Raw genomic sequence first — 790,629 nt, 5'->3', positions numbered from 1 at the left:
GGCGGACTTCAACTTCACGCAGCTTCGCAATGATCTCTTCCGGTTTGGCTCTTTTCGCCATGTCTCAGCTCCTCTTTCAAAGCCGAGACTAACAGATTCATCGGACCACTATTTCGGTGGCAGACCAAAGTGGCGAAGACCGGATTACCAAAAACATCTATGATGCGGCCGGTCAACCCGTTCAGATTCGAAAAGCCGTGGGGACAAGTGTTGAACAGGCCTACGCCACCTATAGCTACACCAATAACGGGCTTCAGCGATATGTGCTCGACGCAAACGGCAATCGGGCGAAGATGGAATATGACGGGTTTGACCGGTTGAAAAAATGGATATTCCCGTCGGAAACCAAGCCGACGTCCTTCAATCCCTCGACGCCGGCGACGGCGCTCGCAACGGCGGGCAGTCTTAACACTAATGATTACGAGCAATATGGCTACGATGCCAAAAGCAATCGTACGTCCTTGCGCAAGCGGGACACCAAGACGATCAATTACGACTACGACAATTTGAACCGCATGACGTTTAAGGACATTCCGAACTCAGCGTCGGAGGATGTTTATTACGGCTATGATTTGCTTGGTCTTCAACTCTATGCGCGCTTTGCTTCGGCGTCGGGAGTGGGCGTTACGAATGTCTATGATGCCTTGGGCCGGATCGAGAGCAGCACGACCAATATGGACGGGACATCGCGGACGCTGAGCTATGAATACGACGCCGCAGGCGCCCGCACGCGGCTGACCTATCCCGACGGCGAATATTTTACCTACGACTATGACACGCTCAACCGCATGGAGGAGATTTTTGAAAATGGCACTTCGACCGTTGCCGGCGTTACCTATAACAACAAAGGGTTCCGCGACACGCTCACCGGCGGCGTAGCGTCAAGCTTTGTTCAGGATAATCTTGGGCGACTGACAAGTATTACACATGATTTGTCAGGGACGGCGGCTGACCTGACGATCGGGATCACAAGCTATAACCCCGCGAGCCAGGTTCTCGGCCGGTCCTTCAGCAATGACGATTATGTGTGGGGCGATCATGTCCTTGGAACCAAGACCTTTGGGACCAACGGGCTCAACCAGTATTCCGTTGTAGACGGCGTGACGTATGGCTATGACGACAACGGCAATCTGACGTCGGACGGCTCGACCAGTTACGGCTATGATGTTGAAAACCGTCTGACGACGGTTAGCGGCGGTGCGACGGCCACCTTGAAATACGATCCAATGGGCCGGCTCTACGAGACAGTGGGCGCTTCAACCTCGACGACGCGCTTCCTTTACGACGGAGACGCCCTGGTGGCCGAATATGACGGGTCAGGCAATCTGCTAAGGCGCTATGTGCACGGGCCCGATGTTGATGAACCGCTGGTCTGGTATGAAGGGGCGAGCGTTTCCTCATCCGTGCGCCGCGTCATGCGCGCCGATCATCTGGGCTCGATCATTGCGGTCGCTGACAACAACGGGGCGAGCCTCGCCAAGAACACTTATGATGAATATGGCGTGCCAGCATCGACCAATCTCGGCCGGTTTGCCTATACGGGCCAGACCATCGTGCCGGAACTCGGCATGTATTATTACAAGGCTCGGATTTATTCCTTCAAGCTCGGGCGCTTTCTTCAGACCGACCCGATTGGCTATGAGGATCAGACGAACCTCTACGCTTATGTCGCAAATGATCCGGTCAATAATTTTGATCCGACGGGCCTAAAGTGTCAAACACCAGATGGTGTTCCGAGTTGTACTATTGATAAATTTTTAGATAAGAATGGGCAGGAAATAACCCGAGAACAAGCAACGGAGGGCAAAAATGGTCGCAAGATAGAAAAACTTGAAGCCACGCTAACTTCCAAATACGAGAAAGCACAACAACTCGCGTCTAGAGGTGACTCTGTCACCATAAAAGGGGATTCCAAGAACGGAATAGCGGACCAGGAAGTCTCTGGCGACGAAATCGTCACTGCAATGGAGTCGGTAGAGCTAACGGCTGCTGCCGGATCTAGTCCTAAACGAAGCGATTCCACAGCTACTACAACGTCAGTTTTATACTCTGATGGCTCCGTAAAACCACGCACCACTTTCTGGAATAACGGAACAAATGCTACGCAACGAACGTTTGGACACGAAATCCTTCACGGGATTTACACCCGAATGAATCCTCCGGTGCCGGATGGTAACGGTGGTTGGAGGGGGAGCGGCTGGGATGCACAACCTCAGGAAGCGCATCAGCGTTCGTTCAATAACGCAGCTGACCGTATTAAGTAGCATGTGGCACGACATGGTGACGAAGCACCCAAACAAAGGTAGTCCTAGATGCAGACATTAATCACGGATTGTTTGAGAATTCTCCTCGTCGCCATTATGATGGCGGGTTGCAGTACAACGCCGAAAGAGGTCGAGGCCAAAGAGTTTGACGCCTATGCAGGCTGTCTAGTGGCGCCGAACAAGTGGCGCCAAATTGCGGCTCCACCTAATCGCGAGGTGTTGCTTGACTTACCCGAAAAGATCAGCAGCAAACCCGTTCGTAGTTGGTTCGGATCAGCCGATAGTCTGCGCGAGGTATGGTTTGAGTCGTCTTCGGGCGACGAGCTTCAGGCTTGCCGCTATAATCCGCAAAAGTCGTGTTACAACGGCGGCTCGGTTATTAGTGTATCTTTCAAAAAGCTCGAGTCGAGGTGGGAAGCTGGCCCGGCAAAGGTGTCGATCTGTTCGCACTGAGCAGCTGATCGTTCAAACTTAAATAGATCCTGTCTTGTTCCTACCGCAAACAAGATTCTGCGAAATTCATAATGCAATCCGCTGAGATGAGAGCAATAAACTTTACCAACTGGCCAAATCTAAATCGCAAAGCGAGCAACTAGGGTGCATTAAACCGCAGGCGTAATGCGCCATTTGGGAAGGCGAGCGTCGCTTACGACCCATAGTCGCGGCGGGTTGTCGATGATCTACGCCAACGGTGCGGATGCGACTTACGACCGCTCACAGCGTGGGGCCTCTTCGTCCGTCACGACTGAAACTTCACGGGCGTGCCGGAGTTTGCCTATGATTTCATCTAAAAGGGCGTCGGCCTGCTTTTAAGATGGGCAGTCTTCGACGACAATTATGCTTGGGCCCGGCTACAACAAAACGAATGCCCACACCGTCAATGCGTTACGTCTGCACAGAAGCAGTTGGCTTATCGACACGATTGATGGCCTTTTCATATCGTTAAAAAGTCGCTGCGCATCATAATCAATACGGCCCTATCTGAAGTGTCGCGTTAAAAATTATGAAATATAGGCACTGATATCGCGCAAAAAATATCCCATTTACCGCTATAACTGTTCTGCGCTGGCAATGTTTATTTTCCCCATCTAACGAAAACACCGCACCAGTAGTTGACATATCCGTACGTGATATGAGTTCATTACTCCGTAGGCTGATGGGGTTTATGATTCTTAGTCGCCAGCTTGTTTCGCTCAATTGAGTTTGCTTACAGCAATTCCGGTTGCTTGAGTTTGGCTCGGACTTCGTGATCGAAAAGCTTGTAAAAAATCCGTCGTCGAAACGTCGAACACGTAAATATTTTGGATTAGGAGCTGTTCTTTGATTCATTCCAATTTCTCTCTCTTAACAAGTTTGCGGTGTTCGAGCTGGTTGGCAGTCATTGCAGTGCTTGCCATAGGCGTTGCGGCGATTTTTCCCAACGCCGCTGTTGCTCAGGGGGATTTTGCTGATCCGCTGCCGGAGCGTCCGCAAGTCGATTCCAATTATGTGGATCTTGTGAGCGGCGGCGTGCTGATAAGCACCGTTGACGTATCCATCGGCCCTCAGGGGAGCGGCCTTTCTTTTGGGCATACTTTTTCATGGGACCGTTGGCGGCCTTCGACTTTAGGTACCGTCGTTTATGCAAATATCGCGGTTGATGAGAGGGTTTATACTGTCACCGCATATGGATCAGCCGATACTTTTAAAATATCGCCCCTGCCGTCGGGGAGTTTTACATTGAGTTCAGAGGCTGGCGCCGAACTCGATTATGATGCTGGCAATGGAAAATACACTTATCGGACACCCGGCGGGATTGTATATGAGTTTCTTGAATCGTTAGACGTTGCAGCTTCGCCCGCCGAGGCCGTTCTTCAAAAAATTATTGAGCCTAATGGGTCGATTACAGAATTTCATTATTCGGTTAAGTCCACATGCGCCGTTACTTGTGGGGGAACTGTAACTAAAGCCAGACTTCAGTCCGTAACAAACTCTTATGGATACCAGCTTCACTTTGATTATGTAAGATCCAGTGATCCCACGAACTGGCAAGATTTCGGCGATTGGTTGTCTATTAAAAAAGTCACTGCGCTCAATCGAGCTGTGGACTGGTGTGGAAACACTCAAGTCACTTGTTCTTATTCCAAGACATGGCCGAGTTCATCCTACACGATAAATTCCTCAGGACACGGTGGGCGTAAACTTGAAACCGTTACCGACGCATTGGGTAGGACAACGACATATTCGTATTCGACATTTTACTACTTATCTTCACTTGTTGAAAATCGCCTATCCGGTATTAAGTGGCCGGGCTCCAGTTCGGACAATGTCACGTTTTCCTACCACACAAGCACAACAGCATATGAGGGGCTGGTGGAATCTGTCGATCGCGGATTTGCGTCATGGGATTACAGCTATGCCATTGGCGCTTCTTCGATCCAGACGACTGTTACGCACCCGACAGGCCCGACCGAGGTTCTTTCCGCAAATCTGTCAACGGGCCTTGTAACATCTACGACAAACACAGCGGGCAAGACGACATCGTACACTTACGACAGTGAAAATCGTCTCGAATCAGTCACGTTGCCGGAAGGAAACTCCACCGAATATGTTTATGACGCACGAGGCAACGTCAAATATACCACTGAAAAGCCGAAATCCGGCTCGACGGTTTTTGTCACCTGCTATGAATATGTAGAAGGCGAAACACTGTCATCCTGCGGAGCGAGTCCAACCTATACGGGAACGACTTCTGCAACCTGCAGCAATCAAGTCACCTGCAACAAGGTGAAGCGCATGATTGACGCGCGCGGCGAGGAGACGGCCTATACGTATAACTCAACTCATGGAGGCCTGATTTCCTCTAAAGCGCCGGACCCGGACGGAGGTTCGTCTCTGCCGCGCCCCGAAACGCGTATTTTCTACACCCAGAAACAAGCGCGTTATAAAAATTCAGCCTCCACCTATGCAAATGGACCGCAGATTTACGTTCCGGATGCAACCGCCGCCTGCAACAGTTCCGCTTTTTCTGGCGGCTATAATGCGAGTGCATCCCATACGAATAACAATTGCAGCGGCGGCGCCAGCGACAAGGCAATTACGAAAGCCGCATGGCCGACGACGGCCTCGGCTAACAACCTTCAAGCTTTGTCGGTGACAAATAAGGCGGGGGACGCCTCAGCCTCCTTGACGACGAGTTTCACCTATGATGATTTTGGATGGGGTGAATATGTGGACGGTCCCCTTGCAGGGACCGGCGACCGGACGCTGACAATCTACGATGCCCTTGGTCGGCTGATAGGCACCGTTGGGCCCGATCCGGATGGCGGCGGGCCTCTCAAGCATGTTGCGACAAGGACGCTTTATAATTCTTATGGCCTCGTGCAAAGCAACGAAGCCGGAGTAACGGACGCAGACACGGCGGCAAGTTGGTCCGCCACCTTCATTGGTCTGCAAAAGTCTCAAACAGATTACGACGTTTACGGGCGACCTGTTGTTTCCTACGTCTATGATGGCGTCACAACGAACATCGCCTCTCTCTCTCAGCAAAATTATGACAGCGCAGGCCGGCCCGATTGCACAGTCATACGGATGAATCCGTCTCTCTTTTCTTCCATCGTCTCCAATCCTGGGTCATATGATCCGTGCGATTCGCCAACAACCACTGGTATTTTTGGTGTAGATAGAGTGTCGAAGGCAGTATATGAGAGCGCGACCGGTCGGCTAAAAAAAGTCATCAGGGCTTACGATACTCCTCTGGCGCAGGATTCAGCGACGCAGACCTACACGGATAATGGTCTTGTCGCGACAATCGTCGACGCCAATGGAAACAAGACCGCCTACACCTATGACGGCTTCGACCGTCTGATAAAGACATGCTATCCGTCAAAGACGACGGCAGGCTCAGTTTCAACAACCGACTGCGAACAGATATTTTACGACGACGTCGATGGCGGCCTTGTTGAAAAAATACGCCCGCGCAAGGGTTATGCCGCGTCCTCTGCCGCCTACGATGTCGCCTATGCTTATGACGCGCTCGGAAGGTTGACGAGCCGCTCTGTGCCGGGCCCCATATCCGGCACCGAAACTTATAGCTTTGCCTATGACAACTTTGGCCGTCTCACTTCCAGCACGCTATCGGGTTATACGAATTCGTATGATTATGATGCGCTTGGAAGGCTGAAGACTCAGACCTACAGCACGGGCTCTGGTTCAATTGATTTTGACTACGCTTATGACGCTGCCGGTCGCCTTGAGACGCTGACTTACCCAGATGGGTGGGAAGCCGATTACGCTTATGACACGTTAGACCGGCCACTAACAGTCTCGAACAACGCCAATACGCTGGCGACAATCGCTTATGACAGTCATGGCCGTCGATCGAGTGTGACTTACGGCAATGGTGCGGTTCAGTCTTATGCGTTCGATGGCTTGTCGCGTCTGGATACGCTGACAAATAACCTCAATGGAACCACAGGCGATCAGACATACAGTTTTGATTATAATCCGGCGAGCCAAATTGTTAAAAAAACGTCTTCGAACTCGATCTTTGATTGGGGTCCGGCCTCGCTTCTGACGGATTCTTACACGGCGAATGGACTCAACCAGTATACAAATGTTGATGGCGCAACCCCGGTTTATGACGATAGCGGGAATATCGTCACCGATCATCGCGGTCAGACATATGAATATGACGCCGAAAACGTTCTGCGCCGGGTGAAAGCTTCCGGCGGCGCGACTCTGACGACTTATTATCTTCACCCTGACAGTACGATGCGCCAAAAGAGTTCCGCTGCTGGCGTCGCGAATTACTACTATTCAGGCGATCAGGAAATCCTGGAGACCGACAATGCAGCTGGCGCTGAGCTCGCCTCGAATAATGTCACCAGACGCTATGTGAGGATTCCTGATAGCATCGATGAAGCTTTCTTGATGATCGACTATGTTTCGTCGGGCTGTTCATCGGGTTGTGAAACCTACGCCCACACGGACGCGCGCGGCAGTGTCGTCGCCACATCGGATGCAAGCGGCGACCTGATCGATTCCTATACCTATAGCCCGTTCGGCGAGTCCGGCCCCGAAGGCGATTCAGGCTTTCCTTTCCGCTTTACCGGGCAAAAGCTCGATGCAGAAACCGGGCTCTATTATTACAAGGCCCGCTGGTACGATCCGGAAGTCGGACGTTTCATGCAGACAGATCCTATCGGCTATAGCGACGGCATGAACATGTACGCCTATGTCGGGAATGATCCGGTGAATGGAACGGATCCCAGTGGGCTAAGAGTGACTGTGTATATTACCTGTGGAACTCCCCGTACTCCCAATTGTTTTGGTTTCGGGGGCAGCGTTCATAATTCACCGAATGCTGGCTGGCATGGGATTGATACTGGCGCTGGCGACACCTTGCAGCAGGATATTGATACACTCGATAGTTATGACCTTGGTTTCCAGTTCGGCCGCAATGTCAATGATCATGTCGGCTATGAAAATTTCAGTGATAACAATGGAAAAGGCGGCGCCTCCAATGGGGAAGGCAGAAGCATATTTGGCGGCGGGCTTTGCGCGGAAAGGTATTGCCTTAGATCAGAAGTTGGAGACGCAATATTTTTAGCAACTTTGTTGTTGGCGCCCGAAGCAGCTTTGGGCCGCGCGCTTCTCGTTGGCGCCGCTGCGCGGTTAGCGGTCAGAGCTAGCGTTTCTACGGCTTCACGAGCGGCAACTTTGCCGGGCCTTTTGGGCGTTCTTGCCGTGGCTGGGGGCGGGGCGTACCTTCTCTCACCTCCAGTCGCAATTGTGCATGGCAATTCTTTGAGATCGCAAAGGCCCACCACGGTTTATGAGGTGTATAACATTAGGTCCGGCGCCACGCTCAAGTATGGCATCACGAGCAATCCGCTGCGAAACCGGTACGGAAGTTTGTGGTTGAAAATAAGGGGCGCTGATATACGCGAATTAGAAACTTATTCGAATCGCAAAGAGGCGAGAGATGAAGAACGCCGCCTATGCCAGCGTTATGAAGCTATCAATGGGCATAAACCGCCGTGGAGCATTCGCTGCTAAAATGAGTATGGTGTAAGTATGGATTTAATTTTACGACTTTTGACATCAAGTGATTTGCCGAAAGAAAGGAGTCGCGACTTTTTTGCTCTTGAGGAAGGGGTGCGGTCCTCCTTGAAGACGATGAGTTTTAAGTCCCCCAAACAAACATTCGGTGTTTGGGTGGTTGCACTGCCTCCGAATGATCTGAGGCCGCCCGAGAGAGAAGAAGTTAAAGTAGACCGTCGAGATGGGGTCGTTTCTACAACCGTGATTGGTGATTTTGACGCCTACAAATCAGCAAAACCGTCGGAAGCCATTGATTTATTCGTGCTTGATGTTATCCGCGCCTTGCGGCAGGTGCCTGAAAAGTTTTTGCTTGTAGAGGACCGGGAAAAAATAATTGAAATATTGAAGGGTGCGCGGATCGAATTTTATAAAACTCATTTTGAAGGAAAGATGCCTAAGGATTTAACCGTGGATATGGCTGCGTCATCTCGTGCCAATATTAACGAAGAAGAGAAAATCCAAATCGTTGTGCAGTTTGATGACGCCACGCCGCTTCCAGAAAACGCATTAGAAAACTATTCGGAGGGGGAAAAAGATGACATCTTTGCCTTGGAAGAGCTGTTAGAGAAAAATTCCGGAGACACCTACGAAGTCGATGGTCATGATTTTGGATCGGGCACGGTGAATATATTCCTTTATTGCATAAACCCGGACCCGGCAGTTAGGCGCCTACTTTCGCTAATCGACAGTCACAAATTAATGCCTGAAATCAGAATCGGTATCGCTGACACAGGACGTGGAAGACTGCGGGCGGTGTATCCGCCGGAGCTCAGGGAATTTGACTTAATCAATAAACCCTAGAGATCCTACTCGCCTAAATGTTGGTTATCGGATTTTGTCACACTTTTTGTAGCAAAGGGTCACTATTTCTTCTGACCTCAACTTCGGGCGTGCTGCGATTACTCGCCCTCGCTAAGCGACGAGCCTCTTTAACTCGGCACTTCTAATCAAGAATCGGCAAGCCCGAATGGGTCACAAATGGGTAACAAGCCTTCGCGCTTCACATGGATATGGGTAGACAGGGAGAGACACACGAGTTAATAAAAACAACAGCTTGAGACGCATAGAGACATCGAGAAACACCCAATTTCCGACTTTTAATCAGTAGGTCGATGGTTCGAACCCATCAGGGCTCACCACTTTCACCAATAAATTCAGACAGCATGGATAGCTGGCCGTTCGTTGAGCGTCGCCAAAGTCGATTCTGGACGTGTACGAATTTCCTCAAATCAGAACTCATTTACCAAGATGCGTTATAGCCTCGATATAACATGCGGGGAGTGCAGAAATGAGCACAGCAAAGGATATCAGCCGTAAAGTTATGGGAAAGCTTGGTGACTGGAATATTAATCCAACACCGGCTGCTTATGCGGTGCTGTTTTCCCATTTCGAAGGCGAGAATTCCTCTCTTTCCGAGGTAATAGAAAGTTGTCTTTCGGAAGGGACGCAACCAACTGAGATTCTGTTTAATCGGCTTTACTCAAAATTTTTCGCTGAGTATTCAAATGACAATGAGCAGATTGAAAAGCTGGCCAAGGAACTGGTAAACCAATCATCCGGTTTGCAAGGTCTCGCACACGCATTGGGATCTTCAGCGAACACGTTCAGCGCCGAGGTTCGGGCGCAAGCTGATAGCGCAGCAAAACAACCAACGGCTGACGTTGATATTGAAAAACTCGTTAGCGGTTTGCTTGAGCTCACCCAGAAAACGGTTCAGCAGAATAAAATTCTCGAAGATAAGCTGGATATGGCCATATCTAATATTGGCGATCTGCATGATACGTTGAGGCAGGCGGAACAGCATGCCCACACAGACTTTTTGACCAAGCTGCCAAACCGCCGAAAGTTTGACGATTTCCTTTCGCAGCAGATCGAAGAAGCCGACGCGACTGGAGAACCTTTGTGCCTTATTGTTGGCGATGTCGATCACTTCAAGTCATTCAATGACAAATTTGGCCATAAGGTCGGCGATCAGGTTCTCGCGCTTGTTGCGAGCATCATCAAAAAGAACGTCAAGGGCAAAGATTTGGCGGCGCGGTATGGCGGCGAGGAATTTGTGATTGCATTGCCCTGTACCCAGCTAAATCAGGCCAGGGCTGTGGCGGACTATATCCGGGAGGAGATCGCCAATCGCCCCTTGGCTCTCCGCAAGTCAAATAAGGAAATCGGCAGTGTCACCATCTCATTTGGTGTCGCTGAATGGGCTCCGGGTGAAACGGAAGAAGCATTTTTTATCGCGGCGGATGCGGCGCTTTATGAGGCGAAAGGGACTGGACGCAACAAGGTCGCGGTTGCGCCTAATCGCCTGGCGGAAAGCGCTTAGGCTCACCGCTTTCGCCAACAATGGCCCAATGGCGCGCTCGGCCGCGACATGATAGTCGGCCAAAGCCTGTTCGGTCAGCGTCAGCAACCGCCGCGTTGAAATGAGGTCACTCAAATTAACAGCGCCGATAGCGTAGTCTTTTTTAAGGCGGTCCATGGCGTATCGGGCTTTGAGCGCGGCTTGTTCGGCGCTATCAAGATTTTCGAGGCTGTTCGCGCCATATGCTGCGCCTGTTCATAGCGCCGCGCGGCGTCAAGTTCTGCAGCCCTCAACCGCGCGGCGGCGGCGACGGCTTAATTGCCCGCTTCCGCCGATGCGGCGCGGCGCACACGCCCGCTGAGCGGAATGGAGACCGTCGCCATCACGCTTGTTTCATTGCCGCCGAACTCATTGGAAAATTGAACGCCGAATGTCGGATCAGGCGTCCTATTCATTACGCTAGACTTAGCCCGGGACGGCCTTATCATCCGCTGGATTGTCTCTCTCAATCGGCGGACGCGGCTCGCCAGCGCTGCATGGAAAGATCGGACTATATCAATGGCGGCGCGGGATCGGTCGGATGGAGCAATGTCGCCCAAAGGCGAATCAATTCTCTCGCGATGGATTGTCATGGCGGTGCTGGGACTTTCCGGCGCGGTCATTTACCTGCTGCCCTTCCTGCGGGAGATTTACTACGACCCCTTGCGTGAAGCGCTGGGCCTGACGCATTCGCAGTCGGGCGTTCTGATGGCGACTTTCGGCTTTGCGTCCATGCTTGCTTACATGCCGGGCGGGTGGATCGCCGACCGCGTTCCCTCGCGCCTTCTGATTTCCGGCTCGCTTGTCTCTACTGGCCTGTTGGGGTTTGCGTTCGCGACGTTCCCGTCTTACCCGGTCGCCATCGCCATCCATGCGCTTTGGGGCGTCACGGTCACCGGCATGATGTGGGGCGCGCTGATAAAGGCGACGCGCGACTGGGCGTCGAGCGCCGAACAGGGCAAGGCCTTCGGCATGCTGGAGGCGGGACGCGGCGTGTCGGAAGCGGCGTGTTATTCGATTTTTCTGGCGATCTTCGCACAACTTGGCGGCGACACGCGGGCCTTCAGCCAGATCATTATTCAGTATTCAGTTTTGCATATTATTCTCGGCGTCGCAGCGTTTCTGGTGATCAAGCCGGGGCTGTCGACGCCGATAGGCGCAGCGCCGGATCTCGCGACATTTTTGCGGGTGTTAAAGATGCCCCATGTCTGGCTCATCGGTTTTGTCATTCTCTCCGTTTACGGCGCATATTGGGGCGCCTATTATTTCACGCCTTACGCATCGGATGTTTTTTTCATGAGCGCTGTCGCCGCAGGTGCTATTGGCGCAGGCAAGGTCTGGCTCAAACCCGCCGCCGCCGCCATTGCCGGTTTTGCGGCTGATCGCATCGGCGTCTCCAAAGCGGTGGCTATTGGCATTGTCGTTCTCACCGTAAGTTTTCTCGGTTTCGTCTTGATGCCTGGCGGCGAGGCCATGATCGCTCTGATGATCTTTAACATCGCAATCGCGTCCATCGCGATCTTCGCTTTGAGGGGGATTTATTTCGCGCTCCTCGAAGAGTGCGGCGTTCCGGCGGCAGTGACGGGAACAGCGACGGGGATCATTTCCGTCATCGCCTTCACGCCTGACGTGTTCATGCCGCTCGTGGGCGGGGCGCTGCTTGACGCGTTTCCCGGCGAGGCTGGATACCGCTATTTCTTTGGCTTCATCACAGCGCTATGCGTTTGCGGCGGCGTCGCGATGCATCTTTTGCGCCGCCTCGGGCGCGCGAATTAAGGGCGGCGCTGCTTTAATACTGTCATGGCGGCGTTGCGGCCCGGCGCGCCGGTGACGCCGCCGCCCGGATGAGCGCCCGCGCCGCACAGATAAAGGCCGCGGATAGGTGTTTTATATTGCGACCATTCCGGCGTCGGCCGCATGAAAAAGAGCTGACCGATATTGAGATCGCCGTGGAAAATATTGCCTTCCGTCAGGCCATAGGTTTCCTGCAGGTCCAGCGGCGTCAGCACTTTTCGTCCGATAACGCTGTTGGGAACATTCGGAGCGCAGCGGCCGATCAGTTCGATAACGCGATCGCCCAGGGCTTCGCGTTTCTCGTTCCAGTCGCTTCCGCGAATGTCCCATGGCACATACTGGACGAAACAGGTCGCCATGAATTTGTCCGGCGGGCACAGGGTCGGGTCGACTTCGCTTGGAAACACGCAATCGACCCAGAGATCGTCTGACAGCTCGCCGAATTTCGCCTTGTCATAAAGCCGCTGCACGTCTTCAAGGTCGTCCATGATGGAGAGGACAGCACGCTCCGCGGGGCTGGCATCCTGCGGCAGGCCTTTGATCTCCGGCCGTTCCGACAGCACCATATTCACCTTCGCCGCCGGACCCGCCATGCGGATCGCGGCGACATCGGCGCGGAACTCAGCATCAAGCGCGCGCGCCTCGACCATGCCGAGGAAGGTGCGTTTGGGATCGGCGTTGGAAAGAATAGAGGCTGCTGAAAATTCACGCCCATCTTGAAGCGCGACGCCGGTCGCGGCGCCGTTTTTGATGCGGATTTCCGCCACTTCGGCATGGGTCAGAATATCTGCGCCCTTGTCGCGCGCCGATTGCGCCAGCGCGCCGGTGACCGCGCCCATGCCGCCGATCACATGCCCCGTAAAGCCTTGCACGCCATGGTCGCCGCCTGACAACAGATGGAACAGAAGACCCAGCGTCGAGCCCGCGTCATAAGGGCCGCCATGTTTTCCATAGACATTATTTCCAAGGAAAAGACGCTTTGTCTCCGGCGCCTCGAAATGGCGGTCGAGAAAATCGCCAAGCGAGCCCGTGAGAAACCGCACCATAGCTGCCGCGTCGGCGCCGGAAAGATTCCAGAAGCGTTTCACCAGTCGCATGAATTCAAAGGCGCGATCGACGCCTTTGGCGGCGAGATTGGGCGGCGGCTCCAGAAAAAACGGCTGAAGATAACGCGCCAGTTTTTTCAGTTCTGCATCAACACGGATATAGGTCTCGGCGTCCCGCGCCGAATAGGGGCGCAATTCGCTCGCCGTTCTTTCGGCGTCAGCCCAGAGCCGCACCAGGCGTCCATCGGCGACAGGCATGTTGAGCGCGGGATCGCAAGGAACCATTCTCAACCCATAGCGCGCAAGGTCGAGATCGCGAATGACCGACGGCGTCAGCATCGAGGCTATATAGGAGCAGGAAGAAACGCGGCAGCCGGGCATGACCTCTTCGGTGACGGCGGCGCCGCCGACAACGCCGCGCCGCTCCAGCACCAGCACCGATAAACCGGCGCGCGCAAGATAGCCGGCGGCGGTCAGCCCGTTATGTCCGCCGCCCACAATGATTGCGTCATAAGTCGACTTGGTTGCCGTCGCGGTCACAGGGCCGGTCCTCTTTATCTATGGACAGTTTGCATTTTGCGGGTGAAGGTGGGCGGGTCTTGTGAACGTGGACTTTGCAATGCCTCAAGAGGAAAAGCCAGCCGAATTAGAACATTCCTTGCCGAGTAGTTTCTATACGGATTCCAAAATGTTCGAACGCGAGCGCAGGGAGCTGTTCGCACGCAGCTGGGTCTGCGCCGGCCGCGAGGAAGAGGTTGAGGAGCAAGGATCAACGAAAATTATGGAGCTATTCGGCGAAAGTATCATTGTCGCGCGGCTCAAAGACGGTTCGTTGCGTGCGCATTACAATGTCTGCCGCCATCGCGGCGCGCGCATTTGCGCCGATGATTCGAAATGGGGGCTGTCGCTTCGCGGCGGCGCCATGGGTGAGTTTATCCGCTGCCCATATCATCAATGGACATATGGCCTCGACGGGCGGCTTGTAAATGCGCCGCATGTTATGGAAACCGAAGGGTTCGATCCGGCGGCGTTTAGCCTTCGCCCCGCAGGAATTGCGGTGTGGGGCGGATTTATCTTCCTGAAGCTCGAACCTGGTGACGGCGACGTGGTTTCGCGCACGCTTGGTGAAGATGACATCGGCCCGGCGCCGCGCCGCCTCGGCAATTATCCGCTGGCGCGGCTGAAAACAGCGCGGGCGATCAGCTATGACGTGGCCGCGAACTGGAAAGTCATCGCTGAGAACTACAATGAATGTTACCACTGCGGCGGCGTTCATCCGGAGCTGTGCAATGTGGTGCCGGTGTTCCGCGCCGGCGCCGGGCTGGGCCTCGACTGGGAAGAAGGCGTTCCCCATCGTGAAGGCGCCTGGACCTACACTTTCACGGGAACGACGAACCGCAAGCCGTTTGAGGGTTTGAGCGAAAAGGAAAAAGTCCTGCACAAGGGCGAGCTGATCTATCCGAACCTGTTGCTGTCCATGAGCGCGGATCATGGGGCGGCGTTCATTCTCTGGCCGCTGGCGCCAAACCTGACGCGCGTTGATGTGCGGTTTCTGTTCGCGCCGGATGAAATGGCGCGCGGCGATTTCGAGCCCGCCGACGCCGTCGACTTCTGGGACATAACCAATCGCCAGGACTGGGCCGTCTGCGAAAGGGTGCAACAGGGAATGAGTTCTGCGTCGCATGAGCATGGCTATTATGCGCCCATGGAAGACGAAAGCCTCGATATAAGGCGCTATCTCGCCGCGCATATAAAAGACGCTTGAGCGAGGCGAGGTTTGTTTCTCTTTTCAGATCAGTCGCCGGTGACGTTTCATGACGACCTTCCGGATGAAGTCGATGTCGCGATTATCGGCGGCGGCGTCATCGGCGTTACGACTGCGTGGTTTCTCGCCAAAAGCGGGCGCAGAGTTCTGATTTGCGACAAGGGGCGGATCGCCGGAGAGCAATCAAGCCGCAATTGGGGGTGGGTGCGGGTCAATGGCCGCGACGAAGCGGAAACGCCAATCGCCATCGAAAGTCTCCGCTTGTGGGAAGCGTTCGGTGAAGAGCTGGGTCCGGATATCGGCTTTCAACGGCGCGGCATTATCGAGCTTGCTGAAACCGACGACGAGATGGCGTTTTGTGAAGGCTGGTTAGACATTGCAAAGGCGAACCAGCTCGATACGAAGCTGCTTTCGCCGGGTGACATCGCTGATGTTTTTCCGGCTGCGCAAGGCGCATGGAAAGGCGCGATGATCACGCCGAGCGACGGACGCGCCGAGCCGTTTACGGCGGTTCCCGCAATTGCGCGCGCGGCGCAGGGGGCGGGGGTTTCGATTCGCGAACGGTGCGCGGTCCGTACGATCGATGTGCAAAACGGACGTGTCACAGGCGTCGTTACGGAAAATGGCGCGGTCAAGGCCGGGGCTGTTTTGTGCGCGGCGGGCGCCTGGTCGAACATGTTTCTCGGCAATCTGGGCGTCGACCTGCCGCAGCTTGCGGTACGCGGAACCGTTGCGCGCACCGCGCCGGCGGCGTCGGTTTTTGACGGGGCGGCGGGCGCGAAAGATATTTTTATCCGGCGGCGAGAGGATGGCGGATACACAATTGCAAGCGCCATTACGGAGCATCTGATCGGCGCCAGCAGCTTCCGGTATGGCGCAAGTTTTCTCCCAGCGCTCAAAAGCGCCAGCGAATTGCGGTTCGGCTTGGGGGCCGATCCGACGCAGGCGCTTTTCCCCCGCCCGCGCTGGGGCGGCGAGGAGGCGACGCCATTTGAAAAAACGCGTGTCCTGAACCCGGCGCCCTCGCAATCAGTGCTTCAAAAGATGCGGACGCATCTCAACGACAGAATTCCCGCCTTGCGCGACGCGGCTTTCATCGAAAGCTGGGCGGGCATGATCGACGCCATGCCCGATGTGGTGCCGGTGATGGATGAGCTTCGCGCTCCTAAAGGACTCTTTATCGCGACCGGCTTTAGCGGCCATGGCTTTGGCATCGGACCGGGCGCGGGCAAGGTCATGGCGGAGATGATTGACGGCCAGGCGCCGCGTTACGATCTCAAGCGTTTCCGGTTCGCCCGGTTTAAGGATGGTTCAAAGATCGACCCCGGACCGGGGATATGACGCGGGCTAGGGAACGGCAAAATGCGATTTGCCGGGTCTCTCAATCAACATTCTTATTTTGGACATGCAGTTCCGCCGCATAGCTGAGCGCCGAAGCGATCACGCCGGTCAACATGGCTACAAGGCCAAGCCCGAGGATAGCGTACAGCCCGGCGCAAAATTTTCCGAGCGTTGAGATCGGCACGGCGTCGCCATAGCCGACCGTCGTAAAGGTGACGACGCTCCACCACATGGCTTTGGGGATCGATCCGAAAATTTCCGGCTGAAGCCCTCTTTCGACAAGATAGAGCGTTGTTGATGAAAGCAGGATCAAGATGACGCCGAGAAACAGCGTGAAGATCAGTTCAAAGCGCTTTGCGGCGAGAGCTTCGTAAAACTCGCGCAAGGCGGTGTGGATGTGCGGCATGGCGGCGAGACGCAGCAAGCGTAAAATGCGCAACAGCCGGAAGATGAGCAGCCAGGTGGGCGGCGTCGGCAGCAATAAAGGCAGGATGACGACAAGGTCGGCGATGGAGGCAGGCGTTGCGACGTAGCGCAGGAACCCGCGAGGCCCGCGGAATTTTGGATTGAGGCCGCATACCGCCAGGCGGCCCGCATATTCGACAGCGAAAAGCGCGAGCAGAAAATGATCGATGAGCCGAAGCTTCCTGCCGAGCCAGCTGGCGACGGCCGGCTCCGTTGCGGCGACGCCGAAGACGATCGACAGCCAGATGAGCACGAAAACGCACCAGTTGACCGGCGACAGTCCATGTCCCGGCCAGGCTTCGGGATCGAGCTGGCGATGAAGGTGTTGGCGGAAGGTCATGGATTGCCTTTCGTCGCCGGGTTTGCCTTACATGATAAACTCGGCTTCGTAATTTCCTTTCAGGAAGAGAACCATCTCCTCGTAACTCAGTTTTTCGAGATCGATCATCGCTGCGATTTTCGCGTCCACATTCGGCGCCTTTTGAAAGCGCGCATAAATGCGTTTTAAGGCCAGCCTGTATTGGCGCATTCGTTCAATTTCGCGCTCGGGCTGAAAGCCTTCCTCAAAGGTTCTGGCGGAAAGCGCGACGATGGCGGCCCAGATGGCGAAAACATGGACGAGCGGGCCTTTCATCCAGGCGATATTGGCGATGGCGCCGAAGAAAACCAGCCCGTGCAACAGCAAGATGCCGAAGACGCAAGCCAGCGCGACGCCGCCCAATATTTTGGCCTGCTGGCTTGGCGCATGTTTCCAGAAACCTTCACCCTCGCGTAAGATCAGGTTGCAATAGCTGATCTGCCGGTCGAAGCGGAACAGCACATAGGCCCGGAAATATTCATCAAGATTGGGGTCGGATTCAGGTGCGGGGGACTGCTCGTCTTCGAACAGAAGACCCTCTTCGTCGTGATCGTGATGAACGATTTCTTTTAGTTTGTCATCGACAGTCGACAGGACATTGGCTTCGAATTTGGAAAATTTGGCGGTGCGGTTTGTGACAAAGGCGTCGGCGGCGGTCTTGTCGCGTGCGCCTTTAAGAATGTCATTGACGCCGAACACGAATGACTGAAAGTGAAACTGGCGAATGCGCTCTGTCGCCAGACGGTCAGCGAGCCAGCGCATTTTCCGCTCCCGGAACATGATGCCGAACACGCCGATCAGGACACTGGCGATGCCGGCGATGCCGCCAATCGCAGCGAGGGTGCGAACCTGGCCTTTGGGCAGGTCGTGAAACAGCATTTCACCACCCGCGAGCAACAGGGCGCCCGTCGCCAGCAGGACGGCGAAAACGCCCCATTTCCGGCTGCGCGCCTTGGCGGTGTTGGCGCGTTCGTCAAAGGGTCGGAAGGCGGCCCTTAGTTCCGGATTGTTCAGCGCAAAGAAGATGTTCGGAAACTCTTTGCGGGCCTCCTCCTGATCGGGGTCGTTCAGGAGAAGATCCGTGTTGAAAACATACGCCATTAAACCGGCCTTCCGTCCTATTTTGTATTCTGTTCTGCGGCTCGATAGGGGGTGATTTTTCTCTAAAAATCAACACTTTCAATTGTTAAGCGGATGATTTAAAAGAAGCCGCGAGGGAGGCGCAAGCCGTGACGCATATATTTATCTCCTATAACCGGGAAGATCAGTTTCGGGCGAGGATGATCGCGGATGCGCTGCAGGCGGAAGGATTGGATGTCTGGTGGGACTCCAATCTCCGCGCAGGCGAATCTTATGATGAAGTGACAGAGAAGCACCTGCGCGAAGCGGGCGCCGTTGTCGTGCTCTGGTCGCAGCGTTCGGTGAACTCAAAATGGGTGCGCGCTGAGGCGACTGTTGGCGAGCGGTTCTCAAAACTCGTTCCCGCGATGATCGATCACTGCGAGCGGCCCCTGCGGTTCGAACTTGTGCAGACGGCGGACCTCGTCAACTGGCAAGGCGACCGAAGCGATCCGAACTGGCGCCTGTTTATGCAAGGCGTGAAAAATGCTGTCGGCCACCATGATGTCGCTCCGCCCGCAGCGGCGCCATCGGCGTCCGGGTCGCCGGGCGCATCCTCCGACAACAAGAATGATGTAACGATTGAGAATACGTTCTGGACGTCCATCAAGGACGGGACTGAGCGCGCGGATTTCGAAGCCTATCTGAAGCGTTACCCCGAAGGACATTTCGCCGATCTGGCGCGCAACCGCCTCGCGGCGTTGCAGCGCGCGGCCCAACCCAAACCGTCGGCGCCCGCCGCGCCTGCGCCCCAACCAACACCGCGCCCGATCCAACGCGCTGCGCCGGCGCCGGCTCAACCCGCAAGAAAACCTGCGGCAGCCAAAGCCGCGGCGCCGCAACCGGCGCCAAAACAAAAATCTGGCGGCGGCGCCATGATTGCGATTGTTGCGATCGCAGCGCTCGTGATTGGCGGCGGCGTTTTTGGCGCCATGCAATTCATGAAGAGTGACGCCAGCGCGGAAACAAAAATCGCAGCGGTGACGCCAGCGCAAGAAGAACCTGTCATTCAGGATGCGCCGGCCGAAGAAGATGTCGTGGAAGATGTGTCTGTCGACACAACAGACATGCTCGACAATTCGGATGAAGAGGTTGCGCTTGCAGGGACTGAAGACGCTTTGCAGGATGCAGGTGAAGATATCGCCGTCCTCACGGAAGAAACAGATGCGGCGCCTGATACGGAAGTTGCAGTAGTCGAAGAGACTGCGCTCGCCGAACCGGGGCAGCCGTCTTCGTTTTCAGATTGCGAGAACTGTCCGGTGATGGCGACGCTGCCGGGCGGCGCCTTCATGATGGGCTCGCCCGCCGGTGAACCCGGGCGTGCGGGGTATGAAGGGCCGTTGCACGAAGTGACCGTCGCTCCTTTCGCCATGAGCGAAACCGAAGTGACCCATGAGCAGTGGCAGGCTTGCGTGGATGATGGCGGGTGCGGCGCCTACACGCCCGGCGATGCCGGCTTTGGCAGGGAAGGGCGCCCGGCGATTTTCATTTCATGGCGCGACGCGAACGCCTATGCGAAATGGCTCTCGGCGAAAACCGGCAAAGCCTATCGGCTGCCGACCGAAGCGGAATGGGAATACGCTGCGCGCGGTGGAACGAGCACTGCTTACTGGTGGGGCGACCGGTTTGACCGTTCGCATGTCGCTATGGGTGCTACGCGTCCGGGCGCAGAGCTTGCGCCCAATCCATTTGGCTTGCGCGGCATGCTCGGCAATGCGGCGGAGTGGGTCGAGGATTGTTATGTCAACAATTACGCCGAGGCGCCGGTTGATGGCTCTGCGGTGAAGACCGGCGATTGCGGGCGCCGGGTTGTCAGAGGCGGCAGCTGGCGAGACCAGCAACCCGCCGCGCTACGTTCAGCCAATCGCAGCCGCATCACGCAAACGGTGCGCGACCGGGCGGTTGGTTTTCGCGTGGCGCTGAGCCTTGGCTGAGGGGTTTTGCCAAGCGCACTCTCGCTTATGAACGTCCTGAAAAGATGGTGCGATTGCCGCCGGTCCTGCTGACGAGCCGGCGCCCAATTTGGTAAATGGGGCCGTGGTTAGCGCCGACGGAAGGTCATGCTGCAGTGCAGCTTTTGACCGCTCCGGCGCCCAAATTGTACGTGCCCGGCACTCGCCCTCATTTATATTGACCCTGTGGGCTGAAAACCGGGACGGTGTTCTGAGAAAAAGGGCGCTCAGCGGTTTTTAAGGCGTCCGCACCATAGGGAGAATGGCTGGATGCAATCACGGCTCACTTTTGGCTGGGGCGGGAGCTTATTCGGGTGCGCGATCGCGGCCGCCTGTCTCGTCGCGCTTAGCGCCTGTGCAGGGGCGCCTGCGCCACAGGAGCCGTTCCGGGTTCACGGCAACAAGGTGACTTTTGAGATTGCGCCGGTGCTTCTCGCGTCGGACCAGGTTTTTCCCGAACCTTCGACAGTGAAGATGGGCGGCATTCCCAATCTGGTCGGCGACCCGGGCATTCCCGGTTATGGCGAGCCGGGCGTCGCCGATGTGGCGACCCATGCGGAAACGCAAGGGCTGCGCTATTCGGTGAGGCATCCCGATCTCAGAATCATCATGACGGTCGCGGAAGGTTATTACCGCATTGTCGGGCGCAAATCGGCCGGGATCGAAACGCTTGAAGACTTAAAAGGCAAGCGCATCGCCACGATCCCGAACACCTCCTCCGCCTATTTCCTTCATAATATGCTGAAATCGGTGGGGCTCTCCGAAGCTGACGTAGAGATCGTCCGCGTCATTCCCTTGAGCGACATGCCGATACTTCTCGCCAATGGCGAAGTGGATGCGGTGACGATCTGGGAGCCGGAAATCGAAAATGCGGCGCACGCCATCGGCGATGATGCGGTGGAGTTCGATGGACGCGCGGTCTATCGCGAAGTGTTCAATCTCAACACGACAGCGGCCAATCTTGCGGACCCGGAAAAACGCGCGCGTATCAAGGAATTTGTGAAAGCGGTCGTTGAGGCGACGGACATGATTCACGAAGACCCGAGCGTCGCCTGGCCGCTGGTGCATGAGGCGACGGGCTTTGATCTCGATCTCATCAAGCGCTCATGGAAACATCACGGCTATCCGGGGGATCTGGTCCCCGACCTCCTCGACGTGCTCGAAGCTGAAGAACAATGGTTGGCGAAAATTGATGAACGCCCGGCGCGCTCTCGCGAACAGCTTTCGACGCTGATTGATGACAGCATCATTCGCGAAGTTCTTGAGGAGCGGTGACCCGGTGCAGCGTCGCAACATGAAACGCTTTAATTTCTCGCCCCTACTGGCCGGCTTGATCGTCGCAATGTGTGTTGTTCTTGGCGCGTGCTCGCGTGAGGCGCCCGCTTCTGTCAATGCCGCCGATGATGCTGCGTGGAACAAAGAAGATCTCGCTCGCGCGGCGCGGCTTGTGGCCGATGCCAAGAATGCGCAGTCCCTGCGAGATGTCAAACGACTGCAGCATGCTTACGCCCATTACGCGGAGGCGGGTGACTGGAAGGCGATGGCGGCGCTTTTCTCGAAAAACGGACGATATGTTGAGCCGGGTGTTGAGATCAGCGGCGCCGACGCGCTCTATGCGCGGTTTCGCGACGAGATGGGCGGCGGCGATGACCGACTTGCGCCGGACCGGCTGAATGTCCGCTTGATCCTGTCGCCGGTGGTGACGCTGTCTGATGACGGCAAGGTCGCGATAGGCCGCTGGCACGAAGTCGCGATGACAGGCCGGTATGGCGAAGAAGCGAATTGGGCGGGCGGCATCTATGAGAACGACTATGTTCTTGAAGGCGGCGTCTGGAAAATCGCAACGCTGCATTATTACCCGCAATATGCGGGGCCCTATGACAAAGGCTGGCGCAATGTCGCCGATGAAGTGCCGCTGACGCCTTATCATTACACGCCGGCGAGCGCCGGCGCGCCTGCGCCCGCTGTCACCGATGCGCCTGCGCTGTCGCGTGATCAGGCTGCGGCGCAGATTGCAAAGGCCAACGCCATCGCCGACGCCTTGCTTGATGAAAGTGCGGTTCAAAACCTTCAGGCGGCTTATGGTTATTATGTGGACCGCAAGATGTGGGACGATGTCGCCGATCTTTTTGCGGAAGATGCGAGCTTCGATGTGGCGGGTGAGGGCGCGTATGAAAGCCGCGAAGCGATCCGCAACCGGTTTCTGGCGCTCGGCGAAGCGGGCCTGAAGCAAGGCGAACTTAACGATCATTTGCAGCTCGATCCGGTGATCACGCTGGCGGAAAACGGAACGGCTTCCGCCCGCGGTTTTGAATTACAGATGACCGGCCAGCATGGCGGCGCTTCCGCCTGGGCCTTCGGGATTTTTGAAAACACATATGTGAAGCAGGACGGCGTCTGGAAAATTCAGTCGGTAAAACTCTATCCGCGCTTCGCCGCCGATTACGACACTGGCTGGGCGCGTGATCTTTTGCCAGCCCATGGCGCGGCGATGGAAGACGCGAAGGCGTCATCGCTTGCGGGCGCCGAATATCCAGAGCAGCCGAGCCCGGCGATTTCCTTCGCCGACCATGTGACCCGCGACGCCAATCCGTCAGCGCCGACAAGCTTTGATGATCTCGCGCGTAAAATCGACACCGCCAAAGCCTATGACGCCGCGGAAAACATCTCTACGGCCTATGGCTATTACATTGACGAGTTCCGCTGGGACGACACCGCCGATCTCTTTTCCGAAGACGGCTGGAAAGAGCTTTCCTATATTGGCGCTTATTACGGAAGGGAGCGAGTGCGCGGATCCTTGTTCTCACGTTACGGCGACAGTGGGCGCAGGCCGACCTTTCTGGCGATCCATCAAAAGACCCAACCTTTTGTCACGGTGGCGCCGGATGGAAAGAGCGCGCAGATCCGCCTGCGTCTGTTTCAGTTCAACAGCCAGCTTGATGGAGACGGTTCTTATATTTCCGGCATCTACGAAAATCAGGTGAAGCTTGAGGACGGCGTCTGGAAGATCGCCGGGATGGATCTCGATTACATTTTCCTTGCAAGCTACACCGGCGGTTGGGCGGCGGTCGAAGAAGGCTCGGCGATGCGCTTTGCGCCGACGCCGGAAAGCGTCGCCAAATATCCGCCGGACGGGCCGTTGCGCGGCGTCACCTTCGCGCCTTATCCCGAAATTGCGCCCATGGGTTTTCATTTCGACAATCCGGTGAGCGGACGTGCGCCTGCGCTCAAACTCAACTGGTCCATCTCGTCGCGTCATGACGATGACGGCGATTCTGCAACGGAGCGGAAATAAGTGTTTCTGAAAGAAAATCTCCGTTTGAAGCAAGCGGTCTTTGGCGCTCTCGCGCTAAGTGATAATTTTCCGCCGTCGCGTGAAATTATTTTCAACGCCGGCGGGTGGGGCCTGATCAGTGCGGAGCGTCCAGCGTCAACATGACTGTGCATATGGCGACAGATGAGAAGGAACAGAAGACCGCAAGTGGCGAACAGGACGATCTCCCGCCCGTAGTCGACTGCCATGCGCACATCTTTCAGGAAGATATGCCGCTGAGCAGCAACGCCTGGACGCGGACCGATTATTCCTTCACCGCCGATGACTATCTTGCGCTGCTCGACCAATACGGCATTCATTTCGGCGTCATTTCTGGGTTGAGCATCACCGGATTTTACAACGACTATATGATTTCGGAATTGCGCAAGCATAAAAGATTGCGTGGCACAGCAATTGTTTCTCCCGCTGCAACGGATCGTTATTCTCTTGAGCGCATGCGCGATGATGGCATTGTCGGCATCAGGTTACAGCTTGCGCGCATGGCTGAGCTTCCGGATTTTCGCAGCGAAGAATATAATCTTCTGTTCCGGCGCGTGCGCGATCTAGACTGGCATGTGCATGTGGCGATTGAGGGGCCGTCGCTGCCGCCGGTGCTCGCAGCGCTGGAGGAAAGCGGCGTTAAAGTCGTTATCGATCATTTTGGCCATCCCGACCCGAAACTCGGCGTCAATTGTCCGGGCTATCGCGCGGTCCTTGAGGCGGCGGAACGCGGCAACACTTGGGTGAAGCTATCCGGCGGGTTCCGGCTGCTGGGCACTGCGGCGTGGCAAACCGATCCGAATGGCGACGCCGACAAAATTGCGGATGATCTGGCGCGGGATCTTGTCTCCCATGTTGGGCCGGAGCGGCTTTTATGGGGCAGTGACTGTCCATTTGTTGGTTATGAAGGGCGCATCACTTTCGACTACGCGCTTGACCGTTTCCGCCGCTGGGTGCCCGACGCGCGCGACCGCTGGCGTATTTCGCAAACGGCGTTGAGACTTTATTTCGGTTAACCGGCGCAAGTCTGCGCAAGCACATTGCCGGATGTGCGAAGGGCGTATAAAACAAAAGAAAAACATCCGTTTAAGCGGGGAAAAAGTCTGACGTGTCAGCCCTTGGGAGGGGATGTATGGAGTATTACCGCACCGCCGACTTTCCGGCATCGCGCCGCATGGCGTCGTGGAACAACACCTACTCCAGCCGCTTTGCGCAGGTCACGTTTCAGCCGTCTTCCTCAGATGTTTTCGATGCTGAGCTGCGCGTTACATCGCTCGGTTTTCTCGGCTTCGCAGATGTGCGAACGAACGGCGCGAGCATTGAGCGCACGGCAGCGCATATCAATGAAACAAAATCTCATTTCTTTTCTTTTCTGCTGATGGCGCAAGGCGGCGCCCAGTTTTCTCACTATGGAAACGAAACCCGGCTTGAGGCTGGCGACTTTACCTTATGCGACAATGCAGCGCCGCACCGGATTCAACTGGAGAAAGGCGCGCGGTTCCTGATCCTTCGCGCCGCGCCGAAAATGTTGAAGACACACCTGCCTTGTCCGGAGCAGCTTTGCGGGCTTCGCCTGCCTGCTGAACTGGGTCTTACAGGCACAGCGTCCGCTATGGCGCATAGTTTGTGGATGAAAGCGGAAGAGGGCATCCCCGAAGAGTTCGGCGACCGCATCGCCGGACATCTTCTTGATGTTCTGGGCACGGCCTATTCCATCAGTCTTGGCCACAAGATGACCAACTCCACCGTCGTTGGTCTGCGCAAGGCGCAGGCGAAACAATATATTGAGGCGCAGCTTTCCGACCCCGATCTGTCGCCGGGCAGTGTTGCGGACGCCATGCGAATCTCGCCGCGCTATCTACGGGTTCTGTTTGCGGAGGAAAATGAAACGACCTCCGCCTATATCCTGCGCCGCCGTCTTGAAGAATGCGCGTCGCAGATGACGAATTCGGCATGGCGCAGCCTGACCGTTTCGGAAATCGCCTTCTCCTGGGGGTTCAACAGCGCAGCGCATTTCACTCGCGCCTTCCGCGCCAAATACGGCATGGCGCCATCTGAATATCGCCGCATGCACCTCCTGCCGCATTAAGTCACAGCAGCCGGAAAGCGCTTATATTACGCTGCATTGCAATATGCGTGCGTGTATTGTGACGCTGTTTTCAACTGCCTTTCAGCAATGCCGTCAGACGCAAACCGATATGCCTTCCGGTGCAAGCTCATTTTTCGCATCTGTGAGAGCTTCTTCATGGCAAACGCGCGGGGGCCGTCTTTTCAAAAGCCGGAAACACACGCGCATCAATAACGCCTGGGAGGGCAGTACATTGCGAAATTCATTCCTGCACCGCATGTCGAAAACCGCGCTGATGTCTGGCGCATCTGTAGCCATGTTTGCGCTTGGGGCGGCGCCAGCCATGGCGCAAGACGCTGATAGCGCTGATACAGCCGGCACAAATGACTACGTCATCGTGACGGGTTCGCGCATCAAACGCACCGGCTTTGATTCGCCGACGCCGGCGACGGTGATGTCGGGCGATCTCATCGAAGATCTCGGTCAGATCAACGCCGCGGAGACCTTGAAGCTGATCCCGCAGAACTCGTCATTCCAGTCCGATGCAACGGCAGGCATCACCGCCGGCGCGAATGTGGGCGCGAGCTTCGCCAACTTACGCGGCCTCAATCCCTATAACGGCACGCGCACGCTGACGCTTGTGAATACACGCCGCTTCGTGCCGAGCTCCGATGGCGGCGCGGTCGATCTCAACATCATTCCATCCTCGATGATTTCGCGTGTTGAAACGGTTACAGGCGGCGCATCGGCCGCTTATGGCTCCGACGCTGTCGCGGGCGTTGTGAACATTATTCTCGACACGGATTTCGAAGGCTTCCGCGGCCAGGTCGATTACGGCCAGACCTCGCGCGGGGACGGTGAAACCTATCACGCATCGCTCACGCTCGGCACCGGCTTTGCAGATGGGCGCGGTCATGTTGTGATTGGCGGTGAGTTCCAGGATCAAAAAGGCATTGGCGATTGCGCCGATGTGCGCTTGTGGTGCGCCGAAGGCTGGGACCGCTTCACCAACGCTAGCAACATCCTCGATAACGGCATGCTTTCCGGTTACGACATTCCGGGTTCGCCGGGTTACGGCCTCCCGAACTTTATCATCGGCCCTGATTCAAAACAGGCGTTCAATGATCCTCATGGCGTTGTCAGGAACCGCGCGCCCGCTGATCCAGCTGCGCGCAACAAGCGGTTCAATGATGATGGCACCGGCATTCTCGATTTCGACACTGGCAATTATGTCTCCACATCGACCTTCGGCGCCCGTCAGGGCGGGGACGGGGCCTCCACCTATGCCGACCCGGATATTCAAACGCCGGTCGAACGCTATGTGGGCTATCTCTACAGCGAATATGAGCTGACAGATACGCTGAACGTTTATGGCGAGTTCACTTACGCCAACCGCACGGCCAGCAATTCCGGCGTAACCGCCGGGCCGCGCTCGACCTTCTTTGTGAAGCCGACAAACCCTTATTTGCCGGCTGAACTGGTGGGCTTGCTCAACGGCACGGAATTCAGCCTCGGCAAGGATATCGACAATCAGGTGCCGGCGCGCAATGCGGCGAAATCCGAAGTCTTCCGCGGTCTGGTCGGCGTTAACGGCTCGTTCGGCGATAGCTGGAGCTGGGACCTCTATTATCAATATGGCCGAAATGACCGCCATCAGGATCGTGACAATTCCCGGGTCAACACGCCGTTCATTTACGCGCTCGACGCTGTCGTCGACCCGATGACGAACGAAATTGTTTGCGCCGAGCTTTTGGAGGCGGACCCGGACCCGATTGCGACCGGCTGCGTTCCTTTCAATCTCTTCGGTCTCGACAATCTTGATCCGGCGGCGGTCGCTTATGCCTATCGTCCGGTCGTTGAGGACTTTGAATACACCCAACATGTGATCGCGGGCAGCATTCAGGGCGAGATTTACGAAGGCTGGGGCGCCGGCCCGATCGGCGTTGCTGCCGGCGGCGAATATCGCGATGAAGGCGGCGACGTCACCCATGGCGATATTCCCAACTACAATGATTATGCGTTCACATTCGGTCTCGACTTTGCGGGCGATATCAGCGTCATGGAAGGCTTCTTCGAGCTCAATGTGCCGTTGTTGCGCGACTCTCCGCTGGCGAATTATCTGGAAATCAACGGCGCTGTCCGCCAGACCCGCAATAAAGCCAGCGACCGTCTGACATCCGAAGAGAAGGTCTCTAACGCCACCAGCTGGAAAGTGTCGACGATTTACGACATCACCGAGGGGCTTCGCTTCCGCGGCTCGCGCTCGCGCGACATTCGCGCGGCCGGTTTCCGCGAACTCTATCTCAAAAACGTGCCGACCGAAGAAGGCTCGTCACAAGGGATTGTCGACAACCCGGCTATCCCCGGCTCTCCGGGCGGCGGCGGCGACGATCCGACTCCGATCCTGTCGGGCGGCGCTTTCTCGCTGACGCCTGAAAAAGCCGACACAACGACGCTTGGCTTCGTTGTCTCGCCGGGCTTCGCGCCGGGGCTGACTTTCTCGGCAGACTGGTACCAGATCAAGATCAAGGATGTGGTGACCACGCTGACGGGGCAGGGCATCGTCAATTTCTGCAACGAATATGATCTCTTCTGCGATCGCATCACCTACGCCAATCCGATGGACATCACTTTCGTCGATGCGCGTCAGGTGAATCTCGGCGCCTTGACGGTGCGCGGGTTCGATTTCGAAGTCGCTTACAATCTTCCGCTGGACGATCTTTATAGCGGGCTTGCCGGTGATCTTAATCTACGGTTGATGGCGAACCACCAATATGACTTCGTCGTGACGCCGGATCCGACCGTTGATCCGACCGACTATGCCGGTCAATCAGGGCCGGTTCTCGATGGCGGCGACTTCAATCCGGCGCCGAACTGGATCTGGAACGGTTTCGTTTCCTATAATTACGGCGGCTTCAACTCGACAGTCACCGTGCGCCGCGTCGGCTCCGGCATCTATGGGGTTCAATATACGGGGCCTGAAGATGACGGTTACGATCCGATGCTGGCGAACAGCATCAGCACCAACCGCGTCGATGCGGCGACCTATGTCGATCTTGCAGTGTCCTATGCTTTCGGCGTCGGCTCCAATGAAGAAAACTTCGAAGTCTTTGCGTCGGTGAACAATCTGTTCGACAAAAAGCCTCCGGTTGCGCCGGGCGGCGGCGGTCTTGGCGGGTCGAACTATCCCACCAACCCGGTCTATTTCGACACCTTCGGCACGCGCTTTCGCACCGGCCTGAGGGTTCGTTTCTAGAGCGGCGGACGAAAAAACTGACACCGGTTCTTTACGACTCCGGCGCGTCGACAATTCAGGATGGCTGCCTTCCGGTCCATCCGACCTCCCTGGAGACGCGGGAGGAGCCGGGCTCAATGCAGCCCGGTTCCTCTTTTTTAATGTTGTGGGTGAATGGTTTTGCGCCTCGTGGTGTTTCGGGGCATGTTTTACGCGCGGCGCCCCGCCGCACATCGCAGTTTTGAAAACGAGTGATCAATCATGGTTGAGCCAACGCCCCTGCTTCTTGTGACTGGCGGCAGCCGCGGCATCGGCGCGGCGACGGCGCTCGCCGCCGCGCGCGACGGCTTTGATGTGGCGCTTACCTACGCAAACAACAAAGCGTCGGCTGAAAAAGTCGCCGAAGAGATTCGCGGGCTTGGCCGTCAAGCCTACGCCGTCAAGGCGGATACGGCGCGTGAGAGCGACATCGATGCGTTGTTTGCAAAACTTGACGATATCGGCGGCTTGAAAGCGATTGTCTATAACAGCGCGATCACCGGCAAAAATTCAGCGCTTGCCGATGCGGACACGCAAACCTTGCGCGACGTCATGGAAGTTAATTTGCTTGGCGTCATGCTGGTGGCGCGCGAAAGCGCAAAACGGCTTTCCACAAAACGCGGCGGCGCTGGCGGCTCCATAGTCTTTATTTCTTCGCGCGCCTCTCATTACGGGTCGCCGGGTGAATATGTCTGGTACGCGGCCTCCAAGGGCGGCGTCGACAGTTTGACGATCGGTCTGGCGCGCGAGCTTGCGGGAGAGGGCGTCCGGGTCAACGCCGTCTCGCCCGGGCCCATCGACACGGACATGCACCGGCCTGGCCGTCTGGAAGAAGCGATCAAGCGTTTTCCCTTTGGCCGCGCGGGAACGCCCGAGGAAGTGGCGGAGGCGGCGATGTTCCTTGTCTCGGAAAAATCGTCTTTCACCTCCGGCGCCATTTTGAACGTCTCCGGCGCGGCCTGATCGCGCTCCCCTTGATCGTGGCGTGAGCGTGTTCCTGCAGTATGGGAGCGGCCGGGAGCGTCTTGGGGGCTTGAGGCGAAACCGCTTTCGCTTTTTAGGGTGCGCCGGTCATGTGTTGACCCGGACGCGCGGGGTCAAAGTCTATTTTTGTGATTTCGCGGCTGTGCGTTCGGCCGAGGCAATTGTATTTTCCAACAGCATTGTCACGGTCATGGGGCCGACGCCGCCGGGAACAGGCGTGATGTAAGACGCTTTTTTCGAAACGCCTTCGAAGTCGACATCGCCGACCAGCCGACCGTCGGGCAGGCGGTTGATGCCCACATCGATGACGACGGCGCCGGTCTTCACCATTTGCGGGCCGATAAGGTTCGGCACACCGGCCGCGACCACAAGAATGTCCGCGAGGATGGTGAATTGCGCCAGGTCGCGCGTCTTTGCGTGGCAAATCGCGACAGTTGCGTCCTGCGCCATCAGCATGATCGCCATGGGCTTGCCGACAATATTGGAGGCGCCGACAACGACGACATTCTGCCCTTCGACTTCGATGTCTTCGCTTTCGAGCATCTTGCAGACGCCATAGGGCGTGCAGGGCGGGAAAAAGTCGCCTTTGCCGAGCACAAGGCCGCCGACATTATAAAGATGGAAGCCGTCCACATCCTTGTCGGGCGAGATCGTCTCCAGCACCCGCTCCATATCGATATGGTCGGGCAGGGGAAGCTGCACCAGAATGCCGTGAATGCCTGCGTCGGCGTTAAGCTGATGGATCAGCACCACCAGGTCTTCGGTCTTGGTGTCCGCCGCCAGGCGGTGGGTGTAGGATTTGATGCCGACGGCGTCGCAGGCGCGGATCTTGTTGCGCACATAGACGGCGGAGGCCGGGTTTTCGCCCACCAGAATGACGGCGAGACCGGGCGTCACGCCGGTTTTTTCGGCCAGGGCGTCCACGCGGGTTTTACATTTTCCTCGGATCGCCGCCGCGACCTTGTTGCCGTCAATCACTTTAGCCATGGGAAATCCTCAAAAGCGCATGGCTCCGCGCCGGGCGGAGCCGTTTGTATGCTACACTAACGATCTCATATAGCACAGCGCCTTAATTTCAAACCCTTTCGCCGCCCCGCGCCTCGACCATATCCTCGCGGTTTTTCTCGAAATCGCTGGCGTCGTGGCGTTCGCGCAATTGCGTGTCCGGCGCGCCAAAGGTGCGGTTAACCATGCGTCCGAGTTTGACCGCTTCACGCCCCGCAATAAGGTTCACCCAGCGCTCCATGTTTTTATATTCGTGCACCGACAGAAATTCCTGGGCGCCATAGGCCTCGCGCATGATCGAGCCATACCAAGGCCATATCGCCATGTCGGCGATGGTGTATTCATCGCCCGCCATATATTCATTTTTGGCGAGATGGGTGTCGAGCACATGCAGCTGCCGCTTCGTCTCCATTGCAAAGCGATTGATGGCGTATTCAATCTTGAACGGCGCATAATTGTAAAAGTGACCAAGGCCGCCGCCAACATATGGCGCTGACCCCATCTGCCACATTAGCCAGTTCATTGTTTCGGTGCGCTTGCGGATGTCGGTCGGAAAGAACGCGCCAAATTTTTCCGCGAGATAAAACAGGATGGAGCCGCTTTCAAACAGACGAATCGGCGGGTCGAAAGAATGGTCCGCCATGGTCGGGATTTTGGAATTGGGATTGAGCTCCACATAGCCGCTCGAAAACTGGTCGCCCTGTCCGATCTGGATCAGCCAGGCGTCATACTCCGCGCCCGCATGACCGGCGGCGAGAAGCTCTTCGAGCATGATGGTGACTTTGACGCCATTAGGTGTGCCCATGGAATAGAGCTGGATCGGATGCTTGCCCACGGGCAAGGTCTTCTCGTGGGTCGGGCCCGACACCGGGCGATTGATATTGGCGAAAGCGCCGCCATTTTCCGCGTCCCATGTCCAGACTTTCGGCGGGACATAGCCTGGCGGCTGGTTTTTGGACGGATCGTTGGTTTCACTCATGAGGAGCCTCTTTCTCTTTATTCCGTTTTCACCAGATAGCGGCTTGAGGACCATAGGCGAACACACAAGCGCTTGAGCGACTATTTTAGAAGCATTTTCCTGCAACGCAGGATCGCTGCGGCGCCGGGCGGTTTAGCCGGGCTGCGTTGCCCATTAGCTGTGGTTACAGCCCGTATGCTGCTGGGGGCAGATAATTGCATGGCATCCGCGCCTCCGGGCGATGCCGATCAGCCCGCCACTTCTCACGTCTTTAAGACCCTAAACAAAAAACGCGCCGCCAGGGGTCTGGCGGCGCGCTTTTTCGCGGGCGGGTTTTTCTTAGGCGAACTGCAGGTAGGTATAAGCCGCTGGCGCGAATGCAGCCGTCAGCACAGCCGCAAAAGACAGCATTGCAATCATGCGGGTCATGTCTTTCTCCTTTTTTATTATTGTCAGGGCAGCGGTTGGTATGACGGCGGCCGGGAGAGGCTTGGTCAGCCGCCTGGTCAGGCGGCCTTTCCTGCGGCGAGCGCATGCACCTCTTTGGCGGAAAGTTTCTGTCCGCCAATGGCCCAGTCGCCGCCCTTGAATTCGTTGATCCGGACCCAGGTGACCTGGCGCATATTTTCGCCTTCTACGGCGACCATGGCGTCAGTGACCTTGTCGATCAGGTCGGCTTTCTGGTCCGGGGTGAACACGTCTTCAATAAGGTCGATGGTAACGAGTGGCATTGGGTTTCTCCATTTTCTTTGGGGGCTGGCGAGTGCGCCGGCCCGATGAAGGGAGGTTTAGACCGGGCGGCGGCGGGAAATCCTGTAGGAGATCTGGAGAATTCATGGAGATTTACCGGATTGCGGTATAAAGGCCCTGATGATTTACCGGTTTGGGACATTTGAACTCGATGCGCGGGCGATGGAGCTGCGCCGGGACGGGACGGCGGTTCCCATAGAGCCGCAGGTGTTCGCACTCATTTTGCTGCTCGTTGAAAACCGTGACCGCCTGCTTTCCAAGGACGAAATCATTGAGAAGATCTGGGACGGGCGGGCGGTTTCCGACTCGGCCCTCACAAGCCGGGTCAAATCCGCACGGCAGGCCCTTGGCGACGATGGCAAGGCGCAGAAATTTATTCGCACTCTCCATGGACAGGGGTTCCGCTTCGTAGCGGAGGCGAGCCCCGCCAGCGGCGCCTACGCCGTAAAGGAAGCGCCGGCGCCGAATGGGGCGCCCTCTGGGGAGAAGCCCTCCATCGCTGTCTTGCCATTTAGCCTTGTGGGCGTCGCCGGTCCTTACGCCGCGATCGCCGACGCCGTGCCCCATGAGTTGATTTCGGAATTGTCGCGCCTGCGCTGGTTGTTTGTGATCGCCCGGGGCTCGTCCTTCCGGTTTCGCGGCGCCGACCCGGATGTTGGCGAAGTCGGGCGCGCGCTCGGCGCAAGATATTGCCTATCCGGCATGGTTGAGATCGCCGGGAGCAACATCGCCATGACCGTGGAGCTTGCGGATACGCGCGACGGCGGCGTTCTCTGGGGGGAGCGTTATGAGGCGGGCATTGACGATATATATAATATCAGAACGCAAATCGTCTCGACGATTGTTTCGGCGCTGGAAATCCAGATCTCTGTCAATGAGGCGCAGCAGGCGCGGTTGAAAAGCCCGGAAAACCTGGACGCCTGGTCCGCTTATCATATTGGCTTGCAGCATCTTTATCGTTTCAACCAGAAAGACAATGACATTGCGACCGCCATGTTCGAGCGGTCCGTTGCGCTGGAGCCTTCCTTTGCGCGCGCCCATGCGGGGCTGTCGTCATCGCGTTTTCAGGACGCTTTCATTCAGTATAAGGACGATGTCGCCGCCGCCCGGCTGGCGGCCCGCGCCCATGCGGAGCAGGCGGTGGCGCTCGACCCGCTCGATCCCTTCGCGAATTTCGCGATGGGCCGGGTCCACTGGGTTGAAAATGCAATCGCAAGCGGTACGGGCTGGCTTGACCGCGCGGTGCGCCAGTCGCCCAATTACGCACAAGGGATTTATGCGCGCGCCTGGGCCGACTCGGTGACAGGCCGCAGCACATCGGCGCGCAAGGATGTGGATCTCGCCATGTCGCTCAGTCCGCTCGATCCGTTCCGCTACGCCATGCTGGGCGTGCGCGCGTTCACCTATCTTGTCGAAGGGGACTGGCCAGCGGCGGCGCGCTGGGCCGATGAATCGGCGCGCACGCCGGGCGCACATGTTCTGATCGCCATGATCGCGGTTGTGGCGCATGCGGCCAATGGAGATCCCGAAAAAGCATCTGCATGGGTTTCAAATGTGCGCGCCCGCAATCCGAATGTGACGCAGAAGGAGTTTTTCACCGCCTTTCCGTTCGAGCATCAGGGCACGCGCGAGATGGCGTCGAAAGCGCTGGCGAAATATGGTTTTTGACGGTCTTTCTTTGATCTGCCGTTTGTGAGAGCATTTGCATTCAGTCACATCGACAAGGAGAGATTGTCATGAAAAAAATTTTTGTTTGTGCGATTGTGTTTGCATTCATTCATGCCCCTGCTTTGGCGGAGAAGGCAGGAGACGAAGCAGCGGTCCTGGCGACGCTCGATTCCTGGAATCGCGGATGGGCCGAAAAGGACGCCGCGCTCGCCGTTCAGGATTATGCAGATGATACAGACTGGACCAACGCGTTCGGCGACCGCTTTCAGACCCGAGAGGAATTGCAGGAAGGACTGGAATTTATTTTCAGTCTGGATTTCGTGATGGCGGGGGACTCCGCCGATAATGAATTTGAAGACGTCATCTTTCTCACGCCGGACATCGCGCTCATCAGAAGCAAACTTGTCCGGCAGGGACAGCAATTCAATACGGGTGAGAGCCGGCCCGACCGCCATATCAATCATTTGCGCGTGTTGGAGCGGCGGGACGGAAAATGGCAAATCGTCAGCCACATGATTTCTCAAGCACAGGATAAGCGATAACGGGATTGTCGCTCACCCGAACAAATCCGTCTGGCCGGAAACCTCCACTGGTACGCGGAAAAGCGAGAGATCAATGGGCGCATAAGCGCGGTTGAAACCAAGGCGCGCGAGATGGCGTCGAAAGCCCTGGCGGTCTTCGTCTTTTAGACGCGAGTATCTTGTTTACGCCCGGATCAATTTGCAGCGCCACAAAAGATTGAACAGCGAATTTTTCACCAGCATCACGAAAAACAAGAGGCGCCATTTCAAGGCAATGTTGTTTTTGTTCGCTGTCATCAAATTATCCTGCACGAAAACCAGCCTTAAATTCGTGAAGGCTCTCGCCTTGAACATGTTGAAAAGGGTCAACTTCTCCTTAAAGCCGACGGGCTCTTCTCCGATGGCGATGAAGTTCAATTGGGTGCGCACGCATTTTTCGCATCGCCCGCAATTCATGTCGGAATCAATGCGCTCCCAGCAGACGCGAATATCCCTGGCGAATCGGGGCTGCTTTTTGACAATCAGCGCCAGGCGTTCGCAGCGCGTCAGATCCGAAACCTCTGTGCGGATGTGAAACCGGTTCGTTGCGCCGAGATGATCCAGCACCGGCCCTCTCGGTGCCGGAAAGATAATATGGTTATGGTCTTCATCGTCGCCCGTCACGCCAAAGCCGGCGATTTCGGAAAAAAGATGCAAAGACGCGGTCAAACACGGACCGAACTCGCGCCCCCAGATATCGGCGTCATATCTGGCGCCGATCAGTGATCGGTAATTGGTGCTCACGCGATAAATCGGCAAGTCGAGAAAGGAGAGCATGTTTTCGATATGCCGGTCGGTTTTCGCATACCATTCCGTCTCTTCGATGGGGACGTCAAATCCGTTGATCAGCATTGCGCCGACGGGTTTTATGCGGCGCTCGCCCATGCCGTCATCAAGATGGCGCGCCAATGCGGCGGTTCCGTCAACGCCGCCTGAAAAAGCGAACACGCCCGTTCTCTCCATGGGGCGCGGCGCGAAAATGGTTCTGTCCGCGGAGAGCTTGACCATCCGGTAGAGGTCAGGGCGCCATGTCGTCCAGATTTCCTGATAGGTGTACAGATTATCGATGCAGTCTTCGGTTACGTCGCCCTCGACATGCAGGTCGAGGCCGGTTCGCATCGCCATGAAGATCGACGCATGGAGCGCGAAGTCGAGCGTTAACGGCGTTGGCGGCGCCGGATCGCCGGCGAGTTCGAACCAGACGGGCTTTTCCAGCGGCGTATCGAATGTGTAGCGAACGCTTTTGGCGGTTCGCTCCTCGCGCACGATGATCTTGTGGCTCTCATTTCGCTGCGCGGCCATGTTTTGAAAAATTCCCCGGTGATCATGCTTGCCGTCAGGCCCGGACGCTCGGTGAAAAGATGCGGGGATGCGGCGAGCGCGTCAACCAAACAGGTCCATCTGGCCCGAAACCTCTACTGGCACGCGGAAAAGCGAGAGATCGATGGGCGCATTGGCGCGATCGAAACCAAGGCGCGCGCGGGCGGCGCGATTGCGCTGGGTGATGAGCTGGGCGTAAGGCGTCGTAATCTCGCGGCCGCGTGACCATTGCGGATCGTAATCCCTGCCGCCATTCATGTCGCGAATATGGCCCATGATGCGTTTGGCGCGGTTCGGCGCAAACGCCTCCAGCCATTCCTGAAATAGGGGAGAGACCTCCAAAGGCAGGCGCAGGATGGTCATGGCGGAAAAGCTCGCCCCCATTTCGGCGGCCTTTTCCATGATCGATTCCATCTCGTCGTCATTGAGGCCGGGGATCATCGGGCCGGTCATGATTCCGGTGGCGACGCCGGCGTCGACCAGTTTGCGGATCGCCTCGAACCGCCATTTCGGCGCAGAGGCGCGCGGCTCCATGGAGCGGGCCAGCACCTTGTCCTGTGTTGTGATGGAGACCATGGCGCGGGTCAGATTCTTTTCCGCCATGGGTCCGAGAATATCGAGGTCGCGGGTGATGAGTTGCGACTTCGTCAGGATCGTAACCGGATGATTGAAGCGTGAAAACACGGCGATAATGCCGCGCATGATCTGGAAACGGCGCTCCACCGGCTGATAGGGATCGGTGTTGGTGCCCATGGCGATAACCTTGGGCTTGTAATTCTTGTTGGAGAGCTCTTTCTCCAATAGTTTGGGCGCGGACGGTTTTGCAAATAATTTTGTTTCGAAATCGAGCCCGGGCGACAGGCCCATATAAGCGTGGCTGGGGCGCGCGAAACAATAAATGCAGCCATGCTCGCAGCCGCGATAAGGATTGATGGAGCGATCGAAACCGACGTAGGGCGAGTTCACAAAATTGATGATCGTGCGCGGGTTCTCATAGGTCACTTCGGTGCGCAGCGGCGGCAGCTCCTCCTCAAGATCCCAGCCGTCATGGGTTTCTTCCCGAACGTCTTTTTCGTAGCGGCCCGATGCGTTGGACCGCGCGCCGCGCCCCTTTCCCCTGGCGGTCACCCGGGCGGTGCTCTCCGGGGCGGCGGAGGCGTCCGCCCCTTCGTCCCCCCCAAGGACGTTTTCAGCGGGGCGGCGGGTCGGGTGAAAGGAAAGGTGCGCGGCGCGGGCCATGACGGAACGCTACCAAAAAAATAGAACAAAGCAAGAACATTTTTTGCACAATGTGGAGTTCGGCCATGGCGCGACGCCGGGACTAACCTTTGCGGTTAGCGCCCGGTTTGGTTTTGACTTCAAATGGCCGGTGGGCCACCAAGACCTATCGAACGGGGAGGCCGCAATGCGTCATGAAAAATCATTTTTTCCGCCGGCTAGAGCCGTGTGCATGATCGCCGCTTTCGTTTTGGCGATGAGCGGTTTGTCCGCCGAGGCGAGAAATCCGCGCTTTCTTCCCCTGGATGAAGTGAGGTCCGCCGCTGCGGCTGGCGATCCGGAAGCGCAGTATGAGTTGGCTTTGCGTTACGAGACCGGCAGGGATGCGCCGCAAAACTACAATGGCGCGAAACAATGGTATCAGGCCGCGGCCGAACAGGGACATGCGCCCGCGATGTTTGAGATGGGCATGCTGTACGCCATGGGCCGTATGACGCTCGACGCCGGCGAGGCTGCTGTGCAATCGCGATACTGGTTCGACAGGATGGAACAGGCGGGCGTGATTGTTGATGATGAATATTACATACGCCGCGATCACATCGAGCGTAAGGATATTTCCGACGCCAATCTGCGCTTTGAATGGCTGCACAGGATCGCCGAGAACGGTCACCGCGAAGCGCAGCGTTATCTTGGCTATCAATATGACCTCGGCGCCTTTTCGCGCGATTGCGTGAAGGCGGCGCGCTGGTACGCAAAAGCGGCGGAACAGGGCGACCGGTTTTCGCAGGAGAAAATGGGCATGGCCTATGCGACCTGCTCGGGTCTGCCCATCGATACTGCAAAATCCGTTTACTGGTTCACACAGGCCGCTTTGCATGGCGATGTGGGCGCGCAGATTTCTGTTTCGGCGGCCTACCGGCTGGGCCGGGGCGTTGCGAAAGACGACCGCGTCGCCGCCTATTGGATCGGCCAGGCGGCGGAGCAGGGAAGCGCAGTTGCGCAGTTTTCACTGGGCGAACGATATCGCGACGGGCGCAGCGTTCCGCGCGATCCGGCGATGGCGCTGGCGTGGTTCGAGAAATCCGCGGCGCAAGGTTATGACAAGGCGCAGGCGGAGCTGGCGCGCCTGAACAGGCAAGCCACGGGTGAGCCGTCCGCAGCGGAAACGCTCGCCATGCTCGCTGCGTTCTGGATTGCTGTTGATGTAGTGTCAGATATGACGGCGCCGGACCCGGAGCCTTCGCCGCATTCGCCCTTCGTTCAGGAAGCGATCAACAAATGCCGCAATGAAGTGCATCGCCGCATGGTGCGCTGTTATTCGTCCATGACCATTCCCGGCTGCACCTTGGCCGGGGAATGCACCTATGAATGGACATGTCAGACCGGCAATAAAGGCCGCGGCAAATGCGGGCCGCGTGCGCGCTACACGGATGAACGCGTCGATTATTATTGCGATCCGCTTGATGGAACGAAATACACAACCAGAGACGCCGTCTACGCCAGCAGTTGCCACTAATCAGGGAGCGGTCGTTCATGGCGCCGCCGGATATCGAGAACACCAAAGCGTTCGCCGAAAAACTCCATCGCGGCCAGACGGACAAGGCCGGCGCGCCTTATATCGGTCATGTGCTTCGCGTGCATGAAAATTTGTTGCGGCTTTTCCCCGACGCCAGTTCCGATGAACAGCGGGCGGCGCTGCTGCATGATGCGATCGAAGATTGCGACGTCAGCGCCGGCGACCTTCGCGGCGCCGGCTTTAGCGAAAGGACCGTCGCCATTGTCGAGGCGGTGACGAAACGCGCCGGTGAGGGGCTGAGTTATCTGGAGCGCATCGAACGTCTGGCGGTGTCGGGCGATCTGTCCGCCATGCGGGTCAAGATCGCGGACCTGACGGACAATAGCGATCCGGCGCGTCTCGCCGCTCTGCCGCCGGAAAGGGCGCTGTCTCTCGGCAAACGCTATGGCCGGGCGCTGGACATATTGCGGGCGGCGATATCCGCGATCTGATTTACTTAAGTAATTTCAATGCATTAAGAAAAATGTCAACTTTGCTTGACAGGCGGCTTTTGCCGCCATATGTAAAGCTTACTTGTCGTAAAGGGTGCTTGTCACATAAGGAGAGATGGAATGGGTATGAAAAAATGGATTGTCGCGGCGGTCTGGACGGCGGCTGCGCTCATCTGGGCGGGCGTCGCGATTTTTTATGTCGCCGCTGAACTCGACAAAACGCAATGGACCATGGCCGTGGTGGCCGGGGCCGTGGCGCTTGAAGTGGCGTTCTGGACCACGGCGGCGGTGCTCGGCTTGACGTTGATCGAAAGCCGCAAGGCGGTTTTTCAATTTCTGCTTCGGCCGTTTCGCGGCAACGCCTGATTTTCCGTATACAGAATAAAAGAGAAAGCCATGTCAGAACGCATCAAAAAAGCGAAACGTCGTTACGCCATCGAAATGCTGGTTGCGATGACGCTTTACTGTGTAGTCCTTTGGGTCGCGTTGTCGGTCGCCAAACAAACGGAGCCGGGCCCGTTGCTGGTTGCGCTTTCTCTTGTTCCGATCGCGCCTTTGCTGGCGGCCTGGTACTCGTTTTTCCGCTTCTTTCGCCATATGGATGAGATGCAGAAAAGGATAACCGCCGATTCAGCGGCGCTAACGCTGGCGATTGGCATTCTCGCCGCCATCATGCTCGGCTTCTTGCGGCGCTTTGGGGTGATGTCCGTCGAAAACGACATGACGCTTTTCGGGCCCTTTCTTATTGGCGTCTGGGCCGTGATCCGCTTCCTGCTCGGCGGGCGGGATTGCTGAGATGGAAAACCGGTTGAAAGAATTGCGCGCGACGCGCGGCTGGTCGCAGGGCGATCTCGCCGAGAAGCTCGACGTTTCGCGCCAGACGGTGAACTCGCTGGAGCGTGGAAAATACGATCCGTCGCTGCCGCTGGCGTTCAAGATCGCCGCTATCTTCGAACAGCCCATCGAACAGATTTTTACCCCTGAAAAAGGAGACATGGCATGAGTAAACAAGTGAGAGCCGGCATTATGGGCGGCGCGGTGATTATCGCCCTGTCTGCGGCCCTGAAAGACAATGCGGTTGCGTTTGCGATTGGCGTCGCTGTGCTTGTCGCAATGGGTGGATTTTCTGCGGGCGGTTCGTCCTCGCGCCGGCGCGATTGCGCCAGAGACTGAAGGAGGGCGGTATGGCGCATCTGAAGGGAACGCTTCTCGCCTGTCTTGGCGCGGCGCTGGTCGCGCTGGCGGTGGTGGGCGTCAAGGCGGGGGAGCCGGGACCTGACGCCGCCAATGAAACGGACGCAGCCGTCTCAGGTTTGATGGTTATCTTTTAACGATCACGCGAATTCGATCCGGGCGCAGGCGACAAAATTGCGGCGCCCGGTTATAGCGTCGTCATGATCTCAATTATTATTCCAACACTTAACGCCGATGCGCGCCTTGGCGATTGCCTCAATGCGCTGGTCAGTTCTGCGTTGGACGGCATTGTGAAGGAAGTGATCGTCGTCGATGGCGGCTCGCGCGATGCAACCCTCGCCATGGCGGACAGTTTCGGAACGCGCATTCTCACGGCTCCGCCAGGCCGGGGCGGTCAGATGAAGGCAGGCGCCGAAGCTGCGCGCGGCGACTGGCTTTTGTTCCTTCATGCCGACACGGTTCTGGAAGAGGGCTGGGCGGCGGAAGCTGCGGACTTCATGAGCAAGCGGCGATATGAGGCGGCGGTTTTCACCCTTCAATTCGATGCGAAGGGCCTCGCTCCTGCGCTGGTCGCCGCTGGGGCGATGCTCCGCACGAAGATGCTCAAAGCGCCGTATGGGGATCAGGGATTGCTGATCTCGAAAGGGCTTTACGAGGAGGTCGGCGGTTACGCAGACATGCCCTTGATGGAGGATGTGGAATTCATCCGCCGTTTGACTAAAGCAAAAGGCGGCGGTGTTTTGCATGTGTTGCAGGCAAAAGCTGTGACGTCCGCCGAACGCTATGAGCGCGATGGGTATTTCCGACGGGCCTTCAAGAACCTGACGATTTTTGCGCGTTACCAATGCGGCGCCTCGCCGGAGACGCTGGCGAAGGTTTATCGCTGATGCGCGGAACCGTGATCATCTTTGTGAAGGCGCCGGTCGCGGGACGGGTAAAGACACGCCTTGGCGCTGATATCGGGTTTGGCCGCGCGGCGGCGCTGTTCCGTGTGCTGATGCAAAGAACGATGATGCAATCGGTCAAAGGCGGGTGGCGGACGATGCTCGCTGTCGACCCGCCGGCGGCGACCCATCTCAGCGCGCAGTTCTGGCCGCCGCATGTTGCGCGCATGCCGCAAGGGCCGGGTGATCTAGGGCAAAGAATGGCGCGTGCTTTCGAAAATGCGCCGCCGGGACCTGTTATCATTATCGGAGCCGATGCGCCGGGGCTGCGCGCCCGGCATTTGCGGCAGGCGTTTGGAGCGCTGAACGGCGCCGACGCGGTTTTCGGCCCGGCGGTGGATGGCGGCTATTGGCTTGTGGGCCTCAATCGCCGCCGCGCCGCGCCGGATTTGTTCAACGGCGTTCGCTGGTCGACGAAATATGCGCTCAAAGACACGCTCAAAACCCTGCCGTCTTCATTCGCTGTGCGGATGCTGGAAACCCTCGCTGATGTGGATGAGGTAAAGGATCTTTCCATTATCGGCGCAGCTGCCTCGGCGCATTGACGACTCTCATGCCGCAAGCCAGTCTTGTGTACAAATGGGAGAGGTCAACATGAAATGGGTCGGCGTCATTCTGGCGGTTATTATCGCCATCGGTCTTTTTCTCTTTTACGGCGTGCTGCCCCAGCGTTTTGACGCCAAAACCAATGTTGTGCTCGCGCATGAGCCTTATGCGGTGAGCGATGAAGCGAGCATGCTGCACGGAACCATTCCCGTCGCCGACCTTCACGCCGACACGCTTTTGTGGAAACGCAATCCGGCCAAGCGCCAGTCGCGCGGTCAGACGGACCTTGTGCGTCTGTGCGAAGGCGGCGTTGCGCTGCAGGTTTTCACGGCGGTGACGAAAGTGCCGCCGGATATGAACCTCGATGAAAACGCGGCGGACAAGGACAGCCTGACCTTGCTCATGGCGGCGCAGGGCTGGCCGCCGCGCACCTGGTTCTCAATTTATGAGCGCGCCGCGTTTCAGGCGGACCGGCTTTTGAAACTTGAAAGCAATGCGCCCGATGAATTCGTATTTGTGCGCAGCGCGAGCGATCTCCAAGGCGCGCTCGATCAGGGAAAACTCGGCGGCGTCTACGGCATTGAAGGCGCACATCCGCTCGAAGGAAAGCTCGACAATATTGCGCTCCTGCGCGACCGGGGCCTGCGCGTCATGGGACTGCAACATTTCTTCGACAACGAACTTGGCGGCTCGCTGCATGGGCAATCAGGCGCCGGGCTGACGGCGTTCGGCGAAGCGGCGGTGGACGAGGCTGTGCGGCAAGGCATGATTATCGATGTGGCGCATTCGTCCGAGGCGGTGGTGCGTGACGTGCTGGCGCGCACGGAAAAACCGGTGATCGTTTCTCATACGGGCCTCAAAGGCCATTGCGACACAGCGCGCAACATTCCCGATGATCTCATGAAAGCGATCGCCGATCATGGCGGGCTCGTGGGCGTCGGCTATTGGGAGGCGGCGGCCTGTTCCACGACGCCGGAAGGGATCGCAGCGCAAATTGTCTACGCCATCGATCTTCTCGGCCTCGACCATGTGGCTCTTGGCTCCGACTATGACGGCGCGGTGACGACTGGATTCGATGCATCGGAGCTGCCGGCGCTGACGCAGGCGCTGATGGACGTCGGTCTTGATGAAGCCTCGATTCGCGCTGTGATGGGCGGCAACGCCGTGCGGTTCTTTCTGGAACAGCTGCCTGCGGAATAAGCAGGCGTGTGTCGCTTGTCCGAAAAGCATGCTAGTTCTTGAACATCTTTTCTCGTGAAGCGGGGGCGCATCATGAACGCGAAACAACAAAAACCGCCAAAGGCGAAGAAACCGAAAAAACCAAAGAAGCTGGAAGATCCGATTCCGCCTGACGGCGCGTGCAAGAATTGCGGGACGGTGCTGACCGGCGATTATTGCTCCAATTGCGGCCAGCGCGCGGATGAGCCGCGCCGGGTCGTTGTCGGCCTGGTTCAGGATTTCCTTGTGGACACGCTCGCGATTGACGGCAAGCTGGCGCGCTCCATCGGTCTTCTGCTCTGGCGGCCCGGACGTCTTGCGCGCCGTTATCTCGACGGCAAGCGTGTCACCTATTCGCCGCCTTTCCGGCTTTATCTTTTTGGCAGTGTCTTTTTCTTTCTTCTCGCCTTTTCTCTCGTGGGAACGCCGAAGCCAGTTGGCGACGCCATCGATGTCGATAAGGCGGGCGAAATTATGCTGAACGAGCAAGTGCTGGCCGAGGTTGAGGCGGTCGATCCGGAAGCGGCGGCGAGGCTGCGCGAGGCCAATGAGCGGTTGAAAGAAGACGCCGCCGACACGGCCCAAGATGGCGCAAGCGATGGTGAGGCTGAAGAGGAAAAGAACCGCGTTCCCTACACGGAGCGGAAATGGGATTCGCAGAATTACACAGGCCCCGCCTGGCTGGAGCCGCATATCAAACGCATGTTTGAAGCCTCGCAGCGCGCGGTGGGCGATCCGCGGCTTTTCTTCGCGCAGTCAAAGGAAAACCTGCCGCGTGTTCTTCTGTTGGCGCCGGTCTTTTACGCGCTAATTTTGGTGCTTCTCTATATCTACCGCCGCAAATTTTTCGTCTACGACCATTTCGTCGTCAGTCTTTATATGCATGCGGCGCTTTACGCGTATCTGTTTCTGGCGCTGGTTCTCAGCACGATACCGGGGATCGGTCCTTTGCTCGCCGCCATTCCCTTGATCTGGGGATGGCTCCAGCCCTTTGTGGTTTTCCGACAGGCCTATGGCTCCAACTGGATATCGGCCTTCCTGAAATGGGTGATTTCCGTCGCCGTCTATTTCGCGCTGCTGGCGCTGATCATCACCCTCGGCTTTTCGGTCAGCCTCTATCAAAGCTGATACTGGCCCCAAAACAGCAAACGCCGCCCGGACGGGGCGGCGTTTGCTTGTGGTCTTGTCTTTCTGGCGTCGCCAGCGACTGGCGACAGTCAGTTGCGGTTATTCCTCAGACGCCCGTGGCGAGCGCTGCGGGAATGGCCACCGCCATCGCGACAATCGCGACAAAGACATAAAAAGCGACGGTTTTGGTCTTCGGGCCGGCTTTAAAGGCCGGGACGGCGAAGTCCGCCGGATTGGTTGTAATCGCCATAATATTTACTCCTCGGGCCGCGTGTTATGGGCGTAAACGCCTGTTGTTTTAGGGGCCGTCATAAAACTGTCACCATACTTGCGCACTGAATGCGCAAAGTCAAGGGGAGAAGCGCAAATGATGCGCTTTTGACATAAAAGTGTAACGTATAAAGGGGCGTGAACCCCAATGAATCCGCCATTTTTCGGGAATCGGCGTCAATATATGACGGTCTTTGTGACAGTCGGATGGGAGGCTTCGTGACGGCGTTTCGCGGCTTTAGCCGGTCAGGCGAGGGCCAGTGACCGCTTGTCGCCTGCCGGTTTTGTGGCCGGCTTTTTCAAGGGCGGCTGGGGCCGGGAGAACACCCAGAGATCGTCTTTTGAGTCCCCGGGCTGGAATTTATAGCCGGCGACATCGAAGCCTTTGAGGTCTTCAGCGCGCTCGACCCGGTTTTCGGCGGCCCAGCGGGCCATCATGCCCCGGGCGCGCTTGGCGAAGAAACTGATAGTCTTTGCGCTTCCGTCTTTTTCTTCCCTGAACACCGGCGTCACGAACGGCGCTTTAAGGGATTTCAGGTCGACGGCGCCGAAATACTCGTTAGAGGCGAGGTTCACGACGGTCGGGTCATCATGGCCTTTGAGCGCCTTGTCGATTTCCCCGGCGATCTTGTCGCCCCAGAACGCATAGAGGTTTTTCCCGCGCGGGTTTTTCAGTTTCGATCCCATTTCGAGGCGATAGGGCTGGATCGCGTCGAGGGGGCGCAAAAGCCCGTATAGCCCCGAGAGAATGCGCACGTGATCCTGCGCGAAGGCGAGGTCCTCCGCCGAGAGGGTCGCCGCGTCGAGGCCGAGATAGACATCGCCGTTAAAGGCGAGCGCCGCCTGTTTCAAACTTTCCGACTTGCCGTCGGCGCCGAAGGCCTGAAACCGCTCATAGTTGAGATCCGCCAGCTTATCGGAAATTTTCATCAGCGATTTGATTTTCGCGCGCGTCAGCTTGCGCGTGGTCTCGGAAAGCTCGGCGGCGTCTTTCAGGAAAGCGGGCTTGGTTGCGCGCGGTGCGTCAGGCGCGGCGTCGAAATTCAAATTCTTGGCGGGGGAGAGAAGGATGATCATGACTAACGCACATACAGATTCGCGCGAAAAATTCAACAACCGCCGGGCGTTAAAAAGCATAAGCGCTGTGACAACGCTTATGCTTCATCCGGATTACATGGTGCGGTGGTGTTCGATGAGCTCAGCTTCGGTCAGCTGTCCATCGTCATTGCTGTCAGCGTCTTGGAAAACCTTGCTTTCGAAGTCCATGAACTCTGCGCGCGTCACGATGGCGTCACCGTCGGCGTCCATGGCCTCAAAACGCGCGGTTTTGCGCTGCGCCGCTTTTTCCTGCATTTGCTGTTGGCGCTCGGGATTCATGCCGCCCTTGGGGCCGGGGCCCATGCGCATGGCGAGAAAATCCTCCAGGGTGAAGCCGTCGCCGTCTGCGGCGAGCGCGTCGTACATTGTCTCATGCCAGGCGTCGAACTCATCCTTGCTGAGCATGTTGTCGCCATTCTGGTCATGGAGGCGAAACTTTTCCTTGATTCCATAATGCATGGGCTTTGGCGAAGCCCCTTCCTGAGCAAACGCCGACGTCATGGAGAGGGCGAGGGCGGCGCCGAGAATGGCGGTCCATTTTTGAGAGGGCCATTTTTGAGAGAGTATTCGCATGTCTGCTTCTCCTGAGGGTGGGGGGTCAAAAGCTGCTTTTGACTATCGTAAATTGAGCAGACCCTGTTTTGACTGAGATCAACCTGACATGCGCTTCGGCGCCAGATGACACATTTGTGAGAAAATCAGCAGGGAAAGTTTTGGCCGCAAATCATTTTCATTGCGTGCGGCTAATGGTCGTCGTGGTCGTGCGTATGGTCATCTTCTCCCGGCGGATGCGGCATCAACATCAGTCCGCCCGCGACGATCATAGCGGCGGCGCTCGCCGCCAAAAGAGCGCGCATCGATGCGGGCTTTGCATCTTTTGACGCGTCGCTTGCGGGACGTTTCTTGGCGCCGGTGATCATCGCGCGGGGGAGGTTGTCACGGCTGGCGAAGCTGGTGACCGCCACCCCTAATATGTGAACAACAATCATAGCCTGTAACACGCGAAAAGCCGGCTCGTGAATATCCTTCAGATTGACATTGAAAATCACCGATAACGGCCCGGTTCGGTCGCCGTCAGCGCTGAGCAATCCGGTGATTGCGACAAGGGCGACAAGCAGCAAGAGAACAAGGCTCGCCAGGGAGCCAAGGGCGTTATGGCCGAGCGTTGGGGCGGCCTTAAATCGGACCAGTTCTTTGATGTGGGCGATAATCTCGGCAGGCGGCGCAAAAAAATGTGAAAACCGCGCATACTCGCCGCCCCCGAACCCCCATATCAGGCGGAAGACTAGCAAGCCGACAATGGCTTCGCCGCTTAGCCGGTGGATAAGCGACGCAGCGCCTTCTTCTTCGCCGGTGAACCAGCTGACCACGACAAGCACGAGCAGCGACCAGTGGAAGAACCGTGTCGGCAGATCCCAGACGCGAACGGTTTTGGTTTCGCTCATAAAAAATCCTGATACTGATTATTAAAATCAATGTTGCTAAACGACTCTCATCAGCTACGATCACTGCGGACAAAAAGTCAACGCATTCACGCGCGGCAAATTCGTGCTGAGTATGAACAGGCGCTGGGCGAGGCTAGAGCATCTTGCCGGGATTCATAATCCCTTTGGGATCGAGCGCGCGTTTGATGGCGCGCATCATCTCAAGTTCAACCGCGCTTTTACGCTTGGCGAGCGTGTCGCGGCGGTGGCGTCCGACCCCATGCTCGGCGGAGATCGAGCCGGAAAACGCGCCGATCACATCATAGACGGCGGATTCGATTTGCGGACGCACCGGCTCCAGCACATCGGCCGACGATCCTTCGGGACCGAGAATGTCATAATGCACGTTGCCGTCGCCGATATGGCCGAAGGAGGCGAAGCGCGCGCCCGGCGAAAGATTGAGAACGGCGGCGTCGGCCTTTTCGAGAAACGCCGGAATATCGCTGGTCGCGACCGATACATCATGGCGCGCGCCGAGGCCCTCGCCATTGATGGCTTCGGAAATGGAATGACGGATGCGCCAGAAATCATGGGCGTGGGTTTCGTTTTCGGCGATCACCGCGTCGGCGATCAGGCCTTGCTCCAGCGCATCGCCGAGCATGGTTTCTACGGTTTCACGCAAACCTGATTTCTGACCCGATGAAAATTCGGCGAGCACATACCAGGGATATTGTTCGCTCAACGGATCGCGTGTCTGCGGGATATGTTTCAGCACAAGATCGATGCAAAGCCGCGCCATCAATTCGAAGCTCGATGTCATTCCGCCGGTGGCGCCCTGCGCCAGCGATAAAAGTCTGACGGCGTCTTCCGCGCTTTTCAGTCCGGCGCAGATGGTGATTTTTTCCGCCGGCACAGGAAACAGTTTCAACACCGCGCCGGTGACGATCCCAAGCGTGCCTTCGCCGCCGATTAATAGCTGTTTCAGATCATAGCCGGTATTGTCCTTGCGCAGGCGTTTCAGCCCGCGCCAGATGTCGCCCGACGGGGTCACCGCCTCAAGCCCGAGCACGAGGTCGCGCGTATTGCCGTAACGCAAAACATTGACGCCCCCGGCGTTGGTGGAAATGACGCCGCCGATCTGACAGGTGCCTTCCGATCCGATCGACAGGGGAAACAGGCGCCCGGCTTGTTTCGCCGCTTCCTGCGCTTCGGCGAGCGTCACCCCGGCGTCGACCGTCATGGTGTTGTTCAAGGGTTCGATTGCGCGAATCTTGCGCATGCGTTTCAGCGACAGGAGGATTTCATCGCCAAACGGGATCTGTCCGCCCACAAGGCCGGTATTGCCGCCTTGGGGCGTGATGGCGATGTCGTTTTCGTTGCAATATTTGACGACCGCTGCGACTTCTTCCGTGGAGGCGGGCGCAACGATGAGCGAGGCTTCCCCGGGCCAGCGCCCGCGCCATTCGGACAGGAACGCCGCCGCGTCAGCGCCTTCGAAGACGCCCTTGTCGCCTACGAGGGCGCGGATGGCGTCGAGCTTGTCGCTGGAAGGGACGGGGCGTTTTTTCGTGGACATCAGGGCGTTCCGACTTGCTTTCGCTCTTGTGTAGTGAGGGCGCGCCATGCGTTCAAGCTGCCCGTTGTTTTTGCCTTCGGCCGCGAAGAGGCGTATCACCTCCTGCGAAAGACGGGGGCGATGGCTGGCGGCCTTTCTTTCGGATTTGAGGCTGGCCGGACGTTGCGGGAGAGGCGTTCATGGTAAGGTTCAGGACAATTGACGCCGCGCTGATTGGCGCGATGGCGATGCTTTTCGCTGCTTGTGGAGAGGGTGCGCCGGAAGATGCGCTCGCGGCCGCTGGCGACGATCCGGCAGCGCGCGCCGCGGCGGTGTTGTCGCTGCCGTCGCGCCCGGTTGAGGATCATGGCGATGACGCGCTGAGAAAACCGGCCAATGTGCTTGCCTATATGGACATCAAGCCGGGCATGAAAATCTTCGAGGTCGAAGGCGGCGCCGGTTACTATACGCAGCTTTTCTCGCCGCTTGTGGGTCCGAAGGGCGAGGTCGTCATCCACAACCCCGAGCCGTTCGACGCCTTTCTCGGCGATATCGTGACGAACCGCGTCGCGAGTCTCGATAATGTGCGTGTTACGAAATCCAATTTCGACGATCTCGATGCTGAAGACGGCTCCATGGATATGGTGACCTGGCTTCTCGGTCCCCATGATCTTTATTACACCCCCGGCGGCGCCGCGCTTGGCGATGACAATGGCGCCTTTGCGGAGATCATGCGCATTTTGAAACCCGGGGGGGTCTTCTTCGTGCTGGATCACGCAGCGACGCCCGGCTCGCCGAAAAGCGCAGGCAATTCCGTGCACCGCATCGATCCGGCGCTGGTTCTCGAAATGGTGACGGAGGCGGGGTTCATGCTCGCGGGCGAAAGCGACGTGTTGCGCAATCCTGACGACAATTACGACGTCAATATTTTTGAACCGGAAGTGCGGCGCAAGACCGACCGTTTTCTCTACAAATTCAAAAAGCCCGAATAAGTCAGTCGCGCGGCGCCGCGGCGCGGGCGAGGCGGTCATTGATCGCTTCCCCCAACCCTTCCATGGGGATGGGCGCGACGGCGATGGTCTTGAGGCCATGGGTTTTCGCGGCCAGGTCGGCCTCGCGAAGATAAGCGAAGAGATTGGCGGCGGCTTCGGCGAGGTCGCCGCTTTTGCTTAAGTTCAATGATGACGGACCGGCGCCCTCGATCTCGCCGAAGCCGAGAAAGGCTTCGCCCTCTCTTTGTTCCTGTGCATTGAGGCGTATTTTTGCGTCCGGCGCGTAATGGCTCGTCATCATGCCCGGCGCCTCGATCTTTCCGTGTGCGGAGGAGAGCGCCTGTCCGGCGCTGCGCTCGATCGCCTCGCGCGCAATCCCGCCGGGACGCAGCAGTGTGACGCGATCGTTTTCAACTTTCACGATGGTCGATTCGACACCCACGGGGCAGGGCCCGCCATCGAGAATCATATCGACGCGCTCGCCCAGACCATCTTTTACGTGGTCCGCGCGTGTCGGGCTGATGGTTCCGGACCGGTTGGCGCTGGGCGCCGCGAGCGGGCGGTCAGCGGCTTTGATGAGGGCTTGCGCAAGGTCGTGTTTCGGCATGCGGACGCCGACCGTATCAAGTCCTGCGGAAACCAGCAGGGAGAGATTGCTGTCTTTTTTGCGCGGCAGGACCAACGTCAGCGGCCCCGGCCAGAATTCGGCCATCAGCTTTTGCGCGAGCGGCGAAACCTCCACAAAAGCGCGCGCCATCTCCACGCCCGAAACATGTATAATGAGCGGATTGAATTGCGGCCGGCCCTTGGCCTCGAAGATCCGCGCCACGGCTGTGTCATTGGTGGCGTCGGCGGCGAGGCCGTAAACGGTCTCCGTCGGCATGGCGATGACCCCGCCATCACGAATGATGCGGGCGGCGTCGCGGATATTCTTGTGGTCGAGTGCGGTCATGGCGCGCCCTATAGCAGGCGGCGCGCGTCCCGTCTCCTCGGGGCGCGCGCCGTTTTCACTCCCCCTAAAGCGGCGTCAGGCTTTGCGCGCTTCGAGGATAATATTGAACGGCGTCTGCGCCGCGACGCGGACGCTGGCGAATCCCGCTTCTTTCAACAGCGCTGACAGGCGCGCCGGACCGGCTTGCGCCCCAAGGGCCGCGCCGACTTCCTGTGACTTCGAGCAGGGCGTGCACACCCCCGTCGAGGCTGCATAATAAAGACGGCTCACCGGATTGATATTGTTCTCAACGGCGTCGGCGGCGGCGGGCTCCACCAGGAGCACGGTTCCGCCGGGCTTCAGCGCGGCGTAGGCGTGACGCGCGGCGCCAAGCGGATCGCCCATGTCGTGCAGGCAGTCCATGTAGCAGACAAGATCATAGTCCTTGCCCGGAAAGTTTTTCGCGGTGGCGGCGTCGAAGGCGACATTGTCGCCGGCGTCTGCTTCGTTCGCGCGCTTGCGCGCCGTTTCCACGGAGCGAAGGTGATTGTCGAAACCATGCACGCTCGCCTTCGGAAACGCTTTTGCGATCAGCACCGCAGACGCGCCATGACCGCAACCGATGTCGGCGACCTTGCCGCCCTTGCTTAAGGTTTCGGAGACGCCGTCAAGCGCGCCGATCCAGTCGGCGATGAGGCTCGCTTTGTAGCCCGGTTTGAACAGGGCTTCACAACCGCAGAACAAACGCTCGTGATGATCGGACCAGGCGATGCCGCCGCCCGTGCGGAAAGCGTTTGCGATCTTGTCTTCGTCGAACCACAGCGATGCCGCGACTTCGAGCGCGGGGATCAGAAAGACCGGGCTGTCCGGATCGGCAAGCACCGGAACATGGGCCTCGGGCAGTTCATAGGTTTGCGACACCGGATCATAGGTCACATAACCGCCGGCGGTCTGGTTGTTCAGCCATTCGCGCACATAGCGCTCAGTGAGGTTTGTGTTTTTCGCCAGCGTTTCAGACGAGATCGGGCCAGCGGCAGCCATCGCCTGATAGAGGCCGAGCTTGTGGCCGAGGCTGGTCAGCACGCCGGACATGGCGGCGGCGACGTCGCCAACAACTTGTCCTGCAAAAACTTCCGTGGGGTTTACATTGATGGTCATGGGTTTCTCCTGTTTCTTTCGTTGATTGTTATGAATGGCAGGCAAGGACGAGCCCGCCCGCCGTCGCCGCCTGAAAGACAGGCAGCGCATGCCAGGCGAGGTGCAGCGCCGCGCCGAGGCCGACGAGGCCGGATGCGATTCCGGTCTTCTTCGCGGCCCCGGCGAGGCGCGTGAACCGGAGCGCCGCCCAGACTGCTGTCAAGGATGCGCCCCGAAAAGCGGTAAGGCGTTCAAGATGAGCAGTCATGGCGGGTTCCTCCGGTTGCCTCGTAGCGATGAACGGGTCATAGGGAACAGGCGCTGGCGGGGATGCTTCACGGACTGAAGCTTAGCGCTACAGATTTTGAAGTAGCCCGCTTCCTGATATGAAGTAGGGCGAGCCAGGGGGGAGAGTTCTATGCAATACGGCCAGTTCTGCCCCATCGCGAAGGCGACGGAGCTCCTTGGCGATCGCTGGACGCTGCTAATTGTCCGCGAGCTACTCGTGGGCGGTCGGCGCTTCAACGTCCTCCAGCGCGGTCTCGGCACGATATCTCCGGCGCTCCTGACAAGCCGCCTCAAAACGCTGACCGAAAACGGCCTGATCGTGAAGCGCAAGATCCCCGGCCAGAAGACCTATGAATATTTTCCGACGCCTGCCTGCGAGGAATTGGCGCCGGTTCTGAAGGGGCTCGGCGATTGGGGCATGCGCTGGGCGAAAGAGCATCTCGTCGACGAGGATTATGACGTCGAACTTTTGATGCTTTATCTTGAGCGTACCATCGCGACCGAAAAATTGCCGGGCGATGAAACGACCTTGCGTTTCGAGTTCGAGGATATGCGCAAGGACCGCATCTGGTGGCTGGTCGTGCAGCGTGAAGTGGTGGATGTCTGCGTCAAGGATCCCGGCCGCGACGTGGATTTGTATTTTACGACGACCGTGCGCGCCATGACCGATTGCTGGCTTGGCCATCGCAGTTACAAAGAGGCGATCCGCGAGGGTGATGTAAAAATCGTCGGGCCTGCGGATCTGACGCGCACGGTGAATTCCTGGCTACGCTGTGTCGATTATGCGGAAGCCAGCTCGGCGCCGCTGACCGGCGAAGAGATGCACCCCGCTTAGAGAAGCTTTTCCCATGCGTCTCGCCCATTGGGGGCGGTTCCGGGCGGTGTACTAAAAGTCCGCCCCCGGATGGCGCCTTCTGCATTCGGCCATATAAAGAGAGTAAATTAGCATCATTGGGCGTTGGCTGCCGCTCATGAAGCTACAGGCATTGTAGCAAATTAGGAGAAAGCTCCGGCCACGCACAGGAAACATGCGGACTTTACCAGCTTGATCCATGTTAATATGCGCCGAGCTTACTATATGCTAGAAAACAATATGCATTTGTCTTCGCACGTAGCAGGTTTGATATAGAACAGCGCTCCTCTCTCAGAAAAATCAGCGATTTCGATGTCGCCGACCATTTCCATGAGCTTGCGCCGCCCCTTGTTTCCCAGATTCTGTTTGGGCTTGCCTGCACCCTGGCGGCGGCTGGCGCGCGCGCCTTTGTCGATTTTCTGGCGCATGCGGCGGGGCCTTTTTCTCTTATCTATCCGGCAATCCTGATCGCCACCTTGTTTGGCCGCTGGCAGGCGGGGCTGACGGCGTGGCTCACATCTTTTCTGTTCGCCTGGTACTTTGTTTTGCCGACTGAAGGATCGTTCGCATTTGAAGTGGCGGGCGACGGCGCCCGGACAGTGGTGAATGGAACCGCCGCCCTTGTGATCGTAATCTTCGCGGAGATATTTCGGCGGGCGGTGCGCGAGGCGGTCAGGGAACGCGATAAACAGATTACAGCTCGCGGTCTGTTGCTGCGGGAAATCGATCACCGAATGCGCAACAATTTCGCCATCGTCGAAAGCTTTATCAAATTACAGTCGCGCAGCACCGACAGCCTCAGCGCAAAGGAAGCGCTCGACATTGCTTCAGGCCGCCTCCATAGCTTCGCCGCCGCGCATAAATCGCTCTATGAAAGCTATAACAGCGATGATGTGGCCAGCCTTGTGGATATGCGAGCCTATCTCGCCGAGATTACGGCGCATCTGTCTGACGCCCTGTTCGCCGGAGACGACGTAAAAATCCGGCTCGATGTTCACGAAACGCAAATGCCGCGCGAAAAAGCGGCGGCGATCGGGCTGGTGGTGAACGAACTTGTCACCAATGCGGCCAAACACGCTTTCCGCGACCGGCAGGATGGCGAAGTCGCCATCAGCTTCGATGAAGACGGCGAAAACTGGCGCCTCACAGTCGCCGACAATGGCTGCGGTTTTGAAAATGGCGCTGGAAACGGTCAGGGAAATGGAGCCAGTCTCGGCTCTGATCTGGTTGAAGCCTTCGCCCTACAGGCTGGCGGCGCTATATCCAGAGAAAGCAACGGCGCCGGCGCTCGGTTTGTCGTCACCGGCCAGCATCCGGAATAACGATCCGTCTGCAATCCATGCTGGCGTGTCGCGCAGCAGCGCCCTAAATACCGGAAACACCATTCCTGTTCATCTTCCGGAGCGCCCCATGACCTTCAAAACACCCATCCGCGACATGCGTTTTATTCTCGATCATGCGGCGGGGTTTGGCGCGCTGGAGAAATCGGGCGCCTTTCCGGAGCTTTCCGGCGATCTCGTGGATGCGATCCTCGAGGAGATGGGGAAATTCTGCGACGGCGTGATCGCGCCCCTGAATGAGGAAAGCGACCGCAACGGCGCAAAGCTTGAGAACGGGGTGGTCAGGACGACGCCGGGCTTCAAGGAAGCTTACAAGCAATATGTGGAGGGCGGCTGGTCGTCGCTCGCTTTCCCTGAAGAGGCGGGCGGGCAGGGACTTCCCGCAACGCTCGCCGTGGCGCTGGTCGATGCGCTTAACGGCGCCTGCATGTCGTTCGCCATCGGCACGACGCTGACCACCGGCGCGGTGAAGGCGATCCTGCATGCCGCGACCGAAGAGCAGAGACGGCTTTATCTAGAAAAAATGGTCACAGGCGAATGGACCGGCACCATGAACCTGACCGAACCCTCGGCGGGATCGGATCTCTCGGCGATCCGCACCAAGGCGGAGCCGGTTGGTGACGGTACTTACAGGATTTCAGGCCAGAAGATTTTCATCACCTATGGCGACCACGACATGACGGAGAACATTGTTCATCTCGTGCTGGCGCGCTTGCCCGATGCGCCGGAAGGGACGGGCGGCATCTCCATGTTTCTGGCGCCGAAGTTTCATGTGAACGAAGACGGCTCGCTCGGGGCGCGCAATGACGCCCACTGCATCAAGCTTGAAGAAAAAATGGGCCTTCACGGTTCGCCCACTTGCGTCATGGCGTTTGGCGACAAGGGCGAGTGCATTGGCACGCTGCTGGGTGAAGAGAACAAGGGCCTGCGCAACATGTTCGTGATGATGAACGCCGCGCGTCTCGATGTCGGGGTGCAGGGCGTCGGCGTCGCCGAGCGCGCCTATCAGCGCGCGCTCGCCTATGCGCAGGATCGTAAACAGGGCCGGGCGCCGGGCGTTAAATCCGGCGACATGGTCGCGATTTATGAGCATCCCGATGTGCGACGCATGCTCTATTCCATGAAGACGCTCACCGATGCGTCGCGGGCGATCTGCTACGCCAATGCTGTGGCCTATGATCTCGCGCACTCGGCGCCGGATGAGAAGACGCGCAAAGAAGCGAAGGCGATGGAGGAACTCTTAACGCCGATTTCGAAAGCATGGTCCACGGACCGCGCCAATGACGTCGCCTCTCTCGGCGTGCAGGTGCATGGCGGCATGGGCTATATTGAGGAGACCGGCGCCGCGCAGCATTTGCGCGATGCGCGCATCGCCGCGATCTATGAAGGCACCAATGGCATTCAGGCCATGGACCTTGTGGGCCGCAAGCTGCAAGGGGACGGCGGCGCGGCGGCGAAAAAACTCATCGCCGACATTCATTCCGAAGCGATGATGTTGAAGGCGGCGAAGCGCGACGACCTCGTGCATATTGGCGAGCGCTTGCTCGGCGCGGCGGACGCCCTTCTTCAGTCTACGGAATGGTTGCTTGAAGCGACGAAAAAAGATCAGACGCATGTCCTCGCCGGCGCGACGCCATATCTCAAACAATTCGGGAATGCGGTTGGCGGCTATTATCTCGCCCATGGCGCCAAGGCGGCAGCCATCGCGGCGCATGAGGGGCAGGACCCTGCCTATTACGAATCGAAAATCGCGCTGACGAAATTTTACGCCGATAATTATCTCACCGAAGCCGTGGCGCTCACCGACGCCGTGACGGCTGGCGCCGAGGCAATTGCGCGCATCGATCCCGAGGTGATGAACGGGTGAGTTTAGGGCAACAACAAAAAGACTGGTCGGAGTGAGAAGATTCGAACTTCCGGCCCCTGCCTCCCGAAGACAGTGCTCTACCAGGCTGAGCTACACTCCGATTTCTTGGCGGCGGCTATATATAAAGCCTCGCCTGCGGGAGCGCTTCTATAGCCATGGACGAATTGGCGCGCAACGCATTTTCGCGCCGCCCCCGGGGCCGGTTTCAAAGGCATTTCCGGAACGCATTTCTGCACCGCGCCGATCGCCGAGACGTCGCCCATTGAGGGCGCGCCGCGCTAAGGTTCCGGGGAGGCGGCATTTTTCGCATTCGGGCCATTGCAAGCGATGAGCGAAAGCGCTATCTCGCCCGCTCCCGGCCCCTCAGAGGCTGGGCCATTGGGGCGTCGCCAAGTGGTAAGGCATCGGTTTTTGGTATCGACATTCCCAGGTTCGAATCCTGGCGCCCCAGCCAACTCTTTAGAAACCAGCCATTTCTCCCGGATCAGCGCATCTGAAAGCCCATATCTGAACGGCGGCGCTCACAATTTTGCGAGCGCGCCCTGATTCATGAGCGCAGAAGGGCCTGCGCTCGTTAGATATTCAAGGTTAACAAGTCGAAACGGGCGTCAGCGCTGCGTCTCTATTATAATGCGAGAGACAGCTTGATCATCGGCGCGCGGTTCATAGGCTCGCGCGCCTGTCAATCCCTCACGCCCGCCTCGAGGCGGAAAATGCTTTATTCGCAGAGTCATTTTGCGCAATTCTAACGATTGCCAGCGCGGGTAGTTGTTGTTACAAACTAACGGGGTATAGGTCGGCGGCGTATCAGGGAACGGTGAGGGCGATGAGCTGTTCCGCATCCAGGCCGCAAAAGACAGGGTGACACGAATCTTGCAGTAATCGGCTATGGGCGGCCCAAATGGGAGGGCGTTTGATCATAGATCAAAACGTCGTTGCAATTGTGCTGCAAATATACGATTGCTTGAAACGTTGTATGGGGAACAGGGGACAGTTCTGGGTGAAGAGTATCGTTCACAGATTTCTTGAAGTACGGACCAGCGATGCGAATGGACGTGTTTCAAAACGGCGCAAGGCGCCACAGCTCCGCGGCCCAATTTGCGATGGCGCCGTATCAATCAGCCGCAACAATCCGGTAGGTGAGGCATTTATGAAAAGATCAGCGATTTTGGGTTCAGCGGCGTTGCTCGCTGTTTTGTGCGCGCCAGCCCAGGCGCAGTTCCGTTCCGCACTGCAGGAGGCTGAGACGACGGCGCGTGAAACCGCTTCAGCGCAGCAGCAGATCGACCAGCTAGACGACCAGACGGCGTCTCTGCTCAATGATTACCGTGCGAACCTGAAGCAGCTTGAAGCGGCCCGCCGCTACAATGCTTCACTCACGCGCAACATTGAGGCGCAAGAGCGTCAGGTTGTTCGTCTTCGCGAAGACATTGAAAATGTCGAAGGTCTGCAGCGCGCGATGCAGCCGCTGATGGAAGACATGGTCTCGCGGTTCGGCGATCTGGTCGACGCCGACCTGCCGTTCCTCGCGACTGAGCGTAATGATCGCGCCGCCCGCCTTGAAGGTGTGCTTGAGAACCCGGAAATGTCGGCGGCTCAGCGTTACCGCCTGATCGTCGAAGCTTACCAGATCGAAGGCGAATATGGCCGCACGATCGGCGCTTATGACGGCGCGGTGAACTTTAATGGCGAAGAGCTGACCGGCGAATTCCTGCGCATCGGCCGCATCGCGCTGATGTTCAAGACGCCTGATGACTCGACGCTCCTGATCTACGATCAGGGCGCCGGCGACTGGACCAACCTCAACCGCTCTTATCTGCAGGACGTCAAATACGCGCTGCGCATGGCGAAAGAACAGACCGCCCCCGATATCTTCTTCGTTCCGGTGAAACCGCCGGTAGCGGCACAGTAACGGCGAACTTGGGTAATAAGGAATTACAAGTCATGAAACTCTTCAAACTTGCATCGATTTCCCTGGTCGCCGGCGTCGCCGCAATCAGTGTGAATATGTCAGCGAGCGCGCAGGTCACGCTCGATCAGGTCCTCAACGCGGTCCGTCAGGAACGCCGCGATGTCAGCGCCGAAAACAGACAGCGTATTGAGCGCTTCCGCGCCGAGCGCAATCAGCAGCAGGCGCTGCTCACCCAGGTCCGTCAGCAGGTGGCCGCCGCCGCCGCTGAATCCACCCGCCTCGAAGGCGTGATGGAAGAAAACAAGGCCGCGATCGCCGAGCTCGATCAGGAGCTCGCATCGAAACAGGGCGAATTCCAGGAGCTTTTCGGCGCCGCGCGCACCGCCGCCGCCGATCTGAACGCTCAGGTCGAGCGCTCGATTATTTCGGCTCAGTATCCCGGCCGCAGCCAGACCCTCAACGAACTGGCCCGGACCGAAAAACTGCCGACCGAAGAACAGCTTCGCGATCTCTGGGACATCATGATCCAGCAGATGGCCGAGCAGGGCAAAACAGTGACCTTCAATTCGCGCATCATTCAGGCCAACGGCGAATCCGCTGAAGCCGAAGTCACGCGCATCGGTCCGTTTGTCGCCTTCTCCAACGGCAAATATCTGACCTACAAGAACGACAAGCTGGAATTCCTCGCGAAGCAGCCGTCCAGCGCCATCACCGGCGCGGCGAGCGCCGTCGCCCGGGCTTCCGGCGATGGCTTCGTCAAAGGCGCCATCGACCCGTCGCTCGGCACGCTTCTCAACCTTCAGGTGGCTGCGCCTGATCTGCGTCAGCGGATCGATCAGGGCCGGTTCATCGGTAAGGTGATCATCGTCGCTGCGATCCTCGGCATCATCCTCGGCATCTATAAGTGGGTCACGCTCACCATGACCGCCGGCGCTGTGCGCTCTCAGGTTCGCCGCAAGAAAGCGTCCAAAGCCAACCCGCTTGGCCGCGTCATGCTGGCTTACGAGAACACCACCTCGAACGATGTGGAGACCGTCGCTCTCAAACTCGACGACGCAATCCTCAAAGAGGTGCCGAAACTCGAAGGCGGCCTCAACCTCATCAAGGTGCTTGCCGCGGTTGCGCCGCTGCTCGGCCTCCTCGGCACGGTTATCGGCATGATCAACACCTTCCAGGCGATCACGCTCTTCGGCACCGGCGACCCGCAGATCATGGCGTCGGGCATCTCCGAAGCGCTCGTCACCACGGTGCTCGGTCTTGTCGCTGCGATCCCGCTGCTTCTCCTGCACGCTTTTGCAGCCGGCGCCGCCAAGCGCGTCTCGCAAATTCTTGAAGAGCAAGCGGCCGGCATCATCGCCGAACATGCGGAAGGCGGCCGGGCTTAATCGCCCGGTCCCCGGCAACCCGTTAAGGGAAAGGGTCACGACACGTGGAGCTTTTGAACCCAGCGATCGCCTACAATGCGCTCATGGATTTTCTGGGCGCCGGCGGCAACGTTCTTGTCGCGATTATGGTGGTCACCTTTTTCATGTGGGCGCTGATTATCGAGCGTCTCATGTACTGGACCGGCGCCCATGCGGGCGTCACCAAACGGGCGCAACGCGCCTGGGCCGCGCGCACCGATCATAAATCCTGGTATGCGCATGCGGTTCGCGAGCGTCTGATCTCGGAAACCTCGCAGGAGGCCTCGCGGTTCAACAATGTGATCCGCGCGCTGGTGGCGGTGACGCCGCTGCTCGGGCTTCTCGGCACAGTGACCGGCATGGTCGAAGTGTTCGACGTGATGGCCGTGACCGGGTCTTCCAATGCGCGCCTGATGGCCGCCGGCATTTCGAAAGCGACGATCCCGACCATGGCCGGTCTCGTCGCCTCGCTTTCCGGCCTCATCTTCATCAACGCTTTTGATCGCAATGTTCAAAAAGCGACGGGTCAGATTTCTGACGAACTGTTGATCGAGTAGAGCTGATGAGAAAAAAGGCGCAACATGCAAGCGAAGCCGCGGATGTAAACATCACGCCGCTTCTCGACATCGTCTTCATCCTGCTGATCTTCTTCATCGTGACGGCGACTTTCCTTCGCGAGAAGGGCATCGACGTGAACACGCCGGAGGACACCCCGGATCAGCCTGACACCATCCCGCCGCCAGCCTTGCTGCTGGCTGTGCAGGAAGACGGGTTTGTGCGCGTCAACAATGTGCGCGTCATCGATCCGGGTTCGGTGAAGCCGGTGGTGCAGGAATTCATCGCGCGTGAGCCCCAGGGCGTTGTCCTGGTCAGCGCCTCGCCGGAATCGGAATCCGGTGTTGCGGTTGAGGTGATGGATCAGGCGCAGGATGGCGGCGCTCGGGGGAGAGTGTCCCTCGCGCTGCAAAAGGAAGCTCAATAGTCCCGCGCCCCGCGCGTCAGGCAATTAGTTCGTAGGCGGATTGAATTATGGCTAGACGGAATGTTTCATCGGCGGCCGAAGACGAAGAAGACGTCAATGTGACGCCGCTTCTCGATATCGTCTTCATCATGCTGATCTTCTTCATCGTGACGTCGACCTTCGTGAAGGAGCCGGGGATTGAAGTCGATCGTCCCGGCGCTGTCTCGGCCGAGCAAAGAAAGCTCGCCTCCATCATCGTCGCGATCTCGGAAAATGACGAAATCTGGATCAACAAGGAACGCGTTGAGCTGGATGAGGTGCGGGCCGTTGTCGAACAGCTGCGCCGTGAAAACCCCAAAGGCACGGCCGTCGTTCAGGCTGACGCCAAATCGAAAACCCGGCTCTTGGTCGAGGTCGTGACGCAAATCCGGTCCACGGGCGTTGCTGACGTCGCCGTGTCGACGGAAGACGTTTAAGGAGAACGGCAGATGGGATCCCTCATTCGCTTGATTATCGGCGTGCCGGGCGCAGTTATCGTCACCGGCGGTCTGTTCCTCTTCATGGCGGCGATGATCCGCCAGGATCCGCGCCTCAATGAAGAAGAGGACGCGATCAACATCAATATCACCGCGCAGATCGACGATACGGACATCAACAACGCCAATCGCGAGTTCAAGCGGCCGACGCTCGATGCGCCGCCGCCGCCGCCGCCGGCCGTGAACGACCCTTCGAACCGCCCGGCGCTGAACGGCGTCGCCGCCGCGATCCCGGAGATCAATGCTAATCTTTCCATCGGTTCAGGCTTCAACCCGGACCGTGACGCTCAGCCGCTGGTGCGCATTCCGCCGCAATATCCCGAACGCTGCATGAACCGGGCGAAGGCGACCGAATCGGTGCTCGTTCAGTTTGACGTGACGCCGGACGGACAGACAACAAATATCACGACTGTTGAAAGCTCCAACAGCTGCCTTAACCGCGCCGCGGAGCGTTCAGTGGAACGCTGGAAGTATCAGCCGAAGATCGTTGATAATACGCCGGAATGGCGCCGTGGAGTGCAAACCGTCGTCACCTTCGTACTTGAAGGCTAGTCGGCGAACGCCGCGCCGCCCGCGAAAAATGCTTCGGTGTTTCTCGCGACGCTGCGAATAACAGAGGTCGAGACCGCAGGATGAAAAAAATGCGTGGGAAATATCGTAAGCTTTGTTTTTCGGCGGCCGCATCCGCAGCGGCAGCGCTGATGGTGACGGCGGCGCCGACGGCTGCGCTGGCGCAGGCGCAATGCGATGCGGAAGAAGGCGGTGCGTCGAGCACGCTCTCGCCGCGCATCGGCCAGGAAATTCAAAAGCTCTATGAGTTCATGCAGGCCGATCAGTTCAATGAGGCGCTTGCTGGCTTTAACGCCCTGATCTCCAGCCGCGGCGACTCCATGAGCGCCTATGAAAAGTCGACGGTTTATGAGCTGCGCGCCAACGTGAAAATCAACCGCGATGATTATCGCGGCGCGTTGAGCGATCTTCAAACAGCGCTTTCGACCAATGGTCTGCCGCCGGCGCGTAACAACCAGCTGCGTTATTACATCGCCCAGCTCAACTTCCAGATCGAGCAATATCAAACGGCGATCACCGGCCTCAATCAGTGGATTCAGCTGGCCCGCACCTGCGGCGTGACGGTCGATCCGAACGCTTATTACCTGCTCGCCGCCGCTTACACCCAGATTTCGCCGCCGAATTACCGCCAGGCGGTTGGCCCGGCCGAACAGGCTGTGGCCGGTATGGGATCGGAGCCGCGCAAGGGTTATTTCGATCTTTTGAACCTCATCTATTCGGAGCTCGGCGACAACGCCAAGCGTGCGCCGCTCCTGGAACGGATGGTCAATTACTGGCCGGAAGATAAAGGCTACTGGACCCAGCTTTCGGGCGCCTATTCGGTGCAGAACAAGGACCGTGAAGCGTTCTCCGTGCTTGAGGTCGCTTATCGCGCTGGTCTTATCTCGACCGAGAATGAAATCCTGACCCTCGTTCAGTATTATTCGTTCTTCGACAATCCTTATCGCGGCGCGACAATGCTCGAGCGGGAAATGAACGCCGGCAACGTCAAGCGCGTGCAGAAGAATCTCATTCTCCTGTCGCAGCTCTGGAGCCAGGCGCGCGAGCACAAGAAATCGATACCGATCCTTCGTGAAGCTGCGAATAACGCTTCCAATGGTGAGCTTTCCTATCGCCTTGGCATGGTGCTGCTCGCTGACGAACAATATGCGGCGTCCGAGCGGGCGCTTGTAGCGGCGCTGAACAAGGGCGGCATGGATCGCAAGGACACCGGCGACGCATGGCTGCTGCTCGGCACCGCGCGTTTCAGCCAGGCCGGCCCCAGCGATACGGCGATCTGGGCGCGCGCCCGTCAGGCCTTTGTGCGCGCGCAGGCCTATGACAACGCGCGCCGCCGCGCCAGCGACTGGATTACCTATATCGACGCGGTCGTCGACACCTACTGGACCGGCCTTCGCCTCGATTGGGAACAGAACATCGCACTTTGCGAAGACGATTACGCCCGTTTCGAACGCGATGCGCGCATTCGTGAACTTCAAAACCGCGCGCCTGAGCCCGAAGCGCTTGAGCGTGAAGCAGCGCGGCGCAATGAGTGTGAGGCGTTGAAAGCGCAAGGCCGCCCAAGCCGCAATAACGCGCCGGCTGAAAGCGGGTCCGATACGGAATCGGCGCCTGAGGCGACGGAAGAAGATGCGCCGGAAGCCGAAGACACGGATACACAAGATTGATCTGGAGATCTCACCGCAGATCATAATTGAAAAAAGGCGCCCCAAAGGGCGCCTTTTTTCATGGCTGATTTTTCGAGAGGCTGGTTCTTGAAGCGGCGCTGTTCTCCGGCGCCGCGTTCAGACCTTGTTAATATTCGTTGCGCTCGCCGAGAATGCGCCCGCCGTCTTTGGCTTCCGGGGTCTGGGTCGAGCATTCGAGATAGCCCTGGCGCCAGCCGGCGCGATAGGCCTCGTCATTCTTGAAGGCGTAGGCGTCGCGCTCCTGCTTGCTGGAGAAGCTCTTGTCTTCCTCCGTCGCCGTCAGGCAGCCGTCGCCATAGCCGGCGGAATAGCCCGGCGATTCGCGCAATGTCGCCATGTCGGCCGTCGATGCGCAGGACGCCGCCGCAGCGGCGAGCAGCGCGACCGTGAGCGTTTGCGAGGCGGGCTTGAAAAATGTTTTTAAAATCAGTGATTTATGGCGCTTCACGAGGTTTCTGCTTCCTTCCGGCTACGGGGCCGGACCTTAGCACCCGAAGGCCGCGAGGTCTTGGAAAACCCGCCGCAAAAGTGAAATCCCCCGTTAACGGTGTTCCGGTTACAACGGTTTTGCGCCGGAGTTTTGCGCACAAGAAAGGCGAATTCCGCATCCATGACCGATTTTGACGCCGCCGATGAGATCCGCGCCGGCGCCCGGCCGAACCCGAAGCCGGACGTGGGGACGATGCTCACGCCGCTGGCGCCTTCCGGGCCCAGCGTGCGGACACTGATGGTCAGGAAGCTGACGGACATTGTCGTGCTGCCCTCGGCCAAGATTTCTTCGAACGAGCGTTCGCTTGTCGCCGATATTCTTCTCCATGTGCTCGACAAGGTGGAGGAGCCGATCCGCATGGAAGTCGCCGGGCGCATCGCCCGGGTTTCCGAATGCCCGCCGGCGCTGGTGCGCATGCTGCTGCTTGATGAGGTGGCGGTAGCCGAAAAAATTATCGCTGCTGCTGAAAATCTTCCCGAAGCGCTTTTGATCGAAGCGGCGCGCGAAGGGAACATGGCGCACCGGGTCATGATTGCGCGACGGATCGATCTGTCGACCGCGGTCGCTGATGCGTGTCTCGCTTTTGACGAGATCGATGTCTGCAAACAGGTTTTGAAACGCGACGATTGCACCTTGTCGCCGAACGCTGTGAACAAGCTTGTTGCGTTGAGCGCCACCAGCAAGGAAGTGCAGGGGATGCTGTTGCGCCGGCGCGAGCTGGAGCCCGCCCACGGCTTCATCATGTTCTGGTGGGTCGACGCCGAGCGCCGCCGCCGAATTCTCACGCGCTTTGCGCTCGATCGCGCCGTTGTTCAGGATGCGCTCGCCGATCTTTATCCGCGGGTCTTCCGCGGCGGCGATCCCGATACGGTGGTCAAGGATATCCTCATTCTTTCCGAGCGCCGTCACCGCCCGCGCGGCGTCAATGGCGAGCCCGTTTCTATGGAAGTGGTGCGCAAGACGCTTGCGGCCGCCTGTAAATATCCTGCGCAGGAAATCATCGATGCGGTTTCCATGCTCGGCGGGATCAGCCGCGATCTGTCGGGGCGCATTCTGCGCGACGCCGGCGGCGAGCCTTATGCGGTTCTGTGCAAGAGCCTTGGCGTGCCGCGGGACGATTTTTACGCTTTCTTAACGGCCGCGGCCGACGGCCCGGAAGCCAATGCGCGAGCCGATCACCTGCTGGCGGTGTTTGATTCCATGGCGCGCGATTTCTCCCGTGCGGTCCTGCGATATTGGGACTGGGACACCAATCCGCGCATCGCGCACATCACGCGGTTGATGGCGGCCATTCAAAGCGATCTCAAGATCAATACGATCGACGATCTTTCGGCGTCATTTGTTTAAACATAAATCCGGCGCACCCCGTTCCAGAACCCGATAAAACGAATGCGGTTTTCACCGCCGGCGGCTTTAAGCCTCGATTAAGGGCTTTACCATATAACCCCCCTGCTGGCGGCGGCCTTGCGTATCTAGGTTGCTGCCGGCATTTTTTTCAGCCTTCATGCTGAACCTCTCCCGCACAATTAAAACCAAATTATCCCTTGAGTTCACGCGCTGCGTTAACGCGCCGCGTGCATGATGGTCCTTGCGTCATAGTGAGCGTGACAGGTGGAGGACGCATGTTGTCTTCGATGCGTGTAATCGTCTTCGCATCGCAAAAGGGTGGGTCGGGCAAAACAACGTTGTCCGGACATATTGCGGTAGAAGCAGAGCGTCAGGGCGCTGGCCCCGTTGCGTTGATCGACACCGATCCGCAGGGGTCGCTGGCGAAGTGGTGGAATGTCCGTAAGGACCCGCAGCCGGCGTTTATTCAATCGGTTTTCTCTAATCTTTTTTACGACCTCGACAGCGCTCGCGAGGAGGGGTTCCGTCTCGTCGTTATCGATACGCCGCCGGCGGTCACGCGTGCGATTTCCGAAGTGGTGAGCTTCGCCGACATCGTCGTTGCGCCGACCCGGCCGAGCCCGCACGACCTTCGCGCCGTCGGCCCCACGGTCGACATCGCCGAAGCGCGCGGAAAGCCGTTGATTTTCGTCGTCAACGGCGCCACCCAGCGCGCGCGCATCACCTCTGAGGCCGCCGTCGCCCTGTCCCAGCACGGCACCGTGGCGCCTGTCACCATTCATCACCGCGTCGATTTCGCCGCCTCCATGATTGATGGCCGCACCGTGATGGAAATCGATCCTTTCTGTCAGTCTGCACAGGAAATTTCGGCTCTCTGGTCCTATCTGCATGAGCGCCTGCAACGCGCCGATGGCGGTTACCGCCAGGATGAGATGAGCGGGGGGGCTTCGCAAAACCGCGTCTTCGGACGCAGGGCGGCGCAATGAACGCATACGCGCCAAACAGCTCCTCCTCCAACGGCGGCAATTTCGCCTCCCTGACGTCGAGCCTTCTGGCCCGAAAGGGCGAGGCGCTGCCCGCGGTCGACGCCGTCGCCCATGAAGGCGTCGATGTCGAGATGCGTCCCTTAAGTCCGGCGAATAATCCGGGCGGCCCGGCCAGCGTCGGAGAGGATACGATCAGTTCGATGTATCCGGCGGCGGATCGTGAGCGCGAACGTGAAATCGCGCGGGCGACCGCAGCGGCTCATGACAATGTCCAGGTTCTGCATGCGGCCGGCCAGCGCCGCCGCGTTATCAGCGACGCGCCGAAAACCTGGACCATCCCGCCGCAACGCCGGCGTGCGCGCGGCGCAGAAGCGCCCACAGGCGTGCTCGCCCGCAAGGCGATTGTCACGTTGAAAATGCCTGCGCGCGATCTGGTGCGGTTGCGGCTCGCGGGACGCGATCTGGAAATGTCCTGCCAGGCGATCATTCTCGATGCGCTTGAGTGCTATCTCGACGCCAATGACGTTCCGTCTGCGGAAGACGATGAGGCGATCCTGCGCGAGGTTGAACGCCTCGTCAGCAAGGCGAAAGCCAAGCGCGCTGGATAAGAGCCGAAGCGCACGACGCTGCGTTGAGTTATCTCCCAACCGCTGATGGCGCGCAGCCATGGGCTTTGCGGAAGGCGCGGAAGAAGGCCGAGCGGTCTGAATAGCCGACTGCGTTTGCGATGTCGCTGATGCAAAGATTGGTGTCAGCGACAAGGCGCAAGGCCGCATCCATACGGACCATGCCCAGAAACTGCATCGGCGTCGCGCCGGTAATCGTCTTGAAGACGCGAATGAGATGATATTGCGAAAGCATGGCTTCGCGTGCGACGTCATTTAACGATAGATCCGCTTCGCCAAAGCGCTGCAACATGACATCCCTTGCGAGCGCGCAGCGGCGCGCGAGTTCGGTGCGGGTTGAGGCTTTGACGGCGCTGATGGTCTCGCGCGCAGCAGCGCCAGCGTCCTGGGCGTCGAGCAGGTCCGCGTAAAGAAGCGCGCATTTTTCCGCGTACCATTCGCGCCCGGCGCCGCCTTGTCTTGTGCGCGTGGCGATCTCGTCCATCAGCGACTGCGCATCCGTTCCCGGCAGAATGAGCCGGGTTTGAAGACGCCTGCCATTGCGGCTTTCGCCATGGATATCTTCATCGAGCGCGCGATGAGCGGCGCCGTCGGTGATCCAGTGTGGAAAGGAAATCATATTGGTGCGGAACGGCGCCTCGCCCAGCGCGGCATAGGCGTAACGCGCGCCGCGCGCCAGGGTGAGCGCACCCGCAGAGTGCAGCCGCAGCGGCCGGCGCGCGCCCTGCAACGCATATTCCTCAATGCCGCCGGACAGCCAGGTGATCGCCGCGCAAGACCAGTCCTCGTTGTAATCCTTGGCGATGTCGAAGCGTTCGCGATGCACCGCGCCGGAATAGAACATGCCTTCCGCGGGCGTGCGCGCATAAAGCGCGTCAAGCTCGGCGGCGTCCCGGGGCGGTGTCGTCAATAGTTGCATCAAGAGGTTGCCGTTCTTGCGTATTTGACGTTTCGCCGGAGTTTACGGCTTCGTCCGGCGGCGCGCCAGCCTATTGTTGGCGGCACACAGTATTGCAGCAGGAGCGCGAGATTCATGAAACAGGCTTATGCGATTGTTCTCATGTTGGTATTGGCTGTCGCCTGTAAACCTGCGCAGAGCCCGCAATCGGCGGATGAGGACAGTTGGGCGTCGGCGCTGGGTTCCGGCGTTGATGACGCCTATGAGGCGCCGGAATATCGCGCTTTTGATTTCTGGATCGGCGAATGGGAGGCGAACTGGCGAAGCCAGCCCGAAGGCGAGTTTTATCACGAGAAAGAAGGGAGCTGGACCCGCCAGCGGGTCTTTCCCGTGCTTGGCGGCAAGGCGCTGATCGAGCTTGCATGGGCGCGCGACAATCCGGAGGCGCCGAGCCAGCGCGGGTTTTCCATCCGCTATTACGATTCCGCGCGCGAACGCTGGGTGATGGCGCAGAACTGGCCGAATGGGCAAAATCAGGGCGGCGCCTTTACGGACCAGTTAATCGGGGAAGAGCATCTCGGCCGCTTGACCATGTATTCGCTCGCCGAACGTCCACAGCCTGACGGTTCGTTGAGCGTCGCCCATCGGCGCTACAATTTTACCGATATAAGGCCAGGCGTCAGTTTCCGATGGGACGGGTCGAATACGCGCGACGGGGGAGCGACCTGGTTGACGTGGAATGTGGTGGATTTTCTGCGGCTCCGCGATCTCAATACGTTCGGCGATGCGGGAACGGATTTCCCCGGCGTTCATAAAAAAACGCTGTGTACGGAAGAACCGCATGGCGCGATGGACGGCCTTGCCGGTGATTGGCGGGGCGTGCGCCGGGACGCGGACGGAGTTGAGACGCCCGTGCGCTTTTCCGCCGGGCTTGTTCTTGACGGTTGCGGCGTCCTTGCGGCGCTGGAAACGCAAAATCGCCGTGAAATTCTGGCGGTCGGATATTATGATCGGTTCGAAAAATGGGTGATCTTTCGCCTCGATGATCAACCGGGAACGACACATTCCTATTTCGTTTCTGATGTCGCCGGTGATGGCGCTGTGTTCGCGGAAGCCGACAAACTCGCCATCGTTGATGAGTTCGCTCCTTATCTGAGGGAGGAGTCGTTTGAGGCCGCATCGGCGCATAGGCGTTTGATGTTTGAAAGGATTGGTGAGCAGGAGTTGGTCCTACGCGAAGAAAACCGGTCCGGCGATGCGGAGTCATGGTCGCTTAAGGCTGAATATCATCTGACGCGGCGATAAGCGGCCCTCAGTCTCGTCGCAAATGTCCGTTTTCCAACTCCCGGCGCCGCAATTATCCGGACCCCAAACGACGAGCGCGCCCGACGGTTTATCGTCAGACGCGCTCTGTCCCACACAGTCTCTCCCAAACTCGCGGGACATGTGGCGGCCTTGGGACTACTAAGGCCGCCAAAATCTTTTTTATGCTGCTGGAAAAATCATAGGCCCCTTACGCTACGCTGGTGCTGCGCCCAATGTGTTTCAAAGGGCGCCCGCGGGGGCGGCGGCGCCCCCCGAAGAAAGCCGCCGCCCGACCGCGGGATATGCGCTCTCCACGAAACAACCCCAATCCGGGCCTGGAACCGCACATCTCCCCCTACTTAAGAAAAGCGTAAATGGTCCGGAAAACGGGTCACGGCTGGCCGAAAAAAAGTTTTTTCCGCTCCAAATGATCCTTTAGGGGGATCATTCCCGGACGATTTTGTGTTTAAGATCAAAAAGCTAGGGTTTTAAGGGGGCTCCCGCAGGGTGGTCAAAGAGACCGAAGAGTTTGTGTCCTTGCTGGCGGCGAGCCGAAATGGCGACGAGGCCGCTCGCGCGCGTCTTGATGAGGCCGTGTATGGAGAGCTATCCGCCATCGCCTCGCATTTGCTGCGGCGCGAAGGGCGGGCGATCTCCATGGCGACCAATGACCTTGTGAACGAGGCTGCGGTGCGGCTGCTGCAATCGGCCGAGGCGCCGCCGGCCGAGCGGGCGCATTTTTTCGCGCTGTCATCGCGGATCATGCGCAATGTGCTGATCGACGCCGCGCGCCGGCGCGCGGCGGAGAAACGCCGCAAGATCACTGTCACGCTCAACACCGATCATGGCGCACCGCAGGACAACCCGATGGAGCTTGTGGCGCTGGAGACGGCGCTGATGCGGCTGAAGGCTATTGATCCGGACCGGGCGGAAGTTGTGGTCCTGCGTTATTATGGCGGCATGACGACAGAGGATATTGCGCTGGCGCTCGGCAAATCGGAATCGACGGTCAAGCGCTCCTGGCGCGCGGCCTGCGCCTGGCTGAAGGAGGCGATGGAGAATGACGAGCTCTGACGACCGGCTCGAAGCGGCGGCGCTAAACCTTTTTGAAGACGCGCTCGACCAGCCTTCCGATGTGCGTGAGCAATGGATCATGGACCAGACGGCGGCCGATCCCGCCTTGCGCAAGCGCGTCATGTCGCTGTTATGGGCGGACGACGCTGATGGTTCGCTCGTCACTGGCGGCGCGCTCGACTGGTTCGCCGAGGCGGAGGACGCGCCGCCCGAGAGGGTGGGGCAATATCGCATCATTCGCCTGCTCGGGCGCGGCGGCATGGGCGCGGTCTGGCTTGGCGAGCGCGATGCGGGCGATTTCGATCATCGCGTCGCTATCAAGGTCGTGCGCGGGATTGCGCGCTCGGAAAAACTCGCCGAGCGCCTACGGTATGAGCGCCAGACATTGGCCGCGCTTCAGCATCCCAATATCGCCCAGCTTTTTGACGGTGGCGAAACCGAGCGTGGCGAGCCCTACTTCATCATGGAATATGTGGACGGCGCGCCGCTCGGCGATGCTGTAGAGACCATGCAGACTAAGGCTGAACGGCTGCGGATATTCCGCGATATCTGCGCAGCGGTGGAGTACGCCCACCAACAGCTGATTGTTCATCGCGACCTGTCGCCGCAAAATATTCTGTTGACTGACGATGCGCGGGTGAAGCTGATCGATTTCGGGATCTCGCGTTCCTTTGGGGAGAGCGCGGTCGGTCCGCAAATGACCATGACAAAGGGCTTCGCTGCCCCGGAGCGGCTGCGGGGCGAACCGGCGACAACCCTCAGCGATATTTACTCCCTTGGGCTGATCTTCAAAAACATGCTGGAAGCCGCGCCGCCGATTAATGATGATGATCTTGCCGCGATTGCCGCCAAAGCCTCGGCGGAGGCGAGCGAAGACCGCTATCAGTCGGCGTCTGCGCTGATCGCCGATCTCGACCGCTACGCCGCCGGGCGCGCCGTTGAGGCGCGCGGGACGCGCGGTCTTTATGTGGCCGGAAAATTCATCCGTAGGCGTCGCTTCGCGGTTGGCGCATCGGCGCTTGCGCTTATCGGCGTTATCGCGGGCCTTTTTGTCACTTCGGCGCTTTACGCCCGCGCTGAAACTGAACGCCGCGAAGCCGATGCGCGTTTTCAGGAAGTGCGCGAGCTGGCGAATTTCATGTTGTTCGATCTCTACGATCAGCTGGAGGCGATTCCCGGCACGACCAGGGCGCTCTCTGACATCGCCGATAAATCGCGGCTTTATCTTGACGCCTTGCAGGACAACAAGCGCGCATCGAAGGAATTGCGGCTGGAAACGGCGCTTGGCTACAAGCGTCTTGGCGACGTCACCGGCAATCCGATCGGCGCCAATCTCGGACGGCGCGAGGAAGCGGGCGAGCATCTGGCGACAGCGATTGCGTCGCTTGAAGCCATGCACCAAGCCGCGCCGGAAGATGCTGACATCGCCCGCGCGCTGGCGGAAAGCTCTTTTTCCATGGCGGTCTATCAGTTCATCGCCATCGACGACAATGAGGCGGCGCGCGACTATGCGGCCCGCGCGGAGGCGCTTTATGCGGGCGTCATCGCGTCAGGCAAGGGAACCCCGCAGGATGAACGCGCGCGCATAGAAGCGCTGTCGCAGTCGGGCAAGCCGCTCGTCTGGATGGGCGAGGGCGCTGACGGGATTGAGATCATCGCCCGCGCGCAGGAGGCCGCCGAAAAATTTTATGAGACGTATCCGGACGATGCGTCGGCCAAATCCCTTGCAGCCTCGACGAATGTCGCGCTCGCGGAAACCATGATGCGTCATTACGATATGGAGGAAGGCGGCGACTATGCCGGCGCCTTCAAATATATGGACCGTGCGATTGCGCTTTACCGTGAGCTTGACGCCGCCGACCCCGATGACATGACGGCGCGCCGCAATCTCATCGGCGCCTATTTCAAACGGTCGCTCATCGATTACAGCATTGACGATGATGCGGCGGCGCTTACTGATCTCGAACAGGCTGAAGCGCTTGCCGATAAATTTCTGGCGCAGGACCCTGACGATCTCGGCATCATGCGTATGCGCACATCGGTCATCGAGCAAAAGGCGACGACGCTCGCCTATCTCGGCCGTTACGATGAGGCGATTGAAATCGGCGAAGGCAATCTCGCCGTGGAAAAACGCCTCCTGGCGGGCGAGCCCGATAACCCGGCGCGCATCCGTGAGGTGACGACGGCGACCTTCCTGCTCGGTGAAATTTATGAGATCGCGGAGAATGTGGAGCGGGCCTGTGCGCTCTATCGCGACGCCCGTGCGGGGTATTTGCGCCTCGACGCCGAGTTCACCCTGTCCGACTATGACCGTGAGACCGGGTTGAAGCTGCTTGAAGAGCAAATGACCGAGTGCGGGTAGGGTCTGGCTTCGGTCCCGGCGTGCTTGAATCGCCGGTTTTCCCCAGTCAAGCCGTTGATTTCTCCGCCAAATCTGCGACATTTTCGGCTTCGCCGCCCGGGGCTGTTGGATTCCTTTGTCGCGGGCTTTCCTTTGTATCAAGCGCTGGTTTATGCATGCGCAGGGTTTTGAAGAGGTTCCTCAAAGAGGGCTGATGGGGCGATTTATCATCCTCGTTCTGGCGCTGGCCGGTCTCTGGCTTTTGCTATCGGGCTATTTCGACGTGCCGTTGCTGCTCTTTTTCGGGGTGGTGTCAGTACTGTTCTCGGCGTGGCTGGCGAAGCGGGCCGGCGTTCTCGACGACGACAGCGTGCCCATGGGGTTGATGCCGCGAATCCTTGGCTACTGGATCTGGCTCGGCGGCGAGATCGGAAAGGCGAATCTCATCGTCATGCGTCAGGCGCTCAGCGTTGAGCCGAAACTCTCGCCGAAATTTTTCACGGTGCCTAATCCGCCGAAAAGCAGCGTCGGCAAGGCGACCTTCGCCAATTCCATCACCCTGACGCCGGGCACTGTCTCGATCGACCTGCGCGAGAACGAAATTCTCGTTCACGGACTGACCGAAGAACTTTGCGACGTTCCCGCTATCACCGATATGGGTGAGCGCGTGGCGAAAGCGGAAAGGCGTGCGCAATGATGTTCGCCGCCGTCACCGCCGCTATTTTCGTCGCCATGGGGCTGACCCTGGTGCGCGCCTTCGCCGGGCCGTCGCTTTATGACCGCATCCTCGCGGGCAACTCTTTCGGCACCAAGACGGTGCTTTTGATCGGCCTGATGGGCTTTATTACAGGGCGCCCGCATTTCCTTGATATTGCGCTTCTCTATGCGCTGATCAACTTCGCCTCGACCATCGCGATCCTGAGATTCTTCTCCTATCGCCGGTCGCAGGAGGAGGCGGCATGAGCGGGATGATTGCGCAGGTCTGGTCCGATCTTGAACTCGCCCGCGTTATTTTGAGCTGGGGCTGTTTCATCTTTGGCGGGCTCGCCGTCATCGCCGGATCGCTGGGCCTTGTCCGCTTTCCCGATTTTTACACGCGCCTTCATGCGGCGGGCGTCACCGATACGGGCGGCGCAGAGATGATCCTCATCGGCATGCTGTTGCAGTCGCCGAGCTGGATCGTCGCGGTGAAGCTTTTCTTTGTGGGCGCGTTTTTGTTTTTCACCTCGCCTGTCGCGACTCACGCCATCGCCCATTCCGCCTGGATGGTGGGCCTGAAACCGCTTGAGGGCCCGGAGTTGAAATACCGGGAGAGTGCGGAATGAGTGATTTCAGCCCGTTGATGTCGCCGGTTGTGCTGATCGATCTGGCGCTCCTCACCATGCTTATTCTCGTGGCGGTTTCGATGTTGAAATCGCGTCACCTGTTCGCGGTGGTAATGCTGTCGGGGATTTACTCGCTGCTGTCCGCCGCGTTTTTCGTTTCGCTCGACGCGGTCGATGTCGCCTTTACCGAGGCGGCGGTGGGGGCCGGGATTTCCACCGTGCTGATGCTCGCCGGGATGCTGCTCACCGTGCGGCGCGAGAAACCGAAAACGCCGGGCCGCGCGCCAGTGGCGCTTGCGGTTGTTCTCGCCATGGGCGCGGCGCTTTTTTACGCCACCATCGACATGCCGGCCTTCGGCGACGCGCAGGCGCCGGCGAACTCCTATGTGGGGCAGGAATATGTGGAGCGCACCGCGTCGGAAATTCCCATGCCGAATATCGTGACGGCGGTGCTGGCGAGCTATCGCGGCTTCGACACCATGGGCGAGACCATGGTGATTTTCACCGCCGGCGTGGCGGTGATGTTGCTCCTCGGGCTCGGCTCCGTGCGCGGCGGCCGTGAAGTGAGCGACGCAAAAACGAAAAAGAGGGATGACTGATGGATCATCTCATTCTCAAGGTGACGTCGAAACTGTTGTTCGCGCCGATCATTCTCTACGCGCTTTATGTTCAGTTCCACGGCGATTACGGGCCGGGCGGCGGTTTTCAGGCGGGCGTCATTTTCGCGGTGGCCTTTATCCTTCACGCCTTCTGTTTCGGGCTGGATGAGACGAAAAAGGCTTTGCCGCAAAAGGCGCTGACCGTGGCCATGGTGATCGGTTTCCTGCTGTATTCAGGCACTGGCCTCGTCACGATGCTGCTCGGCGCCAATCTTCTCAGCTATGACGCGCTGGTCCCGAACTCCACCCACCATGCAGGCCAGCATTACGGCATTCTTGTTGTCGAGCTGGGCGTCGGCGTGGCGGTCGCATCGACAATGCTGACGATTTTCTATCACTTCACGGGCCGCGAGCCGGACATCGATCAGGAAGACTGGTAGGCGCGAAGGCGATTTATGGACTGGTTCGACTTCATATTGGCGCGCTACAATTACTGGATCTTCATCCTGTTGATGATGATCGGTTTGTACATCGTCTTTGCACGCGGCAATCTCGTGAAAAAGATTGTCGGCCTCAACATCTTTCAGACATCCGTCTTCATCTATTACATCTCCATCGGCAAAATTTTCGGCGGCACCGCGCCGATCTATATGGGCGGCGAACTGGACGCGGCGGCCCATCATGAGCCGGAAGCAGGCCACGGCGCCGAAGCTGCCGCACATGGCGGGGAAGCAGCGCACGCAACCGCCGAAGGAGCGCCGTCGAAAATCGACAACGCAGCTCTCGATCATGGCGACGATCTTAAAGAAACGCTGCACTCGAAAATCGATAACTCGGCGCTCGATCACGGCAATGATCTGAAAGAAGCGCTGAAACACGCCCCGGCACCGGAGGAGGGCGCTTCGCTGCACGATCTGCCCGACGCAGGCGAAAAGATTGCGAACACGCTTTCCCACACGGACAAGACGCCGCCGGCGCCGGCTCCCGGCATTGAGTTTTCGCCGGATGGATTGCACGGCGCCGCCGGGGACGCCGCGCATTCCGCCGCTGCAGCCGCGCATGGCGCCGTGGAGGCGATTGTCTACACCAACCCGCTGCCCCATGTGTTGATCCTCACCGCCATCGTCGTCGGCGTCGCCACGACAGCCGTCGGGCTTGCCCTCGCGGTGCGCATTCGCGAGGCCTATGGCACGATCGAAGAAGACGAACTTGAAGCCGCTGACGATATCGCCGAGTTCGGCCATCAGGCCGGCGTCCGCGCGCAACAGGCGGCGGAGGGCGCAGCTTGATGAGCATCGTCTCTCAACTCCCCGTTCTGCCGATCATTGTGCCCATCATGGCGGCGCCGGTGACGCTGCTCCTGCCAAAGGGCCGGGCGCCGCATTTATGGGCGTGTCTCTTTACATGGCTGACCTTCGCCGCCTGCATCGCGCTGTTCCGCGAAGTCGATCTGTCGGGGCCGATTTCCTATCATCTCGGTGACTGGGCGCCGCCTATCGGCATTGAATATCGCATCGACCTGGCGAATGCGCTGGTTCTGTTGCTGGTCTCGGGGATCGCCGCGCTGGTGATGCCGTTCGCCTATCGCTCGGTGCAGCTTGAGGTGGATGAGCGCCAGACGCCGCTGTTTTACGGCGCCATGCTGATCTGCATGACCGGGCTTCTTGGCGTCACCATCACCGGCGACGCTTTCAACGTCTTTGTCTTTCTCGAAATTTCATCGCTCTCGACTTACGCGCTGATCGCCATGGGCGCGCGGCGCGACCGGCGCGCGCTCACCGCCGCGTTTAACTATCTTGTGATGGGCACGATTGGCGCGACCTTCTTTGTCATCGGTCTCGGGCTTTTGTATCAGGCGACCGGCACGCTCAACATGGCTGACCTGTCGAAACAGTTGATCGGCCAGGACAATCGCATGGTGCAGGCGGGTTTCGCCTTCATCCTTGTGGGTATGGGGCTGAAGCTTGCGATGTTCCCGATGCATCTGTGGCTCCCGAACGCATACACCTACGCCCCTTCGGCGGTGACGGCGTTTATCGCGGCGACGGCCACGAAAGTGGCGGTCTATGTCATCATCCGCTTTTTCTTCTCCGTCTTTAATTTCGACTTCGCCTTTATCGGCGCGGCCTTCACCTATGTGCTGCTGCCGCTCGGCCTGATCGGCATGTTCGCCGCCTCTCTGGTGGCGCTGTTCCAGGAAGACGTGAAGCGGATGCTGGCTTATTCGTCGGTGGCGCAGATCGGCTACATGCTGCTGGGGCTTTCCTTCGCAACGGTTGAGGGCCTGACCGCGAGTCTCGTTCACATCTTCAATCATGCGCTGATGAAAGGCGCCTTGTTCATGGCGGTCGCCTGCGTCGTGTTGCGCGCCGGCTCCCATTCGATCCACGCCTTCGCCGGATTGTCCAAGCGCATGCCGGTGACGACATGGGCCTTCATCATTTCCGGCCTATCGCTGATCGGCGTGCCGCTGACCGTTGGCTTCATTTCCAAATGGTATCTCCTGAACGCCGCCTTCTCCGCCGGTCACTGGTATGCAGGCTTTTTGATCGTGGCGTCCTCGCTGATCGCACTTGCCTATGTGGGCCGCGTCGCCGAAGTGATGCTGCTGCGCGAACCGGCCGAGGAAGGCAAATACGCCATGGCGAAAGAAGAGGCGCCGCTCTCCATGCTCATCCCCATGTGGATTTTGGTGCTGGCGAATATTTATTTCGGCGTTCGCACGGACCTGACCGGCGACATCGCCACTCGCGCCGCTGAAGCCTTGATGATGGCGGCGGGAGGCGCGCCCTGATGCCTTCTGAATTGATTTCCGCTTCGCTCGCCATTCCGCTCTCGCTCGCGCTGCCGCTGATCGGCTGTCTCGCGATCTGGCTTCTCGACAAGCATCCGAATCTGCGCGAGGCGGCGACGCTTATCACCGGCGCGATCCTGTTGGTGCTGGCGTTGATTATTTTCGGCGCCGTCGGCGGTGGCGAACAGCCCGAACATGTCCTGTTCGAGGTGATCGACGGCCTGCCCATTGCGTTCAAGGCTGAACCCCTCGGCGCCATGTTCGGCCTCATCGCCAGCGGCTTGTGGATCGTCAATTCGATCTACTCCATCGGCTATATGCGCGGCCATGGCGAGGAACACCAAACGCGGTTCTTCATGTCTTTTGCGGTGGCGATCTCCGCGGCTATGGGCGTCGCCTATGCGGCGAATTTGTTCACGCTGTTCATTTTCTATGAAGTGCTGACGCTGTCGACCTTTCCGCTGGTCACCCATTATGGCGACGAAAAAGCGCGCAAGGGCGGGCGGATTTATCTCGGCGTCCTGATGGCGACGTCGATTGGCTTGCTGTTGCCCGCAATTGTCTGGACCTACGCCATCACCGGCACGACCGATTTCACTGAAGGTGGGATCATGGCGGCCCATGCCGAAGCCGTCGGGCCCATCGCCGGCGTGTTGCTCGGGCTTTACGCTTTCGGCATCGGCAAGGCGGCGCTGATGCCCGCCCATCCATGGCTCCCTAACGCGATGGTTGCGCCGACGCCGGTGTCGGCTTTCCTGCATGCGGTTGCGGTGGTGAAGGCGGGCGTCTTCTCGATCCTCAAAGTCGCCGTTTATGTCTTCGGCATTGATTTCCTGCGCGACACCGGCGCGAGCGTTCCCTTCATGTGGATCGCGGCGGGCTCGATCCTCCTTGCCTCGGCGATCGCCATGCACAAGGACAACTTAAAAGCGCGGCTCGCCTATTCGACCGTGTCGCAGCTATCTTACGTGACGCTTGGCGCAATGCTTGCGACTTCCATGGGCGTCATGGGCGGGGCGATGCAGATTGCGGCGCATGCGCTTGGCAAAATGACGCTCTTCATGTGCGCGGGCGCGATCTATGTGGCCCATCACAAGTCGCTGGTCTCTGAAATGCGCGGGCTCGGGCGGGTGATGCCGTTCACCTTCGGCGCATTCTTCCTTGGCGCCATGTCGATCATCGGCCTGCCGCCCATGGCCGGCTCGTGGCCGAAATTTTTCCTGATGCTCGGCGCCGCAGATGCAGGTCAGCTCGCGGTCATCGCGGTGTTGATGGTCTCGTCGATCCTCAATGTGATTTATCTGCTCTCTATCCCGGTGCAGGCGTTCTACATGAACCCGGCTGAGGACGGCGCCAAACCGCAAGGCGCGAATGGCGCGCTGATCCAGTGGGGCGCGCTCAAAGAAGCGCCGATCCTGTGTATCGCGCCGCCGCTCTTTACCGCGACGGGCGCTTTCCTGCTCTTCTTCTTTGCGGACCCGCTCTACAATTACCTTTCGCCGCTGATCGGGGGGCAGTGATGACGGCGCCAAAAGGTTGGGAACTGAAGAGTATGTTTGGCGGGTTCATCATCCAGATGGTGACTCTTGCCGTGGCGATTCTCGTTGGCGTTATGGCGCTCGGTTTTGATGACAAAATGAGAGCGCTCATGATTGGCGGCGCCATCTTTATCGGGTTCGCGGTATTTTATGGCGCGGCGATTTGCTTGTTTTATTTTGCCTTCTTGAGATCAAAAGGAGCTTCGGATGTCTGATCATCATCACGACTCCCAACCCGGATGGGCCGACAAGAAAGCGTTCCGCAACGCATTTCTTGGCTTCCTGATTGTCGCCTCCATCGCCGCCGCTGTCGCAGGGTTCGTGCCCGCCTGGCAAAAGGATCACCCGCATTTCGAAGTTGAGGGCTGGGGCGTTTTCTTCGCCGTCTGGGGCTTCGCCGCTTTCATGTTCATCGTCCTTGCGGGACAACATCTGCGCAAGCTCGTCGGCCGCAAGGAAAACTATTATGAGGAGCGCGAATAGATGACAGCGCTCTTTCAGGCTTTGCTGGCGAACCCCGCGGTCATTCTGACCGTCGGCGCGTTTGTGTTGCTGGCGCTGCCGCGTCATCTCGCGGGCGTGTGGATGCTGCTCGTTACGGCGTTCTCTGCGGTCAAGCTTTCCATGCTCGGCCTTGGCGAATATGGCGCGCTTTCCGTCTTTGGCGAGACGTTGACGACCGTGCGCGTCGACCCGTTGTCACGGATTTTCGCGGTGGTGTTTCACATCGCCATAGCGCTCAACATCATTTACGCATGGGGCCAGCGCGACCGCGCGCAAAATTACGCAACGCTTGCCTATCCGGCGGCGGCGCTGGGCGGCGTGCTCGCCGGCGATCTCATCACGCTTTTCTTCTGGTGGGAGATGGCGGCGATCACTTCCGTCTTCCTCGTCTGGGCGCCGGGCACGCGGGTCACCTATCTCGCCGGCATGCGCTATCTGGCGATCCAGATCCTCTCCGGGGTTCTTCTGCTGGGCGGCATCGTCCTGACCTATCGCGAGACGGGCTCGCTCGACTTCGACTTTATCGGGCTGCGCGATGAAAACGGTCTGGTGAAATTCTCCGCACTCGTCATGTTCCTCGCCTTCGGGATCAAGTCGGCCTTTCCGCTGCTGCACAACTGGGTGCAGGACGCCTATCCGAAATCAACCATCACCGGCGCGATCATCCTGTCGATCTTCACCACAAAGCTTGCGGTCTATTCGCTGGCGCGGGCGTTCCCGGGCACGATTGAGCTTGTCTATATCGGCGCGGTGATGACGATCTTCCCGATCTTCTTCGCCCTCATTGAAAACGACCTCCGCAAAGTTCTGACCTATTCCATCAACAACCAGGTGGGCTTCATGGTGGTCGCCATCGGCTTTGGCGCGATCAACGGCGCCGCCGGCTACGCCTTCGGCAATATCATTTTCGAGGGATTGTTGTTCATGGCGCTGGGCGCCGCCATGTACCGGACCGGCACGTCGAAAGCGACGGAGCTTGGCGGGCTTTACAAGACCATGCCCGTCACCATGGGGCTCTGCATTGTCGGCGCCTTGTCGATTTCCGCTTTCCCCGGCACGCTCGGTTTCGTCACCAAGGGCCTCATCATCGATGCGGCGGGCGAGGGGCACATGTTCTGGATCTGGCTGACGCTCCTGTTCGCCTCCGCCGGCGTTCTCGAACATGCAGGCATCAAGATCCCTTATTTCACTTTCTTCGCCCATGATTCAGGCAAGCGGCCCAAGGATGCGCCGCTCGGCATGATGATCGCCATGGGAGCGGCGGCGGCCCTGTGCATCGGTCTTGGCGTCTATCCGGAGCCGCTCTATGCGTTGATGCCCGATCAGGCGGCGATCGCGGATTATCATCCCTACACCGCCTATCATCTTGTGGAGCAGCTGCAACTTCTCCTGTGGGCGGTGCTCGCCTTTGCTGTCCTCATTCTCCTGAAATGGTACCCGGCGGAAGTGCCGTCGACCAATCTTGATACGGATTGGTTATGGCGCGTGCCGGGACGGCAATTGCTCGGCTGGGCGACTGGTGCGTCGCGCGCAACATGGATCGCCCTATGGGGGATTTTCTCGGGCCGCATACAAGCGTTGATGGCGCGGATTTACGCCGTGCACGGACCGGAAGGACAGATGGCGCGGTCATGGCCAATCGGTTTCATGGCGCTGTGGACCGCGGTTTTACTGGCGCTCGTCCTGGTCCTGTCGTTCCTCGCCTAAAGAGTTTCGCGGCCGCAAAAAGCTTTCCGGTTGAACGCGCGCGTCCTAATGCGCGCGGCGCGCATCCCCACTGTTTCTGCGTGTCTTATTCTTTCCCGAAATGGGCCCGTTTCTTGCGCAGGGACCAGTTATGGGAGGATGTATGCCGAAAAGATCGGATCGTTTTTCTCAGCGTGCTGCCCGGCTTGTTGCGCGCATGGCGAAGGAGGTCGTGTGCGAGGCCTATGGTTTGCCCCATGCGGCGCTGATGAGTGCGGAAAGGCGCGGCGCCGCGCTCGCCCGCGCGCGGCAGACGGCGATGTATCTCGCGCATGTCGTCGGGCAGTTGTCGCTGGGCGAGGTCGCCACCGAATTCAATCGCGACCGCTCCACGATTTCGCACGCCTGCATCAATATCGAGGACAGCCGCGACAGTCCGATCCACGAAGTCCAGCTTGTCTATATGGAGCGGTTGTTGCGTGATCGCATTCGCAAGGCCGAGTCAGACGGATTGTTCCGGCGCGGCGCGCTTGAACAAAAACGGATCGGCTATTCCGCCTAGACCGGTTTGTCCTGCTCAGCGATGGCGCGAATGCGCTTGATCATGGAGTGGAGACCGTTGGAGCGCTGCGGCGTCAGGTGATCTTTAAGATCAAACGGCGCCAGCGCGGCTTCGGGGTCGGTGGCGAGAATTTCCTGCGCGGATTTTCCCGAGTAAAGCGCGATCAACAGCGCCACGAGTCCCTTGACGATATGCGCGTCGCTGTCGCCTTTCAGGACAATCGCGTCGCCGTCGCGTTGCGCATCAAGCCAGACCTGGCTGGCGCATCCGCGCACCTTGTGGGCTTCGTCGCGCACCGCCTCCGGATAGGGCTCCAGATTGCGGCCGAGATCGATCAGATATTTGTAGCGATCGTCCCACTCATCGAGAAAGGCGAAATCGCCTGATATGTCGTCAAAACTGGCCATGGGCGGGAGATAGGGCCTGATGTCGGGCGCCGCAACCGAAGATTGCCACCCCGGACGGGCGCCGTTACGGTTTCAACGTGAAAATCCCCGCTATTTATGCGGGTCAATGAAGGGGGAAGCCTGATGAAAACGACGATTGTTCTGAGTGTTTTAAGCGCTGCGATGCTGCTGACCGCCTGTGGCGGCGGGAGCGAGGAAGCTCGTGAGAAAAAAATGGAGGCGGAAGCCGCCAAGCATGGCGTAGACGCCGATGTGGAGCTTGACGACAACGGCGATGTTGCGAGCGTGCGCATTAACAACGGTCTTGGCGCGACGGTCGGCAGCAATCTCGATCTGCCGGATGGTTTCCCCTCGGATGTGCCGATGGATGGCGGCTGGTCCATCATTTCGACGAGCGCCGTGCCGGGTCAGCAAGATGGATTTATGGTTCAGGCGATGAGCGATGAAAGCGTCGCGGATCTCGCGGAGCAAGCCCAGCGTGACATGACCGCCGCCGGATGGAGCGAAATCGCCGCGGATAATCCGACGCCGCAGATGAGCCGCCTCGGCTTTGAAAAAGACGGGCGTATGACGAATTACATCCTGATGGACGCCGGTGAGAAAACCTCCATACAGGTCGTCACCATGAAAAAGCCGGGCTGACCGGCGGCAACATGAACGCCGCGGCGCTCACCGAAAAGCTGTTCGATGCGTTCGCGCGCCGCGACGCAGCGACAGCCTCCGCGATGATTGCGGAGGATGCGGTGTGGCGATTTCCGGGCAAGCGTGGCGCGCTGGCGGGCGATCATCGGGGACGTGAAGCGATCTTTGCGTTCCTGTTTAAAGTGATGGAGATGACCGGCGGGACGTTTCACTCAGAGCGCGTCGCGCTCGTCGGGGATGAGACCTGCGCCTTTCTTCACTTCATCGGCCGCGCGCAGCGGGGCGCCAAACAGCTCGAAAATCCGACCTGCCTGATGCTCGTTTTTGGTGGCGGCAAGCTGACCGAGGCGCGCGAATGGGTCTGGGACCTCGATCATGTCGAAGACTTCTGGAGCCAGAGCGGCGAGGGTTAAACCACGTCTTCCCAGCGCGGGGACAGGCGCGCGGCGGCGTTGATGATGCCCGCCATGGAATAGGTCTGCGGGAAATTGCCCCAAAGCTCGCCTTTGGCGACGTCTATGTCTTCGGAAAGAATGCCGAGATGATTGCGATGGGCGAGCACATCTTCGAACATGGCGCGCGCTTCATCCTTGCGGCCAATGCGGGCGAGGGCGTCAATATGCCAGAAGGTGCAGGCCGTGAACGCGGTTTGCGGCTTGCCGAAATCGTCTTCGGCGCGATAGCGATAGACGTGATAGCCCTCGCGCAGCTCATCGTCGATGCGCTCAACAGTAGCCACATAGCGCGGGTCCGCCGGGTCGATGAAGCCGATCTCCGCCATCAAAAGCACCGAGGCGTCGAGATCTTCGCCGCCAAAGGCGCCGGTGAAGGCGCCGCGTTCTTCGTTCCAAGCTTCTTTTAGAATGACGGCGTGCATGGCGTCGGCGCGTCCGCGCCAATAGGCGGCGCGGTCATCACGGCCGAGGTGATCAGCGATTTTTGAAAGCCGGTCGCAGGCCGCCCAGCACATGATCGCCGAAGATGTGTGCACATCGGCGCGGCCGCGATACTCCCAGATGCCGGCGTCGGGCGTGTTGTAGACCGAATAGGCGCGCTCGCCCACCAGCTCGAACTGTTCGAATTCCAATTCGCCCGCTTGCGCGAACAGCCGTTCGTCGAAAAACGCCTGGCTCGCGCCGAGCACAACATGACCATAAACATCATGCTGGATGTGCTCGGCCGCTTGATTGCCAAAGCGCACAGGGCCCATCGTGCGATAGCCTTTGAGGTCCGCCGCGATCTCTTCTTTCAGATCTTCCTCAAGTGAGATGCCGTAGACCGGTTGAATATGGCCGCCCTTGGTATGCGCCACGGCATTGCGCAAATAAGCGAGGTAATGTTCGAGCGTGCCCACAGCCGACAGGCGATTGAGCGCATTCACCGTGAAATAGGCGTCGCGCAGCCAGCAAAAGCGGTAATCCCAATTACGCTCCGAGCCGCCATGTTCGGGGATCGACGTGGTCAGCGCTGCAACGATGCCGCCGGTTTCTTCATAGACGCACAGCTTCAGCGTAATCGCGGCGCGGATGACCGCTTCCTGCCAGACCGGGGGGGCGGCAAGCCGTCGCGACCATGCGCGCCAGCCTTCGGCGGTGCGCTTTTCCCATTCGGCGGCGATCACCGCGGGATTATCGGACAGGGATTCGTCCGGGCCAAGAATAAAATTGATTTCGCGGTCGAGCACGAATTCGCGTTCGGCGATAATATAGGAGACGGGCGCGTCGGTAGTGACGCGAAAACCCGCATGATCGTTCTTGTAGCGGATATGGGAGACGCCGCGCACCGGTGAAATATCCATGGCGCCGCGATTGGATTGCGCATGCAGGGAGATGGAGATTTTCGGCATGCCGGCGATCGGGCGGATGCGCCGGACGATGGAGGCGGGTCGGAAGGTGCGGCCCTTGTCGAAAAAGCGCGGCGCGAAATCGGTGATGGCGATCGCCGAGCCGTCATCGGCTTCGAGAATGGTTTCGATCACGGCGGTGTTTTTGATATAGCGCTGGCGCGTCTTGCTCTGGCCCGCGAGCTTGACCTCGAAGGCGCCGCCGCCGCCCACCAGTGTGTTGAATACCGGCTCGCCGTCAAAGCGCGGCAGGCACATCCAGACGACGCTGGCGTCGCTGTCGATCAGCGCCGCGATGGTGCCGTTGCCGATAATGCCGAGATCGAGATTCGGTTTTCCGGTTTTCGTCTGTTCCGTCATTGCGCCGCCGCCTCCAGCCATCGCCACACATCCGCCGGGCTCGCCAGCCCATAGGCGGCGTGGGTGTCGCCCGTGCCGATTTTGACGCCATAGCCGCCCGCCGCTTTGGCTTCCGCCATGGCGTCTTCATCGGTTGCATCATCGCCCACCATCACCGGCGACAGACCGGCGAAGGGTTGTCTTTCAAGAAAGCGCATCAAGGTCAGTCCCTTGTTGGCGTGAACGGGTTTTGCTTCAAGCACCATCTTGCCCGGTTGCAGGATATAGCCGTCAATCCCGGCGATGATTTTTTCCATGGCGTTTTGCAACACGGCGCCGGCGTCGGGCGCGGCGCGGTAATGCAGCGCTAGGACTTCGCCTTTCGGCTCCAGACGCGCGCCCTCAACGCCTGCGGCGAGGAGGGAGAGCGCGTCCACAAGCGCAGGGGGCGCCGCATTGGGTTCGTCTTCGGGTGCGTCGCCGGGGGCGCAGACTTCAAGCCCGTGACCGCCGGCGCGCCAGAGATTGTCCGGAATGCGTTTGGAAAGATCGCGAATATCGCGTCCGCTCAACACCGCCAGGGCGCCGCCAAGCTTCGCCGCCAGCGCGCGCAAGGTTTCGCCGCCGCCTTCAGGCAGAATAACGGCGTCGGGATTCGACTGAAGCGGCGCCAGCGTGCCGTCAAAATCGAGAAACAGCGCGGCGCCGGGAAGCGGCAGGGGCGGCGGAGGCAAATTCATACGCGGTAAAAGACCATTAAAATGTAAGGAAAAGACCAACAGCCGTTCAATTCAGCCCACCGGGTGAAAGATCGCTCAGGAACTTTTCGCGCCACCAGCCGATATCCTGCTCCACCGTGGTGTCACGCAGGCGCCGCCAGCGGCTTTTGCGCTCTTCCAGCGGCATGGTGAGCGCCGTGTGGATCGCCTCGGCGACATTGTCCGTATCATGAGGATTGACGATCAGCGCGGACTGAAGCTGTTCCGCCGCGCCGGCGAATTCCGACAGGATCAGCACCCCGGGGTCATCCTCATCCTGCGCCATGACAAACTCCTTGCAGACAAGGTTCATGCCGTCGCGCAAGGGCGTCACAAGGCCGACGCGGGCGATGCGGAAGAGACCGGCCAGTTCCTCGCGGCTGTAGGAGCGGGCGAGATAACGCAAGGGAATCCAGTCGAGATCGCCATAGTCGCCATTGATGCGCCCCGCGAGGCCGTCAAGCTCCACGCGCAATTCCTGATACTCTTCCACTTTTGAGCGCGACGGCGGGGTGATCTGCGTCACCGACACGCGCCCGCGCATATCGGGGAAATTATCGAACAGGCGCCCCACCGCTTCGAAACGTTCGGGCAGGCCTTTTGAATAATCCATGCGATCAACGCCGATCACCAGCTCGCGTTCGCCGCCGAGGAAACGGCCAATGCGCTCCGCGGCCTCATCGGCTTTCGCGCTGCGGCTGGCTTCGCGAAAGCCTTCAGCGTCGATGCCGATGGGATAGGCTTTGACGGTGATGGTCTGATCGAAGGCTTTGACGCGGCCCTCGCCAAGATCTTCGCCGCCGCAATCGTCAATCAGATATTGCACGAAATTATAACGGTCGCGTTCAGCCTGAAAACCGATCACGTCATAGGCGCAGAGCGCGCGCGCGATCCAGTGATGTTCAGGCAGCGCGCGAAACACTTCCGGCGCCGGAAATGGGATGTGCAGGAAAAATCCGGTCGGGCCTTCCCAGCCCGTATGGCGCAGCGCGTCGGCCATCAGCATGAAATGATAATCATGGACCCAGACGACATCGTCGGGATGCAAACGCGGCGCGATCTGGCGCGCAATGCGCTGATTGACGGCGGCGTATATGGTGAAGGCGTCGCGATCGAAGGAGGCGAGGTCGATGCGGTAATGAAACACCGGCCAGATCACGCGGTTGGCGTAATTGAGATAATAGCCGTCATGCTCTTCGCGCGTCAGATCGGTGAGGAGAAATTCCACGCCTTCGTCGTGATGGGCGTGAAGCACCCGGTGTTCGCTCTCGGCGATCTCGCCGCTCCAGCCGAACCAGACCCCGCCAGTGGCTTTCAGTGATTCCCAGACAGCGACGGCAAGCCCGCCGGCCCGCGCTTTTGGATCAACGGCGGTCCGGTTCGAGATGGCGATGAGGCGGCCCATTGTTCTTTCCAAGCTGGTGTCTGGCGCGTGAAAAACGCCTCACTGAGGCGAAAGTTCGCCTGTGTGCGCTGCACAATAGCCTATTCGGCCGGAGAGATCAAAAATGGTGAAAATCCAACGGGAAGACGCCTCACAAGGCGGCGTCAGCGTTTTTCCAAGTCGCTATGATTTAGGTTATGGAAAGTGCGGATTGCCGTCAGCTTATTTGCTAATCTTATGCATGAAAGGAATGCCCCCTCATGTCTATTTTAGAGATGTTGTTTCGATCCAGATTGCCTTTAGTGATCGTTATTATCGAGGCGGCGGCGATATTCGTGATGATTTGTATGCTGCCCTATATGTTGAGTAAAATGCATTTGACGGGCTTTCTAAGCCGAGCGATCCCATGGGTGTTTTTTATTGGCTTTGTTTCTATTTACTGCAGGATACTGTTCTCGCGAGGAAACCGGTCGTAGCGGGCTAAATCGTTCTTGAAAATATAAGATCGCATTGCTGTTGCGCTGGTTGCATCGCGCATGGTGTTGAAACTAAAAAGGCCGCCCCCGAAGGGACGGCCTTTTCAGTTTAAGCGATGCAAGGTCAGTCTACGGACGAACCTGCAGGATTAGCTGGCGCTGTCCGCGCCGGCGACCCAGCCGGTGCAGGTGGCGACGTCTTTGAGGCCATGTTCGCCAAGGCAGAACGCTTCTTCATAGGGCGTCCGCGTTGCGGCGATGCACTGGTCGAGTGTCAGCTTCGCCATGGAAAGACAGCGCTCGGATTTGGTGTTCTGGGCGTAAACCTCAACGATTTTGGGGTTCAGCTTGTCGGTGGAGTAGCGCGCGGCGAGATTGAGAATGCGGTCGATGACGACTTGCGCATTTTTCTCGGTCATCTTGCCTTCGTCCGCGCCGGCGCCCCAATCGGCGGCCCATTCTTCGCGGGCGCTGGCGAGCGACGGAGCGACAACGCCGTTATTTTCGGCGCGGGCGAGCACGGGCGCCGCCGGCGCGCCGCGTTTGCGGCCATAGACCGCCGCTTCATCGAGGCGGCTCTGGCTGGAGCCGATTTTCTGTTTGCCCCAGCTTGTTTTCTGCATGGCGTAGGCTTGCGATTTGAACGCTTCGCCAAGTTCGGCGATGCGGGCGCCGTCCTGAACGGTCATGGCGAGGACAGCCTTCACAGCGTCATTCGCGCCGGGCAGTTGACGCAGATAAGAGGGATCTTGCGCCAGATGAGACAGGAGGCCGTCCGCGCCGCCCAGCTCGCCTTTGCGCTTGTTCGCCTTTTTCTTGATTTCTTTTTCGACCGCCTCAACGAAACCCGGCTGGTCGGCCGCGACCAGCGCCGCATAAGCAACCCAGCCCGCAGAGAGTGATTCGGAATCGTGAGCGGCGAGGCGGCGATGCGCCTCACGGGTCACTTCCGCATTGTTGAACGGCATCGCCTCAATCGCGGCGACATCCTCGCGAAACTGAATATAGCTCGCGGCCTGACGCTCAAGGGCGTTGTCCTTCGGTTGAGCCAGCGTATCGGCTGACACTGTGGTGACGGCGAGCCCGGCGGCGAGGCCCGCAAGGGCCAGATGAGGGCGTAATCCCCTTCGCCGGGCGCGGTTGATTTCTCGCATCCCGTTACGTTTACGCGACATAGAGTAGTTCTCCCAAATGACGGTCTTTACACGCAGCCGCCACGGTATCGCCCCAAAATTTAAGACAGCGCTCATCATCCTAGCGGAATTATTATCAAATTCGACAGGTCTTCGCGCCTTAACTTAAATTTTAATCCTTCGCCGCGGAAAAAGGCCCGGAAAGTCCCGAACCCTAACATTTTCGCCGTTTTTCCGATTTATCATTTGTTAACGCAGCCTGACGCATGGTGAAGGGGCGTTAACGAATCGCGGCCTTACGCAGGGCCGCGCAGCTCAACCCGGGAAGTCCATGGCGTTCAGCCTGTCAGCCCTGTTCAGAACCACCCGCCGGCCCCCTCAATGGCGCTCGGCGCCGGGCGATCCTGTGCTCGCCGTGGCCGGGGATGGGGAAATTCTCGCAGCTACAGACGGCGCGGAGGCCCTGATCGCGGCGGAAGGCGGGCTTGCCGGCCGGTCGCTCCTCGATTTCGCCAGCCGTGAAGACCGGGCGGGCCTGAAAGAAGCCCTCGGGAAGGCCGCCAGCGCGCCAGATGACGCGGCTGCGGGCCGGGTCTCCTTGCGCCTCCAGCGCCCCGGTGCGCCGGCGCAGTTTGTCGAACTTCATCTCGCCCGCGAGGGGCGTCGAATCAATGTGCTGATCCGTGAACGCGGGCCCGAGCTTGCCGCCGTCAGGGAGGAGCGCGCCGCGCCCGTATCTCAATCCAGCGCCGGGGTCTCGCCGGAACTGCTCGCCGATCTCGGTCACGAGCTGAAAACGCCCCTCAATGCGATTCTCGGTTTCGCCGACGCCATGAAGGAAGAATCCTTCGGGCCTCTCGGCCATGAAAAATATCGCGAATATGTCGGCCATATCAAATCTTCGGGCGGTCATCTCGCCGATCTTATCGCTTCCGTTCTCGACCGCGCAAAACTCGACGCCGGCCGTTACAAGCTGACGCCGACGCTTGCCGAACCAGGCGCGATTGTGCGCGAATGCGCAGAGATGGTGCGCGGCGAGGCGGAAAAAGCCGGGCTCGCCTTGCGGGTCGATATCGCGCCGGGGCTTCCCGAATGCATGCTAGACGCGCGCGCGGTCAAACAGATTCTCATCAACCTCCTCACCAACGCCGTGAAATTCACCGCATCGGGCGAGATTGCGCTCAGCGTCAAGGAAGTTGACCGGACGCTGGTGATGGAAGTTTCCGACACCGGCGTCGGCATGAGCCAGATGGCGCTGGCGCGCCTCGGCGAACGCTTCACAGGGCTCCACAAAAGCGGCGTGCGCGGCACGCCGGGCGCCGGGCTTGGCCTGTCGCTCGCCTTTTCGCTGGCGAAGCTTCACGGCGGCGCCCTCGACCTCGCCTCCGCGCCGGGTGAAGGCACGACCGCCAGCCTGCGCTTGCCGGTCGCGAGAAGCCTCAGCGATTTGTCAGGCGCCGGTCTCGCCGTCTCAAGCGATATTCAAAGCCAGCTCGATCGCGTCACCCAGTTCCGCAAGGAACGCGCCGATCCGAAAGACGGCCGCAGCGCCGCCTGACCGGCGTTAACCCACGCTTAAGTTTCCTTGACGCCGTCTTAAGCTGCTCGCTCTTTTTGGCGTTGCGCGATGCGACATTCATTCATTTTTTAACACTGCCCGCGATAGCTTTAGGACGGCCATGTTTGGCGGGAGAGCTATCCGGGCATGAAGAGTTGGGTTGACGCTTACGAGCGCTTTTTGCGCATTCCGGAGATTAGCCGTCCCGTGCTCGCGGCGCGTATGCGCGCGGTCTGGATTATCGGCCTGATGGTCGTTGTCACCCAGATCTGCAACATGGCGATTATGTGGTTCAGCTATGGCCGCTGGGTCTATGATCACACCATCGTCTCTGTCGCGATTGTCACGGTTATCGTTTCGATGCAGCTCGTGCGCTGGTACAAGAACGAAGTCTTTTACGCGATGTTTTACGGTTTGCTGATGATTGGCGCCGTTCTTGGCTCCGCCGTGCCCGATCACGCCGGCGTCAATTCGGCGGTGGTGCCGTTTCTGGCGCTCGGTCCTGTCATGACAGGCTATATGGCGGGGCGGCGCGTCGCCTTGTGGACCTGCGCGGCGTCCGTCGTGACATTATCGTTTCTTTACTGGGTTTCTCTCAATCATCCGGCGGCCATGGCGCCCTATGACTATACGCGCGAGACCAACCGTTTTGCGCAGGGCATCTTCGCCGTTTTCATTTCCACGGGCATTGCGGTGCTGATCACCGAGAGTCTTTATTCTATGCTGGAGACGATGCGGGAGAATGTGCGCCGCGCAAAAAGCGCGGAGGCGGTGAAGACGGAATTCCTCGCCACCATGAGCCACGAACTGCGAACGCCGCTCAACGGCGTCATAGGTCTGACCGATGCGCTCCTCGCCGGCGCGCTGCCGGCCCATGAACGTCGCATCACCGACACGATCCGTCAGTCGGGCGAGTCGCTTTTGCTTATTCTCAATGACCTTCTCGATTTGTCCAAGATTGAAGCCGGCAAGCTCGCCATCGAGGCGCGGCCGACGGATCTGCGCGATCTGGTGCGCTTTGTCACCGACAATTGGCGCGAAAACGGCGCCGCAAAAGGCCTGACCATCAGCGCCAATGTCACCGGCGAAATTCCCGCTTCGGCGCTTGTCGACGACATGCGCCTCCGACAGATCTTGCAGAACCTCATGTCCAACGGCGTCAAGTTCACGACGGAAGGGCATGTGAGCCTGCATCTTCACGGCGTTAATCGCGGCGGCGGGCGTTATGCGCTGGAGTTCCGCGTGACCGACACCGGCAAGGGCATTCCGGACGACAAGGTGGCGCGCGTCTTCGACAAGTTCGAACAGGGCGAGCGCGGCACGACGCGGCAATATGGCGGCACCGGTCTCGGCCTCCCGATCTGCCGGATGCTGGCGCAGCTGATGGGCGGGTCTATCGGCGTTGAACGCACAGGGCCTGCCGGGTCGACCTTTTTGTTGAAACTCAAGGTGAACGAGGTGGCTGACGATAAAACCGGCGGCGATGATGTCTATGACGCCGCCGACGACATGACCGGGCTGCGCGTGCTTGTGGCTGAAGACAATGAAGTGAACCGTCTCGTCGTCAGCGAATTTCTGAAAGCCTGGGGCGCGGACGCCGACTTCGCCCATGACGGCGCGGCCTGTCTCGAACGGCTCGCCTCGCGCGATTACGACATCGTCCTGATGGACAAGCACATGCCCGGCATGAGCGGCATGGAAACGGCCCAGGCGATCCGCAAGATGGACGGGCCCATGGCGCATGTTCCCATTGTCGCCGTCACCGCCGACGCCATGCCGGGTGAGCGCGAAGCCATGCTCGCCTCAGGCATGAACGAGTTCATCACCAAGCCCTTGCGCGCCGAGGCGCTGAAAGCGGTGATCTTGCGCACGCTCAAAACCCGCGCGGCGGCGTAAACAATTTTACATGCCATTTCGATGAGCGGCGTTATACTGCTTGGATGCCGCTTGAATTTGAAACAACAGATGAGCTTTTGAACTTCGTCAGCGATGGCGGGGTTCCCCGAGCACATGCGCAAGGATATGAGTGGTTCTGGACTGTTTTAACCCCAGCGCTCAATGTCGCTGCACCTGCTACACAAGAAGAAATGGATCGACTTGTCGATTGCCATTATGTCGCTGGAGACGTGCACGATTTCAATAATGCGCCGCTGGCGGCAATTGAAGAATACAAAAAAGCGCTTTCCTACGATCCTGACCATGCTGCCTCTTATCGTGAAATCGCTTGTATGCAGGAGCGTGTTGGCGATCTGGAGAATGCGTTGGCCAATATCGAAAAGGCGCTTGAACTGCATCCTGACGAAAAATGCGCGGTCACGGACCGTGAATGTATCCTAGACTCGATAAGCGACAATCAGTTCTGCCCTCGGTACAAGGACGGCGATATTTGCTGGCAAGCGTACGAGGCGCTGGCAAAGGCAGACCCGGAAACGGCGCTCAGTTTCCTCGCGGAGCCCAAAGACGTGGACGAAAGGCGCGCCAGACTATGCGCCTTGGGCGCTTTGGAGAAGCACGACGCCTATGTGAGTGGGTGGCGAAAACTGTTGGGCGAGGTTTCCGAAATCGAGTTTGAGCAATACGATTGGTTCTTCATTCCAGAAGCAGTCTATGAAGCGCCGGTGATCTGGAAGCTTTTTCTCGACAGCGGCGTCAGGTTTGGCGGCGTGTTTTCCGATTTCGAAACGCTACATGGCAATGAAGATTATAAATCGCTCTCATATGATGCGCGTATTCGTTTGCGCATGGAGTATTATCTTTATGATCAGTCTGGAGACAGGGCGGCGCTGAAGAAGCTGCACAATAAATACCCTGAATGGTCTGAGTTGGCGGAATCCCTGAACGCATGACCGAACCGCGCGTCAAAACCGAAATCCGTGTTTCCGCACAACTCCGCCGCGCCCACAGCGCCGGGTCTTTTGCAACCATTGTCCGCCGCGGCGACGCCGATGCGGGCGCGGTCGCGGTGAAACTCTATCAGGGGCCGGGCGCGGTGAAGCTGTTCATCCAGAGCCGCGATCTCGACGGCAAGATGGTCTGGCGCGAGCCCTTCGGGGAAGAGGCGCCGGACGGGCTCGAAGCGAAAATCGACCGCTGGCTCGAAAAGGAAAGCTCGATCGATCCCGATCTCTGGATTGTCGAAATCGAGGATCGCGACGGCCGGATTTTTGTGGATTAACGCTTGCCGTCCGTCAGCACCATTGGTTCGTCGTCATCCTCGATAAACCGCGCAAGCCGCGCGGCGCCGGCCGCCGCTTCGGTGCGCATGCGCCAGAACCGCATGATCCGCTCCGCCGCCTCAACCGGCACTTTCTCGTAAAGATCGAGAATGCGCAGCGCCTTGGCTTCCTCGCCGCCGCTTTTACGCAACGCCATGACGAAACGCGCGAAGTTCGGACGTTCGACCGAGACGGCGCGGCAGGCGACGGCGAGCGCTTCAAAACTTTGATCGTTGAGAATGGTTTGGCCCGTCGCCAGATCGACGCCGATAAAATGCGCAAAGGCGAATTGAAATTCGCGGCGTCGTTTTTCGGCGATCAGCCGTTTCAGGAGCGTTTCATGAACCGCGTTCATGCGGATTGCGTCGCTGATGAATTCCTGCGTCTCATGGGGTTCGTCAGCGATCTCATCCATCAGCCTGTGACGGTTCGCCCGGACCGCCACATCCACCAGCGCCGGATCGAGCATATCGGAACGATGAAGGATTTCTTTTTTCAGCGGCGAGGCCACATAGAAATAAAGCTGCGTCAGAAGTTGCGGCGGCAGGTCGTAACGGCCGGTCATCGGCACCTGGAGATCGGTGCGTTTGCGCGCTTTGGCGACCATTGCCTGCATCGCGGCGGCGCTGAACTGCGCGCCCTGATTTTTTGCAAGGCTGATCAGCGCGGCTTCCGCGCCATGGTCGACGATGGCGGCGGAAACGGTCGAAGGAATTTCAGCGCGACGCGCGATGGCGTTGATGTGTCCCTGGTTTCGCAGGGTGATGATGGCGATAAGGTCGTCGTCGCTGAGCGCTGTTGAGCGCTTGAGAACGGGTTCGGCGACCGCGATGTTGTCGCGGGCGAGGAGATTGATGAGGCCTTTCGGCGCGGCGGGCGCATCGGCGAGACGCTCTGCGGTTTCGCGCCGCAATGCGGGTTCGGCGTCTCCCGCAAGCCTCGACAGGATGGCTTCGAAATGCTGCATCACCGCAGGGGAATGCTGTGCTGACGGCGCCATAAAAAGGTCGGTTATCAGACGCAAAAGGTCACGGCGCGCTTCGGGCGACCCCTCGCGCGCAAGCTCCATGAGCTGGTTCAGGCGTGATGCTCCCGACGTCACGTTTCCTCCCTCCACATTCGGCGGAGAGTGTGCAACAAAGGTAAAGAATGTGTCGCTGACAACAGCGCGATTAGGAGATGGATGATGATCTTTGAAGGCTTGCGAACATTGCGATTATTTGCATTAACGACGTTCGGCGCCGCATTGCTCGGCGCCTGTTCAAGCATGGGCTCTCTTGATCCGTTTTCCGGCGACAGCGTTAATTTCGCGCAAGGCTCGCCCGTTGCAGACAATTTAAACAATGCCGATCGTGAAGCGCTTTCCGACGCCGTTATGCGCGCCATGGAAACGGGCGCGGCGCAAAGCTGGCGCGGACGGCGCGCGACAGGCGTGGTGACGCCGGGCGCCTATGCGCTCGCCAATCTGAAAGCAGACCCCGCCGCGCGGATCGATGCGGCGCGCGGCGACTTTGATCTCGCCCATGTGGTTGAAACCGATCTCGGTCTTTATGTGCTGACGCGCAACTCCAACATCCGCAGCGGGCCCGGCACTGGCGCCAAGGCGATTGAGGTTCTGCCGTCAGGGTCGGGCGTCGAAGTCGTTGGGCGCGTGCGCGACAAGAACTGGATGCTGGTCGCGTCGAACGGGGTCGTGCGCGGCTATGTGTTCGGCGATTTGTTGATCAAGGCGCCGGGCTCCGAACTGGAACTTGCGGGCGGGCCCATGCGCAAGCCGATCCTGTGCCGCAAGCTGACGCAGCGCATTAATGTTTTTTCAGAGCGTCATGAATGGGATGGCGCGGCCTGTAATGACGGCACAGGCTGGCGTCCGGCGCGCGAGCCGGCGCCCGATCCGAATGCGCCCGAAGAATTGCTTGAATTCTAGGCGGCCGGCCCCTGCAATAAGGCTTTATTTCGCCGGGCCTGCATCTTGCAGGACGCGAATCCTGCACAATGCCTTTTTGCCGGAATCACAAGGTGGGAATTTATGCCTCAGCAGCGGAAAATAGCGCAACTTGGACTTCATGCCGGGGTGCTTCCCTGGACGCGCGCTGAACTGCCGGGGTGGGGAAAGCTGTATCGCATCGCCGGCCTTGGCTTCGACCACAATCAACGCTGGGCGGATGCGGGCTGGAAAAAGCTCACGCTGAAAAGCGGCGCCGGCGATGTCTGGCTGGATCTTTCCGCGGCCTTCGAGCGCGGGACATATTTCCTCGGGCGCTATCAGGAGCTTGAATTGCTGCTCATCATGCGCGCCGTCCTGAAACCCGGCGGGCAGTTTATTGATGGCGGCGCGAATATCGGGCTGTTGTCCCTGTTCGCCGCCTCGCTCGTCGGCCCCGGCGGGCGCGTTCATGCTTTTGAACCGAACGAAACCGTGCGCGCGCGCATTCTCGAACATGCGGCGATGAACAGATTCGACCAGATCATCGTTCATGCTTGCGGACTTTCGGACGAGGCGGCCGATCTGACCTTCCGGGTGCTCGATGGCGGCAGCGAATCCGGAACGCTGGCCAATCTCGATGGACCGTTGATGGCGGTTGTCACAGAGGAAGCGACGGTTCGCGTTGAGCGCGGCGACGATCTCTTGCTGGATGCGCTGTCCGCCGACCAACCCACCTTCATCAAGCTTGATGTCGAAGGCTATGAACGCCAGGCGGTTTCCGGTTTGCTGAAGGTGATCGAGAAAACCCGCCCCGTCATGACAACGGAATATCAGCGCCATCTAACGCCGCGAAACGAGCTGGATGAATTGTTTCGCCTGCTAAGTGCGCGGGGATATGCGGCGCATCACATTGACCTGCGTCGTAGCGGCCTGTCGCACCGGCTTTGGCTGACGCCGATCGCCAATGCAGACGCGCTGTTCGAGCGAACCGATAAAAGCGATATTTTATGGCTCCTGCCGGAGGCCATGCCTTTGTTTGAAAGCGCTTTGGCAGTCTAAGCGTCAAGACCCGTCAAATGACAGCGATGCGGCCTTCATTGAGATGCTGAATAAAGGCGTCGAGGGAGAGCGTGAAAGCGCGCTTGTCCTTACAGTGGCAAAGACCGACGCAACCGTCCTTGCAGGTCAACTCATATTCGCCGCAGGGCGCATTCTCGCCGGATGTGGAAGTCCCGAAACGAATCTCGTCCTTGATGATGGCTTTTGAATACGAACCCATACCGTTTGCCCTGTCGTCGCTACCCATCCCATATAGGGAACCCTTATGGCGCCGGATGGTTCAAATTGCGTTCATAATCTGGCGTCAAGTTTCCATATCTTCATAATTCTTCGCCCGCCCCGGCGCTGTGACGGGGCGCACAGGACGCGGGCGAAATGGGGCGGAAAGCGTCTATCATGTGGCTGTTGAGAGCCTAAATCCGCGGCTCGGATTTTTTTTCGCGCGAACCGCTTTTGCGGCCGAGGCGCGCTGGCCGGCGAGAAAGATCAGCGCGCATCCGGCGAGCCCCGAGGCAAGCGATCCGGCGAGAACGCCAAGCCGCACATTGTTAAGCATGGCGGCATCTGAGAAGGCGAGACCGCCGATGAAAAGGCTCATGGTGAAGCCGATACCGGTAAAAGCGGCGACGCCGGCCATATGCAGCCAGTTGGCGCCGTTGGGCAGTTTCGCCCAGCCCACTCGCACCACTGCGGCGGCGGCGGTCAGGACCCCCAGCGGCTTGCCGACGAACAGCCCCAGCGCAACGCCGAGCGTCACGGGCGAAACCATTGCGGAGGGGGACAAATTCGCAAGGGAAAGCCCCGCATTGGCGAATGCGAAGAGCGGCAGCACCAGAAAGATAACCCAGGGATGGAGGCCGTGCTCAAGCGTTTTGAGCGGTGACGGGTCGTTCTCGCGTTTGCCTTCCATTGGGATCATCAGCGCGGTGATGACTCCTGCAAGGGTGGCGTGAACGCCGGACTTCAGGACAAAGGCCCAGATCGCGGCGCCGATGAGAATATAAGGCGAGGCGCGCTTGACGCCAGCCAGGTTCAGAGCGGCGAGCAGGGCGACGCCGGCCGCCGCAAAGGCGAGCATCTCGACCGAAAGATCGGCAGTATAAAACAGCGCGATGATGGCGATGGCGCCGATATCGTCGATAATAGCGACGGCCAGCAGGAATATTTTCATGCTTGTCGGCGCGCCCATGCTGACCAGCGCGAGGAAGCCGAGCGCGAATGCTATATCTGTGGCTGCTGGAATCGCCCAGCCGCGCAAAGATGACGGCTCGGCCCAGTTTAAGGCGGCATAGATCAACGCCGGAACAGCCATTCCGCCAATGGCGGCGAAGATCGGCAAGGCGGCCTTGTCCCAGGAAGACAGCTCGCCGCGCAGAATTTCACGTTTGAGTTCAAGCCCAACCAGAAAAAAGAAAACGGCCATCAACCCGTCATTGATCCACAACAATAGCGGCTTTTCGATAGCGAAGGCGCCGATCTTGATCGCGGCAGGCGTCAGCAGGAACAGATCGTAAAAATCGCCCCATACGCCGTTGCTCGCCAATAAAGCTAGCGCCGCCGCCACGATCAAAATCAGGCCGACCAAAGCATCGCCACGAAAGAGCTGAGTGAAATTCCGGATTGTCATGAGGTGTTTTCCGTGTGTGTTGTGTCGAGCAATCGCGTCCGGGGAGCGTCCTTCCAGCTTGTAATTGAATTAAGTCTGCGGCGTAGATCGCACTCAAACGGTTCGCGTGCGTCAGCGTCAACGTGAAAAATGAAGCGGCAAAGAATGCGCCGCGCGCCGAACACATCGTAGAAAGCCGGGGTCATCTCCGCGAGTTCAAAAGGTCCCCAGTCGGTCTGATCTTCAATCGCCCGTCTGAGCGCGGCGCAATCTTCGTTCCATAAAGCCAGAAGGTCGAGTATGCGATGTTCATCTTGACCAAGGCGGCTGTCAGCGGGCGGTCTTGCGGGAGACGAGGCGACGTAATCAAGCATGGTATTCATCCTGTGATGGCTTCGGGAAGAACGTGGTTTTCGCCAGCCTATTGAAAAGGCCATCAATAACTATATTTCGATAGAAAGTTCCTATCTATTAATCCGGAGACTCCGCCATGATCACCCTGAAACAGATGCAGTGCCTGCTTACGGTTGAGGAGACAGCCCATTTTCGCCGCGCCGCTGAACGGCTCGGCATGACGCAACCTTCGCTGAGCGTTCAGGTTCAAAATCTTGAGGCCGAGTTGGGCTTGCGTCTTGCGGAACGCAGCCGGTCAGGCGTCGTCCTAACCCCTGCGGGGCGGGAGGTGGCGGAGCGCGCGCGGCGTCTCATGAATGAAGTCCAGGGTATCGCCGATTTTGCAGCGGGCGCCCAGCACGGCCTTGTAGGAGTATTGCGTCTCGGCTCCAAGCCGACGCTTGGCCCCTATCTTTTGCCTCATGTAGTGGCGGCGCTGCATCGTTCGCACAAAAAACTTCGCCTCTATGTGCGCGAAAGCGAACCGCGCTTCCTCGAAGACGAACTCGGACGCGGCGTTCATGACATGGTGCTGACGCAACTTCCTGCTGCGAGCAAGGAGCATGTGGCTGAAAAGCTTTTCGATGAGCCGCTCTATCTCGCATTGGCGCGCGATCATCCATTAGCGAAAGAAAAAATTGTTTCAGTGTCGGCGCTTCGCGGCCTCGATATTCTAAGTTTAAGCCCCGGCTATCACCTCTACGACCAGATTTCTTCTCTATGCGATACTTTCGGCGCAAGGCTGGTGCGCGATTATGAGGGCACCAGTCTTGACGCCCTGCGTGTGATGGTTGGGATGGGCATGGGCGCCGCTTTTTTGCCAGCGCTTTACGTTCATTCAGAGCTGACGGCGCGCAGTGAAGTGGTTGTCAGAAAACTGAAAGGACGCACCGTCACCCGCAGCGTGGGTCTCATCTGGCGGAAAAGCGCCGGCCGGGCCGACTCCTATCGCACAATCGCCGGCGTGATCCGTGACGTTGTTGCGCGCAGGTTCAAGGATCTTTCCATTTCATCGCCGCAATAACATTCGATTTCGATAGGAAAAAACGATCATAAAATCCAGTTTTGATCGCTTGTTGTTCGAAGGGCGCGTCAGCATATGAAGCGCGCAACAACGAGATTATCGAGAAAGGAGACACCCTAATGTATCGCGCGGCGGCCACGAGCGTCATCGCCCTTGTCCTCACCGGATATTTCAGCGCCATCGCTGCGTTTCTCTGATCCTGCGACCTTCGTCACTCCTAGCAGAGAAACGCTCTTTGCGGCTCCGCCATAGCCCTCTGGCGGAGCCGCTTTTTTACGTTTGAAATCAGGATGCAAAGCCGTTGAAGATCGCTTCCAATTTGTTGCCGTAAGGGTCACGGACAAAGGCGGTGTAGACATCGGCTTTGGGATAGCCAGGCCGCGGACCGGGCGCGCCGGCGCAGGCGCCGCCATTCCTGGTTGCGAAAGCGTGAAACGCATCGACGGCGGTTTTGCCGGGCGCTGAGAACGCAATGTGGATGCCATTGCCGGCGCCGGCGTCTTTTCCGTTTTCGGGTTTCATGATGAGAAACGCGGGCGCCGCTGCGCCATAGGCGGCGAAACCCTCCGTCTGGGCGAGGTTTTTCAGGCCCAGCGTTTCCATGAGGCCGTCGTAAAATCGCGCAGCCTCCTCAATCGCCGGCACGCCGACGCTCAAATGATCGATGATGGTCATGATGTTTGTCTCCGGTGTTGCGGCGCGCCTTCATGGGAGAAAAGGCGCGCCGCGTTCAGAAAGAGGGGGGTTAAAGGTCGCGCGCGGAGGCGTGCTGGATCTTCGCCCAGTTCTTTTCCGCCTTCGCAATCACGCCGTCTTTGTCTTTCTGATACATCCGGAAGATGTCTTCGTTGAGGAAGACATAAAGCTTGCCGTTATGGACGTCCGCATATTGCGGATCGCCGTCAAACTTCTTCGCCACCGACACGCCGAAGGTGCAGAACCCGCCATTTTGCGGCAGGTATTTCTGCGGCGCGCGCTTGAACGCATTCATGTTGTCGCGCGTCGCGAAGTAATAGGCGACGCCGTCATGAACGGCGGTGAAGGCGGCTGTTCCCTCGATGCGGTTGCCGATATCGATGAAAGCGACCGGGTCGGCGCCGTGTAGGCCGAGCGGCGCGCCCGCGGCGGTAAGGCCCGGCGCCGTGTTGTTTTCGTCCGCAGCGAAGGCCGGGCTGACGATATTGGCGGCGGCCAGCATCAGAAGCGGGATGAGTTTCGTATTCATGAGTTTCTCCGTTGATCTTTGGGCGGATCGTTTCTTTCGGTCCGCGTTTCGTTGTTGAACGAAACCCATCTGCGGCGTCCGGGCGTTTGGATCAATATTCCCGGCGGAGATCTGGATTTTCCGCAAAGTCTTCGGGACGATCTGCAATATTTATGCATGTTGGCGGCGATATTGCGACGGGGAGGCGCCGAATTTCGCGGTGAAGGCGCGGGTGAAGGCGGCCGGCGAAAGGTAACCGGTTTGCGCCGCCGCCTGTTGCACGCTGCATTGCGCATTATCGAGAAGGGCAAGCGCTTTTTGCAAACGCCATTCGCTTAAGTAAGCGAGAGGACTCATGCCGATCATCTCGCGGAATTTTTCTGCAAAGCGGCTGCGCGACATGCCGGCCTCGCCCGCAAGGCTTTCGACAGTCCAGACGTCCTGAGGCCGCTGATGCATCAGCGTCAGGGTGCGGCCGATCTGTTTGTCGGAGAGGGCAGACAGCACCGGCGCCATTTGCGGCGCGGCGGTCGCGCCCACGCGGACCATTTCGACGAACGCCGCTTCGGAAAGCCGCGTCACGGCGGCGCCCGCGCCGGGCCCGGCCTCAAAAATGCGGCGCGTCAACAGCCGGAGGGTTTCATCGAGCCATGGCTCGCGCGCTCGCATCGACGCCGACAACAAAAGATGATCGGGCAGGGCGCGCAACAAGGGGTGATCTGCGCCGTCGCGAAAGGTGAAGTGACCGCAGATCATCTGCGTCGCCGCCTCATCCTCGCCGCCGCCGGCGACCAGAACGCCGCCGCCATCGTAGCCGGCGTCCGCCAGCACGGTTTCAAGGGGCGGTGCGGTTTCGATCGGCTCGCCGGATAGTATGTGACTGCGCCCCGCCGGCACTAGAATGAGATCGCCCGGGCCGAGCGTCACCGCCGGTCCGCTCTTCACCCTGACGCAAAGCCGGCCCTCCACAACGAGGTGAAATCGCGCCGCGCTTTTCAGTTCCGGAACGGTCACGCCCCAGGGCGCAGTGAAGTTCGTGCGGAAATAAAGCGCGCCTTTCAGCGCCAGCGTCGCCAGAATATCGTCGAGCACATCCATGGCGCTTCGCTAGCCGCGAAACCCTATGCGCTCCACTCACAAGCGCGCCAGCGCGCGCGAATGTGAAAGGGATGTAGATCATAAACCATCGCCCGCCGGGCCGCACACTGCGGGGTGCGACCCAAGCGGGCGATGGTCCGGCGCGGCATTTCGGGAAGAACACCGCCGCGCCTGTCTCCGAAGGTTGATTTAGTCGGCGGAGGCGAGCCTTGCCTGCAGGCCGGCGGGGCTGGTGGTGACGAAGGATGCGATAATGTCGCGCGCTTCATCCGCCGCGGCTTCGCTGGTTTTTTCTCCGTCTTCGACGGCTGCGGCAAGATCGAGGATCGGCATATAGACCGCCTCCGGCTCGCCCTGAACCGTCAGGCCAAAGCTCGGATTTTCGGCTTCGATGCGGGTCCACTCGGCGCGCACAGCGGCCCAGTAGTCTTCGGTCGCCGTCCAGTAATCATCGCCAATGGCGATCTCGAAATCGTCGAATTTCTTATAGGTGTTGACGCCGATTTCACGCACGAGGGCGTGCGGTTCGCCGCCTTTGAGGACCAGCTTTGTGTTGTCCTGTTCGTGCACCCAGCCGTCGGGGGTGATCGCATGACGGTTGATGGCGTCAACGGCCTGATAGTCGTCACGCTTGGTGGCGTCGCGGCGGGGCAGGGGGCGCCATTCGCGCGGCGGCGTCCATGCGGAAACGCCGTCTTCATGTTCCCATGCGCCAACCGCGCCATAACGCGGCGCATCGTCAACCTGATACACCACCTGAGACCATTTGCCTTTGACATCGGCTTTGCTGAGGTCGCGCGTTTCCCAGGTGTTGGCGCCGGTAAAGACCAGCACGCTTTCCGGTTCATAGCGCCAGTCCTGACGCCAGTGCTTCACGGGAAATTTGTCGTCGCCGCCGACAACGAGAATATGCTGCAGGCTTATGAAATCGCCGTCATCGGCGATGATACGCACGATCTCATTGCCGCCGGACAGTTTGCGGTCTTTCAGCTCATAGCCTTTTTCAAAGGCGACGGTTTCGATGAAATCGAAGGTGACATGATAATTCCCCGCCATGGCGAGGATGGCTTTTCTGTCGGCTTCGAAATCGGCGTTGCGATGGCTTGATGTTGCGCCCGGCGTTGTGCTCTGCGCTGTGGATGTGGCGCAGCCGCCGAGCCCTACGCCAAGCGCGGCGGCGGCGAGCCCGATGGCGGCGATGAATCTGATCTTCATGGTCTGATCTTCCCTCTGGTGATGACAACTAGCTGGTCCGGTGTTCGGTCGGCGGAAGCGAGGGCGGCTCCCCAGGCTGCGCCTGAGCTGCTTTCCTTTCCTCTCTCCCCTTGACGCGGCCGCGCCGGATCAATTTCTCCATTTCTTCTCATAATGCGAATGATTCTAAGTTGCAATCGCATTTGATGTCGCTTAGAAAATCGCAATTGAGAGTCATTCGCAACAGATAAGCAGGAGTTACGGGGATCATGGGCGGCAATCGAGACAGAAACTGGCGGGGCGCGACGCAATGGCGCGGGTCTGTATTGAAGGGGGCCGCGGCGACAGCAGCGCTGCTTGCCGGGGGGATACCCGGCGGCGCGTTGGCGGATATGGCCGCGACAGACCTCGATGAAGTCACGGTCTATGCGACGCGCAATCCGATCGAGGCGTTCGACTATGCCGGTCAGGTCTCGGTCATCCCTAAAGACTTGATCGATGATTTCAATCCGTCGACGCTCGCCGATATTTTTGACGCCGTGCCGGGCGCCGCGATTGGCGGCGGGCCTCGCCGGTCGGGCATGACGCCGGATGTGCGCGGCCTGTCGGGGGAGGGCGTGCTGATCCTGTTTGACGGCGCGCGTCAAAGCTATCTGTCCGGTCATGACGGCCGCTTCTTTGTGGACCCCGAACTTGTCAGCGCGGTTGAGGTGGTGCGGGGGCCCACTTCCGCGCTTTACGGCTCCGGCGCGCTTGGCGGGGTGATCGCTGTACGGACGATCACCGCGGAAGACTTCCTCGATGAGGGAGAGCGCGCCGGAGTCAAAGTCTCCTCCGGTTATCAGAGCGTCAATGACGAATGGCGCGTCGGCGCCACCGGCGTCTGGCGCAGCGAGGATAACCGGGTAGATGTGGTCGGCAATTTCACGCTTCGCAATTCCAGCGACATAGAGCTGGGCAGCGGCCTGACGCTTGAAGCCGACGATGAAATCCTGTCCTCGCTGTTGAAAACCACTTTCCGCCCCAGTGACGAATGGACATTGTCGGCGTCATGGATGCGCTATGGCGGAAACAGCATCGATCCCAACAACCCGCAAGGCAATAACCCGGCCGGTCCCGGCAATGAAAATGTCGATCGCGACATCGATTCGAACACGCTTCAGGGAACCGTGAACTTTAACCCCGCGACCAAGCTTATTGACGCCAATCTGGTCGGCTATTTCACCAAGAATTCGGTGACGGAAGACGAACTGGACACGACGCGCGTCGTCAGCCGCGACGTTGAAACTTTCGGCCTTTCCTTCGACAACCGCTCGCGTTTTGAATCGGGCCCCGCCGCCCTGACCTTTACCTATGGCGGTGAGTTTTATCAGGATGAGCAAGTCGGCCGCGACAACATGACGGCCGACATGACGCGCGGCGGGGTGCCGGACGCGAAGGCGAAATTCTACGGTGCCTTTGCGCAGGCTGAATTGTCGCTTGAAGGTCCGGTCGGCGTGTTCACGCTCGTTCCCGGCGTTCGCTGGGACCGGTTTGAAAATGACGCCGTCGGCGAAGCCTCCACAAAAGACGAGGCGGTCTCGCCGAAAGTCGGCGCCACCTGGAAACCGGTTCCCGAGCTGTTATTGTTCGGCAATTGGTCAGAAGCGTTCCGCGCGCCGTCCTTCAACGAAATTTACGCCGACAATATTCACTTCCAGATTCCAAACTTTTCCGTGCCGGGACCGCTCGGGCCTTTCGGTCCGCCAGCCTTCGTCACGAACTTCTTCATTCCCAATGCTGACCTTGTGCCGGAGGAGTCGGAAACCTGGGAAGTCGGCGCCGGCGTCGATTTTGAGAATGTTCTCTTTGACGGCGACAGTTTCACAGCCAAGGGCTCCTATTATCAGTCCGACGTCACCAACCTCATCGATCTTGAGGTGAATATTCCCTTCACCTGTTTCCTGACGCCCGATCAGTTGTTCCCGGGCGCGCCGGTCTGCGGCTCCGGGGAGGCGTTCGGCAATTATTCGCGCAATGTGAATGTCACCAACGCTGAACTCGACGGGGTCGAGCTTGAAGCGCAATATGACAGCCGCTTCGCCTGGCTGCGCGGCAATTTCTCGACCATCGACGGGCGCGATGTGGACAGCGGCGATTATGTGGGCATCCTCAGTCCCCGGACGATCTTCCTTGATGGCGGCGTGAAGTTCTTCGGCGGCGATTTCCGTCTTGGCGCGCGTGTTTCCATCGCGTCGGATTTCGACAAGGTGAATGACCCGACCAATGCGCGGGACGGCTACACGGTCGGCGATGTTTACGCCGTATGGCAGCCAATGGAGGGACCCATGAAGGGCCTGCGCATCGATCTCGGCGCCGACAATGTCACGGACGCGGATTATGCGGTCGTTGCGGCGGGCGTCAGCCAGCCGGGCCGCAACTTCAAGGCCGCCATCAGCTGGCGTCAGGGATTTTAGGAAAGGATTTCCTCCCCCATTTATGGGGGAGGTGGTCCGAAGGACCGGAGGGGGCTTTACCGTTACACCCCCTCCGTCTGCTTCGCAGACACCTCCCCCGCGAGCGGGGGAGGAGAAAAGAGGAGAGAAGCCATGATCCGCAGTCACGCCGAAGAACGAAGCCTGATCTCCTGGCTGATGATGCAGGAGCGGGTGTTGCGATTATGGATAGAAGAGGCGCTTGCCGATGCGCCGTCGGATACGCGGTTCGTCGCCGAACTCGAAAGTCATCATGACTGGCTCGAACAACAAATTGCACGCATTGAAAAAAGGAGCGCCGCATGAAAACTGCAAGCGCCATATCATTCGCAGCGCCCTTTTCGCTTGCGGTTTTTATCGCCGGCCTTGGCGGGCTGATCTGGCTATATCTCAATGGCGCAGCGATTGATCCCGACGCGGGGCGCGAGGCGATGATCGCCGCCATCTGGAATCATGTGGGCTGGGGCGCAGTGACCGCGCCTGTCCTACTTGTTTACATTGGCTGGCGGTTATTTGCGGGAAGCTCAGCCAGTGCGACGATTGCCGACAAGGTGAGCATCGCGGTGCTGGCGGCGCTCGCGGCGGCGGTGGTGTTTTTAGTCGTGACGGGGCCCATCACCGTCTGGACTTATGGAACCGGACTGAAAGTTTTCGACTGGTTTTCAATTCCGTCGCCCACGGGCAAGGCGCCGGCGCTGCATTCCCTCGTTGAACAGGCGCATGTCTTTGTCGCGCATTGTATTCCGTGGCTGATCGCGGCGGAGGCCCTTTTGTTCGCGGCGTCGCGGGTCGGCAAGAGATAATGCGCAGCAGCTTGCACGGAGCGTCATGCGACCGGCACGACGCCGCCGTCGATGACGTGTTCGCTGCCGGTGATCGAACCGGCGCGCGCTGAGCAGAGGAAGCCGATGAGTTCGGCGACCTCGCGCGGTAGGGCAGGTCGGCCCAGGGGAATGCCGCCCAACGATTGCATGATAATGTCTTTGCCGCCATCGCGGTCTGTTCCCGCTTCGGCGGCCAGGCGATCGGCGAGCGCCAGCGCCGCCTCCGTTTCGATCCAGCCTGGCGACACGCGGACCACACGCACGCCTTTGGGACTGACTTCTTTGGACAGACTCTTGGAATAAGTAGAGAGGGCGGCCTTCGCCGCCGCATAAGCGGTCGTCGATTCCGGCAGAGGCATTTGGCGTTGTATCGACGTGACGTGCGCAATGACGCCTGCGCCTTGGCCGATCATTCCGGGCAGGAAACGCCGGTCGAGCCGCACCGCCGCCATCAGGTTTAGGGAAAGCTCCCGCTCCCAATCGGCGTCCGACAGCGCGGCGAAACCGCCGGCCGGCGCCGACGATCCGCCAAGAACATGGACCAGAATATCCAGACCGCCAAAGTGGTCCCGGACGGTAGCGAAAATAGCGTCGCAACCTTCCGGCGTCATTGCATCCGCTGCGACAAAGACGGCATCCGCCGGAGGATCTTCGGGCAGGCGCCGCGCAGTGGCGATGACCCGCGCGCCTTGTTCAGCAAAGAAGGCGGCTGTGGCCGCGCCGGCGCCGCGCGTGCCGCCCGTGACCAGAACCCTTTTTCCGGCAAGGTCGAGATCGAGCGCCATCACGCGATCTCCAACCGGGAGATCAGATCTCCGGCGAGATCAAAGCGGTAATCGAGCTGCGCCGGACTGCCTTTGAAGTCACCGGTGATGCGGCACGTCACGGTCGCCTGATTTCCGTGGTGCGTTGCCGACAGGATATCCTGTCGATAATTGATCTTGGCGACATCTTCTCGCCATTTCACAATTTCCGCCCGTCCCCGGCGGGTTTGCTGCTCGTCCACAGCGACGCCTTTTTCGATGAAGCATTCAGCGATTTCGGTTGGGGTCTTGGCGGCGAGATAGCGCACAACGGGAAGAGGAAGCGTGTCGGTCATGACATATGTCTCCGTTTTGAATAGTGATGGGAGCCATATGCGGCTTGACTGAAAACACGGCAAGAACGCACAATAAAGTTAGGCACTTACCCGAAAGTAAGCCATGGACGGTCAGGCGGAAAAACCTCAAGAATATACGCGCGAAACCGCGACGGAAGGCGTTGAAACCGCGCTCAGAATGATCGACGGACGCTGGAAACTGATCATTCTCTTTCATCTTTTTGGAGGGCAAATCCTGCGTTTCTCGGAATTGGAGAGAGCGATTCCGGAAGTTTCGCAGAAGATGCTGATCCAGCAGCTACGCCAGATGGAGGTGGATGGAATGGTCAAGCGAACGATCTATCCGGAGGTGCCGCCAAAGGTGGAATATAGCCTGACTGAATGGGGCCAGGCGCTATGCCCGGCATTGGACGCGCTGCTGACATGGGTCGGTAATCGTCCTTCATCGGAGTGACGAAAAGCGCCAGCGCTGCATTCCTTTGTTGAACAGGCGCATGTTTTTGTCGCGCGCTCTATTCCGTGGCTGGTTGGCGCCGAGGCCCTGTTGTTCGGGTTTGCGAAACTGAGGAAAGCCTAGCGCCGGTAACGCCGTTCATTGCCGTCGCGGCGCACGCGATTGAGGCCGCGGGAGACCTCGGCGTAAAAATCAAGCAACACCGGTTCGGCGGCGTAGGAGACGGCAGGATAAGCGCCGTCAAGCGACAGCACCGGCAGGCCCTGATGCGCGGAGAGCATGAACTCTTTCCAGATCGAGGCGGGGATGTTCCCGCCCGTCACTTTATCCATCGGCGTATAGGCGTCATTGCCGACCCAGACGCCGGCGATGATCTGCGGCGTGTAGCCGACGAACCACGCGTCGCGCCAGTCATTGGTGGTGCCGGTCTTGCCCGCTGCGGGGCGGCGCCCGAGCGCAGCGCGGCGGCCCGTGCCGTTCAGCATCACCTGATAGAGCAGATGATTCATTTTCTTTGACACATCCGCCGTCATGACCCGTTTGGGCGCATCGCCGGGATGTTCGTAGAGGATGACGCCTTCGCGCGTTTCAATCGATTCGATGGTGTAGGGTTCAGGTTCAAGCCCGCCGCGCGCGAAGGGAATATAGGCGCCCACAAGTTCTTCAAGCGTGACATCGACCGCGCCGAGCGCGATGGAGCGGTGCGGCGCAATCTCGGATTTGATGCCGAGGCGTTTGGCGGCCTCGACCACCTTGCCGCGGCCGATGCGTTCGGTCACTTGCACGGCGATGGTGTTGATCGACTTCGCGACCGCTTCGGTCAGGCGCACGCGGCCCGCATAACCGGGCGTGTAATTGGTCGGCTTCCAGCCGGCGATGTCGATGGGCTGGTCGATGAAACTGGAATTCGGCGTCAGGCCGGATTCCATCGCCGCCACATAGACGAAAGGCTTGAACGCCGACCCCGGCTGGCGCTTGGACTGCACAGCGCGGTTGAACTGGCTTTCCTTGTAGTCACGCCCGCCGACCATGGCGCGAAGGGCGCCCGATTGATCATAGGCGACGAGCGCGGCCTGATCGGCGCCTTTCAATCGCGCCTCGACGGTCATCGCCGTCTTCACCGCCGCTTCGGCGTCGCGTTGCAGTTTCTGGTCGATGGTGGTTCTGACAATGACGTCGCCGGTGGCGTCCGGCGCAATCGCTTTCGCCTGTGACGCCACATAGTCGAAGAAATAACCAAGCCCAGAATCGATATTCTGTTTGGTGATGACAGGCGGGTGGAGGCGCGCGTCGCGCACCGCGAACGGATCGACGGCGCCGATTTCAAGCAGATTGTCGAGCACTTCATTGGCGCGGCGCTGGGCGCCCGCCGGATTTTGCGTCGGCGCATAGGTCGACGGCGCTTTCGGCAGACCGGCGAGCATCGCCGCCTCCGCAAGCGTGACGTCGCGGGACGACTTGCCGAAATAGGTTTGCGCGGCGGATTCGACGCCATAGGCGCCGGCGCCGAGATAGATGCGGTTCAGATAAAGCGAAAGGATTTCGTCTTTCGAGTAGTGGCCTTCAATCCACAACGCGAGCAACGCTTCGCGCGCCTTGCGCTCATAGGTTTGGCGCGGCGACAGGAAAAGATTTTTTGCAAGCTGCTGTGTAATCGTCGAACCGCCTTCGACGACACCGCCGGCTTTGAGATTGGCGAGGGCCGCGCGCATGGTGCCGCGCAGATCGACGCCGCCATGATCGTAAAAGCGGCGGTCCTCGGTCGACAGGATTGCGTTGATCAGATGTTCGGGCAGTTCCGCCGGGTCCACATGTTCGCCATAGCGGGCGCCGCGCGCAGCGATCTCCTCGCCATTGCGGTCAAGAACGATGATCGCCGCCTGGCGGTTGACGTTCCACAGATCGGCGCTGTCCGGCACTTGCGGCGCCAGATAGATGAAGGCGAGACCGAGCGCGAAGGCCGCGCCCAGGAAACCGACGGAGACGACGGAAAGCGCAACCGAACCCCAGAGATTGCGCCAGGCTTTGCCGTCGCCCGGCGCTTTGGGATATTTCGATTTCTCCGGAAAGGGCTCTTTCACGGGCGGCTTTGGCGAGAAGCCGAATAACTTCAGGAAGTCGTTGTGAAACCCGGCCGCGCCGCGTTTCAAATCGGCCCATAGATTGGCGGCCACGGCGGAAAGCCCGCTTTTGTCATGTTGCCGTTTCGCCATGCCCGTTCCGCCGTCAACTATACCGGCGCCCCGATGCGCCATCCGCCCCACGCTGGTTGCAAGTCTTATACTGGCCCATTCGGGCCTGTTGCAAACGAAGCTTCCATGTCAGCCAAACCGGGCGGAAAAAGGGCGCAAATACGGGCGCAAGGCGGGCGTTTCAGGGGCGTTGATGACAAATCCGCAAGACGTCATGGGATGAAACGACTCAGCGCCGGGACAGAAGCTGCGCCAGAACGACAAGCAGCGCAACGCCGCCCATGATGGCAGCGGTGCGGGCGCGGCGGCGGCCGCGCAAGGCGATTTCCGGCGCTGAAAGCGATGGCGCCGCCCAGTCCGGAACCGATTGAGCGGCGACGAGGAGAAACCCTGAGTCGCCATCGACCATGCCGAGATCGGCAATCGTCAGCCCGGCGCGCGCAGCGATCTCGCTGGCGAGCCTTCCGAAAAAGGGCGGAACCCATTCGCGGTCAGCGCCGAGGAATATCCGCTCACCGTCGCGTTTGACGATTGCGTAGGCTTGCTGTCCCGTGGTGACGCCGATGCTGGCGAAGGATTCGTGCCGCGTCTCGATGCGTTCAATATCGGCGAGCGCAATCGTCACCCTGTCGCGCGGCTGATCGATAAAACCGCGCCGCCGCGGCAACAATGCTGTCAGCGTGCCTCCTTCAAGATGGGCGTAAAGCCGCCAGCGCGAGAACGCCTCCTTGGCGACGAGAAAAGTGAGGGCGATGATCACCAGCGCGACAAACAGAAGAAACAGACCCAGAAAAAGCCCGGCGACGAAGCCGCCGACCGTAGCGATCAGCATGAACAGCGCGAGAACGCCCATGAAGACAGCGGTGAGGGTGACGAAAAGTTTCTCCCCCAAAGACGCGCGAAATGTGAGAGGCGCGGCGCGGTTGATGTCGGCGTCCGTCATCGCCCTGCGCGCTGTTCATTCACGGACTGTCGCAGGGCGGCCGCTTTTTTCATCCTGCCTTCGCCGATCAGTTCCGCCACACGCATGCTCGATATCCAGTATCGAAGCTCCGCCATCAGCGCCGCATCACTGCTGATCTTATCGACAAGTTCAGCCGCGCGGGCTTCGTCAACCGGCGAAGGGCAGGGGAGCAGCTGTTGTAGCTCCGAGCCATCAGAGGCGTAGCAGTTTTCCCAGATGTAGTTCTGAATGCGGAGCGGGATCACGCCGCGTATATGCTCACGATAGGGCGGACGTTCAGTCACCGTCGCAGAGGCGGAGAACATGTAATAGTCGCCCAGCGCGTTGCGAAAAGCAGGATCGGATACCAATCCCAGCTCGCCGGCGCTTTTTAATTCATCAAAAGTTGCTTGTGACGGGATAAGCTCGGCGACCTGGCTTGCCTGGAAATAGCCGAGCAGCAATTCCCATTGTGTGTGGCCGTTCGCATCGCCGGTCTCCGCATAATCAAGACCTTGCGCGCCATAATCAGCGACCTGACCCCAGAAATTCAAGCGGTCATCGATTGCGGCGATGTCGACATCGAGATCCGCGCCGATGCGCGCGAGATAATCCTGCGCGCGAATTCGGTCGACGCGCGCGGCATTCCAGTTCGACACCTGAATACCGATGAAAACGCCGACAACGACAATGACGAAGTCGAGCGCAACGGCGGTCCAGTTCTGCGCCTTTACATGTTCGGAGATGCGGCGGAGGAGCATTAGTCACTCACGATCGATTTTGACAAGCGCGTCGCCAAGACCGCTGACATAAACAGGCCCGCCGTCAGGAGATAAAATGACTCCGGTTAACAGTCCCGGCATCGGCTCGAACATTTCAGGGCCGATCAGGTCGAGGATGCCTTCACCGTTCTCCGCACGCTGGCGCACTTGTGCGACAAGGGCCCTACTTGTCTCCGGCGACGGCTCAAAGAATGTTCGCATAGCGCCGGTTTCTGGATCGGCGATATAAACTGCATTCGCTGCTGGCGATGCAATCCACAAGGCGCCGCCCTCATCAAGCTCGATATTGTCCGGCGTTACAACCTCGACGAGCGTTTGACGGTTTGAAAGCGCGCCGGTCCCGGCGTCAACGTCAAAACTGAGAACGCGGTGCGCCATCAACTCTGCCACATAAAGCCGGTTGCGGGCGGCGTCGAAGGCAATTCCATTGGCGAACGCCATCCCGTCAATAACCCGCTCAGGCTGTATCTCGCCCGCGCTTATCTGTTCCGGTGCGATGCGAAAGACGGCGCCGTCCGTTAACGGCCGATCGGCTGCCGCGAACATTCGTGCTTCTGAGCCTTCACCCTCGGTGTTTGTGGTGGATTGTGTAAACCAGATCGCGCCGGACGGGTCACGAACGACGTTATTGACGCCGAAGGGATGATCGTAAATGCGTGTGACCGCTTCAGACGTGACGTTTACCCGGTAGATGTGTCCTGACGTGATATCAGCCACCAGTGCATGCGCGCCGTCCGGCTCCAATGAAATGCCATTCGGGCTGTTCCAATCGGGCGCCGGTTTCGACTTGAATCCGGCGGCGGCGAAATCGCCGAACGCGCGATGGGTCCCGTCCGGCGCGAGGACGACAAGCCCATGGTCCCAATCGCCGACAAGAACGCTCCCGTCAGACAGAACCACGCCGTCTTCGGCATGGGTCAACGTCCGGTCGGGTGGAAACAGGGTTGCATCGGTAAATGCGTATGGTGCGGCGACCGATGGAGCGGCCCCAGTTGCCGCGTTATCGCCATTACCGCATCCCAACGCCGCAAACGCGAAGACTAAGCTAAAAACAGTTCTATACATTGGCATTTCTCCCAAAATCTTTTCTGAGTTTAAATGCGAGCACGCGCGCGACCGTCATCCAGTTCTGCGCTTTGACGTGTTCGGTGACGCGGCGGAGGAGCATGGATCAGTCCTTGATTTCTACTCTGATAAGCCGGACCCACTGATCGTCGCTGAGATTGACGACAGAATGCGGCGCTTCGGGCTCTTTCCACATCGTGAGCGGGAAGGTCAGCGGCGTATCCAGCTCCCGCGTATCGAAGATCGTAGTTCCGTCTGCATCTTTGTCGATAAAATCGCCAGCTTGCTGGATGTAAAGCACGCTCGGCCAGCGATGAGAATGCAGGGGTTCGGTTTCGCCGGGCGCCATGGAAACTTCGAGCACCCGGACGGACTCGTTTTCGAGCAAAATTTTGTGATTGCCCGGCGCCGCAGCGACGGCGTCCAGTTCCGCCGGCCAGTCAGCGGGGTCGCCGGTCTTGTATCCGAGTTCGTTCTTCTGCTCCGCCTGAGCCACCTGAGCCGCTTGTTCCCCGGCTTGCGAGCAGGCGGCGGCGACGAGGATGCTGATTCCCAAAACGGCGGACTTCACGATCATTGCGTTGTTCATATCTGTCTTACTTTCAGGGTTGCTTGCGGTGATTTCCAAGTTGTTCAAGACGCGCCATCGCCTGTCCGGCGGACGCGTCATAGGTGTCGCGCAATCTCACGCCGTGTGCGCGCTGTTCATTGAGGATGTCGTAAAGAAACGCCGACAGGTTGCGGATGCGCGGGTCGTCCAACAGATCGCGATAGTCCTCACCGCCGCCGCCGCGCTTTTTTTGTTCCACACCGTCGAAGTCGACGACATTCCCCAAACGATATTCGGCTAGCAGAAATTCATCGACCCAGCGATGCTGGAACCGCGCCATGTCGGCTTCATATTCGCGGATCGCAGCAATCTGGTTGCTCTGATCGACAAGCGACCTTTGCAAGGCGATATCCTGCAAAACATCAATGCGGCCGGCGTTCTCCAGCGCCTGATAAGCGCCGCGGTGGACATTGAGAAACTGAAGTTCGTAAAGTCCGATGCGCATCAGGCCGTCAAAGTCTTCCGGCTTGACGTCTTCCTTTGCCGAATTAGCGAGAACTGAAAGCGCCTCCTGACGCTCCGCGATATGAGCAAGATGTTCGTCGAGAAGTCCAACGGAAATCGTAAAGTCGGATTGGAGTGTCTGCAGATAGCTCACTTCGGTCGCACGTTCGCGCCGCACGTCATTCCAGTTCGACACCTGAATACCGATGAACACGCCGACGACTACGATCAGGAAATCGAGCGCGATGGCGGTCCATTCCTGTTTGCGAAAATGCGCGATGACGCGGCGGAGGATCATGGCGCGGTCTCCGTGTTTGCGGGTCGGGCGCCATTTCTGGAGTAGGCTGACAAAAGCGCGGCATACGCATCGAGCTTGTCGGAGACCTGGCCGAGATAAGCCGTGTAAATATGCTGGGTGAGGGCCGCATTGGAAGCGTAGGCGATCATGACCGGTTGTCCGCAAACGCCTTCAGGGGTTTGCAGGCGAAACTGTTCGAGGCCGCTGAATTCGTTTCCCGGAAGAACTTTGAGCGCCTGATCGCCAGTGAGACTAAGCCCGGCGGCAGGATATATTTTCTGTTCGATGTCCTGTTTGATGCGGATGTAGCGTTGCCACTGGCGGTCCATGAAATTCATCTCGTCGGCGATTTTTCGAACACTGTCGCGGATCTCCGCCGCGTCGAGCGCGGACAAGTTTCCGGACTCAAGCGCTTCGCGCGCTGTCGCCAGCGAGAAGCGCGGCGGGGGGAAGTCGCCGACACGAAGAACAAGCTCCTTCATATTGTCATCCATACGAAGGCATGCGTCGGTCTCGTTAAGGCGCGCCGCCAGCTTCAAAGCATCGTTCAGAATAACGTGGTTATCGGCCTGGTATCCGGCCATGTCGGCGCGCGCATCTTCCGCCTCCGCGATCATTCGCTGCAACAGGTCTCCGGCTTGTGCGTCGGCGATCCGCGCGGCATTCCAGTTACTTACCTGAATACCGATGAAGACGCCCATGACGACAATGACGAAATCGAGCGCCACCGCCGTCCAGTTTTGAGTCTTTACGTGTTCGGTGATGCGGCGGAGGATCATGGGGCGTCCCCGATTTCTTCGGTAATCGCCGCGCTCGCAGCCTCGGCATAGCGAATCATGTCCGGATAGCCGGTGAGGGCGAAGATATTCTGGCCTAGCCAGAATTGCAGCTCCCTCGCCAGTTCCGGATCGGCGCGGATCTCTGCTAGCATGGCGTTGACATCAAGCGCCTTGAGGTCGTCGATGCAATTGCGGGTCAGTTCTTCAATGACGGAGCCAGGCATACGCATACACTCGGTCCATAGGAGTTCGGCGGCCTCGGGCGTCAGATAACTCCGTATACGCTCCCGGTAAGGGGGCGCAGAGCCATTTACCGTGTCCCACCCATTCAAGTACGAGTAGAACTCCTGCACCTTGGCTGAAACGGCTGGACTCGACGGAAAGCCGATGCGCTTGGCCTCCTGAAACTTTGTGTAGTCGTAAGGCGTTCCCCACACCTGCGAGGCGTGGAATAAATCGACAAGGAGCGCCTCACATTGGCGCGTGCAATCGCTATCTCCGTTGAGGAAGGCGAGCCCGCGTCGTCCACCTTCGACGACACCTCCAACATAACGCGATTGAAACTCCAGAACGCGGACGCTCTCGGCAATTTCATCACGAAGCTGAACCAGGAACTCTCGCTCAGTGTTGCGCTGAAGTCGCGCCTCGTTCCAGTTACCAAGCTGGATGCCCATAAAAACGCCCAAAACCACGATGAAAAAGTCGAGCGCGACCGCTGTCCAGTTCTGGGCCTTTACGTGTTCTATGACGCGGCGAAGTAGCATCGTGCTAATCGCTCATGACGGCCGCATGCTCGGCCGTGTCCGTATATTGCTGAAAGGCGCTGATCTTGCCGTCCGTGACGGTCCATGAATGAACGAAGGGGGCGTCCATGGATTTACCGGTGGCCTTATAGGTTCCGCTATAGCGGCCAAAGACGATGACGCGGTCATCTTCGGCGACAAATTCCGACGGGATGGCGGCAAAGCCGTCCCACTCGCCGCCGAGGCGCGCGAACAGGCCCGTCAGCACCGCTTCCGGACCGACATAAGGGTTATTGTCCGCATAGGGATTTCCTTCAGCTTCGTTCCAGACAATGTCCGCCGCCATGACGCCGGTGACTTTGTCCATATCGCCGGCCTCGAACCCGGCATAGACTTCCTGCACCACAGCGCGCGAGGCGTCACCCGAGGGCTGGGTGTTCGGCGCCGATGGCTTTGCGCAGGCGGCGAGGGCGAGAAAGGCGAGGGCGGAGATTAGTTTTTTCATTATGGTCTCTCTTTTTTGAAAAATCGGCTGACGTTATTGGGATGTTTCAAGCGATGTGGCGCATTCGAAATCATCAGCGCCGACAGGCTTGCAGAAATCTGGAAAGCCGTGTTCACGCCAGTAGTCGAGGATGCCGTAATTCTTGATCCGCGACCTGAATTGCTGCGATTGGCGGTAGCCAGCAAAGTTGGCCCCCCAATAATCGACCGTGAACGGCGTCGCGTCATAGTCGCCGAGCGCTGCGAGAAAATAGGTGAAATCCTGTTCGCCAGCCTGACTGGTTTGCGCCTGGAACCGGTGAATGTCGGCGACCAGATCCGGGTATGTTTTTTCAGGATGGCGAATGGCTTCATAGAGGTCCTCATGCCGGCGCCAGCCAAGGAGCAGGTCCGGCGAATTGGTTGCCGACATGAAAGCGAGTTTTTCTCCGCGCCGCGCAAGTGTGGTGAACGGTGCGAAAATAACTTTCGCCGCGCTGGTGTTGAGCGCTTCTTCATAATATTTGAGCGCCGCATCATCGCGTTCCATGGCCGAAAGCAAGGCGATCCGGTTTTCGACGCAGGGGACGTAGTACGGTTCGATCTCGAGGCACCTGCTTAGGCTTATCAGAGAATCCTCAAAATCGCCGACTGCGGCAACCGTGATTCCGCGCCACAAAAGCGCCGAGGCGTTTCGCGGTTCAATCTCCAGCGCGCGGTCAAAATCGGCGATCACCGCCGCAAAGTCGATTTTGGCGCGCCCGCTAAAAGCGGTGTTGGCTTTCAGTTTGGCGAGCACTGCAATCGCTGTAGCGCTTTTCGGGTCGAGCCTCAGCGCCCGCTGCGCATACTCTGTTGTGTGCGCATCAACCTCGGCTCGCGGTGTCTTAACGTAGCTATATTCGAGCAGTAGAGACTGCAACGCTGCGCGAATTTCCCACGCTTTGGCGAATTTCGGGTCCTGTTCGAGCGCCCGAATTAATAAGGCGTCAGCCTTGTCCAGATCGTGGCGGGCAAGAAAGTGACTGCGCGCCTGAAGGTATAATTCGTATGCGGTCAGATTTTCGGTCACTGCCTCAACGGTGATTTTAGGCGTTGTCTCAACGCCGATTGCGCCATCCAGCGCATCAACAATCGCCTGCGCGATTTCATCCTGGATTGTGAAGACGTTTTGCGTCGTCAACGGCCGGTCAAAGGTCTTGGACCACAAATGCCGGTCTGTTTGAGTGTCGATGAGCTGCGCGGTGATCCGCAGCGTATCACCGGCTTTGCGGACCGATCCTTCGAGCACATGACGAACATTTAGCTGCTTTGCAATTTCTGGAACGCCAAGCTCGCGTCCCTTGAACTGAAATGACGAGGTGCGCGAGGCGACGTCCAGACCTTTTACGTTGGCGAGAACATTAAGGATCTCTTCGGCCATGCCGTCCGAGAAATATTCCTGATCCCCGGCGGGCGATAAATCCGCAAAGGGAAGAACGGCGATAGAGGCGTCTGTCGCCTGCGCGCCTTCTTTGTATAAGGGATCGCCTGCACCGCTTATTATCTTTTCCGGCATCAGCCGGTCAGCGACCATCATGGCGGCGACCAGCGCCAGCCCGCACAGGATCGCGATATCGAGCTTGCGGCCGGTTTTTTGCGCAATGCTCGCGCCCTCCGGCACGGCGGCGGTGGGTTTGACGCCCTCTGGCGTCATCTCGAACGCCCAGGCGAGGATCATGGCGACGGGAAAGCCAATCAGGAGGAGACTGACGACCATGCCGTCAAACCAGGCGGGCAGGCCGACCGCGTTTTCCAGCGTCGCAGCGACCTGCGCCAGGAGCCAGCCGACAACCCCATAGACGCCAGCGACACGGAACACGTTGCGCCGCCGTAGTTCTTTGAAAAGATTATTCATTCCCGCCCCTGCCTGACGACCATATAGCACGGCTCAGGGGCGAAGGCGACAGGCGGGATCGTCCGTTATCGGATGGCCCGGTATGGTTCGATACAGAAACCGGCCGCAAGACATTGTCTTGCGGCCCGCACAATGTCTTAGAACGCCAGCGCTATTTGACCATTTTATCGGTCAAGTAGAATGACTGAGTCGAAAAGCCGATTCGCGTGCATTCGCCGTCTTCATTCCATGCGAAGGTGATAAAGCTGAAATCGGCGGTCGACGCCGTCGCGGCGAGCAGGTCCGGGTCCTGCGTGAAGCAGGTGAACTGCTCCTCGTCCGCATCGCCTGCCTGACAGAAGCCGGTGGAGACAACGCCTGCGCCAGTCGCAATCTTGCGGACGCCGCAGCCGATGAAAGTCACATCGTCTTTCGCTTGCTGTGCCGAGACCATGTCGCCTTGCGCAAAGCGATTCACGAGGTCAACATCAACCGGTGCGGGCTGTTTGAAGCCGGCGACAGCGGCGGTCGATATGAATGCGACAGCGACGCCGGCTGCGAGAATTTTAGATTTGAATTTCATAATGGTCTCCCTCCAAGGATAAAATATCCGGTGTTAGAACTGGCCCTTGATCTCACCGCTGTTGATCGCCCTGGTCAGGCGGATCAACGCTGCGCGCCGGGCCTCTGGCGGCAGTTCGGCTATCTGTGCATGCAGCTGGTCCATTTCGATCGTGGAAATGGAGCCGCGCTTTTTGTAAATTTCAAGGTCCTGATCGATCGCGGATTGCGTGAGCAGGGTTTGCCCCTGGTTATAGGACGCCGTCTGTTGCGGCGCGGGCGATGCGCTCGCTGCGCGCTGCACAGGTGCGACGGCGCCGTCTTCGGCGGCGATGGTCTGATACTCCTCGCGGATGATCATGCGAATGTCGTCCGCGGTGAGGTTGGCGCCGACCGTAGCCGCCTCTGCCCATTCAATCGGCGCCGCGGCGGGCGAGGTTTGCTGCAAGTCTTTGTTCAGGGTGTCAACTGACTCAACAAGTTGATCCGTACGCATATCAAGCTTTATTGCGTGAAGCCCCAGCATTACAAGCAACAGCGTCTGGAACGCCGAAAGCGGGACCAGCCATTTCATAAGCAGCCATCGCCATTCCCGGCGCGGCATGCCGACGATTTCCTGCGCGCGGAGCGCAGATTTCCGAAAAGCGCTTTGCGCATCTCAAGGCGTTGAAAGTTGATGCCGCGTTGCAACAGAAGTCCCCCATCGTGCAACCTGACTGACATTTAGGGCCGATGCCGCAATGCTGTCAATCTGGCAGGAAAGGGCGCGGCGAAAAATAAACACACAACAAAGCTGCGCGCCGGATGGGATTGACCCGCCCGGCGCCGCTTACGCAACTAAACTCAGTTGAGTGCTTAAAGATTGCTGCCGACTTTTGGCGGCACATAGAAGGACTGGTTGGAAAAGCCGATGCGGGTGCACTGACCGGTTTTTTCATCCCAGCTAAAAGTCACATAGCCATAGTCTGCGCTCGCCTCGATAGCGTCGAGGAGGTCTTCATTGTCGGTGTTGCAAAAAGCGCGTTCGCCGTCAGCGTCTTCAGCCTGGCAAAAACCAAAGGCCGTGGCGCCGCCAACGCCATCATCGAATTTGCGCACGCCGCAACCGATGAACTCATTCTTGTTCGGGGCGTAGCGGGCGCTCAGCATGTCGCCGCCGGCGAAGAACGTAGTGAGGTCCACATCCACGGGCGCGGGCTGCACCATGCCGGCGATGGCGGCGGTGGAGGTGAAGGCTGCGGCGAGGCCGCCGATCAGATATTTACGGTTCAGTGTCATGTTAGTATCTCCCTCTGTTAGGTTCCGGTGTCATTACATCCAGCCGTCGATTTCACCCTTGCTCATGGCTTTGGTGAGGCTCGAAAGCGCGGCGCGCCGTTCGGCCAGAGGTAATTTTGCTATCTTCGCCTGCAGGCTCGCCATTTCGACTTCGTCGATGGCGCCGCGGCTTCTGAAATAATTGATCTCGCGATCCACAGCCGTCGCGGCGGTTTTGATTTGCTTCGGCGTGTGTTGCGGTTTGACGGGCTGCGCTGGCGCGGATGTGGCGCGCGCCAGTGTTTCGAGCGCGGCGATCTCTTCGCGCAGGATGTTGCGCATTTCCTCGCCGCTTAAAGAGGCGCTACGAGCATTGTCCCATGACAGCGCGGCGGGATCGGCTTGCGTCTGGAGTTGCGATGGCTGGGCCTTGACGGCTTCGGCGATATCGTCTGTGCGCATGTCGATGGCGACGACTTTAAGACCAAGCGCGGCCAGCAGAACCGTTTGCGTTGCGGAAAGTGGAATGAGCCAGTTCATAGGATGCCCCCTGTTGATAGGCTGACGCTACGCCCGGCGGGGGCCGGGCGTGAGTGATGTAGATCACAGGGGGGTGCGAAATTGCGGTTGAGGCGAAAAAAGCCCTGGAAACGCGCCGGACGCACTATGAATTGACGGCTGATGGCCATCTGTATCTCCCCCAGTGACAGGCGCCTTCGCGCCTGACCAGGGAACAGCATTCATCGCGATTGAGGCGATTTCGCGCCGGAAAAAAGATAGATGCAGGGCAGGCGCCCGTCAGCGCGCAGCGGCGATGTCGCTCGCGAACGCATGGGCGGCGCGTTCATGTTCATCACTGAGCGCTGGCGCGCCGGGGCGATAAAACACGCCGCCCCATTGCATGTTGAAATAGCCTGCACTGTCTTCAAAGGGATGAACGAAAGACTCGGGTGGTTTCGGATCGGAGCCGGTCGCGACGACGAAGAGCGTCTTGCCTGCAAGCTGTTTGCCGATGGTTTTATAGGGCGGATCGGTGAGGTCCGAGAGGCGGTCGAAGAACAGCTTCATCTGTGCGCTCATCGTGTACCAGTAAACCGGACTGGCGAGCACGATCGCCTGCGCTTTCAGCATGGCCTGCGCAAGCGGCAGGAAATCGTCATCGGCGTTTGCGTGGCTGTAGGAATAGGGGCCGATCCGCAATGTTCCGAGATCAACCCGCTCTGTACCCGGAAGATGTGCGAGGACGGCGCTAAGGAGCCGCGCTGTATCTCCGTCAGCGCGGCTCGATCCGAGAATGGAGAGAATAGTCATTTGCCTTTGCGCTCCATCACGCGGCGCAGGGCTTCGGCGAGATCGCCGCCATCATGCATGTGTTTGGTCATATCAGTCACCATTTCTAATTTTCCAGAAAAATATCGCTTACACGCCCCTTCATCCTGAGGAGAAAATTTTCCTTCGTCCTTCGAGACGCGGCTTTGCCGCCCTCAGGATGAAGGAAAATCTTCGTCTCGAAGGATCGTCGTGTTTATCGCCGCCTCCTATTGATAGAGATTTTTTTCCGCCGGAACGCGGCTGGAATATTCAACGAATTCGAACTCGAGCCCCTCGGCGTCGATGTAATAGAGATTGCGCCGGTGCGGATGGGTCTCGCCGAGATGATCGGGCTCATGGCCGGCGTCTTTAAGCTGGCGCACGACCTCGTCGAGATCGGCGACTTCAAAACCGATATGGGCAAGACCGGGCTCTGAGCTCTGCAATTCTCGGTGACGCCCGCGCGCGGCCGTCGGCAGGTGGAACTCATTTAGGGTGAGGTAATTGGCGTCATCGCCCACATGCACCCAGCGGCGCGGAATTCCCGCCCACTCGCCGCCGCCTTCGCCGCGGATCGCCCAGTGGGGGAAGGCGGCGGTCAGGAATTTCACCGTCGGGTCAATGGCCGTAACGATGAGGTTCACATGTTCGATGCGCGGCGCCGTGACCGGCTTGGCTTCAGGTTTCTCCAGTTCTTTCGTCATTGTCGTCTCCCTTATTTATGAAAGAATAGGCTTTCAATAATGACCCTTGTTTTTGAAAGCAAGAACTTTTATAAATAGGGCATGAGCAAAATATCGAATACGCCCATCAAGAAAGCCGATAAGTCAAAAAACACAGCGGCCTCAGGCGAGACCGGCGCTACCCGCGCGGCCATCCTCGACATGCTGAAACGCGAGGGAGAGCTTTGCGCGTCCGACATCGGTCCGGCGTTGTCGCTCACGCCCATGGCGGCGCGGCTGCAGCTTTACGCGTTGGAGGAGGAGGGGCTTGTTGAGCCAAGGTCGCAAGCAAAGGGGCGCGGGCGCCCGGTGAAATACTGGTCGCTGACGGCGGCGTCAGCGCGGGTTTTTCCTGATGCGCATCAGTCCCTGGCGGTGGAGATGATCCAGTCGGTCGAGGAGCTGTTCGGCGCAGAAGGGTTGCAGAAGTTCATCAAAAAACATGGCGACATGCAGCGCGAAGCCTATGGCGAAAAATTATCCGGGGCGAAGACGCTGGGCGAGCGCGTGAAGAAACTCGCCAAGGCGCGCTCCGATGAAGGCTATATGGCGGAAGCCAAAAAAGACGGGCGCGACTGGCTCTTGATCGAAAACCATTGCCCGATCTGTTCAGCGGCAAAGGTGTGCACCGGGCTTTGCGCGGGTGAGCTTAAAGTTTTCTCCGACGTGTTAGGCAAGGGCGCGACCGTCACCCGCGAAGAACATATCCTCGCCGGCGCAAGACGGTGTGCGTATCGGGTGAGGGGCGCCTAATCGTCCTTCATATTCACGAACACCATCACCAGCCCGCTCGACATGAAATAGATGAAGGCGCCGTCCATGGACCCGTCGCCAAGCGGCGTCTGCCACATGCCGAGAATGCCGCCGCCTACAACGGTGAACAAGCCGAACCACAGGGCGACGCCGATGCCGCACCCCAAAATAGCGAAACTCTTGGAGGCATTGAACTGATCGGCGGGCTTTCCGGCCGCGCCGAGCATTTTCAGTGCGCCGATCATCGACACCGCGCCCACCAGAAATTCGCATGTGACAATGACCATCAATGTAAGCGTGACCAGCGCCGGACTGGTGATCGCCGGTGCGAGGTCATTGGGATAAACCTCGTGACCCTCAAGCGATAAAACATAGCCGACAAAGCCTTTCGCTTCCTCCCAGTTGATGATGTTTCCGGCGGCGTAGGTGAGGCCCTGAAGCCCGACAAACACGACAAGAATGATTTTCAGATAACGGATCATATGGAGCCCCCTCCTGTTTTTGTGGTGAGGAGTGTAGGGCCATTGCCAGCGCGGAAACAATAGGCGGGAAAATGCTGCGCTGCGCAGGGGATTATGTGGCGGCGACTTCTCTTGACGCCGGAAACCGCAGCGTCACTGTGGTGCCGCTCTCACTTGCTTCAGTTGTGAGCGATCCGTCCAGGGATTGTGCGTAATGCTTCACCAATTCCATGCCGATGCCGGTGGAGGACGATGATTGTTCATGCGCTCGTTCATTGTCGCCAATGCCATCGTCGCAAATAATAAGGGAGAAATCATCGCCATCACGCAACAGCCTAACGTCAATTACGCCCGAATTCCGGTCCTGAAAAGCATGGGTGACGGCGTTGCTGGTGAGCTCAACCGCGATAGCGCCAAGGGAGATAGCGTCATCCGGATTCAGATACACACTGATGGTCTGTACGCGGCAATCAACTTTCGTTGTAGAACCGCTCATGGTGATTTCGCTAAGCTTTTCGCATAAACGGCGTATATACTGTCCGGCGTCAACGGCGTCTTCATCATCCGCCACCAGCATCATTTCATAAAGCTGGGCGAAGCTGTCGAGACGGGCGCGAATACGGTCGAGAGATTGCCGGAGCTCGGGATTATCAAGCTTGCGACGTTCCAGACCGACAATCGCCATGATGGTCATGAGATTGTTTTTTACGCGATGATGCGTTTCCTTTAAGTTGACATGGGCTCTCGCCGATTCAGCGCGCTCATGCTGTTCGGATTTCACCTGATGGGTCGTTTCTGTACAGATTACCAGAACGCCGCCGACGCCAGTCGGCGCTTCAGGGTGGTTGATGGGGTTAAAGCTGTAAGTCCAGTAAACCTCATCGCGAACCCCATGCCGGTCGATCGGCACGAGCTGGTTTTCGTGCCATGTGGCGCCGCGTCCGCTCATCACATGTTGAATTTGCGGTCCGGTGATCTCATCCCAGGTTTCTCGCCACATGACCTTGGCCGGAGCGCCAAGGCCGGCCGGGTCTTTCTCCGGCCCGAGGGATCGCGCGAAGGCGTCATTGTAAAAACAAAGATGGTCCGGACCCCAGAAAATCAGCATCGGGTGCTGCGTCGTGAGCATCAGTCTGATGCTCAGTTTAAGGGAATCAGGCCAGCCAGTCGGCTCGCCGAGGGACGTCTCAGCCCAGTCTTTTTCCCGGATCAGCCGCCCCAGGCGATCTCCGCCTTGCAGAAAGTCAAGTGTCGTGATCGCATCGGTTCCTGTTTGGCGACATTTTCATTTTCAATGATTGCTAGCGCGATATCAACAAAATTCGAAATAAGCGGTTCGTGCTACCGCTAGGGTGCTGGCGCCGGGGCGCCGGAGCGTTTAGGACACACGAATGGCGCAACCAAAACCCTTTTGGGAAAAGAAAAAGCTCTCCGAGATGACCGACGAGGAGTGGGAGTCCCTGTGCGACGGCTGCGGGCGCTGCTGCATCTATGTCCTGCACAATGAAGACACGGACGAAGTGTTCGAGACCGACATCGCCTGCAAGCTGTTCGATGTGGCGCGCCGCCGCTGCACCGATTACGCCAATCGCATGAAACAGGTGAGCGACTGTGTGCAGTTAACGCCGGACAATGTGGGCGCGCTGAAATGGATGCCGCCGACCTGCGCCTATCGCCGTCTCGCCGAAGGCAAGAAACTGCCGACCTGGCATCCCTTGCGCACTGGCGATCCAAACAGCGTGACGCGCGCGAAAATATCCGTCTCGCCGGATCTCGTTTCTGAAAACGATCTTGAGATCACGGATGAGTTGCTGGAAAGCCGGATCGTAAGAGAGCGCTAAATCCGTTCTCAAAATCCTACCCCAATAACGCGAACGCCTGCTTGCAAAATTCATCATTTGTGATGAAAAAGGCCTGTTTTTTGAGGTTTGGTGAATAGTTATCCACCACTTCCAGAGCGGCCGTATCATCCGTTCCATGATGAAAAACCAAATCGACATCACCGAAGCGGGAGCGTCCGGCGCGCAGGATAAGACGCCCGATGACGATAGCTGGGACGCGCTTGCGGGCCGCATCCAGAAACTTGTGATGCGCCGTTCGCGCTCCCTGCTCACCGAATATGACGACGACATTTTCGATCGCGGCGCCCGCGCCCTGCGTACGCTGATGAGCGCGGCGCAAATTTCCGAACGCATGAAGAAAGACGAAGCAAAGGAACTTGAAACGCATGACAGCGCCGCGCCGCCCCAAATCACCGACGACGCCATCCGCGGCCTCAAGCGAAAGCTCGAGCGCCAGATTGAACGCATTGAAGAAGAGGATCGCGTGGCTGAGGGACGAGGCGATGAAGGAATATCACCGGGCGCATTACGACAAGGACTGGGACGCTAATGCGCTCGATCATCAAAAAGAGCCCGATGGCGACTGGACAACCTGGCTCCTGCTTGGCGGCCGCGGGGCAGGGAAAACCCGCGCTGGCGCCGAATGGGTGCGCCAGATTGCAAACGACAACAAGGGCGGCGCCATCGCGCTTGTTGCGGAAACATACGCCGATGCGAGGGAAGTCATGATCGAGGGACCATCCGGCATTCGCGCGGTGTCCCCTTCCGGGGAAGTTCCGCAATATGAAGCCTCGCGCCGACGTCTTGTCTGGCCTGACGGCGCCGTTGCTTACGCGTTTTCGGCGGAAGACCCGGACGGCATTCGCGGCTACCAGTTCACTAACGCATGGAGCGACGAGTTTGCGAAATGGCGATATGCGGAGGAAACCTGGTCGAACCTCCAGCTTGCATTGCGCCTCGGTGAGAAGCCGCGCCAGATCGTGACGACGACACCGCGCCCTATGGCGCTGCTCAAGCGATTGATTGCCTCGCCGACAACGGAAACGGTGCGCGCCTCGACTTACGACAATCGCGCGCATCTATCGGAAGCATTCTTCACCGAGATCGCGGCGCTTTATGAAGGCACGGCGCTTGGGCGTCAGGAACTCATGGGCGAAATCGTCGACGATGTGGCTGGCGCTTTGTGGACATGGAATCTGATCGAAGCGTCGCGGATTTCCGCCGCACCGCCGCTCGATCGTATCGTCGTCGCTGTCGATCCCCCTGCGACGGGCGGCGAAAACGCGGACGAATGCGGCATCGTCATCGCCGGCGTCGCTTATTGCGGCGATGTGAAAACCGCCTTCGTTCTCGCGGACTGGTCGGCGGCGGGACTTTCCCCCCAGCAATGGGCGTCGAGAACCGCCGCCGCCTATCACGAATTTTCCGCCGACCGCATCGTCGTTGAGGTTAATCAGGGCGGCGACATGGCCAAAGCCGTCATCGCGCAAGTGGACAGCCAGGCGCCGGTGCGCGGGGTGCACGCAACGCGCGGCAAAAAGCTGAGGGCCGAACCGGTCGCCGCGCTTTACGAGCAAGGACGCGTTCGTCACGTCGGCGCGTTTTCAAAACTCGAAGACCAGATGACGACGTTCACAGGCGAGGGATCAAAAAGTCCCGACCGTCTCGACGCACTCGTCTGGGCCATCACCGATCTCATGTTGTCGAAGCCGGCGCCCAAACCCGGCGTTCGGAAGTTGAATTAGGAGACATCCTTAATGTCCTTCATTCCCAATATCTTCGTGCGCAAAGCGCCGGAACGAAAAGCCTCAGCGGCGAAAGCGTTAATCGCGCTGCACCGCACCGGCGCGCCGGTCTGGACATCGCGCGATTATGTGTCGCTCGCGCGCGCCGGTTATGAGCGCAATGTTATCGCCTATCGCTGTATCCGGCTGGTTTCCGAGGCGACGGCGTCGGCGCCGCTGCGGGTGGCGGAGGCGGGCGCCGTGATGGCTGACCATCCCCTGTTAACGCTGCTGGCGAAACCCAATCCGGAACAGTCGGGCGCGGAATTGCTCGAGAGCTTTTATGGCTTCCTGCAAACCGCCGGCAACGCCTATCTCGAAGGCGTCACGCTCGACGGTCTCCCGCGCGAGCTTTACGCGCTGCGTCCTGACCGGATGAAGGTGCGGCCCGGCAAGTCCGGCTGGGCTGAAGGCTATGATTACTCCGTCGCAGGTCGTTCGGTGACGTTCAGAAAGCCGGATGATGGTTCGCTCTCGCCGATCCTGCATCTGAAACTGTTTCACCCGACCAACGATCATTACGGGTTGTCGCCTTTGGAAGCGGCGAGCGCGTCGGTTGATTTGCACAACGCGGCGTCGGCCTGGAACAAGTCATTGCTCGACAATGCCGCGCGGCCGTCAGGCGCGCTGGTTTATAAGGGACCGGAAGGCGCGGAAAACCTCACCGGCGATCAGTTCGACCGGCTGAAGTCTGAATTGGAAGACGCTTATCAGGGTTCTGCGAACGCAGGGCGTCCGCTGGTGCTCGATGGCGGTCTTGAGTGGCGATCCATGTCTTTGTCGCCCGCCGACATGGATTTCATCGAGGCCAAACACGCCGCGGCGCGCGAGATCGCGCTGGCCTTTGGCGTGCCTCCGATGCTGCTCGGCATTCCCGGCGACAACACCTATTCCAACTATAAAGAAGCCAATCTCGCTTTCTGGAAACAGACGGTGTTGCCGCTGGTCAAGAAAACCGCGAGCGCGCTGACGGGTTGGTTCGCGCCGGTCTGGCCGGACGCGCAAGTGATCTGTCAGACGACGGATATTGAGGCCCTGTCAGCGGAGCGCGATGCGATGTGGATGCGTGTTTCCCGCGCGGATTTCCTCAGTGAAGATGAAAAACGCAGCGCGCTTGGCTTGCCGGCAAGGGAGGGCGGCGATGCATAGCGTTTCCTTCCCCAAAGCGCCGCTCGAAAAACCTTATGAGATGCGCGTCACGGTGGCGATTGGCGCCGCAGTGATCGTGCAGACGGGCCTCGGCCTGATCTGGGCGGACGCGGCGTCCGAGCGGCTCGCACAACTTGAGCGCCGCGCCGACGACAACACGCAAATCATCGAACGCACGGCGCGCCTTGAAGAACAGGTGCGGTTCGTCTCCGCCACGCTGATCCGCATCGAAGACAAGATCGACACGAAAAGGGAGGGCGAGTGATGGATAAGCTCATCGCCGAGATTGAAGGCTACGCCTCCATCTTCAATGTTCCCGATTTGAATGGCGACATCGTCGCGCCGGGCGCCTTTGCGCAGTCGCTGAAAAAGAACACGAAGCCTGCATTGCTCTATCAACACGCGGCGGAGGCGCCGATCGGGCGTTGGCTGTCCTTCCGTGAGGATGCGCGCGGCCTGTTTGTCAAAGGCGAGTTGATTTTGTCGTCGCCGCGCGCGCGCGAGGTGCATGCGCTCATTGAAGGCGGCGCCATGGACGGGCTTTCCATCGGCTATCAGACCGTGCGGTCGATGCGCGTTCCGTCCGGGCGGCGCATTCTTCAAGCCGATCTCTGGGAAGTGTCTGTTGTGACCTTCCCTATGGCGCCGGGCGCGCGGGTCACGCGCATCGGTCCCGTTCGCGAAGACTATGACGCGCAAGATTACGCCCGACTTTTCACCCAATCGGTTCGCATTCCATCCTCCCCCACACCTGCCGGAGTGCGAACCAGGAAGCGGGCGCCCGCTCTTCCTCCCCCCACATGCGGGGCGGGCGCCCGTCACGTCGTCGAGGCCGCGAAGGCTGCGGCGCAATCATTGTCAGTATAGGAGTAACGAGTAATGACCATCGAGACCAAAGCAGAAGCGCCTAATGCGGAAATTCGCGGCGCCATGCGTGAGTTCCTGAGCGCGTTCGAAACGTTCAAAGACGCCAATGACGAACGCCTCGCCGCGCTTGAAGCCAAAAGCGCCGACGACATCGTCCTCAATGAGAAGATCGAACGCATCAACGATGCGGTGAGCGAGCAAAAAGCCGCTGTCGACCGCCTGGCGCTGAAACAGGGTCGGCCAAGCATCGGCGCCGCCGCGCGGCCAAACGCCATCATCGAGCCCGATGAACGCAAAGCCGCGTTCATGCGCTATATGCGCGTCGGCGACGCCACCTCCGTCGCCTCGCTTGAATCGAAATCGGTAAACGCCGGTACGGATTCGGAAGGCGGCTATCTCGCGCCGGAGGAAGTGGAGCGGCTCATCACCGCCGCGGTGAAAGACATTTCACCGATCCGCCAGATTGCGAGCGTGCGCGATATTGGCGGCAATGTTTTCCGCAAGCCGGTCTCCAACGGCGACGCTGTGGCGGGTTGGGTTGCGGAAACAACGGCGCGCGGCACGGCGACGACCGCGCCGACGCTCACGGCCATCGACTTCCCCACCATGGAGCTTTACGCCATGCCGGCGGCGTCGCAGACGCTGCTCGATGACGCCATCGTCGATATCGAGCAATGGCTCGCCGACGAAGTGCAGACGGAATTCGCGGTGCAAGAGTCCGCCGCTTTCATCTCCGGCAACGGCACGACCGCGCCGAAGGGCATCCTTTCCTACACCATTGCCGCTGACGCTTCGAAAACCGCGACGCAAATCGGCTATCTGCCGTCGGGCGCGGACGGCGCCTTCGCTGCGTCCAATCCGTCCGATGCGCTGCTCGACCTTATCTATGCGCCGAAACAAGCCTATCGCGCCAATGGGCGTTTCCTCATGAATCGGTCGGTTGTCGGCGCCCTTCGTAAGTTCAAGGATAGCGAAGGCAATTATCTCTGGCAGCCGAATGACGAGCCGGGCGAGCCTGCGCGCCTCATGGGTTATCCGGTGACGGAAGCCGAAGACATGCCGGACATTGCGTCAGACTCCCATTCGATTGCGTTCGGCGATTTCCGCCGTGGTTATCTCATTGTCGATCGCGTCGGCGTGCGCGTCTTGCGCGATCCCTATTCGTCGAAGCCTTACGTTCTCTTCTACACCACCAAACGTGTTGGCGGCGGCGTTCAGGATTACGACGCTTTCAAATTCCTGAAATTCGCGGCGAGCTAAAGACGATTCCTTTCTCCGTTCATTCCCGCGAAAGCGGGAATCCAGACGCACAGAGCAGTTCTGTGTTTCATGGATCCCCGCTTTCGCGGGGGTGAGCGGGGAGAGAGTTGGACTAGAAACCAAAAAAGGACGCGTTGCGTTATGTCCCTTACTCTTCTTTCCCCGCCGGCGGCGGAGCCGGTGACACTGGCTGACTTGAAAGCGCATCTGCGCGTCACACATTCCGATGAAGACGCGCTGATCACTGGCGTTCTCGTCGCCGCCGTGCGCGCGGTCGAGGCGCGCGGCGGTCTCGCGCTGATGCCGCAACAATGGCGGCTGACGCTCGATGCGGCTCCTGAAGAAACATTGTTTCTACCGTTGTCGCCGGTCTCCGCGCTTGACGCGGTTGCGGTGATCGACGGGGAGGGTGCGCCGCAAACGGTCGCGGCGTCTTTATATGACGCGGTTCTCGGAAAAACGCCGCGCATCCGTCCCGCCGGGCCCTGGCCGCTGCCGGTTCCCGCTGTCGGCGGGGTGCGGATCGATTTCAGCGCAGGCTATGCGAATGCCGACGCGGTTCCCGAACAATTGAAACTCGCGGTGAAAATTCTCGCGGCGGCTTTCTACGAAAATCGCGAGGCGGCGGGCGAGCGCCGCGTCTATTCCTTCCCGCAGACGGTGGACGCGCTGATGGCGCCGTTCCGGGAGGTGCGTCTGTGATCGGCGCCCTTCGTCATAAAGTCATCTTGCTCGATGTCTCGCGCGCCAGTGACGAGGCCGGCGGCGCCAGCCTTTCCTGGGGCGCCGGATCGGAAGTCTGGGCCTCGGTGGAGCGATTGACCTCGACCCGTGATTTTGCGGGCGACCGCGCGAACCGGCTGAAACGCATCGCCGTCACCATCCGTTTCAGCGCCGAGGTCGCGCTGGGGCAACGTCTCACTTTTGAGGGCGTGATGTTCGAGACCGTCAGTATCGAGAGCGATGACGGCCGTGACCGGCGCCTGACGCTCATCTGCGAGGAGGTTCTGTCATGACCAACGCCCAATGGGAATTGCAAAAGGCGGTCTACCAGACGCTTTCCTCAGACGCCGCCATCAAGGCGGAGGTGGGAGACCCGGCGCGCATCTTCGACGATCCGCCGCCGGACGCGGTCTTTCCTTATCTCACTCTTGGCGAAGCGCGCGCCAGCGACTGGAAAGGCGTCAACGGCGGGCTTGAGCATGATCTGCGGCTCTATGTGTTTTCCCGTTACGCCGGGCGGCGTGAAGTGAAGCGCATTCTCTCCTCGGTTTACGACGCACTGCATGACGCGGCGCTGACGCTCTCCGGCCATGACCTCATTCATATTCGTTTTGTCTTCGCTGATGCGTTCCGGCGCACTGACGGCGAAACCTATCAGGGCGTTGCGCGCTTCCGCGCGGTGACGCAGGCGCAGTAAAAGGAGCCAACCCATGCCCGCCCAAAAAGGCAAAGACCTTCTGTTGAAACTCGGCGACGGCGAAGTCTCCGAAACCTTTTCCGTCATCGGCGGTTTGCGCACCAAGACATTGTCTCTCAACGCGCAGACCGTTGACGTGACGCATTCACAGTCGACCGGCGGCTGGCGCGAATTGCTCGCCGGCGCGGGGGTGCGCCAGGCGTCTATTTCCGGCGCGGGTGTGTTCCTCAATGATGCGGCGGCGGAAGAGACGCGCGCCGTATTCTTCGGAGCACAAGCGCGCAACTGGCAAATCATCGTGCCCGGCTTCGGAACCATCGAGGGCGCGTTTCTGATCGCCAATCTCGATTATGCGGGAGAGCATGACCGCGAAGCGTCCATGGCGCTCGCGCTCGAATCCGCTGGCGCGCTGACCTTTACGCCGGAGAGTTGAGCATGACGCATCCGCGCGGCGACGTATCGATCAGGATCAACGGTGAGGAGAAAACCCTGCGTCTGACTCTCGGCGCGCTTGCTGACATCGAGGAGAAGCTTGGGCAGGGCGATCTGTCCTCGTTGCAGGCGCGGTTGAAACAGCCTCGCATCGCCGACATTGTTTTGATCCTTCACGCGTTGCTGGCGGGGGGCGGCGCCACGCTGACGATGGAGGCGCTGAAAGCAAGCGATCTCGATTTGGCGCAAGCGGCGCGCGCCATTGCGCAGGCTTTTGAAAGTCTCGGCGGAGATGAACCGCCGGGAAAGTCCGCATCGGGGGAGGGTTAGAGGCGTGGCGCGCGATGCTTGTTTTCGCCGTCTTGCGGCTGGGGCTTACGCCGCACGCGTTCTGGGCGCTGTCGGTTTGCGAATGGCGCGCGCTGCTCGAAGCCGCTGCTCCGCAAAACGAAATAATGACACGCGATGCGCTGATGCAGCTCATCAACACTCACGGGAAAACCAATGCCTGATCATATCAATGTCACCGTCAACACGGCCCGCGTCGAAGAGGCGGCGGGCGAAATCGAATCCATCGCCCGCGAACGGATCGCACCTGCCGCCGCATTGATCGACGAAGCCTTTGAGACCGCGGCGAATTCCATCCAGTCCAATCTCGCCCGCGCCGCCGAGCGCGGTGAGCTTTCCCTCAAGAAACTGACCGGCGCGTTGCTGAAGGATCTGCGCCGCTTCGCCATCGACAGTCTTGTGCGCCAGCCGGTGCACAACCTCATTTCAAATGCGCTGACCTCCGCCTTTGGCGGAGCGCGCGCGGGCGGCGGGCCGGTGGCGCCGGGCGCGGCTTATCTTGTGGGGGAGCGCGGACCGGAACTCTTTACGCCGGGCGGCGCGGGAACGGTCCGACCTTTGGGGACGGGCGCCATGACGGTGAACATCTCCCTGCCGGGCGTCACCGATGTTCAAAGTTTCCAACGCTCCGAAACGCAAGTGGCCGCAGCGCTCGCGCGTGCGGTCGGGCGCGGCCAGCGGAATTTGTGACGCCAACCATCAGTTGAGTAACAACCTATGTCTTTCCACGAAATCTTATTCCCCGTCGATATTGCGCTGAATTCCGAAGGCGGGCCGACCCGCAAGACCGACATTGTCGCGCTCGTTTCCGGCCATGAGGAGCGCAATTCCCCCTGGGCCGGGTCGCGGCGGTCGTTCAACGCCGGTTACGGCGTTAAGTCCATCGCCGACATCGAAGACGTCATCGCATTTTTCGAGGCGCGGCACGGGCGGCTTTACGGGTTTCGTTTTCGCGATCCGTTCGATTTTAAGAGCTGCCGCATGGCTGAAAGCCCTGCGCCGGACGATCAGACCATTGGCGCCGGCGATGGAAGCGAAACGGATTTCCAATTGCTGAAACGCTATGCGTCTGGCGCGGCGGCCTATGCGCGGCCGATCCGGAAACCGGTGTTGGGGTCGGTGCGCGTCGCGGTGGACAGCGTTGAACAAAGCGAAGGCGTTGACTTCACTTTCGATGAAACGACAGGCGTTGTGAGTTTTGCGTCGCCGCCCGCCGCCGCGGCGGCGATTACCGCCGGATTTCTGTTCGACACGCCCGTGCGCTTCGACACGGATGAACTGCGCATCAATCTCGCGGCGTTTCAGGCGGGCGACATTCCCTCGATCCCCTTGATTGAGGTTCTGGTCTGATGCGCGCGGTCGATACAGGATTACAGGCGCACCTCGATACGGGCGCGACGACACTCGCGACTTGCTGGCGGGTGACGCGGCGCGACGGTTTCGTGCTCGGCTTTACCGATCATGATCGCGCACTGACTTTTGACGGAACGACATTCCTGCCCGATACAGGCGCCGTTGGCTCCGCACTATCTTCCTCTGCCGATCTCGCTGCGGACAATGCGGAGATCGAGGGCGCGCTGTCTGCGTCTGCGCTCTCGGGCGAAGACCTTGCGGCGGGGCGTTATGACAGCGCGGAAGTGGAAGTCTTCCGCGTGAACTGGGCGGATGCGGACCAGCGTTTACTCCTCAAAAAAGGCGTCATCGGCGAAGTGAAGCGCGAGGGCGCGGCCTTTCGCGCGGAATTGCGCGGGCTTTCGCATGCATTGGAACAACCGCTTGGCCGCGTCTATCAGCGGCTTTGCGACGTCAATGTGGGGTCAACCAAATGCGGCGTCGATTTGACCCAAGCGGCGTTTAAGACATCCGGCGCCGTCACCGCGCTTCGTGATGCGCAGAGTTTCGTCGGCAGCGGATTTGCGAGCTTCGAGGACGCATGGTTCGCGCACGGGCTGTTGACCTGGATGACGGGCGCCAATGCCGGGCTCGCCGCGCATGTGAAAACGCAGACGCAATCGGGCGCCATTTCGCTCTGGCTGCCTGCGGGCGCCGCGATTGAAGTGGGCGATCAATTCACCGTCACCGCAGGCTGTGACAAACGCTTCGATACCTGCCGCGCAAAATTTTCAAATGCCGCAAACTTTCGCGGCTTTCCCTTCATGCCGGGCAATGACTTCGCGATCTCCTATCCTCTGAAGAGCGAGAAGAATACAGGAGGGAGATTGAAGTGAGCGCTGCTCCTGTTTCGAATCTCATCAACCGCACTGACATCCTCGCCGCGACTGCAGGCTGGCTCGGCACGCCCTATGTGCATCAGGCGAGCGCGAAGGGCGCGGGCTGCGATTGTCTCGGTCTCATTCGCGGCGTCTGGCGCGATCTTTATGGCGCCGAGCCCGAATTGCCGCCGCCTTACACGCCCGACTGGAATGAACGCAAAAAAGACGAGCCTTTGCTCTCCGCCGCGCGCCGCAATCTCATCGAAAAACAGTCCGGCGAAATCGAACCGGGAGACGTAATTATTTTCCGGGTCGTTACGGACGGTCCCGCGAAACATTGCGGCATCGCCACATCGCCAAACGCCTTCATCCACGCTTATGCGGGCCGCGCGGTGGTGGAGAGCTGGATGAACCGCTGGTGGCGCAGCCGCATCGCCGGCGTCTTTTCCTTTCCGGGAGTGACGCAATGACTGAATTTTCTGACCGCTCATCCCGGCGTCCTTCGAGACGCCAAAATTCCTTCATCCCGAGGGCGCGCATGAAAATGCGCGCGTCTCGAAGGGCGAAGGAATTTTGGCTCCTCAGGATGAAGGGCCGGGATGAGCGATCCAAAACCGGAGTTCTCTGATGGCACAGTTGCTTCTCACCGCTGCGCAAGGGGCGGCGGGCGCTGTCGCGAAGGGCGGCATCGGCGCGTTCCTCGCGCGCACCGTCGCGACAACCGCTGCATCCTATGCCGCCGGTTACGCCGATCGTCTCATCTTCGGGCCGCGCAAACGCAAAGTGGAGGGCCCGCGCCTCGATAGTTTTCAGCTGCAGGCGTCACAGGAGGGCGCGCCTGTCTTGCGGGTTTTCGGCCGCGCGCGCGTCGCGGGGCAACTCATCTGGGCGGCGAATTTCAAGGAGACGTCGTCGCAAACAACAGAGTCGAGCGGCGGCAAGGGCGGCCGCCCCGCCGCGCAAACAACCTATACGGAATATCTCTATTCCATCTCTTTCGCGGTGGGTTTGTGTGAGGGAGAAATCGACCGGGTGGGCCGCGTCTGGGCCGACGGCAAGCCGTTCGATGTTTCAAAACACAATGTGCGCGTCTATCGCGGAACGGAAAGCCAAACGCCCGACGCGCTTATTCTCGCAACCCAAGGAACAGGCGCGGCGCCGGGTTTTCGCGGGCTCGCCTATATCGTCTTCGAGGATTTGCCGCTGAAAGATTTCGGCAACCGCATCCCCCAGCTTTCCTTCGAGATCGAAAAGAGCCTGAAAACCGTCGAACCCTACGCCCTGGAAAACAAGCTCACCGCCGTCTCGCTGATCCCCGGCTCGGGGGAGTTCGTCTACGGGACCACGGGGGTCAACCGCGTCATCGAAGAGGGCGTGACGGCGAGTGAAAATATTCACAATACGGCGGGCGTCACCGATTTCCGCGCCTCCATCGATGCGCTGATCGACGCGGCGCCCAATCTCGAACATGTTTCGCTGGTGTCAGCGTGGTTCGGGAATTCCCTCAACGCGGCATCCTGCACAATCCGTCCGGGCGTTGAAACCACGGACAAGGAAACGGCGCCTTATGAATGGAAGGCGGGCGGGGTGACGCGTTCGGCTGCGCATCTGATCTCCACCCATGATGGCGGCGCCGCTTACGGCGGGACGCCCGCCGACAAAAACATCGTCGAGACCATACAATCGTTGAACGCCAAGGGACTGAAGGTGATGTTCCATCCCTTCATCCTGATGGATGCGAGTGGCTATCCGTGGCGCGGGCGCATTGACGCCGGGGCGGCGGACAAGACCGCCGGCGCCACAAGCGCTATCGCCAGCTTTTTCGGAACCGCGAGCGCGGCGCATTTTTCCATCGCCAATGGCGAGGTGGTTTATGCGGGCCCTGCCGAATGGTCGTTCCGGCGGTTCATTCTGCATTACGCCAAACTCTGCGCGCTTGCGGGCGGGGTCGATGCATTTTTGCTGGGCTCTGAACTGCGTGGGGTAACGACGACGCGGGACAACGCCGACAACTATCCGGCGGTGACGCAGATGATTTCGCTTGCGGCTGAGGTGCGGGCGATCCTCGGGCCCTCGACGAAGATTTCCTACGCCGCCGACTGGTCTGAATATTTCGGCCATCAGCCAGCCGACGGATCGGGCGATGTGTTCTTTCATCTGGATTCGCTGTGGGCCAACGGAAACATCGATTTCATCGGCGTCGACAATTACATGCCCGCCGCCGACTGGCGCGACGGTTACGCCCACACGGACGCGCTCGCCGGCGCCAAGAGCCAGTATGATCTGCAATATCTGCAAGACAATATCGGCGGCGGCGAAGGCTATGATTGGCATTACGCCTCGGACGCCGACCGCGCGGCGCAAACACGCACCGCCATCACCGATGGCGCTTATGGCGAGCACTGGGTGTTCCGCAACAAGGATTTTCTGAACTGGTGGAGCAACGCCCATTACAACCGTCCCGGCGGCGTGAAGGCCGGAGCGCCGACGGCGTGGGTTCCGCAATCGAAGCCGATTTATTTTACGGAGACAGGCTGTCCCGCAATCGACAAGGGCGCAAACCAGCCCAATGTTTTTGTCGATCCGAAAAGCACTGAAAGCGCGACGCCGCACTTTTCCTCCGGTCATCGCGATGACATGGCGCAACGGCGCTTCCTGGAGGCGCAGACGCGTTACTGGTCGAAACACGCCAATAACCCGACATCCTCCGTTTACGGAGCGCGCATGGTGGATATCGACCGGCGTTATGTGTGGGCGTGGGATGCGCGGCCCTTTCCGGACTTTCCCGCGCGGTCCGATGTCTGGGGCGATACTCCGAACTGGGAGAAGGGGCATTGGCTGAATGGCCGCCTTGGCCGCGCGCCGCTCGATTTGCTGGTGACGGCGCTCGCCGCCGAGGCGGGTTTTACGAATGTGGAATCCGGCGGGCTCGAAGGCGTCGCCACCGGCTATGTGGTCGACCGGCCCATGTCCGCACGCGAGATGATCGATCCGCTCGCGGATGTCTATCAATTCGATGTGGTGGAATCCGGCGACATCTTGCGGTTCCAGCCGCGCTCGGGCGCGCCGGTGATGATCCTTGATACGGCCGATCTCGCGGAACGGCGGGACGGCGCCTTTACCCTGACGCTGGCGCAGGAGACCGATTTGCCCGCCGCATTCCGGCTTGGCTTTTTCGATGAGCAGGACGGGTTCGCCTCCGCCGTCGCCGAAGCGCGCGATCCCGGCGCGCGTCCCCATCGCGAGGCGGGCGCCGACATCGCGGCGGTGATGCCCGCATCGGAAGCGGAGGCGCGGGCGCGCTCCATTCTCGCCGACGCGTGGGTGATGCGCGAGGGATTGTCCTTCGCCCTGCCGCCGTCCGCCGCCGCGCTGGAGCCAGGCGACGCGATCATCCTCAATGATCTGGGGGCGGAGCGCTTGTATCGTGTGACCGAGATTGAGGACGGCTTTGCGCGGGACGCATCTCTGCTGCGCGTCGCGCCCGCAGTTTATGACGCGCCCCTGTCGACAGCCGCTTACGCCGCGTCGGGCGACATCAATATCTATTCGGCGCCGATCTGGGCGCTGATGGATTTGCCGCTGCTCCGGAGCGGCGACGACCCGGCGGCTCCCTGGTTCGCCGCGTTTTCCGATCCGTGGCCCGGCGGCGCCGCGCTTTATCGCAGCGCGGGCGAAGGCGCCCCGGCGCTGGCGGGACTTGCGTCCTCGCGCGCGGTGATGGGCCGGATCAAGACCGCCCTGCCGCCCGCGGGATCGGGAAGACGTGTTTATCGCCATGTGGATCTGCGCCTTGCATTCGGCGCGCTCTCGTCGAAATCGGAAGAGGATGTCTTCGCCGGCGCCAATCTGTTCGCGGTCGAGGCCGACAATGGCGGCTGGGAGATCTGTCAGTTTGAAACGGCTGAGCTGTTGGAGAACGGGCGCTGGCGCCTGTCGGGGCTGTTGCGCGGACAGGCAGGCAGCGAGCAGCAAGCGATGGCGGGCGCGTCGGTCGATGCGCGCTTTGTGTTGCTCAATTCCGCCGTGACGCAAGCCGCATTTTCAGTGAACGCCCGCGGGCTTTCCTTCGTCTGGCAGGCGGGGCCGGAAGGAGACCTTCCCGATACGGATAATTTCACGACCAAGACGCTGACCATGAGCGCGCGCGGGCTCATCCCCCTGTCGCCGGTGCATTTGCGCGCCGCGTGGGCGGGAAGCGACATTCGCCTGTCATGGATCAGGCGCACGCGAGAGGGCGGCGATTCATGGGAGGGCGAGGTTCCGTTAAGCGAATATGACGAGCGGTACCGCGTCACCATCTATGACGGCGCGAGCCCCGTGCGCACCGTCGAGACAACGACGAGCGAGTACGCCTACGCCGCGGCGGACATCCTCGCCGATTTCGGATCAAGCGACCCCGGTGCGACGCTCACCTTCGCGGTCGCTCAAGTTTCCGATGCGGTGGGAGAGGGAGCGGAGGCGCGAAGAGATATTGTACTGACCTAGTCCAAGTATTAAATGTTACAAGTGATATAGGGGTGGCGGTTCAGTGATCAGCGGCAGACAGTTCTTCAGCGCTATCAATGCGCTCGGTGGGATCGCATGTATCCTGATTGGCATATTTCTTGACCAAATAGAGCCGATTTTTGTCTCTCAACCACCGGGCAGCGACTCCTTTGTGCTCATTCAAGCTCACTGGATTGCCATAGGTCTGTTTTCGCTGATCGTTTCCGCCAGCAAAAGCACAAGCCAATTTTGGGTTTCGTTGCTTTTTTTCTCGTTGATGCTCAACGGATGGCTTGGCGGAAAGGCATTGCTCGTTGGCGACCCGAAATTTTCTTGGGTGCTGGCGTTTCCTGTTCTTTCTTTTCTGAATTTGTTCCAACTCCTCGCGCAAAATGGAGCGAGTAAAGATGCGAATGAAATACAGGATGATGGCGCTGAAAAAGCGGTAAATGAGCCGCTTATACCCGCCGACTTCTACGAATTGAAATCATTGTCACCGGCTGCGGCGGTGACGGGCGTAATGCACATTGGGATCGTTGTTGCGCTCCAGATCGTACTGCTCGTACTGTTCTTTTTCTATGGCGCTTTAATGGTGCGGGTCATCTTTGAGGGCGCGGATATAGACTTCGCTCGAATACCTGACGTGCTAGGCGGCGTGTTTTGGAAAATCCTCTACATTCCAGTCATCATTATCCTCGTCTATTCAATTTTCTTCCTGATCCAGATTGTCATCGAAAGGATAGCTGTTGGCTCTGGGTCAGCGGCTGGCGAGGACGTGAATCGGTCGCTATCCATACAGGAAAGAACCTTTATCGAAAAAAGTCTTCAAAGTATCGATGACTACATCTCGGACGCAAGCTTCCCTGCATCATACAGCTGGCTGTATTGGTCCGCAGTGCTAGGTCTGATTGCTTGGTTTTTAGCGCTTCCAGTTCTTGTTTTTTGGCTTGAAGCCGAATTCTTCAATGCCGTTGAGGTTTCGGGCATCCCGGAAGAAAGCGTTATATCGTCGTTTGGGCCTGGTTTCATTGGCGGTGTTGCTTTCAGTTTTCTATTTGCCAGCACTGCCTACTGGGCCGTCTTCCAATGGCTGGGTAAACGACACCAGCGTTTCGGCGAATATCTCCATATGCGATGCGGTTGGAATAGCATGAATGGAGAGCCGCGCCCATTGCAGTCTTATGCGAAAATATTCACGCGGTTCGTGCGCAAGCGCCGTTATGATCCGGATCAACAGATTGATCCGCAGCAGTTCATTCGCGAGGCGTATGATGAATTCAGCGGTTTCATCTATAAAGCGAGTGTTCTTCTGGGCATTGCTGCGGTTATTTTTACGGCGCTCGACGTCAACTGGCGCAGGATCGTTCATACAGATGGCCTTCATTATTCTCCTTATTTCGATTGGCGGAGTTATGATCTTACGCTTGATGAAATTGTAAGAGTGGAGCTGCGGTGCTTTCTCTTCGATGGAGACGATGATGAAGAACGTGTCCCCGGTGTTGGATATGACGCTGTCTTCTCAAACAGCATGCGCGGCTATTTGCTGGAAGGCGAGCTGAACGACGACTTGCTGAGCAAGGTTGAAGCTATTGACGCAAAATTAAGATCTCAAGGTGTGCCAGTTTCCAAGGCCGAGCACGCTGGCGCAGTTATTCTGAGAGGAATAAACGGTTATTGGCCGGATTGTGAGGAAAGGGTTTTGCCAAAGTTGGACGCGGATATCCGCTCAAGAGTTGGAGCGTTGCTGGATGCTGCGCCATAGGGAGCAGCATCCGCAAACTAGTCTGGCGCCCATTTATGGAGTTAGGACTCACCGTCGCGCTTACTCATTCTCCTCAATCCACTCCTCCACATGCTCCCTCATCGCGCCCAGCGGAACGGCGCCGTTTTCGAGAATGCGGTCGTGGAATTCCCTGATGTCGAATTTTTCGCCCAGCCGTTCTTCCGCTTCTTTGCGGAGCGCGAAGATTTCAAGACCGCCGGTGTCGTAAGCGGTCAGTTGCCCCGGAATGACGGCGAGGCGGTCGAGCAGGGCTTCGGCGCTTTTCTCGTCAAAGCGGCCGCTTTCGATGGCGAAGTCTTTCACCTGTCGCTCGGTCCATCCGTATACGTGCAATCCCGGGTCCATGACCATGCCGCGCGCGGGCCAGGCGCGGCGCGAAATTTCGCCATAGCGCGTGTCGTAAATCCCGGCCTCTTCTGACAGCGCTTCTGAATAGCGCGCCCAGCCTTCGACATAGGCCGTGGAGCTCAAGAGCTGAACGATGGGATGCAATCCCTCAATGGAGGAGGCGGTGGCGATCTGCAAATGGTGGCCGGGCCAACCTTCATGCACGACGACGATCTGCGCTTCGCCTTTGGTTTGCGTCGCCCATTCGTCGGTGTTGATGCGATAGGTGGCGGGGCCTTCCGATGCCGGGGTCGATTCATAGCGCGAGGATTGTCCGGTGCCTTTGAGATAGTCGGCGTAAGGCTCGACGACCAACTCCTGTGCGGGCAGGTTCGAAAAGAACGGCGCCGATTTTTCCTTTGTGACGGGAACCAGCGCGCGCGTGTAATCGATCTGGTCCTGTTCGCTTTCAAAGCGGTTGCCCGGCGCGGTTTTCGTGCGCTCCAGAATTTCGGCGAAGTCCTCGACGCCGAACAATTCCTTGCCGCGCTCGATCACCGCGGCGGTGTTCGCCGCGACGGTTTCCTGTCCGCGCTGATAGGTTTTTTCCGACCCGATGGGCGCGCCATGATAGTTCCGCAACAGCGCCTCATAACAGGCGGCGCCGTCCGGATTGGCGGTGATGGCGAGATCGTCACGCGCCGCCGGAATGTAAACGTCCTTCAGAAAGGCGCGGTAATCGGCGATCGCCGGATTAATCTTGTCAGCAACAAGCGCCGTAGCGGCCGCCTTGAAGTCGTCATCGCCCTGCGCGGCGAAAGCGATGAAGGGCGAGCTTTCCGGCGGCGCGGCGAGGAGCGAGTCGAGCTGCGCTAGAACACGGTTCGCCACGCGCTTCGGCACGGAGTAGCCTTCTGCGAGACCCTCTTCGAGATTGGCTTTGTCCGCTGCGATATAACGGGCAAGTTTTTCCCAGCGGGCCATGGCTTCGGCGCGCTCTTCATCCGTTTCCACCGGTTGCATCGAGGCGATGATGGGCAATCCGTTCTGCCAGCCGAACATGTGGTTGAGGCTTTGCCAGGGCTGATGGCAAATGCGCACGCCGACGCTCGAGACGATGTATTCCTTTACGGTTTCGTAGACGACCCAGTCGGCGCGATCGGTCAGGCCTGCGGGATCGATCTTTTCAAGCCGGGCCAGCAGCGCGTCCTCCGTTTCCTCGAAGCGCGCATTGGCTTCGGGCGAAATATCGTCAAAGGCGTCATTCGGGATTTCAATTTCGGCGCCGAGGCCGGAATAGAGAATGGCGAAAGGCGAAATCTCCACGATCGCGGCCATATAGGCGTCGGCGACGGCGGCCACCTCATCGGACGGCGTTGTCGTCGCGGCGGCGTCCTTCGCCGCGTCACAACCCGAGAGCACAGCCGCGGCGGCGAGCGTCAGAAAAATACGTTTTTTCACGGAATATCCCCTCAATGAGCAGTTACGTTTCGGCATACTCCAATCCGGCCGCCCTGAAAAAGCCTCTCCGGGCGGCTTTGGCGACAAATCCCTTGCCAAAATTAACGCTAAACTCTTCATTTCCGGGGAAAATCACCTATCTCTATGCGGGAGGGCGGACTCCGCCCATAGAGCAAGGTTTAACAAGGATTTAACCGGCAGTGGCGCGGAACCCTTACATAGTGCTCGGGCTCTCCCCGAAAGCGACGGATGCGGAAATCCGCTCCGCCTTCCGTCAGCTTGCGAAAAAATACCACCCCGACCGCAATCCTGACGACAAGAAGTCAGAAGACAAGTTCAAGGAAGTCTCCGCCGCCTTCGATATTCTCGGCGATTCTGAACGGCGCAAGAAATACGATCGCGGCGAGATCGACGATGACGGGCGCGAACGTCCGAACCCGTTCCATCAATGGACCCAGCGCGACGGCGCGGGCGGTGGGCGCGGGTATTCTTCAGGCGCAGGCGGTCCCGGCGGCGGCCCTGGCGCCGGCGCCTCCTTCGACGATATCTCGGACATCTTTTCCGACATTTTCGGCGCGCGTCAGGCGCGCGCCCACAGCGCCCAGCAAGGGCGCGGGCGCGATACGCGCTATCGCCTCGAAGTGGATTTTCTTGACGCTGTGAACGGCGCCAAGAAACGCGTCACCATGCCTGACGGCAAAACACTCGATCTCACGATCCCGGCGGGATTTGAAGACGGCCAGACCTTGCGCCTCAAAGGGCAGGGCGAGCGTGGGCCCGGCGGCGCCGGCGACGTCTATGTGGAAGTCAAGGTAAAGCCGCATGCGCTGTTCGATCGCAAGGGCGACGACATTTATATCGAAACGCCCATCACGCTGAAGGAAGCGGTGCTGGGCGGCAAGATCACGGCGCCGACAATCGCCGGCGATGTTTCCGTCAATGTGCCGAAAAATTCAAGCTCGGGAACTGTGCTGCGTCTGAAGGGCCGCGGCGCCCCTAAAAAATCCGGCGGCGCGGGCGATCAATATGTGAAGCTGAAAATCGTTCTGCCGGAAGGCGGCGACAAGGAGCTTGAAGAATTCGTCAAGAAATGGAAGGGCGCGGATCTAAAAGCGCGGCGGGACTTCGCTGGCGCATAAGCGCATGATTTTACTGCGCGCAAGCAAGTAGTTTTATTGCGCGCAAGCGCGGGAGGCGTTTGACCTCATTCCTTTTCAATCGTACGAGTAAAGACGATATCCGGCGGGACAAACGACTTCATGGGATTATCACAACGCAAGCGTGAGCGCCTGAGCGCGTTTTTGGGCGAGCTTCCGGTCGCTGCGGCCGTAAAGCTTTTCGCCGCGCTTGAGGGTGATCGCGACGCTGGCGGTGAAGGTCTTCCCCATAATGCGCTGCTCGATGATCTCAGGCGCAAGCTGCGTGAACGGGGCGCGGCGCCAGTGCGCAGGCCCAGCGCGAAACGCACATTCTTTGAGCCCTTTGAAGATTTCTTCGTCAGTGTAAGGAGCGGTAAGAAACGCCAGGCGCAGATTGCGCGCACATCGCTCGATCCCATCTGGCGGGTGATGATGACCGACCCGGCGCTGACCGAGGCGGCGATGGCCGCCGCCGCGCTGGATGATGCGTATCGGTCGGGCGGCGAAACGAAGCAGTTGGAGCGGTCGCTGTTTTTAGCTGCCGAGGCGGGGCTGGCGCGACTCTTTACGCGCGTCAAAGAAACCGAAGCGACGCGGGCGAGCCTTGTCGAAACGCTCGGCGGAGAGGCGGCGCTCGCCGATTTCGAAGAGATCCGTGACTTGATGGAGGCGGCGGAAGCGTTGCGCACACTGCGCATTGTCGTGCCCTCCCATTCGCCGTCTTTGAGCGAAGAACAGATTTACGATCTCAGGCAATTGTTTCTTTCCGTCTACGAACAGTCTCCGTCGATTGCGAGCTATCTGCTGCTTGCGCTGAAAGGCCGGCTGGAGGCGCCGTGGCGCGCGCTCGGCGTTTATTATCACCTCGCCCGGAGCGCGGATGAGCGGCTGACCCCTGCGCGCGAAACCGTGATGGCGCTTCCTGAAAGCCTGTTCGAGGATCTTGAAGGAATTGCGCGCGCCCTTGAAAAAGCCGGCGCCGGCGCCCTTGAGGTGCAGAGCGCCAAGGCGCGGCTTGGCTGGTTCATTGATTACGCCGAAGGCCTTGCACGCCAGGCGCAAAAGGCCGGCGACAATGTCGTTCTCAACCGGATCGAGGCTTGCCGCGATATTGCCGGCGAGGCTCATGCGCGCTTTGTGGAACAGGCGCTCCGCGCCTTGCGCGCGGCCCTTCCGGTGCGCGCAGCGCGCGGGTCTAGCCGTCTTGCGGCGCCCCGGCCCGATTATGCCGCCCCCGTTGCGCCGGGCGTTATTGACGACGCAAAAAGCGCCGTTGCGCTCCTCAATGACGCCCCTGCGGATGCGCGCCGCCTCGGCTCCGATCCCGGCCTTAGCGAAAAGGTGTTGGCGGACGCCTGCGCCTATGCGGGCACTTACGCCAATGATCTCGTGGCGGAAATTCGCGCGGCGGAAGGCGCCGACCGGGCGGCCGCGAAACGGCTGCTCGAACAATCGCTCTCAATCGTTGAGCCCTTGCTGAAAAGTGATGAGGCGGGGCTGATCCGTGATCGCGCCGCGGCTGCGGCGGTGACGGTTTAGCGTTACGTCATTTTGTTGTTGCGATGACCGTTCCCCTTCGCGGAACACGACAGCCTTTATAGCATTGAGAGACACATGACCGGCGAAACCAAAAGAACCGAATTTCAAAGCGCAGGCGGGGAAACGCTCGCCGCGGCGCTGGATATTCCGCACAAACCCCGCGCCTATGCGCTGTTCGCCCATTGCTTTTCCTGCACAAAAGATATCAAGGCGGCGCGGGAAATTGCGCGGGCGCTGCGCGCCGAAGGCTTTGCGGTGATGCGGTTCGACTTTACCGGGCTCGGCGCATCCGAAGGCGAATTCGCGAACACCAATTTCTCCTCCAATGTGGACGACCTTGTCGCGGCGGCGGATTTCCTGCGCGAGACCTATGAAGCGCCGTCGATCCTCATCGGTCATTCTCTCGGCGGGGCGGCGGCGATTGTTGCGGCGACGCGCATTCCGGAAGTCAAAGGCGTCGCCACCATCGGCGCGCCGGCGGAGGCCGATCACGTCGCCATGCAGATTTCTGAGCATCGCGACGAGATTGAAGAGAAGGGAATGGCGACGGTGACGCTTGCCGGTCGGCCTTTCACCATCAAGAAACAGTTTCTCGATGATCTCGAAAAACAGGATGTGCTCGCCTGCGCGGCGAGGCTGAAGAAGCCGCTTCTCATCATGCATGCGCCGTTCGACCAGACCGTCGGGGTCGACAATGCAACAAAGATTTTCATCGCCGCGAAACATCCCAAAAGTTTCGTCAGCCTCGACAGCGCCGATCATCTGTTGTCGGACCCGGCGGATGCCCGCTACGCCGCCTCGGTGCTCGCCGCCTGGGCGGGCCGTTATATCGGCGCGGCGCCGCATGCGCTGGAAACTACCTCCGCGCCTCAATTCACCGGCGGCGCGCTCGCCCGCACGATGAAGGGCGAGCCGCTCGCCGTTGAGCTATCCATTGACGGCCACCCCATGGTGATCGACGCCAGCGCCGCCGATGGCGGCCATGATCTCGGCCCCAATCCGACCCGCACGGTCGAGGGGGCGCTCGCCGCCTGCGGGGTCATGACCATCCAGATGTATGCCCGCCGCAAGAAATGGGACGTCAAATCCGTGGAGATTCGCATCCGCCGGGGCCCGGCGGGGGATTCCCACGCGCCCAAGGTCCTCGAAAAGGAGGTCCGGCTTGAAGGCGATCTCGACGAGACGCAGCGCGCCCGGCTGCTCGAAATCGCAGATAAATGCCCGGTTCACCGGATGCTGACCGACGGCGTGACGGTAAACTCCCGAATCGCTTGATATTTTTAACAATTTTTAATGTCGGAGGAGCGCTTTCGCCGCGCCCGCGTCATCATTAATTACATTATGGTCAAATGAAGCGGGGCGCGCTTCCGTTGAAAAGGCATAGAAGGATGATGACGTTGACGACACAGTATTTTCGAAAATCAAAACTTCGCCGCGCAGGTATTCTCGCCGCTGGCGTCGCCGCAACAGCGCTGACGGCCGCAAGCCTCGGCTTTTCCACAGCAGACGCTCAGGCGCCGCGTCTGATGGCGCCGCCGCTCGCCGCTGACGGCACGCTCTCTTTCGCCGATCTCGTGGAGCGGGTCAGCCCTGCAGTGGTGAGTGTTCTGGTTGAGCGCGAAGTGGATATGCGCCGCAACATGCCGGAAGGACTTGAGGAGTTTTTCAATTTCCGTTTTGGCACGCCCGACGATAACGACGCCCCGGAAGATTTCGAAGGCGGCGTGCGCCGCATGGAAGCGCAAGGCTCTGGCTTTTTCATCGACAATGAAGGTCATGTCGTCACCAACAATCATGTGGTCGAAGACGCCGACAAGGTTCAGGTGCGCCTCGCCAATGGCGATGAAGTGGACGCCGAAGTGGTCGGCACCGATCCGCTGACGGACCTCGCCGTTCTCAAAATAAAGCCGCAATCGGGTCAGCCTCATGTTGAGTTCGCCGATGACGTGAATTTGCGTGTTGGCGACTGGGTCGTTGCGGTGGGCAACCCGTTCGGTCTTGGCGGCACGGTGACGAGCGGTATTGTCTCCGCCATTGGCGGGCAGAATCGCGAGAACCAGTATCTTGATTTCATCCAGATCGACGCGCCCATCAACCGTGGTAATTCCGGCGGGCCGACCTTTGATCTGAAAGGCCGCGTTGTTGGCGTCAACACGGCGATCTTTTCCCCTAATGGCGGTAGTGTCGGCATCGGCTTTGCGATCCCGGCGCGCGTCGCCAAGGAAACGGTCGCTCAATTGATCGCCAATGGGTCGGTCACGCGCGGCTGGCTCGGCATTCAGCTTCAGGAAGTGACGACCGAAATAGCCGCCGCTATTGGTCTCGATAAAAAAGGCGGCGTGCTTGTCGCCGATGTGATCGACGGTACGCCGGCGCAAAAGGCCGGCCTTGAAGACGGCGACGTCATTCTCGGGATCGCTGGCGCCGATGTCGGCAGCGCGAATGAACTTTCGCGCCGGGTTGCGTCCTATTCACCGGGCGAGAAAGTTGATCTCAAAATCCAGCGCAATGGCAAGATCCGCAATATCAAGGTGACGCTTGGCCAGCGCGACGAGGATAGCGCGGTCGCCGACAATGATGTTCCGTCCAATGACAATGACAGCCTTGCGGCGGATGTGGGTCTCCGGGTCGCCGAGTTGAACGACATTCTGCGCCAGCAGTTCCGCGTGCCGGATAATGTGGACGGCGTTGTCGTGACGGCGGTTCGCCCCGGCAGTCCGGCCGAAGACGCCGGGCTCCAGCCAGGCGTTGTCATTCTCCAGCTTGACGGGCAGGCGGTGACCTCTGGGGACGATTTGCGCTCGAAGATTTCGAACGCCAAGAAAGACGGCAAGGATGCGGTGCTCCTGCGCATGCAGCTCGGCTCCAACCGCCAGTTCGGCGCGCTCTCGCTCGACGACTAGCGGCGGACCCCGTGAAGTTCCGGCGGCGCTCCCGCGAGTTCGGCGGCGCCGCCGTTTTGTATCAAGTGAAATCAGGCTAAGGTGGCCACATGCGAATTCTACTGGTTGAAGACGATGCGGAGGCGGCAGCGTATGTCGCAAAGGGCCTGCGTGAGGCGGGGCATGTGGTTGACCACGCCCTCGACGGCGAAAGCGGTCTGAATATGGCGACGTCCGGCGGTTACGATGCGTATGTCATCGACCGGATGCTGCCGAAAATGGACGGGCTTTCCTTGCTGTCAAACCGGCGCGGCGACGGCGATGAAACCCCGGCGTTGTTTCTGTCCGCTCTCGGAGAAGTCGATGATCGAGTCTCAGGGCTTAAAGCCGGCGGCGACGATTATCTTGTAAAGCCATATGCTTTTTCCGAACTCCTGGCGCGGATCGAGGCGCTTGGGCGCCGCCGGGCGTCGGGACCAACGGAAGTGACGACCCGTTTCAAGGTCGGCGATCTTGAACTGGATGTCCTGACCCGGACCGTGCGCCGCGATGAACGTAAAATCGACCTTCAGCCGCGCGAATTCCGGCTGCTTGAATATCTCATGCGCCATGCGGGCCAGGTGGTGACGCGCACCATGCTGCTTGAAAATGTCTGGGAATATCATTTCGATCCGCAGACGAATGTTATTGACGTTCACATCTCGCGTTTGCGGGCGAAGATCGATAAGGACTTCGATAAACCGCTCCTGAAAACGATCCGGGGCGCGGGATACAGACTGTCGGATACAGACTAGGACTTTCATGCTCCGCATTCTTCGCACGACATCGTTTCGCTTTACGCTGATCTATGTCGTGCTTTTTGCGGGCGCGGTGGCCCTGCTTGGCGCCTATCTCTACAGCGCCACCTTTGGCGAGGCGGCCAAGCAAACCGACACGGTCATCGACAGCGAGATCAGCGTTCTCGCTGATCTGTTTTCCACCAGCGGTTCCGGCATGCTCACCCGCGTCATCCGCCAGCGCACAGCCTGGTCGGATGACGCGATCTATATGCTGATCGGGGCGCCGTCGGGCGCCGTGCTGGCAGGCAATCTGACGGCGCTGCCTCCGGAAGCGCTGACCGCGGAAGGCGACTTTTTCAATTTCAAATTCGAAAAACCGCTCGTCGATGCGGCGGGCCGCGAAGTTGGCATTCAGCAGCGCGAGGCGCGCGGCAAGATGATGCGCTTTCGCGCCTCCGCCGATGCCGAACAATCCTATCTCGTTGTTGTCGCACGCGATATCGCCAGCCGCGAGTTTTTGCGCGCGCGTTCGCAAAGCGTAGTCACTCGCGCCGCGATGGTGACGATTGCGCTTGGCGTGGTGATTGGTCTTGTCTTTTCCCGCTCCCTTCTGGGGCGGGTTGAGGTGGTCAACAAAACCGCGCGGGCGATCCGCGGCGGCGATCTTGGCCAGCGCGTGCCGACGACCGGTTCGGGCGATGAGCTTGACGATCTTGGGTCTAACCTCAATTCCATGCTCGATCAGATTGAGCGCTTGATGGCCGGGATGCGTGAGGTTTCCGATAATATCGCCCATGATCTGCGCTCGCCGCTGACGCGCATTCGCAATCGTCTCAATGATGCGCTTCAAGGTGACGACAAGGCGAAGGACGAAGCCTTGCGCGCGACCATCGACGATTCGGAAAAGGTGCTGGCGACGTTCAATGCGCTTCTTTCCATCGCCCGGATTCAATCCGGCGAAGGCGCCGGGGTGATGGCGCCCATCGACATTGTCGCGATCGCCGAGGAAATGGCCGAGCTTTATGAGCCGGCGGCGCAGGACGCCGGTTTCGAATTTGTCTTCATCACGGCGCCGACCCCGCCCGTGAAAGGCTCGCGTGAGCTGGTCAGTCAGGCCATCGCAAACTTTCTCGATAACGCCCTGAAATACGCCGAAGGCGGCACGCGCATCGAGCTTAAAGTGGGGCCGGCCAAAACCGGCGGCGCCGTTCTTTCCGTCGCCGATGACGGTCCGGGCGTTGAGCCGGAAAGCCGCGATCGCATCTTTGAGCGCTTCGTGCGTCTCGAACAAAGCCGTTCGACGCCGGGGTCCGGGCTTGGCCTTTCGCTTGTGTCGGCCATCGCCCGCGCCCATGGCGCAACGCTTGAGTTGCAGGACGGGTTGCAACATAAAAACGATGAAGGCTGCGGCCTGCGCATTGTCATGACCTTCGCCCCGGCGGATTAACGCCAGCATTTCCCAACCTTGAAAGGAGTCACATGAGCAAGACCGAATTCATCGCCAATGTCGCGGAAGCGGGCGGCCTCAGCAACGCTGATGCGAAACGTGTTGTGGAGCTTGTCTTTGGTGAGATCGAAAACGGTCTTAAGCGGGCGAGGAAAGACGGAAAATATACGATTGGCACTTTCGGCACCTTCACCATTTCAAGACGGTCCGCGCGCAAGGGCCGCAATCCGCGCACCGGAGAGGAGATCGACATCAAGGAGTCGAAGTCTCTGCGGTTTCGCCCGTCTTCGGCGCTCAAAGATGCGGCGGGATGTTAGACGGCGCTTGATTCAGGTCAATTACAGGTCTGGCGCTGAGGCGCGTTTCTTTTTGCTGGCTTTCCGCCGGTCGGAAATGGCATTTTGCGAGACATGAAAACCCTAGCGGAGATGATCGTTAGCGCGCCAGACGCGTTTGACCAGGACGCGGCGGCGCATTTTGTTGACGAGCTTGGCGGCGATTTTCAAGCCCTGCCAGAAGCGGCGCAAACCCTGTTGAAAGGGACAGCCGGTTGTTCGCCTTATCTCCGCCGTCTCGCGTTAAAGCGCAAGGATGACTTGCCGGCGCTGTTTGCGGCGCCGCCCGATGAAACCATGCGCCGCATCAATTTTGACGCTCGCGCAATCGCTGACCAGGAAATCGTGGATGACCAGATCCGGGCGCTGCGCCTGTTGAAACAGGAAGCGGCGCTGTTGATTGCGTTAAGCGACATCGGCGGCGCCTGGCCGGTGATGCAGGCGACAACCGCCCTGTCGGAATTTGCTGACGCCACGTTGCAAGGCGCGCTCGCCGCGGCGATTGCGCGCTCGCCTTTGGAGACGTCGGTAGGGTTTGTCATTCTCGCCATGGGCAAGCATGGCGCCTTTGAACTCAACTATTCGAGCGATATTGATCTCGTTGTCCTGTTTGATCCCGAGCGCATGCAGGCGGGCGACCGCCATATTGCGCAAAAACACGCGGTCGCCGTCACCCGCGATGTCATCAACCTGATGCAGATGCAGACTGCGGACGGTTATGTCTTCCGCACGGACTTGCGTCTCAGGCCCGATCCGGGCGTGACGGCGCTCGCCGTGACAGTGAGTGCGGCGGAGGCCTATTACGAAACCTTCGGTCAGAACTGGGAGCGTATGGCCTTTATCAAAGCGCGCCCCGCGGCAGGCGACCTCGCCATTGGTGAGCAGTTCTTGAAAAGTTTGCGTCCCTTTATCTGGCGCAAATATTTTGACTACGCTGCGATCGAAGACGTGCATGCGGTCAAGCGCCAGATGCACACGGCCAAGGGCGGCGGTGAGATCGCCTTTGAAGGTCATGATGTCAAACTCGGGCGCGGCGGCATTCGCGAAATCGAGTTCTACGCCCAGACGCAGCAGCTCATCCTTGGCGGCAAAAATGAAAAGCTGCGCCAGCGCGCGACCCTTGATGCGCTGGCGGCGCTTACGCAGGCGGGCGCCATCGACGCCGCCGACCGGGACGCCTTGAGTGAGGCGTATCTTTATCTGCGCCATGTTGAGCACCGCTTACAGATGGTGAATGACGAACAGACCCATCGCATTCCCTCCGCGCGCGAGGACATCGCGCGTGTCGCCGTTTTTTCCGGTGCAGAAAACGCCGATAGTTTTCGCGGAAAAATGCTGGCGACCCTGGAGAGCGTGGGCGAGCGTTATGATGGGTTGTTCGAAACGGCGGATGTGCCCGAGTCGAGGCTCGGGCCGCTTGTCTTTACGGGGGTGGAGCAGCACCCGGCGACCATGGAAACCCTTGAGAAACTCGGCTTCAAACGGGCGCCGGAGGTGAGCGCCGCGATCATGCGCTGGCACAAGGGCGGGCTTCGCGCCACCCGCACCGAACGCTCGCGCGTGTTGCTGACGAAGCTGGTGCCGCCGCTTCTGGAAGCGCTGGCCAAGGCCAGCGACGCTGATGACGCGTTTTTCGCGTTTGAAGATTTTCTGACGCGGCTTCCGGCTGGCGTTCAAGTCTTTTCGTTGCTGCTGAACAATCTTGAAATTTTCGATACGCTGATCCGTATCATGACCATTTCTCCCTATCTTGGCCGGGAGTTTTCGAAACATCTCAATCTTGTGGAGCGCCTGCTTGACAATCGCTGGTCCGAGCCGCCGCCGGAACTGGAAAGCTATGAAACCGCTTGTCGTACGGCGGTGGAGGCGTCGCCTGATTATGAAGGGACGCTGAATGCTGTCCGGCGCTGGGCCGGGGAACAGAAATTCCAGATCACGGCGCAACTGGCGGTGGGCATGCTCGCGGCGGCGCAGGCCTCGCGCCATTTTACGGCGATCGCCGACGCCTCAATCCGCGCCTTGACCGATGCGGCGATCAAGGAAATGCAATCCCAGCATGGTGTGATTGACGGGGAGTTCGTGGTTGTCGGACTTGGCCGTCTTGGCGCGGAAGAGATGACCGCGACATCCGATATCGATCTGATGTTCATTTATGACGCCGCTGTTGATGCGCAGTCGGATGGCGCGCGCCCTCTCGGCGCCGTCGAATATTTCACGCGTCTGGTGCGGCGCGCAGTGACGGCGCTTTCCGCGGCGACAGAGGAGGGCGCGCTGTATGAAGTCGACATGCAGTTGCGTCCTTCGGGCAAGGCCGGCCCCGCAGCGGTGAGTCTTGCCGCGTTCCGCCGCTATTACGCTGAGGAAGCCTGGACCTGGGAGGCGATGTCGCTCGTCAAGGCGCGGGTGATCGGGCCCGAAGGGATGCTCGCGAAAATTGTCGAGGATGAGATCGCCGCCATCATCGCCAGCCCTCGTGACCGCCGTGAGGTTGGCGCTGACGCCGCCGATATGCGAGTGCGCCTCGATCAGGCGAAACGTCCCGCCGGGGTGTGGGACGTTAAGAATATTGTTGGCGGACTGACAGATATTGCGTTCATCTCTCAGGTGCTGGCGCTCAGCTGTTCGGGTGAGGGACGGCCCCCACGCGGGGTCGCGGATGCGCTGCGGTGGTTTGCGAAAACAGGCGAATTGGCGCAGGAAGACGCGGAAACTTTAATGGCGGCGCATAGGGTGTTTGAGGCGGTTCTGCAGGCGAGCCGGGCCGCTGTGGGCGGCGTATTTGCGCCGGAAAAGGCGGGAGAAGCGCTGCTTGCGCGTATGGCGTCCGTATGCGGAGAAGATACAATTGTAAAAGCGGAACGAAAATTGCTGGATTTGGCTGCGCAGGCGTCCGGTCTGTTTACTATAATTGTTGGTGAGCGCCGTGCTCGCCAAGGGTAAACGAATGGGACGGGACGGGGAGGTTCGCGCAGGACGATGAACGGGCAGTTTGACTTTCTGGTGATCGGCGATGATGAGCCGAGCCTCGCCGCGGCCGCCGCGGCGGCGAAAGCGCATGCCCGCGTCGCCCTGCTGACATCCGGCGATCGGAAAAAACGCGCGAGCCCAGCATCGCCCGCCATTGCGAATTTTGTCTGGCGCCGGCTTGATCTTCAGGATTACGATCTGACACTGGAGCCGGTGAGCGCGCGCGTCACCCTGTTAAAAGACGGCGCGCCTGTCACCACTTATGCAAGCGCGCGCGACACGGCGGACAGTCTCGCAGAGAAAGGCTCGCCCGATCACCTGTTATGGCGCGATTTCCTTGAAGAGATGACAGTGCTGGGCGGAGCGCCGGCCTACGCCCCCAAAGGCTATGACAAACCCGGCGTTCCCGGCGTCAAGGCGTTCGCCGCCTTGCTGTCTGACCCGGCCCTGCTGGAGCAGGCCGCGCGTCTGTTCGGATCATGCGCCGGCGTTCTCGATGATTATTTTTCCGATGATCGACTGCGCGCGCATTTGTCGGCGCATGCGCTGGCGGCGGGCGGTCAGGGCGACCGGGAAGCAGGCTCGGCGCAGGCCCTGACGGCGTTTGTTGATCCCGATAGCTGGCGTGTGCGCGTCCCGAATGGCGGCGCTGCATTGCGCGCGGTGCTGGAGCAGGTCTGTCAGGATGCGGGCGTTGAAACGACGCTGAAGAAACCTGTCGACGCCGCCGCGAATGGCAAATTCACGCACGTCACCTTCGACGGCGACGACAAGATCAAGGTGAAGCATATCTTCTTTGCGACGCCGGCCTCGGCGCGCCAATGGGGTGTCGGCGACGGCGGCCATGCGGATTTCACCGTGCGGTTCAAGCTCAATGACAAGGTCGACGCGCCGCTTGGTGACGAAGGCGCCATCTTTCAGGTGATTGACGACGGCGCGGATATTCAGGCCGCCCGGGATGCGGCGCTTCAGGGCAAGCTTTGCGATCGGATGCCGGTGGAGTTTGAATTTACGGGCAATTGTGAGGTGATTGCGCGCTCTTCTTATCTCCCGGCGGCGTTTTTTGAAGACGGCGAATGGCGCGCGTGGACCGGGCAGGACCGCCAGGCCGCCGCATCAATCATCAGGGAGCGATTGTCGAGCCGAATGCCGGGCTTCGCCACGCATATCCGCCGCACTGAAACCGAATTGTCGGCGCCGCCCTCGGGCGTCTCGCCTTTCGCTCATTGTGAGCGCGTTATCATTCAGCCCCATCGTCACAACGCCATCAGCGCTGCGGTGAAGCTGATCGATCAGGTGATCGCCGGCGATGACTAATCCTCTTGATCTGAACAACGACAATAAAAGCGGAAACCGCATTGAAGGCGGCATCGACGCTGTTGTCATCGGCGCGGGCGCCGATGGGCTTGCCGCGAGCGCCTATCTCGGCAAAGCGGGATTGCGCACGGTGCTGGTGGGGGCGGGGCCGGAGCTTGGCGGACGCATCGCCGCAAGAGAGATTGCGCCGGGGGTGACGGGCATTGACGGCGAACATCTCATCACTGTGCTCGATCCCGACGTCATTTCAGAGCTTGATCTTTATCGCTACGGCGTCGAGTTCGCAGCGCGCAGACTCGATACAACCTATTTCTTCGAAAATGGCGGCGTGTTGCGGTTCGATGGCGATCTGACCCAGGCGGCGCTGCTGAACCTCGACGATGACAGCGACCGTGAGGCGCTCGAAGCGTTTATGGGCGATGTGCTCGAAACCGCTGCTTTTTTACGGCCGGCGTTTCATGGCGGCGGTTATGGCGGGGCAGGCGGCGCCCAACAACGCGCGCTTGAAAAAGCCGTCAACCAGGCGCCGCCGGAAATGGCGGCGCGCATCCAGCGCTATCTTTTTGCAACCGCGGATGATGTTCTGCGCACGCGTTTCGACGATGGCCAACTCCGCACATTATTGCTTGCAGAAACATCGTTCCGGTCCGCCGCAGCGCCCCATGAGCCATTCAGTTTCATGTCGCTTCTGCGCCGCTACGCGGGAGAGGCGGCGGGTTTGCAAGGTGCGGCCGCCTATCCCAAAGGCGGCGCCGTCTCTGTCATTGACGCTCTGCGCAGGGCGGCGCAAGGCGCGAAAGTCGATATGCGCGCCGGTTCGCCAGTGAAATCGATTTTGATCGAGGGCGATCGCGTCGCCGGTGTTGTGATGGCCGATGGCGGCCAGTTGCGTGCGCCGATCGTGATCGCCGCAATAGATGCTGAGCACGTCTTTCAGAAGATGATAGGGCCCGGCGTTCTCGATATCGGGTTGCAGCGGGTTTTGACGGCGCGCAAACCGGAGATTGCGTCAGCGCGCATGCAGATCATTCTGAAAGGCGTCGCCCAGGATGAGGCGACACGCAAAAACATGATGCGCCGGCTTGTTTACGCCCCGTCGCCTGAAGCGCTTTCGAAAGCCTTCATGGATGCGCGGGCTGGCCATGTTCCTGAACGCGTCATGGTTGAAGCGATTTTTCCGACCGCGCTTGATGAAGGCGCCGCGCTCGACAAACGCCAGGTGATGTCGGTGATGGCGCATCCCTTGCCGTTTGACGAGGCGCCTGACGCAGACCGCCGCGAGGCGATCCGATCCGCCATCCTCGACTCTATTGAAATGTTTGCGGCGGGTTTTTCCGGCCGCATTGAAGTTGAAGATTTGCGTCTTGTGAATGACGACGCCGCCGCTGCGGGCGCCAGCGCCGGCGCTTACGCGGCCAAGCCCGATGTTCTGCAGCAATGGGCGCTCGCCGCCGCCGTAACGGGAAGCCCCCGGATCAGGGGATTTTATTTCTGCGGCCCGGAAGCGCAGATCGGCGCTGGTCTTTCCTGCGCCGCCGGGCGTGCAGCGGCCAAGGCCGCCCTGCGCGTCTATAAAAAGGGGGCGGAATGATTTTTCCAGCGGAAGATTTTTTCACTGACGCGCCGCGCCCGACGCCGCTTTTTTCGGCTGTTGCGTCCGAGAGCGAAGCCAATCTCTGGACGACCATTAATGGCTGGACGGCGGCGCGCGTTTATTCCTCTGTTTCGAATGAGTATGAAACGGCGAAATCCGGCGCAGCGCTCGCCGATCTCGGGCCGCTTGCGCGCTATGCGGTGCGCGGCGCCGAAGCGGCGGAGTTTCTTGGCCGTCTGACGACGGCGCCGGCCGTCAATCTGCATGTGGGCGAAAGCGCTCGCGGATTGATGCTCAATGACGCCGGTTACGTGATCGACCTTGCGGAGGTCTCACGGCTATCCGATGATCTCTTTCTTTTGACATTGCCGGCGCCGCATGCGCGTCACATCGCACTCGCTTCGCGCGGCATGGCGGTGGAGGCGAATGATATTTCTGGCGATGTCGCCGCACTTGGTATCTTCGGGCCCCAGACGGCGGGCGTTCTTTCCGCCGCGGGTCTGAAATCGGTCAATGAAACGACAGCGGCCTCTGGCGTGCTTCGCGGCGTTGAAACCGCTGCGCGGCCGATCCAGTTCGGCGCCATGCCGGGCGTCGAGTTGATCTTCCCGAAAGAGGAGGCGCTGACCATCTGGGAGCGCATTATCCGCCGCGGCGCCGGCGCGCCTATCGGTCTCGACGCGCTTGAGGTGTTGCGCCTTGAGGCCGGTGCGCCGCGCCCGGGCCTCGACTTCACCCCGGCGGGCCGGGCCGGGGCGAGCCCGCGAACGCCGGAGGAGCTGGGCCTTGCCCATCTCGCGCCCCTTGATCGCGGCTGGTTCAATGGAAGGCGGGCCTTGCTGGAAAAGGCCGGGAAGCCTCGGCGGCGCCTGCGCGCCTTCGCCATTGACGCCGAGCAGGCCTCGCCCGGAGCGGCGGTTTTCGGCGACGGAAAACCCCAGGGCCGTGTGACCAGCTGCGCCTGGTCGCCCGCCCGAAAAAGAGTTATCGCACTGGCTGATATGGATGCGGCAAGTGCTGGAAATACTTACGAAATCTCCTCTTCTGACCCGGCTGCGCCGCGGCTTCCGGCGGCCCGGCTCGAGACGGTGGAAAGCTCCCTCGCCAAGGCGTTCGCCGATGAGCAGGGTTATACGCAAGGTCTCGCGACGGATTTTCGGCGCTGAGCCGTTAAAGGGGTGCTGGAAGGCGAAAACCTGGAAAAGGAAACCCCTTTATGAAGAAGATCATGATTGGCTCTATCGCTGCGGCCGGCGCGGCTCTTATCGCCGCAAGCGCGCTCGCAGCCGATGGCAAAGGTGAAGGCCGCTGGAGCGGTCATTGGGATCGCATGGATGTAAACGGCGACGGCGTCCTGACGGCGGATGAAATGTCCGACAAGCATGCGCAGTTTATCGCCGACGCTGACGCTGACGGCGACGGCGCGGTCACCAAGGACGAAATGAAAGCGTTTCATGAAACCAAACGCGAAGAATGGCGCGCCGAGCGCAATCCCGATAAAAACGGCGATGGCGTTGTTGACCGCACCGAATATGTCAACGCGGCTCAGGAACGGTTCGACAAAATGGACAAGGACGGCAATGGCGTCCTGAGTGAGGACGAACAGCGTTCCCGCCGCGGTCATCATGGCCGTCGCGGCAAGAAAGACTAATCGTCTATAACTTTCTGGCGCTGCGCCTGCTGGGGGCGCGGCGCCGGGCAAAACCAGACCGGCGCTTTGTTGAAGCAGGAAACGGATAGCGATGAAGCGCTGGTGCGGCGCGCGGGTCTCGGCGACAAAGCCGCGGCGGCGCAACTTGTGGAAAGGCATACACGGATGATTTACGCCTCAAGCTATCGCATGCTTGGCTCCGCCGCCGCCGCAGAAGATGCGGTGCAGGAGACCTTCTTGCGCTTGTGGCGTCATGCGGGGAAATGGAAACCACAAGGCGCGAAATTTGAAACATGGCTGTATCGGATCGCCATGAACTATTGCCTCGATCAGCTGCGCAAGACGAAGCGCGAGGCGCCGGAAGAGGCTGCGCCCGAGCGCGCCGACAGCGGCGACCGGCAGGACCAGAAAATTTTTGCAGCCGAGCGGCGTTTCGCCATCGACGAGGCGCTTGAGAAGCTGCCTGAGCGGCAAAAGCTTGCGATTACGCTCTGCCACTATCAGGAAATGAGCAATATTGAAGCGGCCGAGATTATGGATGTCAGCGTTGAGGCGCTGGAATCGCTGTTGGCGCGGGGACGGCGCGCTTTGCGAACAAGTCTTGCGCCCATGCGGGAGCATTTGATGGGGAAAATGGATGATGAACATGGCGCCCATATCAACTGAACGCCTCGAAGCGTTGCAATTTTGCGCCGATGCTTTCGGCGGAGATCCGGCGCGCTGGCCAGCGGAGCGCCGTGCCGAGTTCGCTGACATTCTCGATACGAATGAAGCTGCGGCTGTCCTTGCTGAAGCGCGCACGCTGGACGGGTTTTTGAATGCGGCGACAGCGCCGCGCATGAGCGAAGATCTGATGAACCGCGTCATGGCGAATTATCAGCCGCCAAAAGCGCAAGCCGGCCTGTTTGATTTTCTGCGCAGCCTTGCGCCGGTCATGCGTCTTGCGCCCGCTGGCGCGCTGGCCGGCATTGGCGCGCTCGGCATGGCGTCCGGCGTGATGAGCGCTTCCGCGCAGGAAACGTTGACGCCGGAATATGAAGCGCTCGCCTATATGGACGATCTCGCCCTTGGCGAGCTTAGCGACGACGGAGGCCTTTCATGGGACGCGGAGTAATCATTGGACTGGCCGCGCTTTTATTTTTGTCGCTCGCGGTCAATATTTTTGCGCTCGGTCATGTCTCCGGCCGGATGATCGCCGGCGGTGACGGTCCCCCGCATCACACCGGCGAGCGCGGTCCCCGTGGCGGTTTTGAAGATCCCTTCAAGATTATGCGCTACGCGGAAGAGCTGTCGCCGGAGTTGCGCGAGCGTTTTCGCAGCGCCTTCCGCGAGCAACTTCCCGTCATGCGGTCGAGCCATGGCGAGGTCGGCGCTCTTCGCCGCGAGCTTGGCGTGCTTATGAGCGCGCAGGAATGGGATGAGGCGGCGATTACGGCGAAGCTGAAGGAAATCGACGTGGTGCAGCAGCGCCAGCGCGACGCCTTCAACCAAGCCTTTATGAGCGCCTTTGAAAGCCTTCCCGCTGAGGAGCGCAAGCGCCTTATCGACACCGCAAATGAACGCAGGGCCGAACGGCGCAAGAAATGGAAAGACGGACGCATGGAACGGCGCGGTCCGCCGCTGGGCAAAGCCTCGGCGCCCCCACCGCCTGACGATATGCCGCCGCCGCCGGAAGACGATTAGACAGCGGTCTATTTCGCCGGCTCTTTATTATCCCAGTCGGTTTTCCCTTTATCTGTTCCGGCCACGGAATACATGATCTGTGCGTTACGGGTTTTCTGGAAGTCCTCCAGCGTTTCGCCGCGCATGGCGGCGTAGATATGCAGGTTTGACGTGCCGACCACGGCGCCGAGTTTTTCCAGCATGAAAAAGATCACGCCATAGTGGATAAGCCCGCGCCAGTCGCGTTCGCGCACCAGGGTTTTTTCTTCTTCGGTGAGCCCCGCTTGCTCAAAGCTTTTTTCCGGATCATCGAGAAAGAGCTTGCGATGCGCCGGCTCCACCAGACTGTGCAGATAGTTGTTGAGACGGAATGCTTTCACCCCGCGACCTATGGTGAAAGGATAGGTGCCGTCGAGTTTTTCGACGCCCGCGACTTGGTGGTTAATGCGCTTCAGATAGGCCGCGTCCATTTCTTCCGGTTTTTCGTCGGAGCGCTCTTCAATCACCATATTTGCGATCGCGCACATGGAAGGCAGATAATAAGCCTTGTGCGTCGTCTCAACTTTTTTCGAGAGCGCGCCGCGCATAATCATCCACATGACAATTTCGGCGCCTTCAAGTCCGCCAAGTTCGGCGAGCTCGGCATGGGTCATGTCGAGCAGCCCCTCGGGGTCTTTTTCAAGACGCTCCATGAACTCCATATCCCATGGCGTGTTGTTGAACCCGCAGCGTTCGCCATGGACCTGATGCGACAGTCCGCCCGTGCCGGCGATCGCAACCTTGATGTCTTCGGGATAGTGTTGGATCGCGCGGCGGATCGCCTGACCGAGCTTGTAGCAACGGCGCATGGTCGGCGCCGGAAATTGCAAGACCCCCACCTGAAACGGGATCAGTTTCAGCGGCCAACCGTTTTCATGGGGCAACAGCAACCCGAGCGGTGAGAAGCAGCCGTGATCGAGGCCTTTGTTCTGGAAGGTGGAGATATCGAATTCATCCGCAACCAGACCTTTTGCAATATGTTCGGCCAGCGCCGGGTCGCCCTTTATTGGTGGGATCGCGCGCGGCCCGCCGCCTTCATCGGCTGAATAATATTCGTCGCCGACGCCAAGAGTGAAATGAGAATAATGGTCGATGAAAAACGACGTCATGTGATCATTGTAGATGTAGAAAAGAACATCAGGCTTTGTCTCGGCGAGCCAGTCCTGCACCGGCTCATAGCCTTTGAAGATCGGCGCCCAAACGGGATCGTTCTGTTTCCCCGCGTCTTGTGCGAAAGAAATAGTGGGCGTGTGCGATGTGGCGATCCCGCCGACGATCCTGGCCATAATGTTTCTCCCTGTTTTTTCAACCCATGCTTACCGCATGGATGGCTGCTTCGGAAATGCGGCGCAAACGCTATTAGTGAGGGCGCCACCTTCACAGAGCGCATTTCTCTTCCTAAATAGATTTTCCGCAATAAAGCGGGCGGGGGGCAGCCCCGACAGGGAAGGAAAAATAATGAATGTGCGGCGGGGCCTTGGGGCGATTGGAATTTTATTGGTTGCGGCGGCGATATGGCTCGGGATTGCCGCTACGGGTTATCCGCGCGCATTAACGCCGCTAAAGGCGGCGCCGCGCGCTATCCAGATCGATAATGTCAGCATTCTCACCATGGCGCAGAGTGTGGCGCAGGGTGAGGCGGAAACTGAGAGTGCGCCGCAATCGCTTTTGGTTATTGATGGTGTGATCGCAGGATTTGGCGATGCAAGCGCAATTGCGCTCCCCGATGATCTGAAGGCGGATGATATCGTTCACATCGATGGCGGCGGCAAAACGTTGATGCCGGGCCTGATCGACGCTCATGTCCACATCTGGGACGAAGCGGAGCTAGCCGGTTATCTCGCCCATGGGGTGACGGGCGTGCGCAATATGTCAGGCATGCCGTTTCACCTGCCGCTGCAAAAGCGGATCGAGGAGGGACGCATTCTCGGGCCTGATTTCATCACCACGGGGCCTATTTTGAACAGCCCGGGTCAGAATCAGCAGGACAATCATCAGCTTGTCGTCACCGCAGAAGAAGCAAGGGCGGCGGTCGCCAAACAATATGAGCAGGGCTATCGCGCCCTCAAAGTCTATTCAAATCTTCACCGTGAAGCCTATGACGCTGTCACCGACGAAGCGGCGAAACGCGGCATGAGCATTTCGGGACACACGCCCGAAGGCGTGCGCGCCGCCGGGGTTCCATACGAGAAACCTTTCGACATTGCCTTTGAAGAATCGCTGGGGCGCGGCTTCACCACCATCGAGCATGTGGAATCGATCGTCTGGCATGGGCTGCGCGATCAGCTGGACGAGGCGGCGATGGATGAGCTTGCCGAAAAGATCGCCGCATCCGGCGAGGCGGTGACGCCAACGCTGATCGCCCATGACAATCTGGTGCGCGTGGCGGAATCAAAAGGCGCTTATCTGAACCGCCCCGGTGCGGACACGATTAACCCGCTCTTGAAAATGCTTGATAGCGGCACCTACGAATTTTGGAGCGGCATGGACCCGGCCCCGCGCGAAGCGCCCCGGGCGGCGTTCTATCTGAAGGCGACAAAGGCCCTGCATGACGCCGGCGTTCCGCTCGTCGCCGGTACGGATGCGGGCATCTTCACCAACCTGCCGGGATCGGTCATGACGCGCGAATTGGAATTACTCGTTAAGGCGGGGCTGACGCCCTATGAGGCGCTTCAAACCGCCACCGTCAATGCGGGTTCAATCCTGAGTTTTGAAAAGACGGGCGTCATCGCCCCCGGATATCGCGCGAATTTAATCCTCGTCGACGGCGACCCCTTGCGCGATGTCAGCGTCATTGAAAATCCATCAGCGGTGATGATCGGCGGCAAGTGGCTCGACAAAAGCAAGCTTGCAGAGTTGCGCGAAGGCGCGACGCAAACATCGATCCCGCGGTCGGCGCGGCGGGCCATCGCCATGCTGCGCGATCTTTAATTTATTCCGCGGCGGTTTTCTTCTCTGGCGGCGTTTCGGCTTGCTGCGCTGACGCCGCCTCTTGTTGCTTCGCCTTGGCTTCCAGTTGCGCGGCCTTTTTCAGGGCTGAGTTCAAAATCGCCGCGGTTTCCGAAGGCATTTTCGGCGCAGGTTTTTTCACCGGTTTTGACGTTTGCGGTTTTTCCGGCGCTTCAGGCGTGGGAGCCGCTTGTTGTTGGGCGGGGCGCGCCTGTGTGGGCGTTTGCGCGGGTTTAACGAGCGCAGGTTTCGCTGGGGCGGTTTGAGGCGCGGGCTTTGGAGAAGGCTTTGCTTGCGCGCCTTTGGGCGCCGGTTTGATTTGCGGTTTCACTTGCGCCGGCGCTGCTTGCGGCGACGGGCCAGGTCTCGCCATCGCCGCCACTGCGGGAGCCGGGCGGGGTTTTTGCGTTGGCGCCGCCACTGCTTTTGGGACAGGGGCGGGCAGTTGTTGTTGCGCCTCTTTGTCGCCGAGGGAGCGCATCATCCGTCCGTGTTCCGCATCGCTCTTTTGTTTCTTGGCAAGGGTGATGTTGCGTTTGGCGTAAAGCGTGAAATCTTCAAAATGAGCCTTGTTGAGGAAGGCGCGTTTGGGCAGAGCGATCACCTGTTTCGGCGCGATGACGAGATAGCCGAAGCGTTTTGATTCAGCATATCCGCTGAAGGCGCCCCATTTGATGATGTCGGTCGCGCCGTGACGCGCATGAAAGACGCCTTCCTTGTTAAGGCTCACCGTCGTCAGATCGGTTTGTGCATAGGGCCAGTCGGCGTTTTTGCGGAACGGATGTGCGGGCCCGCGGAAATAGCTCGACTTGGTCACCAGGATCGCGCCAGCCGCGAGCGCGGCGGCGATGGCGGCGCCAGCCTGAACCAGACTGTAGGTTTGAAACGCGACAAAGCCGCTTGCGACGGCGAGCGCGGCGAAGGTCAGGAACAGGAACGGCGCCCAGGGCTTCCATGCGCAAAGCCGCCGGATGAAAAAAAGCTTGCCGTCGCGCTTTTTGAAATATTGCGCATAATAATCGTCCAGATCGCCGCGCACGGCCTCATAGACGATGCTCAAGGGCTTTGCGAGATGCGCCTCTTCATAGGGGCACGCCTTGTTGATGAGGCTCCCATGTTTCACCATCATCAGGTCATAGAAATTGTCATTGGGAATGACGTTTTTCGGGATGAAATCATATCCGCCGTCCTTGCGGTGGAAGACGATGCTGGATTTTCGTTTTTCGATCGCCCTGATGTTTTGCCAGCTGATTTTCTTCACGGCGAGCGGACCCATGATCGTCAGCTTTTCAGCGGAGAAAATGAACTCGAAACGCCCGGCGTTCAGGCTGTGATTTAAGGCCTCTTCCTTGTGCGCGGCGGCGCGCTTGCGGCGCGCCTTGAAGATGGCGACGGCCGTCAGGATGGCGGCGATGGCGAAAGACGCGCTGGCGCAGAACAGGTAAAACGGCGCGGGATTTTCATGAAAGGCGTTAAGAACGCCGTCCACGGACAATGCTGGCGCCGTCGCCGTAATCGCCGTGACGGCGCGCCAAAGCCCGAACATGGCGGCGCAGAAAACAACACCAAGAAGGTTGAACGATATGATCAACCCGGCCTTGGCGCGGTCGAATTTTTTCCGCGTGTCGGCTAGGGCGTTCGCAATATCCTGTTTGTCGATATCAACGCGCATGGGCGGCGCCTTTGTTATGGGGGCGCAATCCTCGCGGGCAGGCGGTAACGCGGCGTAAAACCGGCCATTACATTTTCAGTTTAATGCTATGCATTATCCAAAAGATGGGGCGGAGGATTCAACCAAGGAATGTAGCGAAACCCATCTGGTGCAATTAAGGGACGCGCACCCATCATCAAGTATCCGCCCTTAGGCATTGGTTCAAAGCGGTAAATATAGAATCGAAAACCAAATGGCGGGCCCGTCTCGCTCAAAGGCCAGCCCATCACGTGGCCATGATGCACAAAAGAGTCTTGGTAGGCTGATTGTAGGCGTTCTAATGTTTTTCGTAATCTTGTGTCGCTACATTTACTTATGTGCTCGCCGAAGCCAATCGTGCGACTCACTAGCTCTTCGAGTAAAATTGAATAGAATTTCATCCATCCAAATTTTTCAGTTTTCGAAGATTCTACTATGGGCCCATAATATGGCTCTGCCTCAACAAGTTTCCCTAGCTCTTGTCTGAGTGCGGGTAGTCGGAAGTCTGTTAAAGTCATAGGGCCTTGAGCAGCGATAAAATTGCAAGCCTCTTCTAAGAAGCTAATCGCGCGTGATCGGTCAATATTTGGATGAGCAATATAGTCGGCAAAGAATCTAAGGCTATCAAAGCCATCTTCAGATGGTCTTGATGCCTCCAAATAGATTCGTGCACGAATTAGAAGGTCAACAACAGAAAAACTGTCATCAATTTTGCCGCTTTCAATCTTAGAGTATAATTGGGAAAGCTGTTCTGGCGGCGGCATGATTCAAGCCAATAAGGTGCGGATTACTCCGCCGCCTGTGTGGCGACGACCGTAACGGGCTGCGTGTCGCGCCCCGTGAGGATATGCGCTTCCTTGCGGATGAATTGCGGCAGGCGGACTTTTGCGGCCTGACGGCGCGGGAAGGTGGCGCAGGCGACGGTGCCCTTGCCCGGCTGGGAGGCGAGCGCGAGGATGCCGCCCTGCATATCCATGAGCGATTTCGACAGCGCCAGACCAATGCCGGAGCCGGACCCTGTGCGAGAGAAATGGCTTTCGGTGAGCTCAAACGGCGCGCCGAGTTTGGTCAGTTTCGCGCGGTCGATGCCGGTTCCGGAATCCGCGACGATCACGGTGACGCCGTCGAGATCCGCTTCGGCGGTGAGGGTGACTTCGCCGCCATGGGGCGTAAATTTCAGCGCATTGGACAACAGGTTCAGCACCACCTGTTTCACCGCGCGTGCGTCCGCCCAGACGGCGGGGGCGTGGGCGACAGAGGTGGTGAGTTTGACGCCGGCGTCCGAGGCGCGCTTGGCGACGAGGCGGGTCGACTCGTTGAGAATTTTTTCCAGCTCGATGCGCTTGGGCTCGAGGGTCAGGCGCCCGGCCTCGATCTTCGACATGTCGAGAATGTCGTCGATGAGTTCGAGCAGATGGCGCCCGCTCGACAGAATGTCGGTGACATATTCCTTGTATTTGTCATCGCCCAGCGGCCCGTAAAGCTCCGACTGCATCAGTTCGGAAAAGCCGTTGATGGCGTTCAGCGGCGTTCTCAGCTCATGACTCATATTGGCGAGGAACTCGCTTTTGGAACGGCTCGCTTCTTCGGCGCGGTATTTCTCATACTCATATTTGCGCAAGGCTTCGGACAGCTCCTTGCGTGAGGCTTCGAGATCTTCGACCGTGTCGCGCAATTCGCGTTCCTTGCGCTTTTGCGCCCAAGCGCGGCGTTTGAGGTCGGTGACATTGGTGGCGACGCAAACATAGCCGCCTTCGGCGGTCTTGCGGCGCGAGACATGGGCCCAGCGTGAACCGGGCAAGGCGACTTCGACATTTTCCTGTTGCTTGTCGTCAAGCGGACCGAAATGCGACGCCAGCACATCACCGGCGACGCCGGCGCAGGTGACGACTTCCTCAATCGTCAGGCCCGGCTTCAACATCTTTGCAGGAATGCGGAAGATCGCGGCGAAGCGCTTGTTCCAGATCGCGAGCCGTTCCTGCGCATCCCAGAGAACGAAGGCTTCGGGGATGCTCTCAATGGCGTCTTTAAGGCGGGTCTCGGCGATCGCCGCGCCCGGCGCCAGGGTCGATGCGCCTGCAAGATCGAAAGCGACGCCCGCGCGATGAAACCGCGTCGCTTCCGGTGAGGTGCGGAAATAGGAGCGGGCCCAGCCGCCGCCGGGCTCGCGCACGCGCACCACGCCTTCGGAAACGCCGGAAGGCTCGCCGGAAAGAACCGCGAGTGCGGTGCGCAGGTCTTGCGGATGAACTAGCGCTGAAATCTCGCGCATGGTGAATTTGCGGTCGCGGGCGGAAAGGCCGAGCGGCTGCAGGAACGCTTTGGTGAGATGCACCATGCGGTCCTTGTGGTCGTAGAACCATGGCGAGCAGCGCCCGCCGGTCAGCGCCGCATTGAATTCCGTCAGGGTAGACAGCGCATGCGCCGCAGAGGCCGCTGCGCGCGACTGGCGAATGAATGCGGCCATGAGCGACGCAATGGCCAAAGTGATGGCCCCGAAAATAATCGCGAATAAAATCCAGACGCGCGAGCGATCAAACATGTCGCGTGCGGGCGCGGCGACCAGCAATGCGTCGCCATTGTCGAGCCGGCGCCATGCGACGGCGATATCGCCGCCGGGAAGATCGAGGCGTGCATCCTTTGCGTTGTCGAAGTCGAGGGAGCGCAGCGTCCCTGCTGGGATGTCGATAATATCCGTAGCGCCTGCTGCGGTCAGAATGTCCCCCGAAGGCGACAGGTGAAACAGCGCGGTGAGGCCGCCCGGCCGGACGCTCGTCATCGTCTCGCGCACCGGCGCGCCGGTCATGATGGAAATATTAAGCGCTGCGGCGCCGTCGCTCGCCGCCTGTGCAAGGCGCAGCTGCGTTTCGGTCTCGCGCAATTGCGCTTTTTCATTGAGTTCAAAAATGAACAGCGCGGCGAGGGCGATGAGGAAGGCGCCTGTCAGGGCGGCGAGACGGCGCGGGCTTAGCGCGTCAATGCGCGCGGCCAGTCTTTCCCCGTCCAGATGCTGCTGCTCATCCGCCATTTTTGTTTCCGCCGCCGGGCCCTGACGGAGCCCGCTTATTAATTCGGGACGCCGCCTGATGAGTGAACTGGACGAGGCCCCTCGCGCTCCAGTTGTTGAAAATACCATCCCCGGACGCCAGACGCCATCGAGCCTGCCGGTTAAGGAATTGGAAACTATTCTGTTTCGCCGCTGACTGTCACCTGCGAATCGGCGCGGCGAGGACCGACGATTTTCCCCAAAAGGAGCGCTTGGTTTCATCGCGGCGTCCCGCTAAACAGCCGGGATGAAACACTTTTTGAACACCGCTGATTGGTCCCGCCCGGAACTTCAAGCCATGATCGACGAGGCGAGACGCCTGAAGACATCGCCCTATGGTGATGTTTTGAAAGGTAAAACGGTCGCGCTTCTGTTCCTCAACAACTCCCTGAGGACGCGGACCTCTTTCGATGTCGGCGCGCAGCAGCTCGGCGGGCACGCGGTGGTCCTGTCTCCGTCCGGCGGCATGTGGCCGCTGGAGTTCGAGGACGGGGTCGTCATGGACGGTGACGCCGAGGAACACGTTAAGGAAGCGGCCAAGGTCCTCTCGCGCTATTGCGACATGATCGGCATTCGCGCCTTCCCGAAATTCGTCGACTGGGAGGAAGACCGGAAGGATAAAATCCTTAACGCCTTCGCCCAATATGCCGACGTTCCCGTCATCAATATGGAGACCATCACCCATCCCTGTCAGGAGATGGCCCATGTGATGGCGCTGCAGGAAAGGCTGGGGCCGCTCGACGGCAAGAAATTCGTCCTCACCTGGACTTATCACCCCAAGCCCTTGAACACGGCGGTCGCCAATTCCGCGCTGATGATCGCCGCGAAGTTCGGGATGGATGTGACGCTGCTCTGCCCGCAATCGGAATATCTTCTCGACATGCGGTACATGAGCCAGGCGGAACAGGACGCCAAAGCCAATGGCCGCCATGTCCATGTCACCCATGACATTGATGAAGCCTATAAAGGCGCCGATGTCGTTTACGCCAAAAGCTGGGGCGCGCTGCCGTTCTTCGGGAAATGGGAAGAGGAAAAACCGATCCGCGATCAGTATCGCCATTTCATCGTCGATGAAGAGAAGATGGCGAAGACCAACAATGCGCTGGTCTCGCACTGCCTGCCCATGCGGCGCAATGTGAAAATGACCGACGGCGTTTTCGATAGCACAAACTGCATCGCCTATGACGAGGCGGAAAACCGCCTGCATGTGCAAAAGGCGATCATGAAGGCGTTGGTGTCGTCGTGAAGCTCACGCACACAAAATCCTTCAAGGCTGACAGTGCATGGGGTAGCGAGTTGATAGCGCTTTTCGGAGATATATCCGTTAGAGCGCATTGGACCGACCAGCCCTATCGCTGGCACAAGAATACTGGCCGGGAGGTCTTCATGGTCGTCGATGGGACCGTGGATATGCATTACCGCGAGAATGGCAAAGAAGAAATGATGACCTTGCAAGCAGGCGATGCGCTGACCATTGAAGATGGCGAAGAGCATGTCGCCCATCCAAGAGGCGAGGCGCGCATCCTCGTCATTGAAAACATATATAGCGAATAAAATAGTGACCCAGACCGCCTTCACCCGCCAGACGATCGTCCAGTTGCTCTCCAATATGAGCGACGGCAAGGAAATTCGCGCCTATCTCCAGCGCTTTTCCGAGGTCGATCAGTCGCGATTTGCGGTCATCAAAATCGGCGGCGCGATCCTCAATGAACAGCTCGAAGAGACGGCCTCAGCGCTCGCCTTCCTCCATACGGTCGGCCTGACGCCCATCGTTCTGCATGGCGGCGGGCCGCAGCTCGATCTCGCCTTGAAAGAGCGCGGCGTTGAAACCAAGAAAGTCGACGGGCTGCGCGTCACCGACGCCGATACGCTCGACGTCGCGCGCGATGTGTTCATTGGCGAGAACATCAAACTCGTGGAAGCCGTGCGCAAACAGGGCGTCGAGGCGGAAGGCCTCATCGCCGGCGTGATCGAGGCGGATTATCTCGACAAGGACAAGCTCGGTTTTGTCGGCGAGCCGACGACGATCCGTCAGGGCCTCATTAGTTCGGTCGTGCGCTCGGGCGCGATGCCGATTCTCACTTGTCTCGGCATCGCGCCGGGCGGCCAGATCGTCAATGTGAATGGCGACACGGCGACGCGCGCGCTCGTCGAGGCGCTCCAGCCCATGAAGATCGTGTTTCTGACCGGCGTCGGTGGGCTCTTGGACAAGCATGGCAGCGTCATGCACTCCATCAACCTCGCCTCCGACTTCGACAAGCTGATGAAGGCAAGCTGGGTCGAAGGCGGCATGCGGCTGAAGCTGACCGAGATCAAGCGCCTCCTCGAAGCGTCGCCTTTGTCGACCTCGGTTTCCATCACCACGCCGTCGGGGCTGATCCAGGAACTCTTCACCCATGGCGGCTCGGGCACGCTGGTGCGCATGGGCGAGATGATCAAGCTTGTCACCGACAAGACAGAGCTTGATCGCGACCGCACAGAAGCGCTGGTTGAGAACGCCTTTGGCCGCAAGCTTAAAGGTTCCTGGTGGGACGGGCTCGATCTGCATCAGGTGCATATGTCGGCGAGTTACCGCGCCGGGGCGATCCTGACCAAAATCGATGACTTCATCTATCTCGATAAATTCGCGGTGGTCGAGGATGCGCGCGGCGAGGGACTGTCGCGCACCGTCTGGCGCGGTTTCGTGAAAGACAATCCGGCCTTTTTCTGGCGTTCGCGCACCACCAACGGCTTCAACGCCTTTTACCACGACAGCGCCGACGGCTCGGTGAAGGCGGGGCCGTGGACGGTTTTCTGGAAGGGCGAAAAAGACTGGGCGCGGATTTCACGCATCGCCGAGCGCGTCGCCGCCATGCCGGCGTCCTTTGTGGGAGATGACGCATCATGAGCACGCCGTTTCTTGTTGGTCTTGTCGGCGCCCGCGGCCATACGGGCCGCGAGCTGATCCGCCTGATAGCCGGTCATCCGGAGCTGATGCTCGCTTATGCGGTGAGCCGGGAGTTTGCGGGCCGCCCGGTGGCGGAAGTGGCGCCGGAAGATAAAGACGAATGCGTTTTTGAAGCGCTGAGCCCCGAAGAAGTCGCCAAGCGTCGCGCCGACGTGGTGATCCTCGCCGCGCCGGACGGCGCCGCTGCGCCCTATGTCGAGGCGATTGAGGCCCATGCGCCGGGACGGATCATTATCGATCTGTCCGCCGATTACCGGTTCAATGACGACTGGGCCTATGGCCTGCCCGAACTCAACCGGAAAAACATCGCCGGCAAAACCCGCATCGCCAATCCGGGCTGTTATGCAACCGCGATCCAGCTCGCCATTGGGCCGCTCGTTCCGAAGCTTGGCGGGATTCCGTCCGTGTTCGGCGTCTCCGGTTATTCCGGTGCGGGAACCAAGCCGAGCCCGAAGAACGATCCCGAGCGCCTGAAAGATAATCTCATGCCTTATGCGCTCACCGGCCATAATCATGAGCGCGAGTCGACGCGTCACCTTGGAACAAAGGTTCGGTTCAGCCCGCATGTGCATCCCGCCTTTCGCGGGATTGTCATTACGGCGCATATTCCGCTTGCGGACAAAATGGATGTCGCTGCGCTGACGCAACTTTTTGAAGAAAAATACGCGCGTGAACCGCTCATCGCCTTGCGCAATGCGCCGCCAGAACTTAAAGATGGAACGAACCGCAAAGGCGTTCTCCTTGGCGGTTTCACCATAAGCGAAGATTCTCCGAATGGGGGAGGCGGCCATGCGGTCGTCGTTGCGGCCGAGGACAATCTCCTCAAGGGCGCGGCGGTCCAGGCCGTGCAGAATATCAATCTCGCTCTTGGTCTCGAAGAACTGAAAGGCATTCTTTAGCGGAAGGAATTTACAGGGCCTATGGCGGCGACGGAAAGCGACTTTCTCATTCAGTCTGCAACTTATCTAGGCGCCGCCGCTGTCGCCGTTCCGCTTTTCAATCGCCTAAAGCTCGGTTCCATCCTCGGTTTTCTCGCCGCCGGCGTTGCTGTCGGCCCGTTCGGCCTCAACCTCCTGCATCAGCCGGAGGGAGTTTTCCATATCGCCGAACTTGGGGTGGTGCTTTTTCTCTTTGTAATTGGACTTGAGTTGTCGTTTTCGCGGCTCTGGTCCATGCGCAAACAGATTTTCGGACTTGGCGCCGCGCAGATGACGGTGACCGGCGCGGTTATCGCCTGCCTGTTTGTTCTGGCAGGCGTGATGCCCGCGCCTGCCGCTGCGATTGCGGGTTTTTCACTCGCCTTTTCTTCTACGGCCTTTGCGCTGCAATGGATGAAGGACCGGGGCGAGCTGAACAGCGCTTACGGAACGCAGTCTTTTTCGGTGCTCTTGTTTCAGGATCTGGCGGTTATTCCGCTGCTTGCCGCAGTGCCTTTTGTTGCGGGAGCGGGCGGCGGCGAAAATAGCGTCGATGCGGCGATCAAGGCTGCTGGCGTTGTCGCCATTGTCATTCTTGTCGGGAAATTCGGTCTTGATCGTGTCTTCCGACTTGTCGCCAGCTCCGGCTCGCGTGAGGCGTTTGCTGCAACGGCGTTGTTCGTGGTGGCGCTGGTGTCGCTCTCTGTCGGCTGGGCGGGGCTTTCCATGGCGCTCGGCGCATTTCTCGCCGGGGCGCTTCTGGCGGAGTCGTCTTTCAAGCATCAGATCGAAACCGATATCGAACCTTTCCGCGGTCTGTTGCTCGGTTTGTTTTTTATCTCGATCGGCATGCGCCTCGATCTGGGAATAATTGCGCAGCAATGGCTTTTGGTTGTTGGCGGCGCCTTCGGGCTTGTCGCGGTAAAATCCACTATTCTTTACGCGCTGTCGCGGGTGATGGGGGCGGGCCGGAGCAACGCGCTGAAAAGCGCGGCGACCTTGTCGCAAGGCGGCGAATTTTCCTTCGTCATTTTCACGCTGGGCGTCAGCGCCGCCCTGTTCACCGATGGACAGGCGAGCCTGATGGCGGCGATTGTCACGCTCTCCATGGCCCTGACGCCGTTGCTTTATTTCGGCGCCAAACGGCTCGCGCGCGATAGCGCTGAAAGCGCTGACGGTTTGGCGGAGCCTGAAGGCGGGCGCAATCATGCGATCATCGCCGGGTTTGGGCGCATGGGCCAGATCATATCGCAGGTGCTCCAGAACTCTGGCGTCGATATTATCGCGATCGATCGCAATCCCGGTCATATCCGCAACGCAGAGCGGTTTGGCTTCAAGGTGTATTATGGCGACGGGTCGCGGCTCGACATGCTGGAGGCTGCCGGCGCCGCCGACGCGCGCGCGATCATTTTGTGTATGGACGATCCGAAAGCGGTGAACGCCGCCGTGATCATTCTGCGGGAACGCTTTCCCAATGTGACTATTCTCGCTGTCGCCCATGATCGCATGCATGAGATCGAGCTGAGAAAACTCGGTCCTGATGTGATCGTTCGCGAGACGCTTGAATCAAGCATCCTGATTGCGCGCGAGGCGCTATCGCGCATGGGGCTGGAAGCGGGTGTGATCGAGGATTACATTCAACAATTCAGAGCCATCGATCGCGAGCGCTTGCTGGCGCAGATCGACTCCGGCCCTGAAGCAGGACGGCATTTTATCCATCAACCTTATAAGAGCCCGGAAAAATCGGCCTAAGACACAGCCTGACGCACCGCGTCGCAGATGTAATCCACCTGCTCGGGGGTCAGGTAAGGATGCATCGGCAGGGAGAAAATCTCAGAAGCGACTTTCTCCGTCGCGGGCAGGCCATTCGCCGGCGCATAATTGGCGAATGCCGGCATCAGGTGCAGCGGCGTCGTGTAATAGATCGCCGTCGGCACGCCCATGGCTTTCAGTTTTTTCACGACCTGATCGCGGTTATCGACACAGAGCGAATAATAGCCATATCCGGAATTGGCGCCTTCGATCTGCGTTTGCGGACGGGCTATATCGGACAAGGCCCGGTCGTAATCGGCTGCGATCCGGCGGCGCGCATCGCGCTCGTCATTAAAGATCGCAAGTTTCTCGAGGAGGATCGTCGCCTGAAACGTGTCCATGCGGCCATTGAAGCCGACGCGCACAGATTCCTTGCGGGCCTCGTCTGTGCCGTGCCAGCGGATGGAGGCCCAGCGTTCGCGGTCGAGGCTGTTCATGCTGAAGATAGCGCCGGCGTCGCCATAAGCGCCAAGGGCTTTGCCCGGGAAGAAGCTGGTGGCGGTCGCGGGGGCGAGGCCGCCGACTTCGCGCCCGTCCAGCTCTCCGCCGAAACTCTGCGCCCCGTCTGAAAGCACAAACAGGTCCTCGCGTGCGGCGATGGCGGCGATGGTGCGGTAATCCGCGGGCGATCCGAAAAGGTCGATCGGAATGACGGCGCGCGGTTGAAGCTTGCCCTCGGCGCGCACCGCCGCGATCCGGTGTTCGAGATCCTTGGGATCGATGTTGAAGGTTCTGGCGTCGATATCGACAAATACCGGCGTCGCGCCGGCAAGGAGAATGGCGTTCGCCGTCGCGTTGTAGGTGAAGGCCGGAACAAAGACCGCATCGCCCTGGCCGACGCCGCGCGCGAGCAACGGAATGATCAACGCCGCCGTGCCGCTGGCGCAAGCAATTACCGTTGAGGCGCCCGTGCGCTCGGCAAGCGTTTCTTCAAGTTCATCGATTTCAGGGCCCGCGATGTAGCGGCCATGATCAAGCACCGCCTGCAATCGTTTTTCAATGGCGGGGCGAATGCGGCGTTGCTGGGCTTTCAGATCAATAAACGCGATGTCGCCGACAGCCGATTTGCCTGCAATGGATAGATTCACAACACTGTTCATGCTCGCCGCCTTTCCGGGGTCTTGTATTGATGGGAGGCCATCTCGATTCCGGCCGCCTCTTCGATGCGCAGCGCCCAGTCGAGGGCCATGCGCCCGTCCGCGCCGGTGACTTGCGGCGCTGTGCCCGCCGCAATGGCGGCGGCGAAGGCCGCAGCGCCATAAGCCAGGGGATCAGTAAAGGAGAGCGGCGCATCCTCGCCGTCGAAACAGGCGTGGAGCGGCGATGGCGTTGTGTTCTCCGCTGCGCGCTTGATGAAATCAAATTCGATGACGCCGTCTTCATAGACCAAAGTCATGCGGCGCTCGGGCGCCCCGTCTCGGCGAGACGCCGCCAGCGACACCGTCGCGCCATTGTCGAGCGTGAGTTCAGCATCGGCGGCGTTGCTGTTCCCATATGCGGAGAGAGTTTTGATTTCTGCGCCGGTGAGCTTCCGGATGAGGTCGATGTCATGGATCATCAAATCAAGCACGACTGACACGTCTTCGCAGCGTCCGCTGGCGGATGTGTGGCGGACGCAGTCGATTTTCACTGGCGATGATTTGCGGTCAAAAAGACCGACGGCCTCAGCGACATAACGTTCCTGGTGTCCGACCTGCAGGATCAGTCCTTGCACCACCGCCAAGGCGACCAGTTCGTCCGCCTCTTCGAGCGTCAGGGCGACCGGTTTTTCGACGAAGACATGGCGGCCTGCGCTCAACGCCCGACGGGCCAGATCGTAATGTGCGATAGCCGGCGCCGCGATGACGACTGCGTCTGAACGATCGAGCAGCGCGTCGAAATCCGTTTCCGCCAAGACATTATGCTTCTTGGCTTGTATCAGCGCCTTTTCAGGATCGAGATCATAAACACAAGTGAGGTCAACGCCATCAAGCCCGGCGACCTTTCCACAGTGATATCCGCCAAAAACCCCGGCGCCAGCGACGCCGATTTTGATACGCTTGGTCACAAAAATACTGCTCCGCCAGTTGCGCCCCGTTGACCGGCGGGACCAGCCCCCCTGAGAAAAGCCGGACCCAGTCTTGTCTCATGATACTAACCTGCATCGCAGCGCAGGAAAGCACCAGTAGAGTTTAGGGCGTTCACACTATATTTCCACCTGTTTCGCGGCAGGTGTTAAGAGCAATAGTTGTTTTATTTGTCCCTATCCGGCGGTTCGGCGGGCTTTGAAGCGGTCAGCAAGAATGAACGCAAGATCAAGGGATTGGCTTGCATTCAGGCGTGGATCGCAATGGGTGTGGTAGCGCGAATGGAGGTCCGCCTCCGATATTTCCTGGGACCCGCCCAGGCACTCGGTGACGTTCTGGCCGGTCATCTCGAAATGGACGCCGCCCGGGATCGCCCCCTCGCCATAGCAGACATCGAAGAAAGAGCCGACTTCGGACAGGATGGCGTCCACATGGCGGGTTTTGTAGCCCGTGCCAGCCTTCACCGTATTGCCGTGCATCGGATCGCATGACCAGACGACATTGCGGCCTTCGCGCTGAACAGCCCGGACCAGCGGCGGCAGGCCGTCTTCGACATTGCCGGCGCCGAAACGCGAAATGAGAACGATGCGGCCTTCCTCATTGTTCGGATTGAGAACGTCGAGCAGGCTGATGAGTTCGTCGGGATCAAGGCTCGGTCCGCATTTCATGCCGATGGGATTTTCGACGCCGCGGCAGAACTCAACATGGGCGCCGTCAAGTTGACGCGTACGGTCGCCGATCCAGAGAAGATGGGCCGAGGTATCGTACCATTTGTCTGTCGTCGAATCGACGCGTGTCATTGCGCTTTCAAATCCGAGCAGCAGCGCCTCGTGACTTGTGTAAAAATCAACTTCGCGAATGGCGCGCACTGTCGATCCGTCAATGCCGCAGGCTTCCATGAAGGTGATCGATTCGGAAATCTTGTCGGCGATTTCGCGATAGCGATTTTCCTGCGGATTGCCGGAAACGAATTCGAGGTTCCATTTCTGGACGTTTCTGAGATCGGCGTAGCCGCCATAAGCGAAAGCTCGAATAAGGTTCAGCGTCGCCGCAGCCTGCCCATAAGCGCGCAACAAGCGTTGCGGGTCCGGCGCCCGCGCGCCCGCCTCGAACTCCATGGCGTTGATGTTGTCGCCGCGATAGCTCGGCAGCGTCTCGCCCTCGATCGTTTCCGTGGGGGAGGAGCGGGGCTTGGCGTATTGCCCGGCGATGCGGCCGACTTTTACGACCGGCACGCCGGCGCCGAAGGTCATCACAACCGCCATTTGCAGGAGGACGCGGAAGGTGTCGCGGATATTATTCGCGTGAAATTCCTTGAAGCTTTCGGCGCAATCACCGCCCTGAAGCAGAAACGCCTCGCCCCGTCCGACACGCGCCAGCGACTGGCGCAGAGTCCGGGCTTCGCCCGCAAACACCAGCGGCGGATAGGTCGCAAGCTGCTTTTCCACCTCGGTTAAGGCGGCCGGTTCCGGATAGTCGGTCGGTATGTGCAGGGCGGCTTTTTCTCGCCAGCTCTGAGGCGTCCAGGTCATGTCAAAAACTCCTTACGGAAAAGGTCTTTAGCCTGTGGAAGACGGCGCCGCAACAAGCCCCGGGCGGGGGAATTCCGGTTCGCGACTTATTGCTATTTTCGGGACATGAACGCGCGCACGATCTCTGGATTTTCAGATGACGAAAAAAGCGCCCTCGCAAAAGGGCGCTTCAGTTATCAGGGATTTTCTCAGGGTTTATCCCGCTCGAGTCGGGCAGGGTGGAAACAGGGACGCCCGGCCCGAGCGGAATTTCGTCGCGGCGGCCAGCAATTGGCCGCTCAGTCTTGAAGGTCAGACCTTGATGGTCAGTTCCTTGACGTTGCCGCGTTTGACTTTGCATTCGGCTTTGATGGTCTCGCCGGCGGTCGGGATAAGCTCAAGAGAGATCCGCTTCATGGAGCCGCCGGAACCGGTGAGGAATTTCGCCTTATATTCACCGGCGGTGACGACGCCCTGGGCTTCAGCGGCTGCGGCGCAGGCGTCTAAATGGGCGCTCCAGTCTTCGGCTTGTGCGGGGGCGGCGAAAGCGGCTGCGGCCAGGGCCAGGCCAGCTAGGATATTGTTACGCATAGGGTTTCTCCATTTTCCGTGCGCCCGGCGTAGCGCTGTTTTTATTCACCGATTGAAAACAATATGGATATTACTATATACAAATGAAGTGTCAAATATATTTTGCACCTAGCTCACGATCTTGTTACAGGCACGACAAGTTAGTCGTACTCATAGTAGGATCAGGAAAAATAGCCTGGAAACGGGCCGGGAGGACGCCGAATGGCGCGGACATATAATCAGGACTGCATTCTGGCCCATGCGCTGGACCTTTTGGGCGAGCGCTGGACGCTCCTGATCATCCGGGATCTGTTTTTAGGGCCCCAGCGTTTTGGCGACTTGCAGGCGGCCTTGCCGGGCATCGGCGCCAACTTATTAAGCAAGCGGCTGAAAGAACTCGAAGAGGCCGGGTTGATTGAGGCCGTCTCCACCGGCGATGCGCGGGGACGGTATCGTCTCACCGATACGGGCGAGGCGTTGCGCCCTTCCATCCGCACCATGATGAAATGGTCGATCATGTATTTCTTCGAGCGGCCTGAATCCTGTCCGGCGCGGGAATGTATTTATACGGACAATCTCCAGCCTGACTCCGTTGCGCTGGCGATCGAGATTTTCGCGGCCTATTGCCCGGAGCCCGAGAATAATTACGTCGCGCATATCCTGATCGACGATTTTCCGTACACAATCTATAATATGAATGGGCAAATGACTGTCCGCCGCGGCGGCGATGGCCCTGCTGTGGCGACCATCATTTCCGATGTGGCGACGATCATGCAGTCATTCCGGATGGAATTGACGACTGAAGAAGCGAAGTCCCGCATGAAGATGAGCGGCGATCAAAAAGCGCTCGCTCATCTCTTGCGCTGCATCGTGCACAAGGAAGTGCACGATAGCGAAAACACCGTCACGCCGCTGGCGGCGTCGTTTTAAACCGCAATTTCGAAGTCGGCCTCGGTCTGGGCTTTCACGTCGTCAATCGTGACGCCGGGCGCCAGCTCCGTCAGCTTCATGCCTTTGCCGCGCTCAATCTCGAAAACGCCGAGATTGGTGATCACCATATCGACCACCTGCTGACCGGTCAGCGGCAGCGAGCACTCGTGAAGCAGTTTCGGATCACCCGCCTTGGAGGCGTGGTCCATCACCACAACGACGCGCTTGACGCCCGCGACAAGATCCATCGCGCCGCCCATGCCTTTCACCATCTTTCCCGGAATCATCCAGTTGGCGAGGTCGCCTTTTTCAGAGACTTCCATGGCGCCGAGAATGGAAAGGTCGATATGACCGCCGCGGATCATCGCGAAGGAATCCGCCGATGAAAAATAAGAGGTGCGGCGCAATTCCGTGATCGTCTGCTTGCCAGCGTTTATGAGATCAGGATCGACCTCGTCATCATAGGGGAAGGGGCCCATGCCGAGCATGCCGTTTTCCGATTGCAGCGTAACGTCGACGCCGTCCGGAATGTAATTCGCCACCAGCGTTGGAATGCCGATGCCGAGATTGACGTAAAAGCCGTCTTCGAGTTCCTTGGCCGCGCGTTCGGCCATCTGATTTCTATCCCACGCCATTATGCAGTCTCCCGTTGACGGACAGTGCGTTGTTCGACGCGTTTTTCATGATCGCCCTTGATCAGGCGCTGCACGTAAACGCCCGGGGTGTGAATGCAATCAGGATCAAGGCTGCCAAGGGGCACAATCTCTTCGACTTCGGCGATGGTGACCTTGCCGGCGGTCGCCATCATCGGATTGAAGTTGCGCGCCGTCTTGCGGAAAACCAGGTTGCCCTGTTCGTCACCTTTCCAGGCTTTGACAATGGAAAGATCGGCGACAAGGCCGGTCTCCATAATATAGGTCTCGCCGTCGAACTCTTTATGTTCCTTACCTTCGGCGATCAGCGTGCCGACGCCGGTCTTGGTGTAAAAACCGGGAATGCCGGCGCCGCCAGCGCGGCAGCGCTCGGCGAGGGTTCCCTGCGGGTTGAACTCAAGCTCCAATTCGCCCGAAAGATATTGCCGCTCGAACTCCTTGTTCTCGCCGACATAGGACGAAATCATTTTTTTGATCTGCCGTGTTTGCAGCAACAGGCCGAGGCCGAAATCGTCGACGCCGGCGTTGTTCGAGATGACGGTCAGGTCTTTGACGCCGCTATCGCGAAGCGCAACAATCAGGTTTTCAGCGATCCCGCAAAGGCCAAAACCGCCTGACATGACTGTCATGCCGTCAAAGGTCAGCCCGTCCAGCGCGGCCCGGGCGTCAGGGTAAATTTTTTTCATGGGCAAGCTCCAAATTCGGTTTTTGCACTAGCGTAAAAGCGCTGTTAAGTCCACAAGATGAGCAATGACGACCGCGACAAATACGACGCCGAAAGATGTGGGCGCGCTGGCCCGCGATCCCGCCTGGTTTCCCCACGCTCTTGACGCGAACCGGCGCCTTCTCGCGCTCGCGCGGATTGATCGTAACGGACTTTCAAACGAACCTTTTCTCGACCAGCGCATGGAGAAATCCGTTACCGGCTCCATGACCGCGTCTTTTGATGATCTTGCCGCGGCGGCGCCGGCGAACCCGATGCCGTCGTTTATCTTTCATACGGCTTTTTGCTGTTCCACGCTCATGGCCAAAGCGCTTGATGCAAACGGCGCTGTTCTTGCGCTGAAAGAACCGAATGTCCTGATGGAGGCGGCGAATGTCTTGCGCATGGCGAAGGGCGCCGGGGTTGAAACTGCGCGCAAGACGGTTTCTGCGACCGTCAATCTGCTGGCGCGGCCGCACCAACCGGGTGAGCGCATCCTGATAAAGCCCACCAACACAGCGAATAATATTGCGCCGCTCATTGTCGCTTCCGGCGCGCCTGTCATCCTTCTTTACGGCGACTTGCGCGGGTTCCTGTTGTCGGTCCTGAAAAAAGGCGAGGCGTGCAAGGCGTTCACGCGCAAACAATATACGATCTTCGCCCTCGACGGGGAGGGCGTCGCAGCGATCCCGGAGCGGCAGGCGCTCGGCTTTACCGATCTACAGATCGCGGCGCTGGTCTTGCGCCATCAGATGGAAATGTTCGCGCGCATTCTTTCCTCTGGCGCGGCGAATGTTCGCTCGCTTTATTACCGCGATCTTCTGAAAGACCCGCAAGGCGTGTTGAAAGCGGCGGCGGCGCATCTGAAGCTCGATCTGCCGGACGACAAACTCGCCGCCAATGTGGGCGCCGTCTTTTCGAAAAACTCGAAATTCGAGGATCAGGAATATACTCCTGAAGAACGCTCCCGTGATGAGCGCTCGCTCGAGGATCGCCATCGCGAGGAGCTCGACCTGATAGAAGGCTGGGCGCGGCAGTTAAAGCTCGCCGTCGATGTGGGCGAGCGCCTTCCAAAACCGCTGATAGCCTGAGACCTGCCCCGCGCGCATCTGCAACTTGCCGCTGACAGGATGGCTCGGGCCCGGTAAGCTTTCCGCCCAAATAACACGGAACTGTTCATGTCCTTGCGAAATAATATTCTTATCGGGGCGGCGGCCATTGCTGCGGCTTTTCTCGTTCAGGCCGGCCTCAAAGCCGACCGGCTCGCGCGCATCGGCGCCGGCTACAAGGCGAAGATTACCTGTTCGGAACTCTTTGTCGCCGGCCGTGAGCGCGGGGCTGTCATCCCCCATGAATTTGACGGCATGCCCGATGCCATGAAGCAGATTTCAGTTGTCGTCGACAGCGATGCGAAAACGGTCCGCGCAAAAGGCCCGCTTGGTTTCGGCGCTGCGCGTGCGATCTATCGCGAAGGCTATGGCTGTACGCTTGCGAATGCGGGCCGCGTTGCGCCGTTGCCGCCGCCGCCGGCCGGGTTTGCCATCGAGCCCTGGGCGGAGGCGCCGCCGGTTTCCGGCAAAGCGCTGATGCGCGTTGATTATGGCGCCGTTGATTTCGCGCTCACGCGCGCCTTTGAAGACAACGGGCCGAACCACCGTGCGGTGCTTGTGGCGGTGGACGGCAAGATTATTGACGAGCGTTATGCGGATGGATTTGACGCGGCGACGCCGTTCCTTTCCTGGTCCATGGCCAAGAGCGTGACTGCGACGCTGGTAGGTGCGGCGGTGGAGCGCGGCTTCATTGATATCAATGATCCGGCCCCGGTTCCTGAATGGGAAGGCGATTCTGAAAAATCAAAAATCACCTGGAATGATCTCCTGCATATGCAGTCAGGATTGGCGTTTGGAGAGGATTACGATCAGGTGCGTTCGGATGTGAACCGCATGCTGTTCGAACGCGCGGATGCTGGCGGCATGGCGGCGCGGAGCCCTGTTGAATATGCGCCGGGCGAAGTCTGGTATTATTCGAGCGGAACGACCAATCTTATCGCCCGCACCCTGCGCCAGGTTCTGGAGCATGAGGGCGTCGACATATACGCTTTTGCGCAAGAGGCGATTTTTGAACCCGTTGGCGTCGCAACCATAACGATGGAGCCTGACGCAACGGGCTCTATCATTGGCTCCTCTTTTGTCTATGCGACGGCGCGGGACTGGGCGCGGCTCGGCCAGCTCTATCTTCAGGATGGCGTCTGGAACGGTGAACGTCTGTTGCCCGAAGGCTGGAAAGATTACGTCAAAACACCCGCCGGCGCGTCGGATCGTCAGTATGGGGCGCAATTCTGGCTGAACCAGGATGGCGAAGATGGCAGAGAGCGTTTCTTCTCCGGTGTTTCTGAAGAGATGTTTTTCTTCGCAGGCCATGAAGGCCAATATGTTTTCATCATTCCCGACAAGAAAATGGTTGTTGTCCGGACGGGGATGGTCCGCGGCCGCCCCGCCATGAAAGAAGTCGCGCCATTGCTGAAAGAGCTTTATGACGCTGTTGGCTTTCCCGAAGACGGTCCCGGCGGAGAAGCCGCGCGGTGAGCGCGCCGGGGGTGGACGAGCCGGACCTTGATACCTTCGATCGTCTGGTGCGCTCGGCCTATGCGGGGCTTCCGGCGGCGTTTCGCGCGCTTTGCGGCAATGTCGTCATTCATGTCGCGCAGGAGGCTGAGCGGGAGCTTCTCGACGAGATGGGGATCGCCGATCCGCTGGAGCTTTCCGGCCTTTTCGAAGGGGTCGAGTTCGGCGCGGCGGAAGAGGCGCTTCCCAACCATGTCCATCTTTACCGCCGCTCGATCATGGCCGAATGGCGCCAAACCCGCGGCCTCAGCCTCGAGGATCTGATCACGCATGTGCTGGTCCACGAAATCGGACATCATTTCGGCCTTTCCGATGAGGATATGCACGCTATTGAAGAAGCGGCGGAGTAGCCGCTTCACATGTGCTCAAAAAGAGCATAAGTAGGAACCCATGACCGACACCCTTTCCATCGCCCTCTGCCAGATCGCGCCTCAAGTCGGCGACATTGACGGCAACATCGCCCGCATCCTGAAGGCCCGCGCCGAGGCCGCTGCGAACGGCGCCGATCTCGCCGTTTTTTGCGAGCTGGTGGTCTCCGGCTACCCTCCGGAAGATCTCGTGCAAAAGCCGTCCTATCAGCGCCATTGCATGGAGGCGGTGGAGCAGCTCGCGGCGGCGACCGGCGATGGCGGACCGGCGATGATTGTCGGCTCTCCCTGGAAGGAAGGGGACGCGCTTTACAATTCCGTGTTCCTGTTGGCGGATGGCGAGATCGCCGCGCGCCGCGACAAGGTGCGGTTGCCCAATTACGGCGTGTTTGACGAGCCCCGCCGGTTTACGCCGGGGGCGGGCTATCCCGATCCGACGGAGTTCAAAGGCGTCAAGCTTGGCCTCATGATCTGCGAAGACATGTGGCTGCTGGGCGCGGCTGAACATCTGGCCGGAAAAGGCGCCGCGCTTTTCATTGTTCCGCACGGATCGCCCTTCCGCAAAACCGCGCTGGAAGAACGCACCATGGCCGCGCGCGCGCGGGTGGCGTCAACGGACAGGCCGCTGATCTTTTTGAACCAGCTCGCCGGACAGGATGAAGTCCTGTTCGAGGGCGCATCCTTCGTGATGGACTCCGCAGGGGTCGTTCAATATCGCGCGCCGCAATTCGAAGAATCGGTTGCGATCACCCGCTGGAAAAAAGATGTCGCCGGTTGGGCCTGTGTCGAGGGGCCGGAAGCAAAATGGGTCGGGGCTGAGGAAATGATCTATCGCGCGGTGACCATGGCCGTGCATGATTATGTGACCAAGAACCGGTTCAAAGGCGTCGTCATCGGGCTTTCCGGCGGGATCGATTCTGCGCTGACGGCGGCGATCGCCGTGGACGCCTTGGGCGCGGACGCCGTTCACTGCGTGATGATGCCGTCGCGGTACACGTCAACGGAAAGCCTTGAAGACGCGCAAGCCTGCGCAAAGGCGCTGGGCGTCACCTATCGCTCCATCGGGATCGAGCCGGGAGTCGAAGCCTTCGACAAGATGCTGGCGCCCGCTTTCGACAATCTGGCGAAAGACGTAACCGAGGAAAACATCCAGTCGCGGCTGAGGGGCGTGTTGTTGATGGCGCTCTCCAACAAATTCGGCGACATGGTGCTGACGACCGGCAACAAGTCGGAAATGTCGGTGGGCTACGCGACGCTTTATGGCGACATGAATGGCGGCTTCAATCCGCTGAAAGACCTCTACAAGTTGGAGGTGTTTGCGCTGTCGCGCTGGCGCAACGCCCATCACACGCCGGAGCTGAAAGGCCCTGAGGGCGAGGTTATTCCCGAACGCATCATCACCAAGCCGCCCTCCGCCGAACTGCGCGAAGACCAGAAAGACGAAGACTCACTGCCGCCTTACGATGTGCTCGACCCGATTCTTGAAATGCTGGTCGAAAAGGAAATGGCGGTGAAGGACATTGTTGCGGCGGGCTATGAAGAAAAGACCGTGCGCCGAATCGAGCATCTGCTTTACGTCGCGGAATATAAACGTCGCCAGGCGCCGCCGGGCCCGAAAGTCGCAAGCGTCAATTTCGGAAGAGACCGGCGCTATCCGATTACGAATGGCTGGCGGGATCGTTAGGCGGTCATCGTCTTCAACGCTTTCGTCAACGCCATGACATCATCCGGGGAATTATACAGCGCGGGCGTGACGCGCACGCAGGCGCCCGCCGCGACGCCGACGCGATGCACCGTGAAGATGTTGAACTCGTCGAGGAGCCGTTTTGAAACGGCGATATTGTCTTCCGGCGTTGTTTTTCCAGTCAGGCGGAACGAGGTGATGCCGGCATGCAGGCGCGGATCGTCCGGCGTCAGCACTTCGACGCCTGAAACCCCGCGTGACGGTTCCGCCCAGAGATCGCGCAGATAGGAAAATCGTGCGGCCTTTGCCGCCGGGCCCACATCGAGATGAAATTTCAACGCTTCGGGCAGGGTCAGGACGGCGGCGAAATCTGTTGTGCCCGTGTGAATGCGCCCGGCGACGCGATCGAGATCATAATCCGGCGCGCCCGGATCGGGGCTGATATCGCCGAGACGGCCCTTGCGGATATAGATCATGCCGACGCCAACCGGCGCGCCGATCCATTTATGCAGATTATAGCCGACGAAATCGGCGCCAATGTCCTCGGCGCTGAAATCCATCTGGCCCCATGAGTGAGCGGCGTCGACAATGCAATCGACGCCGCGCCCGCGCGCCATGGCGACAATCTCTTTCACAGGTATCGCGAGGCCCGTGCGGTTGCTGATATGGGTGAGCAGCAGGAGCTTCACGGACGGATTGTCGGTAAGCGCTTTTTGATAAAACGCGATCAGCTCTTCATGGGTTGAAGGCTCAGGGATAGTGACGCGAACGACATCGCAACCGCTTTGGTTCGCGCGCCAGTCCATCATCGCAATCATTTCCGGATAATCGAGATCGGCATACATTACCGCTTGCCCGGGCTCGAGCTTGTTATAGCCGGCGATGAGGCCCTTCAAGGCTTCCGTCGCGCCGCGCGTCAGGGCGATTTCCTCTTCGTCAGCGCCGAGCGCCGACGCCAATTGCGCGATCACGGCTCTATAGTCGTCGCCATAGGTGCGGCGCGCATAATAGGAATTGTCGTGATTGACGCGTTTTACCTGCTCGACATAGCGCTCGGCGACAGGGCGCGCCATGACGCCCCAATAGCCGTTTTCCAGATTGATGATGTCCTGTTTGACGTCATAGGCCTTTGCGACTTCGCGCCAATAGGCTTCATCGTCAGCTGCGGAGTTTGACTGGCGCGGCAGGGCTGTCGCCGTGGTCATCGCTAAAGAGGGCGCAGCCAGTGCGGCGCCGCCTTGCAAGATTGTGCGTCTCGTGTGTTTCATGGGAAACATACGTATCATAGCTTTAGCGATAACCGAACAAACGAAAGCGCCGATGACAGACCTCACCATAAAAAACGGCGATCTCAATCTGGCGGCTTCGGTCTATGGGCCTGAAGGCGCGCCGGCTGTTCTTTGCCTGCACGGCATCGCCGGGGCGCGCGACACCTGGCAGGAGACGGTGCGCCGTTATGAAGACCGCTTTCAGGTCTGGACGCTGGATTTTCGCGGCCATGGTCACTCGGACCGTGCGGAGTCATATCTGGTGGAAGATTACGCGGCGGACGCCGCCGCTGCGCTCGATTTTATCCGTCGGCCGACAATCATCGTCAGTCATTCCCTCGGCGCCGTCACCGGCGCTTTTCTGGCGCAGCAACCGCATCCGTTCCTGAAAGCGTTGTTCATGGAAGACCCGCCATATTATTTTGGCGAAGCGGCTGAGTTTGCAAAGTCAGGCAATGACAAACGTTTCGATGCTGTCCAGAAAATGCTGATCGCAATGCGCGAAAAGGGCGCCGGGCTCGGCGAATATTTAAGCGCCGCGGGAGACGCGCCGGCGCCGCAGGGCGGCGTTCAGGCCGATCACTCAAGCGCCCGGCATATCCTCAGCGCCGCCTCGGGTCTGATGCGTCAGGACCCTGCATGCTGGACCCCGGCGAAGTCGACCGCCGTGTTTGAAAGCTTCAAAGGCGATGAACCGCTAAAAGTTCCGGCGATGCTCGTGCGGGCCGATCCGGAATTAGGGCCGGGGTTCACGCCCGAACATGAGTCGCGCTTTTTAGCGGCAAACCCCGATGCGACCGTTGAAATGATTGAGGGCGCCCCCCACCGGATTCATGCGACGATCAGGCATCAGCCCCGCTACTACGAATTACTTGATGCGTTTCTCGCTCAAAACCGGGAGGGGTAACGACTGATGTTGGAAGCGCTAGGGTTGATGTTTACGGCGCCCATGTGGTTCGCGACCGCCTTTGCAATGATGTTTGTTGCGCCCAGCATTGAATGGCTGTTGCTGGTTCCCTTCACCGGGATGGCGTCGCTTCTCGTGGCGGTGGTCTTGTGGCTCCGCAATCGTCGCAAGGACATGTTGATTTTTCTGGGCTCGCCGGCGGCGAGCCTGCTCATTGTCTTTGTCGCCGGTGTTTTTCGCGGCCAGCTTGATGGAGACGCCGCGACGCCGCTGCTTGTGAGCTTCCTCGCGGCGCAGGCGGGGTTTCTCGGTTTTGCGTTTTACCGATGCCGTATTGTCTGGCGGATGGCGGCGCTCTTTGCTTACGGATTTTTCTCCTATGCGCTTTTCTCCGCGCTTGTGGCGGCGATGGCCTTTACTGATACTTGGATGTGATGCGCCGCAAAGCATGGCGTAAAACAAAAAGGCCGGGCTTTGCCCGGCCTTTTCTTCCCCCGAAAGCGCCCCTCACGAGGCGCACTCGTGTTTCCCCCACGGAAACTCTGTCAGGCGTGAGCCTTTTGTTTGCGGCTTGCAAAGCCGAGACCGGCGAGTCCTGAAAACAGGAGCGGCAGCGCGCCGGGAATGGGCACGCTTGAGGTGATGAGGTCCTGCGTGCCGCGCGCGGCGAAGACGTCGAACGCCTCTGCTGCGAAGTCGCCGGAAATGATCAGCGCCCAGAGCGCGTTCGCTTCGGCGAGGACATCGGCTGTGAACAGTTTGAAGTCACCTGCGGCGAGATCGAAGGCGGATGCGCCGTCTTCGGTGATCTCCCAGATGATCGACTGCGCCGCTGCGGCGGTGTTGGCGTTTTTGAAAACATAGTCTGTCGTCATCAGCGAGCCGTAAAGAACGCCGAGGGCGTTGAGGTCGTCGCCCGAGGCGAAATAGTCCGCGCCGGCGACGCGCTCATGCTCGCGCGGCAAGGACAGATATTCAGAAAGCTGCAGGCAGAAAGTGTAGAAATCGACCCAGCCATCGCCTTCGTTATATTGAAGGGAAAAGACCCCGGCCTGGACGTTCCGGTTGGTTCCGTCATGCTGGATGCTGATGGAGCGGTTGAAGCCGCTAGCGAACACCGACCCGCCATTGTCCGGATTGTCGCGAATGGAAACGGTTGCGGCGTTGGCGAGGCCCGGCGCGGCGATACTGAGCGCGAGGGCGGCGAAAACTGTTTTAATGCGGGACACCTTGATACTCCTGACAGGCCTGGCGGCGGGTTCCGACCCCTGCCTTTCAAGTTCAGGGCCGCTGAACGCTGACCACAGCGGGGAGGTTTGACCCGGCTGCGGGGAAGGGTTAAGGCGTCGCTTTTTCAGCCCCTGGTACCCCCATGACCGTCAAAGTCCGTTTTGCGCCGTCCCCAACAGGAAAGATTCATGTTGGCAATGTGCGCGCCGCCCTGTGGAACTGGCTCTTCGCCCGGAAATCCGGCGGGGTTTTCGTGCTCCGGATTGACGACACGGATCAGGAGCGCTCGACTCAAGCCTTTGAAGACGGCATCCGCGCCGATCTCGGATGGCTCGGTCTGAATTACGATGAGACTTTCAGCCAGTCAGCGCGCTTTGACCGTTACGATGCGGCGCGCGACAAGCTGATCGCCGAGGGGCTTTTGTATCCGTGTTACGAATCTGCCGAAGAACTCGACCGTAAACGCAAGATCCAGCGCGCCCGGTCCTTGCCGCCGGTTTATGACCGCGCGGCGCTGGACCTCACGGAGGCGCAAAAGGCCGACTACGAAGCGGAAGGCCGCAAGCCTCATTGGCGTTTCAAGCTCTCGCAAACGCCCGTGAAGTGGGATGACCTTATTCGCGGTGAGACAACGGTGGATACGGCGAGCGTTTCCGATCCGGTGCTGATCCGCGAGGACGGCATGTATCTTTATACCCTGCCGAGCTGTGTCGATGATATTGACGCCAACATCACCCATGTGATGCGCGGCGAGGACCATGTCACCAATACGGGCGTGCAGATCGAGATTATCCGCGCGCTTGGCGGTGAGCCGCCAGCCTTCGCACACCACTCCTTGCTGGTCGGCGCCGACGGGCAGGGGTTGTCGAAACGGCTGGGCTCCCTGTCGATTGAGGCGATGCGCGAGGACGGGCTTGAGCCGGCGGCGATTACCAGCCTTCTGGCAAAGCTTGGCACGGCTGATCCCGTGTTGCCGCAGCCTGATTTGATGGCGCTCGCCGAAAGTTTCGATTTCGACCGTGTGGGCCGCGCGCCGGCGCGTTTCGACATGAGCGAGCTTGAAGCGCTCAACGCCAAAATCCTCCATGAAACGCCTTATGAAAACGTCGCGGAGCGGCTGCAAACGCTCGGCGTCAGCGAGATTTTGTGGGATGCGGTGAAGGGAAATATCACTCGCCTCAAAGACGCCGCCGACTGGATAGAAGTTGTCGATGGCGACGTGGAGCCGGTGATTGAAAACGCCGACTTCGCCAACGAAGCGGCGGCGCTTGTGCCTGACACTCTCGATGCGGATAGCTGGGGCGCCTTCACCAACGCCGTGAAAGAAAAAACCGGGGCCAAAGGCAAGAACCTGTTTATGCCATTGCGCCTGGCGCTGACCGGCCGTCAGCGCGGACCGGAGATGGCCGCGCTGTTTCCCCTGATCGGCGCTGAAAAGGCGAGGGCGCGCTTGTCGGGCAAGCGCGCCTGAGGCTTACGCGCGTTCGCGAAGAATGCTGCGCTCTGCGGCCTCGAAGACTTCGTCAACAGAGTCGACGAATTTCAGGTCATTCACGAGTTCTGAATCGGCAAGGCCCTTTTCGACGAAGTGATCGAGAAGTTCCTTTAGCGGCGACCAGAAGCCGTTGATGTTCAGGACGATGAGCGGTTTGCGGTGAAGCCCGAGCCGCGCCCATGATAGAACTTCAATCAGTTCCTCAAGCGTGCCGATGCCGCCGGGAAGAGTCAGAAAGGCGTCTGACTCCTCATACATCATCATCTTGCGTTCATGCATGTTGGTGACGATTTTATGATCGACGCCCTCAAGCACGCCTTCAAGCTCGACGAGAAAGTCGGGGATGACGCCGAAGACGGGGCCGCCGGCGTCGCGCGCCGCGCCCGCTGTCGCGCCCATAAGCCCGAGCTTGCCGCCGCCATAAACGATGCGACAGCCGCGCTTGGCTGCTTCTTTTCCGACGGTGATGGCTGCTTCTTTGAAGGCGGGGTCAGTGCCGGGCCGTGACCCGCAATAAACACATAATGATTTCATGGGCTTACACGTTTCTTGTTGTTGGGGTGGCATTGTACGCCGATTTACCTTTGGGTAAAGTACCCTTTGAGCCGGGAACAAAGCGTTAAGGAGCGGCTATTCATGCGTGTCATCATCATAATCCTGTTACTGATTGTTCTCGGTTTTATCGGCTGGAAAGCCGCCGAACGCTTTAAAATTATTGAAGGACCGAGCGAAGAGGTCGCCGAACTAGCGGTCCCTGACGCCGATCAGCCGCAGAGCGAAACGCCGGCGGAGCCTGCGCTGCCGAGTTTTGACATCGTGCGCGTTGATCGCACTGGGTACGCCGTCATCGCCGGGCGCGCAAAGCCGGGTTCTGAAGTCACGATTTACGCAAATGAAGCGGAGCTTGAAAAAGTTCCTGTGGAGCCGGACGGCTCCTGGGTGATCGCCACGGAAACGCCGCTCGACGCCGGGCCGGTTGAGCTGAGCCTGTCGATGCGCACCGAAGACGGCACTGTGATCCGGTCTGAAGATACCATCGTGATTTATGTGCCGGAGCGCGAAGGCGATTTGCCATTGGTGCTGCGGACGACGCCGGGCGGCGCCACGGAAGTCCTTCAGGACCCAAGTGAAAGACCGGAAGGGCTGGGACCGTTGTCGCTTGATGTCATCGACTATGATGACGCCGGCGCCGTGATCTTTTCCGGCCGCGCGACGCCGGGCCTTGTCGTCGAGCTTTACATCAATCGTCAGCTTATCGGCCGCGTCGCCGCCAATGATGAAGGCCGCTGGACCATCGCCCCGGAAGCGCAGATTGCGCCGGGGGTCTATGATCTTCTGGTGATCCAGCTCGATGAAACGGGTCGGCCGGAATACGCAATCGAGCTGCCGTTTGAGCGCGCCAGCATGGACGACATTCAACTGCGCGATGGAAGGGTGATCGTTCAGCCCGGCAACAGTCTCTGGCGGATTGCGCGGCGCGCCTATGGCAGCGGCGCCCAATACACCATCATCTACGCAGCGAACGCCGCCCAGATCCGTAATCCGGATCTGATCTATCCCGGCCAGATTTTCGATGTGCCTGACGCTGCGGAAACGGAAGAAGAAGGGGCGAACTAGCGCCCCTATTCCGCTGCGTGGGGATAGTCCTGATCCGCGCGTTCGCCAGGCGCTGCCGGAGTTTCAATGGCCGGCTTCAGACCGAGTCTCGTCTTGACCCATTTGAAACGGCGATTGCACCAGCCGGCGGCGGCGGGCGTGCGGTTGCGCAGCACCGTCGGCGCGGCCAGCATGACCGGCGTCAGGATAAGCGTCAGCACGGTGGAAAAGGCGAGACCGTAAACGACGGCGGATGACAGCAGCACCCACCAGTCGGAGGTCGTTGATCCATGGGTGATCGTGCCGGCGGCGAAATTCACATTGATCTCGAACACCATGGGCAGAAGGCCGAGGATCGTTGTCGCGGTGGTCAACAGGACCGGGCGGATGCGCTGCGCCGCTGTGCGCACAACGGCGTCCTCAACGGACAAGCCTTTGCGCCGCAGATATTGATAGGTGTCGATCAGGACGATGTTGTTGTTCACAACGATGCCGGCCAGCGCAACGATGCCGGTGCCGGTCATGATGACGGAAATATACTGTCCTGTGACGGCGATCGACAACAGCACGCCGAAGACGGAAAGGACCACGGCGGAGAGCGTCAGCGCGGCGTGGTAGAAACTGTTGAATTCAAGCAGCAGGATCATGGCGATCATGAACAGTGCCGCGAGCATGGCGTTCTGGAAAAAGCTCGCCGCCGCTGCGGTTTCTTCGTCGGCGCCGCGCATCACCCAGGTGACGTCGGGGCCGAGCGCGCCGGTTTCCAGCCACTCTTTTAAGTGGTTTATGGCGCGGTCCTGACTGACTTCATGGCCCTTCACGCGCGTATTGCCATTCGCCTTCACTTCAATGATCCGGGCGCCGTCGCGGCGGATGATGCGGTCTACCTGCGGTTTCGGCACGCGCGAGACAAAGTTCGACAGCGGCACAGACCCTTGCGGCGTTTGCACCCGCACCTGATCAAGCGCGAAGATGTTGCGGTTCTTTTCCGGATAGCGCACGCGAATATCAACTTCGTCATCTGCGTCTTGCGGGCGGTATTTATCGACGAGAAGGCCATCGGTGACGAGCTGGAGAACGGCGCCGGCCTGTTGCACGGACAGGCCGTAGCGGCCCGCTAGCGCGCGGTCGATTTCGATGCTCCACTCTATGCCGGGCAGGGGAAGCGTGTCCTCTTGGTCCATATAGGTCGGCACTTCCTGACCGTCGATGACAATGGCGGTGCTGTCGATGAACGCGCGCGCTTTCTTCGCGGCGGCGACCATGGCGTCGAAATCCGGTGACGAGATTTCCAGTTGCGCGTCTTTGCCCACATCAGGGCCCTGCGCGCGCTGGCGCACTTCCACATGAACGCCAGGCACATTGCGCACGCGTTCGCGCAACTGATCGAGCACAATATAGGAATGTTCACGCTTGGTGTAGTCGACGAGCGTCAGGCCGATCTGCCCGATCGTCTCCACAGGCGCCTCCCGGCCGCGGGCGAGTTCGGGGCCGGTCTGGATATAGATGTGCCCAATTGCGGGATGGTCGTCGATGCGGGCGGCGACATCCTTGACGATCTCGATTTTTTGCTCGGAGGAGAGGTTCCCCCGCGCCAACACCAGCACATTCGCCTGATCGTCATCATTGCGAATAAAAAACTCGACCTCCGGCGCCGCAGCGATGAAGGAGGAAATGCAGAGAACGACCACGGCGCCCGCAGCAAGGCCCACCAGCAGCGGACGTTGAACAAGCTCTTTCAGAATGCGGGCGTAAGTCGCGATCGGGCCGTCGAGTTTCGTTGGATCGATCTCGTCGACTTCGAATTTCTTTTCCGCGACTTCGGTTTTGCCCTTCATGTGGAACTTCTTCTTCATCCAGTCCGGAATGCCGAACAGCGAGCCGAGGACCGGCAGGAAGATCAGCGCGACAAGCAAGGAGGACGTCAGAACGAAAATCATCGTCAGCGGCAGGAATTTCATGAACTGGCCGACCATGTCCTTCCAGAAAAGAAAAGGCACGAAGGCGGCGAGCGTGGTCGCCGTTGATGTGATTACAGGCCAGAACATGCGCTTTGAGGCTTCGAGATAGGCCTCGCGTCTGTGCGCGCCTTCGGCCATGCGCCGGTCGGCGTATTCGACAATCACGATGGCGCCGTCAACCAGCATCCCCACGGCCAGGAGAAGGCCGAACATCACCATCATGTTCAACGTGTAGCCAAAAGCCGAAAGCAACAGGAAACCCATCAGGAATGTCGACGGGATCGCGACGCCCACCATCAGCGCGGAGCGCAGGCCAAGCGCCGCGACGACGACGATCATCACGAGAAGGATCGCGGTCATGACAGACGCCGTCAGCCCTTCAAGGCTGTCTTTTACGAAGACGGACTGATCGCTGGTGAATTCATAGCTGATCGTCGCGGGCCAGCTTTTGGATTCTTCTTCGATGACCCTGCGCGCGTCTTCGATGGTCTCCACAATGTTGAAGCCGGAGCGTTTCGAGATTTCGACGCCGATAGCGAGATTGCCGTTGAAAATCGCATAACCGTCGCGGTCCTTGAAGGTCCGCCGCACGGAGGCGATATCGCCGATGGTCACCACATTGTCGCCATTGACGCGCACGGGCGTCGCGGCGAGATCGCCGGCGTTGCGCACCAGACCCGGCGCTTTCACCGTAAAGCGGCCATCGCCGCGATCGACAGAGCCGGCGGTGACAAGCTGGTTGTTGGCGGTCACCGCATTGATGACTTCAAGCTCAGTGAGGCCATAAGATTCAAGGGTCTCGGGATTGATGATAACTTCGAGCAGTTCTTCGCGAGAGCCGGTGAGGCGCGCTTCAAGCACGCCGGACAGACCTTCGAGCTTGTCTTCAAGACGCTGCGCCACCTGAAGCAGCGCGCGCTCGGGCGCGTCGCCATAGATGATGGTCGTCAGGATGGGAAACTGGGTCTGGGCGTTGAACTCCCGAACAAGCGGTTCTTCCGCCTCGGTGGGAAAATCCGATTTCGCGCGGTCCATCGCCTCGCGCACGTCCAGCACCGCCTGATCGATGTCGACGGTCGCCTGAAACTCCAGAATGAACTGCGCGGCGCTGTCATAAGCGAAGGCGTCAATCTGTTTGAGGCCTTCGACATTCTGAAGCTCTAGTTCCGCTGGACGCACGAGCAGACGTTCGCCGTCCTCCGGGGAAATGCCGGGTAGCGGAATGGTGACGCCGACAAACGGCGCCGGGACATCAGGATCGGCTTCGCGCGGGATGGTGCGATAGGCGAGAAGGCCGAAAAACACCATGACGACAAGGGCCGTCATGACGACGCGCGTGCGCGAAAAGGCGGCGTCGATCAGACCGTTCATGTCCCGGCCCTTTCGGTGGCCGGAACCGCGTCGACTTCTTGCCCGACGGTGACATATTCCTGACCGGTGACGATCAGGCGGATATCCCCGGTCACGCCGGAGACCCAAAAGCCTGAGGGGCTTTCACCGATGGGCCGCACAGGCGTGAAGACGACAATATTGTCCTTGTCGAGGCTGCGCAGGCCAATTTCGCCTTCGTCATTGAGCACAAGGGCGGATCGAGGAACGCGATGCGCGCTCGTTTCTCTTGTGAAGACCGTGAATTCCGCCGTGACGCCGTCGCGAAGCGCGCCGTCCTCGTTCGGAACTTCGAGTTCGATGTCGAAGGTGCGGGTCGACGGATCAGCGCTTGATGAGATGAAGCGTACGACGCCTTCGATGGTTTCGCCGGTGGCGAGGCGGGCGCGGCCCTTGTCGCCTTGCTGCACTTTGGCGACGTCGCGTTCAGAGACGGCGCCGACGACGAGGAACGGCGACCGCTTGATGACGGTCGCGCAAGGATCGCCGACACTCAAAAACGCGCCGACTTCCGCGTGGCGTTCGTCGTAAGCGCCGGCAAAAGGCGCCGTGATGTCGGTTTTGCCGAGTTCGAGGCGCGCACGCTCTAGCGCGGCCGCCGCCTGATCGCGCGCGGCTTTAACGGTGGCGACCGCGGTTTCGGAACGAAACCCGCCTTCGCTCAGCTTCGTGGCGCCCTTGTAATCGAGATCGGCCTTGGCGAAGGCGGCTTGCGCTTCGGCAAGCTGGGCCCTGCGCGCGTCCACATCGAGCCGGCACAAAACATCGCCCTCTGCAACCTGTGCGCCCAGCGTCGCCGGAGTTTCCACGACCATACCGCTGGTTTCAGCGCGTACAATGACCTTGCGTTCAGCCTTGGTGCGTCCGCGCACGACGATTTCGTCGCGCCATTCAGCCGGAGAAATCGTGTCGACCACCACCGTGAAATTTTCGGCCGCCGCGGCCTCGGGCGCAGTATCGCTTGCGCCGCCGCCAAAGAGCCCGCGCACCAGAAAATACAGGACGATCAGGGCGACGAAAATGCCGGCGAGTTTGACGGACTGAGACACATTCATAAGGCCGGCTCTTGGGGTAGATGGATAACAGGGAGTTAAAGACCTATTCTGTGAATAAATCCTTCATGGTTCACTATACTGGTGAGTTTACCTGCGGTCTTCAAGCGCGCAGGCCCGCCCTTGGCTGCTTTTATGCAGTCAGCTGAGCCCTGGGGACAACGCATTTCATCCGTTGCGGGCGGTCAGTAATACTGGTTCGGCATGAAGGCGGCGGGCGCCTTGTTCAGGACCGTGCCGAGAATGTTGGTTTTGCCGAGAATCCGCTTGGCTTCCTTGAGGTCGTCGGCCCTTGTGTCGCCGCTGGCGGCGACCAGAAGGGCGCAATCGATCTTGGGCAGGAAGGCGATGGTGTCGTCGCAGCCGAGCAGCGGCGACATGTCAAAAATGACCACGCGGGAGCCGAAGTCGTGCACAGCCGTGTTGATCAGCTCGTCAGCACGGGACGAGGTCAGATGTTCAGCGCCGCGACGGGTCACACGTTCATTCGCGATGAGCACCACATCGGACAGGCCGGGGCGCACAGCAACGTCCCGGACCGTGCATTTGCCTTCAAAAAAGTCCAGCGACGACGGCGCATCGGTGACGCCGAGATAGCGGGCGACGCTTGGGCGATAGAAATCGAGATCCACCAGGGTCGCTCGTGAACCCGGCTTCGAACTGATCGCGATGGCCAGATTGATCGCGGTGACGGTTTTGCCGGCGCCTGAGCCGGGCGAAACGACCGCGATGGTTTTCCAACCTTCAGCGTCCATCTTCTGCAGCACTCTTGTGCGCAATACGCGATAGGCGTTCAGCACCGGGTCCTGCTCATTGGCGATGATCCGGTTGCGGGCGAAGTTTTCGAAATTGCACTGGACCGAAGGCAGGTTCAGGGGATCGTCATTTCCCGTCGTCGCAGGTCCGGCGGTCGCCGGCCCGGTGGTCGCGGTTACGGTTTTTGCAGCGCTGGCGCTCGCCAGCGCTTGCGCCTGTTGCAGACGCTTTGTTGCGGCTGCTGCGTCCTGTGTGACGGTTTCCCGCGTTTCCCGCGCCCGGGTGACTGCATTGCGAATTCGGTCCATGGGTTCGCCTTATCTCAAATCTCTTTGCATCGGGTTCACAATGCAGGCTCCGGTGTCGCCTCAGTTGCGTGCCGGCGTTTGGTCTTGCGGGCGCCGCGCCCAAAACTCGGCGGGCGAAGGGTGGGGAATCGTCCGCGTTTGTCCGTCTCGCTATATATAAAGGGAATGACGGCGATGGGCTGGCTGTCCATAATGGAGGACAGGTGATTGCGTCCGCGCAGGCGCGCTTGCAGCAACTCGAGCCCGAGCGCGACCATTCCGCCCAAGCCGAAAGCGCCAAACAGCGCCATCACGATAAGCTTCGGACGGTCCGGGCTTGAGGGTTTGTCGGGCTGCAGGGCGGGTTCGAGGATGGAGAATTTCTCCGCCTGCTGATTTTCTTCGAGATTTTCTGCAAGCTGGGCGGTGCCGCGCTTGGCGAGGATATCCTGATATTCCTGAAACAGGTTTTCATAATCCCGGGTCAGCGCAGTGATGCCGCGTTCAACTTCCGGGGTGCGGGCGACCCGCGCTTCGAGATCGGCGATTTCGTTCATCGATGCTTCCGACTGTTTCGTCAGCATGCGAATGCGGTTTTCGATAACGGCGATACGGCCTTCAATCTGAACCCCGGCCATGTCCGAAGAGCCTTTGCGCGTCTCATCGGATATGCGGTCCGAGAGGGCGTTGCGCGCGGCCTCGACATTGGCCTCAGCTACGGCGATTGCTTCCGGATCAGGGGGGGAGGCGCGTTCAAGCGCTGTAAGGGCGTCATCAGCTTCGGTCAGCTCACTGCGCAGCCGGGTGATTTCGGTGCTTGGCGTCATGCGCGCTTTGATCGAGGCGATCTCATCGCGTTTGGCGACGACTTCCGGATAGGTGTCGCGGTATGTCGCGCGCAGCCGGGCGAGTTCCGACTCGAGGCGGGCGAGCTCAGTGGAAAGACTGTTATCCCCGCTGGCGCCGCTGATAAGCTGCGTTTCCAGAAAACGCTTTTCTTCTTCAAGCTGGGTGATGCTCGATTCAGCGTTGCTGAGATTGTTGCGCGCCCGCTCCAGCATGTTGAGATGCATATTGAGATGTTCGGGAAGGGCGTTTGCGTTTTGCGATTTGTATTGCGAGACGCGCTCTTCCATGTTCGCCACCTCTTCGCGAAGGCGCGTGGATTCACGTTCGAAGAATTCCGTTGTGTTCGAAGCGCCGGCGGTGCGGGTGCGCACATCCTCGTCCAGGAAAAGCGTGATGAATTTGTTGGCGACAAGATAAGCCTTGTTGGCGTCGCGATCCGTATAGGCGACGGTGAAGGCGATGGTGTTGTCGCGCCCGGCGCTGCGGGCCTGCGCTGAGGTTGTGATGAGGTCGACGCGAAGGCGGTTGCGCATCAGGTTGACGCGCTCACTCTCGGAAAGACCGAGGGAGCGCGGGAAGAGATCATACTCGTCTGCGACTTCCAGCAGCCGGTTGCGGGTCATCACGCGCTGGCGGATCGTGGTGATGCGTTCCTGCGCGTAGGAGTTAATGGTGGAGCGGATATATTCCGTCGGGATCTGCTGGGATTCGACAAGGATGGTGCCTTGCGCTGTGTATTTCGCGGGCAGCAACATTACTGCGACAACGCCGATGGGCGCGAGCACAATCACCGGCAGAACAAAGGCCAGGAATCGGCGCTTGAGGATGATCAGAATGTCTTCAAGTGAGAATTCTTCGCCCATCTGGGTGATCCTGCTTTCTGTCGGCCAGGCCTGGTCTGGCCCTGATGCGCCCCTTGATTTGCAAATATTGCGCCGATTTCAAGGCGCTCGGCCAGACTGGGCGCGTTTCTGGCGATTTTGCGGGGTCAGCCTTAACTTTCTCGCTGCTGGGTCCGGCCAGCGAGACTAGGCCGACTTTCTGAAGCGGACCTTAGCAAATGCAAAAAAAGAAATAACCGAAAAAAAACCGCCCCTTGCATTAAAAATGTGAAGACGGCGCTTCGGTCCCTAATCGTTCGGGTCGAACTCCTGGGTCGCCGGGGCGTCCGCGCCCGGAATATAGGGCTCGAGCTTGGGATCAAGCTTGCGCATGAATCCCGTCAGCCGGGCGTCGGCGTCGCTTTCAAGCTCGTCCCGGGCGATAGGGGTCATGATCCGGATCATGGCGCCGTCTGTCCGGCGCAGGTTCACGGCGTCGAGGATCAGGAACGACTTCATCACGAACTCATTGGCGAGTTTTCGTCCGCGCTGGTCGTACCAGTAGTAAACCAGTTGGCGAACGCCGCGATTTTCAATGATGATGCGGTTGTAGCGGAAGGTGTCGCCATCATTGAGCGTCGCCTCGGCGTAGTCATGGGCTGCGATCTGCCAGCCGCCGCCGGGAATGCATTGGCGCGGCGAGTGCCAGCTATGGCCCTGGCGCTGCATGTTCAGATAGGCGATGTAAAGGTTGAAGGCCTCATTGTCCGGGCTTTCCAGATTGGTGATGATGTAGTCATCCGCGCCCAGCACATTGAGCGTGTCCGCATCAACTTCTTGAACATAGCTCTTCCAGCCTTCGAATTCATAAGGAAGGCCGGACAGATCGGAACGCTCCGGCACGCGCAGGATGTTCGATGTGGCAAAATGCACATAGGAGCCGGCGGCCACGAGAAGTGCGAGAGCGATCAGCGCATGAAGGGTAAAACGCTTCTGGTCCCACTGCGTGCCATCCGGCTGCGGCTTGACGTCGGGCAGACCGAGCAATTCGCCGATGGACTTGCGGCCTGATATCCGGGCGAGCAGCGAAATCACGGCGAACAGAAGCGCAAGGCAGAGGATAAAGACCACCCAGCCTTCAAACATATGGATAAAGCCTTCGGCGTGCTCCGGCCCGAATTGCTGAACCAGAAGGCCCGTCACGGCGATACGGAAGGAATTCATGACAATGGTGATCGGGATCGTCGACAGAAACACCACTGCGCGCTGCCACATGGGGGCGTGAAACAGATAGGCCGCGAGAAAGCCGAGGCTCAAAAACGGAAACAGATAGCGCAGACCCGAACAGGCTTCGGCGACCTGAAGTTTGTAGTCGCCGAGATCGATTATGTTGCCGGAGAGATAAACGGGAATGTTTAGGAGCTCGATCATCCAGACGCCGAGCTGCGAGGACCAGAGCTGGAAATGCTGCGACAGGATGGTGATCACCCAGTAAGGCGGCGGCACCATGAACAGCATGAAGCCGATCGGCAGCAGGGTGAGCCAGAAAATCCTCCAGCCGCCGAGCGCCAGGGCCAGTGACGAAAACAGGAGGATCATCGCAAGGTGCTGGAAGATCATCAGCGATGTCACGGTGAGTTCCGAGAGCACCAGAACAATGGCGGAAACAGCGACGCCGGCGAGGCCCAGCGCCACGGGCTTGCCGAGGCTGCCTTTCAGGGCGTCGCGACGCGACCAGATAATCCATCCCGCGATCACCGGCAGGAAGTAACCGTGACTTAATTCCTCCTGCTCGCCCCAGCGCATGAACAGATTTTCAATCCCGTTGAAAAACGCAAACACCGTCACGACGGCGAGCGCCGCCACCAGATAGACAGGGCGAACCTCAAAGCCTGCGCCGGACGGGGAGGTTTGTGCGGTGCTGGTTTCGGACATGTGACTGGGTGTTTCCTGCATTTTCTGGCCGGGACAACCCCTGTGGCTGGCCCTGTCTTTGGTCACTGCGTCTCTCGCGCAGCTATTCTGGACGTGATTTCAGCAAGATCGGCGCCGGATCATTTGCGGCGTCAGCCAGTAAAGTAAAGGCCTGCCGCCTCGATCTCACGCTGCTTTGTTAATCTTGTTGGCCCGATCTTAAGCTTACTGAGTTGGAAAAACATTAGGCCTAACAACTCCTTAAATAAAACACCACCTTGAGGGCGCGATAGGCGCGCGAGCCTCAGGCCATGATTTTCATGGGGTTGTGGGGTAAAAAAACCCTAAAAGACACGCAAGGGGAGAATCTGGCCTGCGGCTTGCTGTGATGCGGGCAGGCAGACCAGCGATTTTTGGTTTACGGCGCTTCCGGTTTCGAACTGAAACGCTGTTAACGGGTTAACTTTTTGGAACGGCGTCAGATGAGTATGAGCGATCCCCTTTTGAACCAGACGGCGCAGAGCCCGGAAGCGGTTGGCGCTGTGGCGCCGCTGCGCCGGGACGATTTCGACCGCGATGTCTGGTGTCTGATGGGGCTGGCCGTGGATGCGGCGGATATCAATCGCGCCATCGCCGAGATCGATGACGCCGTCAGAACGCGCCGCCAGCTCTCCTTTGTCACGCCGAATGTGAATTTTCTCGTGCGCGCCATGAAAGACGAGGGCGCGCGCCGCGACATTCTGAATGCCGATCTCAGCCTCGCCGACGGCGCGCCGCTGGTCGCGATGGCGAAGACGCTTGGCGTTCCTGTGCGCTCGCGGGTCGCCGGATCCGATCTTTTCGAAGCGCTGCGTCGCCGTCCCGGTTTCGCGGGCCGCCGCCTTAAGGTTTTCTTTTTCGGCGGCCGTCCCGGCGCCGCTGAAACTGCGTTCGACGTCATCAACCGTGAAAAAGGCGGTGTTGAAGCTGTGGGCTGGCACAATCCCGGTTTCGGCGATGTGGAAAGCATGAGTTCCGATGAGGTGATCGCCAAGATCAACGCCACGGAAGCTGATTTTGTCATGGTCGCCCTCGGCGCCGCCAAGGGGCAAGCCTGGATTGAATATAATCGCGACCGCCTGACCGCGCCGGTGACCGCTCATCTCGGCGCGGTTGTAGACTTCACGGCTGGCGGCGTCGCCCGCGCCCCGGAATGGGTGCAGCGCGCCGGTCTCGAATGGATCTGGCGGATCAAGGAAGAGCCGTCTTTGTGGCGCCGCTATTTCGATGACGGCGCGGCGCTGGCGGGGCTCGCCCTGACGGGGCTCTTGCCGCAGTCACGCCAGCCGGGCGTTGTTTCCGGTGAGGGGCGGGCCGAAGTGATGCAAGGCGCCGGCGGGACGGTTGTCCGTCTGGCGGGGGCGCTCGGCCATGGCGGCCTGAAGCCAGTGCGCGAGGCCTTCCGCGCCGCAGCGGCGCTGGGGCGCCCAGTCTGCCTCGATCTCACTGGGGTCGAGGCCGCTGACCGCGCCTTTTTGGGACAGGTTTTGATGCTGGAGAAACATCTCGGCCGTCATGGCGCTGCGATTTCTCTTTTAGGCGCCAATAGCCGGCTCAAGTCGCTTTTCCGGGCGAACAGAATGAATTACGCAGCGGCAGGTTTTTCGGAAGTCGCTGCTGCTGATACGGCCGATCTGCGTAAGGCGGCGATTTAGGACAGACATTGTAACAAGGTTCCAACAGTGGCAAACCCACAGACCTTAGTAAGAAGGGTGGAGATAATGACGGCGACAATCAGGAATACACGGCGATCAGGCAAAAGCGCAGCCTCGAGGCTTTCAACGCTTCTTGCTGTTTCAGCGCTGGCGCTAACAGCCGCCTGCGCATCGCCAGAGGAAAAAGTTGCAAAATATTCGAGCGAAGCGGCTGAATTCCTTGAAGAGGGCGATCTCAACAAGGCGTTTATTCAATATCAGAACGCGCTCAAAATTAACGAAGAGCATGTGCCGTCCTTGCTCGGTCTCGCCGAGATCGCTGAACAGCGCCAGGACTTCCAGGCGATGTTCGGCCTGTTGCAGCGCGCCGTTCGCCTTGATCCGAATCTCGTCGACGCTCACGTCAATCTCGGCAAGCTTTATCTGATCGGCAGCGATGAAACGACGGCGCTGGAAGAGGCGGAAAAGGCGCTCGCCATTGAGCCGAATAATATCGATGCGAAAAGCCTCAAAGCGGGCGTGCTTCTGAAAATCGGCGATAGCGCCGGCGCGATGGCGCTTGCCGATGAAGTGATCGCCGAAGATCCGGCGAACGCCGAAGCGGTGACCGTCCGGGTGACCCAATATTCGATCAATGATGGTTGGGAAAAGGCGCTCGCGGAACTGAACCGCGCCCTCGAGATCAATCCGCAAATTGCGATGTTGCAGCTTCTGCGCATTCATGCGCTCACCATGCTCGACCGCGCTGATGATGCGCGATCCGCCTATGGGGAGCTGATCGAGCTGTTTCCTGATCAGCCTGCCTATCGTCGCGTTTACGCGAACGAGCTGATCAAAGTGAACGACTTCGCCGGCGCGCGCGAACAACTTGAAGGCGTCGTCGCGCTTCAGCCTGAAAACCTGACCGCGAAGCTGGATGTCGTCCGTGCGGTGAATATGGGCGAGGGGCAGGCGGCCGCTGAGGAAAAACTCCGCGCTTACGCCGAGGCGTCGCCTGACAACACGGAATTGCAATTCGCGCTTGCTGATTTCTATATCGGTTCAGACCAGGATGAGAAAGCGAGCAGCCTTCTCGACAGCCTCGCCGCCAGCAAGGACCTGGACGTTGCGTTGAAGGCCAAGAACAAGATCACCACGATCCTGTTTGCGGAAGGCGAGACGGAACAGGCGACAGCGCTTGTCGATGAAATCCTTGCCGCTGACCAGTACAACACCGAGGCGCTGTTGCGCCGGGCCGCGTTGCAGATCGATGCAGAAGAATATGATCAGGCGATCAACAATCTGCGCGCTGTAATCGACAACAGCCCGGATACTTTCCAGGCCATGATCCTCATGGCTGCGGCTTTTGAGCGTCAGGACAATTACAGCTTCGCGCAGTCCGAACTCGCCAAGGCTTTCGAAGCGAGCAAGAAGAACGCGGAAGTGGCGCAACAATTCGCGCGCTTCCTGTTGCGCCGCAAGAATGTCAATCGCGCCGAAGAGGTTCTGAAAGATTCTCTTGCGGTGCATCCGAACAATGTCGAGAATTTGCGCCTGCTCGCCTCAATCCGTCTCGCCAAGCAAGACTGGCGCGGCGCCGAGGAAGTCGGTCAGATGCTGGCGGACGCCGGTCGCGATAACCAGCTCGCCTCAACCATCAAATCCGCCGCCTATATCGGTCTTCAGGATTTCGGCAGCGTGATTGAAACCTTGTCCGAGCAGAATGAGGATGCGCCGTTGCAAGGGCGCCCGCTGAGCGCGCTTATTGACGCTTACATTCGCGAAGAGCGCACGGACGAAGCCAAAGAGCTTCTGACGCGCATGCTTGAAACCGATCCGGAAAATTACGCCGCGCAACTGCAGATGGCGCGCATTCACCTGGCGCGAGGTGAAAAGAGCGATTATGAAGCCACCTTGTTGCAGGCGACGGAGACGGCTCCGCAGCGCTCCGAGGCGTTCGATTTTCTTTACCGGCATTATCTCGCTGAAAACCGCCGGGCCGACGCTTCAGAACTGATTGAACGGGGCTTGCGCGCTGCGCCTGAAAATGACGCGCTGAAGGTTTTCAAGGCGGATGTGCTTCTCAATAGCGGCGATCGCGAGGGTGCGCTGGACCTTTACAGCGAGCTTATTGAAAAACGTCCTGACGACCGCATCATCGCCAACAATTTCGTCAGCCTGTCGAGTGATATGCGGAAGGATGAGGTGAGCATCGCCCGCGCTCTTGAGGTGGCGAAAACCATCGAGAGCATCGAAAATCCGTATTATCGCGATACTGTCGGCTGGGCCTATTACCGCGCCGGCGACTACGCTAAAGCGATTGAATATCTGTCGCAGGCCGTGGCCGCGGCTGAAGACAATCCGGAGATGCGATACCATCTTGGCGCAGCGCAAGCCGCCAGCGGCGACAAGGCCGCAGCGCGTGACAATCTTGAGAAAGCATTGAGCCTCGGCGGCGCAAATCTGGCGTTTGGCGATGAGGCCAAAGCGCTTCTGGCCAGTCTTTAGTAAAGGCGGCTTTTTAAGCCGTTAAACCGTTTGGCTAACGCCGATCGAAAGCGTTGACGTAATGTACGAGCAGTTTTTCGGCCTTACAGAAAAGCCGTTTTCCATTCAACCGGACCCGTCCTTCCTCTATTGGGGAAGGACGCACCGGCTTGCCTACGCCATGCTCGAATATGGCGTGTTGAACCATGCGGGCATTTCCGTCATCACCGGCGAAGTCGGCTGCGGCAAGACAACGCTTATTCACAGGCTGCTCGATCAGCTTTCCGACACACACACCGTTGCATTGCTGTCGAATGTTCAGGAAGGGCGCGGCGATCTTCTGAGCTGGCTGCTGATGTCCTTTGGGCAGCCCTTTGAGAGCGGCTCCCATGTCGCGCTCTTTTCCCAGTTGCAGCAGTTTTTCATCAGTGAATACGCCCAAGGGCGCCGCATTGTTCTGATCATTGACGAGGCGCAAAATCTTTCGACGGACATGCTGGAAGAGCTTCGGTTGTTGTCCAACATCAACGCCGGCAAGGATCAGTTGTTGCAGCTTATTCTCGTTGGTCAGCCGGAATTGAAAGGCGTGCTGAACAAGCCGGAATTGTTGCAACTCACGCAACGTGTCGGGTCGGATTTCCACCTGACCCCGCTAAGTCGCGAGGAAGTGCACTCCTATATCGAGACCAGGCTTTCGATCGCCGGCTGTCGCCGCCGGATTTTTACAGACCGCGCCATCGACCTGATTGCGGAGCAATCGCGCGGCGTTCCCCGCGTCATTAACGTCATCGCCGACACAGCGCTGGTTTACGCCTTTTCGGCTGAAGATCTTGTTGTCGGCGTGGAGACCATCCGCAGCGTTGTCCGTGACAAGAAATCCTACGGCGTTTTCGGCATCGCCTCGCGCGAACCGAGCGCGCCGCCAATCGCCGCCGCCGACGATGAAGATGAAGGCCCAGATGCGTTTGTCGACGACCGCACGGACTTTCTAAGCCGGAATATTCCGACACCGCCGGAAAGGGATGATCTTGCGGACGCGCGCGAAGACGAATTCGCCAGCGGTGTTCCGGTGAAAACGCTGACTGATCTGCGCGCTGAAGTGACAAGCCGCGCCATGCCGGCTTCTGACGAGGCCGGGCTGCGGCTGGCGGAGCGTCCGGCGCCGGAACCGCAGCGCGCGCCCGAGCCGGCTCCAGCGCCTGTGGCGCAACCCGCCGAGCCTGCGCAGCAGAAAGCCATTATCGGCGCCGTCATTATCGGGCTTGATCCGCGCATCTCTCCCGAAGCCGCAATCCGCTCCTTGCCTGAGGATTGCGCCGCGGTCTTCGCGCCGCTCACGCCCATGAACGAGGCGGTCGCGGCGGCGCGTAAAGCAGGCGCCGAGATTGCGGAAATCGGCAAGGGTCCGCAAACAGCGGGCCGCGCCAAGAATGCGGGCTACCGCCATTTGAAAAAGCTCATACCCGGCATTCGCTATGTGCAGTTCATGGATGCGGCCTGTGCGCTTGATCCCGACTGGTTTGCAAGCGCCGAAAAATTCATGGAGCGGCGACCGGAAGTTGCGGTGATCGAAGGGCGCATGCGCCAGCGCAATGGCGATGAGGTGGCTTTTCCCACCGTATCTGAGCAGCGCAAAAATGAAACGCCGGGTGAAATTGTGTCGGTCATCGCGCCGGGCGCCTTTATGCGCGCCGAGGCGTTCGAGGCGGCGGGCGGTTTTCGCGGCGACCTTCTTTCCTGCGAGAATGACGATCTTTGTATCCGCCAACGCCGTCGCGGCGCGCATATCTGGCGGCTCGAAACTGATATGATGATCAACGAGCCCCGCAAAACCAATTGGTGGAAGCGCGCGGTCCTGCGCGGTTTCGACAATGCTTACGCTATGTCGCTTCATGGCGGCCCGCCTGAACGTCACGGTGTCGGTGAAACCGTACGGGCGATGATGTGGGGCTTTTTCATTCCGCTCGCCATTGTCGCGGCGGCGGTGCTGGGCGCGATCGTTGCGAACATGTTTGCGCCGATGACCCCGGCGCCTTTTGCCGCTGCGGGAATTCTCGTACTTGGCGCTGCGGTTTACGCGCTGAAAATTCTGGCGAGCCTTCTGCGCCGCGGACCGTTTCGCTTGAAGTCCTGGGGAGAAGCGTTTGGCGCAGTCTTTGGCCGCTTCGCAGAAGCGCTCGGCGTTATCCGTTTCTGGTTCGGCGGCGACCGGCCGTCGCGCGCGTAACGCTGTTGCGGGCGTACGCCGCCTGTTCATAGGATTTCTCGCTCCATGAGCTTTCTGGTTCTTGTCCTTCTTTATGCGCTCGCGCTCGCAGGTTTTGCTCTTGCGCTGTTCCTTGCGCTTGAGGTCGCAGCGGCGATCCTCGGAAAAGATGAAGCCACAGGGGACATGCCGCCAGCCGGGCCGGTTGTTGTCGTTATCCCGGCCCATAATGAAGCGACGTCCATTGCGCCGACGCTGGAGAATGCGCGCGCGCAGCTTCGCGAGGGCGACCGCATGCTTGTGGTCGCTGACAATTGCACTGACGACACGGCCGCGGCGGCGAGAGCGTTGGGCGCCGAAGTCATTGAACGCAACGACGTCTCCCGCCGGGGGAAGGGCTATGCGTTGCAATTCGCGCTCGATCATTTGCGCGCTGCGCCGCCGGCGATTGTTGTCTTCACGGATGCGGACTGCCTGTTTGCGCCCGGCGCGTTGCAACAGATTGCGGGGCTGGCGGCGCACAAGGATCGTCCGGCGCAGGCGTTGTATCTGATGTCGGCGCCAAGGGAGGCAGGGCCCCGCCTGAAGGTGGCTGAATTCGCATGGGGCTTCATCAACAATGTGCGCATGCGTGGGCTTTCTCGGCTGTTCGATGTGACGCGATTCACCGGGGCCGGGTTCGCCGCGCCCTGGCGTGCGCTTTCGGGGCTCGATCTCGGTTCGGGCGAGATTGTCGAGGATCTGGCGCTCACCATGACGCTTATTCGCAAGAACGCAGCGCCGATTTTTGTTCCGGGCGCCGTCGTAACAAGTGAGTTTCCCGCCGATGACGCCGCATTGACGCGCCAATCCGCGCGCTGGTCCATCGGCTCTTTGAGCTACAGCGCGCGGGAAAGCCTTGGCGCTCTGATCGACGGCCTGGCGAAAGGGCGTTTCGCGCAGATCGGCGCCGCCATCGATTTGATGATTCCGCCTTTGACGATCTTTGCGGCTATGCTCGTCGCGCTTGTCATTTTCTGTTTCTTCGCATGGATTGCGACCGGCGTTTCCGGCGCGTTCCAGCTCGCCTGTTGGGCGCTTGCGCTAGCTGGCGTATCGGTTGTTGCGGCGTGGGCCCGTTTCGGACAGGAAGCGTTGCCGCCATCGGCGTTGCGCGGCGTTTTCGATTTTCTGCTTTCAAAAATATCGGTCTTTGGCGCCAGGGGCCGGGCCAGTGCAAAGACATGGACGCCGACGCGAAACGGTCCAGGTCAGCGCGATCAAGATGAGACTGGCGAATGACGAAGACGCCTTCGATCGGATTTGTCGCCATCGGCCGCAATGAGGGGGATCGCTTCAAGCGGTGTCTTCTTTCTTTGAAAAAAGAGGCCGCGCGCATTGTCTATGTGGATTCCGGCTCCGCCGATGATAGCGTTGCTTTTGCTAAGGGCGAAGGCGTTGAGGTCGTTGCGCTTGACCGCGCTGCGCCCTTCACGGCGGCGCGCGCGCGCAATGCGGGGTTTGACGCCCTCGCGCGTACATGGCCTGACACAGACTATGTGATGTTCATCGACGGCGATTGCGAACTGGCGCCCGGCTTTACAGGCGCAGCAGTTGCGGCGTTGGTCGCCAATCCGTCATACGGCGCGGTGACCGGGCGCTGCCGCGAGCGGTTTCCCGATGCGACAATCTACAACCGTCTCTGCGATATGGAGTGGGACGGTCCCCTCGGTGAGATCAAGGCCTGCGGCGGCATTTTCATGGTGCGGGCGGATGGATTTCGCGCAATAGGTGGTTTCAATCCGGCGGTGATCGCGGCGGAGGATGACGATTTTTGCATCAGGCTGCGTGGGACGGGCGCGAAGATTGTCCGCCTTGATCACGATATGTGCTTTCACGATGCGGATATTCATCGCTTTGGCCAGTGGTGGCGGCGCATGACTCGTGCAGGTCACGCCTTTGCGCAGGTGGGTGACCTTCATCCCGGATATTTTCTGGCCGAGCGCCGGCGCGCCTGGTTCTGGGGGCTCATTCTTCCCGTTGCAGCGCTTGTCGCTGCGCCGTTCACCTATGGGCTGAGCCTGGCTTTGCTTCTTCTTTACCCGGTCTCGCTATGGAGAACGCGTCGCGGCCTGATCGCCAGAGGCGCGGCGCCGGAACATGCGACGCTGGCGGCGAAGTTTTTGACACTGTCGAAATTTCCGGCCGTCGCCGGAATGCTCGACTACAAACGAAAAAAGTTGACCGGCCGTCACATCGGCATTGTTGAATATAAATGAGGCCGCGAACCGCGCGATGAGCATGAACAATAAGCCGATCAGAACAGCGCTTCTGGGCGCCGGATATATATCATCATGGCATGCAGATGCTCTGAAGCGAACGCCGGGCGTTGACCTTGTGGCTGTTTGCGATTTGTCGCGCGGCGCCGCCGAAGGGATTGCGAACGCCTATGGCGCACCGCATGTCTTCACGTCGTTGGGCGACCTTCTTGCCGCCAATGTCGCGGATTGCGTCCATGTGTTGACGCCGCCGCACCTTCATGCGGATGCAACCGCGAAAATTCTTGAAGCCGGACTTTCCGCCTTCGTCGAAAAGCCGTTCACACTCAGCTCTGATGATTGCCGCCGTCTCGAAGCGCTCGCGCAAAAAAATAATGTCGCGCTCGGCGTCAATCACAACTTTCTGATGCTGCCGTCCTATGACCGGTTGAAGGCGGATATCGAAACGCGCCTCATCGGTCCGATCGATAGCTTCGAGGCGAACTGGCAATTCCCGCTGCCGCCCTTGCGCTCCGGTCCTTACAATCTGTGGATGCTGCGTGCGCCGGAAAACATCCTGTTTGAAATCGGCCCGCATCTTTTCGCCTTTGTCGCTGATCTCTTTGGCGAGTTGAAAAATATCAGCGTATCCATGCGCAACCCGGTCACCTTGCCGGGCGGCGTCGGTCATTATCAAAGCTGGCGCATAGCGGGTGTGGCGAAGGGCGCCTCTGTCGTGCTTAACCTGTCGCTGGTCGAGGGCGAGGATAACCGCAGCATTCGCCTGCGCGGTCTCGGCGCTGTCGCCAGTTATAATTTCGCCGAGGATTCCTATCTGCGCGAGCGCGCATCCATGCAGGACATTGTGGCGGGACCGCTTGCGCGCCAGCTTTCTGTTGCGGGGCAGGCGATGGGGACAGGTTTTTCCAATGCGTTTCGCCAGTTGAAATCACTGAACGGTCTCGCGCCCTATGGCCTTTCAATCCAGCGTGCTGTCGACAGTTTCTATGCTTCTTTGAAGGCGGGCGCTCCTGTGGACCGGCGTTTATCCGCCGGGCTTGCGGCGAATGCGACAGCGATGATTGAACAGGCGCTGGATGTTGCGCGCCCTCAATTCATGCCAAAGGCGCCGCCGCCTGCGCGCAATGTGGCGCCGGCAAAAGGTGAGACCACGCTTGTGATTGGCGGCACGGGTTTTATCGGCCGCGCGCTTTGTCATGCGCTAGCGGACAAAGGCTATGATGTGCGTGTTTTCTCCCGTGGATCGGGCGGCGGCTTCGATCGCGAGGACGGACGCATTACAGTCTTTACAGGCAGCCTGAAATCCGACGACGATTTGCGCGCCGCAATGGAAGGCGTTCGTTCCGTGTTTCACCTTGCGCGCGCGACGGAGACAAGCTGGGAAGGCTATCTTGAAAACGATGTGGGCGTCACAAAGCGCATCGGTGAAGCGTGTCTGGCGGCGGGTGTTGCGCGGCTGGTCTATACCGGCACGATTGATTCCTATGACGCCTCGCAACCCGATCGTCCCATCAACGAGGAGACGCCGTTCGATCACGACCTGACGCGGCGCAATCTCTATGCGCGCTCGAAGGCGGCGTGTGAGGCCGAGTTGAAAAAGCTCGAAAGCGAACGCGGGCTGCCGCTTGTCATCGCCCGGCCCGGTATCGTTATCGGCGAAGGCGGCCCCTTGCAGCATTGGGGCATCGCCATGTGGCGCGGCGCGACCGCCTGTAAATTGTGGGGTGATGGCAAGAACATCATGCCGTTTGTGCTGGTCGATGACGTTGCGGACGGTCTGGTCCTCGCACTGGAAACGGATGGTGCGGCGGGCGCTTCGTTTAATCTGATTGGCGAGCCGATGCTTTCGTCTCATGACTATTTTGCGGCGATTGAAGACGCCTATGGCGTGGCGATGCGCGCAAAACCGACGCCGCTGTGGACCTATTACATGGTGGATATGGTCAAATATTGGCTGAAGCGCTATCTCGTCAAAAAACAGGGCCTTACGGAGCCCAGTTTTCGCGACTGGAAATCCCGGGCGCAATTGTCGCCTTACGCCAATGAAACGGCGAAATCCGTTCTTGGCTGGACGCCGGAGCAGGATAAGCAGAAATTTGTCGAACGCGGCGTCGCGACCGCAAATCTGTTCGGCGTTAGCAAGTCATAAAGACTGTTTGCAAATGGTTTTTGTTTAACTCAAACCATTTGATTTTTTCGGGCAACACCTTGTTAAACTCTTGACGCGCGCGGTCGAATAGTTTCCGCGCAAGGCGATTAACTCTGTGTAATTCGCGCCATACCCCGCATGAATCCATCCCTTTCCGAACAATTCTAACAATCGCGTCAATCAACCTTTTCCCCGTCGACGGCTAGTCTTCAATCCTCTCTCTCAGCCTATCAACAATGTGCGTGGACAAAGTATGAGTTTCGATTTCGCCGCCCGCGATAGCGCCGCCCGTCTCGATTTCACCGATCTGGTTGATGAAGCAAGCCGCAATGCGCGAGCGCCGGGCAGGGGTGGACGAAAAAACAGCAAAAACAGGTCAAAACAGCGTCTCGCGCAGGCCAGCCTGCTTGCTCCCTTGCTGGCGCTTGAGGGCTGCTACACGATTGGCGGCAATGACGGACCGTTAAAAGGCCGCGGCGAACCGGAGCCGGGCGGCGATCGTGGAAATAATGGCGGCGGCAACAGCGGCAATGGCGGCGGGGCGCCGACGCCGCCGGTGATTCCTGTGACGCCGACAATTCCGGTTGCGCCAGCCCCGATTGAAGCGGTTAGCGACGATCAGTTCCATGCGGACGCCGGCGAAGGCATCCAGATTTCAGCCAGCGATCTTCTCTCCAACGATATTGTTCCTGAAGGCGTCAGCGCGCAGCTTGTTCGTGTTTTTGGCGCGTCGCATGGCACGGTGATGCTTCACGACGGGGTGGTGCATTTCACGCCGGACGACGGCTATGAAGGAATGGCGAGCTTTGAATATGAAGTTCGCGACAGCAATGGCAATCTGAGCCGCGCGCAAGTCGAAGTCCATGTCGCCGTGAATGATGGCGCGGATGATGACATGGATATGGGCGGCCATGACGGCCATGGCGGCATGCCGGCGGAAGAAGATCATTCGCATGTGCATCCTGACGACCCCATGAAAGCGTCTGAGCATATGGCGGTGCTTAATCTGGTGCCGGTGAGCGAGGCGACTCATGTCGCCGTCAATAACGGCTCATGGTTTGATCCCAACACCTGGGCGAACGGCGAAGTGCCGGGCGAACATGCGAAGGTGCTGATCCCTGACGGCGTTGAAGTCGACTATGACGGGGAAAGCCCAGTCTCGCTCTTTACAGTCCGCGTTGATGGCGCCCTCACTTTCGCCACTGACGCCGACACCTTCATGGAGGTGGACACATTTGTTGTCTCGCCGACCGGCAAGCTGACCATCGGGACGGCGGATAATCCGGTCGCCGCCAATGTCGAAACGGTCATTCAGTTTGCCGACAATGGTCCTATCGATGTCAGCTGGGACCCGATGTTGCTTTCACGCGGCCTTATCAGCCATGGCGATGTGCAAATTCACGGCGCTGAAAAGGAAACTTTCCTCAAAGTCGCCGCTGACCCGATGATGGGCGACACGTCCCTGACGCTGGAGTCGCCGCCGGACGGATGGCAAGTCGGCGACAAATTGGTGTTAACCGGCACACATTTGACGGAAAGCGAACAGGTCGAGCCGACTGTAGCGCGTGATGACCAGACCGAGGATGAAGAACTCGTCATCACCAGAATTGAAGGCAATACAATTTACTTCGACACGCCGCTTCAGTTCGATCATGATGGCCCGCGGGCGGACCTTAAAGCCTATGTGGCGAATTACAGCCGCAATGCTCGCTTTGAGACGGAAAACGCCGACGATGTGCCGGTGCATCAGCGTGGACACACCATGTTCATGCATTCCGACAATATCGATGTGCGCTATGCGGAGTTCTATGAACTCGGCCGCACGGACAAGTCAGAACGGGCCTTTGATGTCGCCGACCTTGATCACGTCGAAAGCGACAGCAACGTCAAGGCTCGCTACTCACTGCATATTCACCGCGCCGGCGTCACCGATGTTGATGACCCCGCCATGATTGTCGGCAACGCGGTCTGGGGCTCGCCGGGCTGGGGCTATGTCCATCATGATTCAAATGCGATCATGACGGACAACGCGGCCTATGACGTTTACGGCGCGGCGTTCGTTGCGGAAACGGGCAATGAAATCGGCCGCTGGTCGCACAATATCGCCATTAAGTCTATCGGCAATGGCGGCGGTGCAAAGTGGCATGAGGATGTCGTTGCCTTCGATCTTGGCCGCACAGGCGCGGGATTCTGGTTTCAGGGCCGGCTTGTGGAGGCGGTGGACAACGTTGCTGCAGGCGTTCCTGGCGGACATGGCTTCGTTTATATGTCGCGTAACGCTGGCGGACCTATCCCTGTCGACACCGACACAGCGCATATGTCGGAAAGTTTGCGGTATAATGATGAATCTGCGATCCACCTGCCCGCAATCAGCTCCTTCAAGGGAAATGAAGCATTCGCTGTCGGCATTGGACTTGAAGTCATCAAGCCGAACTCCGAACAGTATCACGACGTGCGTTCGGTAATTGATGATTTTCAAGGTTGGGAAGTCGGCACCGGCATCCACCTTCAATATACAGCACATTACACCCTTAAAGACATTGATTTACTCGCCACAGATGGGTCTTCCGGCGGGCATGTGTGGCGCGGGATCGAGTTTGGCCCCGCCACTGTTTCCATGGTGATCAACGGCGCCGACATCGTAGGCTTCCCAACAGGCGTTCATTTAACGCGTGATACATCGGGCATGAATCATCCCTTTGACGGGGATTGGGGTTACGTCTTCATCGATGTGAATGTAGACGGCGCTACAACGGATATTCACAATACTCTGCCGCAGGACCGGTTTATGACTCGCGCGGACCTCGTTGACGGCCGCCTCATATTCGACTCTGATATTAAAAATGTGCCTGTCACGCCAACACCGGAATCACGCGGATATATAGACCTTACCGGCACACTGACAGATGAAATCGGACCCGACAAAGTGTCTCCCACTTGGGACCCGATCCGGTTTGACTATTTCACGATCCAGAAAGCAGTGATCGAAGAAGGTTATTGGACGCTTCCAGATGGACGCAAAGTAACAGTGATCGATCAGTATTATTCTGATCGCGCCACTGGCGCCATCGACAAGACTGGCGTTGTCGTGGAGTGGGAACGGAACTTCAGTGATTTTCCTGAAACGCCGCGTTACAACGGAGTGCTTGACCTTTCTGATGCCGGACCTGTCGCACGCACTGATTTTGCTACGGTCGGTGCAGATGAATCTATCGTTCTCGATGTCTTGTCTAATGATTTCGATCCAGAAGGCGATGCGCTTGCGGTGGATGGGTTCACTTACGCCACTCATGGATCCATCTACCAGAATGACGACGGTACGCTTACATATGCAGCCGATCCTAATTATTCAGGATCAGATGAATTCTGGTACTGGGTCGAAGACGACAACGGCAATTTCACCAAAGGCCATGTGCAGGTAACGGTGGAAATCTAAACCGCCCGCCATTCGGCGCGCACGGTTTCGTCAGGTTCCTGCGGGAGGTAGTCGCCGCGCAACGCCTCGAAGCGTTGCGGCGCCAATTGCGATAGGGCCCACACGGCCGCGCCGCGGACAAGGGCGCTCTCATCGCCAAGCAGGTCCGTCGCCGCCTGCGCCAGGCTTTCATCGCCGGAATTGCCAATAGCGATGAGCACATTGCGCACGAAACGATCACGGCCGGTGCGCTTGACCGGCGATCCTGAGAAAAGCTGTCGAAACGCTGGATCGTCCAGCCGGGCGAGATCGCGCAGGGACGGCGCCGTCAAGTCGTCACGGGCGTGAAATGCAATCTCGCGGGCGCGCCCGGCGAATTTATTCCACGGACAAACAGCAAGGCAGTCGTCGCAGCCATAGATGCGGTTGCCCATGGCCTTGCGGAACTCCCGTGGGATGGGACCGGGGTGTTCGATGGTGAGATAGGAAATGCAACGCTGCGCATCGAGCTGGTAGGGCGCGGGGAACGCCTTTGTAGGGCAGATGTCGAGGCAATTGCTGCACGAGCCGCAATGGTCGGAGTCGGGTTTGTCCGGGGCGAGGTCGAGCGTCGTGAAGATGGCGCCGAGAAACAGCCACGAGCCGAAGTCGCGCGAGACGAGATTGGTGTGCTTTCCCTGCCAGCCAATGCCTGCGCGCGCGGCGAGCGGTTTTTCCATAACCGGCGCAGTATCGACAAAGACCTTCACCTCGGCGCCGGTTTCCTCCGCAATGTCGCGGGCGACGCGTTTCAGGCGCTTTTTTACGACGTCATGATAGTCGCGATTCTGGGCGTAAATGGAAATGACGCCGTTTGACTTTTCTTTGAGCGCCTCCAGCGGATCTTTGTCCGGTCCGTAATTCATGCCGAGCATGATCACGCTTTTGGCGTCCGGCCAGAGCGATTGCGGGTGCGCGCGCTGATCGGCGCGCGCTTCCATCCACCCCATGGCGCCGTGACGGCCAAGATCAAGAAACCGCATCAGCCTTTCGCGCACGCTGTCCGGCAGGTGCGCAGGCGCAAAACCGGCGGCGTCAAAACCGGCCTCTTTCGCTTTGGCGGTAATGCGCGAAGTCAACGCATCGCTCATGAGCGCTAAAAATCCGGATTGTCGTAATGGGCGGGCGGCGGCAGGCCGTCGATGCGGTCGCGCAGCACCGGCCGCAGGGAGGGGCGCGATTTCAGGCGCGCATACCAGTCCTTGACGGACGGAAATTTATCCCAGGGCACAAGGTCGATATAGTCGAGGGCCGAAAGCTGACCGGCGGCGGCGAGGTCAGCGACGGTCATCCGCTCACCGGCGAGCCAGTAGCGCTGCTCCAGCAACCAGGATGTGTAATCGAGATGCCAGGAGAGCGCTTCGGCGCCGGCCTTGAGACGTTCATAGTCGGGTTGGCCCCGGCGCATCAGCCTTTTGTCGATGCGCTCGCGCAGGGTGTGCGCGGAAACATCTGTCTCGAATTTGTCCAGAAACCATGCGGTCAGGCGCCGCGCTTCCGCGCGCCCGGCCGAGGTCGACGGCAGGAGCGGTTCGCTGGAATAGGCTTCCTCGAGAAACTCGATGATGGCGAAGGCTGGTGAGATCGAGACCTCTTCTCCTGTGGGCGCATCATCGGTGAGCACCGGGATGGTTCCGGCGGGATTGACGGCGGCGAGGGCGCCGTCTTCGTCCGACCATGGCCGCATCTCAATGAGCTGGGCCGGCAGGCCCTTTTCGGCGAGGGCGATCCGGATCATCCGCGAGGCGGGATCAAGGGGCATATGAAACAGGGTGCGCATGGCGCCTCGTTAACGCAGTAACCTTGATGATAACAGCGCCAATCTCATGGCAAAACCGTAAGGCGCTATTTTCAGGCGATTTTCTCCCGGCGTCCTGGCCTCCGGCAGGCGACTTGCAACGTCCCCGTTAAGGATTGGCGGGCGCGTCCCGCCGGGTCGGTAACGGTCAGGGGTTGTCCCAGATGAACACGTCTCAAGGTGTACAAGGCGCATTTGAAACAGAGCTTGGCTGGCGGGCGTCGGCGCCCCGGGCGCGCCAGGCGGCGATGTCGATCTATTCATGGAGAGAACCGGGCTGGTCATTCTTATGGTCGGTCGGCGCGGCGATCATCTTCGTCATTGCGGCGGCGCTCTCTCCGGCGTTGTTAAGCCTGTCGCCAACCGTTGATATGATTGCGCCGGTCGCCGAGGCGCGGGCGGCGGCGGCGGGCCAGGCCGATCTGACCGCGCAATCGTCTCCGTTTTACCTGATGCTGTTGATGGCTGCGGACTTCTTTGCGGATACGCCGGGCCGGGTGCACCTCATCGCCAAGGCCATGGGCGCCTTTCTGGTGCTTTATCCGTTTGCCTATCTAGCATCGACACGTTTTCCGACCGCGTTTGGCGTGGCGGCGACCGCCGCCCTTGCGGGGTTCGCGGCAGCGCCGTTCTCCGGTCCCGCAGAGCTCGGTCTTGCCTTGCTGCTTGTTTGCGGTTTGTCCTTTGTTTCAGTTTCCGCCGACGACAGCGCGTCGCGGTCGCGATTTGAAGGCACGCTGGGCGGCTGCCTTCTTTTCGTCCTGTGGCTGCTGAACCCGGCCTTCGCCCTGATCGGTTTTATTCTCTTATCGGTTTGTCCGTTTCTGACCGGGCGCTACAGTCTGTGGCGGTATGTTTTTGCCTTTGGCGCTTTTGTCCTGCTGGCGGTTGTGACGGAATTTCTGACGCCGGGGATGAATGCGGCGCGCGCCGCCGCAGCGCCGGAAACATTGACACTGCACAACATTATCACAGGCGGAGAACGAAGCGCCTTTGGTCTTGGCGCGGCGGCTTTTGGCGCCGGTGTGATCATTCTCATGAGCGCCGTTTTTGGCGGCAAGCCTCACTGGAAAAACTGGGCGGCAGCGACCGGATTGCTGATTGCAGGGCTTCTCGCCGCACGGCTTGCCGGCGCCAATGCACTTCCGGTCTTTGCACTGGCGGCGGGGCTGGCCTGTTTTTCGGTTTCCTCGCCCTTCTATGACGGGCTGTTCCGCGATCATGACCGCGCCAGCGTGGCGAGCGCGCTTTCCGCAGGCGCGCTGACTCTTTTCTGGACCGGCGTCATCGCCATTCACGCGGCTGGTCAGTTCTCACTGCAATATCAGGCCACGAAGACCGCGCCTGAAAATATTCGCTCGGAGCTTGCGCTGGTTCAGCCGGGCGGGCCAACCATTGCGAAATGGGTGGAGGAGGGGCGCTTCTCGACGCCGCAAGCGCGGGAGTTTTTCGCCCTGACGCCGGTCGACCAGTCGGCGATGCTCCTAGAAGCGGCGGCCCGGGCCCGCACCCTCACGGCCAAGGGGCTCGACATTGCGTTCCTCACTAGCGCCGACACGGCTTGCGTGCTGGCGGAAGCGCGTCAATGTCAGGTGGACGGTCCGGCGGCCGCGCAAAAAGCGAATGTCGTATTTGTGCCGCGCCTTGAGATGGATGCGAAAACCGCTGAAGCCAAAGGCCGCGCCGAGGCGCTCCTTTATACGCAGTTCAAGATGGTGGAGCGTACGGCGTTATGGGAAATCTGGGTGCGCCGCGATTCCGGCGCGCCGGCGGGTCTCTTCTCGATGTCAGAGTCGCTTTATCGCTGACGCTATGCGCCCAAGGCGATGAAATACGGATTGTCGAAACCGCGCGCCTTTTTGTTATAGCCGAGGGGGTCGCCTTCCGGATGGGTGACGACACGTCCGCCCGCCGCCTCCAGCACCGCCTGACCTGCGCCCGTATCCCACTCCATTGTGCGTCCGAAACGCGGATAGATATCGGCGGCTGCTTCGGCGATGAGGCAGAATTTCAGGGACGAACCGGCGGCGGTGAAATCCGCGACATTGAGGTCATTCAAATAGGCGTCGGTTTCAGCGGAGCGGTGTGACCGGCTCGCCACCGCGATCAGGCCGTCCGCGGGGGCCGTCCGGACACGGAGGGTTTTCCGCTCGCCGATTACGCCCTTGGGGTCCACGACAGCTTTCCAGGCGCCGCCCCGTCCGCCGACAAAAAGCTTGTTGATCGCCGGAGCATAGACAACGCCGAAAACCGGCTTACCATTTTCAACCAGGGCGATGTTGACGGTGAATTCGCCGGTCCGGGTGATGAACTCCTTGGTGCCGTCGAGCGGATCGACCAGGAAGAAGCGATCGCCAAGCTCCGGAATTTTTCCTTCGCTCGCGCTTTCTTCGGCGAGGACTGGCGTTTGCGGCCAGGCGGCGGCGAGCCCGGCGAGGATGATTTCCTCACCCATTCTGTCCGCCTCGGTTACGGGCGATTTGTCAGCCTTGGTCTCGGCGACAACTTCGCGCGCATAGATTTCCATGGCGGCGGCGCCGGCCTTGATCGCGAGGGAGCAAAGCGTTTCGGAAAGTGTTTCATCGGAGAAAGGAGCATCAGTCATGGTTTCACCCATGACGGAGCCGGCGCAAAATGGCAAGCCGTGATGTGCCGCGTTCTAGCGGAAGGCGACGATGGTGAAACCAGAGGTCTGGCGTGGGGTTAATCCCCCGCAAGGCAGGATTTCCTGCACGATCCAGCCCTCATCCGCGAGCTGGTTCAGGCGCGCCTGAAGCGCGGCGGCGGCGGCCCGGCCATAGTCGCGTTCGTCGGCCACAAGGCCCAGCGGGCGGACCTTGGCGTCCCGCCAGCTGACATGAAACGCCGCAAACTGTTTCGACATGGCACAAGTAACCTTTTTGACGTAAATTAGCCTTAAACCGGCCCTCATTGACATTCAAACTTCGGGCCGGTTGATATCCGCGCCGGATTGGGAAAGGACGGCTCCGGCCCTCCCAAATCAGACAGGCGATCCTGACCGGAAATGGATCGGCGGCAGCAGCGGAGTGGGGACAGACCAGCGAATGGCCGAACCGGGCGTTAAGGACACGATAGACAGCTTCTCCACCGACGGCGTGCGCCGCCGGGGGCCGGTCGCGCGCGCGCTTTTTGGCGACATCATCCAGTTCATCGATTTCATTCTTGTCATCATCACATCTGTCGTCGTGGCGGAGATTTATCATCTCTTCTTTTTGAAAACCGCCATCGATCTTCAAAATTACACCGCCGCCGGCATTATGGGCGCTACGGGCCTGACGGCGCTCCTGCGCCGCGACGGTTATTACGAATTCGACAAGATCGCATCCGCGTCCAAAATGTTCAGGGCGATCATTTCGCGGTGGGCGCTTGTGCTGCTGGGGCTTCTCGCGTTCGGCTTTGCGCTCAAGATTTCCGACAATTTCTCCCGGGTCTGGCTGACGGCATGGTCTGGCGCCGCGCTCGTTTCCATTATCGCCGTTCGCCTTGCGGCGGGCCAGATGGCGCGCCGCATGAGCAAGGACGGCGGCGTCTTTGCGCGGCGCGTGGCTGTCGTCGGCGCAACGGCGCTTGGCGTTAAATTCGCAGAATACGCCGTCAATTCACCGGCGGGCATTTATATTACCGGAATTTATGACGCCGGTCTCGTCAATAATGGCGACGGTCATGAAGACGCGGCGAAAGGCGATCTCAACGATCTCGCTCACGCGGCGCGCAATGGCGAGATTGACGACATCGTTATTGCTGTGCCGCGCGCGTCAGGGACTGACATGTCGAGGCTCGTGCGCCGGCTTTCGATTTTGCCTGTGTCTATCGCCATCTGTCCGAACATTCACTGGCTCGACCATCTCGGCGGCGCCATCAGCGATGTGGGTGGCGTCCGCGTTCTGTCGTTATACCGGCGCCCGCTTGAAGGCTGGGGCGGCGTACTCAAGACGATAGAAGATTATGTGCTGGGCGCGATTGCGCTTGTGCTTTTGTCGCCGCTGATGCTGGCGATTGCGGTTGCTATCAAATTGCAGGGAAAAGGCCCGATTCTGTTCGCGCAAAAGCGGCATGGTTTCAACAATGCGGTTTTCAAGGTCTATAAATTCCGCACCATGACCGTCGCCGAAGACGGCGATGTGGTGACGCAAGCGAAAGTCGGCGATGCGCGCATTACGCCGCTGGGCGCGATCTTGCGTCGTTACAGTCTCGATGAATTGCCTCAGCTCATCAATGTGATCCGGGGAGAGATGTCGCTGGTTGGCCCGCGCCCCCATGCGATGGCGCATAATCACCAATACGCCCAGATGATCGAGAACTATTCGGGCCGCCATAAAGTGAAGCCGGGCATCACCGGCTGGGCCCAGGTCAATGGGTTCCGGGGCGAGACCTCTGAGACGGAGCAGATGGCCGACAGGGTGCGATATGACCTCGCCTATGTCGACAATTGGTCGCTCTTGTTCGATATCAAAATCCTGTTTTTGACCGTGAAAGCAGTGGTCTTTCCCCAAAACGCCGTTTAAGACCTCACCTCATATTTCAAGCTTTGCCGCCCGGGCGCGCCATTCTCGCACGCCGGCCCCGAGGCGGCCTTTGACGATGGGAATGCGGCCATGCGCGTCACCATGATTGGCACCGGTTATGTAGGTCTGGTTTCCGGCGCCTGTTTCGCTGATTTCGGCCATGACGTTGTCTGTGTCGACAAGGATGCAGAAAAGATCCGCAAGCTCGAAGCCGGTGAAATACCGATTTATGAGCCCGGGCTTGAAGCGCTGGTCGCCGAGAATGTGAAGGCGGGGCGGCTTTCGTTCAGTCTCGACCTTGCCGCATCGACGCCGAATGCGGATGCCGTGTTCATCGCGGTGGGGACGCCGTCGCGGCGCGGCGACGGTTTCGCCGATCTTTCCTATGTTCACAAGGCGGCGGAAGAAATCGCTGAAGTGATGGACGGCTACACCGTCGTCGTCACCAAATCGACCGTGCCCGTCGGCACCGGGACAGAGGTTGAAGAAATTATCCGCCGCGTCCGGCCTGACGCCGATTTTTCCGTTGTCTCCAATCCGGAGTTTCTGCGCGAAGGCGCGGCGATTATGGATTTCAAGAAACCGGACCGCGTTGTCGTCGGCGCCGAAGACGAACGCGCGCAAAAGGTCATGCGCGAACTTTACCGGCCGCTTTATCTCAACGAGACGCCAATTGTATTCACCAACCGCGCGACGTCAGAGTTGATCAAATACGCGGCCAATGCGTTCCTCGCGACCAAGATCACGTTCATCAATGAAATGGCGGATCTTTGTGAAAAGGTCGGCGCCAATGTTCAGGAAGTCGCCAGGGGCATCGGCCTTGACGGGCGCATCGGCTCGAAATTTCTGCATGCCGGCCCGGGCTATGGCGGCTCCTGTTTTCCGAAGGACACGCTGGCGCTTGTGCGCACCGCGCAAGTTTACGACTCGCCCACGAAAATTGTCGAGGCGGTGGTCGAGATCAACAATGAGCGCAAGAAGAAGATGGCCTCGCGCGTGATTAACGCCTGCGGCGGATCGCTTGAGGGCAAAACCGTTGCGGTTCTCGGGCTGACCTTCAAACCCAATACTGATGATATGCGCGATGCGCCGTCGCTGGACATCGTGCCGGCGCTTAAGGCGGCTGGCGCAAAGGTGCGCGCTTTCGATCCTGCGGGCATGCATGAAGCTCAGGGGCTTTTGAAAGACATCGACTATGTGGATGGGCCCTATAAGACCCTTGAAGGCGCCGACGCCGTTGTCATCATCACTGAGTGGGATGAGTTCCGCGCCCTCGATCTGGAGCGCGTGAAGTCGATGATGAAAACGCCGATCATGATCGATCTGCGCAACATCTACCGCCCCGATGAAATGGCGGAAGTCGGGATCGCCTATCATTCCATCGGGCGTCCACAGAAAGCGTAACGGCAAGCCTTAAGGCTGGCGGTCAGGCGGCGCGGAGTTTTTTGAGGATTGCGTTTTTGCGTGAGGCACCGGGTTTGGGCGGCGCATTGATGTCGAGACGCGCCCGGCTGAGAATGTCGGTGGTCACCATGGGCGCCTCGCTGCGGAACAGCGTCTTGCCGTCGTCATCCACATAGATGATGAAAAAGCCTTCTTCGGCGTGCAGGGCGTGACGCAACAGCGCCGGGTCGAGCCAGTCCATGGGATCGCCATTCTGACGCGGCGTCGCATCGCCATAGACTTCCATCACCGTGATGTCTTCGCGAATGAGGGCGGCGATGGCGGGTTTGAGCAAACGCCGTTGCATCCGGCAGGCGGAATGGTTCGCGCTCGGACCGATAATGAAAAGCGTGTTGCGCGGCGAAAACTTTTTCACGGTTTCAGCATTGCGCAAGCTCGTGCCGATCTCAGGAATGAGATTGGGCCGAAACGAGGCGAGCGCGGCGATGAAGCCGAAGACGAGACACGTCGCGATGATGGCGAAAGTCAGTTCCATACGATGTGGAAAATACCCTCTCGTCCTTGCTTTCCCGTTAACCCGCTGTTTGCAATGCTCGACTTGATGATCTTCGGCGCGGGCCGGGAAGGTTAACCAGAGGTTACTATCACGCGAACCGGGCCGGCGACAGCCAAAGCGGCGTCCCCCCGGAGAAGATCAGAGCGCCCGCTGAACGCCAGTCAGCGCCTCGTCATAGAGGCCGTGGGGCAGGGTCCGGCGGCGATATATCATCACAGCGGCGGCCGAGAGCATGACGAGCCCTGCGGCGATAAAGGCGAGGCGGGGATCGGCGCCGGTGCGGGTGATGGCGAGGACCGAGAGCGAGCCGGGAATGGCGAAGGAGGCGTAGGTGAAAGCGCCGGCGGCCATGATCCGGGCCCGGACTTCGCGCGGCGCGCGCCGCTGCATCGCCGCCTGTAAGGGCGCGATGTAAACGCCCGAAAGCCCGGAGGTGAGGATCAGCGCGGCGATCAAAATCCGTCCGCCCGCCGAAGACATCATCATGCCCAGCGTCAACGGCGCCTCGGGCGTTCCGGCGGCCATGGGGGTCAGGAAATAGATCGCGATGCTCATGATCCCGGCGCCGGCGATGGCGATCGTCGAAGCGCCGAGGCCGGAGCTTTTGCGCGACAGGCTGGCGGCGGTGATGGCGCCAAGCCCGGCGCCAATCGCGAAAAATCCGTTCAGCGCCGCCCATACCAGCGGCGTCGCGTGGAGCGCATCGCGGCCATAGAGCGGAATGGCGACGGTGATTGCGGTCGACAGGAGATAGAACAGCGCCGCGCCGAACAAAGGCGGCGCCACGCCGCGGCTTTCAAAAACATGGCGAAACATCTTCGCGGTCTGCTGAAAACCGTTGAAACTGATCTTGAGGTCCGGCGCGTTCGCCTCGGCATGGGGGGCGAAGAAGGCGGCGGCGAGGCCTATGGTCGACGCCGTCACCAGCGTCGCGCCGACCAGCGCGCCGCCATTGGGCGCAACGATCAGCGTGCCGCCGACGAGATAGCCCAGCAGGATAAAGGAAAACAGCCCGGCGTTGCAAAGACCGTTGCCGCGCACCAGTTCGTCGGCGCTGAGATATTTCGGCATGGCGGAGGTGCGTACGGGTGAGAAAAACGCCGACTGCGCGCCCATGGCGAACAGCATGGCGATGGCGAGCCCGCCCCATCCTAACGCAAACGCCGCGCCCGCGATGATCATCAAAAGCAGTTCGGTCGACTTGGTGCGCCGGAACATGAAGGATGTCTCATATTTGTCCGCTAATTGTCCCGATACGGATGAAAAAAGCAGGATCGCCGCCGGCAATAGCGTGCCGATCACCGGGATTGCGTCATCGGCGCTGGAGAACATCGGCACGGAGATAATCCCCGCCGGAATGCCGATCAGCAACGCCTGGCGCAGTGTGTTGTCGGCGAAGGTGCCGAATGACAGCGCCGTCCACATGGGCAGAAATCGCCGCTGGAAAAACAGGGGCAGCCTGGCGGCGCGGTCCGAAGGGATTGTCACAGGGGTTAACTCCGCGGGTCGGGCAACAACGCGCCGAGCTCTATGTCTTTGGGGGCTTCATCGCCCAGAAGTTCAATAGACCGTGTTTCGATCGCGCGCTCAAGGCGGGCCATGAAAGTCTCCTTGTCGAGGCCGGGTTCGATCGGGTCGAGATATTCGATCACCGCCTCGCCGGGCGTCAGGCGCCAGTGCTGTTGCGGCCATCTGAGGCCGAGATTGGTGGCGGCGGGCGCCACCGGCCGGCCATAGGCCTGATACATGTGAAACACGCCTTTTTTATAGCGGTAATGCCGGCCCACGGGCGCCAGATGGCCTTCGGGGTAGATCAGGATGCGGCGATTGTGGCGTTGCGCCTTTTTCAGCTCCTCATCCACGAGCCGCGCGCGGGCGTGGGCGCCGCCGCAATTATCGACAACAATGGCGCCCATCTTCCGCAACACGCCGCCGACCAGCGGAAAATTCTCCAGATGATCGCCGGTGACGAAGGCGAGATCTTCAAACTGGGAGAAGGTCAAAAACCCGTCGCCCCAGCTTTGGTGCTTGGCTGCGATAATGCACGGGCCCTCCGGAATTTTTTCCTTGCCGCGCACGATGATTTTGATCCCGGCGACCCAGCGCATCCAGAAACACATGACGCGGGTGTAGCCGAGGATCCAGCGCATCAGCGCTTTGCGCCCCGGCAACATCAATAGCGGCGCCGCGCCCAGCACGTAAAAAACGGAAGTGAGGAGATAGAGCGCGCGAAACAGAACAGAGCGGATGGTCGTGATCATGCCGGTCCCCTTTATGATTTCAACACGGCGATAACCGCGCGGGAGAGGGCGTCTTCATGGGCGGCGAGCTTACCCGTGACGCGCCCATAGATTTTGTGAAGCGCCGCCTGCAGCACGACGCCGAGTGCGGAGGCCGCCTTCAGCGATGCATCGCCCTCCGGAATTTCCTTGGCGGCCGCAGCGGCGGCGATGACATCCTCGACAATCGCGACAATGTTCAATTCGCGCGCGCGCGCAGATTTATCCGCATAGGGAAGAAACCGGTGCGTCGTCAGGAGGTGATAGGAAAAAAGAGTCCAGTCCTCGTCGGCGACCCTGACATAGGCGCCGACAATCGCGCGCGCCTTCGCCTCAATGCCGCGCGCGCCTTGCGCGGCAGCCGTCACCTCGCGGGCGAGGCGGGCGTGGATCGCGAAGAACATGGTCTCGGCGAGCGATTCCTTGCTGGGGTAATGGCGGTAGAGCGCGCCTTCGGAAACGCCGCTCGCCGCCGCCATCTCGCGGGTGGTGACCGCGTCGACGCCGCTGGCGCAGAACAGGCCCAGCGCCGCCCGCTCAATCCGGGCCTTGGCGCCGGAGGCTCCCTCGGTCACGCCTTCAACGTCTTTCAGGCCGGTTTTCTCCCGCATGGGCCGTCCTCCCTTGATTTGGCCGGTCTGATTGGCCAATCTCGCCGGTGTGAGCGTTCACTCACATGGGTAAAATAAGGAGGATGGACGCTAAGTCAAGTGAGCGCTCACTCATTTTTCGAAAGGCGATGGTGGTGAGGGGTTATGGAGGGAGCGGGCCAATGGCTTGGCTCGCCTCGCAATGCCGCGCCGTAGCTTGAGTTATGAAGCTCTAGCGGAGATGCTGAAAAGCATAGGGATAGAAGAGAGTGCCAAGTATATGTCTAACTAGATCGGATAGGCCTCGTTTACTGCCGGTTTCTTTCTGCAGAGTCTTGACGCGGGCGGTTGCCAACGCCTGTGTTTATCTGACCAATAATGTTGATTAGAAGAACTATGGCTAGCAGCGATCAGATTGAAACGGCCATACAAAATGGCCAATCGACAAAAGTTGACGTGGAATCAGAATTAGCATTACCCGCTCTCGCATCATTTCTTAGCGCGCACGGATTTAAGCTCGTCGCGGCCGCTGGTGTGATAGCTGTATTGATTGCATTGTTCACTACACGCGCGGAAAAGAAAATCTCCGCACTGAAAGAACAATACAACCAGGAAAAGATTGCGCAGGCATACGACGCTGGCGTTCTCGCTGGGAAGGAGGCAGGTGCTGCCGTCCTAGAGGCGAGTAGAGCGAACGAACGTGCAGCAAATGCAGAAGAACGCACTGGCGAACTAGCGGCTGAGACGGCAAAAGCAGAAGAGCGCACCGCTAAGCTGGAGGCGGCCAATCTTGAACTTGAAAAGAAGCTTGCACCAAGAAGATTAGATACTGACGAAGTCGCGACTCTGGCGAGTTCGTGGGCTCGGTTTAGGGGGGGCGACCGTAGAAGTACGCTCATACTCAATGGACGCCGAAGCTGCCATTCTGGGAGGGCAAATGGTTGCTGCGCTAAAGTTAGCAGGAATCAAAGTGCTAGATTCGCGAATGTCTTTGGCATCGCTCGAAGTCATTAACTTCGGAGTCTTTGTCGAAGGTGAAAATGCCAACTTTGCGAGGGTATTACAGTCTGATTTATCTCGGTTTTCAGAGCTTGGCACCGCTTCATTCGGTGACAAACCGCGCGCTGGCTCTGGCATCAGTACGGCCTTTGACAATAGCGTACCGCGAGACGCCATCATTACAGTCGGATTAAAGCCCTTACCGGAATAGTTCAGATTTCTTACCCGGTGATCGTGGCAGGCAATCAAAACCATAACTAGAGACGATTTTATCACTCACACCTTGTAGGATATGCGGTGCTGGAGGCGGGTGCCGCTCTTGGCGTTTGCGCAATAATTTCGATTCAGCTCACCAGCTTTTCCACCATCCCCATCGCGTTCTGCTTGGCGAATTTCGCCCACCCCAATAACGGGAAAAACACCTCAAATCTGATGAATTCCTGCGGTTTTTTGAGGTTTGGTGAAGACTTATCCACCACCTCCGGGACGGGCTTATGATGCTGTCCGGCTCAAAAAACGGGTTCCGGCGCTGATGGCGCGGTGAAGCCCCGTGCAGTGGTGTAAATGCAATGCGATTTGTCAGGAGCAGAAAATATCAAATGGCGCCAGACTCGCCGCAACCCCAGCAAAAATGCGGGGTAAAAAGCGCGCAGAAAGTCCGAAGTGCGCTACTCCGCCGCCTGGCTCGCCGCCGCATGTCCGGACGGCTCGCAACGCCGCCGCACGGCGTCCATGATCGGCGCCGTAATATGCTCGGGCAGGGCGGCGCTGACGTCGCCCAATTCGGGCGGGGTCCAGAAAAAGCCGCTCGGGTTGTGATCGCCCGTGCGCTGCACCGGCGCCAGGTCGATCTCGCCATACATGTCGGAGACAATCTTGCTGAAATTTTTCGGCGCCGTGCTGCGGTCCCAGTCCACAAACAGATCGGGCAGATCTTCCGCATAGGGACCGTCAAACCGCCCGCGCATCCGCACAACCCGTTTCGCGATCGGCAAGCCGGTGTCGGCGTTCTTGAAAGTCATGACGGCGTCGGTGATTTCTTTGACGACAGCGTCATAATCGGCGCCGGGCTCGACCACGCCGTGCTTTTCGCGGCCTTTGACGTTAATGCGAATAGCGCCGGAATTGTCATTATGAGGAACAGCGAAGAAGCGGCGGCGCGCGAAGTCGCTGACGGCGACTTTCCGGCGCACGGCGCGCGCGAGCGGCGCCAGCCTGCGGCGCAGGCTCACGGGCACAAGCGAGTGAAAACTTTTCTTCGCGGTTTCCGCAACGGTCGGCGGCGCCTCGACGCCCCAGTCAATGCGCCGGAGCATTTCCTCCATCGCCGAATTGGCGCTGATCAGCGGCTCCATGCCGGGCCCGCCATAGGCGAAGAGTTGCGCGCCGGGGCCCGCCGCGTCGATAATCTTTCCGATGGCGGCGTCGACGCGGCGATAACAATCCGACAATGGTTTTTTGATGATCCGCGCGATTTCCGGATCATAGAGTTCATGGGTTTCATCTTCGAGATGATAAAGGTGATGGCCGACATCATGCACATCCGAGAAACAGGAGATAAACATATCCCAGTCATGGTCGCGTAATTGCGCGCAGCAGAACTCGGTTTTGCTGTTGATGCGGTTGAAGAGGTGATGGAGATAGTCGCCAATCTCTTCCGCCGTTTCTCTCGGCTTAAATTCAAAGCCGCCGCCGATGGCGTCGCCCTTGAAAAATTTGGCGCCTTCTTCGGCGAGCGATTGCGGATGCCAGATCGTCTCCGTCAGCGGATCGTGACCGAGCCAGTTGTCCACCAGATGCCCGTTGCGCATGGGCTTGGGCTGCATGCGATGCCAGTCGACGACCGCGACGCGATAGCCTTCGTCGTCGAGGCGGTTCCAGAAAGGGGTGATGTCGCGAATGGAGGATTCATGGTTCGGCAGGATGTCATAGGTGTCCGGCTTGAACTGCATGAAAAAATAATGGCCGTGATGGCCGATCCCGGCGCCGATGGAGGCGCTGTTCCAGAACTGCGCGGCGCCTTGGGCGGCGTCATTCTCGATCGGATGGACAGCGGCCTGATCCCTGATGCGCTTGAAATTGGGCAGCTCTCCGGCCTCGATCAGCGAGTCCATGAAAGCCGGATCAGCCCCGTCAAAGCCAAACATCAGTATTTTCGCCGGCATAATTCTCCCCGAGTCCCGTTTTGCGGTCATCAAAAGACGTATCGCAGCAAAAAGCCTGCCACGGATGACATGATTAACAAAGAGGGGCGCAGCGTCTAGGGACGGGGCGGCGCGCGGCGGACACAGGCGAGGATCGGCGCGGTGACGTCTTTCGGGCGCGCGACAATGGCGTCAGCGAAGGCGGGAGGCGCCCAGAAAAAGCCCAGCGGGCTGTGATCGCCGGTGCGCGCATGATGCGTGACCTCGACCTCGCCCAGCGACGGGGAGACGAGCCTTGAAAAATCGCCATGGGTGTCGGTGCGGTCCCATTCGATAAAGACATCGGGCAGGAGATCGCGATACGGCCCGTCGAATTCTTTCGACGTGTCGATCACGCGGCCAACGATGGAGCGACCGGTTGCAGGGTTAATGAAAGAGGAAACGCCTTCGCGGATTTCTTCGATCACGGACTGATATTCATTGCCGGGCGCGACGGTTCCGAATTTCTCGCGGCCCTTGAGATTGATACGGATGGCGCCGGCATTGTCATTATGCGGAACAGCGAAAAAGCGCCGGCCCTCATAGGCGTTTTTCGCAAGGCGGCGGCGCGCCCAGCGCGCCAGCGGCGCGACGCGGTTTCGAAGGGATTGCGGGATCAGCGAGTGATAGGTTTTCTTCGCCGTTTCCGCAGTCGTCAGCGCCGCCGCATAACCAACATCCACGCGCCGCACGATTTCGTCCAGGGCGTCATTGGCGCTGATGAACTTCTCCATGCACGGCCCACCAAGCAGAAAGATATTCGCGTCGTCTCCGGCGGCTGAGATGATCGCGCCAATCGCCTTGTCGAGGCGGCGGTAACATTCTGTCAGCGGCTTGCCGATCGCGCCGGCGATTTCCGGATCGTGGAGGGCGTGCAGTTCATCCTCCACTTCCATGTAGTAGTGGCCGACATTATGCGCCTCGGAGAGGCAGGCGATGTAAAAATCATACTGCTTCCCGCGCAGCTGATCGGCGAAAAAGGACGTCTTGATGTCCACGCGCTTGAAGACGCGGGTGAGGAATTCCTGCATGGCGGCGGCGCCCTCGCGCGGCCGGCTCGCGAACCCTTCAGCGATGGGATCGCCCTCGGCGTATCGCGCCGTCTCCTTCTGCAATTCAGGCGGGTGAAAGACCGTGTGGGTCAGCGGCTCGTGGGCGAACCAGCGATGCAGCACCTCTCCATGGGCGAGGGGGGTCACCGGCATCTCGTACCAGTCGACGACGGCTCCACGATAGCCTTCGCCGTCGAGCTGTTTCCAGAAGGGGGTCACTTGGGGCAGGCCGATCTCATCGTCGGCGACGATGTCATAGGTGTCGGGCCGGAATTGCAGGTAGAAATAATGGCCGTGATGGGCGGGGTTCTCGCCTATGGCGGCGGAGGTCCAGTACTGGACGTTGCCCTGACCCGGATCGTTTTCAAGCTCAAACGTCGCAGACCGCTCCTTCAGGCGGGCGAAATTGGGCGCCTCACCGCCCGCGATCATCCGGTCGATCAGGCGGTTGTCGGCGCCGTCGAGGCCTAGAATGAGGGTTATTGCGCCCATTTAACGTTGATCCTGTTTTGCATGCCGGTCTTTCAATGATCCGGCGGCAATGGCCAGCAATTCCTGCGCCGTCCGCCGGGGAAGGGGAAAAGGGCGGCCGGGCGCATTGCAACCGGACCTTGGATGGCTATATATCCCGCGGACCTTACCGGGCCCATGTGTTTGTATGATGGGGCCATAAGAAAACAAATTACCTGGCGGCCCGGTCCGCTTCCCGAGGGAGTTATCTGCTGATGTTCTTTTCGCCCGCTTATGCGCAGGCCGCCGAGGCCGCCGCGCCGAACCCGATTCTCAATCTGGCGTTTCCGGTTCTGATTTTCGTGATTTTCTATTTCCTCCTGATCCGCCCTCAGATGACGGCGCGCAAAAAACATCAGGAAATGGTGTCGAATGTTCGCCGCGGCGATATCGTGGTCACGGCGGGCGGCATTGTCGGCAAGGTGACAAAAGTCCTCGAAGGCGAAGAGGTGATGGTCGAGCTGGCTGATAATGTGACGGTGAAAGTCGTGAAATCGACGCTCAGCGACGTTCGCACCAAGCCGCAGCCGCCCGCCAACGACTAATCGCGTCGCAAGTAAAATACGGCGCTTGAGGCGCCGAAACCGGGCTGATCCTCATGCTTCAGTTTTCAAAATTCCAGATTGCCGGCGTCGCGCTGATTGTGTTTCTTGGCGCGCTTTTCGCGGTTCCCAATCTTCTCTCCGGGGACGCCCGGAATAGCCTGCCGGGCTTCATGCCCAAGGGGACGATCAATCTCGGCCTCGATCTTCAGGGCGGCTCGCATCTCATGCTCAGCGTCGATACGGCGAAGGTGATCGACGACCGGATGAAGGCGCTGATGGGGGATGTCCGACGGGAATTGCGGCCTAACCGGGCGGCTGGCAAAGAGCGTATCTCGGTTGAAAGCCTTTCTTACGATGACGAGACCCGCACGATCACGCTGCTGATCGCTGATCCGGCGGACGCTGAACAGGCGGAAGAACGCTTGCGCGGCTTGACCCGCGGCGGTGTTGGCGGCGCGTTGGGGCTTGGCATCCGCGCTTATAGTTTGAATGTTGACGGGCAGCGTTTTGAAGTTGCGATGACGCCGGAGGCGGCGCGTTACTGGTCTGACGAAGCTGTGCGCGATTCGATTGAAGTCGTGCGCCGGCGTATCGACCCCGCCGGCAACAAGGAAGTGCTGATCGCGCCTCAAGGCGTTGATCGCATCGTTGTGCAGGTGCCTGGCGATAATGATCCGGAAGCGCTGAAAGCGCTGATCAATCGCACGGGACAGCTCAGTTTTCACCGGATGGATCCGACGGTGAGTTTCGCCGACGCGCAGGCGGGCCTTCTTCCTCCGGGACGTATGTATGTCGAATTCGCGAGCCTCGAAGGGTCGGGCCGGCCGGGACTGGTTCTCTACGAAGACGCGGAAGTCACCGGCGACATGGTTGTTGATGCGTCATCGGCGCCGGACCCCGACGGTGGTTTCCAGATCAATTTCGGTTTCGATAACCGTGGCGCGCGGCGCTTCGCTGACTATACGCGCAATAATATAGGCTCGATCTTCGCCATTGTTCTCGACAATGAGATCATCTCGGCGCCGACGATTCAGTCTGCGATTACGCAAGGCCAGGGTCGCATCACCGGTAGTTTCACCGCGCAGGAAGCCTTTGACACCGCGTTGTTGATCCGGTCCGGCGCCTTGCCGGCTGAACTCAACACCATTGAACAGCGCTCCGTCGGCGCGCAGCTTGGGCAGGATTCAGTCGAGGCCGGCGCGAAGGCGCTGATCATCGGCTTCCTTGCTGTCATCATTTACATGATCATCAGCTATGGCCGTTTCGGCGTCTACGCCGACTTCGCGCTGATCGCCAACGTCATCCTGATTGCGGGCGTTCTATCCCTGCTGGGCTCAACGCTGACACTGCCGGGTATCGCGGGCATCGTGTTGACCATCGGTATGGCGGTGGACGCCAATGTGCTCATCTTTGAGCGTATCCGCGAAGAACTCTTCGCCGGAAAGACTCCGATCAAGGCGGCTGAAACCGGCTACGACAAGGCGCGTTCGGCGATTATCGACGCTAACATCACGACGTTCCTGGCGGCGCTGATCATGTTCCAGCTCGGCGCCGGACCTGTGCGCGGCTTCGCCATTACGCTTGCGGTTGGGGTCGTGACATCGGTTTTCACCGCTTATGTGCTGACGCGTTTGTTCGCTGGGGGATATCTCCTCTCCAAGCGTCCAAAAGAAATCAAACTTTAGGGGCGGTCGATGTTGCTCAAACTGATCCCGGACAACACCTCCATCGGTTTTACGCGGATGCGCTTTATAGCGCTCGTCTTTTCAGCGATTCTGGTGGTCGCGTCGCTTGGCGCGCTGTTCACCCTCGGCCTTAATTTTGGCGTCGACTTCAAAGGCGGGGTGACGATTGAGGTCGCCGATGATGAGCCGATTGATGTTGCGGCGGTGCGGACGGCCGTTTCCGATCTCGGTCTTGGCAGCGTCGACGTTCAGACAATCAAAGACTTCGCAGATGCGGATGAGGCGGTGCTGATCCGCATTTCGCAACAGGAAGCCGACGATAGCGACGACGAAACCGCAGGAGAGACGGCGCAACAGGCGGCGTCTATCGCTGTGCAGGACGCAATGCGCACGCTGTTGGGCGATGGCGTCAACTTCCGCAAAGTGGAAGTTGTCGGTCCGACGGTTTCCGGTGAACTTGTTCAGAAAGGCGCGCTTGCCGTTGCTCTCGCGATTGGCATGATGCTGATCTACATCTGGCTGCGTTTCGAATGGCAGTTTTCTCTGGGCGCGATCATCGCGCTGGTCCACGACGTCATCATCACGCTCGGCATGTTTGCGGTGACGCGGCTTGAGTTCAATCTCGCGATTATCGCCGCGATCCTGACCATAGTCGGTTATTCCATGAACGACACGGTCGTCGTTTATGACCGCGTGCGGGAGAATTTGCGCAAGTTCAAACAAAAACCCCTGGCGGAGCTTCTCGACCTCTCCATCAATGACACGCTGACCCGCACTATCATGACGTCCGGCACGACGATGCTCGCGTTGATGGCGCTGGTGATTTTCGGCGGAGAGGTTTTGCGCGGTTTCACGCTGGCTATGATCTGGGGGATTGTGATCGGGACTTATTCGTCGATCTTTGTCGCATCGCCCTTCCTGCTCGCGACAGGCGTCAAACGCGACTGGTCGAAAGCCGTTCCGGTCGGAGCTTAAGCTCGGCGCGAAACGGCTTTCAATGATTGGCTAATGCGGAATGCTTATGCGTTCCGCAGATTGTCGCTGGCGAAATCCCAGTTCACAAGCTTGTCGAGGAAGGTCGAAATATAATCCGGCCGCTTGTTCTGGTAATCGAGGTAATAAGCGTGTTCCCACACATCCATGGTGAGGAGCGGCGTGACGCCAGCTTCGGTCAGCGGCGTTTCGGCGTTCAGCGTCTTGCGCACTTCAAGCTTGCCGTCCTTGGCCACGAGCCAAGCCCAGCCTGAACCGAATTGTGTAGCGCCAGCGTCAGCGAAAGCCTTTTTGAAGCCTTCGTAATCGCCAAAAGCGGAGTTGATCAATTCTGCAAGCTGGCCTGAAGGAGCGCCGCCGCCCTTTGGGCTCATGGAATTCCAGTAGAATGTGTGATTCCAGGTCTGGGCTGCGTTATTGAAAAGGCCTTGATCGCCTTTTTCCGCGGCCGCTTTCACGATCTCTTCAATCGACGCATTATCAAGGTCTGTTCCTTTGATAGCGGCGTTGGTTTTGTCCACATAGGCGGCGTGGTGTTTGTCGTGGTGAAATTCGAGCGTTTCCTTCGAAATATGCGGTGCCAGCGCGCTCTTGTCATAGGGAAGATCAGGTAAGTTGATCGCCATTTTCGCCTCTCATTTGCTATGCGCGCTATCTATGCAAGCCGTCGCTGCAGTGCAACCGCGCTTTTTGACATCTCGTTTGGTCATTTCAGCGCTGTCGATAGAAAAACTAAGCCTCGCCGAATGTTCATGAAAAGTTGTTCTCTTTACACCGCCGCCGACCTGTCATTGATTGGCGCGGATGTCACAAACACCAACACTGAGCCGGGATCATTGTTCCAGCCTCGTCCGCGAGCAGGACGAAGATCGCTGGCTGGCCGCACAATATGCGAAAAGCCCGCTGCAAAATGCTTTGCTGGCGTTGGCAGCGCTCCGCATTGAATTGCGGCGCATTCCGTCGCAGGTGAGTGAACCGCCGCTTGGCGAAATCCGGTTGCAGTGGTGGCGTGAAGGGTTGGAAGCAATTCGGGATGGCGCCGCTCCTCAGGCCCATCCGGTGCTGGAGGCTGCGGCGGCGACGCCGCTTGTCGACGCGCGCTGGGCCGGGCGGCTGGATAAGGTCATCGATGTGTCGGCGCGTTCGCTATATGGCGAAGGCTTTACCTCTGTCGAAGATCTTGGCGAGTGGTTGGGGGAGAGCGAAGGTGCGCTTGATGCGCTGGCGGTTGAGATCGCTGGCGGCGACGAAGCGCTTGCCGCCGCCGCCGCGAGCGCGGGAGTTGCTTTCGCCATGGCGCGAGAGGGCCGGATCATGGCGCCCAGACTTGCTGATAAAATCGGCGCCCATGCCGCGGCGCTATACAAAACGGCGGCGACGGCTTTGTCGAAAGCGGAGCCGGAATTTTCGCCGGCGCTTCTTCATCTATCGTTGACGCCGCTCTATCTGCGCAATGGTCTGACGCGGGCGCCATTGCGCAAGCGCGCCAGGCTTTTTTTCGCGATGGCTTTCGCACGCTTTTGAGGCGTCAGGTGTGGTGCTCGATATGTTCGTCGATCAGCGCTTTGTTATAGGCGGCCAGCGCCTTCACCCGTGACAGATAGCCGACGATCTGATCCTTGTCCGCAGCGTCGACGACAGGAAGGCCGTGTTCTTCCGCTTCGTTCAGTTTTGCGAGCGCGGCGCCAAGCGACTGTCCGGTTTCAAGGCGATCGGCGTCCGCTGGCAGGGGCGAGCCCGGCGGCATTTTCTCCATGACCTCACGCACGCGCATGGTTTTGAGGATGATGCCTTGGGGGCCTTCGGAAAGGTCATAGCCTCGCCGCGACAACTGCCAGTGGAAGAATGACCGGCCACATGTCCACTGCGTGATGAGCGTTGCAATAGCGACAGCAACCATCAGCGACACGGTGATGCCATATTCGCCGGTGAGTTCGAAGACAATAAGCGTTGTTGAAATCGGCGCGCCAAGAATGGCGCCGCTGACGGCCCCCATGCCGATCATGGCGTAGTAAACGGGGCTGGCCGTGGCGCCCGGAAATATCTGGCTGAGACCGGCGCCGAAGGCTGCGCCCATGAAAGCGCCGATCACAAGCCCCGGAGAAAACACACCGCCGCCAAAGCGGCAGGAAAGCGTCACCGCCGTCGCCGCCGCTTTCATCAGCACAAGGATAACCAGAAGATGTATGGCGTAATCGCCATTGAGCGCTTTGGTTACGGCTTCATAGCCGACGCCGAACACTTCCGGATAAAAAATTCCGATAAAGCCTACGATGACGCCGCCAATGGGTGGAAGCAGCAGGTAGGAGATGTTCCGGTTCTGTGCAAACTCGCGCACGCTGACCGTCATTCTTTCGACCGCCTGCAAGAAGCCGGATGCAACAAGGCCGCAGAAAACACCGAGAAGTGCGGCGAGGGGAACATCAATTGTGTTATGGACCGCCCCATAGTCCGGCGGTGCGAAAGCGGGAAAGTCGCCAAGGTGAATGCGCGTCACGATCGCCGCAGCGACGCTCGCCGCCGCGATAGGGCCGAACATCGACAAGGCGTAATTGCCAAGAATGACTTCAAGCGCGAAGAGAACGCCGGCGACCGGCGCGTTAAAGCTCGCCGAGACCGCCGCCGCTGCGCCGCAGCCAAGAAGCGCGCGCCGGTGTTTGGCTGTGAAACCAAGTTTGCGGTTCAATATGGATGCGATGGTTGCGCCGAGATGGACGGCCGGGCCTTCACGGCCGGCGCTGCCGCCGGCGCCGATAGAGACAGCGGAGACTGTGGCGGCGGCAAGGCCTGCGCGCAAAGAGATATGCCCGCCCGTCACCGCACGCGCTTCGATCACGTCGGCGACCCCCTGGCCGCGCCCGCCTGTCAGCCATTTGAACCTGTCGGCAAGGTAAAGAATGCCGGAAACGACGAAGCCCCCGATAACTGGCGCCGCCCAGGCGCGCCATGTGGTGAGGGACGCCGCGCCGCTGACAACGCCGCCTTCATCTTCGCCAAAGGCAAGGCTGGAAACCGCATCGATGGCGAAACGAAATCCGATCACGCCATAGGCCGCGGCGGCGCCGATCAGGACGGCCAGGGTCCAGACGCGAAGCACATCCACCCGCTGGAGCCGGCGGCGCAGTTTGCGCAAGGCGATGAGGATGCGAGCAATCTTCCGCGGCATGACGATCGTTATAGTTAATGAATTTCGTTCATATCAGCATTCTGAGCGAAGTCTAAATGTCATGAATTGTTTAACGGCGAATTCACCCTGCTTTGCAATCATTGCGGTCTATCCATAGCTATGACGCACGGGGATGATTATGGCGGCGCCGACGACGCAAGCAGCACGCACAGCAGCGGACAAGATTGATCCCGCCCGCGCCCCCGCAGCGCTTGAGCGGTGGCGGCGAGCTGTCGCGGACGCTCTCGGCGGCGATCCGGGCGCGCCGCTCGACCGGCCCGATCGCCGTCTTTTAATGCTTCGCGTCTTTGGCGCTACGCGCCGTCTCGCCGAACTTTGCATGACTCACCCCGACGCTGCAGCGACGGCGCTGATTGATGGCGCATCGCCGGTGCTGGCTGAAGCGGCTCGCGACATGACGGCGCTTGATCGCGGCGTAGGCGGGCCGGATGCGCTGCATGCGGCGCTGGCGCCGCTCAAAAACCGGGTCGATGTCGCCATCGCCATCGCTGAAATGAGCGGAGAGTGGAGTGTCGCGAATGCGACCGCCGCCCGCGTCGATTTCGCCGAACGCATGGTGGAGACGGGCCTGCGGTGGCTGGTGCGCGCCGCCGTCAAAAGAGGTGAACTCTCCGTTGAGGACCCCGAGAATTTCCTGCGCGGCGTTTTCGTTGTCGCGGGCAGCGATTTCGCCCATGAAGATCTTTCGCCCTTTGGGCCTCTCGACATCATTGTGCTTTATGACGAGAAGGCGTTTGGCGGCCCGACGGCGCGCGGCGCCGATCGCATCTTCGTTCGCATTGGCGCTGAATTACGCGAGGCGTTTGAAGGCAAACCCGGTGAATATCCGCTTTATGGGCTGAGAACGCCCTTGGGCTCAGGCGTTGGCGGCGCCGGTTACGCAGACAGTATCGCCCGGGTGAAGGCGACAGCCTCCGGGCCTCAGGCGGACGCCCTGAAAATGTGGCTTGGCGCCGCGCGGGTCGTCGCAGGCGACCGCACGGCGGGCGGCGCATTTCTCGAAGAGATGGAACAGATCGTCTGGTCTGACAATCCGATCGCCATGGAAGCGCTGCGCAGCTTTGTCGCGCAAAAAGATACGGACCCGCGCGGCGCCTTCCGCCGCGTCGCCGGTCTCTGCCGCCTGGCCATTGGCGGTCTGCGCCCGGTATTCCGCACAGCTTCCGCGCGTGAAATTTTCGATACGGCTGCGAACTCGCGCACCTTGTCGAAAGACGCCGCGCGCCGTCTCATTGCTGGCGAGGAGCTGGCGCATATTGCTGTCTCCCGCCTTCAAATCATGAAGGGCGCCGCCGTCACCAGCGTGGAGCGTGAGGATGAACAGAACGCTTTAGCGTTGTTGTGCGGTTTTTGTGAGTATCAGGATCTTGAAGCTGCGCTCAATGGCGCACGCGTTGACGCTGCGAATACGTTGCGCCGTCTCGCCGCCGGTCCTCAGCAGGAGATTTCGCTGTACCGCAATGGGGAGACCGAAAAGGAAGGCGACGCCGACAAGCTTGAAGATCTTGGCTTCCTGAACGGACAAAGCCTTTCCGAAGCGGTGGACAATTGGGCGCGCCGCGCTGAAGCGCGCCTCGGCGGGAAACGGTTCTCCGCGCATGCTCCGGGCCTGTTGACCGATTTTGGCGAGACCCAGCATCCCAATGATGCGGTGCGCCTGTTTGATCAGTTGCTTGAGACAGCCGGCGAAAAGCACGACGTGTTCGCACTTGTGGGCGACGGCGCAGCAGCGCGTAATGGACTTGTGGATGCATTCGGCTCCTTCGGCGCTGTCGTTGAGCCGCTTACGAAGTCTCCGGAGCTTGCGGAAACTCTCTTCGAACAAACCGGAGCGGAGACGCCGCAGTCGGGTAAGGAATGGCTGGGCCGCTTTACGCCGCCGGCGCCCAAAGGCAAAACCGCGCTTGCCGATCTTGCGGCCTGGCGCCGGGAATTGATGGCGCGCATCGCCTATAATGTAGCGACAGGCGCCACCGGCTTTGACGCCGCAGTAGAGGCTTTTGAGCAAATCCACATTCACACGCTGACTAACGCGTTTGACATCACGCGAGAGGCGGCGCCGGCCGCAGAGAAAAAAGCCGGCGGCGGTATCGCGCTGCATGTTTTCGAATCTGACGGCCCGCATTTGCCGGGCGCAGCCACCCATGTGGGCTTTATCGCCCGTGAAGAAGCAGGTGATGATGGCGAGGCTTTCGCCAAGCGCTATCTGCACGCTCTGAACGAGCTGGGTGAGGGCGTCTTTGCCATTACACCGGATGTAACACACCGTCCTTGCGGTCTGGCGGGCCCCATGGTTCCCGATCTCAAGGCGTTCAAGGGCTATGTTCAGTCCGAGGCCGTCGCCCATGAACAGATCATGCTGGCGCGCGGCCGCGTCATCGCTGCTGGCGATGACAAGGTTGAGGAAGCTGCGCGTGACGCTTTACGCAGTGTTGTCGCCGGCGCGCGCCGTGCTGACATTCTTTTCCGTGATCTCGATCGCGCGCGCGCCCAGCGCATGCGCCGTGAACGCGCATCTTCGGATTGGGATATCGACCGCCTCGAAGGCGGACGCACAGATGTGGAACTGGTGATCTCGACGCTGATCTACAAACACGCGTCTGCGCATCCTTTCGTTCAGGACGCCACGCCGACGGAAGCGCTGGACGCCATGGCGCGATCCGGGTTGATCTCGGAAGAGACCGCGCAATCGCTTTCGTCCGCACGCCAGTTCTGGTCGCGGCTGCAGCTTGCGCGTGCGCTGAGCGGCTGGAGCGATCCCTTGAAATCGCCGGTGCGGCGCCGTTTCGGCGGGCTGATCGCGCGCGCGGCGGGCGTTCAGAAATTCGAACAGGTGCGCCCGATGATGCGCGGCTATGCGGATGAGGTGACGCGCAGCTATGCGCAGATCGTGCTCGGTCGACCGTGCATGAACATCGCCTCGCACGCAGCGGGCTGATCACGAAGCCTTCAGACGCTTCAGAATGTAAACCCTGATCGCCGACGCCAGCCCCGGCGGCGGGCTTTGCTTGAGACGGTTTCTGTCGATTGAGTCGATCAGCGCGGGCAGGGTGCGGTTGTCCGTCGCCGCCATGGCGTCGAGCGCGTCCCAGAACTCTGCTTCGAGAGCGATGCTGGTGCGGTGGCCTTTGAGGGTGATGGATCTTTTGCGCATTGTTCAAACAGGTAAACCGGCTTCCCCTGTTTTGTGAGGAAACCGGTTTTCAGGCGCTGTGCAAGCGGAAAGTCGTCTGAGCTTAGCTCTTGGCCCAGTTGTCAAGGCCGTGGGCGCGGATTTTCGAAGTGGCGAGGGTTACGCCATCGATAATGCCGGCCATGTGCGAGACGGCCTCGGAATCGGCGCTTGAAAGGTCTGCGCCAAGGGCGGTGTAAAGCGTCTCGATGTCCACATCATGCGCAAACAGAAATTGCGCAAGGAGGAGCCGGAGCTGGCTGTCGGAAGGTTTATCGGCCATGTCGTAACGTCCTTGTCCCAAAATGCGTCACGCGCTGTGCGCGCTCCCGAAGGGTAAGGCAAGAACCGGTCCAACGCCTGCGTAAAAGGTTAACCGGGGAAAATTTACGCGAAAATCCCCGAAATTCAGCCCTATTTGGGGCCGATCATCTTTTCCGGACGGACAATGCGGTCGTAATCGGCGGCGCTGACAAGGCCCATCTTTACCGCTTCTTCCTTCAGGGTTGTGCCATTTTTGTGCGCCGTTTTGGCGATCTTGGTGGCGTTGTCATAACCGATTTCCGGGGCCAGGGCGGTCACGAGCATTAGCGACTGTTCCATCAACGACTTGATGCGCGTCTCATTCGCTTCGATGCCGGTGACGCATTTATCCGTAAAGGAGCGCGAGGCGTCGGCGAGGAGACGGATCGACTGCAATGTGTTGTAGGCGATCACCGGCTTGAAGACGTTAAGCTCAAAATGGCCCTGGCTGCCGGCGAAGCTGACGGTGGTGTTGTTGCCCATCACTTGCGCGCAGACCATGGTCATCGCTTCGCATTGCGTCGGGTTGACCTTGCCCGGCATGATCGAGGAGCCCGGTTCATTTTCCGGAAGCGAGATTTCCCCGAGCCCCGACCGCGGACCGGAGCCGAGCAGACGGATGTCGTTTGCAATCTTGAAAAGGCTCACCGCGATCTCGTTGAGCGCGCCATGCGCTTCGACCATCGCGTCATGCGTCGCGAGAGCCTCGAACTTGTTCGGCGCCGTGACGAAAGAAAGCTTCGTATAAGCCGCAACTTCGGCGGCGAACATTTTCGCGAATTCTTTTTTGGAATTGACGCCGGTGCCGACGGCGGTGCCGCCCTGCGCCAGCGCATAAAGCGCCGGAAGGACAGCCTTGGCGCGCTTGATCCCGTTCTTCACCATGGCGGCGTAACCGGAAAACTCCTGACCGAGAGTTACCGGCGTCGCGTCCTGCAAATGGGTGCGGCCGATCTTAATGATCTTCGCAAAAGCCTTCTGTTTTGCGGCGAGCGCTTCATGAAGATGTTCAAGCGCCGGGACCAGTTCGTGCACAATCTGTTCCGCCGCAGCGATATGCATGGCGGTCGGAAAGGTGTCGTTGGACGACTGGCTCATATTCACATGATCGTTCGGGTGAACCGGATCTTTCGAACCGATGACGCCGCCGAGAAGTTCGATCGCGCGGTTGGCGATCACTTCATTGGTGTTCATATTCGACTGTGTGCCGGAGCCCGTCTGCCATATCGATAGAGGAAAATGATCGTTCAGTTTTCCTTCGGCCACTTCGATGGCGGCTTTTTCAATCGCTTTGCCGGTTTTCGCCGGCATGGATTTTAGCGCCATGTTGGTGCGCACTGCGGACAGTTTGACGATCCCTAGCGCGCGGACCAGCGGCGCAGGCATTGTTTCCTCGCCGATCGGAAAATTGATCAGCGAACGGGCCGATTGCGCGCCGTAATATTTGTCGGCTGGAACCTTGAGTTGGCCAAAGCTGTCGGATTCGGTGCGGGTTTTCGCCATGATGAGATCTTTCGGCAGGAGTTATATGAATAAGCAGGAGAGGGGCGGTGAGCGCGGTTTATGACGGCGTCCGCTTGGCGTGCAAGCGGCGCGTCGTCGCGGCGCTATTTCTTGCGGAAGGAATCGAGGCTGACGATGTCCGCCCCTTCGCTCTTGTCAGTTTTTTCTTCAGCCGCTTCTTCGGTCTCGGCTTCGGGCGCGGCTGAAGTCTCTGCGCCGCCGTTTTCGTTCTCAGGCTCTGAGACGTCGAAATTCACGCCGAACTGGGCGCTCGGGTCGGCGAACTGGGTGACGGCGTCGAAGGGGATTTCAAGCCGCGCCTCCTTGCCTTTGAACCACAGGGTGACGCCAACCTCGTCATCGGTGACGGTGAGGTTCTCGAACTGATGCTGGAGGACAATGGTCATCCGCTCGGGATATTGTTCTTTGAGATGGTCAGGGATGGAGACGCCTGGAGCGCCGGTCAGAAATTCGATGAAGAAGTGATGTTCGCCGGGCGCATCTCCGAGCTCCGCCACAAGCTTCAGTACATCGCGCATGAGAAAGCGGTAGGCCCGCTTCTGGGCTTCCTGAATCAGGTCGTTGTAGTCCAGCTCGATGTCTTCACTCACCGCAAACAGCCTTTCGGGTCGTCAAAATGCGCCGATGTTGTAGCGGGGTTGTTCTCATGAGGCCAGCAGAACCGGCTGAATGGAAATTGAGGAAAATATAGTCCCCGGCTTCTGGCGCCAGGAGCCGGGCCCGCGGGCGAAGGCCTGCACGTCGAAAACTAGGGAGCACCTGTTGTAATTGCGGTTGAAATGAAAGTGGGAGCTTCTGTTGCCAGGTGCTCCCGCGGGCGGACGCCCGCATTTCTAAAGAATCCCCGGCGCCTGCGAGAAAGCGCCAATTTGCATAGTGGGAGGAAATAAAGTCCCCGGCTTCTGTTGCCAGGCGCCGGGGGAGCCCCGCCTGACGCTTGGATGGCGTCAGGACTTTAAGTGTTCGGGTTACCCCGCTGCATTAAGCAGCAAGAGCGAGCCCTTCCGAATTGTTGTCATTAGCAACTATTCAGTTTTAGCCAAATAACGGAGGCAAACCGGGCGAAAACATCGTCTTTAGACGCTCGTCGATCCTAGTTCGGCCCCGCCGAAACCTCCCCGGAAGGAGGGGATTTGGTGGAGCCGCCGGGTACCGCCCCCGGGTCCGATACGGTTATTGCACGGGTCATTTATCGCCATAGCCCGCTTGCGCGAGCAGCCCAGATATAGGCCCGGCGCGTAAAGAATTAAAGACCCGTGGCCCAAAGGCCTCTAAAAAAGGCAAGAATGTCAAGATTCTGTAACATCCATGCATTATGTGCGCATAGCGTCAGGGGGCGCTTTCGATGGAGCCGGGCGAGATGGAATCAAGCGATTTCAAGAAATGGCGAAAGTCTCTGGGCCTGTCCCAGAAAGACGCAGCGCACCTTCTCGGCCTGAAACGCCGCATGATCCAGTATTATGAAAAAGGCGAGCGCGACGGCGACAAGGTAAAAATTCCGCGTTCAGTGCGGCTTGCCTGCTATGCGATATCTCAAGGGGTTGAGGATTATAACGGTCCGAACCGCAAGATTCACATGCTGGAAAAAGCAGACAACAAACCCTTGAAGGTTGTAGAAACCGCTTAAGGGTTTGAGGCGGAATCCGGATCATCCGGACCGGTTTCAGCCCCTTCCGGATTGAACGGCAGGACTTCTGGTCCCGCCGGATTGATCGGGTTTTTGTAAGTCCAGTAACTGTCGGCGCTGCGGGCGCGTTCGACCCCGTTCCGGATCTCCATAGCTTGCGGGTGCGCCTCAAGCGTCATCAGCTTGTCGAGCATCCTCTCGCCATCCTTGCCGAGACTGAAGCGCAAATAGCCGAAATCGAAGTCCTCCGCTGCAATGCGTTCCTTGGCGAGAAGCGCGTATTGGCTGTTGGCGCTCATGGCCCAGGGATTGATGAACGGGCTTGCCAGTAAAACCAGGACGGCGATCCAAAGTCCTGCCATGGCGGTATTCAAGGGCCCTACTAATGGCATCCATTTTTTTCCGCGCCAGTTCACTTCTGTTAAAAGCCCCGCAAGGCAGACGATTGAATAGGCTGCAATGAGGCCGTTAATGGCGATGCCGGCGATGCGTGGCGGCGTCAGTCCATAGGCGTCTATCCTCAGGTAAAAGGCGTAAAAGGCGAGCCCTGCATATACCGGGAAGCCGATCAGCGTGATCAGGGTCGGCAGGCGCAGCCATAACGGCGGCGGGCCGCCTTCACCGTTCTGATAGACACCGTTGAAGATCAACATGCCCAATAGCGCCAGCCCCATCATCCATGCGCTGGGATAGGGCCTGTCGAAGACAAGTCCGATACCGTTGACGGCGAAAACGATGAGAAGCGTCAATGTGAAAAGCGCAGTGATGATCATGAGAATGCGCGCCAGGAGAAGCAGCACGAAGCGCAGTGCGCCGAGCAGTGATTGCAGGCCGCGCATCAGCGCAATGGAAAGACCGCCGATGCCGCCAAGAAACGGCAGGATGAACCACGGTTCCTGAAACAGCTTGTTAAAGAAGGTGACGTCGAGTTCTTTGAGAAGCCGCGCCCAGGCGAAAAGAAGAATAAGGGCGAGCGCTGCGAAGAGTTTGGCGCCTCCGGCGATCAGCGGAATAGTCACCCCATGAAAGAAGACCGGCGAATAGGCGGGCGGAGCGCCGCTTTCATGTGCGGCTTTTACGAGTGTAACCAGGAGATAAGCGGCAAGACCGCGCGTCGCCATCCAGAACACCGCCGGGAAGGGCGTCAAATGGGTTTCGTCGCCGCCAACTGCACTGAAGATGAAATAATCAGGCCCAAACAGGATGGCGGCGATAGTGAGCGCGCCAATCAGCGGGCGCAGAAAACGCCCGGACTCCGCCAGTAGAAGATACGCCGCAGACGCCGTGACCGTGAAAAAGAGAACAGAGAGCGCCAGCGGGTTGTCGTCGCGGCCGTCGATCCAGTATTCCACAATGGCATAGACTGCGAGGCCCGTGAGTAACCCGATAACGAGACCCGGCAGCGCGAGCCCTTTTCCACTGGTTTCAGGCGAAAATGCCTGATCATTCGCCCGATTGCCGCTCACCCTGAATCCCCGCTTTTTCGCCCCTCTGGCGGTATTGACGATAACACCCGCCGCGCCGGGGAAAAAGCTCCATTGGCCGCGCGCTCTCAATCGTTACACTGCGCCGGAAACAGGAGATTCGCAGCGTATATGCGACAGTATCTAGACCTTTTGGCCCGCGTTCTCGAAGCAGGCGATGCGCGGCTGGACCGCACCGGCGTCGGCACGCGCGCCGTGTTTGGCCATCAGATGCGGTTCGACCTCGCCGACGGCTTTCCGCTTTTGACGACCAAAAAGCTGCACACGAAGTCGGTAATTCATGAGCTTTTGTGGTTTCTCTCCGGCGACACCAATATCCGGTATCTGAAAGAAAACGGCGTTTCGATCTGGGATGAGTGGGCCGATGAGAAAGGCGATCTTGGTCCTGTCTACGGAAGGCAGTGGCGCTCTTGGGCGTCGCCCGACGGACGCGCCATCGACCAGATCGAATGGGTGGTGAACGAGATCAAAACCAATCCGACATCTCGCCGCCTCGTCGTGAGCGCATGGAACCCCGCCGATCTCGGACAAATGGCGCTCGCGCCCTGTCATTGCCTGTTTCAGTTCTTTGTCGCGGATGGGCGATTGTCCTGCCAGCTTTATCAGCGCTCGGGCGATGTCTTTCTTGGCGTCCCGTTTAATATTGGGTCGTACGCATTATTGACGGCCATGGTTGCGCAGGTTTGCGATCTCGAGCCGGGCGATTTTGTTCACACGCTCGGCGATGCGCATCTTTATTCGAACCATGTGAGCCAGGCGCGTGAACAGTTGACGCGCGAACCCGGCCCATTGCCGAAGCTTGTACTTAATCCGGCCGTCAAAGATATTTTCAGCTTCCGCTTCGAAGACATCGCCATCGAAGGCTATGAGGCGCAGGCTCATATTAAAGCGCCGGTGGCGGTGTGAGCATGATGGTCCGGCGCGCCGTTGAGGGTGATGAAGCCTTGATTTTAGGCTTCATTCGCGATCTCGCGGAATATGAAAAACTCTCTCATGAAGTCGTCGCGACAGAGGCGCATCTCGGCGCCACGCTTTTTTGTGAAACGCCGAAAGCGTTCGCTCTCATTGCTGAAAATGACGGCGCGGCGGTCGGCTTCGCGCTTTATTTTTTCAACTATTCGACGTTCCTCGGAAAGCACGGGCTTTATCTCGAAGATCTTTTTGTCCGCGAAAGCGCTCGCGGCGGCGGCGCGGGGAAGGCGCTTCTTGCTGCGCTCGCGCAGATTGCGATCGAGAATGATTGCGGGCGCATGGAATGGTCGGTCCTTGACTGGAATGCGCCATCCATTGCGTTTTATAAATCGCTTGGCGCGGCGCCCATGGATGAGTGGACGGTTTATCGCCTGACGGGCCCATCACTCGCCGAGCTTGCGAAGGCGGCGAAGTGACTGCGCGTTTGTGTCAGGCGGTGGCGGTGGCGCGAAACGGCGTCATTGGCGCCGAAGGCGGTCTTGCCTGGAAAATTTCCGACGATCTGAAATCATTCAAGGCGGCGACGATTGGCAAGCCGATCATTATGGGCCGCAAGACATTCGACTCGATTGGCCGCCCCTTGCCAGGCCGGGACAACATTGTCGTTACGCGGGCGCCGTCCTTCTCTGCGGAGGGAACGTTCATTGCCCGGACGATTGAGGGGGCCATTAAGCTTGCGCGTGGTCTTGCCGCCGCCAGCGGCGCTGACGAAATCGCTATCATTGGCGGCGCCGAGATCTACGCCCAGACTCTGGCGCGCACCCAGCGGATCTATCTCACCCGCGTCGACGCCGATGTTGAGGGCGATGTCCGCTTTCCCGAGATTGATTCGCGTGACTGGGCTGAGCGATTGGTGGGCGCCTGCGAAAAAAATGACCGGAATGAGCATGCTTGCCAATTTTTCATTCTCGACCGGAGATCCCGAATCCCCGCCAAAGAGCGGTAATTTTTAGGTATTTTGGCGACGGCGCATTCATGGATCGCGCGATAGTATAAGCAATTCCGGCGTTTAGGCTGCAACTGGCTGATCTTCTGGCATACAGTTGACGCGATAGTCTCCGGCGGCGCCGGGAATATCCGAAGGAAAGTGAGGAGGGGGATATGAAACGGGTGGCATCAGCATCGGCGCTGGCGATCATGGCTGTCGCTGCAAGTGCGATTGAAGGCGCCGCAGCGAAAACAACTTGCACACGCGGGTCTGACGCGCGCGTTATTGAAGTGATAACGCCCGGCACAGTCGGTCAAAGCTGTGATGTACGCTATACGCGCGGTGGCGGCGCGAATGTTTCCGTTCCTTATCACGCGGATAATTCCGACAGTTTTTGTTCCCAGAAAGCGGACGCCATGGTGAAGCGTCTCGCGCTTTCCGGATTCGCTTGCGTACAGTCTGCGCCGGCCTTGCGCGCAGACGCTTCGACCGCAGGTTCCGATTATGTGGTAGAGGCCAGGCGGCCTGAGCCGGAAGCGGCGTCGCAGCCATTGCCCGCGCCGTCGCCTGCGCCTGCCGCTGTTGCCGAAACCATTGCAGATGAGCCGGCGCCGGCCGCCGCGCCGCCAGGTGAACCTCAGCAATTGGCACAAGCGTCTGAACCTGCCGCGTTGAGCCCCGTTGAGACGAGTGCGCCTTCTGCCGCCCTCGAAGATGAAATGAGCAAAATACTGGCGCAGCCGCCGATTGAGGCAGCCGCTAACGGGCCGGCGCAACTGGTGGCGCAACATGCTGAGCCGCCGACGCGTCCACAGGCCTCGCCGGTTGGCCGTCTTGTGGGCGCCGAACCTGACGCCCCGCGTCAGGCGACGGCGATTACGCAAGCGAGCGCTCAGGAGGCTGCGCCTGCGCCGCAACCAGAAACAGCCGCTGTGCCAGCGCCTGAACCTGTTAAGCCCGCCGAAGTGCAAACTCCGGCGCCGCAGCCGGAAAAAGCCGCGGCGCCAGAACCGGCGCCGTCGACACAGCTTCGCACACCGGCCGATGTCATCCGCGCCACCTTGATGGCTCAAGCCGCCGCCTGGAACGAGGGCGATCTTGATGGCTTCATGAACTCATACTGGAAAAGTGACGAGTTGAAATTTGTTTCAGGCGTCAATGTCACCAGGGGCTGGAACGCCACCATGAAAAGGTACCGCGACCGTTATTCAGGTGGAGAAGGGTTGGGCCAGCTCGGTTTTGAAAAGCTTGAAGTGAAGCTCGTCACCAATGATGTCGCTGTCGTCACCGGGCGTTTCAATCTTGCCCGCAGCGCGGAAACGTCAAGCGGCGCCTTTTCGCTTGTCATGCGCCGCGACGCCGGCGCATGGAAAATCGTGCATGATCACACAGCTAGCGATCCGGCGCAGTAAAGCGCGGCTACGCTCGTTCCGTGAATTTAACGATTTGATCTGCAAGCTGATCGAATGTTCTTGCAGCGGCGTGTTCCGTTGCTGCGACGGGCAGCCCGTCATCTGATGCCTGCCGCAGATCGGGATATAGCGGCACCGCCCCCAGGAAAGGCGCTCCGAGATCCTTTGCGGCCCGTTCGGCGCCGCCTTCTCCAAAGAGAAACTGTTTCGATCCGTCAGGCCCTTCCATCCAAGCCATGTTTTCAATAACGCCGATTAAAGGCGTGTTTGTCTGCCGGAATAACTGAACGCCGCGGCGCACATCAGCCAGCGCCATTTCCTGAGGCGTAGAGACGATGACGGCGCCGGAGAGTTTTTTCGACTGAATGAGAGAAATATGTGCGTCGCCGGTGCCCGGCGGAGTGTCGACTAGGAGAATGTCGAGATCGCCCCAGTCCACATCGCTCATCAATTGGCGGAGCGCCCCCATAACCATGGGGCCGCGCCAGGCGACCGCTTCATCCGGGTCGATGAGAAAACCGATCGACATGAGTTTGACGCCGAACGCCTCGAACGGAACGATCTTGTTGTCCCGCATTTCCGGCTTGCCTTTAATGCCGAAAAGCGTCGGCAGGGAGGGGCCGTAAATGTCGGCGTCGAGGAGGCCGGTTTTGAGCCCGCGCGCGGAAAGGGAAACCGCGAGGTTGGCTGCTACGGTCGATTTGCCGACGCCGCCCTTGCCCGAGGCGATGGCGATCATGGACTTCACGCCCGAGAGTTGCTCGCCGGCGGCTTCAATCCGAGGCTTCTGCTTGAGGCCGAACGGGTTGTCATGGCCGCCTTTTGCAGGCTGCTGTTGCTGGTGGGGAGCGGCGCTATGGGCTGTCGCCACGGCCGCGACGCCGGTGACGCCGGGTACGGAAGCGGCGGCGCTCTCAGCCGCTTTGAGAAGCGCTTCCGCGGCGCGCCTGTCCCCATCAGGGACCTCCAGCGTGAACCGCACCTTGCCGTCCTCATCCGCCGATAGGCCGCCCACAGCGCCTGCCGCAATTATGTTGCGGCCCGAGGAGGGGTCTTTAATTGCCGATAGAGCGGCGCGTACACGTAAAACAAGGCTGCCAGACACGGGGAATACCCTTTGAAATACTTAAAAAAAACGCATCTGACGCGTTGCGCCCGATGGAATCGGTCACATATATACGTCGCAAATCTGGTTCTTCCACCAGCGCCCGCCCGACAAAGGGCCGCAAGGCGCTAATTCTTCATGAGAGAGAGGCTTGAATGCCCTGGCAAGACAATTCCGGTAATCGCGGCGGTGGCCGTGGACCCTGGGGCCAACCGCCCCGCGGCGGCAATGGCGGCCCCAATAATGGCGGCGGCCGCAGTGGCGGCGAGCCCCCCGATCTTGAGGATCTGCTTCAGGCCTCACGGCAGCGATTGAAGCGGGCTTTCCCTCGCGGCGGACGCGGCAACGGCGCTGGCGGACGGGGCGGCGGCGGGTTTGAGATCAACCGGTCTACAGGCGGTCTCATCGCTGCGGCGCTTGCGGTGCTTTATGTCTTCAGCTGCGCCTACCAGGTGGCGCCGAATGAACTGGCGGTTGTCACGACATTCGGAAAATATACGGACGTTACCGGCCCTGGCTTGCGGTGGAAAATTACGCCTATCCAGTCCGTGATCAAGCAACCGGCGCTAACCGTGCTCGACATGTCGATCCCGGCACGGGACCGTCGCACTGGCGGGCTTTCACAAGGACTGATGCTGACGGGCGACAAGAACATCGTCGATGTCGCCTTCACTGTGCAGTGGAAAATCAAGTCCGACACTGTGCCGGAAGCAGGCGAAAAATTGCCTGGCGTCGCTCAATTCATTTTCAATATTGATGAACCCGAAGAGTTGGTGCGCACCGTGGGTGAAGCATCGATGCGCGAAGTTGTCGGCAGCAACACGCTCGACTTCCTTCAGACGGGAGGCCGGCTTGAGGTTCAGCAGCAGACCCAGGACCTGATGCAGGAAGCGCTTGATTCCTATAACGCAGGCATTCAGATCGAAAGCGTGCTTTTGACTGGCACGGAGCCGCCAACCAATGAGGTCAATGAGGCCTTTCGCGATGTTCAGGCTGCGGAGCAAAACCAGGCGACCGTCATTCAACAGGCGCGTCAGTATACGAACCGGGTCGTGCCGGAAGCGCGTGGTGAAGCTCAACGCATCCTTGAGGATGCTGGCGCTTATGCATCGCGGGTCACAGCTGAGGCGCGTGGTCAGGCCCAGCGTTTTGACAATATCTATGAGGAATACCGCAAAGCGCCCGAAGTGACGCGCCAGCGTATGTATCTTGAAACGGTGGAGCGCGTGCTCTCAGATATGGACAAAATTATTATCGAGGAGGGGGCGGGTTCCGGCGTTGTCCCGTACCTGCCGCTGAACGAAGTTCGCCGTCAGCAGGGAGACAATTAAGATGAAAAACGCATCCCTTCCATTTATCGGCGTTGCTGTGGTCGCCTTTCTGGTGATCTTGTTAAACACGGCGTTTACAGTGCCGGAAACGCATTCGGCGCTGGTCTTTCGTTTTGGTGAGCCGAAAAGTCAGTATCTCGAATCCGGACTTAAATTCAAAGTTCCGTTTTTCGAAACCGTTGATTTTATCGACCGGCGCAATCGCATCCTCGAGCAGGAGCAGACGGAAATCATCGCGCGCAATCAGGAGCGTCTGATTGTTGATGCTTTCGCGCGTTACCGCATCACTGATCCGTTGCTGTTTTATCAATCGGTCCGTTCGGAGACGAATGGCGAAAGCCGTCTTACTCCACAGTTTGACCGTTCTATTAAAGCCGTCCTTGGCGAAGTGACGGTCGATGAAATCATTTCCGAACGACGCAGTGAATTAATGATCCGTATTCGTGACCTGTTGAGCCAATCGGCGCGGCCGCTCGGCGTTGAAATCATCGATGTGAAAATTTTGCGCGCGGACCTGCCGCAGACAAACTCCGAAGCGGTGTTTCAGCGGATGATCGCCGAACGCAACCAGCTCGCCCAGCAATACCGTTCAGAAGGCAGTGAGCGGGCGAACCAGCTCAAGGCCCAGGCCGACCGTCAGGTTATTGAGATCAAGGCCGAGGCCAACGAGGAATCGGAGAAAATCCGCGGCGCCGCCGACGCCGAACGAAACGCGATTTTCGCCGCCGCCTATGGCAAGGATGCGGAATTTTTCGCATTTTATCGCTCCCTCATCGCTTATGAGGAGGCGATGAAAAAAGGCGACACAACCATCCTGCTTTCGCCGAATAGCGAATTCTTTAGATATTTCAATAATTTGCAGGGGGCTCGCCAGTAAGGCGCTGTCCTTTGCGGTCAATTTGAAGCGAAAATGCACCGCCCGCCCGCAAGGTGATTTGCGGGCGGGCGGCTTTGCGTTAACCTGATCGATCTAAAGGTTTGGTTTCGGGGAAAGATAGAGGCGATTATGGCTCGTTTGGGCGTTGTTCGGGGGCTTTTGGTTGGCGTTCTCGCGTCGGGTGCGCTGGTGACCGGAACGGTCGCAGCGGCGCCATCGCGGGGCGCGCCGGAAAGTTTTGCAGATCTTGCTGAAAAACTGACGCCGGCGGTGGTGAACATTTCCTCCGCCCAGCGTTCGCGCAGCGGCAGGGCGAGCGGCGAACTTGCGCCGCTTCAGCGCAAATTCGATCAACCGGCCGTTTCGCTCGGCTCCGGCTTCATCATTGACGCCTCGGGTATCGTGGTGACGAACAATCATGTCATCGATAACGCCGAGAACATTACAGTGACCCTTCATGACGGGCGCGAATTCACCGCAGTTGTGAAAGGCCGCGACCGCGAAACCGATCTCGCTGTTTTGCAACTCGAAGGCGGCTCCAAATTTCCCTTTGTAAGTTTCGGCGATTCCGATGCGGCGCGCGTCGGTGACTGGGTGATCGCCATAGGCAATCCTTTTGGCCTTGGCGGCACCGTGACGGTGGGCATCGTCTCCGCGCGCAATCGCGACATCAATTCCGGTCAGTATGATGATTTTATTCAGACTGACGCCGCTATTAACCGCGGCAATTCGGGTGGCCCGCTGTTTGACATGAGCGGCAAAGTTGTTGGCGTGAACACGGCGATTTATTCGCAGACGGGCGGTTCGGTTGGCGTCGGCTTCTCCGTGCCTGCCGATCTCGCGGAAACCGTGGTGACGCAGATTCTGGATTATGGCGAAACCCGCCGCGGGTGGCTCGGCGTTTCGATTGATGATGTCACGCCGGAGCTTGCATCGTCACTGAAGCTGCGCGTGCCGAAAGGCGCTGTCGTGACGGTGGTTCGCCCGAACAGCCCTGCGTCAGACGCAGGTCTTGAACCCAATGACGTCATTCTTCTGTTTAACCGCCGTGAAATTGAAAGCGTGCGCGATCTGACCCGCGCCGTCGCCGATACGCCGATTGGCACGACAGTGCCTATGGAAGTGCTGCGCGATGGGCGAAAGGTGACTGTGCAGGTTCGTGTCGATCGCCGTGAAACCCGTATGCTCGCGGCTAACGGGTCGAGCATTTTGCCCGCCAATGCAGCGCGCGGCTCCGGCCTTACGCTGCAGGAGCCGACCGATGAAGTGCGCCAGGCTTATGGTCTGCCGCCCACCGTTCAAGGCGTTGTCGTTACCGCCGTCGATCCGGAAAGCACGGCCGCGATCGTGCTGCAGCCAGGCGATATTATCCTCGAAATCGGCTGGGAGCGGATCACGCGCCCTTCTGCGGCAGTGGATAAGCTCGGTAAGCTGAGAAACCTCAATAGCGGGCCTGTGCAGATTTATGTCCAGCGCGGCGATCTGTTGTTCTACGAATCACTCCGTCCTTAAAACAGAGCGACCGTAGACGTCAGGCGGTGAATTCCGATTTTGAATAGCCCTGCAGATAGAGTAGGGAGGTCAGGTCTGCGTAATGGATGCGTGTTTCCGCTGATTGCGCCACCGCAGGCTTGGCGTGAAATGCAACGCCGAGTCCCGAGCGCGACAGCATGGAAAGGTCGTTGGCCCCATCACCCACGCCCATGGTTTCGCTCAACGCGACGCCATTGTCAGCGGCGATGGTCTCCAGCGCTTCTTGTTTTGCGGCGCGGCCCAGGATTGGCATCTGGACCTTTCCTGTCAGCTTGCCGTTTTCAATCAACAATTCATTCGCCTGCTGATGTTGAAACCCGGCCCGCCTGGCGATGCGTGACGTGAAGTAGGTGAATCCCCCTGAAACAAGGGCGGTGACGGCGCCATTGGCGTTCATGGTTTCGACAAGTGTCCTGGCGCCCGGCGTTAGCGTAAGGCGTTTCTCAAATGTTTCTTCGAGCACGCTTTCAGGAAGGCCGGCGAGCATGGCGACGCGTTCATTGAGCGCGCCCTCAAAGTCGAGTTCACCGCGCATCGCCCGTTCGGTAATGTCGGAAATTTCCTTCCGCTTGCCTGCGTATTCCGCGAGCTCGTCGATGCATTCCTGCTGGATGATGGTGGAATCCATATCCGCGATCAGGAGTTTTTTGCGGCGGTTCTCGACGGGAATCACATTGGCGTCAATGCGCGCGCGAATGGCCACAGCCTCGATGCGCGGCAGAAAATCCGGCCTTGGATGTTCGGTTAGCGCTATGTCATAAGCTTCAGCAGGAGCAAGCTCCTTTGCCGATGAGCCAACGCGGACGTAAGGACCAAGCGCGTTCCGGAACTCGTCAATCAGTGCTGAATCGATAGGCGTTTTTGACGGATTAGCGATGATCGATAGAACAAACTTCATACTCATGCGAACTTCAAACCGTGAATAAGCCGGGTCTCATTTTCATCGCAGGGCCGACCGCCAGCGGCAAATCGGCAACTGCGATAGCGCTCGCCGGAGCCCTTAACGGCGAAATCATCAACGCTGACGCCATGCAAGTCTATAATGATTTGAACATCATAACAGCCCGGCCGACGGCCAGAGAGGAGGCCATAGCGCCGCACCACCTCTATGGCGCACTGGATGCGTCGGAGCGTTGCTCCGCAGGGCGCTGGTCGCGACTCGCAAAAGTTGCGCTTGATCAATGCGCGGCACACGGAATAGTTGCACTGGTCTGCGGCGGCACCGGGCTTTATTTTCGCGCACTGGAAGAAGGGTTGTCGCCTGTGCCGGAAATGCCGACAGAGGTGCGTGCGCTGGCGCAGGCGCGTCGCGACAAGCTGGGCCCTGAAGCGTTTCGGGATGAGGTTGTGTCCCAGGATCCTGCAATGGAGCGTTTTCCGGCAGGAGACGCGCAGCGGCTGTTGCGCGCATGGGAAGTTTTTTGCGCTACAGGAAAACCCTTATCCTGGCATCAGGCGCGCCCGCGTGCACCGATCGTGGGCAGTGTTGATGCGCGTATCATTATTGAGCCGCCTCGGGATGTTCTCTATGCGCGTTGCGATGCGCGCGCCGCTATGATGATGGAGGAGGGCGCCATTGACGAGGTGCGGGCGCTTCTGGCCCGCAATCTCGATCCGTCGTTGCCTGTGATGAAAGCGCTTGGCGTACCGGAAGTCGCCGCTATGCTCCGCGACGAGGTCGACGCCAAAACTGCGCTTGAAACATTGCAGCAGAACACGCGGCGTTTCGCCAAGCGTCAGCTTACATGGTTTCGGAATCAGGCGCCGGATTGGCCTCGTGCGGCCAGTGCGGAGGAGGCTGAAAGACGCCTGCGGGAAATGCTGCATATCACTGGAAAGTGAGCCTTCATCCGCCCTTATTGGGCTATCTTGTCGCCGATAGTCTGAGGGGAAATGTCATGAAAAAAGTTCTCGCGACGTTAGTCGCAGTTGCAACATTGATCTCAAGCGCACTGGCCGGGCCTCTAGATGAGATGCTGGACGCCGATCGCGATTTTGCAGCGATGGCGAAAGCTGAGGGCGTTCCTGCAGCCTTCGCCGCTTATGCGGCAGATGATGTGCGCATGTTTCCAGAAGGCGGCGCGCCTTATCAAGGCCGCGATAAGCTCATTGAAAGATTTTCAACCTGGCCCGAAGGCGCAACTTTGTCATGGGCCCCTATGGACGGCGTCGCAGCATCAAGCGGCGATTTCGGTTATACATGGGGTACTTATATTTTCACCGCTCAGAGTGAAGATGGAGAAACCTCATCGTACGGAAAATATGTCTCTATCTGGCGCAAAGAGTCTGACGGATGGAAGTTCATCGTTGATATCGGTAATTCCGGTCCAACGCCTGAAAATTCTGCGCCTGAGAAAGCTGACTAAGCGGGCGCCAGAAACAGGGCGCGTTCTTTTTCCCGGCGTTCCACAAGATGCGGAATGACCTCGCCGCCGCCTTTATTATGATTGCGGAAATTATCCGCTGCTTGTGTGTAGTCGCCAGCATTGAGGGCGTCGAGAACGGTGCTGCGCGAAAAGGCGCCGGCGCCCAGATTGTAGGCGAAAGAGACAAGCGCGGAGAACTGGTTTTCGTTCAAAGGGACCAGCACTATTTTTTTGACGACGTCTTCCGATGCGCGCACATCCTCGCGCAGCAATTTTTCGGCCTCGCTTTCGTTGATGGTCATGCCGACTGTCGCGGTGCGTGAATGGCCATAGCCAATGAGCCATTGACCGCCGGCATTATAGGCTTCCAGCCGCAGCCCTTCACTTGCCTTGATGATGGTGAGGCCAGCGTCATTCACGCGCAGGCCGGCATTGGCGGCGTTGCCCAAATCCCCTGACGCCGGTTCCGGCGCTGAAGCTGTCGGCTCGACATCAGGGCTGGCTGCTTCGTCCTCGGCTGAAGAGTCGCTTTCGTCATTTTCCTCATCGGCGGGTATGGGTTCATCAAGCCGCCCGAACCAGCTTTCAATCGATGAAAATCCCCGGTCGGTAAGGCCGCGCGCCCAGCCGGGAAGGCCGTAGCGGTCGCCTATGGCTGCGCCCAGAACAATAAGCAAAAGCCAGATGAATAACTGGATGCGCATCAGAGTCTCCCCCACATCGATCAGACATCGTTTCGAAGCCGTGTTTTCCCCATGGCCATGCTGGCCACTATAGGCTCAAAGATCAAATCGCCAATCGGGAATGGTTAACGTCAGATTGCAAACATTGGCAGATGGCGTTATTTAATCACACTCCAAAAGCTGCTCGCTCGGGGATGGAGAAGGCGCAGTGAACAGGTAAACTAGCATCTGATCCGGATTCGGTCGGGCGCGCCGGGCAGATCGCAAGGCGGGGAGCGCTACGGCCGGTTCAGTGTAAATCGGGGCCCTTAAGGGTATGGTCGAGTTTTTGCGCCGATTGGGGCGCTTTCTGACGTCCATGGACGCCAAGGCGATCACTTCCCTGGCGGTGTCGCTGTTTTTGTTGGCGTTCGTCATTGTGATGCTCGCCTATGGCCAGCAATGGCTCAATCTTGAGCAGGATGGGGAGCTTAGTCGCCTTTTGATGAAAGCGGCGGAATCGCGCTGGGCGGTGCTGGGGGTGATTTCCATCTTCGCCTTCTTGGCCTTGACCGGATTTCCCCAGATCGGCCTCATCACTGTGACGGTGATTGTTTTCGGGCCGAAAAACGGGGCGATTTATTCCTGGATCGCCACCATGGTGAGCGCGACTCTCACCTTCGCCCTTGGCCATTTTCTTGGCGGACGCTGGGTGAACCGGATCGGCAGCGACCGGGTGCAGCGTACGATCGATTTCATCGGCCGCCATGGCGTTCTGGCGAGCGGACTGGTTCGAGTGGTGCCGTCGGCGCCCTTCATTGTCGTCAATGCAGCGGCAGGCGCCGCCCATATCGCCTTATGGAAGTATTGGATTGGTACGGGGATTGGCATCATCCCCAAAATCGCCCTGATCGCCGTGCTTTCCGCGTTTTTCCCGGACCCGAACGCGCTTCAGCTGGAAATGGACAATGTTCTCAGCTTCTTCACGAGCCGGGACCCGCGCGATCTGGGGCTTATTGTTCTGGTCATTGTCGGCTGGCTCGCGTTCCTGTTGCTGATGCGCTGGGTCTATCGGCGGCTCAGGGCTTGATCGAGAAGCCGGGGCAAGCGGGGAAATGTTTATTAAGGAATGTCTGCGCGGGGTAAAGAATCTTGGTAGATCGTAAACAGGTCAGTATGATCTCATCAGCAAAAACCGCACGTTTCCGCCATTTGTTGACGATTTAGGAACGCATTAAGGATAAGACCGTCCGTGAATTTCAGTACCCACGAATAGGACCAGCCCAATGCTTTCCACTTTGTTCGGCATGCTTTCCGCGGACATGGCCATCGACCTCGGTACGGCCAATACGCTCGTTTACGTCAAAGGCCGCGGTATCGTTCTCAACGAACCTTCCGTCGTCGCGATCGAGACCCGTCAGGGTCGAAAGGTTGTCCGCGCCGTCGGCAATGAAGCCAAAGAAATGCTCGGCCGGACCCCCGGCGAAATCGAGGCGATCCGCCCGATGCGTGACGGTGTGATTGCTGACTTCGAAGTCGCGGAAGCGATGATCAAACACTTTATTCGCAAGGTTCATAATCGCCGCTCCTTTGCATCGCCGCGGATTGTTGTCTGCGTTCCTTCAGGCGCTACGGCGGTTGAACGCCGCGCCATTCAGGAATCAGCGCTCAGCGCCGGCGCGCGCAAGGTGGAGCTTATTGAAGAACCCATGGCGGCCGCGATCGGCGCCGGGCTTCCGGTCACTGAGCCCACGGGCTCCATGGTGGTCGACATCGGCGGCGGCACCACAGAAGTTGCGGTTTTGTCGCTTGGCGGCATTGTCTATTCTCGCTCTGTTCGGGTCGGCGGCGACAAAATGGACGACGCGGTCGTCGGTTATATCCGCCGCATGTACAACCTCCTGATCGGTGAAGCCTCGGCGGAACGGATCAAGAAGGAAGTCGGCTCGGCGATGATCCCGACCGAAGGCTCGGGCACCACGATCCAGATCAAAGGCCGCGACCTTATGCATGGCGTGCCCAAGGAAGTCCGCATTGGCGAAGCGCAGGTCGCTGAAGCCCTTGCAGAGCCTGTCAGCGCTATCATCGAGGCGGTGAAAGTCGCACTCGAGGCGACGCCTCCGGAACTCGCCGCCGATATCGTCGATACAGGAATCATGTTGACTGGGGGCGGGGCGCTCCTCAAGAACCTCGATCAGGTGCTGCGCGATGAGACCGGCTTGCCGGTTTCAGTTGCTGACGACCCGCTCTCATGCGTGGCGCTCGGCACCGGCGCGGCGCTTGAAAACACGAAAGCAATGCGCGGCGTTCTCTCTTCCGCAATCTAGGGCGTATGCCCGGGTTTTAGCGAGCGGGAACGGCGCGACCAAACGGAATACGTTCGCTAGACATGGAATTTCTCGGGCAGGACCGTAGGGAAGGGCTGGGACGGAAAGCGCATTCCCGCTTCGTCCTCGTATTGCTTATTCTCGTTTCGGTGCTGTTGTTGCTGTCGAGCCTTTACTCGGCGCAGGCGTCTGTTTTCAAAAAGGCGCGTGAGGGCGTCATGGACGTGGCCTCGCCCGTCCTGTCGCTTTTTTCCGGCCCTATCTCCTATGTAAACGGCGTCGTCGGTTCGGTCGGCGATTATTTCAATGTCATGGAGCAGAACAAGGCTCTGCGAGAAGAAAACGCCGAGCTGCGCCAGTGGATGAATGAAGCGCTCGAACTGCGTGAAACCATTGAAGTGTATGAAGCGCTTCAAGGCTATGCTGCGCCGCCGGAAGCCCAACCCATTAGCGCGTTTGTCATTGGCGAATCGAACGACGCGTTTGCGCGCTCCATGATCGTCAATGCCGGCCGCGCCAATAATGTTGAAGTGGGTCAGGCGGTGGTCGATGAAAACGGCCTCATCGGCCGGATTGTCGAGGCCGGCGGCGGGGCTTCCCGCGTCCTTCTCCTTACCGACATTCAAAGCCGGATTCCGGTTTATGTGGAGGGCGTGAATGTTGAAGGCATTCTCGTGGGCAATACCCGTGCGCAGCCCGTAATCAGTTTTACGGCGAGCGCCGATGACCTTGAGCCCGAGCCGGGCCAGCGCGTTTTGACCTCGGGCGCCGGCGGCGCGTTGCCGCGCGGGCTGCCTGTTGGCGTCGTCACCGGCGAAAATCGCGGCGATATTACCGTCGATCTCTACGCAAATTACGCCCGCACACGCATGGTGCGCGTCATTAATTACGCTTTCCCGGTGGTGGATCACATCTCCGATGAGGAAGAGGCGTCCGAGGCTGAGGAAGCGGATAGTCAGGCGGATGCGGCCTCTGAACCCCCGGCGGAGGATTAAGCCTGATGGGCTATCGCGCGGAAAATCTTTTCCGGCTTTTGAAAGCGGCGGCGCCGACCCTTCTCGGCGTGCTGGGCGTCTTTCTTCTGGCGGCTCCGGTGCGGCTTTTTGAGGGCGTGGCGCCAACGCCGATCATCCCGCTCGTGATTGTCTTTTTCTGGTCTGTCTACGGGCCTGATTATCTGCCGCCTTTAAGCGTTTTTTTCATAGGGCTTTTACAGGATCTGTTAACTGGCGGGCCTTTGGGGCTGTGGCCCGCGGTTTACCTTGTGACCCAATTCATTGTGATGTCTCAGCGCGCCTATTTTCTGGGCCGTGAACAAAAGGTGGTCTGGATCGGTTTTGCCTTTGCAGCGCTCGGCGCAGGGCTTATCTTATGGCTTGTGATGAGCCTTATGTCCGGCGAGTTATTGCCCCTGCGTTTCCTTATGCTGCAACTGGCGGCGACGGCGGCCATTTATCCGCTGTTTGGCGCCGTCTTTGGCGAACTGCACCGCCGCGTTCTGGTGGAGGTGTAGCGCGATGGCTGGAGTTAACGCGCACGATCCGGAACGCCAGGAAACGGTCTCTCGCCGTACAGTGCTGCTCGGCGGCGGCGTTAGTTTGCTCTTTGGCGGGATCGCGACGCGGCTTTACCAGCTCCAGATCGCCGACCATCAGAAATATCTCGATCTCGCACAGGAAAATCAATTCAACCGGCGCGTATTGACGCCTTTGCGCGGGGAAATCGTCGATCGATTTGGCGGTCCGCTGGCGTCGAACCGCAAGAATTTCCGTGTGCTCCTGGTGCCCGAGCAGGCGCGTGACGTCGACGCCATTCTCGACAAGATCAACAAGATCACGCCTGTCAGCGAAGACAAGCGGGCGCGGGTGATGCGCGAAATTCGCAGACGCGGCGCTTTTACGCCTGTGCAGATCGCCGATAATTTGTCGTGGGAAGATTTCTCCAAACTCAATTTCGAATTGCCTCATTTGTCGGGTGTCCTGCCTGATGTCGGTGAGACCCGGGACTACCCTTACGGGGCCGATGCGGCTTTCGTCGTCGGCTATGTGGGGGCGGTCACCGAGCGCGATCTTTCCGCGCAAGAAAGCGATGAAGACCGTCTTTTGTTGCGGCAGCCAGGGTTCAAGGTCGGCCGTGAGGGGCTTGAGCGCACCTACGAAGATGAGCTGCGCGGCGACGCGGGCGCGATGAATGTGAAGATCAACGCTCATGGCCGCGTTATTGAAGAAATGGTCGATAGCGCCGTCCCCCCCACGCAGGGACGTACGTTGACGCTCACGATTGATTCAGAATTGCAGGCCCACACGATGAAGGTGCTGGCCGAGCCCACGCCGGGCGTCGACCAGGACATTCAGAGCGCCGCCGCGGTGGTGATGGACGTCGTCAACGGCGACATCCTCGTGCTCGCCTCAACACCGGCGTTCAATCCCAACGATTTCAATGTGGGTATCGATCCTGATCTGTGGCGGGACCTGAACGCCAGCCCATACAAGCCGCTTTTGAACAAGCCTTTGTCTGGCGTTTATCCGCCGGGCTCGACCTTCAAGGTGATCTCCGCCGTCGCCGCGCAGCGCGCAGGGGTGAAGCCAAACCATAGCGTCCATTGCAATGGGCGCATCTGGTACGGCAATCGCTATTTCCACTGTTGGAAACGCGGCGGCCATGGCCACGTGGATATGAAGAACTCACTCAAACATTCTTGTGACGTCTTCTATTATGACATCGCCAAAACGTTGGAGATCGATCTTCTTGCGGACACCGCGCGTAAATTTGGTCTTGGCCAGACATACGAGCTTGGCATCCCGGGGCAGCAGCGCGGCGTTGTTCCCGACCGGGACTGGAAGCGGGAATATTTTTCCGGCAATCCGGCGCAGCAGCCATGGTTTCAGGGCGAGACTCTCTCCTGCATCATCGGCCAGGGATATGTGACATCGACGCCTCTGCAGCTTGCTGTGATGTCGGCGCGCGTCGCAACCGGAAAGGCCGTGCGTCCACGCTTGGTGCGCGCCGTGGGTGATCTCGTTCTGCCGGCGCCTGAAGCGCCGCTGATCGATGTGGATCAGGAGCACCTCGCCGTCGTTCGCGCCGGCATGAACGCGGTCACCAACGAATATGGAACTGCGGCTCGCTCGCGGCTCGAAGACCCGGAATGGCAGATGGCGGGCAAGACCGGGACCAGCCAAGTATATGCGATCACGGCGGAAGATCGCGCTCACGGTCTCGCCAAGCCTGAAGATCTGCCTTGGGCGCGCCGTGACCATGCGCTGTTTGTCAGTTACATGCCCTTTGAAAATCCACGCTATGCCTGTGCGGTGGTCGTTGAGCATGGCATAGGCGGCGCCCGTGCGGCGGGACCGAAAGCGCGCGACATTATGAAAGCCGTGGCGGAAAAAGATCCCGCCTCGCGCACGCCGCTTGATCCGCGTTCGCTCGCTCGCGCTGCCGGCGTCAGGGAGGGCTAGGCGATGGCGATTATTCTTCCTGGCCGCCGCCGCGGGGTGCGCGACAAACTTTCAAGGCTTCACTGGCCGCTGATCATCCTGCTGACAATGATCGCGGGCGCCGGGGTCGTCACGCTTTACTCAGTAGCGGAAGGCAACTGGGAGCCCTGGGCGATAAAGCATGGTCTTCGCTATCTCGCTGCGCTCGGCATTCTGACTGGCGTCGCCATGGTCCCGATCCGATATTGGATGGCGCTGGCTTATCCCACTTACTTTGCAGCGCTGCTGGCGCTCGCGCTTGTGCCGTTCATTGGCGAAGTAAATATGGGCGCACGGCGCTGGATTGAATTCGGCGGCCTCCAGTTCCAGCCGTCAGAGGCAATGAAGATCGGTCTCGTATTGGGGTTGGCGCGTTATTATCACAGCCTTCGGGCCGAGCAGGTCTCGCATATTCTCTATCTCATTCCGCCGGCGCTGATGGTTGGCGCGCCCGTCGGGCTGATTTTCATCCAGCCCGACCTCGGTACAGCGCTTTTGCTAGCTGCCACCGGCGCGATCATGATTTTTGTCGCCGGACTTTCCTGGCGGATCGGCTTCCTTGGTATTTTGGGGGGCGTCGCTGCGGGTTACGCCGCTTATCGGTTCGATATTTTGAAAGAGTACCAGCTTCGGCGGATTACGACGTTTCTTGATCCTGAGCGTGATCCTCTGGGGCAGGGGTATCACCTGTTGCAGTCGAAAACCGGAATCGGGTCCGGAGGCCTTACCGGAAAAGGTTTCATGGAAGGCACGCAGGCGCAGCTGAAATTCCTGCCGGAAATGCAGACTGACTTCATCTTCACTGTGTTTGGTGAAGAGTTCGGTTTTGTCGGCGCCATTGGTCTTCTGCTGGTTTATCTCGCGGTGATTTTTGTGGGCCTTTCCATAGCTATGCAGGCGAAACTTCATTTCGCGCGAATGATGGCTGTTGGCGTCGTCGCTACCTTCACGCTCTATGTGTTGATCAACACGGGAATGGTGATGGGACTCGCGCCTGTTGTTGGGGTGCCGCTGCCGCTGGTCTCTTATGGCGGTACGGTGATGCTGACCATTATGGCCGGTTTTGGGTTGGTGATGAGCGCCCATGTCCATCGCGATCAGGACATGTATCGCTCGGGCGATTCTTTATAAATTCAGAATTGCGCGAGATGCGCTTCGAAATGCACGCAGAAGAGGTCAAAATGGGATTGGGCGTCGGCCAGCTTGGCGGCGGCGCTGGCGGCGTCGCCCGAGCGGCAGGCCTTTTCGATGGCGGCGGCCGTCTCGGCCAGCAACTGCGCGCCCACATTCGCGGCTGAACCTTTGACGGCATGAGCGGTGCGATAGGCGTCTTCCAGCGCGCCGTCTTCGACGCCATCTGACAAAAGCTTTAAGAGGTCTGTTGTAGAGCGTTGAAAAGCCTCAAGAATAGACCGCGTGCCATCGACCCCTGCCGCCGAAATCAGGCTGTCGATCTGGCCCAATTCAATGGCCGAACTATGGTTCACCTGCGTTTCCGTCAACGTCCCTGGTCCCCGTATTCGTCGTCTGGCGCTTATCCCGCACCTTGTCCGAACTCTAGTTGGGCTTCCCGCCTAACCTTTTAAGGGTGGGCGATTGAGCAATATTTGCTAACAAACGTAAAAATTTGTCTAAAATAACGGAATACGCCACTTTGGCGTTCACAATTTTCAAGGGGAAACACCTATGCAAGGCACTGCGGGCGAAGGCGCCCATTGGTCCTCACGGGCCGCCTTTATCATGGCCGCTATCGGCTCATCGGTCGGTCTCGGCAATCTCTGGCGCTTTCCATATGTCGCAGGGGAGAATGGGGGCGGGGCCTTTGTTCTTTTCTACGTCATCTGCGTGGCGCTGATCGGGGTGCCTGTGCTGGTCGCGGAGCTGTTTATCGGCCGCCGGGGCGGCATGTCGGCGGTGGGCAGCGTCGTGAAGATCGCCAAAGCCGAAGGGCGCTCACCGCTCTGGTCTCTCCAGTCCTGGATCGGGATGCTCGGCGCCTTCATTATCCTGACCTTTTATTCGGTCATCGCCGGCTGGGTCCTGGCTTATGTGACAATGATCGGGGGCGACCTTTTTGCCTCCATCGGCGCGAAAGGGCTGGCGGGTCTTGCGGCTCCAGCCTTCGAGGGTCTCAGCGACGAACAGGTGAGCGCCAAGCTGGGCGAACTTCTCAACGATCCAACCCGGATGATTTTTTATCATGGGTTATTCATGGTGCTCACAGTTCTCATCGTCATGAGGGGCATCAAGGGCGGCATTGAGGCGGCGGTCACCTATCTGATGCCCGCCTTTTTTATTCTGCTCATCGTATTGTTCTTTTACGCGATCGCGACTGGCGACCGCTCACAGGGGCTCGACTTTCTCCTTGGCGTTCGCTTGGGTGACACGGAACTTGCTGACGGAACGATCCGGCGTGGACTTCTCCATGGCATTCAGGATGGCTCGGTCATTTCCGCTGCATTGGGGCAGGCGTTCTTTTCTATCGGTCTTGGTTCTGCGCTAATGGCGACCTACGGCGCTTACATGCGTGAGGATCAGGACTTGCCGCGGTCGGCGCGCCTCGTGGCGATAGCGGATACTGGCGTCGGCATCGTAGCGGGCCTTGCAATCTTTCCGATCGTTTTTGCGATGGGACTTGCCGCTGGTTCCGGGCCGACCTTGATGTTCCAAACTTTGCCGCTTGCGTTTCATGGCATGCCAGTTGGCGGTCTCTTCGGGCTCGCCTTCTTCCTGCTGGCGTTTTTTGCGGCGATTACGTCGTCCATCGCGCTTCTTGAGACATCGACGAAATGGGCTGATGAGCAAACCAAGAGCGATCAGCGCATTCTTTCCGCTGGCGGCATCGGGTTTGTCGTATTCCTTATTGGCGTCGCCAACGCCTTGAGCCAGGTGCCGGCGGTGGGCCCCAATGGTGAGGACCAGTCGAGCTTTTGGAACACCTGGCATCCGTTCGGCGATGTTGTTTTGTTCAGGGACATGGAGTTGTTGAGCTTCCTTTCGGCGACAACAGATATCATTCTTCCCATTGCTGGATTTATCACTGCGATTTTCGCAGGTTGGATAGTGTCCACCTCAACGGCGCGTGAAGCGATCGGATTTAAGTCTGAAGTCTGGTTCAAGCGCTGGCGCTTCTTAATCCGCTGGGTTTGCCCCATCGGTATTTTCGTCGTGATCTTTTACTCAGTGCTGTGGCTTCCTTATATCGCGCCGATGATTGGTGTCGGGACTTCATAAAAATACAGCGAAACCAGAATGTAAAACGGCCCGGCGAAACGCCGGGCCGTTTTTTTATTCGTGTACGTTGTATTCAGCGCTCTCCATCGGCCCTTGGCGCTTGTTAACACTTATCACAAACGCCTTCCCGTTTACCTTTCACCCCTTGCCATGAGGCGCGGCGCGGGCCATGCTGCTGTCAGGTTTCAATCAACGAGAGGAGGTGATCCGATGTCGAGTGATTTCTTAAAGCCAATGAGGTCTTTGTGGGAAGAACGCGGTTCGGAGCAGCCTTCGAACAGTGTTTGACCGCCGGATTTGACGAGATCTTGAGGCCTGATGGCTGAGGAAATCGCGGGGCCGCCTTCGGGCGGCCCTTTCCTTTTATGGTCGTTTATCGGCGCTCCACGCTCTCGGTTGGGGCGCTAGCCCCTGAAGTCCACCAAGAGGCATGACAAACACCCCGGCCGCCCCTAAATGAGACGCGTGAGTCAGTCATTTGGAGGTCCCATGGTAGCGAAATTAACCCCCGAAGAGCGGACGGTTTTCCTGAAGGATCATCCGGGCTGGGCCCCCCTGGAGGATCGGGATGCGGTCAAGAAAAGCTTTGTTTTCGATGATTTCAACGGCGCTTGGGGCTTTATGAGCCGGGTGGCGCTCGCCGCCGAAAAGGCCGATCATCATCCTGAGTGGTTTAATGTCTATAATCGGGTCGAAATCACCCTGACGACCCATGATGCAGGCGGGCTTTCACAGCGTGATGCGGCCCTCGCGGCCTTTATAGACGCGGCTGCTGGCGACGATGACTGAGAGAATAGGCCGCCGGTCACAAAAACGCCTTGCCCGCGCCTTCTATACGCCCGCGGCTCGATCTAGTAAGATTTTGAATTCACAAGGGGATTGAATAAAAGATGGCGACAATCGCGCTTGTCGATGACGACGAAAACATCCTGACCTCCGTATCCATCGCTCTTGAGGCGGAGGGACACACGGTAAAAACCTTTGAGGACGGCGCGGCGGCGCTGGACTATATCAATGCTACGCCGCCGGACATGATCGTCTCGGATATCAAAATGCCGACCATGGACGGAATGGAGCTTCTGCGCCGTATCCGCCAAAGCTCCAGCTTGCCGCTCATCTTCCTTACCTCCAAGGACGAAGAAATCGATGAAGTCCTGGGGCTCACCATGGGCGCCGACGACTATGTCAAAAAACCTTTCTCTCAGCGGCTGCTGCTGGAGCGGGTGAAGGCTGTCTTGCGCCGCAGGCAGGCAAGCGAAACGCCGACTGAGGAAGAAGAAAAGAAAATCATGCGCCGTGGGGAGCTGACATTGGACCCCATGCGCCATGCCTGTACCTGGAAAGGCAAACCGGTTGTCCTTACCGTCACCGAGTTCCTTATCCTGGAATCGCTCGCGCAACGGCCGGGCTTTGTGAAAAGCCGTGATGCGTTGATGGACGCCGCTTATGATGATCAGGTCTATGTGGATGACCGGACCATCGACAGCCATATTAAACGTGTGCGTAAAAAATTCCGTCAGGTCGACAAGGAATTCGATTCGATCGAAACTCTTTACGGAGTTGGCTACAAATATAAGGACGCCTCATAAGGGATGGAGGAAGAGGGCGGCATCGCGCGGCGAAGACGCGCGCCCATTGCGGTGTCGCGGCTGACGCTGACCATTGTCCTCGCCAATCTCATTGGTCTTGTCATTCTTCTCCTGGGCTCATTCGCGCTGACGCAATATCGCGACGGCCTCATTCAGGCAAAGCTGGAAGGCGTCCGCGCACAGGCTCAAATCATTGCCGATGTTCTCGCGCAGGTGGCGATTGATGAAAGCACATGCCAGCCGGTCGAGGCGTCTGATATCGCCCGGCAAGAGAACGAAGCTGTTTGTGCGCTCTCTCTAAGTCAGCGTGATGTGCGTGAGGTTTTTAATCGCGTATGGGACAGTTTTGAGGGCAGGGTGCGGATTTTCAATGCGCCCCAAACTTTTGCGACGCCGCCGGTGACCGACGCCAAACTCCTGCTCCTCGAAGATGTCGTTCTGCGACAGGATGAAATTGTCGCGCAAAGCCTGCCGCCCATTGATGATCAATCGTCCCTCATCAACACCATCGAAGAAGAAGGTCTTTGGCGGCGGGTTTCGCGCTTTTTTTCGCGCAGTTATCGCGCTGAGGCGGCGCGACATTCTATCGAAGACGAATTGAATGCGGCGCTTGCCTCTTCGCCTTTTGCGGCGGAGCGCGGGGCGGCGTCGGTGCGTCTTGATGAAGAGGGTGAACTTGTCGCCTCGGTCTCAGTCCCGATCCGGCGGGTGCAGGCTATTTATGGCATCGTGACCGCAGAAAGCGGCGGTATCGATGCGCTCGTCGAGGATGCGCGTCTCTCGATCCTGCCATTTTTCGGCTGGGCCTTTGCCGCCGCGATTTTATCTTCGCTCCTGCTCACCACGATGATCGCGCAGCCGATCCGCCAGCTTGCAATCGCATCGGACAAAGTGCGCGAAGGGATCGCCGCCGCCGGTCGCGCGCGTATTCCTGATTTCACCAATCGCAAAGATGAAATTGGCGAGCTTTCGGCCTCACTGAAATCCATGACGCAGGCCATCTATGCGCGGATTGACGCTATTGAAAGTTTCGCCGCGGATGTTTCTCACGAATTGAAAAATCCGCTTACATCCATCCGAAGCGCCGCCGAAACGCTGCAGATTGCGAAGACACCGGAGCAGCAGGCAAAACTTCTCGCCGTCATCCAGAAGGATGTGGCGCGCATGGACCGGCTCATCACTGACATCTCCAACGCATCCCGCCTCGATGCGGAGCTTGCTCGCGAAAGTCGTGATGCGGTCGATCTCCGTCGGCTCATCAAGGACATTGTGTCCATGTATGGCGATACGCAAAAAGAAGGTGAGGCGAAAGTCACATTTAATGAGCCATTGGGAGACACCTACATATTAGGAAACCCCGCTGCCCTCGGTCAGGTGATCCGTAATTTGATCGACAATGCGCGTTCTTTCAGCCCGCCTGAGGGGGAAGTGCGGATCACGCTCGACGTGCCAACCGCGCGTAATGGGCTCGCGCGCATTACTGTCGAAGACGACGGACCCGGTATTCCACCCGACAATCTGGAATCGATTTTCAAGCGATTTTACACCAAGCGGCCCGCGGGCTCGGCCTTTGGCAACAATTCCGGTCTTGGTCTTGCGATATCGCGACAAATTGTCAATTCCCATGGTGGGCGCATATACGCCGAAAACCGCCTTCAAGACCCCAATTTTGCTGATAGCGCCCGCCTGGGCGCACGGTTTGTGGTGGAGCTTCCGGGCCGTTAACTTCTTCTATTTTTTTGTGGACATCTGCGAACAAACACGCACCATATCCGGTGTCTTGAATGAGTGGATGCAAACAGCATGATCGGTCTCGTCGTCGTCACCCATGGTCGTCTTGCGGAAGAGTTTCTCTCCGCAGCGGAACATGTTGTCGGACCGCAGGAGCAAGTAAAAGCTGTGTCCATCGGCCCCGATGATGATATGGAAAAGCGCCGGCAGGATATTCTCGACGCGGCGAAAGCGGTGGACAGCGGTGAAGGCGTCATCATTCTCACAGACATGTTCGGCGGCACGCCCTCCAATCTCGCTATCTCGGTAATGGAAAAAGCGAACGCCGAAGTCATCGCCGGCGTCAACTTGCCCATGCTCATAAAACTCGCTTCTGCGCGCGCCGAAGACGATCTTCCCGATGCGGTGAAGTCGGCGCAGGAGGCCGGACGAAAATATATCAACGTCGCCTCCTGGGTGTTGTCGGGAGAGGCGGCGGATTAGAGTGTCTGAAGGGCAAGAAGAGCCGGTTGTCGAAACTGTAGAGGTCTGCAACAAGCTCGGCCTTCACATCCGCCCGTCGCGTTATCTCTCGTCGCTTGCGAAATCCTACGATGCAACGGTTTCCGTGCGAAATAATGATCGCACGGCCTACGCCGATTCACAGCTTGATCTGTTGATGCTGCTGGCGAGCAAAGGCGCCCAGCTTGAAATCTCCGCCACAGGCCCGCAAGCCGCCGAAGCGGTCGACGCTATCGTCAAGCTTGTTCAGGATCGCTTCGGCGAAAAAGACTAAGCCGAAGGCTCAGCTGGAATGGCCGAGAGGCTCACTGACTGACCATCGCGAAGACGCTCACCGCCGCGGATCACCACATTGTCGCCGGGCAGTATGTCGCCGATGACCTCAATGAAGCCGCCCTCTGCGGCGCCAAGTTCAACATTGACGCGCTTGGCGGTCTGATCTTCGCCGATGACGAAAACACTGATCTGGTCGGCGCGCAGGACAAGGGCGTCGCGCGGCACCGCCGTCACCGTGCGCGGACGGTCGGAAGGCAGGTTCACGCGAACCGCCGAGCCGATATACCAGTCTGTTTCGGGAAGCTCGAGGCGGATCTCCAGCATGCGCGAGCGGTCGTCGCCAACAGGTACAACCGCGCGGACTTTTCCGTCGAGCATGTCCGCGCCGTTCGCAACGCGAATGGTTTCACCTGGCGAAATATTACGGGTGAGGCCGGCTGGCGCGCGCGCCGTCACTTCGAGGTGAATCGTGTCAACGAGGCGGATCAGTTCCGTGCCGGGATTGGCGTATTCGCCCATTTGCGTTTCCTGGGAAACAATACGGCCAGTGAACGGCGCTTTCACCTCGGTGCGTTCCAGGTTTATCTCGGCGCGCTGCAGGGCGACTTCAGCCTGCCGCAGGGCCTGAATTGCTTCATCACGGTTTGAGCGCATTTCATCCATGGAGGCTTCGGATTCACCGGCTTCTTCGAGGCCGACAAAACGCTGATAGAAACTTTCAAGATAGTCGGCGCGCGCGCGCAAGCGCCGCACTTGCGCCGCCGTGTCGTCGCGCGTGAACTTTGCATCGGCCTGTTCCAGGCGTGCAATCACATCACCTTCTTTGACCTCAGCCCCGACTTCGGCGACCCATTCAACTTTTCCGGAGGTGGCGGCGGCGACGCGGCTGTCGCGCAAGGAGACGACTGCGCCCGGTGTTTCGGCGCGCGGTGCGAGACTTTTCTGTTCGGCCTTGGCGACCGTGACTGGCGCAGGCGGTGGACCCTGTTGCGCTTGTGCGCCATCGGCGGCGTCAGCGGGCTGTGCGCTAACAAATCCACCATAGAGATAGGCGGCGGCGGCCGCTGCGATCAGGGCGGCTCCTGCGCCGCCGGCGAATAGGAATTTGCGGTTCATGAGATGATAGCTCCTTTTATTCCGCGGGTTGCATGGCGAAGCCATGGGCCTGCGATGTTTTTTCTTTTTCTGCGCCGAGCTGCAGCAGCGCCGGCAGGAGGAACAAGGTGAACAAGGTCGACACAGCCATGCCGCCGACAATAACAGTGGCGAGGCCGCGATAGATGAGGCTGCCGGCGCCGGGCGCGAGGACCAGCGGCAGCATGCCCATGAGCGAAGTCGAAGTTGACATGAAAATCGGACGAATGCGCAAAGATAGCGCTTCACGCACCGCTTCGGAGCGAGACTTGCCTTCAGCTTCGGAGGCGCGGGTTTGCGCGACAAGCAGGATCGCGTTGTTGACGACAAGCCCCAGCAGGATGATGAAACCGATCATGCCGAGCAGGTCGAGCGGCGTCGATTTGAACAAGTCGAGAAGGCGCATGGCGAGAACGCCGCCAACGGCCGCCATCGGCAGGGTGACGATCACAAGGGCTGAATCCTTAACCGACTTGAACAACGCCGCCATGATCAGGAAAAGAATGACGACGGCGAGCAGAAAGTTGGACCCGAGATTTGAAACTGCGCGGGCAAGCGCGTCTGCGTCACCGCCCCATTTGAGAGAGGCGCCTTGCGGCAAAACCTCATAAAGCCGCGATTGCGCATTTGCCTTCAGGGCGTCAACCGCAGGTCCGAGGGCCATCCCTTCCGGCGGCGTAATGCCGAGAGAAATCGTGCGGCGCGCATCGACACGGCGGATTTGCTGCGGACCGACATTGCGTGTGATGGTGACGAGCTCTCCCAGCGGAACAACGATCCCGGTCGGTGTCGCGATGGGCGCGCTTTCAAGATATTCCGGCTCCGTCCATTGCTTGGCCTGCAGGATAACATCGATGCGGCCGTCTTCATGGAAGAATTCGCCGAGCCACTGCCCGTCGCCGAGCGCGCGCACGGCGCGGGCGACGCTGTCGCGGGTCATGCCGACTTCGGCGATGCGGCGGTCATTAGGAAGAAGGCGCAATTCAGGGGTGACGATTTGCGGATCCGGATTGGGCCAAACCTGTGCGCCCGGCAGCGCTTCCTGAATGATCTCTGTTGCGGCCGGAATTGACGCGCCGAGAGCGTCAAAATCTGCGGCCTGTAATTCAAGGCTGATGGCGCCGCCGCCGCCAAAATTGCCGAACAGATCGCCCTGTCGCGCGAAGGTGCGCGTATCCGGGAAACCGGCGAGGATTTCCTCATTGACGATCTTGACCATTTCTTCGATGCGCGACTGGTCGAGAATCCGGACGCCGATATTGCCGCCCCAATTGCCGGAATAAAGATAGTAGTTTTTGAGGGCAGGTTCTTTTTCACCATTCATATATGGCTGCAACCGGTCGACAACGACTTCGGCCCATTCCTTTTTGATCATGTCAGCGCTGGCGCCGGACGGGAAATTGACGAAAGCGTCAACGGCGTCGCGCTTCACCGGCGGCAGATAGTTGAGCTGAGGCCAGAGCAAAAAGGCGGTGGCGATGGGAACGATCGTTAATCCGCCAATGATTCCAAGGCGGCGATTTCGGGTGGAGGTGAGGCCAATGATGAAATCGGCGATGCGGGCGGCTGTCTTCTCGCCATGTTGCTTGCCGCTTGTGTCTTTCTTGATGAAATAGCGCGCGCCAGTGGGCAGTAATGTGATGGCGACGACAAGGCTGAAGGAAACAGCGATCGCGATGGTGAGCGCAAGGTCAGCAAAAAGCTGTCCCTCGACATCTTCAAAAAACATGATCGGTATAAAGATCGCAACTGTGGTGACAGTTGAGGCGAACAAAGCGCCGAAGACCTGACCCACTGCAGCTTCCGCAGCCTCGAAGGGAGAGCGGCCTTCCTCGCGCAGGCGCACGAAGTTTTCAAGGACAACAATCGCAGCGTCAAGCACCATGCCCGTGGCGAAGGCGAGGCCGGCAAGAGAGATGACGTTGATCGACCGGCCAAACATATTGAGCATGATGATGGTGGCCATGAGGCAGATCGGAATCGCCGCCGCGATGATGAGAGTGGCCATTGTACGGCGCAGGAATAGCCATAGGGCGGCGACGGCCAGGATAATGCCGATCAGCAGATTGCTGGTCAGGAGCGAGATGGCGCGCTTGATGAAGACTGAAGGGTCAAAGCTTTTGTGGATGGCGTAGCCCATCTCGGCGAGGGGGCCTTCGTTCAATTCGTCGATCACTTCTGTGAGCGCATCAATAGCTTCAAGCGTGTTGGCGCCGGGCTCGCGCAAGACGCGCATGCCGATCGCCGGATTGCCGTTTTGATAGACAACACCGACGCTGCGGCGATCAGGGCCAACCCGTACGCTGGCGATATCGCCAAGCCGGACCGGAGCGCCGTCACGCCAGGCGAGAATGGTTTCGTTCAACTGGCTGGCGGTGAACCGGCCCTCAAACCGCATCGTGTAATTGCGCCGACCGACTTCTACGGAGCCGCCGGTGACGTCCGATGACCGGTTCACGTTCTGGGCGATATCATCGAGCGTTATGCCAAGTTGCGCGGCAAGAAACGGATCGAACTCGATATTGAGAATTTTCTCGCCGTCATCGGAGTTGACATCGACGCTGGCGACGCCGGGAATGGCTTCGAGCTCTGGCTGGATGCGCTGTTTTGCAAACTCGCTGAGCTTCAAGGTCTGATTCAGATTATTCGGCAGACGTTGAAGGAACAGAAAAATCAGCGTTTCACCGCTATCGCCGCCGCCACCGCCTAGATTAATACGCGGGCGGTCAGCGTCAGCGGGCAGTCCGCGCACCTGTTGCAGACGCGCATTCACTTCTGAGAACGCTGTGTCCATGTCCGTGCCGAGCGAGAATTCCAGTGAAATCCACGCGCCGCCCTGGTTGGACCAGGATTGCATTACGGTGACGCCTGGCATGCCCCGAAGCTCGCGTTCGATGGGTTCGGTGATTTCGCTTTCCACTTCGCGCGGGGAGGCGGCGCGCCAGCCGGTCCAGATGCCTATCTGCGGGCGCTCGATAGCGGGAAAAAGCTGCACGGGAAGTTGGGAAATTGATAGAGCGCCCAACAGGGTGATCAGCGCCAGCACGACCGCCGCCGCCGCCGGGTTCTTAAGGCAAAGCCGGGTTAGCCCCATTTTGGTCGCTCCTGAAAAAGTCGTTCCATATCGACGGCGGACGTCATCCGCACGCTTCCCGCAGCGCTTTGTCAGCTTGGGCTGCAATCGCGTGTGTATTTAGAGTGTCGCTTTTTTCAAACCGCCGCGCACTAGCTATTCGATAAGGCGCTTGTCTGTTGCGGCGAACTGATGAGTGTTGCAACGCCTCAAGAACTGATAGGCGTCATTTCTTTCATCTTATTCAGACTTGTTTAACTCTTTACGGCGGCGTTCGATTTCCGCGAGCTCAAGTTCAAGGTTCTGTTTTGCGTTGCGCAAAGCCTGTTCACGTTGCTCAAGCAGTTCACGTTCGCTTATGACGCCGCTGAATTCCGAGGCCCATTCATCTTCAGCTTCGGCGATGTCACGTTCGGCTTCACGACGCATTCTCTCCATTTCAGCTTCATGGCGTTTGCGTTCTCGCTTCATCTCGCGTTCATGTTCTTTTTGTTCACGCGCCCGTTCGCGGGCGGCTTCGCGCATTTCCCGCAAGGCCTCATTGCGCGCCTGGCGCTGTTCTCTGAGGCGGTCCTGCACATTTTCCATCGCATCTGCGGCGGCTTCCATGGCGTCGGCCTGAGCCTCGCGAAACGCTTCGATCTCTTCCTCGGTAAAGTACTCTTCGCCGGCGAGTTCTTTCATGCCTGGCGTCGCCATCGCAAATTTCGCAAGCCCTTCGAGTTCTACACGGCTGTTTTCAAAAAGCTCAGCCCAGTCTTGCGCGCCGTCGAACCCTTCAAGCTCAAGATCCCCGAACTCGAATGTCATATCCTTGAGGCCGTCAAATGCTTCGAAACTATCGAACTGCCGGCGTAATTTTGCTTCGAGTTTTTGTAGTTTCTTTTCCAGCTTGTGTTCATTGACCTCACTATTGCTGTCTCTCGATGAGGCGGCTGATGAGGAAGACGAAGCTGATGCAGACGCGGATGCATTGGCGACGGGCGCCGCCGGTTCAATCGGGGCTAACCCTGTCGGGGACGGAGCGATTTTCACCTTGCGGGTCATGGTGGCGCGCGCTTTTTGCGACGGCGCAGGAACAGGCGCTGCGATCGGCGCCGGGTCGACGGTCTCGCCTTCCGAGATCACTTCGAAATGCAGATGAGGACCAGTGGCGACGCCTGTCGACCCGACCGCGCCGATGACATCTCCGGCCTTCACGCGATCGCCTCTTTCGACGGCGTAGCTATCGAGGTGGGCGTAACGCGTGACAAGGCCGTGACCATGATCGACCACCACAACATTGCCCCAGGATTTATGCCCCTGATAATTGTCCGTGGCGGCGATCACTTTGCCAGCGCCGGAAGCATAGACAGGCTCGCCGCGCGCTGCCCTAAGGTCGATGCCTTCATGGGTTGGGCGGTTCCCGCTCAAGAACTTGCTCTTTTCACCATAGCCCAGAGTCACATCGCCTTTAACAGGGCGAACCGGGAGAGCTTCTTCGATAGCAGGCGGAGCGACAGCGAAGGCGGCTTGCGCGCCGGCCAGACAGGCCGCCATAACCGCGCTGGCGCCAAGACCGATTTTGGTGGTCAGCGACATGGCGCCGCCTTCAGGCGCGCCGGACAGGATCGCATCGAGCCGCTGGCGCCGGGAGCGTTTGTCGAAGGGCGTGAAAGAGGGAATGAGCTCGCCTGCAAAACCGTGACGCGCATCGGCGGCAAGCCGCAATCCTTGCACAAAACAGTGAGCATATTGCCGACGGTTGACGCCGCGCGCCAACACCAGCGCATCAGCGCCCTGTTCAGCGGTCAGATTTGCACGCGCGCATATTTGATGCATGAACGGGTTGAACCAGAACACAGCTTTCGCAACCGAGCAAAGCGCAAACAGGGCTACGTCACCGCGTTTGATATGCGCCATTTCATGGGCGCCCATCAACGCTGCATCCTCGATGGAAATCCGGTCGAGAAGGTTCATGGGCATAACAATAACGGGACGGAAGAATCCGTAGACGCAAACGCTGGAGACGATATGCGAGAAGACATAACGCGGGCGCTGCTTGACACCAATTCGCGTCCGCCAGGCCTCAAGCTCAGCTTCCAGGCGCGGTTCATCCAGCTTGTATGCATAGTTGAGGCGATAGGAGAACCAGATATGACGCACCGCGGCCAGTGCAAACAGCATGATGAAGCCGTAGAAATAAAGCACCGCCGTCATCCGCAAGATATCAGCAAGAGAAACACTGCTCGGCGCTTCATAAGCGGCGATGACGGGTTGTTCCGTCGCGATCATGACTGGTCCTGCCGCTTCCATCATGGGCGGAAGAGGCGCGGGGGCCCGCAAGGAAAGGCCGAGGGCTGCAGCAACGGGCGCCAGGAGCACAGGCAATGCGGCGATAATCAGCGCCGCAGGCCATATTGTTCTGGAGAGGGCGTTTGTATGCAGCGGGTTCTTCTCACTGCCAGTCAGGCTTGATGCGATGATTAAGACCGCCGGCGCCCAAATGAGCGACGCAAGCAGGCAATAGAAAAACGGTTCAATTAACGCGGCCATCATTCAGCCTCCGTCTTTTTTAGAACGTCTTCGAGTTCGGCGAGTTCATCGTCGCTGAGAAGTTTTGAATCTGCGAAGAAAGCGGTTGCCGGCGTCGTGTCGAGTTCGAGAACCCGTTTTGAAAAGTCCGCGATCATGCGCGAGAGCATGGCGACCTTACCCACTTGCGGCTCATAAATGTTGACGCCGTCGACCGGTGTTTTGGAAATCAGCTTTTTGTCCGCCATACGCTCGAGCACGGTACGCACGGTGGAGTAGGACCAGCCGAAATCGCTTTCGATCTCTCGATGGATCTCGCGGGCGTTCATTTCCTTCGATCGCCACAGCAGTTTCAAAATGGCGAGTTCAGGTTTGGTGGGGTCGGTCCCCTTAACATCGGTCATTGGCGGCAGCCCTGATTCATTGCGAAGTCAGGGGGCCGCAACAGCCCCCTGCGACATATGTGGCCAGCCTAGCGCTTTGCGACAGTTGTCGCAAGCAATCATGCGGGTTTCCGGCGGATTCTGCGGTGAGTTGAGCCGATTTTGCGGCGAAGCGGAGACGGCTTCAGGCTACAGGCGATCGAGGGTCCGGGTGAGACGCTCGAGATCGGGAGGGGTCGAAAGGCGGTGATCGCCTCCCGGGGTCAGGAGGATCTCCACATCGTCGCTTTCAAGCAGGGCGGCGAAATGGAGCGCATGTATGTAAGGCACGGCGTCGTCCTTCATGCCCTGAAGGATCCGCACAGGGCAGCGGATCGCAACAGGCCCGTCCATGATCAGATGATTGCGTCCGTCTTCGATCAGCTTGCGGGTGTAAAGGTCCGGCTCGTCCGAATAGTCTGACGGCAATTCCAGCTTGCCGTCCTGCATCAAGGTTTCTTGTTGTGCGGCCGTGAAAGACGGCCACATCAGCTTCTCCGTGAAATCCGGCGCCGGGGCGATAAATATAATAGCGGCGGCCTTATCAGGGAGTTTCAACGCTGTCAGCGCGGCGATCCATCCCCCCATAGAGGAGCCGATGAGTATTTGCGATCCTTGCGTTTTTGCATCGATTATGGCGAGCGCATCTGCCGCCCAGTCGCCAATGGAACCGTCTTCGAAACGGCCTTCGGATTCTCCGTGACCGGAATAATCGAAACGCAGATAGGAGCGGCGATTCGCCTGGGCCCACTGGTCGAGATGCTCAGCCTTCGTTCCCAGCATGTCAGAGCGGTAGCCGCCGAGCCAGACGATGCCGGGCCGGCCGGCGTCTTCCCCGGCGCGCTGGCGATAGGCGAGGCGGCCATGGGGCCCGTCCAGAAATTCCTTAACGCCGGTCATGGAAGTCTTGGTCCTTTTCGATCTGTCCCCGTGGGCGGAGGAGGTGAGAATGTCCTTGGGGAAAACCCCCGCCATTATGCAAGGCAAGGCGGACAGTTTCGATCTCACCGGATTCCGGGAAATTGTGCAAATTTTTGAGGAGCTTGCGTTAACGATTGAGCCTTTTTGGCCCCGTTTCGGGGGTGGCGTGTATTCCCTTTGGATTCTTGCCAGATTCCGGCTTGACGCCCGCCGTCCCCTATCTTAAACCGCGCGCTCAGACCGGCTTTGAGGCCAGTCTTTGCGGGTGTAGCTCAGTTGGTTAGAGCGCCGGCCTGTCACGCCGGAGGTCGCGAGTTCAAGTCTCGTCACTCGCGCCATTTTCTTCAAATATATTCAATGCGGGTATCGCGATGATCAGGAAGCGTTCTCTTGAGACCGCTCACTTCTGGTCAGTTTTTATTCCCGCCATGAGGACTATCGCCGCGCTATCCAGTCGAGAGCAAGTTGGCGGGCTGCATGTGTAAAAAAAGCGGCGCACAGGGCGCCGCTTTTAGTCTTCACTTTGCAAAAGGCTCAATAGTTGAATGAGAGCTGAGCCGCGAAGGAGCGCGGGCGCTCCACCATGTAACGCTGGCTGCCCGTTGCGCCCGTAACTGGCGCCGCATAGCTGGCTGTAACTTCGTTTGTCAGGTTGCGCCCGATCAGCGCCAGCGACCAGCGTCCTTCCGCCGCCGCAATACCGACACGCAGGTCGACCTTGGCGTAGGCGTCCTGAGATGCTGTTGGATCAGCGGTGGCGGAAAGGAAATGATCATCCTTGAAATAGACGACCGGATCGAGCGTGAAGTTCAGCCCGTTATCGAGCGGGATTTCCACATGGGCGGAAAGATTGCCTGACCACTCGGGTGCGAAAGCGCGCTGCTGGCCGCTAAGATCTTGCGTGCCGCCCATCTGATCACAGACGGTGACCGGAGACGGCATTGGTCCGCCGGTGAAAAGAGGCGTTCCCATGGCGTCAACGGCCTGGGTGGCGAGTTGCACCTCGTTACAGGGCGCGCCGACATACTCATCATATTCGGATTTGAGATAGGCGACCGCGCCGTTCAAGGTGATGTAATCATTGATGCGAAGGCCGAAATCGAATTCAACGCCCTTTGCTTCCGATGATGCGACGTTGTCGATGATCGAATTCGTCGTGCCGACAAAGTTGCCGCCGCCAATGTCAACGAGCAGTGTCTGAACAACGCTTTCCTGGAGATTCTGGTAGTCATTCAGGAACACGGCCAGATTGGCGTCGAGATCGCCATTGAAGAATGATCCCTTAATGCCTGCTTCATAGGCGTCCACATATTCCGGCTCAAATGTCACGGGGAAGTTCGCCGTGCTGTAGCCGCCAGCTTTGAAGCCTTGCGCGTAACTCGCATACACCATGACATTGTCGGTCGCGTCGACCTGAATGCTGGCGGATGGCATGAAGTCCTTGTCCGTGCGCCGCCCGGGCATGGAGCCGCCGCCAAAGTCCTCGGCCGAACCTAAAAGAAGCGAGTTCAGAAGAAGCTGCGTGTCTTCATTATACTCGACATATGTGCCCGGCCGCAGATTGTCCGATACGCCGCGTGTGCTCGCGCGCGTCGCGAATTTCTCAATCCGGCTCCAGCGCGCCCCAAGGTTAATCCGGACACGGTCAATCGGGCGTATCGTGACGGCGCCGAAGGCGGAGATGGTTTCATTTTCTGCGTCATTAGACAGTTCCGCAGACACATGGTCGCCGGGAAGGGCCTGGTTGGTCAGCACCGGGACGGGCAAGGGCGACGTCGGAATGACGCCAAAGGAGACAAGTTGGGTCAAAAGACCGAAATCAGCGAAGAAGAAGCCCACATTGTTTGTGAAATTCATTTCGTCCTTGGCGTAGTAGCCGCCGACCATATAGTCGATGAAGCCGCCTTCATCTGACTGGAACCGGATCTCCTGACTGAATTGATCGTAAAGTTCTTGCGTGCGGACTGGCAGGCCGTCTGTGGTGCCTGCAGGTCCGGATGTGATCGGGTAGGGGATGCCGGTGAATTGTTGTTGAGAGTCGTGATCGTAATAACCGGTTCTCAGGATCAACTGGTGACCGTCGAAGACTTCCAACGTGTTGGTCCAGGCGATTTCGGTGAAATCGAAATAGGCGTAATCGAGCGGCGTATCGGAATGATAATCGAGTTCGTCATCAATGACGCCGCCATTTTGTGCGAGGAAGTCAGCACAGCCGTCGCCGACAATATCCGCGGGCGCCGGAGGCGGACATCCCACAACCTGAAACGCCAGATTGCCGATAGCGTCTGATGAGCCATGATCGACCCGCAGTTGAGAGGTCAGCCTGTCAGTTGGTTCAAAGCGGAGGGAGCCCCGAACTTGCCATGAGTCACGGTTTGGCGCGTCTCCGGTTGGCGTTTCGATATATCCATCCATACCGCTGATTTGTCCGGCGAGGCGGAAAGAAAGCGTGTCGGTGAGCGGTGCCGATACGCCGAGCTCCGTATTATATTCGCCATGGGAGCCATAGAGGGCGCTGCCATTGGCTTCGAGCTCATCACTGGGGCCGCGTGTGGTGATGTTGAGTGCGCCTGCGATTGAATTGGCGCCGAAGAAAGTCGTTTGCGGTCCTTTGAGAACCTCGATGCGATCGACATCGAAAAGCGCTGCGCGGATTGAATGGGCGCGGCTGCGATAAATGCCGTCAACAAATGTGCCCACGGATTGCTGGAATCCCCAATTGCCGGTGCCTGACCCGACGCCGCGAATGTTGAGGGCCGAGGAGGGCGCTTCAGCGATATTGACGTTCGGCAATCGCGCCGCGAGATCGGTGAGATTGGTGATGTTGAAATCTTCCAGCTGTTCGCCGGAGACAACGCTGACCGAGACCGGCACGTCTTGAAGGCTTTGCTCGCGGCCTTGCGCCGTAACGATAATTTCATCGCGACCTGAGGCGCCTTGCTGTGCGTTCGCGGCGGTTGAGCCAAGCGCGGCGGCCGACGCCGTAAGCCATAACGCTGTGGTTTTGGAAATGCTTCTCATCACGTCCCTCCCTGGACAATTACACCCGCCTTGCGGTTGCGAATTCTGATCCGTCGCCGGGTGAATGGCCCGGTCTATGTTTTCTACCAAATGGTATTTAATGGTTTTAGGTCGGCTTGCACAGCGGTAAAGCGCTGATTGTCGAAAAATCTGACCCGCGTGGGGATTGTGCAACGTTGCGACCGGAGGCAGCGCATGCGGAGAAATATTGCCAGCGCACCCTTGCGCTCAGCGTCGTTATATTGCGCTGCAATAATTATTGCCGCAGCGCCGAAGGGGTGCCATTTGCTGGCGGACTTACGCTTAGAAGCCGTTGATCAGCGCATTGAGGCCTTTTTCGAAACTGTCGTCAAAATCGATCAGTTTCAAAAGGTAATCATGCATTGCGTCGCTTTGCTGATAGCAGGCCCAGCCGAGTGTGAAGGATAAAACCGAAGCCAGACAGGACAGAGCGGTTGCGCGGTCCAGACCGGCATTGACCAGCGGCGCCGAAATCGCTTCCGCATTGTCTTCAACATCGTCGATAGGCGGGCGCGCCATAACGCAAATCTGCGCGGAGTCTCTGTGCTTCAGAAGCGAGGCCCGAAAGGCATGCCCGAAACGGCGAAGCCATAAGCGCCAGTCATCCATATCAGGGACGGCCGCATAAGCCTCGTCGTAAATTTGAGCCGCCATCAACCGGATAACTTCAGCCTTGTCGCCGGCATGCCAATAGATTGTCGGCGCCTGCACTTTCAGCGCATCAGCCAGCCGGCGCATGTTCAGTCCGGCAAGCCCGTCTCTTTCGACGACGGAAAAAGCAGCTTCGATAACCGCCTCCCGGGTAACGGGTCTGGCGGATTTTTTTTGAGTTTTGGCGCGTGTTGACATGCGGTTCCTGAAAAATCTATAACAATGTTATAGAAGGGTGGATTTGAAGGAGCAAGCCATGATCTATGTTCGCAACGCCTGGTATGTTGCTGCGTGGACGCAGGATCTTGAAGTTGAAAAGCCCTTGGCGATCGATCTGCTTGGCGAACCTGTTGTGATCTGGCGCAGCCAGCGAGGCGACATCGCGGCGCTGGAAAATCGCTGTGTGCACCGTTTGGCGCCGTTATCGCTGGGTCGGTGCGAAGGCGACAAATTGCGCTGCATGTATCACGGTTTTCTTTATTCAAGAGACGGGCATGTTTCAGAAATTCCGGGTCAGGACGTTATTCCCGCCAGTGCAAAGGTGAAGAGCTACCCGGTTACTGAAAAACATAGCTGGATTTGGGTCTGGATGGGCGATCCCGATAAAGCGGACGAAGCGCTTATCCCGCCAGCGGTGGGATTCGATGATCCCAATTACATACTTGGGCGCGGCCACTTTGATTATGCGGCGGAGGCGCGTCTGATCAGCGATAATTTGTGCGACTTTAGCCACCTGACTTATGTTCATGCGAACAGCTTCGGCGCAGGCGATGATTTTGCAAAAACAGCGCCGAATATCGCTGCGCTAGACAGAGGCGTACGGTTTTCAAGATGGATTACCGGCACCGCCGGGCCTGCCGCGCGCAGCAATGATGAGCTTATCGATGCCTGGAGCAGTTACGACTATTTGATCCCAGGCGTGTTGCTCATGTGGAGCGGCAGTTTTAAGCGAGGCTATGCGGAAGAATGCAAGTACGGCCCTCCCCAAGACCTTGATGACGCGATCAGAGGGGTGACCTTCACCAGCCAGGCGGTGACGCCCATGACGGAAAAAACATCGCGATACTTCTTTTCCTGGGGACCGCATGTGAAGCATGGCGATGAAGCCCTGCGTGACATCTTGATGGGCGTTGCGGGACAGGCCTTCGCCGAAGACAAAACCATGATCGAGGCGCAGCAGGCGATACTGGACAAGACGGAAACCCCGCGGGTGCTCCCATCGGCGCATGACCGCGGTGTGGTGATGTTTAACAAACTTGTGGAGCGATTGGCCAAGGAAGAAAGATCGGTCGACGCCAGCGCAGCTTAACTAAATGCCCGCTTGTCAGCGATCTTTCATGCCCTCCGGTCGCTTGCCAACCGGATCGCCCGCCCAGTCTTCGCCGGTGACCGGATGCGGATAATGAAAAGGCACAACGCGAGTTTCAGGCCAGACGCGCGGTGTTTCCTTAAGTAATTCGTCCGGTCCGTTTGGGTCTTCCGGATAGGTTTTCTCAAGCGGTGGAAGCAGGGCGCCGCCAACCGACCAGCCCTGCGCGTAATCCGCCTGCCACAAAAGGGAATAGTCATAGACGTCGATTTTCCAGACGCCATTTTCGCGCACATAGCTATGTTCATATATTCCAGCTTCCCAGCAGGCGCGCGGCATGCCCGGAATTTGCGGGCGGCTCTCATGCGTGCCGGCAAGCATCAGGCAGCGAAACCGGCCCTTTGCGGTTTGCCGGTCGGGCGACACCGTAATGATGTCCTGAAGCAGAAGGTGATCGAGAAAAAAGCCGTAAACCGGCCCGTTATGGCCTTGTGTGAAGAGTTCGCGATACCATCCGCACATAAGCCGCCGGATGCTTTCCTTGCCGCGAAAAACGCCGTTCAAAAACGTCGCTGCGCCGTTCTCGGCAAACAGATCCACGACCTCGTCATAGAGGCATTTATCGAGATAGTAGCCATATTTGTATTGAAGCTCACGAATCTCGTTTTTGTCCCGCAAGGCGCCGATTTCATTGCGCATCTCGGACAGTTCCTGTCTCAGCGCATTCAGTTCTTCCGTATCGGTCATTTCATCGCTCCCGGTCAAACGCCTCATTTTCCTAGCATGAAGAAGCCTCGCCGGAACCGGTCTATATGGTGCTCTGAATGATTCTATAGGCCTTCAATTCTGAAGTTGGTTCGTATTCTCGGTAGGGTAGTTTAGTTGGCGCTTGCTCGGGGTGAAGGTTTCAATCAGACTTTTGATAAGTCAAAGGGAGTCAACGACGTGAGCCAGGAAGACATGCTTGTCGCGCTGCAACGCGAAGTGGAAAGCCTTAAAAACAAGATGAGCGAACTGGAAAAGCGCGCAGGTGCGGCTGACGACTATATAGCGATTTCCAACCTGCAACGGACTTACGGCTATTATGTAGACAAAGGCCAATGGGATGACGCTGCCGACCTGTTCGCTGAAAACGGGACCCTCGAAATTGCGGGGCGCGGCGTTTACAAAGGTCAGGACCGTGTTCGGCAATATATGAACAACTTCCCGAAATATGAGCGCGGCGTGCTTTTCAACCATATGCAGCTGCAACCGGTCATCACAATCAATGCAGAATCCGGAACGGCGAAAGGGCGCTGGCGGACCTTCATTCAGATCGCGACCCTTGACGTTGAGGCGCGCTGGGGAGAGGCCACTTATGAAAATGAATATGTGAAGGTCGATGGGATCTGGCGCATCGCCAAACTGCACGGCTTCATTACGTTTTATTCCGAATATGATCGCGGCTGGGACAAGGGCGGCGTCAAGCTTGTACGGTCTTTTAAAGGGCTCGAACCCGATGCGCCGTCTACTTACAACTATGAGGCCTGGCCTGAAGCTTTCATCCCGCCCTATCATTATCCGAATCCGGTGACCGGGCGCCGTAATAATGGTTCTGTGTAAAAGGCTGGAGATTTGGTGTGCAGGGTGAGCGGCGAATTATGGCGCGATTGATACTGCCATTGTTTTTCATGGTGATGATGATTGACGGCTATGATCTGGCCGCAATGCCGCTAGCCTTGCCATATATTGTCAAGGATATGGGGATTGAGCCGAGTGCGCTCAGCGGCGCCTTGTCGGCGGTGCTTGTGGGGCTTGGCGTCGGGGCTCTCCTGATCGGTCCGCTAGGGGATCGTTACGGACGGCGGTTGCTGATCGTGTTGTCATTGGCGCTGATTGGCGCGGCGACTATTGGCACGGGGTTTTCCTCATCGATCACGGAATTTGTGGTCTGGCGGTTTCTGACCGGGCTCGCACTCGGCGCCTGCCTGCCTAACATCACAGCGAATACCGCCGAACTGGCGCCGCCGGAGAAAAAGGCGACGACCCTGGCGTTCATTTCCGCCGGGATCGCGATCGGCGGCATTCTTGCTGGCCTCATTACGCCAATGCTGGTGGCGGTCGGTGGGTGGCCCTTGATATTTTATGTGGCGGGGGCGTTTATCTTCGTCCTCGCGGGTGTGTTGTTCATGACGCTGCCTGCGGCGGCGCCGTCGTCGGAAATTGAAGCCGCCGCTCCGGTTGCGCGCGGATCGATCCTTGCGCCATTGAGCCCGCGCTATTTGTTGGCGACCACGGTGTTTGTGGGCCTCTATACGGTGAATGCGTTTGTTCTCTACATGATCGTCAGTTGGTTGCCGCATCTTTTGACGCAAGCAAAGCTTTCGCTCGATGCGTCGTCCCAGTTGACCGCATTCTTCCAAGGCGGCGGCCTTGTCGGCGGGCTCGTCATTTCATGGTTCATTGACCGGGGAAGGCGCGTTGCGGCGTTTACAATTGGCTATGCGCTGGTCATCGTCGCTTTTTACGCAACCGGCGCTGCGACAGGCAGCGCGTTGTTATGGGCGTTGCTGTTGCTGGTCATCGGCGGCGGCGTATCCGGCGCGCATCTGGCCATCATGGCGTTAAGCGCCTCCTTCTATCCGCCCTATCTCTTTTCATCAGCCATAGGGCTTGCGGTTGCTGTCGCGCGCCTTGGCGCTATCGCAGGGCCCTTAATCGGGGGCGCGCTTGTGGCGCGGGACTATGCGCCTCAGTCCTATCTTCTTGTGTGTGCCGTACCGGTTTTGGTCTGCATGGCGTTTGCAGCGCTCAGCGGGCGCGTACAAAAAGCGGATATTGGCGGCGCGGGTTAGGCTTGTTTTTCAGCAAGAAAGTAGACCGCACCCTTAATGTGCTGGACGAGGCCGTCGCTGTTCAATTCATAAAGAATGAGAAATTCGAGATCGACCTTGCTGTCTTTTGCCACCGGCGTCATGCCCGGATAGCCTTTTTCTTCCAATATAGCAGGCGTTAAATCTTTCAGGCCTTCAAAACTGATCACGACATTGGCGACAAAGCCCTCATTGCCGTTATAAAAGCCTTTGAACCTCACGGTCTCGCGGCAATATTCGTGAAAGAATTTGTAAAAGGCGCGGAAAGCGGGCTTTCCCTTAACGATGAAACCGGCGTTCTCAAGCGCGAAATCGTCAGCGAAAAATGTTTCCAGCGTTGCGTAATCGCGTGCGTTAAAGGCTTTTACGTACTGGTGATAGTCGCTTTCTTTCACGGATTGTCTCTGTGCTTGGGTCGTAAAAAATCAGGCGGCGTTGTCTTTCGCGACTTGTTTCAAAAAATCTGCATTCGCCTCGATCAGTTCACGCACTGAGCGCGCCTTGTGGCCTGTCAGTTTTTCAACGTGATCAGTGCAGATGTCGAGATACCCCTCGCGCAATGCGCGCTCAAAACTGACCATGTCATCGCTGTTCCAGGGAATGCCGGCGACCGTCTGGTCATCGACTGGCTCGCGCGGGATGCCGAGCGCATCGAAATGCGCGTACATGCCGTCATCGTCGGTTTCGACGAGTTTGATCTCTTTGCCGCAAATTTCGCTGAGCATGGCCGCGACTTCTTCAAAGGTTTCGCTAACGGGACCGGTGATGGGGTAGGCCTGATTTTCGTGACCATCCTGCGTTAGCACGGCAACAGCGCTGTTGACGCAATCCTCCCGCCAAACCATGGCTTCGCGGCCGCCATTGGAGCTTGTCATCCAGACCCCGGAAGCAATGAAACCCGGACCCGCGTTCAGGATCATGGCGTCAGCGTAATGAGCGTCACGCAAAAACGTCCAGGCGCAACCGCTTGCCTTGATGAGATTTTCTGTTTCGCGATGGTCAAGCGTGACAATAGCGGGGTTGTCTTCTTCGACATTCACAAAGCTGGTGTAGATAATGTGTTTCACACCGTTATCGGCCGCGGCGTCGATCGCAGCCTTATGTTGCGGAATGCGCGCCCCAACACGAGTGCCGGAAATCAACAGCATTTTCTCTGCGCTCTTGACGGCGCCGGCCAGTGTTTCCGGCTTGTCAAAATCGCCATAACGAACGTCGCAGTTCTGTGCGGCGCGTTCGGCGAGTTTTGCGGGCGTGCGGGTAATCAGGATGAGATCGGACGGGGCGACGCCTTTGGCTATAAGTTTGTCGGTCGCCATCCGGCCATATTGCCCAGACGCGCCGGTAATGACAATTTTTCCCATTTTGCCTCCGCCCTGCATATTGCTTGCAACGATTGTCTTGTCACAGACTATAACGATCGTTAGCGTTTTCTCAAGGCGTCAAAGCTGCAGTCAGATAGCCGCTGCAAAGAAGTCCAGGAGGGAATAGAGGTGAACCGCGAGCAATATGAAGACTACGCGCGCAAGTTTAATGCGCGCGATTATGATGGTGTGTTTGATTTTTATGATGAGAATCCGGAACTGTCATTTTTCGGTATTGAAATTCGGACCCGTAAGGAACTGACGGATTTCTATAGTTTCCTGCATACCTATGTGAAGGAAACGATCAGGATCGAAAAGTTTGCATCAAGCGATGAACTAGCCGCGGTTGAAGGCATTATCCGGGTGGAAGGGATAAAAGACCTCGATGCCGCAACGCTTGAAGCAAACGGCATGGGCGCGTTCTTTCCGATCAGGAAAGGCGAGGTTCAGGAAATGCGGCAATATATTCATTACCACTTGCATAACGGCAAAATCAAAAGCGTTGGCTGCGCGATTGTGCCGTCCTGAGCAGCCCTAATGTCCAGAGGTCAAAGCAAGGCGTAATATCGGATCGTATTGCCGTCTTTGCGCCGTCGGCCGATGCCTAAAAAAATATGACGCATCAGCCACTCATGCGGGCCTTTTTCTGTTTCGAAGGTTGGGGAGGAGCGCAGATAGAACTGTTCAAACGGAACCTCGGGTCCGTCGCGAAACATCCAATCTTGCATTCGTTTAAGGGTGTCCGGTTCGCGCCCCCACAGGAAGCCGCGATTGTGCATCAGGATTTTTGTTCCGTCTTCAGCTTCCAGCATATATCGGGCGTCGCTGGAGAGCACGTCATCTGGCCGGAACAGGGCCCAGTCGCCGCCGCTGCCAGGCAGGACAACGCCATTGAGTTTCGGGCCGGTTATTTTTCCGCTGTCGATATAAACAAAACCGCGCCCTGCGCCGCTCGGCATATCGGGAATGGAATCATAACGGGCGAAGTTGATTTCGATTTCAAAGACGAATTCCAGCTTTGGCGATTGAGGGCCGGAACTGCCGTCTAAAGGAATATTCGGAATCGCCGTCATCAGGCCATAACCCAACGGAACACAGGCTTTTTGCCGATATGGCGCAGTTGCGCTTCGGCGCGCAGGCGCAAGCCCTGTTCTTCGCCGAGACCGCGCATGAGGATATAGTCGCTCCAGCTTGTGTAACCCTGGATGGCGCCCCGATGGTTGCCAATGCGCTCTTTCCAGAGCTGCACCAGATCACCCTTGAGCGCAGCGATGCTGTTTGCGCCTTGCACAGTCTTAAGGGCGAGGTCGCGCGCTGAAGGAATATCATCTGTATAAACAGTAAGAACGGGTGCGCTTGTAGAGGCGCCGTCGAGCGAGTCTGCTGAACCCGACGCGAGAATCGCGGTAGCTGCCGCGCCGCTCCCTACAAGAATATCCCGCCGCTTCATTTTCAGCATATTTTGATCTCCCAATTCATAGGCACGGATATTGTGATTATCGCAGCGAGTTTTTGTTGTGCGAAAGGCGTATTGCACAAGCGCCCTGCGCTGAATTCCCGGTTGCATCAATTATAACGATCGTTATGATGATGGCAATAGGGACGAAACAAGAGAAAGACGCGTCAAGCGCGGTCATCGCTGCATTGCGTCGTAAGCTGGAGCAAAGGAATGGCAGAGAGAATCCTTCCGCCGGGACTGGATGCGACGAGTTTTGACAGCGCCATTGCAGCGTTGAAACGCGCGCTTGGCGAACACAAGGTTTTCGACACCGAGCTTGATCGCGACACTTATATCGACCCTTACGCGCTTGGCGACGGTCTTGATCATGCCGCATCAGCTGCGCTGGCGCCGACAAGCGTTGAAGAGGTTCAGGCGATCGTCCGCATTGCGAATGAACACAAGCTGCCGCTCTGGCCTGTGGCGCGCGGCAAGAACCTCGGCTATGGCGCGGCGTCGCCGATGCTTGCCGGCAGCGCTGTTCTCGACATGACCCGGATGAATCAGATTCTGGACGTTGATGAGCGCTACGCCTATGCGACGCTTGAGCCTGGCGTGGGCTTTTATCAGTTTCATGAGCACCTAACGAACAACAACATTCCGCTGTGGATGTCGGTTCCGGCGAATGGCTGGGGGTCTGTGCTTGGCAACGCGCTGGAGCGCGGCATCGGCTATACGCCATACGGCGACAACACAACGAAGCTCTGCGGTCTGGAAGTCGTGACGCCTACCGGCGACATTGTCCGCACCGGGATGGGCGCCATGGAAGGAAATAAATCTTGGGCGCATTACCCTTATAGTTTCGGGCCGAGTTGGGACCAGATGTTCGTTCAATCCAATTTTGGCGTCGTCACAAAAGCCAATGTGTGGATGATGCCGGAGCCGGAATTGACGGCCCATGCCCAGGTAAATCTTCCGGAGATGGAAGATATTAAATGGGCGATGGATATTCTCGCCGATCTGAGACTGCGCGGAATTATCGAACATAATGTGGTTTTCGGCAATTATCTGCATGATGCTTCCGCGTTCACGACCCGCGCCGACTGGTATGAAGGCGAGGGGCCTATTCCCGATGAGGTCGCAGAAAAAATTCAGCAAACCTACAATGTCGGATGGTGGACCTTCCATCTTTCGATCTTTGGTGAAGGCAGCCTTGTTGAAGCGAAGCAGAAAATCGTCAGCGCCGCCTTCGAGCCGAAGCTTGGTAAAAAACTCGAATGGCGCAATTGGCGAAAGGGCGAGCCGCGCGAACCATTCAGCATTTCCGTCGGCGTGCCGATGGTGTTGCCGCTCAACGTCGTCAACTGGATGGGTGGGCGCGGCGGCCATATCGGGTTTTCACCCATTCTGCCGCCGTCAGGTGAACTCGCCTATGATGCTTTCATGAGGCGCAAGCGGCGCTTTGAAGAAGCGGGCCTTGATTATTATTCAAGCTTTACGGTTGGTCACCGCCATATCGCGAACGTCAACATGATCCTTTATAATCGCGATGATGCGGATATGGTGAGCCGCTCGCGCGCGCTCTTTACACAGATGATCAAGGATGCGCGCGAGGAAGGCTATGGCGAGTATCGCACCCATATCGACTTCATGCAGTCGGTTGCCGAGACCTATGACTATAACGACCATGCGTTGATGCGCCTTAATGAAAAAGTTAAGGATGCGCTTGATCCGAATGGTGTGATAGCGCCCGGCAAGAATGGCGTCTGGCCCGCGCGTTTGCGCGAAGGGAGCAAGTAATGAACAAGAGCGCTTTCCCCGCCCGCTTTATTGTAGCCGCCGCCTCGATGCTCGCGCTGGCGAATTGCGGAAATAAAGAAGAGGCGGCAACGCCCGCACCTGAAGCTCGGGAAGAGATGCAGGCTGAGGAGCAGGCCTCTACAGAAATCGCCACTGATGCAGTAACCGAAACTGCGGCGGCGCATGATGCGTCGGACATGACCAAAGTTTCCTCGCAAGGGGCGGCGGCGAAGCAGGCGAAAGGCGTTTTCGCACATGCGGCCGCGGGCGATCCGGAAGCGGTTTTTCTGGCGCGCTGCCAATATTGCCACGTTCAGTTGGGCCCTGGCACGATTACGCTTGCGCGGCGTCTTGGCGAAGAAGATGCGTTGCTTGCGAACCGCACCGACCTGACAGAAGACTATGTCACAACGGTCGTCAGGCATGGACTGAACACGATGCCCGCGCTGACGCGTGTTGAGGTTAGCGACGCCGAGCTGGAGCTAATCGCCGAGTACCTTACGCGGAATAATGAATAGGCCGCGGAAAGTAGCTGAGCCAAATCGACGAACTATACCGCGGCAGCATCCTTGTAAGTGGCCATCGGCACCCACCAGCCATGAACCTGCGGCCGCATGCGGCAAGGCATGATGACTTTTGCAACCGGTCCGGCGGAAATATTACCGCCGTCGATCACCCACAATTCTGACTTGTATTCATTGTCGCCAGTCTTTCGGTCGACGACGGCGAGCAGCCAGCCCTCATGATCGGGGTCATCGGCAGGAATATGCACGGGCTCATTGATGGCGCTTTCAAAAGGCAGCGACATCATGTCGAGACGCCCTGTTTCGGGTTCAAGCCGAAGCAGGGCGTTGAATGCTGTCCCGACCGGTCCGCCAATTAGTGGAGGGCCCCCTTCGGGATTCATGCTGAGATACCAGCCATGATCATAGGCGCGTCCGTGAAGGGCGTCGGAGATGCGGGGCATATCGCCCGGCGGTCCGATGTCGATAATTTCGAATGCGTCGTCATCTTTTGACAGATCAAAAGTCCAGCGTTGCGTCGAGCCCGGGATTTCCCAGTTCTGCTTTGTGACGCCGCCGGCTTCGCGCATGAACGGGAACATGTTGGTCTCCGCCGTATGCAAATCGAGGCACACGCGGTCGTCGTCTTCATCAAACGCATTCAGAATATGAAATGCTGAAACGCCTTTGGGGCCTTTGAAGGCGCGCAGCGATGTCACATCGCCATAACGCGGCATGATTCCGATCCAACATTCGAGATCCTGATCATGGGCCCAATGGGGACCGCCTGCTTTCATGCGCTCAAGATCGGCGGTCGTCGGGAAGAGCGGAAAAATAGCGTATTTCTTAGTAATGGCGAAGTCGTGCATCATGCCGCAATAGGGAAGTTTGAACCATTGCTCGTAAACAAGCTCGCCATTCTTGTCGGCGATGCAATAGGCGAGGTCATCTGTGCACAGACCGCCAGCCTCATAGCCGAAGAAAAACATCTCGCCGGTCTCCGGGTCGATCCGCACATGCGCCGTCATTGTTTGGGATTTCAAAGCGCCGTGAAAATCCCATGAGCCAATCGTCTCAAGTGTTTTCGGATTAATTTCATACGCTCGGCCGTCCTCCTTGGTCATGAAGAGACGGCCGGCGTGCCAGACAGGCGTGGTGTTTGAGACAGTGCGATCGACGCCTTCCACGCTTGGGTCATCCGTGAAGGGATTGCGATAGCGCCCAAACAGAGCCTTGCCGGCTTTTTGCTCCGCCAGATAGCGGGCCGTTTCTACATATTTAATGGCGTAATCAACATTGCCACTATTGATCAAAAAGCGGGCGATCATCCCATCTGCGGACAGGCCGGTGTCATCTTCAAGCATGGGCTCATGCGCCGGGTCGGGAACAGCGCGGAAAAAGACCCCGCTGATCTCAGGCGGGATTGTCCCTTCCACGGGCAGGTTGCGAAGGTCGAGCTCCTGGCGCACCGGGGTGTTGAGTTCCGTGAAGTCCGGCGTATTCGGGAATCCGGGCATCGTTGTTTCCTGCCATTATGGTTGTGGTAGTGCAATTACTACCAAAAGGTAGCAATATCTGGCAAGAAAACATAGGGTATATTTTTTTAAGGCTCAGGCTTCGGCGTCCATCATCTCCTGCAACATCCGGCGGCCTTCTGCGGCGTTGCGATCGCTTTTGATCAAGAGATCTTGCGGCACACCTCCAGTGAGTGCGAGCATCTTCTCAATCTCTTCGGTCGCGAATTTGTCTTCCTCAATCACCGGTTTCAGATATTCATACATGCCGTCGAGGCCTTTTTCGTCAGGGGAGGCCATGGCGAAGAAGTAGAGACAGCTTTTATATGTTGACGGCGTTACGGCGTGATAAACGCGCGCCTTTGAAATCACCTCTCCAGGTTTTTCAGGATGATCTTCGGGATAGCATTGATCGCCAATACCGGCATGAAAGCCCGGCAGGTAGAAATCCATCCCTACAACACGGTCGATCTTGTCGACATTATGACCCATATGCGCCATCACCGGCGGCGCATCAGCGTTCTTTATATAGCGACGGCTTGAGAGAAATCCCGGCTTTGTCGTTATCTCTTCCGGCGTTGATGCGTTCTCCGGCGTGCCGATGCTGCTCGAATGCAGATAGCCAAGATGGGTTAGGTCGAGAAGGTTATCGTTTAGAAGCTGGTAGCGGCCATTGACTTCCTGTGCATAGAACGGCCGCGCAATCATGCCTTCTACAGTTAAACCAATCTCGTTGAGGTCAGGAAGCAGGGAGGTGTTCACTTTTTCCCTGTCACCCATCCATATCCATAACCATAGACCGTGCTCCACGAGAGGATAGGATGGGATTCGAATGTTCCGCCGAACTGTTTCCTGGCTGGGAATATCGATGCAGTCGCCGTTCGGCCCAAATGCGATTCCGTGATAGCCGCAGCGAATTGAATCTCCTTCAAGGCAACTGGCGCCGAGTGGGAAGTGCCGGTGCGGACATCGTCCCCCGACGGCGACGGCCTCTCCGTCTTCTTTTCTATAAAGGACGACAGGCTCATTGAGGATTGTGCGGGGCAAAAGCTCGCGGCCGACCTCATTTGAGAATGCAGCCACATACCACCCGTTGCGAACGGCGAAACTACCCTCCTGAAAAGGATACATTGTATGCCTCCCTATAGACTTACACTGTAAGATTGCTATTAGTTGACCGCTGATGGGCCGGAGTCAAGGAAGATTTATGAGCGAGACGCCTCTGAGCCGCGCCGCCATCGTCGATGCGGCGATCGCAGTCCTCAACGATGTCGGGTTGGAGCAGGTTAGCTTGCGCAAAGTTGCGGAAAGACTCGGCGTCAAGGCGCCGTCTCTTTACTGGTATGTGGAGGACAAGGCGGCGCTTCATGCGCTGATGTCGGAAACAGTCTTCCGATCTTGTCTTGACGCTATGCCGGAATGTTCAGACTGGCGGGAATGGCTTTGCGCCTATGGGCGCGCGCTATGGGAGGCGCAGCTAAGCCTTCGCGACGCCGCCAAGCTTATCATTATCGGCGGCGTGCATGAAGAACGGTTGCGCAGTCTGGCGAATGAAATTGCAGACAAGCTGGCGCAATTTGGAATTGAGAAACAAACAGCCACGGTCATGCAATCTTCGGTGCAAGCGTTGGTGACGGGCTGGGGGGCTTTTCAACAAAGCTCCAATGCGCCATTTTTAAACAGTATCATGAGCGTAGAAGACGAAGCCATGCGTAGCATTGAGGCGCTTGTGGATGGCTGGTCCACGCGCGTGAAGTCATCCTCTGGACGGCTAAAAGCCAGTCCGGCGCAGGCTAAAAATGCAAAATAAAAAATGGGTTTGTTCTCGTCAGGCCTCGGGGCGCGTCTTTTCGAGAAAAATCGAGCGCCCTTTTTCATCGCTTGCTTCCAGGCTCTTGATAAGCCTCATGACATAGTGATCGAAAGCAAGAAATTCATCCTCACGCAGTGAGTCGAACAAATATTGCGCGACTTTGTCCGCCGTGGGGAGCATTTGCTTGTACAATCGCCTGCCTTCGCTTGTCAGGCGCAGGATTTTTCTTCTGCGGTTGGTTTCATCAATGCTGCAGGTGATCCAGCCTTTGCGTTCGAGCGATGTGACGGCGCGGCTGACGCTCATGGTACTCACGCCGGAAATTTCGGCGAGTTCATGAGAGGCGGACGAGCCAAGGCGGCCGATAAGCATGATCACGCGAAATTCATTCATGGTGACGCGGAAGCGCTTTTCAAGATGTTCCGAGAAAGGCGCATTCAGCCTGTTTCCGAGTTTCAAAAGGCGGTGAAGCACTTCGAAAGGATCGACGGAGTTCGCGCTTGCCTGAGGCGACAGTGACCTGTTATTTTTAGTCTTGTTCATTGTGCTTTTTATCTATCTGGCTGACGTAAGCGAACCGGGGCGAGGCGTTCTCTCCATGCCCTTTCGGAAGAGGGTGGGGCGCTGCGGCGGTTCGCTTCTCGGGCATGTGACGCTTCTCATTCGGTCCTATTGCCTCTTTTATAACGGCCGTTATTATCACTGTCCAAGCGCGGCCGCACAAGGGCGCCGGCGATAAACACCCTGGGAGGTTCCATGACGCACGAATTTCATCTGCTCATTGACGGAAAATTGACGTCTGGTGCGTCGACTTTTGACGTCGTAAACCCGGCGACCGGGGAAGCTTTCGCCAAATGCCCGAAAGCTGACGTCGATCAACTGGAGCAGGCGGTGAAAGCCGCCAAGGAAGCCTTCCCAGGCTGGTCCAAAAAATCGCTCGATGAGCGTGCAGCGCTGGTGAACAAGCTTGCTGACGCCCTTGAAGCGCGTGCGGATGAATTTGCGCGGCTGTTGACGTCGGAACAAGGCAAGCCTGTTGATCAGGCCATGTATGAAGTCATGGGGAGCGTTTTCACCCTCAGGGCGTTCGCCGGTATGAAGCTTGAGCAACGCACGCTCCGCGACGAAGGCGGCAATAAAGTGATTGAGCACAGAACGCCGCTCGGCGTTGTGGCGGCGATCACGCCGTGGAATTTTCCGCTGATCCTTCTGATGAATAAACTCGGGCCTTGTCTCGTGACCGGCAACACAATGGTTGCGAAGCCTGCGCCGACGACGCCGCTGACCTCTCTTCTGTTTGGTGAGCTTGCCAAGGACATTCTGCCGGCGGGTGTTTTGAATATTGTCTGCGACGAGAATGAGCTTGGACCGTTGATGACCAGCCATCCTGATATCGCAAAGGTGGCGTTCACCGGATCGACCGCAACAGGTAAAAAAGTCATGCAATCCGCGGCGGAGACGGTGAAACGTGTGACGCTGGAGCTCGGCGGCAATGACGCCGCGATTGTGATGGATGACGTCAATCCCAAAGCCGTTGCGAAGAAGGTGTTCGATGGCGCCATGACCAATGCCGGCCAGATTTGTGTCGCCGTCAAGCGCGCATATGTGCCGGAAGCCATGTATGACGAGTTCTGCGAGGAGCTGACAAAGCTTGCGAATGACGCTGTCGTCGACGAAGGAACAAAACAGGGCGCGCAGATCGGTCCTGTTCAAAACCGCATGCAGTACGAAAAAGTAAAAGAGTTTCTCGCGGACGCGCGCGCAAAAGGGAAAGTGCTCGCTGGCGGCGAGGCGATGGACCGGCCAGGCTTTTTCATTCCGCCGACAATCGTTCGCGACCTGCCGGAAGATGCAAAGCTCGTGAAAGAAGAGCAGTTCGGTCCGGTGCTTCCCGTTCTGAAATATGCCGACATTGAAGATGTGATCGCGCGGGCGAATGACTCCGAATATGGTCTCGCCGGCACCGTCTGGGGCAAGGATCTTGCGCGCGCGACCGACGTCGCCATGCGCATTGACGCTGGCACGGTCTGGGTGAATCAGCATCTCGCGATCGATGCAAATCTGCCGTTCCGTGGTTCAAAGCAGTCCGGCATGGGCGGTGAGCTCGGCATTGAAGGGCTCTATGAATATACGCAACCGCATATCGTCAACTCCGTGCCGCTGGATGAGGGCGCATAACGCAACCACCGTCGCCGCAGCAGTGACGCAGAATTTACGAGCGCATTAATGCGTTTCAAGGGAAAGAGTGTGCTCGTAACCGGCGCCGCCGGGGGGATTGGCCTCGCGGCGGCCAGGCGTTTCGCGCAAGAAGGCGCAAAACTTTTACTTTGCGATGTCAACGGCGAGCTTCTGGAGCAGGTCACAGCGGAACTCGTGGTTGATGGCGGCGAAGCCGTGAGTTTTGTCGCCGACCTTTCTGACGAAAGTCAGTGTGAAGCCATGGTGGCGCGCAGCGTTGAGATCTTTGGAGGTCTTGACATCGCCTTTAACAACGCCGGCATACCAACGGATATTTCCATTCCGTTTTCTGAGTTTTCCGGCGATGACTGGCGCAAGGTCATTGGCGTGAACCTGAATAGTTATTTTTACTGCATGAAAGCGGAAGCTAGGGCGATGAAAACGGGCGGGGCAATCATCAACACCGCTTCGGTCGCCAGTCTGGTCGCGGCGCCGAATATGGCGGCCTATGTCGCCAGCAAACATGGCCTCGCCGGGCTGACGAAAGCGGCGGCGCTTGATCTCATCAAACAGAAAATCCGGGTGAATGCGGTCTGCCCCGGTTTTGTCCGTACGCCAATGATGGCGCCAGCGTTGTCGATGGAAGGCGCGGAGGAACAGCTTGGCGCCGCCGCGCCTATCGGCCGTATAGCGGAACCGGAAGAAATCGCCGACATTGTTCTGTTTCTGGCTTCGGAAGAGGCGAGCTACATGGTTGGCGCACTCGTCAGCGCCGATGGCGGCGTCACCATTCAATAAAGAGGCAAGCCTCATTTTTGAGCGCTAAAGGGGAGGGATGCAGAAATGAAAATCGCCTATCATGTAGGACGGATTGTTTTCGGTCTCTGGTTTTTATACGCCGGGATTGAGTTTTTTCTTCCCTATGATCTGCAGCCTATCGGCGAGAATCCGCTCACGCAGGAATTTACGCTTGCATTGATCCACAGCGGTTTCATGACATGGGTGAAGCTCGCCGAGATCGTTATCGGCATTTTCGTTCTTCTCAATCGCGCGATGCCGTTGACCATGGCGGCTTGTGCGCCGATCACCTTCGTTATCGCCTATTGGAATTTCGTGTTGGAGCCGGGCGTTGTGGAATATGTCTTCGGCGTCGCGACCGTGGCGCTAAATATTTTTCTACTATTGCCGTACCGGGCTTACTGGTTGCCCATGTTTATCTGGCGCGCAAAACCCGATTACGGACTCTCTCTCTCGGCGGGACTCGTGGCGATTAAACTTTCTTCTGAACATTATTGATCTGGGTCAAACTCATTTCGTAGCGCCATGCATTAATGTTCTACCATATGGTAGAATGGAGAATGCCTCATGGCCAAATTTCCTGACAATCCCGGCTTCACCAGCGTGTTGCGCCTCGTCCGGCTAGAGGGGGACATCCATGATCTCGAAATTGAAGGAGAGGTCCCTGCTGATCTGAACGGCGCGTTTTACAGAGTGCATCCCGACCCACAATTTGCGCCAAAATTCGATGATGATCAGTTCTTTAATGGCGACGGCATGGTCTCCATGTTCCGCTTTCACGACGGACATATCGATTTTCGCCAGCGTTATGCGCATACGGATCGCTTCAAACTGGAGCGGGAGGCCGGTCGCGCCCTCTTTGGCGCGTACCGCAATCCCCTTACTGATGATGAAAGCGTCAAGGGGCGGATTCGCGGCACCGCAAACACAAATGTTCTCGTCCACGCTGGCAAACTCTTCGCCATGAAAGAGGATAGCCCATGCCTTCTCATGGATCCGAATACGCTGGAGACAGAAGGCTATACTGATTTTGGCGGCGACCTGACGCTGCCGACCTTTACGGCGCATCCGAAAATCGATCCGGTAACAGGCAATTTCTGCGGGTTTGGATATGCGACCAAGGGGCCATTGACGACGGATGTCAGCTATTTTGAAATCGATCCGGCGGGAAAGGTCGTCAAACAGATCGATTTCGAAGCGCCGTATTACACCATGCTGCATGATTTCGCGATCACTGAAGACTATGCGGTTTTTAATATCTCCCCTTACACATCAAGCTGGGAACAGCTCGAGCGCAATGCGTCGCATTTCATGTATGACCCGGCCCTGCCGTCATATCTTGGCGTCCTGCGCCGCGATGGCGATGGCGGCGATATCCGCTGGTTCAAAAAAGAACCGAGCTTTTGCGGATGTCATGTGATGAACGCCTTTCAGGAAGGAACGAAAATCCATCTTGATCTGCCAATCTCTCAAAATAACAGCCTGCCGTTTTTCCCGGATATAAATGGAAAACCGTTCGATCCAATGGCGGCCCGGACTTATCTGTCGCGTTTGACGGTGGATGTCTCTGCAAACAGCGATGAATTAAGCGACATTAAAAAGATTGGCGAGACATGCGGCGAATTTCCGCGCATTGATGACCGCTATGCCGGCCGGCCTTATCGTCATGGCTGGATGGTCACTTATGATTTTGACAAGCCTTACAACGGTCCGGCGGGCCCGTTTGCGGGTGTTCTGAATTCACTGACTCATTTTGATCTTGAGACCGGCGTTGAGCAAAGCTGGTGGGCCGGTCCCGATAGCGGCATACAGGAGCCGTGCTTTATCCCGCGCGGTCCCGGCGTGCAGGAGGGCGACGGCTATCTCGTTGCCCTCGTTGATAATCACATCACCAACTATTCGGATTTGTGCGTTTTCGAGGCGTGTAACCTCGCCAAAGGTCCGATTGCCCTGGCGAAACTGCCCATTCGTTTGCGTCAGGGCTTGCATGGCAACTGGGTCGACGCCGCCAATCTGGCGGCCTGAGCGATAAACATATGCGGCTCAACCTGATCCCGGTTGGGCCTGCTATCAGCGGATCAGTCCGGCAAGCATAAAGCCGACAATTTCGTCAGCGGCGCGCCGCACATCGAGAGTCAGGGTTTTGAACTCTGCGGCGTAGGCGACACGCTCACCAAAACCTTGCGTGAAAGCGAAGGCGCCAAGCGCGGCGGTATAACGCCAATAGAACGCCTCTTCATCGAGGCCGGGGAGGCGTTTTCGTATAAGCTTGCGCAACAAGAGCGATGCATCGCGGAATAAGTCAGCCGTCACCTTTAAAACGATTGGCGATGGATCGGTCAGGACGCGGCCATAGAGAAGCCGCGTTGTCTCCGCATCGTCCTCGCCTGGCATCAGCAGCGGCGGTTCCACGAGGGCGCGGATGATTTCCTCTAGCGCCGCTTTATGAGATCGCTTGGGCGCGCGCTCGCATGCTCTTAGCCGCCGCAGCTGTTCGGTCTGGATAGGGCCGAAGCGGCGTTCGCAAACAGCGCGAAACAGGTTTTCCTTGGCGCCCCAGTAATAAACAACCGTCGCCTTGTTCATGCCGGCGCGCGCCGAAATCGCACCGATAGACGCGCCCTCATAGCCGAGTTCGATAAACAGCGCTTCGGCGGCGTCGAGATAGCGGCTGGCGGTGTCTTCCGAACCGGATTGTTTCAGCTTTTCGGCCGCCATCTATTAGGCCCTTGATTTCAAATTTATACGACCGTATAAAATTTCGAAAAAAGGGTCAATAGGGAGCGATTTTCATGAAGATTACACAGCTCGATGTTCCTCAGGGGACGATTGGCGAGGGGCCGGTCTGGGATGTCGCGGAACAGGCGCTGTATTGGATCGACATTCTTGAGAAAAAGATTCATCGCTACGACGCAGCAGGGGGCAAGACAAAAACATGGAACGTGCCGGACATGATCGGTTCCATGGCGGTGCGAGAAAGCGGCGGGGTTATCGCGGCGCTGGCGGGCGGCATCCATACGCTGGATCTTGAAACGGGCGAATGTTCGCTGCTTGCAACCCATGACGATCTTGATGAAACCGTACAGCTCGCAGACGGGAAAGTTGATCGCAAAGGGCGATTTATCGTCGGTTCCAGCGACCGTAAAATGAAGGAGCCGCGCGGAAAGCTATACTCGCTTGAAGCCGGCGCCTTGCGTGAAATCGACAATGACTATTTTTTATCGAACGGGCCATGCTGGTCGCCGGATAACAAAACATTTTATCATAGCGATTCTATCCGAAAAACGATCTACGCCTATGACTATGACATTGCGACCGGGAAGGTTGCGAACCGGCGAGCATGGGCCTCGACGGAAGAATTCGGCGGCATTCCGGACGGCGCTACTGTCGATGCTGGCGGCTGCATGTGGATAGCGATCTGCGAGGGCGGCAAGGTCGTTCAATTCACGCCGGATGGGAAAGTCGAACGCATTGTTGAAACGCCGGTGAAATGTCCGGCGAGCGTTATCTTCGGCGGACCGGATCTCGATCTTCTTTATGTACCCTCGTTATCGCCTGCTTTTCTGGGACGTGAGGCCGATCCTCTCGATGGGTCGATGTTTGTGATTGAGGGGTTGGGCGCAAAGGGCGTTGCAGAACCGAGATATGCAGGATGACGCCCGCTCTCGCCGCCCTCCTGGTCGCGGTGTTCATCAACATCGCCGGTTTCAGCTTAATACTGCCGCTCCTGCCATTTTACGGACAGGAATTCAATGCGTCGCCTATAGAGATCGCATTGCTGTTCGCCGCATATTCTTTCGGCAATGTCTTTGGTGAAACCTGGTGGGGGCGCCTTTCTGACAAGCTAGGACGCAAGCGTGTTCTGAGCGGCGCCATGGCCTGCGCAGCGCTTACTTATATCGCGTTCGCCTTTGCGCCGACTTACGCCGCTGCGCTTCTTATACGAGTGGTCAGTGGTTTTTTCAGCGGCACGCTTGGCGTGGCGCAAGGCTATATCGCCGACATAACGCCGCCGGAATCGCGGGCGAAGAATATGGGCTATTTCGGCGCGGCTTTTAATCTTGGCTTTGCTGTCGGGCCCGCCATAGGCGGATTGCTTGCCATACCCGATACGGGACTCGCGGGATTTCGCCCGCCTATTTTTGCCGCGGCCGGGCTCGCTGCGGGGGCTGCTATCTGGTCTTTCCTTGTTCTGAAAGATACGCGGGCCGGCGCCATGAGGCCGATGCCGAAATTTGTTGAGGCCTGGAATTTTGTGCGCGGCGAAGGGCTGCTGTTGCGCCTCTTTATCATCTCCTTTTGCGGCATCGCAGCCTTCGCCTCAATGGAGGCGGTCTTCGGCCTATGGACGGAAAGCTCCTTCGGCTGGACGGCAAGGGAGGTGGGGCTTGCCTTTATCGCCGTGGGCGCCGCGGGCATGGTGGTGCAGGTGTTTTTCATTGGCCCTTTGGTGAAGCAGTTCGGTGAGGCGCGCGTCATTGTTGGTGGGCTTGGTTTGTTGGTCGCGGCAATGTTGTTTATGCCTGTCTTGCGCGCACCGGCGGCGGCGGTCGCCCTGATGTCGCTTCTCATGATGGGCCACTCTCTTGCTTTCCCCAATGCCGGAGCGCTTCTCTCGCGCGGCACGCCGCCTGACAGGCAGGGCAGTGTGATGGGCTTGCTGATGGCGTCAAACGCTTTGTCGCGCATTGTTGCGCCGCCGCTTTTTGGATTGATTTATTCTCTCAATATGGACGCGCCTTATTATATGGGCGCGATCATGATCCTGTGTGTCATGCCGGTCGCCTGGCAGGTGGTCAACATCCGCGATAGACAAGGAGCCGCCGCCAATGGCTGAGCCTCAATTTCCTCCCAGCGTTGATGCAGCTTCCGCCGCGCAGGCGATCAAGGCGTTTGAAGCGGCGCTAGGTGCGGACGCTGTCTTCTTTGATGACCTAGATCGAGACGCGTATCGCGACAAATTTGCGATTGATGATACAAAGCACATTCCGCTCGGCGCCATCGCGCCTGGCGGTGCTGAAGAAGTGCAGGCTGCGGTGCGGATCGCCAATGACTACAAAATTCCGCTTTGGCCGATCAGCCGCGGCAAAAATCTTGGCTATGGCGCCTCAGCGCCGCAGCTTTCCGGCTCGGTCGTGCTCGACCTTTCGCGCATGCGCAAGATCGAGATCGATGAAGAAAACGGCGTGGCGCTGCTGGAGCCGGGTGTCGGGTTCTACGACCTCTATGATTATCTTCAGGCTAACAAGATCAAACTGTGGATGTCGGTGCCGGGCAATAGCTGGGGCTCGGTGGTTGGCAATGCGCTGGATCGCGGTGTCGGCTATACGACCTATGGCGATCACGCGGCGCAAATTCATGGGCTTGAGGTTGTGCTTCCCGATGGCGAACTAGTGCGCACGGGCATGGGCGCCATGGAAGGTTCGCCGAACTGGAACATTCATCCTTATGGGTTCGGTCCCGGTTGGGATCAGATGTTTTGTCAGTCGAATTTCGGCGTCGTGACCAAGATGGGCCTCTGGATGATGCCCGAACCGGAGTCTGTCTACGGGCTGGATATGGAATTTCCAGAAGAGAACGATCTTGAATGGGTTGTCGATCTTCTGGCGAAGTTCCGTCGCGAAAAACTCGTACAACAGGCGCCGTCCATCGGCAGCTGGCTTCGCGGTGCGGCTGTGCTGACGACGCGGTCGGAATGGCAGGACGATAAGGGGCCCTTAACCGATGCGACAGTCGCGGCGATCCGAGAGCGGTTCAATATCGGCTGGTGGAGCGCCAATATCCGGTTTTATGGCTATGAAGGCGTGAACGCCGCCGCCGCAAAAACCGTCAAAGACGCCTTTAATGGCCGCAAACTTCAGTCGATCAAGGAAACGGCGTGGCGCCAGGGCGAGCCGCTGGAAAAATCCGCATGGGTCGGCGTGCCCATCACCTTCCCGCTGCAGAACGCAAACTGGCATGGCGGGCGCGGTGGACATGTTGGGTATTCACCGGCCTTGCCGGCGAATGGCCGACGCGCGCTTGACCAGTTTAAACGCACCAAAGCGCTCTATGATGAATACGGTCTCGATTATCATGGAAGTTTTGCGCTCGGCGAACGTCACATCACCAATGTCAATCAGGTGCTTTTCGACAAGGATAATCCAGACATGATGGGGCGGGTTGACGGGTTTTTCCGCGCGCTTGTCGCAGACGCCTGGAAACAAGGTTACGGCGAGTACCGGACGCATCTTGACTATATGGATCTCGTCGCATCGACCTTTGACTTTAATGATTACGCCTTGTTGCGGCTGAACGAGAAGGTCAAAAACGCTCTCGACCCTAATGGCGTTATTGCGCCGGGAAAAAGCGGCATCTGGCCTGCGCGACTGGCTGGTGAAAGGAAGCAGTGATGAAGAAGCAACTGTTATCTGCCGCGTGTCTTTGTTTTCTTATGGCGGCTTGCGGAAACAAGACTGAAGAAACAGCGACATCGTCTGAAACGCAAACGCCTGCCATGGCGAAAGCTGACCAGGAGGTTATGCCTGTTACGTCTCAAGCGCCCGCAGGGTCGGGTAAAGCCTTGTTCGAGCGGAGCTGCGCCATGTGTCATCGCGATATGGGGATGGGGACCGGACTGCTTGCCCGGCGCGTCGACGTCGCCAAGCTTGAGGACCGCTCTGATTTGAATGCTGATTATATCATTCAGGCGGCGCGTATCGGCATTGGCAATATGCCGGTCATCACGCGCGGCGAAGTCAGTGACGAAGAGCTTCAGGCGATTGCCGATTATCTCACCTCGGAATAGCGATCGCTACTTCTCAACAGATCGCCTCTCGATGTGAGGCGCGCCTGACGCGGCGCGATTGATTCCCCACCCGCAAACTGCTGCGCAGGGCGTGTGATCATGCGCATTGCCTAAACTCTACCAAATGGTATTATCCTGCGGAAGCTGACGGAAATCAATGGGATTTATCCGCGAATGTTCCTATGGACTGTAAGGAGCGGGCGGGAAATAATGGAGATTGCTGCGCAGCAACAAATCAGTCCGGCCGGCAGGGTCAAGATACTATGAGATGGTCATGAGCGAAAAAGTAAAACCGTTGTCGAGCCTTGGGTCTGATATCCAGCTTTTGATTTCGATTTTGAAATGTTCCAGCCTGATCAGCCAGCCGATGGTGGAAGAGGTTAGTGAACCTAACAATCTGACGCGTCATGAACTCAAAGTGCTTATCTGTATGAGTGGTGAGGGAACGCTGACGGGGCAGGAAATTTCACAGCTCATGTCGATGCCGGCGATGAATGTCAGTCGCGCGCTGACGAACCTTCATGATGAAGGCTGGATCGAGCTCGTCGGTGACGAGAAGAACCGCCGCCGACGCCCGTTCAGGATCAGCGCAAAAGGCTGGCGTAATTATAACGCGATGCTTCCCTATTTCAGATCTGTTTCCTCGCGGCTATTTGAGCCCTTGAGCAAGAAAGACCGAACAGAACTGCAGCGCATAGTGAACCTTTTGAACAATCAGTTGGACAATTGGTCAGAGCTTTCGGACAAAGCTGCAAAAGAGGGTTGATGCGTTGCTGTTCGCGTTGACTTTTAACCAGCTCTATCAAGCTCAATAAAGGAGCCGTCGATGTCAGATATTCTATTGCCGGAAGGCGTGACGATCCGGAACCCGGACAAGGTCTTTATCGGCGGCTCATGGATGAAGCCTGCAACAGACAAGACGATAACGCTTATCAACCCCAATACTGAACAGCCTGTCGGGCGCGTTGCCGAGGCTGTCGAAGCGGATATGGACCGTGCGGTGGAAGCCGCCAGAAAAGCTTTCGATGAGGGAAGCTGGCCGTCGACGTCACCTGCGCAAAGGGCGAAATATCTGTACCTGTTTGCGGAAGCCTTGAAGAAACGCGAGCCGGAGATCGCGAAGGCGTGGACCGCGCAAGTAGGGATGCTGGCGGCTGTGGCGCCTTTCATTGTGGGCGGCGGAGCTGCTTCGGTTGCGCATATGGCCGCAGTGACTGAGCGCTACGAATTTGAAAAAAGCGCCCCTTCTTCTGAAGCCAATACGGCGATTATAGTACGCGAACCGGTTGGCGTCGTCGCCGCCATCGCGCCATGGAATGCGCCTTTCACGATCATGCTAAACAAGGTTGTGGCTGCGCTGTCGGCTGGTTGCGCCATCATCATGAAACCGTCTCCGGAAACGCCGCTTGAAGCTTACATCATCGCGGAGGCGGCCGAAGAGATCGGGTTGCCGCCGGGCGTTGTCAATCTCGTTTGCGGTGACCGGGCCGCGTCTGATCATCTCGTCTGCAATCATGGCGTCGATAAAGTAAGTTTCACCGGCTCAACGGTTGCGGGAAAACGCATCGCCAGCGTGTGTGGCGAACGTATTGCGCGCTGCACGCTTGAACTCGGCGGAAAGTCCGCAGCGATTGTGCGCGATGACTACAGTACGGAAGATGCTGCAAAATTGCTGACATCGACTATCACCATTTTCAGCGGTCAGGTCTGCGCAATGCTCAGCCGCGCGCTCGTTCCGCGCCGCCGTCATGATGAACTGGCCGAGGCAATCGCGGGAGAAATGAAGAAAGTCAAAATTGGCTATAGCGAAGATCCCGAGACCATGCTCGGCCCACTTGCCATGGCGCGTCAGCGCGATCGCGTTGAAGGCTACATCGCGAAGGGAAAAGAGACCGCAGACCTTGTCACGGGCGGTCAGCGGCCGAGCCACCTCAATCGCGGCTATTTTGTTGAGCCGACACTCTTCGCAAATGTCGACAACCAATCCGTGATTGCGCAGGAAGAAATTTTCGGTCCGGTGCTTAGCCTCATTCCATGCGAGGATGAAGAAGACGCCATCCGGATCGCCAATGAGTCCAATTACGGGCTCAACGGATCGGTGCTGACCCATGATCATGACGCCGCCTATGCTATAGCGCGGAGAATGCGGTCAGGCGGCGTCGCGCAAAATGGCATGCGCGCCGACTTCAGCCTCCCTTTTGGCGGCTTCAAGCAGTCCGGTATTGGCCGGGAGGGCGGCGCCGAAGGGCTGGCCGCTTATCTGGAGACAAAAACCATCCTGCTCGATGGTGCGCCTGCGGCGTTGGCGGGTTAAAGCTCGACGCTGCCGCCATCCACGAAGAGGTCAATGCCGGTGATGTAACTGGCTTCGTCCGAGGCGAGAAACAGAACGGCGCGGGCGACCTCTCGCGGTTCCCCTATGCGTTTCAATGGAACGACTTCGCGCATATGTCCGCGCATGCCTTCGACGGCCTCATCGGTCATGCCCGGATTGCGGTAAAAGAGCGGCGTTTCCGTTGGGCCTGGGCTCACCACATTGACTCGGATATGTCTCGGCGCCAGTTCGGCGGCGTAAATTCTCGCGATGGCGCGCAATCCTGCTTTTGCGGCTGCGTAAACGGCGTTGCCGGGTATCCCAAGAACGGAACCGATGGAGCCGGTAAACACAATCGCGCCGCCGTCGCGTAAATGCGGCAGCGCCGCCTGCGCGGCGAAGAAGGCGCCTTTGAGATTGATGTTTTGGATGTCATCCCAAAACTGCTCGGTGACCTGGTCCACGGGGGCAAAACCGCCGACCCCGGCATTAATAAAAACGACATCGAGCGGGCCGTTTTGTTCGACAGCAGTTTTGATCGCCGATGCGCTTGCTGAGGCATCGGCCATGTCGCTCTGTATTGCGAGCGCTCCGGTCTTTTCTGCGGCGGCGTCCAGCGTTTTCCGGCTGCGCCCTGTGAGAGACACGCTCGCGCCCTCGGCGGCGAAATCCTCCGCTGCGGCCAGGCCAATCCCGCTATTGCCGCCGAAAATGAAGACGTGTTTTCCCGAAAATCTGTTTTTCGTCATCACTACACCATTGGGGTTGGATTAACCGGGTTTTCAGGCACTTCCTGAATGACGTCCCAGTGTTCGATAATCATGCCGTCTTCAACGCGGAATATGTCGATGACGGCGAGCCCCGGATCGCCAGGCCAGCGCTTCACATGGACATGGGTGATGACATGGTCGCCATCTACAAAGGCGCGTTTGATCGTTTGCTCTGCGTCTGGCGATTCTGCGCGGATTTTAACCAGAAATTCCTTCAGCGCATCAACGCCGGGAGGGGCGAGAGAAGAGTGCTGAATATAGTTTGGTGAAATATAGCGATCGACCGCGTCGGGATTCATACCGATCAGCACCTCGTTATACATTGCGAGAACAAAATCGAGTTTTTGTTGTTCTTCCTCGGATCGCGGCATTCCATTCCTCCCATGCAAGTGGCCCCGAATTGCGGGTTGGCCCAAGATAGGCTATAATCCTACCAAATGATAGAAAATTACGTCCGGCGCAATTGCGGATAATGCTGGCGTGATTTGTAAACGAAAAGGGCCTTCGTGAAAAAGGCTTTCATCGGCGCAGGGAGCGTCAACGCGACTTTCTGAGACATGCAAGGTATCTGAATGAGCACAAAGCTTGAAAACGCTGCGCCTTCTACGCATACGCGGGAAGCGTTGTATAAAAGCCTCGACAATTATCTGGGCGCCTTGGCGGCCAAAGATCCTTCAAAAGTTCTGTGGGCTGACGAAGTCTTCAACACGGAAGACAATGTGGCGATTGAGGTCGGCGACGGACTGTGGGGGACGATCACGGGCCTTGGTGATTATGATCTGCGGTTTGCTGACGTTAAAACCGGTCAGGTTGGCTTTTTCGGCGCTGTGGAGGAAACCAACGACACCTCCGCATTCACGGTGCGGCTGAAAGTCGAGCGTGACGGGCGGATATCGGAAGTGGAGACGCTTGTCGTCCGTATCGCCTTTGGCGGCATCGATATTTTCGCCAATAAAAATTTCTGGGACAAGCCGGTTCTGAATGAGATCGTTCCGCCTGAGCGTCGACGCAAGCGTGAGCGGATGATCACCCTTGCTGACGGATATTTCGATACGTTGCAGCTCAATGACGGTGAAATTTTCACGAAGTTTCACCCGGACTGCGACCGCGTGGAAAACGGCACGCAAAGCACTAACAACAAGGCGTTTGCGGAAGCGGCGAATTACCCCATCGCCGCGCTTGGTTGCGAGGCGCAGTTTAAGCTGGGGCAGTATAAATATGATGACGAACTTCGCGCGCGGCGGTTTCCGTTAATTGACGAAGAGCGCGGGCTTGTGCTGGCGGGTGGGTTTATCGACCATGCCGGCCGGCTCGGCGATTATCAATTAACCGATGGGACGCCTCTGACATCGCCATTCCGCCGGCCGCACAGTTTCTATCTGCTGGAACTCTTCAAAATTGATGACGGCGCTATTCGCCAGATTGAGGCGAATTTTATCAACGTCCCCTATAAAATGCCGAGCCCGTGGGATCAGAGATGAAAAAAGCAAGTGGTGTTTTTCTTGTGGCGGCCTTGCTTCTGCAGGCTTGCGGAGGCGGGGAATCAGAGCCCCAGGATCTCGCGCCGGAAGCGCAGGTTTCGGCGCCCGAAATGCAGGAAGCGCCGCAAGCCGACGCTGTAAGTGATGTGAGTCATCGCGGTGGCGGCTCCGACGGCGCGTATTATGCTGAGCTCGACAGCATTAACCGGTCCAATGTTTCTTCGCTCGGCTTCGCTTGGGAATATCCTCTTTACACGAACAGAGGACAGGAAGCGACGCCGGTTGAGATTGACGGCGTTCTGGTGACAAGCAGCACAGGGGGCCGTGTCGTCGCGCTGGATGCAGTAACCGGCGAAGAGGTCTGGCGTTTCGATCCTGAGATCGATATGCAGGCGAACCGTGTCATCTGCTGCGATATGGTCAATCGCGGCGTTGCGGTGCAGGACGGCCGGGTTTTTGTGGGCGCGCTTGATGGCGTTCTCTATGCGCTCGATTTCAGCTCCGGCAAGGTTTTGTGGAAAGCTGACACCGATGACGGATCGGGGCGTGGCCTTGGCAGCACCGGTGCGCCGGAAGTCGCCGGGGATGTTGTCATCATCGGCAATAGCGGCGCTGAATATGATGTGCGCGGTTTCGTCACCGCCTATGATGTGAAAACCGGCGAGCGGCGCTGGCGTTTTTACACCGTGCCGCACGATCCGAAAGCAGGGCCCCAGGAAAATCCTGAACTCGAAGACGCCGTAAAAACATGGGATCCGGAAAGTCGCTGGGATATTGGCGGCGGCGGCACAGTCTGGGACGCCATTCAATATGATCCGGAGTTTAATGTTGTTTATATCGGGACCGGGAATGGCGGTCCCTATCATCGCGCCAAGCGCTCTCCTGCGGGCGGGGACAATCTGTTTTTGTCGTCGATTGTCGCGCTTGATCCGAAGACGGGACGAGTGAAGTGGCATTATCAGGAAACGCCGGGCGATAGCTGGGATTACACCGCAACCGCGCCGATGACCCTGACGCAACTCAATATCGACGGCGAAGATGCGCCGGTCATCCTGCACGCGCCTAAAAATGGCTTTCTTTATGTGTTGGACCGGCGCGACGGAAAACTCTTGTGCGCCAACTCGCTGGTTTTTCAGAACTGGACGTCAGGCATTGATATGGAGACCGGGCGCCCTGTGATGACGCCGGAGCATGCGGATTATTCAACTGGCCCTAAAATTGTCTATCCGGGGTCGCCTGGCGCCAGCAATTGGCATCCCTTCTCTTACAATGCGCAGACGGGCCTGTATTACGGCGCCGTTCTGGATATGGGCAACCTGTTGATGACGGCGCCGGAAACGAAGCCGTATAAATCAAAAGGGCTGAACACCGATGCGTCGCTTATTTTTGGGCCCAACCTGCCGGACGTTTTGCCCATGCTGCCGCCTTTTGTGCAGGAAGCGGTCAAGGCGCTTCCTGAATGGAGCCGCGTTGAGGAAAGTCCGGCCAAGTCGGAGCTGCGCGCGATCAACCCGTTGACGGGGGAAACGGTCTGGGCGGCGCCTTACGCCGGCTGGCAGGACCGTTCCGGCGTCATGTCGACGTCAGGCGGGCTTGTTTTCGCCGGCGATGTGCGCGGCTTTTTCAATGTCTATGACGCGCAAACGGGTGAGCTGTTGAAATCCATCGACACCGGCACGTCCATTCTTGCGGCGCCGACGACTTATGAAATTGATGGCGTTCAATATGTAGCGGTGACCGCGGGGTGGGGCGGCGGCGGCTGGTCCTATGTGCCGCGCTATGGCGCGGCTTATGAGCGCAAAAATGAAGGGAGAGTGCTGGTTTTCAAGCTGGGCGGCGGCGAAACGCCAAAGCCTGACCTGCTGCCGCCGCTGGAGCCTGCGCCGGCGGCGCCGGAAGGGTTGTTCGCGGATGCTTCCCCTGATCTCATCGGAAAAGGCCGCACGCTGTTCTATGATAATTGCGCTATCTGCCATTCCAACCAGCATCGCTCGATTGCGCCGGATTTACGCCGCATGCAGCCTTATACGCACGAGATTTTCAATGACATCCTGCTGGAGGGATTGCTGGTCGACAATGGCATGCCTGCATGGGGAGATTTGTTTTCCGTTGAAGACGCTGATGCGATCCACGCCTTTCTGACTGATGAGCAGAGAAATGTACGGGCGCGTGAGCTGGAAATGCAGGCGAAAGATATTCCGCTCGACGACCCGAGCCCCGCTTTATTGTCCAGCTACTGAGTTTGCGCATGCGGGCGCGGCGCCAAAATAGCGCATCATGGCCAGAACGCGCTTGGGCGTATTTTTTCCTAAGCGAGTGTAGAGGCTGATGCTTCAACAATTTCGCGCATCCATTTTTTGACATGCCGGATCCGGGCCGTGTCGGCGACATCGCGGTGGGTTGCGATCCAGAACCGTCGTTCAAGCGCTATTTTTTGTGGAAATAATCGGGTCAGCCCGCTCGCGAGAAAATTCGGCAATACGCCGATGCCGCCGCCATGATGGATCATCTCGCGCTGGGCGTTGATTGACGTGCTGGCGAGCGACGGTTTCAGGCCGGGATGGATTTCGTCGAGATAACGCAGCTCGGGCGCATAAAGAAGATCGTCCACATAGCCGACAATTCGGTGACCGGGCAGGTCGTCGATCTTACGCGGTCTGCCGTTGCGCTCCAGATAGGCGGAAGAGGAATAAAGCCCGAGGCGGTAGGAGGTGAAAGGTTCGACGATGAGCCGTGAATCGACGGGAGCGCTCAAGGTGACGGCGATATCGACCTCCCGGATTGACGGCGATAAAAATCCGGAATGCGCTGCAAGTTCGATTGAGAGCGCCGGGTTATCCTCAATCAGCGCCGGGATGACGGGCGCCAGGATGGCGCTGCCAAACCCTTCCGACACACTGACCCTGACCGTGCCGGCGACAAGTTGCTGAGAGACAGGTTCGTGCAACCTGCTGACGAGCGCTTCGATGCGCTCACAGTCGCCAAGCACATTCCGCCCGATCGCCGTCAGCTTGAGCCCGGTGGTCGAGCGCACAAAAAGCGTCGCCTTGAGCGCGGTTTCCAGCCTTGCGACCCGCCGGCTCACCGTTGCGACATCAGCGCCGGTGAGGGGGGCGGCGTCCGAAAAGGAGCCGCTACGCGCCGCGGCGATGAAAAACCTGAAATCGTCCCATTGAATCATACCGGCTGGCTCTCCGCCTTGCTTGCCGTGCAACTGGCTTTGCATTTTTGCAATTTCAAATGTGCATTATTGGCGGTATGCTGCAAGCCCCAAGATCTCCTATGGCTATGGCCCGGGCAAGAGAAAGAGAATGGCGATGCAGCTTCACGGACATTTCATCAACGGCAAAGCAGTCGAGGGCGCGAGCGGCCGGACCAGCGATGTGTTCAATCCGACTACAGGCGAAGTTCAGGGCAAAGTCAGCCTCGCTAGCGTTGCGGAGGTGGCGAAGGCTGTCGATGCGGCGGAAAAAGCCTTTCCGGGCTGGGCCGCGACCAACCCGCAGCGCCGCGCCCGGGTGATGTTCAAGTTCAAGGACCTTGTGGAAAAGGACATGGACAATCTGGCGAAGATGCTTTCGTCAGAGCATGGTAAGATTCTTCCCGATGCTCGCGGCGATGTGCAGCGCGGACTTGAAGTGATCGAATTCGCCTGCGGGATTCCGCATCTGCAAAAAGGCGAATACACCGAAGCCGCAGGCCCGGGCATCGACGTTTACTCCTTGCGCCAGCCGCTTGGCGTTGTCGCCGGCATCACACCTTTCAATTTCCCGGCGATGATCCCGATGTGGATGTTCGGCGTCGCCATCGCCTGCGGAAACACGTTCATTAACAAACCGTCCGAGCGCGATCCGTCCGTGCCGCTGCGTCTTGCCGAGTTGATGATGGAAGCTGGCGCCCCGGAAGGCGTTCTCAATGTCATCAATGGCGACAAGGAAGCGGTGGATGCGATCCTTTCCGAGCCGCGCATCAAGGCGGTCTCTTTTGTCGGCTCCTCCGACATCGCGAATTACATCTATGCGGAAGGCGCAAAACACGGAAAGCGCGTGCAGGCCTTTGGCGGCGCCAAGAACCACATGATCATCCTGCCCGACGCGGATATGGAGAATGTGGTCAACAATCTTATCGGCTCCGCTTATGGCTCGGCTGGTGAGCGCTGCATGGCGACACCGGTCGCAGTGCCTGTGGGCGAGGGCACGGCGGACAAGCTGATCTCTATGCTCAAACCCAAAGTGGAATCCTTACGCATCGGTCCGTCGATGTCGGAAGACTCAGACCTTGGCCCGCTTGTCACCGCGGCTCACCGCGACCGCGTCGCCAATTACATTCAGATGGCTATTGACGAAGGTCAGGAATGCATCGTCGACGGTCGCGATTTCAAACTCCAGGGTTATGAAAACGGATTCTTCCTTGGCGGTACACTGCTCGATCATGCAAAGCCGGGCCACAAAACCTATCACGAAGAAATTTTTGGTCCTGTCTTGCAGATTGCGCGCGCAAGCAACTTTGAAGAAGCGGTCGCGCTCCCCTCGCAGCATCAATATGGCAATGGCGTTGCGATCTTTACGCGTAACGGCGCGGCCGCGCGCGAGTTCACCGCGAGGGTGAATGTGGGGATGGTCGGCGTCAATGTGCCGATTCCGGTGCCGGTCGCCTATCACACCTTTGGCGGTTGGAAGCGCTCAGGCTTCGGCGATACAAACCAGCACGGCCCCGAAGGCGTAAAGTTCTGGACCAAGATCAAAACCATCACTCAGCGCTGGCCGGAAGATGTGCAAGGCTCTGAGTTCGTCATTCCGACGATGGAGTGAGCTGAGGCATGGACTTTTCACTTACCGACGAACAGGAAGCCATTCAGGAAATGGCGCGGCGTTTCGCCGAGGATGAGCTCGCGCCGAACGCGGCGAAATGGGACGAGGAAAAGCACTTTCCCGTCGATGTGATTAAGAAGTCCGCGGAGCTTGGCCTTGCTGGCATATACACGCGAGAGAATGTCGGCGGCTCGGGGCTCGGCCGTCTCGATGCGGCGCTGATTTTTGAAGCGCTCTCGGCCGGCTGCACCGCGACGGCGGCCTATATCTCCATTCATAATATGTGTTCGTGGATGATCGACCGGTTTGCGTCGGAAGAACTGCGCCAGAAATATTGCCCAAAGCTAACCTCGATGGAGATGGTGGCGAGTTATTGCCTTACCGAACCCGGTTCAGGCTCGGATGCGGCGGCGCTTAAAACCAAAGCGGTGAAGGACGGCGATCATTATGTGTTGAACGGGTCGAAGGCGTTTATCTCCGGCGCCGGGGTTTCCGATCTTTATGTCGTCATGGTGCGCACTGGCGGCGATGGGCCGAAAGGCATTTCGACCGTGCTCGTCGAAAAAGGAACGCCGGGGCTTTCCTTTGGCGCCAATGAAAAAAAGATGGGCTGGAACGCGCAGCCGACCGCGATCGTTAATTTCGAGGATTGCCGTATTCCGGTTTCGAACCGTGTTGGTGAGGAAGGCGAGGGCTTCAAATTTGCAATGATGGGCCTTGATGGCGGGCGTCTCAATATTGCCGCCTGCTCGCTGGGTACAGCAAATGCGGCGCTGAAAGTGGCGCTGGACTACGCCAATGAGCGCCGCGCGTTTGGCAAGCGCCTCAACGAACAGCAGGCGTTGCAGTTCAAACTCGCTGACATGGCGACGGAGTTAGAGGCCGCGCGCATCATGCTCTATCAGGCGGCGTGGAAGCTGGACCATAAAACGCCGGACGCCACGCGCCACTGCGCCATGGCCAAGCGTTTTGTCACCGATGTTGGATTTAACATCGTCAATGAAGCACTCCAGATCCATGGCGGCTATGGGTATTTGAAAGACTATCCGCTGGAACGGATGTTGCGCGATGTGCGCGTGCATCAGATTCTCGAGGGCGCCAATGAAATCATGCGCGTCATCGTCGCCAGAGATTTGCTGAAAGAATATCAAGGGTAGAACGCCATGACGAAAATCGGATTTATCGGGCTCGGCAATATGGGCGGGCCGATGGCGGCCAATCTCGCAAAGGCGGGCTTTGAGGTGACCGCGACGGATCTTTCCATCGGCGCCGTTGATCGCGCTGTCGAGGCGGGGTGCGCGCGCGGCGCGACTGTTGCCGATACGGTGAAGGAAGCCGACATAGTCGTGACCATGTTGCCCGCAGGCGCCCATGTGCGCTCTGTTTACACGGAAAGCTACGGTGTCATCGCAAACGCCAAACCCGGCGCGCTGTTTATCGATTCATCGACGATTGATGTGGACTCTGCGCGCGCCGTGATCGCCGCCGCGAGTGACAAGGGCTTCGCCATGGTTGACGCGCCGGTTTCCGGCGGCGTCGCCGCGGCAACGGCTGGCACGTTGACGTTCATGGTGGGCGGCGAGGCGGGCGCTTTCGAACGGTCCAAACCTGCGCTGGAGAAAATGGGCAAGAATATTTTTCATGCTGGCGCAGCGGGTAACGGTCAAGTCGCAAAAATCTGCAACAACATGCTGCTCGGCATTTCGATGATTGCAACCTGCGAAGCGTTCAACCTTGCAGACAAGCTGGGTCTCGACGCACAGACGTTCTTTGACATCTCGTCCACGGCCTCTGGGCAGTGCTGGTCCATGACGAGTTATTGTCCGGCGCCGGGGCCCGTGCCGAATGCGCCGTCGAATCGCGATTACCAACCTGGCTTTGCGGCGGCGATGATGCTGAAGGATATGCGCCTGGCGCAGGAAGCTGCGCATAAAGCAAAAGCGGCAACGCCGCTCGGTGCGCAGTCCGAAGCGATTTATGCGCTGATGGAGGCGGCCGGAAAGGATAGTCTCGATTTCTCCGGCGTTATGAAGCTTATCAACGGCGAACTCTAATTGGGTAAAATACTGTCACGCCGGAAAATTGCACCGCAGCATATTTCGTCATAGTGTCCCAGCGCGTAATAAGCCTATGGGGATCGCTTTGAAGTTTAAGAAGATTTTGGTCGCAAACCGCAGTGAAATCGCCATCCGTGTGATGCGAGGCGCGGCGGAGCTTGGGATCAGAACCGTTGCGATCTACGCTGAAGAAGACAAGCTCGCGCTGCATCGCTTCAAAGCGGATGAGAGCTATCAGGTTGGCGCCGGGCTGGGGCCGGTCAAAGCCTATCTCGACATAGAAGACATTGTGCGTATTGCGCGCAAATGCGGCGCCGACGCGATCCATCCCGGTTATGGCTTTCTTTCTGAAAATCCGGATTTCGCCGACCGTTGCGCAGAGGAGGGGATCGTTTTTATCGGTCCGTCGCCGTCGATCATGCGGTCTTTGGGCGATAAAGTCTCGGCACGGACGATCGCTAAAAAGGCTGGCGTGCCTGTCGTACCTGCGACCGGCGTTCTTTCAGAAGACGAAACTGAAATTAAAAAGGCGGCAGCCGGTGTTGGTTATCCGCTTATGCTCAAGGCGAGCTGGGGCGGCGGCGGTCGCGGCATGCGTATTATTGAGGACGAGTCGGAGCTGCTCGCCGCCGTCGATACGGGCAGGCGCGAAGCTTTGTCGGCTTTCGGCAAGGGCGATGTCTATCTTGAAAAGCTCGTGCGTCAGGCGCGTCATGTGGAAGTGCAGCTGATCGGCGATTCCCATGGAAATCTTCTGCATCTTTTTGAACGGGACTGCTCGGTTCAACGCCGTCATCAAAAGGTGGTGGAGCGTGCGCCTGCGCCCTATCTCAATGACGCGCAGCGTCAGTCGCTATGCGCGTTGGCGTTAAAGCTCGGCCGCGAGGTTGGCTATAACAACGCCGGGACCGTTGAGTTCCTGATGGACGCGGAGACGAGCGCCTTTTATTTTATTGAGGTCAATCCGCGCATTCAGGTGGAGCATACGGTGACGGAAGAGGTCACTGGCGTCGATATCGTCAAAGCGCAGATTCGCATCGCCGAGGGCCAGGCGATCGGTTCGCCGGAAAGCGGCATTCCGGCGCAGGAAAACATTCATCTCAACGGACATGCGCTGCAATGCCGGGTGACGACGGAAAACCCGGAAGAAAACTTCATTCCCGATTATGGCCGCATCGTCGCCTATCGCGGGGCAACAGGCTTTGGCATCCGGCTCGATGGCGGCACCGCCTATGCGGGCGCGCAGGTGACGCGGTTTTACGACTCGCTTTTGGAAAAAGTGACTGCATGGGCGCCGACGCCCGACGAAGCGATCAACCGCATGTCGCGAGCGCTGAACGAGTTCCGTATTCGCGGCGTCGCGACTAATCTCGTGTTCCTCGCGAACCTTGTCAATCACCCGAAGTTTCGGTCGAACGATTACACAACGCGCTTCATTGATGAAACGCCGGAGTTGTTCGAGTTTCCGAAACGCAAGGATCGCGCGACAAAGCTTTTACGCTTTCTTGCAGACGTAAATGTCAACGGAAATCCGGAAGTGAAGGGCAGGGCGGAGCCTGCACGCCATGTAGATCCGCAATTGCCGGACGTTGCGGGAAGCCCTGTTCCGGCGGGCCTGCGCGACAAGCTAAAAGAGTTGGGGCCTGAGGCATTCGGCCAATGGGTGCGGGACCAAAAACAGGTCTTCGTCACCGACACAACCATGCGCGATGCGCATCAGTCACTGCTGGCGACGCGCATGCGCACCTATGACATGGTTCAGGCGGCGCCGCATTATGCGCGGCGTCTACCCAATCTCTTTTCGCTGGAATGCTGGGGCGGGGCGACCTTTGACGTCGCCATGCGCTTTTTGAAAGAAGACCCGTGGCGGCGGCTGGAGCTGCTGCGCGACGCGGCGCCGAACATTCCGTTGCAAATGCTCTTACGCGCCTCAAACGCGGTCGGATACACCAACTATCCCGACAATGTGGTGCAATATTTCGTTGAGCGCGCCGCGGATACTGGCGTCGATATCTTCCGCGTGTTTGATTCCCTCAACTGGGCGGAGAATATGTATGTCGCCATGGACGCGGTGCAGAAAACCGGCGCCGTATGCGAAGCGGCGATTTGCTATTCAGGCGATCTGACGAGTGAACACGAAAAGAAATTTACGCTCGACTATTATCTGAAGCTCGCCAAAGACCTTGAGGCTCATGGCGCCCATATGCTGGCGATCAAGGATATGGCGGGCGTCGCCAAACCAAGAGCGGCCAAACTGCTCGTGGCGGCGCTCAAGGAAGAAACGAAGCTGCCTGTTCACTTCCACACTCATGACACCAGCGGCGCCTCATCTGCGTCGGTGCTGGCGGCGGTTGATGCGGGCGTTGATGTGGTCGACGCGGCGCTCGATTCCATGAGCGGACTGACGGCGCAACCGCCGCTAGGGTCTATCGTGGCGGCGCTTCAAGGCGATGTGCGCGATCCCGGTCTTGATGACGGCGCGATCCGCGACTTGAGCTTTTACTGGGAGGCTGTGCGCGATCTTTACGCCGCCTTTGAAAGTGATGTGCGCTCCGGCGCGTCGGAGGTTTATCTCCATGCGATGCCGGGCGGGCAGTTCACAAACTTGCGTGAACAGGCGCGCTCTCTCGGCATTGAGGGAGAGCGCTGGCATGAGGTGGCGCAGGCCTATGCCGACGTCAACGAGATGTTCGGCAACATCGTCAAGGTGACGCCAAGCTCCAAGGTGGTCGGCGATATGGCGCTGTCCATGGTGTCGGCGGGGCTGACGCGCGCGGATGTCGAAAATCCGAAAAAGGACATTTCCTTCCCGGAATCGGTCGTGTCGTTCTTCCATGGCGATCTCGGCCAACCCCATGGCGGCTTCCCCAAAGCGCTGCAACAGAAAATCCTGAAAGGCGCAACGCCGATCATCGACCGGCCGGGCAAACATATGGCGCCGGTTGATCTAGAGGCGAAGCGCGCTGAGACCGCAGAGGCGATTGGGGTGGCGGTCAGCGATAATGATCTCGCCTCGGCGCTGTTATATCCGAAAGTGTTTTCGGCCTTCGCAAAGTTCCGCGACGACTATGGCGATATGAGCGTGTTGCCGACGGACGAGTTTTTCTATGGCCTGCCGCCGGAGAAGGAAATCTCCGTCGAGATCGAACATGGCAAGACGTTGATCATTCAGTGCCAGTCTGTGTCTGACGCTGACGAGGAAGGGCTGGCGCGGGTGTTCTTCTCCCTGAACGGTCAGCCGCGCACCATCAAGATTCGCGACGCCGCGCGCGAGGACAAAAGCGTTCACCGCGAAAAGGCGAAAGCCGGAGATGCGAAAAATGTCGGTGCGCCGATGCCGGGCGCCGTCAGCGAGATTCGTGTCGCGCCCGGCGACAAGGTGAAGGCCGGCGATGCGCTCGTCATCCTTGAGGCCATGAAGATGGAAGTGAAAGTCGCCGCGGAGGCCGATGGCGTGGTCAAACGCATCGCCGTCGCCGCCGGCGATCAGGTTGACGCCAAGGACCTGCTTGTCGAGCTGGAATAGCGCCCGGCCTTTGTTCTTGCGGCATGATCGAAACTGAACTGGCGTCCCCGACAGGATTCGAACCTGTGGCCCCCAGATTAGGAATCTGGTGCTCTATCCTGCTGAGCTACGGGGACGCTAGCGGCCTGCTTTCTAGCCCATATCGCGCTGCACCAAAACCATTCATGGGGCTGGCCGCCTAAATTTCCCGAAAACGTCTTGGAATCGTTTTCCTTTAGTTGATTAACCGCCATAATTGGCTGGCGGTATCCGGCGGGGACCATCCGGGCGGAGTGGCGTTAGGCGGGAGACGATATGATTGCGCGCAGACAATATGTGATTGCGGCGGCCGGCATTCTGGCGGCCTTTGCAGCGGGGCTTCTTCTCGGGCGGACCATCGCCCCCGATTCGGGATCGCGGGGCGCGCCCAACAGCCAGCCCGTTGTTTCCGCCGAGACGCGTGGCCAGGCCCAGCGCCGGCCCTTCCAAGAGCGCCGGTCAGATAATGCGGAAAGACCGGAGGTCCTCGAGGCGAAGAACTTCGCCTATCGGCGCCTGCGCCTCGACACCGGGACCGCGACCCCGAAAGCCTGCCTTCAGTTCAATCGCGAGCTGAATGATGGCGGCGACGTCAATTATGGCGATTTTGTCCGCGTTAGCCCCGCCGACGGATCGGCCATCGAGATTGACGGGACATCGCTTTGCCTCACCGGCCTTGAATTCGACAAGGATTATCGTGTGCGCCTGCGCGTCGGACTGCCTTCAGCCAAAGGCGAACGGCTTGAACGCACAGAGGAAGTGACCGTCGCTTTTGGCGATAAGCCGTCCTATGCGGGCTTCGCCGGTGACGGCGTCATCCTTCCGCGCCTTGAAGCGGACGGGATCGGCATCGAGACCGTCAATGTGGAAAAGGTGGAGATCACCGTCTACCGCGTTTCCGACCGGTCGCTAGCAAGGAAGAATATTGTCGCAGGTGAAGCCAGCGGCGAAGACAAGTATTCCTATGTCTGGGATCAGGAAGACGGTCAGGATGTGGGCGTCAAAGTCTGGTCCGGCGAGCTTGCAACTGCGGGTGAACGCAATGAGACCAGCACCACGGTCTTCGCGCTCGGCGCAGCGCTCGGCGAGTTGAAGCCGGGCGCATATTTCCTGCGGCTTAAAGACGTGTCGCCCGGCGCGGATGATCGGCGCGCCGCATCGGCCTGGCGCTGGATTGTTTTTACCGACATGGCGCTGACAACTTATTCCGGCGCCGATGGCGTCGATGTTTTCGTGCGCTCGATTTCGACGGCGCGCGCCATGGCGGGCGTCGAGCTGTCGCTGATCGCCGCCAACAATGATATTCTTGCACGAGCCATCACCAATGGCGACGGCCGTGCGCGTTTCAGCGAGGAGGCGGTCAATGGCGATTATCCGCTGACGCCGCGCATGTTGATGGCCTATGGCCCGCAGGACGATTACGCGGCGCTTGATCTCGATCGCGCGCCGCTCGATCTGTCGGACCGAGATGTGGGCGGGCGCTCTGCGCCGTCGAAAGTCGATGCGTTTGTCTATCTGGATCGCGGGATCTATCGCCCTGGCGAAACGGTTCATGTGTCCGGTCTTCTGCGCGACGATGCTGGAAAAGCTATTGAAGACCGTCCGCTGACGGTCACGGTTCGCCGCCCCAACGGCACGGAAGCCGACAAGCGCCGGATCGATGAATTGACGATTGGCGGCTTTACTTTTGAGTATGACGTACCGGCGTCGGCGCCGCGCGGCATGTGGTCTATTCAGGTCGAAGCCGATGGCGTCGACGGTTTTGTCGGTTCGGAACAGTTCTCGGTTGAAGATTTTGTTCCGCAGCGCCTTGAGGTGAAACTTGAGGGCGATGAAAAAAGTCCGATCCGTCCCGGTGAAGCGCGCGAACTTTCCGTTGAAAGCCGTTTCCTTTACGGCGCGCCAGCGAGCGGGCTGGCGGTTGAAGCCGAGGCGCGTCTGCGTCTCGATCCTAATCCGTTTCCGGATTTTGGAAGCTATCGGTTCGGTCCGGTCAATGGCCGTTTCGATGAACGCTTTTTGACCTTGCCGAACACAACCACTGACGCCGAAGGACAGGCGAGCATCGCGGTCAATGTCGACACTGCGCCGAAAGATTATGGCGCGCCCATGCGGGCGGATGTCGTTGTCGGCGTCGTAGAACCCGGCGGACGCGTTGTGCGTGAATCGGCGCGCATTCCGGTGCGTCCTGATAATGCTTATGTGGGTCTGAAGCTTGCCAATGACGAGACCAGCTTTGGTCAGGGCGAAGAGGTTGGCGTTAACGCCGTCCTGATCGACTGGCAGGGTCAACCCATTGAGGGCGATCTCGAATGGCGTCTTGTCGAAGAAGATTACTGGTTCGACTGGTATCGTGAAAATGGCCAGTGGCGCTGGCGCCGGTCTTTCCGCGATGTCCTTATCGCTGAGGGCCGCGGCAAGACGGGCCCTGAGCAGATAGCTACCCTTGTCGGCCAGCGGGTCGATCCGGGCACCTATCGCCTGACTGTGTCCCAAGCGGGCGGCAAGGCGAAAAGCGATATCAGGTTTTATGTCGGCTGGCGGTCTTATGCGTCAGGCGCAGATTCGCCCGATCAGGCGGCGCTAACCTTGCAGACAGACAAGGTGACGCCCGGTTCGCGCGCGCGTCTGTTCCTTAATCCGCCCTATGAAGGCGAGGCGACCATCGTGATCGCCACGGATAAGGTGCACCTCGTCCAGCGTATGGGCGTTGAAGCGAAGGGCCGCGAGATTATCGTCGATACGGACCCGAGCTGGGGTGCGGGCTTTTATGTCATGGCGACGGTGGTGACGCCGCGCGATCCCGGCGACAGGCCGGTGCCACGTCGCGCCATGGCGGTCTCTTATGTGCCGTTCGATATGTCGGCGCGTAAACTCAATGTTGCGATTGACGATCCCGAGGTGTTCCGTCCGCGCCAGCGGCTCGATCTGCCGGTGACGGTCGGCGGCGCCGCGCCGGGCTCCACGGTGATGATGACTGTGGCTGCGGTGGATGAGGGCATTTTGCGCCTGACGAAATTCGCTTCGCCTGATCCGGTCGATTATTATTACGGCAAGAAACGTCTCGGTGTTTCCATTCGCGATGATTACGGCCGCATCCTTGACGCCAATCTTGGCGCTGCGGCGCGGTTTGGCGGCGACGCCATTGGCGGCGAAGGATTGACCGTCGTGCCGACAAAATCGGTGGCGCTGTTTACCGGACCCGTAACCGTCGGCGCTGGCGGTAAGGCGAGCGTTCCCATTGAGGTGCCTGACTTTAACGGCGAATTGCGCCTGATGGCGGTCGCCTGGTCGAAGGATAAGCTTGGTTCGGATTCTGAGCCGCTGACCGTGCGCGATCCCGTGCCGGCGGAGCTTTCCCTGCCGCGCTTCCTTGCACCCGGCGACACTGCGACGGCGACGCTCCTGATCGACAATGTCGACGGGCAGGCCGGCGACTATAAAGTTTCGCTTGCGGGTGAGGGGCCGGTTGGTCTTTCAACCGCCGAAACTTTCACGCTGGCGCAGGGCGAGAAGCAGACCAAAGCATTCTCGTTCACAACCGGCGAAGTCGGCATCGGGGCGGTCAGCCTCAGCGTTGAAGGGCCGGGCGGGTTTGCGGTTTCGCGTTCCTATCCGATCCAGTCGCGCACGCCCTATTTCCCCGTCACGGAAGTGCGAACCGCCGCGCTGGAGCCCGGTGAGACGTTCCAGCTTACCGACGCGGTTACCCAACCGTTTGTGCCCGGTTCAGCGGATGTCGCGGTGTCCTTCTCTCGTCTTGACGGGATCGAGCCGGGGCCGCTGCTCGATGCGCTTTATCGCTACCCCTATGGTTGCTCCGAACAGTTGACGAGTTCAGCGATGCCGCTCCTGTTTGTTGATGTGCTCGGCGGCGAAGTGGGCAAGGGGCCGGAGCGGGCTGTGCGGCCGCGTGTACAGAAGGCTGTGAACGAGCTTCTCAACCGGCAGTCGCCCGACGGCGCTTTCGGTCTGTGGCGGGTGGGCGACCGGTGGGCGTCGCCTTGGCTCGGCGCCTATGTCACCGACTTCCTCTATCGCGCCAAGAACGAAGGTTATGCGGTGCCGGATGAAGCGCTCGACCGCGCTTATGAGTCGCTTGCCGATATTGCGCGCGTCGATCGCTGGTACCTTGCAAGTTACCAGACCAGTGTGCCGGAATTTGCGAATAACAACGACACGCGTGAATTCCTGAAACGCCGCTCTGCAGCCTATGCGCTCTATGTATTGGCGCGCGCAGGACGGGCTGACCTTTCCGATCTCCGCTATTTCCATGATGCGCTGCTTGAAGGCACGCCGAGCCCGCTCGCGCGGGCCCATATCGGCGCGGCGCTCGCCATGATGGGCGACCGCGCCCGCGCAGAGAGCGCCTTCAAACAAGCGATGCAGGCGGTGGGCTGGCAAAATCGCGGCGATTACTACCAGACCAATCTGCGTGATGTGGCCGGGCTTGTGGCGCTTGCGGTTGAGTCCGGCCAGACCGACAAGACCGAAGCATTCGTCGAGCAGCTCAAAATCTATATGAAAGAGCCGAGCCGTATGCATACGCAGGAAAAAGCGTTCACGCTGCTTGCAGCACAGGCGCTTTTGCGGACATCGGAGGCGGTGGAGCTGACCGTCAACGGTCAGAGCCTCACCGACTTGCCGCCGGCGCCGTCTTTTGCACCGGAGGATGCGGAAATTGAGGCTGGCGTTTCCTATCGCAATGACGGTGAGGGACAGATATTCCGTTCCCTGACAGTGTCAGGTTCGCCGACCGCTGCGCCGCCTGCAGCGGCCCAAGGGTTCTCCCTGACCAAACGCATCGCCACCCGTGACGGTCGCCCGGCGGATTTATCGACCGTGCGCCAGAACGATCGGCTTGTTGTCGTCATCAGCGGGACAGCGACGGATCAGCGCCTTCACCCGGCGGTGATTGCGGACCTCTTGCCTGCGGGGCTTGAGATCGAGACCGTCCTTAATCCTGATGATGCGGGTGGGGCTGGCAATAATGGTCCCTATAAATGGGTTGGCGCCCTTTCCTATTCGAAAGTCGCTGAAGCGCGCGATGACCGATTTGTCGCCGCCGTCGATGTGAATGGGCGCAACCGCTTCACCCTTGCTTATGTGGTGCGTGCAGTCACGCCTGGCGCCTTCGTGATGCCGGGCGCCGTCATTGAAGATATGTACCGCCCCGGAGAATTCGCCCGGACCGAGGTCGGGCGCATTTCCATCGCCGCCGCGGAATGATTGCGGAGCGCGATATCATGAAAACGCGCCAGCGCCGAATAGTCTTTTTGGTGCTGGCGGTCCTCGCCGCCATTGCTGCGCTTGATCTGCTTTTTCCGCCGCCGCTCAAGCGGGCTCAGGATTTGTCGCCGCTGGTGACGGACCGGAATGGCGAATGGCTGCATGCCTTCGCGACGCCGGAAGGGCGCTGGCGGTTTGAAGCTAATCTCGATCAGATCGATCCGATTTTTGTCGAGCGTTTGATTGCTGTCGAAGACAAGCGTTTCTACAAGCACTGGGGTGTCGATCTGCTTGCGGTGATGCGCGCCGGCGTTTCTTCGGCGAAAGCGGGTCATGTGGTCTCCGGCGCGTCGACAATCACCATGCAGACGGCGCGTCTCCTTGAGCCCCGCAAGCGGAATGTCGGCGCGAAATTCGCAGAAATGGTGCGGGCGCTCCAGATTGAGCGGCGTCTGTTAAAGGACGAAATTCTTGAGCTTTATCTGACGCTGGCGCCTTATGGCGGCAACATAGAAGGGGTGCGCGCCGCGAGCCGCATTTATTTCGACAAGGAGCCGACGCGCCTTACCGACGCTGAGCAGGCTTTATTGATCGCACTGCCGCAAGCGCCGGAAGCGCGCCGTCCGGATTTGCGGGCAGGTGCGGCGCGGCAAGCGCGTCAGGAAATACTGGAAAAACTGGCGGCCGCCGGCGTCATGGATGAAATCCATATGACTGAAGCGGGTGAGGCGCGTTTGCCGCAATCGCGCCACCCCTTGCCGCGTCTGGCCTATCATGCGACGCAGGAGCTGGCGCGCGCTGAAAAGCCCGGCGTTACCCGGTCAACACTCGACGCTTCACTTCAGGCGCGTGCGGAAAAGGCGCTCAGCCAATATGTGAAACAGTTCGATGACGGCGCCACAGCGTCACTGATTATCGTAGAGAACAAAACCCGGGCCGTGCGCGCGAGCGTTGGATCCTCCGGTCTCGACGTCAAAGGAGGATGGATAGACCTGACCGCCGCCACGCGCTCGCCGGGGTCTGCGTTAAAACCGTTTATCTATGGTCTTGCGTTTGAAGCGGGCTATGCGTCTGCGAACACCGTGATCGACGACATGCCGCGCGCCTTCGGGGATTATGCCCCCGAGAATTTCGACCGCACTTTCCGCGGCGAGGTGCGTGTGCGCGAGGCCTTGCAGCACTCCTTGAATGTTCCCGCCGTGCGCGCCCTCGACCGTGTCGGCGCATCGCGTTTCGCTTCGCTGATGCGGGCGGCGGGGGTCGATCTCAAGACGCCGAACCGCGCGACCAAGTCGCCGGGGCTCGCTTTGGCGCTTGGCGGCGCCGGGGTTACCGCGCGCGAGATTGCAGCGCTTTACGCCGGGCTCGGCAGCGGCGGTGAAGTCGCGCCCTTGGTCTGGAAGGCGGCGGACGAGAAACAGCCCATACACGCCTATCGTCTTTTCTCCGAAGACACCGCCGCGCGTATTTCGTCGATTCTCGCCGGGGCGCCGGCATTGGAAGGCCGGGTGCCGGCTGATCTGGCGCGCAAGGCGACACGCGTCGCTTTCAAGACGGGCACGTCCTACGGCTATCGCGACGCCTGGGCTGCGGGACATGGCGGGGGATACACGATCGTCGTCTGGGTAGGACGCGCCGACGGCGCGCCACGACCGGGCGCCACCGGCCGCAACACTGCGGCGCCGCTCTTGTTCGACGTTTTTGACATGCTTGATCGCGACGGCGCCACGGAAGGCGACATCGAAGACATGGAAGACGAGGCTCCTTTGCTCGCCATGGCCCGGTTCGAGCGCGCACAATCAGCCGCGCCGCCTCAGATCGTTTTTCCTCGCGATGGCGTCGAGGTTTTTATGGGCAAGGACGAGCGCGGCTTTTCGCTTGCGGCTCGTGGCGGTGAGGGCGATCTGCGCTGGTATGTCAATGGCGAGCCGTTGACGCTTGAAGAAACCAGCGGCCGGCATGTGTGGCGGCCGTCGCGAGCCGGATTTTACGATGTCACCGTTGTCGACAGGGCGGGGCGCAAGTCGCGCTCGAAAGTGCGCGTGATTTCCGGGTGAAGCGCCGGTATCTCCTTGGCGGCGTTCTGGCGCTTGGCGTGTCTCGCAGTTTTGCGCAAACGATTGTTCCCAATGCACAGGCTTTATCGGGTAGCCGTTTCCTCGCTGGTGACGTTGAATATTTGCTGGCGGATGTGATGGCGCCGCCGCTTTATGTCTTGGGCGATCAGGCGCCGGCTTATTTTGAGCGATCGCGCATTGCCTTGCAGGCTCTTTTGTCCAGCCGCGTGGACGTGGAAGACGCGCTGCCGCCAACGCGGTGGGGCGTAAAGCCAGTTATAGTGAAGGTTGCCGGTGCAGAGGAGACCTTGCAGGAGACCTTAACGCGGGCCGGCGCCGTGCGTGTTACGCCGCAGACAGAAAATCATGACTTCATTCGGCGTCTGCTTGCGCTTGAACAAGAGGCGCGTACCGGGAAAACCGGACTTTGGGCGTTGCAAGACTATCGCATCTTCGACGCAGACAAGGCGTATGGCGCTGTCGGCGCATACAACCTCATTGAAGGAACAGTCCTTCGCGCCGAAAAGCATGGAAGCCGGTTTTATCTCAATTTCGGCGAGGACTTTCGCGAGGATTTCACCGCCGGCGCCGCCTCACGGCTTTATACGCGCTGGCTGAAAAGCGGCGTGGACCTGGCGGCGTTTGACGGCGCAAATATCCGCGTGCGCGGATTTGTTGAGGCGATCAACGGTCCGTCGATCGACCTCAAACATCCCTTGCAGATTGAGCGGCTGGACTAGGCGGCGGCCGTGGCGGCGGCGGTTTTCTTTTTCAGAACGCTTTCAAGCTCTTCAATCGCATTGCCGAGATCCACATTGCGCACGGCCGCAACTTCGCGGGCCATGCGGTCAAGCGCAGCTTCGAAAAGCTGACGTTCGGAATAGCTCTGCTCCGGCTGATCGTCGCCGCGATAAAGGTCGCGGACAACTTCCGCCACAAGCTTCATGTCGCCGGAATTGATCTTGGCGTCATATTCCTGCGCGCGGCGGCTCCACATGGTGCGCTTGATCCGCGCACGGCCTTTCAGCGTGGAGATGGCGTCTTTCACCGTCTTGTCGTCGGAGAGGGGGCGCATCCCCGCCGCTTTCGCCTTGCCCGTGGGCACGCGCAGCTTCATCTTCTCCTGATCGAAGGCGATAACAAACAGCTCAATCGGAATGCCTGCGACTTGCTGCTTTTCAAGATTGGTGATCTTGCCGACCCCGTGGGCGGGATAGACGATCTTGTCGTTGACCTTGAAATTCTGTTTCGCGCTTTGCGAGGCTTCGGTGTTGACGGAAGCCTCGGCGTCGGCCTGAGGCGCGTCTTTCACCGGGGCCATGCTCGGCGTCGGGATCGAGGCGGCGAGGGTGGTCTTGCGCGGGGCCTGACCTACATTCACCGGCTTAGGCCTGGGCGGCGCTTTTTTCTCCGCTTTCTTCGATGCGGTCTTTTTCGCCGCTTTCGCCGGCGCAGCCTTTTTGGCGGAGGTTTTTACGGTCGCTTTTTTTGCGGCTTTCGGCGCCGCCTTCTTTGCGGGGGCCTTTTTGGCTGATGTCTTCACAGTTGCTTTCTTGACGGCCTACTTGGCCGGGGCGGCCTTTTTGGCTGATGTTTTTACGGCCGCCTTTTTCGCGGTTTTCTTGGCGGGAGCGGCCTTTTTGGCCGAGGTCTTCACCGTCGCCTTTTTAACGGCCTTCTTGGCCGGAGCGGCCTTTTTCGCCGCTGTTTTTTTCTTCGCTGTGCTCTTGGCCGCAGTTTTCTTCGCGGGAGCTTTTTTTGTCGCGGCTTTCTTTTTCGTCGATTTCGTAGCCATGTGAGACCTTAAATTAGCAGCGCCGGGTGGGCCCGGCGGGCAATCGTGGGTGGATTCGCCAAGCGGTGTGTCAAAGTGGCGCCGGAGGAGTTTTCCCCAGCTTTGCCTTTGACCCAACGGTGCGCCACCTTAGCGAAAACCGGTTATCGCCCATTTAAGATGGAAACGATATTCCCAGTAATGCCAAGGAGTTATAGCCCAGTCCGAAGACTCCGGATTAACGGTGCGCGCCGCAAAACGATCCAAGATTCAGCCAGAATATTAGCACAAAATTGCACGCTCCGCTACAGCTTTCGGTGCTGTGCGGAGCGCTGACGAAACCTATCGGGGTGGAGCTTAAGAGCCTTTGCCAGGCTTGTCGGAGAAATATTTCTCGAATTTGCCCTCTTCCTCGGCGACATCGTCCGCCCCGGGCAGGGCGTCGATCTTCTGGGTGATGTTGGGCCATTCCGCGGCGTATTTCGTGTTGATCTCGAGCCATTTGTCGGCCCCCGACTCGGTGTCGGGAATGATGGCCTCAGCCGGGCATTCAGGCTCACACACGCCGCAATCGATACATTCGTCCGGGTGGATCACCAGCATATTCTCCCCCTCATAGAAACAATCGACGGGGCATACCTCCACGCAGTCCGTGTATTTGCACTTGATGCAGGCTTCAGTCACCACATAGGTCATGTTGCTCGCGCTCCTTACTCTCGGCGGCGGTTTTCGCCTTTCTTACCCGCTCACCGCCATGACGCAAGCGAGCTTTCCTGATCGGATCGTCATTTTCTCTTGAGCTTATTTGAGCCGGGCCGCGACGCGGGCCCGGGCCGAGCCGGAGTCTTGGTCATCCACATAGATGAGGCCGCAGATCTGGCGGATCAGGGTTTCCTCATAGGGATCGCGCGTCCCGTCGGACAGGACAATCTCCCACAGTTCTTCAATCAGCTCGACTTTCTCCTCGCGCGTCATCGCTTTGGCGACCTTGGTGAAACGCTGGATGTCGGTTGCGCCTTCTTGCGCGGTTTCAGCCTGCGCCCGCAGGGCGGCGGCCTCGGCCGCGCCAAGTCCGAATCGTTTCATCAGCGCCCGGTCGATAAGCGCGACTTCATTGTCTGCGTAATCTTCGTCTACCCGTGCGGCTTCGACCAGCAGCGCGGCGAAGGCAAGCTCCAGTCGGTTCTCAGCTCCAGCTTGAGGCTCCTCGTTTTTGAACCGGTCAAACAGTTTGTCGAACATCATGCGTTCCTTAAATCTTGCGTCAGTTTGCTTTAAGCGCGCTAAGCGCGCGGCGATCTTTTTTTGTCGGCCTGCCGGCGCCTTTGTCGCGTGCGAAGGCCTTGCGCGGCGACGCTTCTCCTTTTGGCGGCGGCGGCGGAGAGCGGTCTTCGTAAAGCGTTTGCGCCTCGGACGCCGGTCCCCGTCTTTCGGCGCAGTCGAGAATATAAATGATGCGTAACCGGTCATTCCGGGTAAAGACGATCGTGTCGCCCGGGCGGGTCACGGTGCTGGGCTTGTCGGCGCGTTGAGTAATTTCGCCGCGTGTGATGCGGACATTTCCGTCGCTGACGAATTTTGCGGCGAGGGTGCGCGTTTTGAAAAACCGCGCCTGCCATAGCCACTTGTCGAGACGCTGGGACGCGTTGACCGTTTCGGCGCTGTCGCCTGTCATTCAGCCTTCTCGGTGGCTTTGGTCTTGTCGTCTTTTCCGGGAGCGCCTGACAGCTCCGCTTTCAAGCCAGCGAGCACTGCGAAAGGCGAATTGGGATCAGCCTTTTTCTCGCGCTTCGGTCCGGCGCTGTAGACGGCGGGTTTGCGCTGTTCCTTGCCGCGGCGAGGGCCGCTTTTGCCGCCCTTGTTTCCTCTGCGATCATTGCGATCGCCGTCGCGCGGCTTGCCGCCGGTGCGATTGCCGCTTCGGTCGCCCCCGCGATCGCCTTGTTGTTCACCGTCGCGGCGCGCCTGTTTGCCGTGGGGTTTGCCTTGGGGCTTCGGCCGGCGCGGCGCCGGGCGCCAAAGCGTGACTTCGATTTCTTCGGCCTCGGCGGCTGTGGCTTCCGGCGCCGTTGACGCAGGGGCGGCGTTCTCAAGCGCGTCACCGCCCTGCGGTGCGCTCGCGGCCGCAGACGGGGCTTCAGGTGAGGCCTGTTCCAGTCCTTGCGCGGCGACTTGCCCGGCGCTGAGACCGGTGTCGAGCACGACATCAGCAGGCGGCGTTACAGCTTCAGGCGGCTGGACTTCTCCAACGCCAGCCTGTGGCGCTTCAAGAGCGGCGTCGGTCGCCGCCGCGGCCGCCGCCTCAGGGGCAGGGTCGCTCGGTTGCGATTCGTCGGGTTTGGTTTCAGCAACGGGCGCTGCTTCCACTTTCGGCTCGACCTTCTTGCGCTTCACCACATTCTTGCGGAAGCCGAGGGAGCGCAGGATCGCTTCGAAGTCTTCGCCGGAACAGCCGACCAGCGACATCATCTGTGAATTGATTTCGAAGCCTTCTTTTGTGTTGCCTTCATTGCGCGCGGTGCGGATCAGACCCGCAAGGCGTTCCAGCATGTCGATGCGCACGGCGCGTACGCCGGACGGGCGATAGCCGCTGGCGTAGTAATAAGCGTGCGGCAGGCTTTCATTCATTTCGATGGAGACGCGGCCCGCTGCGGGCGGCGGCACATCGCCGGGCTTGCGGTCGGTCCACAGCGCCCAAAGCAGCGTGAGCAGGGACGCCGGCGCCGGTTTCAAAATTCCAGGCATGTAAAGGGTGAATTCGCCAAAGCGCATGCCAAGCTTTCTGAGCTTGGCGCGTTCTTCCTGATCAATCTGTTTTAAGTCGTCGCCAAATTGCGTGCGCGAGGTCGCGCCGAAATTTTCGACCAGACGATAGGCGACGCCCTTGGTCAAACCTTTCAAGCCGTCTTCGCTTTCTGAATTGGCGGCGGTCTGTAATGCGACCAGCGGACCGAGCAGGCCTTCAATCTTTGCGGCGACAAAATCTTTCAGGCGGTCTTCGACGCGGCCGCGCAAATTAGGCGTCACTTCGGCAAGGCCTGTGATCGCGAGCGATGGACGCAACGGCGCCGGGCCTTTTTGCAACTGCCCGACAGGCGCAGAGCGCCACCAGACGGTTCCATCATCGTCGAGACGCAATTCGCCAGCCTCGGCGTTCGCAAGCGCAGCGGCGCGCGCGGCGAGCACAGGGCGCAGCGCCTTTTCGCCAGCGGCGCGCAAGGATTTCGCTTCGGCGCCGGTCGCGCGCGGGTCGACAATAAATTCGAACCCTAAAAGGCGGCCGATGAATTGGCCTTCCACAATCACTTCTCCGTCGTCGGTGACACCCGCCAATAGGGGCGTATCATCTTTCAAACGCTTTAACAGGGTTGCCGTGCGCCGGTCGACAAAGCGTTGAGTGAGTTTTTCATGCAGCGCATCCGAGAGCCTGTCTTCTATCGCGCGCGCACGCTCTTGCCAATAAGGGGCGCGGTCAAGCCAGTGGGAGCGGTGCGAAAGATATGTCCATGTCCTGATATGGGCGATACGCGCTGACAAAGCGTCAATATCGCCGTCAATGCGGTCGAGGCGTTCCATGCGGGGTTCGAGCCAGGCGTCCAGCCGCCCGCCGGCGATCAACAGCTCATAGATATCGCCCAGAAGCCGCGCATGCTGGTCGCCGCCGGTCTTGCGGAAATCGGGGATCTGACAGATGTCCCATAACAGTCCAAGCGCCGCGCCGCCCTTGGCCATATCGCGGATGTCATCGCGCGCTGAGAGGCGGTGGAGCGCATCTTCGTCATCCTCACGGCGCGAGCGCATGAAATAATCGCGCGGCGGCGGTTTATCGAGCGACCGGCGCAACGCCGAGAGCGATGAGAAATCGACCTGCTCCGAGCGCCACATCAACCCTTTCACGGGATCGAATTGGTGATCTTCAATCGCGGTGACGAGCTCTTCATCGAAGGCGCCGCAATCGGCGGTGACGCCAAAGGTTCCGTCGCGAATATGACGTCCGGCGCGGCCGGCAATCTGTGCAAGTTCCGATGGATTGAGGTTGCGCGGACGCCGTCCGTCGAATTTGCGCGAGGCGGCGAAGGCCACATGGTCAATATCCATGTTGAGCCCCATGCCGATGGCGTCGGTGGCGATCAGAAAATCGACTTCGCCTGATTGATAAAGTTCTGCCTGTGCGTTTCTCGTGCGCGGGGAAAGGGCGCCCAGCACAACCGCTGCGCCGCCGCGCTGGCGGCGGATGAGTTCTGCCAGCGCGTAAACCGTATCAGCCGAGAAAGCGACAATGGCAGAGCGGCGGGGCAGGCGCGTCGCCTTTTTCGGGCCGGTATAGGTGAGGCGTGAAAGCCTTTCGCGCGACAGGAATTCGATCCGCCCGAACATACGCTGCAGGATCGGGCGCATCGTGTGCGAGCCAAGTAAAAATGTTTCGCCGCGCCCGCGCGCATGGAGGAGGCGCGAAGTGAAGACCCGGCCGCGCTCGGGATCGGCGGCGAGCTGAATTTCGTCGATGGCGAGAAAATCGACCTCGCGCTCCAGGGGCATGGCCTCGACCGTCGCCACCCAGTAGCGCGGGTTGGGCGGGATGATCTTTTCCTCGCCGGTGACGAGGGCGACCTCGCGCGGGTCGCGGATGGCGATGATCCGGTCATAGATCTCCCGGGCGAGGAGCCGCAGGGGCAGGCCGATCATCCCCGATTTGTGGGCAAGCATCCGCTCCAGCGCGTAATGGGTCTTGCCGGTGTTGGTCGGGCCCAGAACCGCGCAGAGCCGCCCACCGCCACAGGGCGCGAATTCATCGAAAGAGGGGGAGGAGGGCACGGAAACTAATGGCTTTCGGCGATTACGGGACTATTTATAGGAGAGTCGCAGTTAATGGCTCAAATCTGCCTTGCATATGCTTGACGCCTTCCCGGGCCTCAGTTACAGAGCGCGGCTCAATTTCAAGGTTTCTCGGAACGGGCGGACGCCGCCAGATATGGCGCGGGCCCCTAAAAATGCAAGGTAAGACCCATGGCGCGGCGGTGTGAATTGACGGGTATTGGCCCGAAAGTCGGGAACAATGTCTCCCACGCGAAAAACCGGACCAAGCGGCGTTTTCTGCCGAATCTCTGCAACGTGACGCTGCATTCGGACAAGCTCGGCCAGGGCTTCAAGTTTCGCATCGCCGCCTCGGCGCTCCGCACGGTCGACCATATGGGCGGCCTCGACGTTTTCCTCGCCAAGGCTGATGAGGGCAAGCTTTCAACGAATGCGTTGAAACTGAAGCGCAAACTGGCGAAAGCGTCTTAAGCGCAGGCGCTTTTTCTCAAGAATTTCAAGACGGGGCGGGCTTTCGGGCCCGCCCCGTTTTCTATTGCGCTCCCCTTTTCCGGCGGTGGGTTCTTTTTCCGTCCCGGACTCTGGGGATCGGCGGCGAGTCTGTATAAAAGCCCCCGGCAAGAGGAACGCCCAAGCAGGACGGATGGAAAGCGCGGTCGAAAAGCATAATCCCCGGGAAACGGCGATGGAGCGGTTGGCGCGCCATGTCGGCGGGTTCATGACCGGCTTCATGCGCATGGTGATGCTGGCGGTGATGCTGACGCCGCTGTTGCTGGCGGCGATTCTCACCGTCGACATTCCCGTCCATCTGTTTGACTGGATCGCCGGGGACCACATTGCCTCGCGCCCCTCCAACTGGCTGTCGCGGGGCGGGGTGATCATGTCGATGGCGCCGCTGGCGGTCATTCTCTTCGCGCGCAAATATGGCGGCGACGAAGCCTCGCGCGCGGTCACCGCGTCCTGGGGCGTGGCGGCGGCGGCGATCTTTGCGCAATTGTCAATTTTGGCTCCGTCGCTGGAAGATGGCGATTTGCCGGGCGTTCGCTTCACGGTGTTTTTCACGGCGAGCGCCATGGCTGCGCAATATGTGGCCGCCAGCGCCTATGACATTTCGCGCGGCGGGGCTCGTTGGTGGCGCGCGCCGCTTTATGGTGCGCTGCTTGGCTATGGAATTTATGCGCTGATTTATTTTCCCGGCGTCTATGCGGGATCGGGCGCGCCATGGGTGAACTGGATGATTGGCGACTTCGCTATCAAGACGCTTTTCGCGCTGTTATTTTTGCCCGTATACGGATTTTTACGAAAACCCCTGAAGCCGAAAGGCGGGTATGGGGGGATTTAGTCGGGTGCGGCAGGTTGTTGTCAGTAGAAATAAGTCACGCCACTGTCCGCACTGCATCTCTTGAAAAAATAAGCATTCTTCCCGTTCGCGCTAATATCGCGTTCTTGGAATCGTTAGCGCAATGAACGGCAAAATGCCGATTGCCAATGCAAACATCCACCTGACGAAGCCCAATAATTCCTGAGCCTGAGCCCGTTTCACAAGTTCTGGGTCAACATAATCAGCGTATGGAATTGCTTGTATCGCCTGATATTCCGGAAACACGAATGCAAAAGACGCCGCGTTCAATACCAGCCACGCGACAAAAAAACTTGCGACCCACATTCGACGGGTTTTGGTCCAGTTCGTAGCGACCGCGATGGCCGCCAGAAAAGATACAATCATGGTCAATGTCCGCCAAAAGGGTGCGCTGTCATAGGGGACCGGACCATGGTACATGTGCAAAGACCGCGGCGGTTCACTAAAGGTCATCGCCGTGAGCACTAATTGTCCGAACAGGTCGGCGCCGACAACGATCATATATGCCATTGCGGCAAGAATTAGCGCCGCGTTTCCAAGCTTTGCCATTTTGGTCTCCCCCGTATGCGAACAGCGCAACTGCATAAATGCAGCAGGCGCTTCCGTCTTTTAACGTGAAATGTGAGCAATGACAAAGGCGTGGCTACAAGCCGCAATCACCGTATCGATTGCTTCAACGTCCTTGCCGCCTCAGCTGCAAAGTAAGTAATAATCCCATCAGCGCCGGCGCGTTTGAACGCCAGCAACGACTCCATCATCGCCTTGTCGCCGTCGATCCATCCATTCTGGGCGGCGGCCTTGATCTGCGCATATTCGCCGGAGACCTGAAAGACGAAGGTCGGCGCGCCGAACTCATCTTTCACGCGGGCGACAATGTCGAGATAGGGGAGGCCGGGTTTGACCATTACCGAGTCAGCGCCTTCAGCGAGATCGAGGGCCACTTCGCGGATCGCCTCGTCGCTATTCGCCGGGTCCATCTGATAGGTGCGCTTGTCGCCTTTCAGGACGCCTGATGACCCGATCGCCTCGCGATAGGGGCCGTAAAAAGCCGAGGCGTATTTCGCGGCGTAGGCCATGATCATCACATGTTGGAAACCGGCCTCGTCGAGACCTTTGCGGATGGCGCCGACGCGCCCGTCCATCATGTCCGATGGCGCAATAATGTCGAAACCGGCCTGCGCCTGCACCACGGATTGTTTCACGAGGATTTGGACAGTTTCATCGTTCAGGATTTCACCGTCTCTCATCAGTCCGTCATGGCCGTGATCGGTATAGGGATCGAGGGCGACATCGGCCATCAGGCCGACTTCGGGAACTTCCGCTTTGATCGCCCGAGCCGCGCGGCACATGAGATTATCCGGATTGACCGCTTCCTCGCCGCCGGGCGTGCGGCCTTCGGCGTCCGTGAAGGGAAAGAGGGCGAGGGCGGGGATGCCGAGCTCGCGCGCCTCTAAGGCGGCTGTTACGGCTTCGTCAGGCGAGAGCCGGTAGACGCCGGGCAGGGCCGCCACCGGTTCGCGCACATTCTTTCCGTCTTTTAAGATAATCGCCCAGATCAGGTCGTCAGCCGACAGGCGCGTCTGCGCATGAAGGCGGCGGGACCAGTCCGTGCGCCGTAAACGGCGCAGACGCAGGGCGGGGAAGCGAGCCAAAGGGGCGAGAGGGCGTTTGTTCATAATCCGTTATTATTCTCAACAGCCGGGAAAGCCCAGCCTGGGCCGCGGTCCTTATAATTTGATTTCAAATTGAACAGTCCGGCTTAACGGCGCTTTTAGACCTCGTTCCTATAACCGCAGTACAGGTTTTCGTTGAGTGAGTAATAATAATGACGGTTAACGGGGCAATGCGAGAAGTTATTGGCGAGAGCGCGACATCGGTCGGCAAAGACCCTGAAGCGCTGGAGTCCGGATATCTCCAGCTTTTACATCTGGTGGAACGGCTTCACCGGCAACTTCTCGACGTAATCAAGGATGAGCTGGAGCGGCTCGGCCAGACGGATATCAACTCCGTTCAGGCGCTGCTCCTCTATAATATCGGCGACGCTGAACTGACCCCGGGCGAATTGCGCTCGCGCGGCCATTATCTCGGCTCCAATGTCTCCTACAATCTCAAGCAGCTTGTGGAGAAGGGGTATATCAAGGACGAGCGCTCCAATACGGACCGCCGCTCCAAGCGCGTGTCGCTGACCGATGTAGGCCTTGAAGTGCGCGACGCTATCAACGCGCTGTTCGAGCGCCAGCTTCAGTCGGTGGAGCAGGTGGGCGGCGTCAACAGCCAGCTTATCGACGACACCAACAAAACGCTGCAGCGTCTTGAGCGCTTCTGGGCGGACCAGGTTCGCTATCGTCTGTAAGCCAACTTTTTAAGAATCATTCTCAACTGGTGTGTGGAACGCGCCTCCTTCCGGGAGGCGCGTTTTCTTTTTCTTCCTGATGCACAAGCGCGCGCCTTGTGTTGCTGCGCCAATAGACGACATCAATATAATCTATGGGCAAAAGCCGACGGGACGCATTGTATTGCCGGAAAAAACATCTGATCTTCCAGCGCTATGGCCGGGACAGGCCATGCGCCTTAGCGCATGCGGCGTTCGGTCCGGCGGCTTTGCACTGGCATTTACCGGCGGTAGTTGATTATGTGTCATTCTGAGGAAAAACGAGGCGTTAAGCCGAAAGAGCGCGATGGTCGATTATAATGAAGCATTCCGGGCGGCGGTGGACGCGGTTCGGGCCGAGGGGCGCTATCGGGTGTTTGCGGATCTGGAGCGCATGCGCGGTCAGTTTCCGAGGGCGCTCTATTATGGCGGCCATAATGAGCGCGAACGTGAGCCCCGTGAGATCACCGTCTGGTGTTCCAACGACTATCTCGGCATGGGCCAGCATCCTGCGGTTGTAGGGGCCATGGAAGAAGCGCTCGCGAAAGTGGGCGCAGGCGCAGGCGGCACACGCAATATCGCCGGCACAACCCATTATCATATGAAGCTTGAGCGCTCGCTCGCAGACCTTCACGGCAAGGAAGCGGCGTTGCTTTTCACGTCCGGTTACGTCTCCAATGAGGCGACGCTGTCGACGATTTCGCGCATCCTGCCCGATTGCGTCATCCTCTCCGACGAACTCAACCACGCCTCCATGATTGAGGGCATTCGCGGCGGACGCTCGATCAAGCGCATCTGGCGCCATAACGATCTTGAGCATCTTGAAGAATTGCTGGCGGAGCTTCCGCCTGAACGTCCAAAAGTGATCGCGTTTGAATCCGTCTATTCCATGGACGGCGACATTGCGCCAATGGCCGAGATCTGTGATCTCGCCGAACGCTACAACGCGTTCACCTATCTCGACGAAGTACATGCGGTTGGCCTTTATGGCATTCGCGGCGGCGGGGTGTCAGAACGCGACGGCGTTGCGCACCGCATTGACATTATCGAAGGCACGCTGGGGAAGGCGATCGGCGTTATGGGCGGTTACATCGCCGCCAACGCCGACATTATCGACGCGATCCGCTCTTATGCGTCGGGCTTTATTTTTACGACGGCGCTTTCGCCGGTTCTCGTCGCCGGCGCGCTCGCCAGCGTCGAAACGCTAAAAGCTTCAAACCATCTGCGCGAGCAACATCAGGAGCGCGCGGCGCATTTGAAAAAACTGCTGGCCGATGAAGGCCTCCCGGTGATGGACTCGGTGAGCCACATCGTACCGGTGAAAGTCGGCGATCCGGTGCAGTGCAAGCGCGTTTCCGATTACCTGCTTGAAGAGCACAATATCTATGTGCAGCCCATCAACTATCCGACCGTGCCCAAGGGAACGGAGCGTCTGAGGTTCACACCGACGCCGCTGCATACGGATGATCACATGGGCGATCTCATCAAGGCCCTCGACGATGTCTGGACAGCGCTGAAATTGAAACGCGCCGCCTGACTCACGACGGATTGATGGGCGACGCCGGATCGGCGAAAGCCCAACCGCCATCATTTATCGCGTCGAATAATAGCCGCCGGAATAGCGAACATATTCGCGCGCCTTGCCGGTCTCTATCATCAACGCTGTGACATCGCCGCCATCGGCGAGGAAGCACTGGCCGACAATCCGGCCATAGCGGTCAATGTCGACTTCTTTGCAGACAAGGCGTTCGCCATGGGCGATTTCGCGCAAGGCGCGGGTGGCGGCGTTGCCGCCTTTTTCACCCCGCTCCGGGGCGTCCAGGCCCCAGAGGCGAATGCGCGTTTCGACATTATTGAGATAAAGGGTGTCGCCATCGACGACCCTGGTGACGACGCCCTCATATTGTTTGGGGGCTGCAAAGGCGTGCGGCGCCGTGCTCGCAACCGCCCAGGCGATAGGAATCGTGAGGGCGATCGTCAGCGCGCTCGAGCGCAGCTTCATTGCCTTTTTGGGCCTTGTCGGGGCTTTGCCGTTAGCGGCGGCCTTAGCAGGCGCCGGTTTTCGGGCTGGTTTTCTGGGGCGCATCACGCAACTCGCACCTGGCTTTCTCTCTATTCGGTAATGTTAGGGAGCGCCCGTTACGCGAACTTTAAGAGATTAGTTACGAATTGAAGGAGTTCAGGGGGGGGGATCGCCTCAGTGGGTCGGCTTCCGGCTAACGCCTATAAAAGCCACGGCGTGGGGACGCGCCACCTCTTTTTGTGTCCGGCGTGGATTGTCCTTATAGGTTTTGAGCTTCGTAATCGTTTCAACTCCAGACCGGCGTCAATTCCGTCCAACCGCACTGATGCAAGACAAAGAACAAGCATCCTCTCTGATCGATAGTGCATTCGCCGCGCACCAGTCTGGCGATATGGCGAGCGCCCGGATGTATGGCGAAAAGGCTTTGCAACTGCAGGCCGATTATCCCGATGCGCTGCACCTTCTTGGATTGGTGGCGTGGTCGGAGAAAGACATCGACAAGGCGTTGGCGTTTATTGAACGTGCTGTGGAGCTTGATCCGGATGAGCCAATCTTTCGGATCAATGCCGCCGCAATTCATGAAAAGCGCAACGATTTTCAGCGAGTCGTGGAGCATCTTCGGATAGCGGCGCAGCGTGCGCCCATTGATGCAACCATACGAATGCGCCTCGCCCGGGCGGAAGTGAAAATTGGCGACAACAAAGCTGCGTCGGAAAGCTACGAAACAGTATGTCGCCTTGCCCCTGACCGGGTGGATGCGGTTGCAGGGTTCGTCAGGTCGAAATTGCTGGTTGGCTCCACGGCAGAGGCTTTTCAGGCCGCGTTAACGGCCCGGCGAAAATGGCCCGGCGATATATCGCTGTTGAAGTTATGTTGCGCGGCGGCGATCCAAGCGCGCAATTGGCGTGAGCTTCTGGAGGTCTCCGCGTTGTGGCGCCGGGCCGATGCATCGGATTTGAACGCTTGTCGCAGCCTCGCACACGCCTATATGCAGCTTCGTGACGCGCCAAAAGCGCGCGACGCTTTCGAGCCAGTGATCAAGGTTGCAGCGCCAGCGGTTGCCGATCTGTCGGCCTATGCAAGATTTTGTCTGGCGGCGTTTGACTACGCTGAGGCAGAGCGCGTTCTTGGGGAAGTGCGCAAGCTGGCCCCGGATCACGCTGAGCTTCAATTTGCACAGGCCCGGTATGATCTTTTTACAGGGGATCTCGAAAAATCAGAGCGTCATTTCTTACGGACGATCGAGTTGAACCCGGATATGCCGCAATCTTATGTGCATCTCGTTTCAATCAAAAATGGCGATATCGACGACGCAATGCTGGCCAATATGCAGCGCATGGCGGACGATTCCGGAAAGCAAGCAGAACATAGAGCGGCGCTTTTTCTGGCTATTGGCGCGGCGCTGCACAGGCGCAGCGATTATCCAAAGGCGATGCAGGCTTTTATCAAAGGCAATGCGCTGACGACGGATCTGCTTGCGTTGGAGGGCAGCCTTTATGACCAGACAAGGGCCGAAGAAGAGCGTCGGCGTGATCTCGCGTTTTTTAAGAGTGGCGTAACATCTTCGGCTGGAGACAAAGCTCCCGCCACTCCAATCTTTATTCTTGGCGCGCCGCGGTCCGGAACCACGCTAATTGAAAGCGTTCTCGCCGCCCATCCCGAGGCCTTCGGCGCGGGAGAGCTGGGCGCTTTGCCCGTCATTCATGATGCGGCGGTAGCTTGGGCAGGTCAGGCTGGCGTTGAGGCATTTGGGGATATTCCCGAAGAGCAACGAAAGGCCTGGCGTAACGAGTACGTCTCTGGGTGGCCTGCAATCGGGGAGAAAAAGTATATTATCGACAAACAGCCGTTGAACATTCGTTCCGTCGGACTGATCAATGCGCTCTTCCCGGAGGCGGCGCTGGTTCACATTCGCCGAAATCCCGTTGAAACCTGTTTTTCGATTTTCCGGAATGACTTCAGCAGCGGCTGGCCTTTTGCGTGCAGCCTGTCGGATACAGCTCACTACTATGGAGAATACGCTCGCCAAATGGAGCACTGGCGCCGCGAGCTGAACGATGAAGTGCTGCTGCTTCAATATGAGGACTTCGTTGAAAATTTTGAGCAGCGAGCGCGTGAGCTGATCGCACATTGCGGCCTTGATTGGTCCGATGCGTGTCTGGAATTTCACAAAGCGCAGCGTCCGGTGGCGACATTCAGCGCGGCGCAGGTCCGCTCGCCTTTGGCGCGCCAAAAGGATAGGGTTCTTGAGCGCTATGGCGACCTGCTGGCGCCGCTGATCGTGGCTCTGGAGGAGGCCGGCGTCGATCTCACAACAGGCGCATATATGGGCGAGGAATAGCCAGCCGGTCCCTTTCTGAAAGAGACAGGCAATTGCTAGCGGCTTCAGGACCGCCAGGGCGCCGGGATCGCGCACTAGCCCTTTAATCACCGAGGCACTATGTAGTGCCGCAAATGAGCAAATTGCTGGACATATCCACTATCGATGCGCCGCGGATTGACCTCGGCGTGCCCGCCGGCGCGCGCGTGATCGTCGCCATGTCGGGCGGCGTTGACAGCTCCGTCACGGCGGCGCTGGCCAAGCTTTCTGGCTATGACGTGGTCGGCGTCACCCTGCAGCTTTACGATCATGGCGTCGCCATTCAGAAAAAAGGCGCCTGCTGCGCGGGCCAGGATATTCAGGACGCCCGCCGGGTCGCCGAGGCCATGGGCTTTCCCCATTACGTTCTCGATTACGAGAACCGGTTCTCCGAAGCGGTGATGGAAGATTTCGCAGACACCTATCTCGCCGGGGCGACGCCGATCCCTTGCGTGCGCTGTAATGAGCGGGTGAAGTTCAGGGATCTGCTGGAAACCGCGCGCGATCTTGGCGGTGCGGCCATGGCCACCGGGCATTATATTCGCCGTGTCGAGGGCCCTAACGGGCCTGAGCTGCGCCGGGCCCATGACGCGTCAAAAGACCAGAGTTATTTTCTGTTCTCCACCACCAAAGAACAGCTCGACTATCTGCGCTTTCCGCTCGGCGAGATGCCGAAATCTGAAGTGCGCCGGATCGCTGGCGAGCTTGGTCTCGTCGTCGCTGACAAGCCGGACAGCCAGGACATCTGTTTCGTGCCGGAAGGCAAATATGCGAGCGTCGTTGAGCGGCTTCGCCCCGGCGCCGCTGAGCCAGGTGAGATTGTTCATGTGGACGGGACGGTGCTCGCGCGCCATCAGGGCGTCATCCATTACACGGTCGGCCAGCGCCGCGGCCTTGGCGTTGCGGCGGCCGATCCGCTCTATGTGGTGCGTCTCGATCCAGCCATGCGTCAGGTCATCGTGGGTCCGCGAGAAGCGCTCATGGTCAGTCGCATCGTTCTGAAAGAAGTGACCTGGCTTGGGGACGGCGAAGGCGAAGCCGCCGCCCGCGAAGGCGCTGAAATCGCAGTCAAAGTCCGCTCCACGAGGCCGCCCGCGCCGGCAAGGCTTGTGTGGGAGGACGCCAGCCCAACGGGGTGGGCGGTGGAGCTTGCGACGCCGGAAGAGGGCGTCGCGCCGGGACAGGCTTGCGTGTTTTATTCGCCCGACGCCGCTCACAGCCGTGTCCTTGGGGGCGGCTGGATTGCCGCGACGAAAGCCGCCGCATGACGCTTATTCGCAAAATCGCCTCGAGCGATGAAGACGCATGGCATCGCCTGTGGGAGGACTATCTTGATTACTACAAGATGGAGCTGCCGCAGGCTCATGCCGACAGGCTTTTCCACAGCCTGACCGAGGGCGAGCCCTATTTCGGTTTTGTGGCGGAGCAGGACGGCGAGGTGATCGGTTTCGTTCACGGCCTGCCGCATCCATCGACATGGTCCGAGACAGGATACTGTTATCTTGAGGATCTTTATGTGGACGCCGAAGCGCGTGGCAGCGGCGCCGGCCGCAAGCTCATCAATGCTGTCTATGAAGAAGCAAAAAGCAGAGGGCTCTCGCGCGTCTACTGGCATACCGACAAAGGCAATGAAACCGCGCGTAAACTCTATGATAAGGTTGCAACATTAAGCGACTTCGTCCACTACCGGATGGATTAGGTTTGCTGCGCGGGGCGTATGATGGCGAAAAAGCTTTATGACTGTGTCAAGTGTTCGGCTTATTGCTGTTCCTATACTCATATTCCGGTGAACAAGGCGGACGTTAAACGGCTCGCCAAGTTCCACGGCATCTCGGAAGAAAAAGCCGAAAAGAAGTTCACCAAAAAGGGTGACAAGGAAAATCCGCGGGTCATTCGCCATACGGATGATGAGCATTTTGTGACGTCCTGCATGTTCCTCGACAAGGACACACGCAATTGCACCATCTATGAAGGCCGGATGAAAATCTGCCGCGAATTTCCGACACAAAAGCGCTGCGGCTATTATGAGTTCCTGAAATGGGAGCGCGAAGTTCAGGACGATCCGGACTGGATCGCCACCACGGACTAGGGCGTCATGGCCGAGGCGGTTGACGCAGTCGTTATCGGCGCAGGCGTCATCGGCCTTGCCATCGGGCGCGCCCTCGGACGCGCCGGGCGCGACGTTTTCATCCTCGAAAAGAATGACGCTTTCGGCGAAGAGACCTCCGCACGTAATTCGGAAGTCATTCACGCAGGCATTCAATACAAACCCGGCGGTGTGCGGGCCTCGCTGGCGGTCAAAGGCCGCGATGCTCTTTATGCTTTTTGCGCGGCGCATAATGTCAATCATTCCCGCTGCGGCAAGCTGTTGGTTGCGACCAGCGCAGACGACATTCCAAAACTTGCCGCGCTCAAGGAAAACGCTGAAAAAAACGGCGTTGATGACCTCACCATTATCAGCGCAGAAGAAGCGGCGGCGCTGGAGCCGGGGCTGAAGTCTTACGGCGCCATCCTCTCGCCGTCATCCGGTATCGTCGATAGTCATGGATTGATGCTTGCGCTGTTGGGCGATGTTGAAAATCACGGCGGCGCGTTGGCGCTGTCTTCGCCGGTGCTCGGCGGGCGTGTTGCAAGCGACGGAATTGAACTCAATGTCGGGGGCGACGATCCCGTGACGTTGAAAGCAAAGACGGTCGTCAATTGCGCAGGGCTTTGGTCGGATCGTGTTGCGCGATCCATCGCGGGCATTCCTGATGAAACCATCCCGCATTTGAAATACGGAAAGGGTCAGTATTTCACCTATGCCGGCAAGGCGCCGTTTTCGCGATTGATTTATCCCTTGCCGGCGCCGGACAGTCAGGGCGTTCACTATACACGCGATCTCGGCGGGCAGGGTAAGCTCGGGCCGGATCTTAAATATGTTGATACGAATACGGATTATTCTGTTGACGAAACGCGCCGCGCCGCCTTCGCCGCAGCGGCGCGAAAATTCTGGCCAGATATCGACGAAGATAAACTACAACCCGGCTACGCCGGCATCCGTCCCAAACTGAAAGGCCCGGGCGAAGAGGGGGATTTTCTCTTTTCCACGCCGGCGCTTCATGGCGTGCCCGGCTATCTCGGTCTCTATGGGATTGAATCGCCGGGCTTGACGACATCGCTCGCGGTCGCTGAGCACGCCGTCTCGCTGTTGTAAGGACAGAGCCGGCGGCGCGCTATTTAACGCGTGTATAGACTGCTGAGTATCCGCCATCGCGCCATGTAGCGCCGCCATCCTCGGAGATTTCCGATCTGGTCTCGAACCGGCTGTCGCTGATATTTGTGTATCTGGTCAGTTCAAGATGATCGCTTCCGCCGAACATTTCGCCTGAGGCCACCACGACAAAATCATTCTCTATGAACTCGCCATCGTTGAATTTGCGGTTACCCAACGTATTGATGGCGATTGCGGCGATGCGTTCCGTTTTCGGATGCGCCATAAAGATGTGCGTGCTGACAAATATATTGTTGGCCGGATCGCGAGGAAAAGCATGGATGCTTTCCGCCTCGATAGCGAAACCGCCCATTGTGTAGCGGCTGTTCATTTTCGCCTGTGATTCAACGGTGGAGCCGTCGGCCTGTGAATATGTGCTTTTGATGCTCCAGTCGCCCACCAGAAAATCAAGCTTCGCCAACGCCTCACCCGCGCGCGGATCTCGAACGTCTCCCTTGTCGGTTGCGGCCTCGAGACTCGTCTGCCCATTGCCAGCCCATGCCGGCGTCTGAAAGGTGAGTAAGAGCGGCGAGAAGCTTGCGAGTATGGCGAGTGTTCTTGTCCGGTTCATCATTGTTTTTCCATTGGCCTGGAGGCGCGAGCGCAAAGGTTGAAGGTCGTGTTTGAGCCTATCAGAGGCGGCGGGGCCGGGCGCTTCTGGTTAGGCTCGGCGCGCCGCGTTCGGGGCTCGTTTCAACGACAAACCGGGGAAAAGGCGCGGGCTCATCCCGCGCTTTTGACGTGATCGCGGCGCAGGTGGGCGGTGTGGAAGAGATCGGGCCTCATGGCCTCTTGCAGGGGCCTGCGCCGCCCGTTATAGACCTCCGCTCCCGGCGGCGCGGCTGAAGCGCCCGGGACCCTTTTGGCGGGGTAGCTCAGTTGGTGAGAGCGCAGGATTCATAACCCTGAGGTCGGCGGTTCAAATCCGCCCCCCGCTACCATAATAAAAACAAGGGCTTGTAGCGCTTTTCGCTGTCGCCGTCTTAAGGCGGTTTTACAGAGGTTTTGCAATCATTGTTCGCCTTTCGCCGGGAATTTCGCAATCCGGTCATGCACGGTCGTCTCGATCAGCGCCAGCAGCCGCGCATTTGCCGTTTCGAGCGCCGCGGCGGCAGCGTCTCATTGCGAATGCCGCTCCTCAACCGCGGAATAGTTCACCCGCGCTGCGTTGTCGCACATACCCGGATCGGTTTGGTTATGATCGCTTATGCCGTCGCTATTTTTAGAAAATGTAACGCTTGCCGGGGCATCCGTATTCGACAACTCGCCTTCTCCAAGTAGCGGCGGGAGAGGCCGCCGCTGGGATTTTCGAATGCGTTCAGGCCTCGCGAAGGGAAGTAGCTCATCGAGCTCAATGTTGCCGACGAATGGACTTTTGCGCTCTTTGGAAAGCGAGCCGGGTAATTCTGTGTTTATAGGTCTGGCGCTTCACCCGATGGTCTAATTTTTGAAGTTGATGTCGTCGCGGTTTTGAAAAAAGAAATCAGTTTACTGATGATAATGCAAGCAGCCTCATTGGCTGCGCGGATGGTTTTGTCAGGTTATTTCAAGGTCTGGAGAAAAACAAAAATGGTGGACGCGCCTTTTCTTCTGCTATAGCGCTTTGGCGGCAGAAGATTTTGGGTGTCAGTATGTTCGTATACAGATTTGTTTATATTATCGTCTTATGGGTTGGCTTAGCGCTGCTAATGGGGTGCTCAAGAGGTCCGGAGCAGGCTATTCCTGAATATGATGTCATTATACGGAGTGGCATGATTTACGACGGCGCGGGCGGGGCGCCTTATGAAGCAGATGTCGCTGTAAACGGTGATGAAATCGCAGGAATTGGTGACTATTCCGGCGCCCGCGGCCGGACGGAAATTGATGCCGCTGGGCTTGCCGTCAGTCCTGGCTTCATCAACATGATGAGCTGGGCGGTGGATTCGCTTATGGTTGACGGCCGCGCCCAGAGCGATATCCGTCAGGGCGTCACGCTGGAGGTCTTCGGAGAAGGCGAATCCTGGGGGCCGGTCAATGAGCGCACCAAGGAGGAGATGCTTCGCTCGCAGGGCGATATCCGATACGATATCGAATGGACGTCGTTGGGAGACTATCTCGAATTTATGGAGGCGCGGGGCGTCGCGCCGAATTTCGCCTCTTATATCGGGGCGACGACTGTGCGCAATTATGTAATAGGCGAAGAGGACCGCGCGCCTACTGCGGAAGAGCTGGCCGCGATGCAGGAGCTGGTGCGCGAGGCGATGCGTGAAGGCGCGCTGGGCGTGGCGTCAGCGCTGATCTATGCGCCGGGTTTTTATGCAAAAACCGACGAGCTTGTCGCGTTGGCGAGCGCCGCCGGCGAATTCGGCGGCATGTACACGTCCCATTTGCGCAGCGAAGGCAACGCCTTGCTTGAGGGCGTCTATGAATTGATTGAGATTGCGCGCCAGTCTGGCGTGCGGGCGGAGATATACCATTTCAAACAGGCTGGCCGCGCCAACTGGCCGAAGATCGATGCAGCAATTGCTGCAGTCGAGGCGGCGCGCGCCGAAGGTCTTGAGATCACTTCAGACATGTACACCTACAACGCTTCATCAACCGGTCTTGATACGACGCTCCCGCCATGGAGCCGTGAAGGCGGACAGGAAGAGTTTATACGCCGGCTGAAAAATCCTGAAATTCGCGCCAGCATTATCGCAGACATGCGCACGCCGACTGATCGGTGGGCGCAATATCTTGCGCAGAACGGGCCCGAAAATATCATGCTGGTTGGCTTCAAATCCGATGCCCTGAAGCCGCTGACCGGCAAACGCCTTTCTGAAGTCGCCGCCGAGCGCGGAACCTCGGCGGAAGATACGATCATTGACTTGCTGATTGAGGATAATAGCCGGATCGACGCGATCTATTTCGCCATGTCGGAAGAGAATGTGAAAAAAGCGCTGGTCTTGCCGTGGATGAGCATCTGTTCAGATTCCCCGGCGATCGCGACGGAAGGTGTGTTCTTGAAATCCATGACCCATCCGCGCACCTATGGAAGCTTTGCGCGCCTTCTCGGTAAATATGTTCGCGAGGAAAAGACGCTGACGCTTCAGGAAGCGGTGCGCAAGATGACTTCGCTTCCGGCGCATAATCTGCGCATCGAACAGCGCGGGCTTTTGGCGCCTGGTTATTACGCTGACATTGCCATCTTCAATCCGGACACGATCACCGACAACGCAACTTTCGCCGAGCCGCATCAATATGCGACCGGGATGGTGGACGTGTTTGTGAACGGAGAGGCGGTTCTGCGCGACGGCGAGCCAACCGGCGCGCTTCCAGGGAGGGTCGTGCGCGGGCCCGGCTGGGAAGGCCGCGTCGCACGGTAATCACTGAGCGGCGAGCAGACGTCCGCACCTGGCGGGATAATTGTCGTGGAAAGCCGTTAGGGACAAGGCCATTTCCCGGCGCAGCCAGCCGATCAGCTTCGCTTCCGGCGAATGCGGCGCTGGCGCGACTGGCGTCAGGACGCGATAGGCGGCGCCGATAGGGGCGGCTGCATCAGGCGCCAGCGGCGCCAGTGTTCCGGCGCGCAGATGCTCATAAACGAGCATGCTGCGTCCCAGCGCGACGCCCTGTCCGCACAGTGCGGATCGGATCGAGACTTGCGCAAGATTGGCGAAATGACCGCCCAGAGCGAGTTCCGGCGCAAGGCCCTGTGTTTCCAGCCAGCGCCGCCATTCCTCATTTTCCGCAGCGCCATCCCAGGGTTCGCTGTCATGCAGCAACGTCATGTTCGCCAGCATGTCGGGCATCGCGCCATTTTGATGAAGGGTGAGATATGCTGGCGCGCATACGGGCATCAGGATTTCTTCGGCGATCTCTTCCACATGGAAGTCGTCATGGCGCCCGTCATCATAACGGATCGCGACATTGATGTTTTTCGCCGCCATCTGACGGATTTTCGGCGCGTCATGTTCGGCGACGATGCGGACGCAAACGCCGTCCAGCGCCTGGGTTAGCGCAGCCTGACGCGGCGTTAGCCATTCCAGCGCGAGTGAGGGGCTGCAACTGATGGTGAGCGTAGGCTCCTCAGCTTTGCGGTGGAGCATGTCGATGGTGTCGCCCATTCTTTCATAAAGCGGCGCCAGTGTTTGATAGAGCTCGCGGCCATGGGCAGTCAGTTCGAAGGATGAGGCGCCGCGCTTTAACAAGGCGAAGCCGAGCGCTTTTTCGAGCGTCGAAATGCGCTGGCTGACGGCGCTTTGCGTGAGGTGAAGTTCGGCGGCGGCCTGGGTGAAGGAGCAGCGGCGAACCACCATTTCGAAGACATACAGATTTGCGGCTTGCTGCGGGCTGATCTGCGCCTTGCTCATAAGATGACCTTACCCTCGCCCTTAAGAATTAGAATTTGCACGGAGCGCGCAATTTTGATGGTATACCAAACGAATACGGGCGGAGCGAGAAAATAATCCCATGACGAGGGCGGGTGAGTCATTGGCGCTGGCGGGCGGGAGGTCGTTCTGGACCAACCGGGAGCTGCGCCCCTGGAATGATATTGAGCGCAAATCGCCGCTTACGCGCGAGGATTGGCGAAAGGCCTGCGCGAGGCTTGTCTCCTTTCGCTCGCTCTATGGGGCTTTGTTCGAGGAATTGCGCGAGGCGGGCGGAGAGGTGGTTTCGCCGCTAATCGCGGCGGATGCTTTCGCCGCCGCGCTGGGATTTGACGGCGCCTCCGGCGGCCGGATGTTCGTCAAAGGCGATCATGCATTGCCTGTCGGAGGATCGGTGAAGACGCGCGGCGCGCTCTACGAAGTTGTGTCGCTGGCGGAAAAGCTGGCGCGACGCGGCGGCGAGCTGGCGCCGGATGAGCCGCCGGAGGGGATTCTGTCGGAATCATGTCGCGCCTTTTTCGCGCGGCATACAATCATCGCCGGCAGCACCGGCAATCTTGGCATGGGCATCGGCGCCGCGGCGCGTGCGCTTGGCTTCCGCGCAGTCATCCATATGTCGCGTGAAGCGAGCGCCTGGAAAAAAGAGCGGCTGCGCAAGCTGGGCGCCGAAATTTTTGAGCATGACAGCGACTACACAAGCGCGGTTGAGGCTGCGCGCGCGGACGCCAATGTCTCCACGACGTCGTTTTTCATCGATGATGAGGCCTCAACCGAGTTGTTCCTCGGTTACAGCACAGCGGCCGAAGAAGTCGAGCGTCAGTTGCGCGAGCAAGACGTCGCTGTCGATCGGCGCCATCCCTTGTTCGTATATATTCCCTGCGGCGTTGGCGGTGCTCCAGGCGGCGTATCCTTCGGACTGAAGCAGGTTTTTGGCGATGATGTGCACTGTTTTTTTGCAGAGCCGGCGGCATCGGCTTGCGTCTATCTGCAATTATCGACAGGCAGCGCCGATCCGGTTTCGGTTTACGATTACGGTCTCGACAATCGCACCATCGCCGACGGCCTTGCGGTCAGCAAAGCCTCGCAGCTGACGACCGCACTGATCGCGCCGCTGGTGTCGGGCGTTTTTACAGTGCTTGACGAGGATCTTTATCGCGCCCTGTTTCTCGCCAGTGAAAAGGCGGGGATCAAGGCGGAGCCTTCCGCCTTCGCGGGCGCACTGGGGCCATGCCTGCTGACACAAACGCTGCAGGGGCGCGCTTATCTCGCCGCATACGGACTTGAGAAAAGCCTGCCGCAGGCGACCCATCTCATCTGGACGACCGGCGGGCTGTATCAGCCAGCCGATTTATGGCGCGCGCAATATGAGCGCGGGGCCGAATTGAACGCCGGTCTTTCCCGGCAGACGCCATGGAGCGAAACATGACTTTCACAATGACGGGTTTTGGACGGACGAGCATCGCCATGGGCGCCATGCTGCTGGCGGCGGTGGGGCTCCTCGGCGCATGCGCGCAAGAAGCGAATAAGACCGCCGCGCCGTCTTTTTCGCGGGACGACATCGCGCAAATCAATGCGGTGTTCGAGGATTGGGACAGCAAGAGCGGGCCCGGCGGCGTGGTAGCGGTGGTCTATGGCGACAAAACCTTTGTTCACGGATACGGCATGGCTAATCTGGAGACGGGGATGGCGATGTCGTCGGATACGCGCCTTCATGTGGCGTCGATCTCGAAACAGTTTACCGCCTACGCCGCCGGCCTTTTGATCAATGAGGGCAAGCTGTCGCTGGACGACAGAGCGCAGGACTATGTGCCTGCGGTGAAGCAGATCAAAGAGCCCTTGATGATCGAGCAGCTCATTCACCACACAAGCGGATTGCGCGATCAATGGTCACTCGCCAGCATGGCCGGCATTCGCCCAAGTGAAGTGATCAGCCAGCGCGATATCCTGACGATGGCCTCGCAGCAGAATGAGCTGAATTTCGAGCCTGGCTCGGCCTTCGTCTATTCCAATATGGGCTATTCGGTGCTCGCTGAAGTGGTCGGCAAGGTTGCCGGTGCGCCGTTCCCGCAGGTCGTGGATGAGCAGATATTCACGCCGCTCGGGATGGATCGCACGACCGTATTCTCAATCCGCAATGCACCGCTTGAAGGGCGCTCCATGTCATACGACCCGGACGGTGAGACGTATCGTCAGGTTCCGCTCAATTTCGACAATTACGGGGCGACTTCCCTACAGACAACGGCGAACGATATGACCCGCTGGCTGCGCAACCTATTGTCGGACGCGCCGCTTGGCGGTCCGGCGATGAAGCAGATGATTTTGCAACAGGCCGTGCTGAATAACGGGCGTGAGGTTCCGTATGCGTTTGCACTGGAGCTTTCGGATTTTCACGGGCTCGGCGTTGTCGAGCATGGCGGATCGGATGCGGGCTTTCGCGCTCATGTGATGTACATTCCCGAAAAAGATTTCGGCGTCGCTGTGCTCTCCAATCGCAGCGACAGCGACACCTCGATCCGCGCGCGCAAGATTGTCAGCGCGTTGCTGCTGGCTGATACGGAGATCTCTGATCCGCGCGCTGCACTCGGCGATATTCCATCAGCGGAGACGCGCCGCGCCTATGAGGGTGAGTTTCATCTCGCTGACGGCCCGGTGATGAACGTGACGGCAAGCGAAGACGGACTCGTCATGGCATCGCAATTCTGGCCCGGCTTGGAGCTGACGCAGGCGAGTGAAGGCCGTTTCATTACACTCGATGACGACGTGCCAGGCGTCCTTGCCTTCGATACGTCTGTCGGCGATGGATATGACGAATTCGTTTTCAGCCGCGGGCCTCATGAGTTTCGTGGTCGCCGGATCACAGCGCCGAACATCCTGCCTGATTATGTTGGCGAATATGTGGGCAAATATGAAAGCGCGACGCTCGACACTTCCTACTTCATCGACCTGACGGAGGAAGGACTTAAGGTTCGTCATTGGCGCGCGGGACCAGGCCAATTGCGCCCAATCGGCGCCGATGATTTCGCGGTGGAAGGTGGCGTCTTCGGCCATATCCGTTTCATACGCGACGGCTCGGGCAAGATTGCCGCCTTCAGAGGCAGTGACCGCCGCGCGAAGAACGTGCCTTTCCTTCGCGTCAGCGATCAGTCCGCCGCAGACGCTGGCCTGCCAGAATAAGAAAGGCCGCGATTGTAGTGTTCCAGACAAAAGCAAAAGGCGATGCGCATGATTGATCCTTCAAACCATCTTCTGCTCACCGCCGTGACGCTGGGCGCCATCGCGCTTGGTCTTTTTGTGGAGCGCACGCCGATGGGGCGGATTTTTCCCGCTGCGGTGTTCTGCATTGTTTCCGGTCTCATTCTCGCAAATATCGGGATCATCCCTCATGCAGCGCCGATGTATGGCATTGCTAGCGATATCTTCGTACCGCTGGCGATTCCGCTGTTCCTGTTCAAAGCTGATTTGCGTCGCATCATCACCGAAGGCGGACGCACCATGATCGCGTTTTCCGTTGGTGCGTTAGGCACGATTGCCGGCGGTCTGATCGGGTTCATGGTGCTCGATCTCGGCCCGTTACGCGACAAATTGCTGGGCGTGTTCGTGGCGACCTATACGGGCGGGTCGATGAATATGATCGCGGTCGCCAAAACCACCGGGCTGGATGATGCGACGGCGATGTCTGCCGCGGTCGCCGCAGACAATGTGGTGAGCCTCAGTTATCTCACCCTGTTGACGGCGTTCACGGCCTTGCCGTTGGCGCATCGGCTGTTCGCCAAGAGCAAAGGCGCGCATGCGATTGCTGCGGACGCGGTTGCACCTGAAGAAGCGCGTATCGACACTGCAAAAACCGATCTGTGGAACATCGCCATGGGGCTTAGCCTTAGCGCCGCCATCTGCGCCATTAGCACATTCGCCGCCAATGCGGCGGGCCATCCAAGCTATGCAATCTTGATTTTGACCTTTATTTCAGTCGCGCTCGCCAATTTTTTTCCGAAGCTCTTGTCAAAGCTGACCGGAGATGAAGCCATAGGCATGCTGCTTTTCTATTTTCTGTTCTTCGTCATCGGCGCGGCGGCTGATATCAGCGCGTTGACGGGAACGGCCTTCAACATGCTGTTGTTCGGCGCCATCATCGTTTCAGTGCATACGGTGTTTGTCTTCATTGGCGGCTGGCTGTTCAAGCTGACGATTGAGGAAGTGGCGATCGGCTCCAACGCTTGCGTGCTAGGGCCGGCGACAGCCGCCGCCATGGCGGGCGCCATGGGCTGGCGGGCGCTGGTCACGCCCGGCATCGTGTGCGGCGTGTTTGGCTATGTGATCGCGAATTTCATCGGCGCCGGGCTCGCGGCGATTGTCGCCGGCGGTTAGCGTTGTTCAACCCGCGGTCTTGGACCGCTTGTCCGCTTGCATGATCTTCCAGACGCCCACTGTCAGCAGCGGTAAGATGAAGATGGCGATGAAGACATAGGTCAGAATACCGTAGCCTTTGGCGATAAGGTCGACCAGCCCCACAGACATGGCGAGCAGGATTGAGACGGTCAACATGACAAAGGCGACGGCGGGACGCACAAAACGCGACATCTGTGCGCCACGTTCTTCAAAGTTCGCCGCGATTCGCTCGTTGACGGAATGGATCAACCCGGCGCCGGTTTCCACAAAAGTGCCGAGCAGCATCACCTGGAACAAGATCGTCAGCCAGAAGATGCCCAGCGCGTCGAGAATATACGACGCCGGGAGGGCCGCCGATGTGATGTCGGGGTAATAGGCGGTCATTGCGATGAAAAAGAAAACTGCGGGCGCGATGGCGATGATGCCGGCAAGATAGCCTGAAGTCAGCGCCTGGCGACGGGTTTTAAGCGGTCGGATTGCGAACAGGACAACGGGAACAACTGACATGTTGTAACCCGCATAGCGCACGCCGTCCCAGAGCCAGCCAGGCGTAACCTGCTGCGTGCTGAGATTTGCGATCGCGACGTTGCCGGCTTTGGCGAGCGTCGTTGCGAGAAAGATAAAATAGACGACGTAGAGCAACAGCGACCAGACCGAGAGGAAGCCGGCGACGAGGTTTGAGCCATAGAAAACCAGCACGATGACCGCGAGAAGAAAGCCGCCTGATCCGGCGAATTTCGGCAAGCCCCAGGCCGCATGAGCGAGCTCACCCGCCGCTGCGCCAATGACCGAAAGCACGATGACCATGAACAGGAGGAAGGCGATCTCGAATAGGATCCAGAACGGTCCCAGCAAATTGCGGAAGAAGCTGCGATAGTCGTAGCTGCCGGTGACGCGAGCGAACTCGAACGAAGCGGCCAGCACAGTTCCCCAGATCGCCGTGGCGACCATCATGGAAAAAAGGCCGCCGAGTGGTCCGTGCGGCATGAAAAATTCCGCCAGTTCGCGGCCTGTGCCATATCCGCCGCCGATAACAACGGACTGGAATATCGCGCCAGGCAGAAGGTAGCGTTGAATGAATTTTTTCATGTCGTTTCCCGCATATTTTCCATTGGCGTATCTATGCAGTTAGCGTGGTTGCAACTGGACGCCCAGCACGGCGCAGCGTCCTTCCTTGCGAATCGCGGCGTATGCTTCCTCTAGTGCGTCGTCGATTTCGGCGTTTTCACGCACCTGGCGTGTAAAGGCGCCGCCTGCTGCTGCGGCGACAGCGCCGTAATCCGGAGCCGGGGCGAAGCTGATGTCCAGATCGTCAGCGCGGCTGCCTTCTCCTGACGGATGTACGGACAGCATGGAATGACGCGGTGCGTTCCAGCCATTATTGTTAAGGACGATCTGGAGGAAGGGCAGCTTGTAGCGTCGCGCCATCCAGTGTGCGGTTGAGGGGATGGAGAACATATAACTGCCGTCGCCGCCGATTGTAATGATTTCGCTATCCGGCGCTGCGAGTTTGGCGCCCAGAGCGGCGCCGGTGTTCCAGCCGAGCGATCCGCCGCCGCTGGTGAAAGCAGAGCCGGGCCGCGTCATCATCATGTGATCACAGATGGTTTTATATTCCGTGATCGATTCGTTCAGAACAATGGTGTTGTCGCTGGCGTGGCGGCGCAGACGCGACACGAAATGCGCGGCGGTGACGCCCTCCGCAGGTTGTTCAGCCGCGCGTAAGGCCGCGGCGCGTTTGTGATGACGCGTTTCAAAATAATTACGCCGTTCGGCGATAAGCGCATCGTCCAGCGTCAGTTCGCGCAGCGAGGCCGTGATTTGTTCCAGCGCAACAGCGGCGTCGGCGCGGAAGCTGCGCAGGGAGCCGATATGCCACAGCGGCATCTGCTGTTTGAGCGGATCGATGTCTATGTGAAAGACAGCCGCTTCGTCGCCGGGGCGGTTATGCGCGGCGATCCAGGGCACGTCGGTGTCGATTGCAAGTACGACATCGGCCTCAGCCAGCGCATCGTTCTGCTGCGGTTCGTTCCACTGATTGCCTTGGTATAGCGGGTTATCGTGAGGGAAGTTCATCCGGCTGGGGACGGATTCCAGCACTCCCGCGCCCAGTGTCTCGCTCAGCGCTTCAAGGGCGGCGACAGCCTCCGGCTTGCGGCCAAGGTAAGAGGTGACGATCAACGGGCGGCGCGCTCCTGCAAGTTTTTCTGCAAGCAGGCGGGCGTCATCGCCATGAAGCGCGGCGTTGCTGACAGAACGCCACTTTTCGGCGACGACTGAGCAGGGAGGGACGGTCTCTTCCAGAACTTCTCGGGCTGCTGTTACGTAAACGGGCCCTTGAGGATCGCTTTGCGCGAATTGCAGCGCACGATTGGTGATCTGCTTGATGTTGCGGCCCGTGCGAACTTCATTGGCGTAGCGGACCGAACCGCGCACAATGCCGGTCTGGTCGTGGGCGTCCTGAATCCATTGAATAAATTCGTTACGGCTGCCCGGCAGTTCGCCGTCCTGGGTGAAAGGGGAGAGCCCTGCGAAGATGAAAACCGGGGTGCGGCCGCGGTCGGCGTTATGCATTCCGCCTGCAAGAGACTGCGTGCCGCAATCCACATGCACGAATACGGCCTGCGCTTTTCCTGACACCATGGCGTGACCATGGGCGGCGCTCAGTGCGACGGCTTCATGAGGCGAGGTGATGATGCGCGGTAAGTTTATGTTCTGGCGCCGCGCCTCTGCAATTGCTTCGAGCAGACCGGCGTGATCGCTCCCGAAATTTGCAAAAATGAATTCAACGCCCGCTTCTTCGAGAGCTGTCAACAGCGCCATGCTGGCCGAATACATAGTACCTCTGTGTTGTTTTTCTGTGAGGCGCGCATTTTGCGCGGTGAAAATTTTTGTCGCTTCCCGGTTTGGAGATATGCGGAGGGAAGCATTTATCCTGTATAAAAGTTGGTAATGCAAACAAAAATTCAAACGCCTGCTTTTGCTGGACGATTTTGTAATTTGATGGTAACCAAAACTAATTATGGAAAGCCGGCGTTGTTTGCAAGCAATCCGGAAAGGGAATCCCTGTCATGCACTCAATGGAAGAAGGCGCCGGCGATATCTGGGTCGACGGTCGCTTCACGCCCTGGGCGGAAGCGAAGGTGCATATTCTGTCCTATACGTTTCAGCATGGCGCCGGCGTTTTCGAAGGCGTGCGCGCTTATGACGGTGCGCGCGGACCAGCGATTTTCCGGCTCTACGATCACACAAGACGGTTGTTCGACTCAGCGAAAATCCTCGGCATGGAGGTTCCGTTTTCGCACGAAGAGGTCAGCGCCGCGCAAATCGATGTGGTGCGCCGGAGCGGGCTGAAAAGCTGTTATATCAGGCCTGTTTGCTATTATGACGGCAAGACTGTCGGTGTCTCCGCCGCCGGCAACGACACGCATCTCGCTATTGCAGCCTGGGCCTGGGACGCTTATCTCGGCGCCGATGCGCAGGAGGCGGGGATCACGGTGAAAACCTCTTCTTATATCCGTCATCATGTGAATGCGGTTATGGGAAAAGCCAAGGCCAATGGTCATTATATCAATTCAATGATGGCGGTGATGGAGGCGCGCCGCTCTGGCTATACGGACGCCCTGATGCTCGATGCGCAGGGGCATGTGGCCGAGTGTTCCACATCGAATATTTTCGTTATTCGGAATGGCGAAATCGTGACACCGGACCGTGTCAATATACTCGAAGGCATCACACGAGACACGGTGATGACGCTGGCTGCCGATCGTGGCCTGATGGTTCACGAAAGACAGTTAACCCGTGATGAGCTTTATTGCGCCGATGAGATTTTCGTGACCGGCACAGCGGCAGAAGTCACTCCTGTAATTGCAATTGATGACAGACAGATAGCCGCCGGGACGCCGGGCGAGATCACCCGTATGATGCAGGCCGCTTACAGCGAATGCGTGCGCGGCCGCGATCAAAAACATCTCGACTGGGTGACCGCAGTCGCTTAGGCGGCGCGCATCTTTTGTCCTTTAGAAGCTTGTGACTTTCATGTGTCGCTCCCTGCCGGGCGGCGTTTTTTGCTGTGACCTAAATAGATGGCTAGAAAAACAGTTTGCATTACCATCTAATATTCGTTAGGGTGCTTTTCATAGGCAAAGGGGGCGGTGCGCGCAGAAGCGAAGCGCCGTCTGCAAAGAGGGGCTAGGCATGAAGATCACGAAGAAAAACCTGTTAATGGCGGCAGGTCTCGTCGCGCTTTGCGCGCCGGCGGCCGCGCAGGCGGAAACCGACGATGTTATTGTCGTCACGGCGCAAAAGCGCGAACAATCGCTGCAGGATACGCCGCTGGCTGTGAGCGCAATCTCCGGCGCCGATATTCAGCGCCTGGGCGCGGTTGAGTTCAACGATTATTTCCGCACGGTGCCGGGCGTTGCGGTCATTGATTACGGTCCGGGCAGGAAGCAATACATTATCCGCGGCATCAATTCGAGCCGCTTGATCGAGGGCGGGCTCGTCGCGCAATATGTCGGCGAATTTCCAATCAGCGCCGGCACTCAGTCTGATGTGCGCCTTTACGATGTGGAGCGCATAGAGGTGCTGCGTGGTCCGCAAGGCACGCTTTATGGCCGCGGCTCCATGGGCGGCACGGTGAAGACGATTCTGAAAGAGGCCGATTCCACGAAATATGAGGGTTTTGTCGAAGGGCGCCTCAGCACGACCGACAAGGGCGGTGAGAATTATTTTGTCAATGCCGGCGTTAATATCCCGCTGGTGGAAGACAAGCTCGCCATCCGCGCTGTTGGTTATTTCGAAGACCTCAGCGGTTTTATCGATAATGTTGCGACTGGTGAAAAAGACGTCAACTCAAGCGACGTACAGGGCGGGCGCGTGAATGTGCGCTGGACGCCGAACGACGTTTTCGATCTGAGTTTCACAGCATTCTTCCAGGATCAAACTTCGGATTCCCTGAACGAGGACACGCCGGGGTTCATGGCGCCGCCGTCGCGCTTTCCGCCCTTCCTGATGCGGCCATGGTTTCCGACTGGTGTAGTGCCGGGCGAGTTCGAAACGATCAAGGCGGTTAATGAATACAGCAAGGACCAGCTACAGATTTACAACCTGACCGGCAATCTCGATCTGGGCTTCGCCACGGTCACGTCGTCTTCAACCTATTTCATCACCGACCGCATCGGCGAGCAGGACATCACCGAACTTGAAGGCTACGGTGCGAAAATTTACAATTTTGGAAACGACAAGACGTTCAGCCAGGAAGTTCGCGTGACATCGCAGCCGGGTGTGTTCGAATATACAGTCGGCGGCTTCTTCCTGCATACGGGCGATGAGTTCGGCGACACCGGTCAGCAAGTTTACCTGCCTGACGAGTCGTTGTTCTTCGATCTTTTCACCAAGCTCGACTACACTGAATACGCCGCCTTTGGTGAGGTCTATTTCCATCTGACCGATACGCTGACTGCGACTGCCGGCGGGCGGATAGCCAAATATGACCGAACAGTCTCGACGACCGCGGATAATCCGGCGCCGTTTGATCCTAATCCGAACACGCGCAACCAGATCGACCAATCATCCAAGGTCTTCAAGGCGCAGCTCGCCTGGGAGCCGTCTGAAGATGCGCTGATCTACGCGATGCTGGCTGAAGGTTTCCGCGCCGGCGGTTTCAACGCTATCGCGCAAATCGATCCGACCGGATCTATTCCTTATGAGTTCGGTTCTGACTCTCTGCGCACTTATGAGATCGGCGCCAAAACGACTTGGTGGGACGGTCGTCTGACCGCTAATTTTGCGGCCTATTATACCGACTGGTCTGACGTGCAAGTGGGCACGCTGGGTGGACCGCAAAGCGCGTTCGTTTACACCAGCAACGCCGGCAAGGCGTCGGTTATCGGTTTCGAGGGCGAATTGAACGCCGAGATCACGGAAAACCTCAGCCTCGCTGGAACGTTCTCCATTCAGCAGGCGGAGATCGACGAGGATCAGCCTGGTTCGTGTACGGCCGACGAGCGCATCACTATGAACCCGAGCTGTGCTTTCGGGCCGGGAAGTTTCCCGGGCCTTGCGGGTGATCGCCTTCCGCTGGTGCCTGAGCAGACATTCTCCCTGCAGGCGCATTACCGCGCGCCGATAGGCGATGGGTTGAACGCGTTCTTTACACCGATCTTCTCCTACACAGGCGGCAGCTACACCTTGTTCCGTCCGGAAGATCCGCTGAACCGTAAGAACGGGGCCTATACATTGCTCAATCTTCGCGGCGGCGTAGAGTTCAACGACTGGACGGCGACGCTGTTCGTTGAAAACGCCACCAACAAGCGGGCGCGCCTTCTGGTCAACAACATCAGCGGTTTCGACAAGGTCAACGTCAACCGCCCGAGAACGATCGGGATCAGCCTGCGCAAAGACTTCTAAGGACCTCTCTCCGGGGTGTCGGGCCGGAGCGACAAGCGCGCTCCGGCCATTCTTCGCCTGCTCAAGCAGGCGCCAGAAACAAAAGCCCGCGCATCTGCTCTTGCGGATGCGGGGTTTTTGCATGGGTCGCGTTCGGCTTTATTGTATACGTTCGGCTGGTGGAAAGTTAGATGCCGGTTAATTGACAGTGATGATTGAGTCTGTTTTTAGCGGCTTCCCTCTCGCCATCCGGCGGGGATCGCGGTAACACGGCGCTACATATGACATGGTGCGCTTAAGGCCAGCCATTCGGTCAGGGACAACGACAGGACGCAAGTTGAAAACCGCCAACGCAAAGACTAAGATCAAGTCGGCCAAACCCGCTCGCGCTAAACCCAATGCCGCCAGCGAGCCCGAAGAAGAGGCGTCGACTGACATTGAATTTGGGTCGTTGCCGACACTGGTCGGCTATCGCGTACGCCGCGCAGGCAGCGTGCTGTTTCAGACTTTCAGCGAAGCCTTGCGTGAGGAGCAACTTGCCCCGGGACAATACAGCGTGCTCTTGTTGATCGGTCTCAATCCGGGCCTCAGCCAGATGCGTCTGGCCGAAGCGACCGGCATTGACCGATCAACTATTGTGCCGATCATCAGCCGTTTCGTGAAGATGGGGTGGGTGCGACGGGTGCGCCGCAAGGAAGACCGCCGGGTTTATTCGTTGCGCCTGACGCCGGCCGGGGAGGCGTTGATCGCCGCGGCTCAGCCGAAAGTTGAAATGCATGAAAAGAATTTCGCCGGCGTGCTGACCAAGGCGGAAAAGAAAACCCTGATTGAACTGCTGGCGCGGTTGACCGGGGATGAAATCTGACCGGCCTTATCGGGGCAGGAGATTTTCCGCTTCAAGCATCTTGCCGGCTTCGATAAGCGCGGCGCACAGCGTCTCAATGTCGGCTTCTTCATGCGCAGCGCTCAATAATCCGCTGCAGCGCGTATTCACATCGACGCCGAGCAGGTTGAGGGCCATGCGCAGCCGGTTGGTCAGGGGCTGCGGGCGCGGAAGGTAATCCTTGTAGGTCATATCTGCGCAAGGCGTTTCCGTAAATAAAACATGGAAAATCGAAAACGCACCGTAAAAATGAAATGGGAGATTTTCCGAGCGCGCGGTTTCGTTGAGCCGGCGTCGCGCGAGTTCGCCAAGCGCATTGACCCTATCGCATGCATTTATGCGCTGCAGTTCGGCGAGCATGGCGAGGCCAGCGGCCATGGAAACCGGATTGCCTGTAAAGGTGCCCTGATGCAGAACTTTGGTCTTGCCGCCGCGCCGTGCGGGATCGGCGGATAGCAAATCGAGAATGTCGGCGCGGCCAGCCACGGCGCCCCCCGGCAGCCCGCCGCAAAGAATCTTCGCCAGTGTCGTGAGATCTGGCGCAAGGCCGTATATTGATTGCGCGCCTCCCGGCGCGACGCGAAAGCCGCTCAATACCTCATCCAAGATGAATAACGAGCCAGTGTTTTTCGCTGCTGCTTCGATTTTGTGCAGGAAGTAGGGGTTTAGCGGGACGACGCCGAAATGCGTTCCGACCGGTTCGATCAGGAAGGCCGCGATATCGCCGCCGAAACGGGCGACCGCGTCCGCGAGCGCATTCTCGTCTCCCGGCGGCAGCAGAACGGTCTCATCCGCAATCGCACTCAAGACGCCCGGCGCAGGCGAGCCGTCGAATTCACCCGCATAGCCGGACGCCGCGTGATCGTGCCAGCCATGATAGTGACTGGCGAAGCGCACGATTTTTCTGCGGCCCGTCGCAGCGCGCGCAAGGCGAATGGCGAGCAAGGTGGCTTCTGTGCCTGAGCCGGTGAAGCGCACGCGTTCCGCCGAAGGCACAAGACGAATGATCTCGCGCGCGAGATCGATTTCCAGCGGTTGGTTCGCGGCGAACTGTACGCCCCGGGCGAGAGCGTCCTGCGCCGCCTTCACAACGGCCGGCGGGCAATGCCCAAGCAGGTTGGCGCCATGACCACCGAAAAAGTCGAGATACTCGTTGCCGTCCACATCCCATTTGCGGACGCCTTCGGCTCTGTTCACATAGATGCCGTAGGGGTCGAAAATGCGGGTGTCGGTGACAACGCCGCCCGGCAGGACGTCGGGCGCTGCTGAGGCGAGGCTCGCGGAACCACGAGTCTTCGCCAGATATTGCTCAAGAATGGTCACGGCTGCTCTAGCGTTTGGGCGGTTTATATCCGGCAAGCTCCAGCATTTTGTCGATAGCGACCTGGCTGCCCCAGTCGATGTTGGAAAAGACGATCATCTCATAACCGTCGGGATAGGACAGGGTCATCGTGCTGATGCCCAGAAAGCCGCCGCTATGGCCGTACGCTCCGTCGACGAGCTGCATGCCATAACCATATTCCGGCGACATCGGCTTCGGGCTGGTGAGAAGCGCGACTGTTTCCTTGCTGACATGATCGCCGCGTTTGAGCGCTTCAAGAAAGCTCAGCATGTCGAGCACGGTGGAAAAGGAGCCGCCGCCGGGTCCGCCCCGCACCACATGGTCTAGGATATTGTTGGTGAAAATAGGATTATAGCTGTTGGCGAGGCGTGTGCGCTCGGCCATCACTGTCACCATAGTTCTGTAGTCGGGGTTCTTCGGCGGATTGCCGTTCGGCAACTCGCGATCAGGCTTGCGCGCATAGCCTTGCGCATAGCCGTGATTGATATGATCGAGATCAAGCGGCGCCGTGCGCGTCATTCCGGCAGGAATGAAAATGTGCTCCTTGATATAGTCCGGATAATCCTGGCCCGTGACCGACTCAATGATCGCGCCTAGCAACAGGAAGCCTGTATTGCTGTAGGACCACTGGCTGCCCGGTTCAAAGGAAAGCGCGCTGTCAACCACCAGTGGTTTGAAGTCTTTCACTTCCCGGAACAACAGGCGAGAGGATTCGATATAGCGTTCGTTGAAATAGCCCGACAGCCCGCCCGTGTGGCTTAAGAGGTTTGAGACGGTGATTTTTTTCGCGATTTCGGGATCGAGCCATGTTTCATCGAGAAACTTGTCGATCGTATCGTCATAGGAGAGCCGGCCCTGTTCGACGAGTTGCGCGATGGAGACGGCGGTGAACATCTTGCCGGCGGAAGCAAGATTGAACTGGGTGTCGACTGTGTTGGGTATGGAATATTCGCGGCTCGCCGCGCCGTAAGCGCCCTGAAACAATGGGCGGCCGTCCTTTGCGATCAGAACCGCGCCTGAAAAAAGATTGTCCGCAGCTAGCGCCTTGAACGCGTTGTCGAGCTCTTCATCGGTGCGCGCGCAGGGGCCTTCGAACAGGGCTGAAGGGATGGATTGCGACGCTTCTAGCGAGCCGCTGCAGGCGGCGGAAACAGAAGGGTTTGTGTTTTTTGCGCCTGCGGCCATGCTTTCTACCGGAAAGAGACATGCGGTTGACAGAACCAGCGCTGATATAAAGCGCGCGTTCCTGGGATTGTTGCGGAAAGTCTGCGTTGAAGTCTGGCTTTTCATTGATTTCCTCGTGGATGCGATGCGCCGGCCGGGATGGTACTGTCTAATAGATGGTAATGCAAACAAATTAACAGATTCCGCTTCTCGTTTCACTGTCTTTTCGGGCGCGCATCAGCCGCTCGGTTGATTTTGACAAAAAAGATGGTAATGCAAACAATATTGCTTCGGCCTGCGCCGGTAGGCGAGGCGACAGGAAAGGGCGACTAATGGGATTGAAGATTTATGCAGCTTTCGGCGTGGCCGCGTCGCTGCTCATGGCGGCGCCGGCGCAAGCGGAGAACGCGGACATTCTGCTCGTCGGCGGCGCCATTATCGACGGAACCGGAAAGTCTCCGCGCCGCGCTGACCTCGCCATCAAGGGCGAGCGTATCGTCGCCGTCGGCAAAAACCTGAAAATGGATGCGCTGCAAACGCTGGATATCAGCGGGCTGATGGTCTCGCCTGGCGCCATCGATCTGCATAATCATTCCGAATATGCGTTCGGCTCTGTCGAAGGCGCCAATCTCAGCGAAAAAACATTGCGACAATGCGTAACGACCATCGTGATAGGCCCGGACGGATCTTACGATCCAGAACGATTGCGCGGCATTTTTACGACCGTCGACAAAATCGGTTCAGGTGTGAATGTAGCCTTTTTCGTCGGCCATAACGGCATTCGTGAGAATGTAATGGGCGATCGCCAGAATCGCGCGCCTTTGAAGGATGAACTGACGCAGATGGCTGCGCTTGCCGATGAAGGCATGAAAATGGGTGCGGTCGGGCTCGCCACCGGGTTGATGTATTCGCCGGGTGTTTTCAGTGAAACCGATGAGGTGATCGCATTGGCGAAAATGGCGGCGCCTTATGGCGGCGTATACAGCAGCCATGTGCGCGATCCGCATAGCGCGCTGTTGCAGTCGAACTGGGAAGCGATCGAGATCGGCCGCCAGGCGGGGGTGCCCGTCAATCTCACCCATTTAACGACGCCAGGCAAACACCATCGCGGTTTGATGAAAGCGGTGATTGAGCAGGTCGAGGACGCCAATCGCGACGGCGTCAGGGTCACGGCCGATCAATATCCTTATCCCGCGGTGGCGACGGTGAAGCTGTGGGATGTTTTATCCTTTCCTGAAGGCGTTTCCGTTTCAAGCCTCGCCGACGTGCGTGCGCTGTTGCGCAACCCTGAAGAGCGCGCGCGCCTGCGCCACGAAACAGTGACCGGCGGGGCCGACGGTTTCAGCCATTACAAGGCGTCTGGGGCATCATCGCTCTATATTCTCGATTGTCCGGGCTGCGAGCAATATGAGATGCGCTTTATTTCCGAAGTTGCGGCGGACGAGAATATCGACGGCTTCGAAGCTGTGGCTGAACTGCTGATGGAGGCGCAGGGCGATGTGATTATCAGTGTCGGCGGCTTCTATGAAGAAGACATGGTCGATCTGCTGAAACAGCCCTGGGCGATGGTGGCGAGCGACGCCTATCCGAAATTCGACGAGGCGAGCGTCGTCCATCCGCGCGCATTTGGAACGTTCCCACGTATTTTCGGAAAATATGTTCGCGAGGATGGTGTGCTGTCTCTCGGCGAGGCGGTCCGCAAGATGACCTCAGCGCCTGCGGATTTTACGGGATTGAAAGAGCGCGGACGCATCGAAGAGGGGGCTTATGCGGATCTGTGCGTCTTCGACGCCGACGCCATCGCTGACCGATCGACGTGGGCGGAGCCGATGCTGATGCCGGTCGGCGTTGAGCATGTGCTGGTCAACGGCGCATTCGCGATCCGGGACGGCGAAGCGACTGGTGACCCCCACGGTGTCATCGTCAAGCGTGAATTGAAAACGTCGCCGGTTCCAGCGCCGCACAAAAAAAGAAAAAAATAATCGGAGACAGGGATGCGCATCGACGTCAAGCGTGTGGACTGGGCGCTGAAAACGCCCCTGAAGATCGCCAATTATAGCCAGTCAGTCATCGAAACCGTCCAGGTTTCGCTGAACGATGCGGGAGCCACAGGCCGCGGCGAGGGGATTCCGGTTTTCTATCGCGGAGAAACGGCGGACACGATGGTGGAACAGCTTTCCGCAATCGCTGGTGACATTCGCAACGGCGCCGGGCGCGCTGAGTTGCAGTCGCTCATGCCGGCGGGCGGGGCGCGTAATGCCGTCGACTGCGCCTTCTGGGACCTTGAAGCCAAGAGGACTGGCCGACGGGCGTGGTCGCTCGCAGGCGTCAATGCGGTGAAGCCTCTGAAGACTGTTTTCACCCTCAGCGTCGATGATCCGCAGGTGATGGCGGCGCGCGCAAAGGAAGCGACGTATGATGTCTTCAAGTTGAAACTCGATGGCGGCGCCGATCTCGACCGGGTCGCAGCGGTGCGCGCGGCGCGCCATGATGCGGTCATTGTCGTCGACGCCAATCAATCATGGACATTTGAACAGCTTTGCGAATGGGCGCCGCGGTTCTACGAGCTAGGCGTTGAATTGATCGAGCAGCCCTTGCCTGCTGGTGGCGACGGCGCTCTCGCTGATTTTGAAAGCCCGGTTCCGCTGTGCGCCGATGAATCATGCCAGACTGCGGCGTCGCTCGGCGACATTCGCGACCGCTATCAGGTGGTCAACATCAAGCTCGACAAGGCGGGCGGTCTCACCGAAGGGTTGCGCCTTGTGCGAGAGGCGAAGACGATGAACCTGCGCCTCATGGTCGGTTGTATGGCCGGTTCATCGCTCTCAATGGCGCCGGCGTTCATTATCGGACAATTCTGCGAATTTGTTGATCTTGACGGCCCGCTTCTGGCGGAAACGGATATGGAAAACGCCATACGCTACGATGGCAATATGGTCGGGCAGCCTGAAGCTGCGCTTTGGGGGTGACTTTGCGTGCAAGGCCGTAATCGTCATTGATAAGCTGGGCGATCCCCTGATCACCCGGGACCGACCTACCCTGGGGCCAACATGTCCAGGAAATGCGTGCTCTTGGCGATGCCTTAATGGATCTTCCGGCGCAGTCTGCCGCTAGCTCATCGCACCAGCATTCCCCCATAAAACCACCCTCGGCCCAGGCTCGCCTCGCAGGCGCTTTTTCTGTCGTTCAGGAAAATTTATGTGCAGCGCAGAAAAATGCGCTTTCCAATCATATAAGGATATGTTTATATCCTGATGGTATATGTGGTATATATACTAATAGGATAAAAATAGTCGTAAAAACAATAAATTGGGCCGCCGCACATGAATCAGCCAGAGATTTCTTTCGAATTATTCCCGCCCAAGCGGCCTGAAGGGGCACCAAAAATCCTCGATGTGGCGAGAGAACTGGCCGCGCTTGAGCCCGGCTTTATTTCCGTGACCTATGGGGCGGGCGGCTCCTCCCGGGAGCGAACGCTGGGCGTTGCCGCCGCGCTCGCGGGGGAGGCTCCGACAGCGGGGCACATTACCTGCGTTTGCGCCTCCCGGGCTGAAATCGACCAGGTCCTCAAGGAGTACTGGTCTTCCGGCGTTCACCGCATTGTGGCGTTGCGCGGCGACCCGGTTGAGGGGATTGGCGCGCGTTATGAGCCCCACGAAAATGGTTACGCTTATGCGGCCGATCTTGTCGCCGGGGCGAAGCGGGTCGCCGATTTCGATATTTCCGTGGGTTGCTACCCTGAAACCCACCCGGAAGCGCGCGGACTTCTGGACGAGCTTGAAAATCTGAAACGCAAATTCGACGCCGGCGCCGATCGCGCGTTGACGCAATTCTTTTTTGAGCCGGACGTCTTTTTACGCTATCGCGATGCGGCGGCGGATTTCGGCATTAGTAAACCCATTACGCCAGGCATCATGCTGCAATCGAATTTTAACGGATTGCAGAAAATCGCCCGCCTTTGCGGCGCGTTCACACCGCTTAAAGTCATGCAGGCCTATGAAGCTTGCGGCGACAATGCCGAAGCGCGCGATCGCGCAACAGTGGAGATCGCAACATCGATCTGCGCGCGGCTCGCTAGCGAGGGCGTCGAGGCGTTTCATTTCTACGTCATGAACCGTGCGCCGCTCGCTATTGAGGTTTGCCGCAACCTTGGCGTCGGCAAAGACAGGAGAGCCGCATGAGCGACCGCCAGAAAAGAATAGCCGCCCTGAAGCAGGCGGCGAAAAACCGCATCCTCATTCTTGATGGCGGTTGGGGCGCGATGATCCAGCGCAAGGGTTTAGAAGAAGCGGACTTTCGCGGCGATCGCTTCGCCGATTATCAGGGCCACATGAAGGGCAACAATGACGTTCTTTGTCTTACCCGTCCTGAAGTCGTCATAGACTTGCATGACACATTTTACGCCGCCGGCGCCGACATTTCCGAGACCAACACCTTTTCATCGACGGTGATCGCGCAGGCCGATTATGACCTTGGCGCGCAGGAAGTTATCGACATCAATCGCGAGGGCGCGCGTCTCGCCCGCGCGTCCGCTGACGCCTGGACCGCCAAAGAACCGGACAAGCCGCGCTTCGTAGCGGGCTCCATCGGGCCCTTGAACAAGATGCTTTCCATGTCGCCCGATGTGAACGATCCGGGCGCGCGCGCCGTCACCTTTGAAGACGTTTACGACGCCTACCGGATGCAGATCGAAGCGCTGAACGAAGGCGGCGTCGATATGTATCTGATCGAGACCATCACCGACACCTTGAACTGCAAGGCGGCTTTGAAGGCGATCATGGATTTCGAAGCCGAAGGGATGGAGGCCTTGCCGATCTGGATTTCCGGCACCATCACCGACAGATCCGGGCGAACGCTTTCCGGTCAGACGGTGGAGGCGTTCTGGAATTCGGTGCGCCACGCAAAGCCTTTTGCGGTGGGTTTGAACTGCGCCCTCGGCGCCGATTTGATGAGGCCGCATATCGCAACACTGGCGCGGATTACGGACACGCTTGTGGCCGCATACCCCAATGCCGGCCTGCCTAACGCCTTCGGTGAATATGAAGAAACGCCGGAGGCGACGTCGGCCATGCTTGGCGAATGGGCGCAAAGCGGCCTCGTCAATATTCTTGGCGGCTGTTGCGGCGCGACCCCTGAACACATCGCCGCCATCGCCAATGCTGCGCAGGGCGCGGCCCCGCGTGAAATTTCCCAACGCCCGCGCGCCATGCGCCTGTCGGGCCTTGAACCTTTTGAGGTCGCCTGACCCATGTCTGAACAAACAGCCACTTTCATCAATATCGGCGAACGCACCAACGTCACCGGCTCCGCCGTCTTCCGCAAGATGATCACAGAAGGGCGCTACGCCGATGCGGTGGAAGTTGCGCGCCAGCAGGTTGAGAACGGCGCGCAGATCATCGACGTCAATATGGATGAGGGTATGCTTGACGGCGCGCTCGCCATGCGGACCTTTTTGAACCTGATCGCCGCAGAGCCTGACATCGCCCGTGTGCCGGTGATGATCGACTCATCGAAATGGGAGGTGATTGAGGCGGGCCTTAAATGCGTGCAGGGCAAGGCAATCGTCAATTCGATTTCCCTCAAAGAGGGTGAAGAGCCGTTCCTGAAACAGGCGCGCGAAATCCTGTCTTATGGCGCCGCGACAGTGGTGATGGCGTTTGACGAGAAAGGCCAGGCCGAGACGGCCGACGATAAACTGCGTATCTGCCAACGTGCTTATGATCTTCTGACCAAGAAAGTCGGTTTTCCGCCCGAGGACATTATCTTCGATCCGAATATTTTCGCGGTCGCCACCGGCATTGAAGAACACAATGATTACGCCCGCGCGTTCATTGACGCCGCTGGGCGCATCCGCAAGGCGATGCCTGGCGTGCATGTCTCTGGCGGTCTTTCCAATGTATCGTTTTCTTTCCGTGGCAATGAGCCGGTCCGGCGCGCCATGCATTCGGTCTTTCTATATCATGCGATCAAGGACGGATTGAATATGGCCATCGTCAATGCCGGTCAGCTCGACATCTATGACGACATTGAGCCGGATTTGCGCGAGCGCGTTGAAGATGTAATCCTCAATCGCCGCGAGGACGCGACCGAACGCCTTTTGGAAATCGCTGAACGTTTTCGCGGCCAGAAAGGGCAGGTGCAGGAAAAAGACCTCGCTTGGCGCGAAAAGCCCGTGCGCGAACGTCTTGTTCATGCGCTGGTGCATGGCGTTACTGAATATATCGATGCAGACACAGAGGAAGCGCGGCTCGCCGCCGAGCGGCCGCTCCATGTGATCGAAGGCCCGTTGATGGACGGCATGAATGTCGTCGGCGATCTCTTCGGCGACGGCAGGATGTTCCTGCCGCAGGTGGTCAAATCCGCCCGCGTCATGAAACAGGCGGTGGCGCATCTGCTTCCCTATATGGAAGATGAAAAGGAAAAAGCGGGCCTTGCTGGTAAATCCAACGGCAAGGTTATCATGGCGACGGTCAAAGGCGACGTCCATGACATCGGCAAGAACATTGTCGGCGTTGTGCTTCAGTGCAACGGCTATGAAGTTATAGATCTCGGCGTCATGGTCCCGTGTGAAACCATTCTCGACACGGCGGAGAAAGAAAACGCCGACATTATCGGCTTATCGGGTTTGATCACGCCATCACTGGACGAGATGGTGTTTGTCGCCGCTGAAATGCAACGGCGCGGCATGAAAAAACCCTTGCTGATCGGCGGCGCCACGACATCGCCGGCGCATACGGCGGTGAAGATTGAACCCGGTTACGACGCCGCGCCAACCATCCATGTGGCTGACGCCAGCCGGGCGGTGGGCGTTGTCTCCAATCTGTTGTCGGATGAGGCGCGCCCGAAACTCTGGGAAGAGACAAAGACAAAATATGCGCAGATGCGCGCGTCGCGCGAAGGCGGCGGTCCGAAAGAACGCCTGACGCTGGAAAAAGCCCGTGCGGCGCGCTTCCAGCCGGACTGGAAAGCCCAAGAGCCTGCCAAACCTTCCTTCATCGGCGCGCAAGCGGTTGATGGCGTTTCGCTGGAAGACGTCGTGCCGTTTATCGACTGGACGCCGTTTTTCATGAGCTGGGATATGCCGGGCCGCTATCCGCAAATTCTGGAAGACACCAAGCGCGGCGAGGCGGCTCGTGAGCTTTGGGCGGACGGGCAGAAGATGCTCGACCAGTTGGTGACGGAAAAATGGCTGACCTTGAAAGCTGCGGTCGGATTCTGGCCAGCCAATGCGGAAGGTGACGACATTGCGCTCTGGGCGGGCGAGAATCGCGACTCCGAACTTGCGCGGTTCTTCACCTTGCGTCAGCAGATTAAAAAGAAAGAGGGCGCCAATGTCGCGCTTTCCGATTTTCTGAAACCCAAAACCGAAGGCGCCGATTGGATCGGCGGCTTTTGCGTGACGGCCGGTCATGGTGAGGTGGAGCGCGCCGAAGCGTTCAAGGCGGCCCATGACGATTATTCCTCAATCATGGTGAAGGCGCTGGCCGACCGATTCGCGGAAGGCTTTGCGGAATATCTCCATGCGCGCGTGCGCCGGGAGTTCTGGGGATATGCGCCGGAGGAAAACCTATCTGCAAAGGATTTGATCGCGGAAAAATACGCCGGCATTCGCCCGGCGCCGGGATATCCGTCTCAGCCCGATCACACGGAAAAGACGACGCTGTTTGATTTGCTGGATGCTCCGGAGCGGGCGGGCGTGAGCCTGACGTCGAGCTACGCCATGACCCCGCCGGCGAGTGTTTCAGGACTCTATTTTGCGCATCCTGATTCCCACTATTTCGCCTTGGGCAAAATCGAGCAGGATCAGGTTGAGGATTACGCCCGCCGCAAGGGCTGGGACTTGCTAACAGCTGAGCGCTGGCTCGGCCCGGTCCTGAACTACAACCCGAATCGGGAATTGCTTTCCAAAGCGTCATAATTCACGACGATCTAATCTCCCCTGAACGCTTTGCCTGAGCGGCGGTCTCTGCAATGATGCCGTCGCGCTGTGGGAGGCGAGGGAGAGAAGAATGAGAAAAAGCGTCCTGGGTTGGGGGCTCGCCGGTGTTTTGCTCTCAGGGGCTGTTGCCTTGGCTGAAGAGGAAATTTCAATTGCATCAATCAATGAAGGCGAGACGGAAGCTTCGTCCGAAACAATCTCTGACACGCCGCTCGTTCTTGACCTCCTGATCGCGCATCTGGGCGAGGGGGAAGGGCCGGTACGCATTAGCATCGAGACCGAAGGAAGCTGGTTTGTCGATGGCGCTGAACCATTTCGCACCTTTACCCTGCCGCGTACGCCGGACGGCGAGGTTGCGCTGCATGTGGATGACCTGCCTCCCGGCGATTATGCGATCAGGGTGTTTCACGACGAAGACGGCGATAATAAGCTGAACCGCAGGTTCTATGGCCCGCCGAAAGAGCCTTATGGATTTTCCGGTGAAAAAACCGACCGGATGATGCCGAAATCATTCGATTACGCGAAATTTCACTTTGACAAGCCAATGCAGATGACAATCACTTTGCGCGGATAGGCTCTGCGACGCCTTCATCGGTTTTCATCAGCAAATCCCAAAAGCGGAAATAGAGACCGTAATTGGCATTGTAATTTGTGTGGTGAACATTGTGGTGGCTCGCGGAAATAAAATGCGCGCCAAACAATCCTTTCACCCAGCGTTCTGGAACAATCTCCCATCCGGCATGATTTGCAACGCTGCAATAGGTCATAAAAACAAGCACAAATAAAACCGCACCCACATGGATCGGGATGAACAGCGCCGCCGCGGGCAATATCCAGGCGGAGATGATCGCCTCCCACGGGTGAAAGGAAAACGCCGCCCATGGCGTTGGCTGACGGGAGCGGTGATGGGCGAGATGCGTCGCACGAAAGAGTTTCGGATGATGCATCAGGCGATGGGTCCAGTAAAAATAGGTGTCATGAATCATCAGATAGATGAAGACGCTGACCGGAAGATAGAGCCAGCCCATAACGCCGTTAATGGGCCCGGCGTAGATCGCCGTGCCGCCATGACGAAACATCTCAAACACAATCGCGCCGGGCGCCGCATAGATAGCAGATGAGGCGAGCGACATTGTGATTTCATGCCGCACCGTTTTAGCTTCTGGCCGGCGGTCGGCGAGGCGGCGCGCGCCGACCTTGTCTTCGGGCCGACCCCAGAGCAGAAAATAAAAAAGACCTGCGATGATGATATAGCGCGCCCAGATGATCGCCGTCAGCTCAAGATAGGTAACAGCGAGGGCGGGAAAGGTCACGAATGAAGGGCCTTGTTATTAGCAGCGAAGGTCAATTTTAATCCCCCGGACTATCGCCTATAACCTCCAACTCTGGCAATGGAGGCGGCGTGAGTATATCCGGCAAGGCAGACATCGCGATTGCGGGGGGCGGACTTTCGGGCGCGCTCATCGCCTATCGCCTGCGCCTGACGCGCCCGGATGTGTCCGTCGTCCTTGTGGAGCAGGGGCCATCCCTTGGCGGCAACCATACCTGGTCGTTTCATGGCGCGGATGTGCGCGCGCAAACCTATCAATGGCTATCGGCCTTTATCGTCCATTGCTGGCCGCGCCAGTCGGTGCGCTTTCCCGAATATGAACGTGTGCTTGAAACGTCTTATTGCTCCATCACCTCGTCGCGGCTGCATGAGGTTGTGGCGCCGATGCTCGGCGACAGGCTGATCTTGAATGCGCCGGTTGAAACGATCGCGGCGGATCGTATTACGCTCGGCAATGGCGATGCGATTGAGGCGAAGGCGGTGATCGACGCCCGCGGGGCAAAGCAGAGCAAACATCTGGCGCTCGGCTTTCAGAAATTTGTCGGTCAGGAAATTGAATTCTCAGGTCCGCACGGGATTGAAGCGCCGGTCATCATGGACGCTACAGTTCCTCAGGAGGACGGCTACCGGTTTCTATATATTCTCCCCTTCACAGCGAACACCGCTCTTGTTGAAGACACCCGCTACGCTGATGGCGATGCGCTTGATCGTGGCGCGTTACGGCGCGGCATTGAAGACTATTGCGGCTCGCGCGGCTGGAAAATTGCGAAGATCCTTCGGGAGGAGGAGGGCGTGTTGCCGATCGCGCTCGCTGGCGACATCGACGCTTTTCTTGGTGAAACGGAGAAGGGCGTTGCGCAGGCCGGCATGCGCGCGGCGCTGTTTCACCCGTTGACCGGCTATTCTCTGCCCGATGCGGCGGCGCTGGCGGAGCTGATCGCTTCGCAACAGGACCTCTCCGGCGCTTCGCTCGCGCGCTTTACGCGCGGCCACGCCGCCTCAATCTGGAAACAGCGTAGCTTTTATCGCCTGTTATGCCGTATGCTGTTCACGGCGGCGGCGCCTGCTCAGCGCTATAAGGTGTTGCAACGGTTTTACAGATTGCCGCAGCCGCTGATCGAACGATTTTATGCAGGCGCTACACATCTGGGTGATCAGGCGCGCATTCTCGCCGGAAAACCGCCAGTGCCGGTGGGGCGGGCCCTTGGCTGTCTGAGTGAAGGGCAGTATCTGAAAAGCGCCATGAAGGCGTAGAAACAAGGCGGGACATGTCCACAGCAGCAGTGATCGGTTCGGGTTTTGGCGGGCTTGCGCTCGCTATTCGTTTGCAGTCGGCGGGCGTTCAAACCCGGCTGTTTGAAAAACGCGACCGGTTGGGCGGGCGCGCCTATGTTTATCAACAGGATGGTTTCACCTTCGATGCGGGACCGACGGTTGTCACGGACCCGTCCGCGCTGGAGGAGCTGTTTACCCTCAGCGGCGCCAAGCTGTCCGACTATGTCGAACTCCTGAATGTGGACCCGTTTTACCGGCTTCTTTGGGAAGACGGATATACGTTCGATTATTGCAGCGACGAGGCGGGGCTGCTGGAGCAGATTCGCGCCAAGAACCCGCCCGACGCCGAAGGCTATCAGCGGTTTCATGAATATTCCCTGGAGCTGTTCCGGGAAGGCTATCTGAAACTTGGCGCCGTGCCGTTTTTGAATTTCTGGTCGATGATCCGCGTCGCGCCGCAACTGATCGGCCTGCAGAGTTATCGCAGTGTCTATGACCGGCTCGGCGATTTCGTGAAAGATCCGCAGTTGCGCCAGGCGTTTTCTTTTCACACGCTTCTGGTCGGTGGCGATCCGTTCAAGACGTCGGCTATCTATGCGCTGATCCATGCGCTTGAACGCAAATGGGGCGTATGGTTTCCACGCGGCGGTACCGGCGCGCTGATCGCAGGCATGGGCCGTCTCTTCACCGATCTCGGCGGCGAGATTCATATGAATGCGCCCGTAAAAGAAGTGACGGTCGAAGACGACAAGGCGCGCGACGTTATCCTAGAAAATGGCGAACGGTTTTCGGTCGATGCGGTCGCATCCAATGCCGACATCGTCCACACTTATGAAAAGCTGCTGGGCAAGACGCCGTCAGCCGCGCGCAAGGGGCGGCAATTGAAGGGAAAGCGGTTTTCGAACTCGCTTTTTGTCGCCTATTTCGGGTTGAAGAAAAAGCACCCGAATATCGCCCATCACTCGATCATCTTCGGCCCGCGCTATCGTGAACTGATCTCCGAAATTTTCTCCGGGCCTGAGCTGCCGGAGGATTTCTCGCTCTATCTGCACCGACCGACTGCGACGGACCCGGCGCTTGCGCCGCCAGGATGCGACGGATTTTATGTGCTCTCGCCTGTGCCAAATCTCGGCAAGGCGAAAATCGACTGGTCTGTCGAAGGACCGAAATATCGTGACCGCATCTTCACCTATCTGGAGGAGCGTTACATCCCGGGTCTGAAGGAAGACCTCGTCACGTCGCGCATTTTCACGCCGGCGGATTTTGAAACAGAGCTGAACGCTCATTTAGGGTCGGCGTTTTCCATTGAACCGATCCTGACCCAGTCGGCGTTTTTCCGGGTGCACAATCGCGACGACCAGATTCCCAATCTTTATTTCGTCGGGGCCGGGACGCATCCGGGCGCCGGCATTCCGGGCGTTGTCGGCTCGGCGAAGGCGACCGCCGGTTTGATGCTTGAAGATCTTGGCGCCGCCGCGCCGGCAAAAGCGGCGGAATAGTTGAGCGTCTCCGCAACACAAAACGCAGCCTCGCGCGATGCGCTGTCCGCTTATGGCAAGAAAACTATCAAGCAGGGCTCGAAGAGCTTTGCGCTCGCCTCTTTATTATTCGGCCGGGAGATGCAGGCGGATGCGCAGATGCTCTATGCTTGGTGCCGTCATTGCGATGATGTGATTGACGGCCAGTCCATGGGAGAAGACGCCCCCGATGCGGAGATGACCGCCGCGGAGCGCCAGCGCCGCCTGGACCGGCTTCGCGAGAATACAAGGCGCAGTCTCAACGGCGAGCCTGTTGGCGAACCAGCCTTTGACGCCTTTGCGGAAGTTGCGGCACGCCATCACCTGCCAAAGCAATATCCGTTCGACCTTCTGGCGGGGTTTGCGCTAGACGCAGAGGAGGCGTGCTACGAAACTCTCGACGATACGATGCGCTATTGTTACGGCGTCGCTGGGGTGGTGGGGATCATGATGGCGATTCTCATGGGCGTTGATCGTGATGATGAAGAAACGCTCGACCGCGCTTGCGATCTCGGTCTTGCTTTTCAACTGACCAATATCTGCCGCGATATTTATGATGATGCGCGGGCGGGACGTATTTATGTTCCCGCCGCATTGCTCGGCGCCGAAGGCGTCGCCGCCGATCCCGCTTCTTTGCTTGATGAAACCAATAAAGAGCGCGTCTGGCGCGTCGCCATTTCGCTGCTTGACAGCGCTGACGATTATTATGCTTCCGCGAGCGCCGGCGTGCGTCGGTTGCCGCCGCGTGCGGCGGCGGCGGTGGCGGCGGCGCGCAACATTTACCGGGATATTGGTCGGCGCATCCGCGAAGGCGGGCCTGATGTCTGGCGCGCGCGTGTCGCCGTTCCGGGGGCGCGAAAGGCGATGCTGGCCGTGTCGGGTATTGTGACCGGCGTCCCGTCTTCGCTGTTTTTGAAATCGTTGAAAACGCCGCCAAGAGGCGCTCTCTGGCGCCGCCAGTCGATGCAATAGAAATTTATGCAAGCGGCGGCAGGTTGCTTTTCACTGTTGCGGCGCGAAGGCGGGCGCCTTCGGTTCGTTTCATCATCTGTTTCAAATGTTGCGGGCTCGGTGCGAAGATAAAGCCGAAAGAAACGCAGCCTTCTTTTGATTCAACGGCGTGATGCAATCGATGCGCCTGAACGACGCGCGCCAGATATCCCTTTTTCGGTCTCAGCCCGAAATCCATGCGCCGGTGCACCAGAATATCGTGAAAGAAAAAATAGATCAGGCCATAGCCGAGTATGCCGATCCCTGCGGCGAGAGCCGGCGTCCAGCCATTCACGCCGATATAAATCAGCGCAATCGACGGAACGGAAAAGATCACGGCGAACCAGTCGTTCTTTTCAAACGCGCCGGTGCGCGGTTCGTGATGGGATTTGTGCAGCGACCATAAAAATCCATGCATGACATAACGATGCGTCACCCAGGCGACGCCTTCCATCAGCAGGATGAAAGCAATAATGACAGCGATGAATGAAAGCGGCGACATGGACATAACTATAACAGGCCGCATGAGGTTTTGCGACGCGGCGAAACGCGCTGCTGACGCTTAGCTTGAAACGGGCCGGCGCTGTTTAAGGCCGTCGGTGTTTTCGTCAATGGCGATCACGCCGAATTTCTTGCCGATTTTCTGGGCAAGCGTGGCGAGAAGGGCGGGCCGTTCGCTGTTGGCGTCTTTTGCGGCTTCGATGGCGCGGCCGAGCCAGCGACCGGCGGAGCGGCGCGCGCCCTCGCGGCCAAGAAGGCTGACGACGGTCGATTTTCCTTCATCCTGCGATACGTCTTTGCCGGTGTTTTCCATCGTGCCTTCAACATCGATAACGTCGTCAAACGCCTGATAGGCGAGACCCAATGCGACGCCATAATCATGCATCTTTTGAACCCGGGCCTCGTCCGCGCCGGCGAGTTCAGCGCCGATGGCGGCGGCCGCAGCGAAGAGGGCGCCGGTTTTTTCAAGATGGCGCTGTTCAATTTCCTTGAGGGAATTGGCGTCGGTCTCGGCGCCGGCGCACATGATGTCGCGTTCCTGTCCCCCGGCGAGGCCGTCGGGCCCGACGGCGTTGGTCAAATGACAGATGGCGCGAATTTTCTGGGCCGGGTCGCCGGCGGGGCCGTTCGAAATGACGCGATAGGCTTCGTTGAGCAACGCAACGGCAGCGAGCATCCCGGTGCCTTCGCCGAACACAACATGGGTCGCGAGACGTCCCCGGCGCAGGCGGGCGTCATCCATGGACGGCAGATCGTCCATGATCAGCGAAGCGGCGTGCACCATTTCGATGGCGCATGCGGCGTCAACGGCGTCTTCAATATCGCCGCCGCTCTCGGCATAGGCGAGAAGCGTGATGATGGGGCGGAAGCGCTTGCCCGGTGACAAAAGCGCATGCCGGATGGCGCAAATCAGGCGCGTGTCCTTTGCATTTTCGCGGTAGAGTTCACCGAGCCGAATGTCGATTTTTTGGCGCAGGACGTCGATCGCGCCAGCGCTGAGAGTCTCAAGGCCGACATCTATGCGTTTGTCGAACGCCATACTTCGGCTCCTTGGGTCAATATGAACAAGTGTTAGAAACATCCTGCAGCCGCCATGATGCACTATTCCAGGTGCTTGTGAAATACACAAAGTGGGTGTCGTCGCTTCGCTGTTGCAATATTTGAAAGCCCGCCGCTAACCACAATTACAGGATAAAGAAAGGGTGGTTCCTTTTTTGTTCCTGAGAATCAATAGTGTTAAACCTGCGCCTTCAACTTATATCCCGGCCTATAATACAGCTTCATCGTCGTGACATGCAGATTATCCTGCCATGTGGTGCGATCGATGGTGAAAAGCGCTTCGCCCTCGGCAATGTCGAGCGCCGCGGCTTCTCCGGGCCCGGCCGGGGTCGCCGAAAAGGTTACGTCGCCGCTGGAATAGGGGGCGTGTTTCAACAGCCACTCATTGGCGCTGATCTTATCGAGCGGCGCATCGAGAATGCCGGACGCGGCTTCGAGATTCACCCAGCGATCTTCGTAAGCGTAGGGCGCGCCGTCGGCCATGTGCACGGTTTGAAGATGCAGCGCGCGGTTGCCGGTTTTCATTTGTAGGCGCGCGGTGACGGCGTTGGGCGCGTCGATGACTTCACGCAGCAACAGATGCGGGCGGTATTGCGCGCCGGTCGCTTCCACTTCCTGCCGGATGAGCGGGATTTCGAAACGCGCGCGTTTGACAGGCAGTTCTTTGATGCGGGTGCCGGCGCGGCGTTTGCGTTCGATAAGCCCGTCTTCAGCGAGAGATTGCAGGGCCCGGTTCACGGTGGTGCGCGCGCATTGATATTCCCCGGCGAGATCCACTTCGCCGGGCATCAGCGCGCCGGGCGCCCATTCGCCTGAGGAAATGCGGTCGCGGATGGCTTCGCGGATGGTGTGATGACTGCGCTCGCTCATAACTCACCCCGAAGGCGCGCCATAACCGCATTAAACCGTGTCGTGATAGCGTCGCGTTTAATATGCGCGCCGCTCGTCACTACATGGCGCCCCGCCGCCCAGACATCGGTGACGAGATCATCGCCGCCCGCAAATATCCATGTGTCGAGCATTCGGTCGCCGGAAAGCCCAGCGAGTGCAGGCGCGGCGCTGTCGAGCGCAAGGAGATCGGCGAGAGCCCCGGTTTCGATCCGCCCTGCGTCGCGGCCCAGTGCTGACGCGCCGCCAGCGGCTGCGGTTTCCAGCATCGCCCGGCCGCAGGATTTTTCAGATGTGGCGAGCACCGCGCGCTGACGGTCCCGAAGCCGTTGGGAATGTTCCAGCGCGCGCAGTTCCTCAGAGAGCGAAATGCGAATATTGGAATCGGAGCCGAGCGCCAGCGCGCCGCCAGCGGATAGATATTCTCGGGCGTTGAAAATTCCATCGCCAAGATTGGCCTCGGTTATGGGGCAGACCACAACGCCGGCGCCCGAGGCGGCGAGAGCGGCGGTTTCCGTGTCGGTCATTTGCGTGGCGTGAACCAGCCGCCAGTCAGCATCGATGTTCATGGTCTTGAGCAACCATTCAACAGGCCGCGCGCCGAGATAGGTGAGGGCTTCATCCACTTCGCCGGTTTGCTCCGCTGCGTGGATGTGTACAGGCGCAGTCCGATCCAGTCCGACGGTGAAGGATAAGGCTTTTTCATTGACGGCGCGCAGGGAATGCGGCGCCACGCCAAGCCGCGCATCGGCTGGTAATTGTTTGAGACCGGAGCGCGCTAGCTCGAAAAGCTGTTCGAATTGCTCAAGCCGATTGCCGAAACGCCGCTGACCGCCGGCAAGCGGCCGGTCGTCCATGCCGCCGCGCATATAAAGCACCGGCAGATGCGTGTAGCCGATCCCTGTTTGCGCCGCTGCCGCAAACATGCGCTCGCCGAGTTCGCCGGGATTGTCATAGGGCGTTCCGTCCGGCTGGTGATGGAGATAATGAAATTCGCCGATGGCGGCGTAGCCCGCCTCAAGCATTTCCATTTGAACCTGTGCGGCGATCGCTTCGATGTCGTCGGGCGTCAAGCGCTCGACGAAATGATACATGAGCGCGCGCCATGTCCAGAAATCGTCATGGGCTTGTGAGCGATATTCGGTGAGCCCGGCCATGGCCCGCTGGAAGGAATGAGAGTGCGCATTGCCGGGGGCCGGGAGCAGGGCGCCGACTTTGATCCCTTCGGGCTTGGCGTCTGCGGTCACCCCGGCGATTCGGCCTGCGGGGTCGATTTCCAGCCGAACATTTCGCGCCCATCCAGCGGCGGTGAGGGCTTCTTGTGCGAACAGGGTCTGGTGGGCCACGGCTTGCGCCTCCGGTTAATATGTGCATACATAATATCCAATAAACTGCACATATCAAGCAGTGGATAGGCTGCTGAGAGCATTTTGAGGGTTCTATGACGGTCACGCTGACGCCGGGCGCGGCGAGCCTTGTCGGGCTCGAAGAGCTTTATCGGGATGGGTCGGCCTTCGCCCTGGACCGAGCGGCGCGGGCGGGGATTGATTGGTCTGCGGAACAAATTGCAAAAGCGGCCGCGGACGATGCGCCGGTCTATGGCGTCAATACCGGTTTCGGCAAACTCGCCTCTGTGCGCATTGGCCATGATGAACTGGCGCAGCTTCAGCGCAATCTCATTCTCTCCCACAGCGCGGGAACCGGCGCGCCATTGTCACCCGGGGTGACGCGCCTTGTGATGGCGCTCAAACTCTTGTCGCTCGGCCGCGGCGCGTCGGGCGTGCGCTGGGACGTGATCGAACAGATCGAAAAATTTATTGCCGCGGACATTCTGCCCGTCATTCCCTCGCAAGGGTCTGTTGGCGCATCGGGCGATCTGGCGCCGCTCGCCCATATGACCGCGGCGCTGATCGGCGAGGGTGATGTTGTTCATCGCGGCGACATGAAATCGGCAATGGCGGCGATGAAAAGCGAGAACATCGATCCGCTGATCCTGTCGGCCAAAGAAGGCCTCGCCATGATCAATGGCACACAAGTGTCGACGGCGCTCGCCTTGTCCGCCTTGTTCGACGCCTGGCGGCTGGCGATGTCATCCGTCACCACAAGTGCGTTGTCGATTGAGGCGGCGATGGGAACGGCGGCGCCATTCCATCCGCAAATCCATTCCCTGCGCGGTCATCGCGGTCAGATTGAAACCGCGCAGCGTTTGCGCGAACTGCTTGATGGGTCGCAAATCATTACCAGTCACATGGAGGGTGATGAACGCGTGCAGGATCCATATTGCTTGCGTTGTCAGCCGCAGGTTGCCGGTGCGTGTCTTGATCTTTTGCGACAGGCGGCGGTGACGCTTCAAATGGAAGCAAACGCCGTTACCGACAATCCGCTGGTGCTGGCGGACGGGGAGATCGTATCGGGGGGAAACTTCCATGCGGAGCCGGTTGCGTTCGCGGCGGACCAGATCGCGATTGCGCTGTCGGAGATCGGATCGATTTCCCAGCGCCGTATTGCGTTGCTTGTCGATCCTGCCTTGAGCTATGGCTTGCCAGCGTTTCTGACGCCGAAACCGGGATTGAATTCCGGATTGATGATTGCGGAAGTCACTTCCGCCGCGCTCATGAGCGAGAACAAGGCGCTTTCCAATCCCCGTTCGGTTGATTCAACGCCGACGTCAGCGAATCAGGAAGACCATGTCTCCATGGCGTGCCACGGTGCGAGGCGGTTACATGAGATGAATGAAAACCTCTCCGGCATCATCGCAGTTGAAGCCATGGCGGGGGCGCAAGGCGTCGAGATGCGCGCGCCGCTGGAGACCAGCCCGGCGCTGAAAACAACCATCGTCGCCATTCGCGAACGTTGCGCGCCCATGGGCGATGACAGGATTTTGTCAGATGACATTGATGCGCTGAAAAATCTTGTCCGCCAGAGAGTTTTTTCCAATCATGCGGGCGTCACGCCGATTGAACTGGGCGCATTATGAATCCGCTGACGGTCATAAGCGGCAAGGGGCCGGTCATTCTCGGCCAGCCCCATAGCGGTGTGTTCGTTCCGGATGAAATCATGGCGCGTCTTAATGCGCGCGGCCGAACGCTGGCCGACACAGACTGGCATGTGGACCGGCTCTATGATGGCCTTTTGCCCGACGCGACAATCGTGCGCGCCGACTTCCATCGCTATGTCATCGACGCCAATCGCGATCCGTCCGGCGCCAGTCTCTATCCCGGTCAGAATACGACTGGTCTCGTGCCGCTCACTGATTTCGATGGCGAAGCGATCTGGGATGCGCCCCCCACCGATGAAGAGATTGAGCGTCGCCGCATGGATTTTCACGCGGTCTATCATCTGACGCTCGCCGCCGAAATTGATCGCGCGCGCGACGCCCATGGCGTTGCGGTTCTCTATGATTGTCATTCCATCCGGTCGCAGATTCCGTATCTGTTTGATGGAACCTTGCCTGATCTCAATATCGGCACGAATAACGGCGCCACCTGCGCGAAGGCGATTGAAGAAGCGGTCGCCGATGTCTGCGTCGCGTCGGAATTTTCCTATGTGGTGAACGGGCGTTTTCGCGGCGGCTGGACAACACGCCATTATGGCGATCCAGCGCATGGCGTTCATGCGATCCAGATGGAAATCGCGCAGAGCGCCTATCTCGAAAGCGAGGCGGCGCCTTTTACCTACAGTGACGCGAAAGCTGAAAAGCTGCGCGCAACCCTGAAACAGATTTTGGAGCGCATCGAACAGCTTGCGCTTGACGGACATTTGAACGGAGCCGGAGATGACTGACCGATTTGCAAACAAGCGCGATGTGAAAGCCCCCACGGGTACGGAGCTGAACTGTCTGTCATGGACGACGGAAGCGCCGTTCCGCATGATCCAGAACAATCTCGATCGCGACGTCGCTGAAAATCCGGACGAGCTTGTGGTTTATGGCGGCATTGGCCGCGCGGCTCGTTCATGGGCGGATTTCGACGCGATCACGGAAACCCTCAAGACCTTACGTGAGGATCAGACCTTGCTGGTGCAATCCGGCAAACCTGTCGGCGTTTTTGAAACCCATAAAGATGCGCCGCGCGTGTTGATCGCAAACTCCAATCTCGTGCCGCATTGGGCGAACTGGGACCACTTCAACGAGCTCGATAAAAAAGGCCTGATGATGTACGGCCAGATGACGGCGGGCTCGTGGATCTATATCGGCACACAAGGGATTGTTCAGGGCACCTACGAAACCTTCGTCGAAGCCGGGCGGCGCCACTATAACGGCAACCTCAAAGGAAAATGGATTCTGACCGGCGGCCTTGGCGGCATGGGCGGCGCGCAGCCGCTCGCGGCGGTGATGGCTGGCGCATGTTGTCTCGCCGTTGAGTGCAATCCGGACTCGATCGATTTCCGGCTGCGCACGCGTTATGTCGACGAGAAAGCCGAAACGCTTGATGAAGCGCTGGAGATGATCGAGCGCTGGACCAAAGCGGGAGAGGCGAAGTCTGTCGGCCTTCTCGGCAATGCGGGCGATATTTTTCCGGAGATCGTCAAACGAGGCGTCAAACCCGATATCGTGACAGATCAAACGTCGGCCCATGATCCTGTGAACGGCTATCTTCCCATTGGCTGGACCATGGGCGAGTGGCGAGCCAAACGCGAAAGCGATCCGAAAGTGGTGGAGAAGGCCGCCCGCGCCTCCATGAAAATCCAAGTTCAGGCGATGCTCGATTTTTGGAACGCCGGCGTGCCGACGCTCGATTACGGCAATAACATCCGTCAGGTTGCTTTTGACGAAGGCCTCAAAGACGCGTTCGATTTTCCGGGTTTTGTGCCGGCTTATATTCGTCCGCAATTCTGCCGTGGCGTCGGGCCGTTCCGCTGGGCCGCGCTTTCCGGCGATCCGGAAGACATCTACCGCACCGATGAAAAAGTGAAGGAGCTGCTCCCCGACAACAAACATCTTCACAACTGGCTCGACATGGCGCGCGAGCGGATCGCGTTTCAGGGCCTGCCCGCGCGCATCTGTTGGGTGGGCTTGGGCGATCGTCATCGTCTGGGATTGGCGTTCAACGAGATGGTGGCGAATGGCGAGTTGAAAGCGCCGGTGGTGATCGGCCGCGATCACCTCGACTCAGGTTCGGTGGCGAGCCCCAATCGCGAAACGGAATCCATGAAAGACGGCTCCGACGCCGTATCCGACTGGCCGCTGTTGAATGCGCTCCTGAACACCGCCTCCGGCGCCACCTGGGTGTCGCTCCATCATGGCGGCGGCGTGGGCATGGGCTTTTCCCAGCATGCGGGGATGGTGATCGTCGCCGACGGCACGGAAGACGCCGCCCGGCGCCTGAAGCGCGTCCTCTGGAACGATCCGGCCAGCGGCGTCATGCGCCACGCCGACGCCGGCTATGAAGACGCTATCGCCTGCGCCCGGGAAAAACAGCTCAACCTTCCCGGCATTCTCTAGTTTTTGATTTTGTCGCGTATTTTGCCTGAAAATCGGTTCCCACTTTTCGGAATGCGCTCCGAGCGGGTTTCCTGAGTTTCATCTTTGCCACATTGCGGCCTCGCTGAATCGGCGCGAGAATAAGGCCAAGCGGGATATAGGGATGAAAGATATGGGGAAAACTATCGCCAAACTGGCCGCGATCGCTGCGGTTGCAGCGCTCGCAGGTTGCGGTGCTGAAAATACGACTTCCACCGCCGATGGCGCAGAGCACGCGCCAGTCAGCCTGAAACCTGCGGTCAAGCGCGATGTGGACCCCATGCTGGGACGGACCCTCTTTGTGGAAAAAGGCTGCGTCATTTGCCATTCCGTCAACGGCGTGGGGGGCAAGGCTGCTCCGGCGCTTGACGCTGAAATTGGCGGGCCCGCCGTCGATCCGCTGGAATTCGCCGCCCGGATGTGGCGCGGCGCCCCGGCGATGATTGAGCTTCAGGCGATTGAGCTTGGCTACACCATTTATCTGACGGCCGACGACATCGCCAATCTCGCCGCCTTCGCCGCTGACCGCGACGCCCAGAAGGCCCTGAGCGCTGAAGACCTTCCGGAAACGATTCGCGCCGGGCTGCTCGATGAACGCTTCTGGGAAATGGAGAACTGGGACGATTATCTGCGTCAGGGCCAGGAAGGGGATTTTCCTGAAGGGATTGAGGATGTCCCTGAGGAAAATGAATAAAAAGCAATAAAATCAGAGCTGTCGGGGGGTGAAGCTCATGAAGGATTACGGATTTTTTGCGGTGGCGGTGATGGCCGCCGCAGCGCAGGTCCAGGAGCTCAAGGCTGAAGCGGCGCCTGCGCCAGCGGAGGCCGCGCGCCACCAACTATCACACTTTGAACCGGAGATTGGCCGCTGGGACGTGGTGAATTCGGTCATGAAGGGGCCGGGAGAGCTCGCCACGCTGTACTTTGTCGTGGAGACGTCGCCGACCTTTGACGGTCTCGGGATCAAGGCCGACTGGTATGAAGCGGAGAGCGGGAAGTTCTTCGGCCAGGTAATCCGGACCTACAATCCCGCAAAGGCCAAGATGGATCAGCATTTTTTTGCGGCAGGATCATCGACCTGGTCGGCCACGTCGCAAGACGTCAAATTCGATGAAACCGGCTACAGCACAAGCTTTTCCGGGACCGACCGGTTCGGGTCGTTTGACGCGAGAACAAAGACCACGCTGTTGCCCGACGGCGCGGGATATGACTGGATGATCGAGCGGCGCTATAAGGGCGGCGACTGGTTCGTCATAGACCGAGGCGAGGCGCGTCCGGCGTCGCCAAAACCCTGATCGCTGCGCCAGCGCCGGATTCGCCTGGAAAGCGTTTCGCAAGGGACGCGGCGATGCTGCGGTTTTCCGTCTCATTTCTGTCCCAAAGGCCGGAAAACCCTCGGATTCGCGTTGCCTTTGGCGACGCACCTTTCTAGGTTCCGCCCCGAGTCTGCGCCAGCATTCACCTTGGGCGCATGGCCTGTGACCTTTCTAGGAGATGTCCCTTGGCGACCGCCGACTTTTTGCTCGACTGGCTACCCATCATTGTCTTCTTCGGGATTTCAGTGGCGCTGGCGCTGGGCTTCCTTGTGGCCCCGGCGATCATCGCGCCCAACGACCCCGACCCGGAAAAGAACTCCACCTATGAATGCGGCTTCAACGCCTTCGATGACGCGCGGATGAAATTCGACGTGCAGTTCTACATCGTCGCGATCCTGTTCATCATTGTCGATCTCGACGTGGCGTTTCTGTTCCCCTGGGCGGTGACCCTGTTCAATCCGGAACTGGGCGCCGACCGCGATTTCCAGCTTTTCGCCTTCTGGTCGATGTTCGTCTTTATCGCCGTCTTCGCCGTCGGCTTTTTGTATGAGTGGAAGAAAGGAGCGCTGGAATGGCGCTAGACCAATCCAAACTTCCTTACGGTACGGCGGCGCGCGTCGGCGCGCCGGGCTATAACCCGGACGCGAAGGACCCGTTCTTTGGCGAGCTTTCCGACCAGCTTGCCGATCGCGGCTTCATCACGGCGCCGGCGGATGCGCTGATCAACTGGGCGCGCACGGGCTCGCTCATGTGGATGACCTTCGGTCTCGCCTGCTGCGCCGTTGAAATGATGCAGGCGTCGATGCCGCGCTACGATGTGGAGCGTTTCGGCTTCGCGCCGCGCGCATCCCCGCGCCAGTCGGACGTGATGATCGTTGCGGGCACGCTGACCAACAAGATGGCCCCGGCGCTGCGCAAGGTTTACGACCAGATGCCGAACCCGCGTTACGTCATCTCCATGGGCTCATGTGCAAACGGTGGGGGCTATTACCACTATTCCTATGCGGTGGTGCGCGGCTGCGACCGCATCGTTCCCGTCGACATTTATGTGCCGGGCTGTCCCCCGACGGCGGAAGCGCTGGTCTATGGCATCCTGCAATTGCAGAAGAAAATCCGCCGTGAAGGCTCGATTGTGAGGTAGCGAAATGATGCAGGAGAAGAACAGGATACGGAACTATGGACTGGCATTCCTTCTCCTCGTGCTTGCGCCTGCCATGTTTGCCTTGGGCTATTTTGATGTAGTTGAGGCCAACGTAATCCCTGTAATTACTGCATTTTCCGTAGTGACGCTCTTAATCGCCGTCATATTTCTTGTTCTCAAAGCTGGGTCTCGAAACAAGCCAGAGTAATCGATGTCTGAAGAACTGAAAGAACTGGGCGAACATATCGCCGCGACCATAGACGCCGACATCCGCACCTGGCGGGTGGAATATGGCGAGCTGACGATTGAGGTGCGCGCCGACCGCATCGTGCATGTGATGCAGTTTCTGCGCGACGATCCGCTGGCGAAATTTCTGGTGATGATCGACCTGACGGCGGTGGACTATCCCCAGCGCGCCAAGCGTTTCGACGTCGTCTATCATCTCCTGTCGATGCACAATAACGCCCGCATCCGGGTGAAAGCGCAAATCGGCGAGGATGAAACCATTCCGACGATCACCGACGTCTATCCCTGCGCGGACTGGTTCGAGCGCGAGGCGTTCGACATGTATGGCGTCGTCTTCTCCGGCCATCCGGACCTTCGCCGCATCCTCACCGATTACGGCTTTGAAGGTTACCCGCTTCGCAAAGACTTCCCGCTGACCGGCAATGTGGAAGTCCGCTATGACGACGAACAAAAACGCGTTGTCTATGAGCCGGTGAAGCTGGTTCAGGAGTTCCGCAATTTCGATTACCTGTCCCCATGGGAAGGCGCTCAATATGTGCTGCCGGGCGACGAGAAAGCGGAAGCCAAGAAGGAATAGATCATGGCGGAGCGGACCGGAAAGTGCCAGTGCGGCGCGGTGAAATTCAAGGCGGCGCCGAAAATCGAGCAGGACGGCATGCATGTGGACGCCTGTCATTGCAGCATGTGCCAGCGCCGCATCGGCGGGCCGTTGATGGCGGTCAATCTCACCGCCGCGCCGGTGATTGAAGATGACCGCCAGCTTGGCGTCTATGCGTCTTCGGACTGGGCTGAGCGCCTGTTTTGCAAAAACTGCGGCTCCAATCTTTTTTACCGCCTGCGCGACGGTTCGCATCACAGCGTTCACGCCGGCGCGCTCGATGATCTGTCGGACGCGAACTTCACGATGGAAATCTTCATCGATGAAAAACCCGATTATTACGCCTTTGCCGGCGACAGGAAGAAACTAACCGGCCAGCAGACAATGGAAATGTTCGCCGGCGGACAGGAAAACGAGAATGGCTGACGGACATATAGCCCCCGAAGATTCGACCTCCGACGCTTCGTCGGAACGTAACTTCACGATCAATTTCGGGCCGCAGCATCCGGCGGCGCACGGCGTTTTGCGCCTCGTGCTGGAGCTTGACGGCGAGATCGTGGAGCGCGTCGACCCGCATATCGGGCTGTTGCATCGCGGCACTGAAAAGCTGATCGAATACAAGACCTATCTTCAGGCGATCCCGTATTTCGACCGCCTCGATTACGTTGCGCCCATGAACCAGGAACATGCGTTCTGCATGGCGGCGGAAAAGCTGCTTGGGCTGGAAGTGCCTAAACGCGCGCAGCATATCCGCGTCCTGTTCTCCGAGATTGGCCGCATCCTCTCGCATATTCTGAATGTCACGACGCAGGCGCTCGATGTGGGCGCGCTGACGCCGCCGATCTGGGGTTTTGAAGAGCGCGAAAAACTCATGATCTTTTATGAGCGCGCGTCGGGCTCGCGCATGCACGCGGCTTATTTCCGCGTGGGCGGCGTTCATCAGGACTTGCCCGAAGAGCTGATCAACGACATCGACGCATGGTGCGATCAGTTCCCGCAAAAGATGAAGGACATCGAAACCCTCATCACCGACAACCGCATCTTCAAACAGCGCAATGTGGATATCGGCGTGGTGACGCAGGAAGAAGCGTTCCAGTGGGGCTTTTCCGGCGTGATGGTGCGCGGTTCCGGCATTCAGTGGGATTTGCGCCGGGCGCAGCCTTACGAGTCCTATGACGAATATGACTTCAAAATTCCCATCGGCAAAAACGGCGATTGTTATGACCGCTATCTCTGCCGCATGGAGGAGATGTATCAGTCCGTCCACATCATGAAACAGGCGATTGCGAAGCTGCGCGAAACGCCGGGCCCGGTCATGACCACGGACGGCAAGGTCGCGCCGCCCAAGCGCGAGAAGATGAAAGGGAACATGGAATCCCTCATTCATCACTTTAAGCTCTATACGGAAGGCTTCCATGTGCCGGCGGGCGAAGTCTACACGGCGGTCGAGGCCCCCAAGGGCGAGTTCGGCGTCTATCTCGTCTCCGACGGCTCCAACAAACCCTATCGCTGCAAAATCCGCGCGCCGGGCTATCCGCATCTGCAGGCCATGGACTGGATCAATCGCGGCCACATGCTGGCGGACGTCTCGGCGATCCTAGGCTCGCTCGACATCGTGTTCGGTGAGATTGATCGATGAGATAATCGAGGAGAGAAATTTGGATAGCGACAAGGAACAATTGCGCCAAGAAATTGCAGACTTGTTACCTCTCATAGAAAGAGGGGATTTGGCGGTGTCCAAAGCACGAGAAGAGCACGATTACACAAAGTCTGATCAGTTACTGTTGACGTATATATTGCGTTTAAATGTGGTAATGGACATGGTGACTAAACAGCTCAGTCTTCTTACTCAAGAAATTCATGATAACCGGACAATGATAAAAGAGCTTCAAAAGGAAGTGGATGAGCTTCTTGATGATTGTGAGTAGAGCGGGCCTTTAGTCCGCCAAAACTATGCATGCTGATTGTTCCCATGGCGGGCTGAAGCCCACCCTACTGAATGCAATGTCATGAAAGTCCCATCCGTCACCTGCGGCACCCATGGCGAACAGCCCCAGACCTTTGTCTGCGTGCATATCATTGAGTCGATCCGCGAGGGCGAGCCGAAAGGCTTCTGGTGGAGCCGGGGGCCGGACGGCGTCTGGGATGCGGTCTGCGATCAGTGCAATAGCCTCTCCCAAGAGGAATTTGACGCCCTCGGACCGGATAATATCGGGGTCATCTGCCTCGGCTGTTTTGAGGACGCGGCGGCCCTCAATGAAATTGAGCTGGAATAGGCCTTCGCCCCCGTAAACCGGGCAAGGGAAGCCACCCGTCAATGGCGAAAAATACCTCAAATCTGTTGAATTCGGGCGGTTTTTTGAGGTTTGGTGAAGAGTTATCCACCGGTTCCGGTCCTGATTTATAGTCGCTCCGTCACTTGCCCTCGCGCTTCAGGATAAGGGTTCAGGCAGTCAATCGATGCCGTGGAACCCGGATCGCGTCCGGGGCAAACGAGCGGCGGCGAGCCGGTAAAGAGTATGACGGAGCAGGATATGTCAAATGGCGCCACATCAACCGCAACGCCAGCAATTACGCGGGTGAAGAATGGCGCGGGCCGCGCCGACGACCATCCCAAACCGCGCGGAAACAGGCATCCGCGACGCCGTAAGCCCTTTTGTTTTGCGGCCAATCAGTTATGTGTCCCCGGAGCGAAGACACCAGATTTGCCGACCCTTTAGGAGAACCGCCCATGGCGAGCCGCCGTCCCGCGAAAGACCAGCCCGCGTCCTTTGGATGGACGCCAGAGAACAAGGCCTGGTGCGACGCGCAGATGAAGAAATATCCGGAAGGCCGCCAGGCCTCCTGCGTGATCCCGTTCCTGTGGCGCGGCCAGAAGCAGGAGGGCTGGTGCTCGATCCCGATGATGGAGACGATCGCCCGCCAGCTGGAGATGCCTTACATCCGCGTCTATGAGGTCGCGACCTTCTACACGATGTTCAACCTCGCGCCCGCCGGTGAGTTTTATGTTCAGGTCTGCGGCACGACGCCGTGCATGCTGCGCGGCTCTGACGGCCTGCGCGAAACCTGCAAAAAGGTGATTGGCGAAGAAGGCCATGTTTCGGCGGACGGCAAGTTTTCCTGGCTTGAAGTCGAATGCCTCGGCGCGTGCGCCAACGCGCCAATGGTCCAGATTTCAACCAAACATGGCGATCATTACTACGAAGACCTGACGCCGGAAATTCTCGAAGACCTGCTGGCGAAACTCGCTCGCGGCGAAGAAGTGAAAATCGGGACACAGCATCCGAACCGCCACACATCCGATCCGGAAGGCGACAATACCTCGCTCACCGATCCGTCCCTCTATGACGGTTCTTACGCACAGCCATTGAAAGAGATTCCGAATTCCGCGCCGAAAGAACCGGCGGAGTAAGCGCCGCTGACAGGCCCGAAACGCTTGAGGTGAAATGATGAAGACTATGAAACACATAGCGCGAAACGCCGCCATTGCGGCGGTCTTGTGCTTCGTGGCGCAGCCGGCCTCGGCTGAAATGTCGACGCAGGATTTCGCCGCTTGGCTCGATGGCTACAAAGAAGCGTGGGAGATGCGCGATGCGGAAAAGGCCGGCGCGCTTTTCACTGACGACGCCACCTATCAGGAATCGCCCTTTGATGACGCGATGGTGGGGCGGGCCGCGATTGAAGAATATTGGTCCGGCGTCACCGCCGATCAGCGCGATGTTCGTTTTACGTATGAGATTTTGACCTGCTACGACGATACGTGCCTGGCGCAATGGCATGCGGCGTTCTCCAGCGCTTCCGGTGAGAATGCGATCGAGCTTGACGGCGTGTTCTTGTGCGCCTTCGCGGACGCCAAGACCGTACGGTCGTTAAAAGAGTGGTGGCACATTCAGGTTGAGCCGGCGGAGTAAAGACGACGTGCAAACGCCAGACGACATCAAGCGCAAGGAAGCCGTGAAGGGGTTGATCAATATCGCCCTTCTCGAAGGCGTCATGCTGATCGCGGTCGTCGGGGCGTATCTTTACACCGACAATCTCTCCATCCTGATTGGCGGCGTTATCGGAACGGCGATTGTTTTCGGACCGATGTTTTTTCGCTGGTTCAATGAACACGGCAAATCGCTTCAGGCGAAAGCGGGCGGGGGCGGTCATGGCGAGTGAGCGCGAACAAAGCCCGCATTACATTCCCGAGCTTGATCCGGACAACCCGGCGAGCGGCCCGAAGATGAAACAACGGTTTCTTTGGTTTTTGCTGCTTTGTGGACTGAGTTTGTGGGCCGCGGCGGCAATCGCTTTCATGACCGGGAATGAACGGTTAGCTATGATTCTGGCGATTGTAGGCATGATTATGATCGTGCCCTTGGCGCCGGGTATCGGGTAGGAAGTAAGTTTTCTCAAATTTCGAATGGTTGAACATGCTCGAAGATAAAGACCGGATTTTCACGAACCTTTACGGCCTTCAGGACTGGCGTCTTGAGGCGGCGAAACAGCGCGGCGCCTGGAACGGCACGGCGGACCTGATCTCGCTCGGGCATGACTGGATAATCCAGCAGATCAAGGATTCCGGTTTGCGCGGGCGCGGCGGCGCAGGCTTCCCGACAGGTCTCAAATGGTCCTTCATGCCGAAGGAAGTGAAAGGCCGTCCGCATTATCTCGTGGTCAACGCCGACGAGTCAGAACCCGGCACCTGTAAAGACCGGGAGATCATGCGTCACGATCCGCATCTCTTCATCGAGGGTTGCCTGATTGCGTCATACGCGATGAAGGCGAATGTCTGTTACATCTATCTGCGCGGCGAATATGTGGACGAGCGCAACAACCTTCAGGCCGCAGTGGACGAAGCCTATGCGGCGGGCCTCCTCGGCAAGAACGCAGCCGGTTCCGGCTGGGATTTCGACCTTTATCTCCATCACGGCGCCGGCGCCTATATTTGCGGCGAGGAAACGGCGCTCCTGGAAAGCCTTGAAGGCAAGAAGGGCCAGCCGCGCCTCAAGCCGCCATTCCCGGCGGGCGCGGGGCTCTATGGCTGCCCGACGACCGTGAACAATGTTGAATCGATTGCCGTGGCGCCGACGATCCTGCGCCGCGGCGCAGGCTGGTTCCGTAAATTCGGGCGCGAGAACAATCACGGCACCAAAATTTTCTCGATCTCCGGCCACGTCAATCGTCCGTGCAATGTCGAAGAGGCGATGTCGATTCCGTTGAAGCAACTGATTGACGTCCATTGTGGCGGCGTCAAAGGCGGCTGGGACAATCTGAAAGCGATCATTCCGGGCGGGTCTTCCGTGCCCTGTCTGCCGAAAAACATCTGCGATGATGTGCTGATGGATTTTGACGCGCTGCGCGATCATCGCTCAGGGCTCGGCACGGCGGCGGTCATTGTCATGGACAAGTCGACCGACATGGTCCGCGCCATCGCGCGTCTCGCCTATTTCTACAAGCACGAGAGCTGCGGCCAGTGCACGCCCTGCCGCGAAGGCACCGGCTGGATGTGGCGAGTCCTGGAACGCATGGTTGTGGGCGATTCCACAACCGAAGAGATCGACAAGCTGCTCGAAGTCTCGACGCAGATTGAGGGTCACACTATCTGCGCGCTGGGCGACGCCGCCGCGTGGCCGGTGCAGGGCCTCATTCGCCACTTCCGTCACGAGATCGAAGAGCGCATCAACACCTACCGCAATGACCGTCCACATGTGGCGGTCGCCGCGGCGGAATAAGATGGCGCAAATCCGGCGGGCGACAGTCGCTGATGCGCCAGCGCTTTCCCGGCTTGGCGCCGTGACGTTCAAAGACACCTTCGGGCATCTCTATGCGCCGGAGGATCTTGAAGAGTTTCTGACATACAATCACTCGGTCGACTATTTTGAAGACTTCCTGAACGACCCGGAGGCGGCTGCGTGGGTGGCGGAAACGCCCGACGGAGAGATGATCGGCTATTGCACGGCGGCGCCGTGCAGTCTGCCCGCGCCGGACATGCCGGAAAATTCAGGCGAGCTTTGCCGCCTCTATCTGTTGCCTCAATGTCAGGGACAAGGGGTTGGCAAGGCCTTCCTCAATATTGCGCTGGACTGGATCGAAAGACATTTCGATCACACCTATATCGGCGTCTTTTCGGAGAACGCCGGCGCACAAAAGCTCTATCAGAGCTACGGTTTTGAGAAGGTCGCGGAGTACCATTTTCTGGTCGGAAAGCACCCCGATCTTGAATGGATCATGAAAAGAAGGTCACAAAAGGCGTAAAAAGCTCGATTTTATGGGCATAAATGCGTTTTTTAGGGTCTCACTCTACGGCGAATCATACGCAATAATGCAGATACAGCAGGCAAAACCCCCGTGTTTCTGGCTGCTTTCCGCATTCATGGACTGACAAAGGATACTGAAAATGGCCGTTAAACGGAAAACTGCAAAAAAAGCCCCGGCTAAAAAAGCTCCTGCTAAGAAAAAAGCAGCTGCTAAAAAGGCGCCTGCCAAGAAAGCCCCGGCTAAGAAAAAAGTAGCTGCTAAAAAAGCGCTGCCTGATGTTTTGACGCTGAAGCACCTCGCGGCTGAACTCGCCGAAGTCTACGAGATGCCGAAGAAACAGGCTGAAACCATTGTCGCCGATTTCATCGATCGCATGGGCGGCTACCTGAAAAAAGGCAAGAAGCTGCGCATCTCCGGTCTTGGCATTCTCCAGGTCCGTCACCGCGCCGCACGTATGGGCCGGAACCCGGCGACTGGCGAAGCGATCAAGATCAAAGCTTCGAAGAAAGTTGCATTCCGTCCGTCGAAAGACCTCAAAGAGCGCGTACTCTAAAACTCAACGCACTCTGACGAAAAAAAGCGCCCGGCTTGTGATTGGTCACAGCCGGGCGTTTTCTGTTGTTATTTGCGAAACCGTTTTCTCAAATCCAGGAAGCGCTTTTCATAAAGGTAAAAGCTCGCTGCGGAGACGGCGATAGTGGCGACAATCGCTATGGGAAATTCCAGCCATACATTCGGCAGGTTCAGTTTCGTGAGGAGGCTGCGCGCCACATGCACACACCACATATGATAGAGATACATGCCGTAGCTGACGGCGCCGATAAAGGCGACCGGCCGCCAGTCCAGTGCGGAAGTGATTTTTGCGCCGGGCGCAAGCACGATGGATGCAATCCAGGCGGTCATCAAAAGATGCATGGCGAGCCTGAAGGCGCCGGAAATGTCCGCCGCCGGGATATTGAACAACACCAATAACGCCAGCGCATAGACCAGCGGGGCATGTTTGAACCCGGCGATGCGCTGCGCAAGCAAATATCCCTGTTCGCGGTGGAGTAGATGCGCGAGACCAACGCCAAGAAGAATGGGCGTGAAGGTGGAGTCGAGAATTTCCCGGCTGTTTGCGGCGCCCTCGCCAAAGGCCGCGTTGATGGCCGGATCTAGAACGCCGAAATTGACCAGCTGGTTGACGGTAAGCGCCGCGACCCAGAACCCTGCCGCCGCGACCGGCGCGAAGAAGGTCTCGACGAGAGGCCAGATGAGATAGAATTGCTCTTCTGTCGCGAGAGACCAGGTGATGCTCAGATTGTTCGCGTCAGCATGAAGCCAGTTCGACAGGTACAAAGCATAGACCGGAAAGCCTTCCGCAAGTCTTGCGGTGTCGGGATCGCCGGGTTTGAAGATCAGATACGCGCCGAGCAGGCCGAACAGCATGAGATAATAGGCCGGCGCCAGCCGCAGCAATCGCCGCGCCCAGAAATTCCGGAGAGAGATACGACCTTCGCGGGCCTTTTCACGCAGCAGGAGGGTGACGATTAGAAAGCCGCTCAGAACAAAGAACAGATCGACGCCGGCGAAACCGCGCGCAAACATGGGCAGAAAATCTGGATGCGCGCTGTGATGCCAGACGACGGCGGTGATAGCGACGGCGCGCAGGCCATCAAGCCCGGCGAAATGTTTGCGAGACTGAAAGGACTCGTAATTGGTCGCCATAATGTCCTTGTTCCCGTCTGGCCGCGCCGACCAGAAATATGGGCCTTTTCTGAATGTTTGGATAATAACGGCGTAACCGCTTATTCCCTGCCATAGACATGCGCCGCACGCCATTGCGCCGCCGGGAGCTCACGCTCGCCCTCGACGCCATATTGCGAGATTCGAAAATGCGTGGCCGTCTTCTCCTGAAGGAGGCATAGATAGGCCGGCGTTTCGCTGGCGGGCCCGTCTTTCGCCATCAACAACGCGTCATTGCCGGCGGCTGCCGGGCGGGCCGGGTTTGCCCAGACGACTTCACCGGTGCGAAAACGCGGCGCCATGGCGTCATCCGGCGCATAAAAGCCAAATGTCATGTCGGCGCCGAGGAAGTCCGGCGCTTGCGGGCGCCTTTCGATCGGGCGCTGCATATCAAGCAGCCACAGACCGTTCTCGGCGGCGGTGCTGGCGAAGAGGCTGGCATTGCCGTCGGTCCTCGGCTCTGTCTGGTAAGGGGAGTCCGGCTCCTCAAAACCTGCCCGCTCCAGGACGCCCGGGCTTACGCCGAGATAGTCGACAGCGCGTTGTGCTTCATCGAATTTCAGGCGCCGCCGGCCCTTGAGCATTCTTGAAACACCGGATTTGTCGATGCCCAGCGCCTCGGCAAGTCCCGTCTGGGTCTTCGTAGGATCCCGTTCCAGCGCCTCAATAATCCAGTCAACTTCCCGTTGCATAGACAGCAACATGAAAGGCTTCCAGTTGATTTGCGATGGATAAAAACGCAACAATTTGAGTAAGATATTGCGATTATTGCAATAATTGCCTGATATTGTGCCGGCAAGGGTAGTCTCTGGCGCGGCAACGCTTCAAATGGCGGAGGGAGGGAAAATCATGGATGCGAATAACGGGAAAGAAGAGGACGTAAAGCGCCTGCAGCAAACAGTGGACGCTTTCGCCGCAAAGCTTGAGGCGATGTCTGCTGCGCTGGATCGGATGGAGGGGCGTCTGGATGTTCTGTATGAAGAATGCCAGCGGATCGGCGGCTGCGCGCAACGCAGTCTTTTACGTCAAGAAAGCATTTCGCAAAGTCTGACTAGACTAGAGCAGTCTTTACGAGACAAATAGCAACGGCGCATGTCTTCGCGCCCATCGCGGCGAGGGAAGGCATGACGCAGAGGCTGCTCATTTGTATAGGCGCTCAAAAGGCAGGCACGACATGGCTTGCCGATTATTTGCGCGATCATCCGCAAGTCCATGTGCCGCCGGTAAAGGAAGTGCATTTTTTCGATGCGCGTTTCGTCCCGCAATGGTGCGCGAAATATGAAGAAGAGATGCTGGCGGAATTTCAGCGCCAGACCGCTCAACTGACAATGGAGAGCTGCGGCAATCCGGCAATCCAACAGCGGCTGCACGCAATGTTGTTGCGGTTCAGAATGATCGCCAATCCGAACGAATATCTGCGTTTCATGAGTTGGGGCGCGCAGGGCGTGCCTGTGTTGTTCGAGGCAACGCCAGATTACTCCATGCTCGGAAAGGATGGATTCCGGTTCATGCGGGAAATCCACCCCGATGTGAGGCTGATCTTTTTGATGCGTAATCCCGCTGATCGCGTTTGGTCATCGATGACGTTCAACCGGACCCACAATCCCAAATTTGATATTGAAGCCATGTTCGACCGCCTTTTGGAGCGCGAGGATTTCATGCTGCTTGCAGACTACGAGCGGACGCTACAGGAAGCGCAATCGGTTTTTGGGGAAGACCGCATCCATCTGGAATTTTACGAACATCTCTTCAATCAGGAAGCGGTTGATCGAATTTGCCATTTCGCCGGAATAGGGGCCAAACCGGCGGAGTTCAGCACTCGCTCCAATGCCTCGCGAAGCGATGCGTCGGGAGGCCGCGAGGAGATGCCGCAAGACATGCGGGCGCGCGCCTGCGCCGCCTACGCCCACATATATCAAGCGATCGCCAGGCGCTTTGCCAACGATATTCCCGAAAATTGGCTCCAGGACATGGCTCGTTACGGGCTGTGATTCGGCGCCGTGACAGGTCGTCAGATGGGGGATGACGCTGGGCGGCTGCGACCGAATGGAGGGCTGTCCTGCTCTAGCATCAAAGGATAAAGAGGGCTAAACCACGCCCCAAATTTGGATTCAATCCCAAGAAGGCCCGGCATGAGCGAGATGCGCGTCATCAAAGTCAACGGCGAGGAAATCGAGGTCCCGTCGAATCTCACCCTTTTGCAAGCCTGTGAAGAGGCGGGCGAGGAAATTCCGCGTTTTTGCTATCATGAGCGCCTGTCGGTCGCCGGTAACTGCCGGATGTGTCTGATAGAGGTGAAGGGTGGCCCGCCAAAGCCTGTCGCTTCCTGCGCCCAGAATGTGAAGGATCTGCGTCCTGGTCCCGATGGAGCGCCGCCGGAGCTGTTCACCAATACGCCGATGGTGAAAAAGGCGCGCGAAGGGGTGATGGAGTTTCTCCTGATCAACCATCCGCTCGACTGTCCGATCTGCGATCAGGGCGGGGAGTGCGACCTTCAGGATCAGGCCATGGCCTATGGCCGCGACGGTTCACGCTATGCGGAGAACAAGCGCGCGGTTGAAGAGAAATATATGGGGCCGCTGATCAAGACGATCATGACCCGTTGCATTCAGTGCACGCGTTGCGTTCGCTTTGCTACAGAGATTGCTGGCGTTGACGATCTTGGACTTGTCAATCGCGGCGAGAATGCAGAGATCACGACTTATCTGGAAAAAGCGGTCGAAAGCGAACTTACGGGAAATCTTATAGACGTATGTCCGGTGGGCGCGCTCACTTCGCGGCCTTATGCGTTCAATGCGCGGCCATGGGAATTGCGCAAAACGGAATCGATTGACGCCATGGATGCGGTGGGATCGAACATTCGCGTCGATGCGCGCGGCCGTGAAGTCCTGCGCATACTTCCGCGTCTTCATGAAGGCGTGAATGAAGAATGGATTGCGGACAAGTCGCGCTTTGTTTGGGATGGTCTAAGACGGCAGCGACTCGACAAGCCTTACATCCGCAAAGACGGCAAGCTTGTTTCAGCGAGTTGGGATGAGGCGTTTTCTGTTGTCGCGGATAAACTGAACTCCATACAGAAAGAAAAAGTCGCGGCGCTTGCAGGCGATCTTGTTCCTACCGAGGCGGTGAAGGCGCTCAAAGACCTGATGAGCGCTGTCGGAACGCCGCATCTGGATTGCCGTCAGGATAATGCAAAGATTGGAGCCGGTGATCGCCGCACCTATCTCTTCAACACCGGCATTTCAGGCTTGGAAGAGGCTGACGTCATTCTTCTCGTCGGAACCAACCCGCGCGTTGAGGCGCCTATGGTCAATGCGCGCATCCGCAAGGCCTGGCTTGGCGATCTCAATGTGCAGATCGGCCTGATCGGCGAGCAGAACGACCTGTCTTATGATTATGATTATCTCGGCGCTGGGCCGGACACGCTGGCAAACCTCGCGAAGGGTGAGGGAGCCTTCTTCGATACGCTGAAGAATGCAAAAAATCCTGTGGTCATTGTTGGCATGGGCGCACTCTCGCGCGACGACGGCGCCGCAGTGCTTAATATGGCGGCGAAGCTCGCTGATTCGATCGGCGCCATTCGCGGCGACTGGAATGGCTTCAACGTCCTGCACAATGCTGCGGGACGGGTTGGCGCCCTTGATCTCGGGTTTTTGCCCGGTGAAGGCGGCAAGGATTTCGCCGGCATTCTTGATGGCTGCGAGTCCCGTGACATTGAGTTTGTTTACAATCTTGGCGCTGACGAATTTGACGGCAGAAAACTGAACGGCGCCTTTGTGGTTTATCAGGGCAGCCATGGCGACTCAGGCGCGCGCCACGCCGATGTTATTTTCCCGGCCGCGGCGTACACCGAGCAAAGCGCGATCTTCGTCAACACCGAAGGCCGTGCGCAACTCGCGAACCGTGCTTCTTTCCCGCCGGGTGAGGCGCGCGAGGACTGGGCTATTTTGCGGGCGCTTTCCGACCGCATCGGCAAGACGCTGCCTTACGACGATCTCTTCGCATTGCGTCAGGCGATGATAGCCGATGCGCCATCGCTTGGCCGCATCGATCAGATTGGCGAGGATAACGAACGCTTTGATGCAAACGCAGTCGGAGAAGCCGGGTCGCTTGGAGCTGCGCCTTTTGTCTCTTCGGTGGCGGATTACTACCTTACCAATCCGATCGCTCGCGCATCAAAGACGATGGCGGAATGCTCCGCCGTGATGAGCGGCGCAAAGCGTCAAGCGGCGGAGTAATCTCTCGTTGCGCCTGACTGGTGGCCAGTCCGACGAACAGGCGACGATTGATCAGGTCCGCATCAATGTTGCTTTTGAGCAAATGGTTTTTGCCGTGTTTACTGGCGCAGCAGCGGGCGGCGCGCTGACATTTCTTTTGGCGTTGGCGCGAAGTCTTTTCGGCGGCTTTTTCTTGAGTGGAGTGGTTTCGCAACTGCTGGAATCTCTGCTCGTCAGTATCTTGATTTTTCTGGCCGGTTTTGTCGCCAGCGTCATCTTTGGCGCGCCGCTTTTCGCAGCGCTGGAAAAGCGCAAGCGGCGAAATGTCTGGCCTTATTTGGGGGCTGCGAGCGGTGTCGCTATCGCTGTGTTTGTTCTTCTCGCTATCAGTGTGCCTGGAGCGGCGAGTTTCAGTCTTGATACGATCGCCGCCATTTTCGCTCCGGCGCTGGTGATCGCCATCGTTTTCGCGCAGGGGATGAAACCGCATTGGCGGGCGGCCGAAAAAGCGGAAGCCGAGGCGGAAGGTCCGGTCATCTTCCGGATTCACTAAATTTCTTCGCCGGATTGCGCTCTCTCTGCGACAAGGCGAGCTTCACTGCCTGCGGTTAAAGCGTTACATTCGTCGCAAGACATGGAGGCGACTCATGAAAAAACGATTTGTTCTCTCAGCTTGCGCTATGGCGCTGGGCGTTGCGGGCGCAGCATTTGCTCATGATGAAGAGACGGTGATGCGAAAGCTCGACCTTGCAGGGTTCGACGCGATCACAATCGCAGGTGTTTATGAGCTTGATGTGCGCGTTGGTCCTGATTTCTCGGTGGAGCTTTCAGGCCCCGCCTATGAAATGGATCGGGTTGAGGCGTCCGTGGACAATGGCGCGCTTGTGCTCGGTCAGCGCAAGCGGATGAAGGGTGAGAAAAACCGAAATAACCGCGATGGCGTAGAGGCTGTCATCACTTTGCCGAGCCTGACGGCGGTCAATATATCCGGTGTCGTAGACGGCCATATTTCCGATGTGGATGCGGACGATTTTACCGTTAAAATTTCAGGCGTTGGCGATCTCGAAATCGACGGCGAGTGCGGCGCCCTTGACGCCCATTTGTCTGGCGTCGGCGATCTCGATGCGCGCAATCTTGAATGCGGCGTCGCGGAGGTGAAAGTCTCTGGCGTCGGAAGCGCCATTGTTTTCGCGAGCGACGAAATAGACGCAAAAGTTTCTGGCATGGGCGATATTGACGTCTATGGATCGCCCGAAAAAGTGAGCAAGAACAAAAGTATGTTCGCGGACATTACCGTCCACTGATAATATCGGCATACTGCCATGACGCCGCGCTTTTTGCGCGGCGTTTTTGTTTGGACTCTCGGAAGCGACAGGGCGAGGTCGCGGCGCGGTTGAATGCGTTGGTTCTGTCATCCGGTGGTGCTACATTAGCGCAATAGGGGACAGGGATAGACGGGAGGCGACCTATGAGAATTTTCTTTGGTGTGATTATCGGTTTGGTGCTGGCGATCGGCATTGCCGTGACTGCAGCGAATTATGCATTCGGTTCGCTCAAGAATGTAGGCGAGCGGGACAAGAGCAAGGACATTTCCGAGACGCTCGATCTCACCGGCTTCGACGAAATTGATATCGGTGGCGTGTTTGAGATTGATGTGACCGTTGGCGGCGACTTCTCAGTTGTGGTGTCCGGCGCTCCTGCGGAAATGGAACGCTTGGAAGCTGGCGTCGAAAACGGCGTTCTCAAACTCGACCGCAAGGAAGGGCAGAGAGGCGCCCATCGCTGGCGCGATTTTGGCCTGACCGCGAAAATCACGCTCCCAGCATTGACAGGCGTTGATATAGCCGGCGTCGCTGATGCCCGGATATCCGGCGTTGATGCAGATGAATTCGACATAGATCTCGCCGGCGTCGGGGATCTCAATATCGAAGGCTCCTGCGGCCACCTGGAGGCGGACGTATCCGGTGTGGGAGATCTTGATGCAAAAGGGCTCGAATGCCGCGAGGTGGATGTGGATGTTTCAGGCGTCGGTTCGGCCAGCGTCTACGCCAGCGAATCGGCCGACGTTACGGTCAGCGGAATCGGCTCCATCGATATTTACGGCTCGCCGTCGCGGGTGGAGAAGGACAGCAGCTTCATCGCCAGCATTTCGGTGAAGTAAAGGTTTCCCCGTATGGGGCGAAAAGGGGCCGATCCGCGACGGATTGGCCCCGTTTTCGTGCGTGACTAACTGCGCGATCCCCGTTATGACGCGGGCCCATGGAAGAGATCTGGACAAATCTGGTCACCCGTCCAGCCGATCAGGGCTGGGGCTGGTGGCTTGCATCGACGACTGCGGGGGCGCTTGCGATCCTGGTGAGCCTGCTGGTGGCGCAGGCGTTCCTTATGTATTTCGACCGCAAGGTCTGGGCTGCCGTTCAGATGCGCAAGGGGCCAAATGTGGTTGGGCCGTTCGGCCTGCTTCAGTCCTTCGCCGATCTCTTCAAGTTCGTATTCAAGGAAATCCTGATCCCTGCGGGCGTGAACAAGGTCGTTTTCATCCTCGCGCCCATGATCACTTTTGTTCTGGCCCTTGTCGGCTGGGCGGTGATTCCAGTGGGGCCGGGGCTTGTCGGCGCCGACATCAATGTCGGCATTCTCTATCTCTTCGCGATATCGTCCCTTGGCGTTTACGGCGTCATCATGGGCGGCTGGGCGTCGAACTCGAAATATTCGTTTCTGGGCGCCATCAGATCCGCCGCCCAGATGGTCTCCTACGAAGTTTCGATCGGCTTCGTGATCATCACGGTTCTTTTGCTGGTGGGCTCGCTCAATCTTACGGAGATTGTCGAGTCACAGGCGCGCGCCGGCGGCGGCTTCTGGAACTGGAATTTCATTCCGCTTTTCCCGATGTTTGTTGTCTTCTTTATCTCGGCGCTGGCTGAGACGAACCGCCCGCCTTTTGATCTGCCGGAAGCGGAATCGGAGCTCGTCGCCGGCTATCAGGTGGAATATTCCTCGACCCTGTTCCTGATGTTCATGATTGGCGAACTCGCCAATATCGTGCTGATGTGCGCGATGCTGACCGTCCTGTTTTTCGGCGGCTGGCATTCGCCGATCCCGACAGCCTGGGCGCCATGGCTGGAGCTTGGCCCGATGCCGGTGCTCTGGTTCATCCTCAAGATCGTATTTTTCTTTTTCCTGTTCGCCATGGTGAAGGCGATTGTGCCGCGCTATCGCTACGATCAGCTCATGCGCATCGGCTGGAAGATTTTCCTCCCCTTGTCGCTGGCGTGGGTCGTTCTCGTGGCTGGATTCCTGATTATGTTCCCCGGCGCGGTCGATTACCTTCAAAGCTGGAGATCTTAACACATGTCGCGATTAGGACAGGCGCTTAAAGGCTTCATGCTGCTGGATTTCATCAAGGCCTTCGGTCTTGCGATGAAATATTATGTTCAGCCGAAGCCGACCTTGAACTATCCGTTTGAGAAAGGCCCCTTGTCTCCGCGTTTTCGCGGTGAACACGCCCTGCGCCGCTACGCGAATGGCGAAGAGCGCTGTATCGCCTGCAAACTATGCGAAGCGATTTGTCCGGCGCAGGCGATCACCATTGAGGCCGAGCCACGCGATGACGGGTCCCGCCGGACCACGCGCTATGACATCGACATGACCAAATGCATCTATTGCGGCTTCTGTCAGGAAGCCTGCCCGGTGGACGCGATTGTCGAAGGGCCGAATTTCGAGTTTGCAACGGAAACGCGCGAAGAGCTTTTCTATGACAAGGACCGCCTTCTTGCGAATGGCGACCGCTGGGAGCGGGAGATTGCCCGTAATCTCGAGCTCGACGCCCCTTACCGTTAAATCTCTTTTGCCGCCAAGTATTTACGGCCAGTGAGCCGGGATAGTGGCGCAACGCCTGGCCTCATGATTAACTCACCCTGAGGAAAGCAAGGGGGCGCTTGCATGACCGGTCTTTTCAAATTCACATCACCTCTCGTCTTCGGCGCGGCTGCGGGAGTTGCGCTTATTGTGGGGCTGACCGGTTGCGTGGCCGCCGATCGCGGCGGCCCCACAGGTCATGTGGAGACAAGTCCGGCGGAGCTGGGCCTCGCCTATGCCAGAGAGGCGTGCGCTTCTTGTCACGCAGTCGAGCCGGGCCAGCTTATTTCTCCCAATGTGGCGGCGCCATCCTTTGAGGCGCTGGCCACCCGGCCGGATATGACGCGCCCGGCGCTGTCGGCGCTGTTGCGGTCGCCTCATCGCAACATGCCAACGCTAATCGTGGAGCCGGACCGGATTGACGATCTTGCGGCCTATCTTGGCGTCCTTGGGAACGGCGAATAGGCGATTTTCAGACCCGGGCGGCGAGATGCGCTCCATGCGCCTTTTCCACAAGGCGCAAACCGTGGCGAAAAGCCCCGGTTTTCCGCGGATTTTGCGTTCCTATCCCTTTGCAAAGCCTGACCAATGCCTCTAAAAGCGCCGCGAGCCTCGTCATTTTGTTGAGTCGCCGGCGCCGCCGGGTATCAAGAGTGGGGAGCGCCGGTCCATAAGCGCCATTCGGCGCGTCTTATCGAGTCCCGTATCGTTTCGAGAGAGCCTCGCGCGCCAACCTTATGTCCATTGCCGTCATCGCCTTTTACCTATTTGCTTTTTCCGCCATCGCCTCGGGGCTGATGGTGGTTGCCTCGAAGAACCCGGTTCATTCGGTCCTGTTCCTGATTTTGGCTTTCATTTCCGCCGCCGGGCTGTTTGTGCTTATGGGCGCGGAATATCTCGCCATGGTTCTGGTCGTCGTCTATGTCGGCGCAGTGGCTGTCTTGTTCCTGTTTGTTGTGATGATGCTCGATGTCGATTTTGTCGAGATGAAGCAGGGTTTTCTGCAATATCTGCCGATCGGCGGCGCACTCGCCGCGATCGTTGTTGTAGAACTCATTATGGTGGTGTTTGTCTGGGCGTTCCCAACCGATGCGGAGCTTGCGCGCGCGCATCCGTCGCCGACAGCGGCGCAAACCATCACTGATCCGAACGGCCCCACAAACATCGAAGCGCTGGGGCTTATTCTCTACACCGATTACGTACATTACTTTCAGATCGCGGGCATGGTGCTACTGGTCGCCATGATCGGCGCGATCATTCTCACCTTCCGTACGCGTGACGGAATCAAGAAACAGGACCCAGCCGCACAAGTCGGCCGCAAGCGCGAAGAAGGTTACGAGCTTGTGGATATCCGGCCGGGGCAGGGGCTGTCATAGGGGCGATGTCATGATCGGGCTTGGGCATTATCTTTCCGTTGCGGCGATCCTTTTCGCCATTGGCATGGCGGGCATCTTCCTCAACCGGAAGAATGTCATCGTCATCTTGATGTCGATCGAGTTGATGCTGCTCGCAGTGAACATCAATTTTGTGGCGTTCTCGCAATTTCTGGGCGATCTCGTAGGGCAGGTCTTCGCCTTTATGGTGCTGACCGTCGCTGCGGCTGAAGCCGCCGTCGGGCTCGCCATTCTTGTTGCCTTCTTCCGCAATCGCGGCGACATCGCTGTCGATGACGCCAGCCTGATGAAGAACTAGGGGCGCGCAGAGTTTCATGGAACCCTTTGTCGTCTTACTGCCGCTCTTTGGCGCGATGCTCTCCATGCCAGTGGGCCGCGCTTTCGGCTATCGCGCATCCGAGCTTCTAACGACCGTCCTTCTTCTGATCGCCGCGGTCATGTCGTGGTTCCTGTTTTTTGATGTGGCGGTCGGCGGCAATGCGCGCACGATTACGCTGTTTGAATGGATCAGCTCAGGTGACTTTCGCGCGAACTGGTCGGTGCGGCTCGATACGCTGTCTGCGGTGATGCTGGTGGTGGTGAACTCGGTCTCCTTCTTGGTTCATACGTATTCCATGGGCTACATGAAGGAATATGGCGAGCAATCGCGTTTCTTCGCGTATCTCTCACTCTTCACTTTCGCCATGCTGTGCCTCGTCACGGCGGACAATTTCCTTCAGCTTTTCTTTGGCTGGGAGGGTGTGGGTCTCGCTTCCTATCTGCTGATCGGTTTCTGGTTTAAGAAGAAGTCTGCGAACGATGCGGCGATCAAGGCCTTCGTCGTCAACCGGGTGGGGGACTTCGGTTTCGCGCTTGGCATCATGTGCATCTTTTACGTTTTCGGCACGATCCAGTTTGACGAAGTCTTCTCGGCTGTAGCGGGCAACGCGATTGTGACACCCTGGAACGCCAGCGCAGGCGGCCACATTCAGGAGTTGACGATCCGTTTCCTAAGCTGGGACTTCCATGCGCTAACAGTGATTGCCGTCCTGTTGTTTATCGGCGCCATGGGTAAGTCGGCGCAGTTCCTGCTCCACACATGGCTTCCGGACGCTATGGAAGGCCCGACGCCGGTCTCTGCGCTTATTCACGCGGCAACCATGGTGACCGCTGGCGTCTTCCTTGTTTGTCGTTGTTCAGCAATTTTTGAATATGCGCCAAGCGCCGCCGCGCTTGTGACGCTGGTTGGCGCGGTAACCGCCTTCTTCGCCGCGACGGTCGGGCTTCTTCAGGACGATATTAAGAAGATCGTCGCTTATTCGACGTGTTCTCAGCTTGGTTACATGTTTTTCGCGGCGGGTGTTGGCGCCTATGACGCGGCGATGTTCCATCTCTTTACGCACGCTTTCTTCAAGGCGCTGTTGTTCCTTGGCTCGGGCGCCGTCATCATCGGCATGCATCACGAGCAGGACATCAAGAAGATGGGCGGCGTCAAGGAGCTGATGCCTTTCACGCATATCCTGATGGTGATCGGCACCATCGCCATTACCGGTGTTGGCATTCCCGCGATACCAGGAATTTGGGAAGGCAAAATTTTTGGCGCGCCGCTCGGCACCGCTGGCTTCGTTTCGAAAGACATGATTCTTGAAAGCGCCTTCTTCGGCGGCCAGGCGGGTGCAGCCTTCGGGTATTTCGCTTTCACGCTTGGCCTGCTCGCGGCTGTCATGACGGCGTTTTATTCGTGGCGCCTGATCTTCCTCACCTTCTGGGGGCCGTCGCGGGCGCCGGAAAATGTGCGCAAGCATCCCCATTCGGTGCCCGACACGATGATGGCTCCGTTGATCCCGCTGGCGCTCGGCGCCCTTGTCGCGGGGATGGCTTTTTACGGCTATTTCGTTGGCGACAATTCAGACAAGTTCTGGAACGGCGCTCTCTATGCGGCTGAGGAAGTCCATCACGAAGATGCGGGCACAGTCGCCGATCACTTGAGTGCTGGCGAAGTTGAAGCCTTGCGCGATAGTCATGAGGATACAGGGCATGCGACGGCTGCCGCTGATGATCATGGCGCCGTCGGAGAAGAAGACCATGGCGGCGGTCATCATGACATTCCGCTTTGGGTGCTTTGGGCGCCGTTCATCGCCATGCTGACCGGGTCTTTTGCGGCGGGCTGGCATTATCTGCGCGGCGATCCGTTGAAGCCGGGAATGTTGCGCCCGGGCGGCATGATCTACGCTTTCCTCAAGAACAAATGGTATTTTGACGAGATTTACGACTTCATCTTTGTGAAACCCGCGCTCGCGATTGGTCGCTTTCTCTGGAAGGACGGCGACGGCAAGACGATTGACGGCGTCGGTCCGGACGGCATCGCGACGTTTGTCGCCGCCGGCGCGCGCCGCATCGTGAAGATGCAGAGCGGTTATGTTTATCACTACGCCTTTGCAATGCTTGTGGGGATCGCGCTTCTCGTGACCTTTATTCTTATCCGGGCGGGAGGCGGCCAGTAATGACTGAAAGTTTCGCCAACCAGCCATGGCTCAGCTTCATCACCTTCGCGCCGCTCGTCGGAGCGCTGTTCATCATCGCTGCGCGCATGGTGGCGCGCAAGAATGATGACGGGTCCATCGCCGCAGAAGACCTCAGAACGGTCGAGCGGAATGCGCGCATTATCGCACTCGTCTTTACGTCTGCGACATTCCTCTTGTCGCTCGGCGCCTATGCGCTCTACGACACATCCATCGCGGGCTATCAGCTTGTGGAGCAGTTCCCGTGGATCGGCGGGGGCATCAGCTACAAGATGGGCGTGGACGGGATTTCAATCCTGTTCGTGCTGTTGACCACCTTCTTTATGCCGATCTGCATTCTGGCGTCGTGGAACTCGATCAAGTCCCGTGTCGCGGATTACATGATCGCGTTTCTTATTCTTGAAACACTGATGATCGGCGTTTTCTGCGCCCTCGACCTGTTCCTCTTCTATTTCTTCTTCGAGGGCAGCCTCATTCCGATGTTCCTCATCATCGGCGTGTGGGGCTCAAAAGGAACAAAAGAATTCGCCGGCGTCATGATGCCGAGCCGAATTTACGCGTCGCTCAAATTCTTCCTCTACACCTTGCTTGGCTCGCTTTTCATGCTCATCGCCATGGCGTGGATGTATGCGCAGGCCGGCACGACGGATATTCCCGCGCTTCAGAATTTCGATTTCCCTCATGGGGCGCAAAAATGGCTTTGGGTGGCGTTCTTCGCCTCGTTTGCAGTGAAGATGCCCATGTGGCCGGTTCATACCTGGCTTCCCGATGCGCACGTTCAGGCGCCGACTGCCGGTTCTGTGGTGCTCGCGGCGATCCTGTTGAAGATGGGCGGTTACGGATTCTTGCGTTTCTCGCTGCCGATGTTCCCGTTAGCGAGCGCTGATTTCGCGCCTTTTGTCTTTGCGCTCTCGGTAATTGCGATCATCTACACATCGCTGGTGGCGCTGGCGCAGGAAGACATCAAAAAACTGATCGCTTATTCCTCGGTCGCCCATATGGGCTTCGTGACCATGGGGATTTTCACTGGTACGGAGCAGGGGATCGATGGCGCCCTGTTCCAGATGCTATCGCACGGTTTCATCTCCGGTGCGCTCTTCCTGTGTGTCGGTGTCGTCTATGACCGCATGCATACGCGAGAGATCGCCGCCTATGGCGGACTCGTTCACCGCATGCCGCTATATGCGTTCCTTTTCCTCTTCTTCACCATGGGCAATGTCGGCCTGCCGGGCACAAGTGGTTTTGTCGGCGAAATTCTTACTATGACCGGCGCTTTCAAGCTGAATAGCTGGATTGCTTTTTTCGCCGCCTTCGGCGTGATCCTGTCGGCGGCCTATGCGCTTCGGCTCTATCGGGCGGTGATGTATGGCAAGCTGGAAAAAGAATCGCTCATGACGATCACAGATGTGAATACGCGAGAACTTGCGATGCTTGGCGTCTTGATGGCTTTCGCCTTGTTCCTCGGTTTCAACCCGGGACCGGCGCTTCATGTCTTCAGTCCAGCGGTGGATCTTTTGATTGAGAACTACAACGCAGCGCTCATTGCCGGCGGAGTGAACTGATGGGCCTTTTTGAAACCCTTGCTTTTGCCCGCCCGGAGCTGGCGCTGGCGATCGGCGCGATGGCGCTATTGATCACCGGTGTTTTTCTCGGTGATAAAGCCGCGTCGAAAATTTCTATTTCGGCGGTTCTGTTGCTCATCGTTGCTGGCGTTCTGGTCTTCGTCTCACCCGGCGGCGGCGCCACGACATCTCTGTTTGACGGCGCGTTCCGCATCGACGCCTTTTCAACCTTCTGCAAGATTTTGATCTACGGCGCGGCGGCCTTCGCCATTTTGATGTCGGACCGTTATCTCGCCGGCGAACAGCTTGGCCGTTTTGAATACCCCGTGCTGATCGTTCTTGCGGCGTTCGGCATGTCGCTGATGGTGTCCGCCACTGACCTGATTTCGCTCTATATGGGCGTCGAAACCCAGAGCCTCGCGCTTTACATTCTGGCAGCCTTCAATCGTGACAGCCGCCGCTCGACAGAAGCGGGCCTCAAATATTTTGTGCTCGGCGCCTTGTCGTCATGCCTTCTGCTTTACGGCGCTTCGCTGGTTTATGGCTTCACGGGCTCCACGGTCTTTACCGAGATCGCCAAGGCGGCGGCAGTGAATCAGAACAATGCCGGCCTTGTCATTGGTCTTGTCTTCATGATCTCGGGGCTTGCCTTCAAGGTTTCCGCCGCGCCGTTCCATATGTGGACGCCGGACGTCTATGAAGGCTCACCAACGCCGGTGACGGCCTTTTTCGCCGCGGCGCCGAAGCTCGCCGCTATGGCGCTTTTTACTCGCGTTTTGATGTCGTCCTTCCCCGGCGTTGTCGAAGACTGGCGGCCTGTGATTGCGCTCATAGCGCTTGCCTCCATGATGGTGGGCGCCTTTTCCGCCATCGCACAGACAAACATCAAACGCCTGATGGCGTATTCCTCAATTGGTCATATGGGCTATGCGCTGATCGGGCTTGCCGCCGGTTCGGCTTCCGGCGTGTCCTCGGTCCTGATCTATATGGCGATCTATATTGTCATGACCGTTGGAACCTTCGCCGTCATCTTGATGATGCGCCGCCGCGGCGGCATGACCGAAAACATCTCCGATCTTTCAGGCCTCTCGCGCACAAATATGCCGATGGCGCTTATCTTGACCGTGCTTCTCTTCTCTCTCGCCGGCGTGCCGCCGACAGCAGGGTTCTTCGGCAAATGGTATGTATTTCTGGCGGCTGTGGATTCCGGTCTCATCTGGCTCGCCGTGGCGGGCGTCGTGGCTAGCGCGGTCTCAGCTTTCTACTATTTGCGCATTATCTGGTTCATGTGGTTCGATGAGCCTACGCCTGCATTTGAACGCGATCATGGGCCGGCCCTCGGGCTCGCCGCTTGGGGTTCGGCCGCCCTCATGTTCCCGGTGCTGACCATCGGCATGGGTTATCTGCGGCAGATTGCAGAAACCGCAGCGGCGTCTCTTTTCTAAAACGTGCGCAAACTTCCATCAGGAACGCTGATCGAAGTTTTCGACACCCTCGATTCAACGAGCGCGGAGGCGCGTCGCCGCGCAGAATCCGGGGCAGGCGGTCCGGTCTGGATTCTGGCCCTCCGCCAGACTGCCGGTTATGGCCGTCGAGGCCGCCGCTGGGAGCAGGAGACAGGGGATTTCGCCGGCACACTCTTTTTCAAACCCGATGCGCCAATGGAGCGCTGGGGCCAGCTTTCCTTTGTCATCGCGCTGGCGCTCGCCGCAACCGTCGACGAGACCATCAGTGAAGACAAAATCGCTCTCAAATGGCCCAATGACGTCTTGATCGAAGGCGGGAAATGCGGGGGCATTCTCCTCGAAAATCTTGGAAGCCATCTGGCCATTGGCATCGGCGTAAACATGGTGACGGCGCCGGAAGGCATGCCTTACGCCGTGGCGCGCCTAGTGGACCACGTTTCGCCGCCGCCGGGTCCCGGCGCCTTCGCTGCATCGCTCGACGGTCATTTCTGGACCTATTACGCGGAATGGAAAAAAGCGGGCTTCGGGCCGATCCGGGATGCATGGCTTGCTCGCGCGGGTGGGGTGGGGAGCGCCATTACCGTCCGGTTGCCAAATCAGGAATTGAGTGGCGTTTTTGAAGGGATTGATGAAACCGGAGCATTGATATTGCGCTCGGAGGCGGGAACGCGGACAATCGCGGCTGGTGAAGTCTTCTTTTCGCCGCAAAGTCAGGAATAGCTCATGCTGCTCGCCATAGACGTCGGCAACACCAATTCGGTGATCGCGCTTTACGATAAAGATCAGCCTGCAGCGCAATGGCGCGCCTCGACTTCGACAACGCGCACCGCCGATGAATATGCGGTCTGGCTGGCGCAACTTATGGAATTTGCCGGCTTCAAGCTTGGCGATATCTCTGAATGTATCATCTCGACCGTGGTGCCACAGTCGCTGTTTCATCTGCGCAATCTTTCGCGGCGTTATTTCAACTGCGAGCCTTTTGTCATCGGGCATGACAACATACCGGGCGTTGATGTCCGCATTACGAAACCATCGGAAGCCGGCGCTGACAGGCTTGTGAATGCGGTCGGCGCCTTCACCGCACATGGCGGTCCGCTTGTGGTGGTGGATAGCGGGACGGCGACCAATTTCGACATTGTCGGCGCTGATGGCGGGTTCGAAGGCGGCGTCATCGCGCCGGGCATCAACCTCTCCATGCAGGCTCTGCATGAGGCGGCCGCACGGCTGCCGCGCATCGCGATTGAAAAGCCTGAAAAAATCATCGGAACGGATACGGTCGGCGCCATGCAGACGGGCGTATTCTGGGGGTATATTTCGCTCATTGAAGGTCTCCTGTCGCGCATCAAGGCGGAATATCCGGCGCCGATGAAAGTTGTAGCGACGGGCGGCATCGCCTCTCTGTTCGAAGGGCAAACGGACGCTATCGACATCTTTGATCACGACCTCACCATTCGGGGCCTTTACGAAATCTCGAAACGGTTGAAGGCGAAATAATGTCGAAGAAGGAGCTTGTTTTCCTGCCGCTCGGCGGGTCCGGCGAGATCGGCATGAACATGAACCTTTACGGCGTGGGTTCGCCCGCTAACCGGCAATGGATCATGATCGATTGCGGCGTCATGTTCGGCGACCTTACAACGCCCGGCATCGACCTCATTTGCCCGGACCCTTCTTATATTCTTGAGGAAAAGGAAGCGCTCCACGGACTGCTTCTGACGCATGGCCATGAAGATCATATCGGCGCGGTCGCGTTGCTGGCGCCAAAACTCGGCTGCCCTATCTATGCGACGCCTTTCACGGCGGCGCTGGTCGAGCGTAAGTTCGAAGAATATGACGTCACTGATGTGGAGTTGAACGTCATCGACATGAACGCCCGTTTTGAACTTGGGCCGTTTGATATTGAATATGTTACGCTCACGCATTCCATTCCTGAGCCGAGCGGCGTTATCCTGCGGACTGAATTCGGAACCGTCCTGCACACAGGCGACTGGAAAATCGACAAATCCCCGTCGCTTGGGCCTTTAACAGATAGCGGCACTATAAAGAAATTGGGCGACGACGGGCTGCTCGCCATGGTTTGCGATTCGACGAATGTCTTGTCCGCCGGCGAGTCCGGCTCCGAGACAGCGGTGAAAAAGTCACTTACGAAACTCATCGCTGAGCAGGAAGGCCGTGTCGCGGTCACGACTTTTGCGTCCAATGTCTCTCGCGTTGTCTCGATCTGTGAGGCGGCTATGGCCGCGGATCGCAGCGTGTGCCTTCTTGGCCGCTCCATGCTGCGCATCGTCGAAGCCGCTGGCGAGGTTGGGATTTTGCCCAAGGGCCTGCGTTTTGTTGACCCGAAGAACGCAGGTCATCTGCCGCGCCAGCATGTGCTTTATCTGTGTACGGGCAGCCAGGGAGAGCCACGGGCTGCGCTTTCGCGCATCGCCCGCAATGATCACCGCGACCTGACGCTTTCCGAAGGCGATACCGTGATTTTCTCCTCCAAAATCATTCCCGGCAATGACCGTGAGATTTACAATCTTCAGAACGACCTGGTGGAGCTTGGCGTCAAGATCATCACCGAGAAAGACGAGTTTGTGCATGTCTCAGGGCATCCCTGCCGGGAAGAGCTGAGGGCCATGTATGAATGGGCGCGGCCAAGTATTTCGATCCCTGTTCATGGTGAGGCGCGTCATCTTGAAGAGCATGCGGAGTTTGCTTTGGAGCTTGGCGCAGAAAAATCCTTTGCACCGCGTAACGGAGACCTGATTCGCATCGCTCCAGATGGGCCCGAGCGCATAGACGAAGTTCCGGCAGGGCGCATCTATCTCGACGGCGATGTGTTGTTGCCGGACGGGGCCGCGCCTTTGCGCGAGCGTCGCAAACTCTCATATGCCGGCGCCATCGCAGTCTCGCTGGTGCTCGACCACAAAGGCGGGCTTGCCGATGATGTGATCGTAGAGGGGATAGGTGTTGTCGACGATGAAGAGACCGGTCCTGAAGACGCCGGGCTGGCGGACGACATCGAGGATGCGGTTCTGGCCTTGCCGAAAACAAAGCGCAGCGACGACGAAGCTGTGACGCTTGCGGTCAAACGTGCGGCTCGGGTCTATTATGACGAGGTATGGGGCAAGCGCCCGGTCATTCTCACGCATATTCATCGGACAAAATCATGAATCCCGCCGGCGCCGTCGTTATCTTTATTGTCTGGTGGTGGGTCGTCTTTCTCGCCGTCCTACCCATGAATGTGAAAGGGCGCTGGGAAGCGCCCGATGATGGCGTTGAAGGCGCTGATCCCGGCGCGCCAGCTGATCCAAGACTGAAACAGAAAGCATGGCTGGCGACAAAAATCGCATTCGTATTATGGGCGATTACCGCGGTGATCATCCTCAGTGGAGTTATCAACTTTCGGGACTGATTGCGGCGGTCGCGAAGGTAAGTGAAAAAGACGAGCCTCACTTTTTCCTCTGCTACGCTAACTTACTAAAAAAATAGGCTTTTCATGCTCTTGCGTTCAATCGAGGGCTAGAATAGCAACAGGTGAAGGCAATCCATTTCACTTGACTCCGGTCGCAAGCCGCGAGGGGCAGCCATGAGCGAAAACACGCCCATTGACGAAGTTGCTCGCCCCGACGCGCCGCCGCCGGAAGGCGATGGCCAGTTCGCCGAAGACCAGACCCTTACGCCCGAATTCGTGCGTTCTGTCTCTGACGCCATTGAGGCGGAGGATGCGGACGCGTTTGAGGGGCTGACAAACGAGCTCCATCCCGCCGACGTCGCCGACCTTATCGGCCTGTTGCACGAAGAAGATCGTGAAGCCCTGATTGCGCTTCTGGGCGGCGCGCTTCCCGCGGAAGTCCTCGCAGAACTCGACGAAGATCTCCTTGAACACATTATCGAGGTGATGGGCCCAGCGAAGGTCGCCGAGGCTGTGGCTGAGCTGGACACCGATGACGCGGCCTTCGTTCTCGAAGACCTCGACGAGGAAAAACAGGCGGAGATTCTTTCCTACGCGCCGATTGAAGACCGGCTGGCGTTGCGCGCCGCCCTCGATTTCGAGGAGGAAAGCGCCGGTCGTCTCATGCAGCGCGAGTTTTTCGCGTCGCCCGCCTTCTGGACAGTGGGGCAGATCATCGATCGCATGCGCGGCACAGAGGAGCTTCCGGACACTTTCTACGAAGTCTTCGTCGTTGACCCGGCGTTCAAGCCTGTGGGGTCGGTTCCTTTGTCGACGCTTCTGAAATCACCGCGCGAGACGGTGATCGAAACGATCATGATCAGCCGTAACATGCGGACGGTTCCGGTCACGATGGACCAGGAAGAGGTCGCCTATCTCTTCGAACAATATAACCTCATCTCTGTGCCGGTTGTGGATGACGCCGAGCGTCTGATTGGCATGATCACCGTGGATGACGTCGTCGAGATGGTCCGCGAGGAGACACACGAAGACATGTTGGCGCTCGGCGGTGTTGAAGCCGACACGGGCCTTAATGACACGGTGTTTGAGACCGTGCGGTCACGCTTTTCATGGCTGGCCGTAAACCTTGTGACTGCAATTCTCGCCTCACTGGTTATTGCCCTTTTTGATGGCGCTATCGGTCAGATCGTGGCGCTCGCTGTGCTGATGCCGATTGTCGCCTCTATGGGCGGCAATGCGGGGACGCAAACGCTGACCGTTGTTGTGCGTTCGCTGGCTACGAAAGATCTGACCGCCTCCAATGCGACACGTATCGTCCTTCGCGAAGCGCTGGTTGGATTACTCAATGGCGTTCTTTTCGCCATCATCATGGGGGCGCTCGCGGGCGTCTGGTATTTCGCCAGCGGATGGGGCGGCCAGGATGATGCGATGCGGCTGGGACTCGTTGTCGGCGTCGCGATGGTCGTCAATCTGCTCTGCGCTGGGCTCGCGGGCATTCTGGTGCCGATCAGCCTCCAACGCGCCGGCGCCGACCCGGCGGTGTCATCTGCGGTCTTCGTGACGACCGTGACGGATGTAGTCGGATTTTTCGTTTTCCTTGGCCTCGCCGCGGCGGTGCTCCTGCCGGCGGCGAGCTGATTTACGCCGCGGGCGGAGCTTTTTTCACGGACTGTCGCGCCCAGTATACGAGGCCGCCAGCGAGAAGGATCAAGGGCAGCCCGGGTTCGGGCGCGTCGACGGGCGGCTCTTCGGGGGGCTCGCATTCCTCATCGTCAGGGTTGTCTTCATCACAGGGCGGTTCTACCGGCGGGATAACCACGACGGGCGGAATCACCGGCGGCACCACCGGCCAGCCAGGAAAGAAAGGCGGCGGCAATATGTCTACGGGCGCCGGTGGGGGCACTCGTTCTTCAGTTGGCGGAACCCGCCGCGTTTCCAGTGGGGCGACCGGATTATAACCGGCCAGCCGGGTCGGAACCGGACGGGGCGCTAAAAAGACTCGGCGGCGGCCCTCCTGGGACCTTCGTCGCCGCAGCAGCCGCAATTGACCACAATGTCATTGCGAATGTCGCCAACGGCGCGCGCATACCAGGCCTCGAACTCGTCTTCGGTCATGGGGCCGGAATCGTTCCTGCCGCCAATCCCGCCTGTAAAAAGGATCGCCAGTGCGATGATCGCGGCGGCGATAATGTTCGTGATGCCATTACCCAACATAAGTCACCTCAAACGCCCCCGGACCCATATTAACACTTTTTGGCGGGTGGTGGGGGCTCTCCAGCAAGCCTTCTCACAAGTCTTGTGCCAGATTCGGGCGGCTATATTTCGGGGTGAGTATGAGAAAAATCTCACAAAATCAGTAGGTTGGGCGTGAAATGCAGCGATTGTGGAAAACCGGATTGGGACTGGGCCAAGCAAAAACCCGCTGGAACTGTGCCGTTTCGGCGCCGCGTTTGGCTGAAAATCAGGCGGATTGACGCCTCCGGCTACCCAATCGGGCCCTCTCGTGGTAGGAAACGTTAACGACGATAGACGGGGGAGTCGCGTGGACGAGCGCGCTGATGGGCGCGGCTTCCGGAGTAAGCTTCTCAAGTTGAGGGCTAGGTTAAGAGGGGGTTTGAGCGGGTCTAATGCGGACGGGAGAGACCGGTCTTAATCTGATCAAGGGGTATGAGGGCTTGCGCATGTCTGCGCATTACGCCCCTACCGAAGAGTGGACTGTGGGCTACGGCCACACCAGTTCTGCGCGTCATGGCATGAGCGTCACTGAAGGCGACGCAGAGCGTCTCCTGAAGGATGACGTTAAGCCCATCGAACAGCTTATTGGCGACACAGTGCGCGCGCCGCTCAATCAGAACGAGCATGACGCGCTGGTGTCGCTTATTTTCAATATTGGCGAAGATAACTGGCGTCGGTCGACTGTGCTGAGAAAGCTCAACGCTGGCGATAAAATCGGCGCGGCCAATGCGTTCGAGCTTTGGACCAAAGCGTTTGTAAATAATGAACTGGCGACGCTTGATGGTCTTGTGCGTCGACGCGCGGCGGAGAAGTCGCTCTTCCTCATGCCAACAGATGCAGCGCTGGTTGTTCCGTCGTCTGATGTTCACCCGGCGTCCGAATGCGAGCCGGAATTCATTTCCGATCGCGTCTATAATGCGAAGCCGCTTGTTGATTTCGACGAATACAAAAAAGACGCCAAAAAATCCCTCTCGCCGGAAGAACGCGCGGCGCGGACACGCTCACTCTTTGCAGCAACACAGGCGCTATCCGGCGATCCGTCCAAGATGATCATTTCCAAGGCGGAAGAGCGCGCGGATATGGGTGTCACGATTGGCGCCTTGCTCGCAGGGTTGCTTGCGTTCGCGATGACTGGCGTTGGCGCCATTTTGCTGGTGGGTCAGGAAGCGCCGGGCATCGCCGAGGCGATGGGCCTTACCTATGACCGGTTTGCGACGATCTTTGAGAACCTCCCGATCTGGCTCTCCGGCATCGGCGCGGCCATGTCGTATTTCATCCTCTATATCCTTGTAAAACGTGCGGCGCGGCACGACCTGAAACGCCAGCGGGCCCGGGATCTCGCGCGTTTGCGTGTGGCGGAATAGCCCGGCGTAAAGCTCTTGCCGGAATGACATTGCACTTAATCAAATTATGCGCCGGCGCTGAAAGCGTTGATGATCTTGTCGCGCGGATTGACTATCGGCGCCGCGTCAATGAGGCGGCGGGGCAGGGCCGGGTGCATGACCATGTCACGCGGATGCACCCGCGGCGTGAAAAAGAGCTTCTGGACGGCGGTTCGATCTACTGGGTCATTAAAGGCGTCGTCCTCGCGCGTCAGAATATCCTTGGTTTTGAACGCCGGACAGGAAAAGATGAGATTGAGCGAACGGCGATCATTCTTGATCCGGCTTATATTCTGACTGAGCCGCAGCCGCGGCGCGCCTTTCAGGGATGGCGTTATCTGACCGGTGAAGATGCGCCGAAGGATTTAAAACAGAGAGGGCGGAAAAGCCCTTCACCGGAACTGGGAGTGGAACTCGCGGAATTGGGGCTGTTGTAATGCAGATGATGAAAACCTTGCTGATGGGAGCGGGCGCCGTTGGCGCCGCTAGCGTTGCATTGGTCGCTGTTCCTGATCATGACGCGGAAAAATCTGCGAATGCGAGTTCTGCAGAAAGTGAAATTTGCCTCAAAGGTGATCTTGAACTGTTCGAGGGCGTTTCGTCGAAGTGTTTTTCGCGAGACGAGTTGCTCGCGCTCCGCGACCGCCCCGTGGTCGACATGCAGGGACAGCCGGTTGCTGTCTCCATGTCCCACCCGACAGATATGAGCATGCCTGCCGAAGACTGCCGGACATGCCGCGATTATAGCGAGATGAGCTTTGATGGCTGGTACGCCCTAAGCTCGCGCGAGATGCGCCGCGAGGCCTACTTTGTGCGCGCTTGTGGAATCTTGGCGGCTCTGGCCAATGCGCAGCCGGCTGGCGCAACGTACTTTTCCAACGGCTCGCCCGAGGCGGAGGAAGTCGCATTATTCGCCGGGACGATGAAGTTCGGTGAAGCGGGCCCCAGCGAGGATATTCATGTTGAAAAAACGCCGGGAGCTATCTGGCGGATTTCTTCAGGAGATATGAACTGGCTTATCCATGAAATCGCCAATGCCGATTTCGACAATGACGGCGTGGAGGAAATCATGATCTTCACTGCCGGCGCTCCGGAAGGGGGCACAGCCTCTTTTTACAGCGCAGGCCTTCTGGAGAAGGATACAGCCGGGGCGGCGCTCTCCTTCACGCCGGTATCCTATGGTCGTGACAAGGCCGCTGGCGCGGGATTGTAAAGCTCATACGCTGCGTCTCGCGTCTTTTTTTTGAGCTTTTTCATCAAGGCATTGGACCCGCAGCGCGCGATGCTTATTATATAGGCGATTCTGGATTCTCAGGGAGAAACCGGCTTTGCCAGTCATCAGATATCTCGGCGCATTCCTGCTTTTGGGGCTTGTCTCAGCCTGTGCGTCTTTTCCAGGCGGTTCCCGTAACGCCCCTGTAAGCAGCGCCACAGATTCCGAAGCGGCCCAAGTCCAGGTTGCGGCGCTCGAATCGGAAGTGGTGAAGCTGAAATCACAGAATGCACGCCTCGCAAATGAACTTCTGGCGTTAAAACGTGAGCGCGACCAACAGCTATCGGAAGGCAATGCGCCGGAACTGAAAGATCCGGCGCCTGATCTGCCCCCGGCGCCTGAGATGTTGGTGGATGGCGGTGGGCCGCGCCCCAACGCTGTTGTCGACGATGCAGCGTCGCCTGCTCTCGCCAAGACTGATGTTCCTGTTGAGACCTCTCCGCGACTGGTTCAGCCGACTTTCGCATCCAATGAAACGGTTTTTGAAAATGAGGCCGAGGGCGACATTAAAACCGAAAGCGTGCTCTTCGGGGTCCATCTGGCTTCTTACCGTCACATGGAAGAGGCGCGCACCGGATGGCGGCAGTTGCAGCGGGAAAACCCCGATGAATTAGGCCTTTTGGAGCCGCGCCTTGAAGGCGTCGATGTGGAAGGAAAGGGCCGTTTCTTACGCCTTATCGGTGGCGGGTTTGCATCGAAAGACAAGGCGGAAGTGTTGTGCGGTCAGCTAAAGGCCAAGGGACTTTTCTGTTCCGTCGCCAGTTTTGAAGGCGAGCGTCTTTCGCTTGCTGAAAACGGCGGTTAGTCGCTTTCAGGCGGTGCGATGTCGAAAGCGCGTTCGTCGAAAGTCATACCTGCGAACTCTGCGGCGCCTTCATATCGCACCAAAAGCTCGCCTGCGCCAAGGGAGACATAACCGAACGGTATCGTGACCTTGCGGAGCGCTACATCAGTGTAGCCGGCGACGTTGTCACGCAAGCCGAGCAATTCTTTTTCGCCGCCCTCCGGTGTGTAGGTGACAATCAATCGTCCAAAGCTCGACCAGTCGCCTTTGGGTTCAATTGATGTTTCTAGCATCAAGAGGCCATCATCATCGCGTAGCAGGTGAACGTCTGTGATCTTGGCGCCGGCCTTGCCGCTATTGCGCAAAATCACCGGCGCCGACAGTCCCAGACTGACATCTACCTGAAGGCCAGTGCTTGCTTTGCGAAGAGCTGAGCGTGACGCTTCTGTTTCAATCAGCAAATGCGACCGGCGCTCGCCCTTTGGTAGTTTTGCGCCTTTCCTGATCTCTACTCGAACTTTCTGGCGCGCCCCAGGCTTCAGGCGAAAGTTTGCGGGAGAAACCACAAGCCAGGGCGCAGCGCTTAGCTCAGCGCGCAGCGATGGTGTAGCCGGGTCATATCCGGTTTCAGTCGCAGCCAAATCAGTCCAAGAGACTCTTGCGTCCATGATCCTGTCGGATGGGTTGGAGACGGTGAATTCTGCGGCCGGATGGTCCTCACTCAGGACCTGACGCAGGGGTGACAGCCCCATATCAGCCGATGCTGCGGGTATGGTTAGCGCCAGCGTTAATGCTGAAAGAAGCGCCGCCAGAAGGCCATATCTGTTCGCTATCGCCATAAGCCTCAGAATCGTCTCACAGTCGAAATTACACGGGGAGAGTTTCCCATGAGTAAGCAAAAAACATGAAAATCCGGCCTTCTGGGGCCGATAGCGGACGCATTGAATGACTCACGTAATCGTGCTCGGGAATGAAAAGGGCGGGTCCGGCAAATCGACAACCGCCATGCACCTCATTGTGGCCCTTTTGCGCTCCGGCAAGAAGGTCGGGGCGATGGATCTCGATCTTCGTCAGGGTAGCTTGACGCGATATCTGGAGAACCGAAAAAAGTTTTGTGAAAACAATGACAAAGAGCTTGTTTTTCCAAAGGTTGTTACGGTTGAGCCTTCTGCGGTGGACAGCCGTGCAGAGTCTCAGAAGAAAGAGACGGAAAACCTTAAAACCGCACTCAAATCGCTCGCCGGCTGTGATTTTGTCGTAATCGATTGCCCAGGCGCCAACACGCACCTGTCTCGGCTCGCGCATCTCCATGCGGATACCATCGTCACGCCGCTGAATGACAGCTTTGTGGATTTCGATCTGCTTGCAAAAGTGGACCCGGGAACGGGCAAGGTGCTAGGCCCCAGCCTTTACAGCGAGATGGTTTGGACCGCGCGAAAACAGCGAGCGATGATGGGCGTGCGTGGCGGCATCGACTGGATCGTGATGCGAAACCGTCTGTCCGCCACGCGGGCCCGCAACAAGAAAACCATGGGAGATAAGCTGGAGGAGCTGTCTTCGAGGATTGGTTTCCGGCTCGCCCGTGGTTTTGGCGACCGGGTGATCTATCGCGAACTCTTTCCCATCGGGCTGACTTTGCTGGATCTCGGTGGGGTCAATTCTCCAGTGCGGCTTTCGACCATGAGCCATGTGACGGCGCGCCTTGAAATCCGGTCGCTCGTGGCGTCCTTGAAACTACCCGTGGAAGATCACCCTGAGACCCAAACGTCGGACGATGGCGAGAAAAAGAGCGCTGCGGCCGCCTGATCCGTGGAAGACGGCATCGCCCTTGGCTGACCGTGAGTCTATGCTTGTCTCATGTCCCTGGCTCTGATCTCGCTTGTTATCGCCTTCGCCGCAGCGGGCTGGCTGCTGTTTCGTCTCGCCGGAAATCGCGAGGCGAGCGGGGAACGCCCCATGACGGTGATGAAGCTGGTCGTATGGCTTGCTTTGTCGGCGGCGCTGTTGGCGGCGAAACTCTGGCCGCTGGCTTTTATGGTGTTGATTGCGGCGGGCGGCGTAACGGCGATTGAGGCGTGGCGCGCGCGGGCTGGCCCGTCAGATGTCAGTGATGCGCCGCCTTCACCGCCGGCGCGTCGGATGAGCGAGGAGGAGGCGCTTTCCGTGCTAGGTCTCAAAACCGGCGCTGGAGCGGAGGATGTGCGCGCCGCTCACCGCAGGCTGATATCGCAACTCCATCCCGATAAGGGGGGTACGGATTATCTTGCGGCGAAGATCAACGAAGCGCGGGACTATCTGCTGAATAAATTTGACGGTTAATTTTTGAGTGCGTCAAACCGCGGCTTGATCGTATCTGGATAATAGGCATTCGCCCAATGAGCGATCTCGCGTAGCACCGGGCCTAACGCACAGCCTTTTTGCGTGAGCGCATATTCATATCGCACAGGATTACTCTGGTAGGCGGTCTTCGTGATCAGCCCATGCTCTTCAAGACGTTTCAATCGGTCTGCGAGAATGTTGGTGGTCATGTCTTCCGGGGATTTTAGAAAATTATTGTATCGACGAACGCCTCGAAAGAGGTCGCGGATCACAATTAGCGACCACTTATCCCCGACAATGTCGAGCGTCACCGCCAGCGGGCAGGGCGAACGTTTGAAAGTAGGCGTCTGGGCCATTAGGTCTCGCGAAGTCACTTTTTTATTGCAAGCTAGGCCAGCACCATGTAACTTGCAAAATAAAAGTTACTATATGATCCATGCTAGCCGGGAAAAGGGGAAGGCCATGCCGCCAATCCGCGTCTACCACTCATTTCGAAGCCCATATTCCCGGCTTGGCCTGCATATTCTGTCGCGGGAGGGGATTGAGGCTGAACTGGTGCCGTTTACGGGGCCGCCTGATGGCGTTGCATTCAACGATCCCGTCGCAAATCCGTTGAAACTCTCATATTACATGCAAGACGCGCCGCGCATGACAATGCGGATGGGGTTGCCGATTTTTCCGCCGCAACCTTTCGATGTGGATCTAGGGCCTTCTTACAAAGCGGCTGTCGCGGCGGGGCTTGCCGGCAAAGGGCTCGCCTATGCGCTTGTAGTTTCGGACGCCCGCTGGGGCAAGGGAAGAGACATCTCCGATCTGTCCGTGCTCGAAATTTGCGCGGAAAAAGCTGGCTGGGACAAGAGCGCTGTAAGCTCAGCTCAGAACGATTCAGACGTCGCAGCGGAGATGAAGCGGCATCGCGCGTTGATTTCGGAAGACGGCGTCTTCGGCGTTCCTTTCGCGGTCATGGGCCCCAGAAAATATTGGGGCCATGATCGCTTCGGACTGCTTGCCGAAGATGCGAATAAAGAGGCTCAGGCTACGCCTTGATGTGATTCCTCATCTGGCGTTTTCAGTTCTCTTTCATCACAGACACGGTTGCGGCCGGCGCTTTTTGCCGCGTAGAGGCACCCATCAGCGCGTTCGATCAATGTTTCCATTGTGTCCGGCGCATGCAACTGAGCAACACCCATGGACATGGTGATCACGCCAAGATCTTCATCGGTGCGCCGCTTGCGTAAACGACGTGACTCAACCGCGCAGCGAATTTTGTCAGCAAGTCTGTGAGCATTTTCAAGCGTCGTGCCCGGCAGCACAACGGCGAACTCTTCGCCGCCGTAACGGGCAAGCATATCCATCCCTTTGACATTGGCGTTCATAACCTCGGCCACGAGCCGCAGGACCTGGTCGCCAGTCTGGTGTCCCCAAGTGTCATTGAATTTTTTGAAGTGATCGATATCGCCAAGAACCAGCGCCAACGGCTCCCCATTCTCTTTGGCTTCACTCATATGCTTTTCCAGCGAACGATCAAACGTTGCGCGGTTGGCGACGCCGGTCAGGGCGTCCTGCATTGCTTCACGCTGAATGGCTTCAACATCGCGTTGCAGCGTGTTCACTTCTTCTATCGAAGCGGCGAGCCGGTCCTCCAGATATTGATTTTCTTCACGCATGGTTTTGGCGACGGAGATAACGCCTTCAAGGAGGGCGCCGACCGCGGGAAACTTTTCGGTGGAGTCGCGAAGCTGATCAGACATGTCCGAGAGTTTTTCGGAGTGGCCTTGAGCGCTTTCGCCAGTTTGCTCGACGATATCATAGAGATCGGTGACTTCGGTATGAAAGCGGGTCATCAGATCGATGACATCATTCGAGATGTCCGAGTGCTGGACAAGTTTTTTATAAAGCTGGTCCGCTTTTTCCTGCGTGACCTTGCCGGTGGAATCCATTGCTTTTTGGATATGAGCAGAAAGGGAAGGGTTCTTCCCTTCTACATGTGCATACCACAGCTCGTAATTTCGCGGCGTCGCGGCGAGCCCGGTTTTTCTCAACGCCGCGAGCGCTAATTCCGCAAACTGGTGGGTTGTTTCGTTATCCAAAATCATGACGCCCCTGAAACACAAACATGGGTGTCTCTCTCCCCGTTTCAGGAGAAACTAGGGGAGCGCAGTAAAGGATTGCCTAAAGCGCCGCTCATGGCTGTAGGCAAAACCCTGAAAAACGTGGGGTTAATCAGAAATTAACGGGCGACTTCGCGCATCAGGAAGGCGGGGACGTGATCGCCCAGCCCAACAACCGCTTCGTCCCGGCGTCGTGAGGAGGCGCCGCGAGCTTCTCCGTTTCTCCGGCGCGCCGGAGCGCGAGATTCGCTGCGCTGCGGCTTTTTCTGAGGCGCGGGGTCTTCTTCATCATTAGCTGCGACAGTTTTTTCCGCAGGCTCATCCGCCTGTACGGCTGGCTGATTGTCCGACTGGCTGGGTTCGGATTTTCGATTGTCGTGGCGGGAAGATGACCGACGTCCACGGCTTTCTTTCGTATCCTTGCCGCCTCGTGACCGGCTTTCCTGCGCAGGGTTTTCCTCGAAGAATTTTGAGAAATCGAGCGCCTCAATCTCTTCCGCGCCAATGGTCTTCAAAATAGCGTCGTAATGTTTGCTATCCGCAGGGCTAACCAACATCATCGCAGCGCCTTTGAGCCCGGCGCGGCCTGTGCGGCCAATGCGGTGAACATAGTCGTCAGAATGGATCGGCACGTCATAATTGAAAACATGGCTTACGGCGGGAATATCAAGCCCGCGCGCCGCGACATCCGAGGCGACGAGAAACTGAATTTCGTCGTTGCGGAACTTGTTCAGTGTTTCCGTCCGGAAGGCCTGAGCGAGATCGCCGTGGATAGGACGGGCGTTGAAGCCGTGTTTTTGCAGCGACTTCGCCACAATATCTACTGTCGACTTGCGGTTGCAGAAGATAATGCCGTTCTTCACGCCTTCTTGGCGAAGAAGTTCACGCAGGGCGTTGCGCTTTGTCTTGTCGTCTTTTGTAGGCACCCGGACAATGCGCTGGGTGATCGTTTCGGCTGTTGACGCCGGGCGCGAAACCTCAACCCGGACGGGGTTGTGCAGGAACTGGTCCGTAATGCGCTGAATCTCCGGCGGCATGGTTGCGGAGAAAAACAGGGTCTGACGCGTCATTGGCGTCATTTTGAAAATCTTTTCAATGTCGGGAATGAAGCCCATATCGAGCATACGGTCGGCCTCATCAATGACCATCACCTCGATGCCGCTGAGCAAGAGTTTGCCGCGTTCGAACTGGTCTATGAAACGGCCCGGCGTTGCTATCAGCACATCGACGCCGCGCATCAGTTTCGCATCCTGGTCGCCAAAGGAAACACCGCCAATCAAGAGCGCCATGGAGAGCTTGTGATTGACGCCATATTTCTCGAAATTTTCAGCGACCTGGGCGGCGAGTTCGCGCGTCGGGGCCAGAACCAGCGAGCGCGGCATACGCGCCTTGGCGCGGCCCTTCGAAAGGCGCTCAATCATCGGCAGCGTGAAAGACGCTGTCTTGCCTGTCCCTGTCTGCGCGATGCCGAGGACGTCGTGGCCCTGGAGCGCGGGGGGGATGGCTTCAGTCTGGATGGGGGTCGGATTTTCGTAGCCAGCCGCAGCAATAGCTTCGAGTAGTTTCGGCGATAAGCCGAGATCAGCAAAAGACATCGAGTCTCCGTTTGGGTTTTGCCGGTGTAACGCGGGTGCGCTTTTGTCCGGTCTGTCGCATCGGCGGGTTGTTGCTCTTCAACGCCCCGCTCTTCCGCCTTGGAAACGATGCGTCATCATGGGCAATGGGCCTTGAGGGCCGGTTGCTGATGCAAAATAAGCGCTGCGTCTTATCGTGGGGCCCGGGCGGATATCATCCGGGTAAGGCCGGTTGCGCGCGCTGCATCGCAGCATTGCGAGGCGGGAAGTAGGGAGCTTTCCGGGGAGAGTCAACGTTCAAGGGCCGATTTCAGGGAATTTGGCGGGGTTTTGGCTGGTCCGAAGCCCGGATGTTGCCTAAAATCCGCACATGATGCGCCAGACTAAGAAACTTCGCGCCCTGACGATTGTCGGGCTGATTTGCTTTACACAGGCCTCCCGAGCGAGCGAAGGGCTCGACAAACAAGCCTGCTCCTTTGACGGCTTCCCTTTATTTGGTGACGTGCAGGTAGTGGACAGTTTTCCCGATATCAGGGTTCAGATCGTGACGAGCTTTCCGGATTTGAAGGTCGAGACCGTAGAGAGTTTTCCGGACGATTGCGGGCAGTGGCGGTTTGTGGACAGTTTCCCTGATCTGAAAATTCAATATGTCGAGAGCTTTCCTGATTTGAAAATCCAGCTGGTCACCAGCTTTCCGGGATGGCCCTGATTATAACTAGAAAGAGAAATTTGATGCGGTTTGTCGTGGCGGCGTTATTTATAGCCTTGGCGGCTTGCGCTGGTGAGAAAATTGACACCGGGCAATCTCCTGCGGGCAGGTTTATGGAACAGATCGCGAGCCATTGCGGCAACTCCTATCAGGGAAAAGTTGTGTCTACAGACGCTGCTGATGCGGATTTTGCGCAAAAAAAGCTGGTTATGCAGGTGCGAGAATGCAGTGAAGATGAGCTGCGCATTCCGTTCCATGTCGGGGGTGATCACTCACGCACCTGGGTCATTTCACGCACAGAAGAGGGGTTGCGCCTCAAGCATGATCATCGTCATGCGGATGGCTCGGAAGACGCTGTTACTCAATATGGCGGTGACAGCGCTATGATAAATGCCGGTCGCGCAGAGTTTCCGGTCGATCCATTTTCCATTGAGTTGTTTCAGCGTGAAGGACTGGAAACTTCGGTGACGAATGTCTGGGCCATGGAAATCTCGGATGATGTTTTTGCGTATGAATTATCGCGCGAGAACAGATTTTTCAGGGTGGAATTCGACCTGACGACGCCAGTCGCCGCTCCACCGCCACCCTGGGGCGCTGAAGGCTAAAGCGCGTTCGCGCAACTTTAATATTCGGTAAGCTGATAGTCCGCCGACTTCAGAAGTCCCGATAGTTGCTCGCTTTTCCGGTCTTACCACTTGTTTTCTTGAATACCATGCCTCGGAACGGAGCCGTAAAAGCGGTGTTAACCATCCGAAGCCAGATGGAGAAAACCGCTATGCGTATTTCTGCAAAAGTTAAGTTGCTTGCCTCATCCATGTTCATAGGGCCGCTCGTTCTTGCAAGCGCCGGCGCGCAATCCAGCGCCGATGATTTGAACGCTCAGGCGCTGTCCGATTTCCGCACTGGAGCTGAAACTGCGTTCGAGACAGAGGCCACCACGCCTGTCTATGACGACACAGATCTCGACCCGCGCGGAGAAGGCGATATGGACCCTTCGCTGGAGGCCGATGTTGATATGGATGCATCGACCGATGCCGAGATGAGTGTCGACGAGCCGCTCTACGATGAGACTGATCTCGATGCACGCGGTGAGGGAGACATTGATACGGAAGCCACCGTTGAAACCGACGCCGATGATGCTTGGGACGATGTCGAGGATGCTGCGGATGATGCAGCAGACGACATCGAAGACGCCTCGGATGAGACGGGTGAGTGGATTGAAGACGCCGGTGATGATGTCGGTGACGACCTTGAAGAAGCCGGAGACGAAACTGGCGATTGGGTTGAGGACGCGGCCGATGACACGGATGATGCATTCGATGAGGCCGGTGACGAAATGGAAGACGCCGTCGACGATGCCGGTGATGCGATTGAAGACGCCGTCGACGAAGTCGACGACCCGATGAAGTAAGGTCTAACCGCAGATATGTGATCGCACCGCAGGCCCATCCTGCGGTGCTTTTTCATGGGTAGAACTATTTCTTAAAGAGCGCCCTGGGCGTTGCGTTCATCGCGCGCATATAAGGCTTCGCGCGTTTCTTCGGGCATGCGCATGGCGTCAATGCGGGCTTTTTCTTCCTTGAACTCGGCTAAAGCCGCGCCTTCCAGAGTTTTGCCGGTGGTGTCGATTTTCAACCGTTGCGGGTTCACCGCTGTGCCGCGCAGGTGGACTTCATAATGAAGATGTGGACCTGTCGAGCGCCCGGTGGTGCCCACATAAGCGATAATGTCGCCTTGCCGGACGCGTTTGCCCGCCCGCATGCCGCGGGCGAAGCCGTTGAGATGAGCATAGGCAGTTTCATAGCCATTGGCGTGACGGATTTTCACGTAATTGCCAAAAGAACCGTAGCGGTTGGCGCGTTCGATAACCCCATCGCCGGCGGCTTTGACCGGTGTGCCGCGCGGCGCGGCGAAGTCGACCCCTTTGTGAGCGCGGCGATAGCCGAGGATCGGGTGTTTGCGTGAACCGAACCCGGAAGAGAGGCGCGCGCCGTCAATCGGCGTTTTCATCAGAAGGCGTTTTGCGCTTTGTCCTGTGGCGTCATAAAAATCCGGCCGGCCGTCATCGCCAAGAAACCGATAATAGCCTTTTTCGCGTGATCGGCCGCGCCAGTTGAGGCGCGCAAAAAGAATGTCTCCGGCGGAAACGAGCTTGCCCTGATCATCATATTTGACTTCAAAAATTGCTTCGAACTCATCGCCGCCAAAAATCTCGCGCTGGAAGTCTACGTCATAAGAAAAAGCATCAGCGAGATTGGCGATCACTTCGTCAGGCGCGCCTACATGCTTGGCGGACATGTAAAGACTGCCATTGATGCGTCCGGCGATAGACATAATCCGTGTGGTTAACGGCACAGTTTTCTTTTCTGCGACCATCTCTCCGCCATTGACCCTTTTCATGAGGATTCTGTTTTCGGCGTCGGCGCGAAATTCAAGGCCGAGGAGGCGTGCGTCCGGGGCGTTGTGTTGCGCAGCCATTTCAAAAAGCGTCTGGTTCGGCCACCCGACGGTCAGTGCAAATTCCTGCCCCGGCAGCAGGCGGCGCAAATCCTGATGCTTGCCAAAAGCATAGGCTGCGGCGTTGGCGTCAGCTGCGGAAATTCCCGCGCGTTTTAGCGCCTCGACAAAGTTTTCACCTCTGCTGAGACGAACGCGAATTTCTTCCGGTTCCTGCGCAATATCGGCAGCGAAGACTATGGCGGGCGAGATCCGCAAAATGTCTTTGCGGACCAGATCACTTGCAAAAAAGACAGGCGGCGGGCCGTCCTCATTTGACGCGTATTGAGTTTTCGCAACCTGCATCAGGCTGACGGGCGGCGGCGTGGGGACCTCCGGCTTCAGGCTTGGCGCAACGCCGGCGGTCTCAACAAGGTCAGTTTCTGTCGCGGCGACTTGCATCTTTGCGTTCGGCTTGATCCGGGGCGAGAGCCCTTGCGGGGCAGGGGGCTCAGCGCCCGCGAGCGCCAGCGGCGCGCGCGCAGCCCGCGACTCCGCCAAAACCGCTTCGATCGAGTCCTTTGCGCCAGTCGCGTCATCCGCTGTCACGGCGTTTTTGGTGGATGCCGGGTTAACGAATGGCGCAACTTTTTCAGCGCTGACCGGAAGCGCGGTTGCGATCGGCGCTTCGGGCAGCCGGGTTGGGGTCGAGGCTGCGGAGAACACCAAAAAAGCGCCGCCGGCGATCAGCACTGTCAGAGCGGCGCCGAGAGCGGCCGGGCCCCTGCGCTTGCGCTCAAGCGGGCAATAGGCGTCGCCGCGCCCTGTAAAGGTCTGACCTGTATGAACAAACTCGTTCGACATCTGCGCTTCGCCGCCGGTTTACTGCGCTACGATTTGCCTTTCGGCGGCCGTATCGCGCCTATCCTCGCACGCCTCGCCAAAGCTCGCAATTTCTTGCATTCTGTTGACGCCGCGCAGGGCTGATTAGACGAAATTGTCGTTAATCAATAGAGAAAAGCTGCGGTTGTGTTTGAGGGGTTGAGGTAACGCCATGCGGACGGTGCGGTTTCTGGCCATTGTCCTTGTGCTCACGGTCATTCTGGCTGCGGCTGTCTGGTTTTTCCGCCTGCCGCTTGCCGGATGGGGGGTGCGCGCCGCCATGGCCTCTGCGGGGCTGGAGGCGCCGCAGGCGCGCGTGACGGCGCTATCGCTCGACGGGATCAGGCTTGAGGAGGTGGCGGCTGGTCCAAAGGAGGCGCGCGGCGTCTCCTTTGAAGCGATTGAGGCGGATTTTCACTGGCGGCGTTTATGGACCGAGCGCGCGGTCGATACGCTGAGAGCAGGGCCCGGCGTGTTGCGTCTTCGCATTGACGAAACGGGACGTATTTTTGTTCCAGGCCTGCCGACGGGAGGAAGTGGGGGCGATGTGTCGCTCCCCTTTGACCGGGTGAGCCTCAGCGACGTCGCGGTCCTTGTGGAGGCGCCTGTAGGAGGCGCCCGCGGGCGCGTGAGCGCTGACTATGACATCCAAACGGGCGGCGAAGCTTCACTTGATCTGTCTTCGGACAAAATTACCTGGAGTCATGTTTTGCTTCAAAATGTAGAAAGCACAGCTCAGCTTTCGCTTTCTGCGGAAGGAGGCGTCACCCTTTCAGCGTCGTTTGAAGGTGATGCGCAAACCGATAGCTTAAGCGCGCGCAACATTGCCTTCAATGCGACAGGCGAAGGCGGATCATGGCGTGACCTTATTGCGGCTGATGGAAAAGGTCTCGCCGGGACTGCGCGGATTGAGTTTGAAACGCCAGAGATAGAATTGCGTGACAGTGATCTCCAGGCGCTGACCAGCGCCGCGCAGATGCAGACTGTCTTCGGTGAAAAACTGCAAAATGCAGCGTTGGCGGGGGCTCTGGATATTGTTTTTGGGGAGGACCTTTTTCAGGTTTATCTCTCCGCAGACACGGATACAGAGGCGCTGGCTCTAACGACGCCTGAAGGAGCCTCCCTTACATTTGCAGCGCAAGGCAATGCGCCATTTTATGCTCGCGCCAATGGGCGTGATATGGCTTCCTTTCAATTCGTGCTGCAGTCCGACGGCGCTGATGCAAAAGGTGCAGCCGATTTAGAACGCGAAGGAGACAGCTGGCGTATAGCAGCGCCAATTGATATCGGAGCATTTACATCTGAAGCGCTTTCACTCGATGGCAGCAGCATCGACATATCAGCCGAAGCAACAGGTCCAGATATCGTCGCGGATCTTGCACTCAAGTCGGGTCTGCGCAAAGCGAAGATTGGCAGGCTGACAATCAATGATGCGCCTTTCAACGGCGCCTTCCGCATCACAGCTGACATGAACGCGCAACGCGCGCGCGTTGTGAGCAAGACCGATTGTTTTAACATTGATCGCGGTCGTGGCCGGCTTGATGGACAGGAACTGGATATCCGGCTTTCTGAAATCACTCTTTGTAACGCTGAGGGACCGCTTGTCGTTTACACATGGACGGGGGAGGCGGCCTGCACTGTTTCAGGTGAAATCGCCGCCCGCGATGGATCAGTGCGATTTGGAAAGACCGTTGCCATGGGCCGCCCGCCTGTTGTGCGCTTCGATGCGTCTTATCATCCGGCGCAAAAACAAACGACGATTAAGGGAGGCGTCGCCAATGGCGCCATGACAATAAATGACGCGATCGAGATGTCTGGCGTCATAGGCGAATTCGATTTCGAACTTGATGCGCAGGACATGACAGCGCAAGCGAGTGTCAATCGTTTGCGTATCGCACAGCATCAGGGACCGGAAAGCCGTCTGTTGATGATCGCCCCCGTGATGGCCTCTGGTGAGGCGCAGCTTGAAGGGGCTGAAACACGTTTTTCCTATGCGCTGACAACACCCGAAGGCTTCCGGCTTGGCGCCGGCCTAGGTGTCCATCATATGCAAACCGCCAGCGGTGAGACTACTCTGACGCTGGAAAACCTGACGTTCTCTCCGGTTGGTCTTCAGCCGAACCGGATATCGCCCGCATTGAAGGGGATTGTGAATAACGCCGACGGCAGAATGGACGGCGCCGTCCGTTTTGCCTGGGGGGCGTCCGGGTTTGAGTCGACGGCAGAGTTGTCGCTTGAAAAAATTTCGTTCGCCGGCCCGACGCAGGCGGTCACGCGAACGAACGGCGTCAGCGGAACCGTTAGGCTGACAAATCTCTTCCCGGTTACAACGAATGGATTTCAGACTATCAATGTCGCCAGCGTTGACATGGATGCGCTGCAGCTGGGCGCTGGCGTTATCACGTTTGAGTTGCCGGGCGACAATACTGTCGGCATTTCCGAGGCGGCGTTTCCCTGGTTCGGCGGACAACTCGCCGTTGAAGATGCAACCGCAGGATTTTCCGGTGAGGCGCTGATTCCGTTGAAGGCGCGCAATGTAGACCTTGAACAGGTTTTCGATTTCTTTGATGTCGAAGGTCTATCCGGCGAGGGCATATTGAGCGGCGACTTGCCGCTTATTTTCGAAGGCGGACGGGCGCGCATTGAAAATGGACTCATTCAGTCTCAGGGACCTGGCGTCATCAGATATGTGGGGCAGGCGGCGACGCAGGCTTCAGCAGCAGGCGAGAACGCCAAAGTCGCTTTCGATTTCTTACGTGACCTTCGCTTTTCGGAGATGGAAGTGACGATCAACGGAGCGCTTGATGGCGAGATCAAATTTGGCATGCGCTTTGAAGGATTTGGCGATGTGACAGTGCGCAACCGTAACGTAAAGGATGTGCCTGTTCTCTACCGCATCAACCTTTCGGTTGAGAATATCGACCTCCTGCGTCAGGCCAATATCTCTGAAGTCATTAAGTCGAGGATTCAGATGGAGCTTTCTGATGAGGATTGAGCTCAAATGCGGCGAAATCCAGTCTTGGGGCGCATGAATTAGCCTATTTTTCGCCTCAGACTTCGGCTACTTTAACAGGGTTGCGTGTGACGGATATCACTAGGAAGGCGGAGGGCAAACCTTCATGATGAAAACGCGGAATTTGTTGTTTGTGGTTTTGGCTCCGGTTGCGATGGGGCTTGCCGCCTGCAACACCGTCAAACTTGAAGGCGGAGAGAAGCCGATTGAGGTCAATCTCAACGTCAATGTCACCGGTGAGGTGCGCGTTAAACTCGAGCGTGAGATCGAGGACGCAATCGCCCAGAACCCGGACATTTTCTAAGGGGGATGCAACATGGAATATTCGATGAAAAAAACGTTCATTATGGGCGTCGCGGCTGCGGGGCTTGTGCTGTCAACGCTGATGTCTCCGTCACTTGCGGCGAGCGCGCTCGTGGAAAACGCCAAAAACAACTGCATCGTCGGCGAACAGGCGGACGGCTATATGGGCGTTGTCACTGGCGCTGACGCCAGCGCCGATCTGCGCCGTGAAATTCGCGATATCAACCAGCAGCGCAAGGCGGTTTACGCAAATCTCGCCAAGCGCAATGGTGTGACCGTTGAGGTTACAGCCGCGCTGACGGCGGAAAAGCTGATGAACCAGGCCACGCGAGGACAATGTATCCGTGATGCTTCCGGCGTCTGGATCAAGCGATAAGAACAAGCCAGCATCGCGCGAATCAGGGATAAGGGAACTTTCAGCATTGAGAGTTCCCACCCATGTCCGAAGCATTTGATATTACGCCGCCCGATGATGAAGGTCCCGATGCGCTTGCGCTGTCGGCTCTCCTTTCCTCCCGTGTCTGCCATGATCTGATCAACCCCGTAGGCGCGCTCAGCTCGGGCCTTGAGGTGCTTGATGACCCTTCCATGGAAGGGGCGATGCGCGATGCGGCCATGGACCTCATTCGATCGGGCGCTCAGAAGGCGATCGCGCTTCTGTCCTATGCCAGGCTCGCCTATGGCGCCGCCGGCGGGTTTGGGGCTCAGATCAGCCTTGAAGACGCCCAGAAGGCGCTTGTCGATCTCTTCGCCATCACCAAGGCGGACCTTCAATGGCATATCGGCACCGGACTGGCGGCGAAAGAAAACGTCAAAGTGCTGATGGTGCTCGCCTATGCGGCCGCCGACAGCGTTCCGCGTGGAGGCACTGTCTCGATTGAGGGCGATATTGAGAATTTCACCATCACGGCGACGGGTAAGAAACTTATCTTGAATGATGCGCTTGTGCGCGCCCTCGACGGCGACGACACCGATATCACCCCGAAATTCACACCGGCCCTGATCGCCTCGCGGCTGATCGAATCGGCAGGCGGCGCCATTAAGGTGGAACGTACAGAAGAGGAAGTGGTTTTCCGGGCGGCTTTCGGTTCTTAATCTCGATTAACACATTCCTCACCACGGCGTTAATCCTGTGCTAACGAGGTCAGTGCAAAGTTGAGCCAGATCCCCATCAGAAACGGATTTCTGGCCATGACCGCATCGAAGACCTGCCTTGTCGTTGACGATTCCGAACTCATTCGGGAGATCGCCGGCCGCATCATCACTGATCTCGGTCTGGAGGCCGACGACGCCGCTGATGCTTCGGCCGCGATTGAATATTGTCGCGCCGAAAAGCCGGCCGCTGTTTTTCTTGATTGGGACTTGCCGTCCATGGGCGCGCTCGACTTCCTGCGCGAAGCGGCGTCGCTCGAGGGAGACCGCCCGGTGATTATCCTGTGCGCGACGGAAAATGATCATCAGCAATTTACACTCGCCAAGGCGGCGGGCGCCGCGCACCATATACTCAAACCGTTCGATAAGGGCGCGATTGCGGCGAAGCTTGCGGAAATCGGTCTGATCGATCCCGTCTCGGAAGCCGCGAACGGTTAGACGCCGTATAAAATAATTCGCCCGGCTCGCAATTTGTCATAGTGCGGTCACGGTGAATGGGTTTATCTCGTTGCCATGTCGCTGATCCAGCTTATTGTTCTTGCCGTTATTCAGGGGATTACGGAGTTTCTTCCGATCTCCTCCTCGGCGCATCTGATCCTTGCGCCCCTTGCGGTGTCAGGCTGGGCGGATCAGGGGCCGTTGATTGACATCGCCGCTCATGTGGGATCGCTGGTCGCGGTGCTCCTGTACTTCCGTGAAGAGACCGCGATGTTGTTTCGCGGCGGCGTTGATATGCTGCGCTTCAAGCCAAGCGATGACCGCAAACTGTTTTTGTTCATTGCTGCGGCCACCATTCCGACTCTGGCTCTGGCGGCTGTGTTTGTGCTTTTTGATATAACGGACGCCTTGCGCTCGCCTGTGGTGATCGGCTGGACCAGCATCATCTTCGGCGCTCTTTTGTGGCTCGCAGACCGGACGAAGGGCGACCGCGAAGGTCTGGACCGGATCACCTGGCGCGACGCCATCGCGATTGGTCTGGCTCAGATGATAGCGCTTGTTCCCGGCGTTTCGCGTTCTGGCATCACAATGACCATGGCGCGGTTTTTAGGGATGACGCGCACCGAGTCAGCGCGGTTTTCCATGTTGCTCGCAATCCCGACTATCCTTGCCCTCGGATTTTTTGCTGCGATTGAAATCGCACGGGAAGGCGCCGGCGCAACCATGTCCGGCGCCGCCATCGTCGCGGTGCTGTCTTTTATTTGCGCTTATGCCGCGATTGCGATCCTGATGCGCTTGACGCGCAGCATCAGCTTCACGCCTTTCGTCATCTACAGAGTCATTTTCGGGATCATCCTCCTTGCCATGGCGGGAACACTTGCGGCTGGCTGAAAAGCCTCGTGAGGGCCGCAAAAACGTCTTGGCTTTGGCTGATTTTCTGGTCATGACTCAGTCGTGATTTTTGAAAGCCCGTTATGGACGCCTCTCTTCTCAATTCCGCACCGATCACCGCTGATGGCGTCCGCGCCGCCGCCGCGCGCCTGTCCGGCAAGGCTGTGCGCACGCCGCTGATAGAGAATGCAACGCTCAATGAAATGGCGGGGGGGAGGGTGCTGCTCAAGGCGGAAGTCCTCCAGCATTATGGTTCATTCAAATTCCGCGGCGCCTATAATCTTGTGTCGCAATTGACCGAGGAAGATCGGCGCAAGGGAATTCTCGCCTGGTCGTCAGGCAATCATGCGCAAGGCGTTGCGCTGGCGGCCCGCATGTGTGGCGCTCATGCGACGATCATCATGCCGGCCGACGCCCCTGCGATCAAAACTAACAATGTAAAAGCACTTGGCGCCGACATTATTTCTTATGACCGCTACAGCGAAGACCGTGAGGCGATCGCCGAGCGCATCATTGCTGAAAAGGGCATGATTTTGGCGCCGTCTTTTGATCATCCGCATATTATTGAGGGACAGGGAACGGCGGCGCTGGAGACCCTTGAAGAGGCAACCGCGCGAGGCCTGTCTCTGGACGCGTTTATCGTGTGTTGCGGCGGTGGCGGCCTGACAGCGGGCTGCGCCATAATTCTTGAAGATGTTTCACCGCAGACCGATGTCTGGATCGCCGAACCGGAAGGGTTTGACGAGACCTGGGCGTCGATACGCGACGGGGTTCGCCATCGCGCTGATGTCAGCCGGCGCACTATTTGTGACGCCATTGCGAGCCCTTCCCCGGGACGGCTCACTTTGCCGATTATGGAGCGGCTCGTGCGCGGTGGGCTAACGGTTACGGAAGAGGGTGTCCGCAGGGCGATGATCTTCGCATGGCGGGAGTTGAAGCTGGTGGTGGAGCCGGGCGGGGCGGCCGCTCTGGCGGGGCTCCTTTCCGGGAAATTTGACGCCCGGGGCAAGACGACGGCGCTGACGCTTTCCGGAGGGAATGTGGATGCGCCTCTTTTCGCAGCAATTCTGGAAGACCGCCCGCTGCCGGCCTGAGGCGGCCAAGCTGGGGGTAAACCTTTACACCGCCTTCACGATCTCGCGTGTGGAAAAGGCGGATATTGAATTGTTACAATATATCCCCATATCGAAATCAAATGAAAATGGCGGCCTGGTCATCAAAAGGCCAAATGATCGTCATTTCTGATCGGTAAAGAAAACTATCGGTTTTTATGTCCGGCGTTCACGGTTTGCTAGCCAGTTTTCCTGCAAAATCAATAAAACGCCCGGATCCAGATGAGAGGGATCTGACAAAGGAAAAGACCCATGACTTTGATGAAAAACGGCGCGATTTTTAATGACGGAGAAGAGAAGTCCCTGTCTGCGCGTGATTTCGCAGAGCTCGGAGGGCGTAAACTCGTCTATGTGCGCACGGTAGCCGCACGCGATGTCCTGGATGACCTCATGGACGACGAAGGCGAGTTGGCCATAGAAATCGAAGACGGCGATATTCTCTATTCGGTGCACTCGTCCAGCGGAGAACGGCTGGCGCTTGTGGGCGACCGCGATCTCGCTTTCGCGGCGGCGCGCCAATATGAAATGAACCCCGTCAGCGTTCACTGACGTTTCAAGCTATTCCAGAAAACTGAATTACGCTTAAGCCGCGTGGTGCTTTTGATCCGCCGTGGCGATGGCGAACAAGGCTTCCGCCGAATCGGCGCCGCGAAGGGCCTCCCGCGCATCTTCATCGCGAAGTAGGCGGGAAACTTTGGCGAGCGCCTTCAAATGCGCCGCCGTGGCGTTGGCGGGCGCAAGCAACATAAAGACGAGATCAACGGGCTGGTCGTCGAGCGCATCAAAGCTGACAGGCGCTTCCAGACGCGCCAGCACGCCGACAATCTTTCCGAGACCTTCAATCTTGCCGTGGGGCAGGGCGACGCCGTCGCCTACGCCCGTTGAGCCCAGCTGTTCGCGTTCCAGCAGGGTCGACATAATATCCGCAGCCGGCCGGTCGATTAGCCCGCTTGCCTTGTCGGCAAGCGCCTGCAGCGCTTCGCGCTTGCAGCTCGCCCGTAGGTTATGGATGACGCCCTGAGGGCTGAGAAGGTCTTCAAGTCCCATTACGCTCACGCAAACTCTTTCACCGGCTCCGCACCCCTACGAATAGTTCAAGTTGTTAAGAAGTTCCTTAAAATCGGTCCGTTCGACCGAGGGTGTCAGCCTCGCCGCGCCGTCAGCGAGGCCGCCTTTAGCGCTAAGAGGCCCCGGGATCAACCCATCCGATATGGCCGTCGCGGCGGCGGTAGACCACATTGATTCGCCCGTGCGCCGCGTTCTTGAACACCACCGCAGGTTGTTCAGCCAGATCGAGCTGCATGACCGCTGCGCCAACCGTCATTTCCCGCAAGGTTGTCTGGCTTTCAGCCACGACGACTGGGTTAGGATCGGCCTCGTCCTGGTCGCCTTCCTCTTCCTCAGCCAGCGGCTGAAGCATGTAATAGGAGGCGCTCTCTGCAGGGAGGGGCTCCTTACCATTGGTGTGATGCTTCTTTAGCCTGCGCTTATAGCGCCGCACCCGTTTTTCCAGCTTTTCCAGGCTCTCTTCAAAGGCGCTATAGGCGTCCCCGCCTTCGCCATGAGCCGCCAGAAACACGCCAGAAGCGAGATGGGCTGTTACATCACAACCAATGAGATGACGCTCCTTGGAGAATGTAACGGTCGCCTCGGCACCGCGATCGAAATATTTGTGAACGCTGTCTTCGAGTTTGTCAGATACATGGTTTTGCAGGGCGTCGCCCAGATCCATGTTTTTACCGCTGACCTGAATGTCCATTGGACCTCCTGAAAGTGGCGGCTCTCCCCCGGAGCACCGCGCCACCGCCATTATATTGGCGTTGAATGCGCGGATTAAAGGGTTAGATCGCCGTTTGCAACATCGCCCGGCGGCGTTGGACAGAAGAGGGAATATTCAATGTTTCCCGATACTTAGCAACTGTCCGGCGAGCAATATCCACGCCTTCCGAGCGCAAGATTTCGACAATCTTGTCATCCGAAAGGACCGTGTCCTTGGTCTCGGCCTCAATCATCTCCCGAATGCGGTGGCGGACCGCCTCTGCGGAGTGGGCCTCGCCCCCTGAGGAGGAGGCGATGGAGGCTGTGAAAAAGTATTTCAGTTCGAAAAGGCCGCGCGGCGTTGCGATATATTTATTCGAAGTCACACGCGAAACGGTCGATTCGTGCATTTCGATGGCGTCGGCGACAATTTTGAGATTAAGCGGGCGCAGATGTTTGACGCCATAGGCGAGAAACGCGTCCTGCTGGCGCACGATTTCACTCGCAACCTTCAGGATGGTTTGCGCGCGCTGATGCAGTGATTTTGCTAGCCAGTTGGCGCTGGCGAATTGCTCTGCAATGAAGTTTTTGTCTTTTTCATCTGCGCCGTTTACGGATGAAATCTCCGCGTAATAACGCTGATTAACGAGGATGCGAGGCAGGGTCTCACTGTTAAGTTCGACCTTCCAGCCGCCATCCTGAGACTTGGTGACGAAAACGTCCGGCGCAATCGCTTGAACTACCCCGCCGCCATAGGCGTAACCGGGTTTTGGCGTGAGGCCGCGTACTTCCGCGATCATGTCGCGCACGTCTTCTTCGTCCGCATCGGTCGCCTTCATCAGGCCTTTGAGATCGTTTTTAGCGAGAAGCTCAATGTTTTCTACAAACGCCTGCATCGACGGATCAAAACGATTGGCGTCAATCAGTTGAAGCTTCAGGCACTCCTTAAGATCGCGGGCGCCGACGCCAGACGGGTCGAAGGCCGTGATCATGGCGTGCGTTTTTTCCACGTCGGAAAGTTCAGCGCCAAGGCGGTCTGCAACGGTGGGCAGATCTTCGCGCAGATAGCCGGCCTCATCAATCATGTCGATGATATAGGCGCCGATGAAGAGTTGCATCGGGTCGCGTGTCGCGAGATGCAGCTGTTCCGTCAGGTGATCGGCGAGCGAGATTTCCTTTTTCAGTGTGGCGCCGAATTCCTGATCGCCATCGAGGCTGCGACCGGAAGACGCTGACGTCCAGTCATTAGGCTGATAATCGCCATAAGCAGCGTCGCTGCCGGAACTGTTGGGATCGACATCATCATATTCGACATCAAGCGAGTCGCGCGCTTCCTTGGCATCCGCCTGGTCGACTTCGCCAGTGCTTTGGGGAGCGCTTTCAGCGTCAGCGGATTTTTCACCGCGACGCTCAGCCGGGCCGTCGGACGGGGTTTCGTCACGCTCCAGAAAAGGATTTTCTTCGAGTTGTTCGGCGACATATTCCGACAGCTCGAGATTGGACAGTTGCAACAGCTTGATCGCCTGCTGCAATTGCGGCGTCATAACGAGCTGCTGTGATTGTCTGAATTCTAATCTCGGAGCTAACGCCACAATGCCCCCTTGTCCTTCCTTTACATCTGGAACCGGTCGCCGAGATAAACCCGGCGAACGTCTTTGTCGCCGACGATTTCGCCGGGCGCGCCTTCCAGAAGCACCTCGCCTTCATGAATGATGTAGGCGCGGTCGATGATGTCGAGAGTTTCGCGAACATTGTGGTCCGTAATCAGGACGCCAAGGCCGCGATCTTTAAGATGCGCCACCAGTTCGCGGATTTCCGCGATGGCGAGCGGGTCGATGCCGGCGAAAGGCTCGTCCAGCAGCATGAAGGACGGCGCCGTAGCAAGTGCGCGGGCGATCTCCACCCGGCGGCGTTCACCGCCCGAGAGCGCGATGGCCGGCGCATTGCGAATATGGGTGATGTGAAATTCGTTCAGAAGATCGTCGATGATCGTCTGCTGTTTGTCTTTGTTGCGTTCAACAAGCTCGACCACGGCGCGCAGATTTTGCTCTACGGTCATGCCGCGAAAGATTGAGGCTTCCTGCGGCAGATAGCCCACGCCGAGACGCGCACGCTGATACATGGGCAGGTTTGTCACATCATTACCGTCAATCATGATGCGGCCGCGGTCGGCAGGGATCAGGCCGGTGATCATGTAAAAACAGGTTGTCTTGCCGGCGCCGTTGGGGCCGAGAAGACCGACCACTTCGCCGCGCTTCACCGACATCGACACGCCCCGCACAACCGGGCGTCGCTTAAACGATTTGCCCAGATTCTCAGCCGCCAGCGCGCCGCCGCCCTCAATCACTTTGGGCTTCAGCTTCTGTGGCTTGGCGCTTTGCGCCGGAGAGGTGTCGTTTGTCGGTTCCATCTGGTCGCTCATTAAGCGCGTCTCTCTTTAAAGTTCAGTGAAGGCGTAGGATAATCGTTAACGGGTGTTCAGACTTGCCATTCTTTATGACTGTTCGTCATCCTTCCCGGTGAAAAACAGGCCGCGAATGCGTTTTCCGGCTTCAGGGGTAAACAAAACCTTACCGCTATCGATCCAGTAGGTGATTTTGCCTGCGGACATGACCTGCTTGCCCTGTGTGACAATGACGTTGTCGGTCATGACAATGGTGCGGGCTGCATTGTTGAAAACCGCGCGTTCGCCGGTGATCGCTTCCTCGCCATTGGAATAGCGCACGGAGCCGATGGCGGTGATGGTTTCGAAGTCGCCTTCATCGGTCAGCACCGCTTCAAGCCGCTCCGAGATCAGGATCGCGGGTCCCTGGACCACGCGGACATTGCCGGTCCAGACGGCGAGATTGTCCTGAAATTCAGCCGTGTCGCCGGTGATATCGATCGGTTCCTTGCTGTCGCCGGCGGCGATCAGCTGGGCGGCGCCCGGCGTCACGGTGCAAAGGAAAAAGGCGGCGGCTAAACAGATTTTTTGAATCATTGCGGCTTCTCGATGTCCACTTCTTTCAGCGCCGGCCGGCCAGTATCGGCGGCGTTATCGTCCGGCTTGGCTTCAGCATCCTTGGGATAGATGCGCATATGCACATTGCCCTCGAGGACCACGCGGCCCTCACCATTATAGGCTTTCATGCGTTCAGCGGTGAGTTCGCGGCCATTGGAGCCTTGGCCCTCGACGCCGGTGTCGCTAGTGACGACCTCATCCTTGATGGCGACCGTGGCGGTGGGCGTATGGAAGACATACACCTCCGATCCCACTTCATGTTGCAGCGTCACCTGATCCTCAAGCTCCAGAATATTCTGGTCGGATCGGTAAACGCCTTTGTCTGCGCTCACAACCGTGGAGCCGTTATTCTCGCCCTGCACGGCGTGGGGCCGGTCCAGCGTAACGACGTCTTTCAGATTTGTGTTCTGACGGGCCACATCCGCCGTGATCTCGAACGGCTTGCCCTTGTTATCGACCCCGGCGAAGCGTGGGCTCGCCATGCTCAGCTCTTCGGCTGTTGCATCAATATCCTTGAAATCGTCCAGGAATGCTTCGTCGGCTTTGTTGGATTGTGTGTTCACCAGCAAGGCGCCCACAAGAACGATGGCGAGGATTGGCAGTGCGATTCGCAGGCGTCGGACCATGCGCGAACGCGCGGCGGCCTGGTCGCCAGTGGTGCGCGCGCCTGAGGGCAGGCTGTCGAGGACGCGCCGCCGGGACGCGAGCTGCGTCGGCTCTGTCGGCCTTTTCTCATCGGTGACGAGCGTCGTCATGTCCGCGTGCGATTTCCTATGAATTCCAAGAGCTTCGTTGCGCCGCAAAAAAGTCCGCAGCGCCTCTCTTCATATAGTCGCGCGGCGGCCGGAGGGAAGCAAGAGGCGCAAATTTCCCTCTAAAAACCGGCGCTTTGGCGGGGAAATCTCAGGAGTGGGCGAAAATATCGACCTCAGGCCAGCCGGCGAGGTCCAGCGCCGCCCGGTTTGGCAGGAATTCGAAGCACGCTTCGGCGAGATCCGTCCGCCCCTCGCGGGCCAGCATGGCGTCCAGCTTTTCCCTCAAGGCGTGCAGGTGGAGGACGTCCGAGGCTGCATAGTCCACCTGGGCGTCGGAAAGCTGGTCGGCGCCCCAATCGGAGGATTGCTGCTGTTTCGAGATATCGACCCCGAGTAGCTCGCGGCAGACATCCTTGAGGCCATGCCGGTCCGTATAGGTGCGGCAGAGCTTCGAGGCGATCTTGGTGCAATAGACCGGCGCTGTGTCAACGCCGAGCCATTGCTTGAAGGCGGCGACATCGAAGCGTGCGAAATGAAAAAGCTTGAGGACTTTCGTGTCGGCGAGCAGGGCCTTGAGGCGCGGCGCGTCATAGGTCTTGCGGTCAAGCTGAACGAGATGCGCGTTACCATCGCCCGCTGAAAGCTGAACGACGCAAAGGGGGTCGCGCTGGGGGATCAGCCCCATGGTCTCTGAGTCGATCGCCACGACAGAACCGAGATTGAGGCCTTCAGGGAGATCGCCTTTGTACAGGTGGTTGGTCATCGCGTCTTTCTACTGTCTTTCATTCCTGTGGTCTTAGCCCCCGGGTCTTACCATTGTCGCCGGAATAGTGAAGGCCGGATTAAGACGCCTTGCGAACGATCACTGATCCGGCGGAATAGCCGGCGCCGAAGCCGCAGATGACGCCGATGTCTCCGGGCTGGAAATCGGCTTTATATTTATGGAACGCGATGATCGAGCCGGCCGAAGACGTGTTGGCGTATTCATCAAGAACAACGGGCGCTTCCTCCCGGGTCGCGTCGCGGCCGAGAACCTTCCTTGCAATGAATTCATTCATGGCGAGGTTCGCCTGATGCAGCCAGAAGCGTTTGACGCCCTCCGGGGCGACGCCGACATCGCTTAAATGCCCGGAAATCAGTTCGCTGACCATGGGCACGACCTCTTTGAAGACCTTGCGGCCTTCCTGCATGAACAGCTTGTCCGTTGCGGGATCGGTTTGCGGATCGGCGGGGGCGCCGGTTTCTCTTTCGCAGTGATTGAGAAAACCGAAATTGTTGCGGATGTTATTGGAGAATTTTGTTTTAAGGCGCGTGCCGAGAATCTCCCAGGTTTCGCCAGTCGCGGCGCCGTCATTACGTTCCAGGATCACCGCCGTCGCGACGTCTCCGAAAATGAAATGGCAGTCGCGGTTGCGGAAGTTCAGATGAGCCGAACAGATTTCCGGATTGACCATGAGGATGCGGCGCGCGCCGGCGCGGATAAGCCCGAGACCGGTTTCGATGCCGAACGTCGCCGAGGCGCAGGCCACATTCATGTCGAACGCAAAGCCGTCGATTCCCAATGCGTCCTGAATTTCAACGGCGATCGCCGGATAGGCGCGCTGCATGTTCGAGGCCGCGCAGATGACGCCGTCAATATCCTGCGGCTTGAGATCTGCAGCGCGCATGGCGTCGCGCGCCGCCGTGACGCCCATCTCCGCCAGTAGCGAGAGATCTTCATTCGGTCTCGGCGCGATATGCGGCGCCATCCGCGTGATATCGAGAATGCCTTCCTTGTCGACGACGAAGCGCGATTTGATGCCTGAGGCTTTTTCAATGAACTCAGGTGAAGATGGTTGTAGCGGCTCTACATCGCCGGCGGCGATGGCGTCCGCGTTTTTGTCGTTGAAGTCGGCGACATAGGCGTTGAGGGCGTCCACCAGCTCTTCATTCGAAATGGCGTGGGGCGGGGTGTATAGGCCGGTGGCGACGATACGCACGTCAGCGGCGGTGGAATGGGACATGAGGCGTTTCCGGAAAAGTTGTTTCCGGCAATTTGCGCCCATCCTACCTGCGGCGCAACCCGCCTTAGCGGGCGAGCTTCTGTACCGCTTTCCAGCGTGGACAGGCCGTTTCATGGTCATTGACCATGCCAACCGCCTGCATGAAGGCGTAGACGATGACCGGGCCGCAGAATTTGAAGCCAAGGCGTTTAAGCTCTTTCGCCATGGCCTCGCTTTCCGGCGATTTCACCTGATGATCGCGGTAGTTTTTCACCTTGTTCACTACAGGCGCGCCATCAACAAAGTCCCAGAGCAGGCCGGAAAAACCGTCCTGCTGTGTCTCCATAATGTCGAGATAGACCTTGGCGTTGCCGATTGCGGCATTGATTTTTGTTGAAGAGCGGATGATGCCCGCATCGCTCATCAACCGTTCGATTTTCTTCGGCGTATAGCGCGCGATCTTTTCCGGATTGAAGCCATCAAAGGCTTTGCGGAAATTATCGCGCTTATAGAGAATTGTGCGCCAGGATAATCCCGCCTGAAAGCCGTCCAGAATTAGCTTTTCAAAAAGCGCCCGGGCGTCATATTCCGGGACGCCCCATTCGGTGTCGTGATAATTGCGATAGACCTCGTCGTCGAGCGGCGCCCAGAGACAAGGTGCATTCGGGCTGGGGGCCTTGGCGCTAGCGGATCTGACCACGGAAAACCTCTGTTTCGTTTTCCGACAGGTAAAGCCGCCAGCTCCTGAAAATCAATATTGGAGAGTTAATATTCGAATGTCGGCATGGTGTCGAAGTCGGGCGCCATAATCAGACGGATCGCGCCGCCGCCATTGTCGACCATGAGCGACGTCATGTTGAGTGACACGAGCCGGTTGCCGAGCGCGCCGAGCCCGCCAACAGAAAGCACCGCCGTTTCAAAACGTCCCGGGTCGGCGAGAAGAATGTCGAACATGTCCGCGACCTTGTCACCGTTTTCATTGACGACAGGAGCGCCGATCAATTCCGACATGCTCATCAGATCGCCGGGATTGTCGATAACGCCGCCGGTCGGATGATAGGCTAGGGACTCGGTCATCTGGCGGAGTTCGCCGTCAGTCATATCGACAGTGACGGCGATATCGCCGTCGCCGCTGATAGCGAAAGCGAAACGGTCAGCGGTAATGGTTGCCGGCGCGCCGCCAAGCCCGAGAAAGGCGCCATCCTTCAAGACGACAGCGCGCAACAGGCCGTCAGAACTGAAGAGAAGATCGTCAATCGTGGCGATCGCCATGCGATCTTCGCCGCGAACGGATTCGCCGATGATGTTGCGAACCGTGAAGCCTTTTGCATTCGCCTGAGACAGCTCATTTTCAATGAAATCACCGGCGGAGTCTGCGGCTTCACTGGCGGCGGCGGAAATTTCTTCGCCAACGCGCGCGGCGCCTTCACCGACATCTTCAGCGCTTTCCTCGACAATTTCGCCGGTCTTCGGTTCATTCTCAACGGGCTCGTCCCGCGCACAGGCAACCGCCAGCGCAGAACTCGCTGCGAGCAAAATCACATATTTCATCCTGTTCCCCTGTAACAGCGCCCAAAGCGGGCTTCGTTACCCGAACAGAAAATCAGCCGGTTGGTTCCCTGAACGCCGGCTCAGATATGGTGAAAAAGCTTCAGCAGCCAGAAGATCAGGATAAGGATTTGCACCACGAAAAACGCAAAACGGAGAAAAACGAATAGCCGGTTTGTCGAGATCAGATGGGCGACGGATTGGGCGATGCGGGCGCCGAGAAACACATAAGCGAGACCATCGGTGAGCGCGGTCTGGTTCGTCGCAATGGCGTAGAGCAGCACCGCCGCGACAAGGCCGATATTCTCATAGCAATTGGCGTGGGCGCGGGTGAGGCGTTTGGCGAAGCCTTCCATATCGTCGCCGGAAGGAGCGAACGAGTTTGACGCGCGCTTGCCTTGCATCACGAGGGATGTGCGCACGAAAGCGAGACACAGGAGCAGCAAAATAAACCAGGATGCGTAAGCGAGCAGCGTTGTTGCGGTGGGTGTCATGACGGTTCCTCCTTATTGTTATGGTCGTCAGACGTCCCGGCGAGGCTACTCCGGTTTGAGATAGGCTGGAATTTCCAAAAGCAGTTCCTTGTCACCGCACATGACAGGGGTGCTTTCAGCCTTCGCCTTTTCCCAGCGGTCGAGCCTGATCTGGGCAAGGGCGGTCCCGTCAGCGCTGCTCGATATATCGCCAAGGGTCGAGGCGCCGGCGGTGACGGGCGCGCCTTTTGCAGGCGCGGCTCCGTCGAATTTTGCGATCAGGGTTCGCCGCCGGACATCGCCCTTGCGCTTCATTCGGCTTGAGACTTCCTGACCGATGAAACACCCTTTTTTGTAATTGACGCCATTCAGGACGTCATAATTGACGTCGGTGAGAAAGACTTCGTCGCCGCCAAAGTCTTTGCCGAATTCCGGAACGTCGAGTGCAATGCGCCGCCGGTCATAGACGCTATCCGCCGCCGGCGTTTCATTCGTCATGAAGGCGCGCCAGCCAAGTCCCGCATGACGAGGGTCAGGGAAGCCGCCTTCGAATTCTTCCGCACTCACCGCAACAGAACGCTCCGCCAAAATCTCAAAACTGACTTTGGCGCGGAGTTTATAAAGGCTGAGGCGCTTCACTAATGCGTCGGCGGCGGCGCTATCGCAATCAATCAGCAGGGCGTCGCCTTCCGCGGCGATGAGGAAATCAAAAAGAATTTTTCCCTGCGGCGTCAGCAGCGCAGAAAATATCGCCGGCTCGGCCTTCAGCCTCTCCACATCTTGTGTAACGATCCCTTGAAGAAAAGAGTATCGGTCTTCGCCGGAGAGGCGAATGACGGTGCGGTCGGGAAGGGATGCGGGTATGGTCATAGGCGAGGCATGTAAGGGGCTTTCGCCAATAATCAAAGGGGCTCTTGTGCGGGCCTCGCCCCCCGGCCTACAAGGCGGGCCATTGCGGAACATAAAGCGAAGGAGAGCGGTGTGACGGACCGTCTCGTACTACGCCGGCCCGATGACTGGCATGTGCATTTGCGCGACGGCGCCATGCTCGAAACGGTGGTGAACTACACCGCGCGCCAGTTTGGGCGCGCGATTGTCATGCCCAACCTGGCGCCGCCGGTGACAACGGTGGACGCCGCTAAGGCCTATCGCACACGCATTCTGGCGGCCACGGCGAAGGGACTCGATTTCACGCCGCTGATGACCTGTTATCTGACGGATACGCTTGACGCCAAAGAGGTTCAGCGCGGTCACGAGAGCGGCGTTTTCACAGCGTGCAAACTATACCCGGCCAACGCGACCACGAATTCGAGTTTCGGCGTCACCGACATTTCAAAAATATACACCGTTTTGGATGTCATGCAGACTATCGGCATGCCGTTGCTTGTGCATGGCGAAGTCACCGACCGGGATGTTGACATCTTCGATCGCGAAGCGGTTTTCATCGAGCGGGTCATGAAGCAAGTCGTGGCAGACTTTCCCGAGCTCAAGGTGGTGTTCGAACATATCACAACATCCGACGCGGTCGATTTTGTCAGCGCCGGCGGCGCCAATATTGCGGCGACGATCACGCCGCATCATTTGCATTTCAATCGCAACGCTATCTTCGAGGGCGGCATTCGTCCGCATAATTACTGCCTGCCGGTGGCGAAGCGCGAAAAACATCGGCTCGCGCTGCGCCGCGCGGCTGTTTCCGGGTCGCCAAAATTCTTTTTGGGCACAGATTCAGCGCCTCATACTACGAGCGCCAAGGAGGCCGCCTGCGGCTGTGCGGGCGTTTTCAATGCGCCTTTCGCCATTGAAAGCTATGCGGCGACCTTTGAAGAGGAAGGCGCACTCGACAAGCTGGAAGCCTTCGCCTCCGAATATGGTCCGCGCTTTTACGGCCTGCCGCTGAATGACGGCGAACTTGTCCTCGAGCGTAAAGAAACCCTGGTCCCGGATCATCTGGGGTCTGGCGACGCACAGCTCACTCCCTTTATGGCGGGCAAGAAGCTCAACTGGAGGCTTTGCGACGCTGACGCCTGATCAGTCCGTCGTCGGCGTTATCACATAAGGTGAGTTTGCGAAGGCGTCGTCTTCCTGTTCCTGACGCAAGGCTTGGGTCAGGCGCGCGACAATGACGTCGCCTTGAGCGGCGCGGCTGGCGGCGTAGTCGCGTGCGCGCCGGTCGCAACCCGGATAGCGTCGCTGGGCGTCGCGATATCCCTGATTGAATCCCTGAACGAGCGCTTCGCGTTCAGCGTCCTGGGGCTCTTCGAGTTCGAGAAGTTTTTGCATGCGTTCGCGCCAGACATCGGCCTCGAATTGCGGCTCGCAGGTGCGCCGAAGATGATGCATCTCGCCGAACAGCGTTGCGAGTGCTGTAAGATCGCGCTGGCGCTGTTGATAGGTTTCAAGATCCTGCGCCGCGGCGACGGAAATCAACCCCGTCGCAAGGGACGCGATCAGCACAGCAATTAAACGTCGAACAGTCATGGCGGTCCTATCTACCAGAAATATAGCCGGATTATGACCGGGTGAGAGCCCCGGCGCGCCATTGCGCGGCGCGGTCCATGGCCCTGCGCGTTGTATCCCAGGAAATTCGGGCCTTGGCCTCCTCGAAGGGGACAAATTCCGCAGCTTCCGCATCATCGCCGGGGCGCGGCTCGCCGGAGACCCACTCGGCCACATAGTCGATCATGATGTAATGCGGCGCGCCGTCCGCCGCCGGCAGGCTCTCAAAGACGTCGAGCAGGCCCACAACCCTGATCTCGACGCCGGTTTCCTCGCGGACTTCGCGGGCGACAGCGTCATGCAGGGGTTCGCCATATTCGATTTTGCCGCCGGGGATCGACCACTGGCCTTTCAGGGGCTCGCGCCCGCGCCGAATCACAAGCGCCTCATCGCCGCGAAAAACGACGGCGCCAACACTGGCGAAGATTTTTTCCCGGCCGGTCATGATTTTCCTTATAGTTTGGTCATGTGCGGACGGTTCTACCTCAAATCGACCCCGGCGGAAGTCGCGACGCATTTCGGCGTCGATGTGCGCGACAATTTCCCGCCGCGCTACAATATCTGTCCGACCCAGCCGGTGGCGACGATCCATATCGGGCCGCGGCGCGCCCGCGAATATTCGCTCATGCGTTGGGGCTTCGTGCCGTCCTGGGCGAAGGGGGAGTTCCTTGAAAATCTCGCCAAGCGCCCGCTCATCAATGCGCGCAGTGAAACGGTCCATGAGAAGGCGAGTTTCAAAAACGCCTTTCGCCGCCGGCGTTGCCTGATCCCTGCTGACGGTTTTTACGAATGGCAGGCGCGGCCCGCCAAAGCGAAACAGCCTTATGCTATCCACAAACGCAAAGGCGGCCTCATTGGCCTTGCCGGGATTTGGGAGACGGTTGTCGACCCTGATGGCGGCGAGATGGATACGCTGGCAATCCTCACAGTAGGGGCGGGGCAGGATATGAAAAACATTCACAGCCGCGAGCCCGTGGTGATCGCGCCGCAATCCTACAATCTCTGGCTCGAAGCGGACGAACGCGACATGGCGAGCCTCGAAGGCCTCATCACGGCGGCGCCCGAAGGCTACTGGTCGGCGCATCCTGTTTCGACGGAGGTCAACTCTCCGCGTCATGACGGCCCGCATCTGATTGAGCCGCTGGCGGCGTAGAAGGCGATGTGGCGCAGCGCCGTCATTTTCGGCTCGTCTGCGTAGTTTTGTCCCGCATGATTGCTGGTCTGTAGCCGCGTGTGGCGCCATTTGGACGATTGTGCTCGCGCCCATGGAGGGGCGCGGGGCGGCGTTTTGATCAGTCGAGTTTTTGCGAACGGCAAGGGTCATAACGCATCACTATAAGGCCGTCTGAAAAGTGGTGAAAACTTATCCACGGGTTCCAGTTTGGCCTTATACTACGGCCCGCAGCCGTTCGGTGTGGCAGCTATAGGCGCACCAATTTCTAGCGAAACAAGACGCTAAGTATTTCTCAGCCTCAGGCAGTGGCGCCCCCACACTGCGTGCTAAAAGCACCTATCAATCATCGTCGATTAATTTCTGTATATTTTTGTATTTGGACTGTGGAACAAAAGCTATTCTTTTTGGCCGGTTGTAAGCGTCATGTTCAAAATCAATAGTTGAATAGTCATGGATCCAAGGAGCAATAAAACTCTGTGATGCGAGATCTGAATTAGTTTGTGTAAAAAGCTCTGTGCAAAGATTTTGATTGAGGTCACCTAGGACGTTGATGGAATCAAAGTCATTCTGCAAGGAATTGTAGGTACTATCATCCAGCGGAACTAACATTGTTCGTGTCGAAGTCAGGTGATTTCGAAAGCGTACTGCATCGTCACTCAAGCCCTTAAGTGGATCAAAATCTGTAACTGGCTCAGCGTTCTCAAAGACTTCACGGACGGATGTTGCTGCCCCAGCAAACAAGGTGACCGCCAGTAAATTACCAAAATCTTTCAGTCCCATACCTATCTCCCTCTATCAAAGCTCTAGCTTATTCCTGAGCGGAATACTTGGCGGGTCAACAATTTAAGTAGTCCTACAGATACATAAAAGGGGACCAAGAGTAAACGATATGCGGCAGCCCATGCTGCGCCAACTGTGCGTTGATCAGGCGCAAAATCTGAGTTCATGTCATAGAAAATGTTTAGAAGTACCCACAAACTCCAATCAGACGGCCAAAGCTTGAGCGCTTTTAAAGTCTCATAGAATGAATATTCAACAAACTCTTTCAGCTCTATCGGCTGTGACCCTCCTGAATGGCCGGCTGCAAATAGCAAAATAGTCGAAATTTCGTACAATAGGAATATGCCGCTTAAGTATAGAATTGTGAATGATGATATGTTTAAGAAAGAAAGCCTTTTTCTGTTTAATGGCCGGAGAATGAACCTGCTTAGCAAAACTACGATTGCAATTGCTACAAGTCCAGCTATGGCGAATGTTGTAGGTTCGTAAGATCCCGGACGAACTTGAAGGTTCGACCAATACAAAAGTGCGGAGAACAGCGCTGGAGTCAGGATAGCAGCAACAAGTTGAAACATAACTAGAATTCCCCTCGTCTAATTGCCAAACGACTTTCCCATTAACTCAAAGAGATAGCCAACGTCTAGCTTTCAAATGTCTTGGAAATAACAATTCGTAGCGATGAGATCAGAGATGATGCAGAGCTAATATTGTTTGCTGAGAGTTTGGCGAGTACAAATTACGACCTGTGCCTCCGGCCTCACCAGCTTCAAGCTGCCCGACAGTTCGAGGCTAAATCGCATCGCTTCCGGTTTTGCCTTATACTACAGCCCGCCGCCGTTACTTTCGTTTTTTCTTCTCGCCGAGAACGGATGCGAGAAGGCCCGGATACAGTTTGTCGAGATCGCCGCGCCGGAGCGAGTTCATATGCGCCGCACCTTCGGTCTCAGTGAAAACGACGCCTGACTCGCGCAACACGCGAAAGTGATGGGACATGCTGGATTTTGGCCGTCCGCCATCGAGGGCGGCGCAACTGGCTGGGCCGTCCATTGCGAGCTGGCGCACTACATCAAGGCGCACAGGATCGCTCAGCGCATAGAGCACCCGCGTCAGCTCGATGTCTTCCCGTTTCGGATGTTTATAGGTTCTCATCCCTTGACCCTTAGCACAGGGTGATTATGTTTCGGTAGTTCGATAATACTCGAACAATAGAACACATAAGGTTGCGGCCTTAAAATATCAATGAATGAAAGCGAATAGAGGTACTCCATGGCGTCCTTGTTTGAGCCAATCACCCTGAAAAACATCACTCTCAAAAATCGAGTCGCCGTCTCTCCCATGTGCCAATATTCGGCCGCGGACGGGCTGATCAATGACTGGCATCATGTTCATCTGGCCGGACTTGCCCGTGGCGGCGCGGGTCTTGTCATCGCAGAGGCAAGCGCCGTCTCCCCGGAAGGACGCATCACGCCGGAAGACGCGGGGATTTGGGCCGATGAGCAAGCCGATGCGTTTCGTCCGGCGGTTGATGCGATCAAGAAAGCGGGCGCAGCGCCCGGCATTCAGATCGCTCATGCCGGCCGCAAGGCGAGCGCCAACCGGCCGTGGGAAGGCGACGATCATATCCCCCTCGACAATCCGCGCGCATGGCCGATCATCGGTCCGTCGCCGATTGCGCAGGGCGGCGGTCTTTCCCGTATTCCGGAGGAAATGAGCAAAGACGACATTCTTCGCGTGCAGCAGGATTTCGTTGCGGCGGCGCAGCGCGCGCTTGATGCGGGCTTTGAATGGCTCGAATTGCATTTCGCTCATGGTTACCTCGCGCAGAGTTTTTTCTCGCGTCACGCCAATCAGCGCACGGATGAGTATGGCGGCTCCTTTGAAAATCGCATCCGCTTTCTGAAAGAAACCTTTGCAGCGGTTCGGGAAGTCTGGCCCGATGATCTTCCGCTGACGGCGCGTCTCGGCGTCATCGAATTCGACGGACAGGACGAGGAAACGCTGGCGGAATCAATCGACCTGATCCGCAGGCTGAAAGCAGGGGGGCTTGACCTGATTGACGTCAGCATGGGTTTCACCGCCGGAGACGCGAACATCCCATGGGGCCCTGCCTTCATGGCGCCTTTTGCAGAAAGGGTGCGGCGCGAGGCGGATATTCCTGCGGCGACGTCCTGGTATATTTCAGATCCAAAGCAGGCGGATGAGCTGATCCGCGCCGGCGCCGTCGATCTTGTCATGTTGGGCCGGCCGCTGCTCGCCAATCCCCATTGGCCTTATGACGCGGCGCGCACGCTCGGTGTTGAAGACTCGGCCTGGACCTTGCCCGCGCCTTACGCGCACTGGCTTTCTCGATATCGCGCAGGGTAGCGTCGCAGCGATCTAAATCGCGTCCCGACCGGTTTCGCCGGTCCGGATGCGTACGGCGTTTTCAACCGGGGAGACAAAAATCTTGCCGTCGCCGATGCGCCCTGAATGAGCTGCGGTCTTGATCGCCTCGACTGCGCGGTCGACCTGTGCGTCATCCAGAACAAGTTCGATTTTCACCTTGGGCAGGAAGTCGACGACATATTCCGCACCGCGATAAAGCTCCGTATGCCCCTTTTGCCGGCCAAAGCCGCGCACATCGGTCACGGTCATGCCTTGAAGACCTTGCTCTTGCAGCGCCTCCTTCACATCGTCGAGTTTGAACGGCTTGATGATGGCTTCGATTTTCTTCATGGCGTTTATCAGCGCTTTCGTTTTCTGAACGTTCATCCGGGACCGGCGTCTGGAACGGGCATTTTGAACGGACCGGAAGTTTGCTAGACCTTTTTACACCAGATTGTTGAAATCGAAAGGCGGCTACCCCTCGTGAACCCTTATCTTGTGCTCTCCGCCGAAGAAATGCGTGCGGCGGAAAAGGCCGCCATGGACGCCGGAACCGCTTCCGCCGCGCTGATGGAGGCTGCGGGCGACAAGGCCGCAGAACTGATCCAGCGGGCCTGGTCGCGTCGCCCGGTCGCGGTCATTTGCGGTCCCGGCAATAATGGCGGCGATGGTTTCGTGGTAGCGCGCGAACTGGCAAGCGCGGGCTGGCCGGTGCGGGTGGGCCTGATCGGCCAGCGAGAAGCGCTTCAGGGCGACGCCAAGCTGATGGCCGATCTTTATGACGGCGAGATCGCACCGTTTTCGCCAGCTCTGCTCGAAGGGGCGGGGTTGATCGTCGATGCGATTTTCGGAACGGGTCTGGCGCGCGACGTTGAAGGAGAGGCGAAGGCGGTGATTGAGGCGATGAATGCGAACCCTGCGCCGGTTTTCGCCATTGACCTGCCGTCGGGCGTCAACGCCGATACGGGCGCCGTCATGGGAACAGCGGTGCAGGCCAACCGCACCATTACGTTTCATGCGCGCAAGCCGGGGCACTTGTTGTTTCCCGGACGCGCGCTCTCCGGCGCGATCGACATTGCCGATATCGCGATCAGCGACGAAGCGACAATGAAGGCGGGTGTAGCGACATTCGAAAATCATCCGGCGCTTTGGGGCGCATTGTTTCCCCGGCCTCGCTGGGGCGGGCATAAATATTCACGCGGGTCGGTGATGGCTGTCTCTGGCGGGCCGCTCAATACGGGCGCTATCAGGCTTGCGGCGGAGGGGGCGCTGCGTATCGGCGCGGGGCTCGTTACCGTATTATCGCCGTCGGAAGCAGGGCCCGTGCATGCGGCGCATCTGACCGCGATCATGTTGCGCCTGTCGGACAATGCCGAACATCTTGCCGCGCATCTGAAAGACGCCGAGCGCATTTCCATGTGTGTTGTCGCCGGTCCGGCGAACGGCGTTGGCGCGAAGACAAAAGACAATGTGCTGGCGGTTTTGAACAGCAAGGCGGGCGCCGTTTTAGACGCTGATGCGCTGACGAGCTTTGCCGATGATGCAACGGCGCTGTTTGCCGCGTTACGCCCTGATGATGTGCTGACGCCGCATATGGGGGAGTTCGCCCGCCTCTTTCCCGAAGAGATCAAGCTGCTGGAACGGGGGGCGGGCAAGCTCGCCATGGTCCGCGCCGCAAGCGAAAAGGCCGGGTGCGTTGTTGTCCTCAAGGGCGCGGACACAGTCATCGCCGCCCCGCCAACTGGGGCTGGCGCGCGGGTCCTCATCAACTCCAATGCGCCGCCGGACCTCGCCACAGCCGGGGCGGGGGACGTGCTCGCCGGTTTCATCGCCGGGCTCAGAGCGCAAGGCATGGATGGTTTCGCGGCCGCCGGCGCCGGCGTCTGGATCCATGGAGCCGCCGGTCAGGTCGCGGGACCGGGCCTCATCGCCGAGGATCTGCCGGGCGCCGTGCCAGCCGTTCTGCGCCAGCTTTTTGCGCCGCCGCAGCAGCCGAAGCCGGCCGCAGAGCCTGATCAGCAAGGGGCGGCCCAGCAATGAGCGCAGTCTCCGTCAGGCGCGCGGAGCGGTCCGACCTTGAGGCGATAACGGCGCTCTATAATCACTTCGTGGAAACGACGGCGGTGACGTTCGATGTCGGCGCCTTCACCGCCCTGGAGCGCGAGCCGTGGTTCGCGCAGTTTTCGGAGGCGGGTCCCCACCAGCTTTTCATAGCGGAACGAGAAGGGGCGTTCGCCGGTTATGCAGGCTCCATGGCCTTCAAGGCCAAGAAAGCCTATTCGACCTCGGTTGAGACAACGATTTATGTCTCGCCCGAGGCGGGCGGCCGCGGCGTTGGCCGGGCTCTTTATGAGCGCCTTTTCTCGGCCCTCGCCGAGGAAGACCTGCACCGGGCCTATGCGGGCGTCGCCCTGCCGAATGAGGTCTCGATCCGGTTCCATGAACGCTTCGGATTTCGGGAGATCGGGACGTTCCGGGAGGTGGGCCGGAAATTTGGCCGTTATCACGACGTGATGTGGCTGGAAAAACGGCTCTCCTAGGGTTTTCCGCCTCCCGTAAGATTCGCTGTGGAAGCTGGTTGGGCGTGAGAAAACCCGCGAAATAAAAAACCGGGTGAATTTCGTCGGATTTGGCCCGGGAATCGGAGCGGCGACGCCTCGACAGCGCGAGTTTCTCTGCTATAGAAGCGCGCTCGTGATGGGGGCCGCCGCAGCTGCGCCGGCCCGCTTTTGCTATCGCGCCGAAATTCGCGGATGTGGCGGAACTGGTAGACGCACCAGATTTAGGTTCTGGCGCCGAGAGGCGTGGAGGTTCGAGTCCTCTCATCCGCACCAAGCTTCGCCTTCGCCAGGCGCCCGACCGATGAGACGAACAGGCCATCCGGCCCAATGAGAGACGAGACAAAAATGGAAGTCATTGAGAAAAGCGCCGAAGGGCTCGACCGCAAGTTTCAGGTGAAGGTCTCCGCCGAGGAGCTCGACAAGAAACTTGTCAGCAAGCTTCAGGAAGTGAAAGGCCGCGTTCAGCTGAAAGGCTTCCGCAAAGGCAAGGCGCCGATTTCCCATCTCAAAAAGCTATACGGCAAAGGGATGATGAGCGAGATCATTCAGGACATTGTCACGGAAACCTCGCAGAAAGCGTTTTCCGAGCGTGACCTTCAGCCGGCGATGCCGCCGCGCCCGGAGCTGACATCCAAAATTGACGATGTGATCGAAGGCAAGGCCGATCTTGAATATGATCTGCACGCCGAGATCCTGCCAAACTTTGATCCCATGGACGTTTCGACGCTCAAGCTGACCCGTCCGGTCGCTGAGGTTCCCGAGGCCGACATCGACGAAGCGCTTTCCAAAATCGCCGCCCAGCAAGTGAGCTATAAGGCGCGCGGCAAGACCGCCAAAGCCAAAGAAAAAGATCAGGTTCTGATCGATTTCGTCGGCAAGATCGACGATGTTGAGTTTGACGGCGGCAAGGGCGAAGGCTTTGAGCTGGTGCTCGGCTCGGGCCAGTTCATTCCGGGCTTTGAAGACCAGCTTATCGGCGCCAAGACCGATGACGATGTGGAAGTGAAAGTCACCTTCCCGGAAGAATATCACGCCAAGGATCTGGCTGGCAAAGAAGCTGTCTTCGATGTCAAGGTTCACGAAGTGCGCGCGCCGGAAGATGTGGCGGTCGACGATGAACTCGCCAAGAAAGTCGGTCTTGAAAGCCTCGATGATCTGAAAAAACGCATCAAGGAACGCCTTGAGGCCGACCATAAAGATATGTCGCGCAGCCATTTGAAACGCACGCTGCTCGACAAGCTCGATGAAGCTCACGACTTCGATCTGCCGCAGGGCATGGTCGATGGCGAGTTCGAGCAGATCTGGCGTCAGGTGGAATCCACCGAGCGCGATGAAGAAGACAAAGACAAAACCGACGAAGAGCTGAAAGAAGAATACCGCAAGATCGCCGAACGCCGCGTGCGTCTCGGTCTGGTGCTCGCGGAAATCGGCAAACGCGCCGAGGTGAAAGTCCCCTCAGAAGAGCTTCAGCAAGCGATCCAGCGTCAGGCGATGCAGGAAGCGCAGTATATGCAGATGCAGGGACAGAACATTTCGCCGCAGGAAGTGCTGCAATTCTATCAGAAAAATCCGCAAGCCATTCAGCAGGTGCGTGCGCCGCTGTTTGAGGAAAAAGTCGTCGATTACATCATCGAACGCGCCACAGTGACCGACAAAACCGTCAGCAAGGAAAAGCTGATGGAAGAGCCGGACGGCGATCTCTAGGGCGATTTGACGCCTCGCGTTGATCAGGAGCCTACGGCTCTGTTATTCTGAAGATCAGGAGCGGCGGCGAGAGCCGCCGCTTTTTTCAGAATGGAACGCCGCCATGGGAGGCGCGCATGCTCAGTCTTGAGGACATCCTGGCGCCTGTCGGCCGAGAGCGTTTCTTTGCGGAGTATTATCGCAAGAAGCCGCTTCATCTTCCGGCGGCAGGCGCGCGCGCCGACATATTCTCTGTCGCCGATCTTGACCGGCTGGTGTCGCAGGCGTCGCTCTGGACCGAACAGACCCTGAAAATGTGGGTCGATCGCGCGCCCGTTCCGCAAGATCAAATTTTCGCTTCGGTGCAGTCGTTGGAAGGCGTGGTGCGCCGCCCGGACCCGGCGCGGGTCGAGGCCCAGTTCGCGCGCGGCGCGTCGATCGTCCTCAATGAAACCGAAAATACGACGCCTTCCTTGCGCGCTGTCGCCAATGTGCTGGAAGAGGCGTTTCTAGGCTTCGCGAGCGCAAATATTTATTGCTCGCGCGGCGGGCGCCAGGCGTTTGACAGCCATTATGACGATCACGAGGTTTTTGCGTTTCATATCGCCGGCGAGAAGACCTGGCGGGTCTATGAGGGCCGCATTGACAATCCCGTGGGCCAGCCGTCGCAGCGCCCGAACCTTCAGGAGATGCATAACAAGGCGAAGGGCAAGATTCTGTTCGAGCAGGTCATGCGCCCCGGCGATCTCATGTATATGCCGCGGGGGCAGTATCACGACGCGCTCGCCGGCGCCGGGCTGAGCCTGCATGTCACTTTTTCTGTCTTCCCGATGAACGGCCTCGCCTTGTTCAATCTGATGGAGGCGGCCTCGATCCGCGACAGCCTGTTTCGTGACGACCTGCCGAACCCGGACCTGCCCGGCGGACGCGAAGCGCTCGCCGAAAGGCTGAAGGCGCTCGGCGCCCGGCTGGCGGCGCTGGCTGGCGATCCCGGCTTTCTCAATCACGTCGCGGCGGCCCAGCGCGGGCGGGTTCGCCGCCGTCACGAGGCCTCGCTCTCGGCGGCAAGCGAAAGCGAGGACGGTTAATCCGGCGTTTACGCTGCCCGATGCGGGACGCCGGAGGCGGCCCTCGCGATTTTGATGCGTCAGATCATTCCGGTTTCGGAACAGAAGCAATCAATTCCTTGCATTTTCAAAAGAATAACCCTCGCTTAAGCGGGACGCGCTAGGGTGCGCAAAATGAGGGCTGGCGCCGCGGCGCAAAGCCCCCATCTTAAGGAAGATTTTTAACCGGAAGGACCCGCCCAACGTCTTCCGGAACAGTTGAGAAACAGGCCGCTACGGCGACAAGACGCTTAAGGAAGGATGTCGATGAAAGACCCCCTGGATATTTACATGAATACGCTCGTTCCCATGGTGGTCGAGCAGTCGAGCCGGGGCGAGCGCGCCTACGACATCTATTCGCGCCTCCTGAAAGAGCGGATCATCTTCCTTTCCGGGCCGGTCCACGACCAGGTTTCGACCCTGATCATCGCCCAGCTTCTGTTCCTGGAAGCTGAGAACCCGAAAAAAGAAATCGCCTTTTATATCAACAGCCCGGGCGGATCGGTCTCGGCCGGCCTCGCGATGTATGACACCATGCGCTATATCCGCCCGGCGGTCTCCACCATGTGCGTCGGGATGGCCGCCTCCATGGGCTCGCTCCTGCTTTGCGCTGGGGAAAAAGACATGCGGTTCTCGCTGCCCAATTCCCGGATCATGGTCCACCAGCCGTCAGGCGGCTTCCAGGGCCAGGCCTCTGATATTGAGCGCCACGCCCAGGATATCATCAAGATCAAGCGCCGGCTGAACGAGATTTATGTCCATCACACCGGCCAATCCTATGAAACTATTGAGAAAACCCTCGATCGGGACCACTTCATGGACCCCGAAGAGGCGGTTTCCTTCGGGTTGATTGACAAAGTGTTGAACGAGCGAGGCGCCCCGGAAGAGTCGTAAGGCGCGGAAAATTCACCATATCCGTTAAGTCAAAGGGGAAATGGTTCCTTGATTGGTTCAGGCGGAATATGGTCCTATGGCGGATGGGTCTCGATGACCTTGGCGCCGATCGTGCAGCTAGGCGGGTATAGGCGACGGGACGGGATCGCCTTTCGCGCGCTTGGTGCGCAGTTGAGATAATGAAGGGCGTTGCCTCGTAAGGGATTTCGGGCGCGGCGCTGACGAAGGAGTGCGGTTATAGTGAGCAAGATCGGCGGCAAAAGCAGCGGCGGTGACGGGAAAAACACCCTTTACTGCTCATTCTGCGGCAAGAGCCAGCACGAGGTCAGGAAACTGATCGCGGGCCCGACGGTGTTTATCTGCGATGAATGCGTTGAGCTTTGCATGGACATCATCCGCGAAGAATCGAAATCGTCGCTGGTCAAGGCCACTGACGGCGTTCCGAGCCCCCAGCAAATTCACAAGGTTCTTGACGATTACGTCATTGGCCAGAAACAGGCGAAGCGCGTTCTCGCCGTCGCGGTGCACAACCACTTCAAGCGTTTGAACCACGCAGCGAAAAACAACGATGTTGAACTCGCCAAGTCGAACATCCTGCTGATCGGTCCTACGGGGTCGGGCAAGACGCTGCTCGCGCAGACGCTGGCCCGTATTCTCGATGTGCCGTTCACCATGGCCGATGCAACGACGCTGACCGAAGCCGGCTATGTCGGCGAGGATGTTGAAAACATCATCCTGAAGCTCCTGCAGTCGGCCGACTACAATGTCGAGCGCGCGCAGCGCGGCATCGTCTATATTGACGAGGTCGACAAGATTTCGCGCAAGTCCGACAATCCCTCGATCACCCGCGACGTATCGGGTGAGGGCGTGCAGCAGGCGCTGTTGAAGATCATGGAAGGCACTGTCGCCTCCGTGCCGCCGCAGGGCGGGCGCAAACATCCGCAGCAGGAATTCCTGCAGGTCGATACGACGAACATTCTGTTCATCGTCGGCGGCGCCTTTGCGGGTCTTGAAAAAGTCATCGCCGGTCGCGGCCAGGGCTCTTCCATCGGCTTCGGCGCCGAAGTGAAAAGCGAAGACGACCGCCGCATTGGCGCGATCCTCCAGGAAGTCGAGCCCGAAGATCTTCTGAAATTCGGTCTCATTCCTGAATTTGTCGGTCGTCTGCCGGTCATCGCCACTCTCGAAGATCTCGATGAGAGTGCGCTGATCCAGATCCTGACGACACCGAAGAACGCGCTCATCAAGCAGTATCAGCGTCTGTTCGAGATGGAAGACGTCAAGCTGACCTTCACCGACGACGCCAAAGCGGCGATTGCGCGTCGCGCGATCCTGCGCAAGACCGGCGCCCGCGGCCTGCGTTCAATCATGGAGGGCATCCTCCTCGATTCGATGTTCGAACTGCCGACGCTGGAAGGCGTTGTGGAGGTTGTCGTCAATGGCGAGGTTGTCGATGGCAACGCCACGCCGCTCTACATTTACGCCGATCGCGACAAGGAAGCGATGGAAGCGGACGCGAGCGCTTAAACTGGCAATCGGCCGTTTTGGTAAAATTCAGGCGCCGCCCCCCATCAAGGGGCGGCGTTTTTCTTGGATTTTGAGGAAAAACAGCGCCTTCCGGCTTACTTGAAATTGCGTCAAAGACCGCCACATTAACTGCGTATTCGCAGCCGTTGTCTTATGGTGGCGATGAGCCTTTTTTCCTGCCGCCAGTTCCTTCATACAAAGGTGATTTCGGTGACAGGCGCGGCGGCTTTCATAAAGCGTTGCGCAAAAGGGCGAACCGCCGCCCAATGTTGAGACGGGCGCGAGAAGTCCGGCGTGCGCCACCAGCCCAGGAAAGGGCGAATGGGCGCGCCTTCAAGGAGTGATTGATGAGCGAGACCGTAACCTATCCTGTGCTGCCGCTGCGCGACATTGTCGTGTTTCCAGGCATGATCGTTCCCCTGTTCGTGGGACGTGAGAAATCCGTGACGGCGCTCGAAAACGTCATGCAGAACGACAAGAAAATTCTGCTTGTGGCGCAAAAAGACGCCAGTGACGACGACCCGGAAGTCGAAGACATTTACGATGTCGGCGTCATCGCGTCGGTGATGCAGCTTTTGAAATTGCCCGACGGCACCGTTAAAGTGCTTGTCGAAGGCGAAGCGCGCGCCACCATTGAAAATTATGTCCGCACCGATGACTATTTCGAGGCGGAGGCTTCCTACCTTGCAGAAGGTGAGAGCGAAGAAGCTGAACTTGAAGCGCTGTCACGCTCCGTCGTTTCGCAGTTTGAATCCTATGTGAAGCTCAACAAGCGCGTGCCGCCGGAAGTGATCGTCTCGATCAGCCAGATCGATGAATATGCGAAACTGGCGGACACCGTCGCTTCGCATCTCAATATCAAGATCAACGAAAAGCAGGAGCTTCTTGAAATCGCCGGCGTCGCCGAGCGGCTGGAGCGCGTCTACGCCCTGATGGAAGGGGAGATGAGCGTTCTTCAGGTTGAGAAGAAAATCCGCAATCGCGTCAAACGCCAGATGGAGAAGACGCAGCGCGAATATTATCTCAATGAACAGATGAAAGCGATCCAGAAGGAGCTTGGCGAGACCGATGACGGCCGCGACGAGCTTTCCGAGATCGAAGACAAAATCAAAAAGACCAAGCTGTCGAAAGAAGCCCGCACCAAGGCTGAGGCGGAGCTGAAAAAGCTGCGCCAGATGAGCCCCATGTCGGCGGAATCGACCGTTGTCCGCAACTATCTCGACTGGATCACCTCGATCCCGTGGAATAACCGCTCCAAGGTGAAAACCGATCTCGCCAAGGCAGAAGAGGTGCTCGACGTCGATCACTATGGCCTTGAAAAGGTCAAGGAGCGCATCGTCGAATATCTCGCCGTGCAAAAGCGGATGAACAAGCTCAAAGGCCCGATCCTTTGTCTCGTCGGTCCTCCGGGCGTCGGCAAGACCTCTCTGGGCAAGTCGATCGCGGAAGCGACCGGCCGCGAGTTTGTGCGTGTGTCGCTTGGCGGCGTGCGTGACGAAGCGGAGATCCGCGGTCACCGGCGCACCTATATCGGCTCGATGCCGGGCAAAATCATCCAGTCCATGAAGAAAGCGAAGAAGTCGAACCCGCTTTTCCTCCTGGACGAGATCGACAAGATGGGCCAGGACTTCCGCGGCGATCCGGCGTCGGCGCTTCTCGAAGTGCTCGATCCCGAACAGAACGCCACTTTTGCGGATCACTATCTCGAAGTCGATTACGATCTGTCCGACGTGATGTTCATTACGACGGCGAACTCGCTCAACATGCCGCAACCGCTTCTCGACCGGATGGAGATCATCCGTATTCCGGGCTACACGGAAGATGAGAAGCTGCAGATCGCACGCCGGCATTTGATCCCGAAACTCATGGAAAACCACGGGTTGAAGGAAGGCGAGTGGTCCATCGATGATGCGGGCCTGATGTCGCTGATCCGCCATTACACCCGCGAAGCGGGCGTTCGGAACCTTGAGCGCGAACTCTCCAAACTCGTGCGCAAGGCGGTGCGAGACCTTGAAACCGGCGCCGCGACAAGCGTTGCGGTGACAGCGGACAATCTTGGCGATTACGCTGGCGTGCAGAAATACCGTCATGGCGAGATTGACCGCGAAGATCAGGTTGGCGTTGTGACGGGCCTCGCCTGGACCAGCGTCGGCGGTGAAATTCTCACCATCGAAGGCGTCAAAATGCCCGGCAAGGGCAAGATGACCCCGACGGGCAATCTGAAGGACGTGATGAAAGAATCCGTCTCGGCGGCGTCCTCTTACGTTCGCAGCCGCGCGACGGCCTTTGGCATTGAACCGCCGGTCTTCGACAAGACCGACATTCACATCCACGTTCCCGAAGGCGCGACTCCGAAAGACGGGCCGTCGGCTGGCGTCGCGATGGCGACCGCCATCGTCTCCGTCCTTACCGGCGTGCCGGTGCATAAGGATATCGCCATGACCGGCGAGATCTCCCTGCGCGGGCGTGTGCTCGCTATTGGCGGCCTGAAGGAAAAGCTCCTCGCGGCGCTGCGTGCGGGGGTTAAAACCGTCCTGATCCCGGAAGAGAACGAGAAAGACCTCGCCGACATTCCGGACAATGTGAAAGAGGGCCTCAAGATCATCCCGGTCGGGACGGTGGATGAGGTGCTGGCGCATGCGCTGACACAAAAGCTTACGCCCATCGAATGGAGCGAGCCGGTGGAAGAGCCGGCCCCGTCTTCAGAGGCTGGCGACGGCGCCTCTGTGGTCACTCATTAAGAGGCGTTTTCCGCCCCAAAACGAATCGGCGGCCCCCGAAAGGGGGCCGTTTTTCGTTGGAACCCCTTGTTTTGCGGGCTTTTTCGCTTTTGCGAACAAAAAAGCAATAAATGAATAAGGGAGCAAAATCAGAGGGTTAACCTCTATGGGGAAAGGAAACCCTTATTTTACGCCATTTTTCCTTGGCTTTGGCCTCGCGACGGCGAGTAAAACCCTCGCAGGTCGACAGTTTTCAACTCCCGAAACAACGGAAAGGCCGGAGGAATGAACAAAAACGAATTTATCGATCGTGTCGCCGACATGGCGGACATGAGCAAAGCAGAAGCAGGCAAGGCGGTGGACGCAGTCTTTGACGCCATCACCAACGCCCTCAAGGCTGGTGATGATGTCCGCCTCGTGGGCTTCGGCACCTTCTCAGCCGCTCAGCGCAAGGCTCGTGAGGGCCGCAATCCGCGCACGGGTGAAACGATCCAGATCCCGGCGTCTATCCAGCCGAAATTCTCGGCCGGCAAGGGCCTGAAAGACGCGCTGAACTAGGGCGCGCCTTGATCATTGATTTCAAAACGCCGGCGGGCTTTATCACCCGCCGGCGTTTTGTTTTGGGCAGGTGATTGAATCTCGTGCGATCCTGCTTTAGGAGGAGCGCCCCGCGCGCAAGCATCGCTGGCGCGACAGGGGAAGGGCGGTTAGCTCAGCTGGTAGAGCATCTCGTTTACACCGAGAGGGTCGGCGGTTCGAACCCGTCACCGCCCACCATTATTCCTCCAGACAAAAGCTGTTGCGATTTTCGGCGCTGACGCGGCGCCTTGCGCCGGTTTAGCAAAAATTGGCGTCTCTGGAGTGTCAACACGTTAACCTTTGTCGTCCGACACTGGCCTCCTGGCGTTGAGGAGTTTTGCGGTGTTCGTTGAAAAACTCGGATATTATGGAATTGCGGCGGGCGCGGCCGCGTTGCTGCTTGCTGTGGTTCATTTCTGGGCCGGGCCCTTTGCGCCTCAACCATCTCTTGAAACGACAGTCGCTCAGAGCGCCGTTGAAATTCGCGACGCGACGGTAAGGGCGCTGCGCGGCGAAACGGTTCAGGAGAAAAAAATAGCCGAGTGGGATGTTGATAAAACCATTCAGGTGATTGTTGCGCTATGCGCCGGACTTGCGATTATTCTTTCCGTTGTCGGGTTTGTCAGGCGCGAACCAAAACGCCGGGTGCTCGCCGGGGCCATGTTGGGCGTCGGGGCGATCACCTTTCAATTCGTCACCTGGTTTGCGATTGCGCTGCTCGTCGTCATCCTGATATCCGCCGTGTTGCAGAATTTTGACGGCCTGATCGATCTGGGATAGCTGCGGCTAAATCGATACTCTCTACATAGGAATTGCCTCAATCGCCGCGTAGCGAATAACAAAACGGCGCGCCTGTAGGCCTCACCACGGTTCCGGTCTGGCAGGTTCGCCAGATTCAATCCGGCAATGTGTGTAGCCAGAACAAAAATTCAGGCATTTGATGCGCGAGTTTCAAATCAGGCTAGGCTCGGTTCTCGATCACTGGGGAGAGCGATGCGAAAACCTTTTAATCCGCTGCAAGGGGCGATCCTGAAGGCGCTCACGGAGGGATTGTTCCATGGCGCCGACATGGTGATCTCCTCCGATCAGGTGGTCGCCAATGTTCAGCGGCAGTTCGCCATGATCGAGGGCAAGAAGCCGGGCGAGATCGGCTTGATCCTCTACGTCCTTTGGCTGCTTCTGGGCGGTCCTTTGTTTCTCTTGCTCGGTCCTGAATGGCGCGCGCGGCGAATCGAAAAACGTCTTCAGCGAACCCAAAACGACATGATGCAGGATCTCGCGCGCATTCGCTCCATCATCTATGCGGGCTATTACGGTCATTGGGAGGGGGTGAGCGAAGACGACAATCGCGCCAATCCGGTGCTGGCGCAGATCGGCTATACGCTTCCCGCCCATCGTGAACGCGGGTCGGGCGAAGTGCCGGTGACAGCTTTCCCCGGACGCGATCTGACTTACAGCGATATTCTGGAGCCGGATCAAATTCCGCAATCCGCCGGGGTTATCGTGATCGGATCGGGCGCCGGCGGCGCCGTGGCGGCGGCGACGCTGGCCGGTCACGGACATGACGTTCTGATCATCGAGGCGGGGCCGCATTATCCGTCCAGCCGCATCACCCATGAAGAGCGCAGGATGACCGCGCATCTCTTTGTTGATGGCGGCATTCAGACCAGCCGGGACCATGACATCGTGGTGTTTCAGGGACGCTGCATCGGCGGTTCAACCGTCATCAATAACGGCATCTGCCTGCGTGTGAAACAGAACGGCCTGACGCATCCGCATGCTGATGACGTCTTCGCCGACTGGGCCGCGCTCGGCGCCCCGGTCGACGAAGCGCGGTTTGTACGTTCCTATGAAGCGGTGGAGGCGCGGCTTGGGGTGGAGCCGGCGCACCCGCAAAGCGGACGTCATAATGGTCCGCATCTGCTGCGCGGCTGGGCGGATCACGCCGCCGGCACCGGCGATGAAAAGGACGCACAGTCGCCCGCGACCTGGTTCAATAAAAATTATGGCCCGCGATCCATCGGCGCCGACTGCGCCTATTGCGGCTATTGCAACACCGGCTGTCCCTATGGCCGCAAACAAGGAATGGCGCAGTCTTATCTGCTGGACGCGCGCAAAAACGGCGCGATAATTATGGCGGATGCAGAGGTTCGCCAGATCATCTGGAAGCATGACGATCCGCAGACCGCTAAGGGCGTGGAGGTCCGCCTGCGCGATGGGACTCGGCGTTTCATTGAGGCAGGCAAAGGCGTTGTCGTCGCCGCCGGCGCGCTTGCCTCGAGCCGTATTCTGGAGCGCAGCGGCGTTGCGAATACGGGCACGGAGATTTCGCTAAACATTGCCTGTCCCGTGGTAGCGCTGATGCCCGAGGGTGCGCCCTTGCGCGCCTGGGATGAAGACCAGATGACCACCTATGTGGATCGCGGCGATTTCCTGCTGGAATCCCATTTCCAGCCGCCCATGAGCATGTCGACCTTAATGCCCGGCTGGTTTGGCGACCATGCGCGCCGCATGAGCAATTATAACCGGCTTGCGTCGGCGGGCGTGCTTGTGCCTGCGGACCGGCGGGGGCGGCTGAAAAAAGGGAGCCTCAGTTTCAAGCTGCGCGACGATGTGGAGCTGCCGCTTTTGCGCCGTGCGCTCAGCGCCTTGTCCAAGGTGCATTTCGCCGCCGGCGCCGAGGAGGTTTATCCCGCTGTGGCGCGCGGGCTGGCGCTGAAACCGGGCGATGACATTGACGCCTTCTTCAACCGCGTCATCAGGGAAGCCGACGACGTTACCTTGTCCAGCTCGCATCCTCATGGCGGCAATGGACGCAACGCCGACCCTGAAAAAGGCGTCGTCGATCTCGATTGCCGCGTCCACGGAACGAGGAATGTTCTCGTAACCGACGCCAGCGTCTTTTCGAGCTGCATCCGCGTCAACGCCCAGCTCACCACGATGGCGATGGCGCATTATGCGACCGCGCGTGATCCGTTTGCGGTGAGCGCGTAAGCTCACTTCATTCGCGAGGGTTGCGATCTGTCAAAGGTGGTGCGTTTAATCGAGATGAGCAGCACAAGCCGAGATATATCCAATGACACCTGAAACACGCCGCGCGATTGAAGCCGACTGCACACGCCTTATTCATCATTACGCCAATCTGACTGACGCCCATGATTGGGCGGCGATTGTTGCGCTTTATGCGGAGGGCGGGCTGATGACGCGGCCGACGGCGCCGGATGCGCCTATAATCGGAAGGGAGGCGCTCATGGAAGCTTTCACCGCGCGCCCGCCGCGTATTTCGCGCCATGTCTGCGCCAATGTGGTAGTGGATGTCACAAGTGAAATCGAGGCGTCCGCTTTCAGCGTCATCCTGTTATTCACAGGGGCTGAAGCCGAAGACGGCGGCCTGCCCATCAAGGGAGAGGGCGCGCCGCTGGTCGGGACCTACAGGGATAAGTTCAGGAAAACGGCCGAAGGCTGGCGCTTTGCGGAACGCCGCGGCGCCTTGTCCTTCCGGCCTTAGGCGATTTTACAGCTTAAAGCCTTCATCCTGAGGAGCAAAATTTCTTCGTCCTTCGAGACGCTTCCCAGACCAAGTCCGGGTCGCCCTCAGGATGAAGAAATTTTTGTGTCTCGAAGGATCGAAGGTGCGCCTAGTCCTTCTTGCGATTGAATTCCGACGGCTGGTTGGCGAACATTTTCTTCGCAGCCGGGCGGTCATTGATCCGTCCCAGCCAGTCGAGAATCGCGGGCGTGTCTTTTTCGTTTACAAATTCCGGAAAGCCGTGCTGCATGCCGTTTGCGATCGCGAAGTTACAGATGTCGGCCAATGTATATTGATCGCAGGCGAGCCACTTGCTTTCCTTCAGGCGCGCTTCGAGCTTTTTCACCGAATGGCCGATCTTGCGCATTTCTTCGTCAAGAAGATCCTGCGGGAAGCCTTCGCGCGCGCGCCGCCATTTCACTTTCTGTTCATGGATCGGCACCTTGTCGACCATGGCCTCGAATTCCTCGTCGGAAAGCGGCTTCACCATATTCCCGACCATGCGGTGCCAGCCGATGGTGGAAACGCACCAGCAGAAATATTCATCCACCCACTTCGTCCAGATGCGCATTTGCGCACGCTCGAAATTATCGGCGGGGCGCAGCGGGTTCTGGTCGGGAAATTCGTCTTCGAGATATTCACAGATCACCGTCGATTCGGTGACGATCTTGCCGTTGTGTTCAAGCGCCGGAACCTGACCATTGGGATTAAGCTTTTTGTACCAGTCCGAGTGATGCTCGAACTTCGCCGGGTTCAAAAAAACGCTCTCGAACTCCAGTTCTTTTTCATAGAGCGCGAGCAGGGGTTTGAGCGAATTGGCGCCGGGGCCGAAGGAGTAGAGTTTCAAGGCCGTTTCTCCTGAACTACTGGATTTTTGTTGGCCTGACCCTATCCGAACCCGGCGCGCCGAAACTGCCGCAAGGCGAAGTAAATGCCCCGGTTTTTATGAATTTCCCGCTTGGTGCGTTCCTGGTGGCGGACATGAAAACGCCGCCGGAGCGGGGACCGATGCTCCGGCGGCGCGTTTCGCGAGGACGTTCCCTCCCTGAAAAAGAACTTAGCTGGCTGCTGCGAACTGGTTCATTGTATTGTCTTTACCGCCCGCTTTCAGCGCCGCTTCACCCGCGAAATATTCCTTGTGATCATCGCCAATGTCCGAGCCCGACATGTTCTGGTGCTTGACGCAGGCGATGCCCTGGCGGATCTCCTCGCGCTGGACGTTTTTGACATAGCCCAGCATCGCTTCTTCGCCGAAATAGCGTTTGGCGAGATTGTCCGTGGAGAGCGCCGCCGTGTGATAGGTCGGCAGCGTGATGAGGTGGTGGAAGATGCCGGCGCGCTTCGACGCATCGGCCTGGAATGTCTGAATGCGCTTGTCCGCTTCGAGCGCAAGCTCGGTGTCGTCATAATCAACGCTCATCAGCTTGTCGCGGTTATAGGCGGAAACATCTTTGCCTTCGCTCGACCAGGCGTCGAAGACCTGCTGGCGGAAATTCAGCGTCCAGTTAAAGCTCGGTGAGTTGTTGTAGACGAGCTTGGCGTTCGGAATGACTTCACGAATGCGGTCGACCATGCCGGCGATCTGCTCCACATGCGGCTTTTCGGTTTCGATCCAGAGAAGATCGGCGCCATGCTGAAGCGAGGTGATGCAGTCGAGAACGCAGCGGTCTTCGCCGGTGCCCTTGCGGAACTGGAAGAGGTTTGACCGCAGGCGTTTCGGGCGCATCAGCTTGCCGTCGCGCGTGATGACGACATCGCCATTGTTGATGTCATTGGCGGCGACCTCTTCGCAATCGAGGAAAGAGTTATACTGGTCGCCGAGATCGCCCGGCTCTGCGGTGAATGCGATCTGTTTGGTCAGACCGGCGCCGAGAGAGTCCGTACGCGCGACGATGATTCCGTCGTCAACGCCAAGCTCTAGAAAGGCGTAGCGGCAGGCGCGAATTTTCGCGAGGAAGTCTTCATGCGGAACCGTAACCTTGCCGTCCTGGTGGCCGCATTGTTTTTCGTCCGAGACCTGATTTTCAATTTGCAGCGCGCAGGCGCCAGCCTCGATCATTTTCTTGGCGAGCAGGTAAGTCGCCTCTGCGTTGCCGAAACCGGCGTCGATGTCGGCGATGATCGGCACGACATGGGTCTGGAAATTGTCGATTTTGTTGAGGGCCTGTTTTTCCGTCACCTGATCGCCAGCCTCGCGCGCGGCGTCGAGATCGCGGAAGAGAAGCCCAAGCTCGCGCGCGTCAGCCTGTTTGAGGAAGGTGTAGAGTTCCTCGATCAGGGCCGGCACGGAGGTTTTCTCATGCATGGACTGGTCAGGCAGGGGACCGAATTCGGAGCGCAGCGCCGCGACCATCCAGCCGGAGAGGTAGAGATATTTGCCTTTGGTCTCGCCGAAATGCTTCTTGATGGCGATCATTTTCTGCTGGCCGATAAAGCCGTGCCAGCATCCAAGCGACTGGGTGTAATTCGCGGGGTCGCGATCATAGGCTTCCATGTCGGCCCGCATGATCCCCGCCGTATATTTCGCGATATCGAGCCCGGTGTGGAAACGATTCTGGAGGCGCATCCGGGCCACGGATTCGGCGTCGATCCCGTTCCAGCCGTCCTGGCTTTTGATAGTGCTGGCTGCTGTGCTCAGATTCTCCAGATAAGTCATTCGATTTCCCTTTGATTCACTTAGACAATTTTACTGTGGCGGTCGGGGGTTCAGGGCCCGTCTGCGCCATTGGGTGTGAAAATAGGGGGCTGAAAAGGGTTTGTGCAGGCGCGAAAAAGTCTTATTGTCAAACTTTACAGAAAATTCCTGTAAGTATGTAAAGTCATAACTTGTAAGGGCTGAAACTCTAAGGAAACGCGATGGCCAGGGCCAAGGACAAAACCAGAGACAGGGCGGCCTTTATGGGGCCGCGCCTGCGCCGCCTCCGGCGGGAGATGGGGCTGACCCAGGCCGTCATGGCCGAGGATATTGGCGTCTCGCCATCCTACATCGCGCTCATGGAGCGCAATCAGCGGCCGATGACGGCCGAGATGCTCCTCAAGCTCGCTCAAACCTATCAGCTCGATGTGGCCTCGCTGGCCGGCGACCGGGGTGAGGAGTTCGCCGCGCGTCTCGACGGCGTGATGCGCGATCCCTTGTTCACCGATCTCGAACTGTCGCCGATGGATGTGGAGGACGTCTCGCGCTCCTATCCGGCGGTGGCGGAAGCGGTACTTCGTCTGTACACCGCCTATCGTGACGGGCAACTGGCCTTGGCTGATCATGGCGGCGATGGATCCGACAAAATGAAAAGCGCGCCGGACCCGGTGGCCGAAGCGCGGCGGTTTTTGTCGGCGCGGCGAAATTGTTTTCCGGCGATTGACGATCACGCGGAGCGGATCGCGGCGGACATTGCCCGGGCCTTTGGGAGCGCCGATAATTTCGAAAGCTATTTCAAAGAACAACACAAGTTAGGGGTCCGGCGTTTCCCGCCCGATATTATGATGGGCGCGGTGCGCCGCCTCGACCGGCATCGCGGTGAAATCGTGCTGGATGAAACGCTCGATCGCGCCAGCCAAAACTTTCAGCTAGCGCTGCAGATCGCCTATCTCGACATGCGTGAGACAATTGATGAGGCGCTTGGCGAAGGCGGATTCACCTCGGAAAACAGTGAGCGTCTCGCGCGAAGGGCGTTGGCGAGCTACGCCGCTGGCGCGCTGATGATGCCTTATCGCGCTTTCGTCAAAGCGGCCGAGCGCCGCAAATACGATATCGAGGCTTTGTCGCGGCAATTCGGCGCCAGCTTCGAACAGATCGCCCATCGCCTGACGACCCTGCAACAGCCGGGGCAGGAGGGGGGGCCGTTTTTCTTCATTCGCGTCGATGCGGCAGGCAATGTGTCGAAGCGGCTCGACGGCGCCGGCTTTCCGTTCGCGCGTCATGGCGGCTCATGCCCGTTGTGGTCGTTGCACCAGGCGTTCCGCACCCCGCGCGAAATTCTCACTGAATGGGTGGAGCTGCCAGATGGCGAGAAGTTCTTCACTATCGTGCGCACGGTGACGGCGGGCGGCGGCGCTTATGGCGCCCCGCGCATTGAACGCGCTGTGGCCCTTGGCTGCGCCGCGAAACACGCGCACCGGCTGATCTATACGCAAGGGATGGAGATCAAAGACGCAAAGCCCACGCCTATCGGCATCGCCTGCAAACTTTGTCACCGCATCGAATGCGCTGCCCGCGCCGAACCGCCGATCGGTCGGCAGGTTTTGCCGGATGATTATCGCCGCACGATTGCGCCGTTCGGTTTTTCGGACAGGTAAGTAGTTGACAGAGAAATCAACTATTAAGTATCAGCAACTTTGCAACTCACCATGCTGAAACAGCGCATGGAATTTCATGAAAAAATATGACTTTACCGTGGCTGGGCGCGAGAGCGCTCTGTTCGATGCTTTTTTTGACGATTTGGATGAAGACCGCAAATGGGAGTTTACTTTTGCGCGCTGGACTTTGCTCGAAAGAGTTATCTGGCAGTTCAAACCATCCAACACGTATTGTCATCTCGATGGCTTCGATTTTGACCAATATACTCAAACCGAGAATGGATTTGTGGGTGTAGGAAGAGTTTGGATGCTCCCTGAGCCGGGAACGCCCGGCGATATTGCCACGATAATGGCTGTTGAGTTCGACCACGATCGTGAATGTGTGCAGCGCTCGTCAATATGGGTTGGTTCAGTTGTGCCAAAACGTGCGAAAGCGCCTCGAGTTGAGGCTATTGAGATGATAGATTTCTTTTCGGCGAAGCTGAATCTTAGCGACGAATGGGTTCTGGCTTTTGAGAAAGGCCAGCACGGGTGGCGTCACAACGACGAATTTAACCTATCGATTTTTCTCATGCCTGATTTGGACTTAGGTAGTGTGCCCTAGCCTTCAAAGTTAGAGCCTATCCTTGCACGGCTTTCGCTTCTTTCCGCCAGCGCGTGAGCAGGAACTCGGTGTAACCGTTCGCCTGTTCCGCGCCTCTGAAAATGAGATCGCAAGCCGCCTTGAAGGCCGGGCCGTTGAAGTCCGGCGCCATGGGCGTATAGGCGGGATCGCTGGCGTTTTGTTTGTCGACCACGGCGGCCATGCGCTTCATGGCTTCCATCACCTGATCCTCAGTCAGAAGTCCGTGCATCAGCCAGTTGGCGATGTGCTGCGATGAGATGCGCAAGGTCGCGCGGTCTTCCATCAGGCCCACATCGTGAATGTCGGGCACTTTGGAACAGCCGACGCCGTGATCGACCCAGCGCACGACGTAACCGAGAATGCCCTGCGCGTTGTTGTCGAGCTCCTCGCGAATTTCGTCTTCGCTGAAATTGACGCCATCCGCGAAGGGCGGGGTCAGCAATTTGTCGAGATCGCCAGTGGCTTGGCCTTTGAGTTCTTCCTGTCGTTTGAAAACATCAACTTCGTGATAGTGCATGGCGTGGAGCGCCGCGGCGGTGGGCGAGGGCGTCCAGGCGGTGGTGGCGCCCGCTTTCGGGTGGCCGATTTTCTGCTCGAGCATCGACGCCATCATATCGGGCGCCGCCCACATGCCCTTGCCGATCTGCGCCTTGCCGGCAAGGCCGCAGGCGAGGCCGATGCCCACATTGCGCGCCTCGTAAGCTGCGATCCAGGCCGAGTTTTTGACCTCGTTTTTACGGATAATGGGCCCGCCTTGCATGATTGTATGGATTTCATCGCCGGTGCGGTCGAGGAAGCCGGTATTGATGAAAACAAGACGTTCGCGAACCGCGTGAATGCAGGCGCCGAGATTGGCGGAGGTGCGTTTTTCTTCATCCATCACGCCGATTTTCAGCGTATTTTTCGCCATACCGAGCATCGCCTCGACGCGCTCGAACAATTCGGCGGCGAAGGCGGCTTCTTCCGGTCCATGCAGCTTCGGCTTGACGATATAGACCGATCCTGCGCGGGAATTCACATGCGTATTCTTCAAATCGTGAAGCGCGATCAGCGACGTCACCGCCGCATCCATCATGGTTTCAGGAATTTCATTGCCATCAGTATCGCGAATGGCGCCCGTCATCATGTGGTGGCCGACATTCCGGACCAGCATCATTGAGCGGCCATGCAGCGAGAACGCCTTGCCGTCCGGCGAGACATAGTCCCGGTCCGGATTGAGCCGCCGGGTCATTTTCTCGCCGTTCTTGTCGAAGGTGTCTTCGAGATCGCCCTTCATCAGGCCGAGCCAGTTGCGGTAGACCGTGACTTTGTCTTCCGCGTCGACAGCGGCGACGGAATCTTCGCAATCCATGATCGTTGAGACTGCGGCTTCAATAATTACATCGGCGACGCCTGCCTTGTCGGTCTTGCCGATGGGGCTTTCCGGATCGATGACGATTTCCAGGTGGAGGCCGTTGTTTTTGAGAAGAACCGCATCCGGCTTGGCGGCGTCGCCGCGAAAGCCGACAAATTTCTCCGGCTGCGCAAGTGCAGTTTCACCCTGTACGGTGTCGACGATTAAAGCGCCGTCTTTGACGCTATAGGAAAGCGCGTCGGCGTGTGAGCCTTTTTCAAGCGGCGCCGCAAGATCGAGCAGCGCGCGTGCGCGGGCGATGACTTTGTCACCGCGTTTCGGATTGTAGGTCTTGCCTTTTTCCGCGCCGCCGTCTTCGGGAATGGCGTCTGTTCCGTAGAGCGCATCATAAAGCGAGCCCCAACGGGCGTTGGCGGCGTTCAGCGCATAGCGGGCGTTGTTGACCGGCACGACAAGCTGCGGCCCTGCAACGGCGCGCAATTCCTCGTCGACATTTGCGGTGGAGATTTCGAACGGCGCGGGCTCGGGGACCAGATAGCCGATCTCTTTGAGAAACGCGGTATAGGCCGCAACGTCGTACTTGCCTTTATGCGCGCGGTGCCAGTCATCGAGTTTCGCCTGTAACGCATCGCGTTTCGCCAGCAATTCCCGGTTACGAGGGGCGAGATCGGCGATGACTTCTGCAAAGCCGCTCCAGAAATCGTCAGCGCTCACACCTGTTCCGGGGAGCGCTTCATCTTCGATAAAGGCGGCGAGTTCAGGTGCAATAGTCAGTTGCGCGCGGTTCGTCATCTTAGTTTCCTGTAGGCTATGATCTCGGTTACAGTATCGGTTACGGGGCGCTACCAATAGGCAATCAGCCGCGAAATGGAATAGGCAGGGGTGGAATCTGCTGTTATTTCTTCTAATAGGGTCCCGGGATAAAAAACGGCGGCGACGGACGATTTTATATGGCGGTAGAACGCATTGTTATTATCGGCGCGGGGCAGGCGGGCGCACAGGCCGCTGTTTCCTTGCGTCAGGGTGGGTACAAAGGCGCGATCACAATGATCGGCGCCGAAGAAGCGCCGCCCTATCAGCGCCCGCCACTATCGAAGGCTTATCTCAAAGGCGATCTTGACGAGGCGCGTCTCTATTTGAGACCTGCAGAGTTTTATGAAAGCCAGGAGATTGCGCTTCATCTCGGCGTGCACGCCACCGGCATCGATCGCAAGGCCAAGGCTGTTTCAACAGATGACGGCGAAACCCATCTCTATGACGCGCTGTTGATTGCAACGGGCGCGCCGCCGCGGCGGATCTCTGCGCCCGGCGCGGACCTGACGGGCGTTCATTATTTACGGACCCTTGCGGATTCGGATTCGCTGCGTCCAATGCTGGCGGCTCCCGGCCGTGTCGTGATTGTCGGCGCCGGTTATATCGGACTGGAAGTCGCCGCTGTCGCGCGTCAGGCCGGCCGCGAAGTGACAGTGCTCGAAATGGCGCCGCGCGTGCTGGCGCGCGTCGCGAGCGAGCCGGTGTCGGCTTTTTACGAGAGCCTTCACAAGAATGCAGGCGTCGATCTGCGACTTGGGGCGGCCTTTGCGGGTTTTGAAGGCGAGGGACGCATTCACGGCGCGCGGCTTCAGGATGGCGAAGTCATCGAGTGCGAAACCGCGCTGGTGGGCATTGGAGCCGCGCCGGAAGTCTCGCTTGCAGTCACCGCTGGTCTTGACGTCGAGAACGGCATTATTGTCGACGAGCATGCGCGCTCGTCAGATCCGTCAATTTTTGCAGCAGGCGATTGCACCAACTTTCCGTCGCCCCGTTATGGCCGACGGATGCGTCTTGAATCCGTCCCCAACGCTATAGAACAGGCGAAAGCCGCCGCCGCGAACATGCTCGGCAATGAAACCGTTTATGATGCGCTGCCATGGTTCTGGTCCGATCAGTATGATGTGAAGCTGCAGACGGTCGGCTTGATGGAAGGCCATGATGATTTAATCGTGCGCGGCGATCCGGCGGAGAAAAAATTCGCCGTCTGGTATCTGAAAGACGGCAAGGCGCTGGCTGTTGACGCGATTAACGACCCGGCGTCATTCGCCATGGGCAAGAAGCTGATAATGACTGGCGCAACGCTCGATCCGGCGAAGCTTGCGGATACAAACGTCGACCTGAAGGCGCTCGCTTAGCCGTAGAGAACGCCGGGAAGCCAGGTTGCAATCTGCGGCCACATTGCAAGAACGCCAAGGGCGAGAAGCTGGATTGCGATATAGGGAATGGCGCCGCGATAGATGTCGGCGGTTTTAACTTCCGGCGGCGCGACACCCCTTAGATAGAACAGGGCGAATCCGAATGGCGGCGTCAGAAATGACGTTTGCAGATTGATCGCCATCATCACGCCGAGCCATACGGGGTCGAGCCCCATGGCGAGGAGCGGAGGGCCCACGAGCGGCACGACGACAAGCGTGATCTCGATAAAGTCGAGAAAGAAACCGAGCACGAACATCACCAGCATCACGGTGAGGACGGCGCCGACAACGCCGCCGGGCGTCGCCGCCAAAGCGCGGTGGACCGTGTCGTCGCCGCCGAGCCCGCGGAAAACTAGCGAGAACAAGGCTGCGCCGATGAGGATGGTGAACACCATGGTTGTCACCCGCGCTGTTTGATCGAAGATCGGCGCCATCGCTTTTTCCCGGTGCAACTGGAACAGGCTGGCGACAACGCCCCAGGGCGTCAGCGCAAACAACAAGAAGGCGATGGCTATGCCCGCAGTCTCTGTTGTGGAAATGCTTTCGCGGCCAAGACGCAGATCGAGTGTGGCGGTGAGCGCGAGCAGTCCGATGATGGCGGCGGCGGAAACAAGAACCGCAAACCGCCCCGCAAGGATCGACCCTTTTGGCGCAAGGCGCATGCCGGCGATGAGTAGCGCGCCGATGGCGCCGACGCTGGCGGCCTCGGTCGGGGTGGCGACGCCCGCAAGGATCGACCCCAACACCGCGATGATCAGGATGAGCGGCGGCGGCAGGGTTTTCATGGCGGCGGCCCAGACCTCTTTGCGGCTGCCGAGTTCGGCTGCAGGGATCGCGGGCGCCTTTTTCGGCGCTGTCACCGCAATGAAGAGTTGCCAGCAAATGTAAAACCCGACAAGCATCAGCCCCGGGAACAGCGAGCCGGCGAAAAGATGGCCGACGGAAACCGTCTCCGGCGACATGATGCCTTGCTGAAGCTGCGCGCGCTGATAGGCGTTGGAAATCACATCGCCCAAGAGGATCAAGACAATTGACGGCGGGATGATCTGACCGAGCGTGCCCGCCGCGGCGATGGAGCCCGACGCGAAAGCGGGGTCGTAGCCGCGCCGGAGCATGGTCGGCAAGCTGAGCAATCCCATGGTGACGACGGTGGCGCCGACAATGCCGGTCGAGGCGGCGAGGAGCATGCCGACAATAGTGACCGATAAACCCAGTCCCCCCGGCAATGAGCCGAACAGCTTCGCCATTTCATCGAGCAGTTCTTCCGCGATTTTCGATTTCTCCAGAACGACGCCCATCAAAATGAACATCGGGACGGCGATTAATGTCGTGTTGGAGACCGCGCCGAAGACGCGTTGCGGGAAGGGAATGAGATAGGAAATATCAAAGACGCCGAACATCAGGCCAAGCACGGCGAAAAGAAGCGCTGTGCCCGCAAGGCTGAACGCGACCGGATAGCCCGCCATCAGAACGGCGCACAGAACAAGCACCATCAAAATATCGAGCCAGCCCGCAATGGCGCAGGCGCAGAAAGCGACATTGCCGATCTCGAATTCCATCAGCCGCGCTCCTTCAACGTGGCGACGGCGCGCGCGGCGATGACAAACCCGGCCATCATCATCAGGATAGCGAAAGCGGGAATGAAGGATTTGATAATGAAGAGCGCTTGTATGCCCGAAGATTCATTCGAGCCTTCACCAACCGCCCATGACCGCGCCACATAAGGCGAGCCGGTCCAGATCAGGAGAAGGCAAACGGGAAAGAGCAGGAAATACGTCCCGGCGAGATCCGTCAGCGCTTTTTTACGCGGGCTCGCCGCGCGGTAGAATATATCGACGCGCACATGGTCGTCAGTGAGGAGGGCGTAGCCGCCCGCGAGCAGGAACACGGCGCCATGCATATAGGTGATCGATTCCTGCATGAAGATGTAGTTGAGGCCGAAGACATAGCGCAAAATGACGACGCCAAACTGAGTGACCGCCATGGCGAGGAGCAGCCACATCACCGTGCGGCCTATGGTTCCGGTAATCGCCACAAAGGCGCTGACCAGATGTGACGACAATCTCCTTGAACCGATGATGCCGGTCGCTGCGACTGTCGCCGCGAATAAACTCACAAACCAGATGACTTTTGCTAACGACGGCGTCAGCGCCAATATTGGCGTCAGGTGCACGAAGAGAACGCCAGCAAAAACCAGCGACCCAGTGAGCGCGGTCCAAAACAGGAGCGGCCTTTTTTCCGAAAGCAAAAAACCGAGCGGCAAAAGCGCCAGCGGAAAAAAAACGCCAGCCGCGGCCCAGTTGAGAATATCGCCGATGAGTTCAAGCATGGCTCAAATATCGAACGCTTTGCGGCGCGCGGACATATAGGCTTCATCGGAAATCCGTCCCCATTCCATGGATCGAATGAGAGACTCCCGGAAGCTCTGATATATCCGGCCTGTAAGGTCGTCTGTCGCGGCGGTTTCCTCCAGGACGGTTTTGCTGGCGTCAGCGAGCGCGGCCATGACATCCTCCGGCATCTGGCGCAATAGGACACCGTGCTCGTTGATCAATTGCTCCAGCGCGATGGCGTTATGGTGCGTGAACTCGGCGATGGAAATATTGTTGGCGCGCTGACACGCGCCCTGGATGATCGATTTTTCTGTTGTCGTCAGCGTGTCCCAGAGGTCCAGATTGATTCCGCAGGCAAGCTGCGAACCCGGTTCGTGAAAACCGGGCCAGTAATAATATTTCGCTTCCTGATAAAAACCGAAAGCGAGATCGTTCCAGGGGCCGACCCATTCGGTGGCGTCGATGGCGCCGGATTGCATGGCGGGATAGATCTCGCCGCCGGAAATGGCGACGGCGGAGGCGCCGATACGGCGGAGGACTTCGCCGCCAAGACCGGGCATGCGCATTTTCAAGCCGCGAAAATCTTCAAGCGAATTGATTTCTTTTTTGAACCAGCCGCCAAGTTGATGACCGGAATTGCCGGCTGCGATCGGTTTGATATTGAACCGCGCGGACAACTCGTCCCAGAGCGCCTGACCGCCGCCGAATTCGGTCCACGCCATGATTTCCGAAAGGGTCATGCCAAAGGGAACGGCGGTGAAGAAATTGAAACCCGGCGATTTCCCGACCCAGTAATATTCCGCGCCGTGATACATGTCTGCTGCGCCGTTGGAGACGGCGTCGAAACTTTCAAAAGCGCTGACTAGCTCGCCCGCTGCAAAGACGCGCACAGTAATGGCGCCGCCGGACATTTCAGTGATGAATTGCGCAATACGTTCCGGCATGGCGCCAAGGCCGGGGAAATCCTTCGGCCACGTCGTCACCATTTTCAGTTCGCGGGAATTGATCGCGCCCGGAATGGCTGCGCCGCCAGCGGGCGCGCCGCATTCACACCCTGCGACCAGTCCGGCGGCGCCCAAGGCGCCGCCTGTGAGTAATTGTCTTCGCTTCATCATGAGGCGGTTCGCCCCTCCCTGATTATTTTTTTTCGTCTTCGATGACTTCGATGTCGACGTCGCTTTCGCCGGATTCCAGTTGCTCGCGCTGGCGTTTGGCGCGCCATGCTTCGTAAGCGGCTTCTTTTTCTTCGCGCGTTCTTGCGGCGCCGACGCCGCTATTGACGGCGAGCGATGATCCGCTCCCGTCATATCCGCTGCTCCGGCAGGTGTTCTCGACCGCGTAGCAGCGCTGCATGCAGGCGGCGCGCGCCGGACCGTCATCCAGGCTGGTGCAATCTGTCTGGCAGGCATTGTGCTGACCGGTGCAACGGTCGCTAGCGTAGCTGAACGGCGCTGAGGACGAACAGCCAACGATAAAAATGCTGGCAAAGGCGGCGGTAAGTACTCTGATGCTCATGACGACTCCCAACAATGCAAAAAAGCCCCGCCCGCTCGATAAGTGTAACGGTACAATGACCCGGCGCGAGGGCAAAGCAGTTTGGAGCGTTCAGGGGGCGTGCGAGAGGAAAACCGTTAAAAAACGGCGTCGGCCGGCTTGGTCTGGCGGTCCATCCGGGTCCAGCCATTGGGGCCCAGCATTTCCAGCGGCTGGAAGGTCTTCTTGTAGTCCATCTTGGTTGAGCCATTCACCCAGTAACCGAGATAAACATAAGGCAGGCCCAGCTCACGCGCGAAAGAGACGTGATCGAGGATCATGAAGCGGCCGAGGCTGCGCACGTCGTCTTCGGGCTCGAAGAATGAGTAGACCATGGAAAGGCCGTCAGTAAGACGGTCGGTGAGCGCTGCGCCAATGAGCCGCTCTTCGCCGGTGTCTTTGTCCAGCAATCTGTATTCGATGATGATGGTGTCGACCGCCGTCTCCTCCACCATGGAGGCGTAGTCGAGCACGGTCATATCGGCCATGCCGCCATCGCCGTGACGGTCATCGAGATAGGCGCGCAACATCGAGAATTGCTCGCCCGTGGCGCGCGGTCCCTTGATGCGGCGAATGATGTCGGCGTTGCGGGCGAGGGTGCGGCGGCGCGAGCGCGACAGATCGAAATCATCGACGACAATCCGCACAGGCACACAGGCGCTGCACGCTTCGCAAGCCGGCAAATAAATAAGATTTTGCGACCGCCGGAAACCACGGCGCGTCAGAAGCGCATTTGTGGAAGAGGCGCCGTCGCCGGAGAGATAGGAAAAAATTTTCCTTTCCCGTTTGCCTTTCAGATAAGGGCAAGGCGCGGGCGCTGTGATGAAAAACTCACCCCCGTCAAGGCCGAACCGTCGCGCGAAATCTTCGTTACTCATGTGATCCAACGTAAGGGATAAACCTTAGCGGGCCATTATCGTGACTGCAATGAATCCGTTCTATTCCCATGTCAAATGGGCTTTAATTCAGGCCAAAATAGAAGCTCGCCGTCGCTGTGTACACAATCCACAGGAGAATAATGAGCGGGCCGCCGACGATCATGAAATCCCTAAATTTGTAATGACCGGGGCCCATCACGAGGAGATTGGTCTGATAGGCGATGGGCGTCGCGAAGGAACAGTTCGATCCAAAGATGACAGTGAGGACGAGAATATGTTCGTCGATCCCCGCCTGCTGGGCCGCGGCGACTGCGACCGGTGTGAACAGGACGGCGGTCGCATTATTGGACAGAACATTGGTCAATGCGGCGCACATGATGAAGAAAGCCGAGATGAGAACGATAGGCCCGAAGCCGTCGGAAAGCGTCGCAATGGCGTGCCCGAGAAAAGCCGCGCCGCCGGTGCGCTCCAGCGCTATGCCCATGGCTAGCGATGCGCCGATCAACAGATAAATCCGCCTGTCGATGGCCCGCGCCGCCTGACGCACATTGAGACACCCGAACGCCACCATCGCGGTGGCGCCCGCGATTGCGGAAACGGCGATGGGGGCGAGACCTGTGGCGGTTAACGCAATCACGCCGGCGAAAATCAGCGCGGCGACATTGGCGTTGCGCTGGTCGGGCAGCCCCTGCATGGACCATTCAAGGAGCAGAATGTCCCGGTCGGACCGGAGCGCGCGGATATCCTTCAGATCGCCAAGAATGAGGAGCACATCGCCCGCCTCAAGCCGGATTGTGTTCATCTGGGTGCGGATCATGCGGCTGCGCCGTTCGATGCCGAGAATGACGCAATTGGTCTGGGCGTGGAAGCTGATCTGCGCCACCGACCGGCCGATAAGGCGCGAACCGGGCGCCACGATGGCCTCCACCATGGTGAGCTGGGTCGAACGCTGGACTGAGCCGTCTTCTTCATCGGCGATGGTTGTTTCGGCCATCAGGCCTTCGAGCATTTCCGGGCTCGATTTTAACAAAGAGGTGAGGGAGGCGCGCGTGGCCGCAACGATGACGAAGTCGCCTGCGCGAAAGGCGAAGTCCTCAAAAGGCGGCAGCATCGCGCGCTCGCGCCGCTGCACCATGCGCACCGTAATGTCTGGCAGGTCGACGAACAGCCCGGCGACAGGGCCCTTGCCCACAAGCGGGTGTCCGCGCGTGATTTCAATCTGCGCGATGAAATGCTTGCCTTCGCGATCATTGACGCCGGGCTGGTTCGGGTTGTCCCGCTTCGGCAGCAGCCAGCGTCCCGCGGTCGCCATATAAATAACGCCGGCGGAGGCGAGAATAAGCCCCATGGGGGTCAGTTCGAAGAAGCCAATTTCGCCGCCGGTTGTCGCGCGATAGGACTGCGCGGCGAGGAGGTTCGTCGAAGACCCGATCAGCGTGGTCATGCCGCCGAGGATCGACAAGTAGGATAGCGGCATCATGAAGCGCGACACCCGGATTTTACTCTGCTGCGCGATCGCCGCCATAATCGGAATAAACATCACAACCACAGGCGTGTTGTTCAAAAACGCGCTGATCATCATGATGAAGATGAAGACCAGGCCGGTGACGATCATCGGCCGCTTGTCGAAGGCGCGCAGTAAATACTCGGTCGGGTGTTCAAGCGCGCCGGCTTGGAACATTCCCTGACCGATAATCAAAAGCCCGAGAATGGCGAACAGCGCGGGGCTCGCAAATCCGGACAAAAGGACTTCCGTCGACAGTCGGTTTACGCCGTCGGCCTCGAAAGGCGCGATGAGAAACAGCACCAGAAGCGCAACGATCGCGCCGCCTGACACAAGCTCCAGCGGAAAGCGGTCGAGGGTGTAAAAGACGATCGTCACCGCGACAATCGCCATGGTGGCCCACATCTGCCACGGGGCTGCCTGTAAAGTTTCCATCATGTCAGATTGTCGTGACCCGGCCCTGTTGTGAACCTTTACCCCGCCGGACAGTCCGGTCAGGGCGCTTGTTGCATTTTGTATTTTCGCGATTTGGTGCTAACGCCACAAGTCCTAAATGTTTCAATATGTTGTGGGAAGCCCCCCATAAGGCGGCCTCCACAGGGCGGAAGCCAGCGATGACAGACAAATACAGACCGCTCAAGGACGCTTTTGGCCGTTTCGCCACCGGAATTGGCGTGGCCGCTTGCCGCAACGCAGCGGGCGAGATTTCCGCTATCACCATTAATTCCTTCACATCGGTCTCGCTGGAGCCGCCGCTGGTGCTCTGGTGTCTGGAAAACCGGGCTTCCACATACAGCGCTTTCATGAACGCCGACAGCTACAGCGTATCCATTCTCCGGGCCGATCAGCAGGCTGCGTCCCAGCGGTTCGCGCATTTCCTGCCTGACGGTCCGCGCGAGGAGGAATTCGAAAACTGGGTCACGGGCGCGCCGATCCTCAAGGAGCGTCTCGCCGGTTTCGATTGCAAGGTGGCCGCGCGCCACGACGCTGGCGATCACATTATACTGGTTGGCGAAGTCGTGCGTTTTGACAGTGTTGACGGCGCGCCGCTGCTTTATTTCGCCAGCAATTACATTCAGGGAACACCGGCGACATGACAAAAACCGCTTTTCTCGGGCTTGGTGTGATGGGATTTCCCATGGCGGGCCATCTCGCGGCGAAAGGTTACGACGTCACTGTCTATAACCGGACGACAGCCAAAGCCGATCAATGGGCGAAAAAATATAAAGGCGTGCAGGCGGAAACGCCGATCGAGGCGGTGAAGGATGCCGACCTTGTTTTTGCATGCCTTGGCGACGATCCCGATGTGGCCGCTGTTGTTGACGCGGCGCTCGACGGTCTGAAAGCGGGCGCAGTGTTTGTGGATCATACGACCGCGTCGCCGTCGCTCGCGCGCCAGCTTCATGCGGCGCTGGCGCAGAAGAATGTCGGTTTTGTTGACGCGCCGGTCTCCGGTGGGCAGGCGGGCGCCGAGAATGGAAAGCTGTCCGTCATGTGCGGCGGCGACGAAAAAGATGTTGAGACAGCTCGGCCGGCGATGGAAGCCTATGCGGCGAGGATTGTTCATATCGGTCCCGCAGGGCATGGCCAGCTTTGCAAGTCGGTGAACCAGATCTGCATCGCCGGCGTGCTGCAAGGTTTGTCGGAAGGCGTTCATTTCGCCGCAAAGGCCGGGATCGATATTGACCGCGTCCTGGAGGCGATTTCCGGCGGCGCGGCCCAGAGCTGGCAAATGGAAAACCGGGCCAAGACCATGGCCGCCGATGAGTTCGATTTCGGCTTTGCGGTCGACTGGATGCGCAAGGATCTGCGCATCGCCCTGGCTGAAGCCCGCGAAAACGGCGCTCGCCTGCCGGTCACAGCCCTTGTGGACCAGTTTTACGGCGATGTTCAGGCCATGGGCGGCGGCCGCCAGGACACTTCTAGCCTGATCCGCCGCCTCGATGATGGCGATTGATTAAGTAGACGCGTTGGGCGAACCAGCCCAAAAGGCCGCTGCTGCGTGGCCTGTTTCCGGTCGTTTACGGATTGGAAAGGCGATTCGCCGAGGTTCCGCTGCAACCAGCCCTGAGGGGATATGGCGTCCACAACCGAAGGGCGCGGGGCAACAGCAGAAGGCGTTTCAAGATGAAGTACAAAAATCCGCACGGCTCTAAAAAATACGCCGTCGCGCCGCTTTCCCTGATCGCATTGGCGGGGGGCGCCGCCCCGGCGATGGCCTCGGGCTTTGCGCTGAACCTGCAAAGCGCCGAAGCGCTGGGCGCCGCCACGGCGGGAGCGCAAGCGACCCCGGCCACGCCGGGCAACGCCTATTTCAACCCGGCGTCGATTGTTGGCGTCGAGGGGATGGAAACATCGCTCTCCTTTATCGGCGTGCTCAACGACACGTCTTATGAGAATGCAAACGCGGCCTTGTTTGGCGTCGTTCCGGTCGCCGGCGACACGGCGGGCGAAGGCATAATCGGCGATGCGGTTATTCCGACTGGCGCCGCAGCAGTGAAGCTGAGCGATCATCTTTTCGCCGGAGTCGCGCTATATGCGCCGTTCGGCTTCAACACCGAATATGATGATACGTCCGCTTTGCGCTATCACGGCACATACTCGCAAGTCGTTTCCGGCGTGATCCAGCCAATGCTTGGCGTTTCGTTCGGAGGCTGGTCAATCGCGGCGGGGCCGAAGTTTGAATATGTGGATATCGATCTCGAAGGCGCTATTGACGCCGCCGGGATTGAATCGGCGCTGTTGATGACCATGGCTATTCCGGGCACGGATGATGCGTCTGTCGATGTGTCTGCGAATGACTGGGGAACAGGTTTTGTCGTCGGCCTTCAAGGCCATGTCGGCCACCGGCTGACGGTTGGCGCGAGCTTTTCCTCCAAGGTCGAACACTCACTAAGCGGAACCGCCGCCTTCGATATTTCAACCTCGACGTCGGGCCAGACGCTGTCGGGACTGGCCGGCCTGTTTCAGGACACAGGCGTCACCAGCAGCTTCACAACGCCGGCGAATATTCAGTTTGGCCTCAACTACGAGGTCAATGACAAGACTCGTGTCCTCGCCTCGGCGACGCAGACGCGGTGGAAGAGTTTCGACCAGCTCGTCCTCAATTTTGAAAATCCTGCGCAACCGGCGGAAACGACGACGCAGAACTGGAAAAACACATGGGCCGGGGCAGTCGGCGTTGAGCGTGATTTCGGTCCATCCCAGACGGTTCGTCTCGGCGTGATGTATGAAGACGACCCGGCGAACCCTGATTTTTCAAGCCCGCGGGTGCCGGGCGCGAGCCGTGTGTGGCTCGCCGCAGGCTATTCCCGTGATCTGTCGGAGCGCGCGAAGCTGCATCTCGCCGCATCCTACGCGATCGCCGAGACAACACCGCTGAATGAATCCGCCGCCTATCCGGAAAACCTCTTTCGCGGATCGGTGACGGGCGAAACAGACATCAGCGGTTTTGTCGCGGCTGTCGGCGTCGACTGGCGGTTCTGACTTCCCGGATGACTGCACGGCGCCATTGCCGCCTAAGGTCACTTATGCGATTTACTCCGGGAATTCAGTCAATCCCGGAGTCCGTTCATGTCTGTTCTGCAAACCCCGACCCCTGCCTGGAAAACCGACGATCTTGAGCTTTTCGAGGACGAAGTCGGTAAATTTTTCTCGCGCGAACTGGCCCCGCATGTCGAGAAATGGCGCGAGCAAGGCAAGGTCGACCGCTGGGCCTGGGAGAAAGCTGGCGAGCAGGGGCTTCTTTGCATGTCGATGCCGGAGGAATATGGCGGTGCGGGCGGCAATTTCGCCCATGAACAGATCTTTCTGGAACAGCAATGCTATGCGGGCGTTGAAGGCTTTGGCGCCGGTCTGCATAACTGCATCGTCGCGCCTTACATCCTTCATTACGGCACTGAGGAACAGAAAAAACGCTGGCTGCCGAAAATGGCGACGGGCGAGCTTGTCGGCGCTATTGCGATGACTGAGCCCGGCACCGGCTCCGATCTGCAGGCGGTGCGGACGACAGCAATCAAAAGCGGCAATCAATATGTGCTGAACGGGTCGAAGACCTTCATCACCAACGGTCAGACGGCGAATATCATTATCGTTGTTTCAAAAACCGATCCATCGGAAGGCGCGAAAGGCGTGTCGCTGATGGTGGTTGAGACCGATGAAGTTGAAGGCTTCGAGCGCGGGCGCAATTTGAAAAAACTGGGCAACAAGGCGCAGGACACCTCGGAACTGTTTTTCAATGACGTGAAAATCCCGACGGAAAATCTTCTCGGTACGGAGGAAGGCCAAGGCTTCATTCAGCTCATGGAGCAATTGCCGCAGGAGCGCCATCAAATCGCCGTCGGCGCCATGGCGCAGATAGAGCGCGCGCTGACGCTGACGATCGATTATGTGAAAGAACGCCATGCCTTTGGCCGTCCGGTCATGGCGTTTCAGAACACACAATTCGTGCTCGCCGAGTGCAAGGCGAAAGCAACCATGGCGCGCGTCTTTGTAGACAGCTGCACCCAGCAATTGCTCGACGGCAAGCTTGATGCGGCGACAGCGTCCATGGGCAAGATGCTGCTGACGGATATGTGCGGTGAAATCGTCGACAAATGCCTCCAGCTTCATGGCGGCTACGGCTATATGGATGAATATCCCATCAGCCGTCTTTACGCTGATTGCCGCGTCGAGCGCATCTATGGCGGCACCAACGAAATCATGAAGCTGCTGATCGCCCGCACCTTGTAAGTGGTTACGCTTCGGCCAGCGACAAAGGATGACATCCCGCTGTTGAGGCGGTGGGATGAAAAACCTCATGTCAAAGCTGCGGGAGGCGACGACGATTGGTATGAGTGGGACGATGAACTTCCCCGAAATGCCGATTGGGGCGAGCTTCTCATCGCGGAAGAGGCCGGGCGGCCCGTGGGCGTGATGGAGATTATTGACCCCGCGAAAGAGCCTTCACATTACTGGGGCGAGATCGAAGACAATCTCCGCGCGATCGACATCTGGATCGGCGAGGAAGAAGATCTTGGCCGCGGGCTCGGAACGCAAATGATGCTTGCAGCGCTCGGCCGGTGCTTCGCTGATGAAAAGGTGAGGGCGGTGGTGATCGATCCGCTTGAAAGCAATATTCGCGCAAGGCGATTTTATGAGCGCCTTGGCTTTGAATTCGTCGAACGCCGCGTCTTCGATCAGGATGAGTGCATCGTTTATCGTCTGACCCGCGCCGGCTACGAAGCGCTTGCGGCATGCCCTTAAAGGGAGAGGTTGAGCGAGACGGAGACCACGTGATTGAAGGCGTCCGCAGCATTTTCGCGGCGGATATGGTTGAGCATATATCCGCTTTCCAAGGCTAGATGGTCCGTCGCCTTGTAATTAACGCCGACGAAATTCCGGCTTTGATCATAGCCGCTCGCCGCGCCCCAATCGGTGTCATTTAACGCAATGAAGGTTTCATTGGACACGACGGCGGACAAGGGCGTGCCGGTCAAGGGCCGACTGTAGCGGAAGGATTGGCGCACCCGCCAGCCCGTATCGCCGCCGCCATCGATAAACCGCTGCTCCAGCCGCGAGCGTCCGGTGACGGACCCGCCCAGCGCTTCCCCGACATTATATGTCGCCTGCTGCCACAGCCGGTGCTCCTCCACATCCGCACGATTTTCCTGACGGGAAATCACCCGGGCATAGCCCGCCCACAGGGAAAGGTCGCGGTTCAAACGCCAGCCCAGCCCGGGCCGTAAAATCGAAACGCCCAGATCGCCGGCGTCGTCGCGAAATCGCGCATGGCCGTCGAACCACACAAGAAAACGGCCGTCCTCGTTCACCGGGCCTTTGGCGGAGACGGCGGTCCAGAGCTGGAAGTCGTCGGCAGCCGCCAGGTTGATCGGCGCAAGCATCAGTGCCGCCGCCAGGGAAAGCTGCAATCTCGTCGTCACCGTATTTCTCTCCGTTTATGGAAGGGGTTTTGCTAAGGAATGAACCACCACATAGAGGGCTGTCGGCCGATTTCAAGCGCAAGCGATGGGGCTCACCGGCCGGGTCATGGAAGAGGCTATGGAAACTGTTCAAATCTTCGCCGCGCTCAATATTATCGGGCTATTCGTATTTGCGATTTCCGGCGCGCTGACCGCGCTGCGCAACGACATGGATTTGTTCGGCGTCGCCATGATCGCGTTTGTCACGGGCGTTGGCGGCGGCACCATTCGCGATGTGCTGCTCGGCTCGTTTCCCGTGTGGTGGATCGCGTCGCCGTCTGCGGTTTTCATCTGTCTGGCGGGCGCGGCTGTCGCGACATTGGCGCAGCCTTTGATCGACTCACGCCTCAAGGCGCTGATCTGGGCCGATGCGGTCGGGCTTGCGGTTTTTGCGGTGCTCGGCGCGCAGGCGGCGCTCGCCGCAAACGCGCCCGCCATGATTGCTGTTTTCATGGGCGCCGTCACCGCGACCTTTGGCGGCGTCGTGCGGGATGTTCTTCTGAACGAGCCGCCGCTGATTTTGAAGCAGGATATTTACGCCACAGCGGCGCTTATCGGCGCCGGCGTTTATGTGGGGCTGTTGGCGTTGGGGCTCGGCGAAAGCCCTGCGGCGATCATTGCGGCGCTTACGACTTTCGCCATTCGCGCCGCAGCGATTATTTTCAACATTCCGTCGCCGAGATACGCCCGCCCCAGAAAAAATGAGCTTTAAGAGCGGGCGTAAGAATTACGCGGCGGCCTTGGCTAGGAGGGCGGCGATCTCGTCTTTCAGATGCAGCCGCTTTTTACGCAACTCTTCTTCGCGTTCGTCGCTCGCCGCCTCGACCCGGCTCTCGACCCGATGAATGTCCCGGTTCACTTCATGATAGGCGTCGGCGAGTTTGGCGAAATGGGCGTCATCCGTTTTCAGCTTGTGAATAAGATCCGCATGTTCGGGAAACTCTTCGGCGAGTTCGTGAGGTGTGTGGGCCATCGGCATGTCTCCTTTAGGTTCTTGTGCTATCTTGGGTGTCTACGCCGGTAATTCAATTGACCCGGGTCAATTCCCTATGCGTTTGAGGCCCCTGTCTGGCTGAACCTCAAACCGGTTTCAGTTGAGCGGCTTGTTGCAGCGCGCCGGAAAGCGCGGCGTCATAGGCGTCCGGTCCGAGCTTCAGCCCTTCGGCGATGATGAATTCCGGATTGGAAACGCCGATGAAGCCCAACGCTGCGCGCAAATACGTCTCCACATGTTCCGCCGACGCCGATGGCGTTTCTGGCCCATAAAGCCCGCCGCGCGACACCGCGACGATGATGCGTTTGTCTCCTGCGAGGCCCTCGGCGCCTTTGTCGGTGTATCTGAAGGTTTTGCCGGCGATCAGGACGCGGTCCAGCCATGCCTTGAGCTGGCTCGGAATGGTGAAATTATACATGGGCGCGCCAATGACGACGATGTCAGCGGCGAGGAACTCATCAAGCACGCCCTGGCTTTCGGTCTGTTCGGGAGAGGCGTTCTGGTCGCCCGGCATGTGCCCCAACGTTAGATGCGGCAGAGGCGCGGCGGCAAGGTCTCTGTAGGTGACCTCCAGCGCAGGGTCGCCGGATTTCAACTTGTCGACGATGGCGGCGGTGATCGGCCGGCTGGCCGCGTTCTCGCCGAGGATGCTGGAATCGATATGGAGGAGTTTCATGGGATATTCCTTTTTGGGTCCACTAGGTCTAAAAAACTGACTTGGACTAAATATGTGAGTGTGTGTTAAACGCAAGAACGCACAGGAATGGGACCAGGTCACACCGATATGACCGCCAAGATAGACGATCTGTTTCACGAGGAATGCCCCAAGGTGAGCCGCGTGCTCTCTCGTCTCGGGGACAAATGGAGCGTGTTGATCGTGGTTTTGCTGCGCGATCGCGCCTATCGCTTCAATGAAATCAAGCGCACCGTCAGCGGCATCTCACAGCAGATGCTGACGCGGACCCTGCGCAATCTCGAGCGGGACGGGTTGGTGAGCAGAAAGACCTATCCGACGAGCCCGCCGCAGGTTGAATATTCGCTCACCGATCTGGGGCATTCCCTCAGCGAGCCGGTGCTCGCCCTCGGGGAGTGGGCGAAAACGCATCTTGGCGAGATCGACGCGGCGCAGACCCGGTTTGACCGTCGGGCTGAGAAATAGATGATGCAGGAAAGATAAGCCAAAACGCGGTTCGACGCCGGGGACAAAAAAGTTTCGGCAAGTAATTGTAATCCCGGAATGTTCGCGTATTTTCCGGGCTCGGCGCGGGTATAGCTCAATGGTAGAGTCGGAGCCTTCCAAGCTCAAGATGCGGGTTCGATTCCCGCTACCCGCTCCAGACGCCCCCCAGAAATCTGTTGAATGTCAACATTCTGCGCAATACGCGAAGGTTTCGGGAGATTGTCTTTCGCTTTGAGCGGCGATAGGTCTTGTCGCTTCCTTTCTCCCCAACACAGGTTGATTACATGGCGGGCAATTACGATGCGGTGCTGATCGGCGGCGGCCATAATGGTCTTGTCTGCGCTTATTATCTGGCTCGGGCCGGGCTTTCGGTCAGGATCTGTGAGCGTCGCGACGTTGTCGGCGGCGCCGCGGTGACCGAGGAGTTTCACCCCGGTTTCCGCAACTCCGTCGCGAGTTACACGGTCAGCCTGCTAAATCCCGTCGTCATCCGCGATATGGGTCTTGAGGCGCTGGGCCTCAAAGTCATCAACCGGCCAGTATCTAATTTCCTGCCGACCGAAGACGGACGCTATCTCAAAGCCGGCGGCGGTCTTGAACAGACGCAAGCCGAGTTCCGGAAGTTTTCAAACGCCGACGCCGACCGCCTGCCGGCCTATTACGAGCGTCTTGAAGCGGTGGCGGATGTCCTGCGCAACATTTCGTTGCAAACACCGCCCAATCCAAAGCGCGGGCTTTCCGCGGCGCTCTCCGCCGCCTCGCAATTGTGGCCTGTGGCGCGCGGCGATTTTCAATTGCATCAGGACGTACTTGATCTCTTCACCAAGAATGCGCGCACCTTTCTTGATGCTTGGTTCGATTCCGATCCGGTGAAAGCCGTATTTGGTTTCGACGCCGTGGTGGGCAATTACGCCAGCCCCGACACGCCGGGCTCAGCCTATGTTCTGCTGCATCATGTCTTTGGCGAAGTAAACGGCGTGAAAGGCGCGTGGGGTCATGCGGTTGGCGGCATGGGCGCGATTACGCAGGCCATGCGCAAGGCGTGTGAGGCCGCCGGCGTAGAAATCACGACGGACGCGCCGGTGAAGTCGCTGCTGGTCGATGACGGCGAAGCGGTTGGCGTTCTTCTCGAAAACGGGGAGGAGATCGCGGCAAAGCGTGTTGTCTCCAACGTCAATCCGAAGCTGCTTTATGGCCGCCTGACGCCGGCGGATGCGCTCGATCCGGAATTCAAGCGCCGCATGGATGGCTGGCGCTGCGGCTCCGGCACCTTGCGTATGAATGTCGCGCTTTCGGAATTGCCGAAATTCACCTGCCTGCCTGAGGCGGGTGAGCACCACCAATCGGGCATCATCATCGCGCCAACACTTGATTACATGGACCGCGCTTTCACCGACGCCAAGCAATATGGCTGGTCGAGAAAACCGATTGTCGAAATGCTGATCCCGTCGACTGTAGACGACAGCCTCGCGCCTCCGGGCCAGCATGTGGCGAGCCTGTTCTGTCAGCAATTCGCGCCTGAACTCCCCGACGGCAAGTCATGGGCGGATTATCGTGAGCAGGTGGCCGATCTCGCCATCGAGACGGTGAATGAATATGCGCCGAATTTCAAAAGCTCCGTTCTCGGACGAATGGTGCTGACGCCGCAGGACCTTGAAGACAAGTTCGGCCTTATCGGCGGCGATATCATGCATGGCGCCATGACACTCGATCAGATGTGGGCGGCGCGCCCGGCGCTGGGGCATGGCGATTATCGCGGCGCGTTGAAAAGGCTTTATCATTGCGGCGCGGGGGCTCATCCCGGCGGCGGCGTAACGGGGCTTCCGGGCCGCAATGCTGCGCGGGAGATCCTCAAGGACGCGCGCAATCCGCTCGCGGCCTGACTGGCAGGTTCAAGTTAACCAAGCCCCGGAGTTGCAGCGTTTCCGCGCACCCTCTAAGCTTTCGCGGAAACGGAAAGCCCCATGAGCACAACTGACGCCCCACAGGAACAAAAGACCACCGGCAATCTCGCCGACGCGCTTGCTCACGGCGCGGCGCTTCTGGAGAAATCGCCCAAACACGCCGCCGAACAGGCGAAGGCGATTATCGCCTCCATACCGGGTCAACGCGATGCGCGTGTGCTGCTGGCTGCGGCGATGCGGCGGCAGGGCGATGCGAAAGGCGCGCTGGATTATCTTCAGCAAATGATCGCTGAAGACGCCGGCTGGGCTGGCGCCCATTATGAAATGGGGTTGGCGCTAGGCGCTCTGGGCGAGGGCAAGGGCGCCATTCGCTCGCTTGAACGCGCGCTCAGTCTTGATCCCAATCTCGCCACCGCCTGGCGCGCGCTCGGCGATCAATTGACGCTGGCGGGAGATGAGGGCGGCGCTGACAGCGCCTATATGCGCCACATCAAGACGGCGTCAAAAGATCCGCGCTTGTTGGAGGCCGCCGACGCGCTCGCGCGCAATGACATTCCCGTCGCGGAACGGTTGCTTAAAGCGTATCTCAAACAGCACCCGACCGATGTCGCCGCAATCCGCATGCTGGCCGAACTCGCCGCGCGTATCGGGCGCTATCAGGATGCGGAACATCTGTTGCAGCGCTGTATTGAACTGGCGCCGAGTTTTACGGCTGCGCGGCATAATTTGGCGATTATCGAACTGCGTCTTGGCAAGTCGGAGGAGGCCTATAGCGAAGCGGAGACTCTCCTCAGGAACGATCCGAAGAATCCGAATTATCGCACATTATATTCATCGGCGCTGGTGCGTGTTGGGGAATATGAAAAGGCGATCGAGAGTTATGGCTCTTTGTTGAAGGAATATCCGAAACAGCCAAAAGCTTGGATGAGCTATGGCCATGCACTCAAGACAGTAGGCCGCACACCGGATTCTATCGATGCATACAAGCGGAGCATCGATTTGCAACCGAGCCTTGGTGAAGCCTATTGGAGCCTTGCAAATCTCAAAACTTTCCGCTTTGAGCCGCACGATATCACGGCCATGGAAACGCAGCTTCAGCGAACTGATATTGAAGACGATGACCGTCTGCATCTTCATTTCGCTCTCGGTAAAGCTCTGGAAGATGCGAAAGAATATGAAGCCTCTTTCCGTCACTATGAGCAGGGCAACGCTATCCGCCAGAAACAGATCGTCTATGATGAAGACGAGATGGCCGTACGTCTTGATCGGTTGAAAAAAGTGCTGACGCCCGCGCTGTTCGCTGCAAAAGCAGGCAAGGGTTGTAAAAAACCCGATCCGATTTTTATCGTTGGCATGCCGCGCGCAGGATCGACTCTGCTTGAGCAGATCCTTTCCAGCCACAGTCAGGTGGAAGGCACCATGGAGCTGCCCGACATCATCGCCATTGCGAAACGCCTGGGGGGCAAGGCGAAGCGGAGTGAAGAGTCACGCTATCCGGAAATATTATCAGAACTCTCCGACGTTCAATTGAAAGCGCTTGGCGAAGAGTATCTGGAGCGCACACGTATCCAGCGAAAAACCGGCAAACCTTTTTTCATCGACAAGATGCCCAACAATTTTATGCATGTGGGGCTTATTCACCTGATCCTGCCCAACGCCAAGATCATCGACGCCCGGCGTCATCCGATGGCCTGTTGTTTTTCAGGCTTCAAACAGCATTTTGCGAAAGGGCAGGGCTTTTCTTACGGGCTTGAGCGCATCGGGCGGTATTATCGCGACTATGTTTTGTCGATGAAACATTTTGATGAGACTGCGCCAGGCGTCGTGCATCGCGTGATCTATGAGGAGATGGTCGCCGATCCGGAGACCCAAATCCGTAAATTGCTTGATTATTGCGGCCTGCCGTTTGAGGAGGCTTGCCTGAGCTTCCATGAAACGGAGCGGGCGGTTCGGACGGCAAGTTCTGAGCAGGTCCGCCAGCCTATCTATAAAAGCGGGGTCGATCAGTGGGTGAACTACGAGCCCTGGCTAGGCGAGCTCAAGGCTGCGCTGGGCGATGTCCTGACCACCTATCCGGCCGCCCCGTAAGAGAATGATCTCATTCTTCAGGCTGATGAAATAGCCACATTCATCCAATCCATAGGCGCGGATTGGCAACACTCGCCATGTTTATGGCTCGGTTGGCCGCGTCGCGGATTGCCGGGCTCCTCCGCTTCATACTACCGTCACAATCAGGGTTCGTGCGACGGGGCTCGGGGTATGTCGCCGGACGAGGGCTGCGATCTTTAATGCGATCGCGAAATCTGAGTGGTGACAAGATGACGAACAGAAATTCGATGCGGAACCTTCTGGGCGCTCGCCCAGGTGTGAAAACGGCGCTTCTTGCGACCTCCATGTGGACAGGCGTAACCGGGGCCGCCATGGCCCAGTCGGATCGCGACACCATCGTCGTGACGGCGCAAAAACGCGAGCAGAACATTCAGGACGTGCCGATCTCACTGATCGCCATCGGCACGGAGAGGCTGGAAGAACTCGAGGTGTCATCATTCGATGACTACGCCAAATTTCTTCCCTCAGTGACCTTTCAGTCGACCTCGCCAAACACGACCTCGGTCTATATGCGCGGCGTCGTTTCCGGCGGCGATGGCAACCACTCAGCCTCGCTGCCTTCTGTCGGCGTCTATCTCGACGAACAGCCGGTGACGACTATTCTCGGTTTCCTCCCGCTGCATATCTATGACATTGAACGTGTTGAGGCGCTCGCCGGACCGCAGGGCACACTGTTTGGCGCCAGCTCGCAGGCCGGCACGCTCCGCATCATCACCAACAAGCCGAAGCTTGATGAGGTGGAAGGCAGTTTTGACGCCGAGATCAACAGCATCAAGGATGGCGAGATCGGTTATCAATTCGAGGGTATGTACAACCAGCCGCTTGGCGACAGCGCTGCAGTGCGCCTCGTCGGCTGGTATGTGAAAGACGGCGGTTATATTGACAACGTCCTCGACAGCCGCACCTTCCCGTCATCGGGCATCACCAAAACTAATGCTGCGCTTGTTGAAGACGATTTCAACGACGGGGAAACCTTTGGCGCGCGCGTCGCGCTCAAAATCGATCTCGATGAAAACTGGACGGTGACGCCGACGCTCCTCGGCCAGAAATCGAATTTCAATGGCCGCAACACCTATGATCCGAAGCTGGGCGATCTCAATGCCGGCCGTTTTTATGACGAGCAGAATGAAGATCGCTTCTTCCAGGCGGCGCTGACTGTTGAAGGCAAGGTCGGCAATTTCGACGTCACCTATGCCGGCGCCTATCTGAAGCGTCAGATCGATTCGTTCTCGGATTACACCGATTACGCCTATTACTATGACGTTCTGTATGGCTACGGCGCTTATTTCTACGATGATATGTATAACCTCGTGGATCCGTCACAGACCTATCAGGGCGACGACAGCTTCGCGAAATATTCAAACGAAATCAGGGTTTCGACGCCGCAGGACAAGCGCATCCGCGCCGTCGCCGGTTTCTTCCAGAATCACCAGACCCACTACATTCATCAGCAATATGTGGTTGAGAATCTGACATCGCTGTTCGAAGTGACGGACCATCCGGATACGATCTGGCTTACGGAACAGAAACGGACGGATCGAGACCTCGCGCTCTTTACCGAGCTGGAGTTCGATATCACCGATAAGCTGACCTTTATCGGCGGCGTTCGCGGCTATCGATATAATAACTCGCTGCAAGGCTTCTTTGGCTATAGCGCTAACTTTTCGAGCCGCACCGGCGAGGCGGCGTGTTTTGGTCCATCAATCGTCCCGGGTTCTCCGTGTACGAACCTTGACCGGACGACGAAGGACACCGGCGAGACGCATAAGCTCAGCCTGACCTATGACGTCACCGAAGACGCCATGGTCTATTTCACCTATTCCACCGGCTTCCGTCCGGGTGGCGTCAACCGACGCGGTACGCTGCCGCCATACCTCGCGGACTCGCTTCGCAATCTTGAGGTTGGCTTCAAGACCGCATGGGCCGACAATCGCGTGATCTTCAACGCAGCCGCCTTCACCCAGAAGTGGAGCGACTTCCAGTTCCCGCTTTTGGGGCAAAACGGTCTCACCGAAATCCAGAACGCAGCGCAAGCGAAGGTGAATGGTTTCGAGGCTGATCTCAGCCTGCGCCCGACAGAAGGCCTTACCATTAACGGCGCCGTTTCCGTGATTGATGCGAAGCTGGCCGCCGATTATTGCGGCTTCTTCGACTTTGCGACAGGCGGTCCGGCGACAGTATGTCCGCAGGCTGTGGATGATCCGAGCACATCTGCGGATGAGACATCGCCGCCGCAAGCGCTGGATGGCACACGCCTGCCGGTCGTCCCTGACTTCAAGGGTACGCTGACGGCGCGTTATGAGTTTCCGGTCAGCAGCAGTCTTGATGCGCATGTCCAGGGCTCCGTGAGTGGCCAGACAAGTTCTGAGGCTGGTCTTACGGATGCGGATGTTGCGACTCTTGGCGGTCAGCCGGGCTACGCCGTGTTTGACTTCAGCGTCGGTGTTCACGCCGAAGACTGGGAGATCGTTGCCTATATCGCTAACGCAACGGATGAACGTGCGCGTCAATTGAATCTTGTGGCCTGCGGTGTCTGTGGCGATCGGGTGCAGTATGGCGTGAACGTGCCGCGCACAATCGGCCTTCGTTTCGGAAAAGATTTCTGACGCGGATAAACTTGGATAAACAAAAAAGCCGGCGTGATGACGCCGGCTTTTTTTATTGGCGAAATTGCGAAGCAAGGCGCAAGCTATGGCTGCTTAAAGGAGCTGAGGAGCAAACAATGAAGGTGCGCCTTTGACCGAAAGAGGAATAACCGCCAAGCGCGATAAGCCGCTGGGTTTCTGGATGGCGACGGCCCTTGTCGTCGGCAATATGATTGGCTCCGGCGTGTTCTTGTTGCCTGCGGCGCTTGCGCCTTACGGGTGGAGCGCCATCGCAGGCTGGATCATGACCATCGCCGGGGGTATTTGCCTTGCCGCTGTGTTCGCCGCGCTGGCGCGGACATTCCCAAAGGCGGGCGGCCCTTATGCTTATGCGCGTGAAGCGTTCGGCGCTGCGCCGTCCTTTATGGTGGCGTGGAGCTACTGGATTTCTATCTGGGTGGGCAATGCGGCGGTGGCGACGGGCGCCGTCAGCTATTTGAGCGTCTTCTTTCCGCAGATTGCGGAGACGACAGGGCTTCACGCGCTGATCACTTGCGGCGCCATCTGGCTGTTGACGGCGGTCAACTGCCGCGGCGCGTTCCTTGCCGGTTCCGTGCAGCTTGTAACGACTGTCCTGAAAATCATGCCGCTGGTGGCGGTTATCCTGCTCGCCGGTTTTGCGCTTTCCGGCGTCAGCGACAAACCGGCGGCGCTGCCCGACTTTAATGGCTTTGGCGATTTCAAACTGGCGAGCATTACGGCGGCGGCGACGCTGACATTGTGGGCGCTGTTGGGGCTCGAGTCGGCGACAGTGCCTGCCGAGCATGTGGAAAACCCGTCTAAGACCATTCCGCGCGCGACCATGACTGGCATGATCTTCGCCGGCCTTATTTATCTCCTTTCCTGTTCGGCGGTGATCCTTCTTCTGCCTGCGGATGAAGTGGCGGCGTCCAATGCGCCTTTCGCCGATTTTGTCGGCGCTTATCTTAGTTCTGATGCGGGCCGGCTGCTGGCGTTGTTCGCCGCCATCAGCGGCTTTGGCGCGTTGAATGGCTGGATCATGGTGCAGGGTGAATTGCCTTACGCCATGGCGAAAGGCGGCGTTTTCCCGCGCTTTCTGGCGAAGGAATCCGCCCGCGGTTTGCCGGTGCGCGCGCATGTGACGTCGAGCTTGTTGCTGACCGGCATTGTCATGTTGAATTATTCCAAGTCGATGACGGAGCTTTTCACTTTCATCGTGCTCTTGTCGACGACCGCGTCGCTGTTCATGTTCCTTGCAACGGCGCTTTCCGCCCTCCAGCTCCAGCGAACAGGCAAACTCAACTCATCGCCCATGCTGCTCGCGGCCGCGACCGCTGCGGTTGTTTACGCCATCTGGACGATCTACGGCGCCGGCGGTGAGGCCGTTGCCTGGGGAACGGCGCTGCTTTTCGCCGGTCTGCCCGTTTACGCTTTCACGCGATGGCAGAACGGCAAGGCCGTCGGCTGATTATTCGCCCCCGGCCAGTTCAGTGATCAGCGTATGCCAATGGTCAAGCGCGCCATCGATGGTGGCGACGGGCACGCGCTCGTTAAGACCGTGGGCGTACATATCAGACGGCTTCATGAAGATGCCGGAAACGCCATAGCTGTCTATGCCATGGGCGCGGAAGTGAAGACTGTCAGAAGCGCCTGCTGACATTTCCGGCACGATGGCGAGGCCGGGATAACGCCGGTCAACCGCTTTTCTGACCGCCGCAACCACATCATCGCGCAAGGGCGAGGCGTCGGAATAATGAACCTCATCCACAAGCTCGATTGTTGCGTCCAGATTGTCGACAAGCTCCAATAGCTTTGCTTGTACGTCATCCGGATTGACACCCGGGAAGATGCGGCAATTGATATTCATCTCGGCGCGCTGGGGCAGGGCGTTTAGCGCATGGCCGCCATTGAGCATGGTGGCGACGCAGGTTGTGCGTAACTGGCCCACATATTCCGGGCGCTCGGAGAGAACCTTGATCGCTTTCTTGCTTTTCGGGTTCTCCGCGAACTCGGCCATGGCTTTACCAAGCTCGCCTTCGGTCTGCGCCGCCGCCTGGCGGAAGCTTTCGCGGGTAATGTCGCTCCACATCACTGGGAATTCGTAATTGGCGATATTGAGCGCGGCCTGCGCGAGATCGTAAATCGCGTTGTCTTTGCGCGGCAGGCTGGAATGACCGCCGGGATTGGTGAAGGTGATGGCGTAATCGGCGTATGTTTTCTCCGCGCCTTGCAGGTAATAGGCGACGGGCTCTCCATTTTCGCCAAGGCCGCCGCCGCCGCCGTCGCTATTGAGAACGATATCCGCGCCTTCAAGTTTTTCAGCGAGAACCATGGTTGTTTTCATCTGGGTTTCTTCATCGCCGGAGAGGGCGAGCACCAGATCGCGGTTCGGCGTGAAGCCTTCCTGTTTCAGGCGGATCAGGGTCTGCACCATCATGGTGAGGCCGAATTTATTGTCGGTGACGCCGCGTCCGAACAGATACCCGTCCTCCTCCACCATGGTGAAGGGATCGCGCGTCCAGTCTTCCGGGTTGGCGCTGACCACATCCATATGAGCGGAGAGAAGGATCGGCTTTTTCTCGCCGGTCCCTTTATAGGTCGCAATAAGCGTCGCGGTTTCGCCGTGACGTTCTATGACGATATCGTCTTCGGCAAATCCGCCTTTGCGCAATTCAGCGGCGATATAGTTCGCTACGGCGGGAACGTTGCCTTTGCCCTCGACAGATTCAATGGCGATTGTCTTGCCGAGCATGTCGATCGCCTGGGCGGTCAGTTCAGGCGGGGTCAGCGCGTCGTCGGCTGCGGCCACGGTGAATGGCGAAAGACTTGTAAAAAGAAGAAGGGCGGATAGGGACGATTTGCGCATGACTTGTCCTTTGTTGCTGGCCTCTCGCGCCTTGCCCGCAGATGCGGGCCCGGCGTAGGATCGTTCAGCAAACAGTTTAGCGCAAAAGAAGCCGTCCAAGGGAGTTTTTCATAATGTCGCACGTCAAGTTTCGCACAATCGCCATGACGGCTGGCGCAATCTCAGCATTCGCCTTTTCTATGACCGCCGCGGCTCAGGATGTATCCTATGTCCGCGCAGGCAAGCTGATCGATGTGGAGAAGGGGACTGTCCTTTCCGACCAGTTGATTCGCGTGAAGGATGGCCGGGTCGCCGCAATTGCGGCTTTTGAGTCTGCGCCCGCCGACGGTCCGCTGACAGACTGGTCGCGATATACGGTGCTGCCGGGCCTTGCGGATATGCATACGCATCTGGTGGGCGACATTCAGGGCGGCATTATCGACCCGCTGATGTCGACGGGGGCTGAGGATGTGCTGGCCGGCGTCGGCAATGCGAAGACAACGCTTTGCGCCGGATTTACAACGGTGCGCGATGTTGGCTCCTGGCGCGCCTTCACCGATGTGGCGTTGCGCGACGCTATCAATCGCGGCGATGTGGAAGGTCCGCGGATGGCGGTCGCCGGCGGCTATTTCACAATCCCCGAAGGCGGCGGCGCGCTCACAGGGCTTGCCTATGACGCAAAGGCGCCAGACGACATGACGCGCGGTATTGTGCGCGGGCCCGAAGATGCGCGCCAGAAGGCGCGGGAATTTCTGCAACATCGTGTTGATTTGCTGAAAATGATTGCAACCGGCGCCGTGCTGACTGTCGGCACCGACCCGGGGCTGCCTGAGTTGTCGGAAGAAGAGATGAGCGCCATTGTCGGCGAGGCGAAAAAATACGGAAAGAAAGTGACGGCGCACGCCCATGGCGCGGAAGGCGCGAAAATGGCGGTGCGCGCCGGCGTCGATTCCATTGAACACGGTTCTCTTCTGGATGATGAGGCGTTGCGGATGATGAAATCGCGCGGGGTCTTTCTTGTCGCGGATATTTACAATGGCGATTACATCAATGAAATCGGCGCCGCTGAAGACTGGCCCGAAGAAACCATGCAGAAAAACCGTGACACAACAGATACGCAGCGCGAGGTTTTCAGAAAAGCGGTCAAGATGGGCGTCAAGATCGCCTTTGGCACCGATGCCGGTGTTTATCCGCACGGAGATAACGCCAAACAGATGCCCTATATGGTGAAATACGGCATGACGCCGATGCGCGCCATCCAGTCTGCGACGCTGCATTCGGCGGAGCTTCTTGGTTGGGAAAAAGATACAGGCGCGATCTCTCCTGACCATTACGCTGACATGATTGCAGTCGAGGGTGATCCGCTTGCAGACATTTCAATCCTGTCAGATGTTAAAGGTGTCATCAAAGGCGGACGCAAGGTCCATTGCGAATAGGGGCGTTATGAAAAAGCTGATTATTCTCCTCGCAGCGGCGGCGCAGCTTTCGTTTGTGGCTGCGCAAGAGCCAAGGGCGCGCGAGCTTGGTGTGCCGTTTTCCGGAGCGCCGGGTCCATTAAACGCCATCACCGATGTCGATGGCGTTGCTGTTGGTCATGAAACCATCATCAAGGATTTGCGCGGCGGACGCGCTGTCCGCACCGGCGTCACGGCAATTTTGCCGCGCGGGGACAAATCGCTTGAAGGAGACGTCTTCGCAGGATTCTTCGCATTAAACGGCAATGGTGAGATGACCGGGACTCATTGGATTGAGGAGTCCGGGTTTCTTGAAGGGCCGGTGATGATCACCAATACGCACAGCGTAGGCGCGGTTCATGAAGGCGTGATCAAATGGCGTGTCGAAAAAGCGGCGGCGGATTCGTCCGGCTATTGGTGGTCGCTGCCCGTGGTTGCGGAAACCTGGGACGGGCATCTCAACGACATCAACGGCTTTCATGTCACCGACAAACATGCGGCCCGTGCAATCGAGAAAGCAAAAACAGGCCCGGTCGCCGAAGGCAATGTCGGCGGCGGCACAGGCATGATCTGCCACGAGTTCAAATGCGGCATCGGCACATCATCGCGCATCATCAAGGCCGGCGGCGGTGAATACACTGTCGGCGTTCTCGTGCAGGCAAATTACGGTGCGCGTAGCGAACTCAGGATTGCCGGCGTTCCGGTGGGCAAGCGCCTGACCGAAAACCTCGCCTATGACGAGCCGCACGGAGACACTGGCTCGATTATTATTGTCGTAGCGACCGATGCTCCGTTGCTTCCGCAACAGCTTAAACGTGTCGCCAGGCGCGCGTCGCTCGGTCTCGGGCGCATGGGCAGTTATGCCGGCAATGGCTCTGGCGACATTTTTATCGCGTTCTCGACTGCGGATATGACTGACGAAGGCGACGGCTTATGGGGCTTGTCGAAACTTGGCAATGATGAGCTTGACCCGGTGTTTCTAGCGACCGCGGACGCCACAGAGGAGGCGATCGTCAACGCCATGGTGGCCGCCCGCGACATGACCGGCAATCTTGGTCATCGCGCTGTCGCCATCAATCATGATGAACTGCGCGCAGTGTTGAAAGAGTATGGACGCCTGGCGGAGTAGCTATTCCGCTTTCAAATACTTGCCATACCAGTCGAGATTGCGCTGAATGCGGTCGGCGAGAAAGCTCGGCCGCGTCAGGCCGTGATCTTCGCCCGGATAGATCACTAGCTCGGTGTCGCGTTCAAGAGATCGCAGCGCCTGATACATCTGCTCTGCGCCGATGCAAGGGACGTTTTCATCGGCGCCGGCGCACTGGAACTGTGTCGCCGCGCTGATGCGGTCTGCGTGAAAGAACGGATAGGAAATGCGTTCATAGGCTTTTCGGTCGCGCCAAGGCAGACCGACCTCGAATTCATATTCGAGCGCATATTGATCGGCGCCATAGCCGCCGAGAAAGTTTGACATGCCGGCGCCGCTTACCGCCGCCTTGATGCGGGCGTCACTGGCGATCATGTAATTGGTGAGGATGCCGCCATAGCTCCAACCGCCGACGCCGATGCGCTCCGGGTCGGCGACGCCCATCGCGATCACATGGTCGATGCCGGCGGAGATGTCCTTCACATCCACATTGCCCCAGTCGCCATAGATCGCTTTCGCGAAATCGAAGCCGCGCCCGGAAGATCCGCGCGGATTGACGGCGAGGACGGCGTAACCGTTTGCGGCGTAAATCTGCCAGTCGAACATGAATTCATGACTGAATTGGTAGACCGGGCCGCCATGCAGACGCGCAATGACGGGATATTGTTTTCCTTCCTCATAGCCGAGCGGCAGGACAAGCATGCCATGAATGCCTTCCTTGCCGCTGTTGAAGGAAACGTCTCGCGTTTCGGCGAGGTGATGTTGTTTCAACCAGTCATTATGCGTCGTCAGCGCGCGGCGGCCATTGTCGATCGCGGCGAGCTGATAGGGTTCGCTCGCATCGCCGTCGAGCACGACGACGCGTCCATTCTTCGCGACGGCGAGGTCAAAGGCGAAACGCGATCCCGCCGTCAGATAAGTGATCTCTTCGCTATCGACGTCGATCTTCGCCGCCCAGGTGTCTCGATCCTATTCAATAAGGGCGTAGACAGTTTTTGAGTTTTCGCCCCATTGCGGCGCATAAAACCAGCGATCGATGCGGGCGAGGGGTTTCACTTCGCCGGTGTCAAGATCTGCGACGGTGAGTTCAAACGGCGAATAATAAATCCATTTGTCTTCGCCCATTTGCAGCCAGACAAGCTTTTTACTGTCAGGCGACCAGCGCGGCCGGGTCCATGTTTCCGGATCGGAATCGGAGCCTTCATAGGTCGAAATCTTGCGTTGATCGGCGCCTTTGACCGGCGCCATGACATAGACATCATAATCGGAATGGCGGTCCTCGCGCTCGCGCCGCTTTTTCACGAATGCGATTTGCGATCCATCCGGTGACCAGGAAGGGGAGTAATAGTCGGCGTCGCCCTCGGTAACCTGTTCGGCCTCGCCTGTGGCGACGTCGACCCGGAAGAAGTGAATGCGGCGGTCGTCCACATAGCCGCGGCCGTCTTCCTTGAAGCTGAAACGGGTGATGACGATGGGAAGCGGCTTTTCCGGGTCGGCGCCGACGGATGGGCCCACTTCCGCCGCGGCGATGATGGTCTTCCCATCAGGGGACAGCGCAAATTCCGAGACCCCGCCTTTGATGCGCGTCACCTGACGGGGTTTGCCGCCATTTGCAGGCATGGCGAAAACTTGCGTTTCGCCTTCTTCCGTTCCGTCGCTCAGAAACGCGATGATGTCGCCGCCAAAAGCGGGCGCCCATTCGCTCGTCTCCGGTGTTGTGGTGAGTTGTTTCTGATCGCCTTCCCAGGAGACGCGCCAGAGGTCGCTGACCGTCACGTCGATATCGAGATTATGGGTGGAGAGCGTATAGGCGATGAAATTTCCATCCGGTGAAAAGACCGGCTCGGTGATGTCTGCGATGTTGTGAATGTTGTCGACGGTGAGGGGCGGCTTTTCCTGCGCCAGAGCAGGCATGACGGCGACGGCAAGTGACGCCGCGAGATGGATCAGGCGCATAAAGCCTCCGGTGGTTTAGCGGCGGCTTTCATATCCGCCGAGGAAGGATGAGAGATTGCCGCCTAGTTCATCGCAAGGGTAGCCGCCTTCTTGCACGATGACGGTAGGGAGATTCAGGGCGGCGCCAATAGCCTCGCCGATCCGGGAAAAACCGCCGGTGGTGACGGCGAGCCCGGCAATCGGATCGCCTTCATAAGCGTCGAGCCCCAGCGCGATGACGAGCGCATCCGGTTTGAAGGATTGAATTTTTGTCAGCGCCGTTGATAGAGCCTCCATGAAGGCCGCATCGTTTGACCCGCGCGGGAGCGGCAGGTTGAGGTTGCACCCTTCGCCTTCATTGGCGCCGGTCTCGTCCGCATAGCCCCAGAAAAACGGATAGAACCGCACCGGGTCCGCGTGGATGGACACCGTAAGCACGTCGCTGCGCTCATAAAATATGTCCTGCGTGCCATTGCCGTGATGGAGATCAACATCGAGAATGGCGACGCGGTCATGAGCCTTGCGCAAGGCGCATGCGGCGATGGCGGAATTGTTCAAATAGCAAAAGCCGCCGGCGGTTTCAGCGCCTGCATGGTGTCCCGGCGGACGGCAAAGCGCATAGGCAGCGTTCTCTCCGCCGAGAACAAGCTCCGCTGCGTGCGCCGCCGTCCATGCGCTCCATTGCGCGCTCTCCCATGTGTCGGAGGAAATCGGCGCTGAGGCGTCGATCATGTGCCATCCTGCTTGCGCCACGACAGAGTCCGGGTAACCGCGCCGGTGGATCGGGTGAATGTTCGGCGTCACCGCTTCCGATGCGCCCTTTATGCGCGACCAGCGTTCATGGGCGCGTTCGAGAAATTTCAGATAGCGTTCCGAATGCGCTGCGAGGATCAGTTCCGCACCGAAATTTTTCGGGTGCACGATGTCGCAGCCCGCGTCTTTTGCGCCTTGAAGCAGCATGTCAATGCGTTCAGGCCGTTCCGGGTTTGCCTCCATCACGCCATTGACGAGGTAAGACGGCGGATAGTGGCGCTTCTGTTCTTCTTCGGCGAGGACGGCTTTCATGTATTTATCCGTTGACGGGAAGTTTCAACTCTGCGGTGAGACGGCGGAGAGACTTTGTCAGCTTGTCGATAATCTCGTCCACATGCGTTTCGTCCGTCACCATAGGCGGACAGACAAGGAAATGGTCGCCTTCATAACCGCCGCGCGTGCGCCGTGAGTAGACGATAAGCTGTTCCTCATAGGCGTATTCAACGAGCTTCGCGAAAGCGTTCTGTTCTTTCGGCAGGGGCGCCATGGTTTCGCGGTTGCCGACGATTTCAAAAGCGAGGAGAAGCCCCTTGCCGCGAACATCGCCGATGAAAGGAAACTCGGCCATTAGCCCTTCAAGGCGCGACTTCAATAAGGCGCCGATGCGCGCCGTGTTCGTCATCAGGTCAGCGTCGAAAATTTCCCGGATGACGGCGAGCCCGGCGGCGCAGGCGAGCGGATTGCCCGCATAGGTGTAGCCATGCATGAAGCCGCCGCTCGCGACGACCGCTTCGACAATGTCGCGCCGCGCAATCATGGCGCCTAGGGGGATGTAGCCGGCGCCAAGACCTTTTGAGAGCGCGATAATGTCAGGCGACTGGTTCCAGTGTTCGGCGGCGAGGAAGGTTCCTGTGCGTCCGACGCCGGTCATGACTTCATCGTAAATCAGCAGCACACCATAGTCGTCGCAAATATCGCGAACGCGCTGATAATAGCTGTCCGGCGCCACAAGCGCTCCGGTGGACGCCCCGCCAATGGGCTCCATTATGAAGGCGAGCGCGTTTTCCGCGCCGATCTCCTCAATCTTGTCGCGCAGCATGTCGGCGTAGCGGTGGCCTCGCGCTTCATCGCTCAGATTGTCACGATCGAGATAGGCGGTTGGCGCCGGGATTTTCGGCATCTCCCGGATCATCGGTGCGAAGGGATCGTTCAAAGGGCCGTAGCCGGTGACGGCCAGCGCGCCGAAAGTAGAGCCATGATAGGAAGGAAAACGCGAGATCACTTGTGTGCGTTTTGTCTCGCCCTTCGCAATCGCATATTGGCGCGCCAGCTTGATGCAGCTTTCAACCGCCTCTGACCCGCCCGACGCGAAGAACACGCGGTCGAGGCCTTTCGGAGACAGGCTGGAAAGCGCCGAGGCGAGCCTCTCCGCCGGTTCATTTTCGAAATGCAGGCGATAACCGAATGTGGTCGTGTTCATCTGCGCGCGCATGGCGTCAAGTACGCGGGTGTTTCCATGTCCGATATTCGAGACCATGGCGCCGGATGAACCGTCAAGAAACCGCCGTCCCTGATGATCCCAGATGTAAACGCCTTCTGCGCGGGCTATGAACGGGCGGCGGCCGCCAGTCTGATAAAAAAGATGCGACGGCGTTTCAGGCGACCAGTTGAAAATGCTTTGCGAAGCGGCGGTCATAGGGTGCTCTTCTGGACATCAGGACTGTAGAAATTTCAGGCCACCAAATCAGGCGCGCGCGGATGATTTGGGCGCGGGCCCGGCGGCGCCATAAACGCGCTCTTTCAAGGGCGTGGAATCAAGCCGTTCAACCAGCATTTTGACAAATTCCTGCTCGGCGCGGTTGAGATGGGTCTCCGGATTGGTCACCGCGAAAATGTCGACCTCCGGAGCGCCGTCATAAGGCGGCAGACGCCAGAGCAACCCGTCGCGCACATCGCGCTCCATCACATGAACGGGCAGCGCAGCAACTCCTAGCCCGGCGATGCACATGCGCCGGACTTCCTCGAGATTGTTGGAAACGCCTGCGGGCGGCGAGGCGAAAGCCGCGCCTTCGCGCAACATGGCGACAGGGCGAAGCACATCTTCGAGCCGGTCTGTGTCGAAGGAAACGCTGCGTTCACCGCTAAGATCCTCGACGGTCAGGTCGGAACGGCCAAACAGGCGATGGGGCGGCCCACAGAAAAATCCGAAATATTCCCGGAAGAGATGATGATAGTCGAGCGCGGGGTCCTGATCTTTCACCAGACACACGCCAAGCCCGCAGCGTTTGGCGCGGATAAGATCGACGATGTTGCGGCTTGAATTCACGGTGATGGAAATCGTTGTGTTGGGATAGCGCCGTTGAAACTCGGTCAGGGTTTCATCAACGAGTGGCGTCGTCACATGGGTCGCCATCGCAATGGAAACGGTGCCGGAGACATCGTCCATCTCCTCTTCGAGAATCGCGGTGAGACGTTCGATAGAGCCGAACATCTGCGTCACTTGTTCATAAAGCGCCTGTCCGTGTGCGGTGGGTTCGAAACTTCTGGGCCCGCGATCGATCAGTCGGCGGCCGAGGGTTTCCTCAAGGCGGCGCAGCGCGTTGGAGACGGTCGGTTGTTTCAGATCGAGCCGGCGCGCGGCCTCAGTGATGCTGCCCACATCCATGATCACCATGAAGGACCGCAAAAGGTTCCAGTCGAGCCGCCAGGCGAGGTCCTCCTCGTCCCGGGTGAAGGCTGATTCACGCCCCGGCGTCATAACTTCATTCCCTTATACTATAATTGAAAACCTCTTCATTGCTTGACAGAATGCCTGAAAAGCATGCGGTCAGGCAATATGAAAATGTCAGAAAACGGTAATTCTTCAGCTCAAAGTCGCGGTTCTCATGGCCGCAAGGTGATTATCACCTGCGCCGTGACCGGCTCCATCCATACCCCGACCATGAGCGGGGCCCTGCCGGTGACGGCGGACGAGATCGCCGAGGCGTCGATTGAGGCGGCCCGGGCAGGGGCGGCGATTATCCATCTTCACGCCCGCGATCCTGAAAGCGGCCGCCCCAGCGCCGAGCCGGGGCATTTCCGTCCGTTTCTCGAAAAGATCGCCAAGGAAACCGACGCCATCGTCAATATTTCGACCGGCGGCAGTTCGGTGATGCCGCTCGACACGCGTCTGGCGCCGGCCCGGGAAATGGCGCCGGAAATGTGCTCGCTGAATATGGGCTCCATGAATTTCGGCACATTCCCGATGCTCGATAAATATTCCGACTGGAAACATAATTGGGAGCCTGAGCTTCTCGATGCGACGCGGCGCACGGTGTTCAAGAATACGTTTGAAGATATCGAAGCGATTATCGAGGATCTCGGGGAAAGGCGCGGCGCCAAATTTGAGTTTGAGTGCTATGATCTCGGCCAGATTGAAACGCTTGGGTTTTATGTGAAAAGCGGTCTGATCAAAGCGCCGCTCTATATTCAGTTTGTGCTGGGCGTTCTCGGCGGCGCCGGGGCGAGCGTCGAAAACCTCGTCGCCATGAAAACTCTCGCCGACCGCGTAATACCCTGTGAGTATCACTTCTCGGTTCTGGCCGCGGGCGGCAAACAAATGGCGATGGCGACCATGGGGGCGATTATGGGCGGCAATGTGCGGGTCGGTCTTGAGGATAATCTTTCCATCGCGCCCGGCGTTCTCGCCGAATCGAACGCCCAGCAGGTCGTAAAAATCCGCGAGATCATCGAAAATCTCGGCCTGGAGGCGGCGAGTGCCGATGAGACACGGGCCCTGCTTGCCTTGAAGGGCCGGAACAAGGTCAACTTCTGAGTTATGGCGAAAGACATTCTCATCCGCGAGGCGGAGCCTGAAGACGCCGGCGCTATTCGCGACATGATCGCAGCGCTTGCGCGCGAAACCGGCCGGCCTGACATTGAAGTCCTGTCCGAAGAAGAGGTGCGGCTTCACGGATTTGGTCCGCATCCGGATTTTCGCGCCCTGATCGCCGAGTTTAAGGGAAAGCCGGTTGGACTTGCGGTCTATTTCAGCGAGTTTTCAACCTGGCGCGGGCGGCGCGGCGTTTATATTCAGGATATTTACGTCACACCTGATCAGCAGGGCGCCGGGGTCGGTCGCCGCCTCATTAATGCTGTTCTCAAACGCGCACGCAATGACGGCGCGGTTTACCTGCGGCTCGCCGCCGATCGGTCGAACGCTGCGGCAAGCCGGTTTTACCGGCGCATCGGTTTTCGCGAAGCGCGCGAAGACCGAATTTTTGTCCTTGAGGGTGAGCCGTTTGACGCGCTCACGGAAAATTTCGCGTGGACGCCGCGCCCGCCGCTTGCCGCGAATGATGATCCGAAGAAGGAGACGTCGTGATGTTTCGTTACCTTTCTCTCCTGGTCGCCGCCGCTTTGGCCATGACCACAAGCGCATTCGCCGAAGGCCGTGAGCCGGTGATGAAGCAGGTGAAGGTTCCGCATAATTATTACTGGCGTGAGATGTATGTGCCGCATCTGACCAGCGGGCCGTCGTCGCTCGACTGGACGGCGGATGGCAAGAGTCTTGTTTATTCGATGCAGGGCCGCCTCTGGCGCCAGCGCGTAGGAGACGACACCGCCCGTCAACTCACGACCGGCGGCGGTTACGATTATCAGCCGGATGTGTCGGCGGATGGCCGCCGCGTTGTTTTCACGCGCTACTTTGATGACGCGTATGAAATCGTCATTCGGGACTTGCGCTCAGGCCGCGAAACGCCGGTGACGCAGAACGGCGCCGTTAATCTCGATCCGCGCTGGTCGCCGGATGGAACGCAGATCGCCTATGTGACGACGGACGAGACAGGGCATTTCCATATCGCCATCGCGTCGCAGGAAAACGGCGCCTGGACAAGCAAACGCTGGCGCGAGGAGCGGACCAGCGAAACGCCGCGTTATTACTATTCGCAGATTGACCACGAACTGAGCCCCGCCTGGTCGCCGGACGGGCAGTCTCTGACCTTTATCGCCAATCCCGAAATCGGTTATGGCTCGGGGGCGGTCTACCGTCAGCGCGTTGACAAGTCGGCGCCGGCCGAAATGCTGGTCAATGAAGAAACCGCCTGGCGCGCGCGCCCCGACTGGTCGCCGGACGGCAATCGCATCGCCTATTCGTCTTTTGAAAGACGGCAATCCCATCAGCTCTGGATCACCTATGCCGAACCCGGCGGCTATCCGCTCGCTTTTTCCTATGGCGATTATGACATCGACGCCGCGCGCTGGTCGCCAGACAGCAAACACATCGCCTATATCTCCAATGAAAGCGGAACCGGCGAGATTGTCATTCAGGACATGACCGGCGGCGCGCGTGAAACGCTGGCTATTCAGGACAAAAATACCGCGCAAGGGATGGGCGACCTCCAATTACGCATTGTCGATGAAACAGGCGCGCCGGCGCCCGCACGGATATCCATTCGCGGCGGCGATGGCCGGTATTACGCGCCGGACGGCGCCATGATTCATGCGGACGATTATTATGACCGCGCCCAGGCGCCGAGCGAGACCATGTATTTTCATGTTCAGGGGGAAGCGACAATATCGCTCCCGGCCGGTGAGGCGCAGATCACAGCTTGGCGCGGCTTCCGCCATGCAGTTGCGACAACGACCGCCACTATCGCGAAAGACAAAACCAGCGATGAGAGCATTACGCTGCAACCATTGCCGAACGCCGCGGCCTTTGACGGCTGGCGGTCGGCGGACGTGCACGTCCACATGAATTATGGCGGCGTCTATGGCATGACGCCTGCGAGGCTTGCGAAACAGGCGGACGCCGAAGACCTTGATCTTGTCTTCAATCTGATCGTTAACAAAGAGCAGCGCATTCCCGATATGGATTATTTCACGCCTGAACCGTTCAACCCGGAAGGAACAGGCGCAACAATCCTTCATGCGCAGGAATATCATACGAGCCTGTGGGGTCACATGGGATTGCTTGGGCTGAAAGAGCACTATCTCCTTGGCGATTATGTCGCTTACCCAAAGACGGCGCTGCATAGTTCCTATCCTGACAATCCGACCGTCGCCGACATTGCGCATGCCCAAGGCGCGCTGGTCGGGTATGTGCATCCTTTCGATCCGCCGGCGCCAGACCCTTCGTCAAACCGGAAACTGTCTCATGCGCTTCCGGTCAATGCGGCGCTCGGCAAACTCGACTATCTTGAAATTGTCGGTTTCGCCGATCCTTTAACGACGGAAAGCGTCTGGCATAAACTATTGAATACGGGGCTGCGCATCCCCGCCGCCGGCGGCACCGACGCCATGACGGATTATTCGTCCCTGCGCGGGCCGCTCGGTCAGAACCGCACGCTCGTAAAAGCGGCGGATTCGGAAAATCCAAATGATGAAGTCGCCAACTGGCTCGCGGCGCTGAAAGCCGGCAACTCCATCGCCACCAACGGACCGCTGGTCATGCTGACGCTGGACGGCGCCGGGCCGGGGGCTGACCTCAAAAAGGGCAAAGGGGCTCACACGCTGAATTTTAAAGCAGTGTTGTCGTCGATTGCGCCGGTCGATTCCCTCGACCTCATCGTCAATGGCGAAGTCGCGCAAACCATCGCGCTTTCCGGCGACCGCACATCGGCTTCCTTTGAAGGCGCCGTCACGATTAATGAAAGCGCCTGGGTGACGCTTCGCGCTTATTCGAAAACCGCATCGCCTTATGTGCTTGACAACTCTCCCTTCGCGACAACGTCGCCGATCTATGTGACGCTTGGGGGAAAGCCGGTGCGGTCGCGCGACGACGCCGAACATTTCATCGCGTGGATCGACAAACTGATCCATGTCGCCGAAGACGGCTCCTACAACACCGATGAGGAACGCGCCGCGGTCATCGCCAATCTCAAAAAAGCCCGCCTGGAATTTGAAAAGCGCCGCTAGCTTGTGCGCCTCAAGGAGCCCACATGACGAAAGACGTTCCGTTCGCCATCGCGCTCATCCCTGCGTTTGTGCTTATCGGCTTCATGGGGATGGCGGTCTGGCTGTTCGGCGACGCTTCCGCCGGCGGCCCGGCGCAGATCGTGCTGCTTGTCGCTGCGGGCGCCGCCAACATCATCGGCCTTGCTTACGGGATGAAGTGGTCAGCGCTTGAAGAGGCGGTGGTTCATTCGGTCTCGCGCGCTGTCCCGGCCTCGCTCATTCTTCTGGCCGTTGGCGCGCTGATCGGCACATGGATGATGTCGGGCACCGCGCCGGCGATGATCTATTACGGCCTCGGGCTGATCAGCCCGCAATGGTTTTATCCCGCCGCCGCGGTGATCTGCGCCTGCGTATCCGTTTCCATCGGCTCATCATGGACGACGGCGGGCACGGTGGGCCTCGCGCTTGTGGGCGCGGCGACAATCATGGGCCTGTCGCCCGAAATCACCGCAGGCGCCGTCGTCGGCGGCTCTTACTTTGGCGACAAGCTGTCTCCCTTGTCAGATTCAACCAACCTTGCCGCCGCAGTGGTCGGGGTGAATCTTTTCGATCATGTGCGTCACATGCTGACCACAACTATTCCCTCCCTGATCATCGCAACCATCATCTTCGCCGGGTTTTCCCTGACCCAAGGCGGGGAGGCGGCGCCGGTCGACGCCATCGCGCAAACCCGCGAAACCTTGAAAGCGGCTTACGACCTTGGTCCGCTGACGATGCTTCCGCTTGCCGCCGTCTTCATTTTGGCGATCAGGAAGTTTCCGCCTTACCCGACGATTGCGATTGGCGCGCTTCTGGGCGGGCTTGTCGCTGTCATTCGCCAGCCCGAGATTGTGCGTGTCTTCGCCGACCCTGCGGGGGAGCTTCCCTACGCCGCCGCCATGGTGAAAGGCGTATGGCAGGCGCTCTCGACCGGGTTTCAGTCGAGTCTTGGCGTCGCTGAGCTTGACCGGCTGTTAACGCGCGGCGGCATGGCGAGCATGATGACGATCATCTGGATGGTGATCGCGGCGCTCAGTTTTGCGGCCTCCATGGAAGCGACCGGATTGCTTGAACGGCTGACGGCGCCCCTGATCAACCGCATACGCGGCGTCGGCTCGCTGGTGAGTGCAACCGTTTTCAGCGCCATCGCGATGAACATTTTCTCCGCGACGCAATATATGGCGATCATTATTCCGGGCCGGATATATTTGAAGGAGTACCAAAAGCGCGGGCTGGCGCCGGTTAATCTTTCGCGAACGGTGGAAGATGCGGGCACAATGACCTCTGCGCTTGTGCCATGGACCACCTGCGGCGTCTTCATGGCGGGGGCGCTCGGTGTGCCGACGCTCGACTATTTGCCTTTTGCGTTTGTGAATCTGCTCAATCCGGCGCTCGCCATTGTGTATGGATTTTTCGGGATTGCGCTGGTTCGGCAAAAAGAAACGGCGCCCGAAGGCGCCGCTGCTTAAAGCATGTTTTAGCCGACATGCTTTAGGTTGTTTTTTATCGCGCGCCTTTGCACATAATCAGTGACCACTTATGCGCGACACGCTTTGACTTACGCATCAAACGCTTCTTGTATCTTATCGGCTGCCGGTTTTTCCCGTGACTTTGCGACCGGAATGGCTTCGCGCATCTGTTTGGCGAAGTGGCGCAGGCAGATTTCCGAGTTGCCAAGCGGGCCTTGCTCAAAAGTCATGGAGCCCATGCCTTCCTGCACGCGTTCAATAAGGCCTTTATCTTCGCGATTCACATTCCGGTTGATGCGGCAATTGAGATAACGTGCGAGCTTCATTTCCCGCCGGTCGTCATCAAGCGCATAAGCGCTTTCGCGCAGGATGCAGGTCGTCGGCGTCAGGGGGATGAACTGCATGAAATCGATCTGGTCCGCATAAAAATCGAACATCAGATTTGGCCATAGCTTGTAATAGGTCCACATGTGCTGGCGCTCTTCAGGCAGATGGTCAACATGCGGGAGGATCTTGCGATAAGCGTTGTTGGAAAGCGACGCCATCTCCCCGGTTTTCACTTCGCTGAAAATCTTGTGAACGTCACGGTCGATGGTGAGCCTGTAGCTGTCGCCGAGAAGGCCATGAAGTCCGTCATGAGCGACGCGGATATGCAGCGCATCCACATAATTATCGGTGGCGTTCTTCCAGTTCACTTCGCGCAGGCGCCCGCCCACATGGCGTAGCGGTTTCATGTCTTTGGTCTTGTAGATTTCGAATTCCTCTGCGACCGGCGCCGTATAGTCTTTCAGCGATGGGCCGCCGGACACAAAACGCAGGAAAACGAACCCGGCAAAACTGTCGACTTCAACCGGCGTCAGCCCGTGTTCAGCCTTGTCGAAATTCTCATATTGATCGAGATAGGGAACGCCGGTGAGCGTGCCGTCGAGCTGATATGTCCAGGCGTGATAGGGACACACGAGGCTGCGCCCGCAATTGCCATGATCGCCGTCGACCATGCGCGCGGCGCGGTGACGGCAGACATTGTGAAACCCGCGCAGTTCGCCGTCCTTGCCGCGCACGACAAAGGCGATCTCGTTATACATCTTGAAGGTGAGGTAATCGCCAATGTTTAGGAGATCGTTTTCGTGGCCCACAAGGTGCCAGGCGGGAAGGAAAACCTTTTCACGCTCCAGCTCAAAGAAATCCTGATCGTAATAGGTCCAGGCAGGCAGGCTCTGGGAATCCTGATCTGCGACCAGCACGGGTTTGGAGTGATGTTTTGCTGTCTGGCTCATGGGCTACTCTCTCTTGGGGCTGGTTTCGGGCGGCATTCTATCCTGTTTTTCGCCGCCTGCCGATATGGCGACAACGTCTCCATCAGCGAAAGCGGGCAGAACGTCGCGCAGCTCGTCAAGCGTCACCGCGTTTACGGCGGCGGAAAAGTCTTCAATCGTGGTTAAGCCCTGCCCGGCCCAGTCCTGGGCGAGGGCGGCGGTGATTTCCTCATTGCTCTGGGCGGCGCTGATCTTGCGGCCGATCAGATGGCGCTTGGCCTCGGCGAGTTCGGCTTCGTCCGGCGGTTCGGACTGAAAGCGCGCGAGTTCGGCTTTCAGCGTTTCCAGCAGCGCCTGCTGTTTATCCGGGTCGACGCCGATATTGAGCGTGATCAACCCTGCGCCTTTTCCGCCGCGATAATCGGCGCCGATATAATAGGCGAGCCCCTGGTTCGAAATCGCTTCCTCGCCAAGACGCCCGCCATAGCCATGGGCGAACATGTAAAGGGCAAGCCGCCAGGCGGCCGCCTCGCCGGAATCGAGCGCGGGCGCGGCGGTCATGTAGCCGAGCGCGACCTGCGCCTTGTCTTCTGGAAGGTGAACATGGATGTCGCCCTGGGACGGGGTGATCGTGGCGACCGAAGGCTCAGCCAGTATAGGGCTGAAGGCTGTTTCGACGATTTGTTTTGCGGCTTCGGCGTCTACATCGCCTGACACAGCGATAAAGGCGGGCGCCGCCTTTGCGGGCGTATCACTCTGTGTGAACCGCGCGGTGAAGATCTGTTCGAGCCGTGTATAGGGATCGCCGCTGTCTGGCGCCCTACGCGCGGCAGGCTTCGCTTCGGCGATGGCGTCACTCGCCTTTGTCGCCAGCGATGTAAGCTCTTCCGACAGGCCCGAAACCGCGATGCTGGTTACGCCCGGCGCCGGATCGTTCGCGGCGCAGAGCCTGCAATCATAAACGCCGGGCAATAGGGCGCGGAGGGAAACGATCGGCGACAGGGGCGAGGGGGCGACGATGATGGCGCCTTGCGTTTCGCTGTCGCGATTGTCCGCCTGTTTATCGGCGGCGGGCTTGCCGCGGTGCTCCGCCGCGATGGTAAGCGTGTCAGGGCTGGCGATGGCGTCCGGCGCGCCGTCCGTATCGGGAACGAACCAGCCGATGGTGCGGCGATCAGGGTCAAGATAGGTTTTGGCGACCCGCTGAATATCGGCTTGCGTGACCGCGTCTATGCTCTCTTCGAGGGTGAGTAATTGATCGAGAGCGCCGACGGCTTCGAAAAACGCCAGCTGGTGCGCCGCGTCTTCGGTGGTCTCTATATCGAAGATCAATTCACTCTGCACTTGAGCTTTGGCCCTGTTGAGTTTGCTGTCGCTGACGGGCTTAGCGGCCAGTCCGTCCAGTGCGCGTTGGACGGCGTTCTCGGTTTTCGCCTCATCGGCGTTTGCGCCCGCCGATCCCGCGATCAGAAAGACATAAGGCTGCGCTGTCGGAATGAACCAGGTTTTTAGGTCGTCTGTAACACCGGACAGTGCGGCGTCTTCTGAAACAGGTGTGCCCCAGTCATTCTGCAAAAAAGAGACGCCGCTGGAGGCGCCCGCCAGCGCCTGAAGCACGAGAAAAGCCGGATAATCTTCGCTTGACGCTGCCGGCGCTGGGTAAGCGATACGGAAAAGTTTCTGATCGACATCGCCTTCGAGACGAATGCGCTTTTCGCCCTGATAGTCCGGCTCGCTTAAGGGCGGGAGTTGCGGTTCCGCGTTCGCCCTGAATTTGCCGAAGAGTTTTTTAACGCGCGCTTCGACCGCATCAGCGTCAACATCGCCTGCAATGGTGAGCACTGCCGTTTTCGGTCCAATATTGTTTTCGTAAAATTCGACAATGTCATCATGGGTGATCGCTTCGACGTCCGCCGCGTAGCCGATGGTGTTCTTGCGATAGGGATGCACCTGAAATGCGGCCGCAAGGGTTGCGTCGAATAATATTGTGGACGGGTCGTTGGCGTAGCCGTTCATCTCCGCGATAACGGCGCCGGTTTCCGCCTCAACGTCATTCGGGTCCATTTTCAATTGACCAAGCCGGTCCGCCTCGATGCGCAAAAGCAGGTCAAGGTCGTCTTTAGGCGCTGTTGCAAAAAAAGTGACCGTGTCGATCCAGGTATAGCCGTGCCATTCGCCGCCGACGGCGTAGATGTCGCCCGCAAGGCGCGTTCCGGGAAAATTCTTCGAGGAGCGGAACGCCATATGTTCGAAGAAGTGAGCTAACCCCATGCGTCCTTCAGGATCGTCGCGGCCGCCGGTTTTGTAGGCCATCTGCACGCTGACGACGGGCAGGGCGTGTTCTTCCAAGATGAGAAGCGTCAGGCCGTTATCGAGATGCGTCACGCGCGTCTTTTCAAGGTCGATGGCGTGCGCGAAGGACGGCGCGAGAACAAGCGCTAAAAGAAGAAAGCTTAGAAGAAGCCGCATCAAAGCGCGGCGGCGCGCATCTGCGATCCGCGTCCCTTTCCCCCTGAACCCTTACCAATGTCGCGGAGGATTTCGCGCGCGGCGTTATGGCCGGGAAGCCCAGTGACGCCGCCGCCCGGGTGGGTCGAGGAGCCGCACATATATAGGCCTTTGAAGGGTCCGCGATAATCCGCATAACCGAGGACTGGTCTTGCGCTGAACAACTGGTCGATCCCGAGCTGTCCGTGGAAAATGTCGCCGCCAACGAGCGACAGCTTGCGTTCGAGATCGAGGGGCGACAGCGCCATGCGGCCGATAACCGACGCCTTGAAATTCGGCGCGTAGTCATTGACCGTGTCGATGATGAGATCGGCGACTTCGTCGCGGTGATCGTCCCAGCTTTTTCCATTCGGGAGTTCCGGCGCGAAATGCTGGCAGAACATGCTGGCCACATGTTGGCCTTCGGGCGCCAGTGAATCGTCAATGGTCGACGGAATATGCATTTCGATGACCGGTTTTTTCGCCCACCCATTGCGCCGCGCATCCGTGTAGGCCGTGTCGAGATAATCGAGACTCGGCGCGATCATGATGCTCGCCTTGTGATGGATGCCGACGCTGGTCGATGGCAGGGAAGTGAAATTCGGCAATTCGGACAGGGCCACATTCATGCGGAAAACGCCGGAGCCCGAGCGCCAGTTGCGGATGCGTTCGGCGAATTCATCTTCCAGCGCGTCTTCCGGGATCAGTTTGCCGTAGAGAAGCTGCGGATGGATGTTTGATGCCACAACTTTCGCCCGGATCGCCGTTCCGTCTTCGAGGACAACACCCTCTGCGCGGTCATTCTCGACGATGACTTCCTTCACCGGCGCGTCGGTGCGGATCTCGGCGCCGGCTTCACGGGCGGCGGCGGCCATGGCCTGCGTGATCGCGCCCATGCCGCCGATTGCGTGACCCCAGGCGCCTTTGACGCCGTTCACCTCGCCAAAGACATGATGCAGGAGCACATAGGCGGAACCCGGCGTATAGGGACTGCAATAGGCGCCGGTGATGGCGTCAAAGCCGAGAATGCCCTTGATCACATCCAGTTCGAACCAGTTATCGAGAATTTCGCCTGCGCTCTTGCCGAACAGGTCGATCAGATCGCGCTGGCCTTCAATGCCGAGTTTGTGGGCGCGCTTGGCCAGCATCGCCGCCGAGAACATGTGACGCACGCCGCCGCCGAGATTGGGCGGGGTTTCAAGCAGCGTCGACCGGAAGAGATCGACCAGCCGGTCAAGTCGATCATGATAGGCGGAATAGGCTTGCGCGTCGTTCGGGGAGAGACGGCGGATGGTTTCAATATTTTGTTTGTCGTCGCGCCCGAGCAGGAGATGTTTTCCATCCGGCGTCGGCGCGAAATAGGAGGCGGGGCGAAGCACCACTTTCAGCCGGTGGCGCTCAAGCTCCATGTCGGCGATGATTTTCGGATTGAGCAGGCTCACCGAATAGCTGGCGACGGAATTGCGGAAGCCGGGATGGAATTCCTCGGTGACAGCTGCGCCGCCGACAATATCGCGCTTTTCGACAATCAGAACGCGCCGTCCGGCTTTCGCAAGATAAAAGCCGCAGACAAGACCATTATGGCCGCCGCCGATGATAATCGCGTCATACTGTGCTGACATGGGTCGCCGTTCTTTCCGGGAATGCCTGTATTCACAAAGGGAATAAAATCCCTTGTTTTTCAGTATATTACGGCATCATCGGAAAGGGAAGAGGCGGTTCTAGGGGTGCGCGCGGCGCCAGTCAGCGAAGCGTTTCAAACCGTCGCCGATAGGGGTTGCCGGATTGAAGCCATAATCGGCGGCGAGGCGCGTCACGTCGGCATAGGTTTCCTTGACGTCGCCGGGCTGCATCGGCTGCATGTCGATCACTGCTTTTTTGCCGAGGGCGGTTTCAAGCGCAGCGATGAAATCCATGAGCGGCACGGGCGTGTGATTGCCGATATTGTATAGCCGGTGCGGCCGGTCTTCACCGGTGAAGTCGGGCGCTTTTGCCGCCATGCGTTCGATCGCTTCGGTGACGTCATCCACAAAGGTGAAGTCCCGGCGCATATCGCCATGATTATAGACGGGGATCGGCTCGCCTTTCAGGATTTTGTCCGTAAACGTCCAATAGGCCATGTCGGGACGCCCCCAGGGGCCATAGACGGTGAAGAAACGCAGGCCCAGCTGTTTGATGCCGTAAAGATGCGCGTAGGTTGAGCTCATCAATTCGTCAGCGCGTTTGGTCGCCGCGTAGAGAGAGACCGGCGCGTCCACTGGATCGGTTTCGCTAAAGGGCGTCTTGGTGTTGCCGCCATAAACCGAACTTGAAGAAGCGTAGATCAGATGCGAAAGCCCTTTCGCGTGACGGCAGGCTTCAAGGACGGAAAGATGTCCGGTCAGATTTGAGCGCGCATAGGCGAAAGGATTGTCTATCGAATAACGCACGCCCGCCTGCGCCGCGAGGTGAATGATGACCTCGGGCGCTGTGTCGCGCACCAGTTCCGAAAACGCATCGGCGTCGGCAATGTCGATCTCGTGGATGACCGCCGCATTATCCAGTTCTTTTACGCGGGCGCGTTTCAGGGCCGGGTCGTAATAGTCATTGAAATTATCGGCGCCGATGACGCGCCATCCGGACTGCGCAAGGCGCGCAGCCGTATGAAAGCCGATAAAACCGGCAGCCCCTGTGATCAAAACGGTTTTCACCGAGTATCCTTTATTTGCCCTCAGCCTATATGAAGGCATCTGGCGCAAAGGCCAACTGTTTGCGTTGGTTAACGCGTCAAAGACTCAATCGGCGACGAATCCGGCTGCAATAAAACCGGAAAGTCCGGGAAGGTGTTCCGGCGCGCAGTCGCCTGCAATGCCGGCGGCGAGGCGCAGGGCGCCATCGGGCCTCAACGAATCGGGCAGGGCGCTATCTTCGTGGCTGAGATTGAAAACGCAAAGCAATCGCTCTTTGTCATGCTTGCGAACAAAAGCGAGGACGCCTGCCGGCGCCTCCAGAATTTTCAGGGCGCCGTTTCGCAGCGCAGGCGAGGCGCGACGAAGCTGGATGGCGGTGCGGGCGAAATGAAGAACCGATGCTTTGTCGTCTTCCTGGGCGTCGACGGCGAGGGGCGGGTGGCGCGCATCCATGGGCAGCAATGGCGGACGACGCGGGACGACTTGGGAAAATCCCCCACCTTGCCCCATTTTTTCCCACGGCATGGGTGTGCGTGCGCCGTCGCGGCCCAACGTCGCCGGCCAGTTGGCGATGGCCTCGGGGTCCTGCAGCGCCTCGAACGGGACGTCCGCCTGGGGCAGGCCCAGCTCTTCACCCTGATAAACAAAAACATAGCCGCGAAGGCTCAGCAGCAGGAGGAGGTAGAGTTTCGCCGCCTGTCGCCCGTCGGCGTCCTTCGCCCAGCGGGTGACGCAGCGCGGCGCGTCGTGATTGGAAAACGCCCAGGATGGCGCGGCTTCGCCGGGACCGCCCGGCCAGCCCGAAAGGGAGTGCTTGACCATCTCCGGGGTCAATTCATTCGCATACAGAAAATCAAAATTATAGGCGGTGGTGAGGTGTTTTTCGCCCGCCGTGAAAGCCTTCATCTCCTTTAGGGGGCGGGGGCCCACCACTTCCGCCACGGTGAAGATGTTCGGATATTCATCTGTGACTGTGCGAATGCGTTGCAGAAACTTTGGAATACCGGGATGCGACTGGTTGAAGAGATGCTCCTGAAAGTCGAAAGGCCGCGACGGTTTCTTCGCGCCATAATTCGCCGGCGGATTGTCGCGCAATTTCGGGTCGTGCATCGCAAAATTCAGCGCATCGAGACGAAAGCCATCGACGCCGAGATCCAGCCAGAAGTGCGTGACATCCAATAGTGCGTCCTGAACCTCTTCGTTGTGCACATTGAGATCCGGCTGGCTTGTCAGGAAATTGTGCAGATAATATTGCCCGCGGCGCGCATCCCATTCCCAGGACACGCCGCCAAAGACCGATATCCAGTTATTGGGCGGCGATCCATCCGGTTTCGGATCGGCCCAGACATACCAGTCGGCTTTGTCATTGGTCCGATCGCTGCGGCTTTGCAAAAACCAGGGATGTTCATCCGAGGTGTGCGAATAGACCTGATCGATGATGATTTTAAGATCGAGAGCGTGGGCTTTTTCCACTACCGTATCGAAATTGGAAAGCGTTCCAAAAAGCGGGTCCACATCGCAATAGTCGGCAACGTCATATCCAAAATCGCGCATGGGCGAGGTGAAAAATGGCGAGAGCCAGACGGCGTCAACGCCGAGCCGCGCCACATAATCCAGCTTTTCCGCGATGCCCTTCAGGTCGCCGACGCCGTCGCCGTCGAAATCGCGAAAGCTGCGCGGATAAATCTGATAGATCACCGCGCCGTCGGGCCATGGTTTTGGATGCTGGCTAAAGTTGCGCATGGAAACAGATGACGCGCGCCGCCAATTGCCGTCAATCAGATTGCGTCATTTGGCTTTCCGGCGAGGAGAACAGGGCTATGATCCTCGCTGATGACGCGCTTTGAAAAAACAGTTCTGCAAATTGTGCCTCGCCTCGATGCGGGCGGGGCTGAGCGCACGACGCTCGAGATTGCGGATGCGGTCGTCAGAAATGGGGGCCGGGCGCTGGTTTTCACTGACGGAGGGCGGCTGGAAGAGGATATTCGCAATGTCGGCGGCGAGATTATCCACGGGCGCGCCGGATCGAAAAATCCGCTGACCATGTGGATAAACGCCGGTCTCCTGTCGGAGATCATCACCCGGGAGAAGGTAGACATTATCCACGCCCGCTCCCGGGCGCCTGCCTGGAGCGCCTTCTGGGCCGCCCGGCGGACAAAGGTCGCGTTCGTGACCACCTATCATGGGGCTTACAAGGCGGCGGGCGCAGCAAAAAGGTTTTACAATTCGTCCATGTTGCGCGGTGAGCGGGTGATTGCGAATTCCCGCTTCACAGCCGACCGGATCGCCGGCCTCAGGGGCGCAGATACGGACCGTATTGTCGTGATTCCTCGCGGCGTAGATATCGATCTCTTTGATCCCAAAAAGGTTTCCGCTGATCGTGTCGCTCGCCTTACGCGTGCGTGGGGGCTTGGGGAAAATCAGGGCTTCAAGCTGCTCCTGCCGGCGCGGCTCACGCCCTGGAAGGGGCATGAAACCGCGATTGCTGCAGTTGCGGCCCTCGCAGGCCGGCGCGACAAGCTCGAAGCCACTGGCCAAAACCCCGCTTTGACGCTAGTTTTTTGCGGGGGTGCGCAGGGCAAGGACGCATATGAGCGGCGCTTGCGCACAGTGGTGGAAGAGTCTGGGGTCAGCAGCATGATCCATCTTGTTGGCGATTGCGCCGACATGCCTGCCGCCTACGCTTGGGCGGATGCGGTTCTGTCGCCGTCGATCGAGCCGGAAGCGTTCGGCCGCGTCGCGGTGGAGGCGGGCGCCATGGGAAAGCCGGTGGTCGCCGCCGATCATGGCGGGGCGCGGGAGACCGTGATCAACCGCGAGACCGGATTTTTGACGGCGCCGGGCGATGCGAAGGAATTGGCGCGAGCGATCGAAACGCTTGTGCTGATGAGCGATACGGGGCGGCAGGTGATGGGGGAAAAGGCGCGCGAACGCGTATCAAGTCTTTTTTCTTCGGCGGCGATGTGCGATGCGACTCTTGGCGCTTATCGTTCATTGTTGACGGAAAGGGCGTAACAGGGCGGTATGTTAGGGCGTAAGAACAGCAATATTCTGGTCATCAAAACTGACGGGCTTACGGGCTTCGTGGCGGCGGACGCAGCTTTCGAGGCGATCCGCGAAGCGCATCCTCACGCAAAGATCAGTTTGCTGACGACCCCCGGGCTCCAGCGCATTGCGCGCGCCTCGCCATATTTCGACCAGGTCGCCGGCATGCCCAATATGCGCGACGGCGAAGCGCGGCGCGAATTTGTGCGCCAGCTTAAAAGTTCAAAATTTGAAAGGGTCTATGACCTTTCCGGCGACGACGCCGCGCGCCGCCTGAAAGGCGCGCTCGGTCCGTTCGGGCCGAAATGGCATGCGGCGGAATCTGCGGGCAAACCCGCAAAAGGCGCTGCGCTTGCGACCCCGAGTTTTGACAAGCTTGCCGAGACCGCCGGGCTTTCCATCAACACAAGATTGCCTGATCTCTCGTGGGCGGTGACGGCCCGCAAGGACAGCGCCAATATGCAGCCGAGCTGGTACGGAATTTCCGGTCCTTTCGGGTTGCTTCTGCCGGGCGAAGCGCCGGAACGACGCTGGAGCGCCGCCGGTTATGCAGGCGTCGCCAGACAAATGTCTGAAGCGGGCATCATGCCAGTGCTGGCCGGGGCGAAGTCGCTCCACCATTTCGGCGATGAAATCGCCCACGACGCCCCGCAACTCGTGGACCTGACCGGCAAGACGGACCACCTCCAGCTTGCCGCGCTCGCGCGCGAAGCCCTGTTTTTCGTCAGTGACAACGCCGATGAGATGCAGCTGGCCTTGAGCGTCGGCTGTGAGGGCGTGGTGATCCGCTCGCCCAAGGATCCCTTCGAGGTCCGGGGCCGCCATGTGGTCACGATGACCGGGCCTGAAGGCGGCAAGGGCGGCGGCCTTGGCGAGGTCGAGCCGGTCTTTGTCTGGCGCACCCTCAACAATATGGGCCTTCTGGACGCTGTCGCGGGGGAGCCGTTGACGGCTCAGGCGCGTTGATCTTCCCATTGATCACCGTTGATCAATTCCCGCAAAGCCCTATATATCCACCGTTCTGTCGCATTTTGGGATTACGGTTAACCGTTTCTCACCGAAATGGGCGCAGAAAATTGTCCGTTAGCAACCAATGGAGAGAAGTCCATAGCACGCAGACCCTTTAACGCCGCCCCGGTTAAATCCGATGGCCCGCGCATCAATGATGAAATCGACGTCCCGCAAGTTCTTCTGATCGACCATGAAGGCGAGAAGCGCGGTGTTGTGAAAACCCCCGAAGCTATCGCTATCGCCGCTGAAGCGGGTCTTGATCTGGTGGAGGTGTCGCCAGGAACGACGCCGCCCGTCTGCAAGATTCTTGATTACGGTAAATTCAAATACCAGCAGCAGAAGAAAAAGGCGGAAGCCAAGAAAAAGCAGAAAATCGTTGAGATCAAAGAGATCAAGATGCGGCCGAACATCGACGACCATGACTATCAGGTGAAGGTCAAGGCGATGAAGCGCTTCTTCGAGGAAGGCGACAAGGTCAAGGTGACCTTGAGATTTCGCGGCCGGGAAATGGCGCACCAGGATCGCGGCTCGACTTTGCTCAAGCGTGTGCAGGACGATTTCGACGACATCGCCAAGGTTGAGCAATATCCTAAAATGGAAGGCCGCCAGATCATGATGGTGATGGCTCCGCGTTAAGCGCTGCTCTCCTGTTAAGCATATTTCGCCGCCCGTATTTGAAATGCGGGCGGTTTTGCTATTTTGGAACAGCGTTGGCCCGGCCCTTGCTTCAAAGTGACCTGAATTGACGACGCAGGGCGCATGGCGGGATGCGGAGCGCGCGCGCCGGGGTTAGAGTTGTTGGGTATGGACGCGTTAATGCAGATGATCGCCGTGGGATGGCCTCTGGGGCTGGCGGGATTTATTCTCGGCGCACTGCTTGGCGGCTTCATGGCGCGCAACCGCGCAGAAGAGGCGGGCGGGGGAGCAAGCGACCGGCCTCGACTGAAACCCGACGAGGACAGCCTCTCGGCGCTCGCCGCAGAGCTGAAAGCGGCCAAAGAGCTGCTTGAAGCCGAAGAAGCCGACGCAAGCGATGTCGCTGACACACTCAAAAATCTCGACGACGCCATCAAGCGGGCCAATGGCCGGCTGAAGCTTCTCACCAAAGCCGTCAAACAGGCGAAATAGATTTTCCCGTCCGACTCCTGCTAAACACAAAGAAGGAGGGCGCATGGAAGGCAGCGGTGTTTTTCATCAGCTATTGATCAACAGCGTCATCATCTCGGCGACGACGTTTGTTCATGGTGTCTTCGTTGCGGCGGCGGCGGCGGTTTTTCGCGCGGCCAAGACCAGGACAAAAGGCGCGCTGCGGTTTTTACGCGATACCGCCGTGCTCGTTCTCCTCGTCCTCTGGCTCATGTTTGCGCATATGATCGAGATCGGCATGTGGGCCGGCCTGTTTCATGTCTATGGCATGTTTGAGACATGGGAAACGTCGCTGTATTTTTCAGGCGCGGCCTTTACGACGCTCGGCTTCGGCGATGTTTTGCTGCCTCAGCAATGGCGATTGCTCGCCGGCGCTGCGGCGGCCAATGGGCTCTTGCTGTTCGGTTTATCCGCCGCGTTTCTGTTCGACGTTGTCGGCAAGCTGCATCTCGGCGGCAGGGGAAGCTAGTTTCCGGTCGCGGCCAGGCAGGGAACGCCCAGCGCGAACGCTTCTCCCGTCTCCCGTCTCACTGCATAGCAATCGCCGCCCGACAGCATGATGTCGAAAACGACCGGCGTCGCCATGCTGCGGTCTTCCCGGGCGGCTAGCGGCGGCGGCAGGACCGAGATCGTTGACGTTCTGGAGAGATCGCCGGGGCCGAGGTCAATTGTCGCCCGACCAACCGCGTCCGCCAGAACCGACTTCACCTGCGCAATGGTTGCATCATCCGCGCTCGCAAGAACGGCTGGTGTCTTCGGCGCCACGGTCTGGCAGGCGCCAGTGAAAATTGCGGCGGCGATCAGGCAAACAGTTGTGCGGCTATTCATTCCTCCGGCATCCTCATGTCGCGATTGTTTTCCATCACGCGCATGCCGCGCTTCAGATCAAGACCCGGCCGCTCGCTTGCATCCGCCTTCGTCAGCGCTTTCGCCGCAACGGAGACGGGCGGCGGCGCAGGGCAGGTTCCAAATTCCCGGTATTGCAGCGCCGCAGCGAGCATGGCTTCACTCTCGTCACCCAATTCATGATCGAGATCGTCATCGACAAGGCATCCCGGCAGTTTCACGCCGAATGGCGCGCTCGAATTCATCGGAATAAAACCGTCAGCGTAATCGCCGAAGCCTTTCTGGTTCACGCCCTGGAACTGGATGGTGTAGTAGGTCTCGCCGCAATTATCTTCCGGGTAAAAGCCATAAGGCTTGCCGCAGGTGGCGCGGCCAATGAGCACGACTTCGACGTCAACGCCGCGCAGGCCGTTGATCACCGCCTCGCTGGCGCTGCAGGTCCAGTCTGTTGACAGAATATAGACCCGGTTGAGATTGAGGTTCGGCAAGGGGTCGCCGCTCGGCACCGAAAAGCCGACGCCGGTGCTGAAAAACGGCGTTGTGTTGTTGGTCTCGCCCGTAACCGGATTAATTCCGCCAGCGTCTGCGTTAAAGCGCAGGCGTTCGAAAGCCTTACCGCTGGTGCGCGAAGGGCCCGCAACCATATATCCAAGCTGCGCCGAAATCGCGAGCAGGCCGCCGCCATTGTAACGCAGGTCGAGAACCAGATCCGTGACGCCGGCGGCGTTCATATCCGTGATCGCGTCAGCGATGTCTTGCTCCGACGCGAAGGGGCTGAAGGTGTTGACCAGCGCATATCCCACATCGCCGGCAGGCGTGTTGATGATAGCGGTGCGGTTCACCGCCGGCGTCGAGAGGTCTTCGGAAATCATCATGATTGTGCGGGTCGTCGCGGCGCCGGGGTCCTGCACGACAAAAGTGTGCAGTTCGCCTGCCGTTAAGGGAAACAAACCATCATTGAGCGTGTCGATCGCTGCGGTCGTGTTGGCGTTAACGAGGTCGACTCCGTCGACTTCGAGAATGCGCGCGCCACGGATCAGGTTGGGCGTTCCCATCACGGTGTCGGACGCCGGCGTTCCGGCTTCGGTGTAGAGCACACGAAAATCGCGCGGCGGCGACACTGAATAGGCGATCAGTCTGGCGCCATATTCGGCGACCGGCGCTGAATTGCGCTCCCGCAGAAACTCGTCTGTGGGCTGGCTGAAATGAAAGTCGTCTTTATCCTTGCCCGACGCCGTCGTCGCGGTTGTGCGCAAGAGATCGAAATAGGCGACCGGGTCAGAATAATTCGCCGGGTTTCGATCCTGAACCTCATTATTCCAGAGATAGGTTTCATCGGTCCAGGAGCGCAGCCAGAAATTCTCCTCCAGCGTTGAGCCCGCACGGTCGGGAAAAGGGTTGCCTTCAAAATCGAGCCCGGTGCGCACCGTTTCGCAGCGATCCTTGAACAGGCCCGCATCCTGATAAACGCCCGCCGTCCATGTGGGGCCAGAATTCCCTGACGGCGGCGGGGGCGCCGGGGCGGCGGCCGGCGGCGTGGCGTTGTTGCCGCCTCCGCCGCAGGCGGCGGCGAAGAGCAGGGCAAAAAAAGCGGAGAAGGCGGCCCCCCGAAAATGTCCACAAGGTTTGTGTCCGGTCATCGGCTCAATACTCTGTTACGCTCGCCCCCATAGCTGATCGTCCCCATTTGTCCGGTTTAGTCAACGCAAGCGCGTTTTTTCGCCTGCTGCGCTAGGAGCAGCGCAGGCTTTCGCCTAGAACCCGGCTCATGAGCTACGCGGTCAAGGAAATTTACTATACGCTTCAGGGCGAGGGCGCACAGGCCGGACGCCCGGCGGTGTTCCTGCGCTTTGCAGGCTGCAACCTTTGGTCGGGACTGGAACGCGATCGCGCGGGCGCTATCTGCACCTTTTGCGACACTGACTTTATCGGGACTGATGGGCCGGGCGGCGGAAAATTCAAAGACGCCGAAGCCCTTGCGCGCGCAGCGGCTACGCACTGGCCGGAGTCAAAAGCAGGCAAGCCCTATGTGGTCTGCACCGGCGGCGAGCCTTTATTGCAGCTCGATCCGGCGTTGATTGACGCGCTCCATGGCGCGGGTTTTGAGATCGCGGTGGAAACCAACGGCACCATCGCCGCGCCGGAGGGAATCGACTGGATCTGCGTCAGCCCGAAAGCGACGGCGCCGCTGGTCCAGCGCTCCGGGCAGGAATTGAAGCTCGTTTACCATCAGGCGGATGCGCCGCCGGAGATATTCGAAGACCTCGCATTTGACTTTTTCTTTTTGCAGCCTATGGACGGGCCCGCGCGGGGCGAACAGACCGCCGCCGCAATTGAGTATTGCCGGACCCATCCGCAATGGCGCCTCAGCCTTCAGACCCACAAACTTGTGGGCATTCCTTAAAGGCGCGCCTTCAGGGTCCGATTGAGTGAAGAGGACAAGGCCATGCGCATCGTCAAGTCGATGAATTTCGACGCCGCGCACTTTCTGGATCACGACCCTGAGGCGCGGCCCTATGCGCGTCTTCATGGTCATTCGTTTACGATGGAAGTGGTGATCGAGGGCGAGCCCGATCCCGAAGCCGGCTGGGTCGTTGATTTCGGCGATGTCGGAGAAGCGCTGCAAGAGCTTCACGAGGCGCTTGACCATCGCCTGTTGAATGAGGTCGAGGGGCTCGAGCGTCCGACGCTTGAAAATATCTGCCGGTGGGCGGCGGAAAAACTGAAGACGCGGTTTCCCGGTCTCGCCGAGGTGCGCGTGTCGCGCCCCTCCATCGGCGAGAGTTGCGTCTTCACGGTTTAAAGTCTCATCTAAGCCGCGTTGGTTTCGAGATCCGCTTTCATGCGCGCGATCAGATATTGGGCGTCGCGGCAATAGCTCGCGGCGGCGCCATCGGCGCGGGCCAGCGCCTTGTCGAGCTGATCGAGAACATTGTCGATCTCTTCGTAACTCGCAAACGCATCCACCGGCGGGGCCAGATCGAGGCCCTTCTCGCTCACATCGAGCCGGATCGGGGAGACTGAATAACGCGCCCGGCCGCCAAGCGTCACGTCGATATGACGCTGGCCCTTGCCGATCAGCACAGCGGCGCGCGGATCGATTTTATCCAGCGCTTCGTTGATGGAGAGCCGCAGCTCGTCATAACTTTCGGCGAGGAGGGCGCGGCCGCCAACTTCTTCCACGTCTTTTGCGGAAATGGCGACTTCGCAGGCCTGTTCGAGAATATCGCGCACCCGGTCGATAGCGTATAGCGCCGCCTCAATCGCGCTCAGCGCTTCGCGAACCGGGTTTTCCTGTTCTTCATAGGGCGCTTCGTCGATGACGGCGCGGCGGTTGCGCAGCGCACGGTCGAGCCCGCCAGCAACGTCCATCGCCGGCATTTCATCCGCATTCGGATCGTTCTTTTTTCCAAGCCACCCGGCCAGCGGGCTGCGCCGTTTTTCCTGGCCCCCGCCATTGTTTTTGTTTGTTGCAAACGCCACGAGAACACTCCCTCAGGCATGACTGATTTTGCAACACCGTAGGGCGTCCGGATTTTCAGCGCCGTTAAACAATTGTGTAAATTTTGCGCGGCGCGGAAGGCATAACAGGGTTGATTTGGATTAACTCTGTTGGGCTTTTCGTGTGAAACGCCCGCCTTCAAGCCCCCAGGCGGCCAGCAGCGCCAGCGCGATGATGAACAGCCAGAAAAGCGCCGGCGCGAGCGGCGCGTCTTTCACTGTCTCAACGCGCTCCGCCCGGCGCTCGGCGATCCCGGCCCAGGATGCGCCCGACCGGGGCGCTGTCTCGCCTCGAACCCTTTTGAGGTCAGGCGGTGAGGCGTTATTCCCGTCGCGAACAGCGTAAACGCCGCCGCCGGTTTCCTCAGCCAGCGGGCCGAGGAGACTTCCGGTGGAAATGACATTCTGGAATTCAGGCGCCGCTTCAACCCCGATTACGCCGATGGCGAAAAGCTCGCCCGAGGCGGCGCGGTAAAGCCCCCGTGGCGGCTGGGTGATGCGCGCCGTGAAGCGGCCGGGCGTGGTTTCACGAAGGTCGACTTCGCTGGTCTCGCCGTCAGGATTTGTGAGCGCGACGGCGGGAGCGTCCTCTTCGATGCTGCGGCGCTCGACAATGAGGTCGCCGTTTTCTTCGCGCAGGGAAAGCGCTTCTTCTTCGAGCTCCGGCTCTTTCATCAGCCAGTGGGCGATGCGGCGGAGCAGTTCCGCATGGGGCCCGCCGCCGTCAAAACCGCGCGCCCATAGCCAGACATGATCGGAAAGGAAAAGTCCGACGCGGCCTTCGCCGATGCGGTCTAGAATCAAAAGCGGCGCGCCGCGCGGACCGCTCATCAGGGTTTCACCGCGCCGTTGCGTCACCGGCATGACGCGCAGCCAGCGGCCCCAGATGTCGGCGTCCGGAAGATTGGCGGTCACGGGGTGGCGCTGGCCAAGCTCTGTGACCTCCGGCCGGTAAGCTTCTTCAACGGCGCTCCCCGCCGGAAGGGCGGGGAGGATGAAAGAGAGATTTCGCCGGTTCGCGAGGCTAAGGGAGCCGTTATATTCCGGGCCGGACGCGATCAGCACCGCGCCGCCATTGTCGACGAACCGCGCGATATTGTCGAAATGGAAAGACGACAACACACCGCGATAAGCGTAGCGGTCGAAAATCAGCAAATCGAATTCATCAAGCTTGTCGATGAAGAGTTCATCCTGCGGAAACGGGATGAGCGCCAGTTCATCGACGGGTGTGCCGTCATTCTTGTCGATGGGTCTGAGGATCGTGAAGTGGACGAGGTCAACCGCGGGGTCCGATTTCAAGAGATTGCGCCAGACCCGCTCGCCCGGATGCGGCTCGCCGGAAATAAGAAGTACGCGCAAGCGGTCGCGCACGGCGGTGATCGGCAGAACGGCGATGTTATTCCGGGTTGTCAACTCGCCAGAACGCTCGGCGACTTCAAGCTCGATGATCGTTTGTCCCGGACGCGTCAGGGGCACGTCGAAACCGGCTTCGGCGCCGACGGGCACCGCCTCGCGCAGAATTTCCTCGCCATCCATGCGCAAGGTCACCATCGGCGCGCGGGCGTCCGTCAGGGCTTCTCCATCGCGGCCAAGATCGTCGATACGGAAGGTGACGCGCACAGGCTGGCGGACAATGCCGTAACGCGGCGCATTGACGAGGGTGATCTTGCGATCGGATTCATTTGTTGCGCCAGTGGTGAGAATATGGACCGGCGCGTCGGTGTCGAGCCCGTCTGCGGCGTCCGAGGCGTCGGCGGCCTGTCCGTCAGTGATGAGGAAAACGGCGCCGAGACGCTGGCGCGGCGTGTCGGCAACCGCCTGGCGCACGGCATTTACCGATAGCGTTTCTTCCTCGCCGCCGTAACGGATTGTTTCGGTTTCAACGCCGCCGAGGGCTTCGATGCGGTCCGCGAGTTTTACTGCCGCGTCCTCGCTGACGCGATTACGACCATCGAGCGACTGGCTGGCGCTCTCGTCGACGAGGATCAGGGCGATGTCATTGAGTGGTGTTGTCTCAGCTTCCCGGATCATGGGGCCGGCGATCAGCGCCAGGAGCGCGGCGATAGCGACCGCGCGCGCGATGCCGCTTTTCCAGTTGCGGAGCAGCGACAGGATTGCAAAGGCCGCGCCTGCAATGACGGCGAGGATCAGCGCCCATTGCGGCAGCATCGGATCGAGAACGATATTGAAAGGAAGCGACGTCACTTGCCAAGCCGCTCCAGAAGGATCGGCGTGTGCACCTGATCGGATTTATAATTGCCGGTGAAGGCGACCATCACCATGTTGACGCCGGCGCGATAAGCGAGTTCGCGCGCACGAGGCCCGCCCGATCCCATGGGTCTCAAAGGACGGCCGAAACTGTCCGCCGCCCAGGCGCCGATCCAGTCGCGCCCGCCGATGATCAGCGCAGTGACGCCGTCATTGGAGCCGCTGGAATCGGCCTCGACCCAGACCGGATTGTTGTTGTTGCGCCCGTAAAGCGAGTTCAGGAGATAGAAGGAGCGCGTCAGCACGTGGCTGTCATCGACCGGCCGTAAGGGCGGGATGTCGAGGGCGCCGAGAATGCGCTGCAGGGCTTGCCCTTCCGGCGTCGATCCCGCGCCCACGGCGCGCTCATCATCGCGGGTGTCGATAAGGAGGAGCCCGCCGAAGCGCATGAAGTTTTCGATATTGGCGAGGGCCGCGTCGGAGGGCGTTTCCGCGCCCGGCGCAATCGGCCAGTAGAGAAAGGAATAGACCGACAGATCGTCCGTATCCGGATCGATGCGCTCGGGCGGGGCGGGTTCGATGGCTGTCCGTCTGTAGAGTTCCCTGCTGAGCGCGGCGAGACCCTGTTCCGTGAGGGTGTCGATCGCCGAGTCGCCGCTGGCTATATAGGCGAGGCGCGTCGTCAATGCGGCGTCGACGATTTTTTCCTCGATTGGCGCGTCGAGCGGTTGCGCGCTGGCGCGGTCCATGGGGCCCGAGATGACGCCAGCCGCCAGCAGCGCCGCTGCGGCGGGACGCCAGTTAAGCCGCCCGCTCAACATCAGCGCGATAATGCCGTCGGCAAGAAGCAACAACAACGCAGCGACAACCAGCGGCGGGCTTAAGGACACCGGCGGGGCTGCCTCATAGGCCTGAATGGCGGCGCCTGAAATTGAGATCGGTTCAAAGGCGGCGCCGACAGGAACGGCGTTGAGCGCCAGCGGCGCTTCGGGGGCTCCGTAAAAACCCGGCGCGCGGGCGGGAGACGGGGCGAGCGCCAGCTCCGCCGCGGTGAGGGCGCGGGCGGCGTCATCGGGCCGGGTCATCCGGCCTTCGCCGGTGAGGAGGCGCAAGGGCGCATAACGGGCGTCGGCGCCTTCAGACGCCGCGTCAGGTCCCAGCGCCGACAGGAAAGTCAGCCTGCGGAGCATATCGATGAATAGTCCGGACAGAGGCAGGTCCGACCAGTCCGGCGTTGCGGTCACATGAAAAAGTGCAATGACGCCTTTGCCCTGACGGGCGCCGGTGACGAGCGGTGTGCCGTCTTTCAGCCGCGCCCAGGTACGCTGTGTTGTCTCCCCGCCGGGTTCGGCCAGCACCTGACGGCGGATCAGGACGTCGTCAGCGGCGTCCAGTCCTGCAAACGGGCTTTCTGCGGGAAAGATGTCGAGATGTTGCGGTGTGTCCCAGGTCAGGGCGCCGCCAAAGGCGCGTCCGCCGCCGCGCAATGGCGCGGGGATAAGGTCGGGCGCACTGTCCTGCGCCGCCTCGGCGAGGACGGGCCCGGCAAAGCGGATCAGAACGCCGCCGCGCTCGACCCAGGCGGAAAGCTCGTCGCGCTCACTGGCGCGCAAGCGGCCTATGTCGTCGAGCACAATAACGGAGACATCCGACTGCAACAGCGTGGAGAGGTCGTCTTCGAGGAAGGAAGCGTAAGGGTTCAACGCCTCGCGAATATAATGATCACCCTTCAACAGGTTGTCGCTTGAGCTTTCGGCGTTACGGGCAAGTCCGATCAGCGCGCGCCGGTCGCGGGCGTCGGAGAGGCGCACGGCGCCGGCGGAGGCGACGCCTTCGATCCGGGTGATGGAAAGTTCATTTGCGAGAGCGAGGGGGAGGTTGAGGGTTACATCGCGCGCCAGCTCGCCAGCGGCGAATTCAAACTCAGAGCGCGCCAGTTCGCGACCGTCACGGGCTGTTGCGATGACGGCGCCTTCCGCCGGCGCCGCTGCATCCAGCCGCTCGACCCGGTAAGCGAGAGCGTTCTCCGCCGACTGCAAGGGACGCAACTGATATTTAGGCGCGCGGGCATCGTTAAAGATGGCAAGCTCGCCCCGGCCTGACAGCGCGTCGGTAAGCGTCTGATCACCTTCGCCTGCAAGCCCATCGGAAAGCCAGCGGATCTCAGCGCCCGAGGTGAAATAACGGTCAAGCTCGGCGAGGCGGCTTGCCGCGCCAGCGCGATCGGCGGCGAAAGGCGCGGGCGTCATGGCGTCTGCGGCGGCGCGGGCGGCCTCTCCGGTCATGGGTTCAAGCGGCGCGGGCGTGCGCTCCGGCGCGGTTGTGAGGATGAAAACCTGGCGGTCCGTTTGCGCCGCTTCCGCCGCCGCTTCGCGCAAGGCGTCCTGGCGCGTGCGCCAATGCTGCGCGGCGGCCCAACTATTGTCGACAACCAGCAGCATCGGACCGGTCTGCGTTCCCGGCGCTGGCGCGTTCAAGACAGGACCTGCAAGGCCAAGAATAATAAGCCCCGCCAGAAGCAGCCGCATCAATAGCAGCCACCATGGCGTACGGTCCGGCGTTTCTTCCGCCGTCTTTAACTGCCGCAAGATGATGAAGGCGGGAAAATTTTCGCGTTTTGGTGAAGGCGGCGTAGCGCGCAGCAACAGCCAGATCAGCGGCAAGGCGCCGAGGGCGAGAAGAAGCAGCGGCGATGTGAAACTGAGCGCGCCCACGATTTATGCTTTCCAGGCGCGCATGTCGGCGATCGCCGTGAACAAAGACAACAACGCCGTTTGCGGGGCGTGGTCGGTGCGGTGGACGAAAAAGCGCCAGCCGCTTTGTTGTGCAATCGCCTCAAGGGCGCCGCGATGGGCGGCGAATTTCGCTTTATAGGCGTCGGCGAGCGATGCGGTCTGGCCGAAGATCAGCCGGTCCTTGCTTTCAAGATCACGGAACTCAACGCGGCCTTCAAACGGAAAGTCTTCTTCCGCAGGGTCGCAGACTTGCAACAACACGCCTTGCGCGCCGTTCGAGGCCAGCGCCGCAACCGCGCGTTCAACGCTTTCCGGTGCGGTGAAAAAATCACTCGCCATGACGACGCGCGCGCCCGCCGGAACAGAGGCGAGCGGCGGCGCCCCGGTGGCGTCATTGAACTCACCGATATGCAGCGCTTCCAGCATGCGTTCAGGCGCGGTGCGTCCCTGAAACGGTCTGCGGTCTTCGCCAAGCAGGCCGATGCGCTCACCGGCTTGCGAAAGCAGGATCGTCAGCGCCGCCAGTAAAATATCGGCGCGACGGCGTTTGGTCGGTAATGTTTTTTGCGAGGCGTAATCGAGAGAATGCGAAGGGTCGCGCCAGAGATAGGCGGCGGCGGCGGCCTCCCACTCATTCTGGCGCACATAGAGCCGGTCGGCGGCTCTGGCGGACTGGCGCCAGTCAATCGCGGAGACGGGATCGCCAAAAGCGTATGGACGATGCTGCCAGAAGGTCTCGCCGGGACCGGCGCGGCGACGCCCGTGCAGGCCTGCGCTCACCGCCTGCGCCATGCGCTCGGCCTCGAGCAGCATAGGGGGAAACAACGCGGCCGCGCTTTCCGCATCGTGACGAACGGCGAGCGTTTCTTCCATTTTGCCTGATGTGGTTTTCGCCATCTGGCGCGGTGTCTCCAAACTCTCGAGCGCTTCGCGGATAAATGTGCGCGGTTATCCGCAAAAGAAGCGCGACAAAAATAACCCTAGATCCGTGTTCCGATTTTTATCGGAACTCGGCTCTATTACGCCCCCGCAACCAGTTCCTTGATGAAATCGTCGGTCGTCAATCCTTCGGATCGCGCCGCAAAGTTAAGCGCCATGCGATGCCGTAACACCGGGCCTGCGAGACGTTTAACGTCGTCGAGCGACGGCGCATGACGTCCGTCGATGAGCGCCAGCGAACGCGCCGCAAGAGAGAAGGCCTGACTTGCGCGCGGGCCGGGCCCCCAGGCCACGAATTTTTTCACACGGTCTTTGGCGTCGCTCGTCGGCCGCGCTGCGCGGGTGATCGACAGGATCATTTCCACCACCTGTTCGCCGATGGGCATCTCCCGCACAAGCTTTTGCGCTTCCATCAGATCTTCGGCGGTCATCACTGCGTCAACAGCAGACTTTTGCGCGCCTGTGGTCGCGGCGAGCATGCGCCGTTCGGCGTCTATGTCCGGATAATTGACGTCAATCTCAAGGAGGAAACGGTCAAGCTGCGCTTCGGGCAGGGGGTAGGTGCCTTCCTGTTCAATCGGGTTCTGGGTGGCGAGAACGTGAAACGGAACGGGCAGGTCATGGCGGGCGCCGGCCACGGTCACATGGTGCTCCTGCATGGCCTGAAGGAGGGCCGACTGGGTGCGCGGGCTCGCCCGGTTGATTTCGTCCGCCATCAGGAGCTGGCAGAAGACCGGTCCCGGAATGAAACGGAATTCCCGGCGTCCCTCGGCGCTTTCTTCCAGAACCTCCGATCCGAGCACGTCGCCGGGCATCAGATCGGGCGTAAACTGCACCCGTTTGGCCGAGAGGCCCATCAGATCGGCGATCGAGGTGACAAGGAGGGTTTTGGCGAGGCCCGGAGCGCCCACCAGCAGCCCATGACCGCCTGCTGCAAGTGTAGCAAGGGTGAGGTCGATCACCTCTTCCTGGCCGAAAACGACTTTTCCAAGGGCTGTTCGGGCGCGCCCGAATTTTACCGAAATCTCATCAAATTTCCGCAGGATATCTGGGTCAGGCTGGGTGTCGGTCATGGGGCTCGCGTGATGTTGAAGACCAAATATGGTCGTGGAGGCTGGTTCCGGCGATTCGGGACCAAATATTGAGATAGCATGGCTTGGTCGGGGTTAAAGAACTGCTTGGCAAGGAAACGGCTCGGATTGTCGAAAAACTCTTGCCCCTTGCGGCTTCGCGCCCGATGTCATTACCATGCCGCAAGATTTGCGTCGCGGGCTTCCGCGGGCGGATTTCGCGGGGTGGTTGTCAGTTTTGGCGCTTTTGGGCGCCGGAGCGTTGAAAACAGAGGAGCTGTCCTTGTGGGCGGCTCTGTGGAGCCGGCTTTCGCGCCGGTAGTGTAAAGGGGACCTTTGTGTCGGAACACGAGTCGCATTTTTCGGTCTGGGGATTCATCAAGGGCTTCGCCAAACTCATCATTGGCGTCCTTTTGATGCTGCAGGGGCTTATCGGCCTCGTTGTTTTAATCCTGATTGTCGGCGTGATGGTCGAAGTCACTAACGGCATCGCCGGCAATGGCGAAAAGGTTTCCGTCTCCATTCCCGATGAAGCGGCGCTGGTGCTCGATCCCAACGGCGTGCTTGTTGAAATCGCCGAGGATGTGAACCCGCTCGAAGTGCTGCGCGAAGAAGCATACGGCATTAATGAGCCGACCCAGATTGAAGTTCATGATCTTGTCCGCGTGCTCCGCGCCGCGAAGGACGACAAGCGCATCAAGGGCCTTGTTCTTGATCTCGGCGCTATGGGCGCGTCGCCCTCAAGCGCCTCGAAGCTTCATTATCTTGTCGATGAAATCGCCAAGTTCAAAGAAAGCGGCAAGAAGATTATTGCTGTCGGCGACGCCTACAGCCAGGACCAGTATCTCCTCGCGGCCAACGCCGACGAGATTTACATGAATGATTACGGCAATCTCTTCATCTACGGCTACGGGTCTTATGGCGTCTATGTGAAGAGCCTGCTCGAAAAACTGAAAGTGACCAGCCACGTTTTCCGTGTGGGCACGTTCAAATCCGCAGTGGAGCCGTTCCTGCGCGATGACATGTCGCCGGAAGCAAAAGAAGCGAACGCGGCTTACCTTTCGGTATTGTGGCGCGATTACGCTTCTGTTGTTGAAAAGGCGCGCGGCCTGAAACCCGGCTCGGTGGATAACTACGCCAATAATCTCAACGCGCTTCTGGAAGAAGTTGACGGCGATCTCGGCAAAGTGGCGGTCAAAGCCGGCTTTGTGGACGAATTGATGTCGCGCGCGGAAATGAACGACAAGCTGAAAGAAACATTCGGCAAAACCAAAGACGGCAAGTCGTTCAAGAAAGTCAGCTTCAAGCGTTATCTCACCTCGCTTGACAAGAAAGATGACGACAGCGATCCGAATGTTGTGGTGATCACGGCGGCGGGAACCATTGTCGACGGCGAAGCGCCGACCGGCCGCGCAGCCGGCGGCGACACCATCGCCGCACAGCTCAGAAAAGCGCGCGAAGACGACAAGGTCAAAGCCGTGGTGCTGCGCATCGACAGCCCGGGCGGCTCCGCCTTTGCGTCGGACATCATCCGTGACGAAGTGCTTGCGCTGAAAGCGGACGGCAAACCGGTGGTCGCCTCCATGGGCTCCCTCGCGGCGTCGGGCGGGTACTGGATCGCCGCGGCGACCGATGAAATCTGGGCGGCGCCAACGACCATCACCGGCTCCATCGGTATTTTCGGTTACTTCAATACGTTCGAGAACACGGCGGCTGAAGCAGGCGTCTATGTGGACGGCGTCGGCACCACGACCCTTTCGCCAATTCTCGCGACAGGCCTTGGCCCGTTGCCGCCTAATGCTGCGGACATCATCCAGCAGTCTACGGAAAACGGGTATGACCGCTTCCTGACGATCGTCGGTGAAGGTCGTCACCTCGACAAGGCTTATGTCGACTCTGTTGGCCAGGGCCGCGTCTGGATCGGCGAAAAGGCGTTGGAGTTGAAACTTGTCGACAAGCTCGGCGACTTTGATGACGCGACGGCCGCGGCGGCGAAACTCGCCGGCCTCGACAAATACGATGTCGTCGACATGAAAGAAAAGCGCACGACCTTCGAAATGTTCATGAGCAATCTGTCCGAAACCACGATCGCCAAATTCGGCGGCGCAAAACAGCGTCACGCGGAAGGCGCCGTGGCGCAGATCGTTCGCGCCGCAGAAGAACAGGCTGCATTCTTCGCCGAGTTCAATGATCCGAACGCCGCCTATGCACGCTGCCTGACTTGCGAATAAGCTCATGCGTTCGCCGTAAAGAGCGGGCGACAAGCGCTGAACAACAAAGAGGGGCCGGCGCTGTAGATAATACAGCGCCGGTTTCGTTTATGACCGATTTGATGCGATACGCGGCGGAACTCGACGGCGCAGGTCAAAAAGGCCTGCCGCCCGTCGACAAATGGCATCCGGAGTTTTGCGGCGAGATCGATCTTGTCATCAAGCGCGACGGAACCTGGGTCCATGAAGGAACGCCCATTGGGCGGGCGCGGCTGGTGCGGTTGTTTTCGACGGTGCTGCGCCGGGAAGGCGATGATTACTTCCTGGTGACGCCGGTTGAAAAGATGGAGATCGCGGTGGAGGACGTGCCATTTCTGGCCGTACTCATGCGCCGCGAAGGCGAGGGCGAGGCGCAAAAACTTGTCTTTACTTCCAATGTTGGCGACGAGGCGGTTGCCGGACCGGATCATCCGCTTGTCTTTCGCGCCGATCCTGAAACTGGCGAGCGCGCGCCCTATATCGATATGCGTTCGCGGCTAGAAGCGCGCATCGCGCGCGCGGTTTATTATGATCTTGTCGCGTTAGGCGAAACCCGCGACATAGATGGAGAAGAGATGTTTGGCGTTTTCTCCGATGGCGTCTTTTTCCCGTTTGGGCCCGCAAGCGAAGTGTATGAATAGAGCGTCGATGACGAACAGCGATACACAATCTCTGGAATTGCGCGCGCGCATAGAGCGTAATTTGAAGCATGCGACGGCCGCGCGTGTGCGCGAGCTTTTCAGTGAGATCAATCCGCATCTTGTGGGCGATAAATTGTTCGAGAAGCGATGGAGCGCAAAGCGCAAGGACGCCGCGGTTCTTGTGCCTCTTATCATGCGCGAGGAGGGTCTGCGCGTGATCATGACAGTGCGCTCATCGACCATGCCTTCGCATGCCGGGCAAATCAGCTTTCCCGGCGGCAAGACCCATCCGGAAGATGAAAGCCCTGTTCACACCGCGCTGCGTGAAGCCCATGAAGAAGTGAACATTCCTCCCGATGCGGTGGATGTGATCGGCTCGCTTGGTGTTCATCGCGGCGGCCTCGGGTTTTCGGTGACGCCGGTCGTCGGCGTCGTGGATGCATCGGCGCCGTTGCGGCCTTGCCCGCGCGAAGTTGACGAAATTTTTGAAATCCCCCTCGATTTTGTGGCTGATCTTGCAAACCACATCACCGAAGAGCGTCATCTAGAAGGCGTTCCTTACAAAATGTACGCCGCGCCCTATGGCCGCTATCATATCTGGGGGCTGACCGCGGGAATCTTGCGATCCTTCGCGGAGACCTTGCAGACAGAAGACATTGCATGAGCGCCGCCGGGCATGAGTCGCTTCGACCGCTGACGCGTGATGAACGCGCCGGTTTTTCCTGGCTTGAGGCGGGGCATCTGAATCGGGTCATCGCCGCGCTTGAAGCTGCGGAGCCGGACAGCGCGCGATATGTAGGCGGTTGCGTGCGCGACAGTCTGCTCGGATTTACGCCAAAGGATTTTGACGTCGCGACGGTTTTGACGCCGGACGCGGCGACGGCGGCGCTCAAGGCGGCGGGGTTAGGCGTTGCGCCAACGGGCGTCGATCACGGTACGGTCACCGCCATTGCCGATCACAAGGGCGTCGAAGTGACGACCTTGCGCGCCGATGTTTCAACCGACGGACGGCGCGCCACAGTCGCCTTCACCCGCGACTGGGCGACAGACGCCGGGCGGCGCGATTTCACCGTCAACGCGATTTACCTGACCCCAGACGGTCGGCTTTACGATCCGGTTGGCGGCGTTGCGGATGCGGCGAAAAAATGCGTCCGGTTCATTGGCGATCCGCAAGCGCGTATTCGCGAGGACTATTTGCGCATCCTGCGTTTCTTTCGGTTCTCTGCGCGATTTTGTGAACGCTTTGACGAGGCGGGTCTCGCGGCATGCGCTGCGTTGAAAGACGGTATCGGCCAGCTATCGGCGGAGCGCATCGGTGCGGAACTGACAGGCATTCTTTCCTTGCCGCGCGCCGGGTTCGCGCTTGCCGCCATGGAGCACTCAGGCGTGCTGGCGCAAGTTTGGTCTGAAACGCCTGACCTCGCAGCCGCCGCGCAAATGAAAACGATAGAGCCTCATGCGCCCGCGCCTTTGATGCTGGCCGCGCTTTATGGCGAAGCCGGGCAGGGCATTGGTTCGGCGTTGCGCCTTTCCAATGCGGAAAAAGCGGTGCGGTCGAATGCGCTGAAAAATCTTGACGGCGTTGCGCCGAAGATGACCGATCACAAGGTCTGTGAGCTGATCTATCGCTATGGCAAAGATGGGCTCGCCGATGCGGCGCTGCTGGCCGCAGCGCGCGGCGTGATTTCCGCTGAAGATCATATTTCAGTGAAAGACCGGATTGACCGGTTCGTCGCGCCGCTCCTGACCGTTTCCGGCAGGGATGTGGTCAAGGCGAACATTGAGCCCGGTCCAGCGGTTTCCAAAATTCTTGTCGAGACCGAACAGCGCTGGATCGAGGAAGGCTTTCCGGGAGAAGCGCGCCAGCGTGAAATTCTCGAAGGCGTTATAAAGCAACACAAAACCGCCTGACCAACAGCGTCAAACATTTGACCCGGCGCACAAGACCGGATTTTATGGCGGATCAAAGACCCCCAGGGAGGAAACGGGCATGATTGGATTAATGATGGACCGGCCGTTATTGACGACCGAGATCCTCAAACACGCGGTGCGCAACTACCGAAATACGGAAATCGTTACGCGCACGGTGGAGGGGCCGATCCATCGTTACACCATCGCCGACTCCGCGAAACGCATCGCCAGGCTCGCCAATGCGCTTGTCAGCCTGGGCGTGAAAAAAGGCGACCGCGTCGGCGTCATCGGCTGGAACACCTATCGCCAGTTCGAGCTTTATTACGCCGTCGGGGGGCTCGGCGCGGTCCTGCATACGGTCAATCCCCGCCTCGGGCCTGAGAATGCGGCTTTCGTCATCAACCATGCCGAAGATTCGGTGCTCTTTTACGACACAACATTTGCGCCGCTTGTCGCCGCGCTGAAACCTCACCTGAAAACCGTGAAGCATTACGCTGTCCTTTCCGACAGTGAGAATACGGGCGAAGCAGGCGACGCGATTATCTACGAAGATTTTGTCGCAAGCGGCGCCGAGGCGTTCGAGTGGCCGGAATTTGATGAAAACACCGCCGTCACCATGTGCTACACGTCCGGCACGACGGGAGATCCGAAAGGCGTTGTCTATTCCCATCGCGCGCTGGTGCTGCAGTCTTTCGCCTGCTGTCTGCCGTCATCACTCGGTCTTGCGGAAGGTGACGTTCTGTTGCCGGTCGTGCCGATGTTTCATGTGAATGCGTGGAACACGCCTTATTCAAGCCTCATGACCGGTGTGAAGCAGGTCTTTCCGGGGCCGCGTCTCGACGGCGAAGGGCTTTACGAATTGCTCGACAGCGAAAAGGTCACTTACAGCGCGGGCGTGCCGACAGTGTGGCTCGGGCTTTTGCAGTATCTTGAAAAGACGGGAAAAGAACTCCCCTATCTGAAGCGTGGCATGTGCGGCGGCTCGGCGCTGCCCGAAGCGCTGATCCGTGGTTTTGAAAAATACGGCGTAGAGCTCATTCAGGGTTGGGGCATGACGGAAATGTCGCCTGTCGGCACCGTGAACGTTCTGCCGCCACGGGTGAAGGCGCTGCCGCTTGATGAGCAAATTCCCTACCGATTAAAGGCGGGGCGCGCGCTTCCTTTCGTCGATATGCGTATTGTCGATGCGGAAGGGCATATTCTTCCCAATGACGGGGAGGCGGACGGACATCTTCAGGTGCGCGGGCCCTGGATCATCGATGAATATTACAAGACCGATCAGCCGACGCTCACGGCCGATGGCTGGTTCGATACAGGCGATGTGGCGATCATCGATCCCGACGGGTTCATGCAGATCACCGACCGCTCAAAAGATGTCATCAAAACCGGCGGCGAATGGGTGTCGTCGATCGACATCGAAAATGCAGCGATGCTGCATCCGGGGGTGGCGCAGGCAGGCGTCATCGGCGTGCACCATCCGAAATGGCAGGAGCGTCCGTTATTGATCATCGTCAAAAAGGAAGGAGAGGACCCGACCGCAGACGAGATCAAGGAGTTTTTGAAACCGAAACTTGACAAGATCGCCTGGCCCGACGCGGTGGAGTTTGTGAAGGAAATTCCGCTAGGCGCCACCGGCAAGGTGCTCAAGACCGAGCTCAGAAAGATGTTCAGGGATTATCAGTTGCCGGAATAAAAGGCGGTTCAGACCTTGCCGTTCTCGCCGGCGTCTTCCTCATAATAGGGAACGAAAGTGAGAACGGTCTGGAACGCCGCCGCCGCGCCGGCGCCGCCGGAAATGCATAACAACAAGATGCTGATCAGTTTCGGGTCTACGGCTTCAGCGAATTTCCCAGCGAGAAGAACGAGCCCAAGCCCCAGAGCCGCCTTGGCGTAAAACCGCAAGAGTTTTGAAAAGGCGTCGCCGCGCCCGGAAAGCTGTGCGGCGAAGCGCGGCCGCGCGAGCCACACATACATCCAGCAGCCAAAGCCCGCAGCGACGACCGCAGCGATCAGGCTTGGCCCGTGAAACAGGCTCGCCGCATAGATGCGCGCATCGGCAAAGCTGATCACGGCGACGGATGCGCCGATGACGCCGAAAACGGCGCTCACAAACAAGGTCATGAGAGGCTTCGCCGTCTTGGCGTCCAGAAAAGCCCGCTTTCCCGATCTTGGTGGCAGTCCCCAGTTTCGCGTCATCAAGGCTCCCTTGGCCGAGGGACTTTCTAAAGGCGTTTCCCGCTCTTGTACGCCGTCGGCTTCAGCCGAGCATAGCGCGAATCGCCGCGAATACGGACTCAAACATTTCCGGCGTCAGCCGCCGCGTATTCGTATTGTATCGCGAGCAATGATAACTGTCGAACAGGCGGACTGCGCCGCCCGGAAGTTCGTGTTCGGCGCCGTGACCGAAAGGCGCATCTTTGGCTTTGACGCCGAGCGCCGCCAGCGTCGAGTCATGGGAGATGCGACCTAGACACATGATCGCTTTCAGCGCGGGCAGGGCGGCGATGCGCGCATTCAGGAACTGGCGGCAGGTTTTGATCTCCGCGCCCACAGGCTTGTTCTGGGGCGGCACGCAGCGCACGGCGTTGGTGATCATCGCGCCTTTGAGTTTCAGGCCGTCATCGGGCCGGGCGTCATATTTATTGTTGGAAAAGCCGAACTTGCCGAGCGTCGCGTAGAGAAGATCGCCAGCGTAATCGCCGGTGAAGGGGCGCGCCGTGCGGTTGGCCCCGTGAAGCCCCGGCGCAAGGCCAATGATCAGGAGTTTAGCTTTGGGATCGCCGAAGGACGGCGCGGCGCCGTTGAAATAGTCCGGATAAGCCGCCTTGTTTTCTTCGCGAAAGGCGACAAGCCGCGGGCAAAGGCCGCAGTCGACAGGGGGCTCCGCGGGAACCGCGTCAGCCGGTTTTGCGCGCTTCGCCGCCGCCACGGAAATTAATCGACGTCCTCGAAATCGTCTTCATATTCGTCTTCGAAATCATCGTCATAATCCGCCGCCGGTTTTGGTTTGCGGGGCGCGCCGCCGCGGCGGCCGATGACATTTTCGAGGTCGGCGAGATCGATGAAACTGTCAGCCTGACGGCGCAGATCATCCGACGCCATGGGCGGGGAGGATTTGACGGTGGAAACGATGGTGACCCGCACTCCTTTCGACTGGATCGCCTCAATCAGGCGGCGGAAGTCGCCATTGCCGGAAAACAGCACCAGATGGTCGAGTTTGTCGGCGAGAAGCATCATGTCGACCACAAGTTCCACATCGGTCGAGCCCTTGTAGCGTTTGCGCCCTTGGGCGTCCGTGAACTCGCGGGTGATCTTGGTGACCATGGTGTAGCCATTATAGTCTAGCCAATCGACGAGCGGGCGCAGGGGCGAGTAATCCTGGTCGCGGTCTTCCTGGATGGCGGTATAGTAAGAGGCGCGGATGAGCTGGCACCCGTCCTGCGCTTTCGCCAGCAAGCTTTTGTAATCAATGTCGAAACCGAGATTGCGCGCAGCCTTGTAAAGATTTGCGCCGTCAATGAAAAACGCGGTTTTTTCCTGCTCGCGCAGGCCCATGAACTTGTTCATAATCGCCTCAGTTTAATGTGGATTCTTAGTAACGCCGCTTTCTGCGCGATATCCATTTGAGAAAGTAATGATTTTAATCGCCGCCGGCTCCAATCTGCATTTTTGCGGCCTTGATTCGCAAGATATTGTTTTAAGGGCGTTTCAGGCACTTGGCCGAGTGTCGCACCTGAAGCGGGTGTCTTCGCTTTATGAAACCCCGGCATGGCCCGATCCGGCCGATCCGCCCTTCGTCAACGCCGCCGCCGAGATCGAGACCGATATGAGTCCGGAGGCGCTGCTGGCGGCGCTCCACGCTATTGAGGCCGGCTTTGGCCGTCGCCGGTCGGAACGCAACGCCCCGCGCACGCTCGACCTCGACCTTCTCGCCTATCACGACCTTGTCCGCGCGGAAGATGGGGGCGGCGCAGAGGAGGGGCCTGTCCTGCCGCATCCCCGGCTGCAGGTCCGTGCTTTCGTTCTCGCTCCTCTCGCCGAAATTGCGCCGGAGTGGCGTCATCCCGTGAGCGGCGAGACGGCCGCGGCCCTTTTGCAGGCGGCTGACGCAGCCGGGGTTCGGAAAATCGCGTAAATTCAGCGGTTTTTTGCGCTGCAACGCTTGATTTCAGGGGCTGTCTGGCGATATGGCAGGGAGCTCGCTCCGGTCTTTGGCCGGCGCGCCCGAATTCTATACGATCAAATTTACCGATCTGGAGAACCTATGGCCCGCGTCACCGTTGAAGATTGCGTCGATAAAGTCACGAACCGTTTCGATCTCGTGCTCCTCGCCGCCCATCGCGCCCGCGTTTTGTCGTCCGGCGCGCCGCTTCTCGTTGAGCGCGACAATGACAAGAACCCGGTCGTCGCCCTGCGCGAGATTGCAGACGACGAACTGGCGCCTGCCGAACTTGAAGAAGATCTGGTGGTCTCTCTCCAGAAACAGGTTGAGCTCGACGAAAGCGAAGATTCCGAAGCCGCGCCGGAAAAAGCCGATGCGCCGGAATTCGATACGATGAGCGAAGATGAATATCTGAAAGCTATCCAGGCTGCGGGCATCACGACGCCGCAAACCTTGCCGAAAGGCTAAAGGCCCTGTCGAAAAGGGCTAACTGATTTTGCCCGGCGGTTCCGGACTGCTCAGTTGATCAGCCGCGCCTATCCGTCGGCGCGCGTATAAGGTGACAGCCAGCGGACTATGGCGGACGATCAGGCGGCGGGCGAGACAGGCATCGACCAGACAAGCGCGGCGGCGGAACCGGCCCCATCGCGTCAGCCTATCGGGTTTATCCGCCAGGTCGAGCTCGTGGACCGCGTCAAGGCGTATGATCCTGACGCTGATGAAGACATGCTCAACAAGGCCTATGTCTACGCCATGAAGGCTCATGGCGGGCAGACGCGCGCCTCCGGCGATCCCTATTTTTCGCATCCGCTTGCGGTCGCCGCGATCCTGACAAGTCTTCGCGCGGACCCTGCAACCGTGGCGACGGCGCTGCTGCATGATGTGGTCGAAGACACCGACGCGACGACGGAAGATATCAGAAAGCTGTTTGGTGATGAGATTGCGCGTCTTGTGGACGGCGTCACCAAGCTTTCCCAGATCGAATTGAAAAGCGAAGCGTCGAAGCAGGCGGAGAATTTCCGCAAGCTGGTCATGGCGATGGCTGACGATGTGCGCGTGCTCCTCGTCAAGCTCGCCGACCGCCTCCACAATATGCGTACGCTCCATTACATTCCGAAGCCGGAAAAACGTCAGCGTATCGCGCGCGAGACCATGGATATCTATGCGCCGCTCGCCGGCCGCATCGGCGTTCAGCGGTTCCGTGAAGAGCTTGAGGATATTTCTTTCCGGGAATTGAGCGCTGACGCGCACGCCACCATCGCGAGCCGCCTTGAGGATCTGCAAAAACATTCGCTTGGCGGCGTTCTTGAACTTGCGAATGTGCTGCGTGAAAAACTCGCCGCCGCCGGCATCAAGGCGCAGGTCATGAGCCGCGAAAAACGGCCTTATTCGATCTGGCGCAAGATGACGCAAAAGAACGTCTCCTTCGATGAACTGGCGGATATTTACGCCTTTCGCGTGCTCGTCGATCAACCCGAGGATTGTTATGCGGCGCTCGGCGTTATTCACTCCAACTGGCGGATGATCCCGACGGAATTCGACGATTACATCTCCGCGCCGAAGCCGAACAATTACCGGTCGATTCACACAGCGGTGATCGGCCCGCCTTCGAAGGACGGGCGCCGGCAGCGCATCGAAATCCAGATCCGCACTTATGAGATGCATGAAACCGCCGAACGCGGCGTCGCCGCCCATTGGCAATACAAGGATTCAGGCGCGGGCGGGTCCACCGTCGAAATTGTGACGCGTGGTCAGTACGACCCGTATGAGACGCCGCGCCGTCTGGTTGAGATGTTTCAGTCGGGCGAGGACCCGGACGAGGCGTTGCAATACGCCAAGCTTGAACTGTTTCAGGATCAGGTTTTCTGTTTCACGCCTAAAGGCCGCGTGATTGCGCTGCCCAAAGGCGCAACGCCTCTCGACTTCGCCTATGGCGTTCACACCGATGTGGGGGATCAATGCATCGGCGCCAAGGTCAATGGCGTGCAGCGCCCATTGCGCACGCCGCTTAATAATGGCGATGTCGTTGAAATTCTGCGCTCCGATCATGCGCCGGTCCCGGCGGAGTGGGAGAGCATCGCGGTCATGGGCAAGACGCGCAGCGCTATCCGCCGCCGCATCAAGAAGATGGAGCATGAAGACCATGTGGCGCTCGGCCGTTCCATTGCGGAAAGCGTTTTCACCGGCGCGCATCTTGAGTTTTCGCTGAAAGGCGTGCGCGAAGGATTGAAACGACTCGGCAGGGGATCTGTCGAAGATGTGCTGATCGCGATCGGCAAGGGCGAGCTGCCTGTCGGCGAGCTTGTGGAGGCGGTCTATCCCGGCGCCTCTATTGAAAGCGACAGCGAAATCCGCGCCGCATCCTTGCAGACCTTCCGGCCGCGTCTCGCCATCGCTGGTCTGACGCCGGGCGCCAAAGTGAAAATGGCGAGCTGCTGCACGCCCTTGCCGGGTGAGCGCATTGTCGGCATTCGCGACGATGACGGCGCCGTGCAGGTGCACACCATCTATTGCGAGACGCTGGAAAAAGAAGACCCGCCGCAGGAACGCTGGCTTGATCTGAAATGGCGCGACCGGGAAGAAGGGGCGACCGCTTTCGCACGGATCACGACAACGGTTTTGAACGGCGTCGGCGTACTCTCCGAAATCGCCGGGATCATTGCGCGCTACGGTGTTTCCATCGCCAATATCCGCCTGCAGAACCGCTCGCGGGAATTTATCGACTTCATTATGGATGTGGAGGTGAAGGATGCGCGCCAGCTGGCGCAAATGCTCGCCGGGCTTCGCGCCTCGCCCCATATCATCACCGCCGACCGCACAGGAGCCGGAGATCATGACGAACTTTGATGCGCTGAAGGAATTCGAGGAAGCCGGCGCGCTGATGAAAGGCCATTTCATCCTGTCGTCCGGGCTCCATTCAGATACCTATCTCAACAAATCCATCGTCTCCATGTATCCCGATCGCGCGGAACGCTTGTGCCGGGCGCTTGCGAAAAAGATATCCGAAAACGTCAACGACATCGATTACGTGATTTCGCCGGCCATGGGCGCGATCATCTACGGTTATGAAACGGCGCGGCATTTGAAAGCCCCGTTCATGTTCCTTGAGCGTGTCGATGGCGAGTTTCAGTTGCGGCGCGGGTTCTCCATTGAAAAAGGCTCCCGCGTCGTTGTTGTCGAAGATATCGTGTCGACGGGACTTTCCGCGCGCGAGGCGATCACAGCGGTGAAGAAAGCGGGCGGCGATGTGCTCGCGCTTGGATGTCTCGTAGATCGTTCCGCGGGTGCGGCCGATATTGGCGCTCCGGTGATCCCGCTGGCCGAGATCAAGGTCGAGGCATGGGAGCCCGACAATCTCCCGGCCCATTTGAAAGGCACGCCGGCGGTGAAGCCCGGCAGTCGCGGGGTCAGCCAGTGACGGACAAAAAACCCTTACGCCTCGGGGTCAATATCGACCATGTGGCGACGATCCGGAATGCGCGCGGCGGCCCGCATCCTGACCCGGTCCGTGCAGCGCTGCTGGTGGAAGGGTCGGGGGCCGACGGAATCACCGCGCATCTGCGCGAGGATCGGCGCCATATTCGCGACGACGATATGCGCCGCCTGAAAGAAGAGATCGGCCTGCCGCTCAATTTTGAAATGGCGTCAACGGCGGAAATGCTGCAGCTGTGCACGCAGGTTCAGCCCCACGCCTGTTGCATCGTGCCGGAGAACCGGAACGAACGAACGACCGAAGGCGGGCTCGACGTCGCCGGACAGCATAATTTCATTGCGCCCTTTGTCCGTGAGCTGACGGATGCAGGCATTCGCGCCTCGCTGTTTGTCGATCCCGAGCCCGAACAGATTCATGCGGCTAAATCCGCCGGCGCGCCGGTGATCGAGATTCACACCGGCGCCTATTACGAAGCGACGCTGAAAACCGAGCCGGCGCTTTATAAAGCCGAGCTTGAAAAAATTCGCGATGCGGCTGAGCTCGCGGACTCCATCGGTTTGGAAGTTCATGCAGGTCACGGCCTCACATTCTTGAACGTGCAGCCGGTTGCGGCAATCCCCCAGATCGTCGAATTGAATATCGGTCATTTCCTGGTGGGGGAGGCGGTGTTTATGGGCCTCGCCGAAGCGGTGAAGGAAATGAAACGCCTTATGCAGGACGCGCGCACTGGCGGGCTATATTGATGAGGGCCTCATGATTATCGGTCTCGGCAATGATCTCATCGATATCCGCCGCGTGGAGAAGACGCTGGAGCGTCATGGCGAGCGCTTCACCAATCGCATCTTCACTGAGATTGAACAGGCGAAGTCAGACCGTCGTCTCAACCGGGCCGCGTCTTACGCCAAGCGATTCGCCGCGAAAGAGGCTTGCGCCAAGGCGCTGGGGACGGGAATCGCCCGGGGCGTTTTCTGGCGCGATATGGGGGTGATTAACCTTCCGGGCGGAAAACCGACCCTGTCGCTCACGGGCGGAGCGGCGGAAAGACTGAGGGAAATCACGCCCGAAGGCCATATTCCGGATATTCACCTGACGATCACGGATGATTTTCCCCTGGCTCAGGCCATTGTCATAATCTATGCGCAGGCTAAATAGGGTCTTCCAGTTCCGGGGCGGGCAAAAAGGGTAGCGTGATGTCAACAAGCGAAGAAAGCGGCCAGGCGGCAAGCAAGGCTGCGCCCAAGAAAGGCTCGGACAAGTCCGGCCAAGCGCCCATGACCGCCGCCGAGGAGGCGTGGGATCTCGCCAAGACGGTGTTCTTCGCAGTGGCGATCGCGCTTGTCCTGCGCGTGGTGATCTTCCAGCCCTTCAACATTCCGTCCGGCTCTATGAAGCCGACCCTGCTTGTTGGTGACTTTCTCGTCGTATCGAAACCAAGCTTTGGTTATTCGCGCGCTTCGCTGGTCTATCCACTTACGCGCATTCCCGCCCATGGCCGCGTACTGTCTTTTGCAAAGCCTCAGCGTGGCGATGTTGTGGTTTTCAAAAACCGCAAGGACGGCAACAAGGATTACATAAAGCGCGTGATCGGCCTGCCTGGCGACACGGTGCAGATGCTTGGCGGCCATCTCCATATCAATGGCGAGCCGGTTAAAAAGGAACTCATCAACGCCAATGTGGCCGATTTCTGCGGGCCGGGTTATGGCGCGCCGGCCTATCGCGAAACCCTCGATAATGGCGTTTCCTATGTGGTGCAGGAATGCGCCGGCGATGAGGGCCATCTCGACAACACCTCCGCCTATCACGTTCCCGCCGGTCATTATTTCATGATGGGCGACAATCGCGACCAGTCACAGGACAGCCGCGTTATTTCGCTTGTGGGCTATATTCCTGAAGACGCTGTCGTCGGCAAGGCGGAACGCCTGTTCTTCTCCGTAGACGGATCGAAGACTGGCCTCCTGACGGTCTGGAACTGGCCTTTCGCCGTCCGTTATGGCCGCATTTTTGATCCGGTCAGATGACATCCAAAGACACGGCCGCGCTGGAAAAGCGCATCGGATATACATTCGCAGACAAAAGTCTCTTAACGCGCGCCCTGACGCATTCGAGCCTTTCGGGCGGCGAGCGGGTGGTGCGCGACCTTGAACGGCTGGAGTTTCTGGGCGATCGCGTACTGGGTCTTCTGACGGCGGAAATTTTGTGGCGAACCTATCCGGATTATGATGAAGGCGATATGGCGCCGCGATTGAACGCGCTGGTGCGCAAGGAAACCTGCTCAAAGGCGGCGCTCTATTTCGGCGTCGATCACTATATCCGCATGTCCGAATGGGAGGCTCAATCGGGCGGGCGTAAAAAGAAAGCGATCCTCGGCGATGTCATGGAGGCGCTGCTCGGCGCGCTTTATATTGATGGCGGGCTCGTAGCGGCGCGACAGATTTACGATCAGTTCTGGAAACCGAATCTTGAAGATCTGTCGAAACTGCACAAGGACCCGAAAACCGCGCTGCAGGAATGGTCGCAGAACAAAAAGCTCGGCACGCCGGATTATGATGTGCTGGAATCTGAAGGCCCGGCGCATGCGCCGGCTTTTACGGTGGCGGTGAAAATCAAAGGCAAGAAACCGGCTGAAGGGCAGGGGCGCTCCAAGCGCGAGGCGCAGATGGAGGCGGCGAGAAACTTTCTTGTGCGTGAAGGCGTATGGTCCGAAGATGATGAATGAGCCTCAAAGGCCCACCGGATGCGAAGCCGGTCAATCAAAAACACAATGGCGCGGAGACAACATCTATGTCTGATGAAACACACTGCGCGATGATCGCTGTGATTGGCGCGCCAAATGCGGGCAAGTCGACGCTTGTGAATGCGCTTGTCGGCGCGAAGATTTCCATCGTCACCCAGAAAGTGCAGACAACGCGGGCGAGGGTGCGCGGCATCCTGACGGAAGATGCAACGCAGCTTGTCTTCATCGATACGCCGGGGATTTTCATTCCCAAACGCCGCCTCGACCGCGCCATGGTCGCCGCCGCTTGGGAAGGGCTCGACGGCGCGGATATCACGCTGATGTTGATCGACGCGCCCGGCTATCTTGCTGGAGAAAGCGAACGCGGAGCCGCGGGCAAGTCTCGCGCTGACGCCGACCGCATCATCGAAGGACTGAAAAACTCGGGCCGCAAAGCGGCGCTCATCCTCAATAAAATCGACGATATCGCCCGGCCAAAACTTCTCGCGCTGGCGCAGGAGTTGAATGAGAGCGGCGTTTTCACCGATGTCTTCATGATCTCGGCGAAGAATGGCGACGGCCTCGGCGATTTGCGTGCCTTCCTGATCGGGAAAGCGCCAGTTGGGCCATGGTTATATCCGGAAGACCAGCTTTCGGACATCACTGACCGCTTGATGGCGGCGGAAGTGACGCGCGAAAAAGTCTTCCTGCGTCTCCATCAAGAGCTGCCTTACGACTCCACGGTCGAAACCGAAAGCTGGAAGGAAACCAAGACCGGCATTCGCATCGACCAGACGATTTATGTGGCGCGCGAAAGTCAGAAGCCGATTGTCCTCGGCAAGAATGGCCAGACGCTGAAGATCATCGGCCAGGCGGCGCGCGAAGAACTGATCGATATTCTTGGCGTGCCGGTGCATCTGTTTTTGCATGTCAAAGTCCGCGAAGGCTGGGATGAAGAGGCGGCGCGACTGAGAAGCATTGGTTTGGATTCAGTTGAATAGATATACGATTGCAATTCTGTAAGGCTTGCAAATGTCGGAAAACAATATGGAAATTGGTCTGCTTGAACTTACGGAAAAGCGGACAATAATTCATCCGACCTCAATTAATGAAATTAAATTTGGATCCGCAGGGGATTTAGAGGTCAGAGTGCAAGGATGCCCTTGGTGGCTCGATGACGCCGCAAGCGCTGAAACTCAGACAATTTCATTTTTGTTTTCGGAAATAACTCACAGCATTTTGTATTTTGAAGATTTCAATCCCGACTATGATGAAGCGCTTGAAGATTTTGAAATTAACTCATCGTCCAACCTTGCATGGGCGCAATCGGAATCGATAGCTATACATTGCTCTACTCCACTTACTGATGCGCTTGGTTTGTTTGCTGTGGTGCAGGACTATCTAAGCGCTGAGAAGGCTCTGTTTGATGCTCGGTATTTTTTGAATTTTGTATCTTCTGATGAGCTTTCAGTTTTCAAGAAGATTACAGAAACACGTTCATACATGCTCGCTCGTGCGCCGAAATTATTGAGTGGTTTGATTTGCGAAGAGTTAGACCGGCAGGGTGTCAAGTACGGTAAGTCGCCAACCCTGCTGGATAAAGTAGGAATCTACCACGTTCGTTTTGGAGAAACGCAGTTTTTTTGTAATCGCGCAGTGGCGCATATTAGCACCTAGCTGCACCCCATGAGCTTCACCGACACAGGCATTATTCTTGACGCGCGCGGGCATGGGGAGACCCACGCCATCGCGGATATTTTCACGCAAAGTCATGGCCGCTGGGCCGGGCTCGTCTATGGCGGGCAGGGGCGCAAGATGCGCCCGCTTCTGCAGCCGGGCAATGAGGTGACGCTCGAATGGAAAGGCCGGGGCGACGATTCCCTCGGTCATTTCTCACTGGAAATGTCGCATGCGCGTGCTGGCGAGGCTATGGGCGAGCGCTTGTCACTCGCGGCGCTCTCCGCCGCCTGCGCTGTCGCGCTCGCGACCTTGCCGGAACGCGAAGCGCATGGGCGCGCTTATGCGGCCATGTCGGTCCTGCTGGCCAATCTAGATGATGTCGATGTTTGGCCCGCCTTGATGGCGCGCTGGGAACTGGGGCTGCTGGCGGAACTCGGTTTCGGTTTGACGCTGGACCGCTGCGCGGCGACGGGCGCGCGCGAAGACCTGATCTATGTGTCGCCGCGCTCGGCCTGCGCCGTGTCGGCCGAGGCGGGAGAGCCTTACAAAGACAAGATGTTGCCCTTGCCCGCCTTCCTCCGCGGCGCCTCAAGTGAGGCGACGCTAAAGGAGGCGATCGACGCGTTAGCGACCACGGGGCATTTCATCGAAACGCGCATCCTCCACATATCGGACAAGCAGTTGCCCGAAGCGCGCCTGCGTGTCGTGGAGCTTTTGTCGGCGCGGCTTTAAGTATTGGCGCTCGTTTTTTCGTAAATGAAAATATCCATCATGTCGCCTTGAAGGCGGCGCTCGCGGACCTTTTCATCGCCGATATAATCGGCCGGGTTGGCGGCCAGCGGGTGACTGTGATCGTCGACCCATAATTTTTCGAGCATCGCCTTTGTGGGCTCGAAAAAGACGACCGCGCCGGACGGTTTGGCGACGCGCAGCGCCTCGCGGAAGACCGTGATGCGCTTGGGCTCGTCAACATGATGAAGAACCCCGAAGAAAAAGACGGCGTCGAAGGTGTTTTCGCTAAAAGGCATGTTGCTGGCGTCGAACGCCTGAAACTGAATTTTCTCGCGGACCCCATGGGCCTGCGCTTTTTCTTCCCAGCTTTCATGACCGTAATTCATGGCGTCGCTGTAGGGCTGGCCGGTCAAAACATTATAGCCTTCAAAGGCGAGGGAGATGGCGAATTTTCCGCCGCCGGTCCCAACATCAAGCACTGCTGCATCTTTTGGCAGTGAAATCGCCTTTAACGCGATCGCTGCATCTTTCCGGATGGATAGGAAAGCGTCATCTCTTTCGTTCTGTTGCATTTTAGAGTACCTATAATCTAATCAAATAAGTGCGTGCGCACGCATATATATGTGTGAGGCCGGGAGAGTCAACATGAAAAACGCAAAGGGGAGCGACCTGGATAACCACCTCGCGCTCTATGACCTCATCGGAACGCTGGCGCGGCGGCGGTTTCAGGATGCGGAGCGGTGGTTCGCCGGGCTCGGGCTCAATCACACCGAGGCGAGGTTGTTGAATCTGGTTTCCCAGCAAAAAGGCGAAGTCGCGCAAGACGTTCTGTCAGGGATGATCTTCATCGACCGGACAAATGTGGGGCGCGCGCTGAAAAGTCTCGAAGCGGCCGGTTACATTGAGCGGCGGAAAGGAGAAGCCGACAAACGGACCTATATGGTGCGCATCACAGCCGAGGGTCGCAAAGTGATTGCCTCAATCGGCAAGCTTCGCAAAAAAATGGCGAGGGCGTTTTTCAGCGAACTCAGCGCCGAGGAGGCCGGGCGAATTCTCGGCCTGCTCGAAAAGTCGCTGGAAACGGACTGACGCCGTTACATCAAGACCAGTTCGGCGTGAAGCGCGCCGGCGGCCTTGACCGACTTCAAAATGTCGATCAGCTCGCGCGGACCAACGCCGAGAGCGTTCAGCCCTTCGATCAGGTCGGAGAGCGAAACATTCTCGTCCACTTCCGCGATGCGCCGTTCCGAGTTGGTGTTCACCTCGATGGACGTGTCCGGCAGGACGATAGTTTCGCCATTGCGCGAGAAGGGGTTGGGCTGTGAGACAAAGGGCGTTTCACGCACGGTGATGGTCAGGTTTCCTTGCGTCACGGCAAAGCGGGAAATCTTCACATCGGCGCCAAGCACAACGGTGCCGGATTTCTGGTCGATGACGATACGCGCTTTCTGCTCCGGCGTGATCCGGATGTTTTCAATGCGGCCGATCAGGTGAACCGGGCTCAAGGGAGCGCCCGCCATAGCGAGCTCAATGGTGCCGGGATCGAGAATTTTCGCAATCGGTTGACCGAAAGCGTTATTGATGGCCGCTTCCACGCGGGCCGCGGTTGTAAAGTCAGGCGCGCGCAAAGCGAGATGCAGCGTTTCCATGTCTTCGAAATTAAACTCAATCTCACGTTCGACGCGGGCCCCCTGGGGGATCGATCCTGATGTCGGCGCGCCAAAGGTCACCGAGGCGCCGTCGCCTTCGGCGGAAAAGCCGCTGGCGAGAACCGGGCCTTGCGCCACGGCGTAAATCTGGCCGTCGCCGGCGTGAAGCGGCGTCATGATCAGCGTGCCGCCAAGGAGGTTCGAAGCGTCGCCAATCGCCGAAACCGTAATGTCGATCTGCGAACCGGCGCGCGCGAATGGCGGCAACGTCGCGGTGACAACAACCGCCGCGACATTGCGCGGACGAAAATCCTCGCCCTGCACATTGATGCCGAGACGCTCGAGCAGGCTCGACATGGCCTCTTCGGTATAGGGAGAATTGCGCAGGCCGTCGCCCGTGCCGTCGAGACCGACGACAAGACCATAGCCGACAAGATCGTTGCCGCGAACGCCTTCGATATTGACGATGTCTTTCAGACGCACATCGGCGGATGCGTCAGCGACAAATACAAAGCCTGCGAGAACCGCGGCGCAAAAAACTTTCAGGCGTTCAAACATTGTTATCTCAAATAATTGGTGAGAGAGAGGAGGGAGATGCGCGAGGTCATGATGTAGGAGGCTTCCAGCTGCGATTCGATTTGCTGGAGAAGCGTCGCCGCTTCATAAGGATCGCGCGCGGTGTGCTCATTATAGGTGATGCTGTAAGCCGTCTTTTCGGCCTCAAGGCGGGTTTGCGCCGCGGCGATACGCTCTTCCGAGGCGCCTATGCGGGCGCGGATGGCGGTGATGTCGCTGTCCGCCTGAATGAGGCCGCCAGCGGCTGTCGAAAGAGCTGCGCTGCGGTCTACAAAGCCGGTCTGTTCGTCGGCGACGACGACAGTGGCGAGATGGCGCAGAAGATCGCGCACGGCCTGTTCATCGGCCTTGGCGCTATAATCGACCAGTTCGCCGTCCGCGATTTCGGTGCGCGCCGCATTGCCTGAACCGCCCGTATAGATGGTCGTTTCAAAACCGCCAGCCGGGTCGTTGAAATAGGCGTCGAGATCGGTCTGCAGTTGCGCATTATCCGCGGCGCCTGCGAATATCGCGCGAACATCGGTCAGCAGCGTTTCAGCATCGGCCAGCGCCGGAAGGTTTGACGCGTCGCCCGAGAAAAGGCTGCGCCCTTCATAGCGTGTGTTGAACGCGGAAACAGCTGCGTCGAGTTGCAGCTTGGCTTTGGTGCCGGCGATATTGATGCTTGGCTCGTGGCTCTGGCCGACGGCGCTCAGGAGGTCGGCGCCAATCGTCACGATGCCGTCCCCGGCGAGGGTAAGGGCCGATTGGGAAGCTTGCGTGCGGCCGAGGGCGCGGGTCGCAGCGTCCTGGCGTGCGGTGACATCGCCGATAGCCTTGTTCAGCAGATGGACATCCCCGATCGTGCCGCCAAGCTCTGTTTTCAGATTGGCGATGCGTCCGGTGACCATTTCCGTGCGCGCCTGTTCGGCCCGTGATTTCAGGTCGGCCGCCGTGCTTGTCAGGCGGCTATATTGAAGCAGTGTGGGAAAACCGTAACCAGACATAATCAGATATCCATCAGACGGCGGATCATTTCATCCACGGCTTGAATGACGCGGGTGTTAGCCGCGTAAGACTGTTCGATGATCAGAAGATTTTGCAGCTCGCGATCGGTGTCGACGCCGGTTTCCATCTTCTCGGCCTCATAAAGGCTTTGGGACAGGGCGGAAGACGCGCCGAGCTGTTGTGAAGCGCTGGCGCTGGCGCCGCCGGCCAGTGCGATAAGGTGCGCCGCGCCTTCGCTGGCGTTGAGGTCGCCGGGCGATTGAAGCGCAGCATGAGAGGGGCGGGTGTCGGACATGGCGCTGATCAGGGCGCGCACAAACGCGTCGGAACCGGCAGGGCCTGGAACGACCGCCTGCACGCCGTCGCGCACACGCCAGACTTCGCCGCCCTGTGCAGGATCGACTGCGATATTGACTTCGATGCGGCCTGCAAGACCGTTCAGGTTCAAGACATCAGACGCCGCGCCATTGTCCGTGAACAGGCCCGGATCGCCGGGGTTGAGCGTCGGGTCGACCGCCGGATCTTCGAAGCGGCCAATCAGATCGAAAGCGAGTGCGTCAAGCGCATTCGACATTTCCGGCACGGTGTTGTCGCGGACATTGAACAATCCCGCGATGGCGCCGTTTGAAATGGTTAGCGAGCCTGGTCCGCCAGGCGTGATGTCCTTGCCTTCTACGGAGAGACCTGAGAGCGCGCCGGCGCCGCCGAGATATTCCTGGTCGGCTGTCACAAGGCTGGCGGGCGAAAACTCGACTGTGCGCGCAGTGCCGGCCAAGAGGAAGACGCCTTCCGGCGTCATCAGGTCGATCCTGCCGCCTTCACGAACCAGTTCGCGAACGGGGATCGCTTCATTGACCTTGTTGATAAGCTGTTGGCGCTGATCTTCGAGTGCAGCGACATCGCCGCCTGCGGCGGCGCCCCGCCCGATAGCGCCGTTAAGCGCTTCGATTTTCTGAAGCGCGTCGTTGACTTCGTCGACGCGCAGGCCGATTTCCTTGTCGGCGTCGCTGCGGATTTGCTGATAGCTTGAGGATATCCGGTTGAAGGACGCCGCAAGATCCTTCGCTGCCGTGACGACTTTTTGCTGCAAAGGTGTCGAATTCGGAGTTTCAGCGAGCGCACGCATCGCCGATTCCAGATTATCGTATTTCTGAAACAGGGATGATGGATCTTCCGGTCCGCCGAGCAGATTGGAAACACGCGTCATCGCGTCGGCGTTGGCGGTGTCGAAGGCAAGACCCGCATCGGCCATCCGGCGTTCATTGGTAAGAGCAGGATTGGTGGCGCGGGAGATGCCCGCGACGGAAACGCCGGCGCCCATGCCGTCTGTCACGCGTTCTGCGAGATTTACATCGCGACGGTTGTACCCTTCGGTCAACGCGTTTGCGATGTTGTTGGACGCAACTCCGGCGCGCCGCGAAGCCGCGGTCAGGCCGGAAGCTGCATTGTTCAGCGCCTGAGAGATAGACATGAGACGCCTCCTGTTTCCTACTCGTTACTTGAGCGCCTAGCGGATGATGTCAGTCGTTTCCTGCAACATCTCATCGACCGTCTGAATGATCTTGGCGTTCGATGAATAAGCGCGCTGCGTCTGGATAAGGTCCGTCAGTTCCGCGGCGATATCGGTCGTGGATTCTGTCAGCGAATATCCTTCGGTGGTGCCTGTGGGGCCGTCGCCGGCATCCCAGAAATAAACGTCGCCGGAATTTTGCGTGATGGCGAAGGCGGAGTTGCCCACTGCATCAAGGCCCGCAAAGTTTGGAACGTCCGCAACCGGGATCTGGAAAATTGTGCGGCGGAAGCCGGTGTCATAGACAGCCTGCAAAATGCCGCGTTCGTCGATTTCGATAGAGCTCAAATTACCGATGGGGGCGCCGTCCTTGGTCACCGTCAGCGGCGAGAAGCTGGCTGAAAGCTGGGTCAGGGCGGAAGTGCCGGAAGAGGTGCCAACGAAAATATCGACGGCCTGGCTCGCTGTTGTGATGGAGATGTCGCCTGTGGCCGGGTCATAAGCGGCGCCGGCGCCTGGCGTAACAGAGGCAATGGAGCCCCCGGCGGAGACTGTGTCGTCGAACACGACGGTGAAGGTCGCAATGACGGTCGCCGGATTGCCGGCCTGGTCATAGATGTTCACGGTCCATTCGTTCGTCGCCGGATCGCCAGGGTTTGTCGGAGGCGTCGGGATGAATTCGAAGTCGAGCGTCTGCGAACGGCCCAGCGTATCGTAATATTCGATCGGCAGGTCATAAGTGTTCGCCGGCGCGCCGTCTTCCGTTTCCGTCGCCGGCAGATTGACGCCGAGCGTGATGTTCTGGGTCGGTGAAACCGCATTCTGGTTCAGGTTCGTGCGCACGGGCTCAAGACCGGCGATAGAGTCGCGAACCGGCGCCGTGACATTGCCGTTCACATCCGCGGGCCAGCCCAGAAGGTGAAGACCGCTCTGGGTGCGCAGATAACCCGACTCATCGGTGTAGAACGAACCGGTTGAGGTTAGCATCAATGTACGGTCGCTGGAGGCCTGATTGAGGCTGGCGCCGTCGGTGACGGCGAGCATGCCGCGGCCGGAGATTGAGATGTCAGTGGCGTTCGATGTCGTAACCAGCGAGCCTTGCGCGCCGGCGTCGCGATAGGTGAGCGCGCGCACGCCGCCGGCGTTATAGTCGCCGTTTGATTGCGCCAGAACCATGTCCGCGAATTCTGTGTCAGCTCGCTTGTACCCATAGGTCTGCGAGTTCGCGATGTTGTCCGAAATCGTGCTGAGCTTAACCGCGTTTACCGCAAGACCCATAACCCCGGCGTTCAGCGCTGACGAAATCCCCATATCAATCTCCAGTCGAGAAAAAAATTTTACTACTGGCGTTAGCTTTATCGCTGTTGTGTTTAAAGAACCCCTAATGAACAAGCGGGTTTTTAGGTTATTTTTTCGTCAGCAAGGTAATTGCGATACGCCGGTTCTGCGGGGCCAGAGAGTCGCTGGAGAAAGGTTCTGTCGCTGCTTTGCCGGTAACCTGAACGATCTGTTCGTTGGCGATGCCGTTTTTGATCAGCGCCCGCCTGGCGGCGAGGGCGCGATCGGTGGACAGCTCCCAATTCGTGTAATTTGCGTTAACGGAAAAGGCGCGCGCATCGGTGTGACCGATGATCGCCATGTCGTTTGAGACTGTCGCGAGAACGGGTCCGATGACTTCCAGGAGATCATACAACAATTTGGACGGCGTCGATGAACCGAGATTGAAAAGCGGTTCGCCATCGGCGTCCACAAGCTCGATCACCAGCCCGTCCGGCGTCATGCGCGTATGAATATGTTCGGAAAGGCCGCCTTCCAGCGCCTGTACGGATTTGGCGTCGATCTGGTCCTGCACGTCTTCGAGGCTGTTCGCGGCGGCGCCTTCGTTCAGTTCCTGCTGCCTTTGCGCGCCTGCGTCTTCGCCATCGCCGGCGCCGAGATCGTCATCCATCCCGCGGCCTTCCTTGGCCCCGTTGAGGTCGAATTCGTCGCTGTCCCCGTCATTTTCGAGCACTTTGCTCTTGGGAAACTCGTTGTCGGAACCAGCCCGGTTGGACACAGCGCTGTCTTCTGAAAAGACGGATTCGCCATTCAGCGCGCCATTGCCGCCGCCGGAAATCCGGCTGACCGGAATGGAAGGGTTGAAATAGTCTGCTAGGCCTTTGCGCTGGTCTTCCGTGGTTGCGTTCAGGAGCCACATCAACAGAAAGAACGCCATCATCGCCGTCACGAAGTCGGCATAGGCGACTTTCCACGCGCCGCCATGATGCCCGCCGCCGGCGATCACCTTCTTCTTCTTGATGATGATCGGCGCTTCGCCTTTACTGCGGCCAGCCATCCATTCCACCTGATTGCAATCGAATGAACGGGTTAACCTAAACTCCTTACGGTGAGTTTTACGCGTTTACGCAATTTACAACTATTGATGGTTGATATGGTTTCCGACATGTAAACAAGAGTACCGGGGTCGAAACGCGGATGAGCGGCGAAAACGCGAAAATCATCAAAAAGAAAATGGCTGCATCGGGAAAAGATCCCGGGCCGCTGCATCTGATTGCCGATTTGCCGCAGCGTATGGGCGCGGAGGCGGCGGGCGCCTTTACAGAATTTTACGGCGAGAAATGCCAGCTTGCGGAAACCGAGCCTGCGCATTTCGCCAATCTCGACGACGCGCTCACTGACTATGCCGGCAAAGACGGGATTTATCATTTCCGCTACAATATCGAGCAGGATTTCATCATCGTTCTCGATATTGACACATCTTTGCGGGCCGCCGGCTGGTCGCTGGCCGGGGCGAAGGACATGCCCGATCCGATGCCGGACTCCGTCAGCGCCATCGACCGGCGCCTCGCCAAGAAGCTGGCGATCCGTTCGGCTGAACTGATTTTTTCCAAAGCCGATGCGGCCGGCGTCATGCGCGGCAGTGTTGAATTGATGGCGAGCGGCAATGATCCGCGCCGGTTCGATTTCACGGATGAAAAACAGCGGGTCGTTTGTGCGACCTATTCGGTCAAGACGCTGGAAGAAGAAACGCTCGGGACCATCCGCGTGATCGCACCGGAACGACTGACAGTCGCCATGCGGGACTATTACGACAATGCGGTGCCGCGGGCGCAGGCGAAATGGAAAAGCGATCTCTTAAAGCTTGCGGCCATGTCGCCGATCGAACTCCGCGCCGATCTCACTGAAGAAGATATCACGCTCGGGACGCTCATGAATTTGGCGCCGGGGCAGGTGATCAATCTGACGACCGCGACGATCGATGAAATTACGGTCTATTCGGCTCTGCCGACCAAGTCGAAGCTGCAACTGATGGCTGCGCTCGGCAACCGCGACGGCGCAAGGGCCCTTAAAATCAAGTCCGTAGCGTACTAAACGGCCAGTTTGACTGGGGCTCTTTGGGCAGGCAAAGTCCGGCCCAGAGAATCTGCATCAAAGGGCTTTTTCATGACATTGCGACTTACCGCTGCGCTTGCGGCGTCTATTGTTTTATCCGCCTGCGGCCAGAACGGATCTGAGCCGGCGACATCTTCTGAGACAGCGGCGTCCGACGCCGAACAGGTTACGCTCGCATCTGTCAGCGAGGAAAATCTGCGCGCGCGCATCGCGACCCTTGCGTCAGACGAATTTGAGGGCCGGGCCCCCGCGACGCCGGGCGGCGCGAAAACCCGCGAATGGCTCATAAATGAAATGAAAGCCATCGGTCTCGAACCGGGCAATGGCGACAGTTACGAACAGCCGGTGCCGCTGGTGGAGCTGACGGTTCAGCCGGACGCTTCGAGCCTGGCCATCAATGGCGATGTTCTGGAGCTTGGACCCGAGACTGTTTACTGGACCAAGCGCGTCGAGGAAGATGTCGCTTTCGCTGACAGCGATCTCGTTTTTGTCGGCTATGGCGTCGTGGCGCCGGAATATGGCTGGAACGATTACGAAGGCGTCGATGTGACGGGCAAGACCGTCGTCATCCTCGTCAACGATCCGGGTTACGCCACCCAAGACCCCGACCTCTTCAACGGCCGCTCCATGACCTATTACGGCCGCTGGACTTATAAATATGAAGAAGCGGCGCGTCAGGGCGCCGCCGCTGCGCTGATCATTCACCAAACGGCGCCCGCCGCTTATGGCTGGGGCGTTGTCGAGGGAAGCTGGTCCGGCCCGCAACTCGATCTCGAACGTCCCGATGGCGGGGCGGGGCGCGTCGCGCTGGAAGGCTGGGTGCAGGAACCCGTCGCCCGCGATCTGTTCGCGCAGGCCGGTCTCGATTTCGACGCTGTGACGGCGTCGGCGCATGAAGCCGGGTTCAAAGCCATTCCCATGGATGGCCTTAAAGCCTCCGGGAGTTTGAAAAACACCATCCGCCGCTCGAATTCAGCGAATGTTGTCGGCATTCTTCCGGGCACAGAACATCCGGACGAATATGTGCTTTATATGGGCCATTGGGATCATCTCGGCGTTGGTCCGGCTGATGAAAATGGCGACACGATTTCGAACGGCGCCGTTGACAACGCCACCGGCACCGCGGCGATCCTTTCCATTGCGGAAGCTTTCGCCAACTCAACGCCGAAACCGAAACGCTCAATCATGGTGGTTGCGGTGACGGCTGAAGAATCCGGCCTGCTTGGCTCGGCTTATCTCGGCGAAGCGCCGATTGTGCCGTTCGCACAGATTGTCGGCGGGATTAATATTGACGGCGTTCTGCCGCTGCCGCCCGCCAAGGATATTATCGTTGTCGGCTATGGCGCGTCGGAGCTTGAAGATCTTCTGAAAGTCGCTGCGGATACGCGCGGCGTTTATCTGCGTCCCGACGCGGAGCCGGAGAAAGGCTATTTCTATCGCTCCGACCATATCTCGCTCGCCAAGAAAGGCGTGCCCATGCTCTACGCCGACGCCGGTCTCGATCTCATCGATGGCGGCGAGGAAGCGGGCCGGGCGCTCGCCGAAGATTATACCGCAAACCGCTATCACAAGCCGGCGGATAATTATTCGCCGGATTGGGATCTGACCGGCATGACCCAGTCCATGAACACCCTCATGGAAGTCGGGGCGGCCATGGCTTATTCTGACGACTGGCCGAACTGGTATGAGGGCAATGAGTTCCGAGCGCTGCGCGATGAACAGCGCGCCGCCGCTAAATAATCAGGACGCTTTGGCGCCAAGCGCGCGGCAGCGGCTGAAAAGCTTTGCTGCGCGCTTGTCGCTGAGATTGTAGGCCCCGCCGACCAGGGTTTCGTGCACAGGTTTAAATCCTGACATGCCGAGAATGCCGGTTTCAAATCCCTTGACCCCGGCGCCGCCGAAAACGAGTTTGTACGCGGCGGCGGGCATGCCCATAGTGACGATGACGCGCGCTGATTTGCCTTTCAGCATCTTCATCGGCCAGCCATGTTCGCCTTCCTTGATGGCGAAATTGCCTCGGGCAAGCTGTTCGAAAAACGCTTTCACAAGCGCTGGCATGGTTCCCATCCACAAGGGATAGATAATCACCACATGGCTGGCGGCGCTGATGGCGTTTTGCGCCTTGATCATGTCGCCGGCGGCGGGCTTTTCAAAATCCGCAGGGTCGCGCAGGAAATTGATGTCCATTTCAGCGAGGGCCAGGGTTTTGACCTTATGCCCGGCTTCTTTGGCGCCGGCCTTGTAGGCCTCGGCAAGCGCGTGACAGAGATGACTTTTATCGCGGTGCGGATGCCCGTCGATGATGCAGATTGTCTCGCTCATGGTTGTTTGCTCTCTTAATGGAGGCGGCCGCGCGCTCCCATGGCGACAGCCTCAAGGCGTGGCAGGTCTGCGATTGAGAAAACGCGCGCAGCCTCCATCACTATGATTTGCTGTTTCTTGAGTTCAGTCAGCGTGCGGCAGACGGTTTCGATGGTGAGGCCCAGATGGTCGGCAATGTCCTGACGGCTCATGGCGAGATGCGTCGTGTGTTGGTTATCGGCGTCATCGGCAAGCCGCAGAAGAAAAGTCGCCACGCGCTGCATCGCGCTCATGCGGCCGATCATCACCATGCGCTCGCGCGCGCGGTGAAGGCGCGTCATCAATGTGTCGAGAAAGCTCGCTGACAGCGCGGGGGAGGCGGCGACGGTTTTCATAAAGGCGTCGCGCGGATAACAGCGCACGGCGCAGCTCGTAATCGCTTCGGCGGTATGGAGCTGGTCGCTGCTTTCGGAGAAGCCGAACATGTCGCCCGCCTTGTAGAACTCGGCGACCTGCCGCTTGCCGTCTTCGAGCGTGTTATATTCCTTCATCGCGCCGGACATGATCTCGTAGCAATAGTCAGCGTCCTCGCCTTCCACATACAGCGTCTCACCGGCTTTCAGGTGTTTGATGCAGACGCTTGCGCCCATGCCGTCCACGAGCGCCGCCGTGAAGATTATGGGAGCCTCAAGGCTGTTGCGGTCAAGCTTGTCCATCGCCGTTTCCTTATCTCGGTTACGGGTATGACTTAAGAGGGTAACGCGGAGCGGTTGAATCGGGGCGAATGCGTATTGGCGGGAGAGGAATGGCGAACGCCTACGTAGAATTACGTAGGGCGGCGCTGATCAGGCGATCAGGCCCAGCGCCAGCCCCATGCGCACGAGTTCGGCGACGGAGCCGGCTTCCATTTTGGTCATGACTTTCTGGCGATGGACTTCGACCGTGCGCGGGCTGACATCGAGGGTGCGGGCGATTTCCTTGTTGGCGCCGCCCTTGACGATTTCGACCATGACCTCGCGCTCGCGCGGGGTAAGGGTTTCCATCCGCGCGGTCAGGGCCGCCGGGGCGGAGCCCGCCGCGCCGTGGCCCGCCAGCGCCGGATCGAGCGCCCGGTCAAGGGCGGCGGTGACTTCATCGGCGGTGAAGGGCTTTTCAAGGAAACTGACTGCGCCATTTTGCATCGCACGAACGGCCATGGCGATATCGCCATGAGCGGTCATCACAACAACCGGGAGCGACACACTGTCTGCGCGCAGCTTTTCCTGAAGCTCCAGCCCCTGAATGCCAGGCATTCTGACATCGACAAGCAGGACAGCGCCGCCGAGATCGAGCCCGGAAATGGCTTCCAGAAAAGCGTCGCCGGAGGGGAATACCGTGACGTCATAATCCGCGGCTTTTAACAGCGCGCTGACGCCGCGCTGAACCGCAAGATCATCGTCGACCAGAAAGACTTTTCCTTTTGAAGCCATGATCAGGCGTCTTCCTTCGCGGCAGGGAGTTTCACGACGAAAATCGTTCCGGCCGGGTGATTGTCCACGGCGTAGATCTCGCCCTTATGAGCCTCAACGATGGATTTGGAAATGGAAAGGCCAATGCCCATGCCGTCTTCCTTGGTGGTGGCGAAAGGCTCGAAAAGCCGCTTTTTCATCTCGTCCGTAATGCCCGACCCCGTGTCGGCGATGCGCATCTCCACATATTCTCCGGCGCTTGCCGTTGCGATGGTGAGTTGCTTGTTTTGGGTTCCCTGCATGGCGTCGACTGCGTTGCGAATGAGATTCACAATCACCTGCTGCATCTGGATTCGATCGACCGTGGCTGACCCTGCATGACTGTCGAGAGCGCTCGCCACCATCACGCCATCGGTTTCCGCGCCGATCAGCGCGATCAGGCAGCTTTCCTCAACAATGCGGTTGATGGAATGGAGCGCTCTTTCGGTTTCGCGATTACGCAGAAAATCGCGCATCTGTTTGATGACGCCGCTGGCGCGCCGTATCTCCGATACAGCATCCTCGATAAGCGCGAGCGCGTCTTCCTTGCCGTCAAAAGTCTTCTTTTTCAAGGTGAGCGAGACCGCGCCGGCAAGGCTCGCGGCGGCGGTCAAAGGCTGGTTCAATTCGTGCGCGATCGAGGTTGCAATCTCGCCCATGGCGCCGATGCGGCCCGCATGCTGAAGCTGAAGCTGGGTGTCCTCGAGGCGGCGCTCGGTTGCTTTCTGTCGGCTTACATCTTCAATAAAGCCCACAAAAATGCGCTCACCATTATGGGATTCAGAAATCTCGAACTCGGAAATATGCAGCACCGCAGGAAAGGCGTCGCCATTTTTGCGGCGCGCCGAAACAGGACGGGCCCTGCCTATAATTCGGGCTTTCCCGGTTTCGAGATAGCGCCGCATATAGCCGTCATGCAGAGAATGGTCCGGTTCCGGCATCAAAATGCTGACATTCTTCCCAAGAACCTCGTCTTCGGAGAACCCGAACATGGCCTGCGCCATGCGGCTGAAGATCAGGATCTCACCCGATTCATTGATCGTGATGACGGCGTTCGGGGAGGCGTTGATGACCGACCGCAGGAATCGCTCGCCCTCCATATTGTCGCCTTGTCCCGTCATGGGGTCATCCGTGGTTGATTCGTTAACAAATGGTGCTTCAAGTGAAGCCTTTTTCGAAGATAGGCGGGGGCGGGGCCTAGCGCGGTTGCTCATTTTGTCGCAGATGCGAAGAAAAGCAGCGCCGCTTGATCTCAATCAACCCTAAAATGTGTTTGAATCTTCATCTAGATTCATTGCATGCGGGATTATCGGAGGGCGCGTCGCGTCGCTTGGCCCGCTCACATCTTTCGCGCCATTTCCGGCGCAAATTCGACGGGGAACAATATGGCTCACACTCGCGTCGCCCAACGCGGTCTCGGCACGGACGGAATGCTGATCGCGCTCGCGCTTGGCATTGGCGTTTTTTATTGGCTCTTTGTCGCCGCGCGCGCCATCGATCCGCTGATGTCGTTTCACGCCTATGTCTTTATCCTCGCTTTCATCGCCGGGCTTTTCGGCCTTGTGATGTATGCGACCCAGCCGCCGGCGGACGAAACCGGATATCAAACGGCGGTGATCAAGGCGGGCGTTTTTGCATCGACCTTCTGGGGCGTTGCCGGTTTTCTGGTGGGCGTCATTATCGCCTTTCAGCTCGCCTTTCCGAATATTCTTTATTTTGACCAGCTCGGCTGGACGAATTTCGGACGGTTGCGGCCCTTGCACACCTCGGCGGTGATTTTCGCCTTTGGCGGAAACGTCCTGATCGCGACTTCGTTTTATGTAGTGCAGCGCACTTGCCGTGCGCGCCTCGCGGGCGGGCTGGCGCCATGGTTTGTGTTCTGGGGCTATCAGCTTTTCATCGTCATTGCCGCGACCGGATACCTTTCCGGCGTCACCCAGTCGCGCGAATACGCTGAGCCGGAATGGTACGCCGATCTCTGGCTGACGATTGTCTGGGTGGTGTATCTGCTCACCTTCCTCGGCACGATCTGGAAGCGTAAAGAGCCGCACATTTATGTGGCGAACTGGTTCTACCTCTCTTTCATCGTCACCATCGCGATGCTGCACATCGTCAACAACCTCGCGATTCCTGTGTCGATTGCGGGATCGAAGAGCTACTCCCTGTTCGCAGGCGTGCAGGATGCGCTGACCCAGTGGTGGTACGGCCATAACGCCGTGGGCTTCTTCCTCACCACGGGCTTCCTCGCGATCATGTATTATTTCATTCCGAAGCGGGCGGAGCGGCCGGTCTATTCCTACCGGCTTTCCATTGTCCACTTCTGGTCGCTGATCTTCATCTATATCTGGGCGGGCCCGCACCATCTCCATTATACGGCCTTGCCGGAATGGGCGCAGACGCTCGGCATGACCTTCTCGATCATGTTGTGGATGCCGTCCTGGGGCGGGATGATCAACGGTCTGATGACCTTGTCCGGCGCCTGGGATAAACTCCGCACCGATCCGGTGTTGCGGATGATGGTTGTGTCCGTCGCATTCTACGGCATGTCTACATTCGAAGGGCCGGTGATGTCGGTGCGCGCGGTGAACTCCCTGTCGCACTACACCGACTGGACCATCGGCCATGTGCATTCCGGCGCTCTTGGCTGGGTCGGCTACATCTCCTTCGGCGCGCTTTATTGCCTCGTGCCGTGGCTGTGGAAACGCAAGGATCTATACAGCCGTGCGCTGGTTGAGTGGCATTTCTGGATTTCGACCATCGGCATCGTTCTCTACATCACCTCGATGTGGGTGTCGGGGATCATGCAAGGCCTGATGTGGCGCGCTTATAACGCCTTCGGCTTCCTTGAATTCTCCTTTGTGGAAACCGTGGAGGCGATGCACCCCTATTATATCATCCGGGGAACCGGCGGGACGTTGTTCCTGATCGGCGCGCTCATCATGGCGTACAATCTGTGGCGGACGGCGCGCGGCGATCTGCGCGTTGGCGAGAAACGGCCCTATATGGCGCCGCAACCTGCGCTGGCGGAATAGGGAGACTTCAATGCTGAACCGTCACGAACTTCTTGAAAAGCACGGCTGGCTTCTCACAACCGCCATCCTCGTCGTCGTAGCGATCGGCGGCATCGTAGAAATCGCGCCGCTGTTTTATCTCGAATCGACCATCGAAAAGGTGGAGGGGGTCCGGCCCTATTCACCGCTCGAACAGAAGGGCCGCAACATCTACATCCGCGAGGGCTGCTATCTGTGCCATAGCCAGCAGGTGCGTCCGTTGCGCGACGAGGTGGAGCGCTACGGCCATTATTCGCTCGCGGCCGAGAGCATGTATGATCACCCGTTCCAGTGGGGCTCGAAACGCACCGGACCCGATCTGGCGCGTGTTGGCGGTAAATATTCAGATGACTGGCACCGCCAGCATATGATCGATCCGCGCAGTCTCGTGCCGGAGTCGGTCATGCCGCCTTACAAGTTTCTCGCTGAAAAGCATCTTGATTACGAGCATATTGAGGCTGACCTGAAGGCCCTGCGCGCCGTGGGCGTTCCCTATACGGATGAGATGATCGAGAACGCAAAGGCTGACATCCACACCCAGCTCGATCCTTTCGCGGATGATTATGACGCCTTCATGGCCCGTTATCCCAAAGCGCAGGTGCGCGACTTCGATGGCGATCCGCGTAATGTGACCGAAATGGATGCGCTGATCGCTTACATGCAGATCCTCGGCACTATGGTCGATTTCGAGACCTACAAGGCCGAAGAGAATTACCGGTAGGGCTGTGTAATGTATGAAAAACTTTCATCCTTTGCGCAAACCGGCGGGCTCATTCTGTTCATTATCGCCTTTGTGCTGGTGCTGATTTACGCGCTGGCGCCGGGCAACAAGAAAAAATTCGACGAGGCCAAGCGTATTCCGCTAGAAGATGAGGAAGATGGCGATGTCAGATAAGGAAATCGACGAGACGACCGGCGTCGAAACCACAGGCCACTCCTGGGACGACATCAGGGAGTTGAACAACCCGCTGCCGCGCTGGTGGCTGATTGTCTGGTATATCAGCATCGTCTGGGCGATCGGTTACTGGGTGGTGATGCCGTCATGGCCCGGCATTACCGGGTATCTCAAAGGCACGCGCAATCATTCCGAGCGCGCCAATGTCGAGGTGGCGGTCGCCGAGCTTGACGCCCAACGCGCCGACGCCACGCGGCGCCTTCTGACCGCACCGAACATGGAGGCGATCGAGAACGATCCCGATCTTCAGGCCTTTGCGCTCGCCGCCGGGGAATCGCTTTTTGGCGACAACTGCGCCACCTGTCACGGCGCGGGCGGGCAGGGCTTCAAAGGCTATCCCAACCTCAATGACGATGACTGGCTGTGGGGCGGCAAGCTCGAAGATATTCGCCAGACCATCCGCTACGGCATTCGCTCCGATCATGCGCAGGCTCATCTGTCCCTCATGCAGGCTTACGGCGCGGGCGGGTTGTTGCCGCGCGAGACGGTGGACGATCTTGTTCATTATGTGCGCAGTCTCTCGGGGCAGGAGCATGACGAAGCGGCGGCAATGCGCGCGGCGCCGGTGTTTCAGGTGCAATGCGTTCAATGCCATGGCGCCGAAGGCAAGGGCGATCAGTCGCAGGGCGCGCCGAACCTCACCGACCCCATATGGCTTTATGGCGGTGACGCGATGACGATCCGTGAAACCCTCTGGAATGGTCGCGGCGGCGTCATGCCCACTTGGGAAGGGCGGTTGAGCGAAGAAGAAATCCTCGCGCTTGCCGTTTATGTCCACTCACTTGGCGGCGGCGAGTAGCCGCCCGAAGGCAGAAACATGTCAGTAACAGATCCCGCGCCGTCGTCTGAACTCAGCGGCGGCGTGGTGCGTCATGAAGTCGAGGCGGTCAACGCCGCCGGCACACGCACGCTTTATAAGGCTCGCGAGCCGATCTATCCGAAGCGCGTCAAAGGCACGTTCCGCAATCTCAAATGGATCATCATGGCGCTGACCCTCGGCGTCTATTACATCACGCCATGGATCCGCTGGCCGCGCGGGCTGGGCGAACCCGATCAAGCGGTGCTCGTCGATTTCGCAGGGCGCAGGTTTTATTTCTTCTTTATCGAAATCTGGCCTGACCAGCTTTATTTCCTGACCGGCGTCCTGATCATCGCCGCCTTGTCCCTGTTTCTGGCGACGGCGTTGTTTGGCCGAATCTGGTGCGGATATTCCTGTCCGCAAACGGTGTGGACAGATCTTTATGTCTGGGTCGAGCGCAGGATCGAAGGCGACCGCAATGCGCGCATGAAGCTCGCCAAGGCGAAGTGGACCGCCGACAAGATCCGCAAGCGCGTGACGAAACATGCGATCTGGATTTTGATCGGCATGGCGACCGGCGGGGCGTGGATATTGTATTTCCATGATGCGCCGTCTCTCGCGCGCGATTTCTTCAGGGGCGACGCGCCGTTCACCTCCTATTTCTTCTTCGCGCTTTTAACGCTGACGACTTATATTTTCGCCGGCTCCATGCGTGAACAGGTGTGCACGTATATGTGCCCATGGCCGCGCATTCAGGCGGCGCTCACCGATGAAGAGACGCTGGAAGTCACTTACAAGGTTGATCGCGGCGAACCGCGCGGCGCCCACAAGAAGGGCGACACATGGGACGGACGGGGCGACTGTGTCTCCTGCCGGGCCTGCGTCATCTCCTGTCCCATGGGCATCGACATTCGCGACGGCGCGCAGCTCGAATGCATCAATTGTGCGCTGTGTATCGACGCCTGCGACGACATCATGAAAAAAGTCGGCCGTCCGACCGGGCTGATCGCCTATGACACGGACGCAAACATCGCGCGCCGCCAGGCTGGCGAGAAAACGACGGTAAAGCTGCTGCGTCCGCGCACCATCCTCTACGGGGCGGTGCTGGCCTTTGTTTGCGTGTTGATGATCTATGGCCTCTCGACGCAGGCGACCATGGTGGTCAACGTTCTGCGCGACCGCGCCCCGCCCTTTATCCTGATGTCGGACGGTTCCATCCGCAACGCCTATACGGTGAAGATCGTAAACCGTGAAAACTATACGCGCGATCTCAAAATCACGGTGGAAGGCCCTGACGGCATGGTTGTCGGCGCCGTTGGCGAGAAAGCCGAAGGCGCGACCGTTACGCTCGATGCGCCGGGCGACACAGTGCGGTCCGTGCGCATCTTCGCGACGATGCCGCCGGGCGCGGCCCATGGCGCCTCAATCCCGGTGATTGTCCGCGTTCTCGACCCGGACACTGGCGAAGAGGTGCTCAATCCCACCGTCTTCATGGCCGGGAGGGAGTGATGGCTGACCATGACAGTATCAAGGGCAAGCTGACCGGCCGGCATGTGTTGCTAATGGTTGTTGCTTTTTTTGGCGTCATGCTCGCCGCCAATGTGATTTTCATTCGCGCGGCGGTGCGGACCTTTCCGGGCGTTTCCGAGGAAAAGTCATATTTTCAGGGGCTTCATTATAATGACGCCCTTGCCGAGCGCGCCGTCCAAAGCCGTCTTGGCTGGACCGCGGAGGTCACCGAGGTCGTCCGCGAAGGCGAAACCGGCCAGATTGTCATCTATATGGCCAAGGATGATACGGCGCTGACCAGCCTTGCCCTGACCGGCGTCCTCAAGCGGCCCGCTCATAGCGACAACGATCAATCCCTTGCCTTTAATTCCCTTGGCGAGGGATTATATAAAGCTGAGGTCGCCGCTTTTGGCGCCGGCGCATGGGATATGGCCTTGCGCGCCGAAAATAGCCTTGGCGAGACCTTCGATATTGAAGCGAGGATTATCGCGCCATGAGCGCTATCCAAACCCTGGTCCCGGCGCCCGGATGCCCCAGCGGCCTTGAACCGGCCGCCGACGCCGGGGTGATTGACCCTGCGCCCTTCGTGCGCCGGACGAAAGACGGCGCCCGCGCGCTCGAACTTTCCGTCTATGGCGCCAAATGCGGCGGCTGCATTTCCAAAATCGAGGGCGGCCTGAACGCGCTGCCCGGCGTTGAAAACGCGCGATTGAATTTATCGACCGGCAAGCTTGCTATTTCGTGGCGCGGCGAGGCGATCCGCCCCCGCGACATCACCGAAAAGATTTCCGACCTTGGCTACCGCGCAGCGCCGTTCGACCCGCAGGCGGCGGTTCAGGAGAATGACGCGGAAGGAAAATTCCTTTTGCGTTGTCTCGCTGTCGCCGGGTTCGCCATGGCGAACATCATGCTGCTCTCCGTCGCGGTCTGGGCGGGCGCGGGCGGCGAGATGGGTCCGGCGACGATGATGATGATGCACTGGATCTCGGGCATGATCGCGATTCCCGCCGCGATGTTTGCGGGACGTCCGTTTTTCCGTTCGGCCTGGAGCGCCTTACGAAAGGGCAGCGCCAATATGGATGTGCCGATTTCGCTGGCGGTCATTCTGTCGCTTGGCATTTCGGTGTTCGAAACCCTCAATCACGGAACGGAAGCCTATTTCGATGCGGCGGTGATGCTGCTGTTCTTCCTCCTGATCGGGCGCTTTCTCGATCATCGCTTGCGGGCGAAGGCGCGCGAAGCGGCGCAAAGCCTTCTTGCCTTACAGGCGACGACGGCGAGCCGGTTGAAGGCCGACGGCACGCTCGAAGCTGTGTCAGCCCGCGACATCAATCCGGAAGACCGCATCCTATTATCGCCGGGCGACCGTGCGCCGGTGAACGGCATAGTTGAGGATGGCGCGTCGGAAGTGGATGTCTCGCTCGTCACCGGCGAGAGCGCCCCGGCGCATATGAAGACCGGCGACACACTTTATTCCGGCGTTCTCAACATGTCGTCGCGTCTTGTCATGCGCGCAACCGCGCGCGCCGAAGATTCACTGATCGCCGATCTCACGCGTCTCATTGAGGCGGGCGAACAGGGCAAGAGCAAATATGTGCGCCTGGCGGATCGTGCCGCGGCGCTCTATGTGCCCGTGGTTCACACGCTGGCGCTGGCGACATTTGTCGGCTGGCTGGTGATCGGTGACGCCTCTTTGCGCGTCGCCGCCATGAACGCGATAGCCGTGCTGATCATCACTTGCCCCTGCGCGCTGGGGCTCGCGGCGCCGGCGGTGCAGGTTGTGGCGACGGGCCGTCTCTTCAAGGAAGGCGTGCTGGTCAAATCCGGCGATGCGCTGGAGCGGCTGGCGGAAGTTGACGCCTTTGTGTTCGACAAGACCGGCACGCTGACCTTGGGCCGCATGCGCCTTTCCAACCGGGATGAGATTTCGGACGAGATGTTGATGCAAGCGGCGTCGCTCGCGCGCGCCAGCCGTCATCCGCTGGCCCGCGCTGTCGTCATGGCCGCCGGCGCCGGAAAACTCGCCGATGATGTTCACGATGCGCCGGGCTATGGCGTTGAAGGCGTCATCAATGGCGACAAGGCGCGTTTTGGCCGCGCCGATTGGGTCGGCGCGAAAAGCGATGGCGACAACGCGGTCAGCGAAGCCTGGTTCAAGCTCGGCGATACAGCGCCTGTGCGGTTCCTGTTTGAAGACTCCCTTCGCAGTGAAGCGGCGGAAACCATCGCCGCGCTCGACCATCGCGGGATTACATCCGAAATGCTGACTGGCGACCGTCGGGCGCCGGCGGCGCGTATCGCCGAGGCGGCGGGCCTCACCGCATGGCATGCGGAAATGACGCCTGCGGATAAAATCGGCCGCCTGAAAGAGCTTGCCGACAAGGGTGTTAAAACCGCCATGGTTGGCGATGGCCTGAATGACGCCCCGGCGCTTGCCGCCGCGCATGCTTCGCTCTCGCCCGGCACCGCGGCGGACGCCAGTCAGGCGGCGGCGGATTTCGTATTTCAGGGCGACAGCATGGCGCCCGTGCTGACCGCCTTTGACGTCGCCAAACAGGCGCGCAAACGGGTTCTTGAAAATTTCGGTTTCGCCGCCCTTTACAACGCCTGCGCCATTCCGCTCGCCGTGTTCGGTTTTGTGACGCCGCTTATCGCCGCGCTCGCCATGTCGGGGTCGTCTGTCATTGTGACGCTTAATGCGCTCAGGATGAAAACGAAGAAGGCCCGGGCGTTGGAGATGGAGGCATGAGCGCGCTGCTTTATCTCATCCCCATTGCCTTGCTGATGGGAGGCGGCGCGCTGCTTGCGTTTTTCTGGTCAGTGAAGGCCGGTCAGTATGAAGATCTCGACGGCGCGGCTGAGCGTATTCTGCTCGATGACGATCTCGACGAAGACAACTCTGCGAAAAACTAAATGCCGAGCGCGTCGCGCATACGGTACCAGGTCATGCCGAGCGCCAGCATGGGACCGCCGATCGTATCGGCGGCGGGGATGCGGAAATGGCGCGTCGCCTCGAACAGATCGACGCCGGTTTCCTTGCCGCGGATCGCGTCGGCGAACATCTCACCGACAATGTGCCCGCAATTGACGCCATGTCCTGCATAGCCCTGCGCGTAGAACACATTATCGCTGACTTTTCCGATTAGCGGCACGCGATTTAACGGAATGCCGATGACGCCGCCCCAGGCGAAATCGACTTTCGTCTTTTCAAGTTGCGGAAAAATTCTGCGCATGCGCGGCGCCAGCTCGCCCGCAATATCGTCAATGTCGCGATTGGAATAAGTGCAGCGCCCGCCGAACAAAAGCCGGTTGTCGCCGGTGAGCCGGAAATAATCGAGCACCCAGTTGGAATCGCAGATCGCGAGATTATCGGGCAGCAATTCATGGGCGAGGTCTTCGCCAAGGGGCTCCGTTGCGATGACGTAAGTTTTTGCAGGGAGCATCAGCCCATGCAGTTTGTCCTTTTCGAGCATGTGATAGGCGTTGCCCGCCAGGATGACATGCTTTGCCTTGACGCTGCCATTGTCGGTGTGAACGGCGGGTGAGGCGCCGTGATCAATTTTTGTAACGCGCGTCGCCTCGAAAATTTTCACGCCATTGCGTTCCGCCGCGCCCGCTTCGCCAATGACAAGATTGAGCGGATGACAATGGGCGCCGCGCCGGTCGATCAGCCCGCCAATATAGGCGTCCGTCGCGGCGTGCTGGCGCAGGCCCGGCCCGTCGACAAGCGACATGAATTCGCCAAACCCGTGCTCGACGCAATCGGCGTATTCTTCTTCGAGGCTTTTTATCTGCGCATTATTGAAGGCGACGGTCGCCGCGCCATGCACATAATCGCATTTGATGTCGTATTTCTGGATGCGGGCTTCGACGATTTCGTTGCCGAGATAGCGCGTCTTCCAGAGGAACTCTTCGGCCTTTGGGCCCAGTTGTTTGACCAGTTCGCCTTCGCCGGACCAGCCCGCCAGCACCTGTCCGCCATTGCGGCCCGAAGCGCCCCAGCCGATGCGGTTGGCTTCCAGCAAGACGACTGAATATCCGCGCTCGGCGAGCGACAGGGCGGAGGCGACGCCCGTAAAGCCGCCGCCGACAATCGCCACATCCGCTTCGAGATGGTCATTTAACGCCGGGCGTTCAGGCGCGGGATGCGCGCTCGCCGCGTAATAGGAAGGCGTATGGGCTTCGCGTATTTGCATCAGAACGCCTGCAGGTAGGAATCATATTCGAAATCGGTGACGCGCTCATTCGCTTTCTGGATTTCCTGGCGCTTTAACGCAATGAAGACCCGCGTGAACAGCTCACCGAAAAGCGGCGCTAGAATTTTTCCGTTTTCAAACGCGTCGGTCGCATCGTCCCATGCGGTCGGCACTTTCGGCGCGTCGGCCTCATAGGCGTTGCCTTCGGTGACGGGCGGCGGCGTCAGTTTGTTCTGAATGCCATGGAGAACGCCGCCAAGAAGCGACGCCATGAGAAGATACGGATTTGCGTCGGCGCCGGCGATGCGAAATTCAAAGCGGCGGTTTTGGGGCGCGTCATTGGGAATGCGGATCGCCGCGGTGCGGTTCTCATAGCCCCAAGTGAGTGAGGTGGGCGCATGGCTCGCATCCTGAAACCGGCGATAGGAATTCAAATGCGGCGCCAGAAAGATCATGGCTTCTGGCGCAGCGGCGAGAAGGCCTGCGATCGCCTGAAGCAGCATTTCCGAACCATTATCGTCGTCTCCGGCGAAAACATTCTCGCCCTTGTCATTCAGCATGCTCATATGAACATGGAGGCCGTTGCCGGCGGTGTCGCCAAAAGGTTTCGCCATGAAACTCGCGATCAGGCCGTTTTTATCGGCGACGCCGTTCACCGTGCGCCTGAACATCACCGCCTGATCGGCGGCGGCGACAATGTCTGTCTGGTGCATGAGATTGACTTCGAACTGCCCCGCGCCGCCTTCGACGATTGCCGCGCCGAGCGGCAGGCCCTGCGCTTCGCAGGCGGCATATAGGTCGCTGAAGAAAACGCTGAAATTATCGAGCTCGGACATGGCGTACATACGCGCATCGCCAATCCGCCGGTTGGTGGCGTTGCGGGCGGGCGTTAAAGGCCGGCCAAGCTCGTCCGTCTTTTTCGAGAGGAGATAAAATTCAAGCTCCATCGCCGCGACGGGGTGAAGCCCGATGGCCGCGAGACGCGTCTTCATATCGATCAACAATTGGCGCGGGTCGGCGGAGAAAGGCCCGCCATCCTCATCGCCCATCATCAGCATGATCTGCGCCGCATCGCCGCCGGACCACGAACAGGGCGACAAGCCGGAACCAGCGGGAAAGCAAAGACCGTCGACGTCGCCGGTCTCAAGCACGAGACCGTTTTCCATGACGTCATAGCCCCAGACATCGACGCCGATCAGCGACCGGGGCAGGCGCAGTCCGCTATCAAACACATTGAGCGCCTGTTTTGCGGGCAAGCGCTTGCCGCGAAGGACGCCGTTGAGGTCAGCCAGAAAGGCATCGACGAATTTCACCTCCGGATGGGTCTCCAGAAATTTTTTCGCATCGGCTTTCAGTTTTTGATCCGGTCCCGCCATGATATCCGTCAAACGCTGAGTTCTGCGGCTGTTTTATCGAGCGCTGTGCGCACGAGGTCAAACAGTTCGTCGATTTCGGCGTTAGTGATGACGAGAGGCGGGCAGAGGAACATGGTGTCGCCCACGGCGCGCATGACGACGCCGGTCTCAAAGCAATGGCCGCGACAGACAACGCCCGCATGACCGCCGGGCGCAAAACGCTCTTTCGTTTCTTTGTTCTTGACGAGCTCGAGCGCGCCGAGAAGACCGACGCCGCGTGTCTGACCCACCAGGGGATGATCGTCGAGCGTCTTTAGCTTGCTTTGGAAATAACGCGAGGTTTCTTCACCGCGCGGGCCTACCAGACCAAGCTCGTCAATAAGTTCGATATTGCGGATGGCGACTGCTGCCGCGACCGGATGGCCCGAATAGGTGAAGCCATGGGCCATTTCCGTATCGGCGTTGATGATTGGTTCGGCGACGCGTTGGTTCAGCGCGATCGCCGATAGCGGCTGGTAGCCGCTGGTGACGCCCTTCGCCATGGTCATGATGTCGGGGGTGAAACCATAAGTCTGGCAGCCGAACCATTCGCCGGTGCGCCCGAAACCGCAAATGACTTCATCCGACCACAGAAGAATATCATATTTGCGGCAGATGCGCTCAATCTCCGGCCAGTAGCCTTCGGGCGGCAGCATCAACCCGCCGGCGCCCATTACAGGCTCGCCCGCAAAGGCGGCGACATTTTCGGGGCCAAGTTCGAGGATTTTATCTTCCAGCGCCTTGGCGCAGCGCATGGCGAAGTCATGTTCGCTCTCGCCAGCATTGCCATATTCATAATAATGCGGCGTCGGCCCGATATGATGAAAGCGCGGCAGGGGAAGATCGAAAATCCCCTGCATAAAGGGCAGTCCCGAAAGGCTCGCAGCCGCCACGGTCGAGCCGTGATAGGCGCGTTCGCGCGAGATGATCGCTTTCTTTTCCGGTTTGCCTTTCAGATTCCAGTAATACCAGATCAGTTTGATGGCGCCGTCGACGGCCTCCGAGCCCGAACAGGCGAAGGTGATCTGGTCGAGACCTTCCGGCGTCTTTTGCGAGATGAGATCCGCGAGCTTTGCGGCGTAAGGCGTCGTCGTCTGGAAAAACAGATTGTAATAGCTCAGCGTTTTCATCGCGTCGGTCGCGGCGTCGACGAGTTCCTGCCGGCCATAGCCAAGCTGAACGCACCAAAGCCCCGCCATGCCGTCGAGAATGCGCACACCGTCTTCGTCATAAATATAGACGCCCTCCGCATGCGTGATAACGCGCGGCCCTTTTTCCCGCAGCTCATGATGGGTTGAAAAAGGATGCAGGTGATGAGCGTTGTCGAGCGCCTTGATGTCGATATTCGATTTCATATTACACATTGACCATCAGGAAGCGGACGTCCCAGGGGCTGAGGACGCTTGAGCGGTGCTCATATTCGGAGCGTTTGATGCCGACATAGGTGTCGACAAATCCTTCGCCCAGATAGTGTTTCAGAATGTCTGAATTCGCGAAGGTTTCGACGCTTTCCGTCAGGGTCGCGGGCAGGGGGCGCTCGCGGTCTTCATAACCTTGCCCCACATATTCGGCGCGCGGTTCGATCTTGTCGGCCATGCCGATATAACCGCAGACAAGCGACGCGGCGATCGCGAGATACGGGTTGATGTCCGCGCCGGAAATGCGGTTTTCCACCCGGCGCGCTTCGGGGCCGCTGGCGGGAACGCGCAGGCCCACGGTGCGGTTTTCACGGCCCCAATGGGTGTTTGTGGGCGCGCTCATAAACGCTTCAAAGCGGTTATAGGAATTTGTGTAGGGCGCAAAGAGCGGCATCGCGGCCGGCAGATGCGCCTGCAGACCGCCAATATAATGGCGGAACATATCGGAGTCCTCGCCATCGGCGGCGGCGAAAATGTTGCGGCCGGTTTTGCGGTCGACGACGCTTTGATGCAGGTGGATCGATGAACCGCTTTCATCGGCATAAGGTTTCGCCATGAAGGTGACGAACATGCCGTGGCGTTTTGCGACCTGTCGCGCGAGACGCTTGAACAGGAAAAGCTGGTCGGCGACGCGCATGGCTTCGCCGTGACGAATATTCACTTCGAACTGGCAGGGGCCGTCTTCGTGAATCAGCGTTTCAAGATCGATATGCTGAACGTCGCAGAATTGATAAAGCTCCTCGAACAGCTTGTCGAATTCATCGATGGCGTCGAGGGAGTAAACATGCTGGCCGAACTCGCGCAGCCCTGAAGCGCCGTCGGGCGCGCGCGGCTCCAGCACAACATCGGTGAACCGGGCGATGAGATAGAACTCAACCTCGGGTCCGACAATCGGCGTCCACCCTTTTTGATGGTACAGTTCAAGGACATTGCGCAGGACCTGGCGGGGCGCGATGTTGAAGGGCGCGCCCTGATCCGTAAACGCATCGCAGATGACCGCAGCCGTTGCGTCGGTGTTCCATGGCGCCAGATGAATCGTGTCGAGGTCCGGGGCGAGCACAAGGTCGCGTTCGGTGCCGGCCACATGATCATTGTAGCTCATCTCGCCATGGGCGGAGATGGTGTAGGTCGCCTCGGGAATTCTGAGGCTGTTGTTTTCAAGGCTCGACAGGAAAAGCCCCGGCGTCATGTTTTTGCCGCGCGCGGCACCGCCCATATCGGGCGTCAGGCAGGAAACGTCTCCGATGCGGCGCTCGCGCATCCATTCCTTCAGTTCGGTTAAGTCCATAAATCACCTTGAGCGGTTACGCCGCCGGGATGGCGGCGCAGTACGCCCGTTGAAACTTGTCTCGTTGTTTCGGGGGCTTAGCGTCCCGGGAGAACTTCCACCCGGTGTCGCCGGCCGCCGGGACGGGGCCCATACTCGCCTGTTTTAGCCTAACGAAAGGCGAATACTTCACAAGCCGCCAAAACGTGATCACAATTAATCCGGGCCGGAGGGCAGCGCAAGACCCTTTAGTGAAGAGGGTTTAAGACCGGACCCTGCGGTCTTTCTTTTGGGCGGAAAGGCCGTAAGGTCGCGTCCCGCGACATGCGCGGTCAACGCTGGCTGGGGAAGCGGGCATGGCTTTAACAAAGGCGACGAGCATGACGGCGTTAGCGGCCCTGGACAAAGTCTCACAGGATAACGGCCTTTCCCGCCCGGCGGCGGTGCATGAGGAAGTCTATCAGCGTTTGCGGCGGGCGATCATTTCGGGCCAGCTGGAGCCGGGGCGGGCGCTTTCCGTTCGCGGGCTTGCGGCCGAGTTCGGCGTGAGCGCCATGCCGGCGCGTGAAGCGATCCGCCAGCTCGCGGCGCAGGGCGCGCTGGAGATCACCCCGACGAGACGCGTCGCCGTCGCGCGCATGAGCAAGGAAAAACTAGAAGAGCTTTGCGATGCGCGCCTCGCGCTGGAGCCGTCGCTCGCCGCGCGCGCAGCAAAGGCGCCGACCGCCGCGCGCGAGGCGCTGGCCGAGACGCTTACGAGGATTGACGAGGCGCTCGATCAGGCGATCAAGCGCGGTGACAGCGCCGATTATGCAAAATACAACAGCGAGTTTCACTTTGCGCTATATGAAGCGCCAGAAGCGCCGGTCTATCTCGGGCTGGTGGAAAGCCTTTGGTTACAGACCGGCCCGTTCATGCGTGTCGTTATCGGCAGGCTCGGCACTTCGTCGCTTGACGACGACAAGCACAAGGAAATTGTTGCGGCCTTGCGCGCCGGCGATCCCGAAACGCTCGAGACCGCCGTTCGCGAAGACATCATGCAGGGCATGAGCAATATTGTTCGCGGCTATTCCCCTGAGGAATAGACTTTCTCGCCACCGAACCATGTCTCCAGGACGTTGGTTTCACTGATGTCAGCGGCCTTGCCGTTTTCGGTGAGGTCGAAAATATCCTGATCAAGGATAATGAAATCGGCTTTCTTTCCAGGCTCCAGCGAGCCGGCGATGTCATCTTGCTTCAACGCCTTCGCCGCATTGATCGTATAGGCGTCAACGGCGTCATAGATTGAAATCGCCTGATCTTGGTTCAACGGCGGCAGGCCGAAAATAGAGCGTGAAACCGCGCCTTCAATATTGATGAAGGGGCGCGGATCCTTGGTGTCCACGGGCGCGTCAGATCCGGCGATGATGACGGCGCCGGCGTCACGCAGGGACGCCGCCGGATAGACATTGCTGAAATAATATCCATCGGGGTCGTACATGCCGTTCGGGCCGTCGGCGCGGTCAACAAAGGGAATGACGGTGGCGTCATATTGGGTGTCCCGCGACGCCCAGGCGAAGGTGAAGGACGCATAGATGTCATTCGCGGCGAAGCGGTCGAAATCTTCGGGCCGCACCAGTTGTAGATGGGTGAGAATATGTTTGGCGCCGCTGTGATTGGCGGTGCGCGCCGCCTCGATGGCGTCGAGGGAGGTTTGAATGGCGCGGTCGCCGATGGCGTGGATGTGCCAGGTGAAACCGGCTTTGTCGCCTTCGCGCACATAATCCATGATCATCTGTTCAGGGTGCTGAAGAACGCCGTTGGCCTGAAGGCACTGCATGGGGTGGAAACCATTGGCCGCCTTGAAAGCGACGGCGTCAGGCGTGTTTCCGGCGGCGATGTCGGCGCGGGTGTTTTCACAAAGCGCGCTTGATGTATCGGCGTAACCGGCGACACGCACCCACTGGGCCTCGTCATCCCATACGTAAATCGGCTGTAAGTAGTTACGGGAGAAAGCCGCGTTGGGCAGCATCGGCGGATCGGAAAGCGGGTCGCCCTCCAGGACGCCGTCGGCGAAGAGTTTGAGAAAGTCTGCTTCGATCAGGGGATCGTCCGCATATTTTTCGCGGATCGCCTGCGCTTTGCCCAAAATCGTCGCGTAATCAACAGTTCCGCTTTCGTCGCCATATTCGCTTGGGTCGAAATAAAGCGCCAGATGCGCGCGTGCATGGAACCCGTTTTTGGCGCGCAAGGCGTCGTAAATATCGAGCGTATCCGGGCTGGCCGCGGCGTCGAGAAAAGAGGTGATGCCTTTGGGAAGCGTCACTTCCATCAACAGTTCCGGCGCCTCGCGCGATTTCGCGAGCCCGGAATCGAGCAGGTTGCCCGCATCAATTGCGGTCAGCGCATAATCTTCGGTCAGCCGTCCGTTCGGTTCGCCGGTTTCGTCGACGCCGATATAGGCCGCGAGATCGGCGAAGTCGGTCGCGAGCGTTTCTTTCGTAAAGCCGACAATGTCGCCATCGGCGTTTTTCGCGCGGGCGAGGGCGACGGAATTGACGCCGTAATGATGCCCGTCGCTGCCGCGCAGGATCACGGGCTGTTCCATTGAAACGGAGTCCAGCGCCTCGCGGATGCTTTTGAACTCCTTGCCGGGCTGGTTTCCAGCGGCGAAGTTCCACGCCAGCACAACCAGCCAGTCGCCTTCGGCCATGCCGGGCTGCGCGGTGCAGTCGCTGGAATAGGCGGCGATTTCCGCCAGCGTCATCGGTGCGTTTTCAAGGCTGCAAACAGGAACCGGCATGGCGCTGATGGGGTGGATATGCGCATCATGAAGGCCGGGGAGAACGAGACGGCCTTTGAGATCGATGATTTCCGTATCGGCGCCTTTGAGGGCTTCCATGTCGTCAGCGCCCCCGATTGCATATATTTCTTCACCGCGCACAGCCATGGCGTCCGCGAACGCTCTTTCCTCGTTCGCGGTGTAGATACGGCCATTGACGAAAAGCGTAACCGGAAGCTGCGCATCGGCGTCGCTCGCCGGTTCATTCTTGGCGTTGCAAGCCGTGAGCGCGAGCATCATCGACATGGCGAGGCAGGAAATCTTGATCTTCATGTGTTCTCTCTTTTCGGGCGCCGGCGCGTGGCTTTCATCGTCCGGCGAAATCTTCCATCATGGGTCATGATGATCATGGGCCGCGCCGGTTCACAAGAGGGCGCGTCAGCGGAACGGTTGGATGAGCGATAATCAGCAGCGGATTGCAGGGCTCCTGCGCGACGGCTTCGCCGCCCTCAACAGGGGCGATGCGTCGAAGGCAGGCGAGTGTTGCAAGGCGGCGATGATGATCGACCGCGCCCATCCGGAAATCCACTTTCTGGTCGGATTGATCGCGCTCGACATGAACGATCTGAAAACCGCCGCGAGCGCTTTCGGGTCGGTGGTGAAACTCGCTCCCGGTCACGGCGCCGGCTGGGCGCAACTGGCGCGGATTTTTATCCGGCTGGGTCAGCCCTTACGCGCCGAACAGGCGCTTGAAAAAGCGATCGCCGCGAAGCCCGCGGATGCGGCGTCGGCGGATCTGATCGGGGTTGTGTCGTCATCGCTTGGCGACCAGCAGCAGGCGAAACAATGGTACGCCCGCGCCGTGGAGCGCGCGCCCGACCGCCCGGCCTATCAGGTCAATCTCGCCAGCGCGGAGATTTTCCTTGGCGAGCGAGAGGCGGCGGAAGAAACGCTCTCCGCCTTGCTCGCGCGCGATGACGATATGGCCCAGGCGGAGTGGCTGTTTTCCTCTCTGAAGAAAGCCGACAGCACTGCGCGGGCGGACAGGCTGATGGAAAAAGCGGAGCGCGTGAAGGACACGCCGTCGCGCGCCTTTCTCGCCTACGCCGCCGGCAAGGAATACGAAGATTGCGAGGCGTGGGACGAGGCGTTCCGCGCATTTGAAACCGGCGCAGCGGCGAAAAGATCTACTATCGATTATAACGAAGAGGCTGAGGAGGCGATGTTCGCCGCCCTCCATGAGACTTACAACACTGACTGGGCGGCGAATGTTCAGGCGGGTCATGACGATGCGTCGCCGATCTTTGTCGTCGGTCAGCCGCGCACGGGCACGACTCTAATCGAGCGCATCATCGCCAGCCACTCCATGGTGCAATCCGCCGGGGAGCTGCAGCAATTCGGCCTGTCTGTCCGCAGGCTGACAAAGTCCGATAATCCCGACCGCTGGGCGCCGGAAGTGATCCGCGCCTCGGCGGCGGTCGATCCGGCGGCGCTCGGCAAGGAATATCTGCGCGCATCAGCGGTGATGCGCGGGACGGCGCCGCGCTTCGTTGACAAGCTGCCCGGCAATTATCTCCATATTCCGCTTATTCTCGCGGCGCTGCCGAAAGCGAAAATCGTTCATTTGACGCGCGATCCCATGGATTCCTGTTTCGCCAGCTACAAACAGCTTTTCGCCGAAGCCTATTTTCATTCCTACGACCAGGCCGAAATGGGCCGTCATCACGCCCGCCATCTGAAGCTCATGGATCACTGGCGGCGGCTGTTTCCGGGCCGCTTTTTTGACATTTCCTATGAGGCGACGGTCGCCGATCTGGAGCCGGGCGCCCGCGCGCTCATCAGCTATCTCGATCTGCCGTGGGAAGATCAGTGCCTTGCCTTCCACGAACAGAAAACTGCGGTGGCGACGGCGAGCGCGGTGCAGGTCCGCGAAAAGCCCCACACCCGCTCCGTGGGACGCTGGCGGCGCTACGGCGCCGCGCTCGATCCCATGGCGATGGCGCTTCGCGACGCCGGAATTTTTATCGACCAGGACGACTAAGTTTGTGATCACAAACGGTTTTTTGGCGGTTCATACCGGGTGATTGTGATCCACGGATCGGTCCACGGATTTTGGATCAAAATGCTGATATTTCAGGAGAAAATATCAAATTTATAAGGCTGGCGTGGCATTTTCGCCGCGCCGCGACAAAAAACGTGCGCACTGAGATCGCAAATCGGGCGCACGCGTTGTGGGCTTAAGGCTTTATTGTTACCAATTTGAGAGAAATTCTCCGCGCGTCCAGCGCCTTTTTGCGTCACTCCCCCGGCGCCTAGTGAAAGGGCCTTTAGATGAAACGCCTCTCTCTCCAGAAACGTTTTCTCCTTACCGGTTGTTCAGCGGCGGCCATGCTTGCCGCGCCCGCCTATGCCCAGGGCGATGAAATTATCGTCACGGCGCAAAAGCGCGAGGAATCCATTCAGAATGTGCCGCTCGCCATTACGGCGTTCAGCGGCGACTTCACCCGCGAAGTGAACCTGGACGATGTCAAGGACCTGGTGAAGTTCACGCCGGGCGCCACGGGCAACTCGGCGGACAGCTTCATCGACACGCTCTCCATGCGCGGCATTCTGACGAATGATTTCGGCGCAGGCGGCGATCCTTCGATCGGGCTTTTCAAAAACGGTCTCTATCAGGGCCGCAACGGCGCCGTGGTGACGAGCCTTTACGACATGGAGCGCGCGGAAATCCTGCGCGGTCCGCAGGGCTTTCTGTTCGGGCGCAACGCCATTGGCGGCGCCATCAGCGTTCACACGGCGAAGCCGAATTTCGACGGCTATAATGGCTACGCCGAATTCGATATTGCAGAACGCAGCCGCCTGTTCGGGGAAGGCGCGATCAACATTCCGCTGTCGGATGTCTTTGCTGTGCGCATCGCCGGTTATGGCGGTCACGAAGACGGCTATGTCGACAACCTCGCCCGGCCGGGTACGGACCCGCAGATCGAGCCGGAAAAATACGCCGGCCGTTTTTCGGCGCTATATTCCGACGGCGCGTTTGAGGGGCTTTTCACGGCGGAATATGAAAACCGCAAACAGTCAGGGTCGCTTTATCGCGCAACGGAACTCGGCGACAGCTGGGAGACCCTGCAGGACATCTTTGGCATTACGGGGCTGCGCGGCGATGGACGGGATATCGATTCCGATCAAGGGCTTGGCGAAGCCGACGATTCAGAAGTCCTGAGCTTCGGACTTGAACTGAATTACGACTTCGGGCCGGTCACGCTGACATCGCTCACCGGCTATAAAGATCACGAATTCACCTATGCCGAGGATTTCGACGGCACGCCGCTGCGGATCAATGATTACGCACAAGATCAGGAAGGCAACTACTTCGAACAGGAAATGCGCGTCGTCTCCAATGGCGACGGCCCGCTCTCCTGGTATGCAGGCGCATCCTATTATCATGAGGAAATCGACGTTCTCTTTTCGCAAGGCTCCAGCGAAGAGGTGATGTGCGACTATTATCTCACCTATTACGGCATCAATTCCTGTTCGGAATATTTCGCCTATTACTATTACGCCTTCACACCGGCGGCCGAAGGACTGCTTGAAAGCAATGCTGTGCGCGGGCGCTATCATGGCTGGGCGGCTTATGTGGACGCCACGCTGGCGCTTTCCGACAAGTTCGATGTGGGCGTCGGTCTTCGATATTCCAAAGACGTGAAGAAATTCGGCATTCAGGGGCTGCCGGTGGCGAGCCAGCTCGGGCCCTATTTCGCGCTTGGCTACACCACGGATGGCTTCATTGAAGACAAGGGAAGCTGGGACGCGTTTACGCCGCGCTTTATCGCCCGGTATTATCCGGCCGATGACTGGACGATCTTTGCGAGCGCGACCCGCGGCTTCAAGGCGGGCGGCTTCGGCAGCTTCACGATCCAGACGGACGGCCTCACTTATTGCGGGCCGTTTGACGACAGCTGCTTGAACCTGACCAATGCGGACGCGACGCCGGACCCGTTCGACCCGGAAAAAGTCTGGTCCTATGAAACAGGCGTTAAAGGCAAGCTGTTCGGCGGCATGACCCGCATCGACGCCAACGCTTATTATTACGAATACAAAGACCTTCAGGTGACGGTCGCGGGCATGGGCGGCGGCATTCTCGTGGAGAATGTCGGCAATGTGAAAGGCTGGGGCTTTGAAGGATCGGCGACGACGGATCTCGGGGAGTTCTTCGATCTCTATCTCGCCGGCGCCTATGCCGACACTGAAGTGACGCAAGCTTCGCCCCTATGCGACGGCACGCTCGATTGTGAAGGCGCAGCGCTCGGCTATGTGCCGAAATTCTCAGGCGCGGCGCGGCTCGGCTTCCATTATCCCGCAGGCCCCGGCGAAATCCGGGCGGCGGCGGAAATTTTCGGCCAGACAACAACTTATGGCAATCTTCTGCACACAGCCGAAGCCGTTAATGACGGCTATGCGGATCTGTCCTTGCGGCTTGGCTACGCGTCCGAGGCGGGGTGGAGCGTCATGGGCTATGTGGAGAACGTCACCAACGAGCTTTACTATGACGGCGTCGCTGACGGGTCGGGCATTATCCCGGCGCATTATTTCGGGCCGAGCCGTCCGCGCACTTTCGGCGTTCTCCTGAATGTTGAATTCGGCGAGTGATGGTGTTCACAATGTCCGCCAGTCGACGATAATCTTTACGCCGGTCATCACCCACGACCGGCGTAATTATTTGGGCCACCCATGATCGTAAAAACCGGCAAGCTCTACCAGTCGTTCAAATATCTCGTTTATGCGGCGCTGGCGGTGAACACCGGCCACTTCTTTTTTGAAAATTTCGCTGGCAGCGCGGCGACCTATGAAGACGGCGTCGCCTTGAGCGACATTATTGTCGCCTATACGGACTCGATCGATACGGCCGCCTGGTTTGTTTTGCTGCTCCTGCTGGAGCTCGAAACCTTCGTGCTTCCCGATGACCGCATCAAGGCGGGCGTCGAGTGGACCATCAATATCCTGACATTCATTTGCGGCGCGATCATTCTCTATGCGCTCTATGGTTATTGGGCGACGCTATGGATACCGCTCGGGTTTGAACCTTATAGCGGCGCTGATCCATGCACGCTTATTGGCGGCGATTTAAGTTTCGCGCTGGCGCTCGATGATTACGTTCCCCTTGATGCGCAAAACTGCGCCGCGCTTGTCAGTGGGGCGTATATCAACCCCAACGCCAATCTGATGGCGACATCGGAGAATTTGGGCCTGATCTCGCGCCTTGCCTGGACTGATGTTCTGAACGCGTCCGTCTGGGTGCTTATCGTCGCAGTGCTGGAGGCGGAGGTTTATCTCCAGTCCTCACGGCTCTTCGGAACGAAGTTCTTCTTCGCCTACAAATCGTCGAAAATCCTGCTTTACGGAATTCTCTTTGTGTGCGCCTTCTATTGGTGGATGCTGGGTGAGCCCTGGGACGCCTGGGACGCCGTCTTGTGGCTTGTGGCTTTCTTCTTTATCGAAATGAACATGCTCACCTGGCAGGAAGAAAACGCGGAACGCCGCGCGGCCGGATTGATTACATAGAGAGCCCTTATGACCTTTGCTGACAGTGTCGCCCGCGCCCGGGGCGGCGTGAATATTCAAACCGGCGCCTTTATCAATGGCGCGTTCCGTCCGGCGCGAAGCGGCGAGACCATGGCGTGCATAACGCCGATTGACGGCAGCGAGCTTGGACAGTTGAGCGCCTGCGACGCCGCCGACATTGATGACGCCGTCGCCGCCGCGCGCGCGAGTTTTGAGACCGGCCATTGGCGCAAGATGGCGCCACGCGCCAAGCGCGACGTGATGCTCGCCTTCGCGCAAAAGATTGACGACAACGCCGCCGAACTTGCGCTGCTTGAAACCCTCGATATGGGCAAGCCGCTGGCGAACACCACCCGCGCCGACATTCCGCTGGTGGCGCAGGCGATCCGTTATTACGCCGAAGCTATCGACAAGGTGAATGACGAGCTGGGGCCGTCGCCCCATAACGCCGTCTCCATGATCGTGCGCGAACCCATGGGCGTTGTCGGCGCGGTTGTGCCGTGGAACTTCCCGCTCTTGATGGCCTCGTGGAAATTCGCGCCAGCGCTTGCGACCGGCAACTCCATCGTCATCAAACCGGCGGAGCAGGCGAGCCTGACGATGCTTCGGACGGCGGAGCTTGCCATGGAGGCGGGGCTTCCCGAAGGCGTTTTGAACGTCGTGCCGGGCCTTGGCGAAAAAGCGGGCAAGGCGCTGGCGCTGCATATGGATGTGGACGGGATCGTCTTCACCGGCTCGACCGCGGTGGGCAAGCTCATCATGGGCTACGCCGCGCAAAGCAATCTGAAACGCGTCGCGCTGGAATGCGGCGGCAAAAGCCCGCAGATCGTGATGGAGGATTGCCCCGATTTCGAAGCGGCGGCGCAGGCTGCGGCCTGGGGCGTCTTTTACGATCAGGGTCAGGTCTGCACGGCGGCGACGCGTCTCCTTGTGCAGAACTCCATCAAGAAAGATTTTCTCGAAAAAGTCGCGGCGATTGCAAAGGACCTGAAGCCCGGCGATCCGCTCGATCCGGAAACAAGTTTCGGGGCCATGGTCGATGAAGGCCAGATGAACACCGTTCTTTCCTATGTCGATAAAGGAAAGGCCGAGGGCGCGAGACTCATTTGCGGCGGCGAGCGCGCGCTCGGCAATAGCGGCGGGTTTTACGTGGCGCCGACAATCTTTGACGGCGTCGACAACAAGATGACCATCGCGCAGGAGGAAATTTTTGGCCCGGTGATCTCCGCCATTGGGTTCGATGATTTCGATGACGCCATGAAGATCGGTAATGACACGATTTACGGGCTGGCCGCGGGCGTGTGGACATCCGATATCGATAAGGCCATGCGCGCCGCGCGGACCCTGCGGGCGGGCAATGTCTGGGTCAACAACTGGGACGGCAGCGACATCACCACACCCTTTGGCGGTTTCAAGCAATCGGGTTTCGGGCGCGACAGGTCTCTGCACGCGCTCGACAAATATACGGAACTGAAAACCATCTGGATCGAACTGCGGAAATAGAAAATGACAAACGACACGCAAGCCGCTAATAACGCCGGCAAGAATGACTGGCTGCAATCCTACTGGATGCCGTTCACACCCAACAAGGCGTTCAAGGCGAACCCTCGCATCAATGAACGCGCCGAAGGTTTTTATTATCACACCAGCGACGGCCGGAAGATCCTCGACAGCTTTTCAGGATTGTGGTGCTGCAATCTTGGTCATCGCCATCCGAAAATTTCCGAGGCGATGAAAGCGCAGATCGACGAGCTTGATTATTCCAACGCGTTCAATTTCGGCCACCCGAAAGTCTTCGAAATGGCGAATGTGATTTCCGCGCAGTTTCCCGGCGATCTCGACCATGTCTTCTTCGTCAATTCAGGGTCGGAAGCGGCGGATACGGCGTTGAAGATCGCCATCGCCTATCAGCGTTTGAAAGGCGAGGGGACGCGCACGCGCCTGATCGGCCGGGTCAACGGCTATCATGGAGTCGGTTTTGGCGGCATCAGCGTTGGCGGCATGGTCAATAACCGCAAATTTTTCGGCAGCCTGCTGCCCGGCGTCGATCACATGACCTTTCCCTATGACATGGGCTCGCAGGCGTTCACGCGCGGCGAGGCGGATATCGACGTCGAGCCCTTCATGAAGGAGCTGGAAGGCGTGATCGCGTTGCATGACGCATCAACCATCGCCGCCGTCATTGTCGAACCCTTCGCCGGCTCCGGCGGGGTGTTCGTGCCGCCGAAAAATTACATGAAACGTCTGCGGGAAGTGACGAAGAAACACGGCATCCTGTTGATCGTCGATGAAGTCATTTCCGGTTTCGGCCGCATGGGCGCCCCCAACGCCGCGACTTATTTTGGTGTGGAGCCGGACATCGTCACGATTGCGAAGGGGATCAATAACGGCGCCGTTCCCATGGGCGCCGCGATTGTGCGCAAGGAAATCTACGACACTTTCATGGAAGCGATGCCGGTCGGCGTCGAATTCTTTCACGGCTATACCTATTCCGGTCATCCGCTGGCCGCCGCCGCCGCGCTGGCGACGCAGCAAATTTTCGCGGAAGAGGGCGTCTACGATCACGCAAAAGAAATGTCGGCCTATTTCGAGGAGGCGGCGCACTCCCTCAAGGGCGAGCCCCATGTGATCGACATCCGCAATATCGGTCTCGCCGCCGGGGTGACGGTGGAAACGCGCGCCGGCGCCCCGGGCGCCCGCGGGACCGACGTGTTCCTCAAAACCTATGAGAATGATGTCGCGATCCGCGCCAATGGCGACAATCTTGCCATCGCGCCGATCCTGACCATGGGTAAAGCCGAGATCGACCAGACCATTGAGGCGTTGAGAAAGGGACTGAGGGCGGCCGCTTAAGACCGCCCGGCGGCTTGAAATCGCCATCTTTATCGCTGATCTGCAAGTTGTGGCGGCGGGCCCCGGCGGCGCCTCGCCCTATCCTTGGCCCCTCGTTGCCTCTGGCTCCAAAGGCCGTTAGAACCGGCGCTCTCCGGGGCCGGCTGAGCTGACCGGGCGGGTCCCTTTCGGACCTGACGCGCATTAGGGCAGGAATTTAAAAGTGGCCAACGAAGACAGCGTATTATTGAAAGAAGTGGACCAGGCGCTTGAGGAAGACCGCACCTGGGATTTCTTCCGCAAGCAAGGGGCGGCTCTTGTCGTTGGCGCGGTGGCGATCGTCGCCGGGGTCGCCGGCTGGCAGATCTGGGGTCATCTGAAAACCGAGGCCGCTGAGGAACAGTCGCTCGAATATCGGGCGGCGCTCGACCTTCTGGGGGAGGATGCGGATGCGGGCCGCGCCGCGCTGGAAGCGGTGGCGGAAGAAAAAGGCGGCTATGGCGCGCTCGCGGCCTTGCGCCGGGCAAGCTCCTATGCGGCCGGCGGGGAGCGCCTGAAAGCGCTGGAAATTTATCGCGGCGTCGCCGCAGGCGATGCGCCCAAACGCATTCGCGAACTGGCGAGCATTCGCGCCGGCTATCTGGCGCTTGCTGATGGGCGCGACGCGGTCATGGGCGATGTCAGCGATCTGGCGGAGGCGGGCGGACCGTTCAGCTATTATGCGCGCGAAATTCTCGGCGTCGCATCGCTGAACGCCAAGGATTATGAAAGCGCCGTTGCAACCTTCAATGCGCTGTCGCTCGATCTTGAAACGCCTGCGGGCATTCGCGACCGGGCGGAGGAATTCGCAGCGCTTGCAGAATCCGGCCGCAGCGGCGTGAATATTTCGGGTGAATTGCGGATCGACGAGCTCGTACAGTCGCTCGGACTGGATGCAGCGCAAGGGGAACCGACGGATACGGAAGAAAACGCGACCGAAGAAGACGCCGCCGAAGAAGCGGGCGCGGTCGAAAACATTGCCGGGGATGCAAGTGCTGAAGACGGCCATGATGACGGCCATAATCACGAAGAGTAAAATATGAAATCTCTATCGCTTTCCTTCTGGCGCGCACTCCTGCTGGCGTCCGGCTTTGCGCTCATTACCGCTTGCGGCACATTTGGCATTGGCGGCGGTGATGATGAAGACAAAAAAGCCGAGGAGGAAGATGACGAGCGAATTTCGATCCTCGCGCTCGATACGGCGTTGACGGCCGATCCGCGTTACGCCGATGCGCCGATTGAAATTCCTCCTTCTTATGTCAATGCGTCCTGGACCCAGCCGGGCGGGGAAGCCGACCATACGCTGCACCACCTGAGCGCTCCGCTGGAACTCAAAACCATCTGGAAAGCCGATGTGGGCGACGCTTCTGCGCGTCGGGCGCGCCTGACCTCGCCGCCAATCGTCGTCGATAATCGTGTTTTCGTTCTCGATGCGGAAACCAAAGTCTCATCCTACGACGCGGAGACCGGCGATCTTGTCTGGCGTAAGGAGCTTGCGCCGGAGATCGACGAACGCTTCCGCATTCGCGATCTGCTGCGCGGCCCCAATCCGGCGGAGATCGGATTTGGCGGCGGCGTCGCATTTGAGAACGGCCGCATCTTCGTGACTTCGGGCTTCGGATTTGTCGCGGCGCTCGACGCGCAGTCCGGCGATGAGCTATGGCGCGTTGAAACGACCGCCCCGGCGCGCACGCCGCCGACCGCCTATCGCGGCCGCGTCTATCTTTCCACCAACACAAACGAATTCATCGCCCTCAATCAGGAGACCGGCGCCAAGGACTGGACTTTCCAGTCTTTTGAAGAGGCGGCGCGGTTCCTTTCGTCGTCGAGCCCGGCGGCGGCGGGTGATCTTGTGGTGGCGCCGTTTTCGTCAGGCGAACTTGTGGCCTTTCTGGCCGACAGCGGCCGCTCGGTCTGGGACATGACGCTGGCCCGTCAGGCGCGGCTGACCTCGCTTGCGACGCTGAATGACATTGCGGGCAGTCCGGTGATCGACCGAGGTCTTGTTTACGTCGTCAGCCATGGCGGGCGCTTCTCCGCCATCGACATCCGCACCGGCCGTCCGGTCTGGGAAGCGTCGATTGCGTCCCTGCAAATGCCGTGGGTCGCCGGCGATTATATCTATCTCGTGTCGGTCGAGGGCGAGCTTGTCTGCGTATCGCGCAATGACGGCGCTATCGTCTGGGTGACCCAGCTTCGCCGTTATAAAAAAGAGAAAAAGAAAAAAGGCCGCATCTCCTGGGCGGGCCCTGTATTGGCGGGCGGCAATCTCCTGCTTGTCTCCACGGAAAGCGAAATCGTAAAAGTCTCGCCGGAAACGGGTGAAATTTTGTTGACCGACAAGATTGACGGCAGCTCTGTCGTCTCGCCGGTCGTCGCGGGAGAAAAAGTCTTTATCCTGACTGAAGAAGGCAAGCTGATCGCCATGCGCTAAGGCGCGTGCGCGTCCGCTTGGTGAGGACATGCCGGTAAAAATTGCTCTTGTCGGCCGTCCCAATGTTGGCAAGTCCACCTTGTTCAACCGGCTTGTGGGCAAGCGTCTTGCGCTTGTGGACGATACGCCGGGCGTGACCCGCGACCGCCGCGAAGGCGACGCGAAACTCGGCGATCTGACCTTCATCGCTGTCGACACGCCGGGTCTTGAAGAAGCGCCCGAGGCGGCGCTTGAAGGGCGTATGCGCAAGCAAACCGACGCCGCCGTCGCTGAAGCCGCGGCGTGTCTGTTCCTGATTGATGCGCGCGCGGGGGTGACACCTCTCGATCAAACCTTTGCATCGCTGTTGCGCGCCAGCGGCAAGCCGGTGATCCTTCTTGCCAACAAGGCTGAGGGCAATGCGGGCGATGCAGGCTTTTACGACGCCTATGCGCTCGGCGTCGGCGATCCCATCGCGATCTCCGCCGAACATGGCGAGGGCATGGCCGAGCTTTACAATGCGCTCGACCCTTTCCTGGCGGAACTCGATGACGAAGAAGAAATCGATGAAGAACAGGAATGGGACAATCCGCTAAAGCCCCTGCGCGTCGCCATCATTGGCCGTCCGAATGCCGGCAAATCGACCCTTGTTAATCGCCTGATCGGTGAGAACCGGCTGCTGACCGGACCGGAGGCGGGGATCACCCGCGATTCAATTTCCGTCGAATGGAAATGGCGCGGACGTGACCGCGACTGGCCGGTGAAGCTGTTCGATACGGCGGGCATGCGCAAGAAAGCGAAAGTTCAGTCCAAGCTTGAAAAGCTGTCCGTCGCCGACGCCCTGCGCGCGATCAAGTTCACCGAAGTTGCAGTGCTTCTTCTCGACGCTGAAAATCCTTTCGACAAGCAGGACCTTCAGCTTGCGGATCTTGCCTTGCGCGAAGGTCGCGCGCTGGTGATCGCCGTCAACAAATGGGATTTGATCGAGGACAAGGATCAGAAGATGCGCGAGCTGAAAGAGACGGCGGGCCGTCTTCTTCCGCAGGCGCCGGATATTCCCATCACGCCTTTTTCCGCGCTGACCGGCGCGGGCGTGAACCGGCTGATGCCGGCGGTGATCAAGGTCTATATTGACTGGAATGCGCGGGTGAAAACGCCGGAACTCAATGACTGGCTGCAGGAGGCGGTGCATCGTCACGCGCCGCCCGCCGTTTCCGGCCAGCGCATAAAACTGCGTTACATCGCCCAGACGAAAACGCGCCCGCCAACCTTTGTGGCGCAGTGCACGCGCGCGGATGAATTGCCCGAGTCCTATCGGCGCTATCTCATTAACGGCATCCGCGACGCCTTTGATATCAAGGCTGTGCCGATCCGCTTGATTTTGAAAAAGCCTGCCAATCCATATGATACGAAAGAAAAGCGCCGTTAGGCGCATCGTAGGATGAAGGCATGCGCTACGCGCCGCCGGTCCATTCCTTGAACGAAATCCGCAAAGGCTCGCGGTCCTCTCGCACCAGCAAATGGTGAACGAGCGGCAACAGCTCATCGGGATGCGGCAGTGTCGCCGAGTCTTCGCCGGGCATGGCGACTTTGCGCATATCGGTGCGCATGGGGCCGGGGCTGATAAGTGAGACGTGAACGGATGTTTTCGCCATTTCCTCGGCATAGGTTTTCAGGAGCATGTCGAACGCAGCCTTTGTCACCGCATAGCTTCCCCAGAACGCTTTTGGCGCTTCGCCGCCCACACGCGATGACAGGCCGATAACGCGCGCATCCGCCGCGTTTCGCAGCATCGGATCGAGCGCGCGCAACAACCGCCAGTTCGCCGTGACATTGAGATCGAGCGTATGTCGCCAGACTTTGGGATCGATATCTGGCAACGGCGCCAGTTCACCGAGCGAGCCGGCATTGAGCACCAGAATATCGAGCGCAGGAAAGCGCTCCGTCAGCGCGCCGGCGAGGCGTTCGATCCCGTCATCGGAGACGAGGTCCATGGGGATCAGCGACGCCTTGCCGCCGGCGGCCTTGATCTCGTCATCGAGGTCTTCGAGTGCGCCGGGCGTGCGCGCCAGCGCCAGGACATGCGCGCCCGCTTTTGCAAGGCTGAGCGCGATCGACTTGCCGATGCCGCGGGAGGCGCCGGTGACGAGAGCGGTTTTGCCGGTCAGGTCGGGCTGGGTCATGGGGTCGGATTTCCTTGTCTTGGCGCGCGTCCACAAAAACTGTGAGCGATTGTTGGGGCCGGACGCGCGGCCATTAAATTTTAGCGGTCAATAGAGTGGATGCTATCTCTTTCGCAACCCGTTCAAATGTCGCGCTGTCCAGCTCTTCGAGGTCGTAGCTCGAAAGCGCCGCGCCGCAGCGCCCGCGCTGACGGCTGCGCTCATAGGCCGGGTCGTAATGAGCCTGCATCAGCGCCGCCGCCAGGTCGCGCCATTGGGCCGTTTCCGCAAGGCCGCGCCAACCGGCAAGGGTTTCCCTGGAATGAAACGGCGCCAAGCGGTCGATGGCGGCGAGGGCGGCGGTCTGGTCGCCGGTGATGTCGGGATACGCCGTCGTGAGATAGGCGGCGCGGGCCGCGAGCGGCGCCGAGAGCGTGATGCGGGGCGCCGCCTGCATGGCGGTCCACAGCCGCGTTGGAATTTCACAGCGGCCGATGCGGTTCGATTCCGCTTCCACCAGAATGGGCCTTGAAAGGTCCGTATGGCGCAGGCGGTCGAAAATCTGGGTTTCGAAATATTTTTGCTCCGGCTGCGGATCATCGTCATAGCCGCCAAAGACCGAACCGCGATGATGGGCGATGGCTTCAAGGTCCAGCACCTGCACGCCTTCGCGTTCCGCCGCCCGCAGCATATCCGACTTCGCGACACCCGTCTGTCCATCGAGAAGGACAACAGGCAACGGCGCCTCGCTGTCGCGCAAGGCGGCCGTCACCGCGCGCCGCCAGGTCTTGTAGCCGCCTTCAAGAACGCCGCAGCGCCATCCCACTTGTGAAAGAATTGTCGCCATGGCGTTCGAGCGCATACCGCCGCGCCAGCAATAAATGAGCGGATGAAAGTCCTTTGGCCGGTCCGCCAGCGCGGTTTCGAGATGCCGGGCGACATTGCGCGCCACATAGGCGGCGCCAAGGCGGCGGGCGGTGAAGCGTGAGACCTGTTTGTAGATGGTTCCGACCTCCGCCCGCTGCGCGTCATCCAGCACCGGCAGGTTGATGGCGCCAGGCAGGCGGTCCGCCGCGAATTCCGACGGCGAGCGCACGTCGATGATCGCGTCAAAGCGCGCCAGCGTCTCCACCTCGATATCGCCGGTATTCTCGATCATGCCCTGCGCCTGAAAGCGCTTGCGCGCCGCCAAAAGGAGTGTTCTAGACTGTCCGCCGTGGGCTGCAAGAAGGCCGCCTCAGGAGAAGGAATCATGTCCGCGGAACCCCGTCTGACCTCGCTCGCCCATGGGGGCGGCTGCGGCTGCAAGATCGCGCCGAATGTGCTGCAGGAGATTTTGAGCTCCATGCCCGTTGCGGCGACCCATGTGGGGCTGATGGTGGATGCGGCCACCAGCGATGACGCAGCCGTCTATCGGATCTCTGACGACGCGGCGTTGATCGCCACCACGGATTTCTTCATGCCTATCGTCGATGACCCGTTCGAGTTCGGACGCATCGCCGCCACCAATGCGCTGTCGGATGTTTACGCCATGGGCGGGCGGCCGATTTTTTCCCTCGCCATCACCGGCATGCCAATCGGCAGGATGTCGACGGAGACGATCCGGCGTATTCTCGATGGCGGACGAACGGCGAGCGAGGCGGCGGGCGCCCCGGTGGCGGGCGGGCATTCCATCGATTCCGCCGAACCGATTTACGGACTCGTGGCGCTGGGTCTCGTTCATCCCGACCGGGTGATGAAAAATGACGGCGCGCGGCCGGGTGATATTTTGATCCTTGGCAAGCCGCTCGGCGTTGGAGTCTTTAGCGCTGCGCTAAAAAAAGAAATTCTGTCGCCCGAAGGTTATGAAGCGATGATCGCCTCAACCACGCTGCTTAATCGTCCGGGGGCTGATATTGCCGAAATCGACGGCGTTCACGCCATGACCGATGTGACAGGTTTCGGCCTTCTCGGTCACCTGTCGGAGATGTGCAGGGGTAGCGGTGTCGCAGCGGCGGTTGAAGAAAGCGCCGTTCCCATGTTCGATCTGGCGCGGGCGCTGCTTTATGATGGCGTCAAAACCGGCGCCAGCGGGCGCAACTGGGAAAGCGTGAAAGACTGGGTTGAGGCGCCGGCCGGATGGGCCGAACAATCGCGTGACATGCTCACCGATCCGCAAACCTCCGGCGGGCTGCTCGTTTCCTGTGCGCCCGATGCTGCGGATGAGGTTCTCGCCTCCTTCCGCCGTCACGGTCACGCCTCAGCGACGGTGATTGGAGCGATAAGAGAAGGTTCGCCGTCAATCCGGATTGGTTAGTGCGTCTTTTCCTCGTCCGGGTTCGCGAAGGTCCATAACATCGCCTCAAGCGCTTCGCGGTGATAAATGGACGAGTGCTTCAGATCCGGGCGATCTGAGAAAGTCCAGGCGAGGCCGGGGACTTTTTCCTTTTTCAAGGCTTTGACGACATCGAGCACGCCTTCACGCATCAGGCCGTCTTCATTGGCGATGGCGAGATAGAGCTTGCGCTCCTTCTCCGGCATGGTGCGCATATACTCGTTCGATGCTTTTGCGAGCGCGGCCTTGTCCCACCAGACGCTTGGCGAAATCGCGATATAACTGTCTACGGTGTCCGGCGCCGTCAGGAATGTTTCCAGCACGAACAAGCCGGCGAAGCTTTCACCCATCAGCGCGGTCTCGCCGCTCACGCGATAATGGCTGGCGACATCAGGCATGACTTCATTGCTGAGAAAGGCGCGGAAAGCGGCGGCGTTTCCATGGGTCGGAAAATCCTGCTTATCGAGCGGGTCGGATGAGGGCGATGTAAGCTCCGCCCGGCGGTCGACGGTTTCAACGCCGACGAGAATGATCTCGCGGAACATGCCGGTAATGGTCGAGAGCTGCGCTAGGCCTGAAATGTGGTGGAAATCCTGTTGCAACCCGCCATCCATGACATAGAGCGCCGGATAGGACGCATCGCCTTCATCATATGAAGGCGGCAACCAGACATTATAGGTCCGGGTCTGGCCCAGCGCTTCGGACTCAATATGCCGGCTTTCGCCAATGACGATAGGTTCAACTGTCGGCGTCGCACTTTGCGGTTCTGGCGCAGAGGCGCAGGCGGCGGCGAGCAACAGGGTGCAAAAGAAGAAAATACGCATGAACAGTCCCTTTGATCAGGCAAGTGTGCGGCGGAGCGCATCAGACCAGCCGGCGAGATTGCGGCTGCGCAGTTCCGGCGCCATGGCGGGCTGGAAGCGGGCGTCGAGGCGCCAGCGCTCGGCGATTTCCTCCGTATCCTGATAGAGCCCGGCCTGCAGCCCAGCGAGATAGGCGGCGCCGAGCGCCGTTGTTTCCAGCACTTTCGGCCGCTCCACGGGGAGGCCGATAATGTCAGCGAGGAATTGCATTAGCCAGTCATTGGCGACCATGCCGCCATCGACCCGCAGGGTATTTGTCCTAGCGCCGTCGCGGGCGATGGCGGTCATCAGATCGGCAGTCTGATAAACGACGCTTTCAAGGGCGGCGCGGGCGAATTCCGCGCGTCCGGCGCCGCGGGTGAGGCCGGTGATCAATCCGCGCGCGCCCGGCGCCCAGTGCGGGGCGCCAAGGCCGGTGAAAGCGGGCACGAGATAAACGCCGTTATTGGTTTCAATGCTTTCGGCGAGATCAGCGGTTTCCGCCGCCGATTTGATGATCTGCAATTCATCGCGCAGCCATTGTATCGCGGCGCCGGCGATGAAGATGGAGCCTTCCAGCGCGTAAGTCGTTTCGCCATTGAGCCGCCAGGCGATGGTGGAAAGAAGTTTGTTGTGAGAGGCGAGCGGTTTGTCGCCCGTATTGATGACGACAAAACAGCCCGTGCCATAAGTGCTTTTGATGTCGCCAGGAGCGAAACACGCCTGACCGAAAGCCGCGGCCTGTTGATCGCCCGCGACGCCGCAAATGGGAATTGCCCGGCCGAAGAGGTCAGGGTCGGTCATGCCGTAATCATCGGCGCAGTCGCGCACTTCAGGCAGGGTTGCCGCCGGCACGCCAAACTTTTCAAGCAGGGCGTCGTCCCAGCGATTATCGTGAATGTTGTAAAGCGATGTGCGGCTCGCGTTGGTGGCGTCCGTCAGGTGACGTTCGCCGCCGGTCAATCGCCAGATCAGAAAACTGTCGACGGTGCCAAAGGCGAGTTCGCCGTTTTCCGCGCGCGCACGAGAGCCCTCAACATTGTCGAGAATCCAGGCGGCCTTTGTCGCCGAAAAATACGGATCGAGCACTAACCCCGTGCGCGCCGTCACATGGGTTTCAATGCCGCCGTCGCGCAGTTTCGCGCAAATGTCCGCCGTGCGCCGGTCCTGCCAGACAATGGCGTTGTAGATGGGCGCGCCGGATTTGCGGTCCCAGATCAGTGTTGTCTCGCGCTGATTGGTGAGGCCGATGGCGGCGACTTGTCCGCCTGATTTTTCTGCGGCGGCGAAGGCTTCGCGCGCGGTCGCCAATGTCGTGTTCCAGATGTCTTCCGGATCATGTTCGACCCAGCCATCATTGGGGTAATGTTGCGGAAATTCCGATTGCGCAGAGGAGACGATGCGTCCCGAATGATCGAACACAATCGCGCGGCTTGATGTGGTGCCCTGATCGATGGCGAGGATGAAGGGCGGTTCAAAATCCGTCATGGCTGTTCTTTCGGCGTTCCCGGTCGTGTTATTTTACCTAGTCTAGCTTGAATTGCGCCCGGCCTAAAACCCTCCTGCTCAGGGCTGTTCTCCTGGCTGTGAAACGCTGGTAAGCAGGGCCGGAATTCTTTTGGAGGGCGAAATGAAGAAGTTTCTATCCTTGGTCACATTGGGAGCCGCGCTGGCGCTGGGCGCATGTGGACAGGAAGACAAAGCAGCCAAGGCGGCGCCGGAATCTGCGAAGAAAAGCATCAAGCTTTATACTTTTGATTGCGGCCGCATCGACATGCTCGACCTTTCGCTCTTTACGCAAGGCGATGAATATGACGGGCGCACCAACGCCTCTTCAGTCATGTGTTTTCTTATTCGCCATCCCAAGGGCGACCTTCTCTGGGATGCGGGGTTGCCCACGGCGATTCACGATGCGGGCGAGGAGGGAGTGACGTCCGGGCCTTTCGGCCTGACCATGCCGCACACGATTGAAGGCCAGCTCGCTGAGATCGGGTTGACCGTGGATGATGTCGATTATTTCAGCCCGTCCCATTCCCATTTCGACCACATCGGCGACGCCAATCGTTTTGCGGGCGCTATCTTGCTGATCGACAAAGATGAGCGCGCGCATATGTTCCGTGATGAAGCGCGCACCGACGAACAAAGCTTTCCGCTATATAACGCGCTGGAAGAAGCGGAGACCATCGAGTTCGATGGCGACTATGATGTGTTCGGTGACGGGTCTGTTACGATACTCGCCATGCCGGGACACACGCCGGGGCACACATCGCTGTTGGTGCAATTAGAGAACGAAGGACCAGTCTTGCTATCGGGCGATATGTATCATTTGCAGGAGTCGCGCGATAACCGCTATGTGCCGAAATTCAACACGAATGTTGAAGATACGCTGGCGTCCATGGACCGGTTCGAAGAAATTGCAGACGAAACCGGCGCGCGCGTCATCATCCAGCATGTGATGGCGGACTATGAAGCGCTGCCGCGTTTGCCGGGTTATCTGGATTAGAAAACACTTGAAGCGTGTCTTTCCTCCCCCGCTTGCGGGGGAGGTGTCAGCGAAGCTAACGGAGGGGGTGGAAAATTTTCAAAGCCCCCTCCGACCCGCGCTAACGCGCGGTCCACCTCCCCCATGAATGGGGGAGGAGAAAGCGTTCAATATTTCACGCTCACTCTTGCGCCATAGGTCGCGGGCATGCCGGGCGCCGCGATGTCGGCTGCGCCGCCGGTGATGAAGAAGTTGCGGGTTTCATCATAGTCGGCGTTGAAGATGTTCCGCCCCCAGAGCGCCAGCTCCCAGCGGTCGTCATCGGGACCGAACGCCAGTTGCGCATTGGCGAGCCAGTAATCACCGACTGCGTAAGCTGGGCCCAGGAGCGGCAGGGAAAGCGTATCGCGATAGGAATAATCAAACCGCGCGCGCGCCGACCAGCCGTCAGCGATCTGCGTTTGGGTTTCGACGTAACCCTGATAGCTGATATTCGGAAAGCCGAGATCCTGGCCCGAACGATCGGTCAGCACTTCCATGCCGGCGAGCGTCGAGGCGGCGATATCGAGATCCATGAACTCGGTGAATTCGCCGCTCTTGTAGCCGAATGTCTGGCCAATGGTGAGCCAGGGCGAGGGCGTCAGCACCGCTTCAAGTTCGGCGCCGTAGATTTCACTGTCGGCGTTGACGATGCGGCCGACGACGGCGCCGGTGCCGGCATCATAGATCGCCGACTGCACCTGCTGGTCCTTGTAGTCGTAATAGAACGCCGCGCCATTGAGCTGAATAACATCGCCGAAAGATGTTTTGAAACCGGCCTCGAAGGCGTTCAGTTTTTCCGGCGCAAAGGGCGTCAACGCATTCGGGTTCAGCGTATTGTAGGCGGTGAAGCCGCCGGACTTCACCCCGCGGCTCACATGGGCATAAAGCAACACATCGTCAGCGGGCGTCAGTTCAACACCGATCTTGCCGGAGAGATTGTCCGAATTGAGATCGCGGTTCTCCAGTGTGAAATCGTTGCTGCCATTGGCGAAGTTCAACGGCCCCGTCGCGACCGCAAAGGTGCCGAGATCGCGCAGCTTGCGCGCTTCATCTTCGTAGCGCAGCCCGGCGATAACGGAGACCAGCGGCGATAGCTCATACTCGCCGTGGAGATAGGCGGCCATGGTGCGTACATTCTGGTTATAGGGCGTCGTCACCGCGAAACCGGGACCGAAACTCGCCGCGAAATCGGACTGATAAAGTTCGCCGAGATCTTCTTGCGAATAATAAACCCCGCCGACCCAGTTAAGCCGCGCCGTTTCGCCGGACAGGCGAAGCTCATGGGACATGACGTCCGCGCTCGACTGAAAGAAAACGCCGGCGCCGCCCAATGTCAGCGCGTCGAAATCGTTGAACTCTTTTCGGTTCAACACTTCATACGCGCCGATATAGGTGAGGGCCGCGCCGCCAAGCCCTGCGTTCACGGTGAGGCTTGTCCCCCAGCCTTCATTGTCGCGGAACGGGCTTTGTGTTTGTGAAATTCCCGTGAGGGCTGAAAATTCAGGCGAGGAGCCCCAGCTTGTCTCGCGCCGCTCATGGGCGAGGGGGCCGAAGGCGGAGTCATTGAACAATTGCAGGCCGAGCCCGTCCGACTGGTCGATGAAGCCGTGCAAATTGAAAATGGCTTCGACATCCGGCGCCAGATCGACGGAGACAATGCCGCGCAGCGCATATTGTTCAGCGTCGCCCAGTTCCTCGCCGGTTTCGCGATTGGTCTGCCACGCGCCGCCTTGCGATGTGGCGCCGGAAAGGCGCACGCGGATCGTGTCGGCGACAGGGCCCGAAACGAAACCTTCGGCGTCGACGCGCCCGAACCGGCCGCCCTCGACCACGGCGCCGGCGGAAAAGTCGTCCGTCGGTTGCGCGCTGATTAGTTTGATGGCGCCGCCGGTGGTGTTGCGCCCGTAAAGCGTTCCTTGCGGCCCGCGCAAGACTTCGACGCGCTCAACATCGAATAGAACGCCCTGCGTCATCACCGGGATCGGATAGGCGACGTCGTCCACATAGACGCCGACGGTCGGCGCGTTGTTGGTTGCGTAATCGCGAAAGCCGACGCCGCGAATGGAAAAGCTCGGCTGGCCGGAGCCAAACTGGCTTTCGATTTCGAGGTTCGGCGCGAAGTTCTCAAGCGCATTTATGTTCCGTGTTCCCTGCGCGATCAGATCGGCGCCGGAAAAGACGTTGAGCGCGACGCCCACATCCTGAGGCGATTGTTCGCGGCGCTGCGCGGTGACGAAGATTTCGTCTTGTTGCGTCTCTTGCGCCAACGCGGCGCTCGACATGAAGCCGCCCGACAGGGCGGTGGCCAAAAGCATTTTTTTCATTGGGGCGTTTCCGTAACTCACATTGGCGAAGCGCAGCGCGCGCCGTTTTACTCGGTGCTCGCCGTCTCCAATGCCTCGCGCTGATCCATCCGCAGTCCGGCGTTTTACTCGCCTTGCGAACGCTCCCGATTTGGATGACGCCCCTTTTGTCAGGATGCCGATTTACCCGGCGACGACAGCCACGCACGGTTGCGCGAGGCCCCTCATGTAACGCTTTTATGAAGCCCGATCAATCGCTCAAAAATGCGATCACATTAGAAGAAAAACCCGCTGGATCGTCCCAGTGGAGAGAATGGGCGGCGCCGGGGAGAATTTCGAACCGGACGGGCGCGGCCTCGAAAGCCGCTTTTATGTCCTCGGGCGAAAACATCAGATCAAGTTCGCCCGCGAGCAGAAGGGTGTCCGAGGTCAGGGCGGCGGGCAGGGCCGAGGCGTCGTAACCGCGCAGCATATCCACCTGGGCGCGCATGCCTTCGGCCGATTGCGCGTAAGGGTAGGCCATGGAAAGGGCGATCGCCGCATCGACCGCATTTTTATTTTCAAAAAATTCCGGCTTGAACAGCCAGTGAAAGAAAGAGCGCAACCAGTGTTCCTGCGGCGCGCCCGCTTCGCGCAGGAGAAGGATGGTGTCGATGACGGAGATGGCCCGCGCAGGGGTTTTTGCGCAGTATGCGGCGAGGACAAGCTTTTCAATTCGTTCGGGCGCGCGCGCCGCCAATGTCATGGCGATGATCCCGCCCATGGAATGACCAACCACATGCGCGCGGTTGATTTGCAGATGATCGAACAGCGCCGCGCAATCGTCCGCCATGGCTTCAACGGAAAACGGCGCCGCTGTTCTGGTGCGTCCCGCGCCGCGATTGTCCGGCATGATCAGTTTGAAATGTTTTGACAGGAGCGGCGTCACCGGCCCCCAGCTTGCGTTGTCGCTGGCGAGACCCGCAATCAGCAAAAGCGGCGGACCGTCGCCTGCGATCTCATAATGTATGTCGGCGTCGCTCGTGGAAAAGACAGGCATTTACGCGTTCCGGTTTGTTTGCGCGCGCAGCCGGTAATATCGAAGTGCCGCGCCTGGCGCGCCAAGCATGGGGTGGCGGCGCTCCCAATCGGTAATCTCAAGATCAATGCCGGAATGGCGTTGGATCTTCCAGGCGATGTAATCAATGCCGCCTTTGAATGTCTGCGTGCCTTTCAGGAGGCGCAAGGCCGAGAGGACGGCGCCTTGCGCCCCGCGCAGCCGCCAGGCGCGCGCCGTTTGCGGCGGCGTTTGTTTCGGCCGGATCACCGCGCCCTCTATATCGAGGTCGATGCCCGCATAGGTGAGGGCGGGCACCGTAACGCTCGCCGCCCAGTCGCCATAGCTTTCGATCAGTTTCGCGGCGCGGCTTTCATCTTCCGCACGCAGCTCCGCCTTGTAGGAGACGCCGAGCCCCGCGAGCCATAATTCCCGTGCGGTGAACGGTCCGTCAAACAGGCCCGCCGCGCGCTTGCAGAAGGTCGCGATGGCAATCGCCAGCGCCGTTTCAAGCCGCGCGGCCATGGCTGTCGATCCGCCATGAATGCGGCAGGGCTGGGCGAAGCGCGCCCAGAAATAGGAGTGAAAGGTTTCCTCGCTGACCAGCTTTTCAAAATGATCAAGGGAAAGGACAGCGTATTTCGCGCGCAAGGTTCCGAAAGGGGACGGCGTTTCGAAATAAAAGACATTGGGCGGCACGAGCTTGTTCGCAAGTTTCATCGCCCCTGACGAATAAAGCGCGTCATAGCTTTCGCCGATAATGTAGAAATCGAAAATGATGCTCGCCGGATCGTCGGCGCGCGCAACGCTTGCGCCGGAGCCGTAAAACAGCGCCGCTGCGCCGGGATGTTTCGCCAGCAGCGCCTCCAGCAGGAGTTGCGCCGGTTCGTTGAGGGGGGCGGTCGAAACCGCGCGGATGCGCTCGCACAAGGTCGCGAGCGCGGCGTCGCGCGCCTCAGTTTCGTGCGGCCCGAACTGCATCAAATCAGGAAGGCGGCTTTTTCGGAGACCTTGAGGATCAGGTCTTCACCCGGCGCCGTATGGAAAATCTCGCCGTCGAACACCACGGGTCCGTCAAAGCGCATGCGCATTTCGCGGCTTTTCCAGCTGTGATAACCGGCGTCCGGAAACCACGGTTTCGACTTGCCTCTGAGGACCGACATGGCCGCCTGCAGGAGCTTTCTGCGCGGGTAATCGATGGCAGTGACATTCATGGGTTCGTCGCCTTCGCCCCAGAACGGGAAGATGCCGGCGGACAGCTTGTTCAAGGTCGTCATGGCGATAAAAGAAAGATCGCGCGGCTCGAATGCGCCGTCTTCATTCTTGACTTCAGCCGACAGCGGCGGCGGGCCGTCGGCATTGTCCATGGCGCATTTCAGAATAAATCCGGCGGTTGAAAGCGCGACGGCGACAGACCGGCTCGCGCCCATTTTCTGCACATTCTGGCGGCTGAACTGCACGGCTGTATGGAACAACCCGGCGCCGAGAAAGAATCCGTAAATCGGGTCCTGACGTTCGGAGAGCTGCATGCCGATCAGCGGGCGCTCAAGCCGGGAAACGTCGCCGCGATCGCGCCGCCAAAGGAAATTGTCGAGCGATGACGCGGGCGGCCCCTGAAGGCCGCAATCATTGGCGATGACATTGGTCATGCCGCAGGGAAGGGCGACATAGCTTGGTTGAGTCTGAAACCGGCGCCGGTTGATCGCGCTGGTGATGGCGGCCTGCATCGTGCCGTCGCCGCCAGCGAGGATGAGCGTGTTCGAGTCGCCTTTTTCAATATCGTCGAGCGCCGGGCCTAGATCCTCTATACGCTCCAGCACATAGGGGCGAATGCCGCTATGGCGTTTCGTGACATAGAGAAGATCCTCCGCAAGCGAGAGATTGCGGCTGCTCTTGGCATTGATGATCATCGACGCGGTCGACATTTAAAAACACTCTTTACGTCTTCCGGCGAAGAATGCGCCGGGATGCTTAAACAGGTTACGCCGGGCCCCCGCCATAGCGCCGTTCTGAACGGACTGGCCGCCGCCTGCCCCATGCCGGGCGCGGCCGATATTTCATAATGTCACAAAACGGCCATATTTATCTACTGGGCGCGGTCGCTTTTCAATCGCGAAAATGGGGGCCCTTCGATCCGACCGCCAGCGCGGGTTTTTCAAAGCTTTGTGATAGGCGCACAGGCTGCGCGTTTATGGTTGACGTCCCTCTGCAAACACCCGCTGGACCAGAGGATTGCCGCCAATTCCATAGGCGAGTTCCGCCGGATGCCGGGCCCGCCAGATCGCGAGATCGGCTCGTTTGCCAGGCGCCAGGGTTCCGGCGTCATCGAGTCCCAACGCCTGGGCGGCGATGCGCGTGACCCCCGCCAGCGCCTCCTCGGGCGTCAGGCGGAAGAGAGTGCAGCCCATATTCATAGCGAGGAGGAGCGAGGTCATGGGCGAGGTGCCGGGATTGCAATCGGTCGCGAGGGCCATGGGGACGCCGGCGCCGCGCAGCGCTTCAACCGGCGGTAGCATCGTCTCGCGCAGGAAGTAAAACGCGCCGGGCAGCAGCACCGCAACGGTTCCGGCCTTGGCGAGAGCGGGCGCATCTTCAGGTTTCAGATATTCGAGATGGTCGGCGGAAAGGGCGCCGTATTTTGCGGCGAGCGCGGCGCCGCCAAGATCGGACAATTGCTCCGCATGAAGTTTCACGCGCAACCCAAGCGCTGTCGCTTTTTCAAAGACGCGTTCAATCTGTGAGGAAGAAAAGCCGACGCCTTCGCAGAAGCCGTCAACGGCGTCGGCAAGGTTTTCGCCGTGAATGGCGGGCATGATCTCGTCACAGACATAGGTGATGTAATCGTCGGCGCTGTTAAATTCCGGCGGTAAGGCATGCGCCGCAAGAAGCGTTGTCATCACTCGCACCGGACGTTCCTTCGCGAGCCGGCGCGCCGCGCGCAGCATTTTCATTTCATCTTCAAGCGTTAATCCGTAGCCGGATTTGATCTCGATGGTGGTCAGTCCTTCGGCGATGAGCGCATCCAGACGGGGAAGGGCCGCCTCGACGAGTTGATCTTCGCTCGCGGCGCGGGTGGCGCGCACGGTAGAGAGAATGCCGCCGCCGGCGCGGGCGATCTCTTCATAGGACCGGCCGAGCAATCGCGCCTCGAACTCCGATGCGCGCTCGCCCGCATAAACAAGGTGGGTGTGGCAGTCGATGAGGCCCGGCGTGATCAGGGCGCCGCCAAGATCCTCGGTTTGGCTCGACGCGCCGCCGGGTAGCTCCGCCATGGGGCCGGCATAGGCGATCCGGCCGTCTTTCACGGCAAGGGCGGCGTTTTCGACAAGGCCATAGGGCTCACCCGCCGCCATGGTCGCCAGTGTCGCATTGGTAAGGAGAAGATCGTGCATGGAGCGGGTTATAGGCAGGGCCGCGGCGGTTGGGAATGACGGCGCGGTTTTTGCTGATTTCAGGGCGGCGCAAGGTTAAGGTAGAAGCGGGGCGCCAGGGTGTCGACTGACCAAGGGTGAGACGTATGACGGCGGGAAATCAGTTGAAATCGGCATTTGCGGGCCTTCTTGCGTCCGGCGGGGCCGCGATGGCGCTGTTTGGCGCGGCGGCCAATGCCGAGACATTTAATCTCAGCGATGTGTCATTTCGGGACGTCACCGGGACCGTGGACATCAAAACCACCAGCGGCGACGAGATCGACATCACTATCCGTCAGGGTAAGACCTACGCTCCTCTGAAGCTCGAAGAAAAAGACGGCGTCCTGATCATCACCGGCGAGAAGTGGAAAGACCCGGAAGGTCTCGACTGCTGCGACCGCCGGATCACGCGCCAGTTTGAGCCGCGCGAAGGCCGCAAGCTATCCGACGGCGAGCCGGTCAATCAGGAGCTGTTTGACGCGTATCCGACCATTGAAATCCTGATGCCGTTTGAAGGCGATGTTGAGTTTATCGACGCCCGGGTGAAGCTCGCCATGCAGCGTCTCGGCGGGTCGCTCAATCTCGACGCCTGTTACGTCTATGGCGAGACCAGCGATCTGGGCGAGGCGGTGATCGGCGTTGTTCATGGCTCGCGCCTAGTGACCGGCAACGTCAAGGGCGGACTGGAAATTGATGTTTCCGGTGACGCGGATGTGCGCACCGGCGATGCGTCGATTGTCGATGTGGATATTGCGGGGCCGGGCGATGTGGTGCTCGGCGATGTTGACGGCATGCTCGATATTTCGATTGCGGGCTCCGGCCTTGTGCGCTCCACGCGCATGGACGGCCCCATGACTGTGCGGATCGCCGGTTCCGGCGCTGTTGCGGTCAAGGCGGGCCGCACCGACAAGCTGCGCGCCTTTATTGACGGTTCTGGCGGGATTTTCTTCCGCGGCGCCGTCACCCAACCGGAGCTGACTATGTATGGCTCGTCTGAGGTGCGCATGGACAGCGTCAATGGCCGCATCACCCGTCATGGGCGCGGCGGGACCGTTTATGTGAACGGCGTCAAGGTCGAAAACGACTAGGTTATATCCCATCCTGAATTTCAGTATGCGCCGCAACATGAAGTCTTGTTGCGCCGCCGACCCGATTCGCGCTCTAATGCGTTGAATTCCGGCGCTTCGCAGTTTGTCGGCGTCCGGAATATTTCCATAAAGACTGTTGCTCACGAAAAGAAAGCAACGAGACGAGGAGAGGGACGATGACAATATTGCTGACGAATTTAAGAAATGCGGTGATCACGGGCGTTGTGCTCGCCATGCTGGTGGCGGGTCTTTATCTGACGATGGGCGGCGCGCTGGACGCTAATTACTGGCGGTTCTTTTTCCGCTGGCTGCATGTCCTGTCCGGGGTGATGTGGATCGGTCTGCTCTGGTATTTCAACTTCGTGCAGATCCCGCTGATGCCGTCGATCCCGGATGAACAAAAACCAGCGGTCGGGAAACATATTGCGCCGGCGGCGCTGTGGTGGTTCCGCTGGGGCGCCATGTCGACCATTGCGACCGGGCTCATCCTCGCCATGCTCAACGGCTATATCGTGCAGGCGATGTCGCTCGGGCTTGCGAGCGGCGGCGTGATCAGAACGACCCTGATCGGCATCGGCATGTGGCTCGGGATCATCATGTGGTTCAATGTCTGGTTCATTATCTGGCCGAACCAGAAAAAGGCCCTCAACATCAACAACCAGTTTCCCGATCTTGCGGCGGACGCGAAGGCGGCCTCGGCGAGAACGGCGATGCTGTTCTCGCGGACCAACACCGTGCTCTCGATCCCCATGCTCTATTGCATGGTCGGAGCCCAAAACCTCTAAAATATGACCCCGGCGGCTTGGCGGCGGGCAGGAAATGACGGCGGGCCGTAAGGTCCGCCGTTTTTCGTTTGGGAGGGGCTTGAAACCCGGAAAAGCCGCCCCATATGGCTTCATATCTGCAAGATTATGAAGATATGCAGATGCGCGGCGGCATGATATTATGGTGGAGTTTCCGTTCGCCGCGCTGATGGAGAGAAATGGAATGCCTGGCCGAAATCTCGTCGCGAGAGAACTCGCCGAAATCTTCAAGATCATCGCCCATCCGGATCGCATCCGGATGATCGAGGAATTGCGGACCGGCGAAAAGGACGTGAACACCCTGGCCGAGACGCTCGACCTTCCGGGCGCCCGCGTATCGCAACATTTAAGCCTGATGCGCGCGCACCGTCTGGTCGAAGAACGCCGGGACGGGCGTCACCATTTTTATCATTTGATTCAGCCGGAGATCGCCGGCTGGATTGTTGACGGCCTGGATTTCGTGGAGGGCCGCCTCACCGGCCTTCCCAAATCCAGCATCTCACAAGCGCGGCGCCTGTGGACGGCGCCAGCGAAAGCAGCAAATTCCTGATGATGGAGAAAAACAAAATGCCCCGTTTCGCCGCCGGCGTCGTTCGCTTCCAGAATGAAGTCTATCCGGAGAAAAAAGACCTGTTCGAAAAACTGAGCAAAGGCCAGGAGCCCGAAGCGCTCTTTATAGCCTGTTCGGACAGCCGCGTTGAAACTGCGATGATCACCCAGACAGAACCGGGTGATCTTTTTATTGTCCGTAACGCCGGTAATATCGTGCCGCCCCATACAAGCCACACGGGCGGCATCACGGCGTCAATTGAGTTCGCGGTCGCCGCACTCAAGGTTCCGCATGTTGTTATCTGCGGTCATACAGAATGCGGCGCCATGAAAGGCGCGCTTAACCCGAGCTCGCTGGAGGGTCTTCCTCACGTCAAGGAATGGCTCGGCTATTCAACGGCCGCGGTCGAGGTCGTCAACGCTCTTGGCGAAAAACTCAGCGACCAGGAGCGCATGCATATGCTGCTGGAGCAGAATGTCATTCTTCAGCTTCAGCATTTGAAGACGCACCCGAAGGTAGCGATGCGGCTGGCTAAGGGCGATTTGCAGCTCCATGGCTGGGTTTATGACATCAAGACCGGCGGCGTGAACGCTTATGATGAAAAGCAGGAGAAATTCCTGCCCGTCGATGTGCGTTATGCGGCGGAGATGGCGAAGCTCGCGACAAGCGGATGTGCGGCGTAACATTAAAAGAATTTCGGAGAAAACTTATGGCTACTACAGACGCCCCACAGCGGGCGCCATTCTTTGACTTATCCAATATGCGCGGCGATGTTTTCGGTGGCCTGACCGCCGGCGTCGTTGCGCTCCCCTTGGCCCTCGCCTTTGGCGAGGCTTCCGGCGCCGGCCCCATCGCCGGTCTTTGGGGCGCGATCTTTGTGGGCTTTTTCGCCGCGTTGTTCGGCGGTACGGGCGCGCAGGTGTCGGGCCCAACAGGCCCCATGGTTGTCGTCTTTGCTGGTGTGTTCGCATCCCTCAGCGGCAACCCGGCGCTGGTCTTCGCCGCCGTCGTGCTCGCCGGGCTCATTCAGATCCTGTTCGGCGTGTTCAAGCTCGGCCAATATATCCGGCTGGTGCCCTATCCGGTGATATCCGGTTTCATGAGCGGCATCGGCTGTATTATCATCGCGCTGCAATTATCGCGGCTGTTCGGGCACGAGCCCGATGGCGGCGGCACCATCCCGGCGCTGACCGCCATTCCGGGCGCGATCATAGACCCGAACTGGGCGGCGCTGACGATTGGCGCGGCGACCCTCGCGATCATTTTCGCTTGGCCGAAAGCCTGGGCGAAATTCGTGCCCGGCGCGCTCGCCGCGCTGGTGATCGGCACGCTGATGAGCCTTGTGATTAAAGGCGCGCCGATCCTCGGCGACATCCCGACGGGGTTTCCGTCCTTCATCATGCCGGCCTTTTCGCAGTCCACCTTCCTGATCGTGCTGGAGGCGGCGTTCATTCTTGCGGTGCTCGGCGCTATCGACTCGCTGCTGACGTCGCTTGTCGCCGACAACATGACGCGCACGCGTCATAATTCGGACCGCGAACTGATCGGGCAGGGGATCGGCAACACTGTCGCCGGTCTGTTCGGCGCCATTCCCGGCGCCGGCGCCACGATGCGCACCGTCGTCAATATCCGCACCGGCGGCCAGACAAAACTGTCCGGCATGCTGCATGCGGCGCTGCTTCTCGCGGTTGTCGTCAGCCTGTCGCCCTTAGCCTCGCAAATTCCTCATGCGGTGCTGGCGGGCATTCTCGTCAAGGTGGGTTACGACATTGTCGACTTCGCCTATCTGAAGCGCGCTCATAAAGGCCCGCGCTGGGATCTTGCGCTGATGGCGCTGGTGCTCGGCCTCACGGTCTTTGTGGACCTCATCACCGCTGTCGCTGTCGGCGTGGTTCTGGCGGCGCTGGCCTTCGTCAAGAAGATGGCGGACGACCAGCTCACAAATTTCCGCGCCGGAGACCCGACGCTCGAATCCGAAGAGGAGCGTGAACTTCTCGCCCGGGCGAAAAAACGCGTGATGCTGTTCGATTTCGGCGGACCGTTGAGCTTTGGAGCGGCCGCGGATCTCGGTCACCATGTGCGCGAACGCGTAAGGGAACATGCAAGCGCCATCGTGCTTGATTTTTCCCGTGTGCCGTTTCTCGACGTGTCGGCCGCGCGAGCGGTTGAGACGATCGCCTGCGACGCAAAACAGGCGGGTAAAACGGTCTATGTCACCGGTCTGAATGACAAGGTGACAGGCGTGCTCGCCGGGCTTAACGCGGATCACTGCCTGCCGGCTGATACGCGTTATAAAACCCGCATCGAAGCGCTGCGCGCGGCGGTCGCGGAAGTTACATCCGGAGATGCGGGGGGAGAACCCGCGGCGCATGGAGCCGCACAACCGGCCTAGGCCGGCGCAGTTTCACACACCAAGAGCCGGCGCCTTTCGGGGCGCCGGTTTTTTATTGCGCGCAAGCGGCTTTCCGGCTGCGCGTTGGAGCCTTATCAATGAAGGATGGCCGACGGCGCATCCACACCGGCGCGGCGATTGCCGCCCGCCTTCAAGAACTGGTTCGCCTCGCGCGGCTGGAAAGCGCGCGGACACCAGCTCGATTGTCTTGCGGCGGATCGCGAAGGTCTTTCGTGGCTGTTGATTGCGCCGACCGGCGGCGGCAAGACGCTCGCCGGTTTCCTGCCGAGCCTTGTGGAGCTGTCAGAAAGAAAAACAACGCCGCCAAAGGAACGTCTACACACGCTTTACATTTCGCCGCTGAAAGCGCTGGCCGTCGATGTCGCCCGCAATGTGGGAACGCCGGTGGCGGAAATGGGCCTCGATATTACGATTGAAACGCGCACCGGCGACACGCCTGCCGCGCGGCGCCAGCGTCAGAAATGCCTGCCGCCGGACATTTTGATGACGACGCCGGAAAGTCTTTCCATTCTCATCGCGTCGCCGGACGCGCGCGAATACTTCAAGGGGTTGAAGCGAGTCATCCTCGATGAATTGCACGCCATAATCCCGAACAAGCGCGGCCATTTATTATCGCTTGCCCTGGCGCGGCTGCGCATGCTGGCGCCGGAAGTTCGGTTTTGCGGGCTCTCGGCGACCGTGCCGGACGCAAAACCGCTGATCGATTATCTGACGCCGCAAAACCGCGAAGGGGTGAAGTCGGCGAAACTGATCCGCGGCAAGGCGGGCGCCACGCCGCAGGTCGATGTGCTGATGTCGGAAGAACGCATCCCCTGGTCCGGCCATACCGGGCGGCACGCGTTTCAGGAAGTCTATGAGAAAATCAGGGAAGCGAAGATGACGCTGGTCTTCGTCAATACGCGGAGCCAGGCGGAGATCACTTTCGCCTCGCTGTGGCGCATCAATGACGATAATTTGCCCATCGCGCTTCACCACGGCTCCCTCGAAGTCGACCGCCGCCGCAAGGTCGAGGCGGCGATGACGCGCGGCGAGTTACGCGCGGTCGTCTGCACCTCGACCCTCGATCTCGGCATTGACTGGGGCGATGTTGATCTCGTTATCCAGATGGGCGCGCCCAAAGGCGCCTCGCGCCTGACCCAGCGGATCGGCCGCGCCAATCACCGCATGAACGAGCCGTCGCGCGCGCTGCTCGCGCCCGCGAACCGCATGGAGGTGCTGGAATGTATCGCCGCGAAGCAAGCGCTGGAGGAGGGCGCGCTGGATGGCGACCCGCCGCGTAAAGGCACGCTCGACGTGCTGGCGCAACATATTCTCGGCATGGCGGTCGCTGAGCCCTTTGACGCCGACGCACTTTATACCGAAATACGCACCGCGTCGCCTTACGCCGATCTGCCGCGCAAGGATTTCGATGACGCGGTCGAGTTCGTCGCCAATGGCGGTTACGCGCTGAAGCGCTACGATCGTTTCCGACGCATCGTCAAAACCGCGGACGGAACCTATCGTGTGCGCGACAAGCTCGCGATCCAGCAATACAAGATGAATGTGGGGACGATCACCGCCGCTGAGGAAATCAATGTCCGGCTTGCTTCCTCGCGCGGGCCAAAGAGACCGGGCCGCAAACTCGGCACGGCGGAGGAATGGTTTTTTGAAACATTGAATGTGGGCGATGCGTTTTATTTCGCCGGCGAGGTGCTGCGCCTTGAACGCATTGAAGGCAATGACGCCATCGTCACGCGCACCAGCGCGGAGTCGCCGAAACTGCCGAGCTGGGGCGGCAATAAATATCCCTGGTCCACCTATCTCGCCGACCGAGTGCGTCACATGATTTACAATGTGGATGACTGGAGCGCCTATCCGGAACAGGTGCGCGACTGGCTCGAAAAACAGCGCGAGGTGGCGCATATTCCAAAGCCCGATGAGCTGATGGTGGAGACCTTTCCCTATCAGGGGCGCAACTTCCTTGTCGCCTATTCCTTTGAGGGCTGGCTGGCACATCAGACATTGGGAATGCTGGTGACGCGTCGTCTCGAACGCCTCGGCAAACAGCCTATCGGTTTTGTGCCGACGGAATACGCGCTCTCGGTCTGGTCGCGTCAGGATATGAGCGACGTCGATATGGCGGCGCTGTTCGATGAAGACATGCTCGGCGATGACCTTGAGGCGTGGACGTCGGAGGCGGTGGTGATGAAGCGCACCTTCCGCAACTGCGCGCTGATCGCCGGGCTCATTGAAAAGAAATATCCCGGTCAGGAAAAAACCGGTCGACAGGTCTCGTTTTCTGCGGACTTGATCTATGACGTGTTGCGCGAGCACGAGCCCGATCATCTTTTGTTGCGTGCTGCTTGGGATGATGCGGCGGGCGGCTTTATGGATATTGCGCGTTTGCAGGCGACCCTGACCCGGGCGAGGGGACGCGTCGTTCATTCGCCTTTGGATCGCGTGTCTCCGCTCGCCGTGCCGGTGATGCTGGAGATTGGCCGCGAAAGCGTCGCGCGGTCCGCATCGGAGGAGATGTTGAAAGCTGCTTCCGACGACCTCATTGCCACGGCGATGGGGAAGATTTAGTCGCTTGCTTCACTCCAGCGAAGTTCGCTTGCATCAACAACATTGCTGCCCATACATTCTATGAACACGGCTTTCATTTGATCCTTATGAGGTTGCCATCGCTGAGGGTCGACATTGGGATTCATATTATCAGCGAGAAATACCCATTCTACGAATTGTTCAACTGTTACAGGACCGTTGTCCGGAATAATGTCTCGCACATGTAATGGCCTTCCACGTTTTATGCATCCACAGTACCCCATACCCACACAGACCTTGTCCATGAGGGCGTTAAAACCAGTCTTTGTTATCATGTGATGCTACCGGTCATAACCGGCCTTTTCTTCGACGAGAATCTGCGCCATCTTAGCAGCCTATGCAACCCAGCATTTACTTCTGTAATGAGTCTTTAACGCTTGATCCCCTCGGCGCCATCTACTGGGCGCGCGAGCAAACACTGATCGTTTCGGACCTGCATTTTGAAAAAGGGTCGAGCTTCGCCGAACGCGGGGTGATGCTGCCGCCTTACGATACGCGCACGACTTTAATGCGCCTTGCCGCGCTGATGCGGCGCTACAAGCCGAAGCGGGTTATCTCTCTTGGCGACGCCTTCCATGATGGCGGCGCTGAAGACCGCATGGATGATGAAGATGCGGCGAGCCTTGAAAGCCTGATCGGCGCGACTGAATGGATTTGGATTCTCGGCAATCACGATCCCGAACCGCCGAAGCGATTCGCCGCTGAAACGACCTTCCGCAAGAGGCTTGGTGCGCTCGTCTTTCGTCACGAGCCGAAAGCGGGTCAGGCCAGGGGCGAGATTGCCGGGCACCTTCACCCATGTGCGCGCGTCATTTCGGAAGGCCGTTCACTGCGCCGGCGTTGTTTCGCCGTGGGCGAGGACCGGATGATCATGCCGGCCATGGGCGCCTATACGGGCGGGCTGAATATTCTTGATGAGGCCTATGCGCCTGTGTTCACAAAGCCTGTCGCCTGGGTCATGGGCGCTGAAGGCGTTTATCCCATCGCCAGTGAAAATCTGGCGCCGGATTATCAGGGGCGTATGCGCGAACAACGCGCCTGAATCGCCTTGCCCCAATAACGCGAAAAATACATCGCTTGTGATGAATTCGGGCGGTTTTTTGAGGTTTGGTGAATAGTTATCCACCACTTCCCGCGAGGCCTTATGCTTCTTCCCGTTGCCGGACTGAGGCCGAAACGAAGGCGGGCGAAAACATCATTCGCCGCTGAAATTCGAAAAGCGGCCCTGACGGCGGCGCGATGCGGAGCGAGAGCGCCGCGTCAGGCTCTTTGACATCGTTGGATAGAATGCTGCCCCGGCGCCAGGCTGCGCGCCCTGCGGCCGGGTTGGATGAATATTCCAAATGGCGCCAGACTCGCCTGCACACCGCAAAAAATAAGGGGTCAGGCAAGGCGCGAAGGGGCCTACAGCGTCACCAGATCCGTATGCGCAAAGCCCTTTGAGTAATCGAGGACGGAGATCACCTTTGGCGTTACGCGGAAAACGGCGACGTCCTCGAATTTAGGCGGCTCAAAGGGAATGCCTTTTTGTTCGGGATAGTTCGAGAACATAAGGCCCATCATCGTCATGCCTTCCGCCCGGTCGGTGATCCGCTCCGCATGCGCCGCCATGGAGAGGCCCTTGATGTCAATTAACTGATCCGCATCGCTGTCGATGGTCAGCGACACCCGGTTGTCCTTGGCAAGATTGGCTGCCTTCTGGCTATCCGTCCCGCATACGAAATATAGAATCAGCCCCTCATTGGCGTAGCCCACGGTTGTAGCCTGGGGCCAGCCGTCGGGCCGGAGGGTCGCGATGGTCATAATCCGGTGCTTGCTGAGAAGAGAGAGAATCTGCTTTTTAAGGGCTTGGTCCATGGTTTCCTCCGCCGCGCGCTATGCCCCGCGCAGACTGGATTTTCTTACCCCGTTCGACCTTATGATCTATATCAAAGCGGGTCTGTTGACATCCCCCGGTGCGTTGACTATCTCCCGCGGCTCCGGATCAATTGAAAGCCCGTTGAAAGCATATCGCCATGAAAGTCCGTTCGTCGCTTAAGTCATTGAAAAACCGTCACAAAGACTGCCAGGTGGTGCGCCGCAAGGGCCGCGTCTATGTGATCAACAAGACCCAGCGCCGCTTCAAGGCGAAGCAGGCTTAACGCCTCTTCACGCGCAATTGGCGCGAAATTCCTTGGTTTTTAAGGGTTTAAGGATTAGGCTTTCGCTCATGCGAGGGCCTTTTTTCTTGATTCTGTTCAGCCTGGCGGCGGCGATGCCGGCCGCTGCGGATCAGACCGATCCGCGTCTCGACGCCTTGTTCGAGGAGCTTCGGGTTGGCGACGCCCACCGGGCGGAGGAAAACACGGCCCGGATCATCGACATCTGGTCGGACAGCCAGAGCGACACGGTGGACCTGCTTTATGAGCGGGCCAATCTTGCCGCCAATAATGGCGCGTTCGATCTGTCGCTGGCGCTGCTTGACCATGTGACGGGCCTCGCGCCGAATTTCGCGCAAGGCTATGCGCTGCGCGGCACGGTGCGGCTGACGACCGACGACCGGGCAGGGGCGATTGAGGATTTCTCCAAGGCGCTGGAGCTTGAGCCGCGCCAGTTCGAGGTGCGCACGGTACTCGCCGAACTCCTGCTTTCCGGCGGGGAAGACCGCGCCGCCTATGAGATGTTCCAGAAGGCGCTCGAATGGAACCCCCATGACGACAACGCGCGCCAGCGCGCCCGCGAGCTTCGCCGGGAAATCGACGGCCAGGAAATCTAGGTCTTTTCACTGACGCCCGATTTAGTTTTCCACCTGTGGAAGGTTCACGCTTGGCCTTTGCCGCGAGCATTTCTATTCCTTGAGGTCCCGTAGGGAGCGGAAAACTATTCCGTATCCGGACGGTTGGCATCAGGCTTTCAAGGAGCGGCTTCAGTGGCGGACGGATCAGCAGCAAGTGTCGAAGGCGCAACCACCATCGCGGCGGATCGCCTGCGGTCTTTCATCGAACGCGTCGAGCGCCTCGAAGAAGACAAGGCTGCGGTGATGAACGACATCAAGGAAGTCTACGCCGAAGCCAAGAGCGACGGCTATGACGTTAAGACGCTGCGCCAGGTCGTGCGGATTCGCAAAATGGAAAAAGCCGACCGCCAGGAACAGGAAGCCATGCTTGAGCTATATCTCGCGGCGCTTGGCGAAGTCTAGAGCGTAGCGAAAGCGCACTGACACGAGGGCACGGGCAATGACTGAGAATATTCTGGCGCCGGCGGCGGTACTGATATTGTGGTCATTGATCATGCTTGTCTGGATGGCGGTTGTCCGGTTCGCTGCATTTTCGAAGTCCGGCGTTGACGTGAAGAACGCAAAACCGGGCGGGCGCGGCTCGGACCTCGAGGGCGTTTTGCCAGACCGCGTCATGTGGAAAGCGCACAACTATGCGCACCTCATGGAACAGCCGACGATCTTTTATGCGGCGGTTCTGATCCTCCATGCGGCCGGCGCGGCTACGTCAATGGCGATCAGCCTTGCCTGGGCGTACACGGTTCTTCGGATTGCGCACAGCCTCTGGCAAGCGACGGTGAACACCATCATACCTGTGCGCTTTGGTCTGTTTTTGCTGGCGACAAGTTGCCTTTTGGTCCTGTCCGTGATGGCGGTCGCCGCGACGCTGTAAAATCCGTTAGCTTGCGCGTTTGATTTCCAGATCGTGCTCACGCAATTTGCGATAAAGCGTCGAACGGCCCATGCCGAGGCGGCGGGCGACTTCGGACATCTTGCCTTCATAGGTTTCGATGGCGAGTTCGATCAGATCTTTCTCGATGTCCTGCAGGGAGCGCAGATGGCCTTCGCGGTCGAAGATCGCGACCACTTCCGCCTCGGCGCCCGACGCCGCCGGCCGCGTGACGACGCTGGCGCCTTCATTTGCGGCGTCCTGTGCGGCTTCGTCACCGAGCAGCGGCGGTCCTGATTCAATGCCCGCCGCCTGAAATTCGTCGGCGAGAAGCGGGAAGTCATCGGCGGAAAGATAGGGATTGTCCGCAAGCACTACAGCGCGAAAGATCGTGTTTTCCAGCTGGCGGACATTGCCCGGCCAGTTGAACGACGTCAGCACTTCCAGCACTTCATGACGGACACCGCGCACGTCGCGGCGTTCTTCCGCGTTGTAGCGCTGGATAAAGTGATCGATCAGCGCGGGAATGTCTTCGCGGCGATCGCGCAGGCCCGGGATCTCCACCGGGAAAACATTGAGACGATAGAACAGGTCTTCGCGGAAGCGGCCCGCTTTGACTTCTTCGCTCAAGTCGCGATTGGTCGCGGAGATAACACGCACATCGACCTTGATTGGGCGCTTCGATCCAATCGGATCGACTTCGCCTTCCTGCAGAACGCGCAGCAGTTTCACCTGCATGTCAGCGGGAAGTTCGCCCACTTCGTCGAGGAAGATGGTGCCAGTGTCGGCTTCCTGAAACTTGCCCACATGCTTGGCGCTGGCGCCCGTGAAGGATCCTTTTTCGTGACCGAAGAGAATGCTTTCGACGAGGTTCTCAGGAATGGCGCCGCAATTGACAGTGATGAACGGACGGCCGGCGCGATCGGACGAGCCCTGAATGGCGCGGGCGACCATTTCCTTGCCGGTGCCGCTTTCCCCGGTGATGAGGATCGGAATGTTCGAGGCTGCGGCGCGCTCGCCGAGCTTCATGACATGGCGCAGCGCCTGTGACTCGCCGACAAGGTCTTTAAAGCCCATGGCGCCTTCGCGCTTGCGCTTGAGACGAGAGACTTCGCCCTGAAGGGTCGTGATGTTCAGCGCGTTCTGGATCGACACGATGACGCGTTCGGGCGAGGCCGGCTTCACGAAAAAGTCTGCGGCGCCGGACTGCATCGCTTCAACGACGGTGTCGATGCCGCCTTGCGCGGTCAGGACGATAACGGGCAGGTCTTCGCGGAATGATTTTGCGCGCTTCAGCGTTTCCATGCCGCCAAGGCCGGGCATTCTGAGATCCAGCATCATCAGCGCAACTTCAGAGCCCTGCTGGCTTTGCAACAGCGACAAGGCGCTTTCACCATTCGCCGCCTGCAGGACAGGGTAGCCCGCTTTCTCGCACACAGCGCGCATCAGGCGGCGCTGCGTCGGATCATCATCGACGATTAGGATAGTTTTCACCATGAGAGGCGGACCCTTCTGACAAAGATTACACGCGGGAAGGAAAATGGCTGACTGAGGTAAAGATCGGTTTAACCCGTATCATTACGAAACGGTTTCAGCGGGTCTGCGGGTAATGATTTGTTTACGGATTAATAAAGTGTTTACGATGTATAACGGGCTTGCCTCGGCGCTTTTGGCCGGACGCCGGGAGGGGGCGGCGATCGGGCGCGCTACATTGCGCTCTTTGCCTGCCGCGAAGGATCGTCTATCGACATGGAAGAAGCTGAAGGCCGCTCCCCAATGTCTGAGAAAACATCCGAAAAGAAACCCGACGCGAAACCGCAACAAAAAGACCTGATCCGCCCCTTGAGCGCGCTGGGCGGGCAAAAACCCCCTGCGCCGGACTGGTTTGAAAAGGCGCTCGCCGCCCCGTCCGAGGAGGGCGCGGTGGAGGTCGCTGGCGCGCGCATCCGCTACTCCGTCTGGGGCGAGGATGACGGCGAGAAAGCCGGGCGCGGGCTGCTTTTCGTCCATGGCGGCCGGGCGCATCGCAATTGGTGGCGGCCATTTGCGCCGTTCTTTTCGGAAAATCGCCGGGTCGCGGCGCTCGATCTCTCCGGAATGGGCGATTCTGACTGGCGGGAGGATTATTCCCTCGATCTATATGTCGATGAGGTTTTCGCGGTGATCGACAAGGCGGGCCTCGCCGCCCGGGGCCGGCCCGTGGTCGTGGGACATTCCTTTGGCGGGTGGGTGACGCTCGCCGCCGTGGAGCGAGAGGGCGAAAAGCTCGGCGGCGCAGTGGTGGTGGACTCGCCGCTCGGCGTGCCAGACCCCCATGAGGGCTACACCGTCATTAAACCCAAGCCCGACGAGGCTGGGGAAAAACGCAGCGCCCATATCTATCCCAGCAAAGAGGAAATGATTGAACGCTTCAGGCTGCTTCCGAACCAGCCGGCGGAACATCTTTATTTAATTGACTATATCGCCCGCGAGGGCCTGCGCCCGGCGCAACCGTCCGAATGCGGCGCGCAAAAAGGCGAAGGCTGGACCTGGAAATTCGACCCGGGCGACCGGCGCGGTTTTGAAATTCATTTCGAACGCGATCTCCTGCGCGCGGCGCGGTGTCCGCTGGCCTTCATCTATGGGGAAAAGTCCATGTTCGCCGGCGGCGACGGGATTTCCCATCTGAGGGAGCAGGCGCGCGGGCGCTCGCCCTTTGTCATGATGCCCGAGGCGCATCACCATCTGATGATGGACCAGCCGCTGGCCTTCGTTTCGGCGCTCAGAACCTTGTTATCGGCCTGGCCGGTGCGTTTCGGCGTCTAGACCGCTCTCGCGATAGATGAGACCATGGCGGCTGAGAAGACTTGCCCAAGTCCTTGAATTCCGCCAAAAGACGGGAAAATCTAGATACGGGGTTACCATGACTGACGAAGCCATTCAGCGCACGCAAGACGCCGAAGAGCACAAGAAATCCTATGAATCGATTATGGGCGCGGCGACCGAGATCGGCGTTCCGTTCTCCATGGCGCTGGCCATGTTTTTCACGGGGCTGGTGACGCGGTCAGGCGTCCTTATGGCGATCCTCATGGCGGTCGTGGTTTATATTCTCGCCCATGTCGTCGTGAAGATGTTTTTCTCGCACCACGAATAGGGCCGCTTTCCGCGCCCCGGAGGTCTGATGAAACTAGCCGTTCTGAAAGAGACGCGGTCCGGCGAGACCCGGGTTGCGGCGACGCAGGAGACCGTCAAAAAATTCATTAGTCTCGGCGCATCGGTGGTGGTTCAGTCCGGCGCCGGAGAGGCTGCGCGTTTTGCCGACGCTGATTATCAGTCGGCCGGCGCCTCGATTAGCCCAAGCGCGGCGGACGCCGCACAGGGCGCGGACATCATCCTCAAAGTGCTTGCGCCGTCATCCGAAGAGCTGCGTGTTATTGGACGCGGCTCGAAACTGATCGCGATCCTTTCCGCATATAAAGACCCGGATTCTGTCGCGGCTTACGCGCGGCTTGGCGTTGACGCCATGGCGATGGAGCTGATGCCGCGCATCACCCGCGCGCAGTCCATGGATGTTCTCTCCTCGCAATCGAACCTTGCGGGCTACAAGGCGGTGATTGACGCCGCCGCCTATTATGGCCGCGCGCTGCCGATGATGATGACGGCGGCGGGCACGATTGCCCCGGCGAAAGTTTTCATTATGGGCGCGGGCGTCGCCGGACTTCAGGCGATTGCAACCGCGCGCCGTCTCGGCGCCGTCGTCTCCGCGACCGATGTGCGCTTCGCCGCCAAGGAACAGGTGAACTCCCTCGGCGCGACCTTTGTCACCGTCGATGAAGAGGCGATGAAAGAAGCCGAGACTGAAGGCGGTTACGCCAAGGAAATGTCGCAGGACTTCCAGAGCCGTCAGGCGGAATTTGTCGCCGGCCATATCGCCAAACAGGACATCGTCATCACGACGGCGCTGATCCCCGGCCGCCCGGCACCGAAGCTCGTTTCCGCCGACATGGTGCGGTCCATGAAGCCGGGCTCGGTGATCGTCGATCTAGCGGTCGAGGCGGGCGGCAATGTGGAATTGTCGCGCGCTGGTGAGGCGATTGAGACCGGCGGCGTCACTATTCTCGGCTTCAACAATGTGCCGGGGCGTTTGGCGGCGGATGCGTCGAGCCTTTACGCGCGCAACATCTATAATTTCATCGCCGCCTTCTTCGACAAGGATACGAAATCGCTCGACGCCGATCCGGAAGACGCGATCATCAAGGCGATCACGCTGACCCGTGGCGGCGCGGTGGTGCATGAGGCGTTCGCAGCGAAAGAAGAAGCTGAACCGGTCCTCGAAGCTGAAGCAGAGCCGGACGACGCGCCGGAGGATACGACCGACGCCGAGGATGAAGATTAATTCTTTGGAGGAGCCAGATGGCCGCCGACAAACGCGAACAGGTTGAAGAGGCTGCAAAGGCCGCAGAGCAGGCGGCGCAAGCCGCGGAAGCGGCGGCGGCGAACGCCAGCGGCAATGCTGACGCAGCGACGCAAGCCGCAGCGCAGGCGCGCGACATCGCCGACCAGCTTGCGCTGATCGCAGCGTCGAGCCCGATTTCCGATTTTGTCTTTCTCCTGACAATTTTTCTGCTGGCGATTTTCGTCGGCTATTATGTGGTCTGGTCGGTGACGCCGGCGCTGCATACGCCGCTGATGTCTGTGACCAACGCCATTTCATCCGTGGTGATTGTCGGCGCGCTGATCGCGCTCGGCGCGGATCTCTCCGAGTCCGCCAACAGCTTCTGGCCGAAGCTGTTTGGCTTCGCGGCCGTGGCGCTCGCCAGCGTCAATATTTTCGGCGGCTTCATGGTGACCCAGCGAATGCTCGCCATGTACAAGAAAAAAGAACGGTAGGGGCGAAGCATGGCTGATAATCTCCCAGCGCTCCTATACGTCGCTTCGGGCATTCTCTTCATCCTCGCGCTGCGTGGGCTATCAAGCCCCGAGACTGCGCGTCAGGGCAATCGCTTCGGCATGGTTGGCATGTTTATCGCCGTCATGACGACGCTGTTCGTGCTTGAAGACAAAGGCATCGGCACCTGGTTCTTCGTGCTGGTGGCGATCGCCGCTGGCGCGTTTCCGGGCGCCTATATCGCGCGCAAGATCCCCATGACCGCAATGCCGCAATTAGTGGCGGCGTTCCATTCTCTCGTCGGCCTCGCGGCGGTGCTGATCGCGTGGGCGGCGTTCCTTGCGCCGCGCGCCTTCAATATTGGCGAGCCGGGACACATCCATGTGGGCTCAGTCCTTGAGATGTCGCTCGGCGTTGCCATCGGCGCGATCACCTTTTCCGGTTCGATCATCGCCTTTGCAAAACTCAACGGCAACATGTCGGGCAAGCCGATCATGCTGCCCATGCGCCACCCGATCAATCTCGGCCTCGGCCTCCTGATGCTGCTCTTTATCGGCATGCTGATGACGGGCGAACAGTCGGGGACGACGTTCTTCCTGTTGACGCTTGCGGCCTTCGTGCTCGGCTTCCTTTTGATCATCCCGATCGGCGGCGCCGACATGCCCGTGGTCGTCTCCATGCTCAACTCCTATTCGGGCTGGGCGGCGGCCGCGCTCGGTTTCACGCTGGAGAACATGGCGCTGATCATCACCGGGGCGCTCGTCGGGTCTTCGGGCGCGATCCTTTCCTACATCATGTGCAAGGGTATGAACCGCTCCTTCATCTCGGTCATTCTCGGCGGCTTTGGCGGCGAGGATGCAGGGCCCGCCGGCGGCGGTGATGACGACCGCCCGGTCAAGCAGGGCTCGGCCGATGACGCCGCCTTCATCATGAAGAACGCCAACAAGGTGATCATCGTGCCCGGTTACGGCATGGCGGTGGCGCAGGCCCAGCACGCCCTGAAGGAAATGACCGACAAGCTGAAATCCGAAGGCGTCGAAGTGAAATACGCCATCCACCCCGTCGCGGGCCGGATGCCGGGGCACATGAATGTGCTCCTCGCCGAAGCGCAGGTTCCCTATGACGAGGTCTTCGAGCTTGAGGACATCAATTCCGAGTTCCGCACAGCAGATGTCGCTTTTGTCATCGGCGCCAATGACGTCACCAATCCGGCGGCGAAGACCGACAAAACCTCGCCGATCTACGGCATGCCGGTGCTCGATGTTGAAAACGCCGGCACGGTGTTGTTCGTCAAGCGTTCCATGGCGTCGGGCTATGCGGGCGTCCAGAACGAGCTGTTCTTCCGCGACAACACAATGATGTTATTCGGCGACGCCAAGAAAATGTGCGAAGAAATCGTCAAGGCGCTTTGAGGGATTGCTGAGCGTCATACGAGGCGGCTTGTACCGCAAAATACAGGGGAAACATCATGAAATATCTGATGCTGGGCGCAGCCGCGCTCGCACTCGCAGCATGTTCGCAGGAAACGTCGTCCGATGCGGCGCCGGCGGACTCCCATGAGACAATGGCGTCAGCCGATGACATGGAACATGGCGACATGGAGCATGACGCAATGTCCGCGTCGGAAAAACTCGACGCCGTGCTGGCGGCCGAAGCGGACGATGTGAAAGCGCGCTATCCATATCGCCATCCGAAAGAGACGCTGGAATTTTTCGGCGTCGAGCCGGGCATGACCGTCGTCGACACGCTGCCGGGCGAGCCGGGCTGGTATGGCCAGATTCTGGTTCCCTATCTCGGACCCGACGGCGTTCTTATTGGCGCTGATTACTCCATCGACATGTGGTCGAAATTCCCCGGACGTTATTCAAGCGAAGAATATCTGAAGGGCAAGGAAAGCTTTGTGTCCGATTACATCGCCTCCGTGGACGCTATGCGCGGCGAAGAAGGCGCGGAGGCTGCCGCCTTCCAGCTCGGATCGCTGCCCGACAGTCTGAAGGGAACCGCCGATGTCGTTTTGATGATGCGCGCAGCCCATCATTTCAACCGGCTAGAGGACGGAAAATATTTCACCGAAGCGCTCGCCGACTTCATGGATGTTCTCAAGCCCGGCGGCGTTGTCGGTGTTGTGCAACATCGCGCGCAGGAAGACATGCCTGACGACTGGGCGGTGGGCAACGCCGGCTATGTGAAGCAATCGCACATTATTTCGCTTTTTGAAAACGCCGGTTTCGAGCTTGTCGAAGCGAGCGAGATCAACGCCAATCCGGCGGACCGTCCGACGACGGATGACGTTGTCTGGCGTCTTCCGCCGTCGAGCGCTGACGAGGCAGGGATCGGTGAAAGCGACCGCATGACGCTGAAATTCCGTAAGCCGGAATAAATATAGCGCGCAGATTACAAAAAAGCGGCGCTGATAAGCGCCGCTTTTTTTGTGCCTGATGTCAGGAAAAAGGCCTTACTGCCCGGTGCCGCCGAAGGTGAATTCGCGCATGATGTGGAAGCCGAACGTGAACTGGTTGCGGTCGCCATAATCAGCGATGATCGGCGAGCGGGCGTAGTCGCGGAAAACATATTGATAGGTGGCGTAGGGGTTCAGCGACCAGCGATCACCGATATTGATATAGGCGTTGACGCTGCCGCCGACATCGCGGAAGCCGGAATCGACATCATAGACGCCAAGCCGCCCGCCGGTATTCGCCGACTGTTCCGGCGTGATTGAGAAATAAGCGTCGGCGAAATTGTCATCGACCCATGTCGCCTGTCCGCCCGCGGCGAGCGACACCGGTCCGGCGCGGAACAACAGGGCGGTCAGATATCCGTCCACCACAGTGCCGTGATGGCCTGTCTTGATGGCGTGGCGCGCCTTCGCTTTGAAAGCGAAGCGGTCGAGAAACTTCGTTGCAACGAAGCCGCCCATTTCGAAGGTCGTGCCGACATCGCCAAGACCGGCGAGGGCGGGGTTGTCATCCTGATCGCGGCGGCCGCGAATTTTGATCGACGGCCCTGCGCGAAAGCGGGAGAAACCGATAATGCCGAAATCGGCGCCGTCATCGTCGAGAAAAACGAAGTTGCGGAATTTCACATAGACCTGCGGGTCGGCGTTAAATTCGTAATCGTCCGAGCCGAAATAGTCCGGCTTGTAAATCGGGCCGACGCCAAGCGACAGGTTTGTCTCTTCCGGGATGAGGAAGTTCAGGGCGCCAAAGAAACCCCGGTTGTTATCTTTTTCGCCCAGCGTGACGCGTGCGGCGACCGGGTCATTCTCGTCATAGCCCTCGCCGAAAATCAGCGGACGGACTTTAGGATCGTCAAGAGTGTTGGCGTCGCGGTCCTGTTCGGCGCTTATCAGCGCGGCTTCTTCCTGTTCGCGCTGATCCTGACGGAGTTTCTCGCGCTCGTCCTTGGTGGTGGGGCCAAAGAGCATTGGGCTCAAATTCGGATCGTCGATCTGGCGTTGCGCCAGCGCCGGAGCTGTCAGCGCCAGGCTGCCCGATAAAATGATGGCGAGCGCCGCAGCGCATTTTGCCGGACGAGCGCCGCGCCGAACTTCGTTTCTACTCATCGTCCGGTCCCCGCAATGAAGTTTTCGCATCTGATCCCCAACCCGCTAGCACGCTCAAACCCTTGTCGGCCGCATTCCCATCATATCCGACCTATCTTGTCCCGCCTTGCCAAGCGGATGCCGACTCACAGCCGAGACGCCTTGCATTTTAGCGGCCCAAACCTGCAAGGCCAGCCAAAGCTGTAGGCTGAACCCGGCCAGAATGGGGCAGAACGCTTATTTTTCGGTGACGATGGCCGATTCGCCTCACTTACAGCCGTGTTGGGGAAAAGTTCGCCGGCGTCACGACGCCCAGGCCACAAACACGCTTTCGGGCAAATAAAAAAGCCGGGGCTTTTCAGCCGCCGGCTTTTTGAACCCGTTTAAGGGCCGGATTTTCAAGGAAAATCGTTAGTCCTTGTCCACGGCGTCGTCGATGGCTTCGCCGGTGTTTTCAATGTCGCGGCCGACCCCTTTGATGGTTTCGCAGGAAGACAGGAACAGGCCAAAAGCCAAAAGAAGCGTAAGGTAGCGCATCATAAACCCCTGATGGAAATTAAGTTTCAGCGGCCCGAGTATGCCTCGGCGTGCGCATGAAGAAAAGCGCGCAGACCAAAGACCCTAGAGCCCGCCTTCGCGCTGCAACCGCTTGCGTACGAGCTTGCGGGCGCGGCGAACGGCTTCCGCTTTCTGGCGGGCCTTCTTTTCCGACGGCTTTTCGTAAAATTTCCGGCGCTTCATTTCCCGGAAGGTGCCCTCGCGCTGCATCTTTTTCTTCAGCGCCTTAAGGGCCTGCTCGACATTGTTGTCGCGGACAAAAATCTGAACCAAGGCCTTGAGCCTCCTTTGAAAATAAAAGCGCCACGGGGCCGCCGCGACGCAAAACCTGCTAACCAGTCCCGGCCCGCCTGTTTCCTGCAGGGGGTGGGGCGTTCGGGCCTATACCAAAAGGGCCCTATATTGTCTACACGAGCCTTAACAAGCGGCCCAAAAAAGGGGAGGCCCCCTTGACGCAGTCCATAGATGGTGACGAAGTGCTTCAAAATCAAGGACATAGAAGCGGTTTTGAAGCTGAGGGCCGGGCCATTCTCAAGGCCATGCTCGACCGGGTGGTTTTTGACGGCTGGACAGCCTCGGCGCTGGCGCATGCGACCCGCGATGCGGGCCTGGATTCGGCGGTAGCCGCTGCGGCTTTCCCCGGGGGCGTCAGCGATGTTTTGCGCGCCTGGTCCATGGAGGCGGACGCCGCCATGAGCGCGGCCATGGTCGGACCCGATTTTGAGGGGCTGAAGATCCGCGAGAAGGTCGCCTTCGCGGTTGAGGCGCGTCTCGCCGCGATCCGGCCGCACAAGGAGGCGGCCCGGCGCGCGGCGGCGACCCTGGCCTTGCCGATCCACGGGACGCTCGGCGCGGAGCTCGCCTGGAAGACGGCGGATGCGATCTGGCGCGGCCTCAAGGACACATCGACGGATTTCAATTTTTATACAAAGCGCGCGACACTCACCGGCGTCTGGCTCACGACGCTTACGCACTGGCTCGGCGATGACAGTGACGGGGAGGCGTCGACAAAATCCTTTCTTGCGGCGCGCATCGACAATGTGATGCAGATCGAGAAATTCAAAGGAAAGCTCCGTGAGCTGAATATAGACCCGGCGAAACCGGTCGAATGGCTTGCACGATTACGTTATCCGGCGCCGCCAGCCGGGAAAGACGACACGACCTGGAACGAGGCGGAAGTGGACGAAGCGCTCGACGAAAGTTTTCCGGCGAGCGATCCGCCCGGTTGGACGCCTGGAACCGCGTAAGGTTTTCCTAGCTCACATCCGCCGTTAAAAACGCATTGCTGGCGGCGCCGAGACGTTCAGTGAAATGGCTGGTGAAGGTCAGCACATCTTCCATCGTCACGCCCTGATAATAAAGAAAGAGCGCTAGGCCGGCGACGGCGAGGCCTGCGAACCGGGCTATGCATTGCCCTGCGGCGAGAAAGATAAAGGCGGCCGCGCCAATCTGCGCAAGGCCAGCATATTCTCCCTGCATCAAGGTCGCGAGAATGCCCTCAATGGAGGAAAAATCGGCCATTGCCGGGGTTGTCGCCGCAGCCGGGCTGGTGATCGCGCCGGCGCCATTAAAGACGAGAAGCGCTGAACCGACGCCTTGTACGAATTTGCGCAATGCAGCGAATGTATAGTGAGAATGGGAGGCGCCAATGCGGGATGGCGAGGGCGCCGGATAAAACGGCAGTGAAACGGCTCTGGGTGTTGCGGCCATGGCGTGCTACCTTTCTACTGAACCTGATCTGGTCTCTTCAGTTGATCCTGTGCCTAACATTCGCCCCGATGTTGAAAGGGTGTGCCGCAAGTATGGTGATACTATGGCGGCGCGCAGTGACGCCGCGCACAGTTCCTTCACATTTGGTTGAGGGGAGTGGACGCGCGTTTTTAGCGCGCAGTGATCCGCGTCACATGACCCATCTTGCGGCCGGGGCGCGCCTCGCGCTTGCCGTAAAGATGGACGCAAGCTTGCGGCTCGGTGGCGAGGGCGCGCCATTGATGGACGTCATCGCCGATCAGATTTTCCATTACCGCATTTGAATGGCGCGCGGGATCGCCGAGCGGCCAGCCGGCGACGGCGCGGATATGCTGTTCAAATTGGGAAATCGCGCAGGCGTCCTGTGTCCAGTGGCCTGAATTGTGGACGCGCGGCGCATATTCATTGACGATCACATCGCCGCTTTCGAGCACGAAGAACTCAACCCCGATGACGCCGACATAATCGAGTTCGTCGAGCATCCGCCGCGCAACGGCGCGGGCTTTGTCCGCAGTGTCGTCGCTGACTTTTGCGGGCAGGGTGGAGGTCGCGAGAATGCCGTTCTTGTGCACATTCTGCGCGGGATCATACAGCTTCACATCGCCGTCGGCGCCGCGCGCGCCGATGATCGAAATCTCGCACACAAACGGGACAAAGCCTTCGAGGATAGACGGCGCGGCGCCGACTTCATCCCATGCGAAGGCGATCGCTTCTTCATAGGCGCCTGAAAGGTCTGCATCTTCGGTCGTGATGCGTGTCTGGCCTTTGCCGTCATAGCCAAGGCGGCGGGTTTTCAGGATCGCCGGACGCCCGACTTTATCGAGGCCCGTTTTCAGGGAAGCGAGATCGTCCACCGGATGATAGGCGGCGGTCGCTGCGCCGATCTTGTTGACGAACTCTTTCTCGTAAAGGCGGTCCTGCGCCATGGAGAGCGCTTTTGCGCCGGGGCGCACAATGGCTCCAAGTGTAGTGAGAAAATTCACCGCCTCGACCGGCACATTCTCGAATTCATAGGTGATTGCGTCAGCCGCATCGGCAAGCTTCTTTAGCGCGGTTTCATCCGTATAGGATGCAATAATGTGATCCGACGCGACGTCGAAGGCAGGCGCCGTTTTCTCCGGGCAGTAGATAATTGTCTTGAGCCCAAGTTCGGCCGCCGCCGTCGCCAGCATTCGCCCTAGCTGGCCGCCGCCGAGAATGCCGATCGTGCCGTTCTGTTCAACGATCATTGCGTTTGTCAGTCTTCCACGGTTTCGGCGACGCTTGATGTTTGCGCTGCGCGCCATTTGTCGAGACGGTCCGCGAGGGCGTCATCGCTGGTGGCGAGGATCGAGGCGGCGAGGAGACCCGCGTTTGCGGCGCCGGCTTCACCAATTGCGACGGTCGCGACCGGCACGCCCGCCGGCATCTGGACAATCGACAGGAGACTGTCGAGGCCTTTGAGAGATTTTGACTGCACCGGCACGCCGATAACCGGGAGCGGCGTCATCGACGCGGCCATGCCCGGCAAATGCGCGGCGCCGCCGGCGCCGGCGATGACGACTTTCAGGCCGCGCGCTTTCGCGCCTTTCGCATAGTCATAGAGCCGGTCGGGGGTGCGGTGGGCCGAAACGATTTTGGTCTCATAGGCGACGCCGAGCGCATCCAGTATTTCAGCGGCGCGGGTCATCACCGGCCAGTCAGAGCGCGAGCCCATGATGATGCCGACTTTTGGGTCTGTCTGCGCGCTCGCCATGAAGTGTCTCCGGCTTCTGAAAAGCGGGGCTTATAGCAGGCGTCATGGCAGGTGCAAGCAAGAGCGGTCCGGAAGGAGGAGACGCCAGCCACTTAGACGGGGGCGCGAGAGCCAGCGCCTCCTCTCACCGGACGCGGGAGCTGGTCGCGTAGTTCGAAGGGGACTTCGCACGACCTTTCCGCACCACCCAAACTGGGACTGCGCGACCTTTGTCACAAGGGACATTCGGCGAAACGAGCGGTCCGCGCGCCAAAGCGACAAGGCGGCCTAAAGTCCCGGAATAGCAGGGCTAATGAGTGGGAATGTTGCGCGCGGCTGGACGAATCGCGCTTACTGGCGGGAAGGGGCCAATCAGGTTAATCAACTGGGTTGGGGAGTAGAGTCGCGGACGCAGGCGCTCGGCGCGTCTGACGCGGGAGGGAACCATGAAGATTGGCGACGCGCCAAAAACGCCGGGGGCGAGCCGGATTGAACGCAAGCGTGGGATCGGCGCCGCCGCGCCTTCTGCGGCGGCGAATTCAGCCGCGCCGTCGGACAAAATTGTGCTGGCCGGGGTGCCGGACGCCGAGCTGACGCCGCGCGTGCGTGAAGCGCTGACGTCGCTGATGCAGGAGGTGCAGAGCCTGCGCGATCAGCTGACTTGGTCGCAGGAGCGCATCAGCGAGCTTGAACGTCTCGCCGACAGCGATCCCATGCTCGACATTTACAATCGCCGGGCCTTTGTGCGCGAACTCGACCGGGCGCTCGCCATGATCGACCGCTATGACATGAGGGCAAGCCTGGTTTTTGTGGATCTCAATGATCTCAAAAAAATCAACGACCAGATGGGCCATGGCGCAGGCGATGCGGCGCTGGCGCATGTGGCGGAAGCGTTGACGGCGAATGTGCGCCAGACCGATGCGGTGGGCCGTCTTGGCGGCGATGAGTTCGGGGTGCTGTTGACCCAGGCCGATCAGCAGACGGCGGAGATCAAGGCTGCGCATCTCACCGCTGCGGTTTCCGCGCAGCCGGTTTCATGGAAAGACGGCGCCTTTGTCGCGCATGTGTCCTGCGGCGTCGTTGAAATCGCCAAGGGTCTGTCAGCAGACGAAGCCATGGAGCGCGCTGACACGGCCATGTATGAGGTCAAGGCGCGCAAAAAGAGCGGCTAGGGAAGCCGCCTAACGCTCCAGCTTAAGCAAAGCGTCGCCAAGGCCGGAGATGTAAACAGGTCCGCCGTCCGGCGTCAGGACAACGCCCGTAATCAATCCCGGCATCGGCCCCCACATATCCGGTCCCATCAGTTGCATCAGCGACTCGCCGGTTTCGCTGCGGCGGCGCCATTCGGCAATGAGAGCGTCGCTCTCGTCGCTTTGCGGATGAAACACCGAGCGCGCAGCGCCGGTCTCGGGATCAAGGAGCAGGACTTCATTGCCGATCGGGGAGGCGACCCACAATTGCCCGCCTTCATCCATCTCGATATTGTCCGGCCCCAGAATGTTCACCACAAGGCGCCGCTCGGTAATCTCTCCAGTATCGAACGAAACCGTAAAACCGTTGATGCGGCCGCCCACGGTTTCAGCAACGAAAATTTCGCCGCGGTCCTCGTCAATGACGAAGCCATTGGCGAAGTCGAGCCCATCGACCTTCAACGCAGCGCGCGTCCCGCCGTTACGATCCGGGGCCAGCCGGAACAGGGCGCCATCCGCAAATGGCGCATCTACCGCCGCGAATAATCTTTCCTCCGAGTCCGGTCCATTATTTTCTGTAGATTGTGTGAACCAGATCGCGCCGGTTGTGTCGGCAAGGACTGTGTTGACGCCATAGTCATGGGTGTAGATGAGCTCGGTCGTCTCCGCTGCGACATCCACGCGATAAATTGCGCCAGTGAAAACATCGGCGACCAGCACATGCTTGCCATCCGGTTCAAAGGCGACGCCGTTCGGCCCTGCATTTTTTTCAGGCGGCGCATATTCATATCCGGCCGCTGCAAAATTTCCGAATGGCCGGTGCGATCCGTCAGGTGAAAGCGCGATCAAGCCGTGCGCCCGGTCGGCGATCAGCAGCCTTCCGTCGGATAGTACGACGCCGTCCTCAGGGCGTTGGAGAGTGCGGTCGGCGGGAAAGACTTCTCCGTCTGCAAAGGTCCAGTGAGGATCTTTTGTTTCTTCCGTAACGCTGGTTTGATCGGTCGTCCTGTCCGGTTCGGTCGACGGCGCGCAGGCGCAAACGCCAACGCCGATAGCGGCGAGCAATAGTTCAAGTCGCATTCATTCCCCCAATTGGTTTCAGCCCTCTAACGGGGCTTAGGCGATAATATCCGGCAGCATGGTGTCCTTGATCTCCTGGATCATGTCTTTCAGCGCCAGTTTTTTCTTTTTCAGCCGCGCGATGGTGAGCCGCTCATAGGGTGAGTTCAGTTCGAGCGCAGTAATCGCCGCATCGAGATCGCGATGTTCCTGTTCGACCATGGCGAGACGGATGGACATAGCCTCGTCATTGGCGCCGTCGAAATCCTTGTCATTGGCCGCAAATCTCTTTCGCGCAAGGAGGTCGGCGTTTAGCGACGCTGCGGGAACTGGCCGGTCCGGCCGACCGTTTTCTTCTTCGCCGTCGCTCATGATTACTGCCCCGCCGCCTTGTGGTCTGAGCCCGGGAAAATATGGTCGATCAGGTCGCGAAGCAATGCGCTTGAGAAGCCGTCACGGCGCGGCGCATCCATCAGGCTGGCATAAAGCGCGATATTGTCTCTCGCCGCCGCCAGCATGGGCTCGCGCTCCATAGGCGTTGCGGGGCGCGAGAGCTTGAACAGAATATTTTGTTCGTGATGTTCGGAGGCCAGTTCGACCTCCTTCAGCAGATTGTAAAACTCCGCAGGGCCGAGCTCATGGGCGTTGAGGCGCGCTTCGCGTAGAGGTTCGACGACGCCTTCGGCCCATTCGGTCGTCGCGCGCATGGCGGCGCGCAAAGCATCCTCGCTCAGCTTTTCGCCTTCGCTCGCGCGCCAGATGCACCAAAGCGCGAGATTAACGTCAAAACCGAAATCATCCTGAAGATAAATGAGGCGGTTTTTCACGCCCGGCAATTCATAGGTGTTAAGCGACCAAACCCAGAACCGGTGTCCCTTCGGCTTGCTCATCCGCGTTTTCCTTTTTCGAGATCTTCGCCCCAGCGTTTGACCAGAGATGTTTCAATGCCGAAGAGATCGAGTGCGCGGCCAACAGATTGATCGACCAGATCATCAACGCTTTGCGGTTCGGCGTAAAAGGCGGGAAGTGGCGGTGCGATCACCGCGCCCATTTCCGCAAGTTGAGTCATGGTGCGCAGATGGCCGAGATGGAACGGCGTTTCGCGCACCATCAAGACAAGCTTGCGCTGTTCTTTCAATACGACATCGGCGGCGCGCGACAACAGCGTTCCCGTCACGCCGGTTGCAATCTCCGACATGGTTTTTATTGAACAGGGCGCGATTAGCATGCCCAGGGTTTTAAAAGAGCCGGAAGAGACCGGCGCGCCAATGTCGCCAATGGCGTAACGGCAATCCGCAAGCCCGGCGAATTCAGCTGCCGATTGATCGAGCTCGTAGCGAATCGTCATCTCGCTCGCCTTGCTCAAAATCAGGTGAGTCTCCACATCGGTTTCCCGGAGCGCCTCAAGCGCCCGGCGGGCGTAGACCGCGCCAGAGGCGCCGGTTACGCCGATAACCAGTCTGCGGGTCGTTTTCATAGCGAACTCAATATCTTGTCTGTTATTTCATAGCGTATTGGTGAACATACCGCCAACAAATTCGGCTAACCGCTGTTAATCCAAGAAGCCGTGACAGGGGCGGGCTTTTCATGCTTATATAGTCGGTGTCATTTCCCAACAAAGGAGGCCGATTATGGCGATAAAAGCTCACATGGAAACGCTCAACAGGCGGCACCAGGAGCTGGAGGCGGCTATTAACGCCGAAACCAAATCTCCCGGTTACGATGAGATGCATGTTGTGGAGCTGAAACGCCAAAAACTTAAAATCAAGGACCAGCTTGAAGAACTCCGAATACAGAACAAACTGAACTGACGGAGTATTCGCCGGCTTCTTTAAAGGAAGCGGCGCGGAAACAAATTTTGAAACTTACTTTCTGCATAAAGCTGCGGCGCACGAGACGTGCGCCGCCAGTTTTTTAAGGAGCCGCCTTTATGGGCCAGAGAACTGTCATCATCACCGGCGCGGCGCGCGGCGTCGGCGCAGCCTGCGCCCGGCGGTTTGCGGCGAATGGCGACAGGCTGTTGCTGGCCGATCCGGAAGAAGAGGCCGGCAAGGAATATACGAAGCAGCTATGTGAGGGCGGCGCCGAGGCGGCGTTCGTTCACGCCGACATGACCAAGCGTCTTGACGTTCATAATGTCATTGCAGAAGCGCTCGACAATTATGGCTGCATCGATGTGTTGGCCCATACCGTGATGGCGCAGTTTTCCGCGCCGTTCCTGCAAACCAGCGAGGATGACTTCGACCGCATCGTCGCGTCGAATATTCGCGGCGCGTTTCTGATCAATCAGGCGGTGGCGAAGCAGTTCGTGAAGCGTCTCGATAGCGGGGAGGCGGACCAGAACGCGCCCGGCGTCATCGTCAATATCGGCTCGGTCGAGGCGGTGACGGCGGCGGCCGATCATGTGGCCTTTGCAACCTCGCAAGGCGGGCTCCACCAGCTTACCAAGGCGGTGGCGATCGCCATGTCGCCTCATGGCGTGCGGGCCAATCTGGTGGGTGTCGGCGCCATCAAGGGCGATCTTGAAGAGGGTGAGCGCGAGGGCGAGCGCGAGGCGACCCCCTTAAAACGCATCGGCGACCCCGATGAGGTCGCCGAAGTGGTGTTTTTCCTCGCCAGCGACGCTGCGTCCTATGTCACCGGCCAGACCGTATATGTTGACGGCGGCAAGCTTGCGGCGAACGCCAGCGGCGCCAAGAAGAAGAAATCCTAGCTCTCGTCGCTGTCGTCGTCGTCGCCGCTGCCGGTAAAATCGGCGAAGACATTGGCGAGATCGACTTTCTTTTCTTTCGCCTCGTTGGCTTCGTCTTCGGCGAGCGTTGTCTCGACCGGCTCCAGCGACGGACCGGCGTCCAGCTCCGGCTGGTCTTTCAGCATCTTGGCGCGTTTCGCGGCGGCTTTGCGGACAACGGCGTCGAGATCCATTTGCGAGCAAAGGCCGAGACCGACCGGATCGCGCGGCTCAAGATTGGCGGTGTTCCAGTGCGAGCGGTCGCGCACCGAGGTAATCGTCGTTTTCGTCGTGCCGAGTAGCTTGGCGATTTGCGCGTCCGAGATTTCCGGGTGGTTGCGCACGATCCAGGCGATTGCGTCGGGGCGGTTCTGGCGCTTGGAGACGGGGGTGTAGCGTGGGCCCTTGCGCGGTTTTTCCGCGACAACTGTTTTTGGCCGCGACAGTTTCAGCCGGTAGGCGTCGTCCGCTTCGCCCTTGTCGATTTCCTCGCGGTTGAGCTGGTGGTTGGTGATCGGGTCGATGCCGCGCACGCCCGCCGCCACGTCGCCATCGGCGATGCCTTTCACCTGCAAGGGGTGCAGGCCGCAGAAATCAGCGATCTGGTCAAAGCTCAAAGACGTGTTGTCGATCAGCCAGACGGCGGTTGCGATCGGCATCAGCGGACGGTCGGCCATGTCATGTCTCCGTAAGGTTATCCAAAAAGCCTTCGGCGGCGGCCTCCCTTCCGGGAAGCCGCGCTAACCGCCGGATTTTCGGGGAAAGCGACGCGAGTAACGCGATTGGCCGGGCATATAAACCGTTTGGGGGCTCGCGCCAAGGAGGCCAATGGCGTTTTCAGGCGAGGTGGAGGGCGGATTTCGCCGAAAACGCCGAAAAACAGCCGTCAGGGCGCCTTGAGGAGGATTTTCCCCATATGGGCCCCGGCTTCCATGCGGCTGTGGGCCTCCGCCGCATCGGCGAGCGGGAAGACTTTGTCGATCACCGGCCGGAAATCGCCGCTTTCCAGCTTTGGCCAGACCTTCGCCCGGATGCCGGCGGCGAGGCGCGCCTTCTCCGCGAAGGGCCGGGATTTCATCGTCGAGCCGGTGAGGCGGAGCCGCCTTTGCATGATCACGAAAATATTGATCTCCGCTTCAGCGCCGCGGAGCATGGCGATGGAGACATGGCGTCCGCCGAAATTGAGGCAGGAGAGATTGCGTTTGACGAAATCGCCCCCAGCCATGTCGAGAACAACATCAGCGCCGCCGGATTTGGCGACTTCGCCATCCCAGTCGTCTTTGTCATAGAGATACGCCGCATCGGCGCCGATCTTCAGCGCGGCGTCGCATTTTTCTTTTGTTCCGCAAGTGGCGATGACTTTTGCGCCGAAGGCTTTGCCAAGGGCGATCGCCGTCACGCCGATGCCGCTGGTCGCACCATGAAGGAGGAGGGTCTCGCCGCTTTTAAGCTGGGCGTCGTCGAACATATTCGCCCAGACCGTGAACACGGTTTCGGGAAGGCCCGCCGCTTCTTCCAGGGTGATGTTTTTCGGCACCGGCAAACATGAGCCGGCGTCGGCGATCGCGTATTGCGCATAACCGCCGCCGGTCAACAACGCGCAGACGCGCTCGCCCGGTTTCCAGTCTTTCACATCCGGTCCGACCGCCGCGACCACGCCGGCGCATTCAAGGCCGGGCAGATCGCTGGCGCCCGGCGGCGGCGGATACATGCCCTTGCGCTGGAGCACCTCCGGCCGGTTGACGCCCGCCGCAGTAATGCGGATCAGCACCTCATTGCCTTCAGGGCGCGGAACCGGCCGCTCCGTCAGTTTGAGGACCTCGGGGCCGCCAAATTCGCTGATTTCAATTGCCTGCATCGTTGCGGGAAGGGCGTCGGCCATTGGATTTACTCCCTGTTTTCCGTCATTCTTGCCTTAAGCCGTGCGATTACGCAAAGTGCGCCTCCACCGATAAGGGGAGGTTCTGTCATGGATGATCAGCCGCTCAACGAAAAGCCCGACATGACGCTGGGATTTTTGGCGAAACAGGATCTTTATACGCTTTCCGTCGGCGATCTTGATGAGCGTATTGAAGCCCTGAAAGCCGAGATCATCCGCTGCGAAAAAGCAAAAGCAGACCGCGGCGACTCCCGGTCAGAGGCGGAAAAGCTGTTTAAGTTTTGACCCCGTTTCAATCCATGCTGGCGCGTGGATTTCGACTGTTCAGCGCCGGATTATGAGATCAGGTTTTTTAGAACGCTTTTAAGAAACGCCACAATATATAGCACCGACGGAATCCAGAAGATCGAAAAGATGATCAGCACAGGAATATTCTTGGACGCGAAAAAGGGATTGTTCTTCAGGTCCTGTTTTTGCCGGGCTTTGTTGCGGCGTTCCTTGCCGGCGATGATGCGAATAAAATACTTGCCGAGATAAATCCGCATATCCGCGGGCTGGGCGTGGGCGGCGGATTTTCTGACCGCGTTTTCAATAGCGATGCGCTGGTCGGCGGTCAGCGTCGCGAGGACGTCGCCTTCCATTTCTTCCCAAAACCAGTTTATCTCTTCATCGCCGGATACGGCGTGGCTCTCGGACATGTGACCGTCTCATGGTGTAATAGCGCGGGGGCGCCGCCGCTGCGCCGGTTCTTTCCGCATTATGACGTTCAAGATAAAAGCCGCGCGAATTTGATCCGAACAATTTTAACGATCGCCTTGACGTGTCGGTGACTGATGAGCCGATCTGTCCGGAGAAACTGGACGCCGAGGCGATGCATGTCAGACGCGGCGCCGTTGGCGCTTTGCGGCGATGGATTTTTTACGGGTCGGTCCCGATCGAAAGTGGGGCGCAATGTCGTCGGTCATTACCTGACAAGCAGCGCCCGGGATTAGCGCAACTTCATCGTCGCGTCATAATCCGCCTTCGCCGCTTTTTCTGATTCGCCAGTTGTGGAAACGATGTGAACGGATAATGGCCCGTCGATATATTCCAGGTGCGGCAACCGATTTGCGTTGCAATAAATTTCTTATGCTCTAGCTTTCACCTCGGCTTTTGCGCGGGGGAGCAAGCATGAAATTGTCAAAACTGGCCCTTTCAGGGATGACTCTTTTCTTGAGTCTCACGGTGGGGAAGGTCTTCGCTTATAGCGGTGAAGATTTGCTGAGCGGGCGTCCATTTCATCATTTTGACATTACCTATCGCGCGCTCGCCGGCGATCGCGCTATCACTGACGACCAGATGCAGCAGGTTTTCCCGGGGCTTGGTTTCAGCCGCGAGGCGGCGACCGCCGTCGCATGGCATGCTGACTATATCGACGCTTACTTATACAGCCCGATCTTTTGGGCGCAGGGTGTGCCCGACGGTTTTGACAAACGCCTGAAAGCCAGCTTTGCGCAGTTCGACGAGCTGGCGAAGCTTCATTTCGACGATACGTTTAGTTCTGCGGGGATTGAAAGCACTTGGGTGCGATACGGTTCCGGCGCGCTGGCGGGATTGTTCTGGGCGGCGGAGAATAATGATCACGCGGCGGCCTATAATATTCTGGGCGTCAGCGTTCACGCCGTGCAGGATTTTTATTCTCACTCCAACTGGGTTGATGACCCGGAGCGCCGCCGGGGCGCCTGGCATGAGATGTCCCCGGAGGGCCGTGCAAGGCAAACGCTCTATTCGGGCGCGTATGAACTGCCGGCGACGACGGCGCCGGCGAGCCACGGCAAAGTGTCGTTTGAATGCAGCCTTTTTGGCCGGCCTGAGATTGCGCCGGTGATGGAGCAGGTATGCACAGGGCTCACGCCTTTTGCGGAAGCGCCTCAATGCCAGTCCTATCGCCGTTACTGCCGCGGCGGGCAGGCGACCAAGATTTCTCTCGAAGGAGCGAGTGCGGAGGCGCTTGTGCTGGCGCCGCCAGGCATTGCGCTCGACAATAGCTGGCTTGCGAAAGTTGGCGGCAATGTGCGCGGGTTAACGACGGCGGAAGGCAACTTCGCTTCAGGCCGGTCGGAGGGCTGGCTGTCGCTCGCCCAGTGCAATGCTGTCGCCAATCTCGGCGTTGCGTGTAACGAAGAAACGCCGTCTACGGGCGCATGCCAGAAAATTCAACCGCGCGAGTGCAGCACCGATTCCGACCGGCTTTTCGCAACATCGAAATTTCTGGCGATTGAATCGACGACGCAGTGGGTGGCGGTGTTGGACGCCATCATGAAACAGCGTCACGGAAAATTCTGGGCCGAAGTCAAGCAGGGATTTAATTCTTCTGTCGCCCAGCGCGAAGAACAGTTCGAAGACTTCGACAAATTGCCGTTCCAGTTCCTTTCCGCCGGGGATTATCCGGTTCAGGGTTCTGAGGCGGACGGCTATTATATCCGTTTGCGGTTGCGCACAGCGGACCTTCAGGGCGCTGGCACCGACGCCGACATCAAGGCGCGTGTTGAATACCCGGGCGGTTCGAAAGAATTCAAACTCGACTATATGCCGACCGACAAGGATGCGGGCCTGCGCTCCAACCGGCTGCTCGTCTATAATGATTTCGAGAAAGGCGATAATGACGTTTACACGATCGGCCCGTTTCCGCAGCGGCCGACTTGGCTTACCCTGATCAATGACGCGGCCGATGGCGGCGAAGTGCTAGAGGCCCTGGGCGAGCAAATTTATGAAAGCATCGTCAGTATCTTCACTGATCCGGAGGAAACCTTCCTGCCGCTGATCAGCGGGGAGGCGGATTATGTCGGCGAGAAAACTGTAAGACTGTCTTATGCGCAGCTTAACGAAGCCGCGAATGGCGCCGTGCAGGCTTTGAATATCGACGCCGCGAAAGACGGTGACTACGATCTGCAATATACCGTTTCCTCAACTACGGAAGGCCTTGGCGAAGATCTGCGCCGTCGCGGCTGGAAGCGTTTCACGATCCGCCCAACGACGCTGAAATGCAACGCTGAATCTGAATGGGATCGGAGCTCTGATTCTGACGAGCCGTTCTTTTTCTTCTCCGCCAGCCCGCTCAACGGCGCTACGAACGCAACGCAATATTATCGGCAGGAGCCGTTGTCGGATGTGGATACGGGTGAATCCGTCACGCTCTCTGCGCCGTCGATGAGTTTTGACCTGTCGCCCGAGGGCGTTCTGGTCCTCGCGTTTCAGCTTTATGAACATGACGAAGAATCCGAAGACTCACGCGATAGCTTATTCACCGTCTTCAAGACGGGCGTGGATGACTCCGCAGATTCAGCGAACAGCAAATTTCTCGACGAACTTGGCCGGTCGCTCGCCGCCTCCTGGACGGTGGGGGAGATTGACGCTTATGGCTTCAGCCGCGGCGCGGGTGTCGTTGTCGGGAATATCTTAAATGTGCGCGGCCCGATTGAAATTGGCGGCGATGAATCGCAACGCTTCCAGCTCTTTCCGGCGCGGCTTTATGTGGCGGCGGTGCCGGAATGGCCGTCGAGCCCGGCGAACTGGCGCGCGCCGAGACGATACGCGAATTTTGCGCCGTCTCTTCGGCAAGTCGAAATGGGCGCCAATTTGCGCCGGCTGACAACCATCCCCGCGCCCAATACGCGTTTTCAGATCAGGGTTGCATCGACCGGAAAATGCGTCGGCGTTGCAGGGGAATCGGTCGCCCTTGGCGCGGCCGTTGAGCAACAGACCTGCCGTACAGGCGCGCAGAAATGGGTGTTGGGCTCCGCAGGGCCTGACAGTTTCCTGATCATCGCCCCGCATAGTTTCGCCGCTGCGCCGGCGGGCCCCAAATGCATGGAGCCTGTTGGCGCGGATGTGAGTGATGGAACGGCGATCCATCACAATGCCTGTTTGATGCAGGCGGATCGTCTCTGGCGCCTGGAGCCGGTGAATGACGGTTTCAGACTGCGCTTCGGTCAGCTCGGCAAATGCCTGGAGGTACAAAATGGTTCGACCGCCGATGGCGCAAGGTTGCAGATTGCGACCTGTATTGACGGACGCCAGTCACAGCTCTTCGAATTGTACGGAGATTAGCGCACGAGCGCGTTGGCGGATTAGTCGGCTTTGCCGAGATAGCCCGCCAACGCATCCAGTTCCGCATCCGTAATCACGGTCGGCTTGAATGTTGGCATGCCGTTGAGACCGTTGCGGACGATATATTTCACATAATCCGACGTCAGGTCTTCGCGCGCCTCCAGCACGGCGTAGTCGGCGCCGCGGGTCGCCCCAAGCTGGAACGTGCCTGGATGTTCTTCGCCCGCAGCATGACAATAGGAGCATTGTGCGTCGAAGATCTGCTTGCCGGTCATGGCCGGTCGCGCCGGATCTTCACCTGCGACAAAAGCGGTTTGCGGCTTTGCCGCCTCGGGCTCGGCGGCGGTTTGCGTTGTCGATGATTCAGCGCTTTCGGCGCCAGGCGTAATGACGCGCGCCGCGTCATCGTCAGCGCCGCCGCACGAGGCTGTGAGGGCGAACAGGCTGGCGCAGGCGGCGAAGGAAAGCGTGCGGGTCATTATGACTGCCTCCGGTTTTTCGGCCAGATGCCGGACTTGCCGGGCGCGAGAATGCCTTTCGGATCGAGGGCGTCCTTGATCGTTTCGTGCATCTTCCAGAGCGAATTGTTGTTCCAGCTATAGGTCTTGGCGATGCGGTCCATATATTTAATATGAGTGCGGTATTCGCCGTAGCCTTCGGCCGCCGCTTCATCGACGAGCACATTGAAGAGGTCGTCGAGCTTTTTGCGCTCATCCGGATTTTTCTTGTCGTAAACGATCACTGTCACATGATGGAGATCGCGCCAGCCGATGGCGAGAAGGCCCATATAGTCGAAGCCGTATTCACGGACGCGGTTCGAGACCATGTAATATTGCTTTATCGCGTCAGCGCCGGTGATCGGCGAGACCGGTGAAAAGCCCACATGGCCGCCGCCGCCGTCCCAGTTGAGGAAGTTAAACTCGGTGAGCTTTGGCACGCCGCGCATGGTTTCGGCGCGATGTAAAAGCAGATCGAATTTGTGCCGCCGGTCTTCGGGAAAATAGAATTTGACGCCCGGAATATCGGCGAAACTATCGCGGATCGCCGTCCACAGCGTATCCATCAAGGGGGGAGGACCGTATAGGGCGCCGCAGAAATTCCACATTCCGAGATCGAGATCGGCCATCATGGTTTTCGCAACGCTGGGCGGGATCGGCCCGTCGCCGTCATAATAAGCGCTTTTGGTTTTTGTAATCGCTGCGTCGAGAACGAGGCTTCTGACCGTGGCGCCGTTCTGGATCACGCCGCTGACTTTCAAGGGCCGCAGTCGTTCAGTAACGGTTTCAATGTCGTCTTCGTTTTCGAAAGTGATGAGATAGGGACGGTATCCCGCAGGCTCCGGCATCAGCCAGATGCCCATCTTGGTGACGATGCCGAAATTCGACTGCGAGAACATGCCGTCCACATAGGGCCCGAAGCCATATTTGAAGAGCTGCCAGGTGTTGTTGCCGGGCATCGCGCCCATGCCGGTGCGGATCAGTTCTGCGTTGGGAAGCACCACTTCCATGCCGCATTGCATGGCGAAGTGATCGCCATAGGGCGTGTAGCCGATGCCGTGATCGAGCGCGTTGCCGATAACCGAGCCCCAGCCCGGATCGGGCACGTCGATCCACAGCTTGAGACCTTTTTCCTGAATGTAATTATAAAGGTCAAAATAGCTGACGCCGGGCTCAACGAGGGCGTAGCCGAATTCCTCATTTACTTCGAGAATGCGGTTCATGCGGTTGAGATCGAGAACAATGGTTCCCGACATCACTGGTGCCGCGCCGCCATAGGCGAAGTTCTTGCCGCGCGAGACCGGCCACAACGGCACGCCAAACTCATTCGCCACACGGACGATTTCCTGAACCTGTTCGGTGGAATGCGGGGCGATGGCCGCATAGGCTTTGTAGTCGTCTTCATTGTTGGAGATGGTATAGGGGTCGTCATAGGGCGAGAGGTTTTCGTCCATGAACACCCATTCATCGCCGACAATGCGCCGGAACCGCTCTATAGCGCTGTTCATGGCTTCAGCTGATACGCCTTCGGGTAAAGGTGCCGTCATGATCAGACCATCCCGTCTTTTGTTGTAACGCCTGTGGTGATTTCCCATGCGTGGAGATCGCGCCCTGCACGCTCGATGTGAGCCGCGGTGACGCCGTGCGGCTGAAGCAGGGTTTTCAGGCAGAAATAAAAGGACTCAGTTGTCACGCCGCGCAGGCGAAGCGCGCCTTGTGAAGCGGCGGCGCGAAGCTCTCCAATCCATGGCGCGGTGAGGTCGCCATTGACTGGCGTTAATGCGCGGTTGTCGGCGATGTGTCCGGCGAGGCGGTTCGCGATGACGCGCGCCTTCGCAAAACGCGCATCGTAAAAGATGCGATCTGCCATTCGTGCTTCATGTTGAAATGGATTGGCGCGCGCAAGCGTTGGCGCGACAAGGGCGGAAGATACGGATGATTGCAGGAATAAACGTCGCTTCATTGCATCTGCGAAGTCGCAACGCGGATATATCCGGTGCAATTCATCTTCGCCCTCCCTTTCGCTTTATGTGCCGCGATTTCTGTGCACGCAGTATTAGCGGGTTTGGAAGGGTGTCAATAACAGGAAACGAAGCCGGCTTGGACTATTGCGCAAATAGATCAGACTGATTTTCTTAGGTGGATCAGGCGCAACCTTATTCCTCTGGCAACGGAATGTGTTCCGTTTCATCCGGGGGCAGGGTGAAAACCGTCCCGTTAAAATTTTGCGCCGCAGAAGAGGTCCAGTCGGCCTTTGCCTGTTCAATACGCTCCGGCCGCGAAGAAACAAGATTCCACCAGATATGGCGTTTACTCATAGGCGCGCCGCCGAGCAGCATAAGGCGGGACGGTTCCAACGCTTTGATATCGGGCGCCGCGCCGGGTTCGAAGACGATCATGCGACCGCTTTCATGGCGCGCGCCGTCAATAGAAACCGCGCCGCTTAAAATATAGATGGCGCGTTCTTCATGTTCCTCGGGAATCGTAATGACGGCTTGCGGTTCGGCTTCGGCGCCGAGATAGAACATTGGCGAGAAAGTCTTCGCAGGCGACGTCTCGCCAAAAGCGGACCCGGCGATGAGCCGCATCGTCAGGCCCAGCCGTTCGATCACCGGCAGGCTGTCCTTGGGATGATGATGAAATTCCGGCGCTGTTTCTTCATCGGCCTCGGGCAGGGCGAACCAGCTTTGAATGCCGTGCATGCGCTGACCGGTCTCGCGCGGGCCTGCGTCTGTGCGTTCAGAATGAACGATGCCGCGCCCGGCGATCATCCAGTTGACGTCGCCGGGACGGATCACCTGATCGCAACCGAGATTGTCGCGGTGACGTAATTCGCCGTCGAAAAGATAGGTGACGGTGGCCAGGCCGATATGGGGGTGCGGGCGCACATCAATGCCGGTTCCCGGCTTGAAATCGGCGGGCCCCATTTCATCGAAGAAGATGAAGGGGCCAACCGTGCGGCGTTTGGCGTGGGGAAGAACGCGCCCGACGGTGAAGCCGCCGAGATCGCGCGTGCGCGGTTCAATAATGATGCTGATGGTCATGATGACAGTTTGCGCCCGGCGAGCGCCGCGATCAAGCTGTCAGAATGATGCGTTTGGTTATCACGCGAATATCATTTTCCGCGGACCGGATCGCCGTTGAAGAATCCGGCCCCATGCCGATGAACAGTTTGTAGCCTTCTTCAAGACTGAATATCTGCAACACCGCCTGGCGGACTTGCGCGTCGGTCAGCTTCGGATTGGCGGCGCGCACCAGATAAAAAATGAAGCGGCCGATCGGACGGTAAAGTTCGCGCACCATCTCGCGGGCGTCATCGCAGGAACCGGCGAAACCCCAGAGCTGGTAGAAAAACTGATAACTCTCACGCGCATTGCGAACATAGAACTCAACGACATTGAGCAGGATATCGAGCGGCGTGTCCCGGTCTGCTTCGAATTGCGAGAGATGTTCCTCCACATAATCAGCGAGCGCCTCGCGCATCATGGCGTCGATCAGCGAGTTTTTTGTAGGGAAGTGGTAGGTGAGGTTGCCGACCGCAATCCCGGCTTCATTGGCGACCTTGCGCAAGGACAGGCCAGCATGGCCGTTTTGGGTGAAAACCTTGTGGGCCGCTTTCAGGATCTTGTGGATGGTGTTGCGGGTCCGGTCGGTTTTGCCGTCGCTGATCTGGATTGTGGGCCGCGAACCGCGCAAATCGTTCAGGTGACTCAGGATCGCATTAAGCGCTTTTTCTGTCTCAGCGGCATGGGTGATTTGGGAATCTATTCTATTTTCCGACAGATTCCGGACTTGGTCAGTTGACGACGGCATAACTCCCCCTTAAATCGCCGTGCTCTAGGTCGTGTGACCTAATCAGTTTTCAGCGTACTAGACAAGTCAGTGAAGATCGCGGCTAACTGGTACTCATCAGTTTCCCGGCTGTGCGGTGTTCTCCCCCTGCTGCACGTCGGGGGGGCCGCGGCGGGGCAACTCGTCGCGGCCCACTCGTGACCATCATTTCCGAAAAATACTGTTTATTCAGCGGCTAAGGGTTTTTTGCTCAGCCAGGTTTGCAGGTCTGAAAGGGCCCTTGCAGACATCGCGCGCTTGCGGGCGAAGCCCTTTTCCTTGCCCTTGATCCGTTTTCCCTCCGAATCCGTCTTTGGGGTTTCGATCTCCGGAAAGAGGCCGAAATTGACGTTCATGGGTTGAAAGGACCTGCTGCCAGCATCGGTCATATGATCGCAGGTTATGTGGTTCAGGAGAGCGCCGAAGGCCGTTGTCGCGGGCGGGGCAGAAAATGGAATGCGTTTCGAATCAGCCGCCGCGAAACGTCCGGCAAGGAGCCCCATGGCGGCGCTTTCCAGATAACCCTCGACGCCGGTGATCTGGCCGGCAAAGCGCAGCGCGGGACGAGCCTTGAGTTTCAGCGACCCGTCAAGAAGGCGCGGCGAGTTGAGAAAGGTGTTGCGGTGAATGCCGCCAAGCCGCGCGAACTCCGCTTTTTCGAGGCCTGGGATCATCCGGAAGATGTCGGTCTGCGCGCCATATTTCAACTTCGTCTGGAAGCCAACCATATTGTAGAGCGTGCCGATCGCATTGTCCTGACGCAGTTGTACGATGGCGTGCGCTTTTATGCCCGTATGCGGATTGGTGAGGCCGACCGGTTTCATGGGGCCATAGCGCAGCGTTTCCGGTCCGCGCTCCGCCATCACTTCAATAGGCAAGCAGCCTTCGAAATAAGGCGTCGATTTTTCCCATTCCTTGAAGTCGGTTTTCTCGCCGGTAATCAGCGCATTCAAAAACGCCGTATACTGAGCTTCATCCATGGGGCAGTTGATGTAATCTGCGCCGTCCCCGCCGGGGCCCTTTTTGTCGTAGCGCGATTGCATCCAGGCGATATCGAAATTGATCGACTCTTTATAGACGATCGGCGCAATGGCGTCGAAAAAGGCGAGGGAGGCTTCGCCCGTCAAGGCGAGGATCGCTTCGGCGAGTGGCGGCGCCGTCAGAGGTCCGGTCGCGATAATGACATTGGTCCAGTCTTCAGGCGGCAGGCCGTCAATCAATTCTCGCCGGATCTCGATATTCGGATGATCTTCGATGGCGCGGGTGACGCCGGCGGAGAAGGCATCGCGGTCGACAGCGAGCGCGCCGCCGGCGGGCACCTTGTTCGCATCGGCTTCGCGCATAATCAGCGAGCCCGTCCGGCGCATCTCCTCATGCAAAAGGCCGACAGCGTTATTCTCCGCGTCATCGGAGCGGAAAGAGTTGGAACAGACCAATTCCGCGAAGCCGTCTGTCTGGTGCGCGTCAGTGCCCGTGATGGGCCGCATCTCGTGGAGGATGACCTGGGCGCCATGATTAGCCGCCTGCCAGGCCGCTTCCGAGCCGGCGAGGCCGGCGCCGATAATATGGATAATGTCTTTTTCACTCATGGCCGCGCTTCTAGAGCGCATTCTGAAAAGTGGAAACCGGTTTTCGGTGAAAATACGCGCAAAAAGCGTATTGGCGCGGGCGACGCATGCTGCAAGGCGGCCCATTGGATTTCCCGGTCTTTTCCGGTTAGCTTTCGTCCAGCGACCGCCCGAGGGGCTGGCGGAAGGCTGGCGGGGCCCAAAGTGTAGAGGGCCAGAGGGGCAATGGATGGAATTGCGTATTTTTTCTGTCATGGGCGAAGCGCTTCATTTCGGTGGGCGGCGTCTGGAGACGATTGCGCGCGTCGCGTGGCTGCCGCTGGCGCTCAGCATGATCGCCGCCATGGCCGCCGTGTTCGGGCTGCTTTCGGTAATCGCGGGAAAGCTCATCACCTTTTCTGACGTTCCGTCCTTTGTCGGCGCCCAGCGTCTCGCGGTGCAGAACATGGCGACGGGGTTCAAAAACGACCCTGGCGCCATTTGGATGTTGTTGGCCGCCAGCTTTGCCGCGCAAACGCTGTTGACGGCGTCGTTCATGGCGCCGCTGATCCGCTATGCAGGGCTCGGTGAAAAGCCGGCGCCGGGTTTCATCCGTGCGCCTTTCGGACCCGATCAGGTGCGTTATGTGGTCTCCAGCATATTCGGGCTTTTCTTTGTCGGCGTTCTTGTGTTCGGCCCGCTGGCGGCGGCGAGTTTTTATACGTTGAAATATGTCGCCGAAGCGCTGGCGCAGACCCTTGCGTCATTTCCCGATCCGAACAGCCTTCATACGATTGAGGTCTCCAAGGCGAGCGATACGATCGCCGCCGCCGGGCGCAGCTGGATTTACAATCGCGCTATTCCGTTAAGCGGCGCCGCGCCGGTGGCGCTGTTGTTCTGGGGATTATTGTTCTTTCACTTTGCGCCGCATAACCGCCCGAGGGCGCACCCGGTAGGCAAGGTGATTTTGCGAGCGCTGACGACCTTCATTGTCGCTGCGGGAATGATGCTTGCGGCTTATTATCTGTTCGCCGAAGTCGTCCTCAATGAGTTTCGCTCAAACGCGACTTTTCTGGGCGTTCTGTCAGCGGCAGGCGCGCAGTTTACGAGCTTCGATTTAAGTGGGCTCGGCGAAGCCATCGACTTTCTGGTGGGATCGCCTGAGGGGCGGTTGATCTTCTTCGGATTGTCGGCGTTTTTTGTGGTGAATTATTTCAGCTTGCGCCTTTTTCCCTATCCGGGTGTCGCCGTTTGTCACAAATCCCTGGCGCTCGGAAACACGCTGGCGATCACGCGCGGCTGGAACATCTTGAAGCTCTGGGTGATTGTCAGCCTGTTAACGGCGTTTCTCCTGGTGATTCAGGTGCTGGTCCTGAACCAGCTTTTGCTGAGCCTTGTCCTGCCAAAAATTGTGGTGCTGCTCTATAATGCGACGGAAGTCTCGACCAAACTGGTTAACAGCGGCGAAGCCGCCGAATGGGTGCGTCCGTTTTTCATCTGGGTATGGAACCTGACGAAAATCAGCATAAATATCGTCTGGTCGTTCTTCTCCTTCGGCGTGGCGGCCGGGCTCTATGGCCGCCTCTACCGGGAAGGCGAAAAGGCGCGGTAGGCAACAGACAGCAAAGGCGTTTCTCATGTCGCAAGGAATTCCCGTCGGGGACGTTCTCAATGAAGCGTTTCAGTTCGGCCTGAAGCGCTGGGGAACGGTGCTTCGGCTCGGCTGGGCGCCGGTTGTTGTCAGCCTGCTTCTGGCCGGAGGCTATTTCGCGCTCATTCTAGATTTCGAAGTGTTGTCGCAAGCTAATGAAAGTCAGGTCTTTCCGGGCTTTGCTGAAATATTCAAAATGCCAATGTCGGCGGTGATTGCGCTCGGCGTTGTTTTTTATGTGCTGATCGCCCTGATCTATTGCGGCGTGATGGCGTCCATATTCCGGCTTGTGGCGCTTGGCGAGGAATCGCCTGGCTTCATTCATGTCCGCCTCGATGGTCCCGCCTGGCGCGTATTCTGGGCGTCTATCATTTCGGGGCTGATCTCAACCGCGATCTGGTGTGTCGCTTTCTTCATTGCGCTGATCATTACGGGCAACACAGTCGGGGCTTATTTTAACGATATGGGGACATTCTTTTCCGGCGTGATGGCGGCGGTGGAATCCGGTTCGGACGATGTCGCCGCGGCGCAGGCCGCGGGCATGGTCAATTATTGGCGCACCTTTGTTTACGCCTTCGCCATCGCCTTTATTCCGTTGCTTTACGTCGGTGTGCGGCTGCAGCCTTTTGTCGCCGGATCCGCTGCGGAAAACCGTCTTATCCTGCTGGGCTCTTTCAAGCTGACCGAGGGAAAGTTCTGGTCGGTTCTTGGCGCTATGTTCCTGATGGGGCTGGTGATTATTTTGATCAGCATGGTCTATGAACTTTTTAGTTCTGTGATCGAGCTGTTGATGGGCCTAGGCGGCGGCAGCGGCGCCTTGGCGATTATCGCAGGCGTGATGGCGCTGATCTATGTTGCTGTGACGGTGTTTTACTACGCAGTGGTCTATGGCGCGCAGCTTGCTTTTTCCGCCATTCTCTATCGTCGTCTCAAGACCGGCGAATAATGTTTTTAAGTGGTCGCGCCGGTCTTGCGAAAAACCGGCCTCCACTTTTTCGCCCGGCGCTCAGCCCCAGATTTCCATGATGAGCCCGCGCGCGTCGCGCGCTTCATCGGTAAGGTGAAGCGCGTCGCCAGCGATGCGCGCCCTGGCGGTGAGGGCGAGGGCGGCGGCGTCATAAAGATCGTCGCGGCCTAATGCCTTGGCGCCATGTTCGGCGCGCAGGCACTGATAGATCTCTTCGGCTTCAATCATGCCTGCGCGTTCCAAAAGCGCGAGCCGCTCCGCCTCTCCTTCAGTTTTACGTTTCGGCCAGACGCAGGGCTTTCCATTATTCAGACGGGCGAAGGCGATTTCCGGGTGACCTTCCCCAAGCCGCGCCTGATCGGCGGGCGTCATGGCGTCATCGATCTCGCGGATCTTCGGCGCGATCATCCATGCCTGCTTCGAAAGCCCCTTGCCGCAATGTTGTTTGCCCCAGGCGTTGGCGTCTTCATACTTGTCGAAGGCGAGCATGGCGCGCTTGGGTGAAGAGAAGACGCTGGAATGACGCAGTGGGCTTAACACTCTGCGCGCCAGCGTCTCACAGGCGCGAGGGCCGGTCTCGCAAAGGCCGATCGGCATGTCGACGATGGTCATCGCCACCTGTTCGAAGCTCAATATGTCTATGAAGGAAGGAGCGATCCATCCGCTGACGCGATTGTCACAAAGGTTAATGCTGACCACCGCCCAGCCTGCGCGGCAGCCGTCAACGCCCAAAACGCATCCCTTTGCGGGAAGATCGCCGGTTTTTCCCTTTATAGTTGCTGGCATGGCCATTGCTCACATTGCCCCGAGGGTGTCCTTCCCGTGTCCTTTCGGTCATGGCGGGGCAATGAACCGAGGGCAAGCGGGAAGTCCCGCTTGTCAGCCGCCTTCCGGGGCGGCATCCTAGAGAAAGCGGAATGACGAATGAGAATTATGGGCTTTCAAGACTCTGAAGAAGCCGGGGCGGGCGGCGCGGAGAGTTTCGTTCAATCGGAGCTTTTTGCGCGAACATTCCGTGAGGGGATGGCGCTGGTCGAAGAGACGGCGAATTATCTCGATGGCGAGGGGCGTGACGCCTCGAAACATCTTTCCCGCGATGTGGCGCTCACCTATGCCGGCGCCTCAATGCGGTTAACCACGCAATTGATGCAGATCGCCTCCTGGCTGCTGGTGTTGCGCGCCGTGCGCGAGGGCGAGATGGTGCTGGGCGAGGCGAGCGACGCCAAATACCGACTGACGCCATCGGAAGCGGCTTCGGTGAAATTCAAGACTGAAGGTCTGCCGGAACGGTTGGTGGCGCTGATCGACGCCGCGCATCAGCTTTACAGCCGCATCAGCCGGCTCGACCGCGAGCTTTTCACGCAAGAGAAAAGCGATGACGTCAAAAACGACGCCGCCGCACAGCAGCGCGCCTTGTTGAAAGCGTTCGGCGGGCGATAAGCCGGACTTAAATTACAGGCGATAAAAAAAGCGGGCCTGAAGCCCGCTTTTTCGTATCAGCGCTATAGAGGCGCTTACTTCTTGAGGCCGAAGGAGCCGAATTTCTGGTTGAATTTCGATACCCGGCCGCGCTCGCCGATTTTCGCCGGACCGCCGGTCCAGGCCGGATGAGAGATCGGATCGATATCGAGGTTCAGCGTTGCGCCCGCCTCGCCATAGGTGGAGCGAGTCTCATAGGAAGAGCCGTCCGTCATCACGACCTTGATCGTGTGGTAGTTCGGGTGAATATCTTTTTTCATGACGTCAGATCCTGTGGGCGGCAAATCGGCTAAGTTTTGAAATGAGAGCGGCGCATATACTCGGCGCGGCGCCGGTTCGCAAGCCCCGGGCCCTTGAAAAGCTTCGCTGGCATGTTCGCAGGTGCAATGTTATGGTTTGGTAAGGTCTTTCAACCCTGAAGTCGCCCCTTAAGCCCTTTGTATCCGTTCTCTGAATTGGCCCTGTTTTGATGCGTTACTGGTTGATTTTGCTGGCCGTTCTCCTGGGGGCAGGAGCCGCGGCGGGGCTTCGTCTGCGAGAGTTTAACCAGTTTGCTCCCCTGGAGCCGGTGGCGCTCGCCCGGTGTGAGCCGGTGAAAGGCATCGCCGGCCCCGAGGATATTGAGGTCGACGAGGCTGGAAGCCGCGCTTTTATCTCCTCGCTGGATCGCCGCGTCGGCGCGCCCGACGGGGTGAGGGGCGCGATTCATGTCTTCAATGTCGATGATCCCCTTTCCGCATCCGGCTGGCGCGATCGCACCGGCGGCGTCCCAGAGGCGTTCCGTCCCTATGGGCTCAGCTATTTCGAAGAGGGAGAGACCCGCCGCCTGTTCGTCGTCAATGAGGCGGCGAATGCGGTGGAGCTCTATGAGGTCGCGGAAAATGGCGACCTCAATCATCTGGAGACCTTTGCGGAGCGGCGGCTGACCAGTCCCAATAATGTCGTCGCGGTGGGGCCGCGCCAGTTTTACGTAACCAATGATGTGCGGCCTGGACGCAATGCGCCGATCGCCGACCTTCATTTCCTCATGAATATCGGCTCCGGCGAGATTTTATATGTGGACGGCGATGTCTGGCGGGTGGCGGCGGAGGGCTTGCGTTTCGCAAACGGGCTCGCCCTGTCCAAAGACGGCCTGAGCCTTTACGCCGCCGAGACAGCGGGGAATGCGCTTAAAATTTATGAGCGTGACCCGGCGACCGGTGTTCTGGCGCTTTCCGGAACCATTCCGCTCGGCGCCTCGCCGGACAATATCAATGTTGATGGCGCAGGCGCGGTCTGGGTCGGCGCCTTGCCAAAGCCGCTCGCTGTGCCGCGTCTCGCCCGTGACGCAGACGCCACCGCCCCGTCCGAAGTCCTGCGCATCGGTCCGGACGGCGCAGCGCATACGGTCTATCGCAATGACGGCGGCGAACAGTCCGCTGTCACTGTCGCCGCCCGGGTGAGAAACAAGCTTCTAATCGGCGCGCTTTACGAAGAAAAATTCCTGTTCTGCGAATTGCCGCCCAGTGTGCGATAAGCCTAGAAGTCACCCATGAAATACATTTCCACCCGAGGCGGATGCTCCGCCGTTGATTTTGAAGGCGCATTGCTCGCCGGGCTGGCGCCGGACGGCGGGCTTTATATGCCTGAAAGCTGGCCGCAGATTTCGCCGCAGGACGCGCGCCGCATCGGCCAGCTTCCCTATGCGCAAGCAGCGGCGGAAATCCTATCGCTGTTCGCCGGAGAGAGTTTCACAATAGACGAACTCTCCACGATGGCGGCCGACGCTTACGGGACGTTCACGGATGATCGTGTGGCCCCGCTGGTTAAGCTCGGGCCTGAAGACTGGATGCTTGAGCTGTTTCACGGGCCCACGCTCGCCTTCAAGGATTTTGCAATGCAAATCCTCGGGCGGCTTTTCGATGCGGCGCTTGAACGGAGCGACCGGCGCCTGACAATCATTGCGGCGACTTCGGGTGATACTGGATCGGCGGCGATTGAAGCGCTGAAATCCTGCGCGCGCGTCAACGTGGTTGTGTTGCACCCGGAGGGACGCGTCTCCGCCGTGCAGCAGCGGATGATGACCTCTGTTATTGCGCCCAATGTCATGAATATCGCCATCAAAGGCTCGTTCGATGACTGCCAGGCGATTGTGAAAACCCTGTTTGCCGATGACGCCTTTGTGCGCGATGTGCGTTTGTCGGGCGTCAACTCTATCAACTGGGCGCGGCTTGCGGCGCAGACGGTTTATTATTTCACCGCCTGGGCGCAGATCGCCGACGGTGATGAGGCGGTGAACTTCGTCGTGCCTACCGGCAATTTCGGGGATGTTTTCGCCGGTTATGCGGCAAAACGCATGGGCCTTCCCATCGCGAAACTCGGCGTCGCCGCCAACGCCAACGATATTCTCCATCGCGCGATTGCCCATGGCGACTACACGCCTTCATCCGTAAAACCCACGGCGTCGCCCTCCATGGATATCCAGGTGGCGAGCAATTTCGAGCGGCTTTTATTTGAAGCCAAGAACCGCGATGCGAACGCCTTGCGCGAAACCATGGAAAGCTTCGCCAATAACAAAGGCATGAAGATCGACGAGGAAACACTGGCGGCGATCCGCGAGGACTTCGTTTCCGATGCGGTCTCCATGGAGGAAACGCTCAGCGAAATCGCGCGCCACCATAAAGAGACGGGCGCCCTTATCGATCCGCATACGGCGGTGGGCCGCGCGGCGGCGATCCGTTTCCGTGAGAGTGGCGCCTTGTCTGGCAAGATCGTGACGCTCTCGACAGCCCATCCTGCGAAATTCCCCGAAGCGGTTAAAGACGCGACGGGCGAGACGCCGGCGCTCCCAGATTTCTACGCCGACCTTTTCGACCGGCCGGAGAAGATGGAATATGCGCTCGCAGAGCCGCAAGCCGTGAAAACGCTTATCAGCGATGCGTTTGCAAACTGATGGCCAGCATTCACACTTTGAAAAACGGCGTGCGCGTCGTCGCCGATCCGATGCCGGGATTGAAAACGGCGGCGCTCGGCGTCTGGGTGAAAGCCGGCTCGGTCGATGAAACGCCGGAAGAGCATGGTGTCGCACATCTGCTTGAGCATATGGCGTTCAAGGGAACGAAGACGCGCTCCGCGTTAGCGATCGCCGAAGAGATTGAGGGCGTCGGTGGTTACCTGAATGCGGCGACCAGCCATCAGCGCACGGGCTACTACGCCCGCATCATGGAAGACGATCTGGCGCTTGGCGCTGGGCTTTTATCCGACATTCTCGCCAATCCGCTATTTGACGAAATCGAGTTGACGAAAGAGCACGAGGTTGTCGTGCAGGAAATCGGCGAGGCCGCCGACACGCCCGACGATGTCGTCTTTGAACGGCTTACCGAGGCGGCCTGGGGGGCGCACCCTTTGGGACGTCCGATCCTCGGCACGCCTGAAAGTGTGCGAGCCCAAAAACCTGCAAGCTTGCGCGGGTTCATGACACGCTGTTACCGGCCTGAAGATATGATTGTCGCCGCGTCCGGCGCTATTGACGAAGACGCGTTGTTGAAGATTGTCGAAACGCATTTTTCCGGCTTTTCCGCTGGGGACGCCGGCGCAGACCGAACGCCGCCTCGCTTTGTGGGCGGATTGCTGCATGATGAACGGCGTATCGAACAGACGCATCTAGCTATTGCGTTTCCAGGCGTCGCCTCGGGCGATGAGGACTTTTTCGCAACTCGTCTTTACGCCGATGTGCTCGGCGGCGGCATGTCTTCGCGTCTCTTTCAGAAAATCCGTGAGGATCGCGGGCTCGCCTATTCGGTCTACGCTTTCGCTGACGGCTTCGAACAGTCCGGTCTTCTGGGCGCCTATGTGAACGCCGAAGCCAGCCATATTCCCGAAGCGGCGACCATCATCCGGGACGAAATGGAGGCGACTGCTGAGGCGATGACCGATGAAGAGGTGGCGCGCGGCAAGACGCTGTTGCGATCTTCCCTGATGATGGGCCTGGAAAGTCCGGCCAACCGGATCGAGGCGGCGTCAGGGCAGTTGTTTACATTTGGAGCGCTGATGAGCGCCGATGAAATCCTGACGCGGATCGATGCGGTCACCATCGCCGATATGCAGCGTTGCGCGAAACGCGCGCTCGCCGGGCCTTGCGCCCTGTCGATTGTGGGTCCGTGCAATGATGCGGCGGTGGCGAAGCTATTTTAACCATTCGCGCTGAAGACGAAAGCAAGCGAAAAATTTTCAGCGTACGACATTTTCAGATGAAGCTACGTGAATGCGGACAACCCTTGATTGCTTTATTCGCCCTTTGCTTGACCTTTGCACAGGTTGACCGTACCCGTGTGCCCTGAAGGTTTATAAGGGGCGACAGGGGTTAATGAGAAAATTTATTACGGCTATTGCGTTCATGCTTGCAACCGCATCTGGCGCGCAAGCGGCGCTGATCGGTTCGGCGACCACGGTTAGCGGCGGCGGCGGCGCGGCAATATATTCAGAAGGTCCTGCAAGTATAGGCTATTATCTGCCTGGCGTGGAACAGCCTCAAACATTTATTGGCGGCCTTGTCGGCGAAGGGACGACTGTCTTTGAGTTAACGTCAGGATCGGATTTTGATTTTGCGGTAGGCCTGCTTACCAATGGTGTAAATGACAGAATGCAGTTTCGTTCTGGCGGGGGCGCGTTCGGTCAAGTTGAATCTTATTGGTTTTTCGACGATTTCACAGGGGCAAGCGGGATTGATTTTCAAGGCTTCACGATCAGCCGTTTAGTGCTGACCGTTATCGCCAGCTTCGTCTCCCCCGGGAGCGATCCCAATAATGACGGGATTTGGACAGAAGAAAGCTATTCGCTGCGGTTGGATGTCTATGACGACAGCGTTAGCGACGTGCCGTTGCCTGCGGCGACGCCATTATTTGCGGCCGCGTTGATGGGCGGCGCCGGATTTCTGCGCCGTAAACGCAAAGCTGCTTAAAAGGGTTAAGCTGATAATCGCTGACAGGCGCGCGCATGAATGTTCATGCGCGACCTCAATGACTGCGCCGGGCAAGGCGTCGGGCCTTAACCTCTCGTAAACTTATCCGTCCGTTTGGTCACTTATTTTTAGGTAGTAAGTGTTACCTCTCATCCGCGAATGCCGGGGGGGCAACTGCGGGTAAGTAACTGATGAGTGATTACGATCTGATTGTGATCGGCAGCGGCCCTGCGGGCCGTCGCGCAGCCATTCAAGCGGCGAAATTCGGCAAGTCGGTGCTGGTTGTTGAGCGCGGACGGCGTGTCGGCGGCGTTTCCGTGCACACGGGCACGATCCCGTCAAAGACTCTGCGCGAAACGGCGCTGAACCTTTCAGGCTGGCGCGAGCGCGGTTTTTACGGGCGCTCCTATCGCGTCAAACAGGATATTACCGCTGATGATCTGAACGCGCGCTTGCGCATGACCCTGACCCATGAGGTCGAGGTTCTCGAACATCAGTTTGCGCGCAACCAGGTTTCGACCCTGAAGGGCGAAGCGCGCTTCAAGGATCGCAAGACGATCACTGTCCACAAAGAAAGCGGCGAGACCACGGACATTACTGCGGATCGGTTTTTGATCTGTGTCGGGACCATTCCTTTCCGCCCGGATTATGTGCCGTTTGATGGAAAATGCGTCCTCGACAGCGATGAAATCCTGGACCTTACGGCGATGCCGAAATCGCTCGCCGTCATTGGCGCGGGCGTTATCGGCATCGAATACGCCACGATCTTTTCGGCGCTTGATGTGCCGGTGACGCTGATCGAACCGCGGCACAAGATGCTCGATTTCATTGACCGTGAACTTGTCGCCGATCTGACCCACCAGCTTCGCGACCGCGGCGTGCAATTGCGTTTCGGATCGCAGGCGGCCGAGATCAAGCGCAGCCCGACGTCTGAACGCTGTGAAATCATCCTCGAAAATGGACGCGTTGTGCGCTCTCACATTGTGCTCTTTGCGGCGGGCCGCATGGGCGCAACCAATAGCCTGAATCTTGATGCCTGCGGATTGAGCGTAGACCATCGCGGACGCTTGAAGGTCGATCCGAAAACCTTTCAGACGGAAGTCCCGCACATTTACGCCGCCGGCGATGTGATCGGTTTTCCGAGCCTTGCGTCCACCTCCATGGAGCAGGGGCGCATCGCCGCCTGCCACGCCTTTGAAGAAAAAGCGCACAAGCCGCCTGAGTTTTTTCCTTACGGAATTTACGCCGTGCCGGAAATTTCGACGGTGGGCCTGACCGAAGAAGAAGTGATCGAAAAAGGCATTCCCTATGAATGCGGCGTCGCGCGTTTTCGCGAGACCTCACGCGGTCACATTATGGGCCTCAATAACGGCATGCTGAAAATGCTGTTCAGCCTGAAGACTCGTAAGCTGCTGGGCTGTCATATCGTCGGAGAAGGCGCCACCGAGCTGATCCATATCGGTCAGGCGGTGCTCAATCTTGGCGGCGGTCTTGATTACTTCGTCAAGAACGCGTTCAACTATCCGACCCTTGCAGAAGCCTACAAGGTCGCTGCGCTCGACGCCTTCAACCGGATGCCGCAAGCGGTCAAGGCGGCGGACGAAAAGCCCGAGCCTCACAGGATGGTCGAAGATATCGAAGCCGGGTTGAAGCGGGCATAGTCCTGACTGAAAGACCGGTGGAGGCCGTTTTCCATTCGGGGCCCTCCTCAAAACGGCGCTTCACGTTATAACATGCGGATGCTGTTCGCCTCTGCGCCGCCCAATCCCGCTTTCGACCCTGTTCTTGTCCATGAGCCGGTGATGCTGCGCCGTGGGAATGTTGCGGATTATCCCGGCTGGCTTTCGCTGCGCGAAGAGAGCAGGGCGCACCTGACCGAGTGGGAGGAAAGCTGGACGGCTGAGCAGGCGACGCTGTCGGCGTTCAAGCGCCGGCTGAGATCTTATGAGCGTGATGCAAGGCGGGGCGGGGGATTGTCCCTGCTGGCCTTCCGGCTGAGCGACAATGCGCTGATGGGCGGGGCTACGCTCACCAATATCCGGTATGGCGCGTCCCGATCCGGCATAATCGGCTACTGGATCGGCGCGCCTTATACGCGCCAGGGCTATGGCGGCGCTGCTGTTGCGGCGATGAAAACCCACGCTTTTGAGCGTCTTGGCCTTAATCGTCTCGTCGCGGCGTGCCAGCCCGAGAATATTGCGTCGCAAAAACTTCTGGAGCGCAGCGGATTCGCCCGTGAAGGGCTCGCTCGCGATTATCTTAAGATCAATGGCGGCTGGCGCGATCACTATATCTACGCGCTGACCGCCGCCGATTATCAAACAAGCGCGCAAACGCCGTCCTAATCAGGCTTTTTGCGGTGAATGGAGTGAAAAATTATCCCTAAGGCGCGGACCGCCCCTTGCGATAATGTCACGCCCGCGTGAAGATGCAAAAGGGCGATACGCGCTGTTTCAGGCAGTGCGGAAGGCGGGCTGTTGAAACTCGACCGGATTTGGGGTGGTCGATGCTCTTTGGCCCGTTTCTTGTGGGAGACGTTCATCCTTGCCGCTTTGCGGCGCCGTAGCTTTAGTCGAGGGGTTCGGGGCGAAAACTATGATGACAGTGGGTGTTTTCGGGTTGTCGGATGGATTTGCAGGGCTTGCGCAGGCCGAATTGATGCGCGGCGCAGTGGCGGGCGCCTTTATTGTCGCCATGGCTTTTCTCGCAGGTTACGCGGCGATTCGCCGAAGCGGCCTTGCGGTTTGCGCGCTTTTGATGGTCGGCGCGGCCGCGTCGCTGGAACTCTCCTGGCTTGGCTTCATGTCTTCTCTGCCCGCCGAGGCCGGTGTGATGATGCAGGCCCTGTTTGCGGCGGCGGCGATTGTTTTCCTTTCCGCCTCGGTTGGCGCGGCGCGCTATAACCCGCTGCTTGGCGGCGTAATGTTCACGCTTGCGCTCGTCATTGCCGGCATGGGCGTCATCAACTTCTTCGATCGCATCGACCTTGCGCCAATGATGCGCTGGGCGCTGATGGGCGTCGGCGGCGGCGCCTTTGTCCTGTCGCTGACCCAGGCGCTGCGCGGCGATTCAGGCGCACGTCTTATTCTGCCCGGCGTCATCATGGCCGCCTCGGCGCCGCTTCTTGGCGTTTTCGCCGCTGAGGGCTCGGCGCTTGCCGCTTTCGCTTCTCATGGTCTCTTCACCCTTGGCATTCTCGCCGCCAGCATTGTTGCGTTGACGGAAACCGGCGCCTCGCAAATGGCGGGTCCAGCGCAGCCGATGGATTTCGGCATCCGCACCTCCCACGACGCGCCGTCGCGCCAGCGTGAAGTGCGCAGCCAGCGTGAGCGCGCCGAGATTGTCCTCGACAGCCAAATCGCCCGCGTCCTCGATTATTCAGGCGTTGGCATCTGGGACTGGAGCCCTGACTCGGTGGATCAGACCCAATCGCTGCCGTCGCTTCTCGGCGCCGATTCCGATGCGCCATTCACGCCGGACGCCTTGCGCAATTTCATCCATCCCGATGACGCGGCGCGGTTCGATTCCGAACTTCTCTCGCCGGTGGATGGTCCGTTCGACGTATCCCTGAAACTTTATGACGGCCGCACCATGCGCGTGCGCGGCGCTCGGGCGGCGGATGAACAGTCCGGCGCCATTGAGCGCATCGTCGCTTTTGTGGAAAGCATTTCCGCCGGGGGCAACGGCGTCAATGAAGAGCGCCTGCGCTCGGCGACGACCGCTGCGGTGGTGCCGTCCGCCGATCCCATGACAGCGAAGCTTTCCGCGGCGCTGGCCAATGGCGATATCGTCGCCGCTTTCCAGCCGATCGTTTCTCTCGATAATGAGAAGATCGCCGGTTATGAAGCGCTTGCGCGCTGGCGCGGTCAGGAAGCTGGAGCAGAGGAAGGCCCGGAGCGTTTCGTGCGCGCGGCTGAGCGCATCGGCGAGGGCGGGGCGCTTGCCGAAACCATGCTCAATCAGGCGGCGGCGTTTCTGTCCGACGCCTTGAAAAAAGAGAAACGCAAAGATCTGTTCGTCGCCATGAATGTTTCCTGGGGACAGATGCGCGACTCGTCTTTCCTTGAGGCTGTGCGCGCGGCGGTTTCGACCTATCAGTTGCCGAAGAAAGCGCTGGTGCTTGAACTGACGGAAGCCGATGCGGTCACTGACGCCAAACTTGCGGGCGAAGTCTTTCGCAATCTGAAAAACAGCGGCGTGGCGCTCGCTTTTGACGATTTCGGGGCCGGCTTCACCTGCCTGTCGAATTTGCGCAAATACGACTTTGATTATCTCAAGATCGATAAGTCTTTTGCTACGGATATCGAATCCGGCGGCGACGGCTCGAAAATCGTCGCGTCTCTCGCCAGCCTCGGCAAGGATCTCGGCCTTAAGGTCATCCTTGAAGGCGTTGAGTCCAAAGCAGCATCATCGAAGGCTCGCCAGATCGGCTGCGCTTACGGTCAGGGCTATGCTTTCGGCAAACCGGTTTCTGTTGAATCCGAAATGGATGAAACGCCGGTCGAAAACGAGCCTGAACCAGCGGCCGGGTTTAGCGGCGGGCAGCAGGATGACGTGACACCGCAGGACAGCGCCGATCATGCCGCGCCGGTTGAAGCGGCAGCCGAGCCTGAGAATGACGACGCGGCCACAGAAACGCTGGACGACAAGCAGGCGTTCCAGCCGTCATTCGCCGGCGCAGACGATGATGAGGAAGATCCCAAGCCGCGCCGCTGGCGTCTGTGGGGCGGCGAGCGCGATCTGCGCTAGTTGAACTCCAGCTTGCCGGAAAGGTCAGTGACGCCCGTCAGTTGAGGGGCTGATTCTCATCGCGCACAGAGGCCCATTCCGGCGACAGCATGGCGCTTGTGACGCCAAGCTTAGCAAGCGCACGGTTCCACAAGGGTTCAAAGGCGCCGCCGAAAATCATTTCCTCATCGGGCTCGCAATGCGCCCAGGCGTTCATGGCGATCTCTTTTTCGAGCTGTCCGGCGCCCCAGCCCGCATGACCGATGGCGAGTAGGAAGCGTCGCGGCGCAGGACGCTCAGGCTTTTCTCCGGCGATATCGATCAGAATATCGCGGCTAGCCGTGAGCCCGAGCTGTTCATCCAGCGCCAGTGTTGTGTCTAGTTTATAGTCAAGCGTATGCAGGACCAGACCGCGCTCTGTTTGCACTGGGCCGCCGAAAAACACTGGCGTTTCATCAGCGTCTTCTTGCGGAGCGATTTCAAGCTGCTCCAAAAGTTCGGAAAGACCAATGTCGTCAAGCGGCTTGTTGACGATCACGCCCATGGCGTGATCCTCGTCATGCGCGCACAGAAAAACGACGGAGCGCTCAAAACGCGGGTCGCCCATATTGGGCATGGCGATCAGAATCTGGCCGCCGAGATAGTCCCGGACGGCATCGCCGGGAGCGGATGGTTTCTTACCCATGGCCAATGAGGGTAAGGCCGGTGTGAAGTCGATGCAAGGGGGTGTTTGCCGGTGGACGAACGCCCCCGCGGAGCCTAAAACCCGCCAAACTTAAGAAAAGGAGACCTAAAAAGTGAGCATTTCAGTCGGCGATAAAATTCCTGATGTAAAAGTGATGGTGGCGACCAGCGAAGGCCCGCAGGCGGCGCAGACCAGTGAGCTGCTCGGTTCGGGCAAGGTGGCGCTATTCTCCGTACCCGGCGCATTCACGCCGACCTGTTCGGCGAAGCACTTGCCGGGCTTTGTCGAGAAGGCTGGTGAGTTTAAATCCAAAGGCGTCGACAAGGTCGTCTGCATGTCGGTCAATGATGCATTCGTCATGGACGCTTGGGGAAAGAACCAGAACGCCGGCGACAAGGTAGTCATGCTGGCTGACGGCAATGGCGATTTCGCTCGCGCGCTAGGTCTGACCATGGACGGCAAGGGCTTTGGCATGGGCGAGCGTTCGCAGCGTTTTTCCGCTGTGATCGAAAACGGCGTCGTCAAACATCTGAATGTTGAAGCGCCGGGCGCATTCGACGTTTCCAGCGCCGAACACATGCTCGGCCAGCTTTAGAAATAAACAGGACGCAGGGTTGGCGGCGTCAGGCGAAAGCCTGCGCCGCCTGTCTTGCAAGTTCGTCGACGCGTTCGTTTTCCGGGTGGCCGTTATGACCTTTCACCCAGCGCCATTCGACATGGCGCTCCGCCGCCAGCGCATCGAGCGCTTCCCAGAGATCTTTGTTCTTCACGGGCTGTTTTGAAGCATTCTTCCAGCCGTTCCGTTTCCAGCCCTTGATCCAGCTTGTGATGCCGTTCTTCACATACTGGCTATCGGTGTGAAGGGCGATGCGGGCGCCTTTCGGCAATTCTTCCAGCGCACGGATCGCGGCCAGCATTTCCATGCGGTTGTTGGTGGTGTCAGATTCGCCGCCATTGAGTTCGCGTTCTTCACCTGCATCGATGATCAAAACGCCCCATCCGCCGGGCCCCGGATTGCCGAGGCAGGCGCCGTCGGTGAAGACTTCAATCATGTTATTTCCTGACAGGTGACGCTTAACTGGCGAGACGAAGCGGCGTGTTGAAGACCACATTCTCCCGCGCGGTTTCGATATGATCGAGGCGCAATTTGCGGCGCGCCGCCAGCGCGGTCAAGAACTCCTCGACAAGGCTTTCCGGCGCCGACGCGCCCGCGCTGAGGCCGAGCGTCGTCACGCCCTCAAGCCGCGCCCAGTCGAATTTTCCTGCATCTTCGACAAGCGCTGCATCAGCGGCGCCTGCGATTTTCGCAGTCTCAACAAGCCGCGTCGAATTGGAGGAGGTCGCCGATCCGATCACTACGAAAAGATCGCATTCTTTCGCGGCGGCTTTCACGGCGTCCTGACGATTGGACGTGGCGTAACAGATGTCTTCTCTCGCGGGGCCTGCAATGTCCGGAAATCGAGCTTTCAGCGCCGCGATCATGTCTTTGGTCTCATCGACCGAGAGCGTTGTCTGGGTCGAATAGGCAAGCGGGCCGCGCAAGCAGGGCAGAGCCGCCACATCTGCGAGCGTCTCAACCAGGATCACGGCGCCGTCCGGCGCCTGGCCCATGGAACCCATGACTTCAGGGTGGTTGCGATGGCCAATGAGAATGACGGTACGGCCCGCCATGTCATGACGGCGGATCTGATTATGGACCTTGAGCACCAGCGGGCAGGTGGCGTCGATCTTGATAAGGCCGCGCGCCGAGGCATCCATATGCGCCGATTGCGGCGCCCCATGAGCGGAGAAAACCACGGGGCGGTCTTTTGGGACGGTCTCGAGGTTTTCCACAAAGACAGCGCCCATAGCTGAGAGCCGCGCCACCACATGAGTGTTGTGGACGATTTCGTGGCGCACATAGACCGGCGCTCCATGAAGCGCCAGCGCCTCCTCAACGGTGCGAATCGCCCGCTCTACGCCAGCGCAAAACCCTCGCGGCGAGGCAAGCCGAACGGTGAGCGGCGGCTTTCCTGCGCGGGTTTTTTGTGACGATGTGCTGGGCGCTGGTTTATGCACGAGGGGTCGCCGGTCCTTTTTCTCTGGGCGTCAGCCTCGTTTGCCGTCATTTGGGACATTGCGCCATCTGCGGCGAGAGGCTACGAGATGATGCCCCTCAAGCGGGGCTTCCCTGAGGCGGACATGAGGTGTTCTCTAGACCGTCTCAAGGCGGAATTGTGCTTTGATATAAGGGTTCTGGCTAATGAAGAAACTGTCCGTTGCAGCGCTATTCGCCGCACTCGCCGTCACCGGATGCGTGAGCGACGAAGCCAAGGAGCGACGCGCGGCCCGCGAGGGGAACCCGGCGCCATGTCCGAATATCGTCGTCTTGAACGAAGCCTCCCGGTTTATCGAGTTCGATGGCGATCAAACTATTGATAATGTGGCCTATTCCGGTGAGGTGGTGAATGTGACCTCGACCTGCCGGTATTTTGAGGATGAGCCGATCGATGCGGGGCTCACCATCGATCTGGCCTTCGGAAAGGGCCCCAAGGGGGAGCCGGGTAAAAAGTCCTTCACCTATTTCGTCGCCGTGACCCGCAAGGATTCGGAAGTCATCGCCAAGACGGAGTTTCCCATTGAGGTGAGCTTCGGCGACAATGCTGTGGAGACGGCCCGCGCCGATATCGACAAGATCATCATCCCGCGCGCCAATGAAACCATCTCCGGCGTCAACTTTGAAATCATTGTCGGCTTTTCGGTGACGCCGCAGCAGGCGATCTTCAACCGCTCCGGCAAGAGTTTGAAATTCCCGAATCTGAAATGACGTTAAAAGACGAACTGTCCGCAATCGTCGGCGAAGCTTTCGCCGCCGAGGGGCTTGATCATGCGCTGGGCGCTGTGAAAAGCGCCGACCGCCCGGATCTCGCGCAGTTTCAGTGCAATGGCGCGCTGGCCGCGGCGAAGGCCGCCAAGAAAAATCCGCGCGAGATTGCGAACGCCATCGCGGACAAGCTTTCAGCGCGGTCTGAATTTGCGGAAATTACAGTTGCGGGCCCTGGCTTTATTAATCTGAAGTTGACGCCAGAATTTCTGTCTGCGCGTCTCGATGCGCTGGCCGCGGACGCTCGTCTCGGCGCATGGCTGAAGCCTGCGCCGGAGAAGATCGTCATCGATTATGGCGGGCCGAATGTGGCCAAGCCGCTCCATGTGGGGCATTTGCGCGCCGCGATTATCGGCGAGAGCCTGAAGCGGATCATGAGATTCGCGGGCGATAAGGTGACCGGCGACGTTCATCTCGGCGATTGGGGCTTGCAGATGGGCCAGCTCATTTCCGAGTTGGAGCTTCGCCAGCCGGATCTTGTCTATTTCGATCCGGAAGCGAGCGGCCCATTCCCGGAAGAACCGCCCATAAGCCTTTCCGATCTTGAGGAAATGTATCCGGCGGCTTCGGCGGCGTGCAAAGCCGACAAGGCGCGCGCCGACGTCGCGCGCAAGGCGACCAAGGCGTTGCAGGCCGGACGGCCCGGCTATCGCGCCCTATGGCGCCATTTCGTCGACCTCTCGGTCAACGCCATGAAGAAGGACTACGCCGATCTCGATGTGGAGTTCGATCTCTGGAAAGGCGAAGCGGACGCCGATCCGCTGATCCCCGAGCTAACGCAAGACCTTAAAGAGCGCGGGATCATCGAACTCTCGGACGGCGCCGAGATCATCCGCGTCGCGCGGGACGATGATAAAAAAGAGATGCCGCCCATCATCTTCGTCAACTCCGAAGGGGCGGTGGGCTATCACGCGACGGACGTCGCCACGATTGTTGACCGCAAGCGCGAGCTCGATCCTGACCGCATGCTCTATGTGGTGGATGCGCGCCAGCGGCTGCATTTCGAGCAGGTCTTCCGGGCGGTGGACAAGGCCGGCTATTTTGACGAGGCGCGGCTCGAGCATCTCTGGTTCGGGACCATGAACGGCAAGGACGGCAAGCCCTTCAAAACCCGCGAGGGCGGCACCCTGAAACTCCGCGATTTCATCGACATGGTGACGGACAGGGCGCGTGAGCGCCTCAATGAGAACGGTTTCGCCGAAGGCTATAGCGCCGAGGAGACCGAGGAGGTCGCCCGCCAGGTCGGGATCGCCGCGCTGAAATTCGCCGATCTCTCCAACCCGCGGACCAGCGACTATATATTCGACCTTGACCGCTTCATGGCCTTTGAGGGCAAAACCGGGCCTTACCTTCTTTATGCAAGCGTGCGGGTGCGCTCCATGGTCGCCAAAGCGACGACCGCCGGCGCGGGCGAGGCGGGGCCGGTGAAAATCACCATGCCAGAGGAGGCGGACCTGGCGCTAACGCTGCTTGGCTTCGCAGATGCCCTGCGTGACGCCTATGAGCGGCGCCTGCCGCATCTTCTCTGCGATCATGCTTTCGGCCTGGCCCAGAGCTTCTCGAAATTCTACGCCGCCTGCCGAATTGTAGACGAAGCAGACGCATCATTGCGGGCGTCTCGACTTACCATGGCGTCAGCGGCCGGCGGACAGCTCGATCTGATCCTTTCCCTGCTTGGGTTCTCCGCGCCGGAGCGGATGTAGACGCCGAATCTGTTGCACTGCGCACACACTCGGCTTTCTAATTATCAAGGCGATGAGTGGAAGATGCTGTTATCCCATAACAGCCATGCGCTAACCTCGCGTGATTCCATATAGATTTTTCCACAATATAGCGTCCGGGAAAGTTCTGCCGAAACGTCGCAGAAGTTTCAGGAAAAGCCGGATGAATTGTCATTGAACTGTCATCTGATATGCCTAATGCCAGTCGCGTTATCGCGCCGCACAGACGGGGTTGCGGCATCTCAGTTCCAGCTTGGGGAATATCAAATGAAGCTAATGAAAACGCTCTCCGCCGGTGTGGCGGCGGTTGCGCTCACGACCGCGTTCGCCACTGTGGCGACGCCAGTGCTTGCGCAGCAAACAACGTCGGACGTTCGCGGCGTCGTAACAGACGAAGCCGGTTCGCCAGTCGCCGGCGCATCGGTCACCGTGGTCGATACGCTGACCGGCACGACCCGCCGGACCTCCACCGATGGACAGGGCCGTTTTGCTCTTCAGAACCTGTCCGCGACGGGCAACTACTCCGTCACCGTAACGGGTTCAGGTTACCAGGGTGAAGCCGTTGAAGGCGTACGTCTTTCACTTGGCGACACAACGACAGTTTCTTTCAGCCTCGCACGCGCCAGCGCTGGCAGCGATGAAATCATCGTTGTTGCTACCCGCTCCGCTGTCGGCGAAGTGGCGCTCGGCCCGAATGCAACATTCGACTTCGATGATCTCCAGTCTACGCCTGCTGTCAGCCGCGATATTAAAGACATCATCCGCGCTGACCCGCGTCTCTTCATCGAAGAGTCCAACGGCAACGGCCTTCAGTGCGCCGGCGCCAGCCCGCGCTTCAACAGCCTGACCGTTGACGGTATCAAGCTGAACGACAACTTTGGTCTCAACTCCAACGGTTACCCGACGGAACGCCTTCCGTTCCCGTTCGACGCGATCAACCAGGTCGCGGTCGAGCTTGCGCCGTTCGACGTTGAATATGGCGGCTTCACAGGTTGTAACATCAACGCAGTCACGCGTTCGGGTTCCAACGAATTCCACGGAACAGGCTGGTTCGACTACACCAATGACTCGCTCAATGGCGGTTCGATCAACGGCTCTTCTTTCGATAAGGGCGACTTCAGTGATTTCCGCTTCGGCGCCACGCTGTCCGGTCCGATCATCAAGGACAAGCTGTTCTTGTTCGTTGCTTACGAGAAGATCAATGAAACCAACATCATTGGCCGCGGCCCGGCGGAAGCTGGGGCAATTGGCGTTGCAGGCGTCAGCCAAGCTCAACTCGACCGCATCGTCGATATTGCGCAAACTCTTTATGGCTACACGCCGACACCGCTTCCGAGCGCTGTGGGTGAAGATGATGAGAAAATCCTCGCAAAACTGGATTGGAACATCAACGACTTCCACCGGGCGTCGTTCACTTACAACCGCAACACCGGCAACAATCTGACGGCGTCTGACGACGATCCGAACGAGTACGAGTTTTTTGACCACTATTATAACCGCAGCACCAAGCTGACGTCTTATTCCGGTCAGATTTTCTCTAGCTGGTCCGACAATTTCTCTACAGAAGCACGCGTTTCCTACACCACCAACGATACGGGGCAGGAATCGGTTAACGGCACCGACTTCGGTGAAGTTCAAATTCGCACCGAAAACAATGGCGAAACGGCTGTTGTATATCTCGGCGCTGATGACTCTCGTCATTCGAACAAGCTTGATACGAAGACCCTGAACATGAAGTTCAAGGCCGATTATCAGATGGGCAATAACCTGTTCACCATCGGCTTCGAACGTGAAACGGTCGATATCTTCAACCTGTTCATCCAGCATACGGAAGGCGAATATCGCTTCGACAGCGAATTCTTCCCGGACATGGATCAGAATATCGACGCGTTTGAACTGGGTCTGGTCGACGACATTTACTACGGCAACGCCGGCGGCACGAACAATCCTGACGATGGCGCTGCGAGCTTCAAGTTCGCGACAAACACCCTCTATGTTCAGGACGAGGTTGATTTCGATGAAATCGGGCTCTCCTTCACTGCTGGTTTCCGTTGGGATTTCTACGGTTCCAACGACGTTCCTGCGCTTAACAACAATTTCGTTTCACGGAACGGCTATGCGAACACAGAGACCTTTGACGGCAAAGGCCTTCTTCAGCCTCGTTTCGGTTTCAACTGGAACGCGACAGACAGCCTGACCATTCGTGGCGGCGGCGGTCTCTTCTCCGGCGGCAACCCGAATGTGTGGCTCTCGAACAGCTATCAGAGCGACGGCATTACCACGATCCAGGTCAGTGACCGTGACACAACACTCGGCGCATTCACCTATATCGAAGATGAAGGTGGCATGGGGCGTCCGTTCTGGGGCGTGCCGGAGAGCTTCTACAACGACGTAGCTAGCGGCACGGCGAATGTCGGCGTGAATGCGATTGACCCGAACTTCAAGGTTCCGTCGCAGTGGAAAGCCGCTCTTGGCGCGACTTATGTCTTCGGCGACAACTACAACCTGATGCTCGATTTCATCTACACAGATGACAAAGACGCAGCAGGCATTGTCGACGCGACGCTTGAGCCAGTTGGCACAGCACCCGACGGCCGCCCGATTTACACCAGTATCGATCGCTCGGATCCGGATTGCGTCAATCCGCTTTCTATGGACTGTTCGGACCGTGCGTTTAACCAGGACTTCATCCTGACCAACAATGACGGCGGCAAGCAGAAAGTGTTCTCTGCGGCTCTGTCTAAGGACTATGAGTTCTCCGGCGGCGCACGCGCGAACTGGACGCTCGCTTATGCCTACACGGATGCTAAAGACCGCAACCCGATGACGTCATCGGTCGCGTTCTCAAACTTCGTGAACTTCTCGACCTCTGATCCGAACAATCCGGGTCTGGCAAACTCGAACTATGAAGTGCCACACCGCTTCACGGTTCGTGCCGGCGTCGACTTCCCGATCTTCAGCGATTACTACACAAGCATTGATCTGTTCGGCGTTGTTTCTCAGTCGCGTCCGTACAGCTTCGTGTTTGCTGACGGCGGCGATATCTTCGGCGATGGGCTCGACGGTCGTCACCTGCTTTATGTGCCGACCGGTGCGGGCGATCCGAATGTGATCTTTGACGCTGGCTTCGACACGGCGGCGTTCTTCGCGATGATCAGCGATCTCGGTCTCGACGAATATGCAGGTCAGATCGCCCCACGGAACGCGTTCCAGTCTGACTGGTTCTCCCAGTGGGATGTGCGCATTGAGCAGGAACTGCCGGGCGTTCTTGGCGGTCACAAAACCAAGGCGTTTGTTGTCCTCGACAACATCGGCAACCTCATCAATGATGAATGGGGCGTCATCAACCAGGCCGGCTTCCCGGGTAGCGTTGAGCTCGTTGAGGTTGATGAATCCGGTTTCGGCCCGAACGGTGAGTATATCTTCACAGACTTCCAAACTGTGACGCCGGAATCGATCCAGTCACCTGTTACGGGTGCTTCTGTCTGGCAGATCCGCGTTGGCGTGAAGTACGAATTCTAATCCCGTCAGGGATAGGATGGAAAAAGGCGGGCTTTTTAGCCTGCCTTTTTCTTTGCCCGGAAGTCTGTGCATCAATCCATGTTCGGATTGCGAATGAAGAGAGCGGCGGCTGCGAGGGTCGCGGCGCCTCCTCCGTAAATCATGAAGATCGGTGAGAAGCCGCCGAAGAGATCGCCGGTCAGCCCCGTCAGCGTCGGGCCCAGCATGGCGATGGTGGCGAACAAATTCATCGCGCCGAGGATAGCGGGTGAATTTTTGAGCCCGAAATATTCGATGGTGAGCACTGTTGTTGCGAACAGGATCATGCCGAAAGCGAAGCCTTCAAACAGCGCGAAGATGACCGCGATAGCGCCCGTCGATGCGAAAGAGAGCGCAAACATGCCGAGCGCTTCGGCGCCAAGACCGGCGATCAGCAAATGGCGCGCCTTGAAGGATTTGACGGCGACGCCGCCGGCGGCGCGCGCGATCGCGTTGGAGGCGGCGTGCAGGCTCAACATGGCGCTGGCGAAGCCTGCGGAGAGGCCGAGGCCGGTCAGATGCGTCACCGCCCAGCTTGAAACGGAGACGCCGCAAAAATAGGCGGCCATCAAGGCGCCGCCGACGAGATAAAAAGCCGGCGCGCGCAACGCCTCTTTCAAGGTCCATTCGCGCGGCGCTGTCTTGTCGGCTTCCGGCGCCGCCGCGTCCGCCGTCTCCGGCGAGGGTTTCAAAAAACGGCTATCTGCGAAAATCAGAACCGCAGCGGTGAGCGCCAGGATCAGCCCCATGGCGAGGCGCCAATAGTGCCGCCAGTCGCCGCCGCCTTCGATCAGCGCATGGGCGAGCAAGGGTCCGGCGACGCCGCCGGCGCCGCCCGCCGCGAGATAGGCGCCGATCATGAAATTGCGCCGCTTCGCCGAGACGGTTTGCGCAATGACATAGGTGCTCGGCACGTTGGCGAGGAGAGCGAACCCGGCGCCAAGCAAGGATGTTGCGATGAGGTAGGGAACCAGGCTGTGGGCCGCCGCGAGGAGTGCGAAGCCCGACGCCATCGCCGCGCCGCCCGCCGCATAATTGCCGCGCAGACCGAGCCGTTTCAGGCTTTCCGCAGCGACGGGGCTGAACAGGCCTGTGAACAGCGCCAGCGCCGTAAAACCAAATCCCGCTTCGGTCCAGCTCCATTGCAGCTCTGCGATCATGGCGGGCAAGACGACGCCAAGCGAAGCGAAGGTCGCCGCCGTGATGTGAAAGAAGATCAAGCTGAGGACAAGAAACAGGCCCGCCGCCCGCGCTGAAACAAACATGAGGGTTCCTAGAATTTCGCTCTTAAGGTGATGGTGAATTCGCGCCCGCGTCCGGGCAAAGCGCCCACTTCTTCATAGACATTCTGCACAGGGATGAAGTGACGCTTGTCAAACAAGTTATCGATATTTGCGATGAGAGAAAGATCGCCGATCTCGTAAAACAACGCCGCTTTCGCCAACACATAGTCGGGAAAGATGATGGCGTTTTCGATCTTGCCGCCGGTCTCGCCCACATAAACCGCGCCCAGCGATGCGCCGAACGCGCCGAGGCGGGTTTGCGGTCCCGTATAGGTGATAAAACCGGAGGCGAGCCATTCCGGCGCGGTGTTGCGCGCATAACCGCCCTGAAGCTCCGCAAGACACGACGCGTTCAGCGCGGCAAACAGTCCGCCATAACCATCCGTTGGCGCGAGCCCGGCGCGCGTGGGCGGGATCACCACAAACTCGCCATTGCCGGAGCCGCAGGCTCCTGGAGCGCCGATGCGCGTTTCCTGCCAGGTGACCGCGCCGTTGACTGAGAATGCGTCGGACAGGAGATATTTCAGCTCCGCCTCGACGCCTTTCGATGTTTCCTCATCGAGATTGCCAAACGGATCGGCGCGCTGGCGGGTCTGACGGTAAAAGGCGAGAGACCCCGCCAGATCGCGCCGCGAGAGTTTGAGGCCTGCCTCATAGAGCTCGGAATCAGCGACGAAATTCTGCTGGTCGACGCGGTCGACCTCGATGCCGCCGCCATCATTGGTTTCGAGCGCGTTGTTCTCCGCATAGGTCGCATAGAGTGAGAGCGCATCGAATACGTCATAGCGTAGCGATAATTCGTAACTGGGTCGAACGTCGCTGTCCTTCAGCCGCACAAATCCCAGCGCCGGATTGAAGATTGTGTTTCCTGTATTGATTGATGACGCGGTGAACCGGTCGAGGCGCAAACTCGCCAGAAGGTGCAGACGTTCGTAAAATGCGATGTCGCTGACGGCGAAGAAGGCGAGATCCGTGGTTTTTGAATCGAGGTCGGTGTCCCAGCCGATGCCATTTGCTTCCTGCGAAAACGGATCGTCGAAAATGTCGCTTCCCGTGGGACCGACCGTTAAGTCGCGGCGGTCAACAGCGAGATAGCCGGAAAGAAAGGTCTGCCGGGTTTCATTGTTATAAGAACGATAAGAGGCGCCGATCAGCGCATCCAGCGTCACCGGGCCTGCGCTGAGATTGAAGCCGTAGCTGCCGCGCAGTTCATAAACATCGGCGACATATTCCGCCGCGAAGCCGTAACTCACATAAAGATCGCTATCCATGGAGTCGTAAAACGCCTGCAGACGCAGCGTGTCATCGCCCAGCGTCCAGGCGAAGTCTGCATAGGCTGTGACAGTCTCGGCTTCGGCGATGTCTTCATCCGCGATATAAACAGTGCGCGGTGACAGCTTCTCAGTCCCGACGCCTTCATCAAGCGCGAAGGCAGGCGAGGGGAAGACGCCGAAATCGACTAGCTGGCGAATGTTTGACGTGCCGAAGAAAGAGCCGACTGCGCCGTCGACCTCGTCGGGCGTTAGTTTGCCGTCGCTATTGAGGTCGGCAAGGTCGGTGTCGCGCCCGGTGATGTAGGTTCCGTTATCGATGAGGTCTTGCGTGACGCGGTTCCAGCCAATGGTTTGTTTGTAACCGCTGGAGTTGAAATAAGCGCCGCCGATTTCCGCTTCGAAACTATCGCCCGCTAGTGTGAAAGCCGACTGAACCAGCGTTCTTTCCGGCGATATGCCGCGATAGAAGCTGTCGGAGTTTTCATACTCTGCGTGGGCGTAAAGACCGCCATTGCGTCCGGCAAGATCAAAGGCAATTCCTGCATCGCCGCGTATGATGCGTTTGTCATAGGAGCCAATTGTTCCCTCAAGAGCGAGGAGGTGGCCTTCGGCGTTGACGTCTTTCGCGGTGCGGGCGGTCAGTGGCGTGATGTTGAGGAAACCGCCGACGCGGCCTGCGCCATAGATCGCCGGCGTCGGCCCCTTGACGATTTCAATGCGTTCCGACGCGCCCAATGGCGTCGGGAACGTGCCGGGGTTTTCAATGCGCTTGAAGCCGCGAAAATAGGTGTCGGCGCGGTTGCCGCGAAGCGAGACGGAACCGGGCACGCCAAAGAAACTGCCTGTAAAGGTTCCGGGCGCAAAGGCGGCGAGGTCGTCGACGGTCTCTATGGAAAAGCGGTCGATCAGCGCATCGGAGATGACATTCACACTGCGCGGCGCCTCGGCGTAAGAAAGGTCCAACCCCATCACCGCGCGGCTCGCATTCAGTTCTACGAGCTCCAGCGGGTCGGCGACGACGATAATCTCGTCCCGGACAGGATCTTCCTGCGCCCACGCCGTCCCCGCCATGAGGCATATCGCCAAACTCAAACTCGCCTTACGCATCGCACCCGTTCCTGCGCTTCACAGCGCATTTCAGAATCGGGGATGGAGGGGGAAGGCGGACAAAGCCCGCAATGACGAGCGCCCGCAATGACAAACGCCCGCAGTCGTGCGAACGCCGTAACACAGGGCGGAATCCGCCCATGCGCATACCGGAAAGAACAGGCGCGCTAACTCCTGACAAAGAGGGAGCGCCGTCCTTTCCGCGTCAATCTTCTCTCATCCGGACTATGACCGTCGGCTCCGGGCTCTCACCGGTATCTGCTCTGACTAAGGACCTGAAGGGGTCTTTTCGTCTCGGCTCGCGGGCTCGTCGAAGGTGTAAATCCTTCGCATTACCGCCGGTGGGGACTTTCACCCCGCCCCGAAGATTACTATGTCGCGGATTGCTCCGCGGGGCCTATATAGGGTGAAAGCCGCCAAGCGGCAAGAATCGCGAACACTGAGGATAGTTAAGGGACCATCTAATGCTTTCTTCCCGCCGTCAGCCCGCAGAATGGGCGCCCCACGACGCCGTCTGGATTGGCTGGCCCAGCGCCGCCGATTTGTGGGAGGACGATTTGGGGCCGGCGCGCGCCGAGGTCGAGGATTTTATCCGGGCGATCCTGTTTCCCGGCGGCGGACTTTTCGGTGAGCCTGTACAGCTGCTGGCCCGCGGCGCCGACGCCATCGCGGCGGCGGAAATCATGCGAAGCCGCCTGCCGGAGCCGTCCTTGCTGACAATCCATGAAGCCCCGATCGGTGATGTCTGGCTACGCGACACCGGACCTGTTTTCGCCAGAGACGATAGCGGCGCTCTTGTCGCGAGTGCGTTGCGCTTCAATGGCTGGGGCGGAAAATATCAGCTTCCGGAGGATGACCGCATCGCGGATATTGTCGCCGAGCGCGCTGATGTGCGCTTGCGCCGTTTCACTGATTTCATAGGCGAAGGCGGCGCCCTGGAGACGGATGGGGAAGGGACCTTCATCACCACGCGGCAATGCCTCCTCAATGACAACCGCAATCCCGGCATGAGCGAGAAGGATGTGGAAGCGGTATTGAACGCAGCTTTCGGCGCGGAAAAAGTGATCTGGATCGATGAAGGGCTTCTGGGCGATCATACCGATGGTCATGTGGACAATCTCGCGCGCTTTGTGGCGCCGGGAAAAGTAGTCTGCATGCGCCCCTTTGGCGAAGACGATCCGAATGCTGAAATTCTGGCGGAGATAGAGAAAACGCTTACCGCCGCGACCGATGCGAGGGGCCGCAAGCTTGAGATCGTGACGGTTCCGTCGCCCGGCCGGGTGGAGATTGACGGCGAGCCGGCCGCCGCCAGCCATATGAATTTTTACATCGCCAATCATTCGATGATCATGCCGAGTTATGAAACCCTGAGCGGAAACGCCGCGCCGGGACTCGAAGCGGCGGAAACGCTGAAAGCGCTGATCGACCGGCCTTATTTTTGCGCCGTTGATTCCTCTCATCTTCTTACCGGCGGCGGCTCTTTCCATTGCATTTCCCAGCAGCAACCCAGGGTTTGACGGGTGGGCGGGCTCGCCGACGAAGCGACCGGATTTTGCGGTGAACCGAGCGCCTCTCCGCCGTTCGGACTTGCAAGCCACGCCGCTGACGATCAGGATACCGCCCAACTAGGGGCCGCTTTTGCTGGGCGTGAAAGCGGATTTGGGCATAGCTGAATGACAGATAAGAAAGGAGCCGCACCCATGCGGATGAAAACTCTTGTATCGACAATGGCGCTGACAATTGCGCTTTACGGTTGCGGGCGCGAGAACGCGTCGACCGATGCATCGGCGGAAACAGAACAGGCGACAATGAGCGAAGCAGTAAACGAAGATATTGGCGATCTGTTTGCGGGCATTGAACCTGCGACGACTGACAATGAAGCAGCGAATATCCTGCTCTCCCCCTTTGACGGACCTTATAATGGCGTGCCGCATTTCGACCAGTGGGATATCAGCGGCATTAAACCGGCCCTGGAAGCAGCGATGGAGAAAAACCTCGCTGAAGTCGATGCGATTGTTAACAATCCCGAGGAGCCGACTTTCGCCAATACGATTATTGCGCTGGAAAAAACCGGCGATGAGATCGGGCGCGGTTTCGCCTATTGGGGCATCTGGTCATCCAACATGTCTTCGCCGGAGTTTCGCGATATCCAGAGCGAACTGGCGCCAGTCCTTTCGGAGTTTTTCTCTAAGATCAATCAGAACGAAGCTTTGTTTGCGCGGGTTAAGGCGGTTTACGAAGGCGAAGAGTATAAAACCTTGCGCCCCGATCAGCAGCGTCTCGTTTGGCTCACCTATGACGGCTTCGCCTCCAATGGCGCCACCCTCGAAGGCGAGGCGAAGCAGCGCTATGCGGACATCAACAAGCGTCTCGCCGAGCTGCACACGAAATTCGCCAATAATGTTCTTCACGATGAAGAAGAGTACGCGATCTATTTCGATGAAGACGAAGCCAGCGGTTTGCCGACCGACTTCATGGCCGCGGCGAAATCCGCGGCGGAGGCCAAGCCCGGTGACGGCGCTTACGCCGTCACAAATACGCGCTCTTCCATGGACCCGTTTCTGACTTTCGCGGACAATCGCGATCTGCGCCAGCAAGTCTGGGAGATGTATTACAGCCGCGGCGACCATGGCGATGAGTATGACAACAACGCTCTGATCGCCGAAATTCTTCAGCTTCGCGATGAGCGCGTGAAGCTGCTCGGCTATCCGAACTACGCCGCCTGGCGTTTGCAGAACCGCATGGCGAAAACGCCCGAAGCGGCTTTCGGCCTGATGGAGGCCGTATGGCCCGCGGCGGTCGCGCGCGTTGAAGAAGAAGTTGCGGAAATGCAGGAGATTGTCGACGCAGAAGGCGGCGGTTTTGAGATCGCGCCATGGGACTATCGCTATTACATGGAGAAAGTCCGCAAGGCGAAATACGATCTCAATTCCGATGAGGTGAAGCAATATCTCCAGCTCGACAAGCTACGCGAAGCGATGTTCATGGTCGCAGGCGAGCTTTTCAATTTCAAATTTACGCCCATCGAAGACGGTGTCGTGCCGGTGTGGCAGGAAGACGTCCATGTCTGGGAAGTGACCGACAAAACCTCCGGCAAGCTGATTGGCGTATGGTATCTCGATCCTTTCGCACGGCAGGGTAAACGCTCTGGCGCCTGGGCGTCGGGCTTCCGCGGTCATGAAACGCTGGACGGCGTTGAGAAAACAGTGCTGGCGACTAACAACTCCAACTTCGTTGAACCCGCGCCGGGCCAGCCGGTTCTCGTTTCATGGGATGACGCGGAAACCTTCTTCCACGAGTTCGGTCATGCGCTTCATTATCTGTCATCCAATGTCGATTATCCGACCTTGAATGGCGGCGTGCGCGACTACACCGAGTTCCAGTCGCAATTGCTGGAGCGCTGGTTGTCCACGGACAAGGTGATCGATAATTATCTCGTGCACGCGGAAACTGGCGAAGCCATGCCGGAAGAGCTGGTGAACAAGATCAAGGCGGCGTCGACCTTCAAACAAGGCTTTGACACCACAGAATATCTCGCCTCCGCGCTTGTCGACATGAAGTTTCACATGGTGGATCCGACCGGCATCGATCCTGACAAGTTCGAGCGGGAAACGCTGGCTGAGCTTGGCATGCCTGATGAGTTGCCCATGCGTCACCGGTCCCCGCATTTCGGGCACATCTTCTCCGGGGAAGGCTATTCCGCCGGCTATTACGGCTATATGTGGGCGGATGTGTTGACCGCGGATGCTGCTGAAGCGTTCGCTGAAGCGCCGGGCGGTTTTTACGACAAGGAAGTCGCCAAAAAACTCGTCGACAACCTCTTCGCGGTTCGCAATGCCGTTGACCCGGCGGACGCTTATCGCGCCTTCCGTGGCCGGGACGCCAATATCGAGGCGCTAATGCGCGATCGTGGCTTCCCGATCCCCGGGTCGGACAGTGATAAGCAGACGATCGAATAGAGGTCGTATTAATAAGCACCGAAAACGCCGCTGCCTTGCAGCGGCGTTTTTGTTTTATGAATGACTGCCCCAGACTTTGTTGACGCGGCGGTCGCGCCCGCAACTGGTGCGGTAGAATTTATAACGCACAGGGTTTTTCTTGTAATAATCCTGATGATAATCTTCCGCATCCCAGAATTGCGTGAACTCGACAAGCGGCGTCACGACCTCTTCGCCAAGCTCTGCGGCCGCTTCTTCCTTGGAGGCAAGGGCGGCGTCATACTCATCGGCGTTGGCGTAAAAAACCGCTGTCGTATAGGCGTGTCCGCGGTCGCAAAATTGTCCGCCGTCATCGAGCGGGTCCACATGCCGGAAGAAGTAATCAACCAGCTCGCGATAGGTGACGATCGATGGATCGTAAGGTACGCGCACAACTTCGCGATGACCTTCATGGTCCTTGTAAGTCGGGTTCTGTTTCAGACCGCCTGCATAGCCGGAGACCACGTCGCCGACGCCGTCGAGTTTTTCAAAATCTGATTCCATGCACCAGAAACAACCGCCCGCGAAAACGGCGCTTGCACTCGCATTGATGGAATGATCCTTATCCGGGGCGTCCTCTGCGCAAGCGGCGGCGCTGACAAGGGCGCACGCGGTGAGGGCGGAAAGAAATTTTTTCATGGGAGGGTCCTCCTTCTTGACGACCATATGCGTCTGGGCGCGCTGATACGCCAGAGGGGATTTGCCGGTCTCACCTGATTGTTATGGCGGAGGCCTCATGCGTTACTGTAAGGCGACAAGGAAAATGCATGAAAAACAAGGATATGAATAGATTGCCTCTGACCTGGCAAGCGTATTAAGTCTGGCTGGATCAAGGCCCCTTTTGGCGGCGGCTCAGGTAAAAAGAGAACCCTATGACCCAGCGCGATCCCTTCGCCGAAGCGCGCAAGATTGATGCGCCCGCGATTGAAAAACGTCCTGTCGAGACTACGCAGCATGGCGAGACGCGCGTCGATAATTACGCCTGGTTGCGTGACAGCGCTTGGCAGGAGGTGTTGCGCGATCCATCAAAACTCACGAGCGATATTCGCGAGGTGCTGGATGCGGAGAACGCCTATTACGCTGCGGTGACGGACGACCTTGAGCCGTTGCGCAAAAAGCTTTTTGCGGAAATGCGCGGGCGCATCAAGGAAGATGACAGCGATGTGCCGGCGAAAGACGGCGACTGGAAATACTGGACGAAATTCCGCGACGGCGGCGAGTATCCTGTATTCCTGCGCGAAAAAATTGCGGGTGGCGCAGAACAGATCATCTATGACGGCGATGCGGAGCGGGGCCAGTCGGAATTTTTCTCAATCGGAGATGTCGCCCACAGCCCTGATCACAAACTCGCGGCAATTGCGACGGATCGGCTGGGCTCTGAATATTACACCATCCGCATCAGGGATATGGCTACGGGTGACGAATTGCCCGACCTTATCGAAAGCGCAGATGGTTCTGGCGCGGTCTGGGCCGCCGATTCGAAAAGTTTCTTCTATGTGGAGCGGGACGACAATCAGCGTTCGAAATGGGTGAAGCTCCACCGGCTCGGGGACGACCCTGCGAATGACCGGCTTGTCTATGAAGAGACAGATGACGCTTATTTTATCGGCGTCCATAAAAGCCAGAGCGGCGAGTATATTTTCATTTCCTCCAGCAACCACGTCACCGGGGAAACGCGGTTCGTGCGGGCCGATGCGCCGGATGACGCGTTACAATTGATCGCGCCGCGCGAGCCCAATGTGCTCTACGATGTGGACCATCACGGCGATCAGTTCTTCATCCAGACCAATGACGACGGCGCCGTCGATTACAAGATCGTCACCGCGCCTGTCTCTGCGCCGGGTAAGGAAAACTGGAAAGACTGGCTGGCGCACAAACCGGGCAGCCAGATCGTTACCTTTACGGCGTTCAAAGACTATCTTGTCCGGGTGGAGCGTGAAAACGCTCTGCCGCGCCTTGTCATTTCGACTTATGACGGCGATGAGCATGTCGTATCGTTCGATGAGGCGGCTTACGCGCTCGGGATGCATGCCGGCTTTGAGTATGACACCAGCGTCATCCGTTTCACTTATGAATCGCCATCGACGCCGGAGCAAACTTTTGACTATGCCATGGCGTCGCGTAAGCGAACGCTTTTGAAAACACAGGAAGTGCCGAGCGGTCATGACGCCGCGCTCTATGTGGTGGAGCGGATTGAGGCGGACGGCGAAGGCGGCGCCAAAATTCCGGTGACGATCCTGCGCCTTAAAACAACGCCAAAAGACGGCTCGGCGCCGGCCTTGCTCTATGGCTATGGCTCCTATGGGTTGTCGACGCCCGCGTCCTTTTCCACCAACATCCTGCCGCTGGTGGATCGCGGCGCCGTTTACGCTATCGCCCATATTCGCGGCGGCGCCGACAAGGGCCGGCAATGGTATCTTGACGGCATGCTTGGCAAGAAGATGAACACTTTCACCGACTTCAACGCCGCGGCGGAGACGTTGATCAAAGGCGGCTACGCCTCGCCGGGCCGGATCGTGAGTTATGGCGGCAGCGCGGGCGGGCTCCTGGTCGGGGCCGCCTTGAATTTACGGCCCGATCTTTATGGCGGCGTTATCGCGGCTGTCCCGTTTGTCGATGTCGTCAACACCATCTCAGATGCGGAGCTGCCGCTGACGCCGCCTGAATGGGAGGAGTGGGGCAATCCCGTCGACAGCGCCGAGGCGTATGGATGGATCGCCGCCTATTCGCCTTACGACAATATCCAGCATACGGACTATCCGCCGATCATGGCGACAGGCGGGCTTGCTGATTACCGCGTCACCTATTGGGAGCCGGCGAAATGGATCGCGCGCCTGCGCGATGAGGCGACGGGCGGACCATTTGTGTTGCGCATGAATATGGGCGCGGGCCATGGCGGCTCAGCCGCGCGGTTCGAACGCCTTGACGAGCGTGCGCATCTTTACGCCTTTGCCTTGAAGGTCTGGGGCCTCGAAGAAGCAGAGCCCGTGAAGCACGAGAAGTAGGGGCTTAGCTTCGCCGCGGTTTGGCGTTCGCCTTGCTGCGCTTTTTCTTCTTTGCTGTCTTGTCGGATTTGCCCCTGGACGGCGCCCGCTTTTTGGTCTTGGCCTTTTTGCCATAGCCCGGTTTTGAGGGGGCGCCGCCGCGTCCTTTGCGTTTTGGCGATCCGGGCAGGGGATCGGACAGCATTTCAAAGCGAAGCCCGCCCGTCAGGGGCGCCGCCTCTGCGAGCTTGACCTTGACCGGTTGGCCGAGGCGGAAAACGCCGCCAGTGGAATCGCCGGTGACGCAATGTTCCTTTTCTTCGAACGTAAACCGCTCCGAGCCGATGGAGCGCATAGGGATGAAACCGTCCGCGCCAGTCTCGTCGAGCATGACAAAGAGCCCGAATTTGGTGACGCCGCGGATGCGCGCATCGAACTCCACCCCGACCTTGTTTTCGAGGTAGCCCGCAAGATAGCGGTCATTGGACTCGCGTTCGGCCGCGATGGATCGGCGTTCGAGATCGGAAATGTCTTCGGCGACCTTGGACAGCGCCTTGGCTTCCTTTTCCGTCTGGCCGTTTGCGCCAAGTCTGAAAGCTTTCACAAGCGCGCGGTGCACCGTGAGGTCCGCATAGCGGCGGATTGGCGAGGTGAAATGCGCATAACGGCCGAGATTGAGCCCGAAATGGCCGACATTCTCGGTGTCGTAAATCGCCTGCCGCTGCGACCGCAGCACGACTTCGGAGACCATCTCTTTTTGATCGCGCTCGCCAGCGAGTTTCAAAAGCTGGTTGAAATTGGCGGGGCGGATCGCGCCTTTTGACAGCGAATAATCGAGCGTGCCTAGATAGTCCCGCACGGTTTCGAGTTTTTCCGGGTCCGGCGTGTCGTGGACGCGATAGATCAGCGCCGTCTTTGCGCGTTCCAGCGCCTCGGCGGCTGCGACATTGGCGAGGATCATGAATTCTTCGATCACACGGTGCGCATCGAAGCGTTCGCGCTTGATGACTTTTGCAACATCGCCATTATCGTCGAGGATGATTTTGCGCTCGGGCAGGTCGAGATCGAGCGGCGCGCGTTTTTCGCGCTCCTTCATGCGCGCATGGAAGGCGTCATAGAGATTTGTCACAACGCTTTTGATCTGCGCTGAGGCGGGCCCGCCGTCGCTGATTTCCTGCGCTTCTTCATAAGCGAGTTTTGCGTGAGAACGCATGAGCGCGCGCATGAAGCGATGGCTCTTTTTGACTCCGCCCGAAGTGATGACCATTTCGACCGCGAGGCAGGGGCGGTCTTCATCGGCGCGCAGCGAACACAGATCGTTCGACAACCGCTCCGGCAGCATGGGAACCACGCGATCGGGCAGATAGGTTGAGTTGCCGCGTTTCAAGGCTTCTTTATCGAGTTCTGAGTCCGGCTTCACGAACCAGCTCACATCGGCGATGGCGACAATGACGCGGAAGCCGCCGGGATTATCCGGATCGTCGTCCGCTTGCGCGAAGACGGCGTCGTCATGGTCTTTCGCGTCCGCCGGGTCGATGGTGATCAGCGGCGTCTCGCGCAGATCCGTGCGATCGCCCAGCGGCGGCAGTTTCGCTTTTTCCGCTTCGGCGAGCACGGCGGCGGGAAAGTCCGTGGGGATGCCGTGATTGGCGAGCGCGATGGTGGAGTAGGCGTGCTTGTCGTCAATATGGCCGGTGACGGAGCGCACCCGCGCTTTTTTCGGTCCGTAGCCGCGGGCGTTTTTGGTTTCGATCCAGACAAGGTCGCCGTCCTTGGCGCCGCCCTCATCGCCCTCGTCGATTGTGAAGTTGTCGCGCACCCGCCGTTCCACCGGTTCGGCGACGCCGCCCCGGCGCTTTTTGTAAAAGACCGCGAGAAAACGATGCGCGCCTTTGCCGATGGCCTTGATGATGTCGGCGTCATAGCCGTCATCGCCCGCCGGAAAGAGTTTCGCCAGCAAGCGGTCGCCGACGCCTGGAGATGGTTTCACCTTGGCGGCGCGGCGGGCGGAAAGACGGATCAGCGGCGGCTCCGTTTCGCCGCGCCAGTTCGCCGGCATGCACAACAGGTCGCCGTCCTCATCTACGGACATGACGTCAATCGGCGCCACAGAGGGCAGGGCGTCGGCTCGCTCTATACGCTTGCCGCCTTTGAGGTTGATGGCGCCTTCTTCGTCCAGCTCTTTCAAAATCCGGCGCAAATCGGCCCGCGCTTCACCCTTTACGCCAAAGGCGCGCGCGATGTCGCGGCGCGCGACCTCGCTGTCGGCGTCTTTGAGGTAGGCGATGATGTCTTTTTTGGAAGGAAGACCGGTCTTATTCGGTCCGGATTTGGATTTTGTGCGCTTGGCCAATGTCTGCTTTCATCTTGTCGTCTTGATGGCCGGATAGCACGGTTCGGCGCTGAGCGCGAACGCTGTTATACCAGCTGGTGCTAATTGCCCACCGTGAGGGGGTTATGGCGGCGTCCGTCCACGAGAATTTCGTAATGGAGGTGAATGGCTGTCGCATTGCCGGTGTCGCCCGTGCGGCCGATTAACTCGCCTTTAGAAACGCGTTTGCTGCGTTTCAGGCCCGGGGCGTAGGCGGAAAGATGCGCATAGCGTGTCTCTACGCCGCGACCATGTCGGATCATGACTGTCTTTCCATAACCGCGAATGGTCTCGACAGCTTCAATAACGCCTTCGCCGCCTGCAAAAACCGGCGCCGGGCGGCCCGTGTATAGATCAACGCCATGATGAAACGACCCGGCGCCGCCGCGGCGCGGCCCGAAGCCTGATGACACACAGGCATCGACCGGCGCGCGCCAGAGGCTTGCGCCGTTCACTGTCGCCTGAGGATCGTAATTGGCGATCCGCATGTCGCCGCCTGTCGCCGGCGCGTTGGAAATGACAACGCCGGGGCAGAGGCTGAGCGAGGAAAAGTCGCGGTCGCTTGGGCGTGAGGACGGCGCCGACGCGCAGGCGGCGATGAAACTGAGGAGAACAAATAATGCTGCGGCCCGAAACATTCGCTTAGTCTTTCACATCCGGGGAAAGGCGCAAGATGCGCCGCCGCAGATTAAAAGCGCGAAAGATACGAGAGCGTTAAGAAGCGCCGACAAATCCGCAAGGGTTTTCGGGCGACTTCCGGCGGCATATCCCGTTGCCGCCGGAAGGCAATGTTTTGGCTGGGTTTTAGCTGGCATTTAACTAGACAGGCCGTGCGTGAAGATCGGCAACTCGCCGTCTTCCTTTATTTGGGCGCCGCGCATAACGCCTCAAATTCATGGATACGGATTGGCGGATCTGGCGACCTGAAAATTCAGCACAAGACGCAGGGGACGGGCTTATTCCGCTGTTTTTTTCTTCGCTGTTTTCTTTTTGGCTGCGGTTTTCTTTGGCGCCTTTTTGGCGGGCGCTTTTTTTGTAGCGGCCTTCTTTGTCGCCTTTTTCTTCGTGGCTTTCTTTTTTGTGGCCTTCTTCTTTTTCGCCGGTTTCTTTTCTCTGGCGACGATCAGTTCAAGCGCTTGCTCCAGCGTGATGCTTTCCGGCTCGGTCCCGCCGGGGATCGTAGCGTTGGTTTTCTGGTGCTTCACATAGGGCCCGTAACGGCCGTTCATGACATTGACCGGATCGCCGGTTTCCGGATGCGCGCCGAGTTCTTTTAGCGGCTTGGCGGCCTGACCGCGGCCCGCGCGCGGATTGGCGATTTTTTCAGCGATCAGCGTCACGGCGCGATTGAGGCCGACTTCAAAAACTTCGTCGATGCTTTGCAGATTTGCGTAGGTCTTGCCGTGTTTCACGAACGGACCGTAACGGCCGAGCCCGGCCTCGATCATCTCGCCGTCTTCCGGATGCGGGCCAACCTCGCGGGGCAGGGACAGCATCATCAGCGCTTTTTCAAGATCGGCGTCATTGACCGACCAGGTCTTGGGCAGGCTGGAGCGCTTGGGCTTTTCCTTCGACCCTTTTTCCTGCTCGCCAAGCTGGAAATAGGGACCAAAGCGTCCGACCTTGAGCCAGACATCCATCCCGGTTTCGGGATCTTTGCCGAGCAGCTTGTCGCCGGACTCTGTTCCGTCTTCGCCTTCGCCAAGGGCGGAAAGCTGGCGGGTGTATTTGCAATCGGGATAATTTGAGCAGCCGATAAAGGCGCCGAACTTGCCCGTCTTCAAGGAAAGCCGGCCGTCGGCACGGCCCTCTTCAGCGCATGTCGCGCAAGCGCGCGGGTCGGAGCCGTCTTCTTTCTTGGGGAAGATCAGCGGCCCGAGAGACTCGTTGAGAGCGTCCAGCACTTCGGAAATGCGCAGCTCGCCAATGTCCTCGACGGCGGCGTGAAACTCGGTCCAGAAGTTGCGGAGAAAGACTTTCCATTCCGCTTTGCCGGCGGAAATTTCATCGAGGGTTTCTTCAAGGTCCGCCGTGAAATCATATTCCACATATTTCTTGAAATAGTTTTCGAGAAACGCCGTGACGATTCGGCCTTTGGAATCCGGAATGAAGCGGTTCTTGTCCATCGTCACATAGCCGCGATCGCGCAATGTGGAGAGGATTGACGCATAGGTCGACGGACGCCCGATGCCGAGTTCTTCGAGGCGTTTTACAAGACTTGCTTCGGAAAAGCGCGGCGGCGGCTGGGTGAAATGCTGATCCGCCGCAACATCGGAAACATCCGCCTTGGCGCCCTGGGAAAGCTTCGGCAAAACGCCACCGCCATCTTCTGATTCCGCGTCGTCCTTGCCTTCTTCGTAAAGCGCGAGAAAGCCGTCAAAGAGAATGACAGAGCCTGTGGCGCGCAGGCCAGTCTTTTTATCCGATGAGAGAAGGTCGATGGTGGTGTTTTCGAGCCGCGCCGATTCCATCTGGCTCGCCATGGAGCGTTTCCAGATCAGCCCGTAGAGTTTGAATTCATCGTCGCTCAGGCCGCGGATTTTTTCAGGCGAACGTGAGAAGGCGGTGGGGCGAATACATTCGTGCGCTTCCTGCGCATTCTTCAACTTCGATTTATAGATGCGCGGGCTGCCGGGCACATAGTCCTGGCCGAATTGCGATCCGACGGCCTTGCGCGCATCGCTGATCGCTTCGGGCGCCATGTCGAGACCGTCGGTCCGCATATAGGTGATGAGACCGGTGGTCTCGCCGCCAATGTCGATGCCTTCATATAGCTTTTGCGCCGTGCGCATGGTGCGTTGCGCATTAAAGCCGAGTTTCCGTGCGGCTTCCTGTTGCAGGGTCGAGGTTGTGAAGGGCGGCGGCGGATTGCGCTTGCCGGGTTTGGCCTCAACTGAATCCACCGTAAATGACGATGACTCAACGGCGGACTTGGCGGCGAGCGCAGACTTTTCATCGCCAAGGGTGAACTTTTGAACCTTTTCACCGTCATGAAGGGTCAGACGCGCTTCAAACGGCGCGGAATCGCCGGAAACGGCCTGGGCTTTGACGGTCCAGTATTCCTGCGGAATGAAAGTTTCGATTTCCAGTTCGCGGTCGCAAATGATGCGCAACGCGACGGACTGAACCCGTCCGGCCGAGCGCGAGCCCGGCAGCTTGCGCCACAGGACAGGCGACAGGGTGAAGCCGACGAGATAATCGAGCGCGCGCCGGGCGAGATAAGCGTCCACAAGATCGGCGTCGATCTCGCGCGGATGCGCCATAGCGTCCTGCACGGCCTTTTTCGTGATCGCGTTGAACGCGACGCGATCGATCCGGACGCCTTTGAGAGCTTTCTTTGCCGCCAGCGTTTCAAGCAGATGCCATGAAATGGCTTCGCCTTCGCGATCAGGGTCAGTCGCGAGCACCAGCCTGTCCGCGCCCTTGAGGGCGGCGGCGATGTCATTGACCCGGCTTTTCGATTTGGCGTCGAGCTCCCACACCATCTCGAAATCTTCGTCGGGTTTGACCGACCCGTCTTTCGAAGGGAGATCGCGGATATGCCCGTAGGAGGCGAGGACCGTAAAACCGGACCCCAGATATTTATTGATGGTTTTGGCTTTTGAGGGCGATTCAACAATGACGACTTGCATGCGGAGAGGCGTCCCCCAAACGAACATCGGGTAAATTGGCGTGGCGCGCCCTATGGGGCGGGCCCATGGCTCCTGTCAACACTGACAGGCTTTCAGGCCGGGAAGAGGGTGATAATGGTTTTCTCAGGGATTTCCACCGGAGATTGTAGCGGCGGCGCTGAATTCTGGCTGAAGCCAATATGGTGAGATAGGGAGAATGTATAGAAAAATCAGATAGATGAGGCTTAAATTTAACCTGCATTTAAGGAGAAGCGGCCGCCATTATGCTCTTGCGCTTCGCCCGCCAGAACCAGATCGAGGAGCATATCGGCGACCAGACCGGGCGAGGCGTCGGCCTCACGCAGGATCTCGTCCCTGTGGAGCGGCGTGAAGCTGAGAAGCTCGAGAATTTGTCGCCTGAGCTTGACGAGAGCCGCCGGATCGGGCTCGCCCATGCCACCGTCCTGGCCGCCATCGGCACCCGCCCAGTCAAAGAGATCGCGCCCCGAGGCCGAGAGGCCCCTCTGCGCGGAGAGGCCATCGATAATGTCCTGCGCCGTTTCCACCAGCGTTGCGCCGTCTCGGATCAGCCTGTTGGCGCCCTGACAGCGCGGATCGAGGGGCGAGCCCGGCACGGCGAAAACCTCGCGTCCCTGATCGAGGGCGAAATTGGCGGTGAGTAATGTGCCCGATTTTTTGGCGGCCTCGACCACCACCACGCCGCGCGAAAGCCCGGAGATCAGCCGGTTGCGTTTGGGGAAGTCCCGCGCCGTTGGCTGCGCGCCCATGGGGCATTCGGAAATGACTGCGCCCTCGCGTGCGATCCGTTCGGTCAGTTCGTCATGCTCGGGCGGATAGATGCTATCGACGCCGCCTGCGACGACAGCGATGGTGCCGGATTTCAAAGCCGCGTCATGGGCGGCGCCGTCAATGCCGCGCGCAAGACCGGACGTCACCACATAACCGGCTTCGCCGAGATCGGCGGCGAGGTTGCGGGCGATCTTGCGGCCGACGCCGGACGCATTGCGCGCGCCGATGATGGCGACCGCAGGCTTTTTAAAAAGGCTTGCATGGCCGCGGATATAAAGCACTGGCGGATGGTCGGGGATTGTCTTCAAGATCGCCGGGTAATCGTCTTCAGGTGAAGCGATCAGGCGGGCGCCATGTTTTTCAGCTTCCTTTAGTTCGCGTTCGCACGCATCGCGGTCGGCGGCTTTCAAGGGACGGGCGCGTCCGGCCTTGCGCGACAGCTCGGGCAGGGCGGCGAGCGCTTTGGCGGCGGTTTCGTATTTTGCGATGAGGCGATGAAAAGTGACCGGGCCGATATTCTGGGTGCGGATAAGCTGCAGCCAGTCGAGACGTTCCCGGCCGTCAAGCACTGGCGGCTTCTGCTGACTTTTTCGCGCCGATTTTTGGTTCCTCGCCAGCCAGAAGGCGCACAATGTTCGATTTGTGCCGGATGAAAATGAGCAGCGTCATGAACAGCGCAGCAAGGGCGTAAAACGGTTTGCCCATCGTATAAAGAACGACCGGTGTTGCGGCGGCGGCGACAAGGGCGGAAAGCGAAGAATATTTCAAGATATAGGCGACGCCGAGCCATGTGGCGCCGGCGAATATCCCTGCGGGGAAATGCAGCGCGAACAAGGTGCCCATGAAAGTGGCGACGCCCTTGCCGCCTTTGAAGCCAAGCCACACCGGAAAGCAGTGGCCGAGAAACGCCGCGGCGCCTGCAACCTCAGGCCGCCAGCCCATGAGATAGGCGATGATGACGGCGATGGCGCCTTTGCCGCCGTCGAGCAGCAGCGTCGCGAGCGCGAGGTCTTTGCGGCCCGTGCGCAACACATTGGTCGCACCGATATTGCCCGACCCGACCGAGCGGATGTCACCGAGTCCTGCGGCTTTCGTGATCACGAGCCCAAACGGAATGGAGCCGAGAAGATAGCCGAGAATGAGAGGAAGGAGGATGGTCATGCTGTTGCAACATAGCCTTATTTGTTTTGGGTAGCTTGCCGCATTCATTGTTCCCCCTCAAGGGGGAGTTCAAACAATGGGCTATTCGCCGCGCGTCAGCAGCGCATCGAGGCACGCCATGCGCATGGCGACGCCGTAGAACACCTGGCGGAGAATAAGCGACAATTCCTCATCGTCGGCGAGCTTCCCGCAAATCTCAACACCCCTGTTCATGGGGCCTGGGTGCATGACCCGCGCGCCGGGCTTGGCGAGTTTCAGACTTTCATGGGTCAGGCCAAATTCCTCGAAGAAACCTTGGGCGGCCTCACGTCCGCCTTCTTCCATGCGTTCAAACTGCATGCGGAGCGCCATGGCGACATCGGCGCCGTCGAGCCCGTCTTTGAGATTGTCGAAGCGGGGAATATCCGTGAACTGATCGTCTGAAGGCATGAGATGCTTGGGGCCCACAAACCGGATATTGGCGTTGAGGCGCTGGAACAGGCGTGCGTCGGAGCCAGCGACGCGTGAATGTTTGATGTCGCCGCAGATCGCAATGGTAAGCCCTTCGAGCGTGCCGAACTCGGATCGGACCGCCGCCGCATCGAGGAGCGCCTGTGTGGGGTGTTCGCGCTTGCCGGCGCCGCCATTGACGATGGCGCAGGAGAGCGTCTCGTCGAGGGCGTAATGGAGGTCTTCCTCCTTGGCGCGCACGATCATCAGATGGGCGCCCATGGCCGCCATGGTCTGCGCCGTGTCGATCATCGTCTCGCCCTTGTGGACGGAGGACGCCGCGACCGGCACATTGATCACATCGGCGCCGAGTTTCTTGCCCGCAAGATCGAAGGAAAGATTGGTCCGGGTTGAGTCTTCGAAAAAGAGATTGATCTGGGTCTTGCCCGCGAGCCGTCTCGGCGGCGGCGCAGCCCGGCGCAGATAGCCCGCGTAATATTCGGACAGTTTCAACAGATAGCGGATATCGGCGTCCGAAAGATCGTCTATCGCGATCAGGCGGCGCGCTGAAAACCCGCCTTTGGGCGGTTGGGGGCGTTCGGATGTTGTCATTAAAACCGGAGCATTAGCGCCTTGCGCGGCGATCCGCAATAAGGGGTTTTCCCGGCGGATGCTGAGCCCGCAAGCGATAGTGGATTCGCCGTCCCCGGTCGGGTATGAATCAGGGTGGGCGGCCTCATGGGAGGGGAAGCAATGTTTGGCGTCAGGATTTTATCGGCATTGACGGCTTATGCAGTCGTTCTGCTCGAAGTCTATTCGGGCGTGATCAAGGGGCCGCTCTGGTGGGTGCTGCCGGGCGCGCTGGTTTTGGCGCTATTAACCGCTGTGTCTCTCGTCGATCCGGCGAACCGCGATTTGGCGCCGAAGCCCACCAGCGTCTTCGGCACGCTCATGCAATGGATTGTCATTCTCGGCATGGCGCTCGCCGTCGCGTGGTTCTCCAATTATTTCGGTCGCGAGCTTGTCCCGGAGCTGGTCAAAAATCCATTGCCGCAGCTCTAGCTCGCCGTTTCGGACGTTGATTTTCAGCGGCGGCGTTTCGCGGCGACTTTCAACAGCCACATAACGCCGAGCACAATCACCGCGATATCGATGGCGAACATCAAGATCAGCGCCGGCGGATGGCCATTTGTGAAATAGGCACGCCCGCCCAGGATGAGCCCGGCCGAACAGGCGGCGATCGCTGCGATGATGGCGTTGCGGCTATGGGACTTCGATCCGTCATTGGTGTCGTTGCGCACGAAAAAGCCGATGACGACGAAAAGAAAGCCGAACCCCGCAAGCGGCAAACCAAGGCCCGGCGCCGCATTCAGAAAGGCAACAAGGAGGTGAAACACGCCGGTCCCGGTCAGAAGACCCATGATTAGGTGGCGCATGGTTCTTATTTTCATTTCGTAAGCCCCCTCAGGCGGTCGATAGCGCCTTGCAGTATAAAGGTCGCAGCCATTTCGTCGATCTTTTCGGCTCGTTTCGCCCGGCTCGTGTCCATGGCGATCAGGTCGCGCTCCATGGCGGCGGTGGAAAGGCGTTCGTCCCAGAAGGCGACGGGAAGATCGAGGGCCTTGGGCAAATTGCGGGCGAAGGCGCGGGCGCGCTGGGCGCTGGGCCCCTCGGTCCCGTCCATATTCAGCGGCAGGCCGATGATGATCCCGGTGATCTTGCGTTCAGAAGCCAGCGCCGCGAGGCGCTCTGCATCCAGGGTAAATTTCTTGCGGCGGACGGTTTCCACGGGGGTCGCTACCATGCGGTCGGGGTCGCAGACGGCGACGCCGATGGTTTTTTCGCCGAGATCGAGGCCGAAAAGTGCGCCCCGCGCGCCAAAGGCGGCGGCGGCCTGTTCAAATTCATTGTTCATGGGGGCATAGTAACAGGCTTGGTCAAGTCAGGTCGTTAATGCGTTGGATTGTTCTTTTCGCGGTGCTGGCGGGGCTGTCGCTCGCCGCTTTCGCCGCGCCTTTTGGAAAATCGGCGCCTGATCTGCGCATTTACATTCGTCAGGCGGACGGGGCTGAGCTTTCTGTTCAGTATGAATGGCGCAAACCCCGCCGGGAGATGATCTTTGAAAGCGTCGCCGGCGGTTATCGCGAGCGGCGTTGGGAGATTGCGACGCCCGGCTTCAAGCTTGTGCGGCTTGAGGATGAGGACCGGATCGTCCGCACGGACGGCAAGAAGTTTTCCGACCTCGAACTGACCGCGAAACCGGATCTCGTGCGCATTCCCAAAGAGTATCAGCCGACGGCGCGCTACGGCGCGGGCGGGGCGCTGATCTTTACCGGCCATTTCTGGCCCATGACCGGGAAGGGTGGCCGGGTTAACGCGACTTTCGATTTCACCCCGGCTGAGGGCGGCCATGTGGTGACGTTCGGCGCCAACGAGCCTGCGCTTTCCGACTGGCGTAGCCCCATGGCGCATCCGGCCTTTGTTTATATGGGTCCGCTCGATCCGGTGGAGACCGATCATGTGATGGCGCTGATCGACCCTGACGCCCCGCGCTGGATCGTCGATGAGTTCAACACGCTTGTCCCGGCGAGCTTTGACAAGCTTGCGACGCTGTTCGGGTTCTCACCGGAGACGAAGCCAAATCTTTTTCTCGCCGCGCCGTTGGGCCGGGACGAAGGCCGGCTCAGCTATGCGGGCGACGCGCTTCCTGCGCAGTTCCAGATCACGCTGGAAGGCGCCGCCTGGAAGCAGCCGTCCGACAAGGCGCGCGGGATTTTCGTGAATGCGACTATCCACGAGGCCGTGCATCTGTGGCAGGCGGCGGCGCGGCCCGGCGTCGAGGATGCGCCGGAATGGATTCATGAAGGCGCGGCTGACGCTATCGCGGCGGAGGTGATGGTGGCGCTGGGGGAATGGGACGGCGGCGCCTTCGCCGCCAATGAGCGCGCGGCGCGGCGCGAATGCGCCAGCGAGCTGGAGACCGGCTCCCTCAACGGCGCCAAGGCGAGAGGCGATTTCCGCGCGCTTTACGCCTGCGGCCATGTGATTGCGCTTGCAGTCTCCCGGGCTGACGGGGAGACCACGGCGGATTTCTGGCGGGTTTTCATAGAGCGGGCCGGGGATGACGGCTATTCCGAGGACATGTTCTACGACCTTGTGGCCGAGCGAACCGGCGACCGGGATTTCGCCGACGCGGTGGAGGATTTCGCCCGGACCCCGCTGGCCGAGCCCGCCCGGGCCATCGATGGGCTATTCGCCTCCTCGGCAAGTCTTGCGCGCGAGCGGGGGCGTTGATAGGCACAGGCGTCGTTTCAGGATTTCAAGAGAGACCGCATGTCGATCGATAAGGACACCGTGCGCAAGGTCGCCAAGCTGGCGCGCATCGCCGAACCGGAAGAGCGCCTTGAGCCGCTGGCGAAAGAACTTTCCGGCATTATGGGCTGGATCGAGCAGTTGAACGAAGTCGATGTCGAGGGCGTCGAGGCCATGGCCTCCACCGTCGATGTCCAGCTTCCCATGCGCGAGGACGTGTTGCAGGACGGGCCCACGGGCGGCCACCAGCCCGAAAACGTCGTCGCCAATGCGCCGAAAACTGAAGACCACTTCTTCGTGGTGCCGAAGGTGGTTGAATAATGTCAAACCCCGCTGACCTTACTCTCGCGCAACTTCGCGATGCGCTGAAGAAAAAAGAAGTGACCTCACTTGAGGCGACCGACGCTTATCTGTCGCGCATCGAGAAAGCGAAAGCGCTGAACGCCTTCATTACTGTGACGGCTGACAAGGCCCGCGAGATGGCGAAAGCCTCCGATGCGCAACTCGCCAAGGGCGTGGGCGGCGATCTCGAAGGCGTGCCGCTGGGCATCAAGGATCTGTTCTGTACGGAGGGAACGCTGACGACCGCCGCGTCGCATATCCTCGACGGTTTTCATCCGCGTTATGAATCGACAGTGACGAGCCATCTCTGGCGCGACGGCGCGGTGATGCTCGGCAAGCTCAATCTCGATGAATTCGCCATGGGCTCCTCCAACGAGACCAGTTTCTACGGCAATGTTATCAATCCGTGGCGTCGTGACGGCGATGACACGCCCCTGACGCCCGGCGGGTCTTCCGGCGGATCGTCAACATCAGTGGCGGCGCGGCTTTGTGCGGCGGCGACTGCGACGGATACGGGCGGGTCGATCCGTCAGCCTGCGTCATTGACCAACACGGTCGGCGTGAAACCGACTTACGGGCGCGTGTCGCGCTGGGGCGTTGTCGCTTTTGCGTCCTCGCTCGATCAGGCGGGACCGATCACGCAGGATGTCCGCGACGCGGCGATCATGTTGAAGTCCATGGCGGGCCACGACCCGAAAGATTCCACCTGCATCAATCGTCCGGTGCCGGATTATGAAGCAGTGCTGGGCCAGTCCCTGAAGGGTCTTAAAATTGGCGTACCGAAAGAATACCGCATTGACGGCATGCCGGAGGAAATCGAAAAGCTCTGGCAACAGGGCATTGCGTGGATGAAAGACGCAGGCTGCGAGATTGTCGACATCTCCCTGCCGCTGACGAAATACGCGCTGCCGGTTTATTACATCGTCGCGCCGGCGGAAGCCTCATCCAATCTCGCGCGGTATGACGGTGTTAAATTCGGACTTCGCTCGAGAGATTTCACCGACATCACCTCGATGTATGAGAACACCCGCGCCGAAGGGTTCGGCGATGAGGTGAAGCGCCGCATCCTGATCGGCACTTATGTTCTCTCCGCCGGTTATTACGACGCCTATTATTTGCGCGCGCAGAAGGTGCGGAAGAAAATCTTCGACGAGTTCACCGATGCCTTTTCAAAGGTGGATTTGATTCTGACGCCGTCGGCGCCGTCAGCCGCATTCGGCCTCGGCGAGAAAACTGCCGATCCGGTGCAGATGTATCTGAACGACGTCTTCACCGTGACGGCGAACCTTGCGGGGCTCCCGGGCGCGTCAGTGCCCGCGGGCTATGACAAGCAGGGCCTGCCGCTCGGTCTTCAGTTGCTCGCGAAACCCTTCGACGAAGAGACCATGTTCAAGGGCATGTATGCGCTTGAACAGGCGGCCGGCGCCAATAAACGCCCGAAAGAGTGGTGGGGTTGATGACGCCAGCCACATGGCAAGATTGGATTGCTTGGGCAGGGCTAATAATTCCATTCGCAGCTTTGGCGTGGGCTGCAGTCGTTCATGTTTTGAATCAGCGTGAAAGTTATAGACAAAAAAAGTACGAAAAATTCATGGACTTGATAAGTCGTTATAATAATGCAGCCGGTGACGAGCCCCTTTTTACCCAACTTGCTGCTGCGTTTGAATTGAGAAATTACAGAAGCTACAAGACCGTAATACAGGCGATATATCAATATCAAAATGAAAAGGTGGCTAAGCTCGAACTCGACGATATTTCGAGTGATCCCATTCGTATGGCGAAACGCGAATTGGTACAGGCAGAGCTTAGCAAAACAGTTGAATATTTATGTGGAAAGGGAACTATGCCCCCACACCTTGCAAAAATAAGGAGCGCAAGGATGCGGAGGGAGTTGCCCCCATCCCCGGCTTCGCCGGTACTTCCCCCGCAAGCGGGGGAAGAGAATAATCACTTATAATTCACCGGATCTGAACGCATGCCTTCGCGCGCCAGGACGTCGCGTCCGCGATCATAAATTTTTTCCAGCGCATGCCACGGCACATAAGGATAAAGATGATGGATCTCGTGATAATTATGGAAGTTAAAGAGCCAGGCGAGGGCGCGTCCGCCAAGGCTTTTATCCGTCACCATCACGCGTGAGACTTTGATGTCGTCGCGTTCATCCGCGACCTTGTAATGCGGCAGCCAGATGAAGCGATAGGCGTTGAACGCCCATGCGTTGAGCGCGGGCAACACCCACAGCCACAGGGCCAGCCAGCCGTAACCGGCGGCGACGATGATCGCGAGCACGCCGAAAACGACGCCGAGTTCAATCGCGATGCGCGTCAGATAGCGGGTCGGGCGCGGGTGATATTTCGCATTGCGGATGCCGTGGATCGTCGCGGTGAAGTAATAGAGATAACAGCGCAAGACGCCTTCGGGGAATGTCTTCGCGCGGGCGACGAAATGCTCCGGGTCGCGCTCGGGATCGTTTGCGTATTGATGGTGAATGCGGTGGTTGTGTTCATGCATGGTGTAGGAATGAAAGCCGTAGCCGATATTCACCACGCCATAGAAATAGTTGAGCCAGTGAAACCGCTTGTCCTTGCCATGAATGTTTTTGTGCACGCCTTCATGGGCGGGGGTGTAGCCCTGGATCATCCAGAAGGAATTGATGAGGAAGCCGGCCCAGAGCGGCACGACGCCGATGACCGCGAAATAGGTGGTCGTAAAGATAATCACCTGCGCCAGCGTGCCGAAGACCAGGGTGCGCCAGCACACGCCTTTGCGGTGCTCGAGCGCAAAGGCTTTCAATTCCGCGAGATTAGCGGCTTGCGGCTGAGAAACGGCGTCAGCGGCGGCGATCGTCTGGACTGCGCTGGTCATCTGGTATCTCCAATGCACTCCCCCATATAGCTTTAGACTTTGCCTGATTGTTTGAGCTGCCTCAAGGCGATAAGGCGCTTTCCTGCAATTGCAGGAGGCTGTTAGAGTGTCACAACCCAAAGGACAGACCCCTCGTGTTTGGATCGTCATTTCGCGAAATCGCCTACACTGCGCCGCTCTCGGCGCCGCTTGAGAGCGACGCCTTTCATCGGCCGGGCGAGGGCGATTGGCGGGTGATCGTCTTTCCGGGCAGCCCCTGCAACAAGCTGCTTTTCACGCGCCTGTTGCGCACCGCGCCCGCCGGGCTCGACATGGTTGTGCTCTCGCGCCCCGGTTTCGGGCGGGGCCATAGCGGCGTCTATACCGATTTCGAGGAGCAGGTGGCGGCGGCGAAGCCGTTCCTTCCAGGCGGTGAGTTCGGCGACAAGAAGATTATCACGCTTGGTGTTTCCTATGGCGGGGAGCTGGCGTTGAAAGCCGCGCTCGATCATCCGGAGGCGGTGAAAGGCGTCGTCACTGTAGCCGCGCTGATTGATGAGCCTCATGATTACGCCCTCCAACTGGAAAAGATCGGCAGCGTTAACGGCATCGAGCCTTATGTGCCGAACCGCTGGATGAAAGTCCGCAAGGAGATCACGGCGCGGCGTGCGCAGATCGGCCCGCTGCTGGAACAGGTCTCGAAGATCGAAGCGCCAGTGGAGGTCGTGCACGGCGACTTCGACGCGCTGGTGCCCAAGTCCAACGCCGAAAAGCTGATGCGGGTCTTGCCGAAGCAGCGATCCGCGCTCGAGATCATTCCCGGCGGCACGCACTACCTTGAGCTGCAATATCCCCGGCGGCTGCATCGCTCGGTCCAGCGGGTTATTGAGCGGGCGGAGGCCGGCTAGGCCGTTCGAGGGCTCTGGGCGGCTTGCAAGTCTCCAAGACAGCGGGCAAAACCGCAGAAATCTGTTTTGAACGACGAGGACGACAATGGGCGCGGAGCCGAAAAAACTGCTGCAAGGGTCAACCGGCGACTGGGAGGTCGTGATCGGGCTCGAGGTCCATGCGCAGGTCTCCTCGAAGTCGAAGCTGTTTTCCGGGTCCTCCGCTGAATATGGCGCGGGCCCGAACGAGAATGTCTCGCTCGTCGACGCCGCCATGCCGGGCATGCTCCCGGTCATTAACAAATATTGCGTGGAGCAGGCGATCCGCACCGGGCTCGGCCTCAACGCCAAGATCAACACCTGGTCGCGCTTTGACCGGAAGAACTATTTCTACCCCGACTTGCCGCAGGGCTATCAGATCTCGCAATATAAAGATCCGATCGTCGGCGAGGGCGAGATCGAGGTGGAGCTTGAAGGTGGCGAGACTATCAATGTAGGGATTGAGCGTCTGCATCTGGAGCAGGACGCCGGCAAGTCGATCCACGATCTCGCGCCGAAGGAGTCATATGTCGACCTCAACCGGTCCGGCGTCGCGCTGATGGAGATTGTCTCCAAGCCGGAGATGCGCACGGCGGAAGAGGGCGCGGCCTATTTCTCCAAACTGCGCTCCATCGTGCGTTACCTCGGGACATGCGACGGCAATATGGAGGAAGGCTCCATGCGCGCCGACGTCAACGTCTCCGTCTGTCGCGCCGGCAATTACGACAAGTTCCGCGAGACCGGCGACTTCAGCTATCTCGGCACACGGACGGAAACCAAGAACGTAAACTCCTTGCGCTATGTGCGTCAGGTGATCGATTATGAAGCGCGCCGCCAGATCGAGGTTCTCGAAGGCGGCGGCGAGATCGATCAGGAAACGCGCCTCTTTGATGTGAAGTCCGGAACGACGCGGACCATGCGCTCAAAAGAAGACGCCCATGACTATCGCTATTTTCCGGACCCGGATTTATTGCCGCTGGAATTCGAGCAGGCCTGGGTCGATGAGATCAAGGCAAGCCTGCCCGAACTTCCCGACGCCAAGAAGCACCGCTTCATTTCCGATTACGGACTGTCGCCGTATGACGCTTCCGTACTCGCAGCGGACAAGGCGAGCGCCGCCTATTTTGAAGAAGTCGCAAAGTGTGGCGACGGCAAGCTCGCGTCCAACTGGGTGACAGGCGATCTCTTCGGCGCGCTCAACAAGGCGGGCAAGGAAATTGAGGAAAGCCCGGTTTCCGCTGCGCAACTGGGTGAGCTGATCGGCCTGATCAAGGACAACACCATCTCCGGCAAGATCGCCAAGGATGTCTTTGGGCTGATGTTTGAGGGCGAGGAAACGGGATCGCCTGCGGAGATTGTCGAAAAGCGCGGCCTGAAACAGGTCACCGACACAGGCGCGATTGAGGCCGTCATCGACGAGATCATGGCCGCCAACCCGAAACAGGTCGAGCAGGTCAAAGAAAAGCCGAAGACCATGGGCTGGTTTGTAGGCCAAGTGATGCAGAAGACCGACGGCAAGGCGAACCCGCAAGCGGTGAACGAGCTTTTGAAGAAGAAACTCGGCGTCGAGTAATGCGACATCGCCCGCGCAAATTGCTGCTCTCCGGCGTGGCGCGGCTGTAAGGAAAAGCATGGCGGCGGAAAAGAAATTCGAACACGTCAATCGTTGGCTGACACTCGCCGCGAATATCGGCGTCGTGATCGGGTTGCTTATACTCATTATCGAATTGCGCCAGAACGCATCCCTTACGAGGGCGGCGATGGAGGCGGAGAAAAACGACCGACTTGCTTCAATTGAACTCAGCCTTGCGTCGCCCGCGGCGGCGGCTGCATGGACCAAATCCATCCGCGCGCCAGAAAATATGAGCGATGCTGAGATCCGGATCGTTGAATCCCATTTGGTCTCGATCATGCTGCAATGGGATAATATGTTTCAGATGGAGGCGGTGGGCCTTGCTTCCCGTGAACGCGTAAAACGGCACATCCAAAATTCGGCCCCGTATTATTTCGGCAGCAATTTCGCCAAGAACTGGTGGCGCAATCAGATGGCGGGATGGGACGGCACCCCTATGATCGAAGTCGCTGGCCCTATCGTAGCTGCAGTGGACAACGACTTCATCGCAAATAATCTCGACAGCAGCCGTCTGGCCGTCTCATCTGCAGAAAATGATTGATTGAGGGTGAACCGTTACGGCGGTCTGTTTAGGTCACTGCAACGAATTGGAAATGTGACTTTCCGGCGAATAACTGTAGATTGCAGCGCAAACAGGCTGGACGCTAGTCGTTTATACTCAGGCAAGGGGCTCTATATGAAACTACGATCTGCTTTATCACTTTTGGCTGCGGTTGCTTTTGTGTCGCCGGCGCAATCGCGTGATCTCACCGACCATGAACAGATGGCGCGCGACATCTATGAGAAAGTGATTTCGATCCGCACCGCGAAAGGGCAGGAGCAGGTGCCGATTATGGTTGAGTATCTGGTGGGCCAGTTAAAAGCCGCCGGTTTTGCGGACAGTGATATTCAGGTCACGGATTACGACAGCGCCGGCGAGCATACGCAAGGATTGATGGTCACCTATCGCGCTGAAGGCGAGGCGGCGAAGAAGCCAATCGTTCTGCTCGGTCACATGGATGTGGTCGATGCGCTTGCGAAAGACTGGGAGCGTGCGCCGTTCACCCTGACCGAAGAGGACGGCTATTTTTTCGGGCGCGGCACGACGGATAACAAATACGGGATCACTAACCTGACCCAGACCTTCATCCGCCTGAAAAAAGAAGGCTGGACCCCGAACCGCGATCTGGTGCTGGTTTTTTCCGGCGATGAAGAAACCGGCATGATTTCGACGCGCGCGCAGGCGGAATATGTCGCCGAGAATATCGACCCGGAATTCATCCTGAACAGCGATGCGGGCGGCGGCGTATTGGCGCCCGATCACTCGCCGATCTTTTATGCGGTGCAGGGCGCTGAAAAAACATTCGCGACATTTGAGTTGACCATCACCAATCCGGGCGGGCATTCGTCGCGTCCGCGTGTGGATAACGCGATTTATGAACTTGCCGACGCGCTCAAGAAAATTGAGGCCTATAAGTTCCCGGTTCGCTATTCGGATTTGACGCTTGCGTCCTTCAAGGCTTCAGGCGCCGTGACGCCGGGCGAACTTGGCGAGGCGATGATCGCCTTCGCCGATAATCCGAAAAACAAAAAAGCGATCAAAACCCTGCGCGACAATCCGGAAACGGTGGGCACGACCGGCACAACCTGCATCGCCACCATGCTGCGGGGCGGCCATGCGGAAAACGCTTTGCCGCAATCGGCGACGGCGACCGTCAACTGCCGAATCTTTCCTGGCGTCGGCGCGGCGGCGACAGAGGCTAAATTGAAAGAGGTCGTCGGCAACGATGAGGTTCAGTTCAAGCTGATGACGGATGTCACGGAAAGCCCTGAGTCACAACTGCGCCCGGATGTGCTGGCCGCGATCCAGAAATCGCTCGATGCGAGCGGCATCGAGGCGCCGGTTATCCCTTACATGGAATCGGGCGGCACCGACGGCATGCATTATCGCACCAAAGGTTATGACACCGTCGCGATCTCCGGCGCATGGTCGAGACCGAGCGACATGTACGCCCACGGACTGAATGAGCGGCTCGCGGTCGATGCCTTCTATGGCGGCCTCGACCATTGGACTGTGATCCTGAAAGAGCTGGCGGGCGGCGAGTAGGCCTGGAAAAAGGGGTGCGCGCAGATGCTGCTTCGCCGTATCGCCGAACACGTCAAAGCCCAGAACTGGACGGCGGTCGCGCTCGACTTTGTCATTGTCGTCGTCGGCGTCTTCATCGGTATTCAGGTCTCGAACTGGAACGCTGCGCGCGCCGACCGCGTTGAGGAACGGCAATTGCTCACTCGGCTTCACGATGAAGCTGGCGCCCTTCTGGAAATCCAGAAATACGAATATTCAAGGCACTTGCCGCGCATCGAAGCGATGGGCGCGATCCCTGCGTTGCTGTTCGATCCATCACCGGATCATGACCTGACAGAAATCGAATGCCGACTCATTGCAATATCTCACTGGCTGCCGGCGCCAAGCGATGAATTGCCCATATTGGAGGAGTCCATTGCGACGGGCCGTTTCGACCTGATTTCAAACGAAGACGTGAAGGCGAAATTGCGCGGCTTTGCGCTGGTCCGCAATCGTTCCCGTCGCCAATACGAAGAGTCGATCAATGAGTTGTTCCGGCTTTACTCCCGCCATCCCGATGCGCTCTGGTTTGTCCGCAAGCCGGTTGATGAGGTCAAGGATATACCTGTGTGGCTGCAGCGCGATTCAACGCAATCGGCTCAGCGCTCCGGCGACGGCTACCGCTTGTGGAACGAATGCGATCTGGAGCAAATGCGCAGCGACAAAGTCTTTCTTGGAGAATTTGCCGACAATTTCTCGCGGCTGAATTCCTATGTTGAACGATACCAAGAAACGATCGCAGCCCTCGTAGATCTCGACCAGGCGCTTGCGGCCGAATTGGGCGCCCCAGAATCGTCTGAAGCAGGAAAAACTCCCTGATGATCCTCCGCCGTGTCATCGAGCATGTGAAGCACCAGAACTGGACGGCGGTCGTTCTTGATTTTCTTATCGTCGTCGTCGGTGTATTTATCGGTATCCAGGTCGCCAACTGGAATGAGGCGCGTTCAGACCACCAGCGAGAGCGGCAAATCGTGAGCGATATGCTCGCCGACCTCGAAATCGATCGTACCCAGTATACGAATGCAATGGCCTATGGGGAGCGCCGGCTGGCCGCGGCGAATGCCTCTCTCACTGGGGCGGGGCTTGCGCCCATCGAATTTGATTACGATCTGCCGTTCGCCGACATCGTCAGCTACTCTTTCGACATCGCCGAGGCGGGCGAGAGCGCTGGCGCGTCAGAAACGCTTTGGACCGATTTGGTGATCGGCTACTTTCCAACGCCGAGCACGTCGACATATGACGCAATGGTCGGTGCCGGAGAAATCAAAATCATTCGCGACAGGCGGCTGGTCAGGACAATCCAGATTTATAGAAACCTTCTTGGCAGCGTTGACTTGCAGAATGAAAAATTGAGCACGATCCGTACGAATACGTTAAGCATCGGCGCCGCCTCCGGTTTGGCGCCATATACCAAGTTGCAGATCGACGACTATTTCCGGCTCGTCGCGACCGACGCCGAATTGGCGGCGACGATTCGCATTCTGGCGACGTTCACCATTTTTCATTATGGAGAAATCAAAAGTGCGGACAGGCACGCCGCAATGCTCCAAGAGCAGCTGAATAGCTATCTGGAGCGCCGTCAATGATTCTCCGCCGCGTCATCGAGCATGTGAAAGAACAGAACTGGACGGCCGTGGCGCTCGACTTCTTTATTGTCGTCGTCGGCGTTTTCATAGGTATTCAGGTCGCCAACTGGAATGAGGCGCGCGGCGATCGGGCGCTGGGCGAAGATTACGTACAGCGCCTGAGGGCGGACCTCGAAAGGGACTTTGTCGCCACAAGCGACATACTCAACTATTATCAAGCGGTTCGAGACAGCATTGTTGAGGCGGACCGCCTTTTGTCTACAGATGATGGTGACGCGCGCCAGCTCGTTATCGCCGCATATCGCGCAAGTGAGTTTGCATCGACGCCGCCTAATCGCGCGACATGGGATCAGATTGTTTCATCGGGTCATCTCGGCCTGTTGCCCGACGGTGCAGTCGGCAGCGATCTGTCAGAGTACTATACATTCGATGAATCCAACGCCGTTACCATCAGTCGCGTCGAAGGCTCGAGTTACCGGCAAGCCGTCAGGTCGATCATCCCGCTCGACGTCCAGATCGCGATCAGAGAAGGGTGCAGCGATGTGTTAAACGACTTTCTGGTCATCGCGGGATTCATGAACGAATGCCGGCTGCAGGTGGATTCGTCTGTTTTGACTGCGACAGCCGAGAAGTTGAGGTCCGATCCGGAGATCAGTGAAGAGTTGCGATATCAGTACTCGCGCGTCGCATCGGTCATAAACAACAGCACTGGCAACGTTGTTCTTATCGAACGGGTGCTGGCGTCGCTCGGCGGGTCAGAGGAGAAATCATGATCCTTTCCAGCGTTATCGCCCATGTAAGCGCTTCACTGGACGGCGAGCCCCCGGGGCTCTTATATGGCCGCCGGGATGTGACGGGCGTCACTGCGCCTGCCGGGCTGCTGGCTAAAGACGCCGCTCGCAAAGGAGAATACCCATGAAATACGATAATATTTTAGGAACGGTCGGAAACACGCCCGTCATTCGCATCAACCGCCTCGCGCCTGAAGGCGTCAATCTTTACGTGAAATTCGAGGCGTTTAATCCGCTTGGTTCGGTGAAAGACCGCCTTGCGCTCGGCGTCATCGAGGCGGCGGAAAAATCCGGCGACTTGAAACCCGGCCAGACTGTCGTTGAGGCGACCAGCGGCAACACCGGCATCGGCCTCGCCATGGTCTGCGCCGCGAAAGGCTATCCGCTGGTCGTCGTGATGGCGGAGAGTTTTTCCGTGGAGCGCCGCAAGCTGATGCGGTTTCTCGGCGCCAAGGTGGTGCTGACGCCAGCCGCGCAAAAAGGCACCGGCATGGTGGAGAAAGCCAAGGAGCTCGCCGCGAAAAACGGCTGGTTCCTGACCCGCCAGTTTGAAAATGACGCCAATCCCGACATGCATGAACGCACCACGGGCCCTGAAATCATTGCGGCGTTTAAGGGCGAAAAGCTTGATTACTGGGTCACGGGCTTTGGTACCGGCGGGACGCTGACCGGCGTTTCGCGCGTGCTGAAAAAAGAAAGCCCAGACACAAAGATCATCGTCTGCGAGCCGCCGGACTCGGCGATGCTGTCGAGCGGCGCGCCGCAGGAACGCAATCCCGACGGCAGTCCGAAATCCTCGCATCCCGCATGGACGCCGCATCCGATCCAGGGCTGGTCTCCGGACTTCATTCCGAAGATCACCTCCGAAGCGGTTGACGCAGGCGTCATCAACCAGATCGTAAAGACCCCGGCGGCCGAAGGCATCAAATGGTCGCGGGCGCTGGCGCAGCGCGAAGGGATCTTCACCGGCATTTCCGGCGGTTCGACCTTTGCCGGCGCGATGGAAATCGCGAAGACAGCGCCCAAGGGGACAACCATCCTCGCCATGCTGCCGGATACCGGCGAGCGCTACCTTTCCACCCCGCTCTTCGCCGATGTCGAGGCGGAAATGAGCGCCGAGGAAGTGGAAATTTCCAAATCCACGCCGGGTTATCAGCTGCCCGCTTAACGGGGCTCGCGTGAAATTGATGGTTTCACGCATCCCAATCGCCCGGAACTGCTCTATAAGCAGGCTGTTGGCCTGTCGGGCCGGTTCCGGGCGGGGGCGCACGGGAGACTGATGATGATCAAGACGAAAGCAGCTTTAGCGGCGGTTATCGCTTTAACGGGCGCAGCCTGCGCAACCGCAGGCGCCAATGATGAAATATCCGAGAAGGTAGCAGCTCGGCTCGCCGAATTCGAACCGACGGGCAAGACAACCGCTTGCCTCAGCACGACACGGATTCAATCCATCGATGCGCTTGACGACAAGCGTTTCCTCGTGCGCGCCAGCGGCGGCGATTATTATCTCAACGAAGTCTCCGGGCGTTGCAGCGGCGCATCGCGCTCCGGCAACCGGATTCAATATACGATTTCGACAGGCCAGCTTTGCCGTAACCAAATTATTGAGGTTGTGGACAATACCTCTGGCTTCACCGCCGGTTCTTGTGGTCTCGGATCATTTCAAGAACTCGTGAAAAAGCCAGCTGAGGATAAATAGAAGACGTCCGGTCAGAGTAAGGAATATCATCCTCATGCGTAGAAAATTTATTTTTGTCGCCGCCGGGTTCGCCAGCGCCATCTTGGCCACCGGCGCGCTCGCTTTCGGTCCGGCGAAAGGCAAGGTGCAAGAGCTCTTGTCCAAATATGAGAAGACCGGCGAAAGCCAGAACTGTCTCATGTTGTCTTCGGTTCGCGACACTGATGTGCTCGACGATTACACACTTTTGGTCGAGGCGTCGGGCGGGGTCGTTTACCTCAACGAGCTTAACGGGCGCTGCTCTGGTCTTGGCCGGGAAGGGCGTTACGTGCGCCGGTCTTCGTCCTCGCAAATGTGCAAGGGCGACATCATCCGCGTCATCAACAGCTTTGGGGCCACCTTGGGATCATGCAGTCTCGGCGCATTTGAAAAGCTTTCCGAGATTCCAGAAGGCGAGACGCAGCCTGTATAGGCTGTTTTTGACCGATTATTGCGCCCGCGCAGTTCATGCGCGGGCGTTTTTGTTTGTATACTGAGTAAGTTCTCTGGTTAACAAAACCTTTTTCAAACGTAAACAATCCCATAATTCCGCGTTAACGGGATTTTAGGTCCGGCCCGATCATCCTTGCCATGGTTAATCCGTTCACGACGGTTGTGGACGGCGTGTAATTCAAGGGGCCGAAAGAATGACAATAGCAATGGGTGTGGAAGCGCTTGAAGCGGCGGAGCCAGTTTTAAGCGATATGGAAATGTACCGGTTGGGGCTTGAAGCGTCGACGGGCGGCGATGACGGTTGCTTCGATCTCATCATGGCGCATAAATGGTTTAATCTTGCCGCCATGCAGGGCAATCTCGAAGCGCGCGCCTACCGCGCAGAACTCGCCAATGAAATGACGGCGGAAGAGGTTGCCGAAGCGCAAAAGCTGGCGCGCGAATATCTCGCGACACACCGCGCCAAGACCAGCGCCTAGGAATTGCAGGGCCGCCCGGCGCAGCCGGTCGGAAGACGACGCTTCAGGCGTCGTCAAATGTCGCCGGGGTGAGCGATCTGTTCCGCCCCCGCGCCCAGTTCTTCTGAGGCGATGCGACGGAAAGTCTGCTTTTGGGTTTCGTCGAGATTGGCGAAGCGGGGGCGTTTGGCGCCGCGGAGCGCCGCCTTTTCCTGCTCGCTCATTTGCTTCCAGAGTTGCCTGCGCTTTTCGCGAAAGACCGCCCGGCCTGTCCCGTCAAGCGCGAGATACCGTCTGGCGGTCGCAGCCTCGATCTGGCGCGACTGGGCGAGGCGGAGATCCGATTCGAAGAAATCGGCCGCCACAAGATCGATGAAAATATCGGTTCCGGCGGCGCTCACGGAAAGCGGGCGCACAGAGGACACGGACGGGGCGGCGCGATGCGGCCCGCCAGCCTGCGCCTGAAGAGACAAGCAGAGCATGAAGGCGGTCGCCGCCGAGAGTCGGAATGGTCTATGCATTGATCTGCGCAACAATCAGAATCCCCCACCATCTGAGCCGAGCATAGGCGCGTGGCCTTGCCAGCGGCTGAAGGAGATACATGCAAATTGGCGGATTTGGCCCCTTTGGGGAAAAAAACCGCCGGAAGGTCCCAGACGGCCTTGCAAACCGGCCAGTCCTGGCTTAGACGACCGGGCTTCCTATTCCAGCAAAGGACGCCTTTCGGGGACCTCACGGGGACCCGGCCGTCCGGCGCGACACAGAGATTGATTTAGAGGTTTCCATGGCCGTTCCGAAGAGAAAAGTCTCGCCCGCCAAACGGGGCATGCGCCGCAGTCACGACAAGCTCGGACAGGCAAGCTACATCGAAGACAAGGATTCGGGCGAACTGCGCCGTCCGCATCACATTGATCTCAAGACTGGCAAATATCGCGGTCGTCAGGTTCTCGAGCCTCAGGACGATTAAGCGAACGCCATTTTGAATGGTTTTTCACGCCGCCGCCGGACCCGTTCCGGCGGCGGCGTTTGCATTTGCGCGAGCGCCGCTTATGCTTTTCACCGGGTGTGGGGCCTGATCCGGGGATTGTGACCCGGATACGCTCGGAGGGTGCTCGGGAATGAAATTCATCAAGATTGCGCTGGCGTCGGCGGCGCTTTTTCTAGTCGCCGGTTGCGTGACATATCCCTATCAGTCGGCGTTTGACACTTGCGACGCGGAGGCCGGCGCTTGCTATCGTTATTGCGAAGAAGTGAGCTACAGCGATCGCGACTATGCGTCCTGTCATGCGGATTGCGAGGTCGGCGCAAATCGTTGCTTCGCGGAGTCCTATGACCGCTATTCCTATAGCGGCGCATCTTATGCGCCGTCCTGGCCATGGTATGGGCGTTACGGCGCCTGGGGCCCGTCCAGCGGCTATTATTTCGATTTCAGCTATTGGAGCGGTTCTGGCCGTTATTACGATCCCTATTATCAGGATCGCCATCGTTATAACGGGCGCCGTGGTCGCGATCGCGACCGTGATTACCCGCGCGGCCGTGACCGGGACGGCAAGGATGGCAAACCGGGAGGAGGTGCATATGCGCCGCCGTCGGGCTCGCCAGCCGCACAAAACCCAAACCGGCCGCGCCAACCGCCAAATGGCAAGCCCCGCGGACCGGGCGAAACACCCTATACCCAGACCGAGAAACGCCGGGCCCCGCCGCTGCAGCGCAAGCAGGCGGTTCCGCAAAGTTCCGCTCCTGCGCAGGCGGCTCCGACTCAGTCCGCTCCGGTTCAATCTGCGCCGCCAGCTGCCTCCCCACGCCAGCAGCAGCCGGTGCGGTCCAATCCGCCGAGCAAATCGCGTCACAAGAGCGGATCGCCCCGCAGCAAGGAACAGCCGCAGGATTACTAGACGGCAAAGCTGACGGCGGCGGCGTTGCGCTTCCGTCATGGCAGGCTATAGAGGCTCCGGAAATCATAACCGGAGCCTTTTCTCATGACCGCCATCGCCGACATTTTCGCCCGTGAAATCCTCGACAGCCGGGGCAACCCGACCGTTGAAGTCGATGTCACGCTCGAAGACGGGTCCATGGGCCGCGCAGGCGTACCCTCGGGCGCATCCACCGGCGCACATGAAGCCCATGAACTTCGCGATGGCGGCAAAAGATATGGCGGCAAAGGCGTGTTGAAAGCCGTCGAGGCCGTCAATGGCGAGATCTTCGATGCGCTGTCAGGATTTGAAGCGGAAGAGCAGACCCTGATCGACGAAACCATGATCGCGCTTGACGGCACGGAAAATAAATCGCGTCTTGGCGCCAATGCTATTCTCGGGGTTTCCCTGGCTGTCGCCAAGGCGGCGGCGGACGCATCGGCCCTGCCGCTCTATCGGTATGTGGGCGGGGTCTCCGCGCGGGTTCTGCCGGCGCCGATGATGAACATCATCAATGGCGGGGAACACGCCGACAATCCGATCGACATTCAGGAATTCATGATCATGCCGCTCGGCGCCGAGACATTCTCTGATGCGCTGCGCATGGGCGCTGAGGTTTTTCACGCCTTGAAGAAAGGCCTGAAAGACGCCGGGCATAACACCAATGTCGGTGACGAGGGCGGTTTCGCGCCGAACCTTCAATCCACCGATGATGCGCTCGGCTTCATTATGAAAGCGATTGAAAAAGCCGGCTACCGGCCGGCGGAGGATATCTTCATTGCGCTCGATGCGGCGTCTACCGAGTTCTACAAGAACGGCAAATATGAGCTTGCAGGCGAGGGCAAGTCGCTCGACGGCGACGGCATGGCGAAATATCTCGCCGATCTCGTTGCGCGTTATCCGATCGTGTCCATTGAAGACGGCATGGCCGAAGATGACTGGGCGGGCTGGAAAGCGTTGACCGACCTGGTTGGCGACAAGTGCCAGCTTGTGGGAGACGATCTTTTCGTCACCAATGAAAAACGCCTTCGCGACGGGATTGAAAAAAGCTGCGCCAATTCGATCCTCGTCAAGGTCAATCAGATCGGAACGCTTACCGAAACGCTCGCGGCTGTCGATGTGGCGCATCGTGCAGGCTACACGGCAGTCATGTCGCATCGCTCCGGTGAAACCGAAGATGCAACAATCGCTGATCTCGCCGTCGCCACCAATTGCGGCCAGATCAAAACCGGCTCGCTCGCCCGTTCGGATCGGCTTGCGAAATATAACCAGCTTCTACGGATTGAACAGGAGCTTGACGATATGGCGCGTTACGCTGGCGCCGCTGCGTTGGGACGGTGATCATTTGAGCGCACCCGTCATTCGCCCAGCGACCAATGCGGACACGGAAAAGGTCCGGGCGCTGATCTTTACCGTGCTCGATGAATATGGCCTTGAGCCGGCCCCGAAGACGACAGACAAGGATCTGAGCGACCTCGAAAGCTTTTACGCCGGCGGGTTGTTCGATGTGCTGGAAACGCCTGCGGGCGACATCATCGGCACCGTTGGACTGCTTCCGATGGGGGATGGCGTTGCTGAGCTGCGCAAGATGTATTTGAAACAATCGGCGCGGGGGCGGGGGCACGGCAAGCGGCTGCTGACGCACGCCATAAAACAAGCGAAAGAGCTTGGCTTCCGCCGGATCGAGCTTCAGACGGCCCGCGTCCTTGAAGAAGCGCTGGGCCTATACGCCAAATATGGTTTCGCCCCTTCGCCTGAGGCGGCGCTGGAGCGGCGTTGCGATCAGGCGCTCGCGCTCGATCTCAAGACGGCGTAAAATCCGGATTACTCGCCGTCGAAACAGTATTTTTTCATTAGCTCTTCGCGTGTCGCCGTTTGCGGTTCCGCCTCAGGCATGCGCACAACTTTTTGGTATATTCCCGGACGAATTTCTCGCCAGTAAGGCAGGTCAATTGCACTGAGTTGATGCAAATGCGCCAGGTACTCGTCGAGCGTTGCGAATACCTTGCCATGAGAATAGGGCAGCCCTGCAACGCCTTCGGGCGTTTTCGAACATTTTTGTTGTGACACAGTAACAGGATCTTTCTGTGAAACAGTAACAATTGTTTCTTCTTGCGCTTCCAACGCCTTGTAAGGTTCGGCTTCCGCCTGTCCGCGTTGGCAGGATGTGGCGGCAATACTCAGCAGAATAGCTGAATGTAATATAAGCTGCTTTTTTTTATGCATATTTTCACCTGCAATGATTGCGTCATCGCCTCACGCAAATATGATCCGTTTATGGATAAGATTCGAGGACGAGCTTGTAAACCTTGAGCTTGTAAACCGTTTTTATAAGGGGCTGATCATGACGTATGATTCTGACGAAACAGAGGCGGGAAATCTCTCCCTGCTGGGAGACGAATATCCCTACTTCAATAATTTTGGCGGCGCCGCCTACACTCGCAGCAATATCAGCGAGACTTTCGGCAAGAACACCTTCACCAGCATAGCGGTTTATCCTGAGTGGGACCCCCACTATAAGGGCGGCGCTACATTATACGATCCCGCTACTTTTTCGGCTGCTGGCGGCGTCCTGTCCACTATCGGGGACATTCCCGCCGAAATAGCGCTCGACGGATCGATCGACGCACCCGATGAGCTCGATATTTATGAAATCAGCCTCACTGCCGGAGAGACATATATGTTCTCCGTCTATGGGTCGGGCGAAAATCCTCTGCAGGATACATTCCTGTATCTGCTCGATGGGGATTTCAACCTCATAAATTATGACGATGACGGCGGCGCAGGAACGATGTCGCTGATCACCTTCACCGCGACGACCACAGACACTTACTATCTGGCGGTTGAGGGATATCCCGGCGCCGGCCTTACCGGTGACTACACGCTGGACGCGATTGTAAGCCCCGGCGTTGACGTTGTGCCGGACACCTTTGGCGGCGCCGCAGAAGTAAATCTTGGCGGCGTTACCTATGGCTTCATCGAAGCCGGCCCCGGGGTTGTTTATGGCCCGGATTTTAGTGAAGTCGACACCTACACCTTCACTGTCGAAGCAGGGCAGGTCTATTCGTTCGAAGTGGCCGGCGGCGCCGACTATGAGTCTGATTTTCTCGCGCTTCCGGACGGTGAACTAGACACTTACATCGTCATTTACGATTCCGAAGGCAACGTTGTCGCCTCAAGCGACGATATCAGCTTCCCGAGTGATATCAGCTCCAGAGTGGATTTCTTCGCTCAGGAAGGCGGCACCTATTATATGGACGTCTTCTCTTACCAGCCATGGAGCGGCGGTTATTCGATTACGTCGCAAGTGTTTAATCCAGACGACTTCGATCCGCTGGAAGCGTTGTATTGGGACAGCGCCGCGAATGTTCCGTTTGATGAAACAAACACCGCCTATGTCTATTTTGGCGAAGCGGGAGACACCTTCGGCGAGCCGGGTCTTTCACTTGGCTGGAATGAATATGAGAAGGGGCAGGTGATGGAGGCGCTCGAGGAGTATGAAAAGATCCTCGGCGTCAATTATGAAATCACTGAGGACGTCAACGAAGCGACATTCCGTCTGTTTACGACGGAGTCCGATCAGTTCGGCGCCTATTTCTATCCGCAAGATCCCGCATACGGCACCCAGCAGGGCATTGGGGCGTTTAACGTCCTCAGCGGCGGCTGGACCTTCGATCAGCAGCAAAGTCTGGAACAAGGCGGTTATGCTTTTGCCGTGATCCTGCATGAGTTCGGTCACGCTCATGGCCTTGCTCACCCGCATGACACCGGCGGCGGTTCCGAAATCTTGCTCGGCGTCAGCGCGCCCACAGGTTCGCTCGGCATCTACGACCTCAACCAGGGCGTCTATACGGTGATGTCTTATAATGACGCCTGGGAAACGCATCCGGACGGCGCGACGCCGTTTTCGGCTGACAATATCGATAGCGGCTGGTCAGGCACGCTCAGCGCGTTCGACATCGCCGCCTTGCAAGAACGTTATGGCGTCATCAATGAGTATGCGACCGGCGACACCGTTTACATGCTCGGCGATGCCAATGATCCCGGCACGTATTACGAAACCATCTGGGATACCGGCGGGGTGGACGAAATCCGCTATGACGGCGCAGCCGATGTCCGGATCGACCTTCTGGCGGCGACGCTGGATTATACGCCGACCGGCGGCGGCGCCATTTCTTTCGTTGACGGCATCTGGGGCGGTTACACGATCGCCAACGGCGTCGAGATTGAGAAAGCAACTGGCGGGTCAGGGAATGACGCCCTGATCGGCAATGACGGAGTGAACTGGCTGAAAGGCCATGCAGGCGACGACGTTCTTATGGGACGCGGCGGCGGCGACAGATTGATCGGCGGCGCTGGCTTCGACACGGCTTCCTATATGGACTCCGATGAAGGCGTCGTCATTCTGACCGGTGTGTGGAACCTGTTTGGTGAGGGCGATGCTGAAGGCGACATCTATGTCAGCATTGAAGCGCTTCAGGGCAGCAACCACGACGACTTGATCCGGGCGGGTTTCGGCATTGAACAACTGCTTGGCATGGGCGGCGATGACAGCCTGCTGGGCGGCATCGGGACAGAGGTTATCTTTGGCGGCGAGGGTGACGATTTCATCTCCGGCGTGTCCGGCAATGACGAACTCTACGGCGAGGAAGGTGATGACGTTATCCTCGGCGGAAACGGCAAAGATACGCTTTTCGGCGGCGACGACGATGATTATCTGAATGGTGGAAACGCCAAGGATTATCTGAATGGCGGCGCCGGCGACGATACGCTGAAGGGCGGAAACGGCAACGATATATACGCCTTCACAGACCTTGGCGGCGTCGACGAAATCGTTGATTTCGCAAAGCATCGGGACCTGATTGATCTCAGCGGTCTGGATGCGATCGACGGTGGTGATGTCGACGCCTTTGACTGGATAGGCTCCAGCGCTTTCAGCAACACTGCTGGCGAGCTGCGCGCCTATAGCGACAGCGGCCAAAACTTCATTGAAGGCGACACCAATGGAGACGGTTTGGCTGACTTCACTATCGTAACAAATGTGCTGGTCAGCGAGAGCGACTTTATCTTTGCGTAATCGACCGACCTGAATTTCGCACACAACGCTGGAAACGGGCCCTTCGGGGCCCGTTTTTTTATGAAATCCGAATCAGCTGATTCGGATTTTAACGAATCATTAACCAACTTTGATTCTTTTGAAACGCAACCAAAAAAGAACCGGTCCATGTTGCGTCTTCGCTTCCTTCTCGACATCGCCTTTCCCGCTCTGGCCATGTGCTTGACTGGCATCCTGCTTTACAGCGCGGTGGTCAGCGACACCGGCTATCGCGCGCTTTCCTCCCTCAAGAGGGAGGCCGCGGAGAAAGAGGCTCAGTTCGCGGAGCTTCACGCGCGGCGAATTGAGCTTGAAAAGCGGGCCGACCTCCTCAACTCGAAATCCCTTGATCCGGACCTCCTCGATGAGCGGATACGGTCGGTGCTGGGCTATTCCCGGGAGGGGGATGTGGTCATTTCCCGCCGCGAACTCGATCGGCTTCTGAGCGAATAAGCCGCTTTTCCGGCAGGGCCGGCTCAAATGCCCAACACAACTTGTTCCCCGGCGGCCGCCCGTTTATGACAGGGTCTGAACAGACCCCGGAGATCCCTTGATGGCCCCCGATACGCGCGAAAGCGCCCCTAAATCCAACCTGACCGCAAGCACTGAAGAGCTGCTTCATTATTACCGCGACATGCTCCTCATTCGCCGTTTTGAGGAGCGCGCAGGTCAGCTCTACGGCATGGGGCACATTGGCGGCTTCTGCCACCTCTATATCGGTCAGGAAGCCGTTGTTGTGGGTATGGAGGCCGTGAAGAAAGAGGGCGACCAGACCATCACCGGCTATCGCGATCACGGCCACATGCTCGCCTGCGGCATGGACGCGAAAGGCGTCATGGCCGAGCTGACCGGCCGCGAGGGCGGCTATTCCAAGGGCAAGGGCGGGTCCATGCACATGTTCTCGAAAGAGAAGGAGTTCTATGGCGGCCACGGCATTGTCGGCGCCCAGATCCCGCTTGGCGTCGGTCTAGGCTTCGCCAACCGTTATCGCGGTTCGAATTCGGTGAGCTTCACCTATTTCGGCGATGGCGCGTCAAACCAGGGTCAGGTCTTTGAAGCGATGAACATGGCGCAGCTCTGGAAGCTGCCGGTCGTGTTCATCATCGAGAATAACCAGTATGCCATGGGCACCAGCGTCAAGCGTTCTCACTCAGACACCCATCTTTACCGCCGCGGCGCCGCGTTCGGCATTCCAGGCATGGAAGTCGACGGGATGGATGTGCTTGCCGTGCGTGAGGCCGGACGTCAGGCTGTCGATCATGCGCGCAGCGGTGAAGGGCCGTATGTGCTTGAGATGAAGACATATCGTTATCGCGGCCATTCCATGTCAGACCCTGCGAAATACCGCACCCGTGAGGAAGTGGACGATGTGCGCGAGCACAATGATCCGATCAAGCGTTGCGAAAAGCGCCTTGCCGACAATGGCTTTAATGACGAAGACAAGCTCAAGGAAATCGACAAGGAGCTGAAAGCAATTGTCAAAGAAGCTGCCGACTTCGCGCTTGAAAGCCCGGAGCCCGCAGTCGAAGAGCTCTTCACGGACATTTACGCTTAAGAAAAACGTTCCGGTTTCAGGAAGTCGAACTCTTTTATCGTCTCGCCTGTGAAGGCGAGGTCCGCGAGCGCTTCGCCGATTACCGGTGCGAATTTGAACCCGTGGCCGGAAAACCCCATTGCGAAGACGATGCGCTCATCATCAGGGTGAAGGTCGATGATGAAATGCCCGTCAGGGCTCATGGCGTAAAGACAGCTTTGTTCTTTTGTCGTCGTTGATGAAAGGCCCGGCGCGCGGCGCTGTAAAAAGTCGGCTATATCCCGTCCCGCCTGATCGGAATAGTCGATGGCGTCGTCATCGGGGTTTGTCAGCGCTGCGCCGCCCGTGTGCTCACCGACTTTAACGCCGTCACTATCGACCGCAGGAAAACCGTAAAAGAACCTGCCGTCCGGTTCCTCAATCCCGAAAGGGAGAAAACCAATCGGAAGGGTGAAGCCCTGGTTCTCCGGAGAGGTCCAGTACAGCTTTTTGCGCATTGGCTTAACGAGCCTCTCGCCAAGGCCTTTCAGGCTTCCGGCAAACGCGCCCGGTGTGAGAATGATTTTATCAAAACCGCGCCGTTGACCATCAACCGTTATGCCAACATCGGCGCTGGCGACATCCCATTTATCGATGGGGCGATTCTCATGAAGCGCTGCGCCATGCGCTTTGGCGCCTGACAGCAAGGCGGTGTGCGCTTTGCTCGCATAGATGAAGCCTGCTTCCGGCTCGATCAGTGTCTCCATCGCGGGATCGAGAGCGAACCAGGGAAACCGCCAGGACGCTTCGTTGCGTGTTATCCGTTGCAGCGAGAGGCCATGTTTTTCCGCCGCCCCCACCGTGCCCGAGATCAGTGGATTCTCCGGCATTCCGGCCATGAAGACGCCGCACATCTCAAGCAGGGTTTCGCCGGACTCCCGTTCAAGTTCGCGCCAGCCAGCGGCGGCGCGTTTCAATATGGGCACGTAATCGGGATGTTCGAAATAGGCGGTGCGATAAAGACGGGTGGCGCCGTGAGACGATCCGCGATCATGGCGCGCCGCAAACTGCTCAAAGATCGTGACTTCTGCGCCGCGTCTTGAAAGTGCATAAGCTGCTGCGGCGCCCATGATCCCGGCGCCGATAATGGCGACCCTGATCGTCATGAATTAGTGTTCACTTGAAAACTTTCACCATGGTGAGCTGTTTGTAGCCGTCTGCATTCCAATGATCGAGCGGCTTTTCACTGACGATCTCAAATCCGAGCTTTTCATAAATCGCCATGGAGGCGGTAAGCCCCGTCGTGGTTTCCAGATAGACGTCGGAGCAGCCTTGCTCGTGCGCGTTATCCATTGCGCGGTTGACAAGATCACGGCCGAGACCCAGCCCGCGCGCCTCGCGCGCCGCCAGCACCCATCGCAACTGGCCGCGCCCATTGCGGTTGATCATGGCGGCGCAGCCCATGAGCCTGTCGCCGCGTTCCGCCAGCCAGACGCGCCCGTCTGCTCCGTCCTCCAGCACAAAATCAGACAGCGTCCGGCACACATAGGCTTCGAATGACATATCCCCCGGGAAGCCCGGCTCTGCGGCGTAGACTTCTCCGTGCAGCGCAGCGATCCGGCCCAGGTCGCCCGGGCGCAATTCCCATCGGATGTTGATTTTATCGCCCATGAGCCGGATTTTCTGCGTCTTTGCCTAAAGTCATTTGAACCAGGGACAAATCCTGTCACATGTCCTAAATGCAGGAAAGGCGGGACATTGGCGCACGGGAAACGCCGCAGGGGCAGGGAAAACTGCTGCTGCATATTTTCCCGAGCTTTTCCTTTGGCGGCCAGCAGGCGCGGCTTGCGATGCTCGCCAGCGCACTCGGGGACGGCTTCCGGCATCGCATTGTCGCCCTTGACGGGGACCTCTCGGCGCGCAGCCTTTTCGACAACAAAGTCAATACGGACTTTGCGCCGTTTCCGATGAAAAAGTCTCAGGGCTTCAGCCTCTCCAACATCATGCAATTGCGGCGGCTGATCGTGGAAACGGCGCCGGATCTTTTGTGCACTTATAATTGGGGATCGATTGAAGCCGTGATCGCAAACCGGCTCGGACGTAAAGCGGCGCATATCCATTTTGAAGATGGTTTTGGTCCCGATGAACGGATCGACCGGCAATCGCCGAAGCGGGTTCGGGCGCGGCGCCTCTTGCTTTCTCGCAGTGATGTCGTCGTCCCGTCCCAGGGTCTTGAAAAAGCCGCGCGAGACTTATGGAAACTGAAAACCATTCACCTGATCGAAAACGGCGTTGACTTCAACAAAATGCAAAGTGGAAAGCGCGGCCACAATGACGCTATTGTGGTGGGCTCGCTCGGGGCCTTGAGGCCGGAAAAAAACTATGCGCGATTGATCTCGGCTTTCATCGCGGCCGATCGGGAGCGCAAAGCCCGGCTGGAGATTTTCGGCGGCGGGCCGGAGCAGGATCGGTTGCGCGAGGTTGCCGGAGATGATGAACGCATTTCCCTGCCGGGGCCGACATCGGCCGCCGCGGACGCCTATGCGCGGTTCGATATTTTCGCCCTCTCATCAGATACGGAACAAGCGCCTGTAAGCCTGATGGAGGCGATGGCGGCCGGCCTGCCTGTGCTCGCGACGAATGTGGGCGATATTGAAGGGATGGTTGCGGAGGCAAACCGCGCTTTCATCACGCCGGTGGGGGATGATGAGGCTTATGCTCAGGCGCTAGCCCAATTATTGCAAAATCCAACCGTGCGGGCGGAAATTGGCGGCGCCAACAAACGCAAGGCGAAGGACACATTTTCATTGGAGCGTATGGCCGCGGCGCATCGAACATTGTATCTTTCAGTGATGGAGCGTCATGGCTAAAGTTGTTATAACGCCGTTAACTGATAGAGCCGCCTTTTTATCCGAATGGGAAGCGCTCTATGCGCGTGCGGCCGATCCCAGTTTTTTTCACTCGCCGGCATGGATGAAATCCTGGCTTGATGGCGCGCCCGTTGACGCGAAGCTGAACCGGATTTGTGCCAGCGAAAATGGTTCGCCAGCATTAATGGGCGCCTTTGCTGTTGCGCCGCGCAAGCCGCCGCTGCTTGGCCTTCGTGAAAGCTGGTTTCATGAATTCGGCGAGGCGCAGCGCGATGCTGTCTATGCGGAATATGTAGACTTTCTCGCCGCGCCTGAAGCATCCCATGAGCTGCGCCGTGACGCCGTGTGTGCGATGATGGAGGAAACCGGCAACATAGACGGCTTTGTTTTCCGCAATCTTTCCTACGATATGATGTCGGCGGTTTTTTCCGCCGCCGCCATTTGTGAAATGTCGGGCCGGGTATTAAATGAACAGCCGGTCTATGGCTGCGACCTTTCCGGCGACGATTTCATGGATAAATTGAGCGCTTCATTACAATCCAAGATCCGCCGCGCCCTGCGGCTGTATGAAGAACGCGGGCCTTTGTCCGCCCGGCTTGCGAGCGGCGCAGAAGAAAAAGCCGCGAGTTGGGAGCGGCTCAAAGCGCTCCATAAGTCCGGTTGGGCCGAGCGCAACAAGACGAGTGTTTTCGACAATCCGCATTTGATCGCTTTTCATGAGCGTCTTCAGAAAAATGCGCCGGAAGATTGCCACCTCTTCGAAGTAAAGGCTGGCGACGAAGTGATTGCCGTTCTCTATAATTTCGTTCATGGCAAGGAAGTCATGAATTACCAGAGCGGTTTCAAATTCGAGGATGATAACCGGATGACGCCCGGCTTTGTCGCTCATGCGCTCGCCGCGCAGCATTATCAAAAAGCCGGATTTGAGATTTATGATCTGCTGGCGGGTGAGGCGAATTATAAATCGCGCCTGGGCGAGCCCCACGCCATTTTAACATCTCTGGTTTTGGAGCGGCCGACCTGGCGCAACAAGTTGCGGTCATTTTTGAAACGCTAGGGTCGGTTCACGCGCAGGAAGGCATCGAACATGATCATGCTCCACAATTCCTGTGCGCAATCGGATCGGCCGGAGCGGTGATCGCGGATCATGGCGTCAACCGCGCTCTCGTTGAAAAGCCCGCTCTCGCGCCAATATTGTGATGCGTTGAGACGCAGCGCCGGATTATCGTGTTCCCGTCGCATCCATTGGCGCAGCGGTGGTGCGAAGCCCTGTTTTTTGCGGGCGACATAATCTGCGCCGAGACGTGAGACGAAAGCGTCTTTCAGGATGCGCTTACCCTGTCCGTATTGCAGTTTGTAGTCCGCCGGAATAGCGCCCGCCCATTCAACGATATTGTGATCGAGCAGCGGCGGACGCGCCTCAAGCCCATGCGCCATGCAGGTGCGGTCGACCTTGACCAACATTCTCCCCGGCAGCCAAGTCATGAGGTCTGCATATTGTGCGCGTGATAACGGGTCTTCGGCGCCCGAACTTTCCATCGCGTCCTCGATCAGCGAAGACGGGCGATACCCTCCAAGCGTTCTTTTGAAGTCGGCGTTGAGAAGCGCATCGATGCGCGACGGCAGGTTGATAGCGACTGCATTGGCGTAGCCTTGCGCCGATGAGCGCGCCAGCGCCTGAAAGGTGGTCTTGGCGCGCAAGGCGCGCGGCGCCCAGTCGAGTTTCGGATATAGCGCGCCAAGCGGACCAAACAGCGCCGCGCGCAATGGCGCCGGCGTCATGCAGCGGAGTTTTTCCTCGCTAAGAAAGAATGGATACCGGCGATAGCCGGCGAAGATTTCGTCGCCGCCATCGCCTGTGAGCGCCACGGTGACATGGCGACGTGCGATTTCGGCCACCTGAAAAGACGGCAGCGCCGACGCGTCGGCGAAGGGCTCTCCCATGGCCGCGGCAACTCTATCAATGAGGGCTGTTGAATCGGCGCGTGCTTGTTCTTCGTAATGGACCGCGCCGAATTTCGCCGCGATCTCACGGGCGGCGGCGCGCTCATCATATGCGCTTTCGTCAAAGCCGGTGGTGCAAGCGGTAATAGCGCCGCCCCCTTGTGACATGGCGGAGACGATAGAGGCTGAATCAACACCGCCTGAGAGAAAGGCGCCAAGCGGAACGTCGGACACCATCTGCGCTTTTACCGCGTCATCGACGCGCGCGCGCAGCATCTCAACCGCTTCTTCATAGGCGAGAGCCTGTCCATTTGTGAAAACCGGGCGCCAATAGCGTTCCTGCCGCGGGCTTTTTCCGCGCTCAAAGGCGATCCAGCTTCCCGGCGGAACTTTGTTGACTCCGCGATAGATCGCTTTCGGGTCCGGCACATAGCCGTAATGGAAATACTCAGCGACGGCGCGCGGGTCTAGGCTGAGGTCGATAAGACCAGATGCGGCGATTGAGCCAATCTCCGACGCGAACAGCAAAAAACCGTCACTGGTTTCCGCGTAATAAAGCGGGCGTTCGCCAAGACGGTCCCGAGCAAGGGTCAGCCGTTGCGCGCCGGCCTCGTAAAACCCGAAAGCGAACATGCCGCGCAACTCGTGCAGGAAATCGGCGCCTTTTTGCGAGAGGCCTTCCGCCAGAACTTCCGTATCCGAACGTGTTTTAAGTGAGACCTTGTCGCGCATGCGGGCGGTCAGCGCTTCAAAGTTATAGATCTCGCCATTGTAAGTGAGAATGTCGCCGCTTTGTGTGTGAAAAGGCTGGACGCCGCCGGCGCGGTCAATAATGGCGAGACGGCGATGTCCCAATCCAACGCCGGGCGCAAAATAAAATCCTTCGCCATCGGGGCCGCGATGGACGAGCGCATCCGTCATCCGTTTTAACGCGTCACGGTCGATATCGCGAACGCCGTTAAGATCAAAAATGCCTGCAATGCCGCACATGAATCAGGGCGCAAGCCTCATTCGGGATTGCCACTCGGCGAAGCTTTCAATGTCGGCTGTGAAGCTGCGAATACGTGTGAGCGCTTCAGAAAGGTCGCCCGCATAGTCTGCGGCGATCATGATAATCCCGCCTGGCGGATTGACCCCTTTGAGCTTGTCTATCATCTGCGCCCATTTGAATGCGAATGTGTTCGTGTAGACATCGCCGCCGCGCCAATAGGCGGTCATAACGAGTAGACGGCGGCGGTCCGGGCCCGCCAGGATTTCCAGCGGAATCTCTTTTGACTCGCCGAAGAGGTAAACCACTTCTTCCCGGTCCGCAATTTTCCGCCAGTCATCGCCGTCCGCGGCGCTGTTCAGTACGTTGAGAATTTCCCGGTCCTGTCGGTCCTGAACAATATATCCCAAGGAGACGTAAACCCGCTCGCCAAGTTTTTCATAAGTCGCCGAACTGGTTTTGTCGGCGTTTAGTCGAGGGGTCCAATTTTGTGGCGCAGGTAGGACGCGCCAGCCCGGTGCGCTCAGGGATATGTCTTTTGGGGGTGCGGGTAGAGTGAGGCCAAAATCGATGAAAAAGGCTGCATAAGCTGAGACGGCAGCCACTGGAACAAGCGCCGCCATGGCGACGGAGAAGCGCCAGGCGCGCCGCGCCCGCACTGGCGCATGTTCGAAACCGACGCCCTGAGGCTTGCGCATCTTCGCGCCGATCCAGAACAGGATAAAAAAGACTGCGGCGTAGAGGACCAGCCCCAGCAGCAAATGATCCGGACCGACTGCATAACGCATGTCGCTCACGGTCGCGATCAGGATCAGAAGAAACGCGCGCAGGAAATTCGCTATCAGGGCCACTGCGGCTGCGATCATGACAAAGGCGATGCGCGTTTTGAAACGGTGCAGGGTCTGGCTTGCGTAAACGCAGGCGACCATGAGCGCCGCCAGAAGGAAGTTCAGCCCGGCGCAAGCTTTGGCGATTTCAAACAAGCCGGCCTCAGTGCGGATCAGCGTTCCGTCAATGACGGCGTCGACGCCGAGGAAATTGAGCAAGCCCGTCACGGCGCTGGCGGTGAGCATCTGAAGAAACGGAATCAGCACCTCGCCAAAGGGAACCATGAAATAAAGAAACAGCAGCGGCAGCGCCCACAGCTTCGCGGCGCCGGAGCCGAACATCATCCAGGCGCCTGCGATCAACAGGGTGACGAATGCAAATTGCTCGACGAGGGCGACGCCTGCGGCGCGTCCGGCGAGCCATATGAACGCGGCGCCGACAATGGCCACAAGGCTCAAGGGGCCCGTCGCCGGGTCGATGCGCGGGCGGGTCATGATCATCAACAGCGCGAGCGGCGCGACGGCGACGCCGTGGTGATAGCTTGATGAGGAAAGCCAGGTCTTCGCCATGGACAAGGCTGTCGGATGCAGCGCAAAGACGCAGACAGCCAGATACGCGCCATACATGGCGACCGGAAGCGTCCAGTCGCTGCGGCGCGCTGATGAAAAATCGGCGGCGAGCATGGCCATAAAGGGTCCCCGCTTGCAGTCACCGGAACCCTAGATCGGCGGTGTTTCCGGTTTGTTAAGAATAAACCGGATTTGCGGAAATCTTACCGGTTTTTACGGCCTTCAATCAGGGCGTCGACAACGCTCGGGTCCGCCAGGGTTGAGGTGTCGCCCAGCGCCCCGAATTCGTTTTCGGCGATTTTCCGCAGGATTCGGCGCATGATTTTGCCTGAGCGGGTTTTGGGCAGGGCCGGGGTGAAGTGGATATGGTCGGGCTTGGCGATCGGGCCGATTTCCCGGCGCACCACGTCGATGATTTCTTTTTCCATGGCCTCCGTCGGCTCCACGCCGGCGAGAAGGGTTACATAAGCGTAAATGCCCTGGCCTTTGACGTCGTGAGGAAAGCCGACGACGGCGGCCTCGACGACGGCGTCATGCTCATCAATGGCGGCCTCCACCTCCGCCGTGCCCATGCGATGGCCGGAGACATTGATGACATCGTCGACCCGGCCGGTGATCCAGTAATAGCCGTCGGCGTCCCGCCGTGCGCCGTCGCCGGTGAAATACATGCCGGGATAAGTCTTGAAGTAAGTGTCGATGAAACGCTGATGATCGCCGTAGACGGTGCGCATCTGACCGGGCCATGAGTCGGTGATGACGAGATTGCCCTCGCAGGCGCCGTCGAGAAAATTTCCGTTGGCGTCGACAATCGCCGGGAACACGCCGGGCAGGGGCTGGGTCGCCGAGCCCGGTTTCAGATCGGTCGCGCCGGGCAGGGGCGAAATGAGGATGCCGCCGGTTTCCGTCTGCCACCAGGTGTCGACGATGGGATGTTTGCCGTCGCCAACGACATTGTAATACCACAGCCATGCTTCGGGATTGATGGGCTCGCCCACTGAACCAAGCAGGCGCAGGGATGACCGGTCAGCCTTCTTCACCATGTCGTCGCCTTCGCGCATCAGCGCACGCAGCGCCGTCGGCGCCGTGTAGAAGATGTTCACTTGATGCTTTTCGATCACCTGCCAGAAGCGCGATGCGTCCGGATATGTGGGAACGCCTTCAAAGATCAGTGTCGTCGCGCCATTGGCGAGCGGCCCGTAGACGATATAGCTGTGGCCGGTGACCCACCCCACATCCGCCGTACACCAGAAGATTTCTCCCAGGCGGTAGTCGAACACTTTCTCATGGGTATAGGACACATAGGTGAGGTAACCGCCAGTCGTGTGCAACACGCCTTTCGGTTTTCCGGTTGAGCCTGACGTGTACAGAATAAATAGCGTGTCTTCGGCGTTCATCGCTTCGGCAGGACATTCCGGCGCCACGTCATTGCGCGCTTCGCCGTAATAATAGAGGTCGCGGCCGGCCGTCATGGGAATGGTCGCGTTTGTGCGCTCCACAGTCAGAACAAGCCGAACATCGGTTTTGTGCTGTTTCAGCCCGAGCGCCTTGTCGACATTGGCCTTCAGGGGCACGGCCTTGCCGCCGCGCATGCCTTCATCCGCCGTGATCACCGCAACAGCGCCGCAATCCTCGATGCGGCTCGCCAGCGCTTCCGGGGAGAACCCGCCGAAGACGACCGAATGGACGGCGCCGATGCGCGCGCAGGCGAGCATGGCGTAGGCGGCCTCAGGGATCATTGGCATGTAGATCACGACGCGATCGCCACGCTTAACGCCGCGCGCTTTGAGGACATTCGCCATGCGGCAGGTTTCTTCAAACGCTTCGGCGTAGGTGATGTGTTTCGCGGTCGCAGGGTCGTCGCTTTCCCAGATGATCGCGATGTCATTGGCGCGTTCCGGCAGGTGCCGGTCGAGACAGTTGACGCAAGCGTTCAATTCACCGTCATCGAACCACTTGATGTGAAGATCTTTGGCGTCAAAAGAAACATCCTTCACCCGGGTGAAAGGCTTGGACCAGTCGAGACGTTTTGCGACATCCGTCCAGAAACCATCCGGGTCATCCTTCGCCTGCGCACGAATTGCGCTCGCCTTTGTGGCGTCGGTTAGGGTGTTCGCGGCGGCAGCCTTGCTGACCTTGATGATTTCTTCGTGCGACATGCGTTTCTCCCAGACTGTTGGCGGCGATGCTAGTTGAAGCGCGCTTCATGCGCAAACCGTGCGCATAACAGCGGTGGTTCTTTTTGTATGTGTAAAACTGTCGCTGCCGGAAGGCCATTTTTACATTTCCGTCACGCCCCTGTCACCACGCGGTAACAAAGCAGAGGCATGGCCCCTCCATTCATTTTTGTCGTCAGTTTTTGACGGCAGTTTTTGGTGGGGCTTTTATGAACCGTTCTCTCCTGTCCGCTTCGGCGGTCTCCGTTCTTGCTGTTGTCGCCGCTGCACCGCTTCCCGCGCTTGCAGGTGTTATTGAAGGCCGCGTCAGCGACCAGAGCCAGTCTGTTTCGCTCGAAGGCGCCGTGGTGCGCATCGCGGAAACCGGCGCTTCCGTATCGACGGATCGCGCCGGCCAATACCGACTCAGCAATGTGCCGGCGGGAAATTATACGCTGGTTGTGACCTATGTGGGGGCGGCGTCAGAATCAATCAGCGTTTCGGTGCCAAGTGAAGATGCGGTTGTGCGCCAGAACATTTCGCTCGGTGAAGATGTCGACGTTATCGACAACGTCCTCGTTGTCGGTCAGCGCGGCGCGCTCAACTCAGCGCTGAGCCAGCAAAAAGCCTCAGACAAGGTTATCACGGTTCTTTCCGCAGACGCTATCGGCCAGCTTCCCGATGAGAACGTCGCCGAGGCCGCCCGCCGCGCCGTAGGCGTCAACATCCAGAATGATCAAGGCGAGGGGCGCTACGTCTCCATCCGCGGCGCCAATCCGAATTTTGTGACGACGACCATCAACGGCGTGCGCCTGACGTCACCCGACTCCGATCAGCGCCAAGTTCCGCTCGATGTGATCGACAGCGACATCCTTTCCAGCATCACGATCACGAAGTCGCTGACGCCGGATGTGGATGGCGACTCCATTGGCGGCAATGTCGAGATCTCGACCCTGTCCGGTCTCGATCAGAAGGATTTGTTCCTGAAACTTAAGGCCGCCGGGATTTACACCAATCAGGTGGATGAGTTCGGCCAGCGCTATTCGGGCGCTTTTGCGAACAATTTCCTCGACGGCCGCCTCGGCGTCGCGGCGACCGCCGCCTGGCAGAAGCGTAAATTCGGATCTGAAAATATCGAAAATGACGGCGAGTGGATTCTCGACGAAGCCGTTATCTACCCGGAAGAACTTGAGCTGCGCGACTATCAGGTGACGCGTGAACGGTTCTCCGCCGCGTTGAACCTTGATTTTCAGGCGAACGATAATCTCGTTCTTTACGCACACGGGCTGTATTCTGACTTTTCCGACCAGGAATTCCGCAGCCGCGTCGAAAACAAATTTGGCGATCCGTCATTTGATGATGCTAACAGCAGCGGCGACGTCGCCGTGTTTGACGCGGCTGATGACGATCCGTTTGAAGTCGATCGCGACATCAAGGATCGCTATGAAGATCAGTTGATCTACTCTTTTGTTGGCGGCGGTGAGTTCTCCAAGGATGCGGTCACCTTCGATATCGCGGGTTCCTACTCCTATGCGGAGGAAAGCGAGCCGGAGCGTCTGGACGCCGGTTTCCGCGGCGAATTTGAAGAGGGCCTGTTCGGCGTAAACATTTCCGACACCCTTCTTCCTTCGCTCGCTTTCCCGGATGCGGACGCTGAAGCAGCCTATTTCGATCCTGAAAATTATGAATTCGACGCTGTCGAACGCACCAACGGCATCGCGAAAGACGACGAACTGGCGTTTCAGGCGAATTTGAAAGTTGACCTCGATCTGTTTGGCGCGCCCGGTTACATCAAAACCGGCGGCAAGGTTCGCCTGCGTGAAAAATCCTACGATCTCGATCTTGAGATCTACGATGGCTGGGATGGCGATGACGATCTGTTGTTGACGCCATTCGTGAACGCGGTCGACTATGACCTTGACCGCATCAATCCTGTAGTCGGCGCCGATACGTTGCGCGATTTCTTCTTCTCGAACATCGACATGTTCGAACTAAACGAAATCGATACGGCCCTCGAATCCACAGGCGCGAACTATATAGCGAACGAAGACGTCTACGCCGGATATGTGATGGCGCAGCGTCAGTTCGGCAATGTCAGCGTCGTCGCCGGCGTGCGGGTTGAGCACACGGAATATGACGCCAGCGGTTTCAACCTCGCCCTGCAGGAATTTGAGGCCGAGCTTGCCGGCGACGTCACCGGCTCGCTTGATCCGGAAACCGTCATCCCGACGGCGCCCGTCGGCGATCTGGCTGCGGAAGACTTCGAATTTGAATATGATGGCGGTGATGACGTCACGGCGCTTGAGGTTGCGCGGGTCTATGCGCAGGCCGTCGATGTGAACAAGTCCTACACGGACTGGCTGCCAAGCGTGAACATTCGCTACGATGTGACTGATGAGGTCGTTTTCCGGCTCGGCTACTACAAGACAATCGTTCGCCCGAATCTGGAGCAGGCGGCGCCGCGTATCCTCGTTGAAGAAGGCGGTGAGCTTGATGGTGATGACATTAACGATGTGGTGGCAGTCGAACGCGAAGGCGAGGCTGGTAATCCCGATCTCGAACGCCAGCAGGCGCACAATTTCGATGCATCGCTTGAATGGTATCCCGGCAACAAGTCGGTTCTGTCCGCCGGCGTCTTCTACAAGGATATTTCCAACCTGATTACAGCCGTTAACGCTTCAGGCGAATTTTTTGGCGTCCGCTTCGATCAAGTGGAAACGTATGTTAACGTACCTGATGCATCCATCTTCGGCATAGAGCTGAACTACCAGCAGCCGCTGGACTTTTTGCCGGGCCCATTGGACGGCTTCATCATCGGCGCCAACTACACCTTTGTTGACAGCGAGGCGACGCTTATTGACGGCCGCAAGATCAGCATTCCGGGTCAGTCCGACCATGTGGCCACCGGTATTCTCGGCTATGAAAAGGGACCCATCGACATTCGCTTCGCGGCCACCTATCGCGACGAGTATCTTGATGAGCTGGCGCTTCAGGAAGATGAAACTGGCCAGGATATCGACCGTATTGTCGATGACCATTTGCAGATCGACATTTCTGCGAAATACCGCGTGACGGACCAGTTCCAGTTCTTCACCGAGTTCAAGAACGTCAACAACGAACCGTTCGTGGCGTTCGTGCGCAGCCCCGCTTATGGCAAGCTGAACTCTCAATATGAGGAATATGGTTGGTCGGCGAAGTTCGGCGTGTCATTCAAATACTAGAGTTTCCTCTGCGTTTTGCGTTAGTCCCCGCAAAAGAGGAAGTGTTGAGTAGCGGCGGCGGCCGCGTATAAGGTCCGCCGCCGTTTGTTTTTTCAGGAAGGTCACTGATGAGAACCGCCGCCAGCCTGTCGATTGTTGTTTTCGCCGCCGCATGCGCCTCTGCGCCGCAAACGCCATTTGTTTTCGCCGCTCATGAAACGGCGCCGGTGAAATCTTCTGACGATGCGGCGGACGATCCGGCGATCTGGGTGAACGCCGCCGATCCGTCGGCGAGCCTTATACTCGGCACTGACAAACAGGCCGGGCTATATGTTTACGATCTCACTGGCGCTGTGATGCAATTCCTGCCGTCGGGTGAATTGAACAATGTGGATCTTCGCCAGAATGTCACGATTGACGGATGGCAAGGCGATATCGCGGCTGCGTCGAACCGCACCAATAATTCAGTCACGTTGTTCACTATTGACGATGGCGCGGTTGCCGAGAGCGGCTCGTTTCCGTCGCTTCTCGATGAGCCTTACGGGCTGTGCATGGGCGCGTGGGGCGGCGATGTCTTTGCGTTTGTCGCTTACAAGACCGGTGATCTTATCGCTTATCGTCTCGCCGGGCCGGGCGGCGGCGAAGAGGCGGCGCGGCTGAAACTTGAAAGCCAGCTCGAAGGTTGCGTCTTCGATGACGATGCGGGCGTTCTTTATATCGGCGAGGAAAATCGCGGCGTCTGGAAAACCGGTTTTGACGGCGCTCAGTTTGCAGCGCCGGGGCTGATCGACGAAGTGGCCGGCGCGAGTGGCGTCAAGGCTGACGTGGAAGGTCTTGCGCTTTACAAGACCGGGTCGCAGACGGGCTATCTTCTGGCTTCATCGCAAGGCAACAACAGCTACGCAGTTTACGCTCGCGAGGGCGACAATGAATTCATCACGCGCTTTTCGGTGAGTGCCGGTGATGCGATCGATGGCTCCGAGGAAACGGATGGCATTGAGGCCGTCTCGGCCAGTCTTGGCGATGAATTCCCTGCTGGCCTGTTCATTGCGCAGGACGGGTTCAATGCGCCGAAAGGCTCGCCGCAGAACTTCAAGATTGTAGATTGGCGCGGGATCGAGGCTCTGATCGAGGCTGCCCAGGCGGAAAGCCAGACAGACTAGTTGGCGACAACCGCGCCGCCGTCGGAAACGACGAAACAAGTCAGCTTCTTGTCTTTCAGCGTTTCACAGGTCGCGGCGGCTTCGATTTCCGTGAGCTTTACAATCCGGGCTCGATAGAGGGTCTTGCCGCTTTCCATGGGCGTCGGCAGCACCACGCGGGCAGGCGACGCCATGCCGGATTTCTTGACGGCCGCTTCGAGCTCTTTTTGCGCCATATCCTTGGTGGAATAGGCGCCGATCTGCACGCCCCAGGAAACGCCGGCGGGGTTCTCGTCAAAGTCCCCCTGGCCGAGCATCCCGTCATCGGTGGAAAGCGAAGCGAGGCGGTTCAGTTCGAATTCGTTGAAATCGTCCGGATCGGCTTGCGCGATCAAAACGCCGATGCCGTCGGCGCCGTCCGGCGCGGTCTTCATGGTCGCCGCGGCGGTCATGATTTCCGCGCGCAACTCTTCATTGGCGGCAATAGTGGGCGCGGCTTCGCTGGCGGCCATTGCGGCGACCAAGGTCGGCTTGAGGCGCGGCGCGGGCGTGCTCCGGTAAAGAGACGCGATCAGGGTGGGCTTCTTGTCGATCTGCGCGAAAGCATTGTCGAGGATGAGGCGCATATGGGCGTCGCGGGTGCGCGATGAGCGGCCGCCAAGAACGACGCCGATCAGGCGGTTGCCGTCGCGGGTTGCGGAGGTGGCGAGGTTGAAGCCGGAGCGGCGGGTGTAGCCGGTTTTCAGGCCGTCCGCGCCATCGAAGGTTTTCACCAGCGCGTTATGGGTCGTGTAGGTGCGGCCGTTCCAAACGAAGCTCTGGAAAGAAAAATAATGGAAATATTTTTCGTGATCCTGCATCAGGCGCCGGCCGAGCGTCGCCATGTCCTGCGCCGTCGTGACCTGTTTCGAGTTAGGCAGGCCGGAGGCGTTGCGGAAGGTTGTCCGCCGCATGCCGAGCTCGCGTGCTCTTTCGGTCATTTTCTTGGCGAAGCGCCATTCGGAGCCGGAAATCTGTTCGCCGACAGCGGCGGCGACGTCGTTGGCGGATTTCACCACCAGGGCCTGGATTGCGGTTTCAACGTCGATGGTTGAGCCGCTGGTGATGCCCAGCTTTGACGGCGGCTGGCCGGCAGCGTGGGCGGAAATCGTGATTTTGGAATCGAGCGTGAGCCGTCCCGCCTCCAGTTCATCGAACAGGAGATAGAGGGTCATCATCTTGGTTAAGGAGGCGGGGTAGCGATAATCTGTCGAATAGCGGTCAAATAGGACATCACCAGAATCGGCGTGAACAACGTAAGCGGCATACTTAGAATTCGCCGCAGCCGGCGATATCCCCATCAGCGCTAGAAACAGCGCTGCGACCCAAATCGATACGCTACGCAACCCCATGAACATGCAACGAGCCTCGCCCATATCAAAACGCATTTCAATATACGGAGGACGCCGGCCCCCGAAAAATCAGCGTTATTCGCCCTAAAATCTCCCCGGTCGGGAAACGTCCTGGCCGTTCCCTCCGTGGAGCAATCCCTGTGCCGCGTGTTTCGCGGCGAGACGGATGATCGTGCAACGCGGTAAACGGAGCGTTAACGAAAGTTTTACTAATCTGGCTCAAATAAATTGTGCAGTGCAACAAAAACATCTTGACCACCGGCGCGGCCATCACTATGTTGCGCTGCACAAGAGGGCGGTTTTCGCCCTATATGCAATTGAATCAAGCTTTTAGCTCTGATTCCCAGGGAGACTATTATGGCTACTGCCAAAACCGCCGCTGATGCGTTCGACATGAAGGCCTTCGGTCCTGATTCGTTCAAGGAAGGCTATGAAAAATTCGCGGAAGGCATGTCGACTTTCGCTGATTTCCAGAAAGAGTCGCTGAACGCCCTGATGGCGTCGGCTGGCGCTTTCACGAAAGGCCTTGAAACGCTGACCAGCGAGAGCGCATCGTTCTCCAAAGCGGCTTTCGAAGATACTGTCGCGACTGCTAAAGCGGCCTCCGCCGCGAAAACGCTGCAAGAAGCGATCGAACTCAACAACGACTTCATGAAGACGTCCGTTGAGAAAAATCTCGGCCAAATCAACAAGGTGGCTGATATCTGGGCGTCGACCGCGAAAGACACGGTTGAGCCGCTCACCGAGCGCTATTCCGCGCTTGTTGAGAAAATTCAGTCCTTCCGTCCGTAAGGTTTCAGTAACAGTTCCGCGTATCACTGTTGCGTGAAAGAGCCCGGTGCGTATCGCCGGGCTCTTTTTTTTGCCGATTTTCTAACCATGAATTTTATCGGCCTCGGGAAAAATTTGCTTCTTTTCAACGGGAAGGGATTACTTATCTAATAGTGCGGTGCGGTAATGGCGGTTGCCAAGCTCCGCTGACGCGAGGAAACTAAGGCGACTATGGCTGAAGACAACGAAAACGATCAGGAGAACGGGAACGGCGATAATGGCGGGCCCGGGCAGGGTATTGGGGTTGTCACCAAGACAGCGCCCAAAACCAAGCGGCCTTCGCTTTACAAGGTCCTCCTGCTCAATGACGATTACACCCCCCAGGAATTTGTCGTCTGGCTGCTTCAGGCTGTTTTCAAGAAAGACGCCGAGGACGCGGTGCGTATCATGATGCATGTGCATCAGTCCGGCATCGGCGTCTGCGGCGTGTATACTTATGAAATTGCGGAGACCAAAGTGGCGCAGGTGATGGAGCTGTCGCGCCGCAACCAGCATCCGCTGCAATGTACTATGGAACGGGAGTAAGCCTTATGGCGTCGTTCAGCCGGAGTCTTGATGAATGTCTGCACAGCGCAATCGCGCTGGCGACGGAGCGCGACCACGAGCTCGCGACGCTTGAACATCTTTTGCTCGCGCTCACCGACGACCGCGACGCCGCGGCTGTCATGCGCGCCTGCAATGTGGATGTGGATCTGCTGCGCCGGCAGCTTTACGAGTTTATTGAAAATGAACTCGCCAATTTGAAACTTGAGAATGGCGAGCAGGCCAAACCGACGGCGAGCTTTCAGCGCGTCATTCAGCGTGCTGTCATTCACGTTCAGTCGTCAGGCCGTGAGGAAGTGACCGGAGCCAATGTGCTTGTCGCGCTTTTCGCTGAACGCGAGTCCCACGCTGCGCATTTCCTGCAGGCGCAGGATATGAGCCGCTTCGACGCGGTGAATTACATTTCCCATGGCATCGCCAAACGTCCCGGCGAGAGCCAGCCAAAATCGCCGCGCGGCGTCAGTGAGGAAGCTGAAGCCAGCCAGAACCAGAAAGAAAGCGCGCTCGAAGCCTATTGCGTCGACCTCAACGCCAAGGCGCGCTCCGGCAAGATCGATCCCCTGATCGGTCGCGACGCCGAAGTGGAGCGCTCGATCCAGGTTCTGTGCCGCCGCCGCAAGAATAATCCGCTGCTCGTCGGCGATCCGGGCGTCGGCAAAACCGCCATCGCAGAAGGGCTCGCCCTCAAAATTGTTGATGAGGATGTGCCCGAAGTGCTGGCCAAATCGACGATCTATTCGCTCGATATGGGCGCGCTGCTTGCCGGCACGCGCTATCGCGGCGATTTCGAGGAGCGTATCAAGGCGGTTCTCAAAGAGCTTGAAGACCATGAGGACGCGATCCTTTTCATCGATGAGATTCATACGGTGATTGGCGCTGGCGCAACCTCCGGCGGCGCTATGGACGCCTCGAACCTCCTGAAGCCTGCCTTGCAGTCAGGCGCCCTCAGATGCATGGGCTCTACGACCTACAAGGAATACCGCCAGCATTTCGAAAAAGACCGGGCGCTCGCGCGCCGGTTCCAGAAAATCGACGTGGTCGAACCTACAAAGGACGACACGGTGAAAATCCTTATGGGATTGAAGCCTTATTTCGAAGAGCACCACAAACTTAAATATACCGATGAGGCCATTATCGCCGCAGCGGAGCTTTCGTCAAAATACATGACCGACCGCAAGCTGCCCGACAAAGCCATCGATGTGATCGACGAGGCCGGCGCGCGGCAGATGCTGTTCCCGGAGGACAAGCGCGTCAAACTTATCGATGAACCGGAGATCGAGGAAGTCGTCGCCAAAATGGCGCGCATCCCGCCGAAATCCGTGTCGAAATCCGACACCGAGCGTTTGCAGAAACTTGGCGAGGATCTGCGACGCGTGGTCTATGGCCAGGATGAAGCGATCGACCAGCTCGCTGCGGCGATCAAGCTGTCGCGGGCCGGTCTTCGCGAACCTGAAAAGCCGATCGGCTCCTATCTCTTTGCGGGCCCCACCGGCGTCGGCAAAACCGAAGTTGCAAAACAGCTTGGTCTCGTGATGGGCGTCGAGCTCGTGCGTTTCGACATGTCGGAGTATATGGAGCGCCATACGGTTTCGCGTCTAATCGGCGCGCCGCCGGGCTATGTCGGCTTCGATCAGGGCGGTCTTTTGACCGACGCCATCGACCAGCATCCCCATTGCGTGCTCTTGCTCGACGAAATCGAGAAAGCGCATCCGGAAATCTTCAACATCTTGTTGCAGGTGATGGATAACGGACAGCTCACCGACGCCAATGGCCGCAAGGTCGATTTCCGCAATGTCATCATCATCATGACGACGAATGCGGGCGCGTCCGATGCGGCGAAATTCGCCATCGGGTTTGCGGGCGGCAAGAAAACGGACGAAACCGAAGCGGCCATCAAAAAGATGTTCACGCCGGAGTTTCGCAACCGTCTCGATGCGGTCATCCAGTTCGCTGGTCTCTCGCAGGCGATCATCAACCGGATCGTTGAAAAGTTCGTGCTGCAACTGGAAGCGCAACTCGCCGATCGCGGCGTGACCTTCGAGCTTTCCGAAGAAGCGACACGATGGCTTGCGGAGCGCGGCTTTGACGATGAAATGGGCGCGCGGCCGCTTGCGCGCGTCATTCAGGAACATGTGAAAAAGCCCATCGCCGACGAAATCCTCTTCGGCAGCCTCAAAGAAGGGGGCATTGTTCGCGTGTTGGTGGACGCTAAAGACAAGACAAAGCTCGCCTTTGAATATCTTCCGGACCCGGAAAAGGCTGACAAGCCAAAAGATGGTGGCGATGACGCCAGTGTTCCGGCGTTGATGGAATAAGCGCCTGAAATAATCAGTAAGAAAAACGCCGGGCTCCCCGCCCGGCGTTTTTTGTTTGGGTCTATGTGTGCAGCCCTATTGTTTCTTGTTTTTATTCTTGTTCTTGTTTTTATTGTTGCCGTTGCCGTTGCCGTTGCCGTTGCCGTTCCCATTGCTGTTGCCGGGCGCGGCAGAGCCTGGCGCATTAGGATCGGTGACTGGCGTTGTCCCGGCGGGGGGTGTCATTCCGGGTGTAGACGCTCCCGGTGTTGATCCGGCCCCCGGGGTTGGGGCGCTCACGCCGCCGCCAATAGAGAACCCGCCGCCTGCTGAACCACCGCCAGATGAACCGCCGCCTGTTGAGGCGCCGCCGCCGCTTGCGCCAGTAGACCCTGACGCGCCGGAATTGCCGGTCTGGTTATTTGCCTGACCATTTCCCTGGCCGTTGTTTTGGCCGCTTGCGGGATCTTGCGCGCCGGAACCAGCATTGCCTGCGCTTCCGCCTGCTCCGCCTGAGGCTGAAGGAGACCCGCCGCCAGATCCGCCCGAGGAGCCGCCACCGCCCGAGCCGCCGCCTGTGTAACCGCCGCTGTTTCCACTGTTTCCAGATGAACTATCGTCGGCGAGCAAAGAGGACTCCACGCGCAAAAATTTGGATTTTGTGCTTTCGGCGGTGATTTCCAGCGATGCATAAATTGCGACCGCAATCAACGCAGCGATCAGGGCGTATTCGATCGCGGTCGATCCGGACCGATCAGTACAAAAACTATTTACACGCATACACAACTCAGACCGGATATCCGGTCTCCCTTACGAGAGGGAAAATTGCAGGTAACTAGATAATAGAGCGTTAACTTTCCGCATTGCCGGAAGTGTTGAAGCGCTGTAGCGGGTCCTGAGGGGCGGCGCTCGAAAAACCATATCGCGCCGCCTTTTCATCAAGAAGTATGGTTAACTGATTGTAGCCGTCTTTCAGCACGTTAAATTTTCAACACTGAGCGAAAGAAAAATATCCATCGTTTCTTGCGGCGCCAGGATGTCACGCCCGAAATAACCGGGCAGGTGGCTGATCGGTTCGGCGCAATAAAAGTCCGCCTCCTCAGGGGAGTAGAGGTGAAGAATGCGGGCGTTGCTGTGCATCGCGATCTTCAGGCCATCATGAACAATCTCCGCCGTCCCGTCCCAGCGCTTGATGGTGTAGTCTACGGGATCGTCCGTCATCGGGCCGCGATGCTCGATTTTCTCAGGCGGTGAAAGGCCCTTCGCAGGTGTGGTCTGATCAAAATATTCCGTGAAATTGAGTTCGGAAGTTTTCGTGTTGGGAAAAAACGGATGAAGCCCTAGCCCCGCAGGCATGGGAGCGTTTCCGCTATTGGTGACGCATAGGGCGATCTGAAATTGATCTGCCGAGACGGAAAACTCCTGCGTCGCGAAAAACGGAAACGGAAATAGACCCGGACCCGGTGTGTGATCAAACCAACAAGCGACGTGATCGCCGCTCTGGTCGGTGACGCGCCATGGATTGACCCAGCCATGACCGTGCAGCGCGTGGTCAGGGTCGCAGACCGGCAAGGTCGGCGCCAGCTCGTAATGGCGACCATCAAAATCAAGACCGCCGAAAAGCCGGCTGAACCAGGGGACGCACGGGTAACACGCCGCCTCGCGTGGATCGGCGGCGACGGCCTCTTGTGAGGCGGCGGGGCGGAATATGTTTTTGCCGCCGAAAGACAGAGACATGACCACGCCGCCAAGCTCCGGCGCCAGGACGGCTTTCATCTCATCTTCGGAAATCTCGATCAAAACTGGATCGCGGGGAGCCGCGCCTTTCTGCTGCGCGCCTATCCTAGTTCGATTCAAGCGGCAGCGTCATGATGCGAAGCGGCTGGAGCGCCGGCCCGTCTTTCACCGTCCACTCTTCGTCGTCATAGGATGGCCAGTTGGAAGTGGCGATATAGCGAAATTCATCGCCGATGACGGCGCCATGTGTCGGCTCGTTCCAGTCCTCAAGATTGCGGTGCAGGGTGATAAAGCTGGTGACAGCGGTCTTTTCGTCGTCGAGGCCGATATAAACGATCCGCTGCGGTGTCGATCCATTCTGAATGCCGATCAGGCCGCCCTTATAAAGATAGAGCCCGTCAATGCCCCCGAGATGGGCATTGGCCTTGTTTTCTAGCTGCGTTGCTTCACCGGTTTCAGTGTCGATGACGAATAGCCCGGCGAGATAATCCGCCAAATAGAGCTTGCCCGATTTTTCATCGAGGGCGATCCCCTGAGGGTTTGCAAAGCGGGGATCTTCCGAGAAAATATCAAGAGTTTGCCCATCGGGCGCCATTCGGAAGATGCGCGGCGTTATGGAATCGCTGGCGTAAACCGTCCCCTCTTTGGCGACTTCAAGATCGCCAAGCATGGCTTTTTCTTGTGTGACTCGGATTTCGCGCTGAGGCGCGCCGGTTTTTGCGTTGAACGCCATGATGGATGCGAAGGCGTCTTCTTCGCCAGCCTTCTCATAAGCGAGTTGATTGTTGACCGCCGCCCAGATCATGCCGTCGCGGAGTTCGATATCAAAGACGCCGCCTGACGCATAGGAGATCGGCGTCAGGGCGGCGTCCTTTTTCTTTGCTTTCAGAATGGCGCCGCTGCGCACAGAACCGATATAAAGCGACTTCTTGCGATCATAGGCGATGGCTTCAGGCAGGAGCCCGTTTTCCTTGAATTCAACAACAGTCGAAGGCGCGCCGAGGGGCGCCGCATTGGCCTCCATCTTTGCGGCGATGGGCGCGAATCCGGGCAAGGTGGTGAGTTCGTCAAAAGCGGGATGGCCAGTGAGGCGCAGGGTCAGTCCGCGTTCGGCCGCCGCCGACGCGAGGGCCAGCGCTTCATCCGGGCGGTCTGTCAGCATGCGAGAGAGAATGCGGTTCCGATAGACGTAGAGAGAACCGGGCGCGGCCTTCTGCGCTTCCTCCAGCGCTGCGTCGAGCGCTGGCCAGTCCTCGTCCTGAAACGCCGCTGCGGCCCGCTCCATTTCGGCACGATAGCCGGAAAGACCTTGCTCGGCTCGGGCGGGGGCAAGGACGGTCATACTGAGTAAAGCCGCCGCCATGCAGGCGCTGTTGGTGAGTTTCATGTCCGGTCCTTTGGAATTGCGTCCCCGAGGGGACAGTCTCGCAGCCTCCGCCTGGGCCGCCCAGCCGGTTCATCGCGGATCAGAGGCGTTTAGTCGCGGCCGCTTGCGGCGATTGACCCGGCGCCTGTGATGGGCGAATTTAGTCCCATGAGTGACGCGTTCAGAACATCCTACGAATCAAACGGTTACGCCGTCGTGCCCGGTGTGGCGCCGGCGCCCATGGTGCAGCATTTCCTGGCGATTGTTTGCGCCCAGTTGAGCTCAAGGCCTGACGCCTTTCTGACGGCGCCGCGGGTCAACGCCAAACCGGCTTATGAGTTTTATAGTTATCGCCATCATACGACCATGGGTTTTCATTGGGGGCTCACCTCGCGCATGGTCGAGTTGACGGGCAAGCGCCTTGCCCCCAGTTACGCCTATTTCCGGGTCTACCAGAAGGGCGACATCTGTACGGTGCATTCGGATCGCGAGTCCTGTGAGCATTCCCTCTCCATGATGCTTGGCTATAGCGATGATATTGTCTGGCCGTTTGAGATTGGTGAGCGTCGTTACGAATTCGCCGATGCCTGCCAGCTTCAGAAGGCGGATGATTTCGGAGATGAGGCGTCAAAACAGGTGATGCTCAATCCCGGCGACGCCATTCTTTATCAGGGCTGTAATTATCGTCATGGCCGCACGGTCCCCAATCCGAATCGCTGGTCCGCTCATCTGTTCCTGCATTGGGTAGACCTCGACGGGCCCTTCAAGGATTGGTCGTTCGACCGTCAGCAATTTCCGGCCATGGGCGATTTCAAATTTCCGGAAACAGTTTCGCAAAATCCAGCTTAAAAAAAGACCGCCGCGAGGGAAGGGGTTCGCGACGGCCTTTCTTGGAGCGCGCCAAGCGGCAAGGGGGATCCGGCGCGCTTCAGCGGGTCTGCTTCATGAACGCAAAACGTTCGGACGCTACAGTCGGTCAAAACGTGCAAAGGCCGCCATATATGCCGCTAAGTTGGGCATGCCGCGCAGTTGTGGGGCCCCCGAATATGGGGAAGTTGGCGGCGCGGCGACCTTGCAAAATTCAAGATAATATTGGCGCCTTGCGTCGCGCAAGACACGTCTGCGCGAGGAAAAAGTGACAAGATAAAATCACACCTTGGTGTTCTGTTTTATTAGGTAAGCGCGCTGCGAATCTGCGCTGCAATCGGCTCAAGACTTTCCGCATCGGCCGGTTTGCCGCTTGCATGCGCGGCGACAACAACGCCTTCATAAACCGGCAGCACATGAAAATGCAGATGAAATACGGTCTGTCCGGCGCGCGCGCCGCTGAATTGCAGGATGCGGATGCCGTCCGGTTTCAGGCCGTCATTGACGGCGCGCGCGACTTTTTGAGTTGCGGTCATGAGATCGGATAACGCTTCCTGATCCACGTCGAGAAAATTAACCGCCTGACTGTTTTTGTGAATGACAAGACAATGCCCCTTGCTTTGGGGAAACACATCCATGAAAGCGAGAATATTATCCGTCTCCAGAATTTTTACGCTTGGCATCTCCCCACGCGTGATTTTTGCGAAAATATTGTCGGGATCATATTGAGTTTCGAGCGACATGAGTCCGTCCTGTATGGCACCGCTATGATTTCCGGAATGGTGTATAGTCTTTCAATGTGTCAATTTCCATGCCCGTCTGCTCTCTTTCCGAGACAAGATAGCGATCAATGGCGTCCCGAAAGCTGTCATTTTCGATCCAGTGCGCTGACCATGTCGGGACAGGTTCATAACCGCGGGCGATCTTGTGCTGGCCTTGCGCGCCCGCTTCAACACGAGAAAGCCCGTGTTCGATAGCGAAGTCTACCGCCTGATGATAGCAAAGTTCGAAATGAAGGAAAGGCACATCTTCCGTACACCCCCAATAACGTCCATATAGCGCGTCGCCGCCGATAAAATTCAGGGCGCCGGCGATCGGCTCGCCACTCCTTTCCGCGACGATGAACATAAGATGCTCTTTCATGGTCTCCGCGATTAGACGGAAAAAGGTGCGGGTGAGGTAGGGCTGGCCCCATTTGCGCGCGCCCGTATCCTGATAGAATATCCAGAAGGCGTCCCAGTGACGCTCGGTGATCTCGTCGCCCCTAAGCTGGTGAATTTTAATGTCTTCTGCGGCTTCGCGCCGTTCACGTCGAACCTGCTTGCGCTTGCGGGAGGCGAGTTCGCCAAGAAAATCCTCGAATGTGTCATAGCCGCGATTGAACCAGTGATATTGCTCGCCCATGCGCGGCAGGAACCCGGCGCCCTCTAGGATGGAGCGGTCGTCGTCATTTATGAAATTCACATGGGTCGAGGAAGCGCCGGTTTGCACTGCTGCTTCTCTCAGCAGGGCGGCGATGGTTGCTTTGGCGGCGCGAGACGCCGCCAGCAGCCTTGGGCCCGGAACCGGCGTAAAAGGCGCGGCGCTCAGGAGCTTTGGATAGTACCGCCCGCCAGCACGGTGGAACGCATCGGCCCAGTGGTGGTCGAAAACATATTCACCCTGGCTGTGGCCTTTTGCGTAGAGCGACGCCGCGCCGATAATGTCGCCCGCTTCCTCCGCAATAAGATGCATCGGCGCCCAGCCGGTCTCAGGGGCTACCGATTTTGAAGCTTCGAGCGCGCTCAAAAATTCGTGGGAGACAAACGGATTGTAGGCTTCAGGGGATGGATTGGCGAGATTATTCCATGTGGCCGCATCAATCTCGCTGATTGAGGAGAGGGTGCGGCCGACAATTTTGTCCGCGCCATCCTTGTCCACCCCGTCGGCCATCAGGCGATCTCGAAGACGCCGTCGACCTCAACCGCGGCGCCGAGCGGCAGGGATGGCGCCCCGACGGCGGCGCGCGCATGGCGGCCTGCATCCCCGAACACAGCAACCATCAGGTCCGAGGTTCCGTTTACGACTTTCGGTTGATCGACGAAATCTGGTGTGCAGTTGACGAAACCGCCAAGTTTGACGACGCGCTTCACCCGGTCGAGATCGCCGCCGCAGGCTGCGCGCAATTGCGCGATCAGGTTGACGCCGCAGGCATGAGCGGCTTCGACGCCATCTTCGATGGATAAATCGGCACCGAGTTTGCCAGTGATCAAGCCATTGGCGCCGATGGAAACCTGCCCCGAAATGAACACCTGCTTGCCGGAAATCACATAGGGCACATAGTTCGCCACCGGCGCCACAGGTTCCGGCAGAATAATGCCTAGTTCGGCGAGTTGCGTGTCGATGCGGGACATGAAGGCTCCTTTTATACTTTCAGTTTGAGTTCTTTTCGCGCCCTTGCCAACTGTCGCCAGGCGACATTTTTCACCCGACAAGTCGCCGCAAATGAGGGCGCACGATTATTCTTCTGTGATGACCTCAATGTCGATCCGACGGTTGCGTTCGCGCCCCTCCGGCGTCCTGTTGCTGGCTATCGGCTCAGAGGAGCCGGCGCCGCGCGCAGTGATGCGGTCCGCCGGAGCTCCCACGGAAACCAGGAAGGCGCGCACCGCATCGGCGCGGTAGCCCGAGAGCTGGCGGTTGCGCGCGGCGTTGCCGCTGGAATCGGTGTGACCTGTAATCGCCAGACGCACTGAGGCGGGACAGTCGGAGAATATTCCCGCAACTGTCCGCAACTGATCGCGTGAGGGATTGTCAATGTCGGCCCGCGCGCTCGTAAACCCGATCCGCCGTGCGTCAATGGCGCTTTGCAGGCGCCTGGCACAATCATTTTCGGGCGCCGCCGTCTGTTCGGCTTCAATTGTTTCCGGCTGAACCGGGGCGATTTCAGTTGCCGGCGGCGGCGCGTCCGGCGTCGGGGCTTCATCAGATAATGTCTCTTCTTCAGCCAGCGAGATGATCTCCTCAATGCTGGCGGGCGGTTTGCGAATGACAATGTCCGCCGTCCCATTCAATCCTTCAGGCAGATCGGTCAATAATGTCCGCGCGGCCGCGGCGCGGGTTTCGTCTTCCGCCTCGCCGCTGATGGAAAAATCCTCGTCATTGGCCTCAGCCACACCCTTTCGCAAATGGGAGAGCGCGCGCAGCGACGAGGCCGCAGCATTCAACCAGCTTTGCGCCGATACAGGCGCCCCATCGGCGATTTCGAGAACGCCGGAAATCTCCGTCTCCGGAAACAAATCCGGCGCCAGGCGATAAATGGAATCGCGCGTCTCCTGATCCGGGACATGGCCCGAAAGGGAGAGGACGCCGCCTTCGCGCTCTGCAATGAAAATGAAAGGCTCGGCGCGGGGAGCGGGCGCTGATACGAGCAGCCGGGTCGCATCGACGGCGGTGACGCCGCCCGCAACGAGGCCGCCGGGCCCGGCGGATGCGGCGACACGATCAATCAGCGCCTGACGCGCCGCCGCGTCAGGCGCTGCGCCGTTGATGATCGCCTTTTGCCCGTCCATGATCACAGACGCGCGGACGCGGTCATTGGCGATGAGGACTTGTTCAGCTTTTTCCTGAAGCGCCACAGACGCCGACCGGGAGGAGCCCGGGACCGTTTTCATCGTCGTGGCCGCCACGCCAATCGCCGCGACAGCCAGTAAACCGATGAAAAATTTCAGGATCGCGTTCATGTACAGCGTTTTGGGCTTATCCGGCGCTCAAGTCACCACTCCAGAATGACTTTGCCCGATTGGCCGGAGCGCATGATGTCAAAGCCGGTCTGGTAGTCCTCAATGGGAAACCGGTGGGTGATGATCGGCGTCAGGTCGAGCCCGGCCTGCAGCATGGCGCCCATCTTGTACCAGGTCTCGAACATCCGCCGACCGTAAATCCCCTTGATGTCGAGGCCCTTGAAGATGACTTTCTCCCAGTCGGCGCCCGCGCCATTGGGCATGATGCCGAGCATGGCGACCTTGCCGCCGTGATTCATGGTGTCGAGCATGGACTGGAACGCCGACGGCACGCCGGACATTTCAAGACCGATGTCGAAGCCTTCGGTCATCTTGAGGTCTTCCATGACGTCGCGCAAATTCTCTTTGGTGACGTTCACGGCGCGCGTCGCGCCCATCTTGCGCCCCAGATCGAGGCGGTAATCGTTGACGTCGGTGATGACTACATGGCGCGCGCCGGCGAATTTTGCGATCGCCACCGCCATCACTCCGATGGGGCCGGCGCCGGTGATCAACACATCTTCGCCAACAAGATCGAAAGCGAGGGCGGTGTGGGTCGCGTTGCCGTAAGGGTCGAAGATTGCGCCCATATCGTCCGAGACCGCTTCGGGCAATTTGTAGACATTGAAAGCCGGCACCGCGACATATTCCGCAAAGGAGCCAGGACGGTTGACGCCGACGCCCACCGTGTTGCGGCAGAGATGGCGCTTGCCTGCGCGGCAGTTGCGGCAATAGCCGCAGGTCACATGACCTTCGGCTGAGACGCGGTCGCCAATCTTCATGTTGAAATGTTCAAGATGAACTTCCGACCCGATCTCGACGATCTCTCCGGCGAATTCATGGCCCACGGTCATGGGAACCGGGATCGTCTTTTTCGCCCAGTCGTCCCAATTGTAGATATGGACATCGGTGCCGCAGATCGCCGAGCGTTTGACCTTGATCAGGACGTCATTCGCGCCGACTTCCGGCCGCGATGTGTCGACCATCCAGATGCCTTCTTCGGGCTTTGCTTTCATCAGGGCTTTCATGGGCGTCCTATGGATATGGGGATCAGTTCGGGCGCGGTTTTAACAAGCAAAAGAAGCGCCGTCACTACGGACGGCGCTTCCTGTGGTCACTATATGAGAAAGTCCGGCGGCTAATCAGGGCTTTTTCTTGTCCTGTTCCAGTTCTTCGCTTTTGGTGGGCGGGCTCGCCGGGGCCGGGGGATCGCTTGCCGGGAAGGATTCCTCCAGCGCCTCGTCGAGCTCGTCCTGTTCGTCTTTCGTCGGTTTCTGATTTTGAGTTTTCTGGGCGGCTATCATCAGAGGGGCTCCTTCAAGAGTTACGCATAGACCTAACGCGTGTGCGGGCCTTATTGTTCCTTCACCGATGGCGGTTTCGGCGGTTTGCCGCGCTCCTTTTATAAAAAATTTTTAAGGGGCCTTTCCAGATAGAGCTTTTTGTGCGTTTTTATATGCAGCGCAACACAATGAAATTTTTCTCCAAGGCAAAATCTTTTTAGAGCGAAAGCCGCCACATTGTGGATGAATGTCGCGGAAAATGTGCGGTATTTTGCGGCGCAAAAATATCTTCTTCACAAGAGTTTTTCTGAAACGCTTTTGACAAAAACGTGATTAGAAAAATTGTGTTGCGAAACCCCGTTTTACGCGACATGCATCGTAACATGCGCACGTAAAAAAAAGATGCGCAATCTAGGGTGGGCGTCCAAAAACAAGGAAACCAAAATCATGATAAAAAAGCTTGTAGTGGCCGCAGCGTTAAGCGTCGCCTTCAGCACGCCGGGCTTCGCCGATATGGCGTATGCCCCCGCCGAACTTTCGACGGAAACTGGCGCACTTGATGTTTATCAACGCATTCAGACAGCGGCCGAGCGCACATGCGATGACCGGCTGAACCATGACAGCGTCATCAAATATCACAAAGTGCGTGATCGTTGCGTGTCAGATGTTGTGGATGAGCTTGTTCACAAGGTGAACGATCCGCGGCTCGATAAAATTCACAACGAGCGTACAGGCGCTTAAGTGCGTCTTGTTACGAAGGAAGGTGAGCGCTCCGAAGGATATTCCCCTGGAGCGCTCTTTTTTTGACCCAATGCGTTTCACCCTGCTTTTTATGCGTTCCAACGCAGGCGTCTTGATTAAACGGGGCGACGGGGGCAACTGTTTGTGATGGAAGAGATTATGAACAGGCGCCGCGCCGCCTTTGAGCTGTTAATTTTTGGCGCTTTGGCGTTGGGGCTGAGATTCGCATTTGATCCGTTGTTCTGGCGGTATGCAGGCCCCGTTTCTCTCATTTTGACCCTTGCGATTCTGCTGGCGTATCTGCGTCGGCGCGGGGAAGGGTGGTCGTCGCTGGGGCTAATCAGATTACCAGGGCTCAGATCGAAACTGTTGCTCGCGCCGCAAACCCTAGTCGCGTTCGTCTTGTTCGCGGCTTCTATCGCCCTCACTGTTTTTGGCGGACAGGCGGTCGGACTCGAATTTATGGGCGAGGAGCCGCCGGGAGTTGAAGAGCGTTGGGGTGATGTCGCAGGCAATTTGCCTATGTATCTCACTTGGCTCGGGATCGTTTGGACGTCGGCTGCTTTTGGCGAAGAGATGTTTTTCCGCGGATTTCTGATCACGCGGTTTGACGCCGTGCTCCGCGGCGCGCCGCTCTCCGGAGCTTTGGCTGTCGTCCTGGCGGCGTTGTTTTTCGGCCTTGGCCACTATTATTATCAGGGTTTGCGCGGTCTCATCACCACGGCGGGAATCGGCATTGCGTTTGGGACGGCTTTCCTGCTGTTCAAACGCAATCTCTGGCCGCTTGTAATCACTCACGGCATTATCGACACCATAAACTTTTCGGCGCTCTATTTTGAATGGGAATAAGACTCTGTTTGACTAGATAACGCCGATTGATTTTCCGACTTTGATAAACGCCGCGACGGCCTCATCCACCTGTTCATCGGTGTGAGCTGCGCACATTTGCGTTCGAATGCGGGCTTTTTCCTTTGGCACCACCGGGAAAGAGAAGGCCGTGACATAAACGCCTTCGTCCATCAGCTCGGCGGCCATCGCTCCGGCTTTCTTGGCATCGTAAATCATGATCGGGATGATCGGATGTTCGCCGGGAAGCAGATCGAAACCGGCTTTGGTCATCAGTTCGCGGAAGCGCGTTGCATTGCGGAAAAGCTGTTCGCGCAAGTGACCGCCATGGCGGACCAGATCAAGAGTTTTCAGGGTCGCGCCGAGGAGTGCCGGCGTCAGCGCATTGGAAAAAAGATAGGGCCGCGCGCGGTTGCGCAAGAGATGCACCACGTCTTTCGACGCGCAGATATAGCCGCCCATGCCGCCGCCAAGCGCCTTGCCAAGCGTGCCGGTCAGAATGTCGATGTGTTTGGCGACGCCGCAATGGGCGGGCGTTCCTTCGCCGTGAGGGCCCATAAAGCCTGTCGCGTGGCAATCATCCACCATGACAAGCGCGCCGAATTCCTCGGCGAGGGCGGCGATCTCTTTCAGCTTTGCGATATAGCCGTCCATGGAGAAAACGCCATCGGTGACGATCAGTTTGGTGCGCGCACCGTCGAGATCAGCCTGTTCCAGCTGGGCGCGCAAATCCTTCATGTCCGAATTGGCGAAGCGATAGCGTTTGGCTTTGCACAACCTTACGCCGTCAATGATGGAAGCGTGGTTCAGCGCGTCTGAAATGATGGCGTCTTCCGCTTCAAGAAGCGGTTCGAACACACCGCCATTGGCGTCGAAGCAGGCGGCGAAAAGAATAGAATCTTCATAGCCAAGATAGTCAGCGATTTCTTTTTCCACGCGCCGGTGAAGATCGGTCGTGCCGCAGATGAAGCGCACAGACGCCATGCCGAAGCCGTAGTCGTTCATGGTTTCCTGGGCGGCTTTGACGATCTCGGGATGGTCAGCGAGGCCGAGGTAATTATTGGCGCAAAAATTCAGGACTTTTTTCTTTACGCCCTGATGATTGACCTCAATCACCGGCCCCTGGGGAGAGGTGATCTGGCGCTCGATTTTCTCCAGCCCCTGATCGCGAATATCGGCGATTGTTTTGGTGATCCGGTCGTAAAAATCCTGCCGCATGGGAAATATCGCTCCATTTTGGGCATGGTTTGGCGCCGCTGCGTCCGGGGGTCAACGCTAGCCATAAAGAGGCGCTTTCTTTTACGCGCCGCCCCGTCGGGCGGGGTGAAAGGATGTCTGGCCAGTGTCATGGGGCCGCTGTTGTCTGAGCTATGGCCTCTTTGCCTTTAAAAACACTCGCTTTTTTAGCACAACCTAAGATTGTGCTCGAACTAATTGCGCGGTCCGCTGGGAGAGCCTAATATCATTGCTGCTAGTTTGGAGAGACCCCTGAACCCGGCACGGGCCGGGGGAGAGAGGAAAGGGCCCACGCTGCTGAATGCGCGCGGGCCCTTTTCTGTTTTCTGTTTTTCACTAGCCAAAAAGAAAAAGGCCGGCGTCGCCGCCGGCCTTTTGATCTTTCTTCTGGAAAAGCTTATTTCCCGGTGCGCCATCCGGAAGCATATTCTTTCCGTGCGGTTTCCGAATAGGGAACCGGGCTGACAATGGCGCGCACTTCCATCTGCTGGTGACGCTCCACCGTGGTTTTCTCCGTGCCGCCATTGGGTTCGCCCCAGACGACCTTCACTTCGTTGCCGATCTCCACATCGTTGTCGACGGTGGCGAGCGAAAGCGCTTTTCGCTCGTTGTAGGAGATGCCGGTGAACATGGAGAAGCCGGCGTTTTTGCCGTTCGCCAGAACTGAGTCGTAGTTCGACGAAGCGTAGTTCGCGAGCGGCTGTTCAAAGTATTTGTAAGGCGTGCCTTCGCCGATGACCGAGCCCATGATCTTGCGCACGTCGTCATCGTTCCAGGCCAGCGTCACTTTGCGGCGGGTCTGTTCTTTCTCCATCTTCTTAAGCGCGTCGGCGCCGATGAAGTCATGATCGAATTTTACAAACGGGCCGTAGCCGATGTCGTAAGGCGACACATAATAGTCTTCGATATTGTCGGAGACGTAAGAGCCGCCGATGCCGCCCATCGCCTCGTAAGATTTGGCTGGGAGCCACTCACGATAGGCTTTCATTTCGTCGCCCGTGTAAACAGCCGGAAGCGGCGAAGGAATCCAGCCCGATTCCAGCGTGTTTGTCGCATAAGCGCGGCAACCCACAGGAACGATGCCGAATTCGGCGCCTTCTTCGAGAATCTTCGCGCGAATATCGAGATATTCTTCGTAAGGGCCCCAGATTTCGAGACCCGGCGCGCCGGCCATGCCGTGACGCAGGGCGCGGACTTTCTTGCCGCCAATATTGATGTAACCCATGTGGAAGAACTTGATGTCTTCGAATGGGCCGCCATTGAGTTTCTCAATGACCTTCTGGGCGTTCGGGCCCTGGATCTGGAAGCGGTAGAATTTGCGGGTGACGGCCTTGCCCATGGGCATGGACGGTGAGCGGTCGTCATAGACAACTTCGACGTCGTAACCGCCGGTTTCGGCGTGATACTGGAGCCAGTTCGCAGAAGGCGCGCGGCCAACGAAGACAACATGGTTTTCTTCAAGATTGAAGAGAATGCCGTCGCCGATCACATGACCGCTATGACTAACCGGCACATATTGTTTTGCGCGGTTTACGGGGAAGTTCTTGAATGTGTTGATCGCCGTATCGGAGCAGACCTTGATCGCGTCCGGGCCTTTCAGGAACAGATCGACCATGTGGTGCGTCTGGTCGAACAGAACGGCGGTGTCGCGCCAGGCTTTTTGTTCGTCGCGCCAGTTATGAAACTCGGTCGGGACGACGGGATAAACATAGGCGCCGATTTTCGAATTACGGAGCATCTGCACCGTATTGCCGGCGTTTTTGAGCACCTCTTCCAGATTCTTGGCCGTCATGGGCAGCATCCTCCTCCAGGTCTTGTTTTGTCAAAAAGGCTGGCCAGCCGCGTCAGGCGGGCGGCCAAGATTGTATATGTTGCTTACAATCTTTACTCGCACGATGTCTAGCGTCAGGGCGTGAAAACTAGGCCTCAGATTACCCCCAAAACCCTGTCCCAGCGCACAAAAAATGTGAAAAAAGCGAAGAGGGAGCGGGGCGCGGGCTGCATTTTTATCGCAAGCTGCCGGCGACTGAGTTTGCTGCACCTGCGTGAAGGCGCCATCCGACATTGCGAAGCGCAAAGCCGGGCCGATCGCCGGAAAGTGTGATTTCGCTCCTGAGGGATCGCGCCGGGCTGAATTGCGTCATGAGTGTTCTTGGAATAATCCCGCCTGAAACAGCGCCTTGCATCAAATGGCGGACAAGTGTTCCGTCGCTGTGCGGGGAGTTCAAATTCTGCGACAAGCGCAATCTAACCGGGTGGTGTCAGAAAAATGCGAACAATCGACTATTTCGACAAGATGGCGAAGCTGCATCCAAACCGGGATGTGCTGATCTCCGGCGACACGTGTTACACCTATCGCGAGATGGAGGCGCTGACCCACAAGGTCGCCGGCGCGCTCCGGGCTTCGGGCATGAAAAATCAGGAGCCCATAGCCATCATGTCGCCCAATGACGGTCCTGTGCTGTCGGCGATGCTCGGTTGCTGGCGCGCCGGAGCGATCTGGGTGCCGGTGAATACGCGCAACGCGCTCGACGCGAATATCGCCTATCTCAAATATGTCCGTGTTTCGATGATCCTGTATCATTCGAGCTATGCAAAGCAGGCGGCCGAGATCAAGGAACAAGTCCCGACCGTTCGCAAGATGGTGTGCCTGGATGCGCCGATGAATGGCGATCCATCGCTGGAAGACTTCATGGCGACGGCGCCGTCCGATATTTTCCCCGATCTTGGCGATCCCATCGGCAACCCCGAAGAGTTGACTGCGCTGATCGCCACCGGGGGCACCACGGGGCCGGCGAAGGGCGTGCGCGTCATGAACCGCAGCTGGGGCACGATGCTGGAGACCATCTGCAACATCATGCCGGTTGAAGGAAAGCCCGTGTCCCTTGCAACGGCGCCGCTGACGCATGCGGCCGGGCCGGTGACTATGGCCGCGCTCGCCATGGGCGCGACCGTGGTCGTGCTGCCCACATTCGACGCCGAAGCGGTGATGAAGGCGATTCAGGAACACAACGTCACGCACATGTTCCTGCCGCCGACGGCGCTTTATTCCATGCTGGAACATCCGAAGGTGCGCGACTACGACTATTCGAGCCTCAAATATTTCCTTCTCGCCGGGTCGCCATGTTCGGGCGAGAAACTGAAGCAGGCGGTGGACATCTTCGGTCCGTGCATGTGTCAGAGCTACGGGCAGACGGAGTTTCACCTTGTGGCCACCTGGCTCTCGCCTGAAGTTGTGGCGGCGGCGGCGCGCGGCGACTATCCAGAACGTCTTACTAGCTGCGGCGAGGCGACTTACTCCGTGCGCGTCGAACTGATGGATGATGACGGCAATATCCTGCCCACCGGCGAGGTTGGCGAGATCGTTGGGCGCGGCGGCATTGTCGGCGGCGGTTATTTTGAACTGCCCGAAGCCAGCGCGGAAGCGGTCGCCTATGGCTGGCACCATACGGGCGACGTCGGCAAACGCGACGAGCACGGTTTTTACTACATCGTTGACCGCAAGAAGGACATGATCGTCTCCGGTGGTTTCAATGTGTTCTCGGCCGAGGTTGAAGAATGCGTCATGGAGCTCGCCGAAGTCGCCGAATGCGCAATTATTGGCGTGCCCCATGACAAATGGGGTGAGCAGGTGACGGCGATGGTCGTAAAGGCCAAGGGCGCAGATGTCGACGCTGAGAAAATCATCGCCCATGTCAAAGCCCGCATCGGCTCTGTGAAGGCGCCGAAGGAAGTGCATTTCATTGATGCAATTCCTCGCACCGCTGTAGGCAAGATGGACAAGAAGAAATTGCGCGAACCTTTCTGGGGCGGCTCAGGACGGGCTGTGAACTAAGCATCGAAAGGATAGGCCATCATGAAGAAACTCATTGCAGCGCTCTTCATCGCCATCCTTGCCGTCGTTCCAGCCGCCGCGAAAAAGGCTAGCTACGCCGATGACCGCGCCGCCATCGAGGATCTGATGGCGCGCTATCTCTTCGCCATGGACTGGAATGATTTTGACGCCTATGTCGCCATGTTTACCGAAGATGGCGAGCTGGAATATGCGCGCGGGTCAGCCACGGGGCGCGAGAATATCGGCGCAACGGTAAAAGCGTTCAAGGAAAGCATCGGCAAGATCTACACCGATCAGAACGGCGATCCGGCGGCCTTGCGCCATGTCATTGCGCATAAGGTGATCCGCGTCGAAGGCGACCGCGCCTGGGCCACATCCTTCTGGTATGAGATGGCCAATGACGGGCCGGAAGGCGCCCCGAAAATCGGCACCTTCGGCCATTACGAAGCGAGCTTCAACGCATCGATGGCGAGTGGCTTTTCTCGCGCCGCTCCATCCGCAACGAGTTTCTCGACGGCCGCAAGTCAGGCCCGGTCAATCCGGTGCGCGCCATGGATGAGGCGGCGGATGCGACGGTGAAAGACTAGCTGCGGGTTGTTCTAAACCCTGATCACAACCTTGCCGAAGGCGCCGCGCGTTTGATAGCGATAGGCTTCGGCGGCTTCCTTGAAGGGGAACACCTTGTCGACGGCGGGTTTCATGCCGTTGACGTCAATCGCCGCCGCTAAATCGCGCGCCATCGTCTTGTTGCCCACAAAGATGCCGCGAATGCTGGAGCCTTTCATCATCAGCGGATGCGGGGTCGTGTCGCCGTCGCGCGTCAAGACGCCGATCAAGGCGATCTCTCCGTTGAAATTCACCGCCTGCATCGATTGCGCGAGGGTCCCGGCGCCGCCGACCTCGACAACCACATCGGCGCCGCCCTTGTTGCTCGCCGCTGCGGCTTCGGGGCCCCATTGCGGCGTGTTTCGGTAATTGACGAAGCCTGACGCGCCGAGCTTTTTGGCGCGTTCTAGTTTTTCATCCGAGGATGAGGTGACAACCACATGGGCGCCCGCCGCATGGGCGATGCCGAGCGCCAGCATGGAGACGCCGCCGGTGCCGAGGACGCAAACGCAATCACCAACCTTGATCGGGTTGCGTCCGCACATCAGCGCATTCCAGGCGGTGACGCCCGCGCAGGGCAGCGTCGCGGCCTCTTCATAGGAAAGGCTGTCGGCGATTTTCACGACGCCGCGTTCGGGCAGGGCCACATATTCGGCGAGCATGCCGTTGCAACCGCTCGCGCCCAGCGCAGCACCCGCCGCCGGATTTGGCGGGCCGTCATGCCAGTTCTGAAAGAACAGACCGGCGACGCGGTCGCCCGCCTTGAATTCGGTGACGCCGTCGCCAACCGCGACGACTTCGCCGGCGCCGTCGGAGAGCGGCACGGTGTCTTCGGTGAGAACTCCGCCGAAATAATTGCCGGTGACAACCGCCTGATCGCGGAAATTCAATGAACAGGCGTGAACGCGGATCAGGACTTCGCCCGGTTTCACTTTCGGTTCATCGCACTCGATAATGACAAGGCTTTCAAGCGAGGTTGAGCCGGCTTTCAAGACATATTTTTTCATGGGGAGCTGTCCGTTTCTGTCGTCCTGACAAATGATCGTTATCTTATCATAGCCGTTCGGCATGGACGAATCGATCAAAGTCGCGCGAGTTCTCTGTTGGCAAACCTTTGATGCAGTCTTGTTCCGCTGGCTGTTATTTTGAGCGCGCTTTGGCGCCGCTGCGGGCCTTGTTGCGCGCCATTTCTGAATCCTGACGCAGCCAGTTGAGGAAGAGATCGCGCGACGCAGAATCCCTTTCCTCGTCCCAGCACAGAAAAATTGGCGAGTGCGTTTCTAGACCTTCCAGCGGGCAGGACGTCACATCAGCCAACACCGGCGCACCCGGCATGTCGAGGGTGATGGTGATCCCGAAGCCTGCGCGCACAAAGCCAAGCACCGTGTACCATTCTTCCGCTTCCTGCACGATTTTCGGAGAAAACCCGGCCCGGATACACAAGGCGTTGATCTGGTGATGAAGGCCGGGCGCGATCACCGGCTGAAACAGAACAAAGGATTCGTCTTTCAGTTCTTCGAGCGCAATCTTCTTGCGGCCGGAAAACGGATGGTTCGCTGGCATCAAGACAACAAAACGCTGACGGCCGATAATCTCGCTTTTCAAGGAACGCCCGACGCCGATCTCCCGCGTGATGGCGACGTCGATCTGCCCGGCGCTTAAAGCTTCCCATTGCTGGCGTGAATGCATGTCCCTCAAGGTCAGGCCGATATCGGGATATTCCTGCCGGAAGCGCTGAATGGAAAGGGGAATATCCGTGAGCATCACGCTGGAGCCGATCGCCGTGACGATGGCGCCGATCTGCCCGCGCTCGACCAGACGCGCCTGTTCGACGGCGGCTTCGAAATCGCTAAAGGCGCGGCGACCTGCGTCGACGATGGTTCGCCCGGCGGGCGTCAGCATCACTTTCGGCCGGCGTACAAACAGGGTGACGCCGACTTCGCGTTCAATCTGGGCGAGGCGCGTCGAGAGTTGCGGCTGGCGCATGTTGAGCGCTTCCGCCGCACGCCCGAAATGGAGTTCGTTCGCCAGAACGGTCAGCAGTCTGAAATCCCGGGTTCCAAGGCTCATATGAAAAATCGAATGACGTGATCCAAATATTCCGCTTTTCGAGAAGATACGGACGCCTTATGGTCCTGTCTACAGATTGCGCGGGATGGCCGAAAAACGGCTTGTTTCCGCGCTTTGAGACGCCAACGCCCGGTAAAGAGGCCCCCGTCTCAGGAGGAAAAGAGGACACGCATGTCAGACAAGCCCGCAGGCTTCCCCAAACCAAGCTCCATAGAAGTCGCCAAAGGCGCGGAGGCGGCTCAGGCGGCCTATCCTTATTACATGCAGTTTGCGCCGGAGGATGACGAACGGTTCTGGTTTTATAATTCCATGCACTTCCCCGAGCCCATGCATCACTTCGACATGGTGACGGCGGAGGCGGCCTATTGCGCGCTGGGCTCCTCCAACACCAGGGTTCACTGCCTGCCCACAACCCTTGGCATTGATTACCGGGTGATCAATGGCCGGGTTTATATTGGCGGCAATGCAGTTACGGACCCGGCGGAGATTGAGCGGCGTACGGAGGAATTTCAAAAGCGTGCATTTTATTATTACGAACACTGGGAGCGGTTATACGACCAGTGGAAAGACAAGATGCGCAAGCTCATCGCGGATGCGCAGGAATTGCCCAAGCCTGAACTGCCCGAATTTGAACCGCTGGAAAATGTCCACGCGGGCAAGGGCGTCGCGTCGAACCATTACCTTCTTGAGACTTATCACAAGACGCTCGAAGGTTATTTTCGCATGTGGCACCACCATTTCGAGTTTTTGCTGCTCGGATATGGCGCCTATATGGTGTTCTTCGATTTCTGTAAAAAAGCGTTTCCGGAAATCACCGACCAGACCATTGCGCGCATGGTGGCGGGTTTTGAGGCGGAGATCTTCAAGCCCGATGACGAGGTGAAACGGCTGGCCCGGCGCGCAGTGGAGCTTGGCCTTGAGGGCAAGTTCGCGGGCGATATTTCCGCCGGTGATGTGCTGGCGTCACTGGAGCAGATGGGTGAACCCGGCAAGGAATGGCTGAAAGAGCTGGAGACCTCGCGCAATCCCTGGTTCAACGTCAATGTGGGCGACGGTTTCTACCATTATCACCGCTCCTGGAATGACGATCTGTCGCTGCCTTTCTCTGCGATTCCGGGCTATGCCGCCAAAATCAAGGCTGGTGAAAATCTTGACCGGCCCATGGAGAAGCTGAAAGAGGAGCGCCAGGAGCTGATCGACGGCTATCGCGACCTTCTGTCTACGGATGAAGAGCGCGGCGCCTATGATCAGATGATCGAACTCGCCTGCCGGGTGTTTCCTTATGTGGAAGGCCACAAATTTTATTGCGAACATTGGTACACCAACTTGTTCTTCAACAAGATCCGTGAATATGGCGGGCTATTTGTCGAGCACGGCCTGATTGATGACGCCGAGGAAATCTTCCACCTCACGCGTTACGAAGTGGAGCAGGGCATTGTCGATGTGATGACGAGCTGGTCCAACGGATCGCCGACGCGCGGCGGCAAGCGCTTCCGCGCGATGATCGCTGAGCGCAAAAAAGCCATCGAGATCTGGGCTGGGATGGATTCGGCGCCGGCGCTCGGTCCCGTGCCTGACATGATTGACGATCCGGCGATCGTGATGCTGTGGGGCATTACGCGGGAAAATCTCGATATCTGGCTCAACGGTCCCGCTGATGCGAACAGCAACGAAATTCGCGGCTTCGCAGCGTCGAGCGGCATCGCCGAAGGTCCGGCGCGGGTCATCAAATCGGTGCAGGAAATCAACCGGCTTCAGGAAGGCGACATCCTTGTCTGTCAGGTGACGAACCCGACCTGGGCGCCGGTCTTTCAGAAAATCTCCGCCGCCGTTTCCGATATTGGCGGATCCATGAGTCACGCCGCCATTGTTGCGCGTGAATACGGCTTGCCCGCCGTTGTGGGCACGGGGCAGGCGACAGCGCGCATTCAGGACGGCCAGCGCATTCGCGTTGACGGCGCCCGGGGCGTCGTCACGCTGCTTTAGGGTCTACTGTTATGACGACACCGAATATTTCATGGTTCGCCGATATTGGCTTGTCGGATCGCCCGAGCGTCGGCGGCAAGGGCGGCAGTCTGGGCGAGCTCACAAAGGCCGGCATCGAGGTGCCGCCGGGGTTTGTCGTAAGGACGGAAGCGTTCGAGCGCTTCATCCAGAAGCTCGACAAGGAAGAGCCTTTGCGCGCGCCGGTAGAGGCGCTTGATCCAGACGACCTCGACAATGTTGGCGCTGTCACCAAAGCCATCCGTGAGCGGATTGAGAACGAACCCATGCCCGCCGATGTCGATGACGCCATTCAATCCGCCTATAAAGACTTATGCGGCGATGACGCCAAAGCGCCAGTCGCGGTGCGTTCCTCCGCAACGACAGAAGACGCCGATGACGCGTCTTTCGCCGGCTTGCAGGACACCTATCTCTGGGTGCTTGGCGCCGAAGAAACCATGAAGATGGTGCGCAGTTGCTGGGCCAGCCTCTATTCCGTTGAGTCCGTTTGTTATCGCCGCCGCCAGAACTTTCCCGAAAGCGGCGTCGCCATGGGCGTTGTCGTGCAGAAGATGGTGGATGCGCGCACGGCGGGCGTAATGTTCACGCGCAGCCCGCTTACCGGCGACCGGTCGGTGATCACTATCGAAGGCGCCTGGGGGCTTGGGTCTTCTGTTGTCTCCGGCGAGGTGACGCCAGACCGCTGGGTGGTCGGCAAGCTCACGGGTGAGATCACCACCCGCGATATTTCCGACAAGCATATCAGGCAGTCGCCGAAAACGGGCGGCGGCATTGAAGATGTGGAACTGCCCGAGGCCGAGCGCACCGCGCCATGCCTCAGCGACGAAGAATTGTTGCAACTGAAAGACGTCGCCCGCAAAACAGAAAAGCACTACGGCAAGCCTCAGGATATTGAGTGGGCCGTAGAAAAGGAGACGGGAAAAATCCTTCTCCTGCAGAGCCGCCCCGAAACGGTCTGGTCGGCGAAAGACGCCGCGCCCGTCGCCGCGGCGCAGGACAACCCCATGAAGCATGTCATGAATATTTTTGGCGGAAAGCGGTCATAGGCAATGAGTAATGATCTGCCGCTAAGTCCCGAAGATGTTGAGGAAATCACCTCCATTCTTTCGAAGTCGTCTTATGATGTGCTGGACATTGAAACCGCGCGGTTTCGCCTGCGGGTGAAACGCGCGGGCGAGGGGTTCACACAGGAATGGTCGCCGATTGGCGGTGAGGCTGCAAAGACGGTAGCGTCCGCTGTGGAGCCGGAAGTCGCGGCGGAAGAAGACGGCCTTCTCACCATCAAGCCGCCGCTGCCGGGCACATTCTATCGCGCGCCGCAGCCGGGCGCACCGCCCTTCGTCAAGGTCGGCGACAAGGTGACGCCCGACACCGTGGTCGCGATTATTGAAACCATGAAACTGATGAATCCGGTTCATGCGCGCGTCACCGGTGAAATCGTCGAGATTGTTCCTGAAAACGCTGAACCTATCGAGGCGCATACCGTCCTCATGAAAGTGAAGCCGGAGTAAGGCTAAACAGTGGCGCGCAAAAACATCAACACGCTCTTCATCGCCAATCGCGGCGAGATTGCGCTGCGCATTATCCGCACGGCGCGAAGGCTCGGGCTGAAAACCGTGCTGGGCGTCTCCGATGCGGACGCCAATTCGCGCGGCGCGTCGGAAGCGGATGTGGTGGTGCGCCTTGGCCCCGCGCCTTCCGCGCAATCCTATCTCAACATCGCGAAAGTCGTCGCCGCCGCAAAAGAATCCGGCGCCGATGCGGTGCATCCGGGTTACGGCTTTCTGTCTGAGAATATCAATTTTGCGCGCGCCGTCGCCGAGGCAGGGATGATCTTTGTCGGACCCGATCCGCGCGCGCTGGACGCCATGGGCGATAAATTAAAAGCGCGCGCTGTCGCGATTGAGGCGGGCCTTCCCGTCGTGCCCGGCGGTGAAGCGGAAACCGCGGAAGACGCCGCGAAAATCGCAGAAAAAACCGGCTATCCGCTGCTGATCAAGGCGGTTTCGGGCGGCGGCGGCCGCGGCATGAAACGCGTCGACAAACCGCAAGAGCTTAGATCGCAAATCGGTTTCGCCATGTCGGAAGCGGAAGCGGCCTTTGGCGATCCGCGCATCTATGTGGAGCGCTTCATCGCTAGCGGGCGTCATGTTGAGGTGCAGGTGATCGGCGACGGAAAGCGCGCCATCCATCTCGGCACCCGCGATTGTTCCATCCAGCGGCGATTTCAGAAACTGGTTGAAGAAGCCCCTGCGCCGAACATTCCCGATGACAAACACCGCGCCATTGAAAACGCTGCGGTGAAGATCGCCGAGCATCTCAATTACAAGGGCGCGGGGACGGTCGAGTTTCTCGTCGATGCTGACAATTTCGATTTCTTCTTCCTTGAAATGAACGCCCGCATTCAGGTGGAGCATCCCGTAACGGAGGAGATCACAGGCGTTGATATTGTCGAGCAACAATTGCTGATCGCGAGCGGCGCGCCGCTGGGTTACGAGCAGCGAGATATTGAATTTCAAGGAGCGGCTATTGAGGTCCGCATCAACGCCGAAGACCCTGACGCTGATTTTCGTCCATCGCCCGGGATGGTGACAAAGGCCGAATGGCCGGCGGGAGCGGGCGTGCGCGTCGATACGCATATCCGCTCGGGCGATTCCATTTCCCCTAATTACGACTCGCTGATGGGCAAACTCATCGTTCATGGCGCGACCCGCGGAGAGGCGGTTAAGCGAATCGCAGCGGCGCTCAAAACACTCCATGTGGAAGGCGTCAAAACGACGGCGCCTTTGCATGTGCGGATCATGGATGACGCGCGCTTCCAGAAAGGCGGCGTCGATACGCGCTTCTTTGAGGGGCTCAAAAATGGCTGAGATCAAGCTCGTCGATGTGTCGATCCGTGACGGCAACCAGTCGCTCTGGGGCGCCACGGGTCTCAACACCGCACAGATTCTGGAAATCGCCGGCGCCATGGAGCGCGTTGGTTTTCACGCCTGCGATTTTACATCCTCGACGACCATGGCGGTCGCCATCCGTTACTTCCAGAACAATCCGTGGGAGCGCATCAAGCGCATGCGCGCGGCGATGCCGAGCGTGCCGTTGCAATTCATCACGACCGGCCTTCGTTTTGTGGCGTGGCAGCAGGCGGACCCGGAATTCATGCGGCTCGCCTATCGCCGGTTGCAGATGGCGGGCATTCGCCGCTTTATCGTGCTCGATCCCATGCATGATGTGGATGCGGTGATCGAGGCGGCGCGGATCATCAAGGACGAAGGCGACGCCGATGTCATGGGCGCGCTGACCTTCACGCTCTCCGACATTCACACCGATGAATTTTACGCCGACTTTGCGGGTAAGCTCGCGAAGAGCAATCACGTCGACCTTTTTTACCTGAAAGATCCCGGTGGGCTCATGTCGCCGGAGCGGGTTCGAACGCTGGCGCCCGCGGTGAAGGCGGCGATTGGCGCCAAACCGCTGGAGATACACGCCCATTGCACTATCGGCTATGGTCCGCTGACATCGCTCGCCGCCGCCGATCTCGGCCTCATCGACGCCGTGCATGTGGGCGTCGGCCCGCTTGGCGATGGATCGTCCCTGCCGGAAGCGACGCGCATGGTCGCGAATTTGCGCGAGGCTGGTCACACGGTGAATATCAATGACGCCGCGCTTGCGACCGTCAAAGACTACTGGACGCGGCTGGCGAAGGCCGAAGGCCTCCCGCCCGGACGGCCGCAAAGTTTCGACGCGAGTTTTCTGCGCCATCAGATCGCCGGCGGGGTGATGACAACGACAAAGCGCCAGCTTGAGGAGCTTAATCTTGGGTCTAAATTCGATGAAGTGATCGAGGAGACTGAGCGGGTCCGCGCGGAACTGGGCTTTCCGATCATGGTTACGCCGTTCCCGCAAATGGTGATGAGCCAGGCGCTGTTTAACGTCATCGGAACGTCGCGATACGCGCAAGTCTCCGATCAGATCCTGCGTTATGTCATGGGCAAGTTCGGCCGGCCCACAAGCCCGATCGATGAAGTGGTGAAACAAACCATTCTCGATCGCCCGCGCAGGAAAGAAATCGAAATTGAACCCATGTTCCCGGCTTACAAAGATTTGCGAAAGCAATTCGGCGAGAACATGGATGACGAAGAATTTCTGTTCCGCGCCGTGATGCCCCAGGAACAGGTTGACGCCATGATCGCTTCAGGGCGCAGCCGCGCGACCTATACGCCCGAAGCGGCTCCGGTTCTGAACTTGCTGAAACAACTCGCCGCGCGTCCCGACGCGCCGGACATCGCCGTGGAGCGCCCCGGTTTCCGGATGGCGCTTTATAAAGGGGCTGGTCTTGCCACATGAGTTAAACGCCGCCGAAGGCTTCATCTTCGACATGGATGGCACGCTGGTGCTCGGCGACAAGGCAAGCGCAGGCCATGTGGCGCTGCCCGGCGCCATTGAAACGCTCAAGTTTTTGCGCGAACGCGGCGTTCCGTTTCAGGTGTTCACCAACGGCACCGCGCGGACGCCCGACTGGTATGCCAATTCCATGCGCAAGGCCGGGCTCGATGTGCGCGATGAAGAATTCATGACGCCCTCGACTTCCGCCGCGCATTACCTCAAGGAAAAAGGCGCGGAGCGCATTCTCGTTCTCGGCAAGGAACCGGTGTGGAAACCGCTTACGGATTTGGGTCTAAATATTGTTGAGGCGCCCGGCGATGGCGGTCCCTATGACGCGATCTATGTGGGCTGGTTCCGCGAATTCACCTTTCCCGATCTAGAAGCGACGACCCACGCCATCTGGGCGGGCGCACAATTGACGACGGCCTCCGACGTGCCGTTCTTCGCCGCCGCAGGCGCGGAAAAACGCGGCATCGGCACCAGCTTCGCCATCAATGCCATGTTGAAGGCGCTGACCGGGGCCGAGGCCCATGTGCTCGGCAAGCCCTCGCTCGACGCCCTTCAGGTGGCCAAGGCGCGTATGGGCCTTTCGCCGGACGCAAAAATTGTCGTGGTTGGAGACGACCCGCAGCTTGAGGCGCGCATGGCCAATGAGGGCGGCGCGTTCTCGGTCGGCGTCGCCACCGGAATCTATGACGAAGCCGCCTTCCGCTCGCGCGAGGACCCGTTAGAGCGCCCTGAACTCCTGCTTTCCGGGATCGACAAACTAGCGGCGCTGCTTCGCGAAGGGGCTTGAAACCTTTCCCGCTAGGCTGTCCTTTAGGTCCGGAATTGGCCTAAAACGGCGTCTCGCGTCAAAGGAGTCCCCATGATCGATCTCAACAAGATCAAAGCCATCGATGTTCACACCCATGCGGAGGTGTCGTGCAACGACCCTGAAGACCCGATCATGGGCAAGTTTCTTGACGCCGCGTCGATCTATTTCAAGGCGGATCGCAAGCGCCCGACGATCCCTGAGACGATCGACTATTACCGCGAAAAGCAGATCGCCTTTGTCATGTTCACCGTGGATATGGAATCCGGCACCGGCATCAAGCGGATCTCGAATGAAGAGATCGCACGGTTCGCCAATGACAATGACGACATCATGATGGCCTTCGCCTCCATTGATCCGCACAAGTCGAAATTCGGCGCCATCGAGGCGCGGCGGATGATCGAGGATTATGGCGTCAAAGGCTTCAAGTTCCATCCGCCCATTCAGAATTTCCATCCCCATGACCGCATGGCCTGGCCGATCTATGAAGTGATCGCGGAATACGGCCTTCCTGCGATTTTTCACACCGGCCATTCGGGCATGGGAACGGGCATGCGCGGCGGCGGCGGCATTCGCCTGAAATACGGCCAGCCGATGATGGTGGACGACGTCGCGGTCGATTTTCCCGATATGAAAATCATCCTCGCGCACCCGTCATGGCCGTGGACCGATGAATCGCTTTCCATGGCGCTGCACAAGGAAAATGTTTTCATCGATCTTTCTGGCTGGTCGCCGAAATATTTCCCGAAACAGGTAATCCATTACGCCAACACGCAGTTGAAGCATAAAATGCTGTTCGGCTCGGACTTCCCGCTGATCAAGCCGGACAAGTGGATGGATGCGGCGAAGGACGCCGGCTTCCGTGAGGAAGTGATGCCGATGATCATGAAGGACAACGCTGCGAAATTGCTGGGGCTGAAATGAACGGCGTTAATCTCGACGGAAAACGCATTATCGTCACCGGCGCCTCCACGGGCATTGGCGCGGCGGCGGCGGAGATCATGGGTTCGCTCGGCGCGCGCGTGCTGGTCGCAGCGCGGTCAGAAGACAAACTAAAAAAAGTCGCTGACGCCATTACCAAAGCCGGCGGGGAGGGGCGCTATCTCGCCGCTGACATGGCCAGCGAAAAAGACATCAAGGCCCTGACGGAAAAAGCGAACGACCTGTGGGGCGGCGTTGACGGTGTCTTCGCCAATGCGGGCATGTCGGGTCCGGCGGCGCCGATGCCGGACTATTCGCTCGCCGCCTATGACGAAGTGATGAACGTCAATCTCAAATCCATGTTCATCCTCATTCAACAGGTGCTTCCCGGCATGATCGAACAGGGCGGCGGATCAATTGTCTGCACAGGGTCGCTCGCCTCAAAATTGGGCGCGCCAATGACGCCCGCGTATGTCATCTCGAAACACGCGGTGCTGGGGCTCGTGCGCGCGACGGCGTCGGAAGTCGCCAAACACAATATTCGCGTAAACTGCCTGATCCCCGGTCTCATCAATACGCCCTTGCTGGAGCCTCTGGCGGAGCATATCGCGGGCGGCGACATGGATGCGACGCTGAAAATCCTGAACGGCATGGTCCCGCAAGGCCGGGTCGGAACGCCGGAAGAAGCAGGCTGGCTCGCCGCCTTCCTGTTGTCGGATGCGGGACAATATATCAATGCGCAGTCCATCGCCGCTGACGGCGGCATGCTCGGGATTATGCGGAGTTGAGATTCCAAAAATGACGGTAAAACTCTATCACGCAGAGCCGGTGGCGAACTCGTTGAAATCGATCATTCCGTTTCATCAGCGCGGCATTCCGTTTGAAAGCGTCTATGTGGACCTCCATAAATTCGAGCAGCACTCAGACTGGTTCGTCGCCCTCAACCCGGAAGGCCAGGTCCCGGTTCTCGATCATGACGGAACCATCATCACTCATACCACGGTGATCAATGAATATCTGGAAGACGCTTTTCCCGATTACCCGTCCTTGCGGCCCGCTGATCCGGTCGGCAAGGCGCGTATGCGGTACTGGAATAAATTCGTTGACGAGCATGTGATGAATTATGTCTCCATGCATGGCTGGCACCGCCTCGTCACGGTCATTTCGCGTAATATCGAAAGCGGTGATTTCGAGAAGCTGATGGAGCGCATTCCGCTTCCCGACCAGCGCAAGAAATGGATGAATGCGCGGTCAGGCTTTACAGAAGAACAACTCGCCTACGCCACCGAGAAAGTCGAATACGCACTCGATAAGGTGGAGAAGCATTTAAGCGAGAACAAATGGTTCGCCGGCGATATGTTCTCGCTCGCCGACATCAATTATTACTCTCATTGCGGGATGATGATCGAACGCCTGTTCCCTGAATTAAACGCCGCATCACGCGCGCCGCATATGATTGAATGGCGCGACCGAGTGACGGCCGAACCGGGCGTTGCGAAAGCGCTGGCGGGGCCTGATCACACAGATCCGCGGCTGAGAACCTTCACGGGCGAGGCGCGCTAGCGTTGAACCGCTTTAGGGTCGCAAAACGACTACACCTGACACGCGAAAAACACCTCAAATCTGATGAATTCGGGCGGTTTTTTGAGGTTTGGTGAAGAGTTATCCACCACCTCGGAGATGGCCGTATTCTTCTTGTTGTAGCAAACGAGGAGAGATTATTCCGTCCAGCGCGGTTCTTCGCCCATGGTCACTTTGGATGAATTGCCGAGCAGGAAATCACCGAGCACATCGATCGAGTCCGGATATTGCTCCATGATCATCGCGCGCAAGTCTTCGCTGTTTTTCGCCTTGCGTGAGGCTTCAAGCCAGAAGTCGATATAGCCGCGCGAGTAAGCGAGGCTAGACGGATCATTCGCAAGGCCGGGTTTGGAATGGCCGGCGACGACAAGTTCGGTGTTCAACGCAGCAAGTTCGTCAATTGCTTTGCCCCAGTCGCGGATTTCCTTTCGTCCGTGTTCGCCGAACCACAGATACATTTCGTTGTAGAGAAGATCGCCCGCAAAGAGGGCGTCAATATCGGGAGCGTAAAGCGCCGTCGCATGAACATGATCGCCCTGCATGGGGCCAATGACTTTCAATTCATGGCCTTCGAGCATGAAGCTGTCGCCGTCAAGCGCGGCGGGCGCCGTCGGTGTCTTCGGTCCGTTCGCGCCGAGCATCGGGCTCCAGCGTTTCACCTTGAACGGAAGGGAGCGCCAGATATCCGCGACCACGACAGGGTGCGCGACGACTTTGGCGTTCGGAAAGGCGTCGGTGAGCACTTCCATGGCGAAGAAGTGATCGGGATGATCATGGGTGACGAAAATGGTTTCGAGTTCGCGGCCAGAGTCGAGCACCATGGCGACGGCGCGATGGGCGTCTGCCATCGTAAAGGGAGGATCGACCAGCACGGCTTTGTGTTCGCCCTTGATCAGGGCGACATTGGAATAGAGAGACCCGGCGCTTGTGCGCAGCACTTCGACTTCAAGCGGTGGTTTGTCTGTCGCTGTTTTCTGCGCAATGGCGGGAAAGGCGGAGAGCGCAAAGGCGCCAAGCGCACAGATGAGTTGTTTCATTTTATTATCCTCCCTCGCGGCGGATTTTTTTCGCCGGATTATTTTCTAGATCGCGGTTTGTCCGCCATCGACGATGATGACTGCGCCATTAGTAAAGCTCGCCTCGTCAGAACACAGATGGAGAACCGTACCGGACATTTCTTCCGGATTCGCCGGGCGGCCGATGGGCGACGTGGGCAGGAACGCCTCCAGAAAACCTTCGCGCTGGAACCAGGGTTCGGTCATGGGGGTGCGAACGAAACCGGGGCAGATGGCGTTTATACGCACGCCAAGTTTGACATATTCAATTGCGGCGGTTCTGGTGAGGCCGAGAACGCCGTGCTTCGAGGCGATATAGGGCGCCATGCCCGGATTGGCGATCACACCGCCCACGGAAGATGTATTGACGATGGCGCCCTTGCCCTGTTTCACCATGACGGGAAGCTGCACCTTCATGCACAGAAAGACGCCTTTGAGGTTGATCGCAATGGTGCGGTCAAAGGCCTCTTCGTCGAAATCGGCGAACATCTGTTCGGGCGGAAAAACGCCTGCATTATTGAATGCGGCGTCAAGGCCGCCATGTTGTTTCACAGCGGCGGCGACGAGTGCATCCACATCATCGCGTTTGGAAACGTCGCAAGGCGTGAAGGCGGCGGTCCCTCCCTCGGCCTTGATGGCATCGACGGTGTCTTCTGCAGCGTCATTGTAATCGCCGATCATGACTTTGGCGCCTTCGCGAGCAAAAGCGAGAGCGGTTGCGCGGCCGATGCCAGTGGCGGCGCCGGTGATGAGAACGGATTTTCCGTCATAGCGCATCATGGATCATCCTCTTGGCGCGATCAGCACCTTGCACTGATGGGTGCGCTTTTTCAGCGATTCAAATACATCGGGGACAGCGTCGAGGCTGATCGTGTCGGTGACGAGCGCGCGGGGCTCCGCCGCGCCGGAATCGAGCGCGTCGAGGGCGGCTTCATATTCCTGACGCTTGAAAAAGGCCGAGGTCTGAAGCCGCACTTCCTTGGACAGCGCGACAAAGGGCACGAAAGTTTCCGGCCGCGTGCACAGGCCGAGGATTACAACTGTTCCCTTGATGCGCACCTGTTCGACGGCCTGCGGGATGAGGCCGGGCACACCGACGCATTCATAAACGATGTCGGCCTTGCCGCCGAGCGCGCGCTCCGCGGCGCCAACGGGATCGCTCATATCAACGATAAAATCCGTTGCGCCCATCTGGCGGGCGCGGGTCTCCTGATAATTGTTGATGTCCTGCACGACCACTTTGGATGCGCCGAATTTACGCGCCCAATAGGCGACGCCAAGGCCGATTGGCCCCGCGCCGAGAATGAGCACCTTATCGCCGGGCTTTTGCTCCGCCATCATCACGCCGTGGAGTGCGACGGCGAGGGGCTCGATGATGGCGCCGTCCGCCATGCTCGCCGATTTTGGCAGCATGACGCACTGGTTTTCATTGGTGACGGCGAACTCGCCATAACCGCCACCCTGAAGGTTCATTTTCTCGCACCATGCGGGCTCACCCGCGAGACAGCTCGGGCACTTGCCGCAACTCGCGATCGGCACGACGGAAACGAGATCACCTTTTTTGAGGCGCTCAATTCCTTTGCCCAGCGCGACGACTTCGCCAGCGAATTCGTGACCGAGCACGGCGCCTTTATCGACGCCGAAGGCCGGGTCTTCGGTCATGTGCAGATCGGACCCGCAAATGCCGCAGCGGCCAACGGAAAGCACAACCTCGCCCACGCCCGGCGTCGGGTCCGCTATAGTCTCGACGCTGAGCTTTTGGTGAAGCCCCTGATGAACGACTGCGCGCATTTACTGCTTGAAGCCTCCAAGCGCCATGCCGCCGTCGATCAGCATCTGCGACCCGGTGCAGTAATTCGATGCGTCGGATGCGAGGTAGAGCGCCAGCGGTTTCATCTGATCTGTCTCGGCGATGCGGCCGAGGGGCACGACGGAGTCCCAAGCTTCGCGCACGACAGGATCCTGCAACCAGCCGCCGCCAATATTGGTGACGAAGGGGCCGGGCGCGATGGAATTGACGCGAATGCGATATTCGGCGAGCTCCATGGCGAGATAATGAACCATATGAGTGACGCCCGCTTTCGCCGGGTGGTAGGGCATGCCGACGATTGGCTCGACAACAAGACCGGCATTGGAGGATGTCGCGATGATCGAGCCGGGCTTGCCGCCGGCTTTCATTACCCGGGCCGCCTCGCGCATCGTGTTGTAAACGCCGGTGAGGTTGATCGCGATACAGCGGTCCCAGGCGGCCGGATTATATGCGTCGACCTGACCTTCCGGATTGCGGCCGCCCTCAGGCGCGGCGAAACCTGCGCCCGGATCGATACCGGCATTGGCGAAGGCGATGTCGAGCCCGCCATAATGGGCCACATGCTCGTCAAAGACCTTGGTCATCGTCTCGCGGTCGACAACATCGAGCTTTGCTGCGCGCGCGTCATAACCTTCGTCGCGCAACCTTTTTGCTTCCCGCTCGGCGCCCTCAATGTCGATGTCGGTGAGTGTGACGCCGGCGCCGGCTTCGGCCATGGCCTCCGCATAACAAAGACCGATGCCGGAGGCTGCGCCGGTGACAATAGCGGAACGGCCTTTGATGTCGAATTGTTCAAGTGCTTTCATGGCTCAAATGTACAGTTGCTTGTTGATGGGAAGGTTATTTTCTTTGCAGTAACTCTCATAGTGATTCATGAACCACCACACGTCGAGGGTTTCGACGTGATTGCCGTTTTCATCGTAAAACTCGTTGGCGCCTTGCATGAAGAACAGCGCCTTCATGCCGTTCGGATCGTCGGTCACCAGCGTATGCGCCGTGCCCGGCGTTTCCGTGATGAACTCTCCGGGGCCGCAGACCCAGTCATATTCGAGATAGCGGAAGGTGCCTTCGATCCCGACCGCCCAGACGGGGCCGCGATGTTTGTGGGTGCCGATCACGCCGGGCGATTTGATCCACAAGATATTGCAATAGGTGTTCTGGCGCACATCAAAGGCGAGATGGCGGATCGCGGCGTTGTCGCCGAAGGGAACCCATGGGCTTTCTTCCTCGGACTTGCCGACATAGGTGCCTTCAAGGCCGCGCTGCTTAATGAGGTCGCCATAAAGCTCCTCGACTTTTACGATTTTATAGGCGCCGGATGGGGGCGCTTTCATCCCGGACATATGCCGTCCTCCCTAATGGTTTCCCGAAAAATAGTTGAGTTCCAGAAGCACGCCGTTCGGATCGCGCACAAAGATCTGCTTCAGATCGATCGCTGTCACATGGTTGAGCGTATGATCGAGACCCAGCGAGGTGAGGCGCTCCACCATGGCGTCATGGCCGGAGCAATTGAGCGCCACATGGTGCACCGGGCCGGTGTCGGTCGGGAGCTCTCTTTTGCCGCCGTCGCCCATGATCGAGCCCGGGGTGGTCAGATGGAAGATCGCGCGGTCTTCCGCATCATACAGCCACTGCACCAGATTGGGATCGAGCGGAGGCGGCGGATCGCGCGGCGCGAGATCGAGAACGCCCGAATAGAATTTCACCGTCGCTGCAAGGTCAAGCGTCTGGATATTGACGTGATCGAGAGCGTTGACGCGCATGATTTACCGGAACAGGGTTTTCACATAGTCGGCGCCGATGCCGACCTTTTCATAATGTTCACGCGCCGCAGCGATATAGTCGTGAACATCGTAATGGCCGACCCCATTGCCTTCATCATCGAGCCATATCAGCGGGCCGGTGACAACGAAAAAGACTTTCATGGGCTCCGGGCTGTCATAGGCGATCAGGGTGTGGCCTTCGCCCGGCGATTCATAAACAAAGTCGCCTGCGGTCGCGGTCCAGTCATGTTCGAGATAGCCCCACTTGCCAGAGATTGTATAGGCGAAAATCTGGTGCGGGTGATAATGACGGTTCACAAGGCCCGCCGATTTCGACATCAGCACATCGGCCCACATGTTCCGCTGCGGCGAAATCCAGACCGGTTTCGACGATACGGTTTCGGAAATCGGCACGAAGTAGCGTTCATCGCCGTCAGCGATTTTCGACGCATAGGCGTCGCCGAGGGATTCCGGCTTGAAGACGTCCTTGATCGGCTTGATGTCTTTCCAGAATTCGGTGGTTGCGGCTTCAGCCATGATCTTCTCCTACTGGGCGGGGTGGAAACAAAGCGTCCAGAAACTGAAGTCTGCGCCGTCCTCAAGGATGCGCGCTTCGTTCAGTCTATGGCTCCAGTGAAGCCGGGACAATTGTTCAAATACAAAATAGGCGCGACGTGTTGTGGCGCCGAAAATCAGCGGATGAGCCTTAAGGGCGAGCTTTTCATTGCTGCGCCAGAAACCTGTTTCATCGCTTTCAATCGCGTGGGGCTTGTGCCCCATGCGGGCGGCGGCGCGGGCGAGCGCACTGGCGTCGGGGAGGGTTGCTTCATAAATAAACAGCGTAGGCGTGGCAGTGGACAATTGTTGCGCCAGGGTATTCGAGGCAAAGGCGTTCGATGGAAGCATCGCCGCGAACGGAGCAGCGGACAGAGACTTTATTGCGTCGCGCCTTTTGATCACCGGGCGGCTCTCATTGCTTGATGTTTTGATAAAAAGAGGCGGGACCCGAGGGTCCCGCCAAGGGCGTTCATGGGAAGGTTAGAAATTCACGCCCAATCGCGCGTACCATTCGGCCGGACGGCTATAGGTGCCGTAAATCTGGCCGCCGGCGATCTGCGCCTGACCAGTGGTCAGATAGCGCTCGTCGGTAATGTTTGTGCCGCCGACTGTTATGTTCCAGCGACCGTTCGGCTCCTGATAAGAGGCGCTGAGATTGAGAATGTCCGTGGAAGGACGCTCAAGCAGGAATGTCCGCTCTGTGTCGTTCCACATGGACGAGGTATGGGTGTAGTCCGCAAGCAGGACCACCGTTGCGCCATTGCCCGGATCGAATTCAAAACGCGGGCTGACATTGAATTTGAAGTCTGGCGTTTTCGGCAGGTCGGCGCCGGGGAAGATGCCGCCTTGAAGCGGGTTCGCCGCCACCTGGGCAGGCCCGAGAACGTCAATATATTCGGCGTCGATCAGACCGACCGAAGCGTTGACCGAGAAGCCGTTCCCCGGAGCGAAGACAGTCTCCACTTCGAGGCCCTTGATGCGTGCGTCACCGGCGTTCTGCACGGTCGGCGAAACACCCTGCTGGAAGTTCAGCTGGATGCCTTCATATTTGGTCGTGAAGGCCGCGATGTTCAACAGAACGCGATTGTCGAAGAGCGTCGACTTGTAGCCGACTTCCCAGCTTGTCGCGTTTTCCTCGTCGAAGTCCGGCGCGGTCGGCAGCGGGTTCGACAGACGTGTCGTCCAGCCGCCGGTGCGGTAGCCTTCGGAGTAGCTGCCATAGACCATGATGCCGTCGGCCGGTTTCACCTGCACGCTGACTTTCGGAGAGAAGTTGTTGAAGCTCTTCTCCTGAATGCCGGCGATATAATAGCGCAGCGGGTCGCCGGGCACAGGGAAGCCCTGCGCAATCCGGCACGCTTCAGAGATCGTCGGCACAAGCACTGCGCAATCGGGATCGCCGAATTGCTGGGCGATTTTATAGTTGAGGCCGTTGCGGTCAGATTGCGCGCCCTCAAACTGTTTCTTTTCGTGGGTGTAGCGGCCGCCCACGGAAAGCCCGAGCCAGTCCGTGACATTGAAGTCGATCTGACCGAAACCGGCATAGTTCTTCGTCTTCAGATAGTTCGGACCGTCCACCTGCAACAGGCCTTCAGCGAAGGTGACGAAGTCGTGCAGATCGCCTTCTTCAACGAAATAGTAGCCGCCGAAGACGTAATTGATGCGATCGTCAAGCGCCGAGCCCGTCAACTGCACTTCCTGACTGAACTGCCACTGATCGGTGGTGAAGCTCGTATGCAGGAAGTTGAGGGGGGAGCCGTCGAGATCCATGCCCACATCCCAGTCGAGATGACGATAGGCGGAGATGAATTTCAGCGTGGCGTTTTCCGTGACATCAAAGTCAAGCGACAGGTGAACGCCATAATTTTCAAGGCGCGCAACATTGTTGCCGGTGGCGTAGGTTGTGTCGATGTCGTCGGTGACGAAACGGTCATCATAGGGCAGGCGATCATTATAGGGATCGGCGTCCACATTGACCCCGAAAATCGCTGGATTGTCAGCCACCCAGTTAAGACCGCCAATGCCGCCGGCATAGGCGATCGGCGGTGGGCCGCCGCCACAGGACATGTCGCCAGCGGGCGGCTGTATGCCTTCAATCGCGCAGTTATAGGTGCCGGCGAACACCAGCCCGTTGGTGGCGATGACTTTGTTCGCGAGCTGGCTTTGCTTGGAATAGGAATAATCGCCCGAAAGGGTCGCCCGGAACGGTCCGCCATCATCATAGAGCAGTTTTACGCGGGCGTTCTTGGCGTCTGTGCCGCCCTCATAGTCGCCTTCATTGCCGTAAATCGCAGCGCGCATCGACTGGATCGGCTCGACATTATAATTTTCGAAGCCTGGATAAGGCATGCGTTTCACATAGCCGCGGCGGTCTTTCAGGGAGAAGCTGACCGACGATTTCAGGCTGTCCGACAGTGGAATGTCGACGGTGCCGCGCACCTGCAGCAATTCGAAGCTGCCTGTGGTGACGTCGCCGGTGAAGGAGAACTCATCGCCCGGCGTATGGGTGACGATGGAGATCGCGCCGCCGATTGTGTTCCGGCCAAAGAGCGTTCCCTGAGGGCCTTTCAAAACCTCGATGCGTTCAACGTCGAGAAGGTCCTGGTTCGCGCCGATGGAGCGGGCGAGATAAACGCCGTCAAGATAAACGCCGACGCCCGGATCGATATTGAAGGCGAAGTCGTTGGCGCCAATGCCGCGGATATAAGCGGAAATAACTGCTGGATCGCCGGAAAAGGGCGTGCCGGCGTCCAGCGATACGTTTGGCGTGATGTTGGCGAGACCGGCGACGCTGGTGACCGCCCGCTCCTGAAGAGACTGTCCGTCAAAAGCGGAGACGGCGATAGGAACGTCCTGAACGTTTTCTTCGCGCTTTTGCGCTGTAACCGTAATCGTATCGACCTGAGCCTGCGCGACGCCGGTCAGGGCGGCCGCTATGGCTCCGATACTTGCAGTCAGTTTGTATTTCATCTTGTTCTTCCTCCCGGCATACATTGCCTTGTACCCGCCGGTCCGGCGGGGATCTCATTTTGGTTTCAAAGCAACAGCGGCGGAGTCCCGGCTTTTTTCGCTCTCTCCGCATCGCTATTCACGATGGGAAGAAAGAGGCCGCATGCTTTTTGTCAGGAGATGCTGATGGCGCAGTTGTTCAGGCGCATTTACGCACGAGTAACCGTCACGCATTTTGGCGCAGGCGAAACAACCTTACGTACAGACACATACTCCCTCCCATCTCCGCCTTGTTATTATTATATGACGGAGTTGAGTCTTTCAGTTGCTCTGACCGTCGCCTTATTTGAATGCGGCGTCTTGAACTAATGCGAAAGCAGGGCGGAGATTTGCGCAATCAACACCATTGTTGTGGTCTTGCCACAGATACGCCGATTGACTGCGGCAGTCTGCGTTTAGTGTGCAGCGCGGTATGCCGTCGGCGCAGCGCCGTATTTCTGCTTGAAACAGCGTGTGAAGTAGCTGCAGTCGTTAAACCCGGACTCGTAAGCGATGCTGGTGATGCTTAAATGCGGCGCTGCAACAAGACGGTCCGCTGCATGGGCCAGTCTTTTATTGAGGATGTATGCCGACGGGGTTTCGCCAATAGTTGCAAACGCGTTCTGCACCGTACGAATGGAGACGCCAAGTTCAGCGGCAAGGTCAGAAGGACGGAAATCCGGATCGCAGATGCGCGCCTTGATGATTGCGGTCAGGCGATTGATCAAAAGCGCATCGTTCTCGACGCTGACATTACGATCGGCCATCGCCATGGTTAGGAGGTTATAAAACACATCCGTAATGCCTTTGACCCGGGCGGGTTCGGCATGGCTCTGGTCGCCCTGACGCCATAACGATAAGACAAAGTCATGCAGAAGGCGGCTTGTGGGCGTCTCTCCACCGATCTTGTGGGACAGGACTTCTTCCAGGTCTGGCATGCGTTCTGCGACGGCGGCTCGCGGCATCTCTACAACCAGCATAACATTGTCGCTGGACAGCTCGACGCGGTAATCTTCATTGCTGTCCGTGAGGATCGCATCGCCCGCGCGCAGATGATAAATTTTGTTCGCCTGAGAATGGAGGCAACTGCCCGCATGCTGGAAATGCAGCATGACGCGGTCGCCGCCCGTCCGGGCGATGCGCGCATTGCGTTGCACAATGGCGTTCGGCGACCTCGGACGAATCATCGTGATGTCGCCCATCGTCCAGCGCCACATTTCAGCGTCGAAATTTTCGCGCTCGGAATCGATGCTGAGCCCGCAGAAGGTTTCGCTGGCTATGCGATTCCAGAAATCCAGCCGTTCAAGCTGTGTGACTTCATTCGTGGCGAAATGTTCGATCTGAAGCGCCATGGTTCCGCGGTCCACTTCGTAGCCACCACCGCCAGTCGGACTGGGCGTCGGTATGACAGGTTTATATTTGTGCAGTTTATCATAAAGGATTTTCTGACTTTTTTCACTGACCGATCTCACGAGGATTTTCGGCTGAGTTAATTCGGCGCTTTCAAAAAGGCATGATTTATCGCGGCCGCGCGCCATATTTTGCCAAGCCCCCTGAAATGCCGCACCGCACAATTTATCCTCATCTTTCAGGAGGGAAGATTCCACGATTGGGTCGCTATTGGCGCCGGAATGGAAAATCCTCAAAGCGGCATTCATGCGAGGTTCACTTGTGATTTTGGGCCGGTTCTATCCTGGCCGGGGCTCGTCCCGGCATGGACCCGCCTCATTTCACAAATAAACGCTTTTTTACGCGCCAATCGCGGGCTCTGGGCATTGAAAAATTACGGGAGAAGATAGTAATGACGTATAACTATCAGCGCCCGGCGTAAAAACCGGCCGCAGGGCGATTTGGCTTAATATGGAGTCCGATTAGCGGGCTTGAGAAATTTGGGAACTGACATGGCGGAAGAACGCAAAGAAGAAGACACAGTATCTTACGAGATTATCAACCGCATTGCGTGGGTGAAGTTCAACCGTCCTGAAAAGCGTAATTGCATGAGCCCCAAGCTCAATCGCCAGATGTTGCGCGTTCTCGAAGAGCTGGAGTTCGACGACAATGTAGGTGTTCTCATCCTGACGGGTGAGGGCACCGCCTGGTCGGCCGGGATGGATCTGAAAGAATATTTTCGCGAGACCGAAGCGCTCGGACTTAAAGGCACAAGAGCGGCGCAACGCGAAGCCTATGCCTGGTGGAAACGCTTGCGCTGGTTTCAAAAACCAACCATCGCCATGGTCAATGGCTGGTGCTTTGGCGGCGGGTATGGTCCGCTTTACGCTTGCGACCTCGCTTATGCGGCGGAAGATGCACAGTTCGGTCTGTCCGAAGTCAATTGGGGCATTCTACCAGGCGGCGGCGCAACAAAAGTGGCGTTTGAGTTAATGCCTTTCCGTAAGGCGATGTATCACGCCATGTTGGGTGAAAATCTTGACGGCAAGGGTGCGGCGGAAGCCGGCCTGGTGAATGAAGCTCTGCCTGCGGATAAGCTGAAAGCGCGCGTCACAGAGATTGCGGAAAAGCTGCTCGAGAAAAATCCCTGGACATTGAAAGCGACAAAAGACGCCATGCGCCGTGTCGGCGAGATGACCTATGAAAATGCCGAAGATTATCTCATTCGCGCGCAGGAAGCGTTGAATTTCTTTGATGGTGAAGCGCGCAAGGAGGGCATGCGCCAGTTCCTTGACGACAAGACCTATAAGCCGGGGCTTGGCACATACGACCTCAGCAAACAGAAGAAATAGCGCGGGACGCGTCGCGATGAGCGCTGTAAAGCCTACGCTGTTATTATTGCCGGGCCTGTTGTGTGACGAGACAGTCTGGCGGTCGCAGGTCGATTGCTTCTCTCGGATCGCCGATGTTCAGGTTCCTCATTATGGCGATGAGGACAGCATTGCGGGCATGGCGAAAATCGCACTGAGCCATGCGCCGGATCGGTTTTCTTTGGCCGGCCATTCTATGGGCGCACGCGTCGCGCTCGAAGTGTTGCGCATGGCGCCGGAGAAGGTCGAACGGATCGCTATTCTTGACACGGGTATTCATAGCGTAAAACCGGAAGAGCATGACAAGCGTATGCGCCTCGTTAAACTCGCTGAGGAGCAGGGGATGGGCGCCCTGTGCGAGGCGTGGCTACCGCCTATGGTGCATCCGGATTTGCGAGACAATAAGGACTTTATGAAGCCGCTCTGCGAGATGGTCGAGCTTTCGACGCCTGCGCGTTTCGCGGCTCAGATCCACGCGCTGTTAAACCGGCCTGATACGGGACCGGCTTTGGCCGCCATCAACTGCCCGGTTCTGATCGGCGTTGGCCGGCAGGATGAGTGGAGCCCAATTGATCAGCATGAAGATATTCATGCGCGGCTGGGTGGCCGTGGAAAGCTGGTGATTTTTGAGGACGCCGGTCACATGGCGCCCTACGAAGCGCCGGAGTCGGTTAATGCTGCGCTTGAGGAGTGGTTTTCAGTGCCGGTTGAGGCAAGCCGTCATTGAGGGAATTGGTTGAATATGCTAATTCTGAACGGCGGAATGTGAGCCGGGGGATGGCGTCATGTCAGTGACGAGCATAGCGGACAAACCCGTTCTACAATTTCTCGATGACCGGTCTCCGAATGTTCGGACCGAATTTTTGAACAGCCTTGCCGGATACCGCCTGAGGCAAATTTCAAACGCCTTCATGTCGGACTTCGCGGCCGCTATGGTTGGAACCGGCATGCGCCCGGTGCAAATCTCCATTCTGTCTGTGGTCGAGGAGAATCCAGGCATCCGTCAAGGAGAAATCGGCCGGGCGCTTGGCGTCGCCCGCGCCAACATGGCCCCCTTGATGGCGGAGCTGGAGGGGGCGAAGCTGCTGGAGCGCATTACGGATGAGGCGGACCGCCGTGCGGTTTCGGTGTCACTTACGAAAGAGGGCCAGGCAATGCTCAAAAATTGCAAGGCTCGGATTACCGCCCATGAGCGCCGCGCCATGGACAGGCTGACCGAAAGCGAGCGCAAAACATTGCTGCGCCTGCTGAACAAGATATAACTAGAAAAAGCCTGACAGGGATGGAGCCAAAATGAGTTCAAAAGACCCCCGCGAGATCCTCGCGCAAGCGCCCATGGGGACGTTTCAGATTATTGCCGTGGGCATGTGCGTTTTGCTAAACGCGCTGGACGGGTTTGATGTTCTTTCCATCAGCTTCGCCGCGCCGGGTATCGCCACTGAATGGGGTGTTGATCGGGCGGCGCTCGGGATTGTCCTGTCCATGGAGCTGATCGGCATGGCGGTCGGTTCCGTCGTCATTGGAAACATCGCCGACATCATTGGCCGACGTCCGACTATTCTGACTTGCCTCGTAGTGATGGCGGTCGGGATGGGGCTGGCTGCGACGGCGAATGGTATCGAAATTCTTTCCGCGTATCGTTTCGCCACGGGTCTTGGCATTGGCGGCGTTCTCGCCGCCACCAACGCCATGGTCGCCGAATACTCGAATGCAAAGCGCAAGAGTTTATCGGTAACGACCATGGCGGCCGGCTATCCCATTGGCGCTATTATTGGCGGCACGATCGCCTCAATGTTGCTGGCGCATTATGACTGGCGCGCGGTGTTTATTTTTGGCGCCGTGATGACGACAATCTTCATTCCGCTGATCTGGTATTTTCTACCTGAATCGATCGAGTTCCTCGCGCAAAAACGTGCACCCGGCGCGCTTGAAAAAATCAATTCAACCCTGAAACGCATGGGCCATGAGACGGTCAGCGAAATGCCGCCTGTTAAGGAGGCGCCGAAGAAAATCGGCGTGGGCCGTCTTTTCGGAGCGGACCTTGCGCGTACGACAACGATCCTCACCTTCGCTTATTTCGCACATATCATGACATTCTATTTCTACCTGAAATGGATTCCAAAGATTGTCGTTGATCTTGGTTTTGAGCCATCGCTTGCCGGCAGCGTTCTCGTCTGGGCGAATGTCGGCGGCGCCAGCGGCGCCATTCTACTCGGGCTTCTTGCCATGAAGTTCGGGATCAGGGCGCTGGTTATCGGCGCCATGCTCTTTGGCGGCGCGATGGTCACGCTATTTGGCCAGGCGCCAGCAGACCTTGCAAAGCTTTCGATAATCGCCTGCGTGGCGGGCTTCTTCACCAACGCCGCCATTGTCGGCCTGTACGCTATTTTCGCACATGCCTTTCCAACGGAAGTGCGCGCTGGCGGCACCGGCTTCGTCATTGGCGTCGGCCGCGGCGGCGCGGCGCTGGGGCCGATTATCGCCGGCTTCCTGTTCAAGAGCGGTTATGGGCTGGAAATAGTCGCGGTCATTATGGCTGCCGGCTCTATTTGTGCGGCGCTCGCCCTTGTCTTTTTGGGCCGGGCCAGAGAGCAGGCGGCGCAGACCGCCTGAGGCTGATTTCAGATGACGATCGACTTGCATATGTGGCCGACAGGAAACGGCTACAAAGTCCTCATCATGCTGGAGGAGTGCGGCCTGGATTACGACATCAAATGGGTAAACATTTTCCAGGGCGATCAATTCAAGGAAGAGTTCCTGAAGATTTCGCCGAACAACAAGATGCCGGCCATTGTCGATCATAACGTCAGCGAAGGCGAGCCTATTTCCGTTTTTGAATCCGGCGCAATCCTCCAATATATCGGACGTAAAACCGGTAAGTTTTATCCTGCGGAGGATCGCGCCCGTGCCGAGACTGAGCAGTGGCTGTTCTGGCAAGTCGGGGGACTTGGGCCCATGGCGGGTCAGGCGCATCACTTTGTGCATTATGCGGAGACTAAAATTCCTTATGCTGTCGAGCGCTTTTCGAAGGAAACCAACCGGCTTTACGGCGTGATGAACAAGCGTCTTTCCGGCAGGGATTTTCTTGCGGGCGACTACTCCATAGCCGATATGGCGGCGTTCCCCTGGGTGCGCCGTTACGCATGGCAAGGCGTCGATATTGAAGACTACGCCAATGTCAAAGCCTGGTATGACCGCATCGAATTTCGGCCCGCCGTTCAGCGCGCTTTAGCGATCGGGGCTGAAAAAAAGCCGCCGGTCGAGAATGCAAAGCATTGACAACGTCGGGAGCGATTAAAGCAACATGCGCTTTAATCGTGAATGCGCCTCAGCAAATCAATTAGTGTACGGACTTCCTGTTTCGTAAAGCTGCGCTTGAGCCACTCTTCATGTTCGAGAACGGCCCTTTTGGCGTCGATCAGAATTTTGTGGCCGGTCGGCGTCAGCTTCAGGGTTTGTTTGCGTCCGTCGCTTGCTGATTGTCCGCGGCGTAGGAGGCGGCGTCCTTCAAGCCGGTTGATGATCGCCATCACGGTGGCGCGGTCCATGCGCAAACGCTTGGCGAGATCGGTCTGCGCGATGCCCGGGTGATCGTCCACCAGCCACAGCACCGACACCTGTTTTTGTGTCATGTCGAGATCGGCGAACGTGTCCATGAAATGCCGGTAGACCGCTGTATAGGCGAGCCTGATGTGAAAGCCGACAATGTCGTCAATTTCACCAATGTCATCCAGGTCGGCGTCTTGATGCTGATCAATTCCGGACTGCGTTTTTTTCTTATTCTGATTGCGTTTTGTCACGCCTTTTGTCCCTTGGCTCCCTTGGGCCTACCATATACAATTCTGGCAAAGGAGGAAGCCATGGTTCATTTCCCGGAAACAATGAGTTTCACGGGCTTCAATACTCCCTCGCGGATTGAGGCCGATATATACGATCTCGACATCGAGGGGGAAGTCCCAAAGGAAATGCACGGGGCTTTTTATCGGGTTCAGCCTGATCCCCAGTTTCCGCCGCTTCTCGGCGATGATATCGCCTTTAACGGCGACGGCATGATTACGCAGTTTCGCTTCGAGAATGGCAAGATCAGCTTCCGTCAGCGCTGGGCGAAAACGGATAAATGGAAGCTTGAAAACAAGGCTGACAAAGCTCTTTTCGGCGCCTACCGGAACCCGCTTTTTGACGATCCATCCGTGAAAGGAAAGATTCGCGGCACAGCCAACACCAATGCGTGGATATATGGCGGCAAGCTTTACGCGCTTAAGGAAGATTCTCCGGCGCTGGTGATGGATCCGGTGACGCTGGAAACCGAAGGCTACACCAAATTCGACGGTATGACGGGGCAGACCTTTACGGCGCACCCCAAGATCGATCCAAACACAGGCAATATGGCGGCCTTCGGCTATGCGTCGAAGGGCATTTTGACGCTGGACATGACCTATTACGAGATCGGACCGGATGGAAAACTTCTTTATGAAGTCTGGTTCGAAAATCCCTATTACGCGATGATGCATGATTTTGCGATTACGGAAGATTACGCGCTGTTCCATGTGGTGCCATCGACATCGAACTGGGAGCGTCTTGAAAAGGGCATGCCCCATTTTGGCTTCGACACGACGATGCCGGTCTATTTCGGCGTTCTGCCGCGGCGCAAAGGCGCGACTAAAGATGACATCCGCTGGTTTAAAACCGATAATTGCTTCGCCAGTCACGTCATGAACGCCTATCAGGATGGCGACCGAATTCATTTCGATACGCCTCAGGCGAAGAACAACATGTTCCCGTTCTTTCCGGATGTGCACGGCGCTCCGTTTAACCCTATGGAAGCGTCGAGCTATCTGACCCGCTGGACGGTGAATATGGCGTCGAACTCAGAAGATTTTGAAAGCCAGACGCGCCTGACAGATATGTTCGGTGAGTTTCCGCGCATTGACGATCGTTTTACGGGCAAAAAATACCGCCATGGCTGGATGCTGGTCGTGGACATGGAGCAGCCTTGCGAGCTTCAGGGCGGCAGCGCTGGCGGTTTCCTCATGAACACGCTCGGCAAGGTCGATCATGAAACAGGCGAAGAGCAGAAATGGTGGTGCGGGCCGGTCTCGACGCTACAGGAGCCTTGCTTTATTCCGCGCTCCAAGGATGCGCCGGAAGGCGATGGCTGGATTGTGATGGTCTGTAATCGCCTTGAAGAGCACCGCAGCGATTTGCTGGTCTTCGATGCGCTTGAGATCGCCAAAGGGCCGATTGCGACCGCAAAGATTCCTGTGCGCCTGCGCTTTGGTCTTCACGGTAATTGGGCTGCGGCCGAAGATATCGGCATGGTGGCCTGATAAACGTGATCAAGCCGGAACTTGAATTTGTTTACGAAGCAGGCGGCGATTTGGGCGAGCCCATCCCGATTGGAGAAACGCCCGACGGAACGCGCCGGATAATTCCAATCTTTTCCGGCCCGGTCGAAGGACCGAAAATCAAAGGCGAGCTTCTCGGTAATGCGGCCGACTGGCAGCTGACCCGTCATGATGGCGTTACAGTCGCTGATGCGATCTATGCCATGCGCACGGATGACGGCGTCGTCATTCAGATTCGCAATCGCGGCCTGCGCCATGGACCTCCTGAAGTCATGAAGAGACTTATGGCTGGAGAAGAGGTGGACCCGGCGGAATACTACTTCCGGACAATCCCTGAATTCATTGCGCCGGTCGGCAAATATGACTGGCTCAACAAATCGGTCTTTGTTTGCGCGGGCGCGCGATACAAGCTTGGCATTAAGCTCTGGGTATGGCGCGTGATCTAGAGGCTTAACGGTTCGCCGGTCTAGACGGCTTCGCCCGCCGCCTTGGCGCGTTCTAGGAGAATGGCTTCGTCTTTCGGCATCCGCCAGATCAGGACCGCGATCAGCACGACGATAATTGGCGCTATCCAGTAAAGTTTCAAAATCGCCTCGCCAAGATTGCCGCCATTGATGTCGCTCATCATGCCGACTGCATAGGGTCCAAGCCCCATGCCCGTGATCGTCATCATCAGGATGTAATAGCTCATCACCATCCCGCGCATGCGGGGCATCACGAGATCAATGAGGGCCGCATAAACCGGCGGCAACCACATGGTCAGCACGAGAGAATAGGCGACAAACCAGGCGTAAAATCCCGCGATCGTCTGTGCGGTGTAAACGCCGATCGCAAGGAAAGGCGATATGGTGAGCGCGACCAGTGTGACATAGAGCCTTCCGCCTTTGAAACGCTGGGTTGTCCAGTCAGAAACAGGACCAGCGATAAGGGGGCCGATAATGCCGAGCGAGGTAATGAGGGCGCCGAATTGCAAACCGATTTCAGCCGGGGTCCGGTTGAAATGCTGGATAGCGTAAACGGCTGTCCAGGACATCACGCCGTAATTGAGCACAGTTTGCAGCGCCGCCAGGGCGATGAGAATGCTCGTGGACGGTTGTTTGACAATGACAGCAAAGGCAGGCTTGTCACGCAGGAACAGCGACTGCATCCAGCAAATAACGATATAGGCGCCGACGCCTGTGATCGCCCATTGCAGGACATTGCCGGTCAGCTCAAGCGAGCCGATCTTCAAGGCGACAGGGTTTACCTCGCGCAGACTGTTCGTCCATCCGGTCAGAAAAACGGCAAGTGCGACGATGGTAATGGCGGCGGCGATATTGATCAGCCAGAGCTTTGCCGGCGCTTTGCGGCGGGCGAACTCCAGCCAGGCGAAGCCGGGGAGAATGCCGAGCAGTGTGTCGAGGCTGGCGCGAAACGGGGCCGGATCAGGTTTCGCAATGACGCCATCTGCGGCTCCTCGCACCGGCTCAGGCAAGCGCAATAAAAGAAAACTTAAAAGGATGCCCGGCGCCGCGGCGACCAGAAACGCCGCTTGCCAGCCCTTCAGGCCCAGAGGGGCGTCGCCATCAGGATACGCGGCGTTCCATCCGTCCGCGACGGTGCCGCCGAGCCACAAGGCGCCGCCAATGCCGAGCGCGACTGCGATGGACATGGCCGCCGTTATCGTGCCGCGCTGTTTCTTCGGGAAAAGATCGGACAGGAGCGACATGCCGGCCGGTTGTGTGCTGGCTTCGCCAATGCCGACGCCCAGGCGCGACAGGGCGAGCATCCCGAAACCATTTGCAAAGCCGGCGATGGCGGTCATCACGGACCAGCCAAAAATAGAAATACTGAGCAATCTAGTGCGGACCCAGCCATCCGCGAGGCGGCCAAGCGGCAGCGAAAAAACAGAGTAAAAAAGGCCGAAGACTGCGCCATACAGAACGCCCATCTCGGCGTCGCCGATATTGAGGTCGGCTTTAATCTGCGGCGCGAGAATGGCGAGGATTTGCCTGTCCACCATGGACATGGCGGTTGTCAGCGTCACGAGAAATAACGCGTACCAGGCGGCGCGGCCGCCAAGCTTCGTCACACCGGCTTGGTTCAGGTCTTTCGCGGCCATGATCTGCGTTTCCTCGTCCCGATTATTTTAGCTTGAACGCTCGTTCGGCATTCGTTTGCATAAGTTTTTTCTTGGTTTCGGGCTTGATGTCGAGAAGGTCGTGGGTGCGCACTTCATCGGCGACAAACTGATATGGATAATCCATCGCATACATGACGCGATCTTCGCCAAGAACAGATTGCGCGAATTTGATCGCCGGCTCCCAGGCCATGCCGCTTGTCGTCACATACACATTGGACTGCATATAATCGGCGATAGTTTTCTTGAGCGGTTTCATGCGTTCATATCGCTGCGACCGCACGCCAGCCTGATGCATATAGTCAAGACGATAAAGCCAATAGGGCAGGGCCTCTCCCATATGGCCGACAATGATCTGCAAGTTCGGATAGCGGTCAAAAATCCCGATCGTGATCAAGCGCAAAAGATGCATGCCGGTTTCAACGCCGAAGCCGAAAATGGCGCCGTCCAAGCCCGCTTCCAGCATGGGACCGATCATCGAATCCGGCGGCGTTTGCGGGTGGATGTAAAGCGGCTGTCCAGTCGCTTCCAGCGCCTTGAAGATCGGATCGCATTTTGGATCGTCGAGATATTCGCCTTGCGTGTGGCTGTTCACCATGACGCCCTTGAACCCCATCTCGGCGCCGCGATGGATTTCGTTGGCGCTCCATTCGGGATCTTGCGGCGCTATGCTGGTCATGCCGACAAAACGCGTCGGATGGCGTGCGACAGCACTTTCAAGATAGTCATTGGCGCGCGTGACCATCGCTTTCGCCTCTTGCGTTGGCAAAGGCTGAACGCCGGGTGAGGTGAGCGACAGGATAGCAATGTCGATCCCGGTTTCATCCATATGCTTCAGGCGCAAATCATCGAGGTCGAGCAGGCACTCCATAATATGTGTCGCCCGTTCCGACGGTGAGGTGGCGTAGAATCCCCAGAGCGAGTCCATGCCCTTGTCCGCTGTCCCATCCTTGACCATGCGCAGATAGGCGTCGATCTGTTCCTGAGTGGCGAACGCTTCTTCGGTTGCGATCCGCAGATAGCCGCGATCGCCGCCGGTCTTTAGCTCATGGGTCATGGATTATCCTTCGTGAACGACTTTAGTGACGAGGCAGGCTTCAACGCCTTCCGGTCCATCTTCAGCCCCATGTCCTGACCATTTGACGCCGCCGAAAGGCGAGTCAGCGCCGCCGATCATGACCGTGTTGACGCCCAGCATCCCGGTCTCGATATCATGGGCGAGACGTTTCTGGCGCGCTGAATCCTGCGTCCAGGCATAAGCGGCAAGACCGTAAGGCAAGCGGTTGGCCTCGGTGATGGCGTCATCTTCCGACTTGAATGAATTACACAAAGCGACCGGACCGAAAGGCTCGGTGTTCATGATCTCGCTGGCTTGTGGAATATCGGAAAGAACAGTTGGCGCGTAATAGAAACCCTGATTGCCGATGCGTTCTCCGCCGGTGTGAAGCTTTGCGCCTTGCGACACCGCATCGCTAATGAGTTTTTCCATGGCGTCGGGGCGGCGCGGATTGGCCATCGGCCCCATTTGCACACCGTCATCAAGGCCGTTGCCTACTTTCAAGGCTTTGGTGCGCTGCGTGTAGCCTGCAACGAAGTCATCATAAATCTCTTCCTGAATCATGAACCGCGTCGGCGATACGCAGACTTGTCCGGCGTTACGGAATTTCTGCGGCACCACCGTGTCGAGCACTTTGTCGAGGTCAATGTCCTTGAAAACGAGCACAGGGCCGTGACCGCCAAGCTCCATCGTAGTGCGCTTCATGTCGTCAGCGGCGAGTTTCGCAAGATGTTTACCGACTACAGTTGAACCGGTGAAGGAGAGCTTGCGGATGATCGGTGAAGCGAGAAGATGACGTGAAACTTCATCCGGGACGCCAAACACGGCTTGCGCCACTTCTTTGGGGAGCCCTGCATCAAGCAGCGCCTGCAATACGGCAAGCGCAGACGCCGGCGTTTCCTCAGCAGACTTCATAATCACGGAACAGCCGGCGGCGATCGGGGCGCCCAGCTTTCGGCCCGGATTTCCTATCGGAAAGTTCCAGGGGGCAAAGGCTGCAACGGGGCCGACTGGCTCCTTCGTAACCGTCGAGCGCATTCCTTGAGGCCGCACCAGCGTACGGCCATAAAGCCGGTAGCACTCCCCGGCATAGAAGTTGAACAGCCCCACATTCATCATCACTTCTATGCGGGCTTCTGGGAAGGGCTTGCCTTCCTCCATGGTTGCAACGCGCGCAATATCGTCGGCCCGCTCCAGCATCAAATGCGCAGCGCCTTGTAAAACAGTCGCGCGTTCTTGCGGTGTGGACTTGCGCCAGATTTTGAAGCCCTTTTCCGCGGTTTCGAGCGCGCGGTCGAGATCGGCCGCATCCGCAAGCGGCAATTCGCCAAGCGTTTCCTCCGTCGCCGGATTGACGACGCGATGGATGCGGCGGCTTTCCTTGTAAATCCGCTCGCCATTGATGATCATGTAAAGTTCGGGATAAGCCGTCATTGCTATTTCGCTTCCTTTTCGCGATCTATATCGCCCTGCCAACGCTCTGGAACAATTTCCTTGCCTGTAACCGGGTGCTTGTTGTGAAACGGCACAACCTTGTGCGTCGGCCACAACCACACATCCTTGTTGATTGCGTCCGGCCCTACGGGGTCCTCCGGATAGGTTGTCGTCAGGAACGGAACATAGTTGGGACGTGTGTGCGCCCACCCGGTTTCATAGTCGGCATGCCATTGGGGCACATAATTCAGAATATGAATGCGCCAGACCCCGTCCACTTTCTTGTAGGTGTTTTCATAGAGGCCGCCTTCCCACCATTGGCGCACGTCGCCATAGGACTCGTGCCGCCCGGCCTGCATGGTGCAGCGGAAGCGGGCGAGGGCGGTGACGCCATCTTCCTGAATGTCGACTACGTCCTGATGTTGGGGGTGGTCGAGCAGGAAGCCATCCACCGGGCCGTTATTGCCATGCACAAACTGCTTTTGAAAACGCTCGATATAAAGCCGCGCTGCGCCCTCTTTACCCTTGAAAATACCTCCGAAGAAATGCACCTCGCAATCATCGGTAAACAGATCAACAACCTCCCGATAGAGACATTTGTCGATAAAATAGCCATATAGATGATGAAGCTTGCGGACTGCCTGCTCATCCTCTGTGCGGGTGATGCGATCGGTCAGCGCGGCGACCTGTTCTTCAAGCTTGGCGATGCGGTCGGCGTCGGTCATTCGTCCTCCGGAGTTATCTGTAGCGGGTGAGCGGTAAATCGTTTCCGCAGGTGAACTCTAGCCGAATGCCGATAGGCAATTCACGCTGATATGGTAGTGATTATAACATCAATCGAGAAGCGCTGCGAGAATATGCTCAACTACTTAAACGCGCGCCGGGACATAGTGAACCCGCCTTTACGGGTATCGGAGGAACAATGAAGGATTTTGCCGGGCGGACCGCCTTTATCACTGGCGGCGCAAATGGCATTGGCCTGGGGCTTGCGCGCGCTTTGCTTGCAGAAGGCGTCAAGGTGGCCATCGCCGATATCCGCCAGAATTCTATTGATGACGCTTTGGATGTCCTTGACAATCAAGAGGCGATAGGCCTTCGCATGGATGTCTCTTCCAGGGAGGAGTTCGCCGAAGCGGCGGATGAGGCTGAACGCCGACTTGGGCCGGTCTCGCTGGTTTTTAATAATGCCGGCATCAATCTTTTCCAGACGATCGATGAGAGCAGCTATGACGACTGGGACTGGGTTCTGGGCGTCAATCTTCATGGCGTTATCAACGGTGTTCAGACCTTTGTTCCGCGGATGAAAGAGCGCGGCAAGGGCGGGCATGTGGTGAATACGGCTTCGATGGCGAGCTTTCTCGCGGGGCCGGTGCCGGGAATCTATAATTGCTCCAAATTTGCAGTTCGCGGCCTGTCGGAATCCCTTCGCTATTCGCTAGCGCCCCATGGGATCGGGGTGTCTGCCTTGTGTCCGGGACTTGTCAAAAGCCATATCTTCGCCAGTGACGATATTCGGCCTGACAAGTTAGGCGCGCGCGGCAAGCCTGTGGACAAGGCGTTCAATGTTCAACTCGCCAAAGTTCATGACTCCGGCATGAACCCTGATGAGGTTGCGGCGAAAACACTGGAAGGAATCCGGGAAGATAAATTCTATATTTTCCCTCACCCGGAATTCAGAGATGAATTGCGAGAGGTCTTTGACGAAATTATCGCCGACTACCCGCGCGGCGAGGCGCCGGTTGAGAGGCTCGCCTTTGAACGGGGCAGGCGCGAGAATTTTCGAAAAGCCCGCGCCGCCGCCAGAGGCAAGTGATCAGCGATATACGATCAGCCCCAGCGATTGATCTCGGGACCGGGCGCCCAGACCTGTTGCGGCGCCGGCGTTTTCGCCAGCGACAGAGCGCGCGAGACTGAAGGGCGGGCCTTGATCCGGTTGAGCCAATCCTCTGTCCGCATTGCGCCCTCGAACGCGGTCGGCTCAATATCGCCCATGCCAGCCAGCCATGCATAGGTTTCAAGGTCGGCGATTGAAAACTCGCCGAGCAGCCAGTCACGTCCATCGCGCAGCTTTGCCTCAACCATTTCAACGGCCGCCTTGATCTTGGCTTTTGAGTCTGAAATCTTTTCGTCGTCGAAATCTCCTTCGCGAATGTCATTCCAGCGGGCTTTCAAATCCTCGCTTTTGATCGGCGCCATCTTTTTTTGGAAAACCGCTTCACTGAGGGATGAAAGCTTATCACTGAGATGGGCTTTCACACCGAGATAGGCGGCGGCAGGCGCGGCGCGCTCAATAATTTGACGGCACCAGGTCATCATCTCCCAACGCGCAAAGGCGTCAGTCGGTGCGATAGGGGAGTTTTCGGCCGTATCGTTAAGGTAACAGGCGAGAAAAACTGAATCCGCCATAGGTTCGCCATCGGCGACCAGCACGGGGCCTTCGCCTTCGATGCTCATCTGTGTTTCGACATTGTGGGGCAGCCCATCGCTGTGGCGCTCAGCCATGGTCAGGTCGATAGGCCGTAATTCTGCGTCGTGCCCCGTTTCAAACAGCGCTGCAAGAACAGTCAGCGAGGGGCCGTTGGGTTCGCCATGATAGAGGACCAAAGCCATTATGAACGCTCCAGGAGTTTTACACGCTTGACCATATCAGTCTTGCCCATGGCCCACGTCTTTTTTGTAGCCGGGCGTTCGTAAACCTTGCGAAGCCACTCAAGGATGTGTGGTGTTTTTTCGTCATTTGCGAGATCCGGCTGGCTCAATGGGAGTGCATAGGTCGAGTTGAAGCCGTTAATGTCGGCAAGGCTGTATTCATCACATGCCAGCCATTCGCGCTGCGATAGCGCATCTTCAAGCATGCGAATGCCAACCGCGACGCGGCGCTGGGATTCCTTCATTTCCTCCTCACCAAAGGCGCCATAGATCGCCTTTCGCCAGGCCACACGCCGTTCAGGCAGGGGAATGCGGTCGATCGCAGCTTCCAGCTCCTTGGGGTCTTTCTTGCGCACCGCCGGCCCTATAAAAACGCTCCAGCCGATCATGGAGAAAGACGGCGCCAGCCACTGATCAATGAATTTCATCCACCACCGAACGCGCCATTGATCCTTGGGATCGTCGGGCATGAGTTTCGGTCCGGGAAAAGCCGCGTCCACATATTCCATAATCGCCGTCGACTCGGTGAGCACACGGTCGCCCATTTCGGGGTGACGATGGGTCATGGCGGGAATGGTGCCCTGGGGGTTGATGGCGAGATAATCGGGCTGATGTTGATCAAAATTGAGAAGGTCGAGATAGTGACTCTCGAATTCAACGCCTTTTTCCATAAGCGCCAGCATGGGCTTGCCCGAATTGGCGTTGGGCTCCCAGTGATAAAGCGTGACATCGCTCATAATGCGTCTCGTAATTGCGGTTGTGCCCAGCGTCGGAATCGATCCGGCCAATTATTGAAAATAATAGCTGAAGATGTCTTTCGGCAGATGCCGGTCAGGGAAACAAAATCCGACACGGCAGGACCGCAGATAAGGAAAGAAATTGTGCGCCGCACTGTAAGCATTTGTCATATTTTCTGTGAGTGATGCTTCCTTTATAGCGTCGTAAAGGAGTGAGAGGTGCGCAACACTTGCTCGCGCAAACTAGGGAGAAAGATATGACAGATCAGGCTGTTGAAGACTGGAATGGCGAAGTCGGTGAGCGCTGGCTGAAATATCTCGTTCCCTTTGAATCCATGATTTCGCCGATCAACGCTGCGCTGATGAAGGCCGCCGCCTTCAAGCCAGACGAACATGTCGTCGAGATCGGTTCCGGCGGCGGCAAGAACGTGATTGAGATCGCAAAGGCGGTTGCGCCGTCAGGCGATGTTACAGGCGTCGATATTGCGCAAATTCTGATAGATCATTCAAAAAAACGCGCTGCGGAGGCGGGCGTCGGCAATGTGGACTTCAAATGTGCCGATGCACAGACAACGAAGCTGGATGCGCCGCGTGACCGCGCCTTTTCCAGTTTCGGCATCATGTTTTTCGAAGATCCTGATAAGGCGTTTGCCAATATCAGAAGCTGGGTGAAGCCCGGTGGGGATTTCACTTTTTCTTGCTGGGGCCCGCCGGACAAGAATCCATGGATCGGGATGGTCGGCGCAATTGCCGGCAAATATGTGGAAATGCCCGAGCGCGCGCCTGATGGTCCCGGACCATTCCGCATGGCTGATCCGGACGCCACCAAGGCGCTGCTTGAACGCGCAGGGTGGAAAGAGGTGACGTGCACGCTCTGGCAAGGTGAGCAATTGCTTGGCGGTGAGGGAGCGACGCCGGAGAGCGCGGCGGATTTCGTCATGAATGCGCTTGCCATCGGCGAACCGTTGGACGAAGCCGGTCCGGGTCTGAGAGACAAGGCCCGCGTGGAAATCATCGAAGCACTCAAACCCTATTACAAGGATGGATCAGTGCGCCTCGACGCCGCCGCCTGGATCGTCACGGCGAAAGCCTAGACGTCTTCCCGGGCGCCGGGCTCACCGGCGACCTTGGCCTGGTCAGTCGCGCGCTGGGACGGTGGGCAATTCGGGGATGATCGGCGCGACATGGAGGTGGCGCACGCGCCAGCCGTCGCCGGTTTTGACGAAGATATTCGTGAACGAGTACTCCCCGTCATAGTCAAGCGTTCCATCCGGACGCGTCACTTCGATAGAGCCGATCCCCGTGACGAGAATAACGTCATCCGCGATGCGCTCGATCATTTGAATGTCAGGCTCGTTCAGGCTTTTCCCGCCAGCGGCGCAGAACTCCTCGAAATCCATGATTTCGCTCTGAGGTTCTTTCGGCATGGCTCTGAGGTAATTCGGAAGATACTCGGTTGCGTCGTCCGCCACATAGTTTTCCGCATACGTCGCGTCGCAGGCGTTTTCCTTAGCGTATTTTGTTTCGATCATCTTCCGCACGACAGCTTCATCGTCGGCGGCCGTCGTTAGGACCAGCGCCAAACCAGCCAGTAACTCAAGCATTTTTGTTCCCCCTCAGGTCGACCGGCCGCTTCATACACGAGACCACCCGTCTGTCGGCCGGATTAGTGCTTTGCTCATTAGAAGGCTCACTTAGAGCCTTGTAATTCACTGTACAAATATAACAGCTAACCGCTAATGGGGTTGGAGGCTAGTCTTTCGGCAGCCGGAAAACGTGTTCGGCGTTTTCCTGCATCAGCATTTTCTTGTGAGCGGGCGGGATGTCCATCCGGTCATAAGCGGCGACTTCGTCAGATGACTGCTGATAGGGATAGTCCATAGCGTAGAGAACGCGCTCTGGTCCCATCACATCCATGCAGAACTTAATTCCCGGCTCCCAGCCGACGCCGCTGGTCGTGATCCAGATATTGTTATGGAAGTAATGGCTCATTGGGTGTTTCAGCGTCACCGCCGGCTGGCCGCCGCGAAGGCCGGGGACCCCGTCGGCGTTCGATTGCATCCAGTCAAAACGATAAAGATGCAGCGGCATGCACTCGCCGAGATGCCCGATCACCAGGCGCAGCTTCGGATATTTGTCGAATGCGCCGGAAAGAATAATCCCCATCGTATGGTTCCATACATCATGGGGAAAGCCGCCCAGCGCTCCGGTTGTGTTTCTCGCGCTGTAGACGCGATCGTCAAATGGCGCTGTCGGGTGAATATAGAGCGCGGCGTCATTTTCTTCGAGCGCCGCCAGAATTGGATCGCATTGCGGCTCATCGAGGAAATGCCCGCGAAAATGAGAATTCAATACAGCGCCGTTTAGATTCAGCTCTTTCATGGCGCGCTCAATCTCTCGCGCTGCGGCGTCCGGGTCTTGCGGCTGGAAGGCGGCGAGGGCTGAAAAGCGATCCGGGCGCTTGGCGCAGGCCTCCGCCGCGATGTCATTTGATCTGGCGGCAAGACGGGTTCCCTCTTCCGGCTCCAGCACTTGCGGACCGGGTGCCGTAAGGAGAAGAAGCTGCCGGTCAATGCCATATTCGTCCATATGGGCGATCCTGAGATCGCCAAGATCGCAAAGCATTTTCTGCAACTCCGGCATGGACGCGAACATGCCGCCCATGCGCAGCGCGGGATCGTCAGGCGCATTTGCGGTTTTCAGAAGTTTTAACTGTGCTTCCACAAGCTCGGGAAAGGTCCAGGCTTCTTCTGTTGCGATCCTTTTATAGGGAACATTGCGGGCAATCTCGCCGGCGGGCGGCGCCATGCCAACGCGCCGCCGAACGCCGCGTTCCGTCATGTGGCCGCGCAATCCCTTTTCACTGCCGTCAGGCAACAACTCACTTGCCATTGAGCTTCGCCCCCATCACCGGATGCGCGTAATGATAAGGCACGTCATGGCGATGGGGCCATGTCTGGCGAGCCTTTGGCAACAATTCGTCCGGGCCAAGAGGGTTTTTAGGATAGGTCTCGACGGCCGGCTGCAAGTGAGCCTCGGTATGAGCCCAGCCTTTTTCATATTCAGCTTGCCACTGAACCATGTAGTCGAGGCGCTTGATCTTCCAGACGCCATCCTCCTGCACATAGTCGTTTTCGTAGATGCCGGCCTCATAGAATTGTTCCGGCAGGCCTTCGGGTTTGTATTCCCGTGTTTCATGGTTGCCGCCCATCAATATGGCGCGGAAGCGGCCTTTCGCGGTCTTGCGGTCATCGGCGACAGTGATGATGTCCTGCATCTGGAAGTGATCGAGGAGGAAGCCATATTCCGGCCCCGGCTTCCCTTTGGTGAAGAAGTTCTGGAACCACGTCTTGTAAAGTCGCGCGACCCCTTCATGTCCTTTGTAAATGCCGGAAAGAAAAATGACTTCGCCATCCTTTGCGAATAGCTGGACGACTTCGTCATATTGGCAGAAATCGATATAGTAGCCATAAGCATAGTGGAGCTTGCGGATTGCGTGCAGGTCTTCGATTTTCCCGACCCGGCTTTTCAGCTCAGCAAGCTCTGACTTCATTTCATTGAGTTCACTCACGGCTTCCTCCCGGTTATATTTGGCGCCTCCCTATGGATAGCATGGGGCGCGTAGCAAACTACCATCGTCGGGAGGGATTCATGAACTGGCAGGGAAAAACGGCCTTCATCACAGGTGGGGTTTCGGGCATTGGCTTCGGGATTGCGCGGGCATTCTCCAATGCGGGAATGCGGCTCGCGCTCAGCTATCGCAATGAAGAGTACAAGGCCGCAGCTGCGATATGGTTCGCCGATCAGGAACGAGAGGCGCCGCTGTTTTTGAAGCTGGATGTGACGGACCGCAAACGTTTCGCCGAAGTTGCGGAAGAGGTTGAAGCGCATTTCGGCAAGGTTCATGTCTTGGTCAATAATGCCGGGGTCAGCGTATTCGGGCCGACGGACGAGGCGACCTATGACGACTTTGACTGGATCATGGGCGTAAATTTCGGCGGCAACGTCAACGGCATTGTCAGTTTCATTCCGAAAATTAAGGCCCACGGGGAAGGCGGACATATCGTCAATGTGGCGAGTATGGCGGCCTATATATCAGGTCCGCAGGCTGGCATTTACACGGCGAGCAAATTTGCGGTTCGCGGTATGACAGAATGCCTGCGCTATAATCTGGCGCCTTACAATATCGGCGTGTCGCTGGTCTGTCCGGGACTAACCAAAACCAATGCATGGGACAGCGCGCTGCGCCGCCCCGATAACTTCAAGGATAGCGGTCTTGGGAAAGTCGACAAGGCCGAGCTTGAAAAGTTTGGCGGCGCTTTTGACCTTGGCATGGACCCGCTTGAGGTCGGCGAAAAAATTCTCAAAGGCATGACGGAGAACCGCGGACTGATCCTGACCCACCCGGAGCATGGACCCGACATTCAGGAAATCTACGAGACGACCATGGCCGCTTTGCCTGATGAACCGGCGCCGGAAGGCCGCCTCGAGATCGAACGTTTGCGCCGCGAGGGCAACAAGGCCGCCGCGTCGGGCCGCAAAATCAGCCTTGATGACCTGACCTAAAGGGCGGCAGCTTTGTCGAGTTGCTCCTGCGGCGCCCACCATCCATGCACTTGCGGGCGCAGCCTGTGCGGGATTTTTATTTTAGCGACAGGGCCTTTGCTGATCGCGCCCGCGTTCACGATCCAGGCTTCGTGTTCAAAATCATGCTCGCCCGCTTGCCGGTCAATGATGAAAAGAAGCCATCCGGGATGATCCTCCATGGATGACACAATATGCGCCGGCTCGCTGATGGCGTGGGCCGGGGGCAGGGCGAGCATCTCCATCTCTGTCGTTTGCGGATTGATAGCGATGAGTGCGTTGAACGTGACGCCGACCGGGCCGCCAAGCAAGGGCGGCCCTTTCATCTGCGGGTCCATGCTGAGATACCAGCCAATTGTATAGGGACGCCCCTGATCGGCGTCCCGAATACGGCAGAGATCACCCGGCGGTCCGAGCGGCGTTTCGGTAATTTCATTTCCATCGGGATCGAAAGACCAGCGCACAAGCCCGCCCTTGATTTCCGACTGCGCCATATTGATGCCTGAGGCGCGGCGGATAAATTCAAACGCGTTTGTTTCGGTCAGATGCTGGTCGAGATGGATGCGGCCGTTTTCATCTTCGAAACAATTCATGAAGTGAAACGCGGAAACGCCTTTCGGTCCCTTTATCCAGTGCATGTCTTTTGCATCGCCATAACGAGGCATGACGCCAATCCAGCTTTCGAGACCTTGTTCATGGACCCAGTGAACGCCGCCTTTCTTGAGACGTTCAAGGTCGCATGTGGTGGGAAAGACAGGGAACACGGCGTAATTTTTGGTGATGACGAAGTCATGCATCAGCCCGCAATAGGGGGCGTCAAACCATTGTTCGCTCACAAGCGAACCAGCCTTGTCGGCAATGCAATAGGCGACTTTGGTGGATGCCAACCCGTCTGCTTCATACCCAAAAAAGAACATCTCTCCGGTTTCGGGATCGATCCGGGCGTGCGCGGTCATGGTTTCCGATTTCAGCTTGCCGCCGAAATCATAGGAGCCGATTGTTTCCAGCGTGATGGGATCGACGCGGTAGGCGCGGCCGTCTTCCTTGGCCATCAACAACTTTCCGCCATGCCAGATCGGTGTCGTGTTGGAGACGGTGCGATCAACGCCTTTTACCGACGGATCGTCTGTATAGGGATTTCTGTAACGCCCGAACAGCGCTTTGCCGGCAGCGGTCTCGGCCTTGTAGCGCGCAGTCTGCACGTAGCGGATGTCAAAATCCACGGACCCGTCTTCCTTGAACCACAGACGCGAGATCATGCCGTCGCCGGAAAGGGCGGTGTCGTCGTCAAATAATGGCGGGAAAGCCGGATCAGGCACAGCCCGGAAAAACGCGCCGCGTATGTCAGCGGGAATGTCGCCGTCGACTTCGAGCCCGTTGAGGGACAGCTCCTCACCGATCGGCGTGTTGAGAAACATGAACTCTACAGTCTTGGGGAAACCTCGCATATTGTTGTTCCTTCGGAGGCGATTAATCGAGCCAATAGGCGATGGCGCGCATCTCGATACTGGCGCGCGGTTGCGCATCCGGCGGGCATAGAGGGTTGTTAAA

Annotated in this window: 736 protein-coding genes, 8 tRNA genes, 1 other RNA gene, 1 pseudogene and 1 riboswitch (1 of these 747 cut by a window edge); of the genes and pseudogenes, 448 read left to right on the top strand and 298 right to left on the bottom strand. The window is 58.6% G+C overall.

The window, feature by feature from the left end:
- The first annotated feature begins 116 nt into the window (after positions 1-116).
- From ACFOOP_RS19745 to ACFOOP_RS19725, 5 genes are all read left to right on the top strand, one after another.
- A complete protein-coding gene (locus ACFOOP_RS19745) occupies positions 117-2,264 on the top strand; it encodes an RHS repeat-associated core domain-containing protein (RefSeq protein ID WP_379882895.1) in 2,148 nt (715 codons plus the stop codon).
- A 48-nt stretch (positions 2,265-2,312) separates the two neighbouring features.
- The gene (locus ACFOOP_RS19740; RefSeq protein ID WP_379882894.1) at positions 2,313-2,717 is read left to right on the top strand and encodes a hypothetical protein; all 405 of its coding nucleotides are present in this window, start codon (positions 2,313-2,315) and stop codon (positions 2,715-2,717) included.
- A gap of 867 nt (positions 2,718-3,584) precedes the next feature.
- Positions 3,585-8,303 (top strand): RHS repeat domain-containing protein, encoded by a 4,719-nt coding sequence (locus ACFOOP_RS19735; protein ID WP_379882893.1) that lies wholly within the window; start codon positions 3,585-3,587, stop codon positions 8,301-8,303.
- Between the two features lie 18 nt (positions 8,304-8,321).
- Positions 8,322-9,149 (top strand): hypothetical protein, encoded by an 828-nt coding sequence (locus ACFOOP_RS19730; RefSeq protein WP_379882892.1) that lies wholly within the window; start codon positions 8,322-8,324, stop codon positions 9,147-9,149.
- A gap of 487 nt (positions 9,150-9,636) precedes the next feature.
- A complete protein-coding gene (locus ACFOOP_RS19725; RefSeq protein ID WP_379882891.1) occupies positions 9,637-10,671 on the top strand; it encodes a GGDEF domain-containing protein in 1,035 nt (344 codons plus the stop codon).
- Between the two features lie 293 nt (positions 10,672-10,964).
- Here the strand turns inward: ACFOOP_RS19725 and ACFOOP_RS19720 are convergent, their stop codons facing one another.
- The gene (locus ACFOOP_RS19720; protein ID WP_379882890.1) at positions 10,965-11,105 is read right to left on the bottom strand and encodes a hypothetical protein; all 141 of its coding nucleotides are present in this window, start codon (positions 11,103-11,105) and stop codon (positions 10,965-10,967) included.
- 133 nt (positions 11,106-11,238) lie between these two features.
- Between ACFOOP_RS19720 and ACFOOP_RS19715 the strand changes: the two genes are divergently transcribed.
- Positions 11,239-12,465, top strand: a complete 1,227-nt coding sequence (locus ACFOOP_RS19715) for an MFS transporter (protein WP_379882889.1) — start codon at positions 11,239-11,241, stop codon at positions 12,463-12,465.
- Here ACFOOP_RS19715 and ACFOOP_RS19710 read toward each other — a convergent pair.
- The gene (locus tag ACFOOP_RS19710; RefSeq protein WP_379882888.1) at positions 12,462-14,069 is read right to left on the bottom strand and encodes a phytoene desaturase family protein; all 1,608 of its coding nucleotides are present in this window, start codon (positions 14,067-14,069) and stop codon (positions 12,462-12,464) included. The genes ACFOOP_RS19715 and ACFOOP_RS19710 overlap by 4 nt on opposite strands.
- A 148-nt stretch (positions 14,070-14,217) precedes the next feature.
- Between ACFOOP_RS19710 and ACFOOP_RS19705 the strand changes: the two genes are divergently transcribed.
- Complete coding sequence (locus ACFOOP_RS19705; RefSeq protein WP_379882887.1) at positions 14,218-15,294, top strand: aromatic ring-hydroxylating oxygenase subunit alpha; 1,077 nt, start codon at positions 14,218-14,220, stop codon at positions 15,292-15,294.
- Positions 15,295-15,306: 12 nt separating this feature from the next.
- Positions 15,307-16,635 carry an NAD(P)/FAD-dependent oxidoreductase gene (locus ACFOOP_RS19700; protein WP_379882886.1) on the top strand — a complete coding sequence of 443 codons (1,329 nt, stop codon included), beginning with the start codon at positions 15,307-15,309 and terminating at the stop codon, positions 16,633-16,635.
- Between the two features lie 40 nt (positions 16,636-16,675).
- Here ACFOOP_RS19700 and ACFOOP_RS19695 read toward each other — a convergent pair whose 3' ends face one another.
- Both ACFOOP_RS19695 and ACFOOP_RS19690 read right to left on the bottom strand, forming a co-directional pair.
- Complete coding sequence (locus tag ACFOOP_RS19695) at positions 16,676-17,440, bottom strand: potassium channel family protein (RefSeq protein WP_379882885.1); 765 nt, start codon at positions 17,438-17,440, stop codon at positions 16,676-16,678.
- Between the two features lie 27 nt (positions 17,441-17,467).
- On the bottom strand, positions 17,468-18,559 hold the full coding sequence (locus tag ACFOOP_RS19690) for a hypothetical protein (protein WP_379882884.1): 1,092 nt from the start codon (positions 18,557-18,559) through the stop codon (positions 17,468-17,470).
- Between the two features lie 128 nt (positions 18,560-18,687).
- Between ACFOOP_RS19690 and ACFOOP_RS19685 the strand changes: the two genes are divergently transcribed.
- The 7 genes from ACFOOP_RS19685 to ACFOOP_RS19655 all read left to right on the top strand — a co-directional run bounded on the left by ACFOOP_RS19685 (position 18,688) and on the right by ACFOOP_RS19655 (position 30,147).
- Positions 18,688-20,511: an SUMF1/EgtB/PvdO family nonheme iron enzyme gene (locus ACFOOP_RS19685; RefSeq protein WP_379882883.1), complete on the top strand. Its 1,824-nt coding sequence runs from the start codon at positions 18,688-18,690 to the stop codon at positions 20,509-20,511.
- Positions 20,512-20,799: 288 nt separating this feature from the next.
- On the top strand, positions 20,800-21,804 hold the full coding sequence (locus ACFOOP_RS19680) for an ABC transporter substrate-binding protein (RefSeq protein ID WP_379882882.1): 1,005 nt from the start codon (positions 20,800-20,802) through the stop codon (positions 21,802-21,804).
- A gap of 19 nt (positions 21,805-21,823) precedes the next feature.
- A complete protein-coding gene (locus tag ACFOOP_RS19675; RefSeq protein WP_379882881.1) occupies positions 21,824-23,824 on the top strand; it encodes a nuclear transport factor 2 family protein in 2,001 nt (666 codons plus the stop codon).
- A gap of 140 nt (positions 23,825-23,964) precedes the next feature.
- Positions 23,965-24,858 carry an amidohydrolase family protein gene (locus ACFOOP_RS19670; protein WP_379882880.1) on the top strand — a complete coding sequence of 298 codons (894 nt, stop codon included), beginning with the start codon at positions 23,965-23,967 and terminating at the stop codon, positions 24,856-24,858.
- Positions 24,859-24,974: 116 nt separating this feature from the next.
- The gene (locus ACFOOP_RS19665; protein ID WP_379882879.1) at positions 24,975-25,931 is read left to right on the top strand and encodes a helix-turn-helix domain-containing protein; all 957 of its coding nucleotides are present in this window, start codon (positions 24,975-24,977) and stop codon (positions 25,929-25,931) included.
- A gap of 232 nt (positions 25,932-26,163) precedes the next feature.
- Positions 26,164-29,166, top strand: coding sequence for a TonB-dependent receptor domain-containing protein (locus ACFOOP_RS19660; protein WP_379882878.1), 3,003 nt, complete (start codon positions 26,164-26,166; stop codon positions 29,164-29,166).
- A 240-nt stretch (positions 29,167-29,406) separates the two neighbouring features.
- On the top strand, positions 29,407-30,147 hold the full coding sequence (locus ACFOOP_RS19655) for an SDR family oxidoreductase (protein ID WP_379882877.1): 741 nt from the start codon (positions 29,407-29,409) through the stop codon (positions 30,145-30,147).
- Between the two features lie 141 nt (positions 30,148-30,288).
- On the opposite strand, the gene folD is transcribed toward ACFOOP_RS19655, so the two are convergent.
- The 3 genes from folD to ACFOOP_RS19640 form a co-directional block, all read right to left on the bottom strand.
- A complete protein-coding gene (folD, locus tag ACFOOP_RS19650; protein WP_379882876.1) occupies positions 30,289-31,155 on the bottom strand; it encodes a bifunctional methylenetetrahydrofolate dehydrogenase/methenyltetrahydrofolate cyclohydrolase FolD in 867 nt (288 codons plus the stop codon).
- Between the two features lie 88 nt (positions 31,156-31,243).
- A complete protein-coding gene (gene yghU / locus ACFOOP_RS19645) occupies positions 31,244-32,152 on the bottom strand; it encodes a glutathione-dependent disulfide-bond oxidoreductase (RefSeq protein WP_379882875.1) in 909 nt (302 codons plus the stop codon).
- Positions 32,153-32,637: 485 nt separating this feature from the next.
- The gene (locus ACFOOP_RS19640) at positions 32,638-32,862 is read right to left on the bottom strand and encodes a tautomerase family protein (RefSeq protein WP_379882874.1); all 225 of its coding nucleotides are present in this window, start codon (positions 32,860-32,862) and stop codon (positions 32,638-32,640) included.
- Positions 32,863-33,001: 139 nt separating this feature from the next.
- Between ACFOOP_RS19640 and ACFOOP_RS19635 the strand changes: the two genes are divergently transcribed.
- Together ACFOOP_RS19635 and ACFOOP_RS19630 are read left to right on the top strand one after the other, a co-directional pair.
- Complete coding sequence (locus ACFOOP_RS19635; protein WP_379882873.1) at positions 33,002-34,549, top strand: winged helix-turn-helix domain-containing tetratricopeptide repeat protein; 1,548 nt, start codon at positions 33,002-33,004, stop codon at positions 34,547-34,549.
- Between the two features lie 68 nt (positions 34,550-34,617).
- Positions 34,618-35,091 carry a YybH family protein gene (locus tag ACFOOP_RS19630; protein ID WP_379882872.1) on the top strand — a complete coding sequence of 158 codons (474 nt, stop codon included), beginning with the start codon at positions 34,618-34,620 and terminating at the stop codon, positions 35,089-35,091.
- A gap of 162 nt (positions 35,092-35,253) precedes the next feature.
- Here ACFOOP_RS19630 and ACFOOP_RS19625 read toward each other — a convergent pair whose 3' ends face one another.
- Together ACFOOP_RS19625 and ACFOOP_RS19620 are read right to left on the bottom strand one after the other, a co-directional pair.
- Positions 35,254-36,411 carry a hypothetical protein gene (locus tag ACFOOP_RS19625; protein ID WP_379882871.1) on the bottom strand — a complete coding sequence of 386 codons (1,158 nt, stop codon included), beginning with the start codon at positions 36,409-36,411 and terminating at the stop codon, positions 35,254-35,256.
- Positions 36,412-36,492: 81 nt separating this feature from the next.
- Complete coding sequence (locus ACFOOP_RS19620; RefSeq protein WP_379882870.1) at positions 36,493-37,668, bottom strand: PA0069 family radical SAM protein; 1,176 nt, start codon at positions 37,666-37,668, stop codon at positions 36,493-36,495.
- Positions 37,669-37,879: 211 nt separating this feature from the next.
- Between ACFOOP_RS19620 and ACFOOP_RS19615 the strand changes: the two genes are divergently transcribed.
- The 11 genes from ACFOOP_RS19615 (at position 37,880) to ACFOOP_RS19565 (ending at position 44,684) form a co-directional block, all read left to right on the top strand.
- Positions 37,880-39,163, top strand: coding sequence for an SEL1-like repeat protein (locus ACFOOP_RS19615; RefSeq protein WP_379882869.1), 1,284 nt, complete (start codon positions 37,880-37,882; stop codon positions 39,161-39,163).
- A gap of 17 nt (positions 39,164-39,180) precedes the next feature.
- Positions 39,181-39,654 carry an HD domain-containing protein gene (locus tag ACFOOP_RS19610; protein WP_379882868.1) on the top strand — a complete coding sequence of 158 codons (474 nt, stop codon included), beginning with the start codon at positions 39,181-39,183 and terminating at the stop codon, positions 39,652-39,654.
- 120 nt (positions 39,655-39,774) lie between these two features.
- On the top strand, positions 39,775-40,020 hold the full coding sequence (locus ACFOOP_RS19605) for a hypothetical protein (protein ID WP_379882867.1): 246 nt from the start codon (positions 39,775-39,777) through the stop codon (positions 40,018-40,020).
- Between the two features lie 30 nt (positions 40,021-40,050).
- On the top strand, positions 40,051-40,449 hold the full coding sequence (locus tag ACFOOP_RS19600; protein WP_379882866.1) for a hypothetical protein: 399 nt from the start codon (positions 40,051-40,053) through the stop codon (positions 40,447-40,449).
- 1 nt (position 40,450) lies between these two features.
- Entirely contained in the window at positions 40,451-40,657 is a 207-nt protein-coding gene (locus ACFOOP_RS19595; RefSeq protein WP_379882865.1) for a helix-turn-helix transcriptional regulator, read from the top strand.
- Positions 40,654-40,827 carry a hypothetical protein gene (locus tag ACFOOP_RS19590; RefSeq protein ID WP_379882864.1) on the top strand — a complete coding sequence of 58 codons (174 nt, stop codon included), beginning with the start codon at positions 40,654-40,656 and terminating at the stop codon, positions 40,825-40,827. The genes ACFOOP_RS19595 and ACFOOP_RS19590 overlap by 4 nt, the downstream gene beginning before the upstream one ends.
- Before the next feature lie 11 nt (positions 40,828-40,838).
- Complete coding sequence (locus ACFOOP_RS19585) at positions 40,839-40,985, top strand: hypothetical protein (protein ID WP_379882863.1); 147 nt, start codon at positions 40,839-40,841, stop codon at positions 40,983-40,985.
- A 63-nt stretch (positions 40,986-41,048) separates the two neighbouring features.
- Entirely contained in the window at positions 41,049-41,735 is a 687-nt protein-coding gene (locus ACFOOP_RS19580) for a TIGR04283 family arsenosugar biosynthesis glycosyltransferase (RefSeq protein ID WP_379882862.1), read from the top strand.
- Positions 41,735-42,337 carry a TIGR04282 family arsenosugar biosynthesis glycosyltransferase gene (locus tag ACFOOP_RS19575; protein WP_379882861.1) on the top strand — a complete coding sequence of 201 codons (603 nt, stop codon included), beginning with the start codon at positions 41,735-41,737 and terminating at the stop codon, positions 42,335-42,337. Before ACFOOP_RS19580 ends, ACFOOP_RS19575 begins: the two co-directional genes overlap by 1 nt.
- A gap of 49 nt (positions 42,338-42,386) precedes the next feature.
- The gene (locus tag ACFOOP_RS19570) at positions 42,387-43,538 is read left to right on the top strand and encodes a dipeptidase (protein WP_379882860.1); all 1,152 of its coding nucleotides are present in this window, start codon (positions 42,387-42,389) and stop codon (positions 43,536-43,538) included.
- Between the two features lie 72 nt (positions 43,539-43,610).
- A complete protein-coding gene (locus ACFOOP_RS19565; protein WP_379882859.1) occupies positions 43,611-44,684 on the top strand; it encodes a DUF3667 domain-containing protein in 1,074 nt (357 codons plus the stop codon).
- Between the two features lie 106 nt (positions 44,685-44,790).
- Here the strand turns inward: ACFOOP_RS19565 and ACFOOP_RS19560 are convergent, their stop codons facing one another.
- The 5 genes from ACFOOP_RS19560 to ACFOOP_RS19540 all read right to left on the bottom strand — a co-directional run bounded on the left by ACFOOP_RS19560 (position 44,791) and on the right by ACFOOP_RS19540 (position 49,052).
- The gene (locus tag ACFOOP_RS19560) at positions 44,791-44,934 is read right to left on the bottom strand and encodes a hypothetical protein (protein WP_379882858.1); all 144 of its coding nucleotides are present in this window, start codon (positions 44,932-44,934) and stop codon (positions 44,791-44,793) included.
- 266 nt (positions 44,935-45,200) lie between these two features.
- Positions 45,201-46,031: a peroxide stress protein YaaA gene (gene yaaA, locus ACFOOP_RS19555; protein ID WP_379882857.1), complete on the bottom strand. Its 831-nt coding sequence runs from the start codon at positions 46,029-46,031 to the stop codon at positions 45,201-45,203.
- 93 nt (positions 46,032-46,124) lie between these two features.
- Positions 46,125-46,625, bottom strand: coding sequence for an EF-hand domain-containing protein (locus tag ACFOOP_RS19550; protein WP_379882856.1), 501 nt, complete (start codon positions 46,623-46,625; stop codon positions 46,125-46,127).
- 170 nt (positions 46,626-46,795) lie between these two features.
- On the bottom strand, positions 46,796-47,497 hold the full coding sequence (locus tag ACFOOP_RS19545) for a cytochrome b/b6 domain-containing protein (protein WP_379882855.1): 702 nt from the start codon (positions 47,495-47,497) through the stop codon (positions 46,796-46,798).
- Positions 47,498-47,630: 133 nt separating this feature from the next.
- Positions 47,631-49,052, bottom strand: a complete 1,422-nt coding sequence (locus ACFOOP_RS19540; RefSeq protein ID WP_379882854.1) for an FAD-binding oxidoreductase — start codon at positions 49,050-49,052, stop codon at positions 47,631-47,633.
- A 179-nt stretch (positions 49,053-49,231) separates the two neighbouring features.
- Here ACFOOP_RS19540 and ACFOOP_RS19535 point away from each other — a divergent pair, with 179 nt between their 5' ends.
- Positions 49,232-50,023 (top strand): class I SAM-dependent methyltransferase, encoded by a 792-nt coding sequence (locus ACFOOP_RS19535; protein WP_379882853.1) that lies wholly within the window; start codon positions 49,232-49,234, stop codon positions 50,021-50,023.
- Between the two features lies 1 nt (position 50,024).
- On the opposite strand, the gene ACFOOP_RS19530 is transcribed toward ACFOOP_RS19535, so the two are convergent.
- From ACFOOP_RS19530 to ACFOOP_RS19520, 3 genes are all read right to left on the bottom strand, one after another.
- Positions 50,025-50,975, bottom strand: a complete 951-nt coding sequence (locus tag ACFOOP_RS19530) for an L-threonylcarbamoyladenylate synthase (protein WP_379882852.1) — start codon at positions 50,973-50,975, stop codon at positions 50,025-50,027.
- Positions 50,976-51,050: 75 nt separating this feature from the next.
- A complete protein-coding gene (locus ACFOOP_RS19525) occupies positions 51,051-52,112 on the bottom strand; it encodes a class I SAM-dependent methyltransferase (RefSeq protein ID WP_379882851.1) in 1,062 nt (353 codons plus the stop codon).
- Between the two features lie 28 nt (positions 52,113-52,140).
- Positions 52,141-52,359 (bottom strand): hypothetical protein, encoded by a 219-nt coding sequence (locus ACFOOP_RS19520; protein ID WP_379882850.1) that lies wholly within the window; start codon positions 52,357-52,359, stop codon positions 52,141-52,143.
- 150 nt (positions 52,360-52,509) lie between these two features.
- Between ACFOOP_RS19520 and ACFOOP_RS19515 the strand changes: the two genes are divergently transcribed.
- Positions 52,510-53,214 (top strand): winged helix-turn-helix transcriptional regulator, encoded by a 705-nt coding sequence (locus ACFOOP_RS19515; RefSeq protein ID WP_379882849.1) that lies wholly within the window; start codon positions 52,510-52,512, stop codon positions 53,212-53,214.
- A gap of 239 nt (positions 53,215-53,453) precedes the next feature.
- Here ACFOOP_RS19515 and ACFOOP_RS19510 read toward each other — a convergent pair whose 3' ends face one another.
- Positions 53,454-53,660, bottom strand: coding sequence for a hypothetical protein (locus ACFOOP_RS19510; protein WP_379882848.1), 207 nt, complete (start codon positions 53,658-53,660; stop codon positions 53,454-53,456).
- Positions 53,661-53,708: 48 nt separating this feature from the next.
- On the opposite strand from ACFOOP_RS19510, the gene ACFOOP_RS19505 reads away from it, so the two are divergent.
- The gene (locus ACFOOP_RS19505; RefSeq protein ID WP_379882847.1) at positions 53,709-54,554 is read left to right on the top strand and encodes a sensor histidine kinase; all 846 of its coding nucleotides are present in this window, start codon (positions 53,709-53,711) and stop codon (positions 54,552-54,554) included.
- A gap of 88 nt (positions 54,555-54,642) precedes the next feature.
- Complete coding sequence (locus ACFOOP_RS19500; RefSeq protein ID WP_379882846.1) at positions 54,643-56,439, top strand: acyl-CoA dehydrogenase; 1,797 nt, start codon at positions 54,643-54,645, stop codon at positions 56,437-56,439.
- A 23-nt stretch (positions 56,440-56,462) separates the two neighbouring features.
- Here ACFOOP_RS19500 and ACFOOP_RS19495 read toward each other — a convergent pair.
- A tRNA-Pro gene (locus tag ACFOOP_RS19495) sits at positions 56,463-56,539 on the bottom strand.
- Between the two features lie 279 nt (positions 56,540-56,818).
- Here ACFOOP_RS19495 and ACFOOP_RS19490 point away from each other — a divergent pair.
- The 8 genes from ACFOOP_RS19490 to ACFOOP_RS19455 all read left to right on the top strand — a co-directional run bounded on the left by ACFOOP_RS19490 (position 56,819) and on the right by ACFOOP_RS19455 (position 63,488).
- Positions 56,819-56,893 (top strand) — tRNA-Gln (locus tag ACFOOP_RS19490).
- 696 nt (positions 56,894-57,589) lie between these two features.
- Positions 57,590-58,351, top strand: coding sequence for a DUF3450 domain-containing protein (locus ACFOOP_RS19485; RefSeq protein ID WP_379882845.1), 762 nt, complete (start codon positions 57,590-57,592; stop codon positions 58,349-58,351).
- A 32-nt stretch (positions 58,352-58,383) separates the two neighbouring features.
- A complete protein-coding gene (locus ACFOOP_RS19480) occupies positions 58,384-59,736 on the top strand; it encodes a MotA/TolQ/ExbB proton channel family protein (protein WP_379882844.1) in 1,353 nt (450 codons plus the stop codon).
- A gap of 44 nt (positions 59,737-59,780) precedes the next feature.
- Entirely contained in the window at positions 59,781-60,311 is a 531-nt protein-coding gene (locus tag ACFOOP_RS19475) for a MotA/TolQ/ExbB proton channel family protein (RefSeq protein WP_379882843.1), read from the top strand.
- Between the two features lie 5 nt (positions 60,312-60,316).
- Positions 60,317-60,736 carry an ExbD/TolR family protein gene (locus ACFOOP_RS19470; protein WP_379882842.1) on the top strand — a complete coding sequence of 140 codons (420 nt, stop codon included), beginning with the start codon at positions 60,317-60,319 and terminating at the stop codon, positions 60,734-60,736.
- 47 nt (positions 60,737-60,783) lie between these two features.
- Positions 60,784-61,191, top strand: a complete 408-nt coding sequence (locus tag ACFOOP_RS19465; protein WP_379882841.1) for an ExbD/TolR family protein — start codon at positions 60,784-60,786, stop codon at positions 61,189-61,191.
- A 12-nt stretch (positions 61,192-61,203) separates the two neighbouring features.
- Positions 61,204-61,803, top strand: a complete 600-nt coding sequence (locus ACFOOP_RS19460; protein ID WP_379882840.1) for an energy transducer TonB — start codon at positions 61,204-61,206, stop codon at positions 61,801-61,803.
- An 89-nt stretch (positions 61,804-61,892) separates the two neighbouring features.
- The gene (locus ACFOOP_RS19455; protein WP_379882839.1) at positions 61,893-63,488 is read left to right on the top strand and encodes a hypothetical protein; all 1,596 of its coding nucleotides are present in this window, start codon (positions 61,893-61,895) and stop codon (positions 63,486-63,488) included.
- A 127-nt stretch (positions 63,489-63,615) separates the two neighbouring features.
- Here the strand turns inward: ACFOOP_RS19455 and ACFOOP_RS19450 are convergent, their stop codons facing one another.
- A complete protein-coding gene (locus ACFOOP_RS19450; RefSeq protein WP_379882838.1) occupies positions 63,616-63,957 on the bottom strand; it encodes a hypothetical protein in 342 nt (113 codons plus the stop codon).
- Positions 63,958-64,119: 162 nt separating this feature from the next.
- On the opposite strand from ACFOOP_RS19450, the gene ACFOOP_RS19445 reads away from it, so the two are divergent.
- The 3 genes from ACFOOP_RS19445 to ACFOOP_RS19435 all read left to right on the top strand — a co-directional run bounded on the left by ACFOOP_RS19445 (position 64,120) and on the right by ACFOOP_RS19435 (position 66,940).
- Positions 64,120-65,346, top strand: a complete 1,227-nt coding sequence (locus ACFOOP_RS19445) for a DUF2336 domain-containing protein (protein ID WP_379882837.1) — start codon at positions 64,120-64,122, stop codon at positions 65,344-65,346.
- 287 nt (positions 65,347-65,633) lie between these two features.
- Positions 65,634-66,332, top strand: coding sequence for an AAA family ATPase (locus tag ACFOOP_RS19440; protein ID WP_379882918.1), 699 nt, complete (start codon positions 65,634-65,636; stop codon positions 66,330-66,332).
- Positions 66,329-66,940, top strand: coding sequence for a hypothetical protein (locus ACFOOP_RS19435; RefSeq protein WP_379882836.1), 612 nt, complete (start codon positions 66,329-66,331; stop codon positions 66,938-66,940). Before ACFOOP_RS19440 ends, ACFOOP_RS19435 begins: the two co-directional genes overlap by 4 nt.
- A gap of 28 nt (positions 66,941-66,968) precedes the next feature.
- Here the strand turns inward: ACFOOP_RS19435 and ACFOOP_RS19430 are convergent, their stop codons facing one another.
- Entirely contained in the window at positions 66,969-67,877 is a 909-nt protein-coding gene (locus ACFOOP_RS19430; RefSeq protein WP_379882835.1) for a helix-turn-helix transcriptional regulator, read from the bottom strand.
- Positions 67,878-67,991: 114 nt separating this feature from the next.
- Between ACFOOP_RS19430 and ACFOOP_RS19425 the strand changes: the two genes are divergently transcribed.
- From ACFOOP_RS19425 to ACFOOP_RS19355, 15 genes are all read left to right on the top strand, one after another.
- Positions 67,992-69,161 carry a hypothetical protein gene (locus tag ACFOOP_RS19425; RefSeq protein ID WP_379882834.1) on the top strand — a complete coding sequence of 390 codons (1,170 nt, stop codon included), beginning with the start codon at positions 67,992-67,994 and terminating at the stop codon, positions 69,159-69,161.
- A gap of 507 nt (positions 69,162-69,668) precedes the next feature.
- Positions 69,669-70,235 (top strand): ECF-type sigma factor, encoded by a 567-nt coding sequence (locus ACFOOP_RS19420; RefSeq protein WP_379882833.1) that lies wholly within the window; start codon positions 69,669-69,671, stop codon positions 70,233-70,235.
- Positions 70,222-72,597: a serine/threonine protein kinase gene (locus tag ACFOOP_RS19415; protein ID WP_379882832.1), complete on the top strand. Its 2,376-nt coding sequence runs from the start codon at positions 70,222-70,224 to the stop codon at positions 72,595-72,597. Before ACFOOP_RS19420 ends, ACFOOP_RS19415 begins: the two co-directional genes overlap by 14 nt.
- Positions 72,598-72,790: 193 nt before the next feature.
- A complete protein-coding gene (locus ACFOOP_RS19410; RefSeq protein WP_379882831.1) occupies positions 72,791-73,273 on the top strand; it encodes a Na+/H+ antiporter subunit E in 483 nt (160 codons plus the stop codon).
- Positions 73,273-73,539: an MrpF/PhaF family protein gene (locus tag ACFOOP_RS19405; protein WP_379882917.1), complete on the top strand. Its 267-nt coding sequence runs from the start codon at positions 73,273-73,275 to the stop codon at positions 73,537-73,539. The genes ACFOOP_RS19410 and ACFOOP_RS19405 overlap by 1 nt, the downstream gene beginning before the upstream one ends.
- Complete coding sequence (mnhG, locus tag ACFOOP_RS19400; protein ID WP_379882830.1) at positions 73,536-73,901, top strand: monovalent cation/H(+) antiporter subunit G; 366 nt, start codon at positions 73,536-73,538, stop codon at positions 73,899-73,901. Before ACFOOP_RS19405 ends, mnhG begins: the two co-directional genes overlap by 4 nt.
- Positions 73,898-74,500, top strand: a complete 603-nt coding sequence (locus ACFOOP_RS19395; RefSeq protein WP_379882829.1) for a DUF4040 domain-containing protein — start codon at positions 73,898-73,900, stop codon at positions 74,498-74,500. The genes mnhG and ACFOOP_RS19395 overlap by 4 nt, the downstream gene beginning before the upstream one ends.
- Entirely contained in the window at positions 74,500-74,940 is a 441-nt protein-coding gene (locus tag ACFOOP_RS19390; RefSeq protein WP_379882828.1) for a Na(+)/H(+) antiporter subunit B, read from the top strand. The genes ACFOOP_RS19395 and ACFOOP_RS19390 overlap by 1 nt, the downstream gene beginning before the upstream one ends.
- A 15-nt stretch (positions 74,941-74,955) precedes the next feature.
- Positions 74,956-75,789 (top strand): cation:proton antiporter subunit C, encoded by an 834-nt coding sequence (locus tag ACFOOP_RS19385; protein WP_379882827.1) that lies wholly within the window; start codon positions 74,956-74,958, stop codon positions 75,787-75,789.
- Entirely contained in the window at positions 75,789-77,294 is a 1,506-nt protein-coding gene (locus ACFOOP_RS19380) for a monovalent cation/H+ antiporter subunit D family protein (RefSeq protein ID WP_379882826.1), read from the top strand. Before ACFOOP_RS19385 ends, ACFOOP_RS19380 begins: the two co-directional genes overlap by 1 nt.
- Entirely contained in the window at positions 77,294-78,814 is a 1,521-nt protein-coding gene (locus ACFOOP_RS19375) for a proton-conducting transporter transmembrane domain-containing protein (RefSeq protein WP_379882825.1), read from the top strand. Before ACFOOP_RS19380 ends, ACFOOP_RS19375 begins: the two co-directional genes overlap by 1 nt.
- Positions 78,814-79,047, top strand: a complete 234-nt coding sequence (locus tag ACFOOP_RS19370) for a hypothetical protein (RefSeq protein WP_379882824.1) — start codon at positions 78,814-78,816, stop codon at positions 79,045-79,047. The genes ACFOOP_RS19375 and ACFOOP_RS19370 overlap by 1 nt, the downstream gene beginning before the upstream one ends.
- Positions 79,040-79,315 carry a hypothetical protein gene (locus ACFOOP_RS19365; RefSeq protein ID WP_379882823.1) on the top strand — a complete coding sequence of 92 codons (276 nt, stop codon included), beginning with the start codon at positions 79,040-79,042 and terminating at the stop codon, positions 79,313-79,315. The genes ACFOOP_RS19370 and ACFOOP_RS19365 overlap by 8 nt, the downstream gene beginning before the upstream one ends.
- On the top strand, positions 79,316-81,043 hold the full coding sequence (locus ACFOOP_RS19360) for a Na(+)/H(+) antiporter subunit D (protein ID WP_379882822.1): 1,728 nt from the start codon (positions 79,316-79,318) through the stop codon (positions 81,041-81,043).
- A 142-nt stretch (positions 81,044-81,185) separates the two neighbouring features.
- Positions 81,186-81,584: a helix-turn-helix domain-containing protein gene (locus tag ACFOOP_RS19355; protein ID WP_379882821.1), complete on the top strand. Its 399-nt coding sequence runs from the start codon at positions 81,186-81,188 to the stop codon at positions 81,582-81,584.
- Here ACFOOP_RS19355 and ACFOOP_RS19350 read toward each other — a convergent pair.
- On the bottom strand, positions 81,581-81,991 hold the full coding sequence (locus ACFOOP_RS19350; protein WP_379882820.1) for a SufE family protein: 411 nt from the start codon (positions 81,989-81,991) through the stop codon (positions 81,581-81,583). The genes ACFOOP_RS19355 and ACFOOP_RS19350 overlap by 4 nt on opposite strands.
- A 123-nt stretch (positions 81,992-82,114) precedes the next feature.
- On the opposite strand from ACFOOP_RS19350, the gene ACFOOP_RS19345 reads away from it, so the two are divergent.
- Positions 82,115-82,633 (top strand): hypothetical protein, encoded by a 519-nt coding sequence (locus ACFOOP_RS19345; RefSeq protein ID WP_379882819.1) that lies wholly within the window; start codon positions 82,115-82,117, stop codon positions 82,631-82,633.
- Positions 82,634-82,644: 11 nt separating this feature from the next.
- Positions 82,645-83,046: a nuclear transport factor 2 family protein gene (locus tag ACFOOP_RS19340; protein ID WP_379882818.1), complete on the top strand. Its 402-nt coding sequence runs from the start codon at positions 82,645-82,647 to the stop codon at positions 83,044-83,046.
- Here the strand turns inward: ACFOOP_RS19340 and ACFOOP_RS19335 are convergent.
- From ACFOOP_RS19335 to ACFOOP_RS19325, 3 genes are read right to left on the bottom strand one after another with little or no spacing between them, the layout of a single operon-like run.
- Positions 83,043-84,836 (bottom strand): glycoside hydrolase family 15 protein, encoded by a 1,794-nt coding sequence (locus ACFOOP_RS19335; protein WP_379882817.1) that lies wholly within the window; start codon positions 84,834-84,836, stop codon positions 83,043-83,045. The genes ACFOOP_RS19340 and ACFOOP_RS19335 overlap by 4 nt on opposite strands.
- The gene (gene otsB / locus ACFOOP_RS19330) at positions 84,833-85,555 is read right to left on the bottom strand and encodes a trehalose-phosphatase (RefSeq protein ID WP_379882816.1); all 723 of its coding nucleotides are present in this window, start codon (positions 85,553-85,555) and stop codon (positions 84,833-84,835) included. The genes ACFOOP_RS19335 and otsB overlap by 4 nt, the downstream gene beginning before the upstream one ends.
- 46 nt (positions 85,556-85,601) lie before the next feature.
- Positions 85,602-86,978 carry an alpha,alpha-trehalose-phosphate synthase (UDP-forming) gene (locus ACFOOP_RS19325; protein WP_379882815.1) on the bottom strand — a complete coding sequence of 459 codons (1,377 nt, stop codon included), beginning with the start codon at positions 86,976-86,978 and terminating at the stop codon, positions 85,602-85,604.
- A 103-nt stretch (positions 86,979-87,081) separates the two neighbouring features.
- Between ACFOOP_RS19325 and ACFOOP_RS19320 the strand changes: the two genes are divergently transcribed.
- The gene (locus tag ACFOOP_RS19320; RefSeq protein WP_379882813.1) at positions 87,082-87,327 is read left to right on the top strand and encodes a hypothetical protein; all 246 of its coding nucleotides are present in this window, start codon (positions 87,082-87,084) and stop codon (positions 87,325-87,327) included.
- A gap of 255 nt (positions 87,328-87,582) precedes the next feature.
- On the opposite strand, the gene ACFOOP_RS19315 is transcribed toward ACFOOP_RS19320, so the two are convergent.
- Complete coding sequence (locus tag ACFOOP_RS19315) at positions 87,583-88,608, bottom strand: hypothetical protein (RefSeq protein ID WP_379882812.1); 1,026 nt, start codon at positions 88,606-88,608, stop codon at positions 87,583-87,585.
- 289 nt (positions 88,609-88,897) lie between these two features.
- Here ACFOOP_RS19315 and ACFOOP_RS19310 point away from each other — a divergent pair, with 289 nt between their 5' ends.
- From ACFOOP_RS19310 to ACFOOP_RS19295, 4 genes are all read left to right on the top strand, one after another.
- Positions 88,898-90,124: a sensor histidine kinase gene (locus ACFOOP_RS19310; RefSeq protein WP_379882810.1), complete on the top strand. Its 1,227-nt coding sequence runs from the start codon at positions 88,898-88,900 to the stop codon at positions 90,122-90,124.
- Between the two features lie 147 nt (positions 90,125-90,271).
- Positions 90,272-92,020: an ATP-binding protein gene (locus ACFOOP_RS19305; protein WP_379882808.1), complete on the top strand. Its 1,749-nt coding sequence runs from the start codon at positions 90,272-90,274 to the stop codon at positions 92,018-92,020.
- A gap of 44 nt (positions 92,021-92,064) precedes the next feature.
- Positions 92,065-92,970 (top strand): tetratricopeptide repeat protein, encoded by a 906-nt coding sequence (locus tag ACFOOP_RS19300; RefSeq protein WP_379882806.1) that lies wholly within the window; start codon positions 92,065-92,067, stop codon positions 92,968-92,970.
- Complete coding sequence (locus ACFOOP_RS19295) at positions 92,967-93,299, top strand: DUF1491 family protein (RefSeq protein ID WP_379882805.1); 333 nt, start codon at positions 92,967-92,969, stop codon at positions 93,297-93,299. The genes ACFOOP_RS19300 and ACFOOP_RS19295 overlap by 4 nt, the downstream gene beginning before the upstream one ends.
- On the opposite strand, the gene ACFOOP_RS19290 is transcribed toward ACFOOP_RS19295, so the two are convergent.
- Positions 93,296-94,441: a DUF2336 domain-containing protein gene (locus ACFOOP_RS19290; protein WP_379882804.1), complete on the bottom strand. Its 1,146-nt coding sequence runs from the start codon at positions 94,439-94,441 to the stop codon at positions 93,296-93,298. The genes ACFOOP_RS19295 and ACFOOP_RS19290 overlap by 4 nt on opposite strands.
- An 81-nt stretch (positions 94,442-94,522) precedes the next feature.
- Here ACFOOP_RS19290 and ACFOOP_RS19285 point away from each other — a divergent pair, with 81 nt between their 5' ends.
- The gene (locus ACFOOP_RS19285; protein WP_379882803.1) at positions 94,523-95,266 is read left to right on the top strand and encodes an SH3 domain-containing protein; all 744 of its coding nucleotides are present in this window, start codon (positions 94,523-94,525) and stop codon (positions 95,264-95,266) included.
- A 102-nt stretch (positions 95,267-95,368) separates the two neighbouring features.
- Complete coding sequence (locus tag ACFOOP_RS19280) at positions 95,369-96,325, top strand: FkbM family methyltransferase (protein WP_379882802.1); 957 nt, start codon at positions 95,369-95,371, stop codon at positions 96,323-96,325.
- A gap of 13 nt (positions 96,326-96,338) precedes the next feature.
- Here ACFOOP_RS19280 and ACFOOP_RS19275 read toward each other — a convergent pair whose 3' ends face one another.
- From ACFOOP_RS19275 to ACFOOP_RS19265, 3 genes are all read right to left on the bottom strand, one after another.
- Entirely contained in the window at positions 96,339-96,545 is a 207-nt protein-coding gene (locus tag ACFOOP_RS19275) for a hypothetical protein (protein ID WP_379882801.1), read from the bottom strand.
- 174 nt (positions 96,546-96,719) lie between these two features.
- A complete protein-coding gene (nhaA, locus tag ACFOOP_RS19270; protein WP_379882800.1) occupies positions 96,720-97,952 on the bottom strand; it encodes a Na+/H+ antiporter NhaA in 1,233 nt (410 codons plus the stop codon).
- Positions 97,949-98,305: a hypothetical protein gene (locus tag ACFOOP_RS19265; protein WP_379882799.1), complete on the bottom strand. Its 357-nt coding sequence runs from the start codon at positions 98,303-98,305 to the stop codon at positions 97,949-97,951. The genes nhaA and ACFOOP_RS19265 overlap by 4 nt, the downstream gene beginning before the upstream one ends.
- 116 nt (positions 98,306-98,421) lie before the next feature.
- On the opposite strand from ACFOOP_RS19265, the gene ACFOOP_RS19260 reads away from it, so the two are divergent.
- Entirely contained in the window at positions 98,422-99,348 is a 927-nt protein-coding gene (locus ACFOOP_RS19260; protein ID WP_379882798.1) for a hydrogen peroxide-inducible genes activator, read from the top strand.
- Positions 99,349-99,633: 285 nt separating this feature from the next.
- Here the strand turns inward: ACFOOP_RS19260 and ACFOOP_RS19255 are convergent, their stop codons facing one another.
- The 4 genes from ACFOOP_RS19255 to ACFOOP_RS19240 all read right to left on the bottom strand — a co-directional run bounded on the left by ACFOOP_RS19255 (position 99,634) and on the right by ACFOOP_RS19240 (position 102,865).
- Entirely contained in the window at positions 99,634-100,023 is a 390-nt protein-coding gene (locus ACFOOP_RS19255) for a VOC family protein (RefSeq protein ID WP_379882797.1), read from the bottom strand.
- A 70-nt stretch (positions 100,024-100,093) separates the two neighbouring features.
- Entirely contained in the window at positions 100,094-100,573 is a 480-nt protein-coding gene (locus tag ACFOOP_RS19250) for a YHS domain-containing (seleno)protein (protein ID WP_379882796.1), read from the bottom strand.
- A gap of 150 nt (positions 100,574-100,723) precedes the next feature.
- On the bottom strand, positions 100,724-101,650 hold the full coding sequence (locus ACFOOP_RS19245; RefSeq protein ID WP_379882795.1) for an AraC family transcriptional regulator: 927 nt from the start codon (positions 101,648-101,650) through the stop codon (positions 100,724-100,726).
- Between the two features lie 189 nt (positions 101,651-101,839).
- Complete coding sequence (locus tag ACFOOP_RS19240; protein WP_379882794.1) at positions 101,840-102,865, bottom strand: DUF6607 family protein; 1,026 nt, start codon at positions 102,863-102,865, stop codon at positions 101,840-101,842.
- A 248-nt stretch (positions 102,866-103,113) separates the two neighbouring features.
- On the opposite strand from ACFOOP_RS19240, the gene ACFOOP_RS19235 reads away from it, so the two are divergent.
- The 3 genes from ACFOOP_RS19235 (at position 103,114) to ACFOOP_RS19225 (ending at position 106,121) form a co-directional block, all read left to right on the top strand.
- Complete coding sequence (locus tag ACFOOP_RS19235; protein WP_379882793.1) at positions 103,114-105,300, top strand: TonB-dependent receptor domain-containing protein; 2,187 nt, start codon at positions 103,114-103,116, stop codon at positions 105,298-105,300.
- Between the two features lie 132 nt (positions 105,301-105,432).
- On the top strand, positions 105,433-105,624 hold the full coding sequence (locus tag ACFOOP_RS19230) for a hypothetical protein (RefSeq protein WP_379882792.1): 192 nt from the start codon (positions 105,433-105,435) through the stop codon (positions 105,622-105,624).
- Positions 105,621-106,121, top strand: coding sequence for a hypothetical protein (locus tag ACFOOP_RS19225; RefSeq protein ID WP_379882791.1), 501 nt, complete (start codon positions 105,621-105,623; stop codon positions 106,119-106,121). Before ACFOOP_RS19230 ends, ACFOOP_RS19225 begins: the two co-directional genes overlap by 4 nt.
- Positions 106,122-106,144: 23 nt before the next feature.
- On the opposite strand, the gene ACFOOP_RS19220 is transcribed toward ACFOOP_RS19225, so the two are convergent.
- A complete protein-coding gene (locus ACFOOP_RS19220) occupies positions 106,145-106,927 on the bottom strand; it encodes an SDR family oxidoreductase (RefSeq protein ID WP_379882790.1) in 783 nt (260 codons plus the stop codon).
- Positions 106,927-107,241, bottom strand: a complete 315-nt coding sequence (locus ACFOOP_RS19215) for a nuclear transport factor 2 family protein (RefSeq protein ID WP_379882789.1) — start codon at positions 107,239-107,241, stop codon at positions 106,927-106,929. The genes ACFOOP_RS19220 and ACFOOP_RS19215 overlap by 1 nt, the downstream gene beginning before the upstream one ends.
- A gap of 103 nt (positions 107,242-107,344) precedes the next feature.
- Here ACFOOP_RS19215 and ACFOOP_RS19210 point away from each other — a divergent pair, with 103 nt between their 5' ends.
- Complete coding sequence (locus ACFOOP_RS19210; RefSeq protein WP_379882788.1) at positions 107,345-107,695, top strand: winged helix-turn-helix transcriptional regulator; 351 nt, start codon at positions 107,345-107,347, stop codon at positions 107,693-107,695.
- Positions 107,696-107,814: 119 nt separating this feature from the next.
- On the opposite strand, the gene ACFOOP_RS19205 is transcribed toward ACFOOP_RS19210, so the two are convergent.
- From ACFOOP_RS19205 to ACFOOP_RS19130, 16 genes are all read right to left on the bottom strand, one after another.
- Positions 107,815-109,908: a transglycosylase domain-containing protein gene (locus ACFOOP_RS19205; protein ID WP_379882787.1), complete on the bottom strand. Its 2,094-nt coding sequence runs from the start codon at positions 109,906-109,908 to the stop codon at positions 107,815-107,817.
- 208 nt (positions 109,909-110,116) lie between these two features.
- A complete protein-coding gene (locus tag ACFOOP_RS19200) occupies positions 110,117-110,830 on the bottom strand; it encodes a hypothetical protein (RefSeq protein ID WP_379882786.1) in 714 nt (237 codons plus the stop codon).
- Positions 110,827-111,591 (bottom strand): hypothetical protein, encoded by a 765-nt coding sequence (locus tag ACFOOP_RS19195; RefSeq protein WP_379882784.1) that lies wholly within the window; start codon positions 111,589-111,591, stop codon positions 110,827-110,829. Before ACFOOP_RS19195 ends, ACFOOP_RS19200 begins: the two co-directional genes overlap by 4 nt.
- Before the next feature lie 3 nt (positions 111,592-111,594).
- The gene (locus ACFOOP_RS19190; protein ID WP_379882783.1) at positions 111,595-112,677 is read right to left on the bottom strand and encodes an SMP-30/gluconolactonase/LRE family protein; all 1,083 of its coding nucleotides are present in this window, start codon (positions 112,675-112,677) and stop codon (positions 111,595-111,597) included.
- Between the two features lie 106 nt (positions 112,678-112,783).
- A complete protein-coding gene (locus ACFOOP_RS19185) occupies positions 112,784-113,266 on the bottom strand; it encodes a hypothetical protein (RefSeq protein ID WP_379882782.1) in 483 nt (160 codons plus the stop codon).
- Between the two features lie 13 nt (positions 113,267-113,279).
- Positions 113,280-114,029: a hypothetical protein gene (locus tag ACFOOP_RS19180; RefSeq protein ID WP_379882781.1), complete on the bottom strand. Its 750-nt coding sequence runs from the start codon at positions 114,027-114,029 to the stop codon at positions 113,280-113,282.
- The gene (locus tag ACFOOP_RS19175; RefSeq protein ID WP_379882780.1) at positions 114,026-114,808 is read right to left on the bottom strand and encodes a hypothetical protein; all 783 of its coding nucleotides are present in this window, start codon (positions 114,806-114,808) and stop codon (positions 114,026-114,028) included. Before ACFOOP_RS19175 ends, ACFOOP_RS19180 begins: the two co-directional genes overlap by 4 nt.
- Positions 114,805-115,572 (bottom strand): hypothetical protein, encoded by a 768-nt coding sequence (locus ACFOOP_RS19170; RefSeq protein ID WP_379882778.1) that lies wholly within the window; start codon positions 115,570-115,572, stop codon positions 114,805-114,807. Before ACFOOP_RS19170 ends, ACFOOP_RS19175 begins: the two co-directional genes overlap by 4 nt.
- Before the next feature lie 4 nt (positions 115,573-115,576).
- Positions 115,577-116,056, bottom strand: a complete 480-nt coding sequence (locus tag ACFOOP_RS19165; protein ID WP_379882777.1) for a nuclear transport factor 2 family protein — start codon at positions 116,054-116,056, stop codon at positions 115,577-115,579.
- A 33-nt stretch (positions 116,057-116,089) separates the two neighbouring features.
- Entirely contained in the window at positions 116,090-117,931 is a 1,842-nt protein-coding gene (locus ACFOOP_RS19160) for a tetratricopeptide repeat protein (RefSeq protein WP_379882776.1), read from the bottom strand.
- A gap of 151 nt (positions 117,932-118,082) precedes the next feature.
- Positions 118,083-118,493, bottom strand: a complete 411-nt coding sequence (locus tag ACFOOP_RS19155; RefSeq protein ID WP_379882775.1) for a hypothetical protein — start codon at positions 118,491-118,493, stop codon at positions 118,083-118,085.
- A 33-nt stretch (positions 118,494-118,526) separates the two neighbouring features.
- Positions 118,527-119,045, bottom strand: a complete 519-nt coding sequence (locus ACFOOP_RS19150) for a hypothetical protein (protein WP_379882774.1) — start codon at positions 119,043-119,045, stop codon at positions 118,527-118,529.
- Positions 119,046-119,326: 281 nt separating this feature from the next.
- Positions 119,327-119,749, bottom strand: coding sequence for a hypothetical protein (locus tag ACFOOP_RS19145; protein WP_379882773.1), 423 nt, complete (start codon positions 119,747-119,749; stop codon positions 119,327-119,329).
- A gap of 33 nt (positions 119,750-119,782) precedes the next feature.
- Complete coding sequence (locus ACFOOP_RS19140; protein ID WP_379882772.1) at positions 119,783-120,268, bottom strand: hypothetical protein; 486 nt, start codon at positions 120,266-120,268, stop codon at positions 119,783-119,785.
- A 258-nt stretch (positions 120,269-120,526) separates the two neighbouring features.
- Positions 120,527-121,039 carry a flavodoxin family protein gene (locus ACFOOP_RS19135; RefSeq protein WP_379882771.1) on the bottom strand — a complete coding sequence of 171 codons (513 nt, stop codon included), beginning with the start codon at positions 121,037-121,039 and terminating at the stop codon, positions 120,527-120,529.
- A 227-nt stretch (positions 121,040-121,266) separates the two neighbouring features.
- On the bottom strand, positions 121,267-121,743 hold the full coding sequence (locus tag ACFOOP_RS19130) for a VOC family protein (RefSeq protein ID WP_379882770.1): 477 nt from the start codon (positions 121,741-121,743) through the stop codon (positions 121,267-121,269).
- An 81-nt stretch (positions 121,744-121,824) separates the two neighbouring features.
- Between ACFOOP_RS19130 and ACFOOP_RS19125 the strand changes: the two genes are divergently transcribed.
- Positions 121,825-122,514, top strand: a complete 690-nt coding sequence (locus ACFOOP_RS19125) for a helix-turn-helix transcriptional regulator (RefSeq protein WP_379882769.1) — start codon at positions 121,825-121,827, stop codon at positions 122,512-122,514.
- Here the strand turns inward: ACFOOP_RS19125 and ACFOOP_RS19120 are convergent.
- Both ACFOOP_RS19120 and ACFOOP_RS19115 read right to left on the bottom strand, forming a co-directional pair.
- Positions 122,511-122,996, bottom strand: coding sequence for a DUF2165 family protein (locus tag ACFOOP_RS19120; RefSeq protein WP_379882767.1), 486 nt, complete (start codon positions 122,994-122,996; stop codon positions 122,511-122,513). The two genes, ACFOOP_RS19125 and ACFOOP_RS19120, sit on opposite strands and share 4 nt — an antisense overlap.
- Before the next feature lie 91 nt (positions 122,997-123,087).
- A complete protein-coding gene (locus ACFOOP_RS19115) occupies positions 123,088-124,104 on the bottom strand; it encodes a sensor histidine kinase (RefSeq protein ID WP_379882766.1) in 1,017 nt (338 codons plus the stop codon).
- A gap of 262 nt (positions 124,105-124,366) precedes the next feature.
- On the opposite strand from ACFOOP_RS19115, the gene ACFOOP_RS19110 reads away from it, so the two are divergent.
- The 19 genes from ACFOOP_RS19110 to ACFOOP_RS19020 all read left to right on the top strand — a co-directional run bounded on the left by ACFOOP_RS19110 (position 124,367) and on the right by ACFOOP_RS19020 (position 140,539).
- The gene (locus tag ACFOOP_RS19110; protein WP_379882765.1) at positions 124,367-124,816 is read left to right on the top strand and encodes a YcgN family cysteine cluster protein; all 450 of its coding nucleotides are present in this window, start codon (positions 124,367-124,369) and stop codon (positions 124,814-124,816) included.
- Between the two features lie 136 nt (positions 124,817-124,952).
- On the top strand, positions 124,953-125,366 hold the full coding sequence (locus tag ACFOOP_RS19105) for a hypothetical protein (RefSeq protein WP_379882764.1): 414 nt from the start codon (positions 124,953-124,955) through the stop codon (positions 125,364-125,366).
- On the top strand, positions 125,320-126,561 hold the full coding sequence (locus tag ACFOOP_RS19100) for a DNA-packaging protein (RefSeq protein ID WP_379882763.1): 1,242 nt from the start codon (positions 125,320-125,322) through the stop codon (positions 126,559-126,561). The genes ACFOOP_RS19105 and ACFOOP_RS19100 overlap by 47 nt, the downstream gene beginning before the upstream one ends.
- A gap of 12 nt (positions 126,562-126,573) precedes the next feature.
- Positions 126,574-127,749, top strand: coding sequence for a phage portal protein (locus ACFOOP_RS19095; protein WP_379882762.1), 1,176 nt, complete (start codon positions 126,574-126,576; stop codon positions 127,747-127,749).
- Positions 127,742-128,014: a hypothetical protein gene (locus tag ACFOOP_RS19090; protein ID WP_379882761.1), complete on the top strand. Its 273-nt coding sequence runs from the start codon at positions 127,742-127,744 to the stop codon at positions 128,012-128,014. Before ACFOOP_RS19095 ends, ACFOOP_RS19090 begins: the two co-directional genes overlap by 8 nt.
- A complete protein-coding gene (locus tag ACFOOP_RS19085; protein WP_379882759.1) occupies positions 128,014-128,616 on the top strand; it encodes an HK97 family phage prohead protease in 603 nt (200 codons plus the stop codon). Before ACFOOP_RS19090 ends, ACFOOP_RS19085 begins: the two co-directional genes overlap by 1 nt.
- Before the next feature lie 12 nt (positions 128,617-128,628).
- Positions 128,629-129,876 carry a phage major capsid protein gene (locus ACFOOP_RS19080; RefSeq protein WP_379882758.1) on the top strand — a complete coding sequence of 416 codons (1,248 nt, stop codon included), beginning with the start codon at positions 128,629-128,631 and terminating at the stop codon, positions 129,874-129,876.
- 141 nt (positions 129,877-130,017) lie between these two features.
- Positions 130,018-130,578 carry a head-tail connector protein gene (locus ACFOOP_RS19075; protein ID WP_379882757.1) on the top strand — a complete coding sequence of 187 codons (561 nt, stop codon included), beginning with the start codon at positions 130,018-130,020 and terminating at the stop codon, positions 130,576-130,578.
- Positions 130,575-130,892, top strand: coding sequence for a head-tail adaptor protein (locus tag ACFOOP_RS19070; RefSeq protein ID WP_379882756.1), 318 nt, complete (start codon positions 130,575-130,577; stop codon positions 130,890-130,892). Before ACFOOP_RS19075 ends, ACFOOP_RS19070 begins: the two co-directional genes overlap by 4 nt.
- On the top strand, positions 130,889-131,296 hold the full coding sequence (locus ACFOOP_RS19065; RefSeq protein ID WP_379882755.1) for a DUF3168 domain-containing protein: 408 nt from the start codon (positions 130,889-130,891) through the stop codon (positions 131,294-131,296). The genes ACFOOP_RS19070 and ACFOOP_RS19065 overlap by 4 nt, the downstream gene beginning before the upstream one ends.
- A 13-nt stretch (positions 131,297-131,309) precedes the next feature.
- Positions 131,310-131,729, top strand: a complete 420-nt coding sequence (locus ACFOOP_RS19060) for a phage major tail protein, TP901-1 family (RefSeq protein WP_379882754.1) — start codon at positions 131,310-131,312, stop codon at positions 131,727-131,729.
- Positions 131,730-131,731: 2 nt separating this feature from the next.
- A complete protein-coding gene (locus ACFOOP_RS19055; RefSeq protein WP_379882753.1) occupies positions 131,732-132,058 on the top strand; it encodes a gene transfer agent family protein in 327 nt (108 codons plus the stop codon).
- Positions 132,059-132,072: 14 nt separating this feature from the next.
- Positions 132,073-132,240: a phage tail assembly chaperone gene (locus ACFOOP_RS19050; RefSeq protein WP_379882752.1), complete on the top strand. Its 168-nt coding sequence runs from the start codon at positions 132,073-132,075 to the stop codon at positions 132,238-132,240.
- A complete protein-coding gene (locus tag ACFOOP_RS19045; RefSeq protein WP_379882751.1) occupies positions 132,233-132,766 on the top strand; it encodes a phage tail tape measure C-terminal domain-containing protein in 534 nt (177 codons plus the stop codon). Before ACFOOP_RS19050 ends, ACFOOP_RS19045 begins: the two co-directional genes overlap by 8 nt.
- A 27-nt stretch (positions 132,767-132,793) precedes the next feature.
- Positions 132,794-133,426: a phage distal tail protein, Rcc01695 family gene (locus ACFOOP_RS19040; RefSeq protein WP_379882749.1), complete on the top strand. Its 633-nt coding sequence runs from the start codon at positions 132,794-132,796 to the stop codon at positions 133,424-133,426.
- Complete coding sequence (locus tag ACFOOP_RS19035; protein ID WP_379882748.1) at positions 133,426-134,304, top strand: phage/gene transfer agent baseplate hub protein; 879 nt, start codon at positions 133,426-133,428, stop codon at positions 134,302-134,304. The genes ACFOOP_RS19040 and ACFOOP_RS19035 overlap by 1 nt, the downstream gene beginning before the upstream one ends.
- Positions 134,301-134,759, top strand: a complete 459-nt coding sequence (locus ACFOOP_RS19030; RefSeq protein ID WP_379882747.1) for an NlpC/P60 family protein — start codon at positions 134,301-134,303, stop codon at positions 134,757-134,759. Before ACFOOP_RS19035 ends, ACFOOP_RS19030 begins: the two co-directional genes overlap by 4 nt.
- Before the next feature lie 157 nt (positions 134,760-134,916).
- Complete coding sequence (locus tag ACFOOP_RS19025) at positions 134,917-138,777, top strand: baseplate multidomain protein megatron (protein ID WP_379882746.1); 3,861 nt, start codon at positions 134,917-134,919, stop codon at positions 138,775-138,777.
- Between the two features lie 43 nt (positions 138,778-138,820).
- Positions 138,821-140,539, top strand: a complete 1,719-nt coding sequence (locus ACFOOP_RS19020) for a hypothetical protein (protein WP_379882745.1) — start codon at positions 138,821-138,823, stop codon at positions 140,537-140,539.
- A gap of 60 nt (positions 140,540-140,599) precedes the next feature.
- On the opposite strand, the gene ACFOOP_RS19015 is transcribed toward ACFOOP_RS19020, so the two are convergent.
- Positions 140,600-142,348, bottom strand: coding sequence for a DUF885 domain-containing protein (locus tag ACFOOP_RS19015; RefSeq protein ID WP_379882744.1), 1,749 nt, complete (start codon positions 142,346-142,348; stop codon positions 140,600-140,602).
- Positions 142,349-142,548: 200 nt separating this feature from the next.
- On the opposite strand from ACFOOP_RS19015, the gene ACFOOP_RS19010 reads away from it, so the two are divergent.
- The 15 genes from ACFOOP_RS19010 (at position 142,549) to ACFOOP_RS18940 (ending at position 159,681) form a co-directional block, all read left to right on the top strand.
- Positions 142,549-143,487 (top strand): DnaJ C-terminal domain-containing protein, encoded by a 939-nt coding sequence (locus ACFOOP_RS19010; RefSeq protein WP_379882743.1) that lies wholly within the window; start codon positions 142,549-142,551, stop codon positions 143,485-143,487.
- Between the two features lie 120 nt (positions 143,488-143,607).
- Positions 143,608-145,026: a hypothetical protein gene (locus tag ACFOOP_RS19005; protein WP_379882742.1), complete on the top strand. Its 1,419-nt coding sequence runs from the start codon at positions 143,608-143,610 to the stop codon at positions 145,024-145,026.
- A 75-nt stretch (positions 145,027-145,101) separates the two neighbouring features.
- The gene (locus ACFOOP_RS19000) at positions 145,102-146,301 is read left to right on the top strand and encodes a bifunctional alpha/beta hydrolase/OsmC family protein (protein ID WP_379882741.1); all 1,200 of its coding nucleotides are present in this window, start codon (positions 145,102-145,104) and stop codon (positions 146,299-146,301) included.
- 113 nt (positions 146,302-146,414) lie between these two features.
- Positions 146,415-147,929, top strand: coding sequence for a Do family serine endopeptidase (locus ACFOOP_RS18995; RefSeq protein ID WP_379882740.1), 1,515 nt, complete (start codon positions 146,415-146,417; stop codon positions 147,927-147,929).
- A gap of 89 nt (positions 147,930-148,018) precedes the next feature.
- Complete coding sequence (locus tag ACFOOP_RS18990; RefSeq protein ID WP_379882739.1) at positions 148,019-148,702, top strand: response regulator transcription factor; 684 nt, start codon at positions 148,019-148,021, stop codon at positions 148,700-148,702.
- A gap of 7 nt (positions 148,703-148,709) precedes the next feature.
- Positions 148,710-150,134, top strand: coding sequence for a sensor histidine kinase (locus ACFOOP_RS18985; protein ID WP_379882738.1), 1,425 nt, complete (start codon positions 148,710-148,712; stop codon positions 150,132-150,134).
- 32 nt (positions 150,135-150,166) lie between these two features.
- On the top strand, positions 150,167-150,451 hold the full coding sequence (locus ACFOOP_RS18980; protein WP_379882737.1) for an HU family DNA-binding protein: 285 nt from the start codon (positions 150,167-150,169) through the stop codon (positions 150,449-150,451).
- Between the two features lie 93 nt (positions 150,452-150,544).
- A complete protein-coding gene (locus ACFOOP_RS18975) occupies positions 150,545-153,409 on the top strand; it encodes a bifunctional [glutamine synthetase] adenylyltransferase/[glutamine synthetase]-adenylyl-L-tyrosine phosphorylase (RefSeq protein ID WP_379882736.1) in 2,865 nt (954 codons plus the stop codon).
- A gap of 36 nt (positions 153,410-153,445) precedes the next feature.
- A complete protein-coding gene (locus ACFOOP_RS18970; RefSeq protein ID WP_379882735.1) occupies positions 153,446-154,753 on the top strand; it encodes a hypothetical protein in 1,308 nt (435 codons plus the stop codon).
- The gene (locus ACFOOP_RS18965) at positions 154,746-156,344 is read left to right on the top strand and encodes a phytoene desaturase family protein (protein ID WP_379882734.1); all 1,599 of its coding nucleotides are present in this window, start codon (positions 154,746-154,748) and stop codon (positions 156,342-156,344) included. Before ACFOOP_RS18970 ends, ACFOOP_RS18965 begins: the two co-directional genes overlap by 8 nt.
- Entirely contained in the window at positions 156,341-157,513 is a 1,173-nt protein-coding gene (locus ACFOOP_RS18960; protein WP_379882733.1) for a glycine cleavage T C-terminal barrel domain-containing protein, read from the top strand. Before ACFOOP_RS18965 ends, ACFOOP_RS18960 begins: the two co-directional genes overlap by 4 nt.
- Before the next feature lie 50 nt (positions 157,514-157,563).
- The gene (locus tag ACFOOP_RS18955; protein WP_379882732.1) at positions 157,564-157,998 is read left to right on the top strand and encodes an EF-hand domain-containing protein; all 435 of its coding nucleotides are present in this window, start codon (positions 157,564-157,566) and stop codon (positions 157,996-157,998) included.
- Positions 157,999-158,064: 66 nt separating this feature from the next.
- Entirely contained in the window at positions 158,065-158,664 is a 600-nt protein-coding gene (locus ACFOOP_RS18950; RefSeq protein ID WP_379882731.1) for an RNA polymerase sigma factor, read from the top strand.
- Positions 158,645-159,112, top strand: a complete 468-nt coding sequence (locus ACFOOP_RS18945; protein ID WP_379882730.1) for a hypothetical protein — start codon at positions 158,645-158,647, stop codon at positions 159,110-159,112. Before ACFOOP_RS18950 ends, ACFOOP_RS18945 begins: the two co-directional genes overlap by 20 nt.
- The gene (locus tag ACFOOP_RS18940; protein WP_379882729.1) at positions 159,097-159,681 is read left to right on the top strand and encodes a periplasmic heavy metal sensor; all 585 of its coding nucleotides are present in this window, start codon (positions 159,097-159,099) and stop codon (positions 159,679-159,681) included. The genes ACFOOP_RS18945 and ACFOOP_RS18940 overlap by 16 nt, the downstream gene beginning before the upstream one ends.
- An 8-nt stretch (positions 159,682-159,689) precedes the next feature.
- Here the strand turns inward: ACFOOP_RS18940 and ACFOOP_RS18935 are convergent, their stop codons facing one another.
- Positions 159,690-160,985 carry a gallate dioxygenase gene (locus ACFOOP_RS18935; protein WP_379882728.1) on the bottom strand — a complete coding sequence of 432 codons (1,296 nt, stop codon included), beginning with the start codon at positions 160,983-160,985 and terminating at the stop codon, positions 159,690-159,692.
- A 172-nt stretch (positions 160,986-161,157) separates the two neighbouring features.
- Here ACFOOP_RS18935 and ACFOOP_RS18930 point away from each other — a divergent pair, with 172 nt between their 5' ends.
- Positions 161,158-162,630, top strand: a complete 1,473-nt coding sequence (locus tag ACFOOP_RS18930; RefSeq protein WP_379882727.1) for an amidohydrolase family protein — start codon at positions 161,158-161,160, stop codon at positions 162,628-162,630.
- 1 nt (position 162,631) lies between these two features.
- Here the strand turns inward: ACFOOP_RS18930 and ACFOOP_RS18925 are convergent, their stop codons facing one another.
- The 3 genes from ACFOOP_RS18925 to ACFOOP_RS18915 all read right to left on the bottom strand — a co-directional run bounded on the left by ACFOOP_RS18925 (position 162,632) and on the right by ACFOOP_RS18915 (position 167,366).
- Positions 162,632-164,320, bottom strand: a complete 1,689-nt coding sequence (locus ACFOOP_RS18925; protein WP_379882726.1) for a YcxB family protein — start codon at positions 164,318-164,320, stop codon at positions 162,632-162,634.
- Between the two features lie 86 nt (positions 164,321-164,406).
- Positions 164,407-165,102, bottom strand: a complete 696-nt coding sequence (locus ACFOOP_RS18920; RefSeq protein ID WP_379882725.1) for a hypothetical protein — start codon at positions 165,100-165,102, stop codon at positions 164,407-164,409.
- Positions 165,103-165,125: 23 nt separating this feature from the next.
- Positions 165,126-167,366: a sensor histidine kinase gene (locus ACFOOP_RS18915; RefSeq protein WP_379882724.1), complete on the bottom strand. Its 2,241-nt coding sequence runs from the start codon at positions 167,364-167,366 to the stop codon at positions 165,126-165,128.
- A gap of 265 nt (positions 167,367-167,631) precedes the next feature.
- Between ACFOOP_RS18915 and ACFOOP_RS18910 the strand changes: the two genes are divergently transcribed.
- The 5 genes from ACFOOP_RS18910 to ACFOOP_RS18890 are packed head-to-tail and all read left to right on the top strand — an operon-like array spanning position 167,632 to position 173,000.
- The gene (locus ACFOOP_RS18910; protein ID WP_379882723.1) at positions 167,632-168,630 is read left to right on the top strand and encodes an N-acetylornithine carbamoyltransferase; all 999 of its coding nucleotides are present in this window, start codon (positions 167,632-167,634) and stop codon (positions 168,628-168,630) included.
- On the top strand, positions 168,627-168,938 hold the full coding sequence (locus tag ACFOOP_RS18905; protein ID WP_379882722.1) for a cupin domain-containing protein: 312 nt from the start codon (positions 168,627-168,629) through the stop codon (positions 168,936-168,938). Before ACFOOP_RS18910 ends, ACFOOP_RS18905 begins: the two co-directional genes overlap by 4 nt.
- Positions 168,939-168,942: 4 nt before the next feature.
- Positions 168,943-170,271, top strand: coding sequence for an acetylglutamate kinase (locus tag ACFOOP_RS18900; protein ID WP_379882721.1), 1,329 nt, complete (start codon positions 168,943-168,945; stop codon positions 170,269-170,271).
- The gene (gene argC / locus ACFOOP_RS18895; protein WP_379882720.1) at positions 170,268-171,230 is read left to right on the top strand and encodes an N-acetyl-gamma-glutamyl-phosphate reductase; all 963 of its coding nucleotides are present in this window, start codon (positions 170,268-170,270) and stop codon (positions 171,228-171,230) included. Before ACFOOP_RS18900 ends, argC begins: the two co-directional genes overlap by 4 nt.
- A 21-nt stretch (positions 171,231-171,251) precedes the next feature.
- Positions 171,252-173,000 carry a monovalent cation:proton antiporter-2 (CPA2) family protein gene (locus ACFOOP_RS18890; RefSeq protein ID WP_379882719.1) on the top strand — a complete coding sequence of 583 codons (1,749 nt, stop codon included), beginning with the start codon at positions 171,252-171,254 and terminating at the stop codon, positions 172,998-173,000.
- On the opposite strand, the gene ACFOOP_RS18885 is transcribed toward ACFOOP_RS18890, so the two are convergent.
- The 4 genes from ACFOOP_RS18885 to ACFOOP_RS18870 form a co-directional block, all read right to left on the bottom strand.
- A complete protein-coding gene (locus ACFOOP_RS18885; RefSeq protein ID WP_379882718.1) occupies positions 172,997-174,160 on the bottom strand; it encodes a DegT/DnrJ/EryC1/StrS family aminotransferase in 1,164 nt (387 codons plus the stop codon). The two genes, ACFOOP_RS18890 and ACFOOP_RS18885, sit on opposite strands and share 4 nt — an antisense overlap.
- A complete protein-coding gene (locus tag ACFOOP_RS18880) occupies positions 174,157-175,107 on the bottom strand; it encodes a Gfo/Idh/MocA family protein (protein ID WP_379882717.1) in 951 nt (316 codons plus the stop codon). Before ACFOOP_RS18880 ends, ACFOOP_RS18885 begins: the two co-directional genes overlap by 4 nt.
- Before the next feature lie 195 nt (positions 175,108-175,302).
- Complete coding sequence (locus ACFOOP_RS18875; RefSeq protein ID WP_379882716.1) at positions 175,303-176,658, bottom strand: class II 3-deoxy-7-phosphoheptulonate synthase; 1,356 nt, start codon at positions 176,656-176,658, stop codon at positions 175,303-175,305.
- Between the two features lie 291 nt (positions 176,659-176,949).
- Entirely contained in the window at positions 176,950-177,228 is a 279-nt protein-coding gene (locus ACFOOP_RS18870) for a hypothetical protein (protein ID WP_379882715.1), read from the bottom strand.
- Positions 177,229-177,429: 201 nt separating this feature from the next.
- On the opposite strand from ACFOOP_RS18870, the gene ACFOOP_RS18865 reads away from it, so the two are divergent.
- Positions 177,430-178,137, top strand: coding sequence for a winged helix-turn-helix transcriptional regulator (locus ACFOOP_RS18865; protein ID WP_379882714.1), 708 nt, complete (start codon positions 177,430-177,432; stop codon positions 178,135-178,137).
- On the opposite strand, the gene ACFOOP_RS18860 is transcribed toward ACFOOP_RS18865, so the two are convergent.
- Both ACFOOP_RS18860 and ACFOOP_RS18855 read right to left on the bottom strand, forming a co-directional pair.
- Positions 178,134-178,772: a 3-oxoacid CoA-transferase subunit B gene (locus ACFOOP_RS18860; RefSeq protein WP_379882713.1), complete on the bottom strand. Its 639-nt coding sequence runs from the start codon at positions 178,770-178,772 to the stop codon at positions 178,134-178,136. The two genes, ACFOOP_RS18865 and ACFOOP_RS18860, sit on opposite strands and share 4 nt — an antisense overlap.
- Entirely contained in the window at positions 178,772-179,476 is a 705-nt protein-coding gene (locus ACFOOP_RS18855; protein WP_379882712.1) for a CoA transferase subunit A, read from the bottom strand. The genes ACFOOP_RS18860 and ACFOOP_RS18855 overlap by 1 nt, the downstream gene beginning before the upstream one ends.
- Before the next feature lie 64 nt (positions 179,477-179,540).
- Here ACFOOP_RS18855 and ACFOOP_RS18850 point away from each other — a divergent pair, with 64 nt between their 5' ends.
- The 4 genes from ACFOOP_RS18850 (at position 179,541) to ACFOOP_RS18835 (ending at position 184,169) form a co-directional block, all read left to right on the top strand.
- The gene (locus ACFOOP_RS18850) at positions 179,541-180,584 is read left to right on the top strand and encodes a hypothetical protein (protein WP_379882711.1); all 1,044 of its coding nucleotides are present in this window, start codon (positions 179,541-179,543) and stop codon (positions 180,582-180,584) included.
- A gap of 87 nt (positions 180,585-180,671) precedes the next feature.
- Entirely contained in the window at positions 180,672-182,078 is a 1,407-nt protein-coding gene (locus ACFOOP_RS18845) for a serine hydrolase domain-containing protein (protein ID WP_379882710.1), read from the top strand.
- On the top strand, positions 182,075-182,467 hold the full coding sequence (locus tag ACFOOP_RS18840; RefSeq protein WP_379882709.1) for a metallopeptidase family protein: 393 nt from the start codon (positions 182,075-182,077) through the stop codon (positions 182,465-182,467). Before ACFOOP_RS18845 ends, ACFOOP_RS18840 begins: the two co-directional genes overlap by 4 nt.
- A 40-nt stretch (positions 182,468-182,507) precedes the next feature.
- Positions 182,508-184,169: an NAD+ synthase gene (locus ACFOOP_RS18835; RefSeq protein ID WP_379882708.1), complete on the top strand. Its 1,662-nt coding sequence runs from the start codon at positions 182,508-182,510 to the stop codon at positions 184,167-184,169.
- Here the strand turns inward: ACFOOP_RS18835 and ACFOOP_RS18830 are convergent.
- Positions 184,166-185,437, bottom strand: a complete 1,272-nt coding sequence (locus ACFOOP_RS18830; protein WP_379882707.1) for an aminotransferase class V-fold PLP-dependent enzyme — start codon at positions 185,435-185,437, stop codon at positions 184,166-184,168. The two genes, ACFOOP_RS18835 and ACFOOP_RS18830, sit on opposite strands and share 4 nt — an antisense overlap.
- A 52-nt stretch (positions 185,438-185,489) precedes the next feature.
- Between ACFOOP_RS18830 and ACFOOP_RS18825 the strand changes: the two genes are divergently transcribed.
- Together ACFOOP_RS18825 and ACFOOP_RS18820 are read left to right on the top strand one after the other, a co-directional pair.
- On the top strand, positions 185,490-186,344 hold the full coding sequence (locus ACFOOP_RS18825) for an alpha/beta fold hydrolase (protein WP_379882706.1): 855 nt from the start codon (positions 185,490-185,492) through the stop codon (positions 186,342-186,344).
- Positions 186,345-186,350: 6 nt separating this feature from the next.
- On the top strand, positions 186,351-186,779 hold the full coding sequence (locus tag ACFOOP_RS18820; protein WP_379882705.1) for a hypothetical protein: 429 nt from the start codon (positions 186,351-186,353) through the stop codon (positions 186,777-186,779).
- A gap of 110 nt (positions 186,780-186,889) precedes the next feature.
- Here the strand turns inward: ACFOOP_RS18820 and ACFOOP_RS18815 are convergent, their stop codons facing one another.
- Positions 186,890-187,573, bottom strand: a complete 684-nt coding sequence (locus tag ACFOOP_RS18815) for a hypothetical protein (RefSeq protein WP_379882704.1) — start codon at positions 187,571-187,573, stop codon at positions 186,890-186,892.
- A 143-nt stretch (positions 187,574-187,716) separates the two neighbouring features.
- Between ACFOOP_RS18815 and gltX the strand changes: the two genes are divergently transcribed.
- Positions 187,717-189,045, top strand: a complete 1,329-nt coding sequence (gltX, locus tag ACFOOP_RS18810; RefSeq protein ID WP_379882703.1) for a glutamate--tRNA ligase — start codon at positions 187,717-187,719, stop codon at positions 189,043-189,045.
- Positions 189,046-189,048: 3 nt separating this feature from the next.
- On the opposite strand, the gene ACFOOP_RS18805 is transcribed toward gltX, so the two are convergent.
- Entirely contained in the window at positions 189,049-189,603 is a 555-nt protein-coding gene (locus tag ACFOOP_RS18805) for an LOG family protein (RefSeq protein WP_379882702.1), read from the bottom strand.
- A gap of 102 nt (positions 189,604-189,705) precedes the next feature.
- On the opposite strand from ACFOOP_RS18805, the gene ACFOOP_RS18800 reads away from it, so the two are divergent.
- Positions 189,706-190,686: a LysM peptidoglycan-binding domain-containing protein gene (locus tag ACFOOP_RS18800; protein ID WP_379882701.1), complete on the top strand. Its 981-nt coding sequence runs from the start codon at positions 189,706-189,708 to the stop codon at positions 190,684-190,686.
- A gap of 5 nt (positions 190,687-190,691) precedes the next feature.
- Here ACFOOP_RS18800 and ACFOOP_RS18795 read toward each other — a convergent pair whose 3' ends face one another.
- From ACFOOP_RS18795 to xrtD, 5 genes are all read right to left on the bottom strand, one after another.
- The gene (locus ACFOOP_RS18795) at positions 190,692-193,997 is read right to left on the bottom strand and encodes an efflux RND transporter permease subunit (protein ID WP_379882700.1); all 3,306 of its coding nucleotides are present in this window, start codon (positions 193,995-193,997) and stop codon (positions 190,692-190,694) included.
- A complete protein-coding gene (locus tag ACFOOP_RS18790; protein ID WP_379882699.1) occupies positions 193,994-195,070 on the bottom strand; it encodes an efflux RND transporter periplasmic adaptor subunit in 1,077 nt (358 codons plus the stop codon). The genes ACFOOP_RS18795 and ACFOOP_RS18790 overlap by 4 nt, the downstream gene beginning before the upstream one ends.
- 182 nt (positions 195,071-195,252) lie before the next feature.
- Positions 195,253-196,131, bottom strand: coding sequence for a CpsD/CapB family tyrosine-protein kinase (locus tag ACFOOP_RS18785; protein ID WP_379882698.1), 879 nt, complete (start codon positions 196,129-196,131; stop codon positions 195,253-195,255).
- A gap of 35 nt (positions 196,132-196,166) precedes the next feature.
- Entirely contained in the window at positions 196,167-197,822 is a 1,656-nt protein-coding gene (locus tag ACFOOP_RS18780) for a GumC family protein (protein ID WP_379882697.1), read from the bottom strand.
- A 267-nt stretch (positions 197,823-198,089) separates the two neighbouring features.
- Complete coding sequence (xrtD, locus tag ACFOOP_RS18775; RefSeq protein ID WP_379882696.1) at positions 198,090-199,715, bottom strand: VPLPA-CTERM-specific exosortase XrtD; 1,626 nt, start codon at positions 199,713-199,715, stop codon at positions 198,090-198,092.
- Between the two features lie 467 nt (positions 199,716-200,182).
- On the opposite strand from xrtD, the gene ACFOOP_RS18770 reads away from it, so the two are divergent.
- The 7 genes from ACFOOP_RS18770 to ACFOOP_RS18740 all read left to right on the top strand — a co-directional run bounded on the left by ACFOOP_RS18770 (position 200,183) and on the right by ACFOOP_RS18740 (position 213,903).
- The gene (locus tag ACFOOP_RS18770) at positions 200,183-201,388 is read left to right on the top strand and encodes a WecB/TagA/CpsF family glycosyltransferase (protein ID WP_379882695.1); all 1,206 of its coding nucleotides are present in this window, start codon (positions 200,183-200,185) and stop codon (positions 201,386-201,388) included.
- A gap of 66 nt (positions 201,389-201,454) precedes the next feature.
- Positions 201,455-203,875: a tetratricopeptide repeat protein gene (locus ACFOOP_RS18765; RefSeq protein ID WP_379882694.1), complete on the top strand. Its 2,421-nt coding sequence runs from the start codon at positions 201,455-201,457 to the stop codon at positions 203,873-203,875.
- Between the two features lie 61 nt (positions 203,876-203,936).
- Positions 203,937-206,081, top strand: coding sequence for an AAA family ATPase (locus tag ACFOOP_RS18760; RefSeq protein ID WP_379882693.1), 2,145 nt, complete (start codon positions 203,937-203,939; stop codon positions 206,079-206,081).
- 45 nt (positions 206,082-206,126) lie between these two features.
- Positions 206,127-207,341: a glycosyltransferase family 2 protein gene (locus tag ACFOOP_RS18755; RefSeq protein WP_379882692.1), complete on the top strand. Its 1,215-nt coding sequence runs from the start codon at positions 206,127-206,129 to the stop codon at positions 207,339-207,341.
- Positions 207,338-208,318 (top strand): glycosyltransferase family 2 protein, encoded by a 981-nt coding sequence (locus ACFOOP_RS18750; protein ID WP_379882691.1) that lies wholly within the window; start codon positions 207,338-207,340, stop codon positions 208,316-208,318. Before ACFOOP_RS18755 ends, ACFOOP_RS18750 begins: the two co-directional genes overlap by 4 nt.
- 16 nt (positions 208,319-208,334) lie before the next feature.
- Positions 208,335-210,467 (top strand): NAD-dependent epimerase/dehydratase family protein, encoded by a 2,133-nt coding sequence (locus ACFOOP_RS18745; protein ID WP_379882690.1) that lies wholly within the window; start codon positions 208,335-208,337, stop codon positions 210,465-210,467.
- Positions 210,468-210,720: 253 nt separating this feature from the next.
- Positions 210,721-213,903, top strand: a complete 3,183-nt coding sequence (locus ACFOOP_RS18740; RefSeq protein ID WP_379882689.1) for an Ig-like domain-containing protein — start codon at positions 210,721-210,723, stop codon at positions 213,901-213,903.
- Here ACFOOP_RS18740 and queG read toward each other — a convergent pair.
- Positions 213,900-215,012, bottom strand: coding sequence for a tRNA epoxyqueuosine(34) reductase QueG (gene queG, locus ACFOOP_RS18735; protein WP_379882688.1), 1,113 nt, complete (start codon positions 215,010-215,012; stop codon positions 213,900-213,902). The two genes, ACFOOP_RS18740 and queG, sit on opposite strands and share 4 nt — an antisense overlap.
- A gap of 5 nt (positions 215,013-215,017) precedes the next feature.
- A complete protein-coding gene (locus ACFOOP_RS18730; protein WP_379882687.1) occupies positions 215,018-215,701 on the bottom strand; it encodes a glutathione S-transferase family protein in 684 nt (227 codons plus the stop codon).
- 182 nt (positions 215,702-215,883) lie between these two features.
- On the opposite strand from ACFOOP_RS18730, the gene ACFOOP_RS18725 reads away from it, so the two are divergent.
- The gene (locus ACFOOP_RS18725) at positions 215,884-217,527 is read left to right on the top strand and encodes a hypothetical protein (RefSeq protein WP_379882686.1); all 1,644 of its coding nucleotides are present in this window, start codon (positions 215,884-215,886) and stop codon (positions 217,525-217,527) included.
- Positions 217,528-217,529: 2 nt separating this feature from the next.
- On the opposite strand, the gene cysQ is transcribed toward ACFOOP_RS18725, so the two are convergent.
- Positions 217,530-218,324: a 3'(2'),5'-bisphosphate nucleotidase CysQ gene (cysQ, locus tag ACFOOP_RS18720; RefSeq protein ID WP_379882685.1), complete on the bottom strand. Its 795-nt coding sequence runs from the start codon at positions 218,322-218,324 to the stop codon at positions 217,530-217,532.
- A 54-nt stretch (positions 218,325-218,378) separates the two neighbouring features.
- The gene (locus ACFOOP_RS18715; RefSeq protein WP_379882684.1) at positions 218,379-218,603 is read right to left on the bottom strand and encodes a hypothetical protein; all 225 of its coding nucleotides are present in this window, start codon (positions 218,601-218,603) and stop codon (positions 218,379-218,381) included.
- 181 nt (positions 218,604-218,784) lie between these two features.
- Here ACFOOP_RS18715 and ACFOOP_RS18710 point away from each other — a divergent pair, with 181 nt between their 5' ends.
- Together ACFOOP_RS18710 and ACFOOP_RS18705 are read left to right on the top strand one after the other, a co-directional pair.
- A complete protein-coding gene (locus ACFOOP_RS18710; protein ID WP_379882683.1) occupies positions 218,785-220,245 on the top strand; it encodes an undecaprenyl-phosphate glucose phosphotransferase in 1,461 nt (486 codons plus the stop codon).
- A gap of 90 nt (positions 220,246-220,335) precedes the next feature.
- Positions 220,336-221,649, top strand: a complete 1,314-nt coding sequence (locus ACFOOP_RS18705) for a UDP-glucose dehydrogenase family protein (RefSeq protein WP_379882682.1) — start codon at positions 220,336-220,338, stop codon at positions 221,647-221,649.
- Positions 221,650-221,671: 22 nt separating this feature from the next.
- Here ACFOOP_RS18705 and ACFOOP_RS18700 read toward each other — a convergent pair whose 3' ends face one another.
- The 4 genes from ACFOOP_RS18700 to ACFOOP_RS18685 all read right to left on the bottom strand — a co-directional run bounded on the left by ACFOOP_RS18700 (position 221,672) and on the right by ACFOOP_RS18685 (position 225,095).
- The gene (locus ACFOOP_RS18700) at positions 221,672-222,184 is read right to left on the bottom strand and encodes a hypothetical protein (protein WP_379882681.1); all 513 of its coding nucleotides are present in this window, start codon (positions 222,182-222,184) and stop codon (positions 221,672-221,674) included.
- A 159-nt stretch (positions 222,185-222,343) separates the two neighbouring features.
- Entirely contained in the window at positions 222,344-223,693 is a 1,350-nt protein-coding gene (locus ACFOOP_RS18695; protein WP_379882680.1) for an MFS transporter, read from the bottom strand.
- Positions 223,694-223,698: 5 nt separating this feature from the next.
- On the bottom strand, positions 223,699-224,466 hold the full coding sequence (locus tag ACFOOP_RS18690; RefSeq protein WP_379882679.1) for a lysophospholipid acyltransferase family protein: 768 nt from the start codon (positions 224,464-224,466) through the stop codon (positions 223,699-223,701).
- An 11-nt stretch (positions 224,467-224,477) separates the two neighbouring features.
- Positions 224,478-225,095, bottom strand: a complete 618-nt coding sequence (locus tag ACFOOP_RS18685; protein ID WP_379882678.1) for a TetR/AcrR family transcriptional regulator — start codon at positions 225,093-225,095, stop codon at positions 224,478-224,480.
- A gap of 157 nt (positions 225,096-225,252) precedes the next feature.
- Between ACFOOP_RS18685 and ACFOOP_RS18680 the strand changes: the two are divergent.
- Positions 225,253-225,366, top strand: a pseudogene (locus ACFOOP_RS18680) (DUF6471 domain-containing protein); the annotation flags it as partial.
- Positions 225,367-225,470: 104 nt separating this feature from the next.
- Positions 225,471-226,088, top strand: coding sequence for a hypothetical protein (locus tag ACFOOP_RS18675; RefSeq protein WP_379882677.1), 618 nt, complete (start codon positions 225,471-225,473; stop codon positions 226,086-226,088).
- 653 nt (positions 226,089-226,741) lie between these two features.
- Here the strand turns inward: ACFOOP_RS18675 and ACFOOP_RS18670 are convergent.
- Positions 226,742-228,238: an alkaline phosphatase family protein gene (locus ACFOOP_RS18670; RefSeq protein ID WP_379882676.1), complete on the bottom strand. Its 1,497-nt coding sequence runs from the start codon at positions 228,236-228,238 to the stop codon at positions 226,742-226,744.
- Positions 228,239-228,333: 95 nt separating this feature from the next.
- Entirely contained in the window at positions 228,334-229,800 is a 1,467-nt protein-coding gene (locus ACFOOP_RS18665; RefSeq protein WP_379882675.1) for an alkaline phosphatase family protein, read from the bottom strand.
- Between the two features lie 233 nt (positions 229,801-230,033).
- Here ACFOOP_RS18665 and yajC point away from each other — a divergent pair, with 233 nt between their 5' ends.
- The 3 genes from yajC to secF are packed head-to-tail and all read left to right on the top strand — an operon-like array spanning position 230,034 to position 233,023.
- Positions 230,034-230,363, top strand: coding sequence for a preprotein translocase subunit YajC (gene yajC, locus ACFOOP_RS18660; protein WP_379882674.1), 330 nt, complete (start codon positions 230,034-230,036; stop codon positions 230,361-230,363).
- 53 nt (positions 230,364-230,416) lie between these two features.
- Entirely contained in the window at positions 230,417-232,048 is a 1,632-nt protein-coding gene (gene secD, locus ACFOOP_RS18655) for a protein translocase subunit SecD (RefSeq protein WP_379882672.1), read from the top strand.
- A 9-nt stretch (positions 232,049-232,057) separates the two neighbouring features.
- On the top strand, positions 232,058-233,023 hold the full coding sequence (secF, locus tag ACFOOP_RS18650) for a protein translocase subunit SecF (RefSeq protein WP_379882670.1): 966 nt from the start codon (positions 232,058-232,060) through the stop codon (positions 233,021-233,023).
- A 44-nt stretch (positions 233,024-233,067) separates the two neighbouring features.
- Here the strand turns inward: secF and ACFOOP_RS18645 are convergent, their stop codons facing one another.
- Entirely contained in the window at positions 233,068-233,667 is a 600-nt protein-coding gene (locus ACFOOP_RS18645) for a superoxide dismutase (RefSeq protein WP_379882669.1), read from the bottom strand.
- A gap of 178 nt (positions 233,668-233,845) precedes the next feature.
- Here ACFOOP_RS18645 and ACFOOP_RS18640 point away from each other — a divergent pair, with 178 nt between their 5' ends.
- Positions 233,846-234,565 carry a squalene/phytoene synthase family protein gene (locus tag ACFOOP_RS18640; RefSeq protein WP_379882668.1) on the top strand — a complete coding sequence of 240 codons (720 nt, stop codon included), beginning with the start codon at positions 233,846-233,848 and terminating at the stop codon, positions 234,563-234,565.
- Between the two features lie 4 nt (positions 234,566-234,569).
- Here the strand turns inward: ACFOOP_RS18640 and ACFOOP_RS18635 are convergent, their stop codons facing one another.
- Positions 234,570-236,207 carry a chloride channel protein gene (locus tag ACFOOP_RS18635; protein ID WP_379882667.1) on the bottom strand — a complete coding sequence of 546 codons (1,638 nt, stop codon included), beginning with the start codon at positions 236,205-236,207 and terminating at the stop codon, positions 234,570-234,572.
- 139 nt (positions 236,208-236,346) lie between these two features.
- Between ACFOOP_RS18635 and glnE the strand changes: the two genes are divergently transcribed.
- Positions 236,347-239,166 carry a GlnE family protein gene (glnE, locus tag ACFOOP_RS18630; RefSeq protein ID WP_379882666.1) on the top strand — a complete coding sequence of 940 codons (2,820 nt, stop codon included), beginning with the start codon at positions 236,347-236,349 and terminating at the stop codon, positions 239,164-239,166.
- On the opposite strand, the gene ACFOOP_RS18625 is transcribed toward glnE, so the two are convergent.
- From ACFOOP_RS18625 to ssrA, 5 genes are all read right to left on the bottom strand, one after another.
- Entirely contained in the window at positions 239,167-239,382 is a 216-nt protein-coding gene (locus ACFOOP_RS18625; RefSeq protein WP_379882665.1) for a ribbon-helix-helix domain-containing protein, read from the bottom strand.
- 82 nt (positions 239,383-239,464) lie between these two features.
- Positions 239,465-239,683: a hypothetical protein gene (locus ACFOOP_RS18620; RefSeq protein ID WP_375203729.1), complete on the bottom strand. Its 219-nt coding sequence runs from the start codon at positions 239,681-239,683 to the stop codon at positions 239,465-239,467.
- 131 nt (positions 239,684-239,814) lie between these two features.
- Positions 239,815-241,206, bottom strand: a complete 1,392-nt coding sequence (fumC, locus tag ACFOOP_RS18615) for a class II fumarate hydratase (RefSeq protein WP_379882664.1) — start codon at positions 241,204-241,206, stop codon at positions 239,815-239,817.
- A gap of 104 nt (positions 241,207-241,310) precedes the next feature.
- The gene (locus ACFOOP_RS18610) at positions 241,311-241,817 is read right to left on the bottom strand and encodes an SspB family protein (protein ID WP_379882663.1); all 507 of its coding nucleotides are present in this window, start codon (positions 241,815-241,817) and stop codon (positions 241,311-241,313) included.
- Between the two features lie 300 nt (positions 241,818-242,117).
- Positions 242,118-242,482: a transfer-messenger RNA gene (gene ssrA / locus ACFOOP_RS18605) on the bottom strand.
- A 105-nt stretch (positions 242,483-242,587) separates the two neighbouring features.
- Here ssrA and ACFOOP_RS18600 point away from each other — a divergent pair.
- Complete coding sequence (locus tag ACFOOP_RS18600) at positions 242,588-242,854, top strand: helix-turn-helix domain-containing protein (RefSeq protein ID WP_379882662.1); 267 nt, start codon at positions 242,588-242,590, stop codon at positions 242,852-242,854.
- On the opposite strand, the gene ACFOOP_RS18595 is transcribed toward ACFOOP_RS18600, so the two are convergent.
- Positions 242,851-244,320, bottom strand: coding sequence for a DUF4153 domain-containing protein (locus tag ACFOOP_RS18595; protein WP_379882661.1), 1,470 nt, complete (start codon positions 244,318-244,320; stop codon positions 242,851-242,853). The two genes, ACFOOP_RS18600 and ACFOOP_RS18595, sit on opposite strands and share 4 nt — an antisense overlap.
- A 129-nt stretch (positions 244,321-244,449) precedes the next feature.
- Here ACFOOP_RS18595 and ACFOOP_RS18590 point away from each other — a divergent pair, with 129 nt between their 5' ends.
- The 4 genes from ACFOOP_RS18590 to ACFOOP_RS18575 all read left to right on the top strand — a co-directional run bounded on the left by ACFOOP_RS18590 (position 244,450) and on the right by ACFOOP_RS18575 (position 247,650).
- Complete coding sequence (locus ACFOOP_RS18590; protein ID WP_379882660.1) at positions 244,450-245,244, top strand: thymidylate synthase; 795 nt, start codon at positions 244,450-244,452, stop codon at positions 245,242-245,244.
- Between the two features lie 5 nt (positions 245,245-245,249).
- Positions 245,250-245,726 (top strand): GNAT family N-acetyltransferase, encoded by a 477-nt coding sequence (locus tag ACFOOP_RS18585; protein WP_379882916.1) that lies wholly within the window; start codon positions 245,250-245,252, stop codon positions 245,724-245,726.
- The gene (locus ACFOOP_RS18580; RefSeq protein WP_379882659.1) at positions 245,723-246,256 is read left to right on the top strand and encodes a dihydrofolate reductase; all 534 of its coding nucleotides are present in this window, start codon (positions 245,723-245,725) and stop codon (positions 246,254-246,256) included. The genes ACFOOP_RS18585 and ACFOOP_RS18580 overlap by 4 nt, the downstream gene beginning before the upstream one ends.
- A gap of 155 nt (positions 246,257-246,411) precedes the next feature.
- Positions 246,412-247,650, top strand: coding sequence for a nuclear transport factor 2 family protein (locus ACFOOP_RS18575; protein ID WP_379882658.1), 1,239 nt, complete (start codon positions 246,412-246,414; stop codon positions 247,648-247,650).
- Positions 247,651-247,657: 7 nt separating this feature from the next.
- On the opposite strand, the gene ACFOOP_RS18570 is transcribed toward ACFOOP_RS18575, so the two are convergent.
- Positions 247,658-248,755, bottom strand: coding sequence for an Mrp/NBP35 family ATP-binding protein (locus ACFOOP_RS18570; protein ID WP_379882657.1), 1,098 nt, complete (start codon positions 248,753-248,755; stop codon positions 247,658-247,660).
- Positions 248,756-248,910: 155 nt separating this feature from the next.
- On the opposite strand from ACFOOP_RS18570, the gene hflK reads away from it, so the two are divergent.
- From hflK to ACFOOP_RS18555, 3 genes are all read left to right on the top strand, one after another.
- A complete protein-coding gene (gene hflK / locus ACFOOP_RS18565) occupies positions 248,911-250,086 on the top strand; it encodes an FtsH protease activity modulator HflK (RefSeq protein ID WP_379882656.1) in 1,176 nt (391 codons plus the stop codon).
- A 1-nt stretch (position 250,087) separates the two neighbouring features.
- Positions 250,088-250,963, top strand: coding sequence for a protease modulator HflC (gene hflC / locus ACFOOP_RS18560; RefSeq protein WP_379882655.1), 876 nt, complete (start codon positions 250,088-250,090; stop codon positions 250,961-250,963).
- Positions 250,964-251,092: 129 nt separating this feature from the next.
- The gene (locus ACFOOP_RS18555; protein ID WP_379882654.1) at positions 251,093-252,475 is read left to right on the top strand and encodes a Do family serine endopeptidase; all 1,383 of its coding nucleotides are present in this window, start codon (positions 251,093-251,095) and stop codon (positions 252,473-252,475) included.
- A gap of 19 nt (positions 252,476-252,494) precedes the next feature.
- On the opposite strand, the gene serB is transcribed toward ACFOOP_RS18555, so the two are convergent.
- Positions 252,495-253,400, bottom strand: a complete 906-nt coding sequence (serB, locus tag ACFOOP_RS18550) for a phosphoserine phosphatase SerB (RefSeq protein ID WP_379882653.1) — start codon at positions 253,398-253,400, stop codon at positions 252,495-252,497.
- Between the two features lie 14 nt (positions 253,401-253,414).
- Here serB and miaA point away from each other — a divergent pair, with 14 nt between their 5' ends.
- A complete protein-coding gene (gene miaA / locus ACFOOP_RS18545) occupies positions 253,415-254,338 on the top strand; it encodes a tRNA (adenosine(37)-N6)-dimethylallyltransferase MiaA (protein WP_379882652.1) in 924 nt (307 codons plus the stop codon).
- 56 nt (positions 254,339-254,394) lie between these two features.
- On the top strand, positions 254,395-254,862 hold the full coding sequence (locus ACFOOP_RS18540; protein WP_379882651.1) for a YybH family protein: 468 nt from the start codon (positions 254,395-254,397) through the stop codon (positions 254,860-254,862).
- On the opposite strand, the gene ACFOOP_RS18535 is transcribed toward ACFOOP_RS18540, so the two are convergent.
- Entirely contained in the window at positions 254,859-255,566 is a 708-nt protein-coding gene (locus ACFOOP_RS18535; RefSeq protein WP_379882650.1) for a lysozyme, read from the bottom strand. The genes ACFOOP_RS18540 and ACFOOP_RS18535 overlap by 4 nt on opposite strands.
- A 295-nt stretch (positions 255,567-255,861) precedes the next feature.
- On the opposite strand from ACFOOP_RS18535, the gene ACFOOP_RS18530 reads away from it, so the two are divergent.
- From ACFOOP_RS18530 to rodA, 6 genes are all read left to right on the top strand, one after another.
- Positions 255,862-256,614 carry a TVP38/TMEM64 family protein gene (locus ACFOOP_RS18530; protein WP_379882649.1) on the top strand — a complete coding sequence of 251 codons (753 nt, stop codon included), beginning with the start codon at positions 255,862-255,864 and terminating at the stop codon, positions 256,612-256,614.
- A 196-nt stretch (positions 256,615-256,810) separates the two neighbouring features.
- Entirely contained in the window at positions 256,811-257,851 is a 1,041-nt protein-coding gene (locus tag ACFOOP_RS18525; protein WP_379882648.1) for a rod shape-determining protein, read from the top strand.
- Positions 257,852-257,913: 62 nt separating this feature from the next.
- Positions 257,914-258,846 carry a rod shape-determining protein MreC gene (gene mreC, locus ACFOOP_RS18520; RefSeq protein ID WP_379882647.1) on the top strand — a complete coding sequence of 311 codons (933 nt, stop codon included), beginning with the start codon at positions 257,914-257,916 and terminating at the stop codon, positions 258,844-258,846.
- Positions 258,847-258,851: 5 nt separating this feature from the next.
- Entirely contained in the window at positions 258,852-259,364 is a 513-nt protein-coding gene (gene mreD, locus ACFOOP_RS18515; RefSeq protein ID WP_379882646.1) for a rod shape-determining protein MreD, read from the top strand.
- A gap of 4 nt (positions 259,365-259,368) precedes the next feature.
- Positions 259,369-261,312: a penicillin-binding protein 2 gene (gene mrdA, locus ACFOOP_RS18510; protein ID WP_379882645.1), complete on the top strand. Its 1,944-nt coding sequence runs from the start codon at positions 259,369-259,371 to the stop codon at positions 261,310-261,312.
- A 3-nt stretch (positions 261,313-261,315) separates the two neighbouring features.
- Positions 261,316-262,461 (top strand): rod shape-determining protein RodA, encoded by a 1,146-nt coding sequence (gene rodA, locus ACFOOP_RS18505; protein ID WP_379882644.1) that lies wholly within the window; start codon positions 261,316-261,318, stop codon positions 262,459-262,461.
- A 2-nt stretch (positions 262,462-262,463) separates the two neighbouring features.
- On the opposite strand, the gene ACFOOP_RS18500 is transcribed toward rodA, so the two are convergent.
- Positions 262,464-262,817 (bottom strand): Hpt domain-containing protein, encoded by a 354-nt coding sequence (locus ACFOOP_RS18500; RefSeq protein ID WP_379882643.1) that lies wholly within the window; start codon positions 262,815-262,817, stop codon positions 262,464-262,466.
- 199 nt (positions 262,818-263,016) lie between these two features.
- Here ACFOOP_RS18500 and ACFOOP_RS18495 point away from each other — a divergent pair, with 199 nt between their 5' ends.
- The 6 genes from ACFOOP_RS18495 to ACFOOP_RS18470 all read left to right on the top strand — a co-directional run bounded on the left by ACFOOP_RS18495 (position 263,017) and on the right by ACFOOP_RS18470 (position 268,659).
- Complete coding sequence (locus tag ACFOOP_RS18495; RefSeq protein WP_379882642.1) at positions 263,017-264,564, top strand: sodium-dependent transporter; 1,548 nt, start codon at positions 263,017-263,019, stop codon at positions 264,562-264,564.
- 489 nt (positions 264,565-265,053) lie between these two features.
- Positions 265,054-265,353 carry a 4a-hydroxytetrahydrobiopterin dehydratase gene (locus tag ACFOOP_RS18490; protein ID WP_379882641.1) on the top strand — a complete coding sequence of 100 codons (300 nt, stop codon included), beginning with the start codon at positions 265,054-265,056 and terminating at the stop codon, positions 265,351-265,353.
- Positions 265,354-265,454: 101 nt separating this feature from the next.
- On the top strand, positions 265,455-266,153 hold the full coding sequence (locus ACFOOP_RS18485; protein ID WP_379882640.1) for a response regulator transcription factor: 699 nt from the start codon (positions 265,455-265,457) through the stop codon (positions 266,151-266,153).
- Between the two features lie 3 nt (positions 266,154-266,156).
- On the top strand, positions 266,157-267,878 hold the full coding sequence (locus ACFOOP_RS18480) for an ATP-binding protein (RefSeq protein WP_379882639.1): 1,722 nt from the start codon (positions 266,157-266,159) through the stop codon (positions 267,876-267,878).
- A 78-nt stretch (positions 267,879-267,956) separates the two neighbouring features.
- A complete protein-coding gene (locus ACFOOP_RS18475; RefSeq protein WP_375203757.1) occupies positions 267,957-268,367 on the top strand; it encodes a PTS sugar transporter subunit IIA in 411 nt (136 codons plus the stop codon).
- 1 nt (position 268,368) lies between these two features.
- A complete protein-coding gene (locus ACFOOP_RS18470) occupies positions 268,369-268,659 on the top strand; it encodes an HPr family phosphocarrier protein (RefSeq protein ID WP_379882638.1) in 291 nt (96 codons plus the stop codon).
- On the opposite strand, the gene ACFOOP_RS18465 is transcribed toward ACFOOP_RS18470, so the two are convergent.
- From ACFOOP_RS18465 to ACFOOP_RS18445, 5 genes are all read right to left on the bottom strand, one after another.
- The gene (locus tag ACFOOP_RS18465; protein WP_379882637.1) at positions 268,656-269,777 is read right to left on the bottom strand and encodes an efflux RND transporter periplasmic adaptor subunit; all 1,122 of its coding nucleotides are present in this window, start codon (positions 269,775-269,777) and stop codon (positions 268,656-268,658) included. The two genes, ACFOOP_RS18470 and ACFOOP_RS18465, sit on opposite strands and share 4 nt — an antisense overlap.
- Before the next feature lie 16 nt (positions 269,778-269,793).
- A complete protein-coding gene (locus ACFOOP_RS18460) occupies positions 269,794-272,889 on the bottom strand; it encodes an efflux RND transporter permease subunit (protein WP_379882635.1) in 3,096 nt (1,031 codons plus the stop codon).
- A gap of 219 nt (positions 272,890-273,108) precedes the next feature.
- A complete protein-coding gene (locus ACFOOP_RS18455) occupies positions 273,109-275,406 on the bottom strand; it encodes a peptidoglycan DD-metalloendopeptidase family protein (protein WP_379882634.1) in 2,298 nt (765 codons plus the stop codon).
- The gene (locus ACFOOP_RS18450) at positions 275,403-275,786 is read right to left on the bottom strand and encodes a BlaI/MecI/CopY family transcriptional regulator (RefSeq protein ID WP_379882633.1); all 384 of its coding nucleotides are present in this window, start codon (positions 275,784-275,786) and stop codon (positions 275,403-275,405) included. Before ACFOOP_RS18450 ends, ACFOOP_RS18455 begins: the two co-directional genes overlap by 4 nt.
- 168 nt (positions 275,787-275,954) lie before the next feature.
- Entirely contained in the window at positions 275,955-276,704 is a 750-nt protein-coding gene (locus ACFOOP_RS18445) for an alpha/beta hydrolase (RefSeq protein WP_379882632.1), read from the bottom strand.
- Between the two features lie 282 nt (positions 276,705-276,986).
- On the opposite strand from ACFOOP_RS18445, the gene ACFOOP_RS18440 reads away from it, so the two are divergent.
- A tRNA-Asp gene (locus ACFOOP_RS18440) sits at positions 276,987-277,063 on the top strand.
- A 196-nt stretch (positions 277,064-277,259) separates the two neighbouring features.
- On the opposite strand, the gene ACFOOP_RS18435 is transcribed toward ACFOOP_RS18440, so the two are convergent.
- The gene (locus ACFOOP_RS18435) at positions 277,260-279,746 is read right to left on the bottom strand and encodes a TonB-dependent receptor (protein ID WP_379882631.1); all 2,487 of its coding nucleotides are present in this window, start codon (positions 279,744-279,746) and stop codon (positions 277,260-277,262) included.
- Between the two features lie 303 nt (positions 279,747-280,049).
- Positions 280,050-280,616 (bottom strand): TetR/AcrR family transcriptional regulator C-terminal domain-containing protein, encoded by a 567-nt coding sequence (locus tag ACFOOP_RS18430; RefSeq protein ID WP_379882630.1) that lies wholly within the window; start codon positions 280,614-280,616, stop codon positions 280,050-280,052.
- Between the two features lie 58 nt (positions 280,617-280,674).
- Here ACFOOP_RS18430 and ACFOOP_RS18425 point away from each other — a divergent pair, with 58 nt between their 5' ends.
- Positions 280,675-281,727 carry an aromatic ring-hydroxylating dioxygenase subunit alpha gene (locus ACFOOP_RS18425; RefSeq protein WP_379882629.1) on the top strand — a complete coding sequence of 351 codons (1,053 nt, stop codon included), beginning with the start codon at positions 280,675-280,677 and terminating at the stop codon, positions 281,725-281,727.
- A 15-nt stretch (positions 281,728-281,742) separates the two neighbouring features.
- Here ACFOOP_RS18425 and ACFOOP_RS18420 read toward each other — a convergent pair whose 3' ends face one another.
- A complete protein-coding gene (locus ACFOOP_RS18420; protein ID WP_379882628.1) occupies positions 281,743-282,474 on the bottom strand; it encodes a nuclear transport factor 2 family protein in 732 nt (243 codons plus the stop codon).
- A gap of 198 nt (positions 282,475-282,672) precedes the next feature.
- Between ACFOOP_RS18420 and ACFOOP_RS18415 the strand changes: the two genes are divergently transcribed.
- The gene (locus ACFOOP_RS18415) at positions 282,673-283,329 is read left to right on the top strand and encodes a nuclear transport factor 2 family protein (protein WP_379882627.1); all 657 of its coding nucleotides are present in this window, start codon (positions 282,673-282,675) and stop codon (positions 283,327-283,329) included.
- Positions 283,330-283,367: 38 nt separating this feature from the next.
- Positions 283,368-284,561 (top strand): MFS transporter, encoded by a 1,194-nt coding sequence (locus ACFOOP_RS18410; protein WP_379882626.1) that lies wholly within the window; start codon positions 283,368-283,370, stop codon positions 284,559-284,561.
- On the opposite strand, the gene ACFOOP_RS18405 is transcribed toward ACFOOP_RS18410, so the two are convergent.
- Both ACFOOP_RS18405 and ACFOOP_RS18400 read right to left on the bottom strand, forming a co-directional pair.
- Positions 284,558-284,974, bottom strand: coding sequence for a nuclear transport factor 2 family protein (locus ACFOOP_RS18405; RefSeq protein WP_379882625.1), 417 nt, complete (start codon positions 284,972-284,974; stop codon positions 284,558-284,560). The genes ACFOOP_RS18410 and ACFOOP_RS18405 overlap by 4 nt on opposite strands.
- A gap of 30 nt (positions 284,975-285,004) precedes the next feature.
- Positions 285,005-285,940, bottom strand: a complete 936-nt coding sequence (locus ACFOOP_RS18400; RefSeq protein ID WP_379882624.1) for an SDR family oxidoreductase — start codon at positions 285,938-285,940, stop codon at positions 285,005-285,007.
- Positions 285,941-286,069: 129 nt separating this feature from the next.
- Between ACFOOP_RS18400 and ACFOOP_RS18395 the strand changes: the two genes are divergently transcribed.
- Positions 286,070-286,468, top strand: a complete 399-nt coding sequence (locus tag ACFOOP_RS18395) for a nuclear transport factor 2 family protein (RefSeq protein ID WP_379882623.1) — start codon at positions 286,070-286,072, stop codon at positions 286,466-286,468.
- 20 nt (positions 286,469-286,488) lie between these two features.
- Here ACFOOP_RS18395 and ACFOOP_RS18390 read toward each other — a convergent pair whose 3' ends face one another.
- Both ACFOOP_RS18390 and ACFOOP_RS18385 read right to left on the bottom strand, forming a co-directional pair.
- On the bottom strand, positions 286,489-287,013 hold the full coding sequence (locus ACFOOP_RS18390; RefSeq protein ID WP_379882622.1) for a DUF3237 domain-containing protein: 525 nt from the start codon (positions 287,011-287,013) through the stop codon (positions 286,489-286,491).
- Positions 287,013-287,399 (bottom strand): hypothetical protein, encoded by a 387-nt coding sequence (locus tag ACFOOP_RS18385; RefSeq protein ID WP_379882621.1) that lies wholly within the window; start codon positions 287,397-287,399, stop codon positions 287,013-287,015. The genes ACFOOP_RS18390 and ACFOOP_RS18385 overlap by 1 nt, the downstream gene beginning before the upstream one ends.
- Positions 287,400-287,609: 210 nt before the next feature.
- On the opposite strand from ACFOOP_RS18385, the gene ACFOOP_RS18380 reads away from it, so the two are divergent.
- Both ACFOOP_RS18380 and ACFOOP_RS18375 read left to right on the top strand, forming a co-directional pair.
- Positions 287,610-289,178, top strand: a complete 1,569-nt coding sequence (locus ACFOOP_RS18380) for an FAD-binding oxidoreductase (RefSeq protein ID WP_379882620.1) — start codon at positions 287,610-287,612, stop codon at positions 289,176-289,178.
- A complete protein-coding gene (locus ACFOOP_RS18375) occupies positions 289,178-289,696 on the top strand; it encodes a cytochrome c (RefSeq protein WP_379882619.1) in 519 nt (172 codons plus the stop codon). Before ACFOOP_RS18380 ends, ACFOOP_RS18375 begins: the two co-directional genes overlap by 1 nt.
- A gap of 32 nt (positions 289,697-289,728) precedes the next feature.
- Here the strand turns inward: ACFOOP_RS18375 and nov2 (ACFOOP_RS18370) are convergent, their stop codons facing one another.
- Positions 289,729-291,198, bottom strand: a complete 1,470-nt coding sequence (gene nov2 / locus ACFOOP_RS18370; protein WP_379882618.1) for a lignostilbene-alpha,beta-dioxygenase NOV2 — start codon at positions 291,196-291,198, stop codon at positions 289,729-289,731.
- A gap of 93 nt (positions 291,199-291,291) precedes the next feature.
- Positions 291,292-292,326: a Rieske 2Fe-2S domain-containing protein gene (locus ACFOOP_RS18365; RefSeq protein WP_379882617.1), complete on the bottom strand. Its 1,035-nt coding sequence runs from the start codon at positions 292,324-292,326 to the stop codon at positions 291,292-291,294.
- Positions 292,327-292,402: 76 nt separating this feature from the next.
- Between ACFOOP_RS18365 and ACFOOP_RS18360 the strand changes: the two genes are divergently transcribed.
- Positions 292,403-293,005 (top strand): TetR family transcriptional regulator, encoded by a 603-nt coding sequence (locus ACFOOP_RS18360; protein ID WP_379882616.1) that lies wholly within the window; start codon positions 292,403-292,405, stop codon positions 293,003-293,005.
- An 18-nt stretch (positions 293,006-293,023) separates the two neighbouring features.
- Here the strand turns inward: ACFOOP_RS18360 and ACFOOP_RS18355 are convergent, their stop codons facing one another.
- Entirely contained in the window at positions 293,024-293,551 is a 528-nt protein-coding gene (locus ACFOOP_RS18355) for a MarR family winged helix-turn-helix transcriptional regulator (RefSeq protein ID WP_379882615.1), read from the bottom strand.
- A 213-nt stretch (positions 293,552-293,764) separates the two neighbouring features.
- Here ACFOOP_RS18355 and ACFOOP_RS18350 point away from each other — a divergent pair, with 213 nt between their 5' ends.
- The 4 genes from ACFOOP_RS18350 (at position 293,765) to ACFOOP_RS18335 (ending at position 298,009) form a co-directional block, all read left to right on the top strand.
- Positions 293,765-295,186 carry an aldehyde dehydrogenase family protein gene (locus ACFOOP_RS18350; protein WP_379882614.1) on the top strand — a complete coding sequence of 474 codons (1,422 nt, stop codon included), beginning with the start codon at positions 293,765-293,767 and terminating at the stop codon, positions 295,184-295,186.
- A 48-nt stretch (positions 295,187-295,234) separates the two neighbouring features.
- On the top strand, positions 295,235-295,984 hold the full coding sequence (locus ACFOOP_RS18345; protein ID WP_379882613.1) for an SDR family NAD(P)-dependent oxidoreductase: 750 nt from the start codon (positions 295,235-295,237) through the stop codon (positions 295,982-295,984).
- A gap of 45 nt (positions 295,985-296,029) precedes the next feature.
- Entirely contained in the window at positions 296,030-296,482 is a 453-nt protein-coding gene (locus ACFOOP_RS18340) for a DoxX family membrane protein (protein WP_379882612.1), read from the top strand.
- A 69-nt stretch (positions 296,483-296,551) separates the two neighbouring features.
- Positions 296,552-298,009 (top strand): lignostilbene-alpha,beta-dioxygenase, encoded by a 1,458-nt coding sequence (locus ACFOOP_RS18335; RefSeq protein WP_379882611.1) that lies wholly within the window; start codon positions 296,552-296,554, stop codon positions 298,007-298,009.
- Between the two features lie 45 nt (positions 298,010-298,054).
- Here ACFOOP_RS18335 and ACFOOP_RS18330 read toward each other — a convergent pair whose 3' ends face one another.
- Entirely contained in the window at positions 298,055-298,702 is a 648-nt protein-coding gene (locus ACFOOP_RS18330) for a TetR/AcrR family transcriptional regulator (RefSeq protein WP_379882609.1), read from the bottom strand.
- A 74-nt stretch (positions 298,703-298,776) separates the two neighbouring features.
- Between ACFOOP_RS18330 and ACFOOP_RS18325 the strand changes: the two genes are divergently transcribed.
- The 6 genes from ACFOOP_RS18325 to ACFOOP_RS18300 all read left to right on the top strand — a co-directional run bounded on the left by ACFOOP_RS18325 (position 298,777) and on the right by ACFOOP_RS18300 (position 305,085).
- Positions 298,777-299,640 (top strand): SMP-30/gluconolactonase/LRE family protein, encoded by an 864-nt coding sequence (locus ACFOOP_RS18325; RefSeq protein WP_379882607.1) that lies wholly within the window; start codon positions 298,777-298,779, stop codon positions 299,638-299,640.
- Positions 299,637-300,821, top strand: coding sequence for an MFS transporter (locus ACFOOP_RS18320; RefSeq protein WP_379882606.1), 1,185 nt, complete (start codon positions 299,637-299,639; stop codon positions 300,819-300,821). The genes ACFOOP_RS18325 and ACFOOP_RS18320 overlap by 4 nt, the downstream gene beginning before the upstream one ends.
- On the top strand, positions 300,814-302,376 hold the full coding sequence (locus ACFOOP_RS18315) for an FAD-binding oxidoreductase (protein ID WP_379882605.1): 1,563 nt from the start codon (positions 300,814-300,816) through the stop codon (positions 302,374-302,376). The genes ACFOOP_RS18320 and ACFOOP_RS18315 overlap by 8 nt, the downstream gene beginning before the upstream one ends.
- Positions 302,376-302,771, top strand: a complete 396-nt coding sequence (locus ACFOOP_RS18310) for a c-type cytochrome (RefSeq protein ID WP_379882604.1) — start codon at positions 302,376-302,378, stop codon at positions 302,769-302,771. The genes ACFOOP_RS18315 and ACFOOP_RS18310 overlap by 1 nt, the downstream gene beginning before the upstream one ends.
- Before the next feature lie 274 nt (positions 302,772-303,045).
- Complete coding sequence (locus ACFOOP_RS18305) at positions 303,046-303,537, top strand: MarR family winged helix-turn-helix transcriptional regulator (RefSeq protein WP_379882603.1); 492 nt, start codon at positions 303,046-303,048, stop codon at positions 303,535-303,537.
- A gap of 60 nt (positions 303,538-303,597) precedes the next feature.
- Positions 303,598-305,085 carry an aldehyde dehydrogenase gene (locus ACFOOP_RS18300; RefSeq protein WP_379882602.1) on the top strand — a complete coding sequence of 496 codons (1,488 nt, stop codon included), beginning with the start codon at positions 303,598-303,600 and terminating at the stop codon, positions 305,083-305,085.
- On the opposite strand, the gene ACFOOP_RS18295 is transcribed toward ACFOOP_RS18300, so the two are convergent.
- A complete protein-coding gene (locus ACFOOP_RS18295; protein WP_379882601.1) occupies positions 305,082-305,834 on the bottom strand; it encodes an SDR family oxidoreductase in 753 nt (250 codons plus the stop codon). The genes ACFOOP_RS18300 and ACFOOP_RS18295 overlap by 4 nt on opposite strands.
- A 2-nt stretch (positions 305,835-305,836) precedes the next feature.
- The gene (locus ACFOOP_RS18290) at positions 305,837-306,226 is read right to left on the bottom strand and encodes a nuclear transport factor 2 family protein (protein WP_379882600.1); all 390 of its coding nucleotides are present in this window, start codon (positions 306,224-306,226) and stop codon (positions 305,837-305,839) included.
- A 201-nt stretch (positions 306,227-306,427) separates the two neighbouring features.
- Between ACFOOP_RS18290 and ACFOOP_RS18285 the strand changes: the two genes are divergently transcribed.
- Together ACFOOP_RS18285 and ACFOOP_RS18280 are read left to right on the top strand one after the other, a co-directional pair.
- Positions 306,428-307,336: a DUF8021 domain-containing protein gene (locus tag ACFOOP_RS18285; protein WP_379882599.1), complete on the top strand. Its 909-nt coding sequence runs from the start codon at positions 306,428-306,430 to the stop codon at positions 307,334-307,336.
- Positions 307,333-309,576 carry a PQQ-dependent dehydrogenase, methanol/ethanol family gene (locus ACFOOP_RS18280; RefSeq protein ID WP_379882597.1) on the top strand — a complete coding sequence of 748 codons (2,244 nt, stop codon included), beginning with the start codon at positions 307,333-307,335 and terminating at the stop codon, positions 309,574-309,576. The genes ACFOOP_RS18285 and ACFOOP_RS18280 overlap by 4 nt, the downstream gene beginning before the upstream one ends.
- 68 nt (positions 309,577-309,644) lie before the next feature.
- Here ACFOOP_RS18280 and ACFOOP_RS18275 read toward each other — a convergent pair whose 3' ends face one another.
- Complete coding sequence (locus ACFOOP_RS18275; RefSeq protein ID WP_379882596.1) at positions 309,645-310,517, bottom strand: LysR family transcriptional regulator; 873 nt, start codon at positions 310,515-310,517, stop codon at positions 309,645-309,647.
- A 136-nt stretch (positions 310,518-310,653) separates the two neighbouring features.
- Between ACFOOP_RS18275 and ACFOOP_RS18270 the strand changes: the two genes are divergently transcribed.
- The 4 genes from ACFOOP_RS18270 to pyc all read left to right on the top strand — a co-directional run bounded on the left by ACFOOP_RS18270 (position 310,654) and on the right by pyc (position 317,730).
- A complete protein-coding gene (locus ACFOOP_RS18270; protein WP_379882915.1) occupies positions 310,654-312,147 on the top strand; it encodes a CoA-acylating methylmalonate-semialdehyde dehydrogenase in 1,494 nt (497 codons plus the stop codon).
- Positions 312,148-312,155: 8 nt separating this feature from the next.
- On the top strand, positions 312,156-313,304 hold the full coding sequence (locus tag ACFOOP_RS18265; protein ID WP_379882595.1) for an isobutyryl-CoA dehydrogenase: 1,149 nt from the start codon (positions 312,156-312,158) through the stop codon (positions 313,302-313,304).
- Between the two features lie 6 nt (positions 313,305-313,310).
- On the top strand, positions 313,311-314,201 hold the full coding sequence (mmsB, locus tag ACFOOP_RS18260) for a 3-hydroxyisobutyrate dehydrogenase (RefSeq protein WP_379882594.1): 891 nt from the start codon (positions 313,311-313,313) through the stop codon (positions 314,199-314,201).
- Positions 314,202-314,277: 76 nt separating this feature from the next.
- A complete protein-coding gene (pyc, locus tag ACFOOP_RS18255; RefSeq protein ID WP_379882593.1) occupies positions 314,278-317,730 on the top strand; it encodes a pyruvate carboxylase in 3,453 nt (1,150 codons plus the stop codon).
- Between the two features lie 39 nt (positions 317,731-317,769).
- Here pyc and ACFOOP_RS18250 read toward each other — a convergent pair.
- Positions 317,770-317,846, bottom strand: a tRNA-Arg gene (locus tag ACFOOP_RS18250).
- Positions 317,847-318,024: 178 nt separating this feature from the next.
- On the opposite strand from ACFOOP_RS18250, the gene ACFOOP_RS18245 reads away from it, so the two are divergent.
- From ACFOOP_RS18245 to ACFOOP_RS18235, 3 genes are read left to right on the top strand one after another with little or no spacing between them, the layout of a single operon-like run.
- A complete protein-coding gene (locus ACFOOP_RS18245; protein WP_379882592.1) occupies positions 318,025-322,977 on the top strand; it encodes an alpha-2-macroglobulin family protein in 4,953 nt (1,650 codons plus the stop codon).
- Between the two features lie 17 nt (positions 322,978-322,994).
- A complete protein-coding gene (gene pbpC, locus ACFOOP_RS18240; RefSeq protein ID WP_379882591.1) occupies positions 322,995-325,034 on the top strand; it encodes a penicillin-binding protein 1C in 2,040 nt (679 codons plus the stop codon).
- A complete protein-coding gene (locus ACFOOP_RS18235; RefSeq protein WP_379882590.1) occupies positions 325,031-325,774 on the top strand; it encodes a hypothetical protein in 744 nt (247 codons plus the stop codon). Before pbpC ends, ACFOOP_RS18235 begins: the two co-directional genes overlap by 4 nt.
- Here the strand turns inward: ACFOOP_RS18235 and ACFOOP_RS18230 are convergent.
- A complete protein-coding gene (locus tag ACFOOP_RS18230; protein WP_379882589.1) occupies positions 325,771-326,577 on the bottom strand; it encodes a CarD family transcriptional regulator in 807 nt (268 codons plus the stop codon). The genes ACFOOP_RS18235 and ACFOOP_RS18230 overlap by 4 nt on opposite strands.
- On the opposite strand from ACFOOP_RS18230, the gene ACFOOP_RS18225 reads away from it, so the two are divergent.
- On the top strand, positions 326,561-326,833 hold the full coding sequence (locus tag ACFOOP_RS18225; protein ID WP_379882588.1) for a hypothetical protein: 273 nt from the start codon (positions 326,561-326,563) through the stop codon (positions 326,831-326,833). The two genes, ACFOOP_RS18230 and ACFOOP_RS18225, sit on opposite strands and share 17 nt — an antisense overlap.
- A gap of 332 nt (positions 326,834-327,165) precedes the next feature.
- On the opposite strand, the gene fdxA is transcribed toward ACFOOP_RS18225, so the two are convergent.
- The 4 genes from fdxA to ACFOOP_RS18205 all read right to left on the bottom strand — a co-directional run bounded on the left by fdxA (position 327,166) and on the right by ACFOOP_RS18205 (position 331,623).
- On the bottom strand, positions 327,166-327,504 hold the full coding sequence (gene fdxA / locus ACFOOP_RS18220) for a ferredoxin FdxA (protein ID WP_379882587.1): 339 nt from the start codon (positions 327,502-327,504) through the stop codon (positions 327,166-327,168).
- Positions 327,505-327,609: 105 nt separating this feature from the next.
- Positions 327,610-328,053 carry a tellurite resistance TerB family protein gene (locus tag ACFOOP_RS18215; RefSeq protein ID WP_379882586.1) on the bottom strand — a complete coding sequence of 148 codons (444 nt, stop codon included), beginning with the start codon at positions 328,051-328,053 and terminating at the stop codon, positions 327,610-327,612.
- Between the two features lie 19 nt (positions 328,054-328,072).
- Entirely contained in the window at positions 328,073-328,483 is a 411-nt protein-coding gene (locus ACFOOP_RS18210; protein ID WP_379882585.1) for an RNA-binding S4 domain-containing protein, read from the bottom strand.
- Positions 328,480-331,623 carry a helicase-related protein gene (locus tag ACFOOP_RS18205; protein ID WP_379882584.1) on the bottom strand — a complete coding sequence of 1,048 codons (3,144 nt, stop codon included), beginning with the start codon at positions 331,621-331,623 and terminating at the stop codon, positions 328,480-328,482. The genes ACFOOP_RS18210 and ACFOOP_RS18205 overlap by 4 nt, the downstream gene beginning before the upstream one ends.
- Before the next feature lie 192 nt (positions 331,624-331,815).
- Between ACFOOP_RS18205 and rpmB the strand changes: the two genes are divergently transcribed.
- Together rpmB and ACFOOP_RS18195 are read left to right on the top strand one after the other, a co-directional pair.
- Positions 331,816-332,094: a 50S ribosomal protein L28 gene (rpmB, locus tag ACFOOP_RS18200; RefSeq protein ID WP_379882583.1), complete on the top strand. Its 279-nt coding sequence runs from the start codon at positions 331,816-331,818 to the stop codon at positions 332,092-332,094.
- A 172-nt stretch (positions 332,095-332,266) separates the two neighbouring features.
- Positions 332,267-332,965 (top strand): VUT family protein, encoded by a 699-nt coding sequence (locus ACFOOP_RS18195; RefSeq protein ID WP_379882582.1) that lies wholly within the window; start codon positions 332,267-332,269, stop codon positions 332,963-332,965.
- 90 nt (positions 332,966-333,055) lie between these two features.
- Here ACFOOP_RS18195 and ACFOOP_RS18190 read toward each other — a convergent pair whose 3' ends face one another.
- Together ACFOOP_RS18190 and hemB are read right to left on the bottom strand one after the other, a co-directional pair.
- Complete coding sequence (locus tag ACFOOP_RS18190) at positions 333,056-333,532, bottom strand: hypothetical protein (RefSeq protein WP_379882581.1); 477 nt, start codon at positions 333,530-333,532, stop codon at positions 333,056-333,058.
- 107 nt (positions 333,533-333,639) lie between these two features.
- Complete coding sequence (hemB, locus tag ACFOOP_RS18185) at positions 333,640-334,659, bottom strand: porphobilinogen synthase (RefSeq protein ID WP_379882580.1); 1,020 nt, start codon at positions 334,657-334,659, stop codon at positions 333,640-333,642.
- Between the two features lie 149 nt (positions 334,660-334,808).
- Here hemB and ldtR point away from each other — a divergent pair, with 149 nt between their 5' ends.
- Both ldtR and hemA read left to right on the top strand, forming a co-directional pair.
- On the top strand, positions 334,809-335,336 hold the full coding sequence (gene ldtR / locus ACFOOP_RS18180) for a transcriptional regulator LdtR (RefSeq protein ID WP_379882579.1): 528 nt from the start codon (positions 334,809-334,811) through the stop codon (positions 335,334-335,336).
- 325 nt (positions 335,337-335,661) lie between these two features.
- Positions 335,662-336,891 (top strand): 5-aminolevulinate synthase, encoded by a 1,230-nt coding sequence (gene hemA, locus ACFOOP_RS18175; protein WP_379882578.1) that lies wholly within the window; start codon positions 335,662-335,664, stop codon positions 336,889-336,891.
- A gap of 54 nt (positions 336,892-336,945) precedes the next feature.
- Here hemA and ACFOOP_RS18170 read toward each other — a convergent pair whose 3' ends face one another.
- The gene (locus ACFOOP_RS18170) at positions 336,946-337,356 is read right to left on the bottom strand and encodes a thermonuclease family protein (RefSeq protein ID WP_379882577.1); all 411 of its coding nucleotides are present in this window, start codon (positions 337,354-337,356) and stop codon (positions 336,946-336,948) included.
- A gap of 346 nt (positions 337,357-337,702) precedes the next feature.
- Here ACFOOP_RS18170 and ACFOOP_RS18165 point away from each other — a divergent pair, with 346 nt between their 5' ends.
- The 5 genes from ACFOOP_RS18165 (at position 337,703) to ACFOOP_RS18145 (ending at position 342,932) form a co-directional block, all read left to right on the top strand.
- Complete coding sequence (locus tag ACFOOP_RS18165; protein ID WP_379882576.1) at positions 337,703-339,718, top strand: tetratricopeptide repeat-containing sulfotransferase family protein; 2,016 nt, start codon at positions 337,703-337,705, stop codon at positions 339,716-339,718.
- Between the two features lie 113 nt (positions 339,719-339,831).
- Positions 339,832-341,004, top strand: a complete 1,173-nt coding sequence (gene mnmA / locus ACFOOP_RS18160) for a tRNA 2-thiouridine(34) synthase MnmA (protein WP_379882575.1) — start codon at positions 339,832-339,834, stop codon at positions 341,002-341,004.
- Entirely contained in the window at positions 341,001-341,435 is a 435-nt protein-coding gene (locus ACFOOP_RS18155) for a GNAT family N-acetyltransferase (RefSeq protein ID WP_379882574.1), read from the top strand. Before mnmA ends, ACFOOP_RS18155 begins: the two co-directional genes overlap by 4 nt.
- An 18-nt stretch (positions 341,436-341,453) precedes the next feature.
- Positions 341,454-341,825, top strand: a complete 372-nt coding sequence (locus tag ACFOOP_RS18150) for a YkgJ family cysteine cluster protein (RefSeq protein ID WP_379882573.1) — start codon at positions 341,454-341,456, stop codon at positions 341,823-341,825.
- Between the two features lie 6 nt (positions 341,826-341,831).
- Positions 341,832-342,932, top strand: coding sequence for an NAD(P)/FAD-dependent oxidoreductase (locus ACFOOP_RS18145; RefSeq protein ID WP_379882572.1), 1,101 nt, complete (start codon positions 341,832-341,834; stop codon positions 342,930-342,932).
- A 19-nt stretch (positions 342,933-342,951) separates the two neighbouring features.
- Here the strand turns inward: ACFOOP_RS18145 and ACFOOP_RS18140 are convergent, their stop codons facing one another.
- Positions 342,952-343,563, bottom strand: coding sequence for a hypothetical protein (locus tag ACFOOP_RS18140; protein ID WP_379882571.1), 612 nt, complete (start codon positions 343,561-343,563; stop codon positions 342,952-342,954).
- A 290-nt stretch (positions 343,564-343,853) separates the two neighbouring features.
- On the opposite strand from ACFOOP_RS18140, the gene ACFOOP_RS18135 reads away from it, so the two are divergent.
- Positions 343,854-343,930, top strand: a tRNA-Met gene (locus ACFOOP_RS18135).
- 810 nt (positions 343,931-344,740) lie between these two features.
- A complete protein-coding gene (locus ACFOOP_RS18130) occupies positions 344,741-346,333 on the top strand; it encodes an N-acyl-D-amino-acid deacylase family protein (RefSeq protein WP_379882570.1) in 1,593 nt (530 codons plus the stop codon).
- Here the strand turns inward: ACFOOP_RS18130 and ACFOOP_RS18125 are convergent, their stop codons facing one another.
- Positions 346,334-347,320: a LysR substrate-binding domain-containing protein gene (locus tag ACFOOP_RS18125; RefSeq protein ID WP_379882569.1), complete on the bottom strand. Its 987-nt coding sequence runs from the start codon at positions 347,318-347,320 to the stop codon at positions 346,334-346,336.
- Between the two features lie 100 nt (positions 347,321-347,420).
- Between ACFOOP_RS18125 and dsdA the strand changes: the two genes are divergently transcribed.
- Genes dsdA through ACFOOP_RS18110 form a run of 3 tightly spaced genes read left to right on the top strand, consistent with a single transcriptional unit; the run spans position 347,421 to position 351,703 of the window.
- Entirely contained in the window at positions 347,421-348,764 is a 1,344-nt protein-coding gene (dsdA, locus tag ACFOOP_RS18120; protein WP_379882568.1) for a D-serine ammonia-lyase, read from the top strand.
- Entirely contained in the window at positions 348,761-350,512 is a 1,752-nt protein-coding gene (locus tag ACFOOP_RS18115; protein WP_379882567.1) for a serine hydrolase domain-containing protein, read from the top strand. Before dsdA ends, ACFOOP_RS18115 begins: the two co-directional genes overlap by 4 nt.
- Positions 350,513-350,560: 48 nt before the next feature.
- Positions 350,561-351,703 carry a DUF819 family protein gene (locus ACFOOP_RS18110; protein WP_379882566.1) on the top strand — a complete coding sequence of 381 codons (1,143 nt, stop codon included), beginning with the start codon at positions 350,561-350,563 and terminating at the stop codon, positions 351,701-351,703.
- 6 nt (positions 351,704-351,709) lie between these two features.
- On the opposite strand, the gene ACFOOP_RS18105 is transcribed toward ACFOOP_RS18110, so the two are convergent.
- A complete protein-coding gene (locus ACFOOP_RS18105) occupies positions 351,710-352,813 on the bottom strand; it encodes a YkvI family membrane protein (RefSeq protein ID WP_379882565.1) in 1,104 nt (367 codons plus the stop codon).
- Positions 352,814-352,852: 39 nt separating this feature from the next.
- The gene (locus ACFOOP_RS18100) at positions 352,853-354,562 is read right to left on the bottom strand and encodes a thiamine pyrophosphate-requiring protein (protein ID WP_379882564.1); all 1,710 of its coding nucleotides are present in this window, start codon (positions 354,560-354,562) and stop codon (positions 352,853-352,855) included.
- 233 nt (positions 354,563-354,795) lie between these two features.
- Between ACFOOP_RS18100 and ACFOOP_RS18095 the strand changes: the two genes are divergently transcribed.
- The 3 genes from ACFOOP_RS18095 to ACFOOP_RS18085 all read left to right on the top strand — a co-directional run bounded on the left by ACFOOP_RS18095 (position 354,796) and on the right by ACFOOP_RS18085 (position 358,979).
- Positions 354,796-355,722: a branched-chain amino acid transaminase gene (locus ACFOOP_RS18095; RefSeq protein WP_379882563.1), complete on the top strand. Its 927-nt coding sequence runs from the start codon at positions 354,796-354,798 to the stop codon at positions 355,720-355,722.
- Between the two features lie 199 nt (positions 355,723-355,921).
- Positions 355,922-358,135 (top strand): TonB-dependent receptor, encoded by a 2,214-nt coding sequence (locus tag ACFOOP_RS18090; RefSeq protein WP_379882562.1) that lies wholly within the window; start codon positions 355,922-355,924, stop codon positions 358,133-358,135.
- Between the two features lie 316 nt (positions 358,136-358,451).
- The gene (locus ACFOOP_RS18085; protein ID WP_379882561.1) at positions 358,452-358,979 is read left to right on the top strand and encodes a MarR family winged helix-turn-helix transcriptional regulator; all 528 of its coding nucleotides are present in this window, start codon (positions 358,452-358,454) and stop codon (positions 358,977-358,979) included.
- Between the two features lie 6 nt (positions 358,980-358,985).
- Here the strand turns inward: ACFOOP_RS18085 and ACFOOP_RS18080 are convergent, their stop codons facing one another.
- Complete coding sequence (locus tag ACFOOP_RS18080; RefSeq protein ID WP_379882560.1) at positions 358,986-360,320, bottom strand: aspartate aminotransferase family protein; 1,335 nt, start codon at positions 360,318-360,320, stop codon at positions 358,986-358,988.
- 7 nt (positions 360,321-360,327) lie between these two features.
- Positions 360,328-361,524 (bottom strand): serine hydrolase domain-containing protein, encoded by a 1,197-nt coding sequence (locus ACFOOP_RS18075; protein ID WP_379882559.1) that lies wholly within the window; start codon positions 361,522-361,524, stop codon positions 360,328-360,330.
- A gap of 311 nt (positions 361,525-361,835) precedes the next feature.
- Between ACFOOP_RS18075 and ACFOOP_RS18070 the strand changes: the two genes are divergently transcribed.
- The 6 genes from ACFOOP_RS18070 (at position 361,836) to ACFOOP_RS18045 (ending at position 370,016) form a co-directional block, all read left to right on the top strand.
- Complete coding sequence (locus ACFOOP_RS18070) at positions 361,836-363,485, top strand: N-acyl-D-amino-acid deacylase family protein (RefSeq protein ID WP_379882558.1); 1,650 nt, start codon at positions 361,836-361,838, stop codon at positions 363,483-363,485.
- Between the two features lie 12 nt (positions 363,486-363,497).
- On the top strand, positions 363,498-364,472 hold the full coding sequence (dgcA, locus tag ACFOOP_RS18065) for an N-acetyl-D-Glu racemase DgcA (RefSeq protein WP_379882557.1): 975 nt from the start codon (positions 363,498-363,500) through the stop codon (positions 364,470-364,472).
- A gap of 354 nt (positions 364,473-364,826) precedes the next feature.
- Positions 364,827-365,684 (top strand): methylenetetrahydrofolate reductase, encoded by an 858-nt coding sequence (locus ACFOOP_RS18060; protein WP_379882556.1) that lies wholly within the window; start codon positions 364,827-364,829, stop codon positions 365,682-365,684.
- A complete protein-coding gene (locus tag ACFOOP_RS18055) occupies positions 365,681-366,748 on the top strand; it encodes a homocysteine S-methyltransferase family protein (RefSeq protein ID WP_379882555.1) in 1,068 nt (355 codons plus the stop codon). Before ACFOOP_RS18060 ends, ACFOOP_RS18055 begins: the two co-directional genes overlap by 4 nt.
- A gap of 3 nt (positions 366,749-366,751) precedes the next feature.
- Positions 366,752-369,421, top strand: coding sequence for a methionine synthase (gene metH / locus ACFOOP_RS18050; RefSeq protein WP_379882554.1), 2,670 nt, complete (start codon positions 366,752-366,754; stop codon positions 369,419-369,421).
- Between the two features lie 91 nt (positions 369,422-369,512).
- On the top strand, positions 369,513-370,016 hold the full coding sequence (locus ACFOOP_RS18045; RefSeq protein WP_379882553.1) for a DUF2141 domain-containing protein: 504 nt from the start codon (positions 369,513-369,515) through the stop codon (positions 370,014-370,016).
- Here ACFOOP_RS18045 and ACFOOP_RS18040 read toward each other — a convergent pair.
- The gene (locus tag ACFOOP_RS18040) at positions 370,000-370,755 is read right to left on the bottom strand and encodes a sterol desaturase family protein (RefSeq protein WP_379882552.1); all 756 of its coding nucleotides are present in this window, start codon (positions 370,753-370,755) and stop codon (positions 370,000-370,002) included. The two genes, ACFOOP_RS18045 and ACFOOP_RS18040, sit on opposite strands and share 17 nt — an antisense overlap.
- Before the next feature lie 89 nt (positions 370,756-370,844).
- On the opposite strand from ACFOOP_RS18040, the gene crtY reads away from it, so the two are divergent.
- Genes crtY through ACFOOP_RS18025 form a run of 3 tightly spaced genes read left to right on the top strand, consistent with a single transcriptional unit; the run spans position 370,845 to position 374,536 of the window.
- Positions 370,845-372,026 carry a lycopene beta-cyclase CrtY gene (crtY, locus tag ACFOOP_RS18035; protein WP_379882551.1) on the top strand — a complete coding sequence of 394 codons (1,182 nt, stop codon included), beginning with the start codon at positions 370,845-370,847 and terminating at the stop codon, positions 372,024-372,026.
- Between the two features lie 14 nt (positions 372,027-372,040).
- On the top strand, positions 372,041-373,546 hold the full coding sequence (locus ACFOOP_RS18030; RefSeq protein WP_379882550.1) for a phytoene desaturase: 1,506 nt from the start codon (positions 372,041-372,043) through the stop codon (positions 373,544-373,546).
- Entirely contained in the window at positions 373,547-374,536 is a 990-nt protein-coding gene (locus ACFOOP_RS18025; protein WP_379882549.1) for a phytoene/squalene synthase family protein, read from the top strand. It begins immediately after the preceding gene.
- Positions 374,537-374,540: 4 nt separating this feature from the next.
- On the opposite strand, the gene ACFOOP_RS18020 is transcribed toward ACFOOP_RS18025, so the two are convergent.
- The 4 genes from ACFOOP_RS18020 to ACFOOP_RS18005 form a co-directional block, all read right to left on the bottom strand.
- Positions 374,541-375,056: a sterol desaturase family protein gene (locus ACFOOP_RS18020; protein WP_379882548.1), complete on the bottom strand. Its 516-nt coding sequence runs from the start codon at positions 375,054-375,056 to the stop codon at positions 374,541-374,543.
- Positions 375,057-375,116: 60 nt separating this feature from the next.
- A complete protein-coding gene (locus tag ACFOOP_RS18015) occupies positions 375,117-376,094 on the bottom strand; it encodes a polyprenyl synthetase family protein (RefSeq protein ID WP_379882547.1) in 978 nt (325 codons plus the stop codon).
- A gap of 197 nt (positions 376,095-376,291) precedes the next feature.
- Positions 376,292-376,984: a histidine utilization transcriptional repressor HutC gene (gene hutC, locus ACFOOP_RS18010; RefSeq protein WP_379882546.1), complete on the bottom strand. Its 693-nt coding sequence runs from the start codon at positions 376,982-376,984 to the stop codon at positions 376,292-376,294.
- A complete protein-coding gene (locus ACFOOP_RS18005) occupies positions 376,981-378,348 on the bottom strand; it encodes a formimidoylglutamate deiminase (RefSeq protein ID WP_379882545.1) in 1,368 nt (455 codons plus the stop codon). Before ACFOOP_RS18005 ends, hutC begins: the two co-directional genes overlap by 4 nt.
- A 95-nt stretch (positions 378,349-378,443) precedes the next feature.
- Between ACFOOP_RS18005 and hutH the strand changes: the two genes are divergently transcribed.
- The 19 genes from hutH to ACFOOP_RS17910 all read left to right on the top strand — a co-directional run bounded on the left by hutH (position 378,444) and on the right by ACFOOP_RS17910 (position 392,560).
- Positions 378,444-379,979: a histidine ammonia-lyase gene (gene hutH / locus ACFOOP_RS18000; protein WP_379882544.1), complete on the top strand. Its 1,536-nt coding sequence runs from the start codon at positions 378,444-378,446 to the stop codon at positions 379,977-379,979.
- A complete protein-coding gene (gene hutG, locus ACFOOP_RS17995) occupies positions 379,976-380,785 on the top strand; it encodes an N-formylglutamate deformylase (RefSeq protein ID WP_379882543.1) in 810 nt (269 codons plus the stop codon). The genes hutH and hutG overlap by 4 nt, the downstream gene beginning before the upstream one ends.
- Positions 380,778-382,445, top strand: a complete 1,668-nt coding sequence (gene hutU, locus ACFOOP_RS17990; RefSeq protein WP_379882542.1) for a urocanate hydratase — start codon at positions 380,778-380,780, stop codon at positions 382,443-382,445. Before hutG ends, hutU begins: the two co-directional genes overlap by 8 nt.
- A gap of 151 nt (positions 382,446-382,596) precedes the next feature.
- The gene (locus ACFOOP_RS17985; RefSeq protein ID WP_379882541.1) at positions 382,597-383,157 is read left to right on the top strand and encodes a c-type cytochrome; all 561 of its coding nucleotides are present in this window, start codon (positions 382,597-382,599) and stop codon (positions 383,155-383,157) included.
- Positions 383,158-383,194: 37 nt separating this feature from the next.
- Positions 383,195-383,758 carry a hypothetical protein gene (locus ACFOOP_RS17980; RefSeq protein WP_379882540.1) on the top strand — a complete coding sequence of 188 codons (564 nt, stop codon included), beginning with the start codon at positions 383,195-383,197 and terminating at the stop codon, positions 383,756-383,758.
- Positions 383,759-383,964: 206 nt separating this feature from the next.
- Positions 383,965-384,360 (top strand): NADH-quinone oxidoreductase subunit A, encoded by a 396-nt coding sequence (gene ndhC, locus ACFOOP_RS17975; protein ID WP_379882539.1) that lies wholly within the window; start codon positions 383,965-383,967, stop codon positions 384,358-384,360.
- Positions 384,351-384,920 (top strand): NuoB/complex I 20 kDa subunit family protein, encoded by a 570-nt coding sequence (locus ACFOOP_RS17970; protein ID WP_379882538.1) that lies wholly within the window; start codon positions 384,351-384,353, stop codon positions 384,918-384,920. The genes ndhC and ACFOOP_RS17970 overlap by 10 nt, the downstream gene beginning before the upstream one ends.
- A 211-nt stretch (positions 384,921-385,131) precedes the next feature.
- Complete coding sequence (locus tag ACFOOP_RS17965; protein ID WP_379882536.1) at positions 385,132-385,743, top strand: NADH-quinone oxidoreductase subunit C; 612 nt, start codon at positions 385,132-385,134, stop codon at positions 385,741-385,743.
- 3 nt (positions 385,744-385,746) lie between these two features.
- Positions 385,747-386,190 carry a GFA family protein gene (locus ACFOOP_RS17960; protein WP_379882535.1) on the top strand — a complete coding sequence of 148 codons (444 nt, stop codon included), beginning with the start codon at positions 385,747-385,749 and terminating at the stop codon, positions 386,188-386,190.
- The gene (locus ACFOOP_RS17955) at positions 386,183-387,403 is read left to right on the top strand and encodes an NADH-quinone oxidoreductase subunit D (RefSeq protein ID WP_379882534.1); all 1,221 of its coding nucleotides are present in this window, start codon (positions 386,183-386,185) and stop codon (positions 387,401-387,403) included. The genes ACFOOP_RS17960 and ACFOOP_RS17955 overlap by 8 nt, the downstream gene beginning before the upstream one ends.
- Before the next feature lie 19 nt (positions 387,404-387,422).
- Positions 387,423-387,692 carry a hypothetical protein gene (locus ACFOOP_RS17950; RefSeq protein WP_379882533.1) on the top strand — a complete coding sequence of 90 codons (270 nt, stop codon included), beginning with the start codon at positions 387,423-387,425 and terminating at the stop codon, positions 387,690-387,692.
- Between the two features lie 81 nt (positions 387,693-387,773).
- Entirely contained in the window at positions 387,774-388,040 is a 267-nt protein-coding gene (locus ACFOOP_RS17945) for a hypothetical protein (RefSeq protein ID WP_379882532.1), read from the top strand.
- A 455-nt stretch (positions 388,041-388,495) separates the two neighbouring features.
- On the top strand, positions 388,496-389,176 hold the full coding sequence (gene nuoE / locus ACFOOP_RS17940; protein ID WP_379882531.1) for an NADH-quinone oxidoreductase subunit NuoE: 681 nt from the start codon (positions 388,496-388,498) through the stop codon (positions 389,174-389,176).
- 46 nt (positions 389,177-389,222) lie between these two features.
- Positions 389,223-389,675, top strand: a complete 453-nt coding sequence (locus ACFOOP_RS17935) for a nuclear transport factor 2 family protein (RefSeq protein WP_379882530.1) — start codon at positions 389,223-389,225, stop codon at positions 389,673-389,675.
- A gap of 7 nt (positions 389,676-389,682) precedes the next feature.
- Positions 389,683-389,925: a hypothetical protein gene (locus tag ACFOOP_RS17930; RefSeq protein ID WP_379882529.1), complete on the top strand. Its 243-nt coding sequence runs from the start codon at positions 389,683-389,685 to the stop codon at positions 389,923-389,925.
- Positions 389,915-390,145: a hypothetical protein gene (locus ACFOOP_RS17925; RefSeq protein ID WP_379882528.1), complete on the top strand. Its 231-nt coding sequence runs from the start codon at positions 389,915-389,917 to the stop codon at positions 390,143-390,145. The genes ACFOOP_RS17930 and ACFOOP_RS17925 overlap by 11 nt, the downstream gene beginning before the upstream one ends.
- 34 nt (positions 390,146-390,179) lie before the next feature.
- Complete coding sequence (gene nuoF / locus ACFOOP_RS17920; RefSeq protein WP_379882527.1) at positions 390,180-391,481, top strand: NADH-quinone oxidoreductase subunit NuoF; 1,302 nt, start codon at positions 390,180-390,182, stop codon at positions 391,479-391,481.
- Position 391,482: 1 nt separating this feature from the next.
- A complete protein-coding gene (locus ACFOOP_RS17915) occupies positions 391,483-392,004 on the top strand; it encodes a GNAT family N-acetyltransferase (protein ID WP_379882526.1) in 522 nt (173 codons plus the stop codon).
- Positions 392,005-392,146: 142 nt separating this feature from the next.
- A complete protein-coding gene (locus ACFOOP_RS17910) occupies positions 392,147-392,560 on the top strand; it encodes an HU family DNA-binding protein (protein WP_379882525.1) in 414 nt (137 codons plus the stop codon).
- Between the two features lie 68 nt (positions 392,561-392,628).
- Here the strand turns inward: ACFOOP_RS17910 and ACFOOP_RS17905 are convergent, their stop codons facing one another.
- Positions 392,629-393,714 (bottom strand): acyltransferase family protein, encoded by a 1,086-nt coding sequence (locus ACFOOP_RS17905; protein WP_379882524.1) that lies wholly within the window; start codon positions 393,712-393,714, stop codon positions 392,629-392,631.
- Between the two features lie 80 nt (positions 393,715-393,794).
- Positions 393,795-394,436, bottom strand: coding sequence for a helix-turn-helix domain-containing protein (locus ACFOOP_RS17900; protein ID WP_379882523.1), 642 nt, complete (start codon positions 394,434-394,436; stop codon positions 393,795-393,797).
- 145 nt (positions 394,437-394,581) lie between these two features.
- Between ACFOOP_RS17900 and ACFOOP_RS17895 the strand changes: the two genes are divergently transcribed.
- The 19 genes from ACFOOP_RS17895 (at position 394,582) to mgtE (ending at position 413,768) form a co-directional block, all read left to right on the top strand.
- Positions 394,582-394,815, top strand: coding sequence for a hypothetical protein (locus ACFOOP_RS17895; RefSeq protein WP_379882522.1), 234 nt, complete (start codon positions 394,582-394,584; stop codon positions 394,813-394,815).
- Positions 394,816-394,856: 41 nt separating this feature from the next.
- Positions 394,857-395,723 carry a sulfotransferase family protein gene (locus tag ACFOOP_RS17890; RefSeq protein ID WP_379882521.1) on the top strand — a complete coding sequence of 289 codons (867 nt, stop codon included), beginning with the start codon at positions 394,857-394,859 and terminating at the stop codon, positions 395,721-395,723.
- Positions 395,724-395,873: 150 nt separating this feature from the next.
- Positions 395,874-397,970, top strand: a complete 2,097-nt coding sequence (nuoG, locus tag ACFOOP_RS17885) for an NADH-quinone oxidoreductase subunit NuoG (protein ID WP_379882914.1) — start codon at positions 395,874-395,876, stop codon at positions 397,968-397,970.
- A gap of 7 nt (positions 397,971-397,977) precedes the next feature.
- The gene (locus ACFOOP_RS17880; protein WP_379882520.1) at positions 397,978-398,502 is read left to right on the top strand and encodes a hypothetical protein; all 525 of its coding nucleotides are present in this window, start codon (positions 397,978-397,980) and stop codon (positions 398,500-398,502) included.
- A 94-nt stretch (positions 398,503-398,596) separates the two neighbouring features.
- Positions 398,597-399,253 carry a head GIN domain-containing protein gene (locus ACFOOP_RS17875; RefSeq protein ID WP_379882519.1) on the top strand — a complete coding sequence of 219 codons (657 nt, stop codon included), beginning with the start codon at positions 398,597-398,599 and terminating at the stop codon, positions 399,251-399,253.
- A 164-nt stretch (positions 399,254-399,417) separates the two neighbouring features.
- Entirely contained in the window at positions 399,418-400,110 is a 693-nt protein-coding gene (locus ACFOOP_RS17870) for a head GIN domain-containing protein (protein ID WP_379882518.1), read from the top strand.
- Positions 400,111-400,208: 98 nt separating this feature from the next.
- Positions 400,209-401,297, top strand: a complete 1,089-nt coding sequence (gene nuoH / locus ACFOOP_RS17865; RefSeq protein WP_379882517.1) for an NADH-quinone oxidoreductase subunit NuoH — start codon at positions 400,209-400,211, stop codon at positions 401,295-401,297.
- A 3-nt stretch (positions 401,298-401,300) separates the two neighbouring features.
- Positions 401,301-401,789, top strand: a complete 489-nt coding sequence (gene nuoI / locus ACFOOP_RS17860; protein WP_379882516.1) for an NADH-quinone oxidoreductase subunit NuoI — start codon at positions 401,301-401,303, stop codon at positions 401,787-401,789.
- Positions 401,790-401,891: 102 nt separating this feature from the next.
- The gene (locus ACFOOP_RS17855; RefSeq protein WP_379882515.1) at positions 401,892-402,272 is read left to right on the top strand and encodes a hypothetical protein; all 381 of its coding nucleotides are present in this window, start codon (positions 401,892-401,894) and stop codon (positions 402,270-402,272) included.
- Between the two features lie 272 nt (positions 402,273-402,544).
- On the top strand, positions 402,545-403,183 hold the full coding sequence (locus ACFOOP_RS17850) for an NADH-quinone oxidoreductase subunit J (RefSeq protein ID WP_379882514.1): 639 nt from the start codon (positions 402,545-402,547) through the stop codon (positions 403,181-403,183).
- Between the two features lie 10 nt (positions 403,184-403,193).
- The gene (nuoK, locus tag ACFOOP_RS17845; protein WP_379882513.1) at positions 403,194-403,499 is read left to right on the top strand and encodes an NADH-quinone oxidoreductase subunit NuoK; all 306 of its coding nucleotides are present in this window, start codon (positions 403,194-403,196) and stop codon (positions 403,497-403,499) included.
- 16 nt (positions 403,500-403,515) lie between these two features.
- Positions 403,516-405,684, top strand: a complete 2,169-nt coding sequence (gene nuoL / locus ACFOOP_RS17840; RefSeq protein ID WP_379882512.1) for an NADH-quinone oxidoreductase subunit L — start codon at positions 403,516-403,518, stop codon at positions 405,682-405,684.
- Positions 405,684-407,264, top strand: a complete 1,581-nt coding sequence (locus tag ACFOOP_RS17835; RefSeq protein WP_379882511.1) for an NADH-quinone oxidoreductase subunit M — start codon at positions 405,684-405,686, stop codon at positions 407,262-407,264. Before nuoL ends, ACFOOP_RS17835 begins: the two co-directional genes overlap by 1 nt.
- Positions 407,264-408,709: an NADH-quinone oxidoreductase subunit NuoN gene (gene nuoN / locus ACFOOP_RS17830; protein ID WP_379882510.1), complete on the top strand. Its 1,446-nt coding sequence runs from the start codon at positions 407,264-407,266 to the stop codon at positions 408,707-408,709. The genes ACFOOP_RS17835 and nuoN overlap by 1 nt, the downstream gene beginning before the upstream one ends.
- Before the next feature lie 3 nt (positions 408,710-408,712).
- Positions 408,713-409,450, top strand: a complete 738-nt coding sequence (locus ACFOOP_RS17825) for a biotin--[acetyl-CoA-carboxylase] ligase (protein WP_379882509.1) — start codon at positions 408,713-408,715, stop codon at positions 409,448-409,450.
- 3 nt (positions 409,451-409,453) lie between these two features.
- Positions 409,454-410,224: a type III pantothenate kinase gene (locus ACFOOP_RS17820; protein ID WP_379882508.1), complete on the top strand. Its 771-nt coding sequence runs from the start codon at positions 409,454-409,456 to the stop codon at positions 410,222-410,224.
- Positions 410,224-411,888, top strand: a complete 1,665-nt coding sequence (locus ACFOOP_RS17815) for a ribonuclease J (RefSeq protein WP_379882507.1) — start codon at positions 410,224-410,226, stop codon at positions 411,886-411,888. Before ACFOOP_RS17820 ends, ACFOOP_RS17815 begins: the two co-directional genes overlap by 1 nt.
- Positions 411,885-412,130 (top strand): DUF1467 family protein, encoded by a 246-nt coding sequence (locus ACFOOP_RS17810; protein WP_379882506.1) that lies wholly within the window; start codon positions 411,885-411,887, stop codon positions 412,128-412,130. Before ACFOOP_RS17815 ends, ACFOOP_RS17810 begins: the two co-directional genes overlap by 4 nt.
- A 174-nt stretch (positions 412,131-412,304) precedes the next feature.
- Entirely contained in the window at positions 412,305-413,768 is a 1,464-nt protein-coding gene (gene mgtE / locus ACFOOP_RS17805; RefSeq protein ID WP_379882505.1) for a magnesium transporter, read from the top strand.
- 351 nt (positions 413,769-414,119) lie between these two features.
- On the opposite strand, the gene ACFOOP_RS17800 is transcribed toward mgtE, so the two are convergent.
- Positions 414,120-414,344 (bottom strand): hypothetical protein, encoded by a 225-nt coding sequence (locus tag ACFOOP_RS17800; protein ID WP_379882504.1) that lies wholly within the window; start codon positions 414,342-414,344, stop codon positions 414,120-414,122.
- Between the two features lie 413 nt (positions 414,345-414,757).
- Between ACFOOP_RS17800 and ACFOOP_RS17795 the strand changes: the two genes are divergently transcribed.
- From ACFOOP_RS17795 to ACFOOP_RS17780, 4 genes are all read left to right on the top strand, one after another.
- A complete protein-coding gene (locus ACFOOP_RS17795) occupies positions 414,758-415,729 on the top strand; it encodes a lysozyme (RefSeq protein WP_379882503.1) in 972 nt (323 codons plus the stop codon).
- 23 nt (positions 415,730-415,752) lie between these two features.
- Positions 415,753-416,184, top strand: coding sequence for a DUF1489 family protein (locus ACFOOP_RS17790; RefSeq protein WP_379882502.1), 432 nt, complete (start codon positions 415,753-415,755; stop codon positions 416,182-416,184).
- On the top strand, positions 416,184-416,960 hold the full coding sequence (locus ACFOOP_RS17785; protein WP_379882501.1) for a hypothetical protein: 777 nt from the start codon (positions 416,184-416,186) through the stop codon (positions 416,958-416,960). The genes ACFOOP_RS17790 and ACFOOP_RS17785 overlap by 1 nt, the downstream gene beginning before the upstream one ends.
- Positions 416,961-417,075: 115 nt before the next feature.
- Entirely contained in the window at positions 417,076-417,825 is a 750-nt protein-coding gene (locus ACFOOP_RS17780) for an SPOR domain-containing protein (RefSeq protein WP_379882500.1), read from the top strand.
- Here ACFOOP_RS17780 and ACFOOP_RS17775 read toward each other — a convergent pair.
- On the bottom strand, positions 417,822-418,643 hold the full coding sequence (locus ACFOOP_RS17775; RefSeq protein WP_379882499.1) for a fimbrial biogenesis chaperone: 822 nt from the start codon (positions 418,641-418,643) through the stop codon (positions 417,822-417,824). The genes ACFOOP_RS17780 and ACFOOP_RS17775 overlap by 4 nt on opposite strands.
- Positions 418,644-418,749: 106 nt before the next feature.
- Here ACFOOP_RS17775 and ACFOOP_RS17770 point away from each other — a divergent pair, with 106 nt between their 5' ends.
- Positions 418,750-419,610 (top strand): division plane positioning ATPase MipZ, encoded by an 861-nt coding sequence (locus tag ACFOOP_RS17770; RefSeq protein ID WP_379882498.1) that lies wholly within the window; start codon positions 418,750-418,752, stop codon positions 419,608-419,610.
- Positions 419,611-419,661: 51 nt separating this feature from the next.
- Positions 419,662-420,123 (top strand): J domain-containing protein, encoded by a 462-nt coding sequence (locus ACFOOP_RS17765; RefSeq protein WP_379882497.1) that lies wholly within the window; start codon positions 419,662-419,664, stop codon positions 420,121-420,123.
- Here ACFOOP_RS17765 and ACFOOP_RS17760 read toward each other — a convergent pair.
- Positions 420,120-420,479 carry a winged helix-turn-helix transcriptional regulator gene (locus tag ACFOOP_RS17760; protein WP_379882496.1) on the bottom strand — a complete coding sequence of 120 codons (360 nt, stop codon included), beginning with the start codon at positions 420,477-420,479 and terminating at the stop codon, positions 420,120-420,122. The genes ACFOOP_RS17765 and ACFOOP_RS17760 overlap by 4 nt on opposite strands.
- Positions 420,480-420,585: 106 nt before the next feature.
- Between ACFOOP_RS17760 and ACFOOP_RS17755 the strand changes: the two genes are divergently transcribed.
- Entirely contained in the window at positions 420,586-421,170 is a 585-nt protein-coding gene (locus tag ACFOOP_RS17755; RefSeq protein ID WP_379882495.1) for a DsbA family protein, read from the top strand.
- Here the strand turns inward: ACFOOP_RS17755 and ACFOOP_RS17750 are convergent.
- Both ACFOOP_RS17750 and ACFOOP_RS17745 read right to left on the bottom strand, forming a co-directional pair.
- The gene (locus tag ACFOOP_RS17750; protein WP_379882494.1) at positions 421,155-422,219 is read right to left on the bottom strand and encodes a GGDEF domain-containing protein; all 1,065 of its coding nucleotides are present in this window, start codon (positions 422,217-422,219) and stop codon (positions 421,155-421,157) included. The genes ACFOOP_RS17755 and ACFOOP_RS17750 overlap by 16 nt on opposite strands.
- 134 nt (positions 422,220-422,353) lie before the next feature.
- Positions 422,354-423,829 (bottom strand): DEAD/DEAH box helicase, encoded by a 1,476-nt coding sequence (locus tag ACFOOP_RS17745; protein ID WP_379882493.1) that lies wholly within the window; start codon positions 423,827-423,829, stop codon positions 422,354-422,356.
- Between the two features lie 352 nt (positions 423,830-424,181).
- Between ACFOOP_RS17745 and ACFOOP_RS17740 the strand changes: the two genes are divergently transcribed.
- From ACFOOP_RS17740 to ACFOOP_RS17730, 3 genes are all read left to right on the top strand, one after another.
- Positions 424,182-424,517, top strand: coding sequence for a 7(1) septoil knot domain-containing protein (locus tag ACFOOP_RS17740; protein WP_379882913.1), 336 nt, complete (start codon positions 424,182-424,184; stop codon positions 424,515-424,517).
- Positions 424,518-424,630: 113 nt separating this feature from the next.
- Positions 424,631-425,122: a hypothetical protein gene (locus ACFOOP_RS17735; RefSeq protein ID WP_379882492.1), complete on the top strand. Its 492-nt coding sequence runs from the start codon at positions 424,631-424,633 to the stop codon at positions 425,120-425,122.
- Between the two features lie 170 nt (positions 425,123-425,292).
- Complete coding sequence (locus ACFOOP_RS17730) at positions 425,293-425,928, top strand: hypothetical protein (RefSeq protein ID WP_379882491.1); 636 nt, start codon at positions 425,293-425,295, stop codon at positions 425,926-425,928.
- Between the two features lie 71 nt (positions 425,929-425,999).
- Here the strand turns inward: ACFOOP_RS17730 and ACFOOP_RS17725 are convergent, their stop codons facing one another.
- Entirely contained in the window at positions 426,000-427,817 is a 1,818-nt protein-coding gene (locus ACFOOP_RS17725) for a peptidoglycan DD-metalloendopeptidase family protein (RefSeq protein WP_379882490.1), read from the bottom strand.
- Positions 427,818-428,007: 190 nt separating this feature from the next.
- On the opposite strand from ACFOOP_RS17725, the gene ACFOOP_RS17720 reads away from it, so the two are divergent.
- From ACFOOP_RS17720 to ACFOOP_RS17685, 8 genes are all read left to right on the top strand, one after another.
- On the top strand, positions 428,008-430,830 hold the full coding sequence (locus ACFOOP_RS17720; RefSeq protein ID WP_379882489.1) for an intermembrane phospholipid transport protein YdbH family protein: 2,823 nt from the start codon (positions 428,008-428,010) through the stop codon (positions 430,828-430,830).
- A 124-nt stretch (positions 430,831-430,954) separates the two neighbouring features.
- Positions 430,955-431,152: a YnbE family lipoprotein gene (locus ACFOOP_RS17715; protein WP_379882488.1), complete on the top strand. Its 198-nt coding sequence runs from the start codon at positions 430,955-430,957 to the stop codon at positions 431,150-431,152.
- 24 nt (positions 431,153-431,176) lie between these two features.
- Positions 431,177-431,527, top strand: a complete 351-nt coding sequence (locus ACFOOP_RS17710; protein WP_379882487.1) for a YdbL family probable chaperone protein — start codon at positions 431,177-431,179, stop codon at positions 431,525-431,527.
- 62 nt (positions 431,528-431,589) lie between these two features.
- Complete coding sequence (locus ACFOOP_RS17705; protein WP_379882486.1) at positions 431,590-432,246, top strand: histidine phosphotransferase family protein; 657 nt, start codon at positions 431,590-431,592, stop codon at positions 432,244-432,246.
- Positions 432,247-432,342: 96 nt separating this feature from the next.
- Positions 432,343-432,741, top strand: a complete 399-nt coding sequence (locus ACFOOP_RS17700) for a response regulator (RefSeq protein ID WP_379882485.1) — start codon at positions 432,343-432,345, stop codon at positions 432,739-432,741.
- A 75-nt stretch (positions 432,742-432,816) separates the two neighbouring features.
- Complete coding sequence (locus ACFOOP_RS17695) at positions 432,817-433,632, top strand: undecaprenyl-diphosphate phosphatase (protein ID WP_379882484.1); 816 nt, start codon at positions 432,817-432,819, stop codon at positions 433,630-433,632.
- A gap of 83 nt (positions 433,633-433,715) precedes the next feature.
- Positions 433,716-434,726, top strand: a complete 1,011-nt coding sequence (locus tag ACFOOP_RS17690) for a threonine ammonia-lyase (protein ID WP_379882483.1) — start codon at positions 433,716-433,718, stop codon at positions 434,724-434,726.
- Between the two features lie 270 nt (positions 434,727-434,996).
- Positions 434,997-435,293, top strand: a complete 297-nt coding sequence (locus ACFOOP_RS17685) for a DUF1150 family protein (RefSeq protein WP_379882482.1) — start codon at positions 434,997-434,999, stop codon at positions 435,291-435,293.
- A 33-nt stretch (positions 435,294-435,326) separates the two neighbouring features.
- On the opposite strand, the gene ptsN is transcribed toward ACFOOP_RS17685, so the two are convergent.
- The 12 genes from ptsN to ygfZ all read right to left on the bottom strand — a co-directional run bounded on the left by ptsN (position 435,327) and on the right by ygfZ (position 445,131).
- Positions 435,327-435,791 carry a PTS IIA-like nitrogen regulatory protein PtsN gene (ptsN, locus tag ACFOOP_RS17680; protein WP_379882912.1) on the bottom strand — a complete coding sequence of 155 codons (465 nt, stop codon included), beginning with the start codon at positions 435,789-435,791 and terminating at the stop codon, positions 435,327-435,329.
- A gap of 133 nt (positions 435,792-435,924) precedes the next feature.
- Positions 435,925-436,503 carry a ribosome hibernation-promoting factor, HPF/YfiA family gene (gene hpf, locus ACFOOP_RS17675; protein ID WP_379882481.1) on the bottom strand — a complete coding sequence of 193 codons (579 nt, stop codon included), beginning with the start codon at positions 436,501-436,503 and terminating at the stop codon, positions 435,925-435,927.
- Positions 436,504-436,585: 82 nt separating this feature from the next.
- On the bottom strand, positions 436,586-438,094 hold the full coding sequence (gene rpoN / locus ACFOOP_RS17670) for an RNA polymerase factor sigma-54 (RefSeq protein WP_379882480.1): 1,509 nt from the start codon (positions 438,092-438,094) through the stop codon (positions 436,586-436,588).
- Positions 438,095-438,114: 20 nt separating this feature from the next.
- The gene (lptB, locus tag ACFOOP_RS17665) at positions 438,115-438,924 is read right to left on the bottom strand and encodes an LPS export ABC transporter ATP-binding protein (RefSeq protein WP_379882479.1); all 810 of its coding nucleotides are present in this window, start codon (positions 438,922-438,924) and stop codon (positions 438,115-438,117) included.
- A 72-nt stretch (positions 438,925-438,996) separates the two neighbouring features.
- Positions 438,997-439,482, bottom strand: a complete 486-nt coding sequence (locus ACFOOP_RS17660; protein ID WP_379882478.1) for an LptA/OstA family protein — start codon at positions 439,480-439,482, stop codon at positions 438,997-438,999.
- Positions 439,479-440,258, bottom strand: coding sequence for an LPS export ABC transporter periplasmic protein LptC (gene lptC / locus ACFOOP_RS17655; protein ID WP_379882477.1), 780 nt, complete (start codon positions 440,256-440,258; stop codon positions 439,479-439,481). The genes ACFOOP_RS17660 and lptC overlap by 4 nt, the downstream gene beginning before the upstream one ends.
- Before the next feature lie 148 nt (positions 440,259-440,406).
- A complete protein-coding gene (locus ACFOOP_RS17650; protein ID WP_379882476.1) occupies positions 440,407-441,021 on the bottom strand; it encodes a ribonuclease D in 615 nt (204 codons plus the stop codon).
- A gap of 79 nt (positions 441,022-441,100) precedes the next feature.
- Positions 441,101-442,261: a beta-ketoacyl-ACP synthase III gene (locus tag ACFOOP_RS17645; protein ID WP_379882475.1), complete on the bottom strand. Its 1,161-nt coding sequence runs from the start codon at positions 442,259-442,261 to the stop codon at positions 441,101-441,103.
- A gap of 64 nt (positions 442,262-442,325) precedes the next feature.
- The gene (locus tag ACFOOP_RS17640) at positions 442,326-442,940 is read right to left on the bottom strand and encodes a DNA-3-methyladenine glycosylase I (RefSeq protein WP_379882474.1); all 615 of its coding nucleotides are present in this window, start codon (positions 442,938-442,940) and stop codon (positions 442,326-442,328) included.
- A gap of 65 nt (positions 442,941-443,005) precedes the next feature.
- Positions 443,006-443,791 carry a PRC-barrel domain-containing protein gene (locus ACFOOP_RS17635; protein ID WP_379882473.1) on the bottom strand — a complete coding sequence of 262 codons (786 nt, stop codon included), beginning with the start codon at positions 443,789-443,791 and terminating at the stop codon, positions 443,006-443,008.
- A gap of 80 nt (positions 443,792-443,871) precedes the next feature.
- Positions 443,872-444,282, bottom strand: coding sequence for an MAPEG family protein (locus tag ACFOOP_RS17630; protein WP_379882472.1), 411 nt, complete (start codon positions 444,280-444,282; stop codon positions 443,872-443,874).
- Between the two features lie 45 nt (positions 444,283-444,327).
- The gene (ygfZ, locus tag ACFOOP_RS17625; RefSeq protein ID WP_379882470.1) at positions 444,328-445,131 is read right to left on the bottom strand and encodes a CAF17-like 4Fe-4S cluster assembly/insertion protein YgfZ; all 804 of its coding nucleotides are present in this window, start codon (positions 445,129-445,131) and stop codon (positions 444,328-444,330) included.
- 111 nt (positions 445,132-445,242) lie between these two features.
- Here ygfZ and pyrC point away from each other — a divergent pair, with 111 nt between their 5' ends.
- Positions 445,243-446,289, top strand: coding sequence for a dihydroorotase (gene pyrC / locus ACFOOP_RS17620; RefSeq protein ID WP_379882469.1), 1,047 nt, complete (start codon positions 445,243-445,245; stop codon positions 446,287-446,289).
- Here the strand turns inward: pyrC and ACFOOP_RS17615 are convergent, their stop codons facing one another.
- Positions 446,290-446,739: a TIGR02301 family protein gene (locus tag ACFOOP_RS17615; protein ID WP_379882468.1), complete on the bottom strand. Its 450-nt coding sequence runs from the start codon at positions 446,737-446,739 to the stop codon at positions 446,290-446,292.
- 31 nt (positions 446,740-446,770) lie between these two features.
- Positions 446,771-447,202, bottom strand: a complete 432-nt coding sequence (locus ACFOOP_RS17610) for an NUDIX hydrolase (protein ID WP_379882467.1) — start codon at positions 447,200-447,202, stop codon at positions 446,771-446,773.
- A gap of 21 nt (positions 447,203-447,223) precedes the next feature.
- Between ACFOOP_RS17610 and ACFOOP_RS17605 the strand changes: the two genes are divergently transcribed.
- Positions 447,224-447,910 (top strand): SOS response-associated peptidase, encoded by a 687-nt coding sequence (locus tag ACFOOP_RS17605; protein ID WP_379882466.1) that lies wholly within the window; start codon positions 447,224-447,226, stop codon positions 447,908-447,910.
- 360 nt (positions 447,911-448,270) lie between these two features.
- Here the strand turns inward: ACFOOP_RS17605 and ACFOOP_RS17600 are convergent, their stop codons facing one another.
- From ACFOOP_RS17600 to ACFOOP_RS17590, 3 genes are all read right to left on the bottom strand, one after another.
- Complete coding sequence (locus ACFOOP_RS17600) at positions 448,271-448,711, bottom strand: hypothetical protein (RefSeq protein ID WP_379882465.1); 441 nt, start codon at positions 448,709-448,711, stop codon at positions 448,271-448,273.
- 23 nt (positions 448,712-448,734) lie between these two features.
- Entirely contained in the window at positions 448,735-449,286 is a 552-nt protein-coding gene (locus ACFOOP_RS17595; RefSeq protein WP_379882464.1) for a hypothetical protein, read from the bottom strand.
- A gap of 262 nt (positions 449,287-449,548) precedes the next feature.
- Positions 449,549-449,860, bottom strand: a complete 312-nt coding sequence (locus ACFOOP_RS17590) for an ArsR/SmtB family transcription factor (RefSeq protein WP_379882463.1) — start codon at positions 449,858-449,860, stop codon at positions 449,549-449,551.
- A 117-nt stretch (positions 449,861-449,977) separates the two neighbouring features.
- Between ACFOOP_RS17590 and ACFOOP_RS17585 the strand changes: the two genes are divergently transcribed.
- Complete coding sequence (locus tag ACFOOP_RS17585) at positions 449,978-451,075, top strand: NADH:flavin oxidoreductase/NADH oxidase (RefSeq protein ID WP_379882462.1); 1,098 nt, start codon at positions 449,978-449,980, stop codon at positions 451,073-451,075.
- Positions 451,076-451,087: 12 nt separating this feature from the next.
- Here ACFOOP_RS17585 and ACFOOP_RS17580 read toward each other — a convergent pair whose 3' ends face one another.
- On the bottom strand, positions 451,088-451,426 hold the full coding sequence (locus ACFOOP_RS17580) for a P-II family nitrogen regulator (RefSeq protein WP_379882911.1): 339 nt from the start codon (positions 451,424-451,426) through the stop codon (positions 451,088-451,090).
- 132 nt (positions 451,427-451,558) lie between these two features.
- Here ACFOOP_RS17580 and ACFOOP_RS17575 point away from each other — a divergent pair, with 132 nt between their 5' ends.
- From ACFOOP_RS17575 to ACFOOP_RS17515, 13 genes are all read left to right on the top strand, one after another.
- Positions 451,559-453,115: an NAD(P)H-hydrate dehydratase gene (locus ACFOOP_RS17575; protein ID WP_379882461.1), complete on the top strand. Its 1,557-nt coding sequence runs from the start codon at positions 451,559-451,561 to the stop codon at positions 453,113-453,115.
- A complete protein-coding gene (locus ACFOOP_RS17570) occupies positions 453,112-453,615 on the top strand; it encodes a GNAT family N-acetyltransferase (RefSeq protein ID WP_379882460.1) in 504 nt (167 codons plus the stop codon). Before ACFOOP_RS17575 ends, ACFOOP_RS17570 begins: the two co-directional genes overlap by 4 nt.
- A gap of 209 nt (positions 453,616-453,824) precedes the next feature.
- Positions 453,825-453,909 (top strand) — tRNA-Leu (locus ACFOOP_RS17565).
- A gap of 54 nt (positions 453,910-453,963) precedes the next feature.
- Positions 453,964-455,340 carry a trigger factor gene (gene tig, locus ACFOOP_RS17560; RefSeq protein WP_379882459.1) on the top strand — a complete coding sequence of 459 codons (1,377 nt, stop codon included), beginning with the start codon at positions 453,964-453,966 and terminating at the stop codon, positions 455,338-455,340.
- A gap of 116 nt (positions 455,341-455,456) precedes the next feature.
- Complete coding sequence (locus ACFOOP_RS17555) at positions 455,457-456,407, top strand: JmjC domain-containing protein (RefSeq protein WP_379882457.1); 951 nt, start codon at positions 455,457-455,459, stop codon at positions 456,405-456,407.
- Between the two features lie 285 nt (positions 456,408-456,692).
- Positions 456,693-457,319, top strand: a complete 627-nt coding sequence (locus tag ACFOOP_RS17550) for an ATP-dependent Clp protease proteolytic subunit (protein ID WP_379882456.1) — start codon at positions 456,693-456,695, stop codon at positions 457,317-457,319.
- 240 nt (positions 457,320-457,559) lie between these two features.
- Entirely contained in the window at positions 457,560-458,846 is a 1,287-nt protein-coding gene (gene clpX, locus ACFOOP_RS17545; RefSeq protein ID WP_379882455.1) for an ATP-dependent Clp protease ATP-binding subunit ClpX, read from the top strand.
- A 347-nt stretch (positions 458,847-459,193) separates the two neighbouring features.
- The gene (lon, locus tag ACFOOP_RS17540) at positions 459,194-461,587 is read left to right on the top strand and encodes an endopeptidase La (protein ID WP_379882454.1); all 2,394 of its coding nucleotides are present in this window, start codon (positions 459,194-459,196) and stop codon (positions 461,585-461,587) included.
- Positions 461,588-461,851: 264 nt separating this feature from the next.
- Positions 461,852-462,124: an HU family DNA-binding protein gene (locus ACFOOP_RS17535; RefSeq protein WP_379882453.1), complete on the top strand. Its 273-nt coding sequence runs from the start codon at positions 461,852-461,854 to the stop codon at positions 462,122-462,124.
- A 143-nt stretch (positions 462,125-462,267) separates the two neighbouring features.
- A tRNA-Val gene (locus ACFOOP_RS17530) sits at positions 462,268-462,343 on the top strand.
- 144 nt (positions 462,344-462,487) lie between these two features.
- Positions 462,488-462,925, top strand: a complete 438-nt coding sequence (locus ACFOOP_RS17525) for a hypothetical protein (RefSeq protein ID WP_379882452.1) — start codon at positions 462,488-462,490, stop codon at positions 462,923-462,925.
- 213 nt (positions 462,926-463,138) lie between these two features.
- Entirely contained in the window at positions 463,139-465,139 is a 2,001-nt protein-coding gene (locus tag ACFOOP_RS17520; protein ID WP_379882451.1) for a GMC family oxidoreductase N-terminal domain-containing protein, read from the top strand.
- An 82-nt stretch (positions 465,140-465,221) separates the two neighbouring features.
- On the top strand, positions 465,222-465,653 hold the full coding sequence (locus ACFOOP_RS17515; protein ID WP_379882450.1) for a nuclear transport factor 2 family protein: 432 nt from the start codon (positions 465,222-465,224) through the stop codon (positions 465,651-465,653).
- A gap of 130 nt (positions 465,654-465,783) precedes the next feature.
- On the opposite strand, the gene ACFOOP_RS17510 is transcribed toward ACFOOP_RS17515, so the two are convergent.
- Positions 465,784-466,521: a glutathione S-transferase family protein gene (locus ACFOOP_RS17510; RefSeq protein ID WP_379882449.1), complete on the bottom strand. Its 738-nt coding sequence runs from the start codon at positions 466,519-466,521 to the stop codon at positions 465,784-465,786.
- Between the two features lie 210 nt (positions 466,522-466,731).
- Positions 466,732-468,330, bottom strand: coding sequence for an isocitrate lyase (locus ACFOOP_RS17505; RefSeq protein WP_379882448.1), 1,599 nt, complete (start codon positions 468,328-468,330; stop codon positions 466,732-466,734).
- Positions 468,331-468,530: 200 nt separating this feature from the next.
- Here ACFOOP_RS17505 and ACFOOP_RS17500 point away from each other — a divergent pair, with 200 nt between their 5' ends.
- Positions 468,531-469,967 (top strand): helix-turn-helix domain-containing protein, encoded by a 1,437-nt coding sequence (locus ACFOOP_RS17500; protein WP_379882447.1) that lies wholly within the window; start codon positions 468,531-468,533, stop codon positions 469,965-469,967.
- 76 nt (positions 469,968-470,043) lie between these two features.
- Positions 470,044-470,571, top strand: coding sequence for a hypothetical protein (locus ACFOOP_RS17495; protein ID WP_379882446.1), 528 nt, complete (start codon positions 470,044-470,046; stop codon positions 470,569-470,571).
- A 16-nt stretch (positions 470,572-470,587) separates the two neighbouring features.
- On the opposite strand, the gene ACFOOP_RS17490 is transcribed toward ACFOOP_RS17495, so the two are convergent.
- Positions 470,588-472,738: a malate synthase G gene (locus ACFOOP_RS17490; RefSeq protein WP_379882445.1), complete on the bottom strand. Its 2,151-nt coding sequence runs from the start codon at positions 472,736-472,738 to the stop codon at positions 470,588-470,590.
- Positions 472,739-472,896: 158 nt separating this feature from the next.
- Here ACFOOP_RS17490 and ACFOOP_RS17485 point away from each other — a divergent pair, with 158 nt between their 5' ends.
- The gene (locus ACFOOP_RS17485) at positions 472,897-474,114 is read left to right on the top strand and encodes an NAD(P)/FAD-dependent oxidoreductase (protein ID WP_379882444.1); all 1,218 of its coding nucleotides are present in this window, start codon (positions 472,897-472,899) and stop codon (positions 474,112-474,114) included.
- Here ACFOOP_RS17485 and ACFOOP_RS17480 read toward each other — a convergent pair.
- The 6 genes from ACFOOP_RS17480 to ACFOOP_RS17455 all read right to left on the bottom strand — a co-directional run bounded on the left by ACFOOP_RS17480 (position 474,111) and on the right by ACFOOP_RS17455 (position 480,860).
- Positions 474,111-475,733, bottom strand: a complete 1,623-nt coding sequence (locus ACFOOP_RS17480) for a TRAP transporter large permease (RefSeq protein ID WP_379882443.1) — start codon at positions 475,731-475,733, stop codon at positions 474,111-474,113. The genes ACFOOP_RS17485 and ACFOOP_RS17480 overlap by 4 nt on opposite strands.
- Positions 475,733-476,503, bottom strand: a complete 771-nt coding sequence (locus tag ACFOOP_RS17475) for a TRAP transporter small permease subunit (protein WP_379882442.1) — start codon at positions 476,501-476,503, stop codon at positions 475,733-475,735. The genes ACFOOP_RS17480 and ACFOOP_RS17475 overlap by 1 nt, the downstream gene beginning before the upstream one ends.
- A gap of 3 nt (positions 476,504-476,506) precedes the next feature.
- Positions 476,507-477,622 (bottom strand): TRAP transporter substrate-binding protein, encoded by a 1,116-nt coding sequence (locus ACFOOP_RS17470; RefSeq protein ID WP_379882441.1) that lies wholly within the window; start codon positions 477,620-477,622, stop codon positions 476,507-476,509.
- Positions 477,623-477,644: 22 nt separating this feature from the next.
- Entirely contained in the window at positions 477,645-478,022 is a 378-nt protein-coding gene (locus ACFOOP_RS17465) for a hypothetical protein (protein ID WP_379882440.1), read from the bottom strand.
- Between the two features lie 116 nt (positions 478,023-478,138).
- Entirely contained in the window at positions 478,139-478,918 is a 780-nt protein-coding gene (locus tag ACFOOP_RS17460; protein WP_379882439.1) for an arginyltransferase, read from the bottom strand.
- 82 nt (positions 478,919-479,000) lie between these two features.
- Positions 479,001-480,860 (bottom strand): SLC13 family permease, encoded by a 1,860-nt coding sequence (locus ACFOOP_RS17455; RefSeq protein ID WP_379882438.1) that lies wholly within the window; start codon positions 480,858-480,860, stop codon positions 479,001-479,003.
- Positions 480,861-481,036: 176 nt separating this feature from the next.
- Here ACFOOP_RS17455 and ACFOOP_RS17450 point away from each other — a divergent pair, with 176 nt between their 5' ends.
- The 5 genes from ACFOOP_RS17450 to ACFOOP_RS17430 all read left to right on the top strand — a co-directional run bounded on the left by ACFOOP_RS17450 (position 481,037) and on the right by ACFOOP_RS17430 (position 485,666).
- A complete protein-coding gene (locus tag ACFOOP_RS17450; protein ID WP_379882437.1) occupies positions 481,037-481,519 on the top strand; it encodes a flavin reductase family protein in 483 nt (160 codons plus the stop codon).
- Positions 481,516-482,379: an NAD(P)-dependent oxidoreductase gene (locus tag ACFOOP_RS17445; RefSeq protein WP_379882436.1), complete on the top strand. Its 864-nt coding sequence runs from the start codon at positions 481,516-481,518 to the stop codon at positions 482,377-482,379. Before ACFOOP_RS17450 ends, ACFOOP_RS17445 begins: the two co-directional genes overlap by 4 nt.
- A gap of 170 nt (positions 482,380-482,549) precedes the next feature.
- A complete protein-coding gene (locus tag ACFOOP_RS17440; RefSeq protein ID WP_379882435.1) occupies positions 482,550-483,908 on the top strand; it encodes an OmpP1/FadL family transporter in 1,359 nt (452 codons plus the stop codon).
- 87 nt (positions 483,909-483,995) lie between these two features.
- Positions 483,996-485,153: an acyl-CoA dehydrogenase family protein gene (locus ACFOOP_RS17435; RefSeq protein ID WP_379882434.1), complete on the top strand. Its 1,158-nt coding sequence runs from the start codon at positions 483,996-483,998 to the stop codon at positions 485,151-485,153.
- Positions 485,154-485,666: a GNAT family N-acetyltransferase gene (locus ACFOOP_RS17430; protein ID WP_379882433.1), complete on the top strand. Its 513-nt coding sequence runs from the start codon at positions 485,154-485,156 to the stop codon at positions 485,664-485,666.
- Here ACFOOP_RS17430 and ACFOOP_RS17425 read toward each other — a convergent pair.
- Positions 485,663-486,343, bottom strand: coding sequence for a DUF2490 domain-containing protein (locus ACFOOP_RS17425; RefSeq protein ID WP_379882432.1), 681 nt, complete (start codon positions 486,341-486,343; stop codon positions 485,663-485,665). The two genes, ACFOOP_RS17430 and ACFOOP_RS17425, sit on opposite strands and share 4 nt — an antisense overlap.
- A gap of 118 nt (positions 486,344-486,461) precedes the next feature.
- Between ACFOOP_RS17425 and ACFOOP_RS17420 the strand changes: the two genes are divergently transcribed.
- On the top strand, positions 486,462-487,094 hold the full coding sequence (locus ACFOOP_RS17420; RefSeq protein ID WP_379882431.1) for a trimeric intracellular cation channel family protein: 633 nt from the start codon (positions 486,462-486,464) through the stop codon (positions 487,092-487,094).
- 15 nt (positions 487,095-487,109) lie between these two features.
- On the opposite strand, the gene ACFOOP_RS17415 is transcribed toward ACFOOP_RS17420, so the two are convergent.
- On the bottom strand, positions 487,110-487,355 hold the full coding sequence (locus ACFOOP_RS17415) for an HP1242/YdcH family protein (RefSeq protein ID WP_379882430.1): 246 nt from the start codon (positions 487,353-487,355) through the stop codon (positions 487,110-487,112).
- A gap of 106 nt (positions 487,356-487,461) precedes the next feature.
- Positions 487,462-488,052, bottom strand: coding sequence for an FMN-dependent NADH-azoreductase (locus tag ACFOOP_RS17410; RefSeq protein WP_379882429.1), 591 nt, complete (start codon positions 488,050-488,052; stop codon positions 487,462-487,464).
- Positions 488,053-488,160: 108 nt separating this feature from the next.
- Between ACFOOP_RS17410 and ACFOOP_RS17405 the strand changes: the two genes are divergently transcribed.
- The 6 genes from ACFOOP_RS17405 (at position 488,161) to ACFOOP_RS17380 (ending at position 496,643) form a co-directional block, all read left to right on the top strand.
- Positions 488,161-488,535, top strand: a complete 375-nt coding sequence (locus tag ACFOOP_RS17405; RefSeq protein ID WP_379882428.1) for a winged helix-turn-helix transcriptional regulator — start codon at positions 488,161-488,163, stop codon at positions 488,533-488,535.
- 104 nt (positions 488,536-488,639) lie between these two features.
- Positions 488,640-488,713: transfer RNA gene (locus ACFOOP_RS17400), tRNA-Gly, on the top strand.
- Positions 488,714-488,840: 127 nt separating this feature from the next.
- Positions 488,841-490,439 carry a phytoene desaturase family protein gene (locus tag ACFOOP_RS17395; RefSeq protein ID WP_379882427.1) on the top strand — a complete coding sequence of 533 codons (1,599 nt, stop codon included), beginning with the start codon at positions 488,841-488,843 and terminating at the stop codon, positions 490,437-490,439.
- An 81-nt stretch (positions 490,440-490,520) separates the two neighbouring features.
- Positions 490,521-492,548: a tetratricopeptide repeat-containing sulfotransferase family protein gene (locus ACFOOP_RS17390; protein WP_379882426.1), complete on the top strand. Its 2,028-nt coding sequence runs from the start codon at positions 490,521-490,523 to the stop codon at positions 492,546-492,548.
- A 248-nt stretch (positions 492,549-492,796) separates the two neighbouring features.
- Positions 492,797-495,175: a TonB-dependent receptor gene (locus ACFOOP_RS17385; protein WP_379882425.1), complete on the top strand. Its 2,379-nt coding sequence runs from the start codon at positions 492,797-492,799 to the stop codon at positions 495,173-495,175.
- A 181-nt stretch (positions 495,176-495,356) separates the two neighbouring features.
- The gene (locus ACFOOP_RS17380) at positions 495,357-496,643 is read left to right on the top strand and encodes an amino acid permease (RefSeq protein ID WP_379882910.1); all 1,287 of its coding nucleotides are present in this window, start codon (positions 495,357-495,359) and stop codon (positions 496,641-496,643) included.
- On the opposite strand, the gene ACFOOP_RS17375 is transcribed toward ACFOOP_RS17380, so the two are convergent.
- Positions 496,644-498,041, bottom strand: a complete 1,398-nt coding sequence (locus tag ACFOOP_RS17375) for a M20/M25/M40 family metallo-hydrolase (protein WP_379882424.1) — start codon at positions 498,039-498,041, stop codon at positions 496,644-496,646.
- Positions 498,042-498,154: 113 nt separating this feature from the next.
- Here ACFOOP_RS17375 and ACFOOP_RS17370 point away from each other — a divergent pair, with 113 nt between their 5' ends.
- Together ACFOOP_RS17370 and ACFOOP_RS17365 are read left to right on the top strand one after the other, a co-directional pair.
- The gene (locus tag ACFOOP_RS17370; RefSeq protein ID WP_379882423.1) at positions 498,155-499,456 is read left to right on the top strand and encodes a Xaa-Pro dipeptidase; all 1,302 of its coding nucleotides are present in this window, start codon (positions 498,155-498,157) and stop codon (positions 499,454-499,456) included.
- A 7-nt stretch (positions 499,457-499,463) separates the two neighbouring features.
- Positions 499,464-500,603 (top strand): DmpA family aminopeptidase, encoded by a 1,140-nt coding sequence (locus ACFOOP_RS17365; RefSeq protein WP_379882422.1) that lies wholly within the window; start codon positions 499,464-499,466, stop codon positions 500,601-500,603.
- On the opposite strand, the gene ACFOOP_RS17360 is transcribed toward ACFOOP_RS17365, so the two are convergent.
- From ACFOOP_RS17360 to ACFOOP_RS17340, 5 genes are all read right to left on the bottom strand, one after another.
- Positions 500,604-501,476, bottom strand: coding sequence for an alpha/beta hydrolase family protein (locus ACFOOP_RS17360; protein WP_379882421.1), 873 nt, complete (start codon positions 501,474-501,476; stop codon positions 500,604-500,606).
- Between the two features lie 114 nt (positions 501,477-501,590).
- On the bottom strand, positions 501,591-502,577 hold the full coding sequence (locus ACFOOP_RS17355) for a TolB family protein (protein ID WP_379882420.1): 987 nt from the start codon (positions 502,575-502,577) through the stop codon (positions 501,591-501,593).
- Positions 502,578-502,592: 15 nt separating this feature from the next.
- Positions 502,593-503,621 (bottom strand): histone deacetylase family protein, encoded by a 1,029-nt coding sequence (locus ACFOOP_RS17350; protein ID WP_379882419.1) that lies wholly within the window; start codon positions 503,619-503,621, stop codon positions 502,593-502,595.
- A gap of 4 nt (positions 503,622-503,625) precedes the next feature.
- Entirely contained in the window at positions 503,626-505,005 is a 1,380-nt protein-coding gene (locus ACFOOP_RS17345; protein ID WP_379882418.1) for an aminotransferase family protein, read from the bottom strand.
- A gap of 48 nt (positions 505,006-505,053) precedes the next feature.
- On the bottom strand, positions 505,054-506,067 hold the full coding sequence (locus tag ACFOOP_RS17340; RefSeq protein ID WP_379882417.1) for a LysR family transcriptional regulator: 1,014 nt from the start codon (positions 506,065-506,067) through the stop codon (positions 505,054-505,056).
- A gap of 84 nt (positions 506,068-506,151) precedes the next feature.
- Here ACFOOP_RS17340 and kce point away from each other — a divergent pair, with 84 nt between their 5' ends.
- Genes kce through nhaC form a run of 4 tightly spaced genes read left to right on the top strand, consistent with a single transcriptional unit; the run spans position 506,152 to position 511,693 of the window.
- On the top strand, positions 506,152-507,123 hold the full coding sequence (gene kce, locus ACFOOP_RS17335) for a 3,5-dioxohexanoate:acetyl-CoA acetone transferase (protein ID WP_379882416.1): 972 nt from the start codon (positions 506,152-506,154) through the stop codon (positions 507,121-507,123).
- 3 nt (positions 507,124-507,126) lie between these two features.
- Positions 507,127-507,672, top strand: a complete 546-nt coding sequence (locus ACFOOP_RS17330; RefSeq protein WP_379882415.1) for a GNAT family N-acetyltransferase — start codon at positions 507,127-507,129, stop codon at positions 507,670-507,672.
- On the top strand, positions 507,672-510,206 hold the full coding sequence (locus ACFOOP_RS17325) for a CehA/McbA family metallohydrolase (protein WP_379882414.1): 2,535 nt from the start codon (positions 507,672-507,674) through the stop codon (positions 510,204-510,206). Before ACFOOP_RS17330 ends, ACFOOP_RS17325 begins: the two co-directional genes overlap by 1 nt.
- 23 nt (positions 510,207-510,229) lie before the next feature.
- Positions 510,230-511,693, top strand: a complete 1,464-nt coding sequence (nhaC, locus tag ACFOOP_RS17320) for a Na+/H+ antiporter NhaC (protein ID WP_379882413.1) — start codon at positions 510,230-510,232, stop codon at positions 511,691-511,693.
- 89 nt (positions 511,694-511,782) lie between these two features.
- Here nhaC and ACFOOP_RS17315 read toward each other — a convergent pair whose 3' ends face one another.
- The 5 genes from ACFOOP_RS17315 to ACFOOP_RS17295 all read right to left on the bottom strand — a co-directional run bounded on the left by ACFOOP_RS17315 (position 511,783) and on the right by ACFOOP_RS17295 (position 519,848).
- A complete protein-coding gene (locus ACFOOP_RS17315; RefSeq protein WP_379882412.1) occupies positions 511,783-512,970 on the bottom strand; it encodes an aromatic ring-hydroxylating oxygenase subunit alpha in 1,188 nt (395 codons plus the stop codon).
- Between the two features lie 3 nt (positions 512,971-512,973).
- The gene (locus ACFOOP_RS17310; protein WP_379882411.1) at positions 512,974-515,418 is read right to left on the bottom strand and encodes a M16 family metallopeptidase; all 2,445 of its coding nucleotides are present in this window, start codon (positions 515,416-515,418) and stop codon (positions 512,974-512,976) included.
- Positions 515,418-517,058, bottom strand: coding sequence for a phytoene desaturase family protein (locus ACFOOP_RS17305; protein ID WP_379882410.1), 1,641 nt, complete (start codon positions 517,056-517,058; stop codon positions 515,418-515,420). Before ACFOOP_RS17305 ends, ACFOOP_RS17310 begins: the two co-directional genes overlap by 1 nt.
- A 99-nt stretch (positions 517,059-517,157) precedes the next feature.
- Positions 517,158-518,165, bottom strand: a complete 1,008-nt coding sequence (locus tag ACFOOP_RS17300; RefSeq protein ID WP_379882409.1) for an SDR family NAD(P)-dependent oxidoreductase — start codon at positions 518,163-518,165, stop codon at positions 517,158-517,160.
- Positions 518,166-518,210: 45 nt separating this feature from the next.
- Positions 518,211-519,848 carry an alpha-glucosidase family protein gene (locus ACFOOP_RS17295; RefSeq protein WP_379882408.1) on the bottom strand — a complete coding sequence of 546 codons (1,638 nt, stop codon included), beginning with the start codon at positions 519,846-519,848 and terminating at the stop codon, positions 518,211-518,213.
- A 90-nt stretch (positions 519,849-519,938) separates the two neighbouring features.
- Here ACFOOP_RS17295 and ACFOOP_RS17290 point away from each other — a divergent pair, with 90 nt between their 5' ends.
- From ACFOOP_RS17290 to ACFOOP_RS17270, 5 genes are all read left to right on the top strand, one after another.
- The gene (locus ACFOOP_RS17290; RefSeq protein WP_379882407.1) at positions 519,939-521,120 is read left to right on the top strand and encodes a glycosyltransferase family 4 protein; all 1,182 of its coding nucleotides are present in this window, start codon (positions 519,939-519,941) and stop codon (positions 521,118-521,120) included.
- A 9-nt stretch (positions 521,121-521,129) separates the two neighbouring features.
- On the top strand, positions 521,130-522,116 hold the full coding sequence (locus ACFOOP_RS17285) for a glycosyltransferase family 9 protein (RefSeq protein WP_379882406.1): 987 nt from the start codon (positions 521,130-521,132) through the stop codon (positions 522,114-522,116).
- 96 nt (positions 522,117-522,212) lie between these two features.
- Positions 522,213-522,797, top strand: a complete 585-nt coding sequence (infC, locus tag ACFOOP_RS17280; RefSeq protein WP_379882405.1) for a translation initiation factor IF-3 — start codon at positions 522,213-522,215, stop codon at positions 522,795-522,797.
- Positions 522,798-522,965: 168 nt separating this feature from the next.
- Positions 522,966-523,289 (top strand): hypothetical protein, encoded by a 324-nt coding sequence (locus tag ACFOOP_RS17275; protein WP_379882403.1) that lies wholly within the window; start codon positions 522,966-522,968, stop codon positions 523,287-523,289.
- Positions 523,290-523,332: 43 nt separating this feature from the next.
- Positions 523,333-523,776 (top strand): ion channel, encoded by a 444-nt coding sequence (locus tag ACFOOP_RS17270; protein ID WP_379882402.1) that lies wholly within the window; start codon positions 523,333-523,335, stop codon positions 523,774-523,776.
- On the opposite strand, the gene ACFOOP_RS17265 is transcribed toward ACFOOP_RS17270, so the two are convergent.
- Positions 523,773-524,135, bottom strand: a complete 363-nt coding sequence (locus ACFOOP_RS17265) for a hypothetical protein (protein ID WP_379882401.1) — start codon at positions 524,133-524,135, stop codon at positions 523,773-523,775. The genes ACFOOP_RS17270 and ACFOOP_RS17265 overlap by 4 nt on opposite strands.
- The gene (locus tag ACFOOP_RS17260) at positions 524,132-525,793 is read right to left on the bottom strand and encodes a S41 family peptidase (protein WP_379882399.1); all 1,662 of its coding nucleotides are present in this window, start codon (positions 525,791-525,793) and stop codon (positions 524,132-524,134) included. Before ACFOOP_RS17260 ends, ACFOOP_RS17265 begins: the two co-directional genes overlap by 4 nt.
- Before the next feature lie 128 nt (positions 525,794-525,921).
- Between ACFOOP_RS17260 and queE the strand changes: the two genes are divergently transcribed.
- Positions 525,922-526,557: a 7-carboxy-7-deazaguanine synthase gene (gene queE, locus ACFOOP_RS17255; RefSeq protein WP_379882398.1), complete on the top strand. Its 636-nt coding sequence runs from the start codon at positions 525,922-525,924 to the stop codon at positions 526,555-526,557.
- Between the two features lie 21 nt (positions 526,558-526,578).
- Entirely contained in the window at positions 526,579-526,956 is a 378-nt protein-coding gene (gene queD / locus ACFOOP_RS17250) for a 6-carboxytetrahydropterin synthase QueD (RefSeq protein WP_379882397.1), read from the top strand.
- An 8-nt stretch (positions 526,957-526,964) separates the two neighbouring features.
- On the opposite strand, the gene ACFOOP_RS17245 is transcribed toward queD, so the two are convergent.
- The 5 genes from ACFOOP_RS17245 to ACFOOP_RS17225 form a co-directional block, all read right to left on the bottom strand.
- Positions 526,965-527,636, bottom strand: coding sequence for a hypothetical protein (locus ACFOOP_RS17245; protein WP_379882396.1), 672 nt, complete (start codon positions 527,634-527,636; stop codon positions 526,965-526,967).
- Positions 527,637-527,756: 120 nt separating this feature from the next.
- A complete protein-coding gene (locus tag ACFOOP_RS17240; RefSeq protein ID WP_379882395.1) occupies positions 527,757-529,859 on the bottom strand; it encodes a hypothetical protein in 2,103 nt (700 codons plus the stop codon).
- The gene (locus tag ACFOOP_RS17235; RefSeq protein WP_379882394.1) at positions 529,856-532,576 is read right to left on the bottom strand and encodes a DUF4159 domain-containing protein; all 2,721 of its coding nucleotides are present in this window, start codon (positions 532,574-532,576) and stop codon (positions 529,856-529,858) included. Before ACFOOP_RS17235 ends, ACFOOP_RS17240 begins: the two co-directional genes overlap by 4 nt.
- A 3-nt stretch (positions 532,577-532,579) precedes the next feature.
- Positions 532,580-533,494 (bottom strand): DUF58 domain-containing protein, encoded by a 915-nt coding sequence (locus ACFOOP_RS17230; protein ID WP_379882393.1) that lies wholly within the window; start codon positions 533,492-533,494, stop codon positions 532,580-532,582.
- Between the two features lie 122 nt (positions 533,495-533,616).
- On the bottom strand, positions 533,617-534,609 hold the full coding sequence (locus ACFOOP_RS17225) for an AAA family ATPase (RefSeq protein WP_379882392.1): 993 nt from the start codon (positions 534,607-534,609) through the stop codon (positions 533,617-533,619).
- A gap of 335 nt (positions 534,610-534,944) precedes the next feature.
- Here ACFOOP_RS17225 and sppA point away from each other — a divergent pair, with 335 nt between their 5' ends.
- From sppA to ACFOOP_RS17200, 5 genes are all read left to right on the top strand, one after another.
- Positions 534,945-536,837, top strand: coding sequence for a signal peptide peptidase SppA (sppA, locus tag ACFOOP_RS17220; RefSeq protein WP_379882390.1), 1,893 nt, complete (start codon positions 534,945-534,947; stop codon positions 536,835-536,837).
- 89 nt (positions 536,838-536,926) lie between these two features.
- Positions 536,927-537,496 carry a DUF1285 domain-containing protein gene (locus tag ACFOOP_RS17215; RefSeq protein WP_379882389.1) on the top strand — a complete coding sequence of 190 codons (570 nt, stop codon included), beginning with the start codon at positions 536,927-536,929 and terminating at the stop codon, positions 537,494-537,496.
- Between the two features lie 7 nt (positions 537,497-537,503).
- Positions 537,504-538,160 (top strand): CoA pyrophosphatase, encoded by a 657-nt coding sequence (locus ACFOOP_RS17210; RefSeq protein WP_379882388.1) that lies wholly within the window; start codon positions 537,504-537,506, stop codon positions 538,158-538,160.
- Positions 538,157-539,407, top strand: a complete 1,251-nt coding sequence (locus ACFOOP_RS17205) for a CCA tRNA nucleotidyltransferase (RefSeq protein ID WP_379882387.1) — start codon at positions 538,157-538,159, stop codon at positions 539,405-539,407. The genes ACFOOP_RS17210 and ACFOOP_RS17205 overlap by 4 nt, the downstream gene beginning before the upstream one ends.
- 79 nt (positions 539,408-539,486) lie before the next feature.
- The gene (locus tag ACFOOP_RS17200) at positions 539,487-541,100 is read left to right on the top strand and encodes a long-chain fatty acid--CoA ligase (RefSeq protein WP_379882386.1); all 1,614 of its coding nucleotides are present in this window, start codon (positions 539,487-539,489) and stop codon (positions 541,098-541,100) included.
- An 8-nt stretch (positions 541,101-541,108) separates the two neighbouring features.
- Here ACFOOP_RS17200 and ACFOOP_RS17195 read toward each other — a convergent pair whose 3' ends face one another.
- The 3 genes from ACFOOP_RS17195 to ACFOOP_RS17185 form a co-directional block, all read right to left on the bottom strand.
- Positions 541,109-541,528 (bottom strand): hypothetical protein, encoded by a 420-nt coding sequence (locus ACFOOP_RS17195; RefSeq protein ID WP_379882385.1) that lies wholly within the window; start codon positions 541,526-541,528, stop codon positions 541,109-541,111.
- Positions 541,529-541,664: 136 nt separating this feature from the next.
- A complete protein-coding gene (locus ACFOOP_RS17190) occupies positions 541,665-542,342 on the bottom strand; it encodes a uracil-DNA glycosylase (protein WP_379882909.1) in 678 nt (225 codons plus the stop codon).
- Positions 542,342-542,974: a LabA-like NYN domain-containing protein gene (locus ACFOOP_RS17185; protein WP_379882384.1), complete on the bottom strand. Its 633-nt coding sequence runs from the start codon at positions 542,972-542,974 to the stop codon at positions 542,342-542,344. The genes ACFOOP_RS17190 and ACFOOP_RS17185 overlap by 1 nt, the downstream gene beginning before the upstream one ends.
- Before the next feature lie 67 nt (positions 542,975-543,041).
- Between ACFOOP_RS17185 and folK the strand changes: the two genes are divergently transcribed.
- From folK to recO, 11 genes are all read left to right on the top strand, one after another.
- The gene (gene folK / locus ACFOOP_RS17180) at positions 543,042-543,542 is read left to right on the top strand and encodes a 2-amino-4-hydroxy-6-hydroxymethyldihydropteridine diphosphokinase (protein WP_379882383.1); all 501 of its coding nucleotides are present in this window, start codon (positions 543,042-543,044) and stop codon (positions 543,540-543,542) included.
- Between the two features lie 129 nt (positions 543,543-543,671).
- Positions 543,672-544,037 (top strand): DNA-directed RNA polymerase subunit omega, encoded by a 366-nt coding sequence (gene rpoZ, locus ACFOOP_RS17175; RefSeq protein ID WP_379882382.1) that lies wholly within the window; start codon positions 543,672-543,674, stop codon positions 544,035-544,037.
- Between the two features lie 108 nt (positions 544,038-544,145).
- Entirely contained in the window at positions 544,146-546,416 is a 2,271-nt protein-coding gene (locus ACFOOP_RS17170; protein ID WP_379882381.1) for a RelA/SpoT family protein, read from the top strand.
- The gene (gene pyrE, locus ACFOOP_RS17165) at positions 546,403-546,987 is read left to right on the top strand and encodes an orotate phosphoribosyltransferase (protein WP_379882380.1); all 585 of its coding nucleotides are present in this window, start codon (positions 546,403-546,405) and stop codon (positions 546,985-546,987) included. The genes ACFOOP_RS17170 and pyrE overlap by 14 nt, the downstream gene beginning before the upstream one ends.
- Positions 546,984-547,745: a pyridoxine 5'-phosphate synthase gene (locus ACFOOP_RS17160; protein WP_379882379.1), complete on the top strand. Its 762-nt coding sequence runs from the start codon at positions 546,984-546,986 to the stop codon at positions 547,743-547,745. Before pyrE ends, ACFOOP_RS17160 begins: the two co-directional genes overlap by 4 nt.
- Positions 547,746-547,755: 10 nt before the next feature.
- The gene (gene acpS, locus ACFOOP_RS17155; protein WP_379882378.1) at positions 547,756-548,154 is read left to right on the top strand and encodes a holo-ACP synthase; all 399 of its coding nucleotides are present in this window, start codon (positions 547,756-547,758) and stop codon (positions 548,152-548,154) included.
- Positions 548,155-548,192: 38 nt separating this feature from the next.
- Positions 548,193-549,020, top strand: coding sequence for a signal peptidase I (gene lepB, locus ACFOOP_RS17150; protein WP_379882376.1), 828 nt, complete (start codon positions 548,193-548,195; stop codon positions 549,018-549,020).
- Positions 549,017-549,718, top strand: coding sequence for a ribonuclease III (rnc, locus tag ACFOOP_RS17145; RefSeq protein WP_379882375.1), 702 nt, complete (start codon positions 549,017-549,019; stop codon positions 549,716-549,718). The genes lepB and rnc overlap by 4 nt, the downstream gene beginning before the upstream one ends.
- 65 nt (positions 549,719-549,783) lie before the next feature.
- Complete coding sequence (era, locus tag ACFOOP_RS17140) at positions 549,784-550,716, top strand: GTPase Era (protein WP_379882374.1); 933 nt, start codon at positions 549,784-549,786, stop codon at positions 550,714-550,716.
- Positions 550,717-550,747: 31 nt separating this feature from the next.
- Complete coding sequence (locus ACFOOP_RS17135; protein WP_379882373.1) at positions 550,748-551,392, top strand: hypothetical protein; 645 nt, start codon at positions 550,748-550,750, stop codon at positions 551,390-551,392.
- A gap of 9 nt (positions 551,393-551,401) precedes the next feature.
- A complete protein-coding gene (gene recO, locus ACFOOP_RS17130) occupies positions 551,402-552,127 on the top strand; it encodes a DNA repair protein RecO (protein WP_379882372.1) in 726 nt (241 codons plus the stop codon).
- Here recO and ACFOOP_RS17125 read toward each other — a convergent pair.
- Positions 552,124-552,699 (bottom strand): class I SAM-dependent methyltransferase, encoded by a 576-nt coding sequence (locus tag ACFOOP_RS17125; RefSeq protein ID WP_379882371.1) that lies wholly within the window; start codon positions 552,697-552,699, stop codon positions 552,124-552,126. The genes recO and ACFOOP_RS17125 overlap by 4 nt on opposite strands.
- Positions 552,700-552,772: 73 nt before the next feature.
- Between ACFOOP_RS17125 and ACFOOP_RS17120 the strand changes: the two genes are divergently transcribed.
- Positions 552,773-553,216 carry a MarR family winged helix-turn-helix transcriptional regulator gene (locus ACFOOP_RS17120; RefSeq protein ID WP_379882370.1) on the top strand — a complete coding sequence of 148 codons (444 nt, stop codon included), beginning with the start codon at positions 552,773-552,775 and terminating at the stop codon, positions 553,214-553,216.
- Positions 553,217-553,221: 5 nt separating this feature from the next.
- Here ACFOOP_RS17120 and ACFOOP_RS17115 read toward each other — a convergent pair whose 3' ends face one another.
- The 5 genes from ACFOOP_RS17115 to ACFOOP_RS17095 form a co-directional block, all read right to left on the bottom strand.
- On the bottom strand, positions 553,222-554,334 hold the full coding sequence (locus ACFOOP_RS17115) for a flagellar basal body P-ring protein FlgI (RefSeq protein WP_379882369.1): 1,113 nt from the start codon (positions 554,332-554,334) through the stop codon (positions 553,222-553,224).
- Between the two features lie 2 nt (positions 554,335-554,336).
- Positions 554,337-555,338: a flagellin gene (locus ACFOOP_RS17110; RefSeq protein WP_379882368.1), complete on the bottom strand. Its 1,002-nt coding sequence runs from the start codon at positions 555,336-555,338 to the stop codon at positions 554,337-554,339.
- 2 nt (positions 555,339-555,340) lie between these two features.
- Complete coding sequence (gene flgK, locus ACFOOP_RS17105; RefSeq protein ID WP_379882367.1) at positions 555,341-556,810, bottom strand: flagellar hook-associated protein FlgK; 1,470 nt, start codon at positions 556,808-556,810, stop codon at positions 555,341-555,343.
- Positions 556,811-556,846: 36 nt separating this feature from the next.
- Positions 556,847-558,160 (bottom strand): flagellar hook protein FlgE, encoded by a 1,314-nt coding sequence (locus ACFOOP_RS17100; RefSeq protein WP_379882366.1) that lies wholly within the window; start codon positions 558,158-558,160, stop codon positions 556,847-556,849.
- 94 nt (positions 558,161-558,254) lie between these two features.
- The gene (locus tag ACFOOP_RS17095; RefSeq protein ID WP_379882365.1) at positions 558,255-559,184 is read right to left on the bottom strand and encodes a flagellar motor protein MotB; all 930 of its coding nucleotides are present in this window, start codon (positions 559,182-559,184) and stop codon (positions 558,255-558,257) included.
- Positions 559,185-559,324: 140 nt separating this feature from the next.
- Between ACFOOP_RS17095 and ACFOOP_RS17090 the strand changes: the two genes are divergently transcribed.
- Positions 559,325-560,221 carry a FliM/FliN family flagellar motor switch protein gene (locus tag ACFOOP_RS17090; RefSeq protein ID WP_379882364.1) on the top strand — a complete coding sequence of 299 codons (897 nt, stop codon included), beginning with the start codon at positions 559,325-559,327 and terminating at the stop codon, positions 560,219-560,221.
- Positions 560,222-560,293: 72 nt separating this feature from the next.
- Positions 560,294-561,982 carry a M28 family metallopeptidase gene (locus ACFOOP_RS17085; RefSeq protein ID WP_379882363.1) on the top strand — a complete coding sequence of 563 codons (1,689 nt, stop codon included), beginning with the start codon at positions 560,294-560,296 and terminating at the stop codon, positions 561,980-561,982.
- Here ACFOOP_RS17085 and ACFOOP_RS17080 read toward each other — a convergent pair whose 3' ends face one another.
- The 4 genes from ACFOOP_RS17080 to ACFOOP_RS17065 form a co-directional block, all read right to left on the bottom strand.
- Positions 561,983-562,564, bottom strand: coding sequence for an NAD(P)H-dependent oxidoreductase (locus ACFOOP_RS17080; RefSeq protein WP_379882362.1), 582 nt, complete (start codon positions 562,562-562,564; stop codon positions 561,983-561,985).
- Between the two features lie 14 nt (positions 562,565-562,578).
- Positions 562,579-563,259 carry a helix-turn-helix domain-containing protein gene (locus tag ACFOOP_RS17075; RefSeq protein ID WP_379882361.1) on the bottom strand — a complete coding sequence of 227 codons (681 nt, stop codon included), beginning with the start codon at positions 563,257-563,259 and terminating at the stop codon, positions 562,579-562,581.
- A gap of 129 nt (positions 563,260-563,388) precedes the next feature.
- The gene (locus ACFOOP_RS17070; RefSeq protein ID WP_379882360.1) at positions 563,389-564,012 is read right to left on the bottom strand and encodes a response regulator transcription factor; all 624 of its coding nucleotides are present in this window, start codon (positions 564,010-564,012) and stop codon (positions 563,389-563,391) included.
- 2 nt (positions 564,013-564,014) lie between these two features.
- Positions 564,015-565,151 carry a two-component system sensor histidine kinase NtrB gene (locus ACFOOP_RS17065; RefSeq protein WP_379882359.1) on the bottom strand — a complete coding sequence of 379 codons (1,137 nt, stop codon included), beginning with the start codon at positions 565,149-565,151 and terminating at the stop codon, positions 564,015-564,017.
- Positions 565,152-565,415: 264 nt separating this feature from the next.
- Between ACFOOP_RS17065 and ccoN the strand changes: the two genes are divergently transcribed.
- The 8 genes from ccoN to ccoS are packed head-to-tail and all read left to right on the top strand — an operon-like array spanning position 565,416 to position 573,256.
- On the top strand, positions 565,416-567,062 hold the full coding sequence (gene ccoN, locus ACFOOP_RS17060; RefSeq protein ID WP_379882358.1) for a cytochrome-c oxidase, cbb3-type subunit I: 1,647 nt from the start codon (positions 565,416-565,418) through the stop codon (positions 567,060-567,062).
- A gap of 10 nt (positions 567,063-567,072) precedes the next feature.
- On the top strand, positions 567,073-567,801 hold the full coding sequence (ccoO, locus tag ACFOOP_RS17055) for a cytochrome-c oxidase, cbb3-type subunit II (protein ID WP_379882357.1): 729 nt from the start codon (positions 567,073-567,075) through the stop codon (positions 567,799-567,801).
- A gap of 9 nt (positions 567,802-567,810) precedes the next feature.
- The gene (locus ACFOOP_RS17050; RefSeq protein WP_379882356.1) at positions 567,811-567,975 is read left to right on the top strand and encodes a cbb3-type cytochrome c oxidase subunit 3; all 165 of its coding nucleotides are present in this window, start codon (positions 567,811-567,813) and stop codon (positions 567,973-567,975) included.
- The gene (gene ccoP / locus ACFOOP_RS17045; RefSeq protein ID WP_379882355.1) at positions 567,965-568,834 is read left to right on the top strand and encodes a cytochrome-c oxidase, cbb3-type subunit III; all 870 of its coding nucleotides are present in this window, start codon (positions 567,965-567,967) and stop codon (positions 568,832-568,834) included. The genes ACFOOP_RS17050 and ccoP overlap by 11 nt, the downstream gene beginning before the upstream one ends.
- 18 nt (positions 568,835-568,852) lie before the next feature.
- Positions 568,853-570,343: a cytochrome c oxidase accessory protein CcoG gene (ccoG, locus tag ACFOOP_RS17040; RefSeq protein ID WP_379882354.1), complete on the top strand. Its 1,491-nt coding sequence runs from the start codon at positions 568,853-568,855 to the stop codon at positions 570,341-570,343.
- The gene (locus ACFOOP_RS17035) at positions 570,343-570,840 is read left to right on the top strand and encodes a FixH family protein (protein WP_379882353.1); all 498 of its coding nucleotides are present in this window, start codon (positions 570,343-570,345) and stop codon (positions 570,838-570,840) included. Before ccoG ends, ACFOOP_RS17035 begins: the two co-directional genes overlap by 1 nt.
- Complete coding sequence (locus ACFOOP_RS17030; protein ID WP_379882352.1) at positions 570,837-573,092, top strand: heavy metal translocating P-type ATPase; 2,256 nt, start codon at positions 570,837-570,839, stop codon at positions 573,090-573,092. The genes ACFOOP_RS17035 and ACFOOP_RS17030 overlap by 4 nt, the downstream gene beginning before the upstream one ends.
- Positions 573,089-573,256 carry a cbb3-type cytochrome oxidase assembly protein CcoS gene (gene ccoS / locus ACFOOP_RS17025; RefSeq protein WP_379882351.1) on the top strand — a complete coding sequence of 56 codons (168 nt, stop codon included), beginning with the start codon at positions 573,089-573,091 and terminating at the stop codon, positions 573,254-573,256. Before ACFOOP_RS17030 ends, ccoS begins: the two co-directional genes overlap by 4 nt.
- Here ccoS and ACFOOP_RS17020 read toward each other — a convergent pair.
- From ACFOOP_RS17020 to ACFOOP_RS17005, 4 genes are read right to left on the bottom strand one after another with little or no spacing between them, the layout of a single operon-like run.
- A complete protein-coding gene (locus tag ACFOOP_RS17020) occupies positions 573,253-574,539 on the bottom strand; it encodes an NAD(P)/FAD-dependent oxidoreductase (protein WP_379882349.1) in 1,287 nt (428 codons plus the stop codon). The two genes, ccoS and ACFOOP_RS17020, sit on opposite strands and share 4 nt — an antisense overlap.
- The gene (locus tag ACFOOP_RS17015; protein WP_379882348.1) at positions 574,539-575,915 is read right to left on the bottom strand and encodes a glutamine synthetase family protein; all 1,377 of its coding nucleotides are present in this window, start codon (positions 575,913-575,915) and stop codon (positions 574,539-574,541) included. The genes ACFOOP_RS17020 and ACFOOP_RS17015 overlap by 1 nt, the downstream gene beginning before the upstream one ends.
- A gap of 8 nt (positions 575,916-575,923) precedes the next feature.
- On the bottom strand, positions 575,924-577,288 hold the full coding sequence (locus tag ACFOOP_RS17010; RefSeq protein WP_379882347.1) for an aminotransferase: 1,365 nt from the start codon (positions 577,286-577,288) through the stop codon (positions 575,924-575,926).
- A gap of 1 nt (position 577,289) precedes the next feature.
- Positions 577,290-578,639, bottom strand: coding sequence for a glutamine synthetase family protein (locus tag ACFOOP_RS17005; RefSeq protein WP_379882346.1), 1,350 nt, complete (start codon positions 578,637-578,639; stop codon positions 577,290-577,292).
- 359 nt (positions 578,640-578,998) lie between these two features.
- Between ACFOOP_RS17005 and ACFOOP_RS17000 the strand changes: the two genes are divergently transcribed.
- Complete coding sequence (locus tag ACFOOP_RS17000; RefSeq protein ID WP_379882345.1) at positions 578,999-579,703, top strand: GntR family transcriptional regulator; 705 nt, start codon at positions 578,999-579,001, stop codon at positions 579,701-579,703.
- Here the strand turns inward: ACFOOP_RS17000 and ACFOOP_RS16995 are convergent.
- Positions 579,685-581,712, bottom strand: coding sequence for an amidohydrolase (locus ACFOOP_RS16995; protein WP_379882344.1), 2,028 nt, complete (start codon positions 581,710-581,712; stop codon positions 579,685-579,687). The two genes, ACFOOP_RS17000 and ACFOOP_RS16995, sit on opposite strands and share 19 nt — an antisense overlap.
- 121 nt (positions 581,713-581,833) lie before the next feature.
- On the opposite strand from ACFOOP_RS16995, the gene ACFOOP_RS16990 reads away from it, so the two are divergent.
- The 8 genes from ACFOOP_RS16990 (at position 581,834) to der (ending at position 593,654) form a co-directional block, all read left to right on the top strand.
- Positions 581,834-583,420, top strand: coding sequence for a tetratricopeptide repeat-containing sulfotransferase family protein (locus ACFOOP_RS16990; protein ID WP_379882343.1), 1,587 nt, complete (start codon positions 581,834-581,836; stop codon positions 583,418-583,420).
- Between the two features lie 290 nt (positions 583,421-583,710).
- Complete coding sequence (locus ACFOOP_RS16985) at positions 583,711-586,029, top strand: TonB-dependent receptor (protein WP_379882342.1); 2,319 nt, start codon at positions 583,711-583,713, stop codon at positions 586,027-586,029.
- An 81-nt stretch (positions 586,030-586,110) separates the two neighbouring features.
- On the top strand, positions 586,111-586,941 hold the full coding sequence (locus ACFOOP_RS16980; protein WP_379882341.1) for a hypothetical protein: 831 nt from the start codon (positions 586,111-586,113) through the stop codon (positions 586,939-586,941).
- A gap of 9 nt (positions 586,942-586,950) precedes the next feature.
- A complete protein-coding gene (locus ACFOOP_RS16975; protein WP_379882340.1) occupies positions 586,951-588,444 on the top strand; it encodes an aldehyde dehydrogenase in 1,494 nt (497 codons plus the stop codon).
- A gap of 3 nt (positions 588,445-588,447) precedes the next feature.
- Positions 588,448-589,794: an omega-aminotransferase AptA gene (aptA, locus tag ACFOOP_RS16970; RefSeq protein WP_379882338.1), complete on the top strand. Its 1,347-nt coding sequence runs from the start codon at positions 588,448-588,450 to the stop codon at positions 589,792-589,794.
- Between the two features lie 202 nt (positions 589,795-589,996).
- The gene (locus ACFOOP_RS16965) at positions 589,997-590,848 is read left to right on the top strand and encodes a tetratricopeptide repeat protein (RefSeq protein ID WP_379882337.1); all 852 of its coding nucleotides are present in this window, start codon (positions 589,997-589,999) and stop codon (positions 590,846-590,848) included.
- Between the two features lie 3 nt (positions 590,849-590,851).
- Entirely contained in the window at positions 590,852-592,246 is a 1,395-nt protein-coding gene (locus tag ACFOOP_RS16960) for a PQQ-like beta-propeller repeat protein (protein WP_379882336.1), read from the top strand.
- Positions 592,247-592,274: 28 nt separating this feature from the next.
- Positions 592,275-593,654, top strand: a complete 1,380-nt coding sequence (gene der / locus ACFOOP_RS16955) for a ribosome biogenesis GTPase Der (protein WP_379882335.1) — start codon at positions 592,275-592,277, stop codon at positions 593,652-593,654.
- A 25-nt stretch (positions 593,655-593,679) separates the two neighbouring features.
- Here the strand turns inward: der and ACFOOP_RS16950 are convergent, their stop codons facing one another.
- Positions 593,680-594,408, bottom strand: a complete 729-nt coding sequence (locus ACFOOP_RS16950; RefSeq protein WP_379882334.1) for an SDR family NAD(P)-dependent oxidoreductase — start codon at positions 594,406-594,408, stop codon at positions 593,680-593,682.
- Between the two features lie 73 nt (positions 594,409-594,481).
- A complete protein-coding gene (gene mnmH / locus ACFOOP_RS16945; protein ID WP_379882333.1) occupies positions 594,482-595,546 on the bottom strand; it encodes a tRNA 2-selenouridine(34) synthase MnmH in 1,065 nt (354 codons plus the stop codon).
- A 93-nt stretch (positions 595,547-595,639) separates the two neighbouring features.
- Between mnmH and selD the strand changes: the two genes are divergently transcribed.
- Complete coding sequence (gene selD, locus ACFOOP_RS16940; RefSeq protein WP_379882332.1) at positions 595,640-596,683, top strand: selenide, water dikinase SelD; 1,044 nt, start codon at positions 595,640-595,642, stop codon at positions 596,681-596,683.
- Here selD and ACFOOP_RS16935 read toward each other — a convergent pair.
- Both ACFOOP_RS16935 and glpK read right to left on the bottom strand, forming a co-directional pair.
- Entirely contained in the window at positions 596,680-597,525 is an 846-nt protein-coding gene (locus ACFOOP_RS16935) for an alpha/beta hydrolase (protein WP_379882330.1), read from the bottom strand. The two genes, selD and ACFOOP_RS16935, sit on opposite strands and share 4 nt — an antisense overlap.
- A gap of 15 nt (positions 597,526-597,540) precedes the next feature.
- On the bottom strand, positions 597,541-599,031 hold the full coding sequence (glpK, locus tag ACFOOP_RS16930; protein WP_379882329.1) for a glycerol kinase GlpK: 1,491 nt from the start codon (positions 599,029-599,031) through the stop codon (positions 597,541-597,543).
- 142 nt (positions 599,032-599,173) lie between these two features.
- Between glpK and ACFOOP_RS16925 the strand changes: the two genes are divergently transcribed.
- Entirely contained in the window at positions 599,174-600,046 is an 873-nt protein-coding gene (locus ACFOOP_RS16925) for an N-acyl homoserine lactonase family protein (protein ID WP_379882328.1), read from the top strand.
- 146 nt (positions 600,047-600,192) lie between these two features.
- Here the strand turns inward: ACFOOP_RS16925 and ACFOOP_RS16920 are convergent, their stop codons facing one another.
- From ACFOOP_RS16920 to hutI, 5 genes are all read right to left on the bottom strand, one after another.
- On the bottom strand, positions 600,193-602,391 hold the full coding sequence (locus ACFOOP_RS16920; protein WP_379882327.1) for a TonB-dependent receptor: 2,199 nt from the start codon (positions 602,389-602,391) through the stop codon (positions 600,193-600,195).
- A gap of 229 nt (positions 602,392-602,620) precedes the next feature.
- Positions 602,621-603,409, bottom strand: a complete 789-nt coding sequence (locus ACFOOP_RS16915; RefSeq protein ID WP_379882326.1) for an alpha/beta fold hydrolase — start codon at positions 603,407-603,409, stop codon at positions 602,621-602,623.
- Positions 603,410-604,387, bottom strand: a complete 978-nt coding sequence (locus ACFOOP_RS16910; RefSeq protein WP_379882325.1) for a hypothetical protein — start codon at positions 604,385-604,387, stop codon at positions 603,410-603,412.
- Positions 604,387-605,331, bottom strand: a complete 945-nt coding sequence (locus ACFOOP_RS16905) for a diacylglycerol kinase family protein (RefSeq protein ID WP_379882324.1) — start codon at positions 605,329-605,331, stop codon at positions 604,387-604,389. Before ACFOOP_RS16905 ends, ACFOOP_RS16910 begins: the two co-directional genes overlap by 1 nt.
- Positions 605,332-605,595: 264 nt before the next feature.
- Entirely contained in the window at positions 605,596-606,798 is a 1,203-nt protein-coding gene (gene hutI / locus ACFOOP_RS16900; protein ID WP_379882323.1) for an imidazolonepropionase, read from the bottom strand.
- A gap of 125 nt (positions 606,799-606,923) precedes the next feature.
- Here hutI and ACFOOP_RS16895 point away from each other — a divergent pair, with 125 nt between their 5' ends.
- From ACFOOP_RS16895 to pdeM, 7 genes are all read left to right on the top strand, one after another.
- On the top strand, positions 606,924-607,904 hold the full coding sequence (locus ACFOOP_RS16895) for a hypothetical protein (RefSeq protein WP_379882322.1): 981 nt from the start codon (positions 606,924-606,926) through the stop codon (positions 607,902-607,904).
- Positions 607,905-608,080: 176 nt separating this feature from the next.
- Positions 608,081-608,689, top strand: a complete 609-nt coding sequence (locus tag ACFOOP_RS16890) for a hypothetical protein (RefSeq protein WP_379882321.1) — start codon at positions 608,081-608,083, stop codon at positions 608,687-608,689.
- A gap of 202 nt (positions 608,690-608,891) precedes the next feature.
- The gene (locus ACFOOP_RS16885) at positions 608,892-609,257 is read left to right on the top strand and encodes an ArsR/SmtB family transcription factor (RefSeq protein WP_379882320.1); all 366 of its coding nucleotides are present in this window, start codon (positions 608,892-608,894) and stop codon (positions 609,255-609,257) included.
- Between the two features lie 17 nt (positions 609,258-609,274).
- Positions 609,275-609,940: a carbonic anhydrase gene (locus tag ACFOOP_RS16880; protein ID WP_379882319.1), complete on the top strand. Its 666-nt coding sequence runs from the start codon at positions 609,275-609,277 to the stop codon at positions 609,938-609,940.
- Between the two features lie 26 nt (positions 609,941-609,966).
- Positions 609,967-611,649 (top strand): SulP family inorganic anion transporter, encoded by a 1,683-nt coding sequence (locus tag ACFOOP_RS16875; RefSeq protein ID WP_379882318.1) that lies wholly within the window; start codon positions 609,967-609,969, stop codon positions 611,647-611,649.
- 105 nt (positions 611,650-611,754) lie between these two features.
- On the top strand, positions 611,755-614,235 hold the full coding sequence (locus tag ACFOOP_RS16870) for a ligase-associated DNA damage response DEXH box helicase (protein ID WP_379882317.1): 2,481 nt from the start codon (positions 611,755-611,757) through the stop codon (positions 614,233-614,235).
- Between the two features lie 355 nt (positions 614,236-614,590).
- A complete protein-coding gene (gene pdeM, locus ACFOOP_RS16865) occupies positions 614,591-615,295 on the top strand; it encodes a ligase-associated DNA damage response endonuclease PdeM (RefSeq protein WP_379882316.1) in 705 nt (234 codons plus the stop codon).
- A gap of 362 nt (positions 615,296-615,657) precedes the next feature.
- Here the strand turns inward: pdeM and ACFOOP_RS16860 are convergent, their stop codons facing one another.
- Complete coding sequence (locus ACFOOP_RS16860) at positions 615,658-616,110, bottom strand: pyridoxamine 5'-phosphate oxidase family protein (protein WP_379882315.1); 453 nt, start codon at positions 616,108-616,110, stop codon at positions 615,658-615,660.
- A gap of 158 nt (positions 616,111-616,268) precedes the next feature.
- Here ACFOOP_RS16860 and ykgO point away from each other — a divergent pair, with 158 nt between their 5' ends.
- The 4 genes from ykgO to ACFOOP_RS16840 all read left to right on the top strand — a co-directional run bounded on the left by ykgO (position 616,269) and on the right by ACFOOP_RS16840 (position 617,900).
- Positions 616,269-616,394 (top strand): type B 50S ribosomal protein L36, encoded by a 126-nt coding sequence (ykgO, locus tag ACFOOP_RS16855; protein ID WP_379882314.1) that lies wholly within the window; start codon positions 616,269-616,271, stop codon positions 616,392-616,394.
- An 86-nt stretch (positions 616,395-616,480) separates the two neighbouring features.
- Positions 616,481-617,008, top strand: coding sequence for a tetratricopeptide repeat protein (locus ACFOOP_RS16850; protein WP_379882312.1), 528 nt, complete (start codon positions 616,481-616,483; stop codon positions 617,006-617,008).
- A 153-nt stretch (positions 617,009-617,161) separates the two neighbouring features.
- The gene (locus tag ACFOOP_RS16845) at positions 617,162-617,431 is read left to right on the top strand and encodes a DUF2312 domain-containing protein (protein ID WP_379882311.1); all 270 of its coding nucleotides are present in this window, start codon (positions 617,162-617,164) and stop codon (positions 617,429-617,431) included.
- A 37-nt stretch (positions 617,432-617,468) separates the two neighbouring features.
- Positions 617,469-617,900 carry an MAPEG family protein gene (locus ACFOOP_RS16840; protein ID WP_379882310.1) on the top strand — a complete coding sequence of 144 codons (432 nt, stop codon included), beginning with the start codon at positions 617,469-617,471 and terminating at the stop codon, positions 617,898-617,900.
- A 6-nt stretch (positions 617,901-617,906) separates the two neighbouring features.
- Here the strand turns inward: ACFOOP_RS16840 and ACFOOP_RS16835 are convergent, their stop codons facing one another.
- Positions 617,907-619,394, bottom strand: coding sequence for a sigma-54-dependent transcriptional regulator (locus tag ACFOOP_RS16835; protein ID WP_379882309.1), 1,488 nt, complete (start codon positions 619,392-619,394; stop codon positions 617,907-617,909).
- Between the two features lie 279 nt (positions 619,395-619,673).
- On the opposite strand from ACFOOP_RS16835, the gene ACFOOP_RS16830 reads away from it, so the two are divergent.
- From ACFOOP_RS16830 to ACFOOP_RS16805, 6 genes are all read left to right on the top strand, one after another.
- A complete protein-coding gene (locus ACFOOP_RS16830) occupies positions 619,674-620,702 on the top strand; it encodes an alpha/beta fold hydrolase (protein ID WP_379882308.1) in 1,029 nt (342 codons plus the stop codon).
- A 97-nt stretch (positions 620,703-620,799) separates the two neighbouring features.
- Positions 620,800-621,030, top strand: coding sequence for a hypothetical protein (locus tag ACFOOP_RS16825; RefSeq protein ID WP_379882307.1), 231 nt, complete (start codon positions 620,800-620,802; stop codon positions 621,028-621,030).
- 27 nt (positions 621,031-621,057) lie between these two features.
- Positions 621,058-622,272 (top strand): Re/Si-specific NAD(P)(+) transhydrogenase subunit alpha, encoded by a 1,215-nt coding sequence (locus tag ACFOOP_RS16820; RefSeq protein ID WP_379882305.1) that lies wholly within the window; start codon positions 621,058-621,060, stop codon positions 622,270-622,272.
- A 17-nt stretch (positions 622,273-622,289) separates the two neighbouring features.
- On the top strand, positions 622,290-622,766 hold the full coding sequence (locus tag ACFOOP_RS16815; protein WP_379882304.1) for an NAD(P) transhydrogenase subunit alpha part 2: 477 nt from the start codon (positions 622,290-622,292) through the stop codon (positions 622,764-622,766).
- Positions 622,767-622,775: 9 nt separating this feature from the next.
- Positions 622,776-624,176, top strand: a complete 1,401-nt coding sequence (locus ACFOOP_RS16810) for an NAD(P)(+) transhydrogenase (Re/Si-specific) subunit beta (protein WP_379882303.1) — start codon at positions 622,776-622,778, stop codon at positions 624,174-624,176.
- A gap of 56 nt (positions 624,177-624,232) precedes the next feature.
- Positions 624,233-625,144 (top strand): class I SAM-dependent methyltransferase, encoded by a 912-nt coding sequence (locus tag ACFOOP_RS16805; RefSeq protein WP_379882302.1) that lies wholly within the window; start codon positions 624,233-624,235, stop codon positions 625,142-625,144.
- A gap of 75 nt (positions 625,145-625,219) precedes the next feature.
- Here ACFOOP_RS16805 and ACFOOP_RS16800 read toward each other — a convergent pair whose 3' ends face one another.
- The 3 genes from ACFOOP_RS16800 to rpsU all read right to left on the bottom strand — a co-directional run bounded on the left by ACFOOP_RS16800 (position 625,220) and on the right by rpsU (position 627,136).
- A complete protein-coding gene (locus ACFOOP_RS16800; RefSeq protein WP_379882301.1) occupies positions 625,220-626,326 on the bottom strand; it encodes a MipA/OmpV family protein in 1,107 nt (368 codons plus the stop codon).
- Between the two features lie 390 nt (positions 626,327-626,716).
- Positions 626,717-626,845 (bottom strand): entericidin A/B family lipoprotein, encoded by a 129-nt coding sequence (locus tag ACFOOP_RS16795; protein ID WP_379882300.1) that lies wholly within the window; start codon positions 626,843-626,845, stop codon positions 626,717-626,719.
- Positions 626,846-626,926: 81 nt separating this feature from the next.
- Positions 626,927-627,136 (bottom strand): 30S ribosomal protein S21, encoded by a 210-nt coding sequence (rpsU, locus tag ACFOOP_RS16790; protein WP_379882299.1) that lies wholly within the window; start codon positions 627,134-627,136, stop codon positions 626,927-626,929.
- Between the two features lie 176 nt (positions 627,137-627,312).
- On the opposite strand from rpsU, the gene ACFOOP_RS16785 reads away from it, so the two are divergent.
- On the top strand, positions 627,313-628,110 hold the full coding sequence (locus ACFOOP_RS16785; protein WP_379882298.1) for a COQ9 family protein: 798 nt from the start codon (positions 627,313-627,315) through the stop codon (positions 628,108-628,110).
- Between the two features lie 7 nt (positions 628,111-628,117).
- On the opposite strand, the gene ACFOOP_RS16780 is transcribed toward ACFOOP_RS16785, so the two are convergent.
- The 3 genes from ACFOOP_RS16780 to purE all read right to left on the bottom strand — a co-directional run bounded on the left by ACFOOP_RS16780 (position 628,118) and on the right by purE (position 630,347).
- Positions 628,118-628,573 (bottom strand): hypothetical protein, encoded by a 456-nt coding sequence (locus ACFOOP_RS16780; protein WP_379882297.1) that lies wholly within the window; start codon positions 628,571-628,573, stop codon positions 628,118-628,120.
- A gap of 170 nt (positions 628,574-628,743) precedes the next feature.
- Positions 628,744-629,841: a 5-(carboxyamino)imidazole ribonucleotide synthase gene (locus tag ACFOOP_RS16775; protein WP_379882296.1), complete on the bottom strand. Its 1,098-nt coding sequence runs from the start codon at positions 629,839-629,841 to the stop codon at positions 628,744-628,746.
- An 8-nt stretch (positions 629,842-629,849) separates the two neighbouring features.
- Positions 629,850-630,347 carry a 5-(carboxyamino)imidazole ribonucleotide mutase gene (gene purE, locus ACFOOP_RS16770; RefSeq protein WP_379882295.1) on the bottom strand — a complete coding sequence of 166 codons (498 nt, stop codon included), beginning with the start codon at positions 630,345-630,347 and terminating at the stop codon, positions 629,850-629,852.
- A gap of 425 nt (positions 630,348-630,772) precedes the next feature.
- On the opposite strand from purE, the gene ACFOOP_RS16765 reads away from it, so the two are divergent.
- Positions 630,773-631,498 (top strand): GGDEF domain-containing protein, encoded by a 726-nt coding sequence (locus ACFOOP_RS16765; RefSeq protein WP_379882294.1) that lies wholly within the window; start codon positions 630,773-630,775, stop codon positions 631,496-631,498.
- Positions 631,499-631,507: 9 nt separating this feature from the next.
- Here the strand turns inward: ACFOOP_RS16765 and ACFOOP_RS16760 are convergent, their stop codons facing one another.
- From ACFOOP_RS16760 to ACFOOP_RS16745, 4 genes are read right to left on the bottom strand one after another with little or no spacing between them, the layout of a single operon-like run.
- On the bottom strand, positions 631,508-632,596 hold the full coding sequence (locus ACFOOP_RS16760) for an SMP-30/gluconolactonase/LRE family protein (RefSeq protein WP_379882293.1): 1,089 nt from the start codon (positions 632,594-632,596) through the stop codon (positions 631,508-631,510).
- Positions 632,597-632,632: 36 nt separating this feature from the next.
- Positions 632,633-632,947 (bottom strand): YdcH family protein, encoded by a 315-nt coding sequence (locus ACFOOP_RS16755; RefSeq protein WP_379882292.1) that lies wholly within the window; start codon positions 632,945-632,947, stop codon positions 632,633-632,635.
- Between the two features lie 2 nt (positions 632,948-632,949).
- A complete protein-coding gene (locus tag ACFOOP_RS16750) occupies positions 632,950-633,465 on the bottom strand; it encodes a TIGR02444 family protein (protein ID WP_379882291.1) in 516 nt (171 codons plus the stop codon).
- A complete protein-coding gene (locus tag ACFOOP_RS16745) occupies positions 633,462-634,052 on the bottom strand; it encodes a UbiX family flavin prenyltransferase (protein WP_379882290.1) in 591 nt (196 codons plus the stop codon). Before ACFOOP_RS16745 ends, ACFOOP_RS16750 begins: the two co-directional genes overlap by 4 nt.
- Before the next feature lie 154 nt (positions 634,053-634,206).
- On the opposite strand from ACFOOP_RS16745, the gene ACFOOP_RS16740 reads away from it, so the two are divergent.
- Positions 634,207-634,386: a YdcH family protein gene (locus ACFOOP_RS16740; protein ID WP_379882289.1), complete on the top strand. Its 180-nt coding sequence runs from the start codon at positions 634,207-634,209 to the stop codon at positions 634,384-634,386.
- A gap of 119 nt (positions 634,387-634,505) precedes the next feature.
- The gene (locus ACFOOP_RS16735) at positions 634,506-635,288 is read left to right on the top strand and encodes an SDR family NAD(P)-dependent oxidoreductase (RefSeq protein ID WP_379882288.1); all 783 of its coding nucleotides are present in this window, start codon (positions 634,506-634,508) and stop codon (positions 635,286-635,288) included.
- On the opposite strand, the gene ACFOOP_RS16730 is transcribed toward ACFOOP_RS16735, so the two are convergent.
- Positions 635,285-635,983 carry a DUF1013 domain-containing protein gene (locus ACFOOP_RS16730; RefSeq protein WP_379882286.1) on the bottom strand — a complete coding sequence of 233 codons (699 nt, stop codon included), beginning with the start codon at positions 635,981-635,983 and terminating at the stop codon, positions 635,285-635,287. The genes ACFOOP_RS16735 and ACFOOP_RS16730 overlap by 4 nt on opposite strands.
- Positions 635,984-636,192: 209 nt before the next feature.
- Positions 636,193-637,188, bottom strand: a complete 996-nt coding sequence (locus ACFOOP_RS16725; RefSeq protein WP_379882285.1) for an NAD(P)H-quinone oxidoreductase — start codon at positions 637,186-637,188, stop codon at positions 636,193-636,195.
- Between the two features lie 87 nt (positions 637,189-637,275).
- Between ACFOOP_RS16725 and ACFOOP_RS16720 the strand changes: the two genes are divergently transcribed.
- A complete protein-coding gene (locus tag ACFOOP_RS16720) occupies positions 637,276-637,470 on the top strand; it encodes a DUF1192 domain-containing protein (protein ID WP_379882284.1) in 195 nt (64 codons plus the stop codon).
- A gap of 50 nt (positions 637,471-637,520) precedes the next feature.
- Here the strand turns inward: ACFOOP_RS16720 and ACFOOP_RS16715 are convergent, their stop codons facing one another.
- Entirely contained in the window at positions 637,521-637,883 is a 363-nt protein-coding gene (locus ACFOOP_RS16715) for a hypothetical protein (RefSeq protein ID WP_379882283.1), read from the bottom strand.
- A gap of 472 nt (positions 637,884-638,355) precedes the next feature.
- Between ACFOOP_RS16715 and ACFOOP_RS16710 the strand changes: the two genes are divergently transcribed.
- Positions 638,356-641,274, top strand: coding sequence for an RICIN domain-containing protein (locus tag ACFOOP_RS16710; protein ID WP_379882282.1), 2,919 nt, complete (start codon positions 638,356-638,358; stop codon positions 641,272-641,274).
- Between the two features lie 20 nt (positions 641,275-641,294).
- On the opposite strand, the gene ACFOOP_RS16705 is transcribed toward ACFOOP_RS16710, so the two are convergent.
- From ACFOOP_RS16705 to trmFO, 6 genes are all read right to left on the bottom strand, one after another.
- On the bottom strand, positions 641,295-641,753 hold the full coding sequence (locus tag ACFOOP_RS16705) for a c-type cytochrome (RefSeq protein ID WP_379882281.1): 459 nt from the start codon (positions 641,751-641,753) through the stop codon (positions 641,295-641,297).
- On the bottom strand, positions 641,753-643,318 hold the full coding sequence (locus tag ACFOOP_RS16700; protein WP_379882279.1) for an FAD-binding oxidoreductase: 1,566 nt from the start codon (positions 643,316-643,318) through the stop codon (positions 641,753-641,755). The genes ACFOOP_RS16705 and ACFOOP_RS16700 overlap by 1 nt, the downstream gene beginning before the upstream one ends.
- Positions 643,319-643,320: 2 nt before the next feature.
- On the bottom strand, positions 643,321-643,641 hold the full coding sequence (locus ACFOOP_RS16695) for a hypothetical protein (protein ID WP_379882278.1): 321 nt from the start codon (positions 643,639-643,641) through the stop codon (positions 643,321-643,323).
- 286 nt (positions 643,642-643,927) lie between these two features.
- Positions 643,928-644,815 carry a pirin family protein gene (locus ACFOOP_RS16690; RefSeq protein ID WP_379882277.1) on the bottom strand — a complete coding sequence of 296 codons (888 nt, stop codon included), beginning with the start codon at positions 644,813-644,815 and terminating at the stop codon, positions 643,928-643,930.
- A gap of 31 nt (positions 644,816-644,846) precedes the next feature.
- The gene (locus ACFOOP_RS16685; RefSeq protein WP_379882276.1) at positions 644,847-645,584 is read right to left on the bottom strand and encodes a TetR/AcrR family transcriptional regulator; all 738 of its coding nucleotides are present in this window, start codon (positions 645,582-645,584) and stop codon (positions 644,847-644,849) included.
- A gap of 203 nt (positions 645,585-645,787) precedes the next feature.
- The gene (gene trmFO, locus ACFOOP_RS16680; protein ID WP_379882908.1) at positions 645,788-647,212 is read right to left on the bottom strand and encodes a methylenetetrahydrofolate--tRNA-(uracil(54)-C(5))-methyltransferase (FADH(2)-oxidizing) TrmFO; all 1,425 of its coding nucleotides are present in this window, start codon (positions 647,210-647,212) and stop codon (positions 645,788-645,790) included.
- A 187-nt stretch (positions 647,213-647,399) separates the two neighbouring features.
- Here trmFO and ACFOOP_RS16675 point away from each other — a divergent pair, with 187 nt between their 5' ends.
- Both ACFOOP_RS16675 and ACFOOP_RS16670 read left to right on the top strand, forming a co-directional pair.
- Positions 647,400-648,761 carry a hypothetical protein gene (locus ACFOOP_RS16675; protein WP_379882275.1) on the top strand — a complete coding sequence of 454 codons (1,362 nt, stop codon included), beginning with the start codon at positions 647,400-647,402 and terminating at the stop codon, positions 648,759-648,761.
- A gap of 25 nt (positions 648,762-648,786) precedes the next feature.
- The gene (locus ACFOOP_RS16670; RefSeq protein ID WP_379882274.1) at positions 648,787-649,746 is read left to right on the top strand and encodes a hypothetical protein; all 960 of its coding nucleotides are present in this window, start codon (positions 648,787-648,789) and stop codon (positions 649,744-649,746) included.
- Between the two features lie 60 nt (positions 649,747-649,806).
- Here the strand turns inward: ACFOOP_RS16670 and ACFOOP_RS16665 are convergent, their stop codons facing one another.
- Entirely contained in the window at positions 649,807-650,553 is a 747-nt protein-coding gene (locus tag ACFOOP_RS16665) for a DUF429 domain-containing protein (protein ID WP_379882273.1), read from the bottom strand.
- Between the two features lie 138 nt (positions 650,554-650,691).
- On the opposite strand from ACFOOP_RS16665, the gene rcdA reads away from it, so the two are divergent.
- Positions 650,692-651,207 (top strand): protease adaptor protein RcdA, encoded by a 516-nt coding sequence (gene rcdA, locus ACFOOP_RS16660; protein ID WP_379882272.1) that lies wholly within the window; start codon positions 650,692-650,694, stop codon positions 651,205-651,207.
- Positions 651,208-651,281: 74 nt separating this feature from the next.
- Here rcdA and rpmE read toward each other — a convergent pair whose 3' ends face one another.
- A complete protein-coding gene (gene rpmE / locus ACFOOP_RS16655; RefSeq protein WP_379882271.1) occupies positions 651,282-651,506 on the bottom strand; it encodes a 50S ribosomal protein L31 in 225 nt (74 codons plus the stop codon).
- Between the two features lie 209 nt (positions 651,507-651,715).
- On the opposite strand from rpmE, the gene ACFOOP_RS16650 reads away from it, so the two are divergent.
- The 7 genes from ACFOOP_RS16650 (at position 651,716) to ACFOOP_RS16620 (ending at position 660,934) form a co-directional block, all read left to right on the top strand.
- Complete coding sequence (locus ACFOOP_RS16650; protein ID WP_379882270.1) at positions 651,716-652,762, top strand: SMP-30/gluconolactonase/LRE family protein; 1,047 nt, start codon at positions 651,716-651,718, stop codon at positions 652,760-652,762.
- Between the two features lie 15 nt (positions 652,763-652,777).
- Positions 652,778-654,178 (top strand): threonine synthase, encoded by a 1,401-nt coding sequence (thrC, locus tag ACFOOP_RS16645; protein ID WP_379882268.1) that lies wholly within the window; start codon positions 652,778-652,780, stop codon positions 654,176-654,178.
- Positions 654,178-655,419: a M16 family metallopeptidase gene (locus ACFOOP_RS16640; protein ID WP_379882267.1), complete on the top strand. Its 1,242-nt coding sequence runs from the start codon at positions 654,178-654,180 to the stop codon at positions 655,417-655,419. The genes thrC and ACFOOP_RS16640 overlap by 1 nt, the downstream gene beginning before the upstream one ends.
- 172 nt (positions 655,420-655,591) lie before the next feature.
- Positions 655,592-656,185, top strand: coding sequence for a hypothetical protein (locus tag ACFOOP_RS16635; protein WP_379882266.1), 594 nt, complete (start codon positions 655,592-655,594; stop codon positions 656,183-656,185).
- Positions 656,186-656,376: 191 nt separating this feature from the next.
- The gene (gene sthA, locus ACFOOP_RS16630; RefSeq protein WP_379882265.1) at positions 656,377-657,846 is read left to right on the top strand and encodes a Si-specific NAD(P)(+) transhydrogenase; all 1,470 of its coding nucleotides are present in this window, start codon (positions 656,377-656,379) and stop codon (positions 657,844-657,846) included.
- Between the two features lie 72 nt (positions 657,847-657,918).
- The gene (locus ACFOOP_RS16625) at positions 657,919-658,530 is read left to right on the top strand and encodes a GNAT family N-acetyltransferase (RefSeq protein ID WP_379882264.1); all 612 of its coding nucleotides are present in this window, start codon (positions 657,919-657,921) and stop codon (positions 658,528-658,530) included.
- Positions 658,531-658,780: 250 nt separating this feature from the next.
- Positions 658,781-660,934 carry an EAL domain-containing protein gene (locus ACFOOP_RS16620; RefSeq protein ID WP_379882263.1) on the top strand — a complete coding sequence of 718 codons (2,154 nt, stop codon included), beginning with the start codon at positions 658,781-658,783 and terminating at the stop codon, positions 660,932-660,934.
- 37 nt (positions 660,935-660,971) lie between these two features.
- Here ACFOOP_RS16620 and ACFOOP_RS16615 read toward each other — a convergent pair whose 3' ends face one another.
- A complete protein-coding gene (locus ACFOOP_RS16615) occupies positions 660,972-661,598 on the bottom strand; it encodes a YqgE/AlgH family protein (protein ID WP_379882262.1) in 627 nt (208 codons plus the stop codon).
- 112 nt (positions 661,599-661,710) lie between these two features.
- Between ACFOOP_RS16615 and ACFOOP_RS16610 the strand changes: the two genes are divergently transcribed.
- Positions 661,711-662,193, top strand: a complete 483-nt coding sequence (locus ACFOOP_RS16610; protein ID WP_379882261.1) for a peroxiredoxin — start codon at positions 661,711-661,713, stop codon at positions 662,191-662,193.
- A gap of 28 nt (positions 662,194-662,221) precedes the next feature.
- On the opposite strand, the gene rnhA is transcribed toward ACFOOP_RS16610, so the two are convergent.
- The gene (rnhA, locus tag ACFOOP_RS16605; RefSeq protein WP_379882260.1) at positions 662,222-662,650 is read right to left on the bottom strand and encodes a ribonuclease HI; all 429 of its coding nucleotides are present in this window, start codon (positions 662,648-662,650) and stop codon (positions 662,222-662,224) included.
- Positions 662,651-662,672: 22 nt separating this feature from the next.
- Positions 662,673-663,656: a 4-hydroxy-3-methylbut-2-enyl diphosphate reductase gene (ispH, locus tag ACFOOP_RS16600; RefSeq protein WP_379882259.1), complete on the bottom strand. Its 984-nt coding sequence runs from the start codon at positions 663,654-663,656 to the stop codon at positions 662,673-662,675.
- A 184-nt stretch (positions 663,657-663,840) separates the two neighbouring features.
- Between ispH and ACFOOP_RS16595 the strand changes: the two genes are divergently transcribed.
- The 3 genes from ACFOOP_RS16595 (at position 663,841) to ACFOOP_RS16585 (ending at position 669,704) form a co-directional block, all read left to right on the top strand.
- Positions 663,841-664,404: a hypothetical protein gene (locus ACFOOP_RS16595; RefSeq protein WP_379882257.1), complete on the top strand. Its 564-nt coding sequence runs from the start codon at positions 663,841-663,843 to the stop codon at positions 664,402-664,404.
- Entirely contained in the window at positions 664,401-666,164 is a 1,764-nt protein-coding gene (gene argS / locus ACFOOP_RS16590; protein ID WP_379882256.1) for an arginine--tRNA ligase, read from the top strand. Before ACFOOP_RS16595 ends, argS begins: the two co-directional genes overlap by 4 nt.
- 285 nt (positions 666,165-666,449) lie before the next feature.
- Positions 666,450-669,704, top strand: a complete 3,255-nt coding sequence (locus tag ACFOOP_RS16585) for a TonB-dependent receptor (RefSeq protein WP_379882254.1) — start codon at positions 666,450-666,452, stop codon at positions 669,702-669,704.
- Between the two features lie 71 nt (positions 669,705-669,775).
- On the opposite strand, the gene ACFOOP_RS16580 is transcribed toward ACFOOP_RS16585, so the two are convergent.
- Positions 669,776-670,987 carry an MFS transporter gene (locus tag ACFOOP_RS16580; protein WP_379882253.1) on the bottom strand — a complete coding sequence of 404 codons (1,212 nt, stop codon included), beginning with the start codon at positions 670,985-670,987 and terminating at the stop codon, positions 669,776-669,778.
- Between the two features lie 8 nt (positions 670,988-670,995).
- Positions 670,996-673,350 carry a TonB-dependent siderophore receptor gene (locus ACFOOP_RS16575; protein WP_379882252.1) on the bottom strand — a complete coding sequence of 785 codons (2,355 nt, stop codon included), beginning with the start codon at positions 673,348-673,350 and terminating at the stop codon, positions 670,996-670,998.
- Positions 673,351-673,590: 240 nt separating this feature from the next.
- Positions 673,591-673,759, bottom strand: a riboswitch (FMN riboswitch).
- A gap of 91 nt (positions 673,760-673,850) precedes the next feature.
- Here ACFOOP_RS16575 and ACFOOP_RS16570 point away from each other — a divergent pair.
- Entirely contained in the window at positions 673,851-674,903 is a 1,053-nt protein-coding gene (locus ACFOOP_RS16570; RefSeq protein WP_379882251.1) for an agmatine deiminase family protein, read from the top strand.
- A gap of 183 nt (positions 674,904-675,086) precedes the next feature.
- Positions 675,087-677,345, top strand: coding sequence for a M3 family metallopeptidase (locus tag ACFOOP_RS16565; protein ID WP_379882250.1), 2,259 nt, complete (start codon positions 675,087-675,089; stop codon positions 677,343-677,345).
- A 54-nt stretch (positions 677,346-677,399) separates the two neighbouring features.
- Here the strand turns inward: ACFOOP_RS16565 and msrA are convergent, their stop codons facing one another.
- Complete coding sequence (msrA, locus tag ACFOOP_RS16560; RefSeq protein ID WP_379882249.1) at positions 677,400-678,002, bottom strand: peptide-methionine (S)-S-oxide reductase MsrA; 603 nt, start codon at positions 678,000-678,002, stop codon at positions 677,400-677,402.
- 233 nt (positions 678,003-678,235) lie between these two features.
- On the opposite strand from msrA, the gene ACFOOP_RS16555 reads away from it, so the two are divergent.
- Positions 678,236-680,368 carry a S9 family peptidase gene (locus ACFOOP_RS16555; protein WP_379882248.1) on the top strand — a complete coding sequence of 711 codons (2,133 nt, stop codon included), beginning with the start codon at positions 678,236-678,238 and terminating at the stop codon, positions 680,366-680,368.
- A 4-nt stretch (positions 680,369-680,372) separates the two neighbouring features.
- On the opposite strand, the gene rnr is transcribed toward ACFOOP_RS16555, so the two are convergent.
- From rnr to ACFOOP_RS16525, 6 genes are all read right to left on the bottom strand, one after another.
- Entirely contained in the window at positions 680,373-682,700 is a 2,328-nt protein-coding gene (gene rnr / locus ACFOOP_RS16550) for a ribonuclease R (RefSeq protein ID WP_379882247.1), read from the bottom strand.
- A gap of 80 nt (positions 682,701-682,780) precedes the next feature.
- The gene (locus ACFOOP_RS16545; RefSeq protein ID WP_379882246.1) at positions 682,781-683,356 is read right to left on the bottom strand and encodes a M23 family metallopeptidase; all 576 of its coding nucleotides are present in this window, start codon (positions 683,354-683,356) and stop codon (positions 682,781-682,783) included.
- A gap of 318 nt (positions 683,357-683,674) precedes the next feature.
- The gene (gene topA / locus ACFOOP_RS16540; RefSeq protein ID WP_379882245.1) at positions 683,675-686,350 is read right to left on the bottom strand and encodes a type I DNA topoisomerase; all 2,676 of its coding nucleotides are present in this window, start codon (positions 686,348-686,350) and stop codon (positions 683,675-683,677) included.
- Positions 686,351-686,580: 230 nt separating this feature from the next.
- Complete coding sequence (gene dprA, locus ACFOOP_RS16535) at positions 686,581-687,708, bottom strand: DNA-processing protein DprA (protein WP_379882244.1); 1,128 nt, start codon at positions 687,706-687,708, stop codon at positions 686,581-686,583.
- Positions 687,701-688,300 (bottom strand): glycerol-3-phosphate 1-O-acyltransferase PlsY, encoded by a 600-nt coding sequence (gene plsY, locus ACFOOP_RS16530; protein ID WP_379882243.1) that lies wholly within the window; start codon positions 688,298-688,300, stop codon positions 687,701-687,703. Before plsY ends, dprA begins: the two co-directional genes overlap by 8 nt.
- 81 nt (positions 688,301-688,381) lie before the next feature.
- Complete coding sequence (locus ACFOOP_RS16525) at positions 688,382-689,341, bottom strand: aspartate carbamoyltransferase catalytic subunit (protein ID WP_379882242.1); 960 nt, start codon at positions 689,339-689,341, stop codon at positions 688,382-688,384.
- Positions 689,342-689,482: 141 nt separating this feature from the next.
- Between ACFOOP_RS16525 and ACFOOP_RS16520 the strand changes: the two genes are divergently transcribed.
- Positions 689,483-689,791: a hypothetical protein gene (locus ACFOOP_RS16520; RefSeq protein ID WP_379882241.1), complete on the top strand. Its 309-nt coding sequence runs from the start codon at positions 689,483-689,485 to the stop codon at positions 689,789-689,791.
- A gap of 23 nt (positions 689,792-689,814) precedes the next feature.
- Here the strand turns inward: ACFOOP_RS16520 and ACFOOP_RS16515 are convergent, their stop codons facing one another.
- Entirely contained in the window at positions 689,815-690,180 is a 366-nt protein-coding gene (locus ACFOOP_RS16515) for a hypothetical protein (protein WP_379882240.1), read from the bottom strand.
- A complete protein-coding gene (gene ruvX, locus ACFOOP_RS16510; protein ID WP_379882239.1) occupies positions 690,177-690,644 on the bottom strand; it encodes a Holliday junction resolvase RuvX in 468 nt (155 codons plus the stop codon). Before ruvX ends, ACFOOP_RS16515 begins: the two co-directional genes overlap by 4 nt.
- Before the next feature lie 38 nt (positions 690,645-690,682).
- Here ruvX and ACFOOP_RS16505 point away from each other — a divergent pair, with 38 nt between their 5' ends.
- Genes ACFOOP_RS16505 through ACFOOP_RS16490 form a run of 4 tightly spaced genes read left to right on the top strand, consistent with a single transcriptional unit; the run spans position 690,683 to position 694,340 of the window.
- Positions 690,683-692,023, top strand: coding sequence for a hypothetical protein (locus ACFOOP_RS16505; protein ID WP_379882238.1), 1,341 nt, complete (start codon positions 690,683-690,685; stop codon positions 692,021-692,023).
- Positions 692,024-692,062: 39 nt separating this feature from the next.
- Positions 692,063-692,362, top strand: a complete 300-nt coding sequence (gene gatC / locus ACFOOP_RS16500; RefSeq protein WP_379882237.1) for an Asp-tRNA(Asn)/Glu-tRNA(Gln) amidotransferase subunit GatC — start codon at positions 692,063-692,065, stop codon at positions 692,360-692,362.
- Positions 692,362-693,840, top strand: a complete 1,479-nt coding sequence (gatA, locus tag ACFOOP_RS16495; protein WP_379882236.1) for an Asp-tRNA(Asn)/Glu-tRNA(Gln) amidotransferase subunit GatA — start codon at positions 692,362-692,364, stop codon at positions 693,838-693,840. Before gatC ends, gatA begins: the two co-directional genes overlap by 1 nt.
- On the top strand, positions 693,840-694,340 hold the full coding sequence (locus ACFOOP_RS16490) for a hypothetical protein (protein WP_379882235.1): 501 nt from the start codon (positions 693,840-693,842) through the stop codon (positions 694,338-694,340). Before gatA ends, ACFOOP_RS16490 begins: the two co-directional genes overlap by 1 nt.
- Here the strand turns inward: ACFOOP_RS16490 and ACFOOP_RS16485 are convergent.
- The gene (locus ACFOOP_RS16485) at positions 694,331-695,248 is read right to left on the bottom strand and encodes a fatty acid desaturase (RefSeq protein WP_379882234.1); all 918 of its coding nucleotides are present in this window, start codon (positions 695,246-695,248) and stop codon (positions 694,331-694,333) included. The genes ACFOOP_RS16490 and ACFOOP_RS16485 overlap by 10 nt on opposite strands.
- A 134-nt stretch (positions 695,249-695,382) precedes the next feature.
- Here ACFOOP_RS16485 and ACFOOP_RS16480 point away from each other — a divergent pair, with 134 nt between their 5' ends.
- From ACFOOP_RS16480 to ACFOOP_RS16425, 12 genes are all read left to right on the top strand, one after another.
- Positions 695,383-696,135, top strand: coding sequence for an alpha/beta fold hydrolase (locus tag ACFOOP_RS16480; protein WP_379882233.1), 753 nt, complete (start codon positions 695,383-695,385; stop codon positions 696,133-696,135).
- 85 nt (positions 696,136-696,220) lie between these two features.
- A complete protein-coding gene (gatB, locus tag ACFOOP_RS16475; protein WP_379882232.1) occupies positions 696,221-697,726 on the top strand; it encodes an Asp-tRNA(Asn)/Glu-tRNA(Gln) amidotransferase subunit GatB in 1,506 nt (501 codons plus the stop codon).
- 58 nt (positions 697,727-697,784) lie between these two features.
- A complete protein-coding gene (locus ACFOOP_RS16470) occupies positions 697,785-698,327 on the top strand; it encodes a hypothetical protein (protein ID WP_379882231.1) in 543 nt (180 codons plus the stop codon).
- Positions 698,328-698,462: 135 nt separating this feature from the next.
- Positions 698,463-699,872 (top strand): M20/M25/M40 family metallo-hydrolase, encoded by a 1,410-nt coding sequence (locus ACFOOP_RS16465; protein ID WP_379882230.1) that lies wholly within the window; start codon positions 698,463-698,465, stop codon positions 699,870-699,872.
- Between the two features lie 24 nt (positions 699,873-699,896).
- Positions 699,897-700,709, top strand: a complete 813-nt coding sequence (locus ACFOOP_RS16460; RefSeq protein ID WP_379882229.1) for a hypothetical protein — start codon at positions 699,897-699,899, stop codon at positions 700,707-700,709.
- The gene (locus ACFOOP_RS16455; RefSeq protein WP_379882228.1) at positions 700,709-701,476 is read left to right on the top strand and encodes a hypothetical protein; all 768 of its coding nucleotides are present in this window, start codon (positions 700,709-700,711) and stop codon (positions 701,474-701,476) included. Before ACFOOP_RS16460 ends, ACFOOP_RS16455 begins: the two co-directional genes overlap by 1 nt.
- Positions 701,473-702,249: a DUF6090 family protein gene (locus tag ACFOOP_RS16450; protein WP_379882227.1), complete on the top strand. Its 777-nt coding sequence runs from the start codon at positions 701,473-701,475 to the stop codon at positions 702,247-702,249. The genes ACFOOP_RS16455 and ACFOOP_RS16450 overlap by 4 nt, the downstream gene beginning before the upstream one ends.
- The gene (locus tag ACFOOP_RS16445) at positions 702,246-702,395 is read left to right on the top strand and encodes a hypothetical protein (RefSeq protein ID WP_379882226.1); all 150 of its coding nucleotides are present in this window, start codon (positions 702,246-702,248) and stop codon (positions 702,393-702,395) included. Before ACFOOP_RS16450 ends, ACFOOP_RS16445 begins: the two co-directional genes overlap by 4 nt.
- On the top strand, positions 702,392-703,435 hold the full coding sequence (cysK, locus tag ACFOOP_RS16440; RefSeq protein ID WP_379882225.1) for a cysteine synthase A: 1,044 nt from the start codon (positions 702,392-702,394) through the stop codon (positions 703,433-703,435). Before ACFOOP_RS16445 ends, cysK begins: the two co-directional genes overlap by 4 nt.
- Before the next feature lie 111 nt (positions 703,436-703,546).
- The gene (locus ACFOOP_RS16435; RefSeq protein WP_379882224.1) at positions 703,547-703,966 is read left to right on the top strand and encodes a DUF6491 family protein; all 420 of its coding nucleotides are present in this window, start codon (positions 703,547-703,549) and stop codon (positions 703,964-703,966) included.
- A gap of 34 nt (positions 703,967-704,000) precedes the next feature.
- Positions 704,001-704,417: a hypothetical protein gene (locus tag ACFOOP_RS16430; RefSeq protein ID WP_379882223.1), complete on the top strand. Its 417-nt coding sequence runs from the start codon at positions 704,001-704,003 to the stop codon at positions 704,415-704,417.
- A 214-nt stretch (positions 704,418-704,631) separates the two neighbouring features.
- Positions 704,632-704,916 carry a sel1 repeat family protein gene (locus tag ACFOOP_RS16425; RefSeq protein WP_379882222.1) on the top strand — a complete coding sequence of 95 codons (285 nt, stop codon included), beginning with the start codon at positions 704,632-704,634 and terminating at the stop codon, positions 704,914-704,916.
- A 53-nt stretch (positions 704,917-704,969) separates the two neighbouring features.
- Here the strand turns inward: ACFOOP_RS16425 and ACFOOP_RS16420 are convergent, their stop codons facing one another.
- Positions 704,970-705,377 (bottom strand): hypothetical protein, encoded by a 408-nt coding sequence (locus tag ACFOOP_RS16420; RefSeq protein ID WP_379882221.1) that lies wholly within the window; start codon positions 705,375-705,377, stop codon positions 704,970-704,972.
- Between the two features lie 302 nt (positions 705,378-705,679).
- On the opposite strand from ACFOOP_RS16420, the gene rpmF reads away from it, so the two are divergent.
- The 4 genes from rpmF to ACFOOP_RS16400 all read left to right on the top strand — a co-directional run bounded on the left by rpmF (position 705,680) and on the right by ACFOOP_RS16400 (position 708,624).
- Complete coding sequence (gene rpmF / locus ACFOOP_RS16415) at positions 705,680-705,862, top strand: 50S ribosomal protein L32 (protein ID WP_379882220.1); 183 nt, start codon at positions 705,680-705,682, stop codon at positions 705,860-705,862.
- A 151-nt stretch (positions 705,863-706,013) separates the two neighbouring features.
- Positions 706,014-706,790: a hypothetical protein gene (locus ACFOOP_RS16410; RefSeq protein WP_379882218.1), complete on the top strand. Its 777-nt coding sequence runs from the start codon at positions 706,014-706,016 to the stop codon at positions 706,788-706,790.
- A gap of 84 nt (positions 706,791-706,874) precedes the next feature.
- Entirely contained in the window at positions 706,875-708,149 is a 1,275-nt protein-coding gene (gene eno / locus ACFOOP_RS16405) for a phosphopyruvate hydratase (RefSeq protein ID WP_379882217.1), read from the top strand.
- Complete coding sequence (locus tag ACFOOP_RS16400) at positions 708,103-708,624, top strand: GNAT family N-acetyltransferase (protein WP_379882216.1); 522 nt, start codon at positions 708,103-708,105, stop codon at positions 708,622-708,624. Before eno ends, ACFOOP_RS16400 begins: the two co-directional genes overlap by 47 nt.
- 8 nt (positions 708,625-708,632) lie before the next feature.
- On the opposite strand, the gene ACFOOP_RS16395 is transcribed toward ACFOOP_RS16400, so the two are convergent.
- Positions 708,633-709,034: a hypothetical protein gene (locus tag ACFOOP_RS16395; RefSeq protein WP_379882215.1), complete on the bottom strand. Its 402-nt coding sequence runs from the start codon at positions 709,032-709,034 to the stop codon at positions 708,633-708,635.
- Between the two features lie 118 nt (positions 709,035-709,152).
- Here ACFOOP_RS16395 and ACFOOP_RS16390 point away from each other — a divergent pair, with 118 nt between their 5' ends.
- The 3 genes from ACFOOP_RS16390 to pdhA all read left to right on the top strand — a co-directional run bounded on the left by ACFOOP_RS16390 (position 709,153) and on the right by pdhA (position 713,458).
- Positions 709,153-711,885, top strand: a complete 2,733-nt coding sequence (locus tag ACFOOP_RS16390) for a pre-peptidase C-terminal domain-containing protein (protein WP_379882214.1) — start codon at positions 709,153-709,155, stop codon at positions 711,883-711,885.
- A 147-nt stretch (positions 711,886-712,032) separates the two neighbouring features.
- The gene (locus ACFOOP_RS16385; protein WP_379882213.1) at positions 712,033-712,356 is read left to right on the top strand and encodes an FtsB family cell division protein; all 324 of its coding nucleotides are present in this window, start codon (positions 712,033-712,035) and stop codon (positions 712,354-712,356) included.
- Between the two features lie 100 nt (positions 712,357-712,456).
- Positions 712,457-713,458: a pyruvate dehydrogenase (acetyl-transferring) E1 component subunit alpha gene (pdhA, locus tag ACFOOP_RS16380; protein ID WP_379882212.1), complete on the top strand. Its 1,002-nt coding sequence runs from the start codon at positions 712,457-712,459 to the stop codon at positions 713,456-713,458.
- Here pdhA and solA read toward each other — a convergent pair.
- On the bottom strand, positions 713,455-714,582 hold the full coding sequence (gene solA / locus ACFOOP_RS16375; protein WP_379882211.1) for an N-methyl-L-tryptophan oxidase: 1,128 nt from the start codon (positions 714,580-714,582) through the stop codon (positions 713,455-713,457). The genes pdhA and solA overlap by 4 nt on opposite strands.
- Before the next feature lie 10 nt (positions 714,583-714,592).
- Positions 714,593-715,087: a GNAT family N-acetyltransferase gene (locus tag ACFOOP_RS16370; protein WP_379882210.1), complete on the bottom strand. Its 495-nt coding sequence runs from the start codon at positions 715,085-715,087 to the stop codon at positions 714,593-714,595.
- A 68-nt stretch (positions 715,088-715,155) separates the two neighbouring features.
- Between ACFOOP_RS16370 and ACFOOP_RS16365 the strand changes: the two genes are divergently transcribed.
- Positions 715,156-716,286: a glycosyltransferase family 4 protein gene (locus tag ACFOOP_RS16365; protein ID WP_379882209.1), complete on the top strand. Its 1,131-nt coding sequence runs from the start codon at positions 715,156-715,158 to the stop codon at positions 716,284-716,286.
- The gene (locus ACFOOP_RS16360) at positions 716,279-717,343 is read left to right on the top strand and encodes a GNAT family N-acetyltransferase (RefSeq protein WP_379882208.1); all 1,065 of its coding nucleotides are present in this window, start codon (positions 716,279-716,281) and stop codon (positions 717,341-717,343) included. Before ACFOOP_RS16365 ends, ACFOOP_RS16360 begins: the two co-directional genes overlap by 8 nt.
- Here ACFOOP_RS16360 and asnB read toward each other — a convergent pair.
- The 3 genes from asnB to acs all read right to left on the bottom strand — a co-directional run bounded on the left by asnB (position 717,340) and on the right by acs (position 722,771).
- The gene (gene asnB, locus ACFOOP_RS16355) at positions 717,340-719,220 is read right to left on the bottom strand and encodes an asparagine synthase (glutamine-hydrolyzing) (RefSeq protein ID WP_379882207.1); all 1,881 of its coding nucleotides are present in this window, start codon (positions 719,218-719,220) and stop codon (positions 717,340-717,342) included. The genes ACFOOP_RS16360 and asnB overlap by 4 nt on opposite strands.
- A gap of 3 nt (positions 719,221-719,223) precedes the next feature.
- Positions 719,224-720,735 (bottom strand): exosortase A, encoded by a 1,512-nt coding sequence (gene xrtA, locus ACFOOP_RS16350; protein ID WP_379882206.1) that lies wholly within the window; start codon positions 720,733-720,735, stop codon positions 719,224-719,226.
- 83 nt (positions 720,736-720,818) lie between these two features.
- Positions 720,819-722,771, bottom strand: coding sequence for an acetate--CoA ligase (gene acs, locus ACFOOP_RS16345; RefSeq protein WP_379882205.1), 1,953 nt, complete (start codon positions 722,769-722,771; stop codon positions 720,819-720,821).
- A gap of 227 nt (positions 722,772-722,998) precedes the next feature.
- On the opposite strand from acs, the gene ACFOOP_RS16340 reads away from it, so the two are divergent.
- Positions 722,999-725,989 (top strand): TonB-dependent receptor, encoded by a 2,991-nt coding sequence (locus ACFOOP_RS16340; RefSeq protein WP_379882204.1) that lies wholly within the window; start codon positions 722,999-723,001, stop codon positions 725,987-725,989.
- Positions 725,990-726,096: 107 nt separating this feature from the next.
- Positions 726,097-727,131 carry a phytase gene (locus ACFOOP_RS16335; RefSeq protein WP_379882203.1) on the top strand — a complete coding sequence of 345 codons (1,035 nt, stop codon included), beginning with the start codon at positions 726,097-726,099 and terminating at the stop codon, positions 727,129-727,131.
- On the opposite strand, the gene ACFOOP_RS16330 is transcribed toward ACFOOP_RS16335, so the two are convergent.
- Positions 727,128-728,525, bottom strand: coding sequence for a serine hydrolase (locus tag ACFOOP_RS16330; RefSeq protein ID WP_379882202.1), 1,398 nt, complete (start codon positions 728,523-728,525; stop codon positions 727,128-727,130). The two genes, ACFOOP_RS16335 and ACFOOP_RS16330, sit on opposite strands and share 4 nt — an antisense overlap.
- A 333-nt stretch (positions 728,526-728,858) precedes the next feature.
- Between ACFOOP_RS16330 and ACFOOP_RS16325 the strand changes: the two genes are divergently transcribed.
- The 3 genes from ACFOOP_RS16325 to clpA all read left to right on the top strand — a co-directional run bounded on the left by ACFOOP_RS16325 (position 728,859) and on the right by clpA (position 732,190).
- Positions 728,859-729,293: a phasin family protein gene (locus ACFOOP_RS16325; protein ID WP_379882201.1), complete on the top strand. Its 435-nt coding sequence runs from the start codon at positions 728,859-728,861 to the stop codon at positions 729,291-729,293.
- Positions 729,294-729,503: 210 nt separating this feature from the next.
- Positions 729,504-729,857 carry an ATP-dependent Clp protease adapter ClpS gene (clpS, locus tag ACFOOP_RS16320; protein ID WP_379882200.1) on the top strand — a complete coding sequence of 118 codons (354 nt, stop codon included), beginning with the start codon at positions 729,504-729,506 and terminating at the stop codon, positions 729,855-729,857.
- A 5-nt stretch (positions 729,858-729,862) separates the two neighbouring features.
- Entirely contained in the window at positions 729,863-732,190 is a 2,328-nt protein-coding gene (gene clpA / locus ACFOOP_RS16315; protein ID WP_379882198.1) for an ATP-dependent Clp protease ATP-binding subunit ClpA, read from the top strand.
- 75 nt (positions 732,191-732,265) lie between these two features.
- Here the strand turns inward: clpA and ACFOOP_RS16310 are convergent, their stop codons facing one another.
- From ACFOOP_RS16310 to ACFOOP_RS16300, 3 genes are all read right to left on the bottom strand, one after another.
- Positions 732,266-732,949, bottom strand: coding sequence for a Flp family type IVb pilin (locus ACFOOP_RS16310; protein ID WP_379882197.1), 684 nt, complete (start codon positions 732,947-732,949; stop codon positions 732,266-732,268).
- A gap of 192 nt (positions 732,950-733,141) precedes the next feature.
- Positions 733,142-733,969, bottom strand: coding sequence for an aldose epimerase family protein (locus ACFOOP_RS16305; RefSeq protein ID WP_379882196.1), 828 nt, complete (start codon positions 733,967-733,969; stop codon positions 733,142-733,144).
- Between the two features lie 43 nt (positions 733,970-734,012).
- Positions 734,013-735,293, bottom strand: a complete 1,281-nt coding sequence (locus tag ACFOOP_RS16300; protein WP_379882195.1) for a hypothetical protein — start codon at positions 735,291-735,293, stop codon at positions 734,013-734,015.
- Between the two features lie 147 nt (positions 735,294-735,440).
- On the opposite strand from ACFOOP_RS16300, the gene ACFOOP_RS16295 reads away from it, so the two are divergent.
- Positions 735,441-736,121 carry a hypothetical protein gene (locus ACFOOP_RS16295; protein ID WP_379882194.1) on the top strand — a complete coding sequence of 227 codons (681 nt, stop codon included), beginning with the start codon at positions 735,441-735,443 and terminating at the stop codon, positions 736,119-736,121.
- Between the two features lie 323 nt (positions 736,122-736,444).
- On the opposite strand, the gene ACFOOP_RS16290 is transcribed toward ACFOOP_RS16295, so the two are convergent.
- The 6 genes from ACFOOP_RS16290 to ACFOOP_RS16265 form a co-directional block, all read right to left on the bottom strand.
- Positions 736,445-736,882 carry an HIT family protein gene (locus ACFOOP_RS16290; protein ID WP_379882193.1) on the bottom strand — a complete coding sequence of 146 codons (438 nt, stop codon included), beginning with the start codon at positions 736,880-736,882 and terminating at the stop codon, positions 736,445-736,447.
- A gap of 22 nt (positions 736,883-736,904) precedes the next feature.
- A complete protein-coding gene (locus ACFOOP_RS16285) occupies positions 736,905-738,071 on the bottom strand; it encodes a GNAT family N-acetyltransferase (RefSeq protein WP_379882192.1) in 1,167 nt (388 codons plus the stop codon).
- Positions 738,071-738,532: a RidA family protein gene (locus ACFOOP_RS16280; RefSeq protein ID WP_379882191.1), complete on the bottom strand. Its 462-nt coding sequence runs from the start codon at positions 738,530-738,532 to the stop codon at positions 738,071-738,073. Before ACFOOP_RS16280 ends, ACFOOP_RS16285 begins: the two co-directional genes overlap by 1 nt.
- A gap of 105 nt (positions 738,533-738,637) precedes the next feature.
- The gene (locus ACFOOP_RS16275; protein ID WP_379882190.1) at positions 738,638-739,861 is read right to left on the bottom strand and encodes an OmpA family protein; all 1,224 of its coding nucleotides are present in this window, start codon (positions 739,859-739,861) and stop codon (positions 738,638-738,640) included.
- 32 nt (positions 739,862-739,893) lie between these two features.
- On the bottom strand, positions 739,894-740,928 hold the full coding sequence (tdh, locus tag ACFOOP_RS16270; RefSeq protein ID WP_379882189.1) for an L-threonine 3-dehydrogenase: 1,035 nt from the start codon (positions 740,926-740,928) through the stop codon (positions 739,894-739,896).
- Between the two features lie 114 nt (positions 740,929-741,042).
- Positions 741,043-741,204, bottom strand: coding sequence for a hypothetical protein (locus ACFOOP_RS16265; RefSeq protein ID WP_379882188.1), 162 nt, complete (start codon positions 741,202-741,204; stop codon positions 741,043-741,045).
- Between the two features lie 426 nt (positions 741,205-741,630).
- Here ACFOOP_RS16265 and ACFOOP_RS16260 point away from each other — a divergent pair, with 426 nt between their 5' ends.
- Both ACFOOP_RS16260 and ACFOOP_RS16255 read left to right on the top strand, forming a co-directional pair.
- Positions 741,631-741,924, top strand: coding sequence for a UrcA family protein (locus ACFOOP_RS16260; protein WP_379882187.1), 294 nt, complete (start codon positions 741,631-741,633; stop codon positions 741,922-741,924).
- A 159-nt stretch (positions 741,925-742,083) separates the two neighbouring features.
- On the top strand, positions 742,084-742,773 hold the full coding sequence (locus tag ACFOOP_RS16255; protein ID WP_379882186.1) for a CPBP family intramembrane glutamic endopeptidase: 690 nt from the start codon (positions 742,084-742,086) through the stop codon (positions 742,771-742,773).
- 12 nt (positions 742,774-742,785) lie between these two features.
- Here ACFOOP_RS16255 and ACFOOP_RS16250 read toward each other — a convergent pair whose 3' ends face one another.
- Entirely contained in the window at positions 742,786-743,988 is a 1,203-nt protein-coding gene (locus ACFOOP_RS16250) for a glycine C-acetyltransferase (RefSeq protein ID WP_379882185.1), read from the bottom strand.
- Positions 743,989-744,403: 415 nt separating this feature from the next.
- The gene (gene ligM, locus ACFOOP_RS16245; RefSeq protein ID WP_379882184.1) at positions 744,404-745,798 is read right to left on the bottom strand and encodes a vanillate/3-O-methylgallate O-demethylase; all 1,395 of its coding nucleotides are present in this window, start codon (positions 745,796-745,798) and stop codon (positions 744,404-744,406) included.
- Between the two features lie 477 nt (positions 745,799-746,275).
- On the opposite strand from ligM, the gene ACFOOP_RS16240 reads away from it, so the two are divergent.
- Both ACFOOP_RS16240 and ACFOOP_RS16235 read left to right on the top strand, forming a co-directional pair.
- Positions 746,276-747,841: a class I adenylate-forming enzyme family protein gene (locus tag ACFOOP_RS16240; protein ID WP_379882183.1), complete on the top strand. Its 1,566-nt coding sequence runs from the start codon at positions 746,276-746,278 to the stop codon at positions 747,839-747,841.
- Positions 747,842-747,862: 21 nt separating this feature from the next.
- Positions 747,863-748,420, top strand: a complete 558-nt coding sequence (locus tag ACFOOP_RS16235; RefSeq protein WP_379882182.1) for a nuclear transport factor 2 family protein — start codon at positions 747,863-747,865, stop codon at positions 748,418-748,420.
- A 20-nt stretch (positions 748,421-748,440) separates the two neighbouring features.
- Here the strand turns inward: ACFOOP_RS16235 and ACFOOP_RS16230 are convergent, their stop codons facing one another.
- On the bottom strand, positions 748,441-749,454 hold the full coding sequence (locus tag ACFOOP_RS16230) for a zinc-dependent alcohol dehydrogenase family protein (protein WP_379882181.1): 1,014 nt from the start codon (positions 749,452-749,454) through the stop codon (positions 748,441-748,443).
- Between the two features lie 133 nt (positions 749,455-749,587).
- A complete protein-coding gene (locus ACFOOP_RS16225) occupies positions 749,588-750,517 on the bottom strand; it encodes a LysR family transcriptional regulator (RefSeq protein WP_379882180.1) in 930 nt (309 codons plus the stop codon).
- A gap of 171 nt (positions 750,518-750,688) precedes the next feature.
- Between ACFOOP_RS16225 and ACFOOP_RS16220 the strand changes: the two genes are divergently transcribed.
- The 9 genes from ACFOOP_RS16220 to ACFOOP_RS16180 all read left to right on the top strand — a co-directional run bounded on the left by ACFOOP_RS16220 (position 750,689) and on the right by ACFOOP_RS16180 (position 760,202).
- On the top strand, positions 750,689-752,503 hold the full coding sequence (locus ACFOOP_RS16220) for a PEP-utilizing enzyme (protein WP_379882179.1): 1,815 nt from the start codon (positions 750,689-750,691) through the stop codon (positions 752,501-752,503).
- 11 nt (positions 752,504-752,514) lie between these two features.
- Positions 752,515-753,567 (top strand): PEP/pyruvate-binding domain-containing protein, encoded by a 1,053-nt coding sequence (locus tag ACFOOP_RS16215; protein ID WP_379882178.1) that lies wholly within the window; start codon positions 752,515-752,517, stop codon positions 753,565-753,567.
- 3 nt (positions 753,568-753,570) lie between these two features.
- Positions 753,571-754,032 carry an acetyl-CoA carboxylase biotin carboxyl carrier protein gene (locus ACFOOP_RS16210; protein ID WP_379882177.1) on the top strand — a complete coding sequence of 154 codons (462 nt, stop codon included), beginning with the start codon at positions 753,571-753,573 and terminating at the stop codon, positions 754,030-754,032.
- Positions 754,033-754,041: 9 nt separating this feature from the next.
- Positions 754,042-755,391, top strand: a complete 1,350-nt coding sequence (locus tag ACFOOP_RS16205) for an acetyl-CoA carboxylase biotin carboxylase subunit (protein ID WP_379882176.1) — start codon at positions 754,042-754,044, stop codon at positions 755,389-755,391.
- Positions 755,384-756,865: a biotin carboxyl carrier protein gene (locus ACFOOP_RS16200; RefSeq protein WP_379882175.1), complete on the top strand. Its 1,482-nt coding sequence runs from the start codon at positions 755,384-755,386 to the stop codon at positions 756,863-756,865. Before ACFOOP_RS16205 ends, ACFOOP_RS16200 begins: the two co-directional genes overlap by 8 nt.
- Positions 756,855-757,700, top strand: a complete 846-nt coding sequence (locus tag ACFOOP_RS16195; RefSeq protein ID WP_379882174.1) for an HAD-IIA family hydrolase — start codon at positions 756,855-756,857, stop codon at positions 757,698-757,700. Before ACFOOP_RS16200 ends, ACFOOP_RS16195 begins: the two co-directional genes overlap by 11 nt.
- A gap of 72 nt (positions 757,701-757,772) precedes the next feature.
- On the top strand, positions 757,773-758,642 hold the full coding sequence (locus ACFOOP_RS16190) for an amidohydrolase family protein (protein WP_379882173.1): 870 nt from the start codon (positions 757,773-757,775) through the stop codon (positions 758,640-758,642).
- Positions 758,639-759,427 carry an SDR family NAD(P)-dependent oxidoreductase gene (locus tag ACFOOP_RS16185; RefSeq protein WP_379882172.1) on the top strand — a complete coding sequence of 263 codons (789 nt, stop codon included), beginning with the start codon at positions 758,639-758,641 and terminating at the stop codon, positions 759,425-759,427. The genes ACFOOP_RS16190 and ACFOOP_RS16185 overlap by 4 nt, the downstream gene beginning before the upstream one ends.
- 10 nt (positions 759,428-759,437) lie before the next feature.
- Positions 759,438-760,202 carry a glutathione S-transferase family protein gene (locus tag ACFOOP_RS16180; RefSeq protein ID WP_379882171.1) on the top strand — a complete coding sequence of 255 codons (765 nt, stop codon included), beginning with the start codon at positions 759,438-759,440 and terminating at the stop codon, positions 760,200-760,202.
- 155 nt (positions 760,203-760,357) lie between these two features.
- On the opposite strand, the gene ACFOOP_RS16175 is transcribed toward ACFOOP_RS16180, so the two are convergent.
- From ACFOOP_RS16175 to ACFOOP_RS16130, 10 genes are all read right to left on the bottom strand, one after another.
- Complete coding sequence (locus tag ACFOOP_RS16175) at positions 760,358-761,257, bottom strand: MBL fold metallo-hydrolase (protein WP_379882170.1); 900 nt, start codon at positions 761,255-761,257, stop codon at positions 760,358-760,360.
- A 45-nt stretch (positions 761,258-761,302) separates the two neighbouring features.
- Complete coding sequence (locus ACFOOP_RS16170; protein ID WP_379882169.1) at positions 761,303-762,055, bottom strand: SDR family NAD(P)-dependent oxidoreductase; 753 nt, start codon at positions 762,053-762,055, stop codon at positions 761,303-761,305.
- 3 nt (positions 762,056-762,058) lie between these two features.
- Entirely contained in the window at positions 762,059-763,066 is a 1,008-nt protein-coding gene (locus tag ACFOOP_RS16165; protein WP_379882168.1) for a zinc-binding dehydrogenase, read from the bottom strand.
- The gene (locus tag ACFOOP_RS16160) at positions 763,067-763,891 is read right to left on the bottom strand and encodes an SDR family NAD(P)-dependent oxidoreductase (RefSeq protein WP_379882167.1); all 825 of its coding nucleotides are present in this window, start codon (positions 763,889-763,891) and stop codon (positions 763,067-763,069) included. It abuts the gene before it with no gap.
- A gap of 3 nt (positions 763,892-763,894) precedes the next feature.
- A complete protein-coding gene (locus tag ACFOOP_RS16155) occupies positions 763,895-764,428 on the bottom strand; it encodes a 2,4'-dihydroxyacetophenone dioxygenase family protein (RefSeq protein ID WP_379882166.1) in 534 nt (177 codons plus the stop codon).
- A gap of 12 nt (positions 764,429-764,440) precedes the next feature.
- Positions 764,441-764,848: a VOC family protein gene (locus tag ACFOOP_RS16150; RefSeq protein ID WP_379882165.1), complete on the bottom strand. Its 408-nt coding sequence runs from the start codon at positions 764,846-764,848 to the stop codon at positions 764,441-764,443.
- A 3-nt stretch (positions 764,849-764,851) separates the two neighbouring features.
- Positions 764,852-765,385, bottom strand: a complete 534-nt coding sequence (locus ACFOOP_RS16145) for a 2,4'-dihydroxyacetophenone dioxygenase family protein (protein ID WP_379882164.1) — start codon at positions 765,383-765,385, stop codon at positions 764,852-764,854.
- A 9-nt stretch (positions 765,386-765,394) separates the two neighbouring features.
- Positions 765,395-765,709, bottom strand: coding sequence for a hypothetical protein (locus ACFOOP_RS16140; RefSeq protein ID WP_379882163.1), 315 nt, complete (start codon positions 765,707-765,709; stop codon positions 765,395-765,397).
- A gap of 177 nt (positions 765,710-765,886) precedes the next feature.
- A complete protein-coding gene (locus tag ACFOOP_RS16135; RefSeq protein ID WP_379882162.1) occupies positions 765,887-768,376 on the bottom strand; it encodes a TonB-dependent receptor in 2,490 nt (829 codons plus the stop codon).
- 434 nt (positions 768,377-768,810) lie between these two features.
- Positions 768,811-769,932 (bottom strand): helix-turn-helix domain-containing protein, encoded by a 1,122-nt coding sequence (locus ACFOOP_RS16130; RefSeq protein WP_379882161.1) that lies wholly within the window; start codon positions 769,930-769,932, stop codon positions 768,811-768,813.
- Positions 769,933-770,295: 363 nt separating this feature from the next.
- On the opposite strand from ACFOOP_RS16130, the gene ACFOOP_RS16125 reads away from it, so the two are divergent.
- From ACFOOP_RS16125 to ACFOOP_RS16105, 5 genes are read left to right on the top strand one after another with little or no spacing between them, the layout of a single operon-like run.
- Positions 770,296-771,135, top strand: a complete 840-nt coding sequence (locus ACFOOP_RS16125; protein ID WP_379882160.1) for a p-hydroxycinnamoyl CoA hydratase/lyase — start codon at positions 770,296-770,298, stop codon at positions 771,133-771,135.
- A gap of 16 nt (positions 771,136-771,151) precedes the next feature.
- On the top strand, positions 771,152-771,880 hold the full coding sequence (locus tag ACFOOP_RS16120; protein WP_379882159.1) for an alpha/beta fold hydrolase: 729 nt from the start codon (positions 771,152-771,154) through the stop codon (positions 771,878-771,880).
- Positions 771,881-771,938: 58 nt separating this feature from the next.
- Positions 771,939-772,415 (top strand): MarR family winged helix-turn-helix transcriptional regulator, encoded by a 477-nt coding sequence (locus ACFOOP_RS16115; protein ID WP_379882158.1) that lies wholly within the window; start codon positions 771,939-771,941, stop codon positions 772,413-772,415.
- Positions 772,416-772,446: 31 nt separating this feature from the next.
- Entirely contained in the window at positions 772,447-773,766 is a 1,320-nt protein-coding gene (locus ACFOOP_RS16110) for an MFS transporter (RefSeq protein WP_379882157.1), read from the top strand.
- Positions 773,767-773,778: 12 nt separating this feature from the next.
- On the top strand, positions 773,779-774,432 hold the full coding sequence (locus ACFOOP_RS16105) for a glutathione binding-like protein (RefSeq protein WP_379882156.1): 654 nt from the start codon (positions 773,779-773,781) through the stop codon (positions 774,430-774,432).
- Positions 774,433-774,464: 32 nt separating this feature from the next.
- Here the strand turns inward: ACFOOP_RS16105 and ACFOOP_RS16100 are convergent, their stop codons facing one another.
- Entirely contained in the window at positions 774,465-774,953 is a 489-nt protein-coding gene (locus ACFOOP_RS16100; RefSeq protein ID WP_379882155.1) for a Saro_0803 family transcriptional regulator, read from the bottom strand.
- 60 nt (positions 774,954-775,013) lie between these two features.
- Between ACFOOP_RS16100 and ACFOOP_RS16095 the strand changes: the two genes are divergently transcribed.
- Both ACFOOP_RS16095 and ACFOOP_RS16090 read left to right on the top strand, forming a co-directional pair.
- Complete coding sequence (locus ACFOOP_RS16095) at positions 775,014-776,480, top strand: lignostilbene-alpha,beta-dioxygenase (protein ID WP_379882154.1); 1,467 nt, start codon at positions 775,014-775,016, stop codon at positions 776,478-776,480.
- 5 nt (positions 776,481-776,485) lie between these two features.
- The gene (locus ACFOOP_RS16090) at positions 776,486-776,944 is read left to right on the top strand and encodes a DUF3237 domain-containing protein (protein ID WP_379882153.1); all 459 of its coding nucleotides are present in this window, start codon (positions 776,486-776,488) and stop codon (positions 776,942-776,944) included.
- A gap of 20 nt (positions 776,945-776,964) precedes the next feature.
- On the opposite strand, the gene ACFOOP_RS16085 is transcribed toward ACFOOP_RS16090, so the two are convergent.
- Genes ACFOOP_RS16085 through ACFOOP_RS16070 form a run of 4 tightly spaced genes read right to left on the bottom strand, consistent with a single transcriptional unit; the run spans position 776,965 to position 781,833 of the window.
- Positions 776,965-778,599, bottom strand: a complete 1,635-nt coding sequence (locus ACFOOP_RS16085; RefSeq protein WP_379882152.1) for an MFS transporter — start codon at positions 778,597-778,599, stop codon at positions 776,965-776,967.
- A 22-nt stretch (positions 778,600-778,621) separates the two neighbouring features.
- Complete coding sequence (locus ACFOOP_RS16080; protein WP_379882151.1) at positions 778,622-779,674, bottom strand: amidohydrolase family protein; 1,053 nt, start codon at positions 779,672-779,674, stop codon at positions 778,622-778,624.
- A 3-nt stretch (positions 779,675-779,677) separates the two neighbouring features.
- Positions 779,678-781,108: an NAD-dependent succinate-semialdehyde dehydrogenase gene (locus tag ACFOOP_RS16075; protein ID WP_379882150.1), complete on the bottom strand. Its 1,431-nt coding sequence runs from the start codon at positions 781,106-781,108 to the stop codon at positions 779,678-779,680.
- Positions 781,109-781,110: 2 nt separating this feature from the next.
- Complete coding sequence (locus tag ACFOOP_RS16070) at positions 781,111-781,833, bottom strand: nuclear transport factor 2 family protein (protein WP_379882149.1); 723 nt, start codon at positions 781,831-781,833, stop codon at positions 781,111-781,113.
- Positions 781,834-782,030: 197 nt separating this feature from the next.
- Between ACFOOP_RS16070 and ACFOOP_RS16065 the strand changes: the two genes are divergently transcribed.
- Positions 782,031-782,921, top strand: coding sequence for an SDR family NAD(P)-dependent oxidoreductase (locus ACFOOP_RS16065; RefSeq protein ID WP_379882148.1), 891 nt, complete (start codon positions 782,031-782,033; stop codon positions 782,919-782,921).
- A gap of 14 nt (positions 782,922-782,935) precedes the next feature.
- Here the strand turns inward: ACFOOP_RS16065 and ACFOOP_RS16060 are convergent, their stop codons facing one another.
- Together ACFOOP_RS16060 and ACFOOP_RS16055 are read right to left on the bottom strand one after the other, a co-directional pair.
- Positions 782,936-783,718 carry a glutathione S-transferase family protein gene (locus ACFOOP_RS16060; protein WP_379882147.1) on the bottom strand — a complete coding sequence of 261 codons (783 nt, stop codon included), beginning with the start codon at positions 783,716-783,718 and terminating at the stop codon, positions 782,936-782,938.
- A complete protein-coding gene (locus ACFOOP_RS16055) occupies positions 783,718-784,494 on the bottom strand; it encodes a glutathione S-transferase family protein (protein WP_379882146.1) in 777 nt (258 codons plus the stop codon). Before ACFOOP_RS16055 ends, ACFOOP_RS16060 begins: the two co-directional genes overlap by 1 nt.
- Positions 784,495-784,751: 257 nt before the next feature.
- On the opposite strand from ACFOOP_RS16055, the gene ACFOOP_RS16050 reads away from it, so the two are divergent.
- Positions 784,752-785,588, top strand: a complete 837-nt coding sequence (locus ACFOOP_RS16050; RefSeq protein WP_379882145.1) for a class I SAM-dependent methyltransferase — start codon at positions 784,752-784,754, stop codon at positions 785,586-785,588.
- A 42-nt stretch (positions 785,589-785,630) separates the two neighbouring features.
- Here ACFOOP_RS16050 and ACFOOP_RS16045 read toward each other — a convergent pair whose 3' ends face one another.
- The 3 genes from ACFOOP_RS16045 to ACFOOP_RS16035 form a co-directional block, all read right to left on the bottom strand.
- Complete coding sequence (locus ACFOOP_RS16045; RefSeq protein ID WP_379882144.1) at positions 785,631-786,098, bottom strand: nuclear transport factor 2 family protein; 468 nt, start codon at positions 786,096-786,098, stop codon at positions 785,631-785,633.
- 148 nt (positions 786,099-786,246) lie between these two features.
- Positions 786,247-787,386 carry an amidohydrolase family protein gene (locus ACFOOP_RS16040; protein ID WP_379882143.1) on the bottom strand — a complete coding sequence of 380 codons (1,140 nt, stop codon included), beginning with the start codon at positions 787,384-787,386 and terminating at the stop codon, positions 786,247-786,249.
- Positions 787,376-788,065: a nuclear transport factor 2 family protein gene (locus tag ACFOOP_RS16035; RefSeq protein ID WP_379882142.1), complete on the bottom strand. Its 690-nt coding sequence runs from the start codon at positions 788,063-788,065 to the stop codon at positions 787,376-787,378. Before ACFOOP_RS16035 ends, ACFOOP_RS16040 begins: the two co-directional genes overlap by 11 nt.
- Before the next feature lie 80 nt (positions 788,066-788,145).
- On the opposite strand from ACFOOP_RS16035, the gene ACFOOP_RS16030 reads away from it, so the two are divergent.
- A complete protein-coding gene (locus ACFOOP_RS16030; protein WP_379882141.1) occupies positions 788,146-789,060 on the top strand; it encodes an SDR family NAD(P)-dependent oxidoreductase in 915 nt (304 codons plus the stop codon).
- On the opposite strand, the gene nov2 (ACFOOP_RS16025) is transcribed toward ACFOOP_RS16030, so the two are convergent.
- Positions 789,057-790,526, bottom strand: a complete 1,470-nt coding sequence (gene nov2 / locus ACFOOP_RS16025; protein ID WP_379882140.1) for a lignostilbene-alpha,beta-dioxygenase NOV2 — start codon at positions 790,524-790,526, stop codon at positions 789,057-789,059. The genes ACFOOP_RS16030 and nov2 (ACFOOP_RS16025) overlap by 4 nt on opposite strands.
- Positions 790,527-790,548: 22 nt before the next feature.
- On the bottom strand, positions 790,549-790,629 hold the 3' end of the coding sequence (locus ACFOOP_RS16020; RefSeq protein WP_379882139.1) for a CmcJ/NvfI family oxidoreductase. It continues 720 nt past the right edge of the window; only the last 81 of its 801 coding nucleotides appear in the window; its start codon lies beyond the right edge, outside the window — the gene reads right to left on this strand; the stop codon is at positions 790,549-790,551.

The organism is Hyphococcus aureus, from assembly GCF_042643165.1.
Classification (GTDB): domain Bacteria; phylum Pseudomonadota; class Alphaproteobacteria; order Caulobacterales; family Parvularculaceae; genus Hyphococcus; species Hyphococcus aureus.
This window is presented reverse-complemented; position numbering and strand designations above follow the sequence as displayed.

What these genes read in the sequence shown, in the direction of transcription:
- fumC (WP_379882664.1), bottom strand. Translation starts at nt 241,206, where the DNA reads ATGGCGAAAACCCGCACCGAATCCGACAGCTTTGGCCAACTCAAGGTT.
- ACFOOP_RS18170 (WP_379882577.1), bottom strand. Translation starts at nt 337,356, where the DNA reads ATGAAGCTGCGCTCGAGCGCGCTGACGATCGCCCTCACGATTCCTATC.
- recO (WP_379882372.1), top strand. Translation starts at nt 551,402, where the DNA reads ATGAGCTTCACCGACACAGGCATTATTCTTGACGCGCGCGGGCATGGG.
- ACFOOP_RS18385 (WP_379882621.1), bottom strand. Translation starts at nt 287,399, where the DNA reads ATGCTGAAAATGAAGCGGCGGGATATTCTTGTAGGGAGCGGCGCGGCA.
- ACFOOP_RS18335 (WP_379882611.1), top strand. Translation starts at nt 296,552, where the DNA reads ATGGCCAAATTTCCTGACAATCCCGGCTTCACCAGCGTGTTGCGCCTC.
- ACFOOP_RS18130 (WP_379882570.1), top strand. Translation starts at nt 344,741, where the DNA reads ATGATTTACGACGGCGCGGGCGGGGCGCCTTATGAAGCAGATGTCGCT.
- ACFOOP_RS17000 (WP_379882345.1), top strand. Translation starts at nt 578,999, where the DNA reads ATGACGGCGTTAGCGGCCCTGGACAAAGTCTCACAGGATAACGGCCTT.
- ACFOOP_RS17485 (WP_379882444.1), top strand. Translation starts at nt 472,897, where the DNA reads ATGGCGGTAGAACGCATTGTTATTATCGGCGCGGGGCAGGCGGGCGCA.
- xrtD (WP_379882696.1), bottom strand. Translation starts at nt 199,715, where the DNA reads ATGTCCGAAACCAGCACCGCACAAACCTCCCCGTCCGGCGCAGGCTTT.
- xrtA (WP_379882206.1), bottom strand. Translation starts at nt 720,735, where the DNA reads ATGGCCATGCTCGCCGCCGATTTTTCATCAGCGCGCCGCAGCGACTGG.
- eno (WP_379882217.1), top strand. Translation starts at nt 706,875, where the DNA reads ATGACCGCCATCGCCGACATTTTCGCCCGTGAAATCCTCGACAGCCGG.
- ACFOOP_RS18860 (WP_379882713.1), bottom strand. Translation starts at nt 178,772, where the DNA reads ATGGCGTGGGATAGAAATCAGATGGCCGAACGCGCGGCCAAGGAACTC.
- ACFOOP_RS19405 (WP_379882917.1), top strand. Translation starts at nt 73,273, where the DNA reads ATGTTCGCCGCCGTCACCGCCGCTATTTTCGTCGCCATGGGGCTGACC.
- ACFOOP_RS18760 (WP_379882693.1), top strand. Translation starts at nt 203,937, where the DNA reads ATGTACGAGCAGTTTTTCGGCCTTACAGAAAAGCCGTTTTCCATTCAA.
- ACFOOP_RS16615 (WP_379882262.1), bottom strand. Translation starts at nt 661,598, where the DNA reads ATGGGTAAGAAACCATCCGCTCCCGGCGATGCCGTCCGGGACTATCTC.
- ACFOOP_RS16780 (WP_379882297.1), bottom strand. Translation starts at nt 628,573, where the DNA reads ATGGCCGCAACACCCAGAGCCGTTTCACTGCCGTTTTATCCGGCGCCC.
- ACFOOP_RS19350 (WP_379882820.1), bottom strand. Translation starts at nt 81,991, where the DNA reads ATGGCCAGTTTTGACGACATATCAGGCGATTTCGCCTTTCTCGATGAG.
- hutG (WP_379882543.1), top strand. Translation starts at nt 379,976, where the DNA reads ATGAATCCGCTGACGGTCATAAGCGGCAAGGGGCCGGTCATTCTCGGC.
- ACFOOP_RS16445 (WP_379882226.1), top strand. Translation starts at nt 702,246, where the DNA reads ATGATCCTTTCCAGCGTTATCGCCCATGTAAGCGCTTCACTGGACGGC.
- ACFOOP_RS17850 (WP_379882514.1), top strand. Translation starts at nt 402,545, where the DNA reads ATGTCCATTGCCGTCATCGCCTTTTACCTATTTGCTTTTTCCGCCATC.
- ACFOOP_RS16115 (WP_379882158.1), top strand. Translation starts at nt 771,939, where the DNA reads ATGTCAGTGACGAGCATAGCGGACAAACCCGTTCTACAATTTCTCGAT.
- ACFOOP_RS19040 (WP_379882749.1), top strand. Translation starts at nt 132,794, where the DNA reads ATGTCTTTCCACGAAATCTTATTCCCCGTCGATATTGCGCTGAATTCC.
- ACFOOP_RS16795 (WP_379882300.1), bottom strand. Translation starts at nt 626,845, where the DNA reads ATGATGCGCTACCTTACGCTTCTTTTGGCTTTTGGCCTGTTCCTGTCT.
- otsB (WP_379882816.1), bottom strand. Translation starts at nt 85,555, where the DNA reads ATGAATTTGCCTCCGCCGCCCCTGCCGCTTCCCGGCGCCGCGCTGTTT.
- ACFOOP_RS18830 (WP_379882707.1), bottom strand. Translation starts at nt 185,437, where the DNA reads ATGAAACACACGAGACGCACAATCTTGCAAGGCGGCGCCGCACTGGCT.
- ACFOOP_RS17110 (WP_379882368.1), bottom strand. Translation starts at nt 555,338, where the DNA reads ATGTCTGGTTACGGTTTTCCCACACTGCTTCAATATAGCCGCCTGACA.
- ACFOOP_RS17170 (WP_379882381.1), top strand. Translation starts at nt 544,146, where the DNA reads ATGGCGGACGATCAGGCGGCGGGCGAGACAGGCATCGACCAGACAAGC.
- ACFOOP_RS16915 (WP_379882326.1), bottom strand. Translation starts at nt 603,409, where the DNA reads ATGCCTGTCTTTTCCACGAGCGACGCCGACATACATTATGAGATCGCA.
- ACFOOP_RS18465 (WP_379882637.1), bottom strand. Translation starts at nt 269,777, where the DNA reads ATGAACCGCAAATTCCTATTCGCCGGCGGCGCAGGAGCCGCCCTGATC.
- clpS (WP_379882200.1), top strand. Translation starts at nt 729,504, where the DNA reads ATGGCTGAAGACAACGAAAACGATCAGGAGAACGGGAACGGCGATAAT.
- ACFOOP_RS17310 (WP_379882411.1), bottom strand. Translation starts at nt 515,418, where the DNA reads ATGCGGCTTCTTCTAAGCTTTCTTCTTTTAGCGCTTGTTCTCGCGCCG.
- sthA (WP_379882265.1), top strand. Translation starts at nt 656,377, where the DNA reads ATGAGTGATTACGATCTGATTGTGATCGGCAGCGGCCCTGCGGGCCGT.
- ACFOOP_RS17555 (WP_379882457.1), top strand. Translation starts at nt 455,457, where the DNA reads ATGCTCAGTCTTGAGGACATCCTGGCGCCTGTCGGCCGAGAGCGTTTC.
- ACFOOP_RS16570 (WP_379882251.1), top strand. Translation starts at nt 673,851, where the DNA reads ATGCTTTCTTCCCGCCGTCAGCCCGCAGAATGGGCGCCCCACGACGCC.
- ACFOOP_RS16365 (WP_379882209.1), top strand. Translation starts at nt 715,156, where the DNA reads ATGCAGGAAAGGCGGGACATTGGCGCACGGGAAACGCCGCAGGGGCAG.
- folD (WP_379882876.1), bottom strand. Translation starts at nt 31,155, where the DNA reads ATGGCTAAAGTGATTGACGGCAACAAGGTCGCGGCGGCGATCCGAGGA.
- ACFOOP_RS18400 (WP_379882624.1), bottom strand. Translation starts at nt 285,940, where the DNA reads ATGGGAAAAATTGTCATTACCGGCGCGTCTGGGCAATATGGCCGGATG.
- ACFOOP_RS17010 (WP_379882347.1), bottom strand. Translation starts at nt 577,288, where the DNA reads ATGAAATCGAATATCGACATCAAGGCGCTCGACAACGCTCATCACCTG.
- ACFOOP_RS18925 (WP_379882726.1), bottom strand. Translation starts at nt 164,320, where the DNA reads ATGCGCGTTGATATCGACAAACAGGATATTGCGAACGCCCTAGCCGAC.
- ACFOOP_RS19190 (WP_379882783.1), bottom strand. Translation starts at nt 112,677, where the DNA reads ATGTATAGAACTGTTTTTAGCTTAGTCTTCGCGTTTGCGGCGTTGGGA.
- ACFOOP_RS19275 (WP_379882801.1), bottom strand. Translation starts at nt 96,545, where the DNA reads ATGGGTTCGTATTCAAAAGCCATCATCAAGGACGAGATTCGTTTCGGG.
- ACFOOP_RS17300 (WP_379882409.1), bottom strand. Translation starts at nt 518,165, where the DNA reads ATGCCTTCATATAGGCTGAGGGCAAATAAAGGATACTCGGTGAAAACC.
- ACFOOP_RS19195 (WP_379882784.1), bottom strand. Translation starts at nt 111,591, where the DNA reads ATGCTCCTCCGCCGCATCTCCGAACATGTAAAGGCGCAGAACTGGACC.
- ACFOOP_RS17065 (WP_379882359.1), bottom strand. Translation starts at nt 565,151, where the DNA reads ATGACGGGACAAGGCGACAATATGGAGGGCGAGCGATTCCTGCGGTCG.
- ACFOOP_RS17685 (WP_379882482.1), top strand. Translation starts at nt 434,997, where the DNA reads ATGACTTTGATGAAAAACGGCGCGATTTTTAATGACGGAGAAGAGAAG.
- ACFOOP_RS16505 (WP_379882238.1), top strand. Translation starts at nt 690,683, where the DNA reads ATGCGTTGGATTGTTCTTTTCGCGGTGCTGGCGGGGCTGTCGCTCGCC.
- trmFO (WP_379882908.1), bottom strand. Translation starts at nt 647,212, where the DNA reads ATGCGCTCTAGAAGCGCGGCCATGAGTGAAAAAGACATTATCCATATT.
- gatA (WP_379882236.1), top strand. Translation starts at nt 692,362, where the DNA reads ATGTCAAACCCCGCTGACCTTACTCTCGCGCAACTTCGCGATGCGCTG.
- ACFOOP_RS18690 (WP_379882679.1), bottom strand. Translation starts at nt 224,466, where the DNA reads ATGATCACGACCATCCGCTCTGTTCTGTTTCGCGCGCTCTATCTCCTC.
- ACFOOP_RS16555 (WP_379882248.1), top strand. Translation starts at nt 678,236, where the DNA reads ATGACCCAGCGCGATCCCTTCGCCGAAGCGCGCAAGATTGATGCGCCC.
- glnE (WP_379882666.1), top strand. Translation starts at nt 236,347, where the DNA reads ATGGCGGCGCCGACGACGCAAGCAGCACGCACAGCAGCGGACAAGATT.
- ACFOOP_RS18790 (WP_379882699.1), bottom strand. Translation starts at nt 195,070, where the DNA reads ATGAATGTGTCTCAGTCCGTCAAACTCGCCGGCATTTTCGTCGCCCTG.
- ACFOOP_RS18930 (WP_379882727.1), top strand. Translation starts at nt 161,158, where the DNA reads ATGAATGTGCGGCGGGGCCTTGGGGCGATTGGAATTTTATTGGTTGCG.
- ACFOOP_RS16885 (WP_379882320.1), top strand. Translation starts at nt 608,892, where the DNA reads ATGCCTGGCCGAAATCTCGTCGCGAGAGAACTCGCCGAAATCTTCAAG.
- ACFOOP_RS16515 (WP_379882240.1), bottom strand. Translation starts at nt 690,180, where the DNA reads ATGAAAATAAGAACCATGCGCCACCTAATCATGGGTCTTCTGACCGGG.
- ACFOOP_RS18870 (WP_379882715.1), bottom strand. Translation starts at nt 177,228, where the DNA reads ATGCGTAACAATATCCTAGCTGGCCTGGCCCTGGCCGCAGCCGCTTTC.
- ACFOOP_RS17070 (WP_379882360.1), bottom strand. Translation starts at nt 564,012, where the DNA reads ATGGCTTCAAAAGGAAAAGTCTTTCTGGTCGACGATGATCTTGCGGTT.
- ACFOOP_RS18525 (WP_379882648.1), top strand. Translation starts at nt 256,811, where the DNA reads ATGCTTTCCACTTTGTTCGGCATGCTTTCCGCGGACATGGCCATCGAC.
- ACFOOP_RS17785 (WP_379882501.1), top strand. Translation starts at nt 416,184, where the DNA reads ATGCAGATGATGAAAACCTTGCTGATGGGAGCGGGCGCCGTTGGCGCC.
- ACFOOP_RS18885 (WP_379882718.1), bottom strand. Translation starts at nt 174,160, where the DNA reads ATGAACAGTGTTGTGAATCTATCCATTGCAGGCAAATCGGCTGTCGGC.
- ccoS (WP_379882351.1), top strand. Translation starts at nt 573,089, where the DNA reads ATGAGCGCGCTGCTTTATCTCATCCCCATTGCCTTGCTGATGGGAGGC.
- ACFOOP_RS17750 (WP_379882494.1), bottom strand. Translation starts at nt 422,219, where the DNA reads ATGATTTTGGATAACGAAACAACCCACCAGTTTGCGGAATTAGCGCTC.
- fdxA (WP_379882587.1), bottom strand. Translation starts at nt 327,504, where the DNA reads ATGACCTATGTGGTGACTGAAGCCTGCATCAAGTGCAAATACACGGAC.
- ACFOOP_RS19235 (WP_379882793.1), top strand. Translation starts at nt 103,114, where the DNA reads ATGGGCGGCAATCGAGACAGAAACTGGCGGGGCGCGACGCAATGGCGC.
- ACFOOP_RS17570 (WP_379882460.1), top strand. Translation starts at nt 453,112, where the DNA reads ATGAGCGCAGTCTCCGTCAGGCGCGCGGAGCGGTCCGACCTTGAGGCG.
- ACFOOP_RS18020 (WP_379882548.1), bottom strand. Translation starts at nt 375,056, where the DNA reads ATGTCGCCGCTTTCATTCATCGCTGTCATTATTGCTTTCATCCTGCTG.
- ACFOOP_RS19145 (WP_379882773.1), bottom strand. Translation starts at nt 119,749, where the DNA reads ATGACACTGAACCGTAAATATCTGATCGGCGGCCTCGCCGCAGCCTTC.
- ACFOOP_RS16390 (WP_379882214.1), top strand. Translation starts at nt 709,153, where the DNA reads ATGACGTATGATTCTGACGAAACAGAGGCGGGAAATCTCTCCCTGCTG.
- ACFOOP_RS16225 (WP_379882180.1), bottom strand. Translation starts at nt 750,517, where the DNA reads ATGAGCCTTGGAACCCGGGATTTCAGACTGCTGACCGTTCTGGCGAAC.
- ACFOOP_RS19565 (WP_379882859.1), top strand. Translation starts at nt 43,611, where the DNA reads ATGAACGCGAAACAACAAAAACCGCCAAAGGCGAAGAAACCGAAAAAA.
- ACFOOP_RS17945 (WP_379882532.1), top strand. Translation starts at nt 387,774, where the DNA reads ATGAAAGTCCCATCCGTCACCTGCGGCACCCATGGCGAACAGCCCCAG.
- ACFOOP_RS18150 (WP_379882573.1), top strand. Translation starts at nt 341,454, where the DNA reads ATGATGGCGAAAAAGCTTTATGACTGTGTCAAGTGTTCGGCTTATTGC.
- ACFOOP_RS18345 (WP_379882613.1), top strand. Translation starts at nt 295,235, where the DNA reads ATGCGTTTCAAGGGAAAGAGTGTGCTCGTAACCGGCGCCGCCGGGGGG.
- ACFOOP_RS19425 (WP_379882834.1), top strand. Translation starts at nt 67,992, where the DNA reads ATGAAACAGGCTTATGCGATTGTTCTCATGTTGGTATTGGCTGTCGCC.
- ACFOOP_RS18645 (WP_379882669.1), bottom strand. Translation starts at nt 233,667, where the DNA reads ATGGCGATCAACTTACCTGATCTTCCCTATGACAAGAGCGCGCTGGCA.
- ACFOOP_RS18995 (WP_379882740.1), top strand. Translation starts at nt 146,415, where the DNA reads ATGATGACGTTGACGACACAGTATTTTCGAAAATCAAAACTTCGCCGC.
- ACFOOP_RS17820 (WP_379882508.1), top strand. Translation starts at nt 409,454, where the DNA reads ATGCTGCTCGCCATAGACGTCGGCAACACCAATTCGGTGATCGCGCTT.
- ACFOOP_RS19365 (WP_379882823.1), top strand. Translation starts at nt 79,040, where the DNA reads ATGTCTGATCATCATCACGACTCCCAACCCGGATGGGCCGACAAGAAA.
- ACFOOP_RS18480 (WP_379882639.1), top strand. Translation starts at nt 266,157, where the DNA reads ATGGAGGAAGAGGGCGGCATCGCGCGGCGAAGACGCGCGCCCATTGCG.
- ACFOOP_RS18110 (WP_379882566.1), top strand. Translation starts at nt 350,561, where the DNA reads ATGATTGATCCTTCAAACCATCTTCTGCTCACCGCCGTGACGCTGGGC.
- ACFOOP_RS19180 (WP_379882781.1), bottom strand. Translation starts at nt 114,029, where the DNA reads ATGATCCTCCGCCGCGTCATCGCGCATTTTCGCAAACAGGAATGGACC.
- ACFOOP_RS18825 (WP_379882706.1), top strand. Translation starts at nt 185,490, where the DNA reads ATGACAGACCTCACCATAAAAAACGGCGATCTCAATCTGGCGGCTTCG.
- ACFOOP_RS16450 (WP_379882227.1), top strand. Translation starts at nt 701,473, where the DNA reads ATGATTCTCCGCCGCGTCATCGAGCATGTGAAAGAACAGAACTGGACG.
- ACFOOP_RS16765 (WP_379882294.1), top strand. Translation starts at nt 630,773, where the DNA reads ATGAAGATTGGCGACGCGCCAAAAACGCCGGGGGCGAGCCGGATTGAA.
- ACFOOP_RS18145 (WP_379882572.1), top strand. Translation starts at nt 341,832, where the DNA reads ATGGCCGAGGCGGTTGACGCAGTCGTTATCGGCGCAGGCGTCATCGGC.
- thrC (WP_379882268.1), top strand. Translation starts at nt 652,778, where the DNA reads ATGAAATACATTTCCACCCGAGGCGGATGCTCCGCCGTTGATTTTGAA.
- tig (WP_379882459.1), top strand. Translation starts at nt 453,964, where the DNA reads ATGAGAGACGAGACAAAAATGGAAGTCATTGAGAAAAGCGCCGAAGGG.
- ACFOOP_RS17645 (WP_379882475.1), bottom strand. Translation starts at nt 442,261, where the DNA reads ATGTCCCATTCCACCGCCGCTGACGTGCGTATCGTCGCCACCGGCCTA.
- ACFOOP_RS17315 (WP_379882412.1), bottom strand. Translation starts at nt 512,970, where the DNA reads ATGAGCCAGACAGCAAAACATCACTCCAAACCCGTGCTGGTCGCAGAT.
- ACFOOP_RS18865 (WP_379882714.1), top strand. Translation starts at nt 177,430, where the DNA reads ATGGCGCGGACATATAATCAGGACTGCATTCTGGCCCATGCGCTGGAC.
- serB (WP_379882653.1), bottom strand. Translation starts at nt 253,400, where the DNA reads ATGAGTATGAAGTTTGTTCTATCGATCATCGCTAATCCGTCAAAAACG.
- ACFOOP_RS19130 (WP_379882770.1), bottom strand. Translation starts at nt 121,743, where the DNA reads ATGACGAAAGAACTGGAGAAACCTGAAGCCAAGCCGGTCACGGCGCCG.
- nuoN (WP_379882510.1), top strand. Translation starts at nt 407,264, where the DNA reads ATGGGCCTTTTTGAAACCCTTGCTTTTGCCCGCCCGGAGCTGGCGCTG.
- ACFOOP_RS16800 (WP_379882301.1), bottom strand. Translation starts at nt 626,326, where the DNA reads ATGAGTAGAAACGAAGTTCGGCGCGGCGCTCGTCCGGCAAAATGCGCT.
- ACFOOP_RS17965 (WP_379882536.1), top strand. Translation starts at nt 385,132, where the DNA reads ATGTCTGAAGAACTGAAAGAACTGGGCGAACATATCGCCGCGACCATA.
- ACFOOP_RS17480 (WP_379882443.1), bottom strand. Translation starts at nt 475,733, where the DNA reads ATGGAATTCGAGATCGGCAATGTCGCTTTCTGCGCCTGCGCCATTGCG.
- ACFOOP_RS16695 (WP_379882278.1), bottom strand. Translation starts at nt 643,641, where the DNA reads ATGGCAGATCGCATCTTTTACGATGCGCGTTTTGCGAAGGCGCGCGTC.
- ACFOOP_RS18910 (WP_379882723.1), top strand. Translation starts at nt 167,632, where the DNA reads ATGAAACACTTTTTGAACACCGCTGATTGGTCCCGCCCGGAACTTCAA.
- ACFOOP_RS17515 (WP_379882450.1), top strand. Translation starts at nt 465,222, where the DNA reads ATGACACCTGAAACACGCCGCGCGATTGAAGCCGACTGCACACGCCTT.
- ACFOOP_RS19665 (WP_379882879.1), top strand. Translation starts at nt 24,975, where the DNA reads ATGGAGTATTACCGCACCGCCGACTTTCCGGCATCGCGCCGCATGGCG.
- ACFOOP_RS18970 (WP_379882735.1), top strand. Translation starts at nt 153,446, where the DNA reads ATGAACGGGCAGTTTGACTTTCTGGTGATCGGCGATGATGAGCCGAGC.
- ACFOOP_RS17420 (WP_379882431.1), top strand. Translation starts at nt 486,462, where the DNA reads ATGGAAACTGTTCAAATCTTCGCCGCGCTCAATATTATCGGGCTATTC.
- ACFOOP_RS18700 (WP_379882681.1), bottom strand. Translation starts at nt 222,184, where the DNA reads ATGGAACTGACTTTCGCCATCATCGCGACGTGTCTCGTCTTCGGCTTC.
- ACFOOP_RS18540 (WP_379882651.1), top strand. Translation starts at nt 254,395, where the DNA reads ATGAAAAAAGTTCTCGCGACGTTAGTCGCAGTTGCAACATTGATCTCA.
- ACFOOP_RS19615 (WP_379882869.1), top strand. Translation starts at nt 37,880, where the DNA reads ATGATCGCCGCTTTCGTTTTGGCGATGAGCGGTTTGTCCGCCGAGGCG.
- folK (WP_379882383.1), top strand. Translation starts at nt 543,042, where the DNA reads ATGATTTTAATCGCCGCCGGCTCCAATCTGCATTTTTGCGGCCTTGAT.
- ACFOOP_RS17470 (WP_379882441.1), bottom strand. Translation starts at nt 477,622, where the DNA reads ATGATGAAGCGAAGACAATTACTCACAGGCGGCGCCTTGGGCGCCGCC.
- ACFOOP_RS19135 (WP_379882771.1), bottom strand. Translation starts at nt 121,039, where the DNA reads ATGACTATTCTCTCCATTCTCGGATCGAGCCGCGCTGACGGAGATACA.
- ACFOOP_RS19440 (WP_379882918.1), top strand. Translation starts at nt 65,634, where the DNA reads ATGCGTGTAATCGTCTTCGCATCGCAAAAGGGTGGGTCGGGCAAAACA.
- ACFOOP_RS19620 (WP_379882870.1), bottom strand. Translation starts at nt 37,668, where the DNA reads ATGGCCCGCGCCGCGCACCTTTCCTTTCACCCGACCCGCCGCCCCGCT.
- ACFOOP_RS17600 (WP_379882465.1), bottom strand. Translation starts at nt 448,711, where the DNA reads ATGGGACTGAAAGATTTTGGTAATTTACTGGCGGTCACCTTGTTTGCT.
- ACFOOP_RS19525 (WP_379882851.1), bottom strand. Translation starts at nt 52,112, where the DNA reads ATGACCATCAATGTAAACCCCACGGAAGTTTTTGCAGGACAAGTTGTT.
- ACFOOP_RS16775 (WP_379882296.1), bottom strand. Translation starts at nt 629,841, where the DNA reads ATGATCGTTGAACAGAACGGCACGATCGGCATTCTCGGCGGCGGCCAG.
- ACFOOP_RS16625 (WP_379882264.1), top strand. Translation starts at nt 657,919, where the DNA reads ATGCGGATGCTGTTCGCCTCTGCGCCGCCCAATCCCGCTTTCGACCCT.
- kce (WP_379882416.1), top strand. Translation starts at nt 506,152, where the DNA reads ATGTCAGAAAACGGTAATTCTTCAGCTCAAAGTCGCGGTTCTCATGGC.
- ACFOOP_RS17740 (WP_379882913.1), top strand. Translation starts at nt 424,182, where the DNA reads ATGCGCCAGACTAAGAAACTTCGCGCCCTGACGATTGTCGGGCTGATT.
- ACFOOP_RS19225 (WP_379882791.1), top strand. Translation starts at nt 105,621, where the DNA reads ATGAAAACTGCAAGCGCCATATCATTCGCAGCGCCCTTTTCGCTTGCG.
- ACFOOP_RS16135 (WP_379882162.1), bottom strand. Translation starts at nt 768,376, where the DNA reads ATGAAATACAAACTGACTGCAAGTATCGGAGCCATAGCGGCCGCCCTG.
- ACFOOP_RS19240 (WP_379882794.1), bottom strand. Translation starts at nt 102,865, where the DNA reads ATGAAGATCAGATTCATCGCCGCCATCGGGCTCGCCGCCGCCGCGCTT.
- ACFOOP_RS19115 (WP_379882766.1), bottom strand. Translation starts at nt 124,104, where the DNA reads ATGCTCACGACGCAGCACCCGATGCTGATTTTCTGGGGTCCGGACCAT.
- ACFOOP_RS18365 (WP_379882617.1), bottom strand. Translation starts at nt 292,326, where the DNA reads ATGTATCCTTTTCAGGAGGGTAGTTTCGCCGTTCGCAACGGGTGGTAT.
- ACFOOP_RS16990 (WP_379882343.1), top strand. Translation starts at nt 581,834, where the DNA reads ATGAGCGATAATCAGCAGCGGATTGCAGGGCTCCTGCGCGACGGCTTC.
- ACFOOP_RS16490 (WP_379882235.1), top strand. Translation starts at nt 693,840, where the DNA reads ATGACGCCAGCCACATGGCAAGATTGGATTGCTTGGGCAGGGCTAATA.
- ACFOOP_RS19230 (WP_379882792.1), top strand. Translation starts at nt 105,433, where the DNA reads ATGATCCGCAGTCACGCCGAAGAACGAAGCCTGATCTCCTGGCTGATG.
- ACFOOP_RS19125 (WP_379882769.1), top strand. Translation starts at nt 121,825, where the DNA reads ATGAGCAAAATATCGAATACGCCCATCAAGAAAGCCGATAAGTCAAAA.
- ACFOOP_RS19580 (WP_379882862.1), top strand. Translation starts at nt 41,049, where the DNA reads ATGATCTCAATTATTATTCCAACACTTAACGCCGATGCGCGCCTTGGC.
- ACFOOP_RS19280 (WP_379882802.1), top strand. Translation starts at nt 95,369, where the DNA reads ATGCCTCAGCAGCGGAAAATAGCGCAACTTGGACTTCATGCCGGGGTG.
- ACFOOP_RS16620 (WP_379882263.1), top strand. Translation starts at nt 658,781, where the DNA reads ATGATGACAGTGGGTGTTTTCGGGTTGTCGGATGGATTTGCAGGGCTT.
- ACFOOP_RS17465 (WP_379882440.1), bottom strand. Translation starts at nt 478,022, where the DNA reads ATGAGCATCAGAGTACTTACCGCCGCCTTTGCCAGCATTTTTATCGTT.
- ACFOOP_RS16595 (WP_379882257.1), top strand. Translation starts at nt 663,841, where the DNA reads ATGAAGAAACTGTCCGTTGCAGCGCTATTCGCCGCACTCGCCGTCACC.
- ACFOOP_RS18620 (WP_375203729.1), bottom strand. Translation starts at nt 239,683, where the DNA reads ATGGCCGATAAACCTTCCGACAGCCAGCTCCGGCTCCTCCTTGCGCAA.
- ACFOOP_RS19570 (WP_379882860.1), top strand. Translation starts at nt 42,387, where the DNA reads ATGAAATGGGTCGGCGTCATTCTGGCGGTTATTATCGCCATCGGTCTT.
- ACFOOP_RS18190 (WP_379882581.1), bottom strand. Translation starts at nt 333,532, where the DNA reads ATGGCAAAGCTTGGAAACGCGGCGCTAATTCTTGCCGCAATGGCATAT.
- ACFOOP_RS16065 (WP_379882148.1), top strand. Translation starts at nt 782,031, where the DNA reads ATGAAGGATTTTGCCGGGCGGACCGCCTTTATCACTGGCGGCGCAAAT.
- ACFOOP_RS16030 (WP_379882141.1), top strand. Translation starts at nt 788,146, where the DNA reads ATGAACTGGCAGGGAAAAACGGCCTTCATCACAGGTGGGGTTTCGGGC.
- ACFOOP_RS18105 (WP_379882565.1), bottom strand. Translation starts at nt 352,813, where the DNA reads ATGAAAAAATTCATTCAACGCTACCTTCTGCCTGGCGCGATATTCCAG.
- solA (WP_379882211.1), bottom strand. Translation starts at nt 714,582, where the DNA reads ATGACGATCAGGGTCGCCATTATCGGCGCCGGGATCATGGGCGCCGCA.
- ACFOOP_RS17290 (WP_379882407.1), top strand. Translation starts at nt 519,939, where the DNA reads ATGACGCGCTTTGAAAAAACAGTTCTGCAAATTGTGCCTCGCCTCGAT.
- ACFOOP_RS17265 (WP_379882401.1), bottom strand. Translation starts at nt 524,135, where the DNA reads ATGAATAGCCGCACAACTGTTTGCCTGATCGCCGCCGCAATTTTCACT.
- ACFOOP_RS17380 (WP_379882910.1), top strand. Translation starts at nt 495,357, where the DNA reads ATGGCGACGGCCCTTGTCGTCGGCAATATGATTGGCTCCGGCGTGTTC.
- ACFOOP_RS17450 (WP_379882437.1), top strand. Translation starts at nt 481,037, where the DNA reads ATGACAGACAAATACAGACCGCTCAAGGACGCTTTTGGCCGTTTCGCC.
- ACFOOP_RS19375 (WP_379882825.1), top strand. Translation starts at nt 77,294, where the DNA reads ATGCCTTCTGAATTGATTTCCGCTTCGCTCGCCATTCCGCTCTCGCTC.
- ACFOOP_RS17125 (WP_379882371.1), bottom strand. Translation starts at nt 552,699, where the DNA reads ATGCAACAGAACGAAAGAGATGACGCTTTCCTATCCATCCGGAAAGAT.
- rodA (WP_379882644.1), top strand. Translation starts at nt 261,316, where the DNA reads ATGGCGATTATTCTTCCTGGCCGCCGCCGCGGGGTGCGCGACAAACTT.
- ACFOOP_RS18495 (WP_379882642.1), top strand. Translation starts at nt 263,017, where the DNA reads ATGCAAGGCACTGCGGGCGAAGGCGCCCATTGGTCCTCACGGGCCGCC.
- ACFOOP_RS16810 (WP_379882303.1), top strand. Translation starts at nt 622,776, where the DNA reads ATGGCTGATAATCTCCCAGCGCTCCTATACGTCGCTTCGGGCATTCTC.
- plsY (WP_379882243.1), bottom strand. Translation starts at nt 688,300, where the DNA reads ATGACCATCCTCCTTCCTCTCATTCTCGGCTATCTTCTCGGCTCCATT.
- ACFOOP_RS17595 (WP_379882464.1), bottom strand. Translation starts at nt 449,286, where the DNA reads ATGTTTCAACTTGTTGCTGCTATCCTGACTCCAGCGCTGTTCTCCGCA.
- ACFOOP_RS17395 (WP_379882427.1), top strand. Translation starts at nt 488,841, where the DNA reads ATGGCGGGCAATTACGATGCGGTGCTGATCGGCGGCGGCCATAATGGT.
- ACFOOP_RS19545 (WP_379882855.1), bottom strand. Translation starts at nt 47,497, where the DNA reads ATGAGCGAAACCAAAACCGTTCGCGTCTGGGATCTGCCGACACGGTTC.
- ACFOOP_RS19720 (WP_379882890.1), bottom strand. Translation starts at nt 11,105, where the DNA reads ATGAATAGGACGCCTGATCCGACATTCGGCGTTCAATTTTCCAATGAG.
- ACFOOP_RS16820 (WP_379882305.1), top strand. Translation starts at nt 621,058, where the DNA reads ATGAAACTAGCCGTTCTGAAAGAGACGCGGTCCGGCGAGACCCGGGTT.
- ACFOOP_RS17200 (WP_379882386.1), top strand. Translation starts at nt 539,487, where the DNA reads ATGATTGGATTAATGATGGACCGGCCGTTATTGACGACCGAGATCCTC.
- ACFOOP_RS18475 (WP_375203757.1), top strand. Translation starts at nt 267,957, where the DNA reads ATGATCGGTCTCGTCGTCGTCACCCATGGTCGTCTTGCGGAAGAGTTT.
- ACFOOP_RS17405 (WP_379882428.1), top strand. Translation starts at nt 488,161, where the DNA reads ATGACCGCCAAGATAGACGATCTGTTTCACGAGGAATGCCCCAAGGTG.
- ACFOOP_RS17935 (WP_379882530.1), top strand. Translation starts at nt 389,223, where the DNA reads ATGAAACACATAGCGCGAAACGCCGCCATTGCGGCGGTCTTGTGCTTC.
- ACFOOP_RS16815 (WP_379882304.1), top strand. Translation starts at nt 622,290, where the DNA reads ATGGCCGCCGACAAACGCGAACAGGTTGAAGAGGCTGCAAAGGCCGCA.
- ACFOOP_RS16980 (WP_379882341.1), top strand. Translation starts at nt 586,111, where the DNA reads ATGATCGTAAAAACCGGCAAGCTCTACCAGTCGTTCAAATATCTCGTT.
- ACFOOP_RS16050 (WP_379882145.1), top strand. Translation starts at nt 784,752, where the DNA reads ATGACAGATCAGGCTGTTGAAGACTGGAATGGCGAAGTCGGTGAGCGC.
- ACFOOP_RS19100 (WP_379882763.1), top strand. Translation starts at nt 125,320, where the DNA reads ATGAAGGAATATCACCGGGCGCATTACGACAAGGACTGGGACGCTAAT.
- ACFOOP_RS16285 (WP_379882192.1), bottom strand. Translation starts at nt 738,071, where the DNA reads ATGGCCGACGGGGTGGACAAGGATGGCGCGGACAAAATTGTCGGCCGC.
- ACFOOP_RS17375 (WP_379882424.1), bottom strand. Translation starts at nt 498,041, where the DNA reads ATGCGCAAATCGTCCCTATCCGCCCTTCTTCTTTTTACAAGTCTTTCG.
- ACFOOP_RS17075 (WP_379882361.1), bottom strand. Translation starts at nt 563,259, where the DNA reads ATGGACAAGCTTGACCGCAACAGCCTTGAGGCTCCCATAATCTTCACG.
- mgtE (WP_379882505.1), top strand. Translation starts at nt 412,305, where the DNA reads ATGAGCGAAAACACGCCCATTGACGAAGTTGCTCGCCCCGACGCGCCG.
- ACFOOP_RS16295 (WP_379882194.1), top strand. Translation starts at nt 735,441, where the DNA reads ATGAGTGACGCGTTCAGAACATCCTACGAATCAAACGGTTACGCCGTC.
- ACFOOP_RS16830 (WP_379882308.1), top strand. Translation starts at nt 619,674, where the DNA reads ATGTCTGAGAAAACATCCGAAAAGAAACCCGACGCGAAACCGCAACAA.
- ACFOOP_RS18890 (WP_379882719.1), top strand. Translation starts at nt 171,252, where the DNA reads ATGGCGGCGACGGAAAGCGACTTTCTCATTCAGTCTGCAACTTATCTA.
- ACFOOP_RS16925 (WP_379882328.1), top strand. Translation starts at nt 599,174, where the DNA reads ATGAAGAAGTTTCTATCCTTGGTCACATTGGGAGCCGCGCTGGCGCTG.
- ACFOOP_RS16250 (WP_379882185.1), bottom strand. Translation starts at nt 743,988, where the DNA reads ATGCGGCAGGATTTTTACGACCGGATCACCAAAACAATCGCCGATATT.
- ACFOOP_RS19575 (WP_379882861.1), top strand. Translation starts at nt 41,735, where the DNA reads ATGCGCGGAACCGTGATCATCTTTGTGAAGGCGCCGGTCGCGGGACGG.
- glpK (WP_379882329.1), bottom strand. Translation starts at nt 599,031, where the DNA reads ATGACGGATTTTGAACCGCCCTTCATCCTCGCCATCGATCAGGGCACC.
- ACFOOP_RS18590 (WP_379882660.1), top strand. Translation starts at nt 244,450, where the DNA reads ATGCGACAGTATCTAGACCTTTTGGCCCGCGTTCTCGAAGCAGGCGAT.
- ACFOOP_RS18955 (WP_379882732.1), top strand. Translation starts at nt 157,564, where the DNA reads ATGAAGAAGATCATGATTGGCTCTATCGCTGCGGCCGGCGCGGCTCTT.
- pyc (WP_379882593.1), top strand. Translation starts at nt 314,278, where the DNA reads ATGGGGATCGCTTTGAAGTTTAAGAAGATTTTGGTCGCAAACCGCAGT.
- ACFOOP_RS18780 (WP_379882697.1), bottom strand. Translation starts at nt 197,822, where the DNA reads ATGGGCGAAGAATTCTCACTTGAAGACATTCTGATCATCCTCAAGCGC.
- ACFOOP_RS19000 (WP_379882741.1), top strand. Translation starts at nt 145,102, where the DNA reads ATGACCGGCGAAACCAAAAGAACCGAATTTCAAAGCGCAGGCGGGGAA.
- ACFOOP_RS18485 (WP_379882640.1), top strand. Translation starts at nt 265,455, where the DNA reads ATGGCGACAATCGCGCTTGTCGATGACGACGAAAACATCCTGACCTCC.
- hemB (WP_379882580.1), bottom strand. Translation starts at nt 334,659, where the DNA reads ATGAACAAACGCCCTCTCGCCCCTTTGGCTCGCTTCCCCGCCCTGCGT.
- ACFOOP_RS16650 (WP_379882270.1), top strand. Translation starts at nt 651,716, where the DNA reads ATGCGTTACTGGTTGATTTTGCTGGCCGTTCTCCTGGGGGCAGGAGCC.
- hutH (WP_379882544.1), top strand. Translation starts at nt 378,444, where the DNA reads ATGACGGTCACGCTGACGCCGGGCGCGGCGAGCCTTGTCGGGCTCGAA.
- ACFOOP_RS16190 (WP_379882173.1), top strand. Translation starts at nt 757,773, where the DNA reads ATGATCGATCTCAACAAGATCAAAGCCATCGATGTTCACACCCATGCG.
- ACFOOP_RS19285 (WP_379882803.1), top strand. Translation starts at nt 94,523, where the DNA reads ATGATGATCTTTGAAGGCTTGCGAACATTGCGATTATTTGCATTAACG.
- ACFOOP_RS17770 (WP_379882498.1), top strand. Translation starts at nt 418,750, where the DNA reads ATGACTCACGTAATCGTGCTCGGGAATGAAAAGGGCGGGTCCGGCAAA.
- ACFOOP_RS16730 (WP_379882286.1), bottom strand. Translation starts at nt 635,983, where the DNA reads ATGGCCGACCGTCCGCTGATGCCGATCGCAACCGCCGTCTGGCTGATC.
- ACFOOP_RS19265 (WP_379882799.1), bottom strand. Translation starts at nt 98,305, where the DNA reads ATGCTTGATTACGTCGCCTCGTCTCCCGCAAGACCGCCCGCTGACAGC.
- ACFOOP_RS16835 (WP_379882309.1), bottom strand. Translation starts at nt 619,394, where the DNA reads ATGGTGAAAACTATCCTAATCGTCGATGATGATCCGACGCAGCGCCGC.
- pyrE (WP_379882380.1), top strand. Translation starts at nt 546,403, where the DNA reads ATGACGAACTTTGATGCGCTGAAGGAATTCGAGGAAGCCGGCGCGCTG.
- ACFOOP_RS18940 (WP_379882729.1), top strand. Translation starts at nt 159,097, where the DNA reads ATGGGACGCGGAGTAATCATTGGACTGGCCGCGCTTTTATTTTTGTCG.
- ACFOOP_RS16340 (WP_379882204.1), top strand. Translation starts at nt 722,999, where the DNA reads ATGAACCGTTCTCTCCTGTCCGCTTCGGCGGTCTCCGTTCTTGCTGTT.
- ACFOOP_RS19380 (WP_379882826.1), top strand. Translation starts at nt 75,789, where the DNA reads ATGAGCATCGTCTCTCAACTCCCCGTTCTGCCGATCATTGTGCCCATC.
- ACFOOP_RS18165 (WP_379882576.1), top strand. Translation starts at nt 337,703, where the DNA reads ATGCAAGACAAAGAACAAGCATCCTCTCTGATCGATAGTGCATTCGCC.
- argC (WP_379882720.1), top strand. Translation starts at nt 170,268, where the DNA reads ATGAGCACGCCGTTTCTTGTTGGTCTTGTCGGCGCCCGCGGCCATACG.
- ACFOOP_RS19315 (WP_379882812.1), bottom strand. Translation starts at nt 88,608, where the DNA reads ATGTCGCGTAAACGTAACGGGATGCGAGAAATCAACCGCGCCCGGCGA.
- ACFOOP_RS18785 (WP_379882698.1), bottom strand. Translation starts at nt 196,131, where the DNA reads ATGGACCGAATTCGCAATGCAGTCACCCGGGCGCGGGAAACGCGGGAA.
- ACFOOP_RS17345 (WP_379882418.1), bottom strand. Translation starts at nt 505,005, where the DNA reads ATGACCGCCGCTTCGCAAAGCATTTTCAACTGGTCGCCTGAAACGCCG.
- ACFOOP_RS18725 (WP_379882686.1), top strand. Translation starts at nt 215,884, where the DNA reads ATGAACACGTCTCAAGGTGTACAAGGCGCATTTGAAACAGAGCTTGGC.
- ACFOOP_RS18410 (WP_379882626.1), top strand. Translation starts at nt 283,368, where the DNA reads ATGGCGCGATTGATACTGCCATTGTTTTTCATGGTGATGATGATTGAC.
- ACFOOP_RS19590 (WP_379882864.1), top strand. Translation starts at nt 40,654, where the DNA reads ATGAGTAAACAAGTGAGAGCCGGCATTATGGGCGGCGCGGTGATTATC.
- metH (WP_379882554.1), top strand. Translation starts at nt 366,752, where the DNA reads ATGTCTGAACAAACAGCCACTTTCATCAATATCGGCGAACGCACCAAC.
- pdeM (WP_379882316.1), top strand. Translation starts at nt 614,591, where the DNA reads ATGCAACCCAGCATTTACTTCTGTAATGAGTCTTTAACGCTTGATCCC.
- ACFOOP_RS19655 (WP_379882877.1), top strand. Translation starts at nt 29,407, where the DNA reads ATGGTTGAGCCAACGCCCCTGCTTCTTGTGACTGGCGGCAGCCGCGGC.
- era (WP_379882374.1), top strand. Translation starts at nt 549,784, where the DNA reads ATGTCTGATGAAACACACTGCGCGATGATCGCTGTGATTGGCGCGCCA.
- ACFOOP_RS16755 (WP_379882292.1), bottom strand. Translation starts at nt 632,947, where the DNA reads ATGAGCGACGGCGAAGAAGAAAACGGTCGGCCGGACCGGCCAGTTCCC.
- ACFOOP_RS18060 (WP_379882556.1), top strand. Translation starts at nt 364,827, where the DNA reads ATGAATCAGCCAGAGATTTCTTTCGAATTATTCCCGCCCAAGCGGCCT.
- nuoG (WP_379882914.1), top strand. Translation starts at nt 395,874, where the DNA reads ATGCGCGTCATCAAAGTCAACGGCGAGGAAATCGAGGTCCCGTCGAAT.
- ACFOOP_RS17925 (WP_379882528.1), top strand. Translation starts at nt 389,915, where the DNA reads ATGGCGAGTGAGCGCGAACAAAGCCCGCATTACATTCCCGAGCTTGAT.
- ACFOOP_RS17230 (WP_379882393.1), bottom strand. Translation starts at nt 533,494, where the DNA reads ATGGCGAAAACCACATCAGGCAAAATGGAAGAAACGCTCGCCGTTCGT.
- ACFOOP_RS16210 (WP_379882177.1), top strand. Translation starts at nt 753,571, where the DNA reads ATGAGTAATGATCTGCCGCTAAGTCCCGAAGATGTTGAGGAAATCACC.
- ACFOOP_RS19150 (WP_379882774.1), bottom strand. Translation starts at nt 119,045, where the DNA reads ATGAAATGGCTGGTCCCGCTTTCGGCGTTCCAGACGCTGTTGCTTGTA.
- ACFOOP_RS18310 (WP_379882604.1), top strand. Translation starts at nt 302,376, where the DNA reads ATGAAGAAGCAACTGTTATCTGCCGCGTGTCTTTGTTTTCTTATGGCG.
- ACFOOP_RS16670 (WP_379882274.1), top strand. Translation starts at nt 648,787, where the DNA reads ATGTCGCAAGGAATTCCCGTCGGGGACGTTCTCAATGAAGCGTTTCAG.
- ACFOOP_RS18990 (WP_379882739.1), top strand. Translation starts at nt 148,019, where the DNA reads ATGCGAATTCTACTGGTTGAAGACGATGCGGAGGCGGCAGCGTATGTC.
- hpf (WP_379882481.1), bottom strand. Translation starts at nt 436,503, where the DNA reads ATGGACATTCAGGTCAGCGGTAAAAACATGGATCTGGGCGACGCCCTG.
- ACFOOP_RS19205 (WP_379882787.1), bottom strand. Translation starts at nt 109,908, where the DNA reads ATGGCGAAACGGCAACATGACAAAAGCGGGCTTTCCGCCGTGGCCGCC.
- ACFOOP_RS19005 (WP_379882742.1), top strand. Translation starts at nt 143,608, where the DNA reads ATGGGATTATCACAACGCAAGCGTGAGCGCCTGAGCGCGTTTTTGGGC.
- ccoN (WP_379882358.1), top strand. Translation starts at nt 565,416, where the DNA reads ATGGCTCACACTCGCGTCGCCCAACGCGGTCTCGGCACGGACGGAATG.
- ptsN (WP_379882912.1), bottom strand. Translation starts at nt 435,791, where the DNA reads ATGGGACTTGAAGACCTTCTCAGCCCTCAGGGCGTCATCCATAACCTA.
- ACFOOP_RS16275 (WP_379882190.1), bottom strand. Translation starts at nt 739,861, where the DNA reads ATGAACGCGATCCTGAAATTTTTCATCGGTTTACTGGCTGTCGCGGCG.
- ACFOOP_RS18095 (WP_379882563.1), top strand. Translation starts at nt 354,796, where the DNA reads ATGCACTCAATGGAAGAAGGCGCCGGCGATATCTGGGTCGACGGTCGC.
- ACFOOP_RS19630 (WP_379882872.1), top strand. Translation starts at nt 34,618, where the DNA reads ATGAAAAAAATTTTTGTTTGTGCGATTGTGTTTGCATTCATTCATGCC.
- ccoO (WP_379882357.1), top strand. Translation starts at nt 567,073, where the DNA reads ATGCTGAACCGTCACGAACTTCTTGAAAAGCACGGCTGGCTTCTCACA.
- ACFOOP_RS19340 (WP_379882818.1), top strand. Translation starts at nt 82,645, where the DNA reads ATGAACGCCGCGGCGCTCACCGAAAAGCTGTTCGATGCGTTCGCGCGC.
- ACFOOP_RS16185 (WP_379882172.1), top strand. Translation starts at nt 758,639, where the DNA reads ATGAACGGCGTTAATCTCGACGGAAAACGCATTATCGTCACCGGCGCC.
- ACFOOP_RS16575 (WP_379882252.1), bottom strand. Translation starts at nt 673,350, where the DNA reads ATGGCGGGGACGGCGTGGGCGCAGGAAGATCCTGTCCGGGACGAGATT.
- ACFOOP_RS19635 (WP_379882873.1), top strand. Translation starts at nt 33,002, where the DNA reads ATGATTTACCGGTTTGGGACATTTGAACTCGATGCGCGGGCGATGGAG.
- ACFOOP_RS16705 (WP_379882281.1), bottom strand. Translation starts at nt 641,753, where the DNA reads ATGACCCGCACGCTTTCCTTCGCCGCCTGCGCCAGCCTGTTCGCCCTC.
- hflK (WP_379882656.1), top strand. Translation starts at nt 248,911, where the DNA reads ATGCCCTGGCAAGACAATTCCGGTAATCGCGGCGGTGGCCGTGGACCC.
- ACFOOP_RS18710 (WP_379882683.1), top strand. Translation starts at nt 218,785, where the DNA reads ATGGCCGAACCGGGCGTTAAGGACACGATAGACAGCTTCTCCACCGAC.
- ACFOOP_RS18980 (WP_379882737.1), top strand. Translation starts at nt 150,167, where the DNA reads ATGAGCAAGACCGAATTCATCGCCAATGTCGCGGAAGCGGGCGGCCTC.
- ACFOOP_RS17225 (WP_379882392.1), bottom strand. Translation starts at nt 534,609, where the DNA reads ATGACCGACACCCAGCCTGACCCAGATATCCTGCGGAAATTTGATGAG.
- ACFOOP_RS16395 (WP_379882215.1), bottom strand. Translation starts at nt 709,034, where the DNA reads ATGCATAAAAAAAAGCAGCTTATATTACATTCAGCTATTCTGCTGAGT.
- ACFOOP_RS19220 (WP_379882790.1), bottom strand. Translation starts at nt 106,927, where the DNA reads ATGGCGCTCGATCTCGACCTTGCCGGAAAAAGGGTTCTGGTCACGGGC.
- ACFOOP_RS16905 (WP_379882324.1), bottom strand. Translation starts at nt 605,331, where the DNA reads ATGTCGACCGCGTCGATGATCATCAATGCCAAGAGCAGCCGCAATCTC.
- ACFOOP_RS19090 (WP_379882761.1), top strand. Translation starts at nt 127,742, where the DNA reads ATGCATAGCGTTTCCTTCCCCAAAGCGCCGCTCGAAAAACCTTATGAG.
- ACFOOP_RS18070 (WP_379882558.1), top strand. Translation starts at nt 361,836, where the DNA reads ATGGGATTGAAGATTTATGCAGCTTTCGGCGTGGCCGCGTCGCTGCTC.
- ACFOOP_RS16485 (WP_379882234.1), bottom strand. Translation starts at nt 695,248, where the DNA reads ATGACCAGCGCAGTCCAGACGATCGCCGCCGCTGACGCCGTTTCTCAG.
- ACFOOP_RS18305 (WP_379882603.1), top strand. Translation starts at nt 303,046, where the DNA reads ATGAGCGAAAAAGTAAAACCGTTGTCGAGCCTTGGGTCTGATATCCAG.
- ACFOOP_RS19410 (WP_379882831.1), top strand. Translation starts at nt 72,791, where the DNA reads ATGGGGCGATTTATCATCCTCGTTCTGGCGCTGGCCGGTCTCTGGCTT.
- ACFOOP_RS17500 (WP_379882447.1), top strand. Translation starts at nt 468,531, where the DNA reads ATGGCCAGGGCCAAGGACAAAACCAGAGACAGGGCGGCCTTTATGGGG.
- ACFOOP_RS16175 (WP_379882170.1), bottom strand. Translation starts at nt 761,257, where the DNA reads ATGAAACAACTCATCTGTGCGCTTGGCGCCTTTGCGCTCTCCGCCTTT.
- yajC (WP_379882674.1), top strand. Translation starts at nt 230,034, where the DNA reads ATGTTCTTTTCGCCCGCTTATGCGCAGGCCGCCGAGGCCGCCGCGCCG.
- ACFOOP_RS17445 (WP_379882436.1), top strand. Translation starts at nt 481,516, where the DNA reads ATGACAAAAACCGCTTTTCTCGGGCTTGGTGTGATGGGATTTCCCATG.
- ACFOOP_RS19640 (WP_379882874.1), bottom strand. Translation starts at nt 32,862, where the DNA reads ATGCCACTCGTTACCATCGACCTTATTGAAGACGTGTTCACCCCGGAC.
- ACFOOP_RS19530 (WP_379882852.1), bottom strand. Translation starts at nt 50,975, where the DNA reads ATGACCGCACTCGACCACAAGAATATCCGCGACGCCGCCCGCATCATT.
- ACFOOP_RS17765 (WP_379882497.1), top strand. Translation starts at nt 419,662, where the DNA reads ATGTCCCTGGCTCTGATCTCGCTTGTTATCGCCTTCGCCGCAGCGGGC.
- ACFOOP_RS18835 (WP_379882708.1), top strand. Translation starts at nt 182,508, where the DNA reads ATGACCGACACCCTTTCCATCGCCCTCTGCCAGATCGCGCCTCAAGTC.
- ACFOOP_RS19295 (WP_379882805.1), top strand. Translation starts at nt 92,967, where the DNA reads ATGACCGAACCGCGCGTCAAAACCGAAATCCGTGTTTCCGCACAACTC.
- ACFOOP_RS19540 (WP_379882854.1), bottom strand. Translation starts at nt 49,052, where the DNA reads ATGTCCACGAAAAAACGCCCCGTCCCTTCCAGCGACAAGCTCGACGCC.
- ACFOOP_RS18750 (WP_379882691.1), top strand. Translation starts at nt 207,338, where the DNA reads ATGACGAAGACGCCTTCGATCGGATTTGTCGCCATCGGCCGCAATGAG.
- ACFOOP_RS18685 (WP_379882678.1), bottom strand. Translation starts at nt 225,095, where the DNA reads ATGCGGGAGAAAACCGGCCTGAAAGACGTTGAAGGCGTGACCGAGGGA.
- mreD (WP_379882646.1), top strand. Translation starts at nt 258,852, where the DNA reads ATGGGCTATCGCGCGGAAAATCTTTTCCGGCTTTTGAAAGCGGCGGCG.
- ACFOOP_RS17080 (WP_379882362.1), bottom strand. Translation starts at nt 562,564, where the DNA reads ATGAGCGAGACAATCTGCATCATCGACGGGCATCCGCACCGCGATAAA.
- ACFOOP_RS19200 (WP_379882786.1), bottom strand. Translation starts at nt 110,830, where the DNA reads ATGACGGACGCCGACATCAACCGCGCCGCGCCTCTCACATTTCGCGCG.
- ACFOOP_RS16265 (WP_379882188.1), bottom strand. Translation starts at nt 741,204, where the DNA reads ATGATAGCCGCCCAGAAAACTCAAAATCAGAAACCGACGAAAGACGAA.
- ACFOOP_RS16300 (WP_379882195.1), bottom strand. Translation starts at nt 735,293, where the DNA reads ATGAAACTCACCAACAGCGCCTGCATGGCGGCGGCTTTACTCAGTATG.
- ACFOOP_RS18675 (WP_379882677.1), top strand. Translation starts at nt 225,471, where the DNA reads ATGGCTAGCAGCGATCAGATTGAAACGGCCATACAAAATGGCCAATCG.
- ACFOOP_RS17455 (WP_379882438.1), bottom strand. Translation starts at nt 480,860, where the DNA reads ATGATGGAAACTTTACAGGCAGCCCCGTGGCAGATGTGGGCCACCATG.
- ACFOOP_RS17390 (WP_379882426.1), top strand. Translation starts at nt 490,521, where the DNA reads ATGAGCACAACTGACGCCCCACAGGAACAAAAGACCACCGGCAATCTC.
- ACFOOP_RS18275 (WP_379882596.1), bottom strand. Translation starts at nt 310,517, where the DNA reads ATGATTCAATGGGACGATTTCAGGTTTTTCATCGCCGCGGCGCGTAGC.
- ACFOOP_RS16715 (WP_379882283.1), bottom strand. Translation starts at nt 637,883, where the DNA reads ATGTCCGAGAGCCACGCCGTATCCGGCGATGAAGAGATAAACTGGTTT.
- ACFOOP_RS16920 (WP_379882327.1), bottom strand. Translation starts at nt 602,391, where the DNA reads ATGAAAAAAATGCTTTTGGCCACCGCCCTGTCGGGCGGCTTCATGTCG.
- ACFOOP_RS18965 (WP_379882734.1), top strand. Translation starts at nt 154,746, where the DNA reads ATGACTAATCCTCTTGATCTGAACAACGACAATAAAAGCGGAAACCGC.
- ACFOOP_RS17710 (WP_379882487.1), top strand. Translation starts at nt 431,177, where the DNA reads ATGAAAAAAACGTTCATTATGGGCGTCGCGGCTGCGGGGCTTGTGCTG.
- ACFOOP_RS19610 (WP_379882868.1), top strand. Translation starts at nt 39,181, where the DNA reads ATGGCGCCGCCGGATATCGAGAACACCAAAGCGTTCGCCGAAAAACTC.
- ACFOOP_RS16985 (WP_379882342.1), top strand. Translation starts at nt 583,711, where the DNA reads ATGAAACGCCTCTCTCTCCAGAAACGTTTTCTCCTTACCGGTTGTTCA.
- ACFOOP_RS18295 (WP_379882601.1), bottom strand. Translation starts at nt 305,834, where the DNA reads ATGACGAAAAACAGATTTTCGGGAAAACACGTCTTCATTTTCGGCGGC.
- ACFOOP_RS19480 (WP_379882844.1), top strand. Translation starts at nt 58,384, where the DNA reads ATGAAACTCTTCAAACTTGCATCGATTTCCCTGGTCGCCGGCGTCGCC.
- ACFOOP_RS19175 (WP_379882780.1), bottom strand. Translation starts at nt 114,808, where the DNA reads ATGATCCTCCGCCGCATCACCGAACACGTAAAGACTCAAAACTGGACG.
- ACFOOP_RS17835 (WP_379882511.1), top strand. Translation starts at nt 405,684, where the DNA reads ATGACTGAAAGTTTCGCCAACCAGCCATGGCTCAGCTTCATCACCTTC.
- ACFOOP_RS17295 (WP_379882408.1), bottom strand. Translation starts at nt 519,848, where the DNA reads ATGCGCAACTTTAGCCAGCATCCAAAACCATGGCCCGACGGCGCGGTG.
- ACFOOP_RS19455 (WP_379882839.1), top strand. Translation starts at nt 61,893, where the DNA reads ATGCGTGGGAAATATCGTAAGCTTTGTTTTTCGGCGGCCGCATCCGCA.
- ACFOOP_RS19460 (WP_379882840.1), top strand. Translation starts at nt 61,204, where the DNA reads ATGGGATCCCTCATTCGCTTGATTATCGGCGTGCCGGGCGCAGTTATC.
- ACFOOP_RS19305 (WP_379882808.1), top strand. Translation starts at nt 90,272, where the DNA reads ATGAAGAGTTGGGTTGACGCTTACGAGCGCTTTTTGCGCATTCCGGAG.
- ACFOOP_RS17270 (WP_379882402.1), top strand. Translation starts at nt 523,333, where the DNA reads ATGGAAGGCAGCGGTGTTTTTCATCAGCTATTGATCAACAGCGTCATC.
- argS (WP_379882256.1), top strand. Translation starts at nt 664,401, where the DNA reads ATGACGTTAAAAGACGAACTGTCCGCAATCGTCGGCGAAGCTTTCGCC.
- mnhG (WP_379882830.1), top strand. Translation starts at nt 73,536, where the DNA reads ATGAGCGGGATGATTGCGCAGGTCTGGTCCGATCTTGAACTCGCCCGC.
- ACFOOP_RS16420 (WP_379882221.1), bottom strand. Translation starts at nt 705,377, where the DNA reads ATGCTCTGCTTGTCTCTTCAGGCGCAGGCTGGCGGGCCGCATCGCGCC.
- infC (WP_379882405.1), top strand. Translation starts at nt 522,213, where the DNA reads ATGGGCGCAGAAAATTGTCCGTTAGCAACCAATGGAGAGAAGTCCATA.
- tdh (WP_379882189.1), bottom strand. Translation starts at nt 740,928, where the DNA reads ATGAAAGCCCTGATGAAAGCAAAGCCCGAAGAAGGCATCTGGATGGTC.
- ACFOOP_RS16165 (WP_379882168.1), bottom strand. Translation starts at nt 763,066, where the DNA reads ATGCGCGCAGTCGTTCATCAGGGGCTTCACCAAAAGCTCAGCGTCGAG.
- ACFOOP_RS17895 (WP_379882522.1), top strand. Translation starts at nt 394,582, where the DNA reads ATGGATGCGAATAACGGGAAAGAAGAGGACGTAAAGCGCCTGCAGCAA.
- ACFOOP_RS18430 (WP_379882630.1), bottom strand. Translation starts at nt 280,616, where the DNA reads ATGTCAACACGCGCCAAAACTCAAAAAAAATCCGCCAGACCCGTTACC.
- ACFOOP_RS17585 (WP_379882462.1), top strand. Translation starts at nt 449,978, where the DNA reads ATGGCGTCCTTGTTTGAGCCAATCACCCTGAAAAACATCACTCTCAAA.
- nuoK (WP_379882513.1), top strand. Translation starts at nt 403,194, where the DNA reads ATGATCGGGCTTGGGCATTATCTTTCCGTTGCGGCGATCCTTTTCGCC.
- ACFOOP_RS17015 (WP_379882348.1), bottom strand. Translation starts at nt 575,915, where the DNA reads ATGGCGGGACCGGATCAAAAACTGAAAGCCGATGCGAAAAAATTTCTG.
- ACFOOP_RS17035 (WP_379882353.1), top strand. Translation starts at nt 570,343, where the DNA reads ATGGCTGACCATGACAGTATCAAGGGCAAGCTGACCGGCCGGCATGTG.
- nhaC (WP_379882413.1), top strand. Translation starts at nt 510,230, where the DNA reads ATGACGAAAGACGTTCCGTTCGCCATCGCGCTCATCCCTGCGTTTGTG.
- ACFOOP_RS17275 (WP_379882403.1), top strand. Translation starts at nt 522,966, where the DNA reads ATGGACGCGTTAATGCAGATGATCGCCGTGGGATGGCCTCTGGGGCTG.
- ACFOOP_RS18315 (WP_379882605.1), top strand. Translation starts at nt 300,814, where the DNA reads ATGGCTGAGCCTCAATTTCCTCCCAGCGTTGATGCAGCTTCCGCCGCG.
- ACFOOP_RS19120 (WP_379882767.1), bottom strand. Translation starts at nt 122,996, where the DNA reads ATGATCCGTTATCTGAAAATCATTCTTGTCGTGTTTGTCGGGCTTCAG.
- ACFOOP_RS17855 (WP_379882515.1), top strand. Translation starts at nt 401,892, where the DNA reads ATGACCGGTCTTTTCAAATTCACATCACCTCTCGTCTTCGGCGCGGCT.
- ACFOOP_RS17900 (WP_379882523.1), bottom strand. Translation starts at nt 394,436, where the DNA reads ATGTTGCTGTCTATGCAACGGGAAGTTGACTGGATTATTGAGGCGCTG.
- ACFOOP_RS17120 (WP_379882370.1), top strand. Translation starts at nt 552,773, where the DNA reads ATGAAAAACGCAAAGGGGAGCGACCTGGATAACCACCTCGCGCTCTAT.
- ACFOOP_RS18425 (WP_379882629.1), top strand. Translation starts at nt 280,675, where the DNA reads ATGATCTATGTTCGCAACGCCTGGTATGTTGCTGCGTGGACGCAGGAT.
- ACFOOP_RS18460 (WP_379882635.1), bottom strand. Translation starts at nt 272,889, where the DNA reads ATGGGGCTAACCCGGCTTTGCCTTAAGAACCCGGCGGCGGCGGCGGTC.
- queG (WP_379882688.1), bottom strand. Translation starts at nt 215,012, where the DNA reads ATGAGCGATGCGTTGACTTCGCGCATTACCGCCAAAGCGAAAGAGGCC.
- ACFOOP_RS19675 (WP_379882881.1), top strand. Translation starts at nt 21,824, where the DNA reads ATGAAACGCTTTAATTTCTCGCCCCTACTGGCCGGCTTGATCGTCGCA.
- ldtR (WP_379882579.1), top strand. Translation starts at nt 334,809, where the DNA reads ATGACGGTTAACGGGGCAATGCGAGAAGTTATTGGCGAGAGCGCGACA.
- ACFOOP_RS17800 (WP_379882504.1), bottom strand. Translation starts at nt 414,344, where the DNA reads ATGTTGGGTAATGGCATCACGAACATTATCGCCGCCGCGATCATCGCA.
- ACFOOP_RS17090 (WP_379882364.1), top strand. Translation starts at nt 559,325, where the DNA reads ATGAGCGGCGAAAACGCGAAAATCATCAAAAAGAAAATGGCTGCATCG.
- ACFOOP_RS19325 (WP_379882815.1), bottom strand. Translation starts at nt 86,978, where the DNA reads ATGGGCCGCCTCATCGCCATCTCGAACCGGACCGCCGTTGATCCAAAA.
- ACFOOP_RS18125 (WP_379882569.1), bottom strand. Translation starts at nt 347,320, where the DNA reads ATGAGCAAGGCGCAGATCAGCCCGCAGCAAGCCGCAAATCTGTATGTC.
- ACFOOP_RS16860 (WP_379882315.1), bottom strand. Translation starts at nt 616,110, where the DNA reads ATGGACCAAGCCCTTAAAAAGCAGATTCTCTCTCTTCTCAGCAAGCAC.
- ACFOOP_RS19680 (WP_379882882.1), top strand. Translation starts at nt 20,800, where the DNA reads ATGCAATCACGGCTCACTTTTGGCTGGGGCGGGAGCTTATTCGGGTGC.
- ACFOOP_RS19355 (WP_379882821.1), top strand. Translation starts at nt 81,186, where the DNA reads ATGCCGAAAAGATCGGATCGTTTTTCTCAGCGTGCTGCCCGGCTTGTT.
- ACFOOP_RS16105 (WP_379882156.1), top strand. Translation starts at nt 773,779, where the DNA reads ATGACGATCGACTTGCATATGTGGCCGACAGGAAACGGCTACAAAGTC.
- ACFOOP_RS18390 (WP_379882622.1), bottom strand. Translation starts at nt 287,013, where the DNA reads ATGACGGCGATTCCGAATATTCCTTTAGACGGCAGTTCCGGCCCTCAA.
- ACFOOP_RS16200 (WP_379882175.1), top strand. Translation starts at nt 755,384, where the DNA reads ATGGCTGAGATCAAGCTCGTCGATGTGTCGATCCGTGACGGCAACCAG.
- ACFOOP_RS16545 (WP_379882246.1), bottom strand. Translation starts at nt 683,356, where the DNA reads ATGTTTCGGGCCGCAGCATTATTTGTTCTCCTCAGTTTCATCGCCGCC.
- selD (WP_379882332.1), top strand. Translation starts at nt 595,640, where the DNA reads ATGTCCGCGGAACCCCGTCTGACCTCGCTCGCCCATGGGGGCGGCTGC.
- hemA (WP_379882578.1), top strand. Translation starts at nt 335,662, where the DNA reads ATGGTCGATTATAATGAAGCATTCCGGGCGGCGGTGGACGCGGTTCGG.
- asnB (WP_379882207.1), bottom strand. Translation starts at nt 719,220, where the DNA reads ATGTGCGGCATTGCAGGCATTTTTGATCTTAACGGCGTTCGCGATATC.
- ACFOOP_RS17810 (WP_379882506.1), top strand. Translation starts at nt 411,885, where the DNA reads ATGAATCCCGCCGGCGCCGTCGTTATCTTTATTGTCTGGTGGTGGGTC.
- ACFOOP_RS19560 (WP_379882858.1), bottom strand. Translation starts at nt 44,934, where the DNA reads ATGGCGATTACAACCAATCCGGCGGACTTCGCCGTCCCGGCCTTTAAA.
- ACFOOP_RS16155 (WP_379882166.1), bottom strand. Translation starts at nt 764,428, where the DNA reads ATGTCCGGGATGAAAGCGCCCCCATCCGGCGCCTATAAAATCGTAAAA.
- rcdA (WP_379882272.1), top strand. Translation starts at nt 650,692, where the DNA reads ATGAGAATTATGGGCTTTCAAGACTCTGAAGAAGCCGGGGCGGGCGGC.
- ACFOOP_RS16070 (WP_379882149.1), bottom strand. Translation starts at nt 781,833, where the DNA reads ATGACCGACGCCGACCGCATCGCCAAGCTTGAAGAACAGGTCGCCGCG.
- ACFOOP_RS18585 (WP_379882916.1), top strand. Translation starts at nt 245,250, where the DNA reads ATGGTCCGGCGCGCCGTTGAGGGTGATGAAGCCTTGATTTTAGGCTTC.
- ACFOOP_RS19170 (WP_379882778.1), bottom strand. Translation starts at nt 115,572, where the DNA reads ATGCTACTTCGCCGCGTCATAGAACACGTAAAGGCCCAGAACTGGACA.
- ACFOOP_RS17715 (WP_379882488.1), top strand. Translation starts at nt 430,955, where the DNA reads ATGATGAAAACGCGGAATTTGTTGTTTGTGGTTTTGGCTCCGGTTGCG.
- ACFOOP_RS16840 (WP_379882310.1), top strand. Translation starts at nt 617,469, where the DNA reads ATGACTGAGAATATTCTGGCGCCGGCGGCGGTACTGATATTGTGGTCA.
- ACFOOP_RS17365 (WP_379882422.1), top strand. Translation starts at nt 499,464, where the DNA reads ATGAAAAAGCTGATTATTCTCCTCGCAGCGGCGGCGCAGCTTTCGTTT.
- ACFOOP_RS16255 (WP_379882186.1), top strand. Translation starts at nt 742,084, where the DNA reads ATGAACAGGCGCCGCGCCGCCTTTGAGCTGTTAATTTTTGGCGCTTTG.
- ACFOOP_RS18730 (WP_379882687.1), bottom strand. Translation starts at nt 215,701, where the DNA reads ATGCGCACCCTGTTTCATATGCCCCTTGATCCCGCCTCGCGGATGATC.
- ACFOOP_RS19335 (WP_379882817.1), bottom strand. Translation starts at nt 84,836, where the DNA reads ATGACGGAACAGACGAAAACCGGAAAACCGAATCTCGATCTCGGCATT.
- ACFOOP_RS16280 (WP_379882191.1), bottom strand. Translation starts at nt 738,532, where the DNA reads ATGTCCCGCATCGACACGCAACTCGCCGAACTAGGCATTATTCTGCCG.
- ACFOOP_RS18375 (WP_379882619.1), top strand. Translation starts at nt 289,178, where the DNA reads ATGAACAAGAGCGCTTTCCCCGCCCGCTTTATTGTAGCCGCCGCCTCG.
- ACFOOP_RS18210 (WP_379882585.1), bottom strand. Translation starts at nt 328,483, where the DNA reads ATGACAGGCGACAGCGCCGAAACGGTCAACGCGTCCCAGCGTCTCGAC.
- ACFOOP_RS18320 (WP_379882606.1), top strand. Translation starts at nt 299,637, where the DNA reads ATGACGCCCGCTCTCGCCGCCCTCCTGGTCGCGGTGTTCATCAACATC.
- ACFOOP_RS17635 (WP_379882473.1), bottom strand. Translation starts at nt 443,791, where the DNA reads ATGAAATATGTGATTTTGCTCGCAGCGAGTTCTGCGCTGGCGGTTGCC.
- ACFOOP_RS17550 (WP_379882456.1), top strand. Translation starts at nt 456,693, where the DNA reads ATGAAAGACCCCCTGGATATTTACATGAATACGCTCGTTCCCATGGTG.
- ACFOOP_RS16975 (WP_379882340.1), top strand. Translation starts at nt 586,951, where the DNA reads ATGACCTTTGCTGACAGTGTCGCCCGCGCCCGGGGCGGCGTGAATATT.
- ACFOOP_RS19625 (WP_379882871.1), bottom strand. Translation starts at nt 36,411, where the DNA reads ATGGCCGCGCAGCGAAATGAGAGCCACAAGATCATCGTGCGCGAGGAG.
- ACFOOP_RS18765 (WP_379882694.1), top strand. Translation starts at nt 201,455, where the DNA reads ATGACGGCGACAATCAGGAATACACGGCGATCAGGCAAAAGCGCAGCC.
- ACFOOP_RS18435 (WP_379882631.1), bottom strand. Translation starts at nt 279,746, where the DNA reads ATGAGAAGCATTTCCAAAACCACAGCGTTATGGCTTACGGCGTCGGCC.
- ACFOOP_RS16055 (WP_379882146.1), bottom strand. Translation starts at nt 784,494, where the DNA reads ATGAGCGATGTCACGCTTTATCACTGGGAGCCCAACGCCAATTCGGGC.
- ccoP (WP_379882355.1), top strand. Translation starts at nt 567,965, where the DNA reads ATGTCAGATAAGGAAATCGACGAGACGACCGGCGTCGAAACCACAGGC.
- ACFOOP_RS17050 (WP_379882356.1), top strand. Translation starts at nt 567,811, where the DNA reads ATGTATGAAAAACTTTCATCCTTTGCGCAAACCGGCGGGCTCATTCTG.
- ACFOOP_RS16240 (WP_379882183.1), top strand. Translation starts at nt 746,276, where the DNA reads ATGCGAACAATCGACTATTTCGACAAGATGGCGAAGCTGCATCCAAAC.
- ACFOOP_RS19105 (WP_379882764.1), top strand. Translation starts at nt 124,953, where the DNA reads ATGATGAAAAACCAAATCGACATCACCGAAGCGGGAGCGTCCGGCGCG.
- ACFOOP_RS17505 (WP_379882448.1), bottom strand. Translation starts at nt 468,330, where the DNA reads ATGACTTATCTGGAGAATCTGAGCACAGCAGCCAGCACTATCAAAAGC.
- ACFOOP_RS19585 (WP_379882863.1), top strand. Translation starts at nt 40,839, where the DNA reads ATGGCGCATCTGAAGGGAACGCTTCTCGCCTGTCTTGGCGCGGCGCTG.
- nuoL (WP_379882512.1), top strand. Translation starts at nt 403,516, where the DNA reads ATGGAACCCTTTGTCGTCTTACTGCCGCTCTTTGGCGCGATGCTCTCC.
- ACFOOP_RS16125 (WP_379882160.1), top strand. Translation starts at nt 770,296, where the DNA reads ATGGCGGAAGAACGCAAAGAAGAAGACACAGTATCTTACGAGATTATC.
- ACFOOP_RS18665 (WP_379882675.1), bottom strand. Translation starts at nt 229,800, where the DNA reads ATGGGCGCAATAACCCTCATTCTAGGCCTCGACGGCGCCGACAACCGC.
- ACFOOP_RS18380 (WP_379882620.1), top strand. Translation starts at nt 287,610, where the DNA reads ATGGCAGAGAGAATCCTTCCGCCGGGACTGGATGCGACGAGTTTTGAC.
- ACFOOP_RS17915 (WP_379882526.1), top strand. Translation starts at nt 391,483, where the DNA reads ATGGCGCAAATCCGGCGGGCGACAGTCGCTGATGCGCCAGCGCTTTCC.
- ACFOOP_RS18575 (WP_379882658.1), top strand. Translation starts at nt 246,412, where the DNA reads ATGAAACGGGTGGCATCAGCATCGGCGCTGGCGATCATGGCTGTCGCT.
- msrA (WP_379882249.1), bottom strand. Translation starts at nt 678,002, where the DNA reads ATGAAAAAATTTCTTTCCGCCCTCACCGCGTGCGCCCTTGTCAGCGCC.
- ACFOOP_RS16130 (WP_379882161.1), bottom strand. Translation starts at nt 769,932, where the DNA reads ATGGCGCGCGGCCGCGATAAATCATGCCTTTTTGAAAGCGCCGAATTA.
- nov2 (WP_379882618.1), bottom strand. Translation starts at nt 291,198, where the DNA reads ATGCCCGGATTCCCGAATACGCCGGACTTCACGGAACTCAACACCCCG.
- ACFOOP_RS17005 (WP_379882346.1), bottom strand. Translation starts at nt 578,639, where the DNA reads ATGGACTTAACCGAACTGAAGGAATGGATGCGCGAGCGCCGCATCGGA.
- ACFOOP_RS16045 (WP_379882144.1), bottom strand. Translation starts at nt 786,098, where the DNA reads ATGCTTGAGTTACTGGCTGGTTTGGCGCTGGTCCTAACGACGGCCGCC.
- ACFOOP_RS16330 (WP_379882202.1), bottom strand. Translation starts at nt 728,525, where the DNA reads ATGGGCGAGGCTCGTTGCATGTTCATGGGGTTGCGTAGCGTATCGATT.
- ACFOOP_RS18670 (WP_379882676.1), bottom strand. Translation starts at nt 228,238, where the DNA reads ATGCCGGCGAAAATACTGATGTTTGGCTTTGACGGGGCTGATCCGGCT.
- ACFOOP_RS19385 (WP_379882827.1), top strand. Translation starts at nt 74,956, where the DNA reads ATGGACTGGTTCGACTTCATATTGGCGCGCTACAATTACTGGATCTTC.
- ACFOOP_RS16635 (WP_379882266.1), top strand. Translation starts at nt 655,592, where the DNA reads ATGAGAAAATTTATTACGGCTATTGCGTTCATGCTTGCAACCGCATCT.
- ACFOOP_RS19095 (WP_379882762.1), top strand. Translation starts at nt 126,574, where the DNA reads ATGTCCTTCATTCCCAATATCTTCGTGCGCAAAGCGCCGGAACGAAAA.
- ACFOOP_RS16410 (WP_379882218.1), top strand. Translation starts at nt 706,014, where the DNA reads ATGAAATTCATCAAGATTGCGCTGGCGTCGGCGGCGCTTTTTCTAGTC.
- ACFOOP_RS19210 (WP_379882788.1), top strand. Translation starts at nt 107,345, where the DNA reads ATGGACGGTCAGGCGGAAAAACCTCAAGAATATACGCGCGAAACCGCG.
- ACFOOP_RS16960 (WP_379882336.1), top strand. Translation starts at nt 590,852, where the DNA reads ATGAAATCTCTATCGCTTTCCTTCTGGCGCGCACTCCTGCTGGCGTCC.
- ACFOOP_RS17870 (WP_379882518.1), top strand. Translation starts at nt 399,418, where the DNA reads ATGAGAATTTTCTTTGGTGTGATTATCGGTTTGGTGCTGGCGATCGGC.
- ACFOOP_RS16325 (WP_379882201.1), top strand. Translation starts at nt 728,859, where the DNA reads ATGGCTACTGCCAAAACCGCCGCTGATGCGTTCGACATGAAGGCCTTC.
- ACFOOP_RS19160 (WP_379882776.1), bottom strand. Translation starts at nt 117,931, where the DNA reads ATGAATAATCTTTTCAAAGAACTACGGCGGCGCAACGTGTTCCGTGTC.
- ACFOOP_RS17735 (WP_379882492.1), top strand. Translation starts at nt 424,631, where the DNA reads ATGGAACAGATCGCGAGCCATTGCGGCAACTCCTATCAGGGAAAAGTT.
- ACFOOP_RS17410 (WP_379882429.1), bottom strand. Translation starts at nt 488,052, where the DNA reads ATGAAACTCCTCCATATCGATTCCAGCATCCTCGGCGAGAACGCGGCC.
- ACFOOP_RS18445 (WP_379882632.1), bottom strand. Translation starts at nt 276,704, where the DNA reads ATGACCGGCGTTAAGGAATTTCTGGACGGGCCCCATGGCCGCCTCGCC.
- ACFOOP_RS17195 (WP_379882385.1), bottom strand. Translation starts at nt 541,528, where the DNA reads ATGACCTTGTTTGTGAGCGCCGTTTTCGGCGTCATCGGCGCATCCGTC.
- acs (WP_379882205.1), bottom strand. Translation starts at nt 722,771, where the DNA reads ATGTCGCACGAAGAAATCATCAAGGTCAGCAAGGCTGCCGCCGCGAAC.
- ACFOOP_RS16180 (WP_379882171.1), top strand. Translation starts at nt 759,438, where the DNA reads ATGACGGTAAAACTCTATCACGCAGAGCCGGTGGCGAACTCGTTGAAA.
- ACFOOP_RS18820 (WP_379882705.1), top strand. Translation starts at nt 186,351, where the DNA reads ATGTTGGAAGCGCTAGGGTTGATGTTTACGGCGCCCATGTGGTTCGCG.
- ACFOOP_RS17205 (WP_379882387.1), top strand. Translation starts at nt 538,157, where the DNA reads ATGAGCGCCGCCGGGCATGAGTCGCTTCGACCGCTGACGCGTGATGAA.
- ACFOOP_RS17985 (WP_379882541.1), top strand. Translation starts at nt 382,597, where the DNA reads ATGGGGAAAACTATCGCCAAACTGGCCGCGATCGCTGCGGTTGCAGCG.
- ACFOOP_RS18600 (WP_379882662.1), top strand. Translation starts at nt 242,588, where the DNA reads ATGGAATCAAGCGATTTCAAGAAATGGCGAAAGTCTCTGGGCCTGTCC.
- ACFOOP_RS17630 (WP_379882472.1), bottom strand. Translation starts at nt 444,282, where the DNA reads ATGACACCCACCGCAACAACGCTGCTCGCTTACGCATCCTGGTTTATT.
- ACFOOP_RS17370 (WP_379882423.1), top strand. Translation starts at nt 498,155, where the DNA reads ATGTCGCACGTCAAGTTTCGCACAATCGCCATGACGGCTGGCGCAATC.
- ACFOOP_RS17745 (WP_379882493.1), bottom strand. Translation starts at nt 423,829, where the DNA reads ATGTCTTTTGCTGATCTCGGCTTATCGCCGAAACTACTCGAAGCTATT.
- ACFOOP_RS18755 (WP_379882692.1), top strand. Translation starts at nt 206,127, where the DNA reads ATGAGCTTTCTGGTTCTTGTCCTTCTTTATGCGCTCGCGCTCGCAGGT.
- ACFOOP_RS18450 (WP_379882633.1), bottom strand. Translation starts at nt 275,786, where the DNA reads ATGACCGATGTTAAGGGGACCGACCCCACCAAACCTGAACTCGCCATT.
- ACFOOP_RS17095 (WP_379882365.1), bottom strand. Translation starts at nt 559,184, where the DNA reads ATGGCTGGCCGCAGTAAAGGCGAAGCGCCGATCATCATCAAGAAGAAG.
- ACFOOP_RS18850 (WP_379882711.1), top strand. Translation starts at nt 179,541, where the DNA reads ATGACGACCGCGACAAATACGACGCCGAAAGATGTGGGCGCGCTGGCC.
- ACFOOP_RS17615 (WP_379882468.1), bottom strand. Translation starts at nt 446,739, where the DNA reads ATGACTGTTCGACGTTTAATTGCTGTGCTGATCGCGTCCCTTGCGACG.
- ACFOOP_RS17350 (WP_379882419.1), bottom strand. Translation starts at nt 503,621, where the DNA reads ATGAAAGCCGTCCTCGCCGAAGAAGAACAGAAGCGCCACTATCCGCCG.
- ACFOOP_RS18935 (WP_379882728.1), bottom strand. Translation starts at nt 160,985, where the DNA reads ATGGCCAGGATCGTCGGCGGGATCGCCACATCGCACACGCCCACTATT.
- ACFOOP_RS17590 (WP_379882463.1), bottom strand. Translation starts at nt 449,860, where the DNA reads ATGAGAACCTATAAACATCCGAAACGGGAAGACATCGAGCTGACGCGG.
- ACFOOP_RS16430 (WP_379882223.1), top strand. Translation starts at nt 704,001, where the DNA reads ATGCGTAGAAAATTTATTTTTGTCGCCGCCGGGTTCGCCAGCGCCATC.
- ACFOOP_RS16745 (WP_379882290.1), bottom strand. Translation starts at nt 634,052, where the DNA reads ATGAAAACGACCCGCAGACTGGTTATCGGCGTAACCGGCGCCTCTGGC.
- ACFOOP_RS18140 (WP_379882571.1), bottom strand. Translation starts at nt 343,563, where the DNA reads ATGATGAACCGGACAAGAACACTCGCCATACTCGCAAGCTTCTCGCCG.
- ACFOOP_RS17355 (WP_379882420.1), bottom strand. Translation starts at nt 502,577, where the DNA reads ATGCGCCTGATCCATCTCGCGGCGTCACTTGCCGTCGCCGTCATGCCT.
- gatB (WP_379882232.1), top strand. Translation starts at nt 696,221, where the DNA reads ATGGGCGCGGAGCCGAAAAAACTGCTGCAAGGGTCAACCGGCGACTGG.
- ACFOOP_RS17955 (WP_379882534.1), top strand. Translation starts at nt 386,183, where the DNA reads ATGGCTGACGGACATATAGCCCCCGAAGATTCGACCTCCGACGCTTCG.
- ACFOOP_RS17260 (WP_379882399.1), bottom strand. Translation starts at nt 525,793, where the DNA reads ATGACCGGACACAAACCTTGTGGACATTTTCGGGGGGCCGCCTTCTCC.
- ACFOOP_RS17135 (WP_379882373.1), top strand. Translation starts at nt 550,748, where the DNA reads ATGTCGGAAAACAATATGGAAATTGGTCTGCTTGAACTTACGGAAAAG.
- ACFOOP_RS16080 (WP_379882151.1), bottom strand. Translation starts at nt 779,674, where the DNA reads ATGACCCATGAGCTAAAGACCGGCGGCGATCGCGGCTATCTGCGGATC.
- ACFOOP_RS16360 (WP_379882208.1), top strand. Translation starts at nt 716,279, where the DNA reads ATGGCTAAAGTTGTTATAACGCCGTTAACTGATAGAGCCGCCTTTTTA.
- ACFOOP_RS19025 (WP_379882746.1), top strand. Translation starts at nt 134,917, where the DNA reads ATGGCACAGTTGCTTCTCACCGCTGCGCAAGGGGCGGCGGGCGCTGTC.
- ACFOOP_RS18555 (WP_379882654.1), top strand. Translation starts at nt 251,093, where the DNA reads ATGGCTCGTTTGGGCGTTGTTCGGGGGCTTTTGGTTGGCGTTCTCGCG.
- ACFOOP_RS16750 (WP_379882291.1), bottom strand. Translation starts at nt 633,465, where the DNA reads ATGAGCAAGCCGAAGGGACACCGGTTCTGGGTTTGGTCGCTTAACACC.
- clpA (WP_379882198.1), top strand. Translation starts at nt 729,863, where the DNA reads ATGGCGTCGTTCAGCCGGAGTCTTGATGAATGTCTGCACAGCGCAATC.
- ACFOOP_RS18285 (WP_379882599.1), top strand. Translation starts at nt 306,428, where the DNA reads ATGAGCACAAAGCTTGAAAACGCTGCGCCTTCTACGCATACGCGGGAA.
- ACFOOP_RS17795 (WP_379882503.1), top strand. Translation starts at nt 414,758, where the DNA reads ATGCGGACGGGAGAGACCGGTCTTAATCTGATCAAGGGGTATGAGGGC.
- ACFOOP_RS17755 (WP_379882495.1), top strand. Translation starts at nt 420,586, where the DNA reads ATGCCGCCAATCCGCGTCTACCACTCATTTCGAAGCCCATATTCCCGG.
- ACFOOP_RS18915 (WP_379882724.1), bottom strand. Translation starts at nt 167,366, where the DNA reads ATGGCGGATGAGCAGCAGCATCTGGACGGGGAAAGACTGGCCGCGCGC.
- ACFOOP_RS18625 (WP_379882665.1), bottom strand. Translation starts at nt 239,382, where the DNA reads ATGCGCAAAAGATCCATCACCCTCAAAGGCCACCGCACCAGCATCGCT.
- topA (WP_379882245.1), bottom strand. Translation starts at nt 686,350, where the DNA reads ATGCAAGTCGTCATTGTTGAATCGCCCTCAAAAGCCAAAACCATCAAT.
- ACFOOP_RS17520 (WP_379882451.1), top strand. Translation starts at nt 463,139, where the DNA reads ATGCGAAAACCTTTTAATCCGCTGCAAGGGGCGATCCTGAAGGCGCTC.
- mnmA (WP_379882575.1), top strand. Translation starts at nt 339,832, where the DNA reads ATGAGCAAATTGCTGGACATATCCACTATCGATGCGCCGCGGATTGAC.
- ACFOOP_RS19215 (WP_379882789.1), bottom strand. Translation starts at nt 107,241, where the DNA reads ATGACCGACACGCTTCCTCTTCCCGTTGTGCGCTATCTCGCCGCCAAG.
- ACFOOP_RS16950 (WP_379882334.1), bottom strand. Translation starts at nt 594,408, where the DNA reads ATGACCCAGCCCGACCTGACCGGCAAAACCGCTCTCGTCACCGGCGCC.
- ACFOOP_RS17325 (WP_379882414.1), top strand. Translation starts at nt 507,672, where the DNA reads ATGTTTCGTTACCTTTCTCTCCTGGTCGCCGCCGCTTTGGCCATGACC.
- ACFOOP_RS16690 (WP_379882277.1), bottom strand. Translation starts at nt 644,815, where the DNA reads ATGACCATCAGCATCATTATTGAACCGCGCACGCGCGATCTCGGCGGC.
- ACFOOP_RS19260 (WP_379882798.1), top strand. Translation starts at nt 98,422, where the DNA reads ATGATCACCCTGAAACAGATGCAGTGCCTGCTTACGGTTGAGGAGACA.
- lptC (WP_379882477.1), bottom strand. Translation starts at nt 440,258, where the DNA reads ATGACGACGCTCGTCACCGATGAGAAAAGGCCGACAGAGCCGACGCAG.
- ACFOOP_RS19050 (WP_379882752.1), top strand. Translation starts at nt 132,073, where the DNA reads ATGCTTGTTTTCGCCGTCTTGCGGCTGGGGCTTACGCCGCACGCGTTC.
- ACFOOP_RS19140 (WP_379882772.1), bottom strand. Translation starts at nt 120,268, where the DNA reads ATGAACTGGCTCATTCCACTTTCCGCAACGCAAACGGTTCTGCTGGCC.
- dsdA (WP_379882568.1), top strand. Translation starts at nt 347,421, where the DNA reads ATGACGAGGGCGGGTGAGTCATTGGCGCTGGCGGGCGGGAGGTCGTTC.
- ACFOOP_RS19045 (WP_379882751.1), top strand. Translation starts at nt 132,233, where the DNA reads ATGCCTGATCATATCAATGTCACCGTCAACACGGCCCGCGTCGAAGAG.
- rnc (WP_379882375.1), top strand. Translation starts at nt 549,017, where the DNA reads ATGACATCCAAAGACACGGCCGCGCTGGAAAAGCGCATCGGATATACA.
- ACFOOP_RS16335 (WP_379882203.1), top strand. Translation starts at nt 726,097, where the DNA reads ATGAGAACCGCCGCCAGCCTGTCGATTGTTGTTTTCGCCGCCGCATGC.
- ACFOOP_RS16895 (WP_379882322.1), top strand. Translation starts at nt 606,924, where the DNA reads ATGACGGCGGGAAATCAGTTGAAATCGGCATTTGCGGGCCTTCTTGCG.
- ACFOOP_RS18075 (WP_379882559.1), bottom strand. Translation starts at nt 361,524, where the DNA reads ATGGCCGCAGGCGCAAAAAACACAAACCCTTCTGTTTCCGCCGCCTGC.
- ACFOOP_RS18015 (WP_379882547.1), bottom strand. Translation starts at nt 376,094, where the DNA reads ATGGCGTTCGACAAACGCATAGATGTCGGCCTTGAGACTCTCAGCGCT.
- ACFOOP_RS18855 (WP_379882712.1), bottom strand. Translation starts at nt 179,476, where the DNA reads ATGAAAAAAATTTACCCTGACGCCCGGGCCGCGCTGGACGGGCTGACC.
- hflC (WP_379882655.1), top strand. Translation starts at nt 250,088, where the DNA reads ATGAAAAACGCATCCCTTCCATTTATCGGCGTTGCTGTGGTCGCCTTT.
- ACFOOP_RS16215 (WP_379882178.1), top strand. Translation starts at nt 752,515, where the DNA reads ATGACGACACCGAATATTTCATGGTTCGCCGATATTGGCTTGTCGGAT.
- ACFOOP_RS16465 (WP_379882230.1), top strand. Translation starts at nt 698,463, where the DNA reads ATGAAACTACGATCTGCTTTATCACTTTTGGCTGCGGTTGCTTTTGTG.
- ACFOOP_RS17495 (WP_379882446.1), top strand. Translation starts at nt 470,044, where the DNA reads ATGAAAAAATATGACTTTACCGTGGCTGGGCGCGAGAGCGCTCTGTTC.
- ACFOOP_RS16075 (WP_379882150.1), bottom strand. Translation starts at nt 781,108, where the DNA reads ATGACGGCTTATCCCGAACTTTACATGATCATCAATGGCGAGCGGATT.
- hutU (WP_379882542.1), top strand. Translation starts at nt 380,778, where the DNA reads ATGACTGACCGATTTGCAAACAAGCGCGATGTGAAAGCCCCCACGGGT.
- ACFOOP_RS17415 (WP_379882430.1), bottom strand. Translation starts at nt 487,355, where the DNA reads ATGGCCCACACACCTCACGAACTCGCCGAAGAGTTTCCCGAACATGCG.
- ACFOOP_RS16460 (WP_379882229.1), top strand. Translation starts at nt 699,897, where the DNA reads ATGCTGCTTCGCCGTATCGCCGAACACGTCAAAGCCCAGAACTGGACG.
- ACFOOP_RS17610 (WP_379882467.1), bottom strand. Translation starts at nt 447,202, where the DNA reads ATGACCGGCCGGGAAAAAATCTTCGCCAGTGTTGGCGCCGTCGTTTTT.
- ACFOOP_RS19085 (WP_379882759.1), top strand. Translation starts at nt 128,014, where the DNA reads ATGGATAAGCTCATCGCCGAGATTGAAGGCTACGCCTCCATCTTCAAT.
- pdhA (WP_379882212.1), top strand. Translation starts at nt 712,457, where the DNA reads ATGGCCCCCGATACGCGCGAAAGCGCCCCTAAATCCAACCTGACCGCA.
- ACFOOP_RS18290 (WP_379882600.1), bottom strand. Translation starts at nt 306,226, where the DNA reads ATGCCGCGATCCGAGGAAGAACAACAAAAACTCGATTTTGTTCTCGCA.
- dgcA (WP_379882557.1), top strand. Translation starts at nt 363,498, where the DNA reads ATGCGCATCGACGTCAAGCGTGTGGACTGGGCGCTGAAAACGCCCCTG.
- ACFOOP_RS18635 (WP_379882667.1), bottom strand. Translation starts at nt 236,207, where the DNA reads ATGCCGCGGAAGATTGCTCGCATCCTCATCGCCTTGCGCAAACTGCGC.
- ACFOOP_RS19080 (WP_379882758.1), top strand. Translation starts at nt 128,629, where the DNA reads ATGACCATCGAGACCAAAGCAGAAGCGCCTAATGCGGAAATTCGCGGC.
- ACFOOP_RS18280 (WP_379882597.1), top strand. Translation starts at nt 307,333, where the DNA reads ATGAAAAAAGCAAGTGGTGTTTTTCTTGTGGCGGCCTTGCTTCTGCAG.
- ACFOOP_RS17385 (WP_379882425.1), top strand. Translation starts at nt 492,797, where the DNA reads ATGCGGAACCTTCTGGGCGCTCGCCCAGGTGTGAAAACGGCGCTTCTT.
- ACFOOP_RS18215 (WP_379882586.1), bottom strand. Translation starts at nt 328,053, where the DNA reads ATGATGTTCGACAAACTGTTTGACCGGTTCAAAAACGAGGAGCCTCAA.
- ACFOOP_RS19730 (WP_379882892.1), top strand. Translation starts at nt 8,322, where the DNA reads ATGGATTTAATTTTACGACTTTTGACATCAAGTGATTTGCCGAAAGAA.
- ACFOOP_RS19690 (WP_379882884.1), bottom strand. Translation starts at nt 18,559, where the DNA reads ATGGCGTATGTTTTCAACACGGATCTTCTCCTGAACGACCCCGATCAG.
- ACFOOP_RS18920 (WP_379882725.1), bottom strand. Translation starts at nt 165,102, where the DNA reads ATGCCGCCGCCAGAACAGCTTTCCCAATTATACTCTAAGATTGAAAGC.
- ygfZ (WP_379882470.1), bottom strand. Translation starts at nt 445,131, where the DNA reads ATGACCATACCCGCATCCCTTCCCGACCGCACCGTCATTCGCCTCTCC.
- ACFOOP_RS16425 (WP_379882222.1), top strand. Translation starts at nt 704,632, where the DNA reads ATGACAATAGCAATGGGTGTGGAAGCGCTTGAAGCGGCGGAGCCAGTT.
- ACFOOP_RS19415 (WP_379882832.1), top strand. Translation starts at nt 70,222, where the DNA reads ATGACGAGCTCTGACGACCGGCTCGAAGCGGCGGCGCTAAACCTTTTT.
- ACFOOP_RS17875 (WP_379882519.1), top strand. Translation starts at nt 398,597, where the DNA reads ATGAAAAAACGATTTGTTCTCTCAGCTTGCGCTATGGCGCTGGGCGTT.
- ACFOOP_RS19500 (WP_379882846.1), top strand. Translation starts at nt 54,643, where the DNA reads ATGACCTTCAAAACACCCATCCGCGACATGCGTTTTATTCTCGATCAT.
- ACFOOP_RS16230 (WP_379882181.1), bottom strand. Translation starts at nt 749,454, where the DNA reads ATGAAAAAATATGTCTTGAAAGCCGGCTCAACCTCGCTTGAAAGCCTT.
- ACFOOP_RS16145 (WP_379882164.1), bottom strand. Translation starts at nt 765,385, where the DNA reads ATGGCTGAAGCCGCAACCACCGAATTCTGGAAAGACATCAAGCCGATC.
- ACFOOP_RS17775 (WP_379882499.1), bottom strand. Translation starts at nt 418,643, where the DNA reads ATGGCGATAGCGAACAGATATGGCCTTCTGGCGGCGCTTCTTTCAGCA.
- ACFOOP_RS16170 (WP_379882169.1), bottom strand. Translation starts at nt 762,055, where the DNA reads ATGATGCGCTATGACGGAAAATCCGTTCTCATCACCGGCGCCGCCACT.
- ACFOOP_RS18115 (WP_379882567.1), top strand. Translation starts at nt 348,761, where the DNA reads ATGACTTTCACAATGACGGGTTTTGGACGGACGAGCATCGCCATGGGC.
- ACFOOP_RS16805 (WP_379882302.1), top strand. Translation starts at nt 624,233, where the DNA reads ATGAAATATCTGATGCTGGGCGCAGCCGCGCTCGCACTCGCAGCATGT.
- ACFOOP_RS19515 (WP_379882849.1), top strand. Translation starts at nt 52,510, where the DNA reads ATGCAATACGGCCAGTTCTGCCCCATCGCGAAGGCGACGGAGCTCCTT.
- pbpC (WP_379882591.1), top strand. Translation starts at nt 322,995, where the DNA reads ATGAAAACGCGCCAGCGCCGAATAGTCTTTTTGGTGCTGGCGGTCCTC.
- ACFOOP_RS17115 (WP_379882369.1), bottom strand. Translation starts at nt 554,334, where the DNA reads ATGTTTGAACGCCTGAAAGTTTTTTGCGCCGCGGTTCTCGCAGGCTTT.
- ACFOOP_RS19550 (WP_379882856.1), bottom strand. Translation starts at nt 46,625, where the DNA reads ATGCGAATACTCTCTCAAAAATGGCCCTCTCAAAAATGGACCGCCATT.
- ACFOOP_RS16040 (WP_379882143.1), bottom strand. Translation starts at nt 787,386, where the DNA reads ATGGCAAGTGAGTTGTTGCCTGACGGCAGTGAAAAGGGATTGCGCGGC.
- mnmH (WP_379882333.1), bottom strand. Translation starts at nt 595,546, where the DNA reads ATGATCGAGAATACCGGCGATATCGAGGTGGAGACGCTGGCGCGCTTT.
- ACFOOP_RS18330 (WP_379882609.1), bottom strand. Translation starts at nt 298,702, where the DNA reads ATGGCGGCCGAAAAGCTGAAACAATCCGGTTCGGAAGACACCGCCAGC.
- ACFOOP_RS16470 (WP_379882231.1), top strand. Translation starts at nt 697,785, where the DNA reads ATGGCGGCGGAAAAGAAATTCGAACACGTCAATCGTTGGCTGACACTC.
- ACFOOP_RS17660 (WP_379882478.1), bottom strand. Translation starts at nt 439,482, where the DNA reads ATGATTCAAAAAATCTGTTTAGCCGCCGCCTTTTTCCTTTGCACCGTG.
- ACFOOP_RS16725 (WP_379882285.1), bottom strand. Translation starts at nt 637,188, where the DNA reads ATGGCCGACGCCCTTCCCGCAACGATGCAGGCAATTGAAATCAGCGAA.
- ACFOOP_RS19320 (WP_379882813.1), top strand. Translation starts at nt 87,082, where the DNA reads ATGGTGAAAATCCAACGGGAAGACGCCTCACAAGGCGGCGTCAGCGTT.
- ACFOOP_RS17215 (WP_379882389.1), top strand. Translation starts at nt 536,927, where the DNA reads ATGACCGATTTGATGCGATACGCGGCGGAACTCGACGGCGCAGGTCAA.
- ACFOOP_RS18770 (WP_379882695.1), top strand. Translation starts at nt 200,183, where the DNA reads ATGAGCGATCCCCTTTTGAACCAGACGGCGCAGAGCCCGGAAGCGGTT.
- ACFOOP_RS18155 (WP_379882574.1), top strand. Translation starts at nt 341,001, where the DNA reads ATGACGCTTATTCGCAAAATCGCCTCGAGCGATGAAGACGCATGGCAT.
- ACFOOP_RS16085 (WP_379882152.1), bottom strand. Translation starts at nt 778,599, where the DNA reads ATGGCCGCGAAAGACCTGAACCAAGCCGGTGTGACGAAGCTTGGCGGC.
- ccoG (WP_379882354.1), top strand. Translation starts at nt 568,853, where the DNA reads ATGTCAGTAACAGATCCCGCGCCGTCGTCTGAACTCAGCGGCGGCGTG.
- ACFOOP_RS18530 (WP_379882649.1), top strand. Translation starts at nt 255,862, where the DNA reads ATGGTCGAGTTTTTGCGCCGATTGGGGCGCTTTCTGACGTCCATGGAC.
- ACFOOP_RS18420 (WP_379882628.1), bottom strand. Translation starts at nt 282,474, where the DNA reads ATGACCGATACGGAAGAACTGAATGCGCTGAGACAGGAACTGTCCGAG.
- ACFOOP_RS19310 (WP_379882810.1), top strand. Translation starts at nt 88,898, where the DNA reads ATGGCGTTCAGCCTGTCAGCCCTGTTCAGAACCACCCGCCGGCCCCCT.
- ACFOOP_RS17960 (WP_379882535.1), top strand. Translation starts at nt 385,747, where the DNA reads ATGGCGGAGCGGACCGGAAAGTGCCAGTGCGGCGCGGTGAAATTCAAG.
- ACFOOP_RS16740 (WP_379882289.1), top strand. Translation starts at nt 634,207, where the DNA reads ATGGCGATAAAAGCTCACATGGAAACGCTCAACAGGCGGCACCAGGAG.
- lptB (WP_379882479.1), bottom strand. Translation starts at nt 438,924, where the DNA reads ATGAGCGACCAGATGGAACCGACAAACGACACCTCTCCGGCGCAAAGC.
- ACFOOP_RS19470 (WP_379882842.1), top strand. Translation starts at nt 60,317, where the DNA reads ATGAGAAAAAAGGCGCAACATGCAAGCGAAGCCGCGGATGTAAACATC.
- ACFOOP_RS18640 (WP_379882668.1), top strand. Translation starts at nt 233,846, where the DNA reads ATGTCACAAACACCAACACTGAGCCGGGATCATTGTTCCAGCCTCGTC.
- ligM (WP_379882184.1), bottom strand. Translation starts at nt 745,798, where the DNA reads ATGACGGCCAAGAATCTGGAAGAGGTGCTCAAAAACGCCGGCAATACG.
- ACFOOP_RS17905 (WP_379882524.1), bottom strand. Translation starts at nt 393,714, where the DNA reads ATGGCGACCAATTACGAGTCCTTTCAGTCTCGCAAACATTTCGCCGGG.
- ACFOOP_RS18800 (WP_379882701.1), top strand. Translation starts at nt 189,706, where the DNA reads ATGCGTGTCATCATCATAATCCTGTTACTGATTGTTCTCGGTTTTATC.
- ACFOOP_RS17030 (WP_379882352.1), top strand. Translation starts at nt 570,837, where the DNA reads ATGAGCGCTATCCAAACCCTGGTCCCGGCGCCCGGATGCCCCAGCGGC.
- hutI (WP_379882323.1), bottom strand. Translation starts at nt 606,798, where the DNA reads ATGCACGATCTTCTCCTTACCAATGCGACACTGGCGACCATGGCGGCG.
- ACFOOP_RS17970 (WP_379882538.1), top strand. Translation starts at nt 384,351, where the DNA reads ATGGCGCTAGACCAATCCAAACTTCCTTACGGTACGGCGGCGCGCGTC.
- ACFOOP_RS18875 (WP_379882716.1), bottom strand. Translation starts at nt 176,658, where the DNA reads ATGACCTGGACGCCTCAGAGCTGGCGAGAAAAAGCCGCCCTGCACATA.
- ACFOOP_RS17700 (WP_379882485.1), top strand. Translation starts at nt 432,343, where the DNA reads ATGACCGCATCGAAGACCTGCCTTGTCGTTGACGATTCCGAACTCATT.
- ACFOOP_RS18325 (WP_379882607.1), top strand. Translation starts at nt 298,777, where the DNA reads ATGAAGATTACACAGCTCGATGTTCCTCAGGGGACGATTGGCGAGGGG.
- ACFOOP_RS16235 (WP_379882182.1), top strand. Translation starts at nt 747,863, where the DNA reads ATGAAGAAACTCATTGCAGCGCTCTTCATCGCCATCCTTGCCGTCGTT.
- ACFOOP_RS19250 (WP_379882796.1), bottom strand. Translation starts at nt 100,573, where the DNA reads ATGAATACGAAACTCATCCCGCTTCTGATGCTGGCCGCCGCCAATATC.
- ACFOOP_RS18100 (WP_379882564.1), bottom strand. Translation starts at nt 354,562, where the DNA reads ATGTATTCGGCCAGCATGGCGCTGTTGACAGCTCTCGAAGAAGCGGGC.
- rnhA (WP_379882260.1), bottom strand. Translation starts at nt 662,650, where the DNA reads ATGATTGAAGTCTTCACCGACGGCGCCTGCCTCGGCAATCCGGGGCCC.
- ACFOOP_RS16665 (WP_379882273.1), bottom strand. Translation starts at nt 650,553, where the DNA reads ATGCCAGCAACTATAAAGGGAAAAACCGGCGATCTTCCCGCAAAGGGA.
- nhaA (WP_379882800.1), bottom strand. Translation starts at nt 97,952, where the DNA reads ATGACAATCCGGAATTTCACTCAGCTCTTTCGTGGCGATGCTTTGGTC.
- ACFOOP_RS16880 (WP_379882319.1), top strand. Translation starts at nt 609,275, where the DNA reads ATGCCCCGTTTCGCCGCCGGCGTCGTTCGCTTCCAGAATGAAGTCTAT.
- ACFOOP_RS18945 (WP_379882730.1), top strand. Translation starts at nt 158,645, where the DNA reads ATGGCGCCCATATCAACTGAACGCCTCGAAGCGTTGCAATTTTGCGCC.
- mrdA (WP_379882645.1), top strand. Translation starts at nt 259,369, where the DNA reads ATGGCTGGAGTTAACGCGCACGATCCGGAACGCCAGGAAACGGTCTCT.
- ACFOOP_RS19370 (WP_379882824.1), top strand. Translation starts at nt 78,814, where the DNA reads ATGACGGCGCCAAAAGGTTGGGAACTGAAGAGTATGTTTGGCGGGTTC.
- ACFOOP_RS17790 (WP_379882502.1), top strand. Translation starts at nt 415,753, where the DNA reads ATGACATTGCACTTAATCAAATTATGCGCCGGCGCTGAAAGCGTTGAT.
- nuoH (WP_379882517.1), top strand. Translation starts at nt 400,209, where the DNA reads ATGGAAGAGATCTGGACAAATCTGGTCACCCGTCCAGCCGATCAGGGC.
- ACFOOP_RS16995 (WP_379882344.1), bottom strand. Translation starts at nt 581,712, where the DNA reads ATGAAGATCAAGATTTCCTGCCTCGCCATGTCGATGATGCTCGCGCTC.
- ACFOOP_RS16870 (WP_379882317.1), top strand. Translation starts at nt 611,755, where the DNA reads ATGGCCGACGGCGCATCCACACCGGCGCGGCGATTGCCGCCCGCCTTC.
- ACFOOP_RS16875 (WP_379882318.1), top strand. Translation starts at nt 609,967, where the DNA reads ATGGCTACTACAGACGCCCCACAGCGGGCGCCATTCTTTGACTTATCC.
- yaaA (WP_379882857.1), bottom strand. Translation starts at nt 46,031, where the DNA reads ATGATCATCCTTCTCTCCCCCGCCAAGAATTTGAATTTCGACGCCGCG.
- ACFOOP_RS19430 (WP_379882835.1), bottom strand. Translation starts at nt 67,877, where the DNA reads ATGCAACTATTGACGACACCGCCCCGGGACGCCGCCGAGCTTGACGCG.
- ACFOOP_RS18455 (WP_379882634.1), bottom strand. Translation starts at nt 275,406, where the DNA reads ATGATGGCCGCGTTAATTGAACCGTTTTTCTATTGCCTGCTTGCGTCG.
- ACFOOP_RS17020 (WP_379882349.1), bottom strand. Translation starts at nt 574,539, where the DNA reads ATGCAAATACGCGAAGCCCATACGCCTTCCTATTACGCGGCGAGCGCG.
- ACFOOP_RS17815 (WP_379882507.1), top strand. Translation starts at nt 410,224, where the DNA reads ATGTCGAAGAAGGAGCTTGTTTTCCTGCCGCTCGGCGGGTCCGGCGAG.
- ACFOOP_RS19245 (WP_379882795.1), bottom strand. Translation starts at nt 101,650, where the DNA reads ATGGATGTGCTCGACGATATTCTGGCGACGCTGGCGCTGAAAGGCGCG.
- ACFOOP_RS18360 (WP_379882616.1), top strand. Translation starts at nt 292,403, where the DNA reads ATGAGCGAGACGCCTCTGAGCCGCGCCGCCATCGTCGATGCGGCGATC.
- ACFOOP_RS16720 (WP_379882284.1), top strand. Translation starts at nt 637,276, where the DNA reads ATGGATGATCAGCCGCTCAACGAAAAGCCCGACATGACGCTGGGATTT.
- ACFOOP_RS19110 (WP_379882765.1), top strand. Translation starts at nt 124,367, where the DNA reads ATGGCGCAACCAAAACCCTTTTGGGAAAAGAAAAAGCTCTCCGAGATG.
- ACFOOP_RS19185 (WP_379882782.1), bottom strand. Translation starts at nt 113,266, where the DNA reads ATGAACAACGCAATGATCGTGAAGTCCGCCGTTTTGGGAATCAGCATC.
- aptA (WP_379882338.1), top strand. Translation starts at nt 588,448, where the DNA reads ATGACAAACGACACGCAAGCCGCTAATAACGCCGGCAAGAATGACTGG.
- ruvX (WP_379882239.1), bottom strand. Translation starts at nt 690,644, where the DNA reads ATGAACAATGAATTTGAACAGGCCGCCGCCGCCTTTGGCGCGCGGGGC.
- der (WP_379882335.1), top strand. Translation starts at nt 592,275, where the DNA reads ATGCCGGTAAAAATTGCTCTTGTCGGCCGTCCCAATGTTGGCAAGTCC.
- ACFOOP_RS19435 (WP_379882836.1), top strand. Translation starts at nt 66,329, where the DNA reads ATGAACGCATACGCGCCAAACAGCTCCTCCTCCAACGGCGGCAATTTC.
- ACFOOP_RS16890 (WP_379882321.1), top strand. Translation starts at nt 608,081, where the DNA reads ATGACAATATTGCTGACGAATTTAAGAAATGCGGTGATCACGGGCGTT.
- ACFOOP_RS19075 (WP_379882757.1), top strand. Translation starts at nt 130,018, where the DNA reads ATGTCCCTTACTCTTCTTTCCCCGCCGGCGGCGGAGCCGGTGACACTG.
- ACFOOP_RS17305 (WP_379882410.1), bottom strand. Translation starts at nt 517,058, where the DNA reads ATGTCAGCACAGTATGACGCGATTATCATCGGCGGCGGCCATAATGGT.
- ACFOOP_RS19060 (WP_379882754.1), top strand. Translation starts at nt 131,310, where the DNA reads ATGCCCGCCCAAAAAGGCAAAGACCTTCTGTTGAAACTCGGCGACGGC.
- ACFOOP_RS19485 (WP_379882845.1), top strand. Translation starts at nt 57,590, where the DNA reads ATGAAAAGATCAGCGATTTTGGGTTCAGCGGCGTTGCTCGCTGTTTTG.
- ACFOOP_RS18490 (WP_379882641.1), top strand. Translation starts at nt 265,054, where the DNA reads ATGGTAGCGAAATTAACCCCCGAAGAGCGGACGGTTTTCCTGAAGGAT.
- nuoE (WP_379882531.1), top strand. Translation starts at nt 388,496, where the DNA reads ATGGCGAGCCGCCGTCCCGCGAAAGACCAGCCCGCGTCCTTTGGATGG.
- ACFOOP_RS16435 (WP_379882224.1), top strand. Translation starts at nt 703,547, where the DNA reads ATGATGATCAAGACGAAAGCAGCTTTAGCGGCGGTTATCGCTTTAACG.
- ACFOOP_RS16565 (WP_379882250.1), top strand. Translation starts at nt 675,087, where the DNA reads ATGCGGATGAAAACTCTTGTATCGACAATGGCGCTGACAATTGCGCTT.
- ACFOOP_RS17440 (WP_379882435.1), top strand. Translation starts at nt 482,550, where the DNA reads ATGAAGTACAAAAATCCGCACGGCTCTAAAAAATACGCCGTCGCGCCG.
- ACFOOP_RS17085 (WP_379882363.1), top strand. Translation starts at nt 560,294, where the DNA reads ATGACATTGCGACTTACCGCTGCGCTTGCGGCGTCTATTGTTTTATCC.
- ACFOOP_RS16525 (WP_379882242.1), bottom strand. Translation starts at nt 689,341, where the DNA reads ATGACAACATCCGAACGCCCCCAACCGCCCAAAGGCGGGTTTTCAGCG.
- acpS (WP_379882378.1), top strand. Translation starts at nt 547,756, where the DNA reads ATGATTATCGGTCTCGGCAATGATCTCATCGATATCCGCCGCGTGGAG.
- gltX (WP_379882703.1), top strand. Translation starts at nt 187,717, where the DNA reads ATGACCGTCAAAGTCCGTTTTGCGCCGTCCCCAACAGGAAAGATTCAT.
- nuoI (WP_379882516.1), top strand. Translation starts at nt 401,301, where the DNA reads ATGTCGCGATTAGGACAGGCGCTTAAAGGCTTCATGCTGCTGGATTTC.
- ACFOOP_RS19600 (WP_379882866.1), top strand. Translation starts at nt 40,051, where the DNA reads ATGTCAGAACGCATCAAAAAAGCGAAACGTCGTTACGCCATCGAAATG.
- ACFOOP_RS17210 (WP_379882388.1), top strand. Translation starts at nt 537,504, where the DNA reads ATGACGAACAGCGATACACAATCTCTGGAATTGCGCGCGCGCATAGAG.
- ACFOOP_RS16150 (WP_379882165.1), bottom strand. Translation starts at nt 764,848, where the DNA reads ATGCGCGTCAACGCTCTCGATCACGTCAATATCCAGACGCTTGACCTT.
- mreC (WP_379882647.1), top strand. Translation starts at nt 257,914, where the DNA reads ATGGAATTTCTCGGGCAGGACCGTAGGGAAGGGCTGGGACGGAAAGCG.
- ACFOOP_RS17650 (WP_379882476.1), bottom strand. Translation starts at nt 441,021, where the DNA reads ATGACCAACCACCTGTACAAAGGCGATCTCCCTGAAGGCCTCAATCTC.
- flgK (WP_379882367.1), bottom strand. Translation starts at nt 556,810, where the DNA reads ATGTCTATCTCTCAGGCGCTGAACAATGCAGCTTCCGGCCTGACCGCG.
- ACFOOP_RS19510 (WP_379882848.1), bottom strand. Translation starts at nt 53,660, where the DNA reads ATGCGCCAGAAAATCGACAAAGGCGCGCGCGCCAGCCGCCGCCAGGGT.
- ACFOOP_RS19300 (WP_379882806.1), top strand. Translation starts at nt 92,065, where the DNA reads ATGCCGCTTGAATTTGAAACAACAGATGAGCTTTTGAACTTCGTCAGC.
- ACFOOP_RS17760 (WP_379882496.1), bottom strand. Translation starts at nt 420,479, where the DNA reads ATGGCCCAGACGCCTACTTTCAAACGTTCGCCCTGCCCGCTGGCGGTG.
- nuoF (WP_379882527.1), top strand. Translation starts at nt 390,180, where the DNA reads ATGCTCGAAGATAAAGACCGGATTTTCACGAACCTTTACGGCCTTCAG.
- ACFOOP_RS19520 (WP_379882850.1), bottom strand. Translation starts at nt 52,359, where the DNA reads ATGACTGCTCATCTTGAACGCCTTACCGCTTTTCGGGGCGCATCCTTG.
- ACFOOP_RS16310 (WP_379882197.1), bottom strand. Translation starts at nt 732,949, where the DNA reads ATGCGTGTAAATAGTTTTTGTACTGATCGGTCCGGATCGACCGCGATC.
- ACFOOP_RS16585 (WP_379882254.1), top strand. Translation starts at nt 666,450, where the DNA reads ATGAAGCTAATGAAAACGCTCTCCGCCGGTGTGGCGGCGGTTGCGCTC.
- ACFOOP_RS16910 (WP_379882325.1), bottom strand. Translation starts at nt 604,387, where the DNA reads ATGCAGTTCGGGCCGCACGAAACTGAGGCGCGCGACGCCGCGCTCGCG.
- ACFOOP_RS17100 (WP_379882366.1), bottom strand. Translation starts at nt 558,160, where the DNA reads ATGGGGATTTCGTCAGCGCTGAACGCCGGGGTTATGGGTCTTGCGGTA.
- ACFOOP_RS19390 (WP_379882828.1), top strand. Translation starts at nt 74,500, where the DNA reads ATGGATCATCTCATTCTCAAGGTGACGTCGAAACTGTTGTTCGCGCCG.
- ACFOOP_RS16370 (WP_379882210.1), bottom strand. Translation starts at nt 715,087, where the DNA reads ATGGGCGATAAAATCAACATCCGATGGGAATTGCGCCCGGGCGACCTG.
- ACFOOP_RS19395 (WP_379882829.1), top strand. Translation starts at nt 73,898, where the DNA reads ATGAGTGATTTCAGCCCGTTGATGTCGCCGGTTGTGCTGATCGATCTG.
- ACFOOP_RS16095 (WP_379882154.1), top strand. Translation starts at nt 775,014, where the DNA reads ATGGTTCATTTCCCGGAAACAATGAGTTTCACGGGCTTCAATACTCCC.
- ACFOOP_RS17890 (WP_379882521.1), top strand. Translation starts at nt 394,857, where the DNA reads ATGACGCAGAGGCTGCTCATTTGTATAGGCGCTCAAAAGGCAGGCACG.
- queE (WP_379882398.1), top strand. Translation starts at nt 525,922, where the DNA reads ATGAGCTACGCGGTCAAGGAAATTTACTATACGCTTCAGGGCGAGGGC.
- ACFOOP_RS17340 (WP_379882417.1), bottom strand. Translation starts at nt 506,067, where the DNA reads ATGACGCCGGGGCGTGAATCAGCCTTCACCCGGGACGAGGAGGACCTC.
- ACFOOP_RS18045 (WP_379882553.1), top strand. Translation starts at nt 369,513, where the DNA reads ATGAGAAAAAGCGTCCTGGGTTGGGGGCTCGCCGGTGTTTTGCTCTCA.
- ACFOOP_RS18985 (WP_379882738.1), top strand. Translation starts at nt 148,710, where the DNA reads ATGCTCCGCATTCTTCGCACGACATCGTTTCGCTTTACGCTGATCTAT.
- ACFOOP_RS17580 (WP_379882911.1), bottom strand. Translation starts at nt 451,426, where the DNA reads ATGAAGAAAATCGAAGCCATCATCAAGCCGTTCAAACTCGACGATGTG.
- ACFOOP_RS19670 (WP_379882880.1), top strand. Translation starts at nt 23,965, where the DNA reads ATGACTGTGCATATGGCGACAGATGAGAAGGAACAGAAGACCGCAAGT.
- ACFOOP_RS17695 (WP_379882484.1), top strand. Translation starts at nt 432,817, where the DNA reads ATGTCGCTGATCCAGCTTATTGTTCTTGCCGTTATTCAGGGGATTACG.
- ACFOOP_RS18270 (WP_379882915.1), top strand. Translation starts at nt 310,654, where the DNA reads ATGCAGCTTCACGGACATTTCATCAACGGCAAAGCAGTCGAGGGCGCG.
- ACFOOP_RS16220 (WP_379882179.1), top strand. Translation starts at nt 750,689, where the DNA reads ATGTCAGACAAGCCCGCAGGCTTCCCCAAACCAAGCTCCATAGAAGTC.
- ACFOOP_RS18535 (WP_379882650.1), bottom strand. Translation starts at nt 255,566, where the DNA reads ATGCGCATCCAGTTATTCATCTGGCTTTTGCTTATTGTTCTGGGCGCA.
- ACFOOP_RS16760 (WP_379882293.1), bottom strand. Translation starts at nt 632,596, where the DNA reads ATGCGACTTGAACTATTGCTCGCCGCTATCGGCGTTGGCGTTTGCGCC.
- lon (WP_379882454.1), top strand. Translation starts at nt 459,194, where the DNA reads ATGAGCGAGACCGTAACCTATCCTGTGCTGCCGCTGCGCGACATTGTC.
- ACFOOP_RS17720 (WP_379882489.1), top strand. Translation starts at nt 428,008, where the DNA reads ATGCGGACGGTGCGGTTTCTGGCCATTGTCCTTGTGCTCACGGTCATT.
- ACFOOP_RS17535 (WP_379882453.1), top strand. Translation starts at nt 461,852, where the DNA reads ATGAACAAAAACGAATTTATCGATCGTGTCGCCGACATGGCGGACATG.
- ACFOOP_RS17330 (WP_379882415.1), top strand. Translation starts at nt 507,127, where the DNA reads ATGGCGAAAGACATTCTCATCCGCGAGGCGGAGCCTGAAGACGCCGGC.
- ACFOOP_RS19595 (WP_379882865.1), top strand. Translation starts at nt 40,451, where the DNA reads ATGGAAAACCGGTTGAAAGAATTGCGCGCGACGCGCGGCTGGTCGCAG.
- ACFOOP_RS18340 (WP_379882612.1), top strand. Translation starts at nt 296,030, where the DNA reads ATGAAAATCGCCTATCATGTAGGACGGATTGTTTTCGGTCTCTGGTTT.
- ACFOOP_RS18795 (WP_379882700.1), bottom strand. Translation starts at nt 193,997, where the DNA reads ATGAACGGTCTGATCGACGCCGCCTTTTCGCGCACGCGCGTCGTCATG.
- ACFOOP_RS18975 (WP_379882736.1), top strand. Translation starts at nt 150,545, where the DNA reads ATGAAAACCCTAGCGGAGATGATCGTTAGCGCGCCAGACGCGTTTGAC.
- ACFOOP_RS17910 (WP_379882525.1), top strand. Translation starts at nt 392,147, where the DNA reads ATGGCCGTTAAACGGAAAACTGCAAAAAAAGCCCCGGCTAAAAAAGCT.
- ACFOOP_RS16935 (WP_379882330.1), bottom strand. Translation starts at nt 597,525, where the DNA reads ATGCGTATTTTCTTCTTTTGCACCCTGTTGCTCGCCGCCGCCTGCGCC.
- ACFOOP_RS18745 (WP_379882690.1), top strand. Translation starts at nt 208,335, where the DNA reads ATGAGCATGAACAATAAGCCGATCAGAACAGCGCTTCTGGGCGCCGGA.
- secD (WP_379882672.1), top strand. Translation starts at nt 230,417, where the DNA reads ATGCTTCAGTTTTCAAAATTCCAGATTGCCGGCGTCGCGCTGATTGTG.
- ACFOOP_RS18055 (WP_379882555.1), top strand. Translation starts at nt 365,681, where the DNA reads ATGAGCGACCGCCAGAAAAGAATAGCCGCCCTGAAGCAGGCGGCGAAA.
- ACFOOP_RS16520 (WP_379882241.1), top strand. Translation starts at nt 689,483, where the DNA reads ATGTTTGGCGTCAGGATTTTATCGGCATTGACGGCTTATGCAGTCGTT.
- ACFOOP_RS19465 (WP_379882841.1), top strand. Translation starts at nt 60,784, where the DNA reads ATGGCTAGACGGAATGTTTCATCGGCGGCCGAAGACGAAGAAGACGTC.
- ACFOOP_RS17605 (WP_379882466.1), top strand. Translation starts at nt 447,224, where the DNA reads ATGTGCGGACGGTTCTACCTCAAATCGACCCCGGCGGAAGTCGCGACG.
- ACFOOP_RS16260 (WP_379882187.1), top strand. Translation starts at nt 741,631, where the DNA reads ATGATAAAAAAGCTTGTAGTGGCCGCAGCGTTAAGCGTCGCCTTCAGC.
- ACFOOP_RS16290 (WP_379882193.1), bottom strand. Translation starts at nt 736,882, where the DNA reads ATGTCGCTCGAAACTCAATATGATCCCGACAATATTTTCGCAAAAATC.
- ACFOOP_RS17980 (WP_379882540.1), top strand. Translation starts at nt 383,195, where the DNA reads ATGAAGGATTACGGATTTTTTGCGGTGGCGGTGATGGCCGCCGCAGCG.
- ACFOOP_RS19535 (WP_379882853.1), top strand. Translation starts at nt 49,232, where the DNA reads ATGGTAAGGTTCAGGACAATTGACGCCGCGCTGATTGGCGCGATGGCG.
- ACFOOP_RS19065 (WP_379882755.1), top strand. Translation starts at nt 130,889, where the DNA reads ATGACCAACGCCCAATGGGAATTGCAAAAGGCGGTCTACCAGACGCTT.
- ACFOOP_RS18960 (WP_379882733.1), top strand. Translation starts at nt 156,341, where the DNA reads ATGATTTTTCCAGCGGAAGATTTTTTCACTGACGCGCCGCGCCCGACG.
- ACFOOP_RS16110 (WP_379882157.1), top strand. Translation starts at nt 772,447, where the DNA reads ATGAGTTCAAAAGACCCCCGCGAGATCCTCGCGCAAGCGCCCATGGGG.
- ACFOOP_RS16640 (WP_379882267.1), top strand. Translation starts at nt 654,178, where the DNA reads ATGGCCAGCATTCACACTTTGAAAAACGGCGTGCGCGTCGTCGCCGAT.
- ACFOOP_RS17285 (WP_379882406.1), top strand. Translation starts at nt 521,130, where the DNA reads ATGTTAGGGCGTAAGAACAGCAATATTCTGGTCATCAAAACTGACGGG.
- rpmB (WP_379882583.1), top strand. Translation starts at nt 331,816, where the DNA reads ATGGCGCGGCGGTGTGAATTGACGGGTATTGGCCCGAAAGTCGGGAAC.
- nov2 (WP_379882140.1), bottom strand. Translation starts at nt 790,526, where the DNA reads ATGCGAGGTTTCCCCAAGACTGTAGAGTTCATGTTTCTCAACACGCCG.
- cysK (WP_379882225.1), top strand. Translation starts at nt 702,392, where the DNA reads ATGAAATACGATAATATTTTAGGAACGGTCGGAAACACGCCCGTCATT.
- ACFOOP_RS18355 (WP_379882615.1), bottom strand. Translation starts at nt 293,551, where the DNA reads ATGAACAAGACTAAAAATAACAGGTCACTGTCGCCTCAGGCAAGCGCG.
- ACFOOP_RS18090 (WP_379882562.1), top strand. Translation starts at nt 355,922, where the DNA reads ATGAAGATCACGAAGAAAAACCTGTTAATGGCGGCAGGTCTCGTCGCG.
- ACFOOP_RS19055 (WP_379882753.1), top strand. Translation starts at nt 131,732, where the DNA reads ATGACGCATCCGCGCGGCGACGTATCGATCAGGATCAACGGTGAGGAG.
- ACFOOP_RS17460 (WP_379882439.1), bottom strand. Translation starts at nt 478,918, where the DNA reads ATGAGTAACGAAGATTTCGCGCGACGGTTCGGCCTTGACGGGGGTGAG.
- ACFOOP_RS19035 (WP_379882748.1), top strand. Translation starts at nt 133,426, where the DNA reads ATGCGCGCGGTCGATACAGGATTACAGGCGCACCTCGATACGGGCGCG.
- ACFOOP_RS18350 (WP_379882614.1), top strand. Translation starts at nt 293,765, where the DNA reads ATGACGCACGAATTTCATCTGCTCATTGACGGAAAATTGACGTCTGGT.
- ACFOOP_RS19695 (WP_379882885.1), bottom strand. Translation starts at nt 17,440, where the DNA reads ATGACCTTCCGCCAACACCTTCATCGCCAGCTCGATCCCGAAGCCTGG.
- ACFOOP_RS19725 (WP_379882891.1), top strand. Translation starts at nt 9,637, where the DNA reads ATGAGCACAGCAAAGGATATCAGCCGTAAAGTTATGGGAAAGCTTGGT.
- ACFOOP_RS18300 (WP_379882602.1), top strand. Translation starts at nt 303,598, where the DNA reads ATGTCAGATATTCTATTGCCGGAAGGCGTGACGATCCGGAACCCGGAC.
- ACFOOP_RS18195 (WP_379882582.1), top strand. Translation starts at nt 332,267, where the DNA reads ATGGAAAGCGCGGTCGAAAAGCATAATCCCCGGGAAACGGCGATGGAG.
- ACFOOP_RS16455 (WP_379882228.1), top strand. Translation starts at nt 700,709, where the DNA reads ATGATCCTCCGCCGTGTCATCGAGCATGTGAAGCACCAGAACTGGACG.
- ACFOOP_RS19445 (WP_379882837.1), top strand. Translation starts at nt 64,120, where the DNA reads ATGACCGATTTTGACGCCGCCGATGAGATCCGCGCCGGCGCCCGGCCG.
- ACFOOP_RS18245 (WP_379882592.1), top strand. Translation starts at nt 318,025, where the DNA reads ATGATTGCGCGCAGACAATATGTGATTGCGGCGGCCGGCATTCTGGCG.
- ACFOOP_RS16160 (WP_379882167.1), bottom strand. Translation starts at nt 763,891, where the DNA reads ATGAAAGCACTTGAACAATTCGACATCAAAGGCCGTTCCGCTATTGTC.
- ACFOOP_RS16060 (WP_379882147.1), bottom strand. Translation starts at nt 783,718, where the DNA reads ATGGCTTTGGTCCTCTATCATGGCGAACCCAACGGCCCCTCGCTGACT.
- ACFOOP_RS16710 (WP_379882282.1), top strand. Translation starts at nt 638,356, where the DNA reads ATGAAATTGTCAAAACTGGCCCTTTCAGGGATGACTCTTTTCTTGAGT.
- ACFOOP_RS17490 (WP_379882445.1), bottom strand. Translation starts at nt 472,738, where the DNA reads ATGACGAACCGCGCGCAACTGACTATTGCACCTGAACTCGCCGCCTTT.
- ACFOOP_RS18715 (WP_379882684.1), bottom strand. Translation starts at nt 218,603, where the DNA reads ATGTCGAAACAGTTTGCGGCGTTTCATGTCAGCTGGCGGGACGCCAAG.
- ACFOOP_RS18805 (WP_379882702.1), bottom strand. Translation starts at nt 189,603, where the DNA reads ATGAAATCATTATGTGTTTATTGCGGGTCACGGCCCGGCACTGACCCC.
- ACFOOP_RS19740 (WP_379882894.1), top strand. Translation starts at nt 2,313, where the DNA reads ATGCAGACATTAATCACGGATTGTTTGAGAATTCTCCTCGTCGCCATT.
- ACFOOP_RS16685 (WP_379882276.1), bottom strand. Translation starts at nt 645,584, where the DNA reads ATGCCGTCGTCAACTGACCAAGTCCGGAATCTGTCGGAAAATAGAATA.
- ACFOOP_RS16735 (WP_379882288.1), top strand. Translation starts at nt 634,506, where the DNA reads ATGGGCCAGAGAACTGTCATCATCACCGGCGCGGCGCGCGGCGTCGGC.
- ACFOOP_RS19345 (WP_379882819.1), top strand. Translation starts at nt 82,115, where the DNA reads ATGAAAACGACGATTGTTCTGAGTGTTTTAAGCGCTGCGATGCTGCTG.
- ACFOOP_RS17705 (WP_379882486.1), top strand. Translation starts at nt 431,590, where the DNA reads ATGTCCGAAGCATTTGATATTACGCCGCCCGATGATGAAGGTCCCGAT.
- mmsB (WP_379882594.1), top strand. Translation starts at nt 313,311, where the DNA reads ATGACGAAAATCGGATTTATCGGGCTCGGCAATATGGGCGGGCCGATG.
- gatC (WP_379882237.1), top strand. Translation starts at nt 692,063, where the DNA reads ATGTCGATCGATAAGGACACCGTGCGCAAGGTCGCCAAGCTGGCGCGC.
- ACFOOP_RS18740 (WP_379882689.1), top strand. Translation starts at nt 210,721, where the DNA reads ATGAGTTTCGATTTCGCCGCCCGCGATAGCGCCGCCCGTCTCGATTTC.
- ACFOOP_RS19360 (WP_379882822.1), top strand. Translation starts at nt 79,316, where the DNA reads ATGACAGCGCTCTTTCAGGCTTTGCTGGCGAACCCCGCGGTCATTCTG.
- lepB (WP_379882376.1), top strand. Translation starts at nt 548,193, where the DNA reads ATGTCAACAAGCGAAGAAAGCGGCCAGGCGGCAAGCAAGGCTGCGCCC.
- secF (WP_379882670.1), top strand. Translation starts at nt 232,058, where the DNA reads ATGTTGCTCAAACTGATCCCGGACAACACCTCCATCGGTTTTACGCGG.
- ACFOOP_RS19255 (WP_379882797.1), bottom strand. Translation starts at nt 100,023, where the DNA reads ATGACCATCATCGATCATTTGAGCGTCGGCGTGCCGGCGATTGAGGAG.
- rpoZ (WP_379882382.1), top strand. Translation starts at nt 543,672, where the DNA reads ATGGCCCGCGTCACCGTTGAAGATTGCGTCGATAAAGTCACGAACCGT.
- ACFOOP_RS19705 (WP_379882887.1), top strand. Translation starts at nt 14,218, where the DNA reads ATGTTCGAACGCGAGCGCAGGGAGCTGTTCGCACGCAGCTGGGTCTGC.
- ACFOOP_RS18705 (WP_379882682.1), top strand. Translation starts at nt 220,336, where the DNA reads ATGCGCGTCACCATGATTGGCACCGGTTATGTAGGTCTGGTTTCCGGC.
- ACFOOP_RS16700 (WP_379882279.1), bottom strand. Translation starts at nt 643,318, where the DNA reads ATGACGGCACCTTTACCCGAAGGCGTATCAGCTGAAGCCATGAACAGC.
- ACFOOP_RS17730 (WP_379882491.1), top strand. Translation starts at nt 425,293, where the DNA reads ATGCGTATTTCTGCAAAAGTTAAGTTGCTTGCCTCATCCATGTTCATA.
- ACFOOP_RS19715 (WP_379882889.1), top strand. Translation starts at nt 11,239, where the DNA reads ATGTCGCCCAAAGGCGAATCAATTCTCTCGCGATGGATTGTCATGGCG.
- ACFOOP_RS17690 (WP_379882483.1), top strand. Translation starts at nt 433,716, where the DNA reads ATGGACGCCTCTCTTCTCAATTCCGCACCGATCACCGCTGATGGCGTC.
- ACFOOP_RS16675 (WP_379882275.1), top strand. Translation starts at nt 647,400, where the DNA reads ATGGAATTGCGTATTTTTTCTGTCATGGGCGAAGCGCTTCATTTCGGT.
- ACFOOP_RS16580 (WP_379882253.1), bottom strand. Translation starts at nt 670,987, where the DNA reads ATGTTTGTTTCAGCGCGGGCGGCGGGCCTGTTTCTTGTCCTCAGCTTG.
- ACFOOP_RS16120 (WP_379882159.1), top strand. Translation starts at nt 771,152, where the DNA reads ATGAGCGCTGTAAAGCCTACGCTGTTATTATTGCCGGGCCTGTTGTGT.
- ACFOOP_RS16825 (WP_379882307.1), top strand. Translation starts at nt 620,800, where the DNA reads ATGACTGACGAAGCCATTCAGCGCACGCAAGACGCCGAAGAGCACAAG.
- ACFOOP_RS18030 (WP_379882550.1), top strand. Translation starts at nt 372,041, where the DNA reads ATGTCCACAGCAGCAGTGATCGGTTCGGGTTTTGGCGGGCTTGCGCTC.
- ACFOOP_RS19605 (WP_379882867.1), top strand. Translation starts at nt 39,775, where the DNA reads ATGGGTATGAAAAAATGGATTGTCGCGGCGGTCTGGACGGCGGCTGCG.
- ACFOOP_RS17475 (WP_379882442.1), bottom strand. Translation starts at nt 476,503, where the DNA reads ATGCTTGAACTCATCGGCGATATTCTCAACTGGGCCGCGGCTGGCGTT.
- ACFOOP_RS18265 (WP_379882595.1), top strand. Translation starts at nt 312,156, where the DNA reads ATGGACTTTTCACTTACCGACGAACAGGAAGCCATTCAGGAAATGGCG.
- cysQ (WP_379882685.1), bottom strand. Translation starts at nt 218,324, where the DNA reads ATGACTGATGCTCCTTTCTCCGATGAAACACTTTCCGAAACGCTTTGC.
- rpmF (WP_379882220.1), top strand. Translation starts at nt 705,680, where the DNA reads ATGGCCGTTCCGAAGAGAAAAGTCTCGCCCGCCAAACGGGGCATGCGC.
- ACFOOP_RS19165 (WP_379882777.1), bottom strand. Translation starts at nt 116,056, where the DNA reads ATGAAAAAACTAATCTCCGCCCTCGCCTTTCTCGCCCTCGCCGCCTGC.
- ACFOOP_RS16385 (WP_379882213.1), top strand. Translation starts at nt 712,033, where the DNA reads ATGTTGCGTCTTCGCTTCCTTCTCGACATCGCCTTTCCCGCTCTGGCC.
- ACFOOP_RS18845 (WP_379882710.1), top strand. Translation starts at nt 180,672, where the DNA reads ATGTCCTTGCGAAATAATATTCTTATCGGGGCGGCGGCCATTGCTGCG.
- ykgO (WP_379882314.1), top strand. Translation starts at nt 616,269, where the DNA reads ATGAAAGTCCGTTCGTCGCTTAAGTCATTGAAAAACCGTCACAAAGAC.
- purE (WP_379882295.1), bottom strand. Translation starts at nt 630,347, where the DNA reads ATGGCGAGCGCGCAGACAGACCCAAAAGTCGGCATCATCATGGGCTCG.
- ACFOOP_RS17725 (WP_379882490.1), bottom strand. Translation starts at nt 427,817, where the DNA reads ATGTCGAACGAGTTTGTTCATACAGGTCAGACCTTTACAGGGCGCGGC.
- ACFOOP_RS19155 (WP_379882775.1), bottom strand. Translation starts at nt 118,493, where the DNA reads ATGAAATTCAAATCTAAAATTCTCGCAGCCGGCGTCGCTGTCGCATTC.
- yghU (WP_379882875.1), bottom strand. Translation starts at nt 32,152, where the DNA reads ATGAGTGAAACCAACGATCCGTCCAAAAACCAGCCGCCAGGCTATGTC.
- rpmE (WP_379882271.1), bottom strand. Translation starts at nt 651,506, where the DNA reads ATGAAAAAAGATATTCACCCGAACTACCACACGATCAAGGTCGTGATG.
- ACFOOP_RS17185 (WP_379882384.1), bottom strand. Translation starts at nt 542,974, where the DNA reads ATGAACAAGTTCATGGGCCTGCGCGAGCAGGAAAAAACCGCGTTTTTC.
- ACFOOP_RS17435 (WP_379882434.1), top strand. Translation starts at nt 483,996, where the DNA reads ATGTCTGTTCTGCAAACCCCGACCCCTGCCTGGAAAACCGACGATCTT.
- hutC (WP_379882546.1), bottom strand. Translation starts at nt 376,984, where the DNA reads ATGAGCGAGCGCAGTCATCACACCATCCGCGAAGCCATCCGCGACCGC.